Origin of the sequence: Rhizobium sp. LjRoot30 (genome assembly GCF_964253915.1) — a bacterium.
Taxonomy (GTDB): Bacteria; Pseudomonadota; Alphaproteobacteria; order Rhizobiales; family Rhizobiaceae; genus Metarhizobium.
Map to the genome: position 1 here is coordinate 1 of NZ_CAXUSG020000002.1, position 788,290 is coordinate 788,290.

The window sequence follows — 788,290 nt, forward strand, 5'->3', positions numbered from 1 at the left end:
ACTGCCGGAGGAAACGTTGTCGGAGGCGGCAAGCGCATCGCCGACCACGCCGCGCAGACGCTCGATCATGATGTTGACGTGGCCGAGCAGTTCGCCGACTTCGTCGCGATTGGTGATTTCGGCCATCTTCGTCAGGTCGCCTTCGGACACTTCGCGAACGGAGGTCACGGCGCGCTGCAGGCCCTTGCTGAGCGTTACGGAAATCCACAGAGCTGCTGCAATTGCGATGATGAAAGCAACGCCGGTGACCGCCAGCATGATCGTGCGGGTGCTGACATATTGTGCTTCTGCGCCGGCATCGGCCGCCTCGAGGCGGCTCAGTTCAAGGGCAGCAACGTCGGAAAGGATCTTGTCGATGTCGTTGGTAACGGTACGTGCCGCACCAGTGGAAAGCTGCAGCGCCGCGCTGGCATTGCCCGAGCGGACGAAATCGCGGATCTGGTCGTCATGCTTGCGGAATTCGGCCGCATGGACGCGCAATTGTGCCCAGAGCGCCTTGCCCTGTTCGGTTGCCAGCGCCTCGACCTCGGTCAGGTGGCCGTCAAAATCCTTGCGGGCGGAATCGCCCTTGCCGACGGCGGAGGCAATTTCCTCGCCGGAGGTTGCCGTCAGCACGTTCTTCTGCTGGCGGATCATCTGCAACTGTTCGATGTTGAGCATCTGCGACAACTGCAGGCGCTTGGCCGGTCCGTCGAGCACGTCGGAGAGGCTCTGGTTGAGGTTGCCGAGACTCATGATCCCGTAGGCGGCCGTGCCCATCAGCAAAAGGATGACGGCAGCGAATGCCATTGCCAATTTGAGTTTGATCGTCACGCGCATGCTGTAACCTCTTGTTTTTGCGACGCCAGTCAGCTGTCGTGGGGGGTCGAGAAAATTGCCTGCAGGTTGGGAAGGATGATGAAGTCGCTACCGCGCTTCACCAGGCAAGAAATAAAGTCCGGTCGCCATTTCATGCCGACGCTCGGAGGCAGTTCGCTTGATGTCTTGGCCAGCGTCGTGACCTCGTTGACCTTGTCGGTGCGGATGCCGATCAGGTTCGCTTCGCCTTCGATATCGAATTCGATGACGATGATGCGGCTGTCGATCGTCGGCTTGGTGGCTTCCATGCCGAAGGCAAGCCGGATATCGGCCAGCGGGATCACCCGGCCGCGGAAATTCAGGACGCTGCCGACGAAAGCCTTGGCGCCGGGCACGGTCGTTTCCGGCAACAGGTCGAGGATTTCGCGGACCCTGACGGCCTCGAGGGCAAAGGTTTCTCCGGCGATGTCGAAGGTCAGGACTTCCAGTTCCTCGCCTTCGTTCCATACGTTTTCGGGTACTTTTCTGAGGGCCTGGCTCATCCTGCTATACGCATTTGCGCCTCCTGCTGCTGTCCGGCCGCCACGAGATGGACGACATCGAGAATGAGAGCGACGCTGCCATCGCCGAGGATGGTCGCACCCGAGAACGTCGCGACGTCATGGTGCAGTTTGGACATGGACTTGATGACCGTCTGGTGATCGCCGATGATCTGGTCGACGACGAGACCCACCCGTTCCGATCCCGTCGAGATGACCACGACCTTCTGATAGGGGTCGGGTTTCGTGCCGGTGTGGAAGAGATCGCGCAGGCGGATGAAGGGAACCAGGCTGTCGCGCAGCGAAATGAACGAGCGCCCGCGGGAGCGCAGGTCTTCCTCAAGCGACAGTTCCAGGCATTCCTCGACCGCCGAAAGCGGGATGACGTAGCGACCGCCGCCGACACGGACCAGCAGGCCCTCGATGATCGCGAGGGTCAGCGGAATACGCAGCGAGATTTCCGAACCTTCGCCGGGGAAGCTGGCGACCTCGATGGTGCCGCGCAGCGCATCGATGGTGCGCTTGACGACATCCATGCCGACGCCACGGCCGGACAGGTTGGTGACGGTCTGCGCCGTGGAGAAGCCCGGCTGGAAGATCAGCTGGAAGACTTCCTGGTCGCTCAGCACCGCATTCGGCTGGATCAGGCCGGAGGATTCCGCCTTGGCGCGGACCCGGTCGCGATCGATGCCGCGGCCGTCGTCCTTGATGGTGATGATGACTTCTCCGCTGGCCTGGCGGGCAGACAGCGTCACCTTGCCGGCTTCCTGCTTGCCGGCGGCGCGGCGCGTATCAGGCGTTTCCAGGCCGTGGTCGACCGAGTTGCGGACGAGGTGGACGAGCGGATCGGCCAGCCGTTCGATGACCGTCTTGTCGACTTCGGTGGTTTCGCCTTCGGTGATCAACTCGATCACCTTGCCGGTTTCGCGGGCCAGATCGTGGACAAGGCGGCGGAAGCGGCCGAACAGCGTGGCAACCGGCACCATGCGCAGCACCATCATCGTGTCGCGCAGCTCGCCGGACAGGCGTTCGATGTCTTCCGAGACGGCACGCAGCTGGATGTCGGCATTGCGGCCGGCCAGCTGGCGCAGGCGCGACTGGGCAATGACCAGCTCGCCGACGCGGTCCATCAGTTCGTCGAGGCGTTCGGCCGGAACACGTACGCTTTCGGCAGCGCGGTTCTGCTTCGGATCGGTTGCGGCGGCTGCGGTGTTTTCGCGAACGGCCGGGACGGCGGCTGCTTCCTGCGCGACGGGCTTGGGAGCTTCGACAACAGGAGCCGCCGCCGCGGTCGGGGCCGCCGCAGGTTTCTGCACGACAGGAGCGGGGGCAGAGGCCGCAGCCTTGCCGGCGTCGATTGCGGTGATCTCAATCTGCATTTCGTCCATGACGAAAATGAAGACGTCCTCGATCGCCGATTTCGGCTGTGCGGTGGTGACTTCGACGTGCCAGGAAATGTAGAGGTCGGACGGCGTCAGCGCATCGAGTGCCGGGATTTCCGAGAGGTCTGCCTTGATCGTGCAGGGGCCGAGATCGCGCAGTTCGTCAAGCAGGCCGAGCGGATTGGTGCCGTTGGCCATGGCGTTGCGCGGCAGGCCGAAGCGGATGCGCCAGAGCGTTTCCTTCGGGCCGGATGCCTTTGCCGGCGCTGCGCCACCCTTTTCGAGGGCTTCGACGGCGCGGTGCAGGTCGGCGAGCAGCTTGGTGCTGACGTCGTCGTGCTCGGCATTGGGGTTTTCCACCAGGGCGCGCATATGGTCCTTGGCTTCGAGCACGACGGAGATCAGCTCTTCCGTTGCCGTCACTTCACCCTTTCGGACCCGGTCGAACGCCGTTTCGCAGTGGTGGGTGAAGGCGGCCAGCGCGTCGAAACCGAACATCGCGCCCGAGCCCTTCAACGTGTGAAGGCCGCGGAACACGGCGTCGATCTGGTCCTTGTTGGTCAGGTCGTAGGTCAGGTCGAGAAGGCCGGTTTCGATCTGCTCCAGCAGTTCGGCGGCCTCTGTCTTGAATACCTGTATTGGATCGGGAAAACTCATCTGCCGAGGACCTTCTTGACGATCTTGACGAGATTTTCCGGGTCGAACGGCTTGGTAAGCCAGCCCGTCGCACCGGCAGCTTTGGCGCGCGCCTTGAGATCTGCGTCGGATTCGGTGGTGAGGAAGATGATCGGGATGCCGGTCTGGCTCGGGATCTTGCGCAGCGACTCGATCATCGTCAGGCCGTCCATGATCGGCATGTTGAGATCGGTCACGATGAGGTCGAACTGTTCGGCCTGTGCCTTGTCCATGCCTTCCTGGCCGTTAACGGCCTCGGAAACGGCATAACCCGCATTGGAGAGCGCAACGCGGGTTGTGAGACGGATGCTCGCGGAGTCATCGACGGTCAGAATACGGGCACTCATTTACAATCCCTCGCGGTGTAGCCAGAACTTTGCGTCTTCCGGCGTGATTTCATCCAAGAATCCGGCGCGCTTCAACGTCTCGAGAACGGCGCCATCGGCAGGTGATGCAAGCTTCACCGTCTTTCCTGCCGACTTCGCGTAAACTCGAGCCGACTCGACCATCTGAAGAAAGCTCAGATCGACATCGTTGCAATCGGAAAGGTCGATCTCGACTGCCTCTGCTTCAAGAAGCGAAGCAAGAACGGCAGAATGCGTTTCGACTATATTTCGAATATTCGCCCTGGCCGGGATATCTAGCTTGATATTCGCTTCTTTTGCTTGCGTCATTTAGATCCCCGAAGACAATGAGAGCGCTACAAATCGCCTATAATGGTTCCATCGCATCCTTAACAAAGGGTAAAAAGGGCGAGCGAGATCTGTGGTTCTCAAGGAAAAGTTGCTACAAATTATTACAGGTTATTTTTTGTCGAACGTATAAAAGGATGAAAATCGAGACTTTCCAAGAAAAGGCGAAATTCTACGTATTTTATTTAATCGCTGTTAAAGTTAATGGGCGAATGGTGGCCGAAATGACCATATTTAGGCGGTTTTTAGCCAAAAATGGCGCCCTGATTTACCAGATTTTTCCCGGTCACAGCTAGTTTCAAGTTATTCAAGCAATTATGCGAAGGTATAGCCGTGCCGATCAACGCTCTTTCAAAAAACAACAACGAATACTTCGAAAGATCCAGTCTCGATGCGATGCTTCTGGCGGCTCACAGCCAGGTCGAAAGTCGTTTTCTCGATGGCGGCGCGGTTCTACTTTCCATCATGGACGTGATCAACAAGCTGATCGGTTCGCTCGACCGGCTGACCAACACGCTGGACGAGAAGACGACGTCGGAAACGGTCGGCGGCATCATGAACACGGCGGCACAGCTGGGCGGCCTGCCGGCGCTGGAGGTGCGGCGGCAGAAGAATTTCGGCACGCTGGCGGAAGCGACCGGCAACATGCACAGCCATGTGGCGGACATGCAGGAAACCATGCGTTACCTGCGGACCTTCGCCATTACCGTCAAGATCACCGGCGCCGGCATCGCCGAGTTTTCCGGCTTCGCCGAGGAGATCCTGGAGCGCATCCATTCCGGTACGGCGGAAGTCAACAAGTTCGCCGCGCAGTTGAAGGTTCTCGATACGCAGCTGCAGCGGGCGCGCGGTTTTGCCGCGACCATCGTTGCGGAATATGGCGAGACGGTGCCGCGCATTGTCGCCGACCTGAACACGGATGCCGGCAAGATCGGCACTCACCACAAGCGGCTTGCCTCGTTGGCACAGGACGTCTCGAAGCTCGCCCGCGGCGTGCAGACGAAGATCGCCACCGTGCTTTCCGCCCTGCAGGTGGGCGACATCACCCGCCAGCGGATCGAGCACGTGCAGAGCAGCTTCCTGGCGTACGAACAACTGGTCGAAAACGATGCGGATCTGAGCTCCGACGCCAAGGAGCGGCTGAAGAACGTTCTCTATCACATGAATGCGGCGCAGCTGACCGAGATGGTCACGGATTTCCAGCGCGAAAGCCGCAACGTCGTCAAGAACATGTCGAGCTTCGTCGACGACACCCGGCAGATCCTCACGCTGCGCGATGCCATGACCCGCGAAAGCGAGGGCGGTGCCCAGAACAACTTCCTCAAAGCGCTGGAAAACAGTGTCGAGGCAGCGTGTTCTCTGGTGGGCCGCGTCAAGGATGCCTCCCGCGAGGCAGACGATGTCGCAGCCTCGACCACCGGTACGGCGCAGGATCTGCTTGCCGGCATCGCCGTCATCCGCGCCATCAAGACCGATATCCATTACATGGCTTTGAACACCAACCTGCGCTGCTCGCGCCTCGGTGAAGAAGGCAAGCCGATCAACGTCGTAACCGGCGAGCTGCGCGTGTTCGCCAGCAAGCTCGAAGGCTCGGCCGATACGGTCGTGGCGCAGCTGAACACGCTGGAAGGCGCTTCGCGTACACTCTCCGCCGATGACAAGGGTGGATCGGACACGATCGACCGGCCGCTCGCCCAGGCGCTTTCGGCCATCCGCGACGCCGGCAACACCATGGAGGAAAACCTCGCCGAACTCGCCCGGGAAGGGCAGGAGGTTTTCAACCAGGTGAGCCAGTCGATCCGCAAGCTCGATTTCGAAAGCGAACTCGGTGACGTGCTGACACAGTGCGCGGCCGAACTGGCTGCCATGGCTGGCTCCGATATCGCCGACATCTCCGATCTGGAAGACAAGGCCGCCGAACTCGGCCAGAAGATCTACCGCACCTACACCATGGTGCAGGAACGGAATATCCATCAGGCCTACCTGCCGGCAACGGCAGGCAGCGCGACGGTGGAAACGGTCGCCGCGCCGGTAGCTTCTTCGGGCGACGAAGACGAAGATCTCTTCGCCGACGCCCTGTTCTAAGCCCTTGGGGAATTTCCGGTGAACTCCCGGAAATTCGCTATCCTTTTGTTTCGCCGCATTTCCAGCCGAAGCGATGCCGCTCCGACTGGAAATGCTTTTAGTCGCAGATCGACGGAAGCGTCAGGCCGGTGCTCCGCGCCAGCGCTCCGCTTCTGACCAACCGTGTCGCGGCCGCCATGTCGGGGGCAAAATAGCGGTCGTCCTTCAGCGTCGGCACGTCGGCGCGGATGCAGCCGCGGGCCTTTTCCAGCGCATTGCTGGAGGCCAGGGGCGCGTGGAAATCGCAGCCCTGCGCAGCCGCGAGAACTTCGATGCCGATGACGTTGGCGGTATTTTCCGCCATGGCGGACAGGCGCCGCGCACCATGCGCCGCCATCGAGACGTGGTCCTCTTGGTTTGCGGAGGTCGGGATGGAATCGACGCTTGCCGGATAGGCGCGCTGCTTGTTTTCCGAAACAAGGGCTGCGGCCGTCACCTGCGCGATCATGAAGCCCGAGTTCAGGCCGGGAACCGGCGTGAGGAAGGCCGGCAGGCCGGAAAGCGCTGGATCGACCAGCATGGCGATGCGGCGCTCGGAAATGGAGCCGATCTCGCAGAGCGCCATGGCGATCATGTCGGCGGCGAAGGCGACGGGTTCGGCGTGGAAATTGCCGCCGGAAATGACTTCCCCGGTGTCGGTGAAGACCAGCGGATTGTCGGAGACGCCGTTGGCCTCGTCGGCAAGCGTCGCGGCAGCCTGGCGCAGCAGGTCGAGGCTGGCGCCCATCACCTGTGGCTGGCATCGCAGGCAGTAGGGGTCCTGGACCCGCGTATCGCCAATGAGATGCGACTGGCGGATGGGCGAGCCGGCGATCAGCCGGCGCAACGCGTCGGCAACCTCGATCTGGCCGCGATGGCGCCGCAGCGCCTGGATACGCGGATCGAACGGGCCGTCCGATCCCTTGGCGGCATCGACGCTGAGCGCGCCAGCGACGAGGGCCGCCTCGAACACCCGTTCCGCCTCGAAAAGCCCCGCTAGCGCCATCGCCGTCGAGACCTGCGTGCCGTTGAGGAGGGCGAGGCCTTCTTTGGGGCCGAGGACGAGCGGCGCCAGGCCCTTGGCCGCCAGCGCTTCCGCAGCATCGACCCTGGTGCCGGCAACAATGAATTCGCCGACGCCCATCATCGCCGCCGTCATGTGCGACAGCGGCGCCAGATCGCCGGAAGCACCGACGGAGCCCTGCGCCGGGATGACCGGCACCAGATCGTCCTGCAGGCAGCGCAGCAGATGCTCCAGCGTCTGCCAGCGGACGCCCGATGCGCCCTGCGCGAGGCTGGCGATCTTCAGCGCCATGATAAGCCGGACCACGGGCACCGGCAGCGGTTCGCCAACGCCCGCGGCGTGCGACAACACGATGTTGCGCTGCAGTCTCGCCAGGTCGTCGTCGGCGATGCGCACGCTCGCCAGTTTGCCGAAGCCGGTGTTGATGCCGTAGACCGGCTCGCACTTGGCGATGATCGCGTCGATGACCCTTGCCGCGGTCTCGACCTTCGCCTGGGCGGAAGGATCGAGCGTCACGGCAGCGCCGAAATAGATATCGCGCCATGCGGCAAGCGACACGCTGCCCGGGGTGATCTGGTATGCCCGCTCGTCTTTGGATGCCATTGCTCGCTCCTCTCCAGTGCGCTTGCCGGTCTCGCGCGAAACCGGCTGAAATCTATCTTGTATGAATATGTATATACAACTTGGCTTGCAGCGCAAGCGGAGCGAAAATGGCGGATGTGGCATTCACCGTTAACCGTTCGAAAACGGTATAGGGCTGTATAGACACCGACGCATTTTCCCTGTTGAATTTTGCTGCAACTTGTCCCGCCACGCCATCATCAATCAGTGTGGATGTTTCCGGAGTATCCCTGCCATGTCCGTTGCCCAGCTTTTCGATCTTCGCGGCCGCAAGGCTCTCGTTACCGGGGCAAGCCGTGGTATCGGCCAGGCGATTGCCATTGCGCTGGCGGAGGCCGGGGCCGATGTAGCGATCACTGCGCGTGATGGCGCAAGCCTGACGGAAACCAGCGCGGCGATTACGGCAAAGGGACGTCAGGCCGTGCCGCTTGCGCTTGACGTGCGCGACGTCGAACGATGCCGGGCAGGGGTGGCCGAGACGGCGTCGCTGCTGGGCGGGCTGGACGTGCTGGTCAACAATGCCGGCTATGAAGAGATCTGCCCGTCGCTGGATGTGGAAGAGGCCTTGTGGGACAAGATCGTCTCGACCAACCTCAAGGGGGCGTTTTTCTGCGCCCAGGCCGCGGCGCGGCACATGCAGGCGGGCGGCAAGGGCGGTTCCATCGTCAATCTCTGCTCGCTGACCTCTTATGTCGGGGTTCCGACGGCGGTGCCTTACGGCTCGTCGAAATCCGGCCTGATGGGCATGACGCATGCGCTTGCGGCGGAATGGGCCGCCCTCGGCATTCGCGTCAACGCCATCGCGCCCGGTTACTTCCGTACAGCGATGACGGACGTGTTTTACGAAAACGAGGATTGGCAGGCAGCGATGCTTTCGAAGATACCGATGCGCCGGTTTGGCGGCATGGGCGATGTCGGCGGCGCCGTCATCTTCCTGGCGAGCGATGCGTCGGCCTATGTCACCGGCCATTGCATACCTGTTGACGGCGGTTATCTCGCCTCGATCTGAGGGCGCGAAAATGCTTTTGCTGCGAAGCAAAAAAGATTGGCAGCTGCCTGTCTATGGCTGTATATACCAATGAAAGACACTGACCTGCCGGGGTCAGGATGTCGAAGGGGAACGAAGATGCCGGATGCTGCCACTGCCGCGACCGCCCGCGATGGGCGAGGCGAAGCGCCGATTGCCGTTTCGGTGCGCCATGTCAACATGGTGTACAACGGCCAGCACGCCGTGAAGGATGCGAGCTTCGATCTTCCCAAGGGCAAGTTCCTCACCATTCTCGGCCCCTCCGGTTCCGGCAAGACGACGCTTTTGCGGATGATTGCCGGTTTTGGCGCGCCCACCAGCGGCGATATCGTCATCAATGGCCGCGCCGTCGGCGCCGTGCCGCCGCATCGCCGCTCCATCGGCATGGTGTTCCAGAAGCTCGCTTTGTTTCCGCATATGACCGCGGCTGAGAACGTTGCCTTCCCCTTGAAGATGCGTCGTCGCGATGCGCGCACCATTCCCGACAAGGTGGAGCGCTATCTCGACCTCGTACGCCTCGGCGGGCTGGGCGACCGGCGCATTCATCAGCTCTCCGGCGGCCAGCAGCAGCGCGTGGCGATTGCCCGGGCGCTGGTGTTCGAGCCGGATCTTCTGCTGCTCGACGAACCGCTTGCCGCCCTCGACCGCAAGCTGCGCGAGGAAATGCAGCTGGAATTCCGCCGCATCCAGCGTGAACTGGGCGTCACCACGATCAACGTCACCCACGACCAGCGCGAGGCGCTCGTCGTCTCCGACGAGATCATCGTCATGGACAAGGGCGAGATCCAGCAGAAGGCGCGGCCGACCGAGACCTATCGTCAGCCCAACAATCCCTTCGTCGCCAATTTCATCGGCGTCACCAATTTCCTGCAGGGCAAGGCGCTCGCTTCCGAAGTGGAAGGCGAGGTGCGGTTCCTGCATGGCGACGTCGTGCTGCGCGGGCGTGCGGGTTCGGCCGGCTCATCGCTTGTCAGCGGCCGGGACGTCAGGGGCGCGCTGCGCGCCGAACAGATCCGGATCGCCGGCGAGGAAGCGGCATTGACGGGTCTCGATACCGTCGTTTCCGGAGAGGTCGAGGATGCGATCTTCGAGGGCGAGCGGGTGGTTTACGAGATCAGCGTTCCGGCGCTCGACGGCGCCATCCTGCGCGTCTTCGACCACGATGTCGTCGGCCACACGCAGTTCGAAGCCGGGCGTACGGTGTTTCTCGGCTGGACTATCAAGGATGTACTCGTTTTCGCCGGTTAGAGCAAATTCCAGCAAAAGTGCGTAAGCGGTTTTGCGTCCGGAATTGCGTCGAAGCAGGCAAGGCGGGAAGAAGAAGTGAAGCAAGAACCATAACCAGAGGAGCTTAGGATATGAACGGACCGAAATTCCCCTTGAACGACCTCACCCGCCGCCGCCTGCTGCAGGGCGCTGCCGCGCTCGGCGGTGCTGCCGGCCTGTCGACGCTCGGCGTGTCGCGCGCCTTCGCGCAGGAGCCGGAAAAGCCGGCGGAAATCATCGTGCGCGCCTGGGGCGGCAGCTGGGTCGACAGCCTGAAGGCCGGCGTCTCCGATCCCTTCACCAAGGCGACCGGCATCGCCATCCGCCACGACCTGACGGAAGACAACGAAATCCAGCCGAAAGTCTGGGCCGCCGTGGCGCAGAAGCGCGTTCCGCCGATCCACATCAACTGGGATACGACCACAAACGCCACCAAGTCGGCGCTGCGCGGCGTGACGGAAGACCTGTCCGACCTGCCGAACCTGAAGAACACCACCGACCTGTCCAAGCCGGTCGGCCTCGACGGTTATCCGATCGTCAACACCTACGGTTATGTCTACGTTCTCGCTTATCGTCCGGAAGCTTTCCCGAACGGTGCGCCGAAATCGTGGAAGGATCTGCTCGATCCGAAGTTCAAGGGCCGCATCGCGCTCTACAACGACGGTATCGGCTTCCACTTCCCGGCACAGGTCGCCGGCGGCGGCAAGCTGGAGGACATTCCGGGCAACATGCAGCCGGCCTGGGATTTCGTCGCCAAGATGAAGGAACAGGCGCCGCTGCTCGGCGAAGATCCTGACTTCACCACCTGGTTCCAGAAGGGCGAAATCGACGCCGCCTGCACCATCTCCACCAATGCCCGCGAAGCCCGCAAGGCCGGCCTCGACATCAAGTGGGTGGTGCCGGAAGAAGGCGCGAAATACGACACCGACGGCCTGTGGATCCCCAAGGGCCTGCCGGAGAACGAGCTCTACTGGGCCAAGAAGTACATCGACTTCGCCATCTCCAAGGAAGCGCAGCAGGTGTGGCTCGACGGCCTCGGCCTTCCGGGCGTCGTTCCGGGCCTGACGCCGCCGGCAGACCTCGTCGGCGACCCGTCCTACCCGACCACGGAAGAGGAGTTCAAGCACCTCATCCGCGTCTCGGCCAAGGTACAGGTGGAAAACGAGAGCGAGTGGTTCTCGAAGTTCAAGTCGATCATGCAAGGTTGATTTAACCGGTGCCGGCAAGCGGCTCTATCCGCCTGCCGGCACGCTCCCCGCTCGTTGCTGAATAGGAAATGAGAGGGTTGCCGCCTGCTCTTTCTCCCCAGCGGGGAGAGGGTCGCGGCAGCGGGATGAGGGGGCGCGCCCCAAGGGAAAGCCCTGCCGTATATCGGCCCCCTCATCCGACCCTTCGGGCCACCTTCTCCCCAAGGGGCGAAGGGGAGACCACATGACCGCAACAAAGGACCACGCATGAAAGCGGCCCGCACAGCCTATCCGATCCGATGGCGCATCATGGATGTGCTGGAAGCCGTGGCCGGCATCCTGTGGCCACGCTTCTTCCGGGCGGGTACGCCCTACCTGATGCTGGCGCCGGCGATCCTGCTCGTCGGGCTTCTGGTGCTTGGCCTCTGGCAGATGGGCGATGCCAGTTTCCGCACGCTCGACACCAATACCTTCCTGCTGTCTGAAGATTATTCGCTGGCCAACTACAAGAAGGCGGTGACCGAAAGCCTGTTCATCACTGTTGCCGGCCGCAGCCTGATCGGCTCGATCATCGTCACCGTGCTGACGCTGGTGATCTCCTTCCCCTATGCCTATGTCATGGTGCGCACGCCTTCGACCGCCTTGCGCAAATTCCTGTTGATCGCGCTGTTCCTGCCGTTCTTCATCGGCCAGGTGGTGCGCGCCTATGGCTGGCTGATCATTCTCGGCAACCAGGGCATGGTCAACGAAGCCTTCGGCCTGATCGGCATCGCGCCGATGCGGCTTCTCTACAACTATCCGGCCGTGCTGTTCGGCCTCATCCAGTACATGATGCCGTTTGCCGTGCTGATGCTGGCGCCGGCGCTGACGGCCATCCCCGAGGAGATCGAGGCAGCCGCCGGCTCGCTCGGCGCCGACTGGATACGCACCTTCCGCCATGTGGTGCTGCCGATGGCGCGCCCGGGTTTCGTCGGTGCCGGTCTGGTGGTGCTGACCCTGTCGCTCACCGATTTCGCCATTCCCGCCATGCTCGGCGGCGGCAGCCAGGATTTTATCGCCAACGCCATCTATGACCAGTTCTTCCGCACCTCCGACCAAGGCTTGGGTGCGACGCTGGCGCTGATGCTGGTGGCGGTCGGCTCGCTGCTGGTCGGCCTCGTCTTTACGTTGTTCGGGGCCGGAACGCTGGCCATGGGGAGGGTCAAGGCATGAGCGGCAATCGCGGCAAGACGATCGTTCTCTGGATTTTCGTGATCTTCGGGCTGGTGATGCTGTCGGCCCCGACGCTGGTGGTCCTCGGCGCCTCGTTTACATCAGGCAACATCATCACCTTCCCGCCGGACGGTTTTTCGCTGAAATGGTATGCCAAGATCGCCGGCGCCAGCGACCTGCGCGGCGCTTTCCTGCGCTCGCTGGTGGTCGCCTCGATCTGCACCGTCATCGCCGTGCCGGCCGGCACGCTCGCCGGCATTGCGCTTTCGAAATATGCAGTGCGCATGGAAAAGACCATCCAGGTCTACTTGCTCCTGCCCTTCACCATCCCGCTGATCGGCTCGGGCATCGGCCTGATGTTGGTGCTCGGCAATGCTGGCATGCTCGGCCAGCTCTGGCCGGTCGGGCTCGCCTGCTGCGTCATCAACCTGCCGTTCATGATCTGGGCGGTGACGGCAAGCGCCAGCGGCCTCGACCCGGACCTCGAACTCGCCGCCGCCAATCTCGGCGCGCCGCCGCTGCAGACCTTCCTGCATGTGACACTGCCGGCCGTGACGCCCGGCATCATCACCGGGGCGCTGCTGATGTTCATCCTGGCGCTCAACGAATTCCTCGTCAGCCTGCTTCTGGTCGATGCCCGCATCGTCACGCTGCCGGTGCAGATCTACAATTCCATCCGCTCGATCATCACGCCGGATCTCGCGGCGGTCTCGGTGGTCTTCATCGCCTGTGCGGCGGCCGCCATCTTCCTGCTCGACCGGCTGGTCGGGCTCGACATCTTCCTCAAATCGAAATGATCCCGCGCCGGGCATCTCTTCCCGGCCGGTAAAGGACCCATGCCATGTCAGACGTTTCCTTTCACGACTACGTTACCCTTTCCGCCGAAGGCAAGGCCGACCTGCTGAAGCGCTCGGAGACCGATCTCTCGGGCTTCCTCGACAGGGTGAAGCCGATCATCGAGGCGGTGAAGACGGAAGGCGATGCGGCGCTGGTGCGTTTCGCCCGCGATTTCGACAAGGCGAACGTAACGATCGACAGTCTCAAGGCGACCGAGAAGGAATTCGACGCCGCCTTCGACGCGGTGGAGAAGGATGTCGTCGAGGCGATCCAGTTCGGTATCGACAATATCCGCCATTTCCACGAGGAGCAGAAGCCGGAAGCGATGTGGATGAAGGAAATGCGGCCGGGCGCCTTTGCCGGCGACCGCTACACGCCGATCAAGTCGGTGGCGCTCTACATCCCGCGCGGCAAGGGTGCCTTTCCCTCGGTGACGATGATGACTGCCGTCCCGGCCGTCGTCGCCGGCGTGCCGGATCTCGCCATCGTCACCCCGCCGACGGCGGACGGTTCCGTCGATGCGGCAACGCTGGTGGCCGCCCGCCTTGCCGGCGTTGAAACAGTGTACAAATGCGGCGGCGCGCAGGCCGTCGCAGCGGTCGCCTACGGCACGGAAACGGTGAAGCCGGCGTTGAAGATCGTCGGTCCCGGTTCACCCTGGGTGGTGGCCGCCAAGCGGCTGCTCTCCTGCGTCATCGATCCCGGCCTTCCCGCCGGCCCGTCCGAAGCGGTGATCTTTGCCGATGAGACGGTGCATGGCGGCCTTGCCGCCCTGGACCTGCTGATCGAAGCCGAACACGGGCCGGATTCCTCCGCCTACCTGATCACCCATAGCCGCAGGGTGGCCGAGGAAGCCCTGAAGGCTCTGCCGGAGCATTGGGCGCGCATGACCGAGCAGCGTGTCGAGTTCTCCCGCGCGGTGCTGACCGGCAAATATGGCGGCATCATCCTCACCTCCAGCCTTCAGGAGAGCTACGACGTCGTCAACGCCTATGCGCCCGAACATCTGGAAATCCTCTCCACCGATCCCTTCGCGCATCTGAGCCACATCACCGAGGCGGCGGAAATCCTCATGGGGCCGCATACGCCTGTCTCCATCGGCAATTTCGGTCTCGGCCCGAATGCCGTGCTGCCCACCAGCCGCAACGCCCGCACCTGGGGGCCGCTGTCGGTGCACGACTTCGTCAAGCGCTCCTCGATCGGTTACGTCACCAAGTCCGCCTATCCGGATTTCGCCAAGCACGCCCGTACGCTCGCCCGCTACGAAGGGTTCTCGTCGCACGAATGGGCGGTCTCGGAAATCCGCGACGGCTACACCGGCTGAGGAAGGGACGGCAATGAAGGCGGTCCGGCTTTACGCAGCAGGTGATCTGAGGGTCGAGGATATCGAGGCACCCGGCGTTCCGGGTGAAGGTTTGGTGCGGCTTAAGGTGACAGCGGCGGGCATTTGCGGCTCGGACCTGCACAATTTCCGCACCGGCCAGTGGATTTCCCGCTCGCCTTCCGTTGCCGGACATGAATTCGCCGGTGTGATCGATGCGGTTGGCGAGGGCGTCACGGATCTTGCCATCGGCGACATCGTCGTTGCCGACAGCCGTTACTGGTGCGGCACCTGTCCGGCCTGCCGCGATGGCCGCCGCAATGTCTGCGCCACGCTCGGCTTTGTCGGCGAGGTCTGCGACGGCGGGTTTGCCGAGGCGGTGGAACTGCCGGCAAGGCTGGTGATGCGCTGCGACGCCGCCATCGACCCGACCGTGGCGGCGATGGGCGAGCCGCTGTCCGTCGCCCTGCACGCCATCCGCAGGTTGCGGCCGGAAAAAGGCCGCCCGGTGCTTGTGGCCGGTTGCGGGCCGATCGGTGGTCTGGTGGCCGTTCTGCTCTCCAAGCTGCATGACGGGCGCCTGCTGATCGCCGATCGCAACGGCGACCGCGCTGCCCGCGTTGCGACCGTGACGGGTGGTGAAGTGATCGGGCTGGATAAGTCGAGCCTCGAGGCTGCACTCGATGAAACGGCGCTGCTTTATGCTGTGGAGGCGACGGGCAATATCAAGGTGGTCGAGGCCCTGGCCGATCTGGTCACACCCGGCGGTTCGATTGCCCTGGTCGGCATCAGCCACGGCAAGATCGATTTCGATCCGAACCTGTTGGTCGAACGGGAAATCGCTTTGATCGGCTGCCACGCCTTTGGCGACGAACTGCCTGAGATCCTCGCGATGCTGCCGACGCTGACGCCGGCGCTCAAGCAGCTTATTGACGAGGTCATCGATCTCGATGCCGTTCCGGCAGCCTATGCCCGCCTGCTGGCGGGGCAGGCGTCGGGCCTCAAAACCATCATCCGCATGTGAGGTTCGGCATGGGTCCGGCTGGCGAAGAACAAAGCGCGATGGAAACACTCCCCGATACGGCCAGCCCGCTCTACGAGAAGGTCAAGGACTATGTCCTCGGCAATATCGGCAGCGGCCGGTGGCCGCGAAACCAGAAGCTGCCGTCGGAAAACGAACTGGTGACTGCGCTCGGCGTCTCGCGCATGACCGTGCACAGGGCACTGCGCGAACTGACGTCGCAGGGCCATCTGCTGCGGGTCCAGGGGGTCGGCACCTTCGTCGCGCCGCCAAAACCGCAATCGACGCTGATCGAAGTCAACAACATCGCCAACGAGATCCGCGCCCGCGGCAACAGCCATCGGGCAAAGGTGCTCGTGCTGGAGATTTTTGAGCCAGAATCGCAGCTCGTTGCCGCCTTCGAGTTTCCGGCCGTGCAGCCGGTGTTCCATTCCCTGCTGGTGCATTTCGAAAACGAGGTGCCGGTGCAGCTTGAGGAACGCTTCGTCAATCCCGGCCTAGTGCCGGGTTACCTCGACCAGGATTTCGAGACGACCACCACCTACGACTACCTGCAGCAATCGACGCCGATGACCGAGGTGGAGCACATCATCTCCGCCATCCATGCGGATGAGGAAACCGCGCGGCATCTGGCGATCGAAACAGGGGAGGCGTGCCTGCTGCTCCACCGCCGCACCTGGTCGGGCGCCAAGGTCGCCACCGTCAACCGCATCATCTATGTCGGCAGCCGCTATTCGCTCGGCAGCCGCTACACGCCGAACGCCGCGGGAAAGCATCCATGACCGAAAGCCGTACTGCCGAAATCCGCCGTCTCGCCCGCTTCGACGAGGAGCGCGGCCACGCCCTTCTTGCCGACCTCCTGCGCGATCTCTTCGGGCTGACGGTGGAAAACGTCCGCTTCAACCACGATCAGTACAGCCTCAATTCGCTGAACGGTTTCTTCGATGCGGATGGCAGGGCCTACTTCTTCAAGTTCCATCAGGAAGAGGGCGAAGAGGAGATGAGCGGCGAATATTACCGCGCCGATATCCTCGCCAAGGCCGGCCTGCCGGTCGATCAGCCGGTGCATATGTCGGTGCAGCCGGGGGAACAGATCCTCATCTATCGCCGCCGCACCGATCCGCGTTTCTCCGATGTCCTGCGTGCCCTCGACCTCGCGCCCGATCCCGCCGGTGAAGGGCTGGCCTTCGACGCCGAGCGCGGCCTTTCGGTCCGCCTGCTCGAGGTGATGCGCGAAACGCTGCATCCGGTAACGCCGGAGGCTGTGGCAGAAGAACCGATCCATCGGCTGTTCTACGAACGCCTGATCGATCCGCGCTCGCAGACCCTGCCGGGCGGTCGCTACGAATCTTTCTATATCGACCAGACGTTTCGTTTCCCGGGCGTGACGCTGGAATGGGACGATTTTTCCCGCCGCCAGCTGGTCGTCAACGGCCGTCGCTACAAACGCACGGTCGGAGAATTGTTCGAGGCGGCAGCCATCAGGCTGAACCCGAAACGGCTTGCCGATGCCGGTGGCGTCACCGCGCATGGCGATGCCCACAACGCCAATGTCTGGTATTCGCTGCAGGATGGAGAGCCCGCGCTTTCCTTCTTCGATCCGGCCTTCGCCGGGCGGGACGTGCCGAGCCTGCTTGCCGAAGTGAAGTCGACCTTCCACAATATCTTCGCCCATCCGCTGTGGCTCTACGATCCCGCCGAGGCGAGCAAGCGCTATTCCGCCCTGGCGCGGCTGGAGCCGGGCGCGCTGGTCATCGATACGAACTGGGACCTGACGTCCGTCAGGCAAGGTCTCCTGCAGGTGAAGGCTGAGGCCCTGTGGCGCCCCTTCCTCGCCGAATTGAAGGCGAAAGGCCTGTTGCCCGCCGATTGGCGCGAGGTCATCCGTCTGGCGCTTTTTCTGTGCCCGACATTGGTGATGAACCTGCGGGCCAAGGCGACGTCGCATACGGAAATCTCCTCCGCCATCGGCTTTTCGGTTGCCGTCATGGTCGGCAGCGAGCCGGAGGAGGGGGAGGATCACGTCTCCACCTTCCTCGATGCGATCGATCCCGATCGGGCCTGATGGGCGGTTTCCGGCGCTGGATGTGGTTCCAAAAGCCGCCTTTGCTTGACATTGTGGCAGGGTGAACTAAGGGTCGCGGCGATGAAGCGCCCCTTTCTCCGGCGTCACGATTAGGGATCCACGCCCGTGCGAATTCTTTCCGAAGCCCATTTCCCCGAATTGCCGAATTATTACCGCGGCAAGGTGCGTGAGAATTACGACCTGCCCGATGGCCGGCGGATCATCATTTCCACCGACCGGCTGAGCGCCTTCGACCGTATCCTCACCTCGATCCCCTACAAGGGCCAGGTGCTGACGCAGACGGCGCGCTTCTGGTTCGAGGCGACGAAGGATATCTGCCCGAACCATGTGCTCGATTATCCGGACCCGAACGTAGTGATCGGCGAGCGGCTGGATATCCTGCCGGTGGAAGTCGTCGTGCGTGGTTATCTCGCCGGTACCACCGGCACCTCGATCCTGACGCTGTACAAGAAGGGCGAGCGGACGATGTACGGCGTTACGCTGCCGGACGGCATGCGCGACAACCAGAAGCTTCCCGAGGCGATCATCACGCCGACCAGCAAGGCCTTCGACGGCGGCCACGACGAACCGCTGACGCCGGCCGAGATCGTCGGCAAGGGCCTGCTGACGCAGGAACAGTGGGATACGCTCTCCCGTTACGCGCTGGCGCTGTTCGCCCGCGGTCAGCAGATGGCGGCGGAACGGGGCCTTATTCTCGTCGATACCAAATACGAGTTCGGCACCGACAAGAACGGCGTGATCAAGCTTGCCGACGAAATCCATACGCCTGATAGCAGCCGTTACTGGATCGCCGATAGCTATGAGCAGGCTTTTGCCGCCGGTACACGTCCGGCAAGCTTCGACAAGGATTTCGTCCGGGCCTGGGTGGCGGAACGCTGCGATCCCTACAAGGACGATATCCCGGAAATCCCTCTGGACCTGATCGAAGAAACCTCGAAGGTTTACATCCGCGCTTACGAGGCGATTACCGGAGAGGTTTTCGCGCCTGACGACGGTGGTGCGACGCCGAAGGAGCGCGTGCGTCTGAACCTGCAGCCTTATTTTACCCAAGAGTGATGGTCGTCGGGGCGAATGTGGCGCTTTTTCCACATTCGCTTCCGTTTCGTATTTAAGCGATTGATTTGTAATATGAATAAAATCGCTCTCGCTGGATCGGAAATGAAATTTTCCGGAAAACTGCAAAGTAAACAAAGCGTTGCTTTGACAGGGCCGGGCGAGATGGGTATCACGAAAATGTGAGGGGCTGGCCCGAAGGGCGACAAGGAACGGGGACGGATGCGCAAACCGCGGCGGAAGGCTGAGGAGACCCGTGAGGACATCCTGCTGAAGGCGGAAGAATTGTTTCGCGCCGGCGGCTTCTCCAAGGTGTCGATTGCCGATATTGCCGCAGCGCTTGGCATGTCGCCTGCCAATGTCTTCAAGCACTTTCATAGCAAGACGGCGCTCGCCGTCGCCATCACGGAACGCCACATCAGCCATATGTCGGCTCGCCTTGCGAGCCTCGACGATACCGTGCAAATCTCGGAACGACTGCTGAAAGTCGCGCAGCGGCTGATGGAAAGCCATCTTGATGATCTGCGCTGCAGTCCCTACATCTTCGAAATGGTGCTGATGACGGCCGATACGGATTTTCCGAGCGGGCGCCTTTACAAGCAACTGCTCGAGGAAAAATTCGAGGCCATCATTCACGCCGGTGTCGAAGCCGGCATCTATCACTGTCCGGATCCCGCACGGACGGCCAAGGCCGTCAGCGCTGCGCTTGCGAGCGTCCTGCATCCGGTTTTCCTCGTTCGCTCCCGACCAGGGGAGCTTCCGGAGCGATGCGAAGTGGTGGTTGAACTCATCAATGCTGCGCTGCAAAACCCCCTTGCTAAGTGACGATTGCTGATATACGTCACTTCAGCCTGATCGACTCACGGGTCGCCCGGGCAGGTCTTCACGACGATTGAAGTGTTGCAAAGAGGGGGCGCTTGCCAAAAAAAGCGGCGACCTTGGCGCACGAAGGAGAATTAACCTTTGTTAAAACTCCGTCAACAACGCAAATTGTGGTTTGGCCGATTGCAGGTCCGTTTTGGAAATTGATGGATATTATTGATATGGTCCGACGCCTTGCCTTGATCGTTACAGCGCTTTCCATGGCCGGTTTTCTGGCTGCCTGCAGCGAGCAGCAAGGCGGGCAACAGGCTGGTGCCACTGCCGGCGCCGCGCAGGTGCCGGATGTTCCCGTCAGTGTCGTGACGATGAAGAAGCAGCCGCTTCCGTTCACGTCGATGCTTCCGGGGCGTGCGGTTGCATTGCAGACGGCAGAAATTCGCCCGCAGGTCAGCGGGCTGATCACCTCGGTGGCCTTCAAGGAAGGCAGCACCGTCAAGAAGGGTGATCTGCTGTATCAGATCGAGGACCGCACCTATGCCGCCGCACTTGCGCAGGCCCAGGCCAGTGTCGCCAAGGCGGAAGCCAGCGTGCCGACCGCCGAGATCAACGTCGCCCGCTATGAGCGACTGGTCAACAGCGGCGCAACGCAGATCGAATTCGAAAACGCCAAGCTGACGCTCCTGCAGGCGAAGGCGGACGTCGCCTCGGCGCAGGCGGCACTCCGCGCTGCCGAAATCAATCTCGATTACACCAAAATTCGCGCGCCGTTCGACGGCATCGCCAGCGCCACGCAGATCAATGTCGGCAACGTCGTGACCGCCAACCAGGCGGACGCGATGATGACGCTGCGCCAGATCGATCCGATCTACATCCAGCTGACCGAATCCAGCACCAACCTGCTGCGCCTGCAGAAGATGCTGGCCTCCGGCGTGCTGCAGGGCGTCGAAAAGGATGCGGTGATCCGGCTGCTTCTGGAAGACGGCTCGGAATATGACAAGCCGGGCACGCTCGACATGTCGGAAATGGCCGTCAGCGAAACGACGGGCACCTATACCATCCGCGCGCTCTTCCCCAATCCGGACCAGCGCATCCTGCCGGGTGTGTATGTCCGCGCCACGGTCGAAATCGGCCGCGAGGACGGCTACCTGATCCCGCAGCGGGCGGCGACGCGCGATGCGCGCGGAAAGCTCTCGGCCCTGTTCGTTTCGGCGGAAAATGTCGTGGAAAGCCGGACCTTCGAGGATGCCCGCAGTAGCAACAATGCCTGGCTGGTGACGGAAGGCGTCAAGGACGGCGACAAGCTGGTGGTTGACGGTTTCCAGAGCATCGGCCCCGGCCGCAAAGTCATCCCGACTGAAGTGACGATCGACAAGAACGGTCTCGTGGTTGAACCGGCGCCTGCCGCAGCGACGCAGTAAACCGACGTGCCCGTTTCTCGTTTTCCGAATATTTAGGACGCCAGGACAATCGCATGGCTCATTATTTTATCCGACGCCCGATCTTTGCCTGGGTTATCGCGATCGTCATCATGCTGGGCGGCGCCCTGGCGATCTTCACGCTTTCGATTTCGCAATATCCCGAGATCGCGCCGACGACGGTGCGCATCACCGCCGCCTATAACGGCGCCAGCGCCGAAACCGTCGAAAAATCGGTGACGACGATCATCGAAGACGGCATGACCGGTCTGGACGACCTGACTTACATGACGTCGTCATCGACGACGGGCAGTGCCGAAGTCACCCTGACCTTCGGTAACGCCGCCGATCCGGATATCGCCCAGGTGCAGGTGCAGAACAAGCTGCAACTCGTGCAGTCGCAATTGCCCGACGTTGTGCAGCAGGCGGGCATCACCGTTTCGCGCTCGACCTCGAGCATCCTGATGGTCGGCGCCCTGGTTTCTACCGACAGCAAGCGCGCCTCCGTGGATCTCGGCGATCTGGTGTCGACCCAGATCGAAGATCAGATCAAGCGTCTCGAAGGCGTCGGCAGCGTCAACATCTTCGGCTCCGGTTATGCAATGCGCATCTGGCTCGATCCGTTCAAGCTGCAGAAATATCAGCTGACCACGGCTGATGTCACCGCGGCCATCCAGGCGCAGAACACCCAGGTTTCCGTCGGTGCGCTCGGTGCCCAGCCGCTGCAGGAAGGCCAGCAGATCAACGTCACGATCACCGCCCAGAGCCAGTTGAACACGGTGGGCGAGTTCGAATCGATCATCCTGAAGGTCGAGAAGGACGGCGCGACGGTGCGCCTCAGCGATGTCGCCCGCATCGAGATCGGCCAGGAAAGTTATGGCGGCGGCACGCGCGCCAACCGCCTCCCGGCCACCGGCTTTGCCGTCAACTTGGCGACGGGCGCCAACGCCCTCGACACCGCCGCCCGCGTCAAGGACGCACTCGCCGCCATCGCGCCGAGCCTGCCGGAAGGTGTCGAAATCCAGTACCCCTACGACACCACGCCGTTCGTCAAGCTTTCGATCGAGAAGGTTGTGCACACGCTGATCGAAGCGATCGTGCTCGTCTTCGTGGTGCTTTTGATCTTCCTGCAGAATCTCCGCGCAACGATCATCCCGATGATCGCCGTGCCCGTCGTTCTGTTGGGAACCTTCGGAATTCTGGCGATAACCGGGTATTCAATCAACACGTTGACCATGTTCGCGATGGTGCTGGCCATCGGCCTGCTCGTCGACGACGCCATCGTCGTCGTTGAAAACGTCGAACGCATCATGAGCGACGAAGGGCTGTCGCCGCTGGAAGCGACGGAAAAGTCGATGGGCGAAATCACCGGCGCCATCATCGGCATCGCGCTGGTATTGACCGCCGTGTTCATTCCCATGGCCTTTTTCGGCGGCTCGACCGGCATCATCTACCGGCAGTTTTCGGTGACCATCGTTTCGGCCATGCTGCTCTCGGCCGTCGTCGCCATCGTGCTGACGCCGGCGCTCTGCGCCACGATGCTGAAACCAATCGATCATCACAAGAAGAAGCGTGGCCCCGGCGCCTGGTTCAACCGTGGCTTTGATGCGACGACGAACGGTTATGTCGGCACTATCGGCGTGCTGTTGCGTTGGCCGATCAGCGTCATGATGACCTTCCTGATCATCGTCGGCGGCTGCGCCTATCTGTTCACCAAGCTGCCGAGCTCGTTCCTGCCGCAGGAAGACCAAGGCGTATTGTTGACGATCATCCAGACGCCGACGGGTTCGACGACCCAGCGCACCGAAGCGGTGCTGAAGAAGGTCGAGGACTATTTCCTGGAGAAGGAAAAGGACAATATCGACGCGGTCTTCGGCGTTCTCGGCTTCTCCTTCAGCGGTACGGGGCAGAACAATGCCATCGTCTTCACCAAGCTCAAGGATTTCGATCTCCGCAGCCATCCCGACCAGTCGGCGCAGGCGATCGTCGGTCGCGCCATGGGCTACTTCTTCACGCTGCGCGATGCCCAGGTCTTCCCGCTGGCGCCGCCGGCCATTCCGGGCCTTGGCACATCGAGCGGCTTCTCCACCTATCTGGTCGACGGCGGCAAGCACGGCAACGATGCACTGACGGCGGCCTCGAAGGATCTGATCCAGCAGGGCAATGCCAGCGGCAAGATCGTCGCGTTGCGCTCCAACAGCCGCGATGCCGAAACACAGATGAAGATCCTTCTGGATCAGGAAAAGCTCGGCGCCATGGGCGTGGAACTCTCCAACGTCAACGCCATGCTGGCGACGATTTTCGCCGGCCGCGACGTCAACGATTTCACGCTCAACAACGAGTTGAAGCCGGTGTACGTGCAGGGCGATGCGCCGTTCCGCATGCAGCCGGACGACCTGAACAACTGGTATGCCCGCAACAACCAGGGTGAAATGGTACCGTTCTCGTCGTTCAGCTCGATCGAATGGGTCAACGGCCCGCCGTCGCTCGCCCGCTTCAATGGTACCAGCGCCATTTCCCTGGATGGCAGCGCCGCTCCGGGCGTCAGCTCGGGCGATGCCATGGACGAGGTCGAGCGCCTGACGGCGCAGATGGGCGGCGGCTATACGGTCGCCTGGCAGGGCATTTCTTACCAGGAACGGCTGTCCGGCTCGCAGGCGCCGATGCTGTACGCGCTGTCGGTTCTGGTCGTCTTCTTGTGCCTTGCGGCGCTGTATGAAAGCTGGTCGATCCCGTTCTCGGTCATCATGGCCGTGCCGATCGGCGTGCTCGGCGCGCTGGCCGCGGCGCTGCTCTTCAGCCAGTCCAACGACGTGTATTTCAAGGTCGGTCTTTTGACGACCATCGGTCTGGCGGCGAAAAACGCCATCCTGATCGTGGAATTCGCCAAGGATCGACAAGCGACAGGCATGGGCATCATCGAGGCGACGCTGGAGGCGGCCAAGCTGCGCCTGCGGCCGATCATCATGACGTCGCTGGCCTTCATCCTCGGCGTCGTGCCGCTGGCAATCGCCAAGGGGGCCGGTTCGGCCGCGCAGAACGCCATCGGTATCGGCGTCCTCGGCGGCATGCTGTCGGCTACCCTGCTCGGGATCTTTTTCGTGCCGTCATTTTTCGTTGTCGTTCGCCGCGTATTCAGTCGTGCAAAAAGTTAATTTCTTCTGTACGGCGAAAAGTCGGATGATAAGTTGACCTTGGGAAATCCGGGTGATTCCGGAGCCCGCGAAGAGGGCGGCAGCCGAAAATCCATGACGGGTTTTAAACAGACGAACTATCAAGTGTGTAGGATAATATGATGATATCCCTTCGTGTCGCCGCTCCCTTCACCGTCGCACTTTTGCTTTCCGGCTGCGTCGTGGGTCCGAATCACACGCCGCCCGAAATTGCCTTGCCCGGTAAATTTGCCGAAGGCAGCAAACAGTCGAATGGCGACGTTTCTATGGCCGCCTGGTGGTCTGCCTTCAACGATCGCCGGTTGAGCGGCTTGGTCGATAGCGGCCTGGCGCAGAACCTCACCGTGCTGCAGGCGATCGAGCGGATCAACGCCGCATCGGCAAACGTGACCGTCGCAGGCGCCAGCGGCTTGCCGAGCCTGGATGCCGGCGCTTCCGAGACCATCAGCGGACAGGGCGGCGAGTTGCGCAGCCAGACGGATGTTCGCTCGACGACCACAGGCGGTCTTTCGCTCTCCTGGCTGCTCGATTTCTTCGGCCAGGTCAAACGTTCGAAGGAAAGCGCGCAGGCTTCGCTCGACGCGGCTTACGCCAATGTCGACGTTGCGCGCCTTGCCCTCCTGTCGGATCTCGTCGCGACCTACATCGACGCCCGTTATTACCAGGAGCGCATCGAGCTTGCCCGCAAGAACCTGAAATCGCGGCAGGAAACACTGGCGCTGACGCGCTTCCAGCTGGAAGCCGGCGCCGCCTCGCGGCTCGACGTCGTGCAGGCCGAAGGCCTCGTCAACTCGACGCTTTCCGACATTCCGAGCCTCGAAACCCAGTTCCGCGTTTCGGTCCATCACATCGCCACCCTGCTTGGCCTGCCGGCCTCGACGCTTATCAGCGACATGCAGAAGCCTGCGCGGCAGCCGGTGGCTCGCTTCCGGGCACGCGCAGGCGTCCCGGCCGATCTGATCCGCAACCGTCCGGATATCCGCCGTGCGGAACGTGAATTGGCAGCAGCCGTGGCCGATATCGGTGTCGCCGAGGCACAGCTTTATCCGACGATCACGCTCGGCGGTTCGATCTCGCCGTCCTATATCGGTTCGAAGTCGGTGAAGGGTGCGTTGACCAGCTGGTCCTTCGGTCCCAGCCTGAACCTGCCTGTCTTCGACGGTGGCCGCCTGCGCGCCAATGTCGATATTTCCGAATCGAATGCCCGCAACCAGTATCTCGCCTGGAAGGCTGTGGTGTTGCAGGCAATCGAAGAGGTTGAAAACGCACTCGCCGCGGTTTCCCGCGACGCCCGGACGGTCGAGGCGCTGCGCGCCGAAGTGAAGTCCTACGAAGAAGCCCTGCAGCTTTCGACGGCGAGCTACAAGGACGGCGCCTCTTCGCTTCTCGACGTCCTCGACGCGCAGCGGTCGGTGTCCGACGCCCAGGCGCGGCTGGCCCAGGCGGTGCAGCAGATGGCCAAGGATTACGTCTCGCTCAACGTCGCCATCGGCGGCGGTTATGCACCGGAAGCCAAGACGAACTGATCGGGCAGCATCCACTGTCGATCTTGCAAGGCGCGGAGCGATCCGCGCCTTTTTCATGCGCCGTTTCGGAACCGAAGTCTTGCTGAGGACGTTTTTGGTCTCAGTAGACAGCAATCCGGAAAGGAAATGCGATGACCGTAACGATGATTGAGTTGAAGATCAGCGACATCCTGGACGATCCGGCCCTGCCGAAGGAAAGGAAGATCGCCAAGTTGCAGACGCTGGAGGAAGAGGCCCGTGCGCTGCAGCGTGCTGCCAGCGAGAGCCCCATGGTCGAGGACGATGGCTGGCAGAGCGACTTGCGTCTCGTCGAAAAAGCCCTCGGGCGACTTGGAAAGGATACGACGAAGACGGGTGCGGCCACCCTATAGAACGTTTCCAGACATAAATCCCTCAAACCAAGGTCGGCGCTTCCACGCCGGCCTTTTATGTGAGCGACAATTGGGCGGCCAGAAGTTCGCGCGTGTAGGCCTGTTGCGGACGGTCGAATATGTCGTCGACCGTGCCGGTCTCGACGATGCGCCCACGCCGCATGACGGTAACCTGATCGGCAATCGCTTCCACGACGGCCAAATCGTGGCTGATGAAGAGAAACGCCGTGCCGAACTCTTTTCGCATATCCTGAATGAGATTGAGAACCTGCGCCTGCACCGAAAGGTCGAGCGCCGAGACGGGTTCGTCTGCGACCACCAGTTTCGGCCGGGTGATCAGCGCCCGTGCAAAGGCGATGCGCTGCCGCTGGCCGCCGGAAAATTCATGCGGGAAACGATCGATCGCATCGGCCGAAAGGCCGACCTGACCGAGAATGTCGACGACTTTTTGCCGTGCTTCGTCACGGCGCGGTTTCGGCTCCAGTACATGCAACGGCTCGGCGACGATGCGCCCCACCGTGTAGCGCGGATCGAGGGACGCCAGCGGATCCTGGAACACCATCTGGAAATCGCGGCGCCGATGCTTCAACACCTTGGCGGACAGGGAAAAGATCGACTGGCCTTCGAGCAGGACATCGCCTGATGTCGGCCGGTCAAGCGCCATGACGAGCCGCGCCAATGTCGATTTGCCCGAGCCGCTTTCGCCGACCAGCCCGTGAATGCTGCCGGCCGAAACGGAAAACGAGACATCGTCGAGCGCCACAAAGGCAGGCTCGCTGCCGAATGGCGTGCGGCCCCCGTAGACGCGCGTGAGTGTACGGATGTCGAGGAGCGGCGTCATCACACGCTTTCCATCGTGAGGGCGCGCAGGCAACGTACGCCGCGACCGTCGGCGAATGCCCGCCAGCCAGGTTCGGCTTGCGAACATGCGGGGATTTCTTCGGGACAGCGCCCGGCAAAACGGCAACCGGGCGGCAGGCGGGCAAGAGAGGGGACGTTGCCCGGAATGCTCACCATACGGCGACCTCTTTCAGTCCTTCCGGGCAGGGCGGCCAGCAGTCCACGGGTGTAGGGGTTGCGTGGATCGCCGAGCACATCGGCGGTACTGCCTTCCTCCATCCTCGCCCCGGCATAGAGCACCAGCATCCGTCCTGCCATGTGGGCGACGACGCCGAGATTGTGGCTGACCAGCATCAGCGCCATGTTCTTCTCGCGGACGAATTCCGTCAGGATGCCGAGTACCTCCCTTTGTACCGTGGCATCCAGAGCCGTGGTCGGCTCGTCGGCGATCAGCAGTTCCGGTTCGAGCGCCAGGGCAATGGCGATGCCGACACGCTGGCGCTGCCCGCCGGACAGTTCATGCGGATAATCGTCCGCCCGCTTCGCAGCCTGATCGATCCTCACCCTGTCGAGCAGGTCGATTGCCTGCCGGCGTGCGTCGCGCCAGCTCGTACCCCGATGCAGGACGATGCCTTCGGCAATCTGGTCGGCAATCGTCATCGCCGGGTTGAGAGCCGCCGTCGGCTCCTGGAAGATCATGCCGATGCGGCTGCCACGGATTCGACAGAGGCCTTTGTCGTCGAGGTCGGTCAATGGCTGACCGTCGAAAACGATCTGTCCGGAAACCACCGCGCTTTCCGGCAGCAGGCCGATCACGGCCAGCGACAAAATCGTCTTGCCCGAACCCGATTCCCCGACGATGCCCAGCGTGTCCCCCCGCCCGATGGCAAACGAGATGTCATTGAGGATTGGCAGCAGCCGGCCATCGGCAAGCCGCAGCGATACGGCAAGATTTTCCACGCGGAGCAGGGGAGTGGGTATCAAATCCGCCCCCTTTGCCGTGGATCGAGACGGTCGCGCAAGCCGTCGCCGATCAGGTTGAAGCCGAGCACGGACAAGGCGACGGCGAGACCGGGCAGGATGGCCAGCCACGGTGCGGCCCGCAGGAAGGTCTGTGATTCCGCCAGCATCCGCCCCCAACTGGGCGCCGGTGGCGGCAGGCCGAGGCCAAGGAAACTGAGGCCTGCTTCCGTCAGGATTGCCAGTCCCAGCTGGATCGTGACCTGGACGATGATCGGTCCGATGATGTTCGGCAGCACATGCTGCCAGGATATCAGCAGCGGCCCCTTGCCGGCGGCCCGGGCGGCGAGGATGAAATCGCGCGTCCAGATCTGCCGCGCTGCGCCGACTGTAATGCGCGTGAACACCGGCACCATGAAGGTGGCGATTGCCAAAATGGCTGTCCAACGTCCCGGCCCGATGAAGGCGCCGAGCATCATCGCCGAAAGGATCGGCGGCACGGCGAAGATCACGTCGCAGCCGCGCATGGTGACGGTTTCCAGGAGGCCCTGCCATGCGGCGGCGGCAAGCCCGATAATCACGCCGATGGTGGCGCCCAGCGTCACGGCGAACAGGGCGATCGACAGTGAATTCCATGCCCCGGCCATCAGCAACGACAGGACATCGCGACCATACTGATCCGTGCCGAGCAACCCGACCTCGAACGGAGGCTTGAGTTTCTGCATGATCTGCATCTTCGACGGCGGGAACGGTGTCCAGACAAGCGAGACGAGTGCGATGGTCGTCAGAAGAAGGATGAGCGTCAGCCCAATTGCCAGCGGAGCATGGCGCCGCAACCGGAAGACTGTTGCGGGTTTTGCGATGGAGCCGGCGCCGCTCATGAAATCGCCCTTCCGCTGCGCAGGCGCGGATCGAGCCAGAGATATGACAGGTCCACCAGGAAATTGACGACAATGACCAGCGCGGCAAAGAACAGGACAACGTCCTGCATGACGACGATATCCCGCTGCGACAGCGCCTGATAGGCGAGCCGCCCGAGGCCCGGCAGGTTGAAGACGTTTTCAATGAGCACCGCGCCGGCGACCAGAAAGGTGAACTGCAACCCGAGCATGGTCACGACAGGCACCATCGCATTGGGCACGGCATGCCGCCACAGCGCGGCCCGGCACGAAAGCCCTTTCGCCCGGGCCGCGCGCACGAAATCTTCGTCGAGAACATCCAGGACGGCCGTTCGGGTGACGCGGGTGAGCACGCTTGCCTGCGGCAGGGCGAGCGCCAGCGATGGCAACAACAAGGCGTGCAATGCCGCGAGCGGGCCGGCATGCCAGCCGGGAAAACCGCCGGCCGGCGTCCAGCCGAGCTGCATGGAAAACAGCATGATCAGCAGCAGCCCCATCCAGAAGGCCGGCACGGCGATGCCGGCCTGCGCAAACAGCGTTGCGGCAAGATCGGCCAGGCTGTTGCGTTTCGCCGCGGCTGTCACGCCGAGGGGCACGGCGATCAGAATGGAGAGCAGGATGGCCATCGCCGCAAGCGGCAGGGTCACCGCCAGCCTGTCGGCAATCAGCCCGGCAACGGGCACGCCATAGGTATGTGACTGCCCGAGATCGCCTTGAAGCACGCCGCCGAGCCATTGCACATAGCGCAACGGCAAGGGTTGATCGAGGCCGAGTTGGTGCCGCAGCGCCGCCAGCGTATCGGCGCTCGCCGAGGTGCCAAGCATGATCGCCGCCGGGTCGCCCGGCAGCAGGTCCATGACCAGGAATATCAGCGCCGACACGGCGAGAAGCGTCAGCAGCAGGCCGACGAAACGGCGTGCCATCAGCGCGATCATGCCGGCCCGCCAGGCTGCGTGCCGTGTCGCCAGCCGCTCATTCCGTCCAATAGACCTCCGCCAGCACGTTTGAGGGGATGGGTTCGTTTTCCCACAGGCCCTTCAGCCGCTTGTCCCAGACGCCGAGCTTCGGCATGACGAACAGGAAAAGCGCCGGCACGTCGTCGGCCAGGATTTTTTGTGCTTCCTGGTAGAGCTTGTCCTGCGCAGCTGTCTCCGATGTCTGTTCCACCTTGCGGATCGTCTCGTCGAAAGCCGGGTTGCGATAATTGAAATAATAGGGATCGCGGGAATAGATATCGATGTCCATCGGCTCGGCGTGGGCGACGATGGTCATGTCGTAGTCGCGGCCGGTGAAGACGTCCTGAACCCATTTTGCCGGAAATTCCGTCGGCTCTATGGTCATCGTCACGCCGATTTCCGCCAAAAGCGCCTGCATGACCTCCGCCGTCCGCGCTGCGTAGGACATTTGCGGCGCCTTGATCGTGAAGCTGAACCCGTTGGCATAACCGGCTTCGGCGAGCAGCGCCTTGGCCTTTTCGGGGTCGTAGGAATAGACGCCGGTCAGATCGACATAAGCGCGATCATTCGGCGTGTAATGGCTGCCGATCGGCGTGCCGAGACCGGACCACGCCCCTTCGATGATGGTGGTGCGGTCGAGCGCCATCATCAGCGCCTGGCGCACCCGCTTGTCGTCGAACGGCTTGCGGGTGTTGTTCATGCCCGCCACCACCTTCAGCTCGGTATCTCCGACGACGGTGGTCAGCCGCTCGTCGCCGTCGAAGGAGCTCATCAGTTCGGGGGCGCCGAATTCCGGAAACGCGTCGACATCGCCGGAAACCAGTGCGGCGGATTGCGCCTGCGGATCGCTGATGAAACGGAAGGTCACGGTCTCGAGCTTGACCGCCATTTCCTTGTTCCAATAGTCCGGATTGCGCTTCAGTTCGACCCGATCTCCCTTGGCCCAGCGCACGAAGACGAACGGGCCGGTGCCGACCGGCGTCGTCTTGTTGTTTGCCGCACTCTTTTCGCCGACGATCACCGAGGAGGGCCAGGCGAGCCAGTAGAGCAGGCTGCCGGCCGGTTGTTTCAGGCGGATCACCAGCGTTTGCGGGTCTTCTGCCGCGACGGTGTCGACCGAAGCGAAGAAACGTTTCTGCGGATTGACCGAATCGGCAGCACGAGCGCGGTCGATGGATGCCTTGGCGACACCGGCGGTTAAGGCTTCGCCGTCATGGAAGGTGACGCCGCTGCGCAGCGAGAACCGGTAGGTCAGCCCATCCGGGGAGATTTCCCAGGATGAGGCGAGCTGCGGCTGGATCTTGCCGTCGCGGTCGATGGTTACGAGGCCTTCGAAGATGTTCTGCCAGGTCACCTGGCCGATGGCGACGGGTGCTGCAATCGTCGGATCAAGGCCGGCAGGCTCGATGGTCATGCCAATGGCAAGGTCGGTGCGCGGCGCGGCGGTGGCCATCGTTGCGACCAGCAGGCAAGCCAATGCCGTAACGGCAAAAGCCAGGCCTTTCGAGATCGACCGAACAAAATGTGCCATGCAAAACCTTCCATCTGTCCGTCGACATATTTTCAGGAAATACTGTCATTTCAAAGAGGAAGAGACAACGGCGAATGTCCGGCCTGCCGTTTTGTCCCCATGTCAGAAGTCGAACGGGTGCTGTGCGCCGAACCGGTCGCGCCAGGCGGGCTGGCTGCCGGTGTGGGGCAGGGCGCTGGCGGTGAAGACGCCGCGGGCGATGGCCCGCGCCATTACGGCGGTTGCCGCGTGGCACAAGGCGAGGAAATCCGGCATGCCGTCGATGGTGCGCCGGCCGGTCGCTGCGGAAAACACCGTGTCGCCGTCGAGCGGCAGGTGGGCCGGGAGGATCGCCCGGGCAAGGCCGTCATGGGCGGTGATCGACAGGCGATGGATCTGCGCCTTGGTCAGCACCGCGTTCGTCACCACGACGGCGATGGTGGTGGCCGTTGTCGACGCCCCCTTGATCTGCATTGCCGTATCGGCCGGGTCGAATCGCTGTGGCATGCCGAGGCCGCCGAATTCATTGTCTTGTTCGAAAGGGGCTGCCCAGAATTGCGCGCCGTTGCCGATCGTCGCCGAGCCGAGCGCATTGACGACCGCAAGTGCGGCGACGACATGGCCGCTCCTGGTCCGGGCGCTGGCGGAACCCAGACCGCCCTTGAGGGTTGCCGTCGTGGCGCCGGTCCCGGCGCCGACCGTGCCGAGCGCGAAATCGCCGGTGCGGGCCGCTTTGAAGGCAGCGTAGCCGAGGTCGCGATAGGGGGAGTGCAGGCCCCAGTCCTTGTTGCCGCCGTTGAGCAGGTCCATGACGATTGCCTGCGGCACGATGGGCACGCGGACATTGCCGACCGGAAAGCCGCGGCCAGCCTCACGGAGCCCGGCCTGCACGCCACCGGCAGCATCGAGGCCGAAGGCCGAGCCGCCGGACAGCACGAAGGCATCGACCTCACTGACGGTCATCGCCGGATCGAGAAGGTCGGTATCGCGGCCGCCGGGCGCGCCGCCGAGCACGCTGCCCGAGGCGGTGGCCGGCCTGTCGAAGACGATGGCCGTGACACCGGAACCGAGCGTCAGGTCGGTGGCATGGCCAACGGAAACACCTTCGACATCGGTGAGAAGATTACGCCATTCGCTCAAATTACTGCCTCCCCCACAAGGGCCATATGCAGGCCTTCGATCGGGTGGATCATTGCGATATCGAATGCGGATGGAAAGCCTTTGCGGCTCTCCATTCACGCATTTCTTGTTTCAGGCCTGCCGGTGGACGCAATCGCCGCCGATCCAGGTGCTCTGCATGTCGAGACCGGGCGTCAGGATGACGAAGCTGGCATGTTGCTCGGCTTTCAGGCTGCCGTAACGATCCTGCAGGCCGACGGCTTCTGCCGGATAGAGGCTTGCCATGCGCAAGGCCTCGTCGAGCGACAGGCCAAGCTTTTCATGGATGAAGCGGATGGAGGAGAGCATATCGATATCGGCGCCGGCCAGCGTGCCGTCCGCCAGCGTCAGCCGTCCGCCCTCGCGCAGGATTTCCCGGCCGTTGAGCGTAAAACTGGTGAGGTCGGTGCCGATGGTCGACATGGCGTCGGTCACCAGAAAAATCTTTCCCGGTCCCTGCTTGGCCCGCAGCGCAATGCCGATCGAGGCGGGGTCGACATGGAACCCGTCGGCGATCAGGCCGGCAAACAGCGATGCCGTCGAGAGCGCCGCGCCGACGACGCCGGGCTGGCGATGGCCGAGCGGGCTCATGGCGTTGAACAGATGCGTCACCATGCGAGCACCGGCCGCCGCGTAGGAAACCGCTGTATCGTAGGTGGTGTCCGTATGGCCGAGACTGACGATGAAACCGGCCGCCGCCAGCTTTTCGACCTGGGTGGTCGTGACGTTTTCCGCCGCGACGGTGATCAGCAGCGCCTCGAAACTGCCCTTGCAGGCGAGAAGGCGGTCGAGGTCGGTGTCGGTCATCGGCCGGATCAGGGCCGGATCGTGCGCGCCCTTGCGGGCGATGGAAAGGTGCGGACCTTCGAGATGCAGGCCGAGAAAGCCCGGAACATGCGTTTCCCGGGCCTGCTTGCCGGCAGCGATGGTTGCAGCGGTGATCTCCGGCGTATCGGTGATCAGCGTCGGCAGGAGCGCCGTGGTGCCGAACTGGGCATGGGCGGCGCAGATCTGCCGGATGCCGTCGACCGTCGGTTCGCTGTTCAGCATGACGCCGCCGCCGCCATTGACCTGCAGGTCTATGAAGCCGGGCACGAGCAAGGCACCGGCCGCATCGACACGCTCCGCATCGGCGGGAAGGTCGGCAGCCAGCGCCTCGACGATGCCGTTGGAAAAGACGAGCGCCTTGTCTTCGTGCCAGTCGTGGCCGTCGAAGATGCGCGCGCCGGTGATCGCCGTCCTGCTCATCGGGTTTCGGTCACTTTCTTGAGGGCTGCGGGGGCATCCGGGTTGAAGCCGCGCGAGCGCGACCATGCCTCGACGAAACCGTAGAACGGCAGGATCAGCGCCAGTGCGTCGGTCAGCGGGTGGCCGGTGGCGACGAAGGGCAGCGGCCGGGCCTTCTTGACCTTGTCGGACGTCGCGAAAACGAGGCCGCCCTTGTCGGCAAGGCTGTCGGCGATATCGGTGACCGAGCCTTCGGCGGCATCGCGGGCCGCAAAGGTGATGACCGGGAAGTTGGAGCTGACGAGCGCGACGGGGCCGTGCAGCACTTCCGCAGCCGAATAGGCCTCGGCATGGACTTCCGACGTCTCCTTGAACTTCAGCGCCGCTTCACCAGCGATGGCAAGCGCCGGCCCGCGGCCCAGCATGTATAGCGATTCCGCTCCGGCCAGCGCCAGCGCGAGTTCGTCCCATTCGAGCCCGACGGCGCGCTGCAGATGGCCTGGCAGTTCGGCAACGGCACGGCGCAGTTCGTCGTCATTGGTCCATTCCGCCAGCACGGCAAGGCCGGCGACGACGGAGTTGACGTAGGATTTCGTCGCAGCGACGGCGAGTTCCGGTCCGGCGCAGATATCCAGCGCATGCGAGCAGGCCGATGCCATGGGCGACGGCAGGGTGTTGGTCAGCGCGATGGTGACGGCGCCGGCATCGGTAGCCGCCTGCGCCATCGAGACGATGTCGGGGCTCTTGCCGGATTGCGAAATGGCGATCGCCGCGCCACCGGCCAGCTTCAGGTTGGTCTTGTAGATGGAGGCAAGCGACGGGCCGAGCGAGGCGACCGGCCGGCCTGCCTGCAGTTCCACTGCATATTTGATGAAGTGGGCGGCATGGTCGGAGGACCCGCGGGCAATGGTGATCAGGAAGGCCGGGTCCTTGTCGCGGAGCGCCTGTCCGGCTGCGGCGAGGGAGGCCGCTGAACGATCGAGCAGGCGGGCGGCGGCCTCTGGGATTTCACCGATCTCGCGGCTCATATGGGTTTGCATCGTCATGCCTTTCCGTCAGTTGGTCATGAATCGGCGAGAGTCATCTCGGCGACGAAATCATAGGCGTCTCCCCGATAGAGAGAGCGGGTGAACTCCACCACGCGGCCCGATTTCAAATAAGAAATACGTTCGATCGACAGGCCGGCGGCGCCAACCGGCATGGCGAGCAGCGCCGCATCGGCATTCTGGATGTTGCAGGCCGAAATCCGCTGCACGGCCCGCACCGGCCGCACACCGCTCTTCTGCAGTTCGGCGTAGAGCGAGCCGGTAACCGCCTGCGGATCGGGCAGGATATCCGGCGGCAGGCTCGCCCGTTCGATGGCCATGGGCATGTCGTTGGCAAGTCGCAGCCGGCCCAATCGGGCGACCGTATCAACGGCTCCCAGCCCGAGCATCATGATTTCGTCGGGCGACGGCGTAAAAAGATCGCGTTCCAGCCATTCCGAGCGGGTAACGAAACCGCGGCGCGCCATATCCTCGGTAAACGAGGTCAGCTGCGACAAGGGTTGCTGCACGCGCGAAACCGGTTTGACGACGAAGGTGCCGGAGCCGTGGCGGCGCAGCAGCAGGCCGTCCTTTACCAGATCGTCGACCGCTTTGCGTACGGTGACACGGCTGACGCTGGCGTAATCGGCAAGGTCGCGCTCCGCCGGCAATGCATCGCCGTGGCCAAGGCGCCCGGTGCGGATCGCGTCTTCCAGCGTCTGGCGCAGCTTGAGGTAAAGCGGCCCGGTGCCAGCCCCGGGAAAACCGTCGAGCGGCAGGAGTGAAGCCAGAGCCTGGCTCATGACGTTGCCTCCGCGGCAGCGGCGAAACGGGCGGCGGCCAGAGCGACAGCGCCCGTCAGGGCATCGGCAAGCGGTTGGCCGACGCGCGAACGGTGGCGCTCGGCAATATAAGGACTATAAAGCCGCGCCAGGCCGCCAAGCAGACAGAGGCCGTCATCCGGCCCGGCCAGTTTTGCGACGGTATCGAGGGCCACGTCGATCGTGGCTGCCGCGGTGCGGATGATCGACAGCGCCGTGGCATCGTGGCTTTCGGCGTGCTCAAAGACAGCTGGCGCATAGCGGCCGAAGTCTCCGGGATGGGCGGCGCGGGCAAATTCGACGATTCGTCCCGGATCACGGCCGAATTCGTCCAGCAGGGTGCGCGTCAGCGCCGTTTCCTCATGGATGCCGTCATGGGCCAGCAGGCATTCCTGCAAGGCCGCATGTCCAAGGCGTGCGCCGCTGCCGAGATCGCCGACGGCAAAACCCCAGCCGCCGAGATAGCGCACCGTTTCGGCGTGGCGGATAATGTAGAGCGTCCCGGTTCCCAGGATGCCGACTGCGCCGTCCCGGTCGCCCAGTGCGCCTTGCAAGGCAATCAGGCCATCGGATTCGATTGCAGCGCGGGCAAAGGGCAGGCGGGCGCGGACATAATGTACGGCCTCTCCGACATTGTGGCCGGCAACCCCGACCAGCGCGGCCGACGAGGCAATATGCTGCGCCTCGACGCCGGCCTCATGGAAGGCGGCCTGGGTGGCGGCAAGGATATTGGCCAGCGCGGTATCCGGATCGGTGAGGATGTTGGCAGCGCCACTCTTGCCGCGGCCGAGGATAACGCCGTCGCGAGCAGCCACAGCCGCCCGGCAACTGGTGCCTCCACCATCTATACCCACGATGAAATCCGGCATGGCCTACCTCCGCGGCGGGATAATACCAAAAAAGAACCATTAACCAAGCGCGTTTTGGTCTGGTATGTCAAAAAAACTTAATTATCTGATTTAAAACGATTTATTTGCTTGCGGTCTTATGTTGGTCCGCTGTTTGCGCAAAAACGTAAATTTGCCGCTGGACAATTGGTATTTTTTTGGCATTCTCACGGCAAAGGGGAACAACCGGACAGCCAAGCCTGCCGACCATGCACCAGAATGCCGGAAAATCAAAGGCATCTCGTTCGGAACTGTTCTTCTCAAAACGCGAGAACGGTCCTGCGCCGGAAGCGGCGGGGACAAGAAACGACAGGGTTTCAGGGGCGTCATAGTGGCGTTCCGGAAGAGGGAGAACAGAATGAACCGCATCATGAAGGCATTGCTCGTCACCACGAGCATTCTTGGCGTCACCGGCATCGCGCATGCCGAGGACGTGACGCTGACCATCGAAAGCTGGCGCAACGACGACCTGTCGATCTGGCAGGAAAAACTTATCCCGGCGTTCGAAGCCAAGAACCCCGGTATCAAGGTGGTCTTCTCGCCGACCGCGCCGACCGAATACAATGCCGCGCTGAACGCCAAGCTCGACGCCGGCTCCGCAGGCGATCTCATCACCTGCCGTCCGTTCGACGCCTCGCTCGAACTCTACAACAAGAAGCACCTCGCCGACCTGACCTCGCTCGGCGGCATGGAAAACTTCTCGCCGGTCGCCCGCTCCGCCTGGACGACGGACGACGGTTCGGTGACCTTCTGCGTGCCGATGGCTTCGGTCATCCACGGCTTCATCTACAACAAGGATGCCTTCGACAAGCTCGGCATCGCCGTCCCGGCAACGGAAGCGGATTTCTTCGCTGCCCTCGACAAGATCAAGGCTGACGGCACCTACGTTCCGATGGCCATGGGCACGAAGGATCTCTGGGAAGCTGCCACCATGGGCTACCAGAACATCGGCCCGACCTACTGGAAGGGTGAAGAAGGCCGCGCTGCTCTGATCAAGGGCGAGCAGAAGCTGACGGACGCCGCCTGGGTCGAGCCCTACAAGGTTCTCGCCAAGTGGAAGGATTATCTCGGCGACGGTTTCGAAGCCCAGACCTATCCGGACAGCCAGAACCTCTTCACGCTCGGCCGCGCTGCTATCTATCCGGCCGGCTCGTGGGAAATCGGTCTGTTCAACAGCCAGGCCGAGTTCAAGATGGGCGCCTTCCCGCCGCCGGTTAAGGCTGCCGGCGACACGTGCTACATCTCCGACCACAACGACATCGGCGTTGGCCTCAATGCCAAGAGCGCCCATGCGGAAGAAGCCAAGAAGCTGCTTTCGTGGATCGCTTCGCCGGAATTCGCTGACATCTACGCCAACTCGCTGCCGGGCTTCTTCAGCCTGAACTCGACGGCGGTGAAGATGGCCGATCCGCTCGCCCAGGAATTCGTCTCCTGGCGTGAAAAGTGCAAGCCGACGATCCGTTCGACCTACCAGATCCTGTCGCGCGGCACGCCGAACCTCGAAAACGAGACCTGGGTGGAATCCGCCAACGTCATCAACGGCACGGATACCCCGGAAGTGGCCGGCGAAAAGCTCCAGAAGGGCCTCGACAGCTGGTACAAGCCTGCGAAGTGATATGAGGCGGCTTTAAGCCACCTTCATCCCGGCGGTTTTGCCCCTCACCCTAACCCTCTCCCCGCTTGCGGGGAGAGGGGGCTTGCCACACGCGACGTCGAGTGTGGCCAAAAGGGTGCGGCATACCCCCTTCTCCCCGTACTACGGGGAGAAGGTGCCGGCAGGCGGATGAGGGGCTTTTGCTCGCCATCCGACAAACAAACCTGATCCACCACTTGTTTTCCTATTTCAATCGACGCCGAAGGCGATTTGCTGTTTGGTATAGGCAAGCCAAGTTTCCCCGTCCGTAGACGGCGCCGAACACCCCTGTGGCGCGAGAACGCCGCATGTCCGGCCTGCGGGGCAATGGACGACACGAAGATCCGAACAATGGACCGAGCCATGAGCGCAACCGATCACAGCGATCCAGACCTACCCACGATCAAGCGGCCGTTCCGCTGGCATATCGTCGTCTTCCTGGCGCCGGCCTTCATCGTCTATTCGGCGATCATGATCCTGCCTTTGATCGAGACATTGCGCCTGTCGCTGTTCAATACGGTCGACGGTCAGCCGGTCTTTGTCGGCCTCGGCAACTTCTCCACCCTGTTCGGCGACGACCGCTGGGCCGCAAGCTTCTGGAACGCGCTGAAGAACAACCTGATTTTCTTCGCCATCCACATGGTGGTGCAAAACCCGATCGGCGTGGCGCTCGCCGCCATGCTGTCGATCCCGAAGCTGCGTTTCGTCAGTTTCTACCGCACGGCCATCTTCCTGCCGACGCTGCTGTCCTTCGTCATCGTCGGCTTCATCTGGAAGCTCATTCTCTCGCCGCTCTGGGGCGTGGCGCCGTGGATGATGGATCTCGTCGGCCTCAAGGCGCTGTTTTCGCCCTGGCTCGGCAAGCCCGGTTCGGCGCTGATCGCCGTATCGCTGATCTCCGTCTGGCAATATGTCGGCATCCCGATGATGCTGATCTATGCTGCGCTGCTGAACATCCCCGACGAGGTGATCGAGGCGGCGGAGTGTGACGGCATCACCGGCTGGAGCCAGTTCTGGAAGATCAAGCTGCCGCTGATCCTGCCCGCCATCGGCATCATCTCGATCCTGACCTTCGTCGGCAATTTTAACGCCTTCGACCTGATCTATACCGTGCAGGGGGCGCTCGCCGGTCCCGACGGCTCGACGGACATTCTCGGCACGCTGCTCTACCGCACCTTCTTCGGCTTCCAGCTGCAGCTGGGCGACCGGTCCATGGGGGCGACGATCGCCACGGTGATGTTCCTGATCATCCTCGCCGGCGTGTCCTTCTATCTTTTCATCATCCAGCGGCGCATGCGTCGCTACCAGTTCTGAGGAGGGTTTCGTGGCCAAGGCGACCCAATCCCCCATCCGTTCCGGCTTCGTGCATCTGGCGTTGCTCGCCTACACGCTGATCGCGCTGTTTCCGGTGTTCCTGACGATTATCAACTCGTTCAAGGCGAAGAACGCCATCTTCCGTGAGCCGATGGCGGTTCCGACCCCTTCGACCTTCAGCCTGGTCGGCTACGAGACGGTGCTGAAGCAAGGCGATTTCCTGCTCTATTTCCAGAACAGTTTTGTCGTCACTGTGGTGTCGATCTTCTTCGTGCTGCTGTTCGGTGCCATGGCGGCTTTCGCGCTCTCCGAATACCGTTTCCGCGGCAATACGGCGATGGGGCTTTACCTCGCCATCGGTATCATGATCCCGATCCGCCTCGGCACGGTCGCCATCCTGCAGGGCATGGTCGCGGCAAACCTGGTCAACACGCTGACGGCGTTGATCCTCGTCTATACGGCGCAGGGCCTGCCGCTCGCCATCTTCATCCTGTCGGAATTCATGCGCACCGTCTCCGACGACCTGAAGAATGCCGGGCGCATCGACGGGCTGTCGGAATATGCCATCTTCTTCCGCCTGGTGCTGCCGCTGGTGCGTCCGGCGATGGCGACGGTCGCCGTCTTCACCATGATCCCGATCTGGAACGACCTGTGGTTCCCGCTGATCCTTGCCCCCGGTGAATCGACCAAGACGGTCACGCTCGGCTCGCAGATGTTCATCGGCCAGTTCGTCACCAACTGGAACGCCGTGCTCGCCGCCCTGTCTCTGGCGATCTTCCCGGTCTTCGTCCTTTACGTCATCTTCTCGCGGCAGCTGATCCGCGGCATCACAGCAGGAGCAGTCAAGTGAGTTCGCAAAAACCCGTTCGCGTCCTCGTCGCCGGTCTCGGCAATATGGGTCGCAGCCACGCGCTCGCCTATCATAACAATCCGGGCTTCGAGATCGTCGGCCTCGTCAACCGCTCGCAGGTCGCGCTGCCGGACGAACTGAAGGGCTACACGATCCATCCGGATTTTTCGGCGGCGCTCGCCGAGCTGAAGCCGGAGCTTGCTTCGATCTGCACCTATTCCGACAGCCATGCCGACTACGCCGTTGCCGCATTTGAAGCCGGCTGCCACGTCTTCGTCGAAAAGCCGCTGGCGACGACTGTGGCCGATGCCGAGCGTGTCGTTGCCGCCGCGAAAAAAGCCGGCCGCAAGCTGGTGATCGGCTACATTCTCCGCCACCATCCTTCCTGGGTGCGGCTGATCGCCGAGGCCCGCAAGCTCGGCCCGCCCTACGTCTTCCGTATGAACCTCAACCAGCAGTCCAGCGGCCCGACCTGGGAAACCCATAAGGCGCTGATGCAGACCACCTCGCCGATCGTCGATTGCGGCGTGCATTATGTCGACGTCATGTGCCAGATCACCGACGCCAAGCCGGTACAGGTGCGCGGCATGGGCCTGCGCCTCTCCGACGAGGTGAAGCCGGACATGTACAATTACGGCCACCTGCAGGTGATGTTCGACGATGGTTCGGTCGGTTGGTACGAAGCCGGCTGGGGGCCGATGATTTCCGAAACCGCCTTTTTCGTGAAGGATGTCATGTCGCCGAAGGGATCGGTGTCCATCGTCATGGACCCGAACGCCAAGTCGGACGATATCGACACGCATACGAAAACCTCGGTGATCCGGGTGCACACCGCCGAGACCGGTCCGAACGGCCGTTTCTTGCGGCCCGACGAGGAGCTGACCATGGCCGGCGAGCCGGGGCACCAGGATCTCTGCGATCTGGAGCAGGCCTACGTCCTGAAGGCGATCCGCGAGGATATCGATCTCACCCGCCATATGGACGATGCGGTTCAATCCTTGCGCATCTGCCTTGCCGCGGATGAAAGCGTTCGCACCGGCGCACCGGTCATCTTGTAAGGGAACAGCGACTTTGGGCTCTCTTCAACTGAAATCCATCCGCAAGGCTTTTGGCACCCACGAAGTGCTGAAGGGCATCGACCTCGACGTCACCGATGGCGAATTCGTCATCTTCGTCGGCCCCTCCGGCTGCGGCAAGTCCACCCTGCTGCGCGTCATCGCCGGGCTGGAGGATGCGTCGCAAGGCAGCATCCGCATCGATGGCCAGGAAGTGGCGACCGTGCCGCCGGCCAAGCGCGGCATCGCCATGGTCTTCCAGTCCTACGCGCTTTATCCGCACCTGACTGTGAAGGACAATATGGGCCTCGGCCTCAAACAGGCCGGCGCGCCGGCACAGGAGATCGAAACGCGGGTCACCAAGGCATCGAAGATGCTGTCGCTTGACCCCTATCTCGCCCGCCGGCCGGCCGAGCTTTCCGGCGGCCAGCGTCAGCGCGTCGCCATCGGCCGCGCCATCGTTCGCGAGCCGAAACTTTTCCTGTTCGACGAACCGCTGTCGAACCTCGATGCGGCGCTGCGTGTCCAGACCCGCCTGGAAATCGCCCGCCTGCACCGAGAGTTGAAGGCGACGATGATCTACGTCACCCACGACCAGGTGGAAGCGATGACGCTGGCCGACAAGATCGTCGTGCTCAGCGCCGGCGCCATCGAGCAGGTCGGTTCGCCGATGGAGCTTTACAATCGTCCGGCCAACATCTTCGTCGCCGGTTTCATCGGCTCGCCTCAGATGAATTTCATCGAGGCCGGCAAGCTCGGTGAGAGCGGCGCCAAGACCGTTGGCATCCGCCCGGAACACATCGCCCTGTCGCGCGAAAGCGGCGACTGGAAGGGTAAGGTGGTCCACGTCGAGCATCTGGGCGCCGATACCATCGTTTACATGGAGACGGAGGCGACCGGCCTCTTGACGGTTCGCCTGTTCGGCGAGCATCAGTATGCGCCAGACGACGTGGTTTTCGCCACGCCGGAACGCGGCTCCATGCATCGCTTCGATGCCAACGACCGGGCAATCCGGTAACAGGATACAATGATCCTCTGTTTCGATATCGGCGGCACCGCCATCAAGGGTGCCGTCGCCCATTCGCCGACGGACGTGCGGACCCTGCCGCGCGTGCCGACGCCGGCGCATGATTTCGACGCCTTCGTCGGCGTACTCCGGCAGACGCTGGAAGAAATCGGCGAGACGCCGCTGGGCATCGCCATTTCGATTGCCGGGGTCATCGATCCTGAGACGAAGGCGGCGAAAGTCGCCAACATTCCGTGCATCGACGGTCGGCTGCTTGCCGCTGAACTGGAAGCGGCGCTCGGCCTGCCGGTGCTGATTGCCAACGATGCGGATTGCCTGGCGGTTGCGGAAGCCGGCGTCGGTGCGGGCCAGGGGCATCGCATCGTCTTCGGCGCCATTTTGGGCACTGGTGTCGGTGGCGGCCTGGTGGTCGATGGACGGTTGGTGAATGCCGAAGGCGGTTTTGCCGGCGAGTGGGGCCATGGACCGGCCATCGCCGCTTATGCCGGCACGCCGCCGGTCGCCATCCCGCCCTTCGCCTGCGGTTGCGGCCAGAAGGGTTGCGTCGATACGGTCGGCGGCGCCCGTGGCCTGGAGCGGCTGCATCGCCTCGTCCACGACAAGGAGCTGGACAGCGAGCGGATCGTCGCCGATTGGCTGGCCGGCGATGCGGAGGCGGTCCGCACCGTCGATGTGCTCGTCGATCTCGTCAGTTCGCCGCTGGCGTTGACGATCAATATTACCGGGGCGACCATTGTCCCCGTCGGTGGCGGGCTTTCCAATTGCGAGCCGCTGCTCGCTGAAATCGACCGCACGGTGCGCACCCGCACGCTGCGCCGTTTCGACCGGCCGCTGGTGGTGCGCGGCACCTGCCGGGTCGAGCCCGGCCTGATTGGCGCCGCCATTCTTGGCCTGAAGGAGTTTGGCCATGGCTGACATTCTGCTCGAGGTCTGCGTCGATAGCGCAGCCGGCCTGGAGGCTGCCGTTTCCGGTGGGGCCGACCGTATCGAATTGTGCAGCGCGCTTGCGCTTGGCGGCCTCACACCGACGCTCGGGCTGATGCATCAGGCGGCCCGGGTGCCGATTCCGGTCTATGCGATGATCCGCCCCCGCGCCGGTGACTTCATCTATTCTCCGGTCGAAGTGGAAATGATGAAGGTCGAGATCGAGGCTGTGCGCCATGCCGGTCTCGCCGGCGTCGTCATCGGCGCCAACCGGCCGGACGGCCGGCTGGATCACGCTGTGCTGAAAGCCCTGGTGACTGCGGCCGAAGGTCTGGGAAGCACACTGCACCGCAGCTTCGATCTGGTGCCGGATATTGCCGAGGCGGTGGATGTTGCGGTGGATGTCGGTTTCGAACGTATTCTGAGCGCTGGTGGCGCCCGGACGGTCGCGGAAGGCATGGAAGGCTTGCAGGCCGCAATCGCCGCCGCGCGGGGGCGCGTCTCGATCATGCCGGGGGCGGGCGTGACGCTTGCCACCATCGACGCGCTGCTGTCCTGGCCGGCGGTAACGGAAGTGCACTCCTCGTGCTCACGCGTTGTTTGCGCCAGCGGCGGAAAGCTTCTTGCGTTCGGCTTTGAAAGCCCGGAGGCGCGTTCCACAGAGGCGGCAATGGTGGCAGCCCTGAAACAACGGCTCAGAGGCAACTGAGCCTGTCGTCACGCTTCCGTTTTTCTTGTCGCGCCGCCGGCGAAGGACAGGGAAAATTTCAGGCCGTCTGCCTCGTAGGAAAAGGACGTTTCGGCGTCGAATTCCGCCGGAAAGGCGCCGCGAATGAGCCGGGAACCGAAGCCTTCGTGGGTCGGCGCCTCGACGCTGCGGTCACTGCTTTCGTTCCAGCTGAGGCTTACCCTGCCATCGTCGAGGGTCCATTCGATCCGAACAGAACCGGTGCGATCGCTGAGGGCGCCGTATTTGGTGGCGTTGGTCGCCAGTTCGTGGATGACCATCGACAATGAAAGGACTGCCGGCGGGCTGAGATGGCAACTGGGGCCGTCCAGGCTTATGCGTGCGTCGTTCGAATCGCGATGCGGCAGGAGCGAGCGGTCTATCACATCGCGAAGTTCGCCGCTTTCCCAGTCGTCGGCGAGCAAAATGTCGTAGCCGCCGGCAAAGGCGCCGATACGTTGCGAGAACGACTTGAATTCTTCTGGATTCTGGCGCCCGAATGTCTGCCGTGCGATGGCCTGGACGATCGATAGGGTGTTCTTGACGCGATGGGCAAGCTCCCGCCCCATCAGCTTTCGCGCCTCGACCATCTGCTCCGTCTGGCGCCGCCGTTCGTCGAGTTCGTCGAGAAGGTGATCGACGGAAGCGCCGACAAGGCCTAGCTCCCCGTACCGTCCGCCCATGTTCGTCCTCGCCTCGGAATCACCGCTGCGCCAGCGCTGCAGAACATTGACGATCTGGTCTATCGGCTTGAGGATGAAGCGGTTGCCGACAAAGACGGCCGCAAGGACGGCGATGAAGGCCCCGAGCAGAATGAAGGCGACACCGGCCAGCGTGGCCCGGTTGATATCGGCAAACGCCTGTTCTTTAGACATGCCGGCGCCGATGTAGAGTGGGCTGCCGGGAAGCGAAATCGGCTCGTAGCCAACGATGCGCAGTGTTCCGTCCGGGCTTTTTACCTCTACCGTGCCGGCTTTGGTGGCGTTGAAGTATGGTCTGAAGCTCTCGGAAATGCTGGTTCCGACAAAACGCTTCGGATCCGGATTGCGGGCGATGATGATGCCGTTCCGATCCGCGATCGTCACCACGCCACCGGGTGTGACACCCCTTTCGCTGATCCGCTGGTCGAGCCATTCAAGACGGATGCCGGTGGCGATCACGCCTTTGATTTCCGTTCCGCTCCGCAGCGGCATCGCGACCGGCAGGATCGGTCCGTCGGAAAGTTTGCTGATCGTGTATTCGCCGACGACAAAATCCTTGGTAGACAGGGCGTCGCGAACATAACTGCGTTCTGAAAAATCCATGCCGGCGGGCGAACCGAAGCTGTCGCAGACAAGTTTGCCGTCCAGGCCGAAGACGAGGATGGCCCGGATCGGTGGCAATTCGCTGGCGACGCGTTTCAGTGCGTTGGTACATCCGGCCTGATCCAGGTCGGAAACGGCCGGGATCGCCGCGGCGGCAATCAGCACGCTATGGACACCCTCGATGATCCGGTCGACCTCTGACGCGGCCTGCCGCGCGGCCTGCAACGCCTGCTGATGGACCTCCCGGTCACGTTGCTGCCTGGTCAAAAGCTCGTTGTAGCTGAGCATTCCGATAGCGGGAAGCAAAGCCGTCGCCGCAACGGCGAAAAGCCGTCTCCTCACGTCAATTCCCCCCCACAAAGCACTGACGAACCGCGCTTTTTCATCACTTCGCTGCCGATTCGCACGCGCCGCCAAGGATGCCCTTATCCGCCCGCAAAATCCCGCCTTTCTTTCTTATGGTTTGGCGCGCCGCAGAAATTTCAACGTTTCCGGCAAGTAAACGATGAGAATTTTGTTTCACGCCACCCTTGTGGCCCCGTGGCGCACATCATTCTTCAGGAGTATGACCGTGTCCATGCCGCGACGCAACCGGTGACCGTTTGCCGCGCGTATGCGGCGGGTTGCAGTATACGGCAACCGGTTGATCTTTCAGGCGGCTCGGCCGCGAATGCAGGAAACCCATGACCGTCGTAGCTTCCTTTCTCTACCGTGACGGCAAGCGCATCGAAGCCGTGCCGATCGACCTTGCGGTGCCGCCGCAGGACGAAAACACTTTCGTCTGGATCGGCCTGCACGAGCCGACACCGGAAGAGATGAACACGCTGAAACATAATTTTCAGCTGCATCCGCTGGCAATCGAGGATTCGCTCAATCCCGCCCAGGTCCCGAAGGTGGATATCTACGACAGCCAGCTCTTCGTGGTCGCCAAGACGGCCCATCGGGTCGGCGACCGCATAGAATATGGTGTGACATCGATCTTCGTCGGCCGAAACCACATCATTTCCGTCCGCCATGGCTCGGATCGCGGTCACAGCAAGTTGCGCAGCCAGCTGGAGGCGACGCCGCAGACGCTGAAGCACGGGCCGGACTATGTCCTGCACGCCATTCTCGATTTTATCGTCGACGGCTACCTGCCCATCGTCCAGTCGATCGAGGACGAGATGCTCGACATGGAGCAGCAGATGCTGGATGCCTTCCTGGAGCGCGATCAGATCACCCGTATCTTTCGCACGCGTCGCGAGGTCATCCGTTTCCTCAGGGTGATCGGGCCGATGGTGGAGCTGTGCGGCAAGCTGGTCAATCTCGACTTGCCCTGCCTCGACCCCGAGGCCAAGCCTTATTTCCGCGATGTCCTGGACCATGCGTTGCGGGCGGAGATGACCATCGTCGGCCTGCGCGATGTCATCACGTCGGTCTTCGAGGCCAGCAATCTGCTGGAGCAGCAAAGACAGGGTGTCATCACCCGCCAGCTCGCCTCCTGGGCGGCGATCCTCGCCGTGCCGACGGCGGTTGCAGGCATCTACGGCATGAACTTCGAAAACATGCCGGAATTGAAGACGACCTATGGCTACTTCGTCGTGCTCGGCGCCATCGCCGTGCTGTGCTTCATTCTCTATCTTCGCTTCAAGAAAGCCCGCTGGCTTTAGAAGGTGGAAGGGGTTCGCCTGAAAAGGTCAGGCGAACCATTGCTGCACGGTGGGCAACACTTCGATCGTGCCGCGATAGATCATGTCGAGCGCCACGTAGAGGATGATGAGCAGGCCGACATAGGCAATCCAGCGGTGCTTGTTCAGAAGCCTTGCGATGAAGTTTGCGGCAATGCCCATCATGGCGATGGAAAGGGCGAGGCCGATGACCAGCACGGACGGATGTTCGCGCGCCGCACCGGCGACGGCCAGCACGTTGTCCAGCGACATCGAGACGTCGGCGACGACGATCTGGGTTGCGGCCTGCAGGAAGGTCTTCTGGGCCTTGGGTGAACCATCGGCGCCGTCCGCATCATCATGGCTGTTGAAGGCGCGCAACTCGTTCCACATCTTCCAGCAGACCCAGAGCAGCAGCAAGCCGCCGGCAAGCAGCAGGCCCAGGATCGCCAGCAAATGCACGGTGATGGTGGCAAACAGGATGCGCAGAAGCGTTGCGGCGATGATGCCGACGGCAATTGCCTTGCGGCGTTGCTCGGCCGGAAGGCCGGCCGCGGCAAGGCCGATGACGACGGCGTTGTCGCCGGCGAGGACGAGATCGATGGCGATGACCTGAAGAAGCGCTGCCAGGCCGGCAGCAGTGAACAATTCCATGAAGTCAAGTCTCCGGTAGTGGAGGCGTGCTAGCGCCTTGCAGGGAAGGCGTCAACCGGCGGCGGCGCTCCCGCGGGCAATATTGTTTAACCGCAAAGCGATTTTGGGCCTGATCGTGCTTTACCGTAAATGGAGAGAGCAGGCCCCGCCGTCTGCCGAACCCTAAATGTCGGCCCGGCTATTGACGGGAAACCGAGAGGTGCTAGTCTTTTACTTAAGCTGTTAACAAGTTGCGGCAACGGCGCTGCTAGACAATCGATGGCGATGAAGCCTCTCTGTATCCTTTGGAAAAAGGAGACGGGGAGGTTTTTGCTTTTTTGCACCTCGAAGGTCTGGCAGTTTTGGGCGCTGCAGCATGTTCCGGCACAAAGAGACGGCAAAAGCCGCTTGGGAACATGAATATCTTAACCTGGGAGCGACTGAGTTGAATAGATCGGCCCAAACGACCGAACCCTGGCGGGTCGGCGTGCTGTTTTCCCGTACGGGCTTCATGTCCGTCATCGAGGAAACGCAGCTGCGCGGCACGCTGATAGCGATTGATGAAATCAATGATCGTGGCGGCATCAACGGACGCCCGCTCGAGGCGATCATCTATGATCCGGGATCGGATACGAGATCCTACGGCCATCTGGCCAAGCGGTTGATGGTCGAGGACGGTGTGAGCACGATCTTCGGCTGCTACACCTCCTCCAGCCGCAAGGCGGTCCTGCCGGTCGTCGAGCGGTTGAACGGGCTGTTGTGGTATCCGACGTTGTATGAAGGCTTCGAGTTTTCACCGAACGTCATCTACACCGGTGCGACGCCGAACCAGAACAGCCTGCAGCTCTGCAGCCTGCTGATGAAACTCTACGGCACCCGGTTCTTCTTCATCGGCTCGGACTATATCTATCCGCGCGAATCCAATCGCATCATGCGGGAGATGGTCGGAAAAAGCGGTGGCAGCGTCGTCGGCGAGCGCTACGTGCGTCTCGGCGCCTCGCGGTTGGAGTTTGCGCCGATCATGCAGGAGATCAAGCGGGTGCAGCCGGACGTGGTCTTCTCGACCGTCGTCGGCGATGCCACGACCTATCTCTATCAGGCCTATTCCGACATGGGGCTCGATCCGAAAGTCATGCCGATCGCCAGCCTCACGACCTCGGAAGCGGAGATCGCCGCCATGGGCCACGATGTGGGGGAGGGGCATCTGACGGCTGCTCCCTATTTCCAGGGGATCGGCAATACGCTGAACAGCGCCTTTGTCGGCCGCTACCAGAAGCGTTACGGCAGCGATGCGCCGACCAACATGTGCCTGGAGGCATCTTATTTTCAGGTGAACGTCTTTGCGAGAACGCTGGAACGGGCCAACTCGCTGGAGACGCCAAAACTGCGGGCAATGGTGATGGGGTCCGAATTCGAAGCGCCGCAGGGCAATGTCTCGATCAATCCGAACTGGGGCCACGCCGACCTCTGGTCGCGGGTGGGCCGGGCCAATCGTGGCGGGCAATTCGACATCCTGTTCGAATCGCGCACGACGGTGAAGGCGGACCCCTATCTCATCGGGTATGGGCGATCCGTCAGCTACGTTTGAATGAGAAGAAACTTGGACGGAAACGAGGGCAGGAAAGTCAGCATGGGAAGGTTAGAAATGTCGCAGGAGCGGCGGCCCGCTCCTCCGCGGGCGGAGATGCGAAGTGGTGCTCCCAGCCTGCAAAGCCAGTCGAAGGCCCTTGCCGAGTTGAGCGTCGCGCTGATCGTCGATCTCGACAGCGATGGCGAGCGGCTCTTTCGGGAGTTGCAGCGGCTGCGCTGCACGGTCAAGCATATCTGGCCGATCCCGCCGCAATTGCCGGAAAGTTTCGATGTCGTCTACTGCACGCTGGTGGAGGACCTGCCGCGCCGCATTCCCTGGCTGCCCGGCGAGCCGGCCAGCACCTTCATCATCGTCGACAAGGGGCATGAGCCGCTCAATCTCAAGCTCATCCACAATTGCGCCGCCCACGGCCTGATCCATTTCCCCGTCACGCCGCGTTCGACCACCGGCAGCCTGGCGATGGCGCGGGAGCATTTCCTCTACGAGCAGCGGCTGCGGGGACGCATCGAAAAGCTCGATGAAAACCTGCGCACGATGCGCACCGTCGAACGGGCGAAAGCCATCCTCATGCGGGTGAAAAACATCACCGAGGAAGAGGCGTACAACCACCTGCGCAACCAGGCGATGGAGCGTCGCGTGACGATTGGCGCGGTCGCCAATGCGATCATTGACTCGCATGAACTTCTCAGTTAACACTTTCCTTCGTTAATCGCGGCAAGGGCGCCGCGTACATAAGGGTAATGTAACCCCACAGTTTCCGCCGACGCGGGACGTGGGGTTTTTTGTTGTCTGTTCGGGACGGCAGAAGCTTGGCGGCGAAGATGCCGCATCACATGAAGGCAACAGGGCCTCGGAACGGTCTGCCATACGGCAGCTCGCTCCGGGGCCTTTTTTATTTCTGGAGAGGAACACAATAATGAAAAGCAACAGGCGTCAATTCCTCGTCGGCAGCGCTGCGTTCGGCACGTTCGCAGCCACCGGCTTCCCGCATATCTGGAGCAAGAACGCAGACCTCGCCCGCGCCGCGGACGGTGAGATCAAGGTCGGCGTTCTTTTCTCGCTGACCGGCACCACCGCCATCATCGAGGAGTCGCTCAACAAGGCGACGATCATGGCCATCGACGAGATCAATGCGGCCGGTGGCATCAACGGCATGAAGATCGTGCCTGTCATCGAAGACCCGGCCTCCGATCCCGCGACCTTCGCCGAAAAGGCCCGCAAGCTGGTGCTTAGCGACAAATGCGTTTCGGTGTTCGGCTCCTATACCTCGGCCAGCCGCAAGGCGGTGCTGCCGGTGTTCGAAAAGCAGGACAACCTCTTCTGGTATCCGACGCTCTACGAAGGCCGCGAATGCTCGAAGAACGTCATCTACACGGGTGCGGTGCCAAACCAGCAGCAGGACGATTTCATTCCCTGGCTGGTCGAAAAATTCGGCAAGCGCTGGTACCTGATTGGCTCGAACTACATCTACCCGAAGGAAGAAAACAACTACTGCAAGAAGCTGCTCGCCGAGCTTGGCGCGGAAGTCGTCGCCGAAGAATACGTGCCGCTCGGCCACTCCGAATTCTCCTCCGTCATCAATAAATTGAAGGCGGAAAAGCCGAATGTGATCTTCTCAACCGTCGTCGGCGATTCCGTCGTGGCGCTGCACCGGCAATATCACGCCGCCGGCCTCGATCCCGCGACCATGCCGATGGCCAGCCTGACCACCTCCGAAAACGAGGTTGCCGCCATGGGCGGAGCTGCTGCCGCCGGCCACTTTACCTCCGCACCCTATTTCATGGTCTGGGATTCGCCTGAAAACCAGAAATTCGTCGAGGCCTACAAGTCGCGCTGGGGCGGCGACAAGGTCACGCATTTCGTGTCGGAATCCTCCTATTTCCAGGTGCATCTCTTCAAGCAGGCCGTCGCCAAGCTCGCCGCCAGTGACATCACTCCGGACGGCATCCGCGAGGCGGTCAAGGGCGAGCAGTTCCAGGCGCCGCAGGGTCTCGTGAAGGTCGAGCCGGAAAACCTGCACTGCTGGCTGACGCCGAAGATCGGCCAGTGCCAGCCGGACGGCCAGTTCAAGATCCTAAAGCAGTCCGCCGCCTGGCTCGAGCCCGACCCGTACAAGGCCTATCCGAACCAGAAGTGCACTGCAGACGGCCTGAAGACGATCTGATCCCCCAGCGACCTCGGCGGGAGGTCAGAGCTCCCGCCGTTCCTTTTTCCGAAAGGTTTGCCTTATGGATCTTGTCGTCTCACAGCTGCTCACCGGTCTCAGCATCGCCTCGATCCTGATGCTGGTGGCGCTCGGCCTTGCGATCATCTACGGCGTCACCGGCGTCATCAATCTCGCGCACGGCGAGTTCGTCATGCTCGGCGCCTATTGCGCCTGGGTGCTGCAGACACAGTTCGGGCTGGGGCTGCTGGCGAGCCTCGTGCCGATCTTCCTCATTCTCTGCCTGTTCGGCTGGATCATCGAGGCGGTGATCATCCGCCATCTCTACGATAGGCCGCTCGACACCATCCTTGCGACCTGGGGCATCGGCGTGATGGCGCAGCAAGCGGTGCGGCTGCTGGCCGGGGGCGAGCTTCGTTATGTCGAGATGCCGGCTTCGCTCTCCAGCAGCGTCAACATTCTCGGCGCCACCGAATCCGCCTATCGCCTGTTCGTGCTGGCGGTCGCGCTCGGGCTGTTTGCCGTCACCTGGTACATATACCGTAAGACGACGTTCGGGCTGAAGCTCAGGGCCATCACCCAGAACCGCTCCGTCGCCTCCAGCTTCGGCGTTAATTCCGGCCGCATCTACCGGCTGACCTTCGCTTACGGTGCCGGCATCGCCGGGCTGGCCGGAGCGCTGGTGTCTCCGCTGAAAAGCGTGTCGCCGGAAATGGGCACGACCTATGTCGTCGATGCCTTCATGGTGGTCGTGCTCGGCGGCGTCCAGAGCCTGTTCGGCACCATGGCGAGCTCCGCCATTCTCGGCGAGCTTTCCGGTTATCTGGCCTTCTTCAGCAACGACACCATCGCCAAAGCCGTGGTGCTGGTCGCCATCGTCATCCTCATCCGTTTCCGTCCGCAAGGCCTGTTCGTCACGCGTGTCCGCGCATGACGGCCAGTCAGACAAGAGGGAATAAAACCTTGCTCGGCAAAACAACCGCACAGATCCTCATTTACGGCGTCGTCTGTCTGGCGATCCTGCTGGTACCCGTCTTCCTCGACGATGCGTTCCTGCTCAACAAGTTCGCGCGCTACCTGGTCTTCGCCATCCTGGCGATCTCGCTCAGTCTGTCCTGGGGCTATGCCGGCATCCTCAATCTCGGTCAGGCGGCGACCTTCGGGATAGGCTCCTATTGCATGGCCATGGCGCTGAAACTGCGGACCATCCCGGTGCACACCGGTTCGGACGGCCTGCCGGACTTCATGGTCTGGAACAACGTCACCGAACTGCCGCTGATCTGGCAGCCCTTCTACTCGATGAGTTTCGCGCTGATCGCGGGCATCGTCGTGCCGGCCGTCTTTGCCGGCCTGCTCGGCTGGTTCATGTTCGGCGGTCGCATCACCGGCGTCTATGCGGCGATCATCACGCTGGCCGCCATGGTCGTGGTCAACCTGTTGATCGTCGACCAGCAGGCCTATACCGGCGGCTTCAACGGCATCACCGATCTGGCGCAGTTCGATATCGCCGGCTTCACCTTCGATGCCTATTCACCCTCGACCTATTATCTCGTGGCGGTTTGCCTGGCGGCGACGCTGTTTGCGGCGCTGGCGATCACCAAGTCGAAGACCGGGCTGATCCTGCAGGCGATCCGCGACCAGGAGGACCGCGTGCGCTTCTTCGGTTACGACGTCGCCCGCTACAAGACCTTCGTCTTCATGGCATCGGCAGCGATCGCCGGCATTGCCGGCATGCTCTACACCGTCGTCATGGAGTTCGCCTCGCCGACCTTCCTCAGCGTTCCGCTGAGCCTGTCGGTGGTCATCTGGGTGGCGGTCGGCGGACGCCAGAGCCTGCTCGGCGCCGTGCTCGGCGCGCTGATCGTCACCGGCGTCCAGGGTACGCTGTCGGAATCCGAAGCCTTCCTCGACACCTGGACGCTGATCATGGGCGGCCTTTTCGTCCTCGTCGTCCTCATCATGCCCAAGGGGCTGGCCGGCGCGCTGGAAATGCTGGGTAACCGTCTCTTCGCGATCGGGCGGCATCCAGCAGCAGCGACCCATGAGGAGGAGATCAATGCCTCGCTGGAGCGCGCATCATGAACGGCTATCAACTGCACATGGATCAGGTCTGCGTCTCCTTCAGCGGCTTCAAGGCGGTGTCCGACCTGGATTTTAGGGTCCGCCAAGGCGAGTTGCGTTGCCTGATCGGCCCGAACGGCGCCGGCAAGACGACGACGCTCGACCTGATCTGCGGCAAGACGAAAAGCACATCGGGCGAGATTTCCTTCAACGGCGCGCCGATCCACCGCCGCAAGGAATACCAGATCGCCCGGGCCGGCATCGGCCGGAAATTCCAGGTGCCGAGCGTCTTCCGCGAGCTGTCGGTGCGCGAAAACCTCGCCATCGGCGATTCCCGTCTCCCTGGCATCCTCGCCAACCTCTTCCGCTTCGGCTCCGGCCACGAGCGTGACCGCATCGAGGAACTGGCAGACCTCGTCAACCTCAAGGATGCGCTCGACACGCCGGCCGCGCATCTGTCGCACGGCCAGACGCAATGGTTGGAGATCGCCCTGGTGCTCGCCCAGAACCCGGCACTGGTGCTGATGGACGAGCCGACGGCGGGGATGACGGCCCAGGAGACACGCAAGACGGCGGACCTCTTCATCCGTCTCCGGGGCCGTCACACCCTCATCGTCGTCGAGCACGACATGGGGTTCGTCCGCGACATCGCCGAGACGATTTCGGTCATGCACCAGGGCCGTCTGCTGGCCGAGGGGTCGGTCGAAGAGGTCTCGCAGGATGCGCAGGTGCGCGAAGCCTATCTGGGTTCGGGAGGGATCGGCCATGCTTGAGCTTGCCAATGTCGATGGTTTCTACGGCCGCAGCCGGGCGCTGCAATCGGTATCGCTGTCGGTCGGCAACGGCGAGTTCCTAAGCGTGCTCGGCCGCAACGGCGTCGGCAAGACAACTTTGCTGCGCACCATCCTCGGGCTGATGAGCCGCACGGCCGGCTCCATCCGCCTCGATGGGGTGGAGGTCAACGCGCTGCCGACCCACCAGCGGGCGCTCGCCGGGCTTGGCTACGTGCCGCAGGGGCGCGGCATCTTGCCCGCCTTCACGGTACGGGAAAACCTGATGCTCGGCACCTTCGCCACCCATGGCAATCAGGGCCGCATCGGCGAATGGGTGCTGGAGTTGTTCCCGATCCTCAAGGAATTCTTGAACCGGCAGGGCGGCAATCTTTCCGGCGGCCAGCAGCAGCAGCTCGCCATCGCCCGTGCCTTGCTGTCGGAACCCAAGATCCTGCTGCTCGACGAACCGACGGAAGGCATCCAGCCCAACATCGTCGAGCAGATCGAAGACGTGCTGATCGATCTCAACCGCAGCAAGGGCCTGACGATCGTGCTTGTCGAACAGAACCTGAAGTTTGCCCGGCGCGCGTCGGGCCGCTTCGCCATCCTCAACCGCGGCAGCGTCGCAATGGCCGATGAGATCGGCAGGCTGACCGACGACATCATCCACCAGCATCTCGTCGTCTAGAGCATTTCCAGCCGAAGCGGGATCGCTTCGGCGTCGGACAATGCGGTCAAAACAAAGAGATAGAACAACCCCAACAGGAGAAAAATCATGTATCACGGCGATATTACCAGCAGCAAGGACACGGTCGGCGTCGCGGTCGTCAACTACAAGATGCCGCGCCTGCATACGCGTGACGAAGTGCTGGCCAACGCCCGTAACATCGCCACGATGATCGAGGGCATGAAGGTCGGCCTGCCCGGCATGGATCTGGTGATCTTCCCGGAATATTCCACCCACGGCATCATGTACGATTCCAAGGAGATGTACGAAACCGCCTCGCAGATCCCGGGCGACGAGACGGCGATCTTCTCCGAAGCGTGCCGCAAGGCCAATGTCTGGGGCGTGTTCTCCCTGACAGGCGAGCGCCACGAGGAGCATCCCCACAAGGCGCCTTACAACACCTTGATCCTGATGAACAACAAGGGCGAGATCGTCCAGAAATACCGCAAGATCATGCCGTGGGTGCCGATCGAGGGCTGGTATCCCGGCGATTGCACCTATGTCTCCGAGGGGCCGAAGGGCCTGAAGATCAGCCTGATCATCTGCGACGACGGCAACTATCCGGAAATCTGGCGCGATTGCGCCATGCGTGGCGCCGAACTGATCATCCGCTGCCAGGGCTACATGTACCCCGCCAAGGAACAGCAGGTGCAGATCTCCAAGTCCATGGCCTGGGCGAACAACTGCTATGTTGCGGTTGCCAATGCTTCCGGCTTCGACGGCGTCTATTCCTACTTCGGCCATTCGGCGATCATCGGCTTCGACGGCCGCACGCTCGGCGAATGCGGCACGGAAGAAAACGGCATCCAGTATGCCCAGCTTTCCGTGTCGGCCATCCTTGACGCCCGCCGCAACGGCCAGTCGCAGAACCATCTCTTCAAGCTGCTGCACCGCGGCTACACCGGCATGATCAATTCCGGCGATGGCGATCGAGGCCGGGCGGCATGCCCCTACAACTTCTATGCCCAGTGGGTGAACGATCCGGAAGGCACCCGCGAAATGGTCGAGGCGCTGACGCGCCAGACCGTCGGCACCGACGAATGCCCGATCGACGGCATACCCAACGCAGCCAGCGCCCATCGCTGACGCGCACCCGGGGCTATCCGGCTCCCAGGCGGATAGCCCCATCACCAAAAACACAAAAAGAGGGGAATGAAAAATGTCTACACATTCTGCAAGACCCGGCGACGGGTCGCCTGTCGACGCCGATCACGTGCTCGGCGAGGAATACGAACATACGCCGGTACCGCTTGCGGCCCGGCGCAGCCTGTTTTCGATGGTGACGGTCTGGGCCGGTTTCCCGATGATCATCACCGGCGCCATGACCGGCTCCATCCTCGTGCTCGGCATGGGTTTTTCCCGCGCCCTCATCGCCATGATCGTCGGCAACCTGATCATGCTCGCTTATGTCGGCGCGCTCGGCCTATCGTCGACCAGGAGCGGCATGAACTTCGCCCTGATCGCCTCGCGGGTGTTCGGCACGAAGGGTTATGCGCTGGCCTCCGGATTGCTTTCGACACTGCTGCTCGGCTGGTTCGCGGTGCAGACAGGCATCACCGGCGCCTTGATCTCCAGCACTTATGGATTGAACTACGTGGCGATGACCATCGTCGCCGGCCTGCTCTACATCGGCATCACCTTCATCGGGGTGCGCGGATTGCACCTGATCGGCCTCGTCTCGGTGCCGCTGTTTTTCGTCCTCGGCCTGTTCGTCGTCCTGCATTCCGCTTCGACCACGACCGTCGCCGCGATCTGGTCCTATGCGGGCAACAACGGCGTGGCGACCATGTCGATGGGCGTCGGCCTGACGGTGGTGATCGCCCTGTTCATCGATGCCGGCACGGTCACGGCGGACTTCAACCGCTGGGCCAAGACCGGATCGCATTCGCTGATCGCAACCTTCTCGGCATTCCCGGCATCGAACCTCGTCGCCATGCTGGTCGGCGGCATCATGACGGCGGCGCTCGCCGTGCCGGATGCCAATCCCTTCGGCTCCGACAACATGTTCGGCTACATGAATTCGCTGCAGGTCGGCTGGCTCAGTGCGCTGGCTTTCCTGTTCATCTACATCAATCTCGGCTCCGTCTGCTCGCATTGCCTCTACAATGCGGCAACCGGCTGGTCGCGTATTCTCAGCTCGAAGATGCGGCTTTTGGCCGTGGTGCTCGGCGTTATCGGCATCGCCATTGCCGCCGGCAACGTTTGGGCCTTTTTCATCCAGTGGCTGTCGCTGCTCGGCATCGTCGTCCCGCCCATCGGCATGATCCTGCTGGTCGAAGCCTACATCATGAAGAATAGCGGCACGACCGAGAAGGAATGGCGGTCAACGCCGTTCATTTCCTGGGCCATCGGTTCGGCGGCCGGTTTCGTCGTCGAATTTTATGCGCCGCAGATCTCCACGGCGATCAGCGCCGGCATCGTTGCAGCCGTCGCGCATCTGGCGCTTTCCGTGCTGAAAGATCGCCGTGCAACGGCGAGCGCGCCGGTCTAAAAAAGTGGCGGGCGAAAGCGCCCGCCAAATTTTCGATCAAGGGAACAAAGAAATGACTGTTGATTACGAGATTTTCGAACTCGGCGATTTTGCCTTTCAGAATGGCGCACTCCTGCGCAACGCCAAGCTGGCCTACAAGACCTTCGGGACTTTGAACGCCGCCAAGGACAACGCCATTCTCTACCCCACCTGGTATTCAGGGCAGCACTACGACAATGAATGGCTCGTCGGCCGCGGCATGGCCCTCGATCCCGATAAATATTTCATCATCATCCCGAACATGTTCGGCAACGGCCTGTCGTCTTCGCCGAGCAACACGCCGGAACCTTACAATGCCGCCCGTTTTCCCAAGGTGACGGCCTATGACAATGTTCGCGCCCAGCACAAGCTGGTCACCGAACATTTCGGCATCGGGCATCTGCGGATGGTGACGGGATGGTCCATGGGCGGGCTGCAGACCTTCCATTGGGGGGCGATGTATCCCGACATGATGGACCTCCTGGCGCCATTCTGCGGCTCGGCCAAATGCGCGCGCCACAATTTCGTGTTCCTTGAGGGGGTCAAGGCGGCCTTGACGGCCGACGGTGCGTTTCTCGATGGCTGGTACAAGGAAAAGCCGCACAAGGGCCTGCGCGCCGCCGCCCGGGTTTATGCCGGCTGGGGTTTTTCGCAGTCTTTCTACCGCGAAGAACTCGACCTCAAGACCCTTGGTTTTGCCTCGCTCGAGGATTTCCTGGTCGCTTTCTGGGAAGGCTTCTTCTTGCCCAAGGACCCCAACAATCTGCTCACCATGTTGTGGACCTGGCAGAACGGCGACATCTCGGCCAATGAACTCTACAAGGGCGACTACAAGGCAGCACTTGGGGCGATCAAGGCGAAGACCTATGTCATGCCGGGCCAGACCGATCTCTATTTCCCGCCGGAAGACAGCCGGAACGAGGTCGCCAACATGCCGAATGCGACCTTTGTGCCCATCCCGTCGATCTGGGGCCATTTCGCCGGCGGACCGGGCACGAACCCGGTGGACGTCAAGTTCCTGGACGACAAGCTGAAAGAATTGCTGGCGTCCTGACTTTCCGTTGCGCCGCGGCGACCGGAGGCGTCGCGGCGTTCAAACTCAAGAGGCATATGATGACCAATCTGGATGCTTACCGCATTTCCAGCGAACCTTTCTATCGGCCTGTCAAAAGGGAGGTCGAGCTCTTCGAGGCCGCCTATGACATGCGGATCCCGATCATGCTCAAGGGGCCGACCGGCTGCGGCAAGACACGTTTCGTCGAGCACATGGCCTGGCGGCTCGGCCGGCCGCTGATCACCGTTTCCTGCCATGAGGACATGACGGCGTCCGATCTCGTCGGCCGCTATCTCCTCGATGCCGAGGGGACGGTCTGGCACGACGGGCCTTTGACGCTGGCGGTGCGCGAAGGGGCGATCTGCTATCTCGACGAGATCGTCGAGGCGCGGCAGGATACGACCGTCGTCATCCATTCCCTGACGGACGACCGGCGCATCCTGCCGCTGGAAAAGAAGAACGAGGTGCTGAAGGCGCATCCGGATTTCCGCATCGTCATCTCCTACAATCCCGGCTACCAGAGCGTTCTCAAGGACTTGAAGGAATCCACCAAGCAGCGCTTCGGGGCCATCGGTTTCGGTTATCCGGAAGCGTCGATCGAAGCGGAGATTGTTGCCGTTGAAGCGGGGGCTGATCGCCGTACGGCCGAAATGCTGGTGCGGATCGCCGAACGCTCCCGCAATCTCCGCGGCCACGGGCTGGACGAAGGTGCCTCGACCCGCATGCTGGTGCACGCGGCGATGTTGGCGGGCAAGGGCATCGCCATCGACCAGGCCTGCCAGATGGCAATCGTCCTGCCGATCACCGACGATCCCGACCTGCGCGATGCGCTGACGGCTGCGATCTCGGCCTGCACCTGATGACGGCGGTTTTGGAAACCCTACTGCCTCCCGGTTGGCAGGATGCTTGGAAGGCCGCTCATCGCCGGATCGACCAGGCGGGATATGGCGAGGCGGTTGCCGGCGCCTATCGCCGCGCCGGCCCGGACCTTGCCAAGATTGCCGGCGCCGATGCGGCATTGCGGCTCGGCCGCACCGTTTCCGACCTGGCCATCCGCTGCGACAGGCGCACGGCTTCGATCCTGCCCGAGGCGACGCTCGCCGCCGCACGCCAGCTGCGGGATGGGCAGGCCGTCCTGCGCTGGCTGGAAACGATCGAAGCGGCTGCGAAAGCCGCGCCAAGAGCGGTCGGCGCCCTGCTGGAGAAAACCGGCCGGCTGCTGGAGGCGCTGGATCTGGACGGCTTCCGGTCCTTCGTGCGCATGGGCATCGCCATCGGCAGCCGCGATGTCGAACGGCAGGCGGCCTTCTTCCGCCTGGAGGATGCCGAGGCGCGGCGGTTTCTTGACCGGGAGAGCGGCGTAGACGGTTTCCATGTCTTCGAGGCGTCTCTCAGACATTTTCTGCTGGCGGTCTGGGGCATTCGCCCGCCCATTCAGGAAGCGCCGGCCACAACGCCTGAGCCGATGCGGCGGCGTTGCGGATTCGGCGGCGGCGGGATCCGGGTGCCGGCATCCTTTCCGGGGTTTGCAGCGGAGAACGGCAATCGGCTGTATCGGGCAGCCCTTGCGCATATCGGCGCGCACCATCGCTTCACGCGGCAGCAATTTCCTGTCGGATCACTGAAGCCGCTGCAGCTTGCGGTGATTTCACTGGTCGAGGATGCGCGTGTCGAACGGCTGGCGATGCGCGAGATGCCGGGGCTGGGGCGGCTCTGGACGCCGTTTCATGTCGCCCGGCCGGGTGGCGCGCCGGTGGCCGTGGCCTTGCTGGCGCGGCTTTCCCGCGTCTTGATCGATCCCGGCTATGACGATCCGGATGGCTGGGTCGGCAAGGGCAGGGCGCTCTTCGAGGAGGCGTTCGCGGCCGATCCGGCGGACCAGTCGCTCAGCCGGCGGATCGGCGGCATGCTCGGCAACGATCTCGGCCAGATGCGGCTGCAGTTCGACGCCAAGACCTATGTCGTCCAGCCGGCCTATCGCGACGACAATCTCGGCATCTGGGATTTTGGCGAGCCGCCGCCGGATGCGCCTGTTGTCATGGAAGAAATGATCGAGGGCGCCCGCATCGAGCAGCAGGAGCGCGACGATGGCAGGCCTGACGAGGAGAAGCAGGAGACCGATCCCGAGCAGGGTGTCAGTCGCGCGTCGCTTGCGGCCGCCGACGAGGAGGGCAGGCTTGCCGCCCGCTATCCGGAATTCGATTACATCACCGGCCGCGACCGGCCGGACTGGTGCACCGTGCGCGAATACCCGGCGCCGGCTGGCGATATCGGCGCGATCCGCCGCTTCGAGGACCGTCGCTCCGATCTGACCGACCGCCTTTCGGCGCTCATCCGCTCATCGAGGATCAGCCGTGCCGAACGGGTGCGCCGCCAGCCGGAGGGCGAATTCCTCGACATGGATGCCTGCATCGACGCGACGATTGCCCGGCGCATCGGCGAGGTGCCGGAGTTTCGCGTGCATGGCCGTTATGAGCGGCGAAGCCGTGACCTGTCGGTGCTCATCCTGCTCGACAGTTCGAAATCCACGGCCGATGCCGTTCGCGGCCCAACCGGCACGGTGCTCGACGTGGAACGCCTCTCGACCGCATTGCTCGCCCAGGCGATGTCCGGGCTGGGAGATCCGTTCGCCGTCGCCGCCTTCTGTTCGGATAGCCGCGACGATATCCGCTATTTTCGGATCAAGGATTTCGAGCGTCCCTACGACAATTTTGCCCGCGCCCGTCTGGCAGGCATCCGCAGCGACCTTTCGACCCGGCTGGGGGCGGCGATCCGCCATGCGGGCGAAGATCTTCGCAGTCGCCGCAGCTATCGGCGGGTATTGCTGGTCATCACTGATGGTGAACCTTCCGATATCGACGTCGATGACCGCCGTTATCTGATCGAGGATGCGCGGGCCGCAGTGCACACCCTCAACCGGGCCGCCATCGACACGTTTTGCGTCGCGCTCGATTCCGGCGCGCAATCCTATGCGGAACGCATCTTCGGCCGACGTGGCGCGATGACGATGACGGATATCGAGCAGCTGCCGGTTCGGCTGCCGGCACTCTTCTACCGGCTGACGCGATGACAGCTGGGGGGATTACAACCGTTCGCCGGGCAACTGGCTGGCCTGTTTGACCCAGGAAACGAACTGGGCTTCATCGAAAACATCGGTCTCGCGGATGTCGAGGTAGCGCGTATCGGCGCTCTTGGAGGCGCCGGGAGGCATGGGCTGCAGAGCCGCGCCACGGAAAAAGGCGACCTTCACGTATTTCGTAAAGCAGTGCAGGCTGAGAAACCAGCTCTCGCCGTCCTTGCCATAAAGCGGTGAGTTCCATTTGACCGCCTTGTGCACGCCCGGCACGGTTTCGCCGATCAATGCATCGAGGCGGCGGCCGAGATCGCTTTTCCAGCCCGGCATGGCGGCGATGTAGGCCTGAACCGGCGCATCGCCATACCCCTTGGCAATCTGCGGATTGCCACCGGACAACAAGACCGGCTCTCCGGCGGTTGCCGTATTCACTGTCGCCGCGGACTTGGTCCTCTTGCGAGGCGCAGACTTTTCAGTGGGTTTGTCTGCCAATGATCCCTCCCAACCAGTCGTCGAATCAGCCGCCGAGACTATCACAAGCCGCCGCCTTGCAACCTCTGGCACCCGCCCAACCAGCGGAGCGGCAGGCCGGACGCAATTCGGCTCGCGGGCCTTGTTTCATGCCCGCGAGCCAATCTCGTTATTCCTGCCTTACTCGGCAGCGATGGAGTGGGAGGAGGGGTGCTCCTCCTGGGTGTTCGCCGCTTCTCTTCCGTGCTGCACCAGAGCGCGATTGCCGGCGATGCGGCGCATGATCACGTAGAACACCGGCGTCATGAAGATGCCGAAGAAGGTGACGCCGATCATGCCGGCGAAGACGGCGACGCCCATGGCCTGACGCATTTCCGCCCCGGCGCCTGTGGAGATGACCAGCGGTACGACACCCATGATGAAGGCCATCGAAGTCATCAGGATCGGGCGCAAGCGCAGACGGCTGGCTTCGACGGCAGCCTGCACCGGCGTTCGTCCCTCGAACTCCAGTTCACGCGCGAACTCGACGATCAAGATGGCGTTCTTGGCGGATAGTCCGACAAGGACGACGAGGCCGATCTGCGTGAAGATGTTGTTGTCGCCGCCCGTCAGCCAGATGCCGGTGAGGGCTGCCAGCACGCCCATCGGCACGATCAGAATGATGGCGATCGGCAGGGTGAGGCTTTCATACTGCGCGGCCAGCACCAGATAGACAAGCAGCAACGCCAACGGGAAGACGAAGAGGCTGGAGTTGCCGGCAAGGATCTGCTGGTAGGTCAGGTCCGTCCATTCGAAATCGATACCCGGCGGCAGCGTTTCCTGGGCGATCCGTTCGATGGCCGCCTGCGCCTGGCCGGAGGAGAAGCCGGGAGCCGGTCCGCCGTTGATGTCGGCGGCCAGGAAGCCGTTGTAGCGGGTGGTGCGTTCCGGCCCGGTGGTGGCATCGACCTTCAGGAGTGCCGACAGCGGGATCATCTCGCCGCTCTGCGACCGCACCTTCAGCTGGCCGATGTCCTCCTGTTTGGAACGGAACTGGGCGTCAGCCTGGACACGCACGCTGTAGGTGCGACCGAAGGCGTTGAAGTCGTTGACGTAGAGTGAGCCGAGGTAGATCTGCAGCGTTTCGAAGACATCGGTCACCGTCACGCCGAGCTGCTGCGCCTTGGCGCGGTCGAGGTCGGCATAAAGCTGCGGCACGTTGATCTGGAAGCTGGAGAACAGCCCGGCCAGTTCCGGCGTCTGGTACGCCTTGGCGAGGAAAGCCTTGGTGGCTTCGTCGAGGGCGGGATAACCGAAGCCGGCGCGATCCTCGATCTGCAGCTTGAAGCCGCCGGTCGAGCCGAGACCGTTGACCGGCGGCGGCGGGAACATGGCGATGAAGGCGTCCTGGATGACGCCGTATTTCTGGTTGAGCTGCATGGCGATGGCATTGCCCGACAGTTCCGGCGACTTGCGGTCCTCGAAATCGTCGAGCACGGCGAAGACGATGCCGGAGTTCGAGCCGATGGTGAAACCGTTGATCGACAGGCCGGGGAAGGCCAGCGCGTTTTTGACGCCCGGCTGTGCGAGCGTGATCTCGCTCATGCGCTTGATCACCTCTTCGGTGCGATCCAGCGTGGCGCCATCGGGCAGCTGGGCGAAGCCGATGAGATATTGCTTGTCTTGCGCCGGAACGAAACCACCCGGCACGGCCGTGAAGATGCTGTAGGTGGCACCGACCAGGCCGAGATAGACGGCCATGACGATGCTCTTGCGCGACAGAAGCCCGCCGACGCTGCGGCCGTAGCCGTTCGATGCCGCGCCGAAGGCGCGGTTGAAGCCGCGGAAGAACCAGCCGAGCAACGCGTCCATGCCGCGGGTCAGCCAGTCCTTGGGCGCATGGTGGTCCTTCAGCAGCAGCGCGGCCAGAGCCGGCGACAGCGTCAGCGAGTTGATGGCGGAAATGACCGTCGAGATGGCGATGGTCAGGGCGAACTGCCGGTAGAACTGGCCGGAGAGGCCGGTGATGAAGGCAAGCGGCACGAAGACGGCAACCAGCACCAGCGCGATGGCGATGATCGGGCCGGAAACTTCCCGCATGGCGCGGTATGTAGCATCGCGCGGGCTCAGCCCGTTCTCGATGTTGCGCTCGACGTTTTCGACCACGACGATGGCGTCGTCGACGACGATGCCGATTGCCAGTACCAGCCCGAACAGCGTCAGCGCGTTGATCGAGAAACCGAAGACATACATCACCGCGAAAGTGCCGATGATCGAGACGGGGACTGCGATCAGCGGGATGATCGAGGCACGCCACGTCTGCAGGAAGAGGATGACGACGAGAACGACGAGCGCGATGGCTTCGAGCAGCGTGTCGACGACCTTGTCGATGGAAGCGCGCACGAACTTCGTGGTGTCGTAGACGATCTCGTAGCGCACGCCTTCCGGCATGGCCAGCTGCAGCTCGCTCATGGTTTCCTGGACGGCATCCGAAATGGCGATGGCGTTCGAGCCGGGCGCCTGGAAGACCGGGATGGCCACGGCCGGGTTACCGTCGAGCAGCGAGCGGAGGGTGTAGTCGGCTGCGCCGAGTTCGATGCGGGCGACGTCCTTCAGGCGCGTAATTGCGCCGTCGGCGCCGCTCTTGACGATGATGTCGCCGAATTCTTCCGGAGTCTGCAGGCGGCCCTGGGCGTTGACGTTCAGCTGCATGTCGACGCCGGAAAGGCTGGGCGATGCGCCGATGATGCCGGCGGCGGCCTGGACGTTCTGCTGGCGGATGGCGTTGGTGATGTCGCTGGCGGCGAGATTGTGCTCGGCGGCCTTCTGCGGATCGATCCAGATGCGCATCGAATAGTCGCCGGCGCCGAACACCTGAACCTGGCCGACGCCTTCGATGCGGGCCAGGCGGTCCTTGATGTTCAGCGTCGCATAGTTGCGCAGGTAGGTGAGGTCATAGCGTCCGCCCGTCGAAACGAGGTGGACGACCATCATCAGGTCGGGCGAACTTTTCACCGTGGTGACGCCGAGTGCGCGGACTTCCGCCGGCAAGCGCGGTTCGGCCTGCGACACGCGGTTCTGCACCAGCTGCTGCGCCTTGTCCGGATCGGTGCCGAGCTTGAAGGTCACGGTCAGCGTCAACACGCCGTCCGAGGTCGCCTGGCTGGACATGTAGAGCATGTCCTCGACGCCGTTGATCTGTTCTTCCAGCGGCGTCGCCACGGTCTGGGCGATAACGGTCGGATTGGCGCCCGGATAGCTGGCGCGGACGACGATGGAAGGCGGCACGACTTCGGGATATTCCGAGATCGGCAGGGCGCGCATGCCGATCAGGCCGGCGACGACGATGAGGATCGACAGGACGGCGGCAAACACCGGTCGGTCGACAAAGAAGCGGGAAATGTTCATTTTCGTCCCCCTCGGGGTTGAACGATGGCGTAAGCCGGCCCGGCGCCCGAAACGTCGTTCGGGCGCTGCACAAACCGGATGTCTTTGTTGCTGCCGGCGGCGGGCCGCCGGATATTTTTACTGCTGGGCGACCTGGCCTTCGGTCTGCGGCAGAACGACCGCGCCGGGGCGGATACGCTGCAGGCCGCTGACGACGATCTTGTCGCCGGCTTCCAGACCCTTCTCGACGATACGCTTGTCGTCCACCTTGGCGCCGAGCTCGACCTGACGGTAGTTGGCGGTGTTGTTGGCGTCGACGACGAAGACGAATTTTTTATCCTGGTCCGTGCCGATGGCTCGCTCGCTGATTGTCAGCCGTTCGCTGGCGTTCGGCTCACCCAAACGGATGCGGACGAACTGGCCTGGGATCAGCAACCCACCGGGATTGTCGAAGACGGCGCGGACGCGGATGGTGCCGCTTGCCGCGTCCACCTCGTTGTCGATGAGCTGCAGCTTGCCGCGGATCGGCGCGACCTTCTCGGCCAGCGTGGTGATTTCGACCGGAACGGTCTCGATCGCCGGCACGCCGGAGGGCGAGGGCAGGGCGGCGAGCGTTTTTGCCACCAGTTCCTCGTTGACGTTGAAGCTGGCATAGATCGGGTCGATGGAAACCAGTGTCGTCAGGGCTGGCGATGCCGAACCAGCGGCAACCAGGTTGCCGACGGTGATTTCCAGCTTGCCGACGCGGCCGGCGATTGGTGCGCGGATTTCGGTATAGCCGAGATCGAGCTGCGCCACCTTGAGCGCCGCGACGGCGGCCTGGCGGGCGGCAGTCGCTTCGCTGAAGGCGCTTTGCCGCTGGGCGAAATCGCTTTTCGAGATGGTGCTCTTCGACGAAAGCACCTTGCCGCGTTCGAGTTCGGCGGTGGCGAGGTCGAGGCGGGCCTGGGCGGAGGCCACCTGGCTTTCCGCCTGGGCGACGGCCGCTTCATAAGGCGCCGGATCGATGGTCACGAGGAGATCGCCAACCTTCACCAGGCCGCCTTCGCGAAAATGTACGGACTGGATGGCGCCGGCAACGCGGGAGCGAAGCTCGACGCGATCGACCGCTTCCAGCCTTCCGGAAAATTCCTGCCAGGTCGAGACATTGTGCGGTTCGACGGTGGCGACCGTAACGGGCACGGCCGGAACCTGCGCGGCCTGTTCCGACTGCGCGGCAATCGCGCCGCCGGGCAGGTCCAGATAGGTGCCTGCGGCGATTGCAGAGACGACAATGCCCATGCCGGTGCCCAACAGGGCCCAGCGCGTCTTTTTCGACGTCATGATGTACTCTCCTTGGCTCGGGAGGGAGCCTTCAAACAATCTCGGATAGACTATATTTCAATGTTTCAGCTTGCTGGAGAAGGCAGCGAACCCGTCGCAAACGACGTCGATCCAGGCTCCGCCTTCGCCCTTGTACATGTCCGTCCAGCCTTGGCCGGCGGTTAAAATCTTCTGTTCCACTGTCACGCCGGCCTCGGCCATGCGTTGTGCATAACCGAGTGCCTCATCCCGCAGCGGATCGTCCTCGGCCGTCATCACCAGCGCCGGTGCGACGCCGGCCAGCCTCGAACAGAGGCAAGGCGCGGCGTAAGGATGCGAAAAGCCGCAGGCCGACTTCAGGTAATGGCTCCAGCCTTCCGACCAGCGTTGCAGCATGCCGATCTCGCTTGCCTTGCGGAACGAACCCGATGTCATCAGCGGATCGATCATCGGCGACAGCAGCAATTGGCCGGCCAACTGGCCGGGAATCTGGTCACGCGCCTTCAGGGCGACACCGGCGGCGATGTTGCCCCCGGCTTCCTGTCCGGCAACGAACAGCGATGACTTGGCGCTGCCGAAAAGCTTGCGCCGGTTGCTCAGGCAACTCAGCACCTTGAAGACATATTCCATGGCCTGCGGAAAGGTGTTGCGCACCTCTCCACCATAATCGGCCTCGACGACGACGGCACCGCGATTTGCGAGCGCCCGTGCCACCGGACTTTCGGTTGCCGGTAGCGGCGACTGCTGGAACGCGCCGCCACCGAGATAAAGCACCAGCGGCGGCGTCTTGAGGCGGGCAGCGCCTTCATAAATGCGGACGGACGGCATAGGTTTTGCCGAATCGTCGATCGCCATGTCCTGCCACGTCGCCTGCATCGTCGTTTCCCGGCGTTGTACCCATATACAACACATCTGGTTTTTTATATTATTGTACGATCCAAAACGCACAAGTCTGCCGTTCTTGATAACTCTGTTCGGAAAATCGGGATAATGGTGCGTCGCACAAGGAGAGGCTATGGACCAGCTTTCGGCAATGCGCACATTCGTGCGGGTGGTGGAGACCGGCAATTTTACCCGTGCCGCTGCCGCGCTTTCCATTCCCAAGACCACCGTGACCAATCTGGTGCAGGCGCTGGAAGCGCATCTGCGGACCCGGCTGCTGAACCGCACGACACGGCGGGTGACGGTGACCACGGATGGGGCGCTCTACTACGAACGGGCTGTGCAGATCCTTTCGGAACTGGATGAACTGGATGGCAGCCTGACGAATTCCCAGGCCCAGCCCTCCGGCCGGTTGCGGGTGGAGATGGCAGGCGCTTTTGCCGATACGCTCGTCATCCCGTCGCTCTGCGATTTCTATCTGCGGTATCCGCAGATTCAGCTGGATATCGGTGTCGGCGACCGGCTTGTCGACTATCTTGCCGAAAACGTCGATTGCGCCTTGCGTGGCGGCACGCCGACGGACCAGTCGCTGGTGACGCGCAAGGTCGGCGAAATCAAGCTTTCCTGTTACGCGGCGCCGCTCTACCTGGAGAAATTCGGCATGCCGCAGCATCCTCTCGACCTGATGACCAGCCATTTCTGCGTCGGTTACCTGATGGTGCCGTCCGGAAAGATTTTCACGATGGATTTCCAGCGCGGCGACGAATTGCACGAGATCGAGCCGCGTTACGTCGTCTCCGTCAACGATAGCAGAACCTATGTGAAGGCGGCGATTGCCGGCATGGGCGTGGCGATTTCCGCGCCCTATTTTGTCAAGGAGGCTGTGGAAAAGGGCGAACTCGTACCAGTCCTCACCGATTGGCAGTGTGAATCCATTCCGCTGAACATCGTCTATCCGCGCACCCGCCACCTCAGCAACAAGGTGCGCGTATTTGTCGACTGGCTGGTGAAACTGGTCCACGATCTGGACAAGGATTCGCCCGTTGAGGAGCAGTTCGCGCCGGCGCCGGCGAAAATGCAAAGACGGTAGCCGCCCAGAGCCGGCATTTGCCGCCGCGGCCATGCGGCAAACGGCCCCATCTGCCCTCAAAATGACGGCTGCGCCGGGCACGGTACTTTTCATCGTCACGTTTCGTTGATAATCCTTGGGATCAGGAGCGCCGATGAAAAAGCAACTGCAACAATTGAGACTGGCCGTGGTGACGATTGTCGCCATCTGCCTGCTCGTTGTCCAGGCAGCCATCGGATCTTTTGCGCTCGCCGCTGCCGTCAATTTGCCCACCGTCGATTATTTCGGCAACCCGCTTTGCATCGAGAGCATGCAAGACGAAAACGGCGATCCTGCCCATGACACCGGCCATGCCGCACTCCCGGATTGCTGCACCGTCAGCTGCAGCATGCATGTCGGCCTGGCATTGCCGGCCGAGAGCGCCAGTTTCCTGCTCAATCCCCTGACGGTATCGTCCGGGACAACACCGGAGCGTTATGAAACTGCCCCGCGCCTGACGCTGGATTACCTGCCAGCCCACCCCCGCGCGCCTCCTGTTGCTGCGTAAACACCAGATCTGAGATCGGTCCGCGATCTCGCGTGTTTACTCGATACGCTGCTGCGATGTTTGTCGTGGCTGCTGCAGGAGAATGAAAATGATTGTTTCCCGATTCGTTTTGGCGAAAACCGGCTTGCTGGCAGCTCTTTTGGCGCTGGCGCCGGCTGCCGTTTCCCAGGTCCAGGCCCATGAGTTCAAGGCCGGCAATATCGAAGTTGTCCATCCCTGGTCGCGGGCAACCCCGCCGGGCGCCAAGGTGGCGGCAGGATACGTGACCATCAAGAACACCGGTTCGGAACCGGATCGCCTGGTCTCCGTTACCGGCGATATCGCCGAGAAGACCGAAGTCCATGAGATGGCCGTCAACGGCGAAGGCGTCATGACGATGCGGCCGGTTCCTGAGGGTGTGGAAATTCCGGCCGGTGGAGAAGTGGAGCTCAAGCCGGGCTCTTTCCACATCATGTTCATGGGCCTGAACCGCCATGCCAAGGAAGGCGAGAGCTTTTCCGGTACGCTGACCTTCGAAAAGGCGGGCAGCGTCACGGTTGAGTATTCCGTCGACAAGCAGGGCACCACCGGCGGCCACGGCGGCTGATCTATCTCACCGAAATACCGGGCTGACGCCGACGGTCTCGACCGTCGATGCGGTGATGCTGAACGGGACGACAAGCGGTTTTCCGCAATCGTGACCGGCAGCGGAACCGTGTGAGCCCGCCCGGAAAACGCCCGCATTTCCGAGCCGCTGCAACGGCAAGGTCGCATGCAGGACAATCTCGAAAATTCACGGAATTTCGCCGGCAGGGGGCTGGCGATGCAACAATCGATGGAGAGTGGAAAATGTTCAAGAAAACGATGATGACGCTTGCCGCAGTGGCGCTTGGCGCCGGTACGGCCTCGGCGCATGTGTCGATCCAGGTGAAGGAAGCGCCTGTCGGCTCGACCTACAAGGTGGTGCTGCAGGTGCCGCACGGTTGCGAAGGCAAGCCGACGAATGTCCTGCGCGTCCAGATCCCGGAAGGGGTGATCGCCGTCAAGCCGCAGCCCAAGGCCGGCTGGAAACTGGAGAAGGTCAGGGGCGCCTATGCCAAGTCCTACGATTATTACGGCACGCCGACCAGCGAAGGCGTCAAGGAAGTCGTCTGGAGTGGCGGCAGCCTGGCGGACGACGAATATGACGAGTTTGCATTCCGCGTTTATCTCACCAAGGATCTGAAGGTCGGTGAAACCCTGTATTTCCCAACCGTGCAGGAGTGCTCAGAAGGTCTCGCTGAACGCTGGATCGAAATCCCGGCCGCCGGCCAGTCTGCCGACGATCTCGAATTGCCGGCACCGGGCGTAAAATTGCTCGAAGCCACGGGCGGTCACTAATCTATCGGCCGGCGCCTTCGCAAAGGCGCCGGCTTGCTTCTCGATGTTTCGGAGATACGGGTGAAAAACAGCTTTCGTGGCGTGCCTGCCCTCAGGGCCTTGCTGACGGGGATCGTCTGGCTCTGTCTTGCCAGCGTGGCCATGGCGCATGCATCATTGACGGCGGCGGAGCCGGCGGATGGCGCTGTCGTCCAGGCGGCACCGCAGCGTTTCACCCTTTCCTTCAGCGAACCGGTGTCGCCGCTTGCCATTACGCTCGTCAGGCCGGATGGGCAGTCGGTAAGCCTGGATAGCTTCGTGCTGCGGGACCGGACGCTGGAGATCGAGCCGCCGAAGACGCTTGTGCCGGGAACCTACGTCTTGTCCTGGCGGGTGGTTTCGGAGGACGGGCATCCGGTGGCCGGATCGGCGGTCTTTTCCATCGGCGCGCCGAGCAGCACCGCTCCTGCGGTCACCGAGGTTGACGACTGGCCGGTGAGGATAGCGCTGTGGTTCGCCAAGGTGGCGCTTTATGCCGGGCTTTTCTTCGGCATAGGCGGTGTCTTCGCCTCGTTCTGGTTCTTCCGAGGCAGTGACCGGGGAAGGGCGTGGTCCCACCTCATGCTTGGTTGCGGCCTTGCAGGCACGCTTCTTTCCGCCGGTCTGCAAGGTCTCGATGCCCTGGGGGCGCCGCTTTCCCGCTTCTTCGATGGCGCTGTCTGGAGCGCCGGACTGAATACGAGTTTCGGCCGTACCGTCATCGTCATGACGGCGGCCATCCTGCTGGCGGCGCTGGCCGTTGCTCCGCGAATGAAACGCTGGGGGCATTGGCTCGCTTGCGCTACGCTTCTTGCTGGCGCCGGGGCGCTCGCGCTCAGCGGCCACGCCAGTGCCGCCCCGCCGCAATGGTTGACGCGGCCTTCTGTTTTTCTGCATGCGGCCACCATCGCGATCTGGATCGGCGCCTTGTTGCCGCTCGCAGTAGCCATGCGCAGCGGTGGGCCGGAGGCGGAAGAGGCTCTTCGGCTCTTCTCGCGCTTCATCCCGTATGCCGTTGCCGTGCTGGTCCTCGCGGGCCTTGTCCTGGCCGTCATCCAGGTGGAGCATCCCGCCGCCCTTGTCGAAACGGCTTACGGCAATGTCCTGCTGGCGAAGACCGGTCTTCTGCTTGTCCTTTTCGCCCTGGTCGCCGTCAATCGCTGGCTGCTGACAAAGCCGGTGCTGGTCGGCGAAACCACCGCCATCCGGCGCCTTTCGCGTGCCATCGTCGTCGAAACCGTTCTGGTCCTGGCGATTTTTGCCGTTGCCGCCACCTGGCGCTTCACGCCGCCGCCGCGTGCCCTGGCAATTGCCGCCGCGCAGCCGGCGTCGATCCACATCCATACCGACAAGGCCATGGCGGAAGTGACGATCAGTCCGGGCCGGACGGGGCCGGTCACCGTCTCGGCCGTCATCATGACCACCGATTTCGGTGCGCTCGATGCCAGGGAGGTGGCTTTTGTCTTCTTCAACCCGGCGGCTGGCGTGGAGCCGATCCGGCGCAAGGCGTTCAAGCCGGGCGACGGGACATGGCAGGTCGATGGCCTGGTCCTGCCTTTGCCGGGCACCTGGACAGTTCGCCTCGACGTGCTGATCAGCGATTATGAATTGGCCCGGCTGCAGGGCGAATTGGCGATCCGGCCATGATCTGAACGGACATTTTCGCCGCCGGCCTCACGCCGAAGTGAAACTCTTTGAAGTTTTTTGCCTTTTCCATGCCGTGGCGGTCATGCAGTCTCCGGCAATGTGACAAGGGGTGTGTTGATGACGAGAGGTTTCTTGCGTAAGCGCGCCGTGCTGGCGCTGTTCGGTTTGGCTGTCGCCGGCGAGGCGGCGGCGGAAAGCATCAATGCCGGTGATCGGGATTATGCGGAAACCGTTCCTTTCGACGCCCGCACGGTGGCGGAGTTCGATACGCCATGGGCGATTGCCTTCCTTCCCGATGGGCGCATGCTGATCACCGAGAAGCCAGGCCGGATCTTTCTCGTTTCTCCTTCCGGGCGCAAGACGGAGGTCGATGGCGTACCCGAAGTCGCGGCTTCGGGGCAGAACGGCCTGCTGGACATCGCCGTTGCGCCAACGTTTGCCGAGGACCGAACGGTCTACTTCACCTTTTCCGAGCCGGGTTCGGGCGGCAACAGTCTTGCGTTGGCCCGGGCTAGGCTGGCGATATCGGGACCTTCGGCCGCGTTTGAAGATCTTGCGGTCATATGGCGCCAGACCCCGAGGGGCCGTGGCGGTCAGCCCGGCGGCATCATCGCGTTTGCACCGGACGGGCAACATCTTTTCCTGACCGCGGGCGACCGCATGCGGCCGAAGACGGCGCAGGATCCGGAACAGGCGCTCGGCAAGGTCTTGCGCCTCAATCTCGACGGTTCGACACCCCAGGATAACCCCTTGGCATCGGCGGGCGGCGTGCAGGCGCAGACCTGGACGAGCGGCCACCGAAACCCCTACGGGTTGGCCTTCGCCCCGGACGGAAAGCTTTGGCTGCACGAGATGGGGCCGCGCGGCGGTGACGAACTCAACCTCGTCGTTGCCGGGCAGAATTATGGCTGGCCGCTTGTGTCGAACGGTGACAATTACAGCGGTGCCCGCATTCCCCGTCATTCGACGCGGCCGGAATTCACGCCGCCAGCCTTGTATTGGAACCCGGTGATCGCGCCGGCGGGGCTTGTTTTCTACAATGGCGACCTGTTCTCGCCGTGGCGCGGTTCTGCCCTGATCGGCGGCCTTGCTGCGACGGCACTGGTACGCGTCACCTTCGATGCCGATGGCAAGGCCGATGAGGCGGAACGCTGGAACATGGATGCGCGCATCCGCGATGTCGCGGTGGCGCCGGACGGTTCGGTCTGGGTCATCGAGGATGACAATCCCGGCCGGCTCAGGCGCCTGACGCCGAACGCCGCCTCCAATTGACGGCCGTTCGCCGGCGGGACAGGCGATTTCAGTCGAAGCGCCCGTCGCTCGCTTTTTGCCAACGCGCGAAGGCGGTGGGCAGCTTGCCGGTCGGGGCGAAATCGCGTTGCTGCAGCCAGCCTGGCACGATGTCCGTGGAGCGCACCAGTTTCATGACGCGATCGGGATGAATGCCGAGCCCGAGCACCGAGAACGGCCGCAACAGCTTTGCCGCTGCCGTCACCACGAAGCGTGGCAGCAGGAAGGTCTTCACGCCGCCGAACTGGCCGCCTTTCATGGTTTCGACGATCTGCTCCAGCGTATAGCGGTCCGGATAGCAGCCGTTGAACAGGATGTATTGCTCGTCGAGACTGCGCGCGTAAAAAATGGCTTCGAGCAGGTCATCGACGTAAAAGCACGCCTTGATCGTGTCTTTCCGGCCGGGATAAACGAAGAAACCCTTCTTCATCAGCTTGGCAAGCCGGGTGAAATTGCCGCCCTCGCCGGGTCCGAAGATCACGGCGGGACGGGCGATGATCAGCCTGCGGGCGGCGTCCTCCTGCATCCACGAGCGGTGAATGCCTTCCGCCAGCCATTTCGACCAGCCATAGGCGGATTCGGGCGCCGGCGGGGAGGCTTCGGATTTCGTTTCTTCACCCGGGCCGTAGACGGAGATCGAGCTGGTGAAGACGATTTTGGTAATGCCGCGCCGGCGGGCGAAGGCCGTGATCTGGGTCGCGCCGGCGATGTTGGTGTCGTAATATTCGGGATCCGGGTGGCCGGGGGTCACGTGAACGGCGGCGAGATTGAAGATGGTGTCGATACCGCCATCGATTTCAAGCCCGCTCAGGTCGCGCACATCCGCCTGGATATAGGTGACCCCATTGAGCCTTTGCCGCGGCGGACGTCGATCGACGCCAACCAGCGGCGTCACGCCATCGGCTTTCAGACGTTGCAGGAGGTGGCTGCCGATAAAGCCGCTACTGCCGAAAACTATCGCTCCGGTCGTCATTGGTGTCAGCGGACCTCATGATCGGTGGAAACTGCAGGATCGCCTTGAAATCGCCGACCGCAGCCTGGATAGATGAAAACGCGCCTCGTGGCACGGCACTAAGGCAAGCTTTACAAGTATCCCATTAAAAAGCCCTGAATATCGATGGGGAGGCTGAGAAATTACCTCATTTCAATGGGCTGATCTTGGCTTCGAGACATTGTTTTCATTCTGATCTTCGTGCCACCGGCAACGGCGGCCGCTGCCGTAAAGCCTCGTTAACACATTTTGAACTATAATCGCCGCCGATCAAGGCGTGGAAAATCGGCTGGATTTCCAGGTTTTCGCGACCGTCCGTCCGGGGCAAAAGCTTACCCCAAAGCAATTTGAGATAACGGTTCCCCATGGCGCTCAGCGGAAAAGAAGAGAAGAATGGATTCGGCACCGAAAGCGGTCCGGATTCGATCGAGCTGTTTCGTATCCTGGCGCTCCTGCGCGCCAACATGGTCACGATCGTCGCCTTCTGCATCGTCTTCGCGATTGCGGCAGCCGGCGCATCATTGTTGATTCCGAATTATTACGTGGCGACGACGCAGGTGCTGCTGGATCCGGAAGGGTCGCGGGTGATCGAAAGCGATCTCGCCGTACCCAATCGCGCCGCCGATGCCCATGCCCTGAACCAGCAGTACATCATCACCTCGAGCCGGGTCCTGGCGCGGGTGGTCGAGGATGAAAAACTCTTCGACGATCCCAAATTCGGCGCCGCCTCGCCCTATTACGATGACAAGGAGCAACGGTCGAAACTCGCCTTGGACAAGCTGAGAAAGGCGATCCGTGCCGAACTCAGCAAGTCGAGTTTTGTCGTGACCCTTTCGGTGACCGCCGACGATCCCGACAAGGCGGCCCGGATCGCCAATGCGATCACGGCGACCTATGGCCAGGTGCGGGTCGAGATGAATTCCGGCGTAGTGCGCAAGGCGAGCGACGGCCTGGCAGCGCAGCTGAGCGCCCTGCAGAAGGCCGTCGAGGATGCCGACCGCGCGGTTCAGGACTATAAGGCATCGAACAACCTTCTCGATATCGAAGGCCGGCCGGGCCTCGAAAAGCAGATCGGCGAGATCAATACGGAAGTTTCCAAGCTGCTGGCGTCGATCGCCGACAATGAGGCTCTGGTCAGCGAGCTGAAACGTGCCCAACAGGATCGCGAACATTTCCGCAGCGTTTCGGACATCTATCTGACGCCGGCGATCATCCTCCTGCGTGACCGGTATTATGAGGCTTTGCAAGAGCAGACGGTGCTCGCCGCCTCGCTCGGCAACCGTCATCCGTCGTTCCTCGCGGCACAAATGCGCACACAGGCGCAGGCCCGGAATTTTGACGAACAGCTGAGAAGCTTTGCAACATCGACGGCGCGCAATGGCGAAAAGCTCAAGGCCCAACTCGCGCTGCTGCAGTCGAATGCCGATTCGCTCAAGGGTCGCCTCAACGGCGACGACCAGTCGATGGTGCGCCTGCGGGAACTGGAGCGTAAACTCGACAGCGACCGGCTTGTCTACGAAGCGTTCCTGTTGAGAACGCGGCAGCTCTCGGAACAGGAAAGCACCACCAGCGAGAACCCGCAGATCATTTCGACGGCACAGCCGCCGCTGCGCAAGGCAGGTCCGCCCCGCGCCCTGCTGACGATCGGTGGCGCCTTGTTCGGTCTCATCCTCGGCGGCGGTTTTGTCATTCTGCGCGATCAGTTTTCGCATATGCCGAAGACGGCGCCGCGGTCGCGTGTCGTGGAGACGGAAAAGCTGACGCGTCCGAAGACGACGCGCACGGCCGGCTCCCGCTTCTTTTCGCGGAGGAAGGACGAGATCGAGGTGCCGAGCGGCGGCAGCGAGCAGCGTGCGGTCAATCTTCTCGCCGGAGACGAGGCCGCTTATGCCGATCTGGCACGCAGCCTCTTGGGATTGGGGCCGGCGGGCGGCAATTATTGTGCGCTGGTGGTCTCGGCAGGCACGGCCAGCCTCTCGGAAAACATTGCGTTCAATCTCGCTTTCGCAGCGACCCAGCTTGGTTGCCACGTGCTTCTCGTCGATGCGGCGATCTCCGATCCGGTGCTGAGCCGCGCCCTGGATCTGGAAAAGCACGAGGGCCTGTCCGGCGCCATGGCGATGGAGCACATCGACGGCTCGTCGCTTGTCACTTTCGATTTCGAGCCGCGCCTGACCTTCCTGCCGGCCGGCAAGCAGGGGATGGCAGCCCCTGCGAGAGGGGCAAGGGCCACGACGCTGTCAAACTGGCTGCTCGAAGCAAATTGCCGCTACGACCTGGTGATCGTCGATGGTGGCGTCGCAACGGGTTCGGGTGCTCCGCGGCAGGTCGAGGCTGCGGCCAGCCAGGTGATCATGTTCAAGCACAACGACGACGGCAAGAGCGCCGGCGGTGCCCTGACCGCGCTTTTGAAGCGTGGACTGGCACCGGTGCGCATGGTCAGCATGAACCAGGCCGGCGCCCATTTTGTTGGCGGCAATGCATCCTGATGCGCTGACGTTCCGATGAACTCGCGATCATCGTCCACGACGGAACAACAAGGTATGCGCGCCTTCAAGAACATGAGCATTCCGGTCAATCTGGCATTGCGCGGCCTGGCGCTGGCGCTGCGTTTTGCGTTGTCCTTCTACATCGTAAAATTTCTCGGCCTGGAAGCGGCTGGGATATACGGGCTGACGCTGGGTGTCATCAGTTCGGCGCCGGCGATACTCGGCTGGGGGCTGAACTATTTCGTTTCCCGCGACATCATCGGTACGAGTAAGGAAAGCGCCGGCGTCGAGATCCGGAACCGCCTGATCGTCACCACGATCACCCTGGCGGCCGTGACAGCATTATGCCTGGTTTGCGTGCTGGTGGCGGACTACCCGGTTCGCCTGCTTTTCGTGCTGGTGGTGCTGATCGTCTGGATGGAGACCTATGCTTGTGACGTGCATGCCCCGCTGATCTCGCTGGAAATGCCCGTTCTCGCCAATGTCCTCTTCTTCATCCGCTCGTCGCTGTGGATTCCGTTCATTATTGGCGCGGGTGTCATCTACCCGCAGACGCGTGCCCTCGAGATCATGTACACCGCGTGGGCGGTCAGTTACGTCCTGATGGCGCTGGTGTTCTGGCGCGCCGTCAGCGGCTGGCCGATTGCGGCGATCATCCGAAAGCCGATCCGGCTCGACTGGCTCACGCAACGGCTCAGATCCTCCTGGCCGATCTACATCAGCGACTTGAGCAATGTCGGCTTCGTCTACATCGACCGATATCTCGTTTCCTTCTATCTCGGCCTGACATTGACCGGCGTCTATACCTTCTACTGGTCGCTCACCAACGCGGTGCAGACGCTGTTGCTGACGGCCGTGGTGCAGGTATCCCTTCCCAAGCTGTTCAAGGCGCACGCCCAGGATGAGATGGGCGAGTGGCGGGACGTCATGCGCATGCAATTCCTGAAAATCGCCGTGCTGTCGGTCGTTTTCGGTGCCGGCATGCTGTTTGCCAGCGAAATCCTGTTCCGGGTGATGGGCATGTCGGAGCTTGGAGAGCACCGCTCCGTCTTCATCCTGCTGCTTCTCGCTTCAATCACCCGGTCGTGCGGCGATCTCCTGAGCGTCGGGCTGACAAGCCTCAGAAAAGACCGCTATTTCGTCTTCCTCAATCTTTTCAGTGTTTTCATGTCCGTCGTCATGGTCACTGCGCTGGTGCCTTTCTTCGGGCTGGTCGGCGCTGGAATAGCGGCCTTGACCACAGCCATTGCCGTTGCCGTCGTCGGCGCCTTCAGCGTCATTGCGCATTCGAGGTCGAAGCCCAGATGATCCGTCGATTCCTGAAGAAATATTACAACATCGGCATGAACAGCCTCCCGCCGCGGCTCGCCACCCATCTGCAGTTCCTGCGATATCACGGACGGCTGGCGCGGCTTAAAAATCCGAAGACGCTGAACGATCATCTGGCGGCCCGTAAGCTGGCCTGGACGCCCGCGGACATGCGGCCGGTGATCCGCAGCGACAAGATCGCGGTGAAGGATTTTGTCACGGCCGCGCTCGGGCCGGGCTGGGTGGCGCCGATCCTCTGGCAAGGCTCCGACCTTGCGGATTGCCTGCCGCTACCCTTTCCTTATGTCATCAAGATGAACCACGGCTCCGAACGCAATATCTTTGTCTTCGCAGAGAAGGATCTCGTCGGCGCGCGCGAGATGTGTGCCGAATGGTTGAAGAGGCGGACGCCGCGCCGGCTGGCCGAAGAGTGGTACAACCATATCGAGCCGCGCATTTTCATCGAGCCGTTCTTCGGACTGGATGGCCAGGCGCCTGTCGACTACAAGTTCTTCTGCTTCGGAGACCAGATTCCCTGCATCCAGGTGGACACCAACCGGTTTGGCGATCACAAGCGCTGCTTCTATGATGCCAGCTGGAAGAAGCTGGACTTCGGCCACTATTATCCGCTGGAAACGGCCGATTTGCCGCGTCCGAAACACCTCGATGCCATGCTGGATGCAGCACGGACGCTGGTCAAAGGCTTCGAATTCGTGCGCATCGATTTCTACGATCTGCCCACCGGCGCGCTGTTTGGCGAGATGACATTTTGCCCGACCTCCGGCTTCGGGGCATTCCGGCCGCCGGAGATCGACGACTGGCTCGGTGTCTTCTGGAAAAAGGCGCAAAGTGAAACGGCTGGCGTCAACCAGGCATGAAACAGAAGAGTGATCCATGTCCAATTTGTCCTGGCTGATCTTGATATTGGGGTGGCAGATATTCGCCCTGTATTACATTTCATCCTTCTTCAAATGGGGCGTTCTCACGTTCGCATCGTTCTTCTGGATCCGCTATAATGTCCTGCTGATCCTCGTCATGCCGGTCTTTGCCGGTTCCAGCCGGAACATGGATGCCGTAGGCACGGCGATCTTCGGCATCCGGGAGCATATCGACCAGGCTTTTTACCTTTCCATTCTGGGCGTCGTCTTCACCATCGTCGGCATGGCGCTTGCCAGTCTGACATCCGGCAACAGCGTGGTCTTCACCTTCATCGAAAAGGGGTTTGCGTTCTGGCAGACCCGGATGGGCGCATGGATTTCGCTGACGGTGCTGATCGTCGCGACCCTCGGCATCATCGCGATCGGCGTTCGTCCGTTCCAGGGGCGGCAACTGTCGTTCGAGGAGACATCGCTGCGCCCGGCCATCAACCTCTATACGGTCGTCCTGCGCACGCTTGCGCTGAGCATCATCGTCTATGGTTTTGCCCACAGTCGCTATTTTCTCGTCGCGGGGTTTCTGGCCTCGATGCTCGGGCTGTTGATCGGCACGCGTGGCGCCAGCATCGAGATCCTGTTTACGTTCGCGATCTGCCTGGTGATTGCCTATCGCTACAAGAACCTCGTTGCCTTCGGCGTCTATTGCGTCGCCTTCATAATGGCCGCTATCGTGATCGGCATGCTGCGGTCGGAGGGCGCGTCCGCTGACGGGGCCTTTGCCGATATCGGCACGGTGCTTTCCTACCAGCTGCTCTTCGGCAACAATTTTTCCGATTTTCGCGACTATGCGTGGATCCTCAGCGGATTCAACGGCGAGTTCTACAACGGCATGACCTATCTTGCCGGCTACATGGCGCTGGTACCGACATTCATCAGCGAGTTCCGTTATGAATACGGCATTGGCCGCGTCACCTCGATGCTGGCCGGCCTCGATCCCGATTTTCACGGTGGCCTGCGCCCGACCATGTTCGGCGAGGCCTATCTCAATTTCGGCATCGCCGGCGTTGTCGCGATTGCGACGTTCTTCGGTTTCTACCTGGGAAAGATCCACATGTGGGTGCACCGCGACCTGCAACCGAATGCCGCCGGCTTGTTGAGGGTATTGTGCGGTTTTACCGCCTTCACCATCCTCCTGTCGATCATTTCCACGCCGGGCTTTTATTACGTCTACATCGTTGTCGCCTGGCTGACCGGGGGTATCGTGCTTTCCAAGCTATTGCAGCGATAACTTGAATATCTCCGTACTTCCGAACCGAAGTTTACGGTTCGCCAGCATCGAACCCGCGGATAACTTAAACAAAAATCCATATCTCCATCTATAGTGTTCGTGCCGATCGGTCCGGTCGCCCCGTCATCCTGCGTAAAAGAGTTCATGATTGAGTTGTCCGACATCGCTATGAATGGCAGGGTTCTGCGGGTTCAGTCGAATGGCCAGCGCCGTGTCGCGGAGGAAATCCTCGCAAGGCTGCCGGAGCTGAAGGTCATCCATCCGGGCCGCTCAATGGTCTCCGGCATCGGCGGACATTTCTGGGAACAGGCGATCCTGCCGCTGAAGACAATGGGCCGCCCCTTGTGGAGCCCATCGACCAGCGGCCCGGTCTTTCATCCCAATCATGTCGTGACGATCCACGACATCGCCTTCGTCGATGGACCACAGTGGTTTTCGCCCAGCTTCGCCCGGCTCTACGACACCATTGTCGGCCGGCTGGTCAAATCCGCCAGGCATATTGTGTCGGTTTCCGATTTTACCCGAGAGCGATTGATCGCTCACTACGGCGCTGCGCCCGACAGGGTGACAACCGTGCATTCGGGACGGACGCTGGCTTTCGAACCGGCTTCGGCAACACGGATCGACGAGGTTCTCGACGGTTTCGGATTGAGCGGCAAACCATTTCTCATCGCTTTCGAGGGGACGGATCCCCGCAAGAACACGGCGGCGATCCACGAAGCATGGGGCAAGCTGTCATCCGCCAATTTCGACGGGGCATTGGTCCTCTTCGGCCGGGCGGCAAACCCGAAGGTTTTTTCTGCTGTAGCCGGCACTGCCGGGGGCGCCGGTATCGTCCGCGTCGGCGCCGTTGCGGACGAAACGCTGGCGTGCCTGTTCAGCGCCGCACGGGGTTTCGTTTTTCCATCGCTGTATGAAGGTTTTGGCCTGCCGGTGATCGAGGCAGCGGCTTGCGGTTGCCGCATCCTGTCGTCGAATGTTACCTCGCTGCCGGAAGTGAGCCCGCCCGATAGCCTGTTCGTCGATCCCTCCAGCGTGTCCGAAATCGTGGCGGGAATGCGGCACCTGCTGGAGACGGACGACACACCCGAGGCACGGTCGGCGCGGATGGCTTTTGCACGGCACTTCGACTGGAACCGGACGGCGCAGAGCTATGCGGAGATCTTCAAAAAGGTCTTTACCTGATGGCCTCCGATGCCGGTTGGGGCAAACGGATGAAGGACGGCGATCCACGAATCATCTTATGGTTGACTGTAGGTTGCGGCGAAGGAATCGGTGGCAAGGAAGTAAGGCATCGATGAAAATCTGCATGGTATGCCAGACATTTTCGCCACAGGAGGAGGGCGGGGCCGAAATTTCGGCCAGAATGGGCGCCATCGAGCTTTCCCGCCGGCATGACGTGACCGTTCTTTCCCTGGGTGAACTTAAAAATCCGATGGCTCCCCTGGGGGAAACCAGGCATGCCAGTGGCTTCAGAGTGGTCCGGATTCCCTGGAGCAATTCCTACCTGCCCGGTCCGACCCACCCCCCGGTCTCCCGACCCAAACGCATCTTGTGGCACCTGCGCAATGCCGAGGGAGCGATCGCCGTCAAGGACGTTGTCGCCTTCTTCGAGCGGGAGCGTTTCGACATCATCTACGCCCAGAGTTTCGCCCGCATGCAGCCGGCGATCTACCAGGCAGCGAGACAACTGAAGCTGCCCCTGTGCGTTCACCTGCGCGACTACGCCCTCATGTGCCCTCGCACGAGCATGTACAGGCGCGGCGGCAATTGCCGAAAGCCTTGCCTGGATTGTCGCATCCTGACGATCAAGGCGAAATGCGGCGATGGCGAGGGCATCACGGCAATTTCGGTCAGCGATGCGGTACGGCAGACATTTCGACGCCACAACGTGCTGGCCAAGGCGCAGTGGCACACGCTGCACAACACCAATACCAGCCTGCAGCACTTCAACCGTGACATCGTTGGCCGGACCAGATACGTTTCTTCGGAATTCACGCTGGGCTATCTCGGATCGCTGACGGAAGAAAAAGGCATCGCCGATCTGATCAGGGCGTTCAAGAGCATTTCCGGCAACGGCAAGGCACGGCTGCTTGTGGCGGGCAGGGGACGGGCGGACTACACGTCCTTTCTGCAGGATCTGGCGAAGGGATGCGCTGTCGAATTCCTGGGATATGTTCCCTCCGATGTCATCTATGCGCGTGCCGATGCCATTGTCCTGCCATCCAGGTGGCATGAGCCACAGGCCCGCATTCTCGTCGAGGCGGCGGTCTATGGTGTGCCGGTCATCGGCACGACGATGGGCGGCACGCCGGAGATCCTTTCGCAGCACCGGACCGGCTGGTGTTATGACCCGCACGGCCAGGGCAATCTCGTCCGCCTGCTCCGCCAGGCCTTGGCCATGGGGCCGGAGCGATGGTGGCAGGAACGGGACCTGAATTTTCCGGGGATTGCAGCATTCAAGGGCACTGCGGAAGCATCCGGCTATTATGACCGGTTGGAGGAAATATTGCAGAGTGCGGCCGGCTGAAGACATTTTCGGTTCGGTGCGTCCGATGGATCTGGCTGCGTGACCGGAATCGGGTGGCAGCAGGCCGAATTTCGGACCAGGATCGAAGCCGCTTGCAAAATTGCCTTGGATATTGAGCGTCAGGACATGCCGAGATGACCCGTTTCTACAAGATCATTGCCTCGCCGGTCGGCGCATTGACGCTTGTTGCTGGCGAGAGCGGGCTGATGGCGGTGTTGTGGGAAAACGACAAGCCGGAACGGGTTCATGTCGGAGCCGTGGTCGAGGATGCACGGCATCCGACGCTTCTGGAAACCGCGCGACAGCTCGGCGAATATTTCGAAGGCAAGAGGACGATGTTCGAACTTGCGCTCGATTTTGTCGGCACGCCGTTCCAGCGCCAGGTCTGGACAGCCCTTCTGGACATTCCCTACGGCGAGACACGATCCTATGGCCAGCTTGCCGAAACGCTTGGCCGTCCGGCCGCGGCACGCGCGGTGGGGGCGGCGAACGGCCGTAATCCGATTTCGATCATCACGCCGTGCCACCGCCTGGTCGGCGCCAACGGTGACCTGACGGGTTTCGCCGGCGGGCTGGACAACAAGCGGTTTCTGCTCTCGCTCGAAGCGGCGGCGGGCCAGGCGACGACCTGATTTTTCGGCGAATTGGCAACGTGGCGGGGACGGTCCGATCATCGGCGCCAGGGTTCCGTCGGCCTTCACTTTACTTCCCTGTTCAACGGCATTCCACGCTGCCCATCCGGCTTGCATGGCCAGATCGGCGACATTTCCGTCGGCTGTGGTCTGCCCTGTGAAATGTTGAATTTGTGCGTATTGACAATTTCCACAAAACCAACATAAATCCACATAAGTGGAGAAAACGGTCGTGGATTTTTCGGTTCTTTCGCTCAGGTCGGCAATCGCTTCCGGCAGCCTCACATCCGAGGCCCTGGTGCAGGAGAGTTTGGCGCGCATCAAGCGATTGAACCCCACTGTCAATGCTTTCAGCCAGGTCTACGAAGAGCAGGCGCTGCAGGAGGCGAGGGCTTGTGACCGGGAGGCGGCGAAAGGTCGTTTTCGTGGCCCGCTTCACGGCATTCCCATGGGGGTCAAGGACCTCTTTTTCACGGCGGGGCGCCTGTGCCAGCGCGGGTCCGCCGCCTATGCAGATTTCGCTCCCAAGGCGACGGCGCCGATCGTCCAGCGGATGGTCGATGCCGGTTCTATCATGATCGGCAAGACGACCACCACGGAGATGGGCTGGTCGGGTTCCGGCAATTCGGAATTCTACGGGCCGACGCGCAATCCGTGGAACCCCGCTTTGACCAGTGGCGGTTCGAGTTCCGGTTCTGCCGCCGCGCTTGCGGCGCGCATGGTGCCCTTCACGCTCGGTTCGGATGGCGGCGGCTCGGTGCGCATTCCCGCTGCCTTCTGTGGCATCTTCGCCATGAAGGCGTCTTTGGGCCGCGTGCCGGCCTGGCCCTGGAGTGCGACGGAAATGCTGTCGCATGCCGGCCCGATGAGCATTTCCGCCCGCGACAGCGCGCTTCTGTTCAACCTCGTCAAGGGACCGGATCCGCGAGATCACCAGTCGCTTCCCGATGATGGAGCCGATTATACGGCAACAGACCTGCCGAAATCCCTGCGTATCGCCTTCGCGCCGAGCCTCTTCGGCTTCGAGGTGGCGCCCGAGATCGACCGTGTCGTGCGCGATGCGGTGGAGGTTCTTGCAAGCGCGCTCGCTCTGGACATTCGCCCGGTGTCGCCTGGTTGGTCCGATCCGATCGGCATTTTCGAAACCTTGTGGGTTGCTGGCCGTGGTGTCGCCTACGGCGCGCAGGCGGATCTTTCCAATTTCGGCAGCGGTTTCCGCGGGCTGGTGGAGGCCTCGGCGCAATACGATCTCGCCGCCTATCTTGCGGCGGTCAAGGCGCGGGCGGAGTTCGCCGGCAGCATTCATGCGCTGTTCGAAGACATCGACCTGCTGCTTTTGCCGACGGTGCCCGTCGAGCCGTTCGCCGCCGATCGCGAAGCGCCGGAGGGGTTCAAGTCTTCCTCCGACGTGCTCGCCTGGACCGGCTGGACGCCCTTTACCTATCCCTTCAACCTGTCGGGCAATCCGGCGGCGTCGCTGCCCTGCGGCCTGACGAAGAACGGTCTTCCGGTCGGCCTGCAGGTCGTTGGCCGCCGCCATGCCGATGCGCTTGTGATGGCGTTCTGCCAGCAGGCCGAAAACCACATTTTCAACAATAAAATACCTCCGCTTGCCGATGCTGGTGGCAAAGCGGAGTGGGGAACACCCAGCAACCCAACTGCGGAGATAACGTCATGGAATTCAACAGGAGAGCATTCTTAAAAAGTTCGGCGCTTGCCGGCGTTGCCGTCGGCCTGCCGGTCCTCAATACCGCGTTCTTCGTCAATCCGGCCCATGCCGCCGATGGCAAGGTCCTCAACTTCATGTCGGCGGAAAACCTGACCGGCAACTGGGACCCGTCGTCCCACACCACGCTTGCCCAGATCAATCTGGAAAGCTTCGTCTTCGGCTATCTCACCCGTGCGCCCATGCGGCCGGACAATCCGGACGAACTGGTGATGGAACTGGCAACCGAGATGAAGCTCATCGACGAGCACACGCTCGAGTTCAAGCTGCGGGAAGGCGTCACCTTCCATGACGGCAAGCCGTTTACCGCGGAAGACGTCAAGGCGACTTTCGAATATGCCAGCCAGCCCGACCGGCCGGCAGCCTGGTACCCCGGCACCTGCGAGGTCGAGGTGGTCAGCGACCACGTCGCCCGCATCAAGACCGACAAGGGCGGTTACCCCGCCAGCCTCTTCTGGTTCCTCTCGGCCTTCCTGCCGATCATGTCGGCCAAGGATGTCGCCGATCCAAAAACGCTGTCGGCGCGGCCGAACGGCACCGGCGCCTTCAAGTTCGTGCGTCAGGATGGCAATACCACGGTGCTCGAAGCCTTCGACGGTTTCTACCTCGGCAAACCGGCCATTCCCGGCATCAACTTCAATTTCGTCGGCGACGCCACGACGCGGACGCTCGCCCTGCTGAACGGCGAAGCCGACCTGATCGAGCGCCTGGAGGCCGAACAGGTCCAGTCCATCGAGGAGGCCGGCGGCTTCAAGCTGAACAAGGCGGTCTCGGTCGAAAACAAGTATCTGTGGTTCCGCTGCTCCAAGGCGCCGTTCAACGATCCGCGCCTGCGCAAGGCGGCAGCCCACGCCATCGACCGCACCGTGCTGCTCGACATCCTCGGCGTCTCTGGCCACGCGTCGAAGGCGTGGATCTCGCCGGTGAAATTCGGTTACGTCGATACGCCGAACTATCCGGAGTTCAATCCGGAAGAATGCCAGCGGCTGCTGGCGGAAGCCGGTTTCCCCAAGGGCGAAGGCCTGCCGGAACTGGAATACATCACCTCGGTCGGTTTCTATCCGAAGACGAAGGAATATGGCGAGGTCATCGCCGCCATGCTGCAGGAACAGGGTTTCCCGGTGAAACTCAACGTCATGGAAGTCGCGGCCTGGAACGAGCGGCTCTACGACCGGCCGGGCGGCGGGCCGGGCCACATGATCGACTGCGGCTGGTCGACGGGTTCGCCTGAGCCGGACCTCGTGCTGCGCACCCACTTCCACTCCAGCTCGAAACGCATCTGCGGCATCGAAGACAAGGATCTCGACGCGGTGCTGGACAAGGAGCGCAATACGCTCGATCCTGCAGAGCGCAAGGCGGTGATCCAGAACGAGGTCATGCCGATGCTGGCCGAGAAGGTGCCGTCGCTGTCGCTGTTCACCTCGGTGTTCATCCACGCGATGCGCAACGGCCTTGATGGCATGTACTTCTATCCGAACGGCATGATGGACGCCAACAAGGCAACCCTGGCCTGATGGCTCATTGCGGCCGCCGGAAGACGGCGGCCGCATCGGTTCCAGTCGGCATAAGGGGAGATGGATGTTCGTCCTATCGTTTTTGCTGAGACGGCTCCTGCAGGGGAGCCTGATCATCCTGCTCGTTACCTTCATCATCTTCACGCTGCTGCGGGTGGTGCCGGGCGATCCGGCGCGCCTGATCGTCGGCGGCATGGCGCCCGACGAGGTGGTCGCCATGAAGGCGAAGGAACTCGGCCTCGACCGGCCGATCCCGATCCAGTTCGTCTCCTATCTCGGCACGCTGGCGACCGGCGATCTCGGCACGTCCTTCGTCCGGCCGAAAAGCGGTGCCAGCCTCGGCGGCGCGGCCTTCGACGACCAGACCCGCGAGGAGCGCGCCAAGGTGCTCGACCTCATCCTCGCCACCCTGCCGATGACGCTGCAGCTGGCCGTGGTGGCGCTGGTCATCGCCCTGCTGGTCGCCGTGCCGCTTGGCACCGCCGGCGGCCTTTATCCCGGCCGCTGGCCCGACAAGCTGGCGCTCGCCTTGGGGTCGCTGTGCGTCTCGACGCCGAATTTCTGGCTCGGCATCGTGCTGACGCTGTTTCTTTCGGTGAAGCTGAAATTCCTGCCGGCCATCGGCTACAAGGGTTTTAGCTACACCATCCTGCCGGCCATCGTGCTGGCGGTGGAGATCGTGCCGTTCATCCTGCGCACGCTGACCGTTTCCGTGGCGCAGGTGATGCGCGAGGAATTCATCCAGCTGGCGCCGATCCGGGGCCTCAGCCGCAGCCGGACGATCTTTTCGCATGCGCTCGGCAATTCGGCGATCCCGCTGATCAACCTGCTCGGCGTCCAGCTCGGCATGTTGCTCGGCGGCGTGCTCGTCATCGAATTCATCTTCGATTATCCCGGCCTCGGGCTGCTCACCATCAACGCCGTGCTGCAGCGCGACTTTCCGCTGATCCAGGGCATAGCCATTTTCATTTCCGTCATGTTCGTGGTGATCAACATCCTGGTGGACCTGATCGCGATGACCATCGATCCGCGACTGGAGTACTGACGTGACCGATATCGTCCGCGAAAACGCCGTTCCGCCAACCGCCGCCAGGCGCGGCGCCACGCCGACACAGCGCATGCTGCAGATCGCCTTTGCCCGCACGGATTTCCGCATCGGCCTGATCGGATTTGGCCTGCTGGTCGGGCTGGCGATCCTGCTTCCGCTGGTCAGCTCGATCGACCCGGTCAAGATCGCTTACACCTCCAAGCTCCTGCCGCCCTTCCCGGCGGAGGGCTGGAAATGGCCCTACCTGCTCGGCACCGACCAACTCGGCCGCGACGTGCTGATGCGCTGTCTCGTCGGCTTGCGCTATTCGTTGCTGATCGGCGTCACCACGGTGGTGCTGATGTTCATTGTCGGCTGCAGCCTCGGCCTTTACGCCGGCTTTCGCGGCGGCTGGGCCGATGCGGTGATCATGCGGCTGACCGACGCGCAGCTGTCGATCCCGATGATCATCCTCGCCATCACCATTCTCGGCGTCTCGCGGCCGACGGTGCCGGCGATCATCCTCGTGCTCGGCCTGTCCGGCTGGCCGCTGTATGCCCGTGTCGCCCGTTCCGTTGCGCTTGGCGAACGCAATCGCGGTTACGTGCTCGGCGAAAGGGTGCTCGGCGCCTCGGATCTGCGCATCATGCTGCTTTTCGTCGCCCCGGTCGTGTTGCCGCCGATCGCCTTCGTTGCCGTGCTGGATATCGCCCGCATGATGATCTTCGAATCCATCCTCGGTTTCCTCGGGCTGGGCGTGCAGCCGCCGACGCCGACCTTCGGCAACGTCATCGCCGATGCGCGAAAATACCTGCTCAACGCCTGGTGGATCGCCACCATGCCCGGCCTGTTCATGCTGGTTTCGCTCACCTGTCTTAATCTGATGGGCTCGGCGCTGGAGCGCGCCCGCAATGCGGTGCTGAGAGGAGAGGCGTGATGAACGATCCCATTCTCGCCGTCTCCAATCTCGGCGTCGAACTGCAACGGGCCGGCGAGGCGCGTCGGGTGGTCGACGATGTCGGCTTTTCCCTGGCACCGGGCGAAGTGCTCGGCCTCGTCGGCGAAGCGGGCTCGGGCAAATCGGTACTGGCCCGGGCGCTGGTGCGGGCGATCTCCTCGCCGCTGGACATCGTTTCGGGCAAGGTCGTTTTCGAGGGCAAGGACATTCTCTCCGCCGACCGCCGCGGCCTGATGGCGATCCGCGGCAACCGTATCGGTTTCATCGGCGCCAACCCGATGGGCTCTCTCGATCCGCGCCTGTCGATCGGCAGCCAGATCGTCGAAAAACTGCATTCGGTGAAGCCCGGCATCGGGCGTGCCGAGGCGCGGGAAAAGGTCCTCGATCTTTTCGGACGTGTCCGCATCCCGTCGCCGGCGGCGCGTTTCCACGAAGCGCCGTTCCAGTTTTCCGGCGGCATGATGCAGCGGGTGATGATCGTCGATGCCCTTGTTTCCGATCCCTCGCTGGTGATCGCCGACAACATTACCCAGCCGCTCGACGTTACCGTGGCGGCGCAGATCATTCGCCTCATCGCTGATTTGCAGCAAAGCCTGGGCACGGCCTTCCTGTTCATCTCCTCGTCGCTGCCGGTGGTGGCGCAGATCGCCGAGCGGACGCTGGTGATGCAGCGCGGCCGCATCGTCGAGGAGGGGCGGACGCAAGACCTCGCCGCCAATCCCCGGCAGGCCTACACCCGCACCCTGATCTCCCGTATTCCACCGATCTGGAAGGATGTCAGCGCGCCGGTCGCGGCCGAAGGGGAGGCGGTGTTGAAGATCGACAACGTCACCCGCACCTACCGCGTGCGCCGGCGCAACACCTTCAACAGTTTCAACGCGGTCAAGGCCGTTCGGGACGTTTCCTTCACCGTGAAAGCCCGCGAAAACTTCGGCATCGTCGGCGAAAGCGGCTGCGGAAAATCGACGCTGACGCGGCTGCTCGCCTGGCTGGAGCAGCCCGACAGCGGCCGTATCGCCTTTCTCGGCAAGGACCTGTCGCAACTGTCCTCCCGGTCGCTCACCGAATTTCGAAAGTCGTTCCAGCTGCTGCTGCAGGACCCCTACGGCTCGCTGCCGGCCAACATGCCGGTCCAGCGCATGATCGAGGAGCCGCTGCTGATCCACGGCGCCGGCAAGGCGGAGGCGGCGCTTCTGGCACAGGAGGCGATGGCCGAGGTCGGGCTGGGCATCGAACTGGCCGAGCGGCTGCCGGTGGGCTTGAGCGCCGGCCAGCGCCAGCGCATCAACATCGCCAGGGCGCTGGTGCTGAAACCGCAACTGCTGATCCTCGACGAAACGCTGTCAGCGCTCGACCAGGTGGAGCAGGCCGAACTTCTCGACCTGTTCAACCGGCTGCAGGCGACACACGGCTTTTCCTACGTGTTCATCTCGCACGACCTGGCGCTGGTGCGGCGGATGTGCCACCGCATCGCCGTGATGTATCTCGGCCGCATCGTCGAATTGGCTGACAATGCAACTCTGTTCGAGCACCCGCATCATCCCTATACGCGGGCATTGCTCAGTGCTATGCCGACCTTGGAGGACAATCGTTTTCCGCGTTCCCGCTACCTGCTGGACGGCGAGCCGCCGAGCCCGATCGAGTTGCCGCAGGGCTGTTCGTTCCGGTCCCGTTGTCCGCGCGCTCAGGGCGATTGTCAGAAGATCGACCCGCCGCTGCTCGTCGTCGACGGCGGCGGCAATGCCGCTGCATGCCTGCATATGCACGAGGCAATGCTGGAGAAGGAGACCGCCGATGTCGAGTGAAGTCCGCAAGGAGGTCATTCTGGAGCGGCTGGACCGCGACCAGCGGGTGAGTGTCCTGGAGCTTTCGGCGGAATTCGGCGTGTCCGGCGAAACGATCCGGCGCGACCTCAAGGACCTGGAGGCCGAGGGCGTCGTCCGGCGGGTGCATGGCGGCGCCATTCCGGCCGGCCGCACCGCCGATACGCCGATCACCGAACGCATCAAACTGAACGCGCTGGAAAAGGATGAGGTCGCCGGGCTGGCGCGCGGGTTGATCAACGACGACTGCGTCATCTTCCTCGATACCGGCACGACGACGCTGGCGCTGGCGAGACGGCTCATCGGCTTCAAGAAGCTCCGGCTCTACACAAATTCGCTTCGCATCGCCCAGGCCGCCTGCGAACACTTTGGTGTGCAGGTGCAGATGACGCCCGGACGGCTCAGGCCGGTGGAACAAGACCTCGTCGGCTACGACACGATCTCCTACATCCAGCAGTTCCATTTCGACATGGTGTTCATGGGGGCAGCCGCCATCAACGCCGATTACGGATTCATGGATTTCGAGGAGGACGAGGCGCGCATTCGCCAGAACCTGCTGGCCCAGACGTCGCGCAGCGTCATGCTGGCCGATCATTCGAAATTCGGCAAGGTCGGCAATGTCATCACCGCGCCGTTCGGCCGTGTCCACACGCTGGTCACCGACCGCCGCCCGCCGGAAGCGGTTGAACGTGCGGTCGCGGCCGAACCGCTGGAGATCGTCCATGCATGAAACAGCGGCAATCAATGACCTCGACAGGCTCACTGCGATCTTCGATCGCATCTCCGCCGTTGGCGCCAGGCCGGGCGAAGGCGTGACGCGGCTGGCAGCCAGCGCCGAGGATGGCGCAGCACGCGCCATCTTTGCCGAATGGATGATTGAGGGCGGCGCGCGGATCGAACAGGATGCGATCGGCAACCAGTTCGCCTGCTTCGACTGGGCAGGCGAGGCGGCGCCGTGGGTTTTCGCCGGGTCCCATCTCGATACGCAGCCGCGCGGCGGCCGTTTCGACGGTGCGTTCGGCGTTCTGGCTGCCGGTTGTGCCGCGCTCGCCATGTCTCATGATCTTGGGACGATGCGCTTCAAGCCAGCGTGCAATCTCGCCGTCGTCAACTGGACGAACGAAGAAGGTGCTCGCTACCAGCCGAGCCTGACGGGCAGCGGCGTGTTTTCTGGCGCCTTGCCGCTGGAACGGGCATTGGCGTTGCGTGATGGTGTCGGTGTCGAACTGGGAGCGGCGCTTGCGGCTATCGGCATAACCGGCGCAACACAAAACGTACCGCCGCGTCCGAAAACCTATGTCGAGCTGCATGTCGAGCAGGGACGGATCCTCAATGAGGCCGGCCGCGGCATCGGTGTCGTCGAAGGAACCTGGGCAGCCCGCAAGATCACCGCCAGCTGGATCGGCCGTGCCGCCCATACCGGCCCGACGCCGATGGCCGACCGTCGCGACGCGTTGCTGGCGGCGGCGCAGGGCATTGCCGGTTTCGAAGCGGTGACGGCGCAGGCCTATCCGCATCTTCACCGGTCCGCTGCCCGCCTGGTGGTCGAGCCGAACTCGCCGAACGTCGTGGTGGAGCGCGCCACCGTCTGGTTCGAGCTGCGTGGCCTCGATACCGCCGAACTCGACCGGGCCGGGCAGGCCGTGCTGGCATTGTTCGCCAAGGCGGCGTCCGACACGGGGACACGGCTGGAGATTGCCGCGGATATGCTGCGGGCGCCGGCCGAAATGGATGCCGGCCTGATGGCGCTTGTCGGCGAGGCGGCCCGATCCGCCGGCTTCGAGCCGCTGATCATGCGATCCGTCGCCGGCCACGACGCTGTGGCGCTGCAGAACAGCGGCATCGCCTCGGCGCTGATTTTCGTTCCGAGCGTCGACGGCATTGCCCATCACCCCGACGAATTCACTCATCCCGAAGATCTCCAGGCTGGTCTCTCGGTTCTGGAATCTGTCCTGCGGCGGTTGGTGGAAGCCCCCGCCGGTCAAGACAAAAAAGATTAGAGGGAGCGCCATGCAGCACGACGATCCTATCCAGGCCGCGCTCGAGCGGGCAGGTTTTCACGGTGCGGTCCTTTCGCCACCGATTGGTGGCGTGGTGTCACCCATTCATCGCGCCGTCGAGAACAATTGCTGTTTCGCGACCATTTCCGACGCTGCGCCGGTCTTCGTCAAGCGCCGGCATGAGGACATGGCGGCCTTCATCGATCCCGAGGATGTCATCGAGGCGAGCGGCAAGGCCGGCGACATCGGCATCGCCCCAAAACTTCTGCATGCCGAGGCAAGCAGCGGCGTGCTGATATTCGAGGCGCTCGGCGAAGAGTGGTCCTGGGGGCATGTGGATGTGCTGCGGCGTCCGCACGTGCTGGAAAACCTGCTGGCGGCAAAGCGGCGGTTCCACAGTGTTGCGCCGCTCGCGCAGACGCGCAGCGTCTTCGATCTTGTGACGACCTATCGCCGCCTTGCGAACGAAGTGCCGCTGCCCACGCCCGTCGCCAGCGTTTCGGCCACGATGGGCGACATCGCCGCTGCGATTGCTGCGTCGGGCGTCGACACCGTCGCCTGCCATGCGGATGGTGCGTCGTCCAACGTCATGGTCGGGCCTTCGAATGCCGTTCGCCTCGTCGATTTCGAATGGGCACGACAGGCGGACCCGGCCCATGATCTCGGCACCGTGCTGGCCGAACTTCTGCCTTTCGACGGCGAGTCCTTGCTGGCAATCGAGATGGCGACGGGCAAGCCGGATGCGCAGGTGCTGGCACGTGCCCGTCTCTATGGGGCGGCGGACGACCTGATGTGGGCGCTCTGGGGCTTCATCCATGCAGCACAGTCGCCGCGCAAGCATGTCGAGTTCTTCAAATATGCCGAATGGCGCCTGTTGCGGGCGCGCACCGTCGTCGAGGGGCCGCGTTTTCAGACGTGGCTGAAGCAGGTTTGAGCAGGAGTATGCGATGAGACGCAGGCTGGGCGAAGGTGTGAGCGTTGCGGAACAGGCGATAGAGGCGGCAATCGGCGCCTCGGCGGACTGGCGCGGGCGGGATTCGGCCTACGAGCCGGTTCCCGGCGGCATCAGCAATCCGAACTGGCGCGTCTTCATCGACGGCGCTCCGCACAGTTTCTTCGTGAAAATCCCTGGCGCCGGCACGGAAATGTTCATCGACCGCACGGCGGCCAACGAAGCCGGCCGCAAGGCGCATGCCGCAGGTGTCGGTGCCCGCATCATTGATTTCTTTCCCGATACCGGCGTCGAGGTCAGCGAGTTCGTCGAAGGCTTGAGGACATCGACCAATGCCGACTTTGTCGACCCCGTTGTCCGCTTCAACGGCCTGCGCGCGCTCAAGGCCTTCAACGACGCCGCATCGCTTTCCCTGGTCAAGACCACCTTTGACATGATCGACGAGCATTTCCAGCAGGTCCTTGCGCTGGGTGGCGAGTTCCCGTCGGATTTCGGCTGGCTCAACGCGCGTTATCGCGAGGCGCGGCAGGCGTTGGAAGCCTCCGGCCTCGACCTGGCGCCCTGCATGAACGACACGCTGGCCGGCAATTTCCTGCTGCATGCCGACCGCCGGGTGATGCTCGTCGATTTCGAATATGCCTCGACCAACGACCGCGCCGCGGAACTGGCCCTCTGGTTCAGCGAAATGTGTTTTTCGCCGGAAGTGGAAGCCGAACTGATCGAGGAATATTACGGCCGGATCGATGATGCCCTGCTGGCGCGGGTTTCGCTCTTCAAGGCGCTTGTCGACCTGAAATGGTCGACCTGGGCCATGGTGCAGAACCAGGTGTCCCGCCTCGATTTCGATTTCTTCAAATACGGTTTCTGGAAGCATATGCGCGCCCGATTCGTGATGAGCGATCCGCGCTGGGCCGAGTGGTTGAAGGCGGTCTAGCGGAAGGGAATGCTCCAAATCCTCGATTCTATCTGCCGCGGAACGCGGCTTGCATTGCGTTTCGGTTTCCACGCGAAACGGCATGCCGGCAAAGCTTTGCCGGCCGGATCAGCAACCGCTTTCCTGTACAGTGTGTCAGAAAAACGAAATTGCTCCCCCCGTCCTTTAAAGGGATGTTGACCCCGTTCCGGTGAGGAGAGCCGGGGCGTGGTGGAGGAATCTTCCGGGTTTTGCCCGTGAAGGCAGACGTTGTGGACGGCTGGCCCTGCGGGCCGGCGATTGCCGCGACGGGGAGGAATAGTTTTGGCAGCACAGCGGCAACCGCAGGGGCGCATCAGGATCAACCAGGAAACCGTGGTGATCGCCATCTCGGTGGTGCTTTTCCTGGTCTTCTCCATCTTCCTCAACAAGTTCCTGTCGCAGGGCAACATCATCGCGCTTCTGAAGAACGTCGCGATCCTCGGAACGCTGGCTGTCGGCATGGGTTTCGTGGTCGTCGGCCGCGGCATCGACCTCACCATGGTGGCGGTGATGGTGGTCGGTGTGGCGTTCAGCATCTGGCTGTCGACCAAGGGCGTCAGCTTCACCTTTGCGATCATCGTCGGCGGCCTTTTGGTGGCGCTGCTGGGATTGTTCACCGGCATCCTCGTTGCCATCGCTGAAATCCCGCCGATCTTCGCCACGCTGGCGATCGCTTCGGCAGTCTATGGCGCCGGCCGCATCCTGTTCAGCTCCGACGTGCTGTATGCGCCGGCGAATATCCATTGGCTGACGTTTATCGGATCGGGAACGATCTTCGGCATTCCGATGTCGGTGGTGGTTTTTGCCGCCGTTGCCTTCGTCATGAGTCTGTTCCTGAAGAAGACGCGGTTCGGCCGGCTCGTTTATGCCAGCGGCGACAATCCGGCCGCCGCCCGCAATTCCGGCCTGCCGACGCGGCCGGTGATCATCACCCAATATGTCGTCAGCGCGCTGATCGCCTTCATCGCCGGCATCATCATGACCGGCCTCGTCACCGGCATCAACACCCGGCTTTATAACTCGACGCTGATCTACGACGTGCTGCTGGTGGTGGTGCTCGGCGGCATCGGTCTTTCGGGCGGGCAGGGCGGGGTGCGTAACGTCATCGTCGGCACCATCCTGGTCGGCATCCTGATCAACGGCATGACCATCCTGAATTTCAGCTACACGAGCCAGAACCTGATCAAGAGCGTCATCCTGCTCGGCGCGCTCGCCATCGACGCGGTGATCAACCCGCGCGACGAGCAGACCTCGCAGAGCGGCGACATCTGACGTCCAAGAATTTTTGAAGTGGAGGAGAACATCATGAAAACAATGAAAAAACTGCTGCTTGCCGCCGTTGCGGCGGTGTCGCTGATGCAGGCGCCGCATATGGCGCAGGCAGCCGATGTCGAGCAGATCGGTCGGTCCGCCTATCTGGAAGCGATGACGGGCAAGAAGGTGATCTTCGTGCCCCTGTCGCAGGGCATGGACCTGAACCAGGCCTGGGTCACCGTCTGGCAGCGCCATGCGGCACGCTACGGCTTCACGCTGGAAGTGCGTGACCCGAACATGAACACCGACGCCGGCATCCGCGCCCTGCAGGGCGCCATCGAGGAAAAGCCGGACCTCTTGATCGTCCAGAACCCCGACGTGCAGACCTATGCCCGCATGCTGAAGCAGGCGCAGTCCGCCGGCATCAAGGTGCTGCAGGTCAACATGCAGTCCGCCACCCAGACCGACAGCTATGTCGGCAACGACTGGATCGAGATGGGCCGCCTCGAAGCCGGCGAACTCGCCAAGACCTGCATGGCGCCGGGCGCGCCGTCGAAGAAGATCGTCTGGCTGGCCGGCGTGCAGACGGGTGCCGCCAACATCTTCATGCGCACCGGCATCGACCAGATCATCGCCGAAAACCCCGGCCTCGAACTGGTCTCCGACCAGCCGGCCGACTATGACAGCGAAAAGGCGCGCCAGATCACCGAGACGGTGCTGCAGCAGCATCCCGATCTCTGCGGCATCATGGGTATCTGGGACAACGCCGAAGTGGGCGCCGGTGCGGCCGTTCTCGCGGCCGGCAAGCAGGATCAGGTGACGATCGTCACCAACGGCGCCGGCGCCGATACCGGTTGCGAAAGCATCAAGAAGGGCCTTCTTGATGTGATCTACAATTTCAATGCGCCGATCCAGGGCGAAATCGCCGCCCAGCAGATCTCCGAGCTGCTGCAGCATCCGGACCGCGAAGCCGGCGCTGAGAAGACCATGTTCTTCGGCCCGATCACCCGCGTGGACAAGAACAACGCCACCGGTCGCAACTGCTGGAAAATCGACGACTTCAAGTAATGGAAATGCAGGATGACCCTGTCTGAAAGCCTTGTACGCCTGCGTTACCGGTTTTTCCCCGACCATGTGGTCGGGGAAATCCTCGGCAAGAAATGGATCGACAGCATCATACCCTTCATGGCGCTGCTGATCCTGATCGCCATCTTCGGCAGCATCGTGCCGCGTTTCTTCGAGCTGTCGACGCTGGCCAATCTCAGCGGCCAGACGGCGGAACTCGGGTTGATCGTGCTCGGCCTGACCATCGTCATGGTCTCGGGCGGCATCGATCTCTCCGTCGGCTCGACATTCGCGCTGGCGGTGCTGGCGACGCTCTACGGCATGAATGTCGGCCAATGGAGCGCCGGCACCGGCCTTGTGGCGACGCTCGGCGTCGGCCTTGCCTGTGGCGCCGTCAACGGCTTCATGGTCGGCATCCTGCGCATGCGGGCGTTTCTGACGACACTGGTCACCCTGATCATCTTCCGTTCGATTTTCGAAATCATCTTCCCGCAGGTCTCCACCGAGATCGTCACCAGCTATCCGGATTCCCCGCTCTACGATTACCTCGGCATGGGCCGGTTCCTCGGCACGCCGGTGACCTTCCTCGTCTTCGTCGTCATCGCCATCGCGTTGCATATCGTGCTGTCGCGTGGCCGTTACGGCTGGCGGCTGCTCGCCGTCGGCGGCGCTCGGCGTTCGGCCTACAATGCCGGCGTCAACGTGCGCCTCACCGTGTTCAGCGCCTATGTCGTCTGTTCGATGATGGTGGCGCTGGCCGGCTTCTTCTTCGCCTCGCGCATCGGCAGCGCCGCATCCGATATCGGCGCCGGCCTCGAACTGCAGGCGCTGACGGCAACCGTACTCGGCGGCATTTCGCTGGGCGGCGGTCGCGGCTCGGTCGCCAAGGCGCTGATGGGCACGGTCTTCGTGCTCATTCTCTCCAACAGCCTGCTGCAGATGGCCGTTCCCGGCCCGGTCAACGATTTCGTGCTCGGGCTGGTGCTGGTCGCCGCCGTGTTCCTCGATGTCCGCTGGGTCAAGAACCGCCACAAGATCCTGCGCAGCGTCTACATCTCGCCGACCTTCAACAAGATGCCGCCCTCCGTCTCGACGGAAGCCGGCTCGCCCATGGCCCCCAACGACCGGCTGCGGCAGGTGGGCGTCATCGGCCTCGGTACCCTCGACGGCGCCGAAGACGCCATCTTCGACAGGGACGACAACCTCTACACCGGCAGCCGCCACGGCGACATCCTGCGCTGGTTCCCGCCGGACTACACCCGCCACGAGGTTTTTGCCCATATCGGCGGCGCGCCGATGGGCATGACCTTCGACGAGGCCGGCAACATGGCCGTCTGCATCGGCGGCATGGGCCTCTACCAGATCACGCCGTCGGGCGAAGTCAGCCTGCTGACGGCGGAAACCAACCGCAGCCTGACCTCGGTCGCCGACGACAGCTCGATGAAGCTTGCCGACGACTGCGACATCCTGCCGGACGGCCGCATCATCTTCTCCGAGGCCACCGTGCGTTTCGAGATGCACGACTGGTATGCGGATGCGCTGGAAAGCCGCGGCAACGGCCGCCTGATCGTCCACGATCCGAAGACGAAATCGACGCGCACCATCCTCTCCAACCTCGTTTTCCCCAACGGCGTCTGCACCTCCTATGACGGCGAGTCGGTGTTGTTTGCCGAAAGCTGGGCCTGCCGCATCAACCGCTATTATTTCGCCGGCCCCAAGACCGGGCAGGTGGAGCGGGTCATCGAGGGACTGCCGGGGTATCCCGACAACATCAACCGCGCCTCCGACGGCACCTACTGGCTGGCGCTGATGGGCATGCGCACGCCGGCGCTCGACCTGTCGCTGGAAATGCCGGGTTTCCGCCGCCGCATGGCGCGGCGGGTTTCGGAAGACGCCTGGCTGATGCCGAACCTCAACACCGGTTGTGTGCTGCGCTTCAACGAACAGGGCCAGATCCTTGAAAGTTATTGGGATCTCGGCGGCCAGAAACACCCGATGATCACCTCCATGCGCGAGCACAAGGGCGTGCTTTACCTCTGCGGCATCTTCAACAACCGCATGGGCACGCTGGCACTCCCCGATGCCGACCCCAACTGGTGCGGCGTGGATACCTACTGGAGGAAGCCGGCATGAATTTCCTTCGCCGACTGCTCGGCCGCGACGAATGGGCGATCACGCTCCCGGTTCTCGACGGCCCGCTTTTGCCGAACCAGGCGCTGGAGGAGGCCGAAACTTTTGCCGACCTTGCCGGTGCCGACAACCTCGTCGCCACGGAAAAGGGTCTGGTGGCAAGCTCCGGAAACCGGCTGTTGCGTTACGACGCCAGCGGTCAAAGCGAGACCCTTGCCGAATTCGACAGTCCGGTCAGCGCCGTCACGGCGGCCAAGGGCATGCTGGCGATCGGGCTCGACGGCGACGGCGTCGTCATCCAGGGCGGGCAGCACGGCGGCCGCAAATTTACCGAGGCGAACGGCCGCAAATTCGGCTGCGTCACGGCACTGACCTTCCTCGATGCCAATACGCTGCTGATGGCGAACGGTTCCGATGCCGTGCCGGCAGAGCAATGGCGCCGCGACCTGATGCAGAAGGGTGCGACCGGCAGCCTGTGGAAACTCGACCTCAAGACCGGCACCGTAACCTGCATTGCCGATGGTCTCGCCTGGCCGGCGGGGATCGCCACCACCGGTTCCAACCGCATCTACGTGTCGGAATCCTGGCGCCACCGGGTGCTGGCCATCGATCTGGCTTCAGGCCAGCGAGAACCGGTGCTGGAACATCTTCCAGCCTATCCGGCGCGAATTTCTCCGGCCTATGACGCAGGTTACTGGCTTTCCTTCTATTCCGTGCGCAACCAGCTCGTCGAATTCATCCTGCGCGAAGACGGTTATCGCACGCGCATGCTGGCGGAAGTGCCGGAAGCCCACTGGATGGCCCCGGCGCTCGCCTCCGGCCTGTCGTTCCGCGAGCCGATGCAGGGCAGCCAGCTGAAGCAGATGGGCGTGCTCAAACCTTATGCGGTGACCCGTTCCTACGGCCTGATCGCCAGTTGCGACGCCCGGATGCGGCCGCTCGCCAGCTTCCATTCCCGCGCCGACGGTTCGGCGCACGGCACTGTGGCGGCCTGCGAAGTCGGAGACGATCTGCTGGTCGCCTCGCGGGGCGGCGGGCGCATCCTGCGCCTGCCCGGCGTGGCGAACGGACACCGGGAGTTCCAGAGATGACCGATATCATCGAATTTCAGACCGCGACGAAAACTTTTGGCGGGCTCGCGGCGTTCAAGAACGTCAATTTTACGCTGCGCAAGGGCGAGATCCACGCGCTGCTGGGCGAAAACGGCGCCGGCAAATCGACGCTCACCAAGGTGATGGCCGGCGTCTACAAGCTCACCGAAGGTAAACTCTTGCTCGATGGTCGCGATGTCGTCTTCTCCTCGCCAAAGGATGCGCTCGACAAGGGCATCGTCATGGTATTCCAGGAGACCAACCTCGTGCCGGCGATGACGGTGGCGCAAAACATCTATCTCGGCGAGGAGAAGATGTTCAACCGCCTGCGCGGCCTCTACATCCAAGCCCGCCAGTTCCTCGTCGGCATGGGTTTCCAGGTCGATCCGACGGCGCAAGTCTCGACGCTTGGCGCGGCCCACAAGCAGATGGTCGAAATCGCCCGTGCCGTGCATCATAAGGCTCGCGTCATCGTCTTTGACGAACCGACCGCGACCCTGACGCCGGAAGAAAAGCGGCATTTCTTCAATCTCATCAAAAGGTTGGTAGACAACGGAGTTTCCATCGTCTTCATCACCCACGCGCTGGAAGAAGCGCTCGAAGCCGCCGACCGCATCACGGTGATGCGCGACGGCGAGGTGGTGGCCTCGGGCGAGGCGAAGGATTTTACGCGCTCCTCCATCGTCCAGGCGATGGTCGGCCGCAGCCTTACCGAAACCCTGCACGGTTCGGCGTCGCGCACGCCGCGTCCTTACGGCGAAAAGGTGCTGTCGGTCGAAAACCTCTCCTGTGCCGGCCTGGTGCGCAACTCGTCCTTCTCGGTGTTTGCCGGGCAGGTGACGGGCATGTTCGGGTTGGTCGGCGCCGGCCGCACGGAGATGGCCAAGGTGATCTCCGGCGTCATGAAACGCAACCTGTTCCACGGCGGCGAAATCCGCCTGAACGGCCGCTCGGTGCGTTACCGGGTGCCGCGTCCGGCGATGCTCGACGGCATCGTCTACGTCACCGAGGACCGCAAGTTCGACGGTTTCTTCGAAACCATGACCGTCGGCGAAAACCTGCAGATCAGCGAACTCTCGAACGGCAGCAACCCGCTTAGCGTCGTCTCGTTGTCGCGGGCGCGCGTGCTCGCCAAGGAATGGGGCGAACGGTTAAAACTCAAGGCGATCAGCGACCGCGCCCGCATGATCGAGCTCTCTGGTGGCAACCAGCAGAAGGTGGTCATCGCCAAGGCGCTGATCCAGCAGCCGAAGCTGATCATCTTCGACGAGCCGACGCGCGGCGTCGATGTCGGCGCCATCGTCGAGATCCACCAGCTGATCGGCGAGCTTGCCGACCAGGGCATGGCGGTGGTGGTGATTTCCTCCTACCTGCCTGAAATCATGGCGGTTTCCGATCGCATCCTCGTGGCCAAACGCGGGCGCATCGTCGAGGAATTCATGGTGTCGGACGCTTCGGAGGAGCGGGTAATGTTCGCAGCGGTGCATTGATTGCATATCTGCCGGAATAGCCCCCGCGTGACCTTGCATTTTTGCGATAAGGGGCGCTTATCATTGCCGCATGGTGAACAGGTACCCATGAGGCGATGAGCAACGTCAATCTCAAGCTTCTGCAGACATTCCTTCTTGCGGCAGAACATGGCAGTTTTCGACGCGCGGCCGAAGAGAGCAACCGCTCGGCTTCGGCAGTCAGCATGCAGATCCGTGATCTGGAGGAACAGGTGGGCATCAGCCTGTTCATCCGCACGCCGCAGCGCGCCAACCTGACGCCGGAAGGCAAGATCCTGTTCGAACAGATCCGCCGGGCGATGACCGACGTCCAGTCCGGACTCGACCGGCTTGCGGAAATCGCCGCCCAGCGCAAGGGCCGGGTGCACATCGCCTGCGCCCCGACGCTCGCCGCCAGCCGCCTCGGCGACATTCTTGCGACGTTCAAGCTGCGCTACCCGCGCAGCATCGTCGAGGTGAAGGAGACGCCGCCGAGTGCGGCGCTGCTGCTGTTGCAGGAGCAGGAGGTGGAATTCTACATCGGGCCGGAAGTGCCCAACCTCGCGGATTTCCAGTTCGAATCGATCATAGACGATCCCCTGGTCGCCGCCGTGCCGCCGGATTTCGACAAGGGCCAAAAATCCTTCACCCTGTCGTCCTTCGCGGGCATCCCCCTCATTCTCCTGAACGACAAGACGGCCGTGCGCGGCCTTCTCGACCGGCTGGTCGCCGACGAGGGCATCAGCTTCAACGCGCAATACGAGGTGGAGAGCACGCAGACGGCCCTGGCGCTGGCGACGGCCGGCCTCGGCATCTGCATCGTGCCGAGCATCGCCGTCAGCTCGCGCCGCGACGACAATCTGCGGGTGGTGCCCATCGCCCATCCGCTGGCGCGGCGCTCCGTCGGCATCATCACCGCCCGGGGCTATGTGCATCACAGCTTTTCCGAGCAGTTGATGAGCCTGATCCGCACCAACCTCAGGGAACTGGCCTGAGGGCGTGTGTCGTCCCGGTTCGTTGATAGGCAGGCGTTTTCTGCGCTCCCAAATCTTCCACCGACGTCATCCTCGGGCTTGACCCGAGGATCCAGGTACATGAAATGTATCGATTATTCGTAGCGATACGGGCAGACGCGGCAGATCCTCGGGTCAAGCCCGAGGATGACGTCGGAGAGGGTTTCGAGGGTGACTTCGGAAAGGTTTTCCGGCGTTATCGGCACCCCAAGGTGGCTTTCGCCGTATTCTTGTTTCGCCGTAATGCCGGGCACACATGCCCTCAATCGGTCTGTATCCAGACCGCCTTGGTTTCGAGATATTCTCCAAGATGCTCGACACCGCCTTCGCGGCCGTAGCCGGACATCTTCATGCCGCCGAAGGGCACGGCCGGGTCGAGTGCGTGATACATGTTGACCCAGACGGTGCCCGCCTTGATTCGTTGCGTCAGCTTGTGCGCCGTGCCGACATTGCTGGTGAAAACGCCGGCCGCCAGCCCGTAGGGCGTGGCGTTGGCGCGGGTTACCACTTCGTCGAGCGTATCGAAGGGCAGGGCGGAGATCACCGGCCCGAAGATTTCTTCCCGTGCAATGGTCATCTCGTCGGTGACGGCGCCGAAGACGGTGGGTGCAATAAAATTGCCGGCATTGAAATCAGGGCCGGAGAGGCGCTTGCCGCCGACGACGAGGTCGGCGCCCTGCTGCCTGCCCACGTCGATATAACCTTCCACCTTGGCCGCCTGCCGGCTGCTGATGATCGGGCCGATTTCCGTCTGATCGTCAAGGCCATTGCCGATGCGTAGCTTGAGCGCGAATTCGGCGACCCGGCGGATGAATTCGTCGTGGATTTCCCGCGCCACGAAAAGCCGTGAGCCGGCAATGCAGATCTGGCCGGAATTGGCAAACACCGCCATGGCCGCCACCGGCACGGCGCGATCGATATCAGCATCGCGGCAGATGATCATGGGCGACTTGCCGCCGAGTTCCAGCGAGACCCGCTTGAGATTGCTCGTGCCGGCGCGGGCAATCGCCTGGCCCGTCGCCGTTGAGCCGGTGAAGACGATCTTGTCGACGCCGGGATGCAGCGAGAGCGGTGCGCCGGCCTCAGCACCGGTTCCGGTGACAACGTTGACGACGCCGTCCGGAACGCCTGCCTGCTGCATCAGTTTTCCGATCAGGAGCGGCGTCAGCGGCGCTTCTTCGGATGGCTTCAGCACCACGGTGCAGCCGGTTGCCAGCGCCGGGCCGATCTTCCAGATCGAGGCGGCAATCGGTGCGTTCCACGGAATGATCGCGCCGACGACGCCGACCGGTTCCTTGCGGGTGAAGGTGACGATCTCGCCGGGAATGGAATTTTCGATCACTTCGCCATGGATTGCGGTCGCCTGTCCGGCATAGAAGCGCAACATGCCGATGACGCGGCGCCGGTTGGCGAGCGTGCGGCTGATCGGCATGCCCATGTCGAGCGTGTCGGAAAGGCAAAGTTCTTCCCAGTTCTGCTCGAAGAGGTCGGCGATCTTCAGGAGAAGTGCCTGGCGTTCGTAAGGCTTGAACTTCGACCATGGGCCTTCGAAGGCGGCACGTGCCGCGTTGACCGCCGCATCGATATCGGCAGCACCGCCGCGCGGCACCGTCGCCAGCAGCTTTCCGGTCGCCGGGTTGCGACTTTCCAGAACCTCGCCCGATTGCGCCGGAACCCAGTTGCCGCCGATGAACATCGGCCGGAAATCTCCCGTATAAAGCGTCTCCGCCCGGGCTTTCGGGTCGAATGCGATGGTCATGTCTCCTCCTCGCCGCAAGCGGCGTTATGTCATTTTACGACATGGTATCCGATGTCGGCGCCGGCCGTACAAACAAGGAAACCTAATAAGGCGTTCAGATAATCGGACTACCTATCGGCGCCGTCTTCCCCGATTGTCTGCCGGCAGATGGAGGAGTGCAATGCGACTGGAAGGCAAGACTGCAATCATTACGGGCGGCGGATCCGGCTTCGGGGAGGGGATCGTCCGCAAATTCGTGGCGGAGGGCGCAAAGGTCGTGCTCATCGACCGCGACGAGGCGAATGCGGCACGTGTCGCCGGCTGCGACCAGACAGCAATCGAGCCGCTGGTCGCCGATGTCGCCACCGCGGAGGGCTTCGAGAAGGCACGCGATACGGCGATCCAGCGTTTCGGCCGCCTTGATATCCTCGTCAACAATGCCGGCGTCGGCCATGTTCCCACGCCGCTCGACGATATCGACGAAGCGACCTTCGATCGCATCGCCAACGTCAATATGCGCTCGATCTATTTTGGGGCACGCGCAATCGTGCCGCTATTCAAGGGGCAGAAGAGCGGAGTGATCCTCAACGTCGCCTCCACTGGCGGTGTTTCGCCGCGTCCCAACCTGACCTGGTACAACGCATCCAAGGGCTGGGTGATCACCGCGACCCGCGGCATGGCCGTCGAACTGGCACCGTTCGGCATCCGCGTCAACGCCATAAACCCGGTGGCCGGCGATACGCCGTTGCTGAAAACCTTCATGGGCGCCGATACGCCGGAGGTCCGGGCGAAATTCCTGTCGACCATTCCGCTTGGCCGTTTCTCGACCCCCGAGGACATGGGCAATGCCGCGGCTTTCCTGTGCTCCGATGAGGCGAGCATGATCACCGGCGTCGCCATGGAAGTCGACGGCGGCCGCTGCATCTGAACGGAGCGACGATGAAAGACCATTATGATATCGCCGTCGTCCATGGCGACGGCATCGGGCCGGAAGTGTGCGGTGCGACCGTCGAGGTTTTGCGTGCAGCATTAGGATCATCCTCGCCGCTCGTCTTTTCCGAGCATCCCGCCGGCGCCGATCTGTTCGTCGCAACGGGGGAGAGCTTTCCGGAGGCGACTTTCTCTGCCTGCCGTGCTGCCGATGCCATCCTGCACGGCGCCGCCGGCATTCCCGGTATCGTCCACCCCGATGGCACCGAGGCGGGGCTGGATTTTACCCTGCGCCTGCGCTTCGAACTGGATCTGTTCGCCAATATCCGCCCGATCCGGCTGTTCGACGGTGTTCGCAGCCCGCTCTCTGCGGTCAAGGCCGGCGATATCGACTACATCATTCTTCGGGAGAACAGCGAGGGCCTTTATGCCGCCCGCGGTGCCGGCGCACAGCTGCGCGGCGAAGTGGCGGTGGACACGCTGGTGCAAACCCGTCGCGGCGTCGAGCGGATCGTTCGCAAGGCGTTCGAGCTTGCCCGCGCCGGCGAGGGCGCGCCGGCCGACGGCGTCAAGCGGGTTACCTGCTGCGACAAGGCGAACGTGCTGCGCAGCTACGCCTTCTTCCGCTCGGTCTTCGACGAGGTGGCCCGCGATTATCCCGATATCGAGGCGGAACATGCGCTCGTCGATGCCATGGCCATGCATCTTGTGCTCCGGCCCGGGCATTTCAACGTCATCGTCACCGAAAACATGTTTGGCGACATCCTGTCGGATCTCGCCGCCGCGACCATCGGCGGCATGGGGCTTGCACCCTCTGCCGAGGTCGGGCTGTCGCAGGGGCTGTTCCAGGCGGCGCATGGTTCTGCGCCTGACATCGCCGGCAAGGGCGTCGCCAATCCGTATGGAACGGTGCTTTCCGCCGCCTCGATGCTCGAATGGCTCGGCGGACGGCACGACGACACGCGCTTGAACGATGCAGCAAGGCGCATCCGGCAGGCCGTCGGTGCTGCCATGCAAGAGGGTATGCTCAGCCGCGATCTCGGTGGGATCAACTCGACAGTCGAGATTACCCAAGCCTTGTGCAGCCGCGTCGCTGCATGACGAGGAACCGCTGCGTGCGGGGATAGGGTGGCGATCGACATCGCCAGCCGGCCGTCTACACGCTTGCTTCTTGTGGGAAAGCGGGAACCAAGCTCGACAAACGTTCGTGAAAGAGGTGGCACCGGCAATGATACTGCCGGTGTGCCAGGTTTCGTGTGGTGGCCGTGTCATACACGGATTTCTCCCCTCCCCAGTCGCCGGTGCGAAGTCCCGGCGAGAAAAATCTGCACGGCCGAAAATATTTTGCCTATCCTGTCGGAAATCTTCCGGGCCGGCGTCTTCTAGGAAAGCGCACCGATTTTGGTTGTGTCGTCCGACCGGGTTTCCATTCGGAGAACCGGCGGGTGACAAAACGGTGCTGCCTTGGGATTTTGGGCATTGTCGGCCGGGAGGAACAAGCAGATGACCAATATGCACTATCGATGGGTGATCGTTGTCGCGGGCGGCTTGCTGGGGTGCCTTGCCATTGGGGCCGTCTTTTCGCTGCCGGTGTTTCTCTTGCCGATTTCGCGCGAGACCGGCTGGTCGGTGACGGGTATTTCCAGCGCCATGACCGTCGGTTTCATCGCCATGGCCTTCGCAAGCATGATGTGGGGCAGTCTGTCGGATCGCTGGGGGCCGCGGCCGGTGGTGCTGACGGGCTCGGTTCTCCTCGCGGCAAGCCTGGCGCTCGCCAGTATCTCGCCGTCGCTGCTGGTGTTCCAGATGGTCTTCGGTGTCCTGGTCGGCGTGGCGACGGCTGCGGTCTTCGCGCCGATGATGGCCTGTGTGACGGGCTGGTTCGACACGCATCGCAGTCTTGCCGTTTCGCTCGTCTCCGCCGGCATGGGCATGGCGCCGATGACGATGTCGCCGTTCGCCGCGTGGCTGGTTTCGATCTACGACTGGCGCACGTCGATGCAGATCATCGCTCTCGTCGTTGCTGTCGCGATGATCCCGATCTCCCTGCTCGTCCGGCGGGCACCCGCTCTCGATGCGGCGGAAACGGCAGATCCTGCCGAGAGCGATCCGCAGTCGGCGATGACGATGCAGCAAGCGCTGAAATCGCCGCAATTCGTCATCCTGCTGCTCACCAATTTCTTCTGCTGCGCCACCCATTCCGGGCCGATCTTCCACACGGTCAGTTATGCGGTGACCTGCGGCATCCCGATGATCGCCGCCGTGTCGATCTACAGCATCGAAGGGCTTGCCGGCATGGGCGGCCGTGTCGCCTTCGGCATCCTCGGTGACCGGTTCGGGGCAAAACGCATCCTTGTGCTGGGGCTTTTGGCCCAGGCGTTTGGTGCACTTGCCTATGTGTTCGCGCAGGGCCTCGGCTCTTTTTACACGATCGCGGCGATCTTCGGCTTCATCTATGCCGGCGTCATGCCGCTTTACGCCGTGCTGGCGCGGGAAAATTTTCCGCTGCGCATGATGGGCACGGTGATCGGCGGCACGGCGATGGCCGGCAGTCTCGGCATGGCGCTAGGGCCGCTGGCGGGCGGGCTGATCTACGACACGTTTGCCAGCTATACATGGCTCTATGTCGGCTCGTGGGGCATCGGCCTCGGCGCCGTGCTGATCGCCATGACGTTCAAGCCGGTGACACAGCGCCAGCAGGCGGCGATGGCCGCCGCCTGACTGGTCCGAAGTCATGACCCAAGGTCGCGCAGAAAATCGTCGCACCAGCGGGTTACGTCGTTGGCGAGCAGGTCGTCCATGCTGACCCGCCAGCGGTCCTTGCGTTCGTCGAGCGGCATGGCCAGCGCCCGCGACAGGGCATGGGCGATGCCCTCGACGTCATAAGGATTGACGAGCAGGGCGCCTTTCATCGCGCGAGCGGCGCCGGCAAAGCGTGACAGAACCAGAACGCCCGGATCCTCCGGATCCTGCGCCGCGACATATTCCTTGGCGACCAGGTTCATCCCGTCGCGCAACGGCGTCACCAGTCCGACCCTTGCCAGGCGATAAAGCCCGGCGAGCACCGGCCGGGTGATCGAGCGATTGATGTAGCGGATCGGCACCCAGTCGACGGCGCCGATGCTGCCGTTGACCCGGCCTGCCTGTTCCGCCAGAGCTCGCTGCATCGCTTCGTATTCCGGAACCTCGGAGCGGGATTTCGGGGTGATCTGCAGGAAGGTCACCTGTCCATGATAGTCGGGATAACCGACAACGAAACGTTCGAAGGCGTCGATGCGCTGGGTGAGACCCTTGGAATAATCCAGCCGATCGACGCCGATGATCAGCTTGCGGTCTTCGATGCTGCGCTTGGTCCTGCGCACCGTCGGATTGGTTGCGGCCTTTTCGGCAAAGGCGGCGAATGCCTCGGTCTCGATGCCGATCGAATAGACCCCGCCGCGGAAAATCCGGTCTTCGGTCTGGATGCGGCCCTCGTCCAGCGCATGGCCCATGCCTTCGCGCTTGAGGTAACCGAGGAAGTTTTCGAGATCGTGATCGGTCTGGAAGCCGACAAGATCGTATTGCGACAACGACCGCATGATCTCCTCGTGAACCGGCATCGCCAGCAGGATATCGGCCGGTGGCCAGGGAATGTGCAGGAAGAAACCGATGCGGTTCTTAAAACCCATGCGCCGCAATTCGCCGGCGAGCGGGATCAGGTGATAATCGTGGATCCAGATCACGTCGTCCGGCTGCAGCAACGGCGCAAGTCGTTCGGCGAAGAACCGGTTGACGCGGAAGTAGCCTGCCATCTCCTTGCGTGCATATTCGGCAAGGTCGAGGCGATAATGGCAGATCGGCCAGAGCACGCGATTGGCGAAACCGAAATAATATTCGTCGACGTCCGTCTTGGTCAGGTCGGTCAGGGCATAGGTGATCGGGCCGTGCGTTTCGGTGCGCAAGGGGCCCGGCTCGTCCGTTTCATTGGTCTGGCCCGACCATCCGAGCCAAAGGCCGCCGCGTTCCTGCAGGGCAGCTTCGAGGGCGACGGCCAGTCCGCCGGCGGGGGCGGCGCCCGTCTTGTCGGGAATGGGAACACGATTGGAGACAACCACGAGACGGTTCAAATCGATCCCCTCTTTTCCATGCGAAAAGACACGGCATCGTGCCGAACCGGCGCGGAACTGCTTTGGATGGCTCTGTCTTTCTGGTGAATGTTTGTGAGGGTCGGCAGGAGAAGAAATGCTCCCGCATGGCGAATGATCTGCAGGGCATTTTTTTCCCGGCAGCGTTTTTGTCGATATGTCATCGGGCCAAACTTATGGCGGTTTGCGGCAAAGGCAAGAAATTGCCGCGGGAAAAGGCATGCGATTGTGTTGTTCCAAAGGCGGCATCGTGTCTTTTCACGACGTATTATTTCTTGTAAGGAAGCGTTACCGTTTTTCGCGGTTGCGCCGCACAAGGCGTAGAAATGGCTGCTGGGGGTAGCAGCCACTCCCTGAACTGCACGAACAGGAGTGTATTATGATCCCTTTCACCTATCGACCAAATTCTGGTTCTGAAGTGATTGCCCATTACGAAATCGAGGGCGACGTCATGCATGTCCTTTACAAGGACGATCGAAGATCCACTGCGCTTGGTGTCAATGAAATCGGCAACGCGTTTCTCCGCGAAAATCTGCTGAGAACAATGATGGCCGAACGACAGAATATTCCGCTTGCCTGAATGCAATGCCAGCTCCCCCGGGAGCTGGCTCCCCTGGAAAAGTCGGGCCGTTGTGCCCCGTTTTCTCCGTTTCTTTCCTCAAATGCGCTCTCTCTCCCGCTCTTCCGCCCGGTCCGTTCGTCTGGTGGCCCGGCGGCCGCAGGCCTGTGTTTGATGATTGCGCGATATTGAATGAATTAAAAATTCGTGCAATATCGTGCAATCATTCACCGAACGAGGCAACCATGAGCATTTCCGAGCGAGTCCGCATCGAAGCGGTCGAGGTCCTGTCGCACGACTGGTATCTTCTGAAAAAGACGACCTTCCATTATCGCCGGCGTGACGGTGGCTGGCAGACGCAGAGCCGCGAGACCTATGATCGTGGCAACGGCGCCGTCATCCTGCTCTTCGATCCGCAACGTCGGACGGTGCTCCTGACCAGGCAGTTTCGTTTCCCCGCTTTTGTCAACGGTTATGACGACCTGCTCATCGAGGCTCCCGCCGGCCTGTTGGACGGGGCGAGCCCGCAGCAGCGCATCCGCGAAGAAGTCGAGGAAGAGACCGGTTACCGCGTCCATGACGTGCATCAGCTCTTTGAGGCGTTCATGAGCCCTGGTTCGGTGACCGAAAAGCTGCATTTTTTCGTCGGCACCTATTCGGAAAATGACCGCATTGGCGATGGCGGTGGTATTGCCGAAGAGGGCGAGGATATCGAGCGCCTCGAGCTGCCGCTCGACGAGGCGCTGCGCATGGTGGAGACGGGCGCAATCTGCGACGCGAAAACGATCATGTTGCTGCAGCATGCGGCGCTGAGGCTGTAAGGCCGCCGCCAACTACGCCCGCGTAATCGGCAGGCCGCGGGCCGCCAGAACCTCTATCTCTTCCGCCGGGCAGCGCTTGTCGACGATAATGCCGTCGATTTCCGCAAATGCAGCCACGTGATAGGCGGAGACGGCGCCGATCTTTTCCCTGGACGCGAGAACGAGCGTCTCGGCCGCCTGCTTCATGATGGCCCGCTTGACGGCGGCCTCTTCGCGGTCGCCCGTGGTCAAGCCGTGGTCCCGATGGACCCCGGTGACGCCCATGAGGTAAAGGTCCGGACGGATCACGCCTATTCCTTCGATCGCCGTTGCGCCGATCGCGACGTTCGAATGCCTGTAGATGCGGCCGCCGATCAGCTCGATGGCAATCGAAGGGTGGTCGAGCAGGGCGACGACGATGTCGGGACTGTGCGTGACGATTGTCGCCGGCAGGTCGGCCGGCAGTGCCTTGGCGACGGCCACTGTCGTCGTGCCGCCGTCGAGAAAGACGATCTGGCCGGGCCGGACCATCGCGGCGGCAGCCTTGGCGATGGCTGTCTTGTCGTCGGCGGAGATTTTTCGCCGGGTGGCGAGGTCCGCCAGCGCCGGTGAGGCCGGAAGCGCGCCGCCGTGGACGCGCTGCAAAAGCCCTTCGCTTGCGAGTTCGCGGAGATCGCGGCGGATCGTATCTTCGGAGAGATCAAGCTGCCGGCTGAGATCCTTCGCGACGATGCGCCCCTGGGCTTCGAGGGTGCTGAGGATCAGCGCTTTTCGTTCGGTTGTCAGCACGGCGTTTCTCCAGCGGTCGAAACGGTATGCCATGCACCGGCCACGGTCGCAATCGGTCGATATCGTGCAATTTCGTGCAGAAAATCAGGAGCGGACCGATTGCGGGATGCCGGCCTGCAGCTGTGCGGCCGCGGCCTGTACGGTCGCCTCGAACGTCTCGCGCGGAACCGGGCGACCGAAATGAAAGCCCTGGAATTCGTGGCAGCCGCTATCCAGCAGCAGCGCATGCTGGGCTGTCGTCTCCACGCCTTCGGCCAGTACGACGAGGCCGAGATCGCGGCCCATCTGGACGATGCTTCTGACCAGCGCAGCGCCATGCTGGTTTTCGGTCGAGTCGTGCACGAAGCTCCGATCGATCTTCAGCTGGTAGATCGGCAGGCGGCGCAGGTAGCTGAGCGACGAGTAGCCGGTGCCGAAATCGTCGAGCGCGAAGCGGATGCCGGCGGCACGCAGCGCATTCATCTTGGCAATCACCGGCTCCATGCCGGCGATGATGACGCTTTCGGTCAATTCCAGCTTCAGGCGGGAAGGATCGACGCCGTAGAAGGCCACGGTGTCGAGCACGGATTGCTGGAAATCGTTGACGGCGAACTGGCTGGCGCTGACATTGACCGCCAGCGTCAGCTTGCCGAGTACGGGGTCGCTCCGCCAGCTTGCCAGCGTCCGGCAGGCATCCTTCAGCACCCAGCCGCCGAGCAGCGGCATCAGGTTGCTCTCTTCGGCCAGCGGGATGAAGACGTTGGGGGCGATGTAGCCGCGCTGTGGGTGTTTCCAGCGCAGCAACGCCTCCGCGCCGATGATGTCGCCTCCATTGTTGATCTGCGGCTGGAGGAACAGTTCCAGTTCGTCGTTGCGCATCGCCTCCTGCAACTCGCGCACCATGCCCTTCTGCCGCGTGAACTCCAGCCGGATCACGTAGATGCAACCGCAAACCATGGCGGTTGCCAGCGCGGAATTGATCCAGGTTCCGGCATAACGAATTTCATCCGGTATGGAGTGCGCAAAGGGCAGCGCCCAGTTCGAGGCCGAGAGAAAAATGAAGGAGGCGAGACATGCGGCGATGACCGCCAGCTGGAATTTCGATTTGCGCCGCAGGTAATTGATGTAGCCGAGCATGGCCAGCACCGGCAGATAGAGATGCGTCACCCGCGGCGCATTGGCAGTTGCCGTGTCGAACATAAGGCAGAAACCGAGGACAAAGGCCAGAAAGGCCAATTCGGAGACCACCAGTGCGGCTGTCAGAAGCCGGGCGCGGATCAGAAGCAGGCTTGCGAAGCTGACGAGCGCCAGAACCACATCGGCCAGCGCCAGTTCCCACCATCCATTGACGGCAAACACGGCGCACCAGAGGAGGCTGATGCAAAATACGAGAAGGGCAGCCGCCTGATAGGCAAAAATCAGGCGCCGGGAATATTGCTCCGAAAGTTTTTCCAATGCTTCGCTATGCCCTGGCAATCGCCACCTTCATCTCTGCGTTCGAACGATTTCCCGGGCTGCCTTGCATCATCCCTCGAATGTCGACGCTGCAGTTATACAAGCTTCAACTTCACGAAATGCAATTTTACTTCCGAAAGATTGATTCAAACTTGCGCAAAATGGCACATTGAAAAAATACCGGGACAAGACATTTGCCTGATGTCACGCCCACAAGCCTGCAAATCCCCGGATCGGTGAAGATATTGTCTCGGTCGGAACAATTCCGCGCGAAGCAACAATAAATCTTTCGACGATCAATTGAAACCGATTGTCGTAAATCTTTTCGGCTGGCGAGGATCTTTTCTCGTGCGGCGTGTAAATATCCGGAAAAACGTCGAGGCACGTTTCGTTTCGGATCAGTACAGGCTCAGCAAATCCTCCCCGGTCTGCGGCGCGCTGCTCTTGTCGATGGAAACGACGACGGACAGGCCAGGCCCCAAATGTTCGATCGGAGCCTGGTCCTTGTCGATGCTGATGCGCACGCCGACCCGTTGGGCGATCTTGGTGAAGTTGCCGGATGCGTTGTCCGGTTTGATCACGGAAAATTCCGAACCGGTTGCCGGCGAGAAGTTCTGGATATGGCCCTTGATGGTGCGCTTGTTGAGGGCATCAACGACGATCGTTACCGGCTGGCCGATCTGCATGCCGTAGAGTTGCGTTTCCTTGAAGTTGGCGACGACCCAGACGTCGCGCGGAACGACAGCCAGCAATTGGGTGCCGGGGGTCACATATTGCCCGAGCCGCGCGCCGATTTCGCCCAGGCGGCCGTCGCGCGGGGCAACGATGACGGTGTTCTGCAGGTCTATGTCCGCCAGTTGCACGGCGGCTTCGGCGCCGGTGACGTTTGCCTCCAGGGCGGCGCGGCTGACGATGATCGTCGCCAGGCTCTGTCTGGCCACTTCGACGGCGGCCTTGGCGCGATTGAGCCCCGCCTTGGCCTGCAGCTGCGCCGCCGCGGCCTTTTCGGACTCGCTGGTGGAAGCCACGCCGCGATCCGTCAGGTTCGCAACCCGCCTAGAGGTCAGTTCCGCCTGGTTGAGCACGGATTCGGCGCTTTCGACCTCCGCTTCGGCGGCATGGATGTTTGCCTGCGCCGACAACTCCTGCTGGTGAGAATTTGCCAGCGAGGCCTGCTGCGCCTGCAGGGTGGCGCGAGCCTGCGCCACTTTCTGCGTGTAGGAGCGGTCGTCGATCCTCACGAGCACGTCGCCTTGCTTCACCTCGGCATAATCCTTGACGGGGACTTCGACGATGTAGCCGCTCACCTGCGGCGAAATCGTCGTCACATATCCGCGGACATAGGCGTTTTCCGTTGTTTCCACGGAGGTTAGGAACGGTGGCAGCCGCCAGGCGTATAGCACGAGCAGGACCCCGGCCAGGCCAGCCAGGAGGGTAACAAGGGTGCTGGGGGAGCGGAAAAGTTTGAGCATGGCTTTTTCTTGGTTCAATCAGGGGGCTGGTTGTGGAGCGGCGGCTGAACGAAGTGTCATCAGCCTATCGAAGGCGCGATGCAGCAGCAGGATCACCAGCCCTGTCAGGCTGGCGAGGAAGATGACGAAAAATGCATCGTTGTAGGCAAGGATATAGGCTTCGCGGGTCACCTGCTGGGCGAGCAGCGACAGCCCTTCGGCATTCAGCAGCGACTTGTCGGAGATCACCTTACCATAGGCGCCGGAAAGTTGCGAAACGCGCTGCGCCACCACGGGATCGGAGAGCAGGATGCGCTCCACTAGGATGTTGGAGTGGAATTTTTCGCGCATCGTGACGAAGGTGCCCAGTACCGCTGAGGCAAACAAGGCGCCAATGCTCTGGGTGAACAGGAAGATCACCAGGAAGTTGACGACGTACGTCGCCCCTTTCGTGAGCACCGCGCCAAAACCCTTGGACATGATCGGCGGCAGGAACATCCCGGCACCCGCAGCGACGAGCGCCTGGCTGAAATACATGTCGGCCGGCCGCGTCATGCTGGTCGACTGGCTGTCGAGCCAGGCCCCGGCGGCGATGAGAACAAGTGCGATCGCATGGGCCGTTTCGACGTAACGGGTCAGCATCAGCAGGGAGCAGAACAAGCCGCCGACGATGGCCGCGGCAAGGACTACGGCGTAGAGCGACACCGTCTGGTCGTTGAGCAGGCCGAGTTGCTGGTAAAAACTAGCGGCCGTTGTCGATTGCTCCGAGGAGACAAAGCGGAAGAGCAGCAGCAATCCGGCCATCCGCATGTTCGGCCCCGAAAACAGCCAGCGAAAGTCGAACATCGGGTTCTTGCGCGGCGCCTCGACGATGAACAACAGGGTCATGGCGCCGATAGTCACGGCCAGCAAAACGCCGAGCCAGGGCGTTTCGAACCACCAGTACAGCCGGCCCAATGTCAGGAAGACGGCAAGGCAGCCAAAGCCGGTCGCCAGCAGCAGATAGCTGAAGATATCGGTGCGCTGGATGACGTTGGCACGCGGCGGCACTGTTACCGGCAGAAGATAGATGACCGGCAAGGCGATCAGCGCCAGCCCCATCTCGAACGAATAAAGTGCATTCCAGCCGCCGAAATCCAGCAGCGCCGGTGAGATGATCCGCGCCAGCGGCGCGGAAATCAACGTGTTCGTCAAGGCAAGGCTGAGGCCGAGCGACAGCTTCTTTGCCGGCGGGAAGGCCTCCAGCATGTAGAGAAAGCCGATCGTCGACAATGGCGCGGCAGCCATACCGCTGATGGCGCGGATGGCAATCGCCGAATGCAGGTCGGTGACAAGCAGGTTGAGGATCGAAGCGAGGACAAAACAGATGATGCTGAATTCGGCAAAGCGCCGCAGGCCGTATTGGGTCCGGATCTTGAAAAGCGCGATCGCGAAGCTGGCGTAAGGCGCCATGTAGGCGGCCGACAGCCAAGAGACTTCCGCCACCGTTGCCGAAAAGCTTCCCTGAAGCTGGTAGATGTTGGCCGAGACGAGGTTCATCCCAAGTCCCTGCGTCAGGAAAAACAGCATGGAGGAGGCGATGTAAAGCGGCATTTTCCAGCGCGGCATCGCCGCCGGCGTGGGGGCGGTGGCCGGGGGTGGCGCGGGTTGCGCGACAGCCTCCGGTTCTTGCCGCGGAGCCGCGTCGGTATTGTCGTTGGCAACCGCTTCTCGTGCTTGATCCTTGCTCATGACATGTCCTCAGGAGGTCCGCACACTCTGAAGATTTGCCTGCATCGTCCGGATGACGGCCGATGCCGTCAAGAGGTCTTCCTGGGAAATGCCGGCAACAAGGCGCAGGATGAGGGCGCTGGCAACGCTTTCGACCTCCTCGGCCGTGCGGCGACCGAGGCCGGTGAGATGGACCTCCTTCGCCCGGCGGTCCGCGTCGCTCGATCGGCGCTCGACGAAACCTTGCGCTTCCATCGTGTCCAGCAGGCGAACCACGGTCGGGGTCTCAAGCTCCAACCGCTCGGCCAGCTCCCGCTGGTTCAAACGTTCCTTTTCCGCGAGCGCAGAGAAGACACGCATGCGCGGCAGCGTGATGTTTTGCTCACGCGTCAGAAGCTCGAAAACGGCCTTCAGTTTGCGCCCGAAGGCGCTGACATCCTCGATCAGGCGGCGTTCGACGTCGTGTTTCCGCATGGCTCATATCCATAGTGCACTAATTATAGCTCTAGATATAATAAGTGTGACATATTTTCAAGTGATGGCTTGCGGAATAGGGCGACAAAGCCCGGCAGAACATGTGACGGGCATCGAAATGTGTGCCGGGGCATGCGACGGGCACGGATCGACGCGTGGTCGCAAGCGCCCCCGGGAAGGGGCGGTCAAGCGGACGACGGGCGGAAAACAGGTGAAGTTTAAGCGCGGAACATTTCGAACAACTTGCCGACGCTCTGGCGGCCGAGTTCGCGGATGTCGAATTTCTGGCCTTCGAGAAGCCATTCCCAGCACATGCCTTTTGCATGCCATTTGAGCGTCAGGCTGGCGAGTTCCGGGGTCCAGGCGGTAGAAAGCCGGCCGGTGCTGGCCGCACGCACGAAAATGGCGGTGAGCAGGTCGGCCTGGCTGTCTTCGATCTCCTGCATCGCCGTGGCAACCCTTTCGAGTTCCTCGGTAAAGTTCGTGCGGATCAGGATCGTCCACATGCGCTGGCGCGGGACGTCGCCGGCGAGCAGATCGATCCACTCGTAGATGGCGTGCTCGATGAAATGGAGCGCATCGACCCCTTCCACCCCCACCTTCTCCAAATCCATCATGCTGAGTTCGGGAAGGCGGGCGGTGTTGTAGAGTTCGAGGAAGAGGTCGGTCTTGCTGGCGAAGTGCCAGTAGATGGCACCCCGCGTCACCCCGGCTGCGGTGGCGATGTTTTCCAGCGTGCTGTTGGCGACGCCTTTTTCGAAAAACATCTTTTCGGCGGCAACCAGGATTGCCGCCTTTGTTTCCGCTGCTTCAGCCTTGGTGCGCCTCATCTGGGTTTATGCCATCACTCTGCCGGTTGGGCCGCTTGTTCCGCTGCGGCTTCGCTCTTATCGCCCGTCTTACCAAAAAGCTTCATGACGAACACGAAGAAAACGGGGACGAAGAAGATGGCGAGTACAGTGGCGGAGATCATGCCGCCGAGAACGCCGGTGCCGATGGCATTCTGGCTGGCGGCGCTGGCGCCGGTCGCGATCGCCAGCGGCACGACGCCGAGCGTGAAGGCGAGCGAGGTCATCAGGATCGGCCGGAACCGCAGCTGGCAGGCCTCGATGGTGGCTTCCAGCAGCGGTTTGCCCTGCGCCCGCAGGTCCTTGGCGAACTCGACGATCAGGATGGCGTTCTTCGCCGAGAGCCCGATGATGGTGATCAGGCCGACCTTGAAGTAGACGTCGTTCGGCATGTCGCGCAGCATGACGGCGGCGACCGAGCCGATGACGCCGAGCGGCACGACAAGCATGACCGACAGCGGGATGCTCCAGCTTTCATAGAGGGCGGCCAAAAGCAGGAAGATGAACAGGATCGTCAGGCCGACGAGCATCGGCGCCTGCGAACCGGACTGGATTTCCTGCAGCGACTGGCCCGACCATTCGTAGCCGAAGCCTGCCGGAAGCTGCGCCGCCAGCCGTTCCATCTCGGCAATCGCCGCACCGGAGGAGTAGCCGGGTGCGGCGTTGCCGGCGATGCGCACCGCCGGATAGCCGTTGTATCCGACCACCTGTGCCGGTCCCTTGGTCCAGTCGACGGTGGCGAAGGAGCGCAACGGCACCATGCCGCCGGCGGCGTTCGGCACGTTGAGGTTCAGGATATCGTCGGCACCCATGCGCTGGTGCTGATCCGCCTGCACCGTGACGCGCTGCATGCGGCCGGCATTGGGGAAGTCGTTGATGTAGGTGGAGCCGAGGTTCGCCGAAATCGTCGAGTTGATGTCGGCAAAGGTGACGCCGAAGGTGTTGGCCTTCTCGCGGTCGATGTTGAGGTTGAGCTGGGCCGCATCCGGCATGCCTTCGATGCGCATGCCGACGAGGATAGGGCTTTGGCCCGCCGCCGCCATCAACTGGCCGGCTGCGGCGCTGAGCGCCGTGGCACCGGCGCCGGAACGGTCCTGCAGGCGGAAGGTGAAGCCGCCCGAGTTGCCGAGGCCCTGGATGGGCGGAGGCGACAACGCAAAGGTCAGGGCGTCGCGAAGGCCGAAGAGCTGGCCGTTGGCGCGCCCGGAAATCGCGTCGGCGGAATCGTTGGGGCCACGTTCCTTCCAGTCCTTCAGCGTCACGAAGGCGAGGCCGGCATTATCGCCGAAACCGGAGAAGCTGAAGCCGCTGATCATCGTCCGCTGGTCCACGGCCGGTTCCTGCGCGAAAATCTGGTCGACACGGTCGGCAACGCTGAGGGCACGGTTGGCGCTGGCTTCGGCCGGAGCCTGCATATCGACGATGACGTAACCCTGGTCCTCGTTGGGCAGGAACGAGCTCGGCAATTGCAGGAAGAGGTAGACCAGTCCGCCGACGATGGCGAGATAGATGACCATGAAGCGCCCGGCGCGATGCACCAGGAAGCCGACTGCGCCGGCATATTTGCGGGTGCCGGCGTCGAACCGTCTGTTGAACCAGCCGAAGAAGCCTTTCTTCTCGTGGTGCCCCTGCTTGATGGGTTTCAGGAAGGTGGCGCAGAGCGCCGGCGTCAAAGACAAGGCGAGCAGGCCGGAGAACAGGATCGAGACGACCATGGTCAGGCTGAACTGCTGGTAGATGACGCCGACGGCGCCGGGAAAGAAGGCCATGGGAATGAAGACGGCCGTCAGCACCAGTGTGATGCCGATGATGGCGCCTGATATCTGCGACATCGCCTTCTTGGTCGCCTCGCGTGGCGACAGGCCTTCCTCGGCCATGATGCGTTCGACGTTTTCGACCACAACGATGGCATCGTCGACGAGAATGCCGATGGCCAGCACCATGGCGAACATGGTGAGTACGTTGATGGAAAATCCGCTGGCGTACATGATGGCGCAGGTGCCGAGCAGGGCGACCGGCACGACCAGCGTCGGGATCAGCGTGTAGCGGAAGTTCTGCAGGAAGATGAACATCACCACGAAGACCAGCACGATGGCTTCGATCAGCGTATGGATCACCTTCTCGATCGACACCGCGACGAAGGGCGAGGTGTCGTACGGCACGATATGTTTCAGCCCCGGCGGGAAAAAGCGCGACAGCTCGTCCATCTTGTCACGCACGGCGCCGGCTGTTTCCATGGCATTGCCGGTGGGCGACAGCTGGATGGCCAGAGCGGCGGCCGGCTGGCCGTTGATCTTCGTCTCGAAATTGTAGGTTTCCGCGCCGACCTCGATGCGGGCGACGTCACGCAGGCGCACCGAAGAACCATCCGGATTGGCCCGGAGGACGATCGCGCCGAATTCCTCCGGCGACGAAAGCTGGCCCTTGACCAGAACGCTGGCGGAAATCTGCTGGTTGATCGGGTTCGGCCGGGCGCCGATGCGGCCGGCTGCCACCTGGGCGTTCTGGGCGGCGATGGCGGTGTTGATGTCGGCGGTGGAAAGATTGAGGCCGACCATCTTGTCCGGATCGATCCAGATGCGCATGGCGCGCTGGCTGGCGAAGATCTGCGCGCGGCCGACACCGGGAATGCGCTGCAATTCGCCGAGTACGTTTCTCTGGAGATAGTCACCGAGGGAGACCACGTCGGTATTGCCGTCGGTCGAGACCAGAGCCACGAGCATCAGGAAGCCGGTGCCGGCCTCTTCCACCTCGACACCCTGCTGGGTGACGACCTGGGGCAGCCGCGCCTCGACGCGGCGAACGGCGTTCTGCACATCGATGGACGCCTGTCCGGAATCGACACCGGGCTCAAAAGTCGTGGTGATCTGCACCATGCCGGAGGAATCGGAGGTGGATTCGAAGTAGATCACGCCGTCGACGCTGTTCAATTCCTGTTCGATCGGCGCGGTGACGCTTTGATAGATCTCTTCCGAAGAGGCGCCGGGATAGGTCGTCGACAGGGTGATCTGCGGCGGGGCGACGTTCGGATACTGCGCCACCGGCAGAAGCGGAATGGCGATGATGCCGCCGATCATGATGAAGATGGCGACGACCCATGCGAAGATGGGCCTGCCGATAAAGAACTGGGCCATGAGGGGAGATCCTTATTCGCTCGCCGCCGCGGCCTGTTCCGCGGATTTCGTCTTCGCATCGTCGCCTGCCGGTTCGGCCGCCGGCGTGGCACTCCACGGTTCCGGCTTGACGATGGCGCCCGGCGCGGTCTTCTGGAACCCTTCCGCCACGACGCGGTCGCCGGCCTTGATGCCCTGGGTGATAACGTAACGGTCACCGATGATGCGGCCGACGACGACAGTGCGCTGCTCCACCATGTTTTCCGCATTGACGATCAGGACACTCGCCTGACCGCCGGCATCGCGCTGGACGGATTGCTGCGGCACGGCCAGGGCGGATTTTTGCACGCCCTGCTCGATCTGGACCCTCACGTACATGCCGGGAAGCAGGTCGTCGTCGGGATTGGGGAACTCGCCGCGGAGCGTCACCTGGCCCGTCGTCGCATCGACGGCGGCTTCGGAAAACAAAAGCCGGCCGGGCTTGCCGTATCTGGTGCCGTCGTCGAGAACGAGCTGCACCGCCGCTTCGTTCTTGCCGGTCATCAGCTGGCCGTCCTGCAAGGCTTTGCGCAAGCGGATGAGATCGGCGGCGGGCTGGGTGAAGTCGGCATAGATCGGATCGAGCTGCTGGATCGTCGCCAGGTTTTCGGTGCCGTTGGCGTTCACGAGTGCACCCTCGGTGATCAGCGCCCGGCCGATGCGGCCGCTGATCGGCGCCCGGACCTCGGCATATTGCAGATTGAGCTGGGCTTCCGCCAGAGAGGCCTGCGCGGCCGCGACGTCGGCATCCGCCTGGGCGAGCAGGGCGACGGCATTGTCGATTTCCTGCTGCGAGGCGACGTTCGACTTGCGCAGGCGTTCCTGGCGGTCGGCCGTCTGGCGCGCTTGCATGCGGGAGGCTTCTGCCTTGCGCAGCAGCGCCTGCGCGCTATCGACGCGGACTTTGAACGGGGCGGGATCGATGCGGTAAAGCACGTCGCCTTCCTTGACCAGCGAACCCTGCTCGAAAACGCGCTCGACAAGGATGCCGGACACGCGCGGGCGAACTTCCGCAAGGCGTGTTGGGGCAATACGTCCAGGCAATTCGTTGACGATCGGCAGCGCTTCTTCTGCGACCAGCACGATACCGACTTCGGCGGGCGGCATCGCCGGGGGTGCCGCGGCTTCTTCCTTCTGGCACCCCGCCAACAACGCCATGCCGCACCCTAAAATGATGGCAGCACCCAGTTTTCCCGCCCGCATAAACGTCTCCACAAGCATGATCCAATATACATACATTCTGTTATGTATATCGATATTGCAGTGCGCCATGGTTTTGCAAGTGAAAAAATCGTGAGAGCCGGAGTCAATATTCTTTGTAGGGGAGGTCTCGGTAGTGGAGATTGGAATCTCGTTTCCAAAGCTGCGCCGTCAGAAGTTGTCCGGCTCTAAATGGCATTGCATAAAGCCCGGAGTGGACCGGGACATGAAAAGGGCGGAGCGTTTAGCTGAGTACGAGCGTTTTCGCTGGTAATATTATCGAGAATGATGGCCGTGCATGGTGACCGATCAGGTTTTTGATGTCGTAATCGTTGGGGCGGGTTCTGCCGGCTGCGTCCTTGCCAATCGCCTGAGCGCGGATCCTTCCGTGCGCGTGCTGCTTCTCGAAGCGGGCGGCAGCGATTTCAATTTCTGGATCCGCATGCCGATCGGCTACGGCAAGACCTTCTATCATCCAGAACTCAACTGGCGCTATCAGACCGAACCCGATGCCGGCCTAGGCGGCCGGCCGGCCTATTGGCCGCGCGGCCGGGTGATCGGTGGATCGAGTTCCATCAATGCCATGGTCTATGTGCGTGGCCAGCACGCCGATTTCGACGCATGGGCCGCACTTGGCAATCCCGGATGGTCGGCTGCGGACGTGCTTCCGGTCTACAAGCGCATGGAAGACAATGTGCAAGGCGGCGATGCCTGGCGGGGTACCGGCGGGCCGCTGACGATTACCAGCATGGACGGCTCCGTTCATCCGCTCGCCAATGACTATCTGAAAGCCGCCGCTGCCGCCGGAATACCCGTCAACAAGGATTATAATGGCGAGACGCAAGAGGGCGCCAGCATCTACCAGGTGACGACGCGCAAGGGGCTGCGCTGTTCATCGGCGGACGCCTACCTGCATCCCGTCCGCCGCCGTGCCAATCTGGAGGTGCGGACGAAGGCGCATGTCACACGGCTCTTGATCGAATCGAAGCGTGTGACCGGCCTCGAATATGTGAGGGACGGCGTGAAGACCACGGTGCGGGCGTCCCGCGAGGTGGTCCTGTCGGCGGGTGCCGTCAACTCGCCGCAGATCATGATGCTTTCCGGCATCGGCGATGCCGAAAAACTTTCCGCCCTCGGTATCACTCCCGTTCTTCACGCGCCGATGGTTGGCCGCAACCTCCAGGATCATCTCGGCTTCGACTACATCTATGAAGCCACCCGTCCGACGCTGAACGACGTGCTGAGGCCGTGGTGGGGAAGGCTGGGCGTCGGCCTGCAATATGTGTTGACCCGCAAAGGGCCGCTTTCGCTGAGTGTCAACCAGGCCGGTGGTTTCGTGCGCAGTCGGCCCGATCGGCCACGCCCCAACATCCAGCTTTATTTTTCGCCTTTGAGCTACACGCGGGCCATTCCCGGCAAGCGGGCGCTGATGCGCACCGATTTCTTCTCCGGCTTCATGCTGGGAATTTCCAACTGCCATCCGAAGAGCCGCGGCACGATCGAACTCGGCTCCGCCGACCCCTTCGCTCCGCCGCTGATCCGGCCGAACTATCTCTCCGACGAAAGCGATCTGGAGGAACTGGTGGAAGGCGCCCGCATTCTCCGCAAGATTGCCGAGCCGATGGCGGGCCAGATCAAGCGGGAAATCGTGCCGGGACCAGCCATCGAGAGCGACAGCGAGATGGCGGCGGATATCCGCGCCCGAAGCGGATCGGTTTTCCACGCCTGCGGTACCTGCGGCATGGGGCCGGATCCGAGCCTATCGGTCGTTGATCCGCGCCTGAAGGTTCATGGCATAGAGGGCCTGCGCGTCGTCGATGCCTCGATCTTTCCGCTCATCCCCTCCGGCAACATCAATGCGCCATCGATCATGGTCGGGGAGCGGGGGTCGGATTTCATCCTCGAAGACTGGCGGCGATCCCAAGCGGATAGACGCTGACAGGCATTATCGCTTTCGGCGCATCCCGCGCAACAGATCGGCAAGTTCCTGCACAGCCGCGGTCGTTGCCCTTGAGGGCACAGCGCTGAAGCCGAGGATCAATCCTTTCTGCGCGGGTGCCAGCGAGAAACGGCTGAGCGGGGAGACGATGATCCCCCGTTCGAGCGCGCGGGCCGTGACTTCGTTTTCGTCGAGATCGTCGGGCAGGCGGCCGACCGTCTGGAAGCCGGTGGTGGTCGGCTGCACGTCGAGCAGCCCGTCAAGATGTCTGGCGGCAGCATCGAGCAGTGCCGCCTGCCGCTCGTTATAGACGCGCCGCATCCGCCGCAGGTGGGCGTTGAAGTGGCCCTGTTCCATGAAGCTCGCCATGATCGATTGCAGGCTGGAGGGCGCACCCTGCATCGTCGCGCCGGCCACCCGGCGAAACATCTTGGCGACTTCCGGCGGCGCGACCACATAACCCAACCGCAAGGCTGCGAACATGACCTTGGAGAAGGTGCCGACATAGATCACACGCCCGGCGGTATCGACGCTTTTCAGCGTCGGCGCCGGATGGCCCGAATAATAGAATTCGCCGTCATAATCGTCCTCGATGATCCATGCGCCGCAGCGTCCCGCGGCATGCAGAAGTTCCAGCCTCCGGCCGAGCGACATGGTCACGCCCAGCGGATGCTGGCGCGCCGGGGTGACGAAGGCCATCCGGAATTCCGGGCAGAGCTTCAACCCTGCGGCGACATCTATCCCCTGGTCGTCCACCGGCACCGGCACCAGGCTCGCGCCGCTGGAGACGAGGCTGTTGCGGGCGCCGATCGGCCCAGGATTTTCGAACCAGACATTGTCGCCCGGATTGAGCAGCATCTGGCCGATCCGGTTGAAGGCATCCTGCGCGCCGTTGAAAATGAAGATGTCGTCGATATCGCAGACCACGCCGCGATTGGCCTTGAGATGGTTCAATATCGCCCGGCGTAATTCGTATAGGCCGACGGGATCGGGGTAAGCGAGCACCATGTGGCGCGATTGCCGCCAGTATTGCGCCGACAGCCGCGCCCAGAGCGCCATCGGAAACTCGTCGTTGGCCGGCATGCCGGTGACGAAGGGACGCGGCACCTGCGGGTGGGAGAGGCGTGGGAAATAATGCTCGGATGCCTCGGCACTCAATCGCGCCAGCCGGGGCGGGGCGGCGTCGGCACCTTCAAGCACCGCCTGCGGCTGGATCGGGCGTTCCGAATGCAGCGTCTCGCTGACATAGGCGCCGGCACCGACGCGGGAATAGATCAGTTCCTCGGCCATCAGCTGCTCGTAGACCGTCACGGCGGTCGTCCGCGAAACGCCCTGGTCCTTCGCCAGCGTCCGGCTCGAGGGCAACCTCTCTCCGGGTGTCAGCCGCCCGGACAAGATCAGTTCGCGCAAGCCGCCCGCCAATTGGGCCGTCAACGAGCCCGGATCGTCCTTGTCGATCCGGATCGGGGGAATCAGCGCCCCTCCGGCATATTTCACCATTTCCGTCCCCCCAGGTGCCTTTGTGGCTTTATTGGCATGAAAACTAATCCAAAATGGACCTTAGTCAAAGGCCAGTTTCAGCCCAATGTGGGGCCACGAGCAGCATTGCCAATGGGACGGACGGAGTGTCGGATGATAAAGCTGAAGTCGATCGAGACGTTTTCGACACGGTATGTCGGCTTCGTGCGCATAACCGACGAGACCGGGGCGACGGGCTGGGGACAGCTGTCCAACTATAACTCCGACATCTCGGCCCAGGTCCTGCATCGCCAGGTCGCGCCCTGGACCCTCGGTGTCGAAATCGTCGATCTCGACGATCATCTCGACCTGATCACCGAACGCGAACACAAGTTCCCGGGTTCCTACCTGCGCCGCGCCATCGGCGGCCTCGATACCGCCATCTGGGACCTTTTGGGAAAGCAGGCGGGCAAGCCGGTCGTTTCCCTGCTCGGCGGAACGCCGGGACCGCTGCGCGCCTATGCCTCGTCGATGAAGCGGGACATCACGCCGGGTGATGAAGTGGAACGTTTCAAGCGGTTGCGCCAGCAATACGGTTTTGATGCCTTCAAGTTCCGCGTCGGTGCGGAAGTCGGACGCAACAAGGACGAGTGGCCGGGACGCACCGAGGAGATCATTCCGGCCGTGGCGAAGGCGCTCGGGTCGGAGGCCGCCCTGCTGGCCGATGCCAACTCGTGTTATTCGCCGGAAAAGGCCATCGAGGTCGGGCGGATGATGGAAGACCATGGCATGGTCCATTACGAGGAGCCGTGCCCTTACTGGGAACTGGAGCAGACCAAGCAGGTGGCCGATGCGCTCGACATCGCCGTCACCGGCGGCGAACAGGATTGCGACCTGACGATATGGCGCCGCATGATCGAGATGCGGGCCGTCGATATCGTCCAGCCGGACGTCCTCTATCTCGGCGGCATCAGCCGGACCATGCGCGTGGCGAAGATGGCTGCAGCGGCAGGACTGCCGGTGACGCCGCATTGCGCCAACCTGTCGTTGGTGACGCTGTTCACCATGCATATCCTCCGCGCCATCCCCAATGCCGGCGATTACCTCGAATTCTCGATCGAGGGCGCCGATTATTATCCCTGGCAATACGGCCTGTTCCGCAACGACCCCTATGTCATCGTCGATGGCAAGGCCACGGTCAGCGACGCGCCGGGATGGGGGATCGAGATCGACCCGGAATGGCTGGCGAAATCCACATATCAAATCAGCGAAAACGATTGAAATGGATACGCAAACCGATTGCGACTTCGCCGCCGGTGGTGCCTATTCCTGCGTGACGAATGTGACGCAAGGGAATGGAAGGTAACGCATGGAGACCGTTTTTACAGCCGATGCCCGGATGACATCCTACTGGTGGGAGCGCTCGCCGCCAGAGACATCCGTTCTTGATGAACTACCGGCAACGGCTGACGTGCTGGTCGTCGGATCGGGTTACACCGGGCTGCATGCGGCAATCGTGTTGGCCCGCGGCGGGCGCAAGGTTCTCGTCTGCGATGCCGGGCAGGTCGGTTTCGGCTGCTCCACGCGCAATGGCGGCCAGATCAGCACCTCCGTGAAGCCTAGTTTCGATAGTCTTGCGAAAGCCCATGGCGAAGCGGTCGCGCGGCGGATCTTCGAGGATGGCCGGCGGTCGTTGTCGTGGACCGAAGATTTTATTCGAAGCGAAGGCATCGACTGTGATTTCCGGGTCGTCGGCCGCTTCCACGTTGCCCACAACAGCAAATCCTTCGAGACCTTGGCGGCCTCGATCCGAAACCAGCCGAAAGGTCTGGAGGTGCCTGCGCATGTCGTTCCGCGCGCCGAGCAGAGATCCGAACTCGGCAGCGACATCTACCACGGCGGGATCATTCTGGAGAAACACGCCTCGCTCGATCCTGGGCGCTACCATGCCGGGCTGGTCAGGTTGGCGCGCCAGGCAGGCGCCGAGATTGCATCCTCTTGCAAGGTCACGGCCATCACCCGATCGGGAGACGGGTTTTCCGTCGAGACAGTTCGCGGACGCGTCGCGGCACGAAACGTCGTTCTTGCCACGAACGGTTACACCGGCCCGCTTTCGCAGTGGCATCGCCGGCGTATCATCCCGATCGGCAGCTACATCGTCGCCACCGAGGAGTTGCCCGAGGCGCTGGTCGACAAACTGATCCCTAGGGATCGGGTCGTCTCGGATACGCGGCGCGTGCTCTATTATTTCCGCGCCTCTCCCGACCGGCGTCGCATCCTGTTCGGGGGAAGGGTGAGCATGGGCGAGACCGATCCACGCAAAAGCGGGCCCTTGCTCCACCAGGAAATGTTGCGTCTCTTCCCGCAGTTGTCCGGATACAGGGTCACCCATTCGTGGATGGGTTATGTCGGTTATACGTTCGATACGCTTGCCCACACCGGCGAGCAGGATGGCATCCACTACGCCATGGGTTATTGCGGCTCCGGTGTCGGCATGGCCGGTTATCTTGGCATGCGCGTCGGGCAGACCATTCTCGGCAAGGCGGAAGGACGGACCGGTTACGGCGAGACGTCGTTTCCCTCACGCTCCTACTACTTCGGCAAGCCCTGGTTTTTGGCGCCGGCCGTGCATGTGTACCGCCTGAGGGATCGATTGGGGATTTGAGCGGCGGGGAAATGCTGCGTCAGACTGGCCCTTAACAATGGAAAGAATGGATATTCCATGATGGCCAGTTTGAGTTTCCAGTGCGTCAATGGCAGCCGTGACATGCGCCTGTCGAATAGGCGCGATAAGCGTTCGCGGGTCCACACGTCGGCCTGCCAAGAAATGACAACGACGAAAATAAACAACGATTGTCAGCAAAGAGGAGAGAGCAATGGGAACACTGGGAAACAGACTGCTGGGCGCAACCGCGCTCCTATTCATCGCCGCCGCACCGACCGCGCATGCGGAAACGCTGCGGCTTCTGACCTGGGGCAGCTATGCGCCGGAAGCGCTCATCAAGAAGTTCGAGGCTGAAAACCCGGGCATCAAGGTCGAGGTCACCTTTTCGAACAACGAAGAAATGATTGCCAAGCTGCGTGCGACCGGCGGCACCGGATACGACCTGGCGCAGCCGAGCCATGACCGCATCTATGCGGCGCAGCTCGAATACAAGATCTACAAGCCGCTCGATCTCTCGAAGATCAAGATGGACCAGATGTCGCCCAATCTCGTCGAGGGCGTGAAGCAGAACACCACGATCGAAGGCCAGGTTTATGCCGTGCCGCATCAGTGGGGCACGTCGGGCATCATGGTCAACAAGAAGGAAGCCCCCGACGCCAAGAGCTGGGCCGATCTCTGCGATGCCAAATACAAGGGCCGTACATCGATGCGCCTTCGCCGCACGATCTTGCTCGGCACTGCCTTCTCCATGGGCATGAACCCCTTCGATCTCTACGCCGATACGGCGGCCTACAAGGACATGCTCGACAAGGTCACGGAAAAGCTGATCGCCTGCAAGGACAACCTCAAGACCTACTGGACCGGCGGCGACGACCTGTCGGCGCTGATGCTGTCCGGCGAAGTCATCATGTCCGAGACCTGGGATTCCACCGCGTTCAAACTCTACTCGCAGAACAAGGATATCGTTTTCGTGCCGCCGGAAACCGGTGCGCTTGCCTGGATCGATACCTTCGCCATTCCGCGCGGCGGTGAGGCGGATGATGCCGCCTACAAATGGATCAATTTCGTTCTCCAGCCGGAAAACATCAAGGACATGTCGGCCTCGACCGGCGCGCTTGCGGCTGTCCCGAACGCCATCGATCTTCTTCCCGACGACAAGAAGGAAGCCGTCAAGGCCGCGTTCTCGCCGGCCGACCTCGACAACCTGAAGTTCTTCGCCAACATTCCTCCGGGGATCGAGGACATGGAAGGCATCGCTCTCGAACGGATCAAGGCAGCGTCGAACTAAGCCGCGCCGAAGCCGTAGATACAGAGTGGCCGGGGCGCCTGTCGTCCCGGCCCGTCCCGCAAATGGATTGAGCGCGATGTATGACCTGAGCTGTGCCAGCGTAACCAAGAAGTTCGGCATGTTCACCGCCGTATCGGATGTCTCCCTTGACATTCCTTCCGGTTCCTTCTTCTCCATTCTCGGCCCGTCCGGCTGCGGCAAGACCACGCTGATGCGGATGATTGCCGGCTTCGAGACCCCCACCTCCGGCGACATCCGGATCAAGGGTCAGAGTGTGGTGAAGGTCGCGCCCAACAAGCGGGCGGTGAAGATGGTCTTCCAGCACCTGGCGCTTTTCCCGATGATGAACGTCGGCGAAAACATCGCCTACGGCCTGCGTTGCCGCGGTGATGCCAAGGCCGATATTCCGCGCAAGGTGGCCCGCGTGCTTGATCGCGTCGGCCTGCCTGGTGTGGAAAATAAGCAGATCAGCCAGCTTTCGGGCGGCCAGAAGCAGCGTATCGCCATTGCGCGCTGCATGGTGCTCGAACCCGACGTGCTGTTGCTCGACGAACCGCTTGGTGCGCTGGACCTCAAGCTGCGCGAGCATATGAAGATCGAGCTGAAACAACTCCAGCACCAGTTCGAGACGACTTTTCTCTACATCACCCATGACCAGTCGGAAGCGCTGGTGATGTCGGACGCCGTCGCGGTGATGAATGCCGGGCGCTTCGAGCAGATCGGCAGCCCGCGTGAGCTTTACGACGCGCCGGTCTCCGGTTTCGTGGCGGGTTTTGTCGGCGATTCGAACCGCCTGCCGGGCCGGCTTGCCGAGATCCGCGGCCAGGAAGCCGCCGTCGATCTCGACGCCGGCGGCCGGGTCATCGGCCGCCTGGCGGATGTGAGCCGCGCCGGCGATGCCGTCGATGTGTTCCTGCGGCCGGAGGCGTTGAAGATCGCGGCGGGGGCGGGCGAGGCTATGCTCGGCGGCACCGTCGATAGCCTGCTCTTCAACGGTGCCAACTCGCGTATCCTCGTGCGGATGGGGACCGGTCAGTTGATCGAGATCGCCGATCCGCTGGCAGCCACCGTCAGCCAGGGCGATGCGGTGGCCTTGTCATGGCAGCCGGATCGTGCCCGCATCTTTGCGCGGGGGAAAGCGTGATGGGCCGCGATGCGGGGCGTCTGTCGCTGATCCTGCTGATGACGCCTTTCGTTTTGTGGATCGGCCTGCTGATCGTGCTGCCGCAGATCGGTATCGGTTACGTGTCGCTACGCGAAAAGGTCGGCTTCAACCAGTACGAATATGGCTTTGCCAACTACGCGGCCTTCTTCGGCGAGCCGATCTACCGGAACACCCTGCTGCGCACGGCATGGATTTCCATCCTGGTCACGGTGCTGGCATTGGTCATGGGTTTTCCCGTGGCCTACTACATCGCCAAGATGGCCCGGCAGCGCAGCCGCGCCGCCCTGTTCCTGATGTGCCTCATTCCGCTCTGGGTCAGCGATCTCGTGCGCGCCTACGGCTGGATCGTGCTTTTGCGCGAGACCGGCGTGATATCGAAGGCACTGGTCAGCATGGGATTGATCGCCCAGCCGGTCGAGATGCTTTACAACGACATCACCGTGGTCATGGGTCTGGTCTATACGGTCATCCTGTTCATGATCGTGCCGCTGGTCTCCACCCTGCAGGGAATGGACGATGCCATGCTGGAGGCGGGCTACAATCTCGGCGGCTCGCGCTTCACCGTGTTTCGCCGCATCGTCGTGCCCTACGCCATGCCGGGGATCGTCTCGGGATGCATCATCACCTTCATGCTGGCCGCCGGCAGCTACCTGACGCCGATCCTGCTCGGCGGCAAGAATTCCAGCTGGTTCACCGAGCAGATCTACAGCCAGTTCATCACGCGCTATAACTGGGAGGCAGGGGTGACGTTCGGCGTGCTGCTTCTGGGCTTCACCTCCCTCGTCGTCTGGGCGGGCCTGCGGCTAACCGGCCAGAGCCTGGCCACCACCGTTGCCAAGGAGTGAACCGATGCGGACCCCGGCCCATCTCCTCTGGATCTACCGCGCTTATGTGCTGATCTTCTTTCTGTATTTGGTGGCGCCGCTGGTCGCCGCCGGAGCCTTTGCCTTCAACGACTCGCTCTTCCCGGCGCTGCCCTGGCAGGGTTTCACCCTCGACTGGTTCTTCTCGCCGACCGAACCAAAGCTCGGCCTGTTCCACGACGAGCGGCTGCTGCGCGGTCTCGGCAATTCCGTCTATATTGGCCTGATCGTCGCCGCGCTGTCGGTTGTTGCCGGCACCTGCAATGCGTTTCTCTTCGTGCACAAGGAATTCCCGTTCAAGGCGGTCCTTTATATTCTGATGGTCGTGCCGCTGGTCATTCCCGGCGTCATTCTCGGCATTTCGATCCTCGTCTTCGCCTCGATGATCGCCAATTTCGCCGACGAGCAATTGGGCCTCTTCCTCACCTGGCTACGACCAGGCATTCCGCTCGTCGTGCTCGGCCAGTTTTCCTTCATGACGACGATCACCACGCTGGTGATCGCCGCACGCCTGCAGAAATTCGACGTCTCGGTGGAAGAGGCGGCCTACAATCTCGGCGCCAGCGGGGTGCGCGTGCTGAGGACGATCACGCTTCCCTATCTTTCTCCCGCGCTGTTTTCCGCCTTCGTCGTTGCCTTCCTCGTGTCCTTCGAGAATTTCAACACGACGCTGATGCTGGTCGGCTCCGATGCGCCTTTGACGGTCACTATGTATGACCGCATGGTGAAGGTCGGTTCGACGCCGGTGCTCAACGCTGTCTCGGTCGTGCTGATGCTCGGCTCCGGCTTTCTGGCCCTTCTGAGCGTCCTGGTCCAACGGGAAAGATCCGCGGCCTGACAGAACCCCTCGCACTCACCGATCCGCATGCTAGTCTGATATCGATGGCAAATCGCAGGGGAGGAAAACATGCGGCAGACGTGGCGCTGGTTCGGGCCGAAGGACCTGGTTTCGGTCGATGACATGATGCAAACGGGTGTGGAGGGTGTCGTGTCCGCCCTTCACCATGTCCGCACCGGGGCGGTCTGGAGCCCGGAGGAGATTGCCAAACGGCAGGCGGAGATCGCCCGCATGACGGATGGCAGCCCTTCGGGCTTGAAATGGGAGGTCGTCGAAAGCCTGCCGATGTCGGAAGACATCAAGAAGCAGAAGGGTGACTGGAAGGCGCATATCGCCGCCTACAAGCAGTCGCTCGCCAATCTCGCCGCCGCCGGCATCGAGGTCGTCTGCTACAATGTCATGCCGGTGCTCGACTGGACGCGCACCGATCTCGCCCACCGGCTGGCGAACGGCGCCACCTGCATGCGCTTCGACCTCATCGATTTTGCCGCTTTCGACATTCACATCCTGGCGCGCCCCGGCGCGGCGGAGGGTTTTCCCGCCGATGTGGTCGAGGCGGCAGGCCGCCGCTTTGCCGCCATGTCGGATGCGCGCCGCAGCGAACTGGCCCGCAATGCGGTCTTCGGCCTGCCGGGTGCCGCCGAGCATTTTACGCTCGAGGACGTGCGGCGCCATCTGGGCGAATATGCCGGCATGTCCGGCGAAACGCTCCGGGCGCATCTCATTGATTTCCTCTCGGAAGTGGCGCCGGTGGCGCAGGATCTCGGCATCCGCCTGTGCTGCCATCCGGACGATCCGCCGTTCCCGCTGCTCGGCCTGCCGCGGGTGATGTCGACGGAAGCAGACTACAGGACCGTCATGGAGGCGGTGGACATACCAGCCAACGGCATAACGCTCTGCTCCGGTTCGCTGGGGTCGCGGCCGGACAACGACCTGCCCGGGATGATGGACCGGCTCGGCGACCGGGTGCATTTTCTCCACCTGCGCAATGTCCGGCGCGAGAGCGATGCCGTCATGGGCAGCTTTTACGAAGCCGAACACCTCGGCGGCGGCACGGACCTGGTGGCACTCATCGCCGCCGTGTTGCGGCAGGAGCGAAAACGCAAGGCTGCCGGCCGCGCGGACATCTCGATCCCGATGCGCCCCGACCACGGCCAGGACATCCTCGACGACCACAAGCGCAAGACGCAGCCCGGCTATCCCTCGATCGGGCGGCTGAAAGGGCTAGCGGAACTGCGCGGCATCATGACCGCACTCGACCATCCCGTGGAGGGACTGCCCCGCTGACAGGCGCAAAAGAATGCGTCACCGCATCGTGCTTTCGCGGATCTGCAGCTCGAAACCGAGATCAATGATCGGTGGAGAGGTCGCCCGGTCCGCCAGGCGCTCCCGGACCATCTGCACGGAGCGGCGGCCGATCTCGTAGCGGGGCGTGCGCACGCTGGTCAGGGGCGGGTGGGCGACGCGCATCATGTCGAGGTCGTTGAAACCGCAAATGCCCATGCGGTGCGGCACGGCGATCGCCGCCCGCTGGCACTCGAACAGCACGCCCATGGCGAGATCGTCATTGTTGCAGAAGACGGCATCGAGATCGTGGGCCTTGGCCAGCGCATCCGCCAGCAACTGGCCGCCCAGTGGCATGCTCGACGGGGTCAAGGTCGTCGTCACCAGCTTGGGATCGAAGAGCTGTGCCTCCTCCATCGCCCAGCGGTAACCCGCAAGGCGGCGCTGCGAGCGCGGGTCCATGCGGGCGCCGATGAAGCCGATGCGGCGATAACCCGCCTCCAGCAGATGGTTGGTCGCCGTCTTGCCGCCTTCGAAATGCGAGAAGCCGACCAGCATGTCGACCGGATCCTCGCCATACTCCATGATCTGGACGACCGGGCAGCCGGCCGTTTCCAGCAGCTTGCGGGTCGTCTCCGTCTGGTCGATGCCCGAGACGATCAGGGCCGACGGCCGCTGGCCCAGGAACATGCGGACGAGGCGTTCCTCTTCGCGCGGAGAGTAATGGGTATTGCCCATCAGGATCTGCAGCGGGCTTTCACCGAGTTCATCATAGATCCCGCGCACCGTGTCGGCGAAGACGATGTTGGTCAGCGACGGCACGAGCACGCCGATGACGTCAGCCCGCGACGAGGCGAGCGCCCGAGCGTTGGGATCGGGCGCATAACCAAGCTGCACGACCGCCGTATCGATCTGGGCGCGCAATTCCGCCGAGACCAGCGACGGATCGCGCAGTGCTCGCGACACCGTGATCGCGGCGACGCCGGCAAGCTTTGCGACATCGGCGATGGTGGGGCGGCCGCTACTGCGTCGGCTCACCTTGCGGTTCTGGTTCTTGGAAACGATCTCGTCGCCCACGCTGGCTCCCCGCGAGAGCATCTGCGATGTGATCCGCACATCGCAAATGCTCCATCCTATTGTTTTTATACAATTCCGAACGCCAACCGCTCAGCACTTTTGCCGGAATTGCTCTAGAGCATTTCCGCTCTTCTCCGAAACGCGAAAACGCTCTACCCTATTGTTTCCACGTAATTCCGGACGCAAAACCGTTGCGCACGCCTGCCGGAATTGCCCTAGCTGCGAAAGCGCAAGGCCTCGACATCGGTGCTGCCGAGATACCAGTTCCTCGCGTCAACCTCGTCGAAGACGATGGAGACTTCGCGTTCGGGGAGCCCGGCAACCTCGGCAATGGCCGCCGCGACCTTGCTGCTGACTGCAGCTTTTTTGCCAGAAGGATCATCCGCGAGTGTCTCGCGTACGATGGTGATGCGCGCAAATGGCATTTCGAGCCTCCCGTCTCAAGTGTGTTTTGCGCTGCCGACGATACGTCGCACCGCTTGTGTGCAAACTCCGAAAACTGCCGCCGGTGGCTCTTGCCTCAAGCGCGGATGAGGGCCGGTTGCCGTCTCGGATGAAACGATAGCGCTATCATACGGAAACTGATCGATTTTCTTGAAAATCCAGGCTTTGAATGCCGAAATTCACTAATAATCATCGCTATTGCCTCCCCTGCAGTCCTACAAAAGCTCTTTACAATTTTCCATGGTAGCGCTACCCAAAGAAAAGACAACTGCGTTTTTGGGAGGAGACCAGAGCGCACCGTCAAGGATGAGCCGGGCATCCAGCGTGCCGATGCCGGAGCTGTTTGCGCTGTTCGACAGGGGGAGTTCTGTCGCCGGCGGAAGAGGTTATGGAGCGCGACAAAGGGAGGAAATGTCGATGGTGAAGTCACTCGCTGGCGGTATCGTTGCCGCCGCTGCATTTTTGATGCTCGGGTCCGCGGCCTATGCCGAACCCGAGATCGTTTCCGGTCCGGCTGCCGAGCCGGAATGTTTCGCACCTTGGTCGGCGGAAACGAAATTCTTCAAGTTCCCGAAGAAGGACGGCCCCTATCGCATCGCGCTGGCGAACGGCTACATCGCCAACACCTGGCGCATCCAGATGGTGCAGACGGCCAAGGCTTATGCGGCGCAGTCCGACGTCGCGGCCAAGCTGAAGGAATTCAAGGTCGTCTCCACGGGCGAGGACGTTCCGGCACAGATCTCGGCGATCAACAACTTCATCGATTCCGGCTATGACGCCATCATCGTCAACGCCCAGAACCCGACGGCCTTTGCACCCGTCATCAAGCGGGCGAAGGAAGCCGGTGTCGTGCTTGTCGCCTTCGACAACATCCTCGACACCAAGGATGCGATCAACGTCAACGTCGACCAGAAGGGGCTCGGCGTTCTGTGGGCCGACTGGCTGGTCAAGCATCTGCCGAACGGCGGCAAGATCCTTGAGGTGCGCGGTGTCGCCGGCACGTCGGTCGATACCGACCGCCACAACGGCCTGCACGAGACATTCCAGGCGTCGGGCAAGACCTTCGAGGTTACCGAAGTCATGGGCAAATGGGATGACGGCGTCGCTCAGAAGGTGACGGCGGATGCGATCGCCACCAGCGGTCCCTTCGACGGCATCACCGGTCAGGGCGGCGATACCGGCATCGTCCAGGCGATGATCGACGCCAAGCATCCCTTCGTGCCGTTCGGCGGCGAGACGGAGAACGGTTTCCGCAAGTTCTGCGCCAAGTTTGCCGGTGAAGGGCTGAAGTGCACCTCGGCGGGTTCCGGCCCGGCCCAGGTCGCCGTGGCGATCAAGACGGCGATTGCCGCGCTTGAGGGCCAGGTCGTGCCGCAGGAAGTCAAGCTGCCGCTCGCCATTGCCTCCGATCCCGATTTCAAGGAAGGGCAGGACTACTTCCCGACGGAATCCGACAACTTCTTCGTCGGCAATTCTTTCCCGACCTGCGGAATCAACTTCACGGCGCAGGAAATCATGGGGCAGACCAAGGAAAACCAGTAGGCCCGGCAAAATCGGGCATCGCGTCGCTGCGCGATGCCCCTTTCGGTATAACGGGACCTGGGGAACGCAATGGAAAGTGCTGCACCGCTCTTTCGCATGGAAGGCATATCAAAACGTTATGGTGGCGTCCGGGCGCTTGAAAAAGCCGACCTGTCGATCAGGGCGGGAGCCATCCATGCCATTCTCGGCGAAAACGGCGCCGGCAAGTCGACGCTGATCAAGATCATGGCGGGCGTCGTGGCACCGGACGAAGGTCAGATGATGCTCGACGGTCGCGCGGTGGATTTCGCCTCGCCAGCCGCGGCCAACGATGCCGGCATCGTCTGCGTCTTCCAGGAACTGTCGCTGATCCCGGAACTCAGCGTTGCCGACAACATCATCATCTCCAACCCGCCGACCCGCTTCGGCATGATCGACCGCAAGGCGCAGCGGCGTCTGGCGGAAGAGGCGCTGGCGCGTGCGGGAGCCGCCGATATCCATCCGTTGGCGCTGGTCAAGGACCTGCCGCTGTCGCGCCGGCAGATGGTCGAGATCGCCAAGGCGCTGGCCCGCAAGCCGCGCATCCTCATTCTCGACGAAGCGACATCGGCGCTGACGGCCGCCGACGTCTCCAAGGTCTTTGCGGTGCTGAAGCGCCTGCGGTCGGAAGGCCTGGCGCTGCTCTACATTTCACACCGCATGAACGAGATCGCCGAACTGGCCGATGATTGCACCGTCTTCCGCAACGGCAGCAAGGTCGCGAGTTATCCTGCCGGCTCCAAGAGCGACGAAGAGGTCATCGAGATGATGATCGGCCGCGAATATCACAACGTCTATCCGCCGAAACCGGACCACCGGCCGCAGGCGACGCCGGTGCTCGAAGTCCGCGACCTGTCCTGGGTGGACCGGCTTCACGATATCTCTTTTTCGCTGCATGCCGGCGAGATCGTCGGCCTTGGCGGGCTGGACGGGCAGGGGCAGCGCGATCTGCTGCTGGCGCTGTTCGGTGTCTTACGCGGGCTGCGCGGTACGGTGCTTGTCGATGGCAAGCCGGTCGATATCGGCAGCCCGGCGCAGGCGCGCGATGAGGGCATCGGCATGGCGCTCATTCCCGAGGACCGCAAGACCGAGGGCCTCATGCTGCCGATGACGGTGCGCGACAACCTCTCTTTCGCCGCCCTCGACCGCCTGACCCGCGGCGGCATCATCGATAGCGCCAGGGAAGACGATTTCATCGACCGGATGATGACGCTGCTCGCCATCAAGGCGGGAAGCCTCGATGCGCCGGTTGGCGCGCTTTCCGGCGGCAACCAGCAGAAGGTCGTCATCGCCAAGTGGCTGATGCGCCAGCCGCGCATCATCCTCCTCAACGATCCGACACGCGGTATCGACGTCGGCACGAAGCAGGAGATCTACCAGCTCTTGCGCCGGCTGGCGGATGAGGGAGCGGCGATCCTGTTCTATTCGACCGATTATGCCGAACTGATCGGCTGTTGCGACCGCGTGCTCGTGCTTTACGACGGGGCGGTGAAGCGGGAGCTGGCCGGCGCCGACATCACCGAACATGCCTTGATCGCCAGCGCGCTTAACATCGGCTCCAGCGAGACCATCCAGCAGGGAGCGGCACAATGAAAGACTGGCAGTATCGGCTTGCCGAGCACCGGGGTACCCTGACGGCGCTTTTCATCTTCGTGGTGATGTTCATTATTTACACCGCAAATCATCCGGCGGGGTTCACGGCCAATGTCGTGCAGACCGCGTCGAACAAAGGCGTGCTTCTGGCCTTCGTCGCCATTGCCCAGACACTGGTGGTGATCACTGCCGGCATCGATCTGTCGATCGGCATGATCTTCCTGCTGACCAATTGCCTGGCCTCCTGGCTGGTGGTCGGCACGCCTTTGGAAACGGCGTTCGGGGTGATTGTCGTGCTGGCGGTCGGCGCCCTGTGCGGCGCGATCAACGGCGCCATTGTCATCTACGGTCGCCTGCAGCCCATCGTGGCGACGATCGCCACGGGCGCGGTCTATTTCGGTATAGCCCTGCTGCTGCGGCCGTTCCCCGGCGGATCGGTCAACGAGGGGCTTGCCGATGCATTGACGGGTCGGATTTTCGGCACAGTCCCGGCCAGCCTGATTGCGCTTGCGGCGGTGGTGCTCCTCTTCTGGGTGCCGTTCAGCCGATCGGTCTACGGTCGCGCCGCCTACGCTGCCGGCTCGTCGGAAACCGCAGCCTATATGTCCGGCATGCCGATCCGGCGCGGCAAGTTCCTAGCCTATACGCTGGCGGGTTTCGTCGCCGCGATCGGCGGGCTGTTCCTCACCTTCTTTACCTATACCGGTGACGCGGCCTATGCGAGCGGCAACGCCTATACGCTGTTTTCCATCGCCGCGGTGGTGCTGGGCGGCGTATCGCTGTTCGGCGGCAAGGGCAGCGCCATCGGCGCGGTTTTTGGCGCGCTGGCATTCCGGACGATCGGCGACCTGCTGTTCGTCTTCGATTTCGATCCGCTGTGGCAGCCGCTGTTCCAGGGGTTGATCCTGCTGGTCGCAGTTAGCCTGGGTGCCTTCGCCCTCTTCCGGGTGCGCAATAGACTGGAGTGGTTCCTGTGAGCGAGGTAACGATGACGCGTGCAACGGAGCGCAAGCCGGGTTTCATCCGCCGTTTCGATCCGGCGGTGCTGACGGCCTTTGGCTGCATCATCCTGCTTCTCGTGCTGGGCAGTTTCTATTCCCGCAGCTTCCTGTCTCCGGAATACCTGCTGCAGCAGCTGAAAGTGGCATCCTTCCTCGGCGTTATCGCCACCGGCATGATGCTCGTCGTCCTGCTAGGGCAAATCGATCTTTCCGTGCCCTGGGCCGTGGCGACCGGCGCCATGATGGCTTGTGCCGCTGCTGCCTACGGGCCGCTCGGCGTGGCACTCGCCATTCCCTTCGGCATTCTTTGCGGCGTTGCCATCGGCCTCATCAACGGCATAGGGGTTGCTTATCTGCGCATCCCCTCGATGATCGTGACGCTGGCCACCAATGCTGTCGCGCAAGGCGTGATGGTGGTTTACACCGGTGGCTTCTCGCCGCAGGATTCCGCCACGGATGCGATGCGTTATCTTGCCACCGGCGCGCTGATCCCGGGTATTCCGAACGTCGTGCTCATCTGGGCGTTGATTGGTGCGGCGACGGTCTTCGTGCTGGGGCGAACCGGCTTTGGCCGCGCCGTCTACGGCATCGGCAACCGCGAACGCGCCGCCTATCTCTCCGGCATCAACACACGCCGCATCGTCATGATCGCCTTTGCCGTCTCGGGTGGGCTGTCGGCATTCGGTGGCGCGCTGCTTGCGGGCTACGCTTCCAAGGCGGCGCAGTCGATGGGTGACGCCTACCTGCTGCCGGCGATTGCCGCCGTGGTTTTGGGCGGGACCTCGATCCTCGGCGGGCGAGGCTCCTATCTCGGAACGGTCGCGGGCGTCATTCTCATCACGCTGCTGCAGTCGATCCTCTCGGTCATGCAGATGCCCGAAGCCGGCCGTCAGATCATCTACGGCCTGGTGATCGTCCTCATGCTCCTCCTCTACGGCCGCGCGCCGGCGAGCCGTTGAGTCTTACCTTGACGACAAGGCGCTTCGGCAGGAAGCGCCTCATATGTCTGGTGTCACGCAATTCCGGACACAAAGCCGCTAGGCAACTTTGCTCTCAATTGCACTACGCAAGCAGCCTTGCAAGGCTGCCCTCGTTGCGGACACCTGTCTGGTAATAATAGATGATCGAGGAGGCGAGAGCCTCGCGTTCCGTCTCGCTCATCGGCGGCTGGCGCCGGCAGAGTTGCCGGAAAACGCGTTCGCAGACTTCGATCTCTTCCTCTCGCAGCGGCATCCTGCGATCCGAAAACTGAATGGTGGTCATATCCTATACCTCCGGTGGGTATCAGGCGCTCATGCACATGAACCCCGGATGAATGTGCCATCCCACTATGGCGAAGATAGGGGAAACCTGTTAGCGACGCGGACCGCTTCGCCCCGTTGCCGCGGCGCTTTTGCGCCGGAAGGGGCATTCAGCGCAAGGAGATTTTGTCATTTCTGTCGCCGCCTCCATGTGTTCAGAAGAAACCCGATGGATTGAAACCGAAGCCGGGCGGCTGTTTTCCGCAGCCTGGACACCGCAAGACGACGGTGCGGACGGTGCGCCGATCGTGCTGTTTCATGATTCCCTCGGCAGTGTCGCCCTGTGGCGCAGCTTTCCCGCACGGCTTGCGACCGTCACCGGACGGCGGGTGATTGCCTATGACCGCCTGGGATTCGGTCGTTCCGATCCGCATCCCGGCAAACTGGAATTCGACTTCATTGCACGGGAAGGAAGGGCGGTCCTGCCGCGTCTGGCCGCGACATTCGGCTTCGGCGACTTTGTCGCCTGCGGCCACAGTGTCGGCGGCAGCATGGCGATCGAGACGTCGGCCGCTTTCCCTGATACGTGCCGCGCCACCATCACCATTGCCGCGCAGGCCTTCGTCGAACCGAAGACCCTGGAGGGCATTCGGGTAGCGCAACGGGAGTTCGAAGATCCCGCGAACATGGAGCGGCTGGCGAAATACCACGGCGACAAGGCGCCCTGGGTTGCCGATGCATGGATCGGCACATGGCTTTCTCCGGCCTTTGCCGGCTGGACACTGGACGATGCCCTGGGCCGTGTCCGCTGCCCGGTGCTGGCTATTCACGGAGACGAGGACGAATACGGTTCGCCGGCGCATGCCCATCGCATCGCTGAAAACCGGGGCACTGTTCATATCCTGGCCGGGACCGGTCATGTCCCGCATCGCGAGTGCGAGGAAGTATTGTCGACGGTGATCGCGCGGTTCCTTGAGATCACCCTTCCTTCGGGTTGATTGCGGCAGCACGAAATCGGCTTGCATTTAGCGATGCTGGCCTATATTCATCAAGTCATCTGATGACTTTATGACTGAGCTCATGCACCCGATCGGTAGAACAAATCTGGCAGATACGGCGGTCAAAGCGATCCGCGCGGAAATCCTGTCCAAACGATGGAATCTCGGCGAGAAACTTCCGAACGAAACGGCGCTGAGCGCCATGCTGTCGGTCAGCCGCGGCACGATCCGTGAGGCCGTGCGCGTCCTTGCCTCCCAAGGCTATCTGGAGACGCGGCAGGGTTCGGGAACCTATGTGATTTCCACCTCGGATGTCGTGCGGCCGATCACCATGGCCCGCCGCGCCGGCCTGCGCGACCAGTTCGAGGCGCGCTGCGCGCTCGATGTGGAGGCGGCGCGCCTGGCGGCGTTGCGTCACACGCCGGCGGTTGTTGCCGAACTTCGGGCGTTGCTGGAGCGGCGGGGCGACTATGATGGTGGCAATCGCGCCGTGTTCATCGAGCGGGATCTTGCGTTTCACAAGGCGATCATCGCCGCGTCGGAAAACCGGGCGATGATCGAGATCTATGAGTTCTTCTCGCATTCGATTGCCGAGACCATCGAATCCACCCTGGGTGACGACATTCCGGAACCGGACCGGCAGGCGCATGTCGATATCGTCGATGCCATTGAAAGCGGCGAGCCGGAAAAGGCGGATGCCGCTGTGCGCCGTTTCATGGCGCCGGTGCTGGCGGCTTTGGACAGGTTGCTGATGTCATGAGCTTGCAGATCGAAGAAAAGCCGGTTCGGCCGATAGCCGCTGAAGCCGAACGTGTTGCCGTTCCACCGCCGGCTGCCGGGCATTCGTCCCTGGGGCGCATCCTGTTGGGCGTGAGCCTGGTGCTGATTGCCTTCAACCTGCGTCCGGTCTTCTCCAGCGCGTCCGCCTTGCTGCCGGAAATCCGCACCGGTTATGGTCTCTCGCCTTTGGGGGCGACGGCGCTGACGACCTTGCCGGTCATCTGTCTCGGCGCATTTTCTCCCTTCGCGGCAAAGTTGGCACAACGAATCGGAACCGAACGCGTGTTGCTGGGCGTGCTGTTCCTGCTGGCGCTCGGCACGGCTATGCGCGGCCTTTCGTCAACGACCCTGCTGTTCCTCGGCACGGCATTGGCGGGCGCCTGCATTGCCATCGGCAATGTCCTGCTTCCCGGCCTCGTGAAACGCGATTTCTCCGACAGAGCGGCATTGATGACCGGCTGCTACACGATGGCACTCTGCGCCGGCGCAGCCGGAGCGGCGGGTTTTTCGTTGCCGCTGGAACGTCTTTTCGGCGGCTCGCTGGAGGGCACGCTGGCGATCTGGGCCGTGCCGGCCTTTGTCGTCGGCCTGCTCTGGTTGCCGCAGGCGATTGGCGGACGATCGCAGGCGCGGCGGAGCAGCGTGCAGGTCGTTGGCCTGTGGCGAGATCCGCTTGCCTGGCAGGTGACGCTGTTCATGGGCCTGCAGTCGGCGCTGGCCTATTGCGTCTTCGGCTGGCTGGTGCCCATCCTGCGTGAGCGCGGCCTCGACGGCGTAACGGCCGGCGCCATCGTTTCCGTCTCCGTCATGGTGCAGGCGGCCTCCTGCCTTGCCGCCCCCCACATCGCCGTGCGCGGCAAGGACCAGCGGCTGATCAACGTCGTGCTGTGCTGCTTCGCGGTCGTGGGATTGCTCGGCCTGCTCTTTGCGCCGCTCTGGGGCGTCTGGTTCTGGGCCGTCCTGCAGGGCATGGGCCAGGGCGGGCTTATTGCTGTGGTGATGACCGTCATCGTGTTGCGATCCCGCGATGCGCATGTGGCCTCCCATCTTTCGGGCATGGCGCAATGTGTCGGCTACCTGCTTGCAGCAATCGGGCCGCTGGTCGTCGGCCTGATACGCGACTGGACCGGCAGCTTTGCCTGGTGCGCCGTGCTTTTCGTCCTGCTCGGCTGCGGTGCCGCATTCAACGGCTGGCTTGCCGGCCGTCGCCTGTACGTCGAGGCAAAGGTCGTCCCGGTCCAGACGTGAGGGCCGGGGCAGCCTCAGGGTGAGGCGCTGTTGCGGTATTCATCCGGCGTGGTTCCGGTCATGCGCTTGAACATGGCGATGAAGGCGGAGGCGCTTTGGTAACCGAGCTGCGCCGCGATCGCTTCGACGGTTTCATTGGCTTCCAGCAGGGGCATGGCCTTCACCACGCGCAGCCGCTGCTTCCATTCGGAAAAGGGCATGCCGAGGTCACGCAGGCAACGCCGGATCACCGTCCGTTCCGTGGTGCCGACGATACGGGCGTGTTCTGCAAGCGCATGGTTGTCGCCCGGCGATTTCTCAAGGTGGCGCAGGATCGGTTCGAGCTGCGGATCCGTCGACCACGGCAGGTAGGTGCCGACCCTCTTCGTTTGACCGAGTAAGTCGATCACCACCTGCAGAAAACGCTGATTTTCTTCAGATGCCTGAGATGCCGCTTGCGTCAGGCGCAGGTGATCGAGCATCGAACGGATCAGCGGTGAAATCTCCAGGGCGCAGGTCGTGTCCGGCAGATTCTTGGCGAATTCCGCCGAAACATAGAGCGAGCAATGGTAGGCTTCGTGTCGGCTCAAGCCCCGGTGCTCGACATCGGGCGGAAGCCAGACGCCGTATTGCGGCGGCACCAGATAATGAGCATCCGCCAGGGCGACTTCCAGCACGCCGCTGAAGGAATAGACGAGTTCGCCCCAGCTGTGTCGATGCTTCGGATAGGTCGTGTCGGCCGGTATCCGCGCTGCCCGGAAGAACAGCGGCGAGGGCAATTTGTCGTGAAACGGCGCCTCGATGAAGTGCTGCGCCTTGCCGCCTTCATCGCCCCGGCCTGTCAGCGTTGCGATACCGATTGTCATGAAGTCGATATATATCCTCTGGCTGACACATGGTAAAGCACTGTCATCGTGACGAAAGCAGGTGAATGCCGTGTCGACTATCCGAAAACCCCTGGATGCAACTGCCATCGCGCTGATGGTGCTGATCTGCCTTGTCTGGTCGGTTCAGCAGATCGGCCTGAAGGCGACCGGCCATCTTGCCGCGCCGGTGCTGCAGATCGGCATCCGTTCGGTGATCGCAGCGCTCTGCGTCTGGACCTTGGTGCGCTTTCGCGGCGAACGAATCGCATTTTCCGGCGGAGTTGCCGTGACTGGGGCGTTCGTCGGTCTGCTCTTTGCGTTCGAATTCCTGCTGGTGGGCGAAAGTATCAAGCATACGTCTGCATCGCATGTGGTGGTGTTTCTCTATACGGCGCCAATCTTTGCAGCGCTCGGCCTGCATTGGAAGCTGCCATCGGAGCGGCTGGCCGCCGGGCAGTGGGCCGGCATCGCTTTGGCCGCCATCGGTATTGCCATCGCTTTCATCGGCAATGGCTCGTCCACATCCGGAGACCTTTCCTCCATGCTGCTGGGTGATCTGATGGCATTGGTCGCCGGAGCCGGCTGGGGTGCGACAACCATCGTCATCCGCTGCTCCCGCCTCAGCGCCGTCCCGGCAGCGCATACGCTGTTCTATCAGCTGGCGACGGCCGGACTGATTCTCACCGTTGCCGCCGTCGTCTCGGGGCAGACCCTTGTTGTGCCGACCTGGTCGCTCGGCCTCAATCTGGCGTTCCAGTCGCTGGTGGTCTGCTTCTTCAGCTTCCTGGTCTGGTTCTGGATGCTGACGAAATACCGGGCGTCGCAACTGGGCGTGCTGTCTTTGATGTCACCCCTGTTCGGTGTCGTGCTCGGCGTTCTGCTTCTCGGGGAGCCGCTGTCGAGAGAATTCGTGCTCGGCTCGTCGATCGTGCTGGCCGGCATCGTGATCGTTACCGGCTATCCCTGGCTCCAGCAGTGGCGGTTGCGGCATGCCCAGCCCATCGCCGCAAAACGCGGCGCTGATTAAAGCGGTCGTTCGCCGAAATATGTCGCCAGGAAGATGGCGGCGGTTGACGCACCCTTGCCGGAGATGGTGTGGGGCAGGCCCGGCTCGAGCAAGCTTTCGACCGTCAATCCGGCCTGGCGAAGTCTTGCTGCCGCCTTTTCCGTTTCTGTTGCCGGGATGACCGGATCGGCCGTGCCGTGGATCAGCAGCACCTCGGTCGATACCGACGGATTGTCCGGTTTAGGCGAGGCCAGACGGCCGGAAAATCCGACGACGGCACCGACCGGCCAGCGGCCGCTGACGATGGCATCCAGCGACATGATCGTCCCCTGCGAAAAACCGACGAACGCGACGCGATCGAGCTTTTCGGCAAAACCGTATTCTTCGACGATAGCAGAAACGACCGCATCGAAACCGGCACGGGCCGCTTCGATGCGCGCCGGACGATTGTCCTCGGTGACGCCGACAACGCTGAACCATTGGTAGCCATTGCCGAAACTGGAGTTCTCCGGCGCGTTCGGCGCCACGAAGATGGTTTGCGGCAGGTTGCCTGCCAGCGCATCGGCCAGCGGCGCGATATCACCACCGCTGGAGCCGACCCCATGAAGAAGGATGACGAGGCTATCGGATTTCGGGTCGGTCATGCTGGAGCCTTTTCGGTGTCCGCCCTGCGGCTGGGCGTCGAAGCCGCTTAACGCAAAGACAAATCGCCCGCCAGACGTCATCCGGTGGCCGCACTGTTCATCATTCTGGATACGAGCGCTGAGATCTCAGATGGCGGCGCGAACCCGCTCCCAGGCATTGCCGAGATGCCGGCCCAGAACCTCAGAAAGCCGCGCTTCGTCGCGGGCTTCAAGCGCCGCGATCATCTCTTCGTGCTCGGCGACGGCGGCGGCCCATTTTTCCGGGCCTTCATGGCCGATGAAACGGATCCGCTTCAGCCGCGTCTGCAACATCTGGTGCAGATCGGCGAGAGTGGCGTTCCTGGCGAGCTTGACGATCCCGGAGTGGATCTCCTGGTTCAGCTTGTAGTATTGCAGCCGGTCGCCATCGCGGTAGCGGCGAACCATTTCGTCGTGCACGGCGCGCATATGGGCGATCTCGTCGTCGCTGGCCAGTTGGCAGGCGAGCTTGCCGGCCAGTTCCTCGAGATTGCGCAGCACGGTGAGCATGTCCTGCACATCCTTGGCGCTGAAACGCTTCACGACGGCGCCTCTGCTCGGCACCAGTTCTACCAGGCCTTCACTGGCGAGATATTTGATCGCTTCGCGCAACGGCGTGCGTGACACGCCGAGTTGCTCGCCCAACTGGCCTTCGTGCAGCCGCGTTCCCGGCTCCAGATTGCCCTCTATGATCATGTCGCGCAGGTGGTTGACAAGCGTGTCATGCAGCGCCGTGCGGCGGATGGGGCCGGGTCCGCCATCGGCCGGGCGGTCTAACGTGCTGATCTGAACCATTTTTTCTTCTTCCACCCTGTTTGTCCCTGCCGCGACGAGTCATGCGCCTTGCCGTCTCTAAAAGCATCGCAAGACGGCCAAAGCGCGTCAACAAAAAATGCTGCATACAGAATACAAAAGACTTGATGCAGAATTTTGAATGCCGTATGAAGGTGAAATCAGGCATGAAGTGGAGGAACATCATCATGACCACGAACGGTGCAGCGGAAGCGCGTCCCGTCATCGCGCTCGCCATGGGCGACCCGGCTGGCATCAGCCCGGAGCTGACCGCGCGCATTCTCGCCCTCGATGAAATCCGCGAAGCCGCGCACATCATCACCATCGGCGACCGCCGCGTTCTCGACGAAGGCGCCCGTGCAGCCGGCCTGACGCTCGACCTGGAAAGCGCGGCCCTGGATGGTCTCGGCGCCACAGGCAAGGACCGCCATGTCTTTGTTGACCTGAAGAATCTCGATCCGGTGGATGTGACCCGCGGCGAAGCCACGCTTGCCGGCGGCACCTTCGCGACCCACAATTTTCGCGAGGCGCTGAAGCTGGCGCATGCCGGCGGCGCTGAGGCCGTCTGCTTCACGCCGTTCAACAAGAAGGCGATGCGGTTCGCTTATCCGGGTTATGACGACGAAATCCGTTTCGTCGCAGATGTGCTGGGTTTCACCGGCAAGGTCCGTGAGTTCAACGTCCTGGAAAAAGTCTGGAATGCGCGCGTCACCTCGCACATTCCGCTTTCGGAAGTGGCTTCGGCGATCACCGTCGATGGCATCCTCGATGAACTGGATCTGGCGCAGGCCTGCCTGAAGAAGGCCGGATACGACAACCCGAAGATCGCGGTTGCCGGCATCAATCCGCACGCCGGCGACGGTGGCAGCTTCGGCATGGAAGAGATCGACATCATCGAGCCGGCCGTGGCTGCGGCGAAGGCGCGGGGCTACAATGTCGAAGGTCCGTTCCCGGCCGACACCGTGTTCCTGCGGGCGCTGAAGGAAGATTACCAGGCGGTGCTGACCATGTACCACGACCAGGGCCAGATCGCCATGAAGCTGATGGGCTTCGACAAGGGCGTGACGATGATGGGCGGCCTGCCGTTCCCGCTCTGCACCCCGGCGCATGGCACGGCCTATGACATCGCCGGCAAGGGCATTGCCGATGTCGGCGCGAGCCGCGAGGCGATCCTGCTTGCGGCCCGCATGGCCAAGCGCGCATCCGCATTTTCTGCTGCCGCCTGATTTTCAGCGGTTTTCCAAACTAGCGGCATGGAGGAGGTCCCATGCCGCGACACTCAACGGAGGAGTTGACTATGAAAAAATCCCTATCTTTCGCATGCGTGGTTGCGGCCGCTCTCGGCATCGCCGCTCCGGCGTTTGCTTTCGAGCCGAACCGTCCGGTCGAGTTCGTCGTCACCGCCGGCCCCGGCGGCGGCACGGATATCTTCGCCCGCACCATCCAGGCAATCATTGCCAAGTATGAGCTGATGAAGGCGCCGGTTGTCGTGACCAACAAGGGCAGTGCCGGCGGTGCGGAAGGTTTTGTCTATGCCGCTACCGCCAAGGGCGATGCCCACAAGCTGGCTTTCGGCACCAACAACGCCTACCTGCTGCCGATCCGCGCCAAGGTTCCCTACAAGTCGGAAGACCTGATCCCGGTTTCGGCGCTCGCCGCCGACGAGTTCGTGCTTTGGGTCAACGGCAAGTCCGAGTTCAAGACGGCCGCTGACTTTGTTGCGAAGGCGAAGGAATCGGGTGACCTGAAGGTGGGTGGCAGCCAGTCCAAGGATGTCGACCAGATCCTCACCTCGATGATCAACGATGCGACCGGCGCCAAGCTCGGCTACATTCCCTTCAAGAGCGGCGGCGAAGCGGCCGTGCAGCTGGCGGGCGAACACATTGCCGCCAACGTCAACAATCCGAGCGAAAATCTCGGCCAGTGGCAGGCCGGCATGGTCAAGCCGCTGTGCGTCTTCAAGTCTGAAAAGCTGAAGAGCGACGCCAAGGTTGCCGGTGAGATGGGCTGGGCCGATATCCCGACCTGCAAGGAAGCCGGCATTGCCATCGACAACTACTCCATGCCGCGCACCGTCTGGCTGCCGGCCGGCGTCGAGCCTGATGTCGTGCAGTTCTATGCCAATGTCCTCAAGAAGGTTGCCGAAACGCCGGAATGGGCGAAATACCTCGCTGACACGTCGCAGTCTCCCGCTTATATGAGCGGCGAACAGCTCGCCACCTTCATCAAGGGCGATGAAGCATCTGTGAGCACCGTGCTGAAGCGCGAAGGTTGGCTGGCCAACTGATCTTCCCAAGATCAGTGCGGACGCCTGCGGGCGTCCGCACACCATTCGAAAGGCTCAAGCCATGCAAGAACAGAGTGAAAAGGGTCTGCCGCGTTTCGTCATGGAAGCGGGCACGGCGCTCTTGACCGGCGCCTTCGGCGCGGCCGTTTGCTACGGTTCGATCGAAGCCGGCGCCGGCTGGACCGACATGGGGCCGGATGCAGGATATTTTCCCTTCTATATCGGCCTGCTGATCATTCTCGGGAGCCTGGTCAACCTGGCCTATGCGTTCATCAAGCATCGCGGCACCGGCGAGATTTTCGTCGAGGCGGCGCGGTTCAAGGCCGTGCTCAGCTTTTTCCTGCCGCTTTTGGCATTCGCGGCGGTGTCCACCTTTCTCGGCCTCTATGTCGGCACGGCGCTTTATATCGCCGGGGTCATGATTTTCCAGGGCCGCTACAAGTGGTGGATCGGCCTGCCCGCCGGGATCGCGGTCTCTCTCATCTTCTTCATCATTTTCGAGATCGGTTTCAAGGTTCCGCTGCTCAAGGGACCGGTCGAGGCCTGGTTCGGGATCTACTGATCCCGCCTGCCGGCTGTCTTCGGAGGAAAGACATGGAAAATATCGGTTTGTTGATGGATGGCTTCGGCCACGTCCTGAGCTGGAACCACATCCTGCTGATGATGCTGGGCGTGACGCTCGGCATCCTGGTCGGCGTGCTGCCGGGGCTGGGTGCGCCGAACGGCGTGTCGCTGCTTCTGCCGCTGACCTTTTCCATGGATCCGATCTCGGCGATCATCCTGCTCTCCTGCATGTATTGGGGCGCGTTGTTCGGCGGTTCCACCACATCGATCATCTTCAACATTCCCGGCGAGCCATCCTCCGTCGCAACGACGTTCGATGGCTACCCGATGGCCAAGCAAGGCCAGGCAAGCCGCGCCTTGACGCTCGCCTTCGTCTCCGCCGGTCTCGGCGCGCTGGCCGGTGTGGTGATGATCACGCTTCTGTCCGGCTGGGTCGCCAACTTCGCGCTGCGCTTCTCCTCTCCGGAATATTTCGCCGTCTATTTCCTCGCTTTCTCCAGCTTTATCTCGATGGGCGCGCAGTCGCCGTTCAAGACGCTCGTGTCGATGATGATCGGTTTTGCGCTCGCCTCGATCGGCATGGATACGATCTCCGGCAATCTGCGCCTGACTTTCGACATTCCGGAACTGATCAAGGGCGTGTCGTTCCTGATCGCCGTCATGGGCCTGTTCGGTATCGGCGAATTGCTTCTGACCACGGAGGAGGGCCTACGCTTCGACGGCGTCAAGGCGCGGGTCAAACTGTCGGAAATCGGCCGTACACTGATCGAGATGCCGCGCTACTGGTTCACCATTCTCCGCTCGACGCTGATCGGCATCTGGATGGGCATTACGCCGGCCGGCCCGACGGCCGCCTCATTCATGAGCTACGGTGTTGCCCGCCGCTCGGCTCGCGACAAGTCGCAGTTCGGCAAGGGCGACCCGCGCGGCATCGTTGCACCGGAAACCGCCGACCATTCCGCCGGCACCTCCGCTCTGCTGCCGATGCTGGCGCTCGGCGTGCCGGGTTCGGCGACAGCGGCCGTGATGATGGGCGGCCTGATGATATGGGGTCTCACGCCCGGCCCGACGCTGTTCACCGACCGTCCGGATTTCGTCTGGGGCCTGATCGCCTCGATGTATCTCGGCAATATCGTCGCGGTCATCCTCGTCATCGCCACCGTGCCGCTCTACGCCTCGATCCTGCGCATCCCGTTCTCGATCATCGGCCCGATCATCGTCGCCGTGATCTTCTCGGGCGCCTATCAAGTCGGTAACTCCATCACCGACATGTGGATGGTTCTGGCCTTCGGCGTGCTGGGTTACGTCTTCAAGAAGCTCGATTATCCGCTGGCGCCGCTGGTGCTTGCCATGGTGCTGGGCGACAAGGCGGAGGATGCCTTCCGCCAGTCGATGCTGATGTCGAACGGCAGCCTGTCGATCTTCTGGTCCAACGGTCTCGTCACGACGCTGATGCTGATCGGCCTCGCGCTCCTGCTTTCGCCACTGTTCTTCTGGGTCGTCGGTCTCGTCCGTGGCCGCAAGCAGGAAGTGGCCGAAGTCCGCCATGACGGCACGCCGGCCGTCTGACCCGTCCACAAAGACCTCAAAGGGAAGCTCCGATGAACGCGACGCCGCGCAAGTGGAACAACGAGACATGGCCGATTGCCGCCGCCATGATCCAATACCCCAACATGCTCGCCGACGGCACGTCCGTGCAGGATCAGTCGGTGGAACAATGGGCGGAAACGCTGGCCGATGTCGTCGACGCCGGCTTTACCGAACTCGATCCGACCGACAGCTGGCTGCGCCTTGCCGATCTGACGTCGGCGCGACTGGACGATTTCGTCAAGCTGACCCAGTCGCTCGGTCTCACCATCCCGGCGATCTCGACCTCACGCCGCAGCGTCATCGATGCCATCAATGGTGACGAGTATCTGGCTTACGGCCACCGCGTCATCGACACGGCAAGCGCCATCGGCGCCGGCGCCGTATCCTTCGGCCTGTTCGAACCGCTGACCGACGCTCAGAAGAAGGCCTTGTGGTTCTGGACCGTCGATGGGGCCAGGAACCCGGACGACCCGGCCGTCTGGCAGAAAGCCGTCACGCGCATCCGCGAACTCGGCCGCCACGCGGAAGAATTGGGCATCGAACTGTCGCTGGAAATGTACGAGGATACCTATCTCGGCACGGCGGATAGCTCCGTTCGTTTCGTCGAGGATGTCGGGCTTGCCAATGTCGGCATCAATGCCGATCTGGGCAATCTCATTCGTTTGCACCGTCCGGTCGAACATTGGCAGCAGATGATGGCCAAGGTGGCGCCTCATGCGAAATTCTGGCACGTCAAGAACTACACCCGCACGGAAGATCCGGCATCCGGCGTGATCGTCACCCACCCCGCGCCGCTGGAATCCGGCATCATCAATTACCGCGCCGCCATCCGCATGGCCCTGGCGCACGGCTTTTCCAGCCCCTTCCTCTGCGAACATTACGGCGGCGACGGCCTCTCCGTCAGCGCCAGCAACCGTGATTACCTGCGGCGCATCCTGCCGCGTTGACAAGGACTTCAGCCATGACCACGATTTTCGACGCGCCGGAAGAGTTTGCAACGACGGCGCTCGCCGGTTTCGCCGCGCTCTACAGCCGTTTCATCCGTCCGGTGAAAGGTGGCGTGGTGCGATCCACGGCCGTGCCCGAGGGCAAGGTCGCCGTGGTTGTCGGCGGCGGTTCCGGCCATTATCCGGCTTTTGCCGGTTATGTCGGTCCGGGCCTTGCGGATGCCGCCGTTGCCGGTGACGTCTTTGCTTCACCCTCGACAGCCGCGGTCGCCCGCGTCTGCCGGCAGGCCCATCGCGGCGGCGGCATTTTGCTTGGTTTCGGCAACTACGCCGGCGACGTCCTGAATTTCGGCGTTGCCGCCGAGCGCCTGCGTGCCGAGGGCATCGACGTGCGTATCGTGCCGGTGACGGACGACGTCGCCAGCGCATCGGTGGAGACACCGGCAAAACGCCGCGGCATTGCCGGTGATCTCGTCGTCTTCAAGGTGGCGGGTGCTGCGGCTGAAGCCGGCCTCTCCCTCGACGAGGTGGAGCGGATCGCCCGGCATGCCAATGCCCGCACCGTCTCCTTCGGCGTCGCTTTCGGTGGCTGCACCTTGCCGGGCGCTGGCCAGCCGCTGTTCACAGTTCCGGCCGGCCAGATGGCGCTCGGCCTCGGCATTCATGGCGAACCCGGCATCCGCGAAGAGGCGATCGTTTCCTCCAGCGAGCTTGCAAAACTCCTGACCGAAAAGCTGCTTTCGGAACGCCCCGAAGGCACGAAAAGGGTCGGTGCGGTGCTGAATGGCCTCGGCTCCACCAAATACGAAGAGTTGTTCGTGCTCTGGACCGCTGTCGCCAAGCAGTTGGCCGATGCGGGCCTGGAGGTCGTGGCGCCGGAAGCCGGCGAATTTGTCACCAGCCTCGATATGCAGGGATGCTCGCTGAGCCTGATCTGGCTCGACGAGGAACTGGAAACCCACTGGACGGCGGCTTGCGACAGTCCGGTCCTGCGCCGCGGTGCCACGATCGCCACCACGCCGGCCACCGACGTGCTGGTCAACGAGGATGGTCCGTCGAGCTATCCCGAGGCAACGGAAGAAGGCAAACGTGGCGGCGCCTGCATTGCCGACCTGTTTGGCGCAATCGCCGGCCTGTTGCGGGAGGCTGAAGAAGAGCTTGGCCGTATCGATGCGCGCGCCGGCGACGGCGATCATGGGCAGGGCATGTATCGTGGTGCAACCGCGGCTTTCGATGCGGCCAAGGCCGCAAGTGCTGCCGGCGCCGGCACTGCGAGCGTTCTTGCTGCTGCTGGCGATGCCTGGGCGGATCGCGCCGGCGGCACGTCGGGAGCGATCTGGGGCCTGTTGTTGCGCGCCTGGAGCGGCAGCCTCAACGACAACGCTGCGCCTCAGGCCGCCGATGTGGTGAAGGGTGCCCGCCAGGGGCTCGACAGCGTCTCCCGCCTTGGCGGCGCAAAACCCGGCGACAAGACGCTGGTGGATGCGCTCGTGCCGTTCGTGGAAACGCTGGAGGCAAGCACCGCCGCCGGCAAGCCGATGGCTACGGCATGGGCCGATGCGGCAGAAGCGGCAAAGACCGCGGCAGATGCAACGGCCAGCCTGACGCCGAAGCTCGGCCGCGCCCGGCCGTTGGCGGAAAAGAGCCTCGGCCATCCCGATGCCGGCGCCATATCGCTGGCGATGATCGCCGGTTGCGTTGCCAGGAAACTCGGATGATCGCTGCCGTTGCCATCGGTGATAATCCGGCGGCAACCTGATTCCCGGCGAAGGGTGGATAGCCTCGTTTCCACCCTCGCCAGCCTCTGCGACAAGGCGTAAAGCTGATGGTACCAGAATCGCAAACGTGGAATCGGAACGACCATGGCGCAGACAGCCCTTATTATCGTCGACTTGCAGAACGACTATTTCGATGGCGGCAAATTTCCGCTCGTCGGTACGCAGGTGGCCGCCGCCAACGCGGCGAAACTGCTCGAAACCTTCCGCGAAAAGGGCGATTTCGTCGTGCATATCAAGCATGTGTCGACGGAAAGCGATGCGGGTTTCTTCGCGCCGGGAACTGATGGTGCCGAGATCAATCCCGCGGTTGCACCCAATGACGGCGAAGCCGTGGTGGTCAAACACGCCATCAACGCTTTCCAGGGGACCGACCTGAAGTCCCTGCTGGACGGCAAGAACATCGAGGATGTCGTCATCGCCGGTGCGATGAGCCACATGTGCGTCGACGCCGTGACGCGGGCAGCGGCAGACCATGGCTACCGTGCGACCGTGGTCCATGATGCCGTGGCGACGCGTGATCTCGAGTTCGGCGGCAAGACCGTGCCTGCCGCCGATGTCCACGCGGCCTTCATGTCGGCCCTCGCTTTCGGCTATGCCGCCGTCGTTTCGACCGAGGCCTATCTCGGCTACGCTTGATCTGTCAGGCTTGAGCGATTTTTTACTCGCCCGGGTCCTGCCCGGGCGTTGTCGTTGATTGGCTCCGCCCGCCTGTCGCTCAGAATTGCAACAGCGTTTCCACCTTGGCGCGGATCTTGGCAACGGAAGGCACAGCCCAATCGAGCAGGGCGCGCTGGTGGGGGCTTGGAATGTCCGGCATCGTCAGGCGCGAGACCGGCGCTTCGAGATACATGAACGCGTCTTCCGCGACCACGGCGGAAATTTCGGCACCAAAACCAGCCGTACCCAGATCCTCGTGAACGATCAGGCAGCGCCGCGTGCGCCGTACCGAAGCGAGGACGCTTTGCCGGTCCCAGGGCATCAGGGTCCTGAGATCGATGACATCGGCGGAAATGCCTTCGACGGCCTCCTCGCAGCGATGCACCATGGCGCCCCAGGTCACGAGCGTGATCTTGTCGCCGTGGCGGGTCAGGTTCGCCTGGCCGAAGGGCAAGGCATAATCGTCTCCAGCGTAGGGTCGGCGCGCCCAGACGTGGTCGAGCATGGCGCGATGTTCGAAGAAAATGACCGGATCGTTTCCGCGCAGAGCGGTACGCAGCAGGCCAACCGCATCCGTCGCGTTCGAGGGGACCGCGACTTTCCAGCCGGGTTGGTGGATGAAGGCAACCTCGTTGGTCTGGCTGTGCCAGGGATCGCCGGTCTTCAGAAAGCCGCCGGGCATGCGCAAGACCATCGGCGCGGCGAAGCGATTGTTGGTACGCCAGCGGATGGTGCCGCAGTCGTTGATCTGCTCCGTGGCCGGATCGGCATATTTGCGAAACTGGATTTCCGGCACCGGCATCAGGCCGGCAAGCGCCATGCCGACAGCGCGCCCGACGATGCCTTCTTCGGAGAGAGACGTATCGAAGACGCGTTCGGCGCCGAACCGCTGCTGCAAGCCGAGTGTCACGGCATGGACACCACCCTTGCGGCCGATATCCTCACCGAAAAGCGCCACACGTTTGTTGACGGAAAGTTCGTGCTCCAGCGTACGGCGGATCGCCGCCGCCATGCTGATGCGCTGGCCTTCGCCTTGGGCGGTTTCCGTCGTTGCCGGCAGCAGCGCACCATGACCCTGCAAGCCGCCGACCACCGGCATTTCACCTTCGAAATAGACGTGGCGCGTCACGCTTTCGGGGGCGGCGATCGGGCGGCTTTCGGCTTCGATCCTTGCCGCTTCTGCCGTCTGCATGGCGTGCAGCTTCGTTTCCTCCCATTCCTCCTCGCTCAGCACTGCCGGCACGATATGGTTGCGCAGGCGCGGCAGCGGATCGCGGGCCCATTCGCTGCGAACGACATCCTCGCTCTTGTAGGCCTGCGTATCCTGAAAACTGTGACCCTGCAGGCGCGGCACGCTAAGGCGCAGGAGCACCGGGCTGCGCTCGCAACGTACCTCGTTTACGGCTTGTTGCATCAACCGTGCTGTCTCGGCCGGATCGCAGCCATCGCCCTGCAGGATACGGAGGTTGCGCCAGGCCGAAAGATTGGCAGCGATGTTGCCGCCCGGCGTCTGCATGCTCGAGGGGACGGAGATGCCGAAACCATTGTCCTCGATGTAGAACAGCATTGGCAGGTTCTGGGTGGTGGCGATGGTCAGTGCCGACCAGAAGCCGTTCGAGGCAACGGAGCCATCGCCGCCGCAGGCCACAGCAATGCTTCGCTCATAACCGGGTTCACCGAGCACTTCCCCGTAGTACCGGATCGACTGTGCCCACCCGGCGGCCGGGGTGTATTGCGTGCCGACGCCACCGCTCATCGGCAAGGCGGAGGGACCTTGCGGATTGGGGTAATTGAAGGTCACGCCGATATCGCGGCCGTCGGAATAACCGCCGGCGCGGCCCATGGCCGAACCGAGCGCATCAGCCGGATCGACGCCGAGAGACAGGAGGAGAGGACGGGAGCGATAATAACCGCAGACCGCATCATGCCGGTCCGTCAGTAGGCTGCCGAGCACGATCTGCGCCATGTCGTGGCCGCGGGCGGAAAACTGGTAGTGCAGCTTCTTTTCCGGGACCAGGCGGGTTTCTTCCAACTCGTCCAAGGCACGCGACAGGTGCAAGAGATAAGAAATGCGTTTCCAGTCGACGGCTTCGTCCAGAGCGGTGCGAATGACCTGTTTGAGTGCAGCCTGTGCCATGGTTTCCTCCCACAGTTTCAGATTGCGAAATTATAGGCGGCTCCCACGAAAATGCGTTTCAAAGCGCGCGAAGATGGCTATGATTTTGATCGAGACAATTCGTGTTTTCAGGATTCGTGATGAAAACAGTTCATATCGATGAAATCGACAAGAAGATTCTCAGGGTGTTGCAGAACCGGGGCGACATCAGCCATGCCGTGCTGGCCGAGGAAGTGGGGGCCTCCACGGCGTCGTGCTGGCGGCGGATCAAGGCGCTGGAGGAGCAGGGCGTTCTCGGACCGACCGTGCGGCTTCTCGACCCGGACCGGATTGGCCGGGGCCTGAACGTGTTTTGCCAGGTGCGGATGAAGTCGCACGATCCGGCGGCGCGGCGGGATTTCGAGGATATTATCCAGACTTATGAAGAGGTGATCGAGTGTTACTCGATGTCCGGTGAATGGGATTATCTCATCCGCGTCGCGGTCCGGGACGTCAAGGATTACGAGCGGCTGCTCATGCACGATATCCTGACGCACCCGGCGGTGGCGAATTCGTCATCACATTTCGCGCTGAAGAGCGTGAAATATACGACGGAACTTCCCTTGTAAGCGGCTTAACCGCGGGCGACGGCGGCGACTGCCGTAGCGAAACCGGGCGTGCGCATCAATGTCCGACAACGGGCAAAGCGGCCATCGGCATAGGCGCGAAAATCATCCACCGGGTTGTCGTTGGCAAGCTGGATGAGGCCCCACAGCGTCCAGAGCAGGTCGCACATCGCCTTGTAGATGACGATGCGGCCCCGTTCGGCCGGTTTCGGCTCGCCGCCGAAGTAGGCGCGGATCATCTCTTCTTCCTGCGCCGCATCGAAACCGGCCTCCACCGAAAGGTCGCCGAGATCCCACATCGGATCGTTCATGCCGGAATACTCCCAGTCGACGATCCACATGCGGTCGCCGGTATCGAGGAAGTTTTCGCACAGCGGATCGCAATGGCAGGCGACGGAGGGCAGGGGATGGGCGGCAAGTGCTGCCCGCACGCTCTCCGCGTCCCTGAGGATGTCGTGGTAACCTTCTGGAAGATCGACGTCTTTCGTCGACAGGATGTCGAGGTAGCTGTCGATCATCGCAAACAGCTCGAAGCGGGCGGGAAATTGCGCGCCGCTCTGATGCAGCTGCCGGAAGGCCGCGCCGGCGCGGCCGGGTGAGCCGGTTATGCTGCGGAAGCGATCCGGCGACATGGTGACGGCGCCGTCGATGAAGCGCGAGACGAAGATGCCGGTTTCGGGATCGGCGTGCAGGATCTCTGGCCCGACACCAGCTTGGGCGACCTCGCGGGTCGCCACCAGTTCGTTGGCGCGGTCGATATATTCTTCCGTGCCCTTGCCGGGGATGCGCAGGCAATAATCGCCGGCCCGGAAGACAAGGTTGGTCATGCCGCCCTGCCGCTCGATCGGGCCAGTGTAGCTTGCCAGCAGCGGAATGGCGGCGATGGCGGCGGTCGCAAGGTCGATATCGGTTTCGCCGCTCATGCCTTCAGCCTTTCCATCTTCGCGTCATAGAGGGTCCGTGCGCCACGGCGGGCTGCATAGACCTTGCCGAAAGCCTCGATCTCGAAATCCTCGCGGCCGGCGATATCGGCCGGCAGGTAGCCGAAGGCAATGGTGCGGCCGAGGGTATAGCCGTAGCCGGTTGAGGAGGTGGAGCCGACCACCTTGCCGTCGACCATCACCGCCTCGCCACCGTGGAACGGGGCGAAACCTTCCACCGTGTAGGAGACGAGCTTGCGGCCGACGCCCTTGGCCTTGAGGTCGGCGAGTGCCGCCCGGCCGATGAAATCACCCTTGTCGAGAGCGACGCAGAAGCCGAGACCGGCTTCGTAGGGATTGTAGTCGGGCGTGATGTCGCCGGACCAGTAAAGATAGCCTTTCTCCATGCGGCAGGCATCGATGGCGCGATAGCCGGCATCGGCAATGCCGAACGGTTCGCCGGCTGCCCGCAGCGTGTCGTAGACGTGCGCGGTATATTCCTGGTCGATGTAGAGTTCGTAACCCAGTTCGCCGACGTAACCGATGCGTACGGCAAGCACGGTGGCACCGCCGACCTCGATGTCGCGCGCCGTCAGGAAGGGGAAGGCGGCATTCGACAGGTCGTTATCGGAAACGCTCTGCAGGATGTCGCGGGCGCTGGGACCGCAGATGTTCAGCGTCGCCAGCCGGTTGGTGACGTCACGCAGCGTGATACCGTCAGGCAGGTGTCGCGCCACCCAGTTGGAATCGCGCAGGCCGAAACCGGAGCCGGTGACGAGATAGAGCAGGTCGTCGCGGATATGCAGCAGCGTGACATCGGCCTCGATGCCGCCTTTTTCGTTGCAGAGCTGGGTGTAGACGGCCTTGCCGGGCGGACCGGAAAGGTCGTTGGCGGCGATGCGCTGTAGGGCGGCAAGCGCGCCTTCGCCACGGATCTCGAATTTCGAGAAGGAGGACTGGTCGATCAGGGCGGCCCGCTCGCGGATCGCGCGGACCTCCTCGCCGACGGCATCGAACCAGTTCGGCTTGCCTTCGAAGGAGGGCACATCCTTGGCTTCCGCGCCGGATGGCGCAAACCAGTTCGGCCGCTCCCAGCCGAATTTCGAGCCGAAGACGGCGCCGTTTTTCGCCAGCGTGTCGTGCAGCGGCGAGCGGCGCAGGCCGCGCATCGCCGCCGGTTCCTCGCCCGGCCAGTGGATCTTGTAATAGGCGCCGTAGGCTTCGATGGCGCGTTCTTCCAGATAGCGGCCCTGCGCGTGCACGGCGCCGAAACGGCGGACGTCGAAAGGCCAGAGGTCCATGCCGGCGTCGCCGTGCAGGATGAGGTTGGAGAGGGCAAGCCCCGCACCGCCCGACGCGGCGATGCCGGCGGTAAAGCCGCAGGCGACGTAAAAATTATCGAGTTCCGGCGCCAGGCCCATGATCGGCTCGCCGTCGAAGGAGACGGGGATCGGGCCGTTGATGATCGTCTGGATGCCGATTTCGTTCAATACCGGCAAACGGTCGGCGGCGGGCAGGGCGAAGAGTTCCAGCCGCTCCATGTTCGGTTCGAACAATTCGCGACCGAAATCGAAGGGCGGCTTGCCGCGCCAGCAGCCCCTGGAGCCGTCTTCCCAGCCGCCGATGGCAAAGCTGCCGGTGTCCGGCTTCAGGTAGAAATTGTTGTCGGGGTCGCGCAGCGTCGTTAGGTCCGGCGGCAGGGTGAGCTTCTTTTCCGTGAGGAAATATTGATGCTCGACCACGCCGGCCGCCAGCGGCACGCTGACCATCTCACCGACGCGCTTGGCCCAGAGGCCGGCGCAGTTGACGAGGATGTCGCAAGAAATCGTGCCGCCATTGGTAACGACGCCGACGGCGCGGCGGTTCTTGACGATAATCTCCTCGACCTGCACGCCTTCCTCGATGCGTGCACCATTTTGGCGGGCGCCCTTGGCATACGCCATGGTCAGCGAATAGGGGTCGATATAGCCGTCGCCGGGGATGAAGGCAGCACCCTCGATGCCTTCCTTGACGATGTAGGGGAACCGCGAGGCCGCTTCATCCGGCGACAGGGAATAGCATTCGACGCCGAAACTTTTCGCCTGGGTCATCGAGCGGCGGATTTCGCTCCAGCGCGGTTCGCTGCCGGCGAGCCGGAGCGAGCCAACCTTCTTCCAGGCGATGTGCTGGCCGGTTTCCTCCTCCAGCCGGTCGAAGACGGCGACGGAATTCTGCATCAGCCGCGTCAGGTTGCGTTTGCCACGAAGCTGTCCGACGAGGCCGGCGGCATGCCAGGTGCAGCCATGGGTGAGCTGCGCCTTTTCGAGCAGCAACACATCCTTGGCGCCGTCGCGGGCGAGGTGATAGGCCACCGAGGTTCCGATGGCGCCGCCGCCGATGATGATGATATGGGCGTGGCGATCCGCTTGGAATGTCATGCTCTTATCCTCACGCCTTGATCTTCGCCATGTCGGGATCGACCATCGGCCCAAAATGCAGGCTGGCCGGGGTCTTTTCGGAGGCCACGACAAGTTCGTAGGAGCCGGCCTTCAGGTAATCGTCGGTGACGCCGTCCTCGAAACGCACGTAGCCATAACCGATGTTCTTGCCGATGGTGTAGCCGAAGCCGCCGCTGGTAAGGTAGCCGACCGGCTTGCCATCGCGCAGGATGGTTTCGCGGCCGACCAGCACCACGTCCGGATCGTCCACCGTAAAGCCCATGAAGCGTTTTTTCAGCGGCTTGCCCTGGATCTGCTGCAGGGCGTTGCGGCCGAAGAAATCGGTGTTCTTCTTCAGTTTCACCGCCCAGCCGAGACCGGCTTCGACCGGTGTGTCGTTCGGCGTGATATCCGAACCCCAGGCGCGATATCCCTTCTCCAGCCGCAAGGATTCCAGGGCGCGGTAGCCGATCGGGCGGATGCCGTAGTCCTTGCCGGCCTCCATCAACCGGTCGAAGACGGCGCCGATGGCGGCGATCGGCACATGCAGCTCCCAGCCCAGTTCGCCGACATAGGTGACGCGCAATGCCCGGACGATATGCCCGGCGATGTCCAGTTCGCGGACGTGGCCGAAGGGGAAGGCGGCGTTGGAAACATCCGTGTCGGTGACGGCGGCGAGCACGTCGCGCGCCTTCGGCCCCATCAGCGACAGGGTGCCCCAATCCTCGGTGACATCCTTGAGGGTGGCATCGAGACCGGCCGGGATATGGTCCTCGATCCAACCGAAATCATGGGTGCGGAAACCGGTGCCGGTGACGATGTAGAATTTTTCCTCGGCCAGCCGTGCCACCGTCAGGTCCGCCTCAATGCCACCGCGGGTGTTGAGGAGCTGGGTATAGGTCAGCCGGCCGACCGGCTTCGACACATCGTTGGCGCAGATCCAGTCGAGCGCCTTGAGCGCGTCGGGGCCGCTCATTTCATATTTCGAGAAGGAGGATTGGTCGAAGATGCCAACCGCCTCGCGCACATGGCGATGCTCGTCGCCGACGGCATCGAACCAGTTCTGCCGGCCCATGGAGTAGACGTCTTTCGCCTCCGTGCCTGCCGGTGCGAACCAGTTTGGGCGCTCCCAACCGAGCTTGGAACCGAAGACGGCGCCATGCTTTTTCAGCCGTTCATAGAGCGGCGAAACCAGCCGTGGCCGGCCGCTTTCATATTCTTCGTGCGGGAAGCCGATGGTGTAGTGCTTACCGTAGGCCTCCAGCGTGCGGTCGAGCACCCACTGGCGGTCGCGATGCATGCCGGCGAAGCGACGGATATCGACGACCCAGAGATCGAGCGGCGCCTCGCCGTCCACCACCCATTGCGCCAGCACCCAGCCGGCGCCGCCGCCCGAGGCGATGCCGAAGGCGTTGAAGCCGGCGCCGACGAACATGTTCTTGCATTCCGGCGCGACGCCGAGAATGAAGTTGCCGTCCGGCGTAAAACTTTCCGGACCGTTGATCATCTGCTTGACGCCGACCTTTTCCAGCGCCGGAACACGCTCGATCGCCTGCGTCATGTGCTGCTCGAAATGGTCGAAATCGTCGTCGAACAGGCGGAAGGCCCACTCGTCCGGCACGTCGCCGGTGGTCCAGGGCTGCGGGTTGGGCTCGTAGCCGCCCATGACGAGGCCGCCGACCTCCTCCTTGAAGTAGGTGCGCCGGTCGGGGTCGCGGATCGTCGGGGCATCGGTCGAAAGCCCGTCGATCTTTTCGGTGATGATGTATTGATGCTTGACGGGCTGCAGCGGCACGTTGATGCCGGCCATCTCGCCCACCTGCCGCGCCCACTGGCCGGCGCAGTTGACGACCTTTTCGCAGGCGATGTCGCCGAGCGTCGTCTTGACGGTGACGATGCGGCCGTCCTTGATCTCGAAGCCGGTGACGCGGACATTCTCGACGATCTTCGCCCCATGCATACGGGCGCCCTTGGCGAGCGACTGCGTGATGTCGGAGGGGCTGGCCTGGCCGTCCGTCGGCAGCCAGCTTGCGCCGACGAGGTCGTCGACATTCATCAGCGGCCACATCTTCTTCACCTCGTCCGGCGAGACGAGGTGCATGTCCATGCCGAAGCTGCGGGCCGTCGTCGCAAGGCGGCGGAATTCCGTCCAGCGGTCCTGATTGGTGGCAAGCCGCAGGCAGCCGGTCATCTTCCAGCCGGTCGCAAGACCGGTCTCCGCTTCCAGGCCCTTGTAGAGATCGACGGAATATTTCAGCACGCGGGTGATCGAGGCCGAGGAGCGCAGCTGGCCAACGAGGCCCGCCGCGTGCCAGGTCGAACCCGAGGTCAGGGCGCCCTGTTCCAGCAGCACCACATCGGCCTTGTGATCGCGGGCGAGGTGATAGGCGGTCGAGCAGCCGATGATGCCGCCGCCGATGACGACGATCTGGGCGTGGGAGGGCAGGGTCATGATGCGTGTTTCCCGTAGGTTGTCTGATAGTGGTCCAGCGCTTCTTCGAGGCGCCTGAGATTGTCGGCGGTGTAGCCGATGTAATCGGCCCCCGGCGCGGAAAGGTAGAGTTCCGAAACCATGCTTCACATCGCCTCGCGCAACAGCGAGGCGCATTGCATTGCCGCCATCGAGCGGCGGATTTCGGGGGTCGGCTCATGGCCGAAATAGGCGGTGAGGAAATCGTCCGACTGTTCCGTTGTCAGCCCGGCATTCGAGGTGGCGCCGGCGATATCGAACATGGCGGTGGAGAAACCGGCATATTCGAAATCGATCAGCCACAGCCGCTCGCCATCATCGAGAATGTTCGACGGCAGCAGGTCGTTGTGGCCGAAGACGATCGGCAAGGGGGCTTGCGCCGCCTCCAGCCTTTCGGCGAGATGCAGATAACCGGAGAGATAGGGGCGCATCCGGCTGTTGCTGGTCTCCAGCGTGCGGGCATAGTCGCGAATGACATGGAAGGCCCAAAACATGAAACCCGCCCCGGAAACGTGGTGCGGCATCTGCCGGTGGAAGCGCGACAGAAGTTCGGCTACTCTTGTTCGCTCGCGGGCGACGTCTTCGCCGCCGAACGTGCGGGCGCCGAGGAAGGCCGAGACCATGATGCCCGGTTCGGCATATTCGACGCGGGGCGCGAAACCGGCGTCATGCGCCGCCTTCGCCGTCATCAGCTCGCGGGCGCGGAACACGTGGTGGAAGGGATAATCGACGCCGAAGCGGACGACATGGCGGCCGTTGGCATCCGAAACCACGAAGCTTTCATTGCTCAACCCGCCTTTGAGTACGGCGATATCGATCTGGCCGTTCCAGCAGGGCAGGGCGGCAATGCGATCTTCCACGAGGGGCAGCTGGATGGTCTCGCTCATGCCATTCTCTCCTTCATGCGGGCGGCACCCGCCGAAATCAGCCGGTCGGCGATGATGGCGATGAAAGCGACGGCAAGGCCGGCGACAATGCCGCGACCGGTATCGGCCTTGGTGAGCGCGATATAGACCTCCTGACCGAGATCGCGGGTGCCGACCAGCGCCGTGATCACCAGCATGGACAGGGCGAACATGATCGTCTGGTTGAGGCCGAGCAGGATTTCCGGCAGTGCCAGCCGGAGCTTGATCTTCGTCAGGATCTGTCGCGGCGTGCAGCCCATGGCGCGCCCGGCCTCGACCACCTGCGGATCGACCCGCTGCAACCCGAGCACCGTGTAGCGGATCGCCGGGGCGACGGCGTAGGCGACGATGGCGATCATCGCGGTGAAATCGCCCACCCGGAACAGCATGACGACCGGCATCAGGTAGACGAAGGAGGGCAGGGTCTGCAGCGTATCGATGACCACCTGCAGCCAGCGCCACAAACGATCACGTTCCGAGGCGAGAATGCCGAGCGGAATGCCGATCAGGCTGGCGACGATGACCGAGATACCGCAGAGATAGACGGTGATCATCGCCTTTTCCCACTGGCCCGTCGCGGCAATCAGGAAGGAGAGACCGCCCGCCGTCAGCGCCAGCCGGAAGCCGCCGAGGCGGTAGCCGGCAAGCGCCAGCAACAGCACGACGCCGAGCCAGGGCAGTTCGCCGAGAAAACGCTTGAACGGCACCAAGACATTGAGAAGCACGATGTTGCGCAGGGCTTCCAGCGTGTCGAAGAAATTGACGTTGATCCAGCGCACCACCTCGTTCCAGAAGCTGCCGGTGGAAAGTGTCAGGTTTTCCGGAAAGGTTTGCAGCGCCGGGAGAAGAAGCCCGAGCACGAAACCCACGACGATGATTACGAGGCTGGCGACGAGATAAGGATGGCGGGCGATTATCGATGTGCGGTGTTCTGCGGGCAGCGGCGCCCCGGTCTTTTGGGCCAGAGCCTGGCTCAGCCGGTCGAGGGCGACGGCGAGCGCGACGATGGCAAAACCGGCTTCCAGCCCGGCGCCGATATCGAGACGGCGGAGCGCGCCGAGCACATCGAAACCGAGGCCACCGGCGCCGATCATCGAGGCGATGATCACCATGTTCAGCGACAGCATGATCACCTGGTTGACGCCGACCATCAGCGCGTCGGCGGCGGAGGGCACCATGATCTTCCAGGTCATCTGCCGGCGAGAGCAACCGACCATATGGCCGAGATCGCGGATTTCCGAGGGCACGGAGCGCAGGCCGAGCACGGTGATGCGCGCCATCGGCGGCAGGGCGTAGATCAGCGTCGCGACGATCGCCGCCGTCGGCCCGAACCCGAAGAAGAACAGGATCGGTACAAGATAGGCGAAGACCGGAATGGTCTGCATCAGGTCGAGCAGCGGCGTCAGCGCCTTTTCGAACAGCGGCCAGCGATAGGCGGCCAGACCGAGCAGCAGGCCGAGCACGACGCCGATCGGCACGGCAACGAGGATCGATGCCAGCGTCACCATGGCGCTGGTCCACTGTCCGAAGACGATCAGGAACCCGAAGCAGGCGGCGACCAGAACGGCGAGGCGTCGGCCGCCGGCATAATAGCCGGCCAGCGTCACCAGGAGCAGCACGGCGATGTAGGAGAGCGGCGGAAACACCTGCACGGCGCTCGATCCCTGTCCCGAGAGGAAACCGGTCGCAAGCAGGCTGAGCGCCAGCCGGTAGGGAATATCGATCACGGCGGCGATGAAACGGGTCAGGTCGGTGAAGGTGAAAAGACCGAAGGTTGCGTCGTCCAGCAGCCATTTCGTCCAGCGGCCGATATGGCGGGCGGCAGGGATCTGCCATGCTTTTGGATAATCGAAGACCCATTTCCCCAGGCTCGGGCCGATCTGCCATACGATCAGCAGCAGGACTGCAGCACCGCCGAACATCACCATGTCGCGCATACCGGAGGCGCGGGCAGGGGCGGTATCGTGGATGGCGAGGCGGTGGGAGGGGGCGTGCGTCATCGTCCTCAGCCCCGTATCATCAGGTCGACGACATCGGTGCGGGCAAGGATGCCGCGCGGCCTGCCTTCGGCATCGACCACGCCAACCGTCTCGCCCGCATCGGCAAACAGCGGCGCGGCTTCGGCGACGGTGGCGCGTTCGCGGACGGTCCTTGCCGGAAAGGCGCCGTCGATTGCACGCATGATCGAGCCGGCGCGGATCACCTTGGCGCGGGCGATGTTGCGGGTGAACTCCGCCACGTAGGGCGTTGCCGGGTTCAGCACCAGCTCTTCCGGCGTGCCGGCCTGCACCACGACGCCATCCTTCATGATGGCGATGCGGTCGGCAAGCCGGATCGCTTCGTCGAAATCGTGGGTGATGAAAACAATGGTTTTTTGCAGCGCCGCCTGCAGGCGCAGGAATTCGTCCTGCATTTCCCGCCGGATCAGCGGATCGAGTGCCGAAAACGGCTCGTCGAGAAACCACAATTCAGGCTCGACTGCGAGCGACCGGGCGATGCCGACGCGCTGCTGTTGCCCGCCGGAAAGCTGCCGCGGAAAGACGTGTTCCTTGCCCGAAAGTCCGACAAGCTCGATCATCCGCCGGGCGCGTTCCTCGCGCTGCCTCCGCTCCACGCCCTGGACCTCCAGCGGAAAGGCGACGTTGGCAAGCACGGTGAGGTGCGGCAGCAAGGCGAAATGCTGGAAGACCATGCCCATCTGGTGGCGGCGGATTTCGATCATCCGCGCTTCGCTGGCATCAAGGAGATTTTCGCCGTTGAAAACAATCTCGCCGGAAGTCGGCTCGACCAGTCGCGACAGGCAGCGCACCAGCGTCGACTTGCCGGAGCCGGAAAGGCCCATGATAACGAAAATTTCACCGGTGCGGACTTCGAGATCGACGTTGCGGACAGCAGGAACGAGACCGGCGGCAAGGAGGGCATCAATATCGGGCGTATTGCCTGCGGCGCGCAGCCGATCGCGTGCGCCGGCGCCGAATATCTTCCAGACATTGCGGCAGACGAGTTTGGTTTCGGAGGTCATGAGATTTCCGTTGAGCGAACGGCCTTCGGCCTGTCGAAAGCCGGCAAGGAATGGCGCCCCCTCCGGGCAGGGATTGGAGGAGGCGCCACTGCCCTCACGTCATTTCTTGATCCATTCGGACCAGCGGGCTTCATTGGCGGCGATCCATTCCGCCGTCACGTCCTCGACCTTCTTGCCGTCGAGATCCACCTTGGCGATCATCGCGCCCATTTCGTCATTGTCGAGCTTGAAGGCGGAGATCGCCTTGTGAGCGCCCGGCCACTTGTCTTTCACGCCGGACCAGCTGACCTTCCAGATCGGGCCGAACGGCTTGCCGCAGTCATAGGCGGAATCTGGGTTCACACCGGTGGAAGCATCCTCGTAGCAGGCCTTCGAGAAGGGCGGGAACTCCACCCATTCGCCCTTGTATTTGATCGGCGCCCAATGCGGCGCATAGATCCACAGCAGGATTGGCGCCTTGCGCTGGTAAGCGCTTTCCAGTTCGGCGAAGAGCGCGGCGTCCGTGCCGGCATGGATCACTTCGAACGGCAGCTCGAGGGCTTCGACGCGCTCGTCGTCAAACCCGCCCCAGGTCACCGGGCCGCCGAGATACCGGCCTTTCGGCGCGGTTTCGGGAATGGAAAAGGCTTCGGCGCAGGCTTCGCTCTTCAGGGCCTCCCAGTTCGGAAGGCCGGGGCATTTTTCCTTCATGTACTCAGGAAACCACCATTCTTCCTTGGCCTGCATGCCGGTTTCGCCGAGATTTTCCACCTTGCCGGTCGCCGTTGCCGCATCCATCGCCTCGCGGCCGGTTGTCTCCCAGATTTCCATCGCCACATGTAGGTCGCCGCTCTCCAGCCCGGCAAACTGGGCGAGATAATCGGCCTGGACATATTCGATCGAATAACCGGCCTTCTTCAACACCTCGCCCATAATGTGGGTGGTGATGAGCTGGCCGGTCCAGTCGTGCAGCGTCAGCTTGATCGGATCTGTGGATTCTTGTGCATTCGTCGGCGCGGCAATGGAAGCGCCGGCCAGCATCATCGCGGCGGCGGCAATTTTCGGCAGGCGGGCAAAATCAAGCATTCGAGGTCTCCCAGTCGAGCTCGTTAAAGTCCTTATCTCTGATGAGGCACCCGACCGTCGTTCCCCGTACTTTTGTATCTTGTGACAGCGGTGCGTGTCGCCAATGACACGTCATATGGCGCGACTTGTCAATGCGGTTTGTGGTTTTGATGTGATTTTATGACCGATTGTGCGGCATGGGATTGCCGCTTTCGAAGTGCTCCGGTATGACTTTCTCATATACGGGTGGAACAGCAGTCATGACATCTTCGAAACGACACAGGGATATTTTGCGCCTGCTGGAGCGCGACGGCACGGTGGCGATTGCCGATCTAGCCCGCAAGCTCAACGTTTCGCTCGAAACCGTGCGCCGCGATGTCAAGCCGTTGGTGGGAGACGGCAGTGTTATCAAGATTCATGGGGCGGTTTGCCTTCCTTCCGTCGTCGGCGAAGCGCCGTTCGAAAAGCGCATGCGCGAAAACAGCGAGGCGAAGAAGGATATCGCCGCCGCCGTGGCGCGCAGCATTCGCGACGGCGATTCGATCATGATGGATACGGGCACCACCACCAGCTTTCTGGCCAGGGAATTGCTCGGCCACCGCCGCCTGACAGTGGTGACCAACTCCTCCGATATTGCCCGCACGCTGGCGACGGTGAACGGCAACAAGGTCTACATGGCAGGCGGGGAACTGCGCAGCGACAACGGCGCGGCTTTCGGCGCCACGGCTATCGAATTCGTCAGCCGCTTCAGTGTCACGCATGCGGTGATTTCCACCGGCGCCGTCACCGTGGACGGCGTCTGGGACTACGATCTGGAAGAGGCCGAGTTCGCCCGCATGGTGGTCAGCCGGGGAAAGCGCGGCGTGGTGGTCACGGACCACAGCAAGTTCGCCCGCCAGGGCCTTGTAAAGGTTTGCGATTTTTCAAGAGTGACGGAACTCGCCACGGACTTCGCACCGCCGGAGGATATTGCCAGGGCGCTGGAGGCCGCCGGCGTCGAGCTGATGTTGTCCTCTCTAAGAGCGCGAGCGGCGGCAGTGATTTCCTAGGCGGCTTCGTCGCATTTGAAAATGGAACCTGCCCACCATCCATCAAGATTTGCATAAGATGGATTATGGAACTTTTATGCGTTCCGATGTTGGCGTGTCCTCAATTATTGTTGCCGCAAGCCGCGGCACAGCGCGCTGCTCAAAGGTCCCATCCTCAATTCGTGCTGAAGATGGGAGCCGAAGCCGGACTGGCGGGCGGTTCGACCCGCCAACACAAAGCGTTTACGCCGTTGGAAGGACTCACGAACCGGAGAATTTCACCGTTACGCCACGTTGCCGAAAGTAGGCCTGCATGAGCTTTCTGCCGGAACGGTTGTTCTGCACGAGCCTGGTCGGGTCGAATACCGCTTCCTTCAAACCCTCCTTCGTCAAGGCTGCCTTGAGAGTTGCGATATGCGCGTCGATGTCGGCATTGTCCGCCTGAAGCGATTCATAAATGCGGTTTATGGCATCTGCTACGGTCGGTTCGCTCACGATTACATTCCTCATATTGCCTGGCTGGTGCTTAGCACAGTTTCAGCTTGACCGTATCGTGGTGAAAAATGCCTTCGTCAATAGGAAACGATGTGACGTGCACCCGGAAGGCTCCGGCTTCGCTGGTCCATTTCAGGGTTCACGTCAGGGCTCGCGCCTATAGGCTTTCCGTCTGATTAGGACGGCTTTCCCAAACTCAAAGCGTATTCCGGTAGATATCGCCGTCTTTCATGATCAGCGACAACCGCGACGGGTCCTGCAGCGCATTCAGATCGTCGAGCGGGTTGCCGTCGACGACCAGCAGATCTGCACGCAGGCCGGTTTTGACCTTGCCGATCTGGTCTTCCATCTGGAACAGTTCGGCCGCATAGCTGGTTGCCGAGCGGATGACCTCGATGGCCGGCAGGACTTCGCCGCGGATCTTGAACTCCATGGATTGGTGTCGGTGGATCGGGCCGATAAGGTCGGTGCCGTAGACCATCTTCACCCCATGCCGCTGCGCGACCTCAAGCTGCATCGATCCGACGTCGAGGACATATTTGATCTTGGCGTGCAACTCCGCCGGCATGCCGATCTGTAGTCCCTCCTCCCACATCGTTGTGTATGCGACGAGGGTGGGCACGAGGATGGCATTGCGCTCCTTCATCATGATCGCCGTTTCGTCGTCGAGAAAGTTGCCGTGCTCGATCGAGCGGACGCCGTTTTTGACCGCATGCTGAATGCAGCGTGCCGTGTAGGCATGCGCCATGACGTATTTCCCGGCATTTTCCGCCTCCTCGACGGCAGCGCGGATTTCTTCGCCGGAAAATTGAACGAAATGAATGGGATCGGTATAGGAGGCAATCCCGCCGCCGACCATGAGTTTCACCTGGCTGGCGCCACGGCGGATCTCGTCGCGGGCTGCGAGGCGGACCGCATCGACACCGTCGGCAATGCGGCCGAGGCTGGGGACGTAATAGTGACTGTCGAACTCGCTCTCGCCGGCACCGCGCATGTCGCCATGGCCGCCGGTCTGCGAGATCGCCTTGCCGCTGTAGAGGATGCGCGGGCTGGGGATGAGTTTTTCCTCGACGGCACGGGCCAGCCCGAAATCGGCGCCGCCGGCGTCACGGACGGTGGTGAAGCCGCGCATCAGCATGCCCTCCAGAACCGGCATGGCCCTGAGCGCGGTGTAGAAAGGCGACCATTTCGTCAGTTGCAGGAAGCTGTTGATCGGCACGATCACATGCACATGCGCGTCGCAGAGGCCGGGCATCAGCACCTTTCCCTTGACGTCGATGATCTGGGCGTCGGCGACCGTCAGCTTCGTATCGCCGATCTCGGCGATCTTGCCGTCGCTGACGAGAACGTCGCGTTCCCCGAGAAGTGTCCCTGCGTCCACATCCAGGATCGATGCGTTCTTGAGAAGGGTCCGGCTCATTGTCTTTTTCACTTTCTGATGACGCTGGGGAAAACGGGGCGATAAAGCTGCATGGCGGTACCGCTGAACATCTCCTCCTGCTCGGAGGGTGAAAGCCAGCGCACGCATTCGGCGTAATCCGTGTAGATGTCGCGGAAAGACCGGAAGAGTTTGTCGACGGGAAAATTGCTGGCAAACATCAGGCGCGACGGGCCGAACAGATCGACCAGTTCCGCAATCAGCGGCTTGACATCCTGCTGCGTCCAGCCGGGCAAAAGCATGCCGAAACCGGAAATCTTGACGGAGACATTGTGGCAGGAGGACAGCAGCCGCATGCCGGCCTTCCATCCTGACAGGTCTCCTGTCCTGAGCCCGTCCGGCATGCCCGCCTGGTTGATGATGATCCGGGTCTCGGCATGGGTTCTCGCCAGCCGGGCGACGTCGTCCATCTGATGCGGATAGACCTGCGTATCGAAGGACAGTCCGTAACCGGCAAGCTTGCCAAAATTGCGTATCCAGCGTTCGTCCCGCAGGTAATCGCTGCGCTCGACATAACGAAGCTGCGGGTCCGGATGCCATGCGACGATATGGCGGATGCCGCGGAACAGCGGCGATGCCGCCATATGCGCCTCGATCAGTTCCACCGCCTGGGGACTATCGAGCGCCACCTGGCCGACGATCGCATTGGGGAAGCCGCTTTGCTCATGCAGTGTCTGTACGAAGCCTGTCTCTCCGACCGGGTTTTCCGGGTCGAACCCGCCATCCAGGTGTACCGTGCCGATGAGGTCGAAATCCGCCGTGTCGGCGAGATAGTCTTCCGGCAGGTAATCCTTGCGGATGGGAGCGGGGTCACCGACGATGGAGGGCGTGCCCGGCTCCATCCAGGGATAGCTGTTGCGATCGAGATCCCAGAGGTGGTGATGCGGGTCGAAAACCTTCAGACGATATGACTTTCCCTCATCTGCTGCCCTTGCGGGAGTTTGGCGTGCCCTACCGATTTGTTTTCCAACATCCATTGCGACTGTTCCAACGACAGAATTGCTCGTTCGGAAGCCATTTTGCGTTGTCGGGCTTGATTGACAATACGGACGGAGTTGTGTCTCCATGACGAAAAGTCATGAGGTGGACATGCGATGAAAAGAGCCGGGCCTGACAGTTCCACGCCGATCGATGCCATCGAGCGCGAGGGAAGCCTGCCGTCGCTGACAAGCCTGCGGGCATTCATCCTGGCGGCGCAATACAAGAGTTTTTCGCGGGCGGCGGAAGAGCTGAACATCACGCAGAGCGGCGTCAGCCGCGCCGTGCGCTCCATCGAGGAAATCACCGCGACACCGCTGTTCGAGCGTACCGGGCACGGTCTGGTGCTGACGGAATCGGGAGCGGCCTATTTCGAGGAAGTATCGACGCTGCTGAGCGAATTGGGAGCCGCGACACTCCGGCTTGCGACCTACAAGAGCACGCATGAATCGCTCAGCATCGCAACGCTTCCCAGCCTCGGCAGCCGTTGGCTGGCGCCGCGCCTGATCCGCTTCCTCAAGCAGAATCCGACGATCGATATTTCGGTCACCGGAAGGATCGGCCACTTCGAATTCGACGGCAGCAACATCGATGCCGCGATCCATTATGGCAGCGAGGCGTGGCCCGGGAGCCTGTCGGAACTGATCATGGATGAAGTTCTGGTGCCGATGTGTTCGCCGGCGCTGATCAAGAAAGGTGTCGCCCCGAATGCGCGGCTGCTGTTCGAACTGACCCTCATCCAGCACACCCATCGGCCAACGGCCTGGCGCGAGTGGTTCAAGGATGTCGGCATCGATCATCCTCATCCGAACCAGGGGCCGCGCTTCGAGCAATATCAGATGGGCATAGAGGCAGCGATTTCAGGGCTGGGGGCTATCCTGATGCCGCCATTCATGGTTCTCGACGAATTGACGTCGGGCCGGCTGGTGCTGCTTCACAGCGTTCCGGTACCGACGCCGTGGCGGTATTATCTCGTCTACCCAAAAGGCAAGCGCAGCAAGCCGGGTGTGCAGAAATTCAGGACGTTCCTGCGGGCCGAAGCGCGGCGCACCGCGGAGCAGACCCTGCAGCTGATGCGGTAGGACGGCCAGGAAAACATGCCGCAAAAAAGGACCGCCCCACCCTTTCGGATGCATGGCGGTCCAGTCTTGTGATGCGGCTTGGGAAACCGCATCTGGGAAAATCAGCGGCCCCTGTTGGCCTTGCGGGAGAGATAGGCGTCGAGGATCACGGCGAGGGTCAGAATGGCCCCCTGCACTTCCAGCCGGGTTTGCGTCGAGGCGTTGACCAGCAGCATGCCGTTGGAGACGCTGCCGATCACCAGGGCGCCAGTCAGTGCCGCCCATACCGAACCCCTGCCCCCGAACAGGCTGACTCCGCCGATGACGGCTGCGGCAATCGCTTCCAGCAGAAGCGTGGTATCGGCCGAATCCGGAGAGACACCAAGGACGCGACCGGCGGCGATCATGCCGCCCAGGGCTGCGAAAACCCCGGTGAGCGTGAAGGCTGTGACCCGCAGGAACCGGACGGAGATCCCGGCGCGGCGGGCTGCCTCCGCATTGGCGCCAATGGCATAGAGGTAAACACCGAAGCGGGTCTGGGTCGTGACATAAGCGAAGAAACCCAGCAGGCCGAGCAGGAATGCGACGAGCAGCGGAACGCCCCTGTAGGAATTGAAGACGGCGATGACGATGGCGCCGACGATGGCAAGTGCCGCGGCAGGAGCAACGACCGACCAAAGGAACGACGCCGGCAAGCCGTTGCGTTTCTTGGCGTTATAGGATTGCAGCCGAAAGACGAGGCTGAGCAGGATGACCACACAGAGCAAGGCAATGCTGACAAAAGCTGGAAGATAGACCGTCGCGATCTTGCCCAGCGGCTGGCCGACCAGCGAAATCAGGTTGGAGCTTGCCGGCAGCAGATCGAGCAGAATGCCTTGCAGGATAAGCGATGTCCCGAGCGTCACGATGAAGGCGGGCGCTCGGAAGTAGGTGATGACAAGGCCTTGCACACAGCCGATCGCCGCGCCGATGAGCAGGCCTGCGGTCACGGCCGTGACGGTGTCGAAACCTTGGTTGACCGCCATACCCGCCGTGATCGCCGCCGAGACTGCGCCGGTGGCGGCGACGGAAAGGTCGATTTCGCCGATCACCAGCACGAACATCAGGCCCAGCGCGACAATGCCGGTGGTGACGATCTGCAGCGACAGGTTTGAGAGGTTTCGCGGGCTGAGGAAAAGCGGGTTCGCCCAGGCGAAATAGGCCCAGATGAGCACGAGCGCCAGAAGGACCGGTAGCATGCGATACCGTGTCGCCAGCGCTCCCAAGGCAACGTCAAACTTCATTTTGCGAGATTCCTGCGTGACGGGTTTGGCGAAGGCGGCCGAGGTCGTTATGTGATCAGACATGGGCGGCTCCTTCGCTGCGGGACCGGGCGGCCATTTCTTCGTTGCTGATCATTCCGGTGATGGCGCTGACCAATTCTTCGCGGGTGTATTTGCCGCGGCTGACTTCCGCCACCTTGTTGCCGAGCCGCAGCACCACAACGCGGTCGGCCACCTGCTGGACGTCGCCCAGATCGTGGGAAATGACGATCACTGCCCTGCCCTGGGCGCGCAGGCGCTCGATCAGGTTCAGCACCTGCTTGCGCTGCGCCACACCCAGTGCGGCTGTCGGTTCGTCGAGCAGGACGACACGCGGATCGGTAAGGATCGAGCGGCAGATGGCAACGGATTGACGCTGCCCGCCGGAGAGCGAGTTGGCCGGGACGTTGATATCGCGGATCTTCACGTCGAGGTTCGCCAGCACCTCCTTTGCCCGCGCCTCCATGCGGGCGCGGTCGAGCCGGCGGCCCTTGTACCATGGATGATAATATTCGCGGCCGAGGAAGAGGTTCTGCACGGTGTCGAGGTTGTCGCAGATGGCGAGGTCCTGATAGACGGTCTGGATGCCTGCGGCATTGGCGTCATGCGGGCTTTTCAGCGAAAGCGGCGTTCCCGACACCAGGATTTCGCCCTCGTCCGGCGACTGAATGCCGGAAATCGTCTTGACCAGCGTGCTCTTGCCGGCGCCGTTGTCACCGACCAGGGCGACGACTTCGCCCGGCCATATGCTGAGCGACACCTTGGTAAGGGCAGCAACGCCTCCGAAACGGATCGACACGTTGCGGACCTCCAGGATCGGCGGTTCGTTGTTGTTCATGACTAGGACCCCATTTTGTTTATTTGCAGGAGCCGCCTGTGGGACGGCTCCTGTGTTTGCCTGTGTCATTTCTTGCAGAACTCGGCGTCCTTGCCGATGCCGCCGCACAACTCTTCCTTCGAGAAAAGGCCGGCATCGATGACGCTTGCCTGGACGGTCTCGGGCGTAATGAAGACGTTCGGTTCGAGGCGGGCCGGAACGCCACCCTCGGTGAAGTTGTTGGGCCAATTGCCGTTGACGACGCCCGCCGGCGCTTCTTCACCCTTGATCTTCGAGACGATCAACTGCACGGCGGCATCCGCCATTCCCTTGTAGGGGGGTGCCATGTCGGCGGCCTGCCATCCGAGCAGCACGCGCTGCACGCCTTCCAGCGTTGCGTCGTATCCGCCATAGACCTTGACCTTGCCGACCATATCCTGCGCGCTCAATGCGGCGATGACGCCGCCGCCAGTGTCGTCGTTCATCACCACGGCACCGTCCACCTCGTTGTTGGTCTTGGTGAGGCACTGCTCCATGTTCTTCTGGGCATTGGCGGCGAGATAAAGAAGCGCATCAGCCTGGCAGACGATCTCGACGGTGCCGTTGTCGATCAGCGGCTTCAGATATTTGTCGAAACCCTTCATTTGCTCGCTGTAGAAAGCAAATTTCGGATCGCCGAGCATATAGGCCAGGCGGACGGGACGATGCTCCGGCAGGTGCTCGGAGAGATATTTGCCCTGGGCTTCGCCGATATCGCTGAACGGCACGGAAACGTGGTAGGAGACCGGACCGGGGCCGGGATCGTGGGCATAGGTCACGATCGGCACGCCATCGGCTTCGGCCTTGGCGAGAATGCTCGCCGAGCGCGGCGGATCGACGGATACGAGGATAATACCCAGCGCGCCGCTGGCAAGCGCCGATTCAGCCTGCGAAACCTGCTGCTGCATGTCGTCGTTGGCGTTGAGAACCTGGAGCTCGATGCCCGGAGCATACTTCTTCATCGCTTCCGTCATGTTCGGGATGTCGAACTTGGCCCAGCGATTGGTGGTGACATTCGGCACCAGCAGATAGACTGTGCCGGAAGGCTCGGCGGCCATCGAGGGCACGGTGCCGAAGAGGGCAACGGCCGATAGCAGGGCGGCGGAGAGAGTTCTTTTCATTGGTCATTCCCCTTTTGTAATCCATATGGCCAGCCGGCCGCAGAAGACATAGATTTCACGATTATTTTTATTGCCTGAAGGGTGTCCGCCTTGCGGCGGATCGCTTCCTCCGTTTCATCAGGTGAGAACAGGCTATTGCGACGCCTTCGCCTGCTCAAGATAAGCACGGTCATTCCATCATGACTTTTTCTCATGCGGATTGGCTCGTGACGTTTGTCAAGAAGCGCGGCGTGTCCCCGGAGCCGGGTGGAGAACACAGGGGTTTGGATGCCGGAGGATAAAAAAGGCCCCGACGACGCAAAACGTCATCGGGGCCGGATTTGTCGTTCGGCATTTCGTCGTCATGCCTCGCCGGAAATCCCCGCATCAAGGCGGGCGATAGCCGGACAAGGCGTCGAAGCGTCAGGCAGCCAGCATCATATCGGCGGCCTTCTCGGCGATCATGATCGTTGCGGCATTGGTGTTGCCGCTGACCATGGTCGGCATGATCGACGCATCGGCGACGCGCAGTTTGGCGATGCCGTGAACGCGCAGCGTCTCATCGACCACCGCCATGGCATCCTGCCCCATCTTGGCGGTGCCGCAGGTGTGGTGGCCGATGCCGGAGCTGCTGCGGATATAGGCGTCCAGTTCCGCATCCGACCGGACATCGGCGCCCGGCGTCAGTTCCGGCCCGCGATAGGGTTCGAAAGCCTCTTGCGCAAAAATCTTGCGGGTGACCCGGATGGCTTCCCGCGTTATCGCCATATCGTATTCGGACGACAGGAAGTTCGGATCGAAGACCGGTGCCTCCTTCGGATCGGCCGATTTCAGCCACATCTTGCCACGGCTTTCCGGACGGTTCGGCCAGACATGCACCACATAGGAATGCCCCTCCAGCTTGTCGGCCCACGGCATCCAGATTTTCAGGCCCTGCCCCGGATAATAGGGAATGAACACCGCCTGGCATTCAGGCGCATCGACGCCGGGCTGGGTGCTGAAAAAACCACCGGCTTCCAGCGGACTCTGCGAAACCTGACCCTTTTTGAACAGCAGGCTGTTCATCATCGCCAGCGTCAGCGAATGGATACGCAGTGACGATGCCATGGACACCGGTTTCTTCGAACTGTGCGCCACCGACACGTTGACGTGATCCTGCAGGTTGGCGCCAACACCAGGCAGATGCTTGACGGCAGAAATGCCGAGTTTGCCGAGCGCTTCCTGATCGCCAATACCCGACAGCATCAGGATCTTCGGGGAATTGAACGAGCCGGCGGCAAGGACGATCTCGCGGTTGGCCCGCACCCGATGCACCGCGCCGCCCTTTTCGTATTCCACGGCCACAGCCACGCCGTTTTCGACCACCACCTTGTGGACGTTGGCTTTCACCTCGACCTTGAGGTTCGGCCGGCGCATGGCGGGGCGCAGGAATGTCTTTGCGGTCGTCTGGCGGCGCCCGCCGGCGATGTTGAAATCGTAGACGCCAAAACCGTCCTGTGATGCGCCGTTAAAATCGTTGTTCAGGGGATAACCGGCCTGCTGGCAGGCCTCCAGATAGGCCGTCGTCAACTCGCTGACCATCGGCGGCTTGGCGACGGGCATCGGTCCCTGGGTGCTGTGAAAGGCATTGTCGCCGCCGAAATATTGCTCCGACTTCCGGAAATACGGCAGCACATCCTCGAACGACCAGCCCGGGTTGCCAAGCTGGCGCCAGGTGTCGAAGTCGGAAGGGTTGCCGCGAATATATTGCGCGCCGTTGAAGATGAACGAGCCGCCCAGCATCTTGCCGCGCGGAAAATATTGGGTGCGCCCGTCCATGTTCTTCTGCGGCAGGCAGTTGTACGCCCAGTTATTACGCTTGAACGAAAACAGCTTGGCGGCCAGGAACGGCAGGTCGTAGGAGATTTCGCGGCCCGAGCCGCCGGCTTCCAGAAGCAGGACGCGGTCGCCGCGTGCGCTCAGCCGGTTGGCCAGGACGCTTCCGGCAGATCCGCCGCCAACGATGACAAAATCGAAATCTTCACTGTTCACGGCATCCGGCTCCACATTCGCTGTTCTTTCCTACCTCGCTTAAACCGGCCCCTCCATCAAGCCACGCGCACTCGTTCCTCCATGACTTTCAGTCATACTATGCCGTTCGTGCGCGGATCGAGACCGGCTGGGCCGTTACAGCGCCGTCTCGTGGCTCGCCGGGCTTACCGCCGATTTCGACCGCGAACCGGATTGCAGCGCGCCGCTTGCAAAGATCGAAACAAGGATCAAGGGCAGGCAGACGACATACACAGCCTTCATACCCCATGCTTCCGCCACGAAACCCAGAAGTGGCGGGGCGAGGAAAAACACGGCGAAGGCCATCTGCCCGACGGCGGCGACGTTGATGGCGGCCGGCCTGTCGGTCTTCTGGCTGGCGGCGGAAATTGCCATTGGATAAACGGCGCTGCAACCGCCGCCCATCAGGGCGAAGCCGGCCAGCGCAATATACTCATGCTCGGCCATCCAGACCATCGCCAGTCCGGCCGCCGCGACAACCAGAAGCACGCGCGCCACCACGCTGGCTCCGAAGCGATCGACGACGGGATCGATGGTCACCCGCGTCAGCGCCATGAAGAAGGCAAACAGCGTCAGGCCAGAGCCGCCGATGAACGGTTCGGATTGGAAGACGTCGCGCATGTAGATCGCCGACCAGTCGATCCCCGCCCCTTCCACCAGGCACGCCGAGATGCCGATGATGCACAGCGGCATCAGTGCAAGCGTGGGGAAGGCGACAAGCGGGGGTTTCTCCTCGTTGGCCACTACCGGCTTCGGTGCGTTGATCATGCCCTTGACGTTGACGACGGTGAGGCCGAACACGATAGCTGCAATGACGGCCATATGCGTCTGCATGGGAATCTCTGCATGGCGAATGAACGACGCCGTCACCGCGGTGACGAAAAACCCGATGCTCCAGAAACCATGCGAACGGTTCATGATGCTGAAACCGCATTGCGCTTCGATCCGGCCGATTTCGACGTTCAGCGTCAGTTCCAATGTTCCCGCCAGCAAACCTGCGAGAAACAGCGTACCGAAAACGAAGGGGGCGCTCGGCATCATCGGCGTGAAGGCCAGCAGAAGGGCGATCCCGGGTATGGCGATGGAGAGCGTCCGCTTGCTGCCCAGCCGGTCGATGATTGGCGCCGAGGCCGAAAGTGAAATCAGCGAACCGACCGCCAGGCCGATCAACGTCAGTCCAAGCTGTGCCTTGTCGATGCCAAGCCGTGTCTGGAGATCGGGGATACGGGCCATGAAGGCGCCGGTCGCAATCGCCAGCAGAAAGAAGGAGAGATACGGTCGTTGATGTGATGCTATCATCTGAAAAGGCTCGTAACTGCGGCGCGTCACCAGGCCCGGCGAGCGGCTTGCTCGAAGTCGGTGAGATCGCTGGTTTTCTTGACGTCGGTGGGAAAGAGGTCGGCCACATCGGGCGCGACGATTGCGAGGAATGGAATGCCGATCTTGCGGGCTGCATGAAACTCCGTCAAGGAGTCACCGACGGCAAGGCATTCGGAAGCCCGGGCATTTTCCATCTGCATGATGGCCAGGAACTCGGCATGCTTGGATCTGGGTGAGCCGGAAACCGTACGGAAATAGCGCGACAGCCCGCGGCGCTCGATGACGATTTTCAGGTCCTCCTCCGGCATGCCGGAAACCACATGCATCGGCACGACGTTTTCCAGCCGTGCCAAAAGCGGCTCGGCGCCGGGAATGCAGGCGCAGGAGAGCATGCCGGCCTCGATGATCTGCCCAAACCGGTCGCACAGACGGTTCACCGCTGCCTCGTCGCCCGGCCGGCCAAAAATCTCGCGCTCGAAATATTCGAATTTTTGCCGCCGGCCGATACCACCATGCCGTTGCTGGTAAGCTACGATCTCGGCCAGCTTTTCAGGTGGTTCGCCATTGTAAGCCTCTGCAAAGGCCATGGTTTTCAGGCGTGCGGAGTCCAGGATCACGCCGTCGAAGTCGAAGATGATGGTTTTGAAGCGATCGAGATAGGGCATGTCATCCTCCGGCTGCAGACGGGCACGGAAGCGGTTTGCTGCGGCAGTGCCGTACCCGATTCGAGATGCAATGGGCACCGCCCGTTACCGGGAATATGTCGGCCTCACCGAAACATTCTCATTCTCAGCAAGGCCGCACCTCGCCCCTCATGCCATCTATTTCATTCGAATTGTAAACGTTTACATGATTTCTATCAATCCATTCCATCTCACGCCGAATTCTTGCGACGATTGAAATCTGGCAAAATATAACCAATATGCGCAATCATGCCGACGAGGATCCGGGCGGCGAGGAGCAATCCATGAAAATCAAAGGTCAGGGCGGTCGCGGTGTGACCGTCCACGACGTGGCGAAGCTCGCGAACGTATCGATTGCCACTGTTTCCCGGGTGTTGAACAAGCCGGAGACGGTCAACAAGGAGATGTCCGAGCGGGTACTGCAAGCGGCAGCCCAGCTTGGATATACGACAAACTCTGCCGGCAAGGCGCTGCGGCTGGCGCGGACCCGCACCATCGGGACGCTCCTGCCCCGCCTCGATGATCCGATTTTTTCGGAATTGGCGCATGGCATACAAGAAACGCTTTTCGCGCAGGAATATGCCGGATTTCTCCAGACGTCCGGCTATGACAATACGAGGATATTCGATGCAGCCTTGCGGTTATTCAATCGCGGCGCCGAAGGTTTGCTTGTATTCGGCCGAGTAGACGACGAACGTCTTCTGGAATTTATTGCTAAAAACCCGATTCCCGTTCTTCAGGTCTACTCCTATCTCGAAGACCACCCCCTCCCCTCGGTCGGCATCGACAACGCGCGGTGCACCCAGAAGATCGCCGAACTCATGCTGCAGTTCGGACATAAGCACGTCGCCCTTATTTCCGGCCCCACCCGGGGCAACGATCGGCAACAAGCACGCCTGAACGCCTACGAAAAAATCATGCGCGACAATGGCCTGAATACGGTCGTGCAGGTCGTTCAACCCGGTTACACGATCAATGACGGCGGCATGGCTTTCCGCCGGATCATCGAGCAAAATCCAAATGTTACTTCCGTCATGTGCAACACGGACCTGTTGGCGTGCGGCGTGCTTTCGGAATGCCGCAAGCTTGGCATCGAGGTGCCGCGGCAACTTTCGGTCAGCGGTTTTGAAGATGTCAGCTTCGCCCCCCTGCTCTATCAACCGCTGACCACGCTGTCGGTCCCGTCAGGTGATATCGGCCGCCATGCAGCCCGGGCGATGATCGCGAATCTCGAGCATGGCGAAAGCCTCACGTCGATGCAGTTCGAGGCAAGCCTGATCCTGCGCGATTCCGTTGCCGCAGCCCCCAAGGCTTCCGATCGCGCGGCGTGACGTGGCCGAAAACGTTGATTGACGTCTTTTGAGAAAACGTTTACTGATAATCTCGTGAGTTCGAGGTCATCAGTCTCGACCCGATAGAACTGACGGGGATGGCGAGAAATGCGTTTCAGCAGAATGATCAATGTCGTCGGCGCCCATGCGGCCGGCGAGTTGAACGAGGTGATAACCGGCGGCGTGCTTGCCGTTCCGGGCACCACCATGTTCGAGAAAATGCAATATCTCGAAAAGCACGGCGACGACCTGCGCCAGTTCCTGTTACATGAGCCGCGCGGCAAGGTCTCCCAATGCGTCAATCTCGTGCTGCCCTCCGCCCATCCGGATGCCGATGCCGGCTTCATCATCATGGAATCGGAATTTTACGTTCCGATGTCAGGCACCAACACGATCTGCACCGCGACCGTGCTTCTGGAAACCGGCATGGTGCCGATGGTCGAGCCGGTCACCACCCTGACGTTGGAAGCGCCGGCGGGTCTGGTGCGCGTTACCGCGGCATGCGCCGGCGGGAAATGCGAAAGCATCACCTTCGACAACGTCCCGGCTTTCACCATGGCGCTCGACCGGACGATCGAGGTGCCCGGCCTGGGATCGATGGTGGTCGATGTCGCATATGGCGGCATGATCTATGTCCTCGTCGATGCGCAGAAACTGGGTTACGGCATTACTCCCGATGAAGCGTCGGAACTGGTCGAGGTCGGTGAAACGATCAAGCGCGCGGCCGCGGAGCAGATCCCGGCCGTGCATCCGGAAAACCCTGACATCCACACCATCAACCAGACGCTTTTTTCCGGGCCGCTCCGCGAGGAAAACGGCATCAAGCGCTCGAAGAACACCGTGATCGTCTCGCCCGGGCGGCACGACCGCTCGCCCTGCGGCACCGGTACGAGCGCCCGGTTGGCGGTGATGCATGCCAAGGGCCAGATCGCTGTCGGAGAGAAATTCGTGCACGAGTCGATCCTCGGCACGGAATTCATCGGCGAAATCCTCGGAACGACCACCGTGGCAGACCGGACGGCCGTTCGCCCGGCAATCACCGGTTCGGCCTGGATCACCGCGTTCCACCAGTATGTCCTCGACCCGCGCGACCCATTCCCGACCGGTTACAAGCTCGGCGATACCTGGAAGACGCCGACCTAGGCTCGTCGCCACGGTTTCCAACAGTCGCACAAGGAGAAATGAGAATGGAACAGAAAGCCGAAGACCTGGGAACGAAGGGCGACGTGCTGATCCTCAAGCCGGAAGAGGGAAAAAATTTTTGGCAACCGGTGCCCGCCAACGGTCATATCTCGGTGCGGATTTCCCCCGATTCCGTTGGCGTCGAAACGCCGTTCAGCCTCGGAACGCAAACGCTTCCGCCACAGGGCTATGTGCGCGAGCACGCCCATCCGGTGCATGACGAAGTGCTGCATTTCATCTCCGGTTCCGGCAAGGCCGTTGTCGAGGGCGTGGAATATGTCGCCGAGCCGGGCGTGACGATTTTCGTCGGCCGCAATCGCAAGCACATGTTCATCAACACTTCCGCGGATCAGGAGCTTCATTGGCTCTGGTTCATCCAGCCGAACGGCCTTGAACACTTCTTCGAGGAAATCGGCCGGCCGATGTTACCGGGTGAAAAAGCGCCGGAGCCGTTTGCGCGGCCGGACAACGTCCTGGAAATCGAGCAACGCACCGCCTTCGTCGCGGCTGACAAGCTCTAGAGTTTTGTTTTTGCCGCATTGTCCGGCGGGCAGGCGCATTGCTTCAGCCGGACATGTCCCAAACGTCGAGAAGAAACATGCCCATAGTGTCGGTATCCGATGGATGCCGGGTGACGTATGACGTCTCCGGCCAAGGCGAAGCCTTGCTGCTCATTCCCGGCCTCGGGGGAGCGGCGAGTTTCTGGAACGACATCGTTCCCCTGCTCACGGACCATTTCCGGGTCATCGCCTTCGATCATCGCGGCACGGGGCGCAGCGACAGGCCCGAAGGCGCCTATTCGATTTCCCGGATCGCCGCCGATGCCATCGCAATCCTGGACGCTGAAAACATCGGGTCAGCGCATGTCGTCGGCCATTCGACGGGTGGAATGGTGGCGCAATACATCGCGCTCGATGCGCCCGAACGGGTAAAAACGCTCGTCATCAGCGGCAGCTGGGAAAAGCCGGATGCCCGCTTCGTGGCGATGTTCGAAGCCCGGCTCGCCGTGCTTCGCGAAGCGGGGCCGAGAGTTTATCAGAAGCTGACCCATGCCATCGGTTTTCCGGCGCGCTTTCTCGAGCAGAACAGGGAATTGTTGCAAAGAGCCGTCGACAATGCCGCGGCGGCACTGTCGCCCTTGTCGGTGGCGCAAGCACGCATCGAGATGCTTCTCACCGACGAACGAAGCGAGGATCTTGCAAGGATCGTTGCCCCGACACTGGTGATCGGCGCGACCGACGATGCCTTGATCCCCTTTTCCCACAGCCAGGAACTGGCGGCAGCGATCCCCGACGCCCGTCTGGCGGTGATCGACGGCGCTCACTTCTTCCCCCGTGTCCATCCGGCGGATTACGCGGGCATGGTGCGGCAGTTCCTGGAGGAAAGACATGAATAGAGATCCCGGCAAGGTCGCCGTCATCGGCTTTGGTGCCATGGCGCGCAGCTTGCGCGATTCCCTGAACAGGTCCGGTAGCGATATCAAGATCACCGCAGGGCTGATATCGAAGGGAGCCGATGTCGAGCACGACGGCATCGTGTTTTTCCGAGACGTCGATGCGCTGATACAGTGGGGACCATCGGTCGTCGTCGAATGCGCCAGCCACGCAGCAGTCCGAGACTGTGTACCGACGCTGCTGCGGGCCGGGATTGATGTCATCGTCGTCTCCATCGGCAGTCTCGGCGATGCGGCACTGCTGAATGCCCTCGATAGGGCTGCTGAACACGGCAAGAGCCGCTTGACGGTCGTTTCCGGCGCGGTTGGCGGGCTGGACGCGCTGCGGGCGGCAAAACTCGCCGGGCTCGACCGCGTGGTCTACACCGGGACCAAGCCTCCAGCCGCCTGGAAGGGCAGCCCGGCAGAAAAAAGCTGCGATCTTTCCGCGCTCGCGCAGCGAACCGTGATTTTCGAGGGCAACGCCCGCGAGGCCTCGTCCCTGTACCCCAAGAACGCCAATGTCACGGCTGCGGTGGCGCTTGCAGGTGTCGGCTTCGACGAGACGGCCGTGACCCTCGTTGCCGACCCCGCAGCGGATGGCAACAGCCATCACGTCAGTGCGGTGGGTTCGTTCGGCAGTTTCGATATCGTGCTCCACAACAAGCCGCTGCCCGACAACCCGAAAACATCCTGGCTCGCCGCCCTCAGCGTCGAGCAGGCTCTCCGTCGTCATTTCCAGAGAATAGAACTGTGAGGTCCACCATGCGTCTTCAGGATAAAATCGCAATCGTCACCGGCGCCGGCGCCGGCATCGGCGCAGCCACAGCGGAGGTTTTCGTCCGTGAAGGCGCGAAGGTTGTCGTCGCCGATTTTAACGGCGATGCCGCCAACAGCGTGGCGGAAGCGTTAGGCCAGAATGCCATCGGCTGCAAGGTCGACGTCCGCAACAGCGCCGAAGTCAAGGCGATGGTCGATCTTGCCGTATCCACATTCGGCGGCCTCGACATCATCGTCAACAATGCCGGCCGCGGCATGATCGGCACGGTGGAAACCACCGGGGAGGACGATTGGGACGATATCGTCGCCGTCAACCTCAAGGGTGTCTATCTCTGCTCCAAATACGCCGTGCCCGCACTTCGCGCGCGCGGCGGCGGCAGCATCGTCAACACCGCCTCGAACATCGTTACGTTCGGCATCAAGGATCGCGCTGCTTATGTCGCCGCCAAGGGTGGCGTCAGCGCCCTCACCCGTGCCATGGCCCTCGACCATGCGGACGACAACATCCGGGTCAATTCGGTCGCCCCCGGTGTGATCTGGTCGAACTATTACGACAAGATGCTCAAGGAGGTCGCCGATCCGGACGCCTTCGTCCGTGGCCTCAAGGCTCGTTCGCCGATGGCCCGCGTCGGCCAGCCGGATGATATCGCCAAGGCCATCCTCTATCTTGCCAGCGACGAATCCACCTTTGCTACCGGATCGATGATGACGATCGATGGCGGTGCCTCGGCCTGGTGAGCTCGGTCAGCATTTTCAGGGGAACCAGACGATGCTTTTGGAAGAGCGAGACTACAGGATCCGGGCCGGTTTCCTCGGTGATTTCGTCGATTGTTACATGCGGCTCGGCCTGCCGATCCAGCGCGCCCATCTCGGAGAACCCGTCGGCTTCTTTACCTCCGATATCGGCGAGTTGAACCATTTCGTCTCGATGTGGCGCTGGCAGGATCTGGGCGAACGCACGGCACGGCGGGAGAAAATGCTGGCCGACCCGGATTGGTCCGGCTACCTCGCCAGTATCAAGGGCCTGGTCGACACGCAAACGATCCGTTTCCTTGCGCCGACCCCCTTCTCTCCCCTAACGTGATGGCCGAAACAGAAGCGAGAAACCATGCAATACGTCAAAGAAACGCTGGCGCTGACCCATGCCGGCGCCCTCAAGGCCCTTACCGCTGCCGTGACCTTCGCAGAAGAAATGGCCGTGCCTCAATGCATCTTCATCGTCGACAGCAGCGGTGAAACGCTTGCCAGCGTCAGGATGGATGGTGCCAAATATCTGAGCATGCGGACGGCGCTTTCGAAAGCCCGGACCGCCGCGTCGATCAATGCGCCGACCGGAAGCATGGCTTTCGAATTCGGCACCTCGGCCGGTATCGCCTCGCAGGGCGGTGTCACGCCTCTGCCCGGCGGCCTGCCCATCCGATTTGGTGGAAAGCTTGCCGGCGCGATCGGCGTCGGGTCCGGCACGGGAGATCAGGATTTTGCCGTGGCACGGGCAGCACTGGCCGCCATCGGCGCCGATGCTCTCTGACATCGAAACCACCTTGCTGTGCGGGATTTGACTGAACCCGGCAATGTCCAAAAGGCGCATTGCCGGGCTCAGCGTCTTCCACCCAAGGCAAAAATCACGCGACGGCTTGTGCGCCGGTAATTTCGACCAGCGAACCACACATGAAGGCAGCCTCTTCCGATGCCAGGAATGCGACGAGTGCGGCAACCTCCTCGGGTTTGCCGATCCGGCCGTAGGGCACCAGTTTGTCCAGATCGGCGATGGTGCGCCCGGAGCGCCGTACGCCCGCCTCGAGCATCGGCGTGTGGATCTCTCCCGGGCAGACTGCGTTGACGCGGATCTTGTCCGGCGCGTAGTCGCGGGCAAGGTTCTGCGTGAAGGCGGCGACGGCGGCTTTCGTCGTGTTGTAGGCAATATGGTTGGGGGCGGGATAGAGGCCCCACTGAGACGCGGTGTTGACGATGGCGCCACCGCCGGCGGCGATCATGTGCGGAAGCGTGGCGCGGCATAGGTTGAACATCGAGTCGAGGTTGACGGTAAAACTGATGTCCCAGTCCTCATCCGAGAGGGACAGGAGATTGCCGCGCCGGTTGATCCCGGCATTGTTGACGAGGACGTCGAGACGGCCCTCCAGCTGGAAGGCTTTTTCGACAAGCGTGAAGCAGGCTTCCTTCCTGGAAATATCGGCAGCGATGGCGGTGGCCTTGCCGCCCTCGGCCTCAATCGCCGTCACGACGATCCCGGCCGCTTCGGCGTTGACATCGGTCACCACGACATGGGCGCCTTCGGCGGCCAGGCGGCGCGCAATCGCCGAGCCGATACCGCCGCCGGCACCCGTTACCACCGCAACCTTGTTTTCGAACCGTTTCATGAGACATTTCCTCTGTTCTATCGAATGTAACTGCCGCCGTTGACATCGAGTGTCGCGCCGTTGAGCGAGGCCTGCGATGGCCGCAGGATGAATGCGACCAGTTCCGCCACCTCCTGCGGCGCGGCCATTTCGCCAATGGGAATGTCTGCCACGGCCGCAGCCTTGCCATGAGCGGCGACAAAATCTTCCGCCATGTCGGTGCGAACCCAGCCGGGGGCGATCGCCATCGCCGTGATGCCGTCTGCGCCAAAACTGCGGGCGATCGATTTCGTCAGGTTGACGAGCGCTGCCTTGGTGGCGCCGTAGGGCATGGCGTCGGCCGCATAGCCGCGCTGCCCCGCCCGGCTTGCCATGTTGACGATGCGACCGCCGCCATTCGCCTTGAAATGGCCGATCGCTTCCTTGCAAAGGTCGGCGGCAGCAAAGAAATTGATCTGGAATTCCTTCTGCCAGGCAGCCCTCCAGTCCTCGGCGGATGCCTCGACGGAGATCTCGGTGCGGATGCCGGCATTGTTGACGAGCCCGTGAATGCGCCCGGCGGCGGCAACCGCTTGCTGCCACAGGCGAAAGGGGCCTTCCGCGGCGGAAAGGTCGGCCTGTACGATCCATCCATCACCACCGATGCGGGAAAGCAAGGCTTCGGCCCCTGCCCGGTCGCGGCCGTAATGGATGATCGGCCGGGCGCCTTCGCCGGCAAGGCGTTCGACGATGGCAGCACCGATGCCGCCTGAAGCGCCGGTGACGAGAATGGCTTGTCCTGCAAGCGGCTGGGTCATGGCGTTTCCCTCACTTGATGTACCAGCCCCAAGGCTTGTCGGTGACGTATTTGGTGATCTGCTTCGTCTCGAGATAGTTTTCGAGACCCCAGCGGCCGAGTTCGCGGCCGATGCCGGACTGCTTGTAGCCACCCCACGGCGCTTCCGTGAACGTCGGCTGGGAACAATTGATCCAGACGATGCCGGCCCGGAACGCCGCAGCAACCCGTTCCGCCCGGACATCGTCCTTGGACATAACCGCGGCGGCAAGGCCGAAGCGGGAATTGTTGGCCAGGTCGATGGCCTCCTCTTCCGTCGCAAAAGGCCGGACGCAGACCACCGGTCCAAAAATCTCCTCGACCCAGGCATCGCTGTCGAGCGGAACGTCGGTCAGGATCGTCGGGCGAAGATAATATCCCTTGTCGAAACCGTCCGGGCGGGTGCCGCCACACGCAACCGTCGCCCCGGCTTTGCGGGCATTTTCGATGGCGGAAAGCACCTGCTCGTACTGACGCTTGGAGACAAGCGGCCCGAGAAGGACGCCCTCATCGAGACCGTTGCCGATCTTAATCCTGTCGGCTTCCTCGACGAGCCGGGCGAGCAGCCGTTCGTAAATCGCTTCATGCACCAGGACGCGAGAAGTCGCGGAGCAGACCTGGCCCTGGTTCCAGAAGATGCCGAACATGATCCATTCGACGGCCTCGTCGATGTCGGCATCCTCGAAGATGACGAAGGGTGACTTGCCGCCGAGTTCGAGGCTGATGCGCTTGATGTCGCGGGCGGCGGCCGCCATGATCTTCGAGCCGACCGGCCCGGAGCCGGTAAACGCCAGCTTGTCGACGCCCTCGTGGTCGATGATCGCCTGGCCGGCAACGGAACCGGCCCCGGTGACGATATTCAGCACGCCGGCGGGCAATCCCGCCTCGTCGGCGATGGCAGCCAGTTCGAGCGCCGTCAGCGATGTCAGTTCCGCCGGTTTGAGGACGACGGTGCAGCCGGCCGCAAGGGCCGGCGCGACCTTCCAGGCGGCCATCAGCAAGGGATAATTCCAGGGAATGATGGCGCCGGCGACGCCGATCGGTTCCTTCACCGCTTTCGAGATAAACCTGTCATCGCCAAGCGTGATCACCTCTGCGGGGTTGTTGTCGAGCTGTTCGGCAAGGCCGGCATAAAAATCGAAGCAGCCGGCGGCATCGGCGACATCCCAGTCCGCCTCTGGAAGCGGCTTTCCGTTGTCGAGAACTTCCAGCCGGGCGATCTCCGCCTGCCGGGCGCGAATACCGTCGGCAATCGCCCGCAGATAAGCCGCGCGCCTTGCGCCGGAAAGTTTTGGCCAACCGTCCTTGTCGAAGGCACGTCGTGCTGCCTTGACGGCGATATCGACGTCTTCCGTTGTGGCTGCGGCAATCGTCTGGATGAACTCCTCCGTTGCCGGATTTATCACGTCTGCAGTGCCGCCCTTGAGGGGCTTGACCCATTTGCCATCGATGTAGAGTTCGTTGCGCATTGTCTGTTCCTTCCTGCCGGACACGCAAACCGTGGTTAAAAACGGTCGACGCGGTAGGGTTTCATATCCACGGGGGGCGTGACGCCGGTCATGAGATCGGCCAAAAGGCGCGCGGTCGTTGCACCGTAGGTCAGGCCCAGATGTCCATGGCCGGTGGCGTACCAGACGTTCCTGCGCTTGGCCGACGGTCCGATGACCGGCACCGTGTCGGGCAGGGCCGGGCGATGCCCCATCCATTCGCTGGTCTGCTCGACCTTCAGGCCGGGCAAGGCTTCTCGCGCCCGTTTCACCAGCACTTTCGCACGCCTGTAGTCCGGCGGCGCATCGAGGCCGGCCATCTCGACCGTGCCGCCGACCCGGATGCCGCCGGCGGTGGGAGTCACCATGAAGGCTCGGGCCGGCCAGATCAGCGAATGCCGCATCGAAAGACCGGGCGCCATGATCTGGGTGTGGTAACCGCGTTCGGTTTCGAGCGGGATCGGTTCCTTCAGCATGGCGGAAAGGCGCGCCGTGAACGCTCCGGCCGCAAACACCACGGAGCCGGTCGCAAGCCGCCGCCCGTCCGCCAGCCGGATCGCGGTGACGCCCGCATCGTCATGATCGAAACCGACGACATCCCCTCGCTCCAGAACACCGCCCAACGCCTGAAACCTGTCTGCTAGGCCGAGGACAAGCTTGTGGGGATCGGAAATCGACCGATTGTCGGGAAACAGCAGTGCCTTGCCGATCCCGGTCGTCACGGCGGGTTCGAGGTCGCGAATGGCATAGCCGCCGAGGATTTCATACCGGAAGCCGAAGCGGTCGAGGATCTCGACATGCTCCCGGTCCGCACGGAATTCGGCCTCGTCGGCATAGACGCTCAGGCAGCCTTCGGCGCCAAGCATACCTTGCAAGCCGGTCGCCGTGAGCAGCGCATCGAGGTCTTCGTGCACCCGCCCGCAGAGAACCGCGCCTGCCGCTTCGATCTCGCGGAGTTTCGAAGGACGGCTCGCATTCAGGAACCGCAGGAACCAGGGGAGCAGGCGCGGCATGTAGGACGGGCGGATGCGCACCGGGCCTTCGGGGTCGAGAAGCCATTTCGGCATCTGCGCCCAGATGCCGGGGCGCGACGCGGGCATGAACTCCGTGACGGCGATGCTCGCCATGTTGCCATAGGATGCACCCTGCCCTGGCCCGCTTCTGTCGACGAGCACCACGGACCGGCCGCGCCGCTGCAGTTCGTAGGCGATGGCAGTGCCGATGATGCCGGCTCCGACGACGACGATGGGAGACACTTTTTAATCCTCTGATTGGAAATGCCGGCCGGGACACGCCTGTGCCCCGGCAGCACATCGATTACCAGTTCAGGATCGGCTGCATGGCCACCTGGAATTCCGCTTTCTCCGCGGCGCTCAGTTCGCCCAGCGGCGCGCGGCAAGTGCCGACGGGAAGGCCCTGCAGTTCGCAGCCATACTTGACCTTCTGGACGAACTTGCCGCTTTCGAGGATGTTCATGGCCCGGTAGAGCACCACCATCTTCTCACGTGCCTTGGCGAGATCGCCCGAGCGGAATGTCCGGTCGAGATCGACACAGGCCTTTGCCATGCAGTTGGCGGGGCCGCAGATCCAGGCATCGGCGCCCCAGAACATGAAGTCGAGGGCGATATCGTCCGAACCGGAAATCAGGTCGAGGCGCCCGTTGTAGCGGGCATGGATATCGATCGCCCGCTGCAGGGATCCAGAACTTTCCTTGATGCCGAGGACGCGAGGATTGTCGGCCAGCGCATCGAGAATATCGAATCCGATCTCGATGCCGTCCTTGTAGGGATAGCTATAGAGAACGAGGTTGATGTCGGTTTCCCCGAGCACTGTCTGGAAGTGTGCCAGCAGTTCTTCCTGGGTCGGGCGGGTATAGAACGGCGTGGCGAGCAACACCGTGTCGTAACCGATCTCCTTGGCCCGCAGGGTGTTTTCGACGACTTCGCGGGTGGCGGGGGCATTCGTGCCGGCGATCAGGGCTTCGCCCTCCTCGGCAAAGTCCTTGACGAATTTCAGTACGGAATCACGTTCGGCATTGGACAGCGCGGAATATTCGCCGGTCGATCCCATCGGCACCCAACCGGTGACACCGGCGGCACGCAGCGCCGTCAGGTGTTTTTCGAAGGCGTTGAAATCGACCTTGCCATTGGCGTCGAAGGGGGTGACGAGCGCGGGCATGACGCCGGACAGTTTCATGGGGTATCTCCTGTAGGGAAGTTATTGGGATTAGATGGCGAGTTTCTTGAGGATGCGGGCCTCGACGGTCGAGACCGCCCGCGTCAGTGGAAAGGCGATAACGAAGTAGATGAGCGCCACCACCGTCAGGACCTCCACCGGCCTCGCGGTGTTGTTGGAGATGTTCTGGCCGACGAACATCAGGTCAGCCATGCCGACAGCCGAAACCAGGGCGCTCTCCTTGAAAAGGCTGACGCAATTCGACAGCAGCGTCGGCACGGCACGCAACACCGCCTGCGGCAGGACGACATGGACCACCTGGACGTTTTTCGGCAGGCCGAGCGCGACGCAGGCATCGAATTGTTCCGGGCCGATGGATTTCAGGCTGGCACGAAACGTCTCGCTGGTGATCGCGCCCATATAGAGCGTCAGGGCGATGACGCCGGAGGCGAAATTGGACAGTTCGACGTTGAGTATCAGCGGCAGGCAGAAGAAGATCCAGAACAGCTGCACCAGCACCGGCGTGCCACGAAAGAATTCGACATAGGTGCCGGCAACCGTCCGGATCACGATATTGCGCGATGTGCGGGCCAGCCCGACGACGAAACCCAGCGTGCAACCGATCAGGATGCAGAGACCGGTGAGCTTGAGCGTCGTCCACAATCCGAACAGAAGCGCGTATTGGAACTTGGCGAGGATGGAGAAGTCGAGTGCCATGATACGATCTCCTAGCTGACGAGAAGCTGGCGGCGGCGCTCAAGCAGGCCGACGATCTGGGTGACCGGAAAGGACACGGCGAAATAGATCAGCGCGACCACCGTAAACGTCTCGATCGGCCTGTAGGTCTCCGTTGCCAGGGATTTTCCCTGGTACATGAGGTCCTGGATCGCGACGATGGCGACCAGCGCGCTCTGCTGGAAGATGACAATGCCGTTGGTCAGGAGAACCGGTATGGATGCTCGAAACGCTGTCGGGAAAACGATGTAGAGAATGCGCTGCAAAGGCGAGAGGCCGAGCGCGATGCCGGCGTCGATCTGCTCGCGCGGCACCGCCTGGATGGCGGCCCGGTAAGCCTCCGCGTTGAAGGCCATCAGGTTGAGGCCGAGCGCCAGGATTCCCATGGTGATCGGGTCGAGAAAGACGTCGAACAGCATCGGCACGCAATAGAAGATCCAGATGATCTGGACGATCGCCGGCGTGCAGCGAAAGAATTCGACGAACAGCACAAAGGGCAACCGGATAGTTTTGTAGGGGCTCATGATCAGCAATGCGAGACCGAAGCCGAGCACGATGCCGATGAGGTTTGCCGCCGCCGTCAATTCGAGCGATACCCACAACCCCTTTAGCAAGGGGGCAAGCGAAACGGCATTGAAATCGAAATTGTATTCCACGCTCTCCTCCTCCTATTGCCTGATGTGGAAGACGCGATCGATGAATTCCTTGGTACGTTCCTCCTTCGGAGAACCGAGCACCTGCTCGGGAGGGCCGTCCTCGACAACGACGCCCCCGGCGCAGAAAATCACCCGCGAGGCGATGTTCCTGGCAAACCACATGTCGTGGGTGACGATCATCATCGGCATGTTCTGCGCGGCGAGCTGCAGGATCACCTGCTCCACCTCACCCACCAGCTCCGGGTCCAGGGCCGACGTCACTTCGTCGAACAGCATCAGCTTAGGGTCGAGCATCAGGGCGCGGGCAATGGCGACGCGCTGCTTCTGGCCACCCGAAAGCTGGGCAGGATAGGCCTTGGCCTTCGCGCCCAGGCCGAACCTTTCCAGAAGGGCTTGTGCGCGCGCAGATGCTTGTGCCTTCGCCTCGCCGCGGACCTTGCACGGCGCGAGGATGAGGTTCTGCAGAACATTGAGATGCGGAAACAGAGTATAGTGCTGGAAGACCATGCCGATCGACCGACGGACATTGGTGTCGATCAGGGTTTTGCTCTTGCTGTCCCGGGAGGAAATATACGGCTTTCCATCGAAGGTGACGGAGCCGCTGTCGATCTTTTCCAGCCCCATCATCACGCGCAGCAAGGTGCTCTTGCCGCCGCCGCTCGGGCCGATGACCACGACGCGTTCGCCGGGTTTCATTTCGATGTCGATGCCTTTCAGCACCTGGATGGCTCCGTCGGCATAACTCTTGTGGAGCGCCTGCATTTTCACGAGGGGAAGGCTGAAGGACATGGTCATGGCCGTTCTCGGTTCATATCCAGCAAGGGGAAGGCGTCGGCGGCAGGTGCCGACGCCGGATGGAATCAATTGGAGCCGCTCAGCACCTGATCCACCGCCTTGCGGATCAGCTCTTCGACATGGCCGGTCGCGACCCTTTCTTCGAGGAAGATGTTGACCACCTCGACATCGGCAGCCGACATGCCATGCGGCAGGCCGAACGAGACGCCCTGCCTGGCGAGCGCCGGCGTCGGGTTCATCGCCACCGCCCAGTCGGGATTGGCCTGGGTCAGAAGCTGGTTGGTATCGGAGGCATCGACCAGGATGTCGGCGCGCTTCGAGGTCAGCGCCAGCCGCGTCTCGTCATTGCCCGGAAGGCGCATGATCGTGGCATTCTTGACCGCAGCCGAGATCGCCTTGTCCTGCGCCGTGCCGGACATCACCGCGATCGTCACTTCGGCCTTGTCGATATCGGCAACCGAAGCAGCACCCTGCGGGATCTTGGGGTTATTCTTGTTGTAAGCGAGCGAGATCTGGTACTCCATCGCCGGGATCGAGAACTGGACGGCCATGGCGCGGGCCGGCGTACGGTTGAGCGCCAGCGATACGTCCCATTTACCCGCCTGCAGGCCAGCAACGATATTATCCCAGGTCGTATCGACGAATTCGGGCTTCACCTTCAGCACCTCGGCAAATTCGCGGCAAAGATCGGCATAGAAGCCGGAATACTCGCCGCTTGCCGGATCGCGCATGATGTAGGGCGGAGCGACCGCCGCGCCGCATTTCAGCACACCGGCATTCTGCACGCCCTGCCAGTAACCATCGGCGGACTGGGCCTGAGCGGCCGTGACGGAAAGACCTCCCATGAGGGCGAGCGCAGGCAGCGCCCGCAAGGCGGACGTGATCATCTTCGAGAGCATCGACATTCCTCTTTTTGCTATGCGCGAAGTGCGCGGTTCCACTCGTCGGCTTTGGCCGTTTCGTTGTTTTCTTGTCGGCTACGTGTCGACTGAGATTTATTTGTCAACAGCGTGTCGACAAAGTCAAGCGGAAAAATTACATTGCCGTGCGGTTGGTTTTCTGGCCCAATGGTGCATCCGCCGATGAAGGGGACCTAAGTGTCTGACGAAACTGAAGTGAAACGAATCCGGGGAACCGGCTGGAAAAGCGTCTATGAAACGCTTCGCAACGAGATCCTCGCATTGACGCTGCCGCCCGGGCAGCTTCTCGACGAGACGACTCTCGCCGAACGTTTCGACATGTCCCGCTCGCCGGTGAGAGAGGCACTGATCCGGCTAGGGGCGGACGAACTGGTGGTGACGCTTGCCAACCGCAGCACGATCGTCGCGCCGATCGAGGTGGCGACCTTCCCGAAATATGTCGAGGCGCTGGATATCGCCCAGCGCATGAACACCCGCCTCGCCGCAGCGCTGCGCACGGAAGCCGACCTGAAGGTTATCGCCAAGCGCGACAAGGCTTTCGCGGCGGCGGTCCGGACCGGAAACCACCTTGCCATGTCGGAGGCGAACAAGGAGTTCCACATGGCGATTGCCTATGCCGGCAAGAACCAATACCTCGCCTCCTTCTACGACAAGCTCCTCTCCCAGGGGCAGCGCATGCTGCATCTTCACTTCGAGTATCTGGAAAGAACCCGCGAGGGGTACCTTTTGACCGACGAGCACAACCAGATGCTCGAAGCCATCAGGGACAGGAATGTCGATCGGGCCGATGAACTGGCGCATGCCCATACCCGCCAATTCCAGGATAATTTCATCAATTTCATGCGTGAGAACTATACGACCGACGTGACCCTCGGGCCGTTGTGGGCGGCGGAGTAGATCGTGAGCACAAGCAGTATTGGTTTTGTCGGCACCGGAGCGATCACCGAGGCCATGGTTCGGGGATTGCTGGCGGGCTCCGCTTCAGCCACCGAAATCCATCTTTCGCCGCGCAGCGCCGACATTGCTGCGCGGCTTGCCGCCGAATTTCCGGCGGTGCATGTGGCGAAGGACAATCAGGAGGTCGTCGATCGCAGCACTATCGTCTTTCTCGCCATCCGGCCGCAGATCGCCCGGGAGGTGATCGAGGCGCTGTCGTTCAAGCCGGGTCAACGCGTTGTCAGTGTCGTTGCAGCCACGGAACGGCAAAACCTGCTCGACTGGATCGGCGCCGACGTTCAACTCGTACAGGCCATACCGCTGCCCTTCGTCGCCGACCGGCTCGGTGTGACCGCCATCTTTCCGCCGGATACCGACGTAGCCGCCCTGTTCGACACCCTCGGCACGGCAATCCAGTGCGAGACGAAGAAGGAATACGATCTCCTGGCCGCCGCCAGCGCCCTGATGGCCACCTATTTCGGCGTCATGGAATTCGCCACCGACTGGCTAACCGAAAAGGGTCTCGAACGATCCAAGGGACACGCCTACATCGCCCGGCTGTTCCAGAGCCTGGCGGAACGGGCGCAACGTGCCGGCATCGATCGTTTCAGCGACCTGAGCGGAGAGTTCGCCACCAAAGGCGGTCTCAATGAGCAGGTGCTCGCAGATTTTGACACAGGCGGCGGCAAGGCAGCGCTGAACCAGGCTCTGGATCGTGTCCTGAACCGCATCGAAGGAATGACTGATTAGCGCGATACCGCCAAAAGTGTGCGCCGGGTTCGCCCGGATCGCGCCTCAGATGTCGAGGTTGTCCGGTACGGCCTCGAACACCATCTGGTCGTAGGCCGGCTCCACATGCGGCGGCGTTTCGCGCAGCACTGTGTCGTAATCCAGCGGCACATGCATATGCGTCAGGATGGCGCGTTTCGGCTTGAAACGCTCGATCCAGCCGAGCGCCTGTGTCAGCGACAGATGGCTCGGGTGGAATTGATATTGCAGCGTGTCGATGACCAGCACCTCCAATCCCTGGAGTTTGCCGATGGTCTGTTCGGGAAAGTCGCTGACATCGCTGCAATAGGCGACATCGCCGATGCGGAAGCCCAACGAATGAATGTCGCCATGCACCTGTAGGTGCGGCCGGAAACAGATCGGCCCACCGGCACCGTCGATGACGATTGGAGCCTCGATGTCTTCGATAATCCGTGGTTCGACGATCGGCGGATAGTTGCTGCCGGGCGGCGTCTCCAGGCAATAGCCGAAGCCTTCGCGGATGCGCGCCATGGTCGGCGCGTCCGCATAAATGGGAATGCGCTGGCGGGCGGCGATGAAATAGCCGCGCAGATCGTCAATGCCGTGCAGGTGGTCGGCGTGGGCATGCGTATAGAGAACGGCGTCGATATGCTTGACCCGGGCGGCGATCACCTGCTCGCGGAAATCCGGGCCGGTGTCGATCACCACCGTCGTGGTGCCGTGTGGCCCGGTTTGCTCGACAAGAAAGGCGGCGCGGGTGCGGCGGTTCTTCGGATTGTCGGGATCGCAAGCGCCCCAATCGCCATTGATGCGCGGCACGCCCGGAGACGACGAGCAGCCGAGGATCGTGAAGCGGCGCCGGTAGCTCACGGCCTCAGATCCGCGGCAGCTTCGTGAAGAGGCGATAAGCGTTTTGGGTGGTGATATCGGCCATCTCTGCTTCGCTAACGCCCATGGTCTGCGCCAGAACTTCGGCGGTGTTGACGACGTAGGACGGTTCGTTGCGTTTTCCCCGCCAGCGCTTCGGCGCCAGATACGGCGCATCCGTCTCCACCAGCAGCCGGTCGAGCGGTACGGTGGCGGCGATCTCGCGCAGTTCTTCCGATTTCGGAAAGGTGAGGATGCCGGAGAAGGAAACGTACCCGCCGAGCGCGACGCCGACGCGGGCAAGCTCCGCCCCCGAGGAGAAGCAATGCAGGATGAAGGGAAAAGCGCCCCTGGCCGTTTCGTCGGTCAGGATTGCGGCCATATCTTCGTCGGCGCTACGGCTGTGGATGACGAGCGGCAGGCCGGTTTGGCGCGCGGCCTCGATGTGCTGCAGCAGGCCGGCCTTTTGATCCGCCGGCTTCTGCGTGTCGTAGAAATAATCAAGCCCTGCCTCGCCGATGGCGACGACCTTAGGATGCGCCGAAAGCCTGACGAGGTCGGCGGCCGTGACGTCAAGCTCCTCGTCGGCATTGTTCGGATGCGTGCCGACGGAGCAAAAGACATTTTCGTAGCGGTCGGTGATCGCCAAAAGGTCCGGCAGCTTGCGGACCCGCGTCGAGATGGTGACGATCTGCCGGACGCCGGCATCACGGGCACGTTCGATGATCTGGTCGCGCTCTTCCGCGAAATCCGGGAAATCCAGATGGCAATGGGTATCGATCAGCATATGCGTCTATCCCGCCCTCAGGCATCCGCTTCCGGTGGAACGTAGCGCGGGAAGACCGGCTTCGGCGCTTCCAGCGGCGTGCCCGGAACCAGCCGGCCGGCCTCGCCCAGTGCCGCGAAATCCCGCTTTTCCGCAGGTGCGGCCACGAGGTCGAGCAGCTTTTCGGCCGAACCCGGAATGAACGGCTGCAGCAGGATGGCGATCTGGCGCACCACTTCCGCCGTGACGTAAAGCACGGTTCCCATACGCTCCGGATCGGTCTTCTTCAGCGCCCACGGCTCCTGACCGGCGAAATAGCGGTCGGTCTCCGAGACGACGGCGATGATCGAGGCCAGCGCCCGGTGGAGGAGCTGCTTGCCCATGTCGTCGCGGGTGGACGCCAGCAGCGCATCGGCTGAGGCGAGCATCGTCTTGTCTTCGTCGCTCAGCGCGCTCGGTGTCGGGATCTTGCCGTCGCAATTCTTGACGATCATCGACAGCGAACGGCTGGCGAGGTTGCCGATGCCGTTGGCAAGGTCGGAATTGATGCGCGTGCCGATCGCCTCTTCGCTGTAGCTGCCATCCTGGCCGAAGGAGACTTCGCGCAGGAAAAAGTAGCGCACCGGATCGAGGCCGAAATGGTTCACCAGGTTGACCGGATCGACGACGTTGCCGAGCGATTTCGACATCTTCTCGCCCTTGTTGAGCAGGAAGCCGTGGGCGAAGACGCGCTTCGGCAGCGGCGCACCGGCCGACATCAGGAAGGCCGGCCAGTAGACGGCGTGGAAGCGGATGATGTCCTTGCCGATGATATGCACGTCGGCCGGCCAATATTTCGCCCGCGGGCCGTTCTTGTCTTCGAGGTAGCCGGTGGCGGTGATGTAGTTGGTCAGCGCGTCGACCCAGACATACATGACGTGCGACGGATCGTTCGGCACCTTGATGCCCCAGTCGAAGGTCGTGCGCGAAACCGAAAGGTCCTTCAGGCCACCCTTGACGAAAGAGATCACCTCGTTGCGGCGTTCAGCCGGGCCGATGAAGTCAGGGTTTTCCTCGTAATGCTTCAGCAGGCGGTCCTGGTATTCGGAGAGCTTGAAGAAGTAGCTCGCTTCCTCGACCCATTCCACCGGCGTGCCCTGTGGCCCGTAGCGCACGCCGTCGGCGCGCACTTCGGTTTCGTCTTCCTGGTAATAGGCTTCGTCGCGCACCGAATACCAGCCAGCGTAGCTGTCCTTGTAGATGTCGCCATTGTCGGCCATCAGGTTCCAGATCGTCTTCGACGTCTCGTGATGGCGGTCCTGGGTGGTGCGGATGAAATCGTCGTTCGAAGCGTTGAGCATGACCGCCATCGCCAGGAATTCGGCCGAGTTGCGGTCGGCGAGTTCCTGCGGGGTGATGCCCTCGGCACGCGCCGTCTGCTGCATCTTCTGGCCATGTTCGTCGGTGCCGGTCAGGAAAAACACGTCGCGACCGTCGAGGCGCTGGTAGCGCGCCATGGCATCCGTGGCGATCAGCTCGTAGGCATGGCCGATATGCGGCTTGCCGTTCGGGTAAGAAATCGCGGTGGTGATGTAGAAGGGCGTCTTGGTGGTCATGATCGGCGTCTTGTCCGGCAGCTTGCGTTTTTTAAAAAATTCAACGCCGCTCTTACTCCATGTTGCCGCCAAGCGAAACAGCAAGTTTCGGTGATCGCCTACCACGCTTCGGTTTTCGTCAGGCCGCCAGTTCGCCGAGGATCGAAATGATCGTTTGCTTGCGATCGAGATTGTAGGCCTGCGCCACCGTCAATCGCTCGCCGATCGACGAGGACAACCGGGCGAAATGATCGGCGGTGCGGATATCGCCCGAAAGCGCCGCCTGCCGCGCCCGGCCCATGATATGGTCGCCGATGTGGCTGACGAAGAACGCGAAGATCGTCTCCGCATCCTTCGAGGACAGGGCATCCGCCAGTTTGTGCATCGCCTTGCGTGCCGTCGGCCCTTGCGAGGAGAGAACCTGTTCGAAGGCGGCGACGATATCCATGCCGCCGTAGTTGACGAGTTTGAGCGCCTCGGAGACGCTGCCTTGAGCCGCCGCCAGCGTCCGGGCATCGATATCCAGCCCCAGATGCGTCGTTGCCTGATGCAAGGCCTCGTCGTCCAGCGCCGACAATTTTAGCGGCAGGCAGCGCGAGCGGATGGTCGGCAGCAATTTGCCGGGAGCGTGCGACAGCACCAGGAACATCGCCTGCTTCGGCGGCTCCTCGAGGATCTTCAGGATGGCGTTGGCGGCACTGCGGTTCAAGTCGTCGGCGGGATCGACGATGACGATACGCCAGTTGCCGGTGCCTGAGGTCTGCGAGAAAAATTTGCCGGCACGCCGAACCTCGTCCACGGTGATCGCCGATTTCACCTTGCCGGATTTTTCATCCACCGGCCGCGCCAGGTGCAGCAGGTTGTGCGAAGCGCCGGCGGTAATCTGTCGACTGACGGGCGAAGCCGGATCGGGATCGGCAAGCCGCTCCGGTGCCGTCGCCGGGTTCGGATGGCTCAGCACGTGATTGGCGAAGCGGAAGGCGAGCGTCGCCTTGCCAATACCCTCCGGTCCCTCGACCAGGATGGCGTGATGGCCTTTGCCGGACCGATAGGACTGCGCCAGAAAGGCCTGCGCCTCGTCATGGCCGAAAAGGCGTGTATTTTCCGCCGGCGGAATGGCGCCGTCGAGGACGCCCGGTTTTTCTTCACTCATTGCGCTGCTTCCGGTTCCTTGTGCCGGTCGGCGGGCACAGTGCCGAGCAACGGTTCGACGGCGGCCAGAATCTCGCCAGCGATGATGCCTTGAGCCTGCGTTGCGTCGATCACCTTGCAACGTTCCGGTTCGGCGGCGGCGATGTCGAGAAAGGCCTCGCGTCGCTTCTCGTGCGTCTCCGTCTTCTCCTTTTCGAAGCGGTCGGGCACGACGGTCTCGGAGCCGGCGCGGACACGTGCCCGCTTCAGGCCGATTTCCGCAGGGATATCGAGGATGATGGTGCGGCTGGGATAGGTGCCGTTGACGGCGATGCGAACGAGCGTTTCGATAAAATCGGCGTCGAGGTTGCCGGTCACGCCCTGATAGACACGCGACGAATCCATGAAACGGTCGCAGAGCACGATGACGCCCTTGTCGAGGGCCGGACGGATGACCTGCTCGACATGGTCGCTGCGGGCGGCGGCAAAAAGGATGGCCTCCATGCGCGTGCCGAATTCTTCCGCAGCACCGGACAACAGCACGTGTCGTACGGCTTCCGCCCCAGCGGAGCCGCCGGGCTCGCGGGTCACCAGGACTTCATGGCCACGGCTCGACAATGAATCCGCGAGAAGACGGATCTGGGTCGATTTCCCCGCTCCTTCTCCGCCTTCAAAACTGACGAACAAACCTGATCCTTCAGCCAACGACGATGTCCTGCTTCATGCTTCCAAATTCCGGCATCCGACCTGTTTAACCCAACTCGTTCGCCGGCGAAACCGGACGCATCCGAATGGCTCCGGTTTTAAGACTAAATATAGGGGTAAAGCGGCGTTTTTACAGCCAGAAGAACATCAGTTCCAACACGGCATCGGTTGCCCGGCTGACCAGCGTGCCCTGCCCCACTGCGGCGGCGGTGTAAAGCGGAACCTCGCGCAACAGCCGCTCCCCGGCAAACACCCGCAGCGTTCCCGCCTGGAAACCCGTTTCCACCGGCGCCGTGAGCGGCCAGCGATAGACGATCCGTGCCGCCAGCCGTTCCGGGTTGTTGATCGGCACGAAAATATCGACCGGCGCCTTGGCGACAAGATCCACCTTCGATTGCTCGCCGCCATAGACGCTGGCCGCGCCGATCACCTCGCCATCGGCAAAGATGCGCTTGCTTTCGAAGTTGGTAATGCCCCAGTCGAGAATACGCTTGGCTTCTTCCAGCCGCTCCTTTTCGTTCGCCAGCCCGCCCATGGCCAGGAACAGGCGCTTTCCGTCACGATTGACCGTGGCGATAACAGAATATCCCTCACCCTCGGCAAATCCCGTCGCAAAGCCATCGACGCCGATGTTGGCTCCGACCAGCGGATTGCGGTTGCGCTGGCGGATCTTGTTCCACTCGAATTCCGCCTGGGCATAATAGGGGTAGAATTCCGGATAGGTCGATTGCAGGTGCCGGGCGAGCGTCACCAGTTCGCGCATGCTGATCTTGGAGCGCGGATCGGGCAGGCCGGTGGGATTGGCGAATGTCGCCGCCGGCAGGCCGATCTCGCGCGCTCGCTTCGTCATCCGTTCGGCAAAGGCGTCTTCCGAACCGGTCATGCCCTCGGCGAGAATGATGCAGGCGTCGTTGGCCAATTGCACCGTCACGCCTTGGATGAGATCGAGCACGCTGACGCGGGATTTCAGCGCCGCAAACATGGTGGAGGTGCGTGACGGCGCCCCGCCCGTTCGCCAGGCATGTTCGGACACGGCATATTCCGTCGTCGGCTGGATTTCGCCCTTGCGCAATGCGTCGAAGACGATCTCCATCGTCATCAGCTTGGCAAGGGAGGCCGGGGACACCGGCACATCCTCATCCTTGGCGATGATCACAGTGCCGGTCGAGGCCTCGATCATGTAGATCTGCTTGGCCTTCGTTTCGAAAGCCGTACCGTTTTGCGCCGTCGCGGCAAGCGCCGGACCGACCGAAAGCAGGCAGATGATCAAAAACTGCAGCACTGTCCGCATGGCGATTCCCGTTGAGCGACTGTGCCGATTTAAAACAACCGGAGGCGCGGTGCCAAGCAAAACAGCGCGGCGTCAGCGCTGTTCCTGCGCCTGCCGGCGATGGACGGATGCAAGAATGGATTGCTGCGTCAGGCCGTCGTTGCGCTCCATCACGGCGTCGAAGGCGAGTTGCACGGTAACGACGGGTGTTTCGGCATAGGCTGCGGCATAACTTGCGCCGGGGACCATCAGGAATTCCGGCCGCTCCAGCGGGAAAGGCCCGGTCTCCGGCAACACCACGAACTGGTCGAAGGCCGCAGTCGCATTCGGATTTGTCATCGGCGTCACTTCGAAAGCCGCGCTCGGCGTGTTGCCGGCCAGGCTGGTGCGCACCGATCCGGTGTCCTCAAGCGCGCGGACCTGTTCACGCATGGTCTCGTTGGAGGCGACCATCACACCGGAAGCGATCTGCCCTTCCGGATTGACGCCGCGGAAGCGGTCGCCCTTCTTGACATAGGATGCCATCAGATACGGCATGTCGTGACCGTCCATGCGCGCCTTGCCGACATATTGCACCCGCACCTTGCCGGTGCCGCTGTGTTTCAGGTCGAGCATGTCGGCAGTCTTGCTCGACACGTCGATGAGGCGACCCGGATGGTAAGGACCGCGATCGTTGACGCGGACGATGATCGACGTGCCGTTTTCGACGTTGGTGACGCGCGCATAGCTCGGCAACGGGAAGGTCGGATGCGCGGCGGAAAGATGGTCGAGGTCGTAAACTTCGCCATTTGCCGTCAGGCGGCCATGAAAGGCGGAGCCGTACCAGGAGGCGATGCCGGTCTTGTCGTAACCGAAATCCTCGCGCGGCACATAGGTCTTGCCCTTCACCACATAAGGCTTGCCGACGAGATAACGGCCGCCGCCCTTCGGGATGTTCTTGCCGAAGGCAACGCGCGGACTGGCTTTGACGCCATATTCCTTCTCGGAAAAATATTCCTTGTTGCGCGGCGTCGGCTTTTTCGGCTTTTCCTTGACCGTGCCGCAAGAGGCCACGCTCAGACATAGAACCGGAATGGCAAGCCACTGCCATCTCCGGGAAAGACCCGCCATACCCAACTTTAACGTCATCTGTCCCAAACCGATACGCTACGCAATACTCAACGCGCCGTCCGCCTGATCAGCCCGGCCCGCCACCGTCTGCCATCAGGCCTCTAACAGGTTCTTAAGCATGATAATAAGATGGCGGAATTGCGAACGAAATACGGTTTTGAGACAGGAAAGCCTTTGATATGGTTAACAGATTGCTATCGAGGCGAGATGGAAAGCCGGTGATTTAATTTGCAGAGGACGCCGGCTTTGGCGCCGCCGTCCTCCAATCTTTTACCGCAGGTGACGTCGCCTATTTGGCGTGTTTCGCCAGCCAGGCTTCCATCTCGGCAATCTCCGCTTCCTGTGCCTTGATGACCGCTTCGGCCAGGGCGCGAATCTCGGGATCCTTGCCGTATTGCAGCTGGACCTTGGCCATGTCGATGGCGCCCCGATGGTGCGGGATCATGCCACGGACGAAGTCGACGTCCGCGTCGCCACTATAATCGAGTGCCATGTCCTTGTGCATCTTGGTGTTGGCTTCGGCGAATGCCTTGCTGGAGTCGGCCTGGCCGCCCTCGGTCATCTGCATTTTCGAATGGTCGTGACCGGTCATTTCTTCAGCCGTCACCGGCGACAGGGTGAGCAGCGTTACTGCTGCGGAAAGGGCATATCGTTTGAACATCTTGTGTTTCCTGTGTTCGTATCGGTGCAACGCCTCTGCTATGCCGGCCAAGAGGCCGGCCGCATCGACGCCAGTATCATCGTGACAGGAACTAGCCGCGCGGCGGCGGCAGCAGCGGCATGAGATCGGCCGAGACAAGTGGATGCTGACGTAGCGGCATACCGTAACGCCATGGAAGAATGCCACCATCCGGATCAGCCGCCGGCAGGATCACAAGGCAGGCCGGGCAGGACGCGGTATGCGTCATGCCACAGCCATCGGGGCAAAGGCTGCCGGATTGCCGCTTCGTTGCATGGCCGAGATGGCTTTGATCGTCCGGAAGCGTGTTGGCGCCATGGACATGCGTTTCACCGGCCGAAACCCGGGCAGGCGAACTCAGATCGGCAAAACCCGGCATGGCCGCCACGGCAGGCATGGCGCAATAGCCAAGCAGGGCAAGAAACATCATGATGGCGACGAAGCTTCGCATGGCGCGACTTTAGCGTCCCGGCGAGGAAACACAATACCGGCCTGCAGCCGTCTTTCGCCGACATCCCTATCGGTTGACCGGCGCAGGACTGCTATCCTCAGACGTACCAGATGCCATCGGCGATGGAGGCCGACACGCCGAGAATGTTTTCCGGGCTTTCGGAAAATCCGGCCAGCACCTCCGCTTTCGTTGCGCCGTCGGAAAGCCGTCCTTCCCAATAGGCAACGCCGCCTGCCTCGCCTGCCCGGCCAAGGACGTTTTCATACAAGCGGGCGATGTAATCGGCATGTCCCACACCGGCACCGTAGACGGAGGCGAATTCGGTCGAACCCACGAAGCCCTGCGCGACCTTGAGCAAGGTCGCTCCGGCATCCATGGTTTCGATCCAGTATCGCAATCCGTCCGCATCGGGCGTCCGGTCGAACGCCGCCTGATAGATACGATAGGCCTGCCCGGCGCCACCCTGAAGATCGAGCGCCAGTGTGCCATCGGCAAACTGCAGCCGCTCGACACCGGTTAGCGTATCCCTGCCTTCGCGCTGGCTCGTCACGATGGTGGCATCGCTGCCAGAGGTGACACTGTATTCGGCGCGGGAACCGGCAAAACGTGCGGTGTCGATACCGGCGCCAGCATCGATGCGGTCGTCACCGGCCAAGGTGAAGAAGATGTCGTTTCCCGCCCCGCCCTTGACCGAATTGCCCTTCTCCAGATTGTCGACGAAGGTAGAAGGCGTTTCGTATCCGGCAAACAGTTTCAGGTAGTTCATCACGCTCGTGCCGTTGGAATCCTGCGCCGCCTTGATGCCGCCGGACTGGATGAAGGTTTTCAATCCGCCCGTGCCGGCCAGATGTGAGGCGGCGATCATGCCGCTTTTTGTCAGCAGCACGCCGTTGAGGGTCTGGCCGTCGTAAAACTCAAGGTCGGCCGCCCGGATGCGGCTCCACAACATCTGGAACCAGGCGGCGGCGGCAACGTCCTGCTCGGCCTTGTCAGAGAGAAAATCCTGCAGGCTGGTGATGCCGTTCTTGCCGGTAAAGCCGCTGTTGTAGCGGTTGTCGAAAAGGTTGGAATCGCGGGCCGCATAGCCGAGATCGAAAAGCGCCGCCTCGCCGAACTGGTAGGCCCCGGCATAGCCAGCCGAATTGACCACGGAATAATTGCCGCTTGATTCCCGCTGCCGCAAAGCACCGAAAAAATCATCATAGCTGCCAGTTGCCATTCGCTGTCGTCCGTCTGCGGAAATCAATCGCTCCACGATAGGCGAGAATGGAAACGGGAGCGTTAACGCCGCGCTCGTGTGCATCCGCTGCCGGCGGGAAACGGGCTTTCAGTCGTGATAGGTGGTCCGTCACGATGTCGAACATGCAAAACTGCAGCAGTTCGATGCGATTTCGCGCACGCTGCCATCGAAATTCTCCTTTCTTTTCGGTTTTTTGAATCTAGGCTTGAATTTGCTCCCCCGTATGGCTGGATCAGCGCATCTTTTTAACCAGCCGCTGCGGAACGGGATCAGCCCTTCAACAGCAGGATCACGCAATGAAACGCATCACGCCCGACCTGGCCGGTTACGAATCCTTCCTGGTGGATTGGATCGACGAGACCGGTTCGGTTGTCGCCATCAACGATTTCGAAGCGCGCGAACTTGGGATTGCCATCCACGAGAAGGTTGGCCTCGAAAGGATCTACAGCAGCAGTTCGGCGCAGGCGCTGCGGGCGATTGCCAGCGGCGAACAGGATGCCGATCCGGTTTTCCCGGTCTGGGTCAACTCGCAGAATTACAGCGAGATCCCGATGGTCGCGACCATCGTTCGCGACGGAGTGCGGGGGCTTGCAGTGGTCAAGCAGCCGCTTCCCGCAGAGGTGCTGGGCATCGGCCCGGAACTTGTCGAGCGTGTCGAGATCCTGTCGCAGATGATCGGTGCCGCGACCGAGGCCTGCTGGTGTATCGAATTCCTCGAGCCGGTCGATACGTCGCTGAGCGAAGAGGAAATCGTCGAGCGGGTCTTCACCAACGAGAGCCGCTGGCGCGCCTGCAACGAAGCGATGGCAAGGCTTTACCGGGTGCCGGAAGGGCTGGATTTCAACATGCAGCCGGTCTCGCGTTATTTCCCCAATACCGAGGTCAACCGCCAGATGGTCCGCGACCTGGTGCGCGCCAACTACCGCCTCGATCATGCCGCCGCCGTCGACCGCCGGCATGACGGTAGCGAAATGCTGGTCGAGAACGATTTTCGCGCCGCGATCCAGAACGGCCTGCTCGTGCGCCTTTGGGGCACGACACGCGACATCGGCCCGTCCCGCATTCGCGAGCAGCAGCTCTCCGACCGCGCCGACAGCATGCTCGATATCCTCAGCGCCACGCCCGACCCGATCCTGGTGATTTCCGAAGAGGGGATCGTGCTGGCGGCGAATCCGGCCGCCGAAACCGCATGGGGGCGCACCGGCGAGCAGATCCTCGGGCGGCCGATCCAGGTGTTCGTCGAAACCCGTCACGCCACGGAAAAACTCCGGCAGGCGGCATTCGACGGCGAGGACCAGGAATGCGACCTGGGGATCGTTTCGGCCGATGACAGCCGCAGCACCTGGCGGTTCCGCTCCGCCCGCATGGAAGGCGAAATCAGGCGTTACGTGCTGACGGCCCGGCGCAAGGCCAGGCGCCGCGCCCGCCCGGCTGCAGAGGAGGTGGCGTGATGAAGTTTTATGCCAACGACGTCGCCAGCCTCACCCATCGCCGCCTGCGACCCTCCTTCGTGGACGACCCGCAATTCGCCGCCTTCCTCGACGCCATGCCGGATGGCGCGGCGTTTCTGGAAGCGGACGGCCGCATCAAGCTCGTCAATAGCAGGTTGGAGATGTTGCTCAACCTTGCCCGCGGCGAACTGGTCGGCACCGAACTCGGCAAGCATGCCAAGACCGCCGGGCCGATCATCCAGAAGCTGTGGACCGCCTTGCAGCAGCTCAAGCGGCTCGAAGTTTCCGGCACGCTCAACTCCCAGCGCAACGTCGTCGCCACCTTGAGCATTCTTCGGACGCCGGACGGCGGCGCCTACGGCGCGCTGCTGATCATGCGCGAGGCAAGCCGCTCGACGCGTGCGCCCGACGGCTCGGACAATTTCCGCTTCGAAACCGAAGCGCTGGGGGCAAAGACGAGTTTTGTCGCCTCCCCCTGCATCGAGGCCATGCGCAAGGCCGCCGATACGGCGCTGGAACGCGGCGCAAGCGTGATGCTGACCGGCGAGACCGGCACGGGCAAGACGGAGTTGGCGCGGTTGATCGGCCGGGCGAACGATCCAGGTGCCGCGCCCTTCGTCCATGTCCGCTGCGGTATGTTGTCGGATGCGCAGTTCGAGGCGGAAATGTTCGGCATCGAGCCGGGCTCGCCGCTCGACACCTCGACCCGCGGCAAGCTCGGGTATGTCGAAGCGGCCGATGGCGGCATTCTGTTCCTCGACCAGATCACCGACCTCTCTCCGACCATGCAGTCGAAACTGGTCGCTTTCCTCGAAGCCCAGACTTTCAGCCGGCTCGGTTCTGCCCAGAGACGACAGGCGCGCATCCGCATTCTCGCCGCCACCAACGAGAACCTTTCGGAGCTGGTCGGCAGCGGCGCCTTCCGCAGCGATCTCTATTACCGGATCGCCGTCATGACCTTCGCCTTGCCGCCGCTCCGAAGCCGGCCCGATCTTATCGAGGCGCTGGTGGAGCATCACCTGCGGCGGCTGAACGCCGGGCGCAAACCGCAGCTGCGTCTCTCGCCGGAATTCCGCGAACGCCTTGGATCGCACGCTTTCCCGGGCAACATCCGGGAACTGGCAAACGTGCTCGAACGCGCGGCGGCGGCGGCGGATGACATTGCCCGTCTGGAGCATTTCGCCGCGCCTGTGCCGGTGGCGCAAGCAAAGGCCGCCGTCACCTCGACCGCCGGTCCGGAGACCGCAACGCCGGCCAAGTTTAAGGAACTCGTCCAGGAATTCGAGGCCTGGATTCTGGAAAAATCCATCGTCGAGAATGGAAGCAAACGAAGCGCCGCAAAGGCGCTCGGTATCGATATTGCGACGCTTGTCCGCAAGACGAAACGAAAACAATGAACAAACAGAAAAGGGGAATGAGCATGAAAATACTGAAAACCGCCCTGATCGCCGCCATGGCGACCGCCAGCGTACTGGCGCAGACGGCGACGGCAATGTCTGCCGAACTCAATATTCTGACCTGGGAGGGTTATGCCGCCGAAGGTTTCATCGGCAAGTTCGAGGCCGCCTCCGGCTGCAAGGTAACCGCCGCCTATGTCGGTTCCAATGACGATTTCGCCGCCAAGCTGGCCGCCGGCGGCGGTGTCTATGACATCATCACCCCGTCGCTCGACACCGTGCCGATGATGCGGCTTGCCGGTTTCGTCGCGCCCATCGATACGGCAAAGGTCGAAGGCAACGCCGACATCTACCCGGAATTTTCCCAGCACGGTGATGTGGTGGCGGAAGGCTCGAGCTGGGCCGTGCCGCTGATCTGGGGATCGGTGTCACTGATCTACCGGCCGGACAAGTTCGCCACCACGCCGGACAGCATTGCCGTGCTGTTCGATCCCGCCAACAAGGGAAAGATCTCGCTCTGGGACGACAAGTCGGCGCTGTACTGGACTGCCCGCTACCTCGGTTATGACAATGTTTTCGACCTCACCGACGAGCAGCTTGAAGCGGTCAAGGCCAAGCTGATCGAGCAGAAGCCGCTGATCCGCAAATATTGGGCATCCGCCGGCGAACTGACCGAACTGATGGCCAACCAGGAAGTTTTTGTTTCCAACGCCTGGACCGGCCTGACCTCCAAGGACGTCAACAATCTGAAGAAGGGTTTCGAGGTCGTCGAATTCACGCCGAAGGAAAAGGCGGAAGGCTGGATGGACTCGATGATGCTGGTCAAGGACACGCCGAACGAGGAATGCGCCTACAAGTTCATGTCCTTCATGCAGTCGCCTGACGGCCAGTGCGGCATCGCCGAGTCGACCGGCTACTTCCCGGTCAATCCGAAAGCCGTCGCCGGCTGCATGGACGAGCAGATGAAGAAGGACCGCCAGGTCGACAATATCGAGTTCGTCAAGAGCCTCGTGATGTGGCAGCAGCCGAAACGCCTCGACAAGTACCTGGAAGTCTGGAACGCTGTGAAGGCGGCACCCTGATCCTAAACTGGGCGTGCGGGCGCGCTAGGCAGCGCCCGCTGCCACACACAAGCCAGTCATAACAAAGACAAATACTGGGGAACCGATGACTTCCACTCCGATCGTGGCGCTTGAACGCGTCGCGAAGACTTATGGCGTTTTCACCGCCCTGCATCCGACCGACCTGCAGGTCGAAGAGGGGGAATTCGTGACGCTGCTCGGCCCGTCTGGGTGCGGCAAGACGACGACGCTGCGGCTGATCGGCGGCTTCGAGGCGGCCAGTGCTGGCCGTGTCCGCATCGAGGGTCAGGACGTGACCGAACGCCCGCCCTATCGGCGGCCGGTGAACACCGTTTTCCAGGATTATGCGCTGTTCCCGCATATGAGCGTTGCCGAAAACATCGCCTACGGCCTCTCCGTCAAATCCAACAACATCCCGAAGGCCGAGCGACAGGCCCGCGTCTCCGAGGCTTTGGCGATGGTCGGCCTCGAAGGACTGACGCACCGCCGCCCGGGCGAACTCTCCGGCGGCCAGCGCCAGCGCGTCGCCATGGCGCGCGCCATCGTGCGCCGTCCGCGCGTTCTCCTGCTCGACGAACCACTGTCGGCACTGGACGTCAAGCTGCGCGAAGGCATGCAGGTGGAGCTCAAGCGCCTGCACCGCGAACTCGGCATCACCTTCGTCATGGTGACCCACGACCAGACGGAAGCTCTGGCCTTGTCCGACCGGATCGTCGTGATGAATGCCGGGCGCATCGCCCAGATCGGCTCGCCTTCCGATCTCTACGACAATCCCGCCACGCCTTACGTCGCCGATTTTATCGGTGCCACCAACCTGCTGGAGGGGCAGGTCATCGGCCGCGACGGCGACGAGATCGCCCTGCGCATCGGCGACGGCACGATCATCCGCTCCCGGCGCGGCGCCGCCATCCCCGCCAATGCGAAAAACGTCATTCTGGGAATGCGACCCGAACGGCTTCTTCCCTCCGCCCCCGATGTCGCCAACACGCTTGTGCTTACGGTCAAAGAAAACCTCTTCCACGGCGATCGCCTGCGCCTCGAACTGACGGCCGATGGCATCGACAGGTCGATTTTCACCGAACTGCCCCGCACCGCCGTGGCCGCCGTTTCCAGCATCGCCCCCGGCAGCCGGCTGATTTTCCGCATCGATCCCGCCGATGTCATGGTGTTTACCGGGGAGAAGAACCCATGACGCTGACCCGCCGCACCTTTCCGGGTTTTGCCGCGCTGTTTTCGATGCCGCTCGCCTGGGTTCTGCTGCTCCTCGTCGTGCCCTATGGCATCATGATCTCGGTCGGCTTCTGGACCCGGCAGTTTCCTTTGTTCTATCCCGACTTCCAGTTCGGAAACTACGCGCAGATCTTTTCCGATCCGCAATACACCACGGTTATCCTGAGAACGCTGAAGATCGCCGCGCTGGTAACGCTTGGTGCGCTGGCGCTCGGTTTTCCGCTCGCCTACTTTCTCGTCTTCACCATCCGCTCGGCAGCGCTGCGCAACCTGCTCTACATGTCGGTCGTCGTGCCGCTCTGGGTCTCCTACCTGCTGCGCGCCTATACCTGGAAGATCATTCTCGGCACGGACGGCGCCCTCAATTCGCTGCTGGTCTCGACCGGCATCGTCTCCGCCCCGCTCGATATCTTCCTCTACAACCAGACCGCCATGGTCATCACGCTGATTTATATCTTCGTGCCGTTCATGGTCATGCCGCTGTTTACCGTCCTCGACAACATCCCGCGCCGGCTGATCGAGGCATCGGAGGATCTCGGCGTCGGCCCGTTCATGACCTTCTGGAAGGTGATCGCCCCGCTGTCGCTCGGCGGCGTGATCGCCGGGTCGACGATGACCTTTTGCCTTGCCTTCGGCGATTTCGTCGCTCCGGTTCTGGTCGGCGGCCCGGATGGCACGATGGTCGCCAACCTGCTGCAGACGCAGTTTGGCGCAGCCCTCAACTGGCCGCTCGGCTCGGCACTGGCGACGCTGGTGCTGGTGATCGTGCTTGTGCTCCTGCAGATATCGAGCCGCCTCGACATGGCCGGCCGTGTCGAACTGACGTGAGGAGACCGATATGCACGCCCTGAAATGGTGGCAGCGCGGAATGGTCGGCTTCAGCCTTGCGGTGCTTGCCTTCCTCTACCTGCCGATCGTCATGCTGGTCCTCTTCTCGTTCAACGACAGCAAGGTCACCTCCTTCCCGCTCGCCGGCTTCACTCTGCACTGGTACGAGACTTTCCTCGCCAACGAACAGATGCTGCGGGCACTCTGGAACAGCCTGGTCGTCGCGGTCTGCGCCACGGCGCTCAGCGTCGTCGTTGGCGTCACCGCAGCAATAGCACTCGACCGCTACGAATTCCCCGGCAAGCGCCTGTTCCAGAATGCCATCCTGCTGCCGCTCAGTCTGCCGGGCATCGTCACCGGCATCGCGATGCTGAATTTCTACAAGCAGATCGGGATTCCCCAGAGCCTGACGGCCGTCGTCATCGGCCATGCCACCGCCCTGCTCGGCGTGGTCGTCTCGCAGGTGATGGCAAGGCTTGCGAAGATCAACCGGCGCCAGCTGGAAGCCTCCGCCGATCTCGGCGCCACGCCGGTGGAGACGTTCCGGCGCGTCACCCTGCCGACGATCCGCAGCTCGATCATCGGCTCGGCGCTTCTGTGCTTCACGCTATCCTTCGACGAAATCCCCGTCACTTACTTCCTGACGGGCCGCGAGGTGACGCTGCCGATCTACATCTATTCGACGCTGCGGCGCGGCATCACGCCGGAGATCAACGCGGTCGGCACGGTCATCGTTGCCGCTTCCTTCGTCCTCATCATCCTTTCCGTCACGCTCCTGCGCGAGCGACGCCCAACCTGATCCATCCAAGGGAGAACAGCATGGACAGCGCCACCTACACCCGCGATTTCTGGCAGGCGAAAGCCGGAACGCTCAAATTCCGCACGCAGCATTTCATCGACGGCACCTATGTCGCCTCGGCCGACGGCCGCACCTTCCCGACCATCAACCCGGCCACGGGTGCTACGATCACCGAAGTCGCCCGCGGCGGCGAGGCCGAAATCAACCGCGCCGTGGCCGTGGCCCGCAAGGCGTTCAAATCCGGCAGCTGGTCGCGCCTCGATCCGCGCGCCCGCATGGCCGTACTCGAAAAATTTTCCGCACTCGTGGAGGCGCATGCGGAAGAATTCGCCGTGCTCGACAGCCTTGATATGGGCAAGCCGGTCATGGACATGATGAACATCGACATCCCCGGCTCGGTGATGTCGCTGAAATTCTTCTCCGAAACCATCGACAAGATCGAAGGCGCGGTAACCTCGACCACCGCCAGCGCCCTGCACTACATCCTGCGCCAGCCGCTGGGCGTCGTCGGCCTCATCGTGCCGTGGAACTACCCGCTGATGATGGCCGCCTGGAAGCTCGGCCCGGCGCTGGCGACCGGCAATTCCGTCGTGCTCAAGCCGGCTGAACAATCGCCGCTCTCGGCCAACCTGCTGGCCGAACTGTTCATCGAGGCCGGCGGTCCCTCGGGCGTGCTCAACGTCGTTCACGGTCTCGGCGAGGAAGCGGGCAAGGCGCTGGCGCTGCACAACGACGTCGACAAGATCGCCTTCACCGGCTCCACCGAAGTCGGCAAGCTCTTGATGATCTATTCCGGCCAGTCGAACATGAAGCGGGTGTCGACCGAATGCGGCGGCAAGACCCCGCAGATCATCCTCGGCGATTACGACGACCTCGACACCGCCGTCACCTACGCCGTCAACGGCATCTACGGCAACCAGGGCGAGGTCTGCAACGCCGGCTCGCGCATCCTCGTGCAGAAGAACATCCACGACGACTTCGTCGAGCGCTTCACCGCGCGGACCCGCGAAAACTTCGTTCTCGGCGATCCGCTCGACCCGTCGACGACCATCGGCCCGCTGGTCACGTCGTCGCATCAGAAACGCGTCCTGAGCTACATCGACATCGGCCGCAAGGAAGGCGCCGCGTTGCGCTTCGGCGGCGGTACGCTCGCCTCGGCGCCCTCCGGCGCCTATGTCGAGCCGACGCTGTTCACCGGTGTCAACAACTCGATGCAGATCGCCCGCGAAGAAATCTTCGGCCCGGTCGCCACCATCATCCCGATTGACGGCACGGAGGATGCCATCGAAATCGCCAACGACAGCGTCTATGGCCTCGCGGCTTCGATCTGGACCCGCGACATCTCGAAGGCGCACCTCTTCGCCCGCGACATCGAAGCCGGCGTCGTCTGGGTCAACTGCTTCGACCACGGCGACATGACCTCCATCTGGGGCGGCTACAAGCAGACCGGCAACGGCCGCGACAAATGCCTGGAAGCGCTCACCCAGTACACCCAGACGAAATCGGTCTGGGTAAACCTTGGATAAAAATGCGAGGTCGCGCGGAAAGCTGTCCGCGCGACCTTTCGAACTGCCGGCGAAGAATTTTGGCCCGCTCTCCGCCGATCCGAGCAGGTTGACGCGGCAACCAAAGCTGCTAAAAAGCCACCCGTAGACGAAATGGGTAGCAAATCGGCCGCGACGCCGAAAACGGGCGTCTCAAAACGCTCCAGGCTAAACCAGTTCACCTGAACGGAAGAGTGTCCGAGTGGTTTAAGGAACCGGTCTTGAAAACCGGCGTGCGGGAAACCGTACCGTGGGTTCGAATCCCACCTCTTCCGCCAATGTCTTCACAACGCCGTCTCCGGGCTTGGCCTAGGATAGGTCACTCCACTCAAATCATCGACGATAGAGAGCATATCTGACGTTAAAAAAATGCCCGGCACAGGGCCGGGCATAGCGCAGGAGAAATCTTCTGCTTCGTCAATTATCCGAAAACGGACAGACCTGATCCGCTAGATCACGAACCCGAAGCCAGCTTGACATTGCCGCCATGGCCACCACCGCCGAAAACTTGCGTTGCTCCGAAGGAAGAGCGGAGCTGGTTGCGGGGGCCGGGCAGGCCGATTGCCGGGAACAGCAGTTCCGAAACCCGATATGCCTCTTCGAGATGCGGATATCCGGAGGCGATGACGGTGTCGATGCCGATGTCCTGGTATTCCTTCAGGCGGGCGGCGATGGTGGCTGGCGAGCCGACAAGGGCCGTGCCGGCGCCGGAGCGCACCAGGCCGATGCCGGCCCAGAGGTTCGGCGACACTTCCAGCTTGTCGCGGCGTCCCTGATGCAGGGCGACCATGCGCGCCTGACCGACAGAATCGGAATTCTTGTTGAAGACCTCCTGGGCTGCGGCGATAGTCTCGTCGGAGAGTTTCGAGATCAGCTGGTCGGCGGCCGCCCAGGCTTCGTCGTCGGTTTCGCGGACGATGAAATGCAGGCGGATGCCGAAGCTGACCTGACGGCCATGCTTCGCGGCGGCCTTGCGGACGGAGGCGACCTTTTCGGCCACCTGCGCCGGCGGTTCGCCCCAGGTCAGGTATTTGTCGATGATACCGCCGGCAAAATCGATCGCTGCATCGGAAGAACCGCCGAAATAGATCGGCGGGCGCGGCTGCTGCACCGGCGGCAGGCCGAGCCTTGCGTCGATCGCCTTGATGTATTTGCCGTCGAGCGTCGATTTTCCAGTCTCGATCAGCTCGTTGAATACCTTGAAGAATTCGTCGGCGTGGTCGTAGCGCTCGTCATGCGGCAGGAAGATGCCGTCGCCGGCCAGTTCCTGGGCGCTGCCACCGACGACGATGTTGAGCAGCAGGCGGCCGTTGGAAACACGGTCGAGGGTCGATGCGAGGCGGGCGTAATAGGCGGGCGTCGCCGTGCCGGGACGGATCGCCACAAGGAATTTCAGCTTTTCGGTGACGGCGGCAAGGTTGGCCGCCAGCACGAAGGATTCCTCGCAGGCAGCGCCGACGGGGATCAACACACCGGAATATCCCAGCCGGTCGACGGCCGTGGCAATCTCGCGAAAATAGGCCGGGTCGGACGGCCGACTCAGATCGTCCGACCCGAGATAGGAACCGTCGCCGGAGCTCGGGATGAACCAAAGGAAATCAAGCGGTTTTGCGGAAGTGGTCATTCGTGCTGCTCGTTCTTTTCGTCGGCGGCCTGCCGAAACGGGTGACACCTGGAAAAGCAGCGTCGCTGCCTTCCTTGTCCTCATGGCGTCAGAGGAAGATAATAAAATCTATAACTTTTATAAGAAATATTCTGCCGCATTTCGGCAGTTGAGGAGAAAATCCTGTCGGGACGGCTGCCCGATAGCCCGGTATCGTAAGTGCGGCTGGTGGACATATCGGCCGAACGGTTGCGACAGTGCCGATGGCACCCGACCGGAACGACACGGTATGTTCAATGGCTCTCACTTGCCACAGGAATAAGCATCGATGCCCGGACGCAAACAAATTCTTCTCAACGCATTCAACATGAATTGCGTCGGCCACATCAATCACGGCCTCTGGGCGCATCCGCGCGACCGTTCGCATCAATACAAGACGCTTTCCTATTGGACCGATCTGGCAAGAACGCTGGAGCGCGGCCTCTTCGACGGGATTTTCCTGGCGGATATCGTCGGCGTCTACGACATCTATCAGCAGTCCGTTTCGGTGACGCTGCGCGAATCGGTGCAGCTGCCGGTCAACGACCCGATCCCACTGGTGACGGCGATGGCGAGCGTTACCCGCAATCTCGGTTTCGGCGTCACCGTCAACACCAGCACCGAGGAGCCCTATACATTTGCCCGACGCATGTCGACGCTCGATCATCTGACGGAGGGACGGATCGGCTGGAACGTCGTCACCGGGTATCTCGACAGTGCCGCCCGCGCGCTCGGCCAGGACGGTTTGGCGGAACATGACAATCGCTACGACCGGGCGGACGACTATCTCGACGTGTTGTACAAGCTATGGGAGGGAAGCTGGGCGGACGATGCCGTGCGCCTCGACAAGGCAGGCCGTGTCTATAGCGATCCGGAACGGGTGCGGAAGATCAGCCATGACGGGCCGTTCTATCGTTCCGAAGGCTACCATCTGGCCGAACCTTCGCGGCAGCGCACGCCGGTGCTCTATCAGGCCGGCACATCCGGGCGCGGCCGCAAGTTCGCCGCCCGTCATGGCGAATGCATCTTCATCGGCGCCAGCGATCCAGCCGCCGCGCGCGTTACCGCGCGGGCGCTGCGGGACGAGGCTACGGCTGCCGGTCGCAATGGTAACGACATCAAGATTTTCGTCGGCATCACCGTCGTTCCCGGCCGGACGGAAGCGGAAGCGCAGGACAAGCTTGCCGATTATCTCGATTATGCCAGCCCCGAAGCCGGACTGGCGCATTTTTCCGCCGGCAGCGGCATCGATGTCTCGCCTTTCGGACTGGACGATCCGATCGATTACGGTATCGGCAATGCCATCCAGTCGGTCAACCAGATGGCCCGCCAGAAGGGCTGGACCAAGCGGAAACTGTTGAACGAGCTTGCTATCGGCGGCCGCTATCCGCTGATCGTCGGTGATGGCGACAAGGTTGCGGCGGAACTGATCCGCTGGGCAGACGAAGGCGACATTGACGGCTTTAATCTCGCCCGCGCCGTCGTGCCTGAAAGTTTCGAGGATTTCGTCGAGATCGTCGTTCCGGCACTGCAGAACCGCGGCGCCTACAAGAGTGAATATGCCGATGGGTCGCTGCGCCAGAAATTGTTCGGTGACGGGGATCGTCTCAACGAGCGGCATTACGGGCATGGATTCCGCTTCGTTTGACACGGGTTCGCGGGCATTCTTTTCCTCAAAACGGCGAGAGTTTGGAGATAATTATCTACTAATTTTGTAGATTTAATTTCTAATTGGGACGTGGTTTCAATCTCTGTGTGGAGCACGTTCATGAGAAGACAACTGGTCCTTTCCGCCACCACCGCTTTCACTCTGTTCTCGATTGCATGCGGCGCCAGCGCCGAGGGCCTTGCCGGGGCACCGGCGCCGTTCGACAAAGGCGACGTCAAGCTGGCGCTCATAAGCTACATCTCCGCCGGCGATTTCTTCCAGGCTTATCAGGCCGGCGCCGAGGCGCAGGCCAAGGCATTGGGCGCGGATCTGCGCATTTTCCCCGGTCGCCAGAATGCCGCCGAACAGCGCGAACAGATCGTCCAGGCGATCAATCTCGGCGTCCAGGGCATCATCATCGACCACGGCGTGCCGGAATCGCTGACCGACGTCGTGCAGCAGGCGCTGGACAAGGGCATCAAGGTCATCGCCTTCGACGTCAACCTCAACAATCCGCAGGTTCCGCAGGTCGAGCAGAGTGACCACAAGCTGGCGGAAATCGCCCTGGAAAGAGCGATTGCCGACAACGGCACGTCGTTTAATGCCGGTTACGTCTATGTGGCGGGTTTTGCCCCGCTCGACCGGCGAAACGAGGTCTGGGAGCGCGTCCGCAAGGAAAATCCCGGCATCGCCGAGAAGGCGCGTTTCGGCAATGTCAGCGATACGACCGCAACGACGACGGCTGACCAGGCCAAGGCGGCATTTCGTGCCAATCCGGATATCTCGGTCGTCTTCGCGCCTTATGACGAGTTTGCGCGCGGCGTAAAGCTGGCGGCAGCCGATCTCGGCATTTCTGAAAAACTGAAGATCTATTCCGCCGATATTTCCACGGCGGATATTCAGGAAATCGTCGAAGCCGGCAGCCCTTGGGTGGCGACGGCTGCGACCAACCCCGCCGTCGTCGGCGCGGTTTCGATCCGGGCGGCAGCGCTGCAGATTGCCGGGGAAGCGGTGCCGAAACAGATCGTCGTCGAGCCGGTTCTGGTGACCCAGCAGCAATTGCGCGAGGCGGGCGTGAACACCATCGAGGACCTGGCCGCAAAAATCCCGGCCTTCTCCACCAGTACGGCGGCAACGGCATCGTGGATACCGGCTGCAGCGTTCTGACCCGTAGCCGTTTCGCAAAGAAATAGAGAAGCCGGGACGGAGATAACGCCGTCCCGGCTTCTTTTGTCTATGCCTGATTGTTTGCCAACCGTTCCGGGGTCAGCGCGCCCGGTGGTCGAGGCGGTTCACCAGCCGGTCGCCGAGCCATTGCACGCCGCAGACCAGCAGGATCAGCACGGCAACGACAGCGATCATCACGCCGGTTTCGAAGCGCTGGTAGCCATAGCGGATCGCCAGGTCGCCGAGGCCGCCGGCCCCGATCGCTCCGGCCATAGCCGATGCGCCGATCAGCGTCACCAGCGTCACCGTGAAGCCGGCGACGATGCCGGGAAGCGCTTCGGGGATCAGCACCTCGCGGATGATCGTCCAGCGGTTGCCGCCCATGGCGCGTACGGCTTCGACCAGCCCTTTGTCCACCTCGCGCAGGGACACTTCGGCGATGCGGGCAAAATAGGGTGTCGCGGCAATCGACAGCGGCACGATGGAGGCGGCCGTGCCGAGCGATGTGCCGACGATCAGCCGCGTCAGCGGGATCAGCGCCACCAGCAGGATGATGAAAGGAACGGCGCGAAACCCGTTGATGACCATGCCGAGCGTGCGGTTGATCCGGAGGTTTTCGGCAATTCCGCCCCGGTCGGTCATGATCAGCAGCAATCCGAGCGGCAGCCCGGCCGCAAGCGAGATGATGCCCGAAGCGCCTGTCATGATCAGCGTTTCGAAGAAGGAGCGAATGAAGAGATCGATCATCACGGAACTCATCGGACGAGAACCTCCGCGCGGGCGCCGCTGGCGCGCACTGTTGCAAGAAAGGGATCGAGGTCGGCCGTATCGTTGACCGCGATGAAGAAGCGACCGACTGGCCGCTCCTGCACGTAATCCACCCCGCCATGCAGAATGCGGAAGGCACGGCTTTCCGAGGAGCGATCCAGCACCAGCCGGCCGTCATCGAGATTGCCGGCAAAATCGACCTGCACCAGCCGTGTACCGGGCGGCAGGGTCGCTGCCAGATGCGCCGGCAGTTCCGGCAGGATGCCGGCCAGCAGCCGGCGGGTGATATCGGCGGCAGGATTGGAGAAAACGGACCAGACCGGCCCTTCCTCAACGATCTTGCCCTTGTCGATGACGGCAACACGGTCGCCGATGGCGCGTACCACCTCCATCTCGTGGGTGATCAGCACGACCGTCAGGCCGAGTTCACGGTTGATGCGTTTCAGCAGGTCGAGGATCGACCGCGTCGTCTCCGGGTCGAGCGCCGAAGTCGCTTCGTCGGAGAGGAGCAGCGAGGGTCGCGCCGCCAGCGCCCGGGCGATGCCGACCCGTTGCTTCTGACCGCCGGAGAGCTGCGCCGGATAGGCGTCGCGCTTGTCCGAGAGGCCGACGAGATCGAGCAGTTCCGCCGCGCGGGTCAGGCGTTCGGCGCGTCCCCTGCCCTCGATTTTCAACGGCAGCGCGACATTTTCGATCACGGTCTTGGCCGAGAGCAGGTTGAAATGCTGGAAGATCATGCCGATGCGGCGGCGCAGCGGGTGCAATGCCGATTCCGGCAGCTTGGCGATATCCTGGCCCTCGATGATGACCGAGCCGGAATCCGGCCGCTCCAGACCATTGAGGCAGCGGATCAGCGTCGATTTTCCCGCGCCGCTGCGGCCGATGATGCCGAGGATTTCACCCTTCTGGACCGACAGCGATACGCCGTCGAGCGCCGGGGTCGCGCCAAAATGCCGTTGGACATCGACCAGTTCGACGACAGGCGCGCCGGTCGCATTTTCGACCGCAGTTCCCTGCGATCCGTCTTGATAGCTCATACACATGTCTCCCGCAGGACTGCCGACATACGAAAGCGACCCCTTTCATCGAAAGGGGTCGCCGGCCGGCATCGCTGCGATGCTGGTAAAAATCAATAGGCGCTGATGCCCGTGCCCTTGTAGACGCGATCGAACTCAGCCTTCACGGTATCGTTCTGATAGGCTTCCACCAGCGTCTTCACCCAGGCTTCGCCCTGCTGACCGTCACGTACAGCAATGAAGTTGCGGTACGGATTGTCGGCAACCGGCTCCTGCGCGATACGGTTTTCCGGGGTCAGGCCGCTCTTCAGCGCCCAGTCGGTATTGACCACGGCAGCATCGAGATCGTCAATGGCGCGGCCAACGACACCGGCGTCCAGCTCCTTGATGTCGACCTTCTTCGGGTTGGCTTCGATGTCGGCGATGGTGGCGAGAATGCCCGTGCCATCCTTCAGCTTGATGATGCCTTCGTTCTGCAGAACGCGCAGCGCACGGCCTTCGTTGGACGGATCGTTCGGCACGCCGATGGTTGCGCCTTCCGGAAGATCGGCAACGCTTTTGATTCCCTTGGAGTAAAGACCAATCGGCCAGACCCCGGTGAAGCCAACCGGAACGATCTTGTAACCGTGCGTCTTGATCTGGTTTTCCAGATAAGGAAGGTGCTGGAAGGCGTTGGCGTCGATTTCGCCGCGCTCCAGCGCTTCGTTCGGCTGGGTGTAGTCGTTGAACACGACGGTTTCGATCGTCAGGCCATGCTTGGCCGCTTCGCCGGTGACGACGCGCCAGACATCTTCGTCCTCACCGCTGATGATGCCGACCTTGATGGTCTTGTCTTCGGCTGCGGCCGGCTGCGGTGCGGAAAGGCCGACGACGGCGGCGATGGCTGCAGCGATAACACCGAGCGTAGCGCGGCGACCGGTGGCGATGTCGAGGAGGGACGTTTTTTGCATGTCGAATATCCTGTGATCCGGGCAGAGGAGCGATGGCTCATCCTTGCCCTAAAGATCGCCGATGCGCGGTTTTTGAGCTAGGTATGATGATTTTTTATGCAGATGCAGCAGGAAAAAATGTTGCGCCGCAACGTAGCTCGCGGAGAAATTTCTACACGATAGGTAGATTATTCTTGATTGAGCGATATCCCTCCCTCTCGGAGTGATCACAGTTAGTCGACCCTGCCCTGTTCGGCGAGAAAATCGAGCAGTACCCGCACCCGGGAGGGCAAGGGACCGGCCTGGCCTGTATGAATGGCGTAAAACGCCTCCCGGTCGCCGGGATTGAGATCCTCCAGCACCGGCACCAGACGCCCCGCCGCAATGTCCTCGCGCACGGTGAATGCCGAAAGCCGGACAAGCCCGCTGCCGCCGATGGCAAGGTATCGCAAGCCTTCGCCGTCACTGGCCTGGACCCTGCCGAGCGTCGGCACGATCACCGTTTCGGCTCCTTTGCGCAACGGCCAGCCCTCCACCGCGCGGACATAACCGAAGCCGAGCCGGCTATGTCCATCCAGATCCTCAATCGTCCGGGGTACTCCAAACCGCGCCAGATAGGACGGCGCAGCGACGACGACCATGGCGGTATCTCCGAGTTTGCGGGCAATCAGGCTGGAGCTTTTCATCGGCCCCGCCCGAACCGCCACGTCAGTCCTTTCGGCAAGAAGGTCGACAACCATGTCGGTCTGCACGATGTCGATTGAGACGCGGGGGTAGCGGCCGAGGAATTCCGGCAGGATCGGCGATAGGATGTGCGTTGCATACGAGGCGCTGGTGTTCAGCCGGATGCGGCCGACCGGTTCGTCACCGGCGCCGGCGCTGCGTTCTGCCTCCTCCATGGCAATGAGGATGCTCATCGCTCTTTCATAAAAATTGCGCCCCTCCGCCGTCAGCTGAAAGGCTCGGGTCGAGCGGTTGACCAGCCGTGCGCCGAGGCGGGATTCCAGCCGTGCAATCAGCTTGCTGACTGCGGAAGGCGTCATGCGCAAGGCCCTTGCCGCAGCGGAAAAACCACCGCACTCGACCACACGGACGAAGACCTCCATTTCGCCGGAGCGGTTGATATCGATACGCGCCATCTGGTCTTTCAATTCATAGATGATGTTCTTATCCGCATACTAGATCACATGCAGCACAAGATCTATCTCCAGTCCCACACAACAACCTGGCTGGATTCCAAAAATGCCTCTCGCTCTTTATGCCCTGACGGCTGGTGCCTTCGGCATCGGTGTCACTGAATTCGTCATCATGGGATTGCTGCTCGATGTCGGCGGCGATCTCCATGTCTCCATCGCCGCCGCCGGCCTGCTGATCTCCGGTTATGCGCTCGGCGTGGTCGTCGGCGCGCCGGTCCTGACCGTGCTGACGGCCCGCTGGCCGCGAAAGACGGTGCTTCTCGGCCTGATGGCCATTTTCACGCTCGGCAACCTCGCCTGTGCGCTCGCTCCGAATTACGAATTGCTGATGGCTGCCCGTATCCTGACGGCGCTGGCTCATGGCACCTTCTTCGGCGTCGGCTCGGTCGTGGCAACAGGCCTAGTTGCGGAAGACCGCAAGGCATCCGCCATCGCGGTGATGTTCACCGGCCTCACCGTCGCGAATATCCTCGGCGTTCCCGCCGGTACCTGGCTTGGCCAGATGTTCGGCTGGCGCGCGACGTTCTGGGCGGTCGCAGCGGTCGGCGTTGCCGCGTTCGCTGTCATCGCCCTGCTGGTGCCGGCTGAAAAGCAGGCGCCGGAAGCCAGCGACTGGCGCGCCGATCTTGCCGCCATCCTGCGGGCGCCGGTGCTGCTCGGTCTGCTCACCACCGTGCTTGGTTATGCCGGCGTCTTCGCCGTCTTCACTTACATCGCTCCGCTTCTGACGCAGATCGCCGGCGTTCCGGCAGGCGCCGTGTCGCCGATCCTGCTCGTGTTCGGCGGTGGTCTGGTCGTCGGCAATCTGCTTGGCGGCAAGCTGGCCGACCGCGGACTTCTTGCCACCGTCTTCGGTACGCTCGTGGCACTGGCTGTGGTGCTGATGCTGATGGCCCCGGCCATGCATTGGCCGGTTAGCGCAGTCATCGTCACCGGTCTTCTCGGTGCTGCAGGCTTCGCGACGGTTGCGCCGCTGCAGATGTGGGTGCTTTCCAAGGCGGAAGGTGCGGGCCAGAGCCTCGCCTCGTCCTTCAACATCGCCGCCTTCAATCTCGGCAACGCGCTGGGTGCCTGGGCAGGTGGTCTGGCCATCGGCCAGGGGTCCGGTCTCGGCTCCGTGCCGATGGTTGCGGCACTGTTCCCGCTCGCCGCCATCGCCGTCGCCGGACTTGCGGTCGTCGCAAGCCGCCGTGCCGGTCGCGCTGCTGCGGAGCGTCCATGCCCCGCTGCCTGAACGGCTATCTCGAACGACAAAAGGCCACGGGACCTTAATCCCGTGGCCTTTTCGACAGTCGAAAGGATCAGTCCTCGTTGGCGGCGAGCTGCGACAACAACTGCCCGCGCCCCCTGATCCGCATGATCAGCGGCACGATCAGGGCAAGCGCCGCCAGCACCAGCAGCACGGCCGCAATCGGCGAAGTGAACAGCACCCTCGCGTCACCCTGGCTGATGGCGAGCGCCCGGCGCAGCTGCTGCTCCGCCAGCGGGCCGAGGATGAGGCCGACGACGACAGGGGCGATCGGATAACCCAGCACGCGCATGAGGTAGCCCATGACGCCAAAGGCCAGCAGCATGCCAAGTTCGAAGACCGACGGATTGGCGCCGATGGTGCCGAGCGTCGCAAACAAGAGGATGCCGGCATAGAGCCACGGCTTGGGGATCGTTAGCAACTTCACCCAAAGCCCGATCAGCGGCAGGTTGAGCACGAGCAGCATCAGGTTGGCGAGCAGCAGGCTGGCGATCAGGCCCCAGACGAGTTGCGGATTGGTGACGAACAGCAGCGGGCCGGGTTGCAGGCCGTATTGCTGAAATCCGGCGAGCATGATCGCCGCCGTCGCCGACGTCGGCAGGCCGAGCGTCAAGAGCGGCACCAGCGTTCCCGCCGCCGAGGCATTGTTTGCCGCTTCCGGACCAGCGACACCTTCGATGGCGCCGTTGCCGAATTCCTCCGGATGTTTCGTCAGCCGCTTTTCCGCCGCGTAGGAAAGGAAGGTGCCGATCTCAGCCCCGCCGGCCGGCATGGCACCGATCGGGAAGCCGATCGCCGTACCGCGCAGCCACGGTTTCCATGACCGCGCCCAATCGGTCGCCGTCATCCACACGGAGCCGCGCACCGCCTCGATCTTGTCGGGAAGGCGATTGCCTCGAGCGGCGATATACAGCGTCTCGCCGATGGCGAACATGGCAACGGCGAGTGTCGTCACCTCGACGCCGTCGAGGAGATCCGGCACGCCGAAACTGAGGCGCGTCTGGCCGCTCAGCTGGTCGATGCCCATCAGAGCCAGCGCAAAACCGATGAACAGCGAGGTCAGGCCGCGCAGCGTCGAATCGCCGAAGGCGGATGAAACCGTCACGAAGGCCAGCACCATCAGCGCAAAATACTCCCGCGGGCCGAAGACGAGGGCAAGCTTGACGATGAAGGGGGCGATGAAGGCGAGCGCGATGGTGGCGATCAGGCCGGCAATGAACGAGCCGATTGCCGCCGTCGCCAGCGCTGGTCCGCCGCGCCCCGCCCGCGCCATCTTGTTGCCTTCCAGCGCGGTGATGATCGAGGCGCTTTCACCCGGCGTGTTGAGCAGGATCGACGTCGTCGAGCCGCCATACATGCCGCCGTAATAGATGCCGGCGAACATGATCAGCGACCCGGCGGGATCGAGCTTGAAGGTGACGGGCAGGAGCAGCGCCACGGTCAGCGCCGGGCCGATGCCGGGCAGGACGCCGACGGCGGTGCCGAGCGTGACGCCGATCAAGGCATAGAGCAGGTTCATCGGCTGCATCGCCACGGCGAGGCCCTGCATGAGAAAATCGATTGTGCTCATGCCTCAATCCTTAGAGAAACAGGTGTTCGAGCGGCCCGGCCGGCAGGGAAAGCTGCAGCTCGCGGGCAAAAACCAGCCAGACGGCCAGACAGAGGAGAATGCCGAGCGGCAGGGAAATCCAGAGTTTTCGCTTGCCGAAGGCATAGGCGGTGGCGGCAAACAGCACGCCGGTCGCGATGGAAAAACCCGCTGTCTTCAACAGCAGCATTTGCGCCGCCAGGCCACCGATGATGATCACCACCGGCCCCAGTTCCTGACGCTCTCTCGCCGGGAACCGGCCGAGCCAGGCTTCGACGGCGGTCCAGACCGAAAGCCCGAGCATCAGGAAGGCAACCACATAAGGAACTGCCGTCGGACCCACCGGCGAATAGCTGACGATGGCGGCGAGATGCGAAGTATCCCACAGGATGACCCCGGCTATGGCCGCCAGCCCGGCCGCCACCGCCAGCGCCGCCCCATCGGGGCGGCGCGACGGCGATGTCTGGTTTCCGTTGCTGCTCATTTGACCAGGCCGATGTCCTTGAGGGTGGCTTCGGTCGCCGCGATGTCCTTGGCGAGCTGCTCCTCGAAGGCGGCGCCGGCCAGGTAGGTATCCTGCCAGCCCTTGGTCTTCAGGTTTTCCTGCCAGCCCGCGGACTTGACCAGCTTTTCGATATCGGCGGAAATCGCTGCCTTCTGCTCGTCGGTGATGCCGGGGGCAGCCGCGATCATGCGCCAGTTCTGGATGGAAACATCGACGCCCGATTCCTTCAGCGTCGGACCGTCGATCCCGTCGATGCGTGCATCGCTGGAAATGGCGAGCAGGCGCAGCGTCCCCGCCTTGATCTGCGACTCGAATTCGCCGTAACCGGAGACGCCGGCGGAAACCTGGCTGCCGAGGATGGCGGCCAGTGCCTCGCCGCCGCCCGAGAAGGCGATGTAGTTGATCTTCGTCGGATCGACGCCCGATGCCTTGGCGATCTGGCCAACGAGGATGTGATCGGTGCCGCCGGCCGAACCGCCACCCCAGGAGACCGCGCCCGGATCTTTCTTCAGCGCCTCGACGAGATCGGCCATGGTCTGGAACGGCGAGGATGCCGGAACGACGATCGCCTCATATTCGCCGGTGAGACGGGCAATCGGCGTGACGTCCTTGAGGGTGACGGGCGAATTGTTGGTCAGGATGGCGCCGACCATGACGTAGCCGCCGACGATCAGGGCGTTGCCGTTCCCCTTCGACTGGCTGGAAAACTGCGCCAGGCCGATCGTTCCGCCGGCGCCGGGAACGTTCTGCACCTGCACGTTGCCGGATATGCCTTCCGCCTGCATCACGGTCTGGATGGTGCGGGCCGTCTGGTCCCAGCCGCCGCCCGGATTGGCAGGGGCGATGATGGTGTAGTCTGCGGCAAATGCCGGCAATGACAGGGCACCCGCGAGAATCGCGGTCAAAAAGAACTTCTTCAAGGTTGTCTCCTCCGGTTCCGCGCCTGTTGCGCGGACGATTTGTCAAGAATCAGGGGAGGCAGATTGCCGTCGGCGACAGCGCTTGTGGCTGTGCCATGCCGGATGTGAAATTGCCTCCCTGGCCATCCCGCCCTGACTCCAACAAGGCGCGATGATGCAAACGATCATATTTGCCTGACATTCTGCTGACGCGGTCGAAAGCCTCGCCGGACGCCGGCCTATTGCAGGCGCAGCGCATCGTTCCAGCGCTTGATCAGCCGGGCGCGTTTCACCTGGTCGAGATAAACCATCAGGCCGAGGCTGACGGGCACGGGTTTCAGCTGCGTGCCGTGTAGGGCGCGCATGTTGGTGGCGGTATTGTCGCCGGCGACCTCGGGGCTGACGGCAGGGATCTGCAGCTTGCTCGCCATGATCTGTTGCCCTTCCCGCGACATCAGAAAAGCTAGATAGGTGCGACCAAGCTCCGGATTGGCAGCCGCTTGCGGCACCAGGCCGATGCGCGACATGACGACGGTATAGTCGCGGGGAAGCAGGATGCCGACATCGGGATGGCGGGATGCCCAATCCGCCGCATAGGAGCCGAGAATATTATAGCCCAGCACGAAACGCCCGTCTGCCACCCGTTCGAGAATGGCCTGGCTGGTTGAGTACAGCTTGACGCCGGCCCCGCCCATCGCCCGGATCACGGTCCAGATGTCGCTGAACTGCTCCTGGTCGCGGGCCATGAACAGGAAACCGACGCCGGAGCGCTCGATATCGTAGGTGGCGATACGCGCAAAAACGCTGTCGCCGTTCTTCTGCAGGAACTCGACCAGTTCCGCACGCGTGGCCGGCGGCGGATGATCGGTGAAGCTCGGCTTGTGGTAGACGAAGACCGCCGGCTCGAAGGTCAGGGCGTAAGCGGTGTTGCGCCAGTTTGCCCAGCCCGGCCAGATGCCGCTGAGCGGCAGGTCGCTGCGTTGCGCATAACCGTCATTGCTGAGCTTGACCTGCAGGTCCATGGCCGAGGAAAAGGCGAAGTCGGCGGTCGCCTCCCCCTGATCGGTCTCCTTGACGATCCGGTCGTAGATTTCGCCGGTCAGCATATCCTCGTAGGAGACCGCCACATCCGGATTGGCCTCCTGAAACCCCTCGATCATCGGCTGGGCGAGCGGTTCGTCCAGCGAGGAGTAGATTTTCAGCACCGGCGCATCCGCCTTTCCCGACTTGGCGGCAAAAAACGTGGCGTCGGCCTTTGCAGGCAGGGCAAGAGCAATGAAGATCGAAAACAAGGGGATGAGACGCATGAGGGAAATAATGACAAAGCGCCGGCAGGTTCACAAGCGCTGCGGCGGCGTCTAATCTGGCGCGGAGGAGAAAACGACGTGCGATTGCTGCTGGTGGAGGACAACGAAGAGTTGGCGGATGGGCTGCTCGCGATTTTGCGCGGCAGTGGTTATGCCGTCGATGCCGTGCGTGACGGTCCTTCGGCGCTGGCGGCCGTGGCAGCCGAAAGTTTCGACCTCGTCGTGCTCGATCTCAACCTGCCGCATATGGACGGGCTGGAGGTCTTGAAAACCATCCGCCACAACCAGAACCGGGCTGCGGTCCTGATCCTCACCGCCCGCGGCGCGCCGGAAGAGCGGGTTCGCGGCCTCGATCTCGGCGCCGACGATTATCTGACGAAACCCTTCGATGTCAGCGAACTGGAGGCGCGCATCCGCGTCCTCTTGCGGCGCCGGGCTGGATTGCGGGCATCGACGATGGAGTTCGGACCGATGACGCTCGATCTGGTGTCGCGTGCCTTCTCCGTCTCCGGGTCGCCGATTGCCATTCCCACCCGCGAACGGGCGGTGCTGGAAACCCTGTTCCTGCGGGCCGGCAAAGTCGTCTCCAAGGAGGCGATCATGCAATCGCTGATCGGTTTCGACGAGGATCTGAGCACCAACGCCATCGAACAATATGTCAGTCGGTTAAGGCGACGTCTTGCCCCCTACGGGCTGACGGTCAAAACTGCCCGCGGCATCGGCTATTATGTCGATCGCGACGCGGAAGAGCGTTCATGATCCCGGATTTCGGCCATTCTTTGCGCCGTCGCCTGCTGGCGTGGCTCTTGATCGCTACCATGATCATTGGCCTTGTTGCCTTGCTCGACACCTGGTCGGAAGCGGTGAAGACCGCGCGGTCCGTGTCCGACCGCGTGCTCGTCGGCTCGGCACTGGCCATCGCGGAGCGCGTGGTGGTGGGCGAAGACGGGGCGCTGGAGGTGGATATCCCCTATGTAGCGCTGGAAATGCTGACATCGGCGGCCCAGGACCGCGTGTTCTACCGGGTGGACGGCCCGCCCGGCAGCTTCATCACCGGCTACCAGAAACTGCCGGTCGCCGAAGCGCCGGCGGGACAGGCGACCGCTTATGCCGACGCCGATTTCCGCGGCGAGCCGATCCGGGTGGTGACGCTGCAGCGATCCGCCTCGACCGGTATCCGCTCGGTTCCTTTCGTCGTTACCGTTGCCGAGACGACGATCGCGCGCCGCCAGCTTTCCGAAACCATCCTTTTACATTCGGCGCTGCGCCTGATGCTGATGATCGCCGGCGCCGGCACGATCGCGTGGATTGCGGTCACCATGTCCTTGCGGCCGCTGAACCGGCTCGGAGAAGCGATTGCCCAGCGCAGCCCGGACGACCTGCATCCCATCGACGAGGCGGTGCCGAGCGAAGTCGAGGGGCTGGTCGATACCGTCAACTCGTTCATGGTGCGTCTCGAAGGGGCGCTGAAGGCGCTGCGCCAATTCACCGGCAATGCCAGCCATCAGTTGCGCACCCCGCTCGCGGTGGTGCGCACCCAGCTTGCGCTCGCCCAGCGCGCCCGCTCGCTGGAGGAGGCACAGGAGGCTGCGCGCAAGAGCGACCAGGCCGTTGCCCGTGCCGAGCGCATTCTGGTGCAGCTTCTGACGCTGGCGCGCCTTGATGCGGCGGCGACCGGCGGCAAGACCCTGCGCGATGTGATAGACCTGACGCGAACGGCGCAGGAGGCGACGGCCGAGCATGTACCAGCGGCGGCTGCCGCGGGTATAGACCTGGGCTTTGAAGGCGCCGAAGAAGCACCCGTTTACGCCGAGCCGTTGCTGATCGGTGAATTGCTCGGTAATCTCATCGGCAATGCCATCGCATATGCCGGCCAAGGTGCGGTAGTGACGGTGCGCTGCTTGCGCCAAGACACGACGGTGCGACTCGACGTTGAGGACAATGGGCCTGGCATCGCGCCGGATCGGCGCGGGGCGATGCTGACGCGTTTTGTCCGCGGCGCGCCGGAAGCGGAGAGAAGTGCGGGCACCGGGCTCGGCCTGCCTATCGTAGAGGAAATTGCCTCCCTCTACGGAGCTCGCGTTGCGCTGGAGGAAGGAGCCGGGGGCAAGGGTCTCAAGGTAACCGTGGTCTTCAATCTTGCTGTTCCGGTGCCGGTGTAGACGTCGGTAAACGCGATTTTTTGAGGGGAGCCAAGAAGAGTGCGTTGCCACGGATCGGCTGCTCTCTCAGCAATTCCAATCAATAATGCGGTGGGCGGGTGACGGGTATCGCCTCGTGCGACTGCTCTTCCAGCGTCAAGAAACGCTCGGTCAGCACGGCAAGTTTTGCCCGTGTCTGCTCGACGACTTTCCACTGCTCGGTGAGCTGGTCCGACAGTTCCTCGATCGTCTTGGCCTGATGGGCCAGCAATTCTTCCAGCCTTGTGATGCGGTTTTCTTCGTCAGACATGATCATTCCTTCCGTCGCCGCGCGATCAATCGCTGCACGAAACTTCCCTGTCAAGCTGGCGATGTGCCGCCAAAATCGCATAAACGCCTGTGGATAGCGCCGGAATATAAGAAAAACATTGATTGCCGACGATGACAATTGCCGGGGTCGCTGTCATGGAATCCGGATCAGCAATACGAGGAACGCTACAATGACAACCACGAATGAAATCGCGGACAAGATCGCTGCCGACAACGGCCTCACCAAAGTTCAGGCAAAAGGCATCGTCGAAGCGGTTTTCAAGGCAATCACGGATGCCGCAACTGCAGGCGCCGAAACGTCCATCCCCGGCTTCGGCAAGTTCAAGGTGAAGTCGACCCCCGAGCGCGAAGGCCGCAACCCCTCCACGGGCGAAAAGGTCAAGATCGCTGCCGCCACCAAGCTCGGCTTCACGCCAGCCAAGGCTCTCAAGGACGCACTGAACAAGTAAGCGTGATCACGCCTGGTCAAGCAGGCTTGAAGAACAAGAGGACGGCGCGAGATCCATCGCCGTCCCCTGCCCCTCGGTTCAGGTGCCGCAGAACGTCCTGAGCACGCGTTCGTCGTCGCGTGGCGGCGTTGCCAGATCGCCATCCTCGGCACGCTGGTCGAACGGATGGGCAAGCGCATCGACCAAACGCCCGAAGACGGAAAAATCACCAGCGGTCCCGGCGGCAATCGCCTGTTCGATGCGGTGATTTCGGGGAATGAGGAACGGGTTGACGGCGCGCATCGCCCGTTGCCGCTCTTGCGGTTCACCCGGCTCTCGTGCCAGCCGCTCCCGCCACTGCCCGACCCAGTTGTCATACAAAGCCGCATCGGTGAATTGTGCCCTCGCCCGCGTGTCGTCGCCGGCTGCAGCGTCACAGAGACCCCGGAATGTCAGCGTAAAATCGGCCGCGCCGCGATGCATGGCATCGAGCAGCGATTCGATCAGTGCCGCATCGCCATCCTCGCTGGTTTGAAGACCGATCTTGGCGCGCATGCGCAGCAGCCATTGCGCCTGGTAGAGATGGGCAAAGCCGATGACCTGATCGTTGGCGATCTCGACGGCCTTGTCGATATCCGGATCGAGCAGCGGCAGGAAGGTTTCCGCAAGCCGCGCCAGGTTCCATTGCGCCACGGCGGGTTGGTTGCGATAGGCGTAGCGGCCGGAATGGTCGATCGAGCTGAACACCTTGGCCGGATCGTAGGCATCGAGAAAGGCGCAGGGGCCGAAATCGATCGTTTCGCCGGAAACCGTCATGTTGTCTGTGTTCATCACCCCATGGATGAAGCCGACGGACATCCACCGGGCGATGAGCGCCGCCTGCCGCTCGATGATCGCCTGCAGCAATGCGGCAGCCGGATTTTCCGCTTCGGCGACGGCAGGATAATGGCGACGGATGACGTAATCCGCCAGCCGCTGCAGTCCCTCGACATCGCCGCGCGCCGCAAAGAACTGGAACGTGCCGACACGGATATGGCTGGCAGCCACACGGGTAAAGACCGCCCCCGGCAGCACCGTCTCGCGGTAGACCTGGTCGCCGGTGAGCACGGCCGCCAGCGCCCGCGTCGAGGGAATGCCGAGCGCATGCATGGCTTCGCTGACGATGTATTCGCGCAGCACCGGGCCAAGCGCCGCACGGCCATCGCCACGGCGGGAAAACGGCGTCGGGCCGCCACCTTTCAGCTGGATGTCGCGGCGCACGCCGTTGCGGTCAACCACCTCGCCGAGCAGGATCGCCCGTCCATCGCCAAGCTGCGGCACGAACTGGCCAAACTGGTGTCCGGCATAGGCCATGGCGATCGGTTCCGCGCCCGGCGGAAGTTCTTGTCCGGCAAAGATCGCCGCTCCCACCGGACCGTCCAAGGCATCGGCCTGCAGGCCGAGCTCAGCCGCGAGGTCGCGATTGAAACGAATCATCGTCGGCGCCTTGGCCGCCGATGGTTGCTGGCGCAGCTGGAAAGGTGCCGGCAGCCGGGCATAACTATTGTCGAAGGGGAAAAGCGGAAGCGTCGAAGCCGCCGTCTCGGAAGGTCTGGTGGTCATTGTCACCAACTCGTGCAGGTTTCAGGCCGTTTGTATAGCAGCCGCAACCGGCAGCATAAACTGCAAACGAACCAGCGGCATCACGGTTCCGTGTGCCACTGCCGATATTGACCGTTCAGGCGGTGTGTGCGGACTGCGGTGCGCGTGCGGTCGGTGCAGCCGAGAAATTGCCGTCGTTTTCGACGAACTGCTCGAGTGTCATATTGTCGAGAATCGAGGCAATGGCGTCGCGGACATCCGTCATCGAGCGGCGGACTTCGCAACGTTCGGGATCGGCGCAGTCGTCACAGACTTCGAAAGCGGTGCGGCTGGCGCAGCGGATCGGGGCCAGCGGACCGTCGAGCGTGCGAATGACCTGGCCGATGTGGATTTCCGATGCGGGGCGCGAGAGCGAATAGCCGCCGCCCGGTCCCTTCTTGGAGCGCAGGATTCCGGCGTTGCGCAGTTCCAGCAGAATGGCGTCGAGAAACTTCTTCGGGATATTGTTGCGCGTGGCGATTTCCGTGATGAAAGCGGTTTCGCCAGGATTGAGTTGGGCCAGATCGACCAGAGCCTTCAGCCCGTATTTTCCTTTTTTCGTCAGCATGACAATTCGCTTTTCCCGGAAGGCATAAATGGCGCGCGGACCGTCAGAAACGGTACGGAATGCGTAAACTGCTGGAGATGACCATTGCCGTTGAATTATGGCGGAAATAGCCCTCTGACCGACAGGCTACAAGGGAATAATTCACAAGTTGCATAGTTTTTATGATCAACATGAAATATGTCGTGAAAATCCCCGTTTTTCCCGGCTTTTCTCATCGGAATCCCGCCGCCGCTTCCTGTCGCCTTGCCGCCGTGGCGCAGAAGCCGATTTACTTCCAGGCAATTGGATTTAAGAATGGGCCGAGATAGGGCATCCTATTCTAAAGGTTTTCCTTCATCGGAAACGTTCTGCGTTACCTAACACCATAGATTTGATAGAGTTTAGGCACAACAAAGGAGGTATCGATGAACAAAACGAGGGTCACGCGGCTTCTGGCTGCCGCTGTTCTTGCCGGCGCTCTTCAGGTGGGAGGCTTGGTCTCCGCCTTTGCCGACCAGACAATCCTGAACGTGTCCTACGATCCGACTCGGGAACTGTACAAGGACTTCAACAACGCCTTTGCAGAAAAGTGGAAGGCCGATACCGGCGAGACGCTGACGATCCAGACCTCCCATGGCGGTTCGGGCAAGCAGGCGCGTTCGGTCATCGACGGTCTTGAGGCCGATGTCGTCACCCTGGCGCTTGAGGCCGACATCAATGCCATCGCCAAGGAAACCGGCAAGATCCCGGCGGACTGGAAGGCCAAATTCGAAAACAACAGTGCGCCATACACGTCGACGATCGTTTTCCTTGTCCGCAAGGGCAATCCGAAGGGCATCAAGGACTGGGGCGACCTGGTGAAGGACGATGTCCAGGTGATCACGCCGAACCCGAAGACCTCGGGCGGCGCACGCTGGAACGTGCTGGCGGCCTGGGCCTGGGCACGTCAGGCCAACGGCGGCGACGATGCCAAGGCGCAGGAATATGTGACGCAACTGTTCAAACATGTGCCGGTGCTGGATACCGGTGCGCGCGGCTCGACCACGACCTTCGTCCAGCGCGGACTGGGTGACGTCCTGCTCGCGTGGGAAAACGAAGCCTATCTGTCGCTTGCCGAACTTGGCCCGGACCAGTTCGAGATCGTGACGCCGTCCGTTTCGATCAAGGCTGAACCGCCGGTGGCGCTTGTCGACGGCAATGTCGATGCCAAGGGGACCCGCAAGGTGGCTGAGGCCTATCTGCAGTATCTGTACTCCGACGTCGGGCAGAAGCTGGCCGCGAAGCACTACTACCGTCCCTACAAGCCCGAACTGGCTGACAAGGAAGACGTGGCCCGCTTCGGCGAAGTCAAGCTTGCGACCATCGAGGAGTTCGGTGGCTGGGCCGAGGCGCAGCCGAAGTTCTTCGGCGACGGCGGTATCTTCGATCAGATCTACAAGCCGGGACAATAAGACTGCATGAACACACAGACCCGCAAGGCATGGCGGATCAGACAGCCGAGCGTCATCCCAGGATTTGGGTTGGCGCTCGGCGTTACTCTGTTTTGGCTCACCCTCATCATTCTCATCCCACTCACCGGCCTGCTCATCCGCTCCAGCGCACTTGGGGCGGCAAATTTCTGGGCGCTGGCAACCGATCCGCGCACGCTGAACGCGTTGCGGGTGTCCTTCGGCACGGCGTTCGCCGCGGCTCTGGTCAACGTGATCTTCGGTATCGTGCTCGCCTGGGTGCTGGTACGCTACAGCTTTCCGGGCAAACGCATCATCGACGCGATGGTCGACCTGCCCTTCGCACTGCCGACGGCGGTGGCTGGTATTGCGCTGACCACGCTTTATGCGCCCAATGGCTGGATCGGCCAGTGGCTGACGCCGCTTGGCATCAAGGTGGCGTTTACACCTGTCGGCATCACCATAGCCCTGATCTTCATCGGCCTGCCGTTCGTCGTGCGCACGGTGCAGCCGATCATGGAAGAAATCGACCGTGAGGTGGAAGAAGCGGCTGCAACGCTGGGCGCCACGCGGTTCCAGACGATTTCGCGCGTGCTGCTGCCGGGCCTGACGCCGGCGGTGCTGACCGGTTTTGCGCTCGCCTTTGCCCGCGGGGTCGGTGAATACGGTTCGGTCATCTTCATCGCCGGCAACCTGCCCTATGTTTCGGAAATCGCCCCGCTTCTCATCGTCATCCGGCTGGAGGAGTTCAACTATCCCGCGGCGACGGCGATTGCCGCAGTCATGCTCTTGATTTCCTTCATGATGCTGCTGGTCATCAATCTCATCCAGAGCTGGAGCCGAAGGAGGTATGGTTATGGCGCATGATACCTCTCAACCGCATCAGCGGCTTGCCCGAGTCGGCAAGGCGACGACCGAGAAGCCGGCGGCCCGCTGGACGCTGATCGCGATCTCGCTGCTGTTCCTGCTCTTGATGCTGTTCCTGCCGCTGACGGCTGTCTTCGTCGAAGCGTTCCGCAAGGGTGCATTCGCCTTCATCGAAGCGCTCGGCGATCCCGAAACATTTTCGGCAATCCGCCTCACTCTGCTCGTTGCCGGCATCGCCGTGCCGCTCAACCTGGTGTTCGGCATTGCCGCCGCCTGGGCGATCGCCAAGTTCGAATTCAAGGGCAAGGCGTTCCTGACGACGCTCATCGATCTGCCCTTTTCCGTTTCGCCGGTGATCTCGGGCCTGGTCTTCGTGTTGCTGTTCGGCTCGCATAGCGTTCTCGGACCCTTCCTGCAGAGCTACGGCATCAAGATCCTGTTTGCCGTGCCGGGGCTGGTGCTTGCCACCGTCTTCGTCACCTTTCCCTTCGTCGCCCGCGAACTCATCCCGCTGATGCAGGAACAGGGAACGGCAGACGAGGAGGCGGCCCTTTCGCTCGGGGCCAGCGGTTGGCAGACCTTCTGGTACGTCACCCTGCCGAACATCAAGTGGGGCCTGCTCTATGGTGTGTTGCTCTGCAACGCCCGTGCCATGGGCGAGTTCGGCGCGGTGTCGGTGGTCTCAGGCCATATCCGTGGCCAGACGAATACGATGCCGCTGCAGGTGGAAATCCTCTATAACGAGTATAATTTCGTCGCCGCTTTCGCCGTCGCGACACTGCTGGCCCTGCTTGCGCTGGTCACGCTCGTGCTCAAGACATTGCTGGAAATGCGTTACAGCGCAGAAATCGCAGCCAGCCGGCGCCACTGAAAGGTTTTTGAATGGAAGTTCGCGTTGAAAAGCTGCGCAAGGAATTCGAGCGCTTTCCGGCCCTGCATCATGTTTCGCTCGACATACGTTCGGGCGAGCTGATCGCATTGCTCGGCCCCTCCGGTTCGGGCAAGACCACGTTGCTCCGGTTGATCGCCGGGCTGGAGGCGCCGACCGAAGGCAAGATCTTTTTCGGTGAGCAGGATGCCTCCTACAAATCGGTGCAGGAGCGCAATATCGGTTTCGTTTTCCAGCATTATGCCCTGTTCCGGCATATGACGGTGTTGGAAAACGTCTCTTTCGGCTTGAAGATTCGCCCCGCCAGCCGCCGCCCGGCAGCGGCGGAGATCAAGAAACGGGCGCTGGAATTGCTGGAGCTCGTCCAGCTTTCCGGCCTTGAAAAGCGTTACCCTGCCCAGCTTTCGGGCGGCCAGCGGCAGCGTGTGGCGCTGGCCCGCGCCATGGCGGTAGAACCCAACGTGCTGTTGCTCGATGAGCCTTTTGGCGCGCTTGATGCCCAGGTGCGCAAGGACCTGCGCAAATGGCTGCGCGAGATCCACGACCAGACAGGGCACACGACCGTGTTCGTGACGCATGACCAGGAAGAGGCGCTGGAGCTTGCCGATCGCATCGTCGTCATGAGCCAGGGCCGTATCGAGCAGGTCGGCACGCCGGATGAGGTCTACGACAGCCCGAATTCGCCGTTCGTTTTCGGCTTCATCGGCCAGTCCAACTGTCTCAAGGTGCGTATTTCCAATCACGATGTCTGGTTCGAGGACCGGCTGATCGGTGTGTCGGCACCCGGAGAGCGGGAAGGCGAAGCGCTCCTGTACTTCCGCCCCCACGACATCGAGATCCTGGAAGGTGGCGACGGCTGCCTGGCCGGCGTGGTGGCGTCGTCGCGGCGCGTGGCTGGTACGCGGCATGTCGAAGTCGATGTCGGCAATGGCCACAATCCGGTGGAAATCGAGCTGCCGCCGGAAAAGGCGGCCGGCATCGATCGCAGCCGGATCGCCTTCCGTCCGACCAAGTGGAAGATCTTCAGGCCCTGATCTGCCGTGTCGCCCCGGTCGCGTTCAGAGAACCCGGCCGGGGCGAAGCCCGGTCTGCCGGCCGGCACGGATTACCGCCCCGCCGTTCACCCACACATCGGTAATGCCAGATGGCATCTGCGTCGGATTCTCGAAGCTGGCGTGATCGCTGATGCCGTCCTCGAACATCACGAGGTCTGCAGCCATGCCGGGCCGGAGGATGCCACGGTCGTGAAGCGAAAAGCGCTGTGCCGCTACCGAAGTCATGCGCCGCACGGCATCTTCGATCGAAAACCATGCCTTGTCGCGCCGCAACGTACCAGCGAGCCGTGGAAACGTGCCGAAAGCACGCGGATGCGGCTTGGAACCCGGACGCGGCAGGCCATCGGAGCCGGCCATGAACAGGCGTCCGCAACATGCGGCATGCAAATCGTCTTCATGCAACTGGAACAGAATGATGCCGGTCTGACCGTCATCTTCATTGATGAAGCGCAGAAGCAGGTCGAACGGGGCGATGCCGAGCGCTGTAGCGGCGGCCGCCATATCCTGCCCTTCCAATCCCTTGAGGTCGGCCGCGCCGATGGCCGAAAGCCGCACATTGTCCCAGCCGATCAGGGAAACCTTGCTTTCGCCGGGGAAGGCATCGCCACCCTGTTCGATCCAATGCCGCAGCACGGCAACGGCCTGCGGATCGGCAAGGCGCCGCTTCAGGCTGTCAAGCCCGCCATCCATCACGGCGGGCGGCAGAAGCTGCAGGATCCATGTGCTGCCGGCGGGATAAGGATACATGTCGAAGCTGATGTCGATGCCTTCGCTGCGAAAATCCTCTAGCATGGCGATGGCATTCGGCACCTGCCCCCAGTTCGGCCGGCCGGCGGATTGCAGATGCGACAACAGCCCGGCAGCGCCCGAGCCGCGCAGCACGTCGCCGAATTCGGCAATGGCGTCGAGCAGGCCCGCCTCGTAGCTGCGGACATGGGCAGCCAGCGCCCTGCCATGGCGCCGCACGACGGCGCCGAGCGCCACGAGTTCGTCGCGGTCGGCAAAGGCGCTGGGCGGATAGACGAGGCCGAGTGAGAGGCCCGCTGCTCCCTGCGAGAGTTGGGCATCGAGCAAGGCGGCCATGCGCTGGATTTCACCGGTGTCGGCGGTCCGCCGGTCATGACCCATCACCGCCAGCCGCAACGCCGCATGGCCGACCAGCGAGACGAGATTGGGTGCGATCCCCTGCCCTTCCAGCATCTGGCGATAGGCGGCGAAATCCGCAAAAATCTCGTTCGGCAGCGTTTCGCCGAGCAGGCCGGAAAAATGCCGCCGCAGGTCCTCATGGGAGTTGGCGGCGGCCGGATAAAGCGAGAAGGAGCAGTTCCCAACGACGATGCTGGTCACGCCCTGAAAGATCTTCTCCGGGCGGTCCGGTTCGCGCAGGAAAATCAGGTCGTCATGGCAATGCGCGTCGACGAAGCCCGGCGCGAGGAAACGCTCCTCCGCATCGACGATCCGCGCCTCGGGGCCAACCGTCAGGCCGGTGCCGATCGCCGCAATCTTTCCGCCCGAAATGCTGACATCGCCACGATACCAGGGCGCCCCGGTGCCATCGATGACCCGGGCATTGCGGATAAGCGTGTCCTTCATGATTGTTCCCGCTGCATTTCGGCCGGTCCACCGGCGTTCCTCTTCCCCGCGCTCCATCGGCCGCTTCTCTGGCCGGACAGAACGGTGCGGCAACATCCGGCAAACGAATGCGTCCGTTGACAAAAGTTAGGATATTCTATTAGTTCGGTCAAGGAACGAACTATCTGGAGACGCGGATGAGTGACGGCAACCGGCTTTCGCGAAAACTTTCCCGGCATGCCGTCATGGACGCCATCCTGACGGACGGCCCGATCTCGCGGGCAGCGCTCTCCAAGGAAACCGGCCTGTCGAAACAGACGATTTCCGAGATTGTCGGCAACCTGGAGGTGGAAGGTTTCGTGCGGCAGACGGGGCGCACGCACGGCCATATCGGCCGTACCGCGGTCAACTACGAACTGGTGCCGGAAGCGGCCTATGTCGCTGCCGTCGATCTCGGCGGTACCAAGATTGCCGTGGCAATCGCCGACCTCGCCTGCAATCTCGTCGCCGAAGACGTCGCGCCGACAGATCAGCGCGGCGGACAATTCGTCATCGACCAGATTGCCGATCTGTGTCGGACGACCGCCATCAGCAAAAACATCGCCGTTGAGCGGATCCGCCTTGCCGTGATCGGCGTGCCGGGTTCGCCGGACAAGGCAACCGGCCGGGTGCTGCTGGTTCCGAACATCGCCGATTTCGACCGCATGGATGTGGCGGCAGCCTTCGAAAAAGCCCTCGGTGCGCCGGTGGTGCTGGAAAACGACGTCAATCTCGGCGCGGTCGGCGAAAAATGGATCGGCCAGGGACGCGGTGTCGATAACCTCGCTTATGTTGCTTTGGGCACCGGCACGGGCAGCGGCCTGATCGTCGGTGGCGAACTTTTGCGCGGTTTTGGCAATGCTGCGGGAGAAATTGCCTTCCTGCCTTTCGGCGCGGACCCTTTCGACCCGGCATCGCTCAGCATGGGCGCTTTCGAGCGGCTTGCCGGCTCCTTCGGCATGGTTGAACTGTTTCGGCAGCGGAGCGGAGAAACGCTGTCTGTCCCTGCCCTGTTCGAAAAGGCAGCGGCCGGTGTGCCGGCGGCCATCAATGTGCTGGACGAAACCGGCAAATTGCTGGCTCGCGGCATCGCCGCCATCGCCGCCATCGCCAATCCGGAAAAGGTCGTGCTCGGTGGTTCCATCGGGCTGCGGACGGAGATGCTGGAGCGGATCCGGCGCTACCTGCCGCTTTGCTTCCCTTACCCGGTCACGGTGGAGCCAGCCCTTCTCGGCGGCCGGGCGGCTGTGATCGGCGCAGCCGCAATCGGCGTGGGCCAGTTGCATGGCCATCTTTTCGAAGGCAATCCGCCGTCGGGACGCTTGAGTCTGCCGCCGGCCGGGACGATGTCGATCCCGGAAGACACGGAGTAAAGGCCCTACATCGCCTGGAGAACCTGCTCCAGCGAATTGGCGGTTTCCTGGTAATGGCGACAGAGCGCTTCGAGCGCCCCCTCGGCGTCGCGCGCCAGCGTCCTGTCCATGATCGTCCGATGCTCGGCGGCCACGTCCCGTGTGCGGTCGACGCTGATCGACAGGCGACGGTAGCGGTCGGCGCGCGTAAACAGCTTGTCGCAGATTTCCAGAAGGATCGGAGAGCGGCAGGCGGAAATCAACGCCTGGTGGAAGGCGGCGTGCCGCTCGTCCCAATCGTCGCGAATCACCGAAGGAATGTCGTCCCGCTGCCGCGGCAATCGCGCCATGAGATGGTGCGCGGCGATGATCCTGCTTTCCCAGCCGTCGTCGCCATGCTTGATTGACAGGCGCAACGCCTCGGATTCACACAGTTTGCGCATTGCCGTGATATCGCGCAATTCGTCGAGCGACAGGCTGGCGACACTGTAGCCCTTGTGGTTGTCGAGCGTCGTAAATCCTTCCGCCGTCAGCCGGGCCAGCGCCTCGCGCACCGGGGTGACGCTCATGCCGCACAGTGCCTGCAACTCGGCAAACCGCAGCCTGTCTCCCGGCCGGAAACGACCGGCGCGGATCGCCTCGTGAATAAGCGTATAAGCGTCACCCGCCAAAGTGCCCGAGGATTTTTTCTTCGCGTCCGGCATCTCGTTCCCAGATTTGGCAAAATGCCAAGGATTTTCGAAAATGTTTGACACCATGTAAAACTTGTGGAACCTCGTGCGCAACAGGAATCTGGGAGACAACGCTCCCGACCTCAAGGAAAGGCAGGAAAACCATGAAACTCGTACGTTTTGGAAATCCGGGAGAAGAAAAGCCCGGTCTCATCGATGCCGGCGGCAAGCTCCGCGATCTCTCGGGCATCCTGGCGGATCTCGCTGGCGAAGCGCTGGGCGAAGACAGCCTTGCGAAGCTGAAGTCGCTCGACACCAGCGCCCTGCCGCTCGGTCCCGAAGGCGTGCGCCTCGGTTCCTGCGTCGGCAAGGTCGGCAATTTCATCGCCGTCGGCCTCAACTATGCCGACCACGCTGCCGAAAGCGGCATGGCCGTGCCGGCCGAACCGGTGCTGTTCAACAAGGCGCCGTCCTGCATCGTCGGCCCCGATGACACCATCCTCGTGCCGCCGGGTTCCGAAAAGACCGACTGGGAAGTGGAACTGGCCGTCGTCATCGGCAAGCGCGCCTCCTACGTCAGCGAAGCCGACGCTTTGGACTACGTCGCCGGCTATTGCGTCTGCAACGACGTTTCCGAGCGCTCCTACCAGCTCGAGCGTGGCGGCACCTGGACCAAGGGCAAGGGTTGCCCGACCTTCGGCCCGCTCGGCCCCTGGCTGGTGACCAAGGACGAGGTGAACACCGAAAGCCTCGCCATGAAGCTGACCGTCAACGGCGAACTGGTGCAGAACGGCTCGACCTCGACCATGGTCTTCAAGGTGCCGTTCCTGGTTCACTACATCTCGCAGTTCATGATCCTCGAGCCGGGCGACGTCATCACCACCGGCACCCCTCCGGGCGTCGGCATGGGCATGAAGCCGCCGCGTTACCTCAAGGCCGGCGACACCATGGAAATCGAGATCGAAGGTCTCGGCATCCAGCGCCAGACGGTCGCGCAGGCCTAAAGCATTTCCAGCCGAAGCGGAATCGCTTCGGCATCGGACAATGCGGCAAAACAAAGAGACAGAGCGTTTACGCGTTTCGAAGAAAAGCGGACATGCTCTGATATCTTCCCGTCCGCGGTTTGGGAGAGCTGCGGACGGGAAAAAATTCGCAATGGGAGGAGAGCATGAACCAGATAGATATGAACGGCCGCGTCGTCGTGGTCACCGGTGGCGCGCAGGGTATCGGTTACGCCATCGCCGACCGCCTGCTGCGATCGGGCGCTAAACTTGCCATTTGGGATCTGAACAGCGATGTCGCGAAGAACAGTGCTGCAGCGCTGTCCCCCGAAGCTCGCTCCTATGTGGTGAATGTCGCTGACGGCGAGTCGGTCGCGGCCGCAGCCCGGCAGACCAAAGCGGATTTCGGCCGTATCGACGGGCTGGTGAACTGCGCCGGCATCACCGGCAAGGTCAAGCCGGTCACCGATTATGCCAGTTCGGAATGGCGCGATGTCATCGAGGTCAACCTGACCGGCACCTTCCATTGCTGCCGCGAAATTGTGCCGATCATGCTCGAAAACAATTACGGGCGCATCGTCAACGTCTCGTCCGTTGCCGGCAAGGAAGGCAATCCAAACCTCGCCGCCTACAGCGCCGCCAAGGCCGGCGTGCTGGGCTTTACAAAATCGCTGGGCAAGGAACTGGCAAAGACAGGCATCGCCGTCAACGCCATCACGCCGGCGACGGCGAAGACGCCCATTCTGGATGGCCTGACGCCGGAATTCATCAACTACATGCTGGTGCGCATCCCGCGCGAGCGTTTCGTCGAGATCGAAGAGATCGCCTCGATGACGGCCTGGCTGATGTCGGAGGAAAACTCCTTCACCACCGCCGCGACATTCGACCTCAGCGGCGGCCGGACGACTTATTGATTGCCCGGAGGCTTCGGACAATCAGGACAGGAAAGGCATATGGCAGCCGTCACAGGCTGCCGAACATCAGTGATCTGTGGGTTGCAGCGCCGGTGAGCGCACCGTCGCCAACGGCCATGGCGACGTTGCCGGCGGCACGCGCAACGTCGCCGCAGGCAAATACGCCCCGCACGCTGGTTTCTTTCGTGGCATCGGTACGGAGAACCGCGCCAAAGGGACCTTCTTCCAGTGCGCAGCCAAGATCATCCGACCAGGCTCGGTTTATCGATATCTGCGGCACCGTGAATAGGCCGTCCATCGCAAGCACACGCCCATCGACGAGCACGACCTCGGCGCGCTGGCCGATGATCTCGCGGATAGGCGTGGTCTCAAGGGTGACGCCCCGGCCGTCCAGTTGTCTGCGTTGCTCCACATCAGGAAAGAAGGCGCCGTTGGTGAAAAGCGTCGTCGTACCCCAATCGGGCAGCATCAATGCGTGATGCATCGATATTTCGGACGTAGCGACCACGCCGATCCGCCCCATCTGGAGTTCATAGCCATGGCAATAAGGGCAATGGAAGACTGCAGTGCCCCAACGCTCCTTCAACCCCGGCACCGCTGGAAGGCTATCGACAACACCGCTGGCCAGAACGAGCCTTTTGCCGTGTTCGATTGCCCTTCCATGCAGCATGACATCAAAGCCCATGTCGCGGCGGGTTGCCGTTTCGACCTTGCCCTCAAGCCATTGAACGGTGGGGTATAGCAGGAGTTGTCTCCGTGCTTCGGCGACGATTGCCGCCGGCTCCCGGCCGTCCTGTCCCAGGAACCCGTGGGAATGTTTTGCGAAGCGGTTTCTCCTTTCGCCGGCATCGACGATCAGAATGCGGCGGCGGGCCCGGGCAAGCTGCAGGGCTGCTGAAATCCCGGCATAACTGCCGCCAATGATGATGGCATCAAAATCCATAACCACTCCCTTTCTCACTTGTCGTTTTGCAGCTGAATTCATTTCACGTCACTTATTATGTTGCGAGAAAATTGAATGTCAACCTTCAAGACACTTATTTAGTTACGTGAATTGGATGTGGTAGGCTGCCCACGAGATATGAGGAAGGACAGCGCCGTGAGACACGACACCAGATTATCGCGCATGCTGCACGTGCTGATCCATATGGACCGCTATGATGGGCCAGCAACGTCCGAGGTGATTGCCCACATGCTGGGGACGAACCCGGTGGTTGTCAGGCGGACAATGGCCGGGTTGAGGGATCGGGGATATGTGCGATCCGAGAAAGGTCATGGAGGTGGATGGGTTTTGACCCGTCCACTGGCGGACATCACCTTGCGTGATATTCACGTTGCGCTCGGATCACCGCAGCTGTTTTCCATCGGGCTTTCCGGCGATAATCCTGAATGTGTGGTGGAACAGGCAGTCAACGCCGCTCTTGAGGAGGCGATGAATGAGGCCGAAAACATCCTGCTTGCGAAGTTCGGTACCGTTACCTTGGCGAATCTGGCGGAGGAATCGTTGAAGCGTTGGGGACAGCATGGTGCATGCAGTCCTTCATCCAGTGTGGCGGAGGAACCGCCGATTTAGGGCGGAATCCCCCGGGTCGTTCTTTCAGGCAGCCCGTTGCGATGCCGATTTCGCGGATTGCGCAGCCGGCTCGCGAATAGCCGAGCGCCGGTTGAGCTTGAAGTGATTGACCAGTTCCGAAAGCCGGGCGGCACCCTCGGCGAGTTGCTGGCTGATCTTGGTGGTGTGGTCGACCATGGCGGCGTTCTGCTGGGTCATGTGGTCGACATGCGAAACAGCCTTGTTGATCTCGGAAAGCCCTGTGGATTGTTCCGTGGCGGCCGTGGCCAGCGATTGCATGTTGCGGTCGATGGAAGCGACGAATTGCTCGATTTCGTGAAGCGCTTCGCCCGTCGCGTCGATGAGCCGCACGCCTTCGGTCACCTGCCGACCTGAATTCTGGATAAGATCCTTGATTTCTTTCGCCGCCTTGGCGGAGCGTTGCGCCAACTCGCGGACTTCCTGGGCCACGACGGCAAATCCCTTGCCGGCCTCGCCGGCGCGGGCAGCCTCGACACCGGCATTGAGTGCCAGGAGATTGGTCTGGAAGGCGATATTGTCGATGACGCCGATGATCTGGCTGATCTCGCTCGAAGCGGTCTCGATCCTCTTTATCGCCGTGATCGTTTCCTGCACGATGTTCGTGGAAGCCGCTGTCGAAGCAAGGGCGTTCTTCACGAGGCTGCGGGTTTCCTCGGTGTTTGCCGTCGAGGATTTGACGGTTTCGGTGACCTCTTCCAGAGCCGCGGACGTCTGTTTCAGGGAAGCTGCCTGCTCCCTGGTGCGCAATGCAAGCTGCTCGGCCGCATCGTGCATGTCTTTGCTGTTGCCGTTGACGCTGTTTGTCTGCTGCAGAACGCTGACGAGCGTTTCCTGGAAGGCGCCGATCGACGCATTGAAGTCGCGGCGCAGCGGTTCGAATTCGTGGGTAAACGGCATGTCGATCGTCTGGCGTATGTTGCAGTCGGCAAGACGCGACAGGCCGGCACCCACCTCCTGGATCATCTTGACCCGCTCGCTGACATCCGTCGCAAATTTCACGACCTTGAAGACATGGCCGCTGTCGTCGAGAATCGGATTGTAAGATGCCTGGATATAGACCTTGCGGCCATCCTTGGCGATGCGGGTGAATTGATCTGCCACGAACTGCCCGGCAGCCAGATTGGGCCAGAAAGCCTGGTAGGCCGGTGTGCGGACATCCTGCGGCTCGCAGAACATGGCGTGATGCTTGCCGACGATCTCGTCCAGCCGGTAGCCGAGCGCCTTCAGGAAGTTGTCGTTGGCGGTGATGATGTCGCCGGACGGGGTGAATTCGATGATTGCCTGGGCGCGCGACAAGGCTTCCAGCTTGCCTTTGTCTTCCGCTGCCCGCTTTTTCGCCGCCGTGATGTCGATCGCGAGCTTGACGACCTTGTACGGCCTGCCGCCACGCAAGACCGGGTTATACGATGCCTCGATCCAGACCTCGCGTCCGCCCTTGGCCAAGCGCTTGTATTGCTTCTGATCCGGCTTGCCGCTTCCGAGATTTTTCCAGAAATCCGCGTAGGATTGCGACGTTGCCTCGGCAGGCTCGACAAACATGCGGTGATGCCGGCCGACAATCTCGTCCAACTGGTATCCCATCGTCCTGCAGAAATTTTCGTTTGCGAAGAGAATCCGACCGGTGAGATCGAACTCGATAATCGCATTCGTCTTGTCCAGTGCATTCAGCACTGCGGCATTCGACAAGGCATGACGAAAGGGTACCCTAGCCATTGGGAGCTCCAGATTTTATGCAAACGCATAAGAAATATGGAGGCGCGTGGTCAATTTTGGGTTAACGAACCCTGGAAAAGCAAGGCAATCGTTCAAACTGACGTTACGTGAAGATCTCACATCACAAACACTTCCGACGTAGGAAAGCCGGCCTCCAAAGCGCCGGAGACCGACAATGAAACGGGCTCCGCCTCAAGGCTACCGGAGGGCTTCCACCACATCGCGAACCGTCGTCACCGCGGCGACATTCTGCATCGCGTAGTTTATCGATGCCTTGTGCCAATCGGCGTTCATCGTCGAGCAGCCGTCTTCCGGCACGATCATGATGTAACCCTTGTCGGCGCCGGTGCGGGCGGTGTGTTCGATCGACATGTTCGTCCAGGCGCCGGTGACGATGACCATGTCGCGGCCATAGGCCTTCAGCACGGTTTCCAGGTTCGTGCCCTCCCAGGCACTCATGCGCATCTTGGGAACGACGATGTCGCCCGCCTGCTGCTCCAGCCCCGGCACCGGCAGAGCGCCCCAGGTGCCGCGCACCAGGGCCTTGGCATCCAGCACCCCTTCGAAAAGCGGTGCATTCAGCGTGAAACCCGGCAGGCCCGGTTCGACCAGGAACCAGACGTGGATGACGGGAATGCCGGCACTCCGGCATCGCTCGGCCAGCCGGCGGATGTTTTCGATGGCGTTCTGTTCGCGGCAATGCTGCGGTGAACCGGAGGCGGCGAAGGCGCCACCCTCCATCACCACATCGTTCTGCATGTCCTGGATGATCAGCGCGCAGCGTGAGGCATCGAGCTGGAATGCGCCGTCCGTTCCGGCCGGAGATCCCTGCGGTTCAGACGATTTCACGCCGCGGGAGACAGCATCGGCGGAAGATTGACCGGAGCGCATGAAGGGTTCCTTTCTCGGGCCGATCTTCGTCTCGACCGTGTAGACCGATGTCGTGGCGGTCATGTAGAGGGTGCGCCAGTCCGGTCCGCCCCAATGCAGGTTGGCGACCTCTTCCGGCACGACGAGTTTCCCCAGCAACCGCCCGCCCGGACTGTAGACCCAGACGCCGCCCGGCCCGGTGACCCATATGTTGCCGGCCTCGTCGCATTTCATGCCGTCAGGCAGGCCGGGCTTGCTGCCGTCACGGATCCCCGAGGCGAAGGCGCGTCCTTCGGAGAGAAGACCATCCGGAAGAACGTCGAAAACACGGATGTTCGCCTGGTCCGTATCGTTGATGTAGAGCAGTTTTTCGTCCGGCGAAAAGCAGAGGCCGTTCGGCTGCGAGAAGACATAGCGGCCAACGACCAGTTCCGGTTCGCGGCCGAGCTGGCCGGGGCGGATGCGAAAGACCCCTTGCCAGCCAAGATCGCGGGGCCGCTCGACGCCAAAGATCGGCATGCGGCCATACCAGGGATCGGTGAAATAGATCGAACCGTCGCTATGGATGCAGACGTCGTTGGGGCTGTTGAGTTCCTTGCCCTCGAAATGCGAGGCCAGCACCTGGCGCACCCCGTCGCGTCGAATGGCGACCACCGACGACGTGGCATGTTCGCAGACGATCAGGTCTAGATCGCGCGTATAGGTCATGCCGTTGCCCTTGTTGGAGGGCCTTGCCACCTCGCGTACGCCGTTGCGATCGAGCCTGCGGCGCACGTCTCCCGGCATGTCGGAAAACAGCAGATATTGCTCGACCGGATGCCAGATCGGCCCTTCGGTGAAGGTAAAACCGTTGCCCGCCATGCGTACTGGCGCGTTCGGATCGATCAAGTTGCGGAATTCCGGATCCAGCACCTCATGCGCCATGGTTCATGCTCCCGTTTTCTTGCCGAATTTCGGTCGTGCGGTGACCGATCCCGCCCTGTCCAGCTGATAGACCCTCATCGCCGTATCGTGGAAAATCGCCGTCTGCGCCGCTTCGTCGAGGGTGCTCGCGGCGATCAGGAAGGAATCGACCAGCGGGCCGTAATCGGTCCAGATTTTCTCGATGGGGAAATTCGAACCGAACAGGCAACGATCCGGGCCGAAAATCGCCAGCGCCTCGTGCAGGATGCGGCTGATGTGGCCGGTCTCGTTGCGATGGATGAAGGTGCCGAAGGCCGAAAGTTTCGTCACCACGTTCGGTTGTTCTGCGAGATGCCGCAATTCCTGGCGCCAGTAATCGTAACCCGCGGGCGAAAGGTCCTCCGGCATACCGGCGTGCTGCAGGATAAAGGTTACGTTCGGGCAGGCCGCTGCCAGGTCGGCCGCACCACGCATCTGCGAGGCGAAGACCTGCAGGTCAAAACTCCAGCCGTAATCGACCAAGGCCGCAACATTGCGAACGACGTTTGCGTTACGCGCCAGGTTGGGATCGGCGGCAAAACGGTAGAGCGGGTTTTCATGCCAGTGGAACTGCTGGCGAATGCCGCGCATCAGCGGATACTTTTTCAACCGGTCGAGCACCGGCCGGGCGTCATCGACGGTCATGTCGCAATAACCGACGATGCCATGCGGCCAGCCGCTGCGGTCGGCCTCGCCCTGCACCCAGGCGACCTCGTCCTCGAAACGGTCCTTTGCCCAGTTTGCCTGCACATAGACGGATTTGACGATGTTGCGACCGGAGATATCCTCCAGATATTCCTCGATCGGATAATCCCGGCGGATCGATTCATAAGGCCCGAAGATGCGCGGCTGCATGGCACCCATCAGCCAGGGCAGATCCTTGCGGCTCCAGATGTGATGATGGGCGTCGACGATCCTGATCATGCTGCAGACCTTGCGATGTCGATCAGCTCGCTGCAGAGCCGCTCCGTCGAAGCGCCGTTGCCGAGCCGGTCGATATGGGGAAGGATGGATGAAAGCGCCTGCGTCTGCGGCACGTAGTCCGCATCGCCTGCGAGCGGGGTGAGCCAGACGATCCGCCAGGCCCGGCGCGACAGCCGTTCGACAGCCTCGGTCATCGCCGTATGGTCGCCGCGCTCCAGCCCGTCGGAGAGAACGACGGTGAGCGCGCCGCGGGCAAAGCCGGCAAAACGCGGCACGGAGAGAAAGGCAGCAAGCGCATCGCCGAGCCTGGTGCCGCCGTCCCAGTCTGCCACCAGCGTTGCGGCGATGGCCAACGCCTGGTCGCGGTTGCGCAGTTTCAAGGCCCGCGTCACCCGCGTCAGCCGCGTACCGAGGGTAAAAACCTCGAAATGATCGGAGACGGCCGCCAGTGTGTGGGCGAAACGCATGTAGGTGTCGGTGTGCTGCTTCATCGAGCCGGAGACATCAACCAGGAGCAGGATGCGTCGCTGGCGCGTCTTGCGCGCCATTTTCGGCAGCCGCATCACCTCGCCGTCGCGCTTGACGGCGTCGCGCAGCAGCTTGCGCATGTTCCAACGATCACCCGCCTTGGCGGCGGTGCGACGATAGGTCTGGCGGCGTGGCAGGCGCGACGGCGCCTGCCGACGGAACCGGCGCAGGATTTCGCTTTCGTCGAGCTCGACGAATTGCCTGAGGGATAAGGTTTCGGCGCCGGTCGCCTCGTCGCCGGATTCGTTGATCTCGTCGGCCTCGGGCGGATCCATCTCCCCGTCGCGCTCGTCATAGGCGCGCAGTTCCTCCTCCTCGTTGTCGGAAATGCCGGCGGCAATCGACTGGCCGAGGAACAGCAGGCGGAACAGTGCGTCGAACTCTTCGCGGCGCTCCGGCGGCGGTGCGAGCGTCGCCAGTCCCGCCTTGTGGATGTCGCCGACCGTCTTCGGCCCGAGCAGGCCGACGGCCTGGATGAATGTCTGCGTCTGTTCCGGCGAGACGAAAAAGCCATTGGCGCGCAAGAGCGTCGAAAACTCGACGAAAGGCCAGGCGGCGCGCGGCAGGTCCTCGACATCGGTCATGCCGCCGCTCCCGAGATCAGCGCGTCGATGCGTGGTGCGACAAACTCCAGGTCGTCCTGATCCTTCAGCGCCACACCGATGGCGCGTTTGAAGGCTGTCGGCCAGGGCGAGCCCTGCGAATGCAAGAGCGTCGCCGCTTCCGCCCACTCCACGGTTTCGGCCACGCCCGGCGGCTTTGCCAATGGCTCCTGCCTCAGGCGACCGACGGCGGCGACCACGGCATCCGCCGTCTCTCGCGCCACCGTGCTTGCCCGCATCATGACGATCTGCGCTTCGCGCATGGCATCCGGATAGCCGATCCAATGGTAGACGCAGCGGCGACGAAGCGCTTCGTGCAGTTCGCGGGTGCGGTTGGAGGTGAGGATGACGACCGGCGCCTCCTCCGCACGAACCGTGCCGCGCTCGGGAATGGAGATCTGGAAGTCCGACAGAAATTCGAGCAGGAACGCTTCGAACTCATGGTCCGAGCGGTCGATTTCGTCGATCAGCAGCACCGAATCCTTCGGGTTACGCAGGGCGTCCAGCATCGGCCGGGCGATGAGGAAATCGTCGCCATAGATATTGAGATAGGTGTCGCCGGCCTGCCGGATCGCCAGCATCTGGCGCGGATAGTTCCATTCGTAGAGTGCGGCCGCGGCATCGATGCCTTCATAGCATTGCAGGCGAATGAGATTGCGGCCGAGCACCGAGGCAATCGCCTTGGCTGCTTCCGTCTTGCCGACACCGGGCGCGCCCTCGAGCAGTAGTGGCTTGCCCAGCGCCAGCGCCAGATATCCCGCCGTCGAAAGCCCGTCATCGGCAAGGTATTGCGCCGCATCGAGTGCGGTGGCGAGCCGGGCGGGGCTGTCGATGCCGACGATGGAGCGACGGACTGGCATTCAGCGGGCCTCCACGCAGCAGGATTGTGTGAGGAGAACGGTGCGACAATTCTCCTTCTCCCCAACGGGGAGAAGGCCCCGGCAGGGGGATGAGGGGGTGCCACAAGGGAAAGTCCTGCCGTATATCGTCCCCTCATCCGACCCTTCGGGCCACCTTCTCCCCGAGGGGAGAAGGTGATGCGGCAACGTTCTCCACCCAATCGTCCGGTTTCCCAGCCTCATCTCATGTCACCACTTCGGCTGCGGCTGCGCACCGCCGATAGCGGCCAGCCCGCGTAGGATCTTTTCCGGGGTGATCGGCAGCTCGTCGATACGCACGCCGACGGCATTGAACACGGCGTTTGCGACTGCCGGCAACACCGGATTGGCGCACATCTCCCCCGGACCCTTGCCGCCGAACGGACCATCCGGCGCCGGGCGCTCCAAAACAGAAATGTGGTGCGGTGCGATGTCACCCGGCCCCGGCATCAGGTATTCGTTGAAATCCACCGGACCGTGGATGCGGTCGGGATAGTAGGGCTCCGTCGTCTCCCACAAGGCGTGGCTCATGCCCATCCAGGCGCCGCCGATCAGCTGCTGTTCGACAAGGCGTGGATTGAGCGCGCGACCGACCTCATAGGCGCTGTTCATCTCGACGACGGTCACCTCGCCGGTTTCGTCATCGACGTCGATATCGACGACCATCGCCGCATGGGCAAAGCAGGTGACGGGCGTCATCTCGCCAGTATCGGGATCGACGTCGGAGAGCGGTACGAGGAAGATGCCGCGACCGGAAACCGTACGCCCTTGCTTGAACTGTGCGGCGCCGCAGGCTGCCGCCGTGGTGATCGATTTCGACGGCGCGCCCTTGACGTGGATGTTGCCCTTGCCGTCCGTCACCAGATCGTCCGGATTGACTTCCAGCTCCTGTGCGGCCGCTTCCATCATCACCGAACGTGCCTCCTTGGCGGCAGCGATGACGGCGTTGCCGACGCGGTGCGTGCCGCGCGAGGCGAACGAGCCCATGCAGTGCGGGCCAGTGTCGGAATCGGCGGTATCGACATAGACGTCCTCAACCGGAATGCCGAGTGTTTCCGCCGCGATCTGCCGTGTCACAGACTTCATGCCCTGGCCGAGATCGATGGAGGACAAGGCCACCATGAACTTGCCGTCCGGATTGGAATGGACCAATGCCTGGCTCGGGTCACCGCCGAGATTCATGCCGATCGGATAATTGATGGAGGCGAAGCCGCGTCCGCGGTGAAGGCTCATGTCAGCGTCTCCTGAGGCCTGAGATCGACGAGAAGCGGTTGACGGCCGGCCGCTGTTCAGCGGGCGCAGCCGGCTGCGGCGCTGCCGGCGGATGACCGGGAACCGGTTCAGATGTACCGGAGGCCGGTCGCCGCTCTGCTGCTGCCGGCGTATAGCTTGGTGCCGGGGTATAGGCGGGCACGCTGGGGAAAGCCGGCGTCGAGAGGAACGTCGGCGTCGAGGGCGTGTAGGGCTGCGGTTGATAGGCGAAACCGGACGAGCCGTTTCCGCCGCGCGCCAGCCCCTTCTGGTCAATCACCGTATGGGCCGGGATCAATGCCCGCTCGCCGCCGCCGCCCTTCAGCGACGACATTGCTTTGTATTCGTTGCCGATCTTCCACTTGGCCTTTTCGGCGACCACCTGGCAGCATTCGATCAGCGCCGTGTTCTTTGCCAGCCGTCGATGCGCCTTCATGTCGCCGTCGCGGTAGGAGTTGAGGATGCGCAACTCGATCGGGTTCATGCCGACCTTCGAGGCCACCTTGTCCATATGCGCCTCAATGGAAAAATCGACGCCGGTGATGCCAAAGCCACGCATGGCGGTTGCCGGCGTGCGGTTGGTGAAGACGCAATAGACGTCGGAAGAGACGTTCGGGATCGTGTAAGGCCCCGGCAGGTGACCGGTGCCCTTGATGATGGCGTAGCTCGACAACCGTGTATAGGCGCCGGAATCGAAGTAGCCGGTGAATTTTCGGGCGATGATGCGGCCGTCGTTCATCACGCCGTCGGTGATGTACCAGCGCTCGGCGCCGCGTGGCGCACCGACCTGCATCTCCTCCTCGCGGTCCCAGGCGTAGCGCACCGGCTTGCCCGTCAGCATGCAGCCGAGGATCGCCATCGGCTCGTGGATCGAATCCACCTTGCCGCCGAAACCGCCGCCCACGGTGCCGCCGATGAAATGCAGGCGGTTCGAGGAGACTTTCAACATCTTCGCGGCAGTGCCGAGCGAGAAGAACAGCGCCTGCGTCGAGGTGTAGACGACAAAGCGGTTGTTGGTCTCCGGCGCGGCGATGGCGCCGCAAGTTTCCGTTGGCGCCTGCTCGATCGGCGACATCTGGTAGCGGCCCTCGACGATGTGATCGGCCTGGCGCAGCGCTGCCTCGACATCGCCGAAGCGCAGCTTCTGATGGTCGTATTTCTCGTGGTAGAGGAAGGTGTTGGCGGGATAGGTGGGGTTGACCGAGGGCGCGCCGGGCTTGATCGCCTCCTCGACATCGAGCACATGCGGTAGCACTTCGTAATCGACGCGGATCTTGGCAATCGCATCGAAGCAGGCGCGCTCGGTTTCCGCCACGACGGCGACCACCGGCTCACCGACATAACAGACCTTCTTGTCGGCCAGCATCGGCTCGTCGTCGAGGCCGAAATCCATCAGGCTCAGGAGCGTGTTGAGATTGAGCGGCACGTCGCGGGCGCGGATCACCTTCTTAACCCCCGGCATGCGCTCGGCTTCCGACGTATCGACCGAGCGGATGCGGGCGTGGTGGTGCGGCGAGCGCAGGCACTTGAGGTGCAGCAGGCCATCGAACAGGTGGTCGTCGAAATAGGGCGAACGGCCGGTGACGTGGCCGAGCATATCCTGCCGCTGTGTCGGCTTGCCGATCTCGTTGAGATTGTCGTCGCGTTCGTCGGCGAAATATTCCTTGCGAAATTCGATCATGGCAGGCCTCACCCGTATCTGCGGCCACCGCTCTGGGCGGCAGCGAGCACGGCATTGATGATGGGTTCGTAACCGGTGCAGCGGCAGATATTGCCGGAGATCGCCTCAACCACCTCCTCGCGCGACGGCGACGGGTTGCGGTCGAGCAGCGCCTTGGCGGCCATCAGCATGCCCGGTGTGCAATAGCCGCACTGGGCGGCGAAATTGTCCATGAAGGCGTGCTGCAGGGCGTGCAACTGTGGACCGTGCGCCAGGCCGGCGGTTGTTTCGACCGACTGGCCCTCGATGGTTTCCGCAAGCGTGAGACAGGAAAGCCGCGGCTCACCGTTGACCAGCACCGTACAGGTGCCGCAGGTGCCCTGCCCGCAACCGTATTTCGGCGAGAGATCGCCGACGCCGCGGCGCAGCACGTCGAGCAGGTTGGCACCCTCTTCCGCGAAGATCGCCTGGCCACTGCCGTTCAGTTGGAATTGGATGGGTTTCTTGGCCATGGGCTGCTACCTCCTCTGCCCGAGCAGAAGGCGTTTGAGATGAACGGGGGCGATCTGGCGGCGATACCAGTCGGATGCGATCGGATCGCTCGGCGGATCGATGCCGTCGGTGGCGGCGGCAAGTGCCTGGGCGATGCCGGCTTCATCGAGGCTGCGTCCTTCCAGCGCCCGCTCGACGGCAAGCGCCCTGAGCGGCCGCGGCCCCATGGCGCCGTAGGCGATGCGGGCATGGGATATGCGCCCCGCCTGCATCGGCAGCACGGCGGCAATCGACATCACGGCGATGCCCTTCGGCTTGACGCGGCTGACCTTGACGTAGCGGAATGCATTGCTGTCGCGCAGCCGCGGGATCTGCACCGAGACGATGACCAAGCCGGCATTGCGCTCGCGGGCATTCAGGAAGTCGTCCAGCGCGACCGGCTGGCCGCCGGCCGGCACGACGCGGGCATCGAGCGCCAAGAGCGCTGCGGTGAAATCGCCGTAGGGCGAGGCGGCGAAAAGATTGCCGCCGACGGTGGCCATGTTGCGGATCGCCGGCCCGCCGACCGTGCGCGCCACCGGCGCCAGGAACGCCGTTTCGCGGTTGGCGATGATTTCCGACATGGTGATGCCGGCGCCGATCACCAGCAGGTCCCCTTGCTGGGCGATCTGTTTCAGCCGCGGATCGGTGGTGCGGATGATGGTATCGAACGACTGGTCGCCGTAATTCACCGCCCGCATGATCAGCGTGCCGCCACCGAGATAACGGGCGCTGCGGCTTGCCGCCAGCGCCCTTGCCGCCTCGTCGACCTGCGCGAAAGTCTTCACGCTCATTGGCATATGCTGTTCCCTCTCCTTAAGCCGTCGCAGCTGGCGTGAGCCCCATATGGGCACGCACCGCCTCGAAACCCGCCTGGTAGATCTGCTCCGACACCATGTCCTTAAGTCGCTGTTCTTCGCCCGCCGGCGTGTCGAAGCGCGATTCCCATTCCCAGAAAGTCAGGTCGCCATCCGTCACCGGCGTCAGGCGCACATGCGCCACGTAGTTCAGAAGCGGCACCGGCGTATCGAGCAGGCAGTAGGTGAAGGCCATATCGACATCCGACAGCGTCAAGAGCTGCTCGCGCAGCTCCGAGCCGTCGACCAGATGGAAGCGCCGCACGCAGCCGACCTTGTCGGAGCTGTGGCCGCGCTCGATATGGCTGTCGGCCACCGCCGGATGCCAGCGGTCGTGGCCGTTGAAGTCACGCAGGACTTCCCAGACCGCTTCGACCGGCGCTTCCATGATGGTGCTCTTGACGATCTTGACCATGAGGTCCCTCACCGTCCGCCGAAATGTCGTTTCAGCGCGTCGAACCCGCCCTGAAAGACGTTGGTGCCGATACCGTTGACAAGATCGGTCTCGACTTCCACGGCACAATCGAATTCCGCCGTCCATTCGATGAACGTCCGGTCACCGTCCGAGACCGGCGTCAGCCGCAGCGTCGCGATGTAGTTGGTCAGCGGCATCGGCCCTTCGAGGATGGTATAGGTGCAGAACATGTCGTAGTCCGAGAGGCCGAGCAGCTTCTCCCGCAGCCTGTCGCCGTTCTGCAGGTGGAAGTCGCGCACGCAGCCGATCTTGTCGGAAGGTTCGCCGTTCTCGATGCGGCTGTCGCGGATGCGCGGGTGCCAGCGCGGCAGGGCGTTGAAGTCGCGGACGCGCTCCCAGACCTTGGCCGCCGGTGCGTCGATGACGCTGGATACGAAGACACGGGCCACGGTTCACCTCACTTCTTGTCGTCGGATTTCGGGGCACCCTTCGGCGCGGCATCCTTGGCGACACGCTGCAGGTCGCTTGCCTCGCGGATGAGGCCGCCCATCTTGGTCAGGCTGCCGCCCTCGATGCCGATATCGTGGAGCAGGTTGTCGATCAGCGGTGCCTGCACGCGGTAGCGCAGCGCCGATTCAATCACCTCGTCGGTCGGATTGCGCGGCGCGCCCTCGCCGCTGCCGATCCCGGCACCGCCGAGCTGCATGATGCGGATATCGTTGATCTTCTCCATCGGCTTGACCGAGGCCGCGACGATGCCTTCGATGTGATCGAGCAGCTTGCGGCGGAAGAGCGAGTAGCGGGCTTCGTCGGTGAGCACGTTCTCGGCCTCGTTGAGCAGCTTCTGCGCCTCGGCCTCGACGGCACGACGGACCTTCTCTGCAGACGCAGCAATGGTCTTTTCCTGCGCCGCCTTCTCGGCCATGACGATATCGACGTTACGACGGCGCTTGGCTTCTTCGGTCTCGCGGGTGGTCTTCACCTGCTCCTCGGCTTCCGCCGCGCGGGCGCGGGCAAGGTCGGCTTCGGCGCGTGCGGCGGATTCCTCCAGCGACTTCTTGTAGAGAATGATTGCCTTCTCCATCAACGCGTTCTCGATTTCGCGCTCGCGATCCACCTCCAGCTTGCGGCGGTCGCGTTCCTGGGTGATGCGGGCTTCGTCGATGCCGCGTTCCGAGGCGATACGGGCGCGTTCCACCTCCTCGCGGGAAGCAATCTCGGCTTCGCGCAGCACCTGCGAGCGCGCGATTTCCAGCTGCTCGATAGCCCGCTTGCGTTCGACCCGGGCGGCTTCGAGAACACGGTCGCGCTCCACCTCCTTGGTTTCGACGTCGCGCTGCGCGGCAATCTCGGCCTGGCGGACCTTGGCATCGGCCTCGGCACGTTCCGCCTTCTTGGCGGCAAGCTCGATGACCCGGGCCTCATCGGCTTCCTCGATGACACGCTTGCGTTCGATGTCGCGGACTTCCCGTTCCTTGGAGGAGGCAATGCGCTCCTTCTCGACCGCGAGGTCGGCGGCAATGCGCTCGCGCTCCACCGTGTCGCGGCGCTTGATATCGGCCGTCTCGATGGTGATGTCGCGCTCGATCTGCAGACTGCGCGTGTCCTTTTCGGCAGCGATCCGGTCGGCATCGATATGCGCCTGCTGAGCGATGCGCTCTTTCTCGATGGCGAGGTCAGTGGCGATGCGTTCGCGCTCCACCGCGTCGCGGCGCTTGATGTCGGCCGTCTCGACCGCTTCGTCGCGCTCGATCTGCAGGTTCTTGGTTTCCTTCTCGGCGGCGATGCGCTCGGCGTCGATCTTGAGCTGCTGCTCGATCCGCTCCTTCTCGATGGCAAGGTCCGTGGCAATGCGCTCGCGCTCGACGGCGTCACGGCGCTTGATGTCGGCGGTTTCCACGGCTTCGTCGCGGGCGATCTGCAGGTTCTTGGTGGTCTTCTCGGCGGTGATACGCTCGGCATCGATACGCGCCTGCTGCTCGATGCGTGCCTTTTCGACCTCCTCGTTGGCGAGGATCTCGGCGCTGCTCAGCGCCTTGGTGCGGGCGATCTCGCGTTCGCGGACGTCCTGTTCGTAGGCGATGCGATCGCCGGCGATCTTGCGCTCCTGGGCGATGCGGGCACCCTCCGTCGCTTCCCGGGCGGCGATCTCGGCTTCGTCGACCAGCCGCTGGCGCTGGATCTCGCGCGATTGCGTCTCGCGATCCCTGTCGATACGCGCTTCGGTGACCTTGCGTTCCTGCTCGATGCGCGCGCGCTCGACATTTTCGCGGGCGGAAATCTCGGCCTGCTGGATCATGCTCTGGCGTTCGATCTCGCGGGCCTGGGTTTCGCGCTCGTTGGCGATGCGGGCTTCGGCAACGGCGCGTTCCTGCAGGATGCGGGCCTTTTCGATCTCCTCGCGGGTCTCGATCTCGGCCGTCTCGATGGTCCGCTGCCGCTCCAGCTCGCGCTGCCGGATCTGCCGTTCTGCGGAAATGCGGGCCTCGGCGATGGCATGCTCGTTGGCGATGCGGTTCTTCTCGATCGCCTCGCGGGCGAGGATCATGGCGCTTTCGGCTTCGGTGTCGCGCTCGGCGCGTTCGCGGGCCAGCTGGGCGCGCTGCTGGGCACGGCGGAACTCGACGTCGCGTTCCTGCTCCAGCCGGGCCTCTTCGCTGGCGCGCTCGATTTCCAACGCCTGCTTTTCGGCTTCGAGGTTCCGGGTGCGGATCTTGATGATCGAATCCTGCTCGATATCGTTGCGCAGCTTGCGGCGGCTTTCGATATCCTGGATGAGCAGCGTCAGACCTTCGGCGTCGAAGCGGTTCGAAGGGTTGAAATATTGCAGCTCGGTCTGGTCGATGTCCTTGATCGCCACCGATTCCAGCTCGAGGCCGTTCTTCGACAGTCCCTCCTGGGCGAGGTCGCGGACGCGGTTGACGTATTCGGCGCGCTGCTCGTGCATTTCCTCCATGCTCATCTCGGCCGAGATGGCACGGAGCGCGGATTCGAACTTGCCGGACAGCAGGGCATGAAGGTTCTGTGCTTCCAGCGTCCGCCGGCCGAGGGTGGAGGCGGCAATCGACACCGCCTCGCGGGTCGGCCGGACGCGGACGTAGAATTCCGCCTCGACATCGACGCGCATGCGGTCCTTGCTGATCAGCGCCGTCTCACGGTTGCGGACGATCTCCAGCGGCAGGGTGTTCATGTTGACCGGCGTGATGTCGTGGATGATCGGCCAGACGAAGGCGCCGCCATCGATCACCACCTTTTCGCCGAGGAAACCGGTGCGGACGAAGGCGATTTCCTTGGTCGAGCGCCGGTAGAGCCAGTTCATCACCCAATAGATGATAGCGATGACGATGACCGCCAGAATAAGCCAAAGAATGAGCTGGCCGATCAGCTGTCCAGTCATGGTTTCTCTCCCCTTATGCGCGTCGTGACGGTTTTGGCGATCATGGCGCTCACCGTCCCTTGATCTGTTTGAACCGGGCGGTCTGCTCGGTCAGCGCGGTCTCGGCCGGCAGCCGCTCCATCGAGGAGGCGCCGTAAAAGCCGTGGCAATTTTTCGTGTTCTTCAGGATGAACTCGGCATCGTCAGGCATGGCGACCGGGCCGCCATGGGCGAGGATGATCACATCCTTGTTGACCTTCAGCGCCGCTTCAGACCACTCGTCGACCAGTGCCGGGCAATCCTCGAGTTTCAAGGCCGTCTCCGCACCGATCGAACCGCCGGTCGTCAGCCCGAAATGACAGACGATGATATCGGCGCCGGCCTTCGCCATCGCTTCCGCCTCGCCGGCATTGAAGACGTAGGGCGTGGTCAGCAGGTCGCGGTCATGCGCCTTGGCGATCATGTCCACTTCCAGCCCGTAGGACATGCCGGTCTCTTCCAGATTGGCGCGGAAGGTGCCGTCGATCAGGCCAACGGTTGGAAAGTTCTGCACGCCGGAAAAGCCGATACGCTTCAACTCGTCGAGGAACACATCCATCTGCCGGAACGGATCGGTGCCGTTGACGCCGGCGAGAACAGGCGTGTGCTTGACCACCGGCAGCACCTCGCGCGCCATGTCGACAACGATCTGGTTGGCGTCGCCGTATGCCAGCAGGCCGGCGAGCGAGCCGCGCCCGGCCATGCGGTACCGCCCGGAATTGTAGATGACGATGAGGTCGATGCCGCCGGCCTCCTCGCATTTCGCCGAAAGCCCGGTGCCGGCGCCGCCGCCGACGATCGGCTGGCCGCGCGCCACCATGCCGCGGAATTTTTCGAGGATCTTCGATCGTTCGATCGCCATGATTTATCTCCTTGCCCGTCCCGGCCGCTGCCGCCCGCCGCCGTGCAGGGCGCGGAAGGTGCGGACGATTTCGTCCGAAAAAGCCGGGTCGTTGATGTGATGCGGTACGCGGATGAGTTGCCGGTTGGATGTCGTTCGCACCGTCTCTTCCAGTGCACGGAACAGGGCACGATCAGCTTCCGGATCGTGGAATGGCTGACCGGGGCGGTCGAGCGCCGAGACGCCGCCCTCGGGCAGAAAGAAGCGCACCGGCCCCTCCATCTCGTTCAGCCGACCGCCGATCCAGCGGCCCATCTCGGTGTTTTCCGCCCGCGTCGTGCGCATCAGCGTCACCTGCGGATTGTGCTTGTAGAACAGGCGGTTCCTGAATTTTTCCGGCACGGTTTCCGGCGCGCCGAAATTCACCATGTCGAGTGCGCCGACCGAGCCGATATAGGGCATCTGCCTGCGGATCACGGCGCCGAAGCGGTCTTCCGTCGCCGGGAAGATGCCGCCGACCAGCATGTCGCAGATCTCGGTGGTGGTGATGTCGATGACTGCGGATATCTGGCCGCCGTCGATCAGCTTTTCCATCGACTGGCCGCCGATGCCGGTAGCGTGGAAGACGAGGCATTCGTAATCCTCGCCGAGCGCGGCGGTGATCTGCTGGACGCAGGGCGTGGTGACGCCGAACATGGTGAGGCCGACCGTGCGCGGTGCTTCGGCAGCAGTGGTCCGGCGGGTCTCCGTCCGGCTTGCCTGCTGCGCCTTGACGATGCCGACCAGCGCGTTGGCGCCGTTCGCCAGGATGTCGCGGGTGATTGAGTTCAGCCCCTGCACGTCGGCGACCGAATGCAGCATGAAGATATCCGAGGCGCCGACATATTTGCGCACGTCGCCGGAAGCGACCGTGGAGATCATCACCTTTGGAATGCCGACCTTCAGCGCCCGCATCGCCGGCGCAACGATGGCCGTACCGCCCGAACCGGCGGCGCTGATGATGCCGAGCACGGCGCCGCGCCGCTGCATCCAGCGCTCGAAGGCAAGCGTCATGCCGGCGACCGAGGTGCCGCGATCCGACGTGAAAACGCCGCTGGCTCCGCGCGGATGGAAGGCGGCGATCTGGTGGGCCGGGATATCGGCGCCGGAATGTTTGCCCGAGGTCGAGAGGTCGACCAGGCGCACCGGCAGGCCGGCAGCCTTGATGATGTCCCTGATGTAACGCAGTTCCTCGCCCTTGGTGTCGAGCGTGCCGGCCACCAGCACGGCCATATCGCCGCCGGCGTTGAGCTGGCGCAGCTCCGCCGAACCGATGTCCGTCGAGCCGGAGCCGACCTGCGTCATCGGCCGGGCCGACTGTTCCAGCACACGCACCGGAACCGGCTGCGACCATCGGGTCGGCTGCTTCGGGTTCGAGACGTAGATCTTGGTGACGGTCGATGCGGCACGCGGTTCGGCGGCGCCCCGGTCCGTGCCTTCGGCCGGTGCCGTTTCCGGCTCGTGCGCCTCCTCGCCATGGCGGCCGACGCCGAGCAGGCGCTGCTGCAATTCGCGGTCGCCCGCCAGTTGGACGGCATCGGTGACGCGGTTGATGCGGCCGTTGACCATGATCGCGACCTTGTCCGCGACTGTGGTGGCGACGCCGATGTTCTGCTCGATGACGAGGACGTCGATATCGCCCTCCTCGCCGAGCCGCACCAGCATCTCGGCGACCTGGTTGACGATGACCGGCGCAAGGCCCTCGGTCGGCTCGTCCATCACAAGCAGTTTCGGGTTGAGCAGCAGGGCACGGGAAATCGCCAGCATCTGCTGCTCGCCGCCGGAAAGCTGGCCGCCGCCGTTTTGCTTGCGCTCGGCAAGCCGCGGGAAGGTGGCGTAGATGCGGTCCACCGACCAGGCGCCCTTGTTGGCGCCGGCCACCAGCCGCAGGTGTTCGTCCACCGTCAGCGACCGCCAAAGCCGACGGCCCTGCGGCACGTAGCCGATGCCGAGGCGGGCGATATCGGCCGGCGCCTTGCCGCGCAGCTCCTGCCCGGCGAAGCGGATCGAGCCGCTGGAGGACGGCACGAGGCCCATGATCGCCTTGCAGAGCGTCGTCTTGCCCATGCCGTTGCGGCCGACGACAGAGAGCACGCCGCCTTGCAGCGTCAGGTCGACGCCCTGCAGCGCGTGCGAGGAGCCGTAATAGACGTTCAGTCCGCGGACTTCGAGGATGGGGGCAGACGATCTCGGGCGCTCAGCCATGGCCGCCTCCGAGATAAAGTTCCTGCACCTCAGGATCGCTTTCGATCTCGCTCGGCCGGCCTTCCTTGAAGATACGGCCGTTGTGCATCATCGTCACGCTTTCCGAGACGCGCAACGCCACGTCCATGTCGTGCTCGATGATGATGTAGCCGATATGCGCCGGCAGGTTGGTCAGGATTTCGATCAGTTCGCGCCGCTCGGTCGGCGAGAGGCCGGCGGCCGGCTCGTCGAAGAGGATAAAGCGCGGGGCGCCGGCGAGCGCCAGGGCGATTTCCAGCTGGCGCTGCTGGCCGTAGGACAGTTCGGCAACCTTGGTGTCGCGCACGTCGATCAGGTGCACGGCGGTGGCAAGCTGTTCGGCGGAGTGCATCAGCGCTTCGTTGCGCCGCGGCCGGATCAGCGAGAAGCGGCCGCGCGACACGCCGCGACAGGCGAGGTAGATGTTGTCGAGGACGCTCAGGCCGGTGAACAAGAGCGAGATCTGGTAGGTGCGGCGCAGGCCGCGGCGGATACGCTCATAGGCCGGGAATTCGGTGACATCCTCGCCGAACAGGCGGATGGTGCCGGAGGTCGGCAGGAAATCGCCGGTGATGCAGTTGAACAGCGTCGTCTTGCCGGCGCCGTTGGAGCCGAGCACGGCGCGGCGTTCGCCGGGGCGCACGGTCAGCGATACGTCGGTCAGGGCGGCCAGCGCCCCGAACATGCGGGTGACGCCGCGCAGTTCGAGCGCATTGGCTGTGCCGGCGGCAGACAGTCTTTGTGCAACGCTGACGGCCATCAGAGCCTCCTGTCCCGCTCTGACGTCAACGACGAAGCCGCGCGCATGCGGTCGCGGAAGCGTGGCCACAGCCCCAGGATGCCGTCCGGCGACCAGAAGACGATGGCAAGGAAGGCAAGGCCGACGAGCAGCTGGAACCGCTCGCCCGGAATACCGACCAGCACGAGGATATCGAGTGCGAAGGTGCGAAGCACGACGAAGATCAGTGCGCCGATGAACGGCCCGATCGGGTGGCGCATGCCGCCGATGACGGCGATGACCAGGATATCGATGGCCGGGCCGACGGCCACCGTGCCGGGTGAGATCTGGGCGTTGAGCCACACCAGCAGCACGCCGGCGACAGCGGCGATGAAGCTGGCGAAAGCATAAGCCGCGATGCGGTGCGCCGTGACGTTGAAGCCGAGGGCGGCCATGCGGCGCGGATTGTCGCGCACGCCCTGGAGCGCCAGGCCGAACGGCGAGCGGGCGACGTAGATCACCACGAAATAGGCAAGCGTCGCGAAAAACAGCGTCAGGTAATAGATCGGCACCGGCTGTCGCCAGTCGACGCCGAAGAGCTGCGGCGGCAGCACCTGGTTAAAACCGTTGAAGCCGTTGAAAACGCCGTAGTTCTGGCGAACGAAATAGAAGAAGGCGGTGGCAATCGCCAGCGTTATCATGATCGTGTAGATGCCGGCCGTCCGCACCGCCAGCGCCCCGGTGATCGTGCCGAACAGCGTGGCGATGGCGAGCGCCATGGGCACGGAAAGCCACCAGGGCCAGCCGAGGCTGATCTGCACCACGCCGCTATGGCCGAAGACCGCGACCATGTAGGCCGCAAGGCCGGCGACTGACATCTGCACCAGGCTGACCATGCCGCCGTAACCGCCCAGAAACATAAGGCTCAGCGCCACCATGCCGAGGATGAAAGCCCATCCAAAAATCTGGAACAGCACGAAATTGCTGGCGACGACAGGCATCAGTAACAGGATGAAACCGAGAACCCAATAGACCCAGGGAATGTTTGCCGGCCCAAGCAGTTCGGTACGCTTGTGTGGCTTGCCGGCGGGGTCGACGCGACTGGTGAACTGGTCCGTGGTGGCCATCAGCGGGTCCTCCCGAACAGGCCCTGCGGCCGGAAGGCGAGCACGACCACCATGATCAGGAAGGTCAGCACCACGGCATAGGTGGGGAAATAGACGGAGCCGAATTGCTCGGCGAGGCCGATGATCAGCGCGCCGACCGCCGCGCCCGGAATGGACCCCATGCCGCCGACGATGACCACCACCAGCGACGCCAGCAGGAAACGCGTATCCTCGCCCGGTGCCATCGACTGGAACGTGCCGCCGACCACGCCGGCGATACCCGCAAGCCCTGCGCCGAAGGCAAAGACCAGCACGAAGACGCGCTGGATGCGCACACCCGTCGCCGACAGCATGTCGCGGTCGTCAACGCCGGCGCGGATCAGCATGCCGACACGCGTCCGGTTCAGCGCCAGCCACATCAGTACACCGACGACGACAGCGCCGAGGAAAATAACCAGCCGAACGATGGGATAGGTAAGGTAGACGGCTTCGCCGTTGCTTTTCAGCGCGGTGACAAGCGGCAATTTTACCGGGCCGGAGAGCCATTCGGGCGCCAGGATCTGGTAGAAATTGCCGCCCCAGATCCACAGCATGAGGTCTGCGAGCACAATGGAAATGCCGATCGTCACCAGCGTCTGGCGCAGGTCCTCGCCTTCCATGCGGCGGAAGACCACCAGCTGCAGCACAATGCCGAACAGGCCGACGACGATGAAGGCGACGACGAAGCTGAGCAGCCACCAGCCGGTGGTCACCGCCACGCCGTAGCCGATGTAACCGCCGAGCATGTAGAGGGAGCCGTGGGCCAGATTGACGTTCTTCATCAGGCCGAAGATCAGCGTGAAGCCAGATGCCACGAGAAAATAGAGCGCACCCAGCGTGATGCCGTTGAAGAAGGCGTTGAGGAACACCTTCTTCTTGCCGAAGACATCCTCGAAACCCGGCGGCCAGGCGGCAAAGATCGCCCAGACAAAAAATGCCAGCACGATGAAGATGATCAGCGACCAGATTGGCTGCCGGTTGATGAACGACCTCATGGCGCGATCCCCGGCCTTCCGGCCGACAAAGGGGCGCAGACGGATGCGCGCAGTTGGCCCATCGCAAAGGTCAAGTTGCATCCTCCCAGTGCAGGTCGACTTTGTTGTTAACCGGGAGATTAAGACTGTGGCCGGAAAATACCGTACCTTTCAGTCTCATCCTTTCCCATCCAATCGGCAAAAGCGCAGCGGATGTTTTCTGCAAGGCCAAGTGTCTGCAAACGCACATCTTCTCGGCCTGAACCGACAAGATTTCGTTCCATGGCGCAGGCGGGCGCGTCCAGCGTCAGCCGACGTAGGCGACGCGTCGATAGTCCGTCGGAGGAATGCCGACATTGGCCGTGAAGAAACGGGTAAAGCTGGCCTGCGATGCGAAGCCGAGATCGAGGCCGATGGTGGTGATCGGCGTCTTCGTGCGCGTCAGCTTGTCGATGGCGTTTTCCATGCGCAGCGTGTTCAGGTAGACATTCGGCGTCAGCCCGGCATGTTCACGGAAAAGCTTGTAGAAATGCGGCCGCGACAGGCCGGAATCGCGGGCGATCGTATCCAGCGCCAGTTCGTCGCCGATGCGCTCGTTCATCAGCCGGATCGAGTTGCGCACGCGGTAGTCGCGCACGCCGCTCCATTGTTGATTGAAAGGCGTGCTTTCGTCACCGAATGGCGAGGCATCCGGCGACCATTGCCATGTCTGGTCGTAACATTCGCGCGTCAACTCGTAGAGATAGCCGTCGAAAAGGTTGGACTGCTCGTCCTCCAGCAACAGCGTCGATACCAGTTGTACGAGGCGGTGGATCTGCGGCGTGACGATGATCCTGTCGCGGCCGAAGCGAAGCGCGCTCTGGGCGCTGCGGCCAACCTCCAGGAACCAGATCGGCTTAATGTAGAGGACGAGAAAGAGCGTGCCGATTTCCATATCGCCCGGCGTGAAACTGTGCGCCTGCCACGGGTTCACGGCGCTGGCCGTGCCCCCGTCGATACGACAGTCCATTCCGGAGGCGGTAATGACGCTGGGCGCGCCCTGAACGAAAAAAGCCAGATGCCCTTCGCGGTGGGCATGGGTCACCATCGGGCGGTTGAGCTTGTAAAGCGTCGCACGCCCGAACAGCCCGTGATATACGGCCAAGGCTGTACTCATTCCTCCCTCCCGCTTTTGCGGTTATTATTGTTTGAATTAAGCATTGAAACAGGTGGCGCCCGCAAGGTGCGGCGTTTCAAAAAAGATACTGAAAGATATGGATCCGGCGGTTTTAAAGCTGCTGCATCGAAAAAAGTAAATGTGAGAAGTATACTCGACTTCGTATTTTCTGCGCTGCACAACAATCTGCAATCTCGCTTTTTGCATTTGCGAACATTTAAAGTGCCGCACTCATAAGCTGCAGATAATCGGTCGCCATGGCCCGGCGTGGATTGGTGCCGTTGGTATGGTCTTTTTCCGCTTGCGGTGCGGCTCTCTCGATGGCTGCGCGATCCACCCCCATGGCGGCGAGGGTTTTGGGCAAGCCGATGCGGCAACTCAGCCGCGACAGCGCCTCCGAGAGATCGTCGCTCCGCGGAAGATCGATGGCGTCCTTGAGTGCCGTGTATCGATGCGAAACGGCGGGCGCATTGAACTCCAGCATGTGCGGCAGCAGAACTGCGTTCAGCGTGCCGTGATGCAGTTGGTAGCCGGCGAGGCCGCCAAGCGCATGGCTCATGGCATGCACGCCGCCAAGTCCCTTCTGGAAGGCAAGAGCACCGTTCATCGCTGCCGCCATCATTTCGCGGCGGGCCTGCAGGTCCGATCCCTTCTGGACAGCGCGTTCAATGTTCGCGGCCGCACGGCGAAGGCCGTCGAGGGCGATGCCGTCTGCGGGCGGATTGTAGGCGGTGGCGATATAGGTTTCGACGCAGTGCGTCAGCGCATCCATGCCGGTGCCGGCGGTCAGGAGCGGCGGCAGGGTCAGGGTCAGGGTCGGATCGCAGATCGCCACCTTGGGAATGAGATAGGGGCTAAGCAGCCCGAGCTTGCGGCCGTCGTCGAGGATGATCAGCGCGCCGCGCCCGACTTCCGAGCCGGTTCCAGCCGTCGTCGGGATGGCGATGATGGGAGGCAGGACGTCGCGGATGCGCGCTGTACCGCCTTCGACCGCCGCATAACTTTGCAGCGCGCCGTCGTGGGTGACGAGAATGCCGACCGCCTTGGCGAGATCGATCGACGAACCGCCACCAAAACCGATCAGGCAATCGCAATCGTTGCCCATGAAAATCTCCGCTGCCTGACGACAGGCCGCTTCCGTCGGGTTCGACGGCGTTTCCGAAAAGACCACCGGTTCGGTGCGGCTGTCGAAGGCATCCAGCAGGCGGTCAAGCAGGCCGGCGCGCAGTACACCGCGATCGGTGACGACGAGTGGCCGGCGGATACCGAGTGCTGCGGTTTCCGCCAGCACCGCTTCTTCCAGCACGTCGTCGGCGAAATGGATCCTGGTGAGATAGTTGATCAGCGACATGGTCCCAACCGTCAGCGAAGGTGCCCGCGCCCGGTCGGTCGCGGCAAGCCACGGCGCCCTCATGGCGTACTGGCTTGCCAGCCGGCAGCCCGACCCGATGCGGGGACAGGCGCTGCCCGTCCCCGCTTGCAGACAAGGCGTCGCGGGGGATGGAAACTGGAGCCGGGGCGAAAGGCCCCGGCCCGGCGCTTCAGGCTGTTACTGATACTTCTTGCAAACAGGCGTATCGCGCGACGGCAGGCCGATCGAAGCGAAAACGTCTGCCGGCAGGCCGAGCGTCTGGTTGACGTTCGGCACGGTCTTGACCAGCTTGTTGATCAGGTTGCCGTCCGGGCCTTCGGCCACTTCGCTGATGAAGTTGGTGCCGATTGCCTGGCGGTTCTGGTCGAGCTTGATGTGGCCGTTCGGCGCATCGAGTTCCATCTTCGCCAGCGCGTCGCGGAAGGCCTTCTGGTCACCGGAAACGTCACCCTTCACCTGCTGCAGCGCCTTCAGCGTCGCCATGGTGGAGTTGTAATAGCCGGTCGCAAACAGCGACGGCGACGGGAAACGCTTGTCGGCCGGGAAGGCATCCTGATAGGCCTTGACGAACTTGGTCCAGGCCGGGTCGTCCGAGGTATCCGCCTGGGGACCGCCCGAAGGCGTGCCGATCAACGCGTTCTTGGCATCGCCCTTGGCGTTGAGAACCGTGCCGTCGACCATGATCGTGCCGCCGATCAGGTGGGCTTCGCCACCGGCCTGCTGGTACTGGTTCAGGAAGTTGACGGCATCGCCACCGCCGAGGCCGACATAGATGGCGTCGACATCATCCGGCAGCGAGGCGATGATCGAGGCGAAGTCCTTGGTGCCGAGCGGCACCCACTGGCGCTCGGTGATCTCGCCACCTGCCTGGCAGAAGCCGAGCGCGAAGCCGAGGAAGTTCGTGTATCCGAAGGAGTAATCCTCGGCGACCGATGCCACCTTCTTCCAGCCCTTGTCGTTGTAGACATATTCGCCAAGGCCGGCACCCCACTGCGCGCCGTCCATGTTGAAGCGAAAGAAGTTGGCGGCCGGATCGACATAGGTCGCTTCCTGGGCGCCAGACAGGCCGTTGATGATGGTGATGTTCGGGTTTTGCTTGGCGAAGTCGCGCAGCGCAATGCCTTCCGAACCGGAGAGCGGGCCGACGATCACCGTGACGCCGTCCTGCTCGACGAGCTTGCGGGCGGCACGCACGGCGCTATCCGGCGTCGTATCGGTCGAGGCGACGATATGCGTGACCTTCTTGCCGTCGATGTCGCCGACTTCCTTCAGCGCCACCTCGACCCCGCGCAGGGAATCCTCGCCGAGTACAGTATAGGTGCCTTCCAGCGTGGCGAGCACGCCGATCTTGATATCCTCGGCAAGCGCCGAGCCAGCCGAAAGCATGGCGGCAGCAGCCACCGTGGTCCACAACCACTTTTTCATTTTCGTTCCTCCCATGGCCCGTTCCTCAACGGGGGTTCTCCACCAACGGGAGGAGAGTATGGGAGAGCCGGCGGAACCCGATTTCCCGAAGTTCCCTCTTATATCTTTAAGTCTGATTTTTCGGCCGAATTTCGGCTGTTTTGCGCTATATCACGCCCCAGGCCTGGAAACGCCGGCGTCCGGTCATCTCGCGCAGGTTGAGGTCGGCGACCAGGTTGAGGGCGCCCTGCTGGGTCACCTTCAGCTCCTGCTCGATCATCGTCGACGACACCATCGGCCGCGACAGGACGAGATCGACAAGCTGCGGCAGCTTGGAATTCGACCGCCGCCCCTTCAGCCGCCGCTCCATCTGCGCCTTTGCCTGCACCAGCCGGTCGTGCTCTTTCAGGCCGAGCGTCGCCGCCTCTTCCATGGCCTGCAGCAGGGCAATCAGCCGGGTCGTGCGGTCCGGCGCGTGGCGCAGCTCGCGCGGCACGGCGCGCAGGCCGCTGTTGAGCGCGGCGAGGTGCGCGGTGACAAGCCCGGCCTGCCGCAGAAGTGCCGCCACCAGCAGGCGCCCGAGCCACGGGACATGCTGCAGCACATCGATCGTGCGCCAGGCGTCGAGCAGCAGCACACCCCGCAGCGCCGGCGGCAGATGCTGGCTGGCCTCGACCAGCCGCTGCCACTCATCCAGCCGGCCATCCTCGTCCCAGTCGAGATCGTAGGCCAGGGGATCGCGCTCACGCGGGGTCGAGTCGGGACCATCGTTGCGCAGCCGTGCCATGGTTTCGCTGGAGCGTTTCAGCACGGCGTCGATTGCGGCCAGCTCTTCGTCCAGACGGTGCTCCTCGCCATCGTCCGTCTCGTCGTCCTTCTGTTCCCGCGCGGGATCGGCTGCCGGCAACGCCGGGGCTTCCGCAGACCCGCGACCGGCCAGCTGGCGCAAACCTGCGGGCGAAAGCGCCCAGTCCGGCGGATGGGCAAAAATCTGGCGGCGGGCGCGCAGTACGGAATGGGCGCGCACGAGTTCGTGCGTCGGTGCGCGAATATCCATGTGATTGTCGTGCAACACGAGGTCTTCGAGATGCACGAGTTCGCCGTCGATCCACAGGCTCGACACGGCATCCTGGAAATGCGCCCGCTCGATCCAGCCCGGTCCGATGGGCGAGCGGGCGACGCGTTCGTCCAGCCGCGCCAGCATCGCCGTGGCGCGGGCGACCGGCGTTATCAGCCGGTCGAGCGGAATCGTGTCGAGACGATAGACCATCGGCATTTGTCTAGCATGGCCGCCTGCCCTGCGCTCTCCTGTTTTCAGAGACGCAGGCCTGCTTGTTGCAGCAAGGGCAGCACGCGGTCACAGAAGAATGGTAGTTCATGCGTGTAGTTGACGAAGGACAGGGCAATACCAGCATAACCCTGAGCCGAAATCGCCTGCATGTCCGCGACGATTTTTTCCGGCGTGCCAACCAGCGGATAGCTGCCGGCGCCGCCGGCGAAGCGCTGGCGGTAGCGGTCGTAGGCCTGCTGGTCGTGGGATTGCGAAAACTCCTTCTTGCCGGCCATGTGCGTGTCTACTGCCACATGGTCTGCCAGCGTCACGGCATAACGCCGGTAATAATCCTCCGCCTCCTGCTGTGTCTCGCGGCAGACGACATGGCAGACGGTGTAGACGCCGACATCGCGGCCCGCCGCCTCGGCGCGGCTGCGGATATCGGCCACATGGCTTCCGGATTCGGCGATCTCGGTAAAGGTCGTGAACAGGTAGTCGCAGTTCTTCGCCGCGAAATCCCGGCCCGGCCCGCCGAAGGCGGCGTTCATCGTCACCGGTCGCGGCGCCTGCAGGCTGGCAGGGCGGCTGACGGCATCCTTGAGCGTGTAGTAGGTGCCGGAAAAATCGAAGGGATCGTCGGAACTATAAGCACGTTCGACGATCTCCAACCATTCGGCTGCCTGGTCATAACCCTTTTCCACCAGCGGCACGCCGAACATGGCGAATTCCTTGGGATTCCAGCCGCAGACGATGTTGAGGCCGGCCCGACCGTGGCTGACATGATCGACCGTCGCCAGCGCCTTGGCCGCATAGAGCGGATGCACCAGCGGCACATGCACCGTCATGAACAAGCCGATGTTCTGTGTGGCGGCCGCCAGCGCCGCCGCCCAGGTGAACGTCTCGAAACTCCATTCGCGCACATGATTCTTGCCGCCGAACCCCTTCCAGCGGGCGATGGGCAGGAAAAATTCCAGGCCGGCGCGATCGGCGATCTGGGCCGCCGAGAGATTGTCGTCCCACCCGGCTTTCCAACGCTCGGGAACGTCGGTGATTGCCAGCCCCCCGTCGGCATTGGCGGAAAAGACGCCGAGTTTCAGCGCGTTGGAACCTTTCAGGGGATGCGGCTTGATCATGGAGCTTCTCATCAGCAGGAGCGGAAACGGCGGATACTGTATCCGCCGCGCCGTCTCTGACAAGAATTATTTCAGGCTTAAAATTTTGCGCTGCAACAGACGGAGCAAGGCTCAGCCAACGAAAGCCCGCTCGACGACGAAGCTGGCCGGTGCGTTGTTGGCGCCTTCAACGAGGCCAAAACCTTCCAGCATCGCCTTGCAGTCCTTCAGCATCGCCATCGAACCGCAGATCATGCCGCGGTCGGTGGCCGGATCGATCGGCGGCAGGCCGGTATCGGTGAAAAACTTGCCGCTCGGCATCAGATCGGTGATGCGGCCCATATGGCTGGACGGCTCGCGTGTCGTCGTCAGGTAGAGGCGCAGGCGGTCGGCGTATTCCCCGACCAGCGGATCGTCGGCAAGGCCGGCGGCCAGTTCGCGGGCATAGTCCAGCTCCGCCACATCCCGGCACGTCTGGATCAGCACGACTTCCTCGAATTTTTCATAGGTCTCCGGGTCGCGGATCAGGCTGGCGAAAGGCGCAAAGCCGGTGCCGGTGGAGAGCAGGTACAGGCGCTTGCCGGGCAGCAACGCATCGAGCACCAGCGTGCCCGTCGGCTTCTTGCGCATCAGCACGGTATCGCCGACCTTGATTTTCTGCAGATGCTCGGTCAGCGGCCCATCCGGCACCTTGATCGAGAAGAATTCAATCTCTTCGTCCCAGGAGGGGCTCGCAATGGAGTAGGCGCGGAATACCGGCTTTTCCGCATTCGGCAGGCCGATCATCACGAACTCGCCGGAGCGGAACCGAAAACTGGCCGGCCGCGTGATGCGGAAACGGAAAAGCCGCTCCGTATAATGCTTCACCATCGTCACCGTCTCGGCAAAGACGTTGTCGGGTATGGCATAGGTTGCGGGCTTCGGGCTTTCCAGCAATTCTCCATCGGCGGTCGTCATCGACAAAATCCTCTCGAAATGCGCGGTCAATTCATTTGTACACGAATGAAAATCTTTCTCAACATTGCATTTCCGACTTTGGTATTTTTTGTGCTCGACAGGTTTGGGGACCGCGACTAACATTCGTACACAAGGGTTACGCCTGCCGCATGAAACGGCCGGAAACGACCAGCAAAAACACGGGAACGAAGGATTATCATTATGGCAGAAGCAGCGGGCGGCAACGAAAAGGCAGGCAAGCTGGTCATCCGGCACATCGGCCTCATCCTCTCGGGAAAGATCGAGCAGCCGATCCTCGACGGCGACTGCATCATCTGCGATGACGGCAAGATTACCGCGGTCGGCTACGAAAAAGATCTCGACATCGAGGGCGCGACGACCATCGTCGATGCGATGTGGACGACGGTTTCGCCGGGCCTGATCGACAGCCACGTCCATCCTGTCGTCGGCGACTACACGCCGCGCCAGCAGCAGCTCAACTGGATCGATTCGACGCTGAACGGCGGTGTCACGACGATGATCTCGGCCGGTGAAGTCCACACGCCCGGCCGGCCGCGCGACATCGTCGGCCTCAAGGCGCATGCGATCACGGCACAGCGTTTCTACCAGAATTTCCGCCCCTCCGGCGTCAAGGTGCATGCCGGCGCCCTCGTTATCGAAAAGGGCATGGAAGAGCAGGATTTCAAGGATCTCGCCGCTGCGGGCGTCACGCTGCTCGGCGAGGTCGGCCTCGGCAGTGTCAAGGATGCGGGCGACGCCAAGAAGATGGTCGCCTGGGCGCGCAAATATGGCATCCAGAGCACGATCCACACCGGCGGCCCCTCGATTCCCGGCTCCGGCCTGATCGACAAGGATGTGGTGTTGGAAGCCGATACCGATGTCGTCGGCCACCTGAACGGAGGTCACACGGCGCTTCCCGATGACCAGATCATCTGCATCTGCGAAAGCTGTTCGCGCGGCCTCGAAATCGTCCACAACGGCAATGAGCGTGCCGCGATCCTCACCGTCAACACCGCAAGGGAACTCAAGAAGCTCGATCAGGTGATTTTGGGCACCGACGGGCCGGCCGGCTCCGGCGTGCAGCCGCTCGGCATCCTGCGGATGATCTCGCTGGTCGCCAGCTTTACCGACCTGCCGGCGGAAGTGGCCTTCTGCCTCGGTACGGGTAACACGGCTCGCCAGCGCAATCTCGATTGCGGCATCATCGAAGTCGGCCGCTCGGCGGATTTCGTCATCATGGACCGCGCCCAGCATGCGCCTGGCAAGACCATTCTCGACTCGGTCAAGCAGGGCAACCTGCCGGGCATCGGCATGACGATCATCGACGGCATCGTCCGTACCCAGCGCAGCCGCAACACGCCGCCGGCCAATGCCCTGCCCGAAATCGTCTTCGGCCGCTACGATCGCTACGAGGCGAAATGACCCAAGGCGCCTCTTGCCAAGCGCCCGGCGCTCGGCAAAAGAGGGGCCGGCGAAGCGTTTGATCATAGGGATTCGCCGTATCGGGGAGAGTGGACATCATGGACAGGCGGCAGGTCGGCGCGACCGGATTGCAGATCACGGAAATCAGCTTCGGCACGGCGCCGATTGCAGGCCTCTATCGTGAATGCACCGAGGAATCGGCGCAAGAAACCCTGGCGCTTGCCTGGGATTCCGGTATCCGCTTCTTCGATACGGCACCGTGGTATGGCACAGGCCTCGCCGAGGAACGTCTGGGACGTTTTCTGGCGTCCAAACCGCGGCAGGATTTTGCCATCTCCACCAAGGTCGGCCGGCTGCTGCGGCCGGTCGCCCGCGAGGACGCGCCGTTCTACGGCTTCGTCAATGCCAATCCCTGCGTCGTCGAATACGACTACACCGGCGACGGCATCCGCCGCAGCGTCGAAGCCAGCATGAAACGCACCGGGCTCGACCGTTTCGATATCCTCTTCGTTCACGACATCGGCGCTTACACCCACGGCGCCGAACAGAATGCCGTCTACATGGAGCAGTTCCGCAGCTCCGGCATCGCCGCGCTCAACGCGTTGCGCGACAGTGGCGTCATCAAGGGCTGGGGTCTCGGCGTCAACGAGGTCGAGGTCTGCATGGAGCTTTTGCAGGAAACCCCGATGGACTGCATCCTGCTCGCCGGCCGCTACACGCTGCTCGATCGTTCCGCCGAACGTGGCCTGCTCGACCTGTGCAAGGCGCGGGGCACATCGCTGGTCATCGGCGGCGTTTTCAATTCCGGTATCCTTGCCACGGGTCCCGTGCCCGGCGCCCATTTCGACTATGCCGAGGCAAGCGACGACATCAAGGACCGTGTGGCGCAGATGCAGAAGGCGGCAGCCGAAGCGGGTACGGATCTGGCGACGGCGGCGCTGAAATTTCCGCTGGAAAACAGCCAGGTTGCCTCCGTCCTGCTGGGATCGGCGAATACGCGGACGCTCGGCCGCAACCTCAATTCGGTAAAGCAACCCGTTCCGGCAAGCGTTTACGACGCCTGCGAGGCTTTCACCATCCGGTGAGAGTTACGGCCGCAACGCCGATTCGAGGCTGCGGAACACACGCTCGTCGGACGATTGCGCCACGTTGAAGCGCATGAAGCTGCGGGCGGTCTGCGACAGGCTGAAAGCGTTGCCGGGTGCCAGCACCACGCCATCTTCAAGGCATCGGCGCGCCAGTTCGGTCGCATCGGTTTCGCCGGGCAGCCGGCACCATAAAAACATGCCGGCGCCGGGGCGTAGCCACGGTTCGATGCCGAGGCGAGTGAGGCGTGTCGCCGTCGTGGCCCTCGCCTCTCCCAGGCGACGGCGCACTGTTTCCATATGTTTCCGATAGCTGCCATCGGTCAGCGCCAGGGCGAGAATCCCCGCAGCAAGGCGAGCGCCGCCAAAACTGGTGGCGATCTTGAGATCGGCGATCTTGTCGATCCAGTCTTCCCGCGCAGCGATGTAGCCGCAGCGGATCGCCGCCGACAGCGTCTTGGAAAAGCTGCCGATCTGGATCACCCGCGACAGGCCGTCGAAGGCTGAAAGTCGTGGCGCCGCCACCTCTTCGAAATCGGCAAAAATATCGTCCTCGACGATGATGAGATTGGCCTCTTCGGCCAGTTTCAGCAGCCGGTGCGCGGTGACCGGCGAAAGAACGGCGCCCGTAGGATTGTGAATGGCCGAATTGGTGATGTAGAGCCGTGGCTTGTGGATTTGCAGCGCGGCGGCGAAAGCATCGAGATCGGGACCGGAAGGCGTATAGGGCACGCCGACCGCCTTGGCCCGATGCGCCTTCAAAAGCGCATGGAAATTGAAATAGCAGGGATCGTCCACCAGCACGGTATCGCCGGGTTCCAGGAGCAGCCGGCAGACGAGATCGATGGCCTGCGTGCCGGATTCGGTCAGCAAGACCTGCCCGGTTTTGACCTCGACGCCGTTCGCCGCCATTCGCCGCGCGAGGATCTGGCGCAGGCTGGCATGGCCGAGTGGCGTGCCGTAATCGGCAAGTTCGGTGTTTTCAGCGCGTGAAAGGGTGCGCAGGGCGCGGCGGATGCCCGCGTCGAACATCCACGAGGCGGGCAACCAGCCGCATCCGGGTTTCAGCGCCTCCGCCTCCGCTTCCAGCGATTGCCGCGATATCCACAGAGGATCGATATCGCGTTCGCGGCGGGGAGCGATTTCGGTGAGCGCCAGCGGCGCAACCGAACCGGAAACATAAAAACCCGACCCGGGCCGCGACCGGATGACGCCTTCGGCGGCAAGCCGTTCATAAGCTTCGACCACGGTGGAGACGGAAACGCCCATTGCCTTCGACTGCGCGCGCACCGATGGCAACCGGCTGCCGGGCATCAGGCTGCGATCGACGATGCGACCCCGGATGGCCAACATCACGCTATCGATCCGGGTCGCCGCACCGCCTTCGGTCTCTTTCAACATGAAACCGTACTCCTCATCGATCCATAACAGTTTCTTCGGATTGTACTGGATCGTCTCTGGTTCTTCCAGTGCCCACGGCCGATAGTCGAAACAGAATTGCAATGGAGAATGATGAAATGGACAGAGCGACGAGCGGCTTGATCAACGGCATGGTCGGCGTGGTGATCTTTTCCGCATCGCTGCCGGCGACGCGGCTGGCGGTGGCCGGTTTCGATCCGGTGTTTTTGACCGCGGCGCGGGCGGTGATCGCCGGCATTCTTGGCCTCGGCCTGCTTGTCGCTTTTCGGGAGCGGCGGCCGGAGCGCGGGGATATCGTCTCGCTGTCGATCGTCGCGCTTGGTGTGGTTGTCGGTTTTCCGCTGTTGACGGCGTTGGCGCTGCAGCATGTCACGGCCGCCCATTCCATCGTTTTCATCGGTCTGCTGCCGCTGGCGACGGCGGTGTTCGGCATGCTGCGCGCCGGCGAATATCCGCATCCGGTCTTCTGGCTGTTTTCGGGTCTCGGCAGCGCCCTCGTCGTCGGTTTTGCCTTCTCACAGGGGATCACCGTTTCGCCTTTGGCTGACCTGTTGATGCTGGCGGCGGTGCTTGTGTGCGGCCTCGGATATGCGGAAGGCGCGCGGCTTTCCCGGCGTCTCGGCGGCTGGCAGGTGATTTCCTGGGCTTTGGTGCTCTCGTTGCCCCTGATGCTTGGCATTGCAGTTTTCGATTTGCCGCCGTCGCTGTCGCAGGTGCCGGAAAGCGCCTGGGCCGGGCTTGCCTATGTATCGCTGTTCAGCATGCTGATCGGCTTCATCTTCTGGTATCGCGGCCTGGCGCAGGGCGGCATCGCCGCCGTCGGCCAGCTGCAGCTGCTCCAGCCGTTCATGGGGCTGCTGCTGGCGGCACTGCTTTTGGGCGAGGCGATCAACGTCGCCATGCTGATCGTGACCACCGGCGTCGTCCTCTGCGTCTTCGGCGCCCGTCGATTTGCAGCGCGGCCGCGGCCGGTGTCTCCGCGTCCCACGTAAGTGGACGGCGAAGCCTTCCTTGGGATGTCGTCAGTGCCAGCCCAAGCGTGCCACACCATAGGCAGCCAGCGTGAAAAGCGGGATGGAGGCCGGCATCGAGGGAATGTCTCCCGATGAAGCTGCAACCAGATTGGTTTCATCCAGCACGGAGAACGAGGCGCCGGGCGGAACCCTCAACCCTGCGAGATCGACCGTCACGGGTTCGGCGGTGATGTTGGCGCAAAGCAGAACGGTCTCCTTGCCCTGGTGGCCGCACAGAGCCAGCACGCAGCCCGGCCGGGAGCTGCTAACCTCCCGCCAGTCCCATCCTGCCATCGATGCAAGCGCCCTGACGACGTGCGCCAGCGGTCGCAGCCCGCCCTGCGGCACAGGTTCGCCGGGACCGGCGATGAGGCCGAAGGGACCGGTTGCTGCCGAGAGCGTCAGATGCGCCAAGCCGGAATCGGTGACCGCCGCCGCATATCCCAGCGCAAAGGCTGCGCCGAAAAGGCCGTTATGGCGCGGGTCGCGATTGGCCATGGGAATGCGGTCGCCGTGCGGGTTGTCCATCGTGCGGCTGCCATAGGGATTCTGCCGCATGGCAATCGTCGAAGGGCCGATGCGGTAGGCCTTCGCGCCGTAGATCGTCCGCAAGGAACGGGTGATGAAGGGCAGCGCCTCCAGCGTTTCCATCACGCTTTGATCGTCGGCGGCATGCACGATCGGGTTGGTGGCATGCGAGACGAAGGCCAGTTGCTCCCCCGGCACGCGCTTCCGGTTGATTTCTGTGAAGTAGCTCAGCATGCCGCCGCCAAGGGCAAGCGTCGGAAAAGCTGTCTTCGCTGCCGCATAGACCTCTTCCAATGGCGGGCAATCCGGCCATTTGCTGCCCGGCGGCGTCGATTGGCGGTCGACGGAGGGGGAGACAATGATGGCATCGAGCCGCAGGCCGGCCTCGCCGATCATGGCGGCAATCTCCTGCATTTCTTCTTCGAGCGGCCTTTGGCAAGGCACGGCGATTTCCATCGTCACCGTGCCCTCGTGCGCGGCTGCAAGCGGCACGAAGGTGTCTATCGCTGCGCGTCCATGCCCGGCTGCGGGATCGAAATGGAGGAGCAGGTTCTGCACGCCGAAACTGTCGTGTGCCCGCAAGGCGGCAACCGTGTCCCTCGCCTCCTCCGGGGTCACGACGAGGCCGATGGCCGGCAGTTCGCCGTCCTGTTCACCCCATTGCAGCGTTACGGGGTTTACAGACGAAAGCAGCACGGCGGCATCGGGCTCTTCGTCGCGGATGGCCAATGTGATCGTTTGCGAAACGGTTTCTCCCGCCCTGATCATATAGGGCCAGGGCAGCGCCAGCGGCCGGACATAAGTCTTGTAGGAGGCATCCGACCAGTTGCGCTGGTCTTCCATCTCGAATGTGTCGCCCTCCATGCGGCATTCGGCGGTGATGCCGGGCATGACGGTGTGGGTGATTGCCCGCATGTCCTTGAACGGCTGCCAGGGTTCGATCAAGTCGGGCATCCGTGTCGCCTCGGTCCTGCCATCGACATGTTCGATCGACACATTCGTTCCGGCAAGGCCGCCGATGGGATGCAGAATGCAGAAGCCACAGCGGTTGGTTTCAAAGCCGGTGGGCGTTGCGGCCGCTGCCGCGAACACCAGCATGCCGTCGGCCGTGCCCGTAATCGTCGCGGCGATGCTGAGTTGCGTCCCATCCGGCCCATCGCAACGTGTGCCGTAGCGCACGGTGAACTGCGTGTCGGTCTCCTCGACCGTCAGGTCGAAAAGGGCCGGATCATAGGTGCCCCAATCACGGTCGCGGACCAGAAAGGATATGGCGCGCAAAACATCGATACCCTTGTAGCGGATGTCGCGCAGGTTGCCGCCGACCAGTTTTGCCGTCAGCCAGCCGGCCTTCAATTCCGTCGGCGCCGGTTCGGTTCTGGTCGTGCCGTAGAGGAGGAAAGCGCGGTCGGCCGATGTCGTCATGCAAGCAGGGCTCCGATTTCGACCGGCTTGCCGGTGGCAGCGCTTTCATAAGCCGCCTCGACAAGCGCGAAGGTCTTCAGGTTGTCGTCGCCGGAGGTGGATGTCTCTTTTCCGGCCGCGAGCCGTTCGGCCCAATGCTGCTGGATAGCATAAACGCTTTCCTGAATGTTGTGCCAGGGGCGCGAGGCCCAGGACAGCAAGGTAGGCGATGCATCGACGATTTCCGTACCCTTGCCATTGGTGATTTCGAGCCGGTAGCCCTGACTGAGACGGATCGTGCCTTCCGTGCCATCCAGTTCGATCAAGGTTTCCGGGAAGGGTTCGACACCCAGCTTCGTCGCGTAGCTGACATCGACGATGGATGTGGCGCCACTCTCGTGGTCCAGCAGGATCGTGGCGACGTCCTCGCCCTTGATCTTCGGATTGACGCGTTTCGTCCGCGCCGTCAGCGAAGAGACATCCCCGAGGATGAAGCGGGCGATATCCAGCGTGTGGATGCCGAGATCCTCGATGATGAAACGCGATCCCTCCGCCAAGTATGGCTGGGCAGCAAAAACGTCGAAGCCGGAGCGGAACGAAAAGCGGCCCCAGAACGGCGTGCCGATGGCGCCGGAATCGAGCGCCTTGCGTACTGCCTGGATCGGCGTCTGCCAGCGAAAGTTCTCGTGCACCATCAACGGCACGCCGGCATCGCGGCAGGCTTTCACCATCGCCTTGGCATCGGCAAGCGTCGGCGCGAATGGTTTCTGGCAGATCGCCGGAACCCTGTGGGCGGCTGCCATTTCGACCAGCGGACGATGGCTCTGCACCGTGGTGGCGATATCGACAAAGTCGAAACCGCCATCGGCAAACATCTGCGCCGCATCGCTGTAACGGCGCTCGATGCCGAACTGGTCGCCGACAATCTTCAACCGCTCGGGATCGCGGTCGCAGATGGCGACGATCCCGGCGCCGGCAACATCCCTCCAGCCAAACATCTGGTTGACGGCGAAAAAGCCGCAGCCGATCAGGGCGCCACGAAGCTCGCTCATATGCCTTATCCCTGCTTTGCCATCTGCATCAGCGTGACGCGGGCCTGCATCTTGCGCTGCGCCTGGTCGACGACGACGGCGATGATGATGACCAGACCCTTGATAACCATCTGCCAGAAAGATGACACGCCCATCATGACAAGACCATCGGAGAGGATGCCGATGACGAAGGCACCGACGATGGTGCCGCCAATCGTGCCGCGTCCGCCGGACATCGAAGTGCCGCCGAGAACGGCTGCGGCGATGGCGTTGAGTTCGAGGTTGGTGCCGGTCGCCGGGTGCGAGGCCATCAGTTCCGACGAGACGATCAGCCCCACCAGCGCGGCGCAGAAGCCGGAGAACATGTAGACGAACATTTTGACCCGGCTGACGCGGATGCCGGACATGCGGGCAGCGCGCTCATTGCCGCCGACGGCAAAGATATGACGGCCGAGCGGCACGAAGCGGGCGAAATAGGCCGCACCGAGCGCCACGACAACCAGCATCCACACCGAGACGGGCAGGCCGATAATGGTGCCGGAGCCGAAATAGGAAAAACCCTGATTGCCGAGGTCTTCGCGGCCGACGAGGTTCGGCAACGTCTGGCCGTCCGAATAGAGCAGAGCGGCGCCGCGGGCGACATACAGCGTGCCGAGCGTGGCGATGAACGGCGCGACGTTGAGCCGCGTGATCAGCAACCCGTTTATGGCACCGATCAGCACGCCGACGACGGCGACGATGACGGCCACTTCGAGGATGTTGAAATAGACCGTGTAACCGATCGGCAGGTCGATGCCGTAGATGATCAGGCCGCCGGCGATCATGCCGCACAGGCCGACGATCGAGCCGACCGAGAGGTCGATGCCGCCGGTGATGATCACGAAGGTCATGCCGATCGCCAGGAAGGCGTTCTGCGTCGCATGCTTCGACATCAGGATCATGTTCGCTGTCGACAGGAAGTTCGGCGCGAAGATCGAGAAGAAGATGATGACGGCGAAAAGGGCGATGAAGGTGCGAAGCTTCATCAGCGTCAGCAGCAATGAACCGCTATTGGCCGATCCGGCGGCAGTTTGGGTGGCTGTCGTCATCACGCATGCATCCTTTTTGTCGTGTGTCCCTCTGCGGAGGCTTTAACGATTGCCTCTTCGGTCGCCTGGTTGCGGTCTATGACCATGACCAGCCGGCCGTTGCTCATCACCGCGATGCGATCGGAAAGTGCCATGACCTCTTCGAGGTCGGAGGTGGAAAAGAGAATGGCCAGCCCTTCGCTCGCCAGCCGGCGCATGGTGCGGAAGACGTCCGCCTTGGCGCCGACGTCGATGCCGCGCGAAGGCTCGTCCATCAAGAGCACCTTCGGGCCGGTCATCAGCGCCTTGCCGATCACCACCTTCTGCTGGTTGCCGCCGGACATGGACGTGACCTCGAAATCCGGATTGCGCGCCTTGATCGACAGGCTGCGGATGGCATCGCCAACCGCCTGCTTCTCCTTGCCGGTGATGATGTGGAAGCCAAAGCGGAGAAACTGGCCAAGGCTTGCGAGAGACAGGTTTTCGGCAATCGACAGGCACTGCACCAGCCCTTCGCGTTGCCGGTCCTCGGGGATCAGCGCGATGCCGCGCTCGATGCGGCCGGTGGTGTCGCGCTCCAGAAGCTCCTGGCCGTCGATAAACACCTTGCCGGTGTCGTGCTCATGCCGGCCCATGATGCATTCGAAAAGCTCGCTGCGCCCGGCACCCATCAGGCCATAGATGCCGAGGATTTCGCCCTTGCGGACGGACAGCGAGACGTGGTCGACGGCATAGCCGCCCTGCGAGCGCGGCAGCGTGATATTGTCGAGCCGGATTACTTCGTCGCCGAGTTCGTGATCGACTTCCTTGGCGAAATCCTTGGCGTCGGAGCCGATCATCGAGCGGACGATCCAGCGGGTATCGATGTCCTTGACCAGTGCGTGGCCGGTGATCTGGCCGTCTTTCAGCACCGTGATGTAGTCGCCGATGCGCATCAGCTCTTCCAGCCGGTGCGAAATGTAGACGATCGCCACGCCTTGCGCCTTCAGTTCGGCAATGACACGGAACAGCACATCGACTTCAGCTGCACTCAAGGCCGAGGTCGGTTCGTCCATGATCAGGATGCGGGTGTTCAGCGACACGGCCCTGGCGATCTCGACCAGCTGCTGCTGGCCGATCGGCAGGTCTTCGGTCAGCGTTTCGGCGGAAATGCCGGACTCCAGCCGGTCGAGGAAGGCGTTTGCCTTTTCTACCTGTGCCTTGTGATCGATTCCGAGCACGCCGCGGGTGATTTCGCGGGTGGCAAAGATGTTTTCGGCCACCGTCATGTTGCCGAAGAGATTAAGTTCCTGGAAGACGATGCCGATCCCGTGGCGCACCGCATCCGCGGGAGATGAAAGGTGAATGCGTTCGCCCTCCATCCAGATCTCGCCGATGGTCGGTTGCTCGACGCCGGCGATGATGCGCATCATCGTCGACTTGCCGGCGCCGTTTTCGCCGACGAGTACGTTGACCGCGCCGCGGCGCAGCTTGAGATTTGCTTTCTTCAAGGCCACGATGCCGGAATAGGCCTTGGTGATATCCTTCAGCTCGAGGATCACATCGCCGTCGTCGATCTCCGTCATTGCCTCAGCCTCCGATGGTGATCGTGGCGGGAACCAGCTGCGGCAGCTGGCCCGAGGTGGGGAGCGGATAGGCGCCAAGCGCCTGCACCTTCTTGCCCGTCAGGCCTTCGCGCGGTAGCTTGGAAAGGACCGTGTCATTGACGCGGGTATTGAACGACTTGCCGAACTCCGCCCACTCGATCTGGTTCTTGAAGGAATTGAAGTCGATGAAATCCAGGCTGTCGCGCAGCGCCGTGCCACGGATCGCCGGGCCGATGGACACGCGCACATCCGCCTTGGCATCGCCATCGACGTCGACATCGACATAGGCGGCACGCGACTTGGTTTCTTCCGCGACGACCACGCCATCCACCTTGGCTATGAAGGTCCAGGGTGCGTTGCCCTGCTTGGCCTTGTAGCCGTATTTCTGACCAGCGCCATCAACGTCGGTCGCGGCCAGCGTCAGCACCTCCTTGAGGGGCGCGCCGCGTGTTTCGAGATAAGGAACGACCTTGGAATCCCAGAGATCGGCCACCGCCTTGTCTGGATCGAAGGCATTGGCCGCAGCATTCTTGGCTTGGTCGGCCGTCTTGACAAATTTGCAGCCCGGCAACGCAAAGGCGGTTGCGAGCAGGATCATGGCGACAGCCCTGATGTGCATGGGATAGCTCCGGCAACAATGAGGGACGCGGAGAGGCAAGCCCCTCCGCGTCGTCAGCTTGGGAGATGTTACTGCGCCAGCGCGAAGGTTTCGAGCTTGCCGGCGTTGTCTGCGTTGATGAGAACGCAATCCATCAGCTGCTTTTCTTCAGCCGGCTTCTTGCCCGACGTGATGTAGTCGTGCGCCTGCTGGACAGCCATCTGGGCCTGTGCGTAAGCCGGCTGCAGAACGGTTGCCTTGATGCCGCCCGACTTGATCGAGTCGCGGACGTCGTTGGAACCGTCGAAGCCGACGACGATGACGTCCTTCTTGCCGGCAGCCTGGAGGGCTGCGATTGCGCCCATGGCCATCGTGTCGTTACCGGCGATGACGCCTTGGATATCCGGATTGGCCTGCAGGATGGTTTCCATCTTGGAATAGGCTTCCGTCTGGCTCCAGTTGGCCGACTGCTGGGCGACCATCTTCAGGTCCGGATACTCGTCGATGACGTCGTGGTAACCCTTCGAGCGAATGCCGGCGTTGGTGTCGGATTCCTTGCCGACGAGCTCGACATAGTTGCCCTTTTCGCCCATCAGCTTGACGAACTCTTCGGCACCGAGCTGTGCGCCCTGATAGTTGTTGGAAACGATCTGGGAAACTGCAACGCCGCTGGCATTGATTTCGCGGTCGATCAGGAAGGACGGAATACCGGCATCCTTGGCCTTCTGGACAGCAGCAACCGAAGCATCGGCGCCGGCGTTGTCGAGGATGATCGCCTTGGCGCCACGGCCGATGGCGGTGTCGATCAGCTGGCTCTGCTTGTTGGCGTCGTCATCATGCACCAGCACGAGGGCTTCGTAGCCCAGTTCCTTCGCCTTGGCTTCGGCGCCAACGGCTTCGGCCTTGAAGAAGGGGTTGTCGTGCGACGGGGTGATGATGGCGATGAGGTCGGCGGCAAATGCCGGCATGGCGGTGCCGAGTGCAAGCGTTGCGGCAAACGCGGCCAGAGTCAGTCTGCGGGTAATTTTCATGTTTATCCTCCCAAGTGAAAAATCGGCCCCGCTCCCTGCAGGACAGATGGCGGCCGGGGGAGACATTCCCCCGGCAAATAAAAATCAGGTAATACGGCGGATGCTTTCGGCGATTTCCGCCGGTTCGAAAACGTTCTTCCAGTCGTCGCGCATCAGCGCCGGAATGCCGAACTCGATGGCCTTGTTGCAGGCATCGGAGAATACGCCGTCGACTTCCTTGAAGATCACGGCGCCGAGCACGTTCATGTGGCCGAGCAGGAAGTCGCGGGCGGCTTCCGCCGGCACGCCGCGGGCAACGCATTCATCCATGGCCTGACGCATGACGACGAGCAGCGAGGCGCAGACGGTTTCGGAAAGGCCCGGCTCCAGCATCGCCATCTGCTCGACGGTGACGCGGTGCGAGCGCATGACCGGCGCCCAGATGACCTTGGCGATTTCTTCGCCGAGCGCATAAGCCTCTTCAGGCCCCTGCATCAGCGCGGAAACGATGTGCTGCTTGGCGAACAGACCACCAAAATGGTCTTTCTTCGCCTGCATGTCCGTCTCGTCGTTGAAGATCGGCGGGTGGCACGGATGCGTGACGAAATAAGTGAGATCGCCGCGGACGGGCAGATGGCCGGCAAAAGGTGCGGCTGCATCGAGCGCCACAACCATGGTGCCGGCCGGCAGCTTGTCGACGATGCCGGCGGCGACCTTGCCGATGGCCGTGTCCGGAACGGCGAGGATCACCACGTCGGCGCCGTTGAGGGCTTCCTCGACCGGCACGCAGGACAGGCCGAGATCATTCTGAAGCCTTGCCTTGCCGGCATCGCTGACCTCGACATGGCGCACGTCGAAACGCGAGCCCTTGAGATTCTTGGCCAGCCGGTAGCCCATTTTGCCGCCGGCGCCAAACAACGCGATCGCAGTCATGTTTCCTCACCTGTGTTTGTTTTGGAGAACTATAATCAACTGGTATAATGAGTCAATCAGCATATCAGAATGCGAACGACTTTTTTACCTTTTTCGCTCACGCGGCCGCGAGGCCGTCGCGAATCTGCGCAAAATATCCGTCAGCGCCGACCTGGCCGCCTTTCAAGGCGATCTGCAGTCCGTTTGTGGCGGCGAAGTCGCCGTGCGCTGTGCAGAGCGGCGAACCGGGGGTCTGCGGCAGCGGCAAAAGCGTGGTCAGGGCATCGACATGCAATTCCTTGAGCGCATGGCTCGACGTATCGCCGCCGGCAATGACGGCGCGTTGCAACTGCGCCTGCTCGACCATTTGGCGGAGCATCGTTCCCAGGAGGCGGCCCAGCGTATGCCGGCTGCCCGGGATGCGGTCGATCTCGCCGCCGCGGTCAGCCGCCGGGCCGAGTGCCGTATAGAGGATAGGGCTGAGACCACGACCGAGAACATCGAGGCCGGTGGCGACGGCGCGTTCCAGGGCCGCCATGGCATTTTCTCCCAGCAGTTCCAGCGGATCGACGGCAACCGCCTCGAAGCCTGATTGCGCGGCGGTGCGGATCTGCCGTTCCGTCGTCGGGGAAACGCTACCGGAGACCACGGCGATGCGTTCCGCCTTGCCGGGTAGCGGGAAATGCGTCGCGCCGGTTGTCAGTCCCTCCTGCTTCCAGGCGGACAGCAGGGCATATTCGATACCGGAAGAGCCGGCGACGAACCAGCCGTCGAGGCGCCGGAGTTGCCACAGCAGATGGCCGGCGCTGGCCTGCGTTTCAGGGCCGTCGACATCGAACAGAACCATGCCGCGCTGCTCGGCGCAGAATCGCGCAACGCGAGTTTCAGCATCCGGCAATGTCTGAGTTACCCGATCGACAACACCGGTCGGCAGCGCCGTCTGTTCGGCGAGATGCCGGCCGAGATCGGCCTCACGCATCGGCGTGACAGGATGGCGGCTCATCACCGGATGCCGGTCGATACGATAGATTTCCCCCTGGTAGGCAGCGAACAAATTGCCGAACGCCGTATATCGCTTCAATTGCGGCGCGCCGACGACGAGCGGCACATAGGGCTGATCGAAGATCGCCTTGCCGATTTCCACCGCCTTGCCGATGTTGCCGATGGCCGGGCTGGAATCGAAGGTGGAGCAGACCTTGTAATGGCAGATCGCGGCATGGCGGGATTTCAGCCAGCGAAAGATCGGCGTCAACCGCTCCTCCATCCATCCCGGCGTTTCGCTGCGGCTGGTGCCGGCGATGCCGATGGCGCGACAATGGGAAAAGCGCTGGAGAAGATCGTCACTCGGTATGCCGAGGAACAGCACGGTCTCGACACCATTGGAGGAAAGTGCCTCCATGACATCGGTGGAGCCGGTGAAATCGTCGCCGTAATAAGTCAGAAGGGGTGCCATGGCGCTCACGACTCCTTGCCGCCGAATTTTTTCAACGAGGCGGCCAGTTCAGGATGGGTCTCTGCATAGGTTTCCAGCGGGATATCGGCGACCGCTGCCTCCCACGCCTGGGTGACGGCCCGCACGCCGGCGGCAGGGCCTTGCGGATGACTGACGATGCCGCCGCCGCAGAGATAGAGGAGATCGGTAGTGCGCCCGGTGCGGCGATAGGTTTCCGGCGCCTGCCCGCCCCATTGGCCGGAGCCTGCAACCGGCAGGGCGCAGTCGCTTTTATCGAAGAGCGGCGTCGTCACGGCTTCGAAGGAGGAGACGAAACTGTCGTCCGGCTCCCAATATTTGACGCCGATGCCGTTGATCTGGAACTGGTCGACACCGAGCAGACGCCAGAATTGCTGCCAGACACGGAAATCGAAACCGATGCCCGGATGACGGGTCAGCACATCCCAGCCGTTGCGATGCGCATGCAGGACGAGGCTGGAGCGCTTGCGCAGAAAAGCCATGCCGCCCATGCCGATGGAATTGATGTTGATCACCGCGCAGTTGCCACCGGCTTCCACCACCAGATCATGATTGCGCATCATTTCGTCCGGATCGGTGTGGGAAATGCCGAAGGCATACATCACCTTCTTGCCGGTCTTCTGCTCGTGGTCGAGGATTTTTGGCATGATGGCCGCCACCCGCTCCTTGAGCGGCGAATAGGCCGGGCTCATCAGCTTCTCGTCGTCCTTGATGAAATCGACGCCGGAAGAGATCAGTTCGCCGACCAGCTCCGCGGTCTCGTGCGGCCGCAACCCGAGTGCCGGCTTGACGATGGTGCCGATGATCGGCCGGCCCTCGACGCCTGTCAGCCTCCGGCTGCCCGGCATGCCGAATTGCGGCCCAGGATAGGCGCCGCGAAACGCGTCCGGCAGTTTCAGGTCAACGACACGCAGACCGGTAAAACCGCGGATGGAAAAGATGCCGCCAACGGCGATGGTCATCAAGGCCGAGAGATCCGTTCCGACCGCTTCCAGCGGAAAACCGATATCGACATCGGCGCGGCGGAGCGGCCGTTGATCGTCCGCGACTTCCGGCCAGGACGGGCGCTCGGCATCGGCCAGCGGCCGGATGGCGAGTACGCGGGCAGCGACGCGCGCTTTCAGTTCCGGCGTCTCGCCCGGAACCGGCACGAAGGTGCCGGTCGACTGGTCGCTGGCGATCTTCTCCGCCATGGCCTCGATGCTGCCGGGTGTCTCGATCCGATAAGTGACGACGATCATGCCGACGGCTCCTCCCCGCTGGTATCTTTTCACGCCAGATGTTCGCGGCGACGAAATTGGCATACTGGTATAATGAGTATATCAATGACGCAAGCCCTTCGATACCTTCGCCAACACAAAAGCCGGCACCCGCCATCCGTCCCGCATACGCGAAACGACCGACATCACATCACGGTAAACCGGGATGACGGTCTCTGGATTTTCATGATGTGCTGCCTATAGTCCGTCCGGCCGGACGCTCGCTTCACCAGGATAGCGTCGCGGCCGCATCGAAACCGGAGCGACAGGACCACAGATGAGCCAACAGACCGACGCGATCCTCGCCCTCTGCCAGACCCTTTCCCCGACACGGACGGCCATCGTTCACCCGGTAAAAGCCAACGTCATCGAGGCAACAGCGGAAGCGGTGCGGGAAAAGCTGATCGTCCCTGTGCTGATCGGCCCCGCTGCGAAAATCGTCGCGGCAGCGCAGGAGGCATCGGTGGATATCGCCGGCTGGGACATCGTCGATGTCGAGCACAGTCATGCCGCCGCCGCAAAAGCGGCCGAGCTGGCCGCCGCCCGCCAGGTCGACGCTATCATGAAGGGATCGCTGCATACCGACGAATTGCTTGGCGCGATCGTGAGAGCTGACGCCGGGCTGCGCACGGAGCGGCGCATCTCGCATTCCTACCTGATGAGCATCGCCTCCTACCCGAAGCCCTTCATCATCACCGATGCGGCCGTCAACATTCTGCCGGACCTGCCAGTGAAGGCCGATATCGTCCAGAATGCCGTCGATCTCTGGCGTGTGATCTTCGGCGAGGCTGCGCCGCCGAAGGTCGCGGTGCTGGCCGCTGTCGAAACCATCAACCTGAAAATGCAGGCCACCCTCGATGCCGCGGCCCTCTGCAAGATGGCGGAGCGCGGGCAGATCACCGGCTGCCTCATCGATGGCCCGCTGGCCTTCGACAATGCCATCAGCCCCGAAGCCGCTAGGGAAAAAGGTATCGTTTCCGTGGTGGCCGGCCATTCCGACATTCTCGTCGTGCCCGATATCGAAGCCGGCAACATGCTGGCCAAGCAACTGACCTTCCTCGGCAATGCTGAGGCAGCCGGCATCGTGCTCGGCGCCAGGGTGCCGGTGATCCTGACGAGCCGCGCCGACAGCGAACGCACGCGGCTACTTTCCTGCGCGCTCGCCGTTTTGGTTGCAGACGCCCGGATGAACGGGCGCCTGCGGTAAGCTCGCCCGTTACCGGATCGGGCGCAGCAGCCTGAGTGCGTTCATCGTCACCAGCACCGTGGCTCCCGTATCGGCGAGAATGGCCGGCCAAAGGCCGGTGATGCCGATGATCGTGGTGACCAGGAAAACCGCCTTGAGGCCGAGCGACATGGCGATGTTCTGGACGATGTTGCGCATGGCGCGCTTCGACAGGTCCACCATCAGCGCCACATCCCCTACCCTGCCGTGAAGCACGGCGGCATCGGCGGTTTCCAGCGCCACATCCGTGCCGCCGCCCATGGCGATGCCGATATCGGCGGCGGCCAGTGCCGGCGCGTCATTGATCCCGTCGCCGACCTTGCCGACGACAAGGCCCTGTTTCTGCAACTCGCCGACGATGCGCTGCTTGTCCTCCGGCATCAGTTCGGCGCGGACTTCGATGCCGAGCGTCTTGCCGATGGCCGTTGCCGTCCGCTTGTTGTCTCCGGTCAGCATCACGGTGCGGATGCCGGCATCGGTGAGCGCCTTAAGGCCCGAAACCGCATCTGCCCGCGGCTCGTCACGCATGGCGATCGCCCCGGCCAGCACGCCGCCGGCAACCAGCAGGGACACGGTCTTACCCTCGTCGTTGAGCGCGGCAATCATCTCTGCCTGCTCCGTTGAGACCGGCACACGTTTGGCCGCAGCCTTCGGCGAGCCAAGGAACACCGCCTCCCCCTCGACCGTTGCCATAACACCCTTGCCGCCCAAGGCCTTGGCGTCGGCTGACGAGGGAATGTCGATGCCACGGTTTTTCGCTTCGGTAAGAATTGCCACCGCCAGCGGATGACTGGACCCCACTTCCAATGCGGCGGCCAGGCGCAGCGTCGAAGCGGCGTCCTTACCGAAAGCGATGATGTCGGTGACTTTCGGCTGGCCTTCGGTGAGCGTCCCGGTCTTGTCGAGCGCGATTGCGGTCAGCTTGCCCAACCCTTCGAGCACGGCGCCGCCCTTGACCAGCAGCCCGCGGCGCGCGCCGGCCGAAAGAGCCGCAGCAATCGCTGCCGGCGTCGAGATCACCAGCGCGCAAGGGCAGCCGATCAGCAGGATCGCCAGGCCCTTGTAGACCCATTCGGACCAGGAGGCGCTGGCAACCAGCGGCGGAAGGATCGCCACCAGCGCGGCGACGGCCACGACGCCCGGCGTATAATATTTTGAGAAGCGGTCGATGAAGCGCTCCGTCGGCGCCTTGGATTCCTGTGCTTCCTCGACGAGTCGCACGACACGGGCGATGGTATTGTCCTCGGCAGCGGCCGTGACGCGGATACGCAGCGCAGCATCGCCGTTCACCGTGCCGGCAAACACCGTGTCCCCGACCTCCTTGCGCACAGGAACGCTTTCGCCGGTGACCGGCGCCTCGTTGATGGCGCTGTCGCCCGAAACAATCACCCCGTCAGCGGAAATACGGTCGCCGGGGCGCACCAGGATCACCGCACCGACGGCGAGCTTTTCCGCTGCGACTTCGCGGACCTTTCCGCCCTTCTCGACAAGAGCGGTCTTCGGCACCAGTTTTGTCAGCGCCTTGATGCTTTCACGCGCCTTGCCGGCCGCAACGCCTTCCAAAAGTTCGCCGACGAGGAACAAGAAGACCACCATAGCCGCTTCTTCCGTGGCATTGATGACCAGTGCGCCAACGGCGGCGATCGTCATCAGCATCTCGATGGAAAACGGCGTGCCGGCCATCGCCGCCATGATCGCCCTTCTGGCGATAGGCAGCAGGCCGACCAGCATGGCCGCGGCAAAGGCATAGGGGCCGATTGCGGGAAACAGATGGCCGATGCCATAAGCAACGGCGACGGCCGCACCGGCCATGATCGTCAGCCGGCCTTTGCGGCTCTTCCACCAGGGGCCTTCGCTTGGGCCATGGTCATGGCCGTGCAAACCCTCGATCTCCGCGGCGGTCTTCTTGGCAGACGGAGCATGATCGTGACCATGCGTTTCGCCATGTTCGTGGTCATGGGCGTGCGCGCCGTGATCATGGCTGCAGCGCGGGCCGTGGACATGCTCCTGCGCCTGGGCAGCTTCCCGCGGCGTCAACCGGGCCACGTCGTAACCAAGCCCCGAAACCTTCTTGCCGATGGCTTCGAGGTCGCTGGCCGCGTCATGGCTGACTGTCATTGTTCCTGATGTCACCGACACGGAGACATCGGCGACGCCGGGCATGCGCCGCACCGCCGTGTCGATCTTGCTGGCGCATGATGCGCAATCCATGCCGTCGACCCGGAAACGTGTTTGCAAAGGCGTGGTCATCGGTCGCTTCTCCTGTTCGTAAGACAGGTTCTACGACCTCTAGCCACTAGAGGAACAAGGGGTGCTTTTCGATTTTTTTCGAGTTTGCGGCCGGGCCTTCAACGGCCGCCGTCAGCGTCGCGTATCGCCTCGACGACATCGATGAAGGTGACGTCTTCCCGTGTCATCAGCCGAGCGGGATTGGTGATGAGATAGTTCCGCACGGTCGGCAGGTCTTCGTAGGGCGGCAGCTGCCACAGCCTGCCCTCCTTAGCGTACAAAGCCCCCATCGACACGTTCAGCGGCCCGAAGCCGATCCCCGCCTCGATCAGCCGCAGGATCTCCTCGTCATTGGCCGAACTGGCGATGCGGTTGTCTCGAAAACGGTTGCCGATGCCGACCCGCGCCACCGCATCGAGGCCCGCCTCCAGATGATCGCTTTCGAAGGAGATGTAGTTGTGTGCGTCCAGATCGTCGAGCGTCAGCGCCTCGCGGCCGAAAAGCGGATGATTGCGGCCGCAATAAAAGGCCATGCGGCTGGAGCCGAGGTAACGGCAAGCAAGATCGGGCAGCGCCCGGTTGAGGATGCACAGACCGATGGCGGCATCGGTGCTGCGCACCCGCTCGACGACGACGCCGGAGGGCGCGGTTTCGATCTCGATCTTCACGCCCGGCTGACGGGCGTTGAAGGTTTGGAGCGCGCGATCGAAGATGGCGCAATCGATGTGGTTGGCGACGAGCAGGCGCAGGTAGCGGTTGGGTTCGGCCGAGTCGGAAGCAAGATCGGCGATGCGTTCGACGCCGTGGACGACGCGCAGTGCTTCCTCGTGGAAAAGCTGGCCGTATTCGGTGAGCCGGAAGGTGCCGCGGGCGCGGTGGATCAGCCGGTGCCCGACCGCCGCTTCCAGCCGGCCGAGCGCATTGGAAACGCTGGGCTGCGTGCGCAAAAGCCGTTCCGCGGCGGCGGTGATGCCACCCGCCTCGACGATGACCTGAAAGATGAAGATCAGGTTCCAGTCGAGATCCCTCAAGAACCGTTCATTCCGCATGCCGACATCCCGATGATACGGTTATCGCACCTATCAGAGAAATCGGCCGATGTCGAAAGGCGAAGGATCGGCAAAGGGTGTTTCGCCGGTCATCAGTTCGGCAAGCAACCGGCCGGTGGCCGGACCGAGCGTCAGTCCGTGATGGGCATGGCCGAAGGCGAGCCAAAGTCCGGGGTGCCGGTTTGCCGGCCCGATAACCGGCTTCATGTCCGGCGTGGCGGGGCGCAGCCCGAGCCAGGGCTTGTCCTCGACGGGCATGCCGAGTTGAAAGATTTCGCGGGCGCGTCGTTCCGCGCGGTCGAGCTGGATACGATTTGCGGGCGCATCCGGCGCGGCAAGCTCGATCCCGGTCGTCAGCCGGATACCCGCCGTCATTGGCGACAGCACGTAGCCGATCTCCTCATCAAGCACGGAATGCCGCAGCGTCGCCTCGCCTTCGGGACGAAAATGCATGTGGTGCCCGCGCTTGGCGACAAGCGGGATGCGATATCCGAGCGGAGAAAGCAGCGTATTCGAATAGGCGCCAAGCGCCACCACCACCTCGGCGGAGCTGTGGGATCGGTTCTCGGTAGCGATCCGCCAGCCTGCGCCTTCCGGCGCTATGTGGTTGACACCTTCCCGCAGGATCGTACCCCCGCGCGCTTCGAACAAGGCGGCATATCCTTTGGTCAGGGCGCCGGGATCGGAAACGGTGAACGGATCGCGCCAGTGGATGCCGCCGATGGCCGCCGAGCGCAAGGCGGGCTCAAGGCGCGTCAGCGCCTGCCGGTCGAGCACATCGGAGGCGAGACCGTAGGTGGCCTGCATGTCGGCCGAACGGCGGCCCGCCTCTTCCAGCGTCGCAGCGCTGCGGACGACCTCGATCCAGCCGTCACGGCGCAGAAGGTGCGACAGGCCGGCAGCGTCCACCAGCCGTTCATGTTCGCCGAGGCAGGCCTCGATCAGCGGCAGAAGCTCGCTGGCGATCTTCTTCAGACGGTCGGGATGCGAGGCACGCCAATAACCGAGCAGCCACGGCGCGATCCGCGGCAGGAAGGCAGGGTCGTAACGAACCGCGGCGTTGCGGTTCGAGGCGTGGCCAAGCAGGGCCCGCCAGTCACGCGGGATGGCGTAGGGAATGACGCTGGCCCGCTCGATCAGGCCGGCATTGCCGAAACTGGCGCCTTCGCCGGGCGCATTGCGGTCGAGGAGAACGACGCTGCGGCCACGTTCCTGCAGATGCAAGGCAACGCTGACACCGACGATGCCGGCACCGAGCACGAATATTTCCGATGTCATGGGACTTGATCCGTCAATTACGACCAACTCCGGACGGCGATCGGCCGCCCGGAGCCGGAAAAGGCATCACTCCATCTTGTAGATGTCGAGCGAGAAATACTTGTCGTTGATCGACTTGTAGACACCGTTGGCGACGATGGCATCGAGGGCGCCGTTCAGCTTTTCCTTGAGGGCGCCGTCTTCCTTGCGGATGGCCATGCCGACACCTTCGCCGACATATTTCGGATCGGTGATCGGCTTGCCCGTCAGGGCGCAGCACTTGCCGTCCTCGGTCTTTTCCGTCCATTCGAGCATCGGCACGAGATCGCCGACCTGCATGTCGAGGCGGCCGCCGGCGAGGTCGAGGTTGACTTCATCCTGGGTCGGATATTGCTTGATGTCCGCATCCGGATGCATGGCTTCGACGAAGGCGGCCTGGGTCGTCCCGGCCTGGACGCCGACCGACTTGCCGCCGAGATCGGGCTTGTCGAGAACGGAGGCGTCTTCACCCTTCTTCATGACGTAGGTCATGGCTGCCTTGTAATAAGGGTTGGTGAAGTCGACGCTCTGCTTGCGTTCCTCGGTGATGAACATCGACGCAATGATCACGTCGTATTTCTTAGCAAGCAGACCCGGGATGATGCCGTCCCAGTCCTGCGCCACGAGTTCGCATTCGGCCTTGAGTTCGGCGCACAGCGCGTTGGCGATGTCGACGTCGAAGCCGACGAGCTTGCCGGCCGTATCGACGGAGTTGAAGGGCGGATAGGCGCCCTCGGTGGCAATCTTGATCTTCAGCGGCTCTTCGGCCTTGGCCGGCGACACCGCCACGAGCGTGGCGAGAACGAGGTTGGCGGCAATCGCCGCAATCTTGATCGACATGAGAAGCCCTCTGGCGCGTTTCTTTTTGACGCCCCACATTACGCGCCTGCCAACGGCAAGCAAATTTATATAACGCATCATTTGCATAAATCTGGTGAATGTAACTATCGCATTGCATCCTGGCTGCCTGGAAAGTGGAAGAGCATGAAATCTTCCCCGCAGGCCATGATCTTCTCTCGTAAAATGAGCCCTGACGATCGCCCCTTGCAGAAAAAAGAATGGGGCGGGCACCACAAAGGTTGGACAAAGTGGACCTTCACCTCGTGCGCCTGCCTCTGGTGACCGCGGCCCGAGCGCGATATGAAGGGTACCACTCTTCCTCCAACCCAGGAGCCACGCTTGCAACCGGATTTCCTTTTTGACGGCCCGGACGATGCCGAGGCGACCATATTGCTTGCCCATGGCGCCGGCGCACCGATGGATTCGGCGTCGATGACGGCAGCAACGGCCGCACTGACAGCTGCAGGGCTGCGCGTGGCCCGTTTCGAATTCGACTACATGGCTGCTCGACGCAATTCCGTCTCGCGCAAGCCGCCGCCGAAGGCGGAATTGCTGATACCGGAATATCGGCGTGCGGTCGAAGCAGTACCGATCAAAGGCAAGCTCATCATCGGCGGCAAATCCATGGGCGGCCGCGTCGCCAGCATGGTGGCTGATAGCCTGTTGGCAGAGGGCGCGGTCGCCGGTCTCATCTGCCTGGGGTATCCGTTTCATCCGCCCGGCAAACCGGCACAATTGCGCACCGCCCACCTGGAAACCCTGAAGACACCCGCCCTCATCTGCCAGGGTACGCGTGACGAATTCGGCACGCGCGACGAGGTCAGCGCCTATCCACTGTCTTCGTCGATCGCGCTGCTCTGGCTGGAGGATGGCGATCACGATCTCAAGCCGCGCAAGAGCGTTTCCGGATACACCGCGGCCCAGCATCTCGCCCGCATGGCCGAGGAAACACACGATTGGATCCGGCAGTTGAATCGCCATATTTCGGATCGCTGAACACAGTGTTCACCCCCTTATCCTGGCGGGCTTCTCCTCCCATCTTGTAGGCTTCCCGGCCAAACGAACTTCAAGGCAACATCATGAAAAAAATCGGTTTCCTTTCCTTCGGCCATTGGACGCCCTCGCCGCAATCGCAGACCCGTTCCGCCGGCGATACGCTGCTCCAGTCCATCGATCTTGCGGTCGCCGCCGAAGAACTCGGCGCTGACGGCGCCTATTTCCGCGTCCATCACTTCGCCCGGCAGCTCGCTTCGCCCTTCCCGCTTCTGGCGGCGGTCGGCGCCAGGACGAAAACCATCGAGATCGGTACCGCCGTGATCGACATGCGCTACGAAAACCCCTTCTACATGGCTGAGGATGCCGGCGCTGCCGATCTGATCGCCGGCGGACGCCTGCAGCTCGGCATCAGCCGCGGCTCGCCCGAACAGGTCATCGACGGCTGGCGTTACTTCGGCTACCAGCCGCAGGAAGGCACCAGCGATGCCGACATGGGCCGCGGCCATGCGGAAGTTCTGCTGCAGCTCCTGAAGGGCGAAGGTTTTGCCAAGCCCAATCCGCAGCCGATGTTTCCCAACCCGCCGGGCCTGCTGCGCCTCGAGCCGCATTCCGAAGGGTTGCGCGAACGGATCTGGTGGGGCGCAAGCTCGAACGCGACCGCTGTCTGGGCTGCCAAGCTCGGCATGAACCTGCAAAGCTCGACGCTGAAGAACGACGAAACCGGTGAACCCTTCCATATCCAGCAGGCGGCGCAGATCCGCGCCTATCGCGATGCCTGGAAGGAGGCCGGGCACAGCCGCGAACCCCGCGTGTCGGTGAGCCGCAGCATATTTGCGTTGGTCAACGACCTCGACCGCGCCTATTTCGGCCGCGGCGGCAAGGAGCAGGATTCGATCGGCTACATCGATGAAAACACCCGCGCGATCTTCGGGCGCTCCTATGCGGAAGAACCCGACGTCTTGATCAAGCAGCTTGCGGAGGACGAAGCCATCGCCGAGGCCGATACGTTGCTTCTGACCGTGCCCAACCAGCTCGGCGTCGAGTACAATGCCCATGTGATCGAGGCGATCCTCAAGCATGTCGCTCCGGCACTCGGCTGGCGCTGACGCCGGCCGCGCAGATCAAACGGTGCCTGCAGGCTTTGCCAGAACGGTGGGTATCGCCCGTTCTGGCATCTGTCCACGGTCAGGCGAGCGACGGACTGCGGCGCGCCAGTCGGCCGGTATTCAGGGCGGAGATCCGTTTGGTTTCGTAGTAGGCTTTCTTCTGTTCGTACATCAACAGGTCGGCCCGCTTGACGAGGGATTCCATGCTTTCGCCAGGCTCGTTGGTCGCCACGCCGCATGATACGCTGAGAGGCGCGCTCGAATAGAACTGGTTGTTGATCTTCAGCAGTTCGTTGATGGTTTCCAGCATCGAGTTTGCCGCCTTGGCGTCTGTCCCCGGCATCAGCACGGCGAATTCGTCGCCACCGATGCGTGCCGCGCAATTCGGCCGCGAGACCGCGCCGTTGAGAATTTCCCCAAACCGCCGCAACAGGGCGTCGCCGGCATCGTGGCCGAGCTGGTCGTTGGCATCCTTCAGGCCGTTGAGGTCGATCAGGATCGCCGAAACGGGGCGCAGCGACTTTCGCTCCAACCGGTTGATTTCGTCGACATAGAAGGCGCGGTTATAGAGCTTCGTCAGCACGTCGTGCTTGCCGAGATATTCGAGGTAGGCCTCGGCTTTTTTGCGGGCGGTGATATCGGTCAGCGCGACCTGAACGCGTGACCAGTTTTCCTCGTAGCCGGGAAAGACCGAAAAATGCAGCAGGATGTGGCGCTCCGCCCCGTCGAGTGCATAGTTGATGACTTCGCGGTGGTGGAACAGGTTCCCGTTCCAGAGTTCCATCAGCTGCTCGCGGAACGGCTTTTCCATGTCGTCGCGGAAAATCTCGCCAAGGCGCTGCAGCAGGGTCAGGCGGTCAGGCGCGCAGAAGAGGTCGAGCGTCGCCTGGTTGACGTCGATCACATGGATTTCGCTCATGCACTGGCGGACAAACTCCGGGTGCACGTCCATGAACGTCCGGAAGTCGACGATGCCACGATCCCGCACGGTTTCGATGAGGCTCCTGATGCCGCTGAAGTCCTCGATCCAGAGCGATACGGGCGAATGCTCGAAGATCCCCTCGGCATACAGTCGCTGCGTGACTTCCGCACGGCGAGCATCTTCACGTACGGTGATGTCTTCGGTGGTCAGGAGCAGTTTGCCCAGCGTGCCTTCGTAACCCGGCATCACCGCGCCGCGCAGCTGGATATCCAGGCGCTGGCCGGAAAGGGTGTAGTTGACGGTCGTGCTGGAAAAAACCAGCTTTCCGTCGAAAAGATCGGCCAATTCGTTGACATGCGTTTCCAGCATGTCGTCCCGGAAGACCTGGTGCAGGTTATCGCGGAGATGATCGAGATCGGTGGCTTCGAAAAGCTCGAGCGTCTTGGCATTGACGTTCAGCAGCCGGATCCGGGCCGAACATTCCGTGATCCGCGCCGTGTCTTCGCGCAGGAAAGCGCGGATATCCGCCACCCCTTGCGCACGCCAGAGATCGAACAGCGCTTTGACGTCACTGAAATCCTCGATCCACATCGCAATCGGCGAGAGGTTGAACACGTCGGAATCGAATGTCTCGGACATTTAACCACCTGGAAACGAGTTAAGCATGCGCGCCGGAAGCGCAAAAATTCAGCGTATCCGTACTATTAGCCGCGAAAGGTAAACCGCTGCTTGACTGTTTCAGGATCGCGTCAAATCAATCGTGCGGCAGTTCAGCACGGAGCGCCTCCTTTTTCAATCAGCCCTATTGGTGGCGGATCGTGTACTTCATCCGGCCTGGTCGAGCGCGTTTTTCCGAACCAGGCGGCTTATCTTGCGTTCCAGATGATTGTCGGGTTCGCTGTCGGCGGCTTCCTTGAGCATCTGCGTCAGACGCCGCAATTCATTCTCGTCGAGGTTTTCGATGCCGATGAAACGGTTTTCGGCCGAGCTGGTCAGGATCAGTTCATCCAGCTTTGCCTGCAGCGCCTTGCCATCCCTGTTCTGGGAGTTCTGCAGGATGAACACCATCAGGAAGGTGACGATCGTGGTGCCGGTGTTGACCACCAGTTGCCACGTTTCGGAAAATCCGAAAAGCGGGCCGGAGACGGCCCATGCAAGAATGACCCCGACAGCCAGGACGAAAGTCGCGGGTTTGCCGCTGGCTTCGGCAACCGCATTGGAGAAACGGCAAAAGAAATCCGAAATACGCATGGAAATGCTCCTGCTTGAATGCCTTGATCGACAGCGAAAACGCATTCGAAGCTCAAGAGTTGCGCCAGCCGACGACAGATCGAATACAGGCCGGGACGGAGATTGCGGACGGCTTGCGATGACAGGCCCTGAGCCTGTATCGTGGCTGCAACTGCCGGTGATGTCATTTTTGATAGCGGCGGGCTCCAGGGGTCTTGTAAACAAATTAAATCCGTTGATTCCTTCCACTTAGGTCAATCATAGGTTTGCTGACGTGTCCGTCCAGAATGACGATGATTCCCATCTCCTGCAGGCCGGCGAGAACAGCTCCGGCCGGGCCGCCGACGCCTTGGCCGAAAGCGAGGCGCGTCTGCGGTTTCTGGACGTGCTCGGCAAAGCGACGGCGTCGAGTGCGGATGCCGACGAGATCCTCGACATCACGACACGGATGCTGGGACAGTTCCTGAACGTCTCCATCTGCGCTTATGCGGACATGGAGCCGGACCAGGATCACTTCAATATTCGCGGCGACTGGAGTGCCATGGGCTCGGCGAGCATTCGTGGCTACTACAGCCTGGCCGCCTTCGGTGCGCGGGCCGTATGGGATCTGCATGCGGGGCGGCCGCTGGTGATCAACAACAATCTGGCCGAACTGGCGCCGCAGGAAGCCGCCACGTTCCAGGCCATCGGCATCACCGCCACCATCTGCATGCCGCTCGTCAAGCTTGGTCGCCTGACGGCGCTGATGGCCATCCACCACAAGCAGCCGCATGTCTGGACTGCGGCGGAACTCGCCCTGCTGCACGAGGTGACCGAACGGTCCTGGGCGCACATCGAGCGGGTCCGCTCCGACCAGACGGCGCGCGACGCGGCCGAACGGCTGAAACTTGCAACGGACGCCGCTTTTATCGGTATCTGGGATTTTGACGTCACCGCCAACCGGCTGACCTGGGACAACCGTTGCAAGGAACTCTTCGGCCTGCCTGCGCACGCCGAGATAACCTACGAGGGCAGTTTCCTCGCCGGCCTTCACCCGGACGATCGCGAACGGTCGCACCAGGCAGTACAGCAGGCGATCACCAGCACCGTTCCGCAGCCCTTCAATCTCGAATACCGGACGATTGGCCCACGCGATCAGCGGGAGCGTTGGATCGCCGCCAATGGCGACGTCGTCACCACCAGCGACCGGCGCGTCCGGTTTGTCGGCACTGCGCGGGACATCACCGTGCAGAAGAAGGCCGAACGCCACCTCAAGATCGTCAGCGACACCGGCGCGACCGTTGCCGCCGAACGCGACCTGGGAAAGATCGTCCAGACCGTCACGGATGCCGGCGTGGAACTATCCGGGGCAGAATTCGGCGCATTTTTTTACAATGCCATCGACGAGGATGGGCAAAGCTACCAGCTTTACGCACTTTCGGGCGCTCCACGCAGCGCCTTCGAAAACTCTCCGATGCCGCGCATCACCTCCGTTTTCGAGCCGACGTTTCTCGGGCGGGGCGTTGTGCGATCCGAAGATATTCTCGCCGACCCCCGTTACGGCCGCAATGCGCCGCAAAACGGCATGCCGGAAGGCCATCTTCCGGTTCGCTCCTATCTGGCCGTGCCGGTTGTTTCCCGTTCCGGCGAGGTTCTCGGCGGCCTGCTTTTCGGCCACAAGGAGACCGGGCGATTTGGCGAGGAGCACGAGACTGCCCTTCTCGGCATTGCCGGCCACGCCGCGACTGCAATCGACAACGCCCGGCTGTTCCAGAAGGTAGAGGCGGAACTCGTCGAAAGGCGCAGGGCGGAAACGGCGTTGCAGGCGTTGAACGCCACGCTCGAAGAGCGGGTAGCCCAAGAGGTGGCCGAACGCGGCAAGGCGGAAGAACAACTGCGGCAGGCACAGAAGATGGAGGCCGTCGGCCAGCTCACCGGCGGTATCGCCCATGATTTCAACAATATGCTGGCCGTCATCATTGGCGGCCTCAGCCTGCTGCAGAAGAGGCTCGCCCGCGGCGATACGGATGTCGGCAAGTTCGTCGATGCGGCAACCGATGCGGCCCAGCGTGCGGCAACCTTGACGCGGCGCCTGCTCGCCTTTTCCCGGCGACAACCGCTGGCGCCCCAGCCACTGGATCCCAATCGCATGGTCGCCGGCATGAGCGAACTTCTGAGCCGCACACTCGGCGAAACCATCGTGCTCGAAACCGTGCTGGCCGCCGGCGCCTGGCAGATCAATGCCGATCCGGCCCAGATCGAGAGCGCCTTGCTCAATCTCTGTGTCAATGCCCGCGACGCCATGCCGAACGGCGGGCGGCTGACGATAGAAACCTCGAATGCCTATGTCGACGAGCAGTATGCGCGGGCAGCAGGTTTGAAAATCGGTCAGTTCGTGCTGGTGGCGGTGACCGATACCGGTATCGGCATGGACGATGGCGTCGTCGCCAAGGCGTTCGATCCGTTCTACACGACGAAGGAAGTGGGCAAGGGAACGGGCTTGGGGCTCAGCCAGGTCTACGGTTTCGTGCGCCAGTCCGGCGGGGCGGTGAAGCTTTATTCGGAGGTCGGCGTCGGTACGACGGTGAAGATCTACCTGCCCCGGCATTACGGCTCGGCGCTTGTTGCTGCCGCGGCGGAAACGGTACTGCAACTTGCGCCGGGAAGGCCCGACGAAACCATCATGGTGGTGGAGGACGACGAGCGCGTCCGCACTGTCTCCGCCGATGCGCTGCGGGAACTTGGATATACTGTCGTCGAAGCGGCCAATGCGGCGGAAGCGATCGACCGTATCGATGGTGGCCAACCGGTCTCGTTGCTGTTTACCGATGTGGTGATGCCGGGAATGTCGGGACGGGAAATGGTCGATCGCCTTCAGGCAAAAGGCATCGACATTGCCGTCTTGTACACCACCGGCTACACACGCAATGCAATCGTTCACAACGGCATCCTGGAGCCGGACACGCACCTTCTGACAAAACCCTTCACCATCGAAGAGCTGGCCAACAAGGTGCGCTTCGTCCTGGATATGAGATCAGCGAAAGAAACAGTATAGCGGTGTGGCCCTGTCCTGCCACTCAAGGCCCGCATCAAGCAGGCCACATCGAACTCTACTGCTTCCTGGTGTCTTTCTTCGCGGCGGCATTCACGTGATGCTCGTTGCTGCCGCCATGGGCGCCGGATGCATTGCCGGTATTGTTGGGCTTGGTGCCCGAGGCCGCCTTTTCAGGATTCGCGCCCTTGGGGTTATTCTGCGCTGCCTTGGCCTGCGGTGAACCGGCATGGGTCGCCATATCCATTCTCCTTGATCGTTGAGTATAAGAGACCGGCACTGCCGATCCTTTGCTTCAACGGCAAAGCGGATGCACTTGTTCCCTCCTTTGGGAAATGAGGCCGCGGGTGGACTTCAGCGCTTGCGGACCCGGTCGAGGACGCTGTCGAGCGCCGCGGTCAAGGCGTCCGTGCCGCCATGCTCGCGGAAGCGGGCGAACATTTGCTCGTTCAACCCGCCTTTGGTGGAATATTCGTGACGCAGATCCTCCAGCGACAGCGCCGGAGCATTCAAGGCCGTGGTTGACAGGCTGGCGAACAGCGGTGCGAGGTAGGCGCGTGCGTTTTCCGCCGGCAAGCCTTTTTGCCGAAGCCAGCCGACGACGTGATCCATAATGCCGAAATAGGATCCCATCAGCGCGCTTGCGGTCGCCAGCAGTTCGAATTCTTCGACCGACCGGCACGGAACCGCTATGCCGAGGCCCCCGAAAAAAGCCTCGACCGCCGGAGCCGGCGGCAGGATCGTCGTGACGCCGCTGCGGGTGGCGACAAAGGGCAATGGCACGGCGCGCACGATTTCGACCGGCACGTCGATCCAGCTGCGGAGGGTTTCATGATCGACGGTGGCGACGAGGCTGACGACCAATTGTCCCGGGCGAAAATGCAGCGCGCGCACGACCTCTTCTGCCACATCCGGCCGGATCGCGAGGAAAACCATGTCGGCCGCATCGACGACCTGCTGGTTGCCGCCGGCGATACGCACTTTTGGCGAGCGGGCGGCAAGTCTGCCGGCCGTTGCAGCCGAGCGGGGCGAGACGGTGATGTCGGGGAGATCCCCGCCGCCCGACAGCATACCGCTGACGATCGCCTCGGTGATCGTGCCGGTACCGATGAAGCCGAGCCGGGTGGACACGGGAAAGGCCGTCATTTCAATCCTCCGGGATCGTATGGAAGCTGGCCGGCAGCATCGCGGCCGCGCCGGACATGGGTTCCGGCGGGCGCTGCGGGACAACGCGGGATCATTTTATGCGCTGCCACGACAGAGCGGATCGCCACCGGCCGGTAATAGCGGATGGGATCGGGCGTTTCCTCCACCCTGCCCAGTGGCGTGTCGTCGGTCGCGGACATCATCTTTCCCTCGTGGTGCAGCCTACGCCTCGAACTTTACCATAGTGCCGCCGCCGGTCGCCTGGTCGGTTGGAAAAACCTCGATGCGGGCGACATCGACATGCACGGGAAGCGCAATCACGTCATGGACGATCTGGGCGATATTTTCCGGCTGGATCGGCCGATAACCATCGTAAAGCACGGCGTTCGCCTGGCCACCGGGAATGGAGGTGCGGTAGAGTGCCGTCTGCACCCGGCCCGGCACGATTTCGCTGACACGTACGGAGCTGCCGAGCAGGTCGCAGCGCAGGTTGTCGCAGAACAGGCTGAGGCCGGCCTTGGAGGCGCCGTAGACGCTCATCGACGGATAGGGCGCCTGCCCGCCGCTGGAGCCGATATAGATGAGATGGCCGCGCTTGCGTGCCACCATGCCGGGCAGGACCAACCGCGTCAGGTGCATCGGCGCCTTGAGGTTGATATCGATCATCGCGTCGATTTCCGCCGGGTCGATCTCCGCAAAGGCGGCCCGGGCCGACAGGATGCCGGCATTGTTGACGAGAACGTCGACCTCGATGCCGTCGAGCGCCGCGGCGATGCGTGTCGTGTCGCGCACATCCGCCTTCACGGCGATTGCGCCGGACGATGCGGCAAGTGCGTCGAGTTCTTCCTCATTGCGGCCGACCGCATAGACGGCGAGGCCTCGGCTGCGCAGCATCGGCACGATGGCCTTGCCGATGCCGCTGGTCGCCCCCGTGACGACCGCGACGCGATAGGCATCAGACATAGATGTAGCCCCCGCTGATCACGACGTTTTCGCCGGTCGCATACGTGTTGCGTCCGGACGCCATCATGACGATCCATTCGGCCATTTCGACCGGCTCGGCGGCGCGGCCGAGCGCGCTGGCTTTCGCAAGCTCGGGCAGGAAGCCAAGCTCCTTGGCGCGATCGGTGGCAAAACCTGCAGGCGCCACGGAATTGACGAGGATCTGGTCTTTGGCGCATTCCTGCGCGAAGGATTTCGTCAGGCTGACGACGGCCGCCTTCGTTGCGGCATAATGCGCATTCTGCGGATGCGCCTTGAAGGCATCGACAGAGGTGATGTTGACGATGCGGCCCGTCACCTCAGGCAGGTTGACGAACTGGCGCATATGGCGCACCGCCGCCACCATCATGTGATAGGTGCCCTTGACGTTGATGGCGTTCTCCAGGTCCCAATCCTCGTCGGTGATTTCCAGAATGGCCTTGCGGGGATAGATTGCCGCACTGTTGACCAGCGCCGTGATGCGGCCGAGTTTACCGGCAACCGCGTCGAAGCCCGCATGCGCCGTTTCTGCCCGGGAGATATCGGCGACTGCGGTCGCCACCTCGGCGCCGAGTGCCTGCAACTCCGCCGCCGACGAAGCGAGCAGCGCTTCGTTGCGATCGATGAGGCCGATCTTCGTCGCGCCGTGCGCGATCATCAGCTTCGCCGTCACAAGCCCGAGGCCAGATGCGCCGCCGACGATGACAACAGACTGGTTCTTCACGTTTCCTACCTCGCGATTTTCAGGTTGCGCCACCATATTGGTATGTTATCACTTATATGCCAACTTGAATGAAGCGCAAGCCGTTTTTGGAACCCTGCCCATGATTCCCCGCCTCGACACCGCAAGGCGCGCGCCATCGCCCGGCGCAGGCTTCCTCCAGCATCTCGCTGCTGTCGGCCTTGAAGGCGACATCGCCGTGGCGGCGGCGGATCGCACGGTGTTTTCGACCGACAACTCGATCTATCAGGTCGAGCCGGAGGGCATCGTCTTTCCGAAGAACATCGATGATCTGAAGACGATTGCCAAGGCGCTTGCCCGGCCCGAGTTCGCTCGCATCACCGTTGCCCCACGTGGCGGCGGCACGGGCACAAACGGCCAATCGCTGACGAACGGCATCGTCGTCGACTGTTCGCGCCACATGAACCGGATACTGGAGATCGACCCGGTTCGTCGCATCGCCCGCGTTGAGGCCGGCGTCGTGAAGGACCAGCTGAACAAGGCGCTCGCCCCCTACGGCCTGTTCTTCGCCCCGGAACTTTCCACCTCGAACCGCGCCACCATCGGCGGCATGATATCCACCGATGCTTGCGGACAGGGCTCCTGCCTCTACGGCAAGACGAGCAATCATGTGCTGGGCCTGCGGATCGTGCTGGTCGATGGCACCGATTTCTTCTCCCGCCCGGTAGAGGAGGATGAACTGCGGGTTCTGCAGGCGCGACAGGACAGCATCGGCGATATTCATCGCATACTGGCCCGTATCGCCACTGAAGACGGCGAAGAGATCGAAAGAATCTTTCCGAAACTCAATCGTTTCATGACGGGGTACGATCTCGCCCATATCAGGCGCGAGGATGGCCGGTTCGATCTCAACGCCGTGCTCTGCGGCTCCGAGGGAACGTTGGCGATGATCGCGGAGGCGGAACTCAATCTGCTGCCTATTCCCGCCCACGCGGCATTGATCAACATCCGCTATAACGATTTCCAGGCCGCGCTGCAGGACGCGCGCAATCTCGTCGGCCTGCGCGTCGCGTCAGTCGAGACGGTGGACGAAACGGTGCTACGCCTTGCCAAGGGCGATATCATCTGGCCGCGCATCGCCTCCTTTTTTCCCGACGATGCGGACGGCCAGACGAACGGCATCAATATCGCCGAAGTGCTGGCCGACACACTGGAGGAGCTGTCGTTGCGGCTGTCCGCCGTAACCGCAGCGCTGGAAGGCAGCCCCTTTCCCGGCAGGAAGGGTTTTACCATCACCCGCGCAAAAGCCGATATCGAGGCCGTCTGGACGATGCGCAAACGAGCGGTCGGCTTGCTCGGCAATGTCGACGGCCCGATCCGGCCGGTGCCTTTCGTCGAGGATACTGCCGTTCCACCGGAAAACCTCGCCGCCTATATCGCGGAGTTCCGTGCGCTGCTTGATGGGGAGGGGTTGACCTACGGCATGTTCGGCCATGTGGATGCCGGCGTGTTGCATGTGCGGCCGGCTCTCGACCTGACCCGCCCCGAGCATGCGGCCATGGTCCGTCGGATCAGCGATGCGGTCGTCGCCCTGACGCAAAAATACGGCGGCGTGCTCTGGGGCGAACATGGCAAGGGCGTGCGATCGGAATATGTGCCCGCCTTCTTCGGACCGCTCTATCCGCGCCTGCAGGACATCAAGCAGGCTTTCGATCCGCTCAACCAGTTGAACGCCGGCAAGATCGTAACGCCCGCGGGGTCCGTCCTGCCGAAGATCGACGAGATCCCGTTGCGCGGAACCTCCGACCGCATCATCGGCAACGAGATCCGCGCCGCCTTCGATAACGCCGCCTATTGCAACGGTAACGGCGCCTGTTTCGATTTCGATCTCGACGGGTTGATGTGTCCCTCCTACAAGGCGACGCGCGATCGACGTTTTTCGCCGAAAGGCCGTGCGTCGCTGATGCGCGACTGGTTGCGGCGGCTGGCGGAAAAGGGTGTCCGGCCGCAGCAGGAGGCGGCAAGGCAGCTACGACTGACGGCACCGCTGCAGCTCATCAGGCGGATGTGGAACACGCTGAACCCCGCCAACCGCGACGACTTTTCCCACGAAGTTCGGGCGGCGATGGATACCTGTCTCGCCTGCAAGGCCTGTGCCGGCCAATGCCCGGTCAAGGTCAGCGTGCCCGCCTTTAGGGCGAAATTTCTCGAGCTTTATTATGGTCGTTACCTGCGACCGCTGAAGGATCCGCTGATCGCCACCATCGAGACCATGCTGCCGCTGATGGCGCGGACAAGGCCGCTCTACAATCTCTTCGTCACCTCAACGTTCGGAAAAGCCGCCATGCGGCTCGTCGGCCTGACGGCCTTGCCCGCCCTGCCCTCGCTGTCGCTGCGCCGCACGTTGACGAGCGCTCGGGTGCCGGTTGCCACGCCGGAGGCGCTCGCGGCCTTGAGTCCCGAGCAACGGGCCAGATCCGTCGTTTTCGTGCCCGACGCTTTTACCGAGCATTTCGATCCGCAAATTCTTCTGGATGCCGTGGATATTGCCGGTCGCCTCGGGTTTCGCGCCTTCGTGTCGCCATCGCTCATCAACGGCAAGGCTTTGCATGTGCACGGCTATCTCGGCGCCTTCGAGAAGGTGGCGGGAAGAACCTCGCGGTTGCTGGATCGTCTTGCCGATACCGGCATAACGCTGGTCGGCATTGACCCGTCGATGACCCTAACCTATCGCAGCGAATATGCCGGCAATGCCGCAACCCGCACCCGAGCGCATATCCAGCTTCCCCAGGAATGGCTCGTCACGGCGCTGGACCGCTTCCCTGCCCGCGCGCCTTCCATCGACCGGCCACCACATCGATTGATGGCCCATTGTACCGAGCGCACCAACGCGCCTTCGTCGACCAATCAGTGGAAGGCCGTCTTCGCGAAACTGGGTGTCCATCTTGCCCTGGCCGAAACCGGCTGCTGCGGCATGGCCGGAACCTTCGGCCATGAGGTGCGCAATCGCGACCTTTCGGAAAAACTCTACGGCATGAGCTGGCAGCCGGCGCTGGCACAAGCCAAGGCCGACGATGTGCTGATGGCAACGGGTTATTCCTGCCGGTCGCAGGTCAAGCTCATGGAGCAACGCCAGATGCCGCATCCCTTGCAGGTCATCCGGGCAATTCTTCAAGAAGAAGAGACGCTTCCCCTGGAAGGCCGCGCCATGTATGATATGTGATAAATGCAAACCACCGGACAAAGGGCTGGATCGGCATGTCGATCATAACACAGCGGGGCAATCTCGCGGAAATCGTCGTCGCCAAGCTTGCCGAACGCATCGACTCCGGACTTTATGCGCCCGGCGAGAAGATACCGTCAAGTGCGCAATTGTGCGAGGAGTTCGGCGTATCCCGCACCGTCATCCGCGAGGCGCTGACGTCGCTGAAGGTTGCCGGACGCGTCATCGCCCGCCAGGGCGCCGGCGTATATGTGACCGAAAAGGATGCCAAGACGCTGAATTTCGAGATCAGCCGCATCGACGACATCCGCTCCGCCATGCAAATCCTTGAGTTGCGGCTTGGCGTGGAGATCCAATCGGTGGCGCTTGCTGCCCAGCGTCGCACGCCGGAAGCGCTCGCCGAAATCGCCCGCGCCTTCGATTACATCGAAAACCTCGACACCAACGATGCCGAGATCGAGGCCCGCGCCGATTTCGAATTCCACCTCGCCATTGCCAAGGCGACCCGCAATCCGCATTTCCCGAGTTTTCTCGAAGCGGTCATGGGCGAGATCAATTTCGATCTGGTGCTAAAACACCGCCAGTCGGGGCGCACCTACAATGCCTACCTCAAGAAGATCAACAAGGAGCACGCCGCCATCCTTGCAGCGATTACGCAGGGCGATTCCAAAGCGGCCAAGCAGGCGCTGATCGCCCATCTCGAGGAAAGCCTCAATCGCTACCGGCTGATGCTGGACGAGCCGTCAGGCAGCGAAGCGGAGGATTGATCGCCGCGAACAACGCGGCGATCTCCGAAGGCGGAACCCGGCCTTATGCCCGCTGTTGCAAGGCCTGTTCGCGGATCTGTGTCAGGCTCATCTTCACCGTCAAAGCCTCCGGATCGATGCGAATTTCGATCAACGACGGTTTGCCGGAAGCCTCCGAACGGCGGAAAGCATCGGCAAACTCCGCCGTCGTCTCCACCGTCTCGCCATGCAGGCCGTAGGAGCGCGCAAGGGCGGCAAAATCCGGATTGGTGAGTTTCGTTCCCGTGACACGGCCGGGATAGCTGCGCTCCTGGTGCATGCGGATGGTGCCGTACATGCCGTTGTTGATGACGAGGAAGATGACGCGGGCGTCATATTGCATCGCCGTCGCCAGTTCCTGGCCGTTCATCAGGAAACAACCGTCGCCGGCAAATGCCACCACCGGCCGGCCGGGCTCGGTGATCTTGGCGGCGATCGCCGCCGGCACACCGTAGCCCATCGAACCGTTGGTCGGTCCGAGTTGGGTGCGGAAGGTACGATATTGATAGAAGCGGTGCGCCCAGGCAGAATAATTGCCGGCCCCTGTCGTCAGGATGGCGTCTTCGGGCAGATGGCCGCGCAACCACGCCATGATGTCGCCCATCTGCACCGGCCCCGGCGTCTGCGGATGCTTTAGGTTTTCCAGATAGTCGGCATGCGCATCTTTCGTCCAGTCGGCCCAGGCAGGCGCGGCGACAGGCGAGAGCTTCGCCGCCTGCGACAGGAAACCGCCGACGCTGGCGTTGATCGGCAGGCTCGCATGGTAGACGCGGCCTAGTTCCTCTGCTCCGGCATGGATATGGACGAGGGTCTGTTTCGGCACGGGAATGTCGATCATCGTGTAGGCGCCGGTGGTCATTTCACCGAGGCGGGCACCGATGCAGAGCAAGAGATCGCAATCCTTGACGCGCTGAACCAGCTTCGGGCCTGCCGCAAGGCCGAGATCGCCGGCATAGTTGGCATGACTGTTGTCGAACAGGTCCTGGCAGCGGAAGGACGCAGCAACCGGCAGCGAAAAAGCTTCGGAGAAGGCCTTCAGGTCGGCCACCGCCTTTTGCGTCCAGCCGCCACCGCCCGCAACCACCATCGGCCGCCGTGCTTTGGCCAGCAGGGACACGAGTTCGTCGAGCTGCGGCTGGCCGGCATAAGTCTCCACACGCTTGTAGGCCGGTGTATCGGCAATCGCCACCCTGTCGGTCAGCATGTCTTCCGGCAGCGCCACGACCACCGGCCCCGGCCGGCCATTGACGGCGCGGTGGAAGGCCTGGGAAATCAGTTCGGGAATACGCGCGGCATCCTCGATTTCCACCACCCATTTCGCCATCTGGCCGAACATGCGGCGATAGTCGATTTCCTGGAAGGCTTCGCGCTCCACCTGGTCACGCGCCACCTGGCCGATGAACAGGATCATCGGCGTCGAATCTTGGAATGCCGTATGCACGCCAACGGATGCATTGGTGGCGCCCGGGCCGCGGGTGACGAAGCAGATGCCGGGCTTGCCGGTGAGCTTTCCGTAGGCTTCCGCCATGTAGGCCGCCCCGCCCTCCTGCCTGCAGATGACGAATTCGATGTCATCCTCGGCATCATGGAAGGCATCGAGGGCCGCCAGATAACTCTCGCCGGGCACGCCGAAGACACGGTTCACGCCATGGATCTTCAGTGCGTCGACCAGGACCTGGCCGCCGCTGCGGGTCTCATATTCGGTTGTCATGTCAGTCTCCTCAGCCGCTAGGCACTTCCGCCTTTCTCCGAAACGCGAAAACGCTCTAGCCTTTTGTTTTTACGCAATTCCGGACGCAAAACCGCTCAGCACTTTTGCTGGAATTGCCCTAGATGACAGCGTCCTCAAGGAAGGGCCGGTTCAGGGCAACGCGCTCATAACCGAAAGGCGAGAGGTCGAGCGTCCTGAAGCCGCCATAGGTGATCAGTTCGGAAAGCCCTCGCCCCATCGCCGGCGATTGCTGCAGGCCGTGACCGGAAAAGCCGTTGGCGAAGAGGAAATTCTTCACCGCGCTGTGCGGGCCAAGGATGACGTTGTGGTCGAGCGTGCAATAGTCGTAATGCCCGGCCCAGCTGTTCACCACCTTGATCGCCTCGAAGGCCGGCACGCGGCCGGCCAGCGTCGGCCAGATCTCGTCCTCGAACTCATCGTGCATCACGGCGAAATCGGTCGGATCGACCTCCGGATCGTGCTTTGGATAGGTGCCCATCAAATAAAACTTGCCTTCCGGGCGGAAGAACACGCCGGTCGGATCGATGGTCAGGCCGACGCCCGGGCCAAGCGGCGTGCGGCAATCGACGACGAAGAGCGAGCGGCGGCGCGGCTCGACGGGGATTTCGAGGCCGGCCATGCGGGCAAGCTTCTTGCCGTTGGTGCCGGATGTGTTGACGAGCGTGCCGCAGGCGATCGTCTGGCCGCCCTTGGTGGTCACCGAGACGATGCGATCGCCTTCACGGTTCACTGCGACTACCTCGTCCTCGATATATTCGACGCCGAGGGTGCGAGCCTTCTTGCGAAAACCCTGGAGCAGGCCGACGCTATCGAACCAGCCCTCGCCGCGCTCGCCGGTGCTACCGAGCGTCAGGCCTTCGGTGTTTAGCCACGGGAAGCGTTTGCCAAGGCCTTCCGGATCGAGCAGCGTCACTTCCGCGCCGCAGGCGATCTGCGTTGCATGGTTGCGGCGCAGAACATCCGTGCCACGCTCGTCGCCGGCGAGGAACAGGTAGCCGTTCTCGTGAAAACCGATCTCAGGCGTATCGTCGTCGACGGCGACGTTTTCCTTGAAATTGCGGATGAACTCGGTGCCGAATTGCGAGACCTGGACGTTGATCGCATTGGAAAACTGGTGGCGGATCGAGGCGGAGGACAGTGCCGTCGCCGAACGCTGGTAGGTCCAGTCCTTCTCGATCACCAGCACCGAGCCGGTGAAATCTGGGTTGGTCGCCAGAAAGTAGGCCGTGGCGCTGCCGACAACGGCACCGCCGACGATGACCACGTCATAAGAAGTTTTCGAAGCCTGCATCGCCGAACTCACTTCTTGCCGTCTTCGAAATGACCGACGGCCGTAAAACTGCCGCCCTGAAAGCGGACAGCGGGATCGTTCGGATCACCCTGTTGCGTCTTGGCGAAGACCTTGTCGGCGTAATCGTCGGCGCTGTCTTCCGGCTTATAGCCGAGTGAGGCTGCGGTGCGGTTATCCCAGAAGGCGCGGCTGTTGTGCGACATGCCGTAAGCGACCATAAAGCCGACGCGTTCCGCCGACAGGCTCTTTTCGACGAGTTGGCGGCAGTCGCGATAGGAAAGCCAGGTGATCAGGTGCCGGCGGTCGGTCGGCTCCGGGAAACAGGAGCCGATGCGGATCGAGACGGTTTCGATGCCGAACTTGTCGAAATAGTAGCGGCCGAGGTTTTCGACGAAGGTCTTGGAGACGCCGTAGAGGCTGTCCGGCCGTGTGGGCACGCTGCCGTCGATGGTTTCGGTGCGCTCGTAATAGCCGATGGCGTGTACGGAACTGGCATAAACGATGCGCTTGACGCCGTGGCGGCGGGCTGCCTCGTAAATGTGGTAACCGCCGGAGATGTTGGAATCGAGGATGGTTTTCCATTCTGCCTCAAGCGGCTGTCCGCCGAGGTGCACGATGGCATCGCAACCCTTCACCGCTTCGGACACTGCATCGAAATCGGCCAGCTCGAGTGTGGCGTCTTCCTCGTGGGCCTCAAGATTTTCGCAAGGCTTGCGATCGGACAGGCGGACGACCTTGCCGAGACGGGTGCCCGACTGGCGAAGCGCTGAGCCAACGGCGCCGGCGGCTCCGGTCAAAAGAACTCTCTGGAAATGAGACATGGTTTTTCCCTCTTTAGCGCAGCCGGGCCAAGGCATCGGCGATGCGCTCGATAGCCAGGGTCAGATTATCGCGGGATGTCGCAAAGGAAAGGCGGATATAGGGTTCGACGCCGAAGGCCGCACCCGGCACGGTCGCAACCTTGCCTTCCGTCAGCAGGTAGGAGGCGAGCACCGTGTCGTTGGCGATCACCGTGCCATCCGGCGCCGTCTTGCCGATGTAGGGTGCACATTTCGGGAAGAGATAGAAGGCACCTTCCGGCGCGCGCACGCCGAGCCCCGGGATTGCGCCAAAACCCTTGGCGACCAGTTCGCCGCGTGCCCGATACTCGGCAACCGCCGTCGTGACGAAATCCTGCGGGCCGTTGAGTGCGGCGGCCGCCGCCACCTGGGTAATCGACGAGGGGCAGGTGGTGCTCTGCGATTGCATCTTGTTCAGCACCGTCGTCAGGCTTTTCGGCCCGGCGGCGTAACCCAGCCGCCAGCCGGTCATGGCGTAGGCCTTTGAGACGCCGTTGATGAGCAGCGTGCGGTCACGAAGCTCCGGGCAGGCATTGGCGAAGGACGTGAACGGCACGTCACCGCAAACGATGTGTTCGTAGATCTCGTCCGACATGATGGCAACGCGGGGATGGCGGGCCAGCACGTCGCCGAGCGCCCGCAACTCGTCTGCGGTATAGATCGCCCCGGTGGGATTGGAGGGCGAATTGAAAAGGAACCAGCGCGTCTTCGGCGTGATCGCCGCTTCCAGCCGCTCCGGGGTGATCTTGAAGGCATCCTCAACGCCGCATGCAACGATTTTCGGCAGACCTCCGTGCAGGATGACGATGTCGGTGTAAGAAACCCAATAGGGCGCCGGTACGACGACCTCGTCTCCCGGTTCCAGCGTGCCGAGGAAAGCGTTGAACAGGATCTGCTTGGCACCGTTGCCGATGGAAATCTCGTCCATGGCATAGTCGAGACCATTCTCGCGCTTGAATTTCCTGACGATCGCGTCGCGCAGTTCCGGCAGGCCGTCGGGAGCGGTGTAGCGGGTAATGCCGCGCTTCATCGCATCGACGGCGGCATCGACGATATGGGCGGGGGTATCGAAATCCGGCTCGCCGAGTGACAGGTCGATCACCTGTTCGCCCTTCGCCCGCATCGCCTTGGCGGCCATGGAAACGGCCATGGAGGGCGACGACTTGATGGTGGAGGCCCTGTGGCTTTCGAATGCGATCATGCTCATGCCTTTTCTCCTGCCTTGCCGTAGAGCGCAGCCTGTTCCGCCGTGATGTAACCGTGCCTGACGTCATGGGCGACCGCCTCTGCCGGACGCGTCGCCGGATCGCCATATCCGCCGCCGCCGGGCAAGGAGAGGACGAGCCGTCGGCCTTCCGGCACGAACTGCAGGCCCTTGCCCTTCAACACCGTGCCGTCATCGAGCGCCACGCCACCTGACGCGCCATCAAGACCGCCGTCGCGACCCCGCGCCGGATGGTGCAGGCGGTCGAACATGGCGGAGAAGCGGAACGAAAAACCTTCGGCTGCCTCGATCTCGATCATCTGGCCGAGACCGCCGCGCCGTGCGCCGGCGCCGCCGGAGCCTTCGCGCAATTCCTTGCGCCAGACGATGACTGGGCCGACATTCTCCGTCGCCTCGATCGGCATCGTGTGCACGCCGCTGGGGAAGGCCGTTGCGTTCAGGCCGTCGAGCGAGGCGCGGGCGCCGGAACCGCCGGAGTTGAACATCAGGATTTCTGCGCCCTTGCCGCCGATCTGGTCGGCGACGGGGCGAACGCTCATATGCAGGTTCCACAGCGCGCTGGCGCCTTCCGCCGGCACCTGGCCGGGTAGCGCCTGATGCAGCGCGCCGAGCACCAGATCGGGCACGAAATGGCCGAGCACATGGCGCACGGCGACCGGCGCCGGGCGCTTGGCGTTGAGGATGCAGCCCTCCGGGGCTGCGACATCGAAGGGTGCAAGCGAGGCGGCATTGTTGGGAATATCCGGCGCCACGACACATTTGATGCCATAGCAGGCATAGGCCTTGGCATAGACCAGCGGCACGTTGATGCCGAACTTGCTCATGCCGGATGTGCCGTCGAAATCGACGAGCACGCCGTCTGCGCCGATGGTGAGTTTGGCCGCCAGATGCACCGGCTCGTCGTAGCCGTCGAGATCGAGGCTGTAGGACCAACTGCCATGCGGCAGGGTCCTCAGGCGCTCCAGCGTTGCCTCGCGGCTGTGCTTGAGGATGAAACCGCCGATCATCGAGAGATCGTCGAGGTTGAATTCCGTCAGCATGTCGATGAGGCGGCGATGGCCGGTCTCGTTGCAGGCGGCCAGCGCGTGAAAATCGCCGACCACCTTGTCGTTCTCGCGCACATTGTTGCGCACGATGTGGATGAGCGTACGGTTCAGTTCGCCGCGTTCGAAGAATTTCATGATCGGGATGAAGAGGCCTTCTTCATAGACTTCCCGCGCATCCGGCCCGAAACCGCGCCCGCCGACATCGACGACATGGGCGGTGGAGGCAAAATAGCCGACCAGCCGGCCATGGTGGAAGGACGGCGTGACGACGGTGATGTCGTGCAGGTGGCCGGTGCCCTTCCAGGGATCGTTGGTGATGTAGACATCGCCTTCGAAGATGTTTTCGGGGCCGATGTCGCGGATGAAATGCGCGACCGACTCGGCCATCGCATTGACGTGGCCCGGCGTACCGGTGACGGCCTGCGCCAGCATCCGGCCTTCAAGGTCGAAGACGCCGGCGGACAGGTCGCCGGCCTCGCGAACCGAGGTGGAGAAAGCGGTGCGGATCAGCGTCTGGGCCTGCTCTTCCACAACGGAGATCAGGCGGTTCCACATCACCTGCATATGGATATCGATCATCGATTGATTCATCGGTCCAGTCCTCAAATCCGGGTAACGAGCAGGCAACCGTCGTTCTGGACGATGGCCTTGAAGGTGGCGGTGAGCATGGTGGATGTCTCGCGCTCGACGATGACGGCGGGGCCTTTCACGACGTTTCCGGGTTTTAGGTCGTCGCGCTCATGGATGCCGGCATCGAGGAAGGCGCCCTGCGCGGCTTCAAACAGCCGCCGGCTCTTGGACGGCGCCACGACATCGCCTTCGGCGACGACAGCGACGCGGGCGACCGGCGGCAGCGGCGAGCTTGCCTTGACCGACCAGCTGACGATCTCGACATCGAGGCCTTCGATGGCGCGGCCGAAGAAGCGCTCATACTCCGCCTCGAACTGCGCGGCGATCTTGGCTGCGCTGCCGGCGTCGAATGTTTCGGTTTGGAGCGGAACGGGGATATCCCACCCCTGCCCGGCATACCGCATGAACAATGTCCGCTCGATCACCGGCGCGGCGGCATCAAGCCCACCTTCGACGAAGCCAAGCGCTTCCGCCTGCATTGCAGCGACCAGCCTGTTCGCCTCGGTAAAATCGAAATCGGAGAGGTTGAAGACCGCGCTGCGCACTGACTCATAACCGAAAGGCGCGCGCAAAAAGCCGATAGCGGAGCCGACGCCGGCGCCTGCGGGCACCAGGAAGCTGGAAATGCCCATCTTCTCGCAGAGACGGGCCGCATGCAGCGGGCCGGCGCCGCCGAAGGTGATCATGGTGAAATCGGCGATGTTCTTGCCGTTCTCGACCGTATGGACGCGGCCGGCATTGGCCATGTTTTCATCGACCATCTCGCAGGTGCCGTAAGCGGCGCCATCCGCATCGAGGCCGATTGCGGCGCCGATATCGTCCTGCATGGCCTTGCGGCTCAACTCGACCGAAAGCGGAATGGCGCCACCGGCAAAATTGTCGGGATCGAGCTTGCCGAGGATCAGGTCGGCATCCGTTACCGTCGGGTGCTTGCCGCCACGCTTGTAACAGGCCGGCCCCGGTTCGGACGCGGCCGAATGCGGCCCGACGCGGATCTGGCGCATGCCGTCGATTGCGGCGATGGACCCGCCGCCGGCGCCGATTTCCACCATCTCGACCACCGGAATGGAGATCGGCATGCCGGAACCTTTGCGGAAACGATAGGTGCGGGCGACCTCGAAGGTCTTGGCTGTCTTCGGCACCTGGTTTTCGATCAGGCAGATCTTCGCCGTCGTGCCGCCCATGTCGAAGGAAAGGACCGTGTCGAGGCCGTGGCGGCGGGCGATGTCGGCGGCAAAGATCGCGCCGCCCGCCGGACCGGACTCGACAAGGCGGACCGGAAATTCCGAGGCGCTTTCAACAGAGACGATACCGCCACCGGAATGGATCATGAAGACCGGACAACCGACGCCGATCTCTTTCAGCGAAACGACGAGGCGGTCGAGATAGGATTTGATCGCCGGCTTGACGTAGGCATTGGCACAGACCGTGTTGAAGCGTTCGAATTCGCGCATCTGTGGCGACACTTCCGACGAAATCGACACGGAGACATGCGGCAGGCGCTTGAGGATGGCATCGCGCACGGCCGCTTCATGGGCGCCGTTGGCATAGGCGTGGATGAAACCGATGGCGACGCTTTCATAGCCGCCTTCGCTTATGGCGGCGACGACGGCTGCCACGGATGCCTCGTCCAACGGCAACAACACCTTGCCGGCCGCGTTCATCCGCTCGCGGACGATAAACCGGTCGGCGCGGGCGATCAGCGCCGGGGGTAGGACGATGTTGAGATCATATTGCTCGAAGCGGTTTTCGGTGCGCATTTCCAGCACGTCACGAAAACCCTCGGTGGTGACGAAGGCGGTTTTGGCGCCGCGGCGTTCGATCAGTGCGTTGGTGGCAAGCGTCGTGCCGTGAATGAGCAGGTCGATCTGCGAAAGCGCGATGCCCGCCATCTCGGCAACCGCCGCGACACCCTTCAGGATGGCCCGTTCCGGAGCGGTGTAGTCGGTCAGGACCTTGGTCGAATGGAGCGCGCCATCCAGATCGAGGGCGATATCCGTGAAGGTGCCGCCGATATCGACGCCCACCCTGCAGTTTCGTGGCGTATTAGTCACCGTTTCGTTCCCCACATACACGCGCCTTGGGGCGCCCGACCTCATCCGGCGCAGCGGCCGGCGAAGCTTCCAGAACGCCAGTTTTCACAGCCGGCGCGCCGAAGCAAGATTTCTGCTTGACGGATTTTGGATATATCACTTATCATACATGTGTCAACTTGATTTATGGCTCGATTGCGACGGAAATAATATCGCGATCGCGACATGAGATCGGCTGCCGAGTGCCCGGAAATGGCGTTGCGGAAAGCCCAAGAAACAAGCCGAACGCGGATCAACCGCGCGCCACATGAAAGAAGATCAACGGCTTAACCAGAGGGAAGCCCTTCATGACGCATTTTTCCAAACTCCTTGCAGCAACGGCCATAGTCTCCTCCCTTTTCCTCTCCCCGACCTTTGCCGCCGACACCATCAAGATCGGCGTCGCCGGCCCGTTTACCGGCGCCAACGCGACGTTCGGCGAGCAGGTCTTCAACGGCGTCTCCGCTTATGTGAACGATGTGAACGCTGCCGGCGGCATCAACGGCAAGCAGATCGAACTGGTGAAGGGCGATGATGCCTGCGAACCCAAGCAGGCTGTTGCCGTGGCAAACCGTTTCGTCGACCAGGACAAGGTGCAGGCGGTGATCGGCCACTTCTGCTCGTCGAGCACGATCCCGGCATCCGAAATCTACAACGACGCCGGCATCCTGGAGATGACCCCGTCCTCGACCAACCCGACGGTCACCGACCGTGGCTTCGACAATCTGTTCCGCGGCTGCGGCCGTGACGACCAGCAGGCCGTCGTTGCCGGCGGTTTCATCCTCGATACGCTGAAGCTCGACAAGATCGCCCTGATCCATGACAAGGACACCTATGGCCAGGGCCTGGTGGACGCCGTCAAGAAGACCATCGAAGCCCGCGGCATCACGCCGGTTCTTTACGAAGGCCTGACGCGCGGCGAACGCGATTTCAACGCGCTCGTCACCAAGATCAAGAGCACCGGCGCCAATGCGGTCTATTTCGGCGGCCTCATTCCCGAAGGCGGCCCGCTGGTGCGCCAGCTCAAGGAACAGGGTGTCGATGTCGTCTTCGTCACCGGCGACGCCTTTGCGCAGGCGGAACTCGTGGCTGCTGCCGGCGGCGCGGCCAACCTGAAGAACGTCTACTACTCCGCCACGCCGGATCCGCTCGCCGACCCCTCGACGAAGGATGTCCAGGATGCCCTGACCAAGGCCAACATCACGCCGGCGAACTACGTGCTTTACGGTTATGCCAACGCGCAGGCCGTCGTGGCGGCCCTCAAGGCTGGCGAAGACCTGAAGGCGCAGGCCGATTGGCTGCGCGGCAACACGGTCGATTCCGCCATTGGCAAGATTACGTGGGATGAGAAGGGCGACATCAAGGACTTCAAGTTCGTCTTCTACACCTTCGACGACAAGGGAACCCCCGTCCTCGTCCCTTAAAGGCAGGCTCATTCAGATCGGCCGGGCATGCGTGTCCGGCCGGCTTCTCCGTGCCCGCAAAAAATAAAAGAGGGGTTCGCCATGGACGTCTACATCCTGGCCCAGCAATTGTTCAACGGCATCACGCTCGGCACGATCTACGGCCTGATCGCCGTCGGATACACCATGGTCTACGGTGTCATCCGCATGATCAACTTCGCCCATGGCGACGTCTACATGGTCTCGGCCTATATCGCCGCGATCACTCTTGCCGTTCTCGCCTTCTTCGGCATCCAGTCCGTGCCCTTCGCCCTGATCTCCGTGCTGGTGATCAGCTGCGCGGTCACGGCGGTCTATGGCTGGGCGATCGAACGGGTGGCCTACCGGCCTTTGCGCGGCTCGACGAAACTCGCCCCGCTGATCTCCGCCATCGGCATATCGCTGATGCTGCAGAGCTACGTGCAGATCTCGCAGGGTGCCCGCGACCAGGGCGTGCCGACGCTGATCCAGGGCGCCTTCCGTTTTGGCGACGAGGTGCATTTCGCCCAGATCACCTACATGCAGACGGTCATCCTGTTCGCCGCGCTGATTGCCATGGGCATTCTCACCTACGTGATCAACTATACCCGCATCGGCCGCGAATGCCGGGCGACCCAGCAGAACATCCGCATGTCGGCGGTGCTGGGCGTCAACACCGACCGCATCATCTCGACGGTCTTCGTCATCGGCGCCGCAACGGCTGCCGTCGGCGGCACGCTCGTCACCTTCAACTACGGCTCGTTCAACTTTTTCATCGGTTTCGTCATGGGCATCAAGGCCTTCACCGCAGCCGTCCTCGGCGGCATCGGCTCGCTGCCCGGCGCCGTGCTGGGCGGCATCCTGCTCGGGCTGACCGAAGCCCTGTTCGCCGGTTATGTCAGCACCGACTACAAGGACGTCTTCGCGTTCGCCCTGCTGATCCTCCTGTTGTTCTTCCGCCCCTACGGCCTGCTCGGCCGGGCGGAAATCCAGAAAGTGTGAGGGGCCGCATGGAAACGAACCGTCTTCCGGCGCTGCTCAAGCAGGCCCTCCTCACCTTCACCGTCTCGCTCATCCTGTTCGGGCCGATTTCGGGGCTTGTTCTCGATGGCTTCACCTTCCGCAACGAACTGATGCGCGCCGTCCTGCTCGCCGCTGTCGTTACGGCCGGACGCGTGGCCATTTCACTCATACAGATGACCGGCTTTGGCCAAAAGCTAAGCCGCCGGGTGGCCGACAGCGGCGCCGGCGTGACCGTGCTGACCGGCAAGGAAAAGTCGCCGGTCCTGCTTTTGCTTCTGCTGTTCGTCGCAGGCCTCAGCCTGCCCTTCTTCACCGACAAATATTTCCTTGGCATCGCCATCCTGGCCCTGATCTACTGCCTGCTCGGCCTCGGGCTGAACATCGTCGTCGGCCTTGCCGGCCTGCTGGATCTCGGGTTTGTCGCCTTTTATGCCGTCGGTGCCTATCTGCTGGCGCTCGGCGCACAATATCTCGGCCTCGGCTTCTGGAGTGCGCTGATCATCGCCCCGTTCCTCGCCGGCCTCTGCGGCATGGTCCTCGCCTTCCCGGTCTTGAAGATGCATGGCGATTATCTCGCCATCGTCACGCTCGGCTTCGGCGAAATCATCCGCCTGGTGCTCAACAACTGGCTGGATTTCACCGGCGGCCCCAACGGTGCGCCCGTGCCGGCGCCGACCTTTCTCGGCCTGGAGTTCACCCGTACCGCCAAGCAGGGCGGCGTGCCGATCCATGACTATTTCGGCATCGCCTACAGTGCCGACTACAAGTTCTGGTTCATCTATCTCGTGCTGTTCCTCGTCGTCTGCCTCGTCATCTATGCGGTCGAACGGCTGCGAGTGATGCCGCTCGGCCGCATGTGGGAGGCCTTGCGCGAGGACGAGATCGCCTGCCGGTCGCTCGGCGTCAACCACGTCTTCACCAAGCTGACGGCCTTCATGCTCGGCGCTTCGACGGGCGGGCTTGCCGGCGTCTTCTTCGCCGTCCACCAGGGTTTTGTGAACCCGACCTCCTTCACCTTCTTCGAATCCGCACTCATCCTCGCCATCGTCGTGCTCGGCGGTCTCGGCTCGACAGTCGGCGTCATCGCCGCTGCCCTCGTGCTGACCATCCTGCCGGAACTGCTGCGCGACTTCGCCGAGTACCGCGTGCTGATCTTCGGCATCATGATGGTGGTGATGATGATCTGGAAGCCGCGCGGCCTCGTCCGCATCCGGCGCCCGGCATTCTTCCCGAGTGTTGCGGCCGATGGCGGCGATGCGCTGCCTGCAGCAGGCAAGGCGGAGGTGACACGATGAACCGACCGCTCCTCGACGTCCGCAACGTCACCATGCGCTTCGGCGGCATCGTCGCCAACCGGGATGTCAGCTTCACCGTCCAACAGGGCGCGGTTACCGCCCTCATCGGGCCGAACGGCGCCGGCAAGACGACAATGTTCAACTGCATCACCGGGTTCTATCGCGCCAGCGAGGGCCAGATCCTGCTCGATGGCCAGGACGGGCCTCAGGATCTCGGCGCCTTGATGACCCGCCCGATCACCGGCGGCTCGCATCTCGTCACCCGCGCCGGCATCGCCCGGACCTTCCAGAACATCCGCCTGTTCAGGGAAATGTCCGTAGTCGAGAACCTGCTGGTCGCCCAGCACAGGATAACGGCCAACAATATCCTGAGCGGCGTCTTCCAGACCTCCGCCTTCCGCCGCGCCGAACGTGAGGCTGTTGACCGGGCCTATTATTGGCTGCGGGAGATGAACCTCACTGACGACGCCAACCGGCTTGCCGGAGAACTGCCCTACGGCCGGCAGCGGCGCCTGGAGATCGCCCGCGCCATGTGCACCGGCCCCAGGCTGATCTGCCTCGACGAGCCGGCAGCCGGCCTCAACCCATCGGAAACCCGCGAGCTTTCCGAGGTCATCAAGCGGCTCTGCACCGTGCATGGCCAGACGGTTCTTGTCATCGAGCACGACATGGGCCTGGTCATGCGCATTTCCAACCATGTCGTCGTGCTCGACCACGGCGAAGTGATTTCCGCCGGCACGCCCGGGCACGTCGCCAACGATCCCGCCGTTGTAGCCGCCTATCTGGGCGTGAGCGAAGAGGAGATGCAGGCATGAGCGAGACATCCGAAAACACCGTTCCATTGCTGGAATTTTCCGACGTCCACGCCCATTACGGCCCGGTGGAAGCGTTGAAGAGCGTCAACGTCCATATCCACAAGGGTGAGATCGTCAGCCTGATCGGCGCCAACGGTGCCGGCAAGACGACGCTGCTCTCCTCGATCTTCGGCGCACCACGCGCCTCGGCCGGGCGCATCCTGCACAAGGGCGAGGACATTTCCCGCCTGCCGACCAACCGCATTTCCCGCCGCGGCATCGCGCTGGTCCCCGAAGGCCGGCAGATCTATCAGGACATGACGGTTGAAGAAAACATGATGATGGGCACCACGGCGATCGGCATGGAGCATTTTTCCGAAGACCGCACCGCCATGTTCGAACTTTTCCCCCGCCTAAAGGAGCGGCGCAGCCAGACCGCCGGCACCATGTCGGGCGGCGAGCAGCAGATGCTTGCCATCGCCCGCGCCATGATGGCCCGGCCCGAACTGATCCTGTTCGACGAACCGTCGCTCGGCCTTGCCCCGCTGGTGGTCAAGCGTGTCTTCGAGGTGCTGCGGGAGATCGCTGCCATGGGCAAAACCATCTTCCTAGTCGAGCAGAACGCCAACCATGCGCTGAAACTGTCGCAGCGTGCCTATGTCATGGTCAACGGCCGGATTCATCTCTCCGGGGAAAGTGCCGCCCTTCTCGACAACGAGGATGTCCGCAAGGCCTATCTCGGCCTCCACTGACAGATGGCCGGCGTGAGGTCCCAACGAAGCCTGCAAGCCCTGCCTTCAGCACATTGAAGACTCTATGTGTTTGATATATCAGTTCTCTAGATATCGGCTGAAGGAAAAGAGATGACCGAAGAGACTGTCGTAACCCTTGCTGCCCTGAAGGAGCGTGTCGAGGCGATTTTCCGGAAAGCCGGCCTCAATGAGACGCAGACATCGGCCATTTCCAAGGTCATCCTTGCCGGTGAACGCGACGGCTGCAAGTCGCACGGCATCTATCGCATCGAAGGCGCATTGCGCACCGTCAAGGCCGGCAAGGTGAAGCCGGATGCAACGCCTGAACTGCTCCTCGAGGAAGGCTCGGCAATCGTCAAGGTGAATGCCGGCGGCGGGTTCGCCAATGCCGCCTTCGAACTTGGCATTCCGGAGCTGGCCAAGCGCGCCAGCACGCTCGGGCTTGCCGCGATGGTCATCAACGATTGCACGCATTTTTCCGCCCTCTGGCCGGAAGTCGAGGCGCTGACGGAGCGCGGCCTGGCCGGTATCGTCATGTGCCCGAGTTACGCGACCGTGGCGCCCACCGGTGGCAACAAGCCACTTCTCGGCACCAACCCCTTTGCCTTCGGCTGGCCGCGGCCGAGCGGCTCGCCCTATGTCTTCGATTTCGCAACCTCGGTCGCGGCCCGCGGCGAGATCGAACTGCACCGCCGTGCCGGCAAACAACTGCCCGAAGGCTGGGCCATCGACGCCGACGGCAATCCCACCACCGATCCGGAAGCGGCCTTGGCCGGCGCGATGCTGCCTTTCGGCGGCCACAAGGGATCGGCGATCGCCACGATGGTGGAGCTGCTGGCCGGCATCATGATCGGCGACCTCACCAGCCCCGAAGTGCTGGATTATCTCGGCACCACGACGCTGGCGCCGTTCCACGGCGAACTGATCCTCGCCTTTTCGCCCGAAGCGTTTGCCAAGGGGCGGCCCGGCGATCCGTTCGCGCGGGCTGAAGTGCTGTTCGAAGCGATTGTCGGCCAAGGCGCCCGCCTGCCCTCGCAACGGCGATTCGCGGCACGAAAGACCTCGGAGAGTCAGGGCATTACGCTGTCCGCCGCCGAAATGCAGCAGCTGGAGCGGCTGCTCGACAAGGGGCTGGACGCCGTCTCCTGACGGGGCTGCGCTTGTAAATGAAGCCCCTCATCCGCCTGCGTCCTACGGACCCTTCTCCCCGCAAGCGGGGCGAAGGGGATATGCCGCGCCCTTTCCGCCACATTCAACGTAGCGTGTGGCACGTCCCCTCTCCCCCCTGCGGGGAGAGGGTTAGGGTGAGGGGCTAAGACGACCGCCAAGCCCGGGCAAAATCACGCCTTGTACGTCTGCACTGCGCCCGGAAGCTGGCTCCACTGCGCATACCAGGCGTCGAACAGCTTGAGCTGGGCCTCGACATAACCGCGCTGGCTATCGGAAAGCGTATCGGTCTCGTTGAAGTGCAGGGTGTATTCCTTGTCGCCCTTCAGCACCATCATGTGCTTGAAGAACAGCACGAGGTCCGGGCCTTCATCGAAGGAAGACAACACGGCGAGCGCCGATTCCAGTTCCAGCGCCCGCTGGCGGGCATCCGGATCGCCGGCGGCGGCGGCGCGCGCCAGGTTGCACATATGGATGACTTCTTTCGGCAGCACGCAGCCGATGCCGGTGATGGCGCCGGTGGCGCCGCAATTGACGAAGCCGTGGAACACACAGGTATCGACGCCGATCATCAACGTCACCTCGTCATCGCGGCTGGTGATGTTTTCCGCCGCATACCGCATGTCGGCGGCGCCGCCGAATTCCTTGAAGCCGACGAGATTGGGGTGTTCGGCGCGCAGCGCGAAAAACAGGTCGGCGCGGGTCGCAAAGCCGTAGTACGGGCTGTTGTAGATGACCGCCGGCAGATCCGGCGCGGCAGACAGGATCGCCTTGAAATGGTTCTTCTGGGCAGCGATCACCGAACCGCGCGACAGGACGCGCGGAATAACCATCAGGCCCTTGGCGCCGACTTTCTGCGCATGGGCAGCATGGGCGACGGCCGAGGCCGTGTTCACCGCGCCGGTGCCGACGATCACCGGCACGCCGGCCTTGACCAGACGTTCGACGCCTTCCATGCGTTGCGCATCCGTCAGAAGCGGCCAGTCGCCCATCGAGCCGCAATAGACGACGGCGGACATGCCCTTGGCGATCAGTTCCTTGCCCTTGCGCACCAGCGCATCGAAATCCGGGCTGCGATCGTCGTTGCACGGCGTCATCAGCGCGGGAATTACACCTGAGAAAATATTGGCCATTCTTTCACACTCCTCTTGCGAGCATGCGCCCCTGCGCCGCCGTATCTGCAATTATGAATACACGATAAATTTTATTTGTCGACAAGAAAAATACAAGGCGTCAAAGATCGATATCCAGCTGCCCCCGCCGGCTGAAAAGTTTCTGGATCTGCGAAACGATCTGCTCGGCGTGGAGCTTGCCCAGACGATCGCATTCCGCCAGGTCCCGCGCCGCAATCGCGGCGATGATTTCTTCATGTTCATCGACGAAACGCTGCGGCAGACGGTCCTCGTAAGACTGGTAATAGAGCCGCAGGATCCGCCGTCCTTCGTCCAGTAGCCGGTTGAAGAGGCTGATGAAATAAGGATTACGGCCAGCCTCGGCGATCGCGGCATGGAAGGCGGCGTTGGTGGCGATCATGCCGAGCGCATCCTGCGCCTGCACCGCCGCGGCAAATTCCGCCTGCCGGGCACGGATGGTCTCGAGATCCGTTTCCCGGTGATATTCGGCCGCAAGCCGCGTGGTCACGCGGTACATCAACACCAGCGCATCGAAGAACGTATGCATGTTGATGAAATCGATGTTGGAGACCCGCGTCGAACGGTTGGGCAGGGTTTCGATCAGTCCCTCGCTGGCAAGCCGCACAAGCGCCTCGCGGATCGGCGTGCGGGAAATGTCGAAACGTTCGGCGAGATACACCTCGTCGATCGGGCTTCCCGGGGCCATTTCCAGGTCCAGGATCTCGTCGCGCAGGACGTCATAGACCATTTTTACGCCGGAACCGCGTTTGCGCTCCGGCCCGGAACCTGCTTCAGCCATTGGCACCCCCTATGTCGACATCATGAATACATGAGCCTGATGACATCGACAACCGATGGGTGGATCCAAGGCGGAGTTCAGCCGTCCGTCGTGGCCGTCGCCTGCCACAGATCGAGCGCCATCTGCCGCAGAAGCAGTGATTCTTCCCAACGGTCGGTCGTATCGTTGCCGTCACGGCCGGTGATCGAATAGGGTTTCGGGCCGAGTTCGCAGGTGAAGACCAGTTCGGCGTCGCCTGCTGCGCGCGACCGCCAATGGCGAAAACCATATTCCCACCATTGCAGGAAGAGATCGACCCAGGGGCGGTGATGCGGGAAGGATATCTCGATCTGCACCTGCTCGCGCGAGGCGACACGGCCATGAAAGGCATGCGAATTTCGCAGAATGCGCTGGATCAAAGCATGGTTTTCCGCATCCACCGGAAAGGCGAACTCGCGACCGACGAGGAAATGCGACAGGTCCGCCAAAAGCGGCAGGCCGGGCCGCTGATCCAGCAGGTCCAGCGTGAAGAACAGGTCCGTGGTCATCCGGTCGCGATGGGTTTCGATGTACACCGGAATGCCGGCCTCTTCGGCAAGCCGCATCCAGCCGTCGAGCAGCGGCAGGCAATCCTCGACCCGGCGCAGGCGGATGTCGGGTTGCACGTTGATGTGGGTGACGGGATGTTCCGACGCCAGTTCCAGGGGCAGGCGCAGATCCTCGACCGTGCGGGGAAAACAGACGCCCTCGATCTTCAGGCCCGTTCCCCTGATGGCCTCGTTGAGACGCAAGACTTCCTGGCGGTCGGTATAATGGGTGCTGACACCATTGAAACCCGCCGCGGCGATCATGGCGATGTTTTCGTCCAGGCTGCGTTCATGGCCGTCCGTGTGGCGGCGCTCCATCGCCCAGAGCGATTGGAGGACAATCAGTTTCTGCATCAGGCCGCCCTTGCGCTTATCGATATTGTCGTGAGGTTGACGCCGGGATCGGTGCGAAGACGCCCGTCAAGGTAGAATTACATTTCGCCGCCTCCCAGCGGAGGCACGATAATATGGCGCGCTTCATGCGGCAAGCCGGCGGCTTGCAGGCCGGACGGGCCGTTCGGACACCCAGACGAAAAGCCCTGTCTCCGGCTTTCAGTTCAGCGATGCTTATTCCTCATCCGCCAGAGGATAGGTCGGAGGGAACATGTCTTTTACCGCCGGATGGCCCCAGGTGCGTTCCGGATATTTGGCAACCAAGCCTTCGAACTGCCGCTGGGCCTGGCTACGGGCTGCACGCATATCGAACCCTGCGACCTCCCCTTCGCGCATCGACAGGCGGCCATCGACAAAAACGGCGCGCGTCACCCGGCCCGTTGCGCCGAAGACCAGCGATTGCACGGGATCGACCGTTGGAGCAAATCCGCCGTCGCCGAGATCGAAAATGGCGACGTCCGCTTTCGAACCCGCCTGCAGACGGCCGAGATCGCTGCGGCCGAGCGCATCGGCGCCGCCGATGGTTGCCGCGTCGAACACCTCCGATGTCGAAAGCCCCTGTTCGTCCCCTTCGGCGAGGCGGCCCATCATCAGCGCGACGGCCATGTTCAGCACCATGTCCGGCGGCGCCGTGTCGGTGCCCATGCCGATGCGGATGCCAAGATCGCGGCAGCGGCGGAACGAGCGCAGCAATTCGCCGCCGCGGGCATAGACCAACGGGCAATGGGCGATGGTGACGCCGTGGCGGGCGTAGAGGTCGAGATCCTCCGGCTCGGCCTCCACCGCATGCGGCGCGATCAGCCGGTCGTGCAGCAGGCCGTGCCGGGCCAGCCATTGCGGCGCAGTCGTGCCGTGCAGGCGCTGCACGGTTCGCCGCTCCATCTTGCCCTGCGCCATGTGCAGCCTCACCGGCAGCCCCATCTCGGCCGAAGCCGCCATGGTGCGCTGGAGCAGCGGCAAGGTGCAGGTCTCCACCCGGTCCGGCGCCAACATGGCCTGCACCAACCCCTCGTGTTTCCCGGAGATCCGTTTCGCAAAGGCGATGGCCTCGTCGAGGCCTTTGAGGCCGCGGGCTTCGTCGAATACCGGCTCCAGCACGCCGGGCGCCTCGCAGACCATGCCGCCGGCGCGATAGGCGGGACCAAGCCAGACGCGCAGCCCCAACTCGCCGGCCGCCATCGCCGCGGCGTCGAATTCGGCAACGGTCTCGGCCCATTCACGATAAAACAGCGAGGCGATCGGCAACGCTGTGGTGATGCCGTTGCGCAGCAATTGGCCGAAGGCGTAGCGCTTCTGGAACGCCAGTTCATCCGGCGAATACATTTCGTACGGACCACGGTCGACATAGCTGCGCGGCCAGACCCGGCCCGTTGCCCAGCCTGGACCGTAATCGACCGTCAGCAGCGTCGTATCAAGATCGGAGAGCGCATCAAGATCGACAAAACCCGGCGAGACCAGCATGTCGCCCAACTCGATCCGCCGTGCGACCTCGCCGGGAAAACGCGGGCCGACATAGAGGACATCTGACCCCTCGATGACGATTTCTCCGTCGCGCAGCAGCCGATGGCGACCGTCGGCATGTGCAACGATCCAGCGGGCCGAAAGCGCCGTGCGCCCCTGAGGCCGCGTACCCAGCGCCAGGTCGGCAAGGCCTGTCGCGGTTTGACGGTCCGGGTTCATGCCGACCTCGCCAGATCGCCGGCCTTGTCGCGCGGAAAGGCATAGGCCCCAGCCTTCGAGGTACGAAAACCGCCGCCCGTCAGCGCCTCGGCGAGTTTGACCGCCGCCGTCACGCCGTCGATCACCGGCACGCCCGCCTCGCGCGACAGCCAGTCGCAATGTTCCGCCATGCCGGCACAGCCAAGAACGATGGCATCGACCCCATCCTCGCGAATGGAGAGCCGCGCTTCGGCAAGCAGCCGCGACCGGGCGATGTGCGGGTCGGATTCCAGCGAAAGTACCGGCAGGTCTACGGCACGCACGCGGCGGCAGCGGTTGCCTGCCCCGTAACCGGCGATCAGATCCTCGATCACCGGAACCGACCGCGGCAAGGTGGTGATCACCGAAAAGCGGGATGCCACCGTCACCGCCACCTGAACCGCGGCCTGGCAGATGCCGATCACCGGACCGGTTGCCACTTCGCGGGCGGCCGCCAGACCGGGATCGTCGAAACAGGCGATCACATGCGCCGTTGCCCCCCTCGCCTCTGCGGCACGAATGGCCGCCAGCATGCCGGGCACCGCCATCGCCTCGTCGGCATACCCCTCGATCGAGGCCGGCGTGCCCGTCGCGGTGACCGCATCGATCTCGGTGCCTTCAGCGCGGATTGCTTCCGCCGCCCGGGCGATCTGCGCGGTCATGGAGGCGGTGGAGTTGGGATTGATCACATGGATCCGGGTCATCCGGCGGCTCTTTCCGATTTGGGCATGACTTGCGCAGCCTCGTAAGGAAGCAGCGCCTCGGGCTTCTTCAATTCGAACTGGCGGTCGGAGGTGATGTAGTTGTCGGCATGCAGCCGGGCGATGGGCTGGTAGGTTTCAGGGTTCACGTAGCGCCGCTCGGCATCGAGGCAACGGTCGTGGACATGCATATGCACCACCTCCCCGACGATCAGCACGCGCCGGTCATAATCGAGGATGCGCTCCACCCGGCATTCGAAACTGCAGGGGCTTTCGGCGATGCGGGCGACCTCGATCTGGTCGCAGGGCACTGCCGTGAGGCCGGCGAAGGCGGGTTCGTCGACATCAGAGGCAAAATTGACGCTGCAGACGATCATCGCATCCGCAATCGACATATCGACCATGTTGACGACGAATTCCCCGGTGCGGCGGATGTTGGCGACGGTATCCTTCTCGTCACCATTGCCGCGGGTCTGTATGCCGAGGACGACCAGCGGCGGCTCATGCGAGAAGACGTTGAAAAAGCTCATCGGCGCCGCATTGTCGTGCCCAGCAGGCGAACGCGTGCCCACCAGCGCAATCGGCCGCGGCCCGATGAAATTGGTCAAGAGCCGGTAGCGGTCGGCGCTGGAGATTGCGGTAAAATCGATATCCATGCGTTCTGGTCCCAATCAGCCGGCCTTGCCCGCAACGATAGCACCCCGGCGCACCACCCAACGGTTTGCCGGACGCCGGCAAAGGGCATCGCCGGCATTCAATGCTTCGATCATCACGAAATCCGACCTGCCGCCGGGTTTCAAGCCATAATCGGCAAGACCGATGGCCCGCGCCGCAGCGTCGGTGGCGCAGCCGATGGCGCGCCTGAAATCCTCGTCGGTGTTCCAGTCGAAACGAAAGGCGGTGAGGAAAGCACGCTCCAGCATGTCGCCATTGCCGAGCGGCGACCAGGCATCGCGGATACCGTCGGAGCCGCAGCAGACGGTCACACCCATGTCCGTCAATTGCTCCACCGGCGGCACGGCTACGTCGGCAGGCGCAGACGTCATCAGGGAAATTTTGAGGTCTGCCAGCCTGCGGCCGATTTTCGCCAACCGCGCCTCGGGGATCATGCCGACGCAATAGGCATGCGACACCATCACCTTGCTGGAGAGGCCGCTGGCCTCGGTATAATCGGCGATCCGGTCGATCTGCCAGGCGCCGAGTTCGCCCTTGTCGTGCAGGTGGATGTCGACGCCGACGCCCTTGGCGACGGCAAGGTCGAAGATGAACCGCAGCTGGCCGTCCGGATCGCCGTCGATGCCGGCAGGATCGAGGCCGCCGACCGTTTCGACACCCATGTCGATCGCCTGGCGGATCAGATCGGTCGTTCCGGGGCGGCAGAGAAGCCCCTGCTGCGGGAAAGCGACGAATTGCAGGTCCACCTTGTCGCGCCAGGTTTCACGTAACCGCAGCATCGCCTCGACATGCGAAAGCCCCATGTCCGGCGCCACGTCGATATGCGAGCGCACGGCCGTGGTGCCGTGGCGCAGCATCTCGGAGAGAAGCCGCGATGCTCGCTCCTCGGGGGCGGTGGTGTTGGCGGAGAGTACCTTGCGCTCGTTGTCGATGTAATCGCGCAGGCGCCCTGCCCGGTAGCCGGGTTGCCATGCCTCGCCCCAGAGCGTCTTGTCGAGATGGACATGCGGCTCGACGAAAGCCGGAAGCACCAGCCGTCCCTTACCGTCGATGGAGTCGGGGGCCGTGACATCGGCACCGATCTCCTGGATGACGCCATCGGCGCAGCGGATACCGATCGTACGACCGTCGATGTCGCGCAGGTTGGTATAGGTGGTGGTCATGGTCTCCTCCGGGCATTCGATTTCGGTGCAAACCGCACTGGCCGCACCAGACTGTCGACAAGTCCGAAACCCTCTTCTTCGTCATGCTCGGGCTTGTCCCGAGCATCTGCGACCTATTGATTTACGATACGTCGGCAGACCCTCGAGACAAGCCCGAGGATGATGTGAAGTGGTAAGCGGGTTTGTCACTAAGCTGGACACGGCCCGCTCCGGGCCGTGTCCCTTATTGTCAGCCCTTCAGGCGCGTCCAGATGCGGTCACGCAGTTCGCGGGCCTTCGGGCCGCAATCCTGGGTCGGCACCAGACGGCTGGAATATTCGGCCGGCATGTTGATCGCTTCCATCTTGCGCCACTGGTCGCTCAGGAACTCGTCGGACTTGATGGCGTTGGCATAAGCGATCGCGTTGGAAACGGCGGCGGCATTTTCCGGCGCCATCATCCAGTTGATGAAGATTTTCGCATTTTCCGGATGCGGCGCATTGGCCGGCACCGCAAAATTGTCGCGGAACATCGGCGTGCCTTCCTTCGGGTAAAGGAAACGGATCGACGAGCGCTGGGCGGTGGCGCGCGCCGTCGCACCGTTCCAGACGTGGTACATGGCGACTTCGCCGGAGGCGAGGCGATCCACGGTGCTGTCGGAGCTATAGAGCTTCAGCTTGTCTTTCTGGTCCTGCAAGAGCTTGAGGATCTTTGCGGCATCCTCGTTGCTCTCGGTGCATTGCGGGATGCCGAGGTAGATGGATGCCGCGAGAATTTCGTCGCTGGCGGTATCGAGCGCAGCAATTTTGCCGACGAGATCGGCGCGCGGCTCGAAATATTCCTTCCAGCTCGCATCCACCGTGCCGCCTTCGACCTGGGCGCTGTCATAAGCGAGACCTGTCACGCCCCAGAGATAGGGCGCGGAATATTCGTGCTTCGGGTCGAAGTCCGGGTTCTTGAAGGCGTCCTTCATGTGCTGGTAGTTCGACATCGCATGCGTGTCGATCTTCATCAGCAGGCCGTCCTTGATCATGCCGGGGATGACGTAATCGCTCGGCACGATCACGTCGTAGGAAGCGCCGCCGGACTGGAGTTTGGCAAGCAGCGTATCATTGCTGTCGAAGCCGTCGAGGATCACCTTGATGCCGGTCTCGCTCTCGAACTTCTTCAGCAGATCGACGGGGTAATAATCCGTCCAGTTATAGAAATAGAGCGTCTTTTCCGCATCTTGCGCCGCGACCGGCGAGGCAAGCAATGCAACGGCGGCAAAGGCTGCGCCGAAACAGGATTTCAGGTGCATGCGATACTCCTCCTTGTTAGCGGCGCAGACGGCCGAGAAAAAATGACAATGAAACGAGCAGAACCGAGACGATCAGCATCACCGCCGAGATGGCGTTGATCTCCGGCGTGATGCCGGCGCGGATGGCCGAGAAGATGTAGACCGGCAACGTCGTGGTGCCGGGTCCGGCCAGGAAGAACGAGGTCAGGAAGTCGTCGAGACTGGTGACGAAGGCGAGCGTGAAGCCGGCCATCACGCCGGGCCAGAGCAGCGGCATCGTCACCCGGCGGAAGGTGCGGAAGCGGTTGGCGTAAAGATCCTGCGCCGCTTCCTCGTAGGTGCCGGCGATGCCCTGGAGCCGGGCACGGATCGGCAGGTAGGCGAAAGGGATGCAGAAGGCCGTGTGCGCCAAAACCATCGCCCCCAGGCCGAGCTTGATGCCGAGAGAGACGAACAAGAGCAGCGTGGCAACCGCCACGACGATCTCCGGCAGGATCAGCGGCATGTTGAGGATTGTCTCGGATGCGCCGCGGCCGAAGAAGGACCGCCGCGTGGCAAGGGCCGCCATCAGTGCCAGGATCGTCGCTGCGGTGGCGGCGGCAATCGCCAGCACGATGGAATTGGCGGCGGCAGCGCGGATGGACGGGTTTTCGACGATCCGGACGTACCAATCGAACGAGGCGTGCGTCCAGACGGTTGCGGTGCGATTGGCGTTAAAACTGTAGGCGATCAGGACGATGACCGGCACGTAAAGATATATCAGCACCAGGACCGCGATTTCGCGCGTCAGGGGGAAACGCGTCGGGTTCATACCGACCTCCTGCTGCGCCACAGCGCCATTGCGGTCATGACGACCAGCATCACGGCCAGCAGCACCACCGAAAGGGCGGCGCCGAACGGCCAGTTGCGCGAGGCGCCGAACTGCATCTGGATAATGTTGCCGAGCATCAGCGTCCTGCCGCCGCCGAGCAAAGCCGGGGTGACGAAGGCGCCGAGGCAGGGGATAAAGACCAGCAGGCTTCCGGCGACGATGCCCGGCGCCGCGATCGGCAACACCACGCGTCTCAACGCCCGGCGGCGGTTGGCGCCGAGATCATGTGCCGCTTCGACGAGGCGCCAGTCGAATTTTTCGAAGACCGTGTAGATCGGCAGGATCATGAACGGCAGGAAGGAATAGGTCAGGCCTATCGCCACGGCGATATCGTTATAGAGCAGTTGCACCGGGCCGAAGGGCGAAAGCGCGTTGACGAATGTCGCCACCCATCCATCCTCGCGGAGAATGATCAGCCAGGCGTAGTTGCGGACCAGCAGGTTGGTCCAGAAGGGAATGGTGATCACCAGCAGCATGAGATCGCGCGGCCCGCGCGACAGGCCGGCCATCCACAGAGCAACCGGCAAGCCCAGAAGAAGGCAAAGGATCGTCGTCACCGCCGCTTGTGTCACCGACCGCAGGAAAATCACCAGATAGCTGGTGTTGAGGATCATCGTGCCGTCGAAATCCTCCTCCCAGACGAGGCGGACGTAATTGGCAAAGGATGCGCCGGAATTCCAGTCAACGCCGGAGCTGCCGCCCTTGTCGAGCAGCGAGATCCATCCCATCAGCCCCAGCGGCACGCCGATCAAGAGCAGGATGACGCCCAGCGCCGGGACGAGCAGAAGCGAGGTTCTGAGGGCGGTGCCGTTGCTCATTGTTCCAGCACCCGCAAGGCGTCCTGCGGCAGCGCCAGGCCGACGCGTTCGCCATGGCTGCCACGAAAATCCGACGCATCGGATTGCCGCAGCAGGAAGGTGCTGCCATCAGGCAGGCCGAGCTTGTGCAGCATCGCCGTTCCGAGATAGGCGGAATGAATGATCGTCGCCTCCAGCGCACCGGCACCGGCCGGCACCAGGCGTGCCCGTTCGGGGCGGATGGCTACGGTCACCCGACCGGACTTCTCATGCGCCAGCGGCAGCACTGTTCCGGCGTCGAGCTTCACGCCGCCACCAGGCAGCGCCTCGCCTTCCATGAGGTTGATGTCACCGATGAAATCGGCGACGAAACGGTGCGTCGGCGTTTCATAGATTTCCTGCGGCGGCCCCATCTGCAGGATGCGGCCGGACTGCATGACAGCGACGCGGTCCGACAGGGTCAGCGCCTCTTCCTGGTCGTGGGTGACGAAGAGGAAAGTAATGCCCGCCTCCTCCTGCAACTGCTTCAGTTCGATCTGCATTTCCTTGCGCAGCTTGAGATCGAGCGCCGAAAGCGGCTCGTCGAGCAGCAGGACGCGCGGCCGCGGCGCCAGCGCCCGCGCAAGCGCGACACGCTGCTGCTGCCCGCCGGAGAGTTCTGCCGGCTTGCGGCGGGCAAAACTTCCCATCCGCACCATCTCCAGCGCCTCGCCGACGCGGGTGCGCATCGCATCACGCGCCATGCCCTGCTCGACGAGCGCGAAGGCGACATTCTGCTCGACGGTCAGATGCGGAAACAGCGCGTAGCTTTGGAAAACCGTGTTGACCGGACGGTGAAACGGCGGCGCGGCGGTGACATCCTGCCCTTCGATGGCGATCGTACCGGCATTGGCCGTCTCGAATCCGGCGATCAGTCGAAGCAGGGTCGTCTTGCCGCAACCCGACGGACCGAGAAGCGTGAAGAATTCGCGCCGCCCGATATCGAGGGACACATCATCCAGCACCGGGATCGTGAAGATGCCCCTGCCAAAACTCTTGCTGACGTTTCGGATGGATACCGCTGGTAGGACGGACGAGTTCGCCATTGGGTGCCTCTGGTGTATTTCACCAAGCGTCCTACATGGCGTACGATCTTGTCAATATATGTATACGATCTTTTGAAATTTTATTGGATACAATTTTTGCATACAAATATTTTTACGATGGGAAATAGTTTGCAATCGAACGCCATCCGCAGGCGAAAAAGCCCGCAGTTTATGGGATTTTTTTGAAAAACATGCCGTAATTTCAATGAAAGACGGGCTGTCCCGTCCGACCAGCGGAGCACTTGGCAGCAGAAGGCCCAGTGGTCTTGGCATCCAATTGTATACTGATACTGTGCACAACATAAAACGCCGCAACTCTGCAATGTTGCGGGCGGCACATGAAAATCGGGGCTATGGGAGCGACGGATTCGTCTCGTTCAAGAGCCTAAAGCCCTTCTTCCTTGGCGTAGGCCGCCAGCAGATCCGGAAAGTCCTTGCCCGGCACACCTTTCAGCAACGCGCGCGTGGTGATGGCGTCGATGTGCTCGTTCATCAGGGCGCAGGCCCTGGCATTCTCGCCGCGGGCAAGGGCGCCAATCAGTTCGCGATGTTCCGACACGGCGCAATCGGGGGAATGCGGCCGGCCATACAGCGACAGAATGAGCGAAGATCGGGAAACAAGCTCCGTCACATAACGGGAAAGCACGTCGTTTTCCGTTAACTGGGCCAGCAGGACGTGAAATTCTCCGGCCAGCTGGATCGAGGCGGAGGTATTGCTCGTCTTGGCCATGTCTTCGGCATCGACATGCGCTTCGAGCTGCCGGATCTGCTGGGGCGAAAGTTTTCCCGCCAGCGTATCGACCACCAGCGCCTCCAGCGCACGGCGCACCGCGAAAATGTTGTTGCCGTCCTGCAGGCTGGGCTGGGCAACGCAGGCGCCCTTGTGGGGGCGTTGTTCGATCAGGCCTTCGCCGTTCAGCCGTGCCAAAGCCTGGCGTACGATAGTGCGGCTGACGCCCAGTCGCTCGCCGATCGAATCTTCGGGAAGTTTGGTCCCGGCCGCCAGGGCCTGGTCGAGGATGGCGCGTTTCAGGGTGCGGTAGACGGCATCGGATTTGGAGACCGTGGATTTTTTGGTCTTGTCCCGGGGAGTGGCTGCCATGATCGTCCTGATCCAAAATTCCAACTTGCCTTGACTGGCGCCCGAGACCTGAGACTGGAATTTTTTCCGCGGGCGCAATCATGTCGATGGATAGGACTTTTCGCGGCCTTCGTCCATCGCTGCCGCTGACTGAAAGCCTGGCGGAGCAACAAGTCGCATGGCGCAGCGGATTGGCGGCAGATCATTTGAATTTGCGCGCCCGTGGCGGTAAACCCTTCGGAAAATCGTTTCCGGCACGTGCCGGGCGGGACGAGCTGAAAAGGCTGGAGACATATTCTGGATTTCGAAGAGGACACACCGCCATCCGATGTGCCGACGCCGCGCATGTTCTCCTGGGCACGCAACTCGACCATCTATCGCATCGAAAAGCGCATGCACACCGAAAAGCAGCTTTTCGATGCGATAAGCCGCAAGGCGCGAGAAAAATTCGAGGGCATCAGCGACACGCAGGTAAAGGCGCTGGCAGAATCAGCCGTCCGGTTCGCCTATGACAACAAGGCGCTTGACGATACCGCCTTTGCCGAAATCAGCGCCCGTTCCGGCACACGAAGTGGCAAGTCGAAACGCGCCATCGCTCAAAAACTGTCGCAGAAGGGAATTGCGAAGGAAACGATTGCCACCGCCGTCGCCGAAGCAGACGATTTGCGCGCCGCCATTGCGCTTGCCCGAAAGCGGGCTTTCGGACCGTTCCGCAAGGGCGATGTCGATGAGAAGCGCAAGGCGAAGGAGTTATCGGCCTTCGCCCGCGCCGGTTTTGGTTTCGACATCGGCAAGCGGGTGTTCGAAATGTCGCTCGACGATGTCGAAGAGATTTTGGCTGCGGACAACGACTCCTAAGGAAATTCCGGAAAAAGTGTTTGCGCACATATAGATAGAGCGTTTCCGCATTCTGGAGGAAAGCGAAAATGCCCTGGTGTCGAGGCGCCGGCTTTTTCCCGGTGCCTATGCTGTTCAGACGCGCTCGAAGGCGACGGCGATGCCCTGTCCGACGCCGATGCACATGGTGGCAAGCGCATATGTGCCCTTGCGCAGCGATAGTTCGAGCGCGGCAGTGCCGGAAATGCGCGCCCCGGACATGCCGAGCGGATGGCCGAGCGCGATGGCGCCGCCATTTGCGTTCACACGGGCATCGTCGTCGGAAATGCCAAGTTCCCGCAGCGTTGCCAGACCTTGGGAGGCAAAGGCTTCGTTGAGTTCGATAACGTCGAGCTTATCGACGCCAAGGCCAAGGCGGGCCAGAAGCCTTCTTGACGCCTCCACCGGGCCGATGCCCATGATGCGTGGCGGAACGCCGGCCGCCGCGCCACCCATGATCCGGGCAATCGGCGTGAGGCCATATCTCTTCGCCGCAGCCTCGGAGGCGACAATCAACGCCGCCGCGCCATCATTGACGCCCGAAGCATTGCCGGCAGTCACCGTCGCTCCCTCGATCCTGTTGACCGGCTTCAGCCTGGCCAGCGCCTCGATGCTGGTGGCACGCGGGTGTTCGTCCCTCGACACCACGACCGGATCGCCCTTGCGCTGCGGCACGCTGACGGGGGTGATTTCCCGGGCAAGGCGACCGTTTTCCTGCGCCGCAGCGGCCTTCGCCTGCGAACGGACGGCAAAGGCATCCTGATCCTCGCGCGAAACCTTGTAGTCGATCGCGACATTGTCGCCGGTCTCCGGCATGGAATCGACGCCGTACTGCTTTTTCATCAGCGGATTGACGAAGCGCCAGCCGATGGTGGTGTCGTAGATCTCGGCATTACGCGAAAAGGCGCTTTCCGCCTTCGGCATGACAAACGGCGCGCGGCTCATGCTCTCCACGCCGCCGGCGATCATCAGCTCCGCCTCGCCCGCCTTGATGGCCCGGGCGGCGGTGATGACGGCGTCCATGCCGGAGCCGCACAGGCGGTTCATGGTCGTGCCGGACACGGAAACCGGCAGGTCGGCAAGAAGCGCAACCATACGGGCGACGTTGCGGTTGTCTTCGCCGGCCTGGTTGGCGCAGCCATAGATCACGTCGCCGACCGCGTCCCAATCGACGCCGCCATTGCGTTCGATCAGCGCCTTGAGCGGGATGGCGCCGAGATCGTCGGCGCGAATGGCGGACAGCGAGCCGCCAAAGCGGCCGATCGGCGTACGGATATAGTCGCAGATGAAGGCTTCAGTCACTTTTTTCTCCCTGGAGCGCCGGCACGACGAGATCGGCGACCGGACCATCGATATGCAGCCGGGCGCCCGTCATCGCCTGCAACTCTTCAAGACTCATGGCGGCCAGTTTTTCGCGCAGCACGAAACGCCTGTCCTTGATGTCAATGACGGCATGGCTGGTGTAGACGCGGGTGATGCAGGCGACGCCGGTCAGCGGAAACGTGCAGTTTTCGACCAGCTTCGGCTCGCCCTTCTTGGTGACGTGTTCGGTGATCACCGAAACCTGCTTGGCGCCGTGCACGAGGTCCATGGCACCGCCGACGGCCGGAACGCCTTTCGTACCCACCCGCCAGTTGGCAAGGTCGCCGTTTTCGGCGACCTGCAGCGCACCGAGGATCGCGACGTCGAGGTGGCCACCGCGGACCATGGCAAAGCTGTCGGCATGGTGGAAGAAGGCGGCGCCCGACTTCAGCGTCACCGCCTTCTTGCCGGCGTTGATCAGGTCCCAGTCCTCCTCGCCGGCGGGAGGTGCCTCGCCGAAATTCAGGATGCCGTTTTCGGTGTGGAAGATCGCCTGCCGGCCGAGCGGCTGGTAGCGGGCGACCATCTCGGGGAAGCCGATGCCGAGGTTCACATAGGCGCCGTCGCGGATGTCCTGCGCGGCCCGCCAGGCGATCTGGGCGTTGGAAAGCTTGATGTCTTCGCGCGTATCGACGGTCATACGTAGGCCACTCCGGCGCGGATGAGGGCTTCTTCCTGTTGCGGGTCGGCGACTTCGACGAGACGGTCGACGAAGATGCCGGGCGTCACCACATGCTCCGGATCGATTTCGCCGGCCGGCACGATGCGGGAAACCTGCACGATGGTCTGGGCGGCGGCCATGCACATCAGCGGGCTGAAGTTGCGGGCGGCCTTGTTGTAGGTGAGGTTGCCGTAGGTATCGCCGAACTCGGCCTTGACGATGGCGAAATCGGCTTTCAGCCAGCGCTCCTGCACATAAGGACGGCCGTCGAATTCGGCGACTGCCTTGCCGGCCGCCAGTTCCGTGCCGTAGGCGGTCGGGGTGTAGAACGCCGGAATGCCGGCGCCGCCGGCGCGGATCCGCTCGGCAAGCGTGCCCTGCGGCACCAGTTCCAGCTCGATTTCGCCGGCGAGATACTTGTCCGTGAAGGCGCGCGGGTCGGACGATTTCGGGAACGAGCAGATCATCTTCCGCACCCGGCCGGCGTCGATCATCGCGGCAATGCCGATGCGGCCGTTGCCGGCATTGTTGTTGATGATGGTGAGGTCTTTCGATCCCTTGTCGATCAGCGCGTGAATAAGCTCGATCGGTGCGCCCGACCCGCCGAAACCGCCGATCATGACGGTCGCGCCATCGCCGATATCGGCAACCGCCTGCGCCAGGCTTTCATTCGTCTTGTCCATAAGCAAGCTCCATTGCCCACCATTTCAACGACTTTGGAGATACGCCCCGGCGGCATAGACCGCAATGAATTTGTGCGCTATGTTGATATTTGTTCTATTATCGCACATTTGGAGACCCCACGATGGCAGTGAAGGAACGGGACATGATGGGGAGCCTGGCCAAAGGCCTGAAGGTCGTCGAAGCCTTCACGGCGGAGAACCCGCGGCTCAGCATCGCGCAGGCATCCGAAATCGCCGGCCTCGACCGCGCTACCACCCGCCGCTGCCTGCTGACGCTGGCGGAGCTCGGTTACTGTGCCTATGACGGCAAGTTTTTCACCGTGACGCCGAGGGTCCTGCGGCTTGGCACCGGCTGCCTGGCAACCATGCCGCTGCCGCGGATCGTGCAGCCGTTCCTCGACGTGTTGTCGGAGCAGATCGGGCAGAGCACCTCGGTCTCCATCCTCGACGAAGCCGAGATCGTCTACATCGCCCGGGCGGCACAGCGGCGTGTGATGTCCATTGCCCTCATGCCCGGCTCGCGCCTGCCGGCCTATTGCACCTCCATGGGACGCGTACTGCTTGCCGCCGCCGGCGAGGAGACCACATTGAGGCTACTCAAAGCCTCGCCGCTCGTCGCCCGGACGGAATACACGGTCACCGACATCGGCACGCTGATGGCGGAGATCGCCAAGGTGAAGGAGCGCGGTTTTGCCGCGATCAACCAGGAGGTCGAGATGGGGCTGTGCTCGATCGCCGTTCCGCTGAAGGCTGCCAACGGCAGGACGGTGGCCGCGCTCAATGTCGGGCTGGCGGCGGGCAAGGCAAGCATGGAGGATATCGAAGAGATGTTCCTGCCGCCTCTGCTGCGGATGCAGGCGGAGTTGCGGCAATCGCTCATCTGATCGCAGCCGCGAGCGTCGTGATCAGAGGCGGTGGCCCGATGCGATCATGGCCGTGACCGCCCACTGGGCGCGCCGCCCTTTGAGCGCATGCGTTTGCGGAAGGCGGTGGGTTTCTCGTTGAACCGTTCGCTGAACGCTTCATAGAAGCGCGAGGCGGAGCCGAAGCCGGACTCGAAAGCGACGTCCGTGATCGACAGATCCGTGGCGATCAACAGCGATTGCGCCGTGTCGAGGCGATGGCGGACGATCGCCTGGTTGATGGTCAGCCCGACGGCGCGCTTGAACAGCGTCATGGCATAGTTCGGGTGCAGGCCGGCATCGCGCCCGACATCGTCGGCGGAAATCTCGTCGAGGGCGTTTTCCGCGATGAAGCGCAGCATGCGCTCGACATTTTCGATCCGTTCGCCGTCATGATGGCCAAGGCTGGCGATAGCCGAGCCTTCCTCGCGCAGATCACGCCAGCCGTCGCGCTCGATGCGCAGAACCCGCGCCGTCAGTTCGTTGCGGACGATTTCCATCAACCCTTCGTCGCCGGCCAGCAACTCTTCGCGCCAGCGCAGGAAAATGTCGTGATCATAGGGCCGAAGCTCCGTCGCCTCGATCATCGCTCCACGAAACACCGCATCGCGAAAGCGCGTCAGATTGGCAAGGCCGAGGAAGAAGGACATCGGCACATAGAGACAGACGAAACGGGTGCCTTCCGCCCGGTCGATCACCTGGTGCGGGATCATCCCCCAGAAGAGGCAGAGGCGGCCCTTGCCGACCGTCAGCTCGCGACCGTCGAACCAATAGGTCATGTCGCCTTCCAACACGAAATTCAGCTCGATCTGGCTGTGCATGTGCGGGCCGGGCATGCGCTGGACCAGCAGCGCCTCGCCGGCACAAAACCGGTGATCGCCGAAGATCACCAGCGGATGCCGCGGATTCTGATCCGGGTGAACGGGAACGGATTCGTCTTGAGGAACGAAAAGGGGCAGCACCATAGCTTAGGATACCGGAGAAGTTAGCCGAAAAATCGGTAGATTATTACGGCTTTGCGCCCGATTATCAAGCTCAGCTGACGTGTAGATCCCTTGGGACCTGGATCGACACCCGTTCTGCCACATGCGAAGCATACCGGTCATAGGGAGGAAAACATGACCCTTTTCAAAAATTTGCGCCTGCTGGCGCTGTCTGTGTCGCTTTTGTCGACAGCCGCATTTGCCGGCGAGATCACCATCAACTCCGACCATTCCGACCCCGTGCCGAAGAAGGCCATGGAAGAGCTGATCGCCGACTTCCAGAAGGCCAATCCTGACGTCACCGTCAAGTGGAACAATTTCGACCACGAAGGCTACAAGTCGGCCATCCGCAACTTCCTGACCGCCGATGCGCCTGACGTCGTTGCCTGGTACGCCGGCAACCGCATGGAGCCCTTCGTCAAGGCCGGCCTGTTCGAGGATGTAACCGATGTCTGGACGGCCAATGGCCTCGACGAGCAGCTGAAGTCGTCGGCGCCATCGATGACCATCGACGGCAAGAAGTGGGGCATGCCCTACACCTACTACCAGTGGGGCATCTACTACCGTAAGGACATCTTCGCCGAACAGGGCATCACCCCGCCGAAGACCTGGGCAGAACTGCTCGCCGCCTCGGAAAAGTTGAAGGCCGCCGGCGTAACGCCGTTCACCATCGGCACCAAGGCGCTGTGGCCGACGGGCGGCTGGTTCGACTATCTCGACCTGCGCGTCAACGGCTACGAATTCCATATGGAGCTGACCGCCGGCAAGATCCCCTACACCGATCCGCGCGTAAAGGCCGTGTTCGAGAAGTGGGGCGAACTGGTCAAGGCCGACTACTTCATCGCCAACCACGCTGCCATCGACTGGCAGGATGCCGTGCCGCAGCTGGTGCAGGGCAAGGCGGCCATGTACCTGATGGGCAACTTCGCAGTCGCGACATTCAAGGACGGTGGCCTGAAGGAAGAGCAGATCGGCTTCCTGCAGTTCCCCGAAATCACCCCCGGCATTCCGGTAGCAGAAGAAGCGCCGACCGACACGTTCCACATCCCCTCGGGTGCCAAGAACAAGGAAGACGCCAAGAAATTCCTGGCCTATCTCGCCTCCCCGGCGGTGCAGGCCAAGATGAATGCGACGCTCGGCCAGCTGCCGGTCAACAACACGGCAGAGAAGCCGAAGGACGTCTTCCTCGACGCGGGCTTCGCCATGCTGTCCAACGCCCACGGGCTGGCACAGTTCTATGACCGCGATGCGCAGGCCGAAATGGCCAAGGCCGGCATGGAAGGCTTCCAGGAATTCATGGTCAAGCCGGATAATCTCGACCGTATCCTCGAGCGTCTCGAAAAGATCCGCGCCCGCGTTTACAAGTAGGACATCGTCCTCCCAGCACCGGATGCCGTGGACATAACCGTCTCCGGCATCCGGCTGCTCTTTCATCGTTTCCAAAGGTGCCGCCGTGAGCAACGCCGTCTCCCCTTCATCCGGCTTCTGGAAGAAAAACCAGCAGAAGCTGGCGCCCTGGCTGTTTCTGGCACCGGGCATCCTGATGTTCGTCATCTATGTGCTGGTGCCGATCGCCCAGTCGATCTGGATCAGTTTCCATGATTGGGACGGGCTCGGAGAACAAGTCTGGATCGGTGTCGGCAATTATGTCGAGCTGCTCGACGACGATACTTTCTACGTCGCCCTGAAGAACAACCTGATCTGGCTGGTGCTTTACCTCCTGTCGATCCCGGCGGGCCTGGCGGTCGCGCTGTTCCTGAACCAGACCGTCACCGGCATCCGCCTCTACAAGTCGCTGTTCTTCTTTCCCTTCGTCATCAGCCAGGTCGTCGTCGGCCTGATGTTCACCTGGTTTTATGCGCCGGATTTCGGCCTGTTCTCCAAGCTGATGGAATGGGTGACGGGCGAACAGATCGCCGTCCTCGCCGACGAACGTTACGTCACCTACGGCATCATCGTCGCCGGCCTCTGGCCGCAGACGGCCTATTGCATGATCCTCTACCTGACCGGCCTCAACACCATCAATCCCGAGCAGGTGGAAGCCGCCCGCATGGATGGCGCCAAGGGTTTTCGGCTTCTGTGGAACATCATCCTGCCGCAGCTGGGGCCTGCGACCTTCATCGCCATGGTGGTTACCGTGATCGGCTCGTTGCGCTCCTTCGACCTCGTCTCCGTGATGACGGCCGGCGGTCCCTACGGATCGAGCCAGGTGCTATCCTACTTCATGTATGAGCAGGCACTCTCGGAATACGGCTTCCGCATGGGTTATGGCGCGGCCATCGCCGTCGTCCTGTTCCTGATCATGATGGTCTTCATCTCGCTGTTCATCGTGCGCATGCTGCGCCAGGAAAGGAACGCCTGATGTTCCCGACACCCATCGAGAAATCCTCGCGCGCCATCCAGATCGGCTACAAGATTGCTCTACCGATCGCGCTCGTCCTCTGGCTGCTGCCGCTGATCGGCGTTGCCATCACCTCGGTTCGACCCGCCGGCGATCTCGCCGCCGGTAACTATTTCGGCGTGCCCTCCGGTTTTGCCGGCATAGAGAACTATACCGCCGTCTTCCGGGATTCGCCGATCGGCCTCTACATCCTGAACTCGTTCAAGGTGACGATCCCGACGGTGATCGGCGCCGTGGCGCTGTCCTGCCTCACCGGTTTTGCGCTGGCGGTCTACAAGTTCAAGGGTAACCTGATCCTGTTCTTCCTGTTCGTCGCCGGCAACTTCATCCCGTTCCAGATCCTGATGGTGCCGGTTCGCGACATGACGCTGCGCGCCGGGCTCTATGACACGACGCTCGGCCTTGTGCTGTTCCATGTCGCCTTCCAGACCGGTTTCTGCACGCTGTTCATGCGCAACTTCATCAAGGGCCTGCCGTTCGCGCTGATCGAATCGGCCCGCGTCGAAGGCGTGTCGGAATGGCGGATCTTCCGCTACGTCGTGCTGCCGCTGATGCGGCCGGCAATCGCGGCACTGTCGGTGCTGGTCTTTACTTTCGTGTGGAACGACTACTTCTGGGCGACCGTGCTCGTCCAGGGCCAGCACGCCATGCCGGTGACGGCCGGCCTCTATTCGCTGAACGGCCAGTGGGTTGCCGCCTGGCATCTCGTGTCCGCCGGATCGATCGTCGCGGCGCTGCCGCCGGTCGCCACCTTTTTCCTGATGCAACGGCATTTTATTGCCGGCCTGACGCTTGGAGCCACCAAGGGATGAGTGAAATCGTGATCATCGGCGAGGGCGATTTTACCCTCGGCCTTCGCCTGCCCGAACGCGGCATGCCGGAAATCCTGTCCTTCGGCGGGCCGGCCGTACCCGTCGATCCCTTATTCGACATCGAGCGCTCCAGCCGGATCAACGGCATGGATGTGGCCGTGCCTTCCGCGGTGCTGCTTCCGACCGGTGGCATGGGCTTCTTCGGCTGGCCGGCGATTGCCGGCCATCGCGCCGGCCGGGATTTCGTCGCGCAATTCGGCGGCTGGACGGTCGAGCGGAACGGCAATCGCACCGTTCTCAACGGCACAGATACCGTAGCCAAACTCGGCATCGCCATCACTCTCATCACTCATGCCTCAGGCCTGATCTCGATGGCAACCAGGCTGACCAATCGCGGCGATGCCGACTATCAGCTCGACCGCTGCATGGCCGCGACATTCCTGGCGCCGGCCGGCGATGTGCAGCTGATGAGTTTTACCGGCATCTGGGGCCGCGAATTCCAGACGCGGCGCGAACTGCTGGGCGCCGGCATCTGGTCGCAGGAAAGCCGGCGCGGCCGGACATCGCACGATCGTTTCCCCATGTTGTTCATCGAGAGCGAGAGCCAGGTTTTCGGCGTAACGCTCGGCTGGAGCGGCAATCACCAGATGGTCATCGACCGTACCGACGACGGCCAGCGGCTGGTGCATCTCGGCGAGCTGTTCGAGCCGGGCGAAATCGTCCTGGCACCGGGCGAAAGCTATGAAAGCCCGGTTGCTTATGCCGGCGCCGATACGGACGATTTTCACGCTTTCGTGCGCGAGGAGCTGACGCAATGGCCGGGCGGAAAAATGAGCCCCCGGCCAGTGACGCTGAACACCTGGGAAGGCAACTACTTCAACCACCAGATGGCTTCGCTCCAGGAACAGGCAACAGCTGCGGCCGAACTCGGCATCGAGCGCTTCGTGCTCGACGATGGCTGGTTCGGCAAACGCGACAACGACACCACCAGCCTTGGCGACTGGGATATCGACGCCCGCAAATATCCGGAGGGACTGAAGCCGCTGGTCGACCATGTCACCGGTCTCGGCATGCAGTTCGGCATCTGGTTCGAGCCGGAAATGATCAATGCGGTCTCAGAGCTTTACAAGGCACATCCGGACTGGGCGCTGCAGATCGACGGTCGTCCGTTGCTCGAATCCCGAAACCAGCTGGTGCTGGACCTGACGCGGCAGGAGGTTTCCGACTACCTCTTTGCCAAGATCGACGCAGTGCTGGCCAATCACGCCGTTTCCTATGTGAAGTGGGACATGAACCGCGATCTTACCCATGCCGGCGGTCGTGACGGCAAGGCAAAATTCGCCGTGCAGACAAGAGCCGTCTATGCCCTGATGGACAGGGTGCGCGCCGCCCATCCCGATGTCGAAATCGAAAGCTGCGCTTCCGGCGGCGGCCGTATCGATTACGGCGCGCTTGCCCGCACCCAACGCGTCTGGACCTCGGATTGCACCGACGCGCTGGAGCGGCTGGAAATCCAGCGCGGCGCGTCGGTCTTCGTGCCGCCGGAAATCCTTGGGAGCCACATTTCGGCAAGCCCGAACCACCAGACCGGCCGCCGCCACACGCTGGCTTTCCGGGCGCTCGTCGCCATCGCCTACCATTTTGGCGTCGAACTCAATCCGCTGGAATTGGCGGATGGCGAGCGCGAGGAGCTCAAGGTCTACATCGAAGCCCATAAGCGGCTGCGCGACCTGCTGCATGCGCCGGGGGCGGCCTTCCGGCTGGAGCCTTTGGACGGTCGTTATGTCTGGGGTGCGGCAAGTGCCGAGAAGATCGTCGTCATCGTTGCGCAGGGACCGCAGATGGTCGGCGAACAGCCGGCACCGCTGAAACTGCCGGACAGCGTCACACACTTCGGCGGCAGATGGACGGTCGCAAACGTGCTTCCGGCCAAACCGCACTTCATCCGCATTTCCGAGGGGCAGACGAAACTGCTGGCCGGCGAAATCGGCTTCGACCTAGCGAACGCAAGCCTCGCCGGCCTGCCGCTGCCGATGCTGAGGCCCGAAAGCGCGATGCTCCTCGAACTGCAACCTGCAAAGGGAGGCAAGACCCATGGCTGATGTCCGGCTGCACGACGTCAAGAAACAATTTGGCGCCTTGAGCATCATCAAGGGCGTCGATCTCGAGGTTAAGGACGGCGAATTCTGCGTCTTCGTCGGTCCGTCCGGCTGCGGCAAGTCCACGCTGCTCAGGATGATCGCCGGCCTTGAGGACATCACCTCCGGAGCGCTGTCGATCGGCGGCCGCGACATGACCACGGTCGGCCCTTCCGAGCGTGGTGTCGCCATGGTGTTCCAGTCCTATGCGCTTTATCCGCATATGACGGTTGCCGAAAATATCGGTTTTGGCCTGCGCATGACCGGTCACTCCAAGGAGATGATTGCCGAGCGCACCGCCGTCGCGGCCAAGATGCTGCAATTGGAGCCGATGCTGCAGCGCAAGCCCGGCCAGCTGTCCGGCGGCCAGCGGCAGCGCGTGGCGATTGGCCGCGCCATCGTGCGCAATCCGGATGTCTTCCTGTTCGACGAGCCGCTGTCGAACCTCGATGCGGCACTGCGCGTGCAGATGCGCGGCGAGTTGTCGAAGTTGCATCACGACCTGAAGGCGACGATGATCTACGTCACGCACGACCAGGTCGAGGCTATGACAATGGCCGACAAGATCGTTGTCTTGTCGGCGGGCAAGATCGAACAGGTGGGCACGCCGCTGGAACTCTACCATCGGCCGAACAATCTCTTCGTCGCCGGCTTCATCGGCTCGCCGAAGATGAACTTCCTCAAGGTGACCGCCGCCCCGGCGGATGGCGGCGCCACAAACGTCACGCTGCCCGGCGGGGTGTCTCTGACCATCACCGGTGGCGGCGCTTCCGGTGACATGACGCTCGGCCTGCGCCCGGAACATATCGATGCCACCGGCAAGGGTGACGTCGTCATCGAAGGCACGGTGCGGGTTGCCGAATATCTCGGCTCGGAAACGCTGTTCTTCGTCACCCTCGCCGACGGTTCGGAAATCGCGGCCAAGGCCGACGGCCTTGCCAGCGCCAAACCGGGCGACACCTTGCGGCTCGGCATCAATGCCAAGGCCTGCCACCTCTTCAACAAGGACGGCATTGCCGTGATCAACGGGGATCTTTCTCGATAATGCTGGGCGTATGTTATTATCCGGAACACTGGGACGAGACACGCTGGGCGAACGATGCCCGGCGCATGGTCGAACTCGGCATTTCCTTCGTGCGTATCGGCGAGTTCGCCTGGTCGCGGCTTGAGCCTGCGCGTGGCGAATTCGATTTCGGCTGGCTCGACCGGGCCATGGATGTTCTGACCAATGCCGGCCTCAAGATCGTGCTTGGCACGCCGACGGCAACCCCACCGAAATGGCTGGTCGACGAGCACCCCGACATTCTCCCCTATGACGAACAGGGCAAGGTGCGCGGCTTCGGCTCGCGCCGTCATTACACCTTCTCATCGCAGACCTGGTGGAAGGAAAGCGCCCGCATCGTTGAAATCGTCGCTGAGCGCTACGGCCGGCATCCGGGCCTCGTCGGCTGGCAGACGGACAACGAATATGGCTGTCACGACACGACGCTCTCCTGGGGCGCCGAGGACCTGAAAAGTTTCAAGCGCTGGCTGCGGCTGCGCTACCAGTCGACCGACCAGCTGAACGAAGCCTGGGGCTCGGTGTTCTGGTCGATGGAACTGAAAAGTTTCGACGAGGTGGCGCTGCCGAACCTGACGGTGACCGAACCCAATCCGGCCACCCGGCTCGATTTCTGGCGTTTCCATTCCGACCAGATTGCCGCCTACGACAAGATGCAGTGCGAGATCATCCGCAAGCATTCGCCGGAGCGCTGGATCACCCATAATTTCATGGGATTCGTCTCGGATTTCGACCACTTCAAGGTGGGCGACAATCTCGACCTGGCATCCTGGGACAGCTATCCGATCGGCTTCGTCGAAAAGTTTCCGTTTTCGGAAGAGGAGCGCAATCGCTGGGCACAGACCTCGCATCCGGATATCGCGCCCTACCACCATGATCTTTACCGCGCCGTCGGCAAAGGGCGCTTCTGGGTGATGGAGCAGCAGCCCGGACCGGTGAACTGGGCGCCGTGGAACCCGGTGCCGAAGCCCGGCATGGTGCGGCTATGGACCTGGGAAGCGCTGGCACACGGTGCCGAGGTCGTCAGCTATTTCCGCTGGCGGCAGGCACCGTTCGCACAGGAACAGATGCATGCCGGCCTCAACCTGCCGGGCCTCGACGAATTGTCGCCGGGCGGCATCGAAGCCGGCCGGGTGGCCGAAGAACTGAAGGCGCTCGGCCCCCTGCCCGAAACCGGCAAGGCGTCGGTGGCCCTCGTCTTCGATTACCAAAGCTACTGGACGACGATGATCCAGCCGCAGGGCAAGGATTTTCGTTACGAAGAACTGTCCTTCCGCTGGTACGAAGGCCTGCGCCGCCTCGGTCTCGATATCGATTTCGTCCGGCCCGGTGCCTCGCTGGACGGGTATGCGCTCGTCGTCGTGCCCTGCATGACGGAAGTGGACGTTGCAACGGAAGCCGCGTTGAAACAGGCAAGAGGCCGCATTCTGATCGGTGCGCGCACCGGTTCGCGGGACCGCAATTTCGCGATCCCGAAAAACCTGCCGCCAGGCCCGCTGGGCGACAAGACCGGCAACCGGGTGATCCAGACGGCCACCCTGCGTCCTGGATTGTCGGATGCGGTTTCCGGAGCGGTTTCCGGCGCCGGCATTCGCTGGCGCGAACATCTGGAGACATCCGCCGATGTGCTGGCCCGGTTTGCCAACGGCGACCCGGCGCTGACGGAAAAAGAGCGGACGCTCTATCTCGCCTGCTGGCCGGATGCGGCCCTGCTGGCGGATGTACTGACGCTTGCCGCCGAAAAAGCAGGTCTGCAGGTTTTCCCCGTCCCGGATTTCATCCGCATCCGCCGGCGCGGAGACCTCAGCTTTGCCTTCAACTACGGCACGGAAGATTGGGGCTTGCCCTTTGAGGCGGATATCGTTCTCGGCAAACGCATGCTTGAACCGCAAGGCGTTCTGGCATGGAAGACGGGCACCCGCCGGGCCTGACGGCCTATGCGATGAAGAAGATCGGCGCCGGGTTCGGGCTACCCCGGCCGCCTTTCCGTTATGAGTCCGAGCCGGCGCGACGTCGGGCTTTCCATGTGCCAGCTGACATAAATCGCCCGCCCCTGCAGCATTGAAATGTGTCGGTTTTTCTCCGCGTGGAGAATATCAAGGGTTGCAATACGGGAAGCAATGCCCGATCCAACGGCATCCCGTAACGGCACGTATCGCTCGCCCCCGCTCCCATCCTGACTAATAAGTCTCACTGATCATTGATGAAAATCAACGATGTCAATCCTGAAACTGACATTATTTGTAATTTCGCACATTCTAACGTTAATGCACCATTAACGTGTGTATGTAAGTATTGGTAAATACACCGCAAGATCATGAATTGGCGAGATCCTGCGGAAGCCTTTTCAGCAGAATATGTGGGATACGTCCCCGGAAGGATCGAGATGATCGGGTTAGCAGGTAGCAAGATGAAGGCGCAGGTCGCCGCCTTGGCGACCTTGAAGGCGAATGTCATGATCGCCGACAGCAAGCTGAACATCGTTTACATGAACGACGCCGTGCGCAAGCTGCTGACGGCGGCCGAGCAGGACCTCAAGAAGGAATTGCCCCGCTTTGCGGTCGACAAGCTCATCGGCAGCAACATCGACATCTTCCACAAGCAGCCCTCCCACCAGCGCAACATGCTGGCGCGGTTGACGAAACCGCACAGCGCGACGATCCGGGTCGGCAGCCACAGTTTCGACCTGCATGTGGTGCCGATCATGGACGGCGCGAAAGTCACCGGTTTCGCGGTTGAATGGGCGGATGCGAAAGAGCGGCTTCTCAATCTCGACTACCAGAACCAGATTGCCGCCATCGGCCGGGTTCAGGCGATCATCGAATTCAAGCCGGACAGACGTGCGGTCAGCGCCAACGAGAATTTCTGCAAGGCGATGGGGTATCGACCGGAAGAATTCATCGGAAAAAACCATGACTTCTTCGTCGACCGCACCTATGCCGGCAGCCCGGACTATGCCGAGTTCTGGAAAAATCTCCTCAACGGACAGTTCCAGGTCGGCGAGTTCACCAGAATCGGTAAGAACGGCCGACAGGTGGTGCTGAACGCATCCTATAATCCGATCCTGGACGAGCACGGAAAAGTCGCCAAGATCGTGCAATTCGCGACAGACGTCACGGAGCGGGTGCATGCCGTGACCACGATCGGTTCGTCGCTCAACGACCTGGCCGACGGCAAGCTGAACTTCCGGCTTGAAACGCCGTTTGCCAAGGATTTCGAGAGCCTGCGGCACACCTTCAACGAAGCGATACAGAAACTTGGCAATGCGCTGGGCTCTGTCGCCGAGACCACCGGCAGGATCGACAACGGAACGCGCGAGATCGCCGCCGGAGCGAACGACCTTTCGAAACGCACCGAACAGCAGGCCGCCTCCCTCGAAGAGACCGCCGCGGCTCTGGACGAGATCACCGCCAACGTCAACAATTCCACCAAGCGCACGGAAGAAGCCCGGTCGGTTGCCAGCCAGGCCAATCATTCCGCTACACGCTCGGCAGAGGTCGTTTCGCATGCCGAGGAGGCCATGCGCAAAATCGAGGAAAGCTCGCAGCAGATCTCCAACATCATCGGCGTCATCGACGAGATCGCCTTCCAGACCAATCTTCTGGCATTGAACGCCGGTGTCGAGGCCGCTCGTGCCGGTGAAGCCGGCAAGGGTTTTGCCGTGGTCGCACAGGAAGTCCGCGAACTGGCGCAACGCTCTGCGCAGGCAGCAAAAGAAATCAAGGGACTGATCCAGAATTCGACCACCGAGGTCGAAAGCGGCGTGAGACTGGTTCGGGATGCCGGCGAAGCGTTGAAGACGATCGGCAAATTTATCGTCGAGATCAACACCCATATGGAAGCCATTGCCACCTCCGCCAAGGAACAGGCAACGGGACTGGCCGAAGTGAACGTTGCCGTCAACTCCATGGACCAGACGACGCAGCAGAATGCCGCGATGGTCGAGCAATCGAATGCCGCGTCCAATGCCCTGCAAGAAGAGGCCATTCGCTTGCGCGAACTGGTGGGACAGTTCGCGCTGCTTGCCACCAGCACATCCCAGGTTGCGGCCCTCCGCCAGTCCGCCCAGGCCATGGCACGGCCATCTCGATCGGCTGCGACGCCATCCGCACCGCGCCGGGCTGCGGCAGCAGGCGGCGCGGCAGCCGCCGCCGAAAACTGGGAAGAGTTTTGAGCGACAGCAAGGTTCGAAACGATGCCTGACGTGCCCGCCCTCTCGCGGGCACGTCAGGCATATGGTTGATGCAAGCCGCAAAGGACGATGTCACCGGCTTGCTGCGGCTTTGACAGGCGTGGCACCGGCACGACGGTCGGCACCACGCCTTGCCGTCAGTTCCAGGGGTGGCGCGGCGGGTTGATGCCGTTGAGATAGAAATTCCCGACGTGGAAAAATTTCCAGCGCACCGGGTCGTGCAACGTATGTGCCCGGGCATTGCGCCAATGGCGGTCGAGATTGTGTTTTGCGAGCGTTGAGCGCGTGCCGGCCAGTTCGAACAGCTTGTTGGTGGCCAGGATGGCGATCTCGGTCGTCAGCACCTTGGCTTCGCCGGTCTTGACGGTGGCGTCGGCAATCGTTTCTTCCGTCGCATTGTCCAGACCAACGTCGATCGCCTGCGCAGCGATGTCGAGCAGAGCCTCGGCGGCATGCAGCTTGATCTTCAGGTCACCGATGGCGGCGATGGTGAAGGGATCTTCACCTGCCGTCTCCTTGCCGCTGTCGATCCACGGCCGGCTCTGCGACTTGATGAAAGCAATCGTATCGTCGATCGTTCCGCGGGCAATACCGGCATCGATGGCCGCCTGGATGATCTGCGAGACCGGGCCGGCAATGGTCGGCCGGTCGAAGGCGACGACCGGCAGAAGCCGGCTTTTTGGCACACGCACGTTGTCGATGCGAACCGAACCGGATGCCGTCGTGCGCTGGCCGAAGCTCGACCAGTTGTTGGTCACGGTGATGCCGGGCGCATCCCTTTCGACGAAGACGAGGTAGCCTTGTTCGTTGGCATCAACCGCGACGACGGGAATGACGTGCGACAGCAGTGCGCCGGTGGTATAAAACTTCTCGCCGGTCACCGCCGCTTCGTCACCGTCGTAGGTGATACGGGTCTCGAAGTTGGCGACGGTCTTGCTGTTGAGTTCCGAGAAGGCGTTGCCGAAGCGCAGGCCGGAGAGAACCCAGCCGAAGAATTCCTTCTTCTGCTCTTCCGTGCCGTCGAGATCGATATGGCCGTTGATGGAGAGGTGGTTCTGGGTGATCTGGGCAATCGACGGATCGGCGGCGGCGAGGATGGCGATCACCCGCGCCAGTGTCCTGTAGGAAACACCCGGGCCGCCATAGGCCTTGGGAACGTTGATGCCCCAGAGACCGCTCTGGGAATAGGCGTCGATCTCGGCGATCGGAAGCAGGCCTTCCCTGTCTCGAAGCGCTGCGCCCTGCGCAAAATCGGCAGCCAGTTGCTTGGCAACGGCAATCGCCTCTTCATCGCTCTTGATGATATGTGCCGGCGTCTGCGGCCGTGGACGCGGCGGCACCGGATCGTCGGAATTGACCCGCGGATGCTGCGTGTAGTCGATAGGCTGCTTTTCGATAATCCCCATGGCGGGCTCCCCTGTTCGGTTCCAGGCGAGCATCGCATTTTCCTATAAAATACATAGAAATTATGTATTATAAAACTGCCACAGGGAAGAAAATCCTTCGTGGGATTGGCGCGTCACGCCAGAAGGCATGAGCTGGAGCACACCTGATGTCATGCACGTTTCAGCAGCTCCAGAATGTACTGGAGGTGGCAAACGCCACCTCCGTCGTCGTTCTCTGGCTTGGGTGATCGTCTCGCCGATGCATCTGCAATCTTTGCATCGAGCCGAATGCCGGCTCAGGCTTTTACCGGCTTTTCCAGCAGGTGGAGCAGGTCCGGGTGATGCCGTGCAGCGACATCGGGATGGGAGCGCAGGCGGCTCTTCAGATGGTTGATACCGACCTCGCGGAAAATCGGATTGAGCGGATCGACCGTCACGCCGCGCTCCGCGCGCTTCAATTCCTCCGGCAACGAAATGACAGGGATAACCGCATCGTAACGCGCGCCGAGGAAGAAGGCGACGGAATAGCGTTCCGAGCCTGATGGCGGCGTGGTCACGGCATGCACGTCGGCGCGGACGAAACCGTTCCTTGCCAGTTCCAGCAGTTCGCCGCTGTTGATGATGAAGGTTCCCGGCACCGGCGGCGCCTCGATCCATTCGCCATCTTCGGTGCGGATGCGCAGGCCGGGCGTCGTGTCCTGCAGCAAAACCGTGACGAAACCGCCATCCTTGTGTGCGCCGACGCCCTGGTCGCTGCCGGCCGCATCGCGACCGGGATAGCGGATGATCTTCAAAAGTTGCGACGGTGACGGCTCGTAGATATCGGCAAAGGCGTTTTCCGGCTGGCCGAGCGAAAGCGCGATTGCTTTCAGAACGTCGATGCCGATGCGGGTCACTTCTGCCTGATAGCGCAATAGCAGGGGTTTCAGCTCCGGCAAGGCTTCCGGCCACTGGTTGGCCCCGTACAGCCGGTTCCACGGCGTATCCGGCCCGGCCTCGACCGACTGTCCTTCGGTATTGATATCAAGCTGTTCGCGCCAATCCTGTTCGCCGCGGGTGCGTTCGTAACCGGCGCGATTATAGCCGCGGAAATGCGGCGACTTCACCATCTCGATCGACAGCTTGTCTGCCTCGGGAAGCGCAAAGAAACGCTTGGAGGCGGCAAGCACGTCGTCGATCAGGCTTTGCGGCACGCCGTGACCGGTCAGATAGAAGAACCCGTGATGGTGCAGGACATGCGTCAGTTCCTTGATGAATTCCGCGCGTTCGCTTGCATCACCGTAAAAACGGGAGAAATCGATGGTTGGCAATTGCGCAAGCTTCGTATGGATCGTCATGGTTTGCTCCTCAAAAAAACGGGTGCCTGGCAGCATCCTCCGAGCGATTGTTGTCCGCCATCAAGCCTGCGACGGCCGGGCCGAAAGCAATGCCCCTGCGACTAGAATGGTTATGGCTGCCCAAAAAGCCTCCGGCGCATACCAGCGGATGCCATACAGATGATCGTTGCTGCAGAGCGCCTGCGCCAGCGAACACAGGTCCGTCGCGCCGGCAATGCAGGTGACCGCCTGGCCAACCGTGAGGTAATCGTTTTCGACGACCTTGCTGAAGATCAACCACCACCAGCCGAGCGCAAGCAGCGCAAACACGCCGCCTGCAGCCGTGATGGCGAAATAGCTCGCGCGGCTGCTAGACATCGTCGGAGATCCCCAGCTTTTCCAGAAGAGAGCGGCGCAGTGCCACGAGCGTGGCATCGTCCCGCCGGCGCGGATGCGGCTGATCGACGTGGATTTCCGCAACGATGGAGGCCGGGCGATCCGACAACACGATCACCCGGTCGGCAAGCAGCAAGGCTTCCTCGACATCGTGGGTCACCAGCAGGGCAGTGAAACCGGCGTTCTTCCAGAGATCCAGCAGTTCGTTCTGCATCCTCAGCCGCGTCAGCGAGTCGAGCTTGCCGAAGGGTTCGTCGAGCAACAAAAGTTTCGGATCGTTGACCAGCGCCCGGGCAAGTGCTGCGCGCTGCGCCATGCCGCCCGACAGTTGGTGCGGATAAAAATCGGCAAACCCTTCGAGCTTCACCAACCGCAGCACTTCGTCGATGCGATGCTCGCGCTCGCGGATCAGGCCGCGCGCCTCCAAGCCGATGGCGATGTTGCCGCGCACCGTCCGCCAGGGAAACAACGTCGCATCCTGGAAGACGAGGATGCGGTCCGGGTTCGGCGCCGTAATCGACCGGCCGTCTTCACGGACGTCACCAATGGTCGGCGTTTCCAGCCCGGCGGCAAGCCGCAGCAACGTGGACTTGCCGCAGCCGGACGGGCCGAGCAGGGCGACGAATTCGCCCGGCGCAACGCTGAGGCTGACATTGTCGAGAACCTGAAGCTCCTTGCCATCGAGATCGTAGCGGTGGGTAACCGCTTCGACATCAAGCGCGATGCTGTTGGATGTCGTGGTTTCCGCAAGGGCAAGAGCCATCACAAGATTCCTTTCTGCCAACCGAGAAGCCGGTCGCGGGCAATGAAAAGCAGCCGCACCAGGCCGGCGCAGATCAGCGCCATGACGATCAGCGCCGCATAGACATTCGCGTAAGCCGAATAGGCGGTGTTGAACTGCAGGTACCAGCCGAGGCCGAACTTGGCGCCGAGCATTTCCGCCACCACGAGCACGGCAAAGGAATAATAGAGACCCATGAACAGGCCGACGAAGACATTCGGCAACGAGGCCGGGATCGCCACCTTCAGCACGAGAAAGCGGTTGTCGGCGCCGAGCGTCCGCGCCACATCATAGAAAGACCGGTTGACCTGGCCGACACCCGCGGCCGTCAGGATAGCGACCGGAATGCCCGATGCCAGCGCCACCAGGAAGATGGAGGCATGGAACGTCGAGGGAAAGATGAAGAAGGTGCAGGGAATCCAGGCGCTTGCCGGCACCGGCCCGATCAGCTTCAAAAGCGGCATGCCCCAGTAGGCGAAACGATTCGACCAGCCGAGCGCTACGCCGCCGATAAACCCGACCAACACGCCGGAGAAAAAACCCAATGCCCAGAGTCGGCCGGTATAGGCCACGCAGATCAGCAGGCGATCCCAATCCGTCACATAGACATGCAGCAAACCCTGTGGCGGCGAGAAGAACGGTTTAGGCAACCACCCGAGTTTTGCCGTCAGTACCTCCCAGGCCGCCAGCCAGAGGCCGAGCACGATAAACCACGGACCATAATGCACCAGCGTGCGCCCGACGCTGCCGAGACGGTGAACCGTCACCGAGAGCGCCAGGAAGATGCCGGCGCCGATCAGCGTGACAAGCGCAAACAGCGCCGTGGCACCCCAGGTGATGACGTCGGGCAGACCATAGGTCAGCGCCGCTGCCAGCAGCCATGTTGCGGCCGCCAGCAATCCATTGCGCCAGATCCCTCCGGCCGGCAGGGCGACGAACCGCCGCCCCGCCCCGCCGAAACCTTCATCGACAGCCGCACTCATCGATGTCACGCGAAGATGTCGATGGTGATGCGGTTGGCGATCTCTTCCGGATCGGTGGTGGCGTCGATGACGCCGGTCAGCTTCAGGTCCTCGTAGCCGATCCGGACTTCCTTCAGCAGTTCCTTGCCGAACCAGTGTTCATGGTAGGTGAAGGACGACAGGACTTCGGTCAGGTCTTCCAGCGGCAGGCCGGGCTTCAGCGTGTCGAAATACCACTTCGCCACTTCGTCCGCATGCTTGGCGGTGTACTGGTGGATTTCAAGGTTGGCCGCAGCTACCCGCTTGATGGCATCCTTATTGGCTTCGTAATAATCGCCATTGACGCCGAGTACGCAGCAGACGCGATCCTGGAAGGTGCCGGTCTGGGTATCCGCCACCAGTTCGAAGCCATGCTGCTTCTGGTAGGAATAGGCCCAGGGGTCCATATGCGCGACCGCATCCGCCTCGCCCTTCAACACGCCTTCGGCGACGAGATCGAACGGGAAGACCTTCCAGGTGACATCGGTTTCCGGATTGAGGCCGGCCTTGGCGAGCGCCACCGAGAAAGCGACGCGCGACGGCGACATGACGTCGAAGGTGCCGATCGTCTTGCCCTTCAGGTCGGTAAGCGTCTTGATGCCGGAATCCGGCTTGACCAGCACACGCTGGCAGCCGCCATGCGAGCCGGCGAAAAGACGGACGTCAAACCCCTGCTCGATCGGCTTCAGCCAATCGTAGAGCAGGCCCGGACCGGCTTCCGCCTTGCGCGTGGCCAACGCCTGGATCAGCGTCTGGCCGCTGGCGCCCTGGTAGAAAAGCTCGACCTCAAGACCGTGCTTTGCATAAATGCCCTTCGCCAGGCCAAAACCCACCGGTGAATGGCAGGCGGCGACTTCGGTCCATTCGAGCTTGATCGGGATCAGATTTCCGGCGATCGCGTAACGCGTCGAACGGGCGCCGATCACGCCGACGGCGGCAGCCGCAGCGGTGACGCTGGCGGCCTTCATGACGCCGCGGCGGGAAATTCCCCTGGATGGAGTGCTATTGGAATCGTGTGTCATCGGACGTCCCCTCTAGAATTGAGAGGTCCAGCCTAGCGAATGCACATTTTCACGATAGATTTAATAGATTATTTGAGATGCCATCCGGGGAAAATTCTTTCACCCCAAACCGTATGGCAGGGATGCTCACCCTCTGTCAGACCCGAAACGGGCAAGTCGATACCTTCGGACAGGTTAAAAAGGCGCTGAAACGATCGACCCGAAATGCGGTGCAGCCGGCCGGCTTCCGCTGCGCCTGGGCAAGCGATCATTATCCACGCGATGTCAATCGGCATTCGAATAATATTCTACCATCTTGGCTAACATTTAGAACCGGGAGAGTTTCCCGATGGTTGTAGCGGAGATATAATCCATAAAATTGATAGACTAATCCGAGCCGTGGCACTTGAACCCCGGGTCGGGCAATCAGCGAGGCAAAACAATGGTGAAGCAAGTGATCGAATATGCCGGCCTTCCCGTCGGCATTGTCATCCCCGATGACGGCCGCCTGAAGTTCATCGCCGTTAAGTTGCATGTCCACGATCTCGACGGACAGCATTTCGCATCGCCTTCGGATGTGCTGCGCGCCATCCGCGAGATGATGTCTCGCCGTCGGCGAGACCTCGAACTGGTCGCTTGATTGAAGGAGAAACCCATGGCCAAGCTCTGTCATTTTTTCCGGCTGTCGGCGTTGCACGACGACCTGGAAACAAAGCTTCTCGTCCAGGAATACCGGTCGCTGCTGTCGGAAGACCGGATCGACGACAGAAGCGAGGAATTGCGGGAGAGGCTGTTTGCCGTCTCCGATGAACTTTCGTCGCTTGGCCATCGGCATCGCCACCGCTGACGATACCGGATTTCATTGAATTCAGGCTTCCGCGACGTAACAGGGATACTCCGCCTTTTGCCGCCGCGACAGACCGGGATCGATCTCCACGACCACGAGGGGATTTTCGGCGGATGTCTGCGCAAGCTTGCTTCCATCCGGCGCATAAGCCAGTCCGCGACCGCCGAAAGCCGGACTATCGTCCGACTTACCGACACGGTTGGAGCTGAGGATATAACTCCCCGAAACGATCGCCGCCATCGCGGCCGCAGTCTCCCATTTTTCGTGAGAGAGTTCGGTGGCGCGGGGAACGACGATCAGTTCGGCGCCGGAGCGGCCGTAGTGGCGGGCGTGCTCGTTGAACATCAATTCCGTGCAAAGCAGGACGCCGATGCTGACGCCTGCTATTTCGTGGACCGCGAAACCGCTGCCATCTGCGTCGAACCAGGTCGCCTCGTACCAGCCCTCCTCTTCCGGGAAAAACTGCTTGCGGTGGAGGGTCCTGACCTGGTCTCCTTCCATGACGAATGCTTCATTGACCAGCTTGCCGGCGAGCGGGACAGGTCGGGACGAAACGATCGCCGGCACGCCAAGCGCCCGCAGGGCGGCCATGCCTTGCTCATGGACTGCAACGCTTCGGCGCGCAGCATCGTCATCGAACTGGCGGGCGGAAGCTATCCAGTTGCCGAAAGGCATCTCGTTGGTGACGAGGATATCCGGCCGTGCATCCCTGACCTGCCGGCTGAGGATGTCCCATTGCTGCCCGGCCGGCTCAAGCCCCTCCGGCCATTCGACAAAAGCGCATTTGATCATTCTGTTTCCCCTTGCCGCCGAGATTACGACGGATGCCGATGGATCGGATCCACCCAATAGACCTCTTCCGGCTTCTCGACCGGATCGACATCGGTGATGTTGACCACCACGGCTTCGTTATCCGAACGCACCAGCACGCATTCCAGCACGTTGTCCGGATCGGCGTTGATTTCCTGATGCGGCACGTAAGGCGGCACGAAGATGAAATCGCCCGGGCCAGCCTCGGCGACATATTCCAGCTTGTCGCCCCAGCGCATGCGCGCCTTGCCGCGAATGACGAAAATCACGCTTTCCAGCGCGCCGTGATGGTGGACGCCGGTCTTGGCATTCGGTTCGATGGCGACGGTGCCGGCCCATATCTTCTGGGCGCCCACACGGGCGTGATTGATCGCCGCCTGGCGAAACATGCCGGGGGTCTGCGCCGTGTTGGAATCGAGCTGGTCGCCCTTGATGACCCTTATGCCGTTGTGCTTCCAGTGATCGTCATGCCCATGAGGGTGATCGTGATCCGTCATCGTTGCCTCCACCTGTTCTGCCGATGCCTGCATTTGTATCGGTTCCCGGGCCGATAAAACAAATGGAAAGATCCGTCCGGTGATCTTGGATGCCCGCAAAAATTGCGACGAGTCACTTGATTTTTCGGTAGCGAGGTCGAATTTTCCGTCAAAACTCCTGGGAAACGACAAAAACTTCGCCGTTCTTCGATGCTTTTGAAGTTTTGTGCGCTTCAAAGACGTTTGCAAAATGCGATTGTCCTGTCCTCCCCGGCAGACGGGCCGGAAGACAAAAGAATGGAAAAAATACGATGAAATGGACCCACACACTCCTCGCCGCCGCAGCCGTTGCCCAGCTGGTCTTCGCCGGCGCTGCCCAGGCTGGCTCCAACCTCGAAAACATCAAGACGGCCGGCGTGCTGAAGATCGGCACCGAAGGCACCTACGCGCCCTTCACCTATCATGACACCTCCGGCGCCCTCGTCGGCTTCGACGTCGAGATCGGTGAAGCGGTTGCCAAGAAGCTTGGCGTCAAGGCCGAATTCCTGGAAGGCAAGTGGGACGGCCTGATCGCCGGCCTCGACGCCAACCGCTACGACACCGTCATCAACCAGGTCGGCATTACCGAAGAGCGCAAGAAGAAGTACGACTTCTCCGAACCCTATATCGCCTCCAAGGCCGTGCTGATCATCAAGTCCGACGACGACAGCATCAAGGGCTTCGAAGACCTGAAGGGCAAGAAGTCGGCCCAGTCGCTGACCAGCAATTTTGGCAAGCTCGCCACCGCCTCCGGCGCAGAACTCGTCGGCACCGACGGTTTCGACCAGTCGATCCAGCTGGTGCTGACCGGCCGCGCCGATGCAACCATCAACGACAGCCTGTCCTTCCTCGACTTCAAGAAGCAGAAGCCCGATGCGCCGGTGAAGATCGCCGCCGAGCAGGCCGAAGCCGATCATTCCGGCATCATCATCCGCAAGGGCGAACCGGAACTGCTGGAAGCGATCAACAAGGCACTCGTCGACATCAAGGCTGACGGCACCTACGACGCCATCTCGCAGAAGTATTTTGGCGCCGACGTTTCGAAGTAAGCATCGCAGCGGTGGTTTCGCCGCCGGCTTCGCTCATCTATAGTCTGATCCGCTCCGGCCACCGGGGCGGATCATGTCTTTAAAGAGGTCGTTTCTTGCCCGCCTGGCTCCAACTCATGCTGGATTCACTCCAGCCGCTCCTCTGGGCGGGTCTGGTCTTCACCATTCCGCTGACGCTATTGTCCTTCGTGTTCGGTCTGGCGCTTGGACTGGTGACCGCCGTCGTCCGGCTTTTCGGGCCGAAACCGCTGGTGGCGGTCGCCCGCTTCTATGTCTGGGTGATCCGCGGCACGCCGCTGCTCGTCCAGCTATTCGTGATTTTCTACGGGCTGCCGAGCCTCGGCATCCTGCTCGACGCCTTTCCCGCCGCCCTGATCGGCTTCACGCTGAACATCGGCGCTTATACCTCCGAAATCATCCGCGCCGTCATCTCTTCGGTGCCGCGCGGGCAGTGGGAGGCGGCCTATTCGATCGGCATGAGCTGGAGCCAGGCAATGCGGCGCACCATCCTGCCGCAGGCGACCCGCGTTGCCGTGCCGCCGCTCTCCAACACCTTCATCTCGCTGGTGAAGGATACCTCGCTTGCTGCCGCGATCACCGTGCCGGAATTGTTCCAGACGGCGCAGCGCATCGTCGCCACCACCTATGAACCGTTGATCCTCTATATCGAGGCGGCGCTGATCTATCTGGCGATGAGTTCCGTGCTATCGGCCCTGCAGGTCCGGCTTGAAAGGCGATTTGCCCGCTATGGCGGCTTCCTGGAGGCGCGCACATGATCGAGCTATCGCATATCGAGAAACGTTTCGGCGACAATGTCGTGCTCAAGGATGTCAGCGTCACCCTCGCGGAAGGTACGGTGACGGCGCTTGTCGGCCCATCGGGTGGCGGCAAGAGCACGCTGCTGCGCTGCATCAACCTTCTGGAGATACCCACGGCCGGCAAGATCCGGCTCGGGGACGAAACTATCCAGTTTTCCGCGGCCAAGAAGGTCGGCTGGGATTCCATCCAGCGCCTGCGCCGCCAGACCGGCATGGTCTTCCAGAATTTCCAGCTTTTTCCGCACCAGACGGCGATCGAAAACGTCATGGAAGGCCTGGTCACGGTGCTGAAATGGCCGAAGGAGAAGGCGCGTGCCCGCGCTCGCGAACTGCTGCAGAAAGTCGGCATGGAGCACAAGGCCGATGCCTGGCCGGCAACGCTTTCCGGCGGCCAGCAGCAGCGCGTTGCCATCGCCCGCGCCCTTGCCCCTTCGCCGCGCGTGCTGCTCTGCGACGAGCCGACCTCGGCGCTCGATCCGGAACTTGCCGAAGAAGTGGTGGAAGTGCTGAGCCGGCTCGCCCGTGAAGGCACGACAATGGTCATGGCGACGCACGACCTGCGGCTCGCCTCGCGTGTCGCCGATCAGGTGCTGTTCCTCGACGGTGGCCTGATTGTCGAAAGCGGTGCACCCAAGTCGATCTTCCAGGCGCCGGAGCGGGAGCGGACGAAAAAATTCATCTCCTCGCTCAGCGCCGGCCTCAGCTACGACATCTGAGAGCCGGGGCATCGCAGGTGGAATGAGGAGGGTGCCGACTGCCCCCTTCTCCCCCGCGGGGAGAAGGTCGCGGCAGCGGGATGAGGGGGTGCCACAGTCGAAAGTTTTTCCGTCTCTCGCCCCCTCATCCGCCTGCCGGCCCCTTCTCCCCGTGGGGGAGAAGGGGGACGAGGCGACGTGGCATCCTAACCGAAAGCCTTGAGGCCGTCATCGATGGCCGCGCGGCAATCGGCCACCATGCGCTCGATCAGTTCGGCGCAGGTGGGGATGTCTTCGATCAGGCCGATGACCTGGCTTGCCCAGACGAGGCCGCCGTCGACCTTGCCCTCGACCAGCGCCTCGCGACCGCGGGCGCCTGCCACCAGATGGCGGATATCCTCGAATTCGCAGCCGCCTGGACGACGCTCGGTGGCGACCACTTCTTCGGAAACGGCATTCTTCAGCACGCGACCGGTGTTGCGCAGCGTGCGGAAAATCAGCGTCGTATCCGTCTCGCTGGCGCGCAGCAGGGCCTGCTTGATCTCGTCGTGGATCGGCGCCTCCTTCGTCGCGCAGAAGCGCGTGCCCATGTTGACGCCTTCGGCGCCGAGCATCATCGCCGCGGCCATGCCGCGGCCCGAGCCGATCCCGCCCGAGGCAATGAGCGGCACCTTCACCGCCCGCGCGGCAGATGCAAAGAGCACGAGGCCGCCGATGTCATCTTCGCCCGGATGCCCGGCCGCCTCGAAACCGTCGATCGAGATCGCGTCGACCCCGGCGCGCTCGGCCGACAGCGCGTGCCGGACTGCCGTGCACTTGTGGACGATCTTCGCCCCGGCCTCTTTGGCCTTGGCAATGAATTCCTTGGGGCTGCGGCCGGCCGTCTCGATGATACGGACACCCGATTCCAGGGCCGCATCCAAATACTCTTCATAAGGTGGCGGCGCGGTTGATGGCAGGATCGTCAGGTTCACGCCGAACGGTTTGTCGGTCATCTCGCGGCAACGCGCGATTTCGGCCCGCAGTGCTTCCGGGTTGGGCTGGGTCAGCGCGGTCAGAACGCCCAATCCTCCGGCATTGGAAACCGCCGACGCCAGCTCGGCCCGGCCGACCCACTGCATCCCACCCTGTATGATCGGGTAGCGCGTCCCCAAGAGTTCCGTAATACGCGTTTTCATCTGTCCTCCCAAAGTCACCACCCCGCATCACCAAACCTAGGAAAAATGCAGGGCGGCGTCAATAATAATTGGCTGTACGTCCAACTAATTTATTTGGCCAAACAAACCCCGTCAGCCCTCGACGATCAGGGCGTCCACGGCAACCGCGCCGTGTTCGTAGACCATGAGCGGATTGACATCGAACTCCGACAGGCTGTCGAGGGCATTCGCCGCGTAATCGGCAATCGCCATGATTGCGTCGATGACCGGTCCCAGATCGGCGCGGGGCTTGCCGCGGAAACCGTCCAGCAGAGGAAACGTCTTGAGGCTGCGCAGTGCCGCCTCGACATCGCTGCGCGAGACCGGCAGCAGCAGCGGACGCGCATCCTTGAGCAGTTCGACGAAGATCCCGCCGGCGCCGACCACGAGCATCATGCCGAACAGCGGATCGCGCTTGACGCCGACGATCAGCTCGGCGAGCGGTGCTGCCTGCATCGGCTCCATCAGGTATCTTTCGAGCACGACGTCAGGCGCATGCGCCCGGACGCTGACGAGCATGCGGTCGGCAGCAGCCTGGACATCGGCACGGCTGCGCAGGTTGAGCGCGACACCGCCAACCTCCGTCTTGTGCGGCAGGTCGTCGTGCAGCACCTTGAGCACGACCGGCGCCTCGAGGGTTTCGGGAAGGCTGTTGATATCGGCACGGGTCAGGATTTGCCCTCTCGGCACCGTCAGGCCAAAGGCCGCCAGCCGGCGCTTGGATTCGCCTTCGTTGACTGTTCTGGTCGCCCCCTCCAAAACCTTGACCGGGTGAAGCGCCAGGTCGGCGCGCGGCGCGGCCTTCAAGGCATCCTGGCGGATGGTGTTGTGATGCTCGGCCCACAGGGCAATGACCTTCGCCGCATCATGCAGACCCTGCAACGGAATGACGCCCTGCTCGAACATCCACACCCGCACGTCTTCGGGGATGGATTCCGGATTGACCGAGCCCATGAACACCGGCTTGCCGGTCGCCTTGCCCGCCGCGGCGAGTGCACGGATCATCGCGAACAGCGGTTCGCCCGCATCTTCCGCAACCTTCGGCGCCGGATAATCCATGACCATGAGGCCACTGTCGTAACCGTCCTCCAGCATGGTGGTGAACATCGGTGTCAGCAATTGTTCGTTGCCCCAGTAGCCCGCGGTAAAATCGAGGGGATTGGAGACATGGCCGTAATCCGGCAATAGCGGCTTAATCGCGGCAACCTGCGCCTTGCTGGGCTGGGGAAGCGCCAGGCCGGCAAAGGAGCAGTAGTCCGCCGCCAGGCCGTTGTCGCCACCGGAGCTGGAGAAGACGGCAACCCGCTTGCCGGTGACCGGAGGCGCGACGGCCGCGACCTTCAGCATTTCTAGAAACTGCGGAACCGTATCGGTAGAAAGCACTCCCAGGCGCGCAAAAAGCGCATCGTAATACTCGTTCTGGCCGGCCAGCGAACTGGTGTGGCTTGCCGCCATCGCCGCGCCGAGCTCCGACCGCCCCGAACGGCAGACAATCACCGGCATGCCCTTGGCGCGGGCGCGCAGGCAGGCCTGCGAAAACCCGGCAACGTCACGGATGCCTTCCATGAACAGGCCGATGCAGCTGACATTCGGATCGTCGGTGAGGTAATCGATGTAATCCTCGAAACCGAGGATGGCCTGGTTCCCGGCGCTGATGAGATAGCTGAACGGCACCGACCGCTGGTTCGACGTTAGATGTATGCAGACATTGCCGCTCTGGCCGATGACGGCCGCGCCGCGATTGGTCGCCAGTGGCTGATAGACAGAAGGCCACATGCTGCCGTGGTTGACGTAGTTCACCAGGCCATAACAATTCGGGCCGACGACGGCCATTTCGCCAGCAGCCGCGATCAGGCCGCGGTTGCGTTCGGCCCCCGCATCGCCGATTTCGGAAAAGCCGGAGGCGTAGCAGATCACCCCGCCGGCGCCGATACGGTTCAGCTCACCCAGTGCCTCGATCGTCGCATCGGCGTTGACGCCCAGATAGGTGGCATCCGGCGCGACGGGCAGATCCGACAGGGTCCGGTAACATTTATGCCCGGCAATCTGGTCCCGCTTGCCGTTGACGACATAGATTTCGCCGGCAAACTTGTGCCGGACAATGTTGCGCAACGCGGATTCCACCTGTCCGCCGCCCATGAAGGCGATATGGCGTGGGGCAAGCAGGCGGCGGAAATTCTCACGGCGGGCATCCGAAAGCCGCGAAGCAAGAATGGTGTTCGGTTCTGAAGACATAGTGGCTCTGCCTTTGTGAAGGTCACGATGATGCACGGCCCGCAGGGGACGGCCCCGGCAGGTTCAAGGCAGGGCGCGGACGCCCATGCCGGTGTCATGGTTCAGAATGCGAGTTGCGACTGGAGTTCAGCCAAGTCGAACGGGGGTGTCGTCGGATGCTTTGCCGGATCTTCCTTGAAAACCCCGCAGAGCCAGTCCCGCATCAATTCGCGGCACCGTGTATCGTCGTAGGCTTTCTCAAGAACCAGACCGAGCCACAGCCCGTCGATCAGCTGTGTGAAGATCAACATCGTGCTTTCGACGTCGATCGTCAGACCGCGCTCTTCGGCAACGGTGGTGATGCGGCGCGCAATCGACGTGCGGTAGCGCGTGTACAGCGCACTGCGGACCTCGGCAAATTCCGGCTGGATCAGCGATGCGCTCCAGAAGTGGAGCCACACCTCACGGTAGGGCTCGTTCTTCAGGAACGTCACCATCGAAGCAGCCAGAAGCTTGTCGAAATGGCTGTCTCCCCAAGACCGCACGACCTGCCTGTGGAAGTTTTCCAGCAGTTCCGTCAGGTAGCGGAAGGCAAAGAGAATGAGATCATCCTTGTTCTTGAAATAGTGGCTGATTAATCCGCGTGACAGACCGGACTCCTCGCTGATCGTATTGATCGTCGAATTCATGTAGCCGTGCTTGCGGATAGACTCCAGCGTCGCGATGCTCAACTCGCGTCGACGCGTTTCAAGTGTAAGGATTTTCTTTTCAGCCCGCTTCATCCATGTCCCCTTGTTCTCGCACCCCTAGCTTAGCTGCGGTAGGGCCGCAAGATATCCTTGGCGATAATGTCCCGGTGGATTTCCGAGGTTCCCTCCCAGATGCGCTCGATGCGCGCATCGCGCCAGAAGCGCTGGATCGGAAAGTCCTCCATCATGCCCATACCGCCAAAAATCTGCACCGCGTTGTCTGCAACCCGATAGACCATTTCGGAGCAATATAGGTTGACCATCGAGGCCTGTGAACGGTCCATCAGCCCCTGGTCCAGCTTCCAGGCGGCCTCCTTCACCATCAGGTCGCCGAGGCGGATATCGATGGCCATGTCGGCGATCTTGAAGCCGGTGCCCTGGAATTCGCCGATGGTCTTGCCGAAGGCCTTGCGGTTGGCCGCCCAGTCGCAGCTCATTTCATAGATGCGTTCGGCCCGGCCGACGCAATGGGCCGAGAGGTTGACGCGGCCGCCATACAGCCAGTCATTGGCCATGTCGAAACCCTCGCCCTCGTTGCCGAGGATCTTGCTGTCGGGAACGCGGACATTCTCCAGATACACCATGTTCGGATTGTAGCCGCGGGTGCAGATCGATTTCATCGGCTCGATGCGCAGGCCGGGCAGGTCGCAGTCGAGCAGGAAGGCGGTGAACCGCTTTTTCGGGCCTTTCGGCGTTTCGTCGGTGCCGGTGACGGCGATCAGGATGATGAAGTCCGAGTCGTCGGCATGCGAGATGAACTGCTTGACGCCGTTGATCACCCATTCGCCGTTTTCCCGCACTGCCTTTGTGACGATGCCGCGGGCATCCGAGCCGGCACCCGGCTCGGTCAGAGCGAAGGCATCAGTCTTCTCGCCGCGGATTGCCGGCATCAGGTAGTCGTCGATCTGGTCGCCCTGGCATTTGAGCAGGATCTTCGTCGGCCGCTTGATCAGCAGCGACAGCGCAGCCGAAGGCCGGCCCATGATGCGTTCCGCCTGGGCCAGCGTCTGGTGGTCGAGGCCCGGCCCGCCCAGTTCCTCCGGCATGTTCATCGCCGTGAACCCGGCTTCCTTGGCCTTCTGGCGGATATCCTGGGCGATATCTTCGGGAACCTTTCTCAGTTCCTCGACGATGTTTTCGTGCGGGTAAAGTTCCTTTTCGACAAATTCGCGCAGCGAGTCGACGAGGGCTTCCTGCTCAAAAGAAAGACTGAAATCCATGTTGTTCGTTTCTCCTCAAAGCAATTCCGCTGTTCGCCGAAGCGCGGAACCGCTCTATCTCTCTGTTTTTATGCAAATTCCGAACGCAAAGCCGCATTCGGTCCGTGTCCGGCAATCATTCTAGGCGCCGATGAAATTCGGGACGCGGCGCTCGTTTGCCGCGGCCAGTCCCTCGGCGTGATCTTTCGTCGTGCCACAGATGTGGCCGGCGGCGACTTCTTCGATCTGCTGTTCGGCGAGCGAGCGCGTGAACGACGCGTTCATCAGCTTCTTCGCCAGGCCGATCGCGACGGTCGGGCCAGCGGCAAGCTGCTGCGCAAAGGCGAGCGTATGGTTGAAAAGCTCTTCCCGCGGGCTGACATGCGAGACGAGACGGTTTTCCAGCGCCGTCTCAGCCATCCAGAGTTCGCCGGTAAAGGCGAAGCGTTTTGCCGTTTCCAGGCCCATGACGCGCGGCATCAGCCAGGTGCCGCCGCAATCCGGAGAGAAACCGACATTGGTGTAGGAGCAGATGAACTTCGAGCGGTCGGAGGCGTAACGGAAGTCGCAGGCGAGAGCCAGGTCCAGGCCTGCCCCCACCGCCGCGCCATCGATCATGGCGATCGTCGGCTTCATCAGACCGTGGACTTCCTGGATAAGCTTGAGCGATTCCTCGACCCAGTTCATATCCGGCCAAGGATTGTCGCCCTCGCTCTTGTTTGCCCATTCCTTGACATCGGCACCGGCCGAAAATGCACCGCCGCGTCCGGTCAGGATCAGTGCCCGCAGGCCTGTGTCGGCCGCCGCTTCCTTGATCGCCCGACGCAGTTCGATGGTCAGACCCATGCCGAGCGCGTTGCGGGCTTCCGGGCGATTGAGGGCAATGACCCCAACCGCGCCATGGCGTTCCGTCTCTATGAACTTATACATCTGCCCTGTCCTTCCCCGACTGCGGTGGCAGTCGTCTTTTAGATCGAATGATTGTTGGTTTCGGCCGTCGCCCCTCAGGCGCCGGTCCATTTTGGCGGCCGGCGCTCCAGGAAGGCGCGCTGTCCTTCCAGCATGTCGTCGGAAGCGAGCATGCGCGCAAAAGCCTGGTATTCCGGGCCGCTATCGCCACGGATCCCCATGGCATCCCGATCCGGCATGCCGTCGATATTGCGCAACACTTCCTTGAAGGCCTGCTGCGCCAGCGGCGCATCGAGCGCCATCTTGTGCGCGATGGAAAATGCCAGCGTGCGCAGCTCTTCAGCAGGTGCCGTGCGGTGAACCAGACCCCAGGACATCGCCTCCGCAGCCGTCATGCGGTGCCCGGTCCAGATCATCGCCGTGGCGACATTGTAGGGAATGCGGCGCGGCAGGCGCTGCAGGCCACCGCCATCCGGCAACAGGCCACGCTGGAGTTCGGGGAGTTGGAAATAGGCATGCTCGCCCATGACGATCAGATCGCAGGCCAGCGCCAGTTCCATGCCGCCACCGATTGCCGGCGCATTGATCGCTGCAATCAGCGGCTTCTTCAGGTCCCATAGCTTGGTGATGCCGCCGAAGCCGCCCTTGACGGCGCCGACACCCTCGTCACCGACTGATGCCACGGACTCGCTGAAATCCATACCGGCCGAGAACGCCCGGTCCTCGCCGCTGCTCAGGATCCCGACCTGATAATCGTCGCTGTCCTGCAGGAACATGGCCGCTTTTTCGAGCGCCCGGCTCAGGCGGCGGCAGATGGCATTGACCTTCGGCTTAACCATGCGGATTTCAAGCACGCGGCCTTCCCCGTGCAATTCGACGAAACCGGCCAGCTCGGCATTCAGAGTGTCGATCATGTCACGACTCCCGCTTGCGGTTGGCGAGCAGCTGCAGCACTAAGGGCGGCACGGTCGCGATCAGCAGCATCAGGGTGGAGACCGCCGCAATCGTCGGATCGACATCGTCGCGCAGCGTCGAGAACATCACCTTGGTCAGCGTCGAATTCGGGCCGGCCGAGATGAAGACCGAAATGACCACCTCGTCGAAAGAGACGATGAAGGCGAGCAGGGCCGCCGAGATCACCGAAAACTTCAGCTGCGGCAGGGTGATGGTGAAAAACGCTTTCAGGCGGCTGGCTCCGAGGCTTCGCGCCACCATTTCCTGGCTGAGATCATAGGTCTTGAAGCCGGCGGTCATGGTGATCAGCACGAAGGGGATTGCGGCCAGCGTATGGGCGATGACCAGGCCGAGCGTGCTGTTCAGCAGTCCCGCCGAGGCGTAGACGAAGAACAAGCCGATCGCCAGCAGGATCGAGGGAATGGCCAGCGGCGCAATCAGCACGCTGGAGATCGTTCCGCGCAGGGCGAAGCTGCCGACATGCAGGCCGTAGGCCGCCGCCGTGCCGAGCGTGGTTGCCACGATCATCGTGCCGAGGGCGACGCGCAGCGACACCCAGGCCGAGAGCAGCCACTTCTCCTGCCCGAAGAAGCTCTCGTACCAGCGCATCGACCATCCGGGCGGTGGAAAGGCCAGAGAATTTGCCGAACTGAAGGACATCGGGATGACGATGAGGGTCGGCAGGACGAGGAAGATCAGGATCAGCGCCGTGAGGACGTAGAGCCAAAGGCGCTGCTTGTGGGAGACATGGGATTCCATCGGATCATCTCCTCACTGGTTGGCCGTCAGCCGGCGGACGATCAGCCAGCTGAGAGCGAGGAAGCCGGCAGTCAGGACCAGCAGCACCACCGCAAGCGCCGAGGCCGGCCCCCAGGTCGGGAACAGCGACACGGATTGTTCGATGCGCTGCGCGATCATTTGCACCTTGCCGCCGCCCAGCAGCGACGGAGTGATATAGAAGCCGAGGCACATGACGAAGACCATCATCGTGCCGGCAATCAGGCCGGGCATCGACAGCGGCAGGAAAACCCGCAGGAAAGCGTGGCTGGGCGAGGAGCCGAGATTTGCCGCCGCCCGCATAAAATTGCCGTCGATCGATTTCATCGAGGCATAAAGCGGCATGATGAGGAACGGCAGCATGATATGGACCATGCCGATCACCACGCCCGTCATGTTGTTCACCAGCGCCAGAGGCCGTTCGATCAGCCCGAGCGCATCCAGCGTATCGTTGACGATGCCGCGCCGCTGCAGGAGAACGAGCCAGGCATAGGTGCGGACCAGCAGCGACGTCCAGAACGGCACGAGCACCGCAAGGATCAGCAGCTGCGCCCAGCGTTCCGGCAGGATCGTCAGGACGTAAGAGACCGGATAACCGAGCAGCACGCAGAAAACCGTGACCAGGAGCGCCACCTTGAAGGTGGTGACGAAGATCGAGACATACGCGCCTTCGGTCAGGATGCGGCTGTAGTTCTCCAGGCTCAGTCCGCCGCCTTCGCCGACGAAAGACAAGGAAAAGAGCCAGCCGATCGGCGCGACCATCAGGATGATGACGATGGCGAGCGCCGGCACGGCAAGACGCAGGAGCTGGATGTTTTCGCTCCGGCGATCCTTTTCCAAGGCGCGCGCATTGTGCGCAAGCTCGGCATCCGTGACGATCCGTTTGGCCTCGCCAAAAGACGTGTCGGTCAAGGCCATCGCTCAGCCCTCCCCGCGCACGATGCGCGTGTCGAGCCGGTTCAGGAGCAGGTCGACGCGTTCGCCCTTCGAGGGCAGGTTTGCCGCGCCCTGCGAGCGGTTCGACTGGCGAACGTGGACGACATCACCCTGGTCCAGCCCTACCTCGATCAGCAGGCTTTCGCCCTGAAAGACGATGCTGCGGACAGTGCCGTTGAAGATATTGGTATTTTCGTCGCGCGCGACCTGGCCGAAGCGAGCGATATCGAGACGCTCCGGGCGCAACATCAGCATCGGTTCCGACAAAGCCGCGTCGCCGGCATCGGCTAGGCAAAGCAGCTGGCCACCATAAGCAAGGCCGCCTGAAACCTTCTGGACCGGCAAGAAGCTCGACTCGCCGATAAAATCGGCGATGAAGCGGCTTGCGGGCCGCTCGTACAAATCCTTGGGCGCGGCGACCTGGGCCAGCCGACCACGAGAAAAGACTGCAACGCGGTCGGACATGGTCAACGCTTCGCGCTGGTCGTGAGTAACCGAAACCGTGGTCATGCCGAGACGATCGTGCAGGCGGCGGATTTCGATCTGCATGGTTTCGCGCAGCTGCTTGTCCAGCGCCGAAAGCGGCTCGTCCATCAACAGGATGCGCGGTTCGAAGACGATGGCGCGTGCCAGCGCGATACGCTGGCGCTGGCCGCCGGACAATTGCGTGATCCGCCTGTCCTGATAACCGCCGAGCTGCACCAGATCGAGCACCTTGCCGACCCGCTCACCGCATTCCAGGCGTCCGACACCGCGGAGTTTCAGCGGATAGGCGATGTTTTCGCCGACGCTCATATGCGGAAAGAGGGCATAGTTCTGAAAGACCATCCCGATGTTGCGCTTGTGCGGCGGCAGGTGCACCACTTCCTGATCGCCAAGGCGCACGGAACCGGACGACGGGCGGGCAAATCCGGCCAGCATCATCAACAGCGTCGTTTTGCCCGAGCCGGAAGGACCGAGAAGGGTAAGGAACTCGCCGGCGGCGATATCGACCGAAACATTGTCGACCGCGCAGAACGCCCCGTAATGTTTGCTCAATGAGGAAATAAAGACCGGCAGTGCCGTCGACGCTGAAAGTGACATACAAACATCTCGCAGTTTTTTGAGTTGGGAAGGCCGTTGGCGCTGCAACTGCGTTGCGCACCCTGCCGTGCCTGGATGTGCCCGGCCGAAGCCGGGCACATGCTCCGTTTTACTGCTTGAAGGCGTCCCAGCGCTCCTGAAGCGCCGTGGCGTGCTCGGCCCAGTAGGCCGCGTTGGTCACCAGCTGCTTCTTGATGTTTTCGACGCTCGTGACGATTTTGGCGGCCTTCTCGGGCGTGATCTTGCCGCTCTTGAACGCATCCTGGTTCATCGGCCCATAGGGAATGTAGTCGGGCAGATTGGCCTGATAGTTCGGATCGAGCAGGTGGTTGACCAACTTCATCGCACCCTGCGGGTTCGGCGATCCCTTGGGAACGACCAGGCATTCGACGTCCATGATCGCGTCATTGATGGTGTAGGCGTAAGGAGCGCCTTCCTTGATGGCCGCCTCGATGCGGGCTGCCCAGATGCTGAGCATGTCCACTTCCTGGCTGGTCGCCAGCTGCGTGGCCTGCGAGCCGGAGGTCCAGAACACCGCAACATCCGGCTTCAGCTTTTCAAGCTTGCCAAAGGCGCGATCGACATCGAGCGGGTAGATCTTGTCGCGCTCGACGCCATCGGCAAGCAAGGCGATCTCAAGATTGCTCTGGCCGCTGTAGCCGGATAGGGCGCGTGTGCCCGGGAATTTTTCGGTATCGAAGAAATCGCGCCAGTTCTGCGGCGGATTGTCCTTGTAGACATCGGTGTTGTAGGCCAGCACCGTGGAATAGGCCGTGAAACCGATCCAGTAATCGTTGCGCAAATGCTCCGGAATGCCGGCCGCATTGGGGATCTTGCTGTAGTCGAGCTTTTCCAGCAGCCCCTCGTCTGCCGCCTGCTGGCAATAACCGCCATAGAGCTCGGCGACGTCAAGGTCGTTGGCGCCACCCTTCACCTTGGTACGGACATCCGCGATGCCGCTCTGGAGCGTGTATTCGGTCACCTGCATGTCGTGATCCTTCGGCAGGTGATCGAGGATCGCCTTGCGCACACCCTCCTGATAGGCGCCGCCATAGGATGCATAACTGACGGTCTCGGCGGCCAGGGCCGGCACGGCCGCAAAGACGCACGCGCCGACCGCGAACGAAGCAATAAATTTCATGAGTTCTCCTCCTCAAGAGCCCTCTCCACAGGCTCTCTTTCTGGCTATCATAAAATTTAACGGACGTCCAACTTTTTATTTATTCTGATTTTCTCCATGCCGGCGACAGGCCTCGCGCCTCGCCATTGCGGATCGCGCCGGCCCGCACCGGCCATGAAAACACCATAACGCCGGATCGAAACGGGTCGCAAATAAATTTGTTGGACGTATAACTTTTTTTGTGTACCGTTTGCCATCGACTGCCCGGTGCATTGCCGCGGCATGATCCGAAAGACAGATCTGGGGGAGGTTCGGCCGGGCTTGGGAGAGGTCCGGAACGACATTGCGCGCCCCGCCTTCAACCCGAAAATTCGAAATGAGGCCGAGATGAATGGTGCTGAAAGCCTGGTTCGCAGTTTGCTGGCGAACGGTGTCGATACGTGTTTTGCCAACCCGGGAACCAGCGAGATGCATTTCGTCGCGGCGCTCGACCGTGTCGAAGGCGTGCGCTGCGTCCTCGGACTGCATGAAAACGTCGTCACCGGCATGGCGGACGGCTATTATCGCATCAGCGGCAAGCCGGCGGCGACGCTACTGCATTGCGGCCCCGGCCTTTCCAACGGATCGGCCAATCTGCACAACGCCCGGCGGGCCGAAAGCGGTATCGTCAACATTGTCGGCGACCACGCGACGGGCCATCGGCCGTACGATTCGCCACTGACCGCAGACGTACCCGCCCTGGCCGGCGCGGTGTCCGCCTCCGTCTGTACGCCCGCAAGCACGAAAACCCTCGGGGCCGATGCGGCAAGGGCGGTTGCGATCGCAAGGCAACACCCGGGCCGGATCGCCACCCTGATACTGCCGGCCGACATATCCTGGTCGGAGGGCGGTGTCGAAGCCACGCAAAACGATCCCTCCCCTCCCCCGGTCATCGATCCGCTCGCCGTCGAAACGGCGCGGCAGATGTTGGGCGAACAAGGGCGCAGCCTCATTCTGCTCGGCAACAGCACCGCCACGCATGAGGGGATCGGCCTTGCCTATGCCATTGCCGGCCATACCGGAGCCGATGTCATGGCAAGCTCCACGGTTGCCTGCCATCCGGGCGGCCGTGGCACGCATGCCTTCCCCCGCGTACCCTATCCCGTCGACGACGCGATCAAGGTACTGGCGGCCTATGACAGCGTCCTGTTGGTGAATTGCCCTCCTCCGGTCGGCTTCTTCGGTTATCCGGGCAAACCCTCGCTGCTTTGCCGGACGGATGCCGTGGTTCACACGCTGTCGCGCCGCGAGCAGGACGGAACCGAGGCGTTGCGCCTGCTTGCCACCGCTCTCGGCCTCGACGCCGGTGCCGTGAACCGCCCGGCAGCGGAGCCGCGGCAAGACATCGAACTGCCACGCGGAGAGCCGACACCGGAGAAGCTGGACCAGGCACTGGCCGCCCTGCTGCCCGAACAAGCCATTATTGTCGATGAGAGCATTACCTACAGCAACGGCTTCACGCTGACACGGGCCGCGGCAGCGCCGCACGACTGGCTGATTATCACCGGCGGCGCCATCGGCGGCGGCATGCCGGTGGCGACAGGTGCTGCAATCGCCGGTGGCGGACGCCAGGTCGTCAATCTGCAGGCCGACGGTTCCGCCGCCTATACGCTGCAGGCGCTATGGACGCAGGCCCGCGAAAACCTGCCATGCACGACGATCCTCCTGAACAATCGCCGCTACAACATCCTTCTTGGCGAATATCGCAACGTCGGCGCCGTTCCCGGCCCGACGGCGATGAGCATGCTCGATCTCGGCAACCCCGATATCCGCTGGGCGGACCTGGCGCGCTCGCTCGGCGTCGAGGCGGAGCGCGTCGCCACCATGGAGGAATGCACGCAGGCACTGTCGCGCGGTTTTGCGTCCGGCAAACCCTATTTCATCGAACTTCTGGTCTGAAGCGGATCGATGCGTCTCACGCTCGCGCCTTCGACGGTGGTTCAGGGGATGGTGATGATGTGCACCGCCTCGCTGTGCTTCAGCCTGAACGACACGTTCACGAAGTTCCTTGTCTTCCGCTACGGCATTCCCGAAATCATCTTTCTGCGTAGCCTGATCGCCCTGCCGCTGCTGGCGGCCATGGCGATCGTCATCGGCAGGACGAAGATCCGCTGGTCATCCAGGCTGTTCTTCCATGCCATTCGCGGCGCGCTCAACCTGGCCGCCGCCTATCTCTACATCAACGGCCTGCAATATCTCAGCGTCGCCGAAACGACGGTGATCCTGTTCTCCTCGCCGTTGATCGTGACGCTGGCCTCGGTCTTCTTTTTCAAGGAAGTCGTCGGCTGGCAGAAATGGGCGGCGGCCCTCTGCAGCTTCACTGGCGTCGTCATCGCCATCCGTCCCGGCGCGGAGGCCTTCCAGCCAGCATCGCTATTCATCCTGGCCTCCAGCTTCCTCTACGCTGCCAATTCGTTGACGGCGCGCTGGATTCCTGAGGCCGACAACCTCTGGACCATCAGCTTTTTCGGCGCGGCTTTTTCCGCCCTGTTCGTTGCGCCGCTGGCGGTGAGCGAGTGGATCCCGGTCCATAGCGAGGACCTGATGTTCCTCACGGCGGCGGCCCTGTGCTCCAGCCTCGGTATCGGCCTGAGTTCGCTCGCCTATCGCCTGGCCCAGGCCTCCGATCTCGCCCCTTATGCCTATTCCGGCCTGATCTGGTCGCTGGGGATCACCATGATCGTCTGGGGGAGCGTCCCGACCCTGTGGACGTTCCTGGGAGCCGCTGTGATCGCGGCCAGCAGCCTTTTCCATTTCCTGACGTCGCGGCAATGATGCCGGACGGCGCCATGTCGCTTCGTCGCCTATCGCAGCGAATAGGCCTGAAACGGCTCGATTCGCTTCCTGTCGATGACGGCGCCGAAGCCCGGCATCGGGTTGATGCGGAGCGCGCCATCGCGCCCGATCGCCTGTTCCGGCGGATTTTCGAGCACCTGCACGTAGGTGTTTGAATCGCTGAAATAGGGATAGACTTCCAAATTCATCGCGTTCGGGATCGCGGCGCACAGCGAAAGCGATGCGGCGGAACACAACGAACTGGCGCAATTGTGCGGCGAGACGCGGGCATTGTAGGTTTCCGCCATGCCGGCGATCTGCACCGCCTCCAGCATGCCGCCGCAATTGGCGATGTCGGGCATGACGATCGAAACGGCACCTGTATCGAGGACGTTGCGGAACCCGCCGCGGCCATAAACCCGCTCGCCGAGCGCAATCGGGATGCCGCTTCGTGTCGCCACCCGCGTCAGGCCGGCGAGATTGAAGGGATCGAGCGGTTCCTCGATCCAGCTGATATCGAGATCGCGGCAGACATCGAGAAACCGCATCAGCTGATCGTCGCAGAGGCCGCCCGACAGGTCGAGCATCAGCTCGATATCGGGCCCGATTTCGGCGCGCAGGGCTTTCACCCGTTCGATCGCCTGGCGGAAGCGGCTGTCATCCAGCATCCGCGCCGAGACGTGGCGGAACGTGCCGTCTGGCAGTTCATAAGCGAAAGGATAGGCTTTTAGAGCGCGAAAACCGTCCGCGAGCGGCCGGGCTGCGGCTTTTGCCCACTCGACCACGTCGTCGTGCTCGTGGTTCCAGCCATTGGCATAGAGCTTGATGTCGCTGCGCATCGCCCCACCCAGGAGTTCGTGGACGGGCAGTCCTGCCGCCTTGCCCTTGATGTCCCAGAGCGCCAGTTCGATGGCGCTGATCGCGGCGAAGGAGACGGCGCCTCCGCCTTTCGCCCAGAAGGAGTGATCGTAGAGATCCTGCCAGATGCGGCGGATCTCGAGCGGGTTGCAGCCGGAAAGCCGCAACGCCATGTCTTGAAGCATGCCGGCTACGGCAGGTGCGCCGTAACCATAAGCGACGCCGGCCTCGCCGAACCCGGAAATGCCCTCGTCCGTCTCGATCTCGACGAGCACGGGGCGCAGGCCGCCGCCTTCGATCCGGTAGATCCTGACATTGATGATTTTCATCGGAGGGCCTTTCTGGCGAGGTTCGGCGGCAGGAATCAGGCGTGCGCGGTGACGACGATTTCGATCAGCGTCGTACCGCCGAGATCGGCGACACCGACGGTGGCGCGGGTCGGAAAGCTCTCCGGCGACAGCCATTCCTTCCAGACCACATCCATCTGTGGCTTCAGGGCCATGTCGGTGATGAAGATGGTTGCCGACAGCAGCTTCGTCTTGTCCGAACCGGCTTCCGCGAGATAGCTGTCGAGCTTGGCGAGGATTTCGCGGGTCTGGCCGGCCATGTCGAGGCTTTCGTCGTCGCAGGTGGTGCCGCCGACGAAGATCAGGCCGTTATGCGAGACGATGCGGTGCATGATGGGGGTCTGGAGATGACGTTTCGTCATTGGTTCTTTCCTTCTTCTTCGAGTGAATGGTGTTCGGGCGCCCGTCCGGTGACGGCAAACACGGCTGCTGGCGTCTGCGGCAGGGCGCCAAGTTCGGCAAGGCGCAGCGGCTTGACCGGCGCCCGCAGGCGGTAGGTACCGATCTCGGCCGGGCTGACGCCGCGCTCATCCGCCATGATTTCGGTGACGGTCGAGGCGCACATGCGGCCCTGGCACGGCCCCATGCCGCAGCGGACGAAGGTCTTGAGCTGGTTCGGTCCCGGCGCGCCGAGCGCGATTACCTGCCGCAATGTGCCGGCACGCACCTCTTCGCAGCGGCAGACCATGGTGTCGGGATCGGGCGGCGCCAGGAACTGGCGGGCCGGACGGTAGAGCGTATCGAGGAAGGCCCGTCCGCGCCGGTAAGCCTGCCGCTGCTTCTCGAGTTCTGCGAGACGATTGTCGCTCTGTGACGAGGGCAGCAGGCCGATATCCGCAAGTGCTGCCAGTGCCGCGATGCGGCCGGAGACCGCAGCATGCTCCGCCCCGCCGATCCCGGCCCCGTCGCCGGCCGACAGCACGCCGGCGAGCGATGTGCGGCCATGGCTGTCCGTCCGTGGCTGGAAGGCGCGCTGGGTGTCGTTCCATTCGATGGCGCAGCCGGTGGCGCTGGCGAGGTTGATGCCGGGAATGACGCCTTGGTGGAGGAGCACGCATTCGGCGGCGATCGTTTCCTCTTTTCCGCCGGCGCGAAAACGCACTCCCTCGGCTTGCCGAGTACCGGTAATCGCCAGTTCCGTCACACCGGAGATCACGCGTATCCGCCGCCGAACGCCGAACAACAGGGAAAGCCCCTTGGCGACATATGGGGAGAGCAGGAAATCGGGAAGATGGCGCAGCGCCGGCAGCCGTTGTTTCCTGTCGGCGGTATCGAGCAATGCCGCGATATCGGCGCCCGCCCGCAACAACTGATCGGCCAGCAGGTAAAGCAACGGCCCGCAACCGGCGAGCACGATGCGGCCGGCGGGAATGCCGGAGACCGATTTCAGCGCGATCTGCGCCGCCCCGGCGCTCATCACGCCGGGAAGCGTCCAGCCGGGCACGGCCATGGGCCGTTCCATCGCTCCGGTGGCCAGGATGACGGCGCGGGCGGAAACCAGGCGCGCGGTGCCGGCAAGCGTCAGGCCCAGTGTCGCCGTGCCGCTCTTCTCGCCGGATGGGGCGGCATCGAGGCTCCAGACGGTGGTGGCGGCGGCATAATCGACGGATGACGCGGCAAACGCCTCGGTAATGGCACGCCCCTTCCAGTAATCCTTTCCGAGGAAATCCTGGCGTTCCGGCGCATTGCGGGTGACGGCACGATAGATCTGGCCACCGGGGGCGAGATTTTCATCTACGACCAGCACGGAAGCGCCTGCCGCCGCAGCCTCGGTTGCCGCCGACAGGCCCGCCGGGCCGGCACCGACGACGACGAGATCGTAGTGCGGCGCAAGCTGCCCCGCTTCGGTTACGAGACGCGCGCTCAAAGGTCCGGCCTCCCGGAGATGAGGCGTGCACCGGACTGGCTGGTGACCACCATGCCCTCGCGCACCTCGGTGAGACAGCTCTGGCGGTTCTGGATGCCGTCGATGGTGACGAGGCATTCGAAGCAGACGCCCATCAGGCAGTAAGGCGCACGCGGTTCCCCGCCCACGACGCTTTCTCGGAATGTTTCAACGCCCGCAGCGAGAAGGGCCGCGGCGAGCGTATCGCCTCGGGCCGCGGTCACGCTTCTGCCGTCGAAGGAGAAGCGCACGGTTTCGGCGGGTTCACGAATTCTCAGAAGCATGGAACCTCCGCGAGTGGAACGGTGCGAGATCGGCCGAGAGGGCGCCGGCAGCGATCTGCGGCGCGACGACCAGGGCGTGGTTCGAGGCAAGCGTAACCCCGGAATGGCAGACGGCGACGAAGGCACCGGGATGCGTCGCGGATTGCTCGTAGATCGGAAACCCGTCCTGCGTCTTGACGCGAAAGCCGGCCCAGCTGCGCACGACATTGAGGTCGGCAAGGCAAGGAAAGACCCGCATGGCCCGGTTGGCGAGCACCATGCTGATCTCCTGATTGGTGGCGATGGCCTCGGTGTGCGTCTCCTCGCTGTCGCCGATCATGACGCCGCCTTCATCCGCCTGGCGGATCGTTGCCGACGTATAGTCGAAGAACGGGCGGCATTTTTCGGTGACGAGGATCTGGCCCTTGCTGCGTTTCAGCGGCGCATGCAGCCCGACCATCGGCGCCAGCCGCTGGTTGTCGATGCCGGCCGCCAGCACGACACGGCGGGCAAACACCGTCCCGGACGGCCCGGACAGCCGGAAACCATTGCCCTCGGCATCGATACGCTCGACGGCATGGCCGGCGCGATAATCGACGCCGCGATGGCGCATGGCCGCATGCAGCGCCCGGAAGAGGCGCAGCGAATTCACATGCCCGTCTGCAGGCGAATAGACCGCGCCGACGACATCCCGGCCGATCTGCGGCAAGCGCCGGCGGGTTTCCTCAGCGGTGAGTATTTCATAAGGAGCTGAAGCGCCGCCGGTCTCGATGGAAATCGTCTGCAGCTCTGCAGCAAGCGCATCGAGTTCGTCCTGCGAAAGTGCGAAAGAAAAGGCGCCGCGCTGGCTGAGCGCGACATCGATGCCGGTGTCTTCGGCAAGGGCGGCGGCAAAGGCCGGCCAACGTTCGGCAGCCGTTCTGGACCACAGCGCGTAGTGCGGCGCATGCAACCCTTTGCCCTGTACCCAGACGAGGGCGAAATTGGCGCGCGACGCCCGCAGGTCGAGGTCCGCACCATCCAGCACGGTGGTGTTCAGGCCGGCGCGGGCAAGCCCCCAGGCCAGCGCTGCGCCGACGAGTCCACCGCCGACGACCGCGATATCGCTTTCGTCCTGTAAAGGCATCAGAAAATGTCCGGTTGCTGTGCTCTGGAGCGTTCCTCCGATTGGGGAAATGCTCCGGCTCATCGTTGTTGCGCAATTGCGCCGTTCGGCGCGGCCACAAAGGCCGCACCGGATCGCATCAGGGCATCAGCCGCGCGGGCTGACGTCGACCTTGAACCACTTCAGCGACAGGTCCTTGATGGTGCCGTCCGCCAGGGCGCTCTTGATCGCTTCGTCGAACTGCGCCTTGAGGGCCGTATCTTCCTTGCGCAGACCGACCGCGATCACGCCGAAGACGCCGCCGGAAAACAGCGGACCGGAAAGCTTAGCGCCCTGCATGTCCGGCTTGGCAAGCGCTTCAGCCAGCACGGTCGCATTGGCGAGAACGGCATCGAGACGGCCGCTGACGAGATCGAAATTGTGCTCTTCCGTGGTCTTGTAGGCGCGGATATCGACGCCATCCTTGAAATAGGTTTCCATGAAGGTCGACGCCGTGGTCGATCCCTGTACACCGACGGCCTTGCCGTTCAGCAGGGCGGCAATCTCATCGATGCGCTTCTGGGCGTCGGCCGCCTGGCTGTCGAGCGAATAGCTCTCGCCGGTGCCGGGCATGTCGGCGAGCGGGCTGTCGGCGGCAACGGCGAAACCGTTGATTCCGGCGGCGTAAGGAGCGGAGAAGGCAATGACTTCTTCACGCTTCGGCGTCACGCTCATGGCGGCCATGATGGCGTCGTACTTCTTCGCCGTCAGCGAAGGGATGATCCCGTCCCAGTTCTGCGCAACGATTTCACATTCGGCCTTCATGCGCTCGCAGAGCACCTTGGCGAGATCGATTTCGAACCCTTCGAGAGCGCCGTTCGGACCGGAGAAATTCCAGGGGGCGTAAGCGCCTTCCGTGGCGATCGTGATTTTCTTCTGTTCCTGCGCGGAGACAGGGCCAGCCGCGACGACGGCGAGGAGCAGGGCGGCAAGTGTGGATTTCAGCTTCATTCGGTTCACCTCTGGTTTGCTTTTGCTGATGGAGTGATGGGCGGCCTTGCGGCCTCAGGCATTTTCCCGCGAAATGAACTGCTTGAAGCGTTCCGATCGCGGGTTCGAAAACACTTCGGAAGAGTGGCCCTCCTCCTCGATCCGGCCCTTGTGCAGGAAGACCGTGCGGGTGGAGACATCGCGGGCGAAGGCCATTTCATGGGTGACGATCAACATGGTGCGGCCTTCCGCAGCGAGATCGCGCATGACCTTCAGCACTTCGCCGACGAGTTCGGGATCGAGCGCCGAGGTCGGCTCGTCGAACAGCATGACACTCGGCCGCATCGTCAGCGCCCGTGCGATCGCGGCGCGCTGCTGCTGGCCGCCGGACAGATGCGCGGGGTAGCTGTTGCGCTTGTCGGCGATGCCGACGCGTTCCAGAAGCGCCTCGGCTTCGGCCAGACAGTCCTTGCGATTGCGCTTCTGGACATGGACCGGCGCCTCGATGAGGTTTTCCAGGATGGTCAGGTGGGACCAGAGATTGAAGGACTGGAACACCATCGCCGCCTTGGCGCGCAGGCGGTTGACCTGGGCGTTGTCGCGCGGGCGCGGCGCCCTGCCCGGCGCCTGGTCGAGCGCGATCGCCTCGCCGTGGATCGAGACAGAACCGCCGTTCGGCACTTCGAGCATGTTGATACAGCGCAGCAGCGTCGATTTTCCCGAGCCGGAGGAGCCGAGGATGGAAATCACCTCGCCTTCCCGCGCCTCGAGCGACACGCCGTGCAGCACTTCGAGTGGGCCGTAACTCTTGCGGATGCCGGACAGCGTGACCGCGGGTGTGGTGTTGGCGTCAGGCACGGCGTTCCTCCGGCTTTCTGGTCTCCGGCGACACGGCGTATTCCAGCCAGGCGAAAAGCCGGGCGACCAGGAAATTGATGGCGAGATAGATGGCGCCGGCGCAGACGAAGACTTCGACCGGGCGATAGCTTTCCGAGATCAGCTTGGCGGCGATGCCGGTGATTTCGAGCAGCGTGATGGTGGAGGCCAGCGCCGTCGATTTCACCATCAGAATGATTTCGTTGCTGTATCCCGGCAGCATCTGCCGCAGTGCCAGCGGCATGACGATACGACGGAACAACAGGAAACCGGACATGCCGCAGGCACGCGCCGCCTCCACCTGGCCGGCCGGCACCGAAAGCAGCCCGCCGCGGATGATTTCCGCGCTGTAGGCGGCCGTGTTGAAAGCGAGCGCCAGCACGGCGCACCAGTAGGCTTCGCGCAGGAAGGGCCAGAGAAAGCTGTGGCGCAGCACCGGAAACTGGCTGAGGCCGTAATAGATGATGTAGATTTGCACCAAAAGCGGCGTGCCGCGGAAGACGAAGATGTAGAACTGCGCCGGCGCATCCAGCCACCATTTTCCGGAAATGCGCATGAAGGCGAGCGCGAAGGCAAGGACGCCACCGGCGACGACGGAGAGCACGGTCAGCTGCAGCGTCAGCGGAATGCCTTTCAGCAGCGCAACGAAGCTTTCAGCGAGAAACGGAAGATCGAAAGGCATCAGACAGCCCTCCGGATGCCGCGCATCGCCCGCTGTTCCGCCAGCTTGAAACCGCGGCCGGAAACGAAGGTGATCAGCAGGTAAAGCACCCCGGCGGTCAGGTAGAAGCTGAAGGGCTGGCGCGTCGAGCCAGCGCCGATCTGCGCCTGACGCATCAATTCCACCAGGCCGATGACCGATATCAGCGCCGATTCCTTGAGCACCAGCTGCCAGACATTGCCGACGCCGGGAATGGCGAAACGGGCGGCCTGCGGCAGCACGATGCGGCGGAACAGCAGCAGCGGCGGCATGCCATAGGCGCGGCCGGCCTCGATCTCGCCTTTCGGCAGCGCCAGCACGGCGCCGCGAAACACCTGCATCTGGTAGGCGCCGGAGACGACGCCGATTGCCAGGGCACCCGTGAGAAATGCGGGAGCGCCGACGAAACCTTCGGCGCCGAACAAAGCCCCGACACTCGATATCAGCGAACTCGAACCGAAATAGAAGAGATAGATCACCAGCAGATCGGGGATGCCGCGCAGCAGCGTGGTGTAGATATCGGCGGCGGAGCGAAGGGCGCGAAACCGCGAAAAACTCGCCGCCGCCCCAAGACAGCCGAGCATGGCGCCGACGAGGAAGCCACAAACTGCCACCGCAACCGTCATCCCGGTCGCTGCCAGCAGGCTGTACCCCCAGCCATCCGGCCCGAAGCCCATAAGCCGCAAATAATCCACCAGCTCAGCCTTTCCTTGTCCGATGCATGGTCACGCGCGTCATCGCTCCGGCGCACGTGGCAGACCGGCCCTCAACGCTTCTTTTGTTCCCGGAGAGACTGTTCTTGCTTTCGACGAGCCCAGAAAGCCGCGGAAGCCTGCCCTTTCCATTGACAGAAGGGATCGCATGCAGGAACCATACAGTCAAATTCGAAAAACTGGCACAAGAATAACCAAATGTTATGGAGAGCACCATGAACTTGCGGCAGGTCGAGGCATTCCGCGCCGTCATGCTCACCGGGCAGATGACGACGGCGGCCGAGTTGATGTCGGTGACGCAGCCTGCGGTCAGCCGCCTGATCCGCGATTTCGAGCATGCCACCCGGCTGCGGCTGTTCGTGCGGCGCGGCAACCAGATCACCCCGACGCAGGAAGCCGTCACGCTCTGGAAAGAAGTCGACCGCGCCTTCATCGGCCTGAACCGGATCGCCACCGTCGCCGATGAGATCGCCAGGCAGGCGGCGGGCACCTTGCGCATCGCCGCCATGCCGGCGCTGGCCAACGGCATTCTCCCCCGCTTTCTGGCAGGTTTCCTGCGCGACAAGCCGAACCTGCACGCCTCGTTGAGCGGCCTGCCCTCTTCCATGGTCATCGAGGCGGTGGCGGCGGGACAGGCGGATATCGGTTATGCCGACGGCCCGCTCGACCGACAGGGTTTCGTCATCGAGACCCGGCCGCTTGCCGCAGTCGTCGCCATTCCGGAAGGCCATCCGCTCGGCAGCAAACCGATGATCGTTCCGGCCGACCTGAAGCAGCAGCGGATGATCAGCCTAGAACCCGGCACGATCTTCGCCATGCGCGTCGAGGTGGCACTTGCCGGCGTGCCGCGGCTTTCGACGCTCGAAACCCGCCTGTCGCACACGGCGCTGACCCTGGTCAGCGAGGGCGCGGGAATCGCCATCATCGATCCGACCTCTGCCAGCGAATTCCTGCAGCGGGGCGTCGTCGTTCGCCCCTTCTCCATCTTCATCGATGCCAGCTTCCTCGCCATTCGCCCGGCCAGTCAGAACCGTTCCGACATCATCGAGCGATTTTTCGCGGAATTCTGGGATTTCCATGACAGGATCATCAACGCTGCGGGAGTCGCTCCTGCTTGACCTGCCCGGCAACAGGAAAACGTTACCGCTTGGCGAAGCAGCAACGGAAGCTATATGTGCTGCTATCCCGCCAAGACCAACCCGTTCTCTCAAGTCAGCCTGTCATGAAAACCAAAACCCTGGGCTATATCTATGTCCTCCTCGCCGTGACCATCTTTGCCGGGCAGGACGCCTTTTCCAAACTGCTCGGCGAAAAATACCCGCCCATCATGGTCACGATGATCCGCTTCTGGGCATTCGCTGTTTTCGTCACGCTTCTGGCGGCGGCGGCACCGGGCGGGTTGCGAGCCAATATCCGCACGAAAAGGCCTTTTCTGCAGGTGTTTCGCGGCGCCTTGCTGGTCGTCGAAGTGGTTGTCGTCGTCTTTGCCTTCACCACCGCGGGTCTTGCCATGAGCCAGGCGATCCTTCAGGCGACACCGCTGATCGTCACGATTCTTTCCGTGCCTTTGCTCGGCGAACAGGTCGGCTGGCGCCGCACCCTGGCCATCGTCGTGGGCATGCTGGGCGTGCTTGTGATCCTCAATCCCATCGGTGTGGATTTCGACATTCGTCTGCTGATCCCGCTCGCGGGCAGTTTCATGTATGCAATCTACAGCATCGCCACGCGCGCTGTCGGCCGCCATGACTCATCCATTACGAGCGTGTTTTATGCCGGCGTGATCGGTGCAGTCGTCGCATCGGTCATCGGACCGTTCTACTGGACCCCGATCGCCGTAAGCGACTGGCCTGCCATGGCGGCACTCTGCATCTGCGGCGCTCTCAGCCACTATTGCCTCATCCAGGCCTACCGCATTTTGAGTGCTGTGGAAGTGCAGCCGCTGACCTATCTGCAGCTTGTTCTCAGCGTTGCCCTGGCAACCTTGTTCTTCGACGAATCTCTGACGCCGAACATGATCGCCGGCGGCATCATCGTGGTCGGCGCCGGGTTGTTCACGGTCTGGAGAGAGCACCGTCTGGGCATCCGCAAACAGCAAACGGAGCTGTAGCGGGAGCGATTCTCCGGCTACATCGACTGCTTCTCCCCCGAAATCGACCCCACGAGGCCCTCTCCGGAACAGAGAAAACATCGATTTCGGCCAGATAAACACATAATCGTCATTCGAACGCATCTTTTCGCTTGGCTTTGGGATCGAAATTTGTATTTTGCGGTTCAATCGAATTCGCCCAGGTTTTTAAAGGCAGTCCTATGCAGGTATTGGTACGCGACAACAACGTCGATCAGGCACTCCGCGTTCTGAAGAAGAAGCTTCAGCGCGAAGGTATTTTCCGTGAAATGCGTATGCGCGAGGCTTTCGAAAAGCCGTCCGTAAAGAAGGCACGCGAAAAGGCTGAAGCCGTCAGCCGCCAGCGCAAGAACGCTCGCAAGCAGATGCAGCGCGAAGGCCTCCTGCCTTCTCCGAAGAAGAAGCCGAGCCGCTAAGTCGTCTGAGACGACTGTCGGCATCACCGGTATTCGGGTCGACTGGCTCGACCCACTCCGGTAGCTGAACGATGGTTTCTGCCGCTATCGGCGGCATCGCGTAGTTGCGTCTATAGTTTTGACGCGCCGCTACCTGTAAAGGGTGGCGGCGTGTTTTTCCGTGTTGGCAGCAATACAAAATTAGCCATATCCATCGGTGCTGCGGAACAGCCGAATCATGTCCTGCGTTTCTCCTGCACAGACAGGGAGTGCGAGAGATGATTGACTGGCTGAATGAACGTTATATTTCGCGCGCCGAACACAACGACATCGTCGGATATTACCGCAAGCTCGTGGGCCGGCTTCACCAGGCGGTCAAGGAGTTGCAGGAACGAGCGGATGCTTCGCCGGGTGCAACCGCCCCCGAACCACCATCCATAACAATGGACAGTCATGGTGCGCCGGAACAGCTCCGGTGCGGCGACAATGTCATCCGGTACGATTTCCGCCTACGCCGGTCGTGAGACCATGAGCGAAGCGCGCCCGCGTTTATCGAACGCACCGGCGGTGCCTCGACGCAACATGGAAACGGCGGGCCTCGGCATCACAAAAGCCAAGACCCGCCGTCAGATAATGGACAGTGCATTCGCGTTATCAGCGTGACGAAAAGCGCTCCGGCCGGAATGTCGCCAGCATCGGATGTTCTGCGCCGGTCGCGATCTCGCAGGCAAGCAGTTCGCCGACGATCAAGCCGAGCGTCGCGCCGCTGTGGCTGAAAGCGACATAATACCCCGGGATGGCTTTCAACGCCCCGAGCACGGGCTCGCCATCGCCCGGAATGGGTTTTCCGCCGACACCGACGGAAGCGACTTCAAGCTTCGGGTTACCCTCCAGCACCTTCGATGCCGCCGCCACCAACGCGTCGACGACGGACGCGTCGATGGCGTAGCTGCCGTCTTCGCGGATCGTCACCCCTTCGTCGGCCGCCCAGTCCGCATCGATGGAGAGGGTGCTGCCCGGTCCTGGGCGAACAGCCACCCTGGGGGTGTTGAGAACGGCGCGCAACGGGTGTGCGAGCGGCTTGGTCTGTACCAGGAGCGCAATCGGCGTGTCGTCACCGATGACCTGCCCGGATTCCGCCGCCATCTTCGGCACCGCAGGCCCGGTGGCCAGCAGCACGACATCGCCGGCAAAGCGGTTTCCGGCTGCCGTCTCCGCGCCGACGGCACGACCGCCTTCGACCACGACTTTTGCCGCACCCTGATCGGTCACGAGGGTTCCGCCGAGGCTCGCGAATTCTTCGAGCAACAAACCGATCAGGATCGGCAGGTCCACCCAGCCTTCACCGGGATTGAAGATTGCACCCGGCGCGGTGACAGAACGGGCATCGAGGCCCGGCGTGACGGACGCGATGTCCTGTGCCGCAAGATGTTTTGCGTCGTAGCCGATCGATGTCTCGTAGCGATAGGCCGCATCGATCTCATTGCGCTCGCCATCGGCATCCCATGTCAGTCCGCCTTCGAAACGAAGCCAGTCGGCGCCCGGGAAACGGGAGGCCAGCGTGCGATAGCGGTCGATGCCGGCCATGCGCAGGCGATGGTAGGGTTCGGAACGCATGCGGGCGGAGTTGAGCCAGGACAGCGACCGGCCGGAAGCGCCGTTGGCGGGCGGGCCGTCGTTGACGATGGTGACCCGCACACCGCGGCGGGCAAGCTGCACACCGGTGGAAACGCCGAATATGCCGGCGCCGATAATGACCGCCGAGGTGATGATGTTGTCTTTCATGGTCATGTCTTTCAGTCCGTTGGTCATGAAGATCGGAAAAGGGTCAGAGCACTTCGGCCAAGAAGCGCTGCAGGCGCGGGCTTTGCGGATTGTCGAAGATCGCTTCCGGCGTGCCCGCTTCGACGACACGGCCTTCATCCATGAACACGACCTGATCGGCGACGCGCCGGGCAAAACCCATTTCGTGGGTAACGACGACCATGGTCATGCCGTGCTTGCCGAGATCGGCCATGAGGTTGAGCACGCCCTTGACGAGTTCGGGATCGAGCGCGCTCGTCACCTCGTCGAAGAGGATCACCTCAGGCTCCATCGCCAGGGCACGAGCAATCGCAACGCGCTGCTGCTGACCGCCCGAAAGCCCGCCGGGGCGATGATGCTGACGACTGGCAAGACCGACATCCGCAAGACGCGCCTTGGCGATCCGTTCGGCCTCGGCCTTCGGCAATCCCTTGATCTTCGTCAGCGACAGCATGACGTTTTCGAGCGCCGTGTGGTCCGGAAAGAGGTTGAAGTGCTGGAAGACCATGCCCACCCGGCGGCGCAGACGCTCGGGTTTCATGGCGAGGATGCTTTCGCCATCGATGAGAATGTCACCGCTCTTCGGTTCCACAAGCCGGTTGAGGCAACGCAGCAGCGTCGATTTGCCGGAACCGGACGGGCCGATGACGCAGGTGACGCTGCCGGCTTTCACCGAAAGATCGACACCCTTCAAGACGTCGAGTTCGCCGTAGGCCATGCCGAGCCCTCGGACATCGAGGCTACCGCCCTTGAAGGTGGCCTGCGAAGCGCGGCTGGCGCCGTCGAGTTCACTCACCTCTTCCAGCCCGCTGGTGATGGTCGCCGGTCGCTGCTTGCCGATACGCAAACGGTTGTCGATGGCATTGACGACGTGGGTCAGCGGCACGGTGACGACGAGATAGAAGATACCGGCGAGAAGCAGTGGCGACAGATTGCCGGTGACGACCGCCTGGTCCTGCCCGACGCGAAAAATCTCGCGCTCGGAGGCAAGCAGGCCGAGAAAATAGACGAGGCTCGAATCCTTGACGTTGCCGATGAACTGATTGACGAGGGCCGGCAGGACCCGGCGCACGCCCTGCGGCACGACGATCAACCGCATGCCCTGTCCGTAACTCATGCTCAGCGCCCGGCAGGCCTCCATCTGGCCGCGGTCGACGCTCTGAATGCCGGAGCGGAAAATCTCGCCGATATAGGCGCCGGCGATCAGGCTGAGCGCCAGGATGCCGAGCGGGTAGGGCGAAGGTCCGAAAAGTTCGCGGCCGATACGGGCAAAACCCTGGCCGATCAGCAGAATGGTGACGATGGCCGGCAGGCCGCGGAAGACATCCGTATAGATGCGGGCGGGAATGCGCAGCCAGGGCGAACGGGAAATGCCCATGATGGCCAGCACCATGCCGATGACGACGCCGAGCACGGTCGAAGCGGCAGCCAAAATCAAAGTATTCTTCAGGCCGACCGTGATCATGGTCGGCAGGACTTCGGCCATGGCATTCCAGTCGAGGAAGCTGCGGCGCAGGTTTTCAAGCCAATTCATCAGGTGGTCCCTTGAAAGAAAGGCCGGTCCGACCGGCAAGGGCCGGACCGGAAGGCGGCATCACTGCTTGGGAAGATACTGATCCGGCATCGGCGTGCCGGGGAACCACTTTTCATGCAGGGTTTTCCAGGTACCGTCCTGCATGGCGGCCTGCAGACCCTTGTTCAGCGCCTCGCGCAGCGCATCGTTGCCCTTGCGGATGACAAAACCGGCCGGTGCGTCGAAGCTTGGGATGTTGACGGCAACCTTCAGTTCCGGATACCGCGCGGAATAGTCCTTTGCCGCTTCGTAGTCGAGGAAATGCGCATCGACCGTGCCGTTGTTGAGCGCCGAGACGGCGGAATTGTTGTCGGGGAATTTTACCAGGTCGGCACCGGCGAAATTCTTCTCGGCGTAGATTTCCTGCAGCGTGCCCTGCACGACGCCGAGGCGCTTGCCCTTCAGTCCGGCCGCGTCGGTGATGCCGGCGTCCGCCGTCAGGATGGTGAGGAAGCCTGCCAGGTAACCATCCGAGAAATCGATCGTTTCCTTGCGCTTGTCGGTCGTGCCGATGGCGGCTGCGGCAACATCGAAGCGGCCATTGGCGACCGATGGCATGAGCGCCGAGAATTCCTGGCCGGTGAAGATCACCTGTTCCTTCTTGAAACCCATGCGCTCGGCGACATTGAGGAAGAGCTCGATGTCGAAGCCGCTGAAATTGCCGTCTGCGGTGGTGAAGGCATAGGGCTTGGCATCACCCATGGTGCCGACGCTGATGACGGTCGGATCGATCAGGCCGTAAGGATTGTCCTGGGCAATCGCGGAGGTCGCAGCACTTGCGGCAAGGCCGAGTGCAAGCGCGACAACTGCGGTGCGCAGTCTCGCGAAGGGAAAGCTGATGACGTCAGGGAATTTCATGGTTTTCGTCTCCTCTGGTGGTGTCTTTTGCGAAATCTGAAGGCGCAGACGTCCCTTTCCAGACCGCGGCAGCCACCGCGCGTCCGGCCCCATGCATGCGCATGTCGGGACAAGTATTTTCTTATTTGAGACCGGTCTCAATTTAAAAGAGACCGGTCTCTTTTGCTTTTGACGATTGTTATCTTCGCATTTGCCAGTCGTCAATATCTCTTGTAAGGCTACCGTTCATGGAACAGAACCAACCCCGATCCGCCTCCGTGACCGTGGCCGACGTCGCCCACAAGGCCGGCGTCTCCAAGGCGACGGCGGCGCGCGTGCTGGGCGGTTACGGAACCGTCAGCGACCGGGTGCGCGATGCGGTGACCGCCGCGGCGCGAGCGCTCGACTACCGTCCCAACGAACTGGCGAGGAGCATGACCACTGGCCGCTCCGGCACGATCGGCGTCGTGGTCGGCGATATCGAGAACCCGTTCTTCAGCCTCGCCGTGCGCGGCATCACGGATGTTGCGCGTCAGGCCGGCTTCACCGTCATCCTGATCAATTCGGGCGAGGACGTCGACGCGGAAAAAGCGGCCGTCCGCACCTTGCTGGCCAAGCGGGTCGATGGGCTGATCGTCTCGCCGGCCCGCGAGAGCGATGTCGAGCACCTCAGGGAAGCCGTTCGCTCCGGCCGGCCGCTGGCGCTGCTCGACCGCGGCTGCGAAACGCTCGACGTCGATACGGTCATTGCCGACGACCGGGATGCGACCGAAAGCATTACCCGCAGGCTCATCGCACTCGGGCACCGCCGCATCGCCTATCTGACGGCCTGCGACACTGACGACCATATGTTTCGCACGACCGCCGACATCTACACCGGCTCGGTACGCCGACGCATCGAGGGGTTTCTCGATGCCTGCTCGGATGCCGATCTGCCCGATATGGGGAAATGGGTGCACATGGGGGCGAATGCGCCCAAACGCACCCAGGAGATTGCGAAAGGCATGTTGCGGGCGAGCGAACGGCCGACGGCGATCATCGCGTCTGACAGCGTCATCGGCCTGGAGGTGTTCAAGGCCAGCCGGGAAATCGGTCTTTCGATTCCCGCGGACCTGTCGCTGATTTCTTTCCACGATGCGGACTGGACGGCTGTCACCTCGCCGCCCGTCACGGTGGTTCGCCAACCCGTCTATCAGCTAGGAGAGACGGCGGCGAAACTGCTTGTCGAGCGCCTGGCCGGCACCAGCGCCGAAACCCGGCGTGTCATATTGCAGAATGAGGTGGTGGATCGCTCATCCGTTGCGCATGCAGGGGCGCAAATCGTTCCGGCTGCCTGACACCCATCCATCGGGCCGCAAAGCAACCAATATTGGACGATCGACGACGGGCGCAGCCTATTGCCACGGGCCGTAGGCCCATGCGACCGTATCCCATTCGAAAGATTAGGGAATTGATGACGTACGCCTTCGATCCAACACGCATCAGACTTCCGCTGTCGCGCAACAGGCGCAAGCCACCCGATATCGTCTATTCCAATTCCGACCGGCCGCCGCCGGCAGCCCTGATGGCGCTTGCCGGACAGCATGCGGTGATGGCAATCGCGCTCTCCACCTATGCGCTTGCGGCCGCAAAACTTGGCGGATTGTCGGTCGCGGATACGCAGACATTTCTGTCCTATTCGATCCTCGGCATGGCGGTGGCGACGTTCCTGCAGTCCTGGGGCGGGCGTTTTGGCGCGGGGGCGCTGATCGTCCATATTCCTGGGCCGATCATGGTCCCCTTCGTCACCGTGATGCTGCATGAATATGGCGCAGGCGGCATGCTCATGCTGGGCCTTGCGACCGGCATCCCTGCTATCGGCCTCAGCCGGCTGATCCCGCATCTGCGGGCGTTGTTTCCGCCGACCGTGCTGGGCGTCATCGTCTGCATGGGCGGGTTCTCGCTCATCCAGGGCGCGACACGGCAATCCCTTGGCCTGAACGAGGCCTATGCGATCGACCCTATCAGCGCCCTGATTGCCGGCATGACGCTCACCGTTATCGTTGCCCTCTCCGTTTGGGGCAACCGGACGATGAAGCTCTTCGGGCTGGCAACCGGCATCATCGTCGGTGTCGTGGTCGCCGCTCTCTGCGGACGCCTCACCGGCATGGAGTTGTTCGCGACAGCGCCGATCGTCGCCTTGCCGAGCCTGCCCACGCCCGTCTTTGCAATCGACCCGGGTCTGCTTGTCGTCGTCATCGTCGTCGGCCTTCTCGGGCAGTTCGACACCTTTGCCAGCACGGTCATCGTCGACCGGATGGATGACGCCGACTGGCACCGTCCCGACATGAAGACCGCCGGCGGTGGCGTGATGGCCAATGGCATCGGCAACATCCTTGCCGGCATCGTCGGCGGCATGCCGAATGGCGCCTCTTCGGCCAATATCGGCCTCGCCCACGCGACACGGTCGACCTCGCGCTGGATCGGCCTGACGGCAGCGCTGATTATCGCCGTCGTATCCCTGCTGCCGCAGGCAACGCTGGCCCTGACCCTGATCCCGACGCCGGTGATCGGCGCGATCCAGGTCTATGCCGCTGCGTTCCTGATGGTTTCCGGCCTCGAACTTGCCACCTCGCGGGCAATCGACAGCCGCAGCATCTTCATGATCGGCATATCGCTGTTCGTCGGCCTTGGCGTCATGCTCATCCCGCAGCTTGCCGAGAGCGTGCCCGCCTCGTTCCGGCATTTCCTTGGCAGCGGCTTCGTCATGGCCGGCGTCGTCGCGATCCTGCTCAACCTGCTGTTCCGGCTCGGCACGTCGATTGTCGCCCAACGGTCGCTCGACGGGGAAGAAGATGTCATCACCGCAATCAACGAGTTCATCGAAAAGCAGGGCGGCAAATGGGCGGCCCGCCGTGAAGTCATCAGCCGCGCTGCGCTCGCCGCACTCGAAACCACCGAGCTTATCCTCGTGTCCGGCCAGGGACGCAGGCCGACTGCGATCCGCGCCCGCTTCGACGAACTGAATTTCGACGTGGAGATCTTGCATTCCGGCCCGCCGCTGGTGCTTGGCGGCATGGACGCGCCCGAGGTCGACGACTGGCTGGATGCCGATGAGGACGCCGTGCAGAACGCAATGGCGAATGTCTCGATGGTTCTGGTGCAACGTCTGGCCGACCGCGTGCGACCTGGAACGCGAGACGGCAGCGCATCCATCCTGCTGCATTTCGATCACTGACGCCTGCGGTTGTCAGGCCTGCCCTGAAATGCAACAGGCCGGCGCTTGGCCGGCCCGATGGATTTTTACCAGCAGCAGAAGCCGCCATCGACAAGCAGGTCGACACCCGTCACAAAGCTTGAGGCATTCGACAGCAGGAACACTGCCGGCCCGACCATTTCATCGACATTCGCCATGCGCTGCATCGGCGTCTGCTCTTCGAACAGTTTCGTCTGGTGCACCATTTCCGGCCGGGTGTTCATCGGCGTTGCCGTATAGCCGGGGCTGATGGTGTTAACGCGGACGCCCCGGCCAACCCATTCCATCGCCATCGACTTGCTCATATGGATGACGCCGGCCTTGGAAGCATTGTAGTGGCACTGGTTGAGGCCACGATTGACGATGACGCCGGACATAGAGGCGATGTTGACGATGGAGCCGCGGCCGGATTTCAGCATGGCACGCGCTTCCGCCTGGCAGGACAGGAAGACACCCTTGAGGTTGATGTCCATCATCGTCTGGAACTGGCTTTCCTCCATCTCCTCCGCCGGATTGGCATTGGCGATGCCGGCGGCGTTGACGGCGAGCGTCAGGGCACCAAGTTCGGCTTCGGTGCGCGCAACGGCCTCGTTCAACGCGGCGCTGCTGGTGACGTCTGCGGCAATCTGGATGCTGCGGCGCCCTGCCCGGGCGATGAAATCGGCCGTCGTCGCAAGGCCGTCATCCGTGCGGCGGTCAAGCAGCGCCACATCGGCGCCGCACTGGGCCAGGCCCATGGCAATCCGCTGGCCGATGCCGCTACCGGCGCCAGTCACGAAAGCGACGTTGCCGGAAAGATCGAACATTTTCGGCGCGTTGAGAGTGATTTCAGACATAGACATTCTTCCTGTTCAGATCGTTGCCAGTTCCATGACCGAGACGTCGTTGGCGTCTTCGCGGTTCAGGATACCGGCTTGTTTTCCCTGGGCCATGACCATGATGCGGCTGGAGACGCCAAGCACCTCCTCTAGATCGGAACTGACCACGATGACGGCGACGCCGTCGCGGGCCAGATCCATGATCAGATCGTAGATGGAAGACCGGGCGCCGACGTCGATGCCACGCGTCGGCTCATCCAGCACCACGACCTGTGGTCGTTGCGCCAGCCATTTGGCGAGCACGACCTTCTGCTGGTTGCCGCCCGACAGCTCACCGGCATTCTGGCCGCCCCGCCCCTTAACGCCGAATTTCTGGATGAATTCGTCGGCGAATTCGCGGATGCGGCGCGATGAAATCCAGCCCTTGCGGGAGATGACGCCGAGATTGGCATAAGCGATGTTTTCGGCAATCGAATGATCGAGCACCACGCCCTGCAACTTGCGATCCTCCGGTACGAGAACGATGCCCTTGCGGATCGCCTCGATCGGTGAGCGCGGCGTCACAGGCTTGCCGTGCAACAGAACTTCGCCGGCGGAAATGGGATCGGCGCCGGTAATGGCACGGACGAGTTCGGTGCGGCCGGCGCCCATCAAGCCTGCTATGCCGAAAACCTCGCCCTTGCGGACGGAGAAATTGATATCGCGGAAAGTTTTCGATGGCGAGGACAGACCGCGGACCTCCAGCGTCACCTCTTCCGTCGGCGTCGGCAGGGTGGGGAACATACGTTCCAGCGAGCGCCCGACCATGGCCTCGACAATGGTGCGGATCGGCACGTCGCCGCTGTCGAATTCCTGCACCTTGGCGCCGTCGCGCATGACAACGATACGGTCGGCGATCTGGCGGATCTCTTCGAGACGGTGCGAAATATAGATGATGCCGACGCCGTCCGCCTTCAGCCGCTCGATCTGGCGGAAGAGCAGCTGCGTCTCTTCGCCGCCGAGGGCTGCGGTCGGTTCGTCGAGAATGAGCAGACGGGCATTGAGCGTCAGCGCCTTGGCGATTTCGATCAGCTGCTGCCTGCCGGTCGACAGGCCTTCGACCAGCCGGTCGGGCGAGACATCGAGACCCAGCCGCTTCAGGCCGGCCCGCGCCCGCTCTTCCATCGCCTTGCGGTCGATGCGGCCGGCCTTCATCGGATAACGTCCGACGAAAACGTTTTCGGCGATCGAGAGTTTCGGCAGCAGTTTCAGCTCCTGGTGGATCATGCCCACCCCCTCATCCAAGGCGGCGCGGGGATTGGCGGGGGCGTATGAATTGCCAAGCCAGGTCATGTCGCCCGTGGAGGGCTGCACGGTGCCGGAAATGATATTCGACAGGGTCGATTTTCCGGCACCGTTTTCACCGAGCAGCGCCACGACCTCCCCCGGATAGATGTCGAGATCGACACCGTGGAGAACCTTGATCGGACCGTAGGACTTTTGAACGCCTCGGAGCGAAAGGATGGGAGAGCGGATCGTCATGGCGCGGCTGCCTTTCAGGACCGGGTTACGGATGGCTCTTGACGAATTCCGGCGCGTTTTCGCACGTCGTCAGAACAGCGTTCGGCGTCTGGCGCTCTTCGACCTTCTGGCCGGCGGCGACGGCAATCGCGGATTCGACGGCGAGAACGCCCATCTTCTGCGTGCTCTGGGTTGCCGTTGCGATGAACGGACCCTTGCACTTGGCGAGGTATTCGAGCGCCGAGACGTCGCCGTCGTAACCGCCGATGATCACCTTGTCCGAGAGGTTGGCAACGTCGACAGCCTTGGCCGCACCCATGGCAAGGCCGTCAGCCTGGCCGAAGATGATGGTGATATCGGGATTGGCCTGCAGCATGTTCTGCGCGATCGAGAAACCCTCGTCCGCCGACCACATGTTGCTCCACTGCTGGTCGACCAGCTCGACACCGCTGTTTTCGTCGATGGCGCGCTTGCAACCGGTGAAGCGGTCGACTTCCGGCGTCGTACCCTTCTGGCCGTGGATGATCGCCATCTTGCCCTTGCCGCCGGCCTTCTCGATGATGTGCTTGCAAACAGCGTAGGCGGATTCGACGCTTTCACCGGCGATGAACGTGTCGCCCGGCGCGCCTTCCGGAACGCGGTCGACGTTGATGACGGGAATGCCGGCTTCGCGGGCAAGGCGGGTCGGAACGGCGGCAGCCGCAGCACCGGCCGGGATATAGATGAATGCGTTGATGTCCTGCGTCATCAGGTCCTGCACCTGGCTGACCTGCGTGTTGGTGTCGTTCTTTGCATCGACGACCACAACCTCGATGCCCTTCTCCTTGGCATGCTTTTCGACGCCGAGCTTGATCTGGTTGAAGAAGTCAGCCTGCAGGTTCGGAACGGCAAGGCCGATCTTCTTGATCTCTGCCGCGGCTGCGGGAGACGCGAGGATCGCAGCAGCTGTTGCCGCCATCAGGATTTTGGACAGTTTCATGGTTTCTCCTCCGAGTTGCCCGGTGGTTCCCTGCGCTGGCAGAAGACCACCTTCCCTTTTGCCGGCCCGCACCATTGCAGACCGTTTTCAGTACCCCGCGCCCCTCAGGCTACGAGGTAAAAGTCGTTACTTGCGCTTGCGATAGGTTTCAGCCGTGACGGCGAGCACGATGACGGCGCCGATGATAACCTGCTGCATGAAGGGGGAGACGCTGAGCAGGTTGAGGCCGTTGCGCAGCACGCCGATGATCAGCACGCCGATGATCGTGCCGCCGATGCCACCGGTGCCGCCCGACAGAGAGGTGCCGCCAATGACGACCGCAGCGATGGCATCGAGTTCATAAGAGACACCCGAGGACGGCTGCACCGAGTCGAGACGGGCCGCGAGCACCATGCCGCCGAGCCCGGCCAGGAAGCTGCAGACCACATAGACGAGCACTGTCGCGCGCTGGACATTGATACCGGCGAGCCGGGCCACTTCGGCATTGCCGCCGATAGCATAGAGCACGCGGCCGCCATGGCGATAGCGCTGGTAGAGCAGGCCGATGATGAAGACCGCGATCATCACGGCCACCGTCAGCGTCAGGAACCCGCCGAAGCGCACGATGGCCATCATGTTGAACCAGGCAGGAAAACCGATGATCTGCTGGCCGTCCGTGATCATGTTGGCTATGCCGCGCGTCATCGACATCATCGCAAGCGTGGCGATGAAGGCCGGAACGTTGAAGCGCGTAATCAGGACACCCGCGACGAGCCCGTTGAGCGATGCAGCCGCAAGCGCCAGCGGAATGGCCAGCCACATCGGCACGCCTGCAACGACGTTGAGGTAGCCCAGCACCATCATCGCCAGCGCCATGACCGAGCCGACCGCAAGATCGATGCCGCCAATCAGAATGACCAGCGTCATCCCGACGGCCATGATGCCCAATACCGTTATCTGGTCGAGCACGTTGAGGAAATTCCTCACAGACAGGAACTTGTCTGTCGCAAAGGAGAGAAAGAGGCAAAGGACGATCAACCCGATCAACGGGCCGGTCGCCCCCCGGAGAGACGGAAGTATCCCGCCTGCAAACCCCTGTCTTTCGTTCGTTGCCGCCGTCATCAGCGCTCCTCCTCCCGAACCTGCCGTGGCCGTCACTTGGCTTAATGCATATTTATTCAGTAATGTGTGTAAATTCGTAACTGGCATTTTACGACCTGTCAATACAAACAAGCATCTTATTATTTGCGGCGAGAATGGCAATTTCACTTGACTTGCCATCTCGTCGTGCAAATATATGTATCAATGTATATTTATTCACTGTGAGGATTTCATGCAGCCGAACGATCTCGACCGCATCGCTCGACAGATCCGCCTTCGCGATCTGCAAGCGGTTTTCGAAGCCGGCGCCGGCCATATCGGCGGGGAAATGTCAGCCATCGACATTCTGACGGCGCTCTATTTCCGCGTGCTCCGTATCTGGCCCGACCAGCCGAAGAACCCGGAGCGCGACCGTTTCGTTCTGTCGAAGGGTCACGTTGCGCTGGCGCTCTATGTGACGCTGGCAAAGCGCGGCTTCATTCCTGAGGACGAGATCAGCACGTTCCTGAAACCGCATTCGCGCCTGAACGGCCATCCGAACTGCAACAAGGTTCCAGGCGTCGAGACCAACACCGGACCGCTCGGTCACGGCCTGCCGGTCGCGGTGGGCATGGCGAAAGCCGCCAAGCTGACCGGCGCGAAATACCATACCTATGTGATGACCGGCGACGGCGAGATGCAGGAAGGCTCCAACTGGGAAGCCATCGCCTCGGCCGCGCAATTCGGCCTCGACAATCTGACGCTGATCATCGACCACAACCGGTTCCAGCAGGGCGCGTCGCTCAAGGACACCAACAATCTCGCGCCCTTCCCCGCCAAGCTCGAAGCCTTCGGCTGGGACGTCACCGAGATCAACGGCAATTCCATGGACGAAATCGTCCCGGCACTGGAAAAGCGCGGCAACCGCCCGCACTGCATCGTCGCCCATACCAACAAGGGCCACGGCATTTCCTTCATGCAGGATACGGTCGACTGGCACCACAAGGTACCGAATGCCGAACAATACAAGATTGCCGTAGCTGAACTGTCGGAGGCCCTGTGATGAAAGACGTTGTGACCTCGCCCAAGCTGCACGACTGCCGCGATGCCTTCGTTGCCGTTCTCGAACGCCTCAGCGCGGAAAACTCAAAGATCGTGGCCGTGTGCAACGACTCGGTCGGCTCCTCCAAGCTTGGCGGCTTCAAAGCCAAATGGCCGGAGCGGCTGGTCAATGTCGGCATTGCCGAACAGAACATGGTGGGCGTCGGCGCCGGCCTCGCCAATGGCGGCCTGCTGCCCTTCGTCTGCGGCGCCGCCTGCTTCCTCACTGGCCGTTCGCTGGAACAGATCAAGGCCGACATCGCCTATTCCAATGCCAACGTGAAGCTGATCGGCATTTCCTCCGGCATGGCTTATGGCGAACTCGGCCCGACACACCATTCTATTGAAGATTTCGCCTGGACCCGCGTCCTGCCTAACCTGCCGGTCGTCGCCCCCTGCGATTCCATCGAGACGGCAGCGGCTGTGGAATGGGCTGCAAGCTACGAAGGTCCGGTGTTCCTGCGGCTTTCGCGCGTCGGCGTTCCTGACCTGCTGCCGGCAGGCCACAAATTCGAGCTCGGCAAGGCCAACCTGCTGCGCGATGGCGACGCCATCACCCTGCTTGCCAACGGCACCCTGACCCACCGTATGGTGAAGGCGGCCGATATCCTTGCCGAACAGGGCATCCAGGCCCGTGTGCTCAACATGGCTTCGGTCCGCCCCATCGATGTCGATGCGGTCGTAGCCGCTGCCCGCGACACGGGCGCCATCCTGACGGCGGAAGAACATTCCGTCATCGGCGGCCTCGGCTCGGCGGTTGCGGAATTCGTGGTGTCGGAAGCACCGGTGCCGATGAAGATCCTCGGCGTGCCCGGCATCTTCGCCCCGACCGGCTCGGCGGAATTTCTGCTGGACGAGTTCGGCATGTCTCCTGCTGCTATCGCCGAAGCGGCTATTGCATTGATCGCACGGAAGTCTTCCCGCGCATAAGCGTGCGGTCTAGATTCCCTGCCGGGCGCGGTGAACCCTCCCTTTCGCCGCGCCCAAAAATTCCTGCTTGCCGGAGCTGCCATGACGACCGCCATCCTTGCCATCGACCAGGGCACCACGAATTCCAAGGCCGTGCTCGTCTCCACGACCGGCGAGATCCTGTCGCGCGGCTCGTCGCCGGTCGGCATCGAGCACCCGCAGCCCGGCTGGGTGGAGCAAAGCCCCGTTCGCCTCTGGGAATCCGTGCAGGAGGCCATCGTTTCTTGCCTGCAGGCCGGCCCCAGCGTCGATATCCTCGGTATCGCCATCTCCAACCAGCGCGAATCCGTTACCATCTGGGATGCAGAGAGCGGCCAGCCGCTCGGTCCCGTCGTCAGCTGGCAATGCCGCCGCAGCGCGCCTGCCTGCGCGGATCTGGTCGCCGCCGGCCATGCACCGCGCGTGCAGGCCCTCACCGGCCTGCCCATCGATCCGATGTTCCCCGGCCCAAAAATGAAGTGGCTGCTGGATCGTGTACCCGCCGGTCACAATGTCCGCCTCGGCACCATCGATGCCTGGCTGATCCACTGCTTCACCGGCGGTGAGATTCATGCCTGCGATGCCGCCAACGCCGCCCGCAGCCAGCTTTACGATCTCAACCGCCAGGTCTGGAGCGACGAACTCTGCACCCTCTTCGGCGTGCCGAAATCCGCCCTGCCCGAAGTGCGCGACAGCGCTGCCCACTTTGGCATGACGAAAGACGTGAAAGGCCTGAAGGACGGGATTCCAATTGCAGCGGCCATCGGCGACAGCCATGCCGCCCTCTTCGGCCATGGCGCCTTTGAACCCGGCGACGGCAAGGTGACCTTTGGCACCGGCTCGTCGATCATGACGACGCTGCCGCGCTTCATTGCGCCCGAGCATGGCATCACCACGACCATCGCCTGGGCGATCGGCGGCAAGCCGACCTATGCCTTCGAGGGCAACATTCTGGTGTCGGCCGCGGCGTTGCCGTGGATGGCGGATATGCTCGGCCTTCCCGACGTTCAGGCCCTGACCGACCTCGCCGCCACCGCGGAGCCCGGCACTCCAGGCTTCGTGCCGGCTTTCGTCGGCCTTGGCGCGCCTTATTGGCATTCCGATGCGCGTGCACTGTTTTCCGGCATCACCTTCAATACCAGCCGTGCCCAGATGGCCCGCGCCGTCACCGATTCCATGGCTTTCCAGGTCCATGACGTCTTCAAGGCGATGTCGGCGCAATCGCCGACGCCGCTTGGCCGCCTCTACGCCGATGGAGGCCCGAGCAAGAACACGTTCCTGATGCAATGCGTTGCCGATACGCTCAATCACGGCCTCACCCAGTGCGACGCGCCGGAAGCCTCGGCGCTTGGCGCCGCCTATCTCGCCGGCCTTACACTCGGCATCTGGCCGGATCTTGCTGCCATCGCCGCCTTGCCGCGCGCCGGCAACCTGATCACGCCCCGCCCCTCCGATGCTGCCGACCGCCTGCTCGTCTGGCAGGATGCAATCTACCGCTCGACCGCTCCCGGCCCTTCCTCTATGAGTGAATAAAAATTCACAGCTGGAGAAGCCTATGGGACGGGTCAACGAAATGCGACTGATCGCCCGCATCGCTCAGATGTACCACATCGAGCGGAAGCGGCAGGCGGAGATCGCCGAGATCATGCATATGTCGCAGGCGACCGTCTCGCGCATGCTGAAACGTGCCGAGCAGGAGGACATCGTCCGCACCACGGTCATTCCGCCGCCGGGCACCTTTGCCGAACTCGAAACGGCACTCCGCGAGCGCTACACCCTTACCGAAGCCATCGTCATCGACTGTTCCGAGGATCGCGACGGCGCGATCATGGCCCGCATCGGTGAGGCTGCCGCCCATTTTCTCGAAGTCACACTGCAACAGGACGAGATCATCGGCGTCTCCAGCTGGAGCCAGACGATCCTGCGCATGGTGGACAACATCCATCCGCTGAAAAACGCCAAGGCAAAATACATCGTCCAGATCCTCGGCGGCATGGGCGATTCTTCGGTCCAGACGCATGCGACGCAGCTGACCGCCCGCCTGGCAAAACTCACCGGCGGCGAGCCTCGGCTGCTGCTGGTGCAAGGCATCACCTCGTCGCGGGAAGCCAAGCTTGTCATGCTCGCCGACCCCGTCGTGCGCGAGACCATGGATCTTTTCGGCCGGCTGAGCCTCGCCATTATCGGCATCGGCGCCGTCGAGCCGTCCGAATTGCTGGCACGTTCCGGCAACGTCTTTTCCCGCCAGGAAATGGCGATGCTGCACGAGGCCGGCGCCGTCGGCGAAATTTCCTACCGGTTCTACGACAAGGACGGCAAACCCGTGGAAACCCCGCTCAACGACCGGGTCATCGGCCTGTCGCTGGAGCAGCTTCGCAAGACCGACCGCGTCATGGCGCTGGCTGGCGGCGAATCCAAAACCCAGGCCATCGCCGGCGCCCTGAAACTGGGCGTCATCGATGTGCTTGTCACCGACAAGTTCACTGCAGCCCGGTTGACCGCCTGATCCTATCCGGATCAGTCTTCGGCCGGCCTGCGCATTATGGAGGAAAGACCATGAAACGTTTCGCTGGCCAGACGGTATTCGTCACCGGAGGCAACAAGGGCATCGGGCGCGGCATCGCCAAGCGCTTTGCGGAAGAAGGCGCGAAAGTCGCCATCGCCGCCATCGAAAAGGATACGGTTGCAGCGGCCGAGGCGCTGGCACAGGAAACCGGGGCCGAGGTCATCGGCTTTGCCCTTGACGTCACCGATGCCCAGGCCATCCGCGAGGCCTATGGCGAGGCCGAAGCGAAGCTCGGTGCCCTCTCCGTCTCGGTGCAAAATGCCGGCGTCATCACCATCGCCAAGGTCGAGGACCTCACCGAGCGCGAATGGGATCTCAATCTCGATGTCAACACCAAGGGCGTCTTCCTGTGCTGCCAGGAGGCGATCCGTCGTTTCCGCGCCAGCGGCACCAAGGGCCGGCTCATCAACACCGCTTCCGGGCAGGCGCGGCAGGGCTTCATCTACACACCGCATTACGCCGCCTCGAAATTCGGCGTCGTCGGCCTGACACAGAGCCTGGCGAAAGAACTCGCCCGCGAAGGAATCACCGCCAATGCCATTTGCCCAGGTATCATCCACACCGAGATGTGGGACTACAACGACCGCGTCTGGGGCAAGATGCTCGGCGAATACGGTCCGGGCGAGCTGATGGCCGAATGGGTCGAAGGCATTCCGATGGGCCGGGCCGGCACGCCCGCCGAAGTCGGCGCCCTCGTCGCCTTCCTGGCCTCGGCCGATGCCGCCTATATCACCGGCCAGACCATCAATGTCGACGGCGGCCTGATCATGTCGTGATCGGTGCTGCGGCCCGGATTTTGGCCGCGGAGCAATTTTTACGCGGTGTTCGCGCTTGCTCCGGCTGGCGCGGACACAGTCTTCAGGCGGCAGTCGGAATGGGTGGAGCGATGCCGCTGCGCTTTTCCTGCACGGCGGAAAGAAGGGCTACCAGGCAACCGAGGGCGAGCGTGACGGCGCCCAACACCGGCAGGCTGCGATAGCCATAGCCGCCCTCCAGCAAAGCGGCGCCGACCATGGCCGCAATCGCGATACCGACATTAAAGCCCGAGGGAATGAGCGACGACGCCAGGCCCGGCGCGTCGGCGGTCCAGGTCAGGATGCGCGTCTGGATCGGCGTTCCGATGGCAAAATTGAGCGCACCCCAGATGAAGATGGCAACCGTCATCGGCACGGCGTAGGGGCTGACCAGATAGAGGATGACAAGCATACCCGTCTGAACGGCAAGCAGCGCAATCATGGACGGCATCAGTTTCCAGTCCGCAAGGCGGCCGCCAAGGAAGACGCCCAGTGTGGCGCCGACACCGTTCAGCAGCAGTACCCACGGAACGACCATGGCATCGAGGCCGGTCACTTCCTGCAGAAGCGGCGTGATGTAGGTGAAGGGCACCATCTGGCCCATCATCAGCGCAAGCATGATGATCAGCGATGTCCAGACCTGCTGGCGACCGAGGACGCGCACTTCGCGGCCCAGATGATGCACCTCCTGGCTTTCCACCTTCGTGTGCGGGATCAGAAGCCAGATGGCGACCAGGGCCAGAACGCCAATCAAAGTCATTGCCCAGAATGTCGAACGCCATCCCCAAAGGCCACCGATGGCGGCACCGGCCGGCACGCCGATGATGTTGGAGACCGTCAGGCCCGCCAGAACCAGGGCGACAGCACGCCCCCGCGCCGAGTTCGGCACGAGGCTGACGGCAACCACCATCGCTATGCCGAAATAGGCGCCATGTGCGATGGAGGTGCCGATCCGGAAGAGCAGCATGGCGGCAAAGCTCGGCGCCATGGCGCAAGCGACCTGCCCCAGGCAGAAGGCAATCGTCACCGCGACAAGGACAGACCGACGCGAAATCCGCCGCGTCGCCATGGTCAAAAGCGGTCCGCCCACCGCAATGCCCAACGCATAACCGGATACCAGATAACCGGCGAAGGGGATCGACACACCAAGGCCCGTCGCAACATCGGGAAGGATGCCGGCAATGACAAATTCCGTCGTACCGAAGGCGAAGGCTGCCAGAAACAGCGCAAACAGGGGTAATGGCAAGGCAGCCTCCAATATAGAGATATAAATATTTCTTTATATCAATGAGGTGCTGACCAGCAAGGCCCGATGTAGCTATGCAAAAACTCAAACATGCAGGACAACGCTGCCCGATTGCGCAAGGGTTTCGGTGCGAATAGGCGCCCTGGATGAGATCGGCCGGCGAACATATATTCGCCGGCCCAATCGGTGATGGCCAATCTGACCCTCTGAGACTGGCGTCCAGACCTCAGGACAGATGATGCCTTTCCTGCAAGCCGTATACGGGCGTATCGATGCCTGCCTGTCGCGCCTTCAGCTGCAACGCCAGATAAAGCGAATAGTGCCGCGACTGATGCAGGTTGCCGCCATGGAACCACAAGGCTTCCTGCTGCGTCGGCTTCCACATGTTGCGAAGCTCACCCTCCCACGGGCCGGGGTCCTTCGGCGTATCGGAGCCAAGGCCCCAGCATTTGCCGACCTTGTCGGCGACATCGCGGGAGATCAGGTCGGCGGCCCAGCCGTTCATCGAGCCGAAGCCGGTGGCATAAATGACAAGATCGGCAGGAAGCTCGGTGCCGTCCTTCAGCCGGACGCCGGTTTCCGTCAGTTGATCGACGTCGGAACCCGATTTCAGCTTGATCGAACCATCGATGACGAGATCGCAGGCACCGACATCGATATAGTAGCCGGAACCGCGCCGCAGATATTTCATGAACAGGCCGGAGCCATCGACACCCCAGTCGTGCATGAAGCCGGCCTTCTCCAGCCTTTCATAGAAATCTGCGTCCGTCGCCTTCATCTTCTCATAGACCGGGATCTGGAACTCGTGGAGGATACGATAAGGGACCGACGCGAAGATGAGGTCGGCTTTTCGGGTGGTCATGCCCGCAGCCGTTGCCCTCTCCGAATAGAGATCGCCCAGGCCGTACTCCATCAACGTTTCTGACCGGACGATATGGGTGGAGGAACGCTGTACCATCGTGACGTCGGCGCCGGCCTCCCAGAGTGCGGCGCAGATGTCGTGGGCGGAGTTGTTCGAGCCGATCACGACGACCTTCTTGTCCTTGTAGGCATCGGGTCCGGGATGCTGGGAGGAATGCTGCTGTTCGCCCTTAAAAATATCCTGGCCCTTGAACACCGGAATATTGGCTTTCCCGGACATGCCGGTCGCAAGGATCAGCTGTTTCGGCTTGAGCACCACGGTCTCGCCGTTGCGCTCGACGGTGACGGTCCACTCCTTCGTCTTTTCGTCATAGCTTGCCGATTTGCAGGTGGTCGAGCTCCAGTAGTTCAGCTCCATGACCTTCGTGTACATTTCCAGCCAGTCACCGATCTTGTCTTTCGGGGCAAAGACCGGCCAGTTTTCCGGAAACGGGATATAGGGGAGATGATCGTACCAGACGGGATCGTGCAGGCAGAGCGACTTGTAGCGGTTGCGCCAGCTGTCGCCGGCCCTTTCGTTCTTCTCGACGATGATCGTCGGCACACCGAGCTGGCGCAGCCGTGCGCCCAGCGCGATGCCGCCCTGGCCACCGCCCAGGATGACGACATAAGGCTGCGTCTTGTAGCCGAGTTCCGCCGCTTCCTGTTCGCGTTTTTCCTTCCATGTGCGCCGGGCGCGGTCATGTCCGTGTTCGGCTCCGCGCGGCCGCATCGACCCCTTGGGCTCCTCGTGGCCCTTCAGCTCCGAGATGGTGGTGAGAAGCGTCCAGATCAGGCCGTTCTTCAGGCGGATGTGGCCATAACCCCTTGCGGCCGCCGTTTCGAACTCGAACCAGCCCTGCGTCAAGCCGTCATCATGCGTCGCCGTTTCCGTCTCATCCCTGCGAAAACGTCCCGGCCGGATGGAAGACAGCTGTTTCGATAGCATGTCGTGGATCTGGCCCTGTCCCTCCATCGTCCGAATATTCCAGGTGAAGGCCACCAGGTCCCGCCAATAGCAATCGGCCTGGAACAGGTTCACGACGGCGTCGACATCGCCTTTCTCCAAAGCGGTTCCGAGCTTGGTGAGCACGGTGTCGATCCTGGTGCCGGGGCTGTCGTCAAGCATGTCATCTCCTCCACGGTTGATTGAATGTTATCTGCAGCCGGCCGGAACTCCTCTTTCCGGCCAGACCGGGCCCGTCTGTTTCGCCAGCTCGGTCAGGATATATAGCTGCGTGCTACTGACAGGGGCCTGCCCGGTATCCTCGAATCCCAACTGCCACCCGTCAAGCTGGTTGTGGCGCTGCCAGAGACCGGCCTCCCTGACCGATCCCATATGCACCATCGGCCCGCCCGCAGTGGAGCGCGGGCGGGCCGACCGTTCGGTTCTGATCAGATCGTCGTTTCTGCGACAAACGCTGGATGGAAGAGGCGCGTGCGGCCCGCCGCCTTGGCCTCACGGTCAAAAACGGTGCCGTTCGGTGCCGAGACGATTTCGAGCTGCAGACCCCAGGGCGCCATGAAATAGCACCATGTCAGGCCGATGTTCGGACCTTCGGTATAGGCCGTCGGTTCGCCGAGAACCTTGACCTTGTTCGCTTTCAGGAAATCGATGGCGGCACCCATGTCATCGACATAGAAGGCCAGGTGGTGGCCGCCGACGTCGCTGTTCTTCAGCGGCACCTTCACCTGATCCGGCGCCTCATACTCGAAAATCTCCAGATTGGTGCCATTGCCGAGGCGCACATAGCGGAATTCCTTGATGACGCAGCGCGGATCGACGTTCAGATGCACCTTCATCCAGTCGTCTGCAGCACCGAAATTCTTCGCCGCCGTGTAGAGCACTTCTGCGCCAAGGATGTTGACGAAGAAATCGCAGGCCTCGTCGAGGTTGGGCACGGTAAAGCCGATGTGCTCCATGCCGCGCATACCGGGAATAGGCATAGTCTGTCTCCTCTCTTTTGTTTCGGGCGTCCCCGGCTCCTCCCGGCATGGCCCGCTCGTTCGAAAGCTCACCGTTCCGGCAAACCCTATTGATATTTCTGCGAGAATTCGCTCAGCGCCGCATACTGGCCGGATTTCGCGATCGCCTCGTAGATACCGCGATAGATGGCGTGCTGCTCGCCGTAGAGTTCCTGCAGTTTCTGGTTCGGCTCGAACGTGCTTTCCACCTGCACCATGGCGCCGACCGCCTCGTTGATGCTGGAAAAGGCACCGGAACCGTAAGCACCGAGGATGGCGGCGCCGAGCGCCGTGCATTCCCGCTCCTTCGTCACCGTGCTCGGCACGCCGATCACATCGGTCATGATCTGGGCGAAACCGGATGACTTGGTGCCGCCGCCGGTGAGGCGGAAATCGGTGATGCCGCCCTCGACATCGGTCTGGAATGAGTCGAACACCATCTTCATCTCATGGGCGCAGCCTTCGAGCAGCGCCCGGATCAGGTCGTGGCGCTCGTGATAGAGGCCGAGGCCGAGGAAGCCGCCGCGGGCAACCGCGTCGTAATAGGGCGTCACCTGGCTCGCCATGAAGGAATGGAACATGGCGCCGTTGGCGCCGGGCCTGGAGCGCGCCGCCTGTTCGACCATGATCGAATAGGGGCTAAAACCGCCGCGCTGGTTGCTGGCGTCGATCTCGTTGCGGCCAAGCTGGTCGCGCCACCAGCGCAGCGAGGCGCCGAGCGAAAAGGCGCCGCCCTCGATATCCCACGCGCCGGGCACGCCGTGGCCGCCCCACCAGAGCTTGTTGCCCTTGATCTTGCTGACATCGTCGAGATGGGCGACCATGACGCCGGACGTGCCGACGGTGAACTCGGCCATGCCCTGGCGGATGACGCCGGCGCCAATCGCGGCGCATTGCTGGTCGCCGGCACCGCGGCAGAGGATCATGCCCTCAGGCAAGCCGGTGGCTTCCGCCGCGGCCCGGGAAAGACGCCCGGCCTGTGCCGCCGGGATGCTGACCGGCGGCAGGCGGTCACGACCGATGCCGCAGACGTCGAGGATGCGGTCGCTCCAGTCGAGCTTGGCGATGTCCATCATGCCGTTGAGCGTCAGCGAGGCCGGGTCGGTGGACCAGTCGTCGGCGCCCATCCGCCAGAGGAAGAATTCCTGGCCGTTGACGAACCAGCGGGTTTTTTCGAACAACTCCGGCCGGTTTTCCCGCAGCCAGACGATTTTTGCCGCCGACCAGAGCGGGCTGATCGCCATGCCGGTGTGCTTCTGGTGTTCCTCCGGCGTGAAGGCCGCATGGATGGCCTCGACGCTCTTCAGCGCCCGGCCGCAATTCCAGACCAGCGAATTCATCAGCGGCACACGGTTTTCGTCCAGAATCCCGAAGGTGCCGCGCTGGCTGGACAGGCCGACGGAATGATAGGCGGCTGCCGGCAGATCCGCCTTTGCCACCGCCTGACGCGTCGCCGAGCATATGCCGGCCCAAACATCGTCAAGGCTCTGCTCGATCCAGCCCGGTTGGGGCGAACTGCAACTATATTCCTGGTAACCATTGCCGAGCGCATTGCCATGCTCGTCGAAAATGATCACCGTGCAGCCCGTCGTGCCGGCATCGATACCGACAAACGCTCTTTTTACTGCCGATGTCATGTCTGCTCCCCTCCCGAAGCTCTGAACTTTACCTTTTTTCCTGCGTGGCCAGCCATTCGGTCAGCAGGCGCAGGAATTCCAATCGTCTCCGGGTCTCCTCCTCCGAGAGCCCGGCGAGCAGTTTCGCTTTGGTGCCGAGGACATCGTCGTCTTCCGAACGAACGACGACCTTGGCGATCGCCTGCCGCGTATCCCCCTGCCCCGACCAGTCGCGGTCGACTTCAAAGCCCAGCCGCTCCATCTCCAGCGGCCAGGTTGCATCGAGGTGGCGGGAGCCATCGGGGCCGGAAAGCCGCACGCGGCAATGCATGTCGATGACACCGCCTTCACGTAGCGCTGCCTGCAACGGCGGCGACATGCTGTCATGGACGGGGATGCCCGACGCGAAATCACCCTCGACGATCTCGATGACGGCCTCCTCCCCCATGCGTCGCAGAAGATCGCGCAGGATGAGATGTTTAGCCGTGCAGGCGCCGACGCCGGTCCTGAGCGCCGTCAAAGGCGTGCGGTCGGCAACGGAGCGATAGGGCATGGACTGCACCGCCCTGTAGGCTTGAACAATGCCGGCGGTTCCCCGCTCGGTTACCCGTGCTTGCAAAAAGGCATCCAGCGCTTCGTTATAGTCAGTCTCGGTCTGCAATCCGCTTCCTCCTCAGAAGTACGCATGGCCATCCTGGCTATCGAAGACATGCCATTTCTGCCGGTTCACCGTCAGATAGCACGGCTCTCCCGGCTTTCCGGGAAATTCCGGCGAGGTTTTCACGCGGATGCGGCAATCCTCCAGCGAGACATCGACCAGCATGTCGCCGCCCAGAAGCTCGTTGACGAAGATTTCGCCCCGGATCGCCGCGTCGTCCGGGCGCTCCATGGAAATCGACAGCGCATCCGGCCGCACGCCCATGCGGACCGCACCACCCTGCGACGAACCGTTGAGTTGCGAGACCTGACCGGCGAGCAGCGGGATCTCGAAGTTGCTGTGACGGAGCACGACGTCGTCGGCCCGCGCCGTCACGCTGCATGTCAAAAAATTCATCGCCGGCTCGCCGACGAAGCCGGCAACCCAGGCATTCACCGGCTTGTTGAATATTTCGGAAGGCGTACCCCACTGCTGCAACTCGCCATCATGCATGACCGCGATGTAATCGGCCATCGACAGGGCCTCGAGCTGGTCATGCGTCACATAGATCATCGTCGTGCCGAGCGTGCGCTGCAGATGCTTGATTTCGCCACGCATATGCGCCCGCAGCTTGGCATCGAGGTGGGCGATCGGCTCGTCGAACAGGAAGAGTTTCGGCTCGCGGACGATGGCGCGGCCGATGGCGACGCGTTGCTTCTGTCCACCGGACAGTTCATGGGGGCGACGGTTCAGCAGGTGGGCGATCTCCAACAGGGTCGCTGCAGCTGTTACACGCTCCTTGACCACCGTTTCGTTGACCTTGCGCAAACGCAGCGGATTGGCGATGTTGTCGAAGACCGATTTATGCGGATAAAGCGCGTAGTTTTCGAACACCATCGCCACATCACGGTCCTTCGGCGCCAGATCGTTGATCCGCTGGTCGTCGAACTGGATGTCGCCGGCACTGATATGCTCCAGACCGGCCAGCATGCGCATGGTGGAGGACTTGCCGCAGCCCGACGGGCCGAGGATCGAGACGAAGCTGCCATCCGGGCAGATGATGTTCAGGTCTTTGACCGCCGGGGTCTCGCCGTAATATTTCCAGACGTTCTTGATGGTGACAGATGCCATTTCAATCCTCCAAACACGGTTTTGGCGCGCGCCACGCAGCCTGGCCGACGCGCTGCCTTATCATTCCTTGACGGCACCCATGGTGAGACCGGTGACGAGATATTTGCGGATGACGAGACCGAGCGCCATCATCGGCAAGGTGGTCACCACGCCGGCGGCCATGATCGCGCCCCACTGGATATTCTGTGGCTGGACCAGTTCGCGGGTGGCGACCGGCAGCGTCTTGGCGCCGCCCGAACCGATGATCGCCGCAAACAGGAAGTCGTTCCAGGCAAACAGGATGCAGAGCACCACGAAGGCGCCAATGCCGGGAGCGACGAGCGGCAGGATAGACCGGAACGCCTGGAACCGAGTTGCGCCGTCGACCATCTGCGCTTCCTCGATGGCAAAGGGCACGTTGTCGAAGAAGCCCTTGAGGATCCAGATCGCAAACGGCAGGTTGAACGTCGTATAAGCGAGGATCAGGCCCGGCAACGTGCCGACGAGATCGAGCGAGCGGAAGATCGAGTAGAGCGGCACCATGACGGCGACGACCGGGGCCATGCGCGTCGAGATGATCCAGAAGAACAGGTCCTGCTTGCCGCGAAAATCGACGCGCGACAGGCTGTAGGCGGCAAGCGAGCCGAAGATCACCGATATGACGGCGGAGCCGCCGGCGGCGATCAGGCTGTTGGCGATGTAGGTTGCAAAACTGTTATCGACGAACAGGCTGCGATAGTGCTTCAGCGTCGGCGTGAACTCGAAGAAGATGCCGATGCCCGACCAGTCGCCGACCGCCGGAAGCTTGAACGCTTCCAGCAGATCCTTGAAGGACGATGTGAACATGACAACGAAGGGCAACAGCGTCCAGACGAGATACAGGACGACGAAGACGATCGAGGCGTACCGCGCCAGGCGTGTAAAAGGTGTTTCGTAAGAAACGACGTCACGGGATGCCATGATGGATCAGCTCCTGCCGGACTTGGGGTTTTCGAAGACCCGGACGAGGATCTTGCCGAGAATGATGGTCACCAGCAACAGCGTGAGCGCGATGGCCGCGCCACGGCCGAGCTTGAAGAACTTGAAAGCGACCTCGAAGAGATAAACGGGCAGGATTTTCGTCGCACTGCCCGGTCCGCCGCCGGTGAGCACCAGCAGGCTGTCGATGAAGCGGAAATTGTCCATGAAGCGCAGCAAGACGGCGATCAAAAGCACCGGATAGAGGTTCGGCAGCGTTATCGAGAAGAAGTTCCGGAAGGGCGAAGCGCCGTCGACCATGTTGGCCTCAAGCTGGTCGCGCGGCACACGCTTCAGGCCGGCGAGCGCGATCAACGTGATCAGCGGCGTCCATTGCCACACATCGACGACGATGACGGCGATCATGGCGGTATCGGCACGTGCCAGGATAGAGGCGCTGTCGAGGATGCCGAGGCTCTGCAGGATCCAGTGATACCAGCCGAAGGTGCCGTTGTAGAGAAACAGCCAGAGCAGGCCGGCAACCGCGGGCGCCATCATCATCGGCATCAGCAGCGCCGTGACCAGAAAACGCTCGTAGCGGGAATTGTTGACGACGACGGCAAGCATGACGCCGACGGTGAGCTGCACCGCAAGGCAGATGACGCTGTATTTCAGCAGAAGCAGCCAGCCATTGATGAAGCGGCTGTCGCTGAACAGTTTCACGTAGTTCTGCAATCCGACCCATTCGCCGCCGCCGATATCGACGTCCTGCAGCGACAGGAAGATCAGCCAGAAGAACGGATAGAGCGAGATGAAGGCAAGGATCGCGATGGCGGGCGCCATCAGGTAGAAATAATACCGCTTCGGCGCCGGCGGGTTGAAGCTGCGTGGCCTCTCCGTCACCTCGGTTCTCGGTTTTGCCTCGACCTCGCCGGAATGCGAGCGGGCACGAAAAAGCTGTACCGCGACATCGTGCGGGACAAGGGGCATATGCGATGTATCGGTCATGCGAATTCACTCTCGCCGGCGCTTTGTTCGTTCGGCAGCAGAACAAAGCAGTCAGGGGTGGCAAGGGCCGGCAGCAGCGGTAAAGCTGCTGCCGGCCGGTGATCGTCGCAACGGATCAGGCGCCGTTCAGCTCGTCGATCTGCGTCTGCAGCGACTTTGCCGTTTCTTCCGGCGACATTTCGCCGGAGAGCATGCGCTGCGTTTCGGACGCGATCAGCGAGTGATACTCGTTGGCCTCGGGGATCTTCGGACCGAGCACGAAGTTCGGGTCCGCGATACCGACGCCATAAGCGGCTTCGAAGGTAAGCGCGTTTGGCATCTTGCTCGGACGTTTCTGCGCTTCCTTAACCTCTGGCATGTCGAGCACCGACTGGCGGGTCGGCGTGCCGCCGAGGCCCTTGAGAACATCGAACTGCAACTGCTTCGACGTCGACCAGATCGCGAAGAGATAGGCCGCGCGCTGGATCTGCTCGGAGGCATTCTTATTGATGCCGATGCCGCCGATGCCGCAGTTCGTGCCGTTGACGGCTTCGCCGCCATTCTTGATCCAGCTCGCCTCACCCTTCGGGCAAACGGCATAGGCTGTCTTGCCACCGGCCGCACGCGAGGTTTTCTCGTCTTCGACGGAAGCCGCGAACTCGTGATACTGAACCTGCATGGCAATGTTGCCGGACTGGTAGACCGTGTTCAGTTCCAGCGTGCCGTTCGCGAGGTTGTCCGGGTGGGAAACATCGGCGAATGCCTTGAACTTCTCCAGCATGAGCACGGACTGCTCGTCGCCCCACTTGGTCTTGCCCGGCTCCTTGGAACCCAGCTTGTCGTCGATGTCGAAATCGGTCCAGCGGCCGTGCGAGAACATCAGGCGCTGAATGTCCAGCTGCGTCGTCCAGGCGAACGAACCCTGGTGCTGGGCATAACCGTAAGGCACGTCGGCACCGCCCTCCTTCAGCTTCTTGAAGAAGGTGGCGTAGTCGAGGACGTTTTTCCAGGTGGTGTCCTTGGTGAACTCCATCCGGTAGCCGTACTCGGCTTCGAACGTCTTGGAGTGCTGTTCGAACAGATCCTGACGGTAGAAGGTGACCGGGATCGCCGCGTCGTACGGAAGCGCGATGACCTTGTCCTTGCTGTAGAAACGGCCGCAGGCGTTGAGGAAGTTCTCGACCCAGGCGCCATCGCCGTAGCCATCCGGGTCCTGCGGAAGTGCGTCGTCGCCAAACATCGGCGAAAGGTCGGCATAGAAATCGGCAAACGGTGCGCCGATCGGCTTGTCCTGCACATAGTTCAGGATGTAGTCGGACTTGCCGGAGCGCAGGTCGATGCCCGCCTTCTGCTGGACGACCGGAAGGTCGTCGGTCAGAACCTCGACCTCGATGCCGGTCAGGTCATAGAAGGCTTTGATGTTGTCGCGGATCGCGAAGGATGGCGGCGTGTTTTCCGACAGGAATGTCAGCTTCGAACCGGCGAACTGCTTCCATTTCGCATCGTCGGAGGATGCGGCCTGGACGCGCGTGCTCATGATCGTCGAGTTCAAACCAATCGCCAGCGAACCGGTGCCGAGCATCGTGGCTCCCATGCCACCAAGCTCCAGGAACCTGCGACGAGTCACAGTTTTGTATAAGGCATTCTTCGGCCTGTGAAACATATCTCTCTCCCAAAAGGCTGCGAAAGGCGCAGCCACCCTCCAAAGCGGCCTGGAGCCGGCTCCTCTCCGGCAACGAGGTCGAGCGTCATCTCATCTGGACGCAATGGAAACTTATGCGCGCCAAAATGTTTTGTAAATTATTTTCTTCAAATTCCGACGAGATTCTTTTTCTGCTGGGTTTGCTACAAAATCAGGACTTAACAGAACGCAATTTCGCATTTTAAGTCCGCTTTTTTGTTGGGTTTTCAGGCTTTGAAGAAAATTTCCATATAAGCTGATTTTACAGGCAGAGCTGGCGATAGATTTCACGGACAGGCACACGCCGCGTGCCTGGCGGTGGAAATTGCCGCCAAGCACACGCCCTCATTGCATGCCGTCAACCGCCGGCGGGAAATCAGCTAAAACGGGATCCACGACAAAGGCGCGAACGGCTGCATATCCACTTGTTCAGCCGAATGCGGACACCGCTGCAACCAGCCTCGGCGCCGCCATGTCCCTTCTCGACGTTCAACGGCCGCCCGAACGACGGCGCGCCGGGTTACAAGGACACGCCATTCGACCCGGCATTCTCCAGGATCGATGCAAGCGCCGCCGGCAGTTCCGCGAAACTGTCGATCAGCCGGTCGGCTCCCAACCCATCCAGCGGCGTCTTGGTGTAGCCATAGGTGAGCGCAATCACCGGCACGCCGGCCGCCTTGCCCGTGGCGATATCGACCTCGGAATCGCCGACATAGACGATCGGTTGACCGCCGCCGGCCACCCGCGCCGTTTCCGTCAGGTGCCGCGGATCCGGCTTGCCGACCTTGAACGTGTCCGGCCCGGCGACGATCTTAAAGAAACGCCCCAGATCGAGATCGTCGACGATGAGGCGGGCGAAGCGCTCCATCTTGTTGGTGCACACCCCCATGCGCCAACCTTCGGCCAACAGCTTCTCCAGCACTGGCACGACACCCGCATAGGGCCGGGTCTCCTGCGAGACGCGGGCGCCATAAATCTCCGTGAAACGCTGGACGGCGGCCTTGCCGCCTTCTTCGTCCCAGGCGACACCACGCTCGGCAAGCGCGCTGCGGACGAGATTGGGAATGCCGTGGCCGATCAGCCGTCGTGCCGTCTCGGTGCCGATGGCATCCAGCCCTTTTTCCGCCATCAGCGTATCGAGCGCACCGGCGAGATCGGGAACGCTGTCGACCAGCGTGCCGTCGAGATCGAAGATAATCGTGCCGATCGTTGCGGCTGGTTTTTGGTTCATGTCGGTCTCCTGAAGCAGCTTCGCTTTTCTCCTCATCGCGAAACCGCTGCACGTCTTGAGTTTGCACAATTCCGGACGCAAAACCGCATCGCACTTTTGCTGAACTTGTTCTAGCCGTGAATCGCGCCCGCTTGGGAAGCCAGAATAGCCTCATGCAGCGCTTCGGACAGCGTCGGATGCGGAAAGATTGTGTGGACGAGATTTTCACGCGTGGCGCCGAGCGTCATGGCGAGCGAAAATACCGGCACCAGTTCGCTGACCGATGGCCCGATCATATGCGCGCCGATCAGCTTGCCGCTCTCACGGTCGAAAAGCACTTTCAGCCAGCCGTCCGTCTCTCCGATCGTCACCGCCTTGCCGTTGCCGCGAAAGCTGAAGCGGCCGATATCGATGGCCTTCCCTGCGCTGACGGCTGCGTCCTCCGTCATGCCGATCGAGGCAATCTGCGGCGTGGCGAAGATGCAGGACGGAACCGGGCCAAGGCCGCCATGCACCACCTGTCCGGCAATCGCCTCGACGCAGCGCACCCCTTCATGCTCGGCCTTGTGGGCAAGCATCGGCGGACCAGCGACATCCCCGATGGCATAGAGACCGGCAACATTGGTGCTGCCGAGCCTGTCCGTCGTGATTGCGCCGTTGCGGAACGCCACACCCAGCCGTTCAAGGCCGAGACCGCCGACATTGGCAACGACGCCGGCGGCGGAAAGCAGCTTTTCCGCCTCGATCCTTCGCGTTGCGCCATCCGCCTCGGTGAGATCGACAAGCACGCGATCGGCATCGATAGAGGTGGCGATCATTCCGGCGCCGGTAATGACATCGACACCACGTTTGCGCAGCGCCTTGCTCATCTGCTCGGCGATTTCCGCGTCCTCCTGCGGCAGGATACGCGGCAGGCGCTCGATCAGCGTCACTTTGGTGCCGAGCGTATTGTAAAGGCTAGCGAATTCGACGCCGATTGCGCCGGCACCGATGATGGCAAGCGAGGCGGGAATGGCATCTGCCGTCATCGCATGGTGATAGGACCAGATGCGTTTTCCATCCGGAACGATGCCCGGAAGGCGGCGCTCGCTGGCGCCTGTGGCGATGATGATATGGGGCGCACTATAGTCACCGGGTGGCAACGTGCCTTTCGGCGCCTCCGAGAGCGCCGCGGAAACGATGACGCGGCCGGGTTCGGGGATTTCCGCCGTACCCCAGATGACATCCACCTTGTTCTTGCGCAGCAGGAACTGCACGCCGGCATTGAGTTGGCCGGCGACGCTACGGGAACGCGCGACGATGGCCGCCATGTTGGCGACCGGTTGTCCCGCCTCGATGCCGAAACCGGCCGAATGGCGGGCATGTTCCAGAAGCTCCGCCGAATGCAGCAGCGATTTCGTCGGGATGCAACCCCAGTTGAGGCAGATGCCGCCGAGGTGGTTGCGCTCGACGATTGCAGCGCGCAGGCCAAGCTGCGCCGCCCGGATCGCCGCGACATATCCACCGGGTCCGGCCCCGATGACGATGACATCATAAGCCGACATCCGGCGGTCCTTTCATGCCAAATCGGGGAGTTTTATCCAGCCGGCACAGGCCACGCGCCAGGGAGACGCGTGGCCGGCCGGGAGGTGAAGCGCCTTAGCCGGCGCTTCGGATCGTTTGAGACACCAACCGCCCGACAAGCGGCGCGGCCTCCAGCTGCGGCAGGTGGCCGACCTGGGCGAGGCGATGCAGCGCCACATGCGGCGGCGTAGATTCCGCCTGATCGGAGGGCACGATGCGATCCTCGCGACCGACGATGATGCGGGCCGGACCGCCGAAGCGGGAAAGCGCATCGCGCACGGAAAACAGCTGGGTATTGCCGGAGATGATACCGGCTGCCAAGCGCGCCTGGTTCTGTGCCATGGCAGTTCCTTCGCGACCGGCAAGTGTTGCACGGACCAGCACGCCCGGCAAATCCGCTGGGTCGTGCACCAGGAGATCGAGCCACACCTTGAATGCCGCTTCGCTGCCGGACGACAGGAAACCGGCGAAATAGTCGCCGTTGATCTTGGGGCCGAGGCCGGCGGGCGCAATCAGCGTCAAGGACCGAACGTCGAGATCGCCCCCGCCGGCGATGGCGGTTGCGATAGCCGCGCCGAGCGAATGGCCGACGAGATGCAGCCGGCCAATCTCCTGCGCGCCAAGGGTGTTGCGCACGGCGACGACGAGATCGTCGAAACTTTCCGCCGCCACCCCGGCCGCCGCGCCATGCGCCGGCAAGTCAATGGCGAGGATCGGATTGCTGATGCCAAGATGTGACAGGAACGGCCGCCACGCGGATAATTCACCGCCAAAGCCATGGATGAACAGGACGGGATCGCCCGTGCCCGATTGCAGCGTCTTGAGGATGCCGGATCCGGCGGCCGGCGACGACTGCCCTGCCACGCCACGGAAAGCGACGACCGAAGCCGTTTCCGGCGAGCGGCTGCGCTGGAAGGCGATGACATCCTGCTTGACCACCGCGCCCTTGGGTCCGGTGCCGGGAATGGCGGCGATATCCAGGCCGGCGCTGAAGGCAAGTCGGCGGGCGAGTGGGGACGAACCGCCCGTTCCCGTCTTGAGATAGGCGGTTTCCGCGGCATGCGCGGTTTCGACAGCCTGCGAGGCAACAGGTTCCTTGGCGGTCTCGACGATGGCTTGCGCATCCTCGCCGGAAAAGGACTCGGCTGCCGGTGCGGCCTCCAGTTTTTCGCCTTCCTCGCCCACCATCATCAGCGGTTCGAGGACGACGGCCATGTCACCAACCTGATAGCGGACTTCCAGGATCGTGCCGGTCTCGAAGGCCTCGACCTCGAAGACGGCTTTTTCCGATTCGACTTCGGCGACGATGTCGCCTTTCTTCACCTTGTCGCCCGGTTTGACGAGGATCGCCGTGACCTTGCCTTCGGTCAGGTCCTGACCGACCTGCGGCATAAGAATGGGACGTGCCATGATGGTTCTCCTCAAGCCACGCGGCGGCGTAACGTTTCGACGGATTGGGCGACGAAATCGACCGTCCGCCGGGTGGCGGCGGCAAATTCAGCGGCCGTTGCGACAAAGGCGCCGAAGTATGAAAACTCCTCCGGCTTCAGGCCATTAAATTCATAGGCCTGACGGAAATAGGGAATGCGCATCAGCTTCTCGATCACCTCGGCCGGTGCATCCTCATCGATGGCTTTCGGATCGAATTCCGGCAGCCGGTCCTCGGCCTGCATCAGCTGGGCGATGTAACCGGGCGGGCAGGTGTAGACGAAATCGCCGCCGGCGATCCTGGCGATGTGCCAGCTCGATGCCGAACCGCCCGGCCCTTCGTCCGCAACACGCATAGAGCATTGCAGCATCTTGCTGGGATGGTTGCGCTTCTTGCCGTAACGATAGGCCCGCTTCAGCACCGCCATTTCGCCGTAAATGATGTCTTCGGGCGAAAGCACGATGCCGCGCGCTTCTGCCTGCGCCTTGAGGTCGCCGATATTGCCGAGCCGGGACGACATGTGGGTGATGACCGAGCGCCATGCCGACAGATCGATGCCCTCGGCCTTTGCCCGGTCGAGACCGCGCGAGACGGCGTTCATGCAGGCAACATATTGCGACACGGTGAAGGACGTTGTGTTGTTGGTGGAAATACCGCGAGCAGTCAGTTCTTCGATGACCTCGTAGCCTTCCTTCGACCCCGGGATCTTCACCATCACGTTCGGTGCGATTGCTGCCAGTTGAAGGCCCTGTTCCAGCATGCGCGCCCTGTCGGTGACGAAGCGCGGGTCGACCTGGCCCGAGAGATAACCGTATTTGCCGCCGGATTTTTCGAAGACCGGACGGATCATCGCGGCGCCACGCCGGACGACATCGATATAGACCGTCCAATAGATATCCTCGATGTCGTCGACATTGCGCTCGGCGGCGATCCGGCGGATTTCTTCCGCCCAGAAGGCGGGATCGGCCTGGATCGCCTGGGCCGAGAGCGGCGGATTGGTGGTCACGCCGCGAAAACCCATTTCCCCGGTCTTTTCAGCGTGTTCGGGATCAAAGAGACGGGTCAGCTGCGCATCCCAATCCGCCTGCTTTTCCGCCGGTGCGGTCTTGAGAACCGACCGTTTCCAGCTTTCATAAACGAGTGGCGAAGAATCCCACCAGATCTCGCATTCCGGATTGGTGGCCGCCAATTTTTCCAGGACATGAAGTGCCATTGTCGTGCTCCATCTGTCTGGGGTTACTCGGCGGCAATCGCGACGGGCTTGGCATGCAGCGAACGCTTGACGGCGGCAACGATATCGTCGACCTGCGGCACGCTTGCCTTTTCCAGTTCCAGGTTGAACGGGATCGGGATGTTGAGGCCGGCGACGATCTCGATCGGCGCGTCGAGATGGTAAAAAGCTTCCTCCTGGATGATCGAGGCGATGTCGGAAGCGACGCCGCCACGGCGCACGGCTTCCTGGACGATCACCGCCCGGTTCGTCTTGGCGACCGAGGTGAGGATCATCTCCTTGTCGAGCGGAACCAGCGTGCGCGGATCGATGACCTCGACCTCGATGCCCTCTGCCGCCAGCTTTTCCGCCGCTTCCAGCGTGCGCGGCACCATGTTCGACCAGGCGATCACCGTCACGTCCTTGCCGGGACGCTTGATGTCGCCCTTGCCGAACTCGATGATGTGTTCACCATCCGGCACCATGCCCTTGGTCATGTAGAGATGCTTGTGCTCCAGGAACATCACCGGATCGGGCTGGCGAAGCGCGTATTTCAGCAGGCCCTTGGCATCCGAGGGCGTCGAAGGCATGACGACCTTCAGCCCGGGGATGTGGTAGAACATCGCCTCCAGGCTCTGCGAATGCTGCGCGGCAACGCCGCCGCCCGTGCCGCCCTGGGTGCGCATGATGAAGGGCACGCGTCCGTCGCCACCGGTCATCAGCCGGAATTTTGCTGCCTGGTTGACGATCATGTCCATGCCGAGCATGGCAAAGTCGATATAGAGGATTTCGACGATGGGGCGGGCGCCGGCAATGGCAGCGCCGACGCCGACGCCGATCATGCCGGCTTCGGCAATCGGCGTATCACGGATGCGCTTCGGGCCGTATTTCTCCAGAAGCCCTTCCGTTACCTTGTAGGAGCCGCCGCGCTCGGCAATGCCTTCACCGATGATGAAGACGGTCTTGTCGCGCGCCATTTCTTCGTCGATCGCCTCACGAAGGGCGTCGCGGTACATGATTTCTCTGGCCATTTTTACTCTCCCCCAAACGTGATCAGTAAGCTGCGACGAAGTCGTGGAACTCGGAGATCGAAATCTCGCGGCTCGCCTTCGAGAATTCGACGGCGGCGTCGAATTCCTGCTTGATCTCGTTTTCGATCGCCTCGATTTCAGCGGCGTCGATACCCGCCATCTCGACCAGCGCGTTGCGGGCGCGATCGACGGGATCACGCTCCTTGTAGTAGGCCAGTCTTTCGGCCGGCATGTACTTGCCGGGGTCGTTCACATGGTGGCCCATGTGGCGGTAGGTCTTTGCCTCGATAAGGATCGGGCCCTCGCCGCGCCGGCACTTTTCGACAGCCTCCTGCGTCAGGTTATAGACGGCAAGCGGATCGTTGCCATCGACCTGGTAGCTTTCGACGCCGATGCTGAGGCCACGTTTGTAAAGATCGACCTCGCGGGTCGATTCCTCGATGCGGGTCGACACCGCGTACTGGTTGTTTTCGATGACGAGGACGAAGGCGAGGTTCCAGATCGCAGCGAGATTCAGCGATTCCAGGAAGGTGCCGTTGTTGGACGCGCCATCGGTGGTGAAGGTCACCGTGACGGCATCCGAACCCTTGATCTGCGCCGCCAGCGCCGCACCGACACCCAGCGGCGTACCGGCGCCGACGATGCCGTTGGCACCGAGATTACCGACGCTGATATCGGCAATATGCATCGAGCCGCCGTAGCCACGGCAATAACCGGTCTCCTTCTGTAAGAGCTCGGCGACCATGCGGTTGACGTCGGCGCCCCAGGCAATGCAGTGGCCATGACCACGATGCGTCGAGGCAATATAGTCCCCCTCCCGCAAAGCCGCGCAAACGCCGGTCGCAATCCCTTCCTGCCCGAGATAGGGATGGAAGTAGCCGCGGATCAGGCCCTGCCGGTAAAGCTTGATGCCCTCGGTCTCGAAGACGCGGATCTTGTAGGCAGTTCTGAAAAGTTTTTCCAGAAGCTCCCGCGAAGGAGCATTTGCCTTGTGGGCCTGCGCTGACATGGATTGTCTCTCCCCAAAACATTCGTTTTTTTCGATGGGAAATTCCTAGCATCGCACCCAGAACCTGTCGAGAAAATTTTCTTCACAATCGCCTATTTTCTATCCGCTGCCACGACATCTACGAAGGCTCATCCGAAATTCGATTTAATATGTTGAAAAACAACAAAACTTCAATTTTGAGGAGCTTGCATATCATTTTCACAAATCGAATATGTCGCCACAGAAACCAGCCGCGCCTCTCTCCAAGCTAAAAATAATGAAAATTTCTTACATATCTTCTCTTCGGCCGCTCCGGGTTTTGCAAAGCCCTGGAAAAACGGCCCATGAACAAGAAATCCGGACGGCTCGACCGCCTCTAAGTTTGGCGAGTAAACTTTTCTTCCTTTTGCGGAAGTGATACGAGGTACAACGGTCGCATGAGTGGCCACATTCCAACACGGATCATTCAATGGCAGATGTTCGGCCTCTCGCGGATTTACAGCAAAGCGATCTTCTGGAGAGGATTCAGGAGCGGTACGGAACACTCCGTAAGTCCGAACGCATCGTTGCGGATTTCCTGCGCAACAATGCCGGCCGCAGGCTCGACTCCTCGATCACCGAACTCGGCCGGACGCTCGGCGTCAGCGAGGCGACGATCAGCCGTGTCAGCCGCGCACTGGGTTATGACGGCTACCCCGACATGAAGCTCTCGCTCGCCGAAGGCGCCCGCAGCAGCCGCTCGAGCTTTGTGAACCTGCCGCTGGAGATCGAGGACGGCGACTCTTTGATCACCATCAGCAGCAAGCTTGCAAACCTGCTGATTGCCGGAACGGACGGGACTCAGCGCATGCTCGACGCCCACCGGCTCGAACTCGCCGTTGAAGCGCTGCGAAAGGCGCGCCGGATCATCTTCGTCGGCGTGGGGGGTGCTGCGGCCATTTGCGACGAGGCGGCGCACATGTTCATGAAGGCCGGCTTCGATGCGACGAGCTATCGCGACGGTTATACGCAGACCATCGTCGCTGCCACATTGAAGCCCGACGATGTCATGGTCGGCATTTCCCATACCGGCACGACCGAGACCGTCGCCGATGCGCTGTTGCTGGCGCGCGGGACAGGCGCCACCGCCATCGCCATCACCAGCAGCACGGCTTCCGACGTCGCCAAGGCGGCGGATGTGGTGCTGACCACATGGAGCGCCGGCCAGCAACTCGTTCCCCTTCACGGCGACTTCCTGGAAGGCCGCGTCAGCCAACTCTTCCTGATCGACATTCTGTATGTGGGAACCCTGTTCCGGGTCGGAGAACAATCCGCCAAGGCGCTGCAGGCCACCGGCGAGGCGCTGGAAAAACATTATCGCCACAGGGGAAAAGGCACGCCGGAAAACTGATGGGCGCCGTCGGAGCCGGCGTGCAGTCGCATCGACGCGCGCCGCAAAACCTTCTTCCTTCACCGGCATGGGATGCCGGCGAAACGGCCGCCTTCAGGTCACGGACGAACCTTCGATGACGGCACGGCATGCGGCAATATCGACCTTGCCGCCATCCAGGTCCGCAACAATCCGGTCGGCCAGCGAAAAATCCTCGTCGCCGGTGTAGGACGATATCGTCACGATGCAGCGCATGGCCGCCGCCTTGGCGGCACGCAAACCGTTGTTGCTATCCTCGATGACCATACATAGCGCCGGGGCCAGCCCCAGCTGCGTTGCTGCCAGCGTGTAAATATCCGGCGCCGGCTTCTTTTTTGCGACGATATCGCCGGCAAAGACCGAAATCTTCTTCGAACGCTGCGGCCCGAGCATGACGTCGACCACCGCCTGCACGGCCTTCTCGTTGGATGTGGAGCAGACCGCGAGCACAATCCCCTCGGCAATTGCCTCGTCGACGATGCGGGCGATTCCCGGCCGGAGCGGCAGGCCGCCCTCGCCGATCAGCCGCATGAAAATATCGGTTTTCAGCTTGTGGATGGCGGCGATCAACGCATCGCGATCCGGATGACCGACCGGCCAGCCGGTTTCGTTGAAATGACGGACCATACGCTCCTTGCCACCGGCTGTGAGCAGCAACTCGCCGTAACGCTCGACGCTCCATTCGCAATCGATGCCCAATTCGGCGAAAGCGCGGTTGAAGGCAACACGATGACCGTCGCGCTCGGTGTCGACCAGTACGCCGTCGCAATCGAAGATGAGGGCCTGCATCATCGCTCAACCCTCCTTTCCCGCAGCATGTGCAGCCTTGCCGGCGGAGCCTAAGGCACGGATCATGTCGAGCACATCCTTCTTCATCGCCTCATATTGGCCGGTGATGAAGGGCAACGGCTCCTCAAGCTTCGGCTTGTCCGTTCGTACGGCAATAAAACCTTCGATGAAGCGATGCTTGTGCATCGTGGAAATGTTGACCTTGGCGCAGCCTCCGGCAATGCAGCGGTCGAACTGTTCCTGGCTGAGGCCGGTACCGCCATGCAGGGCGATCGGGATCGGAATTGCCGCGGTGATCTTTTCAAGCAGGCCGTAAGCGATCTTCGGCTGGCCCTTGTAGAAACCGTGGGCCGTGCCGATCGCCGGCGCGAAGACGGCGAGGTTGGGCATGTTCTGCACGAAAGCCAGGCACTCGTCGTAATCGGCCAGGATCGCCGAATCCTCGGCGACAAACTTGTCGTCCTCGACGCCGCCGATGGCACCGATCTCCGCTTCCAGGCCAACGCCAGCCGCCTCCGTCATGGCATAAATCTCTTCGGAGCGGGCCTTGTTTTCGGCAAACGGCAGGGAGGAACCATCGAACATCACCGACGACCAGCCGGCGTCGATACAGCGGCGGATGACATCGGCATCGCTGCAATGGTCGAGATGCAGTGCCACCGGCACATCGACATCTTCGGCCATCATCCGCACCCAGGTGGCAATCGGCTTGTAACCCCAATGCTTGATCGTCTTGACGGACACTTGGACGATGATCGGCGCCTGGAGATCAGCAGCGCCTTCGATGATCGAGCGGGCACTGTTGTAGTCGATCATGTTGAAGGCGGCGATGCCGTAGCGGGCCGCCTGCGCGCGCTTGAGCATCGGCCCCATTGTGACGAACGCCATGGTTTCCATCCCGTTTTGATTGTTTTCCCGCACCCCGTTTAACAGGGCCGAATGCCGTTGCGGCCTCGTTGGCTTTCTAGCAGATCGAGCACTTTTGTAAATAATTTTCTTGATATCGGGAGATTGAAACGCGCAATTCGTCAATTTTTATCGGCAAAAAGATCACGAAAAAAATCTCCGTAAGCGGAAATTAATCGAGCACCTTAAAATTCTGAAAATAATTTCTCTTGAATAGGCCCCTAATTGCCTAGCCGACTTTCACCCGATCGCTAAAATTTTCTTGAGGGCGGAGCCCCACACCGGCGGATCCAGTCGTCTGCCTTTCGAGCCGGCGTTGCCCGGCGTGGGCGCAGCGGCTCTCGATACGGGAACGGACGGCGCCCCACCTGGGATTTGTCTGATCGCGCCGGCGTTTCAACCGAACGCAGGCTTATCTGCGTTCGGTGGTCGTGCATTTTAGCAAGCTGCATCAGGCAGCCTGCGGACCAGGATCGTCGCCGTCGCTATCGTTGTCGGGCACGAAGGCACGCTGGTTTTTCGGTCGGAACCATACAACACCGGACTGTCCAAGCTCGGCCGCTGGATCGAGGCTCCGGTGTTTGCCAAGACGCAAGGCGACCTCCGGCTGGTGCATCAGCTCTTCCACCGCGAGCGTCTCATGGCGCCCGTTCGCATAGGCGATCGTCGTCACCTCCCCCACAGCGAGACCGAGGAGAGCGAGGCCGCGCATCGTATGGATCGAGATCGCAAAAGCCGGCAGGTCGTCACCTTCGCTTTGCACGAGGATATGCGGCCCATGCGGCCTGCCATTGATGCTGTAGCAGAGACGGCTGTTCAGCGTGACGACGTCGGACGGAACGTCATCCCGAAAACAAATCGTAGAAAAATTCAGCTTGTTGCGCAACAGCCGGAGATACGCATGGTCCTCCGGCGAACGGTCGAGCAGGGCCGTCAGGATATCGACATCCTTTGTGGTCAATTGGAAAAAGGTTTCTCGTTGCATGACAATCTCCCCCGGATCGCGCATTGCGATCCCGGCATCGGAATGATGATTTGGGTTTGGAGATCCCCTGGCCGGTGTTTTTCCGACCAGGGCAGCTATCCTGCGATCAGGCTGCCCGCATGGCAATAAAAGCGAAGTGGCCGGTGGCGGCGCTGGAAGACGGGATGTTGCGGGTCATCGGACATGGCTGTGCTCCAAAATCGGCGCATATCCTCAAGCCTCCATGGGAGGTCGGGATCGACAGCTTGAAAATGCAAGGATGGGTTCAGGCGCTCCCCGTACTCGCGACAAAGCGCCGAGCCGGGGTCAAATTCCCGCGATGAGGAAAATCCGGTGCGTCTTGCACGACGCTATATAGACCCAGAACGTATTCATTGCGTCAGACTGAAGCGGCTCCTCTGGTTTGTCAAGCACAGCGAGGCGCTGCAGCGTCGACGCTCATCGCCCGTCCTTTGCGCCTCTCCGGCGGAAGCGTCGGCACCCGAAAAACGGCTCATGATCCGATGCGGGGGAAAAAGCCGGTTTGCGTTCGCGGCAGCCAGGATGTACCAATCCCCGTCCCAGCAACGAGATCTACGCCCGAAGAGCCGTTTATACATCGTGACCAGATCATTTTCCGCCCCTCCAGGCTTGCGGGTTACGCTGCCCCGCGCGCTGTCCAAGCTCGGTTACTGTTCGCGCACGCAGGCCGAACAACTGATCGCGGGCGGCAGCGTCGCGCTCAATGGGCGGCGCGTTACGAACCCCTCTACATGGGTCGACCTGGCAAATGACAAGATCGCCGTGGATGGAGAAGTCGTATCAGCTTCCACCAAGGCCTATATCATGATGAACAAGCTGCGCGGCCTGATCACCACGCGTGACGACCCTGAAGGCCGCGCCACCGTCTACGACGGTTTCAAGCACGACGTTCCTTTCCTTTCCGCCGTCGGACGTCTCGACAAGGCAAGCGAAGGCCTGCTTCTGTTTACCAACGACACGGTGTTCGCCCAGCGGCTGCTCGATCCGGCGACCCACGTTCCGAAACTGTACCATGTGCAGATCCGGGGAACGCTCGAAGCAACCGACCTCAAGCAGATGACCGCAGGCATCATGAGCGACGGCGAGCTGTTGCGTGCCGCTTCCGTCCGGCCCCTGCGCGCCGGCGACAAGAACGCCTGGCTCGAAATCGAACTGCGGGAAGGCCGCAACCGGCAGATCCGCAGGATGCTGGAAGGCCTTGGCGTCGAGTGCCTGCGCCTCGTCCGGGTGGCGATCGACACGCTGCAACTGGGCGACCTGCCCAAGGGCGAGACGCGCAATCTCACCGGACCGGAAATAAAGGCGCTGCAGGCCAAGGTGGGAATGGGCGGTACAACTCCGAAACATAAGGGGCGGTGAAGCAGAAGGCGTGCGGGATCAACGCCTCGCCGCTTTCACGAAGGCACCGAATATCCGGGCGCCCGGATGGCTCTCGGCATCAAGCCGCTCCGGATGCCACTGCAAGCCCATGGCAAAAGCATAAGCAGGCACCTCTATCGCTTCGACAACGCCGTCGGTTCCCCGCGCCGTCACGACCACAGCGCTGGAGACTTCGACAACGGCCTCCCGGTGGAAGGTGTTGACGCTGAAACTTTCGGCATCGAAGATATCCGCCATCCGGGTACCGCCGGAAATTTTCACGTGGTGGCACAACCCGCTGCTGTCATGGTTCAGGGCACCCGGCCATGACGAATGCACGTCCGAAACCATGCGGCAGCCGTTCAGGCAGGCAAGCATCTGCATGCCGTTGCAGATGCCGAGCACCGGTTTGTCCTGCGCCAGGAATCCTTTCATCAGCGCCATCTCGACCGCCAGGCGATCGGATAGCGGGTATTGGGACTGATCGCCTTCGACATACCATTCCTTGGGGAAATTGATGCGCCCCCCGACACTGAGGAACCCATCGAACTCCTCGATCACCTGATCGACGAACTCCAGCGCATAAGGAATGCCGACAGCAAAAGCGCCGGCGCGGCTGAGCGCCGCGAAGTAACTTTTCGAGATATCGTAGCGGTCGCCCCCGGAACTGGTGTTCTCATCCATGATCACGGCGATTTTCGGCTTGCGGTTCATTGTATTTCCCCTTGTCGGCACGGCCGTTGCGGATCGGCGGTCGAGCCGCCTTGCCCGGGCTTTCCCTGCCGCCTACATCAAAGCCAGTCGGACCCGGTGGTCGTCTCCGATCTCCACCAGCTCGGAGGGAGCAGGTGCCGTAAAGACATCCGGTGCTACGCTGCCATCGGCCACGAATTGACGGCCGGCCAGCCGGGGAACATCGTCGAAACGATCGGCTTTTGCATTCGGGTCAAGCGCAGTCTCCGGATCGGGAATGGCCGCGATCAGTCGGCGCGTATAGGGGTGGGCGGGTGCTTCGAAAATCTCCCGCCAGCCTCCCTCTTCGACCACCTCGCCAAAATACATCACCAACACCCGGTCGCTCATATGCTCGACGACGCTCAAGTCGTGGCTGATCATCAGATAGGAAAGGCCAAGCTTTTCCTGCAGGTCGAGCAACAGGTTGATGATCTGGGCGCGGATCGAAACGTCGAGTGCGGAGACCGGTTCGTCGAGCACCACGATCTCCGGCTCGAGGATCAGTGCCCGGGCAATACCGATGCGCTGGCGCTGGCCGCCGGAAAACTCATGCGGATACCGAGCCGCCTGCTCGGGTGTCAGGCCGACATTCTTCAGCATGGCCTCGATGCGACCCTCGATTTCCGAGGTTGCGGTGATGCCGTGCAGCTTCAGCGGCGCGGCGAGAGAGGTGCGCACCGATTGGCGCGGGTTCAGCGAGGCGTAAGGGTCCTGGAAAACCATCTGCACCGCCTTGGCGCGCTGCATACGGCCCGGCGCGCCCGATCCGGTCAGCGGCTGGCCGCGATAGCGGATCGTTCCCGCCGTCGGCTGCTGCAGGCCGAGAATGGACAGGGCCGTCGTCGACTTGCCGCAGCCGGATTCGCCGACGATCGACAGGCATTCGCCCTTCGCCAGCGAAAAGCTGACGCCGTTGACGGCGTGCAGCATGCGCCGCCCGGCACCGAGCAGGCCGCCGCCGGAAATCGGGAACCGGACGTGGAGATCATCCACCTGCAACAGCGGCGCGCTCATGGCTCACTCCCTTGTACGGCGCGCGGGGTGAGGAAGCGCGTATCCGTCAGTTTCGAGCGGTCGGCGATGATGCTGTCGATATCGACCAGGCGCTGGCGGCCGTGCTCGCTACGGCTGCCGAGGCGCGGCAGGGCGCCGAGAAGGCCGCGGGTATAATCGTGCCGCGGGTTTTCGAACAGCGCCCGCGTCTCGTTCTCCTCGACCAGGCAGCCGGCATACATCACGCCGACGCGCTGGCAGATGCTGGCGATGACGCCGAGATCGTGACTGATGAACAGCACGGCCGTGCCGCGCTCGGCGCAAAGCTCCTTGATCAGCCGCAGCACCTCCGCCTGCACGGTGACGTCGAGCGCCGTGGTCGGCTCGTCGGCGATCAGAAGATCGGGATTGCAGGCGAGCGCCATGGCGATCATCACCCGCTGGCGCAGGCCGCCGGACATCTGGTGCGGATAGTTTTTCGCCCGCCGGTCGGGATTGGGCACGCGCACATTGCCCAGCGCCTCGACGGCGAGTTTTTGCGCCTCGCTCCAGCTTTTGCCCTGGTGCAGCACGAACATTTCGGCGATCTGCCGCCCGACCGTCGACAGCGGGTTAAGCGCCGTCATCGGTTCCTGGAAGATCATCGCGATGCGATTGCCGCGCAGGCGGCGCATCTCGCGCTTCGACACGGCGAGCAGGTTCTGTCCCTTGAACTGGATCTCGCCGCCGGAGACCGCAAGCGGCCTCTTCAGAAGCCCCATGACGGCAAGCGATGTCACCGACTTGCCCGAGCCGGATTCACCGACGAGACCGTAGGCTTCGCCCGGCATGATCTGGAAAGAGACGTTCTTGAGTAGGGGTTTGCAGACCGAACGGCCCAGCATGACGTCAAGGCACAGATCCCTGATATCGAGAAGCGGCGTGGTCATGGCTTGCGTGTCCTCATATGCGGATCGAGGCTGTCGCGCAGGCCGTCACCGAGAAGATTGAAGCCGAGAACCGACAGGAAGATGGCAAGCCCGGGGAAAATCGCCACCCATGGGGCAAGCTGGATCAGCTGGCGCGCATCCGTCAGCATCGACCCCCAGCTCGGGAACGGCGGCTGGATGCCGAGGCCGAGGAAAGAAAGTGCTGCTTCGGAGAGCACCGCCGAACCCATGCCGAGCGTCGCCATCACCAGGATCGGCCCCATCATGTTGGGCAGGATCTGCGTGAACATGATGCGCAGGTCGCCGTAGCCGAGCGTCTGCGCCGCCTGTACATAGCCTTGCGATTTCAACGAAAGCGTCGAGGAGCGGGCGATGCGGCAGGTCCAGCTCCAGTTGGTGAGGCCGAGCGCCACCAGCAGCGACGGCAGGCCAGGCCCGAGTACGGCCATGACGGCGAGCGCGAAGATCAGCGAGGGGATGGCGAGCATGACGTTGGTCAGGCCGTTCACCAGGTCGTCCCACCAGCCGCCCCAATATCCGGCGGTCATGCCGAGCGTGATGCCGATGATCGAATTGATCACCTGCGAAACGATGCCAACCGTCAGCGAAATCTGTGCGCCGTAGAGGATGCGGGTATAGACATCGCGGCCCTGCGCGTCCGTGCCGAACCAGAAGGTGGCGTCGGGCGGCAGCTCGGAACTCATCAGGTCCGCATCGAGCACCGGGTCGAAAGGCGCGATCCAGGGGGCAAGCGCGCCGGCGAGGATCACCAGTGCCGTCAGCGTTGCGCCGAGCCAGAAATTAAAGCCAAGCCGCATTGCCGTCACTCCTGCTTGATGCGCGGATCGATCGCGGCATAGATCAGATCGACGGCCGTGTTGATGACGAGGAACCACAGCACGATGACGAGGATCGTGCCCTGCACCACCGGAATGTCGCGGATCGCCACACTGTCGACCAGCAGCGAACCGATGCCCGGCCAGGCAAACAGCTTTTCGATGACGACGGCCTGGCCGATCAGCGAACCGAACTGCAGGCCGACCGTGGTGACGATCAGCACCAGCGCATTGCGCGCCACATGCCAGCGCACCACCTTCATCTCGCTCATGCCCTTGGAATGGGCGGTGCGGATGAAATCGGCATTCAGCACGTCCAGCACGCCGGCCCGCGTGGTGCGCGCCAGAAGCGCCAGCGGCGTGACGCCCAGTGTGACGGCGGGCAATATGAGATGCTGGAACGAGCCGTCGCCATAACCGAAGCTCGGCAACCAGTTCAGCTGCAGGGCAAACAGGTACATCATCAGCAGGCCGAGCCAGAACTGCGGCATGGACAGGCCGGAAACCGCGCCGATCATCGTCACCGTATCGAGGATCGAGCCGGGTTTGAGCGCCGCGAGGAACCCGAGCGGCACGCCGACGACGAGGGCAAAGACCATCGCGGCGATGGCGAGTTTCAGCGAGGCCCACATGCGGTCGTTGATCAGGTCGATCACCGGCTGGCGGGTGCGGAAACTGGTGCCGAGATCGAATTGCGCCAGATCCGTGACATAGGTCACGAAGCGCTCCATCAGCGGCTTGTTGAGCCCGAACTCCTCGTTGAGGCGAGCGATCATCTGCGGATCGGCAGCGCGCTTGCCGTCGGCGAAAAGGCTGGCGGCGAAGGTACCGGGAACGACGGAGAAGATGACGAAGATCAGCAGCGCCACCACGACGACAGTCGGAATGATCTGCAAAATGCGGCGCAGGGTGAAACGAAGCATGAGCGGTTCCGTTTTGGCCGCCCTGACGGGCGCGACAATCGATGCGGGGGCGACTTTACGCCGCCCCCGAACCCCTCAAGGCTTTACTTGCGCGCGTCCGGCGCGTTTTCGTCGATCCAGATCTCGTCATAGGGCTGGACTGCCAGTTCCGTCGCATTCGGAACGAGGCCATGGATCCATGGCTGGTAGGCCATGACCGCCTTGTTGTAGTTGAAGAACCAGACCGGCGCGTCATCCTGGACGATGTTATTGGCCTGGCGCAGCAGGTCGTTCTGCTTGGCCGGATCACGCTCCTGCTGGGCTGCTTCGTACAGCTTGTCGAAGTCGGCGCTCGCATAGCTCGTATAGTTGCAGGCCGATTGCTGCGTCTTGGAATAGTAGCAGCGCAGCGCGTTCAGCGGATCGGGACCGGACAGGTTGGACCAGATGAAGGCCTGGAAGTTGTTGGTGGTCACCGCCTCGCCGAGCGCCGAGCTTTCAACCGGCTTCGGCTTCACGGTGATGCCGACCTTCTTCAGCATCGGCAGGATGGCCTCGACGATCGGCACGCCCCAGCTCTCGTTCGGGCTCGCCGTCACTTCGAATTCAAAACCGTCCGCATAGCCGGCTTCTGCGAGTAGTGCCTTTGCCTTTTCCGGATCGAAGGCATAGGCAGCCTTGTCCTTGTCGAAGGCCGGCGATGAGATCGGCAGCCAGCCGGAAGCCGGATAGGCCTTGTTCTTGACCAGTCGCTCGATGATCAGCGGCGCGTTGATGGCGTGGTTGATCGCCTGGCGCACCCGCTTGTCCTTGAACGGCTCGAAGGCCGGATTGAAGCCGATATTGCGGGTGTAGACTTCCGCAACTTCCAGCAACTGCCCCTTCAGAGCGTCCTCACCCTGATAGGCCTGGTACTGCGTCGGGCCAAGGATCGAGACATCGATTTCCTTGTTGCGGAAAGCGACGTCGCGAGCGGCGTCTTCGGCCATCAAGACGATGTTGATGCGGTCGAGATAGGGCTTGCCCTCTTCGTAATACTTGTCGAACTTTTCGACGACGACCTGAGAACCCGGCACATGTTCCTTGAAGACGAAGGCGCCGAGGCCGACAGGGTTCTTGGCGAAGCTGGCTTCATCCGAGATATTTGACGGATAAATCACCGTCGTGTTCTGCATCAACGGGAATCCGGGGTTGATCGGGCCGGTGTAGGTGATTTCCAGCGTATTGTCGTCGATCTTCTTGAGGCCGGAAATTTCTTCCGCCTTGCCGGCGATGTAATCGTCGGCGCCCTTGATGTTGGCGATGAAGCTTGCCCCCGGGAAGGCGTTTTTCGGATTGGCGATGCGCTTGTAGCTGTAGATGAAGTCATCGGCCGTCAGCGGCTTGCCGTTATGGAAGACGGCGTTCTTGCGCAGGTGATAGGTGTGGACCGTGCCGTCCTCGGAAACATCCTCGGAGTCCGCCAGTTCCAGCACCGGCTTGTTCTGGATCGAATCCCAGCTGTAAAGGGCGCGATGGATCGCCTGGGTGATGAATTCTTCCTGCGTGTTCGGGCTGGCCTGGACGTCGAGCGTCGCGAAACTGGAGCCGTAAGGCGCGGTGAAGACGAGCGTTCCCCCATGGCGCTCGCCGGCGGCCAGCGCCCCGGAAGCCACGCCGAGGCTGAGCATTGCGGCCAGTGTCAGTCTTTTGAGCATTTCGGTTCCCTCCCGTGCCGTTTTCGGCATCGTTTCGATTGTTCAGTCCGGCAGGCCGTCAGCGCGCATCGTACACCACGCGGCCTGCAAGCAGTGTCAGCAGGCAGCGGGTGCCTGAGAGAATGGTTTCGGGCTCCGCCGTCAGCAGATCGTTGTCGAAGACGGCAATATCGGCCCATTGGCCCGGCACCAGCTTGCCCTTCACCGCTTCGGCCTTCTGCGACCAGGCGCCGTATTCTGTATAGGCCTGCAGCGCCTCTTCCCGGCTCAGCTGCTCGGAGGCATTCATGACGGTGCCTTTGCCGGTCTTGCGGGTGATCATGGCGGAAAGGTTCGGGAACGGGTCGGGCGAGCAGACCGGCGAATCCGAACCGGTCGAGGGTTTCAGGCCCAAACGCATCCACGTACCGATCTGGTAGGACGACTTGCCGCGCTCCTCCCCGAGCACGGAAATGTAGCTGTCGCCGAAATCGTGGATGAAGGCCATCTGCGGCGCCGGCAGGATACCGGCGGCTTTCATGCGCGCATCCTGCTCGGCCGTCGAGAAACCGCAATGCTCGATGCGGTGACGGCGGTCCGGGTCGGGTTTTGCCGCCAGCGCCTTTTCGTACGCCGTGATCAATTGCTCGATGGCACCGTCGCCGATGGCGTGGCACGCCATCTGGTAGCCGCGGTCGTGGCAGGATTTGACGATCGATTCGACCACCTCGTCCGGCAGCATCTGCACGCCGATATTGTCCGGTTCGCCCAGATAGGGTTTCGTCATCCAGGCGGTGCGCCCGCCTGCCGAACCATCGAGGAAGATTTTTACCGCACCGACGCGCAGCATATCGTCGCCGGCGCCGGAAATAAGGCCGGCGCGCCAGCAATCCTCGACGATCGAAACACCCGGATCGCCGAGCAGCGTCAACCAGACACGCACCGGCAGGCGACCGGAAACCTTGGCCATTTCATAGGCCTGGATTTCGGCAAAACCCGACACATGGCCGACGGCGGCATCCATGCAGCTGGTGATGCCGAGCGAGAGCAGGTAGCGCCCTCCCCGCTCGATACCATCGATCAGTTCGTCCGTCGTCACCTCGGGCATCGCCGCCTTGATGAGGTTCATGGCATTTTCAGCGAGAAAACCGTTCAGGCGGCCATCGGTGAGACCGATCACGCCGCCATCCGGCACCGGTGTCGCCTCGGTCACGCCGGCAAGCTTCAGCGCCAGCGAATTGGCGATCGCCACATGGCCGCAGGCGCGCGTCAACAGCACGGGATGGTCCGGCACGGCGCGGTCGAGTTCCTCACGCGTCGGATGGCGACCGACATCGAGCTTGACCTGGTCGTAGCCGCGGGCACGAACCCAGCCGCCCTTCGGTGTTGACGCGGCGCGCTCGGCCAGTTTTCCGGTCAGGGCGGCGAGCGTCGGCGCCACACCTGGCGTCGCATCGACCCAACCCATGGTGATGCCTGTCGAGATGAGATGCAGATGGTTATCGATCAGACCGGGGCTGGCAAACCGGCCCTCGAGGTCGATGACCTCGGTCCGCGGCCCCTTGAGGCTGAGCATTTCGGCATTGCTGCCGGTCGCAAGAACCTTGCCCTGCCATACGGCAATGGCTTCGCTGACGCTCTCGCCACGGCCGCACCAGATGCGGCCGTTGTGCAGGACAAGATCGGCTTCGATAACAACGGACATTCATCACTCCCTGTCGGTGCGCCCGAACCGGCGCTCCGCTCCTCCTATCGCAACGTTAAGGATTGCGACAAGCTTGGCCAATTCGCTTTTGGCAAAAACCCATGCCAAATTGGCATACCTATTTCGAATGAATGACTTATGATCGGTTCCATGACCGGAGTGGATGGGAGGGGAGCCCGACATGGAGATCAAGTGGCTGGAGGATTTCGTGACGCTTGCCGACACGTCGAGTTTTTCGCGTGCGGCGGAAATGCGCAATGTCACGCAGCCTGCCTTCAGCCGGCGGATCAAGCAACTGGAAAGCTGGCTGGGCGCAACGCTGATCAGCCGCGCCACCATGCCGGCCGAACTCACCCCGGCCGGCCGGAATTTCCTGCCGGTGGCGCAGGAGGCAATCCGCACCTGCTACGCTGCCCGCGAGGCGCTGAGGCCGTCCCACGAACCGGGCCTGATCCGCTTCGCGGCGTTGCACACGCTGACGGTAACGTTTTTTCCGCGGTGGTTGAAATCGCTGGAAAAGGTGGAGGGAGCCTTCAGCACGTCGCTGATGCCGGATCGCGGCGGCATCGAGGCAAACCTCGACGCGCTTGTCGGCGACGAGGCGGATTTCTTTCTGACCTACACCCACCCGGAAGTGCCGTTCCACCTCGACCGCCGGCAGTTCCTGTCACTGACGGTGGCGCATGACCGGCTGGTTCCGCTGGTCGCGGCCAATGTCTCCATGGCCGGCGGCACGCAGCCGGGACTGCACATCCTCGATCGGGCCGTCGCGCAGCCGCGGCTGGCAATCCCCTATCTCAGCTACGGGTTCAATTCCTTCTTCGGCGTCGCCCTTTCGCGCCTCCACCTGCGCCGCCCGCCCTTCCGCCGCCGCACGACCCATGAAAACACCATCAGCGCCGGGCTGATGAACATGGCTGTGACAGGCGCCGGCGTCTGCTGGCTGCCGGAAAGCCTTGCCCGCGACGAGATCGACAGCGGCCGCCTCGTATCCGCATCCGCCGACGAAGGCTGGAACCTCGATCTCGAAATCCGTCTCTACCGGCACGCGGCCAGCCGCAACAGCAAGGTCGAAGACCTGTGGCGGACAGCAAAGCAACTGATGGAACGAGAGCCCGCTTGATCAGGCCTTGAGGAAAACCAGGGCGCGGGGGATCTCGGCGAAATCCCTATGCTCGAAGGCGACGGCGCGCAGGCCATGCGCGCGGGCGCCGGGATACCAGCCGGCGCGATAAGCGTCGGTCGGATTGTTGAACTCGATGACCACCTCGTAGTGCTCGGCCACTGCCGGCAGCGCCTGGCTGAAGTCACCCGAGAGCGCCTCCGCCACGCCTTCGCGGATCAGGCGTCGCGACCAGGCGGGGGAAATCGAGGTCGTGGCGCGGCCCTTGCCCTCAAGCGTTTCCACGGCTTTCAAGCCCGGCACCATCGCTCGTGCCTCCGAACAAATGCCGGCGTCACCGGCAAGGAAGACCGAGGGCACGCCGTAACCGGCGGCGCAGAGCGTATTGACGGTGAATTCCGACGCCACCTCGCCATTGATAAGGAGACGTGAAATCCGCATGTTCGAGGTGTGGGCGAGCGGATTGTCCTCGCTGCCGGCCTTGGAATGATAGCCCGTATAGACCGCCGCGGCGAAACCGGCATCGAGACCGAACATCATGGAGTCGGGGTGACCGGACCAGCCGCGCACGATGCGGACATAGTCGGGCAGGCGATCGAGGATCAGGTTGCGGCCGCTGTCGTGGGCATCCTTCACCACCACTTCCGTGGCGCCTGCGGCATGCGCGCCCTCGCAGGCGGCGACCACTTCGGCGGTCATCAGGGTGCGGAATTCGGCCCAGTCGGCATGGGTGCGCTCGGCCTCGTCCCAATGGGCGATGCCTGCGGTCCCTTCGATATCGGCGGAGATGAAGACTTTCATGGGCGGGGGCTCTCCTTCAGCCAGTCGGCAAGGGCGGGATAGAGGCGGCCGTTGCGGGCCGTCGTGGCAGGCGCCGTGCAAAGCGCGTTCAGCACGGCCTCCTGCGCGGTTTCGGCAGCCGCGCGGAAGGCAAGGTCGATAAACTCGTCGGCCAGCCGTTCCTGCATGGAAAAGGCTTTTGCGGGATCGTGTTCCACCGGATCGGCCGTGGTGAAGCAGAGGACGACGTCTCCGCTGCCATGACCCCAGAAAGCACCAAGCCGCGCCAATCCTGCCCCGCCACGCCGCGCCACGCGCTGCAGTTGCCGGTCGCCAAGCGGCAGATCCGTTGCCATGACGACGATGACGGAGCCGCGCTCCGGGCTGGCCGGCACCCTCGGATCCGGACGGCGGCCATCAGGCAGGACGAGATCACCCGCCGCGCCGAAATTGGCGAGCACCAGGGCACCCAATGTAAAATCGCGTTTGCCGACGCGCAGGCGGCGAGAAGCCGTGCCGATGCCGGCCTTGAAACCGAAGGCGGTCATGCCGGAACCGGCGCCGACGGCGCCCTGTTCGACTGGCCCTGGCCGTGCCGCATCCAGCGCAGCGACAGCATCGTCAGGCGTCACTGCCAGCGCCTGAATGTCGTTGATGCTGCCGTCGTTGCATTCGCAGACCAGCGGATTGACCGTTGAAGTCTTGCGCCCAATCGACGGATTGGCGGCAATTGCCCGGCGGATCAGCGCTTCCGTGCAGGCTGCAACCCCGAACGTATTGGTCAGCAGGACCGGCGTTTCGATGGTGCCGAGTTCGGCCACCTGCATCAGCCCGGCCGATTTGCCGAAGCCGTTGATCACCTCCACAGCCGCGCGCGGCTTAAGGCGGAAGAGATCACCCGGATGCGGAACGATTGCCGTAACACCGGTAAAAATCCCTTCCCCGCGCACGGACCGGTGGCCGACCGCGACACCCGGCACGTCGGTGATGCCATTGTCCGGCCCCACCGCCAGCCGGCTTTCCGGCATCAATCCCAGTTCACGCGCTGTCTTCATTCCCATTCCCCCGGATATCACCGCCTTGTTTAAGACGGAACGCCGGCCGCTTCCAGATAGAGGGCCTGCAGCCGCCGCGTCATCGGGCCGGGCTTGCCGTCACCAACCGTCCGGCCGCCGATCTTCACGACCGGCATGACGAGGCTGGAGGCAGAGGTCTGGAACGCCTCAGCCGCGCCTTGCGCCTCCTCGGGGGTAAAGGCGCGTTCCTCGATCCGCAGTCCTTCCGTTTCGCACAGCCGGGCAAGCGCACGTTGCGTGCAGCCGGGCAGCGTTGCCCGGGACGCGGCGCGGGTGAGGATGCGACCATCGGCGGTAATCAGATGTGCCGTGGCGGAGGCGCCTTCGGTAACCAGCCCCGCCTCGACCAGCCAGACATCGTCGAAACCGCGGCTGCGTGCTGCCTGCTTCGCCATGACCTGGCCCAGCAGCATGGCGGTCTTGATGTCACGCCGCTGCCAGCGCGGATCGTCGGCCAGATCGACCGAAATGCCATTCTGCTGGGCCTTCGTGCCGGTCAATGTCTTCGCCTGCGTGAAGCCGACCAACCGCGGCGCCAGTGTCTCGGAATAGAAGAAATCGCGATCCGCCTCGCCGCGCGAGACGTGCAGGTAAACGGTACCGTCCCGCAAATCGTTTCGGGCGATCAGTTCCGCCTGCACTGCCGCGATCTCCTCCATCGACAGCGGCAACGGAATGGCGAGTTCTTTCAGCGAGCGCTGGAGACGGGCAAGATGCAGGTCGTTGTCGATCATCCGGCCATCGATGACGGCCGTCACCTCATAGACGGCATCGCCGAACAGGAAACCGCGATCGAAAAGCCCGATACGGGCCTCCTCCTCGGTTGTGAATTCACCGTGGATGTAGACGATCCTGCCCATCTGTTCCCCTTGCCTGCCCCTGACTCCGGTTTGCAGGCAACCTTTCCTGGAATTGCTCTCGCTTCGGGGCCGATCATAGGAATGACCCAGTGAGGCTGACCAATTCAATTTGGGCAGGACCTCATGCAAAATTCGCCTGGCCTATTATATTTCAAAGGGTTGGATTCGATTGCCTTCGAAGCGGGCAACTGTGCCGGAGGATACTGAGAGCCGGTCACATATGCTATCTAATGCGCCGCAACGATCCTCCTGACGATTTGCGAGAGAGAGCATGCGCTTGCCTTTAATTTTTTCCGCCTGGTCCTGCTGCCTGCCTGCGTTGGCGGCACTTACGCTTGCGTTGAGCGCTCCGAATGTTGGGGCTGCGCAAAACGAATGCGGCGAGGGTGGCGCCGATATCGTCCGCAAAGCCTATCCGTCCGCGACTCAAACCTCGAACGAGGCTTTTGAATTCGCCGGTGCCACCATCAAACTGCCAAAGAGCGGCGACGACGACCCGCATGCCATGCTCTGCCGCGCCTGGCCGGCACGCCCCGAATTGACGCTGGTCGCCGTGCCGCTGATGACGAAACAATCCGACGACGGCAATGAAGGAGATATCGAACTGCTTGTCGTCGATACGGCCGGTTTCGAAGTCAGGCAACGCCTGCGTCTTCCGGGGCTGATGACGGACGACGCGCTCTATGTCTCCAATATCGCCTTCGACACCGCCCGTTATCACCTCGCACCGAAGAATACGGCCTTCGGATTGCGCCTGTCGCTCCACGGCAGTTCCGGCCCCAACCCGTTCGGCGAAACGACCCTGTGGCTTTTCCTGATAAAGGACGGGCAGATCAAGCCGGTCGTCGACAACATCGTGGTCGCCAGAAACCAGGGCGAATGGGACACGAATTGTGCGGGGGAATTCCTGGAAACCGTACGAACCCTGTCGATGAAGCCATCGGAAAGTGGAGCGTTTGCCGATATCCTCGTCAGCGAAAAAGCGACCACGACAATCAGCCGCGTCGGCGAAGGCGGGGAATGCCTCAGTACGGAGACAACGACCACCGCCCAACATCGCCTCCCATATGAGGCTTCCGCCTACCGCATTCCCGAAGACCTCAAGCGGATCGACTAGCGAGATTGTCGCGAAGCGGGAAACGCGCCTCCGGCAACATCAAACCACAGAGGTTCTCGGTCTTCATCGCCCGTATCAGCAAACCGTGCGAAAACGCTCGACCATGACATCGAGAACCTCTTCGGGGGGCCGCTTCCACCAATTGTTTGCCGAAAAGATCTCGACCTCGCAGGGGCCGGCATAACCGGCGGCCTCGACGCTTTTCCGAATCTCCTTGAGATCGGCAACCCCGTCTCCCATCATGCCGCGATCGAGCAGGACGTCGCGCGTATCGGCAAGCCAGTCGCAGAGATGATATCCAAGAATGCGGCTTTCGCCGGCGCGCTGCAACTGGGCATCGAGCCCGCTGTCCCACCAGACATGGTAGACATCGACGGCAACACCCAGGTTCGACGCATCGACGGCGATGCAGATATCGACGGCATCCCGCACCGTCGTGAGGCAGGAACGGTTTCCGGCATAGACGGGGTTCAGCGGTTCGAGCGCCAGCTTGACGTTTCGTTCCGCGGCATAAGGCGCGAGGGCTGCGACACGATCAGCGACGATTTTCAGGCTTTCGGTCGTGCCTTTGGTGCCGGGATGCACACCTCCGACGACGATCGTCAGGACGGCGGCGCCGAGGCCGGCGGCCATATCGATCGAAGCCCTGGCTTCATCGAGAACGGCCATGCGGTCGACCGCATCCGTGCCGACGAGGAATGGCGTGCGGCACAATCCGGCGACGGCAAGGCCTGCCGCCCGCGCCCGCTCACCAATAGCCACCGCTCGCGCGCCAACTTCCCGGCGCCAGAAGACGATCGAGCCGAAACCACGCGCGGCACAGGCATCGATCACCCGCTCTGGCTCCCACCTCGCCCCGTGGCCTTCGAGATTGTGACCGAGGCTGGCGGTGTTGAGCGCAAGCGCTGCATGATCGCTTGAAAAGTCCCGCATCGTCACGCCCCGTAGAGGGCGAGCAGCTTCTTCATCCGCCCGATAGCAAGCTCCGGATCGCGCAACAGGCCGCACTGGTCGGCTAGACGGAAGACCTCGGTGAAATAGGGCAGCGGCCGCGTGGCCTGCGCACCGTTCAGCATGACAAAATGGTCCTGGAATCCGTTGAGCCAGCCGAGGAAGACGACACCCGTCTTGTAGTATTGCGTCGGCGCGCGAAAGATCAGCCGCGCAAGCGGCACGGTTGGGTCAAGCGTGGCGCGGAACCCGGCCTTGTCGCCCTCGCCTAGTCGCTCGATGGCATAGGCCGCGGCTGGCGCCAGCGGATCGAAAATGCCGAGCAGGGCGTGGGAAACCCCCTGATCGTCGCCTTCGATGAGTTCGGGATAATTGAAGTCGTCTCCGGTATACATCTTGACGCCGGAAGGCAGGCGGCGGCGCATGACGATCTCCTTATCCTTGTCGAGGAGGGAGATCTTGATGCCATCGACCTTGGCCGCATTCGCCTCGATCACCGCAAGCGCCGTCTGCATGGCCGGATCGAAATCCGCGCTTCCCCAGTAACCGGAAAGCTGCGGATCGAACATGTCGCCGAGCCAATGCAGGATGACCGGTTCGTCGCAGGCAGCGAGCACGTCGGAGTAAATCTTCACGTAGTCTTCGGGCGTTCTTGCGACCTGGACAAGCGCCCTGGATGCCATGAGGATCAGCCGGCCGCCGAGTTTCTGGATCGCTTCGACCTGCTCCAGATAAGCCCGGCGCACGTCATCAAGACCGCTCACCGTCGCCGGATCGAGGTGATCGGTGCCGCAGCCGTTGGCAACCAGCGCGTCCGGCAGTTCCTCGCGGGTCCGGCGGATCAGTTCCAGCGCGCCCGGCCAGTCGAGACCCATGCCGCGCTGGGCCGTGTCCATCGCCTCGGCAATGCCGAGGCCGAGGCCGGCGAGGTAGCGGCGGAACTCCATCGTCTTTTCCCAATCGACCGTCGCACGACCGGTGGGGTCGTTGGCGGTGAACGGATCGGCGACGACATGGGCAGCGGAATAGACGGTTCGTGCCGGGTTCCTGCCGAGCGTCGCAGCGGCGATCGGCGTTCCGGCGAGGACATAGTCGCTGAGGCGGCCGGCGGTATCGGGAAGGGCGATTTTCATGGGAGACCTCAAAAACGCGGGACGAGCATGCCGGCATCGGCCGGGATGGACAGTCCGGTTGTGTAGGGAAGCCGCCCCGAGGCAAGCGAGGCAATCAGCGTACCGACGTCGGCGGGCGACCCTATGCGGGGAAAGAGGGTCAGGCCCTGTTCGGCCCGCTGGCGATAACTGTCGATGACCGCCGCCGTCATTTCCGTGGCGATCAGGCCGGGCTGGACGTCGTAGACGGCGATTTCCTCGCGCCCGAGCCGGACGGCGAGCGCCTTGGAAACCATGGCAGCCGCGGCCTTCGAAGCGCAATATTCCGAGCGCTGTTCGGCGACGGCGACGGCATTCGAAGAGGTGACGTTGACGATCGCATGGAAGAGCGACGGCCGCTTGCGTGCCAGCAGGCGACGGGCAAAGGCTTGGCTGAGGAAGAACATCGCCTTGGCGTTGACGTCGAAGCAGCGATCCCAGCTCTCTTCCGTCACCTCCATCATGTCGCCGCGCTTGAGAACGCCGACACCGGCATTGTTGACGAGTGTCGTCAGCGGACCGAGCCTTGCCTCGACATCGGCAAGGGCGGCGTCATGTCCGTCGATCTTCGTCACGTCGAACGGCGCCGCGACCGCCGGAACACCAAGAGCGGCAATGCGCGCCACCGCAGCGGCAAGTTCGGTGTCATCCGCCAGCCCGTTGACGGCCACGGCAAACCCCTCGCGCGCCAGCGCTTCGCCTGCGGCAAGACCGATACCCCGCGACGCGCCGGTGACGAGCGCCACCGGCCGTGCAGCCGGCGCGCTCATGCGCGTGCGCCCTTCTTCAGCAATTCACGGGCGATGATCATGCGCTGCACCTGGTTCGTGCCTTCGTAAATCTGCGTGATCTTCGCATCGCGGTAGAGGCGTTCCACCTCGAAACCACGGATATAGCCGGAACCGCCGAAGACCTGCACCGCATCGGCGGTGCGCTGCACCGCCATGTCGGCGGCAAAACATTTGGCGATCGAGCAGGCCTTCGTCGCATCCGCGCCAGCATCGATCTTCGAGCCGGCGGAGTGGACGAGCAGGCGGGCCGCCTCGATATCTTTCGCCATGTCGGCGAGCAGCCATTGCACGCCCTGGAAATCAGCAATCGCCTTGCCGAACTGCTTGCGCGTGCCGGCATAATCCAGTGCGGCTTCCAGCCCGGCCTGGGCGATGCCGACCGCGAGCGAAGCAATGCCGACGCGCCCCTTGTCGAGCACTGACATCATCATGTGGAAACCGCGGCCTTCCGTGCCGAGCAAAGCATCGGCCGGCAGGCGTACATCCGTGAAGGTCAGGGCGCCGACCTGGCTGGCGCGCTGACCCATCTTGTGTTCCTTCGGCCCCCTCTCGACACCGGCCGCATGCAGATCAACGATGAAGATCGACATGCCGCGGTTGCCGGCCTCCTTGTCGGTCCGCGCCAGCACGAAGCCGTAATCTGCGACCGGCGCATTGTGGATCCAGATCTTGCCACCGTTAAGCACCCAGCCGTTCGCATCGCGTGTCGCGGTGGTGCGGATGCCGGAGACATCGCTTCCCGCCTCCGGTTCGGTGATGCAATAGGCGACCTTGGCGCGCATGCCGAGAAACTCCGGCAACATCGCCAGCTGGCTCTTCGTGCCGTGGCTGACCAGAAGCGTCGAGATCAGCTCTAAGAGGCCGCACTGGTCGGCGACTGAGGCGTAACCGCGGCTCAATTCCTCCATTACCAGCGCATAGGTGAGTGTATCGAAACCCGGCCCGCCCAGGGCTTCCGGCACGCCGATGCCGAACAGGCCCAGCTTCGCCATCTCGTCATAGAGGCCGGCGGGGAAGCGCTCCTCACGGTCAAGCTCCTCGGCCATCGGGCGGATCATTTCGTCGGCAAAGGCGCGCGCCATGTCGCGTACCTGCTCCTGGGTCTCGGTGAGATACATTTGCCTCGTCTCGCTTGTAGTAACTATCTAGTTACATACATTCGACGACAGCCGCACGTCAAGACGGAAAAAATGACGAAGCCCGGGCAAGCCGCTTGCGCCGCCGTTTCGACACGTGCATATTATTCACCATTCAGTTACTTAAGGAGGAAACATGCACCCGGGAGAAAAGAGGAAATTCGGCCGGACGGATCTCGAGGTCACCGCATTCGGCTTCGGGACCGCACCGCTCGGCAACATTTTCCGCGAGATCGACGAAGCAACGTCGCAGGCCATGTTCGAGCACGCATGGGACGCCGGCGTGCGTTTCTTCGACACCGCGCCGATGTATGGCCACGGCCTTGCCGAATTGCGCACCAGCCACGCCTTGCGCTGGAAGAACAGGGACGATTTCGTCCTCTCCTCCAAGGTCGGCCGCCTGCTGCGCCCGGCGCGTCGCGACACGATCGACTTCGCGCCGTGGACGAACGCCGCCCCCTTCACCATGCATTTCGACTATAGCTACGACGGCACGATGCGAACCTTCGAGGACAGCTTGCAGAGGCTGGGGCTGGAGCACATCGACATGTGCTTCATCCACGACATCGACGTTTTCACGCGTGGGAGCGAGCAGCCGGAAGTGTTCGAGCAGGCCATGGATGGCGCATGGCGGGCGCTGGAGCGGCTGCGCGACGAAAAGGTCGTGAAGGCGATCGGCGTCGGCGTCAACGAATGGCAGGTCTGCCATGAAGCCTTGCTGCGGCGCGATTTCGACGCCTTCCTGCTGGCCGGGCGCTATACCCTGCTGGAACAGGAAGCGCTCGATTCCTTCCTGCCACTCTGCGAGGAAAGGAATGTCGCCGTTGTGGTCGGCGGTGGCTTCAACTCCGGCATCCTTGCCACCGGCGCGAAAGACGGCGCCAAATACAATTATGCCCCGGCGCCGCGTCACATCATGGAAAAGGTCGCGAAAATCGAGGCCGTCTGCACCAGGCATGGCGTTCCGCTCGCAGCCGCCGCCTTGCAGTTCGTCGTCGCCCATCCTGCCGTACCGTCCTTCATGGCCGGCACGCGAACAGTCGAGCAGCTGGAGCAGAATCTCGCCTGGTTCGCCCATCCGATCCCGTCCGAATTCTGGGCGGATCTCAAGCATAACGGCCTTTTGCGCGAGGATGCGCCCGTGCCGGCTTGACCATGCATTGCTCCGCGCTGCCGATGGCGGCGCGGAGGTTTTCCTGTCGGCGGGTTCGCCTCGTCAGACTTTATGAAATACCGCAGGACGGGCCGGAAAACGGTTCACATACCTACTCGCCGAAGCGGGCCGGCCGCTTTTGCCGATAGGCCGCAAGACCTTCCGTCAGATCGCTGGAGGCAGCCGCAACAGCGCCGGCCAAAACCTCCACGACGCGCTCGCTTTCTTCACCGTCTGCGGCATTGATCAGCATCTTTGTCAATTCCGTCGCTCGCGGAGACCGTTTCAGCACGCGCGCCGCAGCGATCCCTGCCGCAGCCGCCCCCTCGCCTGTCGACACCACCTGATCGACGATACCAAGCGCCAAAGCTTCGTCGGCGGAATAGATTTCACCGAACAATGCCATGCGGCGAACCAACTGCGCACCAAAACGCCGCGAGGCGCGTTGCGTGCCGGACCAGCCGGGAATGATGCCGAGGCCTGGTTCAGGCTGGCCGATCTTCACATGCGCCTCGGCGATGCGCAGGTCGCCGCAGGCGGCAAGTTCCAGCCCGCCGCCAAGGGCATGGCCGTTCAGCACGGCGATCAGAGGTACGGTCAGTCGCGCCAGCGCATCGAAGGCATCGTGCCCGTCGCGCAGCCAGCGGCGCGAAAATGCCTCGGCATCCAGGCTGCTCCACGCCTCGATATCGCCGCCGGCGCAAAAGGATTTTCCGCCCTCACCTGTGAGGATGGCGACGCGTGCGTCCGAGCGCTCGATGGCACGGCAGGCCAGGAACAGCGCATCGACCATGACGTCATCGACGGCATTGAGTTTTTCCGGGCGACGCAGGGTCAACCGTGCGATACGGTCTTCGACGACGAGATCGATGCGCGGATCACTCACAGCGCCAGCCCCATGCGTTCGGGGCGGAACAGCACCTCGTCCATCACCTTGAGCTTGGGGGAAACGTGCAATGGCGTCGCCGCCTGATCGAGGACGTCGCGCTGCAGGTCGAGGCCGGGCGCGATCTCGGTGACGACCAGCCCGTCGGCCTCCAGCCGGATGACGCAACGCTCGGTGACATAGGTGATGTCCTGCCCCTGCGCCCGGGCGCGCTTGCCGGAGAAGCTGACCTGATCGACCTTTTCCACGAACTTGGCGATGCGGCCCTCCTTATCGATCACCAGACGGCCGTCGTCGACGCGCATCTTGGCGCCCGCATTAAAATTGCCGGAAAAGACGATCTTTTTCGCCCGCGAGGTGATGTCCACGAAACCGCCGGCACCGGCGGTGCGATGCGGCGTTGCCGCCAGCCGGCTGACATTGACCGAACCTTCGGCATCGATTTCGAGGAAAGACAAAAGCGAACAATCGAAGGCGCCGGCCTGGAAATAGCAGAACTGGTGCGGCGAGGCGACGAAGGCCTCGGCATTCGAGGCGCAGCCGAACTTGAAGTCGAGCAGCGGCACGCCGCCGACCGCACCCTGCTCGATCACCCACGTGACCTGGCCGTGCAGGCCTTCCTCGATAAGAATGCGCGGCACATTGGCCGAAATGCCGAAGCCGATGTTGACGGCCCAGCCGCCCTTGAGTTCCTGCGCCACGCGGCGGGCGATGACCTTGCCGACATCGAGACCAGGCAGCCGAAACGTTTCGAGCGGCCGGAACAATTCGCCTGAGATCGCCGGGTCGTAAGGTGTCGCCGTTGTCTGCAACTGGTCGGGGGCTTCGACGATGACGTCGACAAGGATACCCGGCACCCGTACATCATGCGGGCGAAGCGTACCGCTGGCGGCGACACGCTTGACTTGAGCAATGACGATGCCGCCAGAATTTCGCGCCGCCAGCGCCATTTCCATGGCGCCGAGTGTCGCGCCTTCATGTTCGAAGGTGAGATTGCCCTTCTCGTCGGCGGTCGTCGCCCGGATGATCGCCACGTCGGGACGGATCGCCGGGAAATGCAACCAGTCCTCACCCTCGAAGGAGACGCGCTTGACGAGCGGTGCCGCGCGCGCACTGGCATTCATGGCGCAACCATCCTGCTCGGGATCGACGAAGGTTTCCATGCCGACCTTGGTCAGCACACCGGGACGTTTGGCTGCCCCTTCCCGCAACATGTCGAAGACGATGCCGGAGGGAACGTTCCAGGCGGCCAGTTCCTCCTTGAGGATCATCTGCCAGACAAGCGGCGGCTCGGCATTGCTCGGCCCGGAGGGATAGGAGCCGCCGATGATCTTCACCAGCATTCCTGGCTTGGCGATGTGATCGACGCCGCGCGTTCCGAAAAAATCGCCGGCGGCAATCGGGTGAATTGTCGTGAGGCCACGCGGATGGCCCTCGCGATCGAAACGTTCGCCGAGCGCCTTCAGCACCGCATCCGGGCAGCAGAGGCCGGAGGAAGAGTTGACGGCGACGACCGCGTTATCCCCCACGAGCTGGACCGCCTCCTCCGCGCTCTTCACCTTCCTCATCGCCGAAACCTCCGTTTTCCATTGCATTAAGTAACTAACTAGTTATACATTAAATGCGACGAGATCAATCCGCTTGGAGCGATTTTCCATCGCGTTTCCAGCGGCTGGACCATCGAAGGAGGAGGCATGAACATCTATTTCCAGAAGAGCTTTCAGCGGGGGTTCGGCACCTTTCCGCTGAAGGGAGACGATCTTAGAAACGCCATCGACGCAGCGGTGGACGCCGGTTACCGGGCGTTCGACACCGCGCAGATGTATGGAAACGAGGCAGAAACCGGCGCGGCACTGGCCGCCTGCGGCGTGGCGCGCCAAAATCTCTGCATCACCACCAAAGTGCATCCCGACAACTACACGCCGGAAAAATTCCTGCCCTCCGTCGAGGCCAGCCTGAAAGCGCTGCAGATCGACCGTGTCGATGTTCTCCTGCTGCATTGGCCGCCGGTGGGTGGCGATGTCGGCCCCTCGTTGCGCCTGCTGCAGTCGGCGAAGGAGAAGGGTCTTGCAGATGCCATCGGCGTCTCCAACTACACTGCGAAGATGATGCGCGAGGCACGGGCGATCCTCGACGTGCTGCCGGTTACCAACCAGATTGAATTCCATCCGCTGCTGAACCAGCAAAAACTGCTCGCAGCCGCCACAGAGACGGGCATTCCGCTCTCGTCCTATGCGTCGGTGGCGCGCGGCGAGGTTTTCAAGCACAGCCTGTTTGCCGAGATCGGCAAGGGCTACGACAAATCGGCGGCGCAGGTGGTGTTGCGCTGGATCCTGCAGAAAGGCGTGCCGCTCAATACCATGTCGACGAAGTCGGAAAACATCCGGGCGAATTTCGAGATCATGGATTTCACCCTGTCATCCATCGACATGGACCGGATCGATACCCTTACGTCAACCGGCTATCGCATCGTGAAGACCGGGCTTTTGCCGTGGGTTCCCGAATGGGATTGACGCAAGAAAGGCGGCCTTGCGGCCGCCTTTCTTCATTGTAACAGAGCCGTTCGGTCAGGCGTTGCCGCGGATCATGTCGGCGGCCTTTTCGCCGATCATGATCGTCGCCGCATTGGTGTTCGAGCCGACGACGCTCGGCATCGTCGAGCTGTCGCAGATGCGGATGCCGTCGAGGCCGCGCACGCGCAACTGCGGATCGACCACTGCCATCTCGTCCTGCCCCATCTTGCAGGTGCAGGTCGGATGGTAGGAGGTGCGGCCATACTGGCGCGTATAGGCCACGTAATCTGCCTGTGTCCGCACAGTGCGATCAGGGAAATGCAGCGTCTTGATGTACTTCTGCAGCGAGTGCTGCGCAAAAATCTCCTGGCTGATCTTCACGCCCTCCACCGAAATCTTGATATCATCAGGATCGGCGAGGAAGTTCGGGTCGACGACCGGCAGATCGCGCGGATCGGCAGAGCGCAGGGTCACCGTTCCCCGCGATTTCGGCCGCAGCGTATAAGAGTTCAGCGTGACACCCGACGCGCCTTTGGGCACGCTCGGAACGCCCGCTTCTGCACCGGCGCCGGCGAGGAAATGGAACTGCAGGTCCGGCACAGGGTTCGCCTTGTCGCCATACCAGAATGCCCCGCCCTCGACCACGTTGGAGGTGATCGGGCCGGATTTGAACAGCGCATACTGAATTCCCGCCCAGACCGACCAGTGCAGCCTGTTGTATTTGTCGAGACTGTCGTGGTTTTTCAGTTCCGCAACGATATCGACGCCGAAATGATCCTGCAGGTTTTCACCAACCCCGGCCATGTCCTGCACCACATCGATGCCGTGGCGCCGCAGCGCATCGGCCGGGCCGACGCCCGAAAGCATCATCAGCTTCGGCGTGCCGATGGCGCCCGACGTCACCAGCACTTCGCTTTCCGCCCGCGCCGTGATGCGCTTGCCGCCGACCTCGTAATCGACGCCAACCGCACGGCGCCCCTCGAAGACGATGCGCAGGACGAGCGCGCCCGTCACCACCGTCAGGTTCTTGCGGCCGAGCGCCGGGCGCAGGTAACCGACGGCGGCCGAGCAGCGGCGGTTGTTGCGCGTCGTCGTCTGGTAGACACCGGTGCCCTCCTGGATAGGGCCGTTAAAATCCGGATTGTAGGGAATGCCGTATTCCTGGCAGCTCTGCACGAAAGCGCGCGTCATGCGTTGCGGCTCGGGAATGTTGGAGACACCGAGCGGCCCATCCGTCCCATGCCAGCCACCGGAGAGAATGGCATTGCCCTCCGAGCGCAGGAAATATTTCTGGATATCCTTGAACCCCCAGCCCTCGGCGCCCTCTTCCACCCACCGGTCGTAATCGCCGGGAACACCGCGGGTAAACACTTCGGCGTTGATCGACGAGCCGCCGCCCAGCACTTTTGCCTGGGCATAGGGGATCTCGCGGTCATTGGCATGTTTCTGCGGCGCGGTCTTCAGACCCCAGGTCAGCGGACCTGTCGTCATCTTGGCAAAGCCGACAGGCATGTGGATCAGGGGGTTGGTATCGCGCCCGCCCGCCTCGATCAGGCAGACCCGGGCGGACGGATTTTCCGAAAGCCGCGCGGCCAGCACGCAACCGGACGTACCGCCGCCGACAATGACATAATCATAACCGGCGGACATCATGCGATCCAATGCGTGCGCTTGCCGATCTCGACATGAACGGATTTCACCTGCGTATACTCCTCTACTCCGTAAACACCGGCTTCGCGGCCCCAGCCGGACTGCTTGAAACCGCCGAGCGGCATTTCGGGTCCGCCCGCCATGATCGTGTTGACCCAGAAGCGCCCGGCGCGCACCCTCCGGCTTACCGTCAACGCCTTGTCGATATTCTTCGTCCAGACGCTCGCTGCAAGCCCATAAACCGTATCATTGGCCAGTTGGATCGCTTCTTCCACCGTATCGAAATGCATCGAGCAAAGCACGGGACCGAAAATCTCGTCACGGGCGATGGCCATGTCTCGGGACACGCCGGAGAACAGTGTCGGCGCGATATACTGCCCGCGGCCGAAATCGATCGCTCCACCGCCGGTCAGAAGTTTTGCGCCGGCGGCTTTGCCCTGTTCGATATAGTCGAGGATCGTGGCGTTCTGCGCCTCGGTGGTGATAGCGCCGACCTGCGTCGCTTCATCCAGCGGATCGCCGACGCGGATTTTTTCCATTTTCTCGACGAGCAACTTTTCGAACTCGGCGGCGACGGAACGCTCGACGATCAGGCGCGAGGACGAGACGCAGCATTGCCCGGTGTTGAAGCTGATGCCAAAGGCGGCGCCATCGGCGGCATCCTCCAGATCGGAATCAGCAAAGACGATGATCGGGTTCTTGCCGCCGAGTTCCAGGCCGAGCTTCTTGAAATTGCTGTCGGCGGCGGCGTGGACGCAGGAGCGGCCGACGGCCGTCGAGCCGGTGAAGGAGAGCATGTCGACATCCGGGTGTTCGGCCAGAGCCTGGCCGATGGTGCGACCGGAGCCGGTGACGACATTATAGACACCGGCCGGCAGGCCAGCTTCTTCAAGCACTTCGGCAAGCAGCAGCGTCGTGGCGGCAGTTACCTCCGACGGTTTCACCACCATGGTGCAGCCGGAGGCGAGGATGAAGGGCACGCGTTCGCACAGAATCAGGAACGGGAAGTTCCAGGGGGTGATCAGGCCGACGACGCCGATCGGCTCGCGCAGTACCATGCCGAAGAGGTCATCGCCGAGCGAATTGAAGCTGTCGCCGTGCAGCATGCGGGCGGCACCGGCACCGACCTCGAAGCAGGCGATGCAATGGTCGATCTCGCCGCGCGCCTGCGAAATCGGCTTACCGTTCTCCAGCGCTTCCCAATAGGCGATCTCATCGCGGCGACGGCGCAGGATTTCGGCGGCACGCAGCAGGACACCTGCGCGAGCGGCACCCGAAAGACCGGACCAACGACGGTCCTCGAAGGCGCGCCGGGCGGCGGCGACGGCCGCATTCAGATCGTCAGTCGTGCAGCGCACCGTCCGCGTTACCGGCGTACCGTGGCCCGGAGAGGCGCGTTCAAAATGATCCGCGCCATCTTTCCACTGTCCGTCGACGAAAAAGCCGAAGGCGCGGGCGGCAGTCGGCGGAGAAAGGAACGAGCTCTTCTGGTCCATAAGAAACATCCTTCGATATTTTACGCCGTGATGGCGATTTGTGTCTTCAGGTCCTGCGGCCGGTCGCCGAGGGTTTCGAAAGCTTCCTGGATCTGTTCCAGGCCATAACTCGCCTTGGTGAAATCATCCGTGCGGAAGCGGCCGTGCGACAGGAGGGTGAGCGCGTCGTGCATATCCTCGCCCATGCCGGCGACGGAGCCCTTGAGGCTCCCTTCCTCCAGAACCGTCCGAAGAATATCGATCGGCACGGTCTCGCCCGGCGGCGTGATGCCGAAAAAGGCGACGTGGCCGCCGCGGCGCGTCAGGTCGAAAGCCTGCTCGTAGAGCTTGCGGTTACCGACGCTTTCGATCACCAGATCGGCGCCGCGTCCGCCGGTCATCCGCAGCACGGTTTGCCTGATTTCAGCCGCATCGGAGACGGCGACATCCGCGCCCGCCGCAAGCGCCATCCGGCAACGGTCGGGCGAAAGATCGGCGACGATGATGGGAGCGGCCCCGACGAGCCGCATCATCTGCACATGCAGGTTGCCGATCGGCCCGGCGCCGAAGACGACCACCGACTGGCCGAATGCTACCCTCGCCTTGCGCGCCGCGCGTACGACGCAGGCGACCGGCTCCGTCAGGGCAAGCACGTCATCGGCGATATCGGCCTCGACGGGGATCGCCAGCCTTGCCGGCACGGCGACGAATTCGGCAAAGGCACCGTCCCGGCCGATGCCGACCTGGGTAACTTCGGCGCAGTTCAGCACCTCGTTGCGCCGGCACCAGAAGCAGGTGCCGCAGCCGATATTGATATCGACGACCACGCGCGCGCCAGCCTTCAGATGGCGGACATTGGCGCCGCATTCGGCTATCGTGCCGCAAAATTCATGGCCGGGGATGAGCGGCAATCGGTCGGCCGCATAATGACCGTTGAAGATATGGATGTCGGTGCCACAGATGCCGGTTCGCACCACCCGCACCAGCACATCCTCCGGCCCAACGGGCGGGATGGCCACGTCGCGGAGTTCGAACCGTTTCGGCGCGGTGAGGACGGCGGCGCGCATGGTGCTCACGGTCGCCCCCTCACTTCACGGTGCGCAGCTTGGCGCGGTCGATGGTAAGCGCGATGGCGACGATCAGTACGACGCCGAACACCATCTGCTGGCGCGTCGCATCGATCTCGAAATACAGCATCGAGGCGCGGATGACGGCGACGATCAGCGTGCCGATAACCGTATTGACCACACCGCCGACGCCGCCCGTCAGGGGCGTGCCGCCGACCAGCACGGCGACGATGGCCGGCAGCAGGAAGCCGTTGGCGATCGTCGGGGCACCGCCCGAGAGTTTGACGGCAAACAGCAGGCCGGCGATGGCGGCGAGCGCGCCGGAAATCGCGAAGGCGAGGATTTTGTAGCGCGCGACGTTGAGACCGGAAGCGGCGGCGGCAAGCTCGCCGGCGCCGACCGCCTTCAGGGCACGGCCCAGCGTCGTGCGGCGTTCGATGAACAGGCAGATGGCGACGAGCACGGCGGCGATCAGCAATTCGTTGGGCACGCCCCATGTGTGGCCGATCATCCAGCCAAAAGTTTCGTTGCGCTGCGTTGCATCCATGTTGAGCGCCCGCTGGCCGGAGAGCCACTGCGCAATCGAGAAGGCGACGCCGCCGACGGCAAGTGTCGAGATGAACGAAGGCACGAAGAGCCGCGTCGTGATGTAACCGGAAAGCATGCCGAGAAGAAAACCGGCGGCGACGCACAGGATGGCAACCCATGCACCCATCGAGGCGAGGTAGACCGAGGCGACGACCGTCACCATGTTGGCCATCGACTGGGCGGACAGGTCGATACCGCCGATATAGATGGCGAAGGTCAGCCCGAGCGCCATGATGAACAGCGGCACGATATCGCCGGCGATGCCGAGCAGGTTCGACGGGCGCAGGAAACCCGGATCGTTGATGCCGACGATGGCGACGAGCACGACCAGCGTGATCCAGGGCAGGTGCGGTTTGAGGCGCTGAATATCCATTGGTCCCTCAGATCATGTAGTGCAGGAGGTCGTAGGGCGTCGGCTTGGCGCCCGGCTCGCAGGCAAACTGCTTCTGGATGCGCCCGTCCTTGACGACGATGATGGTGTGCGACAGGCCGATCGCCTCTTCCAGCGTATCGGCGACCAGCACGATGCCGACGCCGGCGGCACTCATGGCGCGGACCATGTCGTAGACATCCTCCTTGGCGCCGATATCGAGGCCACGCGTCGGATGGTCGAGCAGCATGATGTCCGAGCCGCCGGAGCGCCATTTCGCCAGCACCACCTTCTGCTGGTTGCCGCCGGAAAGATTGCCGCAATCGGCGAATTCGGAATGCGCCTTGATCGACAGTTTCTTGATCCAGTCGCGCGCCAGCGCCCGTTCTTCCGAAACGCGCAACACGCCGCTGCGCGAATGGTTCTTCATCTGCGAGAGCGTCATGTTCTCGTAGACGTTCATGCCGGCGACGATGCCCTCGATCTTGCGCTCGCGCGGAACATAACCGACGCCGCGGGCGACCGACCTGCGCGGAGAAAGCCCGGCGGCATCCTCGCCCTTGATGCGGAGATGGCCCGTCGTCGGCGTGCGCATGCCGTAAATCGTCCGCAGGATCGCCTCGCGGCCGGAGCCCTCCGTGCCGACAAGACACAGCACCTCGCCGGCGTGGAGCTTGAAGGAGATGTCCTGGATGCGGCCGGGCAGGCCGACACGGTCCATCTCGACCAGCACCTTCTCGGCGTCATAGGGCGCCTGCAGGTGCTCGCGATAATATTGCTTGTCGACGTTGCGGCCGACCATCTTGTGCTGGATGGCTTCCGCCGTGGCGCCGCCGCGATCCACCACGTCGACCACCGCACCGTCCTTCATGACGTAGATGCGGTCGGAGAGTTCCATGACCTCGTCCATGCGGTGCGAGACGAAGATAAAGGAGGCACGCGTCGTCAGCTCGCGCACCAGCTTGAACAGCAGCTGGACCTCTTCCTTCGAAAGAACCGAGGTCGGCTCGTCGAGCAGGATGACGAGATCGCCCGAAACCCGTTCCTCCAGCGTCAGCACCTTGGCAAGCTCGACGAGCTGGCGCTGGACGAAGGAGAGTTTCGAGGTCACGGTCGCCGGGTCGATGTCGAGCTTGACCTTGGCAAGCTGCGCCTTCGCCGCCTTCGCCATCGCCTTCCAGTCGACGATGCCGAAGCGCACGAACTGGCGCTCATAGCCGAGGAAGATGTTTTCCATGATGGAGAGGTTGGGGATCAGGGATTGCTCCTGGAACACCATGCCGATGCCCTTTTCCATCGCCTGGCGCGGATTGGCGAACCGCACCGGCGTGCCGTTGATCAGCACCTGGCCGCCATCCGGCTGGTAGGCGCCGTAGATGACCTTCATCAGCGTGGACTTGCCGGCGCCGTTTTCGCCCACCAGCCCGACGATCTCGCCGCGCTTGATGTGGAAATCGATCGCCTTCAGCGCGTGGACGCCGGGGAATTTCTTGTCGACGGCTTTCAATTCGTACATGGCGCGCGCCTCACTTCACGAAGGAAACCATCTTGCGATCGGTCGAGAGCACGACGGCAAGAATGACGAGCAGGCCAAGGACACCGTCCTGGAGGAAGTCCGGCAGGCCGATGACGACCATGCCGTTGTCGATGACGCCGACGATCAGGACGCCGACCAGCGCATTCCATACGCCGCCGATGCCGCCCCAGAGCGCGACGCCGCCGACGACCACCGAGGTGATCGAGACGAACATGAAGTTTGCGCCTGTCACGGATTCCGCCTGCCCGATGCGGGCGACGACCAGAATGGCGGCAATGGCATAAAAGACCCCGGCAAGTGCAAAGCCGGTGACCCGGACGCGGGTGACGTTCAGACCCGAGGCATGCGCCAGGTCCTCCCCGCCACCGACGGCGTAGAAATTGCGGCCGAGCGTCGTGTGGGTCTGGATGAACCAGGCGACGAGCAGGAAGAAGCCCGCCGCATAGACCATCAGCGGGAAGCCGAGCAGGCGTACCGTCAGCAGGCCCCGGAAGGCAGCGTCGCCGACCTTGACGATATCGCCGCCGGTGAGCAAGATCGCCGCCCCCGTGCCGACGAAACCCATGGCCAGGCTTGCCATGAAGGACGGAATCTTCAGTTTTACATGCACCAGCCCGTTGATCAGCCCGATGATGCCGCCGAGCGCAAGCACGAGCGGGATGGCAATCCAGCCCATGCCGCCCAGCGCGCCGCCGAGTTGCGCGAAGATGAAGGCGAAGGCGACCGCGGTGAGCGACACCGTTCCTTCCATGGAAAGGTCGATCGATCCCATGACGATGATGAAGGTGACGCCGACGGCGACCATCAGCGCCGGCGCCGAGGCAATGGCGATACGGGCGAAATTCCGCAACGAGAAGAAGGTCGGATTGAGTGCCGTGAAAAAGATCACGAGTGCAAGCAGCACCAGAAGCGGCGCCCACTTGATCAAGGTTTCGCGCGATAGGCGACGTGTCACGTCAGACACCCCTCTTCCAATGAAATTTCGCAGGAGAAATGGCGGCAGCGCCAGGGCTGCCGCCGTGTCCGATCAGGACTTGTACTGGATCTGGCCGTTCGACGGACCCCAGAAATCCTTCCAGTCGTAGGCCGGAACGGCATCCAGATATTTCGCCTTGAATTCGGCGGCATCCTTGGCAGTGACGAGGATCGTCGGGCCGTAGAATTCGCGATGTTCCTTCGGCTCTTCCGAGGGTTTGAAGGTGCCGATGGCGGCGTGATAGGCGAGTGCCGCGCTGATGCCACCGCCCCAATGGGGATTGGTAAAGACCGTCGCCAGCAGCTGGCCGTCCATGACCATCTGCACCGCCTCCGGATTGCCGTCATAAGCGACGATCGGCATGCCCTCGATGCCTTCGGCACGCAGCGCCTCGATGACACCGTAGGCGATGTTGTCGTTGGCGCAATGCACGCCCTTGATCTTGTCGCCGTAGCGGGTGAGGAACGAGGCCATCAGCGCCGCGCCCTTCTGCGTATCCCAGTCGGCCGGCTGCGCATCGAGAAGCTCGATGTTCGGGAAATCCTTCAGCGCGTTCTTCAGGCCGGCGAGACGCTCCACCGCCGGATTGTTGGCCGCGATGCCGCCGAGATGCACGACGCCGCCTTCACCGCCCATGGCTTCGAAGAGGATGCGGGCCGTCTGTTCCGCCGGCTTCTCATCCGACCAGGACATGTGCGAGACGTAGTTGTCGCCGAAATCCCAGGGATGCAGGTCGTCGGTCTTGTTCCAGATCGTCGAGATGTAGGCACCGGCCGCCTGCACCGCTTCGACCACGGGGCGGGCATTCGGGCTGTCGTTCGCATCGCAGGCGATGGCGCAGTTGCCGTTGTTCTTGGCAAGGAACGCCTTGATGTCGGCCAGCGACTTTTCGGTCGAGCCTTCGTTGATCAGGCTGACCAGCGCGCTCTTCGGCTTGCCGAGCGACTCGACGAAAGCCTCGCCGCCGGAGACGATCGAGTTCCAGTAGGCAGATGCCCGGTCGCGGTAGCTCCAGGCAATCGCCGGATCCGTCAATGCGGCCTGGGCCACACCACGGCCGAACAGGCCAGGCACTGCTGCGGCGCTGACGCCGGCAGCGGCTGCCAGCAAGAAATTGCGACGGCTGACCGTCTCACGTTCGATGAAATCCTTGATAAAGGTCGACATTGGTTCCTCCCGACTCCCCTTTGGAAATGGCTCCCGCGCTATGGCTGGTCAACGGTCCTCGGCAGGTCTCGGCGCTTTCCCGCGGAGGCCCTGCAATCGTCTGTCAATCCATTTAACGCACTAACTGGTTACTTCTTTATCGCAGTCCAAGTCAAGTGGTTTTCAAGGGTGGCGCAGCAGCTAATCGTGCCGACCGGCTTTGACGGAAGGCGATCCGTGCGTGTATGAGTTGCACCACAGACATCCCGACCGCGGCAAAGGACGAGCCCCGAGCATGACCAGCGAACAGATAGAAAAGCCGGGACGCAAACCACGCATCCGCGATGCGGAAGCCACCAAGGCCCGCATCCTCGACGCGGCCAAAAAAGAATTTGCAAAGAACGGCTTAGGCGGAGCGCGCGTTGACGATATCGCCGAAAAGGCAAAGGCCAACAAGCGCATGATCTACCACTATTTCGAGAGCAAGGAAGGCCTGTTCCAGACCGTTCTCGAAGAGGTCTATCTCGACATTCGCAGCGCCGAGCAGAAACTGCATCTGGAGGATCTCGACCCCAAGGCGGCGCTGGAAAAACTCGTCCGTTTCACCTGGGAATACTACCTGAAGAACCCGGAATTCCTGACGCTGGTCAACAGCGAAAACCTGCACCGCGCCAAGCACCTGAAAAAATCGGAAATCGTCAAGGCATCGAGCCGCAAGCTTGTCAGCATGGTCACGGGCTTGCTCGAACGCGGCGTGAAGGAAGGCATTTTCCGCGAGGGCATCGACCCCGTCCAGCTCAACATCACGATTGCCGCGGTCGGATATTATTACCTGACCAACCGCTTCACCGGCTCGATCATCTATGAACGGGACCTGATGGCGAAAGATGCCCTTGAAGATCGCATCCGGTTCAACATCGAAACGATCATGCATCTCGTCTGCCGGTAAGTTCCGACTTGCATGTTTACCGGTCGCTGCCGTCGGCCAGAGCCTGCAGGCCGGCGATATCCCGCACCAGCAATTTCTGCCGCCCGCCCTCAACCAGGCCCTTGGATTCCCAAGCACTGAGGATGCGGGAAACGGTGTGCAGTGTCGTTCCGGTCATCTCGGCGATATCCTGCCGGGTGATGGGAAAATCGATGCGGACACCGGCCTCTTCCGTCCTGCCCGCCTGCCGGGTCAGCCGGAGCACGGTATGGGCGACCCGGCGCTCGACCTCCTCGGTGGAAATTTCGCGTATCCGCGTATGCGCCTCTTCGAGGCGCTGTCCGATGGTGTTGAGCGCGCTGACGGCGAGATAGGGGCTGCGGTCGATGAATCGCGGCCAGAGTTCGGTCGGCCAGCAGAGCGCCAGGCTTTCGATCACCGCAAGCGCCGTCCCCGGATAATCGCTTCGGCGCAACGCCTTGGCGAAGCCGAAAAGGTCACCCGGATGGACTACGCGAACAATGATCTGCTGGCCATTGGGGGTGACCTGCGTAACCTTGAGCCGACCGTTGATCAGCAGGAAAAAATGCGTCGCGGCAGCGCCCTGTTCGAAAAAGGCTTCACCCGGGCCGATCCGCTTGGCGACCGCCTGCCCCACGAGGACCTCCACATCGGAGTCCGGCATTTTCTCGAACATGGGGAAGGACTTGACGACGCTCTTGTCTATCTTCAACGGAACTCCAACCTCCGATGCATGTTTATCGACCGGACGGCAGTTTACCAACTGTGGTCCTAGCGACAAGCCACCGGGAGATTATGCCGCGGCCATGATCGCCGTCATCAGTTCGTTGTTCCACTCGCCCTCCACCTTGAAATGGGCGACAACTCCCTTCTCGAAGGCCTCCATGAGGTTGTGGTTGACATTTGGCGTAGATGCCCGGCCGCTCCAGCTCCCTTTGTGCTGGAGCAACATCGGCAAAGCAAGTTTGCGTTCTTTTTGACATTCCACAAAGAGGTGATGGCTTCCCTGCTTTTATTGTCTTCCGATGAAATGGAGACAAGACATGGGTAGTACCGACCAAATCGCCGCGCCACGGCGCAGAGCCGTTCCACGCGGACTTTCCACCACGGGTCCAATCCTTTTTTCCTATGGATTTAGACCTTTTTTCCTCGGAGCGGCGGTCTGGGCCTGCGCTGCGATGTGCCTGTGGATCCTCGCATTGGCGGGACGACTTGAACTCGCCGAAGGCTACGGTGTCCATGCATGGCACCAGCATGAAATGCTCTTCGGTTTCGCCAGCGCCGTCCTGGCTGGATTTCTGCTGACCGCCGTCCCCAACTGGACGGGAAGGCTTCCGGTTTCCGGCCGACCGCTCCTCCTGCTATTCTTGCTCTGGGTTGCCGGCCGGGCTGCCATGCTTGCGCCGCAGCTGACAGGGAACCTGTGGGCGGCAGGCATCGATTCGATTTTCCTGCCGACACTGCTGTTCATCTGCGTCCGGGAAATCGTGGCGGGGAAAAAATGGGCGGACCTGAAGGTGGTCACCGGGCTGGGTGTCTTGTCGGCCGCAAACATCTGCTTTCACCTCGAGACCATTCTCAAGGGCGCACCTGATTTCAGCTCCCGATTTGCCATCGCGGCCTATATCGGCCTGGTGATCGTCGTCGGCGGCCGAATCCTGCCGAGCTTCACGCGCAACTGGTTGGCAAAACAAGGCGCAACACGCTTTCCGTCTCCCCATGGCCGGTTCGACACCGTCACCATCGCTGTCTCCGTCGCAGCCCTGTTCGCCTGGGCGGCAAACCCGGAAACACCGGTCACGGCACTGGCCGCCGCCGGCGCAGCAACACTGCAGGCCATCCGGCTATACCGCTGGCGTGGATGGGCGACGTTTGCCGAACCGATCGTCGCGATCCTGCACATTTCTTACCTTTTCGTCCCCCTCGGCTTCATGGCGATCGCGGCATCCGCCCGAGGGCTCTTGGACGGCCCTGCTGCCATGCATGTACTGACGATCGGAACGGTGGCGACGATGATGCTGGCTGTGATGACGCGCGCCACCCGCGGCCACACGGGCCGTGAGTTGCATGCCTCGCCGATGACAAACCTGGCCTATGCCGCAATCGTCGCCTGTGCGCTGGTGCGGCCGCTAACCTCGGCTTTCCCTGGCCATACGAGCCTTCTACATGCGCTCGCAGGGTTGACGTGGCTATTGGCCTTCGGCCTCTATCTCTGCGAATACGGGCCGATGCTGGTGAACAAACGACGTCAGCCAATCGGCAAATGAGAACAAGAAATTGGATGCCCCTGCTCAATCAAAGACCGAGGCAAAGGCATCATCTTGCGCCTGCGATGTGGAAGCGGACTGGACACGGTTCGACGAAAAGAAGCCGGCCGCCCAGAGCGGCCGTTCGCGGTTGTCATGCGTGCATCATGTCCGGCGTCCATGGGGGATCGTAGGTCAGTTCGACATCGACGATCTTCGCCAGGCCTTCCGACAAGGCACGCTCGCGGACGGCATCCACAAGGAAACCAGCCACCGGGCAGCCGCGTGTCGTCGTCGTCATGCGAATGAGGAGATGATCGTCCGCAATCAGCTCCGCAGAATAGATGAGGCCGATGTCGACCACGCTTCGGCCGATCTCGGGATCGATGACATCGCGGAGCGCCGCGGCAATCCGCTCGGAGACAAGCCTTGCGGACATCATGGCTTCGTCCCTCCGCGCCGGATCATCAGGCGAAACGCCGTTCCCGCCTTGTCGAAGTTGCCGACCCATTGGTGGCCACGTTTCACCAGTTCGGGAAACAGGAAAACCGGCTCGCGACTGAGGACCGCAAAGAGCACGGTCGCTTCCGGCATCGATTCGAGCGCCTGCAGGATCTTCACCATCGGCTGCGGCGGATCGAGATCGGTCAGATCCAGTTCCATGAACGGCTCCGGCCAGCTATCGGCGTCATCGGCATTTTCCGAAGCGAGAACCTCGGGGTTCTTTGGGAAGAAGCGGACTTCATAGTCACCGCCATCCAACTCCGACAGTTCGTAGAGATATCCCCTGCGCTCCATCACTGAAAAGAGCGGCTGTGGCCTGAACGGCGCCAGCAACCGCAGCCCCTGCCCCGGCCCGAGACCGTCCACGGCAGTCATGATCTCGACGAAGGGTTCCACACCCGCCTGCAGCAGCGGACGGACATCCAGTTCCTTGTATTCAAAGCCCATCGGCTCACTCCGTTAGATTTGATTGGCAAAGAGAAGATGCGGTCGCACGGCCCCCTGGGGAAGGCGGATATCGGCAGGGGCATAGCCCAGTCGCCGTGCGCGAACGAGTTCGATGGCCAGCCCGGCGACCGCTGCAAACTCCACCCAGGCGGCGAGGCGGAAAACGAGATCGGCGTTGCAAAGCAAGGCAGCAACACCCAGAAAAACGCCGAGGTGGTACAGAATGAACCAGCGGCGGCCGCGGCGCTCCTTGACCAGATCCTGCACCCGCGGCACGGCAACACGGCCCATCACCGGCCCATAGGCCTCAAGCCACGTCACGAAGGGAACGATCTTGTAGAGTTGCGCAAGCCCGAGTCCGGACAGCCAGCCCATGACAAGCGCATAGATCGCCGCCGGGCCGAAAGCGAATTTTCCCGTAAAAACCTGGCCGATGGCGATCATGACGACGGCAACGAGCAGATAAGCGAGGGAAGCGATGCCGGCGAGCGTGTTGAGTTCCAGCGCCTTGCGTCGCCGCGTCCGAACCATCCTCGATATATCCGAAAGATAGACGAACAGCGCCACGGCGAAGAATGCAATCGCGGTCCACTCCGCCGCCATATCCGCACCGGGATATATGGAGGCAAAGAATGGGCTCAGCCAGAGCATCAAAAGCCCCCCGACGAGGCTGACGATCAGGCGTCGCGTTGAAAAACCGCTCTCCGGCGCCAGCATGAACATGGAAAATAGCCGATAGCTGACGCCGACCGCCGTGATGCTCATCCAGCCGACGACACCGGAGAAAGCATGCACCGGCAGCCCCCGGACCAGCAGGTCGGCGCTCCATTCGGCGTTCAGCAATCCACTCAGGACGCTGGTGAACGCCGCGCCGAGAGCCATGGTAACGAGCAGGGAGATGAGGCCTATCAGGACCAGCTTTCCGGAATGATCGACAACGGGCCGCGACAGGATCGTCGCGGCATAAGAAATGGCAAGGGCGCTGAAACCGGATGCGAGCAGAACCGCCCCAACCGGCATGATCTCGAGGTCGAACCCTGCCCGGCCGCCAAGCGACAGAAAGCCGGCGATCAGCGCCGCGAGGCCGAAGGCCAGCATGACGAGGGCGGGCGCGGCCACGGACGCGAAGCAAGGCTTCGCCGCGGCCAGCACCGGAACGAATTGCAACAACGCACCGCAAAACAGCAACCCCAGCCAGCCGATCGCCAGAAGATGAACGACAACGAGCGTATCCGGTGCGCCCACATCTTCGGATGGAAAGCCGAAACCCGCCCCCATCGCCGCCACCGCCAATAGGAGGCAGAGGAGGGAGAGAGCGAAATACGACATTGTCCAACGCGAGATGGGAGCACCGGGCATGATCGCCTCCTGAGAGCAATCCCGCCTTCCTCCGAATAGCGAAACGCTCCATCCTTCTGTTTTAAGCAATTCCGGACGCAAAACCGCTACGCACTTTTGCTGGAATTGCTCTAGTGACCGCAGCAACACTCACAGCCGCTGCTCTCGGCCCTGGTGATTTGCACTTTCCAGACCTCGGGGCCTTGCTGCAGATAGGCCCAATCGAATTCATCCGGGAAACGGCTGGAAATCTGGTAATGCAGCGGCCGCGGGTCGTGATCGCTGGTGACATGCATCGCCGCCCCCGGCGTCAACGTCGCGAGCATGCCGAAGATGGATGGATGGCGTTGTGCAGGCGGGATCACGCGCACGTCGATTTCGGGAATTGTGTCTGTCATCGTGGCTCCAGAGCTTGGAATTGGGTCCGAACGGCATGGTCCGTATCGGCAAGCCTACGAGCAATCTGGACGACCGACATTGCTCCGGAACAAACTTCCGGCATTATCGGTCCGCACGTTGAGCAAGGGCAAAGAAAGAGGGGAAAGGACAGTCTGGTAGGTCGGTTGTGGACCCAAAAGGACGACCGATGACCGACGACATCATGGCGAAATACGGCAAGGCAAACAGGGCTCGAAGGTCCTCCACCCTCGAGCCCTGCGCGGCACGCCATTTTCCCCGTTCAGCGTGTCAGTCCCCGATAGATTGTCGGCAGGGCCCGGGGCAATTCGCCGATGTCGCCGACGATGGCGAAGCCGTTGCGGGCGAACATCGACGGCAGGTCGCTGCGCGCATCCTTGTCTACGGTGACGGCGAAGACCGAGGTTCCCTACCGCCGCACCTCCGCCATCGTCTTGCGCAAATCCTCAAGCGCGAACCGACCTTCGTAGTGATCGATACCGCTCCGTCCGTCAGGATGAGCAGCAGCCGGCAACGATTGGTCTGCTTGGCGAGTTCCGCCGAAGTGTTGCGTATGGCAACACCGATCCGGGTAGCCGTCATCACCTAACTCTCTTTTTTTCTTCTAGCGCGCATCGCGACGCGGCTTCTTTGCGCCAGCGCAATGACAGACCACGACGGCTGGGAGAAAAATGGGGACAAAGGAGACAGATCATGACAGATGCTCAATTCGGCCTCGTCGTAAGCACGCCGATCATCATCGGTTTTTCGGTGGCGTTGAACCGTATGGGTATCCTTCAGGCCTACAGTACGACGATCGCGGTTGCCGCCTCCGGCCTCGTCGCAGCCATTCTGTTCTTTCAGCAATAGACGCAGGGGAGACCATGATCGGTCTATTCGCCGCCTTCATTCTTTTCGTCGCCCTGCACTCTGTGCCGGCGATCCCGGCGATCCGGACGCGCATCATCGGCAGGGTGGGACGACCGGCGTATCTCGCCGGCTATTCGACGGTGTCGACAGCCCTGCTTGTCTGGCTGTTCTATGAAGCGCTCAACACAGACTATATCGAGCTTTGGGCGACGGCGGCCTGGCAGGTGTCGGTAACCTTCATTCTTGCCCCGCTCGGCCTGTTTTTCGTCATTGCCGGGCTGATCAGCCCCAACCCCTTTTCGGTCAGCCTGCGGCAGGACGGGCATTCGCAAGGCGCCATCGTCAACATCACCCGCCATCCGGTGCTGTGGGGTTTCGTTTTCTGGGCTGCCGGCCATGTGCTTCCCAATGGCGACCTGCGTTCGTTGATTCTCTTCGGCGGGTTTGCTGTCTTTGCCGTGGGCGGCCTGGCCATGACCGAACGCCGGGCACGCACAAAATTCCGGGCGGAATGGCCTGCCATCGCCAAAGGTTCCTCGGTCGTGCCGTTCCTGGCGATTTCGCGGCGACAACAGCCTTTCCGCATCGATGGCCCCATGCTTGTCGGCGCAATCGGCGCGGCATTGATATCGCTGTGGCTGCTCTACGGCGGCCATGCAGCGCTTGTCGGGGCAGATCCGCTCGCCACGCTTCATTCGCTTCCGTAAAGCCGGCACCACTGCTGCAGCCGGCAACCTTCCGCTTCCATTGACCCTGCATCCGTCAGCCCGATCACGTTCAGCGACATCATCGCGAGGACGACATTCCATGGGAAAACACTGCCAAAAAAAGGATCAAGGTGCCACGGAAATAGCCAACTGGCATGGTGTTCCATCCCGCCCCGGACCTTTGGAGTTGGCACGGAGTTTGCGTTTGAAATGACGTTTCCTGTCGATTGGCCCGTTCGCATGATGCACATCACCCTCAGCTATCTGTTTCTCAGCATTGCCGCCGGCCTGAGCGTCCGTCGTTTTGCTCTGCCCTATTTGCCGGATGGCAACATTGCCGAGCAGCGCGCGCCCATCACCACGGTTGCCACGGCGGTCTTTCTGGCGACGATCGCACTCATTGTCTCGGATCAGCAGTTATTGGCGATATCGATCATTATGGGTCTCGGGATTCTGTTGGCCGCCATCTTTGACAACACAAGATCCGAACTCACCACCATCATCTCTGCGGTCAGCCTCATGGCCTATCTTGGCCTGAGATCGGTCGGTTAGAGCGATTTCGATCCTCAGATGCCGGCGACCGTCATAAGTGCGAACAGTTTGCGAGACGGCGATCACAATGCGGGATTGGGATCCCAATAGGGCGGGTTGCCGAAAGCTTTTTTCAGGTGATCGGCAATGGCCCGCAATTTGGCCGGTGGAGTTCGGCCCTGCGGATGGGCCATGAAGATGAATTCCTGCTCCGGCTGGTGGTCGATCTCGATTTCCCGGAGCAGCCCGTCCTTGATCGCCGGCCCGGCGATGAATGCGGGAAGAAGCGCTATGCCGAGGCCGGCGATGGCGGCATCGCGCATCATATCGCCATTGTTCATTCCCATGGCGAGTTTCGCCCTGGCGATCACGGCGCCGCCGGTGGTCTGGAATCGCCAGTCGGCGATACCACGATTGGTGTAGAAGATGCCCCGATGGCCCTCCAGATCCTGCAGCGTGCGGGGGATGCCGGACCGTTCCAGATAGTCCGCGGATGCAACCAGCACACGACGACTGGGCGCCAACTTCCAGGCGACAAGACGGGAATCGGCAATCGGGCCATGTCGGATGATCGCGTCGTATCCATCGGAAACGGCATCCACCCTGCGATCGTCGATATCCAGCGTCAGTTCCAACTCCGGATGCCGGCAAAGGAAGGGATAGAGCGCCGGGCCGAGATGCATGCGGCCAAAGGTCACCGGTGCGGCTATCCGCAGCGGCCCCGCAAGCGTTCCCCGGCGCTCCGACATATCCGTGACCGCCTCCTCCATCTCTCGTGTGATGCGGCGGGCGCGCTCCAGGAAAGCAAGGCCATCCTCGGTCAATGTGAGCTTGCGCGTGGTGCGATGGACAAGCACGCTGCCCAGCGTCTTTTCCAGTTCGGCCAGCCGTTCGCTCACCACCGATTTGGAGAGCCGAAGGCGTCTTGCCGCCTCGCTGATCGAGCCGCCCTCGACGACGGCCACGAAGGTAACGATACCTTCAGTTCGCATCATTGTTCGGTCTTTCCGGATTTTTGCGTCATTATCGGAATGCTATTCCGAACGACCGGCAAGCACCATCATCCACACGGAAAAATTCGAATTCAAAGCCGAAGCCCGCAGCTCTCGCCGCACCCTATCGGCATCGCGTGCATTTTCATTGCAACAGGCGCCAATCCGTTGGCGATTCATGGAAGCGACGACCATCCGCATCCTGCTGCGAGGACAGATCAGACTTGTGGATTCGATAGTGATTGCGCCCGTTCGATTTCGCTTCATACAGCGCTTCATCCGCATGCCTCAGGAGAGCCTGTGCCCCCTCGCCAACATTTGCGGCGGCGATACCTGCAGAAAACGAGTAGCGGAACTCTGGATTGGCGGCGAGTGGGGATGCCGTCGCGAGGATGGCGTAGAGCCTTTCCAGAAGGGCGGCGGCGCTGTCGATCTGCGCATTGGGCAAGACAAGCAGAAACTCCTCGCCTCCGATCCGCCCGGCAAGGTCGTTCCGGCGCGTCTGTTGCTGAAGCAAGGATGAGAAATGTCGCAGCACGGTATCGCCGGCATCATGTCCGAACTGGTCATTCACCGCTTTGAAAAAATCGATATCCAGCATGACCACCACAACGGGAATGTCTGGCGACAGCTTCGCCAGTTCATTGAACCGCTGAAACATCGAGCGCCGATTGCTGAGGCCGGTAAGCTCGTCCGTCAACGAGGCTCGCCGCGCAATATCCCGTTCATAGCGAAGCTTGCGCTGACCCGTGGCGAGACTGGTGATGTCTGAGAAAACGCACAGCATCCAGCCATTCGGAAGCGTCGTTTCGCCGACATAGAACCAGCGGCCATCGTACAAGTCCGCTTCATTAAACCGGAAAGACTGTTTCCCACGCCGTCCCCGCGCAGAACTGAGCCAGGCCTCCATATCCTCGGCATCGATGCGCGTGCCCTTTTTGCGTGAATAGGACAACCGCATCAGCTCGGCCCAGGTCGGATATTCGTCGGGTTCAAGGCCCATAATCGTCCGAAACGCCTCGTTGGCGTATCGCAACGTATCGCTCTCGTCGAAAATCGATACGGCCTGCTCCGTATGGCTGACCAAAGCGACGAGCGCTTCTACTATCTCCGGATCCAAATGCACCCCCCACATGCGCCCACACGGCCATGACATGCATGTGCCGCCGGGCCTATACAGTGAAATATGCACCGGAATCGTTGATTTTCTCCTGATTTTGCAAGCCACGGTTTTGCAGCCGGGGGCATGTGACAGCACTTCTTCCGCCACCGATCCTCATGACCGCGAGCCGGTCGCGCAGCCGTGCTCAAGCCGACCCCGCGAGCGCCGCTTGCACTGTTTCAGTTCCAGGGCGGACAAGACGAAGCACGTCGCCGGATGGTGACCGGCGATGCCCCGCCAAGCCGCCAACGCGAACAAGACGCTGAAAATACAAATAAAATTTGAGTGATTCCATTCATGTTTCGAAAGAAACGAATCGATATCGTCCCTGCAGAACCGCGTATTGGACAATTCTCAAATGCGAATAGATGAAGCAAGTCGTAGCGATATGTTGCGTCGCTACGCGATTATCGACACGCCTCCGGAGCCGAATTTCGACCGCATTACCAGAATGGCGACAGGGATTTTCGGTTTTCCCTTCTGCACGCTTGCGTTCGTCGATGGCGATCGCTTCTGGTTCAAGTCGACGCAGGGCCTGGAGACGACGGAGATGCCGCGCCACCGCGCCTTCTGCCAGGAGACGATCAGCAGGCAAACGGTGTTCGTCGTGCCGGATGCACTTGCCGATCCTCGGTTTGCCGATGCGCCGGTGGTGACTGCTGCGCCGCATGTCCGCTTTTATGCCGGAGCGCCGCTGCTGACGCCATCGGGCGCGTGTATCGGCTCGCTTTGCGTTCTCGATACGCAACCGCAGGACGGTTTCTCCACCGATCAGCAGTTCATCCTGACGGATCTGGCCGCGACCGTCGTCGAATTGCTGGAAGCACGAGCCCGTCAGATCGCGCTCGTCGCGACCACGCAGGAGATCACCTACCTGGCCACCCATGATCCGCTGACGGGCCTGCCCAACCGCCGGCATCTGAGCGACCTGGTCAGCACGATGAAAGCCGGCGAGGCAATCGCCGCGCTCTACCTCGACCTGGATGGCTTCAAGAGCGTCAACGATCGGTTCGGCCACGCGATTGGCGATGCCTTGCTGCAGCAGGTCGCGGCCCGCTTGAGACAGGTCCTGCCGGCGGATGCGACCGCCGCACGCCTGGGCGGCGACGAGTTTGCCGTTATACTTGGCGGTGCCGACCCGATGAAAAAGGCGGCGCTCGTGGCTCAGGGCCTCATTACCATGCTCGGACAGACCTACCACGTCGAAGGCTGCGAGGCCGACATCGGCGTGAGCATCGGAATTGCTCTTGCGGACAATCACGATGGCTTGGACACCAGTTTGCGGCAGGCGGACACTGCGCTTTACTCGGCGAAATCGCAGGGGCGCGGCTGTTATTGTTTCGCGCAGGATACCGGGACAACCATCCGGAAAGCGGGTTGAGGGAGCCGATACGTCGAGCGACCCGTCTTGACGTGCCGTTCCCGAACATGTGGACGCAACACAATCATGAATTGTTAATTCAATTTTGCTTGCGCAACCGGCATTAATCGGTCTTTAAGAACTTGCTGCGCAGGCTTGACCTCGCAACATAAATTTTTTGTGATCCGAAAGCTTCCAACCCCGATGCGCCTTCTTGTTTCCATCGTCCTTGCAGCCCTTTCTGCGTTTCTTGCGCCCGCTTTGGCGCAGGATGTACCGGCTGTGACGGTCACCAGTTCATCGGGCTCGATCACGTTCGACCGCAATCAACTGGAAGCAATGGGCCTGGTATCGGTGAAGACATCGACACCCTGGAACGAGGGCGTCGTCGACTTCCAGGGCGTGCCGTTGACGTTGCTGCTCGAAAAGGCCAATGCCAAGGGCGAGACGGCCATCGTGACGGCGCTCAACGACTACAGCGTCGATATTCCGATCAGCGATTTCTCTACGTTTGGCACGATCCTCGCCGTCAAGCGTAACGGCGAATACATGCCGATCGATGATCAGGGTCCGTTTTTCGTGATCTATCCGTTCGACAGCAATCCCGTACTGCAGAAACAGCCCTATCATGGTCGGGCTGTCTGGCAGGTCAAGGCAATCTCCGTCGAGTAAAACTTATCGGGCCATATGCGCTTCCTTCGCACAGCGCTGACTATCGTGATCCTAGGGTTCATCGCCCTGGCGGTCTACATCTCAGCGCTCGTTCTTCAACGTCAGACAGCACTGCAGGATGTCGGCCTGGGCAACGTCACCTGGACGGTGGCACAGGCGCCCGGCGAGTTCTCCAGGCTCCAGCAGCGCATCAGCGCGTACGGCATGATCGACGGAAGCGTCAATGCCGGCGAAATTCGGCTGCGCTTCGACATCGTCGTCAACCGCCTGAAGGCGCTCCGCGCCAATGGGGTCGAGAAGTTTATTACCTCCGATCCGCGCATGGGCCGTATTCTCGACGATCTCGAAGCGGCACTCGACCAGACCCGGCCACTGCTCGACGAGCTTTCCGCACCGGGCACACCGGCACGCATCGTCGCGATCCTGGAACCGGTCTATCCCGAGCTGGTGCGGCTTTCCGCCAGCGGCAACATGTGGAATTCGGCACGTATCGACAACGACCGGCGCAGTCTTTTCGACCTGCAATGGGCCCTGACCTGGGTCACCATCGGCATGATCGCCGGTGGCTGCCTGCTGATCTTGCTGCTGCTTATCCATAATGGCCTTCTCGGCCGCGCGCAGAAAATCCTGCAGGCGAAGGAACGGACCGTGGCTTTGCAGAATGCCCGTTTCGATGCCGCAATGGAGGCCATGTCGCTCGGCCTCTGCCTGCTTGACGAGCAAAATCGCGTCATCGTCCATAATTCCCGTTTCGTGACCCTGTTCGGGCTCGACGAAACCCGGTTGACGCCGGGCACACCACTGGCCGATCTCATCGCGCCCGAATTGCTGCCCGGCGCGGCAGACGGCGCTGCCGGAGGCGAGAGCCGCGACCGGAACGACATCGCCGTGCTCAGCGATCACATCCATCACCTCGCCAACGGCATGGTGCTGACGGTTTCGCACGAACCGATGAGCGAAGGCGGCTGGGTATGTACCTTCGAGGATGTAACCGAGCGCCACCGCGCCCAGGATCGCGTCGTGCACATGGCCCACCATGACGCACTGACGGACATGCCCAACCGGCTGCTGTTCTGGCAAAGCACCGGCCAGGCATTGCGCGGGCTGGAGACGGGCGGCCAGCCCTTCGTCATCCTCTATCTCGATCTCGATCGCTTCAAGGAAGTGAACGACACGCTCGGCCATCCGACCGGCGATGCCCTGCTGCGCCAGGTCGCCAAGCGGCTGCGCGACACCGCCTCTCAGCGCGATATCGTCGCCCGCCTGGGCGGTGACGAGTTCGCCGTCCTGCATCCCTGCATCGACACGTCGCTCGACAGCACCCTCGACCTGGCCGAGCGCCTCATCGCCACCATCAGCCGGCCCTACCATATCGATGGCCACGAGATCCACGTCAGCACCAGCATCGGCATCGCCGTGGCGCCGCGCGATGGCAACGATACCGACAAGCTGATGAAGAATGCCGACCTGGCGCTCTACCGGGCAAAGGCCGATGGCACGGCGGTCTATCGTTTCTTTTCCCAGCAGATGGAAGAACAGCTCCAAAGCCGGCGGAACCTGGAAGCCGACATGCGCCGCGGCATCCAGCTCGGGCAATTCGAAGTTCACTACCAGCCGCAGATTTCGCTCAAGACCCGCAAGATCGTCGCCAGCGAGGCGCTTGTGCGCTGGCGCCATCCGGAACGCGGGCTGATTTCGCCGGCCGAATTCATCCCGCTGGCGGAAGAAACCGGCTTCATCGACACGCTCGGCGAATGGGTGCTGCAGCAGGCTTGCCGCGACGCCCTCGATTGGCCGCAGCACGTGCGTGTTTCCGTCAATCTTTCGCCGGTGCAATTCCGTCAGACGGACCTGGTCGGCATGGTCAAGGCGGCGCTGGCGCTGACGAAATTCGATGCGAGGCGGCTGGAACTGGAAATCACCGAATCGGTGCTGCTGCAGGACAATGTCGCCAATCTCGACGTCTTGAACCGGCTGCGCTCGCTGGGCTTGACCATAGCACTCGACGATTTTGGCACCGGTTACTCGTCGCTGAGCTATCTGCAGCGCTTTCCCTTCGACAAGCTCAAGATCGATCGCAGCTTCGTACGCGATCTCGAAAGCCGGCCCGACAGCTTCGCCATCGTCCAGTCCATCGCCACGCTTGGCCGCAACCTCAATATGCTGACCACGGCGGAAGGCGTCGAAACATCGGCCCAACTCGATCTGATCACCAAGGCCGGCTGTTCGGAAACACAGGGCTACTATTTCAGCCCTCCGGTTCCGGATGCCGAATTTCGTGCCATGATCGACCGGCAGCGCGGACCGGTCGCCGACGTCAGCGTCGCCTGAATCTGCCGAGTATACCAACGATTAACCGCAATTCTGGATGATACCCACCTGAAGGAGTGGTTGCGTCGTGTGCGCAGCCGCCCTAAAAGCACGTCTCATTTCCGCCGGACCCTGTTCTCGATGATTTCGCCTGTTCGCAAAGCCCTTTCCGGATTCAAGCGTGCCGCCGTTTCAGGCCTGTTCCTGGCCGGCCTCGCCATGGCGCTGACCGGGTGTACATCCGCGACCCTCGACGATCTGGGCGTGGCCACGCCCAAGCTGTCGGCGGCGCTGCTCAAGGCCATGCAGAAAAAGGGCATGACGCCGGAAAGCCCGGTCCTGGTCCGCATCTTCAAGGAAGAAAGCGTGCTGGAAGTGTGGAAGCAGGATCGCACCGGGCGTTACGCGCTTCTCAAGAGCTATCCGATGTGTCGCTGGTCCGGCAAGCTTGGTCCGAAAACCAAAGCCGGCGACCGGCAGGCGCCGGAGGGTTTCTACCATGTTTCCAAGGGCATGCTGAACCCGAAGTCGCAATATTACCTGTCTTTCAATCTTGGTTATCCCAACCGGCTGGAATCCGCCCTCGGCTATACGGGCGAAGCGCTGATGGTCCATGGCGCCTGTTCGTCTTCGGGATGTTATGCCATGACCGATCAGGGCGTCGGCGAGATCTATTCGCTGGTGCAGAATGCCCTGGACGGCGGCCAGGACCGGTTTCAGGTCCAGGCCTTCCCGTTCCGCATGACCGCCCGGAAATTGGTGGCGCATCGCGACGATCCGAATTTTGCGTTCTGGCGCACGCTCAAGCAAGGTTACGACAGTTTCGAGACGACGCGCCGGCAGCCGAAAGTATCGGTCTGCGGCCGCCGCTATGTGTTCGACACGACATTCGGCGACGGCGAGCCGCGCAGTCCGCTCGCAGACTGCCCGGCGGCAGGGGTGGTCGATCCGCAGGTGGCTGCCGCCTGGTCGACACAAGCCAAGGACGTCGACCGGCTGCTGACGGAGGCCACCGAAAACCACGTCATGTCTTATGTCGACGGCGGCATGCATCCGAGTTTCCGCGCGCTGCTCAAGGAAAACGGTCCGGAGAAGCTCGCCAGCCGGATTTCGCACACGTCCTATCCGATCAGCCGTCCGGCCGCGGCACTTGCCGATCCGTTTACCGGGGAAAAACTGCCCAAGACACCATGAAGCGCGGCGCGGACCCATCGGGTTCGCGCGCCGCCCTTCAGCTGTTCATGCGATGCGCATCATCCGGCAAGCGCCGTGACGACGAGGGTTGCCTTGTTGGATACCCGGTCGTGCAGGTCGCAGACGTCCTGGTTGATCATCCTGACGCAGCCGGCTGATACGGACTTGCCGATCGACGCCCATTCCGGCGATCCATGGACGCGGTACAGTGTGTCTTCCCCGTTCTGGAAGATATAGAGCGCGCGGGCGCCCAACGGGTTGCGAAGCCCCGGGTTCATGCCGCCGTTGGCGATGCTGTAAGGCTTGAGTTCAGGTTGGCGGGCGACCATCTCGTCGGGTGGCGTCCAGCGCGGCCAGCGGCGCTTGTACTGGATGACACCCCGGCCCGACCAGGCAAAACCCGCACGTCCCAGGCCGACACCATACCGCATGGCCCGCCCATCGGTCTGGACCAGGTACAGGAAGTGATTGGCAGTATCGACGACGATCGTCCCCGGCTTCTCGGCCGTAGGATTGTCGACGACACGGCGATAGAAACGCGGATCGATCCTCTGGTAGGGAATGGCCGGAAGCGGAAAGGGCTCGTCGGCCTTCGCCGCATAGATTTCGGCATAGGACAGCGGCGGCGGATCGGGCTTGACGACGGGAACCGGCACGGGTTGGGTCGTGGCGCATCCGGTCAGCAGAAGCGTCGATATGCCGCCCCCGGCCCGCAGAACCTGGCGCCGGGTCATCAACTTGTTATGCAATTAGCTACTCCTGAAACAGCGAGGTTTCAGGGTTTAAAGTATCATCCGGGCCAAAACACGGGACGGTTTGTCGCAGAAGGCAGTTCGGTCGCCCTTGTGGCCGAGAGGCCACAAGCATGGGGTTGCCCCAATGGCTTGATGCAAAACCGCAGCGCATTTTGTGGGACTTGTGTCAGCCGGCCATCAGGCCCTGCGCGCCGCGCTTCCAGTAGCCCGCGGCCAGTGTCTGGTCGCGGCCATAGGCCAGGGTGTTGCGCCAGTAGTCGCGCACCCGCCTTGCCGCATCCGCTTCCGAGGCAAACCAGCCGAAGCTCGCGACATCGTCCGGCCAGCCGACGGCGCAGACGGCATCGACCAGGCCGGGATGCTCGCCGCCGGGAATGCCGTTGCGATGAATCCAGTGCAGTTCGACGCCTTCCGGATGGGCAATCGACTGCTCATCGGAAGCCGCAGCGACCTCGACATAAGCAACGCCGCGGACATGCGCCGGCAGCCTTTCGAGAATGCGGCTGAGCGCCGGCAAGCCGGTTTCGTCGCAGCCCATCACATACCAGTCGGCCGAACGCACCGGTCGGCCGAGCGGTCCCATGATGCCGACCACATCGCCCTCGCCGGCGTGAACCGCCCAGGCCGAGCCGATGCCTTCGTCACCGCCGTCCACATCGCCGTGAACGACGAAGTCCACGTCCATCCAGCCGGCCTTCACGTCCAGCGTCCGGATCGTGTAGACGCGGGCGACAGGCTTGCGCTCTTCCGATGGCCAGAAGGCCAGCCCATTGGCACCGGCAATCGGCCAGACCGGTTCCGGATTGGCCGCGGTCGGAAACAGCATGCGGATGTGCATGCCGGTAAAGCTCTCGAAACGTTCGAGGTTTTCGCCTTCGAGCCGGATGCGGCGCATGGTCGGCGTCAACTGCCTGGCATGCACCACGCGCATCAGCCGGAAAGAGGACAACGTCGTGTCGTCGGCAAGATCGCCGCTCCACGTCATCTCGAACGTCTCGCCCTTGGCATAGAGCTGGATAGCGACGCCGAGCAGTTCCTTCACGCGCCGCAGGCCCTCGACATCAGGCGCCGACGCGCTCATCACCAGTTGTTCCGGCGCCATGTCGAAGCGGGCCGAGCCGAAGGAGAATTCGAAATCGATCCGCTTTTCGTCCTGGTCCACCGCCGCATCGAAACTCGCCAGCCGGTCGACGATCAGGTGCAGGTAGTTCGGCAGCCTCGTGAGGCTGAGTTCCATGCGGCAGTGCAGTTGTGTCATAGGCGTCTTCTCTAACAAGTGCGCTTGAATGGCCGGGCGGGCAGGATACGCGCCCGGCGAAAAGGGCTTACCCGCCGATGCGGCCGGTCAGGTTGATCTTGAAGGTCAACCCCTTGCCCTGCTCGGTCGCCGATGTCGTGGACCATGAACTTTGCGGATCGGTATAGGCAACGTTGAATATGTTTTCAACGCCGACACCCAGCTTCACGTCGCGATTGATCTGCCAGTCGGCAAAGGCATTGACGAGGTTGAAGCCGTCGCTGACGATGGCCGCGGCATTGGGATTGGTATGGCTGGTACGGGTGACATCGCCGATATGGACGAACTGGACGCCATAGGTGAGCGTGTCTTCGAAAGCACGGAAGCCGACGGTGGCCGAGGCGCGGTTCAGCGGCGTGTTGTTGAGCGTCTGGCCTTCATAGACGCCGCTGGTCATTTCCGCATCGATCAGCGCGCCGGTAAGGTTCACGAAACCCCAGGAGAAATCATAGATGCCCTCGATCTCGATCCCCTTGAGGCGGGCGTCGCCGATATTCGCCGCCGTGCGGATCGGATTGGTGAGGTCGACGTCGATGTAATCCTCGACGTTGGTATGAAAGACATTGACCTTGGTGCGCAGCATGTCGCCCGCCATGAAGACGTCGTCATACTTGATGTTGACGCCGGCCTCCCAGCTCTTGGCGACTTCGGGCTGCAATAGCAGGTTGGGACGGTAGGTGTCGCCGCTGCCATGCGCGCCGCCACCGCGGAACACATCCTGCAGCCCCGGCGAACGATAGCCTTCGGAATAGGTCGAGTAGAATTGCAGGCCTTCCACCGGCGTGACGCCGACGGTGACGCGCGGCGACCAGCGATTGCCCGAGATCGAGGCATCCTGCGGCGGCGTTTCGCGCGTCTGGCCGTCCAGCTGGTAGCCGTCGTAGCGCAGCGCGGCGACCAGCTGCAGCCAGTTGTCGCGGTCGCCCTGCCACTGCAGGAAGGCGCCATAGGCATGCTGGTCGCCGGAGCCGAAATGGGCGGCGTTGGAATCGCCGGTGAGGTAATAGTAGTCGCCGCCATAGGTCAGCGTATGGTCGAAACCCATCCCGTGGAAGCGGGACGAGTTCTTGGCGCCGAAACCGCTGGTGGCGACGTCGTAATAACGGAAATTGCCGATCGCCGAGGTTGGCCACACCTGAGTCTGCTCGGCGCGCGTGCGGTTGTGATAGGCATTGGCGCTGAAATCGATCAGGTCGTCGCTGTTGTCCCAGGTGTAGTTGGCGGCAAAGGTGCGGTTTTCCGTTTCCGCATCGTAGCGGCTGAGCGTCGGCGAGGTCGAGCCGCTGGAGCCGGTGATGTAGTCGTCGTAACGCTGCTGGATGAAGCCGAACTTCAGCTCATGGCCATCGGCCGGGCGCAACGTGCTCTTGAGATAGGCGTTGCGCACGGTCTCGCCGGTCCACGGCACCGTATCGCCGTTGCCGTCTTCATAGGCCTGGCGATCGCGATAGATGATGTTGCCGATGATGTCGGCGTCCTCATTGAAGCGGTAGGCGCCGATGGTGCTGGTGGTAAAGCCGTCGCCATTCGATTCGTAGCCGAGCTTTTCGCTCAGGCCCCAGGTCTCGCCGTCGCGCAGGAAATCGCTGGCATCCTTGGTCTCGAAGGAGACGACGCCGCCGATCCCGCCGGAGCCATAGGCGTTCGACACCGGACCGCGGATGACCGTGACATCCTTCAAGAGTTCCGGCTCGACATAGAACGAGCCGGAACCGTGGCCGACGCGCCAGTAATCCTGACGGGCGCCATCGAGCGTCACGACCACGCGGCCATATTGTTCGAGACCGCGGATGTTGATCGCCGTGGCCGGATCGTCGCCGTTCATGGAGGCGGCGACGCCCGGCGTCGTGCGGAACAGGTCGGCCGGCGTGTCGGCCTGCATCCGCTCCAATTCGTTGCCGCCGATGTAGCTGACGCCAGCCAGGGCGTCGATGACCGCCTGTTTGACCTTGGTGGCCGAAATGGTGATCGTATCGAGCACGGTGGCGCCGTACTCACCTGTGCGTCCTGCCGTGACGCGTGTCGTCTTGTTGTCCGCAGTCTGCGCCGCTGCGGGCTGACTTGCACCGAACGCCAGCAGCGCCAAAGCCGAACCTGCCGCAAGCCTGCGGCGCGTGTGGGAAAAATAGACCATCGGATCCCCCTTGAGACCAGCATCCGCCCGGCCGCTGCACCCTCGCGCGACCGGCGGACAGAGAAATGAATGCCGGCAACGGCACCGGGATGACCGGCGCCGAGGTGGCGTTTCGAACAGGTGGCTGGCTTGAGCCGCAATACGGCGCTGGCGGGCTGGTTGGGCCATGGCACGCCGAAAGCGGCGCGCGGTGACCCGTGAGCCAACGGGTATTAAAATATGATTGCTGTTGTCAACTTTAATTTTACAAAGAAGCGGTGCAACGCTATGCAACGGGCAACTTGTTACATCGAGGAACCAGCCATGCCCGTTTTGTCCCGCCGCCAAACCGCCCACAGGCCTGGATGGAGCCGCTGGATGGCGCTGCTGTTTCTCGCCGTGGGCGCTCTGTCCTCGGCCCCGCCCCTTGCTTTTGCGGAAGAACCGATTCGGGATGCCTTCGGTCGCGAAGTGCAGGTATCGGCGGCAAAACGGATCCTGACGCTCGGTGCCGACATCAGTGAAATCGTGGTAGCGCTCGGCGCCGAAGACCGGATCATCGCCGTCGATCGCGGCAGCACCTATCCGGAAACGCTGAAGCAGAAGCCGAATGTCGGCTATCGCCGGGCGCTGTCGGCGGAAGGGGTGATTTCGCTTGCCCCCGAGTTGATCCTCGCCTCCGAGGATGCCGGCCCATCAACCGCCATCGATATCCTCAAATCGCTATCGACCCCGCTCGTCTTCGTGCCGGAAAAGAATACGCTGGAGGGCATGATCGCCAAGATCGAGTTGATTTCCCGGACGCTGGGTCTAGAAGAACGAGGCAAAGAACTCGCCGCCCGTGTCACCGCGGATTTCAACGCCGCAACGGCTTTGGCCGAGCGCGTGCCGGCCGAGCGCCGCCGACGGGTGGTGTTTTTCCACGGCCTGCTGAAGCTGACGGCGGCGGGGGAAGGCACTGCGGCGAACGCCATCATCTCCTATGCCGGCGGCATCAATCCGCTTGATTTCAAAGGTTACAAATCCGTCTCGGAGGAAAGCCTCGTCGAGATCGCGCCCGAGGTCGTGGTGATGATGCCGGACGACAAGGGCGGCCCGACACCCGAGGAGGTCTTCTCGATCCCGGCCCTCAAGACGACACCGGCGGCCCGCGACAAGGCCCTGATCGTCCTCAAGGGCGCCTACATGATCAACTTCGGACCACGCACGGCCGGCGCGATCCGTGACATCGCCGCTGCGCTGTATCCCGACGTTCTCGCCGGCGAAAATGTTGCGCAATAATGACGGCACCCGCCGCGAAGGAACCTATCAGGCGTGTGAGATCGAGGCGGCGCGCAGCCATTCGATGAATTGTTGCACGCTTTGTTTTCTTGGCTTACGGGTCGGCACCACGACGAAATAGGCGGCCCGGGTGCGGATCGAGACTTCGGTCAGGCGCACCAGCCGCCCCTGTCGGATGAGGTCCGCCACGAGGCGGTTCCAGCCGAGCGCGATGCCCTGGCCGTTCATCGCGGCGTAGATCGCCTCGGTATAGAAGCTGCAATGCAGGCCGCGGCCTTTTTTCGGCGCCTTGACGGAAAAGGCTGCCAGCCACTCTTCCCAGCCGGTCCATATCGGATCGTCCGTATCGCTGGAAATCAGCGGATGGTCGATGAGATCCGCCGACGTCAGGATCGGCGCCTTCGCCTGCGCGTATTCGGCGCTGCAGATCGGAAAAACCTCGTCCTCGAACAGAAACTCCGCCTGCCCGTCCGGCCAAGTTCCCATGCCATAACGCAGTGCGAGATCGATATCGCCGGCCTCCATGCTGGTCCTGGCATCCTGCGTGACGATACGCAGCTTGATCTCAGGATGAGCCTGCGAAAAGGCGGCGATGCGCGGCATCAGCCAGAAATGGGCGAAGGAGATCGTCGCCGAGATTGCCAATTCATCGTCCGGCCCTTCGGCACGCAGGTCCGCCGCCGCATCGGCGATCAGGCTGAAGGCGTCGCTTGCCGCATTGAAAAGCTGGCGCCCCTTCTCCGTCAGCTCGATCTTGCGATGCAGTCGACGAAACAGCGGAAAACCGAAATCCTCCTCCAGCACATGGATCTGGCGGCTGATTGCAGCCTGCGTCACCCCCAGTTCGGCTGCTGCGCGGGTAAAACTCGCAAGCCGCGCGGCTGCTTCGAACGCCGTCAGGGCTGTCAGCGGCGGCAGCTTTTTCCGTAAGTTTACCAACGACAATCCCCTTCAAGGCGGCGGCGCGTTTCGCATTACTTCAGGTAATGTTACCCGCGCATATTTGTGCCGTTGAGCATCTGCGAAAGCTGAATAATCTTGCCTTTTATCATATCGTGCTTCCCATCAGAACATAAGGTGGAATTATGCTTCAGACATTCGCTTCTCCCATATCGGCGCTGCTCGACGCGCGCGCCGAGGGACATTCGCTTCCGGCCGGGCTTTACACCCGCGAAGACGTCTTTGAAGCCGATCTCGACGTCTTCTTCCGCCGCCACTGGATCTGCATCGGCCTCGAATGCGACGTGCCGGAAGCAGGGGACGCGACGGTCGTCGATATCGGCAAGACCAGCCTCATCCTGCTGCGCGACGACGACAACGAAATCCGCGTCATGCACAATGTCTGTCGTCATCGCGGCTCGCGCCTGCTGGATGCCGGCAAGACGATCGTTTCCAAGCTCGTCTGTCCCTATCACACCTGGACCTACGAACTGACGGGCGAACTCAGCTACGCGCCGCATATGGGCAAGGGTTTCGACAAGGAATGCCGCAGCCTCAAGCAGGTCGCGTTCAAATCGATCGGCGGCCTGATCTACGTCTGTCTTTCGGAAAACCCGCCCGAGGATATCGCCCACCTCGAAGACGTCATGGCGGCGCGTCTGGCGCCCTACGATATCGCCAATGCCAAGGTCGCTTATGAAACCGAGGTGATCGAGAAGGGCAACTGGAAGCTCACGATCGAGAACAACCGCGAATGCTACCACTGTTCCGCCAACCATCCGGAGCTCTGCGTCTCTTTCGTCGATCTCGACTTCGGTTTCGACCCGGACGCGCTGAGCCCGGAAGACCGGGCGCAGGCCGAGGAGCATTTTTCGCTGTACGAGGCACGGACGAGGCAATGGGAGGCCGACGGCTTTCCGTCCACCGCCGTCGAGCAACTCGTCGATTGCACCACCAATTTTCGCACGCAGCGGCTGATCATCTCCGGTGCCGGCGAATCGCAGACACCGGATGCGACCGCCGCCTCCTCAAAACTGCTCGGCACCATGACCCGCAAGGATCTCGGCGACACCCATCTCTGGGGCCACAACAGCTGGAACCATTTCATGGGCGACCACGCGGTCGTTTCGATCGTCATCCCGCTCTCCGCCGACAGGACGCTGGTGCGCACCAAGTGGCTCGTCCACAAGGACGCGGTCGAGGGCGTCGATTACGACCTCGAAAAGCTGACCAACGTCTGGATCGCCACCACCGATCAGGATTCCGAACTCGTGGCCCGTTCGCATGCCGGTGTCGAGGATCCGGCCTATGTCCCCGGCCCCTACTCGCCGTTCTCGGAAACCAACCTCGACAAGTTCGCAACGTGGTACATCGACCGGATGCGCGCCCATGGATACTAAGAGCCAGTTCTCGCCGGCCGAGCGCCTGCATCTTGCCGATCTCTGGAACCGCCACGCAGACGAAGACCTCGTCTGCATCGACGTCCACCAGGAGACGCACGACGTAAAGACCTTCACCTTCGCTTCGCCGGAAGGAAAACGGTTTGCCTTCGAGGCCGGTCAGTATTTCCTGTTCGACCTGGAGGTGGGCGGCGAGCCGGAGAGCCGCTGCTACAGCATTTCTTCATCGCCGCGGCGGAGCAACGCCTTCTCGGTCACCGTCAAGCGTGTCGCCGGCGGCAAGATTTCCAACTGGCTGCACGACACACTCGCGGTCGGCTCGAAGGTCAAGGCCAACGGCCCTCTCGGCCATTTCATCCGGCCGAATGCGAAGAAGTATCTCTTCCTCTCCGGCGGTTCCGGCATTACCCCGGTCATGGCGATGGTGCGCGAACTTGCCGATACATGCGAACCCGCCGACGTCGTCTTCCTGCATGCCGGACGCAGCCCGAAGGACCTGATCTTTCGCGACGACCTGGCCTGTCTTGCCGCACGCATGAAGGGGCTGCGCCTGCAGTTCCTGCCGGAAACCGTCTTGGGTGAGACGCAGTGGCCGGGCCTGACGGGACGGATCTCGGCGGACTACATGAAGCTCGCCGTGCCCGACCTCGCGGAACGCGTTGTCATGTGCTGCGGCCCCGCCCCGTTCATGGCGGCCGCACGGACGATCACAGCAGAACTCGGTGTTCCCCCGCAGAACTACATCGAGGAGAGTTTTGACGCGGCCGTCATCGACGAGATCGATATCCCCGTCGTCGAGGAGGCGGCCATACGCAGCTTCCAGGTGTCCTTCGCCAAACAGGCGCGCCAGATCGACGTCTCCGGCGAGCAGACTGTTCTCTCCTGCGCCAAGAAGGCGGGCGTCAAGCTGCCCTCCTCCTGCTCGAACGGCGTGTGCGGCACCTGCAAGTCGAAGCTCGTCTCCGGAACGGTCGACATGAACCACAATGGCGGCATCCGCCAGCGGGAAATCGACGCCGGCCTGTTCCTGCCCTGCTGTTCGAAGCCGCTCAGCGATCTCGTCATCGATCGCTAAGCGGGGAAAACGAACGCAAAAAGGGGCGGCCTTTCAGGCTGCAGATAAGTCCTCGTTTCTCAACACCGTCATGCTCGGCCTTGTGCCGAGCATCCAAGCACGCGGAATAAACCATTTCTGTCAGTGGCTTAGCATGCGTAGCAGATCCTAGGGACAAGCCCTAGGATGACGGAAGAGAGAGTTTCCGATTTTATCGGCAATCTGAGCGGGAACGGCCCTTTTTCACGCCGGCAGGACGCCGTTCTTCTTCGCCGTCCAGGTCGCGATGTAGTCCATCAGGCCCGGGTTGAGGCAATCGTAGGGCTCGAGACCGACTTCCTTCAGGCGTCCGCGCACGCCATCCATCTTCGCCGGATCATAACCGCTTTCGATGATCGAGGAGACAAAGGCCGCAAAGCCGGGTTTTGCCCAACCCTGTTCCTGGAAAAGTTCCGGATGCAGGAAAGACAGACCCTTGAACGGATGATCGCGCTCGACGGGGCCATGGAGATGGACACCGCAATCCTTGCAGGCATGACGCTGGATCAGCGCGGCCGGGTCGACGACGGCGAGCTTGTCGCCGTTTTCAACCACCTCGACATGGTCGCTCGGCGCCACGGCGACAACCGAGAAGACCGCGCCGTCCGGCTTCCAGCATTTGCTGCAGCCGCAAGCGTGATTGTGGGCGATATCGCTCTTGACGCGAACCTTGACGGGGTTGCTGGCGCAATGGCAGACGAGCGTGCCGCCGGAAAAGGCGGCGTCCGTCGCCTTGAACCCTGAACGACGGATGGATGTATCGCAATGCTAGGCATGGGCTTCGACCGGCAGGCGGTCGCGCAAAGATCTGCGTCGCGGGGCAGCGCCGCAGATCCGTCATGCGCCTCTTCAAATATCCTTGGCGAGGCGCAGCGCGTCGTAGATTGCCGCATGCGTATTGCGCGCCGCGACTGCATCGCCGATCCGGAACAGCTGGTAGGTGCCATCAGGATTGCGCTCGACAGTCTGGGGCGCGCCGGAAATCAGGTCGTCGTACGAGACTTCGCCAAGGTTGCGGGACGCCGGCTTCAGTTCGAAATAGAGATCGTCGAGCGGAATCGTTCCGTGGTTGACGACGATCTGATCGACCGTCTGCTGTTTCGCCACCCCGCCATACTCGCTGCCGATATGGGCGATGAGCTGGTTGCCGCTCCTTTCCGCCGCTTCCAGCCTGTACGTCACGGTAAAGATCGCATCGAGCTTCTGCAGCGAGCGCATGTAGGGAACGAGGTTCATCGCCATGACTTCCGGCGCAAAGGAGCGGTCCGGTGTCATGATCTCGACCTTGCCGCCCGCCTTGGCAATAAACTCCGCCGCCTGCAGACCAGCATGATCGCCGGCATCGTCGAAAATCAGCACATTCGTTCCGGGCTTCACGTCGCCGGAAATGATATCCCAGGAGGAAACGACGAGATCGTTGCCCTTGGTCAGCACCTCCGTATGCGGCAAACCGCCGGTGGCAATGATCACGACGTCAGGATTTTCGGCCGTGATCGTTGCAGCGTCCGCCCATGTGTTGAAATGGAAAGTGACGCCGAGCTTTTGGCATTGGCTCATGCGCCACTCGATGATGCTGATCATCTCCCGCCGCCGCTCGCTCTGCGCCGTCAGCCGGATCTGGCCGCCGGGATTGTTGGCAGCCTCGAACACTACAACCTCGTGGCCACGCTCGGCCGACACGCGCGCGGCCTCAAGGCCGGCGGGACCAGCGCCGACGATCACCACCTTCTTGCGCACATCCGCCTTGGCGATCTTGTGCGGCATGGTCTCCTCGCGGCCGGTCGCCGCGTTGTGAATACAGAAGGCGAGACCACCCTGATAGATTCGGTCCAGACAGTAGTTCGCGCCGACGCAAGGGCGAATGTCGTCTTCGCGCTTTTCAATGATCTTGCGGACGATATGCGGATCGGTCATGTGGGCGCGGGTCATGCCGATCATGTCGACCTTGCCGGCAGCGATGGCATGCCGCGCCGTGGCGACATCCTGGATCTTCGCCGCATGAAAGGTCGGGAACTTGGTTGCGGCGCGCACCTCGCCGGCAAAATCCAGATGCGGCGCGCTCGCCATGCCCTGGATCGGGATGACGTCCGTCAGCCCCGGATCGGTATCGATATGGCCACGAATGACGTTCAGATAGTCGATCAGGCCGCTTTCCTTGAGACGACGGGAGATTTCCAGACCTTCGGCCTTTCCGGTCCCGCCGGGAAGACATTCGTCGGCGGTATAACGGACGCCAAGGATGAAATCATTGCCCACCCGTTCGCGCATCGCCTTGAAGACGTCGAAACAGAAGCGCAGGCGGTTGTCGAGCGAGCCGCCGTAGGGGCCATCCAACTCGTTGGTCAGCGGCGAGGTGAACTGGTCGATGAGATGGCCGTAAGCCTCCAGCTCGACACCGTCCATGCCGCCGGCCTTCATGCGCTCGGCCGCGTCGGCAAAATCCTTGATGATGCGCTCGATATCCCAGTCTTCCAGCTTTTTGGGGAAAGCCCGGTGCGCCGCCTCGCGATGATGGGAGGGCGCGACGACGGGCAGCCAGTCGCCCTTGTCCCAGCGCGTACGCCGGCCGAGATGGGTGAGCTGGATCATGATCGCCGCACCTTCCTCATGCACGGCATCCGTCATTTCGCGGATCCACGGAACGATCTCGTCCTTGTAGGCCAGCAGGTTGTTGAAGACCGGCGGGCTATCCTTGGAGACGGCGGCGGAGCCGGCCGTCATCGTCAGCGCCACGCCGCCCCTCGCCCGCTCCAGCGTATAAGCGCGGTAACGTCCTTTCGGCATGCCGTCTTCCGGATAGGCAGGCTCGTGGGATGTGACGATGATACGGTTACGAAGGGTCAAATGCTTCAGCTGGAAGGGTTGAAGCAGGGGATCGTTCGACATGCGCCGGGCTCCGATTTAAGGGGGATTATCATCACGCTAAACGGAAATGTACACAAGTGTCAACAATCAAAACAAGAGAGAACGGAATGTTGACATATGTGTACATTTTGCTTGCGACGGAAAACGGGATTTGCTAGGAGGACATCATGGAACAGGCGATAAGTGACAGCGGCTGGCGCGGCTCCCAGGAGGGATGGCTGGAGGCTGCCTATGACTCCCTGCTCGAATCCGGCGTGGAATCGGTCAAGATCCTGCCCCTCGCCAAACGGCTCAATCTCTCCCGCACCAGCTTCTACTGGTTCTTCAAGGACCGGGAAGAATTGCTGGGCACCCTGATTGCCCGCTGGCGGGAAAAGAACACCGGTAACCTGGTGAAACAGTCCGAGGCCTATGCGGAATCGCTGGCCGAAGCGATGCTGAATGTCTTCGACTGCTGGGTGAACAAGGAGTTGTTCGACTCGCAATTCGAGTTCGCCGTGCGCAGCTGGGCCCTGCAGTCGTCGGATATTCTCGCCGAGGTGCAGCAGGCCGACCAGGCACGCATGGAGGCGCTGGGCCGCATGTTCATGCGTTTCGGCTACGACGAAGGGCCGGCTGATGTCCGCGCCCGGACGACCTACCTGGTCCAGATCGGCTACATTTCGATGCAGTCGAAAGAAGACCTCGCGCTGCGCATGAAGCGCATCCCCGAATACATCGCGATTTACACCGGCCAGGTTCCCCAAAAGCGGGAACTCGACCGTTTCTTTGCACGGCATGGATACAAACCGGAGTGAGGGCAAGGTGGGAGCAGGCAAGGGCTTGAGGATTGGGGTGATCGGCGGTGCCGGCTGGCTCGGCGGCGCCATCGCGCATGCGGTTCTCGACGCCGGCATCGTCGAGCCTCAAAACCTTTCGCTGTCCTATCGCAGCCAATGTCCGGATCGTTTTCCGGGCGCCTTCTGGACCTCCGACAACCAGGCCTTGGCCGACCGCTCCGACGTCATCATCCTCTCCGTCCGCCCCGCCGACTGGCACGAGCTGAAGGTCGATGCGGCCGGCAAGCTTGTCCTCTCCGTCATGGCCGGCATCAGGCTCGCCGCCCTTGGCGAACAGCATCGCACCGGACGGGTGGTCCGCACGCTGCCGAACGCCGCAGCCGAAGTTCGAAAATCCTACACGCCGTGGATCGCCAGCGCCGATGTCGGCGAAGCCGACAAGGCTATCGTCCGCGCCATCTTCGATGCCTGCGGTGTGCAGGACGAGGTTCGCACGGAAGCGGAGATCGATTATCTCACCGGCCTTACCGGCTCCGGCCCGGCCTTCCCGGCACTGCTTGCCGAAGCGATGATGACCGATGCAGTCGCGCGAGGGTTCGACCCGCAGGTCGCCCGGCGCGCCGTCAACACGCTTTTCGTCGGCGCCGGCCGGCTGCTGGAACAGCGCGACGACTGTCCCGCCGATACGGTCCAGGCCTTTCTCGACTACCGCGGCAGCACAGCGGCGGCGATCGAGGCGATGCGCGCGGCCGGCCTTGCCGAGGCCGTGTCGCGTGGCCTTTCGGCAGCGCTGCAGAAATCAGTCAACATGGGAGAAGCCTCCTGATCCATCGGGGCGGGCCTCGCGGCAACCCGCTCCAAGAAAACCGCCGCCAATATAGAGGGAAAGAACATGAAAAAACTGCTTGGCTCGACGTGCCTGTTACTGGGAGTTTTGGGAGGCACCTCGCTCACCCACGCCGCTGATTGCGGGAGCATCACGATTGCGAGCATGAACTGGCAGAGTGCGGAGGTGATCTCCAACCTCGACAAGATCATCCTGAACGAGGGTTACGGCTGCAGCGCCGAGATCACCGTTGGCGACACGGTTCCGACGATCACCTCGATGGCCGAGAAGGGCGAGCCGGACATCGCGCCGGAAGCCTGGATCGATCTCCTGCCCGAAGTCGTCAAGAAGGGCACCGAGGAAGGCCGCATCGTCAAGGTCGGCTCGCCGCTGCCCGATGGCGGCGTCCAGGGTTGGTGGATCCCCAAATATCTCGCCGACGCCCATCCCGACATCAAGACCATCCCCGACATGCTGAAGCATCCGGAGCTCTTCCCCGATCCGGAGGATTCGTCGAAGGGCGCCATCTTCAACGGACCGCAGGGCTGGGGCGGCACCGTCGTCACCGCCCAGCTCTACAAGGCGTTCGCGGCCGACAAGGCCGGCTTCAACCTCATCGACACCGGCTCGGCAGCCGGCCTCGACGGCTCCATCGCCAAAGCCTATGAGCGCAAGCAGGGCTGGGTCGGCTACTACTGGGCGCCGACGGCGCTGCTCGGCAAATACGAGATGGTCCGCCTCGACTACGGCGTCGCCGAGGACCCGGCCGAATGGAAGCGCTGCAACACCGTTGCCGATTGCGCCGATCCCAAGCCGAATGCCTGGCCGGTCGACACCATCGTCACGCTCGTCGCAAAGCCCTTCTCGGAAAAGGCCGGCCCCGAGGTCATGGACTATCTCAAGAAGCGCTCCTGGAGCAACCAGACGCTCGGCCAGCTGATGTCCTGGATGACCGACAACCAGGCCAGCGGCGAAGACGGCGCCAAGCACTTCCTTTCGGAAAACCCCGATATCTGGAAAGCATGGGTCACCCCGGAAGCCGCAGAGAAGATCCAGTCCTCTCTCTGATCCGAGACATCACGCGATGCGCCGCAAGGCGCATCGCTCCGTTCACGGCCGACACAACGATAACCATAAAAACGGATCGGCTCTTTCGAGAAGGGGAACCGAAATGGACTGGTTTTTTAAATTCCCGCATATGAACGACGAGGCCCTGCGCAACCTCAAGAAAGCCATCGACGAAGGCTTCCGCGGCTTCACCCGCGCCTATGGCGAAACGATCGAGGGCCTGTTCACGCCGCTGCAGCACTTCCTGATCTATGCCGAGCGCTTCATGACCAAGACGCCCTGGCCGATCGTCACGCTCATCATCCTCGCCATCGCCTGGGTGGCGACCCGCAACCTGCGCATCGTCGCAGGCTGTCTCGCAACGCTCCTGCTCATCGGCTACTTCGACATGTGGGACGACACGATGCGCACGATCTCAATGATCTTCGTCTGCACCGTACTGTCGATCGCCATCGGCCTGCCCATCGGCATCCTGATGTCGCGCTCCGACCGGGTGCAGAAGATCGTCAACCCGATCCTCGACGTCATGCAGACCATGCCGAGCTTCGTCTATCTCATTCCCGTCGTCATGCTGCTCGGCATCGGCAAGGTGCCCGGCCTGATCGCCGTGGTCATCTATGCCATCCCGCCGATGATCCGCCTCACCAATCTCGGCATCCGCCTCGTCGACCGCGACGTGCTCGAGGCCGCCGACGCCTTCGGTGCCGACAGCCGCCAGAAACTCTTCAAGGTGCAGCTGCCGCTCGCCTTGCCCACCATCATGGCCGGCATCAACCAGACGATCATGATGGCGCTCGCCATGGTCGTCATCGCCTCGATGATCGGCGTCCAGGGCCTCGGCCAGCCGGTGCTCAAAGCCATCGCCAACCAGTATTTTACCCTCGGCATCTTCAACGGCCTCGCCATCGTCGGCATCGCCATCATCTTCGACCGGGTCAGCCAGGCCTATGGCCACCGGCTGCAGAAGCACCGGGAGATCGTCCATGGCTGAGCATGCCTTCGGCGGCATCAAGATCCGCCATCTCTACAAGATCTTCGGCCCCGATGCCGCGGCCCATATCGACGCCGTGCGCAACGGCCTCAACAAGGCTGAGCTCAACGAGAAACACGGCCATGTGCTCGGCTTGCGCGACATCAACATCGAGATGCCCTCGGGCTCGATCCAGGTGATCATGGGCCTGTCCGGCTCGGGCAAATCGACGCTCATCCGCCACATCAACCGGCTGATCGACCCGACGGCCGGCGAGGTGCTGGTCGACGGCGTCGACATCGTCGGCATGAACGAGAAGGACCTGCGCGAGTTCCGCCGCCACCAGACAGCGATGGTGTTCCAGAAGTTCGCGCTTCTGCCGCATCGCAGCGTGCTCGACAACACCGTCTTCGGCCTGGAGATCCAGGGCCTGTCGCGCCAGCAGAGCATCGACACCGCCATGCGCTGGCTGGAGCGGGTCGGCCTCAAGGGGTTCGAGAAGAAATACCCCAACCAGCTCTCCGGCGGCATGCAGCAGCGCGTCGGGCTGGCCCGGGCGCTGTCCAACGACGCTCCCGTTCTGCTGATGGACGAGGCCTATTCGGCGCTCGACCCGCTGATCCGCACCGACATGCAGACGGTGCTGCTCGACCTGCAGAAGGAGATCCGCAAGACGGTGGTGTTCATCACCCACGATCTCGACGAGGCGCTGAGGCTCGGCGACCAGATCGCCATCCTGCGCGACGGCGAGGTCATCCAGCAGGGCACCAGCCAGGACATCGTGCTGCGTCCGGCCGACGCCTATGTCGCTAACTTCGTCCGCGAGGTCAACCGCGGCCGCGTCGTGCATGTCGAGGCGGTGATGCGACCGCTCGGAGAACCGCCGGCCGCCGACCGGCCGACCATCACATCCGGCGTCACCATCGAGGACGCCATCCGCATCCTCGCCACCGCCCCAGACGGCGACATCACCGTAACCGACGCAAAAGGCGCACCCATCGGGACCGTCACATTCCGGCAACTCGCCAACGCGATGGTCAGTCCGCGCGAGGCAGGCCAGCACGCCAGAGCCTGACATGCAAGGCCGGCAAACTACCGGCCTTGCCACAACAAAACCCACCCACCACAAACACACACCTACGCGGATCTGTGCCATGGCCAGAAGATTTCCACGCCTGTTCTCCCCGCTCGAACTCGGACCGCATAGGCTGAAGAACAGGATCGTCTTCGGCGCGCACACCGCCAACATGGCCGTGGAAGGCCTGCCCACCGCCAGACATGTCGCCTATTACGAGGAGCGAGCCATCGGCGGTGCGGCGATGATCGTCGTCGAGCCCATGCCGGTGCATGCCGCCGCCGTCCTCACCCGCGGCAATTTCCGCCATTCCGACGATGCGGTGATCCCGCATTTCAGGATGGTGACCGACGCCATCAGGAAACACGGCACCGTCGCCATCCAGCAACTCTACCATATCGGCGCCCACGGCGATTCCGACAATTCCTTCCACCCCCACTGGTCGCCCTCCGGCGGACCGAGCTATCACGACAGCGACGGCTCCCACCCGATGACCGAGGCGGAAATCCACGAGACGATCGATGGCTTCGTGCAGGCCGCGCGGCGATGTCGGCAGGCCGGCTTCGACGGTGTCGAAGTCTGGGCCGCCTATCTCGGCATGGTCGATCAGTTCTGGACGCCGTGGTGCAACCGGCGCGAAGACCAATGGGGCGGGTCGCTGGAAAACCGCACGCGCATGTCGCGGGAGATCCTGACGCGCATCCGCGCCGTCTGCGGCCCCGATTTCATCATCGGCCTTGCGGTTTCGGACGAGCCGGACGTGAAGGTCGCCCTGCAGCGCGACGAGCTTGCCGAGATCGTCAAGCTGCACGACGATCTCGGCCTCATCGACTACGTCACCTGCGGTTCGGGCGGTTATCTCGATTTCTACAAGCTGATGCCGACCTTCCTTTATCCGGAAAAGCTCGGTGCCGATCTCGCCACCGTCCTGAAAGGCGTCGTCAGCCATGCCGTCGTCATCGCCGAAAGCCATATCCGCACCCCGGAAAATGCCGAAACGGTGCTCGGCGAAGGGGCTGCGGATCTCGTGTCGATCGTGCGCGGCCAGATCGCCGATCCGCATCTGGCGACCAAGGCGGGCGAGGATCGCCCGGAAGATATCCGCGGCTGCATCTCCTGCAACCAGATGTGCTGGGGCCGCCGGTCGCGCGACTACTGGATCAGCTGTCTGATCAACCCCTCCGCCGGCCGCGAGGTCGAGTGGGGCGGCGACCGTTTTCGCAAGGCCGAAAATCCGAAACGGGTGCTGGTGATCGGCGGCGGCCCGGCCGGGCTGGAAGCCGCCCGCGTCTCCGCCGAGCGCGGCCATCGGGTCGTGCTGGCCGAAGCGTCGAGCCGGCTCGGCGGCAATTTCCTGCTCGCCGGCATGCAGCCGCGCCGGGCGCAGATCCTCGATCTCATCGGCTGGTATGAACGGCAGCTGGAAAAACTCGGCGTGGCTGTGCGCCTCAACACCTATCTGGAGGCCGGCGAGATCGATCCGGCCGAGTTCGACGTGGTGATTGCGGCAACGGGCTCCTTTTCGCCCGAGACGGGGTTCCAGAAGGCGCTGCCCACGGTCGAGACGTTGCCGGGCATCGAAAAAGGCAACGTCTTCACCGTCGAAGCCGTCATGGCGCGGCAGGCGCGGCCGGGCAAGCATGTGCTGCTGCTCGACGAGGGCGGCGGCTGGCGCGGCTGCGGCACCGCCTGGAAACTGGCGGAGGAAGGCCATCGGGTCACGATCCTCACGCCCGACCCCTTCGTCGGCAAGGAGCTGCAGAGGACGGCGGCGGACGTTCCGATGCGCCAGGCCATCCGGGCGCTTGGCGCCGACTGGATCGTCGAGGCCAGCATTACCGAATGGCACGGTAACGGCGCGACCATCGTCGACCACAACACCGGTGAGCGTCGTTTCGTCGAGGCCGACACGCTGGTGACCGCGACGACGAATTCTCCGGCCGACTGGCTGATGCCGGGCCTTGCCGAACTGGGCGTGGCAACGCGGCAGATCGGCGATTGCGCCGCGCCGCGGCAGGCACCCTATGCATTTTACGAAGGCCGCAAGGCGGGACTGGAGATCTGACGTGACGGAAGAGGTGGAACTCGAACTGGCGGATGCGCAATCCCTGACGCTCCGCGCCTGCCTCGGCGCCGGCGCCAATCCGGCAAGCGCCCGCTCGCTCGCCGATGCCACCCTGTCGGCGGCACGGTTCGGCCCGGCCGCCGTCGGGTTTCCGCATCTGGTGGATTACCTCAACAGTTTTCGCGAGGGGCGCATCAATGGCGATCCGACGCCGACCCTTAAGCGCCCCTTCCCTGCCTATCTCGCATCCGATGCCGACCGCGGCATCGCGCAACTCGGCTTCGACATCGCTTTCGCCGATCTCGTCGCCACCGGGCGCCAGATGGGGATCGCGCTCTTCACCCAGAAAAACAGCTACACCACCGGCGAGCTCGGCTATTACGTGCGCCGGCTGGCAAACGAGGGGCTCGTGGGGCTGGCGGTGACCAATGCGAACGCCATGGTCGCGCCGAAGGCGGGCGGGCCGGCCGTCTACAGCACCAATCCGCTGGCGTTCGGCTTCCCGCTGGGCGACGATGCGCCGCCCCTGGTCATCGATCAGTCTGCCAGCGCCACGGCCTATGTCAACATCGTCGCCGCCGCCGGGGAAGGCCGCCCGATCCCCGAGGGCTGGGCCGTGGATGCCGCCGGCGCCGATACGCGGGATGCGCAGGAGGCGCTTGCCGGCGCGTTGCTGCCGTTCGGCGGACGAAAGGGGGCGAACATCGCCCTGCTCGTGGAAATGCTGTCCGCTGGCCTGTCCGGCGGAGCATGGTCTCTGGATGCACCCAGTTTCATGGCGGGCGACGCCTGCCCGGCCGTCGGGCTGACCGTCCTTGCCATCATGCCCGGCCCGGCTGGCGGCGACCATGTGAGCCGTGCCCGCGAGCAGGCGCGGCGGCTGCAGGAATACGGCGTCCACGTGCCCGGCGTCAGCGGCAAGGCGCGGGCTGCTTTGCCGCAGACCGTGCGGATGTCGCGCGGCGTCCATGACGCACTCCGCCGTTTCGCATCCTGAAGCAACAGGCCTCAGGACAACGGCAAGGCTCGTCAAGCAAGGGATTTTCCTAACCAGCGCTGAACCAAACACTTATGTCGGCATTCCCGGCTTTCCGTTACATCGATTCAAGGACGTCGGCCGAAGGGCTGGTCTTCGAATGAAACACGAGGGGGATGCCGCATGTCGATTGAAAGAGTGGATACGCTTGTCGTTGGCGCCGGCCAGGCAGGTGTGGCGATGAGCGAACATCTCGGCAAGCAGGGCATCTCTCACATCGTCCTGGAACGCAGCCGCATTGCCGAGGCGTGGCGGACCGCCCGCTGGGACTCTCTCGTCGCCAACGGCCCTGCCTGGCACGACCGCTTTCCCAACATGACCTTTCCACATATCGACGGCGATGCCTTCGCGCCGAAGGAGCAGGTTGCCGACTATTTTGTCGAATACGCCAGGCGCATCGACGCCCCGATCCGCTGCGGCGTCGAGGTCAGGACGGTCAAGCGCAACTCCGATGGCATGCGGTTCCGCATCGAAACCTCCGACGGGGTGTTCGAGGCGAACAATGTCGTCGCCGCCACCGGCCCGTTCCAGAAGCCGGTGTTTCCGCAGATCGTGCCGAAGACCGAGGGCATCGACCAGATCCATTCCCACGCCTATCGCAATCCCGATCAGCTGCGCGAAGGCGCGGTCCTCGTCGTCGGCGCCGGGTCGTCGGGCACGCAGATCGCCGAGGAGCTGCTGCGGTCGGGACGGCGGGTCTTTCTTTCGGTCGGCCCGCATCACCGCCCGCCGCGGCGCTATCGCGGCAAGGATTTCTGCTGGTGGCTGGGCGTGCTGGGCATCTGGGACCTGAAAGTTCCTGCCCCCAATACCGAGCACGTCACCATCGCCGTCAGCGGTGCCGATGGTGGCAAGACGGTCGATTTTCGCCGGCTTGCCGACCGTGGCATGACGCTGGTGGGCATGGCCAAGGGTTATCTCGACGGCACGCTGCAGTTCGCCGGCGACCTCAGGGACAATATCGCGCTCGGCGACCGGAACTATCTCGACCTGCTCGACCGGGCCGATGATTACGCCACGCAGAACGGGCTCGATTTCCCCGAGGAACCCGAGGCGCGCGAATTCATCGCCGAGCCGGATTGTGTCGCCAATCCCCTGCTGTCCATCAATCTCCAGGAGCAGGGCATCACCACGATCATCTGGGCGACCGGCTATTCCTTCGACTTCAGCTGGATCCATCTCGACGCTTTCGACAACAACGGCCGCCCGGTGCACGAGCGCGGCATCTCCAGGGTTCCGGGGCTGTTCTTCCTCGGCCTGCCCTGGCTGTCGCGGCGTGCATCGTCCTTCATCTGGGGCGTCTGGCATGATGCCGCGCATCTGGCCGAGCAGATCGCCGATGGGAAATGAAGAAGGACAATGACGACGGAAATCCCTCTGGCGCCGAAAGCCAGTCGCGGCTTATTCCGCTGGCACGGGGGAGACGGACATTTCGCTCCGCGCGCCCTCTCTGTATCCTGACGATGAGGGCAACAGGAATACAGACATGATCTTGCGATTCACCATTCGGCAATTGGAGTATCTGGTGGCGGTCGGCGACTACGGTTCGGTGACCGAGGCCGCGGAACGCGTCAACGTCTCCGCGCCATCGATCTCGGCGGCCATTTCGCAGCTCGAGCGCGAATTCGGCATCACGCTGTTTGTCCGCCGCCATGCGCATGGCCTGTCGCTGACGCAGGCCGGGCACAACTTCGTCGCCCAGGCGCGGCAGATCCTGCGCGAAGCCCACAAGCTCAATGCCTTGTCGAACGAGCTCACCGGCCAGGTTCGCGGCCCCCTGCACGTCGCCTGCCTCGTCACTTTTGCCCAGACAGTGATTCCGACGTTGCGCCGCGGTTTTTCCGACGCCTATCCGGATGTCGAGTTCTTCCAGTACGAACGCGACCATGCCCGCATCCTCGAAGGCCTGCGCATGGCGCGCTTCGACATCGCACTGAGCTACGACCTCGACGTGCCCCCCGACATGGAATTCCACGAGTTGGCGGTCCTGCCGCCCTATGCCGTTCTTCCCGAGGATCATGCGCTCGCCAGCCGCAAGGAAATCTCGGTGCAGGAGCTTGCGCCCTATCCGATGATCCTGCTCGACCTGCCGCACAGCGCCGCCTATTTCCTTTCCTTCTTCCGCGATGCGGATCTTCAGCCGCGCATCATCGAGCGCACGCGCGACATGTCGGTGATGCGTGCCATGGTCGCCAACCATTTCGGTTATTCGATCGCCAACATCAGGCCCGTCTCGTCGCATGTCCCCAGCGGCGAGAGACTGGCTTTCGTTCCGCTTTCGGGCGGCCTGCGCCCCATGCGCATGGGCGTCGTCGCCATGCGCGGCCTCAGCTCGCCCCTGGTGGTGCGGCGATTCATCGATTTCTGCACCGAAAAACTCCGCACCATGAGCGGCATGCAACTCCCCACCATCGACGAACAGCGACAAGAAGAGAAAGGCAGTCCATGACGCCCTCGACGCCCGACTGGCGCGCCCGCGCAGCACAGCTGAAATTCCGCAACGGCCTTTATATCGACGGCGGCTTTCGCGAGGCGGCCAAAGGCGGGCGGTTCGAAACCGTCAATCCCGCCAATGCCCAAATTCTGACCGACGTCGCACGCGCGACAGCGGAGGATGTGGATATCGCCGTCGCCGCGGCGCGCCGCGCCTTCAACGACCGGCGCTGGTCGGGCAAGTCGCCGTCCGAACGCAAGGAGGTGCTGCTGCGGCTTGCCGCCCTCATCCGCGACAACATTCCCGAACTGGCGCTGCTGGAAACGCTCGATGTCGGCAAGCCCATCAGCGACAGTTCGACCATCGACGCGCCCGGCTCGGCGCATTTCTTCCAGTGGCATGCCGAGGCGATCGACAAGATCTACGATGAAATCGCCCCTGCCGGCCCCGGCGACCTCGCCATGATCCGCCGCGTGCCGCTCGGGGTCATCGGCGCCGTCGTGCCATGGAATTTCCCGCTCGACATGGCGACATGGAAACTCGCGCCGGCGCTTGCCACCGGCAACTCCGTCGTGCTGAAGCCCGCGGAACAATCGCCGCTCTCCGCCCTGATGCTGGCGGAACTTGCCTCCGAGGCCGGTCTGCCGGATGGCGTGCTGAACGTCGTGCCGGGTTTCGGCGAGGATGCCGGGCGGGCGCTCGGCCTGCATCCGGATGTCGACGCCCTCGTCTTCACCGGCTCGACCAAGGTCGGCAAGCTGTTCATGACCTATGCCGGGCAGAGCAACATGAAACAGGTCTGGCCGGAGACCGGCGGCAAATCGCCCAACCTCATCTTCGCCGACGCCGACCTCGACAAGGCGGCCGAAATGGCGGCCTTCGGCATCCTGTTCAATTCCGGCGAGGTTTGCTCGGCCAATTCGCGCCTGTTGGTGCATCGTTCGGTGCAGCAGGAGTTTACAGAGAAGGTGATTGCGGCCACGGCCGCCTGGCCGCTCGGCGACCCGCTGGACACCGCCACCCGCATGGGTCCGCTGGTCGAGAAGGCGCATGCCGACCGGGTGGCGAACTACATCGCCGTCGGCCGCACCGAAGGTAGGCTTGTCCACGGCGGCGAGCGGGAGACCCGGGATGGCTCCAATTGCTACATCCAGCCGACCGTCTTCAACGACGTGCCTGCGGATGCCCGCATTGCCCGCGAGGAAATCTTCGGCCCGGTGCTTGCCGTCACTCCCTTCGACAGCGACGAGGAAGCGCTGCGCATTGCCAACGACAGCGAATACGGTCTCGCCGCCTCGGTCTGGACGCGTGACCTGTCGCGGGCGCTTTCCATGTCCGACCGCCTCCATGCCGGCACGGTTTCGGTGAACACCGTCGACGCACTCTCAGCCATGACCCCTTTCGGCGGCATGAAACAATCCGGTTTCGGCCGCGACCTCGGCATGCACAGTTTCGAAAAATATTCCGCACTCAAAACCGTCTGGGTCAAATATTGAAACCAGGCGACAGGTCGGGGGTGCCGGTTAGTCTGAACCTAATCGGCGCTTCCGCAACGCGTCATTTACAGCGGCGCCGTCTGCCCATCCAATAGACGGCAACCAGCAATGAGGAAGACCATGCGCGACGCCAAATACGATATCCTGTTCGAACCACTGGCGATCGGCCCGCATGTCGCGAAGAACCGTTTCTACCAGGTGCCGCACTGCAACGGCGGCGGCTACCGCGATCCCTCCGCCGCCGCGGCCATGCGCGGCATCAAGTCCGAAGGCGGCTGGGGCGTCATCTTCACCGAGCAGACCGAGATGCACCACACCTCGGAAATCACGCCGTTCATCGAGCTGCGCCTGTGGGAGGACAAGGACATTCCGGGCCTGCGCCGCATGTCCGACGCCATGAAGGTGCACGGCGCGCTTGCCGGCATCCAGCTTGCTTATTCCGGCATCAACGGCCCGAATTTTTATACCAAGGAAGTGCCGCTCGCGCCCTCCGCCCTGCCGATCCGCACCTTCACCAACGATCCGGTGCAGGCCCGCGCGCTCGACCTGTCCGACATCAGGGACCTGCGCCGCTGGTTCGTCAATGCCGCCAAACGGTCCAAGATCGCCGGCTTCGATCTCATCTGTCTTTACGGCGCGCACGGTTTCGGCATCTTCCAGCATTTCCTGTCGCGCGCCACCAACCAGCGAACCGACGCGTACGGCGGCAGCCTGGAAAACCGCTCGCGCTTTGCTCGCGAGGTCGTTGCCGATATCCGCGATGCCGTCGGCGATACCACCGCGATCACCATGCGCGTCAGCCTGGACGAGACCATCGGCGAACTCGGCTTTTCCAATGCCGAGGTGCGCGAATTCGTCGAGATGAATGCCGACCTGCCCGATCTCTGGGACCTCGCGCACGGCGCCTGGGAAGACTGTTCCGGCCCCTCCCGCTTCAAGGAGGAGGGCGCACAGGAACTGCTGGTCAGGGGCATCCGCGAACTCTCGTCGAAACCCGTCGTCGGCGTCGGCCGCTTCACCTCGCCGGATGTGATGGCGCGGATGATCCGCCAGGGCGTGCTCGATTTCATCGGCTGCGCCCGCCCCTCGATTGCCGATCCCTTCCTGCCGAAGAAGATCGAGGAAGGCCGCATCGAGGATATCCGCGAATGCATCGGCTGCAACATGTGCATCACCGGCGACATGACCATGTCGATCAGCCGCTGCACGCAGAACCCCACCTTCATGGAGGAATGGCGCAAGGGCTGGCACCCGGAGCGCATGAACGAGAAGGGCGACAGCCGGACCGTGCTCGTCGTCGGCGCCGGCCCGGCGGGCCTGGAAGCCACCCGCGCGCTTTCGCAGCGCGGCTATGACGTGACGCTGGCGGAAGCCACCACGATGCTCGGCGGCCGCGTGGCGCGCGAACGCCTGCTGCCCGGCCTCTCCGCCTGGGGCCGCGTCGTCGATTACCGCCAGTACCAGATTGCCCAGCGCACCAACGTCGAGACCTATTTCGACAGCCGGCTGACGGCGGAAGACGTGCTCGGCTTCGGCTTCGAGCATGTGGCGATCGCCACCGGCTCGCGCTGGCGCCGCGACGGCGTCGCCCGCCAGCATGTCGTGCCCATGCCGATCGATCCTGATATGACCGTCTGGACGCCCGACGACATCATGGCCAAGGTCCACCCGGAAAACCTCTCCGGCAAAACCGTCGTGGTCTATGACGACGACCATTATTACATGGGCGGGGTCATGGCCGAGGTGATGGCCAAGGCCGGCGCGACGGTCATCCTCGTCACTCCGTCCGCCTATGTCTCCGACTGGACACGCAACACGCTGGAACAGGGCGCCATCCATGTGCGTCTCGACGATCTTGGTGTCGACATCCGCCTTAACCGCGGCATCACCGCCATCCGCGCCGGCGAGGTCGAGACCAACTGCACCTATACCGGCAAACGCAAGGTCATTGGCTGCGATGCCGTCGTCATGGTCGCCTCGCGCCTTTCGGAGGACGCGCTCTACAACGATCTTCTTGCCCGGCAGGCCGATTGGGCCGATGCCGGCATCAAGACGGTGAAGATCATCGGCGATGCGAGCGCCCCCGCCCCCATCGCCTGGGCGACCTATGCCGGCCACCGCTACGCACGCGAGCTGGACATGCCCGATATCGGCGATGCCCTGCCCTTCCGCCGCGAGGTCACCCAGCTCGAACCGGTCTGATTTCGCCGCGGCATAGCTTTTTCCTCAGCGCGGGATCGGCAAAAACAAATTACGCTGCTTACAGCGCATCGATATTTTCGGACGTGACCATCAAGGAGACAAGAATGCCCGTGCACACCCGCATCCGCCCGTTCAACACGAAGGACACCTATCCGGAACAGAAGCTCGACAACGACCTGTGCCAGGCCGTCGTCGCACGCGGCACGATGATCTTCCTGCGCGGCCAATGCCCCCAGGAGCTCGACGGCGGCAAGAACATCGACAGCCACGACCCGGTCGAGCAGACGCACAAGGTGATGCAGAACATCCGGCAGCTTGTGGAAGAGAGCGGCGGCCAGATGGAGCATGTCTGCAAGGTGGTCGTCTATCTCACCGACATCCGTCACCGCGAAGCGGTCTACCGGACGATGGGCGAATATATCAAGGGCGTGTTCCCCGTCTCCACCGGCGTCGTCGTCACAGCGCTCGCCCGGCCGGAATGGCTGGTCGAGATCGACGCCACGGCCGTCATCCCCGACTGATCGGCATTGCGGCCCTTCGAGGCCGCGACCGCCATTGTCCGAATGCAATCAAGGAGGTGAACGCATGACCTTTTCCGTTTCCGGGCGTTGCGAAAGAACCGGCATGTTCGGCATTGCTGTCTCCTCCTCCTCGCCCAGCGTCGCGGCCCGCTGCGCCCATGTGCGCGCCGGCGTCGGCGCCGTCTCGACGCAGAACGTCACCGATCCCAGCCTCGGCCCGAAAGGGCTCGACCTGATGGCAGCAGGTCTTTCCGCCGAAGCCGCCCTGGAGCGGCTTGTCGCCGAGGCAGCGCATATCGAGTACCGCCAGCTTGCCCTCGTCGACAAGGCAGGCCGGACGGCCGCCTATTCCGGCGCCAAGACGCTCGGCACCTATGCCACCGCGTGCGGCAACGGTGTCGTTGCCGCCGGCAACATGCTGACGAGCACCGCAATTCCGCAGACGATGGTGGAGGCTTTCGAGGCGACGAAGGGTGCACATCTCGGCGACCGACTGATCGCCGCCATGCGTGCCGCTGTAGCGGCCGGCGGGGAGGAAGGGCCGGTTCATTCCATGGGGCTCGTCATGGTCGACAAGGTTTCCTGGAACGTAGCGGATCTGCGCATCGACTGGACGGAAAGCGACCCCATCGAGGAATGCGCCGCGCTCTGGGCGCGTTGGCGCGGCGACATGGATGCCTATGTCATGCGCGCCCTCAACCCGACGCAGGCGCCGAGCTACGGCGTCCCCGGCGATCTCTGAACGGAGCGGGCAGCCGTGCCCTGCCCCTCGGCTCTGAAATGGATGGGCGCATGATCCCCTCGACCACGGAAATCCTCACCCGCCTCGTTGCCGAGCCGACCGTTTCGCGCAGCTCCAACCTCGCCTTGCTCGACTATGCCGAAAGCTTGCTGCGCCCGGCCGGAGCGCGCATCGAACGCTTCGCCCATCCCGACGGAACCCGCGCCAATCTCTGGGCAACGATCGGTCCGGAAGGCCCCGGCGGGGTCGTGCTCTCCGGCCATACGGACGTGGTGCCCGTGGAGGGACAGGCCTGGAGCAGCGATCCTTATGTGCTGACGGAGCGGGACGGCCGTCTTTACGGCCGCGGTACCGCCGACATGAAGGGTTTTGTCGCCGCGGCACTGCGGGCGGCCCTCCTCGCGTCGGCGCGCGACCTGCAACGCCCGCTGCATCTTGCGCTCTCGTATGACGAGGAGATCGGCTGCCTCGGTGTGCGCGGCATGATCGACGCGCTGGCGACGAGGCCGGATCGCCCGGCACTCTGCATCGTCGGAGAGCCTACCGGAATGGGCATCGCCACCGGCCACAAGGGCAAGGTGGCGCTTCGCGCCTGCTGCCATGGACAGGAAGGTCACTCCGCCCTGGCGCCCAACGCCCTCAACGCCCTACATCTCGGCGCCGCTTTCATCGCGGCCCTGCAGAAACGACAGGAGGCGCTCTGCGACCACGGTGCCCGCGACCCTGACTACGACATCCCCTATTCCACCATCCATGCCGGGATGATGCGCGGCGGGACGGCGCTCAACATCGTCCCCAATCTCTGCGAAATCGACTTTGAAATCCGCAATATCGCCGAAGACGATGCCGACGATATCCTCGCGGGCATCGAGGCAGATGCCGACACGATCACCAGACCCTATCGCAACCGCTTTCCCATGGCCTGCATCGAGATTTCCCGCGTCTCCGGCTATCCGGGCCTGGCGACCGACACCCACGCCCCCGCCGTCACCCTGCTGAAGCGGATTCTCGGGGACGACGCCCCGACGCTGAAGGTCGCCTTCGGCACGGAGGGCGGCCTGTTCGACCGGGACCTCGGCATCTCCACCGTTGTCTGCGGCCCCGGCTTCATGGACCAGGGCCACAAGCCCGACGAATTCGTGAGCCTCGAACAGCTGGATCGCTGCGACGCAATGCTGGAGCGCCTGATCGCCGAACTCGCTACGAAAAACGAAGCCGACGACGCATAATGTCGAAACGCAAAAATGCGCCGCTCAAATCGCAGGCATGCGGCCCGGGAAAGCACGCCTTTTTGCATGTAAAATAGCCACCGCATTCCTGGCCTGCGGCAACAATTTCAAACATAGCTTCCGCGGACTTCGTGGTTTCACGGGTAACGGCTTGAAATACGTTGCATTTTTTCTCGCAACGATGAGAGAGATTTTTCACGCCCGCATGGATTGATTTCGAAGCGGCAGATGCCCGGCGATCCCGATTAGCCTCAGCCTAACCCATGCTTCCGGATCGCGTTATTTATACTCCCCCTCCCCTTCATCCAATGTCTCCCAAAGCAGGGGAACATCAATGAACTATTCGAAAGGGGCGCGATGAAGACGTCACCGGCCATCGAGGTCAAATCCGTCTCGAAGAGTTTTGGCGCCTATCAGGCCCTGAAGTCCGTCAGCTTCGACATCGGCAGCAACGAGTTCTTCACGATGCTCGGCCCCTCGGGCTGCGGCAAGACCACGCTCCTGCGCATGCTCGCCGGCTTCGAAAGCCCCGATAGCGGTTCGATCCTGCTGAACGGCAGCGAGGTCATCGCGATCCCGCCGCACAAGCGCCGGGTCAACACCGTGTTCCAGAGCTACGCGCTCTTCCCGCACATGACGCTGGAGCAGAATATCGCCTACGGCCTCGAAAACCTCGGCTGGGAGCAGGCGCGCATCAAGCGGCGCGTCGGCGAGATGCTGGAACGCGTGCATATGGGGCCGATGGCCAGGCGCAAACCCGCCCAGCTTTCCGGCGGCCAGCGCCAGCGTATCGCGCTTGCCCGGGCGCTGGCGCCGGAGCCGGAAGTGCTGCTGCTCGACGAACCGCTTTCGGCACTCGACCTGAAACTCCGGCAGGCGATGCGCGACGAGTTGCGCACGCTCCAGCGCGATACGGGCATCACCTTCGTCTTCGTCACCCACGACCAGGAAGAGGCGCTCGACATGTCGGATCGCATCGCCGTGCTCGGCGGCGGCGATGTGCAGCAGATCGGCACGCCGACGGAGATTTACGAAGAGCCAGTCAACCGCTTTGTCGCCGATTTCGTCGGCGAGACGAATTTCCTGGATGTGGAGGTGCTGGAAACCGCCGCCGGAGAGGCGACCGTGCGCACGCCCTTCGGTCTGCTGATCAAGATTCCTGCCACCGGGGCGGCCAAGGGGCGCGCAACCCTCTCCGTCCGTCCGGAAAAGATCAATCTCGGCAACCAGGCCCAGGGCATTACCTTCGAAGGCCGCGTCACCAACAAGAATTACATGGGCGGCTACACCCACTATACGCTCGATGTCGCCGGCACCGAACTGCGCGCCTCGCGCCGCAACGCGTCGCGCGAAGGAGATACCATCCCGCTCGGCACCACCGTTCCGGTGGGTTTCGTGGCAATCTCGGCGCGGGTGCTGGCGGCATGACGGACAGCGCCCTCCACGCCCCCGCCGGAACGGAGCGCCTTCCCCGCGCCCGGTTCTGGCACGATCTCTCCTTCTGGGGCCTGCTTCCGTCGCGCCTGCTGATGGGCTTTGCGCTGATCCTTCCCATCTTCATCATCGTCGCGGTCTCGGTCGCGACCCGCGGCTCGCATGGCGGCTTTTCGTGGAGTATCGATCCCGCCGGCTATCGCCAGATCCTCTTCAACGAAGGCTGGAGCGGCGAGATGGAGTTCACGCCGCAATATCTGTTCATCATCGCCCGCACCTTCCTGCTCGCCGGCGCGACGACGCTGATCTGTCTCGTCTTCGCCGTGCCGGTCGCCTATTTCATCTCGCGCCAGCCACCGAACAGCAAGGCGATCCTCGTCTACCTGGTGACGCTGCCCTTCTGGGTCTCGATGATCCTGCGGGTCTATGCCTGGATGATCATCCTCGGCAAGGACGGCACGCTGCCCAGCCTTCTCGGCACGTTCGGCTTTCCCGCCGGCACGAGCTTCATGTTCAACGACGGCGCGACGCTGACGGCAATGGTCTACACCGCCATGCCGCTCATGGTGCTGCCGGTCTTCGCCTCGATCGAGAAGCTGGATGGCACGCTGATCGAGGCATCGCACGACCTCTACGGCAACCGCTGGGTCACGCTCAGGCGGGTCATCCTGCCGCTGACCGCTCCCGGTATCATTGCCGGCGCCATCCTGGTCTTCGTCCCCGCGCTCGGCGCGGTGCTGGAGCCGACGCTGATGGGCGGCGGCAAGCAGATGATGATGGGCACGCTGATCCAGCTGCAGTTCGGCCCGGCACGCAACTGGCCTTTCGGCTCCGCCATCGCCATCACCCTGATGGTTCTCGTCATGCTTTTCCTGATCGTCACCGCGCTTCGCGCCGCCCGCCGGGAGGCCCGGTCATGAGCACGCGTCACGACGTCAAACATTATCCGGGCCTCGGCCCGCTCACCATCTTCTTTTTCCTTTACCTCTATGCGCCGCTTGCAGTGATCGTCGTCTATTCGTTCAACGCCAACCGGGTTGCCGGCGTCTGGACCGGATTTTCGCTGCAATGGTACGGGTCGGCGCTGAAGAACTCGGCACTGATGAATGCGCTCGAAACCTCGCTTGTCATCGCCGCGATTGCGACCGTCGTTTCCACGCTGATCGCCCTGTCGGCCGCTATCGCCATCATCCGCGGCAAGAACGTCCGCTTCCGAAAATTTTCCGAAACGGTCGTCAACCTGCCGCTGCTGCTGCCGGAAATCGTGCTGGCGGTGGCCACTCTCATTCTCTTTTCGCTTCTCGACATCCAGAACGGCATGCTGCGGCTGACCATCGCCCACGCCGCCTTCTGCACGCCCTTCGCCTTCCTGCCGATCCGGGCGCGCCTGCAGGGCATGTCGCTCGATCTGGAGGAGGCAAGCGCCGACCTCTATGCCAACAGATGGACGACGTTTCGCCGGGTGACGCTGCCTTTGATCTTCCCCGGCGTCTTTTCCGGCGCGATGCTGGCGTTCCTCATCTCGATGGACGACTTCATCACCTCGAACCTGCTCTCGACCGGCGGTTCGACGACCTTGCCCGTCTACATCTTTTCGCTGATCCGCGCCGGAACCTCGCCGGAACTGAACGCCATCGCGACGCTGTTGATCCTTGCCTCGCTTTTCCTTGCCACCGTCGCGCTTCTCGTTGCGACGCGCGGCACCCGTGACCACGCCGAACCATAACCAAGAGAGGAACAGACAATGAAAAAATATCTGGCTGCCACTGCCATCGCGTTTTGTTTTGCAACTGCCGCCCAAGCCGAAGGTCAGCTCAATATCACCGCCTGGGCCGAATCCATGTCCCCTGCGCTGATCGAAAAATTCTCCAAGGCCAATGACGTCAAGGTCAATGTCGACAGCTTCACCTCCAACGAGGACCTGCTGACCAAGCTGCAGGCCGGTTCCTCCGGCTACGACGTCGCCACGCCCTCCCACCATTTCCTGCGCGTGATGATCGACGAAGGGCTGCTCGAAAATTTCGACGCCAAGACGCTCAAGGCCTTCCAGAACGTCGACGAGCGCTGGCGCAACCAGTGGTGGGACGAAACGCAGGATTATTCGATCCCCTTCGCCTATGGCACGGCCGGCTTCGTCGTCAACACGGAGCAGTACAAAGGCCCGACGGACAGTTTTAAGTATTTCTTCGAGCCGGAAGGCGACCTCAAGGGCAAGATCGCCCTGCTCGGTCAACCGGACGAAGTCATCGGTGCCGCCCAGCTCTATCTCGGCGTGCCGTTCTGCACGGAAGACCAGGCGGAGATGAAGAAGGTTCTCGACCTGCTGATGGCGCAAAAGCCGTCCGTTGCCGTCTACTCATCGGACAATATCGCCAGCCGGCTCGCCTCGGGCGAAGTGTCGGCGCATTTCTGGTGGGACGGCGATTCCCTGCGCGCCCGCGCCGGCGGCTCGCCGGTCAGCCTCGCCATGACCAAGGAAGGACTCGTCGGCTGGATGGACAGCATGGTCATCCCCAAGGGTGCGGCAAACAAGGAAAACGCCATCAAGTTCATCGAATTCATGTCCGAGCCTGAAAACGCCACCGAACAGATGAACTACTACGCCCACTCCACGCCGGTGAAGGTTATCCAGGAGAAGGTCGTCTATACCAAGGACAAGGCGCCCGAACTCTATCCCGAAGTCCCGATCACCTTCTCGCGCACCTGCTCGCCCGCCGCGCAGGATCTCGTGACCCGCGTCTGGACGCAGCTGCTGCAGTAACGACGGGTGGGGGCTTTGTGCCCCTGCTCCTTTTCCGGATTGGAAATGATCGCAGTCCCGCTCATCGGCAAGCGCTGCGCATGCCGATGCGCTCTACCCCCTGATCGCCGCCCCGAGCACCGAGCCGATCAATCCCGGAAATCGCGCTTCGAGATCGTCGTGGCGGATACTGAGGCGACGCCCCCGCCCCAGCGATTCATTGCGGATGACGCCCGCCTCGCGCAGCACCTTCATCAAATGCGACTTCGTCGATTTCGGCATCGAGGGATCGGAGAGATGGCATTGCGCCATCTCCAGCGGACCATCGGCGAGCTGGCGCACGATGGCCAGGCGCTCGGGATCGCTCAATGCGAACAGCACGTCGGTCAGCCGCAGGTCGTCGCGGCCGGGATGGGGGAGATCGGTGATTTCCAGCGTCATGGTTCGAATTTAATTGAACCATGACGAAAATGATAGTAGAGAGTGGTTCGAAATTATTCGAACCATCAGGTGCCCTGTGACCGATACGATGCAACCCATGTCCCTGCGCAGCCCCGCCGGCTTTCGCATAACGCTTGCAGGAATGGCCGTGATGATGGCCGGAGCCAGTGCGCCCTCGCCCTTCTATCCGATGCTGCAGGCGCAGATCGGCTTTTCGGCGGCGACGCTCACCGGCATCTTTGCCGTCTATACGGTCGCACTGCTGGCGTCCCTGCTGATCATGGGATCGCTGTCCGACCATATCGGCCGGCGGCCGGTGATATCGGGTGGTTTTGCGCTGATGGCGCTGAGTTTGCTGTTGTTTTGGCAGGCGGGCGATGTCAGCGGGTTGATCCTGGCGCGGGTGCTGCAAGGTATCGCCGCCGGGTTGCTGCTATCGGCACTCTCCGCGGCGGTGGTCGATCTCGAGCCGAAGGACAGGCCGGGCAGTGCCTCGGTCTGGAACTCCGTCATTCCGCTCGGCGGACTTGCCGTGGGTGCACTTGTTGCAGGCATCCTGATGGACGTGACCGAAATGGCGGAGGCCGACGTGTTCGGCACCCTGGTCGTCGCCTACATCCTGTTCGCCGCGGCGATCTGGCTTATTCCCGAGACCGCGCCGCGGCACGAAGGTGTGTGGGCTTCGCTCAAGCCGCGGATCGGCGTGCCGGCGGCGGCGGCCAAGGCATTCTGGCGCAGTGCCCCGGCTGTCATAGCGGGCTGGGCAACGGGTGGGCTTTATCTCTCGCTTGGCGCGCCAATCGTCCGGCATGTCTTCGGCGCCGAGGCGCATGTGACGCAGGCCAGCGTCATCGTCCTGCTCTGCGCCGCAGGCGCCGCCGCCTGCTATCTCGCGCGCCGCCATTCCTCGCGGCAGGTGACGCTTTACGGCACTTCGGCGCTCGCGATCGGCACCGCACTGACGCTGGCGGCGATCGCCTGGCAATCCCTGCCTGCCTATCTCGTGGCGCTGGTGATTGCCGGAACCGGTTTCGGCACCTGCTTCTACGGCGTGTTGCGTTCCATCGTCCCGGTCGTGCGCCCGGATGAACGCGGCGAACTCTTCGCTGCCCTGTTTACCCTCAGCTATCTCGCCTTCGGCATACCGACGCTGCTTGCAGGCGTCGCGGTCGGCATCTTCGGGCTGACGTCGACGACACTGGGTTATGGCGCGCTGATCGTGCTGTTCTCGGCGACGGCAGGGTTGCTGCGAAAATTCGGGACACGGGACTGAACAAGGGGCTGCTCCAGCCCGGAGCCGCACAAATGGGACAGGATGATAGGCAGGCCGCTACGGGCGCTTCCGCGGGGGAAGTGCCCTACACATCCAGCTGCAAATCGCCGCCAGCAGCAGGAACCGAACAGCAGAGCAGTGCTTCCCCCTCTTCGACCGGGTAGCTCGGCTCCGACACGTAGCTCACATCTCCCTTGATGATCTTCGTTCGGCAATCGCCGCAAGTACCGGCGCGGCAGCCGTAATTCGGCGTCAAGCCACGCTGCTCCGCGAATTCGAGCAGAGAACCGCTGCCGGATTTCCAGCGGGCTTCCTTGGCCGATTGCGTGAAAAGCACGCGAACCGGCTCCGTGGCCGCCGGCAGCGACGACCCGCCGGTGTGCTTTTCCGCCATGACGCTGCGTTTCAAGCCGGAAGGACCGAAGGCCTCGGCATGGATACGCGCATCGGCAATATTCAGGCCCTTCAATCCATCGTACAGCGATTGCATGAACGCGGCAGGGCCGCAGAGATAGAAGTCATAATCGGCAAATGGCAGGTGCCCCTTCAAAAGATCGACATCGATCCGGCCGGCCACTTCATAAGCGCCTTCGTCGCCGGAGACAGGCGCGCTCAAGACGCGGATGTCACGAACAGTGTTTTGGCTCCGCTGCACCAGTTCGCCGATTTCGCGATCGAAAGCCCGTTCCGCCAGCGTGCGCGATGACCGGAACAGCCAAACCGGGCGCCGATGACGGGTTCTGTCACCTTCATGGACGATGTGACGGAGCATCGACAGCATCGGCGTGATGCCGATCCCCGCGGCAAGCAGCACCGCCGGACGGGCGCGCTCCATGGCGTCGATGACGAATGCGCCGGAAGGCGCCAGCGCCTCGATCTCGTCACCCGGCGCCAGCCGGTGCAAGACACGCGATGCCCGCCCCTCGCGCTTCACGCTCAAGCGGTAGTGACCATCGGATGGAGCGCTGGAAATCGTGTAGCTACGCCGGACGATGTCCTCGCCATCGGTTATCCGCACAGGAAGGTGCTGGCCGGCGACATGCGGGATGATGGCCTCGCCATCGACGGGCGCCAGATAGAGCGAGCGGATCGTTTCGCTTTCATCGATACTCCGTTCGATACGAAAGCGCCGCCAGCTCTTCGCCCCAGCCGCCGCCTGAAGGCGACGGCCAGCCTCTTCCCAGCTTCCGGTCATCAGGCTGGAGGGCGACATTCCATCCTCCGAAAATGACCACCGTAACGGCAGTTCGTTCCGCCGCAGCACAATCTTTTCCGGCATGAAGCGCCACAGGCGCTCGGCACCTTCAAAGGCCGCGATCTCCGGGGTATCGAGAATGACCTCGACTGTGCCCGTCATTTGCAGCATCCCGCCGGTTTCATGATCGACAAACAGCAGTCCCGCACGCGGATTGACCATAAAATTGCCGAGCGTATTGAAGAACAGGTTGCCATTGAAATCAGGCACCGTCAGCCCGCCATCCGCATCGATCCGCACGAAACCCGGCTTGCCGCCGCGATGCGAGGCATCAACCTGTCGACCCTTTTCGGCGCCGTCGATGTAGGACGCCACGAACAGCGTATCGGCCGCGCCGACAATCCGTCGTGCCTCGTCGTCGAGCCGGTCCGAAACGACCGGTGTCGACGAGGATGGTATCGCCGGATCACGCACGAATGCGAAATGACGGTTCTGGATGTAACGAGGGCAGTTGCCAAAACTCTGGCCGACGGTCACCGAAAAGCGCTCGCCGGTCTCCCGGATGATCGTGCCATTCATCCGGTTGCGCCGGCGGGTGACGAGATCGATGCCGAGCAGACCGATGGCATCGCCATCTTCCATGCCGGCCTCAGCCGGATCGCCGGCATTGCTTGCAGCTTCGACATCGAGCGTCAGCGGATCCGGGGAATGCAGGAAACCGGGCCGGCCGGCGCGAATGGTTGCCCAGGGCGCGCCGGCGTCATCGACGGCACCGATGACGATAAACGGAAGGAGCGGATAAAACTCGCGATGCTGATCGAGGAGGAAGGTGCGCAGCACCTTGCGGCCGACGGGATCCATCTGCGCGGCAACGCCCGCCCGGCGTTGCAATTCCAACTCGCCTTCATGCCACGGTGAAACCGGTGTTTCGACATGATCTAGCATTGTTGCCTCCTGTTGGGAAAAAAGCGGCCGGTTTTTGCCGGCCGAAAGCTCGCGGTTCAGGCAGCGAGGCCGATGGGCGTCTTGGGGAAAGCCACAAAGCCCGGCAGGGCCTCGATCCGCGCCAGCCAATGGCGCACGTCCGGGTGCGGCGTGAGGTCGACGTTGCCTTCCGGCGCGCTGGCGATGTAGCTGTAGAGCGCGACGTCGGCGATCGTCGGCCTGTCGCCGACGATGAAACGATGTCCTTCCAGTTCCGCATTGATCAGGCGGAGAATGCGGTGCGCCCGACCAATTACTTCATCAGCGCGGAAATCGGCACCGAACACGGTGATCAGGCGCGCGGCAGCCGGACCGTAGGCGATCTCGCCGGCAGCCACCGACAACCACTTCTGGATCCTGGCGACGGTCACCAGGTCGTCCGGCAACCAGTCCTTACGGCCGAGCTTGGTCGCGGTGTAGACGAGGATGGCATTGGAATCGCTGACAATCGTGCCGTTGTCATCGAGAACAGGGACCTGACCGAAAGGATTGAGCTTGAGGAAATCCGGTGTCTTGTGGCCGCCTTTCGCAAGATCGACCTCGACAAGGTCCGCGTCGACGCCCAGCAGCGACAAGAAAAGGACCGCACGGTGCGCATGACCGGAGAGCGGAAAATGATAGAGTTTCATGAGTGGCTCCTTCGAGTTGACCGGACGTCTGATCCGTTGACAGGAACAAGCTATCTCCATCCATTTTTCTGTAGTAGGCTGAAAATTCTGGAGCTATCCTCTCGTTTTATGAAAGATTCGCATGGATCGTCTCGATGCCATGGCCGTGCTTCTGGCGGTGGTCGAAAACGGCAGCCTTTCGGCTGCCGCACGCGCCCTGCATTCGCCGCTGCCCACTGTCAGCCGCAAGATTTCGGAGCTGGAAGCCCATCTCGGCGTCCGCCTGATTACGCGGACAAGCCGCAGGATCGTGCTGACCGAAGCCGGAACACGGTATGTCGGCGCGGCGCGCGAAATCCTCGGGCGGGTGGAGGAGGCCGAGCGGCACGCCGCCGGTGAATATCTGGCCCCGCGCGGCGACCTGGCGATGACCGCGCCGATCGTTTTCGGCCGGTTGCACGTTTTGCCGGTGATCACCGATTTCCTGAAGGCGTTTCCGGATATCAACATCCGGCTCACCATGGGCGACAGGTCGATCAACCTTGCCGACGAACATATCGACGTGGCGCTGCGCATTGGCCATCTTGCCGACAGCAATCTGATCGCAACCCGCCTCGGTTCGATCCGCAGCACGGTCTATGCCAATCCGGATTATCTGCGGCGCCATCCCGGGCCGCTTCATCCGCGCGACCTCGTCAATCACGACTGCATCGCCTTCGAAGGAATACAGTCGACGCAATTCTGGATTTTTCGGGAAAACGGACAGGATATGTCGGCGACGATCCGGACGCGCCTTTCGGTCAATACCGCCGAAGCCGCCGTGGATGCTGCAGCCTCCGGCCTCGGCATCACCCGGGTAATGTCCTATCAAGCCAAACGCGCGGTGGAGCATGGCCTGTTGCTGCCGTTGCTCGAAGATTTCGAGCCGCCGCCCCTGCCTGTGCACCTCGTGTATCTGTCTCAGGGCCTCCTGCCGCTGAAACTCAGGGCATTTCTGGAATTCGCCGCCCCCCGCCTGCGAACCGTGCTGCGCTGAATGCGGCCACGGTTTTTACCGAGAAGGTTCAGGCCTTGAAGCGATCGAGGGCACTCAGCCGCCGGATCGGCGGATCGGCGTCCGGCCAGCGGTAGATTTCGGCACGCAGATATCGCAGTTCGTCGTCAAGGGCTTCTTCCGGAACCTCGACCCACCAGGATTTCGGCCTCCCGTCACTGCCGTCCGACCACCGATAGCCCCGGGCCTTCAGATGATCCTTCATTTCGAACGGGCTGTGTTCGGCGAAAATGCGCACGCGCGAGCGCTGGCTGGCGGCAAAAAGTTCGGCAAACGGTGTTTCGTCCGGCTTCGCCCCACCCTGGGCGAGGACTTCAAACAGCGCAAAACAATCGTCGACGGCGCGATGCCCATCATGGAAATATCCGGCCTGCCCCACGAGATAGCCCAGTTTCGTTCCTTCGAAACCGCGCCCTGACCAGTCGACCTCGGACACGGAACATGCCCACGCCTTCGGACCGAAGATCGATGAAAAAGCCTCGCAGAAAGGACGGTCGAAGCCGGCATTGTGGGCGATGACAAGATCGGCGGGTTCGAGAAGGGCCTGCACCTGCGCCATATCGATCGCCTGCCCGGCGACCATATCGTCGGTGATGCCGGTCAGGCGCGTGATATCGGATGGAATGGCGACACCCGGCTGCCGCAGCCCGCCATAGACGCCCGTGACGTCGCCGATGGCCCCATGGCTGTCGAAGCTGAACGCGACGATGCCGATCTCGATGATCTCGTCTTTCCGGGCATTCAACCCCGTCGTTTCCGTGTCGATGATGATACCGCGCAACGGGTAGGCCGGCCGTGGCGCGTGTACAACGGCGCGAGGCTGCAGCTTTCTGAGGATCCGGTAGCGGCCGGTCTCCTCAAGGTGCCGAACCATCTTGTTCTCGTCCTGGACGCCGCGCGGCCCGCTCCTGGCAGGAGACGGCAACTGGGTCGCGGCCTCTGCCGTTTCCCTCGCGCCGAACAAGTCGAACTGCTGTTTCATTCCATCCATCTCGCATTGCCCGGCGCATCGTGACAGGCGCGCCAACGGCCTCTTACAGGATGTGGAATGAATGTGCGACCCGCGCGCAACCGATGCCCGGCCAATCCCCAATATCTGACGTCCGGACGCCGATGCCGTCCATGCCCTCTGGCCGGGACATACGGTAACCTCGACCACATGCGACATCAGAATGTCGCATGTTGCCTATCCTCGATCTCGTGACCTATATCCTATCACCACACCTCCATTCGACTGCAGGGGAACAAGCCGGTGCTGCGCTTCACCACAGATGACATTGCTGCCAGGGATCGCTTCGACCACTGGCGCGAAGTGCGCGGAAAGGGCCTGTTTGGCGTTACGATCGAGCTCGAGCCTGAAAAGCGTGCCCGTTTTCGCGGACGGATGAAGGCGGAAGAGTATGGCGGTGCCATCGTCTCGGAACTGGAGGCATCGGCCTATCGTGTCAGCCGCACGCAACAGGATGTGGCCAGGCTTTCCGGCGACAACCTGCTGATCAGCTGGCAGGTTGCAGGGGGCGGATGGCTGGAGACGGGCCGTCGGCAGGGCCTCCATCGCGTCGGCGCCAGTGCCATGACGATCGGCCATTCCGATCAGACCTACAAGGCGACACCGGACAGCGACCGGGATTTCCTCTATAGAGTGATCAAGATCCCCCTTGCGGGACGCGATTTCGCCTCAAGAGAGTTGATCGACCTTAGCCCCGCACCGATCGATCGTTCATCCCTGACTCAGCCGATGCTCGCCCTGTTTTCGGCAATCGGTGCGCGTGACGCGGCGCTGGGCGATCCCGCCGACTGCATCGACGCGATGGGACGGCTGGGGTTGATGGCGACCGGCAAATTGCCGCTGCACGACCCCGAAAACCGGACGGCGTTGCGAATGGCGCTGTACCACATGGCGTGCGCCATCCTGCGCCGGGATCTTCGCCGGCCCGAACTGTCGCCGGCGCACGTCGCCCGCGAGCTTTCCATCTCGCCGCGGCAACTGCACATCCTCTTCGAACCCTCCGGCCTTTCCTTTGCACGAACCCTGGTCGGCCTGCGGCTGGAGCGCGTTCGGAGCCTGCTGCGGAACCGGCCGGAGCGGACCGTCGCCGAAATCGCCTATGCCTGCGGCTTCGACAGCCTGGCGACATTCTACCGCGCCTTCCGTGCTGCCTACGGCATGACGCCGCTGGATGCGCGGACCGAGCTGTATGCCGGCGCTCAATAAAGTCCAGGCTCTGCGCTGGATGAGAAGATCCGTCTCCGTTGATTATGATAAGGCGCGCTGATCTATTAGCGAGGTGCCCTTTCATGCCGACCGCGTCTGCCTTCATGGAAAGCGCTCTGCCGAAGGGGCTTCCGTTTTCATTCGTGCCGCCACCATGCTTGGACAGGGCAACGATCGCCGCCCATGCGGGCCTGCGTCCGGTGCTGAGGATCCAGGCCAGCGCTTTGCTGGCAGTACACCGGCGCACGCCGCGCGTCGCGGCGATCTTCGGCAAGCAGCAACGCTATCTGCTGGGGCAACTGGCGATCGCAATGGCTTTCGAAGGCGGCGAGCGCGGACTTATCGTGGCGCATTTCCTGCAAGCGGTGAAGACGCATGGTATTTCCAGCCGCAACACCGCCACCAGCTTCATCGAGGAAATGCTGCACTATAAAATTGCCCGGATTAACGTCACCAACACCGACCGCCGACGCCGCCCGGTCGTGCTGACCGCGGCGACTATCGAGGCACTGACGACTTGGCTGGCCCTGCATCTGCGCAGCCTGGATGCACTGGATGGCGGAAATCGGCAGTCCGAATTTGAGCAGCATCCACAACTGCTTGCGCAGGTGCACCCGCTCATTGTCCACCACATCCTATTGTCGGAAAAGACAATGCCGCCGGCGCGGATCTTCTCCTTCCTTGGCGAGATGAACGATGGCGGCCTGCTGACGGACAATATCATCGCCAGCCTGCAAGACGCTCCCACCGGTACGGCGCGTTTTCCCACACTCCTCAACTCCTTCAGCCAGTTGTCGGAACCACTGCGCGTGAGCCGCACCCACCTGCTGCGCAAGCTTGCGGTTTCGGAACAGGCCGGCCATCTCGGCTGGTTGGAGAGGCGCGGCGCCTCGACCTTCTGGATTTCGAAAGAGTTTCTCCACGACTACGAAATCTACCAGGTCGAGAAACTCGCCAATATTGAAACCGCCTGGCAGGCGGTCCGGGACAACGGACGGTCAGGACACTCCGGCGATTACCCCGGAATGCTGCCGGAAAACCGCGGCGGGGTCCCGCAATGGGCGCATGTCGGTTGAAGCGCAGTTTTTACCAGCCACCATGCTTCCAGGCAGTCGTGCTGCCATTCCTGTATCGGTCTTCCGGTGTACCTTGAGAAGATTTTACCGATTGGCTATATCGGCAACATGCGGCATTCACGCCGTTATCGCCGCCCGGGCGGGTTTTTCGCGCGTCATGCTCAAGTAAAAATTTACTGAAAGCGATTTCGATTTTCCCAAATCCGTGTCACATTGCGGCGAGCAAGGAACGGAATGTCGGGATGGTGACGATCAAGGAAATCGCCAAGGCTGTCGGGGTCTCCTCTGCAACGGTCTCGCGCGTTTTGAACTACGACCCGGCCCTGTCGATCTCGCCCGTCAAGCGGCAGGCGATCATCGAAACGGCTGAAGCGCTCAACTACGAAACGCCGCGCAACCGCAACAAGGCGAACGGCGCCGTCTCGCCGAGCCTGCTCACCAATCTCGTCATCGTGCATTTCCTCGAGCCGTCGGACGAGATCGCCGATCCCTATTATGTCGGCGTGCGCCTGGGCATCGAGACCCGTTGCCGGGACCTGAAAACCGAGATCGTCAAGGTCTTCCATTCCGACGATCTGCCGGATGCTTCGCTGCTCGAAAGCGCCTCGGGCGTCATCGTCATCGGCAAGCACTCCGACAATGAAATTGCCTGGCTGACCCAGCATGCCCGCCATGTCGTCTTTGCCGATTTCGACCCGAAGAGCGACCAGATCGACAGCGTCTTTTCCGATGTCGGCCTGGCGACGCAAAAGATCCTCAAATTCCTCAAAACCAGCGGCTACAAGCGCATCGGCTTCATCGGCAGCCATGAAAGCCTCAATGGCGGCGTGCAGCGTTTCGCAGAAAAGCGCTGCGCCGCCTATATCGATTGGCAGAAGACCAACGGCACCTTCGATCCCGACCTGCTGGCCCTTGCCGACTGTTCCGACGGCCAGAGCCTGCGGCTCGAAACCGGCTACCGGCTGGCTCGCGACCTGCTGGCCCTCAGCGAGCGGCCCGACATCATCGTCACCTCCAACGACAACATGGCGATCGGCACCTACCGCGCCCTGCAGGAGGCCGGGCTTTCCATTCCGGGCGACATCGCCGTCATCTCCTTCAACGATATCCCCGTCGCCCAGTTCCTCACCCCGCCGCTGACCACGGTGCGCATCCATGGCGAGCATATCGGCGAGACGGCGGTCGACCTGCTGCTGGAACGCCTCTCGGGGCGCAGCTTCGGCAAACAGGTGCGCATCGCCACGGAACTCATCTGGCGCGACAGCTGCCGCAGGCCGCCGGAATCGTGAACCTTTTCAAAGCTCTTCGCAGACGCAATAAATATTTACTAAATTTTTCTTGCGTACCTCCCGAAATTCGGTAAATCTTTCTTTCGACGACGGGAGAGGAGACCCCGCCGCATAAAGTTTCTTGGGAGGAAACGATGAACAAGACGATTCTGTCGCGCCTTGCCGCCGGCCTGTTTGCCGGTGCGAGCCTCTTGGCATCCACGGCAGCCTTTGCCGGCGAAATCACCGTCTGGTGCTGGGACCCGAACTTCAACGTCGCCATCATGAAGGAAGCGGGCGCACGCTATACCGCAAAGCATCCCGGCACGACCTTCAACATCGTCGACTTCGCCAAGGCCGATGTCGAGCAGAAGCTGCAGACGGCACTGTCTTCCGGCACCACCGACGCCCTGCCGGATATCGTCCTGATCGAGGACTACGGCGCGCAAAAATACCTGCAGTCGTTCCCCGGCGCCTTTGCCGAACTGTCCAGCAAGATCGATTTCTCAGGCTTCGCGCCCTACAAGGTCGAGCTGATGACGGTTGACGGCACCGTCTACGGCATGCCTTTCGATTCTGGCGTCACCGGCCTCTACTACCGCAAGGACTATCTCGAACAGGCCGGCTTCAAGCCCGCCGACATGCAGGACATCACCTGGGACCGCTTCATCGAGATCGGCAAGGAAGTGGAAGCCAAGACCGGCAAGAAGATGCTCGGCCTCGACGTCAACGATGCCGGCTTCATCCGCATCCTGATGCAGTCGGCCGGCGGCTGGTATTTCGGCAAGGACGGCAGCCTCTCGATTGCCGACAACTCCGCGCTGAAGGCAGCGCTTGAAACCGAACAGAAGATCCTCCAGGCCAACATCCACAAGCCGGCGGCCGGCTGGACGGAGTGGGTCAACACCTTCACCTCGGGCGATGTCGCCACCGTGACGACAGGTGTGTGGATCACCGGCACTGTCAAGGCGCAGGCCGACCAGAGCGGCAAGTGGGGCATCGCCCCCATTCCGAAGCTGAATGTCGAGGGCGCCACGCACGCCTCCAACCTCGGCGGCTCCAGTTGGTACGTCACGGCAGGCTCGGCCGAAAAGGACGAGGCGATCGATTTCCTCGGCGAAATCTATGGCAAGGACCTCGATTTCTACCAGAAGATCCTGACCGAACGCGGCGCCGTCGGCTCGCTGCTCGGCGCACGCACCGGCGCTGCCTATTCGGAAGCCGATGCCTTCTTCGGCGGCGAAAAGGTCTGGCAGAATTTCTCCGACTGGCTCGCCAAGGTTCCCTCGGTCAATTACGGCGTCTTCACCAACGAGGTCGATACGGCCGTCACGGCACACCTGCCGTCGCTCGGCCAGGGCGCCAATGTCGATGAGGTCCTGAAGGCGATCGACAGCCAGGCACAGGGCCAGATCCAGTAACATCCTCCCCGGCGGGCGTTCCACGCCCGCCCCACTCCCGGACCGTCCCTGCCGCAGGGCGGGAGGTCCGGTCCTTGTCTCGTGCATGGAAGGTCGCCCATGGCTGCCGGCAAAACAGGCGGATTGAAGCGCTATTACGATCTGAGCGGCTGGCTGTTCATCGCCCCGTCGGTCCTGCTGATCGCGATCTTCCTCGTTTATCCCATTGTCCGCGCACTCTATCTGTCCTTCTTCTCCGGCAAGGGCATGATGATGAAGTTCGCGGGTTTCGGAAATGTCGTGCGCTTGTGGAACGATCCGGTCTTCATCCAGGCGCTCACCAACACCGTCACCTTCTTCGTGGTGCAGGTGCCGATCATGATCCTGCTGGCCCTGATGCTGGCGGCCGTGCTCAACAACGACAAGCTAAAATTCATCGGCTTCTTCCGCACCGCCATCTTCCTGCCTTGCGTCGCCTCGCTGGTCGCCTATTCGGTGCTGTTCAAGAGCATGTTCTCCGTCGATGGCGTCGTCAACCAGGCGCTAATGACGATCGGCCTGATCGGCACGCCGATCGGCTGGCTGACGGAGCCGTTCTGGGCCAAGGTGCTCGTCATCCTCGCCATCACCTGGCGCTGGACCGGCTACAACATGATCTTCTATCTCGCGGCTCTGCAGAACATCGACAAGTCGATCTACGAGGCGGCGAAGATCGATGGCGTGCCGGCCTGGGCGCGGTTCGTCTATATCACCGTGCCGATGCTCAAGCCGGTGATTCTGTTCACGACGATCATCTCGACCATCGGCACGATCCAGCTTTTCGACGAGGTCTACAACCTGACCGAAGGCAAGGGCGGCCCGGCCAACGCCACCATTACGCTATCGCTCTATATCTACAACCTCACCTTCCGCTTCATGCCGAGCTTCGGCTACGCGGCGACGATCTCCTATGTCATCGTCCTCATGGTGGCGCTGTTCTCCTTCCTGCAGTTCTATGCCGCGAGGGACCGGTCATGAATGTATCGCGTCTCATCGGCCCGGCGCTGCAATACGCTTTCCTCGGCCTCGCAGCCTTCCTGTCGATCTTCCCGTTCTTCTGGATGGTGATCAGCGCCACGAACAGGTCGATCGACATCATCGGCGGCAAGACGACCGTCGGCGACGCCTTGCGCACCAATGTCGTCAACTTCTTCACGCAGGTCGACGTGCCGCTGGTCTTCTGGAACTCCACGAAGGTCGCGGTGCTCGCCACCCTGCTCACCATCATCGTTTCGTCGCTGGCCGGCTACGGTTTCGAGATGTTCAAGTCGAAGGCGCGCGAACGCATCTATTCGCTGGTGCTGCTGACGCTGATGATCCCCTTCGGGGCGCTGATCATCCCACTCTTCATGATGATGGCTAAGACCGGGCTGATCAACACGCATATCGCCATCATGTTGCCCACCATCGCCTCGGCCTTCATCATCTTCTATTTCCGCCAGTCGACAAAAGCCTTCCCGGCGGAACTGCGCGATGCCGCAAAGGTGGACGGGCTGAAGGAGTGGCAGATCTTCTTCTTCATCTACGTGCCGGTGATGCGTTCCACCTATGCGGCGGCCTTCGTCATCGTCTTCATGACGAACTGGAACAACTACCTCTGGCCGCTCATCGTCCTCCAGTCGAACGAGACCAAGACGATCACCCTCGTCGTATCGTCGCTGGCTTCGGCCTACTACCCCGACTACGGCGTGGTCATGATCGGCACGATCCTCGCCACGCTCCCCACCCTTTTCGTTTTCTTCGTCATGCAGCGCCAGTTCGTGCAGGGCATGCTCGGCTCGGTCAAATAGGAATAGCTCGATGCGCATTACCGAAAATTTCAACGGCAACTGGCTCTTCCGCCACGGTTTCGACGCCGCCCATGCAGGCGTGGTGCAGGAGGGAGAGACCGTGCGCCTGCCGCACAGCGCCGTCGAGCTGCCCTACAACTATTTCGACGAGACGGACTACCAAAAACCTTTCACCTACCAGAAGCGGCTCGACTGGCGGCCGGAATTCGAGGGCCGGGAAATCTCCCTCATCTTCGATGCCGCCATGGCCGACAGTGTGGTCTATCTCAACGGCACCGAGATCATCGCCCATAAGGATGGTTACACGCCGTTCGAGGCACGCCTGACTCCGCATCTCAAGCACGGCGAAAACCTGATCACCGTGAAAATCGACGGTTCGGAGAACCCCGAAATCCCGCCCTTCGGCGGCCAGATCGACTATCTTTGTTATGCCGGCATCTACCGCGACGTCTGGCTAAAAGTGGCGAGCCCTGTCTCCATCGCCAACGTGAAGATCGAGACGCCGGATGCGCTGGCGGACGAAAAAACCGTCACCGCCCGCGTCTTCCTCGCCAACCCGCAAGGCCTTCCGATCTCCGGCACGCTCGACGCGAAAATCCGTCGCAAGGGCGGCGGCGATGTCGCGGCAGCCTCGATTGGCATCGACGGCAACGAGGCTACCCTGACCTTCACCGGCCTCACCGGCCTGGATCTCTGGGACATCGACAACCCTGCTCTCTACGCGCTGTCGCTCAAGCTTTCGACCGGCCAGGGCGAGGACGTGCTGACGCAACGCTTCGGCTTTCGGACCGCCGAGTTCACGCCGGACGGCTTTCTGCTCAACGGCCGGCCGGTCAAGCTGCGCGGCCTCAACCGCCACCAGGCCTGGCCGCATACGGGTTATGCCATGGGCCGGCGCGCGCAGGAAAAGGATGCCGACATCCTGAAATACGAGCTCGCCTGCAACATCGTGCGCACCTCGCATTATCCGCAATCGAAATGGTTCATCGAGCGCTGCGACGAGATCGGCCTGCTCTGCTTCGAGGAAATCCCCGGCTGGCAGCACATCGGCGGTGAGGCGTGGCAACAGGAATCCATCGAGAACGTGCGCCGCATGATCGAGCGCGACTGGAACCATCCGTCGATCATCATCTGGGGCGTGCGCATCAACGAGAGCCAGGACAACCACGCTTTCTACGCCGAGACGAACCGCCTCGCCCGCGAGCTCGACCCGACGCGCCAGACCGGCGGCGTGCGCTTCATCACCAATTCCGAGATGCTCGAAGACGTCTACACGATGAACGACTTCATCCTCGGCCAGGAGGAAATGCCCGGCAACAACCGAGGGCGCGTCGTGCTGCGCGACCGGGTGGAAACCACCGGCATCACCAGGCCGATCCCCTACATGATCACCGAATACAACGGCCACATGTACCCGACGAAGCGTTTCGACCAGGAACAGCGTCAGGCCGAGCACGTCACCCGCCACCTGCTGATCCTCAACGCGGTGGCCGGCGACAGCAACATCTCCGGCTCCACCGGCTGGTGCATGTTCGACTACAACACCCACAAGGATTTCGGTTCCGGCGACCGCGTCTGCTATCACGGCGTGCTCGACATGTACCGCATCCCGAAATTCGCGGCCTACGCCTATGCCTCGCAAGGAGAGCCGAAGGATGGCGTGGTGATGCAGCCCGTGACCTTCTGGGCGCGCGGCGAGCGCAACATCGGCGGTGTCCTGCCGCTGATCGTGCTCACCAACTGCGATTATGTCGAGGTGAAGTTCGGCGAATGGCCGGCCAAGCGCGTCTATCCCGACAAGGAGAACTATCCGCACCTGCCGCATCCGCCTGTTGTCCTCGACCTGCGCTCCGTCACGCCGGAGGAATTCGGCACATGGGGCCGTATCTGGCGCGAAGGCACCTTCACCGGATATGTCGACGGCAAGGCGGTGAAGACCATGACGCTGCCGGCCGATCCGGTGCCGACGACGCTGGACGTTGTCGCCGACGACACGGCGCTGCGCGCTGGCGAGAAGGATGCGGTGCGCGTCGTCGTGCGCGTGCTCGACCAGTGCGGTAACCTGCTGCCCTATTTCGAGGAGCCGGTCTCGCTTGCACTTTCCGGCCCCGGCCGTATCATCGGCCCGGCCGAGCACAGCCTGAAGGGCGGCGCGACCGGCTTCTGGGTCGAGGCCGGCGACGAGAAGGGCAAGCTCGAACTGACCGTCTCGACACGCCGCCTGCCGCCGCAATCCGTCACTTTCACCGTCAGCTGAGGTTTGCCCATGGCCGATGTTCACCTCACCGACATTCGCAAGCGTTTTGGCGCTCTTGAGATCATCAAGGGCGTCGACCTCTCGATCAAGACGGGCGAATTCGTCGTGTTCGTCGGTCCGTCGGGCTGCGGAAAATCGACGCTTCTGCGCATGATCGCCGGTCTGGAGGACATTTCGTCCGGGGAACTCACCATCGGCGGCGCGGTGATGAACGACGTCGATCCGTCGAAGCGCGGCATCGCCATGGTCTTCCAGTCCTATGCGCTCTATCCGCACATGACGGTGCGCGAAAACATGGGTTTTGCGCTGAAATTCGCCGGCATGGCCAAGGAAGAGATCGATCGGCGCGTCAACGACGCCGCTCGCATCCTCGAACTCGGCCCGCTGATGGAGCGCAAGCCGAAGGCGCTCTCCGGCGGCCAGCGCCAGCGCGTCGCCATCGGCCGGGCCATCGTGCGCAACCCCGATGTCTTCCTCTTCGACGAGCCGCTGTCGAACCTCGATGCGGAACTGCGCGTGCATATGCGCGTCGAGATCGCCAAGCTGCACAAGACACTGAAATCGACCATCATCTACGTCACGCACGACCAGGTGGAGGCGATGACGCTGGCCGACAAGATCGTCGTGCTCCGCGCTGGCATCGTCGAGCAGGTCGGCGCACCGCTCGACCTCTACGACGACCCCAACAATACGTTCGTCGCCGGCTTCATCGGCTCGCCGCGCATGAATTTTCTGAAGGCTCGCGTGGTTGCCGCAAACGATGGCAACCTCACCGTGGCGCTGACGAGCCAGCCGGAAGTCCAGCTCAGCCTTCCCATCCGCTCGGCTGCTGTAAAATCCGGAGACGAGGTCAGCCTCGGCGTGCGGCCGGAGCATTTTCTGCCCGCCGGAAGCGGCAATGCGGATCTGACGCTCGATGTCGACGTGGCGGAGCATCTCGGCAATACCAGTTATGTCTATGCGAATGTTTCGCCGGAGGAGCGCGTCATCGTCGAGCACGAGGGGTTCCGCGGTGCCGACAGCCGCGACCGGCTGACCGTCGGCCTGTCCGCCGGAAAATCCTTTCTCTTCGACAGCGCCGGCATGCGCATCCGCTAAAAACTGCGACAGGACGTCACGCAAAGCCCTCCGTCTTGTTTGATCAACGTCAAAGAAGCGGGCACGTGACCAGCCTATTCCTTGCACAGGAACGATTGACGTTCGTCAGCAAGGAGAATTCCAGTGCATATCATGGCAAAGGGCATCGTCGGCGCAGCAGCGGTCATTTTCGCGCTGGCGCTTCCGGCAGCAGCGGCAGATTTCGAAGTGCATATGCTCAACAAGGGTGCCGAGGGCGCCATGGTGTTCGAGCCGGCCTTCGTGAAGGTCGCGCCGGGCGATACCGTCACCTTCATCCCGACCGACAAGGGCCATAATGTCGAGACGATCAAGGACATGATCCCCGATGGCGCGACAGCCTTCAAGAGCAAGATGAACGAGACCTACAAGGTCACGTTCGACACGCCCGGCGCCTATGGCGTCAAGTGCACGCCGCATGTCGGCATGGGCATGGTGGGCGTCGTGGTGGTTGGCGATGCACCTGCCAATCTCGATGCCGTCAAGGCCGGCAAGCTGCCGAAGAAGGCCCGCGAGCGACTGGATGCAGCCATCGCTGCCGCCGGTCTCTGAGACATATCGAAAGGATCGTGGCCGTAGCGACGACCACGAGATAGGGGAGCCTGTCCGGCAGGCTCCCCGATTTAATCCGGGCGCCTGCCCTTCCTGCCCGACTTCAAGAGACAATCCGCCCGCCGCGCCGGCGAAAATTTTTGCCGGTGCCATGGTTCGACGGGAGGGCCTGCCAGTCGTATGTTCACGCGGCCGAGCGGGTCGTGAGATAACGGCCGCCGGGGATTTTGTGGCGGAATTTGCCCGACAATTCCTGCCTTGCCCCATCGAAGGTTGCCCAATCGGCACCGTCCTGTAGCGGTGGGATCGTTACGACCTCGCCAAGCTCAAGCCCGGCAAGGGCAGCATCGACCATATCTTCCGAGCGCATGACCCAATCCTGCGGCAGGTTTGCATGCGGCAGGCCGGCGACATCCCAGAACTCGGTCGCAGTGGCGCCGGGAAGGACCGCCTGTACCCGGACACCCTTGTCGGAAAGCTCCTTGCTCATCGACTGGCTGAGGGTCAGGACGAAAGCCTTGCTGGCGCTGTAGACGCCGTTGAGAAGTTCCGAAGCGATGGCGGCAATCGAAGAAATGTTGACGATCGTCCCTTTGCCGCGCTCGGAGAACGCCTGACCGGCAGCATAAGCAAGCCGGGTCAGTGCCGTGATGTTGAGATCGATCATCTGGCCCATCCAGTCCATGTCGGTTTGCAGGAAGGGTGAGGCGGCGCCGAAGCCGGCATTGTTGACGAGCAGGGTGATGGTGCTGTCGGTGCGCAGCACCTGCTCGATCTTTTCAAGATCCTGTCTGTCGTTCAGGTCGGCTGCAAGCACATGGACATAACGCCCGGTCTCGGTAGCGATCCGCTTGGCGACGGCATCGAGCTTGTCCCTGCTGCGGGCGACCAGGATCATGTCGTAACCCTGCCGTGCCAGCCTGTCGGCATAGATGGCTCCGATTCCGGACGATGCGCCCGTGACGACTGCAGTGCCTTTGTTGGTGTCGGTCATTTGTCTTGCTCCTGTGCGGCGTTGTTCGATGCCGCAAAACTACGCTCGATTGACCATGTCCGAAATGCCGTATAAACGTCATTTCAAGACATTCACGGGAGCTACTGCAGTGTTGGCCATCGGTTTCGTTCTTCACCCTGGCTTCTCGCCGATGGGGTTTGGCGTGATGACGGCGTTCGACATCGCCAACCACCAGGCTGGCAAGCAGGTCTACGACGTGACGATCCTGTCGCAACATGGCGGGCCTGTTCGCGGTTCCATGGGATTTTCGGTGGAAACCGAGGCGCTGTCCGATCGCTACTTCGATCTCCTGATCCTCGGCGGCGGTATGGAGGATGCAACGCCTGAGTTCATCGACTTCGTCAGGACCGCTCCCCAACATTGCCGCCGGATTGCCGCCACCTGCACGGGCGCCTTCCTGCTGGCGGAAGCCGGCATTCTCGATGGTCGCCGCGCCACGACCCATTGGGCACGTGCCCGCGAATTGCAGGCCCGCTTCCCGAAAGTGAAGGTGGAGGAGGATCGCATCTTCATCAATGACGGCCCGGTCTGGACATCGGCAGGGATGACGGCGGGGATAGACCTGGCACTCGCCTTTATCGAGGAGGACTATGGTGTCGAGTTGGCGAAAGCCGTCGCACGCAAGCTGGTGATGTATCACCGCCGGACCGGCGGGCAATCGCAGTTTTCAACCCTGCTTGAGCTCGAACCGAAATCGGACAGGATCCACAAGGCCCTCACCTATGCCCGCGCCAACCTGACGAAGCGGCTGAACGTCGAGGACCTGGCGGATGTCGTCAATCTCAGCCCCCGGCAGTTCAGTCGCGCCTTCCACACGGAAACGGGTCAATCGCCGGCCAAGGCGGTGGAGAACCTGCGGCTGGAAGCCGCCAGAAGCCTGATGGAAGGGTCGAACCACCCCATCGACGTCGTCGCGCAGCAGACGGGGTTTGCCGACAGGGACCGCATGCGCCGGGCCTTCATCCGCGCCTATGGCCAACCGCCGCAGACGATCCGGCGCGCCAAGCGGACGGCCTATGGTGAGCCTGTGACCGACATCGACTAACGAATGCAGCAAGGTGAGGCTTGGTGTGGGGGGCGAGAGATCAAAACTGCCGGCAACACTCCGGTCATCGTTCGGCTTTGCCGAATTCGAATTTCACCATCTGATGACTAATCCGAACGATTGAATCGATCCATATTCTCTCTGAAGCAAGACGGAAAACGTGAGAAACAAACGTGACTACGCCTTGCCCGGCAAAGAAACGACGGCGCCACCACGAGCGTGAGCGCATCAACAGGAGTGAGAGAAATGAACCGTCTTCAGGATAAAGTGGCCCTCATCACCGGCGGCACCAGCGGCATCGGCCTTGAAACCGCCCGCCAGTTCATCGCAGAGGGTGCCCGCGTGGCCATCACCGGCTCCAGCGCAAAAAGTGTCGAGGCAGCGCGTGCCGAACTCGGCGAGAACGCCCTGATCATCCAGGCCGATGCCGGTGATGTCGCCGGCCAGAAGGCCGTCGCCGCCGCCATCCGCGAACATTTCGGCCGTCTCGATGTTCTCTTCGTCAACGCCGGCATTGCGCAGTTTGCGCCGCTGGAACAATGGAGCGAAGACGATTTCGATCGCTCGATCGCCATCAATCTCAAGGGGCCGTATTTCCTGATCCAGGCACTGTCTCCGCTGTTTGCCAACCCGGCCTCGATCGTGCTCAACACCTCGATCAACGCCCATATCGGCGCCCCGAACTCCAGCGTCTACGCCTTGACCAAGGGCGCGCTGCTGACCCTCGCCAAGACGCTCTCAGGGGAGTTGAAAGATCGCGGCATCCGGGTCAATGCCATCAGCCCCGGCCCGATCGAAACCCCGCTCTACGGCAAGCTTTCCAGCGACCCGGAGCAGGTAAAGGCCTTCACTGCCGCGATCACCGACCGGATCCCGATCGGTCGTTTCGGCAAATCGAGCGAAGTCGCCAAGGCCGTCGTCTTTTTCGCATCCGACGAGTCGGCGTTTACGGTCGGCAGCGAACTGATCATCGACGGCGGCATGAGCAATCTTTGAAGAATAGGGAGGCGCGCAAAGCGCCTCCCGCTATCTACGGGCTCACCGCTTTGCCGCTGCGACTCCAGCGTCAATTGGATCCAGCAGGAAGCAGAGAGCGCTCTGCCTCAGAGCGCCCCGTCGACGATCACCATCGGCCGGCCGCGGGAGCAGGCCTCGATACGGGCATCGACGCGGTAGATGTCGCGCAGCATGGCCGGGGTGATCACGTCGGCGGTCGGCCCGCTCGAGACCATCTCGCCGTTGGCGATGACGATGGTATTTGTGCAGTAGCGCAAGGCGTGGTTCAGGTCATGCAGGGCGATCAGCACGATCATGCCGGTGCGGCCGGCAAGCTGGGCGACGAATTCCAGCACGTCGATCTGCCGGTGGAGATCGAGCGCAGAGGTCGGTTCGTCCATCAGCAGGACTTCCGGTTTGCGCACCAGCGCCTGGCCGAGGGAAACGAGTTGCCGCTGGCCGCCGGAGAGGGCATCGAGACCACGAAAGGCAAGATCCTCGATGCGAAGCGCCTTCAGGATCGTGTCGATCTCGAAAAGCTCTTCGTCCTGCACCCGCCAGCCGCCGCCCTGCTTGGCGGCAAGCAGCAGCGATTCGTACACCGTCAGCACGGCATTCGAGCCGGTGTCCTGCGGCATGTAGCAGATCGAGCGGTCGCCGCGCGTCGCGTCGGAAAGCTGTACGACGCCGGGACCGGAAATCAGGCCGGCGATGCGCTTGAAAAGCGTCGATTTTCCCGCCGCATTCGGGCCGATCACGGCCGTGGTGGCGCCGGGCGTCAAAAGTTCGATTGCGACCTTGGAGAGAACCGTCGTGCGGCCATAGCTGGCGCCGAGGTCCTTCAGCACGAGGCTTACCATGCGCGCCTCCGGTTCGAGAAAATCAGCACGAAGAAGAAGGGAACGCCGACAAGGGCGGTGATAACGCCGATGGGCAGGATGGCCCCGGGGATCAGCACCTTGCTGACGACCGATGTCGCCGAAAGCAGCAATGCACCACAGATCACCGCACCCGGCAGGAAGAAGCGTTGGTCCTCGCCGACCACCATGCGGGCGATGTGCGGGCCGACAAGGCCGACGAAACCGATGGTGCCGACGAAGGAAACGGGGATGGCGGCAAGCAGGCTGACGATCAGCATCGTGTGCAGACGCAGGCGCCGCACGTTGACGCCCATGCTCGCGGCCTTGTCATCGCCGAGCCGAAGTGCGGTCAGCGCCCAGGCATTGCGCATGAAGATCGGCAGCGTCACGACCAGAATGGCGGCGGTGACGAAAACCTTGTCCCAGGTGGCCTTGGTCAGGCTGCCCATGGTCCAGAAGACGACCGCGGCCAGCGCCTGTTCGGAAGCGAGGTATTCGAGGAGCGACAGAGCGGCGTTGAAGGTGAAGACGAGCGCGATGCCGAGCAACACGATGGTCTCCACCGTGACGCCCCGCAGCGTCGAGGCGAAATGGATGAAGAGGGAGGCGACCATGGCCATGACAAAGGCGTTGATCGGCACCATGTACTGGACCGCGCCCGGAAAGATGGCAACGCCGCCGACCAGGCCCAGCGCGGCGCCAAAACTGGCGGCAGCCGAAATGCCGAGCGTGAAGGGGCTGGCAAGCGGATTCGAGAGAATCGTCTGCATCTGCGCGCCGGCGACAGACAGCGATGCCCCAACAGTGACCGCCATCAGCGCGATCGGCATACGAATATCCCAGATCACCACCCGCAACTGATCACCCGCGGCCGCGGGCGAAAACAGCGCGAAGAGCACTTCGGACAGGCTGTAGTTCGCCGGTCCCAGCGCCATGTCGACGGCGATGCTCACCGCAAGCGCGATGGCAAGGCCGGTGAGGATGAGAATACGCCGAAAAGCAAGGGCGCGATATAAATCGCGCCCTGTCGCTTTGGCCTGGTTCGCCGCAGCATTCATTGCTTATTCGCCCTTCAGCGAGACGAAATATCCGGGCTTGTATTCGAGTGGCAGGAAGCGGGCATGCAGCTCCTTGAAGGTCGCTTCCGGATCGAGGTCCGCGAAGAGATCCGGATGCAGCCACTTGGCGATCTGCTGGATGGCGACGAACTGGTAGGGATTGTTGTAGAACTGGTGCCAAATAGCATGGACATTGCCGTCCTTGACCGCCTTGATGCCGGTAAAGGCCGGGCGCTTGGTCAGGTTTTCCAGCTTGCGATGCGCCTCAGTGGCATCGGCGCCATAACCGACGCCAACCCAGTTGCCGCCGGGCACATAACCTTCCCACATGCCGCCGGTGACGATCACCTGGTCGGGATTGGAAGCGATGATCTGCTCGGGGTTCACCGTGCCGAACGTGCCCGGAATGATGTCCTTGGCCATGTTCGTGCCGCCGGCGATCTCGACCATCTTGCCGAAATTCTCGTTGCCGAAGGACATGCAGCAATCGTCGGAATAACCGCCTGCCCGCTCGACGAAGACGACGGGCTTGGCCGGATTGTTCTTCGCAAGGGTTTCCGTGACCTTGTTGATGGCGTCGGCGCGGAAGGCGATGAAGTCTTCGGCAACCTTCTCCTTGCCCATCAGCGTGCCCATGATGCGCATGCTCGGCTCGGTGTTTTCCATCGGCTTTTCGCGGAAATCGATGTAGACCAACGGAATGCCGACCTTGGCGAGTTTCTCGATATAACCGGCCTCTTCCGTCGCCGTCTTGGCATCGATATTCATGAGGATGACGTCGGGCTTGAGAGCAACAGCCTGCTCGATGTCGAAGGTGCCGTCCTTCATGCCGCCGAAGGTCGGCAGCTTGGCGATATCGGGGTACTTTGCCAGATAGGCAGCATAGGATTCCGGGTCTGCCTTCGGCAGATCGTCGCGCCAGCCAACGACGTGCTGGAACGGATTTTCCTTGTCGAGCGCCGCGAGGAAATAGATCTGCCGGCCTTCACCCAGGATGACGTGCTTGACCGGCACGTTGACTTCGACGTCGCGACCCGTCACGTCCTTTACGACGACAGGATCGGCCATTGCAGGCAACACGGTGGACACAAGAAGGCCAAGGGCGAAAATTGCCGATTTGCCAGAAAAGCGCATGGATTCATCTCCGGTGGAAACTGCCGGCACTTATTATTTGATGAGTTTATTCGTCAACATTTATCTTTTAGAAGAATTCGAATATCCAGCGGGGAGCGCATAAAAATGCAGAACGGACGAATGGCAGAAGGCTCCAACTTCTCGTTGCGGGATGAAATCAAGGCCTATTGGTCGGCCCGCGCCGCGACCTTCGACCAGTCGCCGGGCCACGAAATCTTTTCCGAAGACGAACGGGAGGCCTGGCACAGGCTGATCGAACGACATCTCGGCCCTGGAGAAGGTCGCAAGGCTCTTGACCTCGCCAGCGGCACCGGAGTGATCTCTCACCTGATGGACGATCTTGGTTATCGGGTAACCGGCATCGACTGGTCGGAGGCGATGCTGGAGCGGGCGCGCGGAAAAGCTGCGGCTCGCGGCCGTTCCATCCGCTTTCATCTCGGGGATGCGGAAAACACGCTGGAACCCGACGACAGCTATGACGTCATCGTGACGCGGCACCTCGTCTGGACGCTGGTCGATCCGGCGGCCTGCTTTGCGGAATGGCTGCGCGTCCTGAAACCAGGCGGCAAGCTGCTGGTCATCGACGGCGATTTCGTCAATGCCGGCCTTGCCGAACGGCTGGTCAAGCGCCTTGCCGCCTTCCTTGAAAAGACCGGCTTCATAAAGGAGCAGGCGCCGCATGCGCCCGCCGTCATGGCCGGCACGCATGAGAGCATTCTTTCACGCGTTCATTTTTCCGGCGGTGCGCGGGCGGATGCGGTTTGTCGCCTGCTTGGAGAGGCTGGCTTTTCCCCCGTAACCCCCGACACGAACCTGCGGCAGATCCACAAGGCCCAGGCCGCGCATTTCGGCTTCTTCAAAGCCACGGCACGCGGCCTGCAGCACCGCTATGCGATCGTGGCGCAAAAGCCGGCAGGCTAGGCTCCAATCCTGGCCCTGCAGCAAACCGTTTCGCTGGCTAACCCAACGAGATCAGGTCGCGGGGCAACCTGTTCATCGTCTCAGGCCCGCCGGGCGCGATGAGGAACTGCTCTTCGATCATCAATGCGCCGATGCCTTCGGCATAGAACGGCGCTTCCAGCGCAAGAACCATGCCCGGTTCGATGACGATGCCGTTGCCACGGGAAAGGAAGGGCCATTCTTCGATGCCGGCGGCGGCGCCGACGGAATGGCCGAAATGGCCGCGGTAATATTCGCGGAAACCATGCCGGCGCATCGTGGCAAGCATCGCTTCATGCACCTGGCCGAATGTGTTGCCGGGCCGCAGGACCGCGACGCCTGCCAGGAACGTTTCGAGCAGGGCCCTGTAGATTTCCTTGGCAAGCGGTGAAGCCTTACCCCAGACGAAGGTGCGGGCGCCATCGGACGAATAACCGTCGACAAGCGTGCCGACATCCGCCTTGATGAGATCGCCAGCGCCGAGAGTTTCCGCGGCATTTTGCAAGTCCGCGCCAATGGAAATGTAGTCCCAATGGCCGGAAAGCCCATGCCCGCCCTGCGCCGCAGCCTGCCGGGCACCGGCCAGCCACGCGGCCGAAAGCTCCGCCACACGTACACCCGGACGCGCCGCGAGCATGAGGCTTTCCAGACCCGCTTCGGCGCAATGGGCTGCCTTGCGCAGCCGTTCGATCTCGTGGTCGGTCTTGATGAGGCGCAGCCGCCGGACGACATCCGAAGCGTCCCGCCACTCCACGCCGGGGATCGCCGCCTTCAGCGCCGCCAGATCGGTGGCGGGCATAAAGTCGAGGTCGACGCCGAGCACGGCATGGGACAACCCGCGCTCGGCGAGAAGATCGGCAAGCAGACGGAAGCAGGCCTGCTGGTCGAAGGTTTCCGGACGCGGCCCGACATTGCCGCCGGCGCGATAGGCAGCGTCGATATCCGCGATCGTCGCGGCCGTGCGAACGGTGACGCCATCGATCCAGATGCGGTGGGTGCGGATGTCGATCGTATCGGCAGATTGCTTCGCACCGGCTGCTGCATGATCGCTGATGACGGCGGCAAGCTGCGCCGTCGCATCGGCGGGCACGAGGGCGATGGCCGAGCCGGCACGACCCCACATGGTGGCCACGCCGGCGGCCAGGCCGGTGGCATAACGGAAGGCTTCCGGCCGGAACAGAACCATGCCGTCCATTCCCTCCGCAGCCAGCAGTGCCTGCGCCTTCATACGGTTCAAATCGCCCATTCGTTCCTCGCTTCATTCATCATGCCGGCCGCTCCGCACGCGCGAAAACCATCCCCGGATTTGACGGTCGTTGAAAGACAATTCCCTTTAATTTCCGCAAATTGGAGTAGAAACCCATACCTTTTTCCAATCGGGATCACTACAATCTTTTCCCATGACGGCTGGTGATTGCGGCCGCACGCAAACAGGAGAATGTGATGAACGGTTTCAACACCCACGGCAGGGCCAAAGGCCCAGGCAACAAGACCGTGACGGCAGCGCTTGCAGCCGCGCTCGGATTGAGCGTCTTCGGCCAGGCGCTTGCCGCGGAAAGCGATCCGGACGCCACGATCAACATCGGCTCGCTCTACGAGCCGCAGAATCTCGACAACACGGCCGGCGCCGGCCAGGGCATCAACGAGGCCTTCAACGGCAACGTTTACGAGGCGCTGTTTCGCCTGACGGATGCGGGAACGGTAGAGCCGGTGCTGGCGAAGGACACCAAGGTCAGCGACGACGGCCTCACCTATACGTTTACGCTGCAGCCGGGCGTCGCCTTCCATTCCGGCGCGCCGCTGACCTCCAAGGACGTCAAATTCTCCATCGAGCGGGTGACCGCCGAGGCCTCCAAGAGCTCGCGCAAGAACAGCCTGAAATCCATCGCCGGCATCGAAACGCCCGACGATGCGACCGTGGTCGTGAAGCTCGCCTCGCGCTCGATCTCGCTGCCCTATAATTTGAGCTACGTCTGGATCGCCAACGACGAGGCGACGGATTTCCAGGCGAAGGAAGACGGTACCGGTCCCTACGCGCTGCAGGAATGGCGCCGCGGCTCGTCGCTTTCGATCGCCCGCTTCGACAAATACTGGGGCGCAAAGCCGAAGAACGGCGAAGTCGTCTTCCAGTATTTTACCGAAGCCACCGCGCTCAACAACGCCCTGCTGACCGGCTCGGTCGATATCATCACCTCGGTGCAGAGCCCGGATTCGCTGGCGCAGTTCAAGGACAATCCGGAATTCACCGTCAGCGAAGGCAAGTCCACGACGAAGCTGCTGCTCGCCTATAACGACCGCGTCGCGCCCTTCGACAATGTCAAGGTGCGCAAGGCGCTCGCCCGCGCCATCGACGACGAAAAGCTGCTGAAGGCCGTCTGGGGCGACTACGGCACGCTGATCGGCTCCTTCGTTCCGCCGACGGATGCGTGGTATGTCGACCTGACGAAGACCGACGCCTACGATCCGGAAAGCGCCAAGGCGCTGCTGACGGAAGCCGGTTATGCCGATGGCTTCACCTTCACCATCGACACGCCGAACTACGATCCGCACCCGATTGCCGCGCAGTTCATCCAGAGCGAACTGGCCAAGGTCGGCGTGAAGGTCGAAATCAACGTCATCACCGCCAACGAGTGGTACACGAAGATCTACAAGGCGCATGATTTCCAGGCGACCCTGCAGGAGCACGTCAATCATCGCGACATCGTCTTCTACGGCAATCCGGACTTTTACTGGGGTTACAACAACCCGAAGGTCGTCGACCTGATCAAGCAGGCGGAAGCCAGCGCGACGGAAGCCGAGCAGGCCGAAAAGCTGAAGGAAGCCAACACGATCATCGCCGAGGATGCCGCCAGCAACTGGTTCTACCTCTATCCGCAGATCGTCGTATCGAAGGCAACGGTCGCCGGATATTCGCTGAACGGCCTCAACTCGCAGTTCTTCGCCTACGGCATCACCAAATCCGAATAAACCGTCCCCAAACAGGGATACTCGACTCGAAACGCCGCCTGAACTATGTTCGGGCGGCGTCTCCATGAGAGGTTGATACCATACTTTCCTACATACTCCGCCGCACCGCCATTCTGGCGCTGTCCGTCGTCATTGCCTCCGTCATTCTTTTCGTCCTCTTGCGTCTCCTGCCGGGCGATCCCGCCAACGCGCTCGTCTCCGTCGGGGCCGATGCGGCGCAGATCGAGGCGGCGCGCAAGCAGGTCGGCTCCGACCTGCCGCTCTACGAGCAGTTCCTGAGGTTTGCCGGCAGCCTTGCCCGCTTCGATCTCGGCACCTCTTTCGTGAGTGGGGCGCCCGTTCTCGAAGAGATCGGCAAGCGCCTGATCGTCACCCTGCCGCTGACGCTGATGGCCTTCGTCGTCGCCATCGCCATCGCCGTGCCGCTCGGCATCCTTTCGGTCGTGCGGCAGAACCGCTGGTACGGCGGCCTGATTTCCGTCGTCTCGCAGCTTGGCATCGCCATACCGGTGTTCTGGATTGGCATCCTGCTGGTCACGATCTTTGCGGTGAACCTCAGGCTATTCCCGTCGGGCGGCTTCCCCTCGCGCGGCTGGCAGGCGCCCGGCGCAGCCATCCAGAACCTCGTGCTGCCGGTCGCGACCATCGCCATCGTCATGTCCGCCTCGCTGATCCGCTATGTGCGCTCCGCTACCCAGGATGTGCTGGGCAGCGACTATCTGCGCACCGCCCGCGCCCTTGGCGCCACCTTCTCCGAGGCGCTTTTGCGCCACGGCATCAGCAACGGCGCCGTGCCGGTCATCTCCATTCTCGGCATAGAACTCGCTTCGACCCTGCTGGGCGCCGTGGTGGTCGAGCGGGTCTTCGCGCTGCCGGGCCTCGGCTCCATGCTGCTGCTCGGCATCGAGCAGCGCGATTATCCGAACGTTCAGGGCGTGCTTTTCATCTCGACGCTGCTGGTCCTGTCGGTCGGCTTTGCCGCCGACCTGCTGCAGAGGCTCGTCGATCCGCGCCTGCGCGGCCGGGTGGCCGGAGGTGGCGCATGAGCGGACAGAACACCTCTGCCATCCGCCCCGCCCGACGCATGTCGCCTCCCTGGCCACTGGCCGCAGGCGGCATTCTGGTTGGCCTTCACCTCGCCATCGCCCTCCTTTCCCTCGTCTGGACGCCCTACGGCGCCGGCGACATGGCGGGCGGCCGCCTCGAAGGGCCGTCGCTGCTGCATTGGGCCGGAACGGACCGCCTCGGCCGCGACCTGATGACCCAGATCATGATCGGCTCGCGCATAGCCCTTCTCGTCGGCTGCGGCGCGGTGGCGCTGAGCGCAATGATCGGCGTCACCATCGGGGTTGTCGCGGCCTTCGCCATGCGCACGCTCGACGATGTGCTGGCCGCAGGCCTCGATATCCTCATCGCCTTTCCGACATTGCTTCTCGCCATGCTGATCGTCGCCTCCAGCGACGGCGCCAGCCTGGGCACGGCCATCCTCGCCATCGGCATTGCCGGTTCGGCTATCGTCGCGCGGCTGACCCGTATCCTGTCGAAGCGCATCCTGGCGATGGACTACATCACGGCGGCGCGGGTTGCCGGCACCGGCTGGCCGGGCATCGTCCGCATCCACGTCCTGCCGAACATCTGGCCGACGCTGATCGTCAACTTCGCCCTGCAATTCGGGCTTGCGGTCATCGCCGAGGCGTCGCTCTCCTATCTCGGGCTTGGCGCGCCGCCGCCGAATGCCTCCTGGGGCAGGCTGCTGCAGGAGGCCCAGGCCTCCGTCTACACCGCGCCTTTCGGCGCAATCGCGCCCGGCCTTGCTCTGGTCTCCCTGGTCATCGGCCTCAACCTCTTCGCCGACGGCTTGCGCGATGTCGCCGATCCGACCCGCAGGAGAGGCCGGTAATGCCGTTGCTTACAGTCGAAAATCTCGAAATCCGCACCGCCGGGCGTGCGCTGGTTTCCGGTGTCTCCTTTTCCATCGCCGCCGGCGAACGTCTTGGCCTGATCGGCGAATCCGGCTCCGGCAAGTCGCTGACGGCGCTGGCCGTGCTCGGACTTCTGCCGGAATCGATGCGGGTTTCCGGTTCCATCCTGCTGGACGACCATCAGGTCGTCGGTGCGCGCGACCGCGATCTCGTGCCGCTACGCGGTAGCAGCATCGCCGCCGTGTTTCAGGAGCCGATGACGGCGCTCGATCCGCTGATGCGCATCGGCGATCAGGTGGGCGAAGTGGTGCGCCGCCGCTCCCGGCGCGACGGTATAGACCTTGGCAGGCCGGCGGTGAAAGCCAGAGTGGCGGAACTCCTGCAACGTGTTGCCCTGCCGGAACCGGAGCGTATCGCACATGCCTTTCCGCATGAGATTTCCGGTGGCCAGCGCCAGCGTGCGGCCATTGCCATGGCGCTTGCCTGCCGGCCGAAACTGCTGATCGCCGACGAGCCGACCACGGCACTCGACGTCACCACGCAGGCGGAAATTCTCAGGCTGCTGGAAAACCTCGTGCGGGACGAGGGCATGAGCCTTCTGTTCATCAGCCACGACCTGCCTGTTGTCTCGACCATCGCCGAACAAGCCCTGGTGATGCGTCAAGGCGAACTGATCGAGCAAGGCCCGGTCGGCACGCTCTTCGACCGTCCGGTCCATCCCTATACGCAGGGACTGGTGGCTGCCGCCCGCGCCTTCGACGAAGCCCTGGAGGCCGCCCTATGACGCTTCTCGACCTGGCCGGCATCTCCTTCGGATATACGACGGCGAAGACGGTACTGCACGACGTCGATCTTGTCGTCACGGCCGGCAGCAATCTCGGCATCGTCGGGGAATCTGGCTCCGGCAAGACAACCCTGCTGAAATTGCTGCTTGGATTGGAGCGGGTTTCCGCGGGGGCGATTTCTTTCCGCGGCGAGCGCCTCGACACCGGCAACCGGCCGTTCATGCGCGGCTTCCGCCGCAGCGTGCAGGCGGTGTTCCAGGACCCCTATTCCTCGCTCGATCCGCGCCAGCGGGTCTTCGACATCATTGCCGAGCCGTTGCGCTCACTGAAGATCGAGACCGACGTGCAGGCGGCGGTGGCGCAGGCCCTGCACGACGTCGACCTGCCGGCCGATGCCGCGCAACGATATCCGCATGAATTCTCCGGCGGCCAACGGCAGCGAATCGCCATCGCGCGGGCGATCGTCGCCAACCCCGACCTGATCATTGCCGACGAAGTGGTCAGCGCGCTCGACCTGACCACACGCACCCGCATCATCGATCTGTTGCGCACCCTGTCCGCCCGCACGACCTTCATCGTCGTTTCGCACGATATCGCCCTCGTGGCGCTGCTCTGCGAGAAACTGGTGGTGCTGGAAAAAGGCAGGATCGTCGAGCAGGGCAAAACGCGCGACATTCTCGCCCGTCCCGCCCATCCCTATACGCAAAAACTGCTCGCCGGCACGCCGCGCATGCCCAAGCCGAAGGGATAGATACCGCGAAGGGTCTAAAAACTCGGCGGGCTGATGGCCCAGACGACCACCGTTTCGCGTGAACCGGAATTGCGATAGCGGTGCGGTTCTCCCGACGAATAGGAGCAGCTGTCGCCCTCATAGAGATGGAAGTGGCGTTCGCCGACCCATATTTCCAGTTCGCCCGAAATCACGAAGCCGACGCCATCTCCCGCGTGGGTATAGCTTTCCGCGCTTTCCGTACCGGGTGGCAGGCGCGTGTAGATCATTTCGACCTGCAGGCTCATCTTCGGCGTCACCAGTTCGTCGACGATGCCGTGTTCATACTGGATTTTCAGCCGGTTGCCCTGGCGCACGACATAACCGTGCTCTTCCTGCGGCACGGGCGAAGCGCCGGCGAAAAACCATTGCACGGTGACGCCGAGGCTTTTGGCGATGTTCACCAGGGCCGGGATCGAGGGATAGGCAAGCTTGCGTTCGATCTGGCTGATATAGCCGGTCGAGAGGTTGGCGCTTTCGGCCAGTTGCGCCAACGTCATCTTTCGCCGCTTGCGCAAGCCGCGAATGCGTTCGCCAAGGACTGCGTCCTCACCGACACCAGCCGCTTCCGCTTCCAGACCCATTTCAGATGCCATACCTGCTCCCGATCCGGCTTCCGTCGATCCGTGTGTTCGGACCCATGGCACCCGCTGCTCCCTTTTTGCCGATCGGCGGTCATTCCGCAAGCTCGGCGGCCAAAAATGCTGCAATGCATGAAGATCCCCGTGGGGATCCACACCTGAAACATAATTTCTGAATAAAACTTTGGCTACAGTAAAAATTTCTGTCGATTTTTTACTCACAATGGATTACCAAAATCGCATCGGGGCTGGGTTCAGGAGGAGGAACCAGTGACGGAAGTCATTCATTTCAAAAAATCCGAACGTTCGTTCGAGGCCTATGGCGACGACCCGAAAAAGGCGGCGATTTCGCGCCTGGTGGGTCCGGAACTCAGCAAGACCATGGGCGCCGGGATCGCCCGCTTCGACGACTGTTCCATCGCCTGGACGGTTCTCTACGACGAACTGATCGTCACGCTCGAGGGCAAATTCCGGCTGCGGGTCGGCGATGCGGTTTTCGATACGGTGCCCGGCGATGTCCTGTGGGTGCCGAAGGGCACGGCGCTGGCCTATGAGGGCGAAGGCGCGACCGTGTTTTACGCGCTCGATCCCGTCGATTGGCGGACGCGGCAGGCCTGAGATCGACCATGAACACTACCGCCAATCGCAATGACGCTGCCGACAGCGCATTCCCCCATCTTTTCCAGCCGCTGCAGATCCGCGGCGTCCGCCTCAAGAACCGCATCATGTCCACCGGGCACGATACGACGCTGCCGACGGACGGCCTGGTCAATGAGGCGCTGGTTGCCTACCACGAGGCCCGCGCCCGCGGCGGCGTCGGGCTGATCGTCAGCCAGGTCGCCGGCGTGCACGAGACGGCGCGCTACACCTCGCACATGCTGATGGCGACCGAGGACGACTGCATCGACGGTTACCGGAAACTGGCCGAGGCCTGTCATGCACATGGCTGCATGGTGTTCTCGCAGCTCTTCCACCCCGGCCGCGAGATCATGGAAGGCGGCGACGGCCTGCTGACGGTCGCCTATGCGCCGTCCGTATCGCCCAACGAACGCTTTCGCGTCATGCCGCGGCAACTCGACACGCGCATGATCAAGGAGATCATCGCCGGCTACAGCGAGGCGGCACGGCGGATGCGCGAGGCCGGTCTCGACGGCGTGGAATTCGTCGCGAGCCACGGTTACCTGCCGGCACAATTCCTCAATCCGCGCGTCAACCGCCGAACCGACGATTACGGCGGCTCCGACGAAGGACGGCTGCTGTTTGCCATCGAAGCGCTGAAGGCGATCCGTGCGGCGACGTCGGAGGATTTCGTCATCGGCATGCGGATCAGCTCCGGCGAGCGCGACGAGCACGGCCTGAGCATCGACGAAGCTTTGGAGATCTGTCGCAGGCTCGAACCGCATCTCGACTATGTCAACGTCACGGCGGGGACATCGGCATCGCTGGGGGGCGCCGTGCATATCGTGCCGCCGATGGCCTATCGCAACGCCTACCTGGCGTCGGACGCCGCGCGGTTCCGCAAGACGCTCGGGATTCCGGTGTTCGTTGCCGGTCGCATCAACCAGCCGCACGAGGCGGAAGCCGTGCTGGCGGAAGGGTCTGCCGATGTCTGCGGCATGACGCGGGCGCTGATCTGCGATCCCGAAATGCCCGCCAAGGCCGAGGCAGGCCGCACCGACGATATCCGCGCCTGCATCGCCTGCAACCAGGCCTGCATCGGCCATTTCCATCGTGGCTTTCCGATTTCCTGCATCCAGCATCCGGAAACCGGGCGCGAACTCAAGTTCGGCACGCTGAAGCCGGCGGCGCGGCCGAAAAAGGTGATGGTGGTCGGTGGCGGCCCGGCGGGCATGAAGGCGGCGGCGATTGCCGCGGCGCGTGGGCACCAGGTCTCGCTCTACGAGGCATCCCAGCACCTGGGCGGCCAGGCGCTGTTGGCCCAGCAGCTGCCTCGGCGGGCGGAATTCGGCGGCATCGTCACCAATCTTTCGCGGGAGCTGGAACTGGCGCAGGTCCGGGTGTTCAAGGGCGTGCGCGTCGACCAGGCGCTGGTGGATGCGGAAAATCCCGATGCCGTGGTGATCGCCACCGGCGCAAAACCGTTCCTGCCGGAGATGCCGGACGACGGCAGCGTTCAGGTCGTCGATGCCTGGCAGGTGATCCGGAAAGAGGTCAAGACCGGCACCCGCGTGGTCGTGGCCGACTGGCGTTGCGACTGGATCGGGCCGGGCATTGCCGAAATGCTGGTCAATGACGGTTGCAACGTCGAGCTTGCCGTCAACGGCACGCATCCGGGGGAGCTTTTGCCGCTCTACGTGCGCGACAATCTTGCCGCCGAATTGCACAAATCGGGCGTGCGCGTCACCCCCTATGCCCGGCTCTACGGTTGCGACAGCGGCACGGTGTACATGCAGCATTCCGTCAGCGAGCAGCCGATCCTGTATGAAAATATCGATACGCTGGTGCTCTGTCTCGGGCACGAGCCGGTCGACGGCCTCAGTGCCCGGCTGATCGAGCAGGGTCGGGATGTCCACATCATCGGCGACAGCATGGCGCCGCGGACCGCAGAGGAAGCGGTCTATGAAGGGCTGAAAGTCGGCACTGCGCTTTAAGCCGGTGGAGACGACCATTCCGGGCAGCCGGAATGCGGGAGTGAACGGGGTCTGACCGGCAGAAAGCGGGCGCCCCAGGGGGAACAAAAACGGAGGGAAACTTATGGCGTTCGAAGACATGAAAGACGGCATCAGCCGCCGTGGCGCGATGAAGCTCGCACTGGGCGCGGCAACGATCATCGGCGCGCCGGCCATCATCGGCCGGGCAACCCCGGCGTCGGCACAGGCAGCCTTTGCCGGCGAAGGACTGGTGGTCGTCTCCTGGTCGGGCAACCACGAACTGAGTTTTCGCGAGGCGGTGGTCAAGCCGTTCAACGATAAATACGGCACCAAGGTCGAGACCGTCGGCGGCTGGGACCAGATGGTCGCCCAGATCGTCGCCGCACCGGCCGACAACCCGCCCTTCGACCTGACCATCGCCGACGAATACACCACCACGACCGGCATGGCACAGAACGTCTTCCAGAAGGTCGATCGCTCGAAAATTCCGGGCAATGCCAATATCTACCCTTGGTTCGACGAAAACCGCGGCGCGGCGAAGGACTACGGCGTGCCGTTCGGCACCGGTTCTCTGTGGATGCTGACGGCCAAGTCGAGCGGCCTGAAACCGGACAGCTGGAAGGGATTCTGGGACGAAAAGGCCATAGGCAAAACGACCCTCGATGCCTCCGCCTTCTACTGGGATCTCTGCATTCCAGCCCTCCTGTCGTCCTCCAAGCCGGGGATCGACGAGGTGTTCGGCTCGCCCGACGATGTCGAGGCGCTGTTCAAGGAACTGGACAAGCTCAAGGTCGCCAAGTGGTACAAGGACGGCGCCGAGCTGACCAACCTGATGACCCAGGAAGAAGCCACCGTCGCGATGATGTATTCCGCCGACGCCTACGGTTTCATCAAGGAATACGGCGACGACTTCGAGGCGGCTATTCCGCAGGAGGGCACAGCCTCCTACACCAACTGGTTCATGAAGGTGCGCGGCACCAAACATTCCGATCTCAGCGACCTGTTCATGAGCTACCTGCTGGAAAAGGAAACGCAGCAGAATTTCCTCAACGCCTCCACCGACTTCATGTCGCTGCAGGGCCTCGAGCCGCCGGCGCATTGGCCGAGCTACCCCCGCGACGATGCGGCGCTGCGCAATACCTACAAGCTCTTCGGCATCGACGGCTGGGACAAGTTCGGTCCGAACTGGGATGCCTACAGCGTCCGCATGAAGGAAACCATCACCAAGACGACCGAAGGCTGACGGTCGGTTTTCTGGCCGGGCACCCATGCGGTGCGGCGCCCGGCGCATCCTTTTGTGGAGTTATGGTAGTGGCAGACACGAGTGCCCTGGAACTTGATCGTCTCCGGCGTGCCTTCGGTGGTGTCGTCGCGGTCGGCGACGTGTCCATCGACGTCAAACGCGGCGAATTCGTCACCCTGCTCGGGCCTTCTGGTTCGGGCAAAACGTCGACGCTGCGGCTGATCGGCGGCTTCGAGAAACCGGATACCGGCGCGATCCGCATCAATGGCGGCCGTGTCGATCACCTTCCGGCCTATCAGCGCGATACGGCGACGATCTTTCAGACCGGCGCCCTGTTCCCGCACAAGACGGTGGCGGAAAATGTCGCTTACGGATTGCGGATGCGGGGGGTCGCCAAGGCGGATATCGCGCCGCGGGTGCGCCAGGCGCTCGATATCGTCCGCCTCACCGGTTTCGAGGAACGGTATCCCGCCCAGATGTCCGGCGGCCAGAAGCAGCGCGTGGCGCTGGCGCGCTCCATGGTGGTGCGTCCGGCGATCCTGCTGTTCGACGAGCCGCTTTCGGCGCTCGACCTGTCGCTGCGCCTGCAGTTGCGCGCCGAGATCAAGCGGTTGCACGACGAAATCGGCTTCAGCGCCATCTATGTGACCCACGACCAAGGCGAGGCCATGGCGATGTCGAGCCGCGTCGCCGTCATGCGCAGCGGGCGGATCGAGCAGATCGACCGGCCGGAAAAAGTGTTCGGCGAACCGGCGAGTGAATTCGTCTATACCTTCATCGGCGAAAGCTGCTGTTTGAAAATGCAGATAGCAGCGGGCGCGGCAGCGGATGCCGATGGCACGGCCATCGACCTGCACCTCGCAAACGGCCTGCCCGACGGGGCCTGGCGGCTTTACGTCCGGCCAAGCCGGCTGCAGATCGACCGTGCCGACCTGGACAACAGGCTCAAGGCCAAACTCGATTTCACCGAATTCCTCGGCGACGTCCATCGTTACCACTTCAAGGCCGGCAAGATCGAACTGTTCGTCGACCATCAGGGCGCGATTGCGCACCGGCCGGGCGACCTCGTCGATATCGGCTGGCGCAGCGCCGACATGGTGACCTACCGATGAGCGGGGCCTCGGAAACGGCCGTGCTCGACAGCCACGCGGCGCGACGGCCGGCATGGTCGGCGGCCCTGATGCCCTGGCTGTTGATGTCGCCGGCGCTGCTCATCGCCATCGCCTTCTTCGGCCTGCCGATCCTCTTCATGGGCCGCATGAGTTTTAACGCCCATATCGACCAGCGCTTCTACGTCCCCGACTTCACCTGGGACAATTATGCCGCCATGCTGACGGACCCGACCTTCCGCAATGCGATCTGGACCACGGCGCGGCTGGCATTGATCTCCTCGATCGCCACCGTGATCATCGGTTATGCCTTCGCCATGCTGGTCTGGCTGAAGCCGAAACGCTGGCGGCTGGCCTTTGTGGCACTGGCGCTTTGCCCGCTGCTGATCTCGGAAATCTCGATCATCTTCGGCTGGTGGATGTTCTTTCCCAAGAACGGCCTGCTGAGTTATGCGCTCGTCTCATCCGGCCTCATCACCGACAAGATCAGCCTGATGTATACCGAGTTCGCCGCCTTTGTCGGCCTCACCTATGTCACGCTGCCCTTCTGCTTCTTCATCCTGCTGTCGATTTTCGACGGCATCGACAAGAAGGTGCTGGAGGCAAGCGCCGATCTCGGCGCCGCACCGCTGCGCACCTTCCACGAAGTGTTGCTGCCGCTGACCAAGGGCGGCATCGCGGCGGCATTCGCCCAATCCTTCATCTGGGCCGTCGGTACCTATGCAACACCCTCGGCGCTCGGCCCCGATACGTTGTGGACCATCGGCTACCTCATCCAGGAACAGATGCTGGGCAAGCACAACTGGCCGCGGGCCGCGGCCTTCTCGATCGTACTCACCATCGGCGTGGCGATCGTGATGATGATCATCCGCATGCTGTCATCGAAACGGACCGCTCTCAATGGCTGACACCGCACTTCCAATGGAGCCCCTCAAGCTTGCGCACACGCCGCGGGCGCGCCTCGACGCGACGCTCCTCAGAATCCTGGGCCTCGCCTTCACCATCTTCATCATCGCCTACATCGCCATTCCGGTGGTGGTGACGCTGGTCATGTCCTTCAACGAAGCGTCGGTGATCCGCTTTCCGATCAAGGCCTGGTCGTTCGCCTGGTACGAGGATTTCTTCGCAAGCCCGCAATGGGTCGACGCGCTGAAAAGCAGCGTCATCATCGCCCTGGGCACGACGGTGATCTCGACCGTCTCGGGTGTCCTCGCCGCCTGGGCCTTCGAACGCTTCGCTTTTCCCTTGAAGTCGGCCGTCTATCTGGTGATCATGCTGCCGCTGTTCATGCCGGGCGTAGTGCTGGGCCTCGGCGTGGCGATGGCCTTCGGCAACGTCTCGATCCTCGGCCATGATATCTACGGAACCCGCGGCTTGGTCATGCTGGCACATTCTCTCTGGGCGATGCCGCTGGTCTTCATGCTGATGGAAGCGACGTTCCGCACCGTCGACCACCGCATCGTCGAGGCCTCCTACGATCTCGGCGGCCGGCCGGTGCAGACCTTTTTCGAGATTGTCCTGCCGTCGGTTTCCACCGGCATCATCTCGTCGGCGCTGTTTGCCTTCGTCATTTCGCTCAACGAGTTCGTGATGGCGCTGTTCCTGACCACACGGGATACCCAGACGCTGCCCGTGCTGATGTGGCTCAGCCTGCGCTCCGCCGGTACCCCGCGCCTCGCCGTCGCCTCGGTCGTGCTTGCAGGCGCGGTCTTCATCAGCCTTGCCCTGATCATGATCTGGTATGTCAGGCAGCTGAAGAAGACGTGAGAGAGCCGAATTCACCTGGGTGGCCGACCAGACTGTCGAACGGAACCGCCATCGGATTATCGCCAACCTCGCGGCCGTCACCCTGACCGGCTTGACATTGATGTTGTTCTCCAGCCGCGCACGCTCTTGTCAAGGGGTATCGCCGAGATGGAACGTCAGGCCAGGGCCGAATTTCGATCCATGGGCCCGCGAGGGAGGTGACGCCGCCGCTGCGATGTTCGTCAAGCGCGACAAGCAGTTTTAATCCGCGCCTCCCCGCGAGGGAGGCGACAGGCGAGCGGCATCGAAGCCGCCTAACGCCGCTTTTGTTTCAATCCACGCCCCCCGCGAGGGAGGCGACCGCCAAGCGGACCGCCCCCGAAGCCGCGAATATGGTTTCAATCCACGCCCCCCCGCGAGGGAGGCGACGCAGTCTGGTTGCCGACGTCGTGATTGGTGGGGTGTTTCAATCCACGCCCCCCGCGAGGGAGGCGACGGCCTTGACCTCCGGCATGATCTCGGTCTTCATGTTTCAATCCACGCCCCCCGCGAGGGAGGCGACGACCTCCCGCACCTGTGACGCGGCCGACGCAAGAGTTTCAATCCACGCCCCCCGCGAGGGAGGCGACCCGAGGGATGGTTCGCGGCTGGCGGCCAACCTACGTTTCAATCCACGCCCCCCGCGAGGGAGGCGACCGCCCTTCACGGACAGGTCGAAGGCAAGACGGGTGTTTCAATCCACGCCCCCCGCGAGGGAGGCGACGCGGCGCGGCAATGGTCTTGCGGTTTTCGCGGCGTTTCAATCCACGCCCCCCGCGAGGGAGGCGACAGTACATCTGCTAAACGATTGCCCGGACAGAGAAAAGCGAAAGCTTTGCGCGTATCCACCCAAAAACACCATCGGTTGGCGGGCCGGAATTTCCACGCGGCAACATTTCTTCACGATTTCAAAGACCTGGCGTGGGTGCGAACGGCGCCGTTTTTTTCGGCACGCATGTGGTCCGCGCCGTTTCGCCGCAATCTGCCTCAGACGATCAGCGTGCCGCCGAGATCGGTGGCGGGTTTGGCGCCGATGTGCTCGACTTTCCGCTGCCAGTTGGCGCCGAGGTAATAATAGCGCAGGCTGTCGAACTCCGGTTTTATGATGCTCTCCAACCGAGCTTTCAGCTTTGCCCATTGCGCCGGATCGACCTCGATCTCGAAGACCGAAAACTGGACGCGCTGGCCGTAATCCCGGCAGGCCTTGGCGACGCCGCGCAGCCGGGCCGCGCCGTTTCCTTCGGTCGTGTTGACGTCATAGGTCACCAGCACCAGCATGATCGCCTCCTATTTCCAGAACCAGGGCGGATAGGCGTCGAGATCGCCACGCAGGTGGCCGGCCAGCATTTGCGCCTGGAGGTAGGGCGTTAGGCCCAGCGGCGCTTTTTCCTCCAGGAAAGGATGCAGCCGTTCGTCCTTCTTGCGCTCCTGCCAGGCGGTCAGCACCAGCTTGCGGGCGTCGTCCGACATCATCACGGCACCGCCATCCCGCACCTCGAAATCCTTCGCCCGCACTTGCCGGCGATTGATCAGCGACAGGGCCAGCCGGTCGGCCAGGACCGGCCGCATTTCTTCCATCAGGTCGAGTGCCAGGCTGGGACGGCCGGGACGGTCTCGGTGAAGGAAGCCGACGGCAGGATCGAGCCCGACGCTCTCGCAGGCGCTACGGCAATCATGGGTGAGCAGGGTATAGAGAAAAGAGAGAAGCGCATTGACCGGATCGAGCGGCGGCCGGCGCGAACGGCCCTTCCACCGCATCTCCTCGTCCGGAGAGCGGATCAGGTGATCGAACACCGAAAAATAAAGGTTGGCCGCCTCGCCTTCCGAGCCCCGCAAGGCGTCCAGACCTTCGTCGGCAAGTTCCACGCGGCGGATGATACGCGCCAGGCGTTCGGTCACGGCGGTAATCGCCGTCCGATCGGGTTCGGAAAAATCCGGCCCGTAGTCGCGTAACGAGCGCATCAGCACCGAGCGCTGATTGGCGATCTTGCCGATGACGATCGACCGGACGATCTCGTCGGGTCGATCGGAGGCGCGGTATTGCGCCCGGCGCAGCAGCACATTCCCCGTAACCGGGCCTTCGACACGCGCCTGAAACCGGCCGTTGCGATCGAGCATGACGATGGTGATGCCCGCGCCGGCGCAAGCCGCCATCAGTGCCGGCGAAACAAAAATGGCGCCGAACACCGCCACCGAGGCCAGCATATGCAGCGGCACACGGGCGCGCTCGACGCCCTCCACCTCCGCCACCAGATTTTCACCGTCCTTGCGCAGCGATGCATTTTCGGTGGTGACATACAGCGTGTTGAGCAGCTTCTTCACGGTGTCGGCTCCTCCGCCAGCAGTTTCTGCAGCATGCGGCCACGCCAGGCCCGCGCGGGCCTTGCCACCGTGTCGGGCCGACAGAGCTCGATCAGGGAACAGGCGCGGCAGCGCTCGCGGCGTGTCGTCGGCGGTGGTGTCACCCGGCTGTCGAAGACGGCCTGCAATTCGCTGACGGCGTCTTCCGTCAGCCGGCGCAGCTCGGCGTCGAAAGGCACGGCAAGCCGCCGCTTCGTCTCGGCGTAGAACAAGGCTCCCTCCGGAACCGGGTTGCCGGTCATCTCTTCCAGACAGAGTGCCTGGGCGCACAGCTGCACTTCGTCGGCGCGGTGCAGCTTCGGCTTGCCGCGCTTGTATTCGATCGGGAAGGCAAGCTCCTTGCCCGCACTTGCCCCCTCTGCCGGGTGGAATTCGACGAGATCGGCAACGCCGGAGATGTTCAGCCGTTTCGAGGCGAGCGGCAGCGCCATGACCCGGCGCACGCCCCGCGCCTTTCGCGACCCGCCCTTGTCGGCCACCGCATGCAGCACATTGCCCTCGGCGGTAAAGCGGTTGTCGGCCCAGACCCGCTCAAGATGGATCAATGCCGCCTGCCGCAAGCAATAGATGGCGTGTTGCAGGGCAGACAGCGGTATGGGCTCGTCCGTCCCCTCGCCGGCATTCTCCCCCACCGCTTCCATAACCTACAGCTTTTCGAGGATTTCGACGCCCGCGGGCAGGTTTTCGCTGTCGATCGAGACATCATAGTCATCGAAACTACGCGCGAACTTCACCTCTGCCTTCCGGCGCACATCGACAAGCTTGAAAAGCTTCTGCGCCGGTGCGTTGCCGAGAACGTTGTTGTGCTTGAAAACAATCAGCCGCTGAGCATTCATCTCCATCCGCGCGGCCGAACGATCATGGTCGAACATATTTATCAGCGCGTCGAAAAACAGGCACAGGTCGTCCTCGGAAAAGCCTGTCCCCTTCTTCTCGTCGCCGGCAAGATTGGCTGAGATAAAGCCGTGGCAACGATACAGACCATACGGGATAATATGTTTACGGCCCATGGTACGCTCTTTATCCGCGTCACGCTCATTGGTGACGGACGAGCGGGTAATCGTGATTTCCTGCGGCACGATAGGATCGATGGATTGCGAAAATCCCATCTGCACCGGGCCGCGGACCTGCCCAGAATTGATTTCCGTGGTCATGACTGCACCGAAGGTTCTGACATCGAAGAAATTCGCGCACATCCAGGCGGTGATTTCGCGCGCCTTCGCCTCATCTTTCGGCAGCTTTTTGCTCTCGGCCTTGATGCCTATTGCTTCATAAGCGCGCTGGTGCTGCAGGTTAAGGATCGCTTTTTCCTGCATGTAAATCGCAAATGGCGGCTCTCCCCCTTTCGCCATATCAACGTAGTTGCGGACCTTACGCTTTAGGCAAACGTCTGTGACGAGGCCCTTCTGGGTATCCAGTTCCAATCGCGGCATATTGCCGTTGTCGGGATCCCCGTTCGGATTGCCGTTGACGATATCGAACAGAAATACGAACTCATATCTATTTTGAATGGCTGTCACGATCTTATTCCTCGCCGTTGACTTCGGTGCGGTCGGTATCAATATCGGGCTGGTCACCGCTTTCGGGGTCGGCTTTGCCGCCGAAGCGCTCCTGGTAATAACCAACAAGAAAGAGGCCTTGCTCTTCACTCGAATGCTGCTGGGAGAAGCCTTCTTTGAAGGAAGCCGCAAGACGTCCTATGTCGCCTTCCAGCGCCGCCCCTACACGCCTCGCCAAAACGTAAACCGGGACCCCCTGCTTCTTTGCATTCGCAGCAATCCATGCGGCATCCGAATGACCGTTCCGAAGACGCTTTGTATGGTGTTGAGAGAGCTTGATAAGTTCGACCATCACTTGGCCGGGCGTGGCACACGCGACGCCGAGGAACTTGTCCTTGATCGTTGTGTTGATCTCGTCCCCCAAGGATGCCAGTTGCGTGCGCTCCAGCACTGCGAACAGGCGCCCGAGCCGACGCGCTTCGTTTTGATCGTTCGGATCGGAACGCACGAGATAATCCTCCTTAGATGTTCCATCGGGGTGTTTCGGCAAACGGTTCTCTATTCTCATCGTGCGCACCAACAGGCCCTTGATGAGGGCGATCCGGGTGCTGTCGAGCACATGGTCAGAGCGGACACGCATGATCAGATGAGCCAGGAGAGACCGCGGAAAACGAGTACCGGTAAGAATAGAACGGAGCAGTTCCCCCGAGAGCAGCGGAGAGATGCTATCCGTATCGAACTTGAGTTGCCCGCCTCTCTCCCGACGACCAATTCCAGTCCGCAAGACGCAGCTTTTCACTGTCGGTGTGGGGCGGTTGCTGGGCCAAGGCTCGAATGCCATATCCTTGACATAAGCTTCGTAATTTTCGGCAAGAACGCCGAAATCGTCATCAAACCAATAACGGACCGATAGGCGGGCAGCATTGGGCGCAAGTCCAAGCACATAGAATCTCACACCCCTTTCCAGGTCGGGGGAGATTTCCTTGATCTGAGCGCCGGCGCGAACCTTTTTCAGAATGTCCCCCACTTTCGCCGCCTGCATTTTTTCATCCACGCCGCCGACGATCGCTTCGAATATGCTCTCTGCCAATTGAGCGGTTTCAACCTCGGAAGCATCCGCCCAGAACACCGTCGAGGCATCGCCGATCTGGATGCGGTGGCCGCTGTCGCGCTCCAGGAAGCGGTTGAGGGCGGTGGTGTATTTGGCGGCGGCAAGCTCCGAGACTGGCGCATTGTCACCCTGTTCGTGACCGTAGGAGGTAAAGGAATCGAGATTGAAGGAAACAAGCGCCGCCCCGGAGGACTGCGCGCCCCAGACGCCCTTGATGGAAGGATGGAGCCGCGCGACCGGGCCGGGTTCGCCGGTCACGAGGCAAATCCGGGCATCCCGCTCCCCCGCTGCGGAAAGCTTTCCCCAAAGATCCTTCGCCGCCTGCCGGTCGTGGAGCCGGATGTTCCTCAGCCGCTCATCCTCCAGCGTAAAGGCGACGTTCTGGTCCTTCATCTCCTCTGGCCAGGCGGGGGCGGCGAACTGGTCCGGGGACCAGTTTTTCAGGAAAAGCAGCAAGGCCCGGAGGCCGGCATCGTCCGTATTGGCCAGATCGGTTTCATGGCGCTGGATGAAAGCCGCATGTTCGTCGGCCGTACGCTTTCCCTCTTCCGCGGTCACGCCCAGGACATAGGAGGTCTTGTCCCAGAGAAAGTTCGGCGCGATGCCTGCCGTCCGCTTGACCGGTTGCGGCACCAGCATGGCCGGCGCCACCTTCTTCTTGCCCTCCCCCGTCCGCAGATCACTCACCGATGCCACGCTTCCATCGGCATTCAGCGAAATCAGGAAACCGATCTTTTCCAACGAGAAGCCGAAAGGCGGGGCATCCGGCAACCTGTCATAGGCTCTCGCCAGCGAAGCCAGAATACTCATCGGCGGATCTCCGCAGAGTTCGGTGGCGGCACTTTCACCACGCCGTTTTCCAGCATCGCGCGGAAAAACATCGCCGGCCGGTCCTTTGCCTGATGATCGATGTCGAACAGCATGAAGCCGAGGTCGCGAGTCTCGCGGATTGCTTCCGGCAGCGGCGCGTCGGCGGCCAGAAGCTCGAAATGCGCGGCGAACTCCCGCGTGCCGAGGCACGGCTGGTGAAAGCATTGCCCGCGGGATGCACGCCGATTGAAGATGTCGAGATGTTTGCCCTCGTTGTCATCAGCGCCCGCCTTGTCCGTCATCTCGAAATGCGCCTCGATGACATAGGCCGGCTTGACGAGTACGGTGGACGCCCGCTGCTGGCGATCCTCGTCGACCAGCAATTGCAGGTCCGCAAGATCGCCGCGCTTCATCGCGCTTTTGATCTTGCCGGCCGGCGCCTTACCGCCCACCTCGTTGCGCCGGATCGACTGGAAACGGATGGGATGCAGCACATGGATGGCATCGACGATCCAGCGGATGGCTGGCTTCCAGTGGATGGCCTCCAGAATGCCCCGTGCGGCCGAAGGTGTCGGGACGTCATAACTGACGCGTTCGACCTTCATTTCCGGCCGGGTAAAGCAGGCGTAATCGCCAGAAATTTTTAGGCGGATTCCATACGGCAAATTGCCCTCCCCCCCCCCACACATTGCATGCAGTCTCTAGATCTGAGTACTCTCCACCGAGAGATAATCGGCGTCCTCCCACAGCAAGCCGATCTCCTCCCCATACATGCTCGCCGTCTGCAGCACGGCGAACTGATCCCCCCGAATTTTCGGGTGAATATACGCGGCATGCCCATTTTCGAGCATGAGGTGCCGCGCCTTTAGCGGTATCTGCAAGACATATGTTTGCAACTTTCTAGCGAGCAGGCCAGAGGGGATTTCCGCTACCCCCAGTTCGTCCACCGCCTTTTTTGCAACCTCGTCGCGGGCGATGATCACCGGCACCATCTCGCTTTCGATCATGCGGAAATCCGCGGCCACGCTCCGATAGGCGAAATCGGTTCCGGTCCGGTCCATCAGGAAGCGATTGAGAATGGCTTTCCGGTCAAGACCCTTGATGCCGACGCGCCAGTAGACTTCGCCAAAATAGGCGGCGATGGCGTCCGGGGACAGCAGATCCTCGTATTTGTCGATCATGCGTCCGGTATCGGCGATCAGCCCCTTGATTTCGGAGGGCGGGGGATAGTCCGGCGCGGAAAAGACCGTGACGATACTTTCCTCCACTGGCCTTTTTCCCTCCCGGTTGCAACGGCCGGCCGCCTGGGCGATGGAATCCAGCCCCGCTTCGGCGCGCCAGACTTTTGGGAAATCGACATCCACTCCCGCTTCCACCAGGCTGGTGGCAATCACCCTGCACGGCGCGCCGTCGATCAGCCTTTGCCTGACATCCGCAAGGATTTCCCGGCGGTGGGCCGCATATTGCCGGGTCGTGAGGTGAACCAGTCCAGACAAGCCGGCCGCCTGCGCCTCGCGGAAAAGCGAAAGCGCGTGTTTGCGGCTGTTGACGATCACCAGCCCCTGGGGCGCCCCTTCCAGCGCCGAAACAAGATCGGCATCGCTCATCTCGCCGGCGCGCTCGATCGTCACACGCCGCAATTGCCGCGCCAGCCTTTGCGGATCGGGCGCCAGTTCGCGGCCTTCGAGGGCGAGCCCGGCCGGATGCGCCTGCGGAAAATTTCTTTCGTCGAGCGCCGGCTGCGTCGCCGTGCATAAAACGATGGTGCATTTGTAGTTCAGCGCCAGTTCGTCGAGGGCGCGGACGGCGGGCGCCAGCAGGTGCCGGGGAATGGTCTGGGCCTCATCCAGAATGATGATGGAACCGGCGATGTTGTGAAGTTTTCGCGCCCGCGACGTCTTTGCCGCAAACAGGCTTTCGAAGAGCTGCACATTGGTGGTCACCACCACCGGTGCGGCCCAATCCTCCATGGCCAGCTTCAGCTTGTCCCGGCTTTCTCTTGCCTGTCTTGGATCGAATTTTTCCTCATCGATGGCCGAATGATGTTCCAGCACATGCTCGTCGCCGAGAATGTCCCGGAAAATGGACGCCGTCTGATCGATGATCGACGTGAAAGGGATCGCATAGATGATGCGGCTATGTCCGTGGACCTTCGCATGTTCGAGCGCAAATGCCAGCGACGCCAGCGTCTTGCCGCCGCCAGTCGGCACCGTCAGGGTAAACAGGCCGGGCTTTTCCCGCGTCCTGCCGCGCACATGGGCGAGGATTTCCGACCGCAGCGTGTTGAGGTCGCTTGGGCTGCTTTTCTTGCCGGCCATGTAACGCTCGAAGTCGGCCAGAAACTGCGGCAGAAGCTGCTGCAACGCCTGCCACTCGCGGTCGGGACGGCGGCCTTCCAGGGCCGAATAGAATGCCTCCGTATCCTTGAAATCGGCATCCACAAGGCAGGAAAACAGCATCCGGCCGCAGAAGGCCATCTGGAAGGCCAGCCTGTCCTTCGTGTTCGCCCAGGAGAAACCCGGCATCAATCCAGACAGTTCGGCGCTGATTTCCGTCTGCCAGGCCTTGTCCAGCGAAGCGCTCTTGAACCCGGCTATCCGTTCCGTCAGGGCAGCGTCGCTGCCGCGCTTGTCCGGCAGTCCGGCGTGATGGCCGAGAATGGCGTAGGCGATCAGTTCGGCTATGTACTTGTCCCCACCCCGTACGGTCTGCAAAATATGCCAGGCACCGGCCGTCGAATGATCGACGCGAATTTCGGCGCCCGCCAGGCGTTTCTGGAAGTCCTGCGTGTATTTGCCGAGATCGTGAAACAGCCCGGCAAGCAAAGCCGCCTTCCCTAGGCCGAATGGCTCGGCCATCTGGCCGGCGAGTGCGGCAACCTGCTCGAGATGCTGTTTAAGGCCTTGCCAAGCGCTCCTGTCATCGCCTCCGGAATGTGCAAAATAAGACATGCCACCCTCCCCAATGCACGCTTAGGTTAAGCAAGACTGGGATAATGTCACCCACATTTGAACGCCCCGATTGATTTTCCACAACGCGATGGGCAGAATTTTCACGCGCATGGCGATCAATCTGCACCCATGGCATGAATAGGGAGACGGCGCGAACCGTCATCTCCAGTATTCGGACACCATGAGTAGGCAAATCGGCATTATGTTCAGAACGTTCGCAGCGCTTTTGATTGCTTCTTCCCTCTCCTTCCTTCTCACCTCATGCGACAGTTCCACAGCCTCTGAACCCGGAGGCTTCTTCCCGGCGCCGGGACAGGAATCGTCCAGCATCTCGCTGGCGCACGGCAAGGACGGCCGTACACACATGGCTTTCACCGGTTATGACGGCGCGACGAAGGACCAGATCTTCTACGGGGTCTGCGCCGGCCGGGATTGCGGCGCGAACCGGGACAACTGGGCGGTCGCGACCATCCCGTTCCCCAGCGCCATCAAGCTGCAGCTTGCCGTCACGCCGGAAGGCCAGCCGCGCCTTTATGTCGTCGCCCGTCCACCGAGCGGCGAGACGGACCACAACAGGACCTATTCCTACGGGGAATGTCGTACGGACTGCGAGAAGACCGCGAGCTGGACGTTCACGCGCATCGCGGAAAGCGGCGACAATCTCATCAGCGACGCGCTGACGCAGCGCGTGCCGGACCGGACCTTTGTCCTCGATGGCAAGGGCAATCCACGCTTTATCTATACGGACGCCAACTACGCCATCGAACCGGATCACTACGGTGCCTTCGTGATGGCCTGCGACAGCCAATGCACCGAGCGCGCCAACTGGACGGAAACCGATCTTGCCGTGCATGTCGGCTACAACACCGAAACCTTCAGCAAAACGTCGCTCGCGGTGGCGGAAAACGGCGCGATGGGTGTGGTGGCCGGCCTCTATCCGTTTACGGCAGACGGCAATCAGTTGAAGCAGGGCCTCTATTATTACGGCTGCGAAACCGATTGCCGCGACAAGGCCAACTGGCGCCGTACCTTTATCGTCCAGCAGGGTAGCGGCTCGATCCCAAGCCCGACCTGGCATCTCGCTTTCACACCGGACGGCAAACCGCGGCTTGCCCTTTTCGCCGGCGACGGCACCGAGGTTCCGGGGCTTGCCCACCAGCTTCTCTATGCCTGGTGCAACGCGGCGTGCGACACCGAGGACGGCTGGTCGGCGAATGCCGTCAATCCCGGCAAGGGTATCGGAGAGGGGACATACCTCGCCCTGGATCAGAAAGGCTTGCCGCATATCGCCATGCTGACCGCAGACGGTCAGGCCGCACTTGCTCGCTGCACCGGCGGCTGCGAGACGGATGCTCCGCAATGGACTTCGGTGCTGGCAGAGGAAATCGCGGTACCGCAGAAGGAACGGCCGCAGGCCCTGCCCTTCCATTGCGATGGCGAAGTCTGGAACGGTTTCCTGCCGTCGCTGGCCTTGAGCGAGGGGGCGGCAACCATCGGATATGACATCGTCGTGGAAGCACGTTGCCTCTACAAAGATTTCGACGAGCCGGTGCCCTCCTCCACCTTTCACGAGATTTTTCGTGGCAGCCGCGTCGCGGTCGTGCCGCTGGAAAACGGATGAAAAGCTTCGGCGAGACGATCCGCACCTCGCCAAGCCGCAATAATGGCTGATATCCTGGCCCTTCGTACCCACGCAATCACGATGGCAGCCACCGCGACATGAACTCCGCAGCACGCAGCATTCTCGCCGGGACGGCCGAAGGGCCGATCCTTGCGACCTCCGAGCCTCTCAGCTTCTGGGGCGGGGTCGATCCGGCCACCGGCACGATCATCGACGTGCATCACCCCCTGCACGGGCAAACGATTGCCGGCACTGTGCTGATGATGCCCTCGACCCGCGGCTCCTGCACCGGATCGGGCGTACTGCTGGATCTGGCGCTGAACGGCCTGGCGCCGGCCGCCCTGATCTTTTCCCAGGCCGAGGACGTGGTGACGCTGGGAGCGCTGATCGCGGAAAAGATGTTCGGCAAGCCCCTTCCGGTTCTGCGTCTGCAGCCCGACGATTGGGCACGGCTGAGCGGGCAAGAGAAAGCCGCGGTCACGCCGCAGGCAATCACCGCGCCCGGCCTCAGCCTGCCTCTCGCGCCGCCGGAGGCCTCCTTGCTGGAGCTGACCGGGAGCGACCGCGCCATGCTGGATGGAGCGCACGGCGATGTCACCCAGCTTTCCATGGAGATCATCTGCGCCATGGCTGCCAATCAGGGCGCGAACCGTCTGGTCGATGTGGTGCAGGCGCATATCGACGGCTGCATCTACGCCAGTCCGGCAAACCTGATTTTCGCCGAGAGAATGGCCGAGATGGGCGCGCGCGTCCGCGTCCCCACAACGATGAACGCAATTTCGGTGGACCGTGAACGGTGGCAAGCCCAAGGTGTGCCCGCGGCGTTTGGCGGACCGGCAGCACGCCTGGCCGATGCCTATGTGCGGATGGGATGCCAGAACACGTTTACCTGCTCGCCCTACCTGCTGGCGACCGCACCCGTCCAGGGCGAGATGATTGCCTGGGCGGAAAGCAATGCGGTGATCTATGCAAACACCGTGCTCGGCGCGCGAACGGCAAAACATCCCGATTTCCTCGATCTCTGCATCGCGATCACCGGACGCTCACCGCTTTCCGGCGTCTATCTCGATGAGCAGCGCATCGCGCAACGGATCATCCGCATCGATGTGCCCGAGGCGGTCGACGATGCCTTCTGGCCATTGATCGGCTACCTCGCGGGCAAGGCCTCGCCCGACCGCATTCCGCTTCTGCGTGGGCTGGACAAGGCTGCGCCCACATCCGAAAACCTAAAGGCAGTCTGTGCCGCCTTCGGCACGACCTCCGCCGCGCCGATGCTACATGTCGAAGGCATCACGCCGGAAGCGCATCTCGTCTTACAGGAGGCCGATCAGCTTCGCATCACCCGGCAAGACATGGCGACAGGATGGCGGCTGTTGAATGACGGACCCGACCGGGTCGATCTCGTGGCAATCGGCAGCCCGCACGCCTCCCTTGAGGAGTGTCGCGCTTTCGCCGACGCACTGCAGGACGGCAGGGTTGCCATCCCGACCATCATCACCGCCGGCCGCCACATCATCGCCGCCGCGAAAGGCGATGGGACGCTGGAGCGGCTGGAGGCTTCGGGGGTCGAGATCATCCCCGATCTCTGTTGGTGCTCCATCTCCGAGCCGGTCTTCCCGATCGCAGCCAAGGCGCTGATGACCAATTCCGGCAAATATGCCCACTACGGGCCCGGCCTCTCCGGGCGCGCGGTGCGTTTCGGCAGTCTTGCGAATTGTGCCGAAGCCGCTCTGAGCGGCTTTGCCACGCGTGACCTGCCGTTGTGGCTTGAAGCATAGCAGCCGGGACGTGAACCGAGATCCCGCACGCTCCGCTGACCGTACGCCGAGAAACCTCGGTTGCCCGCCGCCCGATCAAGATCGCGGACCTCCGTGTCGCGCATTGCCGCAGACAATACCCGTCAAAAAGCGGCGCGATAAATCGCCAGTGCGTCCGCCTCGGTTACCGGGCGCGGGTTGTTGACGAGCAGCCGGGTCTGGTTCATCGCATCCCTGGCCAGCTTTGGCAGCCAATCCTCGCCGATCTTCATGTCGCGCAGGGTTTGCGGCAGGCCGCAGTCACGCGATAATTGCGCCAGCGCATCGCAGAAGCCTGCCACCCGCTCCTGTCCTTCCAGTTTCGCCAGGGCGGGAAAGGCATGCGGTGCCAGATCCACATAGGCTTCGTGCGCGGTCACCGCGTTGAAGCGCAGCACATGCGGCAGCACCAGCGCATTCGAGAGGCCATGCGGAATATGGAAATGCCCGCCCAGCGGATAGGCAAGCGCGTGGACGGCGGCGACGGGCGAATTGGCAAATGCCTGGCCGGCGAGCATGGAACCGAGCAGCATGTCGGCCCGCGCACGTTCGTCCTTGCCATTGCGCACGGCCCGCAAGAGTGCCGCACCCATCAGCTGCAACGCCTGAACCGCGAGATTGCGCGACAGCGGGTTGTTGTTGGCGCTCGCCGAGGCGTAGGCCTCGATGGCATGCACCATTGCGTCGATGCCCGTCGCGGCCGTCACGTGCGGCGGCAGGCCGTAGGTCAGCTCGGGGTCGAGAAGGGCGACGTCGGGCAGAAGCACCGGTGAAACCACGCCCATTTTTTCCGAAGCGCCGGTGGTGACGATGGAGATCGGCGTTACCTCCGACCCGGTACCCGATGTCGTCGGCACCAGGATCAGCGGCAGGCGTGGACCCTTGGCATTGCCGACGCCATAAACGCCCTTGAGGTCTTCCTTGCCCACCGCCAGCAGGGCAACCAGTTTCGCAACGTCGAGCGACGAGCCGCCACCGAGCCCGATGATCCCTTCCACGCCTGCAGCACGTGCCTTGTCGGTTGCAAGGTGGATAACCGCTTCCGGCGGATCCGCCTCGACCTCGGAAAACAGCGTCACCTCGATGCCGCCAGACGTGAGGATTTCCAGAGCCCGCTCGACAATGCCGGTGCTCATCATCCCGGGATCGGTGACGAGCATGACGCGCGTGCCGATACCCGCCCGAACGATATCGGCAACCCTGGCCAGCGCACCTGCACCGAACTGGATGCTGCGGGTGGTGTTAAAGACAAAGGGCGTCATGTCAGTTCTCCAAATTCAGATTATCGGCCGAAGGCAAGTGCGGTCAGGACGACCAGACCGAAACCGACGGTGGCGGTGATCGCCAGTGCCCACAACCGTTCGGCCTCGCGTTGCCGCTGGTCGATACGCAGCCGCGGCGGTGGCTCATAGGCCGGCACCTCGCCGGCCAGCGGACTTGCCATTTCCATCTTGTAGGACAAGAACCAGACGAGCCCCAGCCCCGCAACCCAGAAGAGCAGCCCCCAACCCCAGAGCGACGGCATGCCGAGCGGCCAGGCGCCGTCCGTGCCGAGAAAGGCATAGTTGCCGAAGATCAGGCCGGGGCCGACGGCGAGGAAAAACCAGGCAAGCGCGATCGACCAAGCCGTCGAACGTAACGCCATCACGCGCGGACGTGAACGCACCGTTTCGAGAAGGAAGCGACGCGCCTCCAAAGCCTGTTCGCCAAAACCCCGCCGTTGGGTAAAGGCCGAAACCAGCAGTGTCACGGTGAGGTTTACGGCCATGCCCCAAGCGGCGGAATGGATCGTCCACGGCGCCCTCCCCCACGGCAGGTCGAGGCCGAAGAAGGAAAGAACGGCGATGCCGAAGGGTTCGGTCAAAAGCACGCCGGCAATGCCGAAGCCGACACCGGTAACAGCGGCCGGGCGGGTGATCCAGCGCAGCCAGGTGATGCCGAGCAACGGCGTCCATAGCTGGAACGCCAAAGGCAGGGCAAGCGAGGCGAGAACCGTCAACGTCATCGGCGTCAGAACCTGCATCAGCACCGACGCGAGCGTCAGGAGGCCGATAACGATCCGCGTCAGGTTGACCGTATCGCGGCGCTCGAGCCGGCCGTGAAACCACGGCTTGTAGAGATTACGGACGAGGGCCTCGCCGGCCGTGATCAGCGCAAGCCCCGCCATGAGCTGGACGCCGGCAAGCAGGCCGATGAACAACCAGGCACCGAACCAGGGGGAGAGCGAGGCAAGCAGGCCGGAAACGCCGAGGTCCGGTCGCACCAGCGCCGCCGCACCGATGCAGGCGACGCAAAGCGCGATCAGTCCGCCGAAAGCACCGGCCATCACCCAGGTCTGCCCTGCGGCGATGCCGCGCGGATTGCGGGTGGAGAGGACAATCTTGATCGCCAGCGGGCTCGCCTGGAACCCCATCAGGGCGAAGGCGATGGACAGGCTGGCGACGGCCGTGCCGTCATGCAGGGCGGCGGCTTCCCGGCCGGCGCCGGCGGTAAACTGCACGACACCGGACACGATGAACGCCCCCGCTTTCGCGGGGTCGGCGGCCAAGGCGGCCAGCCCGCTGTTCAGCGCGCCAAAACCGCCGAGGCTGATCAGCGAGAAGCCGGCGAAACCGGCGATCGCCGTTGCCGCGAGCATCGCCTGGACAGCGCCGAGGTAACCGACCGCCCGCATGCCGCCGATGACCACGTAGCCGAAAAGCACCAAGGCAAGCAACGTCGCGGCCACGGGCATCGACACTTCGCCGGCCGTCAGCAGCACCACAAGCCGCGACAGCGCCGCCAGCTGCAATCCGGCGAAGGCGACCGCAAACAGCACGGCGACGATGGTGGCGAAAACCACCAGGAATTCCGAGCCGTAATAGGCACGCAGCATCTCGTTGAGCGACGAAAGCCGCAGCCGCTGGCCGATCAGCCATAAGCGCTTGAAGAAAAACACGCCGGGCAAGGCCAGCGCGATGCCCGCCTGCAACAATACGGGCAGGCCGAACCCACCAGCGCCGATCCGCGCCGCGCCGTCGAGCAACGCCCAGCCGGACAGGCTGGCACCTGCAATCACCAGCGCCGAAACCCACGGCGCAATGCTGTGGCCGGCAGAGAAGTAGGACTCGAAATTCCGGTTCTCATACGCGGCAACCCGTGCCCAATAGAGCGTCACGGCGGCATAAAACAATCCGTAGAGCGGCAGCCAGATCATTTGCGCGCCTCCTGTGCCGTCGCCGACTTGATATGGAATTGCGAGAAGGCAGTCCGCATGCCGTGGCGGGTCAGCAGGTAGGACAGGAAACCGGCGGCAAGAACGCCGAACAGCAGCAGGCCGGAATAATAATCGGTCATGGTCATCTCGCCGCCGACCGCGCCGACGATGAAGACCAGCCCGAGCAAACCGTATGCGCCGATGCCGAGCGCTGCTTCGCCTGGGGTGAAGCCGGTGGCAAAAATGCCGTTGATGACGATGTGGGCGACGAAGGCGGTGACGATCACACCGACGCCAAGCGCCGAAAGCGCAAAAAGGTCGCGCGCCAAACCTTCGAGGAAACAACCGAGGCCAAAGAAGCCGAGCACGGCCCAGACCGAAAAGACCAGGATGTTTCGTTCGACGTTCGGACCTTTTTGGGACATGGACTGGTCTTCCTGTACTTCAGGCGGCGATGTGGGCGATCAGGGAGCGAGACCGGACCGGCTTCGCTCCCCATTGGGCTGCTCAGTTGGTGCGCTTTTCGCGGCCGCGCGGCGGCGGTTCGGGTGCGGAGGGCTCGGTGTAGACGATCTTCGAAAGGTCGCTCAGCGTATGGGTGCGGTGGACGGTGTCACCCGAAAGCCCGATCTCGCCGAGCAGCGTATCGACGAAGGGAGCCTGGGTGCGGTAGCGCAAGGCCGAGCTCACCACCTGTTCGGCGAGGTTTCCGTCCCGTGGCCCCGATCCGTCCGCGCCGTTGCCAGCGCCGGACGACCCGCCGCCCATGGCTCCGGAAAGGCCCGGAAGACCCTCGACATGCATAATCTTGATGCCTTCGATCTTTTCCATCGGCTTGACGCTTTCGCGGATGATCGACGGCAGGTTCTCGACCAGCGCCTTGTGCAGCGCCGACTTGCGCGAGGCGTCGGAGCGCAGGTTTTCGGCGGCGTTGAGCTTTTCCTTGCCCTCCGCCTCGACTTTCAGCCGCTCTTCCAAGGCAGCGACGGCGATCCGGTCGGCATCGGCGCGATCCTGCGCGGCGGCTTTTTCGGCTCCGGCGAGGATGCGAACCTTGACGGCTTCGGATTCGGCGGCCCGTTCGGCCTCGATCAGCTCGATGGCCTTCTGGCGGTTGGCGATCTCGGTGTCCCGGATGGTCTGTACTCGCTCCTGCGCCTCGACCATAGCCGCACGCGCCGCCTCGGCCTGCGCCTGCGCCTCGGACCGTTCCTTCGACTTGATGGAAACGGCGATCTCGCGGGTCTGGTCCTCGATCTGGATCAGCTCGCGACGCTTGATGTCGAGAGCCTCGACCTCGCGTTCCATGTCGATGCGGGCCCGCTCGACGGCTTCGCGTTCGCGCAGCTTGATCGCCTCGATCTCACGTTCGCGCGAAGCGTTTTCGGCAGCGATCTCGGATTTGCGCGTGGCGCGCTCGATCGACACTTCGGCCTCGTGGGCAAGCCGCGCATATTCGCTGTCGCGCTGGATTTCCAGGCTGCGCTTTTCCGCCTCCAGGTTCTTGGCGCGGATGGCGACTTCGGTGTCCTTCTCGATGTCGTTGCGCTTCTTCTTGCGGCTTTCGATCTGTTCGGTCAGGCGCGTCAGACCTTCGGCGTCAAAGGTGTTCGACGGGTCGAAGAGCTTGATGTCGGTCTGGTCGAGCGAAGTGAGCGAGACGGATTCCAGTTCCAGCCCATCGAGCGACAGGCTTTCGGTGACCTCCTGCCGGACTTCGCGGACGAAGGCCTGGCGGTTTTCGTGGATCTGCTCCAGCGACATCTTGGCGGCCGCACCACCCATGGCATCGACGAAGCGGCCCTGAATCAGGTCCTTGAGCTGTTCGGCATTCATGGTGCGGTTGCCGAGGCTGCGGGCCGCGGTCGCCACCGCTTCGACAGTTGGCGAAACGCGGACGTAAAACTCCACCGTCAGCTCCACACGCATGCGATCCTTGGTGATCAGCGATTTTTCCCGCGCCCGGGTGACCTCCAGGCGCAGCGTGTTCATGTTGACTTCCGTCAGATCGTGGAGGATCGGCAGCACCAGCGCGCCGCCGCCCATGATCACCTTCTCGCCGCCGAAGCCGGTGCGCACGAAGCTCACATCCTTCGTCGAGCGGCGATAGAGCCAGTGCAGAAGATAGGCGGCAACGGCGATGACGATCGCTGCCAGTATGATGATTGCAATGACGTCTGCACCCTTCATGGACGTGTACCTCTTGAATGAGCAGGAATGGAAGGCATGGGCCGCGGATCAGGCATGTCGCGTCTCCTCCGAAACGAGCACGCCCGTCGCCAGGACGGCGATGCCGAAGGCCATGCGATTGAGAATGTCGGCGAGGTTGTAGGCAACCGACAGGCTGCCGTCGTCGACCATGCCGGCAAAGGCGGTGAGGAAGTTACCGAGCGGATAGATCGCCCAGCCGATGGTGACGATCAGGCGCAGCCAGAAATAGCCGCGGCGCAGGTAATCGCCGGTCGAGGCACGGACCGCTTCGTCCATGCGGCCGAAGTAGAGTTCACCGAGGATATAGAGCCAGAAGACCAGGCCGATCAGGAAGGCGAGCGTCGCGTGCATATATTGCGCCTCGCCGAGATACCGCACGAAGACCATCAGCACCGAGACGACGACAAGCCGCCAGAATAGGCCGGCGCTCAGGCGCCCGGCGGTCTGCGCCAGGAAATACAGCGCCATCACCTGCAGCGGCATCGACACCGACCAGCCAACATAATGATAGACCACCGGCACGCCGCCGCCCGCCAGCCACGCGTCGCGCGCCTCGTGGGCGGCCCCGACGCCGACCAGCGCGGCGACGGCGCACAGCGTCACCGGCAGGCGCCAGCTGCGGCTGACCCAGGTCGTGCCGATCAGCAGCAGGATCGCGGTCGCGGCCAGCCCGAAGAGCGCGACCGAATAGCTCGCCGCCGCCAGATCGGTCGTCTGATACACCGCCATGTTACTGTCTCCCTTTCCGGAAATTCGTTTGCGCCATGTCGCCTGCCCTCAGATCTGCGTGCGGATGTGCGGCGAACGGGCATAGAGCGCCACCATCGGCAGGATCAGCAGCCCGAAGATGAATTGTTGCCATTTGAAATCGAGGCCGATGCCGACGAGGAAGCTGGACAGAACCTGCAGCACCAGCACGCCGATCACCGTAAAGCCGTATCCGCCGGCGCCGCCGAGCAGCGAGGTTCCGCCGACCACCACGGCGGCGAGCGTCAGGAACAGATACTGGTCGCCGACACCGATGAAGCCGCCGCCCGACCAGCCGAGTAGCAAGCCGCCGGTGAGCGCCGCGAAGAAGCCGGAGAGCGCATAGGCGATGACCCAGTAGCGCATTTCCGAGATCATCACCCGGCTGGCAGACGTGCGATTGACGCCGAGCGCATAGAGGAAACGCCCGTAGACCGTCAGCCTGAGCGCCAGGATCAGGATGAGCGCAATCAGCGCCCAGATGGCGATGACCGGCGGGAAGGAAAGGCCGAAGGTGGAGCCGTTCATCGCCGAGATGTTCGACAGCCATGCCGGCACGGTGCCGAAAACGTTGCCGGAATAGGCCGAACCGATCGAGGTGACGATCTGTACGCCGCCGGAGATGGCAAAGCCTGTGCCGAGGGTGACGATCAGCGCCTGTCCCTGCAGCTTGTAGCTCAGGAAACCGTTGATGACGCCGAAGAGCGCGCCGATGGCGAGCACGATCAGCGTGGCGAGCCATGGCGGCACGCCGAGGCCGATCAGGTAGAGCAGGCCGACATTGGCCGCGCCGATGATGAAGGGGATCGAGAGATCGAGGCCGCCGAGCAGCGCCACCAGCGTCTGACCGATGGAGGCGAGGCCGAGGAAGGAGGCAAAGAGCAGCATCGACTTGATGTTGTTGCCGGAGGCAAAACCTTCGATGTTCATCGAGCCGACGGAAAACAGCCCGGCCAGCACCATGATGCCGATGAAGGCGGAGCGGTTCTGCTGGAACTGCCGGCCGAGCGTGCGCGTCAGGATCAGGATCGCCAGCAGGATGATCAGCGAGATCACATTCCAGATGTTGAAGAAGGCCTCGACCGTCAGCGACAGCACCAGGAAGGCGATGAGGATCAGCGCCAATCCGAACAGCGGCCAGCGATATTGCAGCCAGGCGGTGCGCAGTGGGCTCGGCCCGTCGGCGGCAACGGCAGTCGCGGCCGGATCGAGGAACTGGCCGATGACGAAGCGCCAGGCCCAGACGAACAGCGCCATCGTGGCGATCGCCGACAGGATGATCACCTGGACCGAAAGTCCCTGGGCAAAACCGAAGCCGATGCCTAGCGCGGTGAGCACGAAGGCGATGGCAAGGCCGAGGATGCGGGCGGGCAGGCTGATCTGCGGCAGCTTTTCCATCACTCGACGGCCTCCGTTTCAGGCCCGCGCACGCCTTCGGCCATGACATAGGCGCCGGCAAGAACCAGCGCCGCGACGACCACGGCGACGGCCGGCGCCAGCGTGCGGCGGCTCGACTGGCCGACCGCGAGCCGCACGAACACGGCGATGACGATCAACAGCAGCACCGACAGCACGAGCGGGGCGGCGGCGATGCGCAGCGCTTCGGTCTCCGCCGAGACGGTGGCGATTTCCAGCGGGCCGGTCAGCGCCGCCTGCATGTCGAGCGGGCCGGGGACGACGGTGCCGATTGCGCCGAGCGCGGTATAATCGAAGGTGGCGTGCAGGATGATCCCGAGCACGACGACGGAGAGCGCCACGAAATAAAGCAGCGGCGAAAAATTGCGGATACGGCGCTGGATGACGGGGATCAGCAGCGTCAAAAGCAGCGAGATCACGAGGATCGCGCCATAGGCCAGGTTGGTGACAAAACTCTGGACGGTGCCGAAGTTGAAGGTCGAGAGCACGTAGGTGATGAGGTAGAGGTTGATCGCCCCCAGCGCCGACCCGAACACGCCGCCGCGCCCGCCCCCCAGCGAGGCGCCGCCGAGCACCAGCGCGGTGACGGCGATCAGTGTGTAGGTGGTGCCCTGCGACGGGTCGCCGGAGGAAATCAGCGCGGTGAAGCAGATGGCGGCGAGGCCGGCAAAGCAGCCCGAGATCATGTGCGCGCCGATGCGCACGATGGTGATCGGCACGCCGGACGTATAGGCGGCGCGCTCGTCCGAGCCCATCAGCCGCAGGTGGGTGTAGAAGGCGGTGGCGGTGAACAACAGCCAGGCGGCGGTGGCCAGCAGCAGGATGATCAGGATCGGCGAGAAGATCGAGGTGCCGTAACCCCATTCGGCCATGAAGGGCGGCGCCATGCCACCCGGACGCGGCAGGATGACGAGGTTGATGCCGCTGAGTGCCAGATAACCCGAGAGCGAGACGATGATCGGCTGCACGCGCACATAGATGACGATCAGCGAAAAGATCAGCTGGTAGAGCGCGCCGACAGCCATGCAGTACAGGAAAACGGCGATGGGATTTTCCAGGAGGCCGGCGCCATGCAGCTGGATCAGCGTGACGTTGATGAAGCCGATCAGCGGGCCGACGGAAAGATCCACGGTACCGCGGCCGGAAATGGTCGAGGCCATCAGCGTGTAGGTGGCAAGGATCAGCGGCGTGACGACGATGATCGCCGCGCCGATGCCCGAGGCCGACATCAGGCTCGGCGCCCGCAGCACCGCCACCGCCAGCAGCGCGAAGAACAAAGTGATCGGCATCAGCAGGAACGGGTTGGACCGTCCGCCCTGCGCCTCTGCTTTCGCCGTCGTAGTAGTGATCGCTGCCGTGCTCATCGCGCTGCCCCGCTGCGCGGCTGGCCTTCGGCGCCGAATTCGACGACGCGGATGGTTTTCGGAGCCATCGCAACCTTCGGCGTGGCGGTCGCCACCAGGCGCTCGACCGGCACCTGCGGCGGCGGCAAGCCGTCATGGCCGGAGCGCAACGTTGCCTTGATCTCTTCGGGCACGGAAACCTGCACGCGCACGCCGTCGCCCACCGGCGCGACGCCTCCGCGCTCCGCCCTGGCGCGCTTCGGGGTCAGCCCGTGCGCGGTTGTGAGGCCCTCGCCTGAGGTCTGGCCGAACATGGCTTCCAGCACGCGTTTGGTTTCCAGGCCGCGTCCGTCGAAAGCATCGAACGGCGCACCGTCGCGGAAGACGATGACGCGGGTTGCAAAGCCTAAAAATTCCTCGATTTCCGAGGACATGTAGACGACTGCCCTGCCCTCTTCGGCAAAGGCGCGCAGATGCTTGTAAAGCTCCGTCTTGGCGCCGACGTCGATGCCGCGCGCCGGATCGTTGAGCACGATGACGTCGGGGCGCATGGCGAAACCGCGGCCGATCAGCACCTTCTGCTGGTTGCCGCCGGAGAGCGAAGTGATGCGGTCTTCCTTGGCGCCGAACTTGATCAGCAGGTTTTCCGCCTCGCGTTTAAAAATCGTCGTCAGCGTCGGCCGGTCGATGATGCCGAGGATGCCGGCGCGCTTCTTCTCGCGGTAGAGCGGCATCACCATGTTTTCGAAAATCGACAGCGAGGCGAAAATGCCTTCCCTCTTCCGGTCGCCGGAGACATAGGCGATTCGGCCCTTCACCGCCTCGCCGAGCGTGCGCACTGGCAGCCAGCCGTCGTTGCGGTCGGCCACCTGGACGAGGCCGCGGGCGGCGGGCGCAACACCGGCGAGCACGCGCACGAAGGCGTCCTGTCCCTGGCCATCGAGGCCGGCGACGCCGACGATCTCGCCGCGGCGCAGGTCGAAATCGAAGCTGCGGGCATTTGGCCAGACGGCGAGGTTGCGTGCCTTCATGGCGCGCTCCGGCGTGCGTGGCTGCGGTGCGGTGTGCACCGCGTGGCTGGTGCCGCGGTCCTCGCCGGTCATCAACGCCAGAAGATTGCGTTCGGTGATCTCGGCCTTTTCCAGCACGCCGACGTCTCGCCCGTCGCGCAGCACGGTGGCGCGGTCGGATATGCGGATCAGTTCGGCGATGCGGTGGGTGACGATCAGCACGGTGGTGCCGCGGTTGCGCAGCGCCCGCATGCGGGCGAAAAGCCGTTCGGTGCTGTCGAAATCGAGTGCAGCCGAGCTTTCGTCGAGGATCAGGATTTTCGGTTCGGACAGCAGCGCCCGGGCGATGGTGATCCACTGCTTGAGGCCGAGCGGCAGCGTGCCGACCAGAGCATGCGGATCGACGGGTTCGCCGGACAGTTCCTCCATCAGCTCGGCAGCGCGGGCGACCTTGCGCTCCTGCGACAGCGTCTTGGAAAACAGCCGGTCGGCGCCCATGAAGATGTTATCGACGACGGAGCTTTCATCGGCGACCAGCACTTCCTGGTAGACGGTGGAGATGCCGAGCGCCCGGCTTTCGGCCGGCGTCGATGGGGTTTCGCCGAGGATCGACACCGTGCCGCCATCGATGGGCAGGATGCCGGAAACCACCTTGGCGAGCGTGCTCTTGCCGCAACCGTTGCCGCCGACGATGGCATGGATCTCGCCGGCGCGGGCGGAAAAGGAAACGCCGTCCAGCGCCCGGGTCGGCCCGAAATATTTCTTCACGCCACGCACGAGGATCGTCTCCCGGCTTGTCACGTGTTCGATATCTGGGGTGGACGACGCCATAACGATCCCTTCGAGGCGGAGGCGAAAATGCGAGACGGTAAAAACAGCGGTGGTGGAAGGGGCCGGCAAGCCGGCCCCTCAGAGATCAGGGCTTGTAGGCCTTCGGATCGGCCGGACGCAGGAAGAAGTCGTCGAGGTAGGACGGGTCGTAACCCCAGCGCTTGGCGCCGACCTTCAGCCATTCGGCGGTATCGACGGAGCAATCCTCGTTCATGACGGCCTTGAGATCGTCATGCGTCAGCTTGACGGGGTCGACGAGGATCGACTGGATCTTCGGGCCCTGCCCCTGCAGCGTGCGCATCATTACATGCCACATCAGCTCGATATCATCGGCCGGCGGCCAGAGCTGATAGGAGTAATTGATGTAGTTGGGGTTCTTGCGCCAGTGGCACAGCGCGCCCAGTTCGCCGCCGATGGCGACCGGGATTTCACCGCGGCCGGCCTGCTGCACGGCGCGCAGCACGCCCATTTCAGCAGCCGACTGCACGACGATGCCGTCGAGCTTGCCTGGATTGGTGGCGAGCCACTTCTGCACTTCGCCCTGCGCCACCTGGTCGGTCCACATGCCGGCAACCGAGCCGACGATCTTGATATCAGGCGAGGACGCGAGGCCGGCGAGAACGCCGCGGTTCTGGCTGTCGGAGCCTGATGTGCCCGGAATGCCCTCGACCACCAGCACGTTGCCCTTGCCGCCGAGCTGGTCGACCATCGCCTTGCCGATCTCGTAGCCGCCGACCTGATAATTGACGGAGGAGTTCACGGCATATTCCGAGGTCAGGTAGCCGGTCATCGAGAAGACCGGAACGCCCTTGTCGGCAGCATATTTCACCGAAGCGTTCAGTGCCGTCGGGTTCGAGCAGCAGAGGATAATCGCATCGACGCCCTGGTCGACGAGCTGGCGGATCTGCTGGATCTGCGTCGCATCGTTGAGGTTCGACTGGGTGATGACAACGTCGGAGAGCAGGCCAAGCTGCTTCCACTCGGGAACGATGACGTTCTGCAGCTCGTCCATGGCGGCGGCGCGCCAGGTGTTGCCGGCGTAGGACGAGGCGTAGCCGATCTTCCACGGCGGCGGGTTCTTGGCCTTGAAATCCCGCCATTTGCTCGGACCGATCGGCTGCATCGGGTCGAGCATGTCCTTGTTGTAAAGGCGCTTTGCCACGTCGGGATTGATCTCGTCGATCCCCTCGGCATGCGCCCCGATCGCGGCGGCGACGAGGAACGCCGCCGCACAGGCGAATTTCTTTAGCATATTCAACTCCTCCAGGTTGGTATGTCCAATTCTCACAGGCAATCAGTCGTAAAAATCATGCGGCGCCTTGCGGAAACCGGCCCAGCTCACCGGATCGTGGCCGGTGACCACCATGGCGCCGGTGTCGGCCGCGATCTTGCGCAGCTTGGCGACGGAATCGGCCGCATCCGCCGACGAGACGACAAGCCCCGGCAGTGCCTTGTTCTCCCAGTGGTCAACCGTATAGGCGGCGTCGATTGTCAGAAGCACGGGGCCGGTCTTCGGCAGGGTGATCAGGAAGGACTGGTGGCCCGGCGAGTGGCCGGGGGTGAAGATCATGCGGATGGTGCCGTCGCCGAACAGGTCGTAGTGATCGGTGTAGCTGCCGCCCAGAAATTTCCAGTTGAGACCCGGCCGGTCGAAATCGGCGCGGATATAGGCGCCGGCGGAAAACCAGTGCGGCTTGAAGGCATAGTCGTATTCCGCCCGCTGCACGACATATTGCGCCTTGGGAAACCGCCCGATGGCGCCGGTATGATCGAGATGCAGGTGCGACTGCAGCACGTAACGCACGGTATGCGGCGCGACGTCGACCATCTTCAGCTGGTCGACGCAATTTTCCGAAACGCTCATGATCGGATCGTAGGCGGCGAGCACCGAACCCCAATGGGCGCGCTTGTCGATCGCCACTTCCACGGCGTTGCCGCCGTCGATCACCACATTGCCCTGCGGATGCTTGATCAGGAACCACGGAACCGGGATCTCGAAAGGCTCCTCGCCCTGGTTCATCTTGATGTATTTGGTCTTGGTGCGCAGCACGCCGGTCTGGAACATGTGCAGTTCGATGCCGGAGGATTTCCGGCGCTCGCGCGGCGCTTCCTTCGGCGCGGAGGAAAACACCGGCCGCGGCGCCAGCGACGAGCTTGCTCCCTTCGATGAGGCCGTGCGGCCGTCCACCTCGACGCGATGGCCCTTGTCGTCGAATTCTATGATCTTCATCGCGGCAACCTCAGTTTTCCCGGGCCATGGTTCAGGTTCTCGTCTCGACGATGCGCAGCGCTTCCTTGAGGTAGACGGCAAACAGCGGGTAGTTTTCCGACATCGGGAAGTGGCCGATGTCCTCCATCTCGATGTAGATACCGCCGGGGATCTGCCGGGCGGTGTTTTCCGTCGCCTCCGGCGGCGTCAGGTAGTCGTAGGTGCCGGTCATCATGATCACCGGGCACTTGCGGGTGTCGATGTTGCCGAGCTTGCCGCGCAGGTCGTGGTCGATGGAATAGAAGAACAGGTCGCCCTTGAAGACTTCCGACCCTTGCGTGTAGTAATGCCAGGTCAGCCAGCGATCCATGTCGGGGCTCTGCGGCGCCATCAGGTCCCAGACGCCGCTGGCGCAGACCTGTGCGGCGTTGGCATGCGGGTGCCGCCACCAGTCGAGAAAGAAGCCCGGCGCATGCTCGGCCGCTTCCACGGGAATGACGGCGCGAAACCGGTCCGGATGGTGCAACGCCAGCTGCAGCGCGACGTTGCCGCCAAAACTCGAGCCCATGAAGATCGGGTTGTCGAGTTCCAGCGCATCGCAGAGCGCGACGATGAAATTCATGTAGTGGCTGGCGGTCAGCCGGTATTCTTCCTTCCACCATTCCTTGTTGAGCGGCGGATCGGATTTTCCGTGGCGCGCCAGGTCATAGGCGATCACGTCGTAATGCTTGGTGATTTCCTCGTCTTCCAGAAGGCCGCGCCACTGATGATTGTGGCAGCCGGCGGTATGCTGGCAGACGAGCGGGATTCCCTGGCCGTTCCTGAGGTAGAAGACCTTGTATTCGTAACCGTCGACATCAATGGTGACGTATCGGCCGATGACGGGTGAGTGTTTTGCCATTCCGGTATTCCTAGTGAACGGATAGGGTTGGCGGGTGTCAGACGGGGACGCCGACCTTGCGCAGCAGTTCGAACTGCACGGTGAAATTCCGAAGGTTCTGCATCATCACGAGGATGTTGCCCTCGATCTTCAGGTCGCGCCGGAAGCTGGCCGCCCATATGCCGTGATACATCGGGTCCGGGATAGGTTTGGCGAATTCCCGCCACGTGGCAGGGCTCGCTCGCAGCGCGAAATCATAGGCATCCAGCGGCTGCGGATCGGTGTTGACCCTGTAGACCTTGCCGTCGACCATTTCCACGATGACCTTCTGGGTGCCCATGTCCCACATGAAGGTGCAGGTATAGTATCGCGCCATTGCGCCGATGGTCTGGTCTCGGTCCGATGTCTCACCGAAGCGGATAGCCCAGTCCCGCACACCCATTACCATGCGTCGCTCCCATAAGCTGACGGCGCGTGATCCCCGCCCTTCGGCGATCGATCATCGCTCTTCTAACCGTCTTGTGTTCAACATATCGAACACTTTTCACTGGACTGGAAGCTAATCTTCGGGCTAAACGTCTGTCAAGAGAAAAACAGCCGCCCAAAAATCCATTCGGAATGCTTCATGGACCAGTCGGACAGCAAGGCGAAATACGTACCCGCGTTGGAGAGAGGGACCCGCATCCTGGACCTGGTCGCCCGGTCCCGAAGTCCCTTAAGCCTTTCGGATATGGCGCGGGAATTGAACCTCGCACGTAGCAGCGTCCACACGCTGTGCCATACGCTGGTCAACCTCGAACTGCTGATCCGCCGCAACGACCAGACGTTCCAGATGGGACCGCATGTCATGCGCTGGTCGAACGCATTCACCACGCAATCGGACGTTGCGGCCGAGTTCGCTGCGATGTGGGACCAGGAGACGGAGTTGCCCGGCGCCACCATTACGCTGTCGGTGCTCGAAGGGCCGGAAGTGGTCTACATCGCGGCCAGAAATTCCGACGTCAGCCATTCGTTGATCGAATTCCGCGCCGGCATGCGCCTGCCGGCGGCGTTTACGGCAACCGGCAAAGCGTTTCTCAGTCATATGAACGAATTCGAAGTGAGAAAACTTTTCTCGGATGGGTTGCCGCCCGGCCGCACGCCGAAAAGCGTGCAGGATATCGAGGTGCTGCTCGGCGAACTGCAGGAGGTTCGCAAGAACGGCTATAGTTGCGACGACCAGCAGGTTGCAGAAGGTATCGTCTGCTTCGGGGCATCGGTGCTGGATTCGCGCAACCGGCCGATTGCCGGCGTTGCCGTCAGCCTGCCGACCGAGGCTCTGGCCAGCGGCGACCGTGGGCGGGTGATTTCCAACGTCCAGCGCATCGCCACACGCCTCTCGCATCGCATGGGAGCCGATCTGAGCCGGATGAGCGGCCTGCTCCACTCGGCCAATCAGCGCAGCGGGCAAACGGCCAAAAATGAGACAATCGGGTAAGAGACAAGTGGCTGCCCATATGGTGCAGCACTGCATTTAGTGCCATGATACGGCCAGTGGGATCGTTCTCATCGGGGTCGGGCATGCGGAAGAGGAGCCGCCGGTCCGGCAGGGCAATGACGGAAAACGTGGGGAGGTACTGTCGTGCTGGACTTCAATGGGAGGCAAGTCGGTTCGATGCCGGGGGAACGGTCGTCGGCACCAAGCAGCCAGATGATCGAAACCGCGGCAGGACTGTTGGAGGTCGTGTCTTTCGGGCGGGAGAACGGCGCGCCGCTGGTTCTCGTCAGCCATGGCATGGGAAGTTGGGAATCGCTCCTGGAGATTGGCCAGCATGTGCTCGCGAACGATCCCGGACGAAAGATCATCGCCTGGTCGCGCCCGGGGCGCGGCAGGAGCCCGGCGGCCGGCAACATCGAGAACATCGATCCGTTGATCCATGAGGCAGGGATCGTCCTGCCGGCATTGTTGTCGGCGCTCGGCATAACCACGGCCGATTTTCTCGGGCATAGCGACGGTGCGACCGTGGCGCTGATTTTCGCCGCCCTGTTTCCCGAACGCGCCGGTCGCATTGCCGCGATTGCGCCTTACGCTTTTGCCGACACCCATTTCGACGCCGCCACGGCGGAGTTGCCGGCCACCGAGCGTGAAAGCGGCCTCAGCGATCGGCTGGGCGCGCATCACGACAATCCGCAGGCACTATATCTCGCCTGGACCGATCATCGCCGCACGCATGCCATGCAGCGTTGGTCGGCGCTCGATCTCTTCGAAGGCGTTGCCGCGCCACTGTTGCTGATCCAGGGCATGGATGACGAATTTGCCAGCCCCATGCAGTTGAGCGCCATCGCGGGCGTCGTTTCCGGCCCGGTGAAATGGGTCATGTTGCATGGCGAGGGGCACTTTCCCCAGCATGACAATCCTGAACAGATCTTTCGGCTGGTGGAAGCCCATATCGATCCGGTCCAATCGGCGGCACCGCGACATGCCACCCACCGCACGGCTGCGGTCGCCTGATCTGCGAGAGGCAGCTCGCGGCTCAGCCGCGACGGCTGTCCAGATCGGCACCCATGCGCCGGGACAGGCTTTGCGTGATGTCGAGCAGCACCTGCGCCAACTCTTCACGGACCTTGCCGCTGAACAGTTCGGCCGGCACGCTGATCATGACCGCCGCCAGCGGCCGGTTCAGGGAATTGAGCACCGCCGCGCCCAGGTTGGTAATCCCGGCCTGACACTGCTCTTCCTCGATCGCATAATCATGTTTGCGAACGTCCGCGAGCCTCGCGAGAAGTTCGTTCAGATTGCCGGCGGACCGTTCCGTAAGAGGCTTGGGATAACCATCGGCGAACAGCCTTCGGACTTCGTAGTCGGATGCATGCGCCAGCACGGCCTGGCCGGCAGCAACGAAGGGTGCGGGAAGACGCAGCCCCGGCCGGACCGGAAATCGATGACCACCCGCCGACTGGCGCGCCGCGATGAAAACGACCTCGCCCTTTTCCGGAATTCCGAGCGAAACGACGGCCTCGTGCGGTATGTCGCGCTGATCCCAAAGGGCCGCAAACTCCGCCGCGACGTCCGTCTGGCGGTCAAAGGCATTCGACCATCTCAAGAGATGCGGACCGAGAAGATAGGTCTGGTCCGGGCGGCGGATCAGAAGCCCCAGTTGGACGAGCGTCGAGCACAGGTTGTGGACCGTGCTTTTTGGCAAGGCGGTTTCGCGTGCCAGTTCCGATACGGTCAGGTAGCGCTTTGCCGTGGCGATGATGTCGAGAATGCCAGCCGCCCGTTCGACCGCCGGGACGAGTTTCTGCTGGTTCTGTTCCTGCTCCATCACTCCGCCATTCCCACACTGTGATCCGCATGTTTAAGCAGCGGCCTACTTTGACCTGACGTGTTAGCAAACGTCAAAATACGCGTCTGCCCAGTCCGTTCCCGAAATGGGAAAAAATTCGTACCGGACACGCAAAAAGGCACCGGATCGCTCTCCTGATCACGATTCGGGCCTGTGCTGCGAAGAAATTTGCATGAAATCTTCATGAAAGCTGGGCATTACATCGAAGCTCAGTGGCTGGCAAGCGCTCGCGGCAGCCGGCCGTTTCCCAATCGACACTGCTTGTCCGGCAAGAACAATCGAACTCCCATGACCGGATCACCGATCCGGACCGCTGGCGCGGGATCGTCAGCGGTCCCATGCGCCCGTGGTTTCCCGCACCACCAGCGGACCGTCGACCTTGATGGTCATCGGGCGGATCTGTTTGCCGTGGATTGCCATGTCGATGAGGAGCCCCGCGGCCGTCTGGCCCATTTCGTAGTTGGGCAGGACAAGCGTCGAGAGCGGCGGATGCGTGTAGCGCGCCAACTCCTGGTCGTCGTAGCCCATGACGGAGACATCCTGCGGCACGCGCAGTCCCTTTTCCTGCGCCGCTTCCATGACACCGATCGCCATCAGGTCGTTGCCGCAAAAGATTGCCGTCGGGCGGTTGTCCATGGACAGCAGTTCGATACCCGCCTCATAACCGCGTAACGGCAACCAGTCGCCATCCCGCACCAGGCTTTCGTCGAAGGCGATGTCCGCCGTGGCAAGCGCCTGTTTATAGCCCTTCAGGCGATCCATCGCAGCATCCATCCACGGCTCGCCGTTGATGAAACCGATGCGCTTGTGCCCCAGCGCCGTCAGATGCGCCGTTGCCGCAAAGCCGCCCGCCACCTCGCCGGGCACGATCGCCACATGCTGGCGCGGTTCGCAATAACAATTGAGAAGAACGGTCGGGATGGATTTCAGTGCTGGCGGAACAGAGACCTTGCGCGTAAAGATAGTCGCGTAAATAACCCCGGCAATCGAGGGATCGCGTAGCACCGAGCGCAGCACGGCCTGCTCGAGATCCGGGTTCGACCGCGTGGCGTGGGCGGAAACCAGAAGCCCCTGCTCGAAAGCATAGTCACGGATGCCGTCAAGACTGACGACCGGATGGGGGCTGGTGGAGATCTCGTCGACGATGAAGGCGATGGTATCCTTCTCCACCACCGGTGTCGCGGCAACAGTGCCGCGCGTGGCCGGCAGTCTATAACCTATTTTATGAGCAGCCTCGCGCACCTTCTGCTGCGTCTCCGGCGAGATGCGCGAGCCGGACATCTCGTTGAGTACGAGCGAAACGCTGGACTGGGAAACACCGGCGATGCGCGCGATATCCGTCATGGTCGGGCGTCCGCTGCCTTGCTTGTCCGTATTGCGCCCGTTTGCCTTGGCCATGCGTCGTTCCTCGCCCCTCGCCGTGCTTTGCACTGCACACAGATTTTTTGCAAGTGCTCATAATTTTGGCTCTTGACTGCTAATATTATTAGCGCAAGATTTGCACATGTGAAGCGCGAATTTGCTCACGTCCGGCAGAGGAGCGCCGGCAACAACCTGGGAGGAGAAACCGCCTATGACATCCATTTCCCGTCGCACCTTCATGCTTGCAGCAACAGCCGTTGGCGCGCTTGCCGTCGCCGGTGTCGCTATCGCCGAAGTGCCGAAGCTGGCACAGAAGGACACCTACAAGGTCGGCTTCGCGCAGACCGAATCCAACAATCCCTGGCGCATTGCCCAGACCAACAGCATGAAGGCCGAGGCTGAAAAGCTTGGCTTCCAGCTGGTCTATACGGATGCTGCCGGCTCGGCCGCCAAGCAGGTCGCCGACGTCAACTCGATGATCGCCCAAGGCGTCGACGTCATCTTCCTGGCGCCGCGCGAAGAAAAGCCGCTGATCCCGGCCGTCATGGCCGCGAAGAAGGCCGGCATTCCGGTCATCCTGCTCGACCGTTCGGTCGATCCGTCTCTCGCCAAGGCCGGCGAAGACTACCTGACCTTCATCGGCTCGAACTTCATCGAGGAAGGCAAGCGCGTCGCCGAATGGCTGGCCAAGAATGCCAACGGCAAGTCCAAGATCATCGAGCTGGAAGGCACGACCGGTTCCTCACCCGCCAACGACCGCAAGAAGGGTTTTGACGAGGCGATCCAGGCGGCCGGCGGTTTCGAGATTGTCGCCTCGCAGACCGGTGACTTCGCCCGCGACAAGGGCCGCCAGGTTGCGGAAGCCCTGCTACAGGCGCATCCGGATGCCGACATCATCTATGCCCACAACGATGAAATGGCGATCGGTGCCATCGCGGCGCTGGAAGCCGCCGGCAAGGTGCCGGGCAAGGACGTCCTCGTTCTCTCCATCGACGGCGGCAAGGAAGCCGTCCAGCTCGTCGTTGACGGCAAGATCGCGGCGGTCGTCGAGTGCAATCCGCGCTTCGGGCCGAAGGCGTTCGAAACGATGCTGCGTTATGCCAAGGGCGAGACAATCGAGCCGGCCCTCGTGAACGAAGACAAATTCTACGACGCCTCCAACGCGGCCGCTGAACTCGCCAACGCCTACTAATCGAAACTCCCAAGCCTTTTGCGGCCGGGGCGGCATCACCGTCTCGGCCGCTTTTTCGGGCGACCTCGGGCCAGTTCGGGTGTAGGCTCGTCATGCGGGTGGGATAGAGGAGAACCCCGATGCTTCTTTCCATGCAGGGCATTTCCAAGGCGTTTGCCGGCGTCGTGGCGCTCAAGTCCGCCTCGCTTGAGGTGGAGCCTGCCGAAATCATGGCGCTTGTCGGCCAGAACGGCGCCGGCAAATCCACGCTTATCAAGATTCTCACCGGCGTTTATCGCCGCGACGAGGGCAGCATCAGCTTCAATGGCAGGGATATCGACTTCACCATGCCGGCAGAAGCGCAAGGCGCCGGCATCGCGACCATCTACCAGGAAATCAACCTCGCCCCGCAGCGCTCGGTGGCCGAGAACATCTATCTCTCCCGCGAGCCGAAACGTTTTGGGCTGATCGACCACGCCGCCATGCGCCGCGGCGCCGAGGCCGTGCTGAAAACCTTCAATCTTTCCATCGACGTCGACCGTCCCGTCGCACATTTCGACGCCGCGACCCGCCAGATGGTGGCGATCGCCCGCGCCGTCACGCAGAATGCCCGCCTCGTCATCATGGACGAGCCGACCTCCTCGCTGGACGAGCGCGAGGTCGCCGTGCTGTTCGAGACGATCCGCACGCTGAAGCGCTCCGGCGTCGCCGTCATCTTCATCGGCCACCGGCTGGATGAACTTTATGCCATCTGCGACCGCGTGACGATCATGCGCGACGGCCAGACCGTTGCTAAAAGCCCGATGGCCGACATGCCCAAGATGGCGCTGGTGCGCCATATGCTCGGCAAGGAACTCGCCGCCTTCCAGGCGATGGCGCCCGATCAGGACGTGCCCGAACGCCCTGTCCGCCTTGCCGTCGAAAACGCCGGCGCCGGGGTACGGGTGCGCGATGTCAGCCTGACCGTGCGAGAGGGCGAGATATCAGGCCTTGCCGGCCTGCTCGGCTCCGGCCGCACGGAGACGGCGCGGCTGATCTTCGGCGCCGACAGGCTGCAACGGGGCACAATCCGCATGGACGGCGGCGACCGTGCTTACCGTGAGCCGGCGGATGCGATTGCCGATGGCATCGGCCTCGTTTCCGAGGATCGCAAGATCGACGGCATCGTGCCCGACATGAGCATCCGCGAAAACATGACGCTGGCACTACTGCCCAAGCTGAAAAAGGCCGGCATCGTCGATCGCGCCAGGCAGGACGAGATCGTCACGCGCTACATCCGGGCGCTCGGCGTCAAATGCGCTTCGCCGGACCAGCCGATCAAGGAACTCTCGGGCGGCAACCAGCAGAAGGTACTGCTCGCCCGCTGGCTTGCCACCGATCCGCGCCTCCTCATTATCGACGAGCCGACTCGCGGCATCGATATCGGCGCGAAATCGGAAATCCTCAAGCTTTTGCGCAATCTTGCCGACGAAGGGCTGAGCGTCCTGATGATTTCTTCCGAACTGGAAGAGCTTCTCGCCGCCGCCGACCGCGTCACCGTGCTGAGCGATGGCACCTCGGTGGCGACGCTGCCGCGCAAGGATCTCAGCGAGGCGGCGCTGCTTTCCGCCATGGCCCATCAGGTAGAATGACATGACGACAATCGAGACCCCTGCCCCGCAGCCGTCAGGCACGCTCTCCTCCGGCAGCCGACTGTTCACCCTGGCAAGCCGCTACGGCACCTTTGTCGCCTTCCTGGCGTTGATCATCTTCAACATCGCGGTGACGCCGAACTTTCTGTCCTGGCAGACACTCAACGTGAACCTGACACAGGTCGCCACCATCGTCATCGTCGCCACCGGCATGACGCTGGTCATCGCCACCGGCGGCATCGACCTTTCGGTCGGTTCGCTGATGGCCATCGCCGGCGCGCTGGCGCCGATGATCTTCATGGGCCAGTTCTGGCAGGTGGATAACATGGCGGTCGCCGTGGTTCTTGCCTTCCTGATCCCGGTCGTGGTGGCCGCCGTGTTCGGGCTGTTCAACGGGCTGCTCGTCACCCGCTTCTCCATCCAGCCGATCATCGCAACGCTGGTGCTCTTCATCGCCGGCCGCGGCATCGCGCAGGTCATGACCAACGGCAACCTGCAGGTTTTCAAGAACGAAGGTTTCCAGTTTATCGCCATGGGCCGCATCGCCGGCATCCCGGCGCAGGTCGTGCTGATGATCGTCATCGTCGTGCTCGCCTCGGCGATGATCCGCTACACCGTCGTCGGCCGCCAGATCATCGCCGTCGGCGGCAACGAGAGGGCGGCGCGGCTGACCGGCATCCCCGTCAAGCGCGTCAAGTTGTTCGTCTACATGATCAGCGGGGCGCTCGCAGGTTTTGCCGGGCTTATCGTGGTGGCGCGCAATTCCGCAAGCGATGCCAATCTCGTCGGCCTCGGCATGGAACTGGACGCCATTGCCGCCGTCGCCGTCGGCGGAACACTCCTGACCGGCGGACGGGCCAACATCATCGGCACCGTGCTCGGCGCTTTCGTCATCCAACTGGTGCGTTATACACTGCTCGCCAACGGCGTTCCGGATGCCGCGGCCCTGATCGTCAAGGCGGGGCTGATCGTGCTCGCCGTCTTCATCCAGCAACGCGCCGACAGCCACTGAGGAGAAAACCCATGCATGCCCTCCTCCGCCCATTCGCCATCAAATCGTCAGGCGATATCGCCCGCGTCGGCGTCATCCTCGCGCTTGCCGGCCTCATCCTGTTCGGTGCATTGCGCTACGACAACTTCCTGTCGCCGTTCAACATCCTGAGCTTCCTGCGCTACAATTCCATGTTCGCGCTGATCGCGCTCGGCATGGCAATCGTCATCATCACCGGCGGCATCGACCTGTCGGTCGGCGGCACGGCGGCAATGGCCAGCGTGGTCGCCGCCCTTCTCTCGCCGTATCACTGGGCAGCCGGACTTTTCGGCGGCATGGCGGCGGGCATGGCGGTTGGCGCACTGAATGGCTTCATCATCACCCAGATGCGCATCCAGCCGTTCATCGCGACGCTCGCGACCATGCTGGCGGCCTATGGCACCGGGCTGCTGCTGGCCAATAACCAATCGGTCTCCGTTTCGTACGACACCGGCTTCACCATCATCGGCCAGGACGATTTCCTCGGCTTTCCCATTCCCGCCTGGATCGCGCTTGGCGCCTATATCCTCGGCTGGCTGGTGCTGGAAAAGCTCCCTATCGGCCGCCATATCCTGGCGATCGGCGATGGCGAGGCAACGGCCGGGCTGATGGGCCTCAAGGTCGAGCGCACGCTTGCCGCCGTTTATCTGGCATCCGGCATGCTGGCCGGCCTTGCCGGCGTCATCCTTGCTTCGCAGTTCGGCGCCGGCCAGCCGACGGAAGGCGTGGGCTGGGAACTTTTCGCCATCGCTTCGGTGGTGGTGGGCGGCACGCTGCTGACGGGCGGCTCCGGCTCGGTCGGCGCCACGCTTGCCGGTGCCCTGCTGCTCGCCATGGTCTTCAATATCCTGAACTTCGAAAACGGCCTCGGCTGGATCTCGCTGTCGGCCTACTGGCAATCCGTCATCCGCGGCGCCTTCCTGCTTGTCGTCGTGGTTCTGCAGGCCAAGCTGATGGCGCGGCACAGGAATCCCTGAAATGAACGACAACAGGTGAGCGATCCGTCGGCCGCCCACCTGTTGACGGCAGTTCAACGAGACAGGATGAAGCGTTCGAGTTTGCCCAGAGTTTGCTGCCCCAGTTCCACGGCGCCAAAACCCTTCGCGTCCTGAAATTCCGCGGCCGTGCTGAACACCATGCCCAGCGTCACCTTCGTCGCCCCATCGCGGTCTTCGAACGAGGCCCAGGCATCGGCGTGTTTCGGGCCATTCTCACCCCAATGAAGCGTGTAGCCTATTCTTTCTTCGGCCCGAACCTCGCCATAACGGTGGTGGTTGGGGAAAACGGTGCCATCCGGCGCAATCATATCGAAGACCCATTCGCCGCCGGCTCGCAGATCGATCCGTGTCGTCCGGCAGGAAAAGCCGTCCGGACCCCACCATAAGGGCAGGGTCTCGGCGTTCATCCAGGCACCCCAAACCAGCGCTCTCGGTGCCTGTATCACGCGCTCCAGCAGCATGGTTCGCTCGCCGACGTCAGCGAGATTGTCCAGCCCGGCGCCAAACCCCCGCTGGTAACCCTCCTCCATGTTCTCGGCCAGAGAGGACAACTGCACCGTCACCGCTAGGCGGCTGCGTTCGCCGGCGCCGGAAAAATCCGCCGTCACCAGTGCTGCCGATTGTGTCACGCCGGAGGACGAAACCATCTCGTAATTGACGCTGCGTCGCGCCGGCTGCATTTCCAGCCAGCCGACCTCGCAGCGGATGTCCGGCTGACCGTCCACCTTGCAGAGCGAGACCTCCCGTCCACCCACGCGGCTGTCCGCCTCCAGGAACTCCACAGTGACCGCAGGCGCGGGCGAAGCCCAGACCATCCGCGCGGCCGGGGCCGTCCAGACCTGCCACAGCACCGATAGGGGTGCCGCCACCTCCCGCTCGAAGCTCAATGTCGCAAAACGATCCTTGCCGTCATCTCTTGCCGTGCGGGCAACGCCCGCCGAATCCGGGTTGCTTGTCATTCCTTGCGCTCCTTCATCACATTCATCACAAATGCATCCAACCGATCGAGCCGGGCTTCCCAGATCGCCCGCTGTTCATCCAGCCATGTCCGCACCGGGCCGAGGGCTTCCGGCACGATGGCACAGGTGCGGATCCGCCCGTCCTTGGAGGTGGAGATCAACCCTGCCTCCTCCAGCACGGCAAGATGCCGCATCACCGTCGGCAAACGCAGCCCCGTGGGTTCCGCCAAATCCGTGACCCGCGCAGGTTCCTTCGCCAGCCGCGTCAGGATCGACCGGCGGGTGGGGTCAGCCAGGGCGTGGAAGAGCAACGAGAGATCAGGATCATGCTTAGTCATATAGCTAACTATCGCGACCACGCCCACGGCGCAAGCGAAAACTTCGCCAAATTGCTAACTATTGCACCATGCGGATAAACGCCCCATTCGACACTCGGCAGGACGGGCCGAGGACGAATGAACCGCAGCCGCTCGCCGTACAATCTCAAAAAATAATTTGTGTACGAATTATTTTCGTGCCTAGCATGGCTGCCGACATTGGGCGATCCTTGTGCTCGGCCAATGACATCGGGCTATGTTTGCGGGAGGCGGGATGAGTAAAATGTCGACAGATGCGTCAGCGTCCTTTCTCGCGCCGCCGGCCAGCCATCGCATGGCCGCTTACTGGTTCTGGTCGAGCCTGCCGAGCGATGCGGAAATCGAAAGCCAGTTGCGCGATTTCGCCGACAAGGGTTTTGGCACGATCCTCATCCAGGCGCGGCTCTCGCTGCCGCGACCTGTTTATCTCTCGGACGCCTTTCTGGAGCGCTATCACCGCGCAGTAGAGGAAATGGAACGCCTCGGCCTCGTCGCCGGGCTTTACGACGATTACAACTGGACGAGCGGACAGGCGGGCGGGCGCACCGTCGAAGGCGCTCCGCATCTTCGCGAACGTCACCTGTTCTGGGCAACCGTCGAGACGCCGGAGGGCGAGATCGACGGTATCGAGGCCCCGTTCGCAACCGGCATGGGGAGCGATATCGCCGGCTGGATCTATGACGGCGGCCGGCCAGTCTTCGATGAGTGGGAATTGGTGGCTGCACTTGTCCATCCTACGTCTCCCAGCGATCCGGCCGATCTTCGCGACGTCGCCGGGCAAATACGACTGGCGCCGAAGGAAGGTAGTTGCGGCTTCGTGTTCGACGGCACACTGGCGCAAAACGAGAGACTGACGGTTTTCCTTGCTGCCCGCTGCAAAACCTCCCGCCTGATCAACTACCTCCTGCCCGAAGCGGGAAAGCGCTTTGTCGAGGTCGGTCTCGAACCCTTTGCGCAGGCGCTCGGCCGCCATATGGGCAAGACGCTCGCCTTCCTGTTCTACGACCAGCCTGCACCGCAATTCTATCGCTGGCGGCAACGCAGCGGAGCGCTCGGCAACAGCCCGCTTTATGCACCGCTATTGAAGACGGCCATCGAAGCGGCAGGCGATACCCCCTTCGCCACCGTTCTCTTCGCCCTTGTCCACGATCTCGGCGCGGCGACCGCCAGCCTTCGCCTGCGCTTCTACGGGACATACGGGCGGCTGATGGCGGAAGGTTTTTTCCTGCCGGTTCGTGATTTCTGTCGTCGCCACAGCCTGCGCTTCACCGGCCACGAAATATTGCCGCACATCGGCAGTTTTGCACTGAATGGCGGCTTCTCCTCCATCGATCCGCGGGTCGCCCCGGCCGTCGACTTCTTCGGCATCGACGCATTGCGTGACGAAACGGCGATAGACGTCAACAATTTCGATGCGCAACTGTCGCCCAAGCTCGGCGATTCCGTCGCTCGCGCCCATGGCCGCTCCCGCACCATGGCGGAAATCTATACGACGGCGACCCGCACCGAGCGGCGTGGCGCAGGCCAGTGGGAATTGACGCCAGCGATCTTGCGCGCCCAGGCGATCCGCCTTCACATGGCCGGCGTACGCCAGATCATCCTGCACGCGCTGAACCAAAGCGATGGCACGGATGACGATACGCGCCTATTCGTCAATCCCCGCTTCGATTTCGCCCCCGGCTTCAATTTTGAACCCTGGTGGCGCCATCACGGCGATCTTGCCGCCGAGACTGCCCGGCTGTCTGCCTTTATCGAGGACGCTGTGCCGGAAACGCCGGTCGCCATCTTCTATCCGCTGGCTACGGCCTATGTGGAAGGCCCGCGCCATGCACACGCGGCTCATTTCGGCGCCTGGTGCGAAGGCCTGTCGGCCTTGTCGATCGGCCATATGATTCTCGACGAGGACAATCTCTCGACGGCGACCGTGTCCAGCGGCAGGCTGGAAGCGAACGGATTGGTTTTTCACGCGCTGGTTCTGCCGGCGGCAACCCATATCCGCGATCCGCAAGCGCTGGCGACCATAACCGCCTTCGCGGCATCCGGTGGAGCGATCTGGATTTCCGGCCCTGCGCCGGCGGCATGCAGTGACGAATTGCTGGCTGTTTCCTCCCGGTGGGCGCAACCGCCCGAGTGTGAAACGCTCCGCGATCTCGTTGCCGGGCTACAAATGCGGGCGCCGGCGATCGAGGCAGGTGACGCCATCCTGCGCTTTGTCGGCCACGACCATAATGGAGCCTGGCGCATCGTTCTTTTCAATGAAAGTGCTGCGGAAGCTGATGCGTATATCGCCGTCGATGGCGACTATGAAATCTGGGAGACCGCGACCGGCGCCGTCTTGCCGCGTCGCCAGGCCGGACGGCTTACCCTGCAGCTCGCAGCACACGACCTTCTCTGCCTGAGCGTGGCTTCCAGACCCGGTGACTTTGCCGACGTCGACCTGATTGCGACGGACGACATTCTCGAGGTTCTGCCGCTTGGCGACGGCTGGTCGTTCCGCACAGAAGCAAGTGGCAGCGCTGTGCCGATTTCAGTCGATATGGGGTGGCAGGCGCAGGGTTTTCCGGCCTTTTCCGGAACGGGCGAATATGAATGTCGCTTTGTCCTGCCACAGGCGGGCAGTGCTCGGCTCGATCTGCCGGGCGTCAGCGTCGCCGTCGAAGCGGATATCGATGGACGGCCTTGCGGTGCGCGGGCGCGTCCGCCGTTCCGGCTCGATCTGGGCCTGCTTTCAGCCGGCGAGCATGCCTTGCGGCTGCGGGTCAGCAACACCGCTGCTAATCGATATTATGCGGGAACACCCTTTGCCGGTGAACCCTGGCCGGACGAAAGCGGCTTGACGGCACCGCCGCAACTGATCTTGTTACGCTCGCGAAAGACCTGAGGAAAACCATGCGTGGACATTCAACCATCCCCCTGTCGAGCGCCTGGAACAGTTGGTCCACGCGACCGGCAGAACTCGTCTACCGGCCCCTGGGTTTCAAGGTAACGCCCGTCCTCTATTCCAGCCGCCTGCGCCGCGCGGGCCTGATCGAGCCGCGCAAGGACACGGTGCGTTTCGGCCGACATTCCATCGGCAACCGTTTGATCGAGCTGGAAGCCGAGCTTGCCGGCACGAAGATTTCGTTCAGCGCCGGCGCGGTCGATCCTTTCGTCATGCGCGGCAGCTGGTCGGCCTCGGCGTTCGGCGAATGGGGCACGCGTTTCTGGCTGACACTTGCCGTCTCGGCCGAAAGCGGCGAAATCGTTCGTTACGACCATGAGGCCGGCGTGGCGTTGATCGAGATCGACCGGCGGTTCCTGGCGGTGGCAAGCGCGGACGCGCCGATCCAGGTGACCGCCCATGAGACAATCGAGGCGCTCTGCACCGATTTCGAGACGAACGGTTATTTTTACACGGCAACGCGCGGAGAGGCGGCGCCGGTGCTGGCCCTGCGCTTCAACATGGAAATGATGCGCTCCGGCGCGTATGGCCTGGCTGTCGCCGATAGCGCGGCACTGGCAATCGAAAAGGCAAAAGGCGCCCTTGCCCAGCAGCCCGACGCGGTCGACCCGCTGCATCGCGGCCGTTTCGACGGCGCACTGGACGCGGTGCGCGATATCGTCGGTTGGAACACGATCTGGGATCCGGTCAACGCCCGCGCCTATACGGCGGTCACCCGCATCTGGAACCTCGGCGATTTCGCCGTCTGGTACAACGACCAGACATTTGCAGCACTTTTGTCCTCCGTCTTCGATATCGATCTCGCCCGCCAGAACATGGCGGTGGCACTGGCCGGCGCGACGCCACAGGGCAATGTCGCCTGTATCGTCACCTCCAACGATGCCTGGGTGGATCGCAGCCAGCCGCCGACCGGCGCGCTGGTTTCATGGCTCTGCTATCTGCGCTCCGGCGAACGATCAGTGCTGGAGGCAAGCTACGAGGCTCTTGCCCGCAACCAGCGCTGGTGGCGCGAAAACCGTGACCCCGATGGGGTGGGCCTGATTTCCTGCGGCACCGGCGATGTCGGCGGCGGCCTCTACAAGGGCACCGTCTTCGGGGCGCGCAACGAGACCGGCATGGACAATTCCGCCACCCATGACGAAGCGATCTACGATCCGAAGACACGCACGCTTTCGACCTTCGACCTCGGCCTGAACTGCGCGCTGGCGACCGATGCGGAAATGCTCGGCAAGATCGCCGCCGTGCTCGGAAAAGCCGCGGATGCGGCAGAATTCTCGGCGCTGGCCGCCCGTAGCCGCGCGCTGATCCGCACCGAACTCTGGGACGAAGAACGCGGCATCTTTGCCAACCGCCAGCGGAGCGGCGGTTTCGTCCGCTCGCTGTCACCGACCTCGTTTTACCCGCTGGTGTGCGGCGCGGCGAGCCCGGAACAGGCAGAGCGGCTGCTCGCCCATCTCGCCGACCCCGCAACCTTCGGCGGCACATTCCCGCTGCCGAATGCCACCCGCGACGATCCGGCCTTCGCAGAAAATGTCTATTGGCGCGGACGCATCTGGCCGAACGTCAATTACATGGTGTGGCTCGGCCTGCGGCGATACGGCTTGATGGCCGAAGCAACGGAACTGGCGCAGCGCAGCTATGATCTCTTCACGAAATCCTGGCGCACCGATCGCATCGCGGCGGAAAACTACAATGCCACGACCGGCGAGGCGATGGACCAGGGCGATACCGACCCATTCTACATCTGGGCCGGACTTCTGCCACTGATGGCTGCGGAGGAAACAGTCGGCTTCGACCCTTGGCGCGGCTGGACGCTGACCAATGACGGGCAAGACCTATCCGCCGGCCCCTTCCTGTCCCCATGCGGACCGGCGCAGGTGGAGGTTGTCGGAGGCATCCTGCAGCTCCTCGCAGGCGAACGTCCATTGCTATCCACGGATCTGCGCGGATCTCTCAGCACCCTAACCTTCGAGTCCGGCCACTTCGGTTGCGTTCTGGATCAGGGCGCGGCAGACGGCGCCATGCTGACGCTGCATCACATCGCTTTCGGCGACGTCATCATGGCCCGCCTGGACGACCGCCCCCTGCCTGCCTTGCCGGCGGAAGGCGGGGTGTCTTTCGATCTGACGGGGGCGGAAAAAGGAGCGAGACTGGCGATCTGGCACCGGCCTGCACTCTCTAAAACACCCGCTTGACAAAGAAAGGACTGCCACCCATAATCGTTTGTATACAAATAAAAATGAGTGACCTTCCCTGACTGATCCGAGCCGTCCCGAGAGGAAAGCGGGGCGTCGCATGTAGCGGGGAAGAGATGGTGGAACGACCGTTTTCGAAACATCCGCCTGGAGCGGCGCAAAACGGTGTCTAAGAGGGAATTCGCTATGAAAATCACACGTCGTCAAACACTTGGACTCCTTGGCGCCGGCGCCTTCGCGGCCACGGCTCCGCTGCCCTTCACGATGCGCCCGGCCCGTGCGGCCACCAAGATCACCGTGCTCAACTGGCAGGGTTACGGCACCGACGAGAAATGGGCGCTCGAAGCCTTCCAGAAATCGACCGGCATCGAGGTCGTACACGACTATTTCAGCTCCGAGCCGGAAATGCTGACCAAGCTGCGCACCAATCCGGGCGCCTATGACGTGGTGCTGATCAACAGCGCCCGCACCCAGCAGGCCGCCAGCGAAGGGCTGATCGAGCCGATCGACTTTTCCAAGGTGGCGAACTCTGCCGGCCTTTCGCCGGAATTGCGTGATCACCCGAACATCAAGTTCGAGGACAAGACCTTCGGCGCGGCCTGGGTCTGGGGCATCACCTCGCTGGCGATTACCGAAGGTTCTGCCAAGCCGGACAGCTACGCTGCGCTCGCCGATCCGGCGCACAAGAACAAGGTGGCCTTGTTCGACGATGCCGTGACCTCGGTCGCCATCGGCGCGCTTCTGACCGGCCAGGACATGAACAATCCGTCCGATCTCGAAGCCGTCAAGGAAAAGCTGAAAGGCTTCAAGGATAACGTCAAGCTGCTCTGGTCGAGCGAAGACCAGTGGAACAAGTCTTTCGCCGCCAAGGAGTTCGACCTGTCCGTCTACTGGTCGGGTGCGGCCGTGCGCTCGAAGCGCAACAGCAACCTGCCGGTGGAATTCGTCGTTCCCAAGGAAGGCGGCATCGGCTGGCTCGACAATCTGTGCATTCCGGTCGGCGCTCCGAATGCCGATGCCGGCCTGGCCTTCATCAACTACATGATCGATCCGGGCTTCTACGTGGAGTGGGCAACCAAGATCGGCGCGCCGGCCTCGGCCAACGCCGCCGCCATGGAAAAACTGCCGGCCGGCGATCTCAACCGCAAGATCCACGACCCGAGCTACCTGAAGACCATGACGATCCAGTCGGCCCTGCCGGACGATCGCCGCGAGGCCTTCAACAACCTCTGGCAGGAAGTCAAAGCCTTCTATGCCGGCTGACGCGATCACTCGTCCCGCAGCTTCGCCGTCCGGCGCGGCTGCGGGACACCGCCTGCCGTCCTGGTTCGCGACGGCGGCCCTGCTCATGCCGACCTATGGTTGGCTGCTGATTGCGGTGTTCCTGCCGCTTTGCACCATGCTCGTCTTCAGCTTCATGAACGCGACGCCCATGGGTCGGGCGCCCATCGTCTTCACGCTGAAGCACTACAAGGCTTTCATCACCCAGCCCTATCTCATCGGCATCGCCTGGGATTCGCTGGTCATCGGTTTCTGGACGACCTTCCTGTGCGCCGTCCTGGGTTTCTTTGCCGCACTCGCGCTGGCGCGGGCGACGATAGGACGAGCGCGCGAGACGCTGCTGATCCTTATCCTGCTGCCCTTCTGGACTAACGGCCTGGCGCGCGTGTTTTCCTGGACCATGGTGCTGCGCGAAGGCGGTTTTCTGGATACGCTCTGGCACGCTTTGCTGCCGGAGGCCGGCTCCATCGGCTTTCTCTACTCGCGGCCGGCCATCGTCCTCGGCCTGGTGCATGGCTACCTGCCCTATATGATCCTCACCTGCTACATCGCGCTGGTCACCATCGACGATTCGATCATCGAGGCGGCGCAAAGCCTTGGCGCCCGCTGGTGGACGATTTTGACGCGCGTGCTCGTGCCGCTCGCCCTGCCGGGGTTGACGACTGGCGCGATCCTGACCTTCGTGCCGGTGATCGGCTCGTTCATGGAGCCGCGCATCCTCGGCGGCCGCGTCGGCGTCACCATGGGCACCGTCATCGAGGACCAGTTCACCCAGGCCTTCAACTGGCCGCTGGGTGCTGCCCTCTCCTTCACGATGCTGGCGGTGATCCTGGCGATCTTCGCGACGTTCTCCGGCGTCCTGCGCCGCAATGCGGGAGGCGTCGCATGAAGTCGCTTGCTCGTTTTTATCTGCTGGCCATCCTTGTCTTTCTCTACCTGCCCATCGTGGTGATGATGGCGATGGGGTTCAACGATTCCGCGCTCTACGAATTGCCGTTTCGATTTACGACACGCTGGTATGTCGCCCTTTCCGACAATGACCAGCTGATTTCCGCCGGCATCAATTCGATCGTCATCGCGCTGATCACGGCGGTTCTCGCGACACTCGCCGGCACCATGGCGGCCGTGGCGCTCGACCGGCGCGCGGTGCGCGGCCGCACGTTGCTGCAACTTCTGCTCCTGCCGCCGATTGCCATTCCGTGGCTGATCACCGGCACGGCCATGCTGGTGTTCTTCTTCTGGACCGGCATCGGCCGTGGCATGCATGCGCTGCTGATCGGCCATGTGGCGCTGGCGATCCCTTATGTCGTCCTGGTGGTCGGCACAGGCCTCAAGACCATCCGCTCCGATCTCGAGGAAGCCGCAGTCAGCCTTGGTTCGACGCCGCTGCATGCCTTCTTCGCCGTGACGCTGCCGCTTCTGACGCCCAGCATTCTCGGCGCGGCCTTGTTCGCCTTTGCAGTGTCGCTCGATCAGTTCGTGATTTCCTATTTCCTGTCGACGCCCGGCTTCGCCACGCTGCCGGTGCAAATCTATTCGGCAATCCGCAAGGGCTTTACGCCGGAGATCAATGCCATCTCCACCATCCTGCTTGTCGGCTCGATGAGCGTCATCGTCGTCTTTGCGATCTTTGCCCGCCCGGGAGGCGCCCGTGACAAACGTTGATATCACTTCCGTCGCCAAGACCTACGGCCAGGTGCCGGTTCTGGCCGACATCACCACGCATTTTGCCGAAGGTTCGTTCACCAGCCTGCTCGGCCCTTCCGGCTCCGGCAAGACGACCCTTCTGCGCATCGTCGCCGGCTTCATCACGCCGGATAGCGGCAAGGTGGCGATCGGCGGCGCCGACGTCACCGCGACGCCCGTCTATGCCCGCAACATCGGCATGGTCTTTCAGTCCTATGCGCTGTTCCCACACATGACGGTGGCGCAGAATGTCGCCTTCGGCCTTGCGCGGCGCGGCATTCGCGGCGCGGAAGCGAAGAAGCTGGTCGACAGGGCGCTGGACATGGTGCGGCTTCCCGGTTTTGGCGACCGCCGTCCGAAACAGCTGTCCGGCGGTCAGCAACAGCGCGTGGCGCTGGCGCGCGCCGTCGTCATCCAGCCGAGCGTGCTGCTGCTCGACGAACCACTGTCGGCGCTCGACCGGCGCTTGCGCCAGGAAATGCAGGTGGAGCTGAAGCGCATCCAGCGCGAAACCGGCCTGACGACGATCTTCGTTACCCACGACCAGGAAGAGGCCCTGGCGCTGTCCGACAAGGTCGCCATCCTCGACCGCGGGCGCATCGTGCAGATCGGCCCGCCGGCGGAGGTCTACGAGCAGCCGAAGACACGCTTTGCTGCCGAATTCCTCGGTGATACCAATTTCTTCAAGGGTGCCGTTTCGAACGGCGCCCTGCAACTCTCCGACGGCACCAGCCTGCGGACGGCCGCGGCCCTGCCCGGCAGCGCCAAGGCGATGGTCGCCGTCCGACCGGAAAAAATGCAGATCGTCGGCGATGGAACGGAGGTGGAGGGCGCTTCGAACCGGATTTCGGCACGCATCGACCACGTCATCTATGCAGGCCCGGCCCTGACCTATGTCCTGACTGCGAAGGATGGGACGCCGCTGAAGATCTTCGCCCAGAACCGGACGGGCACCATCCATCCCGAAGGCAGCGAAGTCACACTTGCCTGGCATCCGGCCAACACCATCCTGATGGAGGATGCCGCGTGAGCAACGTCACCGGAAAGACGCTGCATATCGTCATCGATATGCAGCGTGTGTTCGCCGAAGAAACGGTCTGGCACACCCCCTCGATCCAGGACATCCTGCCAAACGTGCTCGAACTCTGCGCGGCGTTTGAGGGCCGGACCCTGTTTGCCAAGTTCATGCTGCCGGAAACGCCGGCGCATGCGCCGGGCCGCTGGCAGACCTATTACCAACGCTGGTCGATGTTGACGACATCGCAGCTCGATCCGGCCTACCAGGATCTCGTCGGCCCGCTCGCGGCGCTGTCGCAGCCGGAAACGGAAGTCGAAAAATTCACCTATTCAATCTTCAAGGCGCCGGGCTTTACCGAACGCCTGAAAGCGGATGGCGTCGACAAGCTGGTCTTCAGCGGCGTCGAGACCGATGTCTGCGTGCTTGCCAGCGTCTTCGACGCGGTCGATGCAGGCTTCCATGTCGTCGTGGCGTCCGATGCCGTCAGCAGTTCCGACCTGGTGGCGCATCAGGCGGTGCTCGACCACGTCTTGCCGCGCATGCCGGACCAGATCGACCTCGCCACCACGGCGCAGATCGTCGCGGAGCAAGCGCCAGCGGCCTGACGGCGGGTCTGACGCATGCATCTCGGCATGTCTACGCAAGGCCGGCCGGTTCGCGATGGAACTGGCCGAGAACGAGCAGCATTGATTGTTCGGCTTTACGCTTCCGACACGCTTTTCGACAGAAGATAGGCCTCGGCGATTTCCCTCAGCCGCGGCTTTCCAAAACTCATCCCATGGCCACCATGGGCGATATGAAATTCAAGGCAGCGCAGGCGTTCCATGGTCACCGTGTAGGCTTCGACGTCACATCCCGGCAGGTCATCGACGAGCCTGCCGTCATAGATCGCGTCTCCGCTGAACAATATTCCTGTCTTTTCATCGAGAAGCCCGATCGATCCGGGAGAATGGCCGGGAAGATGCAGCACCGTGTAGCGGGCGTCGCCGATGTCGATTTCGTCGTTTTCCTTGAGAATCGTCGTCAGCGGCGCCGGTGGAATCGTGTATTTTTCCGGTGTCATGCCCGTGGGCGGAAGCTGGGTCAGGCCATCCGCCTGCATGCGAAAATAATGGGCCAGCGTGTCGCGGTCCGGCATCTGCGCGAATGCCGCCGTCTCTGCCTCATGGCCCAACCGGTTATCGAACTCGTGAAACGAACCGACGTGATCGACGTGAACGTGGGTCGCGACCGCAAGCACCGGCTTGCCGGGCGCTATGTCCAGCACGCTCCGGAGATTGGCGAGGCCCATGCCGAAATCGATGACCAGGTCGGCATCCCGGCCGACGACATGGAACATGTTGGCCCGGAAGAAGCTATGCACATACGGCTCGGAGAGCCGGGTCAGCCCCTCGCAGATCGTCTCCTTCGAAAACCAGTCCGTGTCGCTCACCCTTGCCTCCCTCAATGCAGCAGCTTGCCGAGAAAGCGCTTCGTACGCTCATGCGCCGGCGCGGAAAACAGGATGTCGGGCGCATTGCGCTCGATGATCTGGCCGCCATCCATGAACACCACTTCGCTCGCCACCTCGCGCGCGAAATTCATCTCGTGGGTGACGCAGACCATGGTCATGCCGTCGGCGGCAAGGGAAATCATCGTGTCCAGCACCTCCTTGACCATTTCGGGATCGAGCGCCGAGGTGGGCTCGTCGAACAGCATGATGCTGGGGTTCATGCAGAGCGCGCGCGCGATGGCGACACGCTGCTGCTGGCCACCGGACAACTGGCCGGGATATTTATCAGCCTTCTCCGGAATGTGGACACGCTCCAGATAGGCCATCGCGATCTCGGCCGCCTGCTTTTTCGGCAACTTGCGCACCCAGCGCTGGGCAACCGTGCAGTTTTCGAGAACCGTCAGATGCGGAAACAGGTTGAAGTGCTGGAAGACCATGCCGACATCGCTGCGAACGCGGTCGATACGCTTCAACTGATTGGTGAGTTCGATGCCGTTGATGATGATCGAGCCTTCCTGATGAACTTCGAGCCGGTTCATGCAGCGGATCAGCGTCGACTTGCCGGAGCCGGAGGGACCGCAGATCACGATACGCTGGCCCTTGTTCACCGTGAGGTCGACACCTTTCAGGACCTGGAAAGTGCCATACCATTTGTTGACGCCGGCCACCTCGATGGCGGCCTGCTGCGGAAGATCGGTCGTCGTTTGTGTGTTCATGTCCAACTCGGAGGTGAAGCGGGCATCAGCGATAACCGCGCGAAAGCACATATTCGATCCGATTCTGCGCAAGCGTCAGCACCGAAACGATGACGAGGTAATAGACGAGCGCCGCGCCATACCATTCCAGGAAGCGGAAGCTCGAGGCAATGGCGAACTGCGAAACGGTCATCAGTTCCTTGAGCGAGATCACCGTCGCCAGCGACGTGGTCTTCAGAAGCGAGATGAATTCGTTCATCAGTGCCGGAACCGCGATGCGGAGCGCCTGCGGCATGGTGATGACCAGGAAAATCTGCCAGCGATGCATGCCGAGGGCGGCTGCCCCTTCCCGCTGGCCATGGCCGACGGCGGCAAAGGCGCTGCGCAGGATTTCCGCCAGATAGGCGATCTGGATCAGCGACAGCGCCAGAAACGCCGCGACGAAGGGCGTGAACCATCCGGCGCGGAAAATCTCGGAAATCTGCGGCAGACCGTTCCAGACGAACAGCAAAACCAACAGAGCCGGCGCGCCGCGAAAGAGCCAGACATAAAGCGTCACCAGCCAGCGGACCGCCCTTCGCGGCGAGCCCGCCATGGAGCCGAGCCCCATGCCGAGCACGAGGGACACGGCCATGACACAGAGAGAAAGGCCGATCGTCAGGAGCGCCCCCTTGAAAAGGGGGGCGCTGAAGATCGCGTGCAGGAAGAGGTCGAGCTGGAACAACGTCGGAACCGTCCTGTCGTCAGTTGACGTCGTGGGAAACGTCGGTCGCCGTTTCCGGCAGGTTCCATTTCTTGAGCAGCGTCTTCATCTCGCCGCTGGCCTGCAAGGCCTCGATCGCCTCCTTCAGCATCTGGCGGTCGCCGTCGCTCTTGCGGAGATAGATGCCGTAGTTTTCGCTCTGGTCGTAGGTATAGGGAACGGCGAGGCGACCCGGAACCTGCAGCATGCGAAAGGCAGCCGTCGTATCCTGCGTGATGGTGGCCGTGGCACGGCCGACGAGGATCTGCTCGATGACGCCGGATGCCGACGGATAGGTCTGCGCCTGGATCGGCGCCTTGCCGGCAGCCTCAAGTTCCGCGTTCAGATCGGCGACCATCTTTTCATAAGACGTACCGGCCTCGATCGCCATCACCTTGCCGCTGACATCGGCCGGGACCTTCGTCTCGGCGTCATTGGCCGCGGTGACCATGACGATATGCGAGCTGAAATAGGGGATGCCGTCGTATTTTTCGAGGCGGGCCGGCGTGATCAGGATGCCGCTGGCGACCAGATCGCAGCGCTTCGAGTCGAGCGACGGAAGCAGGCCCTTGAAATCGCCGACGACATATTCGGCCTTGGCGCCCCACCGCTTGGCAATCGCGTCCATGACGTCGATCTCGAAGCCGACGAGATCCTTGTCGCCGGGGTTTTGATAATATTCCATCGGCGGGAATTCGCCGCCGGTGCAAACCTTCAGGACGCCGCCCGACACAAAATCGGGCTTCTGGTCTGCAGCGAGGCCATGGCCAGCGCCGATAAGGACGGCAAGCATGGTGCCGGCGAGAAGAGATGGTTTCATTCCCAGTCGTGCAGTCTTCATTATCATGTTCCCTTATTTTTAGGCTTCTTGGATTGGTGAAGTCGTATACGAACGTCTCCTGCAGACAAGCTAAATGTTTTCACGTTTTAAACGCAGAAAAACTAAACAATTTCTGTGAGGATCTGCCCGTATGTGTCGGTGTCGAAGGCTGGGAGGATCAGCGGCTCGACATGGCCGTCCCGGCGCGCGGTGAGGACGTATTGCATCATCGCTTCATTGCTCGGCATCTCGAAAACCTGCACGAAATCATAGGGTCCGAGCAGGGCATAGAAGGCGATCGAGCGACCGCCGAGCGCCGCCACGCGATCTTCGCTGACCTTGCGGCGCTTGGCGCTATCGGTCAGTTCGGCAAGCCCCTTTTGCGTCAGGCGCATCAGGGAAACATATTTCTGGTTCACAGGCGTCTCGGTCATTTCGTCGATGTTCCAAGCTTCTTGAGGCCAGCGAGAACCGCAGCCGTATCGGTGAGCGTGCCGAAAACGCCGTTCTCGACCGTCACCATGTGAAGGGCTGCTTCATGGGCGTATTGATCGCCGCTGGCGCAGGCATCGGAAATCGTCAGGCACTGGAAGTTGCGGTCGCAGGCTTCGCGCAGCGTCGTGTGGACGCAGACATCTGTGGTGCAGCCGGAAAACAGCAGATGCGTGATGCCCTGAGCGCGCAGGACATGTTCGAAATCCGTGTAGGTGAAGGCGCCGTTGCAGGTCTTGTCGACGATGATGTCTTCCGGGCGCACATCGAGTTCCGGGACGATCTCATAGCCGGGGCTGGAGCGCAGCAGCGCCGTGGTACCTTCAAGCCCGTTGCGTTTGCGGCGCCATTTTTCGTAAGGGGTCATATCCGCGAGATCGCCGCGATAGCCCTGTCGCGTGTGGATGATCTGCACGCCGGCCTCCCGGCAGGCGGCGATCAGCTGGCTGACTGCGGGAAGGATCGCGCGGAGCGGCGCCGGGTCATAGCCCTGGAGGGCGAAATAGCCTGTTGTCGAGAGGAAATCCTCCTGCAGGTCGATGACGATAAGCGCAGTGTGTTTCGCCTGCAGATTGCCGTCATAAGGAAAGTCGAATGGTTTTGCCGAAATCATGAACGTTCTCCTCTTTTTCGTTGAGATAGCACCCTTAACAGTTTGAAAAAATCAATTTATAATCACCGATATTGTTCGATTATTCCTAACGATAATCCGGATCCTTCGATGAGCCGCCTACCGCCGTACCTGCAATATCTGCCGGCCTTCGAGGCGACGGCACGCCTCGGCGGGGTGCGGCATGCGGCTGAAGAACTGAATCTCAGCCCCAGTGCCATCTCCCTGCAATTGAAGAAGCTCGGCGAGGCAACGGGCATCGTGCTGTTTCAGAAGGCGGGCCGGAATGTCGCGCTGACCCAGGCGGGCAGGGATTTTTCACAGGCGGTCGCCATATCGCTCGGTCAGTTGGACACGGCGACGCGGGCTTCGCGAAAAATCACCGCCGGCGACCAGCCGGCCGCGCTTTCGGTTTCGGTGCCGACCGCCCTCGGCATTGCCTGGCTAACATCGGTGCTCGTCGATTTTGCCGAAACGAACGGCATTTCCAACCTGACGATCAACGAGGCAATCACCGCTGCGGACGTGGATTGGGATAAAAACGACCTGGCCATCGTCTACGACAACCCGCCCTTCATCGGAAAATACTGGCGCTCGCTCAGCGAAGTCAGGCTCTGCGCCGTCTGTTCGCCGATACTGTTTCCACGGCTTGACCTGCGCAATCGCGACAGGAAACTGAGCTCGGTCGCCCTGCTGCACGAGGACGATGGCGGCGAATGGGCGAAGTGGTCCGTCGCCGCGCGGATCGGCCTGGAGGGAAATACGCGTGTGCGGGTGAATTCGGTGGCGCAGGCGATCGCCTCTGCCGTTCAGGGTCGCGGCGTGGCGCTGGTCTCCGATGTTCTGACGCGAAACTATCTGAGCGAAGGCCGGCTGATCCAACCGTTTTCGACCACGATCAACGCGGCGCGGGAATATTACATCGTCTGCCGTGTCGACCGGACAAACGACCCTGTTTTGCGCGCGCTTGCCGATCGCGTCATCGAGCAGTTGCGCCCTGGACGCGACCAGAGCGGCGGCTCGTCAACACCCTGATTGAGGAAAGACATCGATGGCGCTGCCTCCCCTTCATGCATTTCGCGTCTTCGAAAGCGTCGCGCGGCTTGGCAATCTCAGCGCGGCTGCGGCGGAATTGCATGTGACGCCGGGTGCCGTCAGCCAGCAGATCCGCGCCTTGCAGACGTCACTCGGCGTCGAACTGTTTCAGAAACGCGGCCGCCAGCTGGCCCTGACGCCCAGCGGAAGCCAGCTGCAGCGCTCGGTGGCCAGCGCGATGGACGCGATCCAGACCGGCGTGCGCCAGCTTTCGGCGCAGAGATATGATGAAGCCAGCAAGCGGAGCTTGACCATCTCCATCCCGCAGGTGCACGGCGTGGCGTGGCTTGCCACCCGGCTTTTCGCCTTCATGGCCGAAATCCCGAATTTCCAGCTGAAGGTCCTCACCGCCAGTTTTTTCCACACTGTCGATTGGCGCAAGACGGATGTCGCCATCGTCTACGGCGCGCCGCCGTGGCCGGGTTTCTGGTGGCGGCTGCTGCACGGCATCCGCATGACGCCGGTCTGCAGCCCGCAACTCCTGCGCGGGCCGAACGCCATTCGACAACCCTCCGACCTCGCCTATCATCGGCTGCTGCACGAAGACGACGGTTCGCAGTGGCGCCGCTGGCAGGCGGAGGCGGGCATTGCTTATGCCGGAGAGGCGGACGTCTATTTCGACGATTTCGGCATCGTCCTTCAGGCCGCGCGAGACGGTTTCGGCGTGGCACTCAGCGATGAGGTGGTTTCCGCCCGCGATCTCGATGAAGGCCGCCTCGTCCAGCCGCTGCAACTCAGCGTGCCGGCCCTTCACAACTACTATTGCATCTGCCCGGAAGCGAAACGGGAAACCGACGAAGTCAGCTATTTCATCAATTGGCTGATTGAAGAAACGGCGATGGCCTGAAGGCTCGACGCCGGATGCCGGCACTGAACATCCTGATATGGAAGATGCGGCGAGTATCTCGCCGCATCCCAAGTCTGATGATCAGGCCTGGATAAAGGCCAGCAGATCCGCATTGAGAACGTCGGCATTGATGGTCAGCATGCCGTGCGAGAAACCGGGATAGGTCTTCAGCGTGCCGTTTTTCAGCAGCTTAACCGATTTCAGCGCGGAATCCGCGATGGGAACGATCTGGTCGTCTTCGCCGTGCAGAACCAGCGTCGGAACCGTGATCGCCTTCAGGTCTTCGGTCTGGTCGGTTTCGGAGAAGGCCTTGATGCCGTCGTAATGGGCCTTTGCGCCGCCCATCATGCCCTGACGCCACCAATTCTGGATCACGCCTTCCTGCACCGTGGCGCCATCACGGTTAAAACCGTAGAACGGGCCTGCCGGGACATCGCGGAAGAACTGCGCACGATTGGCGGCGAGTGCCGAACGGAAGCCGTCGAAGACTTCGAGCGGCAGGCCTTCCGGATTGGCTTCGGTCTTCAGCATCAGCGGCGGAACGGCGGAGACGAGAACGGCCTTGGCAACGCGGCCAGCCGGCTGGCCGTGCTTGGCGACGTAACGGGCAACTTCGCCGCCACCGGTGGAGTGGCCGATATGGACGGCATTCTTCAGGTCGAGATGCTCGGCAACGGCAAAGGCATCGGCGGCATAGTGATCCATGTCATGTCCCTCGGCAACCTGGGCAGAGCGGCCATGGCCACGGCGATCATGGGCGACGACGCGGAACCCCTTGGAGAGGAAGAACAGCATCTGGGCATCCCAATCGTCGGACGACAGCGGCCAGCCATGATGGAAAACGATCGGCTGAGCGTCCTTCGGACCCCAATCCTTGTAGAAGATTTCGACGCCGTCCTTGGTTGTTACAGTGCTCATGGTCTTGTTTCCTTCCGTGAGGGGCTTGGTGGATGCAGCATCGGCTGCGAGGGTGAACTGGGTGGGAATGGCAAGAGCGGCAGCGGCGGCGGCTCCGGAGAGCAAGGCGCCTCGGCGGGTGATGGAGATGGTGTTCGTCGTCATGTCAGTTCCTCGGATCGTTTTCGCTTGTTTCAAACGACCCTCTCTTTCGTCTGATATAGGCATATTGACCGGAAACATTAGCCTCAACAATTGCACTAATTTTTCCGAATTAATTGCGTTTTTTGAAATTATTATGAAGGGCGGCGGATACCGCCCTTCCGTATTCCCTCACGCGGCCCCAGGCCTGTTGATCGTCAGGAAATGACGCACGACGGGCTTTTCCGGACCAGTGTGATAGCCGAGCACCCTGCCCTGCAGATCGGCATCGGCATTGGAGACCCGCTTGTGCTGGCGCAGGTGCTCGGCCCAGGATTCGACCATGAACCATTCGACCAGTTTTTGCGGATCGGCCGAGTCCTCGGTCACACCCCAACCATAGGCACCATCGCGGCGGCGCTCCTGGGAGAGTTCGTCGAGGGCATGCAGGAAGGCGGTGCGGTGGTGCTTTTCGACATGGTATTCGATGAGGATGAGTACGGGGCCGCGATCATGGGCAACGGGTTCGGCGACAAGCGGTTCCGGCCAATGGTTGGATGGAACCATATCCGCATCGCCGGCGGGCAGTTTCAGGCGGTGCATGATCAAGCCTGCAACGAGCAATCCGGCGGCACCGATCAACAGAGTGCCCTGGATGCCTGCGGCTTCGCCGACCGCACCCCAACCGATGCTGCCCGCCGTCATCGCACCGTTGAAGACGGTGAGGTAGACGGCAAGGCCGCGGCCACGCACCCAATTGGGCAGGATGGACTGGGCTGCCCCGTTAAGCGTGGTCAGCGCCGTGATCCATGCCGCACCGAGGAACAGCAGGATGACAATGGCAAGCCATTTCGGCGGAGCCAGCGCCAGAGCGCCCATGACCAGCGCAGTGATGACGGCTGCACCGAGCAGCAGGCCATCTGCGTCAAAGCGCTCACGCAGCTTCGGCATCACCAGCGCCCCGCCGATCGCGCCGGCGCCGACGGCGCCGAGCAGGATACCGTAGAAGCTGGCATCGCCACCGAGCAGTTGCCGGGCAACGAGCGGCAGCAGTGCCCAGATGGCACTGGCAAAGGCAAAAAAGATTGCCGCACGGACGAGCACGACATGCAGCGGCCGGCTGGCGCGGGTATAACGCAGACCGGCACGAAATGCGCCAAAGAAACCTTCCGCCAGCGCATCATTGGCGTTCTTGGCACGCGGCCACCAGACGAGCGCGGCGATGACGACGAGATAGCTGGCAACATCCGCACCGTAGGTGACGCCGGCCCCGAAGGCGGCCAGCAGCAGGCCGCCGGCAGCGGGACCGATGGAGCGGGCGATGTTGATGCCGAGCGAGTTGAGCGCCACGGCGCTTTTGACATCCTGGCGCGGCACGAGTTCTGGAACGATGGCCTGCCAAGTCGGCCCCATCAAAGCGGCACCGATACCGCCGACGAATGTCAGGGCGATAAGGGAACTGATCGACAGCATGCCCGTATGGGCAAGAACCATCAGCGTGAGGCTGACCGATGCCAGCAGAAACTGGACCGCGATCAGGAATTTGCGGCGGTCGAGGATATCGGTGAGCACGCCGGCGGGAATAGCGAGCAGGAAGATCGGCAGCGTACCCGCCGCCTGAACCATGGCGACCGCGGCCGGCGAGGCGGAGAGATCCGTCATCAACCAGGAGCTGGCGACATCCCGCATGAAGCTGCCGGTATTGCCGAGAACCGTGGCTGCCCAGAGGACGGCAAAGACCGGTTGGGCGAGCGGGGCAAAACTGCCGCCGGAGGATTTTGCGGCGCTCATTTGCCCTCTCCCTTGGTCAGGTCAAACGCGGCAACGATAACGAAGGCGCCGGCGAGGCCGAGATGTTCGAAGAAGGCATTGGTCGCCATCATGCGATCCATGCCGGGGGCCATTTCCCAGAAACGGAGGGCAATAAAGGTGGCGAGAAGCGTGAAGCCGGAAAGCGCAAGCGCGCCTGCCCAGCGCAGGAAACCCGACACCACCATGGCGGACGCCGTCAACTCGAACACGATGACAGCAACCGCGAAGAAGCCGGCCGGATGCAGGCCGAAATGCGCCATCTCGGCCAAGGCGCCGTTGAAATCGAAGATCTTGGTGAGCGGCCCCTGGATATAGGCTGCGCAAAGCGCCAGAAGTGCTGCAGTGCGTGTCGCGGGCGCAGCAATGACGCGGGAGAGCAACGTGCTCGGGCGCTGAATGGAAGACGAGTGATCGGTCATGTCTGCTCCTGTACGTTTGGCCGGTCGAAGCGAGCGGCGTTGTTGTCGGCTGATGGAGCGATCTTGGCCGGAAAGATTGCCGCCAACAATTGCATCAATAATTGAGATTTAGTTGCGAAAATTGAAACAATTACCGAATGGGCAGCACTGCTGCCCATTCGAGCCGGGCCTTACACAGCCCAGCAGGAGCAGCCGAGGGCACCGAAGAACCCCTTCAGGTCGGAGATCGGCAGCTTCGAAGTCCAGGCGCCGGCATGATCGTGGCCATGGACGCCGCAATCATTGGCGCAGCCGCAGGAGGAGATGGCCGTACGACGGAGCGAGTTGCGCCCTGCCCCTTCCGGTTCACCCCAGGCAGCGTAACCACCGAATTTGCGCACCGGCGACCAGTCGGGCATGGCGGGCGGTACGGCGTTTTCATCCAGCGCCTTGAAGTCACCGGTGCCATAAACGATCTTGCCGCCCACCATGGTCAGATCAGAGGTGAGGAAGGAAATCTCGTCCTCGGCGCAGGAGAAGAAATCCTTGTCCGGAACGACGAGGTCGGCGAACTGGCCCTTTTCGATGCGGCCCTTCTTGCCTTCCTCGTTAGAGAACCAGGTGACTTTTTCTGTCCACATGCGAAGCGCCGTCTCGCGGTCAAGGCAATTGGCGCGCGGATAGAGCTGCATGCCGCCCACCGTCTTTCCGGTCACCATCCACGACAACGACACCCATGGGTTATAGGAGGCAACGCGGGTGGCATCGGTGCCGGCCGAGACATTGACGCCCTTGTCGAGCATGCGGCGGATCGGCGGGGTGGCCTCGGCGACACCGTGACCGTAACGCTCGACGAAATATTCGCCCTGATAGGCCATGCGGTGCTGGGTGGCGATACCGCCGCCAAGCGCTGCGATGCGGTCGATCGAACGGTCCGAGATGGTTTCCGCGTGATCGAAGAACCAGTTGAGGCCTTCGAGCGGAATGTCCTTGTTGACCTTTTCGAAGACATCGAGCGACCGCGAAATGGTCTCGTCATAGGTGGCATGCATTCGCCAGGGCCAGCGATTTTCAGCAAGCACCCGGACGACTTCTTCCAGTTCGCCTTCCATTTCCGGCGCCATTTCCGGGCGCGGCTGGCGGAAATCCTCGAAATCGGCGGCGGAAAAGACCAGCATTTCGCCGGCACCGTTGTGACGGAAGTAGTCGTTGCCCTGCTTGTATTTCACCGATTGCGTCCAGTTGAGGAAATCCTGCTTCTCTTCCTTGGGCTTCTGGGTGAAGAGATTGTAGGCAAGGCGAACGGTGAGTTGGTTCTCATCCGACAGCGTCTGGATGACCGCGTAGTCATCAGGATAATTCTGGTAACCGCCGCCCGCGTCAATAACGCCGGTAATGCCGAGGCGGTTCAGTTCACGCATGAAATGGCGGGTCGAGTTGACCTGGTATTCCAGCGGCAGTTTTGGCCCCTTGGCGAGCGTCGAATAGAGGATGCCGGCATTCGGCTTGGCCAGCAGCATGCCGGTCGGGTTGCCGTTCGCATCGCGGGTGATCTCGCCGCCCGGAGGGTTCGGCGTATCGCGGGTATAGCCGACGGCGCGAAGGGCCGCACCGTTCAGGAGCGCGCGGTCATAGAGGTGCAGCAGGAAGACCGGCGTATCGGGGGCGACCGCATTGATCTCCTCGATCGTCGGCAGTCGCTTTTCGACGAACTGATGCTCGGTAAAACCGCCGACGACACGCACCCATTGCGGCGCGGGCGTGATCGCCACCTGCCGCTTCAGCATGTCCATGGCATCCGCCAGGGAGCGGACGCCATCCCAGCGCAGCTCCATATTGTAGTTCAGGCCACCGCGAACGACATGGGTATGATTGTCGATCAGGCCGGGCAGGACACGCTTGCCCTTGAGATCGACGACCTTGGTCTCGGGGCCGGCAAGCGCCATGATCTCACCGTCCGATCCGACCTCCAGGAACAGGCCATCCTTGATGGCGATTGCCGTGGCATTGGGGTTGGCACGGTCGAGCGTGGTCACCCGGCCGTTGTGGAGGATGATATCGGGATGCATGGTATCGGCTCCGGTTTTGACGGGATCGGCGGCGCGGGCCGGCGAAAAAAGCGAAGGAAAGGCGAGACTGGAGGCCGCGGCGAGAAGGCTTCGACGGGTCGGCATCAGCTTCTCTCCTCTGCTGAGGGTGTCCGGCCGCGGGCCAGATCTTCGGTCGGCTTCATGCCCTTCGGCATGTGGCCGAACATATGCGGCTTGATCTGATGAACCCACGAGATCGCTGCGGGCTCCTTGCTCCAGAGGGTCTTGGCGAGCGGAATGATCTGCTCGCCGACGAGGATGCCGAGCAGGCCGACCAGGGCGATGACCGGCGGAGCGGGCGAACGGACATTGAGCAGACTGTAGACGATGCCGACCAGCAGACCGGCGCCCAGAGACAGAAGATAGACTTTCATGGTGAAACCTCCTTGGTGACAGGAAGGCCGCTCCGAGCAGTGTCCGTCGGAGCGGCGCCATCAGGCCTTACTTGGCGGGGTTGGGGCCGATGCGCTTGCCGTGCGTCACACGCTCGGCCGCGTCGTGGACCATGGTGTAGGCATAATCGATGCCCATGCCGTAGGCGCCGGAGTGTTCCTTGACCAGCGAGGTGACGGCGTCATAGGTTTCGCGGCGTGCCCAATCGCGCTGCCATTCGAGCAGAACCTGCTGCCAGGTGACCGGGATGACACCGGCCTGAACCATGCGGTCCATCGCATATTTGTGGGCGTCCGCGGAGGTGCCGCCGGAAGCGTCGGCAACCATGTAGATTTCGTAGTCCGGAACGTCGTGGAGTGCCGAGAGGGCGAAGGTGGTGTTGCAGACTTCGGTCCACAGGCCCGAAACGACGATCTTCTTGCGGCCTTCGGCAGCGTTCTTTGCCAGCGCATCCCGGACATTCTGGTCGTCCCAGGAGTTCATCGACGTGCGCTCCAGGATGTCGTTTTCGGGGTAAACCGAGAGCAGCTCCGGGAAGGTGTGGCCGGAGAAGGAGAGTGTCTCGACCGTGGTGATGGTGGTCGGGACGTTGAAGATCTTGGCAGCCTTGGCAAGGCCGACGACATTGTTCTTCAAAACCTGGCGATCGATCGACTGGACACCAAAGGCCATCTGCGGCTGCTGGTCGATGAAGATAAGCTGGCTGTTCTTCGGGGTCAGGACTTCGAGCTTGGACATTTTAGGTTCCTCTTCCGTTTGTTGAACCGCTGAAGCGGCAGGTTTTGACTGGGCAGCACCTGCCGATGGGGCACCGGGATACCGGCATCCGTCTCGGGAGGCTGATGAGTGCCGGGAGGCTTTCGAGTTTTGCCGTTCCGTTCACTCTTGTTCGTCTTGGCTGCCGAAAAGAAACCTAGAGCGATTTTTCAATTCACGGAATTGCAATATTAATTGCGAATGAATTGCGATTTTTGCAATTATCGTATCTTGCCCTTCCGGCTCCCGCCGCGTCTTGGGCTCAAGCTTTAATGGTGATTTTTGGCGACGCGAAAAATCGCTCAATTGTCGCAACGGGTCTTGTCTCAAAGTCCGGTGAATTGAACATAAGGAACATTAGATTTGCCAAATTGCAAAAAACGAACCTGCGTTAGCAGGGCCGTGCGCATTGAGGTCAATTCAAGAAAAACGGCTCAGCTGTTGCGTCGCCAGTTTCCGGGCGCCATGCCCACGACGTTGGTGAACACCCTGGTGAAATGGCTCTGATCGGCAAACCCGCAGGAGATCGCAACATCCGAGAGCGAGGCCTCCGAGCCACGCAGAAGCTTGCGCGCCCGCATTATCCGCTCGTTGAGAAGCCATTGATAGGGCGTCATTCCGGTAGTCTCGCGAAACGCGCGGATAAAATAGCCGCGCGACAGATTGCAGGCGCGTGAGACCTCGAGAACGGATATGTCTCCATCGATATTTTCGAGAAGCAGGCTTTTGGCAAGCGCCTCGTGCGTGCGCGACAATTTTCTGGAGCGCAAGGCGGATGCCGCAGTCCTGCCACCGTAACGCTGCACCAGGTGGGTTCCGATGGCCGTCGCCAGCTGGTCGATAAACAACTTGTTTGCCTCGGCCGGTCGTTCCAATGCCGGTATCAGCGCGCGGACGAGATTGGCAAGCACGGGGGCGGTCGATGCGGTCAGTGCTTCGAGCGACGTGACGCCGGGTAGGTCAGCCTCCTCGGCGATCCGGTTCAACGCGGCAGGAGAAATCTCGAGCAGCAGGAAATCGAACGAACCGCTGAAATCCGCCTTGTAGCTCTCCGCGAGGTTGCGGATGTAGATCGAGTCGGCCTCAAACGCATGCGTGGTCGCATGGTGCTCGTGAAAGATGCGACGGGTATGCCCGGCAAGCGTCGAGATGCCGACGGCAAAACCACGGTCGCTGGCCGGTGTCAGCACCTGCTCGATCTTGTCGTCCCGCGTCCCCTTGCGGAAAAACGACAGATCCGCGCCCTGAAGTTTCTGGTCCTTGTAGAGCTTGTCGAAAGGGCAGCCGAAACTGTCGGTGCCCTGCCCGCTGGAAGATTTTGCTCCGACGATGGATTTACGGACCACGGCGCACTACTTTCTGTTTCAATCATTCGAGGAGGACATGCGTCTGGTGTCACGTTGGAAGGGGATTCGTCCATTCCAATCAATCACGTGCATGATTATCGAATATGATCGAAGACGCCATACCGCTAAAGTCGAAACGACCGGACGGTCCGACGCCTTTTTACGAAAACCGACTTCCGGAACCGTGGACGTACAGGCGTACGCGGAAACTAGCGAGACACATGTGAGTGAAGCACTGCCCGTAGGCGAAAAAATTGCGGAATGTTTCGGAACCGGCAGTGCCCGCTCTCTGGTCACCAGGCCACTTCAGGGAGCCGAACTCACCATCACCCATCTGTGGCGCCGATACGAACACGCGGACACGCCTGTCGTACTCCCGGCCGATGATGCGTTTCTGGTCGTGCTTTATCTCATCGATGTCGAGCATCGCGATATCTGGCCGGATCGACCGCCAGCGCCGCTAAAGCTTTACCCAAAGGGCTCCATCTGCCTGATCAGCCTCACCGAGGGTGCCGCAATCGCTATCAGCGGCGGTTTCGAAGCCGTTGTCTTTCATATTCCACGCCTGCATCTGGCGGAACTTGCAGACAAGGCAGGCGAGCTGCGGGTGGACGACCTGGCGATCTGTCGCGGGATAGAAGACCGGACGATCCGCGATATCGGCGCCGCGTTGATGCCGCTTTTCGGCGGCCAGGATGACGGCGAAGGCCGGCTTTTGGCACATGTGGGGTTGGCGTTCAGCGCCCATATCGCGCATCAGTACGGACGCTCCCGCTATCGGCATTAAGCGCCGCAGTCGGTGAGACGTGCGGCGCTGCTGTTCTTGTCCATTCCGTATTCGACCTTGATCACGCGGCCAAGGACTCGAGGTTCGCTTCGATCCTGTCGCGGAAGGGCTCATAGCGGCCCGGCAGCTTGAGCGCTTCACCCAGATGCGCGGTATCCTCGTCGCGGTTGAAACCAGGTTCATTGGTGGCGATTTCGAACAGAATACCACCCGGCGTACGGAAATAGATTGCCCAGAAGTAATCGCGATCGATGACCGGCGTGACCTGGTAACCGGTATCCATCAGTGCCTTGCGGACCTCCAGCTGCTTTTCCCTGTTGTCGACGGCGAAAGCGATATGGTGGACGGAGCCGGCCCCCTGACGGGCGAACGATGCCTTCGGCAGCGCAGCCACATCGATCGTATCGGCACCGTTGCCGCCGGGGATGATGAAGCGGGTCACATCGCCTTGCTTTTCAGCGCGCTGGTAACCCATGAAACCGAGAAGCTCTTCGGTCGCAGCTGCGTCATGAAGGTTGAACCGGGCACCGGCAAAGCCGCGAATGGCGACATCCTCGGAGATGCCTTGCGCAGTCCAGGGCGTACGGGCGTCATCAGCGGCTTCAACCAGCGCCAGCGCATCGCCATCCGGCCCCCGGAAGCGCAGGCGGTTGGCGCCAAACACCATATCGGCCTCGATCCCGTCAACGCCTTGCGCGGCAAAGCGATCCTGCCAGAATGTCAGGGCGCCCTTCGGCACCGAGAACTGGGTCTCACCCACTTCCCCGACGCCCGGACGACCAAGCATCATGTGCGGAAACGGAAAATAGGTCATGACCGTGCCGGCCGAGCCGTTTTCGTCGCCGTAATAGAGGTGATAGACGCTCGGATCATCGAAATTGACGGTCTGCTTGACGCGGCGCAGGCCGAGTGTGTTGGTGAAGAAACGGTTGTTCTGGGCGGCATTCGACGCCATCGATGTGACGTGGTGCAGTCCCTTGATATCCTTGATCATGTCGCTGGCCTTTCTTTCGGCTGTGTTCGTTTTGATGAGCAACATGTAAGGCGATTGATCGATCACCGGAATTGCAATATTAATTTCGATTGAATTGCCAATATTGAAATAATCGGATGAACGACTACAAAGCCCTGAAAACCTTCCTCCTGGCGGCCGAGAAGCGAAACTTCGCTCAGGTCGCCCGCGAACTCGACATGACGCCGGCCGCCGTGACGCGGGCGATCGCGGCGCTTGAAGCCGATCTCGGCATGCAGCTTTTCGTGCGCACGACACGACAGGTGTCGCTGACGACGGATGGCGCCGTGTTTGCCGCGCAGATCCAGCCGGCCATCAAGGCTCTGGAAGAGGCGCGAAAGGATGTGATGAACGCCCACAAGGCGGATCAGGGGCGACTGCGCATCAGCGCGCCCACCTGGTTCGGCAAGGCCGTGCTGCCGCCGATCCTCTCGGGGTTCAAGGAACGATACCCCAAGATGAGTTTCGAGATCTCGCTGTCGGACGGATTGGTGAACATTGTCGATGAAGACTACGATCTGGCGATCCGTATCTCGTCGCAACCCTCCGACAAGTTCACCATCTGGCGCAAGATCCGCGTCGTGCCGCGCATTCTCGTGGCCGCGCCGGCAAGCCGGTATGTGAACATGCAGCTTCCGAGCGAACTCACGCCGGACGATTGCCTTGCCTATAGCGGCGAAAGCCGTCGCGAGACATGGGTCCTCTCCGATGGCGGATCGAGCATAACCATATCGGCCGGCCGCTCCTTCAGCGCCAACAATGGCGAAGTGCTGGCGGATATGGCGGCGGATGGCGCAGGTGTCGCCATGCTGCCCGGCTTTCACATCGCCGAGCATCTGAGGACCGGCCGTCTCGTACATGTCTTCAAGGGCTGGACGCCGCCGGACCTCTGGCTGACCCTCTATTATCCGCCCTATCAGGCGCTTCCGCCGCGCATCGCCTCTTTCTCGAAATTTTTCGAAGAGCAGATACCGGCGCTGATGACGATGATCGACTGAGCGAGGCGGCAGAGTATTGCCGCCTTTAACGTTTTCCGGCGGAGACCGCCGCCTTTTCTGCGCCACCGTCGCGCGCAAGTTCATCCATCAGCAGAGCGAGCAGGCCGGGAAACCGGGCTTCGATGTCGTCCCGGCGGAGCGAGCAGGCACGGCGATTTCCGTAATCGATCTGGCTGATCAGGCCGGCTTCCCGCAAGATCTTGAAATGATGCGTCAGGGAAGCCTTTGCCACCGGAAAGCCGAAGGACACGCAATTCCGCTCCGTGCGATCCGGAAGCGCTGCCAGAATAGCGATCACAGTACGCCGAAGCGGATCGGAGAGTGTGGAAAATACGACGCTGAGATCGATCTCGTCCCGGGCGGGTTGTGGAAGAAGGTCTGCCATGGGACAAATCTACGAAAATCGGCCGGCCGAAGCAAGTCAAAGGTATGCCTTGACGTATACCTCTGCGAGGCATAGGTATGGCTAAGATCATACCATCGATCTCAAGACAGCTGCTGGTGTGATTGAGGCATCGTCACCAGCATCGCCCTTGAAATTCTGTGGGCATGATTTCCACCCATCTCTGCCAAAAGGGAGCCACATGCCCCAGCCCAAGCTTTTCACACCCTTCAAGATCCGCAATCTCGAACTCGAGAACCGTATAGCAATCGCTCCGATGTGCACGTATTCGGCCGTGGACGGGTGCATGACCGACTGGCATCTGATCCATCTGGGACAGCTGGCCTTGTCCGGCGCCGGATTGCTGACGATCGAGGCAACCGCGGTGGTTCCCGAAGGTCGCATCAGCTACGGCGATGTCGGCCTGTACAATGACGCCACGGAGGCCGCCATGCGCCGGACGCTGGAGGGCATCCGGAAATGGTCGAACATGCCGATTGCCGTTCAGCTTGCCCATGCCGGGCGCAAGGCATCGTCCGATCTGCCGTGGCGCGGCGGCGGGCAAATCGCTCCGGACCATCAGAACGGGTGGCAGACGGAAGCGCCCTCACCGGTCCCCTTCAAATCAACGGACAACGCCCCTACCGAACTGAGCCGTGAGCGGATGCAGGCTATCCGCGAGGCTTTCGCGGCAGCTGCGGTACGCGCGGCACGTATCGGCATCGACGCCGTCCAGATCCATGCCGCACATGGCTATCTCCTGCATTCCTTCCTGTCGCCGCTCGCCAATCGCCGGACGGATGAGTATGGCGGCAGCCTCGAAAACCGGATGCGTTTCCCGCTGGAGGTTTTCGATGCGGTGCGTGCAGCTTTCCCCGCAGACAAGGTGGTGTCCGTTCGCGTCTCGGCGACGGATTGGCACGACGGCGGCTGGAATATCGAGGAGACCATCGAATTCGCAAAGGCGCTGGAGCGTCGCGGCTGCGATGCCATCAACGTCTCGAGCGGTGGCCTGCACGTCGATCAGAAGATCCCGATTTCCCCCAGCTACCAGGTGCCGTTTGCCCGCGCGATCAAAGCGGCGGTAACCATGCCGGTCGTCGCCGTCGGTTTGATCACCGAGCCTTCACAGGCGGAAGCGATCATCGCGACAGGCGATGCCGATCTTGTCGGCTTGGCCCGGACGATCCTGTATGATCCGCGCTGGCCATGGCATGCTGCCGCGGCACTTGGCGGGGAGGTTTCCGCAGCACCCCAATACCATCGCAGCCAGCCCTCGACGTTGAAGTCGTTGTTCAAGATGTAACCGGGGATGGCGACAACGGGAGACCGACGAAACCCACTTCGAACTTTTCCAGCCGTGTTGCGTTTACCTTTCGAACGTCAACAATCCTGAAGGAGAATGCAAATGGATTGGAATCGTGTCGAAGGCAACTGGAAGCAGTTCAAGGGCAACGTCAAGGAACAGTGGGGCAAGCTGACCGATGACGATCTGGATGTGATCGCCGGCAAGCGCGACCAGCTGGAAGGCAAAATCCAGGAACGCTACGGTATCGCAAAGGATCGTGCCCGCAAGGACATCGATGACTGGTACGGCCGCCAGACCTGGAACTAAGCCGTTCTGGTTTCGTCAAGCAAAACCCCGCCTCAAGCGGGGTTTTTTGTTGTCTCGAAGGAGAGTGGACGCCGACGCGCAAGCCCGGCAACGGTCACCTGAAGCCAGATGGCAGCCGTCACCTTCTCATTTTCATCGGGGCGCGAATTGCCAGTTGCAGCAAGGATTCCCGCGACCTGTATCCTCTGCGATAGAACTGCATGACAATGGCCGCATAATAGTCGGGGTCGAACGGTTTCCCGAAGGCTTGCAGCTTTTCCCTGACTTCATCGAATACGCTTTGGCAAAGTTTAATATCGTCATTGTGAAGAATACCCTGCATAGAATTCCCCCTCATTGAGTCGTTAAATATTGTGCAACGCTACGGCCGGTTTCTTTGCAAGGGGTGGAGAAAAAGCCTAAAATTTTAACGATGCTGCAAATGATACGATATCGACCGGTGCAGGGCCGCTAGACGCCGTGTCGGCGCGACGGATCGCGATCCAAATCCAGCCTCGGCCAATCCAGTCAATCTATATGCACGCGACCTAATGTTATTGAAGGATCGTGCATGATTGAGCAGCAGGACGATGGGCTGGTTGCAGCGGGCAACGAACGGGTATCCTCGGATATGCTGCCTGCCCGTGGCTATGGGCGGGTCCGGGCCTGGGCGGCGGGGTATCCGCTGAGGTCGCCATTTTTCCGCCTCCTGCTGATCACTCTTCTCCTCTCGGCGTTGCATCACTCGGTCGCCCTGGAGACAGCGGCCTATGTTGCCGGCCTCAGTTTTCTGGGTGGCGTGCGTTATCCGACGCCCTTTGCGCGGATGCGCGGCGCCAGGGCTCGCCGCGAAAAGCGCGCCGCCTCGGCACAGCGTACCGCCAACAAGCAGGCGGAGATCGCCAGGGCTCAGGCTGTCCTGCTTCGCCAGAATTCTGCCGAGGCGCATCTGGTCGCCCTCGGCGACAAGGAGGTTCTGTTTTCCGAGGATGGCAGCGCCTTCATCATGTATGCGCGCCAAGGCGGGAAGCTGATCGCCCTTTTCGACCCGGTCGGCCCGACGGAGTGCCGGCGGGAACTGGTTCTGGCATTCAGGGCGCTGGCCTTTTCGCTGGGCTGCAAGCCGGTGTTCTACCAGGCATCGCCCGAGCTTCTTTCGCTCTGCCAGGACCTCGGCATGCGCGGCTTCAAGCTCGGCGAGCTTGCCGAAATCAGGCTCGACCTGTTCGAGATGAAGGGCAAGGAATGGGCAAGCCTGCGCCGGGCGACCAACCGGGCCGAACGCGACGGCCTGGAGTTCGAGATCGTGGAGGCCTCGGACGTCACCCCGCTTCTGCCTGATATCGCCGCGGTTTCGAATGCCTGGCTGGCACAAAACAATGCGCAGGAAAAACGTTTTTCGCTTGGTTTCTTCACCGAGGACTATGCCTGCGCCCATCCGCTCGCCGTCTTGCGACAGGATGGCAGGATCATTGCCTTCATGAACCTGCTGGTCTCAGGAGAAAGCGTCTTTGTCGATCTGATGCGGTTCGTTCCAGGTGTCCATCGCGGGGTGATGGATCTTCTGATGGTGCGCACCATCGAGTTTCTGAAGCAGCGCGGCTACCGGCGGCTCAATTTGGGCATGGCGCCGCTCTCCGGCCTGTCGGCCCACCGCAATGCGCCGCTCTGGGACCGGGCCGGCCGGCTTGTCTTCGAGAAGGGCAACCGCTTCTACAACTTCAAGGGACTTCTGGCGTTCAAATCGAAATTCGATCCGCAGTGGAAACCACGCTACCTTGTGGTTCCCAAGGAGGCCAATCCCTTTGTCTGCGCCGCCGCTTCCGCCGCCCTCATCGGTGGCGGCCTCAAGGGAGTTTTCCGCCGATGATCCGCCGTTTCGCCGCAACGGCCCTTGCTCTGCTCGCCCTGTCCGTATCGCCGCTCGCGGCCGAAGACACGGCGATCAACACCGGCCACATCCCCTCGCCGCGTATTCTGGTGCCGGCGAACCCGACCAATACGACGATCTTCCTCCTGTCCGACAAAGCGGGCTGGACCAAGCTCGAACAGGACCTGGCCGAAAAACTCCACGATCAGGGCGCCATAGTCGTCGGCATCGATGTGCCGCGGTATCTTGCCGTTCTGGAGGGCGAAACCCGCTCCTGCTCCTACACGGTTTCGGCGATCGAAAGCCTGAGCCAGCAGCTGCAGCGCCGCGCCGGGCTCAACGGATATCATGCGCCGATAATTGCCGGGGCCGGTCTCGGCGGCACGATGGCCCTGGCCATTGCGGCACAGACGCCGGCCGCCACCATCGGCGGCACGGTTTCCGTCGATCCGGACCTGGTCCTGCCTTTGTCGAAACCATTCTGTACCCCCGCTCGGAAAACGCCGGAGGCTGGCGGTTATCGGTATGGTTTGACCAAAGGAGCCTTGCCCAACCCGATCGAAATCCTGTTCAGCTCGAATGCGACGGAGCAAGCGCAGGAACATGCCGCCTCGCTACAGTCCGAACATCCGGATATCGTTTCGACGGACACCGAAGAGATGCCGCTTGCAGCCCTGGCAACAACGCTCGAAAACCGGATGCAGGCGCAGCGTGAACAGGTCGACAGCCTGCCGCTTGCGATCATCGACGCCGTTCCCGCCCACGACACGATGGCGATCATCATTTCCGGTGACGGTGGATGGCGCGATATCGACAAGAAGGTTGCGGGCTATCTTGCCGGTCACGGCATTCCGTCGGTGGGCCTCGACGCGCTGCGTTACTTCTGGTCGGAAAAGACCCCGGAAGGCACGGCACGGGACGTGGAGCGGATCGTCGATCTCTATTCGCGCCAGTTCAAGACACGCCATGTGCTGCTGATCGGTTACTCCTTCGGCGCCAATGTGCTGCCGTCGACGTTTCGCAACATGGGCAAGCCCTACCAGGATCGGGTGCGCCTGATCTCCCTGCTCGCCTTGTCGCATAAGGCGGATTACCAGATTTCCGTCATGGGCTGGCTTGGTTCCGAAGGTGCCGGCGCCGCCGGAGACCCAACGGACGATGTCCGCCGGATCGGCCCCGAAAAGGTCCAGTGCATCTATGGCCTTGCCGAAGCCGACAGCGCTTGCCCCGCCCTTGCTACGACGACAGCCGAGGTCATCGGCATTTCCGGCGGCCATCATTTCGATGGCGACTATGAAGCGCTGACCCGCCGGATCGTCGATTCAATGAAGACCCGGCTTCAGTCGCAACCCGGAGAATGACGGCCGAGAGCAACTCCGGCAAACGCGCGGCGGGTTGGCTGGATGCTTTCGATCAGCGGAAGAAGCGGTTGACCGGACGAACAAGGCCGAGGTGATCGCGCAAGGTGGTGCCCTCGTACTCCGTTCTGAACAGGCCGCGGCGCTGCAGTTCCGGCACCACCCGTTCGACGACATCGTCAAGACCCTGCGGCAGATAGGGGAAGACGACGTTGAAGCCATCGGACCCTTCTTCATGCAGCCACGCGGCCATTTCGTCGGCGATGGTTTCCGGCGTGCCGACAAAAGCCAGCCCGGCATAACCGCCATAACGCTGTGCCAACTGCCGCACCGTCAGCCCCTCGTCGGCAGCAAGTTTCAACACCTGTGCCCGCCCGCTCTTGCTGTCATTGGTCTCGGGAATCTCAGGCAGCGGCGCATCCGGATCGAAGCCGGAGGCGTCATGACCGAGTGCGATGGAAAGCGAGGCGATCGCGCTGTCGTAATGCACGAGGCTGTCGAGCTTCAGGCGCTTCTCGCGCGCCTCCTGAACGGTGTCGCCGACCACGACGAAGGCGGCGGGAAGGATCTTCAAATCGTCCGGCTTGCGGCCGACCGCCGCAAGCCGGCCCTTGATATCGGCATAAAGCGCCTTGCCGGCGGCGAGATCACGCGGCGCGCAGAAAACCACCTCTGCCGTTTCGGCCGCAAGCTGGCGGCCGGGTTCCGACTGGCCGGCCTGCACGATCACCGGCCAGCCCTGCGGCGGCCGGGCGATGTTCAGCGGACCGCGAACCCTGAGTTCAGGCCCCTTGTGATCGAGGACGTGCAGTTTCTCGGGGTCGAAAAAGATGCCGCTTTCGGCATCCCGGATGAAAGCCTCGTCGGCAAAACTGTCCCACAGCCCGGTGACGACATCGAAGAATTCCCGCGCGCGCCCATAACGCTCGCCATGCTCGACATGGTCCTCCAGACCGAAATTGCGCGCCGCGTCGGGGTTCGAGGTGGTGACGATATTCCATCCCGCCCGGCCGCCGCTGATATGGTCAAGCGAGGCGAAACGCCGGGCAATGTGATAGGGCTGGTCGAAGGTGGTGGACGCGGTTGCCACGAGACCGATCCGCTCCGTGACCGCGGCAAGCGCCGAAAGCAGCGTGAACGGCTCGAAAGACGTCACGGTATGGCTGCGGCGCAGGGCCTCGATCGGCATGTTGAGCACGGCAAGATGATCCGCCATGAAAAACGCGTCGAACTTCGCTGCCTCCAGCTTCAGGGCGAACGACGTAATGTGCTTGAAGTTGAAGTTGGCATCCGGGTAGGAGCCGGGATAGCGCCAGGCACCGGTATGCAGGCTGACCGGCCGCATGAAGGCGCCGAGATGCAGTTTTTTCGTATCGCTCATATCATTCCGGCCCGGTTAAAATCTGGTCTTCGGTGGCGGCCACCATCCGCGCCATTAGCCCCTTGTGGGGTGGCAGGATGTCCGCCACCAGCACATAAGGTGCCACGGCGGACGCTACAACAATCTGCCGCGCCTATGCCGAAAAGGTGATCGCCGCCGATCAGACAACCGCCGACGACCGACGCTTCGGCTGGAAATGCGCTAACCGGCAAGCAACAGCGATCCGACCACGCCGAGCAGGACGCGCGCACCGGAAATCATATGCGCGTCACTCACGAATTCCGCCTCGTTGTGACTGATGCCATTGCGGCACGGAACGAAGATCATGGCGGTCGGCGCCACGCGGCTGACGAACAGCGCATCGTGAAAGGCGCCGGACACCATTGGGCGGCTCTTGAGGTCGAGCGCCGCGCAGGTGTCCGCAATCGTTTCCGTGATCGATGATGCAAACTGTGCCGGCGCCATGTCGACGCGCCGGTTGATGGCGACGTCACAGTGCCAGTGGCGGCTTGCTGTCTCGCATTCCTGCCGGACATGCCGCTCCATCGCCGCAAGTGTTTCAGCATCCGGATGACGGATATCGACGGTGAAGGTGACCGAGCTGGGAATGACGTTGATGGAGCCGGGTTCGGCCGCAATGCGGCCGATCGTCAGCCGCGCCTGCGGATCGGCGGGCATGATCGCCGACTGAAGGCTTGCGATGACCATCGCCGCCGCGCTCATGGGGTCCTTGCGAAATTCGAGCGGGGTGGTGCCGGCATGCGCAGCCTCGCCGGAGAAGACGATCTCAAGCCATTTTGTCCCCTGCACAGCGGTGACAACACCGATGGGCACGTTCTCCCTCTCAAGGATTGGGCCTTGCTCGATATGCAGCTCGACAAAGGCGGATATGGCGTGGCCTATGGGACGCACTGCAGCTTCCGGCAGCGCTGCGAGCGTCGCCGCCAGTTCATCGGCCAGCACCGGGCCGTCCGTCGCATGTGTCGTCTGCCAGTCCGCCAGCTTTCCCGCCCCCGAAAAGGCCATGGATCCCATGCAGCCCGGCGAATAGCGGCTGCCTTCCTCGTTGGTGAAAGCGACCACTTCGACGGCACGGTCGGTTTCGGTTCCGGCGTCGGCAAGCGCTTCCAGCACTTCGAAGGCGCTGAGCGTGCCGAGCGCGCCGTCGAAACGGCCACCTGTCGGCTGGCTATCGAGATGACTGCCGATGAGGAGCGGCGGCAGGGACGCATCCTTGCCCTCCCGGCGAATGAAGAGGTTGGCGATCTCGTCCTGAAAGACCGTAAAGCCGCGGGCAAGCGCCCGTTCGGCCAGCAGCCGGCGCGCGATGCGGTCTTCGACACCCAAGGCCTGTCGGTTGACGCCGCCGGCCGGTGTTGCCCCGATCGCTGCAAAATCAGCAACGGAGGCGAGGAGGCGCGCGGCGTTGACCTCAGGCTTGATGTTCATCGGCCAAGGCCTGCAATGAAACGCTTGACCCGGTCCGGCTCGACGGCATTCCACCAGACGCCATCGTATTTGAGGGCGCTTGCGATGATCACGCCGTCGGCAACCGAGAGGATGTCGTTGGCATTGTCATGCGTGACGCCGCTGCCGACCAGCGTGGGCAACGATGCCGCCTCCTTGATCATTCTGATGTAGCCGAGATCGGCGGCGTGCCCGGTGCGCTGTCCGGTGGCGATGATGACATCGGCATCGAAAAAGACGAGATCCTTGACCTGCTCTTCGACCGGCCGGTCCGCCACGATGGCATGGGCGCCGTGCTTGACATGGGCATCGGCAAAGATGCGGATGCCGCGGGCCCGAAGATGGGCGCGGTAGCGCATGGCGCGGGCAGACTCACCCTCCACGAAACCTTCGTTGGCGATATAGGCATTCGCCCACTGGTTGACGCGAATGAACGACGCCGAGGAGGCGGAAGCGATAGCGAGCGCCGGGATCGCCGCATTGGCGAGCACGTTGATGCCGATCGGACGACCGAGCTCGCGGCGGATTCGGTCGGCGACGACGGCCATATGCGCCGACGTCTCGTGGCCGATGTCGTCGGGCTTGGCAAAGGGCACGTCGCCATGGTTCTCGACGATGACGGCATCACAGCCTCCGGAGAGATAGGCCCGCGCATCCGAAAGGCCGCGCTCGTAGATCGCCTCCACGCCTTCGTCGTCATAACGCGGCGCACCCGGCAGCGGCATCAGGTGCACCACGCCGATCACCGGCTTGTCGCGCCCGAAAAGCGATTTCAGCGTATCCTTGTCCTGTCGTCCGATGGGGTTGCTCATGGCGTTCACACGTTTTCCAGTTTGAATGTCTTGGTGAGGGCGGCAATTTCCGCCCGGGTGGGAAAGGAAGCGAGCGTGCCGGCTCGGCCGACGGCAATGCCAGCCGCCTGTGTCGCAAGCCTTGCGGCATCGGGCAGCGATGCGCCCTGTGCGAGGAGCCCGGCCAGCGTGCCGGCAAAACAGTCGCCGGCTCCGCTCGCATCAATAGCGTCGCGTTTTTCAGCCGGGATGTAGAGCCGGGAAGATGTGTCCACAATCAGAGCACCCTCGGAACCGAGCGTGACGATGACTGCGGTGGCGCCCATCGCAAGCAGGCGCTCGGCGGCACGCTCCGCATCGGTCTCGCCGGTCAAGGCCTCGGCCTCCGGCCGATTGACGACCAGAAGCGATACGCGGGCCAGATCCAGCGGGTCCACAAGAAGCGGGCTAGGGTTGAGAACCGTGAACAGCCCGGCCGCACGCGCCGCCTCCAGGCACTGCGCCGTGACGTCGGCGCCAAGATTGCCCTGCATCAGCAGCATGTCGCCGGCGCGCCAGGTCGATGCGAGCAGGCTCGTGGCAAGCGGATCGAACGCCTCCGCGCAGGCGGCCGCGGTCACAATGACGTTCTCACCTTGGCGATCGATCAGGATCACCGAACGGTCGCAAGGCAGATCGAGGTGCGACAGGCGCAGATCGAGAATATCGGCCGAGAGCAGGCTTGCCATCCGGTCACCGGCGGCATCCCGGCCGACGGGCGCCCAAAGCGTCACCGTCGCCCCCGTCCGGGCGGCGGCGGCGGCCTGGTTCGCTCCCTTGCCGCCCAGGCCTTCGACGGCAGTGCTCGCGTTCAACGTTTCGCCCGGCCGCGGCAGCCGCTCCAGGCGAAAACTCGTATCGACGCAGACATTGCCGACGACGTGGATGGTCATGACCGCGGACCTTCCGTTCAGTCCGTCGCCCAGGCGAGCATCTGCTCGAACAGGGTCTTGTAGCCCGGCCAGGCGATGAATTCCGGCGGCAGCCAATGCGGGCCGACGTCGGATGTCCAGACCAGCGTACGGCCTTCGCCATAGGTGCCGGTGACGAGCAACGGCAGCGAACCGTATTCCGACGAGACGGTCATCAGCTGGTTGGCACCTTCCTTCAGCACCACTTCGTTGAAGCCGAGAAGATAGGGGAACTCGCCGGAAATGCCCGCAAGGATCGGATGGGACGCATCGCCCGACACGACAGGCGTAAAACCTTCCGGCACTTCGACGCGGTCATCGACGGAAAGGCAAGACACCGGCAGAACCTCTTCCACCGCCGTCTTGCGGAAACGCGCGCCGCCATTGATGCCCTGGAAGGAATAATAGCCGCCGAACATCAGCAGCGATCCACCCTTGGCGACATATTCACGCAGCAGTTTCAGGCGGTTCGGCGTGCGGCGCGAATGGATCCAGGTGTCGGGATGCAAAAGCAGCGTGTTGGCGCCGATATCCGAAAGCACGATGGCATCATAGGCCTGCAGGCCTTCGAGCGTGCTCGGAAACTCCTTCTGCGCCTCGTGAGCCGGCATGAAGGTGACGTCGAAGGGGCTGTCCTTCAAGGCTTTCAGCAGTTCGTCCGCACCGGTGTGATAGGTCACGGTCGGGAACTGGTCGAAACCCTTGATATGGGTCGCGGTGGACACCCAGGATTCGCCGGCAAGCAGCACTTTCTTCTTGGTCATGGAACCTCCTTGTAGGGATGGGCCAGCGCTCAGCGCATGGCGGAAAAGACGGATTTCGGATTGTCGATCAGCATGCGGTCGATGGCCGCCTGGTCGACGCCGTGGCGTTTCAGCCGCGGCAGGAAGTGCTTGAGAATGTAACCATAACCAAAACCGCCATACCGCGTCAGCATGATCTTCAGGAAGACATCCTGCGACAGCAGCAGCCGGTCGCCGAAGCCTTTTTCAACAAGAGCGGCGATGGCGCGGGCATTCTCCTCGTCGGACGGCGACTGGGCGTCCTGATCGGCATAATAATAGTCCATGCCGATCATGTCGTATTCTAGGAAGGCGCCGCGTCTTGCCAGCGCCATCTGGTAATCGAGGTCGTTGTGGCTGGGGTTCATGTGGCAGAGGACGGTATGACGCAAATCGGCGCCTTCCTCCTCCACGACATCGAGCACGCGATGCGCCAGACGTTCCCAGCCCGGCAGATGGATGGAAAGCGGCAGGCCGGTGATGCGCGCCGCCCGCGCCGAAGCGCGCAGCGATTTTTCCTCCTCGGCAGTGAAATTGCAGCTGACGCCGACTTCGCCGATGATGCCGGCCATGATCTCCGGCTGCGTTTCACCGCCGCCGACATCATCGACGATGAACTGCGTGACCGCCTCGACATCCATGGCCTTCAGCCATTCCGGATGGGTATGCTCGAGATAGAAGCCGGTGCCCATGACGATCCGTAGGCCTGACATGCGGGCGATGCGGGCAAGACCGGCGGCATCGCGGCCGATGCCGAAATTGGTGGTCTCCACCACGGTGCAACCGCCGAGCGCCTGGAAACGCTTGAGTTCACCGAGTGCCAGGTCACCGTCGTCGAGCGAGACATTGTCCCGGTTCATGTACGGGTTCATGCGCAACTCGCCGATGATCTCGATCGAGACCTTCTGTTCGGCAATCGCCTTCTCGTCCGGATGGCAGGGGCATATCCAGCTGGTGGCGCCATCGAGAAAGATATGCTCGTGCATCAAGGTGACACCGAGTTCCTCCACCGGAACGGGGCCGGTGACGGTCATGGCGGTGCCGGACTGCACGCCGATGGGATGGCGCGTTTTCGATGCGTCCGTGAACAGGTGATCGAGCATGTTCAACGTCCCTTCGCGCCGCCGCGGAACAGGCGGAAATTCAGCCAGATCGCGATCAGGATGATGAAGCCGGTGACGATGGGCGTGAAGAAGGGCGACAGGTGCGAAAGGATGAGGCCATTCGCCAGCACCGCCACGGTAAGCGCGCCGAGAATGGTTCCCGTCAGCGAGCCGCGTCCGCCGAACAGGCTGGTGCCGCCAAGCACCACGGCCGCGATGACATCGAGCTCGAAACCCTGCCCGGCATTGGAGGAGCCGGAGCCGAGACGGGCGGCGAGGATGATACCGGCCGCCGCCGATGCCGTGCCCGAGAGCACATAGACCCAGAGGATGACGCGGCGCGTGTTGACGCCTGCCCGCCGCGTCGCCTCGGCATTGGCCCCGACGCCTGTGACGTAGCGGCCGAAATGGGTTTCGTTGAAGGCGATATAGGCGATGGCAAGAATGACGATGGCGATCAGCGCCGGAGCGGGAATGCCGAGCACCCAGGCACGTCCTATCGCCACGAAGGGGCTGGTCGGCTCGATGGGGATCGAATAACCGCCGGTGATCAGCAACGCGAAGCCGCGGATGACGGAAAGGCCGGCCAGCGTGACGATGAAGGCAGGGATGCGCTCATAAGCAATGAAATAGCCCTGGATGACGCCAACCGCGGCGCCGAGCAGCAGCATCAACAGGATGGCGAGCGGCCAAGGAATGCCGGCCTGGAGGGCCGCAGCGGAAAGCGTGGCCGTCAGGGCCAGCACGGAGCCGACCGAAAGGTCGATGCCGCCGGTGGTGATGACGAAGGTCATGGCGGCCGCGACGATCAGCAGCGGCGCGGATTGCCGGATGACGTTGAGCAGGTTCGGTGCGCTCAGGAAGGCATCCGTCGTTGCCCCGAAAAACAGGCAGCAGACGACGAAGAACAGCGCAATCGACATGACGCCGCCATTGGCGACGATCTTGTCGAGGATCGTCGTCTCGCGCATGCGCGGCGGATGGCTGGCATAGGCGTTGGGTTCGGAACTCATGCGGAAACGCCCTTTTCCCTGTTTTGGCCTGCGGAGCGGGCGGAAAATTTTCGCCCGACGATGAGATTGACGACGTCCTCGATATTGGTGTCCTCGATCCGGCGCTCGGCGACATTGCGCCCCTCATACATCACCTGGATGCGGTCGCAGACAAGGAAAAGATCCTGCAGGCGGTGCGTGATCAGGATGACGGAAACACCGCGCTGCGAGACGGTGCGAATGAGTTCTAGCACCGCCTCGACCTCGGCCACGGCAAGGGCCGCCGTCGGTTCGTCCATGATGAGCACGGAAGGATTGAAGGAAGCGGCGCGGCCGATGGCGATGGACTGGCGCTGGCCGCCCGAAAGGTTTTCCACCTTCATGCGGGTGTCGGGAATGACGATGCCGAGATTGGACAGCATGTCGCGCGCCCGTTCGTGCATCAGCTTCTTGTCGAGCATCGGCACGCCGGCGACGCGCCGCTTCGGCTCACGGCCGAGGAAAAGATTGCCGGCGACGTCGATCGTGTCGCAAAGCGCCAGGTCCTGGTAGACCATCTCGATACGGGCGGCGCGTGCATCCGCCGGCGACGTGAAGGCAACCTCTCTGCCGTCGATCTCGATCGTGCCGGCATCGGGGATCACGGCGCCGGATAAAACCTTGCTGATGGTGGATTTGCCCGCGCCGTTGTCACCCACCAGACCGAGAACCTCCCCGGGTTTCAGGTCGAGCGAGGCGTTGTCGAGCGATTGCAGAGCGCCATAGCGCTTGGAAATACCGGTCATCCGGACGCGGCTGACGTGCGTGTCGGTCATGGTCGAAGGCCCTTGCTGGAAATCCCGCCGCCCGGCCTGATCGACAGGCCGGGCGGCGGCGGCAGTTCGGCTTACTTGAACATCTCGCGATACTGATCGACATTCGCCTTGGTGACGATGGTCACGGGAACGTTGATGATCGGCTCGATCGTTTCGCCCTTCTTCACCTTGACGAGCGCTTCGACGGCAGCCTTGCCTTCACCAGCAGGATCCTGCTGGATGACGGCGGTCACAAAACCCTTGTCGATGCCATCGATGGCGGATTTCGTCAGGTCCCAACCGAAGACCTTGACCGAGTCGCCACGGCCCTGGCTATCGACGGCCGAAACCGCGCCGAGCAGCGCCGGTTCGCCGGTGGCGTAGAGCGCGTTCATGTCCGGGTTGGCCGTCATCAGGTTTTCAGCCGCCGAAAGGGCGACGTCCTGCACGTTCTGGCCATCGACGGTGTTGAGGAATTCGACCTTCTGGCCACCGGCTGCAACAGCCGCCTTGAAGCCGTCGAGGCGCTGGTTCTGGATGAAGGAGTTCAGTGCGCCGACGACGCCGACCTTGGCCGTTCCGCCCATGTCGCTCTTCACGTAGTCGGAGAAGAACTTGCCGATATCGCCGCCGGCCGCCGTGTTGTCGACGCCGACGAAGGCAATGTTGTCGCCATCAGGGATCTGCGCGTCGATGGCGATGACCGGAATGCCGGCAGCCTTGGCGGCGGTGATCGCCGGCTTCACACCGTTGACATCGATGGCGACCAGAATGATGCCGTCGACCTTCTGGGTGATGTAGGTTTCGATCGCATCGTTCTGCGCCGAAGGTACGTTGTTGGCGTTGAAGATGACCAGATCGACGCCAGCTGCCTTGGCGGCGGCATTGGCGCCGTCATTGATCTGGTTGAAGAACAGCGCCTGCTGGTTGATGGTGACAAGCGCGAACGTATCGGCGAAGGCGCTCGAAACACCCATGGAAAGCGTCATGGCGGCGGCTGCAACGCAGCCGAGAAGATATTTGGTCCGACCCATTTTTAGGTTCCCCTTGTTTGAAGCCGCGCGCGGCTGCACAATTTACGAGGGGCATTATTCAAGTGACTTGAACGATTGTCAAGATACTTGAATAACAAGCGCCGCGAAAGTCGTATAGGGAAATTTTCGAATTAAATCAGAATGTTGGCGGCGTATTCACCCAGAAGATCGAGGCGCGCTGGCTGCCGACGTTACGGTACCAATGGGCCAGTTCGGAGTTAAATACGAAACTATCCCCGGCCGACAGGCGAAAGGTCTTGTCGCCGATCATCAACTCGATCTCGCCGACGAGCACGTAGCCTACCTCCTCACCGACATGCTGGATAGGCCCGGCACTCTCGCCGCCGACATCGATATGGTGGATATTGCACTGGAGCAGGTGGCCCTGCGAATAAGGAATGACGCGCTCCAGCGATATGCCTTCGCCGCGCCGCAGCGGGTCGAGCGAGATCAGCGGGCGCGTGCCGGCGCGGAACACGACACCTTCGTCGGCATCGGTTTCCTCGAACATCCAGCCGATATTGGAATCGAGCGCCTGCACCAGACGGTGCAGCATGGGCAGCGAGGGTGAGGCCTTGCCGTTCTCGATCTTGGACAGCAGGCTCTCGGAACAATCCGCAGCCAGCGCCAGCGCCTTCAATGTCAAGCCACGCGTCTGCCTTGCAAGCCGCAGGCGTGCACCGAGCCGCACCGGATTCGACTGGACTTTATCCTCCCGGCTGCTTTCAATCGGCAAAGGCGGCTTGACCATATTCATGTTAGAGGCATCGCATTGATCGGGGAGACAATCATAGATCCTTCAATCAAGGGCTGTCCAGTGACGATCCTCGTGGGTCCTACCGGCTGCTCTCCCGGACGATCAGCTGCGGCTCGATCGTCACGTCGCGAACGTTTTGGACGTCATCGAGAATATCCAGGATCAGCTGGCCGGTTCGCTCGCCGATAAGCCGCGCCCCGGCATTGATGGTTGTCAGCGCCGGCACGCTGATGGCACCGATTTCGTAGTCGCCGAAACCGCCGATGGCCATCCGCTCCGGCACGGGCACGCCGCGGCGCTGACATTCCGTCAGCGCACCGAAGGCCGAAAGGTCCGACACACAGATAACCGCCTCGGAATCGGGATATTCCGTCAGCAGCCGCGCCATGGCATTGGCGCCCTCGCGCATCGAGATCGGCGGCGTGCCGCCATTGATCAGGCGTGACGCGTCGAGCCCATGATCGCGCAACGCCGCGATGAAGCCGAGGCGACGGTCGCTGCCGCGCGTATCCCGGCTTGCATCGCCACCGATGAAGGCGATACGCCTGTAGCCGACCGATACGAAATGATCGACCATGCTGCGCACGGCCTGGGCGTTGGAAAAGCCGACGAAATGGCCGATCGGTTCGGCCGGGACATCCCAGGTCTCGATGACGGGCACGCTGGTGTTTTCAAGCAGCTTTCGCGCCCGCGCGGTGTGCTTTCCGCCGGTGACGACGATGGCCTGCGGCTTGCGGCGAAGAAGCTGCTCGATCAGGCGCTCCTCCTCCTCGACATCGTAGTTGGTGTAGCCAAGCAGGATCTGGAAGCCGCGGGGATTGAGCGTCTCGGAAAGCCCACCAACCGTATCGGCGAAATTCGCATTGTTGATCGAGGGGATGGTGACGGCGATGAAATCCGTCTTTTGCGCGCGCAAGTTCGACGCGGTGGAATCGAAGACATAACCGAGGTCCTCGGCTACCTTCAAAATCGCCTCGCGCGTGTCCTTGCTGATCAGGCTGTTGGATTTGAACGCCCGCGAAACGGTCATGGGAGAGACACCAGCCTTGCGGGCAATGTCCGCCATGGTCGCTGCCTTGTCGTTCCGCATCCCTATCGCTCCGTTATCGTTACCATAATCTAATGCGCTGTCCTTGCCTCCTGCAAGCGGTCTGACAAAGAGGGCCGGGTCTCAAACCTCGGCGCCGATGGCCTTCAATGCGACCTGGGCAACCTGTTCGTCCTGCTCACCGGACCCCGAACCGACACCGATGCCGCCGAGCAGGATGCCATCGACGCGGATCGGCAGGCCGCCACGCAGGCCCGTCACATCGCCCTGGGTCGCGACAGCAAGCGGCACGCGTGCGTGCTCCGGCAGGCTTTGGCTCGCGGCGCCAATGGAGGCAGCCGTGCGCGCTTTCGCTGCAGCACTCTTCAGCGACAGATATCGTGACCCCTTCATCCGGAACGAGCCGAGGATGACGCCGCTTGCATCGACGATCACGATACATTGCGGCTGGCCCATCGCCTTGGCGGCATCGATGGCGGCCTGCAGCATCGCCAGAACGCCCATATCCGTCAATGTTGCGCTTGTTTCGGTAAAAGCCATTTTCATATCCTCCTGTATCGGCATCAGGCGCGGGCAGCGCCGCGAATAGCCAGGGACACCGCATAGACCGATGTCGTGGCGGTGATAAAGAGGCGATGTCGGTGACGCCCGCCGAAGCAAAGGTTCGAGACGGTTTCCGGCACGAGGATTTTTCCGCGCCGATGGCCATCGGGCGCGATGCAATGAACGCCGTCGCGGGCCGAAGACCAGAGATTGCCGGCTTCGTCGACCCGCATGCCGTCTGCGCAGCCCGGTTCGATGATATGGAAGACATCGCCGCCGGTGAGCTTGAAATCCGCACCGACGTCGAAGACCCGGATGTGCTGCGCATCGCCGCTGAACATCCGGCCGGTGTCGGCGACATAGAGGCGTTTTTCATCCGGGCTGAAGACGAGGCCGTTCGGGCAATTGAAATCGGTCAGCACCGCGCTGATAGTGCCGGAGTGCGGATCGATGCGGTAGACGTAACAGGGCAGTTCCTGTTCGGCACGCGCGCCTTCGTAGTCCGAAGCGATGCCGTAATGCGGATCGGTAAACCAGATGGCATCGTCCGAGGCGACGATCACGTCGTTGGGCGAATTCAGTCGCTTGCCGTCAAAACTGTCGGCAATCACGGTGATCGAGCCGTCATGTTCGGTGCGCGTGACGCGGCGGCTGCCATGCTCGCAGCTGACGAGGCGTCCCTGCCGGTCTCGGGTGTGGCCGTTGGAAAAATTCGATGGCGCGCGGAAGGTGCTGATGCCGGTCTCCGCGCTCCAGCGCATGATCCGGTTGCCAGGAATGTCGGAAAACAGCAGGCAATTATGATCGCCGAACCAGACGGGGCCTTCGACCCAGTCGAAGCCATCGGCCAGTTTCTTCAGCGGGGCATTCCCCAGCACATAAGTGGAGAATTCCTTGTCCTCCGCCACGAAAAACGACATGCCGATTCCTTCCTCCGAATTGCGAACGGCGGCACGATAGCCATCGCGCCGCGCCGGGCAAGGCCACAGACCTTTTCCCGAAACGCCGGATGCGACGCGAAGGCCGCATCCGGCAGGCAGGATCGCAGGGCTTATTTGCCCCAGATCTTTTTGTATTCGTCGCGGTAGCCGTCGTCCGGATCGAAAGTGTTCTTCGGGCCGCCATCGAACTCGACATTGTCCGTGGTGACGACATGCAGCGGCGAGATATAGCCGGACCATTTCTCGCCGGCAAAGGCGCGGTTCAGCTCGTCGATGAGCTGCCAGCCCTGCAGGTTGAGCGGTTCGGCCACGGTGACGGATTGGTACTGCTTGGCGCGGATGCGCTGATAGGCGCTTTCCGAACCGTCGCCTGCTGCAACGCTCTTCGGCGCCCCGTCGCCGGCAATGCCGGCTGCGGAAAGCGAAGGCCCCATGAAGTCGAAGTAGATGTCGTTGATCGCCAGCGAATGCGTCCACTGGGCACCGTATTTCTGCAGCAGCGTCGTGGTCAGCTGCGGCATGCGTTGCGACGTCTCGGCGATCGGCGTATCGACATATTCGAGTACGGTGCCGCCAAGCGCTTCGATCTCGGCCTTCATCTTGTCGGCCTTGGCGATGGCGATCGCATAGGTGGAGTCGGTGAAGATGATCACGCCGGGTTTGCCGCCGGCATCGACGAAGGCATAATCGGCCGCAGCCTTGGACACTTCCATCGCGTCGGTGGTGACGTTTGCGAAAACGCCGACCTCATCCACCGGGCCGACGGCGGGCGCCGCATGCCAGGCGACCATCGGGATGCCGGCCTTCTTGGCCTCTTCCATCGCCGGTTTCTGCTCGACGGCATCGAAGCCGGTGATGATGATGCCGCCGGGCTTCAGGGTCAGCGCCTGACCGAAGGCAGCCGTACGACCCTCGATAGAGCCGGCGCTGTCAATGACGTTGACGGACCAGCCGATCGCAGCAGCCGCCTCTTCGATGCCCTTGACGACACCGAGGATGCCGCCATTCTTCATGTCGGCGGCAACGACGACGACCGACTTGCCTTCGGCCGCTTTCGGGCCGGATGTCGGGCCGTCCCACTTCTCCACCTTGCTGGCATATTTTTCGACAACCGCCTTGGCATCGGCGATGGCATCGGCAAAGGCCGGGCCGGCCATCATCAGGCCAAGTACGACGGCAGTGGTCGTGGTCAGGAAATCTCTGCGTTTCACGATGTTATCCTCCCTATGAACGTGAGACATGCTTCGATTGGGTAAAGTCAGGCTGATGGGTCTGGCGTCTCTTTCGGCTTGATCGCCCCCATCGCACCGCGGCGGCGCTGGGCGTAACCGGCAATGCCGATCGCCACGAGCAGGGTGACGCCGTTGAAGAGCGGCTCGACGAAGAAGGAGCCGCCGAATTGCTGGATGCCGGCAATGCCGACGGCAAGGATGATGACACCGATCATCGTGCCCCAGACATTGACGCGGCCCGGCTTGATCGTGGTCGATCCGAGGAAGGCGCCGACGAGGGCCGGCAGCAGATATTCGAGGCCGACGCTTGCCTGGCCGATCCGCAGACGCGAGGCGAGCAGGACACCGGCAACAGCCGAGAGCGTACCGGAGGCGATGAAGGCGGCGATGACGAAACGACGAACCGGGATGCCGTTCAACGCGGCCGCCTTCGGGTTTGCGCCGATCGCATAGACGTAACGGCCGATCGGCAGATATTCGAGGATGATCCACATGGCGAGCGCCAGAGCGAGCACATAGAAGCCGGTGATCGGCAGGCCGAGAACCATGGTGCCGTTCAGCGCATAGAAGCCGTCCGGCAGCACGCCGACCACCTGCCGCCCGCCCGTATGCCAGAGCGCGACGGCATAGATGACCGTGCCGGTGCCGAGCGTGGCGATAAAACTGTCGATCTTGGCGACTTCGACGAGCAGGCCATTGAGAAAACCGGTCAAGGCGCCGGCCACCAGCACGATGGCAACCGCGATGGGCCAGGGCAGGCCCAGCATCGTCTGCAGGCTGATCGCCAGGATATGCCAGAGCACGATGCCGTATCCGATCGTCAGGTCGATCCGGCCGCAAGCCATCGGGATCATCGCCGCAAGCGACAGGATGGCGATGATCGTCTTGTTGGCGATGATCGAGCGCAGGTTGAGGACCGTCGGAAATGTATCCGGCAGCAGGATCGAGAAGATGACGATCAGCAGCACCGTCAGGATCACGAGACCGTAGACGGGAACAAGCCGCCGAATTTTCTCGCCGCCGGAAAGGCCCTTCAGCTCGGACTTGGTCGGTTCGAGCGCGTTGGACTGAATGGATTGCATCGTCTTTCTCCCGGATCAGGCCGCTTCGGACGCGGAGGCCGCGGCAATGACGGTGGATGTGGTGAGGTCGGCGCCGGTCAGTTCGCGGACGATCCGTCCGCGCGAAAACACCAGCGCCCGGTGGCAGATATGGGCGATCTCTTCGAAATCGGTGGAGATCACCAGGACGGCGAGCCCCTGTTCGACGGCGGACGCGATCAGCCGATAGATATCGGCCTTGGCGCCGACATCGACGCCGGCCGTCGGATCTTCGGCAATCAGAAGCTTGCGGTCGGTGGTCAGCCAGCGGCCGACGACCACCTTCTGCTGATTGCCGCCGGACAATGCCTCGATGGCCAGCGATTGATCGTTCGGCCGCAGGCCGACCTTCTCGCCGATGGCGGCTGCCATTTCCGCTTCCTTGACCGGCGACAGGAAAGCGCCGAGACCACGGCCGGAGGCGCGGGGATTGAGATAGGTGTTTTCCCGCAGCGACAGCGACATGGCGACGGATTCCTCCGTGCGGTCGCGGGCGATCAGGCCGATGCCGGAGGCGATAGCCGTTTCGGGACTGGTCAGATCCGGTGCCGCACCACGCACCGTCACCTGCCCCGTAGCCGGCTCGGCGCCGAACAGCGCCCTGCCGATCAGCTCCTGTCCGGCGCCGCGCAAGCCGACGAGGCCGAGCAATTCACCCTGGCGCAAATCGAAGGACACCGGGCCGGCGCCACGGCAGGCAAGGTCACGCACCGAAACCAGCACGTCCCCCGGCGCGGTTTCCGCCTTGGCAAACAGCTGGTCGGCCTTGCGCCCGACGATCATGCGGATCAGTTCATCCGGGTTCGTGTCGCGCACCGGGGTTTCGCCGACGAGAAAGCCATCGCGCAGCACGGCGACGCGGTCGGCGATACGGAAGATTTCGTCAAGGCGATGCGAGACGTAGATCATCGCCACGCCACGCTCCTTCAGCGGGCGGATCGCCTGGAAAAGGCGCTCGACCTCGTCGGCCGGCAGGCTGGCGGTCGGCTCGTCGAGAACCAGGACATCGGCCTCGACGGCCAAGGCACGGGCAATGGCGACCAGCGATTTTTCGGTGCGGGTCAGGTTCTGTACGCGGGTCGAGGGATCGAAATCGCAGCCGACCAGTTTCAGGGCCTCTGCCGTCCGCCGCGCCGTCGCGTTCCAGTCGATGAGCTTGCGCCGCAGTGAAAAACCCTGCGCCAGCCCAACATTTTCGGCTACCGTCATCCATTCGATCAGGCCGAGATCCTGATGGATGAAGGCCACCGGTTGGCGTTCCTGCGGCTTCGGCGGACGATGATGGTAGCTCTCGCCGCGAAACAGGATGTCGCCACCATCGGGTTTGTAGATCCCCGCAAGGGTCTTGATGAGCGTCGATTTGCCGGCACCGTTCTCGCCGAGAAGCGCAAGGATTTCCCCCTGCTTCAAATCGAGCGAGACATTCGTCAGCGCCTTGGTGCCGCCGAATTCTTTCGAGACCGCTCGAAATTCGAGAAGTGTGCCCGCCGTCATTTTCTCCTCCCAGAGCCTGATGTTTCGACCATATGGTATCGATAACATTTGTGTCAAGCGGCAAATCCGGACGTCATTTTGCCGATCGCCACGATGCCCGAATTGGCGAAAAAGACGCTGGACAAATGATCTTCGGCCGATATGTTATCGATAACAAGATATCCGTGGGAGGAAATGTTGAGCAAAATCGAGATCCTTCAGGTCGGTCCTTACCCCGCATGGGACGAGGAACGCCTGAATGCCCATTTCACCATGCATCGCTACTTCGAAGCTGCCGACAAGGCGGCCTTTCTGGCAGCCCATGCCGCTGGCATTCGCGGCATTGCCACGCGTGGCGAACTCGGCGCCAGCAGGGCGATGATCGAAGCCCTGCCCCATCTCGAAGTGATCAGCGTCTATGGCGTCGGTTACGATGCGGTGGATCTCCAGGCAGCTCGCGAACGCGGTATCCGGGTCACCAACACGCCCGACGTCCTGACAAAAGATGTCGCCGATCTCGGTGTCGCGATGATGCTGACGCTGGCACGCGGCATGATCGGCGCCGAACGCTGGGTCAGGAGCGGCGACTGGGCGGCGAAGGGGGGGTATCCACTTCAATCCCAAGCGCATGGCAAACGTGTCGGCATTCTGGGGCTTGGTCGCATCGGCTTCGAAGTGGGGAGACGCCTGGCCGGCTTCGACATGGACATCGCCTACAGCAGCCGCACGCCGAAAGAAGGCGCCGGAAACTGGACCTATGTTGCCGATCCGGTGGCGCTTGCCGCCCGCTCCGATTTCCTCTTCGTCACCCTCGCCTCGACGGCGGAGACACGCCATATCGTCGACCGCGAGGTTCTGCGCGCCCTGAGTCCGTCAGGCATGCTGATCAATATTTCGCGTGCCGCGACCATCGACGAGGAAGCGCTTCTCGATGCCTTGGAAAACAAGACGCTTGGCTCTGCCGCACTCGATGTCTTCGAAGGCGAGCCGAAGCTCAACCCGCGCTTCCTCGCGCTCGACAACGTACTTCTGCAGCCGCATCATGCCTCGGGCACGGTGGAAACCCGCAAGGCGATGGGGGCGCTGGTGTTCGACAATCTCTCGGCCCATTTCGATGGCCGTCCGCTGCCAACCCCGGTTCTGTGAGGCCAGACATGAAAGCGATCGTCATCCACGCGGCCAGGGATTTGCGCATCGAGGAGCGAGAGCCGGAAGCACCCGGCCCAGGCGAGGTGGAAATCCGCCTCGCGACCGGCGGCATCTGCGGCTCGGACCTGCATTATTACCATCACGGCGGTTTTGGCACTGTGCGCCTGAAGCAGCCGATGATCCTCGGTCATGAGGTTGCCGGCCATGTCGCGGCCCTGGGCGAAGGCGTTTCGGATCTGGCCATCGGCGACCTCGTCGCCGTGTCGCCTTCAAGGCCGTGCGGTGCCTGCGACTATTGCCTGAAGGGCCTGCCGAACCATTGTTTCAACATGCGTTTCTACGGATCGGCCATGCCCTTCCCGCATATTCAGGGCGCCTTCCGGGAACGGCTCGTCGCCAGGGCCAGCCAATGCGTCAAGGCCGACGGCCTGTCGGCCGGCGAGGCTGCCATGGCCGAGCCGCTGTCGGTCACGCTGCATGCCACGCGCCGCGCTGGCGAGATCCTGGGCAAGCGCGTGCTCGTCACCGGTTGCGGCCCGATCGGCACCCTCTCGATCCTCGCCGCCCGCCGGGCCGGTGCCGCCGAAATCGTCGCCGCCGACATTGCGGAACGGGCGCTGGGCTTTGCCCGCGCAATCGGGGCAGATCGTACGATCAATCTTTCCGAGGATCGCGACGGTCTCGTGCCTTTCAGTGAAAACAAGGGCACGTTCGACATTCTCTACGAATGCTCGGGCGCGCAGCCGGCCCTCGTCGCCGGCATTCAGGCGCTCAAGCCGCGTGGCGTCATCGTTCAGCTCGGCCTCGGCGGGGAGATGAGCCTGCCGATGATGGCGATAACGGCCAAGGAACTGGACCTGCGCGGCTCCTTCCGCTTCCACGAGGAATTCGCGGTCGCCGTCCGGCTCATGCAGGGCGGGCTGATCGATGTGAAGCCATTGATCACCCACACGCTGCCGCTGGCCGACGCCCTCAAGGCCTTCGAGATCGCTTCGGACAAGGGCCAGTCGATGAAGACGCAGATCGCATTTTCCTGAGGAATTCACTCATGAGCACCAATCTTTTCAATCTGGCGGGCAAACGTGCCCTGGTCACCGGCTCCTCGCAGGGCATCGGCTTTGCGCTGGCGAAAGGCCTCGCCGCGGCGGGCGCCGATATCGTCCTCAACGGCCGCGACGAAGGGAAACTTTCGGCTGCCGCAAACGACCTCGGCGCAAAACACAGCCTCGCCTTCGACGCCACCGACCACGAGGCGGTGCGCGCGGCCGTCGATGGCTTCGAGGCAACGGTGGGCGCCATCGACATCCTCGTCAACAATGCCGGCATGCAGCACCGCACGCCGCTGGAGGATTTTCCCGCCGATGCCTTCGAGCGGCTGCTGAGGACGAATATTTCGACGGTCTTTAATGTCGGCCAGGCCGTCGCGCGCCACATGATCGCGCGCGGCGCCGGCAAGATCATCAACATCGCCAGTGTCCAGACGGCGCTCGCCCGCCCCGGAATCGCGCCTTACACGGCCACGAAAGGCGCGGTCGGCAACCTCACCAAGGGCATGGCGACGGATTGGGCGAAATATGGCCTGCAATGCAACGCCATCGCACCCGGCTATTTCGATACACCGCTGAATGCCGCCCTCGTTGCCGATCCGGCCTTTTCCGCCTGGCTGGAAAAACGCACGCCGGCCGGCCGCTGGGGCAAGGTGGAGGAGCTTGTCGGCGCCTGCATCTTCCTTTCCTCCGATGCGTCCTCCTTCGTGAACGGACATGTGCTGTATGTCGATGGCGGCATTACGGCCTCGCTCTGAGATGCGGCGGCGTGTCGTTCTCATGGGCGTTGCCGGCTGTGGCAAGTCCGCCGTCGGTGCGGCACTCGCCGCCCGTCTCGGCGCCGCCTATCTGGACGGCGACGACCTGCATCCGCCCGAAAACATTGCCAAGATGAGCCGCGGCGAACCTTTGACGGATGATGATCGCCTGCCTTGGCTGGCCCGCGTCGCCGGCGCGCTCGCAGAGCCTCGCGGCATCCTCTTCCTCGGCTGCTCGGCGCTCAAGCGCCGCTACCGCGACCAGATACGCGCGCAGGCCGGCGCGCCGGTGGTCTTCGTCCACCTGTCCGGCAGCAAGGCGCTGATCACGGCCCGCATGGCGGCCCGCTCCGGTCATTTCATGCCGAAGAGCCTGATCGAAAGCCAGTTCGCGGCGCTCGAGCCGCCCATGGCGGACGAAGAAGCTATCAGCGTCGATATCGACGCCCCGATCGACACACTCGTGGCCACGATCGCCGCGAAACTGCAGGAGATGCCATCATGACCAACAGGGTAGCGCTGATCGGCGCCGGCGCCATGGGCGGCGCCATCGGCACACGGCTGGCGCAAACGGGCAATAGCCTCACCGTCTTCGACCCCGATCCGGCAAAACGCCAGGCGCTGGTCGACAAGGGCGCCCTCGCCGCCTCTACCGCGGCGGAGGCAGCGGCGGCGAGCGACTATGTCATCCTCAGCCTCAACTCGCCCGCCATCGTACGGCAGGCGGTTTTTGGCGAGGGGGGCGTGGCAGAGGGCGCGCGTCCGGGCACGCTGATCATCGACATGTCCTCGATCGATCCCGAGGCGACAAAACAGCTTGCCGCCGATGCCGCCGGCATGGGCCTGCGCTGGGTGGACAGCCCGCTGTCTGGCGGCGCGCCAAAAGCCTTGATCGGCGAACTGACGCTGATGGCCGGCGGCGATGCCAAGGACGTCGAGGATGCCCATACCGTGCTGCGTCACGTCGCCAGCAACTATACCCATATGGGACCGGTCGGGGCGGGCCAGACGACCAAGCTGATCAACCAGGTGCTCTGCGGCCTCGGTTTTCTTGCCGTGGCCGAGGCGACGCAGCTGGCGCTCGATGCCGGCGTGGACGCCGCAAAAATCCCGCAAGCGCTGAAGGGCGGCCGGGCCGACAGCGCCATCCTGCAGGAATACATGCCGCGCTTTGTCACGAAGGATTACCGACGGACCGGCCGTATCGACAACATGGTGAAGGATCTGAACGGCGCGCAGGACCTTGCCCGCCGCACCAACACCGCCATGCCGCTGACGGCGGCCTGCGCCGAAATTCACCGCATGCTGACGGCCGCCGGTCTCGGCGGCGAGGACCAGGCGGCACTGATGGAATTTTTCCGCGGACCCAACAAGGAGACTTTTGAATGATCACCCGTTTCGCACTGTTCGAAGGCAAGGTGAAGGAGGGGCAGACGGATGCCTTCCGCAAGGCCGTCATCGAGCGCATCCTGCCCAAATGGCAAAAGTTTCCGAAAGCGACGGACGTGCGCGTTTCCTTCGCCGAGGCACGCGACGACGGAGCGCCGGAATATCCCCTGATTCTCGCGATCAACTACCCCGATCTCGACGCCGTGGAAGCGGCGCTGGCAAGCCCGGTCCGCGCCGAATCCCGCGCGGCGACGGAGGCGGTACTTGCGGAATTCTTCGAAGGCCGCATCCATCATCATGTGACGCTCGCGAACGAATACAAGCTTTAGAAGCCGCGGTAAGCAACTCGATCCGGCGGCCTGTGAACGGTCGCCGACGATATCGGCATGCGGTTTCCACCAACCGGGTGCCCAAACGGCTGGCGGAAGAACACCAAAAATGCCGGCTGGTTTGCGCGCCTGCTGAAATAGAGGCAGTCTCCATCGACGTCCCCGAAGCAGGAATTTCGATTGAAGACACGCAAGCCGCTTATTCTCACTGCCCGGATCGCGGAAACGGACCTCGCGCCATTCGACCGTCTCCGCCAGGCACATTTTCCAACGGATCGAAACTTCCTCCGCGCCCATCTGACCATGTTTCATCGGTTGCCCGGCGAATACGAGGCGCGGATCGTCAACGAACTCATCAGCGCCGCGCAACGCACCGATGTCATGACGGCACATGTCAGCGGCGTCAGACATCTTGGTGCCGGCGTTGCCTATTCCATCACAAGCCCGGCCTTGTCCGACATGCGCGCAGCATTGAAGCTTGAATTCGTCTCATGGCTCGGCTCCCAGGATATGCGGGAATGGCAGCCGCACATCACGGTTCAAAACAAGGCCTCGAAAGCCAAGGCCGACGACCTTTATCGAAGCTTGAGCCAAGGCTTTCAGCCTCACCCCATCTCCATAACGGGTCTCGATCTCTGGGATTATGTCGGCGGTCCATGGCAACACGCGAACTATGTACCGTTCAACGCGGCGCCTTGATCCGGCAAACGCCATGGCACCAAGACAGCCATCACCAAGGCACGACCTTGTTGTCGAAATCGACGAAATGCACGCCCGTTTTTCCGGCGCTGGCGATCAGGGTTCCGACGATGCCCGCAGCGCTGGTATCAACATCGAGCGGGGCGGTATCACCTCCCATGTCGGTGCGCACCCAGCCCGGCGAAACGGCGAGATAGGTCCGGCCATCCGCATGGCGGGCGGCAAAGCTCTTCATCAACTGGTTGAGGGCGGCCTTGCTGGCGCGGTAAATCTCCCACGCCCCACCCGCATTGCCACTGACGCTGCCCATATTGGAGGACATGGCCGCCACCACCCCCACCGGCGTCACAAGATCGTGCAGCGCGGCGATGACGCGCAGCGGCGCAAGCGCATTGGTGAGCATCACATCGACGAAATCCTCGACGGGCGCGTCCTCGATCGCCGCAGCCGGATCGCGAGCGATACCGGCATTGACGAAAAGGACGTCCAGCGCACGACCGGAAAGGTCGCGCCGCACCCGGGCGATATCTTCGGCGACCGTGATGTCGAGCGTCACTATCGACAGCCGATCCCCGGCCGCCAGCGCATCGAGCGCCGCGCGACCGCGGGCGTCGCGCACGGTGGCAATGACGTCCCAGCCCTTGGCAAGAAAGGCTTTCGCCAGGCCCAATCCCAGGCCGCGCGAGGCTCCGACGATCAATGCGACCTTGCGATCAGTTGCTTCCGACATCTGGCTATGCCCTCTTCAGCCCGCCGAAACAGGCATATTTCAGCTCCACATATTCCTCGATACCATATTTGGAGCCTTCGCGACCGAAACCGCTTTCCTTGATACCGCCGAAGGGGGCGAGTTCGGTGGAGATCAGGCCTTCGTTGATGCCGACCATGCCGAATTGCAGTTCTTCCAGCACATGCCAGATGCGGCTGACATCGCGCGCATAAAAATAGGCCATCAGACCATAACGCGTGTCGTTGGCGAGACGGATGACCTCGGCCTCATCGGAAAAGCGGAAAACCGGAGCAATGGGGCCAAAAGCCTCCTCCCGGGCGAGGCGCATCGAGGCCTGCATGCCGCTCAACACCGTCGGCTGAACCCACGTGCCGCCGAGCGCATGGCGATCGCCGCCGGTCTCGATGCGGGCGCCCTGTCCGACGGCATCCCCGATCAGTTCCATGACTTTCGCCACGCCCTTCTCGTTGATCAGCGGTCCCTGTACGACATCGGGTGCTGCGCCGTCGCCGACTTTCAGGCGGGCGACTTCGGCGGTCAGCTTCGCCACGAAGGCGTCATGGATGCCGTCCTGCACGTAGATGCGGTTGGTGCAGACACAGGTCTGGCCGGAATTGCGGAATTTCGACGCAATCGCGCCGGCGACGGCAAGATCGAGGTCGGCATCATCGAAGACGATGAACGGCGCATTGCCGCCGAGCTCCAGCGAAAGCTTCTTCAGCGTATCGGCGCATTGCCGCATCAGGAGCTTGCCGACGGCGGTGGAGCCGGTAAACGAGAGCTTGCGGATGACCGGATGCTCGCAGAGCAGGCGGCCGATGCCGGCAGAATCCTTCGACGGCACGATGTTCAGCACGCCGGCCGGAATGCCGGCCTGCCGGGCAAGCTCGGCCATGGCGAGCGCCGTCAGCGGCGTTTCCTCGGACGGTTTGACGACCATGGTGCAGCCGGCAGCCAGCGCTGCGGCGGCCTTGCGGGTGATCATCGCCAGCGGAAAATTCCAGGGCGTGATGGCAGCGCAGACGCCGATCGGCTGTTTCAGCACCACAAAACGCCGGTCGCGGCCGGCGGAGGGGATGACGTCGCCATAGACGCGCTTGGCCTCTTCCGAAAACCAGTCGACGAAGGAGGCGCCGAACGCCACCTCGCCGCGCGCCTCATAGAGTGGTTTGCCCTGCTCGGCGGTAATGAGTTGGGCAAGGTCTTCCGTATGGGCGGTGATGAGATCGAACCAGGCGCGCAGCAATTTGGCGCGTTCCTTGGCCGGACGGTCGCGCCATTCCACCTGCGCTCGTTCGGCGGCGAGGATCGCGCGCTCGACGTCGCCGGCGGCGAGATCGGCAACGGCAGCCAGCACCTTCCCCGTCGCCGGATTACGGACATCGAAGGTCGCGCCGCTCTCCGCAGCGCTCCAGCCGCCGTCGATGAAGGCGCGGTCTTGCAACAACGCCAGCGTCATTGTCCGCTCTCCAGCTTTTCCAATGCCGCCCGCACGCTATCCTTCAGCACGGCGATGCCTTCGTCGAGGTGTGCGAAGGGAATGGTCAGCGGCGTCAGCACGCGCACGACATTGCCATGCACGCCGCAGGAGAGCAGCAGCAGGCCTTTTTCGGCGGCAGTGTGGGTAATCGCCTTCACCAGTTCCGGCCAGGGCTGGCGCGTCTCGCGGTCGCGCACGAACTCGATCGCCACCATGGCGCCGAGGCCGCGCACCTCGCCGATGCAGGCGAATTCGTTGCCTTCCTGCCATTCCTTGAAGACCTCCGTCAGGCGGCGGCCGACTTCATTGGCGCGGTCGATCAGTTTTTCCTCCTCGATGACGTCGAGGACTGCGAGCGAGGCGGCGCAGGAGAGCGGATTGCCGGCGAAGGTGGAGCCGACCCCGCCCATCGGGATCTTGTCCATGATATCGGCGCGGCCGGTGACGGCGGCGATCGGGAAGCCGCCGCCGAGGCCCTTGGCCATGGCGACAAGATCAGCGGCAACGCCGGCATGTTCCATCGCGAACATTTTCCCGGTGCGGGCAAAACCGGTCTGGATCTCGTCGGCGATCAGCAGAATGCCGTGTTTGTCGCAGATCTCGCGCAGCGTGCGCAGGAAGGTGACGGGCGCCGGGTAGAAACCGCCCTCGCCCTGCACCGGCTCGACGAAGATGCCGGCGACGCGGGTGGGGTCAACCTCGGAGCGGAAGAAGCGGTCGAGCGCGGTCAGCGATTCCTGTTCGGATATGCCGTGATAGGGGATCGGAAACGGCAGGTGGAAAACATCGGGCACCAGTGGGCCGAAGCCGGCCTTGTAGGGCGTGGTCTTGCCGGTCAGCGTCATCGCCATCAGCGTGCGGCCGTGGAAACCGCCGGAAAAGGCAACGAAGGCCGAGCGGCCGGTCGCGGCGCGGGCGATTTTTGCCGCGTTCTCGATGGCTTCCGCGCCGGTGGAAACGAGGAAGGTCTTTTTCGGGAAATCGCCCGGCACCAGGTCGTTCAGCTTCTCGCAGACGGCGACATAGTCGATATAGGGTGTCGTCTGGAACGAGGTGTGGGTGACTTTTTCGAGCTGGTCGCGCACACGTTCGAGCACCTTGGGGTGGCGGTGGCCGGTGTTGTTGACGGCGATGCCGGCAGCGAAGTCGATGTAGCGCTTGCCCTCGACGTCCCACAATTCGGCATTTTCCGCCTTTTCGATGTAGACGTCGAGATGTTTCGACAGGCCGGCAGGTATGGCGGCGCTACGCCGCGCCGCGAAGGCAGCGTTGGTGGACATGGGGCTCTCCCTTGATATGGTTTGTGGCGCGGCGAGGTCGCGGCGCGTGTTATCGGCCGACCCCGCCCTCGAAGGGCGGGGTCGAAACCCTGACCGTCAGACGGCTGCCTTTGCGTGGCGGGCGTCGCGGGCAATCTTCCAGTCGACGCATTCTTCTGAGCAGTAGATCTGCCCCTCATGCGTCTTCTTGCGGGCGGCATCCTCGGCGGACGCCTCGTAGATCAGCACGCCGCAATTGGCGCATTTGGTGTAGCTTTCGATGTAAAGCCCGTTCAGCGAAAACTTCATGGTCTCAGGCCTCCTGATAGCCGTAGTGTTTCTGGGCGGCCGCCTTGGAGACGTAGCCTTCGCGCACATCCTCCGCGACCGCGGCCGGATCGCGTTTTGCCGGATCGCCGTAGCCGCCACCGCCCGGGGTGACGAGCCGCACGCGGTCGCCGCGGCGGATCGAAACGTTGGAGTAGCGGCTGGTCGAGGCCTTGCCATAGGCTTCGCGCATCGTCTGCCAGTCGTCGCGGCCGTTCTTCATGACCAGGGTCGCACCGACGCCGCCTTCCGTGCCGCCGTTGAGGCCCCAGGGGGCGAGCAGATGGCGGTCGGTCATCTGCGAGCAGATGATCTCGTCGTTGAGGCACAACATCTGCTTGGAATAGCCAACCCCGCCGCGATACTCGCCGGCACCACCGGCATCGACGTTGAAGGCGAGGCTTTCGATGCGCCAGGGGAAGCGCGTCTCGTAGACTTCGACCGGCGTGATGCGGCAATTGCCGTTGATGGAATCCACGCCGTCATTGCCGTCCGCAAAGGCGCGGCCGCCCCAGCCGACCGCTTCGAGGTCGTAGCAGGCGAAGAACTCCTTCGTGTCAGCATCGACGCCGCCGAAGACGAAGTTGCAATGGGTCGCGCCTTCAGCCGCCATGACGCGGTTCGGAATGGCCGGCGCCATGGCGCCGAGGATGGTGCCGACGATGCGCGGATGCGTCTCGGTGTTGCCACCGACTTCCGGTGCCGGGAAATCGACGTTGAGGATGGTGCCGGGCGGCGCCATCACGCGGATCGGCCGGAAGCAGCCGGAATTGCGCGGGATGGTCGGGTCCGTCATGTGCAGCACGGCATTATAGGCGGCCGAGGTGGCGACGCCGAGCGTCGCATTGATCGGGCCGGAAGCCTGCGGCGAGGAGCCGTGATAGTCGACGATGATCTCGCCGCCGCGCTTGTGCACCTCGACGGCGACCGTATAGGTGCGGTCGGCGTCGATGCCGTCGCTTTCGATCTTGTCGGAGAAGGCATAGATGCCGTCAGGGATCGCCTCCAGTTCAGCGCGCATGCGGCGTTCCGAATAGAGCAGCAGGTCGTTGACGGTCTCCTTGATCTTCTCCTTGCCGTATTTCTTGTAGATCTGCGTCATCTGCTTTTCGCCGAGATCGACGGCGGCGATGAGGGCGCGCAGGTCGCCGTAGTTGACGCGCGGCGTGCGCACATTGGCGAGAAGCAGCTTCCAGACCTCGATATTGTCCTTGCCGCGCTTCTTGATCTTCACCGGCGGGATGCGTAGGCCTTCCTGGAAGATTTCCGTCGCCTCGCCGCAGAAGCCGCCAGGCGCCATGCCGCCGACTTCGGCGATATGGCCGATGGCCACCGCAAACCCCATGATCTCGCCGTCGACGAAGATCGGCTTGAAGAAGGTGTGCTCCGGCGTGTGCAGACCGCCGCGATAGGGGTCGTTGTGGAGGATGACGTCGCCTTCCTCGATTTCACCAATCGGGATTTCCTTGAGGCACGACTTGACGAGCAGCGGCATGCCGCCGATCTGCGCCGGGCAATAGTCCGCGACGGCAATCATGTCGCCGTTCATGTCCGCGAGGCCGCAGGTAAAATCCAGCGCCTCGTTGAAGATCGTCGAATAGGACGTCTTCATCAGCACGATCCCCATCTCCTTGCAGAGAGAGACCATGCTGGATTCCAGGATGTTCATCGTAACGAAGTCCATGATGGTACTCCTCAGGCCGAAATGATCAGGTTGCCGAGCCGGTCGACGCGGAGCGTCTGTTTCGGCTGCAGAATGGTGACGGAAGCGTTTTCCTCGACAATCGCCGGGCCGGCGATGGTCTGGCCCTGCTTGAAGGTGGCGCGGTCGTAGGTCTTCACCTCGTGCCAGCCGTCCTCGTAGCGCACCTTGCGGCTGCCGGAAGCTGCCGGGGTGCCTTCGCCCTTTTCCAGTTCCCGCATCTGCGGCTTTTCGGAAACGGCAACGGCGACCACCTTGAGATTGACCGTCTCGATGGTTTCTCCGGGGATGGAGAAGCCGAAGCGGTTCTGGTGCTCCTCGTGGAACCGCTCCCAGAGGTCGGCAATCGTCTCCTCGGTGAACTGGTTGGCCGGAAAGCTCAATTCCAGTTCGTGGTTCTGGCCGAAATAACGGGCTTCGATGGAACGGTAGATCTCCACCTTCTGCTTGTAGCCCTGGGAGACCAGCTCGGCGATGGCGCCGTCCACCAGCTCGGTCATCGCGGCGGTCGCGCGGGCACCGTCGAAATATTTCGAGATCTGTTGCACGGTGCGATGCCGGTCCACGCGGGCATCGGTCATGATGAAGCCGAAGGCGGAGAACTGGCCGGGATAGTTCGGCACGATACCCTGCGGAATGCCGGAGATGTCCATCAGATCGCAGATATGCACCGGACCCGCCCCGCCGGAAGCGACCAGCGAGAAGTCACGCGGATCGAGACCGCGCTGCAGCAGGACGGCGCGCAGCGCGCCGAGCATGTTGTTGTTGGCGATCTGCACCATGGCGAAAGCCGCCGCATCGACATCGAGGCCGAGCTGGTCGGCGATCTTCTTGACCGCGCGATGCGCCGCCTCGGCATCGAGCTTCATCTTGCCGCCGAGGAAGTAGTCGGGATTGATGCGGCCGAGCACGACGTTCGCGTCGGTCACGGTGGCATTCTCGCCGCCGCGGCCGTAGCAGGCCGGGCCAGGTGCCGCACCGGCCGATTGCGGCCCCATGCGCAGCATGCCGCCCTTGTCGATCCAGGCAATCGAGCCGCCGCCGGCGCCGATGGTGTGGATGTCAATCATCGGGATCTGGATCGGCAGGCCCCATTCGATCTCGAAGCTGGTCGTGACATGTTCCATGCCGTCGACGACGGTCGAGCAATCGGTCGAGGTGCCGCCCATGTCGAAGGTGACGAGGTTCTTGATGCCGGTCAGTTCGGAGAGCACGCGGGTGGCGACGACGGCACCCGTCGGGCCGGAGAGCGTCATCTGCACGGGGGCTTCTGCCGCACCCTTCAGGGTCGATTCACCGCCATTCGACTTGATGACGCCGATCTTGTCGCCGATGCCGATGCCGTCGAGGCGCTTCTGCATGCGGTGGAAGTTGTCGGAGACGATGGGCTTAAGGTAAGCGTCGGCAATCGTTGTGGAAGCGCGGTCATATTCCTTCCACTTCGGCAGCACGTCATAAGAAATCGAGATCGGCATGCCCGGCAGTTCTTCGGCGAGAATGTCGCGGATGCGCTGCTCGTGGCTGGGGTCGATATAGGAAAACAGGGTGCAGATGGCGATGGCTTCGATGGTACCGTCAGCCTTGATCGTTGCCGCCAGCGCGCGCACCGCAGCTTCGTCGAGCGGCGTCACTTCCTCACCCTTGGCGCTGAAACGGCCGCCGATTTCATAGGTGTCGGCGCGCTTCATCAGCGGCTTGGTCTTGATCCAGGTGATGTCGTAATGGCTGCGGCGGTCGCCGCGCTGGATGAAGGGAACGTCGCGAAAGCCAGTGGTGGTGACATAGGCGACCTTTGCGCCGCGGCGCGTCAAAAGCGCGTTGGTGGCGATCGTCGTGCCGAGGCGGATCTTGTCGACGCCGGCGACGTCTTCCACTTGGCCGAGGCCCTGGAGCACGCCCTCGATCGGTTCGGAAGGCGTCGTCAGGTTCTTCCAGTTTTCGATTACGCCCGTCGCCGCATCGTAGGAGACGAAGTCGGTAAACGTCCCCCCGATGTCGATGCCGATGATTTTGTTGTCAGGCATTGTTCCCTCTTTTCTCATGGATGGATCAGGACGAACGGGATTTGTCCCGCTCATAAGCTTCAAGCAGATGGCGCCAGGAATCGCGGATGTGATCGCGAACGGCGTCCATCGCCTTTTCGGAATTGCGGCTGCGCAGCGCCTCGACGACCGGCCAGTGATCGACCGCCGCCGCCATCTGGCTCTCGAACTGCCGTTCGGCGATGGTGATCAGCATCTGCACTTCGGCCTGGATGTTGGTGAAGGCGTGCAGCGTCTGGCGGTTTTTCGAGAGCTTGCAGATCTCGAGGTGGAAGGCGAGGTCGTTTTCGACCAGCGCAATCTCGTCATTGGCATTGGCAGCCGCGATCATGGCGTCGACGAAGCCGGCGATGCGGTCGACATCGGCGTCCGTCATCTGCGGCAGCGCCTGTTCGACGGCGAAGCGCTCGACGACGACGCGGAAGGAGAAGATCTCGTCGATATCGTTGCGCAGGAAGGTGCGCACGAACGTCCCCTTGCGCGGCACGGCGACGAGCAGACCACGCTCTTCCAGCCGCCGGATCGCCTCGCGGATGGGATTGCGGCTGATTCCGAGCTGGCGGGCAAGCTCTGCCTCGTTGATACGCTGGCCGGGCTGAAGACGACCGAAGATCAGTTCACGCACGAGAAAGGTCGAAACCTGGTCGGAAAGCATACGGTTGTCGATGATGCCGACGGGTTCTTCCGTATTGAAGAGGAGGCTATTAGCCATTGATGAGACCTTTCTCGCGTTTTTCCTGCCCCGGCAGGGTGATTTCCCGCCCTGCCATGATTCCGTCTTTGCGGAAGACCAGTATCAACAGCATAAAGGCCGCGATGATAAGCTCCTGCGTGCCCGCCGGCAGCGCCCATTCCGTCCCGCCGATGGAAACACCCGCCTCGAGCCGGCGAAAGATATCGACCATGGCGGTGATGACGACGACACCGGTGACCGCACCGGCCAGGCTGCCCATGCCGCCGACGATAAGCATGGCGAGCGCGAGGAACGTAAAACTCAGGAAGAAGCTGTTGATCGACACCGTGCCGAGGTAATGCGCCTGCAGCACGCCGCCGAGGCCGACCACAAAACCCGACAGCGTGAAAGCGATCAGCCGCGACCAGTAGAGCGAGATGCCGGAGGCGGCGGCTGCGACCTCGTCCTCCCGCGTCGCCCGGATGGCAAGCCCGAATGCCGAGGTCTGGTAGAGCCAGGCGACGACGATGGCGAAGATGGCACAGCCAAGCGCCAGCCAGCCCGAAACATAGGTCGGCAGGCCGACGATGGACGCCGTGCCCATCGTCACGCTGTCCCAGTTGGAATAGACGACGTTGAGGATGAACAGCACGGCGAGCGTCGAGATCGAGGCGGCAAGGCCGGTGAGCCGCATGATGACAAGGCCGGTGAGGAAGGCCGCAGCGCCGGCCAGCAGCACCGAGACGATGGCGGACGGCAGAAGCGGAATGCTCTGGTCGCGCAGGAAGGGCGGCAGGCCGGACATGGTGATCGGCTTCAACATCTCGCAGCAGGTCTGCCAGGCCGACGCATAGGCAGCGATCGCCATGAAGGTGGCATGACCGAAGGAGATGATGCCGGAATTGCCGACGAAGATGTAAAGCCCGACGACGATGACGACGCTGATCAGCATCTCGACGACGGTGCGTTGCACCGAGAGGCCGCCGAACTGGCCGGAGACGAGCACGATGAGCGTCAGCGGCACGACGAGGGCGAGAACCGGGAACCAGAAACGACGGATCGCGGCGAAGGACAGGGTGTCGCTCTTCATTAGACGCGCTCCTTCGCGGCGCTGGTGACGATAAGGCCCTGCGGACGAACGAGCAGGATCAGGATGACGAGGGTAAACACGCCGGCATCGCGGAAGGGGCGCAGGTCCGCCGGCAGGTAGGTCTGCAGCAGGACGCTGGCGACGCCGACGAGGAAGCCGCCGAGTGCCGCGCCCGGCAGCGAACCCATGCCACCGATAACGGTGGCGAAGAAGGCGAAGACGACGGGCATCAGACCCATGCGCAGGTCCAGCGTGCCGGTCTGGATCGTCAGCAGCAGCGAGACCGCACCGCCGAGCAGGCCCGAGATGGCAAAGGCAAGCGCGATGACCCGGTTCGCCGGCATGCCGAGCAGGCGGGCCATCTGGAAGTTTTCCGCCGCCGCCCGCATCTGCACGCCGAGCGGCGTCTTCTTGAGGAACAGCACCAGCGCGATCAGCAGGCCGGCGGTGACGGCCATCGTCAGCAGCTGTACCCCCGGAACCCGCACGCCGCCGAACTCGACGGCACTCGCCAGGCTCTGCCCGATACCGACCGATTTCGGCCGACCGGTATGAATGAGCATGACAAGGTTCTGCAGGAAATAGCTGACGGCAAAGGAGGAGATAAGCAGGGTCGAGGGATTGGAATTGCGCAACGGCCGGAAGGCGATGCGTTCGGTCGCAAGTGCGAGGAGAACGACGACGACGAGCACGCCGCCGATCATCAGGGCCGAAGGCAGCGCGCCCAGCAGCAGCGGCGGTGCGACGCTCGCGGTCGGCACGACCAGCGCATAGGCGCCGATGGTAATGTAATCGGCCTGCGCAAAATTGACGAGCCGCATGACCCCGAAGACGAGGCCGATCGCCAGCGCGACGAGGGCATAGAGGCTGCCCAGCGCAATGGCATCGACGAGAACTTGAACGATATTGGCCATGGCCCGTTCCTAAATCGCGAGGGTGCTGTCCGTCGCCTTTTCGCCGAGATAGGCGCGGCGCACGACGGGATTTTTCTGGATGTCCTGGGGAGAACCTTCGGCAAGGCTCTGGCCGCCATCGAGCACATGGATGCGCTGGCAGACACCCATGATGACCTTCATATTGTGTTCGATCAGCAGCACGCCGCAGCCAAAGCGTGCCGGCAGCTCGGCGATGATCTCCATCAGCGCCTCGCATTCGGCGTCGTTCATGCCGGAAGCAGGCTCGTCCAGCAATGCGAAGGACGGTTGCAGTGCGAGCGCCCGGGCGATGCTGACGCGGCGCTCATCGCCGTAGGAAAGGCTGTCGCAGCGTTGCTCGGCCTTGTTCACCAGCCCCATCCAGTCAAGGATATCAAGCGCCCGCTCGCGCGCCGCCCTTTTGGCAAGACCGCTGCCGATCGCGGCAACGGAGAGGTTCTGCTCCACCGTCATCGCCCGAAACAATCGAGCCGCCTGAAAGCTGCGGCCGACACCCGCCTGGGCAATCTTTCGCGCCGTCAGATGCGAGACATCGACGCCATCGAGCACGACCTTTCCGCTGGTGGGGCGCTGGAAGCCGCTGAGCACATTGACCATGGTCGTCTTGCCGGCACCGTTCGGCCCGATCAGGCCAAGAACCTCGCCACGGCGCAGCTCGAGGTCGACCCCGCTCAGTGCCCGGACGCCGCCAAAGGCGACGGCGACACCGCGGGCTTCCAGCCTTTCTTTCAATTGACGTGACATATCGGACGAGACCTAACCGTAAGCTCGACTTAAAAAAGACTTGGGAGAATTGGACCCGCTGGCCACACCATCTGCGGCCAGCGGGTGGACGGTCACTGACCGACGCGGAACAAGAGCTTCATGTCCGGCTTGAACGAATTCCGGTAGACATCGACGGCGCGGAAGGAGTCGTTCTCAACCTTCATGATCAGCCAGGGACGATCGACCTGGATATGAAGCTGATCCGTGAAGGAGGTCGGGCCGGCCGTGAAAGGCTGGTCCTTGAAGGTGTTCATGACACCGACGACAGCTTCGGATTCCGTCGTCTTGGCCTGGTCGACCGCATAGGCCCACTGCTCGATCAGGCTGTAGCCGAGAACCGAGTAGGAGGAGACCGGCGGTTCACCGTAGCGCGCCTTGTGGTTTTCGAGGAACTGGTTCATTTCCGGCCGCGGATCGTCGCCATAGAGCGACATGAAGGCGGGGAGGTAGAAGTCCTTCAGGCCTGGAACGGCATTGAGCCAGTAGTTGTCGACCATCGCCGTGTTGGCGAGGATCGGCAGATCGACGCCGGCGGCGCGCAGCTGACGCACGGCCGAAGCACCGCCCGGCGTAAACGAGCAGACAAAAACCGCATCGGGTTGTGTCGCAAGAGCCTTGAGGCGGGTGATCTGCGAGGCGATCGACGGGTCGTCGTTCTTGAACGTGTCGTTGCCGAGGATGGACTCTTCGCCGCCGCCAGCGATCCAGGCGGCGCGGAAGCCGGCGCAGGCCGACTTGTTGTATTCGATCGTCAGGTCTTCCAGCACGTAGACCGACTTCAGGTTCATCTTCTTCTGGCCGTACTCGGCAATGGCGATGCCTTCCGATTGCGCCGCACTGTTGGCGGTGAAGGCGAGCGGGCCGACACCCTGCACGCCCATCTTCGGATCGGCCGCGCACAGGCTGAAGGCGATCTTGCCTGCCTGCTTGGCCGCCAGCGCTGCCGGCGCGCCAAAATCGTAGTCGCAGGAGACGACCAGCATATCGACGCCGCCGTCTACAAGCTGCGCGCCGACCGTTGCGGCGCGGGCCTGCTCCGTCTTGGTGTCCATGACGGAATATTCGATCTGGCGACCCAGGAGGCCGCCGGCCTTGTTGATCTCCTCGATCTTCATGACGGCCGCCTTGAAGGGCGCGCTGTCATAGTTCGAAAGCCAGCCGGATTCGGCAATGGCGAAGCCGATCTTGATCGGCTCTTCAGCGCGAACGCTGGTCAAAGGCAATAGAAGAGCGATTGCGGCCGAGGCGGCCACAGCAACAGATTTCATCGTCGTTCCCCTTCGGCCGTGGCGTTGCCCGGCCTGATTTTTTGCACATAGTCCTCTGTGGACAGAAGACAGAATGCGGGTTAGATTTTTTTTGTCAACGGCAAAAAAGCGGTGGCCAGTTCGATTTCGATCGACGGCCTCATCCGCGCTGAAGGGGAACGACATGCTTGAAATTAGCGGCGTCAGTGCCGGTTACGGCCGGCTTACGGCCTTGAAATCGGTCGATCTGCAGGTCCGAAAGGGTGAAATCGTCTTCGTTGTCGGCCCCAACGGAGCCGGAAAATCCACGCTTCTCAAAACGATTTCCGGGCTGATGGCCCCGTCATCCGGCTCGATCGCCTTCAACGGCGAGAAGATTTCGGGCCTGGCGCCCGAAAAATTGTGCCGCAAGGGCCTCGCCCTCGTGCCAGAGGGCCGCAGCATCTTTCGAACGCTGACAGTGCAGGAAAATCTGTTGCTCGGCAGCATGATCCGCAAGGACAAGGCGGAAGCAGCGGCCGACCTCGACAGCGTGCTCGACATCTTCCCGATCCTGAAAAGCCGCTACCGCGGTGTCGCGGGCCATCTTTCGGGCGGAGAGCAGCAGCAGCTCGCCATTGCCCGCGCCATCCTGCAGCGTCCAGCGCTGTTGATGATCGACGAACCCTCGCTCGGCCTCGCGCCCCTCGTCATCGACCAGGTCTATGAAAGCCTGCGCCAGCTCAATAATCGCGGCTTGACGTTGCTTGTCGTCGAACAATCCACCGCGCGCATTCTCGACCTCGCCTCCCGCATCTACGTGCTGCGCAACGGCCATGTGGCGCTGGAAGGCACGGCCGGCGACCTTGCGGACGGCCACGCGCTGGAGGAAGCTTATTTCGGCTATGGCGAACGCCAGGCTGCGGGCGAATAGTTGGCCAGGCAGGGGCGGGACAGATGATTTTTGATTATTGCGTTATCGGCGGCGGCATCGTCGGCCTGGCGACGGCCATGCGGCTTCTGGAAAGCCAACCCGGCAGCAGCCTGATTCTCCTCGAAAAGGAGGATGCGCTCGGCAAGCACCAGACCGGCCACAACAGCGGCGTCATCCATGCCGGTATCTATTATCCGCCGGGTAGCCTGAAGGCGGAGCTATGCCGCAAGGGCGCCGAGGCCACCAAGGTCTTTTGCGCAGAAAACGACATCCGATTCGAGACCTGTGGAAAACTGCTCGTCGCCACCTCCGATCTCGAAGTGGAGCGCATGGAAGCGCTTTATGAACGCTCAAAACAGAACACCATCGAGGTCCAGCGCGTCAGCGGGGGCGAACTGAAGGAGCGCGAACCGAACATCCGCGGGCGCGGCGCACTTCTCGTCCCCTCGACCGGTATCGTCAGTTATGCCGAGGTCTGCCAGGCGATGGGACGACGCATCAAGGCACTCGGCGGCGACATCCGTCTCTCGACGCGAATCACCGGCATTCGTGAATCCGTCAGCTCCGTCGACATCGCATCGGCCGGCGAAAGCTGGCAGGCGAAAAAACTGGTGGTGTGCGCCGGCCTGCAATCGGATCGGCTGACCGTGCTTGCCGGACTTTCGATCGAGCACCGCATCGTTCCCTTCCGCGGCGAATATTATCGCCTGCCGGCAACGAAGAACGACATCGTCCGTCATCTGATCTACCCGATCCCTGATCCCGCCCTGCCCTTCCTCGGCGTGCATCTGACGCGGATGATCGATGGCAGCGTCACGGTCGGGCCGAATGCCGTGATCGGTTTTGCGCGCGAGGGCTATCCACGCCTCTCCGTCAATCTTGCCGATATGGCCGATTACGCCCTGTTTCCGGGTTTCTGGAAAACCGTGTTCGCCAACCGCAAATCGGCCGTCACCGAACTGCGCAACTCGCTCTGGAAGCCGGGTTATCTGGAAGAATGCCGGAAATACTGCCCGAGCCTGACACTCTCCGATCTCCTGCCCTACGAGGCCGGCATTCGTGCCCAGGCCGTGCGCAAGGACGGTGCGCTGATCCACGATTTCCTTTTTGTCGAGACGGATCGCATGCTGCATGTCTGCAACGCACCATCCCCGGCCGCAACCTCCGCCATCCCCATTGCGGCGATGATCGTCGGCCGCCTGGTGAAGTAGACGACTGCTGATCGGAAGCGAAGGCCCGCCCTCACGAACAGATCTTGACCATCACATCGCGGAGGGCATTCTTGTCGCCGAGCGCGGCTAGGTTCAGCGGCAGGGAGACCGTGGGCGCCGCCAGTCCGCCTGTCACCCGCATGATTTCGTGGTCGAGATAGTCGAAGAACCGTTCCTGGATCTCGGCACACCATGTCGCGCCCATCGATAACCGGCGCGCCGTCTGCTCGGCGATGATCACGCGGTTCGTCTTCCGGATCGAAGCGCCGATGGTCGCCCAGTCCATGCCGTGATGATCCAGGTTGCGCAGATCGATGACTTCGGCGTCGATGCCGCTCTCTTCGGCGGCGTCCAGGGCATGCTGGACCATGACGGATGTCGCAAGCACCGTGCAGGCCGCTCCCGGCCGCACGACGCGGGCGGAGCCGAACGGGATGCAGAACTCGCGATCTCCCGCCGGCACTTCGAATTCGCGCTGGTAGAAGGCGACATGTTCGAACAACACGACAGGATCATCGCAACGCAGCGCCGAATTCATCAGGCCGATATAGTCAAACGCCGTGGTCGGCATGACGATACGCCAGCCGGGAAACATGCCGAAAAGCGCCGACGGATCGCCCGAATGCTGGGAGCCGTAGCCGGTATGCGGCGAAATGCGCACCCGCAGCACCAGCGGCACCGGAAAACCGCCGCCGAACATGTGCCGCACCTTGCCGACGCCGTTGGCGATCTGGTCCGCGGCCGTGAAACAGAAATCGCCGAACATGATCTCCACGATCGGCCGCAGGCCGTTGAGCGCCGCGCCGAGCGCCACCCCGGTAAAACCGTTTTCGGCGATCGGCATCGGCAGGATGCGCTCGGGCCAGCGTTCCAATGCGCCCTTGGTGAATCCGCTGACGCCGCCGCGCATCTGGTGTGCATCTTCGCCCATGACGACGATCGTGGGGTCGCGCGCCATCGCGGCTGCGATGGTTTCAGACGCCGCGGCGACATATTTCACCGTCTCGGTGGCGCCTGCACGCATCCGGTCATGATCGAGAAAGCGGGCTCCCTGCATTTCGGCAAGGGTGCCGACGATGCCGTTGTTCACGGTTGCCGGGTCGGGATAAAGCCGAGCGGGGATCTGCAGCGCATTGCCGCCGGCCACCGGCTCCGTCAGGCGAGATGCGGCAGCCGCGACACGCTCGGTCACCAGACTGTCGATGCGTGAGGCATCCTCGCTGCTCAGCAGGCCGAGCGCCGTCAGCCGCGCCTGCGCCAGGTTGATGGGGTCGCGCTTCTTCCACTCCGCTTCTTCCTCGCGGGAGCGATAGCCGAAATCGCTGCCCGCGCGGCTACCGGACTGGTGGAGATGACGGTAACACAGCGCCTCGATCACGACCGGGCCTTTCGTCTCGTCGATGATGCGTCGTGCTTCCGTCATCGCCCTGTGAACGGCGACCACGTCCATGCCGTCGCATTCGATCGAGGGTATGCCGAGCATGACGCCGCGGGAGGCGAGCCGCGTCTCGCGGGTCACCTCCGAGATGTGGGTCGAGACGCCATACAGATTGTTCTCGATGAAGAAGATCACCGGCAGGTTTTGCGCGGCGGCGATGTTCATGGCTTCGTAGGTCGTGCCGGCAAGCGTTGCGCCGTCGCCGAAGAAGGTCACGGATATGGCGTCCCGGCCGAGCATTTTATCGGCCAGCGCGTAGCCGACGGCATGGGGTGGATTTCCGCCGATGATTGCCGAGGTCCCGACAATGCCGGCGGGGGCATGGCGCATATGCATCGAACCGCCGCGGCCGGCGCAATAACCCGGCGACAGGCCCATGATCTCGGCCAGGAGGCGATAGATGGCGGTATCCATGCCCTCGGCAAAGGCATCGCGGCTGATGTCGAAATTCTCCGGCAGTTCGGCATTCAGGAGCTTGGCCAACATCTGGTGATGAGCCCGGTGGGTGCCGTTGATCTTGTCATCCGTGCGAAGGGCCGACATGGCACCGACGCCGCAGGCCTCCTGGCCGATACTCGCATGCGCTGGGCCATGGATGAGCCCGGCCTTTTCGAGATCGAGCAATTTTTCCTCGAACCGTCGGACGAGCAGCATCTGCCCATACCAGTTGACGAGATCGCGGGCGTCTTCGCCCCGCCAGTCCGCCTCATCCACCTCGATACGGAACCATGGCGCCTTGGGCGAGATCGACAGCTGGGTGACCATGGGATTCCTTTCAAAAGACCGCCGGAGCGTTCCGAATTTCATTTATGGAAATTAATTCCGATTTTGATTGATTGTCAAACGAAGCTGTGCAAGCCTCAGCCACCTCTCTTCATCTCGTGAAAGTTCGTCCATGATCAGGGATCGCGATCTCATTGCAGCGCTTACGGAAACGGTGCGCCGTTTCGTCCGTGAGCGGTTGATGCCCGCTGAGGCGCAGGTCGAAGACGACAACGCCATACCGCAGGGCATCATCGACGATATGCGGACGATGGGTCTTTTCGGCATGTCGATACCCGAGGCCTATGGCGGGCTGGGGTTGACGATGGAGGAAGAGGTGCTGGTCGCCCTCGAACTGGGCTACACCTCGCCGGCCTTCCGCTCGGTCATCGGCACGAACAACGGCATCGGGGCGCAGGGCATCATTCTCGATGGCACCGATGCGCAGAAAAGCCATTGGCTGCCGCGTATGGCGAGCGGCGAGGTGATCGGGTCCTTTGCGCTGACGGAGCCGGATGTCGGCTCGGACGCGGCCTCGGTCAAGACGACGGCGGTGAAGGACGGCGATTGCTACGTGCTCAACGGCACCAAGCGCTACATCACCAACGCACCCGTGGCCGATGTCTTCACCGTCATGGCCCGCACCGGCGGGGCTGGCGCAGCGGGCGTGTCGGCTTTCATCGTGGCGGCCGACAGCCCGGGCCTTTCGCTCGGACCGGTCGACAAGAAGATGGGCCAACGCGGCACCCGCACCTGCGACGTGATGTTCGATAATTGCCGCATCCCCGCCGATGCCTTGATCGGCGGCCGGGAAGGCCAGGGGTTCAAGACGGCGATGAAGGTTCTCAACCGCGGCCGGCTCCATATCGCCGCCGTCTGCACCGGCACGGCGCAGAGGCTTTGCGACGAAAGCGTCGCTTTCGCCAAAAGCCGCGTCCAGTTCGGCAAGCCGATCGCCGAACACCAGCTGATCCAGGCTATGCTGGCCGACAGCGCGACGGAGACTTTTGCCGCTCGCTCTATGGTCCTGGAAGCGGCGCGGATGTTCGATGCCGGCGAACGCATCATCCAGCAGGCAGCGAGCGCGAAACTGTTCTGTTCGGAAATGGTTGGCCGCGTTGCCGATCGGGCGGTGCAGATCCATGGGGGCGCGGGCTACATGCAGGCCTATCCTGTGGAGCATTTCTACCGCGATGTCAGGCTGTTCCGCCTCTACGAAGGCACGTCGCAGATCCAGCAGCTGATCATCGCCCGCGAAATGCTGAACGCCTGACGTCAGCCCCGATTTTGATGGTGCAACCTGCCTCCGGTCAGCCTTTCACGCAGCTGCGCCACGAGTGCCAGCAGCTTGGGGCCGACAGCCTTGCGGCAATGGTCGGCGGGCAGGATATCGACGATCCCGCCGCAGGTCAGCGCCACCGTCGGCGAACCGTCGGCGGGATGAAAGGTGACGCCGACGGCATTGATGTAGCTGTGCCAGGAACCGAAGGCCGTCACGAAACCATGCTCGGCCCTGTCCCGGATCGCCTGGTCGAGATTTGCGGCAAGACGTTCGCTGCCTTGAACATCCGCCCGCTTCAGTGCCTCGACGAGCGTGCCACGTTTTTCTCCGTCGAGACCGGCGAGATAGGCGAGACCCATGGCCGTTCGCGCCAGCGGTATGCGCGATCCGACATTGAGCTGCAGCGTGACCGGCGACATCGAGCGGCAATTGGCGAGATAGACCATTTCAAGCCCGTCGCGGGTGCCCAGCGCTACGGCAGCACCGGTCCAGTCCGCAAGTTCCTGCATCAGCGGCCGTGCCATATGGATGATCGGGTTGGAACTCAGCGCCGAATAGCCGAGAGAGACGGTCGCCGCGCCGATGCTGTAGCGGCCGAGCGCCGCGTCATAATGCAGGTAGCCCAAGCTGACGAGGGTGGAGGTCAGTCGCGAGACGGTCGCCGCGGCCAGCCCGGTTCGTTCGATCAACTCCTGATTTCCCAGCGTCGCGTCATCGGGCGTGAAGGCGCGCAATATGTCGAGGCCGCGCGTGAGCGAGGCTGACGAATTTCCGGAGCTTGCCGGCTCGGCACTTTCAGTCGACTTGCTTCGCTTTCGCAACCTGCCCGACTCCCACCGCAGCCACTCAAATCAAAAATGGAAATTAATTTCAATTATGTTGACGGTTTGGGCGGCGCTTGTCAATATTGCCGCCACACGACCCTTTGGGAAGATCATCATGACGCAGCCAAAGATGCCGCTTGCGGGCATACGCATTCTCGATTTTAGCCGTGTGCTGGCGGGTCCCTGGGCGACGATGAGCCTTGCGGATCTTGGTGCCGACGTCTGGAAGATCGAGAACATTGTCGGCGGCGACGACACGCGCGCCTGGTCTGTTCCCAACTACAAGGGTGTGAGCACCTATTATCTCTGCGCCAACCGCGGCAAGCAGAGCATAGCGCTCGACCTCAAGAACCCGAAGGGCCTGCAGGTCGCGCTCGACCTTGCGGCGAAGGCGGATGTCATCGTCGAGAATTTCACCGCCGGCACCGCCGACCGCCTCGGCATCGGCTACGAGGCGATCCGCGCCCTCAATCCCGGCATCGTCTACTGCTCGATCTCGGGCTACGGGCAGACCGGGCCTGAGCGCGACAGGCCGGGTTACGACTTCATCATGCAGGCCGAAAGCGGCCTGATGTCGATCACCGGCGAAGTGGATGGACCGTCGAACCGGCTCGGCGTCGCATTCACCGATGTCGTCGCCGGCATGATCGCCACCCAGTCGATCCTCGCGGCCCTCTATCAGCGGCGCGACACCGGGGAAGGCCAGCATGTCGATGTGGCGCTTCTGGATTCGGCGCTCAACATGCTCATCAACGTCGGCACCGGTTATCTCAATGCTGGCGTCGAACCGAAGCGTTATGGCAACGCCCATCCGACGGTGGTTCCCTATCAGGTATTCGACGCCTCGGACGGCGTCTTCGCCCTTGCCGTCGGCAATGACCGGATCTTCCGGAGTTTCTGCGAGCAGGTGATCGGCCGGCCGGACATGGCCGGCGATCCGCGCTTCCTGACAGCGCATCTGCGGGCCGTCAACCGCGACAGCTTGATCCCGGTGCTGATCGACATCCTCAAACAGCAGACCTGCCAGCATTGGCTCGACGCCTGCCAGCAGGCGAACGTGCCGGCCGGCCGGGTCAAGACGGTGTCCGAGGCGCTGCAAAGCCCAAGCGTTCTCGAGCGCGGCGTCATCCAGCAACTGGAGCATCCCGAATTGGGTCCTGTCCGGCTCATCCGCCCCGCCCATGGGCTGGAATGCCAGCAGGACCTCAAGCCCAAGGCGCCGCCCATGCTGGGTGAAGATACGCGGGGGGTACTCGAAACCGTTCTCGAACTCTCCGCACACGAGATCGATGCGCTTGCGGCAGCAGGCGCCATCGCCTGCCACGACGCCCCGTGACGCCCGATCGGACAAGGAAGATCGACATGCCCGCCTATCCGGATACCCTCCTCTTCATCGATGGACAGTGGAGGCCTTCGAACAGCGGCAGGACCCTTCCCGTGTTCAATCCGGCCACGGCAAAGCCGATCGGCACTGTCGCCTGGGCCGATACGAGCGATCTCGACCAGGCACTTGACGCTTCGGTGCGCGGCTTCGAGACCTGGCGCAGCATCCCGGCATACGAACGGGCGAAACTGATGCGCCGCGCCGCCGATATCCTGCGATCCCATGCCGAGGAGATCGCGACATGGATGACCCTGGAACAGGGAAAACCGCTCGAGCAGTCACGCCTCGAAACGCTTGCCGGCGCCGATATCATCGACTGGTTTGCCGGCGAAGCGCAGCGCGCCTACGGACAGGTCATTCCGGCGCGCGCGCCCGATGTCCTCCAGATGACGTTGAAGCTGCCGGTCGGGCCGGTCGCCGCCTTCACGCCCTGGAATTTTCCGATCAACCAGGCGGTTCGCAAGCTCTCGGCGGCGCTTGCGGCCGGATGTTCGATCATCGTCAAGGCGGCGGAGGAAACGCCCGCCTCTCCCGCAGGCCTGATCGGCGCGTTTGTCGATGCCGGCATTCCCGCCGGGGTCGTCAACCTTGTGTACGGCGTGCCGGCGGACATCTCGGAATACCTCATTCCGCATCCCGTCATCCGCAAGATCAGCTTCACCGGTTCGACCGCGGTCGGCAAGCAACTCGCATCGCTGGCGGGCCTGCATATGAAACGCGCCACGATGGAGCTTGGCGGACATGCGCCGGTGATCGTCGCCGAGGATGCCGACCTGGAGCAGGCCGCAAAAGCCATGGTGGCGGCCAAGTTCAGAAACGCCGGGCAGATCTGCGTCGCGCCCACGCGTTTCCTCGTCCATGAAAGTGTCGCCGACAGTTTTACCGAGCGTTTCACCGCCGGCGCCCGGGCGATCCGCGTCGGCAACGGCCTGGACGACGGCGTCGACATGGGGCCGCTTGCGAACGACCGCCGCATCCCGGCGTTGGAGGCGATGATCACCGATGCGACGGCACGCCATGCCAGGCTGGTGACCGGCGGTCGCCGGATCGGCAACGAGGGCTGGTTCTTCGAGCCGACGGTGCTCGCCGATGTGCCCACGGATGCAAGGATCATGAACGACGAGCCGTTCGGCCCGGTTGCCATCATCAACCGCTTCGCCTCGCTGGACGAGGCAATCGAGGAAGCGAACCGCCTGCCCTATGGCCTGGCGGCGTTCGGCTTCACCCAAAGCAGCGCCACCGCGACACGTCTCGGCAACGAGGTCCTGGCCGGGATGATGAGCATCAATCATTATGGCCTTGCCCTGCCCGAAGTGCCGTTCGGCGGCATACGCGATTCCGGCTATGGGACCGAAGGCGGCTCGGAAGCGCTCGACGCCTATCTGGACACCCGTCTCGTAACCCGCAAGGGTTGACCGGCACCGCCCCCTGCGGGCGGCCTCAATAGAGATTCCGGCCGTACATGGTGGATTTCTTCGCGAAATCCTTCCGGTATTCCTGTGGGCTTTTGCGATAGACGGCGCAGAAAGCCCGGTAATAGGCCGACGGCGTGGCGAAGCCGCAGGCAAGGCCTGTCTCGCGGATGCTCATCGAACTGTAGAGCAGAAGCTCCTTGGCATGCTGCAGCCGCAGGCCCATGTAGATCTTCTTCGGGCTGGTGTTGAGATGCCGCTTGAAGAGATACTGCAGTTCGCGCACCGAAACGCCGCAGCGGTCTGCGACGGCCTCCATTTCCAGCGGCTCCTCGACCGTTTCCTCCATGATGCGTTGCGCGCGGCTCAGGACCGGATTGACCATGAAGGGCTGGCCGTTGACGATTTCGCGCTGGCGGACCTCCGCCGGGCGCGGCGCCGCATAGATCAGTTCGTTGCACACGAGATTGTAGAGCGCCTCGCCGCAGATCAGCCGCAGCATCGTCATGGAATGATCGAGGCTGGCGGCCTGCCCGGCGCAGGTCGAGCGGTTGCGGTCGATGACATAGAGCTGTTCCACGATGCGGCTGGGCGCGGAAAATTCCCGGAGCGAAGCCATGCCCGTCCAGTGGCAGGTTGCCGCATATCCGTCCAGCAGTCCGGCCTCGGCGAGAAGCAAGGGGCCGGCATCGACGCCGCAGAGGTGCGCACCGGCGGCCGATTGACGGCGCAGCCATCTGAACAACCTGCCCTTCGCCGCCTCTGCGACGTCGTAGGTGACGAGCAGAAAGATCAGATCGTATTTCCGGCTGTCGTCGAAACTGCCGGTGACCGGCAGCGCGATATCCATGCTTGTCGGCGGCGCTTCGACATCGGCCGGAAGGAAATCGATGCTGAACAGGGCTTGTTCACTGACCCGATTGGCAGCGCGAAACGGCTCGATCGACAGGAAGACGGTATGCAGGGAAGGCTCACGACCGATGACAAGCGCAATCGACCGCTTCCGTTCAACCTCCAACCCCGGGGATCGGTTCGCCTCCAATGATCGTTCCAATTATTTCTCACGCCGCATGGCTGGCTGGACACTGTTAAAAGCGTCGTTGGCCGCGTTATTTGCACGAAAATATTCGCTTTTGTCAATAATCAGGGCTTTTTTCAGTGCCATTATCATCGTGTCGCAGCGAAGAAAGAATAGGGAACCTCGCCGCGCAGAGCCACGTCATCGGTGGATGGGAGAACAAAAAATGCAGCTTAGACATCATCAGACCCGTTTTGAGTCCGTTCGTCGCCGCGCCGCCATGGCAGCGGCAGCAACAATGCTGACTGCGGTGGCCGCTTTCCCCATGGTGGGATTTGCGGCCGACAGCGGCCGACCTGTCGTCGTTGCCCGCGACATGGATCTGAACTCGCTCGACCCTGCCCGGGCCTTCTGCGATACCTGTCAGATCTACCTGAGTTCCGTTTATGACCGACTGGTCGACCTGTCTTCCGACAACAAGTCGATCGTGCCGATGCTGGCGAAGGAATGGAGCGCCAACGACGACGCGACGGTGATCACCTTCAAGCTCGATCCGAACGGGAAATTCTCCGACGGTTCGCCCGTCGAAGCCAAGGACGTCAAGTGGACGCTCGAGCGGCTGAAGAATATCAAGGGCGGCATCGCCTACATTCTCGACAATGTGAAGTCGATTGAAACGCCGGATGCCGCAACCGTCGTCGTCACGCTGACGGCGCCCAATTCCGAATTCGTCGGCTCGCTGACCGCGCCTTATGCCGGCATCATCAATTCCGACGTGGTTGCCGAACACGGCGGCGATGCCGGTGCCGATGCCAGCACCAAGGATACGGCCGAGCAATGGCTGCTTGCCAATTCCGCCGGTGCCGGCGCCTTCGTGCTGGAAAGCTACAGCCCCAGCCATGAACTGCGGCTGAAACGCAACGAAAACTACTGGGGCAAGAAGCCGGCGGTCGGCGAATTCGTCTTCCTTCAGTCCAAGGATGCCGTCAGCCAGACCCAGCTGCTCGAAAGCGGCAGCGCCGACATCGCCATGCAGGTCGATCCGACGACGGCGAAGAACATCACCAATGAAAACATCGTTGTCGAGACGAAGCCGTCCTTCAACATGGTCTATATTGCCCTCAGCCCGGGCGCCAAGAACCTGCCGCATGCTCTCGACGCCAAGGTTCGCGAGGCAATTGCCAGCGCCATCGATTATGACGGCATTATCGATCTCACCGTCGACGGCAAGGCCATCAGGCTCGCAGCGCCGATTCCCAATGGGTTCCCCGGCGGTAGCGTCGGCGAGCCGATCAAGTATGACGTCGAAAAGGCCAAGGCACTGATGGCGGAAGCGGGTGCCGCCGACGGTTTCGCGCTGGACGCGACCTATCCGAACGTCAATCAGTACGGCGTCGACTACACGCTGATGATGCAGAAGATCCAGCAGGACCTGGCCGAGATCAACATCAAGCTCGAACTGGCGCCGGTTGAATTCTCCGTCTGGCGTGAAAAGGTCAATGGCGACGGCATTCCGCTGACGGCCGTGTTCTTCGCCCCGGACTATTACGGCTCGTCGCAATATGCCCAGTATTTTGCGATGATGGACGGGACTGTCTGGTACAAGCGCGCCGGCGGCAAGAGCGATCCGGCCCTCGCCAACGCTGAAACTCCGAAGATGCTTGCCGACGCTCTGGCGGCACCGGCTGACAAGAGCAGCGAGTTGTTCGGGAAACTGGCCGGCGTCATGGCGAACGACCATGTCATCCTGCCGATCCTGAGCCCCGATGCCGTGTTCGCATCCCGCAAGGGCATCAGCGGCCTGCGTTTCAGCGCCTGCTGCAACATGGTGCTGTCGGATATCGTATCCGAGTGACATGCGGCCAGGCGGCCTGACGAAAAACGACCGGAGGCGGTCCGCCTCCGGTACGGACGAGACTTGGAGCAATCCCAGTAAAAGTGCGCAGCGGTTTTGCGTCGGGAATTGCGTCAAAACAAAAGGATAGAGTGTTTTCGCGTTTCGGAGAAAAGCGAAAATGCTCTAGCCAAGACATCGGCGACGGCGGAAAACGCTGTGATCGCTTCCGGCGTCGCATGCCGGTTGATCAATGCCGTGTTCTTCGCAACACTGGGCGGGTACCGGTCAAGGTGGCCGTGCGCCCTCCAGCCGGCGGGCGACGCCGCGGAAAATCGCATCGTGCTTCCGGACGTCGATAAAGACCGGAACCCCGACCAGGAACCACCAATCGCTGGACCGAGACCATCATGACCCAATACGTGTTCCGACGGTTGATCTCCATTCCCCTCCTTTTGCTGGGCGTGGCGACCGTCGCCTTCTTCCTCTCCCACTTCACCCAGGCTGACCCGTTGTCCGCCCTGGTAAGCGAGCGGCAGATGAACAATCCGGAAGTGGTGGCCGCTGCCAAGCAAAGGTGGGGTCTCGACCGCAGCCTGCCCGAACAATACATCATCTATATCAAGAATCTCGTGACCGGCGATCTCGGCGTTTCGTTTCGCACGCGTCGGCCTGTGCTGACCGATATTGCCGAGCGGTTGCCGGCGACGCTTGAACTGGTCATCTTCGCCATGCTGTTCGGCACGATCAGCGGCGTCGCGCTCGGCGTGCTCGCCTCGCGATTTCAGGACCGCCCCCTCGACTATTTCGCCCGTTTCGTGGCGCTTTTCGGCTCCACGGTGCCGGTCTTCTGGTCCGGCCTGCTGCTGCTTTACCTGTTCACCGTGAAATTCGGCTGGATCCCCGGCCCCGGCCGCCTCGATGCCCGCGCCGATCCGCCACCATTCCTGACGGGCCTGCTGATCATCGACTCGCTGGCGGCGGGGCAATTCGGCTCTTTCCTCAATGCCTTGCATCACCTCGTGCTGCCGGCCTTCGTGCTCGGCTGGTCGGTGACCGGCATCATTTCACGGCTGGTGCGGGCGAGCATGCTGGATGCGCTGGGGCAGGATTACATCCTGGCGGCGCGTGCCAAGGGCGCAGGCGGCGCGCGCACCCTGCTGCGCCACGCCCTTCCCAACGCCATGATCCCGACGCTGACGATCATCGGTTATTCCTTCGCCTACCTGATCACCGGGGCGGTGCTGACCGAGGCGGTCTTCGGCTGGCCCGGGATCGGCTCCTACGCCGTCGATTCGGCCCGAACGCTCGATTACCCCGCCATCATCGGCGTTTCGCTGATCGGCGCGTCGGCCTTCCTGCTGGCGAACCTGGTGACCGATGTCGCTTATGCCTATGCCAATCCCCGCATCAGACTGGAGTGATCCCATGTCCATCGCAACAGGCGCAAGAGCGCATTGGATCACCAGCCTGACACTTCGCCCCGCTCTGGTCGTCGGTCTCGTCATCGTCGTCTTCTGGATCGTCGTGGCGCTGACGATCGATGTGTGGTCCGTTTACGATCCCCTGAAGATCGTCGCCCGCAAGCTGCAGTCGCCGTCGTTGCGGCACTGGCTCGGTACGGACGCGCTCGGCCGCGACGTCATGACCCGCACGCTGTACGGCGTCCGCTATTCGCTGAGCATTTCCGTCGTGGTGGTCGTCTGTTCCGTCGCCATCGGCTCGGTGGTCGGCGCAATCGCCGGGTTTTTCGGCGGCTGGACGGACAGCATATTGATGCGCATCGTCGACGTCACATTATCGTTTCCGCCGGTCCTGCTGGCCATGGCGGTCGCCGCGTCGCTCGGGCCGGGCCTGCAGAATGCTGCGATTGCCGTCATCGTGGTGTGGTGGCCGGTCTATGCGCGCCTGATGCGCGGCCAGGTGCTGGACGTCATTTCCCGCGATCATATCGAGGCGGCCCGTGCCGGCGGCGCCTCCTCCTATCGCCTGCTGACCAAGCATATCCTGCCGCTGTCCTGGACGCCGACGATCATCAGCGCCACGATGGATTTCGGCCAGGTCGTGCTTCTGGCGGCGTCGCTCAGCTTCATCGGACTGGGCGCGCAGCCGCCGTCGCCGGAATGGGGCGCGATGATCTCCGACGGCGCGGCGCATTTCTACTCCTGGTGGGTCGCCTTCGGCCCCGGCATGGCCATCCTGACACTCGGGCTGGGCTTCAATTTCATCGGTGACGCGCTGCGCGACATCCTCGATCCGAGGGAGCACTGAGACATGGCGGAAACTGCCCCCCTGCTTGAAGCCAACGACCTCCGCGTGACGCTGCGCAACGGCACGGAAATCGTGCGCGGCGTCAATTTTACCGCCGAAGCGGGCAAGGTTCTCGGCATCGTCGGCGAGTCCGGCTCCGGCAAGTCGATCAGCATGCGTGCCGTCATGGGCCTTTCGCCACCGGGTTCGACGATCTCGGGCTCGATCAGGCTGCACGGCGAGGAGCTGGTGCGCGCACCGGAACGACGCATGCGGGCGTTGCGCGGCAGCAAGATCGGCCTGATCTTCCAGGACCCGATGACGGCGCTCAATCCGGTCATCACGGTCGGAAAGCTGATCGCCGAGGCTGTCCGGCTTCACAATCCCGGCATGTCTTCATCCAAAGCGTGGCAACGGGCTGTCGAACTCCTGGAACTCGTGGCTGTGCCCCAGCCAGAAGTGCGTGCCAACCAGTATGTCCATGAATTCTCCGGCGGCATGCGGCAACGCGCCATGATCGCCATGGCGGTCGCCAACAATCCGGACGTGCTGATCGCCGACGAGCCGACGACGGCGCTCGACGTCACGGTGCAGGCGCAGATCCTCGATGTCCTGAAGGGCCTGCAGGACCGGTTTTCCATGGGGCTGGTCCTGATCACCCATGATCTCGGGGTCGTGGCGGGTGCGGCGGACGACGTGATCGTCATGTATGCCGGCAAGATCATGGAGAGCGGCAGCGTCCGGGACATTTTCTACCGCACGCGGCATCCCTATACGCGCGGCCTCCTGTCCTGTCTTCCGACCATCGCCGGCGAACAGTCGCGGCTCGAACCCATTCCCGGCAGTCCGCCGCTGCTCAGCGCCCGGCCGAAAGGCTGTCCGTTCCACCCGCGCTGTTCGATGGCACGTGACGCCTGTCGTACCGACGAACCTGTGCTCCGGCCGGTGGACAACGTGCAGACGGCCTGCCACTTCGCGGAAGAACTGCGCGAGGGGGATGTCCGCCGGGTGAATGCAGAGGCAGAAGGCGCATGATCGAACAAGCATCCATCATATCCAAAGCTGATGAGCCGATCCTGTCCGTCCGCAACCTCACCAAGGATTTTGTCGTCAGGGGCGGCCTGCTCGGCTGGAGCCCGGTGCGCAAGGTGAAGGCCGTCGGCGGCGTCTCCTTCGAGCTTGCCAAGGGCGAAACCCTCGGTCTCGTCGGAGAATCGGGTTGCGGAAAGTCGACGCTCGGCCGCTGCCTGCTTCGGCTGATCGAACCGTCGTCCGGCGATGTCAGCTTCAAGGGCACCAACCTCTCGACCTTGTCGGCCGAGGAGATGCGCCAGTTCCGCCGCCATCTCCAGATCGTGTTCCAGGATCCGCTCGCGTCCCTGCATCCGCGCATGAAAATCCGCGACATCATCTGCGAGCCTCTCCGCCTCATTGGATTGACCGGCGCGCCGGCGCTCGCCAAGGCTGCCGAACTGCTCGACCTCGTCCGCCTCGCACCCGAACATGGCGACCGATATCCGCATGAGCTTTCGGGCGGCCAGCGGCAGCGCGTCGGCATCGCGCGGGCTCTGGCGCTCGAACCCGAGGTGCTGGTGCTCGACGAACCGGTATCGGCGCTCGACGTCTCGGTGCAGGCCGGCGTCCTGAACCTGCTGGAGGAGTTGCAGGAAAAGCTTGGCATCGCCTATGTGTTCATCGCCCATGATCTCGCGGTCGTGCGGCACGTCTCCGATCGGGTCGCCGTGATGTATCTCGGCAAGATCGTCGAGATCGGCGAGGCCGCGCAGATCTACGAGGCCCCGGCCCATCCCTACACCAAGGCACTGCTGTCGGCCGTGCCGCTGCCCGACCCGGACGCCGAGCGCACGCGCCGGCGGATCACGCTCAACGGGGATGTACCAAGCCCGCTCAACGTGCCGTCGGGCTGTCCCTTCCGCACCCGCTGCTGGAAGGCGCAGGAAGTGTGCGCGACTGTTGTCCCCGAACTTGACGCGATCGAACCGGGGCATCGCGCAGCATGCCACTTCCCTGAAGGCGATGGAAAAACTGGCGCGACGGTGGAGGTGACGCAATGACCGCCCAAGGCACGAATGACAGGCAACTCGTTTTCGGTGTCATTGCCGACGACCTGACCGGCGGCCTCGAACTGGCCTCGATGCTGATCGCCCGCGGTGTTCCGACGACGCTGTCCATCGGCCCCGGAGAGCCGGCCCGTTATGGCTTTGCCCATGTCTTCGCCCTCAAGTCCCGGGTTGCGCCCGCCACCGAGGCGGTGGCGGCGACGCTCGAAGCGCTGGAGCATCTGATCGAACAGGGCGCGCGACAGGTCTTCCTCAAATATTGTGCCACCTTCGATTCCACCCCCGCCGGCAATATCGGCCCCTGCGCCGAGGCGATCATGGACCGGCTCGGCGCGCGACAGGCGCTCTTCGTCCCGGCGCTGTGCGAAACCCGCCGCACAGTCTACCAGGGTCATATGTTCGGCGGCGCGCAGCTGTTGGCGGAATCGCCGAAGCGGTTCGACCCGCTGACGCCGATGACCGATTCCAATCTCGTCCGCGTGCTGCAGGCCCAGAGCCGCAAACAGGTCGGCCTCATCGACTATGCGATGGTCGATCGCGGTCCGGAGGCGATCCGCAGCGCTCTCGAAGCGGCGGCAGAAACATCGCTCTTCATCTGCGACACGCTCTATGAGCGGCATTTCTCCGCACTCGCGGCCGCTGCCGTGGATGCACCGTTCCTGACGGGTAACTCCTCTGTCGCCGCCCATCTGCCGCCCCTGTGGTTCGGGAGCGGCCTGATGCCCTCGCCCACACCGGTGCGGCTCGACGGCGTGGACGGTCCCGGCGCCGTCCTCGTCGGCAGCCTGGCGGACCAGACGGCAACGCAACTCGATCGCTTCGGGCAATCGCACGGCGTTTTGACCATTGACGTCGAGCAGGCCTATGCCGGCCGCGATGTCGTGTCCGAAGCCAAACGGTTCGCGGCCACGGAAACGGCTGCCGGCCGGGCCTTCGCGATCAGCACCGCCTTGCCGCAAGCCCGTGTCGAAGCCTTGCAAGCCGCCCACGGCCGCCTCGAAATCGCGGCCAAGGTGGAAGCCATCCTTTCGGAAATCGCCCGGTCGATCGTCTTCGACCATGGCGTCCGGCGGCTGGTCGTGGCGGGTGGCGAGACATCAGGCTCGGTGGTGCGGGCGCTCGGCATCACCGATCTCGATGTCGGCCCCTATCGCGAGCCGGGTTTTTCCCGGTCGGTCTCCGTCCAGCCTTTTCCGATTGCCCTGATGCTGAAGTCCGGCAAGCTCGGCAGCCTCGACATCTTCGCCTCGGCGCTCGACGACATGCGCCGCCCGATCTCCGAAGCCCCTCTTCTCGACCGTTGGCCTCCGAAAGCTTGACCCGATGACCCTATCCAACCAAGACCACCGCCAATCCCTGATCGACGCGTCGATCGACGCCGAAATCCAGCGTATCAACGTCGGCACCACAGGCAATATCAGCATCCGCGCCGAAGACGGCATGCTGATCACCCCCAGCGGCATCCCGCCCCGGCAGCTCCTGCCCGAAACCATCGTCGCGATGGACCTCGACGGCCACTGGGCGGGCAACATCAAGCCTTCGAGCGAGTGGGCGCTGCATGCGGCCGTCTACAAGGCACGGCCGGAAGTCCACGCGGTGGTCCATGCTCATCCGGACCATTGCGTCGCCCTGTCCTGCGCGCGCATCGGGTTGCCGGCCTTCCACTACATGGTCGCGGGTTTCGGCGGCGATGACGTGCGCTGCTCGCGTTACGCCACGTTCGGATCGCCGGAGCTTGCCGATGTCACGGTCGAGGCGCTGCAGGGCAGGACCGCCTGCCTGCTCGCCAATCACGGCATGATCACCGTCGGTTCCACACTGGCGGAAGCCTACGGCCGTGCACTGAAGCTCGAGACGCTGGCGCGGCAATACATGCTCTGCCGGTCCTTCACCGAGCCGGTCCTGCTGAACGAGAAAGAGCTGGTCGAGGTCAAGCAACGTTACAAGACCTATGGCCGGCAAGACGCGCCGAATGCGTGAAAGGGAGAGACAGATGGAACAGAAACTCGTCAACAGCCGCGACAACGCGCTTCTGGCGCGGGCCAGCAAGGTGGTGCCGAACGGCGTATGGGGACACATGGCCACGCGCGCGATCGGGCCGGGCTATCCGCAGTTCTTCGCCAAATCCGACGGATGCCGCGTCTGGGACGTCGACGGCAACGAATACATCGACTTCATGTGCGCCTGGGGGCCGAACATCCTGGGCTACAAGCAAGCGGATGTGGACAGGGCAGCCATCGACCAGATCGGCGTCGGTGATATCGGCAACGGTCCGACCGAGCTGATGGTCGAGCTGGCGGAGACGGTGGTCGACACGATCGACTATGCCGACTGGGCACTTTTCCAGAAGAATGGCACCGATGCGACCACCACCTGCGTCACCGTCGCACGCGCCACGACCGGCAAACGCAAGATTCTCGTCGCGCGCGGTGCCTATCACGGCGCGGTTCCGTGGTGCTCACCGTCGCTCGTCGGCGTGACGGCAGAGGATCGCACCCATCTCGTGCTTTTCGACTACAACGATAGTGCCAGCCTCGACGAAGCCGTGGCCCAGGCCGGCGACGACATGGCGGCAATCATGATGACCGCCTTTCGTCACGATGTGAATCGCGACCAGGAAATGCCCGAGGAAGCGTTCCTCAAGCATGCTCGCGCCATCTGCGACCGGACAGGCGCAGCGCTGATCCTCGACGACGTCCGCGCCGGTTTCCGTCTGGACGTACGTGGTAGCTGGGCACGCTACGGCGTCAAGCCGGATCTCGGCGCCTATTCGAAATCCATCGCCAACGGCTGGCCGCTCGCCGCCGTGGCGGGAAGCCGAAGCATGCTGGAAGGCGCTTCCAAGATCTTCGTCACCGGCTCCTTCTGGTACGGATCCGCTGCGATGGCCGCCGCGTTGAAAACCATCGAAATTCTCAAAGGAACGGATGCGCTTGCCCATACCGAAGCTATGGGTCAGCGGTTCCGCGACGGCCTGGCGGAAATCGCCACGCGCCACGGATTCGCACTGAGCCAGACCGGTCCCGTACAGATGCCGATGGTCCGCTTCGTCGGCGATCAGGATCTCACGATCGCCAACACGTTCTGCGCGGCCGCCCTGCGCCACGGCATCTATCTGCATCCGCGGCACAACATGTTCCTCTGCGCCGCCCATCAGCCTGCGGATATCGATCGCGCCCTCGAAGCGGCGGATGCCGCCATGAAGGATACGACGAGAACGCTGCGATAGTGCAACAAGACGGACGAGATGGCGGGCGGAACATCTATGACGCTCGCCGCTCGCGGTCTTGCCGCAGCAATCTGGGGGTTCCGAAACGAAGACCATGCCCATGCACGCAAGTGACAAAGCCCCCCCCGATCCCCATCGCACCTTTTCGATCGCGCTCGTTTCCGTCGAGCCCGCGGTGCATGCCGCATTGCTCTCCATCGAGCCTTTCCGCGCCGCGAACAGGCTGAGCCAGTCGCCACTGTTCCAGATAGACTTCCTGTCGGCCAGGGATGACGAGCGCCCGCCGATGGACATCACCCTGCCCGCCACCGCGTCGCTGGATGACGACAAGGCCTATGATCTGGTGCTGCTGCATTCCTCCTACGAATTTGGCGGCGACAGGAAAAGCGCGCTCTTCCGCTGGCTGCGGCGACAGGCAGCGTCGCGGGCACAGATCTGCGCGCTGGATGCCGCGCCGCTGCTGCTTGCGGAAGCGGGTCTCCTCAAGGGCTATCGCGCCACCAGCCACTGGAGCACGATCGCGTCCTTTAGGGAGCTACACCCGGAGACGGATGTCGTCGAACAGCTGTTCGTCGTCGATCGCGACCGCTCGACATGCGCCGGGCAGCTGGCCAGCCTCGACCTGTCGCTGTTTATGCTCGAACGTTTTTGCGGAGCCGCCTTGAAGACACTCGTCGCCAATGAGATCGTCTATCCCGTCGCAAGGGCCGATCACAGTTTGCAGCGAGAGATCGTCAACAGCACGACGTGGCAGGCGAACCCCTTCCTTGCCCGCGCGCAACGGCTGATGCAGGAGACCATAGAAGAGCCGTTGTCGATCGAGGAACTGGCGGGACGTTGCGGCATTTCTGCCCGCGAGCTGCAATATCTCTTCCGCAAATACCTGAAGGCCAGCCCGAAGAGCTATTACCTGACGTTCCGGCTGCAACGGGCCAAGGAGCTTCTTCTCTACAGTCCGATGAGCGTCGGCGAAACGGGATTGGCGTGCGGCTTCTCCTCGCCCGGAACCTACTTCAGGGCCTTTCGCGCCCGGTACAAGACAAGTCCGACCAGCTACAGGAGAGCCTTCCGCGAGAATGGCCCGCGTCCGGACGGGCGGCGGCTCTACTGAGGCTCACAGCACAGGCAGGGTCACCCGTTGGTCTCCGCGCTGCCGATGCGAACGGGAAACACCCTGAGCTGGTTCATGAAGTGATCGGGGATCCATTCTCCCGGCGCCTCGGCAATTCGAAGCTCTTTGCCAAGTGCGGCAAACTCCTCGAGCATCACCCTCGTCAACATCACGCCCGCGTAGCGGCCGGGACAGATGTGGGTCCCCAAACCAAACGTGGTCAAGCCTGCCTGAGGTCGGCTCATGTCGAAACGTTCGGGGTCCGGAAAAACCGACGGATCATGGTTGCCTGCCGCCCACATCATGGTGATTTTGGTCCCGGCAGGCAGGATCAAGCCATCGACGTGAAAATCCCGCAGGACGTAGCGGCTGAGGGTCAGCACAGGGGGTTCGAGCCGAAGCGCTTCTGCGATGGCGCGTGGCAGGGTCTGCGGTGCCGCGCGTACGGTCGCCAGAGCCTCCGGGTTCTCGAGCAGGGCATGAAACGTGTTGGCTGCCGCGAGCGCGGCCGTGTGAAAACCATCGACGAGATTGCCGGCGAGAACCGCCCCGACCGACTTCGGAACGAGCCCCACCTCGTGGGGATCGTCGGGAAAGTCGAACTCCTTCAATCGTGCGGCGATGTCGAGCATGGCGGGATCGCCGTTCTCCAGCCCGCGGGCCGCCGCCAGGTCGAGCAGCCGGGCATATTCCGCGAAGGCCCGGTCGAGAACCCTCAGATCGTCTTGGCTGCGATTGGCATGAAAGAGCCGCGTCATCTCCTGAGCGCATCGGCCGATCACCACGGCCTCCTCGTCGGTCAGATGCAGCAACCGGCTCCAGAAGCCGACGACCACGGCCTCCGCAACCGTCTCGACCAGGTCGACGGTTTCGCCGTCCTTAATTCGGCCGATGACCTGGCGCGCGACCGTGCGTGCCAACTCTTCCATCTGGCTGACCTGCTTGGGACCGAGCCAGTTCAACAGCATTCGGCGAGCCGGGCCATGCAGGGGCGGGTTGAACGTGAAGACCTGGGCGCCGATCACCTCGCCGATTTCCCAACCGGGAGACCGTTCGGAGACCGCGCCCTCCTTGAAGCGGTTCGGATACATTTTTCCGATCGGCAGATTGCCGATTTCGGGCGCGGTGCCGAACAGCATCAGGTCCGCATGGCGAAAGACAACGAGTTGGCCCTCCGGCGTACGAAGGAAACGAGGCTCTTTCGTGCGGAAAACGCGCCGGCAAAAGGCACGAAAATTGTCTCTACCGCCGGAAAAGCCAAAGTCGGAGGTGGTGGGAAGTGACCGGATATCGAGTTGTGTCGGCATTACTTTGCCCCTTTGCTGGATGAACCGGACTATTCTTCCGGAGCCACTTTGACCTTGAGGGTGCCGATGCCCGCGGTGGGAACCACCTGGCAAGCAAGGCGTGAAATTGGGCTCTGATGGAGCAAGGTATCGAGCATCTCGGTTTCCTCGATCCGGGGCTTGGGCAGCAGGCTGGCCGGCTCTATGTAGACGTGACAGGTCGCACAGGCGCAGTTCCCACCGCAGATCGCCGATATTTCATCGACGCCCGCTTCGCGGAGTATCGCCAACAGCGAAGCCCCGATCTGACCATCGCTCTCCCTGGTGCGGCCGTTACGTCCGGTGACGTGGAGCCTGAATGTATTCGTCATCGGCGCACCTTCCTGGCATCTGCCATCGGCATCAACTTATTGAGGGGAAAAGCCGATCCTGTTCGATGTCGGCGGGGAAATGATCCGACCCGACGACCATAACCTCCGCCGCCACAGCCAAACTCGCATAATCCGCTAAGCTCAGTGCAAGAAGCGTCAAAGCGTGATCCGAACTCTTCGAGAATGACGGATTTCAGGGTCGAAACGAGATTGGACTGCGCCGCGAAACCATGTATGTTCTTCTTTTGTTTCAGAAGAGCCATCGCCACGCGCTATGAACACCATCATCCAGATGCCTGTCCGGAAGATCATCCACGTGGACATGGATGCCTTCTATGCGTCGGTCGAGCAGCGCGACAACCCGGAACTCCGCGGCAAGCCGCTCGCGGTTGGTGGGTCCGCGGCCCGCGGCGTTGTGGCAGCGGCTAGTTACGAAGCCCGAAAGTTCGGCGTCCACTCCGCCATGCCCTCGGTGACCGCCGCGCGAAAATGCCCGGAGCTGATCTTCGTTCCACCGCGCTTCGATGTCTACAAGGCCGTGTCACAGCAGATCCGGGAGATTTTCGCGGAGTATACGCCACTCATCGAGCCGCTGTCGCTGGACGAGGCCTATCTCGATGTCACCGAAAATCTGAAAGGCATGGAGATTGCAACCGAGATCGCCCTGGAAATCCGGGCGAAGATCAAGCAGGTCACCGGGCTGAACGCCTCGGCGGGAATTTCCTATAACAAGTTTCTCGCCAAGATGGCGAGCGACCTGAACAAACCCAATGGGCAGGCCGTGATCACGCCGAAAAACGGACCGGCATTCGTGGAAACATTGCCCGTCAAGAAATTCCATGGTGTCGGCCCGGCCACGGCCGACTACATGAAGCGTCATGGGATCGAGACTGGCGCAGACCTCAAAGCGAAGTCGCTGCAATTCCTGGCCGAACATTTTGGAAAATCCGGCCCCTATTTCTACGGCATCGCGCGGGGCATCGATGAACGCCAGGTAAGGCCCGATCGGATCCGCAAATCCGTCGGCGCCGAAGATACGTTCGTGCAAGACATCGACAGTTTCGACCTGGCGAAAGCGGAGTTAAAACCTCTCGCCGACAAAGTCTGGCGGTATTGCACGGCGCAAGGTATCAGCGGCAGGACGGTGACCGTGAAGATCAAGTATTCTGATTTCACGCAGGCGACCCGAAGCCGGACCAGCAGCCAGCCGATCTCCGCTGTGCCAGATATCGTGGAAGCCGCCGAAACCCTGCTCTCGACGGTTTATCCTTTCAAGCTTCCCGTTCGTCTCCTCGGCGTCACCCTGTCGTCGCTCACGAACGACAGGGTGACCGGCGATGAGGAACAACCGCAGCTCGGTTTCGATTTATGATCGACAGCCTGTTCAAGAGAAGAGAAAGCCGTGTCGACATCCCGCGTTCGCGTCATTGATCTGGAGACAGCCGGCAACGGAGCGAATGACGTCTGCGAGATCGGCTGGCAGGATGTGGTTGTCGACGCGGACGGCCGCTGGACCGTCAATGACGAGCGCGGCGCCCTGATGGTCAATCCGGGGCGGCCGATCTCGCCGGAGACGATGGCCGTCCATCATATTCTCGATGAACAGGTCGCAAACGCCCCCTATTGGAAAGAGGTCGCACCAGCTGTGTTGCGTCCATCCGGCAAGATCGATGCTCTGGCCGCGCATCGTGCCGCTTTCGAACAGCGATATTGCACGCCGCGGCTGACGGGTGGGCTGCGCTGGATCTGTACCTGGAAATGCGCGCTGCGGATCTGGCCCGAATTGCCACGATTTTCCAATCAGATGCTGCGCTACCAGCGCATGCCGCAAGGCTTGGTCCATGAGATCGGACTGCCGGCGCATCGGGCGATGCCGGACGCCTATGTCACGGCTCATCATCTGCGAGACCTGTTGAACGCAGCATCGCTCGAACAGCTTCTGGCCTGGAGCGCCGAGCCTGGCCTTCTGCCCCGCGTGCCGGCCGGGCCGGAGCGCGGCAAGAGTTGGGAGCGTATCAGCACGGAAACGCTCACCGGGTTTCTCAACGAGCGAGATGCCGATGTCCGCTTCAGTGCCCAGACAGAGCTCGCAAGACGGGGTGAACTTGAGCCGCCCGCGCTTGTCGAGCCTGTGCAACGAACCCTGATCTGATCGACGATCCTTACCCCACGACATCCAAGCACAGGAACTGGCCAAGCTGATCTTCGGCGCGGACCAGCCGTCAACTCTTGCCGCGTCAGGTCGCATTCAAACGACCGATGCGGATGGCGCAGAAGAACTGGACCGGATAATCGCCACCAGCCGCCGTCCATATTCAAGCCTGTCGTTTTGATGGCGATGGGGGCAACGAGATGAGAAAAGGTTCAGGGCCAGTTTGGTTGTCAGCCCTTGCGATAAACGGTCGGATCCGGAATCGGCACGGCTGCCATCAGCGCCTTGGTGTAATCCTCGCGCGGGTTTTCGAATATCTCGCGGCGTGTGCCGCTCTCGACGATCTTGCCGCCACGCATCACCGCCACCTTGTGCGACATGCGTTCGATGACAGCCATGTCATGCGAGATGAAGAGATAGGCGAGCCCCATCGTCTCCTGCAGTTCCAGCATCAGGTCGAGCACGCGGGCGCGGACGGACACATCGAGTGCGGCGACGCTCTCGTCGGCGACGATCAGTTTCGGCTCGAGCGCCAGGGCGCGGGCAATGCAGATGCGCTGGCGCTGGCCACCGGAGAATTCGTGCGGATAACGCGTCGCCGCATCCGCCGTCAGCCCGACGCGGCGGAGCAATTCGGCGACGCGGTCCTGCCGTTCGGAAGCATTGCCGATGCCGTGGATGACCAGCGGCTCCGCCACCGCCTTGCCCACCGACATGCGCGGATCGAGCGACGCATAGGGGTCCTGGAAGATCATCTGTGCCGAGCGCCGGAACGGGCGCATGTCATGCTGCGATAACCCGGCAATGTCGCGGCCGTCGATCTGCACCGAGCCTGAAAACGGAATCAGTCCCAGCACCGCCTTGCCGGTGGTCGACTTGCCCGAGCCGCTTTCGCCGACAAGGCCCATCGTCTCGCCGGGCATGATGTCGAAAGAAATGCGGTCAACCGTCGCCGCCGGCGCCTTGCGCTTGAAGATAAGGCCCGACGCGCTGCCATAGGTAACGCTGAGACCGGTGACATTGAGCACGGGTGCGGCGCCGCGCGGGGCCGGTTCGATTGTGCTCTTCGATACCCGGGGCGGGCCATCGGTTCCGGCCAGCGCGCCGAGCCGCGGCACGGCGGCCAGCAATTGCCGCGTATAGAACTCGCGCGGATGGCCGAAGACCTCAATCGACGGCCCCTGCTCGACGATCCGGCCCTGTTGCATGATCACGACGCGGTCGGCCATCTCGGCGACCACGCCCATGTCGTGCGTGATCATGATGATCGAGGTGCCGAACTCCGCCTTCAGCTTGCGCATCAGCGTCAGGATCTGCGCCTGCACGGTCACATCAAGCGCCGTGGTCGGCTCGTCGGCGATCAGCACCTTGGGGCGGCAGGACAACGCCATGGCAATCATCACCCGCTGGCGCATGCCGCCGGAAAGTTCGTGCGGAAACTGCTTGAGGCGCCGGGCGGGATCGCTGATCTGTACCGCTTCCAGCATCTCCAGCGCGATCGCCTCGGCATTGGCGGCACCTTGATGCTCGCGGATCGCCTCGACCAGCTGCGCGCCGATGCTCATCACCGGGTTGAGCGAGGTCATCGGCTCCTGGAAGATCATCGCGATCTCGCCGCCGCGGACATGGCGCATCTGGCTGTTGGAGAGCGTCGTCAGCTCCCGTTCACCGAGCTTGATAGTGCCCGACGTCACTTTCAGCGAGGCCTTGGGCAGCAGGCCCATGATCGACAGCGAGGTCACGGACTTGCCCGAGCCGCTTTCGCCGGCGATGCACAAAGTCTCGCCGGGATAGAGGTCGAAGGAGATATCGTCGAGCACCCGCTTCAAACCCTCGGGTGTACGCGCATCGACCGAGAGGCGCTCGACGCTGAGCACCGGCGCCTCTTTTGGCTTGGTTTCGGTCACGCGAGCACGATCCTGGGGAAGTAGAAGGAGACGACCCAGTTGGGCATGTCGACGATTTCGGAGATGCGGAGATCGCCGCAGACCGAGCAGAGCATATAGGCATCGACCGGGCTGTAGCCGTGTTCGGCGGTGAGCAGGTCGATCATGCGCATGACGGCTTCGCGCGCACCGGTCATCAGGTCCGGACCGATGCCGGTCGTCACTTCGTAGCCCATGCCGTCGAGATGGCGGGTGACCGGTTCGGTGGTGGTGAAGCGCGGCGACTTGAGATTGGCGCCCTTGACCAGGTCCAGCGTCAGCTCGACATTCATCTGGCTTTCGATTGCCGTGCCGCAGACCTCGCCGTCGCCCTGCGCCGCGTGCGTATCGCCGACGGAGAACAGCGCAGCCTGGACTTCGATGGGCAGATAGAGCGTCACGCCGGCGGTCAGATCGCGGATATCCATGTTGCCGCCGACCTGGCGCGGCGGCACGACCGAATGAAGGCCGGGCTCCGCCGGTGCGACGCCGATCGTGCCGGTAAAGGGTTTCAGCGGCACCTTGCCGCCGGGGCCGAAGGCGGATGGCGCCATCGATGCCGTGTCATAGGTCCAGATATGCAGTGCCGGGTCCTTGAACTGGTCGGCCAGGAGGCCGAAGCCGGGAATATTGGCGGTCCAGCCGACACCGGAGGGGTGAAACTTGTTGATGGTGACCTTCAGCGCATCGCCCGGCTCAGCGCCCTCGATATAGACGGGGCCGGAGACCGGGTTGATCTTGCCGAAGTCGAGATTGGCGAGTGTCGCCAGCGTGGCATCCGCACCGATCTGGCCGCCGGAGGAATCCATGCATTCGAACAGGATGGTCTCGCCGGGCTTTGCCGTCAGCGCCGGCGGGAAGTCGCGGTTCCAGCCGAAATTGTGCTGGGCGCGGTGAATGGTGTGGTTGCAGATGCTGCACATAGGAATTCTCCGGAGATTGTCGCTGCCCCTCATCCGCCTGCCGGCACCTCTCCCCTTTCTGGCGGGGAGAAGGGCCTTGGGGCGCTGTCGGTGCCTGTGGCGTCCCCTCTCCCCGCAAGCGGGGAGAGGGCCAGGGTGAGGGGCAAACCTCACCCGATGCATTCGCTTACTTCACGAAGATCGCGTCGTAGTTGATGACGCGGGTCGGGTCGATGTAGATGTTGTTTTCGCCGCCCATGCGCAGCGACTTGGCCACGACGCGGCGCTCATTGGTCACGGGGATCCACGGCGCGTCCTTCATCACGTCGGTGAAGATCGTCTTCCACGCTGCGATACGCTCCGCGCCCTTGGCCGGATCGGACATGGAATCGGCGGCTACCGCACGCTTGTCGAGTTCCGGGTTGCAATACCACGACCAGTTCCAGCCGCCCTGCACCGCGCCGCCGCAGCCCAGGATCGGGCCGTAGAAATTCGACGGATCCGGGAAGTCGGCAATCCAGGCCATGCCGCCCGACCAGATCATCGGCGCTTCGCCTTCGGTGCCGCCGGCGGCGATGACGTTGCCCTGCGCCAGCGCGCGGATCTCGGCCTTGACGCCGATCGCCGCAAGATCCTGCTGGATCGCCTGGGCGATGCGCGGCTGCGGATCGGTGTTGGTGGCGTAAAGCACGGTCTCGAATCCATCGGCATGGCCGGCTTCCGCCAACAGCGCCTTGGCCTTGTCGACACTGTATTCGTAGCCGGCATAGTCGTTGTCATACCCCGGCATCAGCGGCGGCAGCACTTCCTTGGCGGGCGTGGCGCGACCGTTGAGGATACGCACGATGCGCTCCTTGTTGATGGCATGGTTGACCGCCTGGCGTACCTTCAGGTCGTCGAAGGGTTTTACCTTGGTGTTGAGCGTGACGTAGCCGGTGTGAAGCTGCTCGCCGTCGACGATCATCTGCGCGCCGTCGGGCGAATTCTTGATTTCAAGGAATTTTGCCGGCGGAATGCCGTCGCCGGCAATGTCGACCTCACCCTTCTGCAGGCGCAGAAGCGCCACCAGCGGCTCCTGGCCGACTTCGACCGTAAAACTGTCGATCTTCGGCATGTCCTTGACGAAATAGTCGGGGTTGCGTTCGAAAACCAGCTTCTGGCCGATCGTCCAGTCCTTGAGGATGAAGGTGCCCGAACCGACCGGCTTCTTGCCGAAATCGCCGGCAGCGGCCTCGACCGCTTCCTTCGGCACGACGGAGGCGAAGTTGATCGCCAGAACGTGCAGGAAGGTCGCATCCGGACGGGTCAGCTTGAAGACGACGGTGGAATCGTCGGGCGTCTCGATGCCCTTGAGGCCGCCTTCCTTGCCGGCGGTCAGGTCGGCAAAACCGTCGATGGCGCCGAAGAAGCCGGCACCGGGACCCTGTGTCTTCGGATCGACGGCGCGCTCGATCGAATATTTCACGTCCGAGGCAACGATCTCGCGGCCATTGGAGAATTTCACGCCCTTATGGAGCTTGAACGTATAGGTCAGGCCATCGGAGGCGACGTCGAAGCTTTCCGCCAGCGACGGCACGAGGTTGGCGGTGCCCGGCTCATAATCCATCAGCCGCGAGAACAGGCTCTTGATCATCGACCAGTTGACCCAGTCATAGCCGATCTGCGGGTCGAGCGTCGTGATGTCGTCCTTGTAGGTGACGACGATATCCTTGCCTTCGGCGCTTGCCGCAAGCGGCGTCAGCAGCACGGCCGTCGCCATGGCAGTCCCGAGTAACCAGCGTTTGAACATTTTTCGTTCCCCTTCTTTGATTGTCAGCGTGTACGGATGCGCGGATCGATGACCGGCGCGATGAGGTCTGCGAGAAGATTGCCGGCGACGATTGCCAGCGCCGAGGTCAGCGTGACGCCCATGATGATGGGAATGTCGACCTGCTGGATCGCCTGCCAGGCAAGCTGGCCGATGCCCGGCCAGCCATAAACGGCCTCGACCACCACCACGCCGCCCATGAACTGGCCGATATCGATGCCGATCATGGCGATGATCGGCAGGATCGCGTTGGGCAGCGCGTGCCGGAAGATGATACGCCGCGACGAAAGGCCCTTGGCGCGGGCCGTGCGGACATAGTCCTGGTTCAGCACGTCGATCATCGCCGAGCGCACCATGCGCGCATACCAGCCGGCGCCGAGGATGCCGAGCGTCAGCGCCGGCAGCACGATATGGGCAAAGCTGCCATAACCGCTCATCGGGAACCAGCCGAGCGTGACGGCGAAGACGTAGAGCAGCAGCAGCGCCGCCACGAATTGCGGCGCCGAGACGCCGACGAAGGAGGCGGTCATCACCAGCCGATCGACGAAGCTGCCGCGCTTGACGGCGGCGATCGTGCCGAAGGTGATGCCGAGCACGACCTCGACGAAGATGCCGGCCGCCATCAGCGTCAGCGTCGCCGGCAGGCGGGCTGCGATCAGCGTCCAGACTTCCGTCTTCTGCGCATAGGAGCGGCCGAGATCGCCCTGCAGCAGGCCCGTCAGGTAGGTCCAGAACTGCACCAGCAGCGGCTGGTCGAGGCCGAGTTCGTGGCGGATCGAGGCGACCGTCTGCGCCGTGGCACTGCGGCCGGCGATCATGCGGGCCGGATCGGCCGGCAGCGCATAGAGCAGCACGAAGGTGATGGCGGCGACGCCGAGCAGGATGAGGAAGGCTTGCGCAAGGCGTTTGGAGAGCAGGATGACCATCAGCCCCTCCCCCGCTGCGTCGGATCGAGGATGTCGCGGAGCGCATCACCCACCAGATTGAAGGCCAGTGCCGTCAGCAGGATCACCATGCCGGGGAAGAACACCAGCCACGGTGCTGCCTGGAAATAGCTCTGGCTCTCGAAGATGATGTTGCCCCAGGACGGCTGCGGCGGCTGCACGCCAATGCCGAGGAAGGAGAGCGTGGCTTCGAGCAGCACGGTGGTGGCGATGCCGAGCGTGCCCCAGACGATGGCGGTCGGGATCAGGTGCGGCAGGATATGCAGCAGCAGGATACGGGCATGGCTGGCACCGAGCGAGCGTTCGGCCATGATGAAATCACGCTCCACCAGCCCGCGCGTCTCGGTATAGACGATGCGCGCCACCTGCACCCAATTGACCAGCGCGATCACCATGGCGACGATCCACAGGCTCGGCTTCATCAGCGCCGCCAGTACGATGGCGAGCAGCAGCGCCGGAAAGGCCATCATCAGGTCGGTGAAGCGCATCAGCACATTGCCCATGAAGCCGCGCAGATAACCGGCGACGATGCCGACGAACAGGCCGATGGCCACCGCGACACCATTCGCCACCAGCCCGATGATCAGCGAGGTGCGCGCGCCATACAGCATGCGCGAGAACAGGTCGCGGCCGAGCGTGTCCGTGCCGAGCAGGAACTGGCCGCCGGGCGGCATCGGCGCGCCTTCGAGCGTCAACCCGTCAAACATCTGCTCGTCGGGATTGAACGGCGCGACCAAAGGCGCTGCCAGTGCCAGGACAACCACGATCAGCACGACCACGAGGCCGAACAGCGCCGAGGGCTGGCGGAAAAGCGAGCGGAGCACAGTCATCAGCCCACCTCCGGCAGAGGCTCGGCCCCGCCCAGGAAGATCGCCGAGACCTGTTCCATCGACAGCCGCCGGTCCATGGCGCAGTCGCGCAGCATGGCATAGGCCTGTTCTTCATCGAGCCCACGGGCAGTGCGCAGCTTTTCGACAGCGGCATGCACCAGCGGCCGCATCCGCACGCGCTCCTCGAGATATTGCATCTGTTGGGCGACCGCGCGGCGCTCCTCGTGGATCGAGACGGCCATGACCAGCGCCGGATAGATCGCGGAGGCCGTCACCGGCTTGGGGATGATGGCGCTGGCGCCCTGCTGCAGCGCCCAGGCGATGCGGCCCGGGGCTTCCGAGCCGAGCAGCGCCACCAGCGGCTTGCCCAAAGTATCCGGCTTTGCCGGCAGCAGGTCATCCCAGCCCTGGTCGGCATCGACAAGCACCAGATCGGCGCTGTCCCAGCCGGCCAGCGGCGCCCACTGGCAAGTGGCGCGAATGCCGAGCAGGCCGAATTGCCGCTCCAGCCGCTCGGTATTGGCATCGCCGCGATGCAGGATCACGGCATGCCAGCCGGTAAAGTTTGGTGTCCGGCTCATGACACGATCCTCAGCCTGGCCGGCATATGGGTGCCGCGCGTGGTGAGATAGGGATCGGCGGCCAGCGCCGGCCGTGAAGCGATGACGTCGAAGCCGTTGCCGGCATTGATGCGGCCGAGATGGAAGGGCAGCGCCGCATGGTTGGTGCGGCTGTCCACGGTGAGCGGCCCGAACAGCGAGGGCCATTCGCGCCCATGCACCTCGCGCCGCACCGCCTGCGGTTCGTCACTGCCCGCAGCCAGGATCGCGCCGATGCAGAGATCGGCGGCCGTGTAGGCGCTGGCGAAAACACTTGAGATGCGCCGATCATGGCCATAGTGGCGCGCGGCGCGGGCCTTGAAGGCGCTGTTGTCGGATGTGTCGAGCGTATCGAAATAGGAGGCGGCGCACAGCTGGCCGGTGGCAGAGCCTTCGGCGATCAGGTCGAGCTCGCATTCCATCAGGTCACAGCTGACGACCGGGCAATTTTCGGGCCTGAAGGCCGGGTCGCGATCGCCCAGCGCCTTCATCGCCTCGAGAAAGGCATAACTCGACGGACCGATCAGGTTGTTGAGGACAAAGCTCGGCCGGCGCTCCTCGATCTCGGCGATGATGCGCTCGACGGCGGTTTCCTCCAGCGGCAGGTAGCGCTCGCCCAGCACCTCGCCGCCGGCATTGGCGATCAGTTCACGCGCCAGCCGGTTCATCTCCCAGCCCCAGACATAATTGGCGCCGGTCAGATAGGGCCGCGCACCAAAACGCGGGATGAGATATTCGAAGGCAGGGATCAGATGCTGGTTCGGGCAGCCGCCGACATAGATGACATTCTCGTTGGCCTCGAAACCCTCGTAAGGGCACATGTACCAGAGCAACCCGTCATGCTTCTCGACCAGCGGGATTACTTCCTTGCGCGCCGCGGACGTGATGGTGCCGACGATATGCCGGCAGCCCTCGCGCAGCAGATGCCGGGCGCCATCCAGATAGGCGTCGAGGCTCGCATGCGGATCGTAGAAGATCGGCTCGATAGCACGCCCGGTCCGCCGGGCACAGTCTTCGATTGCCAGCATCGCCCCATCGCGGGCATCGACCCCCATGGCGCCATAGGGCCCGGTGGTGGAATAGAGAATGCCGATTTTCAGCGCATCGCCCATCGATCTTCCAAATACGAAAAACCCCATGACGCCGACCCCGCGGCTGCGGGAGCATCATGGGGCGAAACTGCCCTGCGACTATCGAAGTCATGTCAATGCGGACGGGAAAATGCCTAATCCGCAGGCGTGATTAAAATACAGACATCAGACGAGAGTCAAGCGCCTTCAAATGCAACCTCACATCTAAATGTGAACTAGGCCGATAAAACCGAACCATCTCTGATTGGCTTGTTCGGCGCTCTGGCGATGTTTTCCGCCGATGTGTTTTTTTGGTTCTCGTCCACGGTCTCAGCAAGCATCTTCTGCTCGAGTCGATAGCGATCGAGTTGCCGTCGAACGGCTCATGCTCGGCGCACTATGGACGTATGCTCGACGTGACCGGCGCCCTCAAATCATGAGGGTTCGCTACCCATGAAAGAGCATTTATTTTGCCGCCTCCACGATCAATTCGGCAATATCGAGAGGGCGAGATGCAAGGGAAGCATGACTTGCATCCAGTTCGAGAATCTTCTTCGCCCCCATGCGTTCAGCCATCATCTTCTGGTTTGCCGGATGGATCATGCGGTCCTGGGTGGAAATCTGGTACCATGAGGGTTTGACTTTCCAGGCCGGTGCGGTGACGGCATCCCCGAACGTGCTGCCGATGGGCGCTTTTTGCGTAACGGCCATGACCAATGCCTCGTCCTCATCAAGATCCTGACAGAAGCTCTCATGGAATTTGTCCGGTTTGATCCATAGGTATCCGTCGCTGTCGGGTGTGATGTTGGGAAAAGCTGCCGGAGGGTTTGCCTGGCTAATGCCGCCAGCACTTTCGCCTGCATCCGGCGCGAAGGCAGCGACGTAGACCAGCGCCTTCACGTTGGGCAAATCCCCCATTTCAGTGATTACCTTCCCCCCGTAGGAGTGCCCGACCAGGACGACCGGACCGTCGATCTGCCTTACCATCTTGCGCGTCCGCTCGGCATCCTCTGCAAGCGATGTCAACGGGTTTTCGACCGCCCGGATATCGTCATACCCCATACGAGAGAGCGCAAGGATGACATTTTTCCAGTGGGACGCACCGCCCCAAAAACCATGGACAAGGACAATTGCAGGTCTGCTGCTCATTTCATGCGCTCCTGGGTAATGTTAGGGCAAGATATGCTTGGTTGAGCCGCACTTTCGTGCAAACCGAGATGTAGGTCCCGACAAGAGAAGGGAAAGTAGCGCGGTCTAAAATAAGGCCAGACCGAACAATAGTATGCCGCCCCACCCCATCAAGCACGTTATTGCGGCGCGCAGCTCTCAACCTTCGGACATTGCGATTGAAGCACTGCGACGATTGCGGCAACACTCTGGGTGAAGCGTTCACGGTTGGCGCTTTGGCAAATGAACTCAAGATGATCATTGAAGTAAGCCGCCATCGGCCCCTTCCACTCCGGGCCTGATTCAATCATCTGTTCGGCAGTGTAAAACAGATAATCGACGTAGCCCTCGTAGGCGATGCGTTGATTTTCATCCTTCATCGCGCAGTAATGACCGCTGGCGAGCTCTGGCTTCTGAACCGTCAGGCTGAGAAATTCACGGTATATTTCCCGCGCGGTTTGATCACGCTGGATAATATCAGCAGAGCGGATCTGAAGTGGGATAACGATCAGTGCGACCAATGCCGCAAGGGCTGTTGTCATTGCCCCTATTGCGCCGATCCTCTCGAAGTTCCGCTCCAACCATTCCCCCATTTGCCTGCCTCCTGATCGTGTACCGGGAGGTGAATATTAGTATGTGCAAATCGTTTGTCATTGGAAAATCAGTATGATGCCCTAGATCAATCCTGGAACACTGGGGAACATCCGATGAGCCTTATCGAAATGAAGACTGTTTTCGCAATGATCCTTGCGGGAGGTGTGTGCCTCCCTTCGGCAGTTCGGGCGGCGCCGATGGTCCTGACCAATGCCAAGATTCATACCGTAGATCCCAAAGGGACATCCGCCCAGGCGATTGCCATAGACGATGGCGGCGTCATCCTGGCTGTCGGAACCGAGGACGAAGCTTTGGCGGCCGCCGGCAAACAGGCCAGAATCGTCGACCTGCGCGGGATGTCGGTGCTGCCCGGGTTCCAGGATGCCCACATGCATCTGATCGAAGCCGGCGTAAACGAGATTCTCTGTTCTTTCGAGCCCTTCGATACGCTCGAAAACACACTCGCGACGGTCGAGGAGTGCATGACCTCAAGCAAGACGGAATGGGTGCTTGGGTCAGGCGTGAGCATGACGAATTTGCTTGACCAAAATGACAACCCCATTGCCCTGCTTGACGAAATATCCCCGGATAGGCCGGTCCTGATCCTCGACGACATCGGGCACGGGGCCTGGGCAAACTCTGCTGCAATGCGTGCCGCGGGCTACGATGTGATGGATGCAAATCCGCCCGGCGGCATCATCCTTCGCAACAAGAAAACGGGCAAGCCAAACGGGATCGTTCTGGAAAACGCCCAGCAGCGGCTACGCAACCTGGCCTTTCCTGCGACCGCGGAGAATATCGAGTTCGCCTATGAAAGCCTGCTGCCAACGCTGGAAACGCTCGCGGAAAACGGCATTACATCGGTCAGCGATGCGGGCGGCTTCTGGCCGCAGGGGCATGTCGAAGTTTGGCGGAAGGCCGTGGCAAACAAGACTTTGAGTGTCCGCACCTCGAACGCTCTCTACGTGTACCCGGATCTGGACTTCGACGAGCAGATGGCCATGCTCGGCAAGCTCTACTCCAATGATACGAACAGCTTGCTGCGCTTCAACCAGGCAAAAATTTACGTTGACGGCATCCTCGAGCAACGGACCGGATCAGTGCTGCAGCCCTACAGAAAAGGTGCGGGCATTGACCACGGCTTCGACAGCGGATTTCTGTACTTCGATATCGACACCTTGAACCGCTATTCCCGCGCACTGTCGAAAGCGGGCTTTCAACTGCACTACCATGTGACTGGCGATCGTGGTGCACGCCTCGCCCTCGATGCCATTGAACAATCCGACCCCCAGCCAGGCCCACATCGCCTTACACATCTCTACCTCGTTGACAAAGCCGACTATGGCAGATTCAAGCAGCTGGGCGTTGTCGCTGATTTCCAGCTTGCCCCCAGTTCGATCGACCCCGAGTATCAAAAATTCATCCGTGACTTCATCGGTCAACGCGCCGGGCACATGATGCCGGCAGGCGAACTTGCGGCAGCGGGTGCCGAGATCGTGATGAGCAGCGATTTCGACGCCGACGAGCTATCGCCTCTGATCAAGATCCAGGCTGCAGTCATCCGCAAGCACAACGGCGCTGCGGACGTCGCCACTGCCATCGAATGGATGACCATCAATCCTGCGCGATTGCTGCATCAGGACAAGACCACCGGATCGCTGGAGGTCGGCAAATTCGCCGACCTCGTGGTGATCGATCGCGACATCCTTTCTATTCGGACGGACGAGATCGCAAAGGCGAAGGTCATGGCAACCCTTTTGCAGGGCCGGCCGGTCTACGATCCGGAGAGATTGTTTGACGAGTAGGCCGTCTCTTCCCAGACCTGAGACCCCGTAGTGACGCGCCTGAATGGCGTAAAGCCAATTTTGGGTTCCGAAGCGGCCGAGCGAAATAGACCCGTTTGCAGCCTGCTTGTCATCCTGGCTCAGCGCGGCTCGATCTGTCGAACCGCGCGGAGAGTATCCGTTTTGATCAAGCCGTGGATGACACCCATCTTCTACCGCGCATGCACAGCGGCATCGCGACGATCTCGGCCGATTGAACGTCCGGTTTCGCCATCTCGGCGGGCGCCCCGCCGATGTCCTCGCTGGTGACCGCGTTCCTCATTCGTTCGATCTCGAACCGGGCCGGTGACAGCGCGAGCAACTCCGGCAGCAACCCATCGCCACGCTGTGCGGCGATGGAATGCAAGCCTTGCAACAACGTCATCAGATTTTTCCTCCCGTTGTACTTCAACGTTCATCTCTTCAGACGACGTTGATGTGCCTGAGCGCCGCGGAATGCCCCCAGATATGCTGATCCGGCGGCTCGCCCTTCGGATCGTCGAGCGGATCCACATCTGGAAACAGCGCGCGCTCCTGCAAGGTCGTGCCGATCCTCTGTGGATCGAGGATGCGTTCGAGGTCATCGAGCTGCGAGGCCGCCCACGCGACCATCCGCCCCAGCTCCGGATGCACCTCGTCACCCGCCGGGCGGGTATAGGCGCTGATCCAGCGTTTCAGCTCGTCCGACCGACGCTGGGCATCGACGAGCTGCGCGAGCAGTGCAAGACGCTTGCTTTCGCGCTGACGCCGTGCAGCGGCCATCTGCTGCCGGCGACCAAGTTCCTGGGGATCGTAGATTTCGGGATCGACCATTTGTAGCTCCGTTGGTGTTTCTGTTCCCGACGGTATGGCCACCGCTTGATCCACGCGCTCCGAATATTGCTCTCAAATCGAAAACGGTTGGACGAACACGGCCGGTGGTCCGTATTTCGATTTGAAAGCAAGGACCGGAGAGAAATGCAGTGCACCGGCTTCTATGTTCGCCCTACACCGAACCAGGAAGGAAATGACGATGTATGAGACTATTCGTTTTGCATGGGGGACCAGCTCCCTTGGCGACTTCATCGTCGCTATGTCCGGAAAGGGTATCGTCGCCCTCGAATTCGGGTCCATGCGCGCCGCGATGGAAGACGCATTGCGCATCCGCTTTCCCAAATCGGCGCTGGAATGCAGCCCGGAAGGACTGGCGAACGTGATGGAGATCGTGGCTCGCGTCATCGACGACCCGGCCTCTCGCTGCGATCTGCCACTCGATCTGCGTGGGACGCCCTATGACGTGGAGGTCTGGACGATGCTGCGAGAAATACCGGCCGGACAAACCACCAATTATGGAACCTTGGCGGCGAAGCTCGGCTCGCGCGACGCGAGAGACGTGACGGCGGCGATCGCCAGCAACCCGATCGCCGTGATCGTGCCATGCCATCGCGTGATCAAGAAAGACGGTTCCATCTCCGGATATCGCTGGGGCGTGCAGCGCAAGCGCGCGCTTCTGGCCCGCGAAAAGCGGGCCATGGAGAACTGGCCTGTCGGATAACTGGCGCCGCAACGATCACGGCGCCAATCGCATGGGATCAGCGCGCGTCATGGAAGATGATGCCCAAGGTATGCCGCATGCCGGAGCGGAGCCGGCTGACACCATGGCGCAGATTGACCCTGTAATTGCCCTTCGTGCCCTGGACCGGCCGATTGTGGACGGCGAAGGCGACGGCATCGCCCTGCCTGAGCGAGACCACCTCGACGCGGCTCTGCATGCGCGGCCGCTGTTCGGTCAGCACAAATTCACCGCCGGTGAAGTCGCGGCCCGGCTCGGACAAAAGGACCGCCACCTGGATCGGAAAGGCGAGATCACCGTAGAGGTCCTGATGCAGGCAGTTGAAATCGCCGGGGACATATTGGAGCAGAAGCGGCGTGGGCCGGATCTGGCCGGCGTCGTGACATTTTCGCAGGAATGCGGCATGGGTTTCGGGGAAGTGCTGCTCCATCCCCATCCGCTGGTTCCAGGCGTTGGCGACATCAGCAAGACGCGGATAGAGCGCGGTGCGGAGGCTGCCGATCAGATCGGGTAGCGGGTATCTGAAATAGCGGTATTCCCCTTTCCCGAAGCCGTGCCGCGCCATGATGACATGGCTGCGGAAATGGCTTTCGTCGGCGTAGAGCGCCACAAGCCCATGGCACTCTTCGGGAGTGAGAAGGGTGGGAAGCACTGCGCAGCCGTAGCTGTCGAGTTCACCCGCAAGTGCCTGCCAGTCATAAGCGCCAATTCGCGCTTCCGCGGATATCTCCGCGGCGGTGAGAACCGTGCCGATGGCAATCTTGCTCATGCCGCAGCTTCCTTCTCGATAAGGGCGCGCTTGCGCTCGACGCCCCAGGCGTAACCCGAGAGCGCACCGTCGTTGCGAACGACGCGATGGCACGGGATGGCCACGGCGAGATTGTTTGCAGCACAAGCACCCGCGACAGCGCGTGTCGCGCTTGGCGATCCGATACGCCGGGCGATCTGCGAGTAGGAAACACGCTCGCCGGCCGGGATTTCCTGCAGCGCCTGCCAGACACGACGCTGAAAGGCCGTGCCACGAACATCGAGCGGAAGATCGAGACCAATGCCCGGATTTTCCACAAAGCCGCAGACGCGCGCGACCAGCGCTTCATAGTCACGGTCCATGCCGATCAGGCGTGCCTTCGGGAAACGATCCTGAAGGTCGCGAACCAGCTCGTCGGGATCGTCGCCGAGAAGGATCGAAGCGACGCCCCTGGCGCTGCACGCAACCAGGATTGCGCCGAGATAGGACTGGCCGATCGCGAACTTGATCTCCTCGTCGATACCTCCACCCCGATACCGCGTCGGCGTCATGCCGAGCATGTCGGTAGACTTTTCGTAGAAACGGCCGCTCGAATTGAAGCCTGCATCATAGATTGCTTCGGTGACGCTGGCACCGGTCTCCAGGCCGGCGCGAAGCTTCTTCGCACGGCTCGCCGCGGCATACGCCTTTGGTGTCAGACCGATGGAAGCCTTGAATACGCGGTGAAAATAGCTCGGGCTGCGATCGACGACAGTCGCCAAATCCTCCAGAGACGGCTCCTCCTCGCTCGCCTCGATGAAACGGCAGGCCTTGACGACAAGCGCGGCGTTCTCGTTATCGAGTGACAGACCTTCGGGATTGCACCGTTTGCAAGGCCGGAACCCCGTCGCCCGCGCACTCTCGATCGTATCGTGCAACGTGACATTCTTCGGATTCGCCGTGCGGGACGGGCACGAGGGTCGGCAATAGATGCCTGTCGTGGTGACGGAATACCAAAGCTGGCCGTCAGCGGCCTTGTCGCGGGCGATGACGCGCGCCCAACGCGGATCGTCTGCGACAGAAAGGGTTGAGGTACGAAGTGCCGATGCGGGCTGCGCGTTGATTGTCATGCTCGTCTTCTCGAATGGTTATGCCTCGATGGTGCCTTCGATCTGCGTTGGCCACGCTCCGATCCTTGCTCTCAAATCGAGAAAATACCCACCCGTTTCCTGCACGGCCGTCGAAAAGGCGCATCCAGCAATCCGGACATATCGACGGCCGGCTCCTGACGGCATGGTACAGGTTGACTGATGAACCCTTGACGCGCCATGGCTATGCATCTCATCCAGCCCGCATCGCAGGTCTGCCACAGGCTTCCAAATCAGTTCAATCGACGCGATCGAGGAAGAAAGCGAATTCGGTTCGATCGACGTTCTTCGCCCCTTTTTCATGGAAATGCTGGATATGAGGCCCTTCGTTGTGGTGCTTGTCACGCTGCTCCTGCGAAGCCCAATGCTCGACAAATACAAAGAGCGCCGGGTCACTCCTATCGACGAAAAGCTCGTAACTTATGCTTCCGTCCTCCTGGCGCGACACGTCAGCGACTATCTTCAGATCGCGCCGCAATTCCTCTTCCTTGCCGACCTTCGCGCGAAGACCGACGACAATGAAAACTTCGCTCACGGTGAATACTCCCAGCATCAGGGGCGGCGGAGCCAAGGAACTCCTATTCCCTCAGCTCCGCCCAAGCGCTACTCCGTACGATCGTACGAAAACTGGATGCCCGCCGTGCCGCCTGTCTCGATGAACAGGTTCATGAACTGGGGAACGGTTTCCTTACGCTGCCAGTCCCGTTGCAACTCACAGAAGAGTTGCGGCACGCTGATCATCTTTCCGCCGGCCTGCTCGATCCGTCGCAATGCTGCCTCGTGCGCGGCAACGGAAGTGCCGCCAACCGCATCGGCGACGACGTAGACCTCATAGCCTTCGGCAAGCGCATCGATAGCCGGAAACGTGAGGCAAGCCTCGGTCCAGAGTGCAGTCATGATGAGTTTCTTGCGCCCCGTTTGTTCCACTGCCTGACGGAACTCGACATCCTCCCAGGAATTGATCGAAGTCCGGTCATAGGTCGGGATGCCTTCCAGCGCCTTGCGAACCTGGGGAATTGGCGGCTGGTTCAACCCGGTCTTGACATTGACGGTGGAGTGCACGATGGGCAGCCCATAGACCCTTGCCGCCTTCGACGCACCAACGATGTTGTTGATCAGAAGCTGGCGGTCCATCGAAGCGATCGAGTTCACCTGAACCGGTTGGTAGTCGATAATCACGAATGCCGAGTTTTTTGGGCTCAAAAGCCGGTCTTTGACCGGATCACGCATGAGTTCACTTGTCATCGTTTACTCTCCTCCTCAGTTGAACGAATAAGCCCTGCGTCTCCCTGGAACGTGTATCGCCGTCATGCAGCCTCAAGTTCGGCTATGAAATTTCTCACATGGGATCTAGCATTCGTGCGAACTCCGATGCCATCGGGTAAACACCCGATACTGCCAATATTATTTGCCTGCTTCGTACGATCGGACGCGAGGTATCCCTCCATATCCGGCCCTCGAACAGCACGGATCGATGCGGCCGAGGCTCAAACGCACTAACCGTCGAGCAGGCTGGCATAGTCAGGGTGTTTGACGGCGAAGGCTGCCATGAATGGGCATTTTGCAATGACACGCACCTTGCGGGCGCGCAGCGTCTCAAACACGCCGTGGGCAAGGCGGGTGCCGATGCCTTGGCCGGATAGTGCCTGCGGCACCTCGGTGTGGGTGAGCACGATCCGGCCGTCCTCCTCACGGTAATAGGCGACCGCCAACTCGTCTCCGACAGCAAGCTCGAAGCGTGAATCGGCGGGATTGTCGCGAACGTCGTCATTCATTACGCATTCTCCCATTTCCAGTTGCGCCGAAGCTCAGGCTAAAAGGCCCCCGAACTGCCACAGGAACCCAAGCAGCCCCATATAGAGCAGCGTTTCCGCGACGATCCTCCGCTTCAGGCCGGCGACTGACTGTACGGCCGCATGGCAGGGAACGGCAAATACTGTTTTATCGACCATATTTCATCTCTCTCAAAAGGTGCGCGTGATCGCGCTTGTCGAAGGTGGCGCCGAAACGTACATTAATCAAATGAGGCAGAGGCATTTGAAATATGCGAGAAATTCATAATGTCGATCTCAATCTTGTTCGCGTCTTCGTCGCGGTGCTGGAAGAGCGGGGCGTCACCCGTGCGGCCGAGCGCCTGCACCTCACGCAATCGGCCATTAGCCACGCACTGGCCCGGTTGCGTGAAACGCTTGGCGACGAACTCTTCATCCGCGGACCGGACGGGATGTATCCGACACCCCGCGCCCTGGAACTTGCCCAGACCTTCAAGCCGGCCCTGCAACAGATCGAGGGCGCCATCGCCGGCAATGCCTTCAATCCAGAAACCTCGGACATGTCCTTCGTCGTCTCGACATCGGACTTCCTCACGGCAACGGTCATTCCCGACCTTCTGGCGCGTATTCGCCGCCTTGCTCCGAGCGCCGGCTGCTGGTTGCGCCCGCTGAGCGAACTCAACATTACCGAAGAACTCGACCGCGGTGCCCTACACGTGGCGATCGGTGTATTTGGCAAGACGCCGTCCCGTTTCGTCAGAGAACCGCTGTTTTCCGATCAGAGCGCCTGGCTGATGCGTCGGGATCATCCCGCGGCGGCGGGCCCCTTCGGCCTTCACGCACTGGCAGCCTTTCCGCATGTCGACATCCTGATTTCCGACCAGCGCCAGCCGGCGGGCGATGCAACGATCGAACAGGGCGGGCTGGAGCGGGCCTATATCACCAGCAATCCGCGCTACATCGAAGGCCTGCTCGGCGCCGAAGGCCTGGTGCGCAAGGCGGGTGCGACCGTCTCGCATATCCTTGCCGTTCCGGCCCTGCTGGCGGCAACGGACATGATCGCCTATGTGCCGCTGCAATTTGCCCGGCGTGCCGCGCGCTCGCTGGACCTTGTCTGGCGCGATCCGCCCTACCATGCGCCGCCCTTTGAGATTTCAATGCTGTCCCATCGAACGATGGGTGCGCATCCTGCTGTTGTCTGGCTGCGGCAGGCGCTGATGGAAAGCGCGGAACGCTACCATCGCGAGATCTGATCCAGGCGACAAAATGAATTTAGATCATAATGCAAATGCAAAAATATCATTTCATTCATTGATCCGCCACGCCCATATTTGCCGATATCGGAATCCGGTCCAGAGGACCCAGGAAAGTTACGGCAATGAACGCAATCGTCACAGGCCTCGCAGTTCAGGACAACAGGCCGCACCCGACGCCCATCGCAAACGAACGCGCACCGGCCACGCACCAGCCGCAACCGAAGAATGCGGCGGCGAAGGGTCCGCGCCGGCGCAGCTATCTCGCTCTCGCCCGGTCGGCGATCATCGTTGTCGGCATCGGGCTCGCCATCGTCGTCCCGCTCGGCTGGGGCCAATGGGTGGCAGGCTTTACGAACCAGTCGACGGACAATGCCTATCTCCGGGCCGATACGACGCCGATCAGCACGCAGATCTCCGGCCGCGTGCGCAGGGTCGCCGTGAGTGACTTCCAGCCAGTCCGGGCGGGCCAACTGCTTGGCGAGATCGACGCGGCGGAGTATGACGCCAAGGTCAGCCGTGCAACCGCGGCGGTTGCCGCCGCAGACGTCGCCATCCGCAATGTCGATAGCCGGATCGAACTTCAGCACCGCACCATCGCCCAGGCCGATGCAGCAATCCTTGCGATCACGGCTGACCGCGACCGTGCAGCCGGCGAATACGACCGGCAGAGCACTGCGGTCGAGAACGGCTGGTCCACCGGCCAACGGCTGGAGGATGCGCTGGCCGCCAATCGCCGTTTCGAAGCGCAGCTTGCAGAAAAACAGGCCGAAGCGGACGCCCAGCGCCAACAGCTGAACGTGCTGGGCACCGAGCGGGAACAGGCTATGGCGGAACTGGATATCCGCAAGGCCGATCTGGCGCTCAGCCGCATCGAACTGGGCTATACCAGGATAGTCGCCCCCATCGACGGCGTGGTCAACGTCAGCAGCGTGCGTGCCGGCCAGTATGTTTCCGCCGGCACCCGGTTCATTTCCATCGTTCCTTTGTCCAAGGTCCATGTCGTGGCGAACTACAAGGAAACCCAGCTCGGCAAGGTTCGGATCGGCCAGGCCGCCACGATCAGGATCGATATGTTCCCCGGCCGGGAGTTGAAGGGCCGCGTGGAGCAGATCGCGCCGGCCACCGGCGCGGAATTCGCCCTGCTGCCCGCGGACAATGCCACCGGCAATTTCACCAAGGTCGCACAGCGCATTGCCGTGCGGATCGCGCTCATCGATGTCCCGGAGGATCTGCGACAGGCGCTGCGGCCAGGCATGTCTGTCCTGTCGACGATCCATACGGACATGGCGGCCGACGATCCCGCAACCAAATAGACAAGGAGGACAGGCTATGACAGCGACAACGGTTCCGGCCTTCCGGAAAGAATGGCCCAGTCTCAGGACAGCCATCGGCATCGGTGCCGTCCTCCTCGGCACCTTCACCTCGATCCTCAATGCGCGGCTGACCGAGATCGGCCTTGCAGATATTCGCGGCGCCCTTGGCCTCAGCCTCGATGAAGCCTCCTGGATCACCACGGCCTATATCGTCGCCGAAGTGGCAGCGATCCCGGCGGCGGTGTGGCTGCGGGGCATCCTGTCACCGACGCGCGGCGTTATCCTTGGCGCCGCGCTGTTTTCCGTCTTTTCGCTCGCCATCCCGTTCAGCCCTGACCTGCGGCTCCTGCTTAGCCTGCAGGCGTTGCGCGGGCTGAGCGCAGGGGTGCTGATCCCCATGGCCTATGCCGTGATCATGCGCCACCTGCCGCAGCACCAGCGGCTCTACGGCTTGTCGCTCTATGCGCTCATTTCCGCCACGACGCCGAGCCTCTCGGTTTCACTCGAGGCTTTCGTTCTCGACCATCTCTCCTGGGAGTTCCTGTTCTGGCTCAACGTCATCCCCGGTGCTCTGACAGTTTTCGCAGCGAGCTACGGGCTTGCCCATGACCCGGTCAAATATATGCGCTTTCGCAAGTTCGACGGATTCGGGCTGCTCGCCCTTTCGCTGGGACTGGCCGTGCTGGTGGCCGCGCTCGACCAGGGCAACCGGCTCGACTGGCTGCAATCCGGCCTGATCGTCGGTTTCCTGCTTTCCGGGGCGGTCCTGGTCGGCGCCTTCTTCGTACACGCCCTGCTGCATCCGAACCCGGTTGTCAGCCCGCGGCTGCTGTGGCGGCGAAAAATCGGCCTCGGTCTCGCAATGATGTTTGCCGGCCGCATCGCCGTCATGTCCTCGGCCTTCATCGTTCCGCAATATCTCATCCGCGTCCAGGGATATCGCGCCCTCGAGAGCAGCAGCCTGTTCCTCACCACGGCGATCCCGCAGCTGTTGCTCGCGCCCGTGGTGGCCTGGCTCTGCTACCGGCTCGATCCACGCAACCTCCTGGCGCTTGGCGGCATGTTGACGGGCGGCGGCCTGCTGCTGTCGGCCAATATCACCAGCCTGTGGGCGAACGAGGAGTTCCTCCTGCCCCTCATGCTCCAGTCGATCGGCGGGCCACTCGTCGCGATCCCCACCATGGTGCTGATCACCGAGGACATCACGCTGCAGGAAATCCCCTGGATCGCCTCGCTGGTGCATATCGTGCGTACGGTTGGCAGCGCCATCGGTCTGGCTCTCGTGACGACCACGGTGCGGGTCCGGGAACAGGTCCATTCCAGCCTGATCGGCCAGCACGTCGAAAGCGGAAGTGCGGACGTGACGGCGCGGATCGAGACATTGGCACAGACGCTGCTGCCGCGGGCCGGCAACCCGCAGGAGGCGGTCGGCCAGGCGACCGCCCTCCTGGCCCGCACCGTCCAGCGCGAGGCCTATGTGCTGAGCTATGCCGATGCCCTCCTGCTGATCGGGATGATCATGCTGCTTGCAACCGCGCTGTCGCTGGCCCTGCGCAAAACCCTCCTGCCCGGTCGTTTTCTCTGATAGACCGGCCACAAGGCCCCGATGCGGCAGAAAGGTCCCATCCATGCGCGATCGCCTGACTGGTATGCAGGTCTTCGTCGGCGCGGCGCAGCAGGGCAACTTGCCGGCCGCAAGCCGATCGCCCTTTATTGAATAGCTGCCACCCTGTGATCACGGGATAGCAATTCCGTCATTTCCCGGCGCCCGAAGTCGGCGCCGAAGACCGGCGTACCGACCCCGAAACGCCGACTGGCAAGAAGCCCGCCGGCATCAACCGGATCATATCCCAGCCGGTCGATGAAACCGGCCACCATGTTGCGGGCTTCGGCATCATCGCCGGCAAGCACCAGCGCACGTCGCTCGGGATGACCGTGAGGGCGGGCGCGCTGTTCGATCTCGTGATAACCGAGATGATTGAAACTGCGCACCAGCCGCGCGCCGGCAAGATGACCCTGAACGACCTCGCTGCTTGCAGCCTCGCCTTCGAATTCCGGGATACTGCCGTCGGTCGGCGCCCAATAGTTCATCGCGTCGATGACGATCTTGCCGGCGAGCAGTTCGGGTCGCAGGCTTCGATATTTCGACAGCGGCAGCGCCAGGATCACGATATCGCTGTCGGCGATCAATGCCTCGGCCGTATCGGGCAGGGCGCCGGGCGCCATGATCTCCAGCAACAGGGCAATCTCGGCCGGAGGCCGCGCCGTGGCGACGCGGACCTCGTAGCCGGCGGCAAACACCAGCCGCGCCAACGCCGTGCCGACGCGGCCAGCCCCCAGAATGCCGATGATTTTCGGTTCAGGCATCATGCTTCTCCTTTACCGGCGGGACTGCCGCCAACGCCTTGTCGACCAGAGGTTTGACCCGGGTGCCGAGCAGCTCGATCGCGCGCAGGAATTCCCGATGCGGCATCTGGCCGACATCGATCTGGAAGAACTGGCGCATATGGCCGATGCTGCCCTGCAGCTTCACGATACGTTCAGCGATCTCTTCCGGCCCGCCGACGAAAAGCGCCCCGTCACCGCTCGCTTCCTGGTCGTAATGGAAGCGTGGCGGCGGCGCGAAGCCGCGGATCTTGCCAATCTGCTCCATCACCGCGTGCCAATGCGTCCAGAAGAATTCCTTGGCCTTGGCCGGGTCCTCGCCGACGAAGCCCGGACTTGCGACCGAAACCTTGACCTTCTCCGGCGCGATGCCGGCCTGGCCCGCCGCGCGGCGATAGAGTTCGGCCAAAGGTGCGAAACGATTGGCCTGCCCACCGATGATCGCATAGGAGACCGGCAGGCCGTTGAGGCCGGCGCGGATCGACGAATGCGGGTTGCCACCGGTCGCCAGCCAGATCGGCAGCGAACCGCTGTCCGGGCGCGGGACGACCAGCGCATTGTCGAGCGCCGGACGGAACTTCCCCTGCCAGGTGACGGTTTCGCTCTCGTTGATCTGCAGCAGCAGGTCGAGCTTTTCGGCATAGAGTTCATCATAGTCGTTCAGGCTGTGACCGAAGAGCGGGAAGGATTCCGTCGAGGAACCACGGCCCGCCGTGATCTCGGCACGGCCGTTGGAAAGCGCGTCCAGCGTCGCGAACTGCTGGTAGACACGCACCGGATCGTCGGTGCTGAGCACGGTCACCGCGCTGCCGAGCTTGATGGTCTTCGTCGTCGCAGCGGCTGCGCCCAGAACGACGGTCGCGGCCGACGCCGGCATCTCGCGGGTGTGATGTTCGCCGATGCCGAAATAGTCGAGCCCGACCTGGTCGGCCAGCTGGATGGCCTCCAGCAGGTTGCGCATGGCCTGCGACGTCGAGCCAAGTGCGCCGGTTTCCGGATCCTTCTGCACGTCGCCGAAACTGTAGATACCAAGTTCCATCGTCATTTCTCCCAGGGCGTAGGCGGCTTGCTGTCGCATATCGCCGTCAGTATATATTTGTAACCTGGCCTAATGTCGTAACTGCAAACCCGGATGCAAGGAGGCACACCGATGTTACCGGAACCCGCCAATCTGCTGGAAGCCTGCCGGCCCGTGCGGCAGATTCTCGCCCGCGTCGGCGACAAATGGAGCGTGCTGATCGTCATGGCGCTGCGCGACGGGCCGCGGCGTTTCAACGAGGTGAAACGTGCCATCGGCACCATCTCGCAACGTATGCTCACACTGACGCTGAGGGGCATGGAGCGCGACGGGCTCGTCCGGCGCACCGTGTTGCCGACCAAGCCGCCGCGGGTCGACTACGAGCTGACCGCGCTTGGTTACTCCCTCTACGAGCCGGTCGACCGGCTCGGTCGCTGGGCGATCGAAAAGGAAGCGGAAATCACCCAGGCCCAGCAAGCCTTCGACCGGCAGCAGGAAGATTCCCCGGCATCGTCCGGCAGCGAGGACATCTAGCGGAGATAGCGCGCGCGCTCCTGCTCGGCTTTGGTCAAAACCGCATATTCGCCGGCGAGATAGTCCATCAGTGCCCGCACCGAGGGAAGCAATCCGCGACGCGAGGGGAAGACCGCATGGATGATGCCGCTGCGCGGCGCCCATTGCGGCAGGATGTCGATAAGCCGCCCGGCCGCCAGGTCCTCCTGCACCACCATGGTCGGGAACTGGCACACGCCGATGCCGGACAGCGCGGCCTGGCGGAGCGCAACCATGTCTTCCGTCACCAGGCGCGGATCGTGCGGCACGGTCGCCGCCGCGCCCTGCGGCCCTTCCAACCGCCATTCGTGCCCACCGGTGGATGACCCCCAGGACAGGCTCGGCATGCTCGTCAGGTCCGCCGGAACGAGCGGCCGGGCGAAGCATTCCTCCACCAGGCCGGGGCTTGCCACAAGCCGCTGGGTGCTCTCGGAAAGCTTGCGGACCACGAGATCGCTGTCGCCCAGTGGCGGGAAACGCACGCGGATGGCGATGTCGAACCCTTCCTTGATGACATCGACGCGCCGGTTGGTGCTTTCGAGATGCACATGGACCTGGGGGTGCCTCGCCATGAAGCGCGCGATCATTTCGCCCACCTGGAAATAGATGACCGAGGAAGGACAGCTGACCTTCACCGTTCCGCGCGGCTCGGCGCGCATCCGCTCGATCACGTCCTGGGCGGCCTCCGCCTCCACGACCATCGCCAGACAATGACGATAGAACTCCTGGCCGATCTCGGTCACCACGAACTGCCGCGTGGAGCGCTGCACGAGGCGGACGCCGAGGCCTTCCTCCAGAAGGCCGATGCGGCGGCTGAGCCGGGAACGTGGCATGCCGAGCTTGCGGGCGGCGGCGGAAAAGCCGTTCTGCTCGACCACATCGACGAAAAGGCGGAAATCGTTGAGATCCTGCATCCCGACTCCATTGTCCTGAATTTGGGACATTCTAGCACGATATTGCCATCTATCGCCAGATTTGGTGCAGCCGTATATTCGGCTCATCGGATTGCCCATCGGCAAATCCCAAGGAGCCACACCCCATGAGAAAGATCCTCGGCATCTACAGCAGTCCCGCCCAGCACTGGGTTGGCGATGGTTTTCCAGTCCGCTCAATGCTGTCCCATGCAACGCACGGCGAGCATGTCAGCCCGTTCCTGCATCTCGATCACGCCGGCCCGACCGCCTTCCCGCCCGCTGATCAACCTCGGGGCGTCGGCGCCCATCCACATCGCGGTTTCGAAACCGTGACCATCGTCTATGAAGGCGAGGTCGAGCACCGCGACTCGACCGGTGCGGGCGGCGTCATCGGTCCCGGCGACGTGCAATGGATGACGGCCGCAGCCGGCATCCTGCACGAAGAATTCCACTCGCCCGCCTTCACCCGCCAGGGCGGCACGCTCGACATGGTCCAGCTCTGGGTCAACCTTCCGGCGAAGGACAAGGATGCGGCACCCGGCTACCAGTCGTTGCTCGACCGGGACATCCCGACCGTCGCGCTTGCCGACAAGGCCGGCCGCCTGCGGGTGATCGCCGGCGCCTACCAGGGCCATACGGGGCCGGCCCGCACCTTCTCGCCGATCGACCTCTGGGATCTCCGGCTGAACCACGGAAAGGACGTTTCGCTCGACCTGCCCGAGGGCCACACGGCCGGGCTCGTCATCCTGCGCGGCTCCGTTCTCGTCAACGGCGAGGCGGCGGTCCGCGACGGCCAGTTCGTGCTGCTGGACCGCAAGGGCGGCGCCTTCAGCCTCCAGGCTGAAAGCGATGCGACGGTTCTGGTGCTGAGCGGTGCACCGCTCGGCGAGCCGGTCGCCATGCGCGGCCCCTTCGTCATGAACACGCCGGAAGAATTGCAGCAGGCTTTTGCAGACTTCCGCGCCGGCAGGTTCGGCACGATCGCCGCCTGACCTCAAGCTTGTCCTCGGCGCACTCGCCCGAGGCAGACCAGGCCGGAACAGTTTCCGGCCTCCCTCCCCCAACCCGCAACAGCAACCAAGGAGAAATGACATGAGCACCCCCGCAAACTTCAACGGCCAACGTCCGGTCATCGATGTCGACGACGCCGTCATGCTGCTGATCGACCACCAGAGCGGCCTGTTCCAGACTGTCGCCGACATGCCGATGCCGGTCCTGCGCAACCATGCCGCAGCGCTCGCCAAGATGGCGACATTGTCCAAGATGCCGGTCATCACCACCGCGTCCGTGCCGCAAGGCCCGAACGGTCCGCTGATCCCGGAAATCCACGAGAACGCCCCGCATGCCAAGTATGTGGCCCGCAAGGGCGAGATCAATGCCTGGGACAATCCGGACTTCGTGGCCGCCGTCAGGGCGACCGGCCGCAAGACGCTGATCATCGCCGGCACCATCACCAGCGTCTGCATGGCCTTCCCCTCGATCAGCGCGGCCTATGACGGCTACAAGGTGTTCGCCGTGGTCGATGCATCCGGCACCTATTCCAAGATGGCGCAGGAGATCACCCTTGCCCGCGTCGTGCAGGCCGGCGTCGTGCCGATGGACACCGCCGCCGTCGCCTCCGAGCTGCAGAAGACCTGGCACCGCGACGACGCCCAGGAATGGGCCAACATCTACACCAAGATCTTCCCGGCCTATCAACTGCTGATCGAGAGCTATCTGAAGGCGCAGGACGTCGAAAAGAACAACGAACAGCTCGATTCGCAACGCAGCTAGAGCAATTCCGGCAAAAGTGCTTGGAAATGCTCCGGTCACCAAAGCGAAGGCGGCGGGCTTGCCCACCGCCTTCGCTTCATGAGGATATTCAGGGTCCTGGGGCATTTCCTCGAACCCTGACGTGCTCCCCTGATCGTTCGCGCTTACGAGGCACGTCTTTTCATCTTGAAGTTCACCAAGCTAAGCCCAAGGATGACCAGCCCGATGAGGGTGAGTGCGAAGCCGGCCCAGACAGCTGAGAGAAGACCGTAACCAGCGGCGATGGTGATGCCACCAGCCCAGGCGCCGACAGCATTGGCGACATTGAGCGCGGCGAGGTTCATGGCGCCCATCAGGCTTGGGGCTTCCGGGGCAAAACGGGTCAGGCGGACCTGAATGGTCGGGATGGCAGCCATCATGGCGGCACCGACGCCGAACATGGCCGGGAAGAAGACGAGCGGGTTGGATCCACCGACGGCCAGGATTGCCATGATCACGAGGGCACTGCCGAAGCCGATGACGATGCCGCGAGCAGGATAGCGGTCGGCAAGCTTGCCGCCATAGATATTGCCGGCTGTCATGCCGATGCCGAAGAGGGCCAAGGCAACCGGGATCATTTCAGGGGCAAGGCGCACCGTTTCGGTGACCATGGGCGCGATGAAGGTGTAGACCGCAAAGATGCTGGCGACACCGAGCGCGGCAACGAGCATCACCCCCCAGACCGATCCCTTGCGCAGCGACGAAAGCTCCTGGATGACCGGTACCCCGTCAAGCGCCCGGGTGCGCGGCACCCATTGCCAGATGGCACCGAAGGAGAGAAGCGAGAAGGCAGCGACGGCGAGATAGGTTTCGCGCCAGCCGATGGTTTGGCCAAGGAAGGTGGCGAGCGGCGAGCCGACGATGGTTGCGACTGTCAGGCCGGTCATGACGATGGCAAAGGCCTTGCCGGCCTGGCCGGGACCGACAATGTAGGAGGCAACCACGGCACCGGCACCGAAATAGGCGCCCTGCGGCAGACCGCTGATGAAGCGGGCAAGCATCAGCAGGCCGAGGTCGGAGGCCAGGGCAGAGAGAACGTTGCCGGCAATAAAGAGGGCCATGAGGCCGAGAAGCAGCGTGCGGCGGTTGAGCCGTGCCGCCGCAAGGGTGACGAGCGGAGCGCCGAGCACCACGCCGAAAGCGTAAGCCGTGATGGCATTGGTGGCGTCAGGGACGCTGATGCCGAGGCTATCCGAAAAGAGCTGGATGATGCCCATGCTGGCGAATTCGGACGTGCCGATCGCGAAACTGCCGAGCGCCAGTGCCAAAAGCGTCAGCCTCTGGGAACGGGCGTCACTATCGGCCGAGGCGGGAACAAAGGCGCGATCTTCAGAGATGATTGTCATGTCACGATCCTTTCGAGAACGGAGCAGGTGTCGTCCGGAGGAGCTGAAAACCTGCGTATTGCCTGAAGACATGGATCTCATGTCCGGCCGGCCGGCAGTAGCCAGCTGGGGTTCTCACGATTTGAGAAGAGAATTCACAAACAGGTTCCTGCCACCCCGTTTGTCAGGCGACAGCGCCCGTCTTCGCGACTATGCTCCACCACACTCACAAGCCTGAGCGGGGACGCGGCATGGACAATAGAGCCGGCGAGATGATGGTTTTCGTGCAGGTTGTCGAGGCCGGCAGCTTTTCCGAGGCTGCCCGGCTGCTGCTGATGACCCCATCGACGGTTTCCAAGCTGGTCGCGCGGCTCGAGAGCCGGCTGGGTGTGCGGCTGATCGAGCGCTCGACGCGCCGCCTGGCTCTGACCAGAGAGGGTGAGTTCTATTACCAGCGAAGCCAGGAGCTTCTGGCCGCGCTCGACGAGACCGAGCAGCAGATCGCGCAAGGCGGCGCCGAGCCGGAGGGGCTGATCCGGGTAAGCTCGTCCGTCACCTTCGGCGTGGCGGCGCTGGAGCCGATTTTGCCCGCATTCTGGGAAGCCTATCCGCGTATCGTTGTCGATCTCTCCTTGTCGGATGAGACGGTCGATCTCTACCTCGACCGGACCGACGTGGCGATCCGCGTCGGCAAGCTGCCGGATTCCAACCTGATGGCACGCAAGATCGGCACAACAAAGCGCCGTATCGTCGCGTCGCCCGCCTATCTCAAGAAGTGGGGCACCCCCGAAACGCCGGAGGACCTGCTCCGCCACAATTGCCTCGGCTTCAATTTCCGCCGCGCAAACCCGGTGTGGCCGATGCGCGAAGGCGGCCGGATCGTCGAGCGCATGCTGAGCGGCTCGCTTCTCGTCAACAACGGCGAAACGATCCGCCGCATGGCCATCGCCGGCGTCGGCATCGGCCGGATCGCCGATTATCATCTCCGCGACCCGATCGCGAAGGGCGAGCTGGTCGAACTTCTGGTCGACAGTACGATCACGGATTTCGATGACATCCATGCGCTCTATCGCGGTGCGCAGTTGATGCCGGCCCGGGTCCGGGCCTTCCTCGACTTCACCGTGCCGCGCATGCAGAAATTTCTCGCGGATGATCCGACAAAAAACGCCTCGCCCAAGCAAAGTTGAGCGAGGCGAGCTTAGAGCATTTCCGCTTATCTCTGAAACGCGAAAACACTCTATCCATTTGTTTTTACGCAATCCCGGATGCGAAACCGCTCCACACTTTTGCTGGAATTGCTCTAGGCATGCTGCCGTCAATCGGCGATCGGCAGCGGCGCGTCCGGGTTGACCAGATTTGCAGCCCGCAGTTCCCGCCAGAAATCGGCCGGAATGGTTTCGCGCAGGGCAATGCCATCTTCGGCAATCCGGTTTGGCTGGCTGGCGCCGGGAATGACGGCGGCGACGGCGGGGTGGGCGAGTGAGAACTGCAGGCCTGCCGCCTTCATGCTGATGCCGTAACGGTCGGCAATCGCCTTGATGCGTGCGACCTTGTCGAGAATGGCCGGCGTTGCCGGGGCATATTCAAAATTCGGGCCGCCGACCAGGGCACCGGAGCTGTAAGGACCGCCAACAACGATGCCGAGACCCTTTTCGGCCACCAATGGCATGACACGTTGCAGCGCACGATCATGATCAAGCAGTGTGTAGCGGCCAGCAAGCAGGAAGCCGTCGGGGCGCGGGCCTTCCAGCGCCAAGAGCAGTTCAATCGGTTCGACACGGTTGACGCCGAGGCCCCAGGCCTTGATCACGCCTTCGTCACGCATCCGGTCAAGCGCCTTGAAGGCACCCTTGCGGGCGCTCTCGAAAACACCCAGCCACTCGTCGCCATAAAAATCCTGGGCGACGTCATGGACAAAAGCGACATCGATATGATCCGTCTTCAACCGCTTGAGACTATCCTCGATCGAACGGTAGGTCGCGTCTTCCGAGTAGTCGTTGACGATCTTGTTCGGGCGACCGTACTTGAAGACATCGCCCTTCTCACCGAGGTCGCGGGCGCCGATATCCTCGACCTCGTCGAGAATGACCCGCCCGACCTTGGTGCTGATCACATAGTCTTCGCGCTGCTTGCCGGCCAGCGCCTGGCCCATGCGAATTTCGGCGAGACCGGCACCATAGAAAGGTGCGTTGTCATAGTAGCGAACACCGTCGTTCCAGGCCGCTTCGACGGTGGCGAGCGCTTCCCGTTCGGGAATATCGCGGAACATGTTGCCGAGCGGGGCAGCGCCAAAACCGAGCTTGCTCGGGAGAATGTGCTTGAAAGACATGATCTTATCCTTTTGTCCGTGACCGTGTGAACCAGGGCCGTCCCTGTTGACAAAAGAAATAAATGACGACGCGCAGGGTCGGTAGACAGCGCGGCTTCGCAGGATCTGCGAAGGGAATTCACAGATCGGCATCAAGCATGCCGCACCGGGGACGGTTCAGTTCGATGCCCGACCGGGCCGAAGCGAGCTTGTCGGTCGCATGGATGAGTCCGGCCATTCCCGGCCGCAATATTTGGCGAAAAGATTTGTCGCCATGGAATAGAGCGGCACGAAATGTTGCCGGCCATCCGGCGCGGCGGTGCGAAACTCCGCATAGGCGAGATAAAAATCCGCCAGGTCCTTGACATCGGCGTGGACCCTGATGTCCCGGCAGTTCAGCCGGACCGTTTGGTGGTTTCGCCTGCCGTCAGCGGCGTTTCCTCCGGGGCTCGGGTATTCTTGAAAAACTCCCACATCCTGCCCGTTGCATCCCGCTCCGACGTCACCTTGCCATCCGCATCGAATGTGCGGAACAGCACGCTGCGTGCCGGCCAGGCGTGGGTATTTTCCTTCAGCAAATAGGAGGTTATGCGCGCCCCGCCGGCGCAGCCGCTGTAAGACAACGCCGTCATCGCCGGATCGCTGACAAGGTTGCCCTTGGATTCGCATTTGTCCAGTTCCGCCCAGCGCTTGAGCGCCGCCTCGCCGCCATATTGCCAGTAGGGTTTGCCGCCGCCGGCAAAAGGATTGGTCACATCCTTCATGCCGGAAAAGGCGATGATGGAAATCGGATTGCCGGGTTTGCAGCTTGTTATGTCCGGCTGCCAGACACCATCGCGCTCGACCGGAAAGCCGGCGCGAAGCCCCATGACAAAACCCGCCGCGGCGAAGTCCGCATGACCGTTGCAGATATATTGCGACAACATGCGGCCGCCGCCAGAATAGCCGGATGCATAGATACGGGTCGGATCGACGCAGAAGGTTTCCTTCACCGTCCTCACCGCATCCTTGATATACCGTTCGTCGTCGAGCTTGCCGCCGTGGGTCACACCCGGAACATTCCAGGCATTGGTTCCCTGAAACTGGCCATCGAGGCTGCCCTGCAGCGCGACCGCCACAAACCCCTCGTGTTCGGCAACGGCGTCCCAGCCGCTGCGGCGAAACTGGCCCGCGGGGCTTGAGTTGCTGCCGTGGAAGTCGAAGACGACCGCAAGCCGGGACTTGCCGTCGTAATTGGCCGGGATATGGGCGAATGCCGGCCGCTCGATACCGCCGCTCTTTACGGTGAATGTCATCCGGCCGTGCTCGAAAGCCTGACCGCAGCCCGTGGCGAAGCCTGGCCCGGCCAGGCCGATTAGCAGAAGCAGTCCCATCGCTGTCACGCGGATAGGACCTTCAGGCCGCAAGCGGCCACGCAGACGAAGTATATCCATCAAAACGCCTTGTGATTGCGGGTGTCTTGCGGCTGGCGCGGTGGTCTGCATCTCAGACCGGGTCACACATGACTTAAAGGGTGCCGCCGTCCTTGCGTGAATGCCGTCATGCCTCCGGCATGTCAAGCGCTTCCATCCGCTTTTCATGAAACTCCCGCATCGCAGTCCCGGAGGGGCTGCAGCAGGATCGCGTTAATACCGCGAGTAAAAACAATAGATTAAAATCTATTCCGCGAATTCGAAACCCGTTTTATCGAGCGGCCAGATCGGGCGCGCGACGCGAACATAGGGGCGAAGTTCTGCGCGCGGCGTGGCGAGCGCGCCGCTGTCGCAGACGATGACCTCTCCCGCCAGAGGCTCGAAAGCGGCCCGGAAATGCTGCATCGATTTCAGCACCAGGAATTTTAACGCCGTCGGCTCGATATCGAAAGTGCGCAACTGCTGCAGATCCAGCATCTGACCGGGGATCGAAACCACAAGGATATCGATCCCGCCGGTTTTGAAGACTGCCGTCGGGCCGAATGTGTGGGTGATGCCGCCGAGGATCGGACCGTCGCCCGTGTAGACGCCATCCGCCAGATGTTCGATCGTGCCGGTGAGCATCAAAGGCCCGCCGCCGAACGTCGGATCGACCTTGCCGCCCAGTTGAAGCGTGACGGTGTCACCCACCTTGTGCCGATGTAGGGAGCCGGCCGCTTCCGGATCGATGATCGGCGCAAAGCCGCCGCCCGAAACGCCTGCTTCGAGAAGCGCGGCAAGGAGGGCTGTGGCGTCGCCATAAGCGCCGGCGCCTGGATTGTCGGCATAATCGGCGATGACGAGCGGGCCGGAAGAGGCGTCGAATTCCATTGCCCGGCGTGCGGCTTCAGCCGGCGTCAGGAAGGTGTTGAAGACACTGTCCCGCTGTTTCCAGATCGTGCCGGCGATGTCTTCCGCAATGATGCACGCCCTTTCGGCGGCGCCGGCGACACGCGTGTCGTGTGTGACAAGCACGGTCGGGCCGGCCTCCGTGACATCGGCCTCGGCGAAGGAGGCGTTGATCGAAACGGCGAGAATGCCGGCTTCCGCTTCGTGTGCTTTGGCCCGGTCGTAGAGGCTGGCGGTTTCCGGTACATCGGTGCGGCCGGAGTTTGCCTCCTCCAGCATCGGGCGATGGGCGCGGTAGGTGGCGGGGTGCGTCGCCTGACGCATGGCAGCGTCGAGCAGGCGTCCGGCATGGCGACCGGTTTCGCGCATGTCGATATGCGGATAGGTTTTGTAGGACACGAAGATCTGCGCCTGCCGGATCATCGCCGGCGTGGCGATGGCGTGCAGGTCGAGCGTCACGGCAATCGGCAGGTCGGGGCCGACGATGGCGCGCAGCCGGGACAGAAGTTCGCCTTCCCCGTCCTCGCAGAAATCCGGCACCATGGCGCCATGCAGGCCGAGAAGGATGCCGTCGAGCCGGTCACCCTCTTGCCGCGCGGCATCGCAGATCAGGCCGGCAATGTGATCGAATGCGGCGCGTGAAACGCGTGCGCCCGGCGTCGCATGGGCGGAGACGACATGCCGGATCGTCCATCCGGCCTCCCGGCCGGCATCGAGGAAGCCGGCGATTTCGGCATTCACATCACCGAACCGGCCTGTCGCCACCTCGCCGAGATCGAGCGTTTCGCGCCGGAACGCATCCAGATCCGTGCTGCCTTTCTTGAAGGTGTTGCTTTCATGGACGAATTCGGCGGTGAGAACGCGGAAGGACATGGAGACGATCCTGACATGAACGGCATTAGAGCGGATTGAAACAGGCGACCGCATGGCCACCTTCGGCGACGAGCGGCGGCGGCTGCTTGCGGCAGATATCGGTCACGTGAGGACAGCGCCCGGCAAAGGCGCAACCGGGCGGCAGATTGAAGGGGGATGGGATTTCGCCGGCAAGCGGCGCGATGGTGCGGCGGGCCGCCGGATCGGGCGAAAAATTGGAGGCAAGAAGAGCGCTGGTATACGGGTGCCGGGGTGCGGATTTGGGGTCGGGAAGAATTTCGCAGACGGCACCGAGATACATGACGACGATCCGGTTGCAGAAATAGCGAACCAGGCCGAGATCGTGGGAGATGAAAAGATAGGTCAGTCCGAGGCGATCGCGCAGCGATGACAGAAGCTCGATGATCTGGGCCTGGATGGAGACGTCCAGCGATGCCGTGGGTTCGTCGAGAACGATGAACTCCGGCTGCAGTGCCAGTGCGCGTGCGATACCGATGCGCTGGCGCTGTCCGCCGGACAGCTGATGCGGATACAGCGTCGCCATCGTCTGCGGCAGGCCGACGGCATCAAGCATGGCTTCCACCGTTTCAGCCGGCATGCGGCGGGACTGGACGATGAAGGGTTCCGCGAGGATATCGGCGATGGAATAGCGTGGGTCGAGCGAGGAATAAGGGTCCTGGAAAACCATGGCCATGCGTCGCCGTGCGGCGCGCAGAGCCTTGGGAGATAGAGCCGTTATGTCAGTCCCGTCGAGCCTGACCCGGCCGGACGTCGGTTCGATGAGCCGCATCACGAGCCGGGCGAGCGTCGATTTTCCGCAGCCGGACTCGCCGACGACACCGACGACTTCGGCCCGGTTTACCGTCAGGTCGACGGCGCGCACCGCGGTCATGCTGCGTGGGCGTGCAAAAAGCCCGCCGCCCGCATGAAACTGCTTGGTCAGTCCCTCGACCTGAAGAAGCGCTTCGGTCATGGGGCCTCCGCATTGGCAAAATGGCAGGCGACCGATCCGCCGAGTGTCAGGGCACGCAGGGTCGGGCGCTCCTGCCGGCAGAGGTCTGCGGCATGGGTGCAGCGCGGGTTGAACCGACAGCCGGCGGGATAGCGGCCGGAGGTCGGAACGGCGCCCGGAATGCCGTGCAGGCTGCCCGGGGCCATGCCGTCGCGCGGAATGCAGCCGATGAGCGCCGACGTATAGGGATGGGCGGGGGCGGCGAAAATGGGATCCACCGCCCGCTCCTCGGCGATGCGCCCGGCATAGAGCACGGCAACGCGGTCGCAGACCTGGGCAACCACACCCATGTCGTGGGTGATCAGCAGCAAGGCCAGTCCGCGATCACGCGAAAGCCGTGTCAGGATCTGGATGATCTGCGCCTGCACCGTGACGTCGAGTGCCGTCGTCGGTTCATCGGCGATGATCAGGCCGGGGTCGCCCGCCAGCGCCATGGCGATGACGATACGTTGCTTCATGCCGCCGGAGAGCTGGTGAGGATAGGCTTCCGCCACGGCGCTGGGTTCGGCAATGCGCAGTTGCGCCAAAAGGTCGAGCGTGCGCAGCCGCGCCGCCTGCGCCGAAAGGCCGAGATGCAGCCGCGAGACGATATCGATCTGTTCGCCGATCCGCTGCACGGCATCGAGTGCAGTCATCGGGTTCTGCATCACGAAGCCGAACCGTTTGCCGCGCAGGGTGCGAAGCCGGGCTTCGCCGATGGTGGTCAGATCCATGCCGTCGAAATGGATCGCGCCACCGGTGATCTTGCCGCCGATCAGAGGTAGCAGGCCGGCGATGGCAAGCGCGGTCAACGACTTGCCCGATCCGCTTTCGCCGACGAGGCCCAGAACCTGGCCGCGATCCAGCGTCAGGCTGATGCCGTCGAGCAGGCGATTGCGGCCGATATCGACGCAGACATCCGTGAGGCGCAGCAGCGGTGTCATTCTCCCCTCCGAACCTGATCCTTGATGTCGAGCGCAGCAATGAGCGCATCGCCAAAAAGGTTGATCGCCACCACCGTCACGGCGACGGCGAGGCCGGGAAAGATGATGATCCAGGGAGCCTTGAACAGAAGCGCAGACCCCGAGGACATCATGGAGCCCCAGCTCGGCAGCGGCGGCTGCGCGCCGAGACCGAAGAAGCCGAGCGTCGCTTCAAGGATGATGGCGTCGCCCGTCGCCAGCATGGCGCTGACCAGAATGGGTGCGAGGGCATTAGGCACGAGGTGGCGGAAGAGGATGTGACCGTGGCTGGCGCCCAGGCTTTGCGCCGCTTCGATGAAAGTTTCGCTTTTCAGGGTCATGATCTGCGCGCGGGTGAGCCGCGCGAACTGCGCCAGATAGGCGACGGCGATGGCCGCCATCGTGCCGCTGATGCCGGGGCCGATAATTGCCACCAGCATGAGCGCGATGAGGATTTCGGGAAAGGACCAGCTGAGATCGACGACGGCGGTCACCATGCGGTCGAAGGTTCCGCCGAAATAACCGGCAGCGGCCCCCAGCGTCATGCCGCAGACGACCGAGATGAGGATGGAGATGCTGCTGACCGAAAGCGAGGTGCGGGCGCCATAGATCAGGCGCGTCAGCATATCGCGGCCGAATTCGTCCGTGCCGAGCAGGTGGCTTGCCGACGCCGGCTGGAAGGCTTCCTTCAATACCTGTGCGTCATAGGCATAGGGTGTCAAGAGCGGCGCGAACAGTGCCGCCAGCACGACGCATGCCAGCCAGGCGCCGGCAATGGCACCGCCGGGCCGTCGAAAGATCGCACGCAAAATGATGAGGTGCCGCGATGCGGTCATGCCAGCGCTCCTCTGACGCGCGGGTCCATTGCGGCTTGCAACAGGTCGCCGAGGAGAGTGCCGAACATCACCGCCATTGCGAGCATCAGCAGGCTTGCCTGCACGACGGGATAATCGTGCTGGCTGAGGGCCTTGATGAGCAGTGTGCCGAGGCCTGGTCGCGCAAAGACCACCTCCACGGTGACCGCTCCTCCGAGAATCCAGCCGATGCGCAGCGCCATGATGGTGACGACCGGGATCAGCGCATGGCGCAGCACATGCAGGAGTTGGATGCGCAGCGGCGACAGGCCCTTGGCATGCAGCAGCATGACGAAATCCCGCGAGGCGATATCGATCATCGATACGCGGGTGATGCGGGCGACAAGCGCGGTTCCGCCAAGCCCGATGGTCAGCACCGGCAGGACGAGGGAGGACCAGCTGCGTGCGCCCGAGACCGGAAACCAGCCAAGCTGCACCGAAAAAGCGAGGATGAGAAGCAGGCCGAGCCAGAAGCTCGGCAGGGTGGAGCCGAGTAGCACGCCGCCCATGATGGCGCGATCAAGGAACCGATCGCGGTTGAGCGCGGCGACAAAGCCGAGCATGATTCCGACGACCGACGAGAAGAGCAGCGCCAGCCCGCCAAGGGCCAGGGAATGCGGCAACGCCTGGCCGATTAGATCCGCAACCGGCCGGCGCGCGACGATGGCCGTTCCGAGATCGCCGGTCAGCAGTTTACCGAGCCAGATGGCATATTGCACCGGCAATGGCCGGTCGAGACCGTAACGCGCCATCATCTCCGCACGCTGCTCGACGGGCGCGCCGATCTTCAGGAGATTGTCGATCGGATCGCCCGGCAGCAGATGCAGGATAAGGAAGATGATGACGGAAACCGCGAGGAACACGGGCACCAGCATGAGAACGCGCCTGATGGCATAGACAAGCATGTGAGGTTCCTCGCGTGTTCGTCCGCGTCACTCCTTGACTTCGATGTCCATGACGACCGTCGCCGCGACCGAAGGCGCATGAATTTCCGCCGGCAGGATCAGGCGGTCCTTGTTGTAGCTGACAGAGGAGACGGGCTGGTAGATCGGCGCCATCGGGAACTGCGACAGCACATATTCATGATAGGCTTTGAAGTTCTGGATACGCTCGGCCATGTTCTTCGAGCCGGTCATCGCCTTGGAGCGTAGCTCTTCGGCCTTGGGATCGTTGAACATCGAGACGTTCGGATAACCCAGCCGATCGCCGCCGAAGAACCAGTCGATGATATCGGCATTGTCCCAGTTGTAGGAGCGCACAGCCAGCTGCTGGTTGCCGCTCTTGTACTGATCGCGGATTGCCGAACTGTCGAAGGTGGTGATCTCGCTGTCGATGCCGACCGCCTTGAGTTCCGCCTGCACCACTTCCGTCAGGCGGCGGAAGCTCGAGTCGCTTTGCGTCCAGAGGGAAACCTTGAGCGGCTTGCCGTCCTTGGCGCGGATGCCATCGGCGCCCTTTGCCCAGCCTGCTTCGTCGAGAAGGGCATTGGAGCGATCCGGGTCGTAGGAAATCTTGTATTTGGCATCGATGGCGGCTTCCGGCAGCGCCGAGATCAGGAAGGTGTTGGCGACCTCACCGACACCGCCATAAACGGAATCCAGAATTTCCTTCTGGTTGATCGCCTTTGCCGCCGCTTCGCGCACCTTGATGTCGGTGAACGGCTCCTTCGTCACGTTGATCGGCATGTAGGCGACATCCTGGCCGGGCAAGGTGAGAACCTCGAGGTTCTCCTGCGCCTTCACTTCGTTGAGGAAGTCGGTGGGCACGCCGAGCAGCATGTCGACGCCGCCGGACTTCAGTTCGAGGAAGGCGGTGGAGTCTTCGGCGATCTCTCTCAAGGTCAGCTTGGCGATCTTGGCCGGTCCGCGGTTCTTGGCGAGCGGCGAAGCCCAGGCGTAGTCATCGTTGCGGACGAGAACGGTCTCCTGGCCGACGACAAAACTTTCGAGCTTGAAAGGTCCGGTGCCGTAAACTTCCGTCACGCCATAATTGTCGCCGAGTTCGACAAAGGATTTCGGTTCGATGACGCTGAGGAAACTGGAGGAGAAATTGTAGAGAAGATTGGGTTCGGGATTGGACATCACGAATTTGACGGTCGCGTCGTCGACCACTTCCACCTTGGCGATCGCCTTGGTCATGTAGGCGTTTTCGCTGGCTTTGAAGAGTTCCAGCCACTTGACGATCGTTTCGGCGTTAAAGGGCTCGCCATTGTGGAATTTTACGCCCTTCTTCAGGTGGAAGATCCACGACATGCCATCCGGCGCTTCCTCCCAGCTTTCCGCCAGCCAGGGATGATAGGAAAGATCCGCATCCTGGGACACCAGGCGGTCGAACAAGAGGGTCGTGCCGATGTTCAGGGTGGATGCCTTGATCGGATTGTAGGTCGGCGCCCCGACCTCGTTGGTCGCGATCACGAAGACGGCTTCCTGGGCGAAGGATGCGCCGTGGCTTGCCAGCAAGGCTGCGAGGCTGATGCCGGCAGCGGCGAGGGTCTTGCGAAATGCTAGGCTTTTCATGGGGTTCCTCTCTCTTGGTTTCTTGTTTTTTCTATTTTTCTATTCTGCTTTCCCGCCGCGACTAGCGGCGAAACACTCCGGTATGTCCGATGAAATCGTCGTAGTAGGCGGAGATCTTTGCCATGCGCGTTTCCACTTCCGCGCCGAGTTCCTTGAAGACGCCGTTGACGAACAGACCGATCAGCGAAGACATGGCCGAGGTCGTGTCCCAGAAATGATTGAGGTCCGTCGGCACGGCAAAGACTTCGTCGACGATTTCCATCGCCCAATCGCAATAGGGGTCAGTAATCAGTGTGACGGGGATGCCCTGCTTGTGGGCAGCCGCGGCAAGGTCACGCGTCAGGCGGGAATAACGGCGCCCGTCGATGAGCACCAAGCCGGTCTCCTCGGGCGGCGAGAGCAGGATTTCACCAAAATGACCGCCGGCGATATCCGCAAGATGCACGCCGGGCCTCAGATATTGCAGATTGTGCACGAGTTCGCTGGCATGGCCGCGTTCTGTCTGGAAGCCCGCGACATAGATGTTCTTGCGAAGCGCAAGACGCTTGACGGCGCGTTCGAAGGCCGGCGACGCGGCAAGTTCGTAGACCGCCACGAGGGCTGCCATTTCCTTTTCGAGCGCGCGGGCCAGCTCGCCGTTTCCCGTCTGGCTGCGGCGATGAAAATCCTGCAGCCGGTCGCCGATCAGCCAGGCCTGGTTGCCGAGATCGGCCTGCAGCCCGCCCTTGAAATCCTTCAGGCTGCGATAGCCGATCGTTCGGCAGAAACGCCCGATCGAAGCTTCCGACACGCCGATCTTCGCGGCGACGGTCGCTGCCGTCTCGAAAGGCAGCGATTGCAGGTTGGTCAGGAGATAGGCGGCAATTGCGCGTTCAGTCGGCGTTCCCGCGGTGGACGACTGGGTCAGGCGCTGACGCAGGTCGCCATGGGGGCTCACTGCACCCTCGTTCCCCCGCTTGTCGTGCTCCCTGTCCGACATGGCTTCTCTCTCCCAAGCAAAAGACTGACAGAAATCTATCAATCGGTCAATCTTGCAAGAAAACCAAAATCCACCTAACGTAACAGGCATCAAGATGCGTCATTCGGGCGAGAGGAAAGTTCATGACACGTTCGGTCACCGGCCGAAAAGTTCGCGAGCATTTGCGGATCGACGGCGCGGAACTCCGGCTCGTGCGTTTGCCGTTGGTGACGCCATTCACGATCTCGACAGGGACGATGCATGAGAAGCTGTTCCCGCTGCTGACGCTGAAGGCCGACGGTCTCGAAGGCTATGCGGAAGGGGTGATGGACCCGCTGCCGGATTATCTGGAGGAAACCGTCTCCGGCGCCATGGATTTCCTGCGAAATGCGCTGTTGCCGAGCGTGCTGGGCCAGCGATTTGCCAACCCGCAGCAGCTTGCGCGGCAGTTGGAACCATGGCGCGGCAACATGATGGCCCGGGCCACTTTGGAGATGGCCTTCTGGGATCTATGGGCCAAGTCGCTGGACCTGCCGCTGCAAACCGTTCTTGGCGGAGAAGGCGAAGCGGTCGATGTCGGCGTCTCGCTCGGCATCGGCTCGATTGAAGATACGCTCGGCCGCGTCGCCGATCATCTGGCGCAAGGCTACAAGCGGATAAAACTCAAGATCAAGCCGGGGCACGACCTGCGCCTCCTCAAGGCGGTTCGTGCCGCCTTTCCGGATATCCACCTGACGGCAGACGCCAACAGCGCCTACAGCCTGGCCGACAGCACCCTGCTTGCCCGTCTCGATGACTTCGACCTCGACTACATCGAGCAACCGCTTGCCTGGAACGACATCCACGACCACGCGGTTCTCCAGGGACGGATCAAGACCCCGATCTGCCTCGATGAAAGTATCCGCAGCCCGGAAGATGCGCGCAAAGCCCTGCAGGCCGACGCGGCACGCGTGATCAACATCAAGGTGGGGCGTTCGGGTGGGCATGCCAATGCCATCCGCATCCATGATCTTTCGGCGGCTTTTTCTGTTCCCGTCTGGTGCGGCGGCATGCTCGAAAGCGGGATCGGCCGAGCGCACAACATCCATCTTTCGACGCTTTCGAATTTCTCCAAACCCGGCGACACCTCCTCGTCCAGCCGCTATTTTCATCGGGATATCGTCGAGGAAAAGCTTGAGACGGTCGATGGCCGAATGCCTGTGCCCGCCGGGCCGGGCATTGGCGTGAGGCTCGATGACGACTTTCTCCGGACGGTGACGATTTCGCACGAAAGCTTTCGCGTATGACGGAGGTGCTGTTCCGCGATCTCGTCGGCATGACGGAATTTCTCGAGGCTGAAAAGCTTCAGAAGCGTGTATGGGGAGAGGGCGATACACCGGATCCCGCCGATCTGATGATGGTGATCCAGGCGGAAGGCGGGCTTGTCGGCGGTGCTTTCGTCGATGGCAGACTGGTCGGATACGTGTTCGGCTTTCCGACGGCGACGCCGAATGTCCAGCATTCCCACCGTCTTGCCGTGCTGAATGAAATGCGTGGCCGCGGGCTTGGCGCGAAGTTGAAATGGTATCAGCGGCGATGGTGCCTGGAGCGCGGCATTCGCCACGTCCGCTGGACCTTCGATCCGATGCGCGCCGTCAACGCAAACCTGAATACAAGTTGCCTTGGAGCGCGATCCAGCACCTATTACGAGGATTATTACGGCGCTATGGGCGGCATCAATGCGGGCCTGCCTTCCGATCGCCTGCTGGTCGACTGGTTCCTGGATGAGCCCGATATCCTGGCGAAATCGATGGGTCGTGGCGATGACACGGTCCAGGACGGCTGGATACGGATACCTTTGTCACCCTCGACCGCCTCGGAAGAGGCAGATCCTCTGACGGCAAGACTGGCCCTGCGCGACCGTCTGCAGGGTGCCTTTGCCGAAGGAGCCGAGGTCGTGGCCTTCGATGCCGCCACCAACGACTATCTGCTGCGGCCGAAGAGCCTATCCGCATAAGATTCCAGCCCAGATCCGGATGCGCTGAACCTGCCGGAGATGTTTCTGCGGCAGCTTTCGAATGCCCCATGAGGATGAACCGGACAAAGCAGGACTGTATCGGCCCCCTGCCCGACAAGGCTGTCCACTTGAATGATGAAAATTCAGTTCGCTTAGCGTTTCATGGGTAGGATCGAAACGTCGAAATTCGCTATACCGGAAAGATGAACATGGCACTGATTTGAGAGCCTTCAAGTTCAAAACCGAAGTCGAAGGAAGTCTCGAAATGACCATGTTGGAAAACAGGACGGCAGCGTCGGGCGATGTCGATTCCGGCTATGCCTGGTGGCGGCTCGTCCTGACGCTCGTTCTCGGCACGGTTGCCTGTGTCGGCAACTGGTCGGTCGTCGTGCTTCTACCGACGCTGGAGATCGAATTCGGCACGGTGCGAGGCGGTGCGTCGCTGCCGTATACCGGCACGATGATCGGCTTCGCAGTCGGCGGCGTTCTGATGGGCCGTCTGGCCGATCGGGTCGGCATCGTCCTGCCGGTGATGATCGGCGCATTCCTGCTTTGCATCGGCTACATCCTGTCGGCGCTCACGACCACCATCTGGCAATTTGCCGCCCTTTCGGTGGTGATCGGTCTGGGATCGGCTGCCGGTTTTGCGCCCTTGATCTCGGATCTGTCCCATTGGTTCCGCAAACACCGGGCGCTCGCCGTCGCTTTTGCCGCCTCCGGCAGTTACCTCTCCGGGGCCGTATGGCCGCTGGTCATCGAGCACTTCCAGGCTACCCAGGGATGGCGTTCCACCCATATCGGTATCGGCCTTTTCGTCCCTCTCGTGATGGTGCCGACGGGGCTGATGCTGAGACGGCGCCTGCAGAGCACGACCTATGCCCAGGCCGAAGCCGTGACGGAGGCCGCCCGCAACGAGCTCGGCCTGAAACCGAACGTCTTGCAGGCCATCCTTGTCGTTGCAGGTTTTGCCTGCTGCATGGCAATGTCGATGCCCCAGGTCCATATCGTTGCCTATTGCGGCGACCTTGGTTATGGCGTTGCCGTCGGCACGCAGATCATCGCCCTGATGCTCGGCCTCGGGGTGGTCAGCCGCCTGGCTTCCGGCGCCCTCGCGGACCGGATCGGTGCCGGCCCGATGCTGATCGTCGGCTCGTCCATGCAGGCTCTCGCGCTGCTGCTCTATCTGTTCTTCAACAGCCAATCGTCGCTCTATGTGATTTCCGGGCTGTTCGGGCTGTTCCAGGGCGGCATCGTGCCGATGTATGCCGTGATCATTCGCCAGTTCCTGCCGCCCCGCGAGGCAGGCGTGCGCATTAGCCTGGTTTTGATGGCAACGGTGCTGGGCATGGCGTGCGGCGGGCTTGCCGCCGGTTACATCTTCGATGCCACCGGCTCCTACCGCCTGGCCTTCCTGCATGGATTCCTGTGGAATTGCGTCAATCTCATCCTGGTTGGCTGGCTGATGTTGTGGCCGAAGCTGCGCCGCAGGAAGCTGGAGGCGATGGCGGCCTGATGGACCGCCAGGGAAACGGGTAGACATCCTTGAGGCGACCATGCGCTCCGTCGGCCCGGGTTCGACCGGACGGATAGACCTCAGTTCTTCTCGATCTCTTTTTGCGTTATCAGCCTGGCGCTATGCTGACCGGAAAGGTAGATCCAGAGCCAGCTCCATGCAACTGCCAGTCTTGATCGGGTGCCGATCAGGAAATAGATATGCGCCAAGCCCCATATCCACCACGCCAGGCCTCCTTTCAGTCTGAACCGTCCGAAATCGATGACTGCCGCCCGTCGGCCGATCGTCGCAAGGCTGCCCTGATGACGATACCGGAATGGACCGGGTTCAACTGCTCCCTCCAGGCGCGCCTTGATCACCCGCGCGACATAGGAGCCCTGCTGCTTGGCGGCTGGGGCAATGCCGGGCACTGGACTGCCGTCTTCCTGTTTCACAAGTGCCGTATCACCGATGACGAAAACATTCCGATCGTTTTCAATCGAGAGATCCGGCCCGACAATCGCTCGACCTGCCCTATCGGATGCTGTATCCAGCCACGCGGCCGCGGGGGAGGCCTGCACACCGGCCGCCCACACCACGGTCTTGCTGGGCACGAAGGCATCGCCGACCGTTACGCCATCCGCATCGATCGCCGTCACGCGCGAGCCCATGAGAACCTCTACGCCGAGCTTTTCGAGCGCCTTTCTCGCATACTCCGATAGTTCTTCGTTGAAGGCAGGAAGCACGCGTGGCCCGGCTTCGATCAGAAGAATGCGGGCACGGGTCGTGTCGATCCGCCGGAACTCCGGAGGCAGGGTCTTCTTTGCCAATTCCGCAATGATGCCGGCCATCTCGACGCCAGTGGGTCCGCCACCGATGACGGCGAAGGTGAGTTCCGCCTCCTGCCGTGCAACATCAGCCGAAGCCTCCGCCCTTTCGAAGGCAAGCAGAATTCTTCGGCGAACCGTCGTTGCATCCTCCAGCGTCTTGAGACCGGGCGCAAAAGTTTCCCACTCGTCGTGGCCGAAATATGCATGTCGCGCGCCGGTGGCCAGAACGAGCGCGTCATAGGAAACACTCTGCCCCGATTTCAGGGTGACAGACTTGGCAGCACGATCAACCCCGGTCACCTCGTCCAGCAGCGTCGTCACGTCCTTGCGGTCACGCCAGAGGTGCCGAATAGGCCAGGCGATCTCGGACGTGGCCAGTACCGTTGTCGCAACCTGATAGAGCAGCGGTTGAAAGAGATGGTGATTTCTACGATCGATCAGAGTGATCTCGACCGGAGCCCCATTCAGTCCCTGGACGCACTGCATCCCTCCGAAACCGCCCCCAACAACGACGACCTTGTATTTTGTCACTCTGTCATTCCTCGTTGTAACCACCGGTGAGAATCGAACTGGTCGCGTCGACGCAAACTCATATTCGACTCATCCAAGGCAGAAGCAAAGCGCCAATAGCAATCACGCCAACCTGCGCCGTCCTTGAAGTTGGTGATAGCGATGCGGCTCGATTCATGGCCAATTGACAATTGCTCTCTAGGGGCGATGCTCGCGCTCGCCACGATGGCAATGCCAGGAAGCCGCAATGACCTTCACTGAGGGCCATGAATTATCTATACCAACTCGGGGGATCGAGACCAACCATGACGCCTTCGCGAAGGGAGGCATCATTGCCGGCACACCACGGATAGGAAAGCCGATCTCTGCCAATAGGCAGCCACCAGAACTCAGCGTAGAAAAGACTTGAGTGGCAAAGCCACCCCGGGAGGAAGACATGAACGCAAACCTATTCGCTCGCCTGCAATCGACCGTGCGCGATGACACAGCCATAGCAATCACTGACGCCAACGGGCGGGTATACACCTATGGAGATCTCACCGCGCTGTCAGGCCGCCTGGCGAACGTCCTCGTATCAAAGGGCGTGAAGCCCGGCGACCGCGTGGCCGTGCAGGTCGAAAAATCCGTCAACGCGCTGGCGCTGTACCTGGCGACGGTGCGTGCCGGTGCCGTTTTCCTGCCGCTCAATACCGCCTACACGCTTGCCGAGATCGATTATTTCGTCGGAGATGCGGAGCCTTCGCTGATCGTCTGCGATCCGACCGTGCAGACGGGAATGGCAGCCATTGCCGACAAGATCGGCGCTTCGGTCATAACGCTCGACCCCGCTGGCGAAGGCAGCCTGGCCTCGGCCGCAGAGACCGCGTCGCCGGAATTCGAGACAGTACACCGGGATGGGAGCGACCTTGCCGCCATTCTCTACACCTCGGGCACGACCGGACGTTCGAAGGGGGCCATGCTGTCGCACGACAATCTGGTCTCGAACGCCCTCAGTCTCATCGATGCCTGGCGCTACACGGCAGACGACACGCTTATCCACGCGCTGCCGATCTACCACACGCACGGTCTCTTCGTCGCCACGAACGTGACCCTGTTCTCCGGCGCTTCGATGATCTTCCTTTCGAAGTTCGATCGCGACCAAATCCTGGACAAGATGGCGACTGCCACGGTCCTGATGGGCGTGCCGACATTTTATGTCCGCCTTCTCCAGAGCCCAAGGCTTGCGCAGGCGACCGGTGGCATGCGCCTCTTCATCTCCGGCTCCGCACCTCTTTTGGCGGAAACCCATATCGAATGGAGCAAGCAGACGGGCCACGCCATCCTCGAACGATATGGCATGACCGAAACCAATATGAACACCTCGAACCCGTACGACGGCGAGCGCGTTCCCGGCACCGTCGGCCTGCCCCTGCCCGGCGTCTCGGTGCGGATCACCAACCCTGATGACGACACCGCCCTCGGCGTCAACGAGATCGGCATGATCGAGGTCAAGGGACCGAATGTCTTCCAGGGCTACTGGCGCATGCCGGAGAAAACAGCCGCGGAGCTTCGGGAGAGCGGGTTCTTCATCACGGGCGATCTCGGTAAAATCGATGAACGTGGTTATGTCCACATTCTCGGCCGCGGCAAGGACCTCGTCATCACAGGCGGGTTCAACGTCTATCCGAAGGAGGTCGAGGAAGAGATCGATGCCATCGAGGGGGTCAACGAGAGCGCCGTGATCGGCCTCCCGCACAAGGATTTCGGCGAAGGCGTTACCGCGATCGTCGTCCGCACCGCCCAATCCGCAGTCACCGAGGCTGCCATCCTTGACATCATCGGCGAGCGCCTGGCCAAATTCAAGCTGCCCAAGCGCGTCCTGTTTGTCGATGAACTGCCGCGCAACACGATGGGAAAGGTGCAGAAGAATGTGCTCCGCGATCAGTTCAGAGAGCTGTATTACGGTCCTGCGTAGAATATACCCACCGAAAACAACTTCGTTCTGATCAGAAGCCATTCTAAACGAACCTGTGCCAATCGTCACTGCTCACCCATCAACTGTTTTGATACGGTGAATTTAAGATCAATCGACGAGTTTACAGTACGTCGGCAAGGTGTTTGAATAAAAAGCAACACGGAGGAGGATGGGAATGAGATCAGCAATCCGAATCGCAGGTCTGGTCGCCGGCGCAGTTTCAATGGCACTCACAAGTACAGGCTCATTCGCTGCCGAAGGCGGAGCACGCTGGGGCGCACGCGATCCGGTCACGGTGTGCCGTGAAATCACCACCGCGGCGCCGCCCGCGGAAGAGGATATCGCAAATCTGGTCCGTTGTGAGAAGGAAACCATCACGGCCTCCGACGAGCTTTGGCTGGTAGACGATCTGTCGGTACAGATTGGCGCCTCACGCCCTCATCTTGGCGTCAACGAACTCCTGACCATGCCAGATTCCGATACCGCCAAGGAGGTATATCCGATCCGTGGCTCATGGACCTGGGCAGTCTGCCGCGATCCGCAGGCACTCACCATCAGCGGCGAGGATCCGACAAAAAATTGCACGCGCACACCCATTGCGCGAGCCGAAGGCGCTTGCTGGATGACGACATTCGGAAGCTGGCGCTGCAATATGACGGGGCCAACTGGCGCTGCTGAAAAAGGCTTCGCTCCACCTCAATGAGGTGTGGCTGTGATCGGAAAGCTTCGGCAAATCTTCCCAGGGACGCGACATACCAATGGCGCGTCTACATACTCTTCGCGCAACCGACATCTTAGCTGGTTTGGCGGCCTGCAAACACAAAACCCCTGTAGCTTTGGTTATGGGGGCTTTGTGTAATTGGAATTGGTTGCGGGGCCCTGAGGCCATAGCGACTTTCAGAGACCTTGGGCTGTGATGAAGCGACCCCTCACCATGGCCTTCAAGAGATATAAATTACTGATTCTATTGTCTTTTTATAGCAACATATAGCCAAAAAGAGTGGCCGCTGAGATCTCGCCACGGCAAAGGGCAGTGAGGCGCGCCATGAAGAGGCCTCCTCTTGGTCGCATCGACGGCATCGGTCACCGTCGCGCCACCTGCCCATCAATGCCCGGTCATCTTCAACACGGCTTCTGGCAGGCGTTCGCCCTGCACCTCGATCCTTGAAGCCCCGGCGTCGATTTCGGCGAGATCCTCGGCCGTCAGAGCGAGGTCAATGCCGCCGAGGTTTTCTTCCAGGCGATGAAGCCTGGTGGTGCCGGGGATCGGCACCATCCACGGCGTCTGCGCCAAGAGCCAGGCAAGTGCGACTTGCGCGGGCGTCGCGCCCTTGCGATCGGCAACGCCCTTGACCACGCCGACCAGCGCCATGTTCGCTTTGCGGGCCTCCAGTGAGAAGCGAGGAACCAGATTGCGGAAGTCTTCCTTCGCGAACGTCGTGTTCTCGTCGATCTTGCCGGTGAGGAAGCCAGCCCCGAGCGGGCTGAAGGGAACAAAGCCGATGCCGAGTTCCTCCAGCGCCGGCAGAAGCTCAGCTTCCGGACCACGCCAGAACAACGAGTATTCGCTCTGCACCGCAGTCACGGGCTGGACGGCATGGGCGCGGCGAATGGTCTGCACGCCGGCTTCCGAAAGGCCGAAGTGGTTGACCTTGCCCTCGCCAATAAGATCCATGACCGCGCCCGCGACGTCCTCGATCGGAACCTCGGGATCGACGCGGTGCTGATAAAAGAGGTCGATGCGATCCGTCCTCAGACGCCTGAGCGCCGCATCCGCCACCGCCTTGACATGCTCTGGGCGGCTGTTGGTGCCGCCGGCGCGTGCGCCGGTCTCAAGGTCGATGTCAAAGCCGAACTTGGTTGCGATGACAACCTTGTCGCGGATCGGCTGAAGTGCTTCACCCAGCAGCGCCTCGTTGGCAAACGGGCCATAGGCTTCGGCCGTATCGAAAAAGGTGACGCCGCGGTCGTGCGCGTCGTGGATGAGCTTGATCATCTCGCCTTTGTCGGCACTCGCGCCATAGACGCCCGTCATGCCCATGCAGCCGAGGCCGAGGGCCGAGACCTGAAGATCGCCGATCTGTCTGTATTTCATGGTGATCGCTTTCCTTATTGCGTCTCGGGCGCTTCGACATTCGAGAACGCCAGAACGGCATCCGGCAAGCGCTGGCCGCGCACCTGGATGGCCGCAACCGCCGCATTGAGTTCGCCGGCTTCCTCGGGGGTGAAGCGGATAGAAACTGCACCGATATTTTCCAGCATATGCGCCATTTGTGTTGTGCCGGGGATCGGAACGATCCAGGGCTTTTGCGCCAGCAGCCATGCCAGCGCGACCTGTGCCCTGGTGGCCTGTTTCCTGTCGGCCCAGTCGCCGAGCAGTTTTACGAGCGCCAGGTTCGCCGGCAGATTTTCCGGAGAGAAGCGCTGCTCGATCCCGCGGATATCGCCCTCGGCGAAGCGCGTGCGCTCATCGATGGCACCCGTCAGGAAGCCGACACCGAGCGGGCTCCACGGCACGAAGCCGATGCCGAGTTCCTCGCAGACGGAGAGCACCTCATCCTCCGGCCCGCGCCACAGCATCGAATATTCGCTCTGGACAGCCGTCACCGGCAGCGCCGTATGTGCACGGCGTAAGGTCTTGAGCCCCATCTCGGAGAGCCCCCAATGCAGGACCTTGCCCTGATCCATCAGGTCCTTGACTGCACCCGCCACGTCCTCGATCGGAACCTCGGGATCGACGCGATGCTGATAGAGAAGGTCGATGCGGTCGGTGCGCAGGCGCTTCAGCATGCCCTCGACCGCCAGCTTGATGTGGTCCGGGCGGCTGATGCGGCCGGGTTTGCGCTCGCCGGTCTCCAGATCGATGTTCCAGCCGAACTTCGAGGTGATGACGACCTTGTCGCGGAACGGCGCAATGGCTTCGCCAAGAATGCGCTCACATTCATGCAGACCATAGGCCTCGGCGGTGTCGAAAAACGTCACGCCGCGCTCATGGGCCCTGCGGATGATGGCGATCATCTCCGGCCGCGACGGGATCGTCGTCTGATGGGTGCGGTGCATGTTCTGGACGCCAAGTCCGACGCTCGACACCTCCAGTGTCCCGAGCTTCCGGCGACCGTCCAACGTGGCTGCTATGGAGTCATTCACGCTGCCGGTTTGCGCCGATGCCTGTGAACCGGCGGTAGCCAGAATGGGTATGGTCGCAAGACCGCCCGCGGCACCGAGAAAGCTGCGGCGGCCAATCGTCGGGATGCCTTCGTTCGTCATGTCTGCGTGTCCTTTCCAGCGTGCAAATTCGAATGATTTCGAATTTAGCACCTGCCTCAGATCACGATTAGACGGTATAATCAGTATGAGCCTTTTAGCTGAACTAACAAATCCGTATGGAAAACTTCAACGAACTCGCCGCATTCGCCATTGTTGCAAGAGAGAAGAGCTTTACGCGCGCCGCAGCGAAGCTGCGCATTTCGCCGTCAGCACTGAGCCAGACCGTTCGCAATCTCGAAGAGCGTCTCGGCCTTCGGCTTCTTGCACGCACGACGAGGAGCGTTGCCCCGACAGAAGCGGGCGAGCGCTTGTTGCGCACGATCGCACCGCGTTTCGAGGAAATAGAAGCGGAGCTGGCGGCCTTGAGCGAACTTCGCGACAAGCCGGCCGGAACGGTGCGTATCACGGCAGGGGAGCACGCGGCGATCTCTGTGCTGCAGCCGGCCCTCAAACGCTTTCTGCCGCTCTATCCGGATATCAATGTCGAGATCATCGTCGATTATGCCCTGACGGACATCGTTGCCGAGGGCTATGACGCCGGCGTGCGCATGGGCGAACAGGTCGCCAAGGACATGATCGCCGTACCGATCGGACCGCATCTGCGGATGGCGGTGGTCGCCTCCCCCGGCTACTTCGAGCAGCATCCCCACCCCCGCAGGCCGGAAGATCTGGCTGCGCACAACTGCATCAACTCCCGGCTCCCGACCTACGGCGGCCTTTTTGCCTGGGGACTGGAAAAGGAGGGGCGCGAGGTGAAGGTGCGGGGCGATGGCCAGCTCGTGTTCAACAGCCTCAACATGCGGCTGACCTCGGCGCTCGACGGTCTCGGCATCGCCTACCTGCCTGAAGACCAGACACTCCCGCATATCGCCGAAGGCCGGCTGGTGCGGGTTCTCGAGGATTGGTGTCCGGCCTTCCCCGGCTACCACCTCTACTATCCGAGCCGGCGACAGCAATCGCCGGCGCTGGCGCTGCTGGTGGACGTCCTGCGGTATCGCGGCGAAAAATAGTGGCTGGCATGCAATTCTTCCAGCATTTTCTTCATTGATGGACCGTGTCCATGGTAGAAGTTCGAACCTTCACTTGAAAAGCGTGAACCTGCCTCAGCCTTCAAGACATATTGAAGCTTCATGGGTTACATCCAGCCTCTCTCAGGGGCTAGGGATCGCGAGCGCGTTGGAAATGCCTCCCTCAGGGCGGAGAGTTTACCCCAATCCGGCCCGGAGAAAGCTCGTCTTGACAAGAGCGATTTGTCACTCGTCTCCGCGGACGGTTCACATCAGGTAGCGCCGGGCGAGCTCCACCGTCCGCTCGACGAACATTGGCGTCAGTTCCTGTGCAGTCTCGGTTTCCCGGCGGGTATGCACCCAGCTCAGATACGTGATGCTGCGCAGAAGCAGGAAGAGTGGCAACTGCGCCCAATGCGCGTCGGAAAGGGGACGTTCGGTGCGGTAGCCGGCCACCAGCGCGTCGCGCACCGCTTCGTATTGCGGCGTATCGACATAGAAATAGAGCGCCGTCGCCAGCTCGAACATATGCCAGCCGAATCCAGCATCGTCGAAATCGATCAGCAACAGTGAACCATCGGCATGCAGCAGATTTTCAGGCACGAAATCTGCATGGATCAGACCATAGACCGACGCCGGGCGACCGAGCGCCGCCAGTTCCCGCTCCGCCTTGCGGCAGGCGGCTTCGATGAAATCGCGGTGTTCATCAAGCGCCGGAAGGTCCCGGAATTTCCCCCAAAATGGGTCTTCGCCAATCAGTCCGCCGGCATCCCAGGCGTGGCGGGCAAAACCGTCCGGCATTGGCCAGCTCTCGCCGAAAGTGTGCACACGGGCGGCGAGCGCGCCGACCTTGAGATAATGGGCGCGAAGCTCGGCCGTCTCGGTGGCGCCAATATCCTCGATACTGCCTATGGGCTTGCCGGCAAGCCACACCAGCATATCGACCTGCATCACAGGTTTCTCAGGCAGCTCGATCTTGACGAAGAGTGCACCGTCGCGCGCCGCCACGATGCCCGGCACCGGAACACCCGCCGTGGCAAGCGCGGACATCCATTGCAACTCCGACAGCAATTCCGCATCCGAATGATAGCCCGGGCGGTGGACCCTCAGGGCAAAGCGCTGTCCCGCGTCGTCATAGATGCTGTAGACCGCGTTCTCGCGGTACTTGACCAGCGTCATATCATGGAAACGGCCGGGCCAGCGTGCAAGCGCACGCTCGGCGGCCTCGTTCATCGTGGCCAGTTGTTCGTCGCGAACGGGGGTAAGGGTTTCGGTCATGGTCGGCCTCAGATCTTGGCGATGGCGTCATCGAGTGTCGAAAGCAGAAGATCGGCATTTTCGATCGAGAAGGGCAGCGGTGGTCGCATCTTCAGAATATTGTCGTGCGGACCGATCTTGCTGATCAGCACCCCGCGCTCGCGCATGAGGTTGATCAGGTGACGGGTTTCGGCCTTTGCCGGCTTTCCGTCGCCGGTCAGGAACTCCAGTCCAAAGAACAGCCCCCTGCCCCTTACGCTGGCAATTAGCGCGTGGCGCTTCGCCAGCGCCCGCAGGCGCTCCTGCAGATGAGCACCGACCTTTTGCGCGTTGCCCATGAGATCCTCCTCCTCGATCACGTCAAGCACGGCGCTACCGACGGCGGAAGAGACGGGATTGCCGGCGAAAGTATTGAAATAAAGTGCCCTAGCTGCAAAGGCCTCGAGATAATCCGGCCGGGTGACCAGCGCCGCAAGAGGATGGCCGTTACCAAGCGATTTTCCCATCGTCACGAAATCGGGAACGATGTCGAAGGCCTGATGTCCCCACATATGGTCTCCCATGCGGCCAAGGCCAGGCTGTACCTCGTCGGCAATAAACAGCCCGCCGGCCCCGCGGACATGGGCGATGGCCTGCTCGAGATAACCCTTCGGCAAAAGCGGCAGGCCCTCGGTCGAGAAGATCGTGTCGAGCAGGATCGCTGCCGGCTTATAGCCCGCCGCTTGCAGCGACCGCACCGCCTCGGCGACACGATCCGCATAGTCCCGCGCCAGCGCTTGCGGGTCCGCACCGGCATGGCTTAGATCGGGGATCGGCACCGCGCGGACATGGGGCCCAAGTGCTTCTGGCGCCGGCAAACCGGTCGTTGCGGCAGCGAGGCTTGCCGAATTTCCATGATAACTGAAATCGCTGACGATGATGCCCTCGCCGCCGGTAAGGAAGCGGGCCATGCGCAGCGCCAGCTCGTTTGCTTCCGTGCCGGTGCAGGTCAGCATCGCCACAGAGAGGTCCGGATGGAAGCTGGCCGTCAGGCGCTCTGCATAACGCACCACGTTTTCATGCAGATAGCGCGTGTGGATATTGATGCTCTCTGCCTGCCGACACAGGGCCTCAACGACATGCGGGTGGCAATGGCCGACATGCGGAACATTATTGTAGACATCAAGATAGCGGCGCCCCTCGACATCCTCCACCCAGACGCCCTCACCGCGGACGAGCCGCAGCGGTTCGTCGTAGAACAGCGGCGAATGCCGGCCGAGAACAGCATACCGTCTCTCAAGTAGATTTTTCTGGCTGAGCATTTCTGCCTTCCCTCTCGATTCGCGTACGTCCGGAGCCGGACAGATCGGGGCATTTCCAGCAAAGGTGCGAAGCGGTTTTGCTGGAAATGCGGTAAAACAATGCGTTAGACGCGGGCTTCATCAGTGATCGCCGCATAGGCAGAGGGGCGATTGCGCTTGAGCCAACCCGCATAGATACCCCCCGTCACGAAGGCGACGGCGAGCAGGCCAGGCAGCGACAGGACGATGGCATTCTGGAAACCGGTAAGAAGATCGAAATTCTTCACCGCCAGCACCACCGTTGAAGCAAGGCCGACAAAACTTGCAAGCGGTGCGACAATGGTAGTCCACCAATGTGAGCGCCCCTTGCGGCGGAAATAGGCGACGACAGCAAGGCTGGTGATCGCCTGAAGCGCGATGACTCCGACCGTGCCGAAACCGATGCCGACCGCCCCGAGCTGCAGCAGCGGATCGAGACCGAGAACGAAGGCGATGGCGACCACGACCACCGTCACCAGCGTGACCAGCACGCTTGCGGCATGCGGCGAAGCATGGACCGGATGCGGGCGACCGAGGAACGTCGGCAAGCAGGCCTGCCGACCGAGCGCGAAGATGTAGCGGCTGCAGACGTTGTGGATCGCCAGATGCGTGGCGAACATGCTGGTGGCGAGGAACATCATCATGACCTTGGTGGCGAAACCGCCGACATACTGATTGCCGAGGTTGAAATAGAGTTCCGCCACCTGCTGCTGCGCCACCGCCTGCACATCCGGGCCGACGGCGCCGACAGTGATCCAGGTGGTCATGAAATAGAAGACCGATGTCAGGAGCACAGCGCCGAAGGTGGCGATGCCGATCGTGCGCGAGGGCGAATGGGTTTCCTCCGCGTAGAGAGCAGCCGACTCAACGCCGATGAAACAGGTAAAGGCGAGCATGATCGCAATACCGGGCGCACCGCTCCAGACGGCATCGAGGCTCAGCACGGCGGCGGGGAAGGCAGCGGCGCCCTTGCTGCCGACGATGCTGACATTCAGTGCCAGCAGCACCGCAAACTCGACCGACAGCAGCACGGCGAGCATACGCGAACTGAAATCGATCTGGCGATAGCCGAGCACCGCCGCGATGAGGAGGGCGAAGGCGGCAGGCAGGACCCAATGGACCTGCAACCCGAAGACCTCGGCCAGCGCGACGGTGGTGAAGAACGAAAAGTAGCCGACAACGCCGCAGACGAAGACGAGATAGGCCAGTAGCGCCAGAAAGGCTGCCCCCAGTCCGACAACGCCCCCGAAGCCACGGGCGATATAGGCGTAGAACGCCCCGACATTGACGACTTCCTTGCTCATGGCGTTGTAGCCGACCGTGAAGAGGCCGAGAATAACGGCCGCTGCCAAGAAGGTCAGAGGCAGGCCCATGCCATTGCCGAAGGCAAAGGCGACGGGCACGACGCCCAGCACGCCCGCCATCGGCGCGGCAGCGGCAACGATCAGGAAGATAAGACGAACCGCGCCCAGTGTCGGGCGAAACGAGACGGCCTCGTCCACTGTCGCTGCCGTCGGAGATGCCCCCACCAGAGGGGTGTTCTGAATTGTCATAGGTTTCCTCCATGGGCAAGCGCCATCCTCACGCCGTGCCCCGTGACAAAGATGAATTGATCTGGATCGGCGGGTGGCCGCGGTGTTACGCCTTGTCGAGGCCCTTCGCGCCCACAGCGTCTTCGTCCGCAAAGATCGGGCTTTCTGGAAGCGTGCTGCCGCCATCGACGATGATCGTCTGACCGGTGATGTAGCCTGCAATATCGCTGGCGAGGAACAGCATAGCGTGCGCAATATCCTCCGGCGCGCCGAGCCGACGCATCGGTACATACTTCGCCATCACTTTCTGCCCCTGCTCGTCGGCGAGAAGGTCCATGGCCGGCGTTTTGATAAAGCCCGGCTCGACGCCATTGACGGTGATGCCGTCATGGGCGAGCTCGATGGCCGCCGTGCGGATGAAACCGTTCAGCCCGCTCTTGCCCGCAGCATAGTAGGACGACCCCGGCATGGCGACACGCGGTCCGGTGACGGACGAGGTGAACAGCAGCCGGCCACCGCGCTGACGGCGCAGATGCGGGATCGCCGCCTTCGAAAGCCGGAAGGCACCTTTCAAGTTGACGCTCAGAGATTCCTCCAGCTGCCCGTCGTCAAGATCCTCGACCAGGCCGCCGGCAAAGCACGCCGCATTGTGGACGACGATATCGAGCCGGCCGGTGCGCGCGACCGTCGCAGCAATGGCATCATCGATCTGATCGGCATGGCCGACATCCAGGACCTGGAGGACCGCCCTCCCGCCGGCCGCAACGATCTCGTCGACGACGGCGCGGCCGGTGCGTTCGGTTCGCGTGGCCACGATGACATCGGCACCTGCGCTTGCGAAAATCCGGGCGATGGACGCGCCGATGCCCTGGCCGGAGCCGGTTACGAAGGCGGTTTTTCCCGCCAGAGACAGTTCGATCATTCGGGTTCCCCTGAGTTTCGAGCCGGTATGCCGGCCTCCATGACGAATTCAAAATATTCGAACATTTCGTTCATTGCAAGATGATTAGTACGGTAATTGAACTTTTTGTTCATTTATTGGAGAGATCTCCTCTTTCCGCTGCAGTTCTGGCGCGCTATAGAAACCAGATGACAGAACTCCGTCCTTTAAGCCTGCGCGACAGGAACCGCCTGAGAACGCGTCAGGAACTCCTAGACGCCGTGCTAGACCTATTTGCCGAGGGTGGCCTCAGCGTCTGTTCGGTCGAAGCGGCGGCCAAGCGTGCCGGCGCATCGAAGACGACCGCCTATTCCTATTTTCCTGATGGCCTGAACGAGATGTTGCGTGACATCTACCGGTTGATTGCGCAGCGTGTGCTGGAACAGGCTACGCGGCTCAGGGACGCCGAGGAGCGCCCGGAAGCACGCATTTTTGCCCTTGCACAAGCGCTTCTGGATGTTTGCTCCGAACCTAAGGTTGGCCGGTTCTACATGATGCTGAGCCCCGCGCTGAGCCCGCTGCTTGAACCTGTTGTGGGCGAAGCGTCCACCAAATTCAGGGAAATGATTTCCAGCGATCTGACGATTGCGGGCAAAGTCCCGGCGCAAGCAGCGAACTATGCAGTGCTCGTTAGTGGCGCCCTGCGAGAATCAGCAACAGCAGTCGCAAAAGATCCCAACCGCAAGGAACCCATCCTCGATGCGATACGAGACCTGATCTACGCTATTATGCAGCCTCTCGATCGCCGGTTGGATGTACATCCCCCTTCTGTGGCATAATCAACGTTACAGGCAATGGATGAAAAGCAATGGCCACTGCAGGCCGCGGTCAGGCTCGGTTCGCAAACAAGCAGCCGAAGTCATCGCTTGGGCGGCCTTCTATGCCGGCGAACCTCTTCCGTCCTGAACATCCTTCAATTCGGCGATCAACCAATCCCGGAAGATCACGGCTTCAGGCGCAGTCCGCTCGGCCGAGCGAACGGTCAAGATGAAGTGGGATTCATTTATCGATATGCCTTCGGCGAGAGGCACATGGAGGTGCCGTTCCTTTAGGTAATGCATCGTATAGCTCTGCTGGACGATGCATGGTCCAAAACCGGCAGCAGTCAGTTCAAGGGCGATGAGCGAATTGTCGGTCATCGTGTTGACCCGCAATGCGGCTTCACTGAGATCGTGTTTGCGCAGGATCTTCGTCCAGCGATCCTCACAACCCATGATCTGCACGACGCCTCCCTTCAGAAGAGAGAGCAGCCTTTCGCGGTCGCAGTCGCCGGCAATCGCCTCATCCTTCCTAGCAACGAGGACGGAGGTTTCTCGCCACAAGGGGCGCACTTCGAACTCGCTCCAATGGCCGTCTCCAAAACGAACATCAACATCGACGCTCGTCGACGTATCGGCCCACACCGCCGCCAGCAACCTGATCTTGATATGCGGAAACTTCGCATAGAATTTCGGGAGAAGCGGCGCAATCCAGGTCGTCGCGAACAGGAGCGAAGCCCGGACAGAGACATGGGTGTGCTGGCTGCGACCAAACAGACCTGCAGTCGAGACCGTCAATTCGTCGAATGTTCTCGCGACACTGGGCAGATAGGCCCGGCCGACATCGGTCAGTTGCAAGCCTCGGGGCAATCTTTTGAACAGCTGAAACCGTAAATGCTGCTCGAGAGAGCGGACCTGATGGCTGACGGCTGCCGGCGTGAGATTGAGTTCTGCCGCCGCGGCCGAAAAGCTCGATGACCGCGCTGCCGCCTCGAAAGCGCGCAGCCATTGAAGAGGCGGAAGTGCATAGGCCATGGCCGATCTCGCTTCAAATAAAATGATGCCTAACAGCAATAAAGCTTTGTTTGACTTTGGCCAAGCCACGAATGAACTTTAGCGCAGGGAGACGGGGCATGAGGCGGCGAAGCCAAATGCATCCTGTAGAGGCCGGAGGGCCACATTTTGAATACATTTGACTACATCGTTGTGGGCGCGGGCTCTGCCGGTTGCGTTCTGGCCGACCGTCTTTCCAGAAACGGGACCAACCGGGTGCTGGTCCTGGAGGCCGGCGGTTCGGACAAGAGCTTCTGGATACGGACGCCGATCGGCTACGGCCGGACCTTCTTCGATTCGCGCATCAACTGGATGTACACGACCGAGGCGGATCCGCAGACCAACGGCCGCACCAGCTATTGGCCGCGCGGCAAGGTCGTGGGCGGTTCGAGCTCGATCAACGCGCTCATCTATTGTCGTGGACTTCCCGCCGATTTCGACGACTGGGAAGCGGCCGGCGCACAGGGCTGGGGCTGGAACAATGTCCGTCCGCACTATGAGGCAATCGAAAGCCGAATCCTTGCGAACGGCGAGATAGAGGGCAGCGGCCCGCTCTTCGTCAGCGACGTCCGCAACGATGTTCACCCGTCGAACCGGCATTATTTCAGCATGGCCGAGGAACTCGGCCTGCCTGTGACGGACGACTGCAATGGTCCCTCGCCCGAAGGCGTCACCCGTTACCGGATCACGACGCGACGCGGAAAAAGGTGGTCTGCTGCCGATGCGTTCCTGAAACCGGCCCTCGGCCGCCCGAACCTCACCCTGCTCAAAAACTGCCTGGTGGACCGCATCCTTATCGAAGATCGGCGGGCCACGGGCGTATCGATTCGGACGGCATCCGGCGCTCAGGTCTTCAAGGCACGGAAGGAGATCATCGTCAGCGCAGGAGCCGTCAATTCGCCCAAGCTGCTCCAGGCCTCCGGAATCGGCCCGGGCGCGCTTCTTCAACGGCTCGACATTCCGCTTGTCGTTGCAAACGACAATGTCGGCGCCAATCTCCAGGACCATCTCGGCATCAACTACTATTACAAGGCGACCGAGCCCACCTTGAATTCAATGCTGTCGCCGTGGTGGGGCAAGGCGATCCAAGGTGCGCGCTACATCCTGACCCGCCGCGGGCCGCTGAGCCTGAGCGTCAACCAATGCGGCGGGTTCGTCCGTTCGAAAGAGGGGCTCGCGCGACCCGATCAGCAGCTGTACCTAAACCCCGTCACCTACACGACCGCACCGTCCGACAAGCGACCGATCATCAATCCCGACCCCTTCCCAGGCTATATTCTTTCGTTCCAACCGACTCAGCCGACAAGCCGAGGCACGATCGAGATCGTCTCGCAAAACCCGGAAGACGCTCCGAAGATCGTTCCGAATTATCTCTCGACGTCAAAGGATCTGAACGACGTGATCGCCGGCGGCCGCCTGATCCAGCGCATGGCGGACACGGCCGCGATGCGCCGTTTCGCGAAGGAGGCAATGGCGCCCGATATCCTGACTCTGGACGACGACGGCATTCTTGACGATTTCCGCAAGCGGTGCGGCAGCGTCTTTCATCCGGTATCGACCTGTCGCATGGCGAAGGACGCGGCGACAGGTGTCACGGACTGCGAGCTGCGTGTCTTCGGCGTCATGGGCCTACGTGTCGCCGATGCGTCCTCTTTCCCCAACATCACCTCGGGAAACACGAACGCGCCCACCATCATGCTCGCCCATCGCGCAGCCGATCTGATCCTCGAAGCCGTCACATAACCCGATCGACAATCCCTTGGGATGGAATGCGAATGAAAATCTGCAAGCTCGAAACTTTCACCGATCCGTTCGTCGGCGTCGTGCGCCTGACATGCGAGGACGGCACCATGGGCTGGGGCCAACTCTCCACCTACAATGCGGATATCACGGCAACGGTCTTTCACCGCCAGATCGCCTCGTGGTCCCTCGGGCGCGATACAGGCGACCTTGAGGCGCTGGTGAGGGAAATTCCCGAACGCGAACACAAGTTCTTCTCCTGCGCCTATCTTTATCGTGCGCTGTCTGGGCTCGATACGGCGATATGGGATTGGCGTGGCAAGGCCGCTGAAAAGCCGGTGGCCGCGCTTCTCGGCGGCTCAGCCGGCTCGCTGCGCGCCTATGCCTCCTCCATGCGTCGCGATATCACGCCGCAAGACGAGGCCATGCGCCTGCTGCAATTGCGCGACCGGTACGGTTTCGACGCCTTCAAGTTCCGCATCGGCTCGGAATGCGGGCACGACAGGGACGAATGGGACGGCCGGACCGACAGCATCGTTCAGACCGTCCGCAGGACGCTGGGGAATGATGCCGCGCTGCTGGTCGACGCCAATTCCTGTTACTCGCCGCGCCGGGCGATCGAGGTCGGCAAGATGCTCGAAGCCAACGGCGTCGAGCACTTCGAGGAGCCTTGCCCCTATTGGGAGATGGAGCAAACCCGCGAGGTCGCCGCGGCGCTGTCGCTCGACGTGACGGGTGGCGAACAGGATTTCGACATGCAGCACTGGAAGCGGATGATCGCCATGAAGGCGGTGGACATCGTCCAGCCCGATATCCTCTACATGGGCGGCATGACGCGCTCGCTGGAGGTTGCCCGCATGGCCGAGGCGGCAGGCCTGCCCTGCACGCCGCACAGCGCCAACCTGTCGCTCGTGACCCTGTTCACGATGCACTTTCTCCGCGCGATCCCGAACGCTGGCAAATATCTCGAATTCTCGATCGAGGGGCCTGACTACTATCCGTGGCAGGAAGGGCTTTTCGTCGACGATCCCTACACCGTGACGAACGGCACGGTGACCGTCAGCGATCGTCCGGGCTGGGGCGTGGAAATCTCCCCTGATTGGCTCGCCCGGTCGCAGTATCAGAAAAGCGAGATCGCAGCATGACCCTGACCGATGAAGACCTTGTCGATGTCGCGCGCCGGCGGGGATGCCGGATTGTCACCAGCGGGCAAACCACGGTCGACGGCGAGGAAGAAGCGATTGACGCCGCCAACGGCACCGAATTCGGCCTCGTCGCCGGCATCCATGCGCGCGACATCGGCAAGGCCTTGAAAATCGCGCGGCGCGCCGAGGCCGGTCAGGTCACGGTCAAAGACTATTGGGCCGGGGGCATCGAAGTGCCGTTCGGCGGCACCAAGAAGTCCGGCTTCGGGCGGGAAAAAGGGCTCGAAGGGATCGATGCCTACACACGCACGAAGGCGATCACCCTCCGCCATTGAGCGGAAAGCAATCCATGATTCACAGGGAGGCAGGCATGACAGACCAGTTTGATATATTGAAGCGCTCGTTCTTGGCGGGGAAAACGGACCGTCGAGGGTTCATGATGGGGGCACTCGCCCTTGGCGCAACGTTGTCCGTCGCATCCTCCGCCTTCGCCCAGGCGGAACAGGCCGTTCCCAAGAAGGGCGGCACGCTTCGTGTCGGCTTCCTGCAAGGATCGACCTCCGATTCCTTCGACCCCGCGACCTATAACAACGACTTCATGTTCGCGACGAACTACGCCGTCTTCAACCATCTCACGGAATTCGCGCCTGGTGGCGTCATCGCACCCGATCTCGCCGAGAGCTTCGTGCCGGAGCCTGGCGCCAAGATCTGGACCTTCAAGCTACGAAAGAACGTAGAATTTTCCGACGGTAGAAAGCTGACCTCCGCCGACGTCATCGCCTCCCTGGGATATCATCTCGGCGAAGACTCGAAGTCCGCGGTCAAGCCGGTTCTTTCCCAGATCGCGGAGATGAAGGCGCCGGACGATCACACGGTCGTCTTCGAGCTTTCGACGGGGAATGCCGATTTTCCCTATATCTTCGCCGACTATCACCTCTGCATCAAGCAGGCGGTAAACGGCAAGATCGATCCGCTCAGCCAGATCGGCACAGGCGGTTATACGGTCGAAAGCTTCGAGCCGGGCGTCCGCGTTCGCCTGAAACGCCGCGACAACTACTGGAAGGAAGGCCGTGCGCATTTCGATGGGGTCGAGATCACCACGATTTCCGATACGACAGCGCGCATGAATGCCCTGATGACGGGTCAGGTCGATTTTATCGACCGACCGGACCTCAAGACCATCCATCTTCTGAAGCGTGCCCCCGGCCTGCGGGTCGAGACCGTTTCCGGCACGCTTCACTATACGATGCCCATGCACGTCAACACCGCCCCCTTCGACAACGTCGATGTGCGCATGGCCCTCAAGCTCGCGATCGATCGTGAAGAGCTGGTCGAAAAGGTGCTGAAGGGTTATGGGGCTGTCGGCAACGATCACCCGGTCAGTTCCTCCATGCCCTTCTTCGACCCATCGATCGAGCAGCGGGCCTATGACCCCGACAAGGCAAAGTTCCATCTCAAGCAGGCCGGACTTTCCAGCCTCGATGTACAGCTCTACACGGCGGAAGCCGCGTTCGAAGGTGCCGTCGATGCGTCGATCCTCTATGCCGAACAGGCCAGGAAGGCGAACATCAACATCGAGGTCCTTCGCCAGCCAAACGACGGTTACTGGTCCAATGTCTGGTTGGCAAAGCCCTTCTGCTGCAGCTATTGGGGCGGTCGCCCCACCCCGGACTGGATGTTCTCCGCGGGCTACTCCAAGGACGCCGAGTGGAACGACACGAAGTGGAACAACGAGCGCTTCAACAAACTTCTGCTCGAAGCGCGCGCGGAGGTCGACCAGGGCAAGCGTGCCGAAATGTATTCCGAAATGCAGCGCCTGTGCCGCGACGACGGCGGCGCGCTGATCCCCATGTTCGGCCAATACGTCTTCGCGCTGAAGGATACAGTCCAGCACGGCCAGCTCAGTGAAATGTGGAACATGGACAGCCTACACTTCATCGAACGGTGGTGGATGGCCTGATGTCTTGCCACGCCTGCGGGGAGCCTCTCCCGGCAGGCGTGGCAAGCAGAAAACCTGACGAACGACGCTGGGAGGCGGCATGTCACGAATCTGGGTTCTCATCGGAGAACGTTTAGCCCTGGGTGTTGTTACCCTGATCGCGATTTCCGCGCTGATCTTCCTCGGTGTCGAGCTGCTGCCGGGCGATCTGGCGCAGCAGATACTTGGCCAATCCGCGACGCCCGAAACCGTTGAGGCCTTCCGCAGGGAACTCGGTCTAGACCAGCCCGCCGTCCAGCGCTATTTTCAATGGCTGGCCGGCGCCCTGCACGGCGATTTCGGCAATTCCCTTTCGAACAATCGGCCGATTTCCGAACTCCTCTCGGCAAGGCTCGGCAATACGCTGTTTCTCGCCTCGTTCGCCGCGGCCATCTCCATCCCGCTGGCACTCACCCTCGGCGTTCTGGCTGCGCTCTACAGGAACTCGGTCTTCGACCGGCTCTGCAACATCGTCGCGCTTGTCTGCGTTTCCTTGCCGGAATTCTTCGTCGCCTATGTCCTGATCCTGTTTTTCGCGGTGCGCATGGCACTGTTCCCCTCGCTCTCCAACATCGACGCCGCAATGCCGTTCGGAGAATTGCTGTATCGCTCGTTCCTTTCTGCCCTGACGCTGGTGCTGGTGGTCGTCGCCCACATGATGCGCATGACGCGCGCTGCCATCATCAATGTGCTGGCGAGCCCCTATATCGAGATGGCGCGGCTCAAGGGCATGGGTCGCATCCGCGTCATTCTGTTCCACGCCCTTCCGAACGCCCTGGCGCCCATCATCAACGTGGTGGCGCTGAACCTCGCCTATCTCGTCGTTGGCGTCGTGGTGGTCGAAGTGGTCTTCGTCTACCCGGGACTTGGCCAGCTGTTCGTCGATGCGGTCAGCCATCGCGACGTCATGGTCGTCCAGTCGGTCGGTCTCATCTTCGCGGCTGCTTACATTCTGCTCAACCTGATCGCCGACCTTTTGTCCATCGTCAGCAATCCACGCATTCTGAATGGAGAAGGCTGATGGCAAATCTTTTCCGGCTTTTTGCCGCCGCTCCCTTCACCGCGCGCTTCGGCATGATCGTCATATTCATCGTCGCCGCCATCGGCTTTTTCGCGCCACTGATTGCCCCCTACGGCGAAACCGCCGTAGTCGGAGCCCAGTATGAGCCGTGGAGCCGGCAGTTTCTTCTCGGAACGGACAATCTCGGCCGCGATATGTTCACCCGGCTTGTCTACGGCACGCGAAACACCGTCGGCCTTGCACTGCTCACCACCGTCATCGCCTTCACCATCGGCGCGGTCCTGGGCATTCTCGCCGCGCTTCTCGGACGCATGACCGATCGCATCCTTTCCAGGATCATCGACGTCATCATGGCCATTCCGTCACTGATCCTGGCGCTCATGTTGCTTACCATCGTCGGCACCTCGGTCGCCAGCATGGTCTTCGTCATCGCGCTGATCTATGTCGCCCCGGTCTTCCGGCTCGCACGGGCCTCCGCACAGACAGTCGTCGTCATGGACTACGTGCAGGCCGCGCGGCTGCGCGGCGAGCGGCTGCCCTGGCTGATCCTGCGGGAGGTGCTGCCCAACATCGCCTCGACACTCGTCGCCGAATTCGGGCTGCGCTTCTGCTTCGTTTTCCTGTTTATCGCAGCGCTGTCGTTCCTCGGCCTCGGCATTCAGCCGCCCACGGCCGACTGGGGCTCCATGCTTCGGGAAAATGCGACGCTGATCTCCTTTGGCGACGTAACGCCGCTCCTGCCGGCGGCGGCCATCGCATTGCTCACCGTCTCGATCAACTTCGTCATCGACTGGATGCTGCACCGGGCCAGCGGATTGAAGGACTAGCTATGACCGACACCATCAAAGCAGGATCGCCGCTCCTTTCCATCCGCAATCTGACGATCGAAGGTCGCTCCTCGGAAGGGTGGATCAAGCTCGTCGATGGCATCGATCTCAACCTGGCACGTGGGGAAATTCTCGGCCTGATCGGCGAGTCCGGGGCGGGAAAATCGACATTGGGCCTGGCGGCCATGGGCTTCACCCGCGACGGATGCCGCATCGCTGGGGGCTCCATCGATTTTGACGGAGCCGATCTCGTCAATTCCGGCGAAACGGTTCGGCGCGACCTGCGCGGAAAACGCATCGCCTATGTGGCGCAGTCCGCAGCGGCCTCCTTCAATCCGGCCCACAAGCTCATCGTCCAGCATTGCGAAGCACCGATCGTCAAGAAGGTCATGCCGCGCGACAAAGCGATGGAGGACGCCGTCGATCTCTATCGGCGCATGCGGCTGCCGCAACCCGAAGAGATCGGTTTCCGTTATCCGCATCAGGTCTCCGGCGGCCAGTTGCAGCGCGCCATGACGGCGATGGCGATGGCGTGCCGGCCCGATCTGATCGTCTTCGACGAACCCACCACCGCCCTCGATGTCACGACCCAGATCGAAGTTCTGGCAACGATTCGCGATATCGTCAGGCAGTTCGGCACGGCCGCGATCTACATCAGCCATGACCTTGCGGTCGTGGCGCAGATGGCGGACCGCATAACGGTTTTGAAAAATGGCAGGGAGGTGGAGACCGCGCCTACCAGCAGCATGCTCCGCGATCCGAAAGAGGACTATACCAAATCCCTATGGTCCGTACGTTCGCTGGACCATGTGCGCGCGCCGGCGCGTCCACCCGCTGAGCCGGTCCTGAGCGTGCGCAACATCGATGCCGCCTACGGCGCGCTGAAAGTCCTCGAAGGTGTTTCCTTTGACGTGCATGCAGGCCGAACCGTCGCCGTCGTCGGTGAATCCGGCTCCGGAAAATCGACCGCGGCGCGCGTCATCAGCGGCATCGTGAGACCTTCGCTCGGAGAGGTCCTGTTCGAGGGGCGGCGGCTCGCTGCGGACTACCGCGTCCGCTCGCGAGAGGATCTGCGCCACATCCAGATGGTCTACCAGATGCCCGACACCGCGCTTAATCCTAGGCAGCGTATCCGAGACATCGTCGGTCGCCCGATGGAATTCTATCTCGGCCTGCGCGGGCGCGAACTGGACAGGCGCATTGCCGCTCTGCTGGAACAGATCGAACTCGAACCGGCGAAATACATGAACCGGTTGCCGTCCGAATTGTCCGGCGGGCAGAAGCAACGCATCGGCATCGCACGTGCCCTCGCAGCGGAACCGAAACTCATCATCTGTGATGAAGTGACATCCGCGCTCGACCAGATCGTGGCCGCCGGCATCCTGAAGCTTTTGGCAGGAATCCAGAAAGAGAAAAACCTTGCTCTTCTGTTCATCACGCACGATCTGTCAACGGTGAAGGCCGTGGCGGACGAGGTGATCGTGATGCAGCATGGGCAGATTGCAGAGGCCGGCAATGTTGGCGATATCTTCGCACGTCCCGCCAGCAACTACACGACCCGGCTTCTGCAATCCGTGCCGGAAATGGACCCCGACTGGCTGACACACACGCTGGGGTCCCGGACCGCAGAACCGTTTTCCTGACACCGGTTTACAGGGTGCCTTCGATGAAGCTCGATCGAATAGAAACCTTCGTTGTCGCCAACCCGCCGCCGCGTCACGGCGGCCGGTATTTCATCTTCGTCCGCCTGACCACGGCCTGCGGTACCAGCGGGGTGGGCGAAATCTACAACGCCACATTCAGCCCGCATCTTTGCGCGGCGATGGCCGTCGACATGTTCACCCGCCAGTTCGAAGGCAACGACCCACATCATATCGAGCAGATGTGGCGCAGGAGCTACGGCGCCGGCTTCACGATGCGTCCGGATGTGACCGTGATGGGCGTGCTGAGCGGCCTCGAAATGGCCTGCTGGGATATCATCGGAAAGGCCGCGGGTCAGCCTATCTACCAACTGCTGGGCGGCAAGGTCCACGAGCGGCTGCGCAGCTACACCTATCTTTATCCACCGCAGGGCGACGTCTATCCCGACCCGGCCCTTCCCAATGTCTATAACGATCCGGAGATCGCCGCCGAGGTGGCAGCTTCCGCAGTGAAGGACGGTTTCACGGCCGTCAAATTCGATCCGGCCGGCCCCTATACGATCTATGATGGCCATCAGCCGCGCATGGAGGATCTTTCGCGGTCGGAAGAATTCTGCAAACACATCCGGCAAGCCGTCGGCAACAGAGCCGACCTGCTGTTCGGCACCCACGGGCAATTCACCGTTTCCGGCGCCAAGCGCCTGGCCCGCCGGCTCGAAGCCTACGATCCGCTCTGGTTCGAGGAGCCAATTCCCCCGGAAAACCCAACGGACATGGCCGACGTCGCCCGCTACACAGCCATCCCGATCGCGGCCGGTGAACGTCTTTGCACCAAGCATGAATTTGCCCGCCTGCTCGAGGCACGCGCCGCTTCCATTCTGCAAATGAACCTCGGCCGTGTTGGAGGCATCCTGGAGGCCAAGAAAATCGCCGCGATGGCGGAGACGCGATCCGCGCAGATCGCGCCGCACCTCTATTGCGGCCCGATCGTCGCAGCTGCCAACATCCAGATCGCGACCTGTAGTCCGAACTTTCTCATCCTGGAATCGATCGGCCGTTTCGATGGTCCCTTCATGCGGTTTCTCAACGAACCGATCGTCTGGGAAAACGGTTTCGTCATTCCACCGACGGCACCCGGGCTCGGCGTGACACTGAATGACGAGGCGATCATCGCATCCCCCCATAGAGAAAATGAGCTCCACCTGAACCTTGTCACTGAACCGGTCGTGCCGTGAGCGATCCGGGACATGGGCAACAAAATCCTCAGCAGCGGAAAGGTCATGCAATGCGCTACGGTTTCATCGGGCTCGGAAATTTGGGGGGACATCTGGCGACCAGCCTGCTGCGGGCGGGATTCGGGCTCGTCGTGCATGATCGGAATCCCGCGACGGCCGAAAAGCTGATCCAGGCAGGCGCGGTATGGGCCGATTCCGTCGGCACGCTTTCTCAGCAATGCGATGCTGTCCTGACATGTCTTCCGTCGCCGCAGGTTTCGCAGGCCGTGCTCAGCCAAATCCTCGATACGGCACAACCGGGACTGACCTGGATCGAGATGTCCACCGTTGGCCGCGAAGAGATTGTTCGACTTGCGGCGGAAGCCGCTGCAAAGGGTGTCTCCACCATGGAACTGCCCGTGACCGGTGGTGTCCATCTTGCTGCGCAGGGCAAAATCACCATGCTCGCCGGCGGCAAAAGGGAGCTCTTCGATCGGCACCTTCCTGCATTGCAGGCGATGGGAGACCAAATTTTCTATATGGGCCCGCTCGGCAATGCGGCTGTGATCAAGGTCATCACCAACATGCTGGCCTTCATCCACCTCGTGGCCGATGGCGAGGCTCTCATGCTTGCCAAGCGCGGCGGCATCGATCTTGCCCAGGCATGGCAGGCAATCAAGGCAAGTTCCGGCAACAGCTTCGTTCACGAAACGGAAGGCCAACTGATTCTCAACGGCAGCTACAACGTCGGCTTTACGATGGATCTTGCCTTGAAGGATCTCGGATTTGCGATGAACTTCGGCCACTCCTTCAACGTTCCGCTGCAACTCGCCCAGCTTACAAACGAGATTTTTCTCAAGGGAAAGGAAACCTATGGCGGTGCTGCCCAGTCGACGCAGATCGTCAAGTTGCTGGAAGACACTGTCGGGCAAGATCTCCGAGCGGAGGGATTCCCGGCGCGCCTGGAGTGACAGCCTAGGCCGCCTCTTACGGTTTGCAGCGCGCCAAGCTTTCAAAACGGGTGCCCGGCAGATCCAGCCTCGCAAAGCCTCGATCAACGACGACTCACACAGGTCACTTCCCTCGTTCGGCACCTCAAGAAAGCCGGTACGAGCTCATCACCATCAAACGCGACGGTGACCCCAACGCTCTCAGAAGGCTTTCGAACAAGCCCGAGAAACGGATAACTCTCGTGGCGGCCATGCCGCCACGAGATATCTCATCATCAGTCCTTCAAGGCGAAGGCCATGACATAATCGCCCTTGTCGGGCGAATAGGGCGCGCCGCCGACGGAGATCAGCACATATTGCTTGCCCGTCACGGGCGACACATAGGTCATCGGGGTGGCGCTCGATCCGACCGGAAGCGGATATTTCCACAGTTCCGTACCGTCGGCCGCATCATAGGCGCGCAGGTAATAATCCTGCGTACCGGCGAAGAACACCAGGCCGCCGGCAGTGGCGCTCGTGCCGGCATAGGTCGGCAACCCCATCGGCATCGGCATGCCCGACTTGATACCGAACGGCCCCAGTTGCTCGGCGGTGCCCGCCGGCACCTGCCAGGCTATCGTCCGCGTGTTCATATCGACCGCCGTGACCGTTCCGAACGGCGGCGTGACGCAGGGCACGCCCAGCGGCGAAACCCACAGCTCCGTTGCCATGCCATACGGTGTGCCGTTCTGCGGCGACGGGCCGTGGCCGCTGCCGTCGGCATGGGCCTTCTTGGCGAAATTGGGATAATCCTCGCGCGGCACCAGCGCGAAAAGGCTGGGGGCGCGGATATCGTTCATGAAGACGCGATTGTTGTGCACGTCGACGGAAACACTGCCCCAGTTCAATCCCCCGACATTGCCGGGCTGCTCGATGGTGTATTTCAGGCTGATCGGCGTGAAGTCGCCGTCATAGTGCAGTTGCCGGAAGGCGATGCGGCAGGCGAGCTGATCGAACATCGTCACGCCCCACATGCTCTTCTCTGTCAGGCGCGCGCCCCCGATCGTCGGCATGCCGACCGAATAGGGCTGCGTTTTCGACAGGCGCGGCAGTTCTTCCGGGGCGGCCCCCTTGGTCGTCACCAGCTTCTCGGCAACTTCCGCCAGCGGCCTGCCCGTTGCACGATCCAGCAGGAACAATTGCCCGCGCTTGGTGGTCTGCAGCACTGCCTTGGCCGTTCCACCCTTCATATCCGGGACGTCGATCAGCGCGGGTTGCGATGGCAAGTCGTAGTCCCAGATGTCGTGATGCACGGTCTGGAACTTCCAGCGCTCCCGACCGGTCTCGATATCGAGCGCAACGAGCGTCGCGTTGTATGCATCGGAGAAGGCCGGACGTTCCGCGCCGTAATAGTCCGGCGTCGTGTTGCCGAGCGGGGCGTAAACGAGGCCCAGTTCGTCGTCGAAGGCCGCCGTCGTCCACAAGTTCGGTGTGCCGCGGGTATAGGTCGAGCCTTCCGGCGGCAGGCCTGTTATCGCCGGGTTGGCGAGATCCCAAGCCCAATCGAGCTGTCCCGTGACGGCATTGAAGGCGCGGATCACGCCCGAGGGTTCGCCGACCTCCTGGTTATCGACGACCCAGCCGCCCACCACGATCTTGTCTCGGGCAACAAGCGGCGCCGATGTCTGGAAATAAAACCCTTTTTTGACTTCACCCATGCCCTGCGACAACTGCACCGTGCCGCCCTCGCCAAAACCGGGGCAATAGGCACCCGTTTTTGCATCGATCGCGATGAGGCGGGCATCGATCGTGGTCAGGATCAGGCGCTGGTTGCAGGCCTGGTCGGCAACCTGCTCGGCTTTCGGAAGCTCGAAATAGCCGATCCCCCGGCAACGCTGCCAGAACGGGGCCGAAGCCTTCGGGTCGAATTTCCAGCGCTCCGCGCCGGTATCCGCATCCACCGCCGCTACGACATTCGCGGTCGTGCAGGTATAAACCGTATCGCCGATCTGCAGGGGCGTATTCTGGTCAAAGCCGGTGGTGTCGCGGCCGGTGCGGTAGGTCCAGGCGAGATCCAGCTTGGTCACGCTGTCGCGGTTGATCTGGTCGAAGGGAGAATAACGCAATCCCTTGGTCGTGCGTCCATACGACGTCCAGTCGGCGGGCGTATTGACGCCTTTCGCAGCTTCATAGGCCGGAATGTCACCGGACGGGCGAATGATCCCATGGGGCTGAAAAGCGAGTGCGAAGCCGATTGCAAACAAGGCGGCGGCGAGCACGGCGCCGCTGTAGAAAAGCGGGCGTCGTGCTTCCCGCGCGACGGACGGCGCAAACAAGAAGGCAAAACCGGCCAGCGCAAGCGGAGACATCAGGCGCGCGAACAACCCCCAGAAGTCGAGGCCGGTTTCCCAGGTCGCCCAAGGTACGGATATCACCGCGACGAGCGCCGTCAACCACGCGCCCGATGCATTTCCGCGCCAAAGAAGCAGAGCGCCGGCCAGCCAAGCGACGCCGACAAGCAAGTAATATGGCGAACCACCCAATGAAACCAGCCAGCCACCGGCGCCGGCAACGGCAAGACCGATCAAGGCAAGTACGATCAGGTACAGGCGTGAAAGTATTCGCATTTTCTACTCCTTCCTCTCGACACTGGATGCTGACACGCGAGGATTACCAACCCGATCGCCCGCAGCAAACTCATCATGGCCGCATCTCCACGCTGGCCGTCGACCAGCGTGGAGCTCTGCCTACCCCTCCCAAAGTGAAGTCGGATCGCTGGTATGTCCTGATGGCGGGTGCATTCCAGGTGTGAACATTGAGTTCCAGCCGCTCTATCGCCGTGAGGCAGAGGGCCTCATCGACCGCCATGTCAGTCATCGGTCCGGCAAGCCCCCGCCCCCGCATCTGCGGTGCGATAGCGACGTGGCTCAACAGCGCATTTCCGTTTCGCCAATCAAACACCAGCTGGAGGTGACCGACCAGTTCCCTCCCGGTCTCCGCCATCCTGCAAAGCCGCGCCGGTGGATCCGATCGGTCGCCCTCAAGCATCCCGTCTGATTGCGCCCGTGACAGAGGAGAATCCAACATCGGTCCGCCCCACTGAACGAGGTCGGCATGCGTCTGAAACCAATCGAGAAGGAAAGGGAAGTGGGCGACAATAAAGGGAACCAAAGATAACATCGTATCCGGTACACAATCGAAGCAATCTGTCAGGCATAACACAATCCCGGCCTCCCGTGGTCTCGCCCGCGGAAATTTTTCGGAGGTCATCGTGGTGCCGGTGCTCGATCAGATAAAAGCGCTCATCCGACCCGATGGCGACGGGGACCATATGGTGGCCGAGGAATTCCGAACCATGTCTTTGGGCGCGCTTGCGCCATTCGCGGCGCGTCTCCCCGACTTCGAGCATTCCGACCGTGATCTGGGTCCGCGCACATCGGCGATCGCGACCGGCTGCAGGCGAGGATATCGCGGCGTGTGGCCCGGATACGGCAACAACGGCATCGTCAACGCCATAGCTCAGATAGGCAAGAAGCGATGGCGCCGCCAACCCAAGGAGATCCCGTACATGGTCGTGGACGCGGGCCTATTGCGGGAAATGCCACGCGCACGGTTCGGCGCATCGAGCTCGAGCGGTGCGTCGAAATGGATAGCTTTCCTCAAGGCTTACAACGACGGCTCGTATAGACCCGTCATCGCTGATCCGTTTTGCCATCTCGGTCAGAATTGCATCGGAATGACGCCCGATATCGACAAAGTCATGTCCTTGGCTTAGGCGGCCAAGGGCTCGACATGGGGTGCCGCCAATGGGTGCCGAGATCATGCGTCATGCAGAAGAGCTCGTAAACATCGCTCTCACGGTCGCCGATATGCACGCATCGGCCCGGATCCCGAGCAAGGCGACAGATTGCCGGATGTTTTCCAGCCAGCGGAAACGCTCCTTCTGCTCGATGGGAACCCGCGTCGGGTTGACCTGCTTTTTCAATGCAGCCCCGCGCCCTTGAACTTCGACCGCGTCCAGAACTTGATGGCTGAAAGCCCCAACGGCAGGCCGGCGAGTGTGATCGCCAGGTTGGAATGCATCAGGAGACCGTGTGCATCCTGAAACACCCATTCCCTCAATTCATATGGACCGAAAACCCGGGGAGATGCCCAAGGCTTACATCATCACAACTGCTGCAAGCACGCTGACGCAGTCGCCGGGTTTGACGAGGCCGGGGAAATGACGGGCGGCAAGGATCCCGTCCATCTTCGCCCGGACCTCCAGTGGCGCAGCCCCGGGGCGGCCGACGGGATAGATGCGGGCGACGGTTTCGCCGTTTTTCACCGTTTCGCCGAGATCGAAGAGCGGCTCGATCAGGCCCCCGTCCTCAGCGAAGGAGAAACAATTGCCGTCCGGCATGTCGAGCCAGGTGGTCTCCGCGGCATCGACAGCCCCCTTCAGGATGCCGGCCGCCTTCAGCACGTTCGCGACGCCTGTCTTGGCGATGCCGGCGCTTTTCGCGGTCGCGGTGCCGCCGCCGCCGAGCTCGGTGGTGATGAACACCTTGCCCATCTCCTCGGCCGCCGTGTCGTACATGCCGACCGCATCGATCTCCAGCATCTTCATCGACCAGGGCGCACCGAAGGCGTTGACGAGGTCGAAGGCCTTTGCCTCCTGCGCCTTGTCGGGCAGGATGTGGGCGGCGCAGAAGGGCAGGAAATCCAGCGTCTTCCCGCCCGAATGGAAATCGAGCACGATATCGGCGAGCGGCAAAAGCGTGCGCTGGAAATAATCGGCGATCTTTCCGGTGACGGTGCCGTCGGGCGCGCCGGGAAAACTGCGGTTCATGTTGCCCTTGTCGACCGGCGAGGTGCGCGTGCCGGCAAGGAAGGCCGGATAGTTCATCGCCGGCACGATGATGACACGGCCCGCCACATCCTCCGCCTTCAGCCTGCGGGCGAGATCGAAGAGCGCGATCGGCCCTTCATATTCGTCGCCATGGTTGCCGCCGGTGAGAAGGGCCGTCGGCCCATCGCCGTTTTTCACTGAGGTCACCGGGATCATGATCGAGCCCCAGGCGGAATCGTCCCGGCTGTAGGGCAGGCGCAGGAAGCCGTGCTGCACGCCTTCGTACGAGAAATCGATCGTGGGGCTGATGGGAGAAGCACGCATGGCTCAGTCCTTCACGAGAAGCTTGCGCGGCACATCGGCCAGGCACTCGACACCGGTCTCGGTGATGAGAATGCTTTCCGTCGTTTCGAAGCCCATGTCTTCCAGCCAGAGGCCGGTCATGAAATGGAAGGTCATGCCGGGCTTCAGCTCACTCTTGTCGCCGGGGCGCAGGCTCATCGTGCGCTCGCCCCAATCCGGCGGATAAGAGACCCCGATGCCGTAGCCCGTGCGGTTGTCCTTGACGATGCCGTATTTCTTGAGCACGCCGAAGAAGGCGTTGGCGATGTCCTCGCAGGTATTGCCGGGCTTGGCGACGGCAAGGCCCGCCTCCATGCCCTCCAGCGTCGCCTTCTCGGCATCGATGAAGGCCTGCGTCGGCTTGCCGAGGAAGACGGTGCGCGACAGCGGCACATGGTAACGATGGTAGCAGCCGGCGATCTCGAAGAAGGTGCCTTCACCGGATTTCATCGGCCGGTCGTCCCAGGTGAGATGCGGGGCGGACGCCTCGACACCCGACGGGAGAAGCGGCACGATCGCCGGGTAATCTCCGCCGATGCCATCGACGCCGCGGGTGCCGGCATCGTAGATTTCCGCGACGAGATCGCATTTGCGCATGCCGACCTCGATCTTGTCGAAGATGCGCGCGTGCATCTTCTCGACGATGCGGGCGGCATTGCGCATGTACCTGATTTCCGTCTCGCTTTTCACGGCGCGCTGCCAGTTGACGAGTGCGGTGGCATCGACGAAACGGGCATTCGGCAGGTGTTTCTGCAGCGCAGCGAAGGCGGCGGCGGAGAACCAATAATTGTCCATCTCGACGCCGATCGTCAGCTTGTCGAGGCCACGGTCCGCAAGCTTGGCCGAAAGGTAATCCATCGGGTGGCGCTCGGTGGACTGCACATAGTGGTCCGGATAACCGATGATGTTTTCATGGCTGAGGTAAGCGGTGAATTTCGCGCCGTTGGCGTCCTGGCCGCGGCCGTACCAGATCGGCTCGCCGGTCGGCGGCACGACGACGCACTGGTGCACATAGAAGGACCAGCCGTCATACCCCGTCAGCCAGTTCATGTTCGACGGATCGCTGCAGATCAATACGTCGATGCCCTTGGCTTCCATGGCCTTCCGGGTCTTTTGAAGACGCGCTTCATACTCCGGAAGTGAGAACTTCAGGTTCGCTTGTTTCATCGGTTTTTCCTCTATACCCGGCAAAAAGCCGGTCTCAACTCTCGAAACTCGTGCCGGCGCCCATTGCTGCCGCACGGGCGGCAGCAAGCGTGGCGATGGCCGTGTCCTGGATGCCCGTGCCGGTCAGGTCCGCCACGGTGATCTGCTCGGGGCCGGAGCGGCCCGGTTTGCGCCCGGCGACGATCTCGCCGAGTTCGGGGAAGATCGTGTCCGCCGTCACGAGGCCCGCCTCGATGGCATGGTGCAATTCTCCAAGCCGCCGCGTCTGCCGGAGGCTGTCGGCGACATAGAGGCTGGCGCCCGTGATGGCGGCAGGCTCGATCTCGTTCTTGTGCTCGGCATCCGAGCCCATGGCGGTGACATGCTGGCCGGGCCGCAGCCATTCGGCCCTCAGCACAGGCGTTTCCGAAGGTGTGGTGGTGACGACGATATCGGCGCCATCGACGGCCGCACGACCGCCCGTTGTGGCATGCACAGGAAAACCGAGCCTTTTCGTCAGCTCGCCCGCCGCCGCTTCCGCCTTTGCCGCATCCCGCGCCCAGATGCGGGCTTCCCGGATGGGACGGACGAGGCTCAAGGCTTCAAGCTGTAATTTCGCCTGCATCCCGGCGCCGAAGATCGCCACGACGGAGGCGTCTTTGCGCGAGAGATGCCTTGCCGCGACGGCGCCGGCGGCTGCCGTGCGCACGTCCGTCAGGTAACCGTTGTCGAGCAGCACCGCCTGGACCAGGCCGGTCGTCGTCGAGAACAGCACCATCAGGCCGTTGGTGCTCGGCAGGCCGATCTTCGGATTGTCGAAAAAGCCGGGGCTGATTTTTATGGCGAAACCATCGAGACCGGGCACATAGGCGGTCTTCACATCGACTTCGCCACGATGCTCGGGAATGTCGAGCCGGAGGATCGGCGGCATGGCAACGGCCTTGGTGGCGAGCGCGTGGAAGGCGTCTTCGACGCAGGCGATCGCTTCGAGGTCGAGCGGGACGATGCGCCGCAACTCCGCTTCGGTGAGGATCTTCATTGTCGTCACGCCGCGTCCTCCCCGAACAGTTCGCCTTCACCGTTGATCACCCGCCGATGCAGGCTCATGTCCACGTTGCGGCCGGAAAGGATCACGGCCACCGGGCCGTCCAGCCGGCCGAGCCGGCCCGAAAGCAAGGCCGCGATGCCGACGGCGCCCGCTCCCTCGATCACTTCGCGTTCATGCGTATAGGCATGCCGCATGCCCGCCGCGATCTCGGCCTCCGGCAGCAGAATCACGTCGTCGAGCAGGGCGCGGCACATCTGAAAGGTTATGGCATTGTCGAGCCCGATGCCGCCGCCGAGCGAATCGGCAAGGCTCGCCACCTCCTCGACCTGTACCGGCCGTCCGGCATCGAGGCTCGCCTTCATCGCGGCGCCATGGTCCATGGTGAGGCCGATGACGCGCGCCCGCGGCAAACGCCCCTTCACCGCCGCGGCGACGCCGGCCGCCAGCCCGCCGCCGGAGAGCGGCACGAGAACGGTCGCGACATCGGGCATGGCGGCAACGATCTCCAGCCCCAGCGTGCCCTGCCCGGCAACGACGGCGGCATTGTCGAACGGCGGCACCATCACGAGGCCGTTTTCGGCGACCAGCCGGTCCACCTCGACCTGCGCCTCGTCCTGCGACCGGCCGACGATGCGGACATCGGCGCCGAGCCGGCGGATTTCCGACACCTTGTTGTCGGGCACGAGCCGCGACATGCAGATCGTCGCAACCGAACCTTCCGCCTTGGCGGCAAAAGCCAGCGCCCGTCCGTGATTGCCCGTCGAGGCGGCGACGACGCCCCTCGCCCGCTCTTCCCGTGACAGCGACAGCACGGCGTTGGTCGCGCCGCGCAACTTGAAGCTTCCGGTCGTCTGCTGGTGCTCCAGCTTGAGGCCGACGGGCACGCCGCAGCGCTCGGAAAGTGCGGCGGAGATCACCAGGGGCGTATGCAGCACACGGCTCCCGATACGGGCCGCCGCCTGTTCGATAGCCGCCAGGGTTACGGGAAGCGCGGTCATTGCGCCTCCCCCGGATAGGCGAGCGTCATCAGGCGGCCAAGTTCCGGCCGTGCCGCCTCGTCGCCGCAAAAGCGCAGGCAGGCCCAGGCAGTGGCGAGGTTGCTGGTGACGACCGGCTTGCCGATGGCCGCTTCGATCCGGGCCGCGACGCCCGCCGCCCGCACGGCGGTGCACGAAACGAACAGGGCGTCGCTGTCGGGCGCCGTCGCCTCCTGCGCAAAGGCGACGATGTCTTCCGGCGAAATGCGCGCCATCTCGCGGTCGTCGGTGAGGCCGAGGCAGGTGAAGCGGGCGATCTCGAAACCGAGCGACAGGAAATAGTCGGCCATCGGCCGGCTGGTTTCGATCGTGTAGGGCGTCAGCACGGAGATGCGCGTCGCGCCGAAAGCCTTGAGGCCGGATACGGCCGCAGCCGTCGGCGTCACGACGGCGGCGGCCGGCTTGGCGGCCTTCACCGCGGCCGCCACCTGCGCATCGCCGATCACCACCGAGGCGGAGGTGCAGGAATACATGACGACATCGAGCGGCTCGTCCGGCAGGATGAGGGCGGCGCCCGCCGTCAGCGACGGCTGCATGGCCCGCAGGTTTTCCGGCGTCACCGGATTGGCATAAGGGATGCGGGTGGCGTAGACGCCGATCCGCTCGTTTGCCACCATGCGCTGGAAATCCACTTCCGTCGTGTGGTCCGTCGCCAGGATGATCAGGCCGATGCGTTTCGCCAGCGGCCGGTCGTCCAGTTTTGGCGAACGCGAGGCGAGCGTAAGATCGGGCGTCTGCATCAGCGTTCCTCCACGCGGGCATACCGTTCCTCCAGCCAGCGCAGGAAGACGACGGAGATCAGGCTCATGATCAGGAAGAAGATCCCGACCAGCGTCATCGGCTCGATGTAGCGATAGCTGCTGTTGGCGACGCTTTTCGCCTGGTTCATCAGTTCGAGCACGGTGATGGCGGAGAGCAGCGGCGTCTCCTTGAACATGGCGATCAGATAATTGGCGAGCGCCGGGATCATCGGCGGGATGGCCTGCGGCAGGATGACGTGGATCCAGGTCTGCCGGCCGGTTAGGTTCGTCGCCTTCGCCGCCTCCCACTGGCCGCGCGGCACGTTCTCGATGCCGGCGCGATAGACCTCCGCCGCATAGGTACCGTAGTGCAGGCCGAGCCCGATGACGCCGGCCAGCAGCGCTGGCAGGCGGATCCCGACATCCGGCAGCACGTAGAAGATGAAGTAGAGCTGCACCAGCAGCGGCGTGCCGCGGATGAACTCGACGATAAAGCCGGTGACCTTGGCGACCGGCTTCGGCGCGGTCATGCGCAGGATCGCGAAAACAAGGCCGACGGCAGCGGCGACGGCGGCCCCGAGCACGGTCGCAAGGATGGTGATCTTCAAACCCTCGAGCAGGGTCGGCATGATCTCCCAGACGAAATTCCAGTCCCATTCCATCGTCAGGTCCTCACGCCATCGAGGCCGCGGGTGACGCGGCGTTCCAGCCAGCGCATGCCGGTGGAGATGGCCAGCGCCATCAGGAAGTAGAGCACGAGGATCGTCGCGAAGGGGATCAGCGTACTGCCGGTCTGGGCGCGCACCACCTGCGCCTGGAAGGTCATGTCGGTGAGCGAGATCAGCGACACGACGGCGGTGCCCTTCAGGAGTTCGATGGCATTGTTGCCGAAGGTCGGCAACATCAGAGGCAGCGCCTGCGGCAGGATGACATGGCGCATCGCCTGTCCGCGGGTCAGGTTGAGCGCGATGCAGGCCTCGCGCTGCTCACGCCCGATCGCCTTGACCGCACCGCGCACCACTTCGGCTCCGTAGGCCCCGACGTTGAGCCCCAAGGCGAGCACGCCCGCCTGCAGCGGCGAGAGCGTGACGCCGGCAAAGGGCAACACGAAATAGACCCAGAAGAGCTGCACGAAGATCGAGGTGCCGCGGAAGAACTCGATATAGGTGGTGGCAAGCGCCCGCACCGCCATGAAGCGGCTGACGCGACCGAGCCCGGCGACGAACGCCATGATGACGGCAAGCACCGAGCCCATCACGGTGAGCTCAAGCGTCACGAGCGCGCCTTGCAGGATCAGCCCTATGTAGCCGGACCAGTCGGTCATGGTGTGTTCCACGTTAGCTTCAACGAAGCGGCGCCCCTCATCCGCCTGCCGGCACCTTCTCCCCGTAAACGGGGAGAAGGGACTGGTGGCGAGGTTTTCTCATCCCCGGCTGCGTTGCGGGGGAGGAAGCCGGCTCCTGTTTCCCCTTCGCCCCGCGTGCGGGGAGAAGGTGCCGGCAGGCGGATGAGGGGCAATCCGCAATTTCTCACTGCGCCGCGCAGAGCTTTTCGCGCGTCGTCGACATCGCGGCGGCAGCGGAGAAGCCGTAGGGCTCGATGATCTTTGCAAAGTCACCCGACTGCTTCATCTTGGCGAGCTCCACGTCGAAGGCGTCGCGCAGGGCCTCGTCGCCCTTGCGGAAAGCCGCACCGTCGCAATAGACTGGCGCGCCGACGACCGGGGCAACCACTTCGATGTTCGGATCGTTCGCCTTGGAGACGAGATCGTTGATCGACAGAACCGGCAGCGAATAGACGTCGATGCGGCCGTCCTGCAGCATCTTCAGGCCGCTCTGGCCATCCGGCACGACGATGACGCGGTCCCGCGGCACGCCGGCTTCGAGCGCCAGCTTTTCTTCAGTGCCGCCGCCCGGTGCGCCGATTTTCGCATCCGGATTGTCGGCAATGTCCTTGTAGCTCTGGAGCTTCAGGGGATTGCCCTTCTTCAGCGCAAAGGCTTCCGCATCGCAAAGGATCGGTTCGGAATAGACCACGGCGGCGCAACGCTCCGGCTTCATGAACAGGCCGGCGGTGATGACGTCGTGACGGCCGGCCTGGAGGCCGGGGATCATCGCGCCATATTCGGAAATCGAGGCGACGATGTCGGCAACGCCGAGGCGCTTGAAGACCTCGCGGGCGACATCGGGTGCGGCACCCGAAACCTTGCCGTCGGCGGCAACCGCGGTGAACGGCGGCTCGTTGGCGATGGCGACGCGGGCAAAACCCTGCGCCTTCAATTCCTCCAGCTTGCCGTCATCGGCGAAAGCCGGTGTGGCGACGACGACGGCCATCAACGCGCTTGCGCCGGCAGCCATGGTCAAAAACGTCCTCATGCTCATGTTGCGAACTCCTCTGGTGTTTTTGGTTGTTATTCGGACCCTTGTTTCCGGGCGGCGGAAGCCACTCAGACGCGGTGCCCCGCCGCGATGATCTTGCGCAGGAAGGTCTGCGTGCGTTCCTGCCTGGGATTGCGGAAAATCTCGTCCGGCTTGCCTTCCTCGACGATCTTGCCGCGATCGAAAAATAGGATGCGGTCGGCGAAGTCATGGGCGAAGCCCATTTCGTGGGTGACGAGCAGCATGGTCATGTCGGTCTCGGCGGCGAGCTTGCGCATGACGTTCAGCACTTCCTCGACCAGTTCCGGGTCGAGCGCCGAGGTCACCTCGTCGAACAGCATGATCTTCGGCGAGAGCGCCAGGGCGCGGGCGATGGCAACGCGCTGCTTCTGTCCGCCGGACAATTGCGCGGGCATATTTTTGGCCTTGTCGGCCAAACCCACCATGTCGAGAAGCTCCATCGCCCGCTTCTGTGCCTCCGCCTTCGGCACGCCCTTGGTCAGCATCGGGGCGAGCGTGACGTTGTCGAGCACGCATTTGTGCGGAAAGAGATTGAAGTGCTGGAAGACCATGCCGATCTTCTCGCGCATCCTGTGCAGGTGGCGGTCGTCGGCCGGCGCAAGCCCACCGTTCTTCGGCATGTGATAGAGCTGGTCGCCATCGACCTCGATATGACCGCCGCTGATCGTCTCCAGCGTCATCAGAATGCGCAGGATCGTCGTCTTGCCGGATCCGGAAGGGCCGATGAGGGCGAGCTTCTCACCCGGCAGCACCTCCATCGACAACCCATCGAGCACGGTCAAGGGACCGTAGCGCTTGGTGATGGTGTCGATGCGGATGATCGGCGCTGCCATGCATGCCTCTCCCTGTTGAGACAAGTGATGGCCTAACGATGCGCGCCGCTCAAAATCATGTCAATCTAAATAATAATATCATTACAATTATTCTTCGGACGCCTTGTTAACAGGCAATTGCCTCAAATCGCGAGCAGCAGCGCCTCCGGATTTCCACTGGCCAGCGAGGCGAGGATGCCAAGACCGGTGCGCAATTCCTGTTCGGTGGTGGAGCCAAGCGAAATACGCACCGCCGGATGCCAGCCCTGTTCGGCCGTGCGGAAGGACGACCCCGGCGCGATGCCGACGCCGCGAAGCCGCGCCTGCGAGACGAACCCCTCCTCCGCATGCCCTTCCGGCAACGGCAGCCAGACATGCAGGCTCTGCGGATGGGCGTGATAGGGAAGACCGGCAAAGGCCTCCTCGGCGATGGCATGGCGGACGGCGAGCGCCCGGCGCTGCCAGTGGACGAGTTCCATCGCCGTGCCGTCGCCGACCCAGCGCGTGGCGATCTCGGCAATCGACGGCGTCGCCATCCAGTTGGAAACCAGGTGGCGGTTGGCGACGGCGGCGACATAGCGGTCGGGTGCCGTCAGATAGCCGATGCGCAGGCCCGGCACGGTGATCTTGGTGAAGCTGGTGACGTAGAGCGTGCGCTCCGGCGCATAGGCCGCAATCGGCGGCGCCCTGCCTTCCACCAGCGGCCCCAGCACGTCGTTCTCGATGATCGCGATGTCATGGCGTCGCGCTACGTCGGCCAGCGCCTGCCGGCGTTCGGCGCTCATCAGCGTGGCGGTCGGGTTGATCACCGAGGGCTGCAGGAAGACGGCGCGGATGACGCCCTTGCGACAAGCCTCATCCAAAGCCTCGGGTATCATGCCGTCGCGATCGATCGGCAGGCCTTCGAGATGCAGGCCGAGATAGGTGGACAGCGGCACGAGCGTGTGGTGGCTGATCGCTTCCGTTGCGACCGTGGCGCCGGGCGGGGCGACGCTCATCAGCGCGACCGTCATGCCCGACGTCGCGCCGTTGGTGAGATTGATGTTGAGCGGCGAGACGTCGAGGCCGCAGCGCGCCAGCCACTCCGCCGCAACCGCCCGGTGGCGCGGAAACACCATGTTCGGCCGGAACGACAGCGCCGAGCTCGACGGCAGGTTTTCCGCAAGCCAGCCGAAGGCCTCGCGCATGCGCTCCAGGTGCAGCTGCTCGCAGACCGGCTTGAGGATCGAAAGATCCACCAGCTCGCCGAGGCGCTCGGGCAGATAAGGCGGCTCCGGTTCCTTCGGCCGCGTCTGCACGAACGAACCGCGGCCGATCTCGCCGGAGATGAGTCCGCGGCGGATCAGCTCGTCATAGGCCCGGCTGACGGTCTGCACGGACAGGTTCAGGTCGTCGGCGAGCTTGCGATGCGGCGGCAGGCGCGTGCCGTTGGGCAGTAATCCCTCCTGGATGGCGCGGGCGATCTGCTCGGCGAGGGAAAGATAGGCCGGCCGGCGCAATTGGGATATATCGGGTCGCCAATTTGTCATGATTTTACATTGCGGAAATTCAGTTCAATTGACAACGCCAAAATGCCTTTCCATTGTCTTTTTCCTCGCTTTGACATGATACCGCCCGGAGGACGCTCCTCGTGAAACTCGACGCCATAGACCTGCGCATCCTCAACGCGATCCAGGAGAACGGACGCATCACCAAGCTGGCGTTGGCGGAAAAGGCAGGCCTTTCCCCCACGCCCTGCTGGCTGCGCCTGCACAAGCTGGAAAAGGCCGGCATCGTCACCGGCTATCATGCCCGCATCGCCGTCCGGCGTCTGGCACCGGTCACCGGGGTAATGATGGAGGTGACGCTGGCCAACCACCGCCAGGCGGATTTCGACCGCTTCGAGCGGGCCGTCGCGTCGACTCCGGAGATCGTCGCCTGCTGGTCGGTCGGCGGCGGTGTCGATTACATCCTGAAGATCATGGCGGTCGACATCGACGCCTATCAGCGCCTCGTGGACAGCCTTCTGGAACGCGAACTCGGCATCGACCGCTATTTCACCTACATCATCACCAAGACGGTGAAGGAGGAGGCGGTGCTGCCACTGGCGGCGCTGCTTCCCGCCACCGAATAGGCAGATTGTCTACGACTGCCCGCAGCTTTGGCCAAAGTCTCTGCGGCCCATCGCGGCAATGGACAATCTGTCTCTGCGCCTGTGCCAGACTTCTGCGCACACAGCCAGAGGAGGCCGCCATGACCGCCCTATTCGCCCGGACGACTTTCCACGACGCGCTCGCCCGCCTCAGCGACCCCCAACTCCTTCGCGAGCTCGCCTATGTCGGTGGCCGATGGGTGGCAGGACGGGACGGCGCCAGCTTCAAGGTGACGGACCCGGCCTCGTCGGCAACGCTGGCCTGGGTCGCGGCCCTCGATGCCGGGCAGGCTTCCGAGGCCATCGCCGCCGCAAGCGAGGCGTTCCCCGCCTGGCGCGACAGGCTGCCGCAGCAGCGCGCCGCGATCCTGCGCAAGTGGCACGACCTGATGCTGGAGGCGCGCGAGGACCTGGCGCTGCTGATGACGCTTGAACAGGGCAAGCCGCTTGCCGAATCCCGCGGCGAGATCGATTATGCCGCCGCCTTTATCCAGTGGTATGCCGAGGAAGGAAAACGCCTCAACGCCGAGAGCGTCACCAGCCACCTGCCCGGCGCGGAGATGATCGTGCGCCGCGAGGCACTTGGTGTCGCCGGCATCGTCACGCCATGGAATTTCCCGTCCGCCATGCTCACCCGCAAGGCCGCCGCGGCGCTTGCCGCCGGTTGCACCGTCGTCGCCCACCCGTCCAGCGAAACGCCGCTTTCGGCGCTCGCGCTTGCCGAGCTCGGCGAACGGGCCGGCCTTCCCGCCGGCGTCTTCAATGTGGTGACCGGAGATGCCGCAACCATCGTCGGCCGCCTGAGCGCCGACGCACGGGTGCGCGCTTTGAGTTTTACCGGCTCGACGGAGATCGGCAGGCTGATCGCCGGCCATTGCGCGCCGACGATGAAGCGGCTGGTGATGGAGCTTGGTGGCCACGCTCCGCTCATCGTCTTCGCCGATGCCGATATGAAAAAGGCCGTCGACATCGCCATCGACGCCAAATTCGCGACATCGGGCCAGGATTGCCTTGCCGCAAACCGCATCTATGTGGAGCGCCCCGTGCTTGCCGCCTTCACCGAGGCCTTCAAGGCGCGCATCGCGGCGTTGAAAGTCGGAAACGGGCTTGAAGCGAATGTCGAGATCGGGCCGCTGATGCATGAGCGCGCCATCGCCAAGGTGGAGGAACAGGTTGCCGATGCGCTGCAGCAGGGTGCAAGATTGCTGGCCGGCGGCAAGCGCCACACAGCCGGCCCGCTGTTTTACCAGCCGACATTGCTGGCCGACGTTCCCGACGCCGCGCTGATCATGCGCGCGGAAACCTTCGGCCCGGTCGCCGCCGTCACGGCCTTCGACAGCGAGGCGGAGGTGATCGCCCGCGCCAACGACACCGAATACGGCCTCGTCGCCTATGTCGTCACCGAAAACGGCGCCCGCCAGATGCGCCTTGCCCGCGCGCTGGAATACGGCATGGTTGCCGTCAACCGCGTGAAGATCACCGGCAGCCCGATCCCCTTCGGCGGCTGGAAACAATCCGGTCTCGGACGCGAGGGCTCGCGCCACGGCATGGAGGCCTTCACCGAACTGAAATATCTCTGCATCGACACCGCTGGCTAATCCTGGCGCCATGAATTTGTTGAAGACCTTGGGACCGTTCTTGCGCTGCCTCGACGACGGCCATGAGGTGAAGGTCGATTTCCTTTATTTCCTGAACGATGTCCTCCGGCGTGCGACCTGATCTCCGAGAAGTTTTACATCCCGATCGACCTGATTATTCTGCACCCCTCTGACCCGCTTCTTGCCTCAATTTAGGAAAGAAGGCGTCTACAAATCTCGGGGCTACTCAGGTTGACCTTGTCGCCGGTTGGACCGGCTAGTACCGCAGGCGTTCTGTGCCGTGCTACGGCCGGTCACCGCCGCAACCTATCAGGTCGGCGTGATAGGCATCATCATCTGGGCGGTTTCATGGGGCACAAGCCATGCGGGAATCGGCCTCGCCCTCGGCGGCCTGGTGTTGTTCATCATGCCGTTGGCGCTGCCGCACTATCTCGGTGTGGCGTGTCGGCTGTAAGACAAATCCGACGTTGCGGGCGGTCAAAGCACCTTCGGCCAAAGCTGGTGTGCGTGCATCACCGTGATGATCTCGATGTCACGGCCGACACGATAGGGAATGATGTAGGGTATGTCCGCCAGAACGATCTCACGGGTGCCTTTGATGCGGCCCGGACGCCCCGAGGCCGGAAAATCGATCAGCATATCGACCACCGAGACAATCCGCGCGACCGCGCGCGCCGCCGCTTCCGGATCGTCTTTCGCGATAAACTCGCCAATCTGGTCGAGCCGCCGTAGGGCCCGCAGCGTCCAGCGGATACGCTTGCCGCTCACGACTGGCGTACGGACTTGACGTATTTCCCGACGACCTTCGCCACCTCGTCGTCACTGGCGAACTCGCCCCGGTCGGCCTCGGCCAACCCGACCTCGATCTCCGCCAGCTGCCATTCCTCACGGGCAACATAATCCTCAATCGCCTGCGCAGCCATATAGGACCGTGAGCGGTCCAGCTTCTCGGCGATCTGGTTAAGCTTGGTAGCGGTCTCTTCCGAGATGCGGACAGTGAAGGCGGCCATAGCACTGACTTTCTTTGGTTCACTATAATTATGGGTGAACCACCTTGGTTCGTCAAGGTTCACGCGACGACGGTACACCGTGTCAGTCCTCATGTCTCTTCCCTCCTCTTATTGCCCATCGCGGGACGTTGACCCTTTCGAGATCTGCCAAGCGGCCCCTTGCGAACCGCCAAGCGGTGTCGCGGGGACATCCCTCTGTCCTCGGTCCTGTGCTGCCCTGCGTTCCGTGCCGGAGCGGCGCTTCTGCCGCTCTTGCCGCCACGGCAACCCGCGCCATCTTGTTTGCGAGGACTACCACCGCCACCCTTGGCGCGCCGCACGACCGGCGAGCCAAGGGTGGCGGGCATGCCCCATTTGCTTCGCTCGCTTGAGCACTGCCAGCGCACCAATGACCAACAATTGTCGGAGGTAGCGGCTATCGGCTTCCACGGATCAAATCCCGATCAACTCGAGGACGATTTGTTCGATCGTTTGCAAGCCTGATCTTATGGTCGCCGCAGCCACCGCGAATTGCCGATTCCAAGGCCACAATGGCTTTTGCCGAAATCAATTTTAGCGATTGCCGGTACGACTGCGATGCCACGATAGCGAGCGAGTTTATTCCCCTTCCCCCGCCTGAAAGAGAACGGCATTTCTTATAATGCATTAAATCTACTGATTTTATATGCTAATAATCGAACAGGTTGAACGCCCGTGACCTATCTCCTTAGTCTCCTCGACAAAAGCCCCATAGAAGATGGCCTCTCGGCCGCCGATGCGTTGCGCGCCACGGTAAAGTTCGCCACGCGGGCCGAAGAACTCGGTTATCACCGCTTCTGGGTCGCCGAACATCACAACATGTCCAGCCTGGCGAGTTCGTCGCCTGAGGCGTTGATCGCCTATCTTCTCGCGCGGACGTCGAAGATACGCGTCGGCTCGGGCGGAGTCATGCTGCAGCATTACAGCGCCTACAAGGTGGCCGAGACTTTCAATGTGCTGGCATCGCTGGCGCCGGGCCGCGTCGACCTTGGGGTCGGCAAGGCACCGGGCGGCTTTCCCTTCGCGACACGGGCGCTGCAGGTGGGGATCGATCCGGCCAGGAAGCCGGATTTCGCCACCCAGCTTAGCGATCTCAATACCTATCTCTCCACCAGCGCCAACGGTGACGGCGCCTTGGCAACCCCTTTCCCGCCGGTGGCGCCGGAGCGCTTCCTGCTCGGCGCCAGCATCGAAAGCGCCGAGCTTGCAGCCGAAAAGGGCTGGGAACTGGTCTTTGCCGGCCACTTGAACGGCGATCCGGAGAATTTGCGCCGCACGTTCGAGGCCTATGAGCGGGCCTCCGGTGGCAAGCAGCCGATCCTGGCGCTGGCAGCCTTCGCCGCCGAAAGCGACGAGCATGCCCGCGAGCGCGTCGGCGACCTGCGCATCGTCAAGGTGTTTTTGCCCAACGGCCAGACGGTCAATGTCGGCACCGAGGAGCAGGCGGCGGAGTTCGCCCGACAGGCCGGTTTCACCGAATACCGCACCGAGGAAAAGGCGCCGAGCGTGCTGCACGGCACGGCCAAGCAGATCCGCAAGGAACTGGACGAGCTGCATCGCCTCTACGGCGTCAAGGAATTCGTCCTCGATACCCCCGCCCTTCCAGCCGCCGAGCGCCTCGCCTCCATCGAGTTGCTCGCCCGGGAACGGCTTTCCCTCGTCGCCTGATCGTTTCCAAGGAGGATTGATCCCATGGCTCGCAAAAACATCACGTTCGGCATCATGCTGCAGGGTCCGGGCGGCCATATGAACGCCTGGAAGCATCCGAGCGGACCGGCGGATGCCAGCGTCAATTTCGATTTCTTCGTCAAGACGGCGCGTAAGGCCGAGGAGGCAGGCATCGCCTTTGCCTTCGTCGCCGATGGCCTCTACATCAACGAACAGTCGATCCCGCATTTCCTCAACCGCTTCGAGCCGATCGCCATCCTCTCGGCGCTGGCCGCCTCGACGTCGAAGATCGGCCTGGTCGGCACGGTGTCGACCTCCTACAGCGATCCTTTCACCATCGCCCGCCAGTTCGCCTCCATCGACCTGATCAGCGGCGGGCGGGCCGGCTGGAACGCCGTCACCTCGCCGCTGGAAGGCTCGGGACGCAACTATAGCCGCGAGCATCCCGAACACGAGTTGCGCTACGAGATCGCCGAGGATTATCTCGATGCGATCAAGGGCCTCTGGGATTCCTGGGATGACGACGCCTTCGTCCGCAACCGGGAGACCGGGGTCTACGCCGACAAGTCCAAGCTGCACCGCCTGAACCACAAGGGCCGCTTCTTCCGTATCGAGGGGCCGCTGAACATCGGCCGATCGAAGCAGGGCCAGCCGGTGGTTTTCCAGGCGGGGGCTTCCGATTCCGGCATCCGGCTGGCCGGTAAGCATGCCGATGCCGTCTTCACCAATGGCGGGCCGATCGAGGAGGCGCAAGCCTTCTACCGCCAACTGAAGGACAGCGTCATCGCCCACGGCCGCCCGGCCGCCGAGGTTGGCATTTATCCCGGCATCGGCCCGATCGTCGGTGCGACAGCGGAAGAGGCGGAGGCCAAATATCAGGCGATCCGCAACCTCGTCACCATCGAGGAAGCGCTGCTCTATCTCGGCCGCTTCTTCGATCACCACGATTTCAGCGTCTATCCGCTCGACGAGCCTTTCCCTGACATCGGCGACATCGGCAAGAACAGTTTTCGCGCCACCACCGACCGCATCAAGAAGACGGCGCGCGAAAAGGGCCTGACTTTGCGCGAGATTGCGCTGGATGCCGCCACGCCGCGCACCGCCTTCATCGGCACGCCGGAGCATATCGCCGACGAAATCATCCGCTGGGTGGACCAGGATGCGGCCGATGGCTTCATCCTCGGCTTCCAGGTCATTGCCGAGGGTTTTGACGATTTCGGCAAGCACGTCCTGCCAATCCTTACCGAACGCGGCTACTTCGACCCCGTTCTGAAGGGCCAGACGCTGCGCGACCATCTCGGCCTGCCCTTCCGCGAAAGCCGTTATGTGGCCGGCGCCCCCGAAATCGAGCGCGGAAAGGCTGTCGGCGCCTGAGGCGCGGACGGGATGCCATGAACATCATCGCCAAGAATCCGCTCCGCTCCCACACCGTCGAAAATGGCATCGCCGCCTATCTCGACGAGATCGTCGCGCTCCGCCACGACCTGCACCGCCATCCGGAACTGGCGTTCCGGGAAGTGCGCACCAGCCAGATCGTTGCATCCGGCCTGTCCTCCTGGGGCTACGAGGTGACGACGGGTCTTGCCGGCACCGGCATCGTCGCCACCCTCCGGCGCGGAAACGGCACAAAAACCATCGGCATCCGCGCCGACATGGACGCGCTGCCGATCGAAGAAGCGACCGGGCTCGATTATGCCAGCGGCAATCCCGGCGTCATGCATGCCTGCGGCCATGACGGGCACACCGCAATCCTGCTTGCAGCCGCGCGGTATCTGGCCGAAAGCGGCGATTTCAGCGGCACGCTGCGGCTGATCTTCCAGCCCGCCGAAGAAATCGGCGCCGGTGCCCGCAAGATGATTGCCGAGAGGCTTTTCGAAAAATTCCCCGTCGATGCGGTGTTCGGCCTGCACAACTGGCCGGGCGTGCCGACCGGGCAATTCGGCTTCGTCGCCGGCCCGGCGATGGCCTCGGTCGACCAGGCGTTCATCCGCATCGTCGGCAAGGGCGGCCACGGGGCCGAACCGCATCGGGCCGTCGACCCGGTGCTGGCCTCGGCCTCCTTCATCACCGCGCTGCAGAGCGTCGTCTCCCGCAACGTCGATCCGCAGGACATGGCGGTGGCGACCGTCGGCTCGATCCATGCCGGCTCCGCCTCCAACGTCATCCCCGAAAGCGTCGAGCTGAAACTCACCACGCGCGCCTTCCGGGAGGATGTCCGCAAGCAGCTGGAGCAACGCATTCCGGCGTTGGCCCGGGCGCAGGCGGAAAGTTTTGGCGCGACGGCGGAGGTGGACTACCGGCCGGGTTTCCCGGCGCTGGTCAACCATGCGGCGGAAACCGAATTCGCCCGCAAGGTCGCCGTCGAGACCTTTGGATCTGCAACGGTCGAGAAGGAGTTCCGGCCGCGCACCGCGAGCGAGGATTTTGCCTACATGCTGGAAGCGAACCCCGGCAGCTATCTCTTCGTCGGCAACGGCGACAGCGCCTCGCTGCACAGCGCCCACTACGATTTCAACGACGCGATCATCGCGCCCGCCGCCCGCTACTGGGTGCGGCTTGCCGAAACCTTTCTCACTGACGACAACGGGTGACGAACGACATGAGCGACACGTTCCTTTACACTAGCCCTCTCGATCCACGCGCCAAGCCGCTGATCGATGAACTGATCTACGAATACGACACCCGCTACGGCACCTATTTTAACGCCGAAGGCGCCGTCGCCGAGCTGAACCGCTATCCCCCCGAAGCCTTTGCACCGCCGATCGGCAATTTCCTGCTCTTGATCCGCGATGGTGAGACCATCGGCGGCGGCGCTTTCAAGCCGTACGATGACCAGACCGCCGAATTCAAGCGTGTCTGGACACGCACGGATCTCCGACGCCAGGGTCTCGCCCGCAAGGTGCTGGTGGAACTCGAAGCCCAGGCAGCGAGACAGGGTTACAGCCGCATCTACCTCACCACCGGCTTTCGCCAGCCGGAGGCGGTCGGGCTATACCTGAACTACGGCTACACCGCCCTCTTCGATACCTCCGTCGATCCGGAAATCTACAAGAGCCTGCCGTTCGAAAAGGACATCAGCCACCTCATCCCGGTCGCCGAGCCGCGCCTGCGGGCTGCCGGCGGCAACAGCTGAGCTGCGGCATATCCACAATTCCATCAGGGGAAACAACCATGGCATTGACGACCGACTTCGTGGATATCGCGCCTGCCGGCCAGCGGGCAGAGCCGGGTCAGGATTATTCCCGCTACCGCATCGTGCCGGCCCGACATCCTGGCCGTCTGGCGGGCACGATCTTCGCCGCCATCGTCATCGTCGCCGTGCTTTATTCCACCTTCACCAATCCGCGCTGGGGCTGGGGCGTATTTGCCGAATGGTTCTTTGCCGAACCGGTGCTGGTCGGCCTCGGCCGCACCCTGCTTCTGACGGTGCTCGCGGCAATTTCCGGCTCCATCCTCGGCACCGGGCTGGCGCTGGCACGTGTCTCGCGATCGCCGCTGCTCTCGGGCCTCTCCTGGGGCTACATCTGGCTGCTGCGCTCGATCCCTATCATCGTGCTTCTGTTGATCCTCAACAATCTCGGCTACCTTTACGAAACGGTGACCATCGGTATTCCGTTCACCGACACCGTCTTCATCAATTACCCCACCGTGCAGTTGCTGACGCCATTCGCCGCCGCCTTCCTAGGCCTGACGCTCAACCAGTCGGCCTTCTTCGCCGAGATCGTCCGCGGCGGCATCCTTTCCGTCGATAACGGCCAGCACGAGGCGGCTGCTGCCCTTGGCCTGCCGCGCCGCCGCCAGGCGTTTCGGATCGTGCTGCCGCAGGCGATGCGTTCGATCCTGCCGACCAGCTTCAACGAGTTGATCGGGCTCGCGAAAAGCACCTCCATGGTCTACGTGCTGGCGCTGCCGGAGCTTTTCTACACCGTGCAGGTGATCTACCGCCGCAACCTCGAAGTCATTCCACTGCTGATGGTCGCCACCGTCTGGTACCTGGTGATCATGACGGTGCTCTCCATCGCCCAGCACTATATCGAGCGCTATTTCTCCAAGGGCGCGGTCCGCAACCCGAAGCCCCTGCCCTTTCAGGCCTTCTTCGCAGGTCTGCGCCGCCCACTGGCGGCAGTTGCTCCCCTCCCCGGCGACAGCGCCCGGACGCACGGTTTTCGCGATGCCACGGCCTTTCGCAGCGGCGGCGCGGTGCGTATCCACGGCGTTTCGAAGAGTTTCGGCTCCTTGAAGGTGCTCGACACCATCGAGCTCAATCTGCCCGCCGGCAGTGTCACTGCCATTCTCGGCCCCTCCGGCTCCGGCAAGTCGACACTGCTGCGGACCATCAACCACCTCGAACGCGCCGATGAAGGTTTCATCTCGGTCGATGGTGCGCTGGTCGGTTATGCGCAGAAGGGCGACACGCTCTACGAACTCAAGGAGAAGGACATTCTGAAAAGCCGCGCCGACATCGGCATGGTCTTCCAGAACTTCAACCTCTTCCCACACCTCACCGTGCTAGAGAATCTGATCGAGGCCCCGATCCAGGTGCGCGGTGAAAAGCGCGAGCAGGCAATCCGCCTGGCGCAGGACCTGCTCGCCCGCGTCGGCCTGAGCGACAAGATTTACGCCTATCCGCGCCAGCTTTCCGGCGGGCAGCAGCAGCGTGTCGCCATAGCCCGCGCTCTGGCGCTCCGCCCCAAGGTACTTCTATTCGACGAGCCGACCTCGGCGCTCGATCCCGAACTGGTGGGTGAAGTGCTCGACGTCATCAAGGACCTGGCGCGCACCGGCACGACGCTCGTCATCGTCACCCACGAGATCGGCTTTGCCCGCGAAGTCGCCGATACGGTCGTCTTCATGGAAGGCGGGCGCGTCGTCGAGATCGGCACGCCGGCACGCATCTTCAACGAGGCGGAACACCCGCGGACGCGCGAATTCCTGGCCAAGGTTCTCTAACAACTCGCTTTATTCGAAATGCCAGCCGCGACGGGCGGATGGATAAGACTGCCAATAACTACAATCCCAAGATGAAAATGAGGCAAAAATCATGGCATTTTATTCTGCAACAAAACTTATGCTGGCAGGCGCGGCGGTCTTTGCTGCGTTGAGCTTCGGTGCCCAGGCAGAGGAAAAATTCGACCTCAGCCCCGACACCTCGAACCGGGTGCGCGCCGAAAAGAACGAAGCCGCTGTCAAGGCGGTTTCGCCGGACTTCAAGTTCGTGACGCCCGGCAAGTTCACCGTGGCGATCAATGCCTGGGATCCGCCGATCGCCACCTATGCCACCGACGCTGCTACCATCGTCGGCGCCGATCCGGACCTCGCCCAGCTGCTGGCCGACTCGCTGGGTCTGGAACTGAACATCGTCTCCGTCGCCTGGGCCGACTGGCCGCTCGGTGTCTCCTCCGGCAAGTACGATGCGGTGATCAGCAACGTCACCGTCACCGAGGAACGCAAGGAAAAGTTCGATTTCTCGACCTATCGCCGCGACGTTCTTGGCTTCTACGTCAAGGGCGATAGCGCCATCACCGCGATCAAGGACCCCAAGGACGTCGCCGGCCTGAAGGTCTCACCGGCGCTGGCACCAACCAGGAAAAGATCATCCTGGAATGGGATCGCCAGAACGTCGCCGCCGGCCTGAAGCCGATCGAGGTGCAATATTACGACGACCGCGCCGCCAGCGACCTGGCGCTGCAGTCGGGCCGCGCCGACGTGGAGTTCAATCCGAATGCGACGCAGGCCTACAGCGCCTCGATCAAGGGCAAGACCAAGCTTGTCGGCGTCGTCTCGGGCGGCTGGCCGCTGACGGCCGACATCGCCGTGACAACGAAGAAGGGCGCCGGCCTTGCCGACGCCATCACCGTCGCACTCAACGGCCTGATCAAGAGCGGCAAGTATGGCGAGGTGCTGAAGCGCTGGAGCGTCGAGGCCGAAGCCGTCGACGAGGCGCTGACCAATCCGGCCGGCCTGCCGAAGAGCGGTTCGTAAGCGGCGGACGACGGGCCGGCGCGGGGGATGCTGCCGGCCCGTTTTTCCTTCAGTTCTTATCCGGAGTTTTAAGATGACTGTCTTTCCGGCCTCCCGCATGTGGGGAGAGGTGAGATCATGAGCGGCGGACCTGTGTCCATCGGCCATATCGGGTTCCTCACGCCCGGCAATTACCCTGCCGACGACCCGCTCGCCGGACTGGAAAAGACGCTGCAACTGCTGGCCTATGGCGAGGAACTGGGTTTCGACAGCGCCTGGGCGCGGCAGCGGCATCTGGAGCCGGGTATTTCATCGGCGACAGCATTTCTTGCGGCGGCAACCCAGCGCACCAGCCGCATCCAGCTCGGCGCCGCCGTCATTCCCATCGGCTACGAAAGCCCCTACCGGCTGGCCGAAGATCTTTCGACCGTCGACGTGCTGTCGCGCGGGCGCCTGAATGTCGGGCTCAGCGCCGGCCGGCCGCTGCATGCCGATCTCATCGGCCCGCTCGCTTTCGACGGCGAATGGGAAAATTTTGATTTTTCGCATGAACGGGTGAATCGTTTTGCCGACAATCTGCGTGGCACCTATCTCGGCGACGCGGAAACCGTCATCAAGACACCCTTCGGGCCGCAGCGCCCGCGCCTGCAGCCCTATGCCAAGGGCCTGATCGACCGCATCTGGTACGGTGGCGGTTCGCTGCGCTCAGCCGGCTGGGCCGGACGCAACGGCTTCAACCTACTGATCGGCAACGTCACCACCGGCGAGGAGACCGACGAGTTTTTCGTCGCCCAATCCCGGCAGCTGCAGGCCTACCGTGCAGCAGTCGGTCCGCAGCAGCGCCGCGTCGCGCTCGGCCGCGTCATCGTGCCGTTCGACAGCGCCGATGCCGCCACCCGCAAGCGATACGAACAATACGCCGCCGGCCGTCACGAACGCACGCTGACGCCGCAGGGCGAGCGCCGCACGCTTTTTGCCCGCGATATCGTCGGCACGTCGGACGAAATTTTGGAGCGGCTGTTCGCCGATCCGATCCTGCCGCATGTCTCCGAACTGCGCCTGGAATTGCCCTACGAGTTCGAGGACGAGGAATACCGGCAGATCATCCACGATTTCGTCACCCGGATCGCGCCGCAGCTCGGCTGGAGCCCCGCCGCCGCCATCCGGGCGGCCTCGTGACCCGCCCCTTTGGTTTCATATTCCCTATGAAAGGAGCGCCAAGATGGCGAACATCTACGACAGCCTGACCAACCTGATCGGCAACACGCCGCTTCTCGAACTGCACAATTACCGCCGCAACCGCAATCTCCCCGGCCGCATCCTTGCCAAGCTGGAATATTTCAACCCCGCCGGCAGCGTCAAGGATCGCATCGCCTGGGGCATCATCCGCCAGGCCGAAGAGGCCGGCAAGATCCGGCCGGGCGACCTTTTGGTCGACGTCACCAGCGGCAATACCGGCATCGCGCTGGCGGCCGTGGCGGCTGCGCGCGGCTACCGCACCAAATTTTACCTCAGCGACAACATCAGCCGCGACAAGATCAAGCTGCTGCGGCTCTACGGCGCGGAAATCGTCGAGGTCGAGAATTCGTTCTTCCTCGCCCCGGATGCGCTGGAAAAGATCACCGCCCGCGTCCAGCAGGAAAATCCGACCGCCTTCTTCACCGACCAGCTCGCCAACCCGGTCAATCCGCAGACCCATTTCGAAACCACGGGACCGGAAGTTTGGCGCGATACCGATGGCACAGTCGATTTCTTCGTCGGCGGGGTCGGAACCGGCGGCACGATCTCGGGCGCCGGCCGTTTCCTGAAAGCGCAGAAACCGGGGCTGAAGGTGGTGATCGCCGAACCGGCTGTGGAGTCGCTGCCGACCGAGGAAAACCCCTATCCGGACGAAATCGATGGCGTGCACAAGGTGAGCGAGGTGCCGCCGGAACAGCTGCCGGGCAATTTCGACAACACCATCGCCGACGAGGTCATCGCCCTCAACACATCCGATGCAAGGGCGACAGCGGCCGCGCTGGTGGCGGAGGAAGGCATTTTCGGCGGCACATCGGCCGGCGCCGTTCTCTGGGCAGCCACAATCCTTGCCGCTCGGCCGGAGAATGCCGGCAAGGTCATCGTCGCCGTGCTGCCAGACACCGGCGAACGTTATCTGACGGCAGTGGCAAGCAGCCGGTAAATTGACAGGATCTTCATCTGTGACAAAAGCGATAGAATATTTCTTCTCGATCGGCTCGCCGTGGTCGTATATCGGCCTCGATACCTTTGCTGAACTGGCAACGAAAAACGAGGTCGTCATCACGCCTTATCTCACCACGGTGGTGGAGGAAAACGGCGGAATTTTTTCACGCAACCGCCCGGAAATCCGGCGAAGCTACTGGATCCGCGATCTTGAACGCTGGGCGCACGTGCGCGGCAAACCGCTCCTGCTGCATGATCGCCCCGAACTCAGCGACCCGACACCCGCCTCGCTCTTCGTGATCGCCGCCTATCTTGACGGCAAGGACTGGATCGGCGTCAGCCGCGCCCTGCAGCATGCCTTCTGGAGCGAGGCGAAAGACATCGGCAAACCGGACATCCGGTCGATGGTCGCGTATGCAGCCGGCTTCGACGGCGCGGCCCTTCTCAAGCGGCAGGCCGATGACGATGTGCAGAGCAAATGGACGGGAGACCGCATCCATGCGCGCGACAGCGGCGTCTTCGGCTTTCCCACCTATCGCTACGACGGTGAGATCTACTGGGGGCAGGACAACTTGCCCTTCCTCGAGCGCCATCTTGCCGGCGACAGACCCTGAAGCGATGCAGCATCGATGACATGTAGGTTTCCATGAGCGAACACGACGACACCTCCAAGACTCTCGGCCCCAATACGCAACTGGTCCGGGCCGGACACGACCCCTTTGCCTATCACGGCTTTGTCAATCCGCCCGTCGTCCACGCCTCGACGGTGCTGTTTCCGGACGCAGCGACAATGGAGAAGCACGGCCAGCCATATACCTATGCGACACGCGGCACCCCGACCAGCGATGCGCTCTGCAACGCGATAAACGAGTTGGAAGGGTCGGCCGGGACAATCCTCGTGCCATCGGGTCTGGCAGCGGTCACCATTGCCTTTCTTGCCTATCTTTCCCCCGGCGACCATGCGCTGGTGGTCGATTCCGTCTATGGCAACGTCCGCCATTTTTGCGACAGCATGCTCGCCCGCTTCGGTGTGGAGGTCGACTATTACGACCCTTCGATCGGGGCGGGAATCGAAGCGCATTTCAAGGCGAACACCAGGCTGGTTCACACGGAATCGCCGGGTTCCAACAGTTTCGAGGTCCAGGATATCAAAGCCATCGCCGAAGTCGCCCACCGCCACGGCGCAATCGTAACCATGGACAATACCTGGGCAACGCCGCTCTACTTCAAGCCGCTCGATTTCGGCGTCGACGTTTCGATCCAGGCCTCGACCAAATATCCCGCCGGCCATGCCGATATCCTGATGGGCACCATCTCGGCCAATGCAAAACACTGGAAGCGCCTGAAGCAGGCCAATGGCGCGCTGGGCATTTGCGGGGCGCCGGAGGATGCCTATCAGGTCCTGCGCGGCTTGCGCACCATGGGCGTTCGCCTCGACCGCCATCAGGCAAGCGCGCTGGAGATCGCCACCTGGCTGGAGGGGCGTAGCGACGTCGCCCGGGTGCTCTATCCGGCCCTGCCGAGCTTTCCCGGCCACGACATCTGGAAGCGCGACTTCAAAGGAGCGAGCGGCGTCTTCTCTTTCGTGCTCGCCGTTGCCGACGGCCAGGATTTCAAGCGCAAGGCGCAGGCCTTTCTCGATGGCCTCTCCCTGTTCGGCCTCGGTTATTCCTGGGGCGGGTTCACGAGCCTTGCTCTGGAAGTCGATCTCAGCGACCGGCGTATCCTATCGGCGCTGAAAGAAGGACCGGTGATCCGCCTGCAGATCGGTTTCGAGGATGTCGCCGATCTCAAGGCCGATCTCGAAACCGGGTTCGAAAGGGCGCGACAGGCTTGAACCGGCTTGGTTTGTTGTCGTGCGCCTGCTGCTGTCAGCTGCGATGGTTTGGCGAGGATTGGCAATGCGCGACGTGATATCGCTGCTGTTCCGTAGCGCTCGCGCAGTGTAACGCCCGACGCATCTGATCGGGCGTCCCTCGCAGTCGCGGACAAAACAGCGTCCCGATCACTATCAATCCTCAACACCGCACTGATCTATAGTCGAGACAGTGTAAAGAGCCTTTATACCTTCGCAGCAGACGCAAATCCACGTCCCTTTGTCCCGCTATACTCAGAAAGAAGGCGTGGGCGAGGCCGCCTGAAAGTGCTCGCGCAACGTCTCCGTTTCGTATTCATGGCGATAGAGACCGCGCTTGCGCAGGATCGGAACGAGCTCGTCGACGATGACTTCAAGCCCGTCAATCAGGCGATCAGGTTGCAAATTGAAACCGTCGATGGCTCCTGCATGGAACCAATCCTCAATATGGTCGGCGAGTTGCTCAGGCGTGCCGACAAAACCGGCGTGGCCGGAGCCGGTGTAACGCGTCTGCTTGAGGTACTCGCGCACCGTGGGATTGGTCTTGCGGATCTGCGCAATGATCGACTCGCGGAAACCGATGCTGCCGAGGAAGCTCTGAACGTCCTTGATGGGACCGAGGACCTCCTCCGGAAACGGTGCGTCGAGTTCCAGTTTCGAGGCATCGAAACCGATCGCCTGGGACAGCCAGCCGATCGAATAGGACGGCGGGCCTGCGTCGTGAAGCTCGTCGCTGCGACGGCGCGCCTCTTCTTCCGTACTCCCAAGGCTCAACAGCAGACCCGGAAGGATCTTGATTTCGTCCGGCGAGCGGCCATTGTTCCGTGCGAAACCCTTGACCAGCCGATAGTGCTCGATGGCCTGGTTTTTCGTCAGTTCGGCTGCAAAAACACCTTCGGCCGCACGCCCTGCCAGTTCACGCCCCTGTGGCGAACCGCCCGCCTGAAAGATGACGGGATGGCCCTGTTTCGATGGCGGCACACGCAAGCGCCCGTCGATATCGAAGAAATTTCCATGGAAGTGGACATTGTCGCCCGTCGCGGCCGACGCCCACAAAGCGCGCACGACATCGACAAACTCGTTCGCTCGTTCGTAACGGTCATCGCGAAGGGGAATATCGGGCATACCGAAATTGCGGGCCGCGGAAACGCCGCGGGTGGTGACGACATTCCATGCTGCGCGACCACCTGCCTGATGGTCGAACGAGAGGAGACGCTCGGCAAGTTCGAACGGATCGTTGAAGGTGGAGGAGGCTGTGACCACCAGTCCAACCCGTGAGGTTGCCGCGGCCACATGGCCCCAGTTCACGGTCGGTTCGAGGCGGATCGGGTTGGCGTCATAGGCCGGATCGCCCAGCAGCGGACCATCGGCGAGGAAGATGGCATCAAGGGTGCCACGTTCCGCCGTCCTGCCAAGATTTTCCCAATAATTGGCGTCGACGAAGGCATCTTTCTGCAGCAGCGGCGTCTTCCATGCTGCCGGCAGATAGCCCAGCACAAGGGCGTTGATTCCAAGAAGGACGTGGCCAGTTCGTTTGTTTGACACGGGTGATGTCTCCGTTATCGTCTACAAAGAGACATGCGGTTGTGGCACGGGGAAAGCGGCGCGAGCGCTGGCTGGCAGCGGCGCCGGTTGCGGCAGGTCGAGCGCTGTTCGCAGAGTTTCATTCACCGGCGTGGGCGCGAAGCCAGCTGCAAGCCAGCGCTCGGCAGCATCGAGCAGGTCGCTCACGGACTGATCGAGGCCGGCACGCAGCACGACGCCTGCAAACACGCCTGCCGGCGGCTCAGCGCCGAGCGGGATGACAGGTATGGCACCGGCAGCACCGAGAACGAGATCGATCGGGCTGTCATCGCCGGCTGGCGGCGCATCCGCCTCCGTTGCGGCATACCAGGCAATCACCGACGCACCGGTTTTCGGCTCCGGCGCGTTCAACGGACCGGCGATAGAAAAACTGTTGGCGATATCGACATGCACGATGCGGTTCGACTCGACCAGAATGCCGGTCTCGCGGTTGCCGATGATCGTATCGTAGGGCCAGCTTTGTTCGAGAGCGCGCACGGCGCGAGCAGCATCGTAAGCCGTCTGGGCCGTGAGCGACGCACCGCCGCCAAGCCCGGCGCCACCCCAGGCCGGCGCCTCCTTCGGACCTGCGGGCGCATAGGCATCCCGAACGCCGATCAGCAGCCCGCTGCGCCCACCAGACAGATGGGCGAGCGAGGCGACGCGACGAGCGATGTTATAGGGATGGTCACGCTGCGGCGCCGCCGCAACGATGAAGCGCCCCTGTTTCGTGGCACTGGCCAGGGTCGCGCCGACAGCGCTGCCTGCAAGCGTCGTTTGGGCCGGCGGGCTGCCGTCGACACGGTCAACTCCCACGACACTGAACGCGACCGGCAAGGCATCCCAGCGCGACAGCAGCGCGGGATTTGTGGTGAGCTCGACCAGATGCGGTCCGGCAAGACCGAGCGCAAGATAGGGTTTCGTCATCCTGCGCCCTCCTCAGTTGCCCTGGCCGCCGCGGCCAAGCCGGGCAATGCTCGAGACCGGCGAGTTGTCGTTGACCAGATAGTCGCCGAGGATACGGGCTTTGTAGGCGACCGGGTTGTGGGATGCGAGCGTGCGGGCATTGCGCCAATGGCGGTCGAGTGCCATTTCCTCGGAGGTCGCGGATGCGCCAAGCGCGCCGAAAACATGCGTGGCCGCATGCAGAACGCCGTCGATGATCGCAAGCTGCGCCTGTGCCACAGCCACTTCTCCGTCAACGGCGCGCTTGTCGCGCAGTTCGGTATCGCCTGCCGCGTGAGCCGCGGCGATGAGATCGAGTGAACCGGCTGCACGACGCAAGGCGGCCTCCGTCGAGAAAACCCGCACAGACACCTCGCCGATCACCTGCAGAAGCTGCGGATCAAGGGCCGGCACCGGGTTGAGGCCCTGTGGGTAATTGCGACCGCGGGCCTTGAGCGCCTTGATGCCATCGCGCAGGATCGCGCGCGTGATGCCGGTAAGCACGGCAAGCAATGCCGTCTGGTAGAAGTGCCCCTGATACACGACACGTTCGCTCGCCGGAAAGACGTCGCCCTCGTGCGCGATCGCATCCTGATAGGTGGCACTACCGCTTGCCGTGGTGCTCTGGCCAAACCCCGGCCAGTCATCCGTCAGCACGACGCCCGGCTGGTGACGGCTGACCAGGGTGGTGATGAGAGAACCGTCTTCGCCTTTGCCGATCACATCGAGCCAATCCGCATAGAGGCTACCGGTGGCATAAAATTTCGCGCCGGTTACCTTGTAGAGATCGCCCTCCCGGTTCACCGTTGTCTTGATGTTGGCATAGGTGCCGTTGTTGGCCTCCGTCCAGCCGCCGCCGACAAATTCGCGGTCCCGGAAACGCTGGAACCAGCGATCATTGGCCGGCGAACGTTGTGCGTTCAGCCGGTCTTCGATGAAGGCAAGGTGATTGCGCCAGACGTGGGCGACGTTGGCGTCGGCCTCCGCCAGCAGAGCCAACAGGTAGAATGTCTGCTCCAACGACGCACCCCATCCACCGAACTCTTCCGGTACGCGCACCAACGAGAAATCGGCATCCTTCAGCCACTGCACCTGCTCGAAAGGGAATGTGCGAGTGCGTTCGCGTTCGACATTGCCCTCGGCAATACGATCGAAAACAGGCTGGAAGCGCTCCACGAGGGCCTCTTCCTTCGCTGTCGCGGGACGCAGATAGGTCAGCGAAGTCGGGGTGTCCACGGTGGTCATTTTTGTTCTCCTGTATGCTGGTACGTCAACGAAGTGGGACAGATATTTTTTGGCGCGGGGGGCCTGAATGACTGTCCTGAACGGGAGGATCGGCTTGGGTAAAAGTGCTCAGCTCCGATTGGCCGGATCGCGCCATTGCGCGACCAGATCGACGGCAAGTGTCGTGATGATGAAGGCGGAGGCGGCAAAGATGGTCGTGCCGATGACCACGGGGAAATCACCCTCCAGCGCCGCAGAGATCGCCATTCGACCGACCCCATCCAGCCCGAAGATCGTCTCCGTCACGATTGCCCCGCCCATGATGGCCGCAAGTTCGAGGCCACCGAGCGTCAGTATGGGGTTGAGCGCCGATTTCAGCGCATGGGAAAAATAGATCCGTCGCTCGGGAACGCCCTTGGCCCGCGCCGTGCGAATGTAATCATGCCCCAGCACATCGAGCATGCTGGCCCTGACCACGCGCTGGAAGATGCCGATTTCCGCAATCGCGAGTGTCGCCCACGGAAGCGCCAGATGCCGCGCCCATTGCAGCGGATCTTCGCTCAACGGAACATAGCCGCTGCTCGGGAACCAGAAGATGCCGTTGTTCGACAGCTGGAAGAACAGGAAAAAAGAGATGAGGATACCGCTCAGGAACGTCGGAATCGAAAGACCGATATAAGCGAGAAAGGCGAGCGCATGGTCGATGAAACGGCCCTGCCAGCGCGCGGCGACCACGCCGGAAATGATGGCGATCGTCATCCAGATCACCAGGGCACCAAGCGCCAGCGACAGCGTCACCGGTGCCTTTGCCAGAATGAGGTCCGTGACTGGGGCCTGCTTGCGGAAGGAAAAGCCGAGTGCCGGCGGCCAGTGCATCAGTCCCATCGGCGCGCCCTGAATGTCAGGCCCACGGAAAAGGTAATACCAGAGCTGCAAATACCAGGGCTCGTCGAGGCGAAGGGCACGGGCGACGGCATCGATCGATTGTTGTGTCGCGTTGCGCGGCGCCAGCATCGCTGCCGGGTTGCGATAGGCAATCCGGGTGATGAAGAACGACAGGATGAGAACGATGACCAGCGTCGAGATCGAGCGCAGGATGACGGTGGAAAACTGTTTTGCCATGATTTCAGGCCCGCCTGCGATTGGGGTCGAGCACGTTTCTCAAACCCGCGCTCAGCGTATTGAAGCCGACAACCGTCAGGAACAGGGCAAGCCCGGGGCCAGCCAGAAACCACGGCTGATCCTGATAAAGGGATGTCCGCTGCGCTTCGGCAATCATGTTGCCCCAACTCGGCATCGGTGCCTGGATGCCGACACCAAGGAAGGAAAGAGTCGCCTCCGCAACGATGTTGGCGGGCAGTTGCACGGCCCAGTAGACAAAGACCGTCGGCAGGATGTTTGGCAGGATATCGAACCAGATGATCCGCACCCACGATGCACCGATGGTGCGCGAGGCCTCCACCATCGGGCTGCTGCGCAATTCGAGCACAAGACCACGTGTGAGACGAGCGAAATAGGCCCAGGAAAACAGGGAGATGATGGTGATGACCACGACAACGGGCGGCACGATCGGCTGGCCGGTTCCGCCACGGTTGAGCGCCAGGAGGCTGAGTGCCGTCACGACGAAGGGAAAGGACAGGGCAACATCGATGGCCTGTGAGATGACCCGGTCGGTCCGGCCCGCAAAAAAGCCGCTGATGAGACCGATCGCCGTGCCGATAATCATCGCAATCGTTGTCGACGGTATGCCGACCAGCAGCGAAACCTGCGCCCCATAGAGGGTGCGGACAAAAACATCGCGGCCGTTGCCATCGGCGCCGAGGGGAAATTCAAGCGTCGGACCGATCGGCAAGCCCATGTCATCGAGTGCCGTTTCCTCGAACTGCTCCATGGGGCCGTGCCCCAGGAGATGGCTTGCCAGGGGCGCCGACAAGGCCGCCAGAAGCACGATGGCGACGATGACAGCCCCGGTGCGCACCGCCCGCTCCCGCCAGAGGCGCTTCAAAAGGAGAAAGGTCAATGACGGCTGGCCGGAAAACGCCGGCGCCTCAGAACGGATCGCATCAGCCATAGACGACATCCTTGCGTTCCGCCTCCATGGGCGGACGCTTGCTGCCCGGGATCGACGCCAGCAGTCGGCGGGTATAGGCATGCAGCGGGCGCTCGAAGACCTGCTGCGTACGGCCGGCCTCGACGATCCGGCCCTGTTCCAGCACGATCACCCTGTCGCACAGCTCGCCGACAACACCGAGATCATGGGAAATGAACAGGAAGGACACACCAAGCTTGTCGCGAAGGCGGGCGAGCAGCCGGATAACCTTGGCCTGGGTGGTGATATCAAGAGCGGATACCGGCTCATCGGCAACGATCAACGATGGCCTGAGCGCAATCGCCCGCGCGATGGCGACACGCTGCCTCTGGCCTCCGGACAGTTGCGACGGCAAACGATCCAGAATGTCTTGCGGCAGTTCCACGTCAGCGACAAGCTGCTTGACGTTCTCGCGCAGTTCCGCCTTGCTGGTCGTGCCGTGAATGACGAAAGGATCGGCAAGGATCGCCTCGATCCGCCGCCTTGGATTGAGGCTGGCATAGGGGTCCTGGAACACCACCTGGATGGATTTGCGCAGATCGCCCTGCAAAAGGCTGCCGCGAGACCCCGGACGGCTATATTCTGTTCCCATGAGGCTGACGCTGCCGGCGTCGGGGCGGTCGAGACCGGCGATAAGTCTTCCAATGGTCGACTTTCCGGAGCCGGACTCGCCGACGAGACCGAGGATCTCCCCTTCCCCGACGGTGAAGGAGACATCATCGAGCACGCGGCGTGATCCGAAGGACCGGGCGACGGCCTGCACCGCGAGCAATGGAGACACCGTTTCCCGGCTTTTTGCGGCCGCATAGGCTTTCGGGCCACCGAGACGGGCAGCACCGAGCAGTTCCCGTGTGTAGTCCTGCCGTGGCCGGAGATAGATGTCGGCGGCAGCCGCCTTTTCGACGACAACACCGTCGCGCATGACGACGACGTCGTCTGCTATGTCGGAAACCACGGCGAGATCATGGCTCACGAAAATGAGCGCGGTTCCGTGCTCCTCCTGCAGGCGCTTGAGAAGATCGAGGATCGCCGCCTGAACGGTGACGTCGAGTGCGGTTGTCGGCTCGTCCGCAATGATCAATCCGGGATCGAGGGCGATGGCGATGGCAATCATCACCCGCTGACGCATGCCGCCGGAAAGGTGGCGCGGATAATCCGAGAGCCGCCCCTGGGAGTCGGCAATGCCGACATTGTCGAGAAGCGCCAGCACGCGCTCGCGCTTCTCTTTTCTGCCGATTGTCTGGTGGACCGAAATCGCCTCGCCGATCTGGTCGCCAATCGTCTTCAGGGGGTGGAGGTTGCTGAGCGGGTCCTGAAAGACGAAACCGATCTTCGTACCGCGAATTTCTCGCAGGTCCCTGTCGGGCAGGCCGAGGATTTCCTGGCCGCGGTGCAGAACGCTGCCCTCCACCGTGGCGGAACCGGGCAGAAGCCCGGTCGCGCCCAGAAGGCTAGCGCTCTTTCCCGATCCCGACTCGCCGACGATGGCCAGCGTCTTGCCGGCGTCGACGCCGAAAGAAACGCCCCTCACCGCCTGGACACCACCAAAGCGAACCTGCAGATGATCTACGGAGAAGACCGACATTCCGCTAGAACCTCAGTTCTTCAGCGCGATATTGGTGATATCGGCCTGTACCGCCAGCGAAGACCAGACCCAATGGCTGATGCGATCGGAGGTGATGGCAATCTTGCGCTTCTCGAAAAGCGGGATCCAGGGCAGATCCGTCGAGACGATCTGGTCCGCCTTGGTCCAGAGCGGGGTTGGATTATCCGAAGGATAGGCTTCGGCCGCGAGCTTGTTCAGCTCGGGATTGCTGTAGCAGATCGCGTAGACATTTCCGGGACCGCAGGGCGAAGCATCCGAATTCAGCCAGCCGCCGAGCAGCATTCGCGTGCTTGGCCCCTGCCAGTCGGGCGAAAAGCTTGCATTCAGGAACACATCCCAACGGGACTTCGGATCCTGAATGTACGAGCGCCATTCACTGGAAGGCACCGGGATCAGGTTCAGCGTAATACCGGCGGCCGCCAGGTCTTCCTTGAGCGTTACGGCGATCGTTTCACCCTGTGCGTTGGTGCGATAGAGCGCGTCGAGCGTGATGCCATTCGGATAGCCCGCCTTTGCCAGAAGCTCTTTAGCCTTTTCCGGATCGCCCTTGTTGCCATCGGTCGGATAGGGATCAAACTGCTCATAGCCGGAAATCGTCGAGGTAATGATCTGCGACAACGGCACCGCCGCAATCGCACCGCCCTGCGACTGGACAAGGTGGGCGCGATTGACCGCATAGGTCAGAGCCTGCCGCACTTCGGGCTTGCGCAGCGCCTCGATGCCTTCGCTGGTAGCACCCTTCTGCGCGTTCAATGTGATGAAGTTGGCCGATCCACTGTTCGTCGCGTGCAGATAGGGGCTGTTTTCCGACACATATTGCCGGATGGTGCCACGCGGCGGAGTGTCGAGATAAAGCGAAAGATCCGCTTCGCCGGCCTGGATTTTCTGGACGACCGCATCTTCGCTGTTGGCGGTGAAGTCGACATGAATCTCATCGACATAGGCCTTGCGGGCCTCGTCCGATTCCGCCTTGAAGTTCTTGGCCTTCTTCAGGACCAGCTTCTGCCCCTGCTCATAGGACGCGACATAATACGGTCCGCTCGACGGCAGATTCTTGCGTGAGTCCAGCGAATCCGGAAAATATTTCGACGCGATTTCGGATGCGACCGGCGACACGAAATTCATCGAGAGAATGTTGAGGAAGTCATAGTTCTTGGTGTCCGAACGGATCACCAGGGTCTTGTCATCCGGGGCGGATACGCCGGAAATCTCATGGCTATCGATGAAGGCTTTGCTCGCAGCCAGGTCGCCGGTCGGCACCTTGGAGAATTCCTTGCAATAGTCGACAAAGCCCGAGAGAACGAGATTGAAATAGTTGATCGCCGCGACCTGCTTGTTCGGGTCGCAGAAGCGCTTGATGCCATAGACAAAATCGCCGGCAACGATAGGGCGCTCGGTGGAGCCCGAGAAGAAGATGTCGTCCTTCAGGTGGAAGGTGTAGGTCTTGCCGTCCGGGCTGACATCCCAGGACTTGGCCAGATCCGGAACCAGGGTCGTATCTTCCTTGAGGCCGATGGGCGAACCGGGATAGGTGACGAGCTGCCGTGTCGTGGCGCGCAGGATTTCCCAGGATTCGATGCTGTAGCCGGTCAGGGGATCGAAGGCATCGAGATCGGATTCGAGCGAGGCGATGCGCAAAGTGCCACCGAACTTCGGCTCATCGGCAAGGGCCGGAGCGCAGAGAGCGGTGTAGGCAGCGAGAAGAGGAACAGCGGCCCGCTTGGCGGATCGTAAAAGGACGGTAACATGCATGAGTGTTTGCCTCGGTTCGAATAATCTACTTTATTTCTATAGTTTTTGTAGACTAAAAGAACGCAGCGACGTTCCAATTTCGGCGACAGCCGGAGAAAATATCCGGTCGAAACCGCCCCTCCCTCGGAAAATCAGTATCGTTTCGAGAACATTGAGGGACGTGACGCGCGATATTTTGCCAGCGTCACGCCCTGCCCCAGCGGCACCGTCGCAAATGCCCTAGCGGCGAAAATGAGAACAATTTTCCTCAAGTAAACTACTTTTGGAACTGAACGACCACGCCAAGCCATAAATGCCGTAGCATAAGTCTATCATTTTTGTAGATTATGGATCGCCTTGATGGCCTGGAGCGCACTTTTGATACAGTCTGCCTTTTGCCCGGCGGGGGCCTGGCATGAGCGGTAATATCCACCTTCACTGGTACCTGCCGACGAACGGCGACAGCCGGGGCCTGACGGGCTCGGGGAACGATAGCCACGTCGTGGAATTTTCCGGCGGCTTCCGCGCTCCCACCCTCGCCTATCTGGGCGACGTGGCGCGCGCCGCCGAACAACAGCCCTTTCATGCCGTTCTGACACCGACCGGCACATGGTGCGAAGACGCCTGGATCACCACCGCCGCTCTTGCCCATGAAACGAAACGGCTGAAATTTCTCGTTGCCTTCCGTCCCGGCTGATATCGCCGACTCTGGTCGCCCATCAGGCCGCGACCTTTCAGCGGATGACCGGAGGGCGGCTGCTTCTCAACGTCGTCACGGGTGGCGACCGTTTCGAGCAGGCGCGTTTCGGCGATCATCTGGATCATGACGCCCGCTATGAAAGGACAGAGGAATTCCTCTCGGTGGTGCGTGGCGTAACCTCGGCACCCTCCGATCGGCCCTTTTCCTTCAAGGGCAAACATTATGACATTCGGGACGCCAGCATCGATCCGGCGCCGTATGGCCTGCCACAGATCTTTTTCGGTGGCGCAAGCCCGGCAGCGCAGGAGGTGGCGACCGCACAGGCCGACGTCTACCTCGTTTGGGGTCGCCCGCCGGCCCTCGAAGCCGAAAACATCGCTCAGCTTAGAGCACGCGCCGCTGCCAAAGGCCGCTCCTTGAGCTTCGGCGTGCGCCTGCATGTCATTTCGCGAGACACAGAGGACGAAGCCTGGGCCGTGGCAGACAAGTTGCTCGGCTGGCTCTCGCCGGATCGCGTACAGAAAGCCCGCGACCTGCTCGCCAAGTCCGAATCCGTTGCCCAAAGCCAGATGTCGGCGCTGCATGCGCATCGCGACGGCCTGCCGGCATCGGCACGCGAACTGGAAATCCATCCCGGCCTCTGGTCCGGTTATGGTCTCGTTCGTGGCGGCGCCGGTACGGCTCTCGTCGGAAGCCATGCCCAGGTGGCCGGTCTGATCGAAACCTACCATGAAGCCGGTTTCGACCACTTCATTCTCTCCGGCCAGCCTCATCTCGAAGAGGCATGGCATTTCGGCGAGGGCGCCGCGGCCCTTCTCAGGGCACGTGGCCGTCTCGCTCCGTTATCCCAATCATCCTAAGGAGGAGCCCAATGCCATCGCTCTCTAAACTTTTGCCCGCAAACAGCTCCCGCCTGGACATACGATCGCTGGACCGCACCTCGGAGCGGCGAGAGGCTTTTGCCGTGTTTCGGCAGGCCTTGCTGGGGCTCCCCGATTTCGGGCGCAACAGCCCCGACATCGAAGCCCGGTTTCTGGCCGAAGGCAAACCGCTGGGCGGCTTCGAGGAGGATATCCTGCGCGGCGTCGTGAACGGCTACGATTCGACCATCGCCCTGCCCGGCGGCGACCGCGTGCGGCATCTCGCCGTGACCCATGTCGGCGTCTCCCCCGAAGCGACCCGCCGCGGCATCGCCCGCGAACTGCTCGTCGAACAGCTTCGCCGCGCCCGCGCAGACGGCTATGTCGTCGCCGGCCTGAGAGCATCCGACACCGGCATTTACGGCCGATACGGCTATGGCATCGCTTCATGGTCGGTCCGGCATGAGCTTGACCTGACCCGCGCCAAACTGGCCGTCGACGTGCCACGCGAAGGGGTCCGCATTGTCGATGCCCGGGAGAGCTTTCCGCTGTTCCGGCAGATTGCCGATGCGGAGCCCGCTCCCCGTGCCACAACGCTTTCCCGCTGGGACGGCTGGTGGGCGATTCAGCAATACCGTACGAGCCATGGCCCCACGCCCCACCACGCCGTCGTCTTCGGCCCGGAGGGCAATGAGCGCGGTTACCTGCGCTTCCACATAGAGCCGTCGGAGAACTGGTTCACGTCATCGCGCCGCACGGTGATCATCGATGAACTCGTGGCGCATGACGACGAAGCCTGGCGCGGCCTGATCGGTCATCTTTTTGCGCAGGATATCCTGCACCACGCCATTTTCCCGTCCCGCCCCGTCGACGATCCGCTGCCTCTGCTTCTCCAAAACCCGAGAACGCTGGAGATAAACGGTCACCGCGATGAAAGCTGGATACGACCCCTCGACCTCGAAGCTCTGCTCACCGCCCGTCGCTTTGGCGGGACACGGCAAGTAACCGTTGCCGTCGAAGACGACCTGTTTCCCGACAATGGCGGCATCTGGTCGCTCGGAGCCGATGGAGCAAGACGCAGCAGCGGACAACCGCAAGCCCGGATCGCAATCCAGGAAATGGCCACGCTGATCTTCGGCGCGTACCAGGCGTCGCTTCTTGCAGCGTCAGGTCGCATTCAAACGACCAATGCGGATGTCGCGGAAGAATTGGACCAGATATTCGCCACCAGCCACCGTCCATATTCGGGCATATCGTTTTGACGACGCGGCATCGTGCGGGCGCTGCCGTGAAAAATACTTCCGATACAGGTCTCCATCGCGACCGTGCATTTGGGCGATTTTGTAGAGAAGGTCACGACTTGGCCGCGTGACAGCGTCCTGCGCAAGATCGAACGACGAGCTGCTGGAGATGGAAGGCCGCTATGCGCAGCTCACCGAATTGCGGACGCAAGCGGAGAACTGGAGCATCGATCTGCAACCCGCGCCGACGCTTGGGATAAAATCGTGATGCACCTCAAGACGTGGATCAAAATTCTGCTGAAACCCTAAATTGGGGCCGACAAACAGAGAGTGGTGAAATTCGCTGTTGCCAAGCTTCAATCCACTTAATACAGTGTTAAGTGAGAGGGAAGGCCATGGACGACATCGCGATTGCGACGAAGAATCAGGCTGCTGTGGGCGAGAAAGTGAAGACTTTCCGCACTGCCCGTCGGATGTCGCTTCGCACGCTGGGCGATGCCACGGGAACGACCGCAAGCTTCCTCAGCCAGCTGGAGCGGGGGCTGAGCGGCGTCAACATCAGCACGCTGATACGCATTGCCGGCGCGCTCGGCATCAGCCTGACGGATCTGTTCGAAGAGGCCGCGCCGCCCGTAGGCCGCGTCCTGCGCAAACACGAGCGCCCGGCCTTGCCGCCGGCCGAGGGCTACCGAAAGATGCTGCTGTCGCAGCGCCCGATCCGCAACATGGAAGTCTATATCGGCGAATTCGACCGCGGGGGCTCGACGGGCGACAAGCCTTACAGCCATGGGGATTCGCATGAACTCTTCTTCGTCCTGCGAGGCGAGGTGGAACTCACCCTCGGCGACGAACTGCATGTGCTGTCGGCTGGCGACAGCATCGAATATCCGACGTCAGTCCCGCACAAGACCGTCAATATCGGCACGGAAACGGCTGAAGTCATGTGGATGATCGCGCCGCCCACCAGCGTCGCGGATGAACTCGATAAATACCTGCCACGGCCGGGCTCGTAACCGCGGCAGGAACAACGCACGCGAGCGCTACTGGGAGTAATGACGATGAAGAATTTTGCGAGGGCTTTCGCCCTAACGATGACGTGCGCCCTGGCGTTGCCGGCGTTCGCACAGGAAAAGCCGGTCGCCGGCGAAGTGAAGGAAGGCTCGCTCAAGGGCAAGACGCTGACCTTCGTTTCCTATGGCGGCATCTACCAGGACGGCCAGGTCGCCGCCCTTCAGGATTTCGTGACGAAATCCGGCGTGACGCTGCTGAACGACGGCCCGACGGAAATCGCCAAGCTCAAGGCACAGGTCGATGCCGGCAACGTCACCTGGGACGTGGTCGACACCGCCGACCTGCCGCCCTACGTTCATTGCGGCACGCTGTTCCAGAAGCTCGACCTCTCCAAGCTCGACGTCTCGAAGATTCCGCCCGGCCAGGTCGGCGAGTGCTCGGTTCCGGCCATGAACTACGGCGTCGTACTGATGTACAAGAACGAGACCTATAAGGACAATCCGCCGAAGAACTGGGTCGATTTCTTCGACACGGAGAAGTTCCCGGGCATCCGCGCCATCGACGGCAGCGGCGATCCGACCGGCGGCCTGATCGAACAAGCGTTCAAGGCAGCTGGCGGCGACCCGAAGGCGATGACGCCGGAGGATATCGAGAAAGGCATCCAGAAGCTGCGCGATCTCGGCCCCGACACGATCTATTGGAAGACGGGCGCTGAATCCCAGCAGCTCGCCGAATCTGGCGAAGCCGACATGGTGATGATGTGGACCGGCCGCGCCATGATCGCCGTGAAGAACGGCGCCGCCTATACGCCGGTCTGGCAGGATTGGCTGGTCGTGATGGACCAGATGACCATTCCTGTCGGCGTCAAGGACACGGATGCCGCCTATGCGCTGCTCAATGCCTATCTCGGCGCGAACGCCCAGGCGATCCTCACCGAAAAGACCTCCTACACGCCGATCAACCTCGACGCCAAGCCGAAGGTCGATGACGCCACGGCTGCCTTCCTCACCTCGACGCCCGAGCGCATCGCCCAGGGCTATCAGCAGAACATCCCGTTCTGGGTGAAGAATTTCGATCTCGCCGCGGAAAAGTGGTCGGCCCTTCTTTCCGGCAACTAAGAGCGTGATCCCCTGCAAGTCCGGCGTAGTGTCGGGCTTGCTTCCCATATGGGAGGTTTCCTTGACAGCGATACCCAACCAAGGCTCGCACACCGGTTCCGAACGACCCACCTTCCTGTCGCGTTTCCAGCTTCGCGGCGCGGTGTGGCTGGCAGCGCCCGCCGTGCTGGTGCTGCTCGTGGCGCTCGCCTATCCGCTGGCGATCGTCGTGGTGCGCAGTTTCGCCGATCCGGCGCCCGGCATCGACAATTACATCTGGTTCTTCCAGTCCGCGGTGAACCGCAACGTGCTGCAACGGACCTTCGTCGTCGCCGCCTGGGTGACGCTCGCTTCGCTGATCTGCGCCTACCCCTATGCCTATGCCATGACCATCGTCGGGCGGAACGTCAGGCTTGCGCTCATCCTCTGCGTGCTCGTGCCCTTCTGGCTGAGCGGTGTGGTGCGCACGCTCGCCTGGGTCATCCTGCTGCAGGATTCCGGCGTCATCAATTCCATGCTGCGCGGTATCGGCCTTTCGCCGGTCAAGCTGATCCGCACCCTGCCCGGCGTCGTCATCGGCATGACGCAGGTGCTGCTGCCCTTCATGATCCTGCCGATCTATTCGGTGATGCGGGGCATCGATACGCGCCTGTTGCAGGCCGCCCGCAGCCTCGGTGCAAAACCCTGGCGCGCCTTCGCGCAGATCTACGTGCCGCTGTCGTTGCCGGGCGTCTATGCCGGCGCGATCATCGTCTTCATCCTGTCGCTCGGCTTTTACATCACCCCGGCTTTGCTCGGCGGACCACGCAGCATCCTCTTGTCCTCGCTGGTGCAGAACCAGGTGCTGAGCCTGCTCAACTGGGGCCGCGGCGGCGCCATGGGCGTGGTGCTCCTGGTCGCGACGTTCCTACTGCTCGCCATCGCCGCACCGCTGATGCGGCAGAAACACACCAGCAACCGCAGGGGGGCCTGAGAGCGATGCCTTCCTTCCCGCGCATTTTCCTCGGCCTGTTCTGCCTGCTTGTCGCCGTGCTGCTGCTCGCACCGACACTGGTGGTCATCCCGATGTCGTTCAACAGCAACAAGTCGCTGGCGTTCCCGCCGGTCGGCTTCTCCTGGCAGTGGTATCAAAATTTCTTCAGCAATCCCGACTGGACGACGAGCTTCACCAATTCGCTGATCATCGCGCTCATCGTTGCTGTGGTGGCAACCATCGTCGGCACGCTCGCCGCCTTCGGCGTCACCCGCGCCGCGGCACGCACCGGCGGGTTGCTGCGTGCGCTTCTGATCACGCCGATGGTCGTGCCCGGCGTGGTGCTGGCGATCGGCATCTATGCAGTCTATCTCGATGCGCATCTGGTCGGTACGGTCGTGGGCTTCGTGCTGGCGCATACCATGCTCGCCATTCCCTTCGTGTTGATCGCGGTTCAGGCGAGCCTCGAAGTTTTCGACCGCCGGCTGGAGACCGCGGCATCGAGCCTCGGCGCAGGACGGCTGACCGTCTTCCGGACAATAACACTGCCGCTGATCCTGCCGGGCATCCTTTCCGGCGCGCTCTTCGCCTTCATCACCTCGTTCGACGAGATCATCGTCGCGCTGTTCATCACCAGCCCCTACCTGAAGACCCTGCCGGTGCAGATCTACACATCCATCACCCGCGACGCGGACCCGACGGTTGCCGCGGTCGGCACGCTGCTCTTCATCGCGACCTCGCTCATTATCGTTGCCGGCCTGCTCTTCGGCATGCGCCGCGGAAGGACATGACCATGAATGCACCCCAACGCTCCACCGGCGCCGCGATCGAAATCCGCAAGGCCTCCAAACGCTACGGCATCTTCACGGCCCTCAACGATATCGACCTGCACATCCGCCCCGGCGAGTTCATGACGCTGCTCGGCCCTTCGGGCTCCGGCAAGACGACGACGCTGAACCTGATCGCCGGCTTCACCGATATCAGCTCCGGCGCGCTCGAAATCGGCGGCAAGAGCGTCACCGGCCTGCCCTCGCACAAGCGCAATATCGGCGTTGTCTTCCAGCACTACGCGCTGTTTCCGCACATGACGGTGGGCAAAAACGTCGCCTATCCGCTGACCTTGCGCGGCATCAAGGGCAAGGACCGCGAACGGCGCGTCGAGCGCGCACTCGACATGGTGAAGATGACCGATTTCGCTCACCGCTACCCGAACGAGCTTTCCGGCGGCCAGCAGCAGCGTGTTGCGCTCGCCCGCGCCCTGGTTTTCGATCCGCCCCTGCTTTTGATGGACGAGCCGCTCGGTGCACTCGACAAGAAGCTGCGCGAATGGCTCCAGCTCGAAATCAAGCGCATCCACCGCGAACTCGGCACCACCTTCGTCTATGTGACCCATGACCAGGAAGAGGCGCTCGTGCTCTCCGACCGTATCGCCGTGTTTAACGGCGGACGCATCGAGCAGATCGGCACGGGCCGCGAACTCTACGACCATCCGGCAACGCTGTTCGTCGGCCGGTTCATCGGCGAATCCACTGTTTTGCGCGGCCCGACGGAGACCGTGGATGGCAATACAGTGATGACCATCGGCAAGGACAAGGTTGTGGCGCACGGCCGTCTGCCCGGCGATACGCGACCGGTGATCCTGCTCCGGCCCGAGCGTACCGCACTAAAACGCCCCGGCGCGGACGCAATCAGCGGCGAAAATCGGCTGTCCGGAACGGTCGAGGAGGCGATCTATCTCGGCTCCGGCTCCAAATACGAGGTACGGCTGACCGACGGCACCACGGCCGTCGTGCGTAGCCCCCTTGGTGGCGCCGACTTCAGGATCGGCGACCTTGTGGACGTCACCTTCACGCCCGCCGACCTCACCCTTCTTCCCGACGATGCCAGCGCCGACGTGACGCTGACCTGAACCCACCGAAAGCACATCCCATGGACGTCAAGACCAACGGCAACATTTCCTTCTGGTATGCCGATATCGGCGGCATTCCGCAAAAGCGCCCTCCCCTGCCGGGCGACCGCGAGGCCGATGTCTGCATCATCGGCGCCGGCTATACCGGCCTGTGGAGCGCCTACTACCTCAAGAAGGCCAATCCAGGCCTCGATATCGTCGTGCTCGAGCGGGAATTCGCAGGCTTCGGCGCATCGGGCCGCAATGGCGGCTGGCTTTCCGGCGGGTTCAGCTGGTCGCGGGAAAAATATGCAAAAACCTCCAGCCGTGGCGCAGTTATCGACATGCAAAACGCCATGGCCGGGACCGTCGACGAGGTCGAGCGCGTCACGGAGGTGGAGGGAATCGACGCCGATCTCATTCGCGTCGAGAAGATCATCGCTGCCACCAATGCAGCCCAGCTTGAGCGCGTACGCAAGGAATACCAATTCAATCTCGATTGGCAGATGCCGCCGGAACGCCTGCAGCTGCTCTCTGGAGAAGAGACGGCAAAGCGCATCACTATCGCCGACGTCCGCGGCGCCATCGCCTATCGTGGCATGGCCCGCATTCAACCAGCCAAGCTGGTGCGTGGTCTAGCACGCGTCGTCGAAGGTCTCGGCGTGTCGATCTATGAGGGCACAAGCGTCTCCTCCTTCGAGAAAGGGCGTGTCGAAACCGATCGCGGCACGGTGCGTGCGCCACATATCATCCGCGCCACGGAAGGCTTTTCCGCGGGGCTGCCCGGCTATGAGCGGACCTGGCTGGCGCTCAACAGCGCCCAGATCGTCACCGAACCCGTGCCGGACGCACTATGGAGAGAGATCGGCTGGCAAGGCCACGAGCTGCTCGGCGATGCGGCGCATGCCTATTGTTACGCCCAGCGAACCCGCGAAGGGCGCATCACCATGGGCGGACGCGGTGTTCCCTATCGCTTCGGCTCGAAGACCGACGTGAACGGCCAGACGCAGCAGGCAACCATCGATGCGCTTCACGGCATCCTGACACGCCTGCTGCCGCAGACGAAATCGCTGAAGATCGACCACGCCTGGTGTGGCGTGCTCGGCGTGCCGCGCGACTGGTGCACGACGGTCGGTTTCGATCGCTCGACGGGTATCGGCTGGGCTGGCGGCTATGTCGGCCTTGGCGTCTCCAGCTCCAACCTTGCCGGTCGCACGCTGAGCGATCTTGTGCTGAACCGCGAGACGGAGCTGACCGGTCTGCCCTGGGTCAACCGCACCGTGCGCAAATGGGAGCCGGAGCCGTTCCGCTGGCTCGGCGTACACTCCATGTATCAGCTCTACCGCATGGCCGACGAGCGTGAATTCGCCGGTCAACCGCACACGTCGAAACTGGCGGCACTCGCCGACAGCATCACCGGCCATTAGCCAATCGATTTCAGACAGGACGTATTATGATCAGCGTTGAAAATTTCGGCGATCTCCTCGACCTCGATCTCGGCGCCTTCACGTCGAAACCAACGTCGCTGGAAGGCAATCAGAAGGAGGCGGCTGTCAGCCTCTGGACGAGCCTCGACGGCAAGATTGAAAGCGGCGTCTGGGAATGCACGCCCGGCCGCTTCACAGCCGACCGCAGCGAGAACGCCGAGATCTGCCACATCCTCGCCGGCCGCGTGACGCTGCACAACGCTGATGGAACGGCCAGACAAATCGGTGCTGGCGAAATGTTCGTGTTGCCGCTCGGCTGGCACGGCGAATGGACGATCCATGAGCTGACCCGTAAAATTTACACGATGGTTGCTGCCGGCGTTTAAGCATTTCAGCAATTCACGCATGGACAAATGAGGGCGTCGCCTGGGTTTCCCGCTGAACACCGTTCGGTGCGAACACGGAACTTTCGTGTGCCGCGGCATTTTTTCGAAAGTGAACCTCGAAAGGATGCGATCACGCCAGACGTGAAGTTCTTTATCACATGCCCAGAAACACAAAACCCCCGCTACATGAGGTGTAGCGGGGGTTTTTTGTATAGATTTGGTTGCGGGGGCCTGAGTCCACAGAGACTTGTATTGTCATCAATGGCCACCTCACTCGTGTAATTGATAGTTTCCGCAACCATAGATAATCTTCAAAGCCCTTCACCATTCAACGGCCTCGAGCGCGGCAAAAAAGAAAACCTGTTGTTGTTCTGCCCAACTATCGATCGCCACTAAGAGCTAGCCCAGCAGACTTAGCTTGTAGTGGCGATCCACAGGTCACTCACGTGGAGTTGGCCTAGCTCAAATCTACCAGCTCGCGCCGAATGCCCAAGCAGATTTCCGACGATAGTCGATTATCCAAGCCTTCGTCAGCGTCATCGAAGAAAATGCGGTGAATGCTGAAGGTAGCGGCGCTGGCAACGATTGGGGAGATTGAGGCGATATCGACGATCTTGCCGCCAACTTCCACATTGATCTGCTGAGGATGCCCACCGCCGGCCATTAGCGGCTTATAAATCGGGCGAGGATCGATGGCGGCGTTTCAGGACTACAGCGCGCGACTGCGCGAGCATTATCAACGGGACTATAGCACCCGTGTGAAGGCCGGCGAGTTCAGTGATGTAAAGGGGAAAGCCTACTACCTGAGCCGCTTCCAGGCTATTCTCAAGGAGAAGGAAGCCGACTGGAAGCGGTTACAAGTCTCAG

At 62.4% G+C, this 788,290-nt stretch carries 711 protein-coding genes, 1 tRNA gene, 7 pseudogenes and 1 CRISPR repeat array; of the genes and pseudogenes, 326 read left to right on the forward strand and 393 right to left on the reverse strand.

Annotated elements, in window-relative coordinates:
- From ACSQ3I_RS04050 to ACSQ3I_RS04070, 5 genes are all read right to left on the reverse strand, one after another.
- The coding region (locus tag ACSQ3I_RS04050) for an MCP four helix bundle domain-containing protein (RefSeq protein WP_435996295.1) at positions 1 to 819 on the reverse strand (819 nt) is incomplete at its 3' end.
- 29 nt (positions 820 to 848) lie between these two features.
- On the reverse strand, positions 849 to 1,340 hold the full coding sequence (locus tag ACSQ3I_RS04055) for a chemotaxis protein CheW (protein WP_435996297.1): 492 nt from the start codon (positions 1,338 to 1,340) through the stop codon (positions 849 to 851).
- A complete protein-coding gene (locus ACSQ3I_RS04060; protein WP_435996299.1) occupies positions 1,337 to 3,376 on the reverse strand; it encodes a chemotaxis protein CheA in 2,040 nt (679 codons plus the stop codon). The genes ACSQ3I_RS04055 and ACSQ3I_RS04060 overlap by 4 nt, the downstream gene beginning before the upstream one ends.
- Positions 3,373 to 3,741 carry a response regulator gene (locus ACSQ3I_RS04065; protein WP_109460952.1) on the reverse strand — a complete coding sequence of 123 codons (369 nt, stop codon included), beginning with the start codon at positions 3,739 to 3,741 and terminating at the stop codon, positions 3,373 to 3,375. The genes ACSQ3I_RS04060 and ACSQ3I_RS04065 overlap by 4 nt, the downstream gene beginning before the upstream one ends.
- The gene (locus tag ACSQ3I_RS04070; RefSeq protein ID WP_435996302.1) at positions 3,742 to 4,068 is read right to left on the reverse strand and encodes an STAS domain-containing protein; all 327 of its coding nucleotides are present in this window, start codon (positions 4,066 to 4,068) and stop codon (positions 3,742 to 3,744) included.
- A gap of 414 nt (positions 4,069 to 4,482) precedes the next feature.
- On the opposite strand from ACSQ3I_RS04070, the gene ACSQ3I_RS04075 reads away from it, so the two are divergent.
- Complete coding sequence (locus tag ACSQ3I_RS04075; protein ID WP_435997531.1) at positions 4,483 to 6,171, forward strand: chemotaxis protein; 1,689 nt, start codon at positions 4,483 to 4,485, stop codon at positions 6,169 to 6,171.
- A gap of 97 nt (positions 6,172 to 6,268) precedes the next feature.
- On the opposite strand, the gene hutH is transcribed toward ACSQ3I_RS04075, so the two are convergent.
- Positions 6,269 to 7,816, reverse strand: a complete 1,548-nt coding sequence (gene hutH, locus ACSQ3I_RS04080; RefSeq protein ID WP_435996304.1) for a histidine ammonia-lyase — start codon at positions 7,814 to 7,816, stop codon at positions 6,269 to 6,271.
- 253 nt (positions 7,817 to 8,069) lie between these two features.
- Here hutH and ACSQ3I_RS04085 point away from each other — a divergent pair, with 253 nt between their 5' ends.
- From ACSQ3I_RS04085 to ACSQ3I_RS04155, 15 genes are all read left to right on the forward strand, one after another.
- The gene (locus ACSQ3I_RS04085) at positions 8,070 to 8,843 is read left to right on the forward strand and encodes an SDR family NAD(P)-dependent oxidoreductase (protein ID WP_435996306.1); all 774 of its coding nucleotides are present in this window, start codon (positions 8,070 to 8,072) and stop codon (positions 8,841 to 8,843) included.
- Between the two features lie 117 nt (positions 8,844 to 8,960).
- Positions 8,961 to 10,109 carry an ABC transporter ATP-binding protein gene (locus ACSQ3I_RS04090; RefSeq protein WP_435996308.1) on the forward strand — a complete coding sequence of 383 codons (1,149 nt, stop codon included), beginning with the start codon at positions 8,961 to 8,963 and terminating at the stop codon, positions 10,107 to 10,109.
- Between the two features lie 110 nt (positions 10,110 to 10,219).
- Positions 10,220 to 11,335 carry an ABC transporter substrate-binding protein gene (locus ACSQ3I_RS04095; RefSeq protein WP_435996310.1) on the forward strand — a complete coding sequence of 372 codons (1,116 nt, stop codon included), beginning with the start codon at positions 10,220 to 10,222 and terminating at the stop codon, positions 11,333 to 11,335.
- Between the two features lie 597 nt (positions 11,336 to 11,932).
- Complete coding sequence (locus ACSQ3I_RS04100) at positions 11,933 to 12,526, forward strand: ABC transporter permease (protein ID WP_435997533.1); 594 nt, start codon at positions 11,933 to 11,935, stop codon at positions 12,524 to 12,526.
- Complete coding sequence (locus ACSQ3I_RS04105; protein WP_435996312.1) at positions 12,523 to 13,323, forward strand: ABC transporter permease; 801 nt, start codon at positions 12,523 to 12,525, stop codon at positions 13,321 to 13,323. Before ACSQ3I_RS04100 ends, ACSQ3I_RS04105 begins: the two co-directional genes overlap by 4 nt.
- 44 nt (positions 13,324 to 13,367) lie before the next feature.
- Positions 13,368 to 14,687, forward strand: coding sequence for a histidinol dehydrogenase (hisD, locus tag ACSQ3I_RS04110; protein WP_435996314.1), 1,320 nt, complete (start codon positions 13,368 to 13,370; stop codon positions 14,685 to 14,687).
- Between the two features lie 13 nt (positions 14,688 to 14,700).
- The gene (locus ACSQ3I_RS04115; RefSeq protein ID WP_435996315.1) at positions 14,701 to 15,708 is read left to right on the forward strand and encodes a zinc-dependent alcohol dehydrogenase; all 1,008 of its coding nucleotides are present in this window, start codon (positions 14,701 to 14,703) and stop codon (positions 15,706 to 15,708) included.
- Between the two features lie 38 nt (positions 15,709 to 15,746).
- Positions 15,747 to 16,487: a histidine utilization repressor gene (gene hutC, locus ACSQ3I_RS04120; RefSeq protein ID WP_435996317.1), complete on the forward strand. Its 741-nt coding sequence runs from the start codon at positions 15,747 to 15,749 to the stop codon at positions 16,485 to 16,487.
- Complete coding sequence (locus tag ACSQ3I_RS04125) at positions 16,484 to 17,770, forward strand: hypothetical protein (protein WP_435996319.1); 1,287 nt, start codon at positions 16,484 to 16,486, stop codon at positions 17,768 to 17,770. The genes hutC and ACSQ3I_RS04125 overlap by 4 nt, the downstream gene beginning before the upstream one ends.
- Before the next feature lie 126 nt (positions 17,771 to 17,896).
- Positions 17,897 to 18,847 (forward strand): phosphoribosylaminoimidazolesuccinocarboxamide synthase, encoded by a 951-nt coding sequence (locus ACSQ3I_RS04130; protein ID WP_435996320.1) that lies wholly within the window; start codon positions 17,897 to 17,899, stop codon positions 18,845 to 18,847.
- A 219-nt stretch (positions 18,848 to 19,066) separates the two neighbouring features.
- A complete protein-coding gene (locus ACSQ3I_RS04135; protein ID WP_435996322.1) occupies positions 19,067 to 19,669 on the forward strand; it encodes a TetR/AcrR family transcriptional regulator in 603 nt (200 codons plus the stop codon).
- A 218-nt stretch (positions 19,670 to 19,887) separates the two neighbouring features.
- The gene (locus ACSQ3I_RS04140) at positions 19,888 to 21,084 is read left to right on the forward strand and encodes an efflux RND transporter periplasmic adaptor subunit (protein WP_435997535.1); all 1,197 of its coding nucleotides are present in this window, start codon (positions 19,888 to 19,890) and stop codon (positions 21,082 to 21,084) included.
- Between the two features lie 53 nt (positions 21,085 to 21,137).
- On the forward strand, positions 21,138 to 24,236 hold the full coding sequence (locus tag ACSQ3I_RS04145) for an efflux RND transporter permease subunit (RefSeq protein ID WP_435996324.1): 3,099 nt from the start codon (positions 21,138 to 21,140) through the stop codon (positions 24,234 to 24,236).
- 140 nt (positions 24,237 to 24,376) lie between these two features.
- Positions 24,377 to 25,780, forward strand: a complete 1,404-nt coding sequence (locus ACSQ3I_RS04150) for an efflux transporter outer membrane subunit (protein ID WP_435997536.1) — start codon at positions 24,377 to 24,379, stop codon at positions 25,778 to 25,780.
- A 131-nt stretch (positions 25,781 to 25,911) separates the two neighbouring features.
- Positions 25,912 to 26,151, forward strand: coding sequence for a hypothetical protein (locus tag ACSQ3I_RS04155; RefSeq protein ID WP_435996325.1), 240 nt, complete (start codon positions 25,912 to 25,914; stop codon positions 26,149 to 26,151).
- A gap of 55 nt (positions 26,152 to 26,206) precedes the next feature.
- Here the strand turns inward: ACSQ3I_RS04155 and ACSQ3I_RS04160 are convergent, their stop codons facing one another.
- The 10 genes from ACSQ3I_RS04160 to ACSQ3I_RS04205 form a co-directional block, all read right to left on the reverse strand.
- A complete protein-coding gene (locus ACSQ3I_RS04160; RefSeq protein WP_435996327.1) occupies positions 26,207 to 26,992 on the reverse strand; it encodes an ATP-binding cassette domain-containing protein in 786 nt (261 codons plus the stop codon).
- A complete protein-coding gene (locus ACSQ3I_RS04165; RefSeq protein ID WP_435996329.1) occupies positions 26,992 to 27,975 on the reverse strand; it encodes an ABC transporter ATP-binding protein in 984 nt (327 codons plus the stop codon). Before ACSQ3I_RS04165 ends, ACSQ3I_RS04160 begins: the two co-directional genes overlap by 1 nt.
- Complete coding sequence (locus ACSQ3I_RS04170; protein WP_435996331.1) at positions 27,972 to 28,832, reverse strand: ABC transporter permease; 861 nt, start codon at positions 28,830 to 28,832, stop codon at positions 27,972 to 27,974. The genes ACSQ3I_RS04165 and ACSQ3I_RS04170 overlap by 4 nt, the downstream gene beginning before the upstream one ends.
- Positions 28,829 to 29,785, reverse strand: a complete 957-nt coding sequence (locus ACSQ3I_RS04175) for an ABC transporter permease (RefSeq protein WP_435996333.1) — start codon at positions 29,783 to 29,785, stop codon at positions 28,829 to 28,831. Before ACSQ3I_RS04175 ends, ACSQ3I_RS04170 begins: the two co-directional genes overlap by 4 nt.
- A gap of 37 nt (positions 29,786 to 29,822) precedes the next feature.
- On the reverse strand, positions 29,823 to 31,337 hold the full coding sequence (locus tag ACSQ3I_RS04180; protein WP_435996335.1) for an ABC transporter substrate-binding protein: 1,515 nt from the start codon (positions 31,335 to 31,337) through the stop codon (positions 29,823 to 29,825).
- Positions 31,338 to 31,439: 102 nt separating this feature from the next.
- Positions 31,440 to 32,456 carry a P1 family peptidase gene (locus ACSQ3I_RS04185; RefSeq protein WP_435996337.1) on the reverse strand — a complete coding sequence of 339 codons (1,017 nt, stop codon included), beginning with the start codon at positions 32,454 to 32,456 and terminating at the stop codon, positions 31,440 to 31,442.
- A 111-nt stretch (positions 32,457 to 32,567) separates the two neighbouring features.
- Positions 32,568 to 33,722 (reverse strand): N-acetylglucosamine-6-phosphate deacetylase, encoded by a 1,155-nt coding sequence (nagA, locus tag ACSQ3I_RS04190; RefSeq protein WP_435996339.1) that lies wholly within the window; start codon positions 33,720 to 33,722, stop codon positions 32,568 to 32,570.
- Positions 33,719 to 34,741: an SIS domain-containing protein gene (locus ACSQ3I_RS04195; RefSeq protein ID WP_435997538.1), complete on the reverse strand. Its 1,023-nt coding sequence runs from the start codon at positions 34,739 to 34,741 to the stop codon at positions 33,719 to 33,721. Before ACSQ3I_RS04195 ends, nagA begins: the two co-directional genes overlap by 4 nt.
- A 23-nt stretch (positions 34,742 to 34,764) precedes the next feature.
- The gene (locus ACSQ3I_RS04200) at positions 34,765 to 35,529 is read right to left on the reverse strand and encodes a GntR family transcriptional regulator (RefSeq protein ID WP_435996340.1); all 765 of its coding nucleotides are present in this window, start codon (positions 35,527 to 35,529) and stop codon (positions 34,765 to 34,767) included.
- Positions 35,526 to 36,416, reverse strand: a complete 891-nt coding sequence (locus ACSQ3I_RS04205) for a BadF/BadG/BcrA/BcrD ATPase family protein (RefSeq protein WP_435996342.1) — start codon at positions 36,414 to 36,416, stop codon at positions 35,526 to 35,528. Before ACSQ3I_RS04205 ends, ACSQ3I_RS04200 begins: the two co-directional genes overlap by 4 nt.
- Positions 36,417 to 36,792: 376 nt before the next feature.
- On the opposite strand from ACSQ3I_RS04205, the gene ACSQ3I_RS04210 reads away from it, so the two are divergent.
- The 7 genes from ACSQ3I_RS04210 (at position 36,793) to ACSQ3I_RS04240 (ending at position 43,946) form a co-directional block, all read left to right on the forward strand.
- Positions 36,793 to 38,049, forward strand: coding sequence for an ABC transporter substrate-binding protein (locus ACSQ3I_RS04210; RefSeq protein ID WP_435996344.1), 1,257 nt, complete (start codon positions 36,793 to 36,795; stop codon positions 38,047 to 38,049).
- A gap of 369 nt (positions 38,050 to 38,418) precedes the next feature.
- Positions 38,419 to 39,381, forward strand: coding sequence for a carbohydrate ABC transporter permease (locus ACSQ3I_RS04215; protein WP_435996346.1), 963 nt, complete (start codon positions 38,419 to 38,421; stop codon positions 39,379 to 39,381).
- 10 nt (positions 39,382 to 39,391) lie between these two features.
- Positions 39,392 to 40,231 (forward strand): carbohydrate ABC transporter permease, encoded by an 840-nt coding sequence (locus tag ACSQ3I_RS04220; protein WP_435996348.1) that lies wholly within the window; start codon positions 39,392 to 39,394, stop codon positions 40,229 to 40,231.
- Positions 40,228 to 41,289, forward strand: a complete 1,062-nt coding sequence (locus tag ACSQ3I_RS04225; protein ID WP_435996350.1) for a Gfo/Idh/MocA family protein — start codon at positions 40,228 to 40,230, stop codon at positions 41,287 to 41,289. The genes ACSQ3I_RS04220 and ACSQ3I_RS04225 overlap by 4 nt, the downstream gene beginning before the upstream one ends.
- Positions 41,290 to 41,302: 13 nt before the next feature.
- Positions 41,303 to 42,304: an ABC transporter ATP-binding protein gene (locus ACSQ3I_RS04230; protein WP_435996352.1), complete on the forward strand. Its 1,002-nt coding sequence runs from the start codon at positions 41,303 to 41,305 to the stop codon at positions 42,302 to 42,304.
- Between the two features lie 9 nt (positions 42,305 to 42,313).
- Entirely contained in the window at positions 42,314 to 43,228 is a 915-nt protein-coding gene (locus ACSQ3I_RS04235) for an ROK family protein (protein WP_435996354.1), read from the forward strand.
- Positions 43,221 to 43,946, forward strand: a complete 726-nt coding sequence (locus ACSQ3I_RS04240; RefSeq protein ID WP_435996356.1) for a copper homeostasis protein CutC — start codon at positions 43,221 to 43,223, stop codon at positions 43,944 to 43,946. Before ACSQ3I_RS04235 ends, ACSQ3I_RS04240 begins: the two co-directional genes overlap by 8 nt.
- 8 nt (positions 43,947 to 43,954) lie before the next feature.
- Here ACSQ3I_RS04240 and ACSQ3I_RS04245 read toward each other — a convergent pair whose 3' ends face one another.
- Positions 43,955 to 45,610, reverse strand: coding sequence for a sensor histidine kinase (locus tag ACSQ3I_RS04245; protein ID WP_435996357.1), 1,656 nt, complete (start codon positions 45,608 to 45,610; stop codon positions 43,955 to 43,957).
- A gap of 341 nt (positions 45,611 to 45,951) precedes the next feature.
- Between ACSQ3I_RS04245 and ACSQ3I_RS04250 the strand changes: the two genes are divergently transcribed.
- Positions 45,952 to 46,917 carry a magnesium and cobalt transport protein CorA gene (locus tag ACSQ3I_RS04250; protein WP_435996359.1) on the forward strand — a complete coding sequence of 322 codons (966 nt, stop codon included), beginning with the start codon at positions 45,952 to 45,954 and terminating at the stop codon, positions 46,915 to 46,917.
- Between the two features lie 27 nt (positions 46,918 to 46,944).
- Here ACSQ3I_RS04250 and ACSQ3I_RS04255 read toward each other — a convergent pair whose 3' ends face one another.
- Positions 46,945 to 47,568 carry a TerC family protein gene (locus ACSQ3I_RS04255; protein ID WP_435996361.1) on the reverse strand — a complete coding sequence of 208 codons (624 nt, stop codon included), beginning with the start codon at positions 47,566 to 47,568 and terminating at the stop codon, positions 46,945 to 46,947.
- A gap of 424 nt (positions 47,569 to 47,992) precedes the next feature.
- Between ACSQ3I_RS04255 and ACSQ3I_RS04260 the strand changes: the two genes are divergently transcribed.
- From ACSQ3I_RS04260 to ACSQ3I_RS04315, 12 genes are all read left to right on the forward strand, one after another.
- Positions 47,993 to 49,135, forward strand: a complete 1,143-nt coding sequence (locus ACSQ3I_RS04260; RefSeq protein ID WP_435996362.1) for a transporter substrate-binding domain-containing protein — start codon at positions 47,993 to 47,995, stop codon at positions 49,133 to 49,135.
- A 42-nt stretch (positions 49,136 to 49,177) separates the two neighbouring features.
- Positions 49,178 to 49,831 (forward strand): ANTAR domain-containing response regulator, encoded by a 654-nt coding sequence (locus tag ACSQ3I_RS04265; protein WP_435996364.1) that lies wholly within the window; start codon positions 49,178 to 49,180, stop codon positions 49,829 to 49,831.
- Between the two features lie 223 nt (positions 49,832 to 50,054).
- A complete protein-coding gene (locus ACSQ3I_RS04270; protein WP_435996366.1) occupies positions 50,055 to 51,302 on the forward strand; it encodes a transporter substrate-binding domain-containing protein in 1,248 nt (415 codons plus the stop codon).
- A 64-nt stretch (positions 51,303 to 51,366) separates the two neighbouring features.
- Positions 51,367 to 52,236 carry an urea ABC transporter permease subunit UrtB gene (gene urtB / locus ACSQ3I_RS04275; protein ID WP_435996368.1) on the forward strand — a complete coding sequence of 290 codons (870 nt, stop codon included), beginning with the start codon at positions 51,367 to 51,369 and terminating at the stop codon, positions 52,234 to 52,236.
- A gap of 29 nt (positions 52,237 to 52,265) precedes the next feature.
- Complete coding sequence (gene urtC / locus ACSQ3I_RS04280; protein WP_435996370.1) at positions 52,266 to 53,384, forward strand: urea ABC transporter permease subunit UrtC; 1,119 nt, start codon at positions 52,266 to 52,268, stop codon at positions 53,382 to 53,384.
- A complete protein-coding gene (gene urtD / locus ACSQ3I_RS04285) occupies positions 53,381 to 54,136 on the forward strand; it encodes an urea ABC transporter ATP-binding protein UrtD (protein ID WP_435996372.1) in 756 nt (251 codons plus the stop codon). The genes urtC and urtD overlap by 4 nt, the downstream gene beginning before the upstream one ends.
- Positions 54,129 to 54,824: an urea ABC transporter ATP-binding subunit UrtE gene (gene urtE / locus ACSQ3I_RS04290; protein WP_435996374.1), complete on the forward strand. Its 696-nt coding sequence runs from the start codon at positions 54,129 to 54,131 to the stop codon at positions 54,822 to 54,824. The genes urtD and urtE overlap by 8 nt, the downstream gene beginning before the upstream one ends.
- Positions 54,825 to 54,911: 87 nt before the next feature.
- A complete protein-coding gene (locus tag ACSQ3I_RS04295) occupies positions 54,912 to 55,949 on the forward strand; it encodes an aliphatic amidase (protein WP_435996376.1) in 1,038 nt (345 codons plus the stop codon).
- A gap of 73 nt (positions 55,950 to 56,022) precedes the next feature.
- Positions 56,023 to 57,354: a purine-cytosine permease family protein gene (locus ACSQ3I_RS04300; RefSeq protein ID WP_435996378.1), complete on the forward strand. Its 1,332-nt coding sequence runs from the start codon at positions 56,023 to 56,025 to the stop codon at positions 57,352 to 57,354.
- Between the two features lie 52 nt (positions 57,355 to 57,406).
- On the forward strand, positions 57,407 to 58,426 hold the full coding sequence (locus ACSQ3I_RS04305; RefSeq protein WP_435996380.1) for an alpha/beta fold hydrolase: 1,020 nt from the start codon (positions 57,407 to 57,409) through the stop codon (positions 58,424 to 58,426).
- A gap of 56 nt (positions 58,427 to 58,482) precedes the next feature.
- Positions 58,483 to 59,286, forward strand: a complete 804-nt coding sequence (locus tag ACSQ3I_RS04310) for a CbbQ/NirQ/NorQ/GpvN family protein (protein ID WP_435996382.1) — start codon at positions 58,483 to 58,485, stop codon at positions 59,284 to 59,286.
- Positions 59,286 to 61,496: a VWA domain-containing protein gene (locus ACSQ3I_RS04315; RefSeq protein ID WP_435996384.1), complete on the forward strand. Its 2,211-nt coding sequence runs from the start codon at positions 59,286 to 59,288 to the stop codon at positions 61,494 to 61,496. Before ACSQ3I_RS04310 ends, ACSQ3I_RS04315 begins: the two co-directional genes overlap by 1 nt.
- A gap of 12 nt (positions 61,497 to 61,508) precedes the next feature.
- Here the strand turns inward: ACSQ3I_RS04315 and ACSQ3I_RS04320 are convergent, their stop codons facing one another.
- The 4 genes from ACSQ3I_RS04320 to ACSQ3I_RS04335 form a co-directional block, all read right to left on the reverse strand.
- Positions 61,509 to 61,931, reverse strand: coding sequence for a DUF1801 domain-containing protein (locus ACSQ3I_RS04320; RefSeq protein ID WP_435996385.1), 423 nt, complete (start codon positions 61,929 to 61,931; stop codon positions 61,509 to 61,511).
- Positions 61,932 to 62,150: 219 nt separating this feature from the next.
- The gene (locus ACSQ3I_RS04325) at positions 62,151 to 65,357 is read right to left on the reverse strand and encodes an efflux RND transporter permease subunit (protein ID WP_435996386.1); all 3,207 of its coding nucleotides are present in this window, start codon (positions 65,355 to 65,357) and stop codon (positions 62,151 to 62,153) included.
- A gap of 117 nt (positions 65,358 to 65,474) precedes the next feature.
- A complete protein-coding gene (locus tag ACSQ3I_RS04330) occupies positions 65,475 to 66,659 on the reverse strand; it encodes an efflux RND transporter periplasmic adaptor subunit (protein WP_435996388.1) in 1,185 nt (394 codons plus the stop codon).
- 57 nt (positions 66,660 to 66,716) lie between these two features.
- Positions 66,717 to 67,514 (reverse strand): alpha/beta hydrolase fold domain-containing protein, encoded by a 798-nt coding sequence (locus ACSQ3I_RS04335; RefSeq protein WP_435996390.1) that lies wholly within the window; start codon positions 67,512 to 67,514, stop codon positions 66,717 to 66,719.
- A 139-nt stretch (positions 67,515 to 67,653) separates the two neighbouring features.
- Between ACSQ3I_RS04335 and ACSQ3I_RS04340 the strand changes: the two genes are divergently transcribed.
- The 6 genes from ACSQ3I_RS04340 (at position 67,654) to ACSQ3I_RS04365 (ending at position 73,432) form a co-directional block, all read left to right on the forward strand.
- Complete coding sequence (locus ACSQ3I_RS04340) at positions 67,654 to 68,610, forward strand: LysR substrate-binding domain-containing protein (RefSeq protein WP_435996391.1); 957 nt, start codon at positions 67,654 to 67,656, stop codon at positions 68,608 to 68,610.
- A gap of 133 nt (positions 68,611 to 68,743) precedes the next feature.
- Positions 68,744 to 69,136, forward strand: coding sequence for a DUF2946 family protein (locus ACSQ3I_RS04345; protein ID WP_435996393.1), 393 nt, complete (start codon positions 68,744 to 68,746; stop codon positions 69,134 to 69,136).
- A gap of 88 nt (positions 69,137 to 69,224) precedes the next feature.
- On the forward strand, positions 69,225 to 69,722 hold the full coding sequence (locus ACSQ3I_RS04350) for a copper chaperone PCu(A)C (RefSeq protein ID WP_435996395.1): 498 nt from the start codon (positions 69,225 to 69,227) through the stop codon (positions 69,720 to 69,722).
- Between the two features lie 242 nt (positions 69,723 to 69,964).
- Complete coding sequence (locus tag ACSQ3I_RS04355; protein ID WP_435996397.1) at positions 69,965 to 70,495, forward strand: YcnI family copper-binding membrane protein; 531 nt, start codon at positions 69,965 to 69,967, stop codon at positions 70,493 to 70,495.
- Positions 70,496 to 70,555: 60 nt separating this feature from the next.
- On the forward strand, positions 70,556 to 72,160 hold the full coding sequence (locus tag ACSQ3I_RS04360; RefSeq protein ID WP_435996399.1) for a copper resistance CopC/CopD family protein: 1,605 nt from the start codon (positions 70,556 to 70,558) through the stop codon (positions 72,158 to 72,160).
- 117 nt (positions 72,161 to 72,277) lie between these two features.
- The gene (locus ACSQ3I_RS04365) at positions 72,278 to 73,432 is read left to right on the forward strand and encodes a PQQ-dependent sugar dehydrogenase (RefSeq protein ID WP_435996400.1); all 1,155 of its coding nucleotides are present in this window, start codon (positions 72,278 to 72,280) and stop codon (positions 73,430 to 73,432) included.
- 28 nt (positions 73,433 to 73,460) lie between these two features.
- Here ACSQ3I_RS04365 and ACSQ3I_RS04370 read toward each other — a convergent pair whose 3' ends face one another.
- The gene (locus ACSQ3I_RS04370) at positions 73,461 to 74,423 is read right to left on the reverse strand and encodes an NAD-dependent epimerase/dehydratase family protein (protein WP_435996401.1); all 963 of its coding nucleotides are present in this window, start codon (positions 74,421 to 74,423) and stop codon (positions 73,461 to 73,463) included.
- Between the two features lie 383 nt (positions 74,424 to 74,806).
- Between ACSQ3I_RS04370 and ACSQ3I_RS04375 the strand changes: the two genes are divergently transcribed.
- The 22 genes from ACSQ3I_RS04375 (at position 74,807) to ACSQ3I_RS04480 (ending at position 102,540) form a co-directional block, all read left to right on the forward strand.
- On the forward strand, positions 74,807 to 76,930 hold the full coding sequence (locus ACSQ3I_RS04375; protein ID WP_435996403.1) for a GumC family protein: 2,124 nt from the start codon (positions 74,807 to 74,809) through the stop codon (positions 76,928 to 76,930).
- 54 nt (positions 76,931 to 76,984) lie between these two features.
- Entirely contained in the window at positions 76,985 to 78,238 is a 1,254-nt protein-coding gene (locus ACSQ3I_RS04380) for a lipopolysaccharide biosynthesis protein (protein ID WP_435996405.1), read from the forward strand.
- Complete coding sequence (locus ACSQ3I_RS04385) at positions 78,235 to 79,116, forward strand: ATP-grasp fold amidoligase family protein (RefSeq protein ID WP_435996407.1); 882 nt, start codon at positions 78,235 to 78,237, stop codon at positions 79,114 to 79,116. Before ACSQ3I_RS04380 ends, ACSQ3I_RS04385 begins: the two co-directional genes overlap by 4 nt.
- 16 nt (positions 79,117 to 79,132) lie before the next feature.
- Positions 79,133 to 80,401, forward strand: a complete 1,269-nt coding sequence (locus ACSQ3I_RS04390; protein WP_435996409.1) for an O-antigen polymerase — start codon at positions 79,133 to 79,135, stop codon at positions 80,399 to 80,401.
- Between the two features lie 144 nt (positions 80,402 to 80,545).
- Entirely contained in the window at positions 80,546 to 81,586 is a 1,041-nt protein-coding gene (locus ACSQ3I_RS04395; protein ID WP_435996410.1) for a glycosyltransferase family 4 protein, read from the forward strand.
- Positions 81,587 to 81,878: 292 nt separating this feature from the next.
- Positions 81,879 to 82,931, forward strand: a complete 1,053-nt coding sequence (locus ACSQ3I_RS04400) for a glycosyltransferase (protein ID WP_435996412.1) — start codon at positions 81,879 to 81,881, stop codon at positions 82,929 to 82,931.
- 134 nt (positions 82,932 to 83,065) lie between these two features.
- Positions 83,066 to 83,563 carry a methylated-DNA--[protein]-cysteine S-methyltransferase gene (locus tag ACSQ3I_RS04405; protein WP_435996414.1) on the forward strand — a complete coding sequence of 166 codons (498 nt, stop codon included), beginning with the start codon at positions 83,066 to 83,068 and terminating at the stop codon, positions 83,561 to 83,563.
- Between the two features lie 232 nt (positions 83,564 to 83,795).
- Positions 83,796 to 85,265, forward strand: a complete 1,470-nt coding sequence (locus tag ACSQ3I_RS04410; RefSeq protein WP_435996416.1) for an amidase — start codon at positions 83,796 to 83,798, stop codon at positions 85,263 to 85,265.
- A complete protein-coding gene (locus ACSQ3I_RS04415) occupies positions 85,238 to 86,803 on the forward strand; it encodes an ABC transporter substrate-binding protein (RefSeq protein WP_435996418.1) in 1,566 nt (521 codons plus the stop codon). Before ACSQ3I_RS04410 ends, ACSQ3I_RS04415 begins: the two co-directional genes overlap by 28 nt.
- 64 nt (positions 86,804 to 86,867) lie before the next feature.
- Positions 86,868 to 87,848 carry an ABC transporter permease gene (locus tag ACSQ3I_RS04420; RefSeq protein ID WP_435996419.1) on the forward strand — a complete coding sequence of 327 codons (981 nt, stop codon included), beginning with the start codon at positions 86,868 to 86,870 and terminating at the stop codon, positions 87,846 to 87,848.
- A gap of 73 nt (positions 87,849 to 87,921) precedes the next feature.
- Positions 87,922 to 88,767: an ABC transporter permease gene (locus ACSQ3I_RS04425; RefSeq protein ID WP_435997539.1), complete on the forward strand. Its 846-nt coding sequence runs from the start codon at positions 87,922 to 87,924 to the stop codon at positions 88,765 to 88,767.
- Positions 88,767 to 90,593 (forward strand): dipeptide ABC transporter ATP-binding protein, encoded by a 1,827-nt coding sequence (locus ACSQ3I_RS04430; protein ID WP_435996421.1) that lies wholly within the window; start codon positions 88,767 to 88,769, stop codon positions 90,591 to 90,593. Before ACSQ3I_RS04425 ends, ACSQ3I_RS04430 begins: the two co-directional genes overlap by 1 nt.
- On the forward strand, positions 90,583 to 91,341 hold the full coding sequence (locus ACSQ3I_RS04435; RefSeq protein WP_435996423.1) for a DeoR/GlpR family DNA-binding transcription regulator: 759 nt from the start codon (positions 90,583 to 90,585) through the stop codon (positions 91,339 to 91,341). Before ACSQ3I_RS04430 ends, ACSQ3I_RS04435 begins: the two co-directional genes overlap by 11 nt.
- On the forward strand, positions 91,334 to 92,611 hold the full coding sequence (locus ACSQ3I_RS04440) for a Zn-dependent hydrolase (RefSeq protein WP_435996425.1): 1,278 nt from the start codon (positions 91,334 to 91,336) through the stop codon (positions 92,609 to 92,611). Before ACSQ3I_RS04435 ends, ACSQ3I_RS04440 begins: the two co-directional genes overlap by 8 nt.
- A gap of 10 nt (positions 92,612 to 92,621) precedes the next feature.
- The gene (locus tag ACSQ3I_RS04445) at positions 92,622 to 93,545 is read left to right on the forward strand and encodes a phosphotransferase (RefSeq protein WP_435996427.1); all 924 of its coding nucleotides are present in this window, start codon (positions 92,622 to 92,624) and stop codon (positions 93,543 to 93,545) included.
- 13 nt (positions 93,546 to 93,558) lie between these two features.
- A complete protein-coding gene (locus tag ACSQ3I_RS04450; protein WP_435996429.1) occupies positions 93,559 to 94,497 on the forward strand; it encodes a choline/ethanolamine kinase family protein in 939 nt (312 codons plus the stop codon).
- Between the two features lie 303 nt (positions 94,498 to 94,800).
- A complete protein-coding gene (locus ACSQ3I_RS04455) occupies positions 94,801 to 95,790 on the forward strand; it encodes an ABC transporter permease (protein ID WP_435996431.1) in 990 nt (329 codons plus the stop codon).
- Between the two features lie 33 nt (positions 95,791 to 95,823).
- A complete protein-coding gene (locus tag ACSQ3I_RS04460; protein WP_435996433.1) occupies positions 95,824 to 96,840 on the forward strand; it encodes a sugar ABC transporter substrate-binding protein in 1,017 nt (338 codons plus the stop codon).
- 12 nt (positions 96,841 to 96,852) lie between these two features.
- Positions 96,853 to 98,970, forward strand: coding sequence for an ABC transporter permease (locus tag ACSQ3I_RS04465; protein ID WP_435996435.1), 2,118 nt, complete (start codon positions 96,853 to 96,855; stop codon positions 98,968 to 98,970).
- Positions 98,967 to 100,058: a hypothetical protein gene (locus ACSQ3I_RS04470; protein ID WP_435996437.1), complete on the forward strand. Its 1,092-nt coding sequence runs from the start codon at positions 98,967 to 98,969 to the stop codon at positions 100,056 to 100,058. The genes ACSQ3I_RS04465 and ACSQ3I_RS04470 overlap by 4 nt, the downstream gene beginning before the upstream one ends.
- On the forward strand, positions 100,055 to 101,548 hold the full coding sequence (locus ACSQ3I_RS04475) for a sugar ABC transporter ATP-binding protein (protein ID WP_435996439.1): 1,494 nt from the start codon (positions 100,055 to 100,057) through the stop codon (positions 101,546 to 101,548). Before ACSQ3I_RS04470 ends, ACSQ3I_RS04475 begins: the two co-directional genes overlap by 4 nt.
- 95 nt (positions 101,549 to 101,643) lie before the next feature.
- Positions 101,644 to 102,540 (forward strand): LysR family transcriptional regulator, encoded by an 897-nt coding sequence (locus tag ACSQ3I_RS04480; protein ID WP_435996441.1) that lies wholly within the window; start codon positions 101,644 to 101,646, stop codon positions 102,538 to 102,540.
- Between the two features lie 113 nt (positions 102,541 to 102,653).
- On the opposite strand, the gene ACSQ3I_RS04485 is transcribed toward ACSQ3I_RS04480, so the two are convergent.
- Both ACSQ3I_RS04485 and ACSQ3I_RS04490 read right to left on the reverse strand, forming a co-directional pair.
- Positions 102,654 to 102,812 (reverse strand): hypothetical protein, encoded by a 159-nt coding sequence (locus ACSQ3I_RS04485; protein WP_435996443.1) that lies wholly within the window; start codon positions 102,810 to 102,812, stop codon positions 102,654 to 102,656.
- Positions 102,813 to 102,820: 8 nt separating this feature from the next.
- On the reverse strand, positions 102,821 to 104,317 hold the full coding sequence (locus ACSQ3I_RS04490) for an aldehyde dehydrogenase family protein (protein WP_435996445.1): 1,497 nt from the start codon (positions 104,315 to 104,317) through the stop codon (positions 102,821 to 102,823).
- 160 nt (positions 104,318 to 104,477) lie between these two features.
- Here ACSQ3I_RS04490 and ACSQ3I_RS04495 point away from each other — a divergent pair, with 160 nt between their 5' ends.
- From ACSQ3I_RS04495 to ACSQ3I_RS04505, 3 genes are all read left to right on the forward strand, one after another.
- Complete coding sequence (locus ACSQ3I_RS04495) at positions 104,478 to 105,224, forward strand: glucose 1-dehydrogenase (protein ID WP_435996447.1); 747 nt, start codon at positions 104,478 to 104,480, stop codon at positions 105,222 to 105,224.
- An 11-nt stretch (positions 105,225 to 105,235) separates the two neighbouring features.
- Entirely contained in the window at positions 105,236 to 106,327 is a 1,092-nt protein-coding gene (locus tag ACSQ3I_RS04500) for an isocitrate/isopropylmalate dehydrogenase family protein (RefSeq protein WP_435996449.1), read from the forward strand.
- A gap of 402 nt (positions 106,328 to 106,729) precedes the next feature.
- Positions 106,730 to 107,947 carry an MFS transporter gene (locus ACSQ3I_RS04505; protein ID WP_435996451.1) on the forward strand — a complete coding sequence of 406 codons (1,218 nt, stop codon included), beginning with the start codon at positions 106,730 to 106,732 and terminating at the stop codon, positions 107,945 to 107,947.
- Between the two features lie 11 nt (positions 107,948 to 107,958).
- Here the strand turns inward: ACSQ3I_RS04505 and otsA are convergent, their stop codons facing one another.
- Both otsA and ACSQ3I_RS04515 read right to left on the reverse strand, forming a co-directional pair.
- Positions 107,959 to 109,332 (reverse strand): alpha,alpha-trehalose-phosphate synthase (UDP-forming), encoded by a 1,374-nt coding sequence (gene otsA, locus ACSQ3I_RS04510; RefSeq protein ID WP_435996453.1) that lies wholly within the window; start codon positions 109,330 to 109,332, stop codon positions 107,959 to 107,961.
- Positions 109,329 to 109,700 carry a hypothetical protein gene (locus tag ACSQ3I_RS04515; protein ID WP_435996455.1) on the reverse strand — a complete coding sequence of 124 codons (372 nt, stop codon included), beginning with the start codon at positions 109,698 to 109,700 and terminating at the stop codon, positions 109,329 to 109,331. Before ACSQ3I_RS04515 ends, otsA begins: the two co-directional genes overlap by 4 nt.
- A 29-nt stretch (positions 109,701 to 109,729) precedes the next feature.
- Here ACSQ3I_RS04515 and ACSQ3I_RS04520 point away from each other — a divergent pair, with 29 nt between their 5' ends.
- Positions 109,730 to 109,930 (forward strand): hypothetical protein, encoded by a 201-nt coding sequence (locus ACSQ3I_RS04520; protein ID WP_435996457.1) that lies wholly within the window; start codon positions 109,730 to 109,732, stop codon positions 109,928 to 109,930.
- A 224-nt stretch (positions 109,931 to 110,154) separates the two neighbouring features.
- The gene (locus ACSQ3I_RS04525; protein ID WP_435996459.1) at positions 110,155 to 110,730 is read left to right on the forward strand and encodes an NUDIX domain-containing protein; all 576 of its coding nucleotides are present in this window, start codon (positions 110,155 to 110,157) and stop codon (positions 110,728 to 110,730) included.
- 12 nt (positions 110,731 to 110,742) lie between these two features.
- Here ACSQ3I_RS04525 and ACSQ3I_RS04530 read toward each other — a convergent pair whose 3' ends face one another.
- From ACSQ3I_RS04530 to ACSQ3I_RS04565, 8 genes are all read right to left on the reverse strand, one after another.
- On the reverse strand, positions 110,743 to 111,498 hold the full coding sequence (locus ACSQ3I_RS04530) for a DeoR/GlpR family DNA-binding transcription regulator (protein ID WP_435996461.1): 756 nt from the start codon (positions 111,496 to 111,498) through the stop codon (positions 110,743 to 110,745).
- Positions 111,499 to 111,582: 84 nt separating this feature from the next.
- On the reverse strand, positions 111,583 to 112,932 hold the full coding sequence (locus ACSQ3I_RS04535) for a putative bifunctional diguanylate cyclase/phosphodiesterase (protein WP_435996463.1): 1,350 nt from the start codon (positions 112,930 to 112,932) through the stop codon (positions 111,583 to 111,585).
- A 398-nt stretch (positions 112,933 to 113,330) separates the two neighbouring features.
- Positions 113,331 to 114,404: an HlyD family secretion protein gene (locus ACSQ3I_RS04540; RefSeq protein WP_435996465.1), complete on the reverse strand. Its 1,074-nt coding sequence runs from the start codon at positions 114,402 to 114,404 to the stop codon at positions 113,331 to 113,333.
- 18 nt (positions 114,405 to 114,422) lie between these two features.
- The gene (locus tag ACSQ3I_RS04545; RefSeq protein ID WP_435996467.1) at positions 114,423 to 116,114 is read right to left on the reverse strand and encodes an MFS transporter; all 1,692 of its coding nucleotides are present in this window, start codon (positions 116,112 to 116,114) and stop codon (positions 114,423 to 114,425) included.
- 9 nt (positions 116,115 to 116,123) lie between these two features.
- Positions 116,124 to 116,567 (reverse strand): MarR family winged helix-turn-helix transcriptional regulator, encoded by a 444-nt coding sequence (locus tag ACSQ3I_RS04550; protein ID WP_435996469.1) that lies wholly within the window; start codon positions 116,565 to 116,567, stop codon positions 116,124 to 116,126.
- Between the two features lie 218 nt (positions 116,568 to 116,785).
- Positions 116,786 to 117,397 (reverse strand): TetR family transcriptional regulator, encoded by a 612-nt coding sequence (locus ACSQ3I_RS04555; RefSeq protein WP_435996471.1) that lies wholly within the window; start codon positions 117,395 to 117,397, stop codon positions 116,786 to 116,788.
- A 14-nt stretch (positions 117,398 to 117,411) separates the two neighbouring features.
- Complete coding sequence (locus ACSQ3I_RS04560) at positions 117,412 to 120,549, reverse strand: multidrug efflux RND transporter permease subunit (protein WP_435996473.1); 3,138 nt, start codon at positions 120,547 to 120,549, stop codon at positions 117,412 to 117,414.
- 12 nt (positions 120,550 to 120,561) lie between these two features.
- A complete protein-coding gene (locus tag ACSQ3I_RS04565; RefSeq protein ID WP_435996475.1) occupies positions 120,562 to 121,725 on the reverse strand; it encodes an efflux RND transporter periplasmic adaptor subunit in 1,164 nt (387 codons plus the stop codon).
- Between the two features lie 340 nt (positions 121,726 to 122,065).
- Between ACSQ3I_RS04565 and ACSQ3I_RS04570 the strand changes: the two genes are divergently transcribed.
- The gene (locus tag ACSQ3I_RS04570) at positions 122,066 to 123,706 is read left to right on the forward strand and encodes a GMC family oxidoreductase (protein WP_435996477.1); all 1,641 of its coding nucleotides are present in this window, start codon (positions 122,066 to 122,068) and stop codon (positions 123,704 to 123,706) included.
- A 6-nt stretch (positions 123,707 to 123,712) separates the two neighbouring features.
- On the opposite strand, the gene ACSQ3I_RS04575 is transcribed toward ACSQ3I_RS04570, so the two are convergent.
- Complete coding sequence (locus ACSQ3I_RS04575) at positions 123,713 to 125,206, reverse strand: PLP-dependent aminotransferase family protein (protein ID WP_435996479.1); 1,494 nt, start codon at positions 125,204 to 125,206, stop codon at positions 123,713 to 123,715.
- A 132-nt stretch (positions 125,207 to 125,338) separates the two neighbouring features.
- Here ACSQ3I_RS04575 and ACSQ3I_RS04580 point away from each other — a divergent pair, with 132 nt between their 5' ends.
- From ACSQ3I_RS04580 to uxuA, 7 genes are all read left to right on the forward strand, one after another.
- The gene (locus ACSQ3I_RS04580; protein WP_435996481.1) at positions 125,339 to 126,445 is read left to right on the forward strand and encodes a mandelate racemase/muconate lactonizing enzyme family protein; all 1,107 of its coding nucleotides are present in this window, start codon (positions 125,339 to 125,341) and stop codon (positions 126,443 to 126,445) included.
- An 88-nt stretch (positions 126,446 to 126,533) separates the two neighbouring features.
- Positions 126,534 to 127,829, forward strand: a complete 1,296-nt coding sequence (locus ACSQ3I_RS04585) for an NAD(P)/FAD-dependent oxidoreductase (protein ID WP_435996483.1) — start codon at positions 126,534 to 126,536, stop codon at positions 127,827 to 127,829.
- A 211-nt stretch (positions 127,830 to 128,040) separates the two neighbouring features.
- Complete coding sequence (locus tag ACSQ3I_RS04590; protein WP_435996485.1) at positions 128,041 to 129,117, forward strand: extracellular solute-binding protein; 1,077 nt, start codon at positions 128,041 to 128,043, stop codon at positions 129,115 to 129,117.
- A 76-nt stretch (positions 129,118 to 129,193) separates the two neighbouring features.
- On the forward strand, positions 129,194 to 130,261 hold the full coding sequence (locus ACSQ3I_RS04595) for an ABC transporter ATP-binding protein (protein ID WP_435996487.1): 1,068 nt from the start codon (positions 129,194 to 129,196) through the stop codon (positions 130,259 to 130,261).
- On the forward strand, positions 130,261 to 131,127 hold the full coding sequence (locus ACSQ3I_RS04600; RefSeq protein ID WP_435996489.1) for an ABC transporter permease: 867 nt from the start codon (positions 130,261 to 130,263) through the stop codon (positions 131,125 to 131,127). The genes ACSQ3I_RS04595 and ACSQ3I_RS04600 overlap by 1 nt, the downstream gene beginning before the upstream one ends.
- A 4-nt stretch (positions 131,128 to 131,131) precedes the next feature.
- Positions 131,132 to 131,983, forward strand: coding sequence for an ABC transporter permease (locus tag ACSQ3I_RS04605; RefSeq protein ID WP_435996491.1), 852 nt, complete (start codon positions 131,132 to 131,134; stop codon positions 131,981 to 131,983).
- Positions 131,984 to 132,052: 69 nt separating this feature from the next.
- The gene (gene uxuA / locus ACSQ3I_RS04610) at positions 132,053 to 133,270 is read left to right on the forward strand and encodes a mannonate dehydratase (protein ID WP_435996493.1); all 1,218 of its coding nucleotides are present in this window, start codon (positions 132,053 to 132,055) and stop codon (positions 133,268 to 133,270) included.
- Positions 133,271 to 133,288: 18 nt separating this feature from the next.
- Here uxuA and ACSQ3I_RS04615 read toward each other — a convergent pair whose 3' ends face one another.
- Entirely contained in the window at positions 133,289 to 134,344 is a 1,056-nt protein-coding gene (locus ACSQ3I_RS04615; protein WP_435996495.1) for a LacI family DNA-binding transcriptional regulator, read from the reverse strand.
- A 215-nt stretch (positions 134,345 to 134,559) separates the two neighbouring features.
- A complete protein-coding gene (locus ACSQ3I_RS04620) occupies positions 134,560 to 134,769 on the reverse strand; it encodes a tautomerase family protein (protein ID WP_435996497.1) in 210 nt (69 codons plus the stop codon).
- Positions 134,770 to 135,205: 436 nt separating this feature from the next.
- Here ACSQ3I_RS04620 and ACSQ3I_RS04625 point away from each other — a divergent pair, with 436 nt between their 5' ends.
- The 4 genes from ACSQ3I_RS04625 (at position 135,206) to ACSQ3I_RS04640 (ending at position 139,901) form a co-directional block, all read left to right on the forward strand.
- Complete coding sequence (locus ACSQ3I_RS04625; protein ID WP_435996499.1) at positions 135,206 to 136,330, forward strand: sugar ABC transporter substrate-binding protein; 1,125 nt, start codon at positions 135,206 to 135,208, stop codon at positions 136,328 to 136,330.
- A gap of 69 nt (positions 136,331 to 136,399) precedes the next feature.
- Positions 136,400 to 137,941 carry a sugar ABC transporter ATP-binding protein gene (locus tag ACSQ3I_RS04630; protein WP_435996501.1) on the forward strand — a complete coding sequence of 514 codons (1,542 nt, stop codon included), beginning with the start codon at positions 136,400 to 136,402 and terminating at the stop codon, positions 137,939 to 137,941.
- Complete coding sequence (locus ACSQ3I_RS04635) at positions 137,938 to 138,918, forward strand: ABC transporter permease (RefSeq protein ID WP_435996503.1); 981 nt, start codon at positions 137,938 to 137,940, stop codon at positions 138,916 to 138,918. Before ACSQ3I_RS04630 ends, ACSQ3I_RS04635 begins: the two co-directional genes overlap by 4 nt.
- An 11-nt stretch (positions 138,919 to 138,929) precedes the next feature.
- The gene (locus tag ACSQ3I_RS04640; RefSeq protein WP_435997541.1) at positions 138,930 to 139,901 is read left to right on the forward strand and encodes an ABC transporter permease; all 972 of its coding nucleotides are present in this window, start codon (positions 138,930 to 138,932) and stop codon (positions 139,899 to 139,901) included.
- A 103-nt stretch (positions 139,902 to 140,004) separates the two neighbouring features.
- On the opposite strand, the gene ACSQ3I_RS04645 is transcribed toward ACSQ3I_RS04640, so the two are convergent.
- Positions 140,005 to 140,205 carry a hypothetical protein gene (locus tag ACSQ3I_RS04645; RefSeq protein WP_435996504.1) on the reverse strand — a complete coding sequence of 67 codons (201 nt, stop codon included), beginning with the start codon at positions 140,203 to 140,205 and terminating at the stop codon, positions 140,005 to 140,007.
- Positions 140,206 to 140,335: 130 nt separating this feature from the next.
- On the opposite strand from ACSQ3I_RS04645, the gene ACSQ3I_RS04650 reads away from it, so the two are divergent.
- From ACSQ3I_RS04650 to ACSQ3I_RS04660, 3 genes are all read left to right on the forward strand, one after another.
- Positions 140,336 to 141,181, forward strand: a complete 846-nt coding sequence (locus tag ACSQ3I_RS04650) for an alpha/beta fold hydrolase (RefSeq protein ID WP_435996506.1) — start codon at positions 140,336 to 140,338, stop codon at positions 141,179 to 141,181.
- Positions 141,182 to 141,263: 82 nt separating this feature from the next.
- A complete protein-coding gene (locus tag ACSQ3I_RS04655) occupies positions 141,264 to 141,941 on the forward strand; it encodes a FadR/GntR family transcriptional regulator (protein WP_435997542.1) in 678 nt (225 codons plus the stop codon).
- Positions 141,938 to 143,209 carry a CynX/NimT family MFS transporter gene (locus ACSQ3I_RS04660; RefSeq protein WP_435996508.1) on the forward strand — a complete coding sequence of 424 codons (1,272 nt, stop codon included), beginning with the start codon at positions 141,938 to 141,940 and terminating at the stop codon, positions 143,207 to 143,209. The genes ACSQ3I_RS04655 and ACSQ3I_RS04660 overlap by 4 nt, the downstream gene beginning before the upstream one ends.
- A gap of 14 nt (positions 143,210 to 143,223) precedes the next feature.
- On the opposite strand, the gene ACSQ3I_RS04665 is transcribed toward ACSQ3I_RS04660, so the two are convergent.
- Positions 143,224 to 144,054: a helix-turn-helix domain-containing protein gene (locus tag ACSQ3I_RS04665; RefSeq protein ID WP_435996509.1), complete on the reverse strand. Its 831-nt coding sequence runs from the start codon at positions 144,052 to 144,054 to the stop codon at positions 143,224 to 143,226.
- Between the two features lie 70 nt (positions 144,055 to 144,124).
- Between ACSQ3I_RS04665 and ACSQ3I_RS04670 the strand changes: the two genes are divergently transcribed.
- Complete coding sequence (locus ACSQ3I_RS04670; RefSeq protein WP_435996511.1) at positions 144,125 to 145,081, forward strand: DMT family transporter; 957 nt, start codon at positions 144,125 to 144,127, stop codon at positions 145,079 to 145,081.
- Here the strand turns inward: ACSQ3I_RS04670 and ACSQ3I_RS04675 are convergent.
- Positions 145,078 to 145,704, reverse strand: coding sequence for an alpha/beta hydrolase (locus ACSQ3I_RS04675; RefSeq protein ID WP_435996513.1), 627 nt, complete (start codon positions 145,702 to 145,704; stop codon positions 145,078 to 145,080). The genes ACSQ3I_RS04670 and ACSQ3I_RS04675 overlap by 4 nt on opposite strands.
- A 126-nt stretch (positions 145,705 to 145,830) precedes the next feature.
- On the reverse strand, positions 145,831 to 146,517 hold the full coding sequence (locus ACSQ3I_RS04680) for a GntR family transcriptional regulator (protein ID WP_435996515.1): 687 nt from the start codon (positions 146,515 to 146,517) through the stop codon (positions 145,831 to 145,833).
- A 185-nt stretch (positions 146,518 to 146,702) separates the two neighbouring features.
- On the opposite strand from ACSQ3I_RS04680, the gene ACSQ3I_RS04685 reads away from it, so the two are divergent.
- The 7 genes from ACSQ3I_RS04685 to ACSQ3I_RS04715 all read left to right on the forward strand — a co-directional run bounded on the left by ACSQ3I_RS04685 (position 146,703) and on the right by ACSQ3I_RS04715 (position 154,316).
- Positions 146,703 to 147,740: a 4-hydroxythreonine-4-phosphate dehydrogenase PdxA gene (locus tag ACSQ3I_RS04685; RefSeq protein ID WP_435996517.1), complete on the forward strand. Its 1,038-nt coding sequence runs from the start codon at positions 146,703 to 146,705 to the stop codon at positions 147,738 to 147,740.
- Positions 147,741 to 147,811: 71 nt separating this feature from the next.
- Positions 147,812 to 148,801, forward strand: coding sequence for a tripartite tricarboxylate transporter substrate binding protein (locus tag ACSQ3I_RS04690; protein ID WP_435996519.1), 990 nt, complete (start codon positions 147,812 to 147,814; stop codon positions 148,799 to 148,801).
- 61 nt (positions 148,802 to 148,862) lie between these two features.
- Positions 148,863 to 149,363: a tripartite tricarboxylate transporter TctB family protein gene (locus ACSQ3I_RS04695; protein WP_435996521.1), complete on the forward strand. Its 501-nt coding sequence runs from the start codon at positions 148,863 to 148,865 to the stop codon at positions 149,361 to 149,363.
- Positions 149,364 to 149,395: 32 nt separating this feature from the next.
- Complete coding sequence (locus ACSQ3I_RS04700; protein WP_435996523.1) at positions 149,396 to 150,934, forward strand: tripartite tricarboxylate transporter permease; 1,539 nt, start codon at positions 149,396 to 149,398, stop codon at positions 150,932 to 150,934.
- Positions 150,935 to 150,966: 32 nt separating this feature from the next.
- The gene (locus ACSQ3I_RS04705; protein ID WP_435996525.1) at positions 150,967 to 151,902 is read left to right on the forward strand and encodes a sugar phosphate isomerase/epimerase family protein; all 936 of its coding nucleotides are present in this window, start codon (positions 150,967 to 150,969) and stop codon (positions 151,900 to 151,902) included.
- Positions 151,903 to 151,916: 14 nt separating this feature from the next.
- Positions 151,917 to 153,620, forward strand: coding sequence for a dihydroxyacetone kinase family protein (locus ACSQ3I_RS04710; RefSeq protein WP_435996527.1), 1,704 nt, complete (start codon positions 151,917 to 151,919; stop codon positions 153,618 to 153,620).
- Positions 153,621 to 153,764: 144 nt separating this feature from the next.
- Positions 153,765 to 154,316: a cysteine hydrolase family protein gene (locus ACSQ3I_RS04715; protein ID WP_435996529.1), complete on the forward strand. Its 552-nt coding sequence runs from the start codon at positions 153,765 to 153,767 to the stop codon at positions 154,314 to 154,316.
- Positions 154,317 to 154,395: 79 nt separating this feature from the next.
- Here ACSQ3I_RS04715 and ACSQ3I_RS04720 read toward each other — a convergent pair whose 3' ends face one another.
- A complete protein-coding gene (locus ACSQ3I_RS04720; RefSeq protein ID WP_435996531.1) occupies positions 154,396 to 156,474 on the reverse strand; it encodes an alpha-ketoacid dehydrogenase subunit alpha/beta in 2,079 nt (692 codons plus the stop codon).
- A gap of 119 nt (positions 156,475 to 156,593) precedes the next feature.
- Between ACSQ3I_RS04720 and ACSQ3I_RS04725 the strand changes: the two genes are divergently transcribed.
- Positions 156,594 to 157,061: an Lrp/AsnC family transcriptional regulator gene (locus ACSQ3I_RS04725; protein WP_435996533.1), complete on the forward strand. Its 468-nt coding sequence runs from the start codon at positions 156,594 to 156,596 to the stop codon at positions 157,059 to 157,061.
- 5 nt (positions 157,062 to 157,066) lie between these two features.
- Here the strand turns inward: ACSQ3I_RS04725 and ACSQ3I_RS04730 are convergent, their stop codons facing one another.
- The 7 genes and pseudogenes from ACSQ3I_RS04730 to ACSQ3I_RS04760 all read right to left on the reverse strand — a co-directional run bounded on the left by ACSQ3I_RS04730 (position 157,067) and on the right by ACSQ3I_RS04760 (position 167,857).
- A complete protein-coding gene (locus ACSQ3I_RS04730; RefSeq protein WP_435996535.1) occupies positions 157,067 to 157,981 on the reverse strand; it encodes a phosphotransferase in 915 nt (304 codons plus the stop codon).
- Positions 157,978 to 160,395 (reverse strand): GcvT family protein, encoded by a 2,418-nt coding sequence (locus ACSQ3I_RS04735; RefSeq protein WP_435996537.1) that lies wholly within the window; start codon positions 160,393 to 160,395, stop codon positions 157,978 to 157,980. Before ACSQ3I_RS04735 ends, ACSQ3I_RS04730 begins: the two co-directional genes overlap by 4 nt.
- A gap of 10 nt (positions 160,396 to 160,405) precedes the next feature.
- Complete coding sequence (locus ACSQ3I_RS04740) at positions 160,406 to 162,847, reverse strand: GcvT family protein (protein ID WP_435996539.1); 2,442 nt, start codon at positions 162,845 to 162,847, stop codon at positions 160,406 to 160,408.
- Positions 162,844 to 163,752, reverse strand: a pseudogene (locus ACSQ3I_RS04745) (phosphotransferase). The gene ACSQ3I_RS04740 and the pseudogene ACSQ3I_RS04745 overlap by 4 nt, the downstream one beginning before the upstream one ends.
- Complete coding sequence (locus tag ACSQ3I_RS04750) at positions 163,749 to 165,770, reverse strand: ABC transporter permease (protein ID WP_435996541.1); 2,022 nt, start codon at positions 165,768 to 165,770, stop codon at positions 163,749 to 163,751. Before ACSQ3I_RS04750 ends, ACSQ3I_RS04745 begins: the two are co-directional and overlap by 4 nt.
- A 5-nt stretch (positions 165,771 to 165,775) precedes the next feature.
- Complete coding sequence (locus ACSQ3I_RS04755; protein ID WP_435996543.1) at positions 165,776 to 166,792, reverse strand: quaternary amine ABC transporter ATP-binding protein; 1,017 nt, start codon at positions 166,790 to 166,792, stop codon at positions 165,776 to 165,778.
- A 99-nt stretch (positions 166,793 to 166,891) separates the two neighbouring features.
- On the reverse strand, positions 166,892 to 167,857 hold the full coding sequence (locus tag ACSQ3I_RS04760; protein WP_435996545.1) for an ABC transporter substrate-binding protein: 966 nt from the start codon (positions 167,855 to 167,857) through the stop codon (positions 166,892 to 166,894).
- A gap of 239 nt (positions 167,858 to 168,096) precedes the next feature.
- On the opposite strand from ACSQ3I_RS04760, the gene ACSQ3I_RS04765 reads away from it, so the two are divergent.
- On the forward strand, positions 168,097 to 168,885 hold the full coding sequence (locus ACSQ3I_RS04765; protein ID WP_435996547.1) for a DeoR/GlpR family DNA-binding transcription regulator: 789 nt from the start codon (positions 168,097 to 168,099) through the stop codon (positions 168,883 to 168,885).
- A gap of 240 nt (positions 168,886 to 169,125) precedes the next feature.
- Here ACSQ3I_RS04765 and ACSQ3I_RS04770 read toward each other — a convergent pair whose 3' ends face one another.
- The 3 genes from ACSQ3I_RS04770 to ACSQ3I_RS04780 all read right to left on the reverse strand — a co-directional run bounded on the left by ACSQ3I_RS04770 (position 169,126) and on the right by ACSQ3I_RS04780 (position 171,774).
- On the reverse strand, positions 169,126 to 169,362 hold the full coding sequence (locus ACSQ3I_RS04770; protein ID WP_435997543.1) for a hypothetical protein: 237 nt from the start codon (positions 169,360 to 169,362) through the stop codon (positions 169,126 to 169,128).
- A gap of 193 nt (positions 169,363 to 169,555) precedes the next feature.
- A complete protein-coding gene (locus ACSQ3I_RS04775) occupies positions 169,556 to 170,779 on the reverse strand; it encodes an amidohydrolase family protein (protein ID WP_435996548.1) in 1,224 nt (407 codons plus the stop codon).
- Positions 170,780 to 170,787: 8 nt separating this feature from the next.
- Positions 170,788 to 171,774 (reverse strand): amidohydrolase family protein, encoded by a 987-nt coding sequence (locus ACSQ3I_RS04780; RefSeq protein ID WP_435996550.1) that lies wholly within the window; start codon positions 171,772 to 171,774, stop codon positions 170,788 to 170,790.
- A gap of 117 nt (positions 171,775 to 171,891) precedes the next feature.
- Between ACSQ3I_RS04780 and ACSQ3I_RS04785 the strand changes: the two genes are divergently transcribed.
- Positions 171,892 to 172,857 (forward strand): LysR family transcriptional regulator, encoded by a 966-nt coding sequence (locus tag ACSQ3I_RS04785; protein WP_435996552.1) that lies wholly within the window; start codon positions 171,892 to 171,894, stop codon positions 172,855 to 172,857.
- A gap of 101 nt (positions 172,858 to 172,958) precedes the next feature.
- Here ACSQ3I_RS04785 and ACSQ3I_RS04790 read toward each other — a convergent pair whose 3' ends face one another.
- The 6 genes from ACSQ3I_RS04790 to ACSQ3I_RS04815 form a co-directional block, all read right to left on the reverse strand.
- A complete protein-coding gene (locus ACSQ3I_RS04790; protein WP_435996554.1) occupies positions 172,959 to 174,182 on the reverse strand; it encodes a sugar ABC transporter permease in 1,224 nt (407 codons plus the stop codon).
- Positions 174,175 to 174,975: an ATP-binding cassette domain-containing protein gene (locus ACSQ3I_RS04795; RefSeq protein WP_435996556.1), complete on the reverse strand. Its 801-nt coding sequence runs from the start codon at positions 174,973 to 174,975 to the stop codon at positions 174,175 to 174,177. The genes ACSQ3I_RS04790 and ACSQ3I_RS04795 overlap by 8 nt, the downstream gene beginning before the upstream one ends.
- A gap of 65 nt (positions 174,976 to 175,040) precedes the next feature.
- A complete protein-coding gene (locus ACSQ3I_RS04800; RefSeq protein WP_435996558.1) occupies positions 175,041 to 176,114 on the reverse strand; it encodes a substrate-binding domain-containing protein in 1,074 nt (357 codons plus the stop codon).
- Between the two features lie 402 nt (positions 176,115 to 176,516).
- Entirely contained in the window at positions 176,517 to 178,124 is a 1,608-nt protein-coding gene (locus ACSQ3I_RS04805) for a GMC family oxidoreductase (protein WP_435996560.1), read from the reverse strand.
- A gap of 135 nt (positions 178,125 to 178,259) precedes the next feature.
- Positions 178,260 to 179,441 (reverse strand): MFS transporter, encoded by a 1,182-nt coding sequence (locus tag ACSQ3I_RS04810; RefSeq protein WP_435996561.1) that lies wholly within the window; start codon positions 179,439 to 179,441, stop codon positions 178,260 to 178,262.
- Between the two features lie 26 nt (positions 179,442 to 179,467).
- Positions 179,468 to 180,127 carry an HAD family hydrolase gene (locus ACSQ3I_RS04815; protein ID WP_435996563.1) on the reverse strand — a complete coding sequence of 220 codons (660 nt, stop codon included), beginning with the start codon at positions 180,125 to 180,127 and terminating at the stop codon, positions 179,468 to 179,470.
- Between the two features lie 257 nt (positions 180,128 to 180,384).
- On the opposite strand from ACSQ3I_RS04815, the gene ACSQ3I_RS04820 reads away from it, so the two are divergent.
- From ACSQ3I_RS04820 to ACSQ3I_RS04855, 8 genes are all read left to right on the forward strand, one after another.
- Positions 180,385 to 181,476: a LacI family DNA-binding transcriptional regulator gene (locus ACSQ3I_RS04820; RefSeq protein WP_435996564.1), complete on the forward strand. Its 1,092-nt coding sequence runs from the start codon at positions 180,385 to 180,387 to the stop codon at positions 181,474 to 181,476.
- Between the two features lie 108 nt (positions 181,477 to 181,584).
- A complete protein-coding gene (locus ACSQ3I_RS04825) occupies positions 181,585 to 182,619 on the forward strand; it encodes a proline racemase family protein (RefSeq protein ID WP_435996566.1) in 1,035 nt (344 codons plus the stop codon).
- Positions 182,620 to 182,663: 44 nt separating this feature from the next.
- Positions 182,664 to 183,179, forward strand: a complete 516-nt coding sequence (locus ACSQ3I_RS04830) for a cupin domain-containing protein (RefSeq protein WP_435996568.1) — start codon at positions 182,664 to 182,666, stop codon at positions 183,177 to 183,179.
- A gap of 77 nt (positions 183,180 to 183,256) precedes the next feature.
- Positions 183,257 to 184,054 carry an alpha/beta fold hydrolase gene (locus tag ACSQ3I_RS04835; RefSeq protein ID WP_435996570.1) on the forward strand — a complete coding sequence of 266 codons (798 nt, stop codon included), beginning with the start codon at positions 183,257 to 183,259 and terminating at the stop codon, positions 184,052 to 184,054.
- Positions 184,047 to 184,847 carry an aspartate dehydrogenase gene (locus ACSQ3I_RS04840; protein ID WP_435996572.1) on the forward strand — a complete coding sequence of 267 codons (801 nt, stop codon included), beginning with the start codon at positions 184,047 to 184,049 and terminating at the stop codon, positions 184,845 to 184,847. The genes ACSQ3I_RS04835 and ACSQ3I_RS04840 overlap by 8 nt, the downstream gene beginning before the upstream one ends.
- 8 nt (positions 184,848 to 184,855) lie before the next feature.
- A complete protein-coding gene (locus ACSQ3I_RS04845; RefSeq protein WP_435996574.1) occupies positions 184,856 to 185,608 on the forward strand; it encodes an SDR family oxidoreductase in 753 nt (250 codons plus the stop codon).
- Positions 185,609 to 185,639: 31 nt separating this feature from the next.
- A complete protein-coding gene (locus ACSQ3I_RS04850; protein ID WP_435996576.1) occupies positions 185,640 to 185,954 on the forward strand; it encodes an NIPSNAP family protein in 315 nt (104 codons plus the stop codon).
- Positions 185,955 to 185,978: 24 nt separating this feature from the next.
- Positions 185,979 to 186,398, forward strand: a complete 420-nt coding sequence (locus ACSQ3I_RS04855) for a GlcG/HbpS family heme-binding protein (protein WP_435996577.1) — start codon at positions 185,979 to 185,981, stop codon at positions 186,396 to 186,398.
- Between the two features lie 94 nt (positions 186,399 to 186,492).
- Here ACSQ3I_RS04855 and ACSQ3I_RS04860 read toward each other — a convergent pair whose 3' ends face one another.
- From ACSQ3I_RS04860 to ACSQ3I_RS04900, 9 genes are all read right to left on the reverse strand, one after another.
- Positions 186,493 to 187,248, reverse strand: a complete 756-nt coding sequence (locus ACSQ3I_RS04860; RefSeq protein ID WP_435996578.1) for an SDR family NAD(P)-dependent oxidoreductase — start codon at positions 187,246 to 187,248, stop codon at positions 186,493 to 186,495.
- A gap of 17 nt (positions 187,249 to 187,265) precedes the next feature.
- The gene (locus tag ACSQ3I_RS04865; protein WP_435996580.1) at positions 187,266 to 188,024 is read right to left on the reverse strand and encodes an SDR family NAD(P)-dependent oxidoreductase; all 759 of its coding nucleotides are present in this window, start codon (positions 188,022 to 188,024) and stop codon (positions 187,266 to 187,268) included.
- Between the two features lie 10 nt (positions 188,025 to 188,034).
- On the reverse strand, positions 188,035 to 189,510 hold the full coding sequence (locus ACSQ3I_RS04870) for an aldehyde dehydrogenase family protein (protein ID WP_435996582.1): 1,476 nt from the start codon (positions 189,508 to 189,510) through the stop codon (positions 188,035 to 188,037).
- 35 nt (positions 189,511 to 189,545) lie between these two features.
- Positions 189,546 to 190,784: an NAD(P)/FAD-dependent oxidoreductase gene (locus ACSQ3I_RS04875; protein ID WP_435996584.1), complete on the reverse strand. Its 1,239-nt coding sequence runs from the start codon at positions 190,782 to 190,784 to the stop codon at positions 189,546 to 189,548.
- A gap of 61 nt (positions 190,785 to 190,845) precedes the next feature.
- Complete coding sequence (locus ACSQ3I_RS04880) at positions 190,846 to 191,724, reverse strand: dihydrodipicolinate synthase family protein (RefSeq protein WP_435996586.1); 879 nt, start codon at positions 191,722 to 191,724, stop codon at positions 190,846 to 190,848.
- 30 nt (positions 191,725 to 191,754) lie between these two features.
- Positions 191,755 to 192,420 (reverse strand): amino acid ABC transporter permease, encoded by a 666-nt coding sequence (locus tag ACSQ3I_RS04885; protein WP_435996588.1) that lies wholly within the window; start codon positions 192,418 to 192,420, stop codon positions 191,755 to 191,757.
- Between the two features lie 11 nt (positions 192,421 to 192,431).
- Positions 192,432 to 193,094 carry an amino acid ABC transporter permease gene (locus tag ACSQ3I_RS04890; protein ID WP_435996590.1) on the reverse strand — a complete coding sequence of 221 codons (663 nt, stop codon included), beginning with the start codon at positions 193,092 to 193,094 and terminating at the stop codon, positions 192,432 to 192,434.
- Positions 193,095 to 193,106: 12 nt separating this feature from the next.
- A complete protein-coding gene (locus tag ACSQ3I_RS04895; protein ID WP_435996592.1) occupies positions 193,107 to 193,889 on the reverse strand; it encodes an amino acid ABC transporter ATP-binding protein in 783 nt (260 codons plus the stop codon).
- Between the two features lie 65 nt (positions 193,890 to 193,954).
- Entirely contained in the window at positions 193,955 to 194,788 is an 834-nt protein-coding gene (locus ACSQ3I_RS04900) for a substrate-binding periplasmic protein (RefSeq protein WP_435996594.1), read from the reverse strand.
- A 198-nt stretch (positions 194,789 to 194,986) separates the two neighbouring features.
- Between ACSQ3I_RS04900 and ACSQ3I_RS04905 the strand changes: the two genes are divergently transcribed.
- A complete protein-coding gene (locus tag ACSQ3I_RS04905; protein WP_435996596.1) occupies positions 194,987 to 195,706 on the forward strand; it encodes a GntR family transcriptional regulator in 720 nt (239 codons plus the stop codon).
- A 3-nt stretch (positions 195,707 to 195,709) separates the two neighbouring features.
- A complete protein-coding gene (locus tag ACSQ3I_RS04910; protein WP_435996597.1) occupies positions 195,710 to 196,495 on the forward strand; it encodes a pyrroline-5-carboxylate reductase in 786 nt (261 codons plus the stop codon).
- Between the two features lie 45 nt (positions 196,496 to 196,540).
- Here the strand turns inward: ACSQ3I_RS04910 and ACSQ3I_RS04915 are convergent, their stop codons facing one another.
- From ACSQ3I_RS04915 to ACSQ3I_RS04960, 10 genes are all read right to left on the reverse strand, one after another.
- Positions 196,541 to 197,365 (reverse strand): MBL fold metallo-hydrolase, encoded by an 825-nt coding sequence (locus ACSQ3I_RS04915; protein ID WP_435996599.1) that lies wholly within the window; start codon positions 197,363 to 197,365, stop codon positions 196,541 to 196,543.
- Between the two features lie 4 nt (positions 197,366 to 197,369).
- Positions 197,370 to 198,149: a TatD family hydrolase gene (locus ACSQ3I_RS04920; RefSeq protein WP_435996600.1), complete on the reverse strand. Its 780-nt coding sequence runs from the start codon at positions 198,147 to 198,149 to the stop codon at positions 197,370 to 197,372.
- Between the two features lie 17 nt (positions 198,150 to 198,166).
- Positions 198,167 to 199,828 (reverse strand): methionine--tRNA ligase, encoded by a 1,662-nt coding sequence (gene metG / locus ACSQ3I_RS04925; protein ID WP_435996602.1) that lies wholly within the window; start codon positions 199,826 to 199,828, stop codon positions 198,167 to 198,169.
- 13 nt (positions 199,829 to 199,841) lie between these two features.
- Complete coding sequence (locus ACSQ3I_RS04930; protein ID WP_435996604.1) at positions 199,842 to 200,855, reverse strand: DNA polymerase III subunit delta'; 1,014 nt, start codon at positions 200,853 to 200,855, stop codon at positions 199,842 to 199,844.
- Positions 200,852 to 201,538, reverse strand: coding sequence for a dTMP kinase (tmk, locus tag ACSQ3I_RS04935; RefSeq protein ID WP_435996606.1), 687 nt, complete (start codon positions 201,536 to 201,538; stop codon positions 200,852 to 200,854). The genes ACSQ3I_RS04930 and tmk overlap by 4 nt, the downstream gene beginning before the upstream one ends.
- 130 nt (positions 201,539 to 201,668) lie before the next feature.
- Positions 201,669 to 202,829 carry a D-alanyl-D-alanine carboxypeptidase family protein gene (locus ACSQ3I_RS04940; protein ID WP_435996608.1) on the reverse strand — a complete coding sequence of 387 codons (1,161 nt, stop codon included), beginning with the start codon at positions 202,827 to 202,829 and terminating at the stop codon, positions 201,669 to 201,671.
- Between the two features lie 72 nt (positions 202,830 to 202,901).
- Complete coding sequence (locus ACSQ3I_RS04945) at positions 202,902 to 203,936, reverse strand: septal ring lytic transglycosylase RlpA family protein (RefSeq protein ID WP_435996610.1); 1,035 nt, start codon at positions 203,934 to 203,936, stop codon at positions 202,902 to 202,904.
- A 271-nt stretch (positions 203,937 to 204,207) separates the two neighbouring features.
- Positions 204,208 to 204,579 (reverse strand): CopM family metallochaperone, encoded by a 372-nt coding sequence (gene copM, locus ACSQ3I_RS04950; protein WP_435996612.1) that lies wholly within the window; start codon positions 204,577 to 204,579, stop codon positions 204,208 to 204,210.
- Positions 204,580 to 204,670: 91 nt separating this feature from the next.
- Positions 204,671 to 205,048, reverse strand: coding sequence for a hypothetical protein (locus tag ACSQ3I_RS04955; RefSeq protein ID WP_435996614.1), 378 nt, complete (start codon positions 205,046 to 205,048; stop codon positions 204,671 to 204,673).
- Positions 205,049 to 205,145: 97 nt separating this feature from the next.
- Positions 205,146 to 206,267: a DUF4214 domain-containing protein gene (locus ACSQ3I_RS04960; protein ID WP_435996616.1), complete on the reverse strand. Its 1,122-nt coding sequence runs from the start codon at positions 206,265 to 206,267 to the stop codon at positions 205,146 to 205,148.
- Between the two features lie 317 nt (positions 206,268 to 206,584).
- Here ACSQ3I_RS04960 and ACSQ3I_RS04965 point away from each other — a divergent pair, with 317 nt between their 5' ends.
- The 8 genes from ACSQ3I_RS04965 to ACSQ3I_RS05000 all read left to right on the forward strand — a co-directional run bounded on the left by ACSQ3I_RS04965 (position 206,585) and on the right by ACSQ3I_RS05000 (position 214,897).
- Positions 206,585 to 207,739 carry a PAS domain-containing protein gene (locus tag ACSQ3I_RS04965; RefSeq protein WP_435996617.1) on the forward strand — a complete coding sequence of 385 codons (1,155 nt, stop codon included), beginning with the start codon at positions 206,585 to 206,587 and terminating at the stop codon, positions 207,737 to 207,739.
- Positions 207,739 to 209,136, forward strand: a complete 1,398-nt coding sequence (locus ACSQ3I_RS04970; protein ID WP_435997545.1) for a sigma 54-interacting transcriptional regulator — start codon at positions 207,739 to 207,741, stop codon at positions 209,134 to 209,136. The genes ACSQ3I_RS04965 and ACSQ3I_RS04970 overlap by 1 nt, the downstream gene beginning before the upstream one ends.
- Positions 209,137 to 209,159: 23 nt before the next feature.
- Positions 209,160 to 210,218, forward strand: coding sequence for an ABC transporter substrate-binding protein (locus tag ACSQ3I_RS04975; protein ID WP_435996619.1), 1,059 nt, complete (start codon positions 209,160 to 209,162; stop codon positions 210,216 to 210,218).
- A gap of 85 nt (positions 210,219 to 210,303) precedes the next feature.
- Positions 210,304 to 211,410: an ABC transporter ATP-binding protein gene (locus ACSQ3I_RS04980; RefSeq protein ID WP_435996621.1), complete on the forward strand. Its 1,107-nt coding sequence runs from the start codon at positions 210,304 to 210,306 to the stop codon at positions 211,408 to 211,410.
- Positions 211,407 to 212,276, forward strand: a complete 870-nt coding sequence (locus ACSQ3I_RS04985; protein WP_435996623.1) for an ABC transporter permease — start codon at positions 211,407 to 211,409, stop codon at positions 212,274 to 212,276. The genes ACSQ3I_RS04980 and ACSQ3I_RS04985 overlap by 4 nt, the downstream gene beginning before the upstream one ends.
- A gap of 10 nt (positions 212,277 to 212,286) precedes the next feature.
- A complete protein-coding gene (locus ACSQ3I_RS04990) occupies positions 212,287 to 213,075 on the forward strand; it encodes an ABC transporter permease (RefSeq protein WP_435996625.1) in 789 nt (262 codons plus the stop codon).
- Positions 213,076 to 213,095: 20 nt separating this feature from the next.
- Complete coding sequence (locus tag ACSQ3I_RS04995; RefSeq protein ID WP_435996627.1) at positions 213,096 to 214,601, forward strand: aldehyde dehydrogenase; 1,506 nt, start codon at positions 213,096 to 213,098, stop codon at positions 214,599 to 214,601.
- A gap of 206 nt (positions 214,602 to 214,807) precedes the next feature.
- Positions 214,808 to 214,897: transfer RNA gene (locus tag ACSQ3I_RS05000), tRNA-Ser, on the forward strand.
- 176 nt (positions 214,898 to 215,073) lie between these two features.
- Here ACSQ3I_RS05000 and ssuD read toward each other — a convergent pair.
- On the reverse strand, positions 215,074 to 216,243 hold the full coding sequence (ssuD, locus tag ACSQ3I_RS05005; RefSeq protein ID WP_435996628.1) for an FMNH2-dependent alkanesulfonate monooxygenase: 1,170 nt from the start codon (positions 216,241 to 216,243) through the stop codon (positions 215,074 to 215,076).
- Positions 216,244 to 216,550: 307 nt separating this feature from the next.
- Between ssuD and ACSQ3I_RS05010 the strand changes: the two genes are divergently transcribed.
- Entirely contained in the window at positions 216,551 to 217,909 is a 1,359-nt protein-coding gene (locus tag ACSQ3I_RS05010; protein WP_435996630.1) for an LLM class flavin-dependent oxidoreductase, read from the forward strand.
- 120 nt (positions 217,910 to 218,029) lie between these two features.
- The gene (locus ACSQ3I_RS05015; RefSeq protein WP_435996632.1) at positions 218,030 to 219,076 is read left to right on the forward strand and encodes a substrate-binding domain-containing protein; all 1,047 of its coding nucleotides are present in this window, start codon (positions 218,030 to 218,032) and stop codon (positions 219,074 to 219,076) included.
- A gap of 99 nt (positions 219,077 to 219,175) precedes the next feature.
- On the opposite strand, the gene ACSQ3I_RS05020 is transcribed toward ACSQ3I_RS05015, so the two are convergent.
- The 4 genes from ACSQ3I_RS05020 to ACSQ3I_RS05035 all read right to left on the reverse strand — a co-directional run bounded on the left by ACSQ3I_RS05020 (position 219,176) and on the right by ACSQ3I_RS05035 (position 222,928).
- Positions 219,176 to 219,835, reverse strand: coding sequence for a methionine ABC transporter permease (locus ACSQ3I_RS05020; protein ID WP_435996634.1), 660 nt, complete (start codon positions 219,833 to 219,835; stop codon positions 219,176 to 219,178).
- Complete coding sequence (locus ACSQ3I_RS05025) at positions 219,832 to 220,881, reverse strand: methionine ABC transporter ATP-binding protein (RefSeq protein ID WP_435996635.1); 1,050 nt, start codon at positions 220,879 to 220,881, stop codon at positions 219,832 to 219,834. Before ACSQ3I_RS05025 ends, ACSQ3I_RS05020 begins: the two co-directional genes overlap by 4 nt.
- 92 nt (positions 220,882 to 220,973) lie before the next feature.
- Positions 220,974 to 221,810, reverse strand: a complete 837-nt coding sequence (locus tag ACSQ3I_RS05030) for a MetQ/NlpA family lipoprotein (RefSeq protein ID WP_435996636.1) — start codon at positions 221,808 to 221,810, stop codon at positions 220,974 to 220,976.
- A gap of 212 nt (positions 221,811 to 222,022) precedes the next feature.
- The gene (locus ACSQ3I_RS05035; protein ID WP_435996638.1) at positions 222,023 to 222,928 is read right to left on the reverse strand and encodes a LysR family transcriptional regulator; all 906 of its coding nucleotides are present in this window, start codon (positions 222,926 to 222,928) and stop codon (positions 222,023 to 222,025) included.
- Positions 222,929 to 223,031: 103 nt separating this feature from the next.
- Between ACSQ3I_RS05035 and ACSQ3I_RS05040 the strand changes: the two genes are divergently transcribed.
- A complete protein-coding gene (locus tag ACSQ3I_RS05040) occupies positions 223,032 to 224,219 on the forward strand; it encodes an MFS transporter (protein WP_435996640.1) in 1,188 nt (395 codons plus the stop codon).
- Positions 224,220 to 224,286: 67 nt separating this feature from the next.
- Here the strand turns inward: ACSQ3I_RS05040 and ACSQ3I_RS05045 are convergent, their stop codons facing one another.
- The 4 genes from ACSQ3I_RS05045 to ACSQ3I_RS05060 all read right to left on the reverse strand — a co-directional run bounded on the left by ACSQ3I_RS05045 (position 224,287) and on the right by ACSQ3I_RS05060 (position 228,533).
- Positions 224,287 to 225,804 (reverse strand): tripartite tricarboxylate transporter permease, encoded by a 1,518-nt coding sequence (locus ACSQ3I_RS05045; protein WP_435996641.1) that lies wholly within the window; start codon positions 225,802 to 225,804, stop codon positions 224,287 to 224,289.
- A 10-nt stretch (positions 225,805 to 225,814) separates the two neighbouring features.
- A complete protein-coding gene (locus ACSQ3I_RS05050; protein WP_435996643.1) occupies positions 225,815 to 226,306 on the reverse strand; it encodes a tripartite tricarboxylate transporter TctB family protein in 492 nt (163 codons plus the stop codon).
- Entirely contained in the window at positions 226,303 to 227,247 is a 945-nt protein-coding gene (locus tag ACSQ3I_RS05055; protein ID WP_435996645.1) for a Bug family tripartite tricarboxylate transporter substrate binding protein, read from the reverse strand. The genes ACSQ3I_RS05050 and ACSQ3I_RS05055 overlap by 4 nt, the downstream gene beginning before the upstream one ends.
- A gap of 218 nt (positions 227,248 to 227,465) precedes the next feature.
- On the reverse strand, positions 227,466 to 228,533 hold the full coding sequence (locus tag ACSQ3I_RS05060) for an ABC transporter substrate-binding protein (protein ID WP_435996647.1): 1,068 nt from the start codon (positions 228,531 to 228,533) through the stop codon (positions 227,466 to 227,468).
- A 78-nt stretch (positions 228,534 to 228,611) separates the two neighbouring features.
- On the opposite strand from ACSQ3I_RS05060, the gene ACSQ3I_RS05065 reads away from it, so the two are divergent.
- The gene (locus ACSQ3I_RS05065; protein ID WP_435996649.1) at positions 228,612 to 229,292 is read left to right on the forward strand and encodes a response regulator transcription factor; all 681 of its coding nucleotides are present in this window, start codon (positions 228,612 to 228,614) and stop codon (positions 229,290 to 229,292) included.
- Complete coding sequence (locus ACSQ3I_RS05070; RefSeq protein WP_435996650.1) at positions 229,289 to 230,695, forward strand: sensor histidine kinase N-terminal domain-containing protein; 1,407 nt, start codon at positions 229,289 to 229,291, stop codon at positions 230,693 to 230,695. Before ACSQ3I_RS05065 ends, ACSQ3I_RS05070 begins: the two co-directional genes overlap by 4 nt.
- A 79-nt stretch (positions 230,696 to 230,774) precedes the next feature.
- Here ACSQ3I_RS05070 and ACSQ3I_RS05075 read toward each other — a convergent pair whose 3' ends face one another.
- Positions 230,775 to 230,984, reverse strand: coding sequence for a SlyX family protein (locus ACSQ3I_RS05075; protein ID WP_435996651.1), 210 nt, complete (start codon positions 230,982 to 230,984; stop codon positions 230,775 to 230,777).
- 190 nt (positions 230,985 to 231,174) lie between these two features.
- Between ACSQ3I_RS05075 and ACSQ3I_RS05080 the strand changes: the two genes are divergently transcribed.
- Positions 231,175 to 231,453 (forward strand): HU family DNA-binding protein, encoded by a 279-nt coding sequence (locus ACSQ3I_RS05080; protein WP_435996653.1) that lies wholly within the window; start codon positions 231,175 to 231,177, stop codon positions 231,451 to 231,453.
- Positions 231,454 to 231,531: 78 nt separating this feature from the next.
- On the opposite strand, the gene ACSQ3I_RS05085 is transcribed toward ACSQ3I_RS05080, so the two are convergent.
- Together ACSQ3I_RS05085 and ACSQ3I_RS05090 are read right to left on the reverse strand one after the other, a co-directional pair.
- Complete coding sequence (locus ACSQ3I_RS05085; protein WP_435996655.1) at positions 231,532 to 233,034, reverse strand: protein adenylyltransferase SelO; 1,503 nt, start codon at positions 233,032 to 233,034, stop codon at positions 231,532 to 231,534.
- Positions 233,035 to 233,149: 115 nt separating this feature from the next.
- Positions 233,150 to 233,620, reverse strand: coding sequence for an RrF2 family transcriptional regulator (locus tag ACSQ3I_RS05090; RefSeq protein WP_435996657.1), 471 nt, complete (start codon positions 233,618 to 233,620; stop codon positions 233,150 to 233,152).
- Between the two features lie 404 nt (positions 233,621 to 234,024).
- Between ACSQ3I_RS05090 and ACSQ3I_RS05095 the strand changes: the two genes are divergently transcribed.
- The 4 genes from ACSQ3I_RS05095 to ACSQ3I_RS05110 are packed head-to-tail and all read left to right on the forward strand — an operon-like array spanning position 234,025 to position 237,837.
- Entirely contained in the window at positions 234,025 to 235,050 is a 1,026-nt protein-coding gene (locus ACSQ3I_RS05095) for a sulfate ABC transporter substrate-binding protein (RefSeq protein ID WP_435996658.1), read from the forward strand.
- 6 nt (positions 235,051 to 235,056) lie between these two features.
- Positions 235,057 to 235,914 (forward strand): sulfate ABC transporter permease subunit CysT, encoded by an 858-nt coding sequence (gene cysT / locus ACSQ3I_RS05100; RefSeq protein WP_435996660.1) that lies wholly within the window; start codon positions 235,057 to 235,059, stop codon positions 235,912 to 235,914.
- Positions 235,904 to 236,785, forward strand: coding sequence for a sulfate ABC transporter permease subunit CysW (cysW, locus tag ACSQ3I_RS05105; protein ID WP_435996662.1), 882 nt, complete (start codon positions 235,904 to 235,906; stop codon positions 236,783 to 236,785). Before cysT ends, cysW begins: the two co-directional genes overlap by 11 nt.
- An 11-nt stretch (positions 236,786 to 236,796) precedes the next feature.
- Positions 236,797 to 237,837 carry a sulfate/molybdate ABC transporter ATP-binding protein gene (locus ACSQ3I_RS05110; protein WP_435996664.1) on the forward strand — a complete coding sequence of 347 codons (1,041 nt, stop codon included), beginning with the start codon at positions 236,797 to 236,799 and terminating at the stop codon, positions 237,835 to 237,837.
- A gap of 24 nt (positions 237,838 to 237,861) precedes the next feature.
- Here ACSQ3I_RS05110 and ACSQ3I_RS05115 read toward each other — a convergent pair whose 3' ends face one another.
- Positions 237,862 to 239,451, reverse strand: coding sequence for an N-acyl-D-amino-acid deacylase family protein (locus ACSQ3I_RS05115; RefSeq protein ID WP_435996665.1), 1,590 nt, complete (start codon positions 239,449 to 239,451; stop codon positions 237,862 to 237,864).
- A gap of 176 nt (positions 239,452 to 239,627) precedes the next feature.
- Here ACSQ3I_RS05115 and ACSQ3I_RS05120 point away from each other — a divergent pair, with 176 nt between their 5' ends.
- A complete protein-coding gene (locus ACSQ3I_RS05120; RefSeq protein WP_435996667.1) occupies positions 239,628 to 240,842 on the forward strand; it encodes an ROK family transcriptional regulator in 1,215 nt (404 codons plus the stop codon).
- 5 nt (positions 240,843 to 240,847) lie between these two features.
- On the opposite strand, the gene ACSQ3I_RS05125 is transcribed toward ACSQ3I_RS05120, so the two are convergent.
- Positions 240,848 to 241,525 (reverse strand): GntR family transcriptional regulator, encoded by a 678-nt coding sequence (locus ACSQ3I_RS05125; RefSeq protein WP_435996669.1) that lies wholly within the window; start codon positions 241,523 to 241,525, stop codon positions 240,848 to 240,850.
- Positions 241,526 to 241,656: 131 nt separating this feature from the next.
- Here ACSQ3I_RS05125 and ACSQ3I_RS05130 point away from each other — a divergent pair, with 131 nt between their 5' ends.
- Both ACSQ3I_RS05130 and ACSQ3I_RS05135 read left to right on the forward strand, forming a co-directional pair.
- Complete coding sequence (locus ACSQ3I_RS05130; protein ID WP_435996671.1) at positions 241,657 to 242,496, forward strand: fumarylacetoacetate hydrolase family protein; 840 nt, start codon at positions 241,657 to 241,659, stop codon at positions 242,494 to 242,496.
- Between the two features lie 164 nt (positions 242,497 to 242,660).
- Complete coding sequence (locus ACSQ3I_RS05135) at positions 242,661 to 243,407, forward strand: SDR family NAD(P)-dependent oxidoreductase (RefSeq protein WP_435996673.1); 747 nt, start codon at positions 242,661 to 242,663, stop codon at positions 243,405 to 243,407.
- 49 nt (positions 243,408 to 243,456) lie between these two features.
- Here the strand turns inward: ACSQ3I_RS05135 and ACSQ3I_RS05140 are convergent, their stop codons facing one another.
- Positions 243,457 to 244,350: an NAD(P)/FAD-dependent oxidoreductase gene (locus ACSQ3I_RS05140; protein ID WP_435997547.1), complete on the reverse strand. Its 894-nt coding sequence runs from the start codon at positions 244,348 to 244,350 to the stop codon at positions 243,457 to 243,459.
- A gap of 156 nt (positions 244,351 to 244,506) precedes the next feature.
- On the opposite strand from ACSQ3I_RS05140, the gene ACSQ3I_RS05145 reads away from it, so the two are divergent.
- Entirely contained in the window at positions 244,507 to 244,980 is a 474-nt protein-coding gene (locus tag ACSQ3I_RS05145) for an Rrf2 family transcriptional regulator (RefSeq protein WP_435996674.1), read from the forward strand.
- A 24-nt stretch (positions 244,981 to 245,004) separates the two neighbouring features.
- On the opposite strand, the gene ACSQ3I_RS05150 is transcribed toward ACSQ3I_RS05145, so the two are convergent.
- The 23 genes from ACSQ3I_RS05150 to ACSQ3I_RS05260 form a co-directional block, all read right to left on the reverse strand.
- Entirely contained in the window at positions 245,005 to 246,714 is a 1,710-nt protein-coding gene (locus ACSQ3I_RS05150) for a methyl-accepting chemotaxis protein (protein ID WP_435996676.1), read from the reverse strand.
- A gap of 198 nt (positions 246,715 to 246,912) precedes the next feature.
- Positions 246,913 to 248,508, reverse strand: coding sequence for an isochorismatase family protein (locus ACSQ3I_RS05155; protein WP_435996678.1), 1,596 nt, complete (start codon positions 248,506 to 248,508; stop codon positions 246,913 to 246,915).
- A 3-nt stretch (positions 248,509 to 248,511) separates the two neighbouring features.
- The gene (locus ACSQ3I_RS05160) at positions 248,512 to 249,450 is read right to left on the reverse strand and encodes an amidohydrolase family protein (RefSeq protein WP_435996680.1); all 939 of its coding nucleotides are present in this window, start codon (positions 249,448 to 249,450) and stop codon (positions 248,512 to 248,514) included.
- Entirely contained in the window at positions 249,447 to 250,562 is a 1,116-nt protein-coding gene (locus ACSQ3I_RS05165; RefSeq protein WP_435996687.1) for a vWA domain-containing protein, read from the reverse strand. Before ACSQ3I_RS05165 ends, ACSQ3I_RS05160 begins: the two co-directional genes overlap by 4 nt.
- Positions 250,559 to 251,440, reverse strand: coding sequence for an AAA family ATPase (locus tag ACSQ3I_RS05170; RefSeq protein WP_435996689.1), 882 nt, complete (start codon positions 251,438 to 251,440; stop codon positions 250,559 to 250,561). The genes ACSQ3I_RS05165 and ACSQ3I_RS05170 overlap by 4 nt, the downstream gene beginning before the upstream one ends.
- Positions 251,441 to 251,668: 228 nt before the next feature.
- Positions 251,669 to 252,691, reverse strand: a complete 1,023-nt coding sequence (locus ACSQ3I_RS05175; RefSeq protein WP_435996691.1) for a xanthine dehydrogenase family protein molybdopterin-binding subunit — start codon at positions 252,689 to 252,691, stop codon at positions 251,669 to 251,671.
- Between the two features lies 1 nt (position 252,692).
- Entirely contained in the window at positions 252,693 to 254,390 is a 1,698-nt protein-coding gene (locus ACSQ3I_RS05180; protein WP_435996693.1) for a xanthine dehydrogenase family protein molybdopterin-binding subunit, read from the reverse strand.
- Positions 254,391 to 254,398: 8 nt separating this feature from the next.
- A complete protein-coding gene (locus ACSQ3I_RS05185; protein WP_435996695.1) occupies positions 254,399 to 254,881 on the reverse strand; it encodes a (2Fe-2S)-binding protein in 483 nt (160 codons plus the stop codon).
- A gap of 6 nt (positions 254,882 to 254,887) precedes the next feature.
- Entirely contained in the window at positions 254,888 to 255,700 is an 813-nt protein-coding gene (locus tag ACSQ3I_RS05190) for an FAD binding domain-containing protein (protein ID WP_435996697.1), read from the reverse strand.
- A 16-nt stretch (positions 255,701 to 255,716) separates the two neighbouring features.
- Positions 255,717 to 256,172 (reverse strand): SRPBCC family protein, encoded by a 456-nt coding sequence (locus ACSQ3I_RS05195; protein WP_435996699.1) that lies wholly within the window; start codon positions 256,170 to 256,172, stop codon positions 255,717 to 255,719.
- Positions 256,173 to 256,180: 8 nt separating this feature from the next.
- Positions 256,181 to 256,621 (reverse strand): SRPBCC family protein, encoded by a 441-nt coding sequence (locus ACSQ3I_RS05200; protein WP_435996701.1) that lies wholly within the window; start codon positions 256,619 to 256,621, stop codon positions 256,181 to 256,183.
- 8 nt (positions 256,622 to 256,629) lie between these two features.
- Positions 256,630 to 259,569, reverse strand: coding sequence for a flotillin domain-containing protein (locus ACSQ3I_RS05205; RefSeq protein ID WP_435996703.1), 2,940 nt, complete (start codon positions 259,567 to 259,569; stop codon positions 256,630 to 256,632).
- A gap of 49 nt (positions 259,570 to 259,618) precedes the next feature.
- A complete protein-coding gene (locus ACSQ3I_RS05210) occupies positions 259,619 to 260,449 on the reverse strand; it encodes a phosphoenolpyruvate hydrolase family protein (protein ID WP_435996705.1) in 831 nt (276 codons plus the stop codon).
- A 3-nt stretch (positions 260,450 to 260,452) separates the two neighbouring features.
- The gene (locus tag ACSQ3I_RS05215; protein ID WP_435996707.1) at positions 260,453 to 262,672 is read right to left on the reverse strand and encodes an ABC transporter permease; all 2,220 of its coding nucleotides are present in this window, start codon (positions 262,670 to 262,672) and stop codon (positions 260,453 to 260,455) included.
- The gene (locus ACSQ3I_RS05220) at positions 262,665 to 263,450 is read right to left on the reverse strand and encodes an ABC transporter ATP-binding protein (protein ID WP_435996709.1); all 786 of its coding nucleotides are present in this window, start codon (positions 263,448 to 263,450) and stop codon (positions 262,665 to 262,667) included. The genes ACSQ3I_RS05215 and ACSQ3I_RS05220 overlap by 8 nt, the downstream gene beginning before the upstream one ends.
- On the reverse strand, positions 263,450 to 264,535 hold the full coding sequence (locus ACSQ3I_RS05225; RefSeq protein ID WP_435996711.1) for a branched-chain amino acid ABC transporter permease: 1,086 nt from the start codon (positions 264,533 to 264,535) through the stop codon (positions 263,450 to 263,452). Before ACSQ3I_RS05225 ends, ACSQ3I_RS05220 begins: the two co-directional genes overlap by 1 nt.
- Positions 264,535 to 265,548, reverse strand: a complete 1,014-nt coding sequence (locus ACSQ3I_RS05230) for a branched-chain amino acid ABC transporter permease (protein WP_435996713.1) — start codon at positions 265,546 to 265,548, stop codon at positions 264,535 to 264,537. Before ACSQ3I_RS05230 ends, ACSQ3I_RS05225 begins: the two co-directional genes overlap by 1 nt.
- Before the next feature lie 286 nt (positions 265,549 to 265,834).
- Positions 265,835 to 266,683, reverse strand: coding sequence for a helix-turn-helix domain-containing protein (locus tag ACSQ3I_RS05235; RefSeq protein WP_435996714.1), 849 nt, complete (start codon positions 266,681 to 266,683; stop codon positions 265,835 to 265,837).
- 217 nt (positions 266,684 to 266,900) lie between these two features.
- Complete coding sequence (locus tag ACSQ3I_RS05240; protein WP_435996716.1) at positions 266,901 to 268,097, reverse strand: iron-containing alcohol dehydrogenase; 1,197 nt, start codon at positions 268,095 to 268,097, stop codon at positions 266,901 to 266,903.
- A 135-nt stretch (positions 268,098 to 268,232) separates the two neighbouring features.
- A complete protein-coding gene (locus ACSQ3I_RS05245) occupies positions 268,233 to 269,480 on the reverse strand; it encodes an ABC transporter substrate-binding protein (RefSeq protein ID WP_435996717.1) in 1,248 nt (415 codons plus the stop codon).
- Positions 269,481 to 269,625: 145 nt separating this feature from the next.
- Positions 269,626 to 270,735 carry an RHE_PE00001 family protein gene (locus ACSQ3I_RS05250; RefSeq protein ID WP_435996719.1) on the reverse strand — a complete coding sequence of 370 codons (1,110 nt, stop codon included), beginning with the start codon at positions 270,733 to 270,735 and terminating at the stop codon, positions 269,626 to 269,628.
- 38 nt (positions 270,736 to 270,773) lie between these two features.
- Positions 270,774 to 271,865, reverse strand: a complete 1,092-nt coding sequence (locus ACSQ3I_RS05255; RefSeq protein WP_435996721.1) for an LLM class flavin-dependent oxidoreductase — start codon at positions 271,863 to 271,865, stop codon at positions 270,774 to 270,776.
- Between the two features lie 111 nt (positions 271,866 to 271,976).
- Entirely contained in the window at positions 271,977 to 272,801 is an 825-nt protein-coding gene (locus ACSQ3I_RS05260) for a ferredoxin--NADP reductase (protein ID WP_435996723.1), read from the reverse strand.
- 201 nt (positions 272,802 to 273,002) lie between these two features.
- Here ACSQ3I_RS05260 and ACSQ3I_RS05265 point away from each other — a divergent pair, with 201 nt between their 5' ends.
- On the forward strand, positions 273,003 to 274,223 hold the full coding sequence (locus ACSQ3I_RS05265) for an amidohydrolase family protein (RefSeq protein ID WP_435996725.1): 1,221 nt from the start codon (positions 273,003 to 273,005) through the stop codon (positions 274,221 to 274,223).
- Positions 274,224 to 274,321: 98 nt separating this feature from the next.
- Positions 274,322 to 275,308 (forward strand): aldo/keto reductase, encoded by a 987-nt coding sequence (locus ACSQ3I_RS05270; RefSeq protein ID WP_435996727.1) that lies wholly within the window; start codon positions 274,322 to 274,324, stop codon positions 275,306 to 275,308.
- A gap of 3 nt (positions 275,309 to 275,311) precedes the next feature.
- On the opposite strand, the gene ACSQ3I_RS05275 is transcribed toward ACSQ3I_RS05270, so the two are convergent.
- Positions 275,312 to 276,709, reverse strand: coding sequence for a PLP-dependent aminotransferase family protein (locus ACSQ3I_RS05275; RefSeq protein ID WP_435996728.1), 1,398 nt, complete (start codon positions 276,707 to 276,709; stop codon positions 275,312 to 275,314).
- Positions 276,710 to 276,825: 116 nt separating this feature from the next.
- On the opposite strand from ACSQ3I_RS05275, the gene ACSQ3I_RS05280 reads away from it, so the two are divergent.
- Positions 276,826 to 277,719 carry a DMT family transporter gene (locus tag ACSQ3I_RS05280; protein ID WP_435996729.1) on the forward strand — a complete coding sequence of 298 codons (894 nt, stop codon included), beginning with the start codon at positions 276,826 to 276,828 and terminating at the stop codon, positions 277,717 to 277,719.
- 30 nt (positions 277,720 to 277,749) lie between these two features.
- On the opposite strand, the gene apnL is transcribed toward ACSQ3I_RS05280, so the two are convergent.
- The 9 genes from apnL to oiaX all read right to left on the reverse strand — a co-directional run bounded on the left by apnL (position 277,750) and on the right by oiaX (position 288,585).
- The gene (apnL, locus tag ACSQ3I_RS05285; RefSeq protein WP_435996731.1) at positions 277,750 to 279,690 is read right to left on the reverse strand and encodes a D-apionate lactonase; all 1,941 of its coding nucleotides are present in this window, start codon (positions 279,688 to 279,690) and stop codon (positions 277,750 to 277,752) included.
- Positions 279,687 to 280,721: a Gfo/Idh/MocA family protein gene (locus tag ACSQ3I_RS05290; protein WP_435996733.1), complete on the reverse strand. Its 1,035-nt coding sequence runs from the start codon at positions 280,719 to 280,721 to the stop codon at positions 279,687 to 279,689. The genes apnL and ACSQ3I_RS05290 overlap by 4 nt, the downstream gene beginning before the upstream one ends.
- Before the next feature lie 5 nt (positions 280,722 to 280,726).
- Complete coding sequence (locus ACSQ3I_RS05295) at positions 280,727 to 281,788, reverse strand: ABC transporter permease (protein ID WP_435996735.1); 1,062 nt, start codon at positions 281,786 to 281,788, stop codon at positions 280,727 to 280,729.
- Entirely contained in the window at positions 281,788 to 283,332 is a 1,545-nt protein-coding gene (locus ACSQ3I_RS05300; protein ID WP_435996737.1) for a sugar ABC transporter ATP-binding protein, read from the reverse strand. The genes ACSQ3I_RS05295 and ACSQ3I_RS05300 overlap by 1 nt, the downstream gene beginning before the upstream one ends.
- Positions 283,333 to 283,336: 4 nt before the next feature.
- Positions 283,337 to 283,972, reverse strand: coding sequence for a DUF2291 family protein (locus tag ACSQ3I_RS05305; protein WP_435996739.1), 636 nt, complete (start codon positions 283,970 to 283,972; stop codon positions 283,337 to 283,339).
- 68 nt (positions 283,973 to 284,040) lie between these two features.
- On the reverse strand, positions 284,041 to 284,982 hold the full coding sequence (locus ACSQ3I_RS05310) for a D-ribose ABC transporter substrate-binding protein (RefSeq protein WP_435996741.1): 942 nt from the start codon (positions 284,980 to 284,982) through the stop codon (positions 284,041 to 284,043).
- 84 nt (positions 284,983 to 285,066) lie between these two features.
- Positions 285,067 to 285,894, reverse strand: a complete 828-nt coding sequence (locus ACSQ3I_RS05315) for a phosphogluconate dehydrogenase C-terminal domain-containing protein (protein ID WP_435996742.1) — start codon at positions 285,892 to 285,894, stop codon at positions 285,067 to 285,069.
- 97 nt (positions 285,895 to 285,991) lie between these two features.
- The gene (locus ACSQ3I_RS05320; protein WP_435996744.1) at positions 285,992 to 287,326 is read right to left on the reverse strand and encodes a four-carbon acid sugar kinase family protein; all 1,335 of its coding nucleotides are present in this window, start codon (positions 287,324 to 287,326) and stop codon (positions 285,992 to 285,994) included.
- Positions 287,327 to 287,331: 5 nt separating this feature from the next.
- Complete coding sequence (gene oiaX, locus ACSQ3I_RS05325) at positions 287,332 to 288,585, reverse strand: 3-oxo-isoapionate-4-phosphate decarboxylase OiaX (RefSeq protein ID WP_435996746.1); 1,254 nt, start codon at positions 288,583 to 288,585, stop codon at positions 287,332 to 287,334.
- A 295-nt stretch (positions 288,586 to 288,880) separates the two neighbouring features.
- Between oiaX and ACSQ3I_RS05330 the strand changes: the two genes are divergently transcribed.
- Positions 288,881 to 289,810 (forward strand): bifunctional enoyl-CoA hydratase/phosphate acetyltransferase, encoded by a 930-nt coding sequence (locus tag ACSQ3I_RS05330; RefSeq protein WP_435996748.1) that lies wholly within the window; start codon positions 288,881 to 288,883, stop codon positions 289,808 to 289,810.
- A 9-nt stretch (positions 289,811 to 289,819) separates the two neighbouring features.
- Here ACSQ3I_RS05330 and ACSQ3I_RS05335 read toward each other — a convergent pair whose 3' ends face one another.
- From ACSQ3I_RS05335 to ACSQ3I_RS05350, 4 genes are all read right to left on the reverse strand, one after another.
- The gene (locus ACSQ3I_RS05335) at positions 289,820 to 292,078 is read right to left on the reverse strand and encodes a heavy metal translocating P-type ATPase (protein WP_435996750.1); all 2,259 of its coding nucleotides are present in this window, start codon (positions 292,076 to 292,078) and stop codon (positions 289,820 to 289,822) included.
- 98 nt (positions 292,079 to 292,176) lie between these two features.
- Entirely contained in the window at positions 292,177 to 293,106 is a 930-nt protein-coding gene (locus ACSQ3I_RS05340) for a LysR family transcriptional regulator (protein WP_435996752.1), read from the reverse strand.
- Between the two features lie 33 nt (positions 293,107 to 293,139).
- A complete protein-coding gene (locus ACSQ3I_RS05345) occupies positions 293,140 to 294,384 on the reverse strand; it encodes an NAD(P)/FAD-dependent oxidoreductase (protein WP_435996754.1) in 1,245 nt (414 codons plus the stop codon).
- 66 nt (positions 294,385 to 294,450) lie between these two features.
- Positions 294,451 to 295,242, reverse strand: coding sequence for a lysine/arginine/ornithine ABC transporter substrate-binding protein (locus ACSQ3I_RS05350; protein WP_435996755.1), 792 nt, complete (start codon positions 295,240 to 295,242; stop codon positions 294,451 to 294,453).
- Positions 295,243 to 295,581: 339 nt separating this feature from the next.
- On the opposite strand from ACSQ3I_RS05350, the gene ACSQ3I_RS05355 reads away from it, so the two are divergent.
- Together ACSQ3I_RS05355 and ACSQ3I_RS05360 are read left to right on the forward strand one after the other, a co-directional pair.
- Entirely contained in the window at positions 295,582 to 296,238 is a 657-nt protein-coding gene (locus ACSQ3I_RS05355) for an alpha/beta hydrolase family protein (RefSeq protein ID WP_435996757.1), read from the forward strand.
- An 83-nt stretch (positions 296,239 to 296,321) separates the two neighbouring features.
- Positions 296,322 to 297,344 (forward strand): LLM class flavin-dependent oxidoreductase, encoded by a 1,023-nt coding sequence (locus ACSQ3I_RS05360; protein ID WP_435996759.1) that lies wholly within the window; start codon positions 296,322 to 296,324, stop codon positions 297,342 to 297,344.
- Between the two features lie 79 nt (positions 297,345 to 297,423).
- Here the strand turns inward: ACSQ3I_RS05360 and ACSQ3I_RS05365 are convergent, their stop codons facing one another.
- Positions 297,424 to 298,905 (reverse strand): diguanylate cyclase domain-containing protein, encoded by a 1,482-nt coding sequence (locus ACSQ3I_RS05365; RefSeq protein WP_435996761.1) that lies wholly within the window; start codon positions 298,903 to 298,905, stop codon positions 297,424 to 297,426.
- 186 nt (positions 298,906 to 299,091) lie between these two features.
- Positions 299,092 to 299,517: a low affinity iron permease family protein gene (locus tag ACSQ3I_RS05370; RefSeq protein WP_435996762.1), complete on the reverse strand. Its 426-nt coding sequence runs from the start codon at positions 299,515 to 299,517 to the stop codon at positions 299,092 to 299,094.
- Positions 299,518 to 299,770: 253 nt separating this feature from the next.
- Between ACSQ3I_RS05370 and ACSQ3I_RS05375 the strand changes: the two genes are divergently transcribed.
- On the forward strand, positions 299,771 to 302,530 hold the full coding sequence (locus ACSQ3I_RS05375) for a GAF domain-containing protein (RefSeq protein WP_435996763.1): 2,760 nt from the start codon (positions 299,771 to 299,773) through the stop codon (positions 302,528 to 302,530).
- Positions 302,531 to 302,585: 55 nt separating this feature from the next.
- Here ACSQ3I_RS05375 and ACSQ3I_RS05380 read toward each other — a convergent pair whose 3' ends face one another.
- The 5 genes from ACSQ3I_RS05380 to ACSQ3I_RS05400 form a co-directional block, all read right to left on the reverse strand.
- Complete coding sequence (locus tag ACSQ3I_RS05380) at positions 302,586 to 302,768, reverse strand: hypothetical protein (RefSeq protein ID WP_435996764.1); 183 nt, start codon at positions 302,766 to 302,768, stop codon at positions 302,586 to 302,588.
- Between the two features lie 113 nt (positions 302,769 to 302,881).
- Positions 302,882 to 303,673 carry a pyrroline-5-carboxylate reductase gene (locus ACSQ3I_RS05385; protein WP_435996765.1) on the reverse strand — a complete coding sequence of 264 codons (792 nt, stop codon included), beginning with the start codon at positions 303,671 to 303,673 and terminating at the stop codon, positions 302,882 to 302,884.
- Positions 303,670 to 303,876, reverse strand: coding sequence for a hypothetical protein (locus tag ACSQ3I_RS05390; protein WP_435996767.1), 207 nt, complete (start codon positions 303,874 to 303,876; stop codon positions 303,670 to 303,672). Before ACSQ3I_RS05390 ends, ACSQ3I_RS05385 begins: the two co-directional genes overlap by 4 nt.
- A 19-nt stretch (positions 303,877 to 303,895) precedes the next feature.
- Entirely contained in the window at positions 303,896 to 304,636 is a 741-nt protein-coding gene (locus ACSQ3I_RS05395) for an SDR family oxidoreductase (RefSeq protein ID WP_435996769.1), read from the reverse strand.
- Positions 304,629 to 305,378, reverse strand: a complete 750-nt coding sequence (locus ACSQ3I_RS05400) for an SDR family NAD(P)-dependent oxidoreductase (protein ID WP_435996771.1) — start codon at positions 305,376 to 305,378, stop codon at positions 304,629 to 304,631. The genes ACSQ3I_RS05395 and ACSQ3I_RS05400 overlap by 8 nt, the downstream gene beginning before the upstream one ends.
- A 100-nt stretch (positions 305,379 to 305,478) precedes the next feature.
- Here ACSQ3I_RS05400 and ydiJ point away from each other — a divergent pair, with 100 nt between their 5' ends.
- Together ydiJ and ACSQ3I_RS05410 are read left to right on the forward strand one after the other, a co-directional pair.
- Entirely contained in the window at positions 305,479 to 308,559 is a 3,081-nt protein-coding gene (ydiJ, locus tag ACSQ3I_RS05405; protein WP_435996773.1) for a D-2-hydroxyglutarate dehydrogenase YdiJ, read from the forward strand.
- Between the two features lie 35 nt (positions 308,560 to 308,594).
- Positions 308,595 to 309,326 (forward strand): FadR/GntR family transcriptional regulator, encoded by a 732-nt coding sequence (locus ACSQ3I_RS05410; RefSeq protein WP_435996775.1) that lies wholly within the window; start codon positions 308,595 to 308,597, stop codon positions 309,324 to 309,326.
- A 43-nt stretch (positions 309,327 to 309,369) separates the two neighbouring features.
- On the opposite strand, the gene ACSQ3I_RS05415 is transcribed toward ACSQ3I_RS05410, so the two are convergent.
- The 6 genes from ACSQ3I_RS05415 to ACSQ3I_RS05440 all read right to left on the reverse strand — a co-directional run bounded on the left by ACSQ3I_RS05415 (position 309,370) and on the right by ACSQ3I_RS05440 (position 318,161).
- A complete protein-coding gene (locus ACSQ3I_RS05415; protein WP_435996777.1) occupies positions 309,370 to 311,055 on the reverse strand; it encodes a thiamine pyrophosphate-binding protein in 1,686 nt (561 codons plus the stop codon).
- 118 nt (positions 311,056 to 311,173) lie between these two features.
- Positions 311,174 to 312,367, reverse strand: coding sequence for an NAD(P)/FAD-dependent oxidoreductase (locus ACSQ3I_RS05420; RefSeq protein WP_435996779.1), 1,194 nt, complete (start codon positions 312,365 to 312,367; stop codon positions 311,174 to 311,176).
- 8 nt (positions 312,368 to 312,375) lie between these two features.
- Positions 312,376 to 313,188, reverse strand: a complete 813-nt coding sequence (locus ACSQ3I_RS05425; protein ID WP_435996780.1) for an NAD-dependent epimerase/dehydratase family protein — start codon at positions 313,186 to 313,188, stop codon at positions 312,376 to 312,378.
- A 13-nt stretch (positions 313,189 to 313,201) separates the two neighbouring features.
- Positions 313,202 to 314,413, reverse strand: coding sequence for a pyridoxal phosphate-dependent aminotransferase (locus tag ACSQ3I_RS05430; RefSeq protein WP_435996782.1), 1,212 nt, complete (start codon positions 314,411 to 314,413; stop codon positions 313,202 to 313,204).
- A complete protein-coding gene (locus ACSQ3I_RS05435) occupies positions 314,410 to 316,068 on the reverse strand; it encodes a hydantoinase B/oxoprolinase family protein (RefSeq protein ID WP_435996784.1) in 1,659 nt (552 codons plus the stop codon). Before ACSQ3I_RS05435 ends, ACSQ3I_RS05430 begins: the two co-directional genes overlap by 4 nt.
- A gap of 11 nt (positions 316,069 to 316,079) precedes the next feature.
- Positions 316,080 to 318,161, reverse strand: a complete 2,082-nt coding sequence (locus ACSQ3I_RS05440) for a hydantoinase/oxoprolinase family protein (RefSeq protein WP_435996786.1) — start codon at positions 318,159 to 318,161, stop codon at positions 316,080 to 316,082.
- 326 nt (positions 318,162 to 318,487) lie between these two features.
- Between ACSQ3I_RS05440 and ACSQ3I_RS05445 the strand changes: the two genes are divergently transcribed.
- The 6 genes from ACSQ3I_RS05445 to ACSQ3I_RS05470 all read left to right on the forward strand — a co-directional run bounded on the left by ACSQ3I_RS05445 (position 318,488) and on the right by ACSQ3I_RS05470 (position 324,613).
- On the forward strand, positions 318,488 to 319,603 hold the full coding sequence (locus tag ACSQ3I_RS05445; RefSeq protein WP_435996788.1) for a branched-chain amino acid ABC transporter substrate-binding protein: 1,116 nt from the start codon (positions 318,488 to 318,490) through the stop codon (positions 319,601 to 319,603).
- Between the two features lie 81 nt (positions 319,604 to 319,684).
- Complete coding sequence (locus ACSQ3I_RS05450) at positions 319,685 to 320,602, forward strand: ABC transporter permease subunit (RefSeq protein WP_435996790.1); 918 nt, start codon at positions 319,685 to 319,687, stop codon at positions 320,600 to 320,602.
- Between the two features lie 8 nt (positions 320,603 to 320,610).
- Positions 320,611 to 321,918: a high-affinity branched-chain amino acid ABC transporter permease LivM gene (livM, locus tag ACSQ3I_RS05455; RefSeq protein ID WP_435996792.1), complete on the forward strand. Its 1,308-nt coding sequence runs from the start codon at positions 320,611 to 320,613 to the stop codon at positions 321,916 to 321,918.
- A complete protein-coding gene (locus ACSQ3I_RS05460) occupies positions 321,915 to 322,733 on the forward strand; it encodes an ABC transporter ATP-binding protein (RefSeq protein WP_435996794.1) in 819 nt (272 codons plus the stop codon). Before livM ends, ACSQ3I_RS05460 begins: the two co-directional genes overlap by 4 nt.
- Positions 322,730 to 323,464 carry an ABC transporter ATP-binding protein gene (locus ACSQ3I_RS05465; protein WP_435996796.1) on the forward strand — a complete coding sequence of 245 codons (735 nt, stop codon included), beginning with the start codon at positions 322,730 to 322,732 and terminating at the stop codon, positions 323,462 to 323,464. The genes ACSQ3I_RS05460 and ACSQ3I_RS05465 overlap by 4 nt, the downstream gene beginning before the upstream one ends.
- Positions 323,465 to 323,575: 111 nt before the next feature.
- Positions 323,576 to 324,613, forward strand: a complete 1,038-nt coding sequence (locus tag ACSQ3I_RS05470) for an Ldh family oxidoreductase (protein ID WP_435996798.1) — start codon at positions 323,576 to 323,578, stop codon at positions 324,611 to 324,613.
- A 191-nt stretch (positions 324,614 to 324,804) separates the two neighbouring features.
- On the opposite strand, the gene ACSQ3I_RS05475 is transcribed toward ACSQ3I_RS05470, so the two are convergent.
- The 12 genes from ACSQ3I_RS05475 to ACSQ3I_RS05530 form a co-directional block, all read right to left on the reverse strand.
- Positions 324,805 to 325,764, reverse strand: a complete 960-nt coding sequence (locus tag ACSQ3I_RS05475) for a dihydrodipicolinate synthase family protein (RefSeq protein ID WP_435996800.1) — start codon at positions 325,762 to 325,764, stop codon at positions 324,805 to 324,807.
- A gap of 100 nt (positions 325,765 to 325,864) precedes the next feature.
- A complete protein-coding gene (locus ACSQ3I_RS05480; protein ID WP_435996802.1) occupies positions 325,865 to 326,563 on the reverse strand; it encodes a GntR family transcriptional regulator in 699 nt (232 codons plus the stop codon).
- A gap of 77 nt (positions 326,564 to 326,640) precedes the next feature.
- The gene (locus ACSQ3I_RS05485) at positions 326,641 to 327,483 is read right to left on the reverse strand and encodes a sugar phosphate isomerase/epimerase family protein (RefSeq protein ID WP_435996804.1); all 843 of its coding nucleotides are present in this window, start codon (positions 327,481 to 327,483) and stop codon (positions 326,641 to 326,643) included.
- 213 nt (positions 327,484 to 327,696) lie between these two features.
- Entirely contained in the window at positions 327,697 to 329,202 is a 1,506-nt protein-coding gene (locus ACSQ3I_RS05490) for an amidohydrolase family protein (RefSeq protein ID WP_435996806.1), read from the reverse strand.
- Positions 329,199 to 329,924 carry an aspartate/glutamate racemase family protein gene (locus ACSQ3I_RS05495; protein WP_435996808.1) on the reverse strand — a complete coding sequence of 242 codons (726 nt, stop codon included), beginning with the start codon at positions 329,922 to 329,924 and terminating at the stop codon, positions 329,199 to 329,201. The genes ACSQ3I_RS05490 and ACSQ3I_RS05495 overlap by 4 nt, the downstream gene beginning before the upstream one ends.
- On the reverse strand, positions 329,921 to 330,577 hold the full coding sequence (locus ACSQ3I_RS05500; protein ID WP_435996810.1) for a flavin reductase family protein: 657 nt from the start codon (positions 330,575 to 330,577) through the stop codon (positions 329,921 to 329,923). The genes ACSQ3I_RS05495 and ACSQ3I_RS05500 overlap by 4 nt, the downstream gene beginning before the upstream one ends.
- A 15-nt stretch (positions 330,578 to 330,592) precedes the next feature.
- The gene (locus ACSQ3I_RS05505; RefSeq protein ID WP_435996812.1) at positions 330,593 to 331,759 is read right to left on the reverse strand and encodes an amidohydrolase family protein; all 1,167 of its coding nucleotides are present in this window, start codon (positions 331,757 to 331,759) and stop codon (positions 330,593 to 330,595) included.
- 229 nt (positions 331,760 to 331,988) lie between these two features.
- Entirely contained in the window at positions 331,989 to 333,038 is a 1,050-nt protein-coding gene (locus tag ACSQ3I_RS05510) for an extracellular solute-binding protein (RefSeq protein ID WP_435996814.1), read from the reverse strand.
- A gap of 16 nt (positions 333,039 to 333,054) precedes the next feature.
- Positions 333,055 to 333,828 carry an ABC transporter permease gene (locus ACSQ3I_RS05515; protein ID WP_435996815.1) on the reverse strand — a complete coding sequence of 258 codons (774 nt, stop codon included), beginning with the start codon at positions 333,826 to 333,828 and terminating at the stop codon, positions 333,055 to 333,057.
- Positions 333,825 to 334,706, reverse strand: a complete 882-nt coding sequence (locus ACSQ3I_RS05520; protein WP_435996817.1) for an ABC transporter permease — start codon at positions 334,704 to 334,706, stop codon at positions 333,825 to 333,827. The genes ACSQ3I_RS05515 and ACSQ3I_RS05520 overlap by 4 nt, the downstream gene beginning before the upstream one ends.
- Positions 334,703 to 335,770: an ABC transporter ATP-binding protein gene (locus ACSQ3I_RS05525; RefSeq protein WP_435996818.1), complete on the reverse strand. Its 1,068-nt coding sequence runs from the start codon at positions 335,768 to 335,770 to the stop codon at positions 334,703 to 334,705. Before ACSQ3I_RS05525 ends, ACSQ3I_RS05520 begins: the two co-directional genes overlap by 4 nt.
- Before the next feature lie 385 nt (positions 335,771 to 336,155).
- Positions 336,156 to 336,872: a GntR family transcriptional regulator gene (locus tag ACSQ3I_RS05530; protein WP_435996820.1), complete on the reverse strand. Its 717-nt coding sequence runs from the start codon at positions 336,870 to 336,872 to the stop codon at positions 336,156 to 336,158.
- 276 nt (positions 336,873 to 337,148) lie between these two features.
- On the opposite strand from ACSQ3I_RS05530, the gene recX reads away from it, so the two are divergent.
- Complete coding sequence (gene recX / locus ACSQ3I_RS05535) at positions 337,149 to 337,709, forward strand: recombination regulator RecX (RefSeq protein WP_435997549.1); 561 nt, start codon at positions 337,149 to 337,151, stop codon at positions 337,707 to 337,709.
- A 114-nt stretch (positions 337,710 to 337,823) separates the two neighbouring features.
- On the opposite strand, the gene pcaF is transcribed toward recX, so the two are convergent.
- From pcaF to ACSQ3I_RS05550, 3 genes are read right to left on the reverse strand one after another with little or no spacing between them, the layout of a single operon-like run.
- Positions 337,824 to 339,029, reverse strand: coding sequence for a 3-oxoadipyl-CoA thiolase (pcaF, locus tag ACSQ3I_RS05540; RefSeq protein ID WP_435996822.1), 1,206 nt, complete (start codon positions 339,027 to 339,029; stop codon positions 337,824 to 337,826).
- The gene (locus ACSQ3I_RS05545; RefSeq protein WP_435996824.1) at positions 339,022 to 339,729 is read right to left on the reverse strand and encodes a 3-oxoacid CoA-transferase subunit B; all 708 of its coding nucleotides are present in this window, start codon (positions 339,727 to 339,729) and stop codon (positions 339,022 to 339,024) included. The genes pcaF and ACSQ3I_RS05545 overlap by 8 nt, the downstream gene beginning before the upstream one ends.
- Complete coding sequence (locus tag ACSQ3I_RS05550; RefSeq protein ID WP_435996825.1) at positions 339,726 to 340,433, reverse strand: 3-oxoacid CoA-transferase subunit A; 708 nt, start codon at positions 340,431 to 340,433, stop codon at positions 339,726 to 339,728. Before ACSQ3I_RS05550 ends, ACSQ3I_RS05545 begins: the two co-directional genes overlap by 4 nt.
- A gap of 122 nt (positions 340,434 to 340,555) precedes the next feature.
- Here ACSQ3I_RS05550 and ACSQ3I_RS05555 point away from each other — a divergent pair, with 122 nt between their 5' ends.
- Positions 340,556 to 341,317 (forward strand): IclR family transcriptional regulator domain-containing protein, encoded by a 762-nt coding sequence (locus ACSQ3I_RS05555; protein WP_435996827.1) that lies wholly within the window; start codon positions 340,556 to 340,558, stop codon positions 341,315 to 341,317.
- 44 nt (positions 341,318 to 341,361) lie between these two features.
- Here the strand turns inward: ACSQ3I_RS05555 and ACSQ3I_RS05560 are convergent, their stop codons facing one another.
- The gene (locus ACSQ3I_RS05560) at positions 341,362 to 342,300 is read right to left on the reverse strand and encodes a helix-turn-helix domain-containing protein (RefSeq protein ID WP_435996828.1); all 939 of its coding nucleotides are present in this window, start codon (positions 342,298 to 342,300) and stop codon (positions 341,362 to 341,364) included.
- A 153-nt stretch (positions 342,301 to 342,453) separates the two neighbouring features.
- Between ACSQ3I_RS05560 and ACSQ3I_RS05565 the strand changes: the two genes are divergently transcribed.
- The 7 genes from ACSQ3I_RS05565 (at position 342,454) to ACSQ3I_RS05595 (ending at position 352,903) form a co-directional block, all read left to right on the forward strand.
- Entirely contained in the window at positions 342,454 to 343,686 is a 1,233-nt protein-coding gene (locus tag ACSQ3I_RS05565) for an ABC transporter substrate-binding protein (protein ID WP_435996830.1), read from the forward strand.
- A 175-nt stretch (positions 343,687 to 343,861) separates the two neighbouring features.
- Positions 343,862 to 344,680 (forward strand): carbohydrate ABC transporter permease, encoded by an 819-nt coding sequence (locus tag ACSQ3I_RS05570; protein ID WP_435997551.1) that lies wholly within the window; start codon positions 343,862 to 343,864, stop codon positions 344,678 to 344,680.
- The gene (locus ACSQ3I_RS05575) at positions 344,680 to 345,531 is read left to right on the forward strand and encodes a carbohydrate ABC transporter permease (protein WP_435996832.1); all 852 of its coding nucleotides are present in this window, start codon (positions 344,680 to 344,682) and stop codon (positions 345,529 to 345,531) included. The genes ACSQ3I_RS05570 and ACSQ3I_RS05575 overlap by 1 nt, the downstream gene beginning before the upstream one ends.
- Complete coding sequence (locus tag ACSQ3I_RS05580; RefSeq protein WP_435996834.1) at positions 345,528 to 347,633, forward strand: alpha-galactosidase; 2,106 nt, start codon at positions 345,528 to 345,530, stop codon at positions 347,631 to 347,633. The genes ACSQ3I_RS05575 and ACSQ3I_RS05580 overlap by 4 nt, the downstream gene beginning before the upstream one ends.
- Positions 347,626 to 348,714: an ABC transporter ATP-binding protein gene (locus ACSQ3I_RS05585; protein ID WP_435996836.1), complete on the forward strand. Its 1,089-nt coding sequence runs from the start codon at positions 347,626 to 347,628 to the stop codon at positions 348,712 to 348,714. Before ACSQ3I_RS05580 ends, ACSQ3I_RS05585 begins: the two co-directional genes overlap by 8 nt.
- Complete coding sequence (locus tag ACSQ3I_RS05590; protein ID WP_435996838.1) at positions 348,714 to 350,660, forward strand: beta-galactosidase; 1,947 nt, start codon at positions 348,714 to 348,716, stop codon at positions 350,658 to 350,660. The genes ACSQ3I_RS05585 and ACSQ3I_RS05590 overlap by 1 nt, the downstream gene beginning before the upstream one ends.
- A 455-nt stretch (positions 350,661 to 351,115) precedes the next feature.
- Positions 351,116 to 352,903, forward strand: coding sequence for a methyl-accepting chemotaxis protein (locus ACSQ3I_RS05595; protein WP_435996840.1), 1,788 nt, complete (start codon positions 351,116 to 351,118; stop codon positions 352,901 to 352,903).
- 155 nt (positions 352,904 to 353,058) lie between these two features.
- Here ACSQ3I_RS05595 and ACSQ3I_RS05600 read toward each other — a convergent pair whose 3' ends face one another.
- The 6 genes from ACSQ3I_RS05600 to ACSQ3I_RS05625 all read right to left on the reverse strand — a co-directional run bounded on the left by ACSQ3I_RS05600 (position 353,059) and on the right by ACSQ3I_RS05625 (position 358,822).
- Positions 353,059 to 354,327, reverse strand: coding sequence for an SfnB family sulfur acquisition oxidoreductase (locus ACSQ3I_RS05600; RefSeq protein ID WP_435996842.1), 1,269 nt, complete (start codon positions 354,325 to 354,327; stop codon positions 353,059 to 353,061).
- Positions 354,328 to 354,602: 275 nt separating this feature from the next.
- Entirely contained in the window at positions 354,603 to 355,643 is a 1,041-nt protein-coding gene (locus ACSQ3I_RS05605) for an isopenicillin N synthase family dioxygenase (protein ID WP_435996844.1), read from the reverse strand.
- A 60-nt stretch (positions 355,644 to 355,703) separates the two neighbouring features.
- Positions 355,704 to 356,000, reverse strand: coding sequence for a hypothetical protein (locus tag ACSQ3I_RS05610; RefSeq protein WP_435996846.1), 297 nt, complete (start codon positions 355,998 to 356,000; stop codon positions 355,704 to 355,706).
- A complete protein-coding gene (locus ACSQ3I_RS05615; protein ID WP_435996848.1) occupies positions 355,993 to 356,781 on the reverse strand; it encodes an ABC transporter ATP-binding protein in 789 nt (262 codons plus the stop codon). Before ACSQ3I_RS05615 ends, ACSQ3I_RS05610 begins: the two co-directional genes overlap by 8 nt.
- Positions 356,781 to 357,782, reverse strand: coding sequence for an ABC transporter permease (locus ACSQ3I_RS05620; protein ID WP_435996850.1), 1,002 nt, complete (start codon positions 357,780 to 357,782; stop codon positions 356,781 to 356,783). The genes ACSQ3I_RS05615 and ACSQ3I_RS05620 overlap by 1 nt, the downstream gene beginning before the upstream one ends.
- Positions 357,783 to 357,787: 5 nt before the next feature.
- Positions 357,788 to 358,822 carry an ABC transporter substrate-binding protein gene (locus tag ACSQ3I_RS05625; protein WP_435996852.1) on the reverse strand — a complete coding sequence of 345 codons (1,035 nt, stop codon included), beginning with the start codon at positions 358,820 to 358,822 and terminating at the stop codon, positions 357,788 to 357,790.
- A gap of 421 nt (positions 358,823 to 359,243) precedes the next feature.
- Here ACSQ3I_RS05625 and ACSQ3I_RS05630 point away from each other — a divergent pair, with 421 nt between their 5' ends.
- Positions 359,244 to 359,441, forward strand: a complete 198-nt coding sequence (locus ACSQ3I_RS05630) for a hypothetical protein (protein ID WP_435996854.1) — start codon at positions 359,244 to 359,246, stop codon at positions 359,439 to 359,441.
- Between the two features lie 15 nt (positions 359,442 to 359,456).
- On the forward strand, positions 359,457 to 359,648 hold the full coding sequence (locus ACSQ3I_RS05635; protein WP_435996856.1) for a hypothetical protein: 192 nt from the start codon (positions 359,457 to 359,459) through the stop codon (positions 359,646 to 359,648).
- Positions 359,649 to 359,669: 21 nt separating this feature from the next.
- Here ACSQ3I_RS05635 and ACSQ3I_RS05640 read toward each other — a convergent pair whose 3' ends face one another.
- Both ACSQ3I_RS05640 and ACSQ3I_RS05645 read right to left on the reverse strand, forming a co-directional pair.
- Complete coding sequence (locus ACSQ3I_RS05640; protein WP_435996858.1) at positions 359,670 to 360,440, reverse strand: carbon-nitrogen hydrolase family protein; 771 nt, start codon at positions 360,438 to 360,440, stop codon at positions 359,670 to 359,672.
- 23 nt (positions 360,441 to 360,463) lie between these two features.
- Positions 360,464 to 360,955: a cupin domain-containing protein gene (locus ACSQ3I_RS05645; RefSeq protein WP_435997553.1), complete on the reverse strand. Its 492-nt coding sequence runs from the start codon at positions 360,953 to 360,955 to the stop codon at positions 360,464 to 360,466.
- A 290-nt stretch (positions 360,956 to 361,245) separates the two neighbouring features.
- Between ACSQ3I_RS05645 and ACSQ3I_RS05650 the strand changes: the two genes are divergently transcribed.
- The 3 genes from ACSQ3I_RS05650 (at position 361,246) to ACSQ3I_RS05660 (ending at position 363,556) form a co-directional block, all read left to right on the forward strand.
- Positions 361,246 to 362,022 (forward strand): amino acid ABC transporter substrate-binding protein, encoded by a 777-nt coding sequence (locus ACSQ3I_RS05650; protein ID WP_435996860.1) that lies wholly within the window; start codon positions 361,246 to 361,248, stop codon positions 362,020 to 362,022.
- Positions 362,023 to 362,117: 95 nt separating this feature from the next.
- The gene (locus ACSQ3I_RS05655; protein WP_435996862.1) at positions 362,118 to 362,798 is read left to right on the forward strand and encodes an amino acid ABC transporter permease; all 681 of its coding nucleotides are present in this window, start codon (positions 362,118 to 362,120) and stop codon (positions 362,796 to 362,798) included.
- Complete coding sequence (locus ACSQ3I_RS05660; protein WP_435996864.1) at positions 362,795 to 363,556, forward strand: amino acid ABC transporter ATP-binding protein; 762 nt, start codon at positions 362,795 to 362,797, stop codon at positions 363,554 to 363,556. The genes ACSQ3I_RS05655 and ACSQ3I_RS05660 overlap by 4 nt, the downstream gene beginning before the upstream one ends.
- Positions 363,557 to 363,741: 185 nt before the next feature.
- Here ACSQ3I_RS05660 and ACSQ3I_RS05665 read toward each other — a convergent pair whose 3' ends face one another.
- From ACSQ3I_RS05665 to ACSQ3I_RS05710, 10 genes are all read right to left on the reverse strand, one after another.
- A complete protein-coding gene (locus tag ACSQ3I_RS05665) occupies positions 363,742 to 364,713 on the reverse strand; it encodes an NAD(P)H-dependent flavin oxidoreductase (protein WP_435996866.1) in 972 nt (323 codons plus the stop codon).
- A gap of 111 nt (positions 364,714 to 364,824) precedes the next feature.
- Positions 364,825 to 366,966: an acetate--CoA ligase family protein gene (locus ACSQ3I_RS05670; RefSeq protein ID WP_435996868.1), complete on the reverse strand. Its 2,142-nt coding sequence runs from the start codon at positions 366,964 to 366,966 to the stop codon at positions 364,825 to 364,827.
- 101 nt (positions 366,967 to 367,067) lie between these two features.
- Entirely contained in the window at positions 367,068 to 367,727 is a 660-nt protein-coding gene (locus ACSQ3I_RS05675) for a TetR family transcriptional regulator C-terminal domain-containing protein (RefSeq protein ID WP_435996869.1), read from the reverse strand.
- Positions 367,728 to 367,756: 29 nt separating this feature from the next.
- Positions 367,757 to 368,914: an acyl-CoA dehydrogenase family protein gene (locus ACSQ3I_RS05680; RefSeq protein ID WP_435996871.1), complete on the reverse strand. Its 1,158-nt coding sequence runs from the start codon at positions 368,912 to 368,914 to the stop codon at positions 367,757 to 367,759.
- Between the two features lie 120 nt (positions 368,915 to 369,034).
- Positions 369,035 to 369,823, reverse strand: a complete 789-nt coding sequence (locus ACSQ3I_RS05685) for an enoyl-CoA hydratase/isomerase family protein (RefSeq protein WP_435996872.1) — start codon at positions 369,821 to 369,823, stop codon at positions 369,035 to 369,037.
- Between the two features lie 74 nt (positions 369,824 to 369,897).
- The gene (locus tag ACSQ3I_RS05690; RefSeq protein ID WP_435996874.1) at positions 369,898 to 370,716 is read right to left on the reverse strand and encodes an enoyl-CoA hydratase-related protein; all 819 of its coding nucleotides are present in this window, start codon (positions 370,714 to 370,716) and stop codon (positions 369,898 to 369,900) included.
- A gap of 1 nt (position 370,717) precedes the next feature.
- Positions 370,718 to 371,515, reverse strand: coding sequence for an ABC transporter permease (locus ACSQ3I_RS05695; RefSeq protein ID WP_435996876.1), 798 nt, complete (start codon positions 371,513 to 371,515; stop codon positions 370,718 to 370,720).
- Positions 371,516 to 371,527: 12 nt separating this feature from the next.
- On the reverse strand, positions 371,528 to 372,451 hold the full coding sequence (locus ACSQ3I_RS05700; RefSeq protein ID WP_435996878.1) for an ABC transporter permease: 924 nt from the start codon (positions 372,449 to 372,451) through the stop codon (positions 371,528 to 371,530).
- A 3-nt stretch (positions 372,452 to 372,454) separates the two neighbouring features.
- Positions 372,455 to 373,552 (reverse strand): ABC transporter ATP-binding protein, encoded by a 1,098-nt coding sequence (locus ACSQ3I_RS05705; protein WP_435996879.1) that lies wholly within the window; start codon positions 373,550 to 373,552, stop codon positions 372,455 to 372,457.
- A 109-nt stretch (positions 373,553 to 373,661) separates the two neighbouring features.
- Positions 373,662 to 374,693 (reverse strand): ABC transporter substrate-binding protein, encoded by a 1,032-nt coding sequence (locus ACSQ3I_RS05710; RefSeq protein WP_435996881.1) that lies wholly within the window; start codon positions 374,691 to 374,693, stop codon positions 373,662 to 373,664.
- A 366-nt stretch (positions 374,694 to 375,059) separates the two neighbouring features.
- On the opposite strand from ACSQ3I_RS05710, the gene ACSQ3I_RS05715 reads away from it, so the two are divergent.
- Together ACSQ3I_RS05715 and ACSQ3I_RS05720 are read left to right on the forward strand one after the other, a co-directional pair.
- Positions 375,060 to 376,610 carry an acetolactate synthase large subunit gene (locus tag ACSQ3I_RS05715; RefSeq protein WP_435996883.1) on the forward strand — a complete coding sequence of 517 codons (1,551 nt, stop codon included), beginning with the start codon at positions 375,060 to 375,062 and terminating at the stop codon, positions 376,608 to 376,610.
- Positions 376,611 to 376,619: 9 nt separating this feature from the next.
- Positions 376,620 to 377,486: a DMT family transporter gene (locus ACSQ3I_RS05720; protein WP_435996885.1), complete on the forward strand. Its 867-nt coding sequence runs from the start codon at positions 376,620 to 376,622 to the stop codon at positions 377,484 to 377,486.
- 29 nt (positions 377,487 to 377,515) lie between these two features.
- On the opposite strand, the gene ACSQ3I_RS05725 is transcribed toward ACSQ3I_RS05720, so the two are convergent.
- From ACSQ3I_RS05725 to ACSQ3I_RS05765, 9 genes are all read right to left on the reverse strand, one after another.
- Complete coding sequence (locus ACSQ3I_RS05725) at positions 377,516 to 378,673, reverse strand: mandelate racemase/muconate lactonizing enzyme family protein (protein ID WP_435996887.1); 1,158 nt, start codon at positions 378,671 to 378,673, stop codon at positions 377,516 to 377,518.
- 35 nt (positions 378,674 to 378,708) lie between these two features.
- A complete protein-coding gene (locus tag ACSQ3I_RS05730) occupies positions 378,709 to 379,053 on the reverse strand; it encodes a RidA family protein (protein WP_435996889.1) in 345 nt (114 codons plus the stop codon).
- Positions 379,050 to 380,558, reverse strand: coding sequence for an FAD-dependent oxidoreductase (locus ACSQ3I_RS05735; protein WP_435996891.1), 1,509 nt, complete (start codon positions 380,556 to 380,558; stop codon positions 379,050 to 379,052). Before ACSQ3I_RS05735 ends, ACSQ3I_RS05730 begins: the two co-directional genes overlap by 4 nt.
- Complete coding sequence (locus ACSQ3I_RS05740) at positions 380,555 to 380,860, reverse strand: (2Fe-2S)-binding protein (RefSeq protein WP_435996892.1); 306 nt, start codon at positions 380,858 to 380,860, stop codon at positions 380,555 to 380,557. Before ACSQ3I_RS05740 ends, ACSQ3I_RS05735 begins: the two co-directional genes overlap by 4 nt.
- A complete protein-coding gene (locus ACSQ3I_RS05745) occupies positions 380,841 to 381,965 on the reverse strand; it encodes an NAD(P)/FAD-dependent oxidoreductase (protein ID WP_435996894.1) in 1,125 nt (374 codons plus the stop codon). The genes ACSQ3I_RS05740 and ACSQ3I_RS05745 overlap by 20 nt, the downstream gene beginning before the upstream one ends.
- 126 nt (positions 381,966 to 382,091) lie before the next feature.
- Positions 382,092 to 382,934, reverse strand: a complete 843-nt coding sequence (locus tag ACSQ3I_RS05750) for a lysine/arginine/ornithine ABC transporter substrate-binding protein (protein ID WP_435996896.1) — start codon at positions 382,932 to 382,934, stop codon at positions 382,092 to 382,094.
- A 54-nt stretch (positions 382,935 to 382,988) separates the two neighbouring features.
- The gene (locus ACSQ3I_RS05755; RefSeq protein ID WP_435996898.1) at positions 382,989 to 383,771 is read right to left on the reverse strand and encodes an ABC transporter ATP-binding protein; all 783 of its coding nucleotides are present in this window, start codon (positions 383,769 to 383,771) and stop codon (positions 382,989 to 382,991) included.
- A complete protein-coding gene (locus ACSQ3I_RS05760; RefSeq protein WP_435996900.1) occupies positions 383,764 to 384,471 on the reverse strand; it encodes an ABC transporter permease in 708 nt (235 codons plus the stop codon). Before ACSQ3I_RS05760 ends, ACSQ3I_RS05755 begins: the two co-directional genes overlap by 8 nt.
- On the reverse strand, positions 384,471 to 385,166 hold the full coding sequence (locus ACSQ3I_RS05765; RefSeq protein ID WP_435997555.1) for an ABC transporter permease: 696 nt from the start codon (positions 385,164 to 385,166) through the stop codon (positions 384,471 to 384,473). The genes ACSQ3I_RS05760 and ACSQ3I_RS05765 overlap by 1 nt, the downstream gene beginning before the upstream one ends.
- Positions 385,167 to 385,417: 251 nt before the next feature.
- On the opposite strand from ACSQ3I_RS05765, the gene ACSQ3I_RS05770 reads away from it, so the two are divergent.
- The 4 genes from ACSQ3I_RS05770 (at position 385,418) to ACSQ3I_RS05785 (ending at position 388,246) form a co-directional block, all read left to right on the forward strand.
- Complete coding sequence (locus tag ACSQ3I_RS05770; RefSeq protein ID WP_435996902.1) at positions 385,418 to 386,320, forward strand: LysR substrate-binding domain-containing protein; 903 nt, start codon at positions 385,418 to 385,420, stop codon at positions 386,318 to 386,320.
- A 104-nt stretch (positions 386,321 to 386,424) separates the two neighbouring features.
- Entirely contained in the window at positions 386,425 to 387,309 is an 885-nt protein-coding gene (locus ACSQ3I_RS05775; RefSeq protein WP_435996904.1) for a DMT family transporter, read from the forward strand.
- A gap of 200 nt (positions 387,310 to 387,509) precedes the next feature.
- Positions 387,510 to 387,743 (forward strand): 30S ribosomal protein S21, encoded by a 234-nt coding sequence (rpsU, locus tag ACSQ3I_RS05780; protein ID WP_435996905.1) that lies wholly within the window; start codon positions 387,510 to 387,512, stop codon positions 387,741 to 387,743.
- 257 nt (positions 387,744 to 388,000) lie between these two features.
- Positions 388,001 to 388,246: a hypothetical protein gene (locus tag ACSQ3I_RS05785; protein ID WP_435996907.1), complete on the forward strand. Its 246-nt coding sequence runs from the start codon at positions 388,001 to 388,003 to the stop codon at positions 388,244 to 388,246.
- A 130-nt stretch (positions 388,247 to 388,376) separates the two neighbouring features.
- Here the strand turns inward: ACSQ3I_RS05785 and ACSQ3I_RS05790 are convergent, their stop codons facing one another.
- The 3 genes from ACSQ3I_RS05790 to ACSQ3I_RS05800 are packed head-to-tail and all read right to left on the reverse strand — an operon-like array spanning position 388,377 to position 391,956.
- A complete protein-coding gene (locus ACSQ3I_RS05790; protein ID WP_435997556.1) occupies positions 388,377 to 389,507 on the reverse strand; it encodes an NAD(P)/FAD-dependent oxidoreductase in 1,131 nt (376 codons plus the stop codon).
- A gap of 43 nt (positions 389,508 to 389,550) precedes the next feature.
- Positions 389,551 to 391,059 carry an amino acid ABC transporter permease/ATP-binding protein gene (locus ACSQ3I_RS05795; RefSeq protein WP_435996909.1) on the reverse strand — a complete coding sequence of 503 codons (1,509 nt, stop codon included), beginning with the start codon at positions 391,057 to 391,059 and terminating at the stop codon, positions 389,551 to 389,553.
- A 60-nt stretch (positions 391,060 to 391,119) separates the two neighbouring features.
- Entirely contained in the window at positions 391,120 to 391,956 is an 837-nt protein-coding gene (locus tag ACSQ3I_RS05800) for an ABC transporter substrate-binding protein (protein ID WP_435996911.1), read from the reverse strand.
- 227 nt (positions 391,957 to 392,183) lie between these two features.
- Here ACSQ3I_RS05800 and ACSQ3I_RS05805 point away from each other — a divergent pair, with 227 nt between their 5' ends.
- Positions 392,184 to 393,272 (forward strand): LacI family DNA-binding transcriptional regulator, encoded by a 1,089-nt coding sequence (locus tag ACSQ3I_RS05805; RefSeq protein ID WP_435996913.1) that lies wholly within the window; start codon positions 392,184 to 392,186, stop codon positions 393,270 to 393,272.
- A gap of 116 nt (positions 393,273 to 393,388) precedes the next feature.
- On the forward strand, positions 393,389 to 395,152 hold the full coding sequence (locus tag ACSQ3I_RS05810) for a uracil-xanthine permease family protein (protein ID WP_435996915.1): 1,764 nt from the start codon (positions 393,389 to 393,391) through the stop codon (positions 395,150 to 395,152).
- Between the two features lie 65 nt (positions 395,153 to 395,217).
- Here the strand turns inward: ACSQ3I_RS05810 and ACSQ3I_RS05815 are convergent, their stop codons facing one another.
- From ACSQ3I_RS05815 to ACSQ3I_RS05830, 4 genes are all read right to left on the reverse strand, one after another.
- Positions 395,218 to 396,006: an SDR family oxidoreductase gene (locus tag ACSQ3I_RS05815; protein WP_435996917.1), complete on the reverse strand. Its 789-nt coding sequence runs from the start codon at positions 396,004 to 396,006 to the stop codon at positions 395,218 to 395,220.
- A 15-nt stretch (positions 396,007 to 396,021) separates the two neighbouring features.
- Positions 396,022 to 397,509 carry a sugar ABC transporter ATP-binding protein gene (locus ACSQ3I_RS05820; protein ID WP_435996919.1) on the reverse strand — a complete coding sequence of 496 codons (1,488 nt, stop codon included), beginning with the start codon at positions 397,507 to 397,509 and terminating at the stop codon, positions 396,022 to 396,024.
- Positions 397,510 to 397,534: 25 nt separating this feature from the next.
- Entirely contained in the window at positions 397,535 to 398,467 is a 933-nt protein-coding gene (locus tag ACSQ3I_RS05825; protein WP_435996921.1) for a substrate-binding domain-containing protein, read from the reverse strand.
- A 126-nt stretch (positions 398,468 to 398,593) separates the two neighbouring features.
- Positions 398,594 to 399,568: an ABC transporter permease gene (locus tag ACSQ3I_RS05830; RefSeq protein ID WP_435996922.1), complete on the reverse strand. Its 975-nt coding sequence runs from the start codon at positions 399,566 to 399,568 to the stop codon at positions 398,594 to 398,596.
- A gap of 211 nt (positions 399,569 to 399,779) precedes the next feature.
- On the opposite strand from ACSQ3I_RS05830, the gene ACSQ3I_RS05835 reads away from it, so the two are divergent.
- The 5 genes from ACSQ3I_RS05835 to ACSQ3I_RS05855 all read left to right on the forward strand — a co-directional run bounded on the left by ACSQ3I_RS05835 (position 399,780) and on the right by ACSQ3I_RS05855 (position 404,917).
- On the forward strand, positions 399,780 to 400,589 hold the full coding sequence (locus ACSQ3I_RS05835) for a transketolase (RefSeq protein ID WP_435996923.1): 810 nt from the start codon (positions 399,780 to 399,782) through the stop codon (positions 400,587 to 400,589).
- Positions 400,589 to 401,557: a transketolase family protein gene (locus tag ACSQ3I_RS05840; RefSeq protein ID WP_435996925.1), complete on the forward strand. Its 969-nt coding sequence runs from the start codon at positions 400,589 to 400,591 to the stop codon at positions 401,555 to 401,557. Before ACSQ3I_RS05835 ends, ACSQ3I_RS05840 begins: the two co-directional genes overlap by 1 nt.
- An 81-nt stretch (positions 401,558 to 401,638) precedes the next feature.
- Complete coding sequence (locus tag ACSQ3I_RS05845) at positions 401,639 to 403,108, forward strand: FGGY family carbohydrate kinase (protein WP_435996927.1); 1,470 nt, start codon at positions 401,639 to 401,641, stop codon at positions 403,106 to 403,108.
- Between the two features lie 22 nt (positions 403,109 to 403,130).
- Complete coding sequence (locus tag ACSQ3I_RS05850; protein ID WP_435996928.1) at positions 403,131 to 404,081, forward strand: sugar-binding transcriptional regulator; 951 nt, start codon at positions 403,131 to 403,133, stop codon at positions 404,079 to 404,081.
- 50 nt (positions 404,082 to 404,131) lie between these two features.
- A complete protein-coding gene (locus tag ACSQ3I_RS05855) occupies positions 404,132 to 404,917 on the forward strand; it encodes an SDR family oxidoreductase (RefSeq protein ID WP_435996930.1) in 786 nt (261 codons plus the stop codon).
- A gap of 82 nt (positions 404,918 to 404,999) precedes the next feature.
- On the opposite strand, the gene ACSQ3I_RS05860 is transcribed toward ACSQ3I_RS05855, so the two are convergent.
- The 15 genes from ACSQ3I_RS05860 to ACSQ3I_RS05930 all read right to left on the reverse strand — a co-directional run bounded on the left by ACSQ3I_RS05860 (position 405,000) and on the right by ACSQ3I_RS05930 (position 423,486).
- On the reverse strand, positions 405,000 to 406,181 hold the full coding sequence (locus ACSQ3I_RS05860) for an MFS transporter (protein WP_435996932.1): 1,182 nt from the start codon (positions 406,179 to 406,181) through the stop codon (positions 405,000 to 405,002).
- A gap of 226 nt (positions 406,182 to 406,407) precedes the next feature.
- On the reverse strand, positions 406,408 to 408,210 hold the full coding sequence (locus ACSQ3I_RS05865; RefSeq protein ID WP_435996934.1) for an NAD(P)-binding domain-containing protein: 1,803 nt from the start codon (positions 408,208 to 408,210) through the stop codon (positions 406,408 to 406,410).
- A 266-nt stretch (positions 408,211 to 408,476) separates the two neighbouring features.
- Positions 408,477 to 409,028 carry a VOC family protein gene (locus tag ACSQ3I_RS05870; protein WP_435996936.1) on the reverse strand — a complete coding sequence of 184 codons (552 nt, stop codon included), beginning with the start codon at positions 409,026 to 409,028 and terminating at the stop codon, positions 408,477 to 408,479.
- Positions 409,029 to 409,114: 86 nt separating this feature from the next.
- Entirely contained in the window at positions 409,115 to 410,683 is a 1,569-nt protein-coding gene (locus ACSQ3I_RS05875) for an FGGY-family carbohydrate kinase (protein WP_435996938.1), read from the reverse strand.
- A gap of 28 nt (positions 410,684 to 410,711) precedes the next feature.
- Positions 410,712 to 411,323, reverse strand: a complete 612-nt coding sequence (locus tag ACSQ3I_RS05880; protein ID WP_435996940.1) for a hypothetical protein — start codon at positions 411,321 to 411,323, stop codon at positions 410,712 to 410,714.
- 12 nt (positions 411,324 to 411,335) lie between these two features.
- Complete coding sequence (locus ACSQ3I_RS05885) at positions 411,336 to 412,430, reverse strand: ABC transporter ATP-binding protein (RefSeq protein WP_435996942.1); 1,095 nt, start codon at positions 412,428 to 412,430, stop codon at positions 411,336 to 411,338.
- A 60-nt stretch (positions 412,431 to 412,490) separates the two neighbouring features.
- Positions 412,491 to 413,369 (reverse strand): carbohydrate ABC transporter permease, encoded by an 879-nt coding sequence (locus tag ACSQ3I_RS05890; protein ID WP_435996944.1) that lies wholly within the window; start codon positions 413,367 to 413,369, stop codon positions 412,491 to 412,493.
- Between the two features lie 6 nt (positions 413,370 to 413,375).
- A complete protein-coding gene (locus ACSQ3I_RS05895) occupies positions 413,376 to 414,374 on the reverse strand; it encodes a carbohydrate ABC transporter permease (RefSeq protein ID WP_435996945.1) in 999 nt (332 codons plus the stop codon).
- A gap of 115 nt (positions 414,375 to 414,489) precedes the next feature.
- The gene (locus ACSQ3I_RS05900; RefSeq protein WP_435996947.1) at positions 414,490 to 415,947 is read right to left on the reverse strand and encodes an extracellular solute-binding protein; all 1,458 of its coding nucleotides are present in this window, start codon (positions 415,945 to 415,947) and stop codon (positions 414,490 to 414,492) included.
- Positions 415,948 to 416,554: 607 nt separating this feature from the next.
- Positions 416,555 to 417,265 (reverse strand): phosphoglycolate phosphatase, encoded by a 711-nt coding sequence (gene gph, locus ACSQ3I_RS05905; protein WP_435996949.1) that lies wholly within the window; start codon positions 417,263 to 417,265, stop codon positions 416,555 to 416,557.
- Between the two features lie 110 nt (positions 417,266 to 417,375).
- Entirely contained in the window at positions 417,376 to 418,788 is a 1,413-nt protein-coding gene (gene lpdA / locus ACSQ3I_RS05910) for a dihydrolipoyl dehydrogenase (RefSeq protein WP_435996951.1), read from the reverse strand.
- A gap of 94 nt (positions 418,789 to 418,882) precedes the next feature.
- Positions 418,883 to 420,217, reverse strand: a complete 1,335-nt coding sequence (locus tag ACSQ3I_RS05915) for an acetoin dehydrogenase dihydrolipoyllysine-residue acetyltransferase subunit (protein ID WP_435996953.1) — start codon at positions 420,215 to 420,217, stop codon at positions 418,883 to 418,885.
- Between the two features lie 11 nt (positions 420,218 to 420,228).
- A complete protein-coding gene (locus ACSQ3I_RS05920) occupies positions 420,229 to 421,449 on the reverse strand; it encodes a transaldolase family protein (RefSeq protein WP_435996955.1) in 1,221 nt (406 codons plus the stop codon).
- A gap of 23 nt (positions 421,450 to 421,472) precedes the next feature.
- Positions 421,473 to 422,477, reverse strand: coding sequence for an alpha-ketoacid dehydrogenase subunit beta (locus ACSQ3I_RS05925; RefSeq protein WP_435996957.1), 1,005 nt, complete (start codon positions 422,475 to 422,477; stop codon positions 421,473 to 421,475).
- A 22-nt stretch (positions 422,478 to 422,499) separates the two neighbouring features.
- Positions 422,500 to 423,486 carry a thiamine pyrophosphate-dependent dehydrogenase E1 component subunit alpha gene (locus ACSQ3I_RS05930; RefSeq protein ID WP_435996959.1) on the reverse strand — a complete coding sequence of 329 codons (987 nt, stop codon included), beginning with the start codon at positions 423,484 to 423,486 and terminating at the stop codon, positions 422,500 to 422,502.
- A gap of 448 nt (positions 423,487 to 423,934) precedes the next feature.
- Here ACSQ3I_RS05930 and ACSQ3I_RS05935 point away from each other — a divergent pair, with 448 nt between their 5' ends.
- Positions 423,935 to 424,855 carry a MurR/RpiR family transcriptional regulator gene (locus ACSQ3I_RS05935; protein WP_435996960.1) on the forward strand — a complete coding sequence of 307 codons (921 nt, stop codon included), beginning with the start codon at positions 423,935 to 423,937 and terminating at the stop codon, positions 424,853 to 424,855.
- 93 nt (positions 424,856 to 424,948) lie between these two features.
- Here ACSQ3I_RS05935 and ACSQ3I_RS05940 read toward each other — a convergent pair whose 3' ends face one another.
- From ACSQ3I_RS05940 to ACSQ3I_RS05950, 3 genes are all read right to left on the reverse strand, one after another.
- Positions 424,949 to 425,665: an HAD-IA family hydrolase gene (locus tag ACSQ3I_RS05940; RefSeq protein WP_435996962.1), complete on the reverse strand. Its 717-nt coding sequence runs from the start codon at positions 425,663 to 425,665 to the stop codon at positions 424,949 to 424,951.
- A gap of 3 nt (positions 425,666 to 425,668) precedes the next feature.
- Positions 425,669 to 426,550 carry a class II fructose-bisphosphate aldolase gene (locus ACSQ3I_RS05945; protein WP_435996963.1) on the reverse strand — a complete coding sequence of 294 codons (882 nt, stop codon included), beginning with the start codon at positions 426,548 to 426,550 and terminating at the stop codon, positions 425,669 to 425,671.
- Positions 426,551 to 427,019: 469 nt separating this feature from the next.
- Positions 427,020 to 427,553: a transcription elongation factor GreAB gene (locus ACSQ3I_RS05950; protein ID WP_435996965.1), complete on the reverse strand. Its 534-nt coding sequence runs from the start codon at positions 427,551 to 427,553 to the stop codon at positions 427,020 to 427,022.
- 543 nt (positions 427,554 to 428,096) lie between these two features.
- Between ACSQ3I_RS05950 and ACSQ3I_RS05955 the strand changes: the two genes are divergently transcribed.
- Positions 428,097 to 428,933 carry a pseudouridine synthase gene (locus ACSQ3I_RS05955; RefSeq protein WP_435997558.1) on the forward strand — a complete coding sequence of 279 codons (837 nt, stop codon included), beginning with the start codon at positions 428,097 to 428,099 and terminating at the stop codon, positions 428,931 to 428,933.
- 18 nt (positions 428,934 to 428,951) lie between these two features.
- On the opposite strand, the gene ACSQ3I_RS05960 is transcribed toward ACSQ3I_RS05955, so the two are convergent.
- The 7 genes from ACSQ3I_RS05960 to ACSQ3I_RS05990 form a co-directional block, all read right to left on the reverse strand.
- Entirely contained in the window at positions 428,952 to 429,647 is a 696-nt protein-coding gene (locus ACSQ3I_RS05960) for a gamma-glutamyl-gamma-aminobutyrate hydrolase family protein (RefSeq protein WP_435996967.1), read from the reverse strand.
- 72 nt (positions 429,648 to 429,719) lie between these two features.
- Positions 429,720 to 430,682, reverse strand: coding sequence for an ATP-binding cassette domain-containing protein (locus tag ACSQ3I_RS05965; RefSeq protein ID WP_435996969.1), 963 nt, complete (start codon positions 430,680 to 430,682; stop codon positions 429,720 to 429,722).
- On the reverse strand, positions 430,679 to 431,590 hold the full coding sequence (locus tag ACSQ3I_RS05970) for an ABC transporter ATP-binding protein (RefSeq protein WP_435996971.1): 912 nt from the start codon (positions 431,588 to 431,590) through the stop codon (positions 430,679 to 430,681). Before ACSQ3I_RS05970 ends, ACSQ3I_RS05965 begins: the two co-directional genes overlap by 4 nt.
- Complete coding sequence (locus ACSQ3I_RS05975; RefSeq protein WP_435996973.1) at positions 431,587 to 432,408, reverse strand: ABC transporter permease; 822 nt, start codon at positions 432,406 to 432,408, stop codon at positions 431,587 to 431,589. The genes ACSQ3I_RS05970 and ACSQ3I_RS05975 overlap by 4 nt, the downstream gene beginning before the upstream one ends.
- Positions 432,409 to 432,413: 5 nt before the next feature.
- Complete coding sequence (locus ACSQ3I_RS05980) at positions 432,414 to 433,349, reverse strand: ABC transporter permease (RefSeq protein ID WP_435996974.1); 936 nt, start codon at positions 433,347 to 433,349, stop codon at positions 432,414 to 432,416.
- An 83-nt stretch (positions 433,350 to 433,432) separates the two neighbouring features.
- The gene (locus ACSQ3I_RS05985) at positions 433,433 to 435,025 is read right to left on the reverse strand and encodes an ABC transporter substrate-binding protein (RefSeq protein WP_435996976.1); all 1,593 of its coding nucleotides are present in this window, start codon (positions 435,023 to 435,025) and stop codon (positions 433,433 to 433,435) included.
- 58 nt (positions 435,026 to 435,083) lie between these two features.
- On the reverse strand, positions 435,084 to 436,709 hold the full coding sequence (locus ACSQ3I_RS05990; protein WP_435996978.1) for an amidohydrolase: 1,626 nt from the start codon (positions 436,707 to 436,709) through the stop codon (positions 435,084 to 435,086).
- 181 nt (positions 436,710 to 436,890) lie between these two features.
- Here ACSQ3I_RS05990 and ACSQ3I_RS05995 point away from each other — a divergent pair, with 181 nt between their 5' ends.
- Positions 436,891 to 437,832, forward strand: a complete 942-nt coding sequence (locus ACSQ3I_RS05995) for a LysR family transcriptional regulator (RefSeq protein WP_435996980.1) — start codon at positions 436,891 to 436,893, stop codon at positions 437,830 to 437,832.
- Here the strand turns inward: ACSQ3I_RS05995 and ACSQ3I_RS06000 are convergent, their stop codons facing one another.
- The 3 genes from ACSQ3I_RS06000 to ACSQ3I_RS06010 are packed head-to-tail and all read right to left on the reverse strand — an operon-like array spanning position 437,833 to position 440,548.
- Positions 437,833 to 438,633, reverse strand: coding sequence for a M55 family metallopeptidase (locus ACSQ3I_RS06000; RefSeq protein ID WP_435996981.1), 801 nt, complete (start codon positions 438,631 to 438,633; stop codon positions 437,833 to 437,835).
- Positions 438,630 to 439,667: a P1 family peptidase gene (locus ACSQ3I_RS06005; protein WP_435996983.1), complete on the reverse strand. Its 1,038-nt coding sequence runs from the start codon at positions 439,665 to 439,667 to the stop codon at positions 438,630 to 438,632. The genes ACSQ3I_RS06000 and ACSQ3I_RS06005 overlap by 4 nt, the downstream gene beginning before the upstream one ends.
- Before the next feature lie 29 nt (positions 439,668 to 439,696).
- The gene (locus tag ACSQ3I_RS06010) at positions 439,697 to 440,548 is read right to left on the reverse strand and encodes a D-amino-acid transaminase (RefSeq protein WP_435996985.1); all 852 of its coding nucleotides are present in this window, start codon (positions 440,546 to 440,548) and stop codon (positions 439,697 to 439,699) included.
- Between the two features lie 271 nt (positions 440,549 to 440,819).
- Here ACSQ3I_RS06010 and ACSQ3I_RS06015 point away from each other — a divergent pair, with 271 nt between their 5' ends.
- Positions 440,820 to 441,665 carry a hypothetical protein gene (locus ACSQ3I_RS06015; protein WP_435996987.1) on the forward strand — a complete coding sequence of 282 codons (846 nt, stop codon included), beginning with the start codon at positions 440,820 to 440,822 and terminating at the stop codon, positions 441,663 to 441,665.
- A gap of 75 nt (positions 441,666 to 441,740) precedes the next feature.
- On the opposite strand, the gene ACSQ3I_RS06020 is transcribed toward ACSQ3I_RS06015, so the two are convergent.
- The 4 genes from ACSQ3I_RS06020 to ACSQ3I_RS06035 are packed head-to-tail and all read right to left on the reverse strand — an operon-like array spanning position 441,741 to position 445,676.
- Entirely contained in the window at positions 441,741 to 442,598 is an 858-nt protein-coding gene (locus ACSQ3I_RS06020; protein ID WP_435996989.1) for a sugar phosphate isomerase/epimerase family protein, read from the reverse strand.
- Between the two features lie 2 nt (positions 442,599 to 442,600).
- Positions 442,601 to 443,749, reverse strand: coding sequence for a dihydrodipicolinate synthase family protein (locus tag ACSQ3I_RS06025; protein ID WP_435996991.1), 1,149 nt, complete (start codon positions 443,747 to 443,749; stop codon positions 442,601 to 442,603).
- An 8-nt stretch (positions 443,750 to 443,757) separates the two neighbouring features.
- On the reverse strand, positions 443,758 to 444,537 hold the full coding sequence (locus ACSQ3I_RS06030) for a 3-ketoacyl-ACP reductase (protein WP_435996993.1): 780 nt from the start codon (positions 444,535 to 444,537) through the stop codon (positions 443,758 to 443,760).
- A complete protein-coding gene (locus ACSQ3I_RS06035) occupies positions 444,534 to 445,676 on the reverse strand; it encodes an acyl-CoA dehydrogenase family protein (protein ID WP_435996995.1) in 1,143 nt (380 codons plus the stop codon). Before ACSQ3I_RS06035 ends, ACSQ3I_RS06030 begins: the two co-directional genes overlap by 4 nt.
- Before the next feature lie 154 nt (positions 445,677 to 445,830).
- On the opposite strand from ACSQ3I_RS06035, the gene ACSQ3I_RS06040 reads away from it, so the two are divergent.
- Complete coding sequence (locus ACSQ3I_RS06040; RefSeq protein ID WP_435996996.1) at positions 445,831 to 446,847, forward strand: aldo/keto reductase; 1,017 nt, start codon at positions 445,831 to 445,833, stop codon at positions 446,845 to 446,847.
- A 112-nt stretch (positions 446,848 to 446,959) separates the two neighbouring features.
- Here the strand turns inward: ACSQ3I_RS06040 and ACSQ3I_RS06045 are convergent, their stop codons facing one another.
- The gene (locus ACSQ3I_RS06045) at positions 446,960 to 447,733 is read right to left on the reverse strand and encodes an enoyl-CoA hydratase/isomerase family protein (protein ID WP_435996998.1); all 774 of its coding nucleotides are present in this window, start codon (positions 447,731 to 447,733) and stop codon (positions 446,960 to 446,962) included.
- Entirely contained in the window at positions 447,730 to 449,301 is a 1,572-nt protein-coding gene (locus ACSQ3I_RS06050) for an acyl CoA:acetate/3-ketoacid CoA transferase (RefSeq protein WP_435997000.1), read from the reverse strand. The genes ACSQ3I_RS06045 and ACSQ3I_RS06050 overlap by 4 nt, the downstream gene beginning before the upstream one ends.
- A gap of 126 nt (positions 449,302 to 449,427) precedes the next feature.
- On the opposite strand from ACSQ3I_RS06050, the gene ACSQ3I_RS06055 reads away from it, so the two are divergent.
- Entirely contained in the window at positions 449,428 to 450,246 is an 819-nt protein-coding gene (locus tag ACSQ3I_RS06055; RefSeq protein ID WP_435997002.1) for an aldo/keto reductase, read from the forward strand.
- 54 nt (positions 450,247 to 450,300) lie between these two features.
- Here ACSQ3I_RS06055 and ACSQ3I_RS06060 read toward each other — a convergent pair whose 3' ends face one another.
- From ACSQ3I_RS06060 to ACSQ3I_RS06090, 7 genes are all read right to left on the reverse strand, one after another.
- Complete coding sequence (locus ACSQ3I_RS06060) at positions 450,301 to 451,896, reverse strand: GMC family oxidoreductase (protein ID WP_435997004.1); 1,596 nt, start codon at positions 451,894 to 451,896, stop codon at positions 450,301 to 450,303.
- Positions 451,896 to 453,392, reverse strand: a complete 1,497-nt coding sequence (locus ACSQ3I_RS06065; protein ID WP_435997006.1) for an aldehyde dehydrogenase family protein — start codon at positions 453,390 to 453,392, stop codon at positions 451,896 to 451,898. Before ACSQ3I_RS06065 ends, ACSQ3I_RS06060 begins: the two co-directional genes overlap by 1 nt.
- A 20-nt stretch (positions 453,393 to 453,412) precedes the next feature.
- The gene (locus ACSQ3I_RS06070; RefSeq protein WP_435997560.1) at positions 453,413 to 454,438 is read right to left on the reverse strand and encodes a zinc-dependent alcohol dehydrogenase; all 1,026 of its coding nucleotides are present in this window, start codon (positions 454,436 to 454,438) and stop codon (positions 453,413 to 453,415) included.
- Between the two features lie 19 nt (positions 454,439 to 454,457).
- Positions 454,458 to 455,399 carry an ABC transporter permease gene (locus ACSQ3I_RS06075; RefSeq protein ID WP_435997008.1) on the reverse strand — a complete coding sequence of 314 codons (942 nt, stop codon included), beginning with the start codon at positions 455,397 to 455,399 and terminating at the stop codon, positions 454,458 to 454,460.
- A gap of 7 nt (positions 455,400 to 455,406) precedes the next feature.
- Positions 455,407 to 456,912, reverse strand: a complete 1,506-nt coding sequence (locus ACSQ3I_RS06080; RefSeq protein ID WP_435997010.1) for a sugar ABC transporter ATP-binding protein — start codon at positions 456,910 to 456,912, stop codon at positions 455,407 to 455,409.
- Between the two features lie 10 nt (positions 456,913 to 456,922).
- Positions 456,923 to 457,888 carry an ABC transporter permease gene (locus tag ACSQ3I_RS06085; RefSeq protein WP_435997012.1) on the reverse strand — a complete coding sequence of 322 codons (966 nt, stop codon included), beginning with the start codon at positions 457,886 to 457,888 and terminating at the stop codon, positions 456,923 to 456,925.
- A gap of 72 nt (positions 457,889 to 457,960) precedes the next feature.
- Positions 457,961 to 459,076: a sugar ABC transporter substrate-binding protein gene (locus tag ACSQ3I_RS06090; RefSeq protein ID WP_435997014.1), complete on the reverse strand. Its 1,116-nt coding sequence runs from the start codon at positions 459,074 to 459,076 to the stop codon at positions 457,961 to 457,963.
- Between the two features lie 274 nt (positions 459,077 to 459,350).
- On the opposite strand from ACSQ3I_RS06090, the gene ACSQ3I_RS06095 reads away from it, so the two are divergent.
- The gene (locus tag ACSQ3I_RS06095) at positions 459,351 to 460,004 is read left to right on the forward strand and encodes a TetR/AcrR family transcriptional regulator (RefSeq protein WP_435997016.1); all 654 of its coding nucleotides are present in this window, start codon (positions 459,351 to 459,353) and stop codon (positions 460,002 to 460,004) included.
- A 16-nt stretch (positions 460,005 to 460,020) separates the two neighbouring features.
- Here ACSQ3I_RS06095 and ACSQ3I_RS06100 read toward each other — a convergent pair whose 3' ends face one another.
- Both ACSQ3I_RS06100 and ACSQ3I_RS06105 read right to left on the reverse strand, forming a co-directional pair.
- A complete protein-coding gene (locus ACSQ3I_RS06100) occupies positions 460,021 to 460,716 on the reverse strand; it encodes a Crp/Fnr family transcriptional regulator (RefSeq protein WP_435997018.1) in 696 nt (231 codons plus the stop codon).
- Positions 460,717 to 460,797: 81 nt separating this feature from the next.
- Positions 460,798 to 460,927, reverse strand: a pseudogene (locus ACSQ3I_RS06105) (copper-containing nitrite reductase); the annotation flags it as partial.
- A gap of 102 nt (positions 460,928 to 461,029) precedes the next feature.
- Between ACSQ3I_RS06105 and ACSQ3I_RS06110 the strand changes: the two are divergent.
- Complete coding sequence (locus ACSQ3I_RS06110; RefSeq protein WP_435997020.1) at positions 461,030 to 462,271, forward strand: NnrS family protein; 1,242 nt, start codon at positions 461,030 to 461,032, stop codon at positions 462,269 to 462,271.
- Between the two features lie 133 nt (positions 462,272 to 462,404).
- Here ACSQ3I_RS06110 and ACSQ3I_RS06115 read toward each other — a convergent pair whose 3' ends face one another.
- The 5 genes and pseudogenes from ACSQ3I_RS06115 to ACSQ3I_RS06135 all read right to left on the reverse strand — a co-directional run.
- Positions 462,405 to 462,692, reverse strand: coding sequence for a metal-sulfur cluster assembly factor (locus tag ACSQ3I_RS06115; RefSeq protein ID WP_435997022.1), 288 nt, complete (start codon positions 462,690 to 462,692; stop codon positions 462,405 to 462,407).
- Positions 462,689 to 463,201 (reverse strand): DUF2249 domain-containing protein, encoded by a 513-nt coding sequence (locus tag ACSQ3I_RS06120; RefSeq protein ID WP_435997024.1) that lies wholly within the window; start codon positions 463,199 to 463,201, stop codon positions 462,689 to 462,691. The genes ACSQ3I_RS06115 and ACSQ3I_RS06120 overlap by 4 nt, the downstream gene beginning before the upstream one ends.
- Positions 463,202 to 463,213: 12 nt before the next feature.
- Positions 463,214 to 464,560 carry a hypothetical protein gene (locus tag ACSQ3I_RS06125; RefSeq protein ID WP_435997026.1) on the reverse strand — a complete coding sequence of 449 codons (1,347 nt, stop codon included), beginning with the start codon at positions 464,558 to 464,560 and terminating at the stop codon, positions 463,214 to 463,216.
- Positions 464,561 to 464,670: 110 nt separating this feature from the next.
- On the reverse strand, positions 464,671 to 464,937 hold the full coding sequence (locus ACSQ3I_RS06130) for a DUF2249 domain-containing protein (protein WP_435997028.1): 267 nt from the start codon (positions 464,935 to 464,937) through the stop codon (positions 464,671 to 464,673).
- A 281-nt stretch (positions 464,938 to 465,218) separates the two neighbouring features.
- Positions 465,219 to 465,529: pseudogene (locus tag ACSQ3I_RS06135) on the reverse strand (protein norD); the annotation flags it as partial.
- Positions 465,530 to 465,649: 120 nt separating this feature from the next.
- On the opposite strand from ACSQ3I_RS06135, the gene ACSQ3I_RS06140 reads away from it, so the two are divergent.
- From ACSQ3I_RS06140 to ACSQ3I_RS06150, 3 genes are all read left to right on the forward strand, one after another.
- On the forward strand, positions 465,650 to 465,805 hold the full coding sequence (locus tag ACSQ3I_RS06140; protein ID WP_435997029.1) for a hypothetical protein: 156 nt from the start codon (positions 465,650 to 465,652) through the stop codon (positions 465,803 to 465,805).
- Positions 465,806 to 465,819: 14 nt separating this feature from the next.
- Positions 465,820 to 466,512 carry an NnrU family protein gene (locus tag ACSQ3I_RS06145; protein WP_435997031.1) on the forward strand — a complete coding sequence of 231 codons (693 nt, stop codon included), beginning with the start codon at positions 465,820 to 465,822 and terminating at the stop codon, positions 466,510 to 466,512.
- Between the two features lie 240 nt (positions 466,513 to 466,752).
- Complete coding sequence (locus ACSQ3I_RS06150; RefSeq protein ID WP_435997562.1) at positions 466,753 to 467,064, forward strand: hypothetical protein; 312 nt, start codon at positions 466,753 to 466,755, stop codon at positions 467,062 to 467,064.
- Between the two features lie 62 nt (positions 467,065 to 467,126).
- Here ACSQ3I_RS06150 and ACSQ3I_RS06155 read toward each other — a convergent pair whose 3' ends face one another.
- Both ACSQ3I_RS06155 and ACSQ3I_RS06160 read right to left on the reverse strand, forming a co-directional pair.
- The gene (locus tag ACSQ3I_RS06155; RefSeq protein WP_435997033.1) at positions 467,127 to 468,038 is read right to left on the reverse strand and encodes a LysR family transcriptional regulator; all 912 of its coding nucleotides are present in this window, start codon (positions 468,036 to 468,038) and stop codon (positions 467,127 to 467,129) included.
- A gap of 142 nt (positions 468,039 to 468,180) precedes the next feature.
- A complete protein-coding gene (locus ACSQ3I_RS06160) occupies positions 468,181 to 469,305 on the reverse strand; it encodes a diguanylate cyclase (protein ID WP_435997034.1) in 1,125 nt (374 codons plus the stop codon).
- A 250-nt stretch (positions 469,306 to 469,555) separates the two neighbouring features.
- Here ACSQ3I_RS06160 and ACSQ3I_RS06165 point away from each other — a divergent pair, with 250 nt between their 5' ends.
- From ACSQ3I_RS06165 to ACSQ3I_RS06180, 4 genes are all read left to right on the forward strand, one after another.
- Positions 469,556 to 470,578 carry a diguanylate cyclase domain-containing protein gene (locus ACSQ3I_RS06165; protein ID WP_435997036.1) on the forward strand — a complete coding sequence of 341 codons (1,023 nt, stop codon included), beginning with the start codon at positions 469,556 to 469,558 and terminating at the stop codon, positions 470,576 to 470,578.
- A 183-nt stretch (positions 470,579 to 470,761) separates the two neighbouring features.
- Complete coding sequence (locus tag ACSQ3I_RS06170; RefSeq protein ID WP_435997037.1) at positions 470,762 to 471,229, forward strand: molybdopterin-dependent oxidoreductase; 468 nt, start codon at positions 470,762 to 470,764, stop codon at positions 471,227 to 471,229.
- 45 nt (positions 471,230 to 471,274) lie between these two features.
- Entirely contained in the window at positions 471,275 to 473,560 is a 2,286-nt protein-coding gene (locus ACSQ3I_RS06175; RefSeq protein ID WP_435997039.1) for a putative bifunctional diguanylate cyclase/phosphodiesterase, read from the forward strand.
- 120 nt (positions 473,561 to 473,680) lie between these two features.
- Entirely contained in the window at positions 473,681 to 474,733 is a 1,053-nt protein-coding gene (locus ACSQ3I_RS06180) for a L,D-transpeptidase family protein (protein WP_435997041.1), read from the forward strand.
- Positions 474,734 to 474,792: 59 nt separating this feature from the next.
- On the opposite strand, the gene ACSQ3I_RS06185 is transcribed toward ACSQ3I_RS06180, so the two are convergent.
- From ACSQ3I_RS06185 to ACSQ3I_RS06195, 3 genes are all read right to left on the reverse strand, one after another.
- Complete coding sequence (locus tag ACSQ3I_RS06185; protein ID WP_435997043.1) at positions 474,793 to 475,482, reverse strand: L,D-transpeptidase; 690 nt, start codon at positions 475,480 to 475,482, stop codon at positions 474,793 to 474,795.
- A gap of 172 nt (positions 475,483 to 475,654) precedes the next feature.
- The gene (locus ACSQ3I_RS06190) at positions 475,655 to 476,746 is read right to left on the reverse strand and encodes an SIP domain-containing protein (RefSeq protein ID WP_435997045.1); all 1,092 of its coding nucleotides are present in this window, start codon (positions 476,744 to 476,746) and stop codon (positions 475,655 to 475,657) included.
- A gap of 67 nt (positions 476,747 to 476,813) precedes the next feature.
- Entirely contained in the window at positions 476,814 to 478,919 is a 2,106-nt protein-coding gene (locus tag ACSQ3I_RS06195; protein WP_435997047.1) for a TonB-dependent hemoglobin/transferrin/lactoferrin family receptor, read from the reverse strand.
- 65 nt (positions 478,920 to 478,984) lie between these two features.
- Here ACSQ3I_RS06195 and ACSQ3I_RS06200 point away from each other — a divergent pair, with 65 nt between their 5' ends.
- Together ACSQ3I_RS06200 and ACSQ3I_RS06205 are read left to right on the forward strand one after the other, a co-directional pair.
- Positions 478,985 to 479,113, forward strand: coding sequence for a hypothetical protein (locus tag ACSQ3I_RS06200; RefSeq protein WP_435997049.1), 129 nt, complete (start codon positions 478,985 to 478,987; stop codon positions 479,111 to 479,113).
- A 163-nt stretch (positions 479,114 to 479,276) separates the two neighbouring features.
- Positions 479,277 to 480,179, forward strand: coding sequence for a heme/hemin ABC transporter substrate-binding protein (locus ACSQ3I_RS06205; RefSeq protein WP_435997050.1), 903 nt, complete (start codon positions 479,277 to 479,279; stop codon positions 480,177 to 480,179).
- Between the two features lie 27 nt (positions 480,180 to 480,206).
- Here the strand turns inward: ACSQ3I_RS06205 and gcvA are convergent, their stop codons facing one another.
- Complete coding sequence (gene gcvA, locus ACSQ3I_RS06210) at positions 480,207 to 481,118, reverse strand: transcriptional regulator GcvA (RefSeq protein ID WP_435997052.1); 912 nt, start codon at positions 481,116 to 481,118, stop codon at positions 480,207 to 480,209.
- Between the two features lie 146 nt (positions 481,119 to 481,264).
- On the opposite strand from gcvA, the gene ACSQ3I_RS06215 reads away from it, so the two are divergent.
- Both ACSQ3I_RS06215 and ACSQ3I_RS06220 read left to right on the forward strand, forming a co-directional pair.
- Positions 481,265 to 482,518, forward strand: a complete 1,254-nt coding sequence (locus ACSQ3I_RS06215) for an aromatic ring-hydroxylating oxygenase subunit alpha (protein ID WP_435997054.1) — start codon at positions 481,265 to 481,267, stop codon at positions 482,516 to 482,518.
- Complete coding sequence (locus tag ACSQ3I_RS06220; RefSeq protein WP_435997056.1) at positions 482,508 to 483,593, forward strand: FAD-binding oxidoreductase; 1,086 nt, start codon at positions 482,508 to 482,510, stop codon at positions 483,591 to 483,593. Before ACSQ3I_RS06215 ends, ACSQ3I_RS06220 begins: the two co-directional genes overlap by 11 nt.
- Before the next feature lie 222 nt (positions 483,594 to 483,815).
- Here ACSQ3I_RS06220 and gfa read toward each other — a convergent pair.
- Both gfa and ACSQ3I_RS06230 read right to left on the reverse strand, forming a co-directional pair.
- Positions 483,816 to 484,387, reverse strand: a pseudogene (gene gfa / locus ACSQ3I_RS06225) (S-(hydroxymethyl)glutathione synthase).
- Positions 484,388 to 484,460: 73 nt separating this feature from the next.
- Positions 484,461 to 486,497 (reverse strand): FAD-dependent oxidoreductase, encoded by a 2,037-nt coding sequence (locus tag ACSQ3I_RS06230; protein ID WP_435997058.1) that lies wholly within the window; start codon positions 486,495 to 486,497, stop codon positions 484,461 to 484,463.
- Positions 486,498 to 486,643: 146 nt separating this feature from the next.
- Here ACSQ3I_RS06230 and ACSQ3I_RS06235 point away from each other — a divergent pair, with 146 nt between their 5' ends.
- From ACSQ3I_RS06235 to ACSQ3I_RS06320, 18 genes are all read left to right on the forward strand, one after another.
- On the forward strand, positions 486,644 to 487,273 hold the full coding sequence (locus tag ACSQ3I_RS06235; RefSeq protein WP_435997060.1) for a TetR/AcrR family transcriptional regulator: 630 nt from the start codon (positions 486,644 to 486,646) through the stop codon (positions 487,271 to 487,273).
- 7 nt (positions 487,274 to 487,280) lie between these two features.
- The gene (locus ACSQ3I_RS06240) at positions 487,281 to 488,081 is read left to right on the forward strand and encodes a pyrroline-5-carboxylate reductase family protein (RefSeq protein WP_435997062.1); all 801 of its coding nucleotides are present in this window, start codon (positions 487,281 to 487,283) and stop codon (positions 488,079 to 488,081) included.
- Positions 488,082 to 488,147: 66 nt separating this feature from the next.
- The gene (locus ACSQ3I_RS06245; RefSeq protein ID WP_435997064.1) at positions 488,148 to 489,149 is read left to right on the forward strand and encodes an ABC transporter substrate-binding protein; all 1,002 of its coding nucleotides are present in this window, start codon (positions 488,148 to 488,150) and stop codon (positions 489,147 to 489,149) included.
- Between the two features lie 103 nt (positions 489,150 to 489,252).
- On the forward strand, positions 489,253 to 490,140 hold the full coding sequence (locus tag ACSQ3I_RS06250) for an ABC transporter permease (protein WP_435997066.1): 888 nt from the start codon (positions 489,253 to 489,255) through the stop codon (positions 490,138 to 490,140).
- A complete protein-coding gene (locus ACSQ3I_RS06255; RefSeq protein WP_435997068.1) occupies positions 490,133 to 491,194 on the forward strand; it encodes a quaternary amine ABC transporter ATP-binding protein in 1,062 nt (353 codons plus the stop codon). Before ACSQ3I_RS06250 ends, ACSQ3I_RS06255 begins: the two co-directional genes overlap by 8 nt.
- A gap of 79 nt (positions 491,195 to 491,273) precedes the next feature.
- The gene (locus tag ACSQ3I_RS06260; RefSeq protein WP_435997070.1) at positions 491,274 to 493,259 is read left to right on the forward strand and encodes an FAD-dependent oxidoreductase; all 1,986 of its coding nucleotides are present in this window, start codon (positions 491,274 to 491,276) and stop codon (positions 493,257 to 493,259) included.
- 1 nt (position 493,260) lies between these two features.
- Positions 493,261 to 494,256: an Ldh family oxidoreductase gene (locus ACSQ3I_RS06265; protein ID WP_435997072.1), complete on the forward strand. Its 996-nt coding sequence runs from the start codon at positions 493,261 to 493,263 to the stop codon at positions 494,254 to 494,256.
- A gap of 162 nt (positions 494,257 to 494,418) precedes the next feature.
- Positions 494,419 to 495,645, forward strand: a complete 1,227-nt coding sequence (locus ACSQ3I_RS06270; protein WP_435997074.1) for a flavin-containing monooxygenase — start codon at positions 494,419 to 494,421, stop codon at positions 495,643 to 495,645.
- A gap of 136 nt (positions 495,646 to 495,781) precedes the next feature.
- Positions 495,782 to 496,744 carry a LysR family transcriptional regulator gene (locus ACSQ3I_RS06275; protein WP_435997075.1) on the forward strand — a complete coding sequence of 321 codons (963 nt, stop codon included), beginning with the start codon at positions 495,782 to 495,784 and terminating at the stop codon, positions 496,742 to 496,744.
- Complete coding sequence (locus ACSQ3I_RS06280; protein ID WP_435997077.1) at positions 496,741 to 498,225, forward strand: aldehyde dehydrogenase; 1,485 nt, start codon at positions 496,741 to 496,743, stop codon at positions 498,223 to 498,225. Before ACSQ3I_RS06275 ends, ACSQ3I_RS06280 begins: the two co-directional genes overlap by 4 nt.
- A gap of 120 nt (positions 498,226 to 498,345) precedes the next feature.
- Entirely contained in the window at positions 498,346 to 500,427 is a 2,082-nt protein-coding gene (locus ACSQ3I_RS06285) for an FAD-dependent oxidoreductase (protein WP_435997079.1), read from the forward strand.
- A 104-nt stretch (positions 500,428 to 500,531) separates the two neighbouring features.
- A complete protein-coding gene (locus ACSQ3I_RS06290; RefSeq protein ID WP_435997081.1) occupies positions 500,532 to 500,948 on the forward strand; it encodes a RidA family protein in 417 nt (138 codons plus the stop codon).
- Between the two features lie 64 nt (positions 500,949 to 501,012).
- A complete protein-coding gene (locus tag ACSQ3I_RS06295) occupies positions 501,013 to 501,690 on the forward strand; it encodes a DUF1028 domain-containing protein (protein WP_435997082.1) in 678 nt (225 codons plus the stop codon).
- 50 nt (positions 501,691 to 501,740) lie between these two features.
- Complete coding sequence (gene argE / locus ACSQ3I_RS06300) at positions 501,741 to 502,919, forward strand: acetylornithine deacetylase (protein WP_435997084.1); 1,179 nt, start codon at positions 501,741 to 501,743, stop codon at positions 502,917 to 502,919.
- 357 nt (positions 502,920 to 503,276) lie between these two features.
- Positions 503,277 to 504,347, forward strand: coding sequence for an ABC transporter ATP-binding protein (locus ACSQ3I_RS06305; protein ID WP_435997086.1), 1,071 nt, complete (start codon positions 503,277 to 503,279; stop codon positions 504,345 to 504,347).
- Positions 504,344 to 505,273, forward strand: coding sequence for an ABC transporter permease (locus ACSQ3I_RS06310; RefSeq protein WP_435997088.1), 930 nt, complete (start codon positions 504,344 to 504,346; stop codon positions 505,271 to 505,273). The genes ACSQ3I_RS06305 and ACSQ3I_RS06310 overlap by 4 nt, the downstream gene beginning before the upstream one ends.
- Entirely contained in the window at positions 505,270 to 506,079 is an 810-nt protein-coding gene (locus ACSQ3I_RS06315) for an ABC transporter permease (RefSeq protein WP_435997090.1), read from the forward strand. Before ACSQ3I_RS06310 ends, ACSQ3I_RS06315 begins: the two co-directional genes overlap by 4 nt.
- Before the next feature lie 18 nt (positions 506,080 to 506,097).
- The gene (locus tag ACSQ3I_RS06320) at positions 506,098 to 507,114 is read left to right on the forward strand and encodes an extracellular solute-binding protein (protein ID WP_435997091.1); all 1,017 of its coding nucleotides are present in this window, start codon (positions 506,098 to 506,100) and stop codon (positions 507,112 to 507,114) included.
- Positions 507,115 to 507,207: 93 nt separating this feature from the next.
- Here the strand turns inward: ACSQ3I_RS06320 and ACSQ3I_RS06325 are convergent, their stop codons facing one another.
- On the reverse strand, positions 507,208 to 507,534 hold the full coding sequence (locus tag ACSQ3I_RS06325) for an ArsR/SmtB family transcription factor (RefSeq protein WP_435997092.1): 327 nt from the start codon (positions 507,532 to 507,534) through the stop codon (positions 507,208 to 507,210).
- Between the two features lie 142 nt (positions 507,535 to 507,676).
- On the opposite strand from ACSQ3I_RS06325, the gene ACSQ3I_RS06330 reads away from it, so the two are divergent.
- Entirely contained in the window at positions 507,677 to 508,807 is a 1,131-nt protein-coding gene (locus tag ACSQ3I_RS06330; protein ID WP_435997564.1) for an MFS transporter, read from the forward strand.
- A gap of 85 nt (positions 508,808 to 508,892) precedes the next feature.
- On the opposite strand, the gene ACSQ3I_RS06335 is transcribed toward ACSQ3I_RS06330, so the two are convergent.
- Positions 508,893 to 510,947, reverse strand: a complete 2,055-nt coding sequence (locus ACSQ3I_RS06335) for a 2Fe-2S iron-sulfur cluster-binding protein (RefSeq protein ID WP_435997094.1) — start codon at positions 510,945 to 510,947, stop codon at positions 508,893 to 508,895.
- A gap of 56 nt (positions 510,948 to 511,003) precedes the next feature.
- Positions 511,004 to 511,615, reverse strand: coding sequence for a glutathione S-transferase family protein (locus ACSQ3I_RS06340; protein ID WP_435997096.1), 612 nt, complete (start codon positions 511,613 to 511,615; stop codon positions 511,004 to 511,006).
- A gap of 121 nt (positions 511,616 to 511,736) precedes the next feature.
- Between ACSQ3I_RS06340 and ACSQ3I_RS06345 the strand changes: the two genes are divergently transcribed.
- Positions 511,737 to 512,630, forward strand: coding sequence for a LysR family transcriptional regulator (locus tag ACSQ3I_RS06345; RefSeq protein WP_435997098.1), 894 nt, complete (start codon positions 511,737 to 511,739; stop codon positions 512,628 to 512,630).
- Between the two features lie 28 nt (positions 512,631 to 512,658).
- On the opposite strand, the gene ACSQ3I_RS06350 is transcribed toward ACSQ3I_RS06345, so the two are convergent.
- Positions 512,659 to 513,630 carry a 3'-5' exonuclease gene (locus ACSQ3I_RS06350; protein WP_435997565.1) on the reverse strand — a complete coding sequence of 324 codons (972 nt, stop codon included), beginning with the start codon at positions 513,628 to 513,630 and terminating at the stop codon, positions 512,659 to 512,661.
- 270 nt (positions 513,631 to 513,900) lie between these two features.
- On the opposite strand from ACSQ3I_RS06350, the gene ACSQ3I_RS06355 reads away from it, so the two are divergent.
- The 9 genes from ACSQ3I_RS06355 to ACSQ3I_RS06395 all read left to right on the forward strand — a co-directional run bounded on the left by ACSQ3I_RS06355 (position 513,901) and on the right by ACSQ3I_RS06395 (position 524,361).
- The gene (locus tag ACSQ3I_RS06355) at positions 513,901 to 514,863 is read left to right on the forward strand and encodes a helix-turn-helix domain-containing protein (protein WP_435997100.1); all 963 of its coding nucleotides are present in this window, start codon (positions 513,901 to 513,903) and stop codon (positions 514,861 to 514,863) included.
- 104 nt (positions 514,864 to 514,967) lie between these two features.
- Positions 514,968 to 515,939 (forward strand): hypothetical protein, encoded by a 972-nt coding sequence (locus ACSQ3I_RS06360; protein ID WP_435997102.1) that lies wholly within the window; start codon positions 514,968 to 514,970, stop codon positions 515,937 to 515,939.
- Between the two features lie 242 nt (positions 515,940 to 516,181).
- Positions 516,182 to 517,228, forward strand: coding sequence for a LacI family DNA-binding transcriptional regulator (locus ACSQ3I_RS06365; RefSeq protein ID WP_435997103.1), 1,047 nt, complete (start codon positions 516,182 to 516,184; stop codon positions 517,226 to 517,228).
- Positions 517,229 to 517,362: 134 nt separating this feature from the next.
- Positions 517,363 to 518,628, forward strand: a complete 1,266-nt coding sequence (locus tag ACSQ3I_RS06370; protein WP_435997104.1) for an ABC transporter substrate-binding protein — start codon at positions 517,363 to 517,365, stop codon at positions 518,626 to 518,628.
- A gap of 99 nt (positions 518,629 to 518,727) precedes the next feature.
- Positions 518,728 to 519,624, forward strand: coding sequence for a carbohydrate ABC transporter permease (locus tag ACSQ3I_RS06375; protein WP_435997106.1), 897 nt, complete (start codon positions 518,728 to 518,730; stop codon positions 519,622 to 519,624).
- Entirely contained in the window at positions 519,621 to 520,436 is an 816-nt protein-coding gene (locus ACSQ3I_RS06380) for a carbohydrate ABC transporter permease (RefSeq protein ID WP_435997107.1), read from the forward strand. The genes ACSQ3I_RS06375 and ACSQ3I_RS06380 overlap by 4 nt, the downstream gene beginning before the upstream one ends.
- Positions 520,437 to 520,446: 10 nt before the next feature.
- Positions 520,447 to 522,693 carry a glycoside hydrolase family 2 protein gene (locus tag ACSQ3I_RS06385; RefSeq protein ID WP_435997109.1) on the forward strand — a complete coding sequence of 749 codons (2,247 nt, stop codon included), beginning with the start codon at positions 520,447 to 520,449 and terminating at the stop codon, positions 522,691 to 522,693.
- Between the two features lie 9 nt (positions 522,694 to 522,702).
- Entirely contained in the window at positions 522,703 to 523,791 is a 1,089-nt protein-coding gene (locus ACSQ3I_RS06390) for an ABC transporter ATP-binding protein (protein WP_435997111.1), read from the forward strand.
- 123 nt (positions 523,792 to 523,914) lie between these two features.
- A complete protein-coding gene (locus ACSQ3I_RS06395) occupies positions 523,915 to 524,361 on the forward strand; it encodes a pseudoazurin (protein ID WP_435997112.1) in 447 nt (148 codons plus the stop codon).
- Positions 524,362 to 524,545: 184 nt separating this feature from the next.
- On the opposite strand, the gene ACSQ3I_RS06400 is transcribed toward ACSQ3I_RS06395, so the two are convergent.
- Positions 524,546 to 525,355, reverse strand: coding sequence for an SDR family NAD(P)-dependent oxidoreductase (locus ACSQ3I_RS06400; RefSeq protein ID WP_435997114.1), 810 nt, complete (start codon positions 525,353 to 525,355; stop codon positions 524,546 to 524,548).
- A gap of 109 nt (positions 525,356 to 525,464) precedes the next feature.
- On the opposite strand from ACSQ3I_RS06400, the gene ACSQ3I_RS06405 reads away from it, so the two are divergent.
- Entirely contained in the window at positions 525,465 to 526,421 is a 957-nt protein-coding gene (locus tag ACSQ3I_RS06405) for a GlxA family transcriptional regulator (RefSeq protein ID WP_435997116.1), read from the forward strand.
- A gap of 246 nt (positions 526,422 to 526,667) precedes the next feature.
- Positions 526,668 to 527,417 (forward strand): SDR family oxidoreductase, encoded by a 750-nt coding sequence (locus ACSQ3I_RS06410; RefSeq protein ID WP_435997118.1) that lies wholly within the window; start codon positions 526,668 to 526,670, stop codon positions 527,415 to 527,417.
- Positions 527,418 to 527,524: 107 nt separating this feature from the next.
- Here the strand turns inward: ACSQ3I_RS06410 and ACSQ3I_RS06415 are convergent, their stop codons facing one another.
- From ACSQ3I_RS06415 to ACSQ3I_RS06425, 3 genes are read right to left on the reverse strand one after another with little or no spacing between them, the layout of a single operon-like run.
- Complete coding sequence (locus tag ACSQ3I_RS06415; RefSeq protein WP_435997120.1) at positions 527,525 to 528,277, reverse strand: ABC transporter ATP-binding protein; 753 nt, start codon at positions 528,275 to 528,277, stop codon at positions 527,525 to 527,527.
- Positions 528,271 to 529,335: a FecCD family ABC transporter permease gene (locus tag ACSQ3I_RS06420; RefSeq protein WP_435997122.1), complete on the reverse strand. Its 1,065-nt coding sequence runs from the start codon at positions 529,333 to 529,335 to the stop codon at positions 528,271 to 528,273. The genes ACSQ3I_RS06415 and ACSQ3I_RS06420 overlap by 7 nt, the downstream gene beginning before the upstream one ends.
- Positions 529,336 to 529,338: 3 nt before the next feature.
- Positions 529,339 to 530,469 (reverse strand): ABC transporter substrate-binding protein, encoded by a 1,131-nt coding sequence (locus ACSQ3I_RS06425; protein ID WP_435997124.1) that lies wholly within the window; start codon positions 530,467 to 530,469, stop codon positions 529,339 to 529,341.
- 105 nt (positions 530,470 to 530,574) lie between these two features.
- Here ACSQ3I_RS06425 and ACSQ3I_RS06430 point away from each other — a divergent pair, with 105 nt between their 5' ends.
- Complete coding sequence (locus ACSQ3I_RS06430) at positions 530,575 to 531,390, forward strand: class I SAM-dependent methyltransferase (protein WP_435997126.1); 816 nt, start codon at positions 530,575 to 530,577, stop codon at positions 531,388 to 531,390.
- A gap of 37 nt (positions 531,391 to 531,427) precedes the next feature.
- Here ACSQ3I_RS06430 and ACSQ3I_RS06435 read toward each other — a convergent pair whose 3' ends face one another.
- Positions 531,428 to 532,654, reverse strand: a complete 1,227-nt coding sequence (locus ACSQ3I_RS06435) for a M24 family metallopeptidase (protein WP_435997127.1) — start codon at positions 532,652 to 532,654, stop codon at positions 531,428 to 531,430.
- A gap of 197 nt (positions 532,655 to 532,851) precedes the next feature.
- Between ACSQ3I_RS06435 and ACSQ3I_RS06440 the strand changes: the two genes are divergently transcribed.
- The 5 genes from ACSQ3I_RS06440 to ACSQ3I_RS06460 all read left to right on the forward strand — a co-directional run bounded on the left by ACSQ3I_RS06440 (position 532,852) and on the right by ACSQ3I_RS06460 (position 537,833).
- The gene (locus ACSQ3I_RS06440) at positions 532,852 to 534,375 is read left to right on the forward strand and encodes an ABC transporter substrate-binding protein (protein WP_435997129.1); all 1,524 of its coding nucleotides are present in this window, start codon (positions 532,852 to 532,854) and stop codon (positions 534,373 to 534,375) included.
- A 92-nt stretch (positions 534,376 to 534,467) separates the two neighbouring features.
- Positions 534,468 to 535,421, forward strand: coding sequence for an ABC transporter permease (locus tag ACSQ3I_RS06445; RefSeq protein ID WP_435997567.1), 954 nt, complete (start codon positions 534,468 to 534,470; stop codon positions 535,419 to 535,421).
- A complete protein-coding gene (locus ACSQ3I_RS06450) occupies positions 535,418 to 536,275 on the forward strand; it encodes an ABC transporter permease (protein WP_435997131.1) in 858 nt (285 codons plus the stop codon). Before ACSQ3I_RS06445 ends, ACSQ3I_RS06450 begins: the two co-directional genes overlap by 4 nt.
- The gene (locus ACSQ3I_RS06455) at positions 536,275 to 537,081 is read left to right on the forward strand and encodes an ATP-binding cassette domain-containing protein (protein ID WP_435997133.1); all 807 of its coding nucleotides are present in this window, start codon (positions 536,275 to 536,277) and stop codon (positions 537,079 to 537,081) included. Before ACSQ3I_RS06450 ends, ACSQ3I_RS06455 begins: the two co-directional genes overlap by 1 nt.
- A complete protein-coding gene (locus ACSQ3I_RS06460) occupies positions 537,078 to 537,833 on the forward strand; it encodes an ABC transporter ATP-binding protein (RefSeq protein WP_435997135.1) in 756 nt (251 codons plus the stop codon). The genes ACSQ3I_RS06455 and ACSQ3I_RS06460 overlap by 4 nt, the downstream gene beginning before the upstream one ends.
- Before the next feature lie 14 nt (positions 537,834 to 537,847).
- Here the strand turns inward: ACSQ3I_RS06460 and ACSQ3I_RS06465 are convergent, their stop codons facing one another.
- Positions 537,848 to 538,447: a helix-turn-helix domain-containing protein gene (locus tag ACSQ3I_RS06465; protein ID WP_435997137.1), complete on the reverse strand. Its 600-nt coding sequence runs from the start codon at positions 538,445 to 538,447 to the stop codon at positions 537,848 to 537,850.
- A gap of 255 nt (positions 538,448 to 538,702) precedes the next feature.
- Here ACSQ3I_RS06465 and ACSQ3I_RS06470 point away from each other — a divergent pair, with 255 nt between their 5' ends.
- From ACSQ3I_RS06470 to ACSQ3I_RS06495, 6 genes are all read left to right on the forward strand, one after another.
- Positions 538,703 to 539,050, forward strand: a complete 348-nt coding sequence (locus ACSQ3I_RS06470; protein WP_435997139.1) for an ethanolamine utilization protein EutQ — start codon at positions 538,703 to 538,705, stop codon at positions 539,048 to 539,050.
- An 8-nt stretch (positions 539,051 to 539,058) separates the two neighbouring features.
- Complete coding sequence (locus ACSQ3I_RS06475) at positions 539,059 to 541,044, forward strand: FAD-dependent oxidoreductase (protein WP_435997141.1); 1,986 nt, start codon at positions 539,059 to 539,061, stop codon at positions 541,042 to 541,044.
- A gap of 103 nt (positions 541,045 to 541,147) precedes the next feature.
- Positions 541,148 to 542,287 carry an ABC transporter substrate-binding protein gene (locus ACSQ3I_RS06480; protein ID WP_435997143.1) on the forward strand — a complete coding sequence of 380 codons (1,140 nt, stop codon included), beginning with the start codon at positions 541,148 to 541,150 and terminating at the stop codon, positions 542,285 to 542,287.
- 68 nt (positions 542,288 to 542,355) lie between these two features.
- Entirely contained in the window at positions 542,356 to 543,399 is a 1,044-nt protein-coding gene (locus ACSQ3I_RS06485; RefSeq protein ID WP_435997145.1) for an ABC transporter ATP-binding protein, read from the forward strand.
- The gene (locus tag ACSQ3I_RS06490; RefSeq protein ID WP_435997147.1) at positions 543,396 to 544,304 is read left to right on the forward strand and encodes an ABC transporter permease; all 909 of its coding nucleotides are present in this window, start codon (positions 543,396 to 543,398) and stop codon (positions 544,302 to 544,304) included. Before ACSQ3I_RS06485 ends, ACSQ3I_RS06490 begins: the two co-directional genes overlap by 4 nt.
- Positions 544,297 to 545,163, forward strand: a complete 867-nt coding sequence (locus tag ACSQ3I_RS06495) for an ABC transporter permease (protein ID WP_435997149.1) — start codon at positions 544,297 to 544,299, stop codon at positions 545,161 to 545,163. Before ACSQ3I_RS06490 ends, ACSQ3I_RS06495 begins: the two co-directional genes overlap by 8 nt.
- A 442-nt stretch (positions 545,164 to 545,605) precedes the next feature.
- Positions 545,606 to 545,971: a CRISPR direct-repeat array (repeat unit 33 nt; unit sequence GTTTCAATCCACGCCCCCCGCGAGGGAGGCGAC).
- Between the two features lie 197 nt (positions 545,972 to 546,168).
- On the opposite strand, the gene cas2 is transcribed toward ACSQ3I_RS06495, so the two are convergent.
- From cas2 to cas3, 7 genes are read right to left on the reverse strand one after another with little or no spacing between them, the layout of a single operon-like run.
- Complete coding sequence (gene cas2 / locus ACSQ3I_RS06500; protein WP_435997151.1) at positions 546,169 to 546,459, reverse strand: CRISPR-associated endonuclease Cas2; 291 nt, start codon at positions 546,457 to 546,459, stop codon at positions 546,169 to 546,171.
- Positions 546,460 to 546,468: 9 nt separating this feature from the next.
- Complete coding sequence (cas1c, locus tag ACSQ3I_RS06505; protein WP_435997153.1) at positions 546,469 to 547,503, reverse strand: type I-C CRISPR-associated endonuclease Cas1c; 1,035 nt, start codon at positions 547,501 to 547,503, stop codon at positions 546,469 to 546,471.
- Positions 547,500 to 548,183 carry a CRISPR-associated protein Cas4 gene (cas4, locus tag ACSQ3I_RS06510; RefSeq protein ID WP_435997154.1) on the reverse strand — a complete coding sequence of 228 codons (684 nt, stop codon included), beginning with the start codon at positions 548,181 to 548,183 and terminating at the stop codon, positions 547,500 to 547,502. The genes cas1c and cas4 overlap by 4 nt, the downstream gene beginning before the upstream one ends.
- A 3-nt stretch (positions 548,184 to 548,186) precedes the next feature.
- Entirely contained in the window at positions 548,187 to 549,062 is an 876-nt protein-coding gene (gene cas7c / locus ACSQ3I_RS06515) for a type I-C CRISPR-associated protein Cas7/Csd2 (RefSeq protein ID WP_435997156.1), read from the reverse strand.
- Between the two features lie 4 nt (positions 549,063 to 549,066).
- Positions 549,067 to 550,962, reverse strand: coding sequence for a type I-C CRISPR-associated protein Cas8c/Csd1 (cas8c, locus tag ACSQ3I_RS06520; protein ID WP_435997158.1), 1,896 nt, complete (start codon positions 550,960 to 550,962; stop codon positions 549,067 to 549,069).
- Positions 550,959 to 551,627: a type I-C CRISPR-associated protein Cas5c gene (gene cas5c / locus ACSQ3I_RS06525; protein WP_435997160.1), complete on the reverse strand. Its 669-nt coding sequence runs from the start codon at positions 551,625 to 551,627 to the stop codon at positions 550,959 to 550,961. The genes cas8c and cas5c overlap by 4 nt, the downstream gene beginning before the upstream one ends.
- 36 nt (positions 551,628 to 551,663) lie before the next feature.
- The gene (gene cas3 / locus ACSQ3I_RS06530) at positions 551,664 to 553,913 is read right to left on the reverse strand and encodes a CRISPR-associated helicase Cas3' (protein ID WP_435997161.1); all 2,250 of its coding nucleotides are present in this window, start codon (positions 553,911 to 553,913) and stop codon (positions 551,664 to 551,666) included.
- Positions 553,914 to 554,115: 202 nt separating this feature from the next.
- Between cas3 and ACSQ3I_RS06535 the strand changes: the two genes are divergently transcribed.
- Together ACSQ3I_RS06535 and lhpI are read left to right on the forward strand one after the other, a co-directional pair.
- The gene (locus tag ACSQ3I_RS06535; RefSeq protein ID WP_435997163.1) at positions 554,116 to 555,534 is read left to right on the forward strand and encodes a hypothetical protein; all 1,419 of its coding nucleotides are present in this window, start codon (positions 554,116 to 554,118) and stop codon (positions 555,532 to 555,534) included.
- Between the two features lie 98 nt (positions 555,535 to 555,632).
- Positions 555,633 to 557,312: a cis-3-hydroxy-L-proline dehydratase gene (gene lhpI, locus ACSQ3I_RS06540; RefSeq protein WP_435997165.1), complete on the forward strand. Its 1,680-nt coding sequence runs from the start codon at positions 555,633 to 555,635 to the stop codon at positions 557,310 to 557,312.
- Positions 557,313 to 557,434: 122 nt separating this feature from the next.
- On the opposite strand, the gene ACSQ3I_RS06545 is transcribed toward lhpI, so the two are convergent.
- The 12 genes from ACSQ3I_RS06545 to ACSQ3I_RS06600 form a co-directional block, all read right to left on the reverse strand.
- A complete protein-coding gene (locus ACSQ3I_RS06545; RefSeq protein ID WP_435997167.1) occupies positions 557,435 to 558,592 on the reverse strand; it encodes an iron-containing alcohol dehydrogenase in 1,158 nt (385 codons plus the stop codon).
- Positions 558,593 to 558,612: 20 nt separating this feature from the next.
- Complete coding sequence (locus ACSQ3I_RS06550; RefSeq protein WP_435997169.1) at positions 558,613 to 560,526, reverse strand: sodium:solute symporter family transporter; 1,914 nt, start codon at positions 560,524 to 560,526, stop codon at positions 558,613 to 558,615.
- Positions 560,523 to 560,951 (reverse strand): hypothetical protein, encoded by a 429-nt coding sequence (locus ACSQ3I_RS06555; RefSeq protein ID WP_435997171.1) that lies wholly within the window; start codon positions 560,949 to 560,951, stop codon positions 560,523 to 560,525. Before ACSQ3I_RS06555 ends, ACSQ3I_RS06550 begins: the two co-directional genes overlap by 4 nt.
- Positions 560,952 to 561,033: 82 nt before the next feature.
- On the reverse strand, positions 561,034 to 562,716 hold the full coding sequence (locus ACSQ3I_RS06560; RefSeq protein ID WP_435997173.1) for a flotillin family protein: 1,683 nt from the start codon (positions 562,714 to 562,716) through the stop codon (positions 561,034 to 561,036).
- A gap of 48 nt (positions 562,717 to 562,764) precedes the next feature.
- Positions 562,765 to 563,466 carry a bacteriorhodopsin gene (locus ACSQ3I_RS06565; protein ID WP_435997175.1) on the reverse strand — a complete coding sequence of 234 codons (702 nt, stop codon included), beginning with the start codon at positions 563,464 to 563,466 and terminating at the stop codon, positions 562,765 to 562,767.
- 48 nt (positions 563,467 to 563,514) lie between these two features.
- Complete coding sequence (locus tag ACSQ3I_RS06570) at positions 563,515 to 564,882, reverse strand: ABC transporter permease (protein ID WP_435997569.1); 1,368 nt, start codon at positions 564,880 to 564,882, stop codon at positions 563,515 to 563,517.
- On the reverse strand, positions 564,882 to 566,264 hold the full coding sequence (locus ACSQ3I_RS06575) for an ABC transporter permease (protein WP_435997177.1): 1,383 nt from the start codon (positions 566,262 to 566,264) through the stop codon (positions 564,882 to 564,884). The genes ACSQ3I_RS06570 and ACSQ3I_RS06575 overlap by 1 nt, the downstream gene beginning before the upstream one ends.
- Positions 566,261 to 568,084: a sugar ABC transporter ATP-binding protein gene (locus tag ACSQ3I_RS06580; protein ID WP_435997179.1), complete on the reverse strand. Its 1,824-nt coding sequence runs from the start codon at positions 568,082 to 568,084 to the stop codon at positions 566,261 to 566,263. The genes ACSQ3I_RS06575 and ACSQ3I_RS06580 overlap by 4 nt, the downstream gene beginning before the upstream one ends.
- An 85-nt stretch (positions 568,085 to 568,169) precedes the next feature.
- Complete coding sequence (locus ACSQ3I_RS06585; RefSeq protein ID WP_435997181.1) at positions 568,170 to 569,336, reverse strand: ABC transporter substrate-binding protein; 1,167 nt, start codon at positions 569,334 to 569,336, stop codon at positions 568,170 to 568,172.
- 42 nt (positions 569,337 to 569,378) lie between these two features.
- On the reverse strand, positions 569,379 to 570,149 hold the full coding sequence (attM, locus tag ACSQ3I_RS06590) for an AttM family quorum-quenching N-acyl homoserine lactonase (RefSeq protein WP_435997571.1): 771 nt from the start codon (positions 570,147 to 570,149) through the stop codon (positions 569,379 to 569,381).
- Between the two features lie 196 nt (positions 570,150 to 570,345).
- Entirely contained in the window at positions 570,346 to 571,194 is an 849-nt protein-coding gene (locus ACSQ3I_RS06595) for an alpha/beta fold hydrolase (RefSeq protein ID WP_435997183.1), read from the reverse strand.
- A 37-nt stretch (positions 571,195 to 571,231) separates the two neighbouring features.
- Positions 571,232 to 571,621: a hypothetical protein gene (locus tag ACSQ3I_RS06600; RefSeq protein ID WP_435997184.1), complete on the reverse strand. Its 390-nt coding sequence runs from the start codon at positions 571,619 to 571,621 to the stop codon at positions 571,232 to 571,234.
- A 177-nt stretch (positions 571,622 to 571,798) separates the two neighbouring features.
- On the opposite strand from ACSQ3I_RS06600, the gene ACSQ3I_RS06605 reads away from it, so the two are divergent.
- Together ACSQ3I_RS06605 and ACSQ3I_RS06610 are read left to right on the forward strand one after the other, a co-directional pair.
- Positions 571,799 to 572,650, forward strand: coding sequence for an IclR family transcriptional regulator (locus ACSQ3I_RS06605; protein ID WP_435997186.1), 852 nt, complete (start codon positions 571,799 to 571,801; stop codon positions 572,648 to 572,650).
- Positions 572,651 to 572,794: 144 nt separating this feature from the next.
- The gene (locus ACSQ3I_RS06610) at positions 572,795 to 573,664 is read left to right on the forward strand and encodes an alpha/beta fold hydrolase (RefSeq protein WP_435997188.1); all 870 of its coding nucleotides are present in this window, start codon (positions 572,795 to 572,797) and stop codon (positions 573,662 to 573,664) included.
- 22 nt (positions 573,665 to 573,686) lie between these two features.
- Here the strand turns inward: ACSQ3I_RS06610 and ACSQ3I_RS06615 are convergent, their stop codons facing one another.
- The gene (locus tag ACSQ3I_RS06615) at positions 573,687 to 574,478 is read right to left on the reverse strand and encodes an IclR family transcriptional regulator (RefSeq protein WP_435997190.1); all 792 of its coding nucleotides are present in this window, start codon (positions 574,476 to 574,478) and stop codon (positions 573,687 to 573,689) included.
- Positions 574,479 to 574,826: 348 nt separating this feature from the next.
- The gene (locus tag ACSQ3I_RS06620) at positions 574,827 to 575,897 is read right to left on the reverse strand and encodes a LacI family DNA-binding transcriptional regulator (RefSeq protein ID WP_435997192.1); all 1,071 of its coding nucleotides are present in this window, start codon (positions 575,895 to 575,897) and stop codon (positions 574,827 to 574,829) included.
- A 175-nt stretch (positions 575,898 to 576,072) separates the two neighbouring features.
- Here ACSQ3I_RS06620 and ACSQ3I_RS06625 point away from each other — a divergent pair, with 175 nt between their 5' ends.
- The 4 genes from ACSQ3I_RS06625 (at position 576,073) to ACSQ3I_RS06640 (ending at position 580,670) form a co-directional block, all read left to right on the forward strand.
- Entirely contained in the window at positions 576,073 to 577,053 is a 981-nt protein-coding gene (locus ACSQ3I_RS06625) for an ABC transporter substrate-binding protein (protein WP_435997194.1), read from the forward strand.
- Between the two features lie 119 nt (positions 577,054 to 577,172).
- Positions 577,173 to 578,663, forward strand: a complete 1,491-nt coding sequence (locus tag ACSQ3I_RS06630) for a sugar ABC transporter ATP-binding protein (RefSeq protein WP_435997196.1) — start codon at positions 577,173 to 577,175, stop codon at positions 578,661 to 578,663.
- A gap of 1 nt (position 578,664) precedes the next feature.
- The gene (locus ACSQ3I_RS06635) at positions 578,665 to 579,675 is read left to right on the forward strand and encodes an ABC transporter permease (RefSeq protein WP_435997197.1); all 1,011 of its coding nucleotides are present in this window, start codon (positions 578,665 to 578,667) and stop codon (positions 579,673 to 579,675) included.
- 11 nt (positions 579,676 to 579,686) lie between these two features.
- Positions 579,687 to 580,670 (forward strand): ABC transporter permease, encoded by a 984-nt coding sequence (locus ACSQ3I_RS06640; RefSeq protein WP_435997199.1) that lies wholly within the window; start codon positions 579,687 to 579,689, stop codon positions 580,668 to 580,670.
- Positions 580,671 to 580,723: 53 nt separating this feature from the next.
- Here ACSQ3I_RS06640 and ACSQ3I_RS06645 read toward each other — a convergent pair whose 3' ends face one another.
- Positions 580,724 to 581,650: an SRPBCC family protein gene (locus ACSQ3I_RS06645; RefSeq protein WP_435997200.1), complete on the reverse strand. Its 927-nt coding sequence runs from the start codon at positions 581,648 to 581,650 to the stop codon at positions 580,724 to 580,726.
- Entirely contained in the window at positions 581,647 to 581,988 is a 342-nt protein-coding gene (locus ACSQ3I_RS06650) for an ArsR/SmtB family transcription factor (protein WP_435997202.1), read from the reverse strand. The genes ACSQ3I_RS06645 and ACSQ3I_RS06650 overlap by 4 nt, the downstream gene beginning before the upstream one ends.
- A 262-nt stretch (positions 581,989 to 582,250) precedes the next feature.
- On the opposite strand from ACSQ3I_RS06650, the gene ACSQ3I_RS06655 reads away from it, so the two are divergent.
- The 7 genes from ACSQ3I_RS06655 (at position 582,251) to ACSQ3I_RS06685 (ending at position 591,732) form a co-directional block, all read left to right on the forward strand.
- Complete coding sequence (locus ACSQ3I_RS06655; RefSeq protein WP_435997204.1) at positions 582,251 to 584,887, forward strand: carbohydrate-binding protein; 2,637 nt, start codon at positions 582,251 to 582,253, stop codon at positions 584,885 to 584,887.
- A gap of 8 nt (positions 584,888 to 584,895) precedes the next feature.
- Entirely contained in the window at positions 584,896 to 587,142 is a 2,247-nt protein-coding gene (locus ACSQ3I_RS06660; protein WP_435997206.1) for an MGH1-like glycoside hydrolase domain-containing protein, read from the forward strand.
- A 186-nt stretch (positions 587,143 to 587,328) separates the two neighbouring features.
- The gene (locus ACSQ3I_RS06665) at positions 587,329 to 588,405 is read left to right on the forward strand and encodes an ABC transporter substrate-binding protein (protein ID WP_435997208.1); all 1,077 of its coding nucleotides are present in this window, start codon (positions 587,329 to 587,331) and stop codon (positions 588,403 to 588,405) included.
- Between the two features lie 85 nt (positions 588,406 to 588,490).
- On the forward strand, positions 588,491 to 589,312 hold the full coding sequence (locus ACSQ3I_RS06670; protein WP_435997573.1) for an ABC transporter permease: 822 nt from the start codon (positions 588,491 to 588,493) through the stop codon (positions 589,310 to 589,312).
- Complete coding sequence (locus ACSQ3I_RS06675) at positions 589,309 to 590,088, forward strand: ABC transporter permease (RefSeq protein ID WP_435997210.1); 780 nt, start codon at positions 589,309 to 589,311, stop codon at positions 590,086 to 590,088. Before ACSQ3I_RS06670 ends, ACSQ3I_RS06675 begins: the two co-directional genes overlap by 4 nt.
- Positions 590,075 to 591,139, forward strand: coding sequence for an ABC transporter ATP-binding protein (locus ACSQ3I_RS06680; RefSeq protein ID WP_435997212.1), 1,065 nt, complete (start codon positions 590,075 to 590,077; stop codon positions 591,137 to 591,139). The genes ACSQ3I_RS06675 and ACSQ3I_RS06680 overlap by 14 nt, the downstream gene beginning before the upstream one ends.
- Positions 591,136 to 591,732, forward strand: coding sequence for a cysteine hydrolase (locus ACSQ3I_RS06685; protein ID WP_435997214.1), 597 nt, complete (start codon positions 591,136 to 591,138; stop codon positions 591,730 to 591,732). The genes ACSQ3I_RS06680 and ACSQ3I_RS06685 overlap by 4 nt, the downstream gene beginning before the upstream one ends.
- 95 nt (positions 591,733 to 591,827) lie before the next feature.
- On the opposite strand, the gene ACSQ3I_RS06690 is transcribed toward ACSQ3I_RS06685, so the two are convergent.
- The 6 genes from ACSQ3I_RS06690 to ACSQ3I_RS06715 all read right to left on the reverse strand — a co-directional run bounded on the left by ACSQ3I_RS06690 (position 591,828) and on the right by ACSQ3I_RS06715 (position 595,981).
- Complete coding sequence (locus ACSQ3I_RS06690) at positions 591,828 to 592,559, reverse strand: MBL fold metallo-hydrolase (RefSeq protein ID WP_435997216.1); 732 nt, start codon at positions 592,557 to 592,559, stop codon at positions 591,828 to 591,830.
- A gap of 11 nt (positions 592,560 to 592,570) precedes the next feature.
- Complete coding sequence (locus tag ACSQ3I_RS06695; protein WP_435997218.1) at positions 592,571 to 593,335, reverse strand: amino acid ABC transporter ATP-binding protein; 765 nt, start codon at positions 593,333 to 593,335, stop codon at positions 592,571 to 592,573.
- 25 nt (positions 593,336 to 593,360) lie between these two features.
- The gene (locus tag ACSQ3I_RS06700; RefSeq protein WP_435997220.1) at positions 593,361 to 594,038 is read right to left on the reverse strand and encodes an amino acid ABC transporter permease; all 678 of its coding nucleotides are present in this window, start codon (positions 594,036 to 594,038) and stop codon (positions 593,361 to 593,363) included.
- A 19-nt stretch (positions 594,039 to 594,057) separates the two neighbouring features.
- Positions 594,058 to 594,897, reverse strand: coding sequence for a transporter substrate-binding domain-containing protein (locus ACSQ3I_RS06705; protein WP_435997222.1), 840 nt, complete (start codon positions 594,895 to 594,897; stop codon positions 594,058 to 594,060).
- Positions 594,898 to 594,998: 101 nt separating this feature from the next.
- The gene (locus ACSQ3I_RS06710; protein WP_435997223.1) at positions 594,999 to 595,310 is read right to left on the reverse strand and encodes a GYD domain-containing protein; all 312 of its coding nucleotides are present in this window, start codon (positions 595,308 to 595,310) and stop codon (positions 594,999 to 595,001) included.
- Positions 595,307 to 595,981: a cysteine hydrolase family protein gene (locus tag ACSQ3I_RS06715; protein ID WP_435997224.1), complete on the reverse strand. Its 675-nt coding sequence runs from the start codon at positions 595,979 to 595,981 to the stop codon at positions 595,307 to 595,309. The genes ACSQ3I_RS06710 and ACSQ3I_RS06715 overlap by 4 nt, the downstream gene beginning before the upstream one ends.
- Before the next feature lie 108 nt (positions 595,982 to 596,089).
- On the opposite strand from ACSQ3I_RS06715, the gene ACSQ3I_RS06720 reads away from it, so the two are divergent.
- Both ACSQ3I_RS06720 and ACSQ3I_RS06725 read left to right on the forward strand, forming a co-directional pair.
- Positions 596,090 to 597,013: a LysR substrate-binding domain-containing protein gene (locus ACSQ3I_RS06720; RefSeq protein ID WP_435997225.1), complete on the forward strand. Its 924-nt coding sequence runs from the start codon at positions 596,090 to 596,092 to the stop codon at positions 597,011 to 597,013.
- 16 nt (positions 597,014 to 597,029) lie between these two features.
- Positions 597,030 to 597,920, forward strand: a complete 891-nt coding sequence (locus tag ACSQ3I_RS06725) for a LysR substrate-binding domain-containing protein (protein ID WP_435997227.1) — start codon at positions 597,030 to 597,032, stop codon at positions 597,918 to 597,920.
- A gap of 81 nt (positions 597,921 to 598,001) precedes the next feature.
- Here ACSQ3I_RS06725 and ACSQ3I_RS06730 read toward each other — a convergent pair whose 3' ends face one another.
- The 8 genes from ACSQ3I_RS06730 to ACSQ3I_RS06765 all read right to left on the reverse strand — a co-directional run bounded on the left by ACSQ3I_RS06730 (position 598,002) and on the right by ACSQ3I_RS06765 (position 605,753).
- Complete coding sequence (locus ACSQ3I_RS06730; RefSeq protein WP_435997229.1) at positions 598,002 to 598,982, reverse strand: alpha/beta fold hydrolase; 981 nt, start codon at positions 598,980 to 598,982, stop codon at positions 598,002 to 598,004.
- A 168-nt stretch (positions 598,983 to 599,150) separates the two neighbouring features.
- A complete protein-coding gene (locus tag ACSQ3I_RS06735; RefSeq protein WP_435997230.1) occupies positions 599,151 to 600,749 on the reverse strand; it encodes an MFS transporter in 1,599 nt (532 codons plus the stop codon).
- Positions 600,746 to 601,189 carry a DoxX family protein gene (locus ACSQ3I_RS06740; protein WP_435997231.1) on the reverse strand — a complete coding sequence of 148 codons (444 nt, stop codon included), beginning with the start codon at positions 601,187 to 601,189 and terminating at the stop codon, positions 600,746 to 600,748. The genes ACSQ3I_RS06735 and ACSQ3I_RS06740 overlap by 4 nt, the downstream gene beginning before the upstream one ends.
- The gene (locus tag ACSQ3I_RS06745) at positions 601,186 to 601,347 is read right to left on the reverse strand and encodes a hypothetical protein (protein ID WP_435997232.1); all 162 of its coding nucleotides are present in this window, start codon (positions 601,345 to 601,347) and stop codon (positions 601,186 to 601,188) included. Before ACSQ3I_RS06745 ends, ACSQ3I_RS06740 begins: the two co-directional genes overlap by 4 nt.
- Positions 601,348 to 601,359: 12 nt before the next feature.
- On the reverse strand, positions 601,360 to 603,342 hold the full coding sequence (locus tag ACSQ3I_RS06750; RefSeq protein ID WP_435997233.1) for an amidohydrolase: 1,983 nt from the start codon (positions 603,340 to 603,342) through the stop codon (positions 601,360 to 601,362).
- Positions 603,342 to 603,632, reverse strand: a complete 291-nt coding sequence (locus ACSQ3I_RS06755; RefSeq protein WP_435997234.1) for a XapX domain-containing protein — start codon at positions 603,630 to 603,632, stop codon at positions 603,342 to 603,344. The genes ACSQ3I_RS06750 and ACSQ3I_RS06755 overlap by 1 nt, the downstream gene beginning before the upstream one ends.
- A gap of 67 nt (positions 603,633 to 603,699) precedes the next feature.
- Entirely contained in the window at positions 603,700 to 604,389 is a 690-nt protein-coding gene (locus ACSQ3I_RS06760; protein WP_435997235.1) for a hydrolase, read from the reverse strand.
- 452 nt (positions 604,390 to 604,841) lie between these two features.
- On the reverse strand, positions 604,842 to 605,753 hold the full coding sequence (locus ACSQ3I_RS06765) for a helix-turn-helix domain-containing protein (protein ID WP_435997236.1): 912 nt from the start codon (positions 605,751 to 605,753) through the stop codon (positions 604,842 to 604,844).
- Between ACSQ3I_RS06765 and ACSQ3I_RS06770 the strand changes: the two genes are divergently transcribed.
- Positions 605,737 to 606,540, forward strand: coding sequence for a hypothetical protein (locus tag ACSQ3I_RS06770; protein ID WP_435997237.1), 804 nt, complete (start codon positions 605,737 to 605,739; stop codon positions 606,538 to 606,540). The two genes, ACSQ3I_RS06765 and ACSQ3I_RS06770, sit on opposite strands and share 17 nt — an antisense overlap.
- A 61-nt stretch (positions 606,541 to 606,601) precedes the next feature.
- On the opposite strand, the gene ACSQ3I_RS06775 is transcribed toward ACSQ3I_RS06770, so the two are convergent.
- Positions 606,602 to 607,534: a VOC family protein gene (locus ACSQ3I_RS06775; RefSeq protein ID WP_435997238.1), complete on the reverse strand. Its 933-nt coding sequence runs from the start codon at positions 607,532 to 607,534 to the stop codon at positions 606,602 to 606,604.
- A gap of 116 nt (positions 607,535 to 607,650) precedes the next feature.
- On the opposite strand from ACSQ3I_RS06775, the gene ACSQ3I_RS06780 reads away from it, so the two are divergent.
- The gene (locus ACSQ3I_RS06780; RefSeq protein WP_435997239.1) at positions 607,651 to 608,550 is read left to right on the forward strand and encodes a LysR family transcriptional regulator; all 900 of its coding nucleotides are present in this window, start codon (positions 607,651 to 607,653) and stop codon (positions 608,548 to 608,550) included.
- A 25-nt stretch (positions 608,551 to 608,575) separates the two neighbouring features.
- On the opposite strand, the gene ACSQ3I_RS06785 is transcribed toward ACSQ3I_RS06780, so the two are convergent.
- A complete protein-coding gene (locus ACSQ3I_RS06785; RefSeq protein ID WP_435997240.1) occupies positions 608,576 to 608,935 on the reverse strand; it encodes an ArsR/SmtB family transcription factor in 360 nt (119 codons plus the stop codon).
- A 199-nt stretch (positions 608,936 to 609,134) separates the two neighbouring features.
- Here ACSQ3I_RS06785 and ACSQ3I_RS06790 point away from each other — a divergent pair, with 199 nt between their 5' ends.
- Positions 609,135 to 610,238: an NADH:flavin oxidoreductase/NADH oxidase gene (locus ACSQ3I_RS06790; RefSeq protein ID WP_435997241.1), complete on the forward strand. Its 1,104-nt coding sequence runs from the start codon at positions 609,135 to 609,137 to the stop codon at positions 610,236 to 610,238.
- Positions 610,239 to 610,340: 102 nt separating this feature from the next.
- Complete coding sequence (locus ACSQ3I_RS06795; RefSeq protein WP_435997242.1) at positions 610,341 to 610,547, forward strand: CsbD family protein; 207 nt, start codon at positions 610,341 to 610,343, stop codon at positions 610,545 to 610,547.
- Positions 610,548 to 610,665: 118 nt separating this feature from the next.
- Here the strand turns inward: ACSQ3I_RS06795 and ACSQ3I_RS06800 are convergent, their stop codons facing one another.
- Positions 610,666 to 610,869 (reverse strand): hypothetical protein, encoded by a 204-nt coding sequence (locus ACSQ3I_RS06800; RefSeq protein ID WP_435997243.1) that lies wholly within the window; start codon positions 610,867 to 610,869, stop codon positions 610,666 to 610,668.
- 228 nt (positions 610,870 to 611,097) lie between these two features.
- On the opposite strand from ACSQ3I_RS06800, the gene ACSQ3I_RS06805 reads away from it, so the two are divergent.
- Together ACSQ3I_RS06805 and ACSQ3I_RS06810 are read left to right on the forward strand one after the other, a co-directional pair.
- Positions 611,098 to 612,396, forward strand: coding sequence for a GNAT family N-acetyltransferase (locus ACSQ3I_RS06805; RefSeq protein ID WP_435997245.1), 1,299 nt, complete (start codon positions 611,098 to 611,100; stop codon positions 612,394 to 612,396).
- Positions 612,393 to 613,757 carry a virulence factor family protein gene (locus ACSQ3I_RS06810; RefSeq protein WP_435997247.1) on the forward strand — a complete coding sequence of 455 codons (1,365 nt, stop codon included), beginning with the start codon at positions 612,393 to 612,395 and terminating at the stop codon, positions 613,755 to 613,757. Before ACSQ3I_RS06805 ends, ACSQ3I_RS06810 begins: the two co-directional genes overlap by 4 nt.
- A gap of 52 nt (positions 613,758 to 613,809) precedes the next feature.
- Here the strand turns inward: ACSQ3I_RS06810 and ACSQ3I_RS06815 are convergent, their stop codons facing one another.
- The 16 genes from ACSQ3I_RS06815 to ACSQ3I_RS06890 form a co-directional block, all read right to left on the reverse strand.
- Entirely contained in the window at positions 613,810 to 615,135 is a 1,326-nt protein-coding gene (locus tag ACSQ3I_RS06815; protein ID WP_435997249.1) for an LLM class flavin-dependent oxidoreductase, read from the reverse strand.
- Positions 615,136 to 615,336: 201 nt separating this feature from the next.
- A complete protein-coding gene (locus ACSQ3I_RS06820; protein WP_435997251.1) occupies positions 615,337 to 616,584 on the reverse strand; it encodes a Zn-dependent hydrolase in 1,248 nt (415 codons plus the stop codon).
- Complete coding sequence (locus ACSQ3I_RS06825) at positions 616,581 to 617,414, reverse strand: BtpA/SgcQ family protein (protein WP_435997253.1); 834 nt, start codon at positions 617,412 to 617,414, stop codon at positions 616,581 to 616,583. Before ACSQ3I_RS06825 ends, ACSQ3I_RS06820 begins: the two co-directional genes overlap by 4 nt.
- Positions 617,415 to 617,419: 5 nt before the next feature.
- Entirely contained in the window at positions 617,420 to 618,325 is a 906-nt protein-coding gene (locus ACSQ3I_RS06830; RefSeq protein WP_435997255.1) for a ribokinase, read from the reverse strand.
- A gap of 17 nt (positions 618,326 to 618,342) precedes the next feature.
- On the reverse strand, positions 618,343 to 619,107 hold the full coding sequence (locus tag ACSQ3I_RS06835; protein WP_435997257.1) for a glutamine amidotransferase: 765 nt from the start codon (positions 619,105 to 619,107) through the stop codon (positions 618,343 to 618,345).
- A gap of 29 nt (positions 619,108 to 619,136) precedes the next feature.
- A complete protein-coding gene (locus ACSQ3I_RS06840; protein WP_435997258.1) occupies positions 619,137 to 620,228 on the reverse strand; it encodes a phosphotriesterase family protein in 1,092 nt (363 codons plus the stop codon).
- Between the two features lie 2 nt (positions 620,229 to 620,230).
- Positions 620,231 to 621,241 carry an ABC transporter permease gene (locus tag ACSQ3I_RS06845; protein ID WP_435997260.1) on the reverse strand — a complete coding sequence of 337 codons (1,011 nt, stop codon included), beginning with the start codon at positions 621,239 to 621,241 and terminating at the stop codon, positions 620,231 to 620,233.
- Positions 621,238 to 622,035 (reverse strand): ATP-binding cassette domain-containing protein, encoded by a 798-nt coding sequence (locus ACSQ3I_RS06850; RefSeq protein ID WP_435997262.1) that lies wholly within the window; start codon positions 622,033 to 622,035, stop codon positions 621,238 to 621,240. Before ACSQ3I_RS06850 ends, ACSQ3I_RS06845 begins: the two co-directional genes overlap by 4 nt.
- Positions 622,036 to 622,106: 71 nt before the next feature.
- Positions 622,107 to 623,048 (reverse strand): ABC transporter substrate-binding protein, encoded by a 942-nt coding sequence (locus ACSQ3I_RS06855; protein WP_435997264.1) that lies wholly within the window; start codon positions 623,046 to 623,048, stop codon positions 622,107 to 622,109.
- Positions 623,049 to 623,184: 136 nt separating this feature from the next.
- Entirely contained in the window at positions 623,185 to 623,799 is a 615-nt protein-coding gene (locus tag ACSQ3I_RS06860) for a cupin domain-containing protein (protein ID WP_435997575.1), read from the reverse strand.
- Positions 623,800 to 623,884: 85 nt separating this feature from the next.
- Entirely contained in the window at positions 623,885 to 624,895 is a 1,011-nt protein-coding gene (locus ACSQ3I_RS06865) for a LacI family DNA-binding transcriptional regulator (RefSeq protein WP_435997266.1), read from the reverse strand.
- 81 nt (positions 624,896 to 624,976) lie between these two features.
- Positions 624,977 to 625,393: a heme-binding protein gene (locus tag ACSQ3I_RS06870; protein ID WP_435997267.1), complete on the reverse strand. Its 417-nt coding sequence runs from the start codon at positions 625,391 to 625,393 to the stop codon at positions 624,977 to 624,979.
- A 23-nt stretch (positions 625,394 to 625,416) separates the two neighbouring features.
- Complete coding sequence (locus ACSQ3I_RS06875; RefSeq protein WP_435997269.1) at positions 625,417 to 626,316, reverse strand: SMP-30/gluconolactonase/LRE family protein; 900 nt, start codon at positions 626,314 to 626,316, stop codon at positions 625,417 to 625,419.
- Between the two features lie 131 nt (positions 626,317 to 626,447).
- The gene (locus ACSQ3I_RS06880; RefSeq protein ID WP_435997271.1) at positions 626,448 to 627,548 is read right to left on the reverse strand and encodes an ABC transporter substrate-binding protein; all 1,101 of its coding nucleotides are present in this window, start codon (positions 627,546 to 627,548) and stop codon (positions 626,448 to 626,450) included.
- Between the two features lie 47 nt (positions 627,549 to 627,595).
- Entirely contained in the window at positions 627,596 to 628,651 is a 1,056-nt protein-coding gene (locus ACSQ3I_RS06885; RefSeq protein ID WP_435997272.1) for an ABC transporter permease, read from the reverse strand.
- A gap of 15 nt (positions 628,652 to 628,666) precedes the next feature.
- Positions 628,667 to 630,163: a sugar ABC transporter ATP-binding protein gene (locus tag ACSQ3I_RS06890; RefSeq protein ID WP_435997274.1), complete on the reverse strand. Its 1,497-nt coding sequence runs from the start codon at positions 630,161 to 630,163 to the stop codon at positions 628,667 to 628,669.
- 177 nt (positions 630,164 to 630,340) lie between these two features.
- Here ACSQ3I_RS06890 and ACSQ3I_RS06895 point away from each other — a divergent pair, with 177 nt between their 5' ends.
- The 7 genes and pseudogenes from ACSQ3I_RS06895 to ACSQ3I_RS06925 all read left to right on the forward strand — a co-directional run bounded on the left by ACSQ3I_RS06895 (position 630,341) and on the right by ACSQ3I_RS06925 (position 635,512).
- Positions 630,341 to 631,288 carry a 2-hydroxyacid dehydrogenase gene (locus tag ACSQ3I_RS06895; protein WP_435997577.1) on the forward strand — a complete coding sequence of 316 codons (948 nt, stop codon included), beginning with the start codon at positions 630,341 to 630,343 and terminating at the stop codon, positions 631,286 to 631,288.
- An 8-nt stretch (positions 631,289 to 631,296) separates the two neighbouring features.
- Positions 631,297 to 632,328 (forward strand): L-idonate 5-dehydrogenase, encoded by a 1,032-nt coding sequence (locus ACSQ3I_RS06900; RefSeq protein ID WP_435997276.1) that lies wholly within the window; start codon positions 631,297 to 631,299, stop codon positions 632,326 to 632,328.
- 11 nt (positions 632,329 to 632,339) lie between these two features.
- Positions 632,340 to 633,095: an SDR family oxidoreductase gene (locus ACSQ3I_RS06905; protein ID WP_435997277.1), complete on the forward strand. Its 756-nt coding sequence runs from the start codon at positions 632,340 to 632,342 to the stop codon at positions 633,093 to 633,095.
- A 1-nt stretch (position 633,096) separates the two neighbouring features.
- Positions 633,097 to 633,600, forward strand: a complete 504-nt coding sequence (locus tag ACSQ3I_RS06910) for a gluconokinase (RefSeq protein ID WP_435997279.1) — start codon at positions 633,097 to 633,099, stop codon at positions 633,598 to 633,600.
- Positions 633,588 to 634,484 (forward strand): annotated as a pseudogene (locus tag ACSQ3I_RS06915) (NAD(P)-dependent oxidoreductase); the annotation flags it as partial. The gene ACSQ3I_RS06910 and the pseudogene ACSQ3I_RS06915, both read left to right, overlap by 13 nt.
- Complete coding sequence (locus tag ACSQ3I_RS06920; protein ID WP_435997281.1) at positions 634,481 to 634,813, forward strand: hypothetical protein; 333 nt, start codon at positions 634,481 to 634,483, stop codon at positions 634,811 to 634,813. The pseudogene ACSQ3I_RS06915 and the gene ACSQ3I_RS06920, both read left to right, overlap by 4 nt.
- A 180-nt stretch (positions 634,814 to 634,993) precedes the next feature.
- Positions 634,994 to 635,512, forward strand: coding sequence for a 2'-5' RNA ligase family protein (locus ACSQ3I_RS06925; protein WP_435997283.1), 519 nt, complete (start codon positions 634,994 to 634,996; stop codon positions 635,510 to 635,512).
- Positions 635,513 to 635,543: 31 nt separating this feature from the next.
- Here the strand turns inward: ACSQ3I_RS06925 and ACSQ3I_RS06930 are convergent, their stop codons facing one another.
- The 11 genes from ACSQ3I_RS06930 to ACSQ3I_RS06980 all read right to left on the reverse strand — a co-directional run bounded on the left by ACSQ3I_RS06930 (position 635,544) and on the right by ACSQ3I_RS06980 (position 647,783).
- Entirely contained in the window at positions 635,544 to 636,242 is a 699-nt protein-coding gene (locus ACSQ3I_RS06930; RefSeq protein ID WP_435997285.1) for an SDR family NAD(P)-dependent oxidoreductase, read from the reverse strand.
- Positions 636,243 to 636,246: 4 nt separating this feature from the next.
- On the reverse strand, positions 636,247 to 637,701 hold the full coding sequence (locus tag ACSQ3I_RS06935) for an NAD-dependent succinate-semialdehyde dehydrogenase (RefSeq protein WP_435997286.1): 1,455 nt from the start codon (positions 637,699 to 637,701) through the stop codon (positions 636,247 to 636,249).
- The gene (gabT, locus tag ACSQ3I_RS06940) at positions 637,698 to 639,002 is read right to left on the reverse strand and encodes a 4-aminobutyrate--2-oxoglutarate transaminase (RefSeq protein WP_435997288.1); all 1,305 of its coding nucleotides are present in this window, start codon (positions 639,000 to 639,002) and stop codon (positions 637,698 to 637,700) included. Before gabT ends, ACSQ3I_RS06935 begins: the two co-directional genes overlap by 4 nt.
- A 96-nt stretch (positions 639,003 to 639,098) precedes the next feature.
- Positions 639,099 to 639,290, reverse strand: a complete 192-nt coding sequence (locus tag ACSQ3I_RS06945) for a hypothetical protein (protein ID WP_435997290.1) — start codon at positions 639,288 to 639,290, stop codon at positions 639,099 to 639,101.
- A 4-nt stretch (positions 639,291 to 639,294) separates the two neighbouring features.
- Positions 639,295 to 640,992, reverse strand: a complete 1,698-nt coding sequence (locus tag ACSQ3I_RS06950; RefSeq protein ID WP_435997292.1) for a hydantoinase B/oxoprolinase family protein — start codon at positions 640,990 to 640,992, stop codon at positions 639,295 to 639,297.
- 11 nt (positions 640,993 to 641,003) lie between these two features.
- Entirely contained in the window at positions 641,004 to 643,034 is a 2,031-nt protein-coding gene (locus tag ACSQ3I_RS06955; RefSeq protein WP_435997294.1) for a hydantoinase/oxoprolinase family protein, read from the reverse strand.
- A gap of 25 nt (positions 643,035 to 643,059) precedes the next feature.
- Positions 643,060 to 643,764 (reverse strand): GntR family transcriptional regulator, encoded by a 705-nt coding sequence (locus ACSQ3I_RS06960; RefSeq protein WP_435997296.1) that lies wholly within the window; start codon positions 643,762 to 643,764, stop codon positions 643,060 to 643,062.
- A complete protein-coding gene (locus tag ACSQ3I_RS06965) occupies positions 643,757 to 644,815 on the reverse strand; it encodes a branched-chain amino acid ABC transporter permease (RefSeq protein ID WP_435997298.1) in 1,059 nt (352 codons plus the stop codon). The genes ACSQ3I_RS06960 and ACSQ3I_RS06965 overlap by 8 nt, the downstream gene beginning before the upstream one ends.
- On the reverse strand, positions 644,815 to 645,729 hold the full coding sequence (locus tag ACSQ3I_RS06970) for a branched-chain amino acid ABC transporter permease (RefSeq protein WP_435997300.1): 915 nt from the start codon (positions 645,727 to 645,729) through the stop codon (positions 644,815 to 644,817). The genes ACSQ3I_RS06965 and ACSQ3I_RS06970 overlap by 1 nt, the downstream gene beginning before the upstream one ends.
- A 9-nt stretch (positions 645,730 to 645,738) precedes the next feature.
- Positions 645,739 to 646,494: an ABC transporter ATP-binding protein gene (locus ACSQ3I_RS06975; protein WP_435997302.1), complete on the reverse strand. Its 756-nt coding sequence runs from the start codon at positions 646,492 to 646,494 to the stop codon at positions 645,739 to 645,741.
- A gap of 92 nt (positions 646,495 to 646,586) precedes the next feature.
- Positions 646,587 to 647,783 carry an ABC transporter substrate-binding protein gene (locus tag ACSQ3I_RS06980; protein WP_435997304.1) on the reverse strand — a complete coding sequence of 399 codons (1,197 nt, stop codon included), beginning with the start codon at positions 647,781 to 647,783 and terminating at the stop codon, positions 646,587 to 646,589.
- A gap of 163 nt (positions 647,784 to 647,946) precedes the next feature.
- Between ACSQ3I_RS06980 and ACSQ3I_RS06985 the strand changes: the two genes are divergently transcribed.
- On the forward strand, positions 647,947 to 648,675 hold the full coding sequence (locus ACSQ3I_RS06985; RefSeq protein WP_435997306.1) for an ABC transporter ATP-binding protein: 729 nt from the start codon (positions 647,947 to 647,949) through the stop codon (positions 648,673 to 648,675).
- 26 nt (positions 648,676 to 648,701) lie between these two features.
- On the forward strand, positions 648,702 to 649,886 hold the full coding sequence (gene lhgO, locus ACSQ3I_RS06990; protein WP_435997579.1) for an L-2-hydroxyglutarate oxidase: 1,185 nt from the start codon (positions 648,702 to 648,704) through the stop codon (positions 649,884 to 649,886).
- A gap of 31 nt (positions 649,887 to 649,917) precedes the next feature.
- On the opposite strand, the gene ACSQ3I_RS06995 is transcribed toward lhgO, so the two are convergent.
- Entirely contained in the window at positions 649,918 to 652,089 is a 2,172-nt protein-coding gene (locus ACSQ3I_RS06995; RefSeq protein WP_435997307.1) for a dehydrogenase E1 component subunit alpha/beta, read from the reverse strand.
- Positions 652,090 to 652,219: 130 nt separating this feature from the next.
- On the opposite strand from ACSQ3I_RS06995, the gene ACSQ3I_RS07000 reads away from it, so the two are divergent.
- Complete coding sequence (locus ACSQ3I_RS07000; RefSeq protein ID WP_435997309.1) at positions 652,220 to 653,359, forward strand: acyl-CoA dehydrogenase family protein; 1,140 nt, start codon at positions 652,220 to 652,222, stop codon at positions 653,357 to 653,359.
- 2 nt (positions 653,360 to 653,361) lie between these two features.
- On the opposite strand, the gene ACSQ3I_RS07005 is transcribed toward ACSQ3I_RS07000, so the two are convergent.
- Positions 653,362 to 654,189 carry an IclR family transcriptional regulator gene (locus tag ACSQ3I_RS07005; RefSeq protein WP_435997311.1) on the reverse strand — a complete coding sequence of 276 codons (828 nt, stop codon included), beginning with the start codon at positions 654,187 to 654,189 and terminating at the stop codon, positions 653,362 to 653,364.
- 118 nt (positions 654,190 to 654,307) lie between these two features.
- Here ACSQ3I_RS07005 and ACSQ3I_RS07010 point away from each other — a divergent pair, with 118 nt between their 5' ends.
- The gene (locus ACSQ3I_RS07010; protein WP_435997313.1) at positions 654,308 to 655,528 is read left to right on the forward strand and encodes a CaiB/BaiF CoA transferase family protein; all 1,221 of its coding nucleotides are present in this window, start codon (positions 654,308 to 654,310) and stop codon (positions 655,526 to 655,528) included.
- A gap of 26 nt (positions 655,529 to 655,554) precedes the next feature.
- Positions 655,555 to 656,991 (forward strand): NAD-dependent succinate-semialdehyde dehydrogenase, encoded by a 1,437-nt coding sequence (locus ACSQ3I_RS07015; protein ID WP_435997315.1) that lies wholly within the window; start codon positions 655,555 to 655,557, stop codon positions 656,989 to 656,991.
- Positions 656,992 to 657,016: 25 nt separating this feature from the next.
- Here the strand turns inward: ACSQ3I_RS07015 and ACSQ3I_RS07020 are convergent, their stop codons facing one another.
- A complete protein-coding gene (locus ACSQ3I_RS07020; protein ID WP_435997316.1) occupies positions 657,017 to 658,006 on the reverse strand; it encodes a GlxA family transcriptional regulator in 990 nt (329 codons plus the stop codon).
- A gap of 280 nt (positions 658,007 to 658,286) precedes the next feature.
- Here ACSQ3I_RS07020 and ACSQ3I_RS07025 point away from each other — a divergent pair, with 280 nt between their 5' ends.
- The 9 genes from ACSQ3I_RS07025 to ACSQ3I_RS07065 all read left to right on the forward strand — a co-directional run bounded on the left by ACSQ3I_RS07025 (position 658,287) and on the right by ACSQ3I_RS07065 (position 668,511).
- Positions 658,287 to 659,861 carry an ABC transporter substrate-binding protein gene (locus ACSQ3I_RS07025; protein WP_435997581.1) on the forward strand — a complete coding sequence of 525 codons (1,575 nt, stop codon included), beginning with the start codon at positions 658,287 to 658,289 and terminating at the stop codon, positions 659,859 to 659,861.
- A 389-nt stretch (positions 659,862 to 660,250) separates the two neighbouring features.
- Positions 660,251 to 661,264, forward strand: coding sequence for an ABC transporter permease (locus ACSQ3I_RS07030; RefSeq protein ID WP_435997318.1), 1,014 nt, complete (start codon positions 660,251 to 660,253; stop codon positions 661,262 to 661,264).
- Between the two features lie 4 nt (positions 661,265 to 661,268).
- A complete protein-coding gene (locus ACSQ3I_RS07035; protein ID WP_435997320.1) occupies positions 661,269 to 662,111 on the forward strand; it encodes an ABC transporter permease in 843 nt (280 codons plus the stop codon).
- Positions 662,112 to 662,114: 3 nt separating this feature from the next.
- Positions 662,115 to 663,125, forward strand: a complete 1,011-nt coding sequence (locus ACSQ3I_RS07040; protein WP_435997322.1) for an ABC transporter ATP-binding protein — start codon at positions 662,115 to 662,117, stop codon at positions 663,123 to 663,125.
- A 14-nt stretch (positions 663,126 to 663,139) separates the two neighbouring features.
- Positions 663,140 to 664,165: an ABC transporter ATP-binding protein gene (locus ACSQ3I_RS07045; RefSeq protein ID WP_435997583.1), complete on the forward strand. Its 1,026-nt coding sequence runs from the start codon at positions 663,140 to 663,142 to the stop codon at positions 664,163 to 664,165.
- On the forward strand, positions 664,162 to 665,490 hold the full coding sequence (otnK, locus tag ACSQ3I_RS07050; protein WP_435997324.1) for a 3-oxo-tetronate kinase: 1,329 nt from the start codon (positions 664,162 to 664,164) through the stop codon (positions 665,488 to 665,490). Before ACSQ3I_RS07045 ends, otnK begins: the two co-directional genes overlap by 4 nt.
- A gap of 4 nt (positions 665,491 to 665,494) precedes the next feature.
- Positions 665,495 to 666,151, forward strand: a complete 657-nt coding sequence (locus tag ACSQ3I_RS07055) for a class II aldolase/adducin family protein (protein WP_435997326.1) — start codon at positions 665,495 to 665,497, stop codon at positions 666,149 to 666,151.
- 13 nt (positions 666,152 to 666,164) lie between these two features.
- Positions 666,165 to 667,400: an aminotransferase class III-fold pyridoxal phosphate-dependent enzyme gene (locus tag ACSQ3I_RS07060; RefSeq protein ID WP_435997328.1), complete on the forward strand. Its 1,236-nt coding sequence runs from the start codon at positions 666,165 to 666,167 to the stop codon at positions 667,398 to 667,400.
- A 100-nt stretch (positions 667,401 to 667,500) separates the two neighbouring features.
- Positions 667,501 to 668,511 (forward strand): GlxA family transcriptional regulator, encoded by a 1,011-nt coding sequence (locus tag ACSQ3I_RS07065; protein ID WP_435997330.1) that lies wholly within the window; start codon positions 667,501 to 667,503, stop codon positions 668,509 to 668,511.
- Between the two features lie 20 nt (positions 668,512 to 668,531).
- Here the strand turns inward: ACSQ3I_RS07065 and ACSQ3I_RS07070 are convergent, their stop codons facing one another.
- Together ACSQ3I_RS07070 and ACSQ3I_RS07075 are read right to left on the reverse strand one after the other, a co-directional pair.
- Positions 668,532 to 669,818 (reverse strand): cytochrome P450, encoded by a 1,287-nt coding sequence (locus ACSQ3I_RS07070; protein ID WP_435997331.1) that lies wholly within the window; start codon positions 669,816 to 669,818, stop codon positions 668,532 to 668,534.
- A 29-nt stretch (positions 669,819 to 669,847) separates the two neighbouring features.
- The gene (locus ACSQ3I_RS07075; RefSeq protein ID WP_435997333.1) at positions 669,848 to 670,168 is read right to left on the reverse strand and encodes a 2Fe-2S iron-sulfur cluster-binding protein; all 321 of its coding nucleotides are present in this window, start codon (positions 670,166 to 670,168) and stop codon (positions 669,848 to 669,850) included.
- Positions 670,169 to 670,442: 274 nt separating this feature from the next.
- On the opposite strand from ACSQ3I_RS07075, the gene dinB reads away from it, so the two are divergent.
- From dinB to ACSQ3I_RS07090, 3 genes are read left to right on the forward strand one after another with little or no spacing between them, the layout of a single operon-like run.
- Positions 670,443 to 671,540 (forward strand): DNA polymerase IV, encoded by a 1,098-nt coding sequence (gene dinB / locus ACSQ3I_RS07080; protein WP_435997335.1) that lies wholly within the window; start codon positions 670,443 to 670,445, stop codon positions 671,538 to 671,540.
- A 30-nt stretch (positions 671,541 to 671,570) separates the two neighbouring features.
- Positions 671,571 to 672,320 (forward strand): exonuclease domain-containing protein, encoded by a 750-nt coding sequence (locus ACSQ3I_RS07085; protein WP_435997337.1) that lies wholly within the window; start codon positions 671,571 to 671,573, stop codon positions 672,318 to 672,320.
- Between the two features lie 22 nt (positions 672,321 to 672,342).
- Positions 672,343 to 672,501, forward strand: a complete 159-nt coding sequence (locus ACSQ3I_RS07090) for a sterol carrier protein domain-containing protein (protein ID WP_435997585.1) — start codon at positions 672,343 to 672,345, stop codon at positions 672,499 to 672,501.
- 49 nt (positions 672,502 to 672,550) lie between these two features.
- Here ACSQ3I_RS07090 and ACSQ3I_RS07095 read toward each other — a convergent pair whose 3' ends face one another.
- From ACSQ3I_RS07095 to ACSQ3I_RS07135, 9 genes are all read right to left on the reverse strand, one after another.
- Positions 672,551 to 674,227: an ABC transporter ATP-binding protein gene (locus ACSQ3I_RS07095; protein ID WP_435997339.1), complete on the reverse strand. Its 1,677-nt coding sequence runs from the start codon at positions 674,225 to 674,227 to the stop codon at positions 672,551 to 672,553.
- Positions 674,224 to 675,168 carry an acetamidase/formamidase family protein gene (locus tag ACSQ3I_RS07100; protein WP_435997340.1) on the reverse strand — a complete coding sequence of 315 codons (945 nt, stop codon included), beginning with the start codon at positions 675,166 to 675,168 and terminating at the stop codon, positions 674,224 to 674,226. Before ACSQ3I_RS07100 ends, ACSQ3I_RS07095 begins: the two co-directional genes overlap by 4 nt.
- Before the next feature lie 166 nt (positions 675,169 to 675,334).
- Positions 675,335 to 676,936 (reverse strand): ABC transporter substrate-binding protein, encoded by a 1,602-nt coding sequence (locus ACSQ3I_RS07105; RefSeq protein WP_435997342.1) that lies wholly within the window; start codon positions 676,934 to 676,936, stop codon positions 675,335 to 675,337.
- Between the two features lie 23 nt (positions 676,937 to 676,959).
- A complete protein-coding gene (locus ACSQ3I_RS07110) occupies positions 676,960 to 677,880 on the reverse strand; it encodes an ABC transporter permease (RefSeq protein WP_435997344.1) in 921 nt (306 codons plus the stop codon).
- The gene (locus ACSQ3I_RS07115) at positions 677,880 to 678,728 is read right to left on the reverse strand and encodes an ABC transporter permease (RefSeq protein WP_435997346.1); all 849 of its coding nucleotides are present in this window, start codon (positions 678,726 to 678,728) and stop codon (positions 677,880 to 677,882) included. The genes ACSQ3I_RS07110 and ACSQ3I_RS07115 overlap by 1 nt, the downstream gene beginning before the upstream one ends.
- Positions 678,728 to 679,309 (reverse strand): ANTAR domain-containing response regulator, encoded by a 582-nt coding sequence (locus tag ACSQ3I_RS07120; RefSeq protein WP_435997348.1) that lies wholly within the window; start codon positions 679,307 to 679,309, stop codon positions 678,728 to 678,730. Before ACSQ3I_RS07120 ends, ACSQ3I_RS07115 begins: the two co-directional genes overlap by 1 nt.
- Complete coding sequence (locus ACSQ3I_RS07125; protein ID WP_435997350.1) at positions 679,306 to 680,439, reverse strand: transporter substrate-binding protein; 1,134 nt, start codon at positions 680,437 to 680,439, stop codon at positions 679,306 to 679,308. Before ACSQ3I_RS07125 ends, ACSQ3I_RS07120 begins: the two co-directional genes overlap by 4 nt.
- Positions 680,440 to 680,862: 423 nt before the next feature.
- On the reverse strand, positions 680,863 to 681,546 hold the full coding sequence (locus tag ACSQ3I_RS07130; protein ID WP_435997352.1) for an alpha/beta hydrolase: 684 nt from the start codon (positions 681,544 to 681,546) through the stop codon (positions 680,863 to 680,865).
- A 158-nt stretch (positions 681,547 to 681,704) separates the two neighbouring features.
- Positions 681,705 to 682,157, reverse strand: a complete 453-nt coding sequence (locus ACSQ3I_RS07135; RefSeq protein ID WP_435997354.1) for a hypothetical protein — start codon at positions 682,155 to 682,157, stop codon at positions 681,705 to 681,707.
- 114 nt (positions 682,158 to 682,271) lie between these two features.
- Here ACSQ3I_RS07135 and ACSQ3I_RS07140 point away from each other — a divergent pair, with 114 nt between their 5' ends.
- A complete protein-coding gene (locus ACSQ3I_RS07140; protein ID WP_435997356.1) occupies positions 682,272 to 683,963 on the forward strand; it encodes an amidohydrolase in 1,692 nt (563 codons plus the stop codon).
- Positions 683,964 to 684,129: 166 nt separating this feature from the next.
- Here ACSQ3I_RS07140 and ACSQ3I_RS07145 read toward each other — a convergent pair whose 3' ends face one another.
- Positions 684,130 to 684,366 carry a hypothetical protein gene (locus ACSQ3I_RS07145; protein ID WP_435997357.1) on the reverse strand — a complete coding sequence of 79 codons (237 nt, stop codon included), beginning with the start codon at positions 684,364 to 684,366 and terminating at the stop codon, positions 684,130 to 684,132.
- 38 nt (positions 684,367 to 684,404) lie between these two features.
- Positions 684,405 to 684,794 (reverse strand): hypothetical protein, encoded by a 390-nt coding sequence (locus ACSQ3I_RS07150; RefSeq protein WP_435997359.1) that lies wholly within the window; start codon positions 684,792 to 684,794, stop codon positions 684,405 to 684,407.
- A 193-nt stretch (positions 684,795 to 684,987) separates the two neighbouring features.
- Between ACSQ3I_RS07150 and ACSQ3I_RS07155 the strand changes: the two genes are divergently transcribed.
- The gene (locus ACSQ3I_RS07155; RefSeq protein ID WP_435997361.1) at positions 684,988 to 685,515 is read left to right on the forward strand and encodes a methylated-DNA--[protein]-cysteine S-methyltransferase; all 528 of its coding nucleotides are present in this window, start codon (positions 684,988 to 684,990) and stop codon (positions 685,513 to 685,515) included.
- Between the two features lie 37 nt (positions 685,516 to 685,552).
- Here the strand turns inward: ACSQ3I_RS07155 and ACSQ3I_RS07160 are convergent, their stop codons facing one another.
- The 6 genes from ACSQ3I_RS07160 to ACSQ3I_RS07185 form a co-directional block, all read right to left on the reverse strand.
- A complete protein-coding gene (locus tag ACSQ3I_RS07160) occupies positions 685,553 to 686,302 on the reverse strand; it encodes a 2OG-Fe(II) oxygenase (protein WP_435997363.1) in 750 nt (249 codons plus the stop codon).
- Complete coding sequence (gene ada / locus ACSQ3I_RS07165; protein ID WP_435997365.1) at positions 686,299 to 687,390, reverse strand: bifunctional DNA-binding transcriptional regulator/O6-methylguanine-DNA methyltransferase Ada; 1,092 nt, start codon at positions 687,388 to 687,390, stop codon at positions 686,299 to 686,301. The genes ACSQ3I_RS07160 and ada overlap by 4 nt, the downstream gene beginning before the upstream one ends.
- A 256-nt stretch (positions 687,391 to 687,646) precedes the next feature.
- The gene (locus tag ACSQ3I_RS07170; protein ID WP_435997366.1) at positions 687,647 to 687,943 is read right to left on the reverse strand and encodes a putative quinol monooxygenase; all 297 of its coding nucleotides are present in this window, start codon (positions 687,941 to 687,943) and stop codon (positions 687,647 to 687,649) included.
- A gap of 68 nt (positions 687,944 to 688,011) precedes the next feature.
- Positions 688,012 to 688,653 carry a hydrolase gene (locus ACSQ3I_RS07175; RefSeq protein ID WP_435997368.1) on the reverse strand — a complete coding sequence of 214 codons (642 nt, stop codon included), beginning with the start codon at positions 688,651 to 688,653 and terminating at the stop codon, positions 688,012 to 688,014.
- Between the two features lie 251 nt (positions 688,654 to 688,904).
- Positions 688,905 to 689,183, reverse strand: coding sequence for a GNAT family N-acetyltransferase (locus ACSQ3I_RS07180; RefSeq protein ID WP_435997370.1), 279 nt, complete (start codon positions 689,181 to 689,183; stop codon positions 688,905 to 688,907).
- Between the two features lie 33 nt (positions 689,184 to 689,216).
- Positions 689,217 to 689,360, reverse strand: a complete 144-nt coding sequence (locus ACSQ3I_RS07185) for a hypothetical protein (RefSeq protein WP_435997372.1) — start codon at positions 689,358 to 689,360, stop codon at positions 689,217 to 689,219.
- A 92-nt stretch (positions 689,361 to 689,452) separates the two neighbouring features.
- On the opposite strand from ACSQ3I_RS07185, the gene ACSQ3I_RS07190 reads away from it, so the two are divergent.
- The 3 genes from ACSQ3I_RS07190 to ACSQ3I_RS07200 all read left to right on the forward strand — a co-directional run bounded on the left by ACSQ3I_RS07190 (position 689,453) and on the right by ACSQ3I_RS07200 (position 693,334).
- Entirely contained in the window at positions 689,453 to 690,433 is a 981-nt protein-coding gene (locus ACSQ3I_RS07190) for a LysR family transcriptional regulator (RefSeq protein ID WP_435997373.1), read from the forward strand.
- 125 nt (positions 690,434 to 690,558) lie between these two features.
- Positions 690,559 to 691,749, forward strand: a complete 1,191-nt coding sequence (locus tag ACSQ3I_RS07195) for an HlyD family secretion protein (protein ID WP_435997375.1) — start codon at positions 690,559 to 690,561, stop codon at positions 691,747 to 691,749.
- Between the two features lie 16 nt (positions 691,750 to 691,765).
- Positions 691,766 to 693,334, forward strand: coding sequence for a DHA2 family efflux MFS transporter permease subunit (locus tag ACSQ3I_RS07200; RefSeq protein ID WP_435997377.1), 1,569 nt, complete (start codon positions 691,766 to 691,768; stop codon positions 693,332 to 693,334).
- A 125-nt stretch (positions 693,335 to 693,459) separates the two neighbouring features.
- On the opposite strand, the gene ACSQ3I_RS07205 is transcribed toward ACSQ3I_RS07200, so the two are convergent.
- Both ACSQ3I_RS07205 and ACSQ3I_RS07210 read right to left on the reverse strand, forming a co-directional pair.
- A complete protein-coding gene (locus tag ACSQ3I_RS07205; protein WP_435997379.1) occupies positions 693,460 to 694,116 on the reverse strand; it encodes an NADPH-dependent F420 reductase in 657 nt (218 codons plus the stop codon).
- On the reverse strand, positions 694,109 to 695,173 hold the full coding sequence (locus ACSQ3I_RS07210; RefSeq protein WP_435997381.1) for an LLM class flavin-dependent oxidoreductase: 1,065 nt from the start codon (positions 695,171 to 695,173) through the stop codon (positions 694,109 to 694,111). The genes ACSQ3I_RS07205 and ACSQ3I_RS07210 overlap by 8 nt, the downstream gene beginning before the upstream one ends.
- 111 nt (positions 695,174 to 695,284) lie before the next feature.
- Between ACSQ3I_RS07210 and ACSQ3I_RS07215 the strand changes: the two genes are divergently transcribed.
- Positions 695,285 to 695,686 (forward strand): winged helix-turn-helix transcriptional regulator, encoded by a 402-nt coding sequence (locus ACSQ3I_RS07215; protein ID WP_435997383.1) that lies wholly within the window; start codon positions 695,285 to 695,287, stop codon positions 695,684 to 695,686.
- On the opposite strand, the gene ACSQ3I_RS07220 is transcribed toward ACSQ3I_RS07215, so the two are convergent.
- A complete protein-coding gene (locus ACSQ3I_RS07220; protein ID WP_435997385.1) occupies positions 695,683 to 696,618 on the reverse strand; it encodes a LysR family transcriptional regulator in 936 nt (311 codons plus the stop codon). The genes ACSQ3I_RS07215 and ACSQ3I_RS07220 overlap by 4 nt on opposite strands.
- A 125-nt stretch (positions 696,619 to 696,743) precedes the next feature.
- On the opposite strand from ACSQ3I_RS07220, the gene ACSQ3I_RS07225 reads away from it, so the two are divergent.
- Both ACSQ3I_RS07225 and ACSQ3I_RS07230 read left to right on the forward strand, forming a co-directional pair.
- Positions 696,744 to 697,610 carry a pirin family protein gene (locus ACSQ3I_RS07225; RefSeq protein ID WP_435997387.1) on the forward strand — a complete coding sequence of 289 codons (867 nt, stop codon included), beginning with the start codon at positions 696,744 to 696,746 and terminating at the stop codon, positions 697,608 to 697,610.
- A 100-nt stretch (positions 697,611 to 697,710) separates the two neighbouring features.
- A complete protein-coding gene (locus tag ACSQ3I_RS07230) occupies positions 697,711 to 698,391 on the forward strand; it encodes a hydrolase (RefSeq protein WP_435997389.1) in 681 nt (226 codons plus the stop codon).
- Between the two features lie 143 nt (positions 698,392 to 698,534).
- On the opposite strand, the gene ACSQ3I_RS07235 is transcribed toward ACSQ3I_RS07230, so the two are convergent.
- Positions 698,535 to 699,755, reverse strand: coding sequence for an MFS transporter (locus ACSQ3I_RS07235; RefSeq protein WP_435997391.1), 1,221 nt, complete (start codon positions 699,753 to 699,755; stop codon positions 698,535 to 698,537).
- A 230-nt stretch (positions 699,756 to 699,985) separates the two neighbouring features.
- On the opposite strand from ACSQ3I_RS07235, the gene ACSQ3I_RS07240 reads away from it, so the two are divergent.
- Positions 699,986 to 700,921 carry a LysR family transcriptional regulator gene (locus tag ACSQ3I_RS07240; RefSeq protein ID WP_435997393.1) on the forward strand — a complete coding sequence of 312 codons (936 nt, stop codon included), beginning with the start codon at positions 699,986 to 699,988 and terminating at the stop codon, positions 700,919 to 700,921.
- A 128-nt stretch (positions 700,922 to 701,049) separates the two neighbouring features.
- On the opposite strand, the gene ACSQ3I_RS07245 is transcribed toward ACSQ3I_RS07240, so the two are convergent.
- From ACSQ3I_RS07245 to ACSQ3I_RS07285, 9 genes are all read right to left on the reverse strand, one after another.
- Complete coding sequence (locus tag ACSQ3I_RS07245; protein ID WP_435997394.1) at positions 701,050 to 702,063, reverse strand: aldo/keto reductase; 1,014 nt, start codon at positions 702,061 to 702,063, stop codon at positions 701,050 to 701,052.
- A gap of 374 nt (positions 702,064 to 702,437) precedes the next feature.
- A complete protein-coding gene (locus tag ACSQ3I_RS07250; protein WP_435997396.1) occupies positions 702,438 to 703,475 on the reverse strand; it encodes an alpha/beta hydrolase family esterase in 1,038 nt (345 codons plus the stop codon).
- A 225-nt stretch (positions 703,476 to 703,700) separates the two neighbouring features.
- Entirely contained in the window at positions 703,701 to 705,215 is a 1,515-nt protein-coding gene (locus ACSQ3I_RS07255) for a M81 family metallopeptidase (RefSeq protein WP_435997398.1), read from the reverse strand.
- 25 nt (positions 705,216 to 705,240) lie between these two features.
- Positions 705,241 to 706,188: an ABC transporter ATP-binding protein gene (locus ACSQ3I_RS07260; RefSeq protein WP_435997400.1), complete on the reverse strand. Its 948-nt coding sequence runs from the start codon at positions 706,186 to 706,188 to the stop codon at positions 705,241 to 705,243.
- Positions 706,185 to 707,150 (reverse strand): ABC transporter ATP-binding protein, encoded by a 966-nt coding sequence (locus ACSQ3I_RS07265; protein WP_435997402.1) that lies wholly within the window; start codon positions 707,148 to 707,150, stop codon positions 706,185 to 706,187. The genes ACSQ3I_RS07260 and ACSQ3I_RS07265 overlap by 4 nt, the downstream gene beginning before the upstream one ends.
- Positions 707,147 to 708,004, reverse strand: coding sequence for an ABC transporter permease (locus ACSQ3I_RS07270; RefSeq protein WP_435997404.1), 858 nt, complete (start codon positions 708,002 to 708,004; stop codon positions 707,147 to 707,149). The genes ACSQ3I_RS07265 and ACSQ3I_RS07270 overlap by 4 nt, the downstream gene beginning before the upstream one ends.
- A complete protein-coding gene (locus ACSQ3I_RS07275) occupies positions 708,001 to 708,927 on the reverse strand; it encodes an ABC transporter permease (RefSeq protein WP_435997406.1) in 927 nt (308 codons plus the stop codon). The genes ACSQ3I_RS07270 and ACSQ3I_RS07275 overlap by 4 nt, the downstream gene beginning before the upstream one ends.
- Positions 708,928 to 708,954: 27 nt before the next feature.
- Positions 708,955 to 710,538, reverse strand: coding sequence for an ABC transporter substrate-binding protein (locus ACSQ3I_RS07280; RefSeq protein WP_435997408.1), 1,584 nt, complete (start codon positions 710,536 to 710,538; stop codon positions 708,955 to 708,957).
- Positions 710,539 to 710,599: 61 nt separating this feature from the next.
- Complete coding sequence (locus tag ACSQ3I_RS07285; protein ID WP_435997409.1) at positions 710,600 to 711,517, reverse strand: MurR/RpiR family transcriptional regulator; 918 nt, start codon at positions 711,515 to 711,517, stop codon at positions 710,600 to 710,602.
- 122 nt (positions 711,518 to 711,639) lie between these two features.
- Between ACSQ3I_RS07285 and menC the strand changes: the two genes are divergently transcribed.
- The 3 genes from menC to ACSQ3I_RS07300 all read left to right on the forward strand — a co-directional run bounded on the left by menC (position 711,640) and on the right by ACSQ3I_RS07300 (position 715,005).
- Positions 711,640 to 712,782 carry an o-succinylbenzoate synthase gene (gene menC / locus ACSQ3I_RS07290; protein WP_435997411.1) on the forward strand — a complete coding sequence of 381 codons (1,143 nt, stop codon included), beginning with the start codon at positions 711,640 to 711,642 and terminating at the stop codon, positions 712,780 to 712,782.
- Positions 712,779 to 713,492 carry a GNAT family N-acetyltransferase gene (locus ACSQ3I_RS07295; RefSeq protein ID WP_435997413.1) on the forward strand — a complete coding sequence of 238 codons (714 nt, stop codon included), beginning with the start codon at positions 712,779 to 712,781 and terminating at the stop codon, positions 713,490 to 713,492. Before menC ends, ACSQ3I_RS07295 begins: the two co-directional genes overlap by 4 nt.
- Before the next feature lie 271 nt (positions 713,493 to 713,763).
- On the forward strand, positions 713,764 to 715,005 hold the full coding sequence (locus ACSQ3I_RS07300; RefSeq protein WP_435997586.1) for an MFS transporter: 1,242 nt from the start codon (positions 713,764 to 713,766) through the stop codon (positions 715,003 to 715,005).
- Between the two features lie 80 nt (positions 715,006 to 715,085).
- On the opposite strand, the gene ACSQ3I_RS07305 is transcribed toward ACSQ3I_RS07300, so the two are convergent.
- On the reverse strand, positions 715,086 to 716,345 hold the full coding sequence (locus ACSQ3I_RS07305) for an NAD(P)/FAD-dependent oxidoreductase (RefSeq protein ID WP_435997415.1): 1,260 nt from the start codon (positions 716,343 to 716,345) through the stop codon (positions 715,086 to 715,088).
- Between the two features lie 415 nt (positions 716,346 to 716,760).
- Here ACSQ3I_RS07305 and ACSQ3I_RS07310 point away from each other — a divergent pair, with 415 nt between their 5' ends.
- Entirely contained in the window at positions 716,761 to 718,278 is a 1,518-nt protein-coding gene (locus ACSQ3I_RS07310; protein WP_435997417.1) for a malonate--CoA ligase, read from the forward strand.
- A 175-nt stretch (positions 718,279 to 718,453) separates the two neighbouring features.
- Complete coding sequence (locus ACSQ3I_RS07315) at positions 718,454 to 718,981, forward strand: hypothetical protein (RefSeq protein WP_435997419.1); 528 nt, start codon at positions 718,454 to 718,456, stop codon at positions 718,979 to 718,981.
- 402 nt (positions 718,982 to 719,383) lie between these two features.
- Here ACSQ3I_RS07315 and ACSQ3I_RS07320 read toward each other — a convergent pair whose 3' ends face one another.
- Complete coding sequence (locus ACSQ3I_RS07320) at positions 719,384 to 720,373, reverse strand: aldo/keto reductase (protein WP_435997421.1); 990 nt, start codon at positions 720,371 to 720,373, stop codon at positions 719,384 to 719,386.
- A 14-nt stretch (positions 720,374 to 720,387) separates the two neighbouring features.
- Complete coding sequence (locus tag ACSQ3I_RS07325; protein WP_435997423.1) at positions 720,388 to 721,545, reverse strand: aldo/keto reductase; 1,158 nt, start codon at positions 721,543 to 721,545, stop codon at positions 720,388 to 720,390.
- A 116-nt stretch (positions 721,546 to 721,661) separates the two neighbouring features.
- Between ACSQ3I_RS07325 and ACSQ3I_RS07330 the strand changes: the two genes are divergently transcribed.
- Positions 721,662 to 722,555 (forward strand): LysR family transcriptional regulator, encoded by an 894-nt coding sequence (locus ACSQ3I_RS07330; RefSeq protein WP_435997425.1) that lies wholly within the window; start codon positions 721,662 to 721,664, stop codon positions 722,553 to 722,555.
- A gap of 264 nt (positions 722,556 to 722,819) precedes the next feature.
- Here ACSQ3I_RS07330 and ACSQ3I_RS07335 read toward each other — a convergent pair whose 3' ends face one another.
- The 4 genes from ACSQ3I_RS07335 to ACSQ3I_RS07350 all read right to left on the reverse strand — a co-directional run bounded on the left by ACSQ3I_RS07335 (position 722,820) and on the right by ACSQ3I_RS07350 (position 727,582).
- Positions 722,820 to 723,830 (reverse strand): phosphotransferase enzyme family protein, encoded by a 1,011-nt coding sequence (locus tag ACSQ3I_RS07335; RefSeq protein WP_435997427.1) that lies wholly within the window; start codon positions 723,828 to 723,830, stop codon positions 722,820 to 722,822.
- An 8-nt stretch (positions 723,831 to 723,838) separates the two neighbouring features.
- Positions 723,839 to 725,110: an aspartate aminotransferase family protein gene (locus ACSQ3I_RS07340; RefSeq protein WP_435997429.1), complete on the reverse strand. Its 1,272-nt coding sequence runs from the start codon at positions 725,108 to 725,110 to the stop codon at positions 723,839 to 723,841.
- A 104-nt stretch (positions 725,111 to 725,214) separates the two neighbouring features.
- Positions 725,215 to 726,681 carry an APC family permease gene (locus ACSQ3I_RS07345; protein ID WP_435997431.1) on the reverse strand — a complete coding sequence of 489 codons (1,467 nt, stop codon included), beginning with the start codon at positions 726,679 to 726,681 and terminating at the stop codon, positions 725,215 to 725,217.
- Between the two features lie 85 nt (positions 726,682 to 726,766).
- Positions 726,767 to 727,582, reverse strand: coding sequence for an SDR family oxidoreductase (locus ACSQ3I_RS07350; RefSeq protein WP_435997432.1), 816 nt, complete (start codon positions 727,580 to 727,582; stop codon positions 726,767 to 726,769).
- Positions 727,583 to 727,749: 167 nt separating this feature from the next.
- Here ACSQ3I_RS07350 and ACSQ3I_RS07355 point away from each other — a divergent pair, with 167 nt between their 5' ends.
- On the forward strand, positions 727,750 to 728,379 hold the full coding sequence (locus ACSQ3I_RS07355) for a TetR/AcrR family transcriptional regulator (RefSeq protein WP_435997434.1): 630 nt from the start codon (positions 727,750 to 727,752) through the stop codon (positions 728,377 to 728,379).
- A 99-nt stretch (positions 728,380 to 728,478) separates the two neighbouring features.
- Here the strand turns inward: ACSQ3I_RS07355 and ACSQ3I_RS07360 are convergent, their stop codons facing one another.
- Positions 728,479 to 729,432, reverse strand: a complete 954-nt coding sequence (locus ACSQ3I_RS07360) for a LysR family transcriptional regulator (RefSeq protein ID WP_435997436.1) — start codon at positions 729,430 to 729,432, stop codon at positions 728,479 to 728,481.
- Positions 729,433 to 729,540: 108 nt separating this feature from the next.
- Between ACSQ3I_RS07360 and ACSQ3I_RS07365 the strand changes: the two genes are divergently transcribed.
- The 9 genes from ACSQ3I_RS07365 to ACSQ3I_RS07405 all read left to right on the forward strand — a co-directional run bounded on the left by ACSQ3I_RS07365 (position 729,541) and on the right by ACSQ3I_RS07405 (position 739,947).
- Positions 729,541 to 731,154, forward strand: a complete 1,614-nt coding sequence (locus ACSQ3I_RS07365) for a GMC family oxidoreductase (RefSeq protein ID WP_435997438.1) — start codon at positions 729,541 to 729,543, stop codon at positions 731,152 to 731,154.
- A gap of 32 nt (positions 731,155 to 731,186) precedes the next feature.
- Positions 731,187 to 732,296: a mandelate racemase/muconate lactonizing enzyme family protein gene (locus tag ACSQ3I_RS07370; protein WP_435997440.1), complete on the forward strand. Its 1,110-nt coding sequence runs from the start codon at positions 731,187 to 731,189 to the stop codon at positions 732,294 to 732,296.
- The gene (locus ACSQ3I_RS07375; protein ID WP_435997442.1) at positions 732,293 to 732,631 is read left to right on the forward strand and encodes an aldehyde dehydrogenase family protein; all 339 of its coding nucleotides are present in this window, start codon (positions 732,293 to 732,295) and stop codon (positions 732,629 to 732,631) included. The genes ACSQ3I_RS07370 and ACSQ3I_RS07375 overlap by 4 nt, the downstream gene beginning before the upstream one ends.
- Positions 732,632 to 732,666: 35 nt before the next feature.
- Positions 732,667 to 734,256: an ABC transporter substrate-binding protein gene (locus ACSQ3I_RS07380; RefSeq protein ID WP_435997444.1), complete on the forward strand. Its 1,590-nt coding sequence runs from the start codon at positions 732,667 to 732,669 to the stop codon at positions 734,254 to 734,256.
- Between the two features lie 79 nt (positions 734,257 to 734,335).
- Positions 734,336 to 735,295: an ABC transporter permease gene (locus ACSQ3I_RS07385; protein WP_435997446.1), complete on the forward strand. Its 960-nt coding sequence runs from the start codon at positions 734,336 to 734,338 to the stop codon at positions 735,293 to 735,295.
- Positions 735,295 to 736,122 carry an ABC transporter permease gene (locus tag ACSQ3I_RS07390; RefSeq protein ID WP_435997448.1) on the forward strand — a complete coding sequence of 276 codons (828 nt, stop codon included), beginning with the start codon at positions 735,295 to 735,297 and terminating at the stop codon, positions 736,120 to 736,122. The genes ACSQ3I_RS07385 and ACSQ3I_RS07390 overlap by 1 nt, the downstream gene beginning before the upstream one ends.
- A gap of 2 nt (positions 736,123 to 736,124) precedes the next feature.
- A complete protein-coding gene (locus ACSQ3I_RS07395; RefSeq protein WP_435997450.1) occupies positions 736,125 to 737,765 on the forward strand; it encodes an ABC transporter ATP-binding protein in 1,641 nt (546 codons plus the stop codon).
- 23 nt (positions 737,766 to 737,788) lie between these two features.
- Positions 737,789 to 738,997, forward strand: a complete 1,209-nt coding sequence (locus ACSQ3I_RS07400) for a mandelate racemase/muconate lactonizing enzyme family protein (protein WP_435997451.1) — start codon at positions 737,789 to 737,791, stop codon at positions 738,995 to 738,997.
- Positions 738,994 to 739,947 (forward strand): NAD(P)-dependent oxidoreductase, encoded by a 954-nt coding sequence (locus tag ACSQ3I_RS07405; RefSeq protein WP_435997453.1) that lies wholly within the window; start codon positions 738,994 to 738,996, stop codon positions 739,945 to 739,947. Before ACSQ3I_RS07400 ends, ACSQ3I_RS07405 begins: the two co-directional genes overlap by 4 nt.
- Positions 739,948 to 740,201: 254 nt before the next feature.
- Here ACSQ3I_RS07405 and ACSQ3I_RS07410 read toward each other — a convergent pair whose 3' ends face one another.
- The 14 genes and pseudogenes from ACSQ3I_RS07410 to ACSQ3I_RS07475 all read right to left on the reverse strand — a co-directional run bounded on the left by ACSQ3I_RS07410 (position 740,202) and on the right by ACSQ3I_RS07475 (position 753,789).
- On the reverse strand, positions 740,202 to 742,532 hold the full coding sequence (locus ACSQ3I_RS07410; protein WP_435997455.1) for a membrane-bound PQQ-dependent dehydrogenase, glucose/quinate/shikimate family: 2,331 nt from the start codon (positions 742,530 to 742,532) through the stop codon (positions 740,202 to 740,204).
- Positions 742,533 to 742,605: 73 nt separating this feature from the next.
- Positions 742,606 to 743,175: a GNAT family N-acetyltransferase gene (locus ACSQ3I_RS07415; RefSeq protein WP_435997457.1), complete on the reverse strand. Its 570-nt coding sequence runs from the start codon at positions 743,173 to 743,175 to the stop codon at positions 742,606 to 742,608.
- Between the two features lie 61 nt (positions 743,176 to 743,236).
- Positions 743,237 to 743,314 (reverse strand): annotated as a pseudogene (locus ACSQ3I_RS07420) (hypothetical protein); the annotation flags it as partial.
- A gap of 572 nt (positions 743,315 to 743,886) precedes the next feature.
- On the reverse strand, positions 743,887 to 744,015 hold the full coding sequence (locus tag ACSQ3I_RS07425; protein ID WP_435997459.1) for a hypothetical protein: 129 nt from the start codon (positions 744,013 to 744,015) through the stop codon (positions 743,887 to 743,889).
- Positions 744,016 to 744,064: 49 nt separating this feature from the next.
- Positions 744,065 to 745,060 carry a N(2)-acetyl-L-2,4-diaminobutanoate deacetylase DoeB gene (doeB, locus tag ACSQ3I_RS07430; RefSeq protein ID WP_435997461.1) on the reverse strand — a complete coding sequence of 332 codons (996 nt, stop codon included), beginning with the start codon at positions 745,058 to 745,060 and terminating at the stop codon, positions 744,065 to 744,067.
- Positions 745,061 to 745,063: 3 nt separating this feature from the next.
- Positions 745,064 to 746,245 (reverse strand): ectoine hydrolase DoeA, encoded by a 1,182-nt coding sequence (gene doeA, locus ACSQ3I_RS07435; protein ID WP_435997463.1) that lies wholly within the window; start codon positions 746,243 to 746,245, stop codon positions 745,064 to 745,066.
- Between the two features lie 34 nt (positions 746,246 to 746,279).
- Complete coding sequence (eutC, locus tag ACSQ3I_RS07440; protein ID WP_435997465.1) at positions 746,280 to 747,272, reverse strand: ectoine utilization protein EutC; 993 nt, start codon at positions 747,270 to 747,272, stop codon at positions 746,280 to 746,282.
- The gene (eutB, locus tag ACSQ3I_RS07445; protein WP_435997467.1) at positions 747,269 to 748,270 is read right to left on the reverse strand and encodes a hydroxyectoine utilization dehydratase EutB; all 1,002 of its coding nucleotides are present in this window, start codon (positions 748,268 to 748,270) and stop codon (positions 747,269 to 747,271) included. The genes eutC and eutB overlap by 4 nt, the downstream gene beginning before the upstream one ends.
- The gene (eutA, locus tag ACSQ3I_RS07450) at positions 748,267 to 749,049 is read right to left on the reverse strand and encodes an ectoine utilization protein EutA (RefSeq protein ID WP_435997469.1); all 783 of its coding nucleotides are present in this window, start codon (positions 749,047 to 749,049) and stop codon (positions 748,267 to 748,269) included. The genes eutB and eutA overlap by 4 nt, the downstream gene beginning before the upstream one ends.
- Positions 749,049 to 749,711: an ectoine/hydroxyectoine ABC transporter permease subunit EhuD gene (gene ehuD, locus ACSQ3I_RS07455; RefSeq protein WP_435997471.1), complete on the reverse strand. Its 663-nt coding sequence runs from the start codon at positions 749,709 to 749,711 to the stop codon at positions 749,049 to 749,051. The genes eutA and ehuD overlap by 1 nt, the downstream gene beginning before the upstream one ends.
- Before the next feature lie 2 nt (positions 749,712 to 749,713).
- Positions 749,714 to 750,373 carry an ectoine/hydroxyectoine ABC transporter permease subunit EhuC gene (gene ehuC / locus ACSQ3I_RS07460; RefSeq protein WP_109461493.1) on the reverse strand — a complete coding sequence of 220 codons (660 nt, stop codon included), beginning with the start codon at positions 750,371 to 750,373 and terminating at the stop codon, positions 749,714 to 749,716.
- A 205-nt stretch (positions 750,374 to 750,578) separates the two neighbouring features.
- The gene (gene ehuB, locus ACSQ3I_RS07465; protein ID WP_435997588.1) at positions 750,579 to 751,424 is read right to left on the reverse strand and encodes an ectoine/hydroxyectoine ABC transporter substrate-binding protein EhuB; all 846 of its coding nucleotides are present in this window, start codon (positions 751,422 to 751,424) and stop codon (positions 750,579 to 750,581) included.
- Positions 751,425 to 751,495: 71 nt separating this feature from the next.
- A complete protein-coding gene (gene ehuA / locus ACSQ3I_RS07470; protein ID WP_435997473.1) occupies positions 751,496 to 752,281 on the reverse strand; it encodes an ectoine/hydroxyectoine ABC transporter ATP-binding protein EhuA in 786 nt (261 codons plus the stop codon).
- 122 nt (positions 752,282 to 752,403) lie between these two features.
- Positions 752,404 to 753,789 carry a PLP-dependent aminotransferase family protein gene (locus tag ACSQ3I_RS07475; RefSeq protein WP_435997475.1) on the reverse strand — a complete coding sequence of 462 codons (1,386 nt, stop codon included), beginning with the start codon at positions 753,787 to 753,789 and terminating at the stop codon, positions 752,404 to 752,406.
- 101 nt (positions 753,790 to 753,890) lie between these two features.
- On the opposite strand from ACSQ3I_RS07475, the gene ACSQ3I_RS07480 reads away from it, so the two are divergent.
- The 3 genes from ACSQ3I_RS07480 (at position 753,891) to ACSQ3I_RS07490 (ending at position 756,443) form a co-directional block, all read left to right on the forward strand.
- Entirely contained in the window at positions 753,891 to 754,373 is a 483-nt protein-coding gene (locus ACSQ3I_RS07480; RefSeq protein WP_435997477.1) for an Lrp/AsnC family transcriptional regulator, read from the forward strand.
- A gap of 119 nt (positions 754,374 to 754,492) precedes the next feature.
- Positions 754,493 to 755,989 (forward strand): NAD-dependent succinate-semialdehyde dehydrogenase, encoded by a 1,497-nt coding sequence (locus ACSQ3I_RS07485; protein WP_435997479.1) that lies wholly within the window; start codon positions 754,493 to 754,495, stop codon positions 755,987 to 755,989.
- 280 nt (positions 755,990 to 756,269) lie between these two features.
- Positions 756,270 to 756,443 carry a hypothetical protein gene (locus ACSQ3I_RS07490; RefSeq protein ID WP_435997480.1) on the forward strand — a complete coding sequence of 58 codons (174 nt, stop codon included), beginning with the start codon at positions 756,270 to 756,272 and terminating at the stop codon, positions 756,441 to 756,443.
- Positions 756,444 to 756,466: 23 nt separating this feature from the next.
- Here ACSQ3I_RS07490 and ACSQ3I_RS07495 read toward each other — a convergent pair whose 3' ends face one another.
- The gene (locus ACSQ3I_RS07495; RefSeq protein WP_435997482.1) at positions 756,467 to 756,757 is read right to left on the reverse strand and encodes a type II toxin-antitoxin system RelE/ParE family toxin; all 291 of its coding nucleotides are present in this window, start codon (positions 756,755 to 756,757) and stop codon (positions 756,467 to 756,469) included.
- Positions 756,754 to 756,999, reverse strand: coding sequence for a CopG family ribbon-helix-helix protein (locus ACSQ3I_RS07500; protein WP_435997589.1), 246 nt, complete (start codon positions 756,997 to 756,999; stop codon positions 756,754 to 756,756). Before ACSQ3I_RS07500 ends, ACSQ3I_RS07495 begins: the two co-directional genes overlap by 4 nt.
- Positions 757,000 to 757,692: 693 nt before the next feature.
- Between ACSQ3I_RS07500 and ACSQ3I_RS07505 the strand changes: the two genes are divergently transcribed.
- From ACSQ3I_RS07505 to ACSQ3I_RS07550, 10 genes and pseudogenes are all read left to right on the forward strand, one after another.
- Complete coding sequence (locus tag ACSQ3I_RS07505) at positions 757,693 to 758,685, forward strand: LLM class flavin-dependent oxidoreductase (protein WP_435997484.1); 993 nt, start codon at positions 757,693 to 757,695, stop codon at positions 758,683 to 758,685.
- 24 nt (positions 758,686 to 758,709) lie between these two features.
- Complete coding sequence (locus tag ACSQ3I_RS07510) at positions 758,710 to 760,059, forward strand: LLM class flavin-dependent oxidoreductase (protein WP_435997486.1); 1,350 nt, start codon at positions 758,710 to 758,712, stop codon at positions 760,057 to 760,059.
- Positions 760,060 to 760,076: 17 nt separating this feature from the next.
- Complete coding sequence (locus ACSQ3I_RS07515; RefSeq protein WP_435997488.1) at positions 760,077 to 761,276, forward strand: M20 aminoacylase family protein; 1,200 nt, start codon at positions 760,077 to 760,079, stop codon at positions 761,274 to 761,276.
- Entirely contained in the window at positions 761,273 to 761,818 is a 546-nt protein-coding gene (locus ACSQ3I_RS07520) for a GNAT family N-acetyltransferase (RefSeq protein ID WP_435997489.1), read from the forward strand. The genes ACSQ3I_RS07515 and ACSQ3I_RS07520 overlap by 4 nt, the downstream gene beginning before the upstream one ends.
- A 38-nt stretch (positions 761,819 to 761,856) precedes the next feature.
- The gene (locus tag ACSQ3I_RS07525; RefSeq protein WP_435997491.1) at positions 761,857 to 763,635 is read left to right on the forward strand and encodes an amino acid ABC transporter permease/ATP-binding protein; all 1,779 of its coding nucleotides are present in this window, start codon (positions 761,857 to 761,859) and stop codon (positions 763,633 to 763,635) included.
- Between the two features lie 91 nt (positions 763,636 to 763,726).
- Positions 763,727 to 764,667, forward strand: a pseudogene (locus ACSQ3I_RS07530) (ABC transporter substrate-binding protein).
- A 117-nt stretch (positions 764,668 to 764,784) separates the two neighbouring features.
- Positions 764,785 to 765,825 (forward strand): LLM class flavin-dependent oxidoreductase, encoded by a 1,041-nt coding sequence (locus ACSQ3I_RS07535; RefSeq protein WP_435997493.1) that lies wholly within the window; start codon positions 764,785 to 764,787, stop codon positions 765,823 to 765,825.
- Between the two features lie 43 nt (positions 765,826 to 765,868).
- Positions 765,869 to 766,825 carry a PLP-dependent cysteine synthase family protein gene (locus ACSQ3I_RS07540; protein ID WP_435997495.1) on the forward strand — a complete coding sequence of 319 codons (957 nt, stop codon included), beginning with the start codon at positions 765,869 to 765,871 and terminating at the stop codon, positions 766,823 to 766,825.
- Between the two features lie 19 nt (positions 766,826 to 766,844).
- The gene (locus ACSQ3I_RS07545; protein WP_435997497.1) at positions 766,845 to 767,441 is read left to right on the forward strand and encodes a 2-hydroxychromene-2-carboxylate isomerase; all 597 of its coding nucleotides are present in this window, start codon (positions 766,845 to 766,847) and stop codon (positions 767,439 to 767,441) included.
- A 32-nt stretch (positions 767,442 to 767,473) separates the two neighbouring features.
- Positions 767,474 to 768,664 (forward strand): cystathionine beta-lyase, encoded by a 1,191-nt coding sequence (locus ACSQ3I_RS07550; RefSeq protein ID WP_435997499.1) that lies wholly within the window; start codon positions 767,474 to 767,476, stop codon positions 768,662 to 768,664.
- A gap of 273 nt (positions 768,665 to 768,937) precedes the next feature.
- On the opposite strand, the gene ACSQ3I_RS07555 is transcribed toward ACSQ3I_RS07550, so the two are convergent.
- From ACSQ3I_RS07555 to ACSQ3I_RS07585, 7 genes are all read right to left on the reverse strand, one after another.
- On the reverse strand, positions 768,938 to 770,227 hold the full coding sequence (locus ACSQ3I_RS07555) for an NtaA/DmoA family FMN-dependent monooxygenase (RefSeq protein ID WP_435997501.1): 1,290 nt from the start codon (positions 770,225 to 770,227) through the stop codon (positions 768,938 to 768,940).
- 21 nt (positions 770,228 to 770,248) lie between these two features.
- The gene (locus ACSQ3I_RS07560; RefSeq protein ID WP_435997503.1) at positions 770,249 to 771,172 is read right to left on the reverse strand and encodes a hypothetical protein; all 924 of its coding nucleotides are present in this window, start codon (positions 771,170 to 771,172) and stop codon (positions 770,249 to 770,251) included.
- 12 nt (positions 771,173 to 771,184) lie between these two features.
- A complete protein-coding gene (locus ACSQ3I_RS07565; RefSeq protein WP_435997504.1) occupies positions 771,185 to 772,435 on the reverse strand; it encodes an acyl-CoA dehydrogenase family protein in 1,251 nt (416 codons plus the stop codon).
- A gap of 108 nt (positions 772,436 to 772,543) precedes the next feature.
- Entirely contained in the window at positions 772,544 to 773,536 is a 993-nt protein-coding gene (locus tag ACSQ3I_RS07570; protein WP_435997506.1) for an ABC transporter permease, read from the reverse strand.
- A 4-nt stretch (positions 773,537 to 773,540) separates the two neighbouring features.
- Positions 773,541 to 774,485: an ABC transporter permease gene (locus ACSQ3I_RS07575; protein WP_435997508.1), complete on the reverse strand. Its 945-nt coding sequence runs from the start codon at positions 774,483 to 774,485 to the stop codon at positions 773,541 to 773,543.
- The gene (locus ACSQ3I_RS07580) at positions 774,478 to 776,088 is read right to left on the reverse strand and encodes a dipeptide ABC transporter ATP-binding protein (protein ID WP_435997510.1); all 1,611 of its coding nucleotides are present in this window, start codon (positions 776,086 to 776,088) and stop codon (positions 774,478 to 774,480) included. The genes ACSQ3I_RS07575 and ACSQ3I_RS07580 overlap by 8 nt, the downstream gene beginning before the upstream one ends.
- 12 nt (positions 776,089 to 776,100) lie before the next feature.
- Positions 776,101 to 777,861: an ABC transporter substrate-binding protein gene (locus tag ACSQ3I_RS07585; RefSeq protein ID WP_435997512.1), complete on the reverse strand. Its 1,761-nt coding sequence runs from the start codon at positions 777,859 to 777,861 to the stop codon at positions 776,101 to 776,103.
- A gap of 394 nt (positions 777,862 to 778,255) precedes the next feature.
- Between ACSQ3I_RS07585 and ACSQ3I_RS07590 the strand changes: the two genes are divergently transcribed.
- The 10 genes from ACSQ3I_RS07590 (at position 778,256) to ACSQ3I_RS07635 (ending at position 787,423) form a co-directional block, all read left to right on the forward strand.
- Positions 778,256 to 778,537: an LLM class flavin-dependent oxidoreductase gene (locus ACSQ3I_RS07590; protein WP_435997513.1), complete on the forward strand. Its 282-nt coding sequence runs from the start codon at positions 778,256 to 778,258 to the stop codon at positions 778,535 to 778,537.
- A gap of 44 nt (positions 778,538 to 778,581) precedes the next feature.
- Complete coding sequence (locus tag ACSQ3I_RS07595) at positions 778,582 to 779,400, forward strand: LLM class flavin-dependent oxidoreductase (protein ID WP_435997515.1); 819 nt, start codon at positions 778,582 to 778,584, stop codon at positions 779,398 to 779,400.
- A gap of 11 nt (positions 779,401 to 779,411) precedes the next feature.
- Positions 779,412 to 780,662, forward strand: coding sequence for a GNAT family N-acetyltransferase (locus ACSQ3I_RS07600; protein WP_435997516.1), 1,251 nt, complete (start codon positions 779,412 to 779,414; stop codon positions 780,660 to 780,662).
- A 374-nt stretch (positions 780,663 to 781,036) separates the two neighbouring features.
- Positions 781,037 to 781,654 carry a helix-turn-helix domain-containing protein gene (locus ACSQ3I_RS07605; RefSeq protein WP_435997518.1) on the forward strand — a complete coding sequence of 206 codons (618 nt, stop codon included), beginning with the start codon at positions 781,037 to 781,039 and terminating at the stop codon, positions 781,652 to 781,654.
- A 39-nt stretch (positions 781,655 to 781,693) separates the two neighbouring features.
- On the forward strand, positions 781,694 to 782,770 hold the full coding sequence (locus ACSQ3I_RS07610) for an extracellular solute-binding protein (RefSeq protein WP_435997520.1): 1,077 nt from the start codon (positions 781,694 to 781,696) through the stop codon (positions 782,768 to 782,770).
- A 142-nt stretch (positions 782,771 to 782,912) separates the two neighbouring features.
- Positions 782,913 to 783,722, forward strand: coding sequence for an ABC transporter permease (locus tag ACSQ3I_RS07615; protein ID WP_435997590.1), 810 nt, complete (start codon positions 782,913 to 782,915; stop codon positions 783,720 to 783,722).
- Positions 783,723 to 783,727: 5 nt separating this feature from the next.
- Positions 783,728 to 784,513: an ABC transporter permease gene (locus ACSQ3I_RS07620; protein ID WP_435997522.1), complete on the forward strand. Its 786-nt coding sequence runs from the start codon at positions 783,728 to 783,730 to the stop codon at positions 784,511 to 784,513.
- 2 nt (positions 784,514 to 784,515) lie between these two features.
- Positions 784,516 to 785,631, forward strand: coding sequence for an ABC transporter ATP-binding protein (locus ACSQ3I_RS07625; protein WP_435997524.1), 1,116 nt, complete (start codon positions 784,516 to 784,518; stop codon positions 785,629 to 785,631).
- Between the two features lie 20 nt (positions 785,632 to 785,651).
- Positions 785,652 to 787,037, forward strand: coding sequence for an NAD(P)/FAD-dependent oxidoreductase (locus ACSQ3I_RS07630; protein WP_435997526.1), 1,386 nt, complete (start codon positions 785,652 to 785,654; stop codon positions 787,035 to 787,037).
- A gap of 26 nt (positions 787,038 to 787,063) precedes the next feature.
- A complete protein-coding gene (locus ACSQ3I_RS07635; protein WP_435997527.1) occupies positions 787,064 to 787,423 on the forward strand; it encodes a cupin domain-containing protein in 360 nt (119 codons plus the stop codon).
- A 457-nt stretch (positions 787,424 to 787,880) separates the two neighbouring features.
- On the opposite strand, the gene ACSQ3I_RS07640 is transcribed toward ACSQ3I_RS07635, so the two are convergent.
- Positions 787,881 to 788,087 (reverse strand): hypothetical protein, encoded by a 207-nt coding sequence (locus ACSQ3I_RS07640; protein ID WP_435997529.1) that lies wholly within the window; start codon positions 788,085 to 788,087, stop codon positions 787,881 to 787,883.
- Positions 788,088 to 788,290 lie beyond the last annotated feature (203 nt).

Coding starts and splice junctions, on each gene's coding strand:
- ACSQ3I_RS07345 (WP_435997431.1), bottom strand. CDS start 726,681: ATGACAATTCAGAACACCCCTCTGGTGGGGGCATCTCCGACGGCAGCG.
- ACSQ3I_RS06460 (WP_435997135.1), top strand. CDS start 537,078: ATGACGCTTCTCGACCTGGCCGGCATCTCCTTCGGATATACGACGGCG.
- ada (WP_435997365.1), bottom strand. CDS start 687,390: ATGACAATCAACGCGCAGCCCGCATCGGCACTTCGTACCTCAACCCTT.
- ACSQ3I_RS05945 (WP_435996963.1), bottom strand. CDS start 426,550: ATGGCGTTCGTCACAATGGGGCCGATGCTCAAGCGCGCGCAGGCGGCC.
- ACSQ3I_RS05460 (WP_435996794.1), top strand. CDS start 321,915: ATGAACCGACCGCTCCTCGACGTCCGCAACGTCACCATGCGCTTCGGC.
- ACSQ3I_RS07205 (WP_435997379.1), bottom strand. CDS start 694,116: ATGCCTGAACCGAAAATCATCGGCATTCTGGGGGCTGGCCGCGTCGGC.
- ACSQ3I_RS06420 (WP_435997122.1), bottom strand. CDS start 529,335: ATGAATGCTGCGGCGAACCAGGCCAAAGCGACAGGGCGCGATTTATAT.
- attM (WP_435997571.1), bottom strand. CDS start 570,149: ATGTTCCAGACCGGCGTGCTGCGCACCAAGACCAAATACATCAAGATG.
- ACSQ3I_RS05705 (WP_435996879.1), bottom strand. CDS start 373,552: ATGTCACTTTCAGCGTCGACGGCACTGCCGGTCTTTATTTCCTCATTG.
- ACSQ3I_RS05660 (WP_435996864.1), top strand. CDS start 362,795: ATGATCGAGCTATCGCATATCGAGAAACGTTTCGGCGACAATGTCGTG.
- ACSQ3I_RS04350 (WP_435996395.1), top strand. CDS start 69,225: ATGATTGTTTCCCGATTCGTTTTGGCGAAAACCGGCTTGCTGGCAGCT.
- ACSQ3I_RS05685 (WP_435996872.1), bottom strand. CDS start 369,823: ATGTATAAGTTCATAGAGACGGAACGCCATGGCGCGGTTGGGGTCATT.
- ACSQ3I_RS05950 (WP_435996965.1), bottom strand. CDS start 427,553: ATGCAACGAGAAACCTTTTTCCAATTGACCACAAAGGATGTCGATATC.
- ACSQ3I_RS06945 (WP_435997290.1), bottom strand. CDS start 639,290: ATGAAGTTTTCGCTGAACGGGCTTTACATCGAAAGCTACACCAAATGC.
- ACSQ3I_RS05120 (WP_435996667.1), top strand. CDS start 239,628: ATGAGTGACGGCAACCGGCTTTCGCGAAAACTTTCCCGGCATGCCGTC.
- ACSQ3I_RS05890 (WP_435996944.1), bottom strand. CDS start 413,369: ATGGCATCCCGTGACGTCGTTTCTTACGAAACACCTTTTACACGCCTG.
- ACSQ3I_RS04795 (WP_435996556.1), bottom strand. CDS start 174,975: ATGAACAACAACGAACCGCCGATCCTGGAGGTCCGCAACGTGTCGATC.
- ACSQ3I_RS06905 (WP_435997277.1), top strand. CDS start 632,340: ATGAGCACCAATCTTTTCAATCTGGCGGGCAAACGTGCCCTGGTCACC.
- ACSQ3I_RS05320 (WP_435996744.1), bottom strand. CDS start 287,326: ATGGCACCCCTTCTGACTTATTACGGCGACGATTTCACCGGCTCCACC.
- ACSQ3I_RS07380 (WP_435997444.1), top strand. CDS start 732,667: ATGACAGACCAGTTTGATATATTGAAGCGCTCGTTCTTGGCGGGGAAA.
- ACSQ3I_RS06560 (WP_435997173.1), bottom strand. CDS start 562,716: ATGAAGGGTGCAGACGTCATTGCAATCATCATACTGGCAGCGATCGTC.
- ACSQ3I_RS07230 (WP_435997389.1), top strand. CDS start 697,711: ATGAGCACCCCCGCAAACTTCAACGGCCAACGTCCGGTCATCGATGTC.
- ACSQ3I_RS07415 (WP_435997457.1), bottom strand. CDS start 743,175: ATGACCTCCGAAAAATTTCCGCGGGCGAGACCACGGGAGGCCGGGATT.
- ACSQ3I_RS06385 (WP_435997109.1), top strand. CDS start 520,447: ATGCGCATTACCGAAAATTTCAACGGCAACTGGCTCTTCCGCCACGGT.
- ehuB (WP_435997588.1), bottom strand. CDS start 751,424: ATGAGGACGTTTTTGACCATGGCTGCCGGCGCAAGCGCGTTGATGGCC.
- ACSQ3I_RS06920 (WP_435997281.1), top strand. CDS start 634,481: ATGATCACCCGTTTCGCACTGTTCGAAGGCAAGGTGAAGGAGGGGCAG.
- ACSQ3I_RS07035 (WP_435997320.1), top strand. CDS start 661,269: ATGTCCATCGCAACAGGCGCAAGAGCGCATTGGATCACCAGCCTGACA.
- ACSQ3I_RS06740 (WP_435997231.1), bottom strand. CDS start 601,189: ATGACCGATCACTCGTCTTCCATTCAGCGCCCGAGCACGTTGCTCTCC.
- ACSQ3I_RS05670 (WP_435996868.1), bottom strand. CDS start 366,966: ATGTCTTCAGAACCGAACACCATTCTTGCTTCGCGGCTTTCGGATGCC.
- ACSQ3I_RS06840 (WP_435997258.1), bottom strand. CDS start 620,228: ATGCTCGATCACCTGTTCACGGACGCATCGAAAACGCGCCATCCCATC.
- ACSQ3I_RS06640 (WP_435997199.1), top strand. CDS start 579,687: ATGCATGCCCTCCTCCGCCCATTCGCCATCAAATCGTCAGGCGATATC.
- ACSQ3I_RS06955 (WP_435997294.1), bottom strand. CDS start 643,034: ATGCCTGACAACAAAATCATCGGCATCGACATCGGGGGGACGTTTACC.
- ACSQ3I_RS04545 (WP_435996467.1), bottom strand. CDS start 116,114: ATGAGCAAGGATCAAGCACGAGAAGCGGTTGCCAACGACAATACCGAC.
- ACSQ3I_RS04605 (WP_435996491.1), top strand. CDS start 131,132: ATGCGGACCCCGGCCCATCTCCTCTGGATCTACCGCGCTTATGTGCTG.
- ACSQ3I_RS06875 (WP_435997269.1), bottom strand. CDS start 626,316: ATGTCGTTTTTCGTGGCGGAGGACAAGGAATTCTCCACTTATGTGCTG.
- ACSQ3I_RS04250 (WP_435996359.1), top strand. CDS start 45,952: ATGACCGTCGTAGCTTCCTTTCTCTACCGTGACGGCAAGCGCATCGAA.
- ssuD (WP_435996628.1), bottom strand. CDS start 216,243: ATGACCACTTCCGCAAAACCGCTTGATTTCCTTTGGTTCATCCCGAGC.
- ACSQ3I_RS06280 (WP_435997077.1), top strand. CDS start 496,741: ATGACGCCCTCGACGCCCGACTGGCGCGCCCGCGCAGCACAGCTGAAA.
- gabT (WP_435997288.1), bottom strand. CDS start 639,002: ATGTCCACCAACGCTGCCTTCGCGGCGCGGCGTAGCGCCGCCATACCT.
- ACSQ3I_RS07595 (WP_435997515.1), top strand. CDS start 778,582: ATGACCGGAGGGCGGCTGCTTCTCAACGTCGTCACGGGTGGCGACCGT.
- ACSQ3I_RS04775 (WP_435996548.1), bottom strand. CDS start 170,779: ATGAGCCGGACCCTTCTCAAGAACGCATCGATCCTGGATGTGGACGCA.
- ACSQ3I_RS06060 (WP_435997004.1), bottom strand. CDS start 451,896: ATGTCCGCCGGTTATGATTATGTCATTGTCGGCGGCGGTACGTCCGGT.
- ydiJ (WP_435996773.1), top strand. CDS start 305,479: ATGATTCCCCGCCTCGACACCGCAAGGCGCGCGCCATCGCCCGGCGCA.
- ACSQ3I_RS04860 (WP_435996578.1), bottom strand. CDS start 187,248: ATGAAACGGTTCGAAAACAAGGTTGCGGTGGTAACGGGTGCCGGCGGC.
- ACSQ3I_RS05765 (WP_435997555.1), bottom strand. CDS start 385,166: ATGGGCTTCGGGCCGGATGGCTGGGGGTACAGCCTGCTGGCAGCGACC.
- ACSQ3I_RS05505 (WP_435996812.1), bottom strand. CDS start 331,759: ATGACCACCACCTATACCAACCTGCGCGACATCGACGGTCGTACGATC.
- ACSQ3I_RS06810 (WP_435997247.1), top strand. CDS start 612,393: ATGATCCGCCGTTTCGCCGCAACGGCCCTTGCTCTGCTCGCCCTGTCC.
- apnL (WP_435996731.1), bottom strand. CDS start 279,690: ATGACGACATCGGCCGACCGCGCTTTCCTCCTCTACGGCACGACCAGA.
- ACSQ3I_RS04930 (WP_435996604.1), bottom strand. CDS start 200,855: ATGAGTGAAGAAAAACCGGGCGTCCTCGACGGCGCCATTCCGCCGGCG.
- nagA (WP_435996339.1), bottom strand. CDS start 33,722: ATGAGCAGGACGGCGATCACCGGCGCGCGCATCTTCGACGGCCACGAC.
- ACSQ3I_RS04785 (WP_435996552.1), top strand. CDS start 171,892: ATGAAAAGAGCCGGGCCTGACAGTTCCACGCCGATCGATGCCATCGAG.
- ACSQ3I_RS04480 (WP_435996441.1), top strand. CDS start 101,644: ATGAGCAACGTCAATCTCAAGCTTCTGCAGACATTCCTTCTTGCGGCA.
- ACSQ3I_RS07340 (WP_435997429.1), bottom strand. CDS start 725,110: ATGCTCAGCCAGAAAAATCTACTTGAGAGACGGTATGCTGTTCTCGGC.
- ACSQ3I_RS06215 (WP_435997054.1), top strand. CDS start 481,265: ATGCTTCAGACATTCGCTTCTCCCATATCGGCGCTGCTCGACGCGCGC.
- ACSQ3I_RS05795 (WP_435996909.1), bottom strand. CDS start 391,059: ATGAATTGGCTTGAAAACCTGCGCCGCAGCTTCCTCGACTGGAATGCC.
- ACSQ3I_RS06760 (WP_435997235.1), bottom strand. CDS start 604,389: ATGTCCAAGCTCGAAGTCCTGACCCCGAAGAACAGCCAGCTTATCTTC.
- ACSQ3I_RS05255 (WP_435996721.1), bottom strand. CDS start 271,865: ATGATCAAGCCGCATCCCCTGAAAGGTTCCAACGCGCTGAAACTCGGC.
- ACSQ3I_RS05240 (WP_435996716.1), bottom strand. CDS start 268,097: ATGAGGGCGCCGTGGCTTGCCGCGACCGACCGGGCGCGGGCACCTTCG.
- ACSQ3I_RS05050 (WP_435996643.1), bottom strand. CDS start 226,306: ATGAGCAGCAACGGAAACCAGACATCGCCGTCGCGCCGCCCCGATGGG.
- ACSQ3I_RS04155 (WP_435996325.1), top strand. CDS start 25,912: ATGACCGTAACGATGATTGAGTTGAAGATCAGCGACATCCTGGACGAT.
- ACSQ3I_RS06550 (WP_435997169.1), bottom strand. CDS start 560,526: ATGATCTGGCTGCCGCTCTACGGATTGTTTTATGCCGCCGTGACGCTC.
- ACSQ3I_RS05040 (WP_435996640.1), top strand. CDS start 223,032: ATGCCTCTCGCTCTTTATGCCCTGACGGCTGGTGCCTTCGGCATCGGT.
- ACSQ3I_RS07310 (WP_435997417.1), top strand. CDS start 716,761: ATGAACGCAAACCTATTCGCTCGCCTGCAATCGACCGTGCGCGATGAC.
- ACSQ3I_RS05690 (WP_435996874.1), bottom strand. CDS start 370,716: ATGATCGACACTCTGAATGCCGAGCTGGCCGGTTTCGTCGAATTGCAC.
- ACSQ3I_RS05720 (WP_435996885.1), top strand. CDS start 376,620: ATGCGTCTCACGCTCGCGCCTTCGACGGTGGTTCAGGGGATGGTGATG.
- ACSQ3I_RS04620 (WP_435996497.1), bottom strand. CDS start 134,769: ATGCCATTTGCGCGCATCACCATCGTACGCGAGACACTCGCGGATGAT.
- ACSQ3I_RS05545 (WP_435996824.1), bottom strand. CDS start 339,729: ATGACCGTCGATACGCGCGAAGACATCAAGCTTTCCAACGCCCAGATC.
- ACSQ3I_RS07325 (WP_435997423.1), bottom strand. CDS start 721,545: ATGACGAACGAAGGCATCCCGACGATTGGCCGCCGCAGCTTTCTCGGT.
- ACSQ3I_RS06295 (WP_435997082.1), top strand. CDS start 501,013: ATGACCTTTTCCGTTTCCGGGCGTTGCGAAAGAACCGGCATGTTCGGC.
- ACSQ3I_RS07175 (WP_435997368.1), bottom strand. CDS start 688,653: ATGACAAGTGAACTCATGCGTGATCCGGTCAAAGACCGGCTTTTGAGC.
- ACSQ3I_RS04825 (WP_435996566.1), top strand. CDS start 181,585: ATGCGTTTCAGCAGAATGATCAATGTCGTCGGCGCCCATGCGGCCGGC.
- ACSQ3I_RS05420 (WP_435996779.1), bottom strand. CDS start 312,367: ATGCAGGCTTCGAAAACTTCTTATGACGTGGTCATCGTCGGCGGTGCC.
- ACSQ3I_RS04955 (WP_435996614.1), bottom strand. CDS start 205,048: ATGCGAAGCTTCGTCGCCATCATGATGTTTCTTGCCCTGCTTGGCTAT.
- ACSQ3I_RS07225 (WP_435997387.1), top strand. CDS start 696,744: ATGAGAAAGATCCTCGGCATCTACAGCAGTCCCGCCCAGCACTGGGTT.
- ACSQ3I_RS05350 (WP_435996755.1), bottom strand. CDS start 295,242: ATGTCGATCAAGATTGCGGCGATTGCCGCCAACCTCGTTCTCGCCACG.
- ACSQ3I_RS06620 (WP_435997192.1), bottom strand. CDS start 575,897: ATGGCCAAGGCAAACGGGCGCAATACGGACAAGCAAGGCAGCGGACGC.
- ACSQ3I_RS05150 (WP_435996676.1), bottom strand. CDS start 246,714: ATGGCTAGGGTACCCTTTCGTCATGCCTTGTCGAATGCCGCAGTGCTG.
- ACSQ3I_RS06665 (WP_435997208.1), top strand. CDS start 587,329: ATGAAAATCACACGTCGTCAAACACTTGGACTCCTTGGCGCCGGCGCC.
- ACSQ3I_RS05515 (WP_435996815.1), bottom strand. CDS start 333,828: ATGAACCCGACGCGTTTCCCCCTGACGCGCGAAATCGCGGTCCTGGTG.
- ACSQ3I_RS06125 (WP_435997026.1), bottom strand. CDS start 464,560: ATGCCCGGTGCTCCCATCTCGCGTTGGACAATGTCGTATTTCGCTCTC.
- ACSQ3I_RS04135 (WP_435996322.1), top strand. CDS start 19,067: ATGCGCAAACCGCGGCGGAAGGCTGAGGAGACCCGTGAGGACATCCTG.
- ACSQ3I_RS05835 (WP_435996923.1), top strand. CDS start 399,780: ATGCAGCCGAACGATCTCGACCGCATCGCTCGACAGATCCGCCTTCGC.
- ACSQ3I_RS05585 (WP_435996836.1), top strand. CDS start 347,626: ATGGCTGATGTCCGGCTGCACGACGTCAAGAAACAATTTGGCGCCTTG.
- ACSQ3I_RS06475 (WP_435997141.1), top strand. CDS start 539,059: ATGAACACTACCGCCAATCGCAATGACGCTGCCGACAGCGCATTCCCC.
- ACSQ3I_RS05855 (WP_435996930.1), top strand. CDS start 404,132: ATGAAACGTTTCGCTGGCCAGACGGTATTCGTCACCGGAGGCAACAAG.
- ACSQ3I_RS04495 (WP_435996447.1), top strand. CDS start 104,478: ATGCGACTGGAAGGCAAGACTGCAATCATTACGGGCGGCGGATCCGGC.
- ACSQ3I_RS05800 (WP_435996911.1), bottom strand. CDS start 391,956: ATGAAATTCCCTGACGTCATCAGCTTTCCCTTCGCGAGACTGCGCACC.
- cas4 (WP_435997154.1), bottom strand. CDS start 548,183: ATGGAAGCGGTGGGGGAGAATGCCGGCGAGGGGACGGACGAGCCCATA.
- ACSQ3I_RS05165 (WP_435996687.1), bottom strand. CDS start 250,562: ATGACCGATGTCGAGGACCTGCCGCGCGCCGCCTGGCCTTTCGTCGAG.
- ACSQ3I_RS05570 (WP_435997551.1), top strand. CDS start 343,862: ATGTTCGTCATCTATGTGCTGGTGCCGATCGCCCAGTCGATCTGGATC.
- ACSQ3I_RS05345 (WP_435996754.1), bottom strand. CDS start 294,384: ATGACATCGGAAATATTCGTGCTCGGTGCCGGCATCGTCGGTGTCAGC.
- menC (WP_435997411.1), top strand. CDS start 711,640: ATGACACGTTCGGTCACCGGCCGAAAAGTTCGCGAGCATTTGCGGATC.
- ACSQ3I_RS06775 (WP_435997238.1), bottom strand. CDS start 607,534: ATGATCAAGGATATCAAGGGACTGCACCACGTCACATCGATGGCGTCG.
- ACSQ3I_RS07190 (WP_435997373.1), top strand. CDS start 689,453: ATGCGAGAAATTCATAATGTCGATCTCAATCTTGTTCGCGTCTTCGTC.
- cysW (WP_435996662.1), top strand. CDS start 235,904: ATGGCGCATGATACCTCTCAACCGCATCAGCGGCTTGCCCGAGTCGGC.
- ACSQ3I_RS05220 (WP_435996709.1), bottom strand. CDS start 263,450: ATGGCCGTCAGCGTTGCACAAAGACTGTCTGCCGCCGGCACAGCCAAT.
- ACSQ3I_RS05815 (WP_435996917.1), bottom strand. CDS start 396,006: ATGTCTGAAATCACTCTCAACGCGCCGAAAATGTTCGATCTTTCCGGC.
- ACSQ3I_RS06390 (WP_435997111.1), top strand. CDS start 522,703: ATGGCCGATGTTCACCTCACCGACATTCGCAAGCGTTTTGGCGCTCTT.
- ACSQ3I_RS06285 (WP_435997079.1), top strand. CDS start 498,346: ATGCGCGACGCCAAATACGATATCCTGTTCGAACCACTGGCGATCGGC.
- ACSQ3I_RS06340 (WP_435997096.1), bottom strand. CDS start 511,615: ATGAAACTCTATCATTTTCCGCTCTCCGGTCATGCGCACCGTGCGGTC.
- ACSQ3I_RS05490 (WP_435996806.1), bottom strand. CDS start 329,202: ATGAACCCGGACCGTCAAACCGCGACAGGCCTTGCCGACCTGGCGCTG.
- ACSQ3I_RS06795 (WP_435997242.1), top strand. CDS start 610,341: ATGGATTGGAATCGTGTCGAAGGCAACTGGAAGCAGTTCAAGGGCAAC.
- urtD (WP_435996372.1), top strand. CDS start 53,381: ATGAACGGCTATCAACTGCACATGGATCAGGTCTGCGTCTCCTTCAGC.
- ACSQ3I_RS04645 (WP_435996504.1), bottom strand. CDS start 140,205: ATGACCACCATTCAGTTTTCGGATCGCAGGATGCCGCTGCGAGAGGAA.
- ehuA (WP_435997473.1), bottom strand. CDS start 752,281: ATGGCAGCGCCGATCATCCGCATCGACACCATCACCAAGCGCTACGGT.
- ACSQ3I_RS05750 (WP_435996896.1), bottom strand. CDS start 382,934: ATGAAGCTGAAATCCACACTTGCCGCCCTGCTCCTCGCCGTCGTCGCG.
- ACSQ3I_RS04365 (WP_435996400.1), top strand. CDS start 72,278: ATGACGAGAGGTTTCTTGCGTAAGCGCGCCGTGCTGGCGCTGTTCGGT.
- ACSQ3I_RS05775 (WP_435996904.1), top strand. CDS start 386,425: ATGAAAACCAAAACCCTGGGCTATATCTATGTCCTCCTCGCCGTGACC.
- ACSQ3I_RS07160 (WP_435997363.1), bottom strand. CDS start 686,302: ATGAGCAAGATTGCCATCGGCACGGTTCTCACCGCCGCGGAGATATCC.
- ACSQ3I_RS04490 (WP_435996445.1), bottom strand. CDS start 104,317: ATGACCATCGCATTCGACCCGAAAGCCCGGGCGGAGACGCTTTATACG.
- ACSQ3I_RS05985 (WP_435996976.1), bottom strand. CDS start 435,025: ATGCTCAAAAGACTGACACTGGCCGCAATGCTCAGCCTCGGCGTGGCT.
- ACSQ3I_RS06350 (WP_435997565.1), bottom strand. CDS start 513,630: ATGAAACAGCAGTTCGACTTGTTCGGCGCGAGGGAAACGGCAGAGGCC.
- ACSQ3I_RS06110 (WP_435997020.1), top strand. CDS start 461,030: ATGAAATGGAGACAAGACATGGGTAGTACCGACCAAATCGCCGCGCCA.
- ACSQ3I_RS05740 (WP_435996892.1), bottom strand. CDS start 380,860: ATGCTTCTGAGAATTCGTGAACCCGCCGAAACCGTGCGCTTCTCCTTC.
- ACSQ3I_RS04355 (WP_435996397.1), top strand. CDS start 69,965: ATGTTCAAGAAAACGATGATGACGCTTGCCGCAGTGGCGCTTGGCGCC.
- ACSQ3I_RS07180 (WP_435997370.1), bottom strand. CDS start 689,183: ATGAATGACGACGTTCGCGACAATCCCGCCGATTCACGCTTCGAGCTT.
- ACSQ3I_RS06120 (WP_435997024.1), bottom strand. CDS start 463,201: ATGGGCTTTGAATACAAGGAACTGGATGTCCGTCCGCTGCTGCAGGCG.
- ACSQ3I_RS04210 (WP_435996344.1), top strand. CDS start 36,793: ATGAACCGCATCATGAAGGCATTGCTCGTCACCACGAGCATTCTTGGC.
- ACSQ3I_RS04065 (WP_109460952.1), bottom strand. CDS start 3,741: ATGAGTGCCCGTATTCTGACCGTCGATGACTCCGCGAGCATCCGTCTC.
- ACSQ3I_RS07575 (WP_435997508.1), bottom strand. CDS start 774,485: ATGGCTGATGCGATCCGTTCTGAGGCGCCGGCGTTTTCCGGCCAGCCG.
- ACSQ3I_RS04715 (WP_435996529.1), top strand. CDS start 153,765: ATGGCGCAGACAGCCCTTATTATCGTCGACTTGCAGAACGACTATTTC.
- ACSQ3I_RS05555 (WP_435996827.1), top strand. CDS start 340,556: ATGGCAGTGAAGGAACGGGACATGATGGGGAGCCTGGCCAAAGGCCTG.
- ACSQ3I_RS06190 (WP_435997045.1), bottom strand. CDS start 476,746: ATGACACAACTGCACTGCCGCATGGAACTCAGCCTCACGAGGCTGCCG.
- ACSQ3I_RS05335 (WP_435996750.1), bottom strand. CDS start 292,078: ATGACCACGCCTTTGCAAACACGTTTCCGGGTCGACGGCATGGATTGC.
- ACSQ3I_RS07370 (WP_435997440.1), top strand. CDS start 731,187: ATGAAAATCTGCAAGCTCGAAACTTTCACCGATCCGTTCGTCGGCGTC.
- ACSQ3I_RS05870 (WP_435996936.1), bottom strand. CDS start 409,028: ATGCCTATTCCCGGTATGCGCGGCATGGAGCACATCGGCTTTACCGTG.
- ACSQ3I_RS06705 (WP_435997222.1), bottom strand. CDS start 594,897: ATGAAGACTGCACGACTGGGAATGAAACCATCTCTTCTCGCCGGCACC.
- ACSQ3I_RS05640 (WP_435996858.1), bottom strand. CDS start 360,440: ATGATCAAATGCGCTTTTGTCGAATGGCCGGAGGGGCTTGAGCCGGCC.
- ACSQ3I_RS07625 (WP_435997524.1), top strand. CDS start 784,516: ATGAATGCACCCCAACGCTCCACCGGCGCCGCGATCGAAATCCGCAAG.
- ACSQ3I_RS04700 (WP_435996523.1), top strand. CDS start 149,396: ATGGAAAATATCGGTTTGTTGATGGATGGCTTCGGCCACGTCCTGAGC.
- cas8c (WP_435997158.1), bottom strand. CDS start 550,962: ATGAGTATTCTGGCTTCGCTGGCGAGAGCCTATGACAGGTTGCCGGAT.
- ACSQ3I_RS07125 (WP_435997350.1), bottom strand. CDS start 680,439: ATGGGCGATGCGCTGAAAATCGGCATTCTCTATTCCACCACCGGGCCC.
- ACSQ3I_RS04420 (WP_435996419.1), top strand. CDS start 86,868: ATGTTCGTCCTATCGTTTTTGCTGAGACGGCTCCTGCAGGGGAGCCTG.
- ACSQ3I_RS06315 (WP_435997090.1), top strand. CDS start 505,270: ATGAGCACGCGTCACGACGTCAAACATTATCCGGGCCTCGGCCCGCTC.
- ACSQ3I_RS06835 (WP_435997257.1), bottom strand. CDS start 619,107: ATGACCAAGAAGAAAGTGCTGCTTGCCGGCGAATCCTGGGTGTCCACC.
- ACSQ3I_RS05650 (WP_435996860.1), top strand. CDS start 361,246: ATGAAATGGACCCACACACTCCTCGCCGCCGCAGCCGTTGCCCAGCTG.
- ACSQ3I_RS06450 (WP_435997131.1), top strand. CDS start 535,418: ATGAGCGGACAGAACACCTCTGCCATCCGCCCCGCCCGACGCATGTCG.
- ACSQ3I_RS06565 (WP_435997175.1), bottom strand. CDS start 563,466: ATGGCGGTGTATCAGACGACCGATCTGGCGGCGGCGAGCTATTCGGTC.
- ACSQ3I_RS05210 (WP_435996705.1), bottom strand. CDS start 260,449: ATGGCGATCGAACGATCGAAGATCCTCGAAAAATTCCGCGGCATGGTG.
- ACSQ3I_RS06025 (WP_435996991.1), bottom strand. CDS start 443,749: ATGAAAATCGCCCTTCCCGATACCGCCGGCCGCCTCAGCGACTATGTC.
- ACSQ3I_RS05990 (WP_435996978.1), bottom strand. CDS start 436,709: ATGTCCGTTGTTATCGAAGCCGATCTTGTCCTGCACAACGGCCGCATC.
- ACSQ3I_RS06675 (WP_435997210.1), top strand. CDS start 589,309: ATGAAGTCGCTTGCTCGTTTTTATCTGCTGGCCATCCTTGTCTTTCTC.
- ACSQ3I_RS07580 (WP_435997510.1), bottom strand. CDS start 776,088: ATGTCGGTCTTCTCCGTAGATCATCTGCAGGTTCGCTTTGGTGGTGTC.
- ACSQ3I_RS06605 (WP_435997186.1), top strand. CDS start 571,799: ATGGACCAGTCGGACAGCAAGGCGAAATACGTACCCGCGTTGGAGAGA.
- ACSQ3I_RS06865 (WP_435997266.1), bottom strand. CDS start 624,895: ATGCGGAACGACAAGGCAGCGACCATGGCGGACATTGCCCGCAAGGCT.
- ACSQ3I_RS05090 (WP_435996657.1), bottom strand. CDS start 233,620: ATGCTGACGAAAAAAGGAAAATACGGGCTGAAGGCTCTGGTCGATCTG.
- ACSQ3I_RS06005 (WP_435996983.1), bottom strand. CDS start 439,667: ATGAAGACAGCGCGTGAACTGGGATTGATGCCGGAAAGCCGGCTGGCG.
- ACSQ3I_RS05360 (WP_435996759.1), top strand. CDS start 296,322: ATGAAAAAAATCGGTTTCCTTTCCTTCGGCCATTGGACGCCCTCGCCG.
- ACSQ3I_RS07385 (WP_435997446.1), top strand. CDS start 734,336: ATGTCACGAATCTGGGTTCTCATCGGAGAACGTTTAGCCCTGGGTGTT.
- ACSQ3I_RS04430 (WP_435996421.1), top strand. CDS start 88,767: ATGAACGATCCCATTCTCGCCGTCTCCAATCTCGGCGTCGAACTGCAA.
- ACSQ3I_RS06770 (WP_435997237.1), top strand. CDS start 605,737: ATGGATTTACGGACCACGGCGCACTACTTTCTGTTTCAATCATTCGAG.
- ACSQ3I_RS05230 (WP_435996713.1), bottom strand. CDS start 265,548: ATGAGGTCGTTCATCAACCGGCAGCCAATCTGGTCGCTGATCATCTTC.
- hutC (WP_435996317.1), top strand. CDS start 15,747: ATGGAAACACTCCCCGATACGGCCAGCCCGCTCTACGAGAAGGTCAAG.
- ACSQ3I_RS06490 (WP_435997147.1), top strand. CDS start 543,396: ATGAGCGGGGCCTCGGAAACGGCCGTGCTCGACAGCCACGCGGCGCGA.
- ACSQ3I_RS06725 (WP_435997227.1), top strand. CDS start 597,030: ATGGCGCTGCCTCCCCTTCATGCATTTCGCGTCTTCGAAAGCGTCGCG.
- ACSQ3I_RS04800 (WP_435996558.1), bottom strand. CDS start 176,114: ATGAAAAGAACTCTCTCCGCCGCCCTGCTATCGGCCGTTGCCCTCTTC.
- ACSQ3I_RS06410 (WP_435997118.1), top strand. CDS start 526,668: ATGAACCGTCTTCAGGATAAAGTGGCCCTCATCACCGGCGGCACCAGC.
- ACSQ3I_RS07500 (WP_435997589.1), bottom strand. CDS start 756,999: ATGGCCGCCTTCACTGTCCGCATCTCGGAAGAGACCGCTACCAAGCTT.
- ACSQ3I_RS05025 (WP_435996635.1), bottom strand. CDS start 220,881: ATGAGCTATCAAGACGGATCGCAGGGAACTGCGGTCGAAAATGCGACC.
- ACSQ3I_RS06815 (WP_435997249.1), bottom strand. CDS start 615,135: ATGAGCGATACGAAAAAACTGCATCTCGGCGCCTTCATGCGGCCGGTC.
- ACSQ3I_RS05305 (WP_435996739.1), bottom strand. CDS start 283,972: ATGCACATCAGGGCTGTCGCCATGATCCTGCTCGCAACCGCCTTTGCG.
- ACSQ3I_RS07060 (WP_435997328.1), top strand. CDS start 666,165: ATGGAACAGAAACTCGTCAACAGCCGCGACAACGCGCTTCTGGCGCGG.
- ACSQ3I_RS06290 (WP_435997081.1), top strand. CDS start 500,532: ATGCCCGTGCACACCCGCATCCGCCCGTTCAACACGAAGGACACCTAT.
- ACSQ3I_RS07475 (WP_435997475.1), bottom strand. CDS start 753,789: ATGACAAATTGGCGACCCGATATATCCCAATTGCGCCGGCCGGCCTAT.
- ACSQ3I_RS06890 (WP_435997274.1), bottom strand. CDS start 630,163: ATGACGGCGGGCACACTTCTCGAATTTCGAGCGGTCTCGAAAGAATTC.
- ACSQ3I_RS07395 (WP_435997450.1), top strand. CDS start 736,125: ATGACCGACACCATCAAAGCAGGATCGCCGCTCCTTTCCATCCGCAAT.
- eutB (WP_435997467.1), bottom strand. CDS start 748,270: ATGACCGCGCTTCCCGTAACCCTGGCGGCTATCGAACAGGCGGCGGCC.
- ACSQ3I_RS07605 (WP_435997518.1), top strand. CDS start 781,037: ATGGACGACATCGCGATTGCGACGAAGAATCAGGCTGCTGTGGGCGAG.
- ACSQ3I_RS05975 (WP_435996973.1), bottom strand. CDS start 432,408: ATGCGGCTTGGCTTTAATTTCTGGCTCGGCGCAACGCTGACGGCACTG.
- ACSQ3I_RS07640 (WP_435997529.1), bottom strand. CDS start 788,087: ATGGCCGGCGGTGGGCATCCTCAGCAGATCAATGTGGAAGTTGGCGGC.
- ACSQ3I_RS04790 (WP_435996554.1), bottom strand. CDS start 174,182: ATGTCTGATCACATAACGACCTCGGCCGCCTTCGCCAAACCCGTCACG.
- ACSQ3I_RS04625 (WP_435996499.1), top strand. CDS start 135,206: ATGGTGAAGTCACTCGCTGGCGGTATCGTTGCCGCCGCTGCATTTTTG.
- ACSQ3I_RS04740 (WP_435996539.1), bottom strand. CDS start 162,847: ATGACCCTGCCCTCCCACGCCCAGATCGTCGTCATCGGCGGCGGCATC.
- ACSQ3I_RS06070 (WP_435997560.1), bottom strand. CDS start 454,438: ATGCGCGCCGCCGTCCTCACCGCGCCGAAACGGTTCGAACTCCGCGAC.
- ACSQ3I_RS05300 (WP_435996737.1), bottom strand. CDS start 283,332: ATGACGGAGATCGACGACGGCGATGTGATCCTCGAGCTGAAGGATATC.
- ACSQ3I_RS04960 (WP_435996616.1), bottom strand. CDS start 206,267: ATGGCAACTGGCAGCTATGATGATTTTTTCGGTGCTTTGCGGCAGCGG.
- ACSQ3I_RS06950 (WP_435997292.1), bottom strand. CDS start 640,992: ATGGACTTCGTTACGATGAACATCCTGGAATCCAGCATGGTCTCTCTC.
- ACSQ3I_RS05630 (WP_435996854.1), top strand. CDS start 359,244: ATGGTGAAGCAAGTGATCGAATATGCCGGCCTTCCCGTCGGCATTGTC.
- ACSQ3I_RS05980 (WP_435996974.1), bottom strand. CDS start 433,349: ATGCTTCGTTTCACCCTGCGCCGCATTTTGCAGATCATTCCGACTGTC.
- ACSQ3I_RS05820 (WP_435996919.1), bottom strand. CDS start 397,509: ATGACGATCCGCTCTCCCATCCTTTCGCTCCGAGGCGTTCAAAAGTCC.
- ACSQ3I_RS06585 (WP_435997181.1), bottom strand. CDS start 569,336: ATGCTAAAGAAATTCGCCTGTGCGGCGGCGTTCCTCGTCGCCGCCGCG.
- ACSQ3I_RS04835 (WP_435996570.1), top strand. CDS start 183,257: ATGCCCATAGTGTCGGTATCCGATGGATGCCGGGTGACGTATGACGTC.
- ACSQ3I_RS05310 (WP_435996741.1), bottom strand. CDS start 284,982: ATGAAAATTACCCGCAGACTGACTCTGGCCGCGTTTGCCGCAACGCTT.
- uxuA (WP_435996493.1), top strand. CDS start 132,053: ATGCGGCAGACGTGGCGCTGGTTCGGGCCGAAGGACCTGGTTTCGGTC.
- ACSQ3I_RS04575 (WP_435996479.1), bottom strand. CDS start 125,206: ATGGTGAAATATGCCGGAGGGGCGCTGATTCCCCCGATCCGGATCGAC.
- ACSQ3I_RS04655 (WP_435997542.1), top strand. CDS start 141,264: ATGCACCCGATCGGTAGAACAAATCTGGCAGATACGGCGGTCAAAGCG.
- ACSQ3I_RS07255 (WP_435997398.1), bottom strand. CDS start 705,215: ATGTCCTTCCGCGTTCTCACCGCCGAATTCGTCCATGAAAGCAACACC.
- ACSQ3I_RS05485 (WP_435996804.1), bottom strand. CDS start 327,483: ATGCAGAAACTGATTGTCCTCCAATCGCTCTGGGCGATGGAGCGCCGC.
- ACSQ3I_RS04675 (WP_435996513.1), bottom strand. CDS start 145,704: ATGACCGACCCGAAATCCGATAGCCTCGTCATCCTTCTTCATGGGGTC.
- ACSQ3I_RS05915 (WP_435996953.1), bottom strand. CDS start 420,217: ATGGCACGTCCCATTCTTATGCCGCAGGTCGGTCAGGACCTGACCGAA.
- ACSQ3I_RS06130 (WP_435997028.1), bottom strand. CDS start 464,937: ATGACAGACACAATTCCCGAAATCGACGTGCGCGTGATCCCGCCTGCA.
- ACSQ3I_RS05280 (WP_435996729.1), top strand. CDS start 276,826: ATGGACAGAGCGACGAGCGGCTTGATCAACGGCATGGTCGGCGTGGTG.
- ACSQ3I_RS07335 (WP_435997427.1), bottom strand. CDS start 723,830: ATGACCGAAACCCTTACCCCCGTTCGCGACGAACAACTGGCCACGATG.
- ACSQ3I_RS04265 (WP_435996364.1), top strand. CDS start 49,178: ATGGGAAGGTTAGAAATGTCGCAGGAGCGGCGGCCCGCTCCTCCGCGG.
- ACSQ3I_RS07200 (WP_435997377.1), top strand. CDS start 691,766: ATGACAGCGACAACGGTTCCGGCCTTCCGGAAAGAATGGCCCAGTCTC.
- ACSQ3I_RS07115 (WP_435997346.1), bottom strand. CDS start 678,728: ATGACTGTGCTCCGCTCGCTTTTCCGCCAGCCCTCGGCGCTGTTCGGC.
- ACSQ3I_RS04865 (WP_435996580.1), bottom strand. CDS start 188,024: ATGACCCAGCCGCTTGCAGGACAAGCCATTCTCGTCACCGGCGCTTCA.
- ACSQ3I_RS05450 (WP_435996790.1), top strand. CDS start 319,685: ATGGACGTCTACATCCTGGCCCAGCAATTGTTCAACGGCATCACGCTC.
- ACSQ3I_RS05160 (WP_435996680.1), bottom strand. CDS start 249,450: ATGATCAGGATCGTCGACGCCCATCATCACATCTGGAGCCGCAAGGAT.
- ACSQ3I_RS06145 (WP_435997031.1), top strand. CDS start 465,820: ATGATCGGTCTATTCGCCGCCTTCATTCTTTTCGTCGCCCTGCACTCT.
- ACSQ3I_RS05805 (WP_435996913.1), top strand. CDS start 392,184: ATGGAACAGAACCAACCCCGATCCGCCTCCGTGACCGTGGCCGACGTC.
- ACSQ3I_RS06180 (WP_435997041.1), top strand. CDS start 473,681: ATGATTTCGCCTGTTCGCAAAGCCCTTTCCGGATTCAAGCGTGCCGCC.
- ACSQ3I_RS04375 (WP_435996403.1), top strand. CDS start 74,807: ATGGCGCTCAGCGGAAAAGAAGAGAAGAATGGATTCGGCACCGAAAGC.
- gph (WP_435996949.1), bottom strand. CDS start 417,265: ATGAACCAAAAACCAGCCGCAACGATCGGCACGATTATCTTCGATCTC.
- ACSQ3I_RS06000 (WP_435996981.1), bottom strand. CDS start 438,633: ATGAAAGTCTTCATCTCCGCCGATATCGAAGGGACCGCAGGCATCGCC.
- ACSQ3I_RS07065 (WP_435997330.1), top strand. CDS start 667,501: ATGCACGCAAGTGACAAAGCCCCCCCCGATCCCCATCGCACCTTTTCG.
- ACSQ3I_RS07600 (WP_435997516.1), top strand. CDS start 779,412: ATGCCATCGCTCTCTAAACTTTTGCCCGCAAACAGCTCCCGCCTGGAC.
- ACSQ3I_RS05080 (WP_435996653.1), top strand. CDS start 231,175: ATGACAACCACGAATGAAATCGCGGACAAGATCGCTGCCGACAACGGC.
- ACSQ3I_RS04845 (WP_435996574.1), top strand. CDS start 184,856: ATGCGTCTTCAGGATAAAATCGCAATCGTCACCGGCGCCGGCGCCGGC.
- ACSQ3I_RS05955 (WP_435997558.1), top strand. CDS start 428,097: ATGTACCAATCCCCGTCCCAGCAACGAGATCTACGCCCGAAGAGCCGT.
- ACSQ3I_RS06415 (WP_435997120.1), bottom strand. CDS start 528,277: ATGGTAAGCCTCGTGCTGAAGGACCTCGGCGCCAGCTATGGCCGCACG.
- ACSQ3I_RS05960 (WP_435996967.1), bottom strand. CDS start 429,647: ATGAACCGCAAGCCGAAAATCGCCGTGATCATGGATGAGAACACCAGT.
- ACSQ3I_RS04965 (WP_435996617.1), top strand. CDS start 206,585: ATGAAACGCATCACGCCCGACCTGGCCGGTTACGAATCCTTCCTGGTG.
- ACSQ3I_RS04815 (WP_435996563.1), bottom strand. CDS start 180,127: ATGCCCTATCTCGATCGCTTCAAAACCATCATCTTCGACTTCGACGGC.
- ACSQ3I_RS06365 (WP_435997103.1), top strand. CDS start 516,182: ATGGTGACGATCAAGGAAATCGCCAAGGCTGTCGGGGTCTCCTCTGCA.
- ACSQ3I_RS07390 (WP_435997448.1), top strand. CDS start 735,295: ATGGCAAATCTTTTCCGGCTTTTTGCCGCCGCTCCCTTCACCGCGCGC.
- ACSQ3I_RS04235 (WP_435996354.1), top strand. CDS start 42,314: ATGATCCTCTGTTTCGATATCGGCGGCACCGCCATCAAGGGTGCCGTC.
- ACSQ3I_RS06035 (WP_435996995.1), bottom strand. CDS start 445,676: ATGTATCTCACCGAGACCCAGGAGCAGGTACGCGACATGGCGCGCGCC.
- ACSQ3I_RS04465 (WP_435996435.1), top strand. CDS start 96,853: ATGACCCTGTCTGAAAGCCTTGTACGCCTGCGTTACCGGTTTTTCCCC.
- ACSQ3I_RS05920 (WP_435996955.1), bottom strand. CDS start 421,449: ATGGCACTTCATGTCCTGGAAAAATTGGCGGCCACCAATCCGGAATGC.
- ACSQ3I_RS07030 (WP_435997318.1), top strand. CDS start 660,251: ATGACCCAATACGTGTTCCGACGGTTGATCTCCATTCCCCTCCTTTTG.
- ACSQ3I_RS05260 (WP_435996723.1), bottom strand. CDS start 272,801: ATGACGACCGCCGATGGAGAATTGCTGGAAAGCCCGAAGCCCGCAACC.
- ACSQ3I_RS06745 (WP_435997232.1), bottom strand. CDS start 601,347: ATGGGCAGCAGTGCTGCCCATTCGGTAATTGTTTCAATTTTCGCAACT.
- ACSQ3I_RS04585 (WP_435996483.1), top strand. CDS start 126,534: ATGGAGACCGTTTTTACAGCCGATGCCCGGATGACATCCTACTGGTGG.
- ACSQ3I_RS04470 (WP_435996437.1), top strand. CDS start 98,967: ATGAATTTCCTTCGCCGACTGCTCGGCCGCGACGAATGGGCGATCACG.
- ACSQ3I_RS06655 (WP_435997204.1), top strand. CDS start 582,251: ATGTCGACAGATGCGTCAGCGTCCTTTCTCGCGCCGCCGGCCAGCCAT.
- ACSQ3I_RS04415 (WP_435996418.1), top strand. CDS start 85,238: ATGGAATTCAACAGGAGAGCATTCTTAAAAAGTTCGGCGCTTGCCGGC.
- ACSQ3I_RS05600 (WP_435996842.1), bottom strand. CDS start 354,327: ATGGGGATTATCGAAAAGCAGCCTATCGACTACACGCAGCATCCGCGG.
- ACSQ3I_RS07540 (WP_435997495.1), top strand. CDS start 765,869: ATGGCGAACATCTACGACAGCCTGACCAACCTGATCGGCAACACGCCG.
- ACSQ3I_RS06600 (WP_435997184.1), bottom strand. CDS start 571,621: ATGGTAATGGGTGTGCGGGACTGGGCTATCCGCTTCGGTGAGACATCG.
- ACSQ3I_RS06325 (WP_435997092.1), bottom strand. CDS start 507,534: ATGACGCTGGAAATCACCGATCTCCCCCATCCCGGCCGCGACGACCTG.
- ACSQ3I_RS05940 (WP_435996962.1), bottom strand. CDS start 425,665: ATGATGCAGGCCCTCATCTTCGATTGCGACGGCGTACTGGTCGACACC.
- ACSQ3I_RS05275 (WP_435996728.1), bottom strand. CDS start 276,709: ATGTTGAAAGAGACCGAAGGCGGTGCGGCGACCCGGATCGATAGCGTG.
- ACSQ3I_RS07270 (WP_435997404.1), bottom strand. CDS start 708,004: ATGACCGCATCGCGGCACCTCATCATTTTGCGTGCGATCTTTCGACGG.
- ACSQ3I_RS07295 (WP_435997413.1), top strand. CDS start 712,779: ATGACGGAGGTGCTGTTCCGCGATCTCGTCGGCATGACGGAATTTCTC.
- ACSQ3I_RS04160 (WP_435996327.1), bottom strand. CDS start 26,992: ATGACGCCGCTCCTCGACATCCGTACACTCACGCGCGTCTACGGGGGC.
- ACSQ3I_RS07120 (WP_435997348.1), bottom strand. CDS start 679,309: ATGAGCCGGACACCAAACTTTACCGGCTGGCATGCCGTGATCCTGCAT.
- ACSQ3I_RS05030 (WP_435996636.1), bottom strand. CDS start 221,810: ATGCAAAAAACGTCCCTCCTCGACATCGCCACCGGTCGCCGCGCTACG.
- ACSQ3I_RS04140 (WP_435997535.1), top strand. CDS start 19,888: ATGGTCCGACGCCTTGCCTTGATCGTTACAGCGCTTTCCATGGCCGGT.
- ACSQ3I_RS06400 (WP_435997114.1), bottom strand. CDS start 525,355: ATGACCGACACCAACAAAGGCACTGCAGTCGTCACGGGCGCATCGTCC.
- ACSQ3I_RS05180 (WP_435996693.1), bottom strand. CDS start 254,390: ATGATCGAATTTCGCAAGGAATATTTCGCCGACGAACGCGACGACAAT.
- ACSQ3I_RS07550 (WP_435997499.1), top strand. CDS start 767,474: ATGAGCGAACACGACGACACCTCCAAGACTCTCGGCCCCAATACGCAA.
- ACSQ3I_RS06170 (WP_435997037.1), top strand. CDS start 470,762: ATGCGCCTTCTTGTTTCCATCGTCCTTGCAGCCCTTTCTGCGTTTCTT.
- ehuC (WP_109461493.1), bottom strand. CDS start 750,373: ATGACCGACTGGTCCGGCTACATAGGGCTGATCCTGCAAGGCGCGCTC.
- ACSQ3I_RS04810 (WP_435996561.1), bottom strand. CDS start 179,441: ATGATAGCATCACATCAACGACCGTATCTCTCCTTCTTTCTGCTGGCG.
- ACSQ3I_RS06480 (WP_435997143.1), top strand. CDS start 541,148: ATGGCGTTCGAAGACATGAAAGACGGCATCAGCCGCCGTGGCGCGATG.
- ACSQ3I_RS05695 (WP_435996876.1), bottom strand. CDS start 371,515: ATGGAATCCCATGTCTCCCACAAGCAGCGCCTTTGGCTCTACGTCCTC.
- ACSQ3I_RS06985 (WP_435997306.1), top strand. CDS start 647,947: ATGCTTGAAATTAGCGGCGTCAGTGCCGGTTACGGCCGGCTTACGGCC.
- ACSQ3I_RS04970 (WP_435997545.1), top strand. CDS start 207,739: ATGAAGTTTTATGCCAACGACGTCGCCAGCCTCACCCATCGCCGCCTG.
- ACSQ3I_RS07140 (WP_435997356.1), top strand. CDS start 682,272: ATGAGCCTTATCGAAATGAAGACTGTTTTCGCAATGATCCTTGCGGGA.
- ACSQ3I_RS04525 (WP_435996459.1), top strand. CDS start 110,155: ATGAGCATTTCCGAGCGAGTCCGCATCGAAGCGGTCGAGGTCCTGTCG.
- ACSQ3I_RS05850 (WP_435996928.1), top strand. CDS start 403,131: ATGGGACGGGTCAACGAAATGCGACTGATCGCCCGCATCGCTCAGATG.
- ACSQ3I_RS05605 (WP_435996844.1), bottom strand. CDS start 355,643: ATGACGATCCATACGAAGCTTGCGCAATTGCCAACCATCGATTTCTCC.
- ACSQ3I_RS07185 (WP_435997372.1), bottom strand. CDS start 689,360: ATGGTCGATAAAACAGTATTTGCCGTTCCCTGCCATGCGGCCGTACAG.
- ACSQ3I_RS04100 (WP_435997533.1), top strand. CDS start 11,933: ATGGTGCGCACGCCTTCGACCGCCTTGCGCAAATTCCTGTTGATCGCG.
- ACSQ3I_RS06095 (WP_435997016.1), top strand. CDS start 459,351: ATGACCAGCGAACAGATAGAAAAGCCGGGACGCAAACCACGCATCCGC.
- ACSQ3I_RS06220 (WP_435997056.1), top strand. CDS start 482,508: ATGGATACTAAGAGCCAGTTCTCGCCGGCCGAGCGCCTGCATCTTGCC.
- ACSQ3I_RS04695 (WP_435996521.1), top strand. CDS start 148,863: ATGCAAGAACAGAGTGAAAAGGGTCTGCCGCGTTTCGTCATGGAAGCG.
- ACSQ3I_RS06870 (WP_435997267.1), bottom strand. CDS start 625,393: ATGGCTTTTACCGAAACAAGCGCAACATTGACGGATATGGGCGTTCTG.
- ACSQ3I_RS04170 (WP_435996331.1), bottom strand. CDS start 28,832: ATGAGCGGCGCCGGCTCCATCGCAAAACCCGCAACAGTCTTCCGGTTG.
- ACSQ3I_RS04335 (WP_435996390.1), bottom strand. CDS start 67,514: ATGCAGGCGACGTGGCAGGACATGGCGATCGACGATTCGGCAAAACCT.
- ACSQ3I_RS07355 (WP_435997434.1), top strand. CDS start 727,750: ATGACAGAACTCCGTCCTTTAAGCCTGCGCGACAGGAACCGCCTGAGA.
- ACSQ3I_RS06055 (WP_435997002.1), top strand. CDS start 449,428: ATGAACATCTATTTCCAGAAGAGCTTTCAGCGGGGGTTCGGCACCTTT.
- ACSQ3I_RS06010 (WP_435996985.1), bottom strand. CDS start 440,548: ATGGGCAGGATCGTCTACATCCACGGTGAATTCACAACCGAGGAGGAG.
- ACSQ3I_RS06250 (WP_435997066.1), top strand. CDS start 489,253: ATGGACTGGTTTTTTAAATTCCCGCATATGAACGACGAGGCCCTGCGC.
- ACSQ3I_RS07525 (WP_435997491.1), top strand. CDS start 761,857: ATGGCATTGACGACCGACTTCGTGGATATCGCGCCTGCCGGCCAGCGG.
- ACSQ3I_RS04085 (WP_435996306.1), top strand. CDS start 8,070: ATGTCCGTTGCCCAGCTTTTCGATCTTCGCGGCCGCAAGGCTCTCGTT.
- ACSQ3I_RS07620 (WP_435997522.1), top strand. CDS start 783,728: ATGCCTTCCTTCCCGCGCATTTTCCTCGGCCTGTTCTGCCTGCTTGTC.
- ACSQ3I_RS06555 (WP_435997171.1), bottom strand. CDS start 560,951: ATGTCCCAAAAAGGTCCGAACGTCGAACGAAACATCCTGGTCTTTTCG.
- ACSQ3I_RS06030 (WP_435996993.1), bottom strand. CDS start 444,537: ATGAGCGCGCCGGCTGCACGGCCGGTGGCGCTCGTCACCGGCGCGTCG.
- ACSQ3I_RS06900 (WP_435997276.1), top strand. CDS start 631,297: ATGAAAGCGATCGTCATCCACGCGGCCAGGGATTTGCGCATCGAGGAG.
- ACSQ3I_RS07610 (WP_435997520.1), top strand. CDS start 781,694: ATGACGATGAAGAATTTTGCGAGGGCTTTCGCCCTAACGATGACGTGC.
- ACSQ3I_RS07250 (WP_435997396.1), bottom strand. CDS start 703,475: ATGGATATACTTCGTCTGCGTGGCCGCTTGCGGCCTGAAGGTCCTATC.
- ACSQ3I_RS05465 (WP_435996796.1), top strand. CDS start 322,730: ATGAGCGAGACATCCGAAAACACCGTTCCATTGCTGGAATTTTCCGAC.
- ACSQ3I_RS05995 (WP_435996980.1), top strand. CDS start 436,891: ATGGAGATCAAGTGGCTGGAGGATTTCGTGACGCTTGCCGACACGTCG.
- ACSQ3I_RS06695 (WP_435997218.1), bottom strand. CDS start 593,335: ATGAACACACAAACGACGACCGATCTTCCGCAGCAGGCCGCCATCGAG.
- ACSQ3I_RS04325 (WP_435996386.1), bottom strand. CDS start 65,357: ATGAACATTTCCCGCTTCTTTGTCGACCGACCGGTGTTTGCCGCCGTC.
- doeA (WP_435997463.1), bottom strand. CDS start 746,245: ATGAAACAAGCGAACCTGAAGTTCTCACTTCCGGAGTATGAAGCGCGT.
- ACSQ3I_RS04850 (WP_435996576.1), top strand. CDS start 185,640: ATGCTTTTGGAAGAGCGAGACTACAGGATCCGGGCCGGTTTCCTCGGT.
- lpdA (WP_435996951.1), bottom strand. CDS start 418,788: ATGTCGGCTTATGATGTCATCGTCATCGGGGCCGGACCCGGTGGATAT.
- ACSQ3I_RS05225 (WP_435996711.1), bottom strand. CDS start 264,535: ATGGCCACCACGGACCAGTTCACCAGTCGCGTCGACCCCGCCGGCAAG.
- ACSQ3I_RS04665 (WP_435996509.1), bottom strand. CDS start 144,054: ATGACAATCGGTATCGCAACGCTGACAGGCCGGGGCGATGAAGGCGGC.
- ACSQ3I_RS07330 (WP_435997425.1), top strand. CDS start 721,662: ATGGAAAACTTCAACGAACTCGCCGCATTCGCCATTGTTGCAAGAGAG.
- ACSQ3I_RS06970 (WP_435997300.1), bottom strand. CDS start 645,729: ATGGCCAATATCGTTCAAGTTCTCGTCGATGCCATTGCGCTGGGCAGC.
- ACSQ3I_RS05205 (WP_435996703.1), bottom strand. CDS start 259,569: ATGACTGGACAGCTGATCGGCCAGCTCATTCTTTGGCTTATTCTGGCG.
- ACSQ3I_RS04450 (WP_435996429.1), top strand. CDS start 93,559: ATGAGACGCAGGCTGGGCGAAGGTGTGAGCGTTGCGGAACAGGCGATA.
- ACSQ3I_RS04995 (WP_435996627.1), top strand. CDS start 213,096: ATGGACAGCGCCACCTACACCCGCGATTTCTGGCAGGCGAAAGCCGGA.
- cas3 (WP_435997161.1), bottom strand. CDS start 553,913: ATGTCTTATTTTGCACATTCCGGAGGCGATGACAGGAGCGCTTGGCAA.
- ACSQ3I_RS06630 (WP_435997196.1), top strand. CDS start 577,173: ATGCTTCTTTCCATGCAGGGCATTTCCAAGGCGTTTGCCGGCGTCGTG.
- ACSQ3I_RS06435 (WP_435997127.1), bottom strand. CDS start 532,654: ATGGGCGATTTGAACCGTATGAAGGCGCAGGCACTGCTGGCTGCGGAG.
- ACSQ3I_RS06430 (WP_435997126.1), top strand. CDS start 530,575: ATGCAGAACGGACGAATGGCAGAAGGCTCCAACTTCTCGTTGCGGGAT.
- ACSQ3I_RS07590 (WP_435997513.1), top strand. CDS start 778,256: ATGAGCGGTAATATCCACCTTCACTGGTACCTGCCGACGAACGGCGAC.
- ACSQ3I_RS05295 (WP_435996735.1), bottom strand. CDS start 281,788: ATGACGACAGCCACCCAAACTGCCGCCGGATCGGCCAATAGCGGTTCA.
- ACSQ3I_RS04255 (WP_435996361.1), bottom strand. CDS start 47,568: ATGGAATTGTTCACTGCTGCCGGCCTGGCAGCGCTTCTTCAGGTCATC.
- ACSQ3I_RS07220 (WP_435997385.1), bottom strand. CDS start 696,618: ATGCAGGATCTCAACGATTTCCGCCTTTTCGTCGATGTGGTCGAGCAG.
- ACSQ3I_RS06855 (WP_435997264.1), bottom strand. CDS start 623,048: ATGGGTCGGACCAAATATCTTCTCGGCTGCGTTGCAGCCGCCGCCATG.
- ACSQ3I_RS04180 (WP_435996335.1), bottom strand. CDS start 31,337: ATGGCACATTTTGTTCGGTCGATCTCGAAAGGCCTGGCTTTTGCCGTT.
- eutA (WP_435997469.1), bottom strand. CDS start 749,049: ATGCAGACGCCCGATCTTACGCTCGCCTCGCGTTCGCCAAAACTGGAC.
- ACSQ3I_RS04735 (WP_435996537.1), bottom strand. CDS start 160,395: ATGACATTCCAAGCGGATCGCCACGCCCATATCATCATCATCGGCGGC.
- ACSQ3I_RS06995 (WP_435997307.1), bottom strand. CDS start 652,089: ATGGTCACCCAGCTGTCGATCTCGCCCAAGGCGCCATGGTTCCGTATC.
- ACSQ3I_RS05525 (WP_435996818.1), bottom strand. CDS start 335,770: ATGGCGAACTCGTCCGTCCTACCAGCGGTATCCATCCGAAACGTCAGC.
- ACSQ3I_RS04205 (WP_435996342.1), bottom strand. CDS start 36,416: ATGCCGGATTTCATCGTGGGTATAGATGGTGGAGGCACCAGTTGCCGG.
- ACSQ3I_RS05500 (WP_435996810.1), bottom strand. CDS start 330,577: ATGGATATCGATTTTACCGCAATCTCCAGCGCCGACCGCTACCGGCTC.
- ACSQ3I_RS06885 (WP_435997272.1), bottom strand. CDS start 628,651: ATGCAATCCATTCAGTCCAACGCGCTCGAACCGACCAAGTCCGAGCTG.
- ACSQ3I_RS07000 (WP_435997309.1), top strand. CDS start 652,220: ATGATCAGGGATCGCGATCTCATTGCAGCGCTTACGGAAACGGTGCGC.
- ACSQ3I_RS04315 (WP_435996384.1), top strand. CDS start 59,286: ATGACGGCGGTTTTGGAAACCCTACTGCCTCCCGGTTGGCAGGATGCT.
- ACSQ3I_RS05760 (WP_435996900.1), bottom strand. CDS start 384,471: ATGCCTTTCGATCTTCCGTTTCTCGCTGAAAGCTTCGTTGCGCTGCTG.
- ACSQ3I_RS07075 (WP_435997333.1), bottom strand. CDS start 670,168: ATGACGAATACATTCAGGCTCCACGTCACCGGACGTAACGGCCGCACC.
- otnK (WP_435997324.1), top strand. CDS start 664,162: ATGACCGCCCAAGGCACGAATGACAGGCAACTCGTTTTCGGTGTCATT.
- ACSQ3I_RS05790 (WP_435997556.1), bottom strand. CDS start 389,507: ATGAAAGACAACATCATCACCTCGGCGGTCATTATCGGCGCCGGCATA.
- ACSQ3I_RS05830 (WP_435996922.1), bottom strand. CDS start 399,568: ATGACGGCGGCAACGAACGAAAGACAGGGGTTTGCAGGCGGGATACTT.
- ACSQ3I_RS06615 (WP_435997190.1), bottom strand. CDS start 574,478: ATGGAGCAGGAACAGAACCAGCAGAAACTCGTCCCGGCGGTCGAACGG.
- ACSQ3I_RS07315 (WP_435997419.1), top strand. CDS start 718,454: ATGAGATCAGCAATCCGAATCGCAGGTCTGGTCGCCGGCGCAGTTTCA.
- ACSQ3I_RS05665 (WP_435996866.1), bottom strand. CDS start 364,713: ATGAAAACGCGTATTACGGAACTCTTGGGGACGCGCTACCCGATCATA.
- ACSQ3I_RS04565 (WP_435996475.1), bottom strand. CDS start 121,725: ATGGCGTTGTTGGCGGGGTGCCAGAAGGAAGAAGCCGCGGCACCCCCG.
- ACSQ3I_RS07265 (WP_435997402.1), bottom strand. CDS start 707,150: ATGACACCGCTGCTGCGCCTCACGGATGTCTGCGTCGATATCGGCCGC.
- ACSQ3I_RS07150 (WP_435997359.1), bottom strand. CDS start 684,794: ATGGTCGATCCCGAAATCTACGATCCCCAGGAACTTGGTCGCCGGCAG.
- ACSQ3I_RS06755 (WP_435997234.1), bottom strand. CDS start 603,632: ATGAAAGTCTATCTTCTGTCTCTGGGCGCCGGTCTGCTGGTCGGCATC.
- ACSQ3I_RS06845 (WP_435997260.1), bottom strand. CDS start 621,241: ATGAGTTCCGAACCCAACGCCTATGCCAGCCATCCGCCGCGCATGCGC.
- ACSQ3I_RS05085 (WP_435996655.1), bottom strand. CDS start 233,034: ATGACCACCAGACCTTCCGAGACGGCGGCTTCGACGCTTCCGCTTTTC.
- ACSQ3I_RS07235 (WP_435997391.1), bottom strand. CDS start 699,755: ATGACAATCATCTCTGAAGATCGCGCCTTTGTTCCCGCCTCGGCCGAT.
- ACSQ3I_RS06090 (WP_435997014.1), bottom strand. CDS start 459,076: ATGTCGACCTTTATCAAGGATTTCATCGAACGTGAGACGGTCAGCCGT.
- ACSQ3I_RS04685 (WP_435996517.1), top strand. CDS start 146,703: ATGACCACGAACGGTGCAGCGGAAGCGCGTCCCGTCATCGCGCTCGCC.
- hisD (WP_435996314.1), top strand. CDS start 13,368: ATGTCAGACGTTTCCTTTCACGACTACGTTACCCTTTCCGCCGAAGGC.
- ACSQ3I_RS07320 (WP_435997421.1), bottom strand. CDS start 720,373: ATGAAATACAGACAGATCGGCGATCTTCAGGTCTCGGCCCTCGGCCTC.
- ACSQ3I_RS06260 (WP_435997070.1), top strand. CDS start 491,274: ATGGCCAGAAGATTTCCACGCCTGTTCTCCCCGCTCGAACTCGGACCG.
- ACSQ3I_RS07630 (WP_435997526.1), top strand. CDS start 785,652: ATGGACGTCAAGACCAACGGCAACATTTCCTTCTGGTATGCCGATATC.
- ACSQ3I_RS04750 (WP_435996541.1), bottom strand. CDS start 165,770: ATGACGCACGCCCCCTCCCACCGCCTCGCCATCCACGATACCGCCCCT.
- ACSQ3I_RS05430 (WP_435996782.1), bottom strand. CDS start 314,413: ATGAGCATGATCGCATTCGAAAGCCACAGGGCCTCCACCATCAAGTCG.
- ACSQ3I_RS05615 (WP_435996848.1), bottom strand. CDS start 356,781: ATGGCTCTTGCCCTTGCGGAAACCACGACATCCAACAGCATCGCGCTT.
- ACSQ3I_RS04305 (WP_435996380.1), top strand. CDS start 57,407: ATGACTGTTGATTACGAGATTTTCGAACTCGGCGATTTTGCCTTTCAG.
- ACSQ3I_RS05875 (WP_435996938.1), bottom strand. CDS start 410,683: ATGACATCGGCAGTAAAAAGAGCGTTTGTCGGTATCGATGCCGGCACG.
- ACSQ3I_RS06660 (WP_435997206.1), top strand. CDS start 584,896: ATGCGTGGACATTCAACCATCCCCCTGTCGAGCGCCTGGAACAGTTGG.
- ACSQ3I_RS06425 (WP_435997124.1), bottom strand. CDS start 530,469: ATGCGCTTTTCTGGCAAATCGGCAATTTTCGCCCTTGGCCTTCTTGTG.
- ACSQ3I_RS07570 (WP_435997506.1), bottom strand. CDS start 773,536: ATGGCAAAACAGTTTTCCACCGTCATCCTGCGCTCGATCTCGACGCTG.
- ACSQ3I_RS05845 (WP_435996927.1), top strand. CDS start 401,639: ATGACGACCGCCATCCTTGCCATCGACCAGGGCACCACGAATTCCAAG.
- ACSQ3I_RS04330 (WP_435996388.1), bottom strand. CDS start 66,659: ATGACGTCGAAAAAGACGCGCTGGGCCCTGTTGGGCACCGGCATGGGC.
- ACSQ3I_RS05745 (WP_435996894.1), bottom strand. CDS start 381,965: ATGCCTTTACAGGACGAAAGCGATATCGCGGTCGTCGGCGGTGGACTC.
- ACSQ3I_RS06320 (WP_435997091.1), top strand. CDS start 506,098: ATGAAAAAATATCTGGCTGCCACTGCCATCGCGTTTTGTTTTGCAACT.
- ACSQ3I_RS05560 (WP_435996828.1), bottom strand. CDS start 342,300: ATGGTGCTGCCCCTTTTCGTTCCTCAAGACGAATCCGTTCCCGTTCAC.
- doeB (WP_435997461.1), bottom strand. CDS start 745,060: ATGCGTGCTTCTCCCATCAGCCCCACGATCGATTTCTCGTACGAAGGC.
- ACSQ3I_RS04090 (WP_435996308.1), top strand. CDS start 8,961: ATGCCGGATGCTGCCACTGCCGCGACCGCCCGCGATGGGCGAGGCGAA.
- ACSQ3I_RS07285 (WP_435997409.1), bottom strand. CDS start 711,517: ATGTCGGACAGGGAGCACGACAAGCGGGGGAACGAGGGTGCAGTGAGC.
- ACSQ3I_RS04880 (WP_435996586.1), bottom strand. CDS start 191,724: ATGAAACTGTCCGGCGTCATGCCCGCGCTCGTCACCCCCTTCGACGCC.
- ACSQ3I_RS06150 (WP_435997562.1), top strand. CDS start 466,753: ATGATGCACATCACCCTCAGCTATCTGTTTCTCAGCATTGCCGCCGGC.
- ACSQ3I_RS07135 (WP_435997354.1), bottom strand. CDS start 682,157: ATGGGGGAATGGTTGGAGCGGAACTTCGAGAGGATCGGCGCAATAGGG.
- ACSQ3I_RS04300 (WP_435996378.1), top strand. CDS start 56,023: ATGTCTACACATTCTGCAAGACCCGGCGACGGGTCGCCTGTCGACGCC.
- ACSQ3I_RS06455 (WP_435997133.1), top strand. CDS start 536,275: ATGCCGTTGCTTACAGTCGAAAATCTCGAAATCCGCACCGCCGGGCGT.
- ACSQ3I_RS04780 (WP_435996550.1), bottom strand. CDS start 171,774: ATGGATGTTGGAAAACAAATCGGTAGGGCACGCCAAACTCCCGCAAGG.
- ACSQ3I_RS04990 (WP_435996625.1), top strand. CDS start 212,287: ATGCACGCCCTGAAATGGTGGCAGCGCGGAATGGTCGGCTTCAGCCTT.
- ACSQ3I_RS05495 (WP_435996808.1), bottom strand. CDS start 329,924: ATGACCCGGATCCATGTGATCAATCCCAACTCCACCGCCTCCATGACC.
- ACSQ3I_RS07400 (WP_435997451.1), top strand. CDS start 737,789: ATGAAGCTCGATCGAATAGAAACCTTCGTTGTCGCCAACCCGCCGCCG.
- ACSQ3I_RS05730 (WP_435996889.1), bottom strand. CDS start 379,053: ATGACGAAACGTCATCTCCAGACCCCCATCATGCACCGCATCGTCTCG.
- ACSQ3I_RS05365 (WP_435996761.1), bottom strand. CDS start 298,905: ATGTCCGAGACATTCGATTCCGACGTGTTCAACCTCTCGCCGATTGCG.
- ACSQ3I_RS06825 (WP_435997253.1), bottom strand. CDS start 617,414: ATGAGCAACCCCATCGGACGACAGGACAAGGATACGCTGAAATCGCTT.
- argE (WP_435997084.1), top strand. CDS start 501,741: ATGATCCCCTCGACCACGGAAATCCTCACCCGCCTCGTTGCCGAGCCG.
- ACSQ3I_RS04765 (WP_435996547.1), top strand. CDS start 168,097: ATGACATCTTCGAAACGACACAGGGATATTTTGCGCCTGCTGGAGCGC.
- ACSQ3I_RS04105 (WP_435996312.1), top strand. CDS start 12,523: ATGAGCGGCAATCGCGGCAAGACGATCGTTCTCTGGATTTTCGTGATC.
- ACSQ3I_RS05140 (WP_435997547.1), bottom strand. CDS start 244,350: ATGGATTTTGATGCCATCATCATTGGCGGCAGTTATGCCGGGATTTCA.
- ACSQ3I_RS05645 (WP_435997553.1), bottom strand. CDS start 360,955: ATGACGGATCACGATCACCCTCATGGGCATGACGATCACTGGAAGCAC.
- ACSQ3I_RS05380 (WP_435996764.1), bottom strand. CDS start 302,768: ATGGCGACCCATGCCGGTTCACCGCAGGCCAAGGCAGCGCAGAATAAC.
- ACSQ3I_RS05625 (WP_435996852.1), bottom strand. CDS start 358,822: ATGACACACGATTCCAATAGCACTCCATCCAGGGGAATTTCCCGCCGC.
- rpsU (WP_435996905.1), top strand. CDS start 387,510: ATGCAGGTATTGGTACGCGACAACAACGTCGATCAGGCACTCCGCGTT.
- ACSQ3I_RS05270 (WP_435996727.1), top strand. CDS start 274,322: ATGGACAGGCGGCAGGTCGGCGCGACCGGATTGCAGATCACGGAAATC.
- ACSQ3I_RS05445 (WP_435996788.1), top strand. CDS start 318,488: ATGACGCATTTTTCCAAACTCCTTGCAGCAACGGCCATAGTCTCCTCC.
- ACSQ3I_RS04150 (WP_435997536.1), top strand. CDS start 24,377: ATGATATCCCTTCGTGTCGCCGCTCCCTTCACCGTCGCACTTTTGCTT.
- ACSQ3I_RS04945 (WP_435996610.1), bottom strand. CDS start 203,936: ATGACGTTAAAGTTGGGTATGGCGGGTCTTTCCCGGAGATGGCAGTGG.
- ACSQ3I_RS05635 (WP_435996856.1), top strand. CDS start 359,457: ATGGCCAAGCTCTGTCATTTTTTCCGGCTGTCGGCGTTGCACGACGAC.
- ACSQ3I_RS05370 (WP_435996762.1), bottom strand. CDS start 299,517: ATGCGTATTTCGGATTTCTTTTGCCGTTTCTCCAATGCGGTTGCCGAA.
- ACSQ3I_RS06830 (WP_435997255.1), bottom strand. CDS start 618,325: ATGACCATCCACGTCGTCGGCAATGTCTGCGTCGATACGAGTTTTCGC.
- ACSQ3I_RS04200 (WP_435996340.1), bottom strand. CDS start 35,529: ATGAGCCAGGCTCTGGCTTCACTCCTGCCGCTCGACGGTTTTCCCGGG.
- ACSQ3I_RS04580 (WP_435996481.1), top strand. CDS start 125,339: ATGATAAAGCTGAAGTCGATCGAGACGTTTTCGACACGGTATGTCGGC.
- ACSQ3I_RS04755 (WP_435996543.1), bottom strand. CDS start 166,792: ATGACCTCCGAAACCAAACTCGTCTGCCGCAATGTCTGGAAGATATTC.
- ACSQ3I_RS05715 (WP_435996883.1), top strand. CDS start 375,060: ATGAATGGTGCTGAAAGCCTGGTTCGCAGTTTGCTGGCGAACGGTGTC.
- ACSQ3I_RS06165 (WP_435997036.1), top strand. CDS start 469,556: ATGCGAATAGATGAAGCAAGTCGTAGCGATATGTTGCGTCGCTACGCG.
- ACSQ3I_RS05480 (WP_435996802.1), bottom strand. CDS start 326,563: ATGGCTGAAGCAGGTTCCGGGCCGGAGCGCAAACGCGGTTCCGGCGTA.
- ACSQ3I_RS05135 (WP_435996673.1), top strand. CDS start 242,661: ATGAACCAGATAGATATGAACGGCCGCGTCGTCGTGGTCACCGGTGGC.
- ACSQ3I_RS06715 (WP_435997224.1), bottom strand. CDS start 595,981: ATGATTTCGGCAAAACCATTCGACTTTCCTTATGACGGCAATCTGCAG.
- ACSQ3I_RS05475 (WP_435996800.1), bottom strand. CDS start 325,764: ATGGCCAATATTTTCTCAGGTGTAATTCCCGCGCTGATGACGCCGTGC.
- ACSQ3I_RS06670 (WP_435997573.1), top strand. CDS start 588,491: ATGCCGACCTATGGTTGGCTGCTGATTGCGGTGTTCCTGCCGCTTTGC.
- ACSQ3I_RS04830 (WP_435996568.1), top strand. CDS start 182,664: ATGGAACAGAAAGCCGAAGACCTGGGAACGAAGGGCGACGTGCTGATC.
- ACSQ3I_RS05125 (WP_435996669.1), bottom strand. CDS start 241,525: ATGCCGGACGCGAAGAAAAAATCCTCGGGCACTTTGGCGGGTGACGCT.
- ACSQ3I_RS05315 (WP_435996742.1), bottom strand. CDS start 285,894: ATGACTGCGATCGCGTTGTTTGGCGCCGGCGGCAAAATGGGCTACCGG.
- ACSQ3I_RS04680 (WP_435996515.1), bottom strand. CDS start 146,517: ATGGTTCAGATCAGCACGTTAGACCGCCCGGCCGATGGCGGACCCGGC.
- ACSQ3I_RS04125 (WP_435996319.1), top strand. CDS start 16,484: ATGACCGAAAGCCGTACTGCCGAAATCCGCCGTCTCGCCCGCTTCGAC.
- ACSQ3I_RS05470 (WP_435996798.1), top strand. CDS start 323,576: ATGACCGAAGAGACTGTCGTAACCCTTGCTGCCCTGAAGGAGCGTGTC.
- ACSQ3I_RS06370 (WP_435997104.1), top strand. CDS start 517,363: ATGAACAAGACGATTCTGTCGCGCCTTGCCGCCGGCCTGTTTGCCGGT.
- ACSQ3I_RS04550 (WP_435996469.1), bottom strand. CDS start 116,567: ATGCGGAAACACGACGTCGAACGCCGCCTGATCGAGGATGTCAGCGCC.
- ACSQ3I_RS07410 (WP_435997455.1), bottom strand. CDS start 742,532: ATGCGAATACTTTCACGCCTGTACCTGATCGTACTTGCCTTGATCGGT.
- ACSQ3I_RS05215 (WP_435996707.1), bottom strand. CDS start 262,672: ATGGCTGAGCGCCCGAGATCGTCTGCCCCCATCCTCGAAGTCCGCGGA.
- ACSQ3I_RS04600 (WP_435996489.1), top strand. CDS start 130,261: ATGGGCCGCGATGCGGGGCGTCTGTCGCTGATCCTGCTGATGACGCCT.
- ACSQ3I_RS06935 (WP_435997286.1), bottom strand. CDS start 637,701: ATGACGCTGGCGTTGTTGCAAGACCGCGCCTTCATCGACGGCGGCTGG.
- ACSQ3I_RS07110 (WP_435997344.1), bottom strand. CDS start 677,880: ATGGTCATCCTGCTCTCCAAACGCCTTGCGCAAGCCTTCCTCATCCTG.
- ACSQ3I_RS05290 (WP_435996733.1), bottom strand. CDS start 280,721: ATGAGCGAGCTTCGTGGCGCCCTGATCGGCTGCGGCTTTTTCGCCGTC.
- ACSQ3I_RS04380 (WP_435996405.1), top strand. CDS start 76,985: ATGCGCGCCTTCAAGAACATGAGCATTCCGGTCAATCTGGCATTGCGC.
- ACSQ3I_RS06440 (WP_435997129.1), top strand. CDS start 532,852: ATGAACGGTTTCAACACCCACGGCAGGGCCAAAGGCCCAGGCAACAAG.
- ACSQ3I_RS07195 (WP_435997375.1), top strand. CDS start 690,559: ATGAACGCAATCGTCACAGGCCTCGCAGTTCAGGACAACAGGCCGCAC.
- ACSQ3I_RS05045 (WP_435996641.1), bottom strand. CDS start 225,804: ATGAGCACAATCGATTTTCTCATGCAGGGCCTCGCCGTGGCGATGCAG.
- ACSQ3I_RS04635 (WP_435996503.1), top strand. CDS start 137,938: ATGAAAGACTGGCAGTATCGGCTTGCCGAGCACCGGGGTACCCTGACG.
- lhpI (WP_435997165.1), top strand. CDS start 555,633: ATGAACTCCGCAGCACGCAGCATTCTCGCCGGGACGGCCGAAGGGCCG.
- ACSQ3I_RS05425 (WP_435996780.1), bottom strand. CDS start 313,188: ATGTCTCATTTCCAGAGAGTTCTTTTGACCGGAGCCGCCGGCGCCGTT.
- ACSQ3I_RS05195 (WP_435996699.1), bottom strand. CDS start 256,172: ATGGTCAAGATCGTCAAGAGCACCATCATGGAAGCGCCGGTCGAAGCG.
- ACSQ3I_RS04730 (WP_435996535.1), bottom strand. CDS start 157,981: ATGAGCGGCGAAACCGATATCGACCTTGCGACCGCCGCCATCGCCGCC.
- ACSQ3I_RS07515 (WP_435997488.1), top strand. CDS start 760,077: ATGAACATCATCGCCAAGAATCCGCTCCGCTCCCACACCGTCGAAAAT.
- ACSQ3I_RS04425 (WP_435997539.1), top strand. CDS start 87,922: ATGCTGCAGATCGCCTTTGCCCGCACGGATTTCCGCATCGGCCTGATC.
- ACSQ3I_RS05245 (WP_435996717.1), bottom strand. CDS start 269,480: ATGAAAAAGTGGTTGTGGACCACGGTGGCTGCTGCCGCCATGCTTTCG.
- ehuD (WP_435997471.1), bottom strand. CDS start 749,711: ATGGAATGGGACTGGAATTTCGTCTGGGAGATCATGCCGACCCTGCTC.
- ACSQ3I_RS06050 (WP_435997000.1), bottom strand. CDS start 449,301: ATGAGGAAGGTGAAGAGCGCGGAGGAGGCGGTCCAGCTCGTGGGGGAT.
- ACSQ3I_RS07560 (WP_435997503.1), bottom strand. CDS start 771,172: ATGACGAAACCCTATCTTGCGCTCGGTCTTGCCGGACCGCATCTGGTC.
- ACSQ3I_RS04595 (WP_435996487.1), top strand. CDS start 129,194: ATGTATGACCTGAGCTGTGCCAGCGTAACCAAGAAGTTCGGCATGTTC.
- ACSQ3I_RS06330 (WP_435997564.1), top strand. CDS start 507,677: ATGGCCGTGATGATGGCCGGAGCCAGTGCGCCCTCGCCCTTCTATCCG.
- ACSQ3I_RS06275 (WP_435997075.1), top strand. CDS start 495,782: ATGATCTTGCGATTCACCATTCGGCAATTGGAGTATCTGGTGGCGGTC.
- ACSQ3I_RS04345 (WP_435996393.1), top strand. CDS start 68,744: ATGAAAAAGCAACTGCAACAATTGAGACTGGCCGTGGTGACGATTGTC.
- ACSQ3I_RS06375 (WP_435997106.1), top strand. CDS start 518,728: ATGGCTGCCGGCAAAACAGGCGGATTGAAGCGCTATTACGATCTGAGC.
- ACSQ3I_RS06465 (WP_435997137.1), bottom strand. CDS start 538,447: ATGGCATCTGAAATGGGTCTGGAAGCGGAAGCGGCTGGTGTCGGTGAG.
- ACSQ3I_RS06735 (WP_435997230.1), bottom strand. CDS start 600,749: ATGAGCGCCGCAAAATCCTCCGGCGGCAGTTTTGCCCCGCTCGCCCAA.
- ACSQ3I_RS05010 (WP_435996630.1), top strand. CDS start 216,551: ATGCCCGGACGCAAACAAATTCTTCTCAACGCATTCAACATGAATTGC.
- ACSQ3I_RS07025 (WP_435997581.1), top strand. CDS start 658,287: ATGGCAGCGGCAGCAACAATGCTGACTGCGGTGGCCGCTTTCCCCATG.
- ACSQ3I_RS06335 (WP_435997094.1), bottom strand. CDS start 510,947: ATGCTAGATCATGTCGAAACACCGGTTTCACCGTGGCATGAAGGCGAG.
- ACSQ3I_RS04760 (WP_435996545.1), bottom strand. CDS start 167,857: ATGCTTGATTTTGCCCGCCTGCCGAAAATTGCCGCCGCCGCGATGATG.
- ACSQ3I_RS04505 (WP_435996451.1), top strand. CDS start 106,730: ATGACCAATATGCACTATCGATGGGTGATCGTTGTCGCGGGCGGCTTG.
- ACSQ3I_RS06235 (WP_435997060.1), top strand. CDS start 486,644: ATGGAACAGGCGATAAGTGACAGCGGCTGGCGCGGCTCCCAGGAGGGA.
- ACSQ3I_RS05565 (WP_435996830.1), top strand. CDS start 342,454: ATGACCCTTTTCAAAAATTTGCGCCTGCTGGCGCTGTCTGTGTCGCTT.
- ACSQ3I_RS07015 (WP_435997315.1), top strand. CDS start 655,555: ATGCCCGCCTATCCGGATACCCTCCTCTTCATCGATGGACAGTGGAGG.
- ACSQ3I_RS06580 (WP_435997179.1), bottom strand. CDS start 568,084: ATGGCGTCGTCCACCCCAGATATCGAACACGTGACAAGCCGGGAGACG.
- ACSQ3I_RS06360 (WP_435997102.1), top strand. CDS start 514,968: ATGGAAAGCGCTCTGCCGAAGGGGCTTCCGTTTTCATTCGTGCCGCCA.
- ACSQ3I_RS07215 (WP_435997383.1), top strand. CDS start 695,285: ATGTTACCGGAACCCGCCAATCTGCTGGAAGCCTGCCGGCCCGTGCGG.
- ACSQ3I_RS06575 (WP_435997177.1), bottom strand. CDS start 566,264: ATGAGCACGGCAGCGATCACTACTACGACGGCGAAAGCAGAGGCGCAG.
- ACSQ3I_RS06635 (WP_435997197.1), top strand. CDS start 578,665: ATGACGACAATCGAGACCCCTGCCCCGCAGCCGTCAGGCACGCTCTCC.
- ACSQ3I_RS05415 (WP_435996777.1), bottom strand. CDS start 311,055: ATGACAACCGAATATGAGACCCGCAGCGGCGGCCAGGTCCTGGTCGAC.
- ACSQ3I_RS05810 (WP_435996915.1), top strand. CDS start 393,389: ATGACGTACGCCTTCGATCCAACACGCATCAGACTTCCGCTGTCGCGC.
- ACSQ3I_RS05825 (WP_435996921.1), bottom strand. CDS start 398,467: ATGAAACTGTCCAAAATCCTGATGGCGGCAACAGCTGCTGCGATCCTC.
- urtE (WP_435996374.1), top strand. CDS start 54,129: ATGCTTGAGCTTGCCAATGTCGATGGTTTCTACGGCCGCAGCCGGGCG.
- ACSQ3I_RS06195 (WP_435997047.1), bottom strand. CDS start 478,919: ATGGTCTATTTTTCCCACACGCGCCGCAGGCTTGCGGCAGGTTCGGCT.
- ACSQ3I_RS04295 (WP_435996376.1), top strand. CDS start 54,912: ATGTATCACGGCGATATTACCAGCAGCAAGGACACGGTCGGCGTCGCG.
- ACSQ3I_RS04440 (WP_435996425.1), top strand. CDS start 91,334: ATGCATGAAACAGCGGCAATCAATGACCTCGACAGGCTCACTGCGATC.
- ACSQ3I_RS04720 (WP_435996531.1), bottom strand. CDS start 156,474: ATGGCACAGGCTGCACTCAAACAGGTCATTCGCACCGCTCTGGACGAA.
- ACSQ3I_RS04705 (WP_435996525.1), top strand. CDS start 150,967: ATGAACGCGACGCCGCGCAAGTGGAACAACGAGACATGGCCGATTGCC.
- ACSQ3I_RS07510 (WP_435997486.1), top strand. CDS start 758,710: ATGGCTCGCAAAAACATCACGTTCGGCATCATGCTGCAGGGTCCGGGC.
- ACSQ3I_RS04690 (WP_435996519.1), top strand. CDS start 147,812: ATGAAAAAATCCCTATCTTTCGCATGCGTGGTTGCGGCCGCTCTCGGC.
- ACSQ3I_RS05060 (WP_435996647.1), bottom strand. CDS start 228,533: ATGCGTCTCATCCCCTTGTTTTCGATCTTCATTGCTCTTGCCCTGCCT.
- ACSQ3I_RS05035 (WP_435996638.1), bottom strand. CDS start 222,928: ATGGCGCGTATCGATATCAACCGCTCCGGCGAAATGGAGGTCTTCGTC.
- ACSQ3I_RS06860 (WP_435997575.1), bottom strand. CDS start 623,799: ATGGTCAAGCCGCCTTTGCCGATTGAAAGCAGCCGGGAGGATAAAGTC.
- ACSQ3I_RS06710 (WP_435997223.1), bottom strand. CDS start 595,310: ATGACCGAGACGCCTGTGAACCAGAAATATGTTTCCCTGATGCGCCTG.
- ACSQ3I_RS04985 (WP_435996623.1), top strand. CDS start 211,407: ATGACGCTGACCCGCCGCACCTTTCCGGGTTTTGCCGCGCTGTTTTCG.
- ACSQ3I_RS04215 (WP_435996346.1), top strand. CDS start 38,419: ATGGACCGAGCCATGAGCGCAACCGATCACAGCGATCCAGACCTACCC.
- ACSQ3I_RS05770 (WP_435996902.1), top strand. CDS start 385,418: ATGAACTTGCGGCAGGTCGAGGCATTCCGCGCCGTCATGCTCACCGGG.
- ACSQ3I_RS05885 (WP_435996942.1), bottom strand. CDS start 412,430: ATGGCATCTGTCACCATCAAGAACGTCTGGAAATATTACGGCGAGACC.
- ACSQ3I_RS06545 (WP_435997167.1), bottom strand. CDS start 558,592: ATGACGCCCTTTGTCTTTAACACCACCCGCAGCATCCAGTTCGGTGCA.
- ACSQ3I_RS05395 (WP_435996769.1), bottom strand. CDS start 304,636: ATGTCTGATGCCTATCGCGTCGCGGTCGTCACGGGGGCGACCAGCGGC.
- ACSQ3I_RS05700 (WP_435996878.1), bottom strand. CDS start 372,451: ATGGCCTTGACCGACACGTCTTTTGGCGAGGCCAAACGGATCGTCACG.
- ACSQ3I_RS05190 (WP_435996697.1), bottom strand. CDS start 255,700: ATGCCAATGAGCGTGAAGACTTTCGCGCAGGTCGACGAGGCGGCAAGG.
- ACSQ3I_RS05070 (WP_435996650.1), top strand. CDS start 229,289: ATGATCCCGGATTTCGGCCATTCTTTGCGCCGTCGCCTGCTGGCGTGG.
- ACSQ3I_RS06230 (WP_435997058.1), bottom strand. CDS start 486,497: ATGTCGAACGATCCCCTGCTTCAACCCTTCCAGCTGAAGCATTTGACC.
- ACSQ3I_RS04570 (WP_435996477.1), top strand. CDS start 122,066: ATGGTGACCGATCAGGTTTTTGATGTCGTAATCGTTGGGGCGGGTTCT.
- ACSQ3I_RS05680 (WP_435996871.1), bottom strand. CDS start 368,914: ATGGATTTCAGTCTTTCTTTTGAGCAGGAAGCCCTCGTCGACTCGCTG.
- ACSQ3I_RS07275 (WP_435997406.1), bottom strand. CDS start 708,927: ATGCTTGTCTATGCCATCAGGCGCGTTCTCATGCTGGTGCCCGTGTTC.
- ACSQ3I_RS05115 (WP_435996665.1), bottom strand. CDS start 239,451: ATGAAGGACACGCTTATCCGCAATGCCCGGGTCATCGATGGCACCGGG.
- ACSQ3I_RS07260 (WP_435997400.1), bottom strand. CDS start 706,188: ATGACCGAAGCGCTTCTTCAGGTCGAGGGACTGACCAAGCAGTTTCAT.
- ACSQ3I_RS05410 (WP_435996775.1), top strand. CDS start 308,595: ATGTCGATCATAACACAGCGGGGCAATCTCGCGGAAATCGTCGTCGCC.
- ACSQ3I_RS04855 (WP_435996577.1), top strand. CDS start 185,979: ATGCAATACGTCAAAGAAACGCTGGCGCTGACCCATGCCGGCGCCCTC.
- ACSQ3I_RS05075 (WP_435996651.1), bottom strand. CDS start 230,984: ATGTCTGACGAAGAAAACCGCATCACAAGGCTGGAAGAATTGCTGGCC.
- ACSQ3I_RS05595 (WP_435996840.1), top strand. CDS start 351,116: ATGATCGGGTTAGCAGGTAGCAAGATGAAGGCGCAGGTCGCCGCCTTG.
- ACSQ3I_RS06205 (WP_435997050.1), top strand. CDS start 479,277: ATGGCGCTGCTGTTTCTCGCCGTGGGCGCTCTGTCCTCGGCCCCGCCC.
- ACSQ3I_RS04560 (WP_435996473.1), bottom strand. CDS start 120,549: ATGGCCCAGTTCTTTATCGGCAGGCCCATCTTCGCATGGGTCGTCGCC.
- ACSQ3I_RS05550 (WP_435996825.1), bottom strand. CDS start 340,433: ATGGACAAGACGAATGAAAGCCTGGCGCAGGCGGTTGCCGATATCGGC.
- ACSQ3I_RS05390 (WP_435996767.1), bottom strand. CDS start 303,876: ATGATGTCCGCGACCGACGACACGCCACTGGGCAGGGTGGAGGAAACG.
- ACSQ3I_RS07145 (WP_435997357.1), bottom strand. CDS start 684,366: ATGACGTTGTTGCAAGGCTTGCATTCCATCGCCGCACAGCGTGGCGAT.
- ACSQ3I_RS04370 (WP_435996401.1), bottom strand. CDS start 74,423: ATGACGACCGGAGCGATAGTTTTCGGCAGTAGCGGCTTTATCGGCAGC.
- ACSQ3I_RS06780 (WP_435997239.1), top strand. CDS start 607,651: ATGAACGACTACAAAGCCCTGAAAACCTTCCTCCTGGCGGCCGAGAAG.
- ACSQ3I_RS04060 (WP_435996299.1), bottom strand. CDS start 3,376: ATGAGTTTTCCCGATCCAATACAGGTATTCAAGACAGAGGCCGCCGAA.
- ACSQ3I_RS05840 (WP_435996925.1), top strand. CDS start 400,589: ATGAAAGACGTTGTGACCTCGCCCAAGCTGCACGACTGCCGCGATGCC.
- ACSQ3I_RS05520 (WP_435996817.1), bottom strand. CDS start 334,706: ATGAGCAACGGCACCGCCCTCAGAACCTCGCTTCTGCTCGTCCCGGCG.
- ACSQ3I_RS04840 (WP_435996572.1), top strand. CDS start 184,047: ATGAATAGAGATCCCGGCAAGGTCGCCGTCATCGGCTTTGGTGCCATG.
- ACSQ3I_RS04385 (WP_435996407.1), top strand. CDS start 78,235: ATGATCCGTCGATTCCTGAAGAAATATTACAACATCGGCATGAACAGC.
- ACSQ3I_RS06115 (WP_435997022.1), bottom strand. CDS start 462,692: ATGATGTCCGCAAGGCTTGTCTCCGAGCGGATTGCCGCGGCGCTCCGC.
- ACSQ3I_RS06805 (WP_435997245.1), top strand. CDS start 611,098: ATGATTGAGCAGCAGGACGATGGGCTGGTTGCAGCGGGCAACGAACGG.
- ACSQ3I_RS07240 (WP_435997393.1), top strand. CDS start 699,986: ATGGACAATAGAGCCGGCGAGATGATGGTTTTCGTGCAGGTTGTCGAG.
- ACSQ3I_RS06975 (WP_435997302.1), bottom strand. CDS start 646,494: ATGTCACGTCAATTGAAAGAAAGGCTGGAAGCCCGCGGTGTCGCCGTC.
- ACSQ3I_RS05785 (WP_435996907.1), top strand. CDS start 388,001: ATGATTGACTGGCTGAATGAACGTTATATTTCGCGCGCCGAACACAAC.
- ACSQ3I_RS05530 (WP_435996820.1), bottom strand. CDS start 336,872: ATGGCAGCCACTCCCCGGGACAAGACCAAAAAATCCACGGTCTCCAAA.
- ACSQ3I_RS06820 (WP_435997251.1), bottom strand. CDS start 616,584: ATGAACATCAAGCCTGAGGTCAACGCCGCGCGCCTCCTCGCCTCCGTT.
- ACSQ3I_RS06345 (WP_435997098.1), top strand. CDS start 511,737: ATGGATCGTCTCGATGCCATGGCCGTGCTTCTGGCGGTGGTCGAAAAC.
- ACSQ3I_RS05185 (WP_435996695.1), bottom strand. CDS start 254,881: ATGGCCAAGAAACCCATCCAATTCCAACTGAACGGCAGTGGCCAGGCG.
- ACSQ3I_RS07635 (WP_435997527.1), top strand. CDS start 787,064: ATGATCAGCGTTGAAAATTTCGGCGATCTCCTCGACCTCGATCTCGGC.
- ACSQ3I_RS04240 (WP_435996356.1), top strand. CDS start 43,221: ATGGCTGACATTCTGCTCGAGGTCTGCGTCGATAGCGCAGCCGGCCTG.
- ACSQ3I_RS04640 (WP_435997541.1), top strand. CDS start 138,930: ATGACGCGTGCAACGGAGCGCAAGCCGGGTTTCATCCGCCGTTTCGAT.
- ACSQ3I_RS04195 (WP_435997538.1), bottom strand. CDS start 34,741: ATGCAAACCCATATGAGCCGCGAGATCGGTGAAATCCCAGAGGCCGCC.
- ACSQ3I_RS07585 (WP_435997512.1), bottom strand. CDS start 777,861: ATGCATGTTACCGTCCTTTTACGATCCGCCAAGCGGGCCGCTGTTCCT.
- ACSQ3I_RS04390 (WP_435996409.1), top strand. CDS start 79,133: ATGTCCAATTTGTCCTGGCTGATCTTGATATTGGGGTGGCAGATATTC.
- cysT (WP_435996660.1), top strand. CDS start 235,057: ATGAACACACAGACCCGCAAGGCATGGCGGATCAGACAGCCGAGCGTC.
- ACSQ3I_RS06015 (WP_435996987.1), top strand. CDS start 440,820: ATGCGCTTGCCTTTAATTTTTTCCGCCTGGTCCTGCTGCCTGCCTGCG.
- ACSQ3I_RS07105 (WP_435997342.1), bottom strand. CDS start 676,936: ATGTTCAAACGCTGGTTACTCGGGACTGCCATGGCGACGGCCGTGCTG.
- ACSQ3I_RS04520 (WP_435996457.1), top strand. CDS start 109,730: ATGATCCCTTTCACCTATCGACCAAATTCTGGTTCTGAAGTGATTGCC.
- ACSQ3I_RS04900 (WP_435996594.1), bottom strand. CDS start 194,788: ATGCTCTCGAAGATGATCACGTCCGCCTTGCGGGCGCTGCCTGCGCTC.
- ACSQ3I_RS06245 (WP_435997064.1), top strand. CDS start 488,148: ATGAAAAAACTGCTTGGCTCGACGTGCCTGTTACTGGGAGTTTTGGGA.
- ACSQ3I_RS06625 (WP_435997194.1), top strand. CDS start 576,073: ATGACATCCATTTCCCGTCGCACCTTCATGCTTGCAGCAACAGCCGTT.
- ACSQ3I_RS06850 (WP_435997262.1), bottom strand. CDS start 622,035: ATGACCGACACGCACGTCAGCCGCGTCCGGATGACCGGTATTTCCAAG.
- ACSQ3I_RS04145 (WP_435996324.1), top strand. CDS start 21,138: ATGGCTCATTATTTTATCCGACGCCCGATCTTTGCCTGGGTTATCGCG.
- ACSQ3I_RS04885 (WP_435996588.1), bottom strand. CDS start 192,420: ATGGCACTCGACTTCTCCATCCTCGCCAAGTTCCAATACGCGCTTCTG.
- ACSQ3I_RS07055 (WP_435997326.1), top strand. CDS start 665,495: ATGACCCTATCCAACCAAGACCACCGCCAATCCCTGATCGACGCGTCG.
- ACSQ3I_RS04725 (WP_435996533.1), top strand. CDS start 156,594: ATGAAAACAGTTCATATCGATGAAATCGACAAGAAGATTCTCAGGGTG.
- ACSQ3I_RS07040 (WP_435997322.1), top strand. CDS start 662,115: ATGGCGGAAACTGCCCCCCTGCTTGAAGCCAACGACCTCCGCGTGACG.
- ACSQ3I_RS07350 (WP_435997432.1), bottom strand. CDS start 727,582: ATGATCGAACTGTCTCTGGCGGGAAAAACCGCCTTCGTAACCGGCTCC.
- copM (WP_435996612.1), bottom strand. CDS start 204,579: ATGTTCAAACGATATGCCCTTTCCGCAGCAGTAACGCTGCTCACCCTG.
- ACSQ3I_RS05675 (WP_435996869.1), bottom strand. CDS start 367,727: ATGAAGCGGGCTGAAAAGAAAATCCTTACACTTGAAACGCGTCGACGC.
- ACSQ3I_RS07130 (WP_435997352.1), bottom strand. CDS start 681,546: ATGAGCAGCAGACCTGCAATTGTCCTTGTCCATGGTTTTTGGGGCGGT.
- ACSQ3I_RS04630 (WP_435996501.1), top strand. CDS start 136,400: ATGGAAAGTGCTGCACCGCTCTTTCGCATGGAAGGCATATCAAAACGT.
- ACSQ3I_RS05020 (WP_435996634.1), bottom strand. CDS start 219,835: ATGAGTTCCGTGATGATCGATCTCTTCATTCGCTCCTTCTTCGAAACG.
- ACSQ3I_RS05340 (WP_435996752.1), bottom strand. CDS start 293,106: ATGCGGAATGAACGGTTCTTGAGGGATCTCGACTGGAACCTGATCTTC.
- ACSQ3I_RS06980 (WP_435997304.1), bottom strand. CDS start 647,783: ATGAAATCTGTTGCTGTGGCCGCCTCGGCCGCAATCGCTCTTCTATTG.
- ACSQ3I_RS05510 (WP_435996814.1), bottom strand. CDS start 333,038: ATGCACCTGAAATCCTGTTTCGGCGCAGCCTTTGCCGCCGTTGCATTG.
- ACSQ3I_RS06650 (WP_435997202.1), bottom strand. CDS start 581,988: ATGACTAAGCATGATCCTGATCTCTCGTTGCTCTTCCACGCCCTGGCT.
- ACSQ3I_RS07565 (WP_435997504.1), bottom strand. CDS start 772,435: ATGACCACCGTGGACACCCCGACTTCGCTGACCTATCTGCGTCCCGCG.
- ACSQ3I_RS05575 (WP_435996832.1), top strand. CDS start 344,680: ATGTTCCCGACACCCATCGAGAAATCCTCGCGCGCCATCCAGATCGGC.
- ACSQ3I_RS05250 (WP_435996719.1), bottom strand. CDS start 270,735: ATGCCGATGGTCTATCGTCTCGACACGATTCCGCTCGACCGGCTGATA.
- ACSQ3I_RS04340 (WP_435996391.1), top strand. CDS start 67,654: ATGGACCAGCTTTCGGCAATGCGCACATTCGTGCGGGTGGTGGAGACC.
- ACSQ3I_RS05435 (WP_435996784.1), bottom strand. CDS start 316,068: ATGAATCAATCGATGATCGATATCCATATGCAGGTGATGTGGAACCGC.
- ACSQ3I_RS06910 (WP_435997279.1), top strand. CDS start 633,097: ATGCGGCGGCGTGTCGTTCTCATGGGCGTTGCCGGCTGTGGCAAGTCC.
- ACSQ3I_RS06790 (WP_435997241.1), top strand. CDS start 609,135: ATGCCCCAGCCCAAGCTTTTCACACCCTTCAAGATCCGCAATCTCGAA.
- ACSQ3I_RS04555 (WP_435996471.1), bottom strand. CDS start 117,397: ATGAGGCGCACCAAGGCTGAAGCAGCGGAAACAAAGGCGGCAATCCTG.
- ACSQ3I_RS04710 (WP_435996527.1), top strand. CDS start 151,917: ATGACCACGATTTTCGACGCGCCGGAAGAGTTTGCAACGACGGCGCTC.
- ACSQ3I_RS06080 (WP_435997010.1), bottom strand. CDS start 456,912: ATGTACGAATTGAAAGCCGTCGACAAGAAATTCCCCGGCGTCCACGCG.
- ACSQ3I_RS04270 (WP_435996366.1), top strand. CDS start 50,055: ATGAAAAGCAACAGGCGTCAATTCCTCGTCGGCAGCGCTGCGTTCGGC.
- ACSQ3I_RS04820 (WP_435996564.1), top strand. CDS start 180,385: ATGCGCAATCATGCCGACGAGGATCCGGGCGGCGAGGAGCAATCCATG.
- ACSQ3I_RS05725 (WP_435996887.1), bottom strand. CDS start 378,673: ATGAAAATCATCAATGTCAGGATCTACCGGATCGAAGGCGGCGGCCTG.
- ACSQ3I_RS06645 (WP_435997200.1), bottom strand. CDS start 581,650: ATGACAAGCAACCCGGATTCGGCGGGCGTTGCCCGCACGGCAAGAGAT.
- ACSQ3I_RS06785 (WP_435997240.1), bottom strand. CDS start 608,935: ATGGCAGACCTTCTTCCACAACCCGCCCGGGACGAGATCGATCTCAGC.
- ACSQ3I_RS06270 (WP_435997074.1), top strand. CDS start 494,419: ATGTCGATTGAAAGAGTGGATACGCTTGTCGTTGGCGCCGGCCAGGCA.
- ACSQ3I_RS06930 (WP_435997285.1), bottom strand. CDS start 636,242: ATGTCGGAAGCAACTGATCGCAAGGTCGCATTGATCGTCGGAGCCTCG.
- ACSQ3I_RS06305 (WP_435997086.1), top strand. CDS start 503,277: ATGAAGACGTCACCGGCCATCGAGGTCAAATCCGTCTCGAAGAGTTTT.
- ACSQ3I_RS05900 (WP_435996947.1), bottom strand. CDS start 415,947: ATGGGAGCCACGATGCTCGGCACCGGTTCGCTGGCGATTGGTTTGAAC.
- cas2 (WP_435997151.1), bottom strand. CDS start 546,459: ATGCTGGTGCTGGTGACCTATGACGTCAACACGACCGAAGGAAACGGC.
- ACSQ3I_RS04660 (WP_435996508.1), top strand. CDS start 141,938: ATGAGCTTGCAGATCGAAGAAAAGCCGGTTCGGCCGATAGCCGCTGAA.
- ACSQ3I_RS04460 (WP_435996433.1), top strand. CDS start 95,824: ATGAAAACAATGAAAAAACTGCTGCTTGCCGCCGTTGCGGCGGTGTCG.
- urtB (WP_435996368.1), top strand. CDS start 51,367: ATGGATCTTGTCGTCTCACAGCTGCTCACCGGTCTCAGCATCGCCTCG.
- ACSQ3I_RS07535 (WP_435997493.1), top strand. CDS start 764,785: ATGAGCGGCGGACCTGTGTCCATCGGCCATATCGGGTTCCTCACGCCC.
- ACSQ3I_RS06495 (WP_435997149.1), top strand. CDS start 544,297: ATGGCTGACACCGCACTTCCAATGGAGCCCCTCAAGCTTGCGCACACG.
- ACSQ3I_RS04980 (WP_435996621.1), top strand. CDS start 210,304: ATGACTTCCACTCCGATCGTGGCGCTTGAACGCGTCGCGAAGACTTAT.
- ACSQ3I_RS05155 (WP_435996678.1), bottom strand. CDS start 248,508: ATGGCGCATGAGGTGCTGGATCCGGAATTCCGCAACTTGATCGATCCG.
- ACSQ3I_RS05895 (WP_435996945.1), bottom strand. CDS start 414,374: ATGACCGATACATCGCATATGCCCCTTGTCCCGCACGATGTCGCGGTA.
- ACSQ3I_RS07155 (WP_435997361.1), top strand. CDS start 684,988: ATGACGATGTATGAGACTATTCGTTTTGCATGGGGGACCAGCTCCCTT.
- ACSQ3I_RS05130 (WP_435996671.1), top strand. CDS start 241,657: ATGAAACTCGTACGTTTTGGAAATCCGGGAGAAGAAAAGCCCGGTCTC.
- ACSQ3I_RS04405 (WP_435996414.1), top strand. CDS start 83,066: ATGACCCGTTTCTACAAGATCATTGCCTCGCCGGTCGGCGCATTGACG.
- ACSQ3I_RS04940 (WP_435996608.1), bottom strand. CDS start 202,829: ATGCGGACAGTGCTGCAGTTTTTGATCATCTGCCTGCTTTCGGTCGGT.
- ACSQ3I_RS06075 (WP_435997008.1), bottom strand. CDS start 455,399: ATGGATATTCAGCGCCTCAAACCGCACCTGCCCTGGATCACGCTGGTC.
- ACSQ3I_RS05610 (WP_435996846.1), bottom strand. CDS start 356,000: ATGTCTAGCAGCCGCGCGAGCTATTTCGCCATCACGGCTGCAGGCGGC.
- ACSQ3I_RS05710 (WP_435996881.1), bottom strand. CDS start 374,693: ATGAAATTTATTGCTTCGTTCGCGGTCGGCGCGTGCGTCTTTGCGGCC.
- ACSQ3I_RS04055 (WP_435996297.1), bottom strand. CDS start 1,340: ATGAGCCAGGCCCTCAGAAAAGTACCCGAAAACGTATGGAACGAAGGC.
- ACSQ3I_RS04095 (WP_435996310.1), top strand. CDS start 10,220: ATGAACGGACCGAAATTCCCCTTGAACGACCTCACCCGCCGCCGCCTG.
- ACSQ3I_RS05175 (WP_435996691.1), bottom strand. CDS start 252,691: ATGAGCCTTCACCGCGGACGCGGCTTCGCCTCCATCAATTATCCGATC.
- ACSQ3I_RS04070 (WP_435996302.1), bottom strand. CDS start 4,068: ATGACGCAAGCAAAAGAAGCGAATATCAAGCTAGATATCCCGGCCAGG.
- ACSQ3I_RS05925 (WP_435996957.1), bottom strand. CDS start 422,477: ATGGCCAGAGAAATCATGTACCGCGACGCCCTTCGTGAGGCGATCGAC.
- ACSQ3I_RS05865 (WP_435996934.1), bottom strand. CDS start 408,210: ATGCTTGACGACAGCCCCGGCACCAGGATCGACACCGTGCTCACCAAG.
- ACSQ3I_RS04175 (WP_435996333.1), bottom strand. CDS start 29,785: ATGATCGCGCTGATGGCACGCCGTTTCGTCGGCCTGCTGCTGACGCTT.
- ACSQ3I_RS06800 (WP_435997243.1), bottom strand. CDS start 610,869: ATGCAGGGTATTCTTCACAATGACGATATTAAACTTTGCCAAAGCGTA.
- ACSQ3I_RS07010 (WP_435997313.1), top strand. CDS start 654,308: ATGACGCAGCCAAAGATGCCGCTTGCGGGCATACGCATTCTCGATTTT.
- ACSQ3I_RS06750 (WP_435997233.1), bottom strand. CDS start 603,342: ATGCCGACCCGTCGAAGCCTTCTCGCCGCGGCCTCCAGTCTCGCCTTT.
- ACSQ3I_RS04500 (WP_435996449.1), top strand. CDS start 105,236: ATGAAAGACCATTATGATATCGCCGTCGTCCATGGCGACGGCATCGGG.
- ACSQ3I_RS05970 (WP_435996971.1), bottom strand. CDS start 431,590: ATGACCACGCCGCTTCTCGATATCAGGGATCTGTGCCTTGACGTCATG.
- ACSQ3I_RS06255 (WP_435997068.1), top strand. CDS start 490,133: ATGGCTGAGCATGCCTTCGGCGGCATCAAGATCCGCCATCTCTACAAG.
- ACSQ3I_RS05385 (WP_435996765.1), bottom strand. CDS start 303,673: ATGACGGCCTTTCCCGTGTCCACCCGGCTCGGCTTCATCGGTACCGGC.
- livM (WP_435996792.1), top strand. CDS start 320,611: ATGGAAACGAACCGTCTTCCGGCGCTGCTCAAGCAGGCCCTCCTCACC.
- ACSQ3I_RS07485 (WP_435997479.1), top strand. CDS start 754,493: ATGACCGCCCTATTCGCCCGGACGACTTTCCACGACGCGCTCGCCCGC.
- oiaX (WP_435996746.1), bottom strand. CDS start 288,585: ATGATCGTCGTCACTTATCGGATCGAGACACCCGGCAGCATCGAGGCC.
- ACSQ3I_RS05930 (WP_435996959.1), bottom strand. CDS start 423,486: ATGTCAGCGCAGGCCCACAAGGCAAATGCTCCTTCGCGGGAGCTTCTG.
- ACSQ3I_RS04895 (WP_435996592.1), bottom strand. CDS start 193,889: ATGACCATGTCCTTCAGCCTTCCCCTCGTGAAAATGCAGGCGCTCCAC.
- ACSQ3I_RS07375 (WP_435997442.1), top strand. CDS start 732,293: ATGACCCTGACCGATGAAGACCTTGTCGATGTCGCGCGCCGGCGGGGA.
- ACSQ3I_RS05015 (WP_435996632.1), top strand. CDS start 218,030: ATGAGAAGACAACTGGTCCTTTCCGCCACCACCGCTTTCACTCTGTTC.
- ACSQ3I_RS06730 (WP_435997229.1), bottom strand. CDS start 598,982: ATGACGACGAACACCATCTCCATCACCCGCCGAGGCGCCTTGCTCTCC.
- ACSQ3I_RS05330 (WP_435996748.1), top strand. CDS start 288,881: ATGAGCCAACAGACCGACGCGATCCTCGCCCTCTGCCAGACCCTTTCC.
- ACSQ3I_RS06720 (WP_435997225.1), top strand. CDS start 596,090: ATGAGCCGCCTACCGCCGTACCTGCAATATCTGCCGGCCTTCGAGGCG.
- ACSQ3I_RS06040 (WP_435996996.1), top strand. CDS start 445,831: ATGCACCCGGGAGAAAAGAGGAAATTCGGCCGGACGGATCTCGAGGTC.
- ACSQ3I_RS06155 (WP_435997033.1), bottom strand. CDS start 468,038: ATGATGCGAACTGAAGGTATCGTTACCTTCGTGGCCGTCGTCGAGGGC.
- ACSQ3I_RS07245 (WP_435997394.1), bottom strand. CDS start 702,063: ATGTCTTTCAAGCACATTCTCCCGAGCAAGCTCGGTTTTGGCGCTGCC.
- ACSQ3I_RS04115 (WP_435996315.1), top strand. CDS start 14,701: ATGAAGGCGGTCCGGCTTTACGCAGCAGGTGATCTGAGGGTCGAGGAT.
- ACSQ3I_RS04310 (WP_435996382.1), top strand. CDS start 58,483: ATGATGACCAATCTGGATGCTTACCGCATTTCCAGCGAACCTTTCTAT.
- ACSQ3I_RS07070 (WP_435997331.1), bottom strand. CDS start 669,818: ATGCCGACACAACTCGATATCCGGTCACTTCCCACCACCTCCGACTTT.
- ACSQ3I_RS06065 (WP_435997006.1), bottom strand. CDS start 453,392: ATGGACCAGAAGAGCTCGTTCCTTTCTCCGCCGACTGCCGCCCGCGCC.
- ACSQ3I_RS06020 (WP_435996989.1), bottom strand. CDS start 442,598: ATGCGGGACTTTTCAAGCGATCATGCAGCGCTTGCGCTCAACACCGCC.
- ACSQ3I_RS05170 (WP_435996689.1), bottom strand. CDS start 251,440: ATGCCAGTCCGTCGCTCCATCGTCGGCATCGACAGCCCCGCCCGGCTC.
- ACSQ3I_RS06310 (WP_435997088.1), top strand. CDS start 504,344: ATGACGGACAGCGCCCTCCACGCCCCCGCCGGAACGGAGCGCCTTCCC.
- ACSQ3I_RS06965 (WP_435997298.1), bottom strand. CDS start 644,815: ATGAAGAGCGACACCCTGTCCTTCGCCGCGATCCGTCGTTTCTGGTTC.
- ACSQ3I_RS04435 (WP_435996423.1), top strand. CDS start 90,583: ATGTCGAGTGAAGTCCGCAAGGAGGTCATTCTGGAGCGGCTGGACCGC.
- ACSQ3I_RS04475 (WP_435996439.1), top strand. CDS start 100,055: ATGACCGATATCATCGAATTTCAGACCGCGACGAAAACTTTTGGCGGG.
- ACSQ3I_RS05265 (WP_435996725.1), top strand. CDS start 273,003: ATGGCAGAAGCAGCGGGCGGCAACGAAAAGGCAGGCAAGCTGGTCATC.
- ACSQ3I_RS07280 (WP_435997408.1), bottom strand. CDS start 710,538: ATGAAAAGCCTAGCATTTCGCAAGACCCTCGCCGCTGCCGGCATCAGC.
- ACSQ3I_RS06140 (WP_435997029.1), top strand. CDS start 465,650: ATGACAGATGCTCAATTCGGCCTCGTCGTAAGCACGCCGATCATCATC.
- ACSQ3I_RS06380 (WP_435997107.1), top strand. CDS start 519,621: ATGAATGTATCGCGTCTCATCGGCCCGGCGCTGCAATACGCTTTCCTC.
- ACSQ3I_RS07210 (WP_435997381.1), bottom strand. CDS start 695,173: ATGGAACTTGGTATCTACAGTTTCGGCGACGTGCAGAAGGATCCGGAA.
- ACSQ3I_RS05590 (WP_435996838.1), top strand. CDS start 348,714: ATGCTGGGCGTATGTTATTATCCGGAACACTGGGACGAGACACGCTGG.
- ACSQ3I_RS04075 (WP_435997531.1), top strand. CDS start 4,483: ATGCTTCTGGCGGCTCACAGCCAGGTCGAAAGTCGTTTTCTCGATGGC.
- ACSQ3I_RS06200 (WP_435997049.1), top strand. CDS start 478,985: ATGAATGCCGGCAACGGCACCGGGATGACCGGCGCCGAGGTGGCGTTT.
- ACSQ3I_RS05935 (WP_435996960.1), top strand. CDS start 423,935: ATGGCAGATGTTCGGCCTCTCGCGGATTTACAGCAAAGCGATCTTCTG.
- ACSQ3I_RS04870 (WP_435996582.1), bottom strand. CDS start 189,510: ATGCGCAACGAACTCTACATCGATGGCAAATGGGTCAAGCCCCTCAAG.
- ACSQ3I_RS07100 (WP_435997340.1), bottom strand. CDS start 675,168: ATGTGCAGCATCTGCAACCACACCATTCACCGCGCCCAGCACAATTTC.
- ACSQ3I_RS05110 (WP_435996664.1), top strand. CDS start 236,797: ATGGAAGTTCGCGTTGAAAAGCTGCGCAAGGAATTCGAGCGCTTTCCG.
- ACSQ3I_RS06570 (WP_435997569.1), bottom strand. CDS start 564,882: ATGGAAAAGCTGCCGCAGATCAGCCTGCCCGCCCGCATCCTCGGCCTT.
- ACSQ3I_RS04590 (WP_435996485.1), top strand. CDS start 128,041: ATGGGAACACTGGGAAACAGACTGCTGGGCGCAACCGCGCTCCTATTC.
- hutH (WP_435996304.1), bottom strand. CDS start 7,816: ATGGCATCCAAAGACGAGCGGGCATACCAGATCACCCCGGGCAGCGTG.
- dinB (WP_435997335.1), top strand. CDS start 670,443: ATGAACACCATCATCCAGATGCCTGTCCGGAAGATCATCCACGTGGAC.
- ACSQ3I_RS05620 (WP_435996850.1), bottom strand. CDS start 357,782: ATGAGTGCGGCTGTCGATGAAGGTTTCGGCGGGGCGGGGCGGCGGTTC.
- ACSQ3I_RS04920 (WP_435996600.1), bottom strand. CDS start 198,149: ATGCTGATCGATACCCATTGCCATCTGGATTTCCCGGATTTCGCGGAA.
- ACSQ3I_RS06535 (WP_435997163.1), top strand. CDS start 554,116: ATGTTCAGAACGTTCGCAGCGCTTTTGATTGCTTCTTCCCTCTCCTTC.
- ACSQ3I_RS04540 (WP_435996465.1), bottom strand. CDS start 114,404: ATGCTCAAACTTTTCCGCTCCCCCAGCACCCTTGTTACCCTCCTGGCT.
- ACSQ3I_RS05580 (WP_435996834.1), top strand. CDS start 345,528: ATGAGTGAAATCGTGATCATCGGCGAGGGCGATTTTACCCTCGGCCTT.
- ACSQ3I_RS05235 (WP_435996714.1), bottom strand. CDS start 266,683: ATGAGTACAGCCTTGGCCGTATATCACGGGCTGTTCGGGCGTGCGACG.
- ACSQ3I_RS04445 (WP_435996427.1), top strand. CDS start 92,622: ATGCAGCACGACGATCCTATCCAGGCCGCGCTCGAGCGGGCAGGTTTT.
- ACSQ3I_RS04975 (WP_435996619.1), top strand. CDS start 209,160: ATGAAAATACTGAAAACCGCCCTGATCGCCGCCATGGCGACCGCCAGC.
- ACSQ3I_RS05095 (WP_435996658.1), top strand. CDS start 234,025: ATGAACAAAACGAGGGTCACGCGGCTTCTGGCTGCCGCTGTTCTTGCC.
- ACSQ3I_RS05965 (WP_435996969.1), bottom strand. CDS start 430,682: ATGAGCGCGCCGCTGTTGCAGGTGGATGATCTCCACGTCCGGTTCCCG.
- ACSQ3I_RS06595 (WP_435997183.1), bottom strand. CDS start 571,194: ATGGCAAAACACTCACCCGTCATCGGCCGATACGTCACCATTGATGTC.
- ACSQ3I_RS04395 (WP_435996410.1), top strand. CDS start 80,546: ATGATTGAGTTGTCCGACATCGCTATGAATGGCAGGGTTCTGCGGGTT.
- ACSQ3I_RS06960 (WP_435997296.1), bottom strand. CDS start 643,764: ATGGCTAATAGCCTCCTCTTCAATACGGAAGAACCCGTCGGCATCATC.
- ACSQ3I_RS07300 (WP_435997586.1), top strand. CDS start 713,764: ATGTTGGAAAACAGGACGGCAGCGTCGGGCGATGTCGATTCCGGCTAT.